The organism is Bacillus sp. RE35 (assembly GCF_052146655.1).
Lineage (GTDB): Bacteria > Bacillota > Bacilli > Bacillales > Bacillaceae_G > Bacillus_A > Bacillus_A cereus.
This window is the reverse complement of record NZ_CP197377.1, coordinates 4,139,193-4,812,500: the sequence shown is the minus strand read 5'-3', so window position 1 is coordinate 4,812,500 and position 673,308 is coordinate 4,139,193. Positions and strand designations below refer to the sequence as shown.

The following is a 673,308-nucleotide window of genomic DNA, read 5'->3' as shown; positions in this document are numbered from 1 at the left end:
GGAGGCCCGAACCCACGCACGTTGAAAAGTGCGGGGATGAGGTGTGGGTAGCGGAGAAATTCCAATCGAACCTGGAGATAGCTGGTTCTCCCCGAAATAGCTTTAGGGCTAGCCTTAAGTGTAAGAGTCTTGGAGGTAGAGCACTGATTGGACTAGGGGTCCTCATCGGATTACCGAATTCAGTCAAACTCCGAATGCCAATGACTTATCCTTAGGAGTCAGACTGCGAGTGATAAGATCCGTAGTCAAAAGGGAAACAGCCCAGACCGCCAGCTAAGGTCCCAAAGTGTGTATTAAGTGGAAAAGGATGTGGAGTTGCTTAGACAACTAGGATGTTGGCTTAGAAGCAGCCACCATTTAAAGAGTGCGTAATAGCTCACTAGTCGAGTGACTCTGCGCCGAAAATGTACCGGGGCTAAATACACCACCGAAGCTGCGGATTGATACCAATGGTATCAGTGGTAGGGGAGCGTTCTAAGGACAGTGAAGTCAGACCGGAAGGACTGGTGGAGTGCTTAGAAGTGAGAATGCCGGTATGAGTAGCGAAAGACGGGTGAGAATCCCGTCCACCGAATGCCTAAGGTTTCCTGAGGAAGGCTCGTCCGCTCAGGGTTAGTCAGGACCTAAGCCGAGGCCGACAGGCGTAGGCGATGGACAACAGGTTGATATTCCTGTACCACCTCTTTATCGTTTGAGCAATGGAGGGACGCAGAAGGATAGAAGAAGCGTGCGATTGGTTGTGCACGTCCAAGCAGTTAGGCTGATAAGTAGGCAAATCCGCTTATCGTGAAGGCTGAGCTGTGATGGGGAAGCTCCTTATGGAGCGAAGTCTTTGATTCCCCGCTGCCAAGAAAAGCTTCTAGCGAGATAAAAGGTGCCTGTACCGCAAACCGACACAGGTAGGCGAGGAGAGAATCCTAAGGTGTGCGAGAGAACTCTGGTTAAGGAACTCGGCAAAATGACCCCGTAACTTCGGGAGAAGGGGTGCTTTCTTAACGGAAAGCCGCAGTGAATAGGCCCAAGCGACTGTTTAGCAAAAACACAGCTCTCTGCGAAGCCGTAAGGCGAAGTATAGGGGGTGACACCTGCCCGGTGCTGGAAGGTTAAGGAGAGGGGTTAGCGTAAGCGAAGCTCTGAACTGAAGCCCCAGTAAACGGCGGCCGTAACTATAACGGTCCTAAGGTAGCGAAATTCCTTGTCGGGTAAGTTCCGACCCGCACGAAAGGTGTAACGATTTGGGCACTGTCTCAACCAGAGACTCGGTGAAATTATAGTACCTGTGAAGATGCAGGTTACCCGCGACAGGACGGAAAGACCCCGTGGAGCTTTACTGTAGCCTGATATTGAATTTTGGTACAGTTTGTACAGGATAGGCGGGAGCCATGGAAACCGGAGCGCTAGCTTCGGTGGAGGCGCTGGTGGGATACCGCCCTGACTGTATTGAAATTCTAACCTACGGGTCTTATCGACCCGGGAGACAGTGTCAGGTGGGCAGTTTGACTGGGGCGGTCGCCTCCTAAAGTGTAACGGAGGCGCCCAAAGGTTCCCTCAGAATGGTTGGAAATCATTCGTAGAGTGCAAAGGCATAAGGGAGCTTGACTGCGAGACCTACAAGTCGAGCAGGGACGAAAGTCGGGCTTAGTGATCCGGTGGTTCCGCATGGAAGGGCCATCGCTCAACGGATAAAAGCTACCCCGGGGATAACAGGCTTATCTCCCCCAAGAGTCCACATCGACGGGGAGGTTTGGCACCTCGATGTCGGCTCATCGCATCCTGGGGCTGTAGTCGGTCCCAAGGGTTGGGCTGTTCGCCCATTAAAGCGGTACGCGAGCTGGGTTCAGAACGTCGTGAGACAGTTCGGTCCCTATCCGTCGTGGGCGTAGGAAATTTGAGAGGAGCTGTCCTTAGTACGAGAGGACCGGGATGGACGCACCGCTGGTGTACCAGTTGTTCTGCCAAGGGCATAGCTGGGTAGCTATGTGCGGAAGGGATAAGTGCTGAAAGCATCTAAGCATGAAGCCCCCCTCAAGATGAGATTTCCCATAGCGTAAGCTAGTAAGATCCCTGAAAGATGATCAGGTTGATAGGTTCGAGGTGGAAGCATGGTGACATGTGGAGCTGACGAATACTAATAGATCGAGGACTTAACCATATAATATGAAGCAATGTTATCTAGTTTTGAAAGAATATAAAAAACTTGTTGACTTTCGAAAGTAAATGAGTTACAATAATTCTTGTCTTAAATGAATACAGTCTGGTAATGATGGCAGAGAGGTCACACCCGTTCCCATACCGAACACGGAAGTTAAGCTCTCTAGCGCCGATGGTAGTTGGGACCTTGTCCCTGTGAGAGTAGGACGTTGCCAGGCAAATGGAGGATTAGCTCAGCTGGGAGAGCACCTGCCTTACAAGCAGGGGGTCGGCGGTTCGATCCCGTCATCCTCCACCATTTAGCCGACTTAGCTCAATTGGTAGAGCAACTGACTTGTAATCAGTAGGTTGGGGGTTCAAGTCCTCTAGTCGGCACCAGAAATCATGGCGGTTGTGGCGAAGTGGTTAACGCACCGGATTGTGGCTCCGGCATTCGTGGGTTCGATTCCCATCAGTCGCCCCATTTTTCTTAAATAAATTAATATGCGGGTGTGGCGGAATTGGCAGACGCACCAGACTTAGGATCTGGCGCCTTTGGCGTGGGGGTTCGACTCCCTTCACCCGCACTTTTAATTAAATAACTCATACATGTCTTGCGGAAGTAGTTCAGTGGTAGAATACAACCTTGCCAAGGTTGGGGTCGCGGGTTCGAATCCCGTCTTCCGCTCCAATTTTCAATATGACATGCCGGGGTGGCGGAACAGGCAGACGCACAGGACTTAAAATCCTGCGGTGGGTGACCACCGTGCGGGTTCGACCCCCGCCCTCGGCACCATATGCGCCCGTAGCTCAATTGGATAGAGCGTTTGACTACGGATCAAGAGGTTAGGGGTTCGACTCCTCTCGGGCGCGCTTTTATTAACGGGAAGTGGCTCAGCTTGGTAGAGCACCTGGTTTGGGACCAGGGGGTCGCAGGTTCAAATCCTGTCTTCCCGATATTCCTAAAAAACATGGGGCCTTAGCTCAGCTGGGAGAGCGCCTGCCTTGCACGCAGGAGGTCAGCGGTTCGATCCCGCTAGGCTCCACTTATATTAATATCATTTATGGCGGTGTAGCTCAGCTGGCTAGAGCGTACGGTTCATACCCGTGAGGTCGGGGGTTCGATCCCCTCCGCCGCTACCATAAAGGACCTTTAGCTCAGCTGGTTAGAGCAGACGGCTCATAACCGTCCGGTCGTAGGTTCGAGTCCTACAAGGTCCACCATTAGACGTATATATCTCGGAGGTATACCCAAGTTCGGCTGAAGGGATCGGTCTTGAAAACCGACAGGCGGCGAGAGTCGCGCGGGGGTTCGAATCCCTCTACCTCCTCCATTTTTTCTAAAGTAAATATTTTATCATCGCGGGGTGGAGCAGCACGGTAGCTCGTCGGGCTCATAACCCGAAGGTCGCAGGTTCAAATCCTGTCCCCGCAACCAAATGGTCCCGTGGTGTAGTGGTTAACATGCCTGCCTGTCACGCAGGAGATCGCCGGTTCGACCCCGGTCGGGACCGCCATTTTTACATAAAGGCTCGGTAGCTCAGTCGGTAGAGCAGAGGACTGAAAATCCTCGTGTCGGCGGTTCGATTCCGTCCCGAGCCACCATTTTGAAGTTGCAAGCCGACTTAGCTCAATTGGTAGAGCAACTGACTTGTAATCAGTAGGTTGGGGGTTCAAGTCCTCTAGTCGGCACCACTTTCAAAATGAGCCATTAGCTCAGTTGGTAGAGCATCTGACTTTTAATCAGAGGGTCGAAGGTTCGAGTCCTTCATGGCTCACCATTTACAATTTAATGCGGGTGTAGTTTAGTGGTAAAACAAGAGCCTTCCAAGCTCTGGTCGAGAGTTCGATTCTCTTCACCCGCTTTTCAATTATGGGCCTATAGCTCAGCTGGTTAGAGCGCACGCCTGATAAGCGTGAGGTCGATGGTTCGAGTCCATTTAGGCCCACCATAATTGTTCCGCAGTAGCTCAGTGGTAGAGCTATCGGCTGTTAACCGATCGGTCGTAGGTTCGAGTCCTACCTGCGGAGCCATATTTATAGAGAAGTACCCAAGTGGCTCAAGGGGCTCCCCTGCTAAGGGAGTAGATCGCGAACGCGGTGCGAGGGTTCGAATCCCTTCTTCTCTGCCAGAACTGGCCCGTTGGTCAAGTGGTTAAGACACCGCCCTTTCACGGCGGTAACACGGGTTCGAATCCCGTACGGGTCATACTAAAAGAGATAGCATAATCTGCTATCTCTTTTTTGTTGTATAAAAATGGACTTTGGATAGTCTGCTTTTTTATGCAATAGAAGAAATATGAAGTATTCGCTGTTGCAGTTGGGGACATAGAGAGCCGTAAATACAATCATGTTAATTATTTGGACCTGTATGAATATGAAGGAATTAACTTCAACTTGAACTTTTACCCCAGCTGTATGGCTGTAGCCTCCTACACTTGGAGAAACCGATGAAAATGCATCTGGGAGCTACTGTGGAAAATAAATAATATATAGAAGAAGCTGCTTTCTCTCAATAGCTGTGATCTACTGAAGACAGCTTTTTTATGTTGTCAGTATTGTCGGTAAGTCGATATATTGCAAAAATCGCTGGTATAATTTCACTTACCGACAAAAACCACAAGAAAATCCCTTTCACAATCTAAAGAAAACGCCTCCATTGAAATGGATTCCACACCTATTCCAATAACTTTACACTCTATGTGAAAAAGTTCACAAATAGGTCATAATTTGTGAAGTAATTCACAATAATACGTGCTACAATATGAATGTAAAGAAGTTAAACAACATTAAATTAGTATTTTAATTAATTACTTAAACAATCATAAAAAAATATATGTGAACAATAGAGAGGGGAAATTACCATGAAAAAAGGTATCAATCGTGTAGTATTAGTAGGAACAGGAGCTGTAGGTTGTAGTTACGCTTACTCAATGATCAACCAAGGTGTAGCTGAAGAATTCGTATTAGTAGATGTTAATGAAGCAAAAGCAGAAGGGGAAGCAATGGACTTAAGCCATGCGGTACCATTCTCTCCATCACCAACAAAAGTTTGGAGCGGTAGCTATGCAGATTGTAAAGATGCAGATTTAGTAGTTATCACTGCTGGATTACCACAAAAGCCAGGTGAAACTCGTTTAGACTTAGTTGAGAAAAATACAAAGATCTTTAAACAAATCGTTCGCGGTATTATGGATAGCGGATTCGATGGAATCTTCTTAATCGCAACTAACCCAGTTGACATTTTAACTTACGTAACTTGGAAAGAATCTGGTTTACCAAAAGAGCGCGTAATTGGTTCTGGTACTACTTTAGACTCTGCTCGTTTCCGTTACATGTTAGGTGACTACTTAGATGTAGATCCACGTAACGTTCATGCTTACATCGTTGGTGAACACGGTGATACTGAACTTCCAGTATGGAGCCACGCTACTATCGGTGTACAAAAACTAGAAACAATCTTAGCTAACAACGAACAGTACAAACAAGAAGACTTAGATAAAATCTTCGAAAATGTACGTGATGCAGCTTACCATATCATCGAGCGTAAAGGTGCAACTTACTACGGAATCGGTATGTCACTACTTCGTGTAACTAAAGCAATCTTAAACAACGAGAACAGCGTATTAACTGTATCTGCATACCTTGAAGGCCAATACGGTGAGAAAGATGCTTACGTAGGTGTTCCAGCTGTAATTAACCGCGAAGGTGTACGTGAAATCGTAGAGCTTGAGTTAAATGAAGAAGAAAAAGCGAAGTTCGCTCATTCTGTAAAAGTATTAAAAGAAACAATGGCACCAGTACTATAATAATTGCTAAATCATTCAGGGGCGGGACACTGCTTCCTACCTCTGAATTCATATAATTTAATATAAATTCCTTTTCCGGTTTCCCTTGTATATCCCCAATATACCCCTTTTGCTGGATCAGGGTCGTTTATAGAAAAGAGCACCCTACTTTAAGTAGAGTGCTCTTTATTATTATTTTTTAGGCGTTAATCCTAATTTCTTTAAAATATCTGCCAGTGTACCGCTTTTTGATTTTTCAACAGGTGTTTGTGATTTAGATGCATCTGGACCTTTTTTCAAGAAGTTCTTTTCAACGAAGCGAATATCTTTTTCGTCGACAATACCATCTTTGTTAAGGTCGCCGTCTTTCACAGATAGTCCTTTTTTACTATAGTTGCTAGCGATAATTTCAGCATCTTTTATATCAATTACTTTATCGCCATTTACATCACCTGCAAGGTTTTCATCAAGGCGTGCATAATAATATTGGCCAAGTAGCTTGCCGTCTTTTTCAGTACCTAGTTTCGTAGTTAGGCGGCTTATTAAATGCCCTGGTACTTCTACATATAAGTTGTAGTCGCGTTTATTAACAGGAAGTCCATTTAATTTGAAGTATCCGTATTTATCTAGTGAGCCTTCAAACTTATGACGGTAAGAATCAGTCGCATATACTTTTACGTCAAGCTTTGTATAATCGAACTTTTCATCTAAATATCCGCGTTCATTTAAGAATGCACCAGGTTTAATATTTCCTTCTACTAATGAGTTTAAGGACATAACTGAGAATGTTTGATCTTGAAGTACACGCATTCTATTTGGTTCTGATTCACCTTGTTTCCAGTAAACAAAAATTGGTGATTCTAATTGAGCGTTTGCTTCATAAAACTCATCATTTTCTACTTTGAAAGTTACATCAATGAACGGGAAATCACCATCTAATCCAGCAAAATTTTTATCATCGATAGCTCCGCCAACTGTAACAGAGCCTGCCTCTAGTTTCGGTTCATTTACTTTTGCGGTTACCCCTTTTTGGGAAAGTAGCTTTTCAAAAGCAGGATTAAATTTCGCATTTGCAAATTTGAAGTTCTTCTCTAGGAAGTTTACATTAAATTGCCCAGCAACAAATTGTTTTACGTGTTTCGCGTTTAGTGTTACTGTGAACTCGTCATTTTTATATAATTCTTTTTTATCGTAACTAGTTTTTGCATATTGAGCACCTTGCGGGATAAACCAGTAGTTATTTACACCGTTTGGATAGTCAGGACCTGCAGTTGCATAATCGAAAATATATACGCCTGTGTTCATTGGACCTTCCGTTCTGAAGGAGTCAGGTGTAATGCCAACTTTAAAGTCGCCATTTGCATTAATCGGTAAAAACTTATGCAAGTATGGAGAATAGTCATAGTACATAACGCCATTCGCTTCTTGCGTAATGTTTAATCCTTTTCCTTTTAAGTAATCAACGTTTGAATCGTATACATTTCCTTTAATCCATAGTGCTTTTTTGCCATCTTCTACTGTATAATTTTCTTCATTTAACTCGTAAATACCAGGTTTTAATCCAGTTAATTTCACTTCTGGTGGTGTATTATCAATTACAACATAATCACCTTTTACACGTGCTTTCCCAGCCTTATCATAACCGACAAACTCAATTGTGTAGTCTCCTTCTGGTAAGTTAATTTTCTCATCACCGATTGGTTTTGCAGGATCATTTGTAAAAGGATACACTTTTCCATTAAAGAATGAATCTAAGTAGTAATACAAATCAGTTTTTAGGCCACTCGTGTTTAATGTTCCAATGAAGCCAAGAGCTTTATTTGTTTTGGAATCTTTTACGATAAGATCTAACGTTTCAAGTTCGCTGTTTAATTGGAATGCTCCGTGAACATACGATTCACCGTATGGATTGAATTTAGATGTATCAGTTGAAATTGCTTTTCTTGATAGTATTGCATTTTCAATACCAGGCTCTGATACACGAATAGAGAACGGGATTTGATATGTTTCTTCTTTATTTTTTGTGTTCGTAATATGAATGTACCCTTCATATCGGCCTTGTTTCACACCGGCTGGAACATTAATTTTTGCTTCAATTTCACCTGTTTTGCCAGCATCAAGAGTAATTGTTTCTGGAGCAGAGATTTTTACACCGTTTGCGACAGCATCGTTAATAGTAGACGATGCTGGTGTATAAGAAATTTCTGTTTTAAATTCTTTTTTCTCTTGTTTATTATGATTAGTTACTTTTATATTTCGTTTTTGTTCAAGAGCTTCACCGTCTTTTTGATAAAACTTACCGAATGCAATAGATCCAGTTTCTTCGGGTACTTCAATTACTTCATCATTTACAACAGTTTGTGTCGTATCTAATACTTTAAAGCTTGTTTCTGTACGAACGGCGTTGTAAGCATCTACTCGCCCAGCTCCAACTTCATATACGGAATATTTTTCTTTTAAATCATTAGCTGTGTTCATAAGAGACGCTTTTACATCGAACGGAGAGTAGTCTGGGTGTTCTTGTAAAATTAGAGCAGCAACGCCAGCGATATGAGGGGAAGCCATAGATGTTCCTTGCATACGCTCATAGGAAACAGCGTAGTTTTCACCCTCTTGCGGGTCGTTAATATATTCAGGAACTGTTGAAAGGATAGCGACACCAGGCGCTGTAATATCAGGCTTAATATCATCATTTGCTGTAACAGGACCGCGTGAGCTAAAGTCTGCAAGATGATCGCCTTCTGTTTGAATGTAATTAATTTCATCGAGAGTTAAGGAGGTGCTACCTTGTTCGATTTGAGCTTTTAGTTTTTCACCGTCTTCTTTCGTTAGGCGGAATGCTGGAATGTATTTTGTACTTTCGCCAACGTAGAAAGGAATTTCTCCATCCACATTGTTATAAATAATAACGGCTTTTGCACCTGCTTGTTTTGCATTAGCAATTTTTTCATCAAATGACAGTGTACCGCGTGCAACGAGAGCGATTTTTCCTTTTACATCTTTTTTACTAAACTCGTCAGGCGTACCAATTCCTACAGATTCAATAGGTAAAGTTTGTCCCTTGAAATCTTCTATTTTATCAGTGAAGTTTTTGCCGAATAGAATTAGGTTAGGAAATTGTAATTGTCCAGCATGACCTGATAGTTTCGGTAAGGAAATAGAGCTATCACTTGCTCCAACCGTAATTGCAAATGGCGAAGCACCTGGTGATCCGAGTGTTGATGGATTTGGTCCAGAGTTACCAGCAGCAACGACTGTAACAACGCCTGAAAGCATTGCATTATTAACAGCGATAGATGTTGGATCGAGTGGATTGTTGCTATCATCACCTAACGATAAGTTAATAACATTCATACCGTCAGAAATAGATTTATCAATTGCAGCGATAATACCTGAACTATCTCCACTTCCGTATGGGCCGAGTACACGATAGTTATACAGTTCAATGCCAGGTGCAACACCTTTTACTGCTGAATCAGATTGGTTCTTCTTTTGTGCAGAAACGATACCTGCTACGTGAGTGCCGTGGGCTGTGTAGAAGGAAGAACCACGGCTATCAAATTCAGGAGCACCAGATTGTTGCCATTCTGAATAAGTAGTTTCCATTGGATCTGCATCGTTATTAATAAAGTCCCAACCCTTTACTGAGTTTGGGTCTACTTTGCTAGAGTCCTCACCAGGTTTCGCGCGATAGCCTTTATATACGTCTTTTAAGTCAGGATGATTGTAATCAATACCTGTATCTAATACACCAACTTTAATTCCTTTTCCGGTAATGCCCTCACTATGTAACTTATCTACTCCAATTTGCGGGATGCTATCTGTTAGTTTTTGAGGTGCTTTTTGCTCAGCTTGTTTTGGTAAATTTAATTTCACTTCGTAATCTTTCCAAATGCGTTTTACAACGCCAATCCGTAACAATTCTTCTACTGTATTTGCTGGTAATGTCATCGCAACACCATTTATCGCATGCTTATAAGAACGTTTAATTTGTACAGACTGGAAGTTTCCTGATTTTACTGATGGGCTGAATTGATAAAGACGTTTTAGTCCTTTTTCGAATTCTTCATGTTCTTGATCAATACGTGCTTTTATATTTTCAGGAGCAGACTGTAATCCTTTTTCTTTTTGTTTTAATTCATTAATCTTTACTGGAGCAGTTTGAAATTCTACGATGATATTTACAGGCTCAGAACTACTCGTATTAATATCTGGTGAAATTGTAAAACCAGGGTTGGCATCTACCGTTTGTAATGCCAGGCGTTGTTCTTTAGAAAGCTTAGATAATATAGAATGAGCATTTGAAGATTCAATTTGGTTAATAGGATTTTCAGCAAGTACATTGAACGGAATAGCAGTTGAAAACAAAACGCCAGCTGTTACAATTCCGGTAACAAAACGATTTTTCTTTTTCATTTATAGGCCTCCGGTAATTTATATTTTTAAAAATTATTTCTCCACGCCAGCTGTTTGCTCAGCATGGAATGTCCAGTTTAGCTGCAGGGAATCACCTTGAAATTTATTTTGATCTCGGTCGTTATCTTCAAATGAGAAGAGGACGTGTAAGTAATCTGTTTCACCAGATTTAATACCATCTATTAAGTTATGACGTTCTAGAGACGTAGCGACATCTTCAGGTTTCATAGTTTTTAATTGTGATAGTTTTGTTTCCCACACAATCTCATGATCATCGTTTGGATTAGATGGCTGTCCATCATTTACTAGAAACTTGACGATAATGTGATCACCTAAATCTTCACCGTCATTATTTTGCTTTGCATCTGTAACTTCATATGATGTTTCAAGTGCTACTTTTGCGATATCCAATGTACCTTTATTTTCAAGCTTGAAGTTCCTTTCAATAAAATCACCTGGTTTTAAATCTTTCACATTAACGATTACACTTGGATTAATAGAAAGATCTAGTGTTCCAGCTTGAAATGAGTTACTTGATGTTTCTGAATCACTGAAATAGGCGAATACACCGCCGAATGTAAGGGATAAGCCAAGTGAAGCGGTGATAATTCCCATTCCTACTTTTTGTTTTAATGACATAAGAAAGCCTCCTAGTTAAATTTGTATAGCAACCGTTCGCAACAAGGATAAATAAGTAAACATAGTAGTCCGCTATGAATTATAGTTACGAAAGATCAGAGTTCTTTATTGAGAACAAGTATATGCTTATGAATTTCGCGTTTCAATAAAAATATGACAAAAAATGTTGAGAAACATTTTTTATTACAGATTATTTTGTTTTGATTTTGAGTGGAAAATAGCATGAAAAATAGTATAAACCTAATAAAATAAAGGTTGAGAAAAAAATAATAGGAGGAAATATAGAAGTAGAATGAAGCGTTTACAATGAATATTCGTCAAAATTCGATATTTTACACGGAAATGTGAAGAAAAACTAACATTTTTAAGAAAAAAACGAATGTTTTTTATAAATTAACAAGGATATTGCAGTTTTTCGCAGAAATAGTTAAAGTATAAAAAATTCTGTCATCTAAGTGAGGTGAGCATATTGAATGTAATAAATTGTGAAGAAGTGAAACGAGATGAGTTTCATACAGAAAAGTACTATGAAAGTTATAACATCTTTGGCGCGCATGTTGTGACGGAAGATGAGATTCAAGGGGTACGATTTACAGTGTGGGCTCCTCATGCGAAAGCAATGAGTGTTGTTGGGGATTTTAATGAGTGGGATTATGAGCAACATAAGATGCTACAAGTGACAGAAGAAGGCATTTGGTCCTTATTTATACCGCATATTGAAGAAGGAGAAATATATAAATATGCGATTGAAACGTTGGCTGGTGACGTCATTTTAAAGGCAGATCCGTATGCTGTATATGCAGAAGTAAGACCGAATACGGCATCTGTAGTTTTTGATATAAAAGGATATGAATGGAATGATAAAAACTGGAATCGTAAGAAAAAGAAAAAATCGATTTATAAAGAAGCGATGACAGTTTATGAATTGCATTTTGGTTCTTGGAAAAAGAAAGAAGATGGAACACTGTATTCTTACAGGGAAATGGTAGAAGAACTCATTCCATATGTGGTGGAACATCAATTTACACATATTGAAATTATGCCGCTTGTTGAGCATCCATATGATCGTTCTTGGGGATATCAAGGAACGGGATATTATGCAGCGACGAGTAGATTTGGTACGCCGCATGATTTAATGCATTTTGTCGACGAATGTCATAAATATGGAATCGGTGTCATTTTAGATTGGGTGCCGGGGCATTTTTGTAAAGATGCTCACGGTTTATATTTGTTTGATGGTACACCGACCTATGAATATAAAGATAAAGATGTACAAGAAAATCCAGTATGGGGAACTGTCAATTTTGATTTAGGAAAGAGAGAGGTACGTAATTTCTTAATTTCAAATGCGTTATTTTGGATGAGATATTTCCATATTGATGGTTTCAGAGTTGATGCAGTTGCGAACATGTTGTACTGGAATAAAGAAGGACAAGAGCAAAGTAATGAGCATGCTGTTTCATTTTTAAGGGAGTTAAATGAAGCGGTGTTTGCAGAGGATGAAGATTTTCTTATGACGGCAGAAGATTCAACAGCTTGGCCACTTGTAACAACTCCAACGTATGAAGGTGGGCTTGGATTCAATTACAAATGGAACATGGGCTGGATGAATGACGTGCTGAAATATATGGAGTGTGCGCCTGAATATAGGAAACACATTCATGAGAAAATGACGTTTTCTTTACTATATGCGTACTCTGAAAACTTCATATTACCGCTTTCTCATGATGAAGTCGTTCATGGGAAAAAGTCGTTATTAAATAAAATGCCAGGTGATTACTGGGATAAGTTTGCTCAACTTCGTTTATTATATGGATATTTCTTTACTCACCCAGGAAAGAAGTTACTTTTCATGGGAGGAGAATTCGGACAGTTTGATGAGTGGAAAGACCTTGAAGATTTAGATTGGAATTTACATGATTTTGAAATGCATCGTTATATGCATGATTACTTTAATGAGCTCATAGCATTGTATAAGCGCTCAAAACCACTTTGGCAGCTTGACCATTCACCTGAAGGTTTTCAGTGGATTGATGCTAATAATAATGAGCAAAGTATTTTCTCTTTTATCCGCCAAGGGGATAAACAAGAAGATGCGTTAGTTGTCGTATGTAATTTTACGAAAGCTACATATGAAAACTATAAAGTAGGTGTACCAGATTTCGAGTATTATAACGAGATTTTAAACAGTGATGCACAGCAATATGGCGGTTCGGGGCAAGTGAATAAGAAACGTCTTAAGACAATTCTAGAACCGTACCATAATCAAGCAGCACATGTAGAGATTACAATTCCACCATTTGGCGTATCCATATTACGACCAGTGAAGACGAGAAAGGGGAGCAAAAAACAAGATGGCTCAAAAACAAAAGTGCGTAGCAATGTTACTAGCAGGGGGAAAAGGTAGTCGATTAAGTGCATTAACAAAAAATTTAGCTAAGCCAGCTGTTCCATTTGGTGGTAAATATCGCATTATTGATTTTACGCTAAGTAACTGCGCAAATTCTGGTATTGAAACGGTTGGGATTTTAACGCAATATCAACCACTAGAACTTCATAATTATATCGGAATCGGCAATGCATGGGATTTAGACCGAGTAAGCGGTGGAGTCACAGTATTACCTCCTTATGCGGAGTCTTCAGGTGTGAAGTGGTACACAGGTACGGCAAGTGCCATTTATCAAAACTTAAACTATTTAAGTCAATATGAACCAGAGTATGTTCTTATTTTATCAGGCGACCATATTTATAAAATGGATTACAGTAAGATGCTAGATTACCATATTGAGAAAGAATCGGACGTATCCATTTCTGTTATTGAAGTACCTTGGGATGAAGCGAGTCGCTTTGGCATTATGAATACAAATGAAGAAATGGAGATTGTTGAGTTTGAAGAGAAACCACAATTTCCAAGAAGTAATCTTGCATCAATGGGAATCTATATTTTTAATTGGTCAATTTTGAAAGAGTATTTAGAGATGGATGCAAGAAACCCTGAATCTAGTAACGATTTCGGAAAAGACGTACTTCCGCTTTTATTGGATGAAGGGAAGAAGTTAATGGCGTATCCGTTTGAAGGATATTGGAAAGATGTTGGAACGGTGAAGAGCTTATGGGAAGCGAATATGGATTTGCTTCGCGATGAAACATCACTGAATTTAAACGATCGTAATTGGCGTATTTACTCTGTCAATCCAAACGAACCGCCTCAATATATTGCTGAAAAGGCGAAAGTAGAAGAATCGCTTATTAACGAAGGATGCGTCATTGAAGGGGACGTGAAGCATTCTGTGTTATTCCAAGGAGTGACGGTGGAAGAAGGAAGTATGGTGATTGATTCTGTTGTTATGCCAGGGGCTAAGATTGGTAAAAATGTTGTGATTGAAAGAGCGATTGTTGGATCAGAAATGGTTATCGAAGATGGAACAATCATTCGTCCAGAAAAGAATGTTGACGATGTAGTATTAATTGCTGAAGGGAAATAGAAAAGGGGGATGAAATGAATGGGAGAAAAAATGTTAGGAATTATTAATGCAACGGGAAGTTTTCCTTCCTTAAAGAAAGTAACAGGGCATCGTTCACTAGCGGCGTTACCGTTTGGGGGCCGTTATCGACTCATTGATTTCATGCTTTCAAATATGGTGAATTCTAGTATTCATAGTGTGGCAGTTTTTACAAGCCATAAAAATCGTTCGTTAATGGACCATGTTGGTTCAGGAAAACAGTGGGATTTAGATAGAAAACGAGACGGACTATTTTTATTCCCGCCAAACTGCCAATGTGACCAAGATGAATTTGGGTCTTTTGCACACTTTAGAAGACATATTGATTATTTTCTAAGAAGCAGAGAAGAGTACGTTGTTATTACGAATAGCCATCTCGTAACAGCATTAAATTTTCAAGCGGTGTTAGAGCGACATATACATACGGCAGCTGATATTACAGAAGTTTGCCATGAAGGGGTTTCGCTTCAAACATACGTGTTAAAGAAACAATTATTGTTAGACTTATTTGAGTCATATAAAGGTGTGGAACAATACAGTTTATTTGATGTAGTGAGAGAAAAGCGCGGGAAATCATTACATATTGCTACATATGAACATACTGGATATGTAGCAATTATTGACTCGATTGAAAGTTACTATAAACATAGCTTAGAAATTTTGCAACCTGCTATTTGGAAGCAATTATTTAAGAAAGAAGCACCGATCTTTACGAAAGTAAAAGATGAGCCACCAACTCGTTATTTAAAGGGTGCAGTCGTGAAAAATACAATGATTGCAAATGGCAGTATTATTGAAGGGGAAGTCGAAAACAGTGTTGTTTCCCGTTCGGTTAAAATTGGAAAAGGTTCAATTATTCGTAACAGTATTATTATGCAAAAGAGCCAAATTGGAGATAACTGTATAATAGACGGTGTTATTATTGATAAAGACGTGAAAATTGGCGACGGTGTCGTATTAAAAGGAAGCGCCGATGAGCCGTATGTTGTAGAAAAAGGAAGCGTACAAAACAGTACGATTAATAGTTATTCCTAAAGAATCAGTGGGGGCTTTTTCCTCCACTGATTAAAGTTTTAATTTAAATGAAAACTCGAAGGGAGGAAGCTGCAAGAGGAGTAATAAAAACTTTTCGCGCAGTGGGACAACAAGTGAATATTTTATTTGCAGTATCAGAATGTGTACCGTTTGTGAAATCGGGAGGATTAGCTGATGTAGCGGGTGCGCTCCCAAAAGAGCTAAAAAAATTAGGAGTGGACGTTCGTATTATACTTCCGAATTATAGTCTCATTCCGCAAAAGTTAAGAGATGGATGTACGTTACATAAAGTAATTAACGTCCCTCTTGGGTGGAGAAATCAATATTGTGGAATTTTAAAAGGTGAGCAAGACGGAATTACGTATTACTTAATAGATAATGAATATTATTTTAAGAGAGATTCTCTGTATGGTCATTACGATGACGGAGAGCGTTTTTCTTATTTCTCAAAAGCAGTGTTAGAGTGTATTCCGCACCTTGATTTTGAAGTGGATGTTCTTCATAGCCATGATTGGCATACGGCTATGGTTAATTTCTTACTTCGTGAAAAGTATCAAGATAACCCGTTATATGAGCGTATTAAAACGGTATATACGATTCATAACTTGCAGTTCCAAGGTGTATTTCCTCCTGAAGTGATGTACGACTTGTTAGAGCTTGGTGATGAATATTTTCATAGTGAGCAGCTAGAGTTTTATGGAAACGTAAACTTTATGAAAGGCGGTATTATTGCTTCGGATCAAATTACAGCGGTGAGCCCGACGTATAAAGAAGAAATTCAATATGAATTTTTCGGTGAGAAGTTAGATGGATTACTGCGAAAATATAATGATAAGCTTAGCGGCATTGTAAATGGTATTGATACGAGCGTATATAATCCAGAAACGGATTCGTATATTAAGGCCCAGTATGATGCAGAGTCAATATATGAAAAGAGTGAAAATAAACGCGCCTTGCAGCGTTATTTTGGTTTGCCAGAAAAAGAGGATACACCAATTATTTCAATGGTAACGAGATTAACGAAGCAAAAAGGTCTTGATTTAGTACGTACTGTATTCCGCGAAATAATGGAAGAAGATGTACAATGTATTATTTTAGGTTCAGGTGATTCGGAATATGAGCAATTCTTTGAGTGGATGGCATATGAGTATCCGGAGAAGGTAAAAGTTTATATCGGATTTAATGAAGAATTAGCTCACCAAGTGTATGCGGGAAGCGATTTGTTTTTAATGCCATCGCTGTTTGAACCGTGTGGACTTGGACAACTTATCGCATTAGCATACGGTACGATTCCAATTGTAAGAGAAACAGGTGGGTTAAACGACACGGTACATTCTTATGATGAAGAAACTGGAGAAGGAAATGGTTTCAGTTTCACGAATTTTAATGCACATGACATGCTGCATACGATTCATCGTGCAATTGAATTCTATCATGATAAACCAGTGTGGGAGCAGCTTGTAAAACAAGCGATGACTGAAGATTATAGCTGGGAGCAATCGGCTCTTGCTTATAAGGAATTGTATAAAAGTCTCATGGAATAACATGTAGGTGGTGAAAAAATGTTTACTCATGTTGAAAGTTTTAAATCAACTTTTCTAGAAAAGTTAGAGACGATGTATGGTAAAAGTTTTAAAGATTCTACAACTCGTGATCAATATAATACACTCGGCCATATGGTACGTGAGTATATGAATAGTCAATGGATTGCAACGAACGAGAGTTATCGATCCGGAGAGCAAAAGCAAATGTATTACTTGTCTATTGAGTTTTTGCTTGGACGTTTGCTTGGAAGTAACATCTTGAATTTAGGTATTCGAGATGTATGCGAGCAGGGGTTATCTGAACTAGGGATTTCGTTACAAGAGTTAGAAGAAGTGGAAGCAGATGCAGGCCTTGGTAATGGTGGGCTTGGACGCTTAGCAGCCTGTTTTCTCGATTCACTTGCATCTTTAAACTTGCCAGGACACGGCTGTGGAATTCGTTATAAACATGGTTTGTTTGATCAGAAAATTGTTGATGGTTATCAAGTTGAATTTCCAGAACAGTGGCTTCTTCATGAAAACGTATGGGAAGTAAGAAGGCATGATCAAGCTGTAGAAGTAAGTTATTTCGGCAGTGTTGAACCGCTAGAAATTGACGGGCGTTTAGAGTTTAGGCATACAAATGCAGAAGTCATTATGGCCGTGCCATATGATGTGCCGGTAGTTGGCTATGAGACGAGTACTGTAAATACACTTAGACTTTGGAATGCTGAACCAGTTCCTTTCCCGCAAAACTGCAAAGATATTTTGAAATATAAGCGTGAAACAGAGGCTGTATCGGAGTTTTTATATCCAGATGATACGCATGATGAGGGAAAAATACTTCGTTTAAAACAACAGTATTTCCTCGTATCAGCAAGTTTGCAAAATATTGTTCGAATGCATAGAGAAAGATATGGTGACCTTCGTCAACTACATGAAAAAATTGCGATCCACATTAACGATACACATCCGGTTTTAGCAATTCCGGAACTGATGCGTATTTTACTAGACGAAGAAAAGTTAGCATGGGAAGAAGCTTGGCACATAACGACGCAGACGATTTCTTATACGAATCATACGACGTTATCAGAAGCGCTCGAAAAGTGGCCAATTCACATTTTTAAACCGTTATTACCGAGAATTTATATGATTATTGAAGAGATTAATGAACGTTTCTGTCATGAACTGTGGGAACAGTATCCGTATGAGTGGGATCGTATTGAAGCAATGGCGATTATTGCACATGACCTTGTGAAAATGGCTCATTTAGCGATTGTCGGTAGCCATAGCGTAAACGGTGTAGCAAAAATTCATACGGAAATATTAAAGCAGCGGGAAATGCGATTGTTTTATGAATTTTATCCAGATAAGTTTAATAATAAGACGAATGGAATTGCTCATAGGCGCTGGCTTATGAAAGCAAATCCACAGTTAACAAATCTCATTTCAGAGGCGATTGGAACGGAGTGGAAGAAAGAACCGATTAAGCTTCAAGAGCTACAATTAGTTCAATATGATGCGAGTTTCCAAGAGAAATTTGCAGAGGTAAAACAAGAGCGTAAAGAGATTTTAGCGGAGCGTATTCATAATACAATGGGGATTACCATTGATCCAAATTCTATTTTTGATGTGCAAGTGAAAAGATTACATGCTTATAAACGACAATTATTAAATGTTCTTCATATTTTATATTTGTATAACCGTTTGAAAGAGGATGCTAGTTTTACATTTTATCCGCGTACTTTTATTTTTGGAGCGAAAGCATCACCTGGCTATTATTACGCGAAAAAAATTATTAAATTAATAAATGAACTCGCAAGAAAAGTAAATAATGACCCGTATGTCAGTCAATATATGAAAGTTATCTTTCTAGAAAACTATCGAGTTTCTTTAGCTGAAGATATATTCCCAGCAGCGGATGTAAGTGAACAAATTTCAACGGCGAGTAAAGAAGCATCGGGAACAGGTAATATGAAATTTATGATGAATGGTGCGATTACACTCGGAACGCTAGACGGTGCTAACGTTGAAATAAAAGACCGGGTCGGTGAGGATAACTGTTTTATTTTCGGTTTAACAGCCGAAGAGGTTCTTCATTACTATCAAAATGGTGGGTATCGTGCAAGTGATTATTATCACCACAATAGGCACATTAAAAAAGTAGTTGATCAATTAACAAATGGTTTCTTTGCACAATCGGGAGCTGAATTTGAAGCGATTTACGATTCTCTCGTTATTCAAAACGATGAATATTTCGTTCTGCGAGATTTTGGTCCGTATGCTGAAAGACAAGAAGCTGTTGGTAGAGCTTATGAGAACCGAACGAAGTGGCTAGAAATGTCTATTTTAAATATTGCACAGTCTGGTCATTTTGCGAGCGATCGAACGATTTTGCAGTACAGTAATGAAATTTGGGGTATCGGTAATGCAGTTAAACAGTTTTAAAGAGGTTGCTATATTGGGAGATATATTATCGATTTACCAACAAAAATGGATATTAATAAATAAAACGAGCTTAATAAAATTAAGCTCGTTTTATTTATTTTGCTTAAGAAAGAAATGGAACAGTGGTATATATGATACCTGCCCCATCATACTCTCCTGTCGCAAAGTATGAAAATGTAAAGAAACCTGTAACCGTAAAAATTACAATAAGAAAAAGTGCGAAGATAAATTTTAACATGTAAGGTCCCCTCATCCAAAAATAACTTCATACATTATTATAGTATACGAATATTTTATTTCCAATTGTTTACTGGTTAAAAATGAGAAGTCAGACATGTTTTGTATGTTGTAATGGAATGATTATTTGTAATGGATTTTGTGTTTTTTGTAAATGTCATGTTGTGATGGACGTGTGCATACTCCCAATCATGATCATTAAAATTTATGTTTCGGGGAGGGAGAAGTGGGACGACATCGAACAAGTTGACGAAACGAAAGCTACTAGCTACTTGTAGTTTATAATAATTTCGAAAAGCGATATCTCCTACTTTTGGAGAAGCGAATGTATAAAGTCCATACTGTGCGAAGGCAGTATTTATACGTGCATCTAATATGTGTAATGTGGCAAGCGCGCCACCTAGACTATGCCCAGTAGCTAGCAGTTTTTTATGTGCTGGCAATGATACGAGCATATCCATAATAGAATCACGACAAGACTCATAAATAGAGAGAAAACCGTTATGGACATTTCCGCCATTTAAAGCATAAGGATAAGGTTTTTGATTGACGAGAGAATCAATAATCCAATCTGGATCTGTTTGAGTGCCTCTGAAGGCAACAATAATTGTATCCTCAGATTCTAATATAAATCCGAACCATTCTGTTGTTTGAATGGCCTTTCCTTGAAACCCTTGTACATATTGAAAACCATCTGGTATTTCGAAAATGCCATTTTGTTTATATTGTTCATACGTTAACTCACAACAAGAAGCTAACAGTATGGCAGTGTCTTTATCAAAGGATAAAGGAGTACGCATTAAGGAAGCCCTCCTTAAGAAAAAGTATAGTTTAATATATGCAGTGAGGAACTTGATTCATTCTTTTGGAAAAAGTGCTTGAACCTACAGCTACGTGAGGGAGTATGATTTTTGTAAACATATTGTTAGGAGGAGTGTAAGATGAGCAAAAAGGAAGGCTGTTCAATTGGTGAGTTTTCAAAGAGAACAGGCACATCAATACGGACACTACAATATTACGATGAAATTGGACTACTTAAACCTGAAAAGAATGTTAGCTCTGGTCACCGTTTGTACAAAGGAAAAGATATATTAGAGCTACAGAAAATAGTGAGTCTTAAAGTATTAGGATATAGTTTAGAAGAAATACGCGTTATGCTGAAAATGCCAAGTTTGAATGTAAATTTAAAAGAAACGTTGGAACAACAAAGAAAAGCCTTTGAAGAAAAGAGAAGACACATTGAAGTTTCGATAAAGACGCTTGAACGAACAATGGTATGTCTTGAGGAAGATGAAGAGTTGGATAGTGACATATTAATGAGTCTAATTAACAGCATTCAAAAAGAAAACGAACAACGTTTATGGCTTGAAGGATATGTATCAAAAGACTTGGCTGATGGATTATATAATAAGTCGGAAGAAGAGCGCATAGCACTTGATAAAGAGTTTGTGCGTTTAGCAAAAGAAGTGAAAAGGTTATTTGGAAGACAAATTGAGGATTCAGAAGTGCAAAAATTGGCTGATGAACATATGAAGGCGACTCTTAAGTATGTTGGTGAAGAGACAATGTATTCTTTAGGTAAATTAGAGAATGTAGAAGAACAATATAATAATATGATGCCATCTCCTTACAAGGAAGAAGAAGAGACATGGCTTAATGAAGCGATGGAGTATTATATGATTCGAAATGGTATGTATAGCCCTCCGCAGTAAAAATAAAGTGCCATAGTCATAAACTTTAGAGAAATGCCTCCGATGTTTTTTTGCATTGGAGGCATTTTTTACTCTTTTCCATCTAAAAGGTGAACAAGGCCACCTAATATACTACTTTCACCAGTACTTTATAATGCTGGGCTTGTAAGAGGTTTGAAAAAATAGCCTGTATATATTTGAACGATGATTACCTATTTACTTGTGTTTGTTCGCACTATATACCGAAAATTTCGGGAAACGAAACATATTATTTATCTGTTTGTTTTTGCTTTTTTTTTCAAATACTCCGCACGTAATTGTTCAAGTTTCTGCTTTTTATCAAATTTGGCAGGTTTCTGTTTTTCATGGAACTTTGCCACAGCTACCTGACTTTTGGAATCCAATTGATATTTTCCCACTTTGTTCACCTACTTTTCTTGTCTCTAAAGAGAATCTATTCAACAAATATAATATACCTTATTTTCCTGAAGTAAACCTTATTACTTTATTTTAACTGCTTTTTCTCGTTTGTAGACGTAAATTAAAACACCCTTTCACTGCATTACTGCAAGTAAGGGTGTTTTAATTTTATTATTTTATTAGTTGATGGCCATGCCTACATAAGGGCACAGTTTACTCTTTCCCATCTAATAAACGACCAAGTCCACCTAATACACTACCTTCGCCAGTACTTTGCGCTGCTGGGCTTGTAAGGCGTGCTGCTAAGCGGCTAAGTGTTAAGGACTGAATCCAAACTGTTCCAGGACCTTCTAATGTTGCGAAGAATAAACCCTCGCCGCCAAATAGAGCTGTTTTTACTTTACCGACGAACTCGACATCATAGTTAATGTCTTTTGTCATAGCAACGAGACAACCTGTATCAATGCGAAGTTTCTCACCAGGTTTTAATTCACGTTTATATACAGTTCCACCTGCGTGCATGAAAGCAAGGCCGTCACCTTCAAGTTTCTGCATGATGAAACCTTCACCACCGAAGAAACCAGTTCCTATTTTTTTCGTAAATTCAATTCCGATAGAAACACCTTTTGCGGCACAAAGAAAGGCATCTTTTTGACAAACTACTTTTCCTTGATATTCTGTTAAATCTACAGGAATAATTTTACCAGGATAAGGAGCAGCAAATGAGACGTGGCGTTTGCCGTGACCTGTATTTGTAAATACAGTCATAAACATACTTTCGCCTGTAACGAGACGTTTACCAGCGCCCATTAATTTTCCGAATAAACCTCCAGATGGGCCAGAACCATCACCGAAGATTGTTTCCATTTCTATGTAATCTTCCATCATCATCATTGCGCCAGCTTCTGCGATCACGCTCTCTTCTGGATCTAACTCAATTTCAACAAACTGCATATCATCGCCATATAACTTATACTCGATTTCGTGTGCTCTCATTTTTTTCACCTCGTATGTAATAGATACTTATATTGTACAGAATTTAATAGGATTAGAATACTTTAGTTTTGTTAATTTTCAAATAAAGTGGAACCAGCCAAAACTGATTATCAGCTCCCGCCAATCAAGCTGTCCACAAATGGCGGGATAATATATGAATATGGAAATTCAACATTATATTAAAATTATAAAAAAATGGTGGAATGAAAGTGTTCTCATTTGACGTTTTGGATATAGCGTGATATAGTGAAATCACTATTGAGCTACATAATGTGGTACGGAAATAAAGCACGTTGAATTAAAGGCTGTAAGCTTGTTATACATTCATGTCCTTTATATCCACCTTTTCATGTGGATTCATAGTTTCATTTTTATTTAGGAGGTACATGACATGCAAACAGGTAAAGTTAAATGGTTCAACAGCGAAAAAGGTTTCGGTTTCATCGAAGTTGAAGGTGGAGACGATGTATTCGTTCACTTCTCAGCTATCCAAGGTGACGGATTCAAAACTTTAGAAGAAGGTCAAGAAGTTTCTTTCGAAATCGTTGAAGGTAACCGTGGACCACAAGCTGCTAACGTTACAAAAAACTAATTAGCTAGCGATAAAAAGCATTCCGATTTTCGGAATGCTTTTTTTTATTCTTTGGAACTAGATTCATTTGAAGATAATTCACCTTTGAAGGTACGTTCTTCAAAATCATCAAGCATTTGTTCATATTCTTCATGCTCTTCTGTAGCGAAAACTTGTGGGTTTTTCCCGTACATATCCGTACCGATAAAGTTTTCAAAATCCTCCACGTAGCCTACGTTTTCTTCACTATTTACATACATGCCATTATAGTTTTTTGAATCTTGTCTTTCTAAATCAGACGGCGTTTCAGATGTTCCGTAATTTGCGACATCTTGCCACGCATCTTCTGCATCGTACTCAACAGAATTGTCATCATCATGCTTGTGGAAAGAAGGAGACAACACTTCTTCTTCAACTGGTCGTGTATTCATATTTAACTTATTTGTCGCGTGCTGGATGCATGTTGTAGCAGTCGGCATTGCTTCCAATCTTTCAAATGGAATCTCTTCGCCAGACACTTCGCAAATGCCGTACGTACCCGCTTCTATTTTTTGCAAGGCATGTTTCGTGTCCTCAAGCTGTTTATGCCAAAGTTCAATAAGCCCGAAGTCTTTTTCCCGTTCATATAGCTCTGTAGCCATATCACCTGGATGGTTGTCATAGCTAGACAGTTCTCCTACTGAGTCACGTTCAGAAGCACGATCTGTATTTTCATGAGTTTGTATCGTTTGCTCTAGTTCTTGTTTTTGTTTTTCTAAAATGGATTTAAATTGACCTACTTGTTGTGGAGTTAACATAGTCGTCCACCTTCCTACAATTCAGTTTCTTTACATAGTATGAGCGTTGAGAGTAGGAATTATGAGATGAATTTTAGATATGAAAAAGGAGCCGCATAAGCAGCTCCTTTTATAGAAAGTATCCAAGTAATAATCCGATTCCCATTAGGAAACCGAAGATTGTATTTGTTTTTGCTGTTGCAATCATCGCAGGTACCATTTCCATCGGAATGCTTTTGCCGATAAAGCCTTTCGTCGCTTTAAATGCTTTCGGCGCACTTAAAAATACGATAAGCATCCATGGTGATACGATGCCCACGATAATTAAAGCAATTGTCCAAATGTAGGAAACGATGAACATCGAAGCAAGTACACCAACCGCTCGCTCGCGTCCAACGAGAATTGCTAACGTTTTACGACCGTTTTCTTTATCGCCATCCAAGTCACGAATATTATTGGCTAGTAAAATGGCACCAATTAAAATGGAGCTTGGAATAGATAGTAAAATGACTTCTGATGTTACAGTTCCAGTTTGAATAAAGAATGAAATCCCAATAATAATGACACCCATAAATAATCCGGCTGTCAACTCTCCAAATGGTGTATATGCAATTGGAAGTGGGCCACCTGTATAAAGGTAAGCAACGGCCATACAAACAAGACCGATTGCAGCAAGCCACCAGCTAGAATTTATACAAATATAAACACCTAATAGTATTGCGATGCCGAAAAATCCAAATGCTAAGTTAAGCACTGTTTTTGGCTGAATGCCATCGCGAACGATAGCGCCGCCGATACCAACTGAACCTTCGTGATCGAGTCCTCTTTTATAATCAAAGTATTCATTAAACATGTTTGTTGCTGCTTGAATGAGAAGACAAGCAAGAAGCATCATAAGGAAAAGAGGAAGATGTATTTGATTTATACCTCCGACCTGCATCGAATATGCTGTTCCGATGAAAACAGGTACGAAAGCGGCTGTTAATGTATGGGGACGTAGTAAACTCCACCAGATGCGCCAGCCTGTTTGCTTACTTGGCTTTGGCGCCGTAGGAGAGGAATTCGTTTTGACGTTCATTTCCATGTTGAATCCTCCTTTGGTCACATATTGTACACAACTAAGTGTAGAAAAAGCATCATTTAGTGTCAACGTTTATTTTCTAGGAAGAGAAGGTGAATTTCTCAGAAATGCTAAACGTTGACAGGCCTTTCGTTTGAGGTGTATCTTAAAATCAAGCGTAATTATGACTATTTTTCGCCCATAGGGGGGAGACAATTGTGATTCAAACGAAACAAAAAGGCTTGCAAGAAGTTCTTATTGCAGCTATCAAGCGTGCAACTAACGAAAAAACATTGGTTAGTTTTGTAAAACAAATAGACTGGGTGGATCCGCTTCTGTTCTATGCAGCAGGAAAAAGGATTTCATTCGAAAATAGATGTTATTTTGCAGACCCGGCTCAGCATGTAATATTTGCAGGAATTGGCTCTGTTTTCACTATAGCAAATTCTTCTCATAAGCGCTTTCAAACCGCTCGCGACGAGTGGGAGAAAGTAAAAGAGAATGCATTTGTCCAAAGAGATGAATATGAATTTGGAACGGGTCCGCTTTTATTTGGTGGTTTTTCATTTGATCCAGAAAAAGAGAAAACGGACCTATGGAAAGAATTTAAAGATACGACATTTTCACTACCAGCATTTTTATTAACTGTAAAAAATGAAAAAGCATGGTTAACGATGAATACATTTGTTTCAGCAACAGATTGTGCAGAAACTCTTTCTAACGAAATGATTTCTTTAGAAGAGAAGATTTTGGGAGAGAGTAAATGTGCGCTAAACGGATCGAAATTGACTGTTATTTCTAAAGTAGAAGTGGATCCGAAAGGCTGGATGAAAGCAATTGAAAAAGTACAAGATGAGATGAAGCAGGGTAACGTGCAGAAGGTTGTATTGGCGAGGGAACTAAAAGTAGAGATGAATCATTCGATTGATTCTGCTCTTGTTTTAGAAGCACTTCGCATTGGTCAACCGGATTGTTACGTATTTTCTTTTGATTATAAAGGAGCATGCTTCTTAGGAGCGACGCCTGAGAGATTAATTCGCAAAGAAGATGAGAAATTTACATCGATGTGTCTTGCGGGTTCAATCGGTCATGGTCATTCTATAGAAGAAAGTAAGCGAAATAGTAATGCGCTTCTTCATGATGAAAAGAATTTAGCTGAACATGGGTATGTTGTTAACATGATCCGCTCGGTACTAAATGAACATTGCGAATACGTTAATATTCCGGAAAGCCCAGGTTTATTAACAACGAAAAACTTAATTCACTTATATACGCCTGTAGAAGCAAAAGGCGATGCGAGTCTTTTAACAATGGTAGAAGAATTACATCCAACACCAGCTCTTGGCGGGACACCTCGTTTGGAAGCGATGAAACTGATCCGTGATGTTGAATTGTTAGACAGAGGGTTGTATGGTGCACCGATTGGCTGGATAGATGATGAAGGAAATGGTGAATTTGCGGTTGCGCTGCGCTGCGGATTATTAAACGGCGAGAAAGCATCCTTATTTGCCGGTTGTGGTATTGTAATTGATTCAATCCCGCAGCTTGAATATGAAGAAACAAGTTTGAAGTTTAGACCGATGCTTGGTGCTTTGGAGGAATTAATGAAATGAACAATCATATAGAAGCATTATCATATTATTTAGGCGCGTTCGTGGATGAACTGACGCGTCTAGATGTATGTGATGTTGTCATTAGTCCAGGCTCACGGTCAACGCCGATTGCTTTACTAATGGAACAACACAAAGGAATGAACACATATTTACATGTGGATGAAAGATCAGCAGGATTTTTCGCGCTCGGTATTGCGAAAGCAAAAAAACGCCCAGTAGCATTATTATGTACGTCAGGAACAGCAGCAGCGAACTATTATCCAGCTGTATGTGAAGCTTTTCATTCAAGGGTCCCACTTATCGTCTTAACAGCGGATAGACCGCATGAATTAAGAGATGTGGGTGCACCACAAGCAATGAATCAATTTAATTTATACGGTACTTTTGTGAAACAATTTACAGAGATGGCACTGCCAGAAGCAAGTGAAGCGATGTATCATTACGCTCGTATGACGACGCAGCGTATAGTAGCAAATGCTTGTTTAGCGCCGCAGGGTCCTGTTCATCTTAATTTTCCAGTTCGCGAGCCACTTATCCCTGATTTCTCACTAGAAAGCTTATGGGATAAAGGACGTAGTGAATATACAGGAGTAGTTCAGCAAGGAAACGCGGTGATGCCGAGTGAATATGTAGATTCTCTTGTAGGGCGCCTTTCACATATGGAAAAGGGGCTTATTATTTGTGGAGATGATAGTCATGCAGAAATTGCAATGTTTGCAACGCAACTAGCTGAAAAAACTGGCTATCCTATATTAGCAGACCCACTTTCTAATATTCGTAGCGGACACCACGATAAAACGATGGTAATTGACTGTTATGATACATTTTTACGAAATGAAAAGTTAAAAGAAACATGGAAACCGGACGTTTTAATTCGCTTTGGTGGTATGCCTGTTTCTAAATCATTAACGCAGTTCATAAAAAAACAAACAAAAGCAGTTCATATCGTTGTCGATGAATCAGGACAATGGAGAGATCCAGCTCTTGTTGCGACAGAAGTTGTGCAAGCAAGTGACATTGAATTCTGCAAGGCGTTAATAGAAAAAATGCCAGTTATGAAAAAGAATGATTGGTCCCTAATGTGGCAACATATAAACGAAAAAACGAAGGAAACGCTTCGTGAAATGGAAACATATGAAACTGCATTTGAAGGAAAGGTTATTACAGATATTGTGCGCGTATTACCAGAAGACGCAACGTTATTTGCGAGCAATAGTATGCCAATTCGTGATACAGACTCATTCTTCTTCACATCGGATAAAAACATCCATGTGATGGCAAACCGTGGTGTAAATGGTATTGATGGAATCATTTCGACAGCTCTAGGAGCGAGCGTTATTTGCGACCCACTTGTATTAGTGATTGGTGATTTATCATTTTATCACGATTTAAATGGACTGTTAGCAGCGAAATTACATGAATTAAATATAACAATTGTCGTTGTAAATAATGATGGTGGGGGTATTTTCTCATTCTTACCACAGTATGAGAAAAAGGAACATTTTGAATCATTATTTGGAACACCAATTGGACTTGATTATGAGCACGTTGTCAAAATGTACGGCGGTTCATTTAGCCGTGTAAATGGTTGGGAGCAATTCCGAGAAGAAGTTCGAAAAGGAACGACGACAGAAGGTTTACACGTTGTGGAAATTTGTACGAATCGTGATGAAAACTTAACATTGCACCGTACGTTATGGGCAAAAACACAGGACGTAATTACTACATCGTTGCAAGGTGAATCAAAATGAACGTAACGCTGCAAGGTGTATCGTATGAATATGAAGTAGTCGGAAGCGGGGAACCACTTCTACTTCTTCATGGTTTTACAGGAAGCATGGAAACGTGGCGTTCTTTTATCTCTTCATGGGGTGAGCAGTTTCAAGTTATTGTAGTGGATCTTGTTGGGCACGGAAAGACGGAGAGTCCTGAAGATGTTGCGCATTATGATATCCGAAATGTGGCATTGCAAATGAAAGAACTACTAGATTACCTTCATATTGAAAAAGCACATATACTTGGCTACTCAATGGGAGGAAGACTGGCGATTACGATGGCATGTCTATATCCAGATTATGTACACTCTCTTTTATTAGAAAATTGTACAGCTGGGCTCGAAGACGAAGCGGATAGAAAAGAACGTCGTGAAAAAGATGATCGACTTGCCGATAAAATTGAGCGAGAAGGCATAGAAATTTTTGTATCTATGTGGGAAAATATTCCGCTTTTTGAAACGCAAAAACGTTTAGCAAAAAACGTACAAGAAGCGGTGCGAAAAGAACGACTTGCTAACAACCCAAAAGGGCTCGCAAATAGCTTGCGCGGCATGGGAACTGGGGCTCAGCCTTCATGGTGGGATGAGCTGAAAAACTTAAAAATACCTGTTCTTTTAATGAACGGAGAATATGATGAAAAGTTCTTCCGCATATTAAAAAACATCGAAAACTGCGTGTCTGATGCGAAATTTGTCAAAATTCATGGTGCTGGCCATGCAATTCATGTGGAACAACCGGAAAAGTTTGATACAATAGTAAAGGGATTTCTAAAAACTATGCAGTGATACTTTTTTCAGTAAGAAGGAAGCCACGCTTATAGGTGAAATCAGAAATATACAAGGAGGTAGTTGTAATGGCTATTGAATGGGTAAAAGAAGGCAATTACGAAGATATTATTTATTCAACATACAATGGTATCGCAAAAATTTCGATTAACCGTCCTGAAGTACATAACGCATTCCGCCCAAAAACGGTAATGGAGTTAATCGATGCTTTTGCACAAGCTCGTGATGATGCAAATGTTGGCGTTATCATTTTAACAGGTGAAGGTGGACGTGCATTCTGTTCTGGCGGCGACCAAAAAGTTCGCGGTCATGGCGGATATGTAGGTGACGACCAAATCCCACGTCTAAACGTATTAGACTTACAACGTCTAATTCGCGCAATTCCTAAACCAGTTATCGCAATGGTAGCAGGTTATGCAATCGGTGGTGGACACGTACTTCATATCGTATGTGACTTAACAATCGCTGCAGACAACGCTGTATTCGGACAAACAGGTCCTAAAGTAGGAAGCTTTGACGGTGGATACGGAGCTGGTTACTTAGCTCGTATGGTAGGCCACAAGAAAGCTCGCGAAATTTGGTACCTATGCCGTCAATACAACGCTCAAGAAGCGCTTGATATGGGCTTAGTAAACACTGTAGTACCATTAGAAGAGCTTGAAGCAGAAACAGTACAATGGGCACAAGAAATTTTAGCAAACAGCCCAATGGCACTTCGTTTCCTAAAAGCTGCATTCAACGCAGACACAGACGGTCTAGCTGGTATTCAACAACTAGCTGGAGATGCAACGTTATTGTACTACACAACTGACGAAGCAAAAGAAGGTCGCGACGCATTCAAAGAAAAACGCAGTCCGGACTTCGGTCAATTCCCTCGTTTCCCGTGATCAAACCAAAAGCGGAAGCGGCTTGCTTAGAACAAGAGGGCGTTGGAACTCCTGACGTAGAGGCGCTTTTTGCCTCGTAGGAAGGCGTGAAACGACCGACTGTTCTAGCCGCTGTAGCTGGATGAAACCAAAAGCGAAAGCAGCTCGTTCAGAATGTGAGGGGGATGGAGCTTCTGACGTAGAGGCGCTTTTTGCCTCGTAGGAAGAAGTGAAGCCACCGAGCATTCTAGCTGCTGTAGCTGGATAAGACCAAACCGGAAACAAAACAACTAAGAGACTTGATATCATATCAAGTCTCTTTCTTTCATGAAAGGAGAATGAATGATGGAGACGATGCCAAATTGGTTAATGCAACGTGCATTTTTAACACCAGATCGCACTGCAATTGAAATAGAGGAAGAGAAAGTCACTTTTATGGAGCTGCATGAAAAAGTAGTATCTGTTTGTGAACACCTCACGCATGTTGGAGTGGAGCGAGGGCAAAAGGTGGCTGTTCTGATGAAAAATGGTATGGAGATGATTACAGTTATTCACGCTCTATCTTATGCAGGTGCAGTAGCTGTGCTTTTAAATACGCGTCTTTCAAGAGAAGAGCTACTTTGGCAAATGGATGATGCTGAAGTTGTTTGTTTAGTAACGGATCAAGATTTTGATGCTAAAGATGTTCCTGTTTATTCATTCGCCGAAGTGATGAATGGACCAAAAGAGGAAGCCTCTATACAAGAAGAGTTTTCTTTAGAAGAAACGATGACAATTATTTATACGTCAGGGACGACAGGAAAACCGAAAGGCGTTATTTTAACGTACGGTAATCATTGGGCAAGTGCGGTTGGCTCTTCGCTTAATTTAGGACTTCGTGATGATGATTGCTGGTTAGCTTGTATGCCGATGTTCCACGTTGGCGGACTATCTCTTTTAATGAAAAATATTATGTATGGCATGCGCATTTTACTCGTTCCGAAATATGATGCGGATTTTATTCATAAAGCACTTCAAACGAGAGGCGTAACGATTATTTCTGTCGTTTCTAAAATGTTAACTGATTTATTAGAGAGACTTGGGGCAGGGACATATCCCTCTTCTTTACGATGTATGTTACTTGGCGGAGGACCAGCGCCGAAACCGTTATTAGAAACGTGTGTAGATAAAGGAATTCCTGTGTATCAAACGTACGGTATGACAGAAACGTCTTCGCAAATTTGTACGTTATCAGCTGATTACATGTTAACGAAAGTAGGATCAGCTGGAAAGCCACTATTTCAGTGCCAGCTTCGTATCGAAAAGGACGGCGTAGTAGTGCCGCCACATGCGGAAGGTGAAATCGTAGTAAAAGGGCCGAATGTAACAGGCGGTTATTTTAACCGTGAAGATGCAACGCGTGAGACAATTCAAAACGGATGGCTTCATACTGGTGACCTCGGTTATTTAGATAAAGAAGGGTTTTTATACGTATTAGACCGCCGTAGCGATTTAATTATTTCTGGCGGAGAGAATATATACCCAGCTCAAATTGAAGAAGTGTTACTCTCCCATCCGGCAGTAGCGGAAGCTGGTGTTGTCGGTATATCTGACGACAAATGGGGACAAGTACCAGTTGCTTTTGTTGTGAAAAGCGGGGCGGTAACAGAAGAAGAAATTCTTCACTTTTGCGAGGAGAAATTAGCGAAATATAAAGTGCCGAAGAAAGCATGTTTCTTAGAGGAATTACCACGTAACGCTTCGAAAAAATTGTTAAGACGAGAGCTAAGACAATTAGTGGAGGAGATGTAGGTGGAAATAAAAAAAGCGACACTGTATATAACAGAAATGCCACTCGTAATCCCGTTTGCTGCAAGCTACGGGACCTACGAAAAGCGTGAGAGTATAGTCATTGAATTAGAAGATGAAGAAGGGTACATTGGATTTGGCGAAGTCGTTGCGTTTTCTGAACCGTGGTATACGGAAGAAACGGTGAAGACAGCGCTGCATGTACTTCAGGATTTTTTATTACCTGATTTATTAAAAGCTGAAATTTCTCACCCGAATGAGGTACCGAGCTTGTTCCAGCATATAAAAAGAAACCGAATGGCAAAGGCCGGAATTGAAGGGGCTGTTTGGGATTTATATGCGAAGCGTCAAAAGAAATCGTTAGCGACATTGCTTGGCGGAACGAAGTCTGAAATTGAAGTCGGCGTTGTAATTGGGATCAATACAATTCCGGTTATGTTAAAACAAATCGAGAAGTACGCAGAAGAAGGATACGAGCGCTTTAAAGTGAAAATAAAGCCAGAGCATGATTACGAATTATTGAAAGAGATTCGTAAAGAGTTCCCAGGTATCCCGTTAATGGCTGATGCAAACTCAGCATATACATTAGGGGATACGGAGAGGCTGAAACGACTAGATGAATTCCAATTAATGATGATTGAACAACCGTTAGCGGATTACGATTTTCTTGATCACGCGGAATTGCAAAAGAAAATTGAAACGCCGATTTGTTTAGATGAAAGTATTCATAGTTTAGAAGATGCACGCGTTGCGATTACGCTTGGCAGCTGCCAAATTGTGAACATTAAACCAGGGCGAGTGGGCGGATTAACAGAATCAATCCAAATCCATAATTATTGTATGGAACATAACGTACCCGTTTGGTGCGGTGGTATGGTAGAGATGGGGATTTCACGAGCGCAAAATGTTGCTCTTGCGTCATTGCCTAACTTTACGATTCCAGGAGATATATCTGCTTCTAGTAGACATTGGGAGCAGGATATTATTTGGCCGGAAGTGATGCTTGAGGGCGGGAAAGTGATGGTGCCGCAAAGCGTTGATGCTGAGTATGAAGTAGATCGCGGAAGATTGGAAGAAATTACGAAGCAGCGGATTGTGTTTGAGCGGTAAATGGAAGTTTCATTAGGATGCCCGCAAATAGCGAGAGGATTTTGTCGTTCATTGTCGGTAAGTCGATATTCCTTGTTGAAGTGCTGATGAAACTTTATTCACTAACATAAAATCAAGAAAATGATATTCTTATGGGGCATAGCCACATCGCTATCAAGCTAAGGTTTTTAAGTACCCTCTAAACGAAAAGTTTATTTCTCTATAGTTAGTAATTTTGGGAAATCAGTTCATTTTTTGTTTTTGAGATGTTTACTTTTCTTAAGTTGATAGGCATGGGATCATCACATTAAAAAAGATAAATGTACGTTAAGACATATTTTTGAAACATGTTAATTAGCTCACAGTTCACTATGCATCTTGTTTTGTTAAATATATTAAACCACCTCTCGATATTCGAGAGGTGGTTCATGTTTATTTATTCACAATTCTATTATATGAATTAATGGTTAAAATGTAGTAAACAAGGTAGATTACACCATACGTTGTCATAGCATAAATAAATGAAATGACATCTTGCTGTATGTCCGTACTATATTGTAAGGATACTGACATTGTTAACATGGCTGCATTTAGTATCCCAATAATTAGCGGAAAGAGAAATATAAATAATGTTTGTTTTGCTATGGTAGTCCGTACTTCTTTTTTATTTACACCAATTTTTCGTAAAATCTCATAACGATTTTTATCTGAATGTGCTTCTGTTAGCTGTTTGAAGTATATAACACTTCCTGTTGCAACTAGTAAAACTAATGCTAAAGAGCTAACTACAAAGATTTTCATCCCCGTAAGTGCCTTTATTTTTTTATACTCTTTATAGAACGTACGCATATGAGTATCGTTCCCTGCTAGCGTAATTACTATTTCAGATGTTTCCTTTGTTGTTTTTTCATTCGCTACTTTATAAGCTTTATATGTGATTGGACTGATTTGTTTTGCTACACTGTCAAACTTTGCATTATCAATTACAATGTATAAGAGCTCAGAACCAGAGGTTAGTCGTATCGCTTTTTTTTCTAACTTGTTGAGCTTAAAAGTATAATTTCCCGCAGGTAACTGAATATTGACTTTATGATCAATAAAATCAGTGGCTGGTTGATTAATGTATTGTTGGAATGCAATAGCATGCTCACCAGAAAGATTTGGTATATCTCCTAGTTTTAGAATTTTGTTCATTTTATGAAATCCACTTTCTGAAATCAAATTAACAGATAGATCATTTTTATTTTGGAATGGTGCTGAAGTATTCCCTTTTACTTGAATAACCGGAATATCTAGTTGCGCTGTAATCGGATGATCTTTGTCTTTTGAAATAACCCGTTTGATTTGATTGTCAGATGTTTCATCTTTTGAAAGATGAATATAGCTAAAAGGAGCTGTTTCATGAGCATCTTTCTCAGTGATAGAATATTCCGAGAAGCTCGCTTGAAGATATGGCAGTGCTACAGAAATTAGTAATGCGATAATTGTAAGCATAAGGGCATTTCCTTTTATACGATACAACAAGTGAGATGTTCCAATGATGTTAATCCCTTTATAGTAGTTCGGTTTATTTTTTTGTGCACGCTTTAGTAAATACACAGTTAAAGAACGAAATAATAAATATGTTCCAATAGTGACAAGGGGCATAGCAAGCATTGTTGCCCCGTGAAACATAAACCAATAACTACTTACGAGTAAAATAATCGAAACTACGGCAGAGACGATAGATGCTTTTGGTACTTTCTCCCCTCTTTTCTCTGCTTGGAATAATTCAATTAATTTAAAGCGATAAATTAAAAGATATGATTGAAGGGATGTAAAAATTGTAATGGCTGTAAATGTAATAGTGGTATTCATAATTGCTTCTATAGGAATACTAAAATTCACATCGACTGGAGCACCTACGAGTTTAAGGAGTAACATGATAAACAATCTGGATAATATTATTCCTAATACGAGCCCGCATATTAAAGTGATAGCCCCGATAATTACATTTTCAAAAAATAGCATTCTTGAGATGGTTTTTTTTCTAACGCCAAGTAGGGAGTACAGACCTACTTCTTTTTTACGTTTTTTCGTGAAGAATGCATTAGAATATCCAATGAAAACTGCTACGAATGCTATTAAAACGAAAGAGGTTTGTGACATTGTACCTTCCATATTATTAACGGCGTTTTTAATTTCTGGTGTATACAATAATGAGTTGAAAGTATAGCAAATCACGACACTAATAACCATAGAGAAAATATAGAGAAGGTAGTTGTTTAAATTTCCTTTAATATTTTTTTTCGCTAAACTAAATAACGTCACTTGTACCACCTCCAAGAATGGATAAAACATCTAATATCTTTTTGAAAAAATCTTTGCCGGAAGAATTCCCCTTTACGAGTTCGGTAAACAGCGTACCATCTTTAATAAATAAAACGCGTTTACAATAGCTAGCTGCAAAGGCATCATGTGTTACCATGAGGATGGTTGCGTTATCTTCTTGGCTTAAATTTTGTAAGCTCTCCAATAAGTCTGCTGCCGATTTTGAATCGAGTGCACCAGTCGGCTCGTCAGCTAATATTAAGCTGGGTTTAGATACCATTGCACGTGAAGCAGCTGTACGCTGTTTCTGTCCCCCTGAGATTTGATACGGGTATTTGTCTAAAATAGAACGAATACCAAAGCGCTCTGAAATCTCATTAACTCTGTTTTCTATTTCTTGTACATCCATTTTTGCCAGTGCAAGTGGCAATAAAATATTATCTTTTACTGTTAACGTATCTAATAAATTATAATCTTGAAAAATGAAACCGAGTTTATCCCGCCTGAATGCAGATAATTGTTCTTCTTTCATATTTAGTATGCTCGTCCCATCAATCAAAATCTCACCGGACGTCGGTTGATCTATGGTCGCCAAAATATTTAAAAGTGTGGACTTTCCGGCACCTGAAGGTCCCATAATTCCAACAAACTCACCTTCGCGAACAGTTAAATCAATATCATGTAATGCAGTAAATGTATTTCCTTTTGTTCCATACATTTTTTTGATTTGTTTTGCGTCTACTATTGATTTCATATATATAATTCCTCCATTAAAGACGTTATTTTTTCTTACAGGATTTATTCTATATGATGTAACCCTTCAATAACCTTACAGTTTTTTAGGTTAACCTTACAGTTTTGTCACCTTACAATAAATATTCCTTTTTTTCTTTATTTTTTCCACTATAATGTGAAATAGAAGATTATGCCATCGTAATTTAATGCAGCAGTATGGGAAGTAAATATACAACGTAAATTATCTTTAATATAAGATTTTGGAGGAATAACCGTGAAAATTATGATTGTAGAAGACGAAAAAACGATTAGAGATATGTTGGGAGAGACAATAGAAAAATGGGGATTTACTACAGTAAAGGTAGAAGATTTTGACCAAGTATTATCAATATTTTTAAACAATAGTCCTCATCTTGTACTAATGGATATTAATTTACCATCATTTGATGGATTTTACTGGTGTAATAAAATGAGAGAAACTTCAAAAGCGCCGATTATTTTTCTTTCATCTCGTAATACACCAATGGATATGGTAATGGCGATGAATATGGGTGGAGATGATTTTATTAATAAACCGTTTCATACTGATGTTTTAATGGCAAAGATTAATGCGCTCTTGCGCAGAACGTATACGTATATAGAAGACATAGAGTTAAATGTTATTGAGCATGATGGGGTTGTGCTCAACCTTAAAACCTACAATGTTTCTTATGTGAATGAAGCCATTACGCTAACTAAAAATGAATTTATTATTTTAAAACTTCTCATGCAAAATAAAGGAACAGTTGTAAGCCGAACAAAGATAATGCGCAGTCTTTGGGCTGATGAAAGATTCGTGGACGAAAACACCTTAACCGTTAATATTACACGGATACGCAAGAAAATTACTGACCTCGGTAAGGAAGGATTCATTACTACTAAGAAAGGGTATGGGTATATCATTTTATGAGTTTTTTTCAATATATAAAAGATAAACGATTCTTTTTCATACTGTACTTTATATTAATGTTGTTTGTTTCATTAATTATGGTTGTAAATGATAGTCAGAATCTCGTGATTAAAAATCTGTTCTATACTCACATTATTTGTTTCCTTTCCGTAAGTCTGTATATTACTGTTGGATATTATTATCGGAGATCTTTTTACCTGGAGTTAAATAATCTAATAGAGAATCAAAAGGAAGATTTTCCTATAGAATTGATTGAGCCACAAAATTATGAACAAGCTTTATATGTCAAAATGATAAAAATAGTACGGGACAATCATTCTAAGCAACTTCAAAAGTTGATTCACGAGAAAGTAGATCACCAAGATTTTATTATGTCCTGGGTTCACGAGGTAAAGCTTCCAATTGCCGCAAGTAATTTACTCATTGAGAACAGTACGGGAAAAACAGTAGATTTTCTCGTAGATAAGTTTGAAGATGAGCTGAACAAAATTGATAATTATGTGGAACAGGCTCTTTACTATTCACGGATTGACTCGTTTTCTAAAGACTATTTCATTACAGATGTACAGTTGAATCAAATCATTAAACAAAGTGTAAAAAAATATGCCAAAATCTTTATCACGAAACGAATTCACTTTCATATGGAGGAAGTGCAGAAATTCGTTCAAAGTGATAGCAAATGGCTTGCATTTATCATAGACCAAATCACTGCAAATGCTTTAAAGTATGTAAATGAAGGTGGAGAGATTTTTTTTCGTTTTGAGGAGGATCATGAAGAAAAACGATTGCTTATTCAAGATACAGGCATTGGGATAAAGCAAGAAGATATACATCGTGTGTTCGAAAGAGGATTCACAGGTTCTAATGGAAGAACACATACAAAATCTACTGGGATGGGGCTGTACCTTGTAAAACAAATGGTTTTGAAATTGGGACATGATATTTCTATTCAATCACAAGAAGGAAAATATACAAGGGTTACCATCCATTTCCCAAAAATAAGAAATTACTATCATTTCCTGTGAAGAGTAGACCAGGAATGCTTTTAGAATACTTTTAAAAAATATTAAAGTATGTCTATATGTATAAAGAGTTACCTAATATAGAAAGACACCCAAAAGTTATCAAAGGTTCTAATTCGCCTTTTCAATCTTCTACAGCAAAACGGGCGGAAATCTCATCGATATGAGAAGAAAACGGTCTTTGATATATTAGGTATCGTTTACAATTGTACCATGTCTGATAATCAAGCGGCTTAATTCAAAAAATGAAACCCTTTAGGGTTTATTTCGTATGCTAATCTTTAAATTTCCTTATATTTTTCATGTTGTAAACCTCCATTGTATTAATAATATTATTTTATATAGTATCACAAATATAATAGGTTAATAGTCATTATAATGTGAAGAAAGATACTTAATTGACGGAGAACTAAACAAAATAATGGATAACAAAACGATCGAACTTTTTATAAAAATTGCATAGTAATTTATGCTCTTAAGTTGATGGGGATTATTCTAGTAGGTAACCATTTCTTATTGTACAAATTGGATAGACTAGTTTACAATCGAGCGTATAAAAATGGAATGAAAAAGGGGGAGTAAAATGAAGCGCATTTCAATTTTAATAGCGGATGATGAGGCAGAAATTGCTGATTTAATTGAGATACATTTAGAAAAAGAAGGGTACCACGTCGTGAAAGCAGCTGATGGAGAAGAGGCAATTCATATTATTGAAACGCAGCCAATCGACTTGGTAATTTTAGATATTATGATGCCGAAAATGGATGGGTATGAGGTGACGCGTCAAATTCGCACGAAACATCATATGCCGATTATTTTTTTAAGCGCGAAAACTTCGGACTTTGATAAGGTGACAGGTCTTGTACTAGGCGCGGATGATTATATGACGAAGCCTTTCACACCGATTGAATTAGTTGCACGTGTAAATGCACAACTGCGTAGGTTTTTTACGTTAAATCAACCGAAAGTAGCGGAGAGTAAATCTGCTTTAGAACTAGGCGGAGTCGTAATTAATCCCGAGCGTAGGACGGTTGATGTATATGGTGAGCAAATTGAATTAACGCCGAAAGAGTTTGATATTTTATATTTATTAGCGAGTCATCCGAAGAAAGTGTACAATGTAGAAAATATTTTTCAGCACGTATGGGCAGACGATTATTATGAAGGTGGAAATACAGTAATGGTACATATTCGTACGTTGCGGAAGAAACTTGGAGAAGATAAAAGAAAGGATAAATTAATAAAAACAGTGTGGGGAGTAGGTTATACTTTTAATGGCTAATATGATGAAAAGTTTTCGATTTAAAATGATTGCCTTATTTGCGTTAAGTATGGTACTTGCAGCAACTGTAACTTATATAATTTATAAAGGATTGCAGCTGTATTATAAAACGATGGTTCGCTACGAAGAGCCTTTAGCACAATTTAGGTCAATGGTAAGGGAATTTGGAGACATTAATTTCTTTTTAATTTTCTTTATTCCGTTATCTATTATCTTTTTCTTCTTTTTGACAAAACCGTATTTAAAATACTTTGATGAAATTTCTAATGGGATTCATCATCTTGCGAACGGTAACTTTACGAATAAAGTTCAAGTTTCATCAAATGATGAGTTTGGAAATATCGCGCGTGAAATAAATGTTGCAAGTGAAAAGTTAAAAGAAGCTGTTGAAAGAGGAGACTTTGCTGAAAGTAGTAAAGATCAGCTTGTTGTGAATTTAGCTCATGATTTAAGAACACCATTAACATCCGTGTTAGGATATTTAGATTTAATTCTTAAAGATGAAAATTTAACAAAAGAACAAATTAAACATTTCTCCACAATTGCATATACAAAATCGCAAAGACTGGAAAGTTTAATTGATGAGCTATTTGAAATTACACGTATGAATTATGGCATGCTAAAGCTGGATAAAAAGCCGATTGATATAAGTGAGTTGCTTATACAGTTAGAGGAGGAATTGTATCCGTTATTAGAAAAACATCATTTAGAAGCTAGATTGAATGTGGCTCCTCATTTACCGATGCACGGTGATGGAAAATTGTTAGCTAGAGTATTTGAAAACTTGTTAACAAATGCCGTTCGTTACGGCTATGATGGACAATTTGTTGATATGAATGGGTATGTTGATAATGGAGAAGTTGTCGTACAAATTATGAATTACGGAGATAGCATCCCGGAAGAAGATTTACCGTATCTTTTTGATATGTTCTATACAGGTGATAAAGCAAGAACTGAGAACCGTGGCGGGACAGGCCTTGGACTATTTATTGCGAAAAATATTGTCGAGCAACATAACGGTACGATTTCTGCTGAGAGCAATGTAGTTAGAACGATATTTGAAGTACGATTGCCAAAAGACGAGAATGTAACAATTTAATAAAAATTTAAACTTTACCCCACTTTTTATTTTAATAGTTTTTTCTATTCTATACGTAAGTTACGTTAAGGAGGAACTAGAAATGAAAAAGTGGGTATTTATTTCTTTTTTTATAGTATGCACAGTATGTGTAGGCGTTTATATATCACCGTTATTTCAAAAGGAAATCGACGTTAAAATTGTCGGGAAAGATGAGCTAGTAAAGGCGGCAAACACCGATGGGAAAGAGATTACGAAGGAACAAATTTATAAGGGCGATTTATTATTAGTTAACAGGGATTACCCAGTAAAAAAAGATAGTATTAGGTCTGATATTATAAATGTAAATCATAATAGTGAATTAGTGAGAGGCTATGTAATATTTGATAGAAATCTTCGTTTATCAAAGGATGTTGTGAAAAAGTTTTTGAACGTTGTCGATGCGGCTGGAAAAGAAAGTGTTAACCATTTTTTGATTAGTAGTGGCTATAGAGATTTCCAAGAGCAAAAACAGCTATATGAAAAAATGGGATCTGATTATGCACTTCCAGCAGGATACAGTGAACATAACTTAGGATTATCACTGGACATTGGGTCTACTCAAAAGAAAATGGAGAAAGCGCCTGAAGGAAAATGGATTGAAGAGAACGTATGGAAGCATGGCTTTGTATTACGTTATCCGAAAAATAAAAGTAACATTACAGGCATTCAATATGAGCCATGGCATATACGTTATGTAGGCTTACCTCATAGCGCAATTATGCAAAAAAAGAATTTCACACTAGAGGAATATTTAGAGTTTTTAAAAGAGGAAAAAGAGATTTCAACTGAAGTCGAAGGTAAGAAATATACTGTTTCTTATTATAAAGTTTCTGAGAATATGAAAGTGAACGTTCCAGCAAACAAGCAGTATGAAATTTCCGGGAACAATATGGATGGGGTTATTGTGACGGTTCAGGAATAGAAAAAGAGGTTGTTCCGTTTGGAGCAACCTCTTCGTATATATAAGAAAGGAAGTGACGTTTTTTGTCGGTAAATCGATATTCTTTGTCGAATCGTTAATATATTATAAGTTATGATAGATATAATTGAAAAATCGTTGATATATTGTAAGTTATGATAGATATATTCAAAAAATCGTTGATATAATTTCCTATACTATTAGCATTTTGGAGGAGCATCTTTTTATTCGCCTTTAAACATTATAACGTTATATTTACTTCTCCCTTTTTTTGTGTTACGCTAAACGTGTGAAAGAGATATAAAAATGAAACTTTAATGTAAGCGTATTCTTATGGCTTCTTATAGAAAAGGGTGGAAGTACAATGACAGAACGATTCGTACTACGTAATGTGAAACGTGTGAACGGGGAAGAGATTGACATTGTAATTGAAAATAATAAAATCGCACAGGTGACGAAAGCTGGTGCTGGTGAGGGTGGAAAGGTTCTTGATTGCTCTGGTACTTACGTATCGAGTGGCTGGATTGATTTACACGTTCATGCTTTTTCAGAGTTTGATCCGTATGGCGATGAAGTGGATGAAATTGGCGTTAAGCAAGGGGTAACGACAATTGTTGATGCGGGTAGCTGCGGAGCTGATCGCATTGCAGATTTAGTAAAAAGTAGAGAACAGGCAAAGACAAATTTATTTGCCTTTTTAAATATTTCTCGCATCGGTTTGAAACGAATTGATGAATTATCCAATATGGAATGGATAGATAAAGAGAAAGTGATAGAAGCAGTAGAAAAGTATAAAGATGTAATCGTTGGGTTAAAGGCGAGAATGAGTAAAAGCGTCGTTTGTGATAGTGGAATTGAACCGCTGCATGTAGCGCGCTCTTTATCCCGTGAAACATCATTACCGATTATGGTACATATCGGTTCAGCGCCTCCTCGCATTGAGGAAGTTGTACCTCTTTTAGAAAAAGATGATGTTATTACACATTACTTAAACGGGAAAGAAAATAACTTATTTGATGAAGAAGGCAAACCGCTACCTGTGTTACTAGATGCAGTGAATCGCGGCGTACATTTAGATGTTGGTCACGGTAATGCTAGTTTTTCTTTTAAAGTAGCAGAAGCAGCGAAGCGTCACGGTATTGCCTTTCATACAATTAGTACAGATATTTACCGAAAGAATCGTATACACGGTCCAGTATATAGTATGGCTCACGTTCTTTCGAAATTCCTTTACTTAGGTTATCCGCTAGAAGAAGTAATTAATGCGGTTACGAAAAATGCGGCAGAGTGGCTGAAGAAACCAGAGCTTGGCCGTATTCAAGAAGGCGATATTGCAAACTTAACTTTATTTACGGTGAAAGATGAGAAGATTACGTTAATCGATTCAGAAGGGGACCAGCGCATTGCTAAAAAAAGAATTGATACAAAAGGGGTTGTAATTAATGGGTCATTCATTGAATGCTAAGTACGGATTAAAAAGAGTAATTAATGCGAGCGGTAGAATGAGTATTTTAGGTGTATCTGCTCCTACAGATACAGTAATGGATGCGTTGAAACATGGTGGACAAAATTATGTGGAAATTGCTGATTTAGTAGATAAAGCAGGAGACCATATTGCGAGAATTCTAGATTCAGAGGCAGCGGTCGTTGTGAATTCAGCATCGAGCGGAATTGCGCTTTCTATCGCTGGTATCGTTACAGAAGGAAATCGCCGTAAAAGTGAAAGACTTCATCAAGAAGTAATCGCGAAAAACGAAGTGATTATGTTAAAAGGTCATAATGTTCAATACGGTGCTCCTGTTGAAACGATGATTTACTTAGGCGGCGGTAAACTTGTAGAAGTTGGCTATGCAAATGAAGGGAAAGCAGAGCATATTGAAGATGCAATTGGTGAAAATACAGCAGCGATTCTGTATGTGAAATCACATCATGCAGTGCAAAAAAATATGATTTCTGTTGAAGAAGCATGGGAAGTTGCGCAGCGAAATAACGTACCGCTTATCGTGGATGCAGCAGCTGAAGAAGACATTCAAAAATATGTGAAGTATTCAGATCTTGCTATTTATAGCGGTTCAAAGGCGATTGAAGGACCTACTTCTGGTATTGTTGGCGGGAAACGAAAATATATTGAGTGGCTGAAAGTGCAATTACATTGCATTGGAAGAAGTATGAAGGTTGGGAAAGAAACAACATTTGGCTTACTTCAAGCGCTTGATGAGTACGGAGTAAAAGAAGATAAGAGCGAGCAAGAAAAAGAATTGCTACAAGTACTTATGCCGCTAAAAGAATTAAATGGTGTAAATGTAACGATCGTTCAAGATGAAGCTGGAAGAGCAATCTTTAGAGCACGTATTCATATTAACGAAAAAGAGTTAAATAAATCGGCAAAAGACGTTGTGGCTGCATTACGCGACGGGGAAATTGCAATTTACACACGTGATTACGGAGTAAGACAAGGGTTCTTTGATATCGATCCACGTCCACTTCAAGGTGATGACATACATGTAATTGAAGAAAAAATGAGAGAAATTGTAGGGGGAAACTAAAATGACAAACATTCAAAAACGTTTTTATAAAGGCCGCGTAGCATTAAATGTATTGGCAAACAATATCCAAAATGCGAAAGATATTTTTGAAGCAGCAGAAGGTTATGTAGTAGTGGGAGTGTTATCAAAAGACTATCCAACAGTAGAAGAAGCTGTTACAGCTATGAAAGCATATGGAAAAGAAATTGATGACGCTGTATCAATCGGATTAGGCGCAGGAGATAATCGCCAAGCGGCAGTTGTGGCTGAAATTGCGAAGCATTATCCTGGTAGCCATATTAACCAAGTGTTTCCTTCAGTTGGAGCGACACGTGCAAATCTTGGCAAAAAAGATAGCTGGATTAATAGTTTAGTATCGCCAACAGGAAAAGTAGGTTACGTAAATATTTCTACTGGCCCAATTAGTGCGGCTGGAGAAGAAAAAGCAATCGTTCCAATTAAAACAGCGATTGCACTTGTACGTGATATGGGCGGAAATTCATTGAAGTACTTCCCGATGAAAGGGCTAGCCCATGAAGAAGAATATCGCGCAGTTGCGAAAGCTTGTGCGGAAGAAGGATTCGCATTAGAGCCAACAGGCGGAATTGATAAAGAAAACTTCGAAACAATTGTACGTATTGCGCTTGAGGCAAATGTAGAGCAAGTTATCCCGCACGTGTACTCTTCTATTATTGATAAAGAAACTGGTAACACGAAAGTAGAAGATGTGCGTGAATTATTAGCAGTCGTGAAGAAGCTAGTTGATCAATATGCGTAAGAAAATTGCAGCGTTCGGCGAAGTAATGATGCGCCTGCAAGTACCTGGATATGAATTGTTGTCGCAAGCTAACACGTTAAATTACTCATTTTCAGGTACAGGTGTGAACGTTGCAGCGGCACTTTCTCACTTAGGGCATGAAGGGCTTCTTATTTCAACTTTACCGGAAAATTCGGTTGGAGATGCAGCTGTATCTTACATTCAAAAGTTAGGAATTCAAACTTCTCTTGTTTCAAGAGGTGGTAAATATGTAGGTATGTATTTTTTAGAAAATGGATTCGGTGCACGTGCAAGCCGCGTTACGTATTCGAATCGACTAGAAAGTAGCTTCAATACGGCGTCTGAAGAGATATACCAATTTGAAGAAATTGCTAAGGAAATTGATATCGTTCATTTTTGCGGTATTACACTTGCGATGAATGATATGGTGCGCCATCATATGAAGTCTTTAGCGAGAGCAGTTAAAGAAAACGGAGGAACCGTCGTTTTTGATTGTAATTATCGTCCATCACTTTGGGGAGAAGACGGATATGAACAGGCAAAACCGCATTATGAAGAAATGCTGGGACTTGCTGATATCGTTATGATGAACGAAAAAGATGCAATGTTTGTTTTAGGAATAAAAACCGAAGAAACGGAGCGAGAGGCGCAACTTGTTGATCTTATTCCAAAGGTAGCTGAAACGTATCATATCGCTACAATCGCTGGTACTCATCGCTCTATTAACAGTGATAATACACATTCGCTTCGCGGGTTTATATGTAAAGATGGAACGTTCACTTTTGCAAAAACACTTACGTTTTCTGTATATGATAGAATAGGTGCTGGAGATGCTTATACGAGCGGAATTATTCATGGCGAGATAAAGGAGTTCGCACCAGAGAAAGCTGTTTCATTTGCGTCAGCAGCTGGAATGCTAGCACATACAATCGTCGGTGATACGCCAATGTCATCAGAGAAGGATATACTTCGGGCAATGACGGCATCAGTAGGTGATGTAGAAAGGTAGTGGGTGTAACGGTGAACGTAACGAGAAAAAAAGGACCATTATATTTGCAAATAAAAAATATTATTCGTGATCGAATATTGCATGGTGTATATGCGATTCATACGAATATCCCTTCCGAACCGCAGTTAGAAGAAGAGTTCAAAGTGAGTAAAATTACAGTGCGAAATGCGATTAAAGAACTCGCTCAAGAAGGATATTTGGAAAAGAAAAGCGGTAAAGGAACGAAAGTCATCCGCAATACTTCTGCGACAAAACTGTCAAAGGGTAAGAAATTTACTGAAGTGTTAGTGGAAGAAGGATATAAAGTACAGAAGAAATTGCTAAAAGCAGAAATTGTGCAGAATGAAGAAGGAACAGTGCCATTTCGATTATTCGGTAAGGAGAGTTTTCGTATTGAACGTTTATATACGTTAAATGATGCACCGTACATTCATTATACGCACTATTTCTCAGCAGGAATGGCAAGTTCAGATTTATCGGATTTTGACTTGCAATCGCTTTATGATTTAGTTGAAGACCGAGGTATTCATTTAGAAAACTTCAGAGATGAATTCGCTGTTGGACTCGCGCCTAGTTTCGTTGCAGAAGCGCTAGGTGAAAAAGAGGGGACAGCGCTATTAAAACGCATGCGTTATTCTTACGATGAAGTTGGCGAAGTAATTGAATATAGCGAAGGCTACTACAATACAGAAATGCAGCATTATGTAGTGAATTATGACGTATAAAAAAGAGGGGATTTTCCCTCTTTTTTTATAAAGTAAGGAGAATGGGAGATGGATATATACTTATTAATCGTCACGTTACTTGCAATTGCGATTGTTATTTTAGGGGTATCATGGTGGAAATGGCATGCATTTATTAGTTTAATAGTTGCGAGTTTGTTTTTAGCTATCATGTCTGGACTGAACTTAACGAAAATAGTGACTGCCTATGAAACTGGTGTTGGTAGTGTACTAGGGCATTTAGTTGGTATTTTAGCTCTCGGAACAATTTTAGGGAAAATGATGTCCGATTCAGGGGCCGGCATGCAAGTGGCAGATTTCTTTATTCGATTTTTCGGTGTAAAGAAACTACCTTGGGCTATGTTATTTGCAGGATTTGTTATAGGGATTCCAGTGTTTTTTGAAGTGGGGATCGTCATTTTATTACCACTTGTTATTTCCATTCGAAAAACGACGAAGCAAAATATATTATTAATTGCGTTACCTGTCATTGCAGGATTATCTATTGTTCACGGGCTCGTGCCTCCGCATCCAGGGGCGATGACAGCAATCGGTATTTATAACGCGAACTTAGGAAAGGTACTTTTATATTCATTAATTATCGCGTTACCAACAGCCATTATCGCAGGACCGATATTTGCAAAGTGGGTACATAAAAGGGTGATACCTGAAAATGAACCAGAGCTTATTCGGGTTACGACTGTCTCAACTGATTTGCCAAGTCGTAAAGTTTCATTCTTTATTATTTTACTACCAGTTGTATTGATGATTTTATCAGTAGTTGCACCATATATTTCATTACCGAAAAAAATGACTGAATTTTTCGTGTTTATAGGAAGTCCAGTAATCGCCTTACTTATTTCATGTTTCGCAGCATTTTATTTACTTGGTATCAAACAAGGTATTAATAAAAAGATGATTAAAAAATTAACAGATGAAAGTTTATTGCCTGTCGGTTCTATTATTTTAATAATTGGTGCAGGCGGTGGATTTAAACAAATATTAATTGAAAGCGGCGTTGGAACAGCTATTGCACAAATGGCAGAACATATTTCGTTATCACCAATCGTATTAGCTTTCATGGTAGCTGGTTTAATTCGAATTGCAACAGGTTCAGCTACAGTAGCATTAACGACAGCAGCAGGGATTGTTTCACCAGTTATTCAGCACATGTCTGGTGTGAATTTAGAGCTTCTCGTTATTGCAACCGGTGCAGGTTCATTAATGTTTTCTCACGTAAATGATGCAGGGTTCTGGCTTGTAAAAGAGTATTTAGGTTTGACGGTGAAGGAAACGTTTAAAACGTGGACGGTACTCGAGACATTGTTATCATTTATTGCATTTGGTTTTGCTCTTTTGTTGAATATGTTTCTTTAGGAGAGGAGATCAGATTTAAACGAATAAAACCTACAGAGGAAATGTAATTTCTCTGTAGGTTTTATTCGTTTTTTGTGCTTTCTATTACTTAATAGAACGGACATACTGATCTTCTCCATCGTCTTTGACAAAGACTCCTAGCTCATTCAAATCTTTACGTAAATGCTTCTTTTTTTTCGAGTTTCCTTCTCGAAGGGCATTTCGTCTTTCATACAAAATAGTATTTATGCTTTTATTAAATCGCTCATCCTCTAATTTCCATAAGCTATACTCATGTTTATAAGGATCTTGTTCCACCCAGGGGAAGCCTTGCATTAAGAAAGTATCTTTAATTTTGCTTGGGGTAATGTCAGATGTTTCACGTAACCATTCTCGGTCTTCTTGATCAATGATAACCACTTGACGCTTATCTACAAAAACGGCTTTTACATTTAATCTGGTGATTTGTTTCTTTTGATCGTCCTTATTCACGTGAATGCTTTCCGAAGTAATGTTCATTTTTAAAGCTTCACTATAAATAATTAAAGAAAATAAAATTCCTGCAATAACACCAATTAGCATGAGGATAATAGGAAGCCAGAAGGGATTAATAAAATTTAAAAGTTCTATAATTTTTGAATCAGAAAAGAGAGGAATCTTTTTTATAATCTCTATTAATTTAGGTGAAAAATATCCAATAACGCCTAAAAGGATTGGACTTACTATAGCAAGTAATTTTTCTAAAAAACCTAATCCAATGACAGATGCCTTTTTCATGTGTAGTTCATCCTTTCATATATATTTTTTTAATCAAGGCATGTTTTAAACAGTGAGTTTCTTCACCATTTTTATGAGCTCATCTGAGTAATTTTCTATGGATATAGATGAATTTGCCTTCAGCATTCTTTCTTCGATTGCTCCTAAAATAAATGAAGCTAATGTGTCGGTTTGGAAAGAATCGGAAAACACGCCATTTTGTTGACCAGTCTTCAAAATATCTAATAACATCGTTCTAAGAGCATCCTCCTCTTCGTCGTCTTCGATTCTGTAATAAGGAACGTTCTCTTCATTTCTTGCATTAAAGACAATCTCAATTAAGGCAATATTATTTTTGTAATGAGTTTCTTGATAAGCCAAATGCGCTTCAATAAAAGCCTCTAGTTTATTTATTTCAGATTGAGCTAATAGCACTCGATTACTAATAAATTCATGTTGCTTGGCAACTAAAAATTGTAATGTGCGATTCATAAGGTAAAGCTTATCATTAAAATGATAAGAAATAAGTCCGGTACTAATCTTAGCCTTTTTTGCTACCTTCGTTAAGCTTAAGTTGTTATATCCAACCTCTTCTAATGTATCAATACATGCAAGAATAATTTGTTCACGCCTAGCCTCTGCAATAAAAGAATCAGTCACGCTATTCAACTCCTAATTTATATGATTTGAATGTATAATCAAAAAATTGATTGGTCGTTCAATTAAATATTAGTAAGAAATTAAGAGTATGTCAAATGTTTTATGCTTACATCTGGATAAGGCTCATTCGCTTTTTAATAAAGCCCAATTCCTAAAACAAGCCCGTTTTTAGGTAAGCCAAGCTTCTTATTCGCCCTGAAAACATAATATAAATGGAATCCCCTCATTTAGAGCAAGGTGAACTTGTTATGAATGATACTAAAGGAGGAATAGGGTAATGAGCGAAAAGTGTGAACACAGACATGATGATTGTAACCGCAGACATGGTTGCGGAGGCGGTTTTGCGCTTCTAATCGTATTGTTTATTTTATTAATTATCATCGGTGCTAGCTGCTTCGGCGGAGGCGGCGGTTGTGGTTATGGTGGTTACGGCGGTTATGCTGGCGGCTACGGCGGATATTGCTGCTAATTATTAAAAACTATTGAAAATAGCCTTGTGCATATTGCACAAGGCTATTTTATTCATATTTTTATATGCTGTGATAATTTATTAATGTAAAGAGAACGGATTAAGAAGAAGAAAATGATCTCGATAATCCCGAAAAAGGTGAGTACGATACATGTCTCTTTTAATAAGGAGAAAGAAAACATGCTTTGTAAAAACTTAACTGCAAATAATGTGTGAACACCAGCAACGACATAAGGAACGAAAAATAAAATTCCTAATTGAATCGTTGCAGAGCGAAACATTTCTGATTCAGTTAAGCCAAGCTTTGTAATCGTAATATACTTTTGTCTTTCAGTTGTTAAGTCATTATACATACGGAAATATAAAACACTAGCTGCTCCGATAAAGAAAATAAAGCCGAGAAATGCCCAAATAAAGAATTGAGCGACTGCATTTCCTTTACTATGAACGAGTTCATCCGTAGCTGTATAAATATAAAATGGTTTAATGAAATCTTCTTCATTTTTATGTGCTTCATACAAGGTTTCTGCATCATGATTTAAGCTTTTTAATATATTTTTTGTTGGGACAATTGCATTTTCCCAATTTTCCACGAAGTAGTTATAGACTGTAATTGTTTCAATATGAGGAATCATATTTTCAATTACTTCATCTTGCATCACAATTAAGTGAGGTAATGCAAAGGGAGGCTCAATTCCTCTATTAATAAAACCTTTAATTTGAAATTCCTTTTTATTAGAGCCAAGTGTAATCGTGTTCTGCTTCGCAAATGGGTTAGACACGAGATTTAATAACACTGGTGAATAGCGAGAAATATTATAAACTTGTGAAGAATCGAGAGTGATTTTTGGTCTGTTTAATTGCTGTGCTATTGCGTTATAATCACTCATTTTCATAATGGCAATTGATTCTTTTGAAGCTGTATCTTTTAAAACGGTAAATTTATATTTGTCATATTGAAAATTAGCATTTGTAAGTTCAGTTTCAATCGTAGTAATATGCTTTTGTTCAAATGCATTAACACCTTCTGATGTATAGGTGAATGGTATTGGATATCGTTCTAGTATGGGTGCTTTCGTATTATTGTTTGCAGCAAATAACCCGATAATAATTGTAAATGCAAGTGCAGATAGCATAGAAACAATAAAGAGTACATTAATATTACTGCGTGTACGAGAAACTAAATCTGAAATCCATAACATATTTATTTGTTTTAAATAAAACTTTCTTCGTTTCTTTAAAATATAGATAAAGAGAAGAAATGTTTGTGAAAAAAATAAATACGTCCCAACTACTACAAGCGGTAAAATAGATAGCATAATTAAGAATACAGATCCATTTTGTGCATTTTTTTCCGTTATGTAGCCTTGCGGATAACCAGCAATATAATAGCATAGTCCTAAACAAGTTAAAGCAAATAGTGAAATCAGTATAGATGGTTTTTTTTCGCTCTTCTCTTTGTTAACGCCCTTAATAAGCTTCGTTGTTTTTCGAGTACGAATAAACATTGGTGTAAATGTAGAAACGATTAAAAATAAGATAATAAACGTTACGGTTGTAACGATAATCGCTTCTGTTGGCCAATATAAATAGAGACCTTTCGCGTTTGTTAATTTCGAAGTGACTAATAAGAAAAAGTTAGAAAATACAAGTCCACCTTGAATACCGATAAAGATAGACAATATCCCGATTATCATATTTTCAGTAAATAACAGTCTCTTTAATTGTCTCTGTGAGATACCGAGAATGGTGAGTATCCCGAATTGGTGCTTCCGTACATTTAAAAATGTTCCAATTGAATATAAGAGAAAGAAGAACGAGAACATAACAATCACAAGCTGTGCTGTACTAGCTAAGTTCATTAGAGGATCACGTTCTTGGAAACTTTGTACACTTTGTAACCGCGGGTGATACGCGTATACAGTAAATGAAAAGAAAACCATGATAGAAAACGCACTACTTATAAAGTAGGCGAAATATGCTTTCGAATTACGTGAGACATTTTTAAATGCGAATTGCCAAAATGTCATCCACGTCTTCCTCCTAATAATGCTAAAACATCTAATATTTCTTGATAAAATTTCTCACGGTACAATCCGCGGTGTAGTTCATTGTAAAGCTCTCCATCTTTAATGAAAATAACACGGTTACAATAACTTGCTGCAAACGGATCGTGCGTAACCATTAAAATCGTTGCATCTTCTTCTTTATTTAATTTCGTAAATAGCTCCATTACGTCAATTGCCGCTTTTGAATCTAAGTTTCCTGTCGGTTCATCGGCAAGTAGAAGTGAAGGATGATGAATGACAGCACGTGCTACTGCGGTACGCTGTGCTTGTCCCCCGGAAACTTCAAAAATACGCTTGTCCAAAATATGATCAATTCCAAGCTTTTTTGAAATGTTATCAAGCTTTTCATCCATTTCTTTTAATGGAACATTATCTAATGTTAAAGGTAGTACGATATTTTCACCGATTGTTAGTGTATCTAGTAGGTTAAAGTTTTGGAAAACAAATCCTAACTCTTGGCGGCGGAAAATAGCTAACTTCTCTCTACGAAATGTGTGCGGTTTTTTTCCGTTAATCACGACATCACCAGAAGTCGGAGAATCGATTGTAGAAATAACGTTTAAAAATGTAGATTTCCCGCTACCAGATGGTCCCATAATGGCAACGAATTCACCTTTATCCACGTGTAAATTTATATTTTTTAAAGCAGTATGAGGGACTTTTCCCTCATATACTTTTGAGACGTTTTTTATGTGTAATACTTCTTCCATAGTAATCACCTTTCTACTTTTTAAAACTTAATGTGTTGTGATAATTTTTGCATATAAAAGGAACGAATTAAAAGGAAAAATAAAATTTCAACTGTTCCAAAAATCAACAGTACGACTGTAATTTCAGCGAAGAACGAGAGATGTAATATTTCTTGTAGCATCTTTGTCGCAAACATCGTATGGATTGATGCCATAATGTAAGGCACGAAGAAAAGAATCGCAAGCTGAATTGTCGCTGAACGTTTCATTTCAGTCTCAGTTAAGCCAATTTTCGTAATCGTTATATATTTTTCTTGCTCATTTGTTAAATCTGTATACATTCGGAAGTAAAGAACACTACCAGCACCGATAAAGAAAATAACACCTAAGAAAGTACCAATTAAGAAGAATGAGGCAACATTTAGTTTTTTCTTATATAGAGAATCGCTCGCTTCACTTGCATGGAAAGGTGGGTGCTCTGCTTGAATTGCTACATTATCGTTATGGATTTTTGTTATAAACGATGAACCGATATTATGTGCTTTTTCCCAATCTGTAACTTTGAAGTTATATACACTCATTTGTTTGGAAACTGTGGATAAGGCTTCTACATTTTCATCAGATAGTATGAGTAATTGGTATATTAAGCTGTTTGGGAATGGGCTATAACTTTTATATTCTTTCACTTGTAGTTGTAAATTGTTTTGAGTAAGTGTAAGAGTATTTTTCTTTTCTTCATTGTGAAGTGTTCCAATAACTTGATCATCTAAGTCTTTCATAAGAATATAAGATTCATTCTTATTTACCGTGAGTTTTTCCAAATTTAATGCTTTAGCAAGTACATTATAGTCACTTTGTTTAATTGCGTAATAGAGCTGCGTGTTATCTTCAGCTGAAGATACCTCATATATATCCGTTTTAAATTTTGTATAAGTAAAGTGCCCTTCATTAAATTTCTGCTCTAACCAGTTTAAATGTTCATCAGCTAATGTATTTTCAGTATGCGATAAATACGTAAACGGGAAAGGGTTTTGTCTAATTGCATCAAACTTTGTAAATTTCCCAAAACCGTATAAGAATGTAATCATTGTAAAAGCGAGTGTTGATAGCATCGCTACAATAAAGAGCATGTTAATGTTTGTCCGAATGCGCGCTGCTAAATCCGAAATCCAAAGCATATTAATTCGTTTCATATAAAACGTTCTTCGCGTTTTTAAAATACGAATAAGTAAAAAACTAATTTGTGAAAAGAAAAAGTATGTTCCAGCTGCAATAAGCGATGGGATGACAAATATACTAGAGACGGCGTATAAAAGCCCAATGATGTCACCTAGCGACATAAAATACAACGGATTTGCGGCTAACGCATATCCACATATTAAACACGTCGCACCAAATAGAGAGATGAGCACGGATGCTTTTCTTTCTTTTTGTTGTGTTCCTTCTTTTAAAAGACGTACGGCTTTTCTCGTACGAATGAGCATCGGTGTAAAAGATGATACGAGAATGAAGAGCCCAAGAAAGATGATGATAGTTAAAACGATAGCACTTGTAGGCGGATATAAATATAAACCAGGTACGTGTGTAATTTTGGCGGTAACTAATAAAAAGAACTGTGAAAAGACAACTCCAAGTTGAATGCCAAAAAATATAGAAAGAGCACCAATTAACATATTTTCTATAAATATGAGTCGCTTTAATTGTTTTTGAGATATGCCAAGTACTGTTAAAATCCCGAACTGTTTTTTTCGTACTTTTAAAAAGGTCCCGATTGAATACAGTAAAAAGAAAAATGAAAAGAACACAATGACAACTTCTGAAATTGTCATTAATATGTTCAGAGAATAATTCACGTCTGTCATATGCAATTTAGGATGAAATAAATAAACTGCAAATGAGAAAAAGATTGCGATGGAGAACGCACTGCTTACAAAATAGGCGAAATAAGCTCTGGCGTTCCGCGTCACGTTTTTAAATGCAAACTGCCAAAATGTCATTCACCTGAACCTCCTGATAGGGTGAAGATGAGAAGAGCATAAGAAATACTCTTTTCATCAAGTTTGTTTTAAATATTTTGTCCACTCGTGTATTGTGATAATTTTTGCATATAAAGTGAACGAATGAATATGAAAAACACGATTTCAACGAATCCAAAAATAATAAGAACGGCTGAAACCTCTTTGAACAGAGATAAACCAATTACATCTTGTAGCATTTTTGTTGCAAACATTGTATGAATGGATGCCATAATGTACGGAATGAAAAATAAAATACTAAGTTGAATGGTTGCAGATCGTTTCATCTCTGTATCTGTTACACCGATTTTAGAAATCGTTATATATTTCTCTTGTTCGTTCGTCAAATCCGTATACATTCTAAAGTAAAGAACGCTACCAGCTCCAATGAAGAAAATAACTCCTAAAAAGGTCCCAATTAGGAAAAATGCAGCACTGCCTGATGTTATTTTGTATAACGATCCTGCTGATTCAAAGGAACGAATAAGAGGTCCTTCATACTGGGATTTATTTCGATCTTTTTGCACTTTTTCTATAAAATTATCAGCAATTTCATATGTCTGTTCCCAGTTTTGAATTTTGTAATTGTATGCTGATATATGCTTTACGGTGCTAGGTAAGTTATTTACGATAACATCAGGCAAAACTATCGTTTGATATGAAAAGCCAGATGGAATTGCATTCACATGCTCATAGCCTTTCACTCGTAATTTCGTATTTGTACTAGAGAGTGTAATGTAATCTCTTTTGTAGCTTTGCTCAAATTCGTTGAATATGGTGTTATAAGATGTCCCTGTTAGCACATATGCTTCGTTATCATCCATAAATAGTTGTTTCATTCGTAAAGAATCTGCAAGTTTGTTATAGTCACTTTGCTTAATTGCGTATACGTCATTATAAATAGCTATATCTTTATCTTCTTTTAGTGGTGTTTCATATATATCAGCTTTTATTTTTTGATAGGGGAAATGCTCTTTTTGTAATTGTTGCTCAAGCCAATTTAAATGCTCTGTAACAAAAGGGTTCGCATCATAAGAAAAATAAGAAATTGGAAAAGGAGAAGTTCTATTCACCTCTAGCTTAATAAATTTCCCGAATCCATATAGAAACGTAATCATTGTGAAAGCAATTGTAGATAGCATCGCTACAATAAACAGCATATTAATATTCGTTCGAATACGGCTCGCTAAATCCGAAATCCAAAGCATATTAATCCGTTTCATATAAAACTTCCTTCTTTTCTTTAAAATATAAATAAGTAAGAAACTAATTTGTGAAAAGAAGAAATATGTTCCAATTGTAACAAGCGTTGGGATAACGAAAATACTTGAAACCATATATATAACACCGATTTGCGGGCTTACTGATACGAAATATTTAGGATTTCCAGCTAACGCATAACCACCAAATAAACAAATCGCACCAAATAATGAAACAAGTATGGATGGTTTTCTTTCTTTTTGTTTTCCACCATTTGTTTTTAAAAGGTGTACTGCTTTTTTTGTACGAATAAGCATTGGTGTGAATGCAGATACAATGATAAAAAGACTAAGGAAAACAATGGTTGTTAAAATAAACGCGTTAGTAGGCCCGTATAAATATATTCCTGGAACATGGGTAAGTTTGGCTGTTACTAATAAGAAAAATTGAGAAAAAACAACTCCAAACTGCATGCCGAAAAAGATAGATAAAATCCCGATTAACATATTCTCCATAAAAATAAGACGATGTAATTGTTTTCTAGATATTCCTAAAATGGTCAAAATACCAAATTGTTTTTTTCTAACTTTTAAAAAAGTACCAATGGAATATAGTAAAAAGAAGAAAGAGAAAAATACAATTACTACTTCTGAAAATATCATTAATCCTGAAATTTCAGAGGTCATGTCAAAGTTTTGTAATTTCGGATGGAATAAGTAAACAGCAAACGAAAAGAACACAGCAATGGAAAAGGAGCTACTTACAAAGTAAGCAAAATAAGCTCTTGAGTTGCGCGTGACGTTTTTAAATGCAAATTGCCAAAATGTCATAGATTATACCTCCGGCTAGAAGATATAGAAGTAGTTGTATTGCAAAAAATGTATGAGAGTGAGTTCTCATACATTTTGCTTGCATATGTTACGATCATGCTTCGGTCACCTTCTCTGTATGTTCTGCTTGATTATTTGCAGCGTTGTGGAAGATGATTTTAATCGTCGTTCCTTTACCAACTTCAGAATCTAGTTTGACCGAGTGACCTAAATAATCACAAATTTTACTTACAATATAAAGTCCCATACCAGTAGATTCTCCGAACGCGCGACCGTTTTTCCCAGTGTAAAATGGTTCAAATACTCTTCGAATATCTTCTTGCGGAATACCAACACCTTCATCGCGAACTTCTAAAATAATATCTTTTCCGTTTCGGTAAGCAGATAAGAATACTTTCTTTCCGCGTTCCCCAGAGTAACGAACAGCATTTGTCATTAACTGATAGATGATAAATTTTAGCCATTTCGCATCAGAAGCAACTTTTAAATCAGAATGGACTTCTAAAACAGGGAAGACACCATTACGAATGAATAGTTCTTTTAATCCGTTAATATTTTTTGTTACCGTATCTTTTAATGAAATCGTCTCGACATGGAAATCTTCATGGAAGTTATTTAACCTAGCCATGTATAAAGCCATATCAAGCCCTTGGTTTAGACGCTCTAATTCTTTTTTAAACTTTGGAATTAAATGCTCGTCTTCCATTTCTAGCACCATAAGCTGCATAACAGAAACAGGTGTCTTCATTTGATGTACCCAATGGTTAATGAATAATTGATGTTCTTGTTGTTTTACTTCATACGATTGTAGTTCTTTTTGGAATAAACGGTACTGCGTACGTACGAGTTCATTGACACCGTGAGGCATCGGAGCAGTTGCTCTTTCAATAAACGCATCTTCCATTTTTTCTGGTTGCTCACTTAATCTATGGTACATTCTACGATTGCGAACGTAACGATAAGCGAGGAAACAAATAAATAAGTATAGGCTTAAAACGACGAAGTAAAATTTATTATTTTGAAATCCGTCTACTGCATCATAAAGAACGAAAATGATACCGAAGTTTAATACGTACAGTAGAAAAAATGCAAAATGATCACGTAAAAATAGCTTCATGCTTATTCACTCCAAGTTGCGTTAAAGCGATATCCAAGTCCACGTACTGTTTCAATAGAGTTCTCAATGCCAAGCTCATTAAACTTTTTACGAAGACGTGTAATGTTTACGTTTAATGTATTTTCCTCAACGAAACTTTCGTCATCCCAAAGCGCAGCTAATAAATCTTCACGGCTCGCTGTACGAGGGAATTTAGATAATAACATTTCTGCTAAAATTGCCTCTTTCTTCGTTAAAAGAACTTGTTCAGATCCAAAATGAATTTCTGGACGTTCAGGGAATAGTTTTAAACCTTCTACTTCAACGATACGTTCAGAAATATTTGGTGCATAATCACCGTAAATACGGCGTAATTGTCCTTTAATTTTTGCCATTACAACGTCGTAGTGGAATGGTTTTGTAATGTAATCATCCGCACCGCTTTCAATTGCCATAATTTGTTCCATCTCACCAGCACGCGCTGAAATGAAAATAATTGGACAAGTAGATTCATGACGAATTTGACGGCACCAGTAGAAACCATCGAATTTCGGTAAGTTTACATCAAGTAAAACAAGATGTGGTTTCACTGCGTTAAACGATTCCATAATATCATCGAAATTCTCCGCTACCACAGCCTCATAACCGTACTTCTGAATGTGAGATTGCAGTAATGATGAAATATTTGGATCGTCTTCAACGATTAAAATTTTATACATATGTATATTCCTCCTCAAAAAAACAATTGTAGCTATAGTGTATCATGTGTTTCAAGTCTTTTCATTATGTTGAAAGATAAGCTAGTAAACAGTATAGGTTAAAAGTGAGAAAAGTAAAAAGGGCGCTGGATGAAATTGACAAATAACGGTAATTGGTTTAATATTTAGATAAATATCTAAATGTCTAATTATTGAAAGGAAGAAAGACATTGAATCAAGCATTCAAAGCATTAGCAGATCCAACAAGGCGAAAAATTTTAGACTTATTAAAAGAAGGCGATCTAACCGCTGGTGAGATTGCTGAACATTTCAATATGACAAAACCAAGTATTTCACACCACTTAAATGCACTTAAAAATGCTGAACTTATTCAAGATGAAAAGAAAGGGCAATTCGTTATGTACTCTTTAAACACAACGGTCTTTCAAGATTTATTGACTTGGGTGTTTACATTTACGAATAAGGGGGAAGAGGGGAAATGAAAAAGCATCTTTTTGCAATCTTATTAATTGTTATAACTTGTTTAGCTTGGGCGTTTGCTTGGCCACATTTACCGGATACAATTGCAACGCATTGGAGCGGCGGTAAAGTAGATGGATATTCTTCTAAATTGTATGGAATGCTTTCTATGGTTGGAATTATGATTGTTTTATATATTTTTCTAAACGTGTTACCAAAGATTGATCCAAAGAAAGCGAACTACGAGAAGTTTTCTAAAGCTTTTATGATGATGAATAACGGGATACTACTGCTACTATTTGTAGGGAATATAGATATTATTACAAGTGGATTAGGATACAATTTATTCATTAATCGCGTGCCGGAATTATTAGTGGGTATTTTATTTATAGTCATCGGAAACTATTTACCACAATGTAAACCAAACTACTTTGTAGGTATAAAAACACCGTGGACATTAAGTAACGAAGAAGTGTGGAGAAAAACGCACCGTTTTAGCGGAAAGGTGTTTGTTGCATTGGGGATCATTATGATTTTAAGTGTTTTTGCACCAGTAACGTGGAAATCTTTCGTAATGGTTGGAATTATTATTGGTGCAGTAGGATTAACGATGGGATATTCATATATTGCTTATAAAAAAGAAATAGGGGCCTAATAAAAAATTATGGGGGAGAGAGGATGAAAAGACACGTATTACCATGGAGTTTAATTATTGGCATTGCAATTGGATGGTATATTGTATGGCCATATTTACCAGAACAAATTCCACGCCATTATAATGCAGCAGGAGTAGTAGATGGATATTTTTCTAAAATAGAAGCAAGTTCATTCTCGATAGGTAGTATGGTAGTGCTCTATATGATATGGCTAGTTTTTGGATTCATAAAAGATAAGTCTACACAGCAATCCAAAGTTCTTTCAGCGATTAATTATGCCATTCTCTTTATCGGATTTGGATGTAACATATTTGCACTATTAGCAGCGTCTAATTATATTGCATCGGGCTCAATTGCATTTAATTTTGGACTTGGAACATTGTTTCTTGTACTAGGTAATTGCATGCAACAAACGAAGCCGAACGGGTTAGTAGGCATCCGAATGGACTGGACATTAGAAAATCCTGTAGTTTGGAGAAAAACACATAGATTTGCTTCGAGGGTATTTGTAATAGGTTCACTTTGTATATATGCCGGGGCTTTGCTTCCAGATCCATTTAATATTTTTATGGGGATTGGAATCATATTAATATGTATTATCGTATCAACAATAAAGTCATATAGTATTTATAAAGAAGAGTTGAAAATGTAAATAAAGCTGCTTTTCCTTTTAGGGAAGAGCAGCTTTGTTTTTTTAATCACTTCTTCAAAACCGGTATCCAAATTTCACTTTTAAAGTTTGGAGAAGATATATCTTTCTGTTCATTCCACAATATTTCCGGTCCTTCCGCTAGTTCATAGTTCGAAGAAGGGAACCATTCAGAATAAATACGCCCCCACACATTTTGTAATGCATCAGGAAATAGACCGACAGCTTCAAATATAGCCCATGTTGAAGCTGCGACTTCAAGTTGCGCGAATTGCTCTGGACAATCCTTTGTTGTGGCTACTCCAATATAGTGATCAAGTTCTCCTTTTTCCTCCATTCTTCCTTCAGAAAAATTAGTAGAAGCACTAATAATTCCAGTAGGTTCAATGTTCGAAAGGGACTTTAATGTTTGAATAGACTCTGGGTTTAAACTTTTCCACATAGAAGCAATTTCTTCATTTACACCGTTAAAAACGATTGGTACTCGTTTTGTAATACCTATAATTCGAAATGGCTCTTTTTCTTCAATTCGATAGTTCATTTCATTTCCTCCTTGAATGGATAATTGGAAGGTCATTGGTGAATAAGCCTTCAAAGAATGGCTACTATTTCGGGCCTCTGAAGGTGTTATACCGTGCAAGTTTTGAAATGCACGAGCGAATGAATCTGGTGAGTTGTATCCATATTTTATAGCGATATCAATGACTTTTACATTGCTGTTTTTTAGTTCAAAGGCAGCGAGAGTAAGACGTCTACAGCGAATATATTCTGATAGTGATATGCCAGCTAAAAAAGAAAACATTCTCTTGAAATGATATTCGGAGCAGTAAGCTATTTTTGCGACTTCTTTAAAATCAATTTCATGTGTAAGGTTGTTTTCGATATACTGCATTGCAGCATTCATATTTTTAAGTGAATCCATATTATGACCTCCTCTGTACATAGAATAGCAGGAACGAAATAGCTCCATCCGACATTTCGTGCACAACTTTGTAGGTGCATTTTTTACCTTACAAAATTGTAATGTTCCTGTAAGGAGAATGAATGGATGGTATGATATCCCAATGTTATAGTAACAAAGTACTTTAATTCATTACGTTAACTTTTTGATTTCTTTACTTATGTGCCTTACATAACTGTCATGTTTGTGTAAGAAACATCGATAGTGGCAAGAGTAGAGAGTGTATATAGTTGAAAATAGAGAATAGAAGAAATGAGGGATGTCGAGATGAAAACAGTATTAGAAGCAAAAAATATTGAAAAAGTATATGACACGGGTGGTAATAAATTTGCAGCGTTAAAAGGTATTAACTTACAAGTAAAAGAAGGTGAGTTCGTTGGAATTATGGGACCTTCTGGTTCTGGTAAGACGACTTTACTAAATGTTCTTTCTACAATTGATAATGCGACGAACGGTGAAATTTTAATTGATGGAAAAGATATTGTGAAAATGAATGATGATAAGTTAGCGTTATTCCGCCGCGATCATTTAGGCTTCATTTTCCAAGATTATAACTTATTAGATACGTTAACAGTGAAAGAGAATATTGCTTTACCACTTGCGTTATCAAAGGTGAAAGCGAGTGAGATTGATCGCCGCGTTCTTGAAATCTCAAAGAAATTTGGTATTGATCATATTTTAAGTCAGTTCCCATATCAAGTATCTGGTGGACAGAAGCAGCGCTGCGCAGCATCACGTGCAATCGTTACGAATCCAAGTATGATTTTCGGAGACGAGCCAACTGGAGCGCTTGATTCTAAATCTGCAACAGATTTACTTGAAAGTATGAAGTCATTAAATGAATATGATAACTCAACAATTTTAATGGTAACGCATGATGCATTTGCAGCAAGTTATTGTAAACGAGTTATTTTCATTAAAGATGGTGAACTATATAAAGAATTGCACCGTGGTGAATCAACGCGTAAACAGTTCTTCCAAAAAATTGTTGACGTAATGTCTTCTATTTCTGGAGGTATGGCTGATGACCTTATCTAGCATTGCCCTCCGCAACATACAGCGGAACTTTAAAGACTACTTTGTATATTTCGCATCTATGATTTTTAGTATCGTTATTTATTTTACATTTAAAGCACTGCAATATAATTCACAAATGGAAAAAGCAGCAGAAGCTTCTAAAAAGATTAGCGGAGCGTTCCAAGTTTCCAGTGTGATGCTTATCATTTTCGTAGCAGTGTTCATTATATATTCGAACGGATTCTTTACACGTAAACGTAAAAAAGAAGTTGGTTTATATTCGTTATTAGGTATTCGTAAAAGACAAATTGGTAAAATGCTCTTTTATGAAAATATGTTAATGGGATTAATGTCATTAGTAATCGGGATTGCGATTGGTAGTGTCCTTTCGAAATTATTCCTTGAGTTATTAGTAAATATGATGGGATTAAATTTAAATGTTCATTTTGAAGTACCGATGGCTGCTATTATTGATACAGCAATTATTTTCTTTGTGATTATTTTATATACATCACTTCAAGGATATCGTTTAATTTATCGCTTTAAGTTAATTGAACTTTTCCGCGCAGAACGTGAAGGAGAAACAATGCCAAAAGGGTCTGTCATTATGGCATTAATTTCAGTTGTCTTAATCGGTTCAGGTTATTTTTTAGCGCTAATGTACATGAAAGCAGTTATGTATGCAGACTTTATGGTCGTTGCATTATATATTTTATTAGCGACAGTAGCAGGGACTTATTTACTGTTCATGTTCTTCACAGTATTTGTATTGAAACGTGCAAGAAATAATAAGTCAGCATTTTATAATGGTATGAATATGGTAACGACATCGCAGTTACTATATCGTATTAAAGGAAATGCGAAATCATTGGCGACAATCGCTATTTTAAGTGCAGTTACATTAACAGCGGTTGGTACGTCAGTTACGATGTATTACAATACATTTACGCAATCAAAAGTTGCTGCGCCGTATAGTTATTCCTATGAGAAAAAAGATGCAGCATTAGATAAAAAAGTAAATGAAATACTTGCTGGAGAGAAGAATAATCACCCAGTCACATATGAATCAGAAGTTGAAATGATTCCTGTGAAAGGAACATTTAAAGGTGAAAGAGCTGATCAAGTTCTGAACACACACTATAATGTTACGAATCAGTACCAGCTTATTTCTCAATCAAGCTTTAATAAACATGTGAAACACTTAGATGTAGAACCTGTAAATTTGAGTGCGAATGAAGCTTTCGTATATGATAGCTTATATATTGAGAAACTTGATTTTGGTCCTCTTTATACAGGAAATACAGCTGTATTCCCTGTTGGAAATGAGTCAAAAGAATTAAAAATTAAAGGTGTAAATAATAGAAGCCTTACAAATTTAAATGAACTATTTGTAATCGTTCCTGATAAAACATATGAGCAAGTGAAACAAGTAAACGAAACGCGTACTGTAAAAAATATTGATGTAAAAGGTGAGCGAAATAGTAAAGAGTTAACAGCAAAATTAGCAAGCATTATGCCAGCTGGAGAATCAGAAGTTTTAAAACCATTTAACGATTTCTATACAGGATTCCAAATGGGGCTTGAAACGACAGGCTTAATGATGTTTATTGGGTTATTCTTAGGATTAGTATTCCTATTAGCAACAGGCTCAATCATTTACTTTAAACAATTAACAGAAGCAAGTGCTGACCGTGATCGTTACATTGTCCTTCATAAAGTTGGTGTAACGAAGCAAGAAATGAAGAAAGCTATCGCAAAACAAGTAAGCTTTATCTTCGCTATTCCGTTAGTAATCGGTATTTTACACAGTTTATTTGCACTAAAAGGTTTATCAAATATATTACCATTTGAAATTATGATTCCTCTTCTCATTAGTATTGGAGTATACGGTGTCATCTATATTGGATATTACTTCTTAACGGTTCGTTCTTATTATAAGATCGTGAGTGCGAAGTAATAAGGGGCAGCTATCGCTACACGCGATAGCTGTTTTTTTTATTCTTCATAAAATCTTAAGAAACTTCCTCAATTTTTATTAAGAAACGATAGTTATACTTAGACACAAGTTAAAAACTATCGAACGAATGAGGAGAGGTTTACATGCAGCTCATTACATTTTTACATGAATTTATAAAGCATCCAAAACATACTGGTGCAATTGCGCCAAGTTCAAAAATATTAGCAAAGAAAATGGTCGATGTAATTGATTTTAATAAAGCGAAATGTATTGTAGAGTTAGGGCCTGGCACAGGGGTTTTTACGAAAGAGATTATGAAGAGAAAAAAGAAGGAAACGATATTTCTTCTTATTGAAATTAATGAAGTATTTTTCAAAGAATTAAAAAGAAAGTTTAAAGATGAGCAGAATGTCATTGTTGTACACGGTTCAGCTGAAAATATAAAGAAGTATATGGAGGAGCTCAATATAGAATGCATTGATTACGTTTTATCAGGGTTGCCTTTCACTTCTTTACCAGAAGAAGTTTCAAAGCGCATTTTAAATAATGCGATGGAAGCGATACATGAGAATGGTGAGTTCATTACATTTCAATATTCACTTGTGAAAAAAGGGTTTATACAGCATTTCTTCCCTGAAATTACACTAGAAAAAGTATGGCTCAATTTCCCGCCAGCCTACGTCTTTAGTTGCAAAAAAGAACTAAGGAGAGCATATGCATAATGGAATTACATGAATTATTATCTTATATTGAACAATACGGTTATTGGGCTTTATTTTTCTGTTTATGGTTAGGGATTATCGGTATGCCAATTCCAGATGAAATGATTGTTATGAGTGGTGGTTTCGTATCTTCAGTAGGTATATTAAGTGTTGTTCCTTCATTCGTATTAACATATTTAGGTGTTGTATCAGGGCTTTCTTTAGGATATATATTAGGGAAGTTTTTTGGAACGAAGGTACTCCATAAATTAATGAAAAAGAAAAAAGCGAAGTATTTGATGAAATCACAAGAAATGGTTGATAAATACGGACAGTACGCGTTAGTTACAAGCTATTTCATACCAGTTGTAAGACATATCGTACCGTATTTAGTTGGGATGAATAACATGTCATTTCGGATATATGCTTTGTATTCCTATACGACAGGATTTGTTTGGACACTCGTTTATTTTGTGCTCGGTTCTTTATTTGGACAACATATTGAAAGGATTGTAGCAGCTGCGATAGAGTATGGTTTGTATTTTGGCGGGAGTATTGCATTGATTGTGAGTGTGTTTTATTTTTACAGACAAAAAAGAAATACAGTGATGAGTAAATAAAGGAGGCGGCAGCCTCCTTTTATTATTAATATGGCTTTATTTATCGAAGTGCTGATGCAAAGCCCTGTGACATTAAGAAAAAGTTAAGAAACCGCACGAGTTTTTATTAAGAAATGCTCTCTATACTTAGAAAGGTCTTATAGAAAAACATAATGAAAGGCGGAATATAGATGAAAAGATTTATTTTAGGATCATTACTTGTCATCATAGCAGGAGCGGCATATTTGTTAAATGGGAGTGCTACAGTAGATTCCATGAATCCGTTTCTTAAATTAGAATATCGTTATGCGGTAATTGAGAACGATGGAAAAGATTTAGGTGGAAATAAAGGCCGTGCATACACAGTGAACACATATGATAAGGATGGAAACGAAAAAGAGATAACAATTGATGGAGTGGATACATTGCAAAAAGGTTCCTACTGCCATGTAATTACGAGAGGAAAGTCTGTGCACGATAAGGTACAAATAGAAGAAGAAATAATTCCTGATGGCGCGAAGGTGAAGTTAGGATTGTAAGTATAAACCCGGTTCTAGATGAGAGAATCGGGTTTGTTATTTTATGGTAAAATGATAAAGGGGGAGGGCGAGAGGTATGCTACTCATTGTTAGCCTTATATTAATTGGGATTATGTGCAGTATGAGAATAGTATCCTTACATATGATAGAGCGACAAATGAAAGAAGAGCGATATGTATATTGCCCAAAATGTGATGCGAAAATTAGAAAAGGGAATTCGGCTCCTTTTTGTTCGAAATGTAATTTAATATTTTAACTATATTAAATCCAAAATCAATTCTTATGATTTTGGATTTTTCTTTTTAAGAAAATATTAAGAAACCCCATTACTATTTGTTAAGAAAATGTATCTATACTGAATTCTGTTGCTTAAAGAGAACATCACGAATTATAACAGGAGGTACAAATAGATGAAAACAATGTTAGAAGCGAAAGGGATTTCGAAAATATATGATACAGGCGGGAATACGTTTGAAGCGTTGAAAGATATTCAACTGCAAGTGAAAGAAGGAGAGTTTGTCGGTATTATGGGACCGTCTGGTTCTGGTAAGACGACACTTTTGAATGTTCTTTCTACTATTGATACGGCTTCAAAAGGTGAGATTTTAATTGATGGAAAAGATATTGTGAAGATGAATGATGATGAATTGGCACTTTTTCGCCGTAATCATTTAGGATTTATTTTTCAAGATTATAACTTATTAGATACGTTAACAGTGCGAGAAAATATTGCATTGCCACTTGCTTTATCAAAGGTGAAGGCGAGAGAAGTAGAATCTCGCGTTGAGGAGATTGCAAAGAAGTTTGGGATAGATCATATTTTAAATCAGTATCCGTATGAAGCTTCAGGCGGACAAAAACAACGCTGCGCGGCATCAAGAGCGATTGTAACAAATCCAAGTATGATTTTTGGAGATGAGCCAACTGGTGCGCTTGATTCGAAGTCAGCGACGGATTTATTAGAAAGTATGAAGACATTAAATGAAAAAGATCTTGTAACGATTTTAATGGTAACGCATGATGCGTTTGCGGCAAGTTATTGTAAACGAGTTGTATTTATTAAAGATGGAAAGTTATATAAAGAATTACATCGCAAAGAGATGACAAGAAAACAGTTCTTCCAACAAATTATTGATATGATGTCTTCAATCTCTGGGGGTGCGGCAAATGAGCTTATCTAGCATCGCCCTTCGTAATATAAAACGAAATTTTAAAGATTATTTTATATACTTTGCTTCCATGATTTTTAGCATCGTCATTTATTTTACGTTTAAGGCGTTGCAATACAATTCACAAATAAGTGAAGCTGGAGATAACATTGGACGAGGATTCCAGCTTGCGAGCGTAATGCTCATTATTTTCGTTGCAATATTTATTATATATTCGAATGGTTTCTTTACACGAAAGCGTAAGAAAGAAATAGGTCTTTATTCTTTACTCGGTATTCGAAAAAAAGAAATAGGTAAAATGCTGTTTTATGAAAATATGTTAATGGGTTTATTATCATTAGTAATCGGAATTGTAATTGGTAGTTTACTTTCAAAAGGATTCCTAAAGCTACTTTTAAATATGTTAGAGCTACATGTAAATGTTCATTTTGAAGTACCAGTTGGAGCGGTTATAGATACAACAGTTATTTTTTGTCTCATCATTTTATACACATCGTTTAAAGGATACCACGTTATTTATCAATTTAAGTTAATCGAGCTATTCCGTGCAGATAACGAAGGCGAAGTCATGCCAAAAGGTTCGAAAATAATGGCTTTCATTTCTTTATTATTAATTGGATCAGGTTATTTCTTGTCAGTAACGGCTATTAAAAATGTGAGCGGTGATAACTTTATGCCCCTTGCACTTTACATTTTATTAGCGACAGTACTTGGAACGTATTTATTATTTATGTTCTTTACCGTTTTTGTATTAAAAAGAGTGCGAAATAAAAAATCCGCATTTTATAACGGAATGAAAATGGTTACGACGTCTCAGTTACTATACCGCATTAAAGGAAATGCAAAATCGTTAGCAACAATTGCCGTATTAAGCGCAGTAACGTTAACGGCGGTTGGAACTTCTGTAACGATGTATTACAACACATATATGCAGGCGAAGAAATATCATCCAGTTAGTTATTCTTATGAAAAGAAAGATATGGAATTAGATCGTAAAGTAAATGAGATTTTAAAAGAAGGACAGAATGAAGTCATTCATCAATATGAATTAGAGACGGTAAAAGTAGTAGGAGAATACGGTGATGGCACTTCATTACAATCAAGAACAACAGAACTTATCGCGCAATCATCATTTAATACAATCGCAAAATATTTAAATGAAGAAACTCTAGATTTAAAGAAGAACGAATTGTATGCATTTGATGGCATGTACAGTGAAGGTAAGAGAGATAGTGGCGTATATAAAAATCGAAAAGCTACATTCCCAATTGAAGAAGTAGCACCAGTACAAGTGAAAGATGTACAAGCAAAAAACATTACAAACTTATATGAACTTCTAGTTGTCGTTCCGGATGAAGTGTATGAGCAAGCAAAGAAGACAATTGGCTCTCATACTGTGAAAAATATTGATGTGAAAGACGAAAGAAATAGTAAAGTGTTAACGGAGAAATTAAAGAAAGTAATATCGGAAGAAGATGCAGAAGGAAGAGAGCAATTCAGTGACTTCTATACAATATTCCGCAGCGGTATTGAAACGTCAGGGTTAATGATGTTTAGTGGTATATTCTTAGGACTTGTATTTTTACTTGCAACAGGCTCTATTATTTATTTCAAACAATTAACAGAAGCACATGCAGATCGTGAACGTTACATCGTTCTTCGAAAACTCGGTGTCACGAAAAAAGAAATGAAAAAAGCCATTGCGAAGCAAATGAGATTTATCTTCTTTATTCCTTTAGTAGTTGGTATATTACACACTTTATTTGCGCTCAAAGGATTAGCGACAGTTATTCCGTATGAAATTGCAGTTCCGTTACTAATTAGCATCGGGGTGTATAGTGTTATTTATATTGGTTATTATTGCTTAACAGTTCGTTCTTATTTCAGGATTGTTAGTAAATGAAAATAAGGTATACAGTTTTTGAAAAAGCGAAAGAGAGCATAGTGAAAATTATGTTCTCTTTCGCTTTTTTTAGTTAAAATGAGGTGTGCATGAAAATGGTATTTAAATGGAGTGTTATTTCTTTCTATGGGAATGGGTTGGCTTGAAATTGATTAAGGCGTATTAACAAAGATGTTTCATCATGTTAGTGAAGTGGCTTGGAAGTTAAACCATAAAGTGCTACTGATGAACGATAAAGGAAAAACTGTATGGATGTTAACCTTTTTAGAGAAAGATATCCCATTATTATGAAGTCTTTCGCAGAGATGGATCGAGAAGTTTTGAGGGTTTTATTACCTGATGAAAGAGGGATTCTTCCTACGAGTCCAGAGTGTGATAAATGTTATAAGACTCAATTGGATGATATCGAGGAGAGTTGATAAAAAAGAGCTTGAAACTATTCAAGCTCTTTTTTTATCACTATTTATGTCCTAAAATATGCTCAATCTCATGCAAACTTAATTTACTTGCCTTAGCAATCGTTTCAAGTGGTATACCAAGATCATACATATTCTTAATCATTTGAAATTGCCCCTGTTGGACTCCCTCTTTTCGACCTTTTTCAATGCCCTGTTGAATGCCCTGTTGAATGCCCTGTTGAATGCCTTTTTCAATACCCTTTTCAAGCCCTTTTTTAATTCCTTGTTCCATTCCTCTTTTAATTCCTTCTGTCTCTGCATGGGCGAATTTTGCTGCTTCATCCATTAAAACTTTCTCCCTTGCGTCATAGGCTTGTCGGAAAGAAGAATCCTGACTCATACGTTCCCATTTATTTATTGCTTTTTGTAAAATAGGGTCTTGATTCATAGCAATATCCTCCAATAGTTTAGTTAAGTGCTCATCCTCATTTGCTGAAAGCAATAAAAGCCAACGAACAAATGGATCTTTCCACGGATTTACTTTTTCTTCATGCCATTGTTCAGTTAACTTTGGAATTTCTATAATGCGGATTTCTATGTCTTCACTCAGGATTTTTTTTTGTTGTGTATTCCATAATATGCTCGTTGTATGGAAGGCTGGGTGTTCCGAAAACATTACGAAGTTTAGTAAGTTTATGGTGATGGTTTTGTGAAGTGCACTGTAGGGCATCCCTTTTTGTAGTTGAGATGTGTATAGTCTTCCCCAATAATATAAACTGCGTTTAACCATATCGTGATTATTATTGAGTTGTATTTCTACATTGACTTTTGTTCCTGTGTCTAATGTCGCTGAAATGTCTAAAATAGATAACTTATCCTCTTCATATTCCCTGTGTAAATGTGGATCTTCTAGTTGTAGAGAAGCAATGGGCGACTCTAAAGACTCTTGTAACATAGCATTTAAAAATGCAATTAGAATATCTTCGCTACCATTCGTACCAAACAATTGTTTAAATGCAAAATCAATGCGTAAATTAACTAACTGTTGGTTGAACAAAGTTTGTCCTCTCCCTTATATGAAGGTGCTTCTTTCCTTCATTGTACATAAAAAGAACTAGAGTATGCAAACAAGCCATTCTTCTATTTTATTAGAGGTTGTTTAGAGATTCCTATCATTGATTACCACGAAAATTTCATATGGACTGTGTGGGTATCACTTAGTAAAGAAAGTTATGATGAAGTATTAGAAAAGTGGGATGAGAGAGGCCGAGAAAATAGTGATCCTTATTTTGGTTGGTTATCTGTAGAAATACCAGTTTATCCAGAAACATTAAATTTAAAAACAAATGTACATATAAGAGAAGTTGGAACGGCACCGTATGTTGAATTAGAGCCAACCGAGCATCCTTTAGCAATCGAACAAAGAAATGGAATTACTTTAGAGAGAGTTAAAGAAATACAAGAAATGATTCAAAGACATAGCTAGATTAGAAGAGAAAAAACGAGTGCTAGCACTCGTTTTTTTCTTTACACAACCGCAGGATTATAAATCATCGTAAAGTGTCCTGGTAATAATTCAATGTGACAAGGTGTATGAAGCGAACTTTCTCCATCTGTATCTACTTCTTTTTCTTCTTTCGTTTCAATATGAATGGATTTTGCTTTTACGTGGAAGATGTCATTTTCATTTGAATCCTCGAATAGTTTCTTTCCGATGTAATCTTTAAATGCTTGAATACCTGTTGATTTGACTACGAAAATATCAAGTGTTCCGTCATCACATTTTACGTTCGGAATAAAGGATGGAATACCACCAAGATATTCACCATTTCCAACCATGACAAGGACAGCTTCGTCTTCATATACTTGTCCGTCATAAGTAATTTTTACTGGGAATGTTTCAGCATTTTTTACAGTTCGAATTGTGCTTAAATAGTAACCGATTTTACCAAGCTTTGCTTTTTCATCTGCATCGATATTGTTTGATACTTCAGATACGAGACCAATCCCCCAGAAGTTTAAGAAATGTTGTCCATTTGCTTTTGCAACGTCAACTGGTTTTATATGTTCTTTTGTAATAAGTTTTGCCGCTTCTGCAATGTTTTGCGGAACGCCAAGTGTGCGAGAGAAGTCGTTGCAAGTTCCGCCTGGAATGATTGCAAGTGTAGGTCTAGTTTCAAGAGGTGCTAAGCCATTTGTGCATTCAAATACAGTGCCGTCACCACCAAAGACGATAATTAAATCTACTTTACTAGCAAACTCTTGGCAATATTTTGTTGCATCACCTTGCTTTTTCGTATGAAGGATATGTAAGTCAGGAAAAGCTGCGGCAAGAGGTGGTACGATTTTCGTTAAATTTGTATGTAAGTCACCTTGTCCAGCTTTCGGATTTACGATGAGGAGTACTTTTTCAAATTTTGTCTTTGTCATTTTTTTCTCTCCCTTTGTCTTTTACGAATTGTGATAGAAAATAAACTTCCACCAGTAATTGATGAAAGTTTATTTTATTATATTATTCCGTTACAACTGAAGCGATAAATGGTAAGTTACGATATTTTTCTGCACAGTCGATACCGTAGCCAACGATAAATTCGTCTGGAATTTGGAAGCCAACATATTCAGCTGTTAAGTCTACTTTACGACGTTCTGGCTTATCAAGTAATGTACAGAACTTGAGTGCCTTTGGTTTATGCATAAAGAAGTGGTCTTTTAGGAAATGAAGTGTTAAACCAGAATCGATAATATCTTCTACAACAATTACGTTTTTCCCAGTAATGTTTACGTCGATATCTTTTAGTAGTTTCACTTTTCCTGTTGTTTCTGTTTGATTTCCGTAGCTAGATGCAGAAATAAAGTCAATTGTTACATCGTTTTTAATGTGACGAATTAAATCAGCAGCGAATACGAAAGATCCTTTTAATACAGCGATTACTACGATTTCTTCTCCCTCAAAATCACGTTCGATTTGAAGTGCTAGTTCTTTTACTTTTTCTTGTAATTGTTCTTCAGAAATTAAAGTGTCTTTTATTTCAATATTCATTGTAATCCTCCTACAGTGTAAAACTTATGAACATTTCGACTGTAAAGGATAGAATAGAAAAAGTCAAAGGAGATAGTAATTTTTTACAAAGATAACGACAAAATCATCTGATGATATGATATACTAAGTATATTAAGAAAACGCTTCCATAAAGGGTGAATATGATGAAGAAGAAACAGTACACAAGTGTAACATTTATAAAAGCATTACTTTTAACAATTGTTCTTGGCCTGTTGGCTTACGTAATTGATGTACCTGCGATTCGTATTTCATTAATTGGAATGACTTTAGTGTTAGGAGCAATTTCGCACGGTATGATGTCGCAGCTAAAAGAAGCTGGACTTGATGATATGAGAGATCATATAGATAAAAAGTAAGAAACCTTCATTATATAGAGTGAAGGTTTTTTTGTTTCTTACAAAAATGTAAGGTAGTTGTAAGGCAAATCGATAGTTGCATAATAGCATTTTGGATAAACTATGGGTGTAAGGTAAAAGGCAAGCATATTTTAGGTAAATTAAGTTTTAGGCACTCTATATGTGAAAAAGGAGTAGGAGGGCATGGAGAAACGTTGGACGACCTTTTCTTTTTTAGCGACTAGTAACACCGTAATGCTAGATGGAAAAATGGATTTTTTGCACTTGTTTGATCGTGAAGATGATCATTCTTCTTCTAAATTTACAATGAAATGGAATAAATGGAGCGAGAGTTGTAGGTTTGAAGAAGAGGCCCCTAACGAAGAGCAAAAGATTATTTTAACAAACCCTATTAAAGCGTGGGTTGTTCAACGTCGTAAGTGTAACGTCAAAAATCACTTCAAGAAAACTGAGCCGAGACAATTAGTTATCGCTCCAGCCCGTTCTACTTCCAAATCACGCGAAAGTAACATGTAAATAATTGAGACACACACCCGAAAAAAACATCGTACATATTGCGATGTTTTTTTCTTTTTCTACAATGAAATCTTTAAATGAAATATATTTCATCTGCATCTTATATTTATATCTCTTGCTTATTCTAGCAATACATCCGATGCGAGTTGATGAGAATAAAATATAAGGAGAGAATGAAAATGAAAAAGAGACTATTACCAATTTGTGCAATGGCACTTTTAGCAGTAGGATATTCTTCAGTAGCGAGTGCAGATACTGGAACAGTAACAAAGGAAGAAGCGCAAGTACAACAAGATAAGGCTAAAAAGGAAGAAGCAATTAAGATACAGCAAAAGAGTGATGAGGAGAAAAAGCAAGCAGCGCAAGTACAAGAAAAAAGTGATATGGCTAAAAAAGAGGAAGCAATAAAAGCTGAGAAAAAAAGTGAAGAAGAGAAAAAGAGAATAGCGCAAGAACAGTTAAAAAACGATATGGCCAAAAAAGAAGCAGCGATAAAAGCCGAGCAAAAGAATGAAGTAGCTAAAAAAGAAGTAGCAAAGCCAGTTATACAAGGTGAAAAATTACCAAATACAGCATCAAATAATGTAGCAATGATGGGATTAAGTGCATGTCTTGTAGCGGTAGGTACATTATTTGGTTTGAATCGTCGCAATAAGATTAAAGCGTAAATAAAATATTTTCCTATAAAGAATGGGATAATTTCATATATTAAAAATGGTAGGTTACTCCTACCATTTTTGGCATGGAGGAATGAAGAATGAAGTTACTCAATTATATCGGTATCATATTGATGGCTATAGGGCTATTCATGGGATCCTATTATGCTGTGGAATGGTATAAAGGAAGAAGCTCTGCCGGGCAATTAACTGCAGAAGAAATAAAGAGTCTTAAAAATATACAAGATACTCAACTTTCTCGTGAAACACCTGTAACTTCTCAAGTGCCTTCTTCTCAAACAGAACATAAAGAAGGAGAAAAGGTAGCGATGTTAAACATACCAAAAATAAAGAAGAAGTTTTCTATATATTGGGGAGCGGATGATACGACTTTGAAAAAAGGAGTGGGTATGTTCGTTAGTGATTTAACGACAACTCCATCTGGAGGGGGACATACTGTACTAAGTGGACATCGAGATACTGTATTTACAGATTTAGGAGAGTTGAAAGAAAAGGATACCCTTGTTTTAGAGTATGATAATAAAACGTACACATATGAAATTCAAAAGACATGGATTACTCATGCGGATGATCGTACTGTTATTATAAAAAAAGAAGAACCGATATTAACACTGACAACTTGTTACCCATTTAATTATATAGGGGATGCACCAGATAGATATATTATCGAGGCGAAGTTAACTGGAAGTTATTCGAAGTGAAATTATAGTTTCTGAAAGCGGGAGGGGGATATAAGTTATGTCAAAAAACATTTTAATTGTTGAAGATGAAGACATATTACGTGAAATATTAAAAGATTATTTTTTAAGTGAGCAATATGTAGTGTTTGAAGCGAGGGACGGGAAAGAGGCTTTAGTTGTATTTGAAGAAGAAGAGGTTGATTTAGTTATTTTAGATATTATGTTGCCAGAACTCGATGGATGGTCTGTTTGCCGAAGAATTCGAAAGACGTCGGAGGTGCCTATTATTATGCTGACGGCGCGCGTAGATGAAGACGATACGTTACTTGGTTTTGAACTTGGAGCAGATGACTATGTGACGAAGCCGTATAGTCCGCCAATTTTATTAGCAAGAGCGAAACGATTATTAGAAAGTAGAAAAGCATCGAAGAAACCTTTAGAGAACGAAGATGATACGTTATCGATTCATGGCATCCATGTCCATTTTCCGTCGCGTACTGTTACTGTTGATGAGGCAGATGTTAGTTTAACGCATACGGAGTTTGAAATATTGGTGTATTTCATGAAAAATCAAGGAATCGTTTTAACGCGAGAGCAACTCATTTCAAGAATTTGGGGATATGAATTTGCTGGTGATGATCGAACGGTTAATAGTCATATTCGTAATTTAAGAAATAAATTAGGAGAGAAAGCAAAGTACATTACAACTGTAGTACGCACAGGTTATAAATTTGAGGGCAATGTATGAGGAATGGAATTGTACTAAAATTATTTACTCTTACAACAGCATTGTGCATGTTGATTTTAGCGACGATATTTATTGGACAAACGATATTTTTTAAACAATATTATGCGAATCGAAAAGTGGAAGATATTAAAGTGAATTTAAATTCCTTTGGGAAGAACTATTTAAATCATGCAGGAAATGCAGAAGAAATTCAGAAACTAGAGCAAGACTTTTTAAGAGAAAATAATACGTGGATTACGACATTAGATAAGAACGGGAATTTAAAACATGCAGATGATTTTTATTTTGAAGTAACGATAGATCGTAGGCAACAAAAGAGCTTTGGACAACAAATATTCAAAATTCCCTTAGGTAATCTCGTCAATATAGAGGAGATTGATAATAAATTATCAGAGCATTTTTTAGGGCAAGAAATTTATTTTTCTGGAGTGAGAAAAGAAGATAGTTTTATTCCATTCTCTTTTTCTTTATCTAAACAGAATTTAAGCGGATCTAATAAACCGCTAGAAAAAGCATTTAATGAGAAAATGAGGAAATTATATGAGGAGAAAAAGAAAGCAACCGGGGAACAAGTTGTTAAGGAGAAGAGGCCAGCCGTTCAGGAGCAAGCTGCCCCAGAACCAGATGTTTACATAGGAGGGCGTGTTACGAAAGTACAGTTTCCAGATGTAAAAGGTCCCGTAAATCCAATTTATAAAAACACTTTATTTTTGGATAGTATAAAAGAATTTCAAACGGATGTGTTACTAAAAGAGAGTAATCAAATAGAGTATTCAACAAAGACAATGGACTACGAAAAGAATGATATAAAATATAAATTATTAATGAAACCAATAAAAGAAAAAGACGGATCAGTAACATATATTTATGCGATGGCTTCTTTACAGCCCGTAGATGAAGCTGTACAAATGGTGCAAGATTATTACATCTATATCATTGCATTTGTAGTCGTTCTTATTTTTTTAGCTTCGTTTTATTATTCAAAACAAATTGCAAAACCATTATTAAAAATAAATGATACGACGAAGAAAATAGCACAATTAGATTTTACAGAAAAAATACCGATTACTTCAAAAGATGAAATTGGAGATTTATCGAAAAATATTAATGTGCTATCAAATAAACTCCATTCGCATATTGGGCAGTTAGAAGAAGATATTGAAAAGGAAAGAAAGTTAGAAAAGACGCGAAAAGAATTCATTTCTGGTGTTTCACATGAATTAAAAACACCGCTAAGTATTATGAAAAGCTGTATTTCTATTTTAAAAGACGGGGTAGCTGAGCATAAAAAGGATTATTATTTTCAGGCGATGGAGAGAGAAGTAGACAAAATGGATACGTTAATTTTGGATATGCTTGAGTTAGCTAAATTTGAATCTGGTACATATAAAATGAAAAAGGATTCGTTTTATATTGATACAGTAATTGAAGGTATATGTGAACATCTATCTGTGGAAATAGAGAAAAAAGAACTTCATATTCATAAAAATATAAGTTCATTTGAAGTGATTGCAAATCAAGGCCGGATTGAACAAGTCATCGTGAACTTCATTACGAATGCTATACGATATACACCAAATAAAGAGGATATTATTATTTCTACAATAGATGAGAAGAATCGTATAAAAGTGTGCATTGAAAATAAAGGTACTCATATTGAAGAAGAGCAATTAGATAAAATTTGGGATCGTTTTTATCGCGTGGATACAGCTCGTCAGCGTTCACAAGGTGGGACGGGGCTTGGGCTTGCTATTTCAAAGAATATTTTAGAACTACATGATGCTGAATATGGGGCAGAAAATACAGAAGATGGTGTATTATTTTATTTCTATTTACCGAAAAAAGCGTAGACAATATGATCTATGCTTTTTTAATTTATTTTCATATTATCTTTACCTAATCTTTATTTTTAATCAGTATAATTTGTTTAGAATATGAGGTTATGTAAGGAGTCGATGAACCGTGCATAGCAATTGGCTAAGTATAATGGTATTTATTTTCTTTTGCGCATTTATTGTATTTTTAATTGATATTACGATATGAAAAAAGAGCGCTCATTAAGCGCCCTTTTTTTGTGTATTCATTTGATAAGCACTGATGCTCTTGAATAAGCGTGGTGAAGTGATAAATAAAAATATAAGTAAAACGGTACATAAAATAAAAGAACCAAGCATTGTACTTCCATTTACGATTAATGAATATAACACAGCTGATTGACCTTTCGGCGCATATTGTCCCCAGAAAATAATGCCGGCAATAAAGTGGCAGAAATAGCGAGCAAAGCTACCGATAAATGTAGCAAGGATAATATAAGCAAGGACTTTCTTACCCTGATTTTGTTTTGATGAAGGTTTGTCTTTACGGTTACCTAAATTTGATTGTTCTAAGCTATTTTCATTGGATGTTAAAAGTGCTTTTTGAATTGGACGATAGAATAAGCCAGCAAATCCGATAAAAGCAAAGGCAATGAAGTACTCAATGAATGCTTGAACAGGTGTTAAAATATAAGCATCTCCCACGACAATTTGTAATAGTCCCCAAACTAAACCGCCTAAGAAAGCTGATTTAAAGCCCCAGCGGTAAGCAATAATAAAAATAGGAATCATAGCGAATGAGATAGAACCGCCTGTTGGAAGTTTAAGTGATAATGGTAAAATATCGATAATCATGGCGAAGGCTGCAAGAATAGCAGATTCGATCATCGCTTGTAAATTGGTGTTACGCATGTTGTCTCCCCCTAAATCCAAGTTGTACAAAAAAGAATAGATATCATAGGAGGATACGAAATACGTAAATAAAAATGAGGTATGTATTTCGGACGTTTGCACAATCCCTGCGTTAGCATTAACTAACAGGTTCGAAGGGTCGGAACGAAGTGTTCCCTCTCAGCGGCATGGCTCCCCCAGTGATAACGAAATTCTTTATTTGTTATTGTTTATTGTAAGCGAAATGGATGAGAATGGCAAACGAATACAGTATGACAATAATTGAAATAGAATTGTAGCGAAATGTTAATAAATATGAAGCAAAAGGGTATAGTACAAGAGAAATGGGGTGTGGTATAATTTTTTTGAAAATAATTATCATTCTCTTCTGAGGGGGAAGGTTATGAGCTTAGTAGATATTAAAATTGGAGAGAAAGTGTTAGTAAAAAGTATTCAGTCTTTAGATCAGCTATTAAAGCGTAGACTAGCTGCTTTCGGTCTTGCTGAAGGAAGCGAACTTCGCCTGAAACAGAAAGCGATGTTCAAAGGTCCTTGTACATTGGAGTGTCGTGGACAGTTAATTAGTATTCGTCATTGTGACGCGAAAATGATAAAGGTGGAATTAGCGTGAATAAGGTAGCTTTGCTAGGGAATCCGAATACAGGGAAGACATCATTATTTAATGCACTTACTGGTTCTTATGAATACGTAGGAAACTGGAGCGGTGTAACAGTAGAAAAGAAGATTGGTAAATTAAAAGATAGACAAGGAACATTAATTGATTTGCCAGGTGTGTATGATTTAAATCCAGTTTCACGTGATGAAGGTGTTGTAACAAACTTTCTATTAACAGAAGAATTTAATCATATGTTAAATATCGTAGATTCCTCGCAGTTTGAAAGAAATATGCATTTAACGTTGCAGTTACTTGAATTTGGTAAGCCAGTCTCAATTGGTTTAAACATGGTTGATGTGGCGAAGCAAAGAGGAATTGTCATTGATGTAAAACAATTATCAGAGCTATTAGGTGTAACAGTCGTTCCTGTTGTTGCAAGAAGTGGAAAAGGCTGTGAAGAACTGCTTACGACTCTTAAAGAAAATGACAAAAAAGAGAAAAAGCCATTCCTTATTTCATATGGTGTACAAATGGATGAAGGAATTGGAGAAGTAATTGCTCTTTTAGAGACAGCGAATTACGAGCATCCGAGATGGTTAGCACTTCAATTTTTAAGCAATAACGAAGTAGTAGAAAAAGAAATGAAAGCATTACCAATTTATAAGGAACTCATAGCCATTCGATCTCGCTTAGAAGGAAGACTTGATTGTACGTTAGAAGAGCACATTTACAAAACTCGTGAAGCGTATATTGAAAAGTTAAAAACAAATGTTATGAAGCATGAGAAAGAAGGAAAAATTCCTTTTTCAGAAAAAATTGATAGATTAATTACACATAAAATTTTAGGACTTCCAATCTTTTTAGCAGTTATGTTTTTTATTTTTCAGGTTACGTTTACGTGGATTGGTACACCTTTATCGGATATGTTAGATGAGTTTTTTGGTGGCCAGCTTACGGATTGGGTGACGGCTGGACTTACAAGTATTGGAGCTTCTGATTTTATTCAAGCACTAGTTACAGAAGGTATTATTGCCGGTGTTGGTGCTGTATTAGTATTCGTACCACAAATCTTTGCACTATTCTTTTTTATTTCATTATTAGAAGACTCAGGGTATATGGCGCGAATTGCAGTTGTTATGGATAGAATTATGGAGTTTTTCGGCTTAAACGGAAAAGCTTTTATTCCGATGATTATCGGTTTTGGATGTAACGTTCCAGGTATCATGGCTGCGAGAACGATTGAACAGGAAAAAGAACGTTTACTTACCATTTTAGTAACACCATTTATGTCTTGTTCAGCACGATTACCTGTATATGCATTATTTGCGGGCGTATTTTTCCCGCATAGTCAGGCGACTGTTGTATTTTCTTTATATGTTGCAGGGATTGTTCTTGCGTTATTAGTTACAAAAATTATGTCTCTTACAATTTTGAAAGCGGAAAAGTCTATTTTCGTAATTGAATTACCGCCTTACCGTGTGCCACAAGCAAAAACATTATGGCTAAGCACGTGGGAGAAAGGAAAGGGATTTGTTCGTAAAGCTGGTACATTCATCTTTGGTGGTTCGGTTGTTATTTGGTTATTAAACTATGCAGGTCCATCAGGATTCGGCGTTGATATGGGAGATAGCTACTTAGCGATGATTGGTGGATTTATCGCACCATTATTTGCACCGCTCGGCTTCGGAACGTGGCAAGCTGCAGCATCCCTTTTAACAGGATTTTTAGCGAAGGAAGTTGTCGTTTCTACAATGGCAATTATTTATGCAGTTAAAGAAGATGTGCTTGGAAATGTAATGGGAGCACATTATACAGCATTATCAGCTTATGCATTTATGTTCTTTATTTTATTATATGTTCCGTGTTTAGCGACGGTAGCTGTTATTAAACGTGAAACAGGATCAGCGAAGTGGACGATTTTCTCAGTCGTTTATCCACTCGTAGTTGCTTATGTATTAACGCTCATTATATACCAAGTTGGATCCTTACTCGGATTCTAGAAGGAGATGTATTGTGATGATGGTCAATATTATAATTGGAGCTATCATTTTTGGTTATGCAGCATATACGTTAGTTAATTTTGTAAAGAGAAGTAAAAAAGGAAAATGCGCGGCATGTTCTTTAAATAAGTCATGTCAGTCGCAAACTTGTAGCCCGGATATGGAGCAAATTGCTCATAATAAATAGAAAAAAGCTTTGCGAATTTCGCAAAGCTTTTTTGTTTTACTTTTTAATTTTTACAAGTTGAGAAGCTTCTACGCCTTTGTAACCAGGGAATTCTTTACTTGGGTCTTTATCAAATTTTAATACACCTACAGATTTTTCATCACCTTTTACATTGCTGTAAGTTGCGTCATCGACAATCGCATACATATCTGTATATGCACGACCACTTCCGATAATTGTGTTGCCTTCATATTTTAATTTTGCCCCATCAAGTGCAGCATTTTCTACTTTTTCTTTTGCAAATAATACACCTTGTTCTGTTGTTACAGCTGGTAATTTATCAAGTGGTTTCGTGTTGTCTTTTTCATCAACTTTGCTAAGTAACTCTTTTTTCACTAGTTCTTCACCAGTTTTCTTATCCATTACAAGAACTTTTTTACCATCTAATGTTGTCATTTTCATTTTATAGAAGTCTTTTTCTTTCACTTCTTTTTTGTTTTTATCTGTAATTTGTTGAACTTGTTCTTCTGATCCGTACAGTACAAAGCCGTTCGCTTTCTCTCCTAATAAAGAACAACCTGATAATGCTCCAAGTGAAATTGCTGCTGCTAATCCGATTCCTACTAATTTTTTCATGATGATTTCTCCTTTTATATGTTTTATAGTAAATACAATTTTTGTATTAGTGCTTACATGTGAAGAAGCTTGTTTGTTGCTTCTGGTATTAGTGTATAAGAAATATCGGAATGCAACTATCGAGTTAGCTTACAGTAACATTACACTTATGTAATTTAGTGAAATTGCACAAAAGTAAGTTAATTCCAAAGAGGGATAATGAGAATATATTAGAAATACAATATTGTATATAGAATGTCATATTATAATGGATGTATTTTGGAAATAACATGTAAGGACATATTAGTTTTGTTATAATAAACACATAGGCTGTAAAATGAATATTCTTTACTGTAAAGGGAGATTTTTCAGTTTTCCAAGTAGTGAATTTGAAGTATGAGGTATATCATAGGAGGAATTTAGATGTCTGTATTTAAACGATTAAGAGATTTAACAATGTCAAATGTGTATTCGTTAATTGAAAAAGCGGAAGATCCAGTTAAGATGACTGATCAATATTTACGCGATATGCAAGCCGATGTACAAGAGGCTGAGAAAAGTGTAGCAGCTCAAATCGCACTTGAGAAGAAATTCAAAATATTATTTGAAGAGCAAGAAGCACTTGTGAAAAAACGTGAAGAGCAGGCTCATACGGCTGTTCAAGCTAATAACTTAGATCTTGCGCGTCGTGCATTAGAAGAAAAACAAAATGCAGAGCGAAAAATGAATGAGTATAAAGCAAGCTACGAGCAAAATAAAGCTGCTGCTGATAACCTGCGCCTAAAGCTAGAAGAAATGCGTAAGCAATTAAATGAGCTGAAAAATAAACGTGAAACACTTGTAGCGCGTGTAAATGCGGCGAAAGCACAAAAGAATATTAATCAGGCGATGTCTGGATTTGATTCAAACTCAGCAAAAGCTGGTTTAAGCCGTATGGAAGAGAAAGCTCTTCAATTAGAGGCTGAAGCGGAAGCAAGCGGTGAAGTTTATAAGAAAGAAAAGTCATTAGATGATGAATTCGCAAGCTTAAGCAAAAATTCTGCTGTTGACGATGAATTAGCTCGTATTATGAAGCAGTATGAGAAATAATATAGAATAAAGACAAATGAACCGACATGTCTAAATATATTCATGTCGGTTTTCTATTATATTTTAGAGGAGGTTTTGCAATGACATGGATGAATGTAGTTGCCATGCTTGTATGGACTGGAGCGAGTGCAGTACTTTTATTTGCAATTATGTGGGTTGATTCAATTTTTACAAAATACAATGATTTAAAAGAAATCAAAAATGGAAATACAGCTGTAACAACTCGTTTTATTATGAAATTATTTGCACAAGGGTACATTTTATCTCAATCGATAACGAAAGCAAATGATTTATGGCAAGCACTTCTTGCATCAGCAGTTTCTTTCGTTATTTTATTAGTGGTAGAAATGTTTATCGAATTCGTATTAAAGAAAATGTCTGGTCTTGATTTAGAAGAAGGTACGAAAGAAGGTAGCGTTGCACATGCGATGTTAGCCGGATCATTACATATTGTTGGTGCACTAATTTTAGGTGCTTGTTTATAAAGAGAAAAGGAGGGGTAGATCATGAGTTTATTTAAACGAATTAAAAATATAATGAAAAGCCCAGAGCCACCGAAGCCGGAAAAGAGTCTTTTAACGTTAGCTCCTGGCGATATGATTGAAGTTTCATTAGTTATGTATGAATTAATTGGGAAAACGAGTATGCATTCGCGTAAGGAAATTGTTTTGACATTGCAAGATGGAAAAGATATTCGTTATTTAAAAATTGAAGACCGAGAAAATACGTATTACAAATTATATACTCCAATTGATGGTCGCTTAGATTCAATTGATGAAATTCCGACGACAATTGAAATGGATGATATCGAGTACCATATGGAAGAACAATATAACGGACGTGTTGTTGTGATGGGAAAAACTCCATTCTCAGCTTCAGAAGAACAGTATATATGGGAATTCCAATCAGATAATCGAAAATTATTGCGTATTGAATGGCAAAATGGTCGCACAATGATGTATGAGGGAGAAGCAATCATTCCTGCTGATGTACAAATTATAAGAGCAACGTAAGGGGGCGTAATCATGTCAAACCGATTGTTTACCATGATTAAATCGTTTGTGATCCCTATACTTGCTATCGTTATATTACTTGTTGTTGCTGGTTATGCCTTATCAGGTTGTCAAGGCGGGCAGACAAAGTCGATTCAAGACCGTTATCCACTTGAATCTGTTGCCAAGGAAGGTAAACAAGAATCTTACGTGTATAGGGCCGCCAATCGGTCAGTTCCTGAAGTCGCAAAGGAACTCATTAATGAAAGAGAACCGCAGCAAGCATCTAAAGAAGACGAAAATCAAATGTTCCTCGTTTATTCTGATAAGATTTATAACCTGCAAAAGGATAAAGAGAAACCATCTGATACGTTAATTGAAATAAGTAATAAAGAATTTGTCCGTCAAAATTACCAACCGTCCTTCTTGCAAGGATATATTATGGGTAGCATATTAAACGATATATTCGGTTCACGAAAATCATCATACGGTGATTATCGAGGATATAACGATAGACAAAATCATAAACCAGTTATTCCAGAGAGACCACCTACAAAAGAAGAAAAGAAAACCCCACCTCCAATTACGAAGGAAGGGAAAGGGTCTATCATTAAGCGAGGCGATAATGTAGATTCGAAACCATCAGTAGGTGATAAGGGAAGTATTACTGAAAAAGGAAGTAATACGACGCCCCCACCTTCTACTGGAAGCAAGGGTAAGATTACAAAAACACCAGGCGGTTCAAGCGGATCAGATGTGAAGCCAAAATCATCTATTAAAACGCCGCCAAGGAATACATCTCCTCCGAAAACGAGGGTCGGTGGTTCAGGAAAAATTACGAAGAGAAGATAGTGTAGAGACCGAAAAGTGGAATTTGCTTTTTGGTCTTTTTTTGTTATGGGAATTAATTCCTCTCATGTGGTACGATTTAGGCATAAGGGAGGAAGTAAAAATATATCAGCGATTATTGAAATATATCGACTTACCGACAAAAACTGACAACGATAGCAACTTAATAATAAAAAGAGGGTGTGCCAAAATTTTGGCACACCCTCTTTTTCATAACGATTAATGAATATCACGTTTCTTAAAGTTACCGCCTTTTACTTCTGCTACGTCATAAACTGTAATAAAGGCGTGTGGATCGATTTCATTAATAAGTTCTTTCATTTTACTTTCTTCTAAACGGTTAATTACACATGAAATTTCTTTAAACTTCTCTCTTGAATAACCACCGTATACTTCGTTATATGTTGCACTTCGGCCTAAACGATCGCGAATTGTTTCTACCATTAATTCAGGCTCTTTTGTAATAATTTTAAATGCTTTTGAACCACTTAAACCAACTTCAACGATATGAATCACTTTCGAAGCGATAAAGTAAGCAATTGCCGAAAGGATAGCTCCTTGCAGGCCGAATACCGTTGATACGAAAATAAATACGAACATGTTTAAGAATAAAATAAGGTCACTCGTTCCAAATGGTAACTTACGAGAAAGCAATACAGCAAGCATATCGATTCCATCTAATGCCCCACCGTTACGTAATGCTAGTCCCATACCAAAACCGATGATAATACCACCAACAACTGTAACTAATAATGTATCGCCTTCAATAATAGCTGGTATTCCGTGCATGACAACGGTACCTACTGCTAATGAAGCAATTCCGATAATAGAATAAATCGCAAAGCTTTTACCGATTTGCTTATACCCTAACCAAACGAAAGGAATGTTAATAACTGCGATTAGAGCTCCTAATGGCAATCCAAATAATCTTGAACTAACGATACTTAAACCAGTTACACCACCGTCTGATACGTTATTTGGAATTAATACTGCTTCTAATCCGTACGCTGTGATAAATGCCCCAATAATAATCATCAAAGCTTTTGAAGCAATTCTTAGCTTATTGGGCTTGTTTTTGATAATTTTCTCCATGTAATTTCCTCGTTTCAAACTAGTTTCTTATTTGTTACGTAATTCACACCTAAATTTTATTTTAACATTTAATTTGAAAAAATTCTCCTTTAATGGATGTATGCAGGGAATATTATCACCATATTATCTTTAAAATATTTTTGAAATCAGTATAAGAAATCCCATCCTTTCAAAGGATGGGATGCTATTAAGAAAATATAAAACTAAGTACTGATACGAATAAAGCGAAACCTAAAATAGTTCCACATATTTTCATATGGCGCTTGCGTCCCATTACGACAATCGCAACATATTCACGGATCATTGCGTTAGGCCAGTAATAAAATGCAGTTTTTGATCCGATTCCTTGGCTATTAAGACCGGCTTGTCTTGCATATATACCAGCACGGAAAAGGTGGAAATTATTCGTTGTAAAAATACTTTTATATTTACCTTCTGGTTTTAAAGAATCCATAATTTCTTTAGAGAACAGCATATTTTGATATGTGTTTACAGAGCGATTTTCCTGGACTGTATGTTCAAGAGGAATTCCTTTTTCAACAGCGTAACTTTGCATCGCTTCCGCTTCTGGAAGACCTTCATCTGGACCTTGTCCACCAGAAAAAATAATTGTTGGTGGTGTATTAACAGCGGCTTGTTTCCAATAGAAGTCAATCGCTTTATTAATGCGGCTTGCAAGTAAAGGTGGTACTTTATCATTAATTAAGCCGCTACCAAGAACGATGATGAAATCTTGATTACGTCTTGGTCTGTTGAATTGGTATAAAAAATATGCACTTAAGAAGTTAGATAAGTGTATAAAGAAATATATGCTTATAAGAGAAATAGCTGCAAAAATAGGCTCTAAATGCGATGAAACCAAACTTGCTGGATTTATAATAGGGAGTAACATAAAGAATAACATCCCTAAAGCAGCAAGGAGTGTTAAACAGTTAGTGAACCGTCGTCCTTCTCGCTTCATTAAAATTCTAGCATTAAGAAATAGCCCAAACATTAAAGCAACAATACCGAAAGGAAGCATAATGAGAAGTGCTAAAAAAGGTAAAAATATAATGTAGCGTAGGACATCACTATCTGAGTTCAATGATACAATCACACAAAAAAGAAGGAAAAAACAGATAAAGGCATTAAATAAAAAGCCGTTTATTATTTTTCGCGGATCTTTTAAATATGAGATAAGAAAAATAATAAATAATATAAGAGGAATAATTCCGAAATACATCATAAATATAGTACACCTCAACTTGTATAAGAATTTGACATACCTTTTATATTACATGATTTTATAAGTGAAAATGAAAGAAAAAGGATTTTGAATTTTCTCAATAAAATATATAGATACGTATGTTACAATATATTCAAAGCGATATATTAAAAGTAAAATGGTTGAAAAGGCACTCAGTAGAGTGCTTTTTCTTTTTGTATGCAATTGTGCATATTATATTTTTTTTCAAATGAAGAGGATTACAATATAAGTTGTAGACAGACTTTATAAAGCAGAATTTCATACAAACATTTCCCTCTACTTTTTGTATCTAACAATCGTATAACAATAAATAATTCTGTTTTATAGTGTCTGTTTTTGAAAGGTGTCTTTTTTGAAGGCACCTTTTTTTATTAGTATAGATAGTTTACACTGTTAACATAGTGTAAACTATCTATACTAAACATTAGCAATCTTCCGTATAAATATTATCAATTTACTATATATTCCAGTGGTGTTACCCTACATATGAAAGGCTTTCTTTTTCAAAATATTACCCCTAATAAAATTTTGAAGAAGTCAACTGTCTCCAAACTTGTCTTTATGCTTAAAGAAAAAGCACTCAAATTGAGTGCTTTTTCTTATTGAAACATGCTATTTTTCTAGGCGATTTTCATAAAATAAAAGTAAAGAAATGAAAGTGGGTGACAAAATGCCGGCAGTTGTGGAAGGTGTTATTATTGAAAACTGCAATGGAACAATTAATGTAGGTGACAAATATAACGTACAGCCGATTGAAAAGACGAAGGCTTATAATGGATCGGGATCATCAAATACAGGAATGAAAGTACAAACGTTTAGCGGGATTAGTACAGCTGATGTATGGGATAATGATGCGAATGATCAGGGGATACAGTTTACTTTATAGTACAGTATGTAAAATTGCATAAAATGATGAAGTTGCCCTATGATACAATCTAGCTGTGAGCTGTTAATGATTCTTCTGTAGTATAGTTGTTAGATTAGAAATATAACATCTTATCGAAAATCATACGTATAAAAAAGACACTTCAAATGAAGTGTCTTTTTTTACCTTAGTGATACCCTTTAGCAGAGTCTTTATGAATTTTATTTTTAAATATACTGTAGCTCCAAAGCTGATATCCAATAACGATTGGTACCATGATCATTGCAACGAAGAACATAATTTTTAAGTTTAATTGACTACCAGCTGCGTTGTATAACGTTGTACTGTATGCATCGTTAATACGAGATGGTAACATTCTTGGGAACATACCTGCAAAGCCAGTTGTCATAAACATTGCGATTGTTAGGCAAACGAATGTGAATGCAAGGCCAATTTTATGTTTGTACACCATAATTAGTGCGAGTACACTCATTAGCATTGCAAGTACTGGAAGAATGAATAGTACCGGATATTCCGTAAAGTTTTGGAATAAGTTTGTTCGATTAGCAGTCGCTACATAGAAAATAGCTAAAATGATAGCAGCTGCCATTGAAAACGGTCTTGCGATTTTATAAGCACGATCAGATACTTCACCAGTCGTTTTAATCATGACCCAAAGGGCACCGGATACGACAAATATAGCAGTGAAGAAAAGACCACCTAATATACCGTAATGGTTTAGTAAGCTAAGTAAATTTCCTTCATAGCCATTTTTTCCGATTTGTAGTCCGTAATACAAGTTAGCAAATGTAACACCGAATAAAAAGGCGATTAAGAAACTGCCAATTGCAAATGCCCATTTACAAGTTTTTTGCCAAATTGGTGAATCATCTTTATGCATGAATTCCAGTCCAGCGGCACGAGCAAATAGTGCAAGTAATACTAAGAATAACGGTGTATATAAATAACTAAACATATTAGCATATGTGACTGGGAAGGCAGCAAATGTTGCGCCACCAGCTGTAATTAACCATACTTCATTACCGCCCCAGAACGGGCCAATTGCTTCTTGTAATTGATTTCGTTCTTGTCGGTCTTTCGTAACGAAGGGAAAAATCATTCCGTTACCAAGTGCATACCCGTCAAGAATGAAGTAAACTGTCCAAATCACGCCCCATAAACCGAACCAGATGATTGCAAGCATATCATGAGACATGAGCCACACCTCCCTCAGTAGCAGGTTCTTCTAATGCGGCAGGTCCTTTTTTCGCGAACTTCAGCATTAAGTATACGTCTGCGATTAAAAGTAAAGTGTAGAATAAAATTAAACTAATTAATGAGAACCAAATTTGCGGGACAGATATAGGCGATACAGATTCTGCTGTACGCATTAGTTTATATACTGTCCATGGTTGGCGACCTACTTCAGCGACAATCCATCCTGCGTTAATCGCAATATAAGGAAGTAAGACAGACCATATTGTAATTTTTAAATAACGTTTTGAGTTTTCTAGTTTTCCTTTTCGGTTCAAATAGAAGCCATACCAAGTTAATGCCATAAAGAACATACCGAGTGCAACCATTAAGCGGAAGCTATAATACACGAGGTTAACATTTGGACGTTCATCTTTCGGAATATCTTTTAAACCAACAATTTCGCCATCAAATGAATTTGTGTAGAAGAAGCTTCCGAGTTTTGGAATCGTAAGGAATTCAAAGTTCTTCTCATTTTTTACATCAGGAATTTGAACAATTGAGAAGCCTTGTCCTTTTCCAGTTTCCCAAACTGCTTCCATCGCAGCTCCTTTTGCGGGTTGATATTTAGCTGCTGATACACCAGATTGATGTCCCATAAACGGTGTAATTGTTGCGGCGAATAAGCCTAACATTAAGCCGAACTTAAATGATTTTTTGAAGAATTCAACTTCATTTTTACGTAATAAGTGATAGGCACTAATTGCCATAACGAAGAAAGCACCAACAATATAACAACCAACTACAGTATGGAAGAACATATTCCAAGCGTATGGATTCGTAACGAGTGCCCAGAAATCATTTAATTCAGCGCGGCCGTTACGTACTACGTAGCCAACAGGGTTTTGCATAAAGCCGTTTGCTGTAATAATCCAAAGGGCGGAAATATTTGTTCCAAGTGCAACCATCCACATGCAGAAGGCACGGAACTTTGGTGAAATTTTGTCTTTACCGAATAACCATATTCCCATGAAAGTAGATTCTAAGAAGAAGGCAACAAGTGCTTCGATTGCGAGAGGTGATCCGAAAATGTCTCCCATATATTTGGAGTACTCAGACCAGTTTGTTCCAAATTGGAATTCCATTGTAATCCCGGTTATAATCCCCATTACGAAGTTAATTGTAAATAATTTACCCCAGAAATTTGCCATTTTGCGGTATGTTGGATTCAATGTGCGGGCGTATTGAGTTTCCATACATGCCACCAAAATAACAAGTCCGATTGTCAAAGGTACAAATAAAAAGTGATAAAAAATAGTAATTGCAAATTGAAAACGACTCAGTAACAGAACGTCGGACATAATAAATATTCACTCCTTTTTTACATTATCTACAATCAGTTTATAGTGAAAATACGTTTAAAGTATGTGAAACTTGTTACAAAGCTGTGTGTATATTTTGAAAGAATTATGTCGATTATCTGAAAATATCTTATTTTTACTATAAAGCGATATCCTTTTTGAGTTTTTCATATTTTGGTACACTATTTATGTAGTGTAAATGAGAGAAAAGAGGGTTCCTTACTATGAAGTCATTAGAAGAGATTTTGCAGTACAATGAGAAATTTGTTGAAGAGAAAAAATATGAAGAGTTTGTAGCGGGGAAATTTCCAAACAAAAAGATGGTAATTATTTCTTGTATGGATACACGACTTGTTGAACTATTACCGAAAGCGATGAATATGCGTAACGGTGATGTGAAAATTATTAAGGTAGCAGGAGCTGTTATCTCACATCCATTCGGAAGTATTATGCGTAGTATTTTAGTTGCTGTATATGAACTTGGTGCTGATGAAGTTTGTGTAGTTGGTCACCACGATTGCGGTATGGCAAAAATTCAGGCAAGCAGTACAATTGAGAAGATGAAAGAGCGCGGTATAACAAATGAGAAATTAGATACACTCCGTTATTCTGGAATCGATTTAGAAAGATTCCTACAAGGGTTCTCTAGTGTAGAAGAAAGTGTAGAACATAGCGTATCGATACTTCGCAACCATCCGTTACTTCCAGAAGAAGTACCTGTTCACGGTCTTGTTATCGATCCTGAAACAGGAAAATTAGATTTAGTTGTGAATGGTTACGACAATTAAGAATTTACTTTGTCATCCTTTTTATCTGGGACAGGATCAAATCCTCCCGGGTGGAAAGGGTGACATTTTAATATACGCTTACAAGTAAGCCAAAAACCTTTGAGTGCACCATGTTTTTGAAACGCCTCTAATCCGTAATGAGAACAAGTCGGATAAAAACGGCATGTTGGTGGTGTCATCGGAGAAATGAATTTTTGATAAAAGCGTATAATCCCAATAAAAATCTGTTTCATAACGGTCTCCTTTTCAGCATATTCTTAAAGTATTATAGCACGACTGTACATAATACTTTACTAATGTGCATTTCCGTTATATCATATTGGATATAACGGAATTAAATTAAAAGCGGGAGAGATGTTGTATGCCATCAGTAGAAAGCTTTGAATTAGATCATACGATTGTAAAGGCACCTTATGTAAGACATTGCGGAGTTCACAATGTAGGTAGTGACGGTATTGTAAATAAATTTGATATTCGTTTCTGCCAACCGAATAAACAAGCAATGAAACCAGATGTTATTCATACGTTAGAGCATTTATTAGCATTTAATTTACGTAAATATATTGATCGTTATCCGCATTTTGATATTATCGATATTTCACCGATGGGCTGCCAAACAGGATATTATCTTGTAGTAAGCGGAACACCGACAGTACGAGAAATCATTGATTTATTAGAACTAACATTAAAAGATGCGGTTCAAATTACAGAAATTCCAGCTGCAAATGAAACGCAATGTGGTCAAGCGAAGCTTCACGACTTAGAAGGAGCACAACGCTTAATGAACTTCTGGTTAAGCCAAGATAAAGATGAACTTGAGAAAGTGTTTGGATAAAAAGGAAAACTGCCTGTGAAAGGGCAGTTTTTTTATTGTACTAAGAGCGAACATACTCTTCTTTTTTATGAAAATATATTAGATACTCCAACATATAAAACAAAGGCAGAACCGAGAAAATAAACAAATGCTTTTGCTTTTTCCCGTTTCTTCATTTCATCAATTCCAAAAAGGATAAACATAATACTTAAAAGGATAAACACGTAAGGTAAAAGAATAGTGAAGTTTGCAAAGAAGCTAAATAGGGCGAGAGAAAGAGCGATAGTGGCGATTATAATTTGAATGTTTTTTAACATGGAATCCCCCTTAAGTAGAAAGAAATAGTTACTGAGAGAAAATAATTATAAATGCTAAATTGATCGAAATTTTATTCTACATGTAGCGAAAGAGTTTGATATTAAAAAGAAGAATATGAGACTAGAAACGAAAAAATACGGGATACTCATTAATTCCTAGAAGAATAAAGGAACAACTGAGAATAAATTGTACGTATGGGAGAAGTGAAAAATTATCGGTAAAATGGACATAAGTGCTTAGAGTGAGTAAGAGAAGCATGAAAAATGCTAAAAAAATCCGTAATATAGTTAGAGTTAGCATCGTATAGCCCCCTTTAGACCATTTACTAGAATATTTCTGTGAAACCAATAAATAAAGCAGCGGCTCCTGCTAGTAGAGCGAGCACACTACCTCCTGTTTGCTGTTTTAATATTTTCTCTAAACTTGTGGTGAGGGCCATACCTCCTAAAAAGATGAACATATAAGGGATTATTTCTCTATTACCAGTAAAAAATCCATAGATTGCTATAGATAAGGCAATAAGTGATAAAGTAATCCGTCCCCATTTTAGCATAAAAGACCTCCTCTATTTTATGTAGGTAATAATGAGAACAATCCAAATGAAAGCACCGGCAATAATACAAATAAGTCCAGTTGCTGATTCCCTTTTCTTTATTTGTTCAAATGCGATGAGAAACATTAAAGCCCCTAATAGAAATTGTGAAAGAGGTAAAGAATTATTTTGACCTGTATATAATCCAATTGCCGACATAACGATCACAGTGAGTGCTACTATGATGCGAAGTATACGAAGCATATTAGGAATTCTCCTTATTCTTTTTTGTATAAGGATTGTCTTCTAGTTTATCGACGGAATGTTTATAAGCATAGCCTTTATTAATTGTCATGACGGAGAGTACGAGGATGATTAGGACGATGATAATACCGATAATTAATATTTTGAACATAAAATCCCTCCTTTTCTTTATTTTACATAATTTTGTAATTGATGAAAACAATAGAAAATAAAAGGATGAAAGAAGGGTGTTACATGGAGACGAAAAAAACATATTATATATCAATAGGAAACGGTCAAATTTCACAAGTGAAGACGGCGGATACGTATAATTTTGAGATTTCCGCAAATGATGAGGAAATTACGGAATTAAGAGAGCACTTTGATCAAGCATATGTAGAAGATTTAGGGTCATTTGTACGCTCCCACGTTCCATTTGTTGAGTATCATCACGATTCAAATAATGACCGATATGATGAACAACTGCAAAAAGCATATAAAATGATTTACGATTTAGGAAATCATGAGACGAAAGAATTAGTCGCACAAATGGGAATAATCAATGGATTGTAATTGGATAATATTATGCAGAAAAGCGAGAATATGCTACAATTTGTGGTAGGAAAAACTTGTAACCATCAATAGGGGAGTAATGGCATGTACAAATTTAAAGATTATTACCACAACACTGTACAATTATCGTTTGAACGTTATCCATTTTCTCCTGAGCCAAAGCATGTTTGGGTTGTATGCCGGTACGGGGATCAATGGTTATTAACGCATCATTTACGTCGCGGTCTTGAATTTCCAGGTGGTAAAGTAGAACTAGGGGAAACACCGGAAGAAGCGGCAGTTCGAGAGGTTCATGAAGAAACCGGCGGCATAGTTTCTGATTTAACTTACTTAGGACAATACAAAGTATCTGGAAAAGACAAAATAATCATTAAAAACATTTATTTTGCAACAATTAGTGCGGTAGAAGAACATACGCATTACGAAGAAACGAAAGGGTCTGTTTTATTAAAAGACATTCCTGACAACATTAAAACGAATAGAAAATTTAGCTTTATAATGCGCGATGACGTATTAGCGCGTACGATGAAACATATAGAAGAAATCGGCTGTTTTACGAAGTAAAGTAGCCGGTTTCTTTTTTTGTATGTAAGAATAAATGTAAACATATCTTTACATTGTTTTGGGGATATTATACAATTTTGTAAAGATATATTTACATTTTAGGAGGGGGAAGATGGATAAAAGAAACGAAACGACTGTTACTGTTTCGATGGTTAAATTAAACTTTTCTTTATTTTTTATAATAATTGCTTTGTCGTTTGGAATTGGTTATTTGCATATATTTCTTTCAGGTGGGGTTCAAGTCGAAGTTACATTATTAACGATGTTTCTTTTTATTATCGCAATGATTGTTCTCGTTTGTATTCATGAAGCGATACATTTAATTGGCTTTCGCTATATCGGAGGTGTTCCGTGGAGTGAACTAAAATGGGGCGTTAATTGGAAATTAGGTGTTGCATATGCTCATTCTAAACAGGCGGTTACAGTAAAGCAAATGAAGAAAGTGTTAATGCTTCCGTTTTTACCAACTGGAATTTTGCCAATTGTATTGGGATTAGCTATGAATCTGGAGCCACTCTCATTTTTAGGAATTCTACTAACAGCAGGGTGTATCGGCGACATTGCCGTATATCAAAAAGTTTCAAAGTTTCCAGATGATGCGCTAGTAAAAGATCATCCGAGTAAACCGCAGTTTACAGTATATGAATAATAAGAGGAGGCGTTTTTGAACAACTGCCTCCTCTTATTATTTTTTGTCGGTAAATCAATATATTGTGAAAATTGTTGATATAATTTAATTACTATTATTGTATTTTTATCTCCACCTCCACCTCTAAAAACGAAAGCACCTCCAACAAATCATCTACGATACGTGAATGCTTAAAATCACCCCAAAACGAATCTTTTTTCCAAACACCAAGAATCCCTACTTGTTCAGAACCAAGCACATCGTTTTCTGGATGATCTCCAATATAAAGACATTCTTCTGCTTTCACATCTAGTCTTTGCAAAGCACGTTCGAAAATTTCAGGATGAGGTTTTTTAATTCCTTCAGCTTCTGAAACGAGAATGGTGTTTGTATACGTATGTATATGTAGTGCTCGAAGGTTGCTCATCTGAAATTCAGTAAAACCGTTTGTGATAATACCAATTTTAATGTTTCGCTGTTTTAACTGTTGAAGTAGTTCATGCGTGTTTTTGAAAGGAATACAATGATGTTGGAAGTTTGTAATATAGTCGTGTAGTAGTTGCTCTTGCGTTAAAGTAGTAATGTTGTATTCGGAAAGGAGAGTAGCATATACTTTATCCTTCCACGTATAGCCATTATTATCGAGTTCAAGAAATCGAGAACAATACTCTGATTTCTCTATACTCATCAAATGTGAGGAGAAGCGATTATATTGCTCATAAATAAATTGTTCTAAAGATTGGCGCCGATCTAATAGTGTTCCATCTAAGTCGAATAAGATTGCACGAATCATGAGAAGCCTCCTTGGAGTTTTTATAATTAATTATCGCATATTCGCAAAAAAATGATTATGATATTTTGTAGAATGGAATAATGGGGGATTGTATGAAGAAACTGTATGGCAAGTTAGTGTGTTGTATTATAGCAAGCAGTTTAGTTGCAGGATGCGATAGTGCTATCGAGGTTACGAAAGAAAAAGAAATTTGTAAAACAGAAGAAGAGTGTACGCAAATAGGAGATAAAACATTACAAAAAGTATATAAAAAGATAGAGGGACTTTCAGAACTTGAAAAAGTAGAAGATTATGACATAGAAGAGTATGAAAGTGTGAATATGAAAGAGGCGGAACAGAAAAAAGAAAAGGATGACAATTATTTCTTTTTAGCTTCTTATTATATCGATGGTGATGAAATTGTAGATCCTTATTTTGAGAAATTGGATCGTAAGAGATTGAATAAAGTTTTTGCAGATGACGAAGTAGCAAAAGATGATTTGTTAAGTCAGCGACAAGATAGAGAGTATCATGAAACCTTATGGGACATGTATCGCACTCTCGTCCCAGTGAAATATCGTGAGAATATAACAGGATTTGGTCTAATAACGGATGGTTATGATGGCGTTGTTGCCCATGTCATGCCAAGTATAGATGACCCGAGAGATTGGGTGCTTAGTTTAGACGTGCTTGATTCTGGGGTGAATATAGATGAAGTGATGAAAACATTAATTCATGAAACGGCTCACGTATTAACGATTGGACATAAACAAGTACCAGTGGATAGAAAGTATTTAGAGGCGTTTGATGAAGAGAAAGACATTTCATCATATCGAAATAAATGTAAAACGGTGTTCGTGAAAAATGGATGTGTGAGAAAAAGTTCGTATATTAACCAATTTTATAATGAATTTTGGAAACCAATTGAGCAAGAGTGGACAGAAAAGAAAGTAGAAGAAAGTGAAGAGGCACAAATTGAATTTTATAAAGAAAAGCATGATGATTTTGTATCGCTATATGGAACAACAAATGTAACGGAAGATATCGCAGATACATTTACAGCGTTCATTTTACAAGATTCAAAAAAAGTGAAAGAAGGAACAGAGTTAAAATATAAGAAAATTGCTTTCTTCTATCAGTTCCCTGAGCTTGTAAAAATGAGAGCGGAAGTGCTGTCAGGATTATATGATGTTTCGAAAACGATAGAACAACAAAGTGGAGACTAATGTGAGTTATGCTTTCGATATAGTTTCGTTAAAGAAAAGCGTGAAGAATTTTTAATTCTTTGCGTTTTTTCTTATGTTGATAAAATTGAAAATTCTGTATTTTTATCAAAAAGAAGAAGGAACTGGAGGCACAAAAGAGAATTAGTATAAAAATGTCACAATTTAGACACAATTATAATGCGCGTGTTGTAGGGACTATAAGTTTACTCTCGAGGAGGTAATGAAACGTATGAAAACGATTCTTGCTGTTGCTGGTCTCATTTGGGTAATGTCTCACGGTTTTCCGATTTTTGAAGGGGAGCAAATTCGTAGTGCTTTGAATGAAAAGTTTAATGATTATCATGTGATAGATCGAAAAGATAATGTCGTTACAGTACGTGTGAAAGACTGTTTCCATACAGTTACGGTTGCGGATGGAAACATTACAAATGAAACGAAAATGTGTGATAAAAGGTAAAAGAAAGAAGCTGACTATAGCGCACTGTTTTGAGTCAGCTTCTTTTTCTTTTTCCAATTAGAATTTTTTCAAATGCCTCAACAAATACATACATAAGAGTTGCAAGAACACATGTGAGTAGTACGCTAAGTAAGACGAGTGTGAAGTTAAAGACTTGGAATCCGTAGCTAATTAAGTAGCCAAGTCCTTGTTTGGAAACGAGAAGTTCTCCGAAAATAACACCAACCCAGGATAAACCAACATTTACTTTTAACGTTGAGATAATTGCTGGAAAGGATGCAGGGAGAACGACTTGCTTATAACATTGCCATTTATTTGCGCCAAATGTGTCCATCACTTTTATATAGTTAGAATCGACTTCTTGAAATGCACTGTAAATAACGAGAATGGTAATGATGATGGAAATGATTACTCCCATTGCGATAGAAGATGAAATGTTTGGACCGAAAATAACGATGATGATTGGACCGAGTGCAACTTTTGGCATTGCATTTAGGACGACGAGGTAAGGATCAAGTACGCGGGCTAGAAGTGGCATCCACCAAAGGAACGTGGCAATAATAGCACCGAGTACCGTTCCGAGAATGAAGCCTACTCCTGTTTCCAGCAATGTCGTCCATATGTGGACCCAAAGTGAACCGTCGATCCATTTCGTTAAGAAGAGATCCCAAATACTCGAAGGAGAGCTAAAGAGTAAAGGATCAATCCATTCTTTTTTGCTAGCTATTTCCCATAGTGCAAAGAAAAGAATAAGTAGTAAAAGTTGTAGCGAGCGAGCAATCCAAGCGCGTCTGCGTTCGTTCTTTCGAAATTGTTCATGTAGTTGTTTTATATTATCCAAGTCGTTCCAGCTCCTTCCATATATCTTGAAAGAGGGCTGGGAAATCGTAGTGATGGCGTGCTTCTAACGGTGATAAAGAACGGATACTTTCCGGGACGATAAAGGTTTTTGCGATTTTTCCGGGATTCGCTTGCAGTAAATAAATACGATCACTCATCGCGATCGCTTCTTCAATATCATGAGTAACAAGTAGTGATGTTTTCTTATATTTATTTAGTAAGTTGAAAACGAGTTCTTCTAGTTTTAATTTCGTTTGATAATCGAGTGCGGAGAATGGTTCATCTAGTAATAAAATTTTCGGATCAGTCGCTAATGTTCGAACGAGAGCGGCACGTTGACGCATACCGCCGGATAGTTCACGAGGGTATTGTTCTTCTACACCATGAAGACCGACTTGTTTTAAAAGATTTAAAGTATGTTCTTTCATCTGCTCATCATAAATCTTTCGAATATGAAGTCCAAGCATAATATTTTCTTCAATCGTTTTCCAAGGGAATAAGTAATCTTGTTGCAACATATATCCCATAGATGATGTTTTCGTTGTAATCGGTTCACCATCTAAAAAGACAATACCATCAATTGGATCAAGTAATCCAGCAATGATTGAGAGGAGCGTTGTTTTACCGCAACCACTTGGGCCGAGTATAGAAATAAATTCGCCTTCTTCCACTTGTAAGCTCATATCTTCAAGAATAAGTTTGGCATTCTCTTTTGCAAAAAAGCAGTGAGAAACGTTACGTATTTGTAAAAAACTCATACACTTCGCCTCTATTTCTTAATAACGCTTTCGGCAATTTTTGTATTGACGAGCGCTTCATGTGGGACTTCTTTTTGTAATTCACCAGCGTCTTTCATAATCGTTTGGAGCTGTTTCCATTCTTCTGCATCTAGTAGTGGATTTGTCGCATAAGAATGTTGCTTTTTATACCGTTCAATTACTTTTACTGTAATGTCTTTTGAAGTGTCTTTAAATAGCGGGGAAACAGCATCAGCAATCTCTTCTGGACTATGTGTATCAACCCATTGCTGTGCTTTATAGAGTGCACGTGTGAACTTTTCAGCAGCAGCTTTATCTTTCTTTAAGAAACTTTCTTTTGCCATGAATGTTGTATAAGGAACAGTACCAGATTCATTTCCGAATGAAGCGACGATATAACCTTTACCTTCTTTTTCGAATATGCTTGCAGTCGGTTCAAAGAGCTGGACAAACTCTCCTGTACCAGATGCAAAGGCATTTGCAATATTAGCAAATTCGATATTTTGGATTAAGTTCGTATCTTTACGAGGATCAATGCCATTTTTCTTTAAAACGTATTCCCCAACCATTTGCGGCATGCCGCCTTTACGCTGTCCTAAAAATGTAACACCTTTTACGTCATTCCAATTAAAAGAGTCTAGTTTTTTACGTGAAACTAAAAATGTCCCATCTGTTTGTGTAAGCTGTGCAAAGTTAATGACAGGGTCTTTCGCTCCTTGTTGATGAACGTAAATAGATGTTTCAGAACCGACGAGAGCAATATCAATTCCGCCAGATAATAGGGCGGTCATCGTTTTATCGCCACCAGCTGTTGTTTGTAGGTCAATATTTAGTCCTTCATCTTTAAAAAATCCTTTTTCAATCCCAACATATAATGGGGCATAGAAGAGAGAATGGGTAACTTCGCCGACGCGAATGTTTTGAGTTTGTTCTTTCGTACCTTCTTTTTTACTACTACAAGCAGCAAAAGTAAAAACAGCTAGTAACATGATGCAAAAAATCGCGATTAATTTTTTCACTATATAACACCTCCTAGAAGTCACTCTACAAGCATGATATGTAGGTAATCGCCCATATGTGAGTGTAGATAGCAGGAATTTTTTTGGTGGTAAAGAAGTACAAATATAAGGGGTGATAAAATGGAGTACGAATACGATGATAGCGTACATTTACATCTTGATTATTTCGGGACAGAATGTGATATGGAATCGATTGCTTATAAGAGAAAGAATGAAGACGTATGGGATGTGTATTTTAATTTTGGAGTATACGGTATTCAGAAAGACGATGTAGAGTTAGGTAGGTTTATGGATGAATATGCCGGTTATTACGTTTTTTCTGTACATGCTCGCGATCTTAGTTGGGAATTTGGAAGTGCCCAGTTTGAAGAGTGGGTTTTGAAAAATCGGATAGTAGAAAAAACGCTACAAAAATAGGAGGAATTTTGTGATTGGATTTCTCATCTTATTATTTATTTTGTGGCCGGATTTTTTATTATGCAAATGCTTATTTACCGATTTGCAAAGAAAAACATCCATAAATATACAAAAATAAAATGGTTTCATATGTGGCTACATATGAAAAAAGGCCCGAGATTAGATTTTTTTGATTTTGTAGTTACAGTACTCGTATGTATCGTATGGAAAATATGGCTGCTTCCTTTTATATAATACACATGCTAATCATCTTCTCTTTTATCATAAAATAACGAAAAGAACCTGTCTTGTGGCGGGTTCTTTTCGTTATAGTAATAGTTGTTAAAAACGTACAACGCTTGTTTATTAATTCTTTCGTATTTTCATGTGGAATCTTTAATAGCATTAAGGATTTCTAAAAAATAGTTATTATATCATAAAGTGGAGTGCTAAAATTAAGCTTTTCAAGAATGAGTAATTTGTATGCCACAATTTAACTATTGATTAAGGAAGTATTAAGGAAATATATTTATAGTAGAAGCAAGTTTGCAGACGAAATATAGGATATATGTTATTTTAATACAAATAGTTTTTTCGATGCGAGGTGAAATTAATACATAGAAAAGAGGGAATGAATTGAAGTATGGTTCTACACTTTTTCATCTTCCAAAAAGAAATATATTAATTTCTAGCATTATAAGTAGTATGGTGACTTTATTAGTAATAACTATGCTGTTTATGATTTTAAAGGTTTTCAATTTAGACATGATGAAAGATCATTTAAATCAAAAGCTTGTTTTAAGTGTTATGATGATTTTCGTATGGGGCATAACGTTTTATATTACGCATTTCAATAAAAAAGAGATGTCTATACTTAGAGCATCCCTACGAGTGCATTTTATATTATTTTTGCTAGCCCATACAGTAGCGTTATTTTATATTGTCATGCAAGTTAATATGAGTTTCATAGAGGCAATGAATTGGATTTACTTTTATAATATGCAGTTTATATTAAGTTTTGTAGTAATTTATGCAATATATATTCTTGTATATAATTTAATAGGTAAGGTTTTTCTAAGTATGGTTTTAACGAGCTGTACGTTAGTCATTTTATGTATTGTGAATTATTTGAAGCTTATTTTCAGAGGTGATCCGTTATATCCTTCTGATTTTACACAAATTACGCATATGCAATCTGTTATACCGATGGTGATGGACTATTTTAGTTGGAGTTATATTTTTGTCATTATCTTAAGTATCGTAGCTTGTATTGTAGCAGGGATATATATGAGAAGGTATATTCAAAATGTAAAGATTCATCTAGGAATAAGAGCCTTATTAGTAGTAGGGTCTATTTTTGTTCTATATGCGTATGGTAATTTTGCGAATACATTTATGAATAAAGTATTTCAAAAATCAGGTGTAGATTTTGTTTTGTGGAATCAAAATGAGAACTATGCTTCAAATGGTTTTGTACTTGGGTTTATTAGCAATTTAGATACAACAGTTATGGAAAAACCAAAAAATTATTCTAAAGAAAATATGCTTCAAATAGCAAACGATATAAACAAACACTATAGTGGAAATATAGGGAGCCAAAAGAAAAAAGAGAAACCGAATATTATTTTTGTAATGAGTGAATCGTTTTGGGATCCCACGAAAGTAACCAACCTTTCTTTTAGTGAAGATCCTGTGCCAAATTTACATCATTATATAGAAAACTTTCCTGGTGGACAAACTATTTCTCCTACATTTGGGGGGAATACGGCGAACGTTGAATTTGAGGCATTAACAAGCTATTCAATGAGTTTGTTAAAGCCAGGTTCTATACCATATCAGCAGGTTATTACAAATAAGAAAGAAATTCCATCAATCCCTACAGCGTTGAAAAAAGAAGGTTATTATACAAGTGCAATTCATTCATTTGGTCGCACATTCTTTAAACGTGATGATGTATATAAGGTGTTAGGGTTTGATAAGTTTAATGCAGAGGACACGATGGAAAATGTGGATATTGATGGAGATTATATTAGTGATTTAGCGATGAGTAAAGAGATAATTGCTGAGTTAGAGAAACAAAAACAACCTACATTTATTCATGCAGTTACGATGCAAAATCATTTTCCATTTACAGAGGGCCGATTTGGTGAAAACCTAATTGAAATTAGCGGTCTAGAAAATGAAGACTCAAAGGGAGAATTAGAGACGTATACAGAAGGATTAAGACGTTCAGATGAGGCTCTTCAATATTTAATAGAGCAACTAGATAATTTTGATAGACCTACATTATTAGTATTCTTTGGAGATCATCTTCCATCATTAGGAACAAATAAATCTTTTTATAAAGAAAATGGGTATATAACGAATGAAAAAACACCGAATGAACGTTTAGCCATGGCGCAAACGCCGTTATTAATGTATGCAAACTTTGATATGCCAAATGATAATTTAGGTTTAGTAAGCCCAATTCATTTTTCTAATCTTATTTTTGATTATGCAGGATTAAATAAATCCTTATTTTATCAATTTTTATCGGAATTTTACAAGGAAATACCAGTGCTTAGAGATGAATTAAAAGTTGATAAAAATGGAGAAGTAATCAATGATTTAACAAAGAAACAAAAAGAAATGTTAGAGCAATATAAAATGCTTCAATATGATTTACTCGTTGGAAATCAATATAGTAAAGATATCCTCTTTAAATAAAAGAAACAAAAAGAACTTGTATAACGATACAAGTTCTTTTTTCATAGTATTTAACGGGGTAACCAGACAAGCTGGGTTTAGGGAGTATTACCTGTATATTTAGTATATATGAAAATGTAATCGTTTTATTTGTGTATTTGTGAGAAATATGTGAATTTTATGTTTTGTGAAAAATCGATTATATTAACTTTCGTTCTTGTATTGCAGTTGTTATGCATGTAAAAATTTTATCAGTTCTTTATTTAATTCATCCGCTTGATCGATTGGTGAACCATGACCACTATTTGTAAGAGCATGTAACTGAGAATTTTTAATTCGTTGTTGCGTAAGCTCAGCACTTTTGTAAGGAATTAGTTGGTCGTGAACGCCGTGGAAGATTTTTGTTGGGACGTTAATTTTATTTAAATCTTTCGTTACATCTTCATTTGCAGCTGCTTGTAAAATTTTTATAAGGGCATAAGAAGCGGACTGCATACCGAGATAAGAAAACCATTCAAGGGTTGCAGCCCCTAAGTTTCTATTAAAAAAGGATAAAGATACATCATTTAAAAATTTTGGTAAATTAGCATACATTTGATTAATGAGAGCATCTGCTTGTTCTTTCGGTACACCGTAAGGGGACTCTTGATTTTTAACGAAAGAGGGGGAGACAGCGTCAATTAATGCGAGCTTAGAAATGCGGCGCCCATTATAGCGAGACATATAGCGAATAGAAAGAGCACCACCAACTGAGAAACCGACTAATGTAGCGTTCTCTACTTGAAGTGCTTCCAGAACAATTGCGATATCATCGGCTAATCGATCATACGTGTAACCAGTCCATGGCTTATCAGATTGTCCATTCCCTCGTATATCCATGGCGATACAGCGAAAGCCATGCTCAGGTAAAACATTGAGTTGATATTGGTACATTTGATGATTTAAAGGCCATCCGTGAACGAAGAAAACAGTCTTACTACCTGGACCAGGATTAACGTCTTGCACAAAAATATGCACATCTTTCTCGACAGTAACAAACATAAATGTCCCCCTATTTTATGAATATGCTCTATCCCAAAAGCGTTGTTTTGTCATAGCTTTAATAAATTCATTTGCTAGCCTCGTAGGGTCTTGTTCTATTAGAACACCAGGCTTTCCTTCGATATTTAAAGATTGAATAATAGAAGAGCCGTTTTGGAAGGAGCCAATCGGCTTAAAGTGATTATATGATTCTACGACAAATGAACTTGCTTTGTTAAGAAAATGATCATCCATCTCTCCGCCGATAAGAAGTAATCCATCATAAAGGAGTGGTGAGCCTGTTAAGAAAGTATCATTTACTTCCCACTGTCCATTTGGCGTTCCCTGCACTACCTAATCGTTCTGAAACGATCACTGGCAGTTAAAGAGTTTTCATTGCTTGAAATTTTAACACCTGTATTTGTTGTCATCTCCTTTCCTTCATTTTCGTGCGTAAAAGATTGGAGTTGTTCGGTCTTTTTATTTTTTTTGCCATCCATAAAAAACACCTCCCATAATATACGTATTATTGTTTATGTTTTTTATGCTTGTATATAGCATGAAGATATTGCATAGTTGGCATGATTTTCCTCAAATGTTCGATTTATCTTTGTTTGTCTATGAAAATCATTTATTATAATAAATGGTATTCTTCGAGATATTATTTTGAAGGGGTGTTGAAGTGAAAGAAAGTTTTCTATCATATAAAGAAGAAGAAAGAAATGCAAAAATCCTTTTATGGGTGTTATATGTCATTGTTATTGTATATCAAATTTTCTATGCAATCGTATTAGAAGATAAATCAATAATGGATAAGGGATACAACATAATATGGCAAGTTATTTGCGGAGTAGCAATACTGTGCGTGAATATATATTTAATGAAAAAAGAGAAGGCAAATCTTGTTAAATATGCATGGATATTTGCATACATAGGGATAGAACTCGCTAATATATTTTCGTATGTTTTTTATAATAAGGCGGCGTTTGATGCGACAAATATAATAGAAATTATTCTCATTTTCTTTGTACCTATATTTTTAAATAAAAAATTCTATGTGTTGTTACTTTCCTCTATTGTAGGAAAATATTTAATTTATTTATTTGTATTAGAGGAAGTAAAAGCATTTATGTTCCTTATTATGTATACACTTATGTTAATAGCTGCATATATCATTTTAAACCGATTTTTACAATATCTTTCAGCTGTAAAGGAAAGTATTGCGATTGCTAGTGAATCACAGAAATTAGCAGTAATCGGAAAAATGGCAGCGACGGTTGGACATGAAATTAAAAATCCACTTGCTTCATTAAAAGGATTTACGCAATTACAACGAGAGAAGCATGAAGAGGATCCTATTTATAAACGTATGATTTTTGAAATAGAAAATATGAATAATATGATAAGTGAGTTAATGGAAGTTGCTACATGCAAACCTTCTATTTATAAGAAACATGATGTAGGAAAAATTGTATTACAAGTAATAACAAGTCTTCGTGAAAAAATAGATGAATTAAACATTCAGTTTATTTCTAATGTGGAAGAAAAAACAATAGAAGTTGAATGTGATGAACGAAAAATAAGAGGAGTCTTTTTATATACGATAAAAAATGCTTTAGAGGCAATGGGACAAGGTGGTATATTACATTTACAATTAGAAAATAAAGGGAAAGAATATGTAATGATCAGTGTGATCGATAATGGTCATGGTATTAAGCAAGAAAACTTACCCCGTGTTACAGAGGCCTTTTATACAACGAAACAAGATAAAATTGGTCTGGGACTGACGGTAGCGAATCGAATTGTCGCCGAGCACCTTGGTGAGTTGCATATTTCAAGTGAAAAAGATACTGGAACGAGAATAGACATCATTCTCCCAAGGAAGTGTGGAAATACTGAAATCCAAGTGGAAGAAAAGCTAGGAGTTACCATATGAATAAAGGCTATATATTTAAAAATGAAGAAATAAAGGCGCTGAAAGCATTTTTAAGTTTATTTTTTATTATATTTTTCGTATATGATCTTGCCTATGAATTTATCGTACCGTTAATCGGTGGAGAGCAAGAAGGTGTAGGAGAATTTGAAGATGGTTTAGGTTTATGGCTTTACTTTTTGATGGTGGTATTGTTTTGCATTGGAATATACTTTATGAAATGGAAGAATGCTTTTGCGGTAAAGTATATTATTCTAATTGGCTATAATGTATTAGATTGTATCCATAACATTATGATTTATTATGGTAGCGATGCAGAATTTGACGGTGGAAATATAGTAGAAGGATTTTTTATTTTGTTTGCACCAATCTTTGTGAATAAAAGATATTTCTGGTTAGTTCCAGCGATACTTATCGGAAAGTATGCTCTTACAGGAATCATTATTCAATCTTCTCTCGTTTTAATCCCAATGGCATTATATAGCGTATTTACTATCATATGTTGGATTATATTTTTAAGGGTTCAGTCTTACGTTCGTACGCTTGAGATGATGGACAAAGAAATAAAACAGACAGAAAAACTAGCAGCTGTTGGAAAGATGGCAACGGTTATTGGTTATAAGATTAGAAGACCTTTAGCAAACTTAAAAAAACTTGTGAATAAACAAGCAGACAAGCATCCAGAGGATAAAATTTATAGTGATATTATGAAACAAGAAGTAGATCGGATTCATATAATTGCTACAGAACTTAGTGGATTTGAGAAATCTAAATCACTAGAATCAGAAACTCATAACATACAAGAAATTATTTCTTATGTTATTCGAGTTATGGAAAAGCCAGCTTTAAAACAAGGAGTTTACATACAAGGTATTTACAGTAAAGACTTACCATCAATTACATGTGATGAAAAACGATTAAAACAGGTCTTTTTTAATTTAATCAAAAATGCAATTGAAGCAATGTCAGTTGGCGGAACAATTACGATTAAAGTTACTGTAAAAGATGGAATCATCGTTCAAGTGAAAGATGAGGGATGCGGCATTCCGAAAGATAAAATTCCAAAGTTAAATGAAGCCTTTTATACAACGAAAGAAACAGGAACTGGTCTAGGTTTAGTAGTTACAGAAAAAATTATTAAAGACCACAACGGTAAAATAAGTTTTGAAAGTGAAGTTGGGGTTGGAACGACGGTTGAAGTTATGTTACCACTGCATTAACTACAAAAAACATCACTTATTTGGAAGTGATGTTTTTGTGTTCTTCTTAGGTAGACGTTCTAAAAAAGAGGACGATAACGAAAAATAATATATTGATAGTGTAAAAAGAAAATAATGGATGTTTTACTATGAAAAATATATAATGGCTTTGTCTGTTATTTGTTGTAGTTCATTTATATTTCTATTTGTTGACCCGAATCTCGGGTCTTTTTTTATGAAATGAATTGCTATATATCGGTAATTAGAAAAATAGAATATACAGCACTTGCAGTAATTCCAGGGGTAATATAAAGGGATATAGCATCTCCTCTTGCAACTGGGTTTCCAGTTGTAATACTAGTCCAAGTTACAGTAGCGGGACCTACTGCCGGAGTAGGATTAAATACTTGAATTTGTCCTGCTCCGCTATCCGTTGGTTTAATGGAAAATACCATAGTTCCGGTAATTTTGTCAGTAGTAGTTAAGGTAATAGTAGATAGGATGTAGCTAGAAGAAGGGGTTGTGAGGTTTGTTGGGACATTTCTGCAAATATTAATCGTATAAATAGCAGCAGGTAAATTATTTATATTTATAGACGCAGAAAAGCCGACAATACTACCGGCTCCAGCAGTGACATATGGAATAACATTGGAGTCAATTCCAGGAGAACCCGCTATACGTTGAAAACCAGCATTTGTTCCTTGAAAAACAATACTTTTTGCTGAAGCACTATCGGCAGATCCCGTAGGTCCAGTAATGCCCGTAGGTCCAGTGTTCCCCGTAGGCCCAGTGATGCCGGTAGGCCCGGTACTACCGGTAGGTCCACTTTCTACTAATACGATATAATCTGGAGATATATTAGGAAACCCTTGAGGTGCATCTTTTTTTACAACATAGCCACTGCCCGTATAAGTGACAACTTGTCCTTTTTTATAGTTGGGAGCCGCTGCTAGACTAAAGGTGGTAGTACTTTGGAAACCAGCTCCGGAAGGTCCAGCATTACCCGTAGGTCCGGTGTTCCCCGTGGGTCCAGTGTTCCCCGTGGGTCCGGTGTTCCCCGTGGGTCCGGTGTTCCCCGTGGGTCCGGTGTTCCCCGTGGGTCCAGTGTTCCCCGTAGGTCCGGTGTTCCCCGTGGGTCCAGTATTTCCGTTAGAACCGCTGTTGCGTCTGCCATCGCAACTAAAAAAATTACGTGGGTACATATATGTTCTCCTTTCTATATTTTCAAAATCTAGTTTTTAAAATAGAACTAATATATATATTATGAATTCTATAATTTTGTGTGGCAGATCGTCTTTTGTGTCTAGATTTCAAAAGATAGCGGGAGGAGAATTAAGTAGTGTTAGAGCCACCATTTTTCCTGAGGAAGTAAAATAACATCCACATCAAAATTCTCTTTAAACCAATCATACATCAATGTCTCTTTCACTAAATATTCAGAGGCAGAGTGTGACACACCAATCAGAGACATATTCGTTTCTTTTACATAATCCATAATGAGCGAGTATTTATGTCTGCCGTAATCATTATCGATATGGCAATGGATTTCTCCTGTAATATATGCTTCAGCACCTTTTTCTTCTGCTTCCTTCATTAAAGATACGACATCGCCACATCCAGCGATAATTGCGATTTTTTTGATGGAATCATGTCGTTTACCTTCGAAGTCTGTGTAAGGAATCTGGAAGAGTTGTTTTAGATGTTTTTGGAGTGCTTCTGTTGATGTTTCATCTATTTCACAAATAAGGCCAACTGGTTCTTGTTCTGGGCCTCCATATGCAAAGTCGTCCACTACAGTAGCGTTTAATGCTTTTGCAATTGAAATACTCGTTCCATGTGTTTGATGAAAATCCATTGGTACGTGACATGTATATATAGAAAGTTGTTTTTCTTTTATTCCTTGCAAATATTTTTCAGGAATTGGTATGAAACCGCGGCCTGATCTTCCAAGCGGATCACCGCACTCCATTACAAGGGGATGGTGCATAAAGAGTAAATCACCGGGTGTGGATTGTGAAATGAATGTTTCAAGAACGTCATCTGTAGGGAATACAGCTAAAAATACTTTGTTTACATTTTCAGATCCGTGCATCATAAGGCCGTTAAATAAATCTACAAAATTTGCTTCGAAAAATTGTTGCCAAGGAAATTTGATAGGATCATATACGGCTGGGATAAATCGACTAAAGGCACTATCTTTTCCGTATTTTTCAATTTGGAATAAGTGATCGAGTGATTGCTCTATTTTTTTTAAGGCTGGCATGTTTGATAATCCTCCTTAAGATGATTCTTGCTTTATGAGTTGTTTGTATTCTTCGTAGCAAAATAAGAAGCGGATAGGAAACAAATAAAACCTAGAATCCAGCTAATAGAAGGAGAATAGGGAAGTACATGCTGTAATAGCATTCCGCTAGAAATGAAGAAACTACTAAATACACCTAATAACATGGGATATCGTTGTAGTTTGAACACAGATAGTAAACATCCTTTCTCCTGCATGAACTACTCATAAAAGCTCGATTGCTGAAACTTTATCACATACATTGTATATTAGTCTTAATTTTCTGTATATAACTTTTAAGAAAAATGGTGATACAATATATGAATGATAAGAGAAGAGAGGATGAAGATTAACATATGTACGTTACTGTAACAGAAGCAGCATATAAAAAGATTATGGATACGATTCCAAGTGAAGCGAAATATATAAAGTTATTTTATGATAATGAAGGTTGCGGTTGTGTTATGAGCGGAATCATCGATTTAGTAGCTGTAGCAGAGAAAGATGAGCGCGATGTGGATATTGAATCAAGCACAATGAATTTTATCGCTGATCGTACAAAGCTTGTATTTATGGACGATAAGTTAACGGTTGATTGGCATGAAGGTGGAGGAACTTTTCAGTTGAAGAGCCCAAGCCAGTTTTATAATCCAAATATGAAATTACACGTTCGAGTATAGTAAAGGTGAGTCCAAAATGTATTTTGGACTCACTTTTTTTATTTTATAAGTCGCTATTATTGTCGATAAGTCGATATATTGAAAAAATCGCCCATATAATTTCATTTACCAAAACGTTTCATATAATAAAAAGATTTTTTCACATAATGAAATGTACATGTGATTGAATTTTCTGTATAATCTTCTTTGCGGAGGGGATACGCATGAGAAGATGGGGAATTGAGTTATTAATTTTAAGTGTTGTTATTATTTGGGGGATTAACTATACAATTGCGAAGTATGGACTTTTAGAATTTACAGCAATTGAGTTTACTGCACTTCGTATGATGGCGGCGGCACCGCTTCTGTTACTCCTTACCTTTTGTATTGAAAAGTCGGTTTATATGGAGCGAACGGATATACCTAGATTAATTATCGTTAGCGTTGTAGGTATTGTACTGTATCAAACGTTATTTATGGAAACTGTCAAATATACATCCGCTACAAATGCCTCTTTACTCATTTCTATTTCACCTATTTTTACAACTGCATTTGCGATTTTCTTGAAACAAGAAAAGTTTTCTTCTCGAAAGTTAATCGGTTCTATGACTGCCTTTGTTGGTGCAGCCTTAGTTTTAGTAGCAGGACGTTCACTTACTAGTTCTTTTTATGGCAATGGAATTGGACTTATTACATCAATATGCTGGGGGCTTTATCCTGTTTTAGCAGGACCATTAATTAAAAAATATTCAGCATTACGTGTTACTGCATGGTCTGCATTAGTGGGTGCGATTCCGCTATTATTGTTAAGTGGTCCACATGTGTTTGTCATGCCATTTCACATTACTCACGGAATGACACTATTTGCTTTACTATATTCTATTTTCTTTGTAACAGTATTTGGTCTAGTAATGTGGTATGTTGGTGTTCAAAAAATTGGGGCGTCACATACGATGGTATATATGTATATAACGCCGCTTGTAGCGGTTCTATTTGCAGCTGTCTGGGCAAATGAATATGTATCGTTTCAACAAATCATCGGTGGAATTATCATTTTTGTCGGTCTATGGTTTGTGAAATCGGAGAAAGTAAAAGTTCATTCTATTGCAGGGGAACCTATATCAAAATAGGAAAACAGATCACCTATGATCTGCTTTCCTATTTTTTTATTTTTGGTAAGAAGATGAGAAACAAGATAGCAGTAATAAGTGGAATTAAGTTTAAAAATGGAATACGGAAGAGTGTAATAAGAATAATACCTGGAAGAAGAACACCGAGGACAGCGTAAAAAATGCTATGATTTTTCGTGTACCAATACAATGAAAGTCCAATAAGTGCAGGGATAATGAGGTGAATGAGAGCCATTAAAAAATAAATCATTAGACGCCCCCTTTATTTGTGTGCTTATTACATCATATCCGTATGTTCATAGATTGATATCATTTTTTTCATAAATGGACGAAAAAAGTTTGAAAAACCGTCACAAAATATGAGAATATGATGTTTGAAATCTTGTATAATATTATTTTCTAAAAACATTTAAACAACATAAACATACTGTTTATGTTGTTTTTAATTTGAATGAAATGAATGTAAGGAATATGAATTTGAAAGAAATTTTTTGTTGGATAGATAAGAACGAATGAAGAGAGGTATAGCATGATTAGTATGTCACTAAGATCATTTAAAATCCAATCGTATTATATACTAGGTATTTTGTTACTAGGTTGGATGTTAACACCGTTTTCAGCACACTTTTTAGGCGCTGGAATTGGGCTTATTGTAAGTATGTATTGCGTTTGGCTTTTAGGTAGAAGAATTGAGAAGCTTGGAGATAGTATTGTAAAGAAGACGAAAGCACCGACACTCGGTATGTTTAACCGTTTTGCAGCTGCCATTTTGGGTGCTATTATTATGTACGAAATTGAGCACCACATGGTTATGTGGGCATTTGCAGTAGGGATTATGGGTGGTTATTTCTTAATCGTTGTGAATTTAGGTTACTATAGCATGAAAGATGAGAAAGAACTAACAAAGAGCTAAAAAAGATAAAAGACTTCTTTTTAGATGGAATAGATGATCCAGCCACGAATAGAAGCAGTCAGGGCCTTTTTTAGCCCCATACGATGTGAAACCCGAGAGATGTAGTGAGTAGGGATATAATGTATATATTCGAAACTATAATTTTATAATCTAGGTCACAGATGAAGAGATTAGCGTTTCACTTTATATAAGATATAGAAAGAAGCTTACGTTTTCACGTAAGCTTCTTTTTTATGTAAGTGTGTGTAACCGTTAAGCCGCATTGGGTTTTGTCGGTGAGTACGCGAAACTTTACGGTTACACGACACTTATTCATATGAGTAAAGGGTTATTCCAACAGAAAGTTTTAATTTAAGCGATTGGACCGCCTAAGTTAATAATGTCTTCAGATACGCTGTCGAACTTTTTGAAGTTAGCTTTGAATTCATTTGCAAGTTCGATTGCTTTTGCTTTGTAAGCAGCTTTATCAGCCCAAGTTTGTTCAGGCATTAACACTTCGTCAGGTACACCTGGTACGTGAAGTGGAACTTCAAGACCGAAGATATCATGTTTAGCTGTTTCAGTTTTTGCAAGTTCACCGTTTAATGCAGCTTGAATCATTGCACGAGTGTAACCTAAGTTCATACGTTTACCAACGCCGTATTCGCCACCAGTCCAGCCAGTGTTTACTAAGAATACTTTCGCATCGTGTTTCTCGATTTTTTCACCAAGCATTTCAGCGTAGCGAGATGCATCAAGTGGTAAGAATGGTGAACCGAAGCAAGTTGAGAATGTAGCTTGCGGAGAAGTAACGCCGCGCTCTGTTCCTGCTAGTTTACTAGTGTAACCACTTAAGAAATGATACATAGCTTGCTCTTTTGATAACTTACTGATTGGAGGCAATACGCCAGATGCATCAGCAGTTAAGAAAATAATTGTATTTGGGTGTCCAGCAACACTTGGCAGTACGATATTGTCGATCGCATGCATAGGGTATGCAGCACGAGTATTTTCTGTTAAAGTAGTATCGTTGTAGTCGGCGATACGTGTTTGGTCATTAATGATAACGTTTTCTAAAACAGATCCAAATGTGATTGCATCGAAAATTTGTGGTTCTTTCTCGTGAGAAAGGTTTACACATTTCGCGTAGCAACCGCCTTCAATATTGAATACACCGTTATCAGACCAACCGTGCTCATCATCACCGATTAGTTTACGGTTTGGATCAGCAGATAATGTTGTTTTACCTGTTCCAGATAAACCGAAGAATAGTGCTACGTCGCCTTCTTCACCTACGTTTGCAGAGCAATGCATAGAAAGAATATCTTGTTCAGGTAATAAGAAGTTCATAATAGAGAAGATTGATTTTTTCATTTCTCCAGCGTATTCTGTACCACCAATTAGTACGATACGTTTTTCGAATGAAACCATAATGAATGCTTCAGAGTTTGTACCGTCAACAGCTGGATCAGCTTTGAAATTCGGTGCAGAAACAATTGTGAACTCTGATTCATGAGTTGTTAATTCTTCTTCAGTTGGACGAATGAATAATTGATGTACAAATAAATTGTGCCATGCATATTCGTTAATAACTTGAATTGGTAGGCGGTAATTGCGGTCAGCGCCTGCAAATCCTTTGAAGACGAATAACTCTTCTTTTTCTTTTAAGTATTCTAAAACTTTAGTATATAATTTATTAAAATGTTCTTCAGAAATCGGTTGGTTCACAGCTCCCCAAGCAATTTTGTCAGCAACCGATGCTTCTTTCACAATAAATTTATCTTTAGGAGAACGTCCTGTATATTTTCCAGTTGAAGCAGAAACGGCACCAGTCGAAGTTAATTTCCCTTCATTTCGCATTAATACTTTTTCCACTAATTGCGGAACACTTAGTTGAATCTGTGCATTGCTTCCGTTCAATAATTCGTGTAAACCAATTTGGACATTCACAGTACTCATATTTATATACCATCCTTTTCATTTAATGAAATATTTCTCGTAATCCCCAACAAGAGTATAACACAATTATATAAATAATGTATACTATTTATTTCTTTTTGTTTGTGTGAATGCATTATTTCCCTATTAATATTTCATTTCAGGCGTATTGAGAAAAACTTTCAGGAAAATGTGAATATTAATTGACAAATGAATATCATTTCTTTAGTATAGGTTGGGACGGATACTCTCTTATCCCGAGCTGGCGGAGGGACAGGCCCGATGAAGCCCAGCAACCTCACTTGTAGTGGTAAATACAGGTGAATAGGTGCTAAAACCTGTGCGAGGCTACAGGTCTCGAACGATAAGAGCGAAGGGCAAAAAGCAGTATGCAAGTAGCAAATTAAACCTTTCCTCTATGTAAAGTAGGAAAGGTTTTTCTGTATGCTTGTGTGGGAGAATAAATGTATGTCGCAGTTTGTGGCAAATTAAGGATGAGTTCCGTACAATATATACAATTACTGTAGGGAGGTTTACCACATGACAAAAAAACGTCATCTGTTCACATCTGAGTCTGTAACTGAAGGACATCCAGATAAAATTTGTGACCAAATTTCTGATTCAATTTTAGATGCGATCTTATCAAAAGACGCAAATGCACGTGTAGCTTGTGAAACAACTGTAACAACTGGTTTAGTGTTGGTAGCGGGGGAAATTACGACTTCTACTTACGTAGATATTCCAAAAATCGTTCGTGAAACAATTCAAGGCATTGGTTACACACGCGCAAAATACGGATTCGATGCAGAAACTTGTGCAGTTTTAACATCTATCGATGAGCAATCTGCTGACATCGCTATGGGTGTTGACCAAGCGCTAGAAGCACGCGAAGGTCAAATGACTGACGCTGAGATTGAGGCAATTGGTGCAGGAGACCAAGGTTTAATGTTTGGTTTCGCATGTAATGAAACACAAGAGTTAATGCCACTTCCAATCTCGCTTGCTCACAAATTAGCTCGCCGTTTAACTGAAGTACGTAAAGATGATACATTATCATACTTACGTCCGGATGGAAAAACGCAAGTTACAGTTGAGTATGATGAAAATGGTAAACCAGTACGTGTTGATACTATCGTAATTTCTACACAACATCACCCAGATGTTACATGGGAAGAAATCGATCGCGACTTAAAAGAGCACGTAATTAAAGCTGTAGTACCAGCAGAATTAATGGATGGAGAAACGAAATTCTTCATTAATCCAACTGGCCGCTTCGTAATTGGTGGACCACAAGGTGATGCTGGTTTAACAGGACGTAAAATCATCGTTGATACTTACGGTGGATACGCTCGCCACGGTGGCGGTGCATTCTCTGGTAAAGATGCAACGAAAGTTGACCGTTCTGCAGCATATGCAGCTCGTTATGTTGCGAAAAACATCGTAGCAGCTGGTCTTGCTGAAAAAGCAGAAGTACAACTTGCATACGCAATCGGTGTAGCACAACCAGTATCAATTTCAGTTGATACATTCGGCACTGGTAAAGTATCTGAAGACGTACTAGTAGAGCTAGTTCGTAACAACTTCGATCTTCGCCCAGCTGGTATTATTAAAATGCTAGACTTACGTCGCCCAATTTACAAACAAACAGCAGCTTACGGCCACTTCGGACGTACTGATGTAGATCTATCATGGGAACGTACAGACAAAGCAGCAGCTTTAAAAGAGCAAGCTGGTCTATAATATATGAAAAAAAGCTTTGCGCGGTGAGCGCAAAGCTTTTTTTATTTATAATTACGTTGGAATAAAGCGAAGAGTTCAATGTCATGCCAATTGCCATTGCGGAATATAGCTTCTTTACAAGTTCCTTCATGTTGAAAACCGAGTGATTTATATAATTTAATTGCTCTATCGTTAAAAGAAAATACTCGTAAAGAAAGGCGATGTAAATTTAATTCTAAAAATGCATAATCCAATAATAAGGTGAAAGCTTCCTTCCCATAACCTTGCCCCCAGTAATCCTTGTTACCAATATCAATAATACATTCAGCGTTTCGGTTATACGAATCAATATGAATTAAAGAAGTAATACCAATTGAAAGATGCGTAGATTTTTCTTCAATGATATAGCTCTTAGAGTCCGAAGAATGAATAAATTGCTGGCAAAGTTTTTCTGTGTCTTGAAGGGAATATTTATCAAGAGTGAGAGTAGTTGAACTCATAACGTCTATATCATTATGCCATTTATAATATGTTAGAATATCATCTTCGGAAAACTTTCGTAACTGGATACGATTTGATTCAAACAATGTAAGTCCTCCTTTTGTATTTCCTTTTCACATGATTTACAAAGGATTGATTTCTTCTGGAACATATGTAATCAACCTTTCATTTGACGTGCTTTACCTGCGCAAAATGCACTGCTTAGTAAAAATAGCGTTGCGAATATAATACTTACTAATGTAGCGTATGGAATTGCGCCTTTTAGAGAAAAACCGACAGTGATGGAAGCGACGAATAAGAGGATGAATGTTGTTGTTAATTTTTTGTATAGTTCCATAATAGATAGACCTCCGATTTATTTTTTAGTACAAGTTTTAAAATTGAATTCTATTATGTAGAAAATATAAAGAGTAGCTAAAGATGTGTAGTCTAGGAGTATAAGAAAGGGCACTTTCCTTTTTGTGGGTTAGTATACTTATATTGTATCATGGCGCATTATTGGCTTCATACATAATTGTGTAAAGATATGTATGATAAAATGAAGAAAAGTTTTTAAGAAAGGAAAGATAAAAAATGAGTGTAGCTGAACATAAAAAACAAGCTCCAAAAGAAGTGCGTTGCAAGATTGTTACGATTTCCGATACACGTACGGAAGAAACAGATAAGAGCGGACAACTATTACATGAATTGTTAAAAGAAGCGGGACATAAAGTAACTTCTTATGAAATTGTAAAAGATGATAAAGAAAGTATTCAGCAAGCAGTGTTAGCTGGTTATCATAAGGAAGATGTAGATGTTGTATTAACAAATGGCGGTACTGGTATTACGAAACGCGATGTCACAATTGAAGCAGTATCAGCGTTATTAGATAAAGAAATTGTTGGATTTGGTGAGCTGTTCCGTATGATTAGTTATTTAGAAGATATCGGAAGCAGCGCAATGTTAAGTAGAGCGATTGGTGGTACAATTGGGCGCAAAGTAGTCTTCTCGATGCCAGGGTCTAGCGGAGCGGTTCGCCTTGCGATGAATAAATTAATTTTACCGGAATTAGGTCATATTACATTTGAGCTGCATCGCCAATGAGTAAGTATGCTGGAATTGTATTAGCAGGTGGTATGTCGAGTAGATTCGGTGAGCCGAAAGCGTTAGCAATTTGGAAGGGAACTACTTTTGTTGAGCATATTGTGAAAGTGATGGGAAATACTTTGCAAGACATTGTAGTAATTAGCCATACTGATATAAAAGAGCGAGTAGAGCAATTCGTACAAGTACCTGTTATAGAAGACATTCCGCACTATAAAGGGAATGGACCGCTGGCCGGCATTGTATCAGGAATGGAATACATAGAAGCAGATTGGTACGCTATTATGCCTTGCGATGCACCAAACGTGTCGCATGAATGGTTTACCATTTTACTAGAGCAAACGAACAATGAATATGATGCGGTTGTACCTATTATTAATGGAAGAAAACAACCGCTACTTGCGGCGTATCATAACCGCGTGAAAGAAAAGATTTATGCTTTACTTCAGGAAGAAAAAAGAAGTATGGGGCAGCTTTTATCACAATGTAATGTGAAGTATGTTTCTGGAGAAGATGTACAAGCGAATGCGGATTGGTTTATAAATGTAAATACGATAGAAGAATATGTGCAGGCTCAAAAAGACCTTTCAAATGAATGAAAGGTTTTTTTGATATACAGAATTGGGGAACAATTGCTGTATAAAGGTATGTGAGTGAGTTGATTTTAAGGGGAATTCTTAAAATCATTATACAGTTAAAATACTGTATAACCATATATTAATTTTTATGGGTTTTTATTACAAGTCTGTTTAGTTATGTTTATTTTTGATATAATTAATATAGAAATAAAACAATGCTTAACCTTATGTATCATTTATTAAACTAAAATTTATGACCATGTAATAAACTCCCTTCGTTTTTTGAAGGGAGTTTTTCTATTTAAGCAAGCAACTCTGATGCGTTATGCTGAAGGACTTCTTCATATTGGTTAAGCAAGCCACGAAAGACCTCATCCCAGCTCTTTGATTTCGCAAAAGAGGAAGATTCTATTCCCATCTGCTCAAGTTTTTCTTCATTTTGTAATAAAAAATAAATGGATGATAGAAATGCATCTTCATTTTTAGGCGGACAAAGAACTCCCGTTTTTCCATCTGTAATAATATTTTTAACCCCGCCACTATTTGCACCAATAACAGGTGTACCGCATGCGAGTGATTCAAGTACGACATTTCCGAATGTTTCAGTAGCTGATGGAAACACCATTATGTTAGAACAAGCATATGCTTCAGCTAAATCCCCGCCTTGTAAATAGCCAGTAAAAGTGATATTTGTTTTCGGAACAGCTTCACGTAAACTTGTTGCTAGAGGACCGTCTCCTGCGATGAGCCAATGAATATCGTTTCGAGTATGTGCTGTTTTAACGATAAGGTGTTGCAGCGTATCAATATCTTTTTCAGGAGCAATTCGTCCAACATAGGAAAGGACATACTTCGCTGTAATATTATATTTTTTTCGGAATAGGTCTGTATTGTAAGCTGGATGAAAGAGTGTGCAATCTACACCACGTCCCCATATAGAGAGGGTCTGAAAGCCTTTATTTTTTAATTGATGTAATGTTTCAAAGGAAGGTACAAAATTTTTTTGCATATGACTATGAAACCATTTTAAATAGTTCCAAAGCATATTGGAGAGGAATTCGATTTTGTAATAACGTAAATAGGCATCGAAATCAGTATGATAAGAACCGACAACTGGGATGTTTAACTTTTTTGCATAATACAATCCACAAAGTCCCATGTTGAAAGGTGTGGCAATGTGAATAATGTCAGGTTTAAAGGAAAGTAGTTCCCGTTTAATACGCGGAGTAGGAAAAGAAAAACGACATTCTGGATATAATATTGTTAACGGGATACTTCTCATCTTATTCACATTCGCTACAAAATTATCTTCAGCTGTATGCTGAGGGGCGAAAACAGAATAGGCGATCTGTTCTTTCTGAAAATATCGTGTTAATCGCTCTAACGTTTTCGCAACCCCGTTAACTTGTGGCGTAAAAGTATCGGTAAAAATGGCGACTCTCATCATATCACTCCTTTATGTGAAAAGTGGGATGAATTGATAAAAAGAGATGATGCCAGAGCAAGTGCCAAGGCACATACCGACGAATACATCTGACGGATAGTGAAGTCCTAAATAAATACGTGAAATACCGACGCATAATGCTAACGGTAATAGGAAAGCAAGTAAGCTTGGATTATAGCAAATAAATGGAATGAAGACAGAGAAAACGGCTGTTGTATGACCAGACGGGAAAGAGTGGTCTTTTAATGGATGGACTGGATATTTTGCATCCTGAATTGTTAAATAAGGACGTTTTCGTGGATACCATCTTTTTAATATTTGTACAGGAATATGGCTAATTGCTAAAGAAATAGCAGTTGCAATTGCTGCTTGATGTAAAGTACCTTTTGCAAAAATTAAAAAGAAAAGTGTGAGTGCGATGGAGAAAGTCGCGCCACCGATATGAGTAATATTGCTGAAAAAGATATTTAATGTTTTTTGATCAAAGTAGCGATTAATTCCTTTGAAAATGTAACATTCTATTTTATATAATCCACTGACCTTCATGAAAATTCTCCTCCCTCGTTTACATATATATGGAGATATTAGCTTTTATTTTAATAAGATTTTGTTGAGGGAGTAATAATGTTTTGTAAAGAAAAAGTTAGATTTTATATAAAAAAAGCTGCCAATCTTATGGCAGCGGAAATTTACTTCTGTAATGATTTATAATATTGACCTTTTTCAACGTATTGCGTGCGAATACGCTCCATATCTTTACGGTCTTCTGCTGTTAATTCACGAATGACTTTCGCGGGACGACCGAAAGCTAACGTGTTTGGTGGAATTTTCTTTCCTTGTGAAACGAGGCTTCCAGCGCCGATAAAAGCTCCTTCGCCAATTTCAGCACCATCTAATATAATGGATCCCATTCCAATTAAAGCATCTTTTTTAATATGACAACTATGTAAAATAACTTGATGCCCAACTGTAACATCATCTTCTAAGATAAGAGGATACTGAGGGCTTTGGTGGAGTGTACATTGGTCTTGTACATTTACTCGGTCTCCAATGATCGTTGGTGACACATCACCACGGATGACTGTATTAAACCAAATACTTGATTCCTCGCCAACGTAAACATCGCCTGTAATCGTAACATAGTCAGCGATAAAAGCACTACTCGCAATTTTCGGTTTTTTTTCTTTGTAAGGATATATCATGTAAAGTCTTCCTTTCCTAGAGACTAGTTTTAGTGTATCAAATTATGAGAAAGAGTGAAATGGAGGAGAGCCGTATGTGGAATTATGAAGCGGAGGAAGCAAAGGCTGTCATTGTTATTGTGCACGGCGCAATGGAATATCACGGACGTTACGAAGCCGTTGCGGAAATGTGGAATCATATCGGCTACCACGTCGTGATGGGGGATCTTCCGTCACATGGAACGACTTCAAGAAATAGAGGACATATTGATTCATTTGATGAATACATAGAGGAAGTTAAACTATGGGTGAAAGAAGCAAGAAAGTATAGGTTACCTATTTTTCTATTCGGTCATAGTATGGGTGGTCTTATTGTCATTCGTATGATGCAAGAAACGAAGAGAGAAGATGTAGAGGGTATTATTTTGAGTTCGCCTTGTTTAGGGGTAGTGACTGGACCCTCTGCTCCGCTTCAATTTGCTTCAAAAATATTAAATGTTGTGGCTCCAAAATTGCAATTTGCAACGAATCTTACGGTGGAAATGTCAACACGTAACCACGAGGTGAGAGATGCAATGGAGAATGATTCTTTGTTCTTGCGCAAAGTATCAGTACGTTGGTATAGTGAATTGATTAAGTCTATCGAAATTGCTCATAAAAAAATAGATGATTTTCCAGATGTTCCGCTCTTGCTAATGCAAGCTTGTGAGGATAAACTTGTAGATAAAACACGTGTCCGCACTTGGTTTGATAATGTTAAAATAAGTGATAAGGCTTTTAAAGAATGGCCGAATTGTTATCACGAGTTATTAAATGAGTATGAGCGTGATGAAATTTTGAGTTATATTCAGTCATTTACTGAAATGCATGTCAATAATATAGTAAAAACAAACAAATAAATCATTATTTGTACATTTAATAGAGGAGATGAAGGAAGAAGTGAACGTACCGAGTAATCCCATAACGCTCATGGCGAAAGTATACCGTGATGTGTTTCCGGTTGTACACCATGAGCTAGCGATGTGGAAAGAGCGTGCCTACCATATTCCGAATGATGAGCTTCATAGTCAGGCAATCGCAAGTATTGAGCATAAAACGTTTCATTGTGAGGGCGGTGGCATTTTAGCTCTGCTAGCAAACGAACACCGAGAAGAATGTATTCGTTTTATCGTAGCGTATCAAACGATCAGCGACTATTTAGATAATTTATGTGATCGCAGTACATCACTTGATCCAAATGATTTTGCCGCACTGCATGAATCGATGTTAATGGCATTATCACCTGAAGTAGAAGGTGGCGGTAATTATTATCGTTATCGTGATGATCAAGATGATGGTGGTTATTTAGATGAACTTGTTGAAACATGCCAAGATGTTTTAAAGAAAACGAAGCACTATGACAAAATTGCTCCTGTTCTTCATGAACTTGCTTGTTATTATTGTGATTTGCAAATTCATAAACACGTGAAATTAGAAGAAAGAGAGCCGCGCCTGAAAAATTGGTTTGAAGCACATAAAGAAAACTTACCTGAGATGAGTTGGTTTGAATTTTCAGCATGTGCCGGTTCTACACTTGGAATTTTCTGTCTTGTAGCATATGCATTTCATGATGAATTACATGATGAAGATATTGCGAAAATTAGACAAGGGTACTTCCCTTACGTACAAGGCCTTCATATCTTACTTGATTATTTCATTGATCAAGAAGAAGACCGCGCCGGCGGGGATTTGAATTTCTGTAGTTATTATGAAAACGAGCAAGCAATATTAGATCGTATGAAACACTTTGTAGAAGAAGCAGAGAAGAGCATTGGTGATTTGCCTCATGCGAAGTTTCATCGCCTTATAAGCCGAGGATTACTTGGTATTTATTTATCAGATCAAAAAGTTTCAGCACAAAAGAATATGCACAAAATGGCACGGCGCATTGTAAAGTACGGAGGCCTCACTTCACGATTCTTCTATTGGAACGGGAAGATGTACCGAAAGAAAACAGCGCAGTGATGAAGAAAACCACTCATGTAGAGTGGTTTTCTTTTCATTATGATCGTATTTTTAAAAATACATATATAAGAAGTTCAATTGCAAAAATAACTAAAACAGATAGTCCAAATAAAGGCATGACAGCGCCTAGTATCACCATCATGATAAAGAAAACGAATATACTTTTCTTATCTCTTTGTTTTGGAGGTGCTGCTAATTTTCCTTTCGGCTTTCTTGCTAACCACATTTTTATTCCGTAATAAATGAGAAGTAGTAGAGATAATGTCGTTAGTAAGCATAATATTTTATTTGGCCATCCGAATAAATGTCCTTCATGAAGCGGGATACCGTAAGTGAACCATTGTGCAAGTAATCCATAATCACGATAGTCCGTTTTTGAAATGAGCTCCCCGCTATATTGGTCAAAGTAAGCTGTTATCTCTTCATTTGGTGCAACATGCATACCTGTAATACCAGAACCGCTCGATTTCGAAACAGTGAATACACCTTTCGGATCAGCTGGTAGTGAAATAACATATGGCTTCTTTATTTCAATTCCTTTTTGTAATTCATCGACAGAAATTGCTTTCGGTTCATTTGAATTTGATTCAGGCGGAGCTTCTTTTCTTGTTGCCCACGGCAATTCTTTTACCTTTGATTCAGGCGGAGCCATGTACAATTTTGGATATCCGAGTGATTCATTTGACGATGCGATTTTATAAATTTGGTTCCCCATAAATCCTGACCATGGCAATCCAGATGCGACTAGCAGAAAGAGAGGAATTGTAAATATAATACCGATAATAGAATGACGTCTTTTTGCTTTTTCTCGCTTATTGGATGATGGTGTGTTTTTGAATTGTCGTATACTCATGTACAATCCGGTTACGATTAAAAAGATTGTCCAGCATGCCGCGAGTTCTACAGTATAGTTTACGACAGTGCCACCAACTAAAAGAGAACTATGTAATTCCCTCATTATATTGGCAAACGTTTCACTTGCATTTTGATCCCCAACAATTTGATTATTGCTGTCTAAATACACATATTTTTGTTGCCCAGTATACTCATTTGCAATGGTAAGTCTCGTATTATAATCCCCATTAAACTCACTAATTTTCGCCACGCTATAATGTGGATATTTTTTCTCTGTTAAGGAAATAGAATCAGACATCGAAATAGATTCTGTTTGAGCACTCTTCCCAAAATATAAATCTTTATAGATGAAATCTTCAACTTCCTCCCGAAATAAATACCCAATTCCGCTCAGTGACAACGTAATAAGAAGCGGCGTAATAAAAAGCCCAGCATAAAAATGCCAACGCCAAAAAATGTAATGAAGCGAACGATTTACTTTCATACTTTCAGTTCCCCTAACCTTCCCTATATGAATAACTACTTATTTAATATAGCGAGATTAAGTGTGATTACTTTGAAAGAATTGTGAAGAAAGTTAAAAGTTTTTAGGATGATTTTCATAAAACATAAAACACATTTCAAAAGGGATGTTTTCTATGTTTATGAAGATCTCTTTATATTTGATAAGTACATCCTAACAACCGCTTTCGCAAGACATTGAGAAGAATCAACAAAATTCTCACTAGCCGCCACAACATTCAAATCAGTACATGCGATAATTGCGGTATCTACTTCATCCTTCAACTGCACAACGAGCGCGCTCCATAATTTGCGAGCTTTTTCAACTTCCCCGCTTTTAATATACGTAATAATTTGATTAATCATCGTTTGCCATTTTTCATAATGAATGTATTCTATATTCCGTTTTGCAATCCCATCTTGGTAAATCCCAGCTTGAACAGTTGCTTCTGTTGCGAGAAGAGCGACTCTTTTTGTATTTTCAGGAATTGCTTGTAACGTTTCATCGACTATATTTAAAATCGGGATAGAAAGCGAACGCTGTAATTCTTCAAAATAAAGATGCGCCGTATTGCACGGCATAGCGATAAAGCTTGCGCCAGTACTTTCAAGTTTTTGTGCTCCTTCAATAATTGCTTTTTTCATCGCTTCGTGATCAATAGGACGATCCATGTAAAACGGTGTTGGGCACGAATAGATCATCATATGAGGAAAGTCCATATCATACTTTGCTCCGTATATTGTTTGGCACTTTGCTACAACTGTATCGACGAATGGCCCAGTTGATTTTGGTCCCATTCCTGCTAGTATTCCGATCATTGTTTCGTCTCCTTTAAGAATGTTTACATCCATTATATAGGAGAATAACAAAAAGACGTGCAATGAATGCACGTCTTTTTTTGTTATGTTTTGTCGAACAATCGATATATCCGAGAAATCGTTGATATATTGTAAGTTATGATAGATATATCGAAAAAATCGTTGATATATCCCGAGTTACGATAGATATAATTGAAAAATCGTTGATATATTATCGCTTCTCAATCGCCACAATAAATGGCGGGTTATTTTGTTGATTAATGAAGCCATATCGCAGTACGTGTGCTTGTTTTTGGTCTAGTTCTTGGGCAAATTTAAGTACAGCGTCGCGTTCTACTTGTCCTTCTGGATGTCCGTGGTAAATGACAAGGACGATGATACCTTCAGGCGCCATTACGTCTAATAATTGCTCAATCGCCGAGATTGTTGAGTTCGGTTTTGTGACGATATGCTTGTCTCCGCCTGGAAGGTAACCTAAGTTGAAAATCGCGCCTGTTACTTTTCCTTTTGCATCTTCTGGTAATATGGATAGAAGTGTATCGTGACTATCGTGAACTAAAACAGTACGTTCAAAAAGTTCTTTTTCTTTTAGACGAGTTGTTGAGCTTTCAATTGCCTCTTTTTGAATATCAAATCCAAATACTTTTCCGTTATCTCCAACGATTTCAGCTAGGAAGCAAGTGTCATGGCCGTTTCCTAAAGTTGCATCTACAGCGTAATCGCCTTCTTTTACTGCCGTTTGCAGAAGCGAGCGAGCAAACGGTAATACACGTTCTAATTTCATTTTTGTTTCTCCTCATTTGCATATTTTCCTTGCCAGCTTCCGCGGCGTACAAATTCTGCATCAATGGAATTTAATACTTCCCATTTATTTAAGCTCCACATTGGACCAATCATTAAATCAGGCGGACCGTCACCTGTGATGCGGTGCACAATTACGTCTTCTGGAATCATTTCAAGTTGGTCAACAACGAGACTTACGTAATCCTCAAGAGAAAGGAACTCGAGTTGTCCTTTTTCATATTGCTTCACCATTGGCGTTCCTTTTAATAAGTGAAGTAAGTGGATTTTAATTCCTTGTACATCAAGCTTCGCTACTTCACGAGCTGTTTCCATCATCATGTCGTAATCTTCAAGTGGAAGGCCGTTAATAATATGAGAACAAACTTTAATGCCGTGCTTACGTAATTTATTTACACCTTCAACGTAAGAAGGATAATCGTGAGCACGATTAATAAGATTTGCAGTACGTTCATGGACGGTTTGTAGTCCGAGTTCAACCCAAAGGTAAGTGCGTTTATTTAAGTCCGCTAAATATTCAACAACATCGTCCGGTAAACAATCTGGACGAGTCGCAATAGAAAGACCGACAACGTCTTTTTCTGCTAGAAGCGGTTCGAATTTTTCTTTTAACACTTCAAGTGGTGCATGTGTATTTGTGTACGCCTGGAAATAAGCGATACATTTTCCGTCTTTCCACTTTGAGCGCATTTTTTCTTTCATTTCATGATATTGCGTTATAACATCATCGCGGCGATCGCCAGCGAAGTCACCAGATCCAGCAGCACTGCAAAATGTACAACCGCCATAAGCAACTGTACCGTCACGGTTCGGGCAATCAAAGCCAGCATCTAATGAAACTTTAAAGATTTTTTCACCAAATTCATTTCGTAAATGATAATTCCATGTATGATAACGTTTATTGTCGTTTGTATATGGAAAAGGGTTTTGAACCTTCATTACTTTCCCTCCTAAGCCGAGTCAAAATGAAACAAAATCCATTATAACATACTCATAAGGTTCAGATGGAAGGGACACACTAAAGGGGAATTGAAGCAAGGAGGGACAATTATGGCAGAGCGTCAATCACTTGAATCGTATATTACACAAGCGGAACAAGCGGTGGAATATGCGAAAGAACAATTAGACCAAGGTATGAGACAAGAGCATTATAATACGATGGAGTATTCGGATGCGCAGTTACAATTAGAACAAGCGTATAACGATTTACAAACGATGCAACAACATGCAAATGATGAGCAACGTGAGCAATTAAATAGAGCACGTATGGCAATTCGCCAATTGCAACATCAAATGATTATTACACCGCACTAATAAGGAGTGAATGTAATGGCGAAACGTTCAGATCAAAATAACCCAGAACAAAAAACGCAAAATGGACATAACGCTGAGTTTTCGAATGAACTTGATCCGATTGTTCAAGTAAAACAGCGTAATAGTAAAAAAGGACAACCTCAAAAATCGAAACAATCAGAGTAGACCAGGTCGCAATATGACCTGGTTTTATTTTGCTATATGACAATAATGTAAGATTCCTGTAAGGTTTGTCGATAGTTGTGAGCAGCTTTCTCCAGTAGAGTAAGAAAGGATTAAGTTTTATACAAGGAGTTGCTTTATGGGGAACAATATTATAAACAAGCGAATTGATGAGTTAGATTACATTCGTGGCTTTGCACTACTAGGGATTATTTTAGTAAATATTTTAGCACTACTTAATATTAAAACTCCAGATCCTAATACAGTAGATGCTAGCTATCAAAGGTTTCTATACTTATTTGTAGAAGGTCGTTTCTTCTCGATTTTCTCATTCTTATTTGGAGTGGGATTCTATATCTTCATTACAAGAGCGATTGCGAAAGGGAAAAATGGATATGTTCTATTTTTCCGCCGCGTAGTTGCATTATTTATTTTTGGTTTGATTCATTACATGTTTCAGCCTGGAGAAGCGTTAACGTTATATGCAATTTGCGGATTAATCGTTTTACCGTTTTATAAAGCGAAAAAACAAGTGAACTTAGTAATTGGTCTTATTTTGACAATAGCCTTTAGTGTAATGGGTGTTAAAGAACTATTACCACTTGGTTTAATTTTATTAGGTCTTGCTGCAGGACAATATCGTGTATTTGAAAATCTTTCGCAAAATATAAAGAAAGTCGCTATTTTTACAGGCATTATGTTTGTTTTAAGTGTCATAGCTGTATGGTATCAATATGGACACGTGCCTGCTGGCCCATTTGTAAATATGATATTGATGAATGAAGACGGAACAATGGATGCTGCAAGCCAGTTTCTAAAAATTGGTATTACTGTTGGACCAATTATTTCAGCTTTCTATGTAGGAGCATTAATTTTATTACTTCAGTTAAAACCAGTTCAAACATTATTAGCACCATTGAAATACTATGGTCGTATGGCTTTAACAAATTATATCGGACAAACGGCAATGATTTTAATTGCCGGTAGTGTATTTAACTTTGCAGGTAACTTAACTTACATGCAGACTTTATATGTATGTATTGCAATTTATGCAATTCAAATTGTATTTAGCGTAATTTGGATGAAAATCTTTAAAATGGGTCCATTAGAATGGATTTGGCGTGTTATTACGTACTGGACGGTAACACCTTTAAAGAAATAGAGAGAGAAGTGGGCTGTTCCTTTTGTGGAGCAGCCTATTTTTATTTTCAGCTTTTGTAGTTGCGCCGATATATTTGAAAAATCGCCGATATAATTTCATTTACCGATTCGATATGTCACTAATATTCAAAGTAGTAAAAGCCAAACTTACACGCCCACCTTCTTTATATTACAAAAGTGTAAGGTAAATGTAATGTTAACAAATAGCAGTTCACCTCCAAAAGGCGCAAAATAGGTAATGGAAAAACAAGCGTAGGAGGATATATATGACGAAACCAGTTGTAGACGTGAAAAACGTTCAAAAAGTGTACGGTAAAAAAGGTGAGAACCAATCACACGCGTTAAAAGGTGTGTCATTCTCAATTCAAGAGGGTGAGTTTGTTGGAATTATGGGACCATCTGGTTCTGGTAAAACGACATTATTAAATGTAATTTCAACATTAGATAAAGCAACGGGCGGCGTTGTTGAAATTGCGGGTACGGATATTACAAAAATGAAGCAAGGTGAGCTTTCTGATTTCCGTTCACAAAAATTAGGATTCATCTTCCAAGATTTTAATTTGTTAGAAAACTTATCTATTTATGAAAACATTGCACTTCCACTTTCCTTGCAAGGTGTTCCATCACGTAACATTGGACCAAAAGTCGAGAAAGTAGCGGATATGTTAGGGATTACAGAAATACTTCAAAAGTACCCATCTGAAGTATCTGGTGGGCAAAAGCAACGTTCGGCAGCAGCGCGTGCTTTAGTGCATGAGCCGGCAATTATTTTAGGGGACGAGCCAACAGGAGCGCTTGATTCTAAAAATGCAACGAGTTTACTTGATGCGATGACAAACTTAAATAAAGATCAAGGCGTATCTATTATGATGGTTACACATGATCCGTACAGTGCAAGTTACTGTCAGCGTATTTTATTCATTCAAGATGGTGAGCTATATAAAGAAATTCACCGCGGCGGTACACGTGAAGAGTTTTATAAAGAAATTTTAGATGTGCTTGCGGACTTAGGCACACAAAAAGCGTAAGAAGGGAGGTTCTAGAGCATGTTATTTAAACTTTCCATGTCAGGGCTAAAAAGTAAGCTGAAAGATTATATCGTCTTACTTGTTGGTCTTGTCATGTCCATTTCAATTTTTTATATGTTTCAAACATTAGCGTTAAACGAGGCCTTCCTTAAGGAAAATTCTACTATTGGTCAAATTGGATTTGTATTCCAAGCAGGTTCATTTTTACTAGCTATTATAACGTTCTTCTATATTTTGTATGCGAACTCTTTCTTACTATCTCTTCGTCAAAAAGAGTTTGGTATGTATATGATGTTAGGAGCAAAAAAGCATAAAGTTACATTACTTATGTTTATTGAGACAATTGTATTAGGCGCCGCGTCTCTTGCAATTGGAATTGCAGTTGGTGTAGGACTTGCAGAAGGTATCGGTCAATTATTAATGAAACAATTAGAATTTGCTGGTGAAGGCTATAAAGCATTTTATCTGCCATCTATGACTGTTACGTGCATCTTCTTCTTTGCACTATTTGTATTATCGGCAATTATGAACAGTATTAAATTATCACGTATTTCTGTCCTGCAACTTGTACATGCAGACGCACAAACAGAACGTGTTGCAGTAAAAGGAAAAATGACAGGTGTAGTTGCATTCCTTGCGGTTATTTTATTAGGAATGGGCTATGCATCAATGATTTACATGGAAAAACTAAGAGAAATGGGAATCATTATTGCATTAATTACAACGACAGCTGGTACTTACATGCTGTTTGGATCACTTCTCCCGGTCTTTATTAAAAAGTTAAAGAGTAATAAAAAGCGTAGTGAAAAAGGACTTAACGCTTTTACATTTGCACAATTAAATTTCCGTATTAATAGTTTAACGAAGGTGCTTGCGACGGTAGCAATGTTAGTTGCGCTCGGAGCTGGTGCAATTTCAGGCGGTATGGCGTTTAAAAATAACGTTATAAAAATGGTTGATGGATTTGAAATTTATGATTCAGTAGTTCATAATCCAACGGCTGAAGAAAAGAAAATTTTAAATGGTATTACATTTAAAGAGAAAAATGAATATCGTTACAAAATCGATGATAAATACGTTTACTATGTAAAAGAGGATTTAGAGAAAAATCGTCCTGTAATAAGAGATATGGAAAATATGAAGTCGATGAAGGATGGCGTGAAAACGAAAAAAGTCTCAGAGGAACTACCAGTAGGTGCAGTTGCTAGAGAAATGAATGAAAAAGATGCGAATGCGAAAGAACTTCCACAAGAATGGGACGAGGCTTTCAGAACAATCCAACCATTCTATGTACATCAGGATCATGCAATTAAAATTGTAAATCAAAAAATGTACGATGAGATAAATGGTAAAGAAGGTATAGCATTTATCGGAAAAGTAGATGATTTCTTAACATATGAAAAAGAATGGAAAAAAATTGACGAGTTGCAACTAGATAAATATAAAAATGTAAAAGCTGAACAAATGAATAGTAAACATCAAATGTATGACATGTTCTACGGCTTTGCGAGCGGAACAGTGTTTATGGGATTCTTCCTTGGAATTGCGTTCTTAGCAATGATGGCAAGCTGTCTTATGTTTAAAATTCTTTCTGGTGCATCAAAAGATATTACGCGTTATCAAATGCTCCGTAAAATCGGTGTGCGCCGTGAGTTATTAACGAAATCGATTTATAAAGAGTTATTCTTAGTATTCTTATTCCCAGCAATTGTGGGTATCGCTCACGTATTAGTTGGTATGAATATTTTCGGATTTATTTTAATCGATCCGTACTTCCGTATTTGGGTACCAATCGTAATTTTCGTAGTTATTTATGCGATTTATTACTTCATTACAGTTCAATTGTATAAAGGAATTGTTCTTCCGAAAGAAGATTAATAATAAAAACCGAGCAAAAACGCTCGGTTTTTATTATTTTCAGAAAAAATACTTTAATGTTACTGATATATATAATATAATGCAAGTAAGTAACGTAATATAAAAGTAGAAGTAGCTGTATAAGGAAAGGAGGAATCCAATCTGTAGAAAGAAGCTGAACTTTTATCCCCACATTTTTTACCGCAACGTATTTATACAATCGTAAGTTTCCACATTGAAAGTTTTCAGAACCACCTGAGTATATTGTGAAAATAATGGATAACACATGGAAATCTCATAGCATGATAAGGTAAAATGGACAACATAATGAGAAAATTACCGTTCATAAGATGAGGAGAATACATGTATGGAAGTTGTAGAGGCATTAAAAGATATAAGCCAAATTGAGGCTATGAAAAAATATTTAAAAGAGCACTCCCAGCGAGATTATCTTTTATTTGTTATTGGAATTAACACAGGATTAAAAATTACAGAATTACTTAGCATGAAATTTGAAGATGTATTAAATGAAGATGGGACTGTTAAAGAGTTTTATACTCTTCCTGTGAAAGATGAAAAATTCAAACAAGATATTTATTTAAATACAAAAGTAAAAGAAGCGCTTTTAGATTACGTACAATCTATTGGCGTTAAAAGAGAAAATTACGTATTTCAATCTAATAAAACGCCAAATTCAATTACGCGCCAACAAGCGTATCGTGTAATTCATAATGCTGCAGAAGCAGTTGGAGTTGTTGGTAAGATCGGAACGAATTCAATGCGAAAAACATTCGGATTTCATGCGTACAAAAGAGGGATAGCGATTGCGCTGTTGCAAAAACATTTTCATCACGCGACTCCATCAGAGACGCTAAAGTATTTAGGTATTTCAAAGGATGAGACCTTTAAAACGGAGATTGATGTCGATTTATAAAAGCCGTAACTAAAAGAATTAGGAGGCGGAAAATATGAATATTAGAGAGAGTGAACTGCCGGGTATTGGATGTAAGTTTGAAGTGATTACAAAAGGTAATGAAAAGATGGTTATCGTTATTCATGATGATGGCCGAAGAGAAATGTACCATTTTGATGCTGATCATGAGGAGAGTATTTCAAGCGTCTCTCTTCGTGATTCCGAAGCGAGACAAATTGCAGCTATATTGGGCGGAATGGTATATAGACCACAAGCTTTAGATACGATTGAAATGGCCTTTGAAGGATTATCAATTGAGTGGTTTAAGGTGGAAAATAATGCACCAGTCGTACAAAAAACAATTGGTAGTTTACATGTCCGAAACACATATAATGTAACGATTATTGCCATTTTGAAAAAGAATATGAAGAAGTTCTTTAATCCAGGCCCAGATTCTATCATTGAAGCTGGCGATATGCTTGTATTATCAGGTGAAAGACATGAAGTAAAAAGAATTATTAATGAGTTGCTTTCAGTAGGAGGGGATTCATAATCGATGGATACTTTAATCTTTGAAGTTGGGACTGCGTTAGTATTAGTCGCTTTTGCAGCTATTCTCGCTGCAAAGTTAAAGTTCTCGATTATTCCGTTTCTCATTATACTCGGTATGCTAGTGGGGCCACATGCGCCAGATTTAGGGCTTATCGATTTAAGATTTATTGAAAGCGGAGAAGTTATTTCCTTCCTCGGCCGTGTTGGCGTTATATTCCTCTTATTCTATTTAGGCTTAGAATTCTCAATTAAAAAATTAATTAAATCAGGAAAATCAATTGCTTTTGGGGGAACTGTTCATATATCGCTTAATTTTATATTAGGTTTACTTTACGGATATATAATGGGTTTCCCCTTATTAGAAACATTAATTATTGCTGGGATTATAACAATTTCATCGAGTGCAATTGTTGCGAAAGTAATTGTTGATTTAAGAAGATCTGGTAATAAAGAGACGGAGCTAATTTTAGGAATCATTATGTTTGATGATATCTTTTTAGCCGTATATTTATCAGTCGTTTCAGGATTAGTACTCGGAGGGGCAACGTCACTTGTAGGGGCTCTTACATCTATTTTAATCGCAGTAGGGTATATGCTACTATTCTTTGTAGTTGCTAGAAAAGCTACACGATTTTTAAATAAAATGTTAGATATTTCGTCCAATGAAATTTTTATTATCGTAATATTCGCTATTTTGTTCTTTGTAGCAGGATTTTCAGAAACGATTCATGTCGCGGAGGCGATTGGAGCATTATTATTGGGGCTCGTCTTTTCTGAAACAGAGCATAGTGATCGAATTGAACAGCTCGTTGTTCCGTTTCGTGATTTCTTTGGAGCTATATTCTTTTTCAGCTTCGGTTTAAGTATAGACCCATTTTCACTTGGAGGAGCAGTGTGGTTGGCATTAGGAGCAGTTTTCATTACTCTTATCGGTAATTTTACTGCTGGAATGGTTGCGGGGCGTAAAGCTGGGTTATCGCATAAGGCTTCTACGAATATCGGTTTAACACTTGTATCACGCGGAGAATTTTCCATTATCGTCGCGAATATTGGAATTGCGGGCGGCTTAATGGCAACTATTAAACCATTCTCAGCTTTGTATGTTTTAATATTAGCATCGTTAGGACCTTTGTTAACGAAAGAATCTGGGAGAATATATTCCTTATTAGATAAAATATTTAAATGGAGCGCTAAAGAAAGTGCGAAGCGAGAAAAGGAAGTTGGATAGTATAAAGAGGCTGCATGAACTTCATGCAGCCTCTTTATACATTGTTACTGTTGTCATTTTTTGTCGGTAAGTCGATATATTTTAATAATCGCTGATATAATCCAAGAAGTAATCAGTATAATTTCATTTACCGTCGAACCATTATCTGAATTTCATCAACTATTAATCAGTTGCCTTCCTATTTAAAAACGACTACAATTTTACTGTTATATATATGAACGAAAAAAATAGAATAGGAGGGGAAACTATGCCAAGGAAAGTATGGCTATTAGTAGCTGGGATGATTATTAATGTCACGGGTGCTTCTTTTTTATGGCCTTTTAATACAATTTATTTGCATGATCACCTAGGAAAATCTTTATCTGTGGCCGGAATGGTATTAATGATCAATTCGCTTACTGGTGTAATCGGAAACTTGCTCGGCGGTGTTTTATTTGATAAATGGGGCGGTTATAAATCAACTTTAGTAGGGATTGTGATTACACTTGTATCGATTTTAGGTCTTGTGTTCTTCCACGGTTGGCCGTTATATGTTGTATGGCTAGCGTTAATCGGCTTCGGTTCTGGAATGGTCTTCCCATCGATGTATGCGATGGTTGGTACGGTTTGGCCAGAAGGCGGAAGACGGGCATTTAATGCGATGTACGTTGGACAAAATGTTGGTATTGCGATCGGAACAGCATGTGGTGGATTAGTTGCATCGTATCGTTTTGATTATATTTTCTTAGCGAATTTTATTTTATACTTTGTTTTCTTTTTAATTGCTTTTATTGGATTCCGCGGTATGGAAGACAAGAAAGAGCCAGGAGTGCAAAAAGAAGTCGAAACGAAAAAAGGGTGGTCACTTACACCTGGATTTAAAGCACTTCTTATCGTGTGTGTAGCATATGCTTTATGCTGGGTTACATACGTACAGTGGCAAGGAGCGATTGCAACACATATGCAAGAATTGAATATTAGCCTTCGTCACTATAGTTTACTATGGACGATAAACGGAGCGATGATTGTTTGTGCGCAACCACTTGTTAGTATGCTAATTCGTTGGATGAAGCGTTCTTTAAAACAACAAATTATGATTGGAATCTTCATTTTTGCGGCGTCATTCATTGTGTTAAGTCAAGCGCAGCAATTTACGATGTTCCTCGTTGCGATGGTAACATTAACAATTGGTGAGTTATTTGTATGGCCTGCGGTTCCAACGATTGCAAATATACTTGCACCAAAAGATAAATTAGGATTTTATCAAGGTGTCGTAAATAGTGCGGCGACTGTAGGGAAAATGTTCGGACCGGTCGTTGGCGGAGCAATTGTGGATTTATACAATATGGAAGTATTGTTTATAGCAATCATGGTAATGCTTGTAGTAGCGCTTATAGCAACGAGCATTTATGATAAACGAGTAAAAGTAGAAGAAACAGTTGAAGAAAAAATTGCAGTTTAGTTTGACGGAACATGTAACATGTTTTAGAATATATTTAAATAAAACAACCTTTAGAACAAGGGAGATAGCTCGGCTGTCTTAAGATGAATTCGTTAGTTATTAAGAGTAACGATTAACCGAGAAGTCCTCGCTTTAAGTAAGCTCTTAAGAGATACTAGGTGAAGGATAGTTCACTTAACTTATATGTGTAATAACAGTGAGAAGGAGTAGTAGTAATAGAAGCGGGTTTAGAGAGTTGACGGTCGGTGCAAGTCAATCCACGTTTCGTTATGAACTCGCCTTTGAGTTGCAGTTGTGAAACTAATAGTAGCAATTGCCGTTAATCCACGTTACGGATCTAAGCGAATGTATATTTGTACATTAATTTAGGGTGGTACCGCGGGAATCTATAACCTCTCGTCCCTTTCTAGGGATGAGAGGTTTTTTGTATTTTGGGCGGTGAAAATAAATAGAATTTCAAGGAGGGTATCTCATGAGCTTTAATCATCAAGAAATTGAGAAGAAGTGGCAAGGGTACTGGGAAGAGAATAAAACATTCCGTACGCCAGATGAGACAGAAAAACCAAAATTTTATGCACTAGATATGTTCCCATATCCATCAGGTGCAGGCTTACACGTAGGACATCCAGAAGGTTATACAGCGACAGATATTTTATCTCGTATGAAGCGTATGCAAGGATATAACGTTCTGCATCCAATGGGATGGGATGCATTTGGTCTTCCAGCAGAGCAATATGCACTTGATACTGGAAACAGCCCAGCTGAATTTACAGAGCATAATATTAATACGTTCCGTAACCAAATTAAATCATTAGGTTTCTCTTACGATTGGGACCGTGAAGTAAATACAACAGATCCAAACTACTATAAGTGGACGCAATGGATCTTCCTAAAACTATTTGAAAAAGGCTTAGCTTACGTTGATGAAGTACCTGTAAACTGGTGCCCAGCACTTGGTACAGTACTTGCAAACGAAGAAATCATTGACGGTAAGAGTGAGCGTGGTGGACATCCAGTTGAGCGTCGTCCGATGAGACAGTGGATGTTAAAAATTACAGCTTACGGAGATCGTCTATTAGAAGATCTAGATGAGCTTGATTGGCCTGAAAGCTTAAAAGATATGCAACGTAACTGGATCGGTCGTTCTGAAGGTGCAGAAGTACACTTCAACATCGATGGTACAGACGAGAAATTCACAGTTTTCACAACGCGCCCTGATACATTATTTGGTGCAACATACTGTGTACTAGCTCCAGAACATGCACTTGTTGCAGAAATTACAACAGCAGAACAAAAAGAAGCGGTAGAAGCTTACATTAACGCTGTAAAAATGAAGAGTGACCTAGAGCGTACAGAACTTGCGAAAGAGAAAACTGGTGTATTCACTGGTGCTTACGCAGTTAACCCAGTAAACGGTGAGAAATTACCAATCTGGATCGCTGACTATGTTCTTGCAACTTACGGAACAGGTGCTGTAATGGCAGTTCCAGCTCACGATGAGCGTGACTATGAATTCGCATCAGTATTTAATCTTCCAATGAAGGAAGTTGTAAAAGGCGGAGATATTACGAAAGAAGTGTACACAGGTGATGGTGCACACGTAAACTCAGCATTCCTTGATGGATTAAATAAAGAAGAAGCAATCGCAAAAATGATTGAATGGCTTGAAGCAACGAGCGCAGGAAATCAAAAAGTAACGTACCGTCTACGTGACTGGTTATTCAGCCGTCAACGTTACTGGGGTGAACCAATTCCAGTAATTCACTGGGAAGATGGTACAATGACAGCTGTGAAAGAAGAGGAATTACCATTAGTTCTTCCGAAAACAGAAAACATCCGTCCTTCAGGTACAGGTGAATCACCACTTGCTAACATTGACGAGTGGGTAAATGTTGTTGATCCTGAGACTGGTAAAAAAGGTCGTCGTGAAACGAACACAATGCCGCAATGGGCTGGTAGCTGCTGGTACTACCTACGTTACATCGATCCAAACAATAGCGAAGCACTTGTAGATCCTGAAAAAGTAAAACAATGGCTTCCAGTTGATATTTATATCGGTGGTGCAGAACATGCCGTACTTCACTTACTATATGCTCGTTTCTGGCATAAAGTATTATACGATATCGGTGTAGTTCCAACGAAAGAGCCATTCCAACAATTATTCAACCAAGGTATGATTCTAGGTGAAAACAACGAGAAAATGAGTAAATCAAAAGGTAACGTTGTAAATCCTGATGATATCGTAGCAAGCCACGGTGCAGATACACTTCGTCTATACGAAATGTTCATGGGACCATTAGATGCTTCAATTGCTTGGTCTGAAAATGGTCTTGACGGAGCTCGTCGTTTCCTAGACCGCGTATGGCGTCTATTCGTTCAAGATAACGGTGAATTAAGTGAGAAAATTACTGACGCACCAAATAAAGAGCTTGAAAAAGCTTACCATCAAACAGTGAAGAAAGTAACAGAAGACTATGCAGAGCTTCGCTTCAACACAGCGATTTCTCAAATGATGGTATTCATCAACGATGCATACAAAGCTGAAACACTTCCAAGAGAATATGTAGAAGGTTTCGTAAAAATGATTGCACCAGTTGCACCTCATATCGGGGAAGAGCTATGGAGCAAACTTGGATACAATGAAACAATCACATATGCAAGCTGGCCAACATTTGATGAGTCTAAACTTGTAGAAGATGAAGTTGAAATTGTTGTTCAAGTTATGGGTAAAGTTCGCGCAAAACTAACAATGAGTAAAGACGCATCAAAAGAAGAAATGGAACAACTTGCACTTGAAGCAATTCAAGACCAAATTGAAGGGAAAACAGTTCGTAAAGTAATTGTTGTTCCTGGAAAACTTGTTAATGTTGTTGCAAATTAATTTATTCTAAATAAAAGCTCAGAGTATGTATACTCTGAGCTTTTTTGTGTAGAAAATAATCTCTGGATCACCCTAGTCTAAGTTTTCAATTATTCCAATACGTACAAATAAAAGAGCGGAATTCCAATACAGACAAACACCTATTTTTCTATAGGAAATATGATAAAAAAGGTAGGCTAAATTGAGTAGAAGAGGTGAAAGGAATGAAAGGGATGGACAATAATGCACCACATGGCTTTTTCGGAGGTGGATCGGATAGTTATGAACAAATGATGTTAATGGGAGGCGGACAACAAGGATATGGCGGAATTCCGAGCTGGATGGGTGGAACACCTGGAGGATTTTCCACATCAGTAGCTGGAGCACAAACAGGAATCCCAACATTTGTAGGCGGAGCAGCCGGAGGAGTACCAGTAGGCGTACCAACTACATTCCCATCTTTCGTTGGAGGAGTACAAACAGGATTTCCGGTACCGGGAGTAGGTGTTGTGGCAGGCGGAGTAGGTGGTTATCCACAAGGTTTTTACGGTCACCATGGCCACCACGACGGTCATCATGGACACCATCATCAAGGTCACCATGGCCATCATGGACATCATCACCACCAAGGTCACCATGGCCATCATGGACACCATCACCACCAAGGTCACCATGGCCATCATGGACATCATCAACAACAAGTACATCACCACGGCCACCATCATATACATCCGCAGGCTGTTCTTTATCAAACTCACCAAGGCCAACATGGTCACCATGGACATCACCACCAAGGCCAACATCATGGACACCAAGGTCACCACCATCACCAAGGTCATCAAGGCCAACACGGTCATCATGGGCACCAAGGCCAACATCATGGACACCAAGGTCAACATCATGGACACCAAGGTCAACATCATGGACACCAAGGTCAACATCATGGACACCAAGGTCAACAGCACCAACAGCACCAACAGCACCAACAATATCAGCAATATCAACAACAACAACAATCTTCTCCTTGGACAGGTGGAATTGGAGCAGGAGGAGCGGGGGCAGCAGCAGGAGCGGCTAGCATTAGTGGAGCTGCAGGACATGCGGGACACGTGGGTCATTAATGATTGCCAGAAAAAAAGACATAATAAAAAACTGCTAGGAAATCCTAGCAGTTTTTTTCAGCTTCTTGACGCTGACGTTCAATTTCAGCACGAAGTTGTGGTTCCGGTGCTTGCCAGCCTTCTGGCTTTAGAATCTTACCGTCGCCTTCACGGAATCGAGGCTTCCCATCAGGGAATAGTTTTGCCATGTTGGCGTTGTTTACAATTTCGAATCCCTTATCTGGACGTACGCCCATTTCTGCAAACGTTCCGAATGCAAAGTAAATAAGGTCAATCAGTGCATCGTATTGATCTTCAACAGTCGTTGCCTCTAGAAATTCTTCTAGTTCTTCCTGCATAAAACTTGCACGGATTTTTGCACGCTCTTCTGTTAATTTTGTTGGAGTATTTGTCACAGGATGTCCGAATACTTCATGCATTTTCGCAACAAGTTCGTATCCTTTATCTAAACCTTTTTCGTTTGTCATGTTGTTTCATCCTTTCTTACGTTATGCCGAAGTTTATTGTAACATAAGGTGATTATGAAATGAAAAGAACATCTTATCGAAATAAGATGTTCGCTCGTTATTCTTCTTTTTTTATTAAAAGGGATGAAATAAGATCGATGCCAAAAATACCGACCAGTAACATTGGTATAACGACAAGCAAGTAACGTGTGAAGGAAACATTTTTTAAGTATGTATGAGCAAATAAAAAGACGCCGAGAAATAAAATACCATTTAAAATAGGCTTTACTAATTTTTTAGACATAAGCTCCCCCATAAATATCTTCTCTCTCTATTTGATAATAAAAAAACTCCTCTCTCCGTTGTATCATGCTGGAGAGAGGAGTTCAATCATTTCTCATTCAATGACACCAGAATTTGTAATATTTACGGTGTATTTTATATGAACCGGAACATCTTTATACATTTGTCTCCATTCTTCTAATTTGAATGGGCGATAATGTTGCTTATACTTTGCACCTAGCCCGAGAGGGTCGACGCCTAAAGATTTAAGTTGCTTAATTAACTTAGCAGCTTGTTTATCTAATTGTTTTTGGACATCTTTTTCAATGTTTTTTGTGTTCTTGTTATTTTCTAAGTTAATTTGTTTTGATAGTTCTTGAATACGTGCATCAAGACGAATGTTAATGAAAAAAGAAGGCTTTCCGTTTTTAATTTTTATATCGTAAGTTGGAACAGAACGAATATTATTAATCATTACGTACGCAGAATCTGTTTTAAATTCATGTGAATCTAATTTATGTTTCTCTAATAGTCCTTTAAATATGAACATATCTTTTTCCGCAATTTTACCGATATATTTATCTTTTTTAAAAAGGCCAATTCCGGTAATTTTTATTTTATCACCATGCTTCTTTAGAATGGGAATATAGTAGTCTTTTCCTTCTTGATAATAGCGAAATGCTCCTATATGTAGATTATCCGCTGGTAAAGGTCCGGTCTCCATGTTATGTTCTAGCAATTTTTTTATATAAATTGCAACGTTGTATGAAGTCGAATATTTGCCTTTTAAAAGTTCAGTACCATTCCCATCTAATAAAGCAGCATATAAAGCGTTCCCTATATTCACATCTCGAAGTAATGTATCGAATGAAGTAGACATTCCTGTTTTGGCAAGTCTTATTGTATATAGAGCGACACGCATTTGTCCGCTAGCAAATGGTTGAGAAGACTCTAAAGATGTGTCTGCTTTTACTTGTTTTACTGCATTTGCACTGCCTTCAAAAACTTGAACTTTATTTCCTTTTTTCTGAATGGGACAAACGAATGTCACTTTTACTTTATTATCTTTTGCGACATCAAAAACGCTTCCTTGAATAAGTTGTACATCATCGATAATATTTTTTTGTAAACATCCAATTAGACTGAAGAATGTTATACAAGAAATAAGTATTAATTTGCTTGTGCTTTTGATTTTTTCCATTTTCTTTTCACCCACACAATAATAAATAGGATTGGGATGTATACATAAATGAGCCAAAAACTAACTTTTGATACATTACTAATAAAGTTATTAATATCGTGTCTGTTGGTTAAAAGTTGCGAAACAATGAGAGTGATAAAGATAAAAGCAATTAAAATACCCCTTTGTTTTACACGGAATATTTCATGTGTTCCTCTCATTGACGCCCATAAAGGGAGGATGAAACTTGAAATAATAACGAGTGCATAGCCTGAAATTGCAATATATTCGAGTCTTTCTATAAATGGTAATTGAATGACTTGGGTCATAGAAAGTTGGGCCCATATCGTTTTTAACAATTGTTTTTCACTAAAAAATGCAAAGGCTAAAAGGGTGCTAAATAAATATAGAAGATTTGAAAATAGTGCTCCAAACTGAGCGTATTTATGAGATTGCATAGGCTTTTTCACAAATGGATACACCATGAGGTAAATTTCAAAACCGGTCATACTGTAGATTGACAGTTGAGCGGATTTTAAAATGTCTGAAAAAGAATGTGTGAATATAGGTAGTAAATTATCCCAATGTGAATATTTCAAAACGAATAAGCTTAGAAATAAGTATCCTAATGTACCACCAACAGAGATGACGCAAATACCGGTAATTACACGAAATCCAGAAGAGATAATGTAATAGCTAACTAAGCATAAAAAGAGTGTTAACATAAAGGTGGAAGCGGTAGGAAACATCCATACTTGAATAATTTCAACATATGTTCGGATGACCGAAATACTAACGATTAAAAAATAAGCCATAAAGATGATGCTAATGCCATTTCCTAGCCATTTTCCAAATGTTTGCCGATGTAAATCAACTAAATTCCCATTTGTTTCTTTTAATAAGACATACATCATCCATATAAGAATATGGATGAAAATTCCTGTGATTATAACTCCCATCCATCCGTCGTATCCAGCGGCCTTTGCGATGATTCGAGCGAATCCGAGAACTCCAGCACCAAACTGTGCACCGTGAATTAAGAAGAAAACAAAGATAGGAGATATTTGATATTTTTCTTGAACTTTACTCATCAATGCACCTCATTTCTCAATCATCAAAATCTGATCTATGTTTTGTTGAAATTCCTTTCGCTGCTTTTTTTACATGTTGTGGTCTTGCTTGCACATCTCTCGTATCAATCATTGTTAATGGAAAACGAATCCAAGAATCTTTAACTGATTGTTGCCTTGTCGGATAAAACAAAGCGTACGGCTTACGTAAGGAAGTAAGTCTAAAGAGATGAGTAAATAAAAAGATAAATCCAAGAGAAATCCCGAACAATCCGCCTATTTCTGCAAACATAAGAAAAGGAAAGCGTAGTAATCGAACAGCGTTCCCCATTTTATAAATAGGTGTAATAAAGGAAGCGAGTGCTGATAGTGCAACGATAATTAATAAAATGTTACTCGTTAACCCAGCTTGTACAGATGCTTGCCCGATTACGATACCGCCTACAATACCGAGTGTTTGCCCAACTTTCATCGGTAACCTTGCGCCGGCTTCTCTTAATAAATCAATTGCAAGTTCTAAAAAGAGCGCTTCAATTAAAGGTGGGAATGGTACTTGTGCCCTTGATAAAATCAAAGTTTCAAGTAAATCACTTGGAATAAGTTCATAATGATAATTTAAAACTGCAACGTATAACGGTGTAGCGCAAATTGAAAATAGAACGGCAATTAATCTTAAAATCCTTGAAAATGTAGCGTACATCCAGGAGACGTTATAGTCTTCTGGTGAAATGAAAAAATCGAAATAGGATACAGGTGTTAGTAAAACACTTGGAGAACCATCAACGAAAATAGCGATTTTTCCATCAATTAGTGCTTTTGTAACTCTATCAGTACGTTCTGTATTGATATAGAGAGGGAAAATCGATTTTTCACCCATTAATTCTTGTAAATAAGCACTATCATTAATTTGATCATATTCAAGAGCGCGTAATGACTCTTCTAGAAAATCTACATTATCTTTTTCAGCAAGGTTGTCTAAATACATCATGACAACTTTTGTTTTTGAAAACTCGCCAATAATCATTTCTTTTGTTTGTAAATCTAAAACAGGAAGACGTTTTCGAACTAAATTAATGTTTGTATCAATATCCTCTACGAAACCTTCTTGCGGACCAATAACAGTTGATTCGTTTAAAGGAGGGGTTGGTGCACGATAATTATCAATTGCAATGTTTGCAAGCATACATTTTTGATCTTGCTGATTCAATTGAATAATCGCATGCCCCTTTAAAACCATATCCTCAATTTTTTGTAAGTCGTTCGTAATTGTAATGCCGCTCATTGGAATATGTTCTTTCAGCTCTTCTAGTGAAGCATTAGGTCGTTCCAAAAGAGTAGGCATTAAATATTTTTGTAATTTCTCTCCATCAAGCGAAGGACGATAGTAAGAAATCCAATAAGGCATCGTTTCATCGTCGGATGTATGATAATTCACAAAATCACTAGATTTTTTCAGCTTCTCTATTAAATTTTGTAAAGAATGGATACGGTCTTTTTCTGGTTTCGTAAAATCATAAATACTATTACCTTTAGAGTTTTGTTGCTTACTTTGAGAAGGTTCATCTTGCTTAGCGTTTTGTTGTTTATCTTGAGACGAATCACCTTGTTTAGCACCTTGTTGTTTATCTTGAGAGGAATCCTCTTGTTTAGTACTTTGTTGCTTATCTTGAGAGGAATCATCCTGCTTAGAGTTTTGTTGCTTATCCTGAGAAGAGTCATCTTGTTTAGAGTTTTGTTGCTTATCCTGAGAGGAATCCTCTTGTTTAGCACTTTGTTGCTTATCTTGAGAGGAATCATCCTGTTTAGAGTTTTGTTGCTTATCCTGAGAAGGTTCATCTTGTTTAGCGCTTTGTTGCTTATCCTGAGAAGAATCTTTTTGTTTAGTACTTTGTTGCTTATCCTGAGAGGAATCCTCTTGTTTAGTACTTTGTTGCTTATCCTGAGAGGAATCCTCTTGTTTAGTACTTTGTTGCTTATCCTGAGAAGAATCTTTTTGTTTAGTACTTTGTTGCTTATCCTGAGAAGAATCTTTTTGTTCGTGATTTTTACCTTTATTATGTTTCATACTTCTAGTCTGTTCTTTGTTATCATCCTCTTCATTGTTAGAATGCTGCTCCTGATTATCTGTTTCGTTTGCTTCTGGTTTATTTGATTTTTTTTTCTTACGTAACCAATTCCAAATCATGTGTATACCCTCTTTAATCTTGTAATATAGTGCTATTTTGTGGCTAATTTTGTATATTATTCATTTATTTATGAAAAGAAGAAGGAGATTAGTTTGCATGGAAAAAAATCTTTAGTAAGCAGTTCATACTATAACGGGAAGAGGGAGAATCTGTGCAAATTGTAAAAAAGGAGAAGTTTGTTTTAAAAGGGTTTACGTTTGAAAATGGCAGGGAAATTCCTGTTCAAATGGGATACGAGACATATGGTACGTTAAATAGAGAAAGGTCAAATGTGATTTTGGTTTGTCATTATTTTAGTGCAACAAGTCATGCGGCAGGAAAATATACAGTGCATGATGAGGAGTCTGGTTGGTGGGATGGGCTCATTGGACCTGGAAAAGCAATTGATACAAATAAGTATTTTGTTATATGTACAGATAATCTTTGTAATGTGCAGGTGAGAAATCCATATGTGATTACAACAGGACCGAAATCGATTAATCCAGAAACTGGAGAAGAATATGCTATGGATTTTCCGGTTTTTACATTTCTTGATGTAGCTCGTATGCAATATGAGTTAATAAAAGGTATGGGAATTTCAAGGTTACACGCTGTAATTGGACCGTCGGCAGGGGGAATGATTGCACAACAATGGGCGGTTCACTATCCACATATGGTAGAGCGGATGATTGGCGTTATTACGAACCCACAAAATCCAATTATTACGTCAGTAAACGTAGCGCAAAATGCGATTGAAGCAATTCAACTGGATCCAAGTTGGAAAGGTGGAAAATATGGAGAAGAGCAGCCGATAAAGGGGCTTCATTTAGCAAATAGAATGATGTTTATGAACGCGTTTGATGAGCATTTTTATGAAATGGCATTTCCTCGTAATAGTATAGAGATAGAACCTTATGAAAAGTTTTCTACACTAACATCATTTGAAAAAGAGATAAATAAAGCGACATATAGAAGTATAGAGTTAGTAGATGCAAATTCATGGATGTATACTGCAAAGGCAGTTTTATTGCATGATATTGCACATGGTTCTTCTTCATTAGAAGAATCTCTTTCTAACATAGAAGCGAATGTACTTATGATTCCATGTAAACAAGATTTGCTTCAGCCGTCTCGTTACAACTATAAAATGGTAGATATTTTGCAAAAACAAGGGAAGTATGCGGAAGTGTATGAGATAGAAAGTATAAATGGGCATATGGCGGGAGCATTTGATATTCATTTATTTGAAAAGAAAGTTTATGAATTTTTAAATCGGAAAGTATCTAGTTTTGTTTAGAAGACAAATGATGGGGAAAAGGTGCAATGTTTGTAGTAGGCACCTTTTTTTACATGATTTGTAGACGGAAAATATATGTGGCAATTGCTATACCGAAGAATGCGATACTAAGCAATAGAAATAAGAATGACATTTCTTGGGGTGATTTTATTTTTTTAGTATTTTTCATACTAAGAGTAATAATTGCAGCGATTAAGAAAATGATGCCCATTATGAAAAGGGAAAGTGTCATTTTCATTGGCTCCTTTCATAAGACAAGTATATTGAGGATACAATGCAAGAGTTATGTTTGTAAAGAATAAGTTTTGCGAGAAAATTGAGAAATAGTTTTTCGATTCTTTGCGTTCTTTCTTTTGCGTGCTAAAATTGGTAGAGAATGTTTGTGAAAAAGAAACTAAAGGTTTTATTGTATATAAGGAGGAACTACATATGACAGAAGTTAAAACAATTACTACAGAAGAGGTACAAGAGCGTTTAGAAAATGGAGAAACGTTATTTTTAGTAGACGTAAGAGAAGATGAAGAAGTAGCGGCAGGAAAGATTCCAGAAGCTGTACATATTAAAATGGGCGATATCCCACATAAAGTAGATTTCTTTAATAAAGAGAATGAATATATCTTTATTTGTCGTTCAGGAATGCGCAGTGAAAATGTATGTCATTATTTAAATGAGCAAGGATTTAAAACAGTGAATATGGTTGGCGGTATGCTTCAATATGAAGGTGAAACGAAATAGTTAATAGTTAAAAACTTGAAACGAGTCTGTTTCAAGTTTTTTTCTTTTGCATACAGTATAAAAAGGAGGAGGGGTAAATGGGGATTAATTTGCGTAAAGTAAAAATTATTAATAATACAGGAGCTGTTAATGTCGGCGACTGTTATGATATCTCGCCTTTAGCTGTAGCAAAAGTATATGCAGGTGCTGGAGGGTCGAGTGCGGCTATTTTTTTAAATGGGAAAAGACAGCCAGAAGCAGTCATTAGAACATCAGTGTTTCTTCCGCCGTTAGCAACAAGTACACGTACATTAGGTTCATAGAGGAAAGGTAGAGTGTAATTATGCCTGCTCATATAAAAGAATTTGTTATTGTGAATAACACTGGGAATATATTTACCGGTGATAATTTGAGTGATACTTCATTTACTGCTTCGAAATCATATAGTGGTTCAATGGGGTGCACTTGGATTGATGTTGTTACAGTAATAGGGACGGAGACGAAGCTTTGTTTACAGCCGGGTGATTCGGTGACGACAACATATACAAGAGGCACTCCTGCTGGTACTGTAACAGGAGCAAATATGGGGCAAAATGTAAATACATCGAGTATAGCGCAAGCTGTCCCTAATACAGATAATATGGATTCAATTGCAGGACTCCCTTAAGAAATTAAGGGAGTTTTTATTATTTAAAATAAAAATAGTCTTGGAAATTATTTTTGTAAATAGATTAAGAAGAGGCTTATTTATTATGAAAAAGACGGTTTGTAGGCGGTGAAAGTGTGAAGAATCGTGATAATAATCGGAAGCAAAATTCGTTAAGCTCTAATTTTAGAATTCCACCCGAACTTATTGGGCCTACTTTCCCCCCTGTTCCAACTGGGTTTACAGGTATAGGGATTACTGGTCCAACCGGTCCACAAGGCCCAACAGGACCTCAAGGACCAAGAGGATTACAAGGTCCGATGGGGGAGATGGGCCCGACAGGACCTCAAGGTGTGCAAGGGATACAAGGATCAGTTGGGCCAATAGGTGCAACTGGACCAGAAGGACAGCAGGGCCCACAAGGATTGAGAGGACCACAAGGAGAAACTGGAGCGACAGGACCAGGGGGTGTGCAAGGGTTACAAGGTCCGATTGGTCCAACGGGAGCGACTGGGGCACAAGGTATACAAGGGATACAGGGATTACAGGGGCCAATTGGAGCGACGGGACCTGAGGGACCTCAAGGGATTCAAGGCGTCCAAGGGTTACCGGGTGTAACTGGTCCACAAGGAATACAAGGAGCACAAGGGATACAAGGAACACAAGGACCGAGTGGAAATACAGGTGCAACCGGAGCAACTGGTCAGGGGATAACAGGCCCGACTGGAATAACAGGTCCAACTGGGATAACTGGACCATCTGGAGGACCTCCTGGTCCGACGGGGCCGACTGGTGCGACAGGTCCGGGTGGCGGACCGAGTGGAAGTACAGGTGCGACTGGAGCAACGGGGAATACTGGGGCTACAGGAAGTACAGGGGTAACAGGAGCAACGGGAAGTACAGGTCCGACTGGAAGTACGGGAGCACAGGGCTTGCAAGGAATCCAAGGGATTCAAGGACCAATTGGGCCAACAGGTCCAGAAGGTTCGCAGGGTATTCAAGGTATTCCTGGTCCGACGGGAGTAACTGGTGAACAAGGAATACAAGGAGTTCAAGGTATTCAAGGGGCAACGGGAGCAACAGGAGATCAAGGTCCACAAGGTATACAGGGGGTTATAGGGCCACAAGGGGTAACAGGGGCCACAGGAGATCAAGGTCCACAAGGTATACAAGGAGTACCAGGGCCATCAGGAGAAACAGGGCCACAGGGAGTTCAAGGGATACAAGGTCCGATGGGTGATATAGGACCAACAGGTCCAGAAGGCCCAGAGGGACTGCAGGGCCCGCAAGGAATACAAGGTGTGCCAGGGCCAGTTGGAGCGACGGGTCCAGAGGGTCCACAGGGGATACAAGGCATTCAAGGACCGGTAGGAGCAACAGGCCCACAAGGCCCACAAGGAATTCAGGGAATACAAGGTGTGCAAGGGATAACGGGAGCAACAGGAGTACAAGGAGCAACTGGAATTCAAGGGATACAAGGGGAAATAGGAGCAACGGGTCCAGAGGGGCCACAAGGAGTGCAAGGTGCTCAAGGGGCGATTGGTCCAACCGGTCCGATGGGGCCACAAGGAGTGCAAGGAGTACAAGGAATTCAAGGAGCGACGGGTGCACAAGGAGTGCAAGGTCCACAAGGAATTCAAGGAATCCAAGGTCCGACGGGGGCAACAGGAGATATGGGAGCAACTGGGGCGACAGGGGAAGGCACTACAGGCCCAACAGGAGTAACTGGTCCAACAGGGGTAACAGGCCCGTCTGGAGGACCAGCAGGACCGACCGGCCCAACGGGGCCATCAGGTCCGGCGGGAGTAACTGGTCCATCTGGTGGACCACCTGGCCCGACAGGAGCAACCGGGGCGACAGGAGTAACAGGAGATACTGGGGCGACAGGCTCAACTGGAGTGACAGGAGCGACAGGAGAAACGGGAGCAACCGGAGTGACGGGTTTACAGGGTCCGCAAGGAATCCAAGGTGTGCAGGGAGAGATAGGTCCAACAGGGCCACAAGGTGTTCAAGGTCCTCAAGGAATTCAAGGAGTAACGGGGGCCACAGGAGATCAAGGTCCGCAAGGGATTCAAGGCCCACAAGGCGACATAGGTCCAACTGGCCCACAAGGAATTCAAGGCCCACAAGGTTCTCAAGGAATCCAAGGAGCGACAGGGGGAACAGGAGCACAAGGCCCACAGGGAATCCAAGGTCCGCAAGGTGACATAGGTCCGACTGGGTCACAAGGTCCAACTGGAATCCAAGGGATACAAGGAGAGATAGGTCCAACCGGCCCAGAAGGCCCAGAGGGACTGCAGGGCCCGCAAGGAATACAAGGTGTTCAAGGGCCAGTTGGAGCAACGGGTCCAGAGGGTCCTCAGGGAATACAAGGCATTCAAGGAGTGCAAGGAGCAACCGGCCCACAAGGTCCACAAGGAATACAGGGAATACAAGGTGTGCAAGGGATAACGGGAGCAACTGGAGCACAAGGAGCAACTGGAATTCAAGGGATACAAGGGGAAATAGGAGCAACCGGTCCAGAGGGGCCCCAAGGAGTGCAAGGAATACAAGGGGCGATTGGTCCAACCGGTCCGATGGGCGCACAAGGAGTGCAAGGAATACAAGGGATTCAAGGAGCAACAGGTGCACAAGGAGTGCAAGGACCACAAGGAATTCAAGGAGTGCAAGGTCCGACGGGAGCAACAGGAGATACGGGGGCAACCGGAGCGACGGGAGAAGGAACTACCGGTCCAACAGGAGTAACCGGTCCAACAGGGGTGACTGGCCCGTCAGGAGGACCAGCAGGACCGACCGGTCCAACGGGGCCATCAGGTCCGGCAGGAGTGACAGGTCCATCAGGTGGACCACCTGGGCCGACAGGAGCAACAGGTGCGACAGGAGTAACAGGAGATACCGGGGCGACAGGCTCAACTGGAGTGACAGGAGCGACAGGAGCAACGGGAGCAACCGGAGTGACGGGTTTACAGGGCCCGCAAGGAATCCAAGGTGTTCAAGGAGAGATAGGTCCAACCGGTCCACAGGGTATTCAAGGTCCCCAAGGAATCCAAGGAGTAACGGGGGCAACCGGAGCACAAGGTCCCCAAGGAATTCAAGGCCCACAAGGCGACATAGGTCCAACCGGCCCCCAAGGAATTCAAGGTCCACAAGGTCCTCAAGGAATCCAAGGAGCGACAGGGGCAACCGGGGCACAAGGCCCACAGGGAATCCAAGGTCCGCAAGGTGATATAGGCCCGACCGGCCCACAAGGCCCCCAAGGAATTCAAGGCCCGCAAGGAATTCAAGGTCCGACGGGAGCAACAGGATCAACCGGAGCGACAGGCCCACAAGGGATTCAAGGCCCACAAGGAATCCAAGGCCCGCAAGGAATTCAAGGTCCAACGGGAGCAACAGGATCAACCGGAGCGACAGGGCCACAAGGAATTCAAGGGCCACAAGGAATCCAAGGCCCGCAAGGAATTCAAGGTCCAACGGGAGCAACAGGATCAACCGGAGCGACAGGGCCACAAGGAATTCAAGGCCCGCAAGGAATCCAAGGAGTAACGGGGGCAACAGGAGCAACCGGTTCACAAGGTCCAACTGGAGATACAGGTCCAACCGGAGCTGGAGCCACTGGAGCGACCGGGGCGACTGGAGTTAGTACAACTGCAACGTATGCATTTGCGAATAATACATCAGGAACCGCTATTTCCGTTTTATTAGGTGGTACGAATGTACCATTACCGAACAATCAAAATATTGGTCCAGGAATAACCGTTAGTGGTGGAAATACTGTATTTACAGTTGCGAATGCAGGAAATTATTATATAGCTTATACAATTAATTTAACGGCAGGATTAGTTGTAAGTTCTCGTATAACTGTAAATGGCAGTCCGCTTGCGGGAACGATAAACGCTCCGACAGTGGCTACTGGTTCATTTAGTGCAACAATAATCGCTAACTTGCCTGCTGGAGCTGCTGTTAGCTTACAGTTATTTGGAGTAGTTGCAGTAGCTACATTATCTACAGCAACGCCAGGGGCTACCCTAACTATTATTAGATTAAGTTAATAAGCAGAAAACCTTGAAACTTTTATGTTTCAAGGTTTTTTTATCTTTGTATTTGTAAGTAAACCTCGTTAACCAGGGGAGTGGATCCCCTCTAATTATTTAAAGTTTCACATTATTCTCTTGAGCAAAAACATCGCAGTTCGAAAATATATTATAATAGAATGAAAAGAAAGAAATTTGGCAGAAAGGGAGGGTGGCGATGCAGGAGATGGTTAAAGATTTTTTTGGACGCCCACTTCAAGATTTACGTATATCTGTCATTGATCGTTGCAATTTTAGATGTACATATTGTATGCCAGCGGAAATATTTGGGTCAGATTATGCTTTTTTGAAAGATGAGTTTTTACTAACTTTTGATGAAATTGAGCGTTTGGCAAAATTATTTGTTAACATTGGTGTACGAAAAATTAGAATTACTGGCGGTGAGCCACTACTTCGTAAAGATTTAAAAAAACTTATTGCACGTCTTGTGAAAATTGATGGGCTAATAGATATAGGGTTAACGACAAATGCCGTACATTTAACGAAACAAGCGAAGGCATTAAAAGAAGCTGGATTACATAGAGTGAATGTTAGTTTAGATGCAATAGATGACGACATATTTAAGAATATTAATGGTCGAAATATTAATACGAAACCGGTAATTAAGGGAATTATAGCAGCTAAAGAGGCGGGGCTGGAAGTAAAGGTAAATATGGTTGTGAAAAAAGGGATGAACGATCATCAAGTACTTCCGATGGCTGCGTATTTTAAAGAGCAAGGAATCACGCTTCGGTTTATTGAGTTTATGGATGTTGGTAGTACAAATGGGTGGAATTTTGATCAAGTCGTTACAAAACGAGAATTGATTGAGATGATTCATAAGATGGATCCACTTGAGCCAGCTGAAGCGCATTACTTTGGTGAAGTTGCGAAGCGATATCGGTACGTTGGAACAAATGTTGAAGTTGGTTTTATTACATCTGTTTCTGAGTCATTTTGTGTCTCTTGTACGAGGGCGAGAATTTCGGCAGATGGAAAGTTTTATGCGTGCTTATTTGCGACAGAGGGTTTGGATGTAAGAGAACTTCTTAGAGGAAATCTTTCGGATGAGGAGTTATTAAGTGTTATACAAGATGTATGGATGAATAGAAAAGATAGGTATTCGGATGAACGAACAGAAGAAAGTGCAAAAAATCGTCCGAAAATCGAAATGTCTTATATAGGAGGATAAGAAAGGGGGCTATCGCATGCAGGAGCGATATTCAAGACAAATATTATTTTCTGGTGTTGGAGAAGAAGGACAGAGAAAAATAAGAGAGAAGCATGTGCTTATTATTGGTGCTGGTGCTCTCGGTGCGGCAAATGCAGAAGCGATTGTTAGAGCAGGTGTTGGAAAAGTAACGATTGCTGATCGTGATTATGTAGAATGGAGTAATTTACAAAGACAACAACTATATACAGAAGAAGATGCAAAGCAGTATAAACCGAAGGCGATAGCGGCTGCAGAACATTTAAAAGCGATTAATTCTGAGGTGGAAATAAATCCGGTTGTGACGGATGTAACGGTGCAAGAAATGGAAGAATTAGTGAATGATGTAGATTTAATATTAGATGCGACAGATAATTTTGAAACGCGTCTTCTTATTAATGATATTTCACAAAAGTATAATATTCCGTGGATATATGGTGGGTGTGTCGGAAGCTACGGAGTAACGTATACAATTTTACCAGGGAAAACACCGTGTTTTCGCTGTTTAATGGAGCATCCAGCGAGCGGTGCAACATGTGACACAGCTGGTATTATACAACCGGCAGTACAATTAGTAGTTGCGCATCAAACTACGGAAGCGCTGAAAATATTAGTAGAAGACTTTGGTGCGCTTCGTGAAACGATGTTATCGTTTGATCTTTGGAATAATCAACAGATGGCATTTAAAGTGAATAGGCAGAAAAAAGATACTTGTTTATCTTGCGGAAGGTTACGTACATATCCGAGTTTAACATTTGAAGGACAAACGAAAACAGAAGTGTTATGTGGGCGGAATACAGTACAAATTCGCCCGGGTGTGCGGAAGAATTTTAATTTAGAAGAAATTAAAAAACGCTTACAAAGAAGCGTAGAGATAAAGGCGACACCTTATTTATTATCATTTCCGGTAGAAGAATATCGTTTTGTTTTATTTACAGATGGCAGGGCGTTCATTCATGGGACGAATGATATGAATGTAGCGAAAAGTTTATATGCAAGATATATAGGTTGAACCTAAAGGAAACCCTTTAGGCTCAACGGAGAGAGGATTATGAATTTCTCGTATAATCTCCACTTTTTCCACCTGTTTTTTCAAGTAAGTACGTTTCACCGATAATCATACCTTTATCGACAGCTTTACACATATCATACACAGTAAGAGCGGTAGCGGAAGCAGCTGTTAAAGCTTCCATTTCAACACCGGTGCTACCTTCTGTTTTAACTTTTACTTCAATGAGTAAACGATATTGTTCTTCTGATTGTTTCCAATCGAAAGAAACGTCAACACCTTTTAATAATAAAGGGTGGCACATTGGGATAATATCAGAAGTACGTTTCGCGGCCATAATGCCTGCGATTTGCGCAACTGCTAATACGTCACCTTTCCCAATTTCATTGTGAGAGATTTTATCGTAAATTTCTTTCGTAACGACAATGCTAGAGCACGCAATTGCTGTTCGAACGGTTGCTTTTTTTTCGCTTATATCAACCATTTTTGCGCGTCCTTGGTCATTGAAATGTGTAAATGAAGACATGGAATTCCTCCTTGAAGTAATTTCTATTGAATATATAAAGTTTAATCGAGATAAAAAAAATTGCAAATATGAGGTGAGAAACGATGGTAGAAAAACGAATTCCAATTCAAGTTGCTGAGGCAGTAGAACGGGTAATGAAATATGCGAAGCATGGTGAAGTAGAAGAAATTTCTATTACGGAAAGTTACGGGAGAATTCTCGGGGAAGATGTTGTCTCAGATCATGACGTTCCTCATTTTGATCGTTCCCCTTACGATGGTTTCGCCATTCGAGCAGAAGATACGAAAGAAGCAACTCAAGAGAATCCAGTTGAATTTGAAGTAATAGGAGAAATCGGGGCGGGTTCCGTTTTTTTAGAGGAAGTAGGAGCTTTTGAAGCAATTCGCATTATGACAGGAGCAGCTATTCCAGAAGATTGCAATGCAGTCGTAATGCTAGAGCTGACAGAAGGGTTTGAGAAGAACGGGAAAACATATATGAAGTTAAAACGCCCTTTTAATAACGGTGACAATGTGTCGTTTAAAGGAGAAGATATAAAACAAAATCAAGTTCTCGTTAAGAAAGGTGTTGCAATTAATCCAGGTGTTGCGGCCTTACTAGCAACGTTTGGATATAGCACGGTGAAAGTTGTAAAACAGCCTGTTGTCGGTATTGTAACGACAGGAAGTGAATTATTAGAAGTACATGAGCCGTTAGAACCGGGGAAAATTAGAAATAGTAACTCGTATATGATCGCAGCTCAAATTATGAAAGCTGGCGGGAAAGTTCGTTATTATGGTCAACTCGCGGATGAGTTAGATGCATGTTTTACAGCTGTTCAATCAGCGATGGATGAGGTCGACATTTTAATTACAACAGGCGGTGTATCAGTAGGAGATTATGACTACTTACCAGCTATTTATGAAAGATTACAGGCAAATGTACTCTTTAATAAGATAGCCATGAGGCCCGGAAGTGTAACGACAGTAGCTGAAGTTGATGGAAAGTTACTCTTTGGTTTATCAGGAAATCCGTCTGCTTGTTATGTAGGCTTTGAATTATTTGTGCATCCAATTATAAAAACGTATTTGTATGCGAAGGAACCTCACGTATATAGAGCGGATGCTATTTTACAAAAAGATTTTCCGAAGCCAAATCCATTTACTCGTTTCGTAAGAGCGAACGTAACAATTGTGGATGGGGCGTTACAAGCGATGCCGGTTGGTTTAGATAAATCGAGTGCGGTATCTTCACTTGCAGATGCGAATGCTTTTATCGTGTTACCCGGAGGAACGAGAGGATTTGAGACCGGAATGAAAGTATCCGTATTATTGTTAGAGCACTCTGAGGGATGTGAGTGGCCATGGGCGAAGCCCCTTCAATCTTACAAATAGTAGGGTATCAAAATAGCGGAAAAACGACACTTGTAGAGAAAATTGTGCATGCATTAGCCGAAAGCGAAATGAAAGTTGCTACAATTAAACATCACGGGCACGGAGGTTTTCCAGAAGTAGCGCAAAAAGATAGCGAAAGACACCGTAAAGCTGGTGCTGTCGTAAGTAGTGTAGAAGGTGCTGGATTACTTTCACTTTCTTCACTAAGAAAGAAATGGTCCTTGCAAGAAATTATTCGCTTATATGAGTTTTTTAAAGTGGATACAATTTTAATAGAGGGCTATAAAAAAGAGAACTACCCGAAAGTAGTGTTACTTCGTTCTGCGGAAGATGCTGAGCTTTTACATAAAGTAGAAAATATAGTGGCGGTTATTACGTGGTATGATGTCCCAGTAAATATACGAGAAGAATATAAAGTATTTCATATAACAGAAGAAGAGTTGTACATAGACTGGTTTTTACAAACGGTTAGGAGTGCGAAATGACAAATACATATTATGAAGTAATTGATACAGAAATCTCGATTGAAGAGGTAACGAAGAAAGTAATTCGACGTGAATGCGGTGCTGTTACAACATTTATTGGAACGGTTAGAGAGTTTACGAAAGGGCGTCGTACATTATACTTAGAATATGTCGCTTATAAAACGATGGCAGAAAAGATGCTAGAGAAAATCGGATTAGAAGTGAAAGAGAAATGGCCAGGTACACACGTTGCGATTACACATCGCATCGGTACGTTGCAAATTTCTGATATAGCGGTTGTTGTTGCTGTTTCAACACCACACCGTAAAGCGGCTTATGAAGCGAACGAATATATTATGGAACGCATAAAACAAATTGTTCCGATTTGGAAAAAGGAGTTTTGGGAAGATGGTGACTCATGGATTGGTGATCAATTAGAAAAAACACCATATCCGGCGGGAGAGCCTGGGAAGGAGCTATAAGTATGATTCGAGTATTGTTATTTGCGCACTTGCAAGAAGAAGCAGGGACAAGTGAATTACAAATAGAGAAAGAAAATATTACGGTTGCACAGTTAAAAGATGTTGTTGCGAACGAATATAATGTACCAGTTTCAGAGCCAATTATGGTTGCGATTAATGAAGAATATGCAAATGAAGATGACAGGGTCCAATCTGGTGATGTTGTTGCACTAATCCCACCAGTGAGCGGTGGTTAATATTGGATTCATTAAAACGACTTTCCTATATAGGGAAAGTCGTTTTTTTATGGCAGTTTTGAGAACACTAATCTATAGAACAAGGAGGGAATTATGAAAAAAATATGTGTAGTTATGACAATGCTATGTGCGTCTTTTTTCTCTTCTCCAAGTGATTCTTTCGCGAAAGAATCAAGAGAACAGCTTTTAGAGAGTGCATTATCAAATAGGTACTATTCAGTTATTAGACAAGTGACAGAAGATCAATATGAATGTGCTTCAGTCATAAATATAAAGCGTCTCGGCAAGAAAGATGAATTTGTTCCTAGGTATGAAGTGAAGCTACAATTTCTTACATTTCAAGGAGCGCATAATCCCCCGAACGATAAAGTTACGCTTACTTTGGAAGACCATTTAGATCACGTAAAGATAAAGAAAGTGGAGCGAGAAAAGAATGTTTCTGACGCTATTGCAGAAAAAGTTTGTGAACGGGAAAAAGAAAAAATAAAAGCTCACTCTAATGACTTAGAGTGATAACCTATGCATTTAGTAAAGAAAGGTAATGAGTGATGGATATATTTTTAGCGATTTTACCAGCTATATTTTGGGGAAGTATTGTGCTATTTAACGTAAAACTGGGCGGGGGACCGTATAGTCAAACGCTCGGAACAACGTTTGGAGCACTTATTTTCTCAATTGTTGTTTATATTTTTATGAAGCCAGTATTAACACCTACCGTTATCGGAGTTGGAGTTGTGTCAGGTTTATTTTGGGCGCTTGGTCAGGCAAATCAATTGAAAAGTATTGATTTAATGGGTGTTTCGAGGACGATGCCAATTTCAACAGGACTTCAATTAGTCGCGACGACTTTATTTGGCGTTATCGTATTTCATGAATGGTCCACGACAATATCGGTCGTCCTTGGGATTTTAGCGCTCGTTTGTATTATTATCGGTGTTATTTTAACATCGCTTCAAAGTGAAGAAGAAAAGAATGCAGAGCAAGCAGCAAACTTTAAAAGAGGTATCGTAATTTTATTAATTTCAACAGTCGGCTATTTAGTTTACGTAGTAGTGATTAGACTATTTAACGTAGATGGTTGGTCAGCTTTGTTGCCACAAGCAGTTGGTATGGTGTTAGGTGGGATTTTGCTTACCTTTAAACATCATCCATTTAATAAATATGCAATCCGAAATATTATTCCAGGATTAATTTGGGCAGCTGGAAATATGTTTTTATTCATTTCGCAGCCGCGTGTTGGAGTCGCAACAAGTTTCTCGCTATCGCAAATGGGAATTATTATTTCCACGCTTGGTGGGATCCTTATATTAGGTGAAAAGAAAACGAAACGTCAATTAACGGGTATCGTTGTCGGTATTGTTTTTATTATCGCAGCCGGAATTATGTTAGGTATAGCCAAAAGTTAAAGGAGGTATGGAAATGTATAGTGATTTAGCAGGGAAAGTTGTCGTTATTACAGGATCAGCAACTGGTCTTGGAAGAGCGATGGGAGTGAGGTTTGCTAAGGAAAAAGCGAAAGTGGTTATTAATTATCGCTCACGAGAATCAGAAGCGAATGATGTGTTAGAAGAAATTAAAAAGGTAGGCGGCGAAGCGATTGCTGTAAAAGGTGATGTAACCGTCGAATCAGATGTTGTGAATCTCATTCAATCTGCTGTGAAAGAGTTTGGTACGCTTGACGTTATGATTAATAATGCAGGGATAGAAAACGCGGTACCGTCGCATGAAATGCCGCTTGAAGATTGGAATAGGGTAATTAATACAAATTTAACAGGTGCTTTTTTAGGAAGTCGTGAAGCGATTAAATATTTTGTAGAACATGATATTAAAGGTTCTGTCATTAATATGTCTAGTGTTCATGAGAAAATTCCGTGGCCACTATTTGTGCACTATGCAGCAAGTAAGGGTGGCATTAAACTGATGACAGAAACGTTAGCGCTAGAGTATGCACCAAAAGGTATTCGAGTAAATAATATAGGACCAGGTGCAATTAATACGCCAATCAATGCAGAAAAGTTTGCTGATCCTAAAAAACGTGCTGACGTAGAAAGTATGATACCTATGGGCTATATTGGAAAACCTGAAGAAATCGCAGCAGTAGCAACTTGGCTTGCTTCATCAGAGGCGAGTTACGTAACGGGAATTACGCTATTTGCAGATGGTGGAATGACGTTATATCCATCGTTTCAAGCTGGGCGTGGGTAATATAAAAGGACGAAGAGATAAAACTCTTCGTCCTTTTTTTACAAAAAAAAAATAGCGGCCAGCTATTTTAAATTTAGTGATTAATTGTATCTTGAAGAAATTCTGTTGCTTGATGTTCAGAAACATTTTGTACGAGTGCAACTTCACTGATCATCATTTTTCGGGCGTTATCTAGCATTTGTTTTTCACTCGCATTTAAAGTTCTCTCTTTATTGCGGCGAAGTAAATCCCGAACAACTTCTGCGCTATCTTGTAAATTGCCGTTTTTCATTTTTTCCATATTCATTGTATATCTTTGTTTCCATGAGAGTGATGTGTCTGACTCCCCGTTTTGAAATTCAAGAAGTATATCATCTAACGTACCTCGATCAACGATATAACGAATACCTGATTTTTTTAATTGATCCATCGGAAGCATTACTTGCATATCTTTACTAATGATGCGTATCACACAATATTGACGTGAAGTACCTAATATTTCTTTCTCTTCAATTGCTTCGATGATTCCTGCACCGTGCATTGGATAAACGATTTTATCACCAATTTGAAACAAATCATCCACCTCCATATGTGGTAACCACTTTTAATGATAACATACGTATGTAAAAATGTCAAATTTTATATAATAACATAATATTTATATTCGAGTCAATAAGATAAAGTGCTTTTTTTGTATTTTTTCGGGTTTTATTTATAGTGATTTTTTTAGAAAAATAGTACAGGTGAAGAAAGAAGGCATATCCACTTATTTTTAAGCATAAAATGTAAAAGCGCTAATACAATATACCTAAATCCGTTCTTTGCAAAGGAGGGAGAGAAGGTGGGGCGCACAATAAAAATTGATATTACAAATAAAGTTGTAGCTAAATTTAGACCAAATTATTTGGAATTATATACGAGTAAATTTATGATAGGTAAGTTTTATGTCTATACTGAAGATAAAAAATATGTGTTAGAAGACGGATATATATATGAGAATGGAAAGTTTTATCGCATCATAGATACGCACCGTGGCAATAATCAAGCGGCGGAGGGCTGCGATCTAGGATGGTGTTAACATGATTCGTGTGAAAGTTTTTGATGAAAGTCACGAAAAAGACTTAGAAGACGCTGTGAATGTGTTTTTGAAAAAGATTGATGATAGCAACTTTGTAGATATTAAGTATCAAGTTGGTGTTTCTATTAACGACGATGAAAACCAAATTTATTGTTTTTCAGCAATGATCGTTTATAAAGCATAAAAAAGAGCTGGCTCACCCAGCTCTTTTTTATGTTTTATGTTGGGACAACATGTGTCGGTAATACGTTCATAATAGATTGGGTTGTGCCTAATTTCTTTGTCGTTAAAAGAGGCTCCCCTGTTTCATGGTTTTGGGCATCTTTACACATACCAAGGTGATAACGATCACCTAAAAATGGATCAATATAAAAACCGTTTTTGAATACTTTATCATTTGGATGTTTTTCATGATGAATATCAGAGCAGTTAATGCAATAGAACATCGCTTTCATCCCCTTTTTATTTTTGTTTGAAAAAAGTGAGTCGGTAGTCATTTCGCTCCTGAGGAAATGTTGAGGAGAAGAGAAATAACTACCTACTCAAATGGTGGGCATATTCCTTCTGACTTTGTCATATCTCGCGTATTGTCCCTTGAGGGAAGGAGGAGAGACGAAGTACGCATGATATAAGTAAGGCGCTTCTTTCAATATGAATGATGGAGTTTCATGTTGAGAGAAGTTTTTATTTTGTATTGCCTTTGTGAGTATATTATGAGGAAATGCTAAGAGGGTGTTTGTCCTGTTGAAAAAATGTTGAGAATTTCTCAACAGTAAAAGAATTAGCGTTGACATGAAACTAAAAGGTGTTATATTATCAAAGTATAACCAAAAGGTGTTATGTTATAACGCCGAGTAAAGGAGAATGAAAATGGAACAACAAAATACATTAAATGATATTAAACAAACAATCGTTTTTAACGCGTCTATTCAAAAGGTATGGAGTGTAGTATCAACTGCAGAAGGGATTGCGTCATGGTTTATGCCAAATGATTTTGTATTAGAGGTAGGACATGAATTTCATGTGCAATCACCATTTGGGCCATCACCATGTAAAGTATTAGAAATTGATGAACCAAACCATTTATCTTTCTCATGGGATACAGATGGCTGGGTTGTTTCATTTGATTTGAAAGACTTAGGAGATAACAAAACAGAATTTACGTTAATTCACGGCGGCTGGAAACATCCTGATGAAATTCTTCCGAAAGCAAATGCGAAGAGCTCTATTATTCGCGATAGAATGAGCGGTGGTTGGGTAGCGATTGTAAATGAAAAACTGAAAAAGGTTGTCGAAGGCTAAGTGTCCTCGTCAGCAGCGAAATATGATGTATTTCAAGCAATTGCTGATCCAACCCGCCGAGAAGTAATACGGTTATTAAGTGACAAAGAGTTACCGATTTCCAAAATAACGGATCATTTTCCGATGAGTCGTACTGCGGTTGTAAAGCACCTTCATATTCTTTCAGAAGCGAATTTAGTAAGTGGAAGAAAAAGCGGAAGAGAGAAGATATATCGTTTGCATCCAGAACCATTAGAAGAATTACAACAATGGCTCTCGTATTATGAACGTTTTTGGGATAATAAATTATCCATGCTGAAACATATTGTGGAGAATGAAGAATAAAAAAGGATGACCAAAATGGTCATCCTTTTTATTGTTGCTCACTTGTTTGTGTAGCTGGCTTTAATAAGAGCCAAGCGATAATTAATGTAAATACTGCTAATACGAAAGTGCTCATATAAATGACGTGTACGCTTGATGCTAATGCAGATTGCGATTCGGTTACTACGTTTGCTGTAGTACCGCCATGTCCACCAGATACAAGATCAAGATTTTTAATACCACGTGCGTGAATCATCGTATTGAAGATTGTACCGAATATTGCAGCACCTAACGTTTGACTAAATGTATTAATAAATGTGTTTAAACCAACAGCTGTTCCGCGTGTATGAGCTGGTACGGCTGCTTGAATTGTTACCATGTAAATCGGTGTCACAAGCCCCATGCCTAAGCCGAATAATCCGACTGCTACATAAATAAGGAACGATGGTGAATTTGTTGATAGTGTAAATAATAAGAACGTAGCGACTGATAAAATGCTAGCTCCAAGTAAAATGATTTGTTTCGTTTTTAATTTGCCTACTAAGTTACCAGAGAAAATAGCGCCAAATGTCCACATAACAGGAATTGGCATTAAAATAAGTCCAGCTTCTGTAGCGTTTTTCCCTAATACACCTTGGCTCCAAATTGGAAGGTACATTGTAATACTAATAATCATTGCGCCAGCAATAAGAGTTAATATATTTATCGTAGATAATGTACGGTTAGAGAAAAGTGCTAGCGGAATTAATGGTTCCGGAGATTTCTTCTCGATGAATAAGAAAATAATAAATGAAATAGCGGCAAAGATTAATAGGCCGATAATTGTCATGTCTCCCCAGTTTTGCTTACTGCTACCTGTTAATAATGCATATAGTAGAGCGATTGTACTTAATGAGAAGACTGTTGCACCAAGATAATCGATATGATGCTTAGCAGGTTTAATAGATTCTTTGTAGTAAATTGCAATCATTAAGCAAGCGATAATTCCGAATGGAACGTTTAGGAAGAAAATATAACGCCAAGAAAGGGAATCAACTAAAAATCCACCTACTAACGGTCCGATAACACCGGATACACCCCAAACGGCACTCATCCAACCTTGTGCTTTCGCGCGGTCTTTCGCTTCGCTATATAAGTCTCCAATAATCGTCATTGTGATTGGCATAACAGCACCAGCACCGATACCTTGAAGCGCGCGGAAGAAGATTAATTGTTCCATCGATGTAACGACTCCGCAAAGTGCAGAACCGACTAAAAAGATTGTAGCTCCGATCAGTAAAACTTTTTTACGGCCAAATAAATCAGCGAGCTTTCCGTATATTGGAGTCGAAACAGCTGTTGCAAGCATATAAATTGCATATACCCAACTAACAAGTTCGACGCCTGACAAATCACTCGTTATACGAGGGATTGCTGTACTAACAATCGTTCCTTCTACCGCAGAAAGAAACGTCATTAACATTAAAGACATCATGACTTTTTTTCTCATTTGTTTTCCCCTTACCCTTTTTTAAATATTCAACAATATAAAATATAAAGGTACTAAGGTATATAAAGCAACAAAAAAGCAATGGAAAGTTACATGGAGCAGATGTTTGTCGCTTCTTGTCGGTAAGTCGATATATTTGAGAAATCGCCGATAATGATTTCATGGCAATATTAAAAAAGAAACAGGAATCCCTGTTTCTTTTTTTAATATTGCATTTTCGCGTTTTCTCCAGCAGTCGTTCCAGCAATTCTACCAGTAACAAGGGCTGATGTAATATTATAGCCACCAGTATAACCATGAATATCAAGAACTTCTCCGCAGAAATATAAGCCGTTCGTAAATTTAGAAGACATTTCTTTCGGATTAATTTCTTTCACGGATACACCTCCGCCAGTAACGAATGCTTTTTCAATTGACTGCGTACCATTTACATTCACAGTAAACTCTTTAAAGTCTTTCACAAGTGCACGAATCTTTTCGTGAGAAACTTGTCCAGCTTGTTCGCTGCCGTCAATTTCATTTTTTTCTAATAAGAATAGGAAGTAACGTTCAGGAACATAACCTTTTAAAACGTTTTTAATTCCTTTTTTCGGATCTTCTTTCATTTGTTTCAGCATGCGCTGAAATAGTTGTTCACTATTTTCCTCTGGCAATGCATCAATACTCATTTGTATTGTATTCGTTTTAAACTTTTTCAGTGCTTTCACGACGAATTGGCTACAGCGAAGAGCAGCAGGTCCAGATAGGCCGAAATGAGTGAAGAGCATGTCCATTTTGTGAGAAATGATAGCTTTTCCTTTCGGATTTAATACACTTAAGTTTATATCACGTAAAGCAAGACCTTGTAATGAGCGGTCACGTATAAACGGCTCGTTTGAAAGGATAGGTACTTCTGTTGGGAATAATTCTGTGATTGTATGACCCGCTTTTTCAGCCCAAGCATATCCGTCTCCAGTAGATCCAGTTTGAGGAACTGATTTTCCGCCAACAGCGATAACGACGTGATTTGTTTCTAACACTTCGCCTGTTTGCAGTATAACTGCTTTTGTTTGACCATTTTCATATTCAATCGTTTCAACAGGCGTATTTGTACGAATTTTTACACCTAAGTCTTTTAATCGTGTTAAAAGTGCGTCTACAACAGATTGTGCTTTGTTTGACACAGGGAACATGCGACCGTGGTCTTCTTCTTTCAATTTAACACCGAGATTTTCGAAGAATGTAATAATATCTTCATTATTAAAAATAGAAAAAGCGCTGTATAAGAAGCGACCGTTTCCTGGTATATGTTTAACAATTTCATCAAGTGGTAGACGGTTCGTTACGTTACAGCGTCCGCCACCAGAAATTGCAAGTTTACGCCCAAGTTTATTTCCTTTATCAAGAAGTAAGACATTTGCGCCTTCTTCTGCAGCACCAATTGCAGCCATTAGCCCAGAAGGACCGCCGCCGATGACAATAACATCATAATGCATAATATATCGACCTCATTTTCTACATTTCCTGCCTAAAAGAATAGCATGTTTTCCCTTAAAAGAAAAATAGAGTGAAGTACTGCTTAATGAGAGAATTGTGGTACAATACAAAAGTTAGAGTTCAGCACTATCCTGCCATTTGTAGGCGATAAGACTAAAACCTCAAGATTTAGGAGAAGTAAATAGGGAGTCTGTTAGCCTGTAAATGCTCGAATGGTTCAACTAATAAGGAGTAGGAGAGAAGTCTCCAACTAATTATAGTTTCACTTTATGTAGATGTAGGAGGATTTTTGTATGTCCGATTCGAAATTTCTGCGCGGAACGCTTATTGTTACGCTAGGGACATTTTTAGTAAAGTTCTTAGGCATGATTTACGTCTTTCCGTTTCATGCATTAGTAGGAACAGAAGGCGGAACGCTCTATACATATGGATACATTCCATATACGATCTTTTTAAGTATCGCAACGGCAGGTGTGCCACTTGCTGTTTCAAAATTTGTTTCCAAATATAATGCGCTTGGCGATTATAAAACGAGCCGGAGAATGTTCCGCTCGGGAATGGTTATGATGATCGTAACAGGAGTTCTTTCGTTCCTAGTGCTGTACATGACGGCGCCATTGTTTGCAGAAGCGATGCTTGGTAAACAAAGTATACACAATAATGTAGGAGAAGTTACGACGATCATTCGTCTTGTAAGCTTCGCGCTTATTGTTGTACCAGCAGCGAGTTTAATTCGTGGTTATTTCCAAGGTCACCAGTCTATGGGACCAACTACCGTTTCACAAATTATTGAACAAATTATTCGTATCGTCTTTTTATTAGCAGGTAGTTTTATCGTTATTAAAGTACTTGGCGGTACAGTTGCAACAGCAGTTGGAGTAGCGACATTTGCTGCGTTCGTTTCAGCGGTTGGAGCACTCGGTGTGTTAATTTGGTACTGGCTAAAACGTAAAAAATATTTGGATCAATATTTAATTGAACAAACTGTACCAGAATCAACAGTAAGCACCGTTCAATTGTTTAAAGAGTTATTTGCATATGCGATTCCTTACGTTGTAATTGGGTTAACAATTCCTTTATATCAACAAATTGATACATTGACATTTAACTCAATTATGCAGGCGATTGGTCAAGGTGATATCGCAGAGCGAGCTCTCGGTATTTTCACAATGTGGACGCATAAGTTAATTATGATTCCTGTATCACTTGCAACAGCGTTTAGTTTAACGCTTGTACCAGCAATCACAAAATCATTTACTGAAAAACAATACCGCTATTTGAAATTACAAATTACACAAACATTCCAGGCAAATATGTTTTTAACATTGCCAGCAGTTGTCGGTATTTCTTCACTTGCATATCCAATTTATACTGCGTTTTACGATTCAGATCCACTAGGTGGACAAGTATTAATGTGGTATGCACCAGTTGCGTTGTTATTCGCTTTATTTACAGTAACAGCAGCAATCCTGCAAGGTATTAACCAGCAGAAGCATGCGATTATTGCGCTTATAATGGGCGTTATTTTGAAATTTGTATGTAACGTAATCTTTATTCGTTATTTCGGTACAGTAGGAGCAATTCTAGCGACAGCAGTTGGTTTCTTAGCTTCTGTTTGGTACACAAATCAACAAATTAAAAAATACGCACACTATTCATTCGGTGTTGTATATAAAAGAACATTCCAAATTGCAGTACTGACACTTATAATGGTCGTTGCTGTAAAACTATCACAATGGGTTCTATCCTTCATGATTTCGCCTGATGGCCGTATTGGTGCTCTTATAACAGTTGCGATTTGTGCAGGTATTGGCGGTCTTGTTTACGGATTGTTAGCAATTCGCACAGGAGTACTGGAAAGAGTATTTGGTGGAGAAGCATTAGATAAAATTCAACGTAAACTTGGTAGTAGATTTAAAATAAAGTTGAAATCAAGAGGGGCGTAATTACGTCCCCTTTTCTATGATAAATAAAGAAGGTGAAAAACGTGAGATTAGATAAATTATTAGCAAATATGGGATATGGAAGTAGAAAAGAAGTAAAGAAATTATTGAAAGATGGCGTTGTGAAAATTGATGGAACGCCAGTAAAAGATGCGAAAGTTCATGTAAATGTAGAAGAGCAAGAAGTTATGATTCACGGTGAAGTTGTGGAATACAAAGAATTTGTTTACTTAATGATGCATAAACCACAAGGTGTTATTTCAGCGACGGAAGATGATAATCATGAAACAGTAATAGATTTATTAGAATTAGAAGATGCAATCTTTGATCCGTTCCCAGTTGGACGACTTGATATCGATACGGAAGGCTTCTTATTGATAACAAATGATGGGAAGTTATCACATCAATTATTATCTCCGAAAAAGCATGTGCCGAAAAAATATTATGCACACGTTGCAGGAGTAGTAACAGAAGAGGATGTAAAAGAATTTGCTAAAGGTGTTATTTTAGACGATGGCTATGAAACAAAGCCAGGTGCACTTACAATATTGAAAAGCGATGATATTTCTGAAATTGAGCTTGTGATTACGGAAGGGAAATTCCATCAAGTGAAGCGTATGTTTGAAGCGGTAGGAAAAAAAGTAGTCTACCTAAAGAGAACAGAGATGGGTCCGTTAGTATTAGATGAAGAACTAGAACTTGGACAATACCGAGAGCTAACAGATGAAGAAGTAGAAATGTTAAAAACATATCAAGTAGATACTGAAAAGTAGTACCTTTATAGGCGCAGAAAAGACCCCTTTCTAATTATTAGAAAGGGGTATGTATTTATTTACCATACAATTATTTTTCGTTATGAGGTCATTCTCACTTTCTTTCCTGTTGTTGTCCACTTACCGCGGCAAGGGCTATACACGAGTTCATTAAACTGCAACACATTTAGATCACGTTGTATCGTTCGCGGTGTGATCCCGAACTCATCTACAAGGTCTTTCGTCGTTACCGTTCCGTTTTCATTGATGTACATATAAATTGATTTAATGCGTGTTAGCATACGAGTAGTTGTAGGTTTCAAGAGAAAACCACTCCTCTACTAGTTTTTTTGACCCCATTCAGGAAAGAAGGTCGTTACTACCATTGTACTCTACATGATAAAATTCATGCTTTAATCTACTTAAATTTTACAGAAATTTAACAAATATTCATATAGAAAAATATTGGTAGTTGACATTGTATATATGGTCAGTCAACTAACACATAAAATTCTACGTAAAACGCCAAATTCCTGCAAATTTTTTTGGAAAAACAAAAGAAAAACTAATAAGAAATATCTGAAATATTACAATTGTTCGGTATTTAGTTTTCGTGTATGGCATAAGAGATTTCTGTTTGTTATGATGAAAGAAACAATATAGTGAAGGATGGATGCGTGATGTCAGCGATTAATTGGACAGAAGAAGTTGCAAAACGAAAAGATGATTTAATTCGTGATACACAACAATTTTTACAAATTAAAAGTGTATGGGAAGAAGAATCTGCGAAAGAGGGCGCACCATTCGGTGAAGGTGTAGAAAAAGCTCTATCTTTCATGTTACATAAAGGAGAAGCTGAAGGTTTTGCTTCTAAAAATTTAGAAGGATATGCAGGTCATCTTGAAATGGGACAAGGAGAAGAATTAGTAGGTATTCTTTGTCACGTTGACGTTGTACCAGAAGGAGATGGCTGGACGACTCCCGCATATAGTGCGAATATTCGCGATGGAAAGATTTTTGCACGTGGTGCAATTGACGATAAAGGCCCAACGATGGCAGCATATTATGCAATGAAAATTTTGAAAGAATTAGGCTTACCTCTTTCAAAACGTGTTCGTATGATTATAGGAACAGATGAGGAAAGCAATTGGAAATGTGTAGATCACTACTTTAAAAATGAAGAAATGCCAACAATTGGTTTTGCACCGGATGCAGACTTTCCAATTATTAATGCAGAAAAAGGAATTTCTGATATACAAGTTGTGCAAAATGGTAGTGAAGAGAAAAAAGGTACATATGAACTTGTTTCATTTGATTCAGGGCGCCGTTTAAATATGGTTCCTGATTTTGCAGAAGCAGTTATCACAGGAGAAGATGTAAATGCACTTACAGTAGCATATGAAGAGTATTTACAAACTGCTAAAAAAATAGGGAAATCGACTATAGAAGGAAATACAGTGACGTTGCAAATAGAAGGAATTTCAGCGCACGGATCTACTCCTGAAAAAGGAGAAAATGCAGGTTTATTATTAGCAAACTTCTTAACTACAGTTTCACTTGATGGAAAAGCAACTGCATTTGCGACATTTGCAACAGAAACATTTACTGGTGATATTTTTGGTGAAAAAGCTACTATTGCTTACAAAGATGAAATTAGCGGTCCGTTAACAGTGAATGTCGGTCGCATTTCTTATACGAAAGAAAACGGTGGTAACTTAGGGCTAAACGTACGTTACCCAGTTACAACTAACTTTGAAGAAACAATTGTGAAGTTGAAAGAATATGTTGGTACGCATGGTTTTGAAGTGGCTGACTATTCTAATTCTCGCCCACATCACGTCGATAAAGATCACGTATTAATCCGTACGTTACAACGTGTGTATGAAGAACAAACAGGTGAAAAAGCAGAACTATTAGCAATCGGCGGCGGTACTTATGCTCGTTCATTAAAAGCTGGTGTGGCATTTGGCCCGCTATTCCCTGGAAAAGAAGAACTTGCGCATCAAAAAGATGAGTATATCGAAATTGAAGACTTATTGAAAGCAACAGCAATTTACGCGCAAGCAATTCATGAATTAGCGAAGTAATGGATATATAAATAATGTCCGCTCTCTATTTTGGAGAGCGGCTTCTTTTTACCTGAATGAGATAAGAAAGAAAAGCAACAATAGAAAAGAAGGAGAAGATGTACATGGAACTGCATTATTTTGTCGCAATTACGTTACCGAATCATATAAAAGAAATGCTGTCTAACTATAAAGAGGATATGCAAGAGGAATTACAATTTCGTTCATGGGTACATAAAGAAGACTATCATATTACCCTTTCATTTTTAGGGAGTGCAACGGGGGAACAATTAGAGGGAATAAAGAATGGATTACAAACAATTGCAGAAACAAAAGAACTATCGTTCACACTACAAGGTTTTTCAACGTTTGGTAGGGAAGATCAGCCTCGTATTTTTTGGGCGAAGGTAAGTGAGAATCACGATTTGTTTCAGTTGCAAAAGCAAATACATGCCATTTGTGAAGAAAATGGATTTTCTCTAGAAACACGCCCATATCACCCGCATATTACCGTTGCTCGTAAATGGATAGGAGAAGAAAAGTTTCGTTTAGAAAGTATAAAAGAAGTGCCTGAAATATCATTTCAAGCAGATACAATTACTTTATACGAATCCCACGTGAAAGAAACCCCGAAGTATAAATCGATTGCTGAAATAAAATTACAAAAATAGAATGTTGAAAACGTTTTTTATGCAGGTGAATATACTATAGAGAAGAATGGAGTTACTGTATAGAGTCTTGTTGATAAGAAAAGCCTTATCATTTGCAGCTCATTTTATCTCGCCTAATTGGTGAAGGCTAATAATAAGTGAGGATGGAGAAATTTTCTCGCTCATTAAAGTTTCACTTTATTTTAACTTTGAGAATGATGGTGATTTTTTTATGTTGAAAGTAAAACGTCCATTTGATGCCTATTTAGATGAAATGAATAAAATTACAATTTTGCTCCCACATGCGTATGGAACAAGTCGGACATTTCGTTTGCAAGAAGGAAGTAATGTGAAAGATTTACCGATTGCTCATACGATTGCGCTTCCAGATGCAACGAAGTATGAGTGCTTTATAGAAGAGCCGCTAGATGTGGGGAAGTATTATACAGTACGAGATGAACGGAATGAAGAAACTGATTTACAAATAGGTGCTGTTATTCGAACAGAAAGTTTCGATGAAAAGTATTATTACGAAGGTACAGATTTAGGTGCTGTTTATCAAAAAGAAGAAACGACATTTAAAGTATGGGCCCCAACTGCAAGGCTTGCGAAAGTAAGAATTTATAAGAGCGATAAAGAATATACCGATCATGAAATGTACAGGGGAGAAAACGGAGTTTGGATTCAAACATTACAAGGTGATTTAGACGGAGCACGCTATACATTTCTTGTTTGTATTAATTTAATATGGAACGAAGCTGTGGATCCTTATGCAAAGTCGGTGACGGTAAATGGAAAACATGGTGTTGTTATCAATTTAGAAAAAACGAATGTAACAAGACGAGAGGGATTACCAACATTACAATCAATGACAGATGCCATATTGTATGAACTGCATATTCGTGATGCGACTATACATCCAAATAGTGGAGTAATTCAAAAGGGAACATATAAAGGATTGATGGAAGAGGGAACAACAGGACGGAATGGGACATTAACAGGGTTGTCTCATATAAAAGATTTAGGTGTTACACATGTTGAACTATTACCTTTATATTGTTTCGGTGGTGTAGATGAGGCGAATCCTTCGTCCGCCTATAATTGGGGATATAATCCATTATATTACAATGCACCAACAGGATATTATGCTACAAACCCCTCTGATCCGTATAACAGGATAGTTGAGTGCAAACAACTAATTGAAACATTTCATGAACAAGGTATTAGGGTGATTATAGATGTTGTCTATAATCATGTTTATGAAAGAGAGCTATCATCATTTGAAAAGCTTGTTCCAGGATACTATTTTCGTCATGGTGAAGATGGTATGCCTTCTAATGGGACGGGAGTCGGAAATGATATAGCGTCTGAACGGAAAATGATGAGGAAATTCATTGTAGAGTCTATTTTATATTGGCTTACTGAATACAATGTCGATGGATTCCGATTCGACTTAATGGGAATTTTAGATGTTGATACGATGAATATGATAGAAAAAGAAGTGCGAAACATAAAACGAGATGCTTTGTTATTAGGAGAAGGATGGGATTTACAAACACCGCTTCCTCGTGAGGAAAAAGCAACGTTAAATAATGCGAAGAAAATGCCACATATCGCGCAATTTAATGATCAATTTCGTGATGGGATAAAAGGGAGTACATTTCATATAAATAAGCGTGGTTTTGCATTTGGTGGGCATGTAGACTGTAATCATTTGCAGTATATTGCAGCAGGAAGTCTTTTAAGTATGAAAGAAACAGGGCTGTTTCTAGAGCCAGCGCAAAGCATTAACTATGTAGAATGTCATGATAATATGACGATGTGGGATAAACTAGTGCGCAGTAATGAAGAATCAGAAACGATTTTGAAAAAACGTCACCTGTTAGCGAGCGCAATGGTTATTCTTTCACAAGGCATCCCTTTCTTACACGCAGGGCAAGAGTTTTATCGTACGAAGAAAGGAAATGAAAATAGTTATAATGCAAATGATGAGATCAATCAATTAGATTGGGATCAAAAAGAGAAAGAGATAGAGACCGTTAACTATATAAAAGGTTTAATTGCGATTCGTAAAGAGCATGGGGCATTCCGATTACAAAGCGCAGATCTTATAAAAAAACATATGACTTTTTTACAAACATCTACAGAAGTACTTGCATATCACCTAGAGCATGCAGAAACGTTTGGGCCATGGAAAGAGATTATCATCTTATTTAATAGCGGTTTAGAAGCTAAAACTGTGCAACTTCCGAAAGAAGCAACGTGGCATGTGTTAGTAAACGAAAACGAAGCGAAAATAGAGCCAATTTCTTCATTTAGAGGAAAGGAACTTAAGCTCGCTCCAATTAGCACGTATATATTGACGATAATGTGACAAATCGCTACTTGACGATGAGAATGTAATAAATGTAGAATTGACAAAGGTGACGATTTTGATAAGTTGTCATTCTATGACAGGTTTTGTAAAATAAAATAGAGGATTTTTGGCTTAGGCTAATTTTTCTTTTCATTTACAGTAAAATATATGAATCCACAACATGTGTAGAAATGTTGCGGTTTTTCTTTTCATAACTATAAAAGATAAGGATTTGTTAACGGGTAATGAATATGGAATGGTTGGAACAATTATTAGGAAAAGAGTGGAGTCTTGTACCGGCTGGTGGAGTAACGGGCGATGCATATATTGCGCAAAACGGACAACAGAAGTTATTTTTAAAGCGGAATACATCGCCCTTTTTAGCGGTATTGTCAGCAGAAGGAATTGTTCCAAAATTACTTTGGACAAGAAGGGTAACGAATGGTGATGTAATTTCTGCTCAAAAATGGCTTCCGGGACAGAAGCTAGAGCCAGAGGATATGAAACTAGAACGTGTTGCGAAACTTTTGAAGAAAATACACTCCTCTAAAGCGCTTGTACAGATGATTCAAAGACTTGGGAAGCAGCCGCTTCACGCACAAGAGTTATTACAACAACTGCAACTCGTTTTAAGAGGAGATATAAGGGATGATGAAACAATTCAGCAAGGCCTTCAATATTTAATGGATTCATTAAAAGCTATTGAATACAATGAATTCGTTGTATGCCATTGTGATGTAAATCATAACAACTGGCTATTGTCGGATGAAGATGAATTGTTTTTAATTGATTGGGATGGAGCTGTAATTGCTGACCCAGCTCTAGACCTCGGTATGTTATTATATTGGTACATTCCGCGCCAGGAATGGAGTGAGTGGCTCGGTTACTATGATATTGAAATGGATGAATCGCTGCTTAGGCGTATGAGATGGTATGTGATAGCACAAACGATTTTGTCTATTCAATGGCATACAACAAAAAAACAGCAAGCAGAAGCTGAATATTGGCATCAATATTTACAGCAACTACTTGCTTCAGAATGATACTTAAGAAAAATTGTCCATTCCAGCAATCCACTGAGTAAGTTGTTCTTGATTATTGGAAATATGGTTGTCCAAATTAGAGGAAGATTTACCCGATTGACTATAAGAATATACATCGTTTAGCATTGTTTTAGCGTCACTACTTATATTATCGTTTGCGAGTAACGATTGAATGAGGCGCTCTAATTGCTCGCATTCTGAAACTGTCCCGCAGCAATCACTTTGGTGGTTGACTAAAATATCTTTCAGCACTTCTAATTGATGTTGTTGATTAATTGGCATGAACGGATCATCCTTTCGATTGTTTTTCTCTTCAAATGTAAGAGAAAAAGCTGTTTCGTCATGGAATGTTTAATGCTGTATGTAGTTTTTATCAAAATGGTACATCTTATACTTGAAAGAAACGGACCGAGTGCTCGTACGTACTTGGTTTTTTGTTTGGTAGATTGATTAAAAAAGAAAGAAGGAATTATTCCTTTAAAATAGCTATGTAAAGAGAGGGAAACATCTATGCGTTTAAGACATAAACCGTATGCAATGGATCGAATTAATGAATATTCACATATCGTAATCGGAAACCCAGAGGAGCGCGCTGGTAGCTGGAAAGAAGTATTTGGAAACGAACAACCAATTCACATTGAAGTAGGTACAGGTCGTGGCCGCTTCATGTATGATATGGCGAAAGCGAATCCACATATTAATTATATTGGAATTGAAAAATTCACAAGTGTTGTTGTAGATGCACTTGATAAATTAATTGAAGAAGAATTACCAAACTTAAAGTTAATTAATAAAGATGCTGAAGATTTAACAGTTTTCTTTGCGAAAGGTGAAATTGATCGCGTTTATTTAAACTTCTCAGATCCATGGCCAAAGAAACGTCATACGAAGCGTCGTTTAACGTATAAAACATTTTTACGTAATTACGAAGAAGTGTTAGTAGAAGGCGGAGAAATTCATTTCAAAACAGATAACCAAGGTTTATTTGAATATTCTCTTATGAGTATGGCTGAGTATGGTATGTTACTAACGTACTTAAGCTTAGATCTTCATAACAGCGACTTTGAAGGTAACATCATGACTGAATACGAAGAGAAATTCTCTAGTAAAGGTCATCGTATTTACCGAGTTGAAGCAAAATATCGTACAGAGCCTATGCAGTAATGCGTAGGTTTTTTTACACCTAAAATAATCAGAATTTTATGTTAAGATTAATTAAAAAGGGGGATGTGTAATGGAACAGTTACAAATTGGAGATATAAAAGTAACGTGGTTAAAAGGTGGGAATACACATTTAGATGGAGGAGCAATGTTTGGAGTCGTGCCGAAAGTACTTTGGTCACGTAAATATAAACATAATGATACAAATCATATTTATTTACGAACAGATCCGTTACTTTTGCAAACAAAAGATGGAAATATGCTCATTGATTCCGGGATAGGAAACGGTAAGTTGAATGAGAAGATGAAACGCAATCAAGGTGTAACAGAAGAATCATCGGTTTATGAATCATTAGAAAAATTAGGATTAAAGCCTGAAGATATCGACTACGTCTTGATGACACATCTTCATTTTGATCATGCATCTGGTCTAACAAAATGGGAAGATGATCACCTTGTACCGGCATTTCCAAATGCGAAAGTTTACGTAAGTGAAACAGAATGGAATGAAATGAGGAATCCAAACATTAGATCACGTAATACATATTGGAAGGAAAATTGGGAGCCAATTGTAGATCAAGTTGTTACGTTCCAGCAAGAAATAGAAATTACAGATGAAATCAAGATGGCACATACGGGTGGGCATAGTGATGGACATGCAGTTATTGCTTTAGAAAGCCAAGGAGAAACGATGCTTCATTTAGCAGACCTATTGCCGACGCACGCGCATCAAAATGTATTATGGGTAATGTCATACGATGATTATCCGATGACCTCGATTGAAAATAAGCAAAAGTGGATGAAGTATGGTGCTGAAAAAGAGGCATGGTTTACGTTTTACCATGACGCATATTATCGAGCTGTGAAGTGGAATGAGGAAGGTCATATCGTAGAAAAAATAGAACGGAAAACGAGTATAGAAGCATAAAAATAGGAGGTTGTTCCATCATATTTATTGGAGTAGCTTCTTTTTTATTGTCGGGTTTTGTCGGTAAGTCGATATATTTAAAAAATCGCTGATATAATTTTAATCAATACCCGCAATTTCAAAAAAATAAGAGGTTCACCTAATGGGAACCCTCCGTTTTATGCTGCTATAACCTCTAAAACAGTACCTGTTTTAGCATCAACTAAAAATTCAAATCGTTCTTGTATATCATCTAACATTGTTGTAAGACCGCCGCGATAAACTTCATATGCGACATCATATTTTTCAAATGTCTCTGGAACCATATGTACCCAAGAGCCAGTAATTTCACCTTTATGACTTAATGCTTGTTTCACCATTTTCAATGCTTTTTCTGAAGAAATATGGGATTGTTCTTGTACTTTGTTTGCAACGAGATAACCAGCTGCGAACCCAACGCCAAGACCTGCTACTAAACCTTTCCAGCTCATATATTCACCTCAATTCTATAAAATAAAAATAGTGTACCGATAATAATTATAAAGCAAATACAGCTAAAAAAGAAGAAACTAGAAACATTTCGAAAATTTCGTTACAATAAAAGAGGTATTCTACTAAGGTTTGAAAGAAGGGGACTTCGTGAATAAAGAGACATTACAATTATTTCGTACGTTAACAGAATTACAAGGTGCATCAGGTTTTGAACATGATGTACGCCGTTTTATGAAACAAGAATTAAGCAAATATGCGGATGAAATTGTACAAGACGGTTTAGGTAGCGTATTTGGTCTGAAAAAAGGGGACGAAACTGGCCCACGTGTTCTTGTAGCAGGTCATATGGATGAAGTAGGTTTCATGGTTACGCAAATTACGAAAAACGGAATGCTTCGTTTTCAAACGTTAGGCGGCTGGTGGAGCCAAGTTTTATTAGCACAGCGTGTACAAGTTATGACGAAGAATGGTCCTGTTATTGGGGTTGTTGGTTCTATTCCTCCTCATTTATTAAGTGACGCGCAACGTGCAAAACCGATGGATATAAAAAATATGTTAATTGATATAGGTGCAGATAGTTATGAAGATGCGATTGAAATTGGTGTAAAACCAGGACAACAAATCGTGCCGATCTGCCCGTTTACACCGATGGCAAATGAGAAGAAAATTATGGCGAAAGCTTGGGACAACCGTTACGGATGTGGTCTTGCAATCGAATTGTTAAAAGAATTAAAAGACGAAACATTACCAAATACATTATATTCTGGTGCTACTGTACAAGAAGAAGTAGGTCTTCGCGGAGCGCAAACCGCTGCAAATATGATTCAACCAGACATTTTCTATGCGCTTGATGCAAGTCCAGCAAACGATGCATCTGGTGACAAAACACAGTTCGGTCAATTAGGAAAAGGTGCTCTTCTTCGTATTTACGATCGCACGATGGTAACACATAGAGGAATACGCGAATTCATTTTAGATACAGCAGAAACAAACAACATTCCGTACCAATACTTTATTTCACAAGGTGGTACAGATGCGGGCCGTGTACATACAAGTAACTCTGGTATCCCATCAGCAGTAATTGGTGTTTGTGCGCGCTACGTTCATACACATGCTTCAATTTTACATGTTGATGATTATGCAGCGGCGAAAGAATTAATTACGAAGCTTGTAAGAACAACAGATAAAACGACGTTAGAGACAATTAAGAATAACGCGTAGAGAGGAAGAAGGGCTGAAGAGGCCTTTCTTTTTTTGGCTTGAATAGATGACCCATCGATGAGTGGGAGCGGTCAGTGCCTGATTGGTGCTCGAATGGTGTATTAAGACCCTGGATAGGAAAAGAGAGGAAGGCTGTTTTTGTTTTTGAAGACGGTAATGTTGTTAGAAAAAACCTTCTTTTTTAGATTGAATAGATGACCCATCGATGAGTGGGAGCGGTCAGTGCTTAATTGGTGTTCGAATGATGTATGAAGACTCCAAGTAGGAAGTGAGAGGAAGGCTGTTTTTGTTTTTGAAGACGGTAATGTTGTTAGAAAAAACCTTCTTTTTTTAGATTGAATAGATGCCCCATCCATGAGTGGGAATGGTCAGTGCTTAATTGGTGTTCGAATGATGTATGAAGACCCCAAGTAGGAAGTGAGAGGAAGGCTGTTTTTGTTTTTGAAGACGGTAATGTTGCTAGAAAAAACCTTCTTTTTTAGGCTGAATAGATGACTTGGTGATATGTGGTAGTGGTTGATGCTTAATTCGTATCTGATAGGGATATTAGAATAGAATGATGAATTTTTATAGAGGTGAACGAAATGAAAGTAGTAGTAGGATCAAAGAATAAAACGAAGGTTGGCGCTGTGGAGAAGGTTTGGAAAGATGCTGAAATTACATCTCTTTCTGTTCCGTCAGGAGTATCAGCTCAGCCTTTCTCAGATGAAGAGACGATGCAAGGAGCGATTAATAGAGCGAAGCGAGCGCTAGAGGAAGGAGAAGCTCCAATTGGTATTGGGCTAGAAGGCGGCGTAATGAAAACGGAGCACGGTTTATTTATGTGTAACTGGGGCGCGCTAGCAACAATGGATGGGAAAGTATTTGTGGCCGGAGGAGCGCGTATTACGTTACCAGACGATTTTTTAGCACCTCTTGAAGATGGTAAGGAATTAAGCGAAGTGATGGAAGAGTTTGTGCAGCGAAAAGATATTCGTAGTCACGAAGGTGCTATCGGTATTTTTACAGATGATTATGTCGACCGCACGGAATTATTTGTACACGTTGTTAAGTTGTTAGTTGGGCAATATAAGTATGATAAAAAGCAAGCATAAACCTTGCACCGTGCGCGATGTATGGTAGTATAAAAGAAAGATTATAACATGAAAAATGCACCCGTTAGAGGAGGAAATATAGATGAAGTCATTAGAAAGCATGGAGCAATTCCAACAGTTAAAAAATGAAGAGAATGTAGTCTTTATGTTCTCAGCAGAATGGTGCCCAGACTGCCGCTTTGTAGATCCATTTATGCCAGAAGTAGAAGAGAAATATAGTGATTTCTCATTTTACTATGTAGATCGTGATGAGTTTATTGATCTATGTGTAAAATTAGACGTATTTGGCATTCCGAGCTTTGTAGCGTACAATAAAGGTGAAGAAACTGGTCGCTATGTAAACAAAGATCGTAAAACACAAGAACAAATCGAAGAGTTCATTGAAGGTTTAAAATAAGGCAATTTGCCAATTGAATTGTAAAACAACCTCTACCTTCGCGGGGGAGGTTATTTTTTTGGAAGGGAGGAAAAAAGAGATGAAGATGACAAGTAAAAAGATGAAAGATGAGTTAATAAAGAAATTATCTCGCCCAGAATGGGACTTTCAGTATGATAGTGAGAAAGAAGTTTTACGTATTGAACAAAAAGACTCCAAAAAAGGTATTAACGTATCGCTTCCAGGAGTTGTGGCAAAATGGGAAGTGAACAAGGAAAAGGCAATTGAAGAAGTTGCTTATTACGTACAAGAAGCGCTAATTGCGATGCATAAAGAAGAAAATAGCGGAGCGAAAATTTTACCTGTTATTCGCTCTACTTCTTTCCCGAAACAAGCAGAAGAAGGAAATCCGTTTATTATGACGGATCATACGGCGGAAACACGTATTTACTACGCGCTAGATTCGAATAAAACGTATCGACTAATTGATGAGCGTCTATTACAAAAATTAGAACTTACAGAACAGCAAGTGCGTGAAATGGCATTATTCAACGCACGCTCATTAGGTTATGAATTTAAACAAGACACAGTAGCGGGTAATACATTCTACTTTTTAAACACAAATGATGGGTATGACGCGACTCGTATTTTAAACGAATCGTTACTACAATCGATGCGTGAAAAGATTTCTGGTGACATGGTTGTTGCTGTTCCTCACCAAGATGTATTAATTATTGCTGATATCGTCAACGAAATCGGTTATGATATTATTGCACAAATGACAATGAAATTTTTTGCCGAAGGGCATGTTCCGATTACATCACTTTCATTCGTATATGAAGATGGAGAATTTGAACCAATCTTTATTTTAGCGAAAAATCGGAAGAAGACAGATGGAAAAGAGAAAGGATGAACGAAGTGAACGTTTTTTACAACCTTGAAGGAATTGGTGACACTTTAATTGTTGCCTTACAAGATATTACTTTAGAGAACCGTACTTTTGATCGCAAAGGAGATGTTGCACGCGTATATGATCGTGAAAGCAATGTAACAGCAGGATTCAACATCTTTAATGCATCTTCTTACTTAGAAGTAAAAGAAACAGGCAACCTTACATTAACGAAAGAGCTTGTAGAGAAAATCAACGAAATTTTAGCGAAGAATGGCTTTGAAGAAACAGTAGAAGCAGATCTTTCTCCGAAATTTGTTGTAGGCTATGTAGCTGAAAAAGAAAAGCATCCAAATGCTGACAAGCTAAACATCTGTAAAGTAGAAATCGGTACAGAAACATTACAAATCGTATGTGGTGCACCAAACGTTGATGCAGGACAAAAAGTTGTCGTTGCAAAAATTGGTGCTGTAATGCCAAGTGGTATGTTAATTAAACCAGCAGAACTTCGCGGTGTTCCTTCTTCTGGAATGATCTGCTCTGCACGTGAATTAGAGCTTCCAGATGCTCCACAAGAAAAAGGTATTCTTGTATTAGAAGATAGCTTTGAAGTTGGACAAGAGTTTAAATTTTAATTGATATAAGAAAAGAGAGGTTGTCCTTTTGGGCAGCCTCTCTTTTTGTTTTGTCATTTTTTGTTGGTAAGTCGATATTCCGTGTCGAATCGTTGATATATGTAGAGTTACGATAGATATATTTGAAAAATCGTTGATATATTGAGAATTGTGATAGATATATTTAAAAAATCGTTGATATATGTAGAGTTACGATAGATATATTTGAAAAATCGTTGATATATGTAGAGTTGTGATAGATATATTAAAAAATCGTTGATATATGTAGAGTTACGATAGATATATTTGAAAAATCGTTGATATATGTAGAGTTGTGACAGATATATTCAAAAAATCATTCATATTATAAGGATGTCACCTTTTTTCTTAAAATCTATATTGTATTTTATAAACAAACTAGTTAAAATTTAGAAAAATAGAAGGGGATAGACGTATGAAACAACAAATAAAAATCGCAGAACTTCTAAAACGAATTGAAACTTCAAAACAGCAAGATATTGAGCTAGGTACTTATGAAATATATGTGTTTAGTGAAAGTGAATTAGAAAAAGGACAAATCGGTTACCGATACGATAAACATAAAAATTCATTAATAAGTGAAGAAAACGGAAAGTGGCAAGAAGGATGGATTACAATTGGATATGAAACGGATATGGGCGATCCAGTTTTCGTAAATATAGATGATGACGCTTATCCGGTTTATACTGCAGAACGTGGTACAGAAAAATGGCAGCCAGTTTATATTGGAAATATGGATGAGATTATAGGGCAATTATAAGAAAAACTTTGAATCCGGTGCAAAGTGATGGGAGAGAAGTATGAAGTATATAAAAATAATGAGCATGATTGCATTCATTGGAATATATATGGCCGGTTGTTCACAAGAGCAGCCGAAAAAAGAAACTACATCTTCTATACAAGAGAAAAACAAAGATACCAAAGAAGACGCACCGGTAGAAAAGCAGCAAGAACAAGAAAAGAATGAAGAGTCACAAGCAATTCAAACGAATGAGCAAGTAGAACATAAGCAAGAGGAAGTATCATCTGAGGAAAAGAAAGAAGAAACTACGCCAGTACAGCCAACTGAGCAACCAGTGCAAAATAATGAACAAAAAGTAGAGGGTAATGAAAAACAAGAGAAGTTTCTCGTCGTTATTGATCCAGGACATCAACAAAAAGCGAATTTAAATTTAGAGCCAATTGGACCAGGGGCAACAACGCAAAAATATAAAGTGACAGACGGTACAACAGGTGTTGTGACGAAAAAGAGAGAGGCTGTACTTGTATTAGAAATGGCTTTTTTATTAAAAGAAAAGCTTGAAGCAAAAGGGATACAAGTATTAATGACGAGAACATCACAAGACGTTGATATAAGTAATAAAGAACGGGCGACATTCGCAAATAATCATAAGGCGAATTTATTTTTACGTCTTCATGCAGATGGTTCTGAAAATCCAAACGAAAGTGGGTTTGCTGTATTGACGCCGGCAGAAGGAAGTCCGTATACGAAAGAGATTTATGCGGAAAGTCTTCAAATCTCTCAAATGATTGTAAATAAAATGAGGGAGAACCAGCAAGTAAAAGTAAATGGAATTAAATTTCGGGATGATCTTTCTGGATTTAATTGGGCAAAGGTTCCTGGTGTGTTATTAGAACTTGGGTTTATGTCAAACTATGAAGAAGACAAAAAATTATCTGACCCGCAGTATGTAAATTCTTTATTGCAAAGTGTAACGGATAGTGTAGATGCATATCGGAAGAGTAAAGCTTAAACGCAGTCTTACATGAAAGGCTGCGTTTTTCCATATGAAAACACTCGTAAATTAGAATATTGTGGATAAATATGACATGCTTAATTTTACCTGCACTTTTTGCCGAATGCTGATACAATAAAGGATGTTACTATTTAGTAGAAAGAGTGGTAAGCATGTTAGATTGGATGAAAAAGCTGTTTAACAAAGAGGAAGAACAAACAGCGATGAATAAAGAAGTACCAAAGCAAATTGAAAGTCAGCCGAAAATTCCTCGTGTAAACCACTACACTGAAGCAAGAGAAGCACAAATGGCAAGTAGGAATGCAGGTAAATGCCGTTTTCCTTTAGTACCGGATAATGGGTTCGATGAAGAGGATGAAAGCGAAGTAAATCGCTTTGAAGAACAACCTGTTCAAGGAGTAGCATATGAAGAACCGACTGCCCAAAGAGGAATAAAGGTGGAAAGAAGCAGACGACCGTATGTGGAAAAGGTTGTTTCTACATATGAAGAACCGGAAGTGCAATATGAACCGGTGCGGGAGTCTGTCGTTAAAAAGGCATCTGCACCTTCGCAAGAGAGTAACCGTAGACCATTTCGTCCAACAGAAATGATTTCGCCAATTTATGGATATAATCGTCCTTCAGTAGAGAAAAAGGTTGAAAAGCAGGAGGAAGTAAAAGAAAGAGAAGATCTTGAAATATCTGTAGAGGGTAAATCAGTCGTTGATGCATGGTTAGAGAAAAAAGGATATAAATTATCTGATTTCTCAGAAGGACAAGCACCAACTTCTTCTAGTCATAGAGCTGCTAACCAGCAAGGAGAGCAACAATATGAAGAGAATAAAAAGGAAGAAAAGTCAGTAGTTGATCAATGGCTAGAGAAAAACGGTTATGAAATTGAACGCCAAGTGCCTTTAGTAGAAGAAAAAGAAGTGATTAAAGAAATGAGTACACCGCAGGAAGTTTCAGCGGATGAATTACTTCATAAAACAGTAGCTGAGCAGATGGAAAGTGCTAAGCTAGAAAAAGATGTAGTGGTGTTAAACGAAAACAATCTACAAGAAGAATTAGTAGCTTCTAAAGTAGAGCACGAGGATACAATATTATCAGAAGAAATTAAACGTAATACAGAAATAAAACAACCTACTATTGAAGTAGAAAAGCAAGCTCCAGAAGAATCAGTGATTGTCAAAGCAGAAGAAAAACTTGAAGAAACAATCATTGTGGAAATACCAGAAGAAGTGTCAAAAGTAGAAGTAATTGCAGAAACGGAAGAGCTTGAAGAAGTAGTTATGGAAACAGAGGCACCTGAAGAAGTGGAAGCAGAAGGGTCAGAAGAAGTGGAAGTAATTGCGGAAACGGAAGAAGTGGAAGTAATTGCAGAAACGAAAGAGCCAGAAGAAGTAGTTATGGAAACAGAAGAAGTAGAAGTAATTGCGGAAGCAGAAGAAGTAGAAGTGATTGTAGAAACAGAAGAGTCAGAAGAAGTGGAAGTAATTGCGGAAGCGAAAGAGTCAGAAGAAGTGGAAGTAATTGCGGAAGCGAAAGAGTCAGAAGAAGTGGAAGTAATTGCAGAAACAGAAGAGTCAGAAGAAGTGGAAGTAATTGCGGAAGCGAAAGAGTCAGAAGAAGTGGAAGTAATTGCGGAAGCGAAAGAGCTAGAAGAAGTGGAAGTAATTACAGAGACAGAAGAGTCAGAAGAAGTGGAAGTAATTGCGGAAGCAGAAGAGTCAGAAGAAGTGGAAGTAATTGCGGAAGCAGAAGAAACAGAAGTGATTGCAGAAACAAAAGCGCCTGTAGTAGAGACATTTGTAGCACTTGAGGAAATTCAGCAAGAAGATGAAGCAATTGAACAAAAGAGTGAATTCATACATGTTGCTGAGGCTGATGAACAAACGAAGAAAGATGTTCAAAGCTTTGCGAATGTTTTAATTGCAGAAACAGAGGAAAATAGACGAGTTGTAGAAGAAGCACAGGTCGCAGAAGAGCAACGAGTTGTAGAAGAAGCGCCAGTCGTAGAAGAGCAACGAGTTGTAGAAGAAGCGCCAGTCGTAGAAGAGCAACCAGTTGTACAAAAAGAAGAACCAAAACGTGAGAAAAAGCGCCATGTACCATTTAATGTTGTTATGTTGAAACAAGATAGAACACGATTAATGGAAAGACATGCAGCTAGAGCAAATGCAATGCAGCCTTCTGCTAATGTACGAGTAGAGAATAAGCCAGTACAACAAGAGGTAGCAGAACCACAAGTGGAAGAACGCCCAGTGCAGCAAGTAGTAGCAGAACCACAAGTGGAAGAAAACCCAATGCAGCAGGTGGTAGCAGAACCACAAGTGGAAGAACGCCCAGTGCAGCAAGTAGTAGCAGAACCACAAGTGGAAGAACGCCCAGTGCAGCAAGTAGTAGCAGAACCACAAGTGGAAGAAAACCCAATGCAGCAGGTGGTAGTAGAACCACAAGTGGAAGAACGTCCAGTGCAGCAAGTAGTAGCAGAACCACAAGTGGAAGAACGCCCAGTGCAGCAAGTAGTAGCAGAACCACAAGTGGAAGAGCGCCCAGTGCAGCAGGTGGTAGTAGAACCACAAGTGGAAGAGCGCCCAGTGCAGCAAGTAGCAGAACCACAAGTGGAAGAACGCCCAGTGCAGCAAGTAGTAGCAGAACCACAAGTGGAAGAGCAACCAATGCAGCAAGTAGTGGTAGAGCAAGTACAAAAGCCAATTTCAAGTACGGAAGTACAAGAGAAAGCATATGTTGTAAATCAAAGAGAGAACGATATGCGAAATGTATTGCATACACCACCGACATATACTGTTCCACCATTAGCGCTGTTGTCGATTCCACAGCAATCAGCGTTAGATAATACAGAATGGTTAGAGGAGCAGAAAGAATTATTAGATACAACGTTTAATAATTTTCACGTTGGCGCACATGTTATTAATGTATCGCAAGGGCCAGCGGTAACTCGTTTTGAAGTACAGCCAGACCCAGGTGTGAAAGTAAATAAAATTACAAACTTAAGTGATGATATTAAGTTAAGTTTAGCTGCGAAAGATATTCGTATTGAAGCGCCGATTCCAGGGAAGAGTGCAATTGGAATTGAAGTTCCAAATAAAGAAAGCAAGCCAGTATTTCTTCGCGAAATTTTAAGAAGTCCTGTATTCACAAAGAGTGAATCACCGCTTACTGTTGCGCTTGGACTTGATATTTCAGGGGAGCCAATTGTAACGGATATTCGAAAAATGCCGCACGGACTTATTGCGGGTGCAACGGGTTCAGGTAAAAGTGTGTGTATTAACGCGATTTTAACGAGTATTTTATATAAAGCGAAACCACATGAAGTGAAGTTAATGTTAATTGATCCGAAGATGGTTGAGCTTGCACCATACAATTCTGTTCCGCATCTTGTAGCACCTGTTATTACGGATGTAAAAGCAGCGACAGCTGCATTAAAATGGGCAGTTGAGGAAATGGAACGCCGTTATGAATTGTTTGCACACGCAGGTGCTCGTGATTTAACTCGCTACAATACGATTGTAAGTGAGCGAGAAATTCCAGGAGAGACATTACCTTATATCGTTATTGTCATTGACGAGTTAGCCGATTTAATGATGGTAGCACCTGGTGATGTTGAGGAAGCGATTTGTCGTATTGCGCAAAAAGCACGTGCTTGTGGTATTCATTTATTAGTAGCGACGCAGCGTCCATCTGTAGATGTTATTACAGGTTTAATTAAGTCAAACATTCCAACGCGTATTGCGTTTACTGTATCATCTCAAGTTGATTCGCGTACGATTATTGATATTGGGGGCGCGGAGAAATTACTTGGCCGTGGTGATATGTTATTCTTAGGGAACGGTACATCTAAACCAGTTCGTGTACAAGGTGTATACGTATCGGATGATGAGATTGAAAAAACAGTTGATCATGTGAAAAAGCAAATGAAGCCGAATTACTTATTTAAGCAAGAGGATTTATTAGCGAAAACAGAACAAGCTGAGTCGGAAGACGAATTGTTCCTTGATGCATGTCAATTTGTTGTAGAACAAGGGGGAGCGTCCACATCTTCTGTACAGCGAAAATTCCGCATCGGTTATAATCGCGCGGCACGTCTCATTGAAGAGATGGAATCGCAAGGAATTATTTCTGAAGGTAGAGGAACGAAACCGAGAGATGTCCTTATTTCTGAGGATGAATTTGCCGCTATGCAGGAAACAAATGTATAGTAAACGGTTTTGCTGTATACTAAGAGAAAATGTTGGATAGTAAAGTAGGGAGTAAAGCGACATGAAAGAAATTGAATTAAAATTAAAAGGTGAAATAAATAGACTAACAAATAAAACATTTAAATTTGACGAACGTGTTGGAGAAGGTTGGTTCTCTGCCGTTTACTTTTTAAAGACTAGAGAAATCATCGAAGAATTTCGCCCGAAAAGTGTTGTAACGATGCAATTTTTCCAAAAGGAAAATGCAGTTCTTTGCGGAACGGATGAAGTAATTGCATTGCTACAAACATTCGCTAAAAATCCTGAGGAACTTGAAATTAACTCTTTAAAAGATGGCGATAAAATTAGTCCATTTGAAACAGTGTTAACAATTCATGGTCCTTATGAAAATTTCGGATTTTTAGAAGGTGTCATTGATGGGATTTTAGCTCGTCGTACATCGGTTGCGACAAACGTATATAACGTTGTCCAAGCTGCGCGTAGCGTAGATAAAGAAAAACCAGTTATTTTCATGGGAGATCGTGATGATCATTATACACAACAAGCTGGTGACGGTTATGCAGCATACATCGGAGGTATGAGCGCACAAGCGACGCATGCGATGAATGAATGGTGGGGCAAAAGTGGTATGGGGACGATGCCTCACGCATTAATTCAAATGTTTAATGGTGATGTTGTGGAAGCGGCAAAAGCATATCATAAGAAATTCCCAGAAGATGAATTAGTTGTATTAATTGATTACAACAATGATGTCATTACAGATGCACTTCGCGTAGCACGTGAATTTGGATCAACATTAAAAGGTGTACGTGTAGATACGTCCCGCACGATGATTGATCAATACTTTATTCGCCACCCAGAAGTACTTGGAACATTCGATCCACGTGGTGTAAACCCATCGCTTGTATTCGCACTTCGTAAAGCACTTGATGAAGAAGGATTCCAGCATGTAGACATCGTTGTAACTGGTGGATTTGATGAGAAGCGTATTCGTGAATTTGAAGCTCAAAACGTACCTGTTGACATATACGGGGTAGGAAGTAGCTTATTAAAAATGAATATTGGCTTTACTGGTGATAATGTAGAACTAAATGGGAAACCAGAAGCAAAAGCTGGTCGTAAATATCGTCCAAACCCACGTTTAGAGCGTGTTCAATTAGAAAAAAGAGAAGAGATGTAAAAGAGAGAAAAACTGATAGGTGATTGACCCTATCAGTTTTTCTGTTATCATAGTATAGCGGCTTCTTTTTTGCTATAATGGACTTATTATGGACATATAAAGAAGTACGTACGAGTTTATCCTGATAAGTGAAGGGAAAGAATAACTTCACTACATCAAAAATGTATGATGATTACCAAAATAAGAAAAGATTCATATACTGTCTTATAGATAGGCCGTTGTATTAGTTCGAAATGTTGGAGGTTCTTTAAGATGACAGTTTACCATTTTGTAGGAATTAAAGGAACAGGAATGAGTTCATTAGCGCAAATTCTTCATGATATGAAGCATACTGTTCAAGGGTCTGATTATGAAAAGCGTTTCTTTACACAAACAGCGTTGGAAAAGCGTAGTATCTCGATCCTTCCTTTTGATAAGAATAATGTAGAAGAAGGACAAGTGATTATTGCAGGAAATGCATTTCCTGATACGCATGAAGAAATCGTAGCAGCAAAAGAATTAAACATCCCAGTCCATCGTTACCATCATTTCTTAGGTGACCTGATGAGCCAATACACAAGTGTTGCTGTAACTGGTGCACACGGAAAAACATCAACAACAGGTTTGTTAGCCCATGTAATGCAAGGTGCACACCCAACATCTTACCTTATTGGAGATGGAACAGGGCATGGGGTAGAAAATAGTAAGTATTTTGTATTTGAAGCTTGTGAGTATCGTCGTCATTTCTTGTCTTATAATCCAGACTATGCAATTATGACGAATATTGATTTTGATCATCCAGATTATTTTGCAGACATCAATGATGTATTCAGTGCATTCCAAGAGATGGCATTGCAAGTGAAAAAAGGCATTATTGCATGTGGAGATGATGAAGAACTTCAAAAAATTCAAGCGAAAGTACCTGTTATTTTCTATGGATTTGGAGAAGATAATGATTTCCAAGCACGCAACATTCAAAAGAGAACAGATGGTACGATATTTGATGTATTCGTTCGTAACACGTACTATGATACGTTCAAAATTACAGGATACGGCAATCACAGCGTATTAAATGCGTTAGCAGTAATCGCGCTTTGCCATTATGAAAATGTTGATGTAGAAGCAGTAAAACATCAATTAACAACTTTTGAAGGCGTAAAACGTCGCTTTAATGAAAAGCCGATGGGAGAGCAAGTAATCATCGATGACTACGCACACCATCCGACAGAGATTAATGCAACGATTGAAGCTGCTCGTCAAAAACATCCAGAGCGTGAAATTGTCGCTGTATTCCAGCCACATACATTCTCACGTACAGAAAAGTTCTTAGATGAGTTCGCAGAAAGCCTAAGCAAAGCTGACCAAGTATACTTATGTGATATTTTCGGATCAGCACGTGAAAACAAAGGTGAATTAACAATCGAAGATCTGCAAAAGCGTATTGACGGTGCAGAATTAATTACAGATACAACAACGGATGTATTAAAGAAACATAAAAACGGCGTTCTAATTTTCATGGGCGCAGGTGACATCCAAAAATTCGAAGCGGCTTACGTAAAAGAAGTTCAAGTTGCAGAGAAATAATAGAAAAGACGCATAGCTTGGCTGTGCGTCTTTTTTATGTTGTCGTGGTTGTGCATTAATGTTGAAACGTCGATATATATGGAGTTGTGTTCGATATATTTCAAAAATCGTTGATATATTGGTACGCGTTTTGAAATATAAATGTTAGAATAATAAGAAAACTAAAAAGGGGACTAAAAAACATGTTCACACTCCGAGTAGATGACGAAATCGAACTACAATTACTAGAAAAACATCATAAAGAGGAATTATATCAATTATTAGATCAAAACCGTAATCATTTACGGAAATGGCTCCCTTGGGTAGATGGGACAAAATCTGCTGATGCTTATGATGAAATTTTTCCGATGTGGTTAAAGAAGTTTGCAGAGGGAGACGGTTTTGAAAGTGGTATACGTTACAAAGGAAAGCTCGTTGGGATGGTAGGCATTCATCCAGTGAGCTGGGGGAAGAAAGCGACGAGTCTTGGGTATTATCTTGCAGAAGATGCTGGCGGGAAAGGTATTATGACGCGTAGCGTAAAGGCTGTACTTCACTATGCATTTGAAAATTTAAAGCTGAATAAAATTGAAATTCGGTGCGGTGTTGGAAATGCGAAAAGCCGCGCAATTCCAGAACGTTTAGGATTTAAGTTAGATGGTATTTTACGAGATGAAGAATGGCTATATGATCATTTTCATGATATCACTGTATATAGTTTACTAGCTTCAGAATGGAAAGAGATTCGATGAACGAGAAGATTCGTATTGTTCCATATGAAAGTACGTTTCAAGAGGAAGTAGTAGATCTTATCGTTCATATTCAGCAAAAAGAGTATAATGTTTCAATTACGAAAGAAGAGCAACCTGATTTACTTGAAATAGAAACATTCTATCAAAAGGATCACGGAAACTTTTGGGTAGCAATTTATGATGGTAAAGTAGTTGGAACAGTAGCTTTATTAGATATTGAGAATCATCAAGTAGCGCTAAGAAAAATGTTCGTACAAAAAGAGTTTCGCGGAAAAGAATGGGGCGCATCACATATGTTGCTTCAAACAGCAATTTCATGGGCTGAGGATAAAAAATTGAAAGATATTTACTTAGGAACAACATTAAAATTTTTAGCGGCACATCGTTTTTATGAAAAGAATGGTTTTCAAAGTGTGAGTATAGACGAGTTGCCGAAAAACTTTCCGGTGCTACAGGTAGATAAGAAATTTTATAGGTACATTGTGTAAAAGGTCATTTAGAAATGGCCTTTTTCTATGAACCAAAATGGAAATAGTGGTATAATTTGGATTAGGGGGTGTAGGTATGAACTTTCCAATTCAAAGAAGTAAGTCAGTAGTCATTTTCGTTTACCTTACGTTAGTTTTTATGTTTATATATCCAATTGTCATGCTTTTCACTAATAAAGCACATTGGATGTCAGCGTTGATTGGGATGGGTTTATGCTTCATTGTAAATGTACCACTCGTTTGGGAAGTATTTATTAAAAAACATAAAGTAGAAAATGGCGTATTAAAGTACGGTATTTTAAATGATGATATTGTATTAAAAGATGTGAGAATTATACGTCAGGTCGGAAAGTCTCTTGAAATTACGACGAATGCATATAAAGTACATATGGTTGCGATGCCGCAAAATATGGATGAATTCTTGGCGCTTATAGAGAAAGAAAATCCACATGTGAAAATAGAAATGGTAGGGAAGAAATGAAATATATAAAACCTTTTTTTTGCTTGGAAATTATGCTGGTGTTTGCTATCTGCACTAGGATAAATATGAAATGGAACCTGCCTTTATATGTACCAATATTAATCGGTACTATCGCAGTGGCACTTTTATATTATTTTCATTTTCAGCAAACAAAAAGTGAGAAAAGTAGCACTATGTAGTTAGGGGGATTAGAAATGAAAAAAGCCCTTATGTTATTTTTACTTCTGTTAACTGCATCCTTTCTTTTAATAGGGTGTAGTGCGAAGAAGGAAAAGGCTGATATGAACTTAGAAAAGGCACAAAAAGTTGAAATTGAATCACTTACTGATTCAAGTGAGAAAAAAGTAATTACCGATAAGAAAAAAATTGAAAAGCTGTTTGAAGTCATGAAAATGGATAAGTGGAAAATGCAATCGGCTCCTTTAGATACTCCGCAAGGGAAAACATTTACAATGTATCAAGAGGATACACCGAAATTATTGGATTCGAGTAAAGATAAAAAAGAGTTACATGAAATTGGTACGATGACAGTATATAAAGATGTCCCTTATGTCGAAGTTGAAATGAAAAATAAGAAAATGAGTTTTAAAGTGCCAGAAGATGTGGCGAAAGAGTTATTAAAGTATTAATAAAAAAAACGCTCGGAAAAATCCCGAGCGTTTTTTTTATTATTTTAAGTTCTCTGGATTTAAAGCTTCTAATTCAGCTACAACGAAGCGTCCGTCTTTACGGATGAGTACGTCGTCGAAGTAAATTTCGCCGCCGCCGTATTCAGGGCGTTGGATACATACTAAGTCCCAATGGATGTTCGAGTTGTTACCGTTCCATGCATCGTCGTAAGCTTGTCCAGGAGTGAAGTGGAAGCTGCCATCGATTTTTTCATCGAATAGGATGTCTCCCATTGGATGTAAGATGTATGGGTTTACGCCGATTGCGAACTCACCAACGTAGCGTGCGCCTTCGTCTGTATCGAAGATTTTGTTAATGCGTTCTGAATCGTTTGCAGTTGCTTCAACGATTTGGCCGTTCTCGAACTTAAGTTGTACATTTTCAAATGTATAACCGTTGTAAGGAGATGGTGTGTTGTAAGAAACTGTACCGTTAACAGAATCACGAACTGGTGCAGAGTATACTTCACCGTCTGGAATGTTTAAATGACCGGAGCATTTAATTGCTGGAATGTCTTTAATAGAGAATGTTAAGTCAGTTCCAGGACCAGTTAAACGAACTTTATCTGTTTTATTCATTAATGTAACAAGGCTGTCCATCGCCTTATCCATTTTACCGTAGTCTAAGTTACATACTTCAAAGTAGAAGTCTTCGAAAGCTTCTGTACTCATTTTAGCAAGCTGTGCCATAGAAGCATTTGGGTAGCGAAGAACAACCCAGCGTGTTTTTGGAACGCGAATGTCTCTATGAACTTTTTTACCAACTGTTTGGCCATGAACTTTCATACGCTCACTTGGAACGTCAGCTTGTTCATTAATATTATCGCCAGAGCGAAGGCCGATATAAGCGTCCATGTCTTTCATTACGCTTGCTTCATATGCAGCGATTTGTTCGAAATGTTCTTCAGTAGCACCCATTAATAAAGAGCGATCTACTTGATGATCTTTTAAAGAGACGAATGGGAAACCACCAGCTGCATATGCTTCTTTTACAAGTGCAGTTACAAGTTCTTTTTGTAAGCCAAAGTTTTCAATTAATACTTTTTCACCTTTTTGTAAGCGGATAGAGTAGTTAATTAAATTGTATGCTAACTTTTCAATACGTGGATCTTTCATATGTAAAGCCTCCCTACTAATTATGTATCCTCTCCTATTGTAACCTACTTAGTGGAATTTGTTGAATGATTTATGTTACAGTTAACGAATAAGTATGAAAATTCTAATGATGAGATAGGGATTAGAATGAAACGGAAAATGATTGTATAATAGGGGAAAGTATGAAAAAGATAAAGGAAGTGATGAAATGCAAGTTCTTTTATATGTAAGTGCGGCTATTATCGCGGTTGCTTTCGCAGTATTAGTAGTGTATGTATGTAGAACGTTGTTATCGGTTCAGAAGACGTTAGAAAACGTTGCAAGCACGTTAGAAGGTTTAGAAAAACAAATGCAAGGAATTAGCGTAGAGACAGAGCAATTATTACATAAAACGAATGCGTTAGCTGATGATATTCAACAGAAGTCACAGTCATTAAATAAAGTGGTAGCGGGTGTAGATGGGATTGGAACGACAATCCAATCTTTAAATACGAAGCTTCGTAATGTATCAGACTCTGTAACGGACGAAATTGAAAATAACGCTGATAAAGTAGCGCAAGTTGTACAGTGGAGCAGTGCGGCGATTGAAGTATACAATCATTACCGTGCGTCGAGACAAGAGAAGAAGGTTGAAAAAGAAGAGCGTAAATTAGAAAGAATTGAGAAAAAAGCTGAAAAGAAAGAGAAACGCTCTAGATTTCGTATGAGAGGTGAATCGTGATGAATATGACAAAACTTGAAACAATTGAAGAGCTTGAAGTCTTAGTAGAAAAGAACGAGCCGTATGTTCTTTTTAAACACAGTACGACATGCCCAATTAGTCACGGTGCATACACAGAATTTCAAGCGTATTGCAGCGAAGAAAGAGAAGTACCAGCGTATTACTTATACGTACAAGATGCGAGAGATGTGTCAAATCGTGTTGCAGAACAATACAGTATTAGACATGAATCACCACAAGTGTTATACATAAAAGATGGGATGGTAGTATGGAATACATCTCATTGGAATATTAAAAAAGATGCTTTAGAAGAGAATATAAAGTAAAAAGAAGCAAGCTAAAGGTGCTTGCTTCTTTTTTTTTGTTTTTGTTGAAATATATTTAGTGGTACACTATTAATAGTTCAAACTAAATAACTAGATTGTTGAAAGTAGGTTTTAAGTAATGAAGAAAATGGCATTATCCTTCGCAGTCGTAAGTTTATTACTGGGAGCTTGTAGTAACAATAGTAATACGATTAGTAAGAAGGATGAAGTTATACAAAAAGATACAAAAGAAAAAAGTATGATTCCGAGAACTGCTGTTTCTAAAGATTATTATAGAACTGTTATTCCTTTAAAAGAACAAAAGGTTATTAATACAGCTAATATAAAAACAAATTCTAAATTAGATTTAGCAGAGTATGAAAATGGTTTAATAAATATTGCAACGCAGCAATTTGATACAGAGAGTCACGTACTGCAATTAAACCAGTATATTCCAGAGAAACTAATTGATGAACTAGTTGCGAAAGTAGAAGCGCCAGTTTTGACAAATATTATAGAACAAGATTATTTCGGAAAACAGAATTCAAATGAATTAAGTTTATCTGGTGTTATGATTGGCTTAGCTATGTCTTCAAGTGTATCGAATGAAGAGGCTATGTCTAAAGGGACTGAAGTTGCTAAACAACTTATTGAAGCTATTAACAAAAATGATAAATATAACAAATCTCCAATTACGTTTGCTATCTTTAAGCAAGAAAGTACAAGTTCTTTAAAAAATGGTACGTATATTGCTAGTGCTACTGTTCAAAAGAATGATACGAACCTTGGAAATTGGAGTACGATCGATGAAAAGTCGTATTCATATCCTTCTGATGAATTTACACAAGCACATGGAGAAGATAATACAAAAATAAATAACTTTGCTAAGGAAATAAAAGGTTTTTCTAATGGAGATTTTATTCCAGTCAACGCTAAAGTTTCTTATAAGAAAGATCAAATGGATACATTAAATATGAATATTGTTATTAAATATAACGGTAAAACAGAATTAATGGCTCTTACCCAATTGGCTGCTCAAGGCATGTTAGACAAATTGCCTAAAGATGCGAAAGTACAATTACAGATCAAGTCCGAGAGTAAAATTGAGGCCGTTATTATAAAAGAGAAAAACAGTGATAAACCGTTTGTTTCCTTCTTGTAAAAAAAGACAGTATGTAAACTGTCTTTTTTTTATTTTAAATGAAAATATATAATGTTTTTTGATAGTAATTCCTTGCTGTATATCGTGTGACAATCGTATATGTATCAGCTATAATAAATTATCTTAAAAAAGTAACATATAGGAATTTGAAAGAGGTGGCTTTCTTATGGCATCACAACAATTAGGTCGTTTACGTTCTGAAATTGATCAACTTAATTTACAAATATTAGAGTTACTAAACGAAAGAGGTCGTCTCGTACAAGAAGTTGGTAATTTAAAAGAAGTACAAGGTGTGAAACGTTTTGATCCTGTACGTGAAAGAAATATGCTGGATTTAATTGCAGAGAATAATAATGGTCCATTTGAAACTTCGACTTTACAACATATTTTCAAACAAATTTTTCAAGCTGGTTTAGAATTACAAGAAGACGATCATCGTAAAGCATTACTTGTTTCTCGTAAGAAAAAAACAGAAGATACGATTGTTGAAATTAATGGTGAAAAAATTGGTGACGGAAATCAGCATTTTATTATGGGACCGTGTGCAGTGGAAAGTTATGAACAAGTACGTCAAGTTGCTGAAGCAATGAAAGGGCAAGGTCTGAAATTAATGCGTGGTGGTGCGTTTAAACCACGTACTTCACCGTATGATTTTCAAGGTCTTGGATTAGAGGGATTACAAATTTTGCGCCAGGTAGCAGATGAATATGATTTGGCTGTTATTAGTGAAATTTTAAATCCGAATGATATTGAGATGTCATTAGATTACGTTGATGTTATTCAAATTGGCGCTCGCAATATGCAAAACTTTGATTTGCTAAGGGCAGCTGGTGCTGTGAATAAACCAGTATTATTAAAACGTGGTCTATCAGCAACGATTGAAGAATTCATTAATGCGGCAGAATATATTATGGCAAAGGGAAATGGGAACATTATTTTATGTGAACGAGGTATTCGCACGTATGAAAGAGCGACGCGTAATACGCTTGATATTTCCGCTGTGCCGATTTTAAAGAAAGAAACACATTTACCTGTCGTTGTCGATGTAACGCATTCTACAGGGCGACGTGACCTTCTCTTACCAACTGCAAAAGCAGCGATGGCAATTGGTGCAGACGCAATTATGGCTGAAGTACATCCAGATCCAGCTGTAGCTTTATCTGATGCAGCGCAACAAATGAATATACCGCAGTTCAATGATTTTATGAATGAATTAAAATCATTTGGAAGTAAATTATAAAAACTTTTAATGAGCTGTTCCAAAAAGGCATTTTGGAACAGCTTTCTCCTATTGTATAGCGACTGTCATTGTCGATTTTTGTTGGTAAGTTGATATATTTAAAAAATCGCTGATATAATTAGAGTTGCGGTCGATATATTTGGAAAATCGCTGATATATTTCGAGTTACAGTCGATATATTCGAAAAATCGCCGATATAAATTTCATTTACTATCGTACTGCTTAAAATAAGATTTCTACTAAGGAAACATCTATTTTTTTACAAAAAATGCCCTTTTTTCATAAAAAATACGAAAATACGAGAAAAGAAGCGAATTTTTTCGAAACTTTTGCGGGAAAATATTGTATGAGCCTGCGTTTTTATCGTATCATTAGTAAAAGGAAGAACTCGGGACGATTGGTGGCATCTGCAAATAGAGTTGATGTCTTTTTTTCATTCAAGTAACCGATACATAAAAATAGATAACAAAAATAGAAGGAGTGTGCGATGAGATGAACGTAACAATATATGATGTAGCGCGTGAAGCGAACGTTTCAATGGCTACCGTATCACGCGTTGTGAACGGTAACCCAAATGTAAAGCCTACAACAAGAAAGAAAGTATTAGAAGCAATTGATCGTTTAGGATACCGCCCAAATGCGGTAGCACGTGGACTAGCAAGTAAGAAGACAACTACAGTAGGTGTTATTATTCCTGATATCTCAAATACGTTTTATGCAGAACTAGCTCGTGGAATTGAAGATATCGCAACAATGTACAAATATAACATCATTTTAAGTAACTCTGACCAAAACAAAGAGAAAGAGTTCCATTTATTAAATACGATGCTTGGAAAACAAGTGGACGGAATTGTTTTCATGGGTGAAGATATTACAGACATTCACATTGAAGAATTTAAAAAATCTCCAGTACCAATTGTATTAGCAGCATCATTTGATGAGCAAAATGAAACGCCATCAGTAAATATTGATTATACACAAGCAGCTTATGATGCAATGAAGCACTTTATCGAGCAAGGACATAAACGTATCGGTTTCGTCTCTGGTCCTTTCATTGATAAAGCGGGAAGCGCGAAGAAGTTACAAGGTTATAAAAAAGCTTTAGAAGAAGCAGGTATTTCATATGATGAAAATCTTGTAATCGATGGAGATTACACATATGACTCAGGTATCGAAGCATTCGAAAAGCTTTGTAGCAATGATGAAAAGCCAACAGCAATCTTCGTATCTTCTGATGAAATGGCACTAGGTGTAATCCATGCAGCACAAGACGCTGGATTAAACGTACCAACTGACGTAGAAGTACTTGGTTTCGATAATACACGCCTTGCATTAATGGTTCGTCCGCAGCTTTCAACAGTTGTTCAACCGATGTATGATATCGGTGCAGTAGCAATGCGTCTATTAACAAAGTATATGAACAAAGAAAAAGTGGAAGATCACACTGTTATCTTACCTCACCGTATCCAATTTAGAGATTCAACGAAGTAAGTATAAAAAAGCTCACAGCGATTGCTGTGAGCTTTTATTCGTATTCAGGATAGTATTTTTGTACGACTGCATTTACCATTTCGTCTTTCTTAACGTGTAAAAATCTTGCATACAATTCTTTTCCAGTTTCAAATGGGGTATCGTCTAATTCAAACACATGCAATAGTTTTCGAAACGTCCATGTTATTTGCTGGCCGTACTTATTATCGTACGTATGCTCAGACTGTATAGCGATTTGTTCGCCTAGTGCATGAGCTTCTTCCAAACTGTTTGCTTTAACAAGAATAATACTTTCTTCAAAAAGTGTATCGTGATTCTCTTCATAATACTCATCAATTTTCGTAGAATCAGGCTCACTAGAATGAACAGACTCAAACAATAATTTTACAGCGTACATATTATGCTGCATGGTTCACTTTATAAATAATACTTGCGACAAGCGAAGCAGGTATTGTAAATACGTTACTTTGATAATGGTAATGTACTTGGGATTCTTCATAAGACATGTTGTCATATAGTTCGTTTTGTGAGACACTCATTTTTTTCTGTTTTTCTTTGAGCATTTTAATGTAGTTGTACTGTATTGGGACGAGAATGATGAAATAAGCTAATACGATTAGTGAAATCCAAATCATTATGAACACTCCCTTATAAAGAATATTTCTATATAACAATTATATCAATAAAAGGAAAAAATAACCATTTTTTTGTTGGAGCTAATTTTCTTCTAAAAATGCAAACAGTTCCTTTTGGTTTTTTAAATTGTGATCAATACATGTTCGAGCAACATATTTCAATCCTTGTAATAATGCATCTACGTGAAAAGTATCATAATGAATTATATTTCCCTCTACCATCGTTTCGTCTTTTTGCAAGTTAATTGATATTTTTAGTACAGTTATATTACTTTGTAAATTTACAACTTCGATGTAAAAAAACTGTTTGTCTAAGTCAATCGTAACATAATCGAATCGTTCGGATAGCTCTAATTTATATGTAGTAGTATATTCCAAATGAAAGCCTCCTTATTGTATAAGTGTATGTTATAATGCCTTCGCTATAGATGGGGCTATTCCTTGTTATATGTCACATAAGTGCAAATTTAACTATTATAGGGCAATGTCATGTATAATAGAAAGAAAAGGCTTGTGAGGGGGGAAAAGAGATGATCGTTCTTTGGATAATTACGCTTTGTATGACTGCTATTTTTGCATATATGACGTTAAAACAAAATGGTTTAAAGCGATTTGTTCCAGGAAGTATTCTTGCAGGAATTGCCCTTATCACGTATGTAATTTCTATTTTTATTGAAAGTGTATCAGTAGATATGAGCACAAGTTTAATGTTTATTGGTATTACACTATTTGCAGGTAGCATTATGGTACTTATGGTTGCTGGTATTATTTTATTTATTCATATGAATTCGGAAACGTTATAGCATATAGAAAAGGCATGTCCTGAGGGGACATGCCTTTTTATCCGTTCAATTATGCTCTATCTTTAGAAGAGTTTTGCTGTTTTAGTAAGTCGCGAATTTCGCCAAGAAGTTCTTCTTCTTTTGTTGGTTCTGGAATTTCTTCCTCTTTTTCTTCTTCTTTTTTAGATGTTAGTTTGTTGAAAACTTTAACAAACATAAAGATAGAAGCTGCGATAATTAAGAAGTCAAAAATTGTTTGGATGAAGTTACCATACATAACAGCAGATTTACCGTATCCAAAGTGTAAACTTGTAAAGTCAACGCCACCTAATACCATACCAAGTAATGGTGTGATGATATCTTTTACTAAAGAACTAACGATTTTACCGAATGCAGCACCGATTACAACCCCGACAGCTAAATCAACGACATTCCCTTTGAAAGCGAATTTTTTAAACTCGTTCCACATGTGTTAATCCCATCCTTTCCACGATTCATTATGAAATTTATAATTCCTATCAACATATTCTATAGAAATTTACGAGAGAAATAAAGAGGGAATGGGAATGAAAGTAAATTCTGAAAAATGTATCCGTTTTAATTTTTGTTTACATCATCTAGTAAAGATTGTAGCATTTGCTGCGTTTTTAATCCTTCTAATCCATCTACAACAGGCTTTGTATCGCCTTGTACACACTCAATAAAATGATGAACAGCATCTTCAAAACCACGTTGTTTTAACGTCGTATCCCATGATGGGGAACCACTTTGTGAAACTGAGTTTTCCTGTTCAATTTCAAATGTATTCATATTTTTTACGCGAATGATTTTCCCTGGCGTTACAAGTTCAATTTTTTCTAAATTTGTACCGGCATGGCGATGCATTGCAGTAGAAAGTAACAGTCCACTTGGAGTTGTATATGTATGATGTCCGTAAAGAAGTTCATTCTTTTCATTGATTTGCATCATATTGTGAACGGCGTTAAGGTCATCATTAGCTAACCAGCGAGCGGTATCTACAATGTGTAAATAATCATCTAACATAGTGAAGTCGTACGTATATGGCCCGACTTTATTTGTACGATGCTTTTCAATTCGAATCCATGAAATATCATTAGCCTGTTCTTTGGCAGCGACATACATAGGAACGAATCTGCGATTAAATCCGACCATTAATTTTCGGTTATACTTCTCGCTTAACTCGACTAGTTGCTCAGCTTGTTCCACTGTAGCTGCGAGCGGTTTATCAACATAAACGTCGATCCCTTTTTTTAGAAGTTCAGAAACGATTTCATAATGCGATGCAGTTGAACTATGAACGAAGATTGCATCGCATTCCGAAGCTAACATTTCAATAGAATGAAAGTCTTGAATTCGGTATTGCTGGCAAACTTGTTTTCTTTTCTCTGCGTTAGGTGTAAACGCCCCTACAAAATTCCAATCAGTTTCTTTTGTAAGTGTTGGAAGATAGGCCTTTTGCGCAATACTTCCAAGTCCAATCATCCCAATTTTAGGTTTGTTCATGTTTATTCCCACCCTATTAATATTAATGTAACGGCTTAAATGTAGCATAGGGTGGGGGAGGAAGGCAAAAATTAGCTTTTTACTTACGGCCTTCTAACAAAATCTTCTCTATCTCCTCAAAGTGATGAGCGCGAGCATGCTCTAGCGGGGTAACACCATCATTGTCTGGAATATTTACATCTGCACCGTGCTCAATAAGAAGGCGAATGACTTGTTGCTGTGTTTCGTTTCCGTTACTTAGTACGATGGCTTCCATTAAAGCTGTCCATCCCAGGTTATTTACATGATTTACATCAATATTTGTTCGAGTGAGGAGTTCTTTTATGACGTCAATATAGCCATGTTCTGAAGCTGGGATAAGAGCTGTTCCGCCGTAACGATTTGTAATCGTAGGATCTGCACCAGCATCAATTGTTAGTTTTAAAATGTCTAAGTAACCTTCCGCACCGGCGTATAGAAAGGGATTATTTTTCATGTCATCTTGAATATTTACGTCAGCACCGGCTTTGATAAGCGCCTTTGCGGTTTTTACATCATTTTTGTATGTAGCAATCATAAGCGGAGTGCGTCCTTGACTATCCGTCGCATTTATATTTGCGCCTTGTTTTAGTAAAGATATAACAGTATTCGTTTCATTTTTTTCAGTAGCTGCTAGTAGTGCAGTCTCCATGTTTGCCATCTCCTTTTTTACTTCTTGTTCTTGCGAGCATCCTTGTAAAAAAATTACGCAACATATCATACTGAATGTTTTTTTGAACATGGAATTTCAACCTCCTAATTTCAACTGTAAAATAGGAACATTAAATTTTTATAAACTGACGCTAAAATTACTATAAAATCGCTTGAGTAATTGAACATATATTTTTATGCTTATAAATAATAAGGTTTGATAAAGTGAGGATTTAAGATATGTCTATTAAAACAAGGTTTTTATTTTCTTATATTGCTGTTATCCTCGTTTCCATTACGCTTATATTAGTCGCGGGATTTTTAATCGTTTTTTCGATAACAGGTGACTTGGAAGCAGTGAAAAATTTCTATAAAAGTTCTTATATTCAAAAGCCGCTTACACCAGAAGAAGAGAATGCCTATCTTGAGTTGAAGTCAGCAGCTAAACAGCATCAATCTCAGTTGTTAGATGAGTCGTTTGTCTCAGCAATAGAAAAAGAGGGTGTGAAAATAGTAGTAAGAAAAGGAGAAACACTTTCATATGCTTCAAACGTATTTGAAAGTGTATCTTTAAAAGAAGCCCTTCCGAAATTTGAATCAGCAAATATTAATAGTCGTGGTACAACGGAACTAGGCGATACATTTTATCGATATGTAAAGTTTGATTTTTATTTTCCTCAGGAAGAAGAGGGAAGTATATTTGTATTAAAAAAGCAAAGTTCATTTGTAGATCTTACACAAAAATTATTTCCAATCTTATTTGTATCTCTCTTACTACTAGCCATTTTACTCATTGGATTATTAAGTTACCTCGTTTCAAGAAGTGTAATAAAACCAATTTTTGTATTGAAAGGCGCAACGGAGAAAATTAAAGAAGGAAATTTAGATTTTCAAATACCAGTTACATCACACGATGAAATAGGGCAATTAAATCAAGGATTTGAGGAAATGAGGAAGAGATTAAAAGAATCGATAGAGATGCAAACACAGTATGAAGAAAATCGAAAAGAGCTTATTTCAAACATCTCTCATGATTTAAAAACACCGATTACATCAATTATCGGATATGTAGAAGGAATAAAGGACGGAGTAGCAAATACGCCAGAAAAAATGGATAAGTATTTAACAACTATCCATACGAAGGCAAAACATATGGACACACTCATTGATGAACTCTTTTTGTTTTCGAAGCTCGATTTGAATCGAGTTCCCTTTCAGTTTGAAACGGTTGAATTAAATATGTTTATGCAAGAGTTAATCGAAGAGATGCAAATGGATTTAAGTAAAGAAGGTATAGAAGTTAACTTGCAATTACATGCATCACCACTATATGTAACGGCTGATTGCGAAAAGATAAATAGAGTTATATCAAATTTAATTCATAATAGTGTGAAATACATGGATAAAGAAGAGAAGAAAATTACTGTAACAGTATCGAGTAATAATAATAAAGTTATTGTGAAAGTGATGGACAATGGATCAGGTATAGAATCTGATACGCTACCTTATATCTTTGAACGTTTTTATCGTGCAGAACAATCGCGGAATTCTAGCACAGGTGGAAGTGGACTTGGTTTAGCAATAGCGAAGCAAATTGTTGAAGAACATGGCGGGAAAATTTGGGCGGAAAGCGAGCTTGGTAAAGGCACAAGCATTTTCTTCTCATTGGAAAAAGTAGAGGAATGTGGTGAGTAAATTGAAAAGAATTTTACTAATAGAAGATGAAGTAAGTATTGCAGAATTACAGCGAGATTATTTAGAAATTAATGATTTCCAAGTTGATGTAGAGCATTCAGGAGAAATAGGTTTACAAACAGCCTTGCAAGAAGACTATGATTTAATTATTTTAGATATTATGCTTCCGAAAATGAACGGATTCGAAATTTGTAAACAAATACGTGCTGTAAAAGATATTCCGATTCTACTTGTTTCAGCAAAAAAAGAAGATATAGATAAAATTCGTGGACTCGGATTAGGAGCGGATGATTATATAACGAAACCGTTTAGTCCGAGTGAATTAGTCGCAAGAGTAAAAGCGCATATTGCCCGTTATGAAAGATTATTAGGAAATGTAAGTAAGCAACGTGATACGTTATATATTCACGGAATTTCTATCGATCAACGAGCGAGAAAAGTTTTTATAAACAATGAAGAAGTGGCATTTACAACGAAGGAATTTGATTTATTAACATTCTTTGTCACACATCCAAACCAAGTATTAAATAAAGAACAGTTATTTGAACGCATTTGGGGATTAGATTCCGCTGGTGATTTAGCCACTGTTGTCGTCCACATTAGAAAGCTACGTGAAAAAATTGAAAGAGATCCTGCTCACCCGCAATATATTGAAACTGTATGGGGAGCTGGTTATCGTTTTAACGTGTAATATACCTGCCGAGTAATTGGCAGGTTTTTTGTATGTTATTCGAATGAAAAGGAAGAAATAGGTAATTTTGTTAAAATGTAAAGAGAAACAAAACAGAGGAGAGCATAGGGAGCGAGCTATATGTTGGGGGATATATTAAAAGATAATAAATCAAATAAGACTTTAAAGATTGGAACTAATATCGTACTTATCTTATTGATTATTGGTGCAATACAAATGTTTTATGATGAAGATTCTACGAATGATCATTTCGGTTGGTTCTTTTTTGCGATCTTTTGGGTAATTAAAAGCATTTCTAGCTCTAAGGTAAGTTTAAAAGATAGAGATAAAAAGTCGGTATTACTTGATGTGGGTTTAGTGGTTATTTCTTTTGTTTTTTTAGTTGTTTTTAGTGTGAAATATTTCTTTTGAAAAAAGCTCATAGTCGTATAGAGGCTATGAGCTTTTTATCAGTGTTTAGGTTTTCTTAATAATAATGGTACTAACGATTTATAAAATGTTTGAGTAGTAGAAGTAAACTGAGCAGCTTCTTCTAAAAAAGGATAATGGTTGCTGTTTTCGAATGGAATGAAGATAGAATTACGTATCCCATCATGTATCTCGATAGAATATTGAATTGGGCACTGTACATCATATCTTCCGCATATAATAAGTGTCTTTGTTTGGATGGAAGGTAAATTCTCTCTTAAATCAAATGAAGGATATTCATTGGCGAAAGCATTCATCCGGCTAATGGACATTGTTTTATTGATTGGTTTACAAAAATAAGAGTTGTAGTTTTCTGGTTTATACAATGATAATTTTGTTCTCTTAGTAGATAGTTCTTTCCGTTCTTCATTTGTAAGGTGAGGGCTTTTTAAGTTTTCGATGAGTTTTTGCATATAATGAAACTGTGGATGTGCTGGGTGATAAATGCAGAATGGTGTTTCGGTATAGTTACTTGCTGCAGCTCCTGCTACGACTAATGATTGTAAGGAATGTGGATATGTAATTGCATATAAAAGTCCAAGCATACCACCTGTTGAATGGCCAGCGAAATGCCATGTTGGAAGTTGTAATGCTTCTCGTATGGCTTCCAAGTCGTGGATTGTTTCAATCATGCTTAATTCTTTTTCTGAATTGGCTTTTAACGAGTTACCAGCGTCTCGTAAATTAATGAGAAATACACGATGCGTAGCAGTAAAAACATCCGCAAAGTAATCACCAGTTTCATTAAATTGTGAATAGTGATGTGTAATACAAAGCGATTCGCCATCTCCTTTTGTAAAGAGTTCAAATGTACCACGTTTCGTGTGGATCATTTGTCGTTTCCACATAATATCACTACCTTTTCTCATAAAAGTTGGGCCAGGCTGTTATGAAATGAAAATATATCGGCGCATTTCGAAATATATCAGCGATTATTAAAATATATCGACTTACCGACAGAAACCGACAATAAATAAAAGGAGGCTATTCAAAAACGAGCCTCCTTTTCGTTTAGTACAAAGATTTTGTCATATTATTCCGAATAATTTCAAGGGATTTCGCTACAGTTAATGCGTTTTTTTCTTCAATTTCTGGTTTACGGGGGATAGGTTTATACATGTTGTCTGGATCTTCCCATGTGAGGGGAAGTTCTGTTTCTGCTTGTCCTTTCCAAGCTTCAATCCATTCTGGAGGGAGATAACCTGAGATGTTTTGGATGTTGTTCATTTCGAGCCAAATGAGTGCCCAAGCTCTTGGAACGACGCGCCAGTGATCATAGCCACCGCCACCGACAGCGATCCAGCGACCGTCGCAATATTCATTTGCAATTTCACGAGCGAGCTTCGGTATTTCACGGTAAATATTCATTGTCGCACAAAGATGTGTAAGTGGGTCATAATAATGTGCGTCAGCACCATTTTGCGTTAAAATAATATCCGGTTTAAAGTACGCTGCAACTTCTTTTACAACAGTTCGATATGATTTTAAGAACGATTCATCTTCTGTAAAAGCATCGAGTGGAACGTTAAAAGAATAACTATAGCCATTACCTTGTCCGCGTTCATTTACAGCGCCAGTTCCAGGAAATAAATAGCGACCAGTTTCATGTAATGAAATTGTGCATACGTTAGGGTCATCATAAAACGACCACTGTACGCCATCACCGTGATGAGCATCTGTATCAATATATAAGACGCGTAAACCGTATTTCTTTTGAATATATTTCATTGCGATAGAACTGTCGTTATAAATACAAAAGCCAGATGCTTTGCCGCGAAAGCCGTGATGTAAGCCGCCGCCCAAATTAAGTGCGTGTTTTACTTTTCCGGAAAGAACAGCATCGACAGCTGTTAACGTACCACCAACGAGCAATGCGCTTGCTTCGTGCATATTTGGGAACATCGGTGTATCTTCTGTTCCGAGTCCATATGTCATCGCAATTGATTTTTCTAACTTTCCTTCTCCAGCACGTTTTACCGCATTTATGTACTCCTCTGTATGAACGTAGGCGATCTCTTCATCTGTAGCCATCCGTGGTGAGATGATTTGAGAGGGAGAGATGAAACCGCCCTTTTGTAATAAATCATACGTAAGTGTGACGCGCAGTTGGTTAAAAGGATGATCAGGGCTAAATGAATAGCCCCGAAAGTCATCCGAATAAATAAACGCGCTACTCATGCTTGCATCCCCATGATGTTTGGCCATAATACGCGGTAGCCTTCTGCTTCAAGTGCATCAATCACTTTTAGAGGATTCATCGTTTGAATGCGGAAAACGAGTACTTTATCATTCTCGTCTTTTGCTGGGTAGACGAGAACACTCACGATATTTATTTGTAAATCACTAAAAATAGCAACGACTTTTCCAAGAATACCAGGTTCGTTTTTTACTTGAATTTCAATTTGCGAACTTGGTTGATGTGCTCCTGTTAATTTTACTAACGTGTGTAATACTGTAGATTCAGAAATGATTCCAACTAACTTCCCGGCCTTTGTAACAGGAAGACAGCCAATTTTATTTTCAAAAAATAAAGTAGCAATTTCCTCAACGAAATCGAGAGGATGGCAAGTCATAACAGGATGTTTCATAATAAGTTCGAGAGGTTGCTGTAGCATATCGAGTGAAACTTGTTCATCTAGAATAGACGGACTTGCATCTCTTACATCCCGATCAGAAATAATGCCTACGACGTGATTATTTTGATCGACAATTGGAATGTGCCGAATGCCTTTCGTGCGTATCGTTCGGATTGCTGTTTCGATTGTATCGTTTGGATGTAATGTAACTACATTTTGATTCATAATTTCTTCTACAATCATTCCAGTTGCCCCCTTTATTAATACATAAAACGATTGTGAAAACGTAGACGATCAAAAGCTTGAATAGAATCCGTATCAACGCGTTTACCGATGCGGACCATTAAACAGTTGGCAGGATGTGAACAAATTTCAGGATCGTCTGTAGCCATCCATTGTAACCCGCCAGCATTCATCATCTTCTCCATTACTTTTCGGTATTCCCACACATTCAATCCTGTTTGTTTCAAATCCCAGTGCCAATAATATTCAGTCGTCAATATAATGTAATCTTCCATATAATCGTCCATCATAGAAACCTCTAGTAAGTTCTTTCCGACAGAACTCCCGCGGAAGGCTGGGACTACTTCAATTGCTCCAAGCTCAATTAAGTTTTCCATTTTTCCTTCTGACCATCGTTCAAGTGGATCAGGATACAAGTATGTAACATATCCAACAATTGTTTGGTCATGTCTAGCAATAATGAGACGAGCTTCTGGTAATTTAGAAATTTCGACAATTGCTTTATATTGTTGCTCGGCAGGACGAAACGCAATTAAGTCTGGATGAAACTCATACATTTCTAAGTTATGTGTAGAGACAGGACCTTCAATAATTAAAGTGCCTTTCGCTGTTTTTAAGTTTCTAGCATTATATATTTTTTTATGAATCAATGTATTGCTCACCACCTTGAGGGTTTGTGAATCTATTAATATCGTACTTTATAATATATGCGATGTGAATCGAAATTTGTCATTAAAAATTTGTCTAAAAATCAACAAATATACTGAAAATTTTAAATAATGTCATTATAATAGATAATAGAATACATAGGAGGGGGATGTAAAGTATGAAAGTAGAAACGCTTCCTGTCATTAAAGGAGAAAATAATTTGCCGAATTATGATGAGGCATACGCGAATTTTAACTGGGAAGAGGTTAATAAAAACTTTACTTGGAATGAAACAGGCCGAGTAAATATGGCGTATGAGGCAATTGATAAGCATGCGAAATCCGATCGAAAGAATAAAGTAGCTCTTTATTATCAAGATGGATCGCGAAAAGAGAAATATACATTTAAGGAAATGAAGGATTTTTCTAATAAAGCAGGAAACGTCCTTAAGAATTATGGCGATGTAGAAAAAGGCGATCGCGTTTTTATTTTTATGCCACGTTCTCCAGAGTTATATTTCGCACTTTTAGGTGCAGTGAAATTAGGAGCAATTGTTGGACCGCTATTTGAAGCATTTATGGAAGGCGCAGTTCGCGATCGCTTAGAAGATAGCGAAGCAAAGGTGTTAATTACAACGCCTGAATTATTAGAGCGCGTACCATTAAATGATTTACCGGCTTTAAAAACAGTTTTCCTTGTTGGAGATAATGTAGAAGAAGGCGGTAAAACGGTAGCGTTCAATCCGTTATTTGAACAAGCTTCAAAAGAATTACATATTGAATGGTTAGGCCGTGAAGACGGTTTGATTCTACATTACACGTCTGGTTCTACTGGTAAGCCAAAAGGTGTGCTTCATGCGCAAAACGCAATGGTTCAGCACTATCAAACGGCGAAGTGGGTATTAGATTTAAAAGAAGACGATGTATATTGGTGTACTGCTGACCCGGGCTGGGTAACTGGAACAGCTTACGGTATTTTCGCACCGTGGTTAGTTGGAGCGTCAAACGTTATTTTAGGTGGACGCTTTAGTCCAGAAGCTTGGTATGAAGCACTGCAAGATTACGGTGTGACGGTTTGGTACAGCGCACCAACAGCATTCCGTATGTTAATGGGAGCTGGACAAGACGCAATTAAAAAATATGACTTATCACAAGTTCGTCACGTATTAAGCGTTGGTGAGCCGTTAAATCCAGAAGTAATTCGCTGGGGTATGAATGCATTTGGACTTCGTATTCATGATACGTGGTGGATGACAGAAACAGGTGGACAAGTAATTTGTAACTACCCTTGTATGGAAATCCGTCCAGGTTCAATGGGTAAACCAATTCCAGGTGTGAAAGCAGCGATTGTTGATAATGAAGGAAATGAAGTGCCTCCTTACACAATGGGTAACTTAGCAATTGCGAAAGGTTGGCCATCTATGATGCGCGGGATCTGGAATAACCAGCAAAAGTATGAATCTTATTTCATGCCGGGAGATTGGTACGTATCAGGTGACTCTGCCTATATGGATGAGGATGGATACTTCTGGTTCCAAGGACGTATTGACGATGTAATTATGACGTCAGGTGAGCGCGTTGGTCCGTTTGAAGTAGAAAGTAAATTAATCGAGCATGCTGCTGTTGCAGAAGCTGGTGTAATTGGTATTCCTGATCCGGTGCGCGGCGAAATTATTAAAGCATTTATCGCACTTAGAGCAGGATACGAACCATCTGATGAATTAAAAGAAGAAATTCGTCAATTTGTAAAGAAAGGCCTAGCAGCTCATGCAGCGCCACGACAAATTGAATTTAGAGATAAATTACCGAAAACGAGAAGTGGTAAAATTATGCGCCGCGTATTAAAAGCGTGGGAGCTGAATTTACCAACAGGTGACTTATCAACGATGGAAGATTAAGAGAGAAAGGTCTGAACGAAAAATGTTCAGGCCTTTCTTTTTTATGATATCATGAACTCATATATATAAGTTAAAGGGGATAGTATGATGAAAACAGAAAAGGAAAAGATGATACTAGGAGAAATGTACATACCGGCTGATCCAGTTTTAGTACAAGAAAGAGAGCAAGCACGTATATTAACGAGAAAATTAAATGATACGCCAGAAGAGCAATTGAAAGAGCGTAGCGAAATCGTAAAAGAATTATTCGGAACGACAGGAGATAATATTCATCTTGAATCTTCTTTTAGATGTGATTACGGCTATAACATTCACGTTGGCGAAAATTTTTACGCGAACTTTGACTGTACGATTTTAGACGTATGCCCGGTAACAATCGGAGTGAACTGTATGTTAGCTCCAGGTGTTCACATTTATACAGCAACGCACCCGCTTGATCCAGTAGAGCGTATAAGCGGATCAGAATACGGAAAACCAGTTACAATTGGCGATAACGTATGGATTGGCGGAAGAGCAATTATTAATCCAGGTGTAACAATTGGAGACAATGCGGTGATCGCATCTGGTGCTGTCGTAACGAAAGATGTGCCTAATAATGTAGTAGTTGGCGGGAATCCTGCAAAGATTATAAAAAAACTAAAATAATATTTGAACGAAGTGCCTTCCTCTTCTGTATACATTTATGAAAGAATAGATGAGGGAGGCTTTTATATGTCTAATAAATTACTTCTTGCGACGTTGTAAAGGATTGACAAGAAGGGAAACCTGACCTCTATTTGACACGCCTATATAAATGATGGTATAAAGAAAAGTATATGAATAATTGAGCGTGGAAAGGGAGAAGTAGTGATCATTTCCCTGTTTTAGAGAGCTGATGGCCGGTGAAAATCAGCACATAGATGATCGCGAATTACGCCCCTAGAGCATCTTTTTTCGATTGAATTGTATTCAAAAGGGAAGAGACGGTGCTAAGCCGTTATGTAAATAAGGTGGTAGGCTTTTTTTGGTCTGCAACTAGGGTGGTAACGCGATAATCAAAATCGTCCCTTATTTGAAGGGGCGATTTTTTTATGTTTTTAACCTTCACGCCAGTAATGAACTTAAAGGAGAGTATGTAGGATATGGGTATTTTACAAGATCTTGAATTTCGCGGTCTAATTAATCAGCAAACAGACGCTGAGGGCCTTGAGCAATTATTAGAAAAAGAAAGCGTTAAATTATACTGTGGTTTCGACCCGACAGCGGATAGCTTACACATCGGTCATATGTTACCAGTATTAATGTTACGTCGTTTCCAATTAGCTGGTCACCAACCAATCGCACTTGTTGGCGGTGGTACTGGTATGATCGGTGACCCAAGTGGTAAAAAAGCAGAGCGTACATTAAATACGAAAGATACAGTTGCTTACTACACAGAAAGCATTAAAAACCAACTTTCAAACTTCTTAGAGTTCGAAAACGTGGACAACCCAGCAACAATGGCTAACAACTATGACTGGCTTGGTAACTTAGATGTCATTTCATTCTTACGCGATATCGGTAAAAACTTCGGTTTAAACTATATGTTAGCAAAAGATACAGTAGCATCTCGTTTAGAAACTGGTATTTCATTTACTGAGTTTAGTTATATGATTTTACAATCATACGACTTCCTAAACTTATACCAACACCATAAGTGCCGCCTACAAATCGGTGGTAGTGACCAATGGGGTAACATTACAGCTGGTCTTGAATTAATCCGTAAATCAGAAGAAGATGCGAAAGCATTCGGTTTAACAATTCCACTTGTTACTAAATCTGACGGTACGAAGTTTGGTAAAACAGAAGGCGGCGCAATTTGGTTAGACCCAGAGAAAACAACTCCTTACGAGTTCTACCAATTCTGGATTAACACAGATGACCGTGATGTTGTTAAATACTTAAAATACTTTACATTCTTATCTCATGAAGAAATTCTTGAGCTTGAGAAACAAGTAGCTGAAGCACCAGAAAAACGTGCAGCACAAAAAGCGTTAGGTTCTGAAATGACAAAACTTGTTCATGGTGAAGAAGCATTAGAGCAAGCGATTAAAATTTCAGCTGCATTATTCAGCGGTTCTGTAGCAGAACTAACTGCAAGCGAAATCGAGCAAGGATTCAAAGACGTACCATCTGTAGAACGTACTGCAGAAGATACAGTATTAATCGACTTACTTGTAGAAAGCAAAATCTCTCCATCAAAACGTCAAGCACGTGAAGATGTAACGAACGGCGCAATCTATGTGAACGGTGAGCGTACACAAGCATTAGACTACGTTGTAACAGAAAACGACCGCATCGAAGGTAAATTCACAATCATTCGCCGCGGTAAAAAGAAATATTTCTTAATTCGTTACTAATCCGAAACGAATATAAACAAATAGTACCCCGAATTGTAGGCTGAAAAGTTTATGATTCGGGGTTTTTATGTATGGATTTAAAACGCCACATCTTTTCTTTTGAATAGAATATAAAGAATTAATATGAGCATATAAAGTAAACTCACTAGCATAACGATAAATGCTGTTGGATAAAATTTTGCTGCATATATAAAGAAGTCGATTTGATAAATATCTTCGTAATTTGAAACGGTACCTTTAAAGTAATTCGTAAATTTAGCGCTATATTTCCATTCATCAGGATCATCTATTAAATTACTTCCCTGATACCAATTAATAAGTGCGGAAGTAATAAATAGCATAAATGAACTTCCGAGTTGAACCATTTGATTTATTGTCAAAAAGAATCCACCTCCCATTTTATGGTTATTATAGCGTGCATTCATATGCTTGTAACCATTTTGTTGTAATCTCCTTTTCGAGTTCATACGGAAATCACATGTAAGCGGTATGATAAATGTATAACAACTAGAAAGGAGTGGTAAAACAAAATGTCACTAGAAGCGCTCATTATTTTTTCTTTGCTAAATGCGGGTCAGCTTGCAGAGAATTCGAAGGTGGATGTACATAAAGAGCAGAAAGATGCTTATGTATATGTTCAGAAAGAGGAAAATAAATAATTTTATTTTATATATAAACGAAAAAAGCCAATCCACAGGATTGGCTTTTTGTCATTAACGAGAGTAGAACTCTACGATTAATGCTTCGTTGATTTCAGCTGGTAACTCAGAACGCTCAGCGTGACGAGTGTAAGTAGCTTCTAATTTGTCAGCATCGAAAGTTAAGTATTCTGGTACGAAGTTGTTAACTTCGATCGCTTCTTTAACAACAACAAGGCTGTTAGATTTTTCGCGAACGCTGATAGTTTGACCAGGTTTTACACGGTAAGATGGGATATCTACGCGAGCGCCATCAACCATGATGTGACCGTGGTTTACTAATTGGCGAGCTGCACGACGAGTGCGAGCTAAGCCCATACGGTAAACTAAGTTGTCAAGACGAGCTTCAAGAAGGATCATGAAGTTTTCGCCGTGCTTACCAGGCATTTTACCTGCTTGGTCAAATGTGCGACGGAATTGACGCTCAGTCATGCCGTACATGTGACGAAGTTTTTGTTTCTCTTGTAATTGTAAACCGTATTCTGAAAGTTTCTTACGTTGGTTAGGACCGTGAGGACCTGGTGCGTAAGGGCGTTTTTCTAATTCTTTTCCTGTGCCGCTTAGAGAGATTCCAAGACGACGAGACAGTTTCCAAGCTGGACCTGTATAACGAGCCATAGTTGACTCCTCCTTTAAAAATGTTTTTATTTACGTAAAATAAAAACAGACGTAATCGATATTTACGGGCATTTTGTTTTCATGTACCTTCGCTCCAGCAGCAGGGAGTTACGAGATACACCTCCGTAGAGGAACAAAATACAAACGATAAACTCACATTACAAGGCTGCCTTTTTATTTTACACAAACGCTATTATATCTTTTACCCAGAGTTTCGTCAAGCAAGTACGTTTTTGTTTTATGCATAAAAATTTTGGAAATTAATATAAGAAGGAATTTAAAACAATATAGAAGAAGAGATAGAAACACAAATAAAACGCTTACATAAAATGAAGGGAAACGTTCATCAAATTTTTATGGATGAATATGCGGCAATAAAAACATAAGGGGGATGTTTTTATGAAAAAGAAGCATATGGAGACAGCGTTAATTCATCACGGTTATAAACCTGAGGAACATAAAGGAAGTTTAACACCACCTTTATTTCAAACTTCTACATTTACATTTGAGACTGCGCAGCAAGGAGAGGCGAGTTTTGCGGGAGTGGATCCATCTTATATTTACTCACGGCTTGGAAATCCAACTGTGAAATTATTTGAAGAACGTATGGCGGTGTTAGAAGGAGGAGAAGAGGCACTTGCCTTCGGATCTGGTATGGCAGCTATTTCAGCGACTTTAATCGGTTTTTTAAAGGCTGGAGATCATATTATTTGTTCAAATGGATTATACGGATGCACGTACGGTTTTTTAGAAGTGTTAGAAGAAAAATTTATGATTACGCATTCGTTTTGTGATATGGAGACAGAGGTTGATATTGAAAATAAAATTCGCCCAAATACAAAGCTTATTTTCGTTGAAACACCGATTAATCCGACAATGAAATTAATTGATTTAAAACAAGTGATTCGGGTTGCAAAGCGAAATGGCTTACTTGTTATTGTTGATAATACATTTTGTTCACCTTATTTACAAAGACCGCTTGAGCTTGGCTGTGACGCTGTTGTGCATAGTGCGACAAAATATATTGGTGGTCACGGTGACGTTGTAGCAGGCGTAACAATTTGTAAAACGAAAGCATTAGCTGAAAAGATTCGCCTGATGCGAAAGGATATCGGCGGTATTATGGCACCGTTTGATGCGTGGTTATTATTACGCGGGTTAAAGACGTTAGCAGTAAGAATGGATCGTCATTGTGATAATGCAGAAAAAATTGTATCGTTCCTAAGAAAACATGATGCGGTAGAAGGTGTTTGGTATCCAGAAGGGGAGTTAGCATCTCGTCAAATGAAACGCGGGGGCGGTGTTATTTCTTTTTCAGTAAAAGGCGGAAAAGAAGAGACGCAAGCGTTTATTAATGATCTTCACTTTATTACAATTGCGGTGAGTTTAGGAGATACAGAAACGTTAATTCAGCATCCAGCAACGATGACGCACGCTGCGATTCCAGCTGAACTAAGAAAAGAAATGGGCATTTTCGATAATTTAATACGCTTATCAGTCGGTTTAGAATCGTGGGAGGATATCGTTTCTGATTTAGAGCAGGCATTAAAGAAAATATCTACTGTAAATCAATGAAAAAAGAGTGAGCTATCGGTTTTGTACAGGGCGTACTAAATCGATAACTCGCTCTTTTCTTTTTACATATGTTTTAGGAGTGTTTCCACAAACTTTTCTAAATAGCGCTGATCTACTTCATCAAAACGATTCTTTTCAGGACTATCAATGTCAAGTACACCAATGACAGCTCCTTCTTTCACAATCGGTACAACGATTTCTGAATTAGAAGCACTATCGCAAGCGATGTGACCTGGGAATTGGTGAACGTCTGCTACAAGCTGTGTTGTTTTCGTTTCAGCTGCTACGCCGCAAACGCCTCGTCCAAATGGAATGCGTACGCAAGCAGGCATTCCTTGGAACGGTCCAAGGACAAGCTGATTTCCTTCTGTTACGTAAAAGCCAACCCAATTAACGCGATCTAAAAATTGGTTTAATAATGCGGACGCATTTGATAAGTTTGCGACTACGTTTGATTCGCCAGTTAATAACGCATCCAGTTGTTTAATTACTGTCTCATATTGCTGCACGCGAGATCCTGCATAACTTTCTTTAGTAAACATGGAAACAGCTCCTTTTTTATCGAGATGTGTAAAATATTAGCAAAATACGATGTATTTCACATGACTTTGTCGATAGAAAATTAAAGGAATTTGTCTTAAAAGTCAAGAAATTTAAACTATAGCTGTTCAGTGAGGGGAAGTGAGCGCATGAAGCAGACGAAACAAAAAGTAATTGATGCGGCAATATCGTTGTTTAATACGAAAGGGTATGATGGAACATCGGTGCGAGACATTGCAAAGCGAGCGGATGTGAATGTAGCGAATATTTCATATTATTTTGCTGGGAAGCAAGGTTTATTAGAACAGCTTATTACTGATTTTTTAGAAGGATATATTCATGTGATTGAAATGTCGTTTGAACAGAGAGAGTATTTGTCGGCTAAAGATGTGATGGTGCAAATGGTGCGCGGGATTTTACGATATCAATTTGAAAATAGAGAACTAACACGTTTCTTCTACCGAGAGCTTTCGCTTGATACGACATTAATTCGTGAAGTGATGACCGTTTATTTTTCTAAAGAAAGATATTATATAGAACAAATGATTAGACAAGGACAAATGAAAAAAGAATTTCAGAAAGTATCATTTACAATGTTTATGACGCAATTAAAAGGTATGATAAATATGCCGTTTTTATATCCACAATATATATCAGAAGTACTGCATTCTTTCCCGTCTGAGACATTTTTCATAGAAATGTACACGAAAGAGATTGAGCAATGGATGGAACAAGCATTATGTAAGGCGAATATGTACCATGAATGGCCAAGAGCTGTTCATATGTGAAGAATCCCCACCTAACGAACTGAGGTGGGGATTTTTATGTTTACTTTTCTTTGCCATAAATTGTTACATAATAGCGCTATAATTGTTAATGCAGCTCCAGCGATTTCAATTTTATCGACTGTATAACCTCGAAAGATAGAACCGATCAGTGCAAGGATAGGAACTAAATTCATAAATAATATGCCGTTAATAGATGAAATATAGCGATTTCCCATATTCCAGCAAAATACAGCGATAACGCCTGCGATAATCGACATATAAAAGAGCTCAAAACGAACGCTCACAACTGTACGCAGTGACGGCATAGTAACTATATTTGTGTACGTTAAGAAAGTAACAATAACGATGAGTGAAATGGAGCCAAATAAACAAGTTAATGTCGTGTACCTAAGTGGTGACCAAGATTGAAAACGAGCACCCCCGTTTGTATAAATGACCCAGCAAGTAACGCCGCATAGCATCAATATATTTGTTGATAAGTGGCTTGCAGCTCCAAATAGTAATTCAATATTTCCTTTTGAAATGACAAGCATAACACCAAGTAATGCAACGAACATACAAAGGAATGTATAGTTTTGTGGGCGGCGATTTTGGGTTATCCATTGCAGTGATAAGGCAATCAGTGGCATAAGGGATTGAATCATAGCTGCATGGATTGCTCCGGAAGGTCCGGCAAGTTGCTGTCCGTAGAAAACGAGAAAACCATACCCCGCGAAACCGACTGTCCCGTAAAAGAATAGAGAAAGTGTTCTTTTTTCTAAGCGGAGTGAAGTCTTTCCTTCAGTAATTAATAGCAAAATAAGAAAAATAATAGCTGCTGATCCATAGCGAAGCGTTGTGAAGAAGAATGGATCGATAAATTGCAGAGCACTTGCCATTACAGGAAACATAAATCCCCAGGCAGTGACGGCGAGTAAGCATAGAAAGGATCCGAGTAGCATTTGTTTTTTGTTCAAGAGTATCTTTCCCCTTTACATTTCGTTATAGTAAGTTGATGAAATAAGTATAAAGAGTAATTGTTTATAGGAGGAAATATCGATTTCTTATAACGGTTATAACTTTTTGTTAGAGGTGTGTATGATGGATTTGGAGGCAGTACGATCGTTTATTGAAGTGAAGCATACGCGAAGTTTATCAAAGGCAAGTAAGATTTTACATATATCACAACCAGCGCTTAGTAAACAAATTCAAAAGTTAGAAGCGGATTTAGAGGTTACTTTACTTAAACGTTCTGCGCAAGGAGTAGAGTTAACGGAGGCAGGAGAGTTATTTATAAAAAGAATGTTACCGATTTTGGAGCAAATAAATGAAGTGAAAACAGAAATGAGGGGGTATCAAGAGAACCGGAAGTTTTCAATTGGTATACTACCGAGTTTAGCGGAGCATTACATATCAGAATGTAAAAATATATTAGGTGATGAGTTCGAAGTGGAATGGCAAATCGGGCATACGGAAGTATTAAGAGATTTATTTAAAGCGCGGGAGATTGACGCGATGTTCATCGATTCAGTAGTAGAAGGTGCTACGTATATAAAAGAAGTGCAACAAGAGAAAATTGTTTGTGCCGTTTCAAATAATCATCCGTACAAAGAGAAGATAGTCATTCAAATAGAAGAGCTGCACAATGAAAAATTAATTGTATATCCAGAAATATGTGATGTAAGGAAAATGATTATGAACATGTTTCATGAAATAGGTGTAAAACCAACTATAGCTGTGGAAACATCTTACGCAGAACCGATGCTTGCAATGGTAAAAGCTGGCCTTGGTATCACGTTACTTCCAGAAAGGGCAGTAGAGCAGTCTGTAAGGCAAGGAAATGTACATGTAATTTCTGTTGAACCACCACTCATGCGGAAAATTTATTTCGTATCCCATACGAAAGATTGTTTGTTATTACAATCATTTGAGGATAGGGAGTGAGGTAGGCGGAATATTGAGAAAGATTACAATCACATTGAAAGAAACATGAAATTTTAAAAAAAACTAGGTCAAAAACAAACCATTACATGGTATGATTAGTACATTGTTAGTTGTTAAATATAGGGGAATTCCCTTTTTATACATAATGCCTTCCATTTCATAAACGGAACGGACAAAAAAAGAGATATAACTAGGAGGCTTTTTTGCATGGATTCTATCCTGACGATCGTTATCATTGTAGTAAGCTCTATTCTAGTGCTGCTCATGATAGAGCTTGTGATAAGAAATCGTTCATATAAAGATATTGAAGCACTGGAGCAGTGGAAACAAGAGATAAAAGATAAACCTGTGGCAGATGAACTAAAACGGGTAAAAGATTTAAACATGACGGGTCAAACAGAAGAACTGTTTGGTAAATGGCGTGAAGAATGGGATGAAATTGTATCAACAACCCTTCCGAAAGCTGACAAAGATTTAGCGCAAGCGCGAAAATTCGCCTCGCAATTCTCCTTCCGAAAAGCAAAGCATGCGATGAACGAATCCATAAGTGGTTTAGATGACGCTGATAATCGTATTACAGGTGTTTTAAATGAATTACAGCAATTGTTAGAAAGCCATGAGAAAAATAGCTCGGAAATTGAAGGGTTACGTGATACATATCGTAGTATGAAAAAGAGTGTTCTTGCTCATAGACATATGTATGGAGCAGCAGAGCAGAAAATCGAAGAGATGCTAGACGCTGAATCTGAGAAATTTAAAACCTTTGAAGAAGCAACAAACAATGGCGACTATTTAAAAGCGAGAGAAATTGTTATTAGTTTGGAAGAAGGTTTAGCAGATTTAGAAATCATTATTCACCAAATTCCAGATTTATTGGTAGAGTGTCAAGCGACGTTACCAGTTCAGCTGGAAGATTTATTACACGGACATAATGATATGGTAAGACAAGGTTATGTATTAGATTATTTGGAAGTCCCTAAAGAAGTTCGCGATATGACGAAACAACTACAAACATGTTTAATGGATATACAGGAGCTTCATATAACAGAAGCGGCTGAAAAAGTAGAAAATTTAAAAACACGTTTAGATGGCTTCTACGATCAATTGGAACAAGAAGTACATGCGAGACATTATGTGGAGCAAAAAACACTTTCTGTTTACGATGACTTAGAAGAAATGCGTATCGAAACGATTGAAACGAAAACAGAAACACAACTTGTGAAACAAAGCTATCAGTTACAAGATAAAGACATTGAGTCTCAAAAAGTAATTGAAAAGCAAATGCACATTTTAACGAAACGTTTTGAAATGCTACAATTACGCGTTGCAGAACAAGATATTGCCTTCTCTATTATTCGTGAGGAACTAGAAGAGGTTTATGAGCAATGTGAAACGTTAAAAGTACTTCATGCAGAATATAAAGAAATGCTGCAAGCGATGCGCAAAGAAGAATTTGAAGCACGTGAGAAGTTACAAGAAATGCGAAATACTATTTTCGAAACGAAACGCTTTATGCAAAAGTCGAATTTGCCAGGTCTTCCAGAGAGTATTATGGAAGATTTAAAAAGAGGGCAAATGGCAATGCAAGCTGTATATGAACAATTAGAAGTGAAGCCGTTAAATATGAACGCTGTAAATAGCAGTTTAGAAGAAGCATACACAACTGTGAACGGTGTGGCTGAAATGACAGAAGAGTTAATTGGACAAGCATATTTAGTGGAAAAATTAATTCAGTACGGTAACCGTTACCGTAGTCATGATGAAAACCTAGCAGAAAGTTTAAATTATGCTGAGAAATTATTCCGTGAATATCAATATGATGCAGCTTTAGAACAAGCGGCTTCAGTATTAGAGCAACTTGAACCTGGCGTTGTTCAAAAAATAGCTGAATATGTAGACAATGAACAAACCCTTTCATAAAAGGGTTTGTTTTTTTGTGTAATTTTGCAGACGATGTTGCTATAATGAATAGCGGAATACAGCAAGGTTATTCGTTTCAAAATAAAGTGAAACTGTAATCAGTAGGAGGATTCATCCCCATTGATTACTAGCCTTCACCAATCGGGCATTTACGGACAGCCCGACTCCTACCTAACTTCTTTGCTCTAACTGGATTTTGAGGTGAGAGTCTTATTGCCTGTTCATGCGGGATAAAGTGAAACTGTAATAGGAGGGCATCCTCGACAATTATTAGCCTTCACCAATCGAGATAAAACGGAACCTTTGCGTAGTCTTAGCGTAATGACACGTATTTATGATATGATTATACGATGTGATAGCGCTGAAAGGGGAAGAACGATGATCTATTTTGATAATAGTGCGACGACGAAGCCATATCCAGAAGCTCTTCAATCGTACGTGACGGTTGCTGGGAAATATTTTGGTAATCCTTCTTCTATTCATTCGCTTGGAGGAGAGGCAGAGCGTCTATTAACACAATCAAGAACGATTGCAGCGCAGCTTCTTCGTGTTAAACCTTCTGAAATTATTTTCACATCAGGTGGAACAGAAGGGAATAACCTTGCGATTAAAGGGATAGCGATGAGGAATCGTTCGCGCGGCAAACATATCATTACAACAAATATTGAACACGCGTCTGTGTTTGAGGCATATAAGCAATTAGAAGAACTCGGGTTTGATGTAACATATTTACCGGTTAACGAGCATGGTGTTGTGTCGGTAGAAGATGTGAAACGAGCACTTCGTGAAGATACGATTCTTGTGTCAATTATTCATGTGAACAACGAAACTGGAGCAATTCAGCCCGTTGCTGAAATTGGAACGTTATTATCGAATCATCCGAAAATAAGATTCCATGTAGATCATGTACAAGGGATAGGGAAAGTACCGCTTGATTTATATGCGTCTCATATTGATCTTTGCTCAATATCTGGACATAAATTCCACAGTGTAAAAGGAACGGGTCTTCTATATGTACGCGATGGCGTAAGATTAGATCCGATTTTATCAGGTGGTCAACAAGAGCTTAAGTATCGCTCTGGTACAGAGAATTTACCTGGCATTGTAGCGATGGTGAAAGCACTTCGCATGACAATGGAACAAGTGAAAGAAAAGGTAGCTCATTTGCAAAGTTTACAAGCAGAGCTTGTTCGTTTCTTTAAAGAGATGGAAGATGTAACGATTAACACGTCGCTTGCATATGCAGCACCGCACATTTTAAATGTATCATTTGTTGGTTTAAAACCAGAAGTAGTCGTTCATGCTTTAGAAGAACACGGTGTATATGTGTCAACGAAATCTGCTTGTTCTTCAAAAGCAAATGAAGTGAGCAGAGTGTTAGTGTCAATGGGAGTGCCGCATGCAGCAGCTGCAAGCGCTATTCGTATTAGTTTGGCACCAGAAAACACAATGGAAGAAGTAAAACAATTTGAAGGTATTGTAAAAGAGACGATGCCAAAATTATATGAAGTGATGAGGTAAAGAAATTATGTTGAAATATGAATATATTTTAGTGCGTTACGGAGAAATGACGACAAAAGGTAAGAACCGTTCTAAGTTTGTAAGCACATTAAAAGATAACGTGAAGTTCAAACTGAAAAAATTCCCAAATATTAAAATCGATGCAACACACGATCGTATGTACATCCAGTTAAATGGTGAAGATCATGAAGCAGTCTCTGAAAGATTGAAGGATGTATTTGGTATTCATAAGTTTAACTTAGCGATGAAAGTACCATCAGAATTAGAAGACATTAAAGAAGGTGCATTAGCAGCTTTCTTACAAGTAAAAGGTGATGTGAAAACATTTAAAATTACTGTACACCGTTCTTATAAGCATTTCCCAATGAGAACGATGGAATTATTACCTGAGATTGGCGGACACATTCTAGAAAATACAGAAGATATTACAGTAGATGTTCATAATCCAGATGTAAATGTACGTGTAGAGATCCGCAGTGGCTATAGCTATATCATGTGCGATGAGCGTATGGGAGCTGGCGGTTTACCAGTTGGCGTTGGCGGAAAAGTAATGGTACTTCTTTCTGGTGGTATTGATAGCCCAGTAGCAGCTTACTTAACGATGAAACGCGGCGTATCTGTGGAAGCAGTTCACTTCCATAGTCCACCTTTCACAAGTGAGCGTGCAAAACAAAAAGTAATCGATTTAGCGCAAGAGTTAACGAAGTATTGTAAACGAGTAACGCTTCACCTTGTTCCGTTTACAGAAGTGCAAAAAACGATTAATAAAGAAATCCCATCTAGCTATTCAATGACGGTTATGCGCCGTATGATGATGCGTATTACAGAACGTATTGCTGAGGAGCGTAACGCACTTGCAATTACGACTGGTGAAAGTCTTGGACAAGTAGCAAGCCAAACGTTAGATAGTATGCATACGATTAACGAAGTAACAAACTACCCAGTTATTCGTCCGCTTATTACGATGGATAAATTAGAGATTATTAAAATCGCTGAAGAAATCGGCACGTATGATATTTCAATTCGTCCATATGAAGATTGCTGTACTGTATTCACACCAGCAAGCCCAGCGACGAAGCCGAAACGTGAAAAAGCAAATCGTTTTGAAGCGAAATACGATTTCACACCATTGATCGATGAAGCTGTAGCGAACAAAGAAACAATGGTATTACAAACGGTAGAAGTAGTGGCGGAAGAAGAAAAATTTGAAGAACTTTTCTAAAACCATAAATTACCATATCTAAAACGTGTATGAAGTCATGTTATTTATCACACTCTATACTCACAAGGAGGTGATATAACATGTCACGTAGCACAAATAAATTAGCGGTTCCTGGTGCTGAATCAGCATTAGACCAAATGAAATACGAAATCGCTCAAGAGTTTGGTGTTCAACTTGGAGCTGATGCAACAGCTCGCGCTAACGGTTCTGTTGGTGGTGAAATCACTAAACGTCTAGTTTCACTAGCTGAGCAACAATTAGGCGGTTACCAAAAATAATCCCATATGATGGCTTAGAAAGAGCGGGTTCTCCCGCTCTTTCTTTTTTTGTGTTGTGTCGCTATTTGTCGGTAATTCGATGTAATTTCGTTTACTAATTCGACAGAACTGAAAAATTTGTCAAAAGAAGAGGGTTCAAAATTAACTGAAAATTCTTTATTATATAAAGGAGGCATAAAGAAAAGGGAGGATATTTTATGAAGCGAGAAGAATTGTTGGCGCCACCGTCTTATAATTTAGTTTCTGAAATAGAGAAATATACAGGTGATAAAGGGAAGTTAGCTTTAATTTGGCAAGATGATAAAGGGAATCGAAGGGAAGTTACATACGCTGAATTAATGCAAGGTGCGAATAAAATTGGAAACGCTTTTATAAAAAGTGGTTTGCAAAAAGGGGACAAGCTTCTCATTATGATGCCGCGTTTAATTGAAGCGTACATGACGTATATTGCTGCTATTAAAGCAGGATTTGTCGTAATTCCAAGCTCGGAAATGTTACGTAAAAAAGATATAGAATATCGAATTGGACATGGAGAAGTAAAAGCGATAGTAAGCTATGAGCCGTATATTAGGCAGTTTGATGATATAGAAGCGATGGAATCTCTTCGAAAATTTGTCCTGAGCGAGCAGTCAGTAGATGGATGGGTTAATTTAAAAACAGCGTTAGAAACAGAGAGTGACATGTTAGAAATGGCGAAGACAGATAAAGAAGATATGGTCTTTTTATCTTACACGTCAGGAACGACAGGAAATCCAAAAGGTGTCGTTCATACACATGCTTGGGCATACGCTCATTTACGTACGAGCGCTCCAAATTGGCTCGGAATTGAAGAGAATGATATTGTATGGGCAACAGCTAGTCCAGGCTGGCAAAAGTGGATTTGGAGCCCGTTTTTAGCAACTTTAGGATCAGGGGCAACAGGGTTTGTATATCACGGTAAGTTTGAACCGAAAACGTACCTAAACTTATTAGACGATAATAAGGTGAATGTACTTTGTTGTACACCGACTGAGTATAGATTAATGGCAAAGGTAGAAGATTTAAGCCAGTACAATTTAGAGGCATTACATAGCGCTGTATCGGCAGGTGAGCCGTTAAATAGAGAAGTCATTGAAACGTTCAAAAAGCACTTTCATATTACAGTGAGAGACGGCTATGGGCAAACGGAAAATACATTACTTGTTGGTGTAATGAAAGGGATGGATATTAGACCAGGATCAATGGGGAAACCAACGCCAGGTAACCACGTCGATATCGTAAATGAGGAAGGTACTCCAGTTAAAGTAGGCGAAGTTGGTGATATTGCAGTTCACATTGAAACGCCGGCCCTCTTTAAACAATATTACAAAGATGATGAGCGTACAGCGATGCAATTCCGCGGTGATTATTATATTACAGGTGATAAAGCGAAGAAAGATGAAGACGGCTACTTCTGGTTTGAAGGGCGCGGCGATGATATCATTATTAGCTCTGGTTATACAATCGGGCCGTTTGAAGTAGAGGATGCACTTGTAAAACATCCTTATGTAAGAGAATGTGCAGTTGTCGCAAGTCCTGATGAAATTCGTGGAAGTGTCGTGAAGGCATTTATCGTATTAAGAGAGAATATAGAAAAGAACGAAGAAACATTAATTCCAACACTCCAACAACACGTTAAAGAACTCACTGCACCATATAAATACCCTCGCAAAATTGAATTTGTAGATGAACTACCAAAAACGATTTCTGGAAAAATTCGCCGTATTGAACTTAGAAAACAAGAGATGGAGATTCCGTCAAAATAATTTTGAAAACAGTGAAGTAAATAGTTGAATGAAATGTAAAACAATGATAAAATAAAAACGAACACAAGTTCGATTTTATAAATTTAAAAAAGAGGTGTCCGTATGATTTTAGGTATTAATCCGTACTTAGTTTTAGATGGTAGTGGGCAAGAAGCTGTACAGTTTTATAAAGAGGCTTTAGATGCAAAAGTAGAAGTTATGCAAACTTTTGGTGACATGCCTGAAAATCCAGAATACCCGATTCCAGCTGAAGCGAAAGAGCGCGTTTTACACGCTACTTTAAAAGTTGGTAATACGGATCTTATGATTTCTGATACATTCCCAGGTCAAGGGCATGCAATCGGATCTCAAGTAACAATCGCAATTCAAATTAGTAATGCAGAAAAAGCAAAAGAAGTATTCGATAAGTTACAAGAAGGTGGAGAAGTTATCATGCCACTTCAAGAAACATTCTGGAGCCCAGCATACGGACAAGTGAAAGATAAATTTAATATTGAATGGCAAGTTACAACGTCTACTACTGAACAAAAGTAATTTTTAGAAAAGCACCATGTTTTGAAATGGTGCTTTTTTTTATACAATAAAAAATAAAGGAGATGGGATATATGGGAGAAATTTGGTATGGCGGCACCATTTACACAATGAGAGAAGAAAATGAAAAAGTGGGCGCTGTTTACATTGAAAACGGTACGATCGTTGATGTTGGAAGTAAAGAAGAGTTAGAAAACCAATATGCCGCGGTTACATTGCACGATTTAAAAGGCAAAACGATGATTCCAGGTCTCGTTGATAGCCACATGCACCTTATTGGGCATGGAGAGAGATTACTCCGTCTAGATTTATCAAATTGCACATCTTATGGTGAATTGCTTACTCTTGTTCAGAAGCGAGTGGAAGAAGCTCCAAAGGGCTCTTGGATTATTGGAGAAGGATGGAATGAAAATAACTTTACAGATACAAAAGATGTTCACGCGCGTGATTTAGATGAAATTTCGAAAGAACATCCCATTTTATTAAAGAGAGTTTGTCGTCACGTTACATGGGTGAATTCATACATACTGCAAGAAGCGAATATAACAGAAGCGACAGAAGATCCAAAAGGCGGGAAAATTGGTAGAGATTCATCAAATAAGTTAACAGGGCTTTTATATGAACAAGGGCAAGAATTAATTAAACATGTTCAGCCAGAAATTGATGAAGCTTATTTACAAAGAGCTCTGCAAACAGCGATTAAAGATTGCTGGAAATACGGACTTGTTGGCGGGCATACGGAAGATTTAAATTATTATGGTGGTTTTAGAAAAACATATAATGCGTTTTCTCACGTTATAAAAGAAATGCCATTTAAAGCCCATTTGCTCGTTCACCATGAAGTAGCACATGAACGAAAAGAATATGAAAATGAACATTGTATTGAATTTGGAGCAATAAAAATTTTCTCTGACGGTTCTTTTGGCGGAAGAACAGCATTATTAAGTGAACCGTATGAAGATGCGAAGGAAACAAATGGAGTTGCGATTTTCTCACGTGAAGAACTTGCGGAATTAGTAAAGAAAGCACGAGATTTACATATGCCAGTTGCGATTCATACTATCGGTGACTTATCGCTTGAATATGTCATTGATGCACTCGAATTATATCCACCAGCAGAAGGGGTGCGTGACCGCATTATTCATTGTCAGCTTGCTCGTGAAGAGTTGATAGAAAGAATGAAAAACTTGCAAGCCATTATCGATATACAGCCAGTCTTTCTTTCATCAGATTTTCCGTCAGTCATTGAAAAACTAGGCGAGCACCGTCTTCGTTATGCGTACGCTTGGAAGACGTTACTGGAGGCAGGATTACACTGCAACGGTGGCTCAGATGCTCCTATTGAACAAGTGAATCCGTTTCTAGGCATATATAGCGCTGTTACACGTAGAAGTTTTATTGACGGTATATGCTATATGCCTGAGGAAAGATTAACGGTTTATGAGGCTGTTTCTTTATTTACAACAGGAAGTGCCTATGCAATCGGAAAAGAAGCGAAGCGAGGGCAAATTGCAAAAGGATATGAAGCAGATTTTACAATATTAGACCGCAATATTTTTGAAATTGAGGCAGAAGAAATAAAAGAAGTACAAGCAGAAATGACCGTAATAGATGGCCAAGTTGTCTATAGAAAAGATGCGTAAAAATATATGAGCGGTTTTCGGAATATATCGAATTACCGACAAAAACTGACAAGAATAACGGCCGGATAGTAAGAGAGTATTGTTCGCGTCAATCGGGGGAAATAAATAACCGCAGAATTATGGAATTTCATAATTCTGCGGTTATTTTAATCTTATAAAAACGTTCTCTGTACTTTTTCCCAGAAAGAATTGTTTTTTAATTTAACTGTTTTAATTTGTTTATCGCTTAAGCGTACAACAGCTTTTTCCACTTGTTTAATGCTAAGCGCTTCGTTATCCATGCCGATAACAGGATAATCGTTACCGTCTGGTCTTAGTTTTAAAGTTAATGTACGTTCGTGATTTAAAATGAAAGGTGAACCGAGCGTACGGTAAGTGTTGTTGTTTAAAGATGCTAGTTCGCTTACTTGGAAACATGGGATAAGCGGGTCAACAACTGCACCATGCAATGATTTATTGTAAGCAGTACTTCCTGTTGGGGTAGAAACAACTAAACCGTCCCCTCTAAATGTTTCGAAATATAAATCATCAACATGAACATCTACAACGAATGTTTTAATAATGCTAGAACGTAATGAGAACTCATTTAAACAATGGAAAGATGTACTGCCATCTACATCTACCTGAATTGTTGGATATTTTCGCACTTCAATTTCATTTTTTGTAATTTCTTGAAGGGCTGTATCAACGTGATCAATATGGAAATCGCAGTAGAACGAAATTTCATCTTTCGTAGAAATCCCTGCATATAAGCAATCTTCCCTAAAACCAGTTTTACGAACGGCTTGTAAGAAGGTTGCATCATCTCCAACACTGACGATAGCGTTTGCATTTTTTGGATGATCTAATATGGTAAATCCATTCTCTTCTAAAATACGATAGATTGGTTTCATTTTTTCAACGAGCGTTGCTTTGTCATCACCATAAAAGAAAAATAAATTGCGACGATCTGCCATTATGTATCCCTCCACTGCAGTTAAATTTTCTGTTTTTCGTGCTACATATCATTAGAGTCCGTTCCCTGATGATATGTTCAAATAATATATTTCGATATAAATTGTCAAAATACCTTTTTATTTTTAGAAAAATTTTTATATTCAATCTTATAAAACTCTGTTTAACGATGAATAAACTTGTCGATAATGGGTACGGAGTGAAAGGATGATACGTATGAAGTGGCTCGTAATTGGAATAATAATTCTTCTTCTTTTTATTTTGTTTATACTATTGTCGAAAATAAAGCTTAAGGTGACATTTTTATATTCAGAAATGGAAAAGCAATGTTTGCTTCAAGTGAAAATATGGATGATTCGATATACATTTGATGTGTTGGAAAGAATTGAAAAACAGCAGAAAAAGACAGGACAGAAAATCGAAAAAGCTGAAGAGGACGGCGGACTCGATAATAAAATTATGGCGCAACTTGACAGCATTGGTGAACTGATAAAAAAGCTTCAAGAAGTTCATACTATTGTTAAAGATTTTCTCAAACGAGTGAAAATCAATGGTTGGAAATGGCATACACAAATTGGAGCAGGCGATGCAGCTAGTACTGGAATTGTCACTGGATATGCATGGGGGACAAAAGGTATGGCTGCTGGAGTTGTCGGACAATATATGCATATTGTCGACGTACCAGAATTTGAAATTACCCCAGTTTTTCAAGGGAAAGGATTTGCATCAAGATGCGAGTTAACAGCATCTTTTCGTATATTCCGCGCTATAAAAACTGGCGTCAAATTACTCGTATTTATGAGAAGACAAAGATCTGGTATGACAGAAAAATCTGTTCAAGCATAGGGGGGATATAGAATGGACCATCCAATTCAAGGTTTAATGACAACAGCAATGCAGCATTTAAAACAAATGACTGATGTAAATACAATTGTTGGTGACCCAATTAAAGCGGCAGATGGAAGCGTAATTCTTACAGTTTCGAAAGTAAGTTTCGGATTTGCTGCTGGTGGAAGTGAATTTGGTAAAGTAGAACATTCAGGCCGTCATCCATTTGGCGGGGGAAGTGGTGGAGGAGTTTCTATTAATCCTGTTGCCTTTCTTGTTATAAATGGAGATGGTGTGAAAGTATTGCACTTAGATAAACAAACACACGTCATCGATAAAATAATTGAATTAGCGCCACAAGCTGTTGATAAAGTGAAAGAAATGATGGATAAACGAAAAGAAGATGATCCTGAATTTCAAATTTAACGAATAAAGAAGCTAATCAATAGGTTAGCTTCTTTAATTTTTTTGTAAATAAAGCGATTTTATTTGCATTATCGATAGGGACAAACTATCATTTACATTGTACATATTTTGTTTAAATAAGGGAGGATTTTCAAGTGGCAAACGTAACTTTTAAAGGTAATCCAATGACTTTAGTTGGAACAGAAGTTAAAGTTGGCGATCAAGCGCCAAACTTCCAAGTATTAGCAAACGACTTATCTCCAGTAAGTTTAGAAACATACAAAGGTGAAGTGAAATTAATTAGTGTTGTACCTTCAATCGACACAGGTGTGTGTGATGCACAAACACGTCGTTTTAACCAAGATGCAGCAGGTATTGAAAACGCGAAAGTATTAACAATTAGCGCTGATTTACCATTCGCTCAAAAACGCTGGTGTGCAGCAAACGGTTTAGAAAATGTTGTTACACTTTCTGACCACCGCGACCTTTCATTCGGTGAAGCTTATGGCTTAGTAATGAAAGAGCTTCGTTTACTTGCTCGTGCAGTATTCGTAGTAGATAGCAATGACAAAGTAGTTTACGCAGAATACGTAAGCGAAGGTACAAGCCATCCAAACTATGAAGCAGCATTAGAAGCAGCTAAATCTGCGAAGTAATGTGATGAAAATGACCTCTTATAAAGAGGTCGTTTTTTCTCATATATTGCTCTGTAACAGCATCGATATATGAGAAAAAACGTTATATCATATATAACTAAAGGGGAGCTCTTGATAGGAGGTCGCTTTTTCTTTTTGGAAAAAATCACTTTGTGGTATGATATAAGTTATGTGTAAAAAAGAGAAGGAGGAATGTACGTGAGTCAGACAGTAGAAACATTATTTTCTATTTTTGATTCTTCTGCGGTAGTTTTACGTAAAGAATTAGATGTAACATATTTAGAGGCGCTTGTAGAGACAGGTGATAACTTGTTTGAGGGAGCGATTTTACAAGAGGAATTATCCGGATCAGCAATTGAAAGGCTGAATCGTGAATATAGTACGTTTAATGAAGAAACATATAAAGGTGAAGAAATTCGTAAAGCATTTCAGTTAGCCATCTTAAAAGGAATGAAAGAAGGCGTACAAGCGAATCACGAAATGACACCTGATGCAGTTGGAATGTTCATGAGTTACTTATTCCATAAATTTATGCAAGGTCAAAACGAGATCACAGTTTTAGATCCTGCAATTGGAACAGGTAACTTAATGACTACAGTATTTAATAGCGCCAAAGAAGGACTAACAATGAGTGGATTTGGTGTAGAAGTGGATGAAGTGCTAATTAAACTTGCTTTAGTAAATGCAAATTTACAAAAGCATGCAATCGAATTCTTCCATCAAGATGGACTAGCACCACTTTATATCGATCCAGTTGATGCAGTCGTTTCAGACTTACCGGTTGGTTATTATCCAAACGAAATCGGTGCAAGTGAATATAAATTAAAAGCAGATGAAGGAATGTCGTATGCCCATCACTTATTTATTGAACAAAGTGTGAAACATACGAAAGAGGGCGGTTACTTATTCTTCTTAGTACCAAACTTCATTTTTGAAAGTGACCAGGCACCAAAATTACATGCATTTATTAAGGAAACATGCTTTATTCAAGGGTTATTACAGCTTCCTGTTTCCATGTTTAAAAACGAGAAAAATGCAAAAAGTATATTTGTTCTCCAAAAGAAAGGCGCTAATGTAACAATGCCAAAACAGGCGTTATTAGTGGAGTTGCCTAAATTCTCTAACATGAAGGCGATGGAAGACATTATGGATCAATTAAATACTTGGTTTGCAACACATAAATAAAGCTGGTTATATGTAACAGCATTAGTGATTCATGTAGTACAGTTTTATATAATATGTCATATTTTTAAATATATACAAGATTTAACTGAATTTTTTTGAAATCTGTAATATATATTTTTTCTTGGTGTTACAATTTTTTCACTTGAAATATATGTCGGACGATGTTTAAATTAAAATCGTGAGTATAAAATTTGCTAATGATGAAACGTTTTCATATTTGGTGAATTTGATCAGATAAAATCGAGCGGTTTGTGGAAACATCCACACAACTACCAAGAGAAAAAGGGGCGAAAGACTAGATGTCAAAAATCATCGCGATTAACGCAGGAAGCTCTTCCTTAAAGTTCCAATTATTTGAAATGCCAAGTGAAACAGTATTAACAAAAGGTTTAGTAGAACGTATCGGTTTAGAAGATAGTATCTTCACTATTACTGTAGATGGCGAAAAACAAAAAGAAATTACAAACATTCCAGATCACGCAGTAGCAGTTAATATGCTTCTTAAAAAGTTAACTGAAAACGGAATCGTTAAATCTCTAGATGAGATTGGCGGTATCGGTCACCGTGTTGTTCACGGCGGCGAAAAATTTGCTGACTCTGTTTTAATTACTGATGAAGTATTAGCTGATATCGAAGAATTAAGCGATTTAGCACCACTTCATAACCCAGCAAACGTTGTTGGTATTAAAGCATTCCAAGAAGTATTACCAAACGTACCAGCAGTAGCAGTATTCGATACAGCATTCCACCAAACAATGCCGGAATCTGCATTCCTATACAGCTTACCATATGAGTACTATGAAAAATTCGGCATCCGTAAATACGGTTTCCACGGAACTTCTCATAAATATGTAACTGAGCGTGCGGCTGAATTATTAGGTCGTCCAATTGAAAGCTTAAGCTTACTTTCTTGTCACTTAGGTAACGGTGCAAGTATCGCAGCAGTAGAAGGCGGTAAATCTATCGATACTTCTATGGGCTTCACACCACTTGCTGGTGTAACAATGGGTACACGTTCTGGTAACCTTGACCCTGCGTTAATTCCATACATCATGGAAAAAACAGGCCAAACAGTAGAAGAAGTAGTTAACGTATTAAACAAGAAGAGTGGTATGTTAGGTCTTACTGGTTACTCTAGTGACCTACGTGACATCATTGCGAAAGAAGAAGAAGGCGACCACCGTGCGAAAGTAGCACTTGATGTATTCGTAAGCCGTATCCACAAATACATCGGTTCTTACACTGCTCGTATGAAAGGTGTAGACGCAATCATCTTCACAGCTGGTGTAGGTGAAAACAGTGCGATTATTCGTGAGCGCGTATTAGAAGGCCTTGAGTACATGGGCGTATACTTCGATGCAAAACGTAATAACGTATTCGGTGAAGAAGCATTCATCAACTTCCCACACTCTCCAGTAAAAATTATCGTAATTCCAACTGACGAAGAAGTTATGATTGCTCGTGACGTACTACGTCTTGGAGATATTGGTTAATATATGAAAAGAAAGACGAGATCCTATAGGATTTCGTCTTTTTTCTTTTGGATGTATTTTAAAACTCCATCTGGATATAATATTTTTTCTTTCTGAATGAATGCCGTAATAGGAATCCATTTCGCATACGCTACTGTTTCTTCATCTTGTATATTTAATATTTTCATTTCATATAGTGACGTGTCTAATAAACGCAAAGAATATAGTTGAATGATTTCATGACCAATGTCTCCATCGAGATGAAAGACATTTTCTAAACACCCTAAATAATTGGTGATTTCTATCTCCGTATGAAGCTCTTCTTTAAACTCCCGAATAACAGTATGTGCTGATTTTTCGCCAAGTTCAATTGAACCGCCAAGAGGACGATAATATATTTCGCCTTCTGTATAATATTCTTGTACGAGAAGGCGATCTTGATGTACAGCAAGACCGAAAGCTTTTGCACGTGGATACATATAGAATCACTCCTTATTTGTTTTGTATAAGGACGATTATAATGTATGGTGTGATAAAAGTATCGTGTATTTAAGTGTGCGGTCTAACTGTAATTCCATCAAATAAGTCTTTCCAAAATGCTTCATTGTATTGGTATACATCCATAATAGGACATTTCATAACGCAAATACGTTGTAATCCCCAATCTTCTTGGGTGATAGTTGGTATATCGGCAGGAATTAGTAACAGGACAGAGAATGTATGTGTAACGATTTGAGATAAAATTTGTTCTAGGGAACATGCTTCTTCATATGTTCCTCCAGTTCGAATAAATAATATGGATTCTGCCGTTTCAATTGTAGCTAGAAAACGATTAATACGATGTTCATAGTTTAACTTAATTTCTGTATAAGAAGGCCAAGAAGTTGGTGTGTTTACATCTGTTTTAAAGTCATGACAGGAGTCAATTTCATAAAGGTTGTCCCTTAATCTTAATTTTGCATCATCATCCCAAAATGAGATGAAGGATAAATTTTCGAAATTTAAAAAGCGGTCAAATCGATTTTGTAATAATACATTCACTTTTTCTAATGAGGGACTTAGCATAAAATCAATAACGCCAAAAAATGGTGATAATTCTAATTGATATAATGCCCAAGCCGGCCAGCAGTTTTGTCCTAAGCTGAATACCGCATTATATTCTTTTTTTATATCGGATAGATTCATGTGATTTATCTCATCCTTTTTGTTAATATTTTATGCCATTCAAAAATGGTATGTGAATAAAGATAGACAAGCATATTTGCAAAGAATAAGCAGAAATATGTTACAATAGAAAAAAATCGAACGAGGTGGTTGTTACGATGCGATCGAAGCGAGAACAAGCCATTTTAGACAATATAAAAGAATGGGAAGCGCAATTAGTTGAGCAAGAAGCGACCGATTTTCAAAAAGTGTTTGATAAATGGTTACATGCTACAGTTGCGAAATTACCTGAGAAAAAGCGAAAAGAATTCTTCACGAAAGCAGATGGATGGCTCTTTCATTTGCATGCATTTATTCAAAGTTCACAAGCACAGTTAGATGCACGTAATCGGATTTTAGGAACATCAAGGTTATTTGATGAATCGATTGAACAGCTTGAAGATTTGAAAGCATTATCTATTGATCAATTAACATACATAGCAGAGCAGCAAACAGCACGTCATCGTCTATATTCATTTGTACAAGGTGGGGCAACAGGTGCTGGAGGTTTATTATTATTAACGGCGGATTTTCCGGTTATGATCGCGTTAAATGTGAAGGCAGTCCAACTTATTGCAACATCATTTGGACATGATGTGAACAAGCCGTATGAAATGATGCTTGCGTTAAAGGTGTTTCATGCGTCATTACTACCAGGAAGACTTCAGCAATATGCATGGTACAATTTATTGCAAGAGCTGGAGCAAGAAGATTCGTTCTTTTACGAAGGAGACGAAGCAGTGCTACAAACAGCTTCTACTGAGGTTGTGTTAAAACAAATTTTGAAGACATTTTCGATTTATGCTCTTCGTCGTAAATTATTCCAAGGTATACCGGTAATTGGAATGGCAATTGGATCTACAGTGAATTATCGTTTAACAAGAAACGTTACTGAATTTGCAAATAGATTTTATCAAGTGCGCCATATAGTCGAGAAAGAAAAAAGAGCATAAAAAAAGCGAGAGGCCGAAGCCTTTCGCTTTTTTAATTCGTTGCATGTTTTTTGGACATTGGAACAGATACTGGCTGCTTTTCTGCTGTTTTTTCTGTTTTTGGATAATAAATTAAATCCAATGTTTTTGCCTGTACGGCAATCGAAAGAATAGTAAAAGCAATTTCTGTCCAATTTAAATAATATAATGAAAGCGCAAGAACAATCGCGTCAAAGACGAAGAAAATTTGCCCAATTGTAAAACGAGTTCGTTTACTTAATACAATTGTTAAAATATCGTCTCCACCGGTTGCACCGCCAAATCGTAATATAAAACCGAGTCCAATACCAGCTAACGCACCGCCAACTACTGCAGCTATAAATAAGTTATTTGATAAATCTACCGTAAATGGAGAATAATTTTCCATAAAGGAATAAAATACTCCGAATGAAATTGAACCTAGGAATGAATAACCAACCATTTTTCTACCTAAAAATGAAGCGCACAGTAAAATAATTGGGATATCCATTAATACAGTTGAAATAGATGGTGAAATATCATAAAAGTTTTGAATGAATAGTGCAATTCCTACAAATCCACCTTCTGTTAAGTGGTTTTGGAAGTGAATGTGATATAGCGCTGCTGCTAAAATAAATGAACCGATTAAAACCATAAAAATTTCTTTAATAATTTGCCGACTTTGGATGTTCCTCATCGTTATTCCTTCTTTCCGTAGTTAGTAGTCCTTTTTGTGTTGTAAACTAACTACGAGCTCACATGTAGCTTTCAGTTAGTTTACGAAAAAACTAACTACGCTATATGTCGCTGAAGAAATAACGAATAATCCTCTCGTCCATCAATTCTCCCTACCTTCGTTTTAGTTTAAGTCTTAAAACGACTAAACAAAACGTGGAGTAGGATTCGTCATTTAGCAATCCTGCTCTTCTTTGTTTTGTTTAGTTAGTAACAATTAAGTCCTAAACAAAACGCTATGTGTAAGAAGAGTCTTTTTTTTGCCAAATTATCCTTCGGGCAATCATAATTTCCCCACTCTCGTATTTTTTTCGCTAGACTAAAGTATCTGAGCTAAAAAATACGCTACGTGTATGATTCGTCAATACGATGCCACATGCTCCTTCGAGCGATCATGATATCAAAATCCCTTCCTTCAAGATTTATACTATTATATCATACTTTTAAAAAATGTATGCGGATGGAAACCGACAATAAACGGAGGGAATCTACAAAAAATGTTATGTTTAAATATTTTTGTAGAAAAGCCTAAGTTATTTCGGAGGATTGGACAGTTTATAACGGTTTGTCCAATAAGTAAGAAAAAAGGGTTTTATTCCGTTGTGTTCTTTTCATCACTTTTATCTTTAAAAAACGCATCCCAACTAATTACACTTAAAAAAGTTAAAGTGATAATAACGAAAGCACGCATAATTTTTAAACCTCCTTTTGTACATAGTATATGAATCATTCGATTCAGAATGTGTCATTTTTTTACAAGTCTTAACTATTATGAGAGTATATTAATATAGATAGATGAAGGGGAGAGTGAAGGTATGCTAAAAGACATGTTCAAAAGAAAAGAATTAATATGCATTTCATGTCAGAAAAAAATTCAATATGAAGAAGAGCTTGTTGCTTTTGTAAAGTTGCCGAAAGAAAGAAGTATATTAGTTGGTCCATTCGATGTATGTTTGGCGAAAACAGCACAAGAAATATATTGTAAATCATGTTATGACAAAAAAAGCATGACCCAAAGTTATTGAGGGGCATGCTTTTTTCATTGGTGTGCTTTCCCCTCAGATACATTTTGAGTGAGTCGATACCAAAGCCAAAGGTCATTAATGATGGAAGCAAGATCGGCAATTTCTGAATTTAGTTTACAAGAAACTTCGAAGTCTTCTTCGTTATTTAAATAATGTTGTTTTGTATTAATATAGTGCTCAAGTTCTTTTATACGATCAGGAATTTTCCCGCGAACTTGTTCCCATTTTAGTAAAATAGCATGTTGCATTTTTTCGGGGATTTCTTCCCAGTCTTCTTGTAAATGTGGAATTTCAATTCCTAGATGTTCATCGTATAAGAAATACTTTTCCATAAGTTCACCCCCGTTTTCCTGCTTATATTGTACATAAAAACAGAAAGAAGTTCGACGGAATTGTTTGAAAAAATTTGAAAATGACTCTTGATACATTTTGTGAAAGGTGGTAAAGTGTGAATTATTATAAAATAAAATGAATATTTATTCTTTAGGGGGATGCAAAATGGAGAAGAAAAAAGTTGTATTAGCATATTCCGGAGGTCTTGATACTTCCGTTGCAATTAAATGGTTACAAGAGAAGAATTATGATATTATCGCGCTTTGTTTAGACTTAGGGGAAGGTAAAGACTTAGCATTTGTAAAAGAAAAGGCACTTTCAGTAGGTGCAATTAAATCATATATGATTGATGTTCAAGAAGAATTTGCAAACGAATATGCATTGATGGCGATGCAAGCACACACATTATACGAAGGGAAATACCCTCTTGTCTCTGCATTATCTCGTCCGCTTATTGCGAAGAAATTAGTAGAAATCGCAGAACAAGAAGGCGCAACTGCAGTTGCACACGGATGTACAGGGAAAGGAAATGATCAAGTTCGTTTTGAAGTTTCTATTCAAGCATTAAATCCTTACTTAGAAGTGATTGCACCTGTACGTGAATGGAAGTGGTCACGTGAAGAAGAAATTGCCTATGCAAAAGAAAACGATGTACCAATTCCGATTAATTTAGATAGCCCGTTTTCAATCGATCAAAACTTATGGGGACGCAGCAACGAATGTGGAATTTTAGAAGATCCATGGGCAGCGCCGCCAGAAGATGCATATGAGATGACATTGGCATTAGAAGATACACCGAATAAACCAGAGTTTGTAGAAATCGGATTTGAAGCAGGCGTACCGACTACTTTAAATGGCACTGCATATTCACTTGCAGAATTAATTAAAACGTTAAATGCGCTTGCTGGAAAACACGGCGTTGGACGTATTGATCACGTAGAAAATCGTCTTGTCGGTATTAAATCTCGTGAAGTATACGAATGCCCAGCAGCAATGACGTTAATCACTGCGCATAAAGAGTTGGAAGATTTAACACACGTAAAAGAAGTAGCACATTTTAAACCAGTGATTGAACAGAAAATAACAGAACTTATTTATAATGGTTTATGGTTCTCGCCTTTAAAACAAGCGCTTCATGCATTTTTACAAGAAACGCAAAAGAATGTAACAGGTACAGTGCGTGTGAAATTATTTAAAGGTCATGCGATTGTAGAAGGACGTAAATCTGAATACTCTTTATACGATGAAAAATTAGCAACATATACTGCTCAGGACGAATTTAATCATGATGCAGCAGTTGGATTCATTTCATTATTCGGTTTACCGACGAAAGTATACAGCCAAGTGAATCAAAAGAAGGTGGAAGCGTGAGCAAACTTTGGGGCGGACGTTTTACAGAAGAAGCGGAAGCATGGGTTGAAGAGTTCGGAGCATCCATCTCCTTCGATCAACAATTAGTAAATCAAGATATAAATGGGAGTATGGCACACGTAACGATGCTAGCAAAGCAAGGCATCGTTACGCAAGAAGAAGCAGAGAAAATAAAGATAGGTCTTCAATATTTATTGAAAGAAGCAAAAGAGAATAAGCTACAATTTTCAGTAGAAGCAGAAGATATTCATTTAAACATCGAAAAAATGTTAATTGAACAAATTGGCGAAGTAGGAGGAAAACTTCACACTGGCCGAAGTCGTAATGATCAAGTAGCGACAGATATGCATTTGTATTTAAAAGAAAAGGTAGAACATATTATAAAAGCTACAAAGCAATTGCAAACTGTTCTTGTTCATCAAGCAGAAAATAATATTGAAACCATTATGCCTGGCTATACGCATTTGCAACGTGCTCAGCCGATTTCATTTGCTCATCATATTCTCGCTTACTTTTGGATGTTAGAGCGTGATGTGAATCGTTATGAAGATTCGTTAAAACGTATTAACATTTCGCCATTAGGAGCAGGAGCGTTAGCTGGAACGACATTCCCCATTGACCGAGAGTATAGTGCGGAGCTTCTTGGATTTAATGGAATCTATGAAAATAGTTTAGATGCAGTAAGCGATCGTGATTTCATACTGGAGTTCCTAAGTAACTCCTCTATGCTTATGATGCACTTATCACGCTTTTGCGAAGAACTTATTTTATGGAGTAGCCAAGAGTTTCAATTTATTGAAATGAGCGATCAATATGCAACGGGAAGCAGCATTATGCCGCAAAAGAAAAACCCGGATATGGCGGAACTAATCCGTGGTAAAACAGGCAGAGTATACGGTAATTTATTCAGTTTACTCACAGTAATGAAAGGATTACCGCTCGCTTACAATAAAGACTTACAAGAAGATAAAGAAGGAATGTTTGATACAGTTAAAACAGTAGAAGGATGCCTTCATATTATGGCGGGCATGCTTGAAACGATGACTGTAAACAAAGAAAAAATGGGGCAAGCTGTGACGCAAGATTTCTCCAACGCAACAGAAATTGCTGACTATTTAGCGAACAAAGGACTACCATTCCGTCAGGCTCATGAAATTGTTGGAAAGTTAGTGCTATATTGCACACAAAAAGGAATTTATTTATTAGATGTCTCTCTTGAAACATATAAAGAAATGAGCTCCTTATTTGAAGAAGATTTGTATGAAGTGCTGTCACCATATGCAGCTGTAAAGCGTCGTAACAGTGCTGGCGGGACTGGGTTTGAACAAATCAAAAACGCTTTGGAGAAGGCGAAGGGGTTAACGAAAGAAGTTATTAAGAGTTGAGTTGGGAAGTACGCCAGTCTATTAAAGTCTGGCGTACTTTATTTTTTACTAGCATTTAAGTTAAAATGTAGTAAAAAATAACAATTTAGGGGAAGTCTATGAAAAAAATAGTGTTGATCATTGTACTGTTAATTAGCTTAATTGCAAATGCTAAAGTGTTTCTTTTGGACAAATATATATGTTGGTGAAAAAGAAAAGCGAGAAGAAGCGGTTATCGCAACGATGTGGCATTTACAAGATAAAGGATATAAAGAAAGTGATATTTTATATATAAAACCGGCCTTTTATAGCAAAATGGATTCGTATGGTATGAATGTACAGTTTAAAGATGAACCAAATGAATCATATACATATAGAGTTTTAAAAGATGCGAAAACAAATAAACTAACTGTACACCAAGATAGCAATGAGTCTGGTGGTATGGGCGGGAAACATCAAGAGCTTAAATAAAGAAAGAAAACGACTGATGGCATTCGCCTGCAGTCGTTTTCTTTTAATCATACTTATGTCGATCTTCCGTAATTCGAATATACTCAATATCCATCAAATCACGAAGTAATGCACCATTACTTAGTTCAACGCCGTGCTTCTCTTTAAAATGAGTGCGAATCGTATCTAGCATTTCAATTTCTTTGCCGTTCACATCTAAAATAATGCGTTCAGAATCATCCATATAGCATCCTCCTTTTTTACACATATATATTTTGTCCGTCTATTTCTAAAAAATGTATGTTAACGTAATGTTAGGAAATAAGAAAGGGATGGAAAATGAGACGTATTTATTTTATAGGGCTAATTTTGTACACATTCATTGTATTACATGTTGCATTCCCAAATATCTTTTCATTTGAGGATTTAGAAACAGTACACGTTGCGATATTTATTTTTGCTCTATTTGTAGTAGATTGCTTTATTTCTATATGGCTTTCGAAAAGAAAAGATATACAAGGCAAAAAAGAAATGGAACGGAAAAAGAGACAACGTTCCTTTTGGATGATGACATACTGTTTGTCTTTAGTGCTTACTGCTGCTTTTTTTAGTGAACATATTCCATTAGAAAGAGTAAATATTGGATTTGGAGCATTCGTATTCGCATACTATTTTTTTATGCACTTTCTTCCTTATATGAAAGAAAAGCGAGGAGAAGAGGAAAATCCGCTTGTAGAAGAAGCGAAAGAACAAGAGCATAAGAGAATAGAAGGGGATATAAAGAAACTTGGAGAACAAAAGTGGTATTTAAAATCAAAAATCATATACGTTCTTTGCTTTATTACGCCGCCAATTGGTTATTTGTATGTTTTCTTATTTCGTAAAAAAATGACAGAAGGTGCAAGGCGAACGTACTTAACGGTTGCGACGATTATGATGGCATTATGGTCTTTGAAGTTTCTTCCGCCTTATGTGTTGGCAATTACCGTTGTTGTCGTAGCATGTCTTTTGTTTATAGTGAAGTTTATAAAATGAAAACACGAAGCCTAATATGTAACACTGAATTTAAAATAGTTAAAAATATATAAGATATACTACACGAAGACACATGTTGTTTAACAATGTAGTTTTAAAGTGTAGAAACACTTATCTTGATACGCTTGTTTTTTATCACTACATTCATCAAAGTAACAATAAAGTCGTTTCTGTAATGATTTAAGAAAGGAATAACCTATTTAATAACTACATGCTACTGAATACAGTCTTTCATGTATTGTTATAAGAAGAAAAACAAGAGCCAGTGTTATTAAACTAACAGATAGATTAAAGTAAGAAATGTTATACTATAATTTGTTTAGTAATAATAGGAGGAATAATAATGGTTCAATCAATAGTTCATATCGCATTAGTAGTAAAAGACTACGATGAGGCAATAGAGTTTTATACAAAGAAACTAAATTTTACATTGGTCCAAGATATATATCAGCCAGAGCAAAATAAAAGATGGGTAGTGGTATCTCCTCCTGGTTCAGTCGGCACGACAATACTACTGGCTAGAGCATCTAAACCTGAGCAAGATTCTTTTATCGGTAACCAATCAGGCGGTAGAGTTTTTCTTTTCTTAAATACTGACGATTTTTGGAGAGATTATAATGAAATGATCTCAAGAGGAATAGAATTTGTGAGAGAACCGCAAGAGCAAGAATATGGAACAGTTGCAGTATTCAAAGATTTATACGGGAATTTATGGGATTTGTTACAACTAAAAGATGACCATCCAATCGCTCAAAGAATTAAGTAGAATACAGTTAAAATTTTATTAAATAATCAATTGGAAAATGGGGATTTTGAAGTGTTCTTTGATTTTGTGGAGTGGATTGATATTTTAAAATCCATACAAGAGTAGAGAAAAACAGAGAAGATTTATTCCCATGAATAAAAATAAAGGCATGTCGTGAAAAAAGGAGTGGATTTCCCACCCCTTTTTTAGTTTATTATCATTGTTTAACAATATGTGTTTATTGTTCATTCGAGCCTCGAACTTAATTTTCCTTATCCTTCGGTAAAATATGTGGACTTGGTGTTTTATCTATAAATTAAAGCTCACCTTGCTCTTCATCACCACGAACAACAAGGACATCGCATTTCGCATAGCGAATAATATGTTCAGAGACGCTACCAATTAGGAAACGCTCAACAGCATTTAAACCAGTCGCACCACACATAATTAAATCTACTTTATGGTTTGGAGCGATTTCTTTTGAAATTTTTGATTTAGGATTACCGAATTCTAATACAGTTTCAATTTTTTCAAGACCAGCTTCAAGCGCAGTTTTTTTGTAGTCTTCTAATAGGTCTTCTGCAAATAGATTTGCACGTTCCGCAATTGCACGGCTATAAGCTTCTACTGCTGAGTATGCTTTTACATCAACGATATGAGCAATTGTTAATGTTGCATTGTTGCGCTTTGCGACTTGAATTGCTTTTTTAAAGGCTTTTTCTGCTTCTTTAGAACCATCCACCGCGATTAAAATATTTGTATATGTATTATTCATAGTAAATTCCTCCCAATCTGTTTTATAACTGTTTACAACTTAATTATAAAACAAATTTTGGTAACGTGCTTGCCAGAAACGTTACAGAATTTTGAAAACTCTGTTTCAATTCATTTTAGTTGTAATTGGAGCGAGAACTTGTTACATATGAAGTATAGCAATTTAAAAGGGGGCAGTTTTGTGAGACATGCGCTCATTACAGCCGGTACGAAAGGTTTAGGAAAGCAAGTAACAGAAAAGTTATTGGCTAAAGGCTATTCAGTAACAGTAACGTACCATAGCGATATCACGGCTATGGAAACGATGAAAGAAACATATAAAGATGTGGAAGAGCGTCTACAATTCGTGCAAGCGGATGTCACGAAAAAGGAAGATTTACATAAAATAGTAGAAGAAGCGATGAGCCGTTTTGGCAAAATTGACTTTTTAATTAATAATGCTGGTCCATATGTATTTGAACGAAAAAAGTTAGTTGATTATGAAGAAGATGAATGGAATGAAATGATTCAGGGAAATTTAACAGCGGTATTTCATTTATTAAAACTTGTCGTTCCGGTCATGAGAAAACAGAACTTTGGCCGTATTATTAATTACGGATTTCAAGGGGCGGATAGTGCACCGGGATGGATTTATCGTTCAGCTTTTGCCGCAGCGAAAGTAGGACTTGTTTCATTAACGAAAACAGTTGCTTATGAAGAAGCGGAGTATGGTATCACTGCGAACATGGTATGTCCTGGTGATATTATTGGCGATATGAAAGAGGCAACTATTCAAGAAGCACGTCAGCTGAAAGAGCATAACACACCGATTGGTAGATCTGGAACAGGTGAAGATATTGCAAGAACCATTTCGTTTTTATGTGAGGACGATTCCGATATGATTACCGGTACAATTATTGAAGTGACTGGTGCAGTGGATGTTATTCATAGACATCGATAGAATAAAATAAGATGAAGTTTCGAATAATTGGACAGTTTATCCATTGTGCTGAGAGGTGCGGATAATACTGTCCTTTAATATAAAATTAAATCTATCGGAAAACTCGTGTTATTTTTTTGTCAAATATTGAGATATTATGTTAAAATATAAGAGCGTAGAAAGCGCTTTAAAAAATGATTCAGGGGTCATTTCATAACTCAAGGGGGAACTAATCATGCGTATCGGTATTCCAACAGAAATTAAAAACAATGAAAACCGTGTGGCAATGACGCCAGCGGGAGCAGTACATTTAGTACAAAATGGTCACGAAGTTTTTGTTCAAAAAGGAGCAGGTTTAGGATCTGGCTTTACAGATGAAGAATACGTACAAGCTGGTGCGAAACTTGTAGAAACTGCTGAAGAAGCATGGAATCAAGATATGGTTATGAAGGTAAAAGAGCCAGTAGCAAGTGAATACGGCTATTTCCGTGAAGGCTTAATCTTATTCACATACTTACACTTAGCTCCAGAACCAGAATTAACGAAAGCATTAATCGATAACAAAGTTGCATCAATCGCATACGAAACAGTACAATTAGACAATCGTTCTTTACCATTACTTGCACCTATGAGTGAAGTGGCTGGTCGTATGTCTGCACAAATCGGTGCACAATTCCTTGAGAAAAACAAAGGCGGTAAAGGTATTTTACTTGCAGGCGTTCCAGGGGTAAAACGCGGCAAAGTAACAATCATTGGCGGTGGTCAAGCTGGTACAAACGCAGCTAAGATTGCAGTAGGTTTAGGTGCAGATGTAACAATCATTGACTTAAGTGCAGAACGTCTTCGTCAATTAGATGATATTTTCGGTAACCAAGTAAAAACATTAATGTCTAATCCATACAACATTGCAGAAGCTGTTAAAGAATCTGACCTTGTTATTGGAGCAGTATTAATTCCGGGTGCAAAAGCGCCAAAACTTGTAACTGAAGAAATGATTCAATCAATGGAACCAGGTTCTGTCGTTGTAGATATCGCGATTGACCAAGGTGGTATTTTCGAAACAACTGATCGTATTACAACTCATGACAACCCAACTTACGAAAAACATGGCGTTGTTCATTATGCAGTTGCTAATATGCCAGGTGCAGTTCCACGTACGTCAACTCTTGCGTTAACAAACGTAACAGTACCATATGCAGTACAAATTGCTAACAAGGGCTACAAAGAAGCTTGCTTAGGCAACACTGCATTATTAAAAGGTATTAACACATTAGATGGTTATGTAACATTCGAAGCAGTTGCGGAAGCTCACGGCTTACAATACGCTGATGCAAAAGAGCTTCTTGAAAAAGCTCCTGCTTTATCATAATAGAAATACATTTGAGACCTTCCTTTTCGTGAGGAGGGTCTTTTTTATATGGAGAAATAACATGTGAATAATTGTTATTTATTGGTGTAAATCGATTTTTATTATGATAATTTAGAATTATATAATAAAAAGAGGGGATTCGATGGGGAGCAAAAAGAGGAAGGAAAAACAGGCAAAGAGACAAAGGTATATAAAGAACAAAAAGGAACAGAACATACCTTTTTCACAAAAAGTAGTCATTACGATAGAGAAAACATTTCGGTATATTTGTATGGCTCTGTATGTAATTTTGTGTATGTATTCATTTGGAGTGTTTTACAGTTTTGGGATAACTCCCAATATTATTGAGAGCATTCTAGAATTTATACTTGTTGTAATAGAATTAGCCTTATTCGTTATACTCTTTGCTACAGTATGGCCTAGTCATGAAAGTAAAAAAGATAGAAAAAGAAGCAAAAAATCTTCATACGCTTCAAGTTCATCAAGTGGATTCGGTGACTACAGTAGCAATGACTGTAGTAGCTCAAGTGATGGTGGAGGAGATTGCGGAGGTGGTGGAGATTAAGTTAGTTTTTTAGAAGAACGACTAATGAAAGGATGGGACGAAAGATGGAGACTGTGAACTTAATAGAATTAACAAAGGATATTAAAGATCAACATAAAAACTTCGTCGTTTCAAATATAAACAGTCATTGCTTACGAATCGCTGTATTTACTGGTGAATATGATTGGCACTATCATTCTAATTCGGATGAATTATTTATTGTGTTAGAGGGAGAATTACTTATTGATTTTGAAGATGGAGAAACAGCGGTTTTAAAGCCAAATGATTCAATCTTAATTCCAGCATGTAAGATTCATAGAACGAGAGCATTAAAGAGAACTGTAAATCTTTGTTTTGAACATATAGAGGCGGATACGATTAAAGTGGAGCAATTATGAAAAAATTATCCGTAGCCGAGTATAGAAAAATCCTTCCGATTTTAGAAAGTCATACAAAAACGACGACGTTTGCTTATGCGGTATGTGATCAAGTGATAGATGGTGAGGTTTTTGCAAACGAGAAATTAACAGCAGGATTAATTATTACAGCTAACGGTATCTATTATTTATTTGGTGATACTGATGATCAAAATTATAACGAAGAGTTATTTTCATATTTAAAAACAGCTATTGAAAAAACAGAGAAGAGATTTACACTCTTTACTTCAAGTGAAGAGTGGGAAATGATGTTAGAAGAGCGTTTTAGTAATACACTTCGGAACATCCCGCGAATGAAATTTCAAAGAGTAACCTTTGAGGAGAGAAAACGAGATTTTAACAAAAATACATATGAAGTGAAGCGTATTGATAGAAGAGATATAGAGCGAAGCAGTGAATTTAAAGAGGAGTACTACAAAGAATATTGGGGATCAAAAGAAACGTTTTTGAACGGTGGTTTTGGATTTTGTATAGAACAAGATGGGATAATTGTAGCTGAATGTGTCTCGATATTTAGCGGGAATGGTTATGCTGAAATAGATATTGCAACACATGAAGCGCATCAAGGGAAAGGATTAGCTCAAGCTGTTGCAACACGGTTCATTGAACATTGCATGCAAAATGATATTATACCGAGCTGGGATTGTTATGTAGACAATATTCCTTCGCGAAAATTAGCTAGTAAATTAAGTTTTTATCATCCAATAGAATACAGTTTGTTTGTACGTAAGAAAACGGGGGAAGAAAAATGAATGTAGAATTAACGAGATTTAAAGTTAAGCCTGGTAAGAGTCATCGAGTAAATGAATGGATGCAGCTTCTGAATGACAATATGAAAGAAGTACTTTTGACATTAAACGACGAAAAGATGTACGTTGAGACAATTTTCCGGGAAATAAGAGATGGAGAAGAGTACTTATATTGGTATTCTGTGCAAGGAGAAGGTGGGGCTCTTGTCGAAAATTCTCATTATGAAATTGATAAAAAGCACTTGGAATTTTGGTATGAGTGTATTGATGAAGAAGCACCCTCTGTTGATATGAAAACAGAAGTCGTTATGATTCAAGATGTTGTGAAGGACGCGATGAAATAATAGATTGGTATTTTATAACCGTAAAAGGGTCATCTTTTTGGTTGGAATATATATTATTGGAGATGCTGTAGGATGAGAATTAGTAATAAATATATCACTCTCGATGAAATAGAAGTAATAAGAGAACCTTTAAATAAATTGCATGAATATCATAATAATACATCAAGGCATTTTTCTGGTGACTATCCAAGAATGACATTTGAGGAACGTATTGAAATTTATAAACAAAATTCAAAGTATGGAGAGTATAGAATTGAATTATTAGTTGAGGCGGAAACAGATAATATATTAGGATGTTGTATAGCGTATAGCAAAAGTGTAAACGGAAAGATTGAAGTTTTATTCGTTGATGAAAGATACCGAAGAAACGGATTTGGTTTGAAATTAATGAATAGTGCAGTGGAATGGTTTAAAGCGAAGAAGATAGATGAAATTGAATTAACAGTAGTGTACGGAAATGAAGCTGTATCGTTTTATGAAAAGCTGGGGTTTTATCCTCGTTCAATTATTATGGAAACTAAGTCATAACGATAGTATGGAGAGAGATGAGTGAGAGTTTTTGTTTCAAAAAAGTGATTTATATGTTAATAAAATATATGTGAAGGGCGCATCAAAATAGATGTGCTTTTTATTATGATAAAAATGTAGAAAAGCTGTATTTGGATATCTTTAAGTGAAAATAAAAGGGATATTAAGAATCTTTTAGGACAAACTATAAAGAAATAAAAAACACCAAACCAAAAGACTTACCAATATACGGTATAGTCGTAACAGGAAAAACAGAGGATTTACAAAGTTTACAAGGGTCACCGTATATTAAGGCTGCTGTAAGAGGTGTAACAGTTGAGAAATATTGATTACAAGCGATTAATGTGAATAATCAGAAAATTTATGTTATAATATGGGAAAAGGAGGTTTATATGAGGCAAATACATGGAGCAATTTATATTTACATAACAATGTTTTTCGTGGCGGTATCCTATGGATTGGGGCACGTGTATTCGCATCCTATACTAACTTTTTTAAGCGGAGCATGTATGGCGTTTGCGCTTCTTGTCCACCTTTTCTCAGTTTGGATCGTGAAATTTCAATTAAATATTAGTGAAATAGAAGAAGGCACTTTTTGAGTGGCCTTCTTTTTTTAATAATATTTTGGAAGTTCTTGTAGCAATTTTTCAATTTCGCATTCTGTTTCTTCACATATAGAAAGCTTGCGCAGTCTGAAAAATAAGCTGCGTAAGAAAGATTTTATATTTCCGTATAGAAACTCGTATGATTCAATATGTAATGTTTGTTTTTGAACGGGTAATTGAGCTACTAAATCACGAAGGGCTAATATGAGTGCTTCTTCCTTTAAGCCATTTTGTAGCATTGCGACAATCGGATAAACGATACGTTCATCTTCTTCATATTTGTAATAGATGGAATGAACACAAACTTTGTTTAATAAAGTTTGTAATATTTCTTGGTAATATAAAGTTTCCAGTTTAGGACTATTCACAAGCGCCTCAAATGTATCAGAAGCATGAGCGATACTATGTGCCCAGCCGTGTTTTTGCACATATCCCCGGAAATCATGTTCGTTGTTCATATATAGAATTAGTTGATCTTTTACATTTGAAATATCAGTCTGTGATAAGAAATTATGATTTGTATCAGCATCAATAATGAGGGCAATTAATAATGTTGTAAATGCTCGGGTAAATACCGCATCTTCATCATCTGAATGAATCTTATACAATAAATATTTTTCACCGATGCTTTCTAATAATAGTTTCTGTAATTGTGTGTGTGAAAGATATTCCTTCTTGATGAGATGAAAAAAAGTAGAGTAGATGAGTTTGTCCCTTAAATAGCTATCAGTATCGCCAATTTGCTCAAGCATATTGGAACTTAAAGAATCAATGTTAAGTGTGTTATCCAGTATGTAATTATTATTACGAATTTCTTCTAACTGTTGTTGTAACATATAAACCTCTATTTTAGAAAATTCTGTATTTTAATAGTATAATAGAAGGAAGAAATAGACAATAAATAAGTGCATTTGAATGGAGGGGCATGATGAAGAGAGCGTTATTCTTTTTCATTAGTATTTTCTTTTTAGGAAGCTGCTCGATTTGGTATTTTACTTTTTCTAGCGAGAGCAAAAGTTGGACTGGACAATATAAAGGGCATATTAAGGATGACAGTGAAGATGGAATGTTTACGTTTCAATATAAGGGCGGGGATGGAAAGACAGAATTTAAAAACTTAGAGATTGCTATTAATGGAGCCTTTAGTACAATGACACAAACGTCAGAAGTTCATAGAGGAGCAAAGGTTGAAATGAAGTCTTCTTGTGTAAGTTGCGCGCCTATCTCTAAAGATGAACCTATAGAAGTTGTGATTAAATGGGATGATAAGTATGAGGAGAAGATGGTGTTAAATTTGAAATAGCCTAGAGTAAGGAGTTAAAAATGAATAGGCATATGAAAATTGTTATGTTTTTAAGTGTATTTCTAGTCGTATTATCAGCGTGTGATACAAAACAAGTAACGGTAAAAGAAGTACCTAAAGAAGGGTATATCATATTAAGAAATGACACGATGTTTTTTGCCGATGATAAAACGGTTGAAACAAAAGTAGAGTTGCAACATTATATAGAACAACAAATGAATAAAGAGCATCCAGCACATATAGTCTTGAGCTTTAAGGACAAAGACGCATATAAACAGTTAAAAACAGGGGATAAAATAAAAGTATGGTTTTCTCAAATACTTGAAAGTTATCCAGCAAAAATGATTGTAGAGAAATTTGAAATAATAGGGAAATAGAAAAAGGCAGCACTCCCGCTGCCTTTTTCTATTATTTTACAAATTGTAACTCTTTCGGGAATTTCGTTAAAATTTCTGATCCGTCTTTTGTGATGTAAATATCATCTTCAATACGAACGCCACCTACGTTTGGTACGTAAATACCAGGTTCGATTGTGAAGACCATACCTTCTTTTAATGGAGACTCGTTACCAGCTTTTACATCTGGATATTCGTGTACGCTAATTCCAAGTCCATGACCAAGTCGGTGTGGGAAGAAGTCTCCGTAACCTGCATCTGCGATAACAGAACGAGCAGCGTTGTCGATTGCGCCAAGTGTAACACCTGGTTTACATGCTTCAACTGCTTGTAGTTGTCCAGCAAGTACAGTGTTGTAAATACGAGTTTGTTCTTCAGAAATCTCGCCGAATGCCACTGTACGTGTAATATCAGAGCAATAACCGTCAATGATTACGCCTAAATCAAATAGTACGAAATCACCGCGTTTCATTTTGTTTGCGCCAGGAATACCGTGTGGAAGAGCTGAGTTCGCACCTGCTAATACCATCGTATCAAATGACATTTTATGTATGCCTTTTGTTTTTAATTCGTGTTCAATAATTGCTAATACTTCTAGTTCACTACGATCTTCTTTAATTGCATTTACACCAACTTCAACAGCATAGTCCGCCATTTTAGCTGCTTCGCGTAAAATAGAAAGTTCTTTTTCATCTTTAATTAAACGAAGTTCGCGAACTTTCTCCTCAGCTGATTTGAAAGCTGCATTTGGGAATAATTTCGTTAATTCTTCGTAGCGCTCTACGTTTAAATGTTCTTTTTCAATTGCAACTGCATTTGCATTGATGCCGCGGTCTTTAATTGCTTTTGCAATCATATCCCATGGTCTGTCAGTATCAGTAAATCCGATAATTTCATGTGCCCAGCCAGCGTTACGTGCTTGACCTTCTTCCATTTTAGGGCAAATTAAAATAGGTTCTTTTTCTTGGAATACAAACATACCAAGTAATCTTTCGTGTGGGTCACAGTGGAAGTTTGTCATGTAGAAGACGTTTGGTGTAGAAGTTAAGAACGCAGCTTCTACGTTTTTTTCTTTTAGCCATTGCATTAAATTTTCTAATCTAGCATTCATCGATTGGCACCCCCGAGATATTTAATTACAAATATAACTTTAACTCGGAAGAAAGCGTTATGACAAGTAAATAGATGTTAGAAAAGACAGGGAATTGAAAAATCATGTAGAATACAAAGTGAGAATGTGAACAGGGGAGGAATGTAATAATGAAAGTATCTTATCATGGACATTCAGTTGTGAAAATTGAGGCGAATGGAAAAGTTATTTTAATTGACCCGTTTTTAACAGGTAATCCGAAAACAGATTTAAAAACTGAAGATGTAAAAGTGGATGCAATTCTTTTATCGCATGGACACGGTGATCATGTTGGAGATACAGTAGAACTTGCGAAGAAAAATAATGCAGTTGTTGTAGCGCCATTTGAACTAGCAACATTTTTAAGTTGGCAAGGTGTAAATACACACCCGATGCATATTGGTGGTTCACATGAATTTGACTTCGGAAAAGTGAAGTTTACACAAGCATTCCACGGCTCTAGTTATATTGATGAAGAAAATAAGACGATTACATATACAGGTATGCCAGCAGGTATTTTATTTACAGCAGAAGAGAAAACTGTATACCACGCAGGAGATACTGCACTATTCTCTGATATGAAGTTAATTGGGGAATTAAATAAAGTTGATCTAGCATTTTTACCAATTGGTGATAATTTCACAATGGGGCCAGAAGATGCTGTACTAGCGGCAAAATGGATTAATGCGAAAACTGTTGTACCGATGCATTACAATACGTTCCCAGTTATTGAACAAGATCCATATCAATTTGTAGAAAAGCTACAAAATTGTACAGGGAAAGTATTAGAAGCTGGAGAAAGTATTACACTATAGAAAAGAAACCCTTCATTTGAAAAGAAAAGTGAAGGGTTTTTTACGTGTGTAGGACAGCTTTTAATGCTTGTATTTGTTTTGGTGATTCTTCTCTTTTGGTACGTGGTTGTTTAGGTGTTTCATTCAATTCCATTGCAACTTTTTTCCCATCTACGAAAGCTAAAAATACAGCACCTACAACCTCTAAAAGTTTTTTCATCATGTGTTCGCTCCTTTGTTTTATTTCTTGTCTTAATTGTATAGGCAATTAAGTGGGCGAACTATCGAATGAGATGACAATAGCATTACATTGTTGTAATAGAATGACTGGTGGAATGTAAGCGTCATTTTGTTATAAAAAAAATAGTACAGGTATGCAAAGAGAGAGTGTAACAGTTTTGAAAATATAGTATACTAAAAGTACAACACATGAAGAATTTAGGGAAAAGAAAGTATGGTGAAACCATTTGGCTACCAAGCATAACCAAATTTTAGAACATATTAATAGCCTGCCAGTAGGCCATAAAATTTCTGTAAGACAAATTGCGAAAGATTTGAGTGTAAGTGAAGGGACCGCTTACCGTGCAATTAAAGATGCAGAAAATAAAGGATATGTTAGTACAATTGAACGTGTCGGAACAATTCGAATTGAACAAAAGAAGAAAGAGAATATCGAAAAACTGACATATGCAGAAGTCGTTAACATTGTCGACGGTCAAGTACTTGGAGGCAGAGAAGGACTACATAAAACATTAAATAAATTCGTAATCGGAGCTATGAAATTAGAAGCGATGATGCGCTATACAGAAGCTGGGAATTTACTCATTATTGGTAACCGTACCAATGCACATGAATTAGCGCTAGAAACTGGAGCCGCTGTATTAATTACGGGCGGATTTGATACGGAAGATCATGTGAAGAAATTAGCAGACGAATTAAAGCTGCCGATCATTTCAAGTAGCTACGATACATTTACGGTCGCAACGTTAATTAATCGTGCAATTTATGACCAACTTATTAAGAAAGAAATTGTACTCGTTGAAGATATTTTAACGCCAATTGAAGAAACGTTATATTTAAAGCCGAGTGATACAGTACAGCAATGGCATGCATATAACGAAGAGACAATGCACGGAAGATATCCAATTGTCGATGAAAGTAACAAAGTACTAGGAATCGTAACTTCAAAAGATATGATCGGAGTAGCGAAAGAAACACCAATTGATAAAGTAATGACAAAACACCCAATTACAGTGAACGGTAAAATGTCTGTCGCAGCTGCGGCACGTATGATGGTGTGGGAAGGAATTGAATTACTTCCTGTCGTTGAGGAAGGAAACAAACTGCAAGGTATTATTAGCCGTCAAGATGTACTTCAGGCACTGCAAATGATTCAACGTCAGCCACAAGTTGGAGAAACCATTGATGATATTGTAACGAATCAATTTATGACACCAAAAGAAGCGAAGAATGAGCATCTATATCAATTTTCGGTGACGCCGCAAATGACGAACTCAATCGGGACGTTATCGTACGGTGTATTTGCAACAATTGTGACAGAAGCGACAAATCGCGTCATTCGTGCGCAAAAGAAAAGTGATTTAATTGTTGAAAACTTAACGATTTATTTCGTAAAGCCGGTTCAAATTGATAATGTTGTATCTGTTCATCCGAAAGTATTAGAAATTGGACGTAAATTTGGTAAGGTCGATGTAGAGGTGCATCATGAAGGTAATGTTGTTGGAAAAGCATTACTTATGGTTCAGTTAATCGATAAATAAAAAGATGGAACAAATCGTTTTGATTTGTTCCATCTTTTTTTGTTGTTTTAAATTTGAAAGGCATGATTTTAGATGGGAGTTTTAGTGAAATATGTATGGGATGGAGTGGAAAAGTAATGTGAGAAAAGACGGAATAATAATTCAATTCAGTTGTATATTGTGTTATGATTATATTGTAAGAAAATGGAATCGCGAGAGGTGGTATGCATTATGTCGTCAGCCGTACTCTTTTTTTGTAGTATCGCACTATTTTACTTTCTTGTAATGATACCGATTCAATATTTATATTTACAAGGTTTACATGAAAAAAAGGAAAAGACAGGATTATCTCAGCGAGAGCTATATGAAAAAATGTCTTTTGGAGAAGAACAATTACATTTTCACGTACAAGGGAACCCATTTAATATACCATCTGCGTTTGTTGCGTATATGATTTTGAAAGTTAAGGGACGTAAAAAAGCATCACAATATTGATGCTTTTTTACGTTGCTTCATAGACTTCAGCTTCTTTAACTGCTAATGGCAAGAAATGTTTGTATTGGCGAAACCCGTTAAATACACTTGCACTACCAAATAGAACGAATAAAACACCAACGATAATACGAGCGGTTGAAAGTTCTAAAAAGAATTGGTTTATCCCGAAAAATAAAACGAATGAACCGAGTGCCATTGCGGATTTTCCTGAGAGCCAACCTTTCTCCATTGGGCGGTTTGTACGAAAGTACTTTGTTTTGTAAAAGAGGTACAACATAAATGAGACGATAATACAGAAGACTAATACTGGCATAATGAACACTCCCATCGCTTTGTGAAAAATAATAGAAAAGAAAAAGAAATATCTAAACTTTCTAACTTTTATTATAAAGCAATTGTTCGCATGTATGAAATACTTTCCGTTATAATGGAGGATAAAGTGAAGAAGTTGATTAAAAAGGAGATTATACATATGCATGAGCAAATTTTAGGAGCAATTAAAGAGTTTGATACAATTATTATTCATCGCCACGTGCGTCCGGATCCAGATGCGTTAGGTTCACAGGGGGGTCTTGGTACAATTCTACAAGAATCGTTTCCAGAGAAAAATATTTATACGGTTGGGTATAATGAGCCGTCACTAGCATACTTACGAGTAATGGATGATATTGAAGATAGTGTATACGAAAATGCGCTTGTTATTGTTTGTGATACTGCGAATCAAGAACGTGTTGACGATCAACGCTATACAAAAGGGAAGATGTTAATTAAAATTGATCATCATCCAAATGAAGATCCGTATGGAGATATTACGTGGGTAGATACGACAGCGAGTTCTACAAGTGAAATGATTTATGAGTTTTATAACTATGGAAAAGATAAAGGATTAAAAATAACAAAAGAAGCAGCCCGCCTTATTTTAGCAGGAATTGTTGGAGATACAGGTCGTTTCTTATTCCCGAATACGACAGCAAAAACACTTCGTTACGTAAGTGAGCTTGTTGACATGGGTGTGAAATTCACAGATTTATACAATGAGATGTATAAGACAAAAGAAAAAATTGCTCGTTTAAACGGTTATATTTTACAAAACTTTACGATGGTAGAAGAAGGAGCAGCTTACATTAAATTAACGAAAGAAGTATTAGAAGAGTTTGATGTACTTCCTTCTGAAGCATCTGGTGTTGTTGGAGCGCTTGGCAATATTGATGGATTAAAGGCGTGGGTTCTATTTTTAGAGGAAGACGACGTAATTCGTGTTCGTCTTCGTTCAAAAGGACCAGTTATAAACAAATTAGCAATGCAATATAACGGCGGGGGGCATCCGATGGCTTCTGGTGCGAAGGCATCTTCTTGGGAAGAAGCGGATCGTCTTTTTGCTGATTTACGTGAGATTTGTAAATAAGAGACTATATGTTAGAACGAAAAGAAGGAGCGGCGCTAAAGCCCTCCTTCTTTATTTTTCTTTCTCTATAGTAATGCTAATTTCAAGCACTGTATCAAAAGATATTGTATCGACTTTAAAACGGTATAGCCGATCGTAATGTTTGTACGTTTTATTTTCGATTACCTTTTTAAGTAGGTCTTTATTTTTTGCGATACTTTGAATGTTTTTCGTTAAAAGATGTTGGAGGTCATTATGGATAGATGTAGTCATATTTTCGAGTGTGAGATTGTCTAAATCGTATTTTTCTCGATTGATAAGTTTTATTTTAATCTCTTGAATGGTTAAGAGCCGTTTATTTTCAGTGTTCAATTTTTCTTGATCTTCGAGAAGGACGTGGAGCTTTGCTTCTTGTTTTTCTATAATTTCTCTTTGTTCTGCTATTTTACTAGCTTGTTCTTCTTGAAAAACACCGTATATGTACAAAAAAATAAACCAGCTCAACACGCCTCCAACAGCAGCCCCAGCTAATACTAAGTACCATCTTTTTGCTGTATTGGCACTTGGTACTCTCATACATGTTCCTGCGTTAGCCATTTAATAATAATGAGACCTGTTTGCATACCACCAGTTGCGAAAAAAATAAGGAGAATTTGCTTTACGATATCTTTCATATCTCCGCCAAAGAAACTTCTTTCAAAGCTATAAAAGGTATCGAATGTTCCGCCGATTGCTGCAACGAGTGCCCAAATTCTTAAGTTTTGGGCGAATTGATTAATGTAAGTTAGAGCTGGTTTTCCGATAAGAAACGCACCAAATCCACCAATTAATGAACCGCCAAGTATAACCCCAAAGGCAATAAAATAACTAATAATAAGCAGAGAGAAAAAAGTATGTTCTCTTACATCCATCGTCATTCCCCTTTCTTCTTCATATATATGGACAAAGTATAAGAAGTATGTTTTGATTTCCGCTTTCCTCATCACCTATAATAAAAGTAGTCAAATAGGTAAAGAGAGGGTACAACAGTGAAGTTTGTGCATTTACAATGTCAAACCGTTTTTAGTTTATTAAAAAGTGCTTGTAAAATTGATGAGCTTGTAGTCAGGGCGAAAGAACTCGGTTTTTCATCGCTGGCTATTACGGATGAAAATGTTATGTATGGCGTTATTCCGTTTTATAAAGCATGTAAGAAACATGGTATACAGCCCGTTATTGGATTAACCGCTTCTATTTTTAGTGAAGAAGAAGAAAGGTCTTATCCGCTTGTATTACTTGCTGAGAATGAAATAGGCTACCAAAATTTATTAAAGATTTCTAGCAGTATTATGACAAAGTCCAAAGAAGGTATTCCTAAGAAGTGGCTTGCGCATTATGCGAAAGGATTAATTGCAATTTCACCAGGTAAAGATGGCGAAATTGAGCAATTATTACTAGAAGACAATGAGAGTCAGGCTGAAGAAGTAGCTCGCACGTATCAAAATATGTTTGGCCATTTTTATATGAGTTTGCAGCATCATGCGATTCAAGATGAGTTGCTTTTACAAGAGAAACTACCTGAATTTATTAGTAGGGTTAATATTCCAGTCGTTGCAACAAACGATGTGCGCTATATCAATCAAAGTGACGCGCTTGTTCACGAATGTTTACTATCTGTTGAAAGTGGAACGAAAATGACTGATCCAGATAGGCCGAGGCTGAAAACAGATCAGTATTATTTAAAGTCATCGGATGAAATGGAAGCACTATTTTCCCATGCGCCGGAAGCAATCCAAAATACAATAAAAATTGCAGAGCGTTGCCAAGTAGAAATACCGTTCCATGTAAATCAACTTCCGAAGTTTCCTGTTCCGTCTAATGAAACGAGTGATATATACTTGCGTCGTGTTTGTGAAGAAGGTTTGCGGAAACGATATGGTGAACCGAAAGAAGTGCATATAAAGCGTTTGGATCATGAATTAAATGTTATTTCTCGTATGGGATTTAGTGATTATTTCCTCATCGTATGGGATTTTATGAAGTATGCACATGAAAATCATATTCTAACAGGACCAGGTCGTGGATCGGCAGCTGGTTCACTCGTTTCATACGTATTAGAAATTACAGATATTGATCCAATTGAATACGATCTATTATTTGAAAGGTTTTTAAATCCTGAACGTGTGACGCTTCCCGATATTGATATTGATTTTCCAGACGTAAGACGTGATGAGATGATTCGCTATGTGAAAGATAAATACGGTCAGCTCCGTGTTGCGCAAATTGTAACGTTTGGTACGCTTGCAGCAAAAGCGGCAATTAGAGACATTGCCCGCGTAATGGGGCTTCCGCCGCGAGATATTGATATATTTTCAAAACTTATTCCATCAAAGCTTGGTATAACGTTAAAAGATGCATATGAAGAATCACAATCACTTCGTGAGTTTATACAAGGGAATCTTCTGCATGAGCGTGTATTTGAAATCGCAAAACGTGTAGAAGGTTTACCACGTCATACGTCTATTCATGCGGCTGGTGTTATTATGAGTCAAGAACCGCTAACAGGAAGTGTAGCAATTCAAGAAGGACATAACGATGTTTATGTTACGCAATATCCAGCCGATGCGCTAGAAGAACTTGGTTTGCTTAAGATGGACTTTTTAGGATTACGTAATTTAACGTTACTTGAAAATATTATAAAATTTATCGCGAACAAAACAGGGAAAGAAATCGATATAAGAAACTTACCTCTTCAAGATGAAAAGACGTTCCAATTATTAGGGAGAGGGGATACAACAGGTGTATTCCAGCTTGAGTCGGGTGGTATGCGAAATGTACTTCGCGGGTTAAAACCGAATGAGTTTGAAGATATCGTAGCTGTTAACTCGTTATACAGACCAGGACCGATGGAACAGATACCGACTTTTATTGAATCGAAACATGGAAAAAGAAAAATTGAATATTTACATCCGGATTTAAAGCCAATTTTAGAAAGAACATACGGCGTCATTGTATACCAAGAACAAATTATGCAAATTGCATCGAAGTTAGCTGGTTTTTCGCTCGGAGAAGCAGATTTACTGCGCCGTGCGGTGAGTAAAAAAAATCGTGATATTTTAGATCAGGAACGTAAGCATTTCGTCCAAGGATGTTTGCGAAATGGTTATGATGAGACATCCGCAGAGAAAATTTATGATTTAATTGTAAGATTTGCGAATTACGGTTTTAACCGAAGTCACGCTGTAGCTTACAGTATGATCGGATATCAGCTTGCCTATTTGAAAGCGAATTATACGCTGGAATTTATGACGGCATTATTATCAAGCGCAATTGGAAATGAAGATAAGATTGTACAGTATATACGAGAAACGAAGCGGAAAGGTTTTCACGTTTTGCCACCGTCTCTTCAGAGGAGTGGCTACAACTTCCAAATAGAAGGGAATGCGATACGTTACAGTTTACTTTCGATCCGAAATATTGGAATGGCTACAGTGACGGCATTATTAGAAGAACGAGAGGAAAAAATGTTCGAAGATTTATTTGAATTTTGTCTTCGTATGCCGTCAAAGTTCGTAACGGAGCGTAATTTAGAAGCTTTCGTCTGGTCGGGATGTTTTGACGATTTTGGTGTTTCGAGAACGAATTTATGGAAAAGTATTAAAGGGGCGTTAGAGTACGCGAATCTCGCACGTGATTTAGGAGATGCTGTTCCAAAATCAAAATATGTACAAGGAGAAGAGTTATCTTTTATTGAACAACTAAATAAAGAGAAGGAAGCGCTTGGCTTTTATTTATCAAGTTATCCGACAGCGCAATATGTGAAGTTAGCAAAAGAATTAGAAATTCCATCTCTCGCTCAGGCGATGCGACACAAGAAAAAAGTACAAAGAGCTATTGTGTATATAACAAGTGTGAGAGTGATTCGTACGAAAAAGTTTCAAAAGATGGCATTTATTACATTCTGTGATCAAAATGATGAAATGGAAGCGGTCCTCTTCCCGGAAACGTATATACATTTCTCGGATAAGTTGCAAGAAGGAGCAATTGTTTTAGTTGACGGTACGATTGAGCTAAGAAATCATAAGCTGCAATGGATTGTAAATGGACTATATCCGCTAGAGGAAATGGATGTTTATGAAGAAAAGAAAGACGCATCTGTTTACGTGAAATTGCCGTCTCAGTATGAGAAAAAGCTTTTAAATCAGGTTACGAAAATATTGTTCGACTATTCAGGTTTTGCGAAAGTACTAATTTATTATGAAAAGGAACATAAAATGGTACAATTATCTCGGAGTTTATCGATTCATCCAAGTGAAGAATGTTTAGGAGCACTTCGTGAAATTGTCGGGGAAGAAAATGTAGTTGTGAAAATATAATGGACAATTTCCCTACACTTCGATTATTATAGTAGTAGTGTTCGTGGTCAGACCACTTGGAGAAATTGATATCAGCAAGAATAATTTGAGGAGAGTGGATAGTTTGTCAACACTTCGTGAAGAAGCACTTCACATGCATAAAGTGCATCAAGGAAAATTAGAAACTGTATCAAAAGTAAAAGTAGAAAATGCAAAAGATTTAAGTCTTGCATATTCTCCAGGGGTTGCAGAACCTTGTAAAGAAATTTATGACGATAAAAGTAAGGTATATGAATATACGATGAAGGGAAATATGGTAGCAGTTGTGACAGATGGAACAGCTGTACTTGGTCTTGGTAACATTGGACCTGAAGCATCTCTTCCAGTAATGGAAGGTAAAGCTGTATTATTCAAGAGCTTTGCTGGTGTAGATGCATTCCCAATTGCCTTAAATACAAACGATGTAGATAAAATTGTTGAAACTGTAAAATTAATGGAGCCAACTTTTGGCGGCGTTAACTTAGAAGATATCGCAGCACCAAACTGCTTCATTATTGAAGAGCGTTTGAAAAAAGAAACAAATATTCCTATCTTCCATGATGATCAACACGGAACAGCTATTGTAACAGTAGCAGGTCTTGTAAATGCACTGAAATTAGTTGGAAAGAAAATGTCTGACATTAAAGTTGTCGCAAATGGCGCAGGTGCAGCAGGTATTGCAATTATTAAACTTTTATATCGCTATGGTGTACGCGACATTATTATGTGTGACCGTAAAGGCGCAATCTATGATGGTCGTCCTACAGGTATGAATCCGGTGAAGGATGAAGTTGCAAAATATACAAATAAGAATCGTATAGAAGGTTCTTTAGCTGATGTTGTACAAGGTGCGGACGTATTCATTGGTGTATCTGCAGAAGGTGCATTAACAGAAGAGATGGTTCGTACAATGAATGACGATGCGATTATTTTTGCAATGGCGAATCCAGTTCCAGAAATTATGCCAGAATTGGCAAAAGCAGCGGGCGCAGCTGTTGTTGGAACAGGTCGTTCTGACTTCCCGAACCAAGTAAATAATGTACTGGCGTTCCCTGGTATTTTCCGCGGTGCACTTGACGTACATGCGACACAAATTAACGAAGAAATGAAGATGGCAGCTGTACAGGCTATTGCTGAGCTTGTAGCAGAAGGTGAGTTAAATGCAGACTATATCATTCCGGCACCATTTGACGCGCGTGTAGCGCCTCAAGTAGCGGCTTACGTTGCAAAAGCAGCAATGGAGACAGGAGTAGCTCGCCGTCAAGTAGATCCAAATGAGATCGCTGAAAAAACAAAACAATTAGCGCTGATTGGTAAAGAATAAGCGAGGAATTTCCATTGACATCATCAAATACAAAAGTATATCTCGAAATTGTAAAAAAAATCCGTTCCATTATGGAAGAGGATGGTTTGGTGGCGGGGGATCGTTTGCCGTCTGAGCGTGAGTTAAGTTCACGCTTAAACGTAGGACGTTCCTCTGTAAGAGAAGCATTGCGTGCTTTAGAACTGGTAGGATTGATTGAAACGAGACGTGGTGAAGGGACGTTTATTCGAAACTTTTATGATAACGGTCTTGTACAATTAATTGCCCCGTTCTTATTGCAAGATGAGAAAACAATTCGTGATTTATTACAAACGAAACGATTACTTGAGAAAGATATGATTCGAATTGTATGTAATTTACCGAAAGAAACGTTTTCTAAAGTACTAAGTAGATTACACCAAGTACTTGAAGGAAATGAAAGCTCAGTCCCAACGCTTCATCAAACGTTCTTTAAAACACTTATTGAACAAGTCGATAATTATTTACTATATCGCATTTGGATGATCGTAAATGATTACGTAGCAACTCTTTCTTGTAAAGTTTCAAGAGATTCTATCGATATGTATAGAAAGCTTTATGCTACTTTGGAAGAAAAACAAGAAAATGATGCACTAAAAATTTACGATGAATTAGTAGAGAATATACAGTTTCATTCGTAATGTATAAAATTTGTCGAAATGACCATGACACGTTATGACAAACATTCTACCGCTTAGCGGTTAAAGTTAAACGTAAAGAGTGAGGTTATTAGACAGATTGAGAAGATAAGGCTAACATCAAACTTTGGTGTTAGCCCCATTTTCTTCTTACGCTAACCTTAGCTCTCAACGAAGGGGGTCAAATTGTGCTAAGAGATTTATTCGTGAAAAAGAAAAAGTACGCTGCAATACCTTCAGAACAAGTACGAAAAGATGTACCAGATGGCGTTATGACAAAATGTCCGGAATGTAAAAAAATCATGTATACGAAAGAACTTCTAAAAAATTTAAAAGTATGTGTGAATTGTGGATATCATCATCCTATGAATGCATGGGAACGTCTTGATAGTATATTGGACGAAGGGTCATTCCGTGAGTATGACAAAGAAATGGTTTCATTAAATCCACTCGAGTTTCCAGGTTATGAAGAGAAACTAGAGAGCGATCGTAAGAAGACTGAATTGAACGAAGCGGTTGTAACTGGTGAAGGAACAATTGATGACATGCTTGTTGTTGTTGCAGTAATGGATTCTCGTTTTCGAATGGGGAGCATGGGCTCTGTAGTAGGAGAAAAAATCGCCCGTGCGGTTGAAAAGGCGTACGACTTACAAGTTCCATTTATTATCTTTACTGCTTCGGGTGGTGCCCGTATGCAAGAAGGTATATTAAGTTTAATGCAAATGGCAAAAACAAGCGTAGCTTTGAAAAAGCATAGTAATGCAGGAGGATTATTTATTTCTGTTATGACTCACCCAACGACGGGCGGGGTTTCAGCGAGTTTCGCTTCACTTGGTGATTATAATCTTGCAGAACCAGGTGCACTTATCGGATTTGCTGGTAGACGTGTAATTGAACAAACGGTGCGTGAGAAACTACCAGAAGATTTCCAAACGGCAGAATTCTTACTAGATCATGGTCAATTAGATGCGGTGGTGCATCGTGATGATATGAGAGAATCACTTCGCAAGATTTTAGAAGTTCATCAAGGAGGGGAAATGGCTGTATGGCAGAGCTAGAATTTGAAAAACCAGTTGTTGAGCTAAGAAATAAGATTCGTGAACTGAAAGACTATACGAAAAACAGCCAGATGGACTTCAGTGAGGAGATTCGTATTTTGGAAGAAAAGCTAGAAAATTTAGAGGAAGATATATACGGCAATCTGAAAGTATGGGACCGTGTTCAAATTGCTCGTCATGCTGAACGACCGACAACGCTCGATTATATTGAGCACTTATTTACTGATTTTTTCGAATGTCATGGAGATCGTCTATTTGGCGATGATGCAGCGATTGTCGGCGGCATTGCGAAATATAAAGGGATGCCTGTAACTGTAATTGGGCATCAGCGCGGAAAAGATACGAAAGAAAATATTCGCCGTAACTTTGGAATGCCTCATCCAGAAGGATATCGAAAAGCATTACGTTTAATGAAGCAGGCGGAAAAGTTCAATCGTCCTATTATTTGTTTTATTGATACGAAAGGAGCTTATCCTGGTAAAGCTGCTGAAGAACGTGGTCAAAGTGAAGCTATCGCCCGCAATTTATTTGAAATGGCAGGTTTAACGGTACCTGTTATTTGTATCGTTATCGGCGAAGGTGGTAGTGGTGGTGCGCTAGGCCTTGGAGTTGGAGATTACATTCATATGCTAGAAAATTCCACTTATTCTGTTATTACACCAGAGGGTGCAGCGGCAATTCTTTGGAAAGATTCAGGGAAAGCAAAGGAAGCTGCAGAGGCAATGAAAATTACAGCAGCAGATTTGAAAGAATTAGGTGTAATTGACGAAATTATTCCAGAAGCAAGAGGCGGAGCTCACCGTAATATTTTGAAACAGTCAGAAAATATAGACTTAATGATTCGAAAAACTTTTGAACAATTAAACGGAATTTCGAAAGATGAATTAATCGAAAAACGTTATGAAAAATATATGAAAATTGGGCAAGTTTCGTTTTCAAACGCTTCCATTTGGATAAAATAAGAAAAGCGTGCGTTCCACTTCGCGAATGCACGTTTTTATTATGAAAAGACACATCTTCTCCATTGTATTTTTATATTTTTTCGTGTTATTTTATTATAAGGCAAATAATCTTTATGAGGTGAGTACAAATGAAACGTATTGGTGTATTAACAAGTGGTGGAGATTCACCTGGTATGAATGCTGCCATTCGTGCAGTTGTTCGTAAAGCGATTTTCCATGATATTGAAGTATATGGTATTTACCATGGATACGCTGGATTAATTTCTGGTCACATTGAAAAATTAGAACTTGGTTCTGTTGGCGATATTATCCACCGCGGTGGTACAAAATTATATACAGCAAGATGTCCTGAGTTTAAAGATCCAGAAGTACGACTAAAAGGTATCGAGCAATTAAAGAAACACGGTATCGAAGGACTTGTTGTTATTGGTGGAGATGGTTCTTACCAAGGCGCTAAAAAATTAACTGAACAAGGATTCCCATGTGTTGGTGTACCAGGTACAATCGACAATGATATCCCTGGAACAGACTTCACAATTGGTTTCGATACAGCTTTAAACACTGTTATTGATGCAATTGATAAAATTCGTGACACAGCTACATCTCATGAACGTACATATGTTATCGAAGTAATGGGACGTCACGCTGGTGATATTGCATTATGGGCTGGTTTAGCTGATGGTGCGGAAACAATCTTAATTCCAGAAGAAGAGTATGACATGGATGATGTTATCGCTCGTCTGAAGCGTGGTAGTGAACGTGGTAAAAAACACAGTATTATCGTTGTAGCTGAAGGTGTTGGAAGTGCAATTGACATCGGTAAGCACATTGAAGAAGCAACAAACTTTGATACTCGTGTAACTGTATTAGGTCACGTACAACGTGGTGGATCACCAAGTGCACAAGACCGTGTATTAGCAAGTCGTCTTGGCGCAAGAGCAGTTGAATTGTTAATTGCTGGTAAAGGCGGACGTTGTGTAGGTATTCAAGATAACAAACTTGTTGATCATGACATTATCGAAGCGTTAGCTCAAAAGCATACAATCGATAAAGATATGTATCAATTATCTAAAGAATTATCCATCTAATCGGCGTAATGTCAGATATTTGGGAACGGTTTCATAATTTTCGGAGGTGCAATATGCGTAAAACTAAAATTGTATGTACTATAGGTCCTGCTAGTGAAAGTATTGAAAAATTAGAGCAATTAATCGAAGCAGGTATGAACGTTGCTCGTTTAAACTTCTCTCATGGTAGCCATGAAGAGCACGGAGCTCGTATTAAAAACATTCGTGAAGCTTCAAAGAAAACTGGTAAAACAGTTGGTATCTTACTTGATACAAAAGGTCCAGAAATCCGTACTCACGACTTCGTAGACGGACAAGCTGAGCTTGTAACAGGTGCAGAAGTAGTTCTTTCTACTGAGCAAGTATTAGGTACTGCAGAGAAGTTCTCTGTATCTTATGCTGGTCTTTATGACGATGTAGACCCAGGTTCTCGTATTCTAATCGATGACGGTCTTATCGAACTAGAAGTAATCGAAAAAGCTGATGGAAACATCCGTACAAAAGTTCTTAACAGCGGAACTGTAAAAAATAAAAAAGGTGTTAACGTACCAAACGTAAGCATTAAGCTTCCTGGTATCACTGAAAAAGACGTAAAAGATATCATCTTCGGTATCGAGCAAAAAGTTGATTTCATTGCAGCTTCATTCGTACGTAAAGCGTCTGACGTATTAGAAATCCGTGAATTATTAGAAGAGCATAACGCTCAATATATCCAAATCGTACCAAAAATCGAAAACCAAGAAGGTATCGACAACATCGATTCAATCTTAGAAGTTTCTGACGGTTTAATGGTAGCTCGTGGTGACATGGGTGTAGAAATTCCACCAGAAGAAGTACCGTTAGTACAAAAACGTCTAATTAAAAAATGTAACGTGTTAGGTAAACCAGTTATTACTGCAACACAAATGTTAGATTCTATGCAACGTAACCCACGTCCAACTCGTGCGGAAGCAAGTGACGTAGCTAATGCAATCTTCGATGGTACAGATGCAATCATGCTTTCAGGTGAAACAGCTGCTGGACAATACCCAGTAGAAGCAGTAACAATGATGGCTAACATTGCGGTACGTGTTGAAAAATCATTACAATATGAAGATATGTTCAAAAAACGTATTAAAGAGTTCACTCCAACAATTACAGATGCAATTAGCCAATCTGTTGCACATACAGCACTTGCTCTTGATGTAGCTGCAATCGTAGCTCCAACAGAAAGTGGATATACTGCGAAAATGATCTCTAAATACCGTCCAAAATCTCCAATCGTAGCTGTAACATCTGACGAGCAAGTAGGACGTCGTCTTGCACTTGTTTGGGGTGTACAAGCATTTATGGCTGAGAAGCGCGCAGCTTCAACTGACGAAATGTTAGATACAGCAATTCAAACAGGTATGGATGCAGGCCTAATCGGACTTGGAGATACTGTAGTGATTACTGCTGGTGTTCCAGTTGCTGAAACTGGTACAACAAACTTAATGAAAATCCACGTTGTTGGTGAAGAAATTGCTAAAGGACAAGGAATCGGTCGTAAAGCTGCAAAAGGTAAAGTAGTTGTAGCAAAAACAGCTGCTGAAGCTGTAGCGAACGTAAACGAAGGTGATATCCTTGTTACAACAAGCACTGATAAAGATATGATTCCTGCAATCGAAAAAGCTGCAGCTTTAGTTGTAGAAGAAGGTGGCTTAACAAGCCATGCAGCTGTTGTAGGTGTATCAATCGGTATTCCTGTTATCGTTGGTGTAAACGGCGTAACAGCAACTTTAAAAAATGGCCAAGAAGTAACAGTTGATGCAGCACGCGGAATTGTTTATAATGGACATGCGGAAGTGCTATAAGTAATACGGAGAGAAGGATCGGAGTCCTTCTCTTTTTTTTTACACAAAAACGAGATAAAATTAGCTTAAAGCGCCTAGAATTGCTTTTAAAAGCTGTTTGTTATGGGTTTTAATATGAAAGGGTATCTATATTTCATATGATGTATATAGGCATTGTGAGGGCGTTAAAAGTGAGATGTGAGAGAGGTGTAGAACTATGAAGTGGTTACTATTCTTGTTTATTTTAATACCGGCGATTGAGATTACGGTCTTAATTGGATCAAGTCATGTAATAGGTTTATGGTCTACGTTCGCTATGATTGTATTTACAGGTGTTGTAGGTGTGTATTTGGCGAAAAGACAAGGGTTTAAAGTGCTTGGAGAGATTCAATCTAAGTTGAATAGAGGGGAAATGCCAGGTGAGGCGGTACTAGATGGTATTTTTGTATTTGTAGGAGGTATTCTCTTAGTGCTTCCTGGGTATGTGACAGATATGCTAGGGTTTATCTGCGTGATCCCTATTACGAGAGCTTTATTGAAGCCGCTTGTTATGAAGTGGATGGAATGGAAATTTAGAAAGAATTCTACTATTATTATTCAGAAATAGCACTTAGATTGTAGAAATCTAAGTGCTATTTTTTTGTCTTGTAAAAGGAGAGGAACTTGCTGATTGAAGCTTTGTTTTACCGCGCTATTTGTGGGGTGGAATTTCTATCTCAAAGCTGGGCTGCTCGTAAGTGTCTGATGTGGGGCGAATGATGAGTGGGGATGAACAAAACGTTCGCTTATTATATTTGCTATATAATTTTCGTTTGAACTCTTGTGTGTACTTCGATTAAACTTGTGATTTTTTAGTGCTATTAATTTAGATGAATAAGATGGAGGGAAACACTGCTAAATTAAAGTTTTGTTTTCTTATATAGAGGAACGATTGGTGTAAAAAATTCATATAAAAAGGCGGAGATTGTTAGTTGAAGTCTTATTTTATGCTATTTTGTATATTTATTCATTTACATAAAAAGTAATAAATGTAAATGATAATTATAAAATAAATAGAATAAATATGTAAAAACACCACGGAATATGCGTTTTTCATGCAAAAAAACAAGAGAATTATCTTTTTTGAGTGCAATTCTCTTGTTTTATGTAATAAGTATGAAAAATAAGTACAAGGAATAATCAGTGGGAATTTCCCACTGATTACATGTAAGTTTTTTGTTGTGTATGAATTAGAAACTATTATTTTGAAGGTGAACCTTTAATATATTTCCACAAGTCATGGAAGACATTAGCTTTGTGTAATGTATTAAGTAGTACTAAGGTGACTGGGCCGATGATTAATCCTAAAAAGCCAAAAAGTTTAAAGCCGACAAATAGAGCGACGAGTGTTGCTAATGGATCGAGACCGATGTTAGATGAAAGTACTTTCGGCTCCATAATTTGTCTTTGGACAATCACGACGATGTATAAAATGAGAAGACCAATGGCGAATGCGGTATCGCCAGTGAAAAATACGTATATAACCCATGGAACAAAGACTGCGCCTGTTCCTAAATATGGTAGTAAATCTACAACCCCTGTAATAATCGCGATAGTAATGGCGTATGGTACGCGTAATATTAAAAGCCCGATTAGTACAATGACAGTTGTCATAGATACGAGTGTAAGTTGTGCTTTCACAAAACCAAACAAAGCTTTTCTTAAGTCGACAAAAATAGTTTTTCCATAGCCATGTACACGATTCGGTAGCAATTTTCTTGCTTTCTGAGCAAGACGGTGCCAATCGTAACTAATGAAGAAAGTGGCTAATAAAATGAATACAAGGACAGTTAAAGTTGTTGGCAGTGCACTAATGAAATTCGTTAACCCGCTTATAATGGCGGTTAAAAGTTCTTTCATTTGTGTTGTCGCTTCTGTTCCTAAGTTTTGAATGTTTTGTGTAATTGTATAGCGCTGTGGTTCTCCAAGATGATTAAATTTAGAGATTAAATCATCGTAGAGAGGCATAATATGATTAAGTGCAAATTGCTGAGCGAATGTAACGATATCTGGAAACTTTACTGTAACAAGTTGTAGTAAGTATGTTGTGGCAGATATTGCTTCAGTCACAAGATATGTAACAAGTCCAACGATAGCTCCAAATACGAGAATTAAGCTAACGAGTACTGCTAGTGCGCGAGGAAATTGTAGTTTTTGATTAAGGAAATTGACGACAGGATTAATCAAATAAGCAAATGCAAAAGCGATAATAAAAGGATAGATAAGCCCTGACATGTATAGTAATACATAGAACCCAGCTACCGTTGCTACAATGACAAATATGAGTCGCAATATCATATATAGTAAGTTTCGGTTCAAAGATGTATACCTCCCATTCCAATTTGGATTATCCTAATTCGTTCAACTTATAACGAGTGTGCCCCACTGATTAAAGTTTCACTTTATGTTATAGTGGAATGATGGATTTTTCCTGCTTTTTCAGTATGTGAGTGACTGTGAAAGCTTGGTGTTGATGCTTCTACTATATGGTAAAAACTTCATTTTCTCTTCTTTTTATTTTACCTGTTTCTAATTAGAAAAGAAAGAAGAGACGTCTGTTTTTTAAAATGTATACACGCTTAAATTTTTATGGTGAAAGTCTCAATTTATCATTTTAAAATACATAAAAAATGAAGTGATTCATGTTGAATAGGCATCGATATATCATGTATAACGATAGGTTTAAAGGTATTTTTGTTTGGAAATGAGTTCATTATTTTCAGAAAGGAAGTGCAAACATGATTAGTCAGTCAACGTTATTTTTATTCATACTACTTATTATAGGACTTATTGCGAAAAACCAATCGCTTACTGTGGCTATTGGTGTGTTATTTTTATTGAAGTTTACGTTTTTAGGAGATAAGGTCTTTCCTTATTTACAAACGAAAGGAATTAACCTAGGTGTAACGGTCATTACAATAGCGGTGCTCGTACCGATTGCGACGGGGGAAATAGGTTTTAAACAACTTGGAGAAGCGGCAAAATCTTATTATGCGTGGATTGCTTTAGCTTCAGGTGTAGCGGTCGCTTTGTTAGCGAAAGGCGGCGTACAATTGTTGACAACGGATCCCCACATTACAACTGCGCTTGTTTTTGGGACAATTATAGCGGTTGCGCTATTTAATGGGGTTGCTGTTGGTCCGTTAATTGGGGCTGGAATTGCCTATGCGGTTATGAGTATTATACAAATGTTTAAATAAGGAATTTTATAGTAATATAAAATTTTTGAATTCTTTCTGTTCACAAAAGTCAGATAATTGTTTATAATAGGATTAGAAACTTTGAAAAGTTACATAACAGCAGAGACTTTACACCAGATAAAATAAAAACAACATAAAACAATTTTATAATGATATTGTTTTATGTTGTTTTTATCATAAAACTCTTCGGAATTAATTTTCCTCACTAACTTGTTGTTTTGAGCGTGAGGATTCGGGGAGACATTCACGCTCATGCTTTCCATGTAAACAATGGACAATAAGAGGGGAACATCGCAACAAATTTGCATGATCGTGCATTTTGCTTGCCTAAAGAGTGAACGGGCGTTCATAATTCAAAAGGGGAGCAAATAGATATAAGGAGCAAGGTTGGGAGAATTTTCAGGAAAAGGAGAGAATGTCATGACTGTTATTCGAGGTTTAGAAGGGGTAGTAGCAACAACATCATCTGTGAGCTCTATTATTGATGATACATTAACTTATGTTGGGTATAATATTGATGATTTAGCTGAGAATGCTACGTTTGAAGAAGTAGTGTACTTATTATGGCACCGCAAGCTTCCTAATGAAAAAGAACTAGCAGAATTTAATGAAATTGTATCAGAATACTATAAAGTTCCAGGTGAGATTTTAACATATTTGAAACAAGTAGATTTAAAAATTGCACATCCGATGTCTGTTTTACGAACTGCAATTTCCATGCTATCATTATACGATGAGAGCGCTGAAATTATGGACGAAAAGTCCAATTATTTGAAAGCGGTTAAATTACAGGCGCAAGTAGGAACTTTAGTTGCTGCTTACGCGAGAATCCGTAAAGGTTTAGATATTGTTGAGCCAAGAAAGGATTTATCATTAGCTGCAAACTTCTTGTACATGTTAAATGATCGCGAGCCAAATGAAGTTGAAATTGAAGCTTTTGATAAGGCGCTTGTACTTCATGCAGATCATGAGTTAAACGCTTCTACATTTACTGCACGTGTTTGCGTAGCTACACTTTCAGATGTATATTCTGGTATTACAGCAGCAATCGGTGCATTAAAAGGTCCTCTTCACGGTGGGGCAAATGAAAATGTAATGAAGATGTTAACTGAGATTGGTGAAGAAGAAAATGTAGAGTCATATATTCATAATGCTCTTCAAAATAAAGTGAAAATCATGGGCTTTGGCCACCGTGTGTATGAGCAGGGTGATCCACGTGCAAAACACTTACGTGAAATGTCTAAGAGATTATGCGTGCTTTTAGGAGAAGAGAAATGGTATAATATGTCTATCAAAATTGAAGACATTGTAACAAAAGAAAAAGGTCTTCCACCAAATGTTGATTTCTATTCAGCTTCTGTATACCATTGTTTAGGAATTGACCATGACTTATTTACACCTATTTTTGCAATTAGCCGTATGTCAGGCTGGTTAGCTCATATTCTAGAACAATATGAAAACAACCGTTTAATTCGTCCGCGTGCTGATTATAATGGACCAACGCATCAAGTGTATGTTCCAATTGCACAACGATAAGTGAATAACACTATTTTGATAGTGAAAATACGCTTTCAAAAGTCTGATTTTTTCGGAAAGATGTAATGATTAGAATATTTTAATTTGACTAACGGTTTGAACTGAGGGGTTATTCCCTCAGTTTCATACATATGAAATTTCAAACATGGGGGTTATCACATTGACGACAGGTGAAAAAATTACTGTAACTAATGGTGTTATGAATGTACCAAACAATCCGATTATTCCATTTATCGAGGGAGATGGAATTGGTCCTGATATTTGGGCAGCTGCATCTCGCGTACTAGAAGCAGCAGTTGAAAAAGCTTATGATGGTGAGAAGAAAATCGTTTGGAAAGAAGTGCTTGCAGGGGAAAAAGCATTCAACCAAACAGGCGAGTGGTTACCAGAAGAAACTTTAAACTTAATTCGTGAATATTTAATCGCGATTAAAGGTCCACTTACAACTCCAGTTGGCGGTGGTATTCGTTCTCTAAACGTAGCACTTCGTCAAGAATTAGATTTATATGTATGTCTACGTCCAGTTCGTTATTTTGAAGGTGTTCCTTCACCTGTAAAACGTCCGGAAGATACTGATATGGTTATTTTCCGTGAAAATACAGAAGATATTTATGCTGGAATTGAATATGCGCAAGGATCTCCAGAAGCAGAAAAAGTTCTTGCTTTCTTAAAAGAAGCAATGGGTGTTAATAAAATCCGCTTCCCAGAAACATCTGGTATTGGTATTAAGCCAATTTCAGAAGAAGGGACAAAGCGTCTTGTTCGTGCTGCAATTCAATATGCAATTAACGAAAAACGCTCTTCTGTTACATTAGTTCATAAAGGAAACATTATGAAATTTACAGAAGGTGCTTTCAAAAACTGGGGTTACGAAGTAGCGGAACAAGAATTCGGCGACAAAGTATTTACTTGGGCTGAATACGATCGTATCGTTGAAAAAGATGGTAAAGATGCAGCGAATAAAGCGATGGCAGACGCTGAAGTGGCTGGAAAAATCATCGTAAAAGATTCTATTGCAGACATCTTCTTACAACAAATTTTAACTCGTCCACGTGAGTTCGATGTTGTTGCAACAATGAACTTAAATGGTGACTATATCTCTGATGCACTTGCTGCACAAGTAGGTGGAATTGGTATTGCACCTGGTGCAAACATTAACTATGTGACTGGACATGCTATCTTTGAAGCTACACACGGTACAGCTCCAAAATATGCAGGTTTAGATAAAGTAAACCCATCTTCTGTTCTTCTTTCAGGTGTATTATTATTAGAACACTTAGGATGGAACGAAGCTGCGAAATTAGTAACTGCTTCTGTTGAGAAAACAATTGCTTCAAAAGTAGTAACTTATGATTTCGCACGCTTAATGGAAGGTGCAACAGAAGTGAAATGTTCTGAGTTCGCTAATGAACTTATTAAAAACATGGATGTAGCGATAATCAAAAACGCATAATTAAAGCGGGGGGTAAATTATGACAATCAAACGCAAGAAGGTTTCAGTCATCGGTGCAGGATTTACAGGAGCAACAACGGCATTCTTATTAGCACAAAAAGAACTTGCAGATGTTGTATTAGTGGACATTCCACAACTGGAAAATCCAACAAAAGGGAAAGCGTTAGATATGTTAGAAGCGAGCCCAGTACAAGGTTTTGATGCTAACATTATTGGAACATCTGATTACGCAGATACTGCTGATTCTGACGTTGTCGTTATTACAGCAGGTATTGCACGTAAGCCTGGTATGAGCCGTGATGACTTAGTAGCAACAAACTCTAAAATTATGAAAAGTATTACGCGCGACATTGCAAAACATTCACCAAATGCAATTATTGTTGTCTTAACAAATCCAGTTGATGCAATGACATATTCTGTATTTAAAGAAGCAGGATTCCCGAAAGAGCGTGTAATCGGCCAATCGGGTGTATTAGATACAGCTCGTTTCCGTACATTCATCGCACAAGAATTAAATCTTTCTGTAAAAGACATTACAGGATTTGTTCTTGGCGGACACGGTGACGACATGGTACCTCTTGTGCGTTATTCTTATGCAGGCGGTATTCCGTTAGAAACGTTAATCCCGAAAAAGCGTTTAGAAGCAATCGTAGAACGTACACGTAAAGGTGGCGGTGAGATTGTAGGCTTATTAGGAAACGGTAGTGCATATTACGCACCAGCAGCTTCTTTAGTTGAAATGACAGAAGCAATCTTAAAAGATCAACGCCGTATATTACCAGCTATTGCGTACCTTGAAGGTGAGTATGGTTATAGTGACCTTTACTTAGGGGTACCAGTAATTCTAGGTGGTAACGGAATTGAAAAAATTATTGAATTAGAACTTCTTGCAGATGAAAAAGAAGCGTTAGATCGCTCTGTAGAATCTGTACGTAATGTAATGAAAGTTCTTGTTTAATAATTGAATAGTAGTGAAAAAGATTCGGGATTCCGAATCTTTTTCTACTATTTACCGAATTGTTTTTTTGAAATAATATGAAAACGCTATCATTTGTAATATCCTATAATGAAACTGTAGATTTATACTATACATTGCCCTCATCATAGTAAATTTCGGATAAGGTATCGCTTTTAGTAGGATAATAAGGTGAAAAAATCGGAGGGGGTTGTAACATGTTAAAGAAAAAAGTTCAAATTGGTCGTAAAATGGATGAAATTACAGTAGGAGAGAAATTATCTATCACTGAAAAAATTGAGGATAAAGATTTGTTATTGTACTTAGGGTTAACGAATGATGCCAATCCATTATATATTCAGCATGATTACGCATCCCAAACTCCGTATGAAAAGCCGATTGTACCAAGCATTATGCTAACGGGAATGATTACAACGGCGGTTACGAAATATTTACCGGGTCCAGGAAGTCATATTACGAGAAAGGACCTTACATTCGTGAAACATGTTCACCATTATGAAACGTTACAAATCCACTTTGAAGTTGTGGCTGTTTCTGAGGAGGAACATACAATTGATATGCTTGTATCTGCTCATGATGAAAAAGGAGAAACTGTTGTGAAAGGTTCATTAACAGTAACGCCACCTTTTAAATCAGTCTCTATTATGGAAAAAGCATTAGATAATTTTTAAAAGATGAAAATATGAATAGCGCTAGCATACCTTTAATAAGGATGCTAGCGCTATTTTTAGTTGAAGAACCCTTCTTTGAACCCTTCAGCAAATTCTGAGCACCCCGTTTTAATCGTATCCCAGCTCGGAGCGTTAAAAGCAAGGATACATGTGACTGCTAAAGATAGAATAGATAGTATTAGTCGCATAATAGACCTCTTTATATTATTGATTTATATATTAAGATTAATAATATAATTATCGGTAATTGAAGTCAATTAAAGGAGTGGTTTTTTAGGTGAGGTGGAAAAGAGAAGACGTGATCTTTGAAACGGTAAGAGAAGCTGAAGTGTGGGCAGACGGGGTTGCGAATGAAATGTACGGGAGAGTATTTGATGGATATGAAACACCAGATTATAAAATAGCGTATGCTCTTTCGTTTTTCCTAGCACAAAATCAAGATTTTATAGTTCATACGGAAGTGAGCTTTAAAGAAGAGAGAGCAATCTATAAAGTTTGGCAAAATCCTGTGTAGTTGCAGGTGAATCGTAATTACTTCTATTTTCTCAATTCTACACAAACGATCTCCATGAATAGACAATTATATTGAGAGGGACCTTGTTTTCTAGTATGATGAGAATAACGGGGAAAATACTAGGATGAAGAAGGTTTCAAGTCTATAACTTGGAGGAAAAGAATGAACAATCGTATTTTAGTAGTTGATGATGAGGAATTTATCTTAACTTTAATCGAATTTAATTTACAACAAGCTGGGTTTGAAGTTATAACAGCGATGGATGGAGAAATGGCGCTTCAAAAAGCGACAACAGAACGCCCAGATTTAATTATATTAGATTTAATGCTTCCGAAAATGGATGGTATGGAAGTGTGTAAAGAATTACGATTGCAGCGCGTTATGACGCCGATTTTAATGTTAACGGCAAAAGATGATGAGTTTGATAAGGTGCTAGGCCTTGAACTTGGGGCGGATGATTATATGACAAAGCCATTTAGTCCAAGAGAAGTTGTTGCTCGTGTGAAGGCGATTTTGCGTCGTACGAAATTACAACAAGAAGAACAAGTTGCAGAAGCGCCAGATGAAGATAGCATCACAATTGCAGAACTTAAAATTTTACCGGAATTTTATGAGGCTTATTTCCAAGGAAGAAAGCTTGAATTAACACCAAAAGAATTTGAACTACTTGTGTATCTTGCGAAAAATAAAAGTCGCGTGTTGACACGTGATCAATTACTAAGTGCTGTATGGAATTACGATTTTGCTGGTGATACACGAATTGTTGATGTTCATATTAGCCATTTGCGCGATAAAATTGAACAAAATACGAAAAAACCGACGTACATTAAAACGATACGTGGTTTAGGATATAAATTAGAGGAGCCAAAAGGGAATGAATAAATTTCGTTCCAGGCTTCTTTTTACATTTGTTTCTCTTATTGTATTTATTTTAGTTGGACTAGGTTTATTACTAGAAACTGTGTTTGAAAACTACTATATAGATCATGCTAAAGAGAGAATGGTAAAAGAGACAGAGTATGTTGCGACGTTAGCAGAAGAGCAAGGTTTTGATAATGTCTTAAAAAACCCATACATATTTGAAAAGTTAGAAGAAAAAATACCAGCTTCTATCGTATTTTTGGATGAAAAAAAGAAAGTTCAATATAGAAAAGGACAAGAATTGGCATTTAGTCCAGAGACGATTAAAGAACTTTCTTCGGAAGTGGCAAAACAACGAAGTAAAGTGATTACGAAAGAAACGGATCGAAAGAATGAATTTTATCATGCGGTGTTCGTTCAAGATGTAGAAGGAAAACAAGGATACATTTTGGTGAAAAGTATAATTGATCCTTTAAGAGACGTACATCAAAAAACGTGGGGATTATTAATTATCGGATTTGTCATTGCTTGTCTCGTAGTTGTATTTTTAGGTATGAAAATTACAGGGCAATATATTAGGCCAATTGAATCGGTTACGAAAGTTGCAATTGAATTGGCAAAGGGCAATTATAAAGCACGTGCATACGAAAGTCATTCGGATGAAACTGGAATGCTGAGTAAAGCGATTAATATTTTAGCTCGAAATTTACAAGAGATGACACTTGAACAAGAAATGCAGCAAGATCGTCTGCATACGTTAATTGAAAATATGGGAAGCGGAATGATTTTAATTGATAGCCGAGGATATATAAACCTTGTAAACCGCTCTTATAAGGAAACTTTCCACGTAACAGATGAAGAATATTTAGATCGCTTATATTATGAATCGTTTCATCATACAGAAATTATTGAGCTTGTAGAAGAAATCTTTATGACAGAAGTGAAAGTGCGTAAACAAATGTTATTGCCACTTGGAATTGAACGGAAGCATTTCGAAGTATATGGAGCGCCGATTATCGGGACAAACCATGAATGGAAAGGGATTGTTCTCGTATTCCATGACATAACAGAGTTAAAGAAATTAGAACAAATGAGAAAAGACTTTTTAGCGAATGTTTCTCATGAATTAAAGACACCGATTACTTCTATTAAAGGTTTTTCAGAAACACTTTTAGACGGAGCGATGGATAATAAAAAATTCTGCGAACATTTCTTGCACATTATTTTAAAAGAAAGTGAGCGCATGCAAGGATTAATTGAAGATTTATTAGATTTGTCGAAGATCGAACAACAAGGATTTAAATTAAATATGGGAACCGTTGATATGAAGGGGCTGCTTGAAGATATTCATATGGTACTTGATAATAAAGCAGGAGAAAAAGAAATCTCTTTACAAGTTAATGTATTAAAACGTGCCTCTGTTATTGGAGATCCAAGTCGTTTGAAACAAATCTTTATTAATTTAATTAATAACGCAATCGTATATACACCGGCTGGAGGCGTTGTTTCAGTAGAGTTAGCGGAAGATAAATATAATGCTTATATAAAAGTATCGGATACTGGAATTGGTATTAGTAAAGAGGAAATTCCGCGTATTTTTGAACGTTTCTACCGGGTGGATAAAGCAAGAAGTAGAAATACTGGTGGTACCGGCCTTGGATTGTCGATCGTAAAGCATTTAGTTGAGGCGCATCAAGGTACGATTACAGTAGATAGTGAAGTTGGAGAAGGGACAACGTTTACAGTTGTTTTACCGAAATCAGCAACTGAAAAATAGGATGAAGGATGTTTACAATATATTAACAATGGCTTAATTAAATATTAATAAAGCTCTGTTAATATAATACATGAAAACCCCTTCATCCAAGGAGTAATTTTGGACGAGAATAGTTAAGCTGTTCTCGTCACTTCCCTTTATGCCAATATAAGTCTGTTTTATATATGAAAGAAAATAGCCGTTATTTTTCTTCTCTCTATTAGTCATGTTAATATAGAGAGAGGAAAGGAACGGTTTTTTTCTGTGAAAAAAATCATTTCAAATTTGTATGGGGAGGTTTCAATTTTGGAAAAAAAGGTCGTATTAGTAGATGGTAATAATATCGCGTATCGTGCTTTCTTTGCACTACCGCTTTTAAATAACGACAAAGGTATACATACGAACGCAATTTACGGTTTTACAATGATGTTAATGAGAATATTAGAGGAAGAAAAGCCAACTCATATGTTAGTGGCGTTTGATGCAGGCAAAACAACGTTCCGTCATAAAACGTATAGTGAGTATAAAGGAGGACGTCAAAAGACTCCACCTGAATTATCAGAGCAGTTCCCGTTTATTCGTGAGATGCTAGATGCGTTCAATGTACCGCGTTATGAATTAGAAAATTATGAAGCGGATGACATCATGGGAACGTTAGCGAAAGAAGCGAGTGAGCAAGGGGCAAGTGTAAAAGTTATTTCAGGAGATAAAGATTTACTTCAACTTGTTTCTGATAACACGCTTGTATGTATTCCGCGAAAAGGGATTACAGAAGTGGATGAATATACGAAAGAAGCTTTATTTGAAAAATACAGCTTATCACCAAAGCAAATTATCGATATGAAAGGTTTAATGGGAGACCAGTCAGATAATATACCGGGTGTACCAGGAGTTGGTGAAAAAACGGCAATTAAATTGTTAACACAGTTTGGAACGGTTGAAGCGGTGTATGAAAATATAGATCAAGTAAGTGGGAAGAAATTAAAAGAAAAACTGGAAGAAAATAAAGAACAAGCTCTTATGAGTAAGGATCTTGCAACTATTATTACAGATGCGCCGATTACAGTTCATGTGGATGATATGGCGTATAAAGGATATGAAGCAAGTGATGTCATTCCAATGTTCGAGAGTTTAGGATTTACATCTCTTTTAAATAAATTAGGCGTTACGCCAGAAGAAACAGCTCCAGCTGAATTAGATGATATTACATTTGATATTGTGGAAGAAGTTACAGAAGAAATGCTTCAGCAAGATAGTGCGCTTATCGTTGAAGTACAAGAAGATAACTATCATAAAGCAGACATTCAAGGTTTCGGTATTCAAAATGAAAATGGATGTTACTTTATTCAGACAGACATTGCTCTTAAGTCAGATGCTTTTAAAGAGTGGCTTGCAGATGGAGAGATGAGAAAGCATACATTTGATGCGAAGCGTGCAATCGTTGCACTGAAATGGAATGGGATAGATATGCAAGGGATTGACTTTGATCTATTAATCGCTGCTTATTTACTTGACCCGGCTGATACAGATAAAGATTTCCGTACTGTAGCGAAAATGAAAGAAACGCATGCTGTGAAATCAGATGAAGAAGTTTACGGAAAAGGTGCGAAGCGTGCTGTTCCAGAGTTAAAGGTAGTCGCGGAGCATGTGGCTCGTAAAGTGCATGTATTATATGATGTAAAGCAAACATTCGTTGAAGAGTTAAAGAAGAATGAGCAATATGAACTGTTTACAGAGTTAGAATTGCCGCTTGCACGTGTATTAGCTGATATGGAAGTAAAGGGTGTAAAAGTTGATACAGAGCGTCTTCGTAATATGGGAGAAGAACTTGCGGGTAGATTAAAGGAAATGGAACAGGAAATCTATAAGCTTGCGGGAACAGAGTTTAATATTAATTCACCGAAGCAGCTTGGTGTTATTCTGTTTGAGAACTTAAACTTACCGGTTATTAAAAAGACGAAAACAGGTTATTCTACGTCAGCTGATGTACTAGATAAGCTTATGAATCACCATGAAATTATTCCAAATATTTTACATTATCGTCAATTAGGGAAACTAAATTCAACTTACATTGAAGGTTTACTGAAAGTTGTACATGAAGATTCATCTAAAATTCATACTCGCTTTAATCAAGTGTTAACGCAAACAGGTCGATTAAGTTCAACGGATCCGAACTTGCAAAATATCCCGATTCGATTAGAAGAAGGAAGAAAGATTCGTCAGGCATTTGTTCCATCAGAAGAAGGATGGATTATGTATGCGGCTGATTATTCACAAATCGAACTGCGTGTATTAGCTCATATTGCAAATGATAAAGGGCTAGTTGAAGCGTTCCAACATGACATGGATATTCATACGAAAACAGCTATGGATGTATTTGGCGTTGAAAAAGATGAAGTAACTTCAAATATGAGACGACAAGCGAAAGCTGTTAACTTCGGAATTGTGTATGGTATTAGTGATTATGGTCTTTCACAAAACTTAGGAATTACAAGAAAAGCAGCAGCGGAATTTATTGAAAAGTATTTAGAAAGTTTCCCTGGTGTACAAGAATACATGGAGGACATCGTAAAAGATGCGAAACAAAAAGGATATGTAGCTACATTATTAAATCGTCGCCGTTATATTCCAGAAATTACGAGTCGTAATTTTAACTTGCGTAGCTTCGCTGAGCGTACAGCGATGAATACACCAATTCAAGGTACTGCAGCAGATATTATTAAAAAAGCGATGATTATTATGGCAGATCGTTTAGAAGAAGAAGGATTACAAGCGCGTCTTCTTCTGCAAGTACACGATGAATTAATATTTGAAGCACCAAAAGAAGAAATCGAAAAATTAGAGCAGCTTGTACCTGAAGTAATGGAACATGCGATTGAACTTGCAGTTCCGCTGAAAGTTGATTATTCTTACGGTCCAACTTGGTACGACGCAAAATAAGGAAGTGATGAAATGCCTGAATTACCAGAGGTTGAAAACGTCAGACGGACACTTGAAAATCTTGTAACAGGAAAAACGATTGAAGATGTTATTGTTACTTATCCAAAAATAGTGAAACGACCGGATGATGCAGAAATCTTTAAAGAAATGCTAAAAGGCGAGAAGATTGAAAATATAAAGCGAAGAGGAAAGTTTTTGCTTTTATATGTAACGAATTATGTCATTGTTTCACATTTGCGTATGGAAGGTAAGTTTTTATTACATCAAGAGGATGAGCCGATTGATAAACATACGCACGTCCGTTTCTTATTTACAGATGGAACGGAATTACATTATAAAGATGTGAGAAAGTTTGGTACGATGCATCTCTTTAAGAAAGGTGAAGAAATGAACCAAATGCCTCTTGCTGACTTAGGTCCGGAGCCATTTGATGCTGAAATGACACCGCAGTATTTACAAGAAAGATTACAAAAGACAAATCGTAAAATAAAAGTTGTGCTACTGGACCAGCGTCTTTTAGTAGGGCTTGGAAATATATATGTAGATGAAGTTTTATTCCGTTCTCAAATTCATCCAGAACGAGAAGCTTCGTCTTTAACAGTAGAAGAAATTGAGCGAATTTATGAGGCTACCGTTACAACGCTAGGCGAAGCAGTAAAGCGTGGCGGAAGTACAATTCGGACGTATATCAACTCACAAGGGCAAATTGGTTCGTTCCAAGAACTCCTAAATGTATATGGGAAAAAAGGAGAGCCGTGCGTAACTTGTGGCACGATATTAGAAAAAACAGTTGTTGGCGGGCGAGGAACGCATTACTGCCCAATTTGTCAGCCTAGAATATAGAAAAGAGATAACATCGGATAGGCATTTGTCATATACATACAGCAGAGCTATGTATAAGGGAGGAGCTTACCGATGTACCTTTATTTATCTCTTATTTTATTAGCTTTTACATTAAGCTTAGATAGCTGTAGTGTAGGGCTAACATATGGTTTAAGAAGCGTAAGAATTCCACTAAGATCAATTATAATTATCGGAATGTGTTCAGCGGCTGTTATGCTTGTTTCAATGGGAATTGGACATATGATCGCGAAAGTATTTTCACCTGTTATCGCAACGCGTATCGGTGGGCTTGTTCTTATTGGAATAGGGATTTGGGTATTATATCAATTTTTTCGAAGTGAGAGAAAAGAAGAACCGAAGCAAGAGGAGAAGGTCTGGAAATTAGAGATTGCCTCGCTAGGGCTAGTGATTCAAATTTTACGGAAACCGACTGTAGCAGATTTTGATAAATCAGGCACCATTTCTGCAGGAGAAGCATTACTTCTTGGTATAGCTCTTTCTGTAGATTCATTTGGTGCCGGAATTGGTGCATCTTTATTAGGGTATGCACCCGCTATGATGGCGATATTAGTTGCAGTTATGAGTTCTTTGTTTTTATTTATTGGAATGAAACTTGGAACGGTTTTATCAAATATGAAATGGTTACAAAAATTTACATTCCTGCCTGGAGTATTACTCATCATTATTGGAATTTGGAAAATGTAAGTATGGGCGTGGAACATTAGTTTCGCGCCTTTTATTATGAGGAGGATTATTATGACAGTAGTAATTGGATTAACGGGAGGCATTGCAAGCGGAAAAAGTACGGTATCAGAAATGTTTCGTGAACTGAGCATACCAGTTATTGATGCAGATATTATCGCAAGAGAAGTTGTAGAGCGAGGAAAACCAGCATATAACAAAATAGTAGAAGTATTTGGAACGGAAGTGTTACAAGAGGATGGAGAACTAGATCGTCCAAAACTAGGAAGTGTCGTTTTCTATAATGAAGAAAAACGATTGCAGTTAAATAAAATTGTTCATCCTGCAGTGCGTGAGGAAATGAATAGGCAAAAGGAAATGTACATAAAAGAAGGTATGCAAGCGGTTGTGTTAGATATTCCTCTCTTATTTGAAAGTAAATTAACAAGTCTCGTTGACCGCATTTTAGTTGTAGCGGTTAAGCCGCATACGCAATTAGAACGTTTAATGAAACGAAATAACTTTTCAGAAGAGGAAGCAACAGCTCGTATTCAATCTCAAATGCCGTTAGAAGAAAAAATGAAAAATGCAGATGAAGTGATAAATAATGATGGCACAATTATGGGAACGAAAACACAATTGCAGGTAATTTTAAAAAAGTGGAACATTATTGACTAAAAAATTGTGAAATTAATGAAAATGCTTAGTGACATATCCCCTTTTTGTGTTATACTATTATTGGGATTGGAGATAAATAGTATAACGCATTCAAGGGGGATAACATATTATGACTCGTGTGGCAATTAATGGATTTGGACGTATTGGGAGAATGGTATTTCGTCAAGCAATAAAAGAAAGCGCATTCGAAATTGTAGCAATCAATGCAAGCTATCCATCTGAAACGTTAGCACACTTAATTAAATATGATACAGTTCATGGCAAGTTTGACGGAACAGTAGAAGCATTTGAAGATCACTTATTAGTTGATGGAAAAATGATTCGCCTTTTAAACAACCGCGATCCAAAGGAATTGCCTTGGACAGATTTAGGTGTTGAAGTTGTAATTGAAGCAACTGGTAAATTTAATTCGAAAGAAAAAGCAATTCTTCACGTTGAAGCTGGAGCGAAAAAAGTTATTTTAACAGCGCCTGGTAAAAATGAAGATGTAACAATTGTAGTTGGTGTGAACGAAGACCAATTAGATATTACAAAACATACTGTTATTTCAAATGCATCTTGTACAACAAATTGTTTAGCGCCTGTTGTGAAGGTGTTAGATGAGCAGTTTGGAATTGAAAACGGTTTAATGACGACAGTTCACGCTTATACAAATGACCAAAAAAATATTGATAACCCACATAAAGATTTAAGAAGAGCACGTGCTTGCGGACAATCAATCATTCCGACAACGACAGGTGCTGCGAAAGCGCTAGCAAAAGTTCTTCCACATTTAAACGGAAAACTTCATGGTATGGCACTTCGTGTACCAACACCAAACGTGTCTCTTGTTGATTTAGTAGTAGATGTAAAACGCGATGTGACAGTTGAAGCTATTAACGATGCATTCAAAACTGTTGCAAACGGTGCGTTAAAAGGTATTGTAGAATTCAGCGAAGAGCCTTTAGTATCTATCGACTTTAATACAAATACACACTCAGCTATTATCGATGGTTTATCTACAATGGTAATGGGTGATCGTAAAGTGAAAGTACTTGCTTGGTATGATAACGAGTGGGGTTACTCTCGTCGTGTTGTAGATCTTGTAACGTTAGTTGTTGAAGAGTTAGCGAAACAAGAAAATGTGCAACACATTTAAGTGAATAAGGGAGGAGAGGGCAAGGCGATATTTGCCCTCTTTTTTTAATTTTTTCTGAAAAGGAAAAAAATTATATAAGTATATTTTAAAAAGTGGACATACCACGAAACGTTGTGATTACTGCATTTGTGAATCGTTTATTTTTTTTAGGGAAAAGTAAAGAGGAAAATATGACAGAAAATCGAAAAAACTGTTGTTGCAAAATGAAAATAAACAAAGTATACTAACACTCGTAAACTTAAGAGCTGAGGTACGTAGTCACTACTTAAAGGGTTAGGACCTCTCTGGACTAACTTTCCCCCGTGGTAGTGGAGCAAGCCAAATTGCAAATTAGTTTTCAATTCGAACAGTTAGAATAAATTTACAAGGGGGAACTGTAGAATGGATACTATGGATACGATGGGTCGTCACGTGATCGCTGAACTTTGGGATTGCGATTTCGACAAGCTTAATGACATGCCGTATATTGAACAATTATTTGTGGATGCAGCACTAAGAGCTGGTGCTGAAGTGCGTGAGGTTGCTTTCCATAAATTTGCACCACAAGGTGTAAGTGGAGTAGTAATTATCTCAGAATCACATTTAACAATTCATAGCTTTCCGGAGCACGGTTACGCAAGTATTGATGTTTATACTTGTGGGGATCGTATTGATCCAAATGTTGCTGCAGAATATATTGCAGAAGGTTTAAACGCGAAAACGCGTGAGAGCATCGAGCTTCCTCGAGGCACTGGTAGCTTCGAAATTAAGCAGAGAGAAACAAAAGCTCTTTAAAAAAGAACATAATTGATTTAAAATGTAAAGAGGTGTATAATGCACCTCTTTTTTAGTTTATAAAAAAGGGAAAATATAACGTACTCGTTAGTTGAATAAATTGGACTCTTGCAAATGAGGTAGTGCCCTATATACCATCTTATTTTTAAGGATGAGATGATAAAGTGATGCGCTGGAACTTAAAGTGGTAAGAGAGTTAGAATGAGTTATATAATATTGTATATATATTTTAGGTGAAGTGAGTAGAGAAAAATAAAGAGTATAGTGTAAAGGAGTGAATGAATTGCGTTGTCCATCCTGTTCTCATAATGGTACAAGAGTGTTAGATTCGCGTCCGGTAGACGAGGGGCGCTCTATTCGAAGAAGGAGAGAGTGTGAAAGCTGCTTAAGTCGCTTTACGACCTTTGAAAGGGTAGAAGAGTCACCTCTTATCGTTGTAAAAAAAGAAGGCACACGAGAAGAGTTTAATAAAGAAAAGATTTTACGCGGTTTAATTAAAGCGTGTGAAAAAAGACCAGTATCTTTAAGACAATTAGAAGAAGTAACACAAAGCGTGGAACGTGAACTGCGTAATTTAGGTATATCAGAAGTGAAAAGTGATATGATTGGTGAAATTGTTATGGAAGAACTTCGCGATATTGATGATGTTGCTTACGTACGTTTTGCTTCTGTATATCGTCAATTTAAAGATTTAAATGTATTTATTGAAGAATTAAAAGATATACTGCAAAAAGAAAGAGAGTAGAAGTTGTATTTTATTCTCTTTACATACCGTAAGTAATAGGATAAGAGAGCTAGAAGCGCAAGCTAATAGCTCTTTTTCACTAAGAATTTATATAATGAAGATAGAACGAATGAAGTAGAGGATAGATTGGATGAGAGAAAGGAAAAGCAAGAATGGAAAAACAGTCATGGATGGAGCTATTGCCGATTGATCGTTATAAAGTAAGTGCGAAAGGACTACTGCACAATTACGACCGAAAAGTGTTAACGATGTTGTATCAGCCGTTAATAGGTAGTAGAGCTTTTAGCTTATACATGACACTATGGGGAGAGCTTGAGCAAGATCGTGTATTTGGAAAAGAGAATACGCATCATTCCCTTATGGTGACTATGCAAATGCAACTTCCTGAAGTATATGAGGAACGAGTAAAGTTAGAGGCAATTGGGCTTTTGAAGGTATATATTAAGAAAGAAAAAGATATTCGAATGTTCATATATGAGTTGCAACCACCTTTATCTCCGAAGCAGTTTTTTGATGATATTGTTTTAAGTATCTTTTTATACAATCGATTGAGCAGGACAAAATATAATCAAGTAAAGCAATATTTCTTAGAAGAAGAATTTGATTTTGCTTCTTATGAAAATGTTACGCGTTCTTTCAATGATGTGTTTGGTTCGTTTAATCCAGGACAACTTGAGCATGCGCAAGAAGACCTTCGTATTCCAAAAACGACAACTATGCCAAGTAACGAGAAGGGAGACGCTCCGAAAGTTTGGAATGATTTCTTTGATTTCTCTTTATTTGTAGATGGATTGTCCGCTCTTGTTCCTAAAAAGGCGATTACAGATCAAGTGAGAGACTGCGTTATAACACTTGCTTACGTGTATGGTGTAGATGTGTTATCGATGCAAAATATCGTTCTTGGTGCAGTGACAGAGATGCAAACAATTGATATGGAAAGGCTTAGAAAAGGAGCGCGCGATTGGTATCAATTTGAAAATGGTCAAGCATTACCGGTATTAAGTGAAAGAGTACAGCCTCATGCTGCACGTACGATGAAAGAGAAAGAGCCTTCATCGCAAGAGGAGATGCTAATAAAGCAGCTAGAGGAAATCTCACCAAAACAACTATTGAAAGAGATTTCTGGTGGTGCAGAGGCAACGAAAGCGGACTTGCAAATCGTTGAAGATGTCATGATTAATCAAAAATTGACACCAGGAGTTGTGAATGTACTTATTTATTACGTTATGCTACGCTCAGATATGAAACTTGCGAAAACGTATGTCGAGAAGATTGCTGGGCATTGGGCACGTAAAAAGGTCGGTACAGTAGCGGACGCGATGGCGTTAGCGAAAGAAGAGAACCGTCAATATCAAGAGTGGGCTGAGACGAAGAAAAAAGGCCGTACGGCGAAGAAAACGGTGCGGAAAGAAATGGTGCCAGATTGGCTTAAGGAAGAAGAGCCGAAAGAACAAGAGAAAGAAACAGTGAAGAAAGATGTAAGTGTAGAAAAAGATGCAAGTACGCTAGAAGATGAACGAAAACGACTAGAAGAAGTGTTAAAAAAATATAAGCGTGATTAATAGAAGAGAATGAACGCTCTTTGAGGTGAGAAAATGGAGCATATTCAAAATTCATTTGCAAAATTAATGGAAAATGAAAACTTTAAAAATAGATATGAAGTATTAAAGGCAGAAGTAATGGCGCATCCGCGTGTGAAAGAATTTATAGATGAACATAAGGGTGAAGTAACGACTTCTATGATTGAGCGCAGTCTTGTGAAGTTATATGAATATATTGGACAAAGTGTAGGTTGCGTGGATTGTCCGGATTTAGGCTCATGTAAAAATATGCTACAAGGGTACGAGCCAAAGCTTGTTATTCAAGGGAAGATGATTGATATTCAATACGATCGCTGCGTTAGAAAAGTAGCGCATGACGAGAGAAAGAAATATGAAAAACTTGTTCAAAGTGTATATATGCCAACGGATATTTTACAGGCAACTATGGAAAACTTAGATCCTTCTGATTTAAATGCACGTATCGATGCGATTGGTGCAGCGAATGAATTTTTAAGTACATATGAACCAGGTAAAAAAGCACAAGGTTTATATTTGTACGGTAAATTTGGTGTAGGAAAAACGTATTTGTTAGGAGCAATAGCGAACGAGCTTGCTCGAAAGAAAATAAGTTCGATGCTCGTATACTTCCCGGAATTTTTACGTGAAATTAAAAGTTCAATTCAAGATAATTCGATTGGTGAGAAGATTGATGCGGTTAAACGCGTACAAGTTTTAATGTTAGATGATATCGGGGCAGAAGCGATGTCAAGCTTTGTCCGTGACGATGTACTCGGTGCAATCTTACAATTCCGTATGTTAGAAAACTTACCGACGTTCTTTACGTCTAATTTTGATTTTAAACAACTGGAACACCATTTAACGTATACGCAGCGTGGCGAGGCTGAAGAAATGAAGGCAGCACGTATTATGGAACGAATTAAATATTTAGCGAAACCAATTCCGATTGGTGGGAAAAACCGTCGTCATAAGTAAAAGAGCAAGCTGAGAAGCTTGCTCTTTTGTATTATAGTGATATTTTCTTTTCAAATATGAGGTCGAAATATTCAGGTTGTCCAGAACTGCCAAACGTAGGGGCAACAATCTGTACGAACCTCCAGCCATCTCTAGCATGTTCTTGAATAATTTCTTGGTAGTCTTCAGCTGGTTTTGAGCGAGTGAACCCCCAATGTAATTCGACTTTTACGAATTTATATTCAAACATTCAGATACCCCCTTTTATTGATAAGTAAAGTATACAATAAAAATTCATAGTAGCTTGTATCATTTTTTTCTCCCTCCCTTAATATATATAAAATTAGCAAGCCATATTGAGTGGATTTTCTAACGATAGGAAATGTGATTCTACTAAGAGTGAAATTCACGCGGGACGGACTCTTATAGGATTTGTAACGTATAGATACAGTCCTTTAGAGCGGGGATAAAAGGGGGGACAAAAGTGATTGAAATTTGCTTCGAAGAAAAAAATGATGCTATGCACGTATATAGACAATTGCTGAAAAGAGCGGAAGTGTTATATAAGGAAACGAGTGTGTATTTACAGGAACAAAAAGTGGTGATTCACATACCAGTACGTGAATCGAATTATATTGAAAAAATCTTATTGCCAGTAATGGTGTATTTCATTGTGAATGTGAAACAAAATGAGTGGATTTATACGATTTTAAAAGAAAAGTTTTTTTATGAAGAACAAGAAGAGTGTCATCAAATATTGCACATGGCACATGAGATTTTAAAGGGAAGAAGAAAAGGTGTAGCTCAGGATTTAACGCGTAACGCATTTGAGTCATATATTAAGTCTTCTTTAAATAATTGGCTTTGTGATCCGCTCTCATTCTCGTTTTCATCATATATCCGTTTTCGTCTTCGTACATATAGGGAAATGGTGGCTAAACTTGCGGAAGTGGCAATTGATGAATATAAGATGGAGCAAGAATACCAAATGTTCATTGAGACGCTTCGGCAACAAGTAAGTAGCCGTAAATCACGTTTGTCTTGCGTGCATCTTATTTTTGATGAAAGCTTTATCTTTTATGATGATAAAGGTAGACGTTTAAAACAGGAGAAGTTGGTCCAATATATAGATGAGGAATTATTAAAGCAAAATGATGTATATATTGATACGAAAGTAATTGCGCCGCTTCTTTCTATTTCGCCCAAAAAGATTTATTTATATACGAAAGAACAAGACCATAATATGATTATTACTTTGCGAAATGTGTTCCAAGAACGGGTCCAATTACATGGATTACATGATTTTGAGCGCAATGTGAAAAATTTTAAAAATAAAGGTAACGCCCTTGATTTTCTAAGTTTTTGAGCATATAATTACCTACATAAATGAAATATATTGAAATGTCATGATGAGGACATGAGTAGTTTTCTACGATTTTCAGAGAGGGAAGCCTTAGGGTGTGAGCTTCCTAGTACGGGATTATTACTTACCACCTCTAAACTTTAGCAGTGAACGGTTTTTCTAGTAATTGCTAACGGACAACACCGTTATGTTGAACTTGAGCAATTAACAATTATGTTAATTGGAACAAGGGTGGAACCACGAATTCAACACTCGTCCCTTTTTACGGGATGAGTGTTTTTTATTTTGAGAAAAAGAGGAGTGACCAGTGATGGCAGATGTAGTTAAAATTACTTTCCCTGATGGAGCTGTGAAGGAGTTTCCAAAAGGCGTAACAACTGAAGAAATCGCAGCTTCTATTAGCCCAGGCTTAAAGAAAAAAGCTGTAGCTGGAAAATTAAACGATGAGATGATCGATCTTGTTACACCAATCGAAGAAGATGGTGCAGTTTCTATCATTACATTAGATTCTGAAGATGGCCTATATATTTTACGCCATTCAACAGCCCACCTTTTAGCACAAGCGTTAAAACGTTTATATAAAGATGTTAAGGTTGAGCTCGGCATTGGTCCAGTAATTGAAAATGGCTTCTACTACGATATTGATATGGAAGAAGCAATTACAGTTGAAGACTTCAAGAAAATCGAAAAAGAAATGCAAAAAATCGTGAACGAGAACTTAGAAATCGTTCGTCATGAAGTACCACGTGCAGAAGCAATTTGTCGCTTTGAAGAAATCGGCGATGAGTTAAAATTAGATTTAATTAACGATCTTCCAGAAGATGCAGTTATTTCAATCTATGAGCAAGGCGAATTCTTCGACCTTTGTCGTGGTGTTCACCTTCCATCTACAGGGAAAATTAAAGTGTTTAAATTATTAAGCGTTGCAGGTGCTTACTGGCGCGGCGATAGCAATAATAAAATGCTACAACGTATTTACGGTACTGCATTCGTTAAAAAAGCGGAATTAGATGAGCACTTACGTATGCTTGAAGAAGCGAAAGAGCGCGATCACCGTAAATTAGGTAAAGAATTAAAACTATTTACTAATAGCCAAAAAGTAGGACAAGGTTTACCACTTTGGTTACCAAAGGGTGCAACAATTCGTCGTATTATCGAGCGTTATATCGTTGATAAAGAAGCAAGCTTAGGCTATGATCACGTATATACTCCAGTACTAGGAAGCAGAGAGCTTTATGAAACTTCTGGTCACTGGAACCACTACCGTGATGGCATGTTCCCATCAATGGAAATGGATAACGAAGAATTAGTTCTTCGTCCAATGAACTGTCCTCATCATATGATGGTTTATAAAAATGATATTCACAGCTACCGTGAATTACCAATCCGTATTGCGGAACTTGGAACAATGCACCGTTATGAAATGTCAGGTGCGTTATCTGGATTACAACGTGTACGCGGAATGACTTTAAACGATGCGCATATTTTCGTTCGTCCAGATCAAATTAAAGAAGAGTTAAAACGTGTTGTAAACTTAACTCTAGAAGTGTACAAAGATTTCGGTTTAGAGAACTACTCATTCCGTCTATCTTACCGCGACCCAGCAGATACTAAAAAGTATTATGCGGATGATGAGATGTGGGAAAAAGCACAAGGTATGTTAAAAGAAGCTATGGATGAAATGGGTCTTGATTACTATGAAGCTGAAGGTGAAGCGGCATTCTACGGTCCAAAACTTGACGTTCAAGTTCGTACTGCTCTTGGAAAAGACGAAACACTTTCAACTGTACAATTAGACTTCTTGCTTCCAGAACGCTTTGAATTATCATACGTTGGTGAAGACGGTAAACAACATCGTCCAGTTGTAATTCACCGTGGTGTTGTATCAACTATGGAACGTTTTGTAGCCTTCTTAATTGAAGAATACAAAGGTGCATTCCCAACATGGTTAGCTCCAGTTCAAGTACAAGTAATTCCAGTTTCTCCGCAAGTACATTTAGACTATGCGAAGAAAGTACAAGACGAATTGCGTCGTGCTGGTATCCGTGTTGAATTAGACACTCGTGAAGAGAAGATCGGTTACAAAATCCGTGAAGCACAAATGCAAAAAATTCCGTACATGCTTGTAGTAGGTGACAATGAAGTAACTGAAAACGGCGTAAACGTACGTAAATATGGTGAACAAAAATCAGAAACAATCGCATTAGATGCTTTTGTTGACATGATTAAAGTAGAAGGAAAACGATAAGAAAAAGCCGCGGTATACCGCGGCTTTTTTATGTAATATACTTGAGAAAAATTAGAAAAAATAACCATGTAACACTTATCATAAAAAAGTATTGCAAGTATGTTAGTTGTTTGTTACAATATTTCTTGTTGTTAGTAAAACACATCGCGTCTTCTTGACAGACGTCATGTCCTATGATAAACTCATCAAGGATAATAGAATATTGTTTTGTGGAACAAGTAGAAGCACCCGCTTCTCACCTGATGGACGCATTCGCAGTTAACAGGTAAATGTATTTCTTACTTAAGATTTTACAAGTGTGGGTGTCGTATGCCCGCACTTTTTTTGTTCGGGTTCTATGACTACAAAATATGTTCTGAGAAAACCTTGGAGGTGGCTTACTATTAGCAAGGATATGATGATTAACGAGCAAATTCGTGCACGTGAAGTACGTTTAGTTGGCGCAAATGGCGATCAACTTGGAATCAAGTCTCGTAATGACGCTTTAGACTTAGCTGCAAATCTTAATCTTGATTTAGTATTAGTTGCTCCAAATGCGAAACCGCCAGTATGCCGCATTATGGACTACGGTAAATTCCGCTTTGAGCAACAGAAGAAAGAAAAAGAGCAGCGCAAAAATCAAAAAGTAATTAGCATGAAAGAAGTTCGTTTAAGTCCAACAATTGATGAACACGACTTTAACACAAAACTTCGTAATGCTATCAAGTTTTTAGAGAAAGGCGACAAGGTTAAAGCATCAATTCGCTTTAAAGGACGTGCCATTACTCATAAAGAAATCGGTCAACGTGTTTTAGATCGCTTCTCAGAAGCTTGTGCTGAAGTTAGCACAGTTGAATCTAAGCCTAAAATGGAAGGACGCAGTATGTTCTTAGTTTTAGCACCGAAAAACGATAAGTAATAGATAGAGGAGGAAATACCTATGCCTAAACAAAAAACTCATCGCGGCGCTGCAAAGCGTTTCAAAAAGACTGGATCAGGTAAACTGAAACGTTCTCACGCTTACACAAGCCATTTATTCGCTAACAAATCTACAAAAGCTAAACGTAAACTACGTAAAGCTGGTGTAGTAAGCGCTGGTGACTTCAAACGCATTCGTCAAATGCTTGACAACTTAAAATAAGTTCGGCTGATATATAGAACAATTAGGAGGTAATATTATGCCAAGAGTAAAAGGTGGTACAGTTACTCGTCAACGTCGTAAAAAAGTAATTAAATTAGCAAAAGGTTACTACGGTTCAAAAAATACATTATTCAAGGTTGCTAACCAACAGGTTATGAAATCTCTAATGTATGCATTCCGTGACCGCCGTCAAAAGAAACGTGACTTCCGTAAATTATGGATTACACGTATCAACGCAGCAGCTCGTATGAATGGTCTTTCTTACAGCCGCTTAATGCACGGTCTTAAAAATGCTGGCATCGAAGTTAACCGCAAGATGCTTGCTGACTTAGCTGTTCATGACGAAAAAGCTTTCGCTGAATTAGCAACAGTTGCAAAAAACAACATTAACTAATTAATTAGTTGAAACCTTAGAAGAATTTTCTTCTAAGGTTTTTTTATTTGTATTCAAAGAGAAGTTAGAAGTGAAAAGAAATTCTAAAGATTAACGGCTATGTTGTTATCAATATGACAAAATCAATATAAAAGTTATAGCAGTATAGAAGAATATACATATGAAGTCAGGAGAATACTCCTGGCTTTTTTCAATTCTGCTCGTTTGGAAAGAAGAGTATCTTTCCTAGCTGAAACGACACTGCTATAATGGAAAGATGATATGGAACTTTCATCAGATGAACAATTTAAGAGCGATGACTGAAACGTATTTGTAAATTAAGGACAAGCTATTTTATAAAGAGTTAGATAGCTGACTTATTCATAAGAACTGAAACATAATAATGAACTTTGAGATGAAACAACATTGTTGCGTAAAATGCGATGTTGGAGGAGGACAATAGAATGGACTTACTACAACTATTTAAATTACAAAAAGAATTAGATGACCGTATTGCAAAAGAACATGACTTACAACCGAAAAAATTGTTAAAAGAAAAAATGCTAGCTCTTCTTGTAGAAATTGGAGAACTTGCAAATGAAACACGTTGTTTTAAATATTGGAGCAACAAACCAGCATCAGAACGTGAAGTAATATTAGAAGAATACGTAGATGGTTTGCATTTTATTTTATCAATCGGAATTGATTTAGGTATTGATAAAAACTTCCTATTTTATAAATGTGCACAGACGAATAAAACACAAGTGGAAATTTTCTTAGACACATATGCGAAAGTAATTCGTTTTACAGATCAACCATCTATTACAAACTATATTGAATTATTTACGAGCTATCTTCGACTTGGACAAGCACTTGAATTTGAACAAGAAGAGATTGAAAAAGCATATTTAGATAAAAATGAAGTAAATCATCAGCGTCAAACACAAGGATACTAATTTAATTTTTGAATATTTCAATTTAATTATTGTATAATGAATTGACTGAAGAAAAAGGAGGGTGTTGGCAATGACAAAATTAGACGCGACATTGACAATGCTAAAAGAATTAACAGATGCACGTGGTATTGCTGGTAATGAGCGTGAACCACGTGAAGTAATGAAGAAATATATTGAGCCGTTTGCGGACGAACTTTCTACTGATAATTTAGGGAGTTTAGTTGCGAAAAAAGTAGGGGAAGAAAACGGCCCGAAAATTATGGTTGCAGGTCATTTAGATGAAGTTGGATTTATGATTACACAAATCGATGACAAAGGTTTCCTTCGCTTCCAAACGGTTGGTGGCTGGTGGTCACAAGTTATGCTTGCGCAACGCGTGACGATTGTAACGCGTAAAGGAGATGTAACAGGTGTAATTGGTTCAAAACCACCGCACATTTTACCTCCAGAAGCTCGTAAAAAGCCAGTTGAAATTAAAGACATGTTCATCGATATCGGTGCTTCTAGCCAAGAAGAAGCGATGGAGTGGGGCGTACGACCAGGAGATCAAGTTGTACCTTACTTTGAATTCCAAGTGATGAAGAATGAAAAAATGTTACTTGCAAAAGCATGGGATAACCGAATCGGTTGTGCAATTGCAATTGACGTATTAAAACAATTAAAAGATGAAAAGCATCCAAATGTTGTATATGGCGTTGGAACTGTACAAGAAGAAGTTGGTCTTCGTGGCGCAAAAACATCTGCGAATTATATTAAACCAGATATCGCGTTCGCAGTAGATGTTGGTATCGCTGGAGATACACCGGGTGTAACGTCAAAAGAAGCACAAAGTAAAATGGGCGATGGACCACAAATCATTTTATATGATGCTTCTGTTATTGGACATACAGGTTTACGTGATTTCGTAGTTGATGTTGCTGATGAATTACAAATCCCGTATCAATATGATTCAGTAGCAGGCGGAGGAACGGATGCGGGTGCGATTCACATTGCTGTAAATGGTATTCCTTCTATGGCAATTACAATTGCAACGCGCTATATCCATTCTCATGCGGCAATGTTACATCGTGATGATTATGAAAATGCAGTGAAGTTAATTGTAGAAGTTATTAAACGTCTTGATAAAGAGGCTGTACATAACATTACATTTAATTAATAGAAAAAGCGAAGGAGCTTCTCCTTCGCTTTTTTATGTTTTAAAAAGGCCTTTCTAATCCTGCAGCAGTATGAGCCCCTAAAATAATTAAACGAGTTAATTGCATCGCCATAAAATGCGGGGTATATATCATCCCTCTTTTTAGCCATGACATAATCATTCCTAGGTGGGCACCAGTAACATAACTAATGAGAATATCGCGTGGAACCATTAGTTTTTCATCGTTAGGTTGTGAAATAGAGAGGCTTAATGTTAAATGCGTTTGAATTGCTTTCATCATCTTATACGTATAGTTTCCAGCAGCTTTATCACCAAGCATGACGTTATAGAAGTTAGTGTTTTCTGCAATATGTTCGAACAAGGCCAAAAAACTTGGATGTGGCGAATCAAATGTTAGTTGGAAATCTTCTTTATTTCTATTTCTCGGTTTAATTACTTCAGTTAGCTTTTCTAACATTTCTTCAATGCTTTTGTCTAGTAAGTCATATTTATCGTGGTAATGGCTATAAAATGTAGCGCGGTTTACAGGAGCGCGTTCTGCGATATGTTGCACAGTTACATTTTCAAAACCTTTTTCGCCTACTAAAGCGACAAAAGCATCCTGTATGAGTTGTCTCGTCCGTTTTACACGTGGATCATTTGTATTTTTAATAGACATTTTTATTTCCCCTCGTTTAATTTTCTATACTTAAACAACATATTGGTATTATATTGTTGTTTAAACGACATTTCATACGTAAATTGTCGGTTGTAGATTCAAAATAATTATTTATAATTATAAACGATAGTCCTTCAGAAATCAGCACCGCTCGCAGGTAGAGAAGTTTCGATTTACGCTGCAGATGGTGTGATTTTTTTGTTAAAAGGTTAATATAATTAACAATTAAACAATCTAAACAATAAGGACATAAATAGTTTAGAAAAAAATTATATGCGATATAAGGAGAGGAATGCAATGAATCAGTTTCGAAGAATGGTAATTATCAACATTATCACATTAATTGTACTAGTTGGCGGCGGTATTGGCGGTTATTACTATTACAATCAAACGGAAAATTACTTAAAAACAGACAATGCAAAGATTGATGGAAAGGTAATTCCGGTTGCTTCACCAGTAGCAGGTAAACTAACTGACTGGAAAGCTGAAGTAGGAAAAAATTATAATGAGAACGATAAATTAGGTACTGTTACTGTAGCGGCAGCTAATGGAGAACAAACAGTAGATGTAACAATTCCACAAAATGCAACAGTTGTACAATCAAACGCGACAACAAATGCTTTCGTTGGAGCGGGTAGCCCAATTGCTTATGCATTTGATATGAACAATTTATGGGTAACAGCAAACATTGAAGAAACAGATGTTGATGATGTTCAAAAAGGTCAAGATGTAGATGTGTATGTAGATGCATACCCAGATACAACGTTAACAGGAAAAGTAGAACAAGTTGGCTTAACAACAGCGAATACATTCTCTATGTTGCCATCAAGCAACGCAACAGCGAACTATACGAAAGTAACACAAGTAGTACCAGTTAAAATTTCTTTAGATCATAGCAAATCAGTAAATATTGTTCCTGGCATGAATGTGACAGTTCGTATTCATAAGTAAGGGGGAGATGAGATGTCCTCAATTGTAATTGCAGGATATGCACTATTTTGTATAATCGTCTTCTTCCTTGTAAATCGTCTTTTACGAAAGAAAAAAACGAAAATGGGAGAAGAACAAGTCCCAGCCGTAAGTAAAATAGAAGTAAGTAAAGTTGAAACAGAAGAGAAAGAAATTGAACGAAAGCAAGAATCGGAAATTTCTAATGTAGTTGAGTTAGAAACAGGAAAGCAAGAAGAAGTAAAACAAGAAAAAGAAGTGCCGAAAAAACAAATGTCTATGCCTGTAGAGAATGTGAACGTAAAAGCAGTTGTAGCTGTATTAATTCTCGGCATGTTCGTTTCTATTTTAAACCAAACAATCATTAACGTTGCATTACCTCCGTTAATGAATGAATTTAATGTATCAACTTCAACAGCACAATGGTTAATTACAGGCTTCATGCTTGTAAATGGTATTTTAGTACCGATTAGTGCCTTTTTAGTTTCACGATTTACGTATCGTAAATTATTTGTAGCAGCAATGTTATTCTTCACGGTAGGATCTATCATTTGTGCTACTTCAGGAAACTTTACAATGATGATGACAGGTCGCGTAATTCAAGCAGTTGGTGCGGGTATTTTAATGCCGGTTGGTATGAATATCTTCATGACGTTATTCCCGCCTCATAAACGCGGAGCGGCGATGGGATTACTAGGTGTAGCGATGATTTTAGCACCAGCTATCGGACCAACTGTAACAGGTTGGGTGATTGAAAACTATAGCTGGAACTTAATGTTCTATGCGATGTTTATTATTGGTTTAATTATTACGTTCCTATCTTTAAAATTCTTTACACTAGCTCAGCCGGTGTCTAAAACGAAATTAGATATATTCGGTGTGGTTAGTTCAAGTATTGGACTAGGAAGCTTATTGTACGGATTTAGTGAAGCTGGAAATAATAGTTGGACTAGTGCAGAAGTCATTATTTCACTTGTTATCGGTGTAATTGGTTTAGCGTTATTTATTTGGAGAGAGTTAACAACGGACAATAAAATGCTTGATTTACAAGTATTTAAATATCCAGTATTTACTTTTACTTTAGTAATTAATGCAATCGTTACGATGGCATTATTCGGAGGTATGTTATTGCTTCCAGTATATCTGCAAAACATTCGTGGCTTTACGCCAATTGAATCTGGTTTACTACTTCTTCCAGGATCATTAATTATGGGGATCATGGGACCAGTAGCGGGTAAATTATTCGATAAATATGGTATTCGTCCATTAGCGATAATTGGATTGGCAATTACGACGTATGCGACATATGAATTTACAAAATTATCGATGGATACGCCGTATAGCGTTATTATGACGGATTACATTATACGTTCAATTGGTATGTCATTCATTATGATGCCAATTATGACAGCTGGTATGAACGCGCTGCCGATGAAATTAATTTCTCACGGTACAGCAACGCAAAATACGTCAAGACAAGTAGCGGGTTCAATCGGAACAGCTATTTTAATTACACTTATGACGCAACAAACGACTGCTCACGTAGCTGATTACGGCAACATGTTAACAACATCAAACCCAATTTTAGTTGATAAAGTACACGGCATGGGTCAAAGCTTAGCGGCCTTAGCTGGATCAGCTCAAGCAGGAGACGCGATGAGCACACAACTATTATATGGACAAATTTCAAAGCTATCTGCAATTAACGGTATTAACGATGCCTTCTTAATCGCAACGATACTAGCAGGTATCGCTTGGGTGTTATCGTTCTTCTTACAATCAGGCAATAAACCAAATAGAAAAGCAGGGAATTAATTTCCCTGCTTTTTTGTCTTTTTAAAGAGTGAGATATAAAAAATGATAACCAGTTACGGAGCACAGCCCTGCTAGAAACAAAATTATCCCCATAGAACAAATACTCGATATTTGCCTGCCGCTTATAATAGCTAATAGTCCAGCTAAAGAGAAGAAGCACCAATATAAAGTTCCCGAAATTGGAACCATCCCCTCTAAATCTATTCCAGAACCTATACAAACGATAGGAACAACGATAAGTAATATGCTAATTAAACCAGCTATAATAGTGAGTGATTTATGATATTTAATACCATAAATAATTAAAAAAATACCAACGATAAATGCGCATAACATTAAAGTAAGAGCTAAAATCATCCAAGTTAATATTCCAAACACTTCTGTATTACCTCCGATTTGTAGGTTGCTAAAAAATATTATATATAGAATGAATCACCTACAGACATGAGCTCCCAGAAGATAACACCTAATATTCCAATGGTAAAAATAATGAATCCCATATTACGTATACTTTTAATTTTGGCTTGTACTCCACTTACCCCTGCTAATAATCCAGTTAAAGAAAATAGGGTCCAGTAAAGAGCAGTTGGAATCGGGAAAATTGTATCGATATGAATCCCTACACTTAAAAGAACAAAAGGTAGTGTGACAAAGGATAGGCTAAGTAGCCCCATTAAACCAACGAGTAATTTCCGATATTTAATCCCCGTTACTATTAAAAAAATACCACCAGCAATCCCGCATAGTAAGAGAAGTGGCGTGAAAAGCATCCAAATAATACTGAACATATGTAAACTCCTTTATGTGAATTAAGTTATATTTTACTACATGAGGTTTATTTTGGATATTATTAATGAGTATATATAAATTGAAGGAAATGGGTAATAACGATACGGATTATCAAAAACGCTAACCGCAGAAGAGTTTGAAGTTATGATAAAAGAGTAAAGAGAGGTATCGCGATGATACCTCTTTTTAACTCAAGAATGCCAACATGTTATTCATAATATGAAATAACATAGCTGGAATAATGGACTTTGTTTTTTTACATAAAATGGCCATTAATAATCCCATAAAGAAAGTAATTACCATTACCCCAAGTGAGTATGTATGAGCGATACCGAAGAAGAAACTTGTTACGATGGCTGCAATCCAAAATGGAAAGCGTTCTGAGAAGAAGCGAAGTATAAAACCACGGAAAATAAGTTCTTCAAAAATGGGTGTGAGTATTGCAAAGCTGAGAAGTAATAATATTTGATATTGCTTAAAGACGTCTAAGCTTAGTGCGGAAGATTGCTGCTTTGTTGCGTCTTGGAACACATAATTTAACAAGATGTAATTGAGTATGATGTTGATAACGAAGAAAAGAAGTAAGTATACGTATGTGCGCCATTCTTTCAGTGTTTTAAAGTTAAAAGATTTTAGTAGTAATTTTTTTGCGGGTTCGAATTTAAAAATGAAGAATAACAATACAGCTAGTTGTAATACGGTACTTGCAGTATTTGCAATAGATTCATACAGGGCAACTTGTTTTTTATCTGTAAGACCTGCTGTATAAATTGTTAATGGCATTGCGAGGAACATAGTAATAAGTCCAGTTCCAAAAAAGGCGAATAAAACAGAGCTAATAAATTGTCCCCATGACATCGAGTGTTTTTGTTCATTAGAAAGCTGTGTAGCGGGTTGCATTTGTAAAATCACCTCTTTTATATTTGCATATTTAATTATAAAGTAAGATGTTTTTGAATGTAACATTTAAATATTACATATAAAGTGAAACTTTAATCATTGGGGAGGTTCATCCCCCACTGATTATCAGCCCTCACCAATCGGGCTTTTACGGGCAGTTGATTCTCCACCTAACTTCCTCGTCTTTGCTGAATTTCGAGGTGGGGGTCTTACTGCTCGTTAATGCGGGATAAAGGTGTATTTTCCATAAAATAATAAAAGAGGTATCACCCTGTAGTGATGCCTCTTTCTCATTGATAACTATGTTCTGTCTTGTTATTCAATTTTGCTTGCTCTATTTGCAATTCACGCTCTACCAATCGATCTAATTGCTGAATTGCTTTAAGTGCTTTTTCATAAGAAATTGTTCGATAATGATGCGCTCCGCCCGGTTCTTCATCTGCTTCGTCTGCCCATTTAATAATATTTTGAAGAGATGTTCTTTCAATTTCTTGTTCCACTAAGAAAGAATCTGTATGAAGAAGAATTGCAATAGAAATTTCTTTTGCTAGTTTTGGATGTTCTCCTAATCTAATAAGTAATTTATGTGCTCTTTCAGCGCCTTTAATTGCATGGATATCATTCTTTTTATATAAGTCATAATCCCATTCGCCGCCTGTGTACCACGTATGATGTCCGATATCATGAAGGAAGCCAGCTTTTGTGGCAGCATCGACTGAGGCGTGATGCTTTTTGGCTAGGTGAAACGCATGGTAAGCGACAGCGATCGCGTGGACCATTCCAGAACGGTTTACGTATTTTTGTGTAATGTGGTGTTTAAAAATTTGTTCAAGCGTAATACGGTGCATAAAACATTCACTCCTTTTATCTTATGGTGTATATGAAGAAAAATCGATCGGTTTAAATGTATTTTGAACATTGTACTCCATCATAGTTCGTTAGTAAAGTAGAAATGTTTAGGAGAAGAAAAAATTTTTCTGCAAAAAAATCACCTTAGCTTATGCAAAGGTGATTTTCAAATTGCTTATTTTTTTAATCCTTGCTCTAGTGTTTCTAACATTTCGTGCTTTTCATTTTCATCAGCGTTTTTCCAAATGACTTCAAATAAAACGCCAAGACCTGGAAGCATTTTTTCTTCACCGCTTTGAATTGCATCGACGATTGTTTCTTGTAATTGATCTTGTGAATTTCCAGATACATTCGCTAATACGGCACCGCGTAAATTAAAACTCATTGCTTTCACCTCTTCTTCAGAATTGAAACTGACGTTAGTTTTTGTTCTTTTTTATGTAAATATGTATGAAAAATAGGCTATAATGATAAGACAAGAAGAGAGGGAAATACATATTATGAAAAACATTGATTCAGTACAAAATCCGCGTGTAAAGCAGTGGAAAAAGCTGCAAACGAAAAAAGAACGCGATAAAAAAGGTTTATTTTTTGTAGAAGGATTCCACTTAGTCGAGGAAGCTTTGAAGACAGGAATTGTAACAGAACTTATCGTTTCAGATCAGACAGACCTTCCGAAAGATTGGACAGTTAATGATGTGGAAATGTACATCGTACCTGAGGCGATTGTAAAAATACTTCGTGAAACAGAAACGACGCAAGGTGTATTTGCTGTTTGTGAGAAGCATGAGAAAGAAGTAGCTCTTACTGATGGGAAATTCCTTTTATTAGATGGCCTGCAAGACCCAGGTAATTTAGGAACAATTATTCGTACAGCTGATGCAGCTGGTATTCACGCCGTTGTGCTTGGAGAAGGTTGTGTTGATGTTTACAATAGTAAAGTACTCCGCTCTACACAAGGCTCTATTTTCCACTTACCAATTGTAAAAGGGAACTTAGAAGAATGGGTAGACAAGTTAAAAGAAAATAACGTTCCTGTATATGGAACAGCTCTTGAAAATGGAGTTCCGTATGGTGAAGTAACGCCGGCTGGCAGTTTTGCATTAATTGTAGGAAATGAAGGAAATGGCGTACGCCAAGAAATTCTTGCAAAAACGGATCAAAACTTGTATATTCCGATTTACGGCGGGGCAGAATCATTAAATGTTGCGGTTGCAGCAGGGATTTTAACGTATTATTTGCAAAGCCCGGTTGCGAACAAATAAAAAACTTCTTATAATAAGTTGAAGTACATTATATTAAAAGTTAAATAACGAAAAACGTTGATAGAGAAGAGTAGCTTACAAAATCGCCATATAGGGAGAGAATGTCGTAGACTGAAAGCATTCTTATGGTAGACGAAAGTGAATTCACCTCTGGAGTTGACGCCAGGACCATGTATATGTAAAGGCGTTCCGGTCAGAATTGATCGTTATAACTAATGAGTGGGCAGACATGTTCTGTCAATTTAGGGTGGTACCGCGAATTTACCTCGTCCCTTTTTGGGAGCGAGGTTTTTTTATTTTTAAAATTAGGAGGGTTCCAAAATGGAAGCACGTTTAAAAGAGCTAAAGCAAAAAGCGTTAGAGCTTATTGAAGAAGCGAAAGAGCTGAAAGGCTTAAACGACGTACGCGTAGCGTATTTAGGAAAAAAAGGTCCAATTACAGAAGTATTACGCGGCATGGGAAAATTATCAGCAGAAGAGCGTCCACGTATGGGAGCATTAGTAAATGAAGTACGTGAAGCGATTCAAACGCGTCTAGACGACAAAATTAGTAACTTAGAAAAAGCAGTAATTGAAGCGAAATTAGCTACTGAAACAATTGATGTTACATTGCCAGGTCGTCCTGTTGAAACAGGTTGTCACCATCCGTTAACGGCTGTTGTTGAGCAAATTGAAGATGTATTCATCGGTATGGGTTATGAAGTAGCTGAAGGAACAGAAGTAGAAAAAGACTACTACAACTTCGAAGCACTAAACTTACCGAAAGATCACCCAGCGCGTGATATGCAAGATACATTCTACATCACAGAAGAAACGTTACTACGTACACATACATCTTCTGTGCAAGCACGTACGATGGAAAATAATAAAGAAAAAGGCCCAATTAAAATTATTTGTCCTGGTAAAGTGTATCGCCGTGATGACGACGATGCGACGCATTCACATCAGTTCATGCAAATTGAAGGTCTTGTAATTGATAAAAACATTCGTATGAGTGACTTAAAAGGTACACTGCAAGTATTCGTGAAAAAGATGTTCGGTGAAGATCGTGAAATCCGTCTTCGTCCAAGTTTCTTCCCATTCACAGAGCCATCTGTAGAGATGGATATTTCTTGTATGATGTGTCATGGCAAAGGCTGCGGCACTTGTAAAGGAACTGGCTGGATTGAAATTCTAGGCGCAGGTATGGTTCACCCGAACGTACTTGAAATGGCTGGTTATGATTCAAAAGAATATCAAGGTTTCGCATTCGGTATGGGCGCAGAGCGTATCGCAATGTTGAAATACGGAGTAGATGACATTCGTCATTTCTATACAAATGATGTACGTTTCTTACAACAATTCAAACGAGCGTAAGGGAAGGAGAGGATAAGTATGTTCGTATCATATCGTTGGTTACAAGAGTATGTAGATATTAAAGATGTAACAGCACAAGAACTAGCAGATAAAATCACGAAAAGTGGTATTGAAGTAGAAGGCGTTGAAGTATTAAATAAAGGTGTAAAAGGTGTTGTAGTTGGTCACGTATTAGAATGTGAAAAACACCCAGAAGCTGATAAATTAAGCAAATGCTTAATCGATATCGGTGAAGAAGAGCCAGTTCAAATTATTTGTGGAGCTGCTAACATTGCAAAAGGTTTAAAAGTACCAGTTGCAAAAGTTGGAGCTGTACTTCCTGGTAACTTCAAAATCAAAAAAGCAAAACTACGCGGTGAAGCTTCTCACGGTATGGTTTGTGCTCTTCAAGAGCTTGGTATTGATGGAAAGTTAGTTTCAAAAGAATACGCAGATGGTATCTTCATCTTCCCAAGTGACGCTGAAGTTGGTGCAGATGCACTTGAAATTTTAAACTTACACGATGAAGTACTTGAGCTTGGCTTAACACCAAACCGTGCAGATTGCTTAAACATGTTAGGTGTTGCTTACGAAGTAGCTGCTATTTATGGCCGCGAAGTAAAGCTTCCAGCTATCGACTTACAAGAAACAGCAGAAAAAACTTCTGATTATATTTCTGTAAGTGTAGAAGCGAAAGAAGAAAACCCATTATACATTGCAAAAATGGTTAAAAACGTAAAGATTGGTCCATCACCAATGTGGATGCAAACTCGTCTTATGGCAGCTGGCATTCGTCCAATTAGCAACGTAGTTGATATTACAAACTACATTTTAATGGAATACGGTCAACCGTTACATGCATTCGATTACGATAAATTAGGTTCAAAAGAAATCGTTGTTCGTCTTGCAAAAGAAGGCGAAAAAATTGAAACGTTAGATGATCAAGAGCGTACATTACAAAGCCACCACCTTGTAATTACAAACGGCACGAAAGCTTTAGCTGTTGCTGGTGTAATGGGCGGGGCGGATTCTGAAGTTACAAATGAGACAGTAAACGTTCTAATTGAGTCTGCATATTTTGCAGGTCAAACAGTACGTCGTACATCAAAAGACTTAGGTCTTCGTAGTGAATCAAGTGCACGTTTCGAAAAAGGAATCGACCCAACACGTACATTTGAAGCAATTCAACACGCAGCTGCTTTAATGGCGAAATATGCTGGCGGTGAAGCACTTGAAGGTGTAGTAGAAGCTGACAACTTACAAGTACAAGAGCGTACAGTATCTGTTACTGCTGAAAAAGTAAACCGTGTATTAGGTACAAATATTTCTGCGAGTGAAATGGGTACAATGTTCACAAACTTGAAATTCCCATTCACAGAAGTAGAAGGAACATTCCACGTGAATGTACCAGCACGTCGTCCTGATATTACAATTTCAGAAGACTTAGTAGAAGAAGTGGGCCGTCTATACGGTTATGACCACATTCCAGTTACATTACCTTCTGGAACGATGACTCGTGGTAAATTAACATCAGCACAAACGAAACGTCGTAAAGTACGCCGCTTCTTAGAGGGTGCTGGTTTATATGAAGCAATCACGTATTCATTAACAAGCGCTGACAAAGCGAAACAATATATGGTTGAGCCAAACGAAAAGGCGCCTGTAGGTCTTGCGCTTCCAATGAGTGAAGAACGTAGCCAACTTCGTTTAAGCTTAGTACCGCAATTACTAGAAGCAGTTTCATACAATGTCGCTCGTAAAAACGACAGCGTTGCTTTATACGAAGTAGGTTCTATCTTCTTACCGACAGAAGAAGGAGAACTTCCGAAAGAAGAACAACATCTTGCAGGTGTTATGACAGGTCTTGCTCTTCACCATGCATGGCAAGGTGAGAAGAAAGTAGTAGACTTCTTCGTTGTGAAAGGTGTACTAGAAGGACTATTCGACGTACTTGGCGTTGCAAACCAAATCACATATGCACCAGCAAAACGCGAAGGTATGCACCCAGGCCGTACAGCTGACATCGTATTAGATGGCGAAGTAATTGGTTTCATCGGTCAATTGCACCCAGAAGCAGAAAAACAATTAGATGTGAAAAATACATTCGTATTTGAATTATCTCTTGTAAAAGTATTCGGTGCAGACGCTGAAGAAACTTACTACGCAGCAATTCCACGTTTCCCATCTATGACACGTGACATGGCTGTTGTAGTAACAAAAGAAACAAAAGCTGGTGAAATGAAGCAAGTCATTGCTGAAGCTGGCGGAGAACTTCTGAAAGACGTAACACTATTCGACTTATACGAAGGTGAAAAAATGGAAGAAGGCAAGAAATCACTTGCATTCTCTATGACTTACTTCGATGCAGAACGTACATTAACAGACGAAGAAGTAACAGAAGCACATAACCGTGTACTAACAACGGTAGAAGAGAAATTCGGTGCGGAGTTACGTAAGTAATTAGAAAATTGCCGGATATATTCCGGCAATTTTTTTATTGGGTTAGTTGTCGGACACTGTCGGTAAGTCGATATATTACAAAAATCGCTCATATATTTTCCGACACCTTGCATCTTTCTCTCGAATGTAGTACATTAATTTTAGTTTAACAAAATGAAAGACGATGATAAGGAAAAGTAGTATATACTATAATCCAAAGCGAGTCAGGGACGGTGAGAGCCTGATGAGGCGGTATATGTGAAGAACACCTTGGAGTTGCTAACCGAAATTGAATCTTGTATTCAAGAGTAGACTTAGACGGGAATCCGGCCTGTTACAAACCGGGAAGTATGTATTACATACGAGTTAAAGTTGGTCTTTATGACAAATTGGGTGGTACCGCGAAGTTTAACCTTTCGTCCCTTTATGGATGAAAGGTTTTTTTGTATTTAAATATATGAGCAAAGGAGAATTTCACTATGGAAAACACATTAGTAAAAAGTCTGTATAGAGATACAGAAAAGTATGCAGATCAAACAGTACAAGTATCAGGGTGGATTCGTAACTTACGTGATTCAAAAGCATTTGGTTTCATCGAATTAAACGACGGTAGCTTCTTCAAAAGCGTTCAAATCGTTTTCGATACAGAATTAGAGAACTTCAAAGAAATTGCAAAACTTCCACTTAGCTCTTCAGTTAAAGTAGAAGGTAAAGTAATTGCAACGCCTGGAGCGAAGCAACCATTTGAAATTAAAGCAGAAAAAATTGATATCGAGGGCTTATCAGATTCTGATTACCCACTTCAAAAGAAGCGTCATACATTTGAATACTTACGTACAATCGCTCACTTACGTCCAAGAACAAATGCATTCTCTGCAACGTTCCGCGTACGTTCTATCGCAGCATTTGCGATTCACCAATTCTTCCAAGAGCGTGGATTCGTACATGTTCATACACCTATCATCACTGGTAGTGATACAGAAGGTGCTGGCGAAATGTTCCGCGTAACAACGCAAGATTTAAATAACCTACCAAAAGGTGAAGACGGAAAAGTTGATGAGTCAAAAGACTTCTTCGGTAAAGAAACAAACTTAACAGTAAGTGGACAGCTGAACGCTGAAGCTTATGCATTAGCATTCCGTGATGTATACACATTCGGACCTACATTCCGTGCGGAAAACTCAAACACAACTCGCCACGCTGCTGAGTTCTGGATGGTTGAGCCTGAGATTGCATTCGCTGAACTAGGGGACGTAATGAACCTTACAGAAGATATGCTGAAATATGCAATGAAATACGTATTAGAGCATGCACCAGAAGAAATGGAATTCTTCAACAGCTTCGTTGATAAAACAGTTCTTGAGCGCATGAACAACGTAATTAACTCTGACTTCGGTCGCATCACTTATACAGAAGCAATTAAAGTGCTTCAAGAATCAGGTGCTGATTTCAAATACCCAGTAGAATGGGGAATTGACTTACAAACAGAGCACGAAAGATACTTATCAGAAGAAATCTTCAAACGCCCTGTATTCGTAACTGACTATCCGAAAGACATTAAAGCATTCTACATGCGTTTAAATGAAGACGGTAAAACAGTAGCTGCTACTGACCTTCTAGTTCCTGGCATCGGCGAATTAATCGGCGGAAGCCAACGTGAAGAAAGAATGGACGTTTTAGTAGACAGAATTAAAGAATTAGGTATGAACGAAGAGGATTACTGGTGGTACTTAGAACTTAGAAAATACGGCGGTACAAAACACGCTGGATTCGGTCTAGGTTTCGAGCGCTTCCTAATGTACATCACTGGCATGGCTAACATCCGTGACGTAATTCCATTCCCAAGAACTCCAGGTTCTTCTGAGTTCTAAAATGTGAAAAAAGCGAGAGGATTTCCTCTCGCTTTTTCTTTTGCATAGTTTATTACCCTGTAGCAAAAAGTAACGCGAAGGGGTGAATATAAATGAGTAAAAAAGTGAAAAAAGATCATTCAAGATCGGGCCTAGGTTCTCCAGAAGTAGAAGGACAAGGAACGACGACACATGAAACAGGTTCACATAAAGTACCTTCATCAAATAAGAAGCAGAAACGAAGCTAACATAAAAAAGGAGAGTCTTGGCGACTCTCCTTTTTTCATGTATTACATCTTCTTATCGTTAATTTCTTTTGTAATCTTATTTATGTCTTTGCCTAATCGATCTAAATAGAAAAACCACAGTAAACTCATGAACACGTAATAGATGGCCATCACGCCAAGATTATCAGATATATTTTCGAATGTGGATTTAGTAGTGAAAAAAGCTCCTCAAATGGTAGAAATAGTGAAGTAAGAAAGTGGGCCTACGAGGTGTACGAAAATATATAATATCTTTTTAACTTTTACAGCGTTCATATGAAAAACCTCCTTTTTCTAATCATACATTCAAGTTCCTCACAGAAGTGTTGTAGTTTTGCTGGATTATGTATTAACGAGCGAGCATCGTGTTTCCCGATAAATCTTCGAATCCGAAAGTTTAATAAGAAAGAGCGACCATAACGCTCTATTAAATCGTTGAACGCTCGTTGTTCACTTAGTAGCTGAATGTTTTCCCTAATTTCAAACTGTCTTTCGTGTGGATCGCCTAGTAAAATATTTAGAATCATTTGTAGAAGTAGCAATGGGGATCTCCTCCTATTTTAGAATAATCTGTATATTATAATTATAACAAAACTATAAGGACAATAGTAGGGTGAAACAAAAAACAGGAGTTTGTAGGCTCCTGTTTTTGTCGATACTATTTTAATAAGCGAATCGCCTTCTCCGTATTAGCGAAATGCAGTTTCACAAACTCAGGTAATCGTTCTTTACCAAGCTTTTGAATTAATTTAGCAGCAGCGATATCAACTTGTTTACCAGCACCTTTTGGAAGTGGCATACCAGCTTTTTTACTTAGTTCGTCAAACTGTTTTACGAATGAGTAGCGAGCTAAAATGGAAGCGGCGGCAACAGCTAAATGAACACTTTCACCTTTCGTAGCGAAGTAAACATTTTCACGCTGTACCTGTTTTTGTTTTGCTAAATATTTATAGTATGTATCAGGTTGTGTGAATTGATCGATTAAGACGCCTTCAGGTTTTGTAGGTGCCATTTTAGCTAATAAGTTTGTAATAGCTTTATTGTGTAGTAAAGCTTTTAACTTACCTTGGTTGTTTCCTTTATCAAATAGCTCGTTATATTTTTCGTTATGAAGGACAAGAGAGCTATAAGGAACAACGTGTAGAAGTTGTTTCGCAATGGCAGTAATTTGATCGTCATTTAAGTTTTTAGAGTCTTTTACACCAAGTTCTTTTAGTAGTGGAATTTGCTTTGCATCCACATATACAGCAACGACTGTCATCGGTCCAAAGAAATCTCCCGTACCAACTTCATCAGACCCTACAATAGACATTGTACCGATGGAAGCAGGAGGCGCATAACGATGGGAATCGACAGATTTTTTTACAGCTGTTTTCGGTGTTTGAGAGACAGTTTGCCAACGAGAAGCTTCTGCTTCAGCGCGGCCTCCTTGGAACATTACTTTTCCAGATTTATACGCTGTAATCGTGCAAGATGGTACCTTTGCCATGAAGATCCCGCCTTGCGGAGTTTTTGGGCTAAGCGAATGTTTATATTGTTGTTTCATGTCTTCAATTACTGTAGAATTTGTTTGAATTACGATAGAATTTGACATAATGGTCGCCCCTTTTTTTATATTGTTATTTTTATCATATCGGATTGTTCTTTCTGTTTCCATATTATGAAGGTTCATGGTATGATAAACTTTAGGATTCTGTACGTGATTGGAGGCCGGTGAGTTGTCACAACAAAAGGGAAAGAAAAGTCGAATTAATGTAGAAATCTATGGTCAGCAATATTCAGTTGTTGGCGATGAAAGTACAAGTCATATCCGCATGGTAGCAGCGATTGTGGATGATAAAATGCGCGAACTCAATGCCAAGAATCCTTCGCTTGACACGAGTAGACTAGCGGTATTGACGGCGGTAAACGTCATACACGATTACATAAAATTAAAAGAAGAACATGAGAAATTGAAAGAAAGTATGACAAAAAAAGGAATGGAATAACATGATTGATATTATTATCATTTTACTGCTTGTTATGGGATTTTTCCTCGGCTTACGCAGAGGGTTTATTCTGCAACTTGTAAAGTTAACAAGCTTTATTATCGCATACCTTGTTGCATACTGGTACTGTAAAGATTTAGCGCCAGCACTTGCGAAATTTATTCCGTATCCATTTGATAAAAACGTATCTGTTCCAGAATGGATTGATGCAAATAATATTGAGACAGTATTTTATCAAGCGCTTGCGTTTATCATATTGTTTATTATTACTAAAATTGCACTTTCATTACTTGGTAATTTGTTAAATATGTTTGCAGAAATACCGGTTTTAAAGCAAGTAAATGCGTTTGCGGGGGCAATCCTCGGATTTTTAGAAGTATATATTATTTTGTTTGTCTTAATTATCATTGGAAACATTCTTCCGATTGAACAAGTACAAACACCATTACAAAAATCATCAATTAGCAAAATAATTGTAGACGATACACCGATTCTATCTGAAAAGGTGAAGGAACTATGGCAGACAGGTAGCAGAGTATAACTTCTCTTTTTTCGGAAAGAGAAGTTTTTTTCTATGAAAGAAAGGCGGGGCAATGATGAAAGTAAATAAAAAACAAGTGATCAAATTATTAGAGACAATCGGGCTTTTTATGGAATTAAAGGGCGCGAATCCATTTAAAATATCTGCATTTCGTAAAGCGGCAGCAGCATTAGAAAGTGATGATCGTAGTCTTTCTGAGATTGAAGATTTCACGAAGATTCCGGGCATCGGAAAAGGAACAGCAGCAGTTATTCAAGAATATATAGAATCGGGAACATCTGAAGTATTACAAGAACTTGAAAAAGAAGTACCAAGTAGCTTATTGCCGTTATTAAAACTACCAGGTCTTGGTGGTAAGAAGGTAGCTAAGTTATACAAAGAACTTGGTGTTGTTGATATGGAATCGCTAAAAGCTGTTTGTGAGGAAAATAAAGTACAAGCTTTAGCAGGTTTCGGTAAGAAGACAGAAGAGAAAATATTAGAAGCAATCGATCAAGTAGGCTCTCGTCCAGAGCGTTTACCAATTGCGATGGTATTGCCTATTGCCGGGGAAATAGAGGAGAAATTGTCGAATATTGCTGAAGTAATTCGTTTCTCTCGCGCTGGTAGTTTGCGCCGTGTTCGTGAAACAGTGAAAGATTTAGATTTTATCATTGCAACAACAGAACCAGCAGCGGTACGTGAGCATTTACTACAATTTGATAATATGATTGAAGTAATAGCAAGTGGAGATACGAAAGTTTCTGTCCGTCTTCAATATGAATATGATATTTCAATTGATTTCCGTTTAGTAAAACCAGAAGAGTTTATTACAACTCTTCACCATTTCACAGGATCAAAAGACCATAATGTGAAAATGCGTCAAATCGCAAAAGATAAAGGCGAGAAAATTAGTGAGTACGGTGTAGAGAACTTGGAAACAGGTGAAGTGAAAACATTTGAGACTGAAGAAGACTTCTTTGCTCATTTCGGTTTGCCATTTATTCCGCCAGAAGTGCGTGAAGATGGAAAAGAAATTGAATTAATTAAAGAGTATCCGAACTTAATTCAGTTTTCCGATATACAAGGTGATTTACATATGCATACAACTTGGAGTGACGGTGCTTTTTCTATTGAAGAAATGGTACAAGCGTGCCGTGCTCGTGGATATAAGTTTATGGCGATTACTGATCACTCGCAATATTTGAAAGTGGCGAACGGTTTAACGAAAGAGCGTCTTCGTGAGCAAGCGAAAGAAATTGAACGTATGAATGAAAAGTATCCAGACATTACAATTTTACGCGGAATTGAAATGGACATTTTACCAGATGCCTCGCTTGATTTTGATGATGAAGTATTAGCAGAATTAGATTATGTCATTGGAGCGATTCACTCTAGCTTCTCACAAGACCGTGAAACGATTATGAAGCGTCTACGTACTGCACTTGAGAATAAACATGTCACAATGATTGCCCATCCTACAGGACGTCTTCTCGGGCGTCGTGAGGGTTATGATGTAGATACAGATTTATTAATTGAACTAGCAAAAGAGACAAATACAGTTTTAGAATTAAATGCGAATCCGAACCGTCTAGATTTAAGCGCGAAATTATTAAAACAAGCACAAGATGCTGGTGTGAAAGTAGCGATTAATACGGATGCTCATACGCTTGAAATGTTAGAAGATATGGAAACAGGTGTAGCAGCAGCACGTAAAGGTTGGATTCAAAAAGATAACGTGATTAACACGTGGGATATTGAACGTTTATTAGACTATATTAAACGTAATAAGTAATACAAGGGGGACCTGCAACATGTTAGAAAGAACGTTGCGTGTATTAGAATACAATAAAGTAAAAGAACAATTACTTGAACATACAGCATCTTCACTTGGTCGTGACAAAGTGAAGCATTTAGTGCCGAGCACTGATTTTGAAGAAATTGTAGAAATGCAAGATACAACGGATGAAGCAGCGAAAGTTATTCGTTTAAAAGGTAGTGCACCATTAGGTGGTATTACGGATATTCGCTCAAATGTGAAGCGTGCAAAAATTGGGAGTATGTTAAGTCCAAATGAATTACTTGATATTGCGAATACGATGTATGGTAGTCGTAATATGAAACGTTTCATTGAAGATATGGCTGATAACGGTGTCGAGCTTCCGATTTTAGAAACTCACGTCGCTCAAATTGTATCTTTATATGATTTAGAAAAGAAAATTACAAATTGCATCGGTGACGGCGGTGAAGTAGTCGATAGCGCAAGTGATAAACTGCGTGGTATTCGTACTCAAATTCGTACTGCGGAAAGCCGTATTCGTGAAAAGTTAGAAAATATGACGCGCTCTTCAAACGCGCAAAAGATGCTGTCTGATTCGATTGTAACGATTCGTAACGAACGTTACGTAATCCCAGTAAAGCAAGAATATCGCGGCGTATATGGCGGTATTGTTCACGATCAATCTGCTTCTGGACAAACGTTATTTATTGAACCACAAGTAATTGTAGAATTAAATAATGCACTACAAGAAGCACGTGTGAAAGAAAAACAAGAAATTGAACGCATCTTATTGATGTTAACAGAAGAAGTAGCAGTAGAAGCCGATATCGTTTTATCAAACGTAGAAGTAGTTGCAAATCTTGATTTCATCTTTGCGAAAGCTTTTTATGCGAAGCGAATTAAAGCGACAAAGCCGATTGTAAATAACGAGCGTTACATGGACTTAAGACAAGCACGCCATCCGCTTATCGATCCAGAAATAATCGTGCCAAATAACATTATGTTAGGTAAAGATTTCACGACAATTGTTATTACAGGACCGAATACAGGTGGTAAAACAGTTACGCTGAAAACAGTTGGTATTTGTGTGTTAATGGCGCAATCTGGCCTTCACATTCCAGTAATGGATGAGTCAGAGATTTGTGTATTCAAAAATATCTTTGCTGATATCGGTGATGAGCAATCGATTGAACAAAGTTTAAGTACGTTCTCCTCACATATGGTGAACATCGTTGATATTTTAGAAAAAGCTGATTTTGAAAGTTTAGTTTTATTCGATGAATTAGGTGCTGGAACAGACCCGCAAGAAGGGGCTGCACTTGCCATTTCAATTTTAGATGAAGTATGTAATCGCGGTGCTCGCGTTGTTGCAACGACGCATTATCCAGAATTAAAAGCATACGGATATAACCGTGAGCAAGTTATTAATGCGAGTGTTGAGTTTGATGTGAACACGTTAAGCCCAACGTATAAATTATTAATCGGTGTACCAGGACGTAGTAATGCCTTTGAAATTTCGAAACGTCTTGGATTATCTGATCGCGTTATTGACCAAGCACGTAACCACATTAGTACAGATACGAATAAAATTGAAAATATGATTGCGAAGTTAGAAGAAAGCCAGAAGAACGCAGAGCGTGACTGGAACGAAGCAGAAGCGCTTCGCAAACAATCTGAGAAACTTCATCGTGAGTTACAACGTCAAATTATTGAATTTAACGAAGATCGCGACGAACGATTATTAAAAGCGCAAAAAGAAGGGGAAGAAAAAGTCGAAGCTGCGAAGAAAGAAGCAGAAGGTATTATTCAAGAACTTCGTCAATTGCGTAAAGCACAGCTTGCAAATGTGAAAGACCACGAGCTAATTGAAGCGAAGAGTCGTCTAGAAGGCGCAGCGCCAGAGCTTGTTAAGAAACAAAAAGTAAATGTGAAAAACACTGCACCGAAACAACAGTTACGTGCAGGTGATGAAGTGAAAGTATTAACGTTCGGTCAAAAAGGTCAACTACTTGAAAAAGTAAGCGATACAGAGTGGAGCGTACAAATCGGTATTCTGAAGATGAAAGTGAAAGAATCTAATATGGAATACATTAACACACCGAAGCAAACAGAGAAAAAAGCAGTTGCAACGGTAAAAGGTAGAGACTATCACGTTTCATTAGAACTTGATCTTCGTGGTGAACGATTTGAAAATGCAATGGCGCGCGTTGAGAAATACTTAGACGATGCCCAGCTTGCAAGCTATCCTCGCGTATCAATCATTCACGGTAAAGGGACAGGAGCACTTCGCCAAGGTGTACAAGATTACTTGAAGAAGCATCGCGGTGTAAAAACCTTCCGTTACGGTGACATGGGCGAGGGAGGCCTAGGCGTAACAGTTGTCGAATTAAAATAGAAAACAACGAAACAAAGGGGAAACCATTATATGTTTATGGACAAACTTGCAAAAGTATTGTTAGCTTGTTGTGGAATATTTTTGGTGATTGGGGTTATTTATTTAGTTGTTTTTGCGAAGTGAAAAAGCGTCAATCGTGGCAGAATGATATTGCCATAGATTGACGCTTTTAATATATGTGAAAAGGAATAGAACATGAAAATCAACCAATACATAAGCGAAGCAAAATTATGCTCCAGACGTGAAACAGATCGTCTCATTAAAGCTGGACGCGTGGCTATTAACGGCGAAATATGTACGCACGGTGCACTCGTAAGCGATGGTGATAGGGTAACGATTGATGGGCAAGTTATTGTAAAAGAAGAGAAAGAAAAAGTGTATATCGCATTTCATAAACCAGTCGGAATTACTTGTACAGCAGCCGATCATATTGAAGATAATATTATTGATTATATCAATTACCCAGAGCGAATCTTTCCAGTTGGGCGATTAGATAAAGCATCAGAAGGACTTATTTTATTAACGAATGACGGCGGCATTGCGAATCAAATTTTACATGGTGATCATGAGCACGAGAAAGAATATGTTGTCACAGTCGATAAACCTTTTACGGACTGGTTTATTGATGAGATGTCCCGCGGTGTAAAGATTAAAGATGGAATGACGAAGCCGTGCAAAGTGACAAGAGTCGATCAATCAACATTTCGTATCGTTTTAACGCAAGGAATGAACAGGCAAATTCGTAGAATGAGTCGTGCTTTCGGATTTACTGTAATAAAGCTAAAGCGAGTACGCATTATGAATATAGAGCTAAATGAGCTTGAAGTTGGAAAGTGGCGGAGCGTTACAGCTGAAGAGTTAGAAATTTTAATAGGGCAGTTATAGGGAGGAAAAATTTTCTCCCTATATTTTTTTGTCAGAAAAAATAAAACTATTGATTTTTTAAAAAATAGCCCATATAATAAAAAACAACAAGTTTCGACAAGATATTTTATAAAAGTAATGATGAGGACATGAGTTGTATTTTACGATTCTCAGAGAGGGAAGCCTTAGGCTGTGAGCTTCCTAATACGAAAAGACAAGCTTACCACCTCTAAACTTCAAGAGTGAACTGCATACATGATGCATTGTAATTCTTGGCGGATAAAACCGTTATCAATTTACACGAGCTATAAAATGAGCTTATTTCGTTATAAATTCATTTTATTAGAATAAGGGTGGAACCACGATTTCAACACTCGTCCCTTTATTAGGGACGGGTGTTTTTTGCGTTCTTTTACGGGGAAGTATGCTTGAAAGAGGATATGTGACGGATTTTAATTCAGAATATTTTGTTAATTTATTATTTTAGGAGGTTAGTAGAAATGAAATCATCTTTAAAGTTTTCAGAGATGTTTGCAATAAGTTTAATGTTATTTGCACTGTTTTTTGGTGCGGGTAATATGATTTTTCCACCAGCGTTAGGACAAGGCGCTGGAACAGACGTATGGATTGCGTTGTTTGGTTTTATCGTAACAGGCGTTGGACTACCTTTATTAGGAGTAATTGTTATAGCTTTAAAGGGAGATATTAATGAGCTAGCAGGACGTGTACATCCTATATTCGCACTTGTTTTTATCACTGCAATTTATTTATGTTTAGGCGTATTCGTAAGTGTGCCGCGTACAGGAACAGTAGCTTATGAGATGAGTATTGCACCGTTTTTACCAAGTGAGATAGCTGGTCAGTCATATCCACTTGTTATCTTTACACTTATTTTCTTTGCAGTCACTTTCTATTTAGCTTTAAATCCTTCGAAATTAGTGGGTCGTATTGGTAAAGTGCTAACTCCAATATTATTAGCTGTTATTGCAATTATCGTAGGTAAAGCACTTATTACACCAATTGGAGAATTTGGTGCACCGACAGAAGCGTATAGTGCTCCTCTCTTCAAAGGATTTATTGATGGATATTTAACTTTAGATGGACTTGCAGCACTGGTATTCGGAAATGTTGTAATTCATGCGTTAAAAGAAAAAGGCATTACAAATAAAAACAGTATTGCAAAAGTAACAATCTTTGCAGGATTTATTGCAGCGCTTGGTCTACTACTTGTGTATTTAGCACTTGCTTATCTTGGAGCTTCTAGTGTGTCACTTGGAATGGGCGCAAACGGAGGAATTATTTTAACAAATGTCGTGAATCATTTATTTGGTAGCTACGGAACTTTATTACTAGGGATCGCAATTACAGCAGCATGTTTAACAACTTCTGTAGGTATTGTTGCAGCTTGTGGTGATTACTTCTCTTCTTTATTACCAAAGCTTTCTTATCAAAAAGTCGTTTTCATTTTCTGTGTATTAGCATTTATGGTAGCAAACCTTGGGTTAACTCAGTTAAATGCATTAGCATTACCAATCTTAATCGCAATTTATCCAATTGGAATCGTACTTATCGTATTATCACTTGTTGAAAACTACGTTCGTCTTCCATTAGCGATGTATGTGGGCGGGATTGTAGGAGCATTTGCAATAAGTTTCTTTGATGGGTTACACAATGCAAACCTTCAAATTGCAGCGCTAGCACCTATTTTAGATAAGATTCCATTATATAGTGTAGGGATTGGTTGGTTAGTTCCAGGCATAATCGGTATAGGATTTGGTTATATAGTTTCTAAGTTTCGAAAGCAGGAAATTGCTGTAGAAAAATAGAGAAAAGAGGCTTTCTATAATAGAAAGTCTCTTTTTTTGTAAAAAAAGCCGCATATAGAGAAATTTAGATATTAAAAATTTTATACGTAATATAGTTGACAAAAAATTTATGAGTAGGCTAAGATTGACTTAGTTGTGGAAATATTGGAAGGGAAGTGAGGGAAACGGGGTTTCTATAACTATAGTGTTGTTATGGGAAGAGGTGAAAGAGGAGAAGAGGAGAAGAGGAGAAGAGGAGAAGAGGAGAAGAGAAAGTTTATTTTTTCGACTTACATTGAGAATGATAATCAATAAATACGTTTTATAATTTTTTCTCAGTTTCTATGCCTTCGTATAAGGAATAGGGTGAGATATTATTTTTAATATCGAATGAGAATGATAATCAATAATGCTTATGTTACATAAAAGAATGCTAATTAAATAATAGGTAGAAGAGATTATTTTTTTCTTGTGAATTGAGAATAATTATCATTTTCAGAAAAAGTGAAATGAAAGATAACCAAGGAGGAAACAAGAAAAATGAAAAAGGTTTCTGTATTACCCGCTTTTATTATAACGTTCGTATGTATGCTAGCTTTTCTTGTAATGCCATACGGGAATGCTTCAGCAAAACTAGCTGATGGTACTTACGATATTAATTACGTAATTCAAAAAGCGGAAAATGATTCAGCTTCAATGGCAAATGACTATTTTGAAAAGCCGGCAAAATTAATAGTGAAAAACGGTGAGATGAGAGTACAAGTTCCGATGAATCATAGTGCTTGGATTACAGAATTTAAAGCACCAGAGAACGGAAATTTTGTTGATGCGAAAGTTGTTAGTAAAGATGAATCGGCAGATAAAAGAACAGTAGAGTTTAAAGTAGATGATTTATCCAAACCGGCAGCTGTAAAAATTCATGTTGTTGTACCAAGTGCAAACTATGACCACCACTACACAATTCGTTTTGCTTTTGATGCAAATGTAAAAGCTGTAGGTGGCGATAATGGCGTAGCTGCTACAACAAAAAATAATGATCAAGCGAAAACAGATACACAAGTAAAAGAAGAGAAAACAAAAGTAGAGAGTAAGGAAACAGCTAAAGAAGTGAATAAAGAAACAAAAAATGAAAATGGAAAAGCTGAAAAAACAGATAACCCAAAAACAGGCGATGAAGCACGTATTGGATTGTTTGCAGCGTTAATTCTTATTTCAGGTGCTTTCTTAATTCGTAAAGTGAAATTGAGTAAATAAATCTTTTGAAGGGTGATGAATATATGTTTAAACAATTTAAAATGATTATTGCCGTATTTGCTGTTTTATTTACATTTATCGCAACACTAGGTTTACAAGATGCAAAGGCTGCTACAAAACTAGCTGATGGAAAATATAATATTGCTTTTACTGTATGGAAAGGCGATAAAGATGAATCGTCTAGAATGAATAGTTATTTTGAAAGCCCAGCAACATTAACAGTTAAAAATGGAAAACAATATGTTTCATTTAAAGTGAAAGATAGTGCTTCTATTAAAAGTTTCCAAGTAGAAAAAGATGGTCAATTTGTAGAAACAACCGTGTTAAGTGAAAACAAAAAAGATAATACTAGAGTTGTAGAATTTGAAGTTGCTGACTTGTCAAAAAAACTAAATGGCAAGGTGAAAATTAATATTCCAATTATTAATTATAATGCTTCGTATGATATTCGCTTTGTATTTGATGGGAACAGTATTAAATAATTTTCAAAAGGGAGAGTCGTTCCATTGAACAGGTATACAAAAATTATTGTTGCTATGTTTTTAATGATATTTACATTCGTATCAACATTACAACCACTTGCAGTTCAAGCAGCTACCAAGTTGGCTGACGGTGAATATTCAATTGGCTTCAAAGTTTTAAAAGATACATCAGATGAAGAATCGATGATGAATCAATATTCAGTAAGTCCGGGAACTTTAAAAGTGAAGGATGGGAAAAAGAAAGTATCCTTTACATTAACAAATAGTTCATGGATTACGAAATTTGAAACAGAAAAAGCAGGTAAGCTAGTTGCGACAAATGTAATTAGTGAAGATAAAGAAAAAGATACAAGAGTAGTAGAATTTGATGTAGAAGATGTAGAGAAGGTATTAAATGCAAAAGTAAAAGTAGATATTGATTTTTTAAATTATCATCATGAGTACGACGTTCGTATTGCATTTGATCAAAATAGCATTACACCAATTCATGTAGAAAAACCAAATGAAAAAGAGGACCCAGCTAATAAGCCAGATCCAAATGAAACTACCGATCCAGGTCAGAAGCCCGACCAAAAGCCTGACCCAGATCAACAACCAAATTCTAACACAATTACAGATGGTGCGTACAGCATTCCATTTAAAGTGTTAAAAGATCAAACAGATGAAGAATCTAAGATGAATAGTTACATGGTAAATCCAGGAGTATTAAAAGTAGAAAACGGTAAGAAAAAAGCAATTGTAACACTAAAAAGTAGCTCATTAATTAAAAATTTCCAAACGGAAAAAGATGGCGCATTTGTTGATGCAAAAGTAGTGAGTGAGGATAAGGAAAAAGATACAAGAGTAGTAGAGTTTGAAGTAAACGATTTATCTAAAAAACTAAATACAAAAGTATTTATCGAAATGGCATCAAGAAATTATAAGCAAATGCATGATGTACAACTTTTATTTGAACAAGATAAACTTGAACAAATTAAAAATGAAGAGAAACAACCAGAAGTAGAAAAACCGGAGGCAGAAAAACCGGAAGCAGAAAAACCAGAAGTAGAAAAACCGGAAGTAGAAAAACCAGAAGTAGAAAAACCAGATGAAAATAAAAAACCAGATGCTGAAACAATTAAAGATGGTGAATACAGCATCAATTTTAAGGCATTAAAAGATCAAACAGACGAAATTTCAATGATGAACACATATACAAAAAGTCCAGGTGTGCTAAAAGTAAAAGATGGTAAGAAGTATGTATCATTTACGTTAACGAACAGTTCTTGGATTACAAAATTTGAATTTGAGAAAAATAGTTCGTTTGTTGATGCAAATGTAATAAGTGAAGATAAAAAAACTGATATACGCGTAGTGGAAGTAGAAGTACCAGATTTATCGAAAAAGTTAAATGCAAAAGTAAAAGTAGATATCGATTCAATGAATTATCACCATTTTTACGATATTCAATTTGCATTTGATAAAGGTAGCATTAAGTCGTTAGATAACCAAGGTGAAAACAACAACCAAGGTGGAAACAACAACCAAGGTGAAAACAACAACCAAGGTGGAAACAACAACCAAGGTGAAAACAACAACCAAGGTGGAAACAACAACCAAGGTGAAAACAACAACCAAGGTGGAAACAACAACCAAGGTGAAAACAACAACCAAGGTGGAAACAACAACCAAGGTGAAAACAACAACCAAGGTGGAAACAACAACCAAGGTGAAAACAACAACCAAGGTGAAAACAACAACCAAGGTGGAAACAACAACCAAGGTGAAAACAACAACCAAGGTGGAAACAACAACCAAGGTGAAAACAACAACCAAGGTGGAAACAACAACCAAGGTGAAAACAACAACCAAGGTGGAAATGATAACCAAGATAATAGCACAACAATTGATCCAAAAGCTCTTAAAGATGGTGAATACAGAATTGGCTTTAAAGTGTTAAAAGATCAAACAGATGAAATCTCAATGATGAACACATACACAAAAAGCCCAGGTGTATTAAAAGTAAAAGATGGTAAGAAATACGTATCGTTTACATTAACAAATAGTACATGGATTACGAAATTTGAATTTGAGAAAAATGGTTCTTTCGTTAATGCAAAAGTGTTAAGTGAAAATAAAGAACAAAATACAAGAGTAGTAGAAGTAGAAGTAAACGATTTGTCTAAAAAATTAAATGCAAAAGTAAAAGTAGATATTGATTCAATGAATTATCACCATTTTTATGATGTTCAATTTGTATTTGATCAAGACAGTATTAAAGCCTTAGGGAACCAAGGCGGAAACGACAACCAAGGCGGAAACGACAACCAAGGCGGAAACAACAACCAAGGCGGAAACGACAACCAAGGCGGAAACAACAACCAAGGCGGAAACAACAACCAAGGCGGAAACAACAACCAAGGTGGAAATAATAACCCGAAAGTAATAGTTGATCCGAAAAATTTAGTAGATGGCCAATATGATATTACATTTAAAGTATTAAAAGATAAAACAGATGAGATTTCAAAGATGAATGACTATGTTGTAAATCCAGCGAAATTAATCGTAAAAGATGGTAAAAAATATATTGAGATGACGCTGAAAAATAGTGCGTGGATTACGAAATTCCAAACGGAAAACAATGAACTATTCGCTGATGCGAAAGTAGTAAGCGAAGATAAAAATGTAAATACGCGAGTAGTACAGTTTGAAGTAGAAGATCTATTTAAAAAATTAAACGCAAAAGTAAAGGTAGACATCGATGAGATGAACTACCATCATTTCTACGATGTGCAAATTCAATTTGATACAAATAATATCGGCGCGTTAGGAACTCTTAAAGAGGAACCGAAAAATGAACCGAAAAATCCAGTGACTACACCGAAAGTAGATAATGTAAAAACAGTAGGTACTCCTGATTTTAACCGAAATGCAGATGGTCAGAAGAAAAAAGAAGATACAAAAAATGATTCGAAAAAAGAGAAAAACTCAAAAACTGCAGATACAGCACAACTTGGTTTATATATGGTGTTACTGCTAGGTTCACTTGCTTTACTAGTTCGTAAATATAGAGCAGGTAGATTGTAATTTTTGGAGTCTTGATGCATATTCGCGTGCATCAAGACTTGTTTCATATTGTATGGAAAGGAGTGGTGATTGAGAGTGAAGAAAATTGCAAGTGTACTAATGGCTATCATTTTGTTAATGAGTATAGCTGGGTGCTCATCACCAAAAAAAGAAACAGCAAAGCAGGTAAAGAGTGAGAGTAAAGAGCGCGTTGTTGCAACAACAGTGGCTGTTACTGAAATTATGGATGCGTTAGAAGTAGATTTAGTTGGCGTTCCAACAAGCTCTAAAACTTTACCGAAGCGATATAAAGGTTTACCTGAAGTTGGGAATCCAATGAGTCCAGATATGGAAAAGGTAAAGTCATTAAAGCCTTCAGAAGTGTTATCTGTGACAACACTTGAATATGAATTAAAGCCAGTTTTTGATGGTGTGGGTATGAAAGCAAACTTTTTAGATTTAACGAGTTTGAAAAATATGCAAAGTTCTATTAGCCATTTAGGTAAGAAATATGGGCGTGAAAAACAGGCCGAAGCAGTAGTAACTAAATTAGATAAAAAGGTTGCTAGCATTCAAAAAGAAGTAAAAGGAAAGAAAGAACCGACAGTACTTATTTTATTAGGTGTGCCGGGAAGTTATTTAGTAGCAACAGAGCATTCTTATATTGGAGATTTAGTGAAACAACTAGGTGGTAAAAATATTGTGCAAGGTGAACAAGTAGAATATTTAGCTTCTAATACAGAGTATTTAAAGAAAGCTGATCCAGATATTATTTTACGAGCAGCTCATGGTATGCCTGATGAAGTTGTAAAAATGTTTGATAAAGAATTTAAAACAAATGATATTTGGAAACACTTTGCTGCGGTTAAAAATAACCGTGTTTACGATTTAGAAGAGTGTTTATTTGGAACGACAGGCAATTTAGCAGCAATTGAAGCGTTAGATGAATTGAAAAAAATGATGTATCCGTGATGCATTTTAATATAAAGGAAGAGTAGAATGAATAAAAAAACTTGGAGTTTCCTCATTGTTACTGCATTGCTTATTGTTATGACATCATTGTCAGCGATGAAAGGGAGTTTAGAAGTAGGTATTGTTGAACTTGTACAAGGGATATTTACAGGTGGAAATGAAGATGTTGAAGTCATTAAAGATTTACGTTTCCCGCGTATTATTATTGCGTTGTTCACTGGAGCGGCTCTCGCTGTTTCAGGTGTGCTTTTTCAAGCTGTTATGAAAAATCCACTCGCCGATGCTGGGGTAATCGGTATATCTTCAGGAGCAAGTTTTATGACACTCGTTATTATTACGTTGTTTCCGCAATTCTTTTTCTGGACACCCGTATTCGCCTTTTTAGGTGGTGCGCTTGCATGTTATCTCGTGTATTCGTTTTCATGGAAATCAGGATTAAGCCCGCTTCGCATTATTTTAATTGGTATTGCCATTAATGCAATGTTTACTGGATTAAATGAATCATTCGTTACGATTTGTGGGTATTTTATTAAGAGTATTAAGCAAACGACGACTTCTAATATAACAATGAAGACGTGGGGCGATGTAGAAATAATGGTGACTTATGGAACGATTGGTCTTATTCTTGCTCTGTTCGTAGGAGCTTGGTGTAACTTATTATCGCTACAAGATAAGACTGCGAAAAACTTAGGCTTGCACGTGACGAGAGTTCGTCTTATTATTTCTGCCATTGCAGTACTCTTAGCGGCAGTATCAACAGCGATTGCAGGTGTTATTGCTTTTGTAGGATTACTAGTTCCGCATATTTCAAGACAATTAGTCGGTTCAGACCATAAAGTATTAATTCCATTTTCTGCGCTTGCAGGGGCGTTATTAATTTTGACGGCAGATACAATTGGAAGGTTAATTGTGCCACCTAACGAAATTCCAGCAGCAACAATTATGGCGGTTATTGGTGGTCCATTCTTAATATTTTTGCTTAGAAAGAGTGATAAAGTTCATGGAAATTAAAAATGTAACCTTTTCATACGATAACGTAACAAATCGTTTAAAGTCTGTTAGTAGTGAAATAGAAATTGGGAAAATTACAACAATCATTGGACCGAATGGATGTGGGAAATCAACATTACTTAGTGTCATGTCTAGAAACCACGCTCCTAGCAGTGGAGAAGTAATACTTGATGGGAAAGCGATTGGTGAATATAAACCGAAAGAGTTTGCTAGAAAGCTAGCAGTTGTCCATCAACAAAATGAGGCTCCAGCAGATATTACAGTGGAAAAGCTAATAAGCTTCGGGCGTATGCCATATAAAAATATATTCTCTCCGCAAACAGATGAAGATAGAGAAGCGATTGAGCGTGCACTAGTATGTACGAATTTACAAAGTAAGCGTGATAAGCCAATTTATGCTTTATCTGGTGGAGAGAGGCAGCGAGTTTGGATCGCGATGACATTAGCTCAAAATACACCAATGCTCTTCTTAGATGAGCCGACCACATATTTAGATATTTACTATCAGTTAGAAATATTAGAGTTAGTGAAAGAGTTAAATGAAGTGCATGGACTAACGATTGTAATGGTATTACATGATATTAATCAAGCCATTCGTTATAGCGACCATATTATCGTTATGAAAGATGGAGAAATCATTACGAAAGGTATTCCTAATGATGTAATAACAGAAGAAATGGTTAAAGCAATATATGGTGTAGATGTCATTGTAAAGCAGGATGAAGATACCGGATTGTACATGGTACCTATGGGAATCTAAAGGCTGAGCATAATCCGTTTTGAGGTGATAATTTGAATAGTAAGAAAGGACGGAAAAAGAATTCTTTTTTTCAACGCATACTTACAATTGTGTTTTTAGGAATCTTTTTCTATTCAATGTATGAGTTGGGCGGGATTTTCATGGATTATTATGAAAATCGTAAAGTAATGGCTGAGGCACAACATATTTATAAAAGAAGTCCAATGGAAGAAAAATCAGAAAATGGAGAGGTACGTAAACAGTTTCAGGATCTCCAGAAAATTAATCCAGAGATAGTCGGATGGATTACGATGGATGATACACAAATTAATTATCCAATCGTTCAAGCAAAAGATAATGATTACTATTTATTTCGTAATTATAAAGGTGAAGATATGAGAGCGGGAAGCATTTTTATGGACCATCGTAATGATGTGAAATCTCAAAATCGAAATACGATTTTATATGGCCATCGTATGAAAGATGGTTCTATGTTTGGTAGTTTAAAAAAAATGTTGGATGAAGACTTTTTTATGTCTCATCGTAAATTATATTACGATACATTATTTGAAGGATACGACGTTGAAGTTTTTTCAGTATACACGACAACAACGGACTTTTATTACATTGAAACGGATTTTGGAAATGATGCGGCATATGCATCGTTCTTAAAGGAAATTCAAGAAAAATCACTGTACAAAACGGATACGGAATTGACGGCTAATGATGAAATCGTAACACTTTCTACTTGTGATTATGCTCTTGATCCAGAGGCTGGAAGGCTAGTTGTACACGCAAAATTAGTAAAAAGAAATTAAAGAAAAAAGTATAGAATATGAGAAGTGATAGATAACGCTTCTCATATTCTATACTTTAAAAAAGGACTGTTCTTACTGTGCTGCAGCCATTGGCATACGTACAACTTTTACATCATAGTAAGCAATTTTATTATCAAGAATATATTCTGGCATTCCGCCTTGATGTGAGTGAGCATCTTTAAATGCAGCGCTCTTTGTCCAACCTTGGAAATCTTCTTTTGCATTCCAGCGAGTGCTAATTGTTACTTCATCATAATCAACTGTATTTTGTGTTAAAAGAACTTCTAGACCTAAAAAGCCTGGCATCGTTTCAACTTTACCTACTTTATTAAAACGCTCAATTAATTTATGCCCATTTCCCTTTGTAATTTTAGCTGTATTTGTAACAATAATCATGTTTATTCCTCCTATAAATGTAGCTATATTTTCAAGAACTCATATACATCAAATGATAATGAAAATCATTATCATTGTCAATGGTAAATGTGAAATATATAAGTTTTTTTCTATTATTTTGGACAGTGAGATTTTCATTTCAAAACATAGTAAATATGTGGCGGTTAAGTGCGAGAATGAGCTAGTTGTACTAGCAAAGCAATAATATGGTATAGTGAAACGAGGCTGTTTTTTCAGTCTCGTTTTTCAAATGCTTCCTGTAGAGAAAGCATGCAAATGGAAAGGAAGTTATTATATGCGATTAGAAGTAACTGTAAAAATAAAACCGAAATTTATAAAAGAAATTAAAAGTGGATATCCGCTTATTTTAAAAGATGCGATTCAAAATTTAAATGATGTTCGTGAAGAAGGAACAATCATCAAAGTAGTAGATGAGAAGAACAACTTTGTCGGAAAAGGTTATTATGGAAAGCAAAATAAAGGATACGGCTGGATTTTAACGAGAAAAGAGAGTGAACAAATTAATCAATCTTTCTTTGAAAGTAAAATCAAATCTGCCCTACATAAACGAAAGCAATTTTATAAATCAAGTGATACGACAGCATTCCGTGTGGTGAATGGTGAAGGTGATGGTCTTGGAGGACTAATTATCGATTATTATGATGGCTACTACGTAGTAAGTTGGTATAGTGAAGGGATTTACACTTTCAGAGATGAGATTATAGCCGCTCTTCAAAAAGTAGCAAACTTTAAAGGTATTTATGAGAAAAAGCGTTTTGATACGAAAGGGAAATATATTGAGGGTGATGATTTCGTAGCAGGAGAGCGCGGCGAGTTCCCACTTATCGTAAAAGAGAACGGTGTGAACTTTGCGATTTATTTAAATGATGGGGCAATGGTTGGTGTATTTTTAGATCAACGTAACGTTCGAAAACAAATTCGTGATAAATATGCAAAGGGAAGAACAGTGTTAAATATGTTCTCTTATACAGGTGCTTTCTCTGTATTTGCAGCGCTTGGCGGAGCAAGTAAAACGACGAGTGTTGACCTTGCAAATCGTAGTTTAAGTAAAACGATTGAGCAGTTTAGTGTAAATGAAGTTGATTATGAAGCACAAGATATTATTGTAGAAGATGTATTTCTTTACTTCAAATATGCAGCTAAGAAAAAGATGAAATTTGATATGGTCGTACTTGATCCTCCAAGCTTCGCCCGCTCAAAAAAATATACATTTAGTGCAGCAAAAGATTATAAAAATTTATTAAAAGAAACAATTGCTATTACAGAAAATAACGGTATTATCGTTGCTTCTACAAATTGTAGCGCATTCGATATGAAAAAGTTTAAAGGCTTTATCGATACAGCCTTTAAAGAAATGAATGGCAAATATAAAATATTAGAAGAACATTCTTTACCAGAAGATTTCCGTACCATTGATCAATTTAAAGAAGGAGACTACTTAAAAGTAGTTTTCATCGAGAAAATTAAAGGTTAATAAAGAAAAGGAGCTCGAGTTTACTTGAGCTCCTTTTCTTATTGAACGATATTTTGTACTCTACCGACTTGTCCGTCCTGCAATCGCACTTTAATGCCATGCGGATGGGAAGGGGAGTTTGTTAAAATATCTTTTACAATTCCACGTGTTAATTTGCCTGTTCGTTGATCTTGTTTTAATACAATATCAACTTCAAGACCGGGCGCGATATTAGAACGTTTTTGTCCGTTCATTTACACACCTGTACGTCTACGTTGGTTGTTTGTTTTCTTTGTTTGTTGGTTTTGTAATTTTTTCGTTTCTTGGCTTTGATTTTTTGCATTTTGACCATTTCCATTTCCTTGCTTTTTCTTAGCAAGTTGTTCGCGCATTAAATCAGCTAAGCTTACTTTTTTGTTTTCTGACATGATAAGTCTCCTTTATATAAAGTTAATTATGAACAATCGTAGTGAATTTCATCATATCATTGTTAAGGAAGGAAGGGAAGTTGGTTTGAAAATTCATATATTTGTTTCAAGTCTGTAGTAGTTACGATACAATTGAGTTGTTAACGTTTGTAAAAAGGGGATAGACATATGTCACATCATATTTTATTAGTTGAAGATGATCTCTCAATTCAAGAGATGGTGGAAAAGTATTTGATAAAAGAGGGCTTTCAAGTAACAATTGCGTCTGATGGAGAAGAAGGCGTGAACACATATTTAAAAGGTTCATTTGATTTGATTATCCTCGACATTATGATGCCGAAGCTAGATGGCTTAGAGGTTGTACGAATCATTCGAGAAAAAAGTGCTGTTCCGATTTTAATGATGTCGGCAAAAGATACAGATGTTGATAAAGCTGTTGGATTAGGACTTGGAGCAGATGATTACATTTGTAAGCCATTTTCTATGATTGAATTAGCTGCACGTGTAAAGGCAGGTATTCGAAGATCTACGAAATATTCGGCTACAGAAACAACAGAAAAGATGATTCAAATTGGTGATTTAACGATTGATCCAATTAATTTTACTGTGGAAAAAAACGGGAAGCCTCTCAAACTTACTTTAAAAGAATTTGAGATTCTAAAATTGTTTGTAAAAAATCAAAATCGTGTATTTACAAAAGCACAAATATATACACTAATTTGGAACGAAGAGTATTACGGTGACGATAACGTTATTAATGTTCATATGAGAAGGTTGCGTGAGAAAATCGAAAGTGATCCATCTAATCCAGAATATATTAAAACGTTATGGGGTATCGGCTATAAGTTGGAAGTGATGTAATATGGTCAATTTGTTAATAAGTATTATTTTTATATTGTTATGTGTCATTTACATACAATATAAAATGAGAAAAAATAGTAGTAAAAATTTACGATACACATACGAAAAATTAGAAAATATTGTAAATTTACAAACGGGCGAGACGCTACTCGTTATGACAGATGATCTAGAATTGCAAAAATTATTAGTGGCAATTAATCAATTATTAGATGCAAAACAGAAAACGAATGCAGATCATGCAAAAGTAGAAATTTCGATGAGAAAAATGCTTTCAAATATTTCACATGATTTAAAGACGCCACTAACAGTTATTCTTGGATATACAGAAATGTTAAATAAGGATAAAACGATGAATAAAGAAGAACAGCAAATATTACTTGAAAAGGTGCATGTGAAAACACTAGAAGTAATGGAACTGATTCATAAGTTTTTTGATTTAGCAAAACTAGAATCTGGTGACAAGGCAATCGAGATGACAAAAGTAAATATGAATGAAGTTTGTCGTGAGAAGATTTTATCTTTTTATGATTTAGTGACGGCGAAAGGGTTTCAAGTTCATATTGATATACCAGAAAGAAATATATATGCACTTGGAAATGTAGAAGTATTAGGTAGGGTATTGAACAATTTAATATCAAATGCAATTACATATGGAGACGATGGAAAGATACTGGGTATGACGTTAAGAGATGATGAAACGAATGTGTATATAGACGTATGGGATACAGGAAAAGGGATTGATGAATCTCATATTGATAAAGTGTTTGAGCGTATGTACACACTTGAAGATTCGAGAAATAGATTGTACCAAGGAAGCGGTTTAGGGTTAACGATTACGAAAAGACTGGTGGAAGCGATAGATGGAAAAATCCATCTTTCTAGTAAACCGTATGAAAAAACAATTTTTACAATTGTATTAACAAAGATACAGTTTTAGCTTGTAGAGCAGTAGATTCTACAAGCTTTTTTTCAGCGTAAGGAATTTGTAAGAAACGGGTAAGAAAAAAGAGATTTCCGTTGTCTATTATAGAAATATAGAGTATTGCGAAAGGGGAAAGTAACATGACATATATATTAAAAACAAATCAGTTAACGAAAGTGTTTAAAGGGAAAGAAGTTATTTCCGGTGTTAACATGCATGTGAAAAAAGGAGAAATTTACGGTTTTTTAGGACCAAACGGTGCTGGTAAAACAACGATTATGAAAATGATTACAAATTTAATAAAACCGACGAGCGGTGAGATTGAAATTTTCGGTGAGAAGTTAACAGATACATCTTATGAAGTATTAAAGAGAATGGGGACGATTATTGAATATCCAATCTTTTATGATAAATTAACGGCGAAAGAAAACTTAGAATTACATTGTGAATATATGGGCTATTACGATAAAAATGAAATTGACCATGCTTTACATTTAGTGAAGCTGCAAGGTATAGATAATAAAAAAGTAAAAGATTTTTCATTAGGAATGAAACAACGACTCGGTATTGCAAGGGCAATCGTAACAAAGCCAGAATTACTCATTTTAGATGAACCCATTAACGGTTTAGATCCAATTGGTATTAAAGAATTAAGAGACTTATTTAAAATGCTCTGCAAAGAATATGGCATTACATTATTAGTTTCTAGCCATATTTTAGGTGAGATGGAATTAATGGCGGATACAATTGGTGTCATTCAAAATGGAAAACTAATAAAAGAAGTTTCAATGAAGAGTATTAACGGAAAACAAACAGAGTACATTGAAATTACTGTTCCTGATGTGAAGCGTGCAGCTTATATTTTAGAAGATAAACTTGGTATAAAAAACTACAAAATAATGAGTGGAAACATGATTCGGGTTTATGAAGTGGCGGTGACACAGCAAGCCATTTCCAAAGCACTTATTATGAACGATGTGGAAATTGAAAGTATTAATAAGAAACATAGTTCCTTAGAAGAATATTTCTTAAATGTAATGGATGGAGAGGGCATTCATGCTTAATGGACTGTGGCTGAACCTGGTAAGTGGATTTATCGTAATGCTAGTAAGTGGAATTTTATATTATAGAAAACCAGAGCGGAAATGGTTGTTAATCCTACTAGTGATAGGAATGTTAAGCTTCGTTACTGCTGGAATTAGAATGTTAGCAGCGTAGAGACAGGTATATAAAGAATGGAGGCGTGGTTTATATGTTTAAATTAATGAAGCTCGAATGGAAGAAACATCAATTATCTAGTTACTTTAAAAGTGTAGCAATTTGTATTATAGCAATTTTCGCTGCAGTAAGCCTTATGGCATGGGGAATGAAAGCCGAGGGAGACGTGCTCTTCTTTGACTTCACACAGAACATGGCTTTAGTAAATATTTTTATTAGGATAACATTCATTATTTTTAGTTCAGTCATTTTATCACGTTTAGTAATTGATGAGTATAAGAACAAAACGATACAACTATCATTTATGTATCCGCTACAAAGGAAAATGCTAATGAGTGCGAAATTAACAATTGTTTTCTGTTTTTGTTTTGTGAGCACGATTATCGCGACTTTCATTATTAGCTTGCTCGTATATTTTGTGAGTCCAATGATGGGACTGATTGAAACACCTGCTACGATAGGTGAAATAATAGCTATGGTTCCAGGTACTATTATAAGTGCATTTATGATATCTGGTATAAGTTTAATTCCTTTATTTTTTGGAATGAGAAAGAAATCGACACCGACAACGATTACTTCAGCAGTAATAATTGGCTTGCTGATTAGTGGTAACTATGGTCCTGGAAACGGTCAAGTAAGTATGTTTGATTTTATAGCTATCCCAATCGTGCTCTGTTTATTAGGAATTTTCATTAGTTATCTATCGTTTCGTAAAATCGACAAGATCGATGTGGCGTGAAGCAAGCTTAAAACGAAAACGAACTGGGGTATGAATAGTGAAAAAAATAATAGTAATTGCAATATTATTCATTACAATTGCTAGTGCGGTTTTTGGTTTTAAGATATTTCAGGGGAAAGATTTTAAGAAAGAAAAGTCTTTTGAGATAAATAATATAAAAGAAATAGAAGTAGACAATGAAAACTGGAATCTTGAATTTAAAAGTACAGACGCTAATAAAATAATAATTTCCGCTCAAGGTGAACAAGCAGATAAAGAGATAGATCCCGTCAAAATAGAAAATGATGAAAATAAAATTATGGTTAAGCAAAAACAAGAGGCGAACAAATTTTTTAATGGTTTTACGTTTAGGAAGAAGAATAGTATATGTATAGCTATTCCGAAGAAAGAAATAGATAAAATTGTATTAAATAATAAATCAGGTGATGTGAAAATAAGAGATATAGTAGTAAAAAGTATCGTGACGAAAGGCAAATCTGGGGATGGAATGATTGTAGGACTATCAGCCGAGAAAGGTGAATTCATATCGCAAAGTGGAGAGTTAGTTGTAAAAGATAGTTCAGTACAAGAATTAAATATAAAGTCTACGACTGGTGATAACTATATAACAAATGTAAGTAACTCAAATATGAACATCATTTCAACATTTGGGGAAGTATTGCTGAAAGATATGACAGAAGGAAAATCATTATTTATAGAAACAAAATCAGGGGATATTGGCGTACGGTATAAAGGTGTCCCGGCATCATTGAAGCTTATGGCTAAAAGTAATTCGGCTGACGTAATAGTGGATTTAAAAGGACTTAAGAAAGATAAAAATACAGAAAAAATAAAAGTAGGAACGATTGGTGATGCAAAAAATGAAGCGAAGATTTTAAGTGAAACAGGAGTCATTTATATTGATTAAATCTTAGGAGGAAGGAGGACACTATCATGCTACATTTAATGAAGCTAGAATTGAAAAAGTTTAAGCTTGGTTGGTACGTGAAGAGAGCAATTATTGCAAATATTGTTATACTGGCATTAATGATCTTTGTGAGCATCATTGCTCAAGTAGAAGGTGATGCAGAAATAAGGAATCCAGAGACGATATTGTTAATGGCTAGCACAATAGTAAGAGCAACGTTTATTGTTTTTGGTAGTGTATTAATCGCAAGGCTAATAATTGGTGAATATAAAAATAAAACAATACTACTTATGTTTTCTTACCCTATTAATCGGAAGAAAATGATGGCTAGTAAGTTGGCTATTACAGCGATAGTAACATTTATAACAGTTATTGTATCTAACATTTTAGTAGTAGGAGTTTTCTTTGGTATAGATAGCTATTTTTCAATTCTTCCTAATTCATTTACAGTAGATCAATTGATGCAAGAAGGAATAAAACTAGTTCCTTTAGCCATTGCAACTGCGGGGATGAGTTTAATCCCATTATATTTCGGAATGCGTAAACGCTCCGTGCCAACTACAATTGTTTCATCTCTTATCGTTGTCACAATTGCAATGAATGGCAACCCAGAGTTTTCTACAGCAACTTTTCTTCCCCTTCAACTAGCACTCGCAGCAATTGGAGTTGTGATTGCGTATTACGGCATTAAAAATATAGAGAAGGAAGATATAGCAGTATGATAAGAATACGTAAAAGGAGTTGGTGTTATACTAACTCCTTTTTTGTATATGTATGCTTCGTTACTACTCTGTAAATTTGGAGTGTTTGCTTAAATACGCTTGTACTTCTGGAGAAATATTAAAGTTATTAGGACTTTTATATTCGATAGTAAACTCTCCGTCTTTATTTGTTTCAAAGGCGATTGCATAGCTATTCATTTTAGCATCGTAAGAAGTGTTTTTGACTTCTGCATCTAGATTAAAATATTTTGTAATATACTCTTTTGATTCCGTAATTGCTGTTTGTTTTCCCCAAGGGGTACCATAATAGGTGAAATAAAGAGATACACTAATAACTCCAATAATAGAAGTTAGTAAAATAGTTCCCATAGCTATTTTTTTATTTTTTGTATTCAATTTGGTTACCCCTCTTCGTAATATGTATTCATTTTAACCTATATATTCCATAAAACAACCATTTAGAAAAAATAGTTTCACATGAAACAAGTTACAGAAAAAGACAAGATGTGTAAACACCTTGTCTTTTTTGTCGTTACATTTTAGGAGCTTCCATTCCAGCCGCAGCCCATTCTTCTTTTGCGGGGCCATATACGCCAGGAACTGTTAAGCCGGCTTGTCGCATTAAAACCGTCATTTGCCCGCGGTGATGATTTTGATGATTAATAAGTGTCATTAAAAATATAGAATTCGGCATAGGGCGACCAAAGAAGTCATTAATAGTTGCTAAATCTTTATTAGTCCATTTACTTTGAAGTGCTTCAACAAAAGCCGCATTCACTTTACGGTACTCATCTGCAATTGTTTTTGCAGAAGTTGGGACAGGATAATCTTTCGTTTCTCCTTCAAACTTTAGCCCTGTGCCAGATAGTATAACAGGAATTGCCGTCACGATATGCCAAGCGACTCTTCCTAACGTCCAATGTCCAGGTGCAATTTCTTGTGATAAAGATGCATCGGTTAATGAATCAAGCATTTTCTGAGTAGACTCTGCTTCGTATGTCCATGATTGCAAGAAGCCTTCAATTGTTTGGTACATTATTGTTATCCCCCTCTACTTATGTTCATAGATTAAGTTCGAGAAGAAATGACAAGTTCCCTTTATGTTTTAATAATGGTATTTAAAATTTTATATATAAATTTTATGATACTATTGAGTGTATATAGAATTATATTAATTCAGGGGGATATTATGAAAAGATTGATTTTAGGAATCATAATTTTATTTTTAATGGTAGGATGTAGCAATGAAACCTATAAAAAAGCAATGGATCAAGGGAAATTGGCGTTAGCGAGTAAAGAATATGACACGGCAGTAGCATCATTTGAGCTAGCATTAGAAGAGAAAAAGGATGATAAAGAAGCAAAGGTATTAAAAGACCAAACTACTAAGATGATAAGTTCGATAAAAGAGAAATCGAGTGGAAATATAGAACAAGCAATAGGTTTGTTTCAAGAAGTAGAAAAGATGAAAGATGGTTCCGCAATCCTTCAAAGTCAAGCGAAAGAACAAAAAGATTCGCTCATAGAGCATAAAGAGTTAAAAGGTCAATATATAGGTCAATTGGAAAAGGCAGAGAAGTTAAAGAATGATAAAAAGTATGAAGAGGCTAAAGGGATAGTAAATAAAATTGTTAACGATACTGGCCAAAATCAACAATTTATTTCGGAAAATCAACGGGCCGAAGAGCTGAATAAGCAAATAGATGGCTTACTAACTCAACAAGCAGAAGTTAAGAAAAAAGAGGAAGAGTTAAAAAATGAAAAGAAAAAAGAGGCTGATATTGGAAAGTTAAAGGGGTCTTGGATGTCATCAGAAAGTACAGACAGGCCAGTTGGGTTGGAAATAGAATCTATTAATAGTGAGAAAACAGGCGGAGAATTTATGGAACATAATATTTTTGGGAAAGGGACTACTATAGGAGACTTTCGAATATTAAGTGTGGACCAAGGGATTATTTCTGTAGAGCTTGTATTTTTAGTGGGGGAAATAAAGCATAAGGCTGATTTGAAAATTGAGGAGAACACATTAACTGTATATCATGAGTTTATGGGGAGTACTGAATCTGTGAAATTAGTGAGATCAGAGTAATTTATCCCGCTATTCACCTGCAGTAAAATTCCCACCTCAAGATTCGGCTGGAGCAAAGAAGTTAGGTGGGAGATCCACTGCTCATAAAAGCCCAATTGGTTTGGGTTAATAATCAGTGGGGATGAAGAACCCCCCCACTAATTAAAGTTTCACTTTATTTAGTATATAAAAAGGAGGCTTCTAACAAGAAGCCTCCTTTTTAATTAACTTTCTTCCCACTCTTCCTCATCAACCATAAGAAATAAGGTGCTCCAAGTACAGCGACGACAAGACCAGAAGGAATTTCTTTCGGATATGCAATTGTTCGGCCGAGTAAGTCAGCAATGGAAAGAAGAATTGCTCCAAACAGTGCTGAGCAAACGAATAGTCTTTGATGGTTCATACCAACAACAATTCTTGCTAAGTGAGGTGCGACAAGGCCTAAAAAGGCAATTGTACCGACAGCAGCGATATTTACTGACGCAAGTAGTGTCGCTAGCACAATTAGAGCAAGACGTGTTTTATTTACTGGTTGCCCAAGTCCAGTTGCTAAATCGTCTCCCAGTACGAGAACGTCAAGTTGTTTTATTAAGAAAAAGATAATGAATACAAGAATTAGAGATGGATATAGAATGATATTTTCTAAGTGATTCCACCCTCTTGCATACGTACTGCCAGATAACCATGTTAAAGCAGCGGCAACATTCAAATTGGCTCTAACGATAAAGATTTGAATAATTGCTGAGCCAAGCGCAGAAATACCAATCCCTATTAAAGCGAGAGCTGTTGGACTAAATCCTGATTTCCAAGAGAAGAAGAGGACAATTCCAACTGCAAGTAGTCCGCCAATAAATGCACCAATTGGTAGGAAGAAACCAGGAAGTGCAGGAAAGACATACATAATCGTTAAAGCACCGACACCAGCTCCCGATGAAATACCAATAATAGAAGGATCGGCAAGTGGGTTTCGTAATATACTTTGGAAAACAAGCCCACTTATTGCAAGGCATGCGCCAGCAATAGCAGCAACGAGCATTCTTGGTAAACGAAGATTCATCATCATATTTTTGTCAAATTGTGTTAATTGACCTGATATAACATTAGTAATGCTTTCGATATAAGCGTTACTACCGATTGTAACACCAAGAGCAATCGTCACAATACAAAGTGTGATAGATATAATGATTACCTTTTTATAAGAGTAATAGCGGGAACTAGCTCCAGCTGCATTCGCACCGTTATCATTCATATATTGTTTCGACTTCATCATTCGATACACTAAGTAAATAAGCCAAGGAGATCCAATCATTGCTGTGACTGCCCCAACAGGAAGTTCTGCACCGGTTGAATCTATTAATCTACCGACAACATCTGCTCCAAGCAATAATACTGCCCCCCATAAGAAAGAAGAGAGAAGAAGAGTAAAGTGTTGACGGTATCCGATAAGGCGCATTAAATGAGGTGCAACTAAGCCGACAAAGCCAATTGGTCCAACAACAGTAACAATTACTGCTGTTAAAAAGATTGCAGCAATGAAGGCGATAAGACGTGTTACTGCTGTTTTTTCACCAAGAGAAATAGCAACATCATCACCAAGTAAGAGAATGTTGAGTTTACGAGACATAAATAGTAAAACTAGGAAAGAAATAATGATAAATGGAAAAGCAAATTGAACGCCATCCCAGTTATTTTGAATAAGAGAGCCAGCTCCCCATAAAAATAAACCAGCTGTTTCATTTTCATAGAAAAGCTGCATCGTTCCGGTAAAGGCAGAGAGCATTAATGTAACGACCATACCAGCTAATGCCATTCTAAGTGGGGTTCCCTTTTTTCCACCAGAAATACGGTATACAAATAAAGCAGTAATAGCACCGCCGATAAATGTGAACAGAAGAGAATTAATTTGTAAACCTTTCGGTAAGAAAATTGTAGCCGCTACTAGAAAGAAATATGCGCCAGAGTGAATACCCATTGTACTGGATTCAGCAAGTGGATTTTTCGTTAACGTTTGTAAAATAACCCCTGATGCAGCAAGAGCGCCTCCAGCTAAAATGGCAATTACAGCTCTAGGTAATCGAAGCATGATTAAAGTTTGATGTTCTAGCGATTGGTTCGGTGAGATAAGAGCATCAATAATCATACTATAGGAAATGTTTGCTTGACCTTGTCCGATATGAATAAAGAAAAGGAGGAGCAAGAGAGCTGCTCCTCCTCCGAATACAAGACTTGCTCGAAGTGTATGTTGTAAGCTATTCATTGTGTAATCACTTCTTCGCTGTCATTACATCTGCTACTTGTGTTGCTAAAGATGTTGCAGACTCAGGACCACCGAAAATCCAAGTGTCGCCTTTTAATTTATACATTTTGTTTTCTTTTTTGAACTTTAATTCTTCCCAAGCAGGGTTGCCTTTTAGTTGCGTGTCAAAAATGTTATCTTCATCCGCTACAATGTAAATGAAGTTTGAATCTTGTACACTTTGTAATGATTCTACAGTTGTTTGTTTGAAACCATCTGGCTCAGATTTTCCTGCTTCAAAAGTATTTGTTAAACCTAATTTTTTTGTAACTTGTAAAGCTAAAGAATTGTCAGTTAAGATACGGAATGTTGGTACGTTTTTAGCAGTAAATGCTTGTGCCATTGCGATGTTTTTATCTTTTAAGTCTGCTTTCTCAATTTTTGCTTTTGCATCAGCGAATGCTTTATCCATATCAGCTAATACTTTTTTACCTTCTTCTTCTTTTCCAACTGCTTTTGCAATTTGTTTAAATGTTTCTGTCATTTCAGCAAAGTGATCGTTATTACTTGTTGATGGATCAAACATAACTGTTGGTGCAATTTGCTCTAATTCATTTTTAATTGCTTTACCACGGAATGAAGCTGTAATAATTAAGTCTGGCTTTAAACGGCTAATTTCTTCTAAGTTTGGTTGTTGACGTGTCCCTACATCTACAACATCTTTACTCGGTTTTGTTTTTGTATTTACCCATTTATTATAATTCTTAATGTCTGCCATCCCTACTGGCTGAACACCAAGTGTTAATAAGTCTTCTGAATATACCCACTCAAGTACAACTACTTTTTTCGCTGGTTTATTTAACTTCGTTTCCCCTTCAGCGTGTTTAATTGTTATAGCTTGATTTTTATTGTCCGCTTTTGTTTCTTTTTTCTCCTCTTTTTGCTGTCCGCATCCAACAGCGAATAGAAGAACTACTATGAAAATACTGAGAATTTTCTTCATCTTCTGCCCCCAAATTAAGTGTTTTTTGTAACTAGTACCATAAGTGAAAATGGTTATCAATTACAACACCCAAATCATACTATGAGGGTATTTTAAGTGTCAATATATTTTTAAAATTTTGACGAAAAATAACGAATTATACGGATTTTTATATATTATAGTCGCTATTTATGAAGAATAAGCCTCTTTACTAAAAATATTGGCGAATGTGGAAAGTTTAAATGGGAAAGTGGCTGTGTACGATAGTGTAATGTGTATTGTTAATAGTCTGTGGAGATAAGGCGAAAGTACAAGCAAAAGGAGAGTGAATCGCATGTAATAATTACTAGAATGTATGGAGGAAATCTGTGTTTCATCCCCGACTAGGCAAAGTATTTCTTTGTTATTTAGATAGGTGTTTTTTAAGTCGGTGATTGCGCTAAAAAGATCGAATGTAAAGGAAGTGATCAACATGTCTTCATGGAGCAATAACGTAAATGGATATTGTGGGTGTAATAATCAAAATGGTGTACATGTTGATTCATGCTGTTTTAGTTGCGATGGGACAGTTCCTAAGGTTGGTCCAACCGGTCCGACGGGGGCAACAGGAGCAACAGGTGGCACAGGCCCAACGGGAGCAACAGGAGCAACAGGTGGCACAGGCCCAATGGGGGCGACAGGAGTAACAGGCGACACAGGTCCAACGGGAGCGACAGGAATAACAGGAGCAACAGGCCCAACGGGAGCGACAGGAATAACAGGGGCAACGGGTCCAACAGGAGCGACAGGAATAACAGGGGCAACAGGCCCAACGGGGGCGACAGGAATAACAGGGGCAACGGGTCCAACAGGCCCAACAGGAGCGACAGGTTCAACCGGGGCAACGGGAGCGACGGGTTCAACAGGTCCAACGGGAGCGACAGGAATAACAGGAGCAACGGGTCCAACGGGAGCAACAGGTTCAACAGGGGCAACGGGAGCGACAGGTTCAACAGGTCCGACGGGAGCGACAGGAATAACAGGAGCAACGGGTCCGACGGGAGCAACAGGGGCAACGGGAGCAACGGGTTCAACAGGAGTGACAGGCCCAACGGGAGCAACAGGCTCAACAGGTCCAACGGGAACGACGGGTTCAACCGGTCCGACAGGAGCAACAGGAGCAACAGGAGCGACGGGCTCAACGGGTTCAACCGGGGCTACAGGTACAAGTATCACGGCGACATATGCATTTGCAAATAATACGTCAGGAACAGCGATATCGGTAGTTCTTGGTGGAACGAATGTCCCGCTTCCAAATAATCAAAACATCGGTCCAGGAATTACTGTTTCTGGTGGAAACACAGTATTTACGGTTGCAAATGCTGGTAATTATTATATTTCATATACAATTAATATAACGGCTTCATTATTAGTCAGTTCACGGATTACAATTAATGGAGGGGCACTTGCTGGGACAATAAATTCTCCTGCGGTAGCAACCACATCATTTAGTGCAACAATTATTACAACTCTTGCAGCAGGAGATGCTATTAGCTTACAATTATTTGGTTTGTTAGCTGTCGCAACATTATCAACAACTACCCCAGGAGCGGTATTAACAATTATAAGATTAAGTTAATGACAAACTCTCTTACTCTTTTAAGATTAAGAGAGTTTCTACATATAATAAGAAGTTAATGAAGTAAAGCATAGTCATATAAAAGTCAGAATATTATGATTGTAACGCTATGGTGACTATAATATAATGAAAATAACCATCATGAATGAACATTCATTTATTTTTTATGTATTTGAAGGGGGAATGAAGGTGGAAAAACCATGGTTGAAAAGTTATCCAGAGGAAATTCCGAGTACGGTTTCTTATGATATTCAGCCGCTTCATAGATATGTAGAACAGATGGCTTCTCGCTACCCAGAAAAGAAAGCGCTTCACTTTTTAGGGAAGGATATTACGTTTTCGGACTTCCATGATAAGGTGAAGCGGTTTGCAAATTATCTTCAAAAGCTCGGTGTGGAAAAGGGTGATCGAGTTGCTATTATGTTGCCGAATTGTCCGCAAGCTGTAATTGGTTATTACGGTACATTACTTGCGGGAGGTATCGTAGTACAAACCAATCCACTGTATACAGAAAGGGAATTAGAATATCAGCTTCATGACTCGGGAGCAAAAGTAATTCTTTGTCTCGATTTAGTGTTTCCAAGAGTAACGAATGTTCAATCTGCTACAAAAATTGAGCATATTATCGTAACTCGTATTGCAGACTTTTTACCATTCCCTAAAAATCTATTGTATCCATTTGTGCAGAAAAAACAGTCGAATTTAGTTGTGAAAGTATCAGAGAGTGAAACGATTCATCTTTGGAATTCAGTAGAAAAAGAAGTGAATACGAATGTTGAGGTGCCTTGTGATCCTGAAAATGATCTAGCTCTTTTACAGTACACAGGAGGAACAACCGGATTTCCGAAAGGAGTTATGTTAACGCATAAAAACCTCGTCTCTAACACGTTAATGGGAGTTCAATGGTTATATAATTGCAAAGAAGGAGAAGAAGTCGTTCTTGGGGTTCTTCCATTTTTCCATGTTTATGGTATGACAGCTGTTATGAATTTAAGTATTATGCAAGGATACAAAATGGTCCTTATTCCAAAGTTTGATATGAAAATGGTTTTTGAAGCGATTAAGAAGCATAAAGTGACATTGTTTCCAGGGGCACCAACTATTTATATCGCTCTTTTAAATAGTCCGCTTTTAAAAGAATACGATATTTCTTCTATTCGTGCTTGTATTAGTGGATCAGCACCACTGCCAGTAGAAGTACAGGAAAAGTTCGAAAAAGTTACAGGTGGTAAACTAGTAGAGGGATATGGTTTAACAGAATCCTCTCCGGTTACACATAGTAATTTTTTATGGGAAAAGCGAGTGCCAGGTAGCATCGGAGTTCCGTGGCCAGATACAGAAGCAATCATTATGTCGCTTGAAACTGGTGAGGCATTACCGCCAGGAGAAATAGGTGAAATTGTAGTGAAAGGCCCTCAAATTATGAAAGGATATTGGAATAAGCCAGAGGAAACAGCGGCTGTATTGCAAGATGGCTGGCTCCATACAGGTGATGTTGGCTACATGGATGAAGATGGATTCTTCTATGTAAAAGATCGCAAGAAAGATATGATTGTTGCGAGTGGATTTAATGTGTATCCTCGTGAAGTTGAAGAAGTATTATATGAGCATGAAAAAGTGCAAGAAGTAGTGACAATTGGAGTTCCAGATCCGTACCGAGGAGAGACGGTTAAAGCATTTGTTGTGTTAAAAGAAGGTACGGAGTGCTCTGAGGAAGAATTAAATCAGTTTGCACGTAAATATTTAGCGGCTTATAAAGTGCCGAAAGTATATGAGTTTAGAGATGAATTGCCAAAAACGACAGTAGGGAAAATTTTACGCCGTGTTCTAATAGATGAAGAGAAGAGAAAGAATGAGGATGAGCAAACGGGCTAAGGCCCTTTCTTTTTGAAAAAATAGGATTGACACTTTTCTAAATAGTCAGTATTATAAGAATATGAATGACTATTCATTCAGTCATCTTCTTGAAGGGGACAGTAAAGTGAAGAAAAATAGACCGAAATACAATCAAATTATTGATGCGGCAGTCATTGTGATTGCGGAGAATGGGTACCACCAAGCGCAAGTTTCTAAAATCGCAAAGCAAGCTGGGGTAGCTGATGGCACGATTTATTTATATTTTAAAAATAAAGAAGATATATTAATATCCTTATTCCAAGAGAAGATGGGAGAATTTGTCGAAACAATTCGTCAAAAAACAGCAGGAATTGAAAGCGCTGTATCGAAGTTATTCATGTTGGTAGAAACGCACTTCTTGCTGTTGTCGCAAAATGATCCGCTTGCTATCGTTACGCAATTAGAGCTAAGGCAGTCCAATCAAGACTTGCGCCTTAAAATAAATGAAGTATTAAAAGGCTACTTACAAGTTATGGATGAGATTTTAGAGACTGGTATAAAACAAGGTGAATTTCAAGCAGATTTAAATGTTCGCGTGGCAAGACAAATGATCTTTGGAACAGTAGATGAAGTTGTGACCAATTGGGTAATGAGCGATCATAAGTATGATCTGGTCGCACTTTCAAAAACGGTACACGGGCTACTTATTGCAGCTTGTGGTTATCGTCAATAATGGGAGGGATCATGTTGAAATTCCTATCTGTAAGAGTTGAAGATCATATCGCGGTGGCGACGTTAAATCACGCACCAGCGAATGCGATGTCTTCACAAGTTATGCATGACGTTACTGAATTAATTGATCAAGTGGAAAAGGATGATAACATTCGTGTTGTTGTTATTCACGGTGAAGGACGTTTCTTCTCAGCAGGAGCAGATATTAAAGAATTTACATCTGTTACTGAAGCGAAGCAAGCAACAGAATTAGCACAGCTTGGACAAGTTACGTTTGAGCGTGTTGAAAAATGTTCAAAACCAGTTATTGCGGCAATTCATGGAGCGGCACTGGGCGGCGGCCTTGAGTTTGCTATGTCTTGCCACATGCGCTTTGCAACTGAAAGTGCAAAACTTGGTTTACCTGAATTAACACTTGGATTAATTCCTGGCTTTGCAGGTACACAGCGCTTACCACGTTATGTTGGGAAAGCGAAAGCTTGTGAAATGATGTTAACAAGTACACCAATTACTGGTGCAGAAGCATTAAAGTGGGGACTTGTTAACGGATTGTTCTCTGAAGAATCTCTTTTAGATGATACGCTTAAAGTTGCAAAACAAATTGCTGGAAAAAGTCCAGCAACAACTCGTGCTGTACTAGAGTTATTGCAAACGACAAAATCGTCTCATTACTATGAAGGTGTACAACGTGAATCACAAATTTTTGGTGAAGTATTTACGAGTGAAGATGGAAGAGAAGGTGTAGCCGCATTTTTAGAAAAGCGTAAACCTTCATTTAGTGGCAGGTAGTTCAATTATTTTTTTAATATAAATTAACAGAAAATTAAAATTGATAGAATCTTTCTGAAAAACAAGGGGGTAAATGGAATGAACATCTACGTACTCATGAAACGAACATTTGATACAGAAGAAAAAATCGTAATTAAAAACGGTGCAATTTACGATGGCGAAGCGGAATTCATCATCAACCCTTACGATGAATATGCAATTGAAGAAGCAATTCAAGTAAGAGACGCACAAGGTGGAGAAGTTACAGTTGTAACAGTCGGTGGCGAAGATAGTGAGAAAGAACTTCGTACTGCATTAGCAATGGGCTGTGATAAAGCGGTATTAATTAATATTGAAGATGATGTAGAAAATGGTGACCAGTTCACGACAGCAAAAGTGCTTGCTGAATATTTAAAAGATAAAGATGCAGATTTAATTTTAGGCGGAAACGTTGCAATTGATGGTGCATCTGGACAAGTAGGACCACGCGTAGCTGAAGCGTTAAATATTCCGTATGTAACGACAATTACAAAACTTGAAATTGACGGTACAAATGTGAAGATTGAGCGTGATGTTGAAGGTGATACAGAAGTGATTGCAACTTCATTACCAGTTTTAGTAACAGCACAGCAAGGTTTAAATGAACCGCGTTATCCATCGCTTCCAGGTATTATGAAAGCGAAGAAAAAGCCGCTAGAAGAATTAGAATTAGATGATTTAGATTTAGAAGAAGATGATGTGGAAGCAAAGACAAAAACAATTGAAATCTATTTGCCTCCTCAGAAAGATGCAGGAAAAGTGTTACAAGGCGAGCTGCAAGATCAAGTAAAAGAACTTGTATCGTTGCTCCATACAGAAGCGAAAGTAATCTAATAAAATACGAAATTATATATGCAGGAGGGAAAATCTATGGCTCGTAAAGTATTAGTAATGGGTGAAGTTCGTGATGGATCGCTACGTAACGTTTCTTTTGAAGCGGTAGCAGCAGCAAAAACAATTGCAGAAGGCGGTGAAGTAGTAGGTCTTCTAATTGGAGACAGCGTTGCCTCTTTTGCAAATGAATTGATTCATTACGGTGCAGATCGCGTTGTGACAGTTGAAAATGATAAATTAAAATCATATACATCTGATGGTTATGCACAAGCGTTTTTAGCTGTACATGCTGAAGAAAATCCAGAAGGTATCGTTTTTGGACATACAGCACTTGGTAAAGATTTATCACCAAAATTAGCAGCGAAGCTTGAAGCTGGTTTAGTTTCTGACGTAACTGCTTTAGAGGTTGAAGGTGGAAATGTTATCTTCACTCGTCCAATTTACTCTGGTAAAGCATTCGAGAAGAAGATTGTAACAGACGGCATCTTATTTGCGACAGTGCGTCCAAATAATATTGCAACTCTGGAAAAAGATGAGTCTCGCAGCGGTGACGTATCTTCTATTACAGTTGATGTGAAAGATTTACGTACAATCATTCAAGATGTTGTCCGTAAAACAGCAGAAGGTGTGGATCTTTCTGAAGCAAAAGTTATTATCGCTGGCGGACGTGGTGTGAAGAGTGAAGAAGGCTTTAAGCCATTAAAAGAGTTAGCAGACGTACTAGGCGGTGCTGTTGGGGCATCTCGTGGTGCTTGTGACGCTGAATACTGTGATTACTCATTACAAATTGGTCAAACTGGTAAAGTTGTTACGCCAGACTTATACATTGCATGTGGTATTTCTGGTGCGATTCAGCATTTAGCAGGTATGTCTAACTCAAAAATAATCGTTGCGATTAATAAAGATCCAGAAGCAAGTATCTTTAAAGTAGCTGACTATGGTATTGTCGGTGACTTATTCGAAGTTGTACCTCTTTTAACAGAAGAGTTTAAAAAGTTAAAAGTACATTCATGATTTAAGTACCCTTGAGTTCCAAGTGAAGTACCCCTATATATAGAAAAAGGTGAGAGATCCCCTGTCTCTCATCTTTTTAGTATTTAATCCGTATTTTTATATAGTATAAAGGAACATTTTTTTGTTACAATACATAACGATACATATTATTCGCCACGTATATAAGTTAATGATATACTCTTGGTAGAATATACTTGAAGGAGGAAATAAAATGGCAATTGTAAACGCAAATGACCAAAGCTTCGCAGCAGAAACTAGCGAAGGTGTTGTATTATTAGATTTCTGGGCACCTTGGTGTGGACCTTGTAAAATGATCGCTCCTGTATTAGAGGAAATTGATGCAGAACTAGGCGAAAAAGTAAAAGTAGTAAAAGTAGACGTTGATGAAAACCAAGAAACTGCTCGTCAATTCGAAGTAATGAGCATTCCAGCTCTTTTCGTATTAAAAGACGGTAAAGTAGTTGATCAAGCGTTAGGTTACAAACCGAAAGAAGCGTTAGTAGAATTAGTTTCTAAACACTTCTAAAATAAAAAAAGCTACCATTTGGTAGCTTTTTTTATTTTCTTTTTTACAGTCTTTCCGTTACAATAAAAGAACGTATGTTGGGTGTTTGGGCATAGTATGTTTTCAAGGGAAAATAAAAATGCTAAGTATGTAGAAATGGAGGGAGACGAGTGCACGAACATTTGAAAGAGAAGTTGGCTATTTTACCAGATCAACCTGGTTGTTATTTGATGAAAGATAAGCAAGGAACGGTTATATATGTCGGAAAGGCAAAAGTGCTTAAAAATCGTGTGCGCTCGTACTTTACTGGTTCACATGATGGGAAAACACTGCGGCTTGTAGGAGAAATTGTTGATTTTGAATATATTGTAACCTCTTCGAATTTAGAAGCACTTATTTTAGAGTTAAATCTAATTAAAAAATATGATCCGAAATATAATATTCAATTAAAAGATGATAAAACATATCCTTTTATTAAAATTACGGCGGAGAAGCAACCGCGCTTACTCATTACTCGAAACGTAAAAAAGGATAAAGGGAAATATTTTGGTCCTTATCCAAATGCACAATCTGCTCATGAAACGAAAAAACTGCTAGATCGTATGTATCCACTTCGGAAATGCACGAATATGCCAGATAAAGTTTGTTTGTATTATCATATGGGTCAATGTTTAGCGCCTTGTGTGAAAGAAGTGACGGAAGAACAAAATAAAGAAATTGTAGATGAAATTATTAAGTTTTTAAATGGTGGACATAAAGAAGTTCGTTCAGAACTAGAAATAAAAATGTATGAGGCCTCAGAGAAACTAGAGTTTGAACGTGCAAAAGAGTTGCGTGATCAAATTGCTCATATTGATGCGATTATGGAAAAACAAAAGATGATTATGAGTGACTTAGTAGATCGTGATGTGTTTGGATATGCAGTGGATAAAGGATGGATGTGTGTTCAAGTTTTCTTCGTTCGAAAAGGAAAGCTAATTGAACGTGATGTTTCTATGTTTCCAATTTACGATGAACCAGAAGAGGGTTTTTTAACGTTTATCGGCCAATTTTATGAAAACAGTAGTCATTTTAAGCCGAAGGAAATTGTCGTTCCAGGAAGTATAGACTCGGAATTAGTAGAGCGCTTTTTAGAAGTGGAAGCGACGCAGCCGAAACGTGGTAAGAAAAAAGACCTTGTAGAATTGGCAAATAAAAATGCGAAGATTGCTCTTGAAGAGAAGTTTTACTTAATTGAACGTGATGAAGAACGAACGATTAAAGCGGTAGATCATTTAGGGAAGCAGCTTGGGATTGAAACGCCGTATCGTATTGAAGCGTTTGATAACTCAAATATTCAAGGAACAAATCCCGTTTCTGCAATGATTGCTTTTATCGATGGGAAACCGGCGAAGAAAGAGTATCGAAAATATAAAATTAAAACGGTTCAAGGGCCAGATGATTATGAGTCTATGAGGGAAGTTGTGAGGCGCCGTTATACAAGGGCGCTTAAAGAAAATTCACCTTTACCTGATTTGATTATTATTGATGGAGGAAAAGGCCATCTAGCGGCTGCAAGTGATATTTTAGAGAATGAGCTCGGATTATATATTCCGATGGCAGGTCTTGTAAAAGATGATAAACATAAAACCTCCCATTTAATTATTGGGGATCCACCGGAACCTGTGATGCTTGAGAGAAATAGCCAAGAATTTTATTTATTGCAGCGTATTCAAGATGAGGTGCATCGATTTGCGATTACATTCCATCGTCAATTACATGGGAAATCTGTCATTCAATCAGCATTGGATGATATTCCAGGAATCGGTGATAAACGGAAAAAGGTATTGTTAAAACATTTTGGTTCATTAAAGAAGATGAAAGAAGCTTCTATAGAGGAATTTGTCGAAGCGGGTATGCCGAAAAATGTCGCGGAGACGATTTATACGTATTTAACAGATAAGAAGACGTTGTAGTTTACAACGTCTTCTGTTTTTTGGTATAATTTCTGAAGATTTAAAATAAACTCATCTGAATGAAAATACAAAAAAGTCAACTAAACTGATATGTCTAGTTGACTGTAGGTAATGCTTACACTTCAATGAGATCTTTTATATCCCATTTTACAAGAAATGTAATAGAGTCAGAACGTTTTTTCTTTTCTTCGTATGACTCTGCAACGACGTTCCGTTGCTTTTGGATTTGTTCAGCGATGAATCCGGCTTCTAGTTGATAAGAAGAATGTCGTTTTTGTTTTTGACGTTCTGCGATGAGTGTGCCTTTAAGTTGGAACTGCATTTCACGACGCTTATGTTCAACAATGCTTAAAGTGCCCCAGCCAGCCTTTTCAAAGAACTGAATGACTTCTTCAATTGTTTCTAGCGGATATTTTCTTGCAAGGTTTCTACCAGACCAGTATAAAATACCATCTAAATCGTTGCCGATTAAATCAGGTAGTAATTCTTCACGTAGCAATTCATAAGCGAAGGCGTTCAATGAAACATCTTCTAAAGATGTTGTATCGATTGTATTTTTACTCACAATATTCCCCTCTTTCTATAGGGATTATTATATAACATTTCACATTTATAAAAACAGATTTTTCTTTAGGAAAATCTGAATATATAAGAAGAAAAAAAGAATTGGCAAATTATATGCAAATTATGTATACGTTTTCTTGACGCTTCGACAAAAATAGGAGTAAAATGAACTTGGTATCAAATTATGCTGAAATATTTCGAATAATTTTTTCAGTTTTTCTTATGCCAATAGTGAAAAAACATTATTGTCATAAACTAATCTGAAAACAGCAGTCAAACATTCAAGGGGGGTAATGGGGACATGAAAGGCCGCGAGTATACGTTTCGTAAGTGGCACTCATTAATGGGGGTCATCCCGGTTGGTGTCTTTTTGACGCAACATTTAATTGTAAACAACTTTGCAACACGAGGAGCAGAGGCTTTTAACAAAGCTGCAGGCTTTATGGAGCTCCTTCCATTCCGGTATGCGCTAGAAATTTTCATCATCTTTTTACCGATACTGTACCATGCTATATATGGCTTATATATTGCATTTACAGCTAAGAACAATGCGGTTTCTTACGGTTATTTCCGTAACTGGATGTTCGTCTTCCAAAGAATTTCAGGTATCGTTACGCTGATCTTCATTTCTTGGCACGTCTGGGAAACTCGTATTCAAGCAATGTTAGGTAAAGAGGTAAACTATGATATGATGGCAGATATTTTAAACAATCCAGCTATGTTTGCATTCTACTTAGTTGGTGTTGTTTCAACAATTTTCCACTTTGCAAATGGACTATGGACATTCTGCATCAGCTGGGGAATTACAGTATCTCCACGTTCACAAAGAATCTCTACTTATGTAACATTAGCTATTTTCTTAGGTTTATCTTATGTAGGTGTGAGTGCATTATTAGCGTTCATCGATCCACAGCTAGCAAACCAGTAAGGAGTGGGAGAGCATGAAAGGGAAACTTATAGTAGTCGGCGGTGGCTTGGCTGGCTTAATGGCAACGATTAAAGCGGCAGAAGCAGGAGTAAATGTTGAACTGTTTTCTTTAGTACCAGTAAAACGTTCACATTCTGTATGTGCTCAGGGCGGAATTAACGGTGCCGTAAATACGAAAGGTGAAGGGGATTCTCCATGGATCCACTTTGACGATACAATTTATGGTGGGGACTTCTTAGCGAACCAACCACCAGTTAAAGCAATGTGTGAAGCAGCACCTGGTATCATTCATTTAATGGACCGTATGGGTGTTATGTTCAACCGTACGGAAGAAGGACTTCTTGATTTCCGTCGATTTGGTGGAACGCAACATCACCGTACAGCATTTGCTGGTGCAACAACTGGACAGCAATTACTTTACGCATTAGATGAGCAAGTACGTCGTCACGAAGTAGCAGGACTTGTAACGAAATATGAAGGTTGGGATTTCTTACGAGCTGTTGTTGATGATGAAGGTGTGTGCCGAGGAATCGTTGCACAAGACTTACAAACTATGGAGATTAGAAGTTTCGGAGCAGATGCCGTGATTATGGCAACAGGGGGCCCTGGTATCATTTTCGGAAAATCAACAAACTCCATTATCAATACAGGTACAGCAGCTTCTGCTGTATATCAACAAGGCGCATATTATGCAAACGGTGAGTTCATTCAAATTCACCCAACGGCAATTCCTGGAGACGATAAATTACGTCTTATGAGTGAATCTGCACGTGGTGAAGGTGGACGTGTTTGGACATATAAAGATGGTAAACCATGGTACTTCTTAGAAGAAAAATATCCGGCTTACGGAAACCTTGTACCTCGTGACATCGCAACGCGTGAAATCTTTGATGTTTGCGTAGAGCAAAAACTAGGTATTAACGGTGAAAACATGGTGTACTTAGATCTTTCTCATAAAGATCCAAAAGAACTAGATATTAAACTAGGTGGAATTATTGAAATCTATGAGAAATTTACAGGGGATGATCCTCGTAAACTACCGATGAAAATCTTCCCAGCTGTTCACTATTCAATGGGCGGACTATGGGTTGATTATAAACAGATGACAAACATTCCAGGTTTATTTGCAGCAGGTGAGTGTGATTATTCTATGCACGGTGGTAACCGTCTTGGTGCGAACTCACTATTATCAGCAATTTATGGTGGTATGGTAGCAGGACCAAACGCAATTGAGTATATGAAAGGTCTTTCTAAATCATCTGATGCTGTTTCATCTACTGTATATGAGCAAAATGAATTAATCGAAACAGAGAAATTTAACAATATTTTAACGATGGATGGTAACGAAAATGCGTATGTTCTTCATAAAGAGCTTGGAGAATGGATGACAGATAACGTTACAGTAGTTCGTGAAAATAAAAAATTATTAGAAACAGATGCGAAAATTGAAGAATTAATGGCTCGTTACAAACGTATTAACATTAACGATACAGCAAGATGGAGTAACCAAGGTGCTTCATTTACACGCCAACTTGCAAATATGTTTGAGTTAGCACGTGTTATTACAATTGGCGCATATAACCGTAATGAGAGCCGTGGGGCGCATTACAAACCTGAATTCCCAAATCGTGATGATGCAAACTTCTTAAAAACTACGATGGCAAAATTTGAGGGAGAAGGAAATGCACCAGCATTCCATTACGAGGACGTTGATATTTCGTTAATTAAACCGCGTAAACGTGATTATTCTTCAAAACACGATGTAGCTGCTAAGGGTGAAGAGAAGGGGGATAAACAACATGTCTGAGAAAACAATCCGCCTCATCATTACGAGACAAGACGGGCCAGATGCGCAAGCGTTTGACCAAGAGTTTGAAATTCCATATCGTCCGAATATGAATATTATCTCAGCACTTATGGAAATCCGTCGTAATCCTGTTGATTCAAAAGGGAACCAAACAACTCCGATTGCCTGGGATATGAACTGCTTAGAGGAAGTATGTGGTGCATGTTCGATGGTGATTAACGGAAAACCACGTCAATCATGTACGGCACTTATCGATCAATTAGAGCAACCAATTCGCTTAAAACCGATGAAGACATTCCCGGTTGTACGTGACTTACAAGTTGATCGTAGTCGCATGTTTAATGCTCTAAAACGCGTTAAAGCGTGGATTCCAATTGATGGTACGTATGACCTAGGTCCAGGACCAAGAATGCCTGAGAAAAAGCGTCAATGGGCTTATGAGCTTTCAAAATGTATGACATGTGGTGTTTGCTTAGAATCATGTCCAAACGTAAACAGTAAGTCTGACTTTATTGGACCAGCACCGTTATCACAAGCTCGCTTATTCAACTCACATCCAACGGGTGAAATGCATAAAGCAGATCGCTTACGTGCAATTATGGGAGATGGAGGACTAGCAAACTGTGGTAACTCTCAAAACTGTGTGCAATCATGTCCGAAGGGTATTCCTTTAACAACTTCAATTGCGGCATTAAACCGTGATACAACAATTCAATCGTTCAAAGATTTCTTTGGTAGCGATAATAACTATTAATAAATATTGCCTCTTCATATCGAAGAGGCAATATTTATAACTTTATTTTTCTGTTTATTCTGTTTATTTCAAGGTGAAAAGGAGAGATAACAATGAAGAGGATTTCTTATATTGAAGACTTTGAGCAATGGGAAAGTGGTTTTTCGTTTTACAACCCTGTAAAGGTTCGTTTTGGTGAAGTAGATATGTTTGGACATGTAAATAATGTCGTTGCTTTTACTTATTTTGAAGAAGCTCGTATTGCGTTGTTTAAAGAACTTGGATTTATGCAAGAGTGGACACATGCATCATCAGAAACGATGATCGTTGTTGCGGATTTACAATGTAATTTTATTAAGCAAATATATTTTGATGAACAGCTGAAGGTGTATGTAAAGGCAGGATCGGTCGGGAATTCTTCTTTAGATTTACATTATATGGTGAAGAATGCAGCAGGAGAGGTTTGTTTAGTAGGTCGCGGAATGATGGTTCAAGCTTCGAAAAAAACAGGAAGAGGCGAACCATGGCCTGAAGAATGGAAGAAGAAATTACTACAATAATAGAGTGAAAGAAAAATAAGAGAGCAATTTGCTCTCTTATTTTTTGTCTTCCATCGCTTCTTCTAATGTTAAGTGATGTTTATATAGGTATGTAGCGTATGGATTACCAACGTAGCGTAAGTGCCATGGTTCATAGGCATATTCTGTTGTATCTGTTTTATCTTCTAAGTAACGAATGACAAAGCCGAATTCATGAGCATGTTCCGCGACCCATTTTCCTTCTGCTGTCTCTCCGAAGATAGGCTCTAATTGAAATTTAGCTGATTTTGAACTAATATCCATTGCTAAACCCGTTTGGTGTTCACTTGTACCAGGAATTGCGCTTACCGAATTAGCTTCGGCTTTTCCTTGACGTCTAACGTATGTATCATGCAACGATTTTTGGCGTTTGTATGAACGATAACCAGATACAGCTGTAAGATCAAGCCCTTCTTTTTTCGCAGCTTTGAACATGTTTTCAAGTGCCTCGGCAGCATCTTTGCGCAGCAATGTTTTTTCTTTATCTTTTGGACTAATAAATGGTACATTTGGTCTCGTTAAGTCTTCAGGAATGTATCCATCTGGTAGTTTTCGATGTTTATTAATTAAGACAAGATTAGATTTTGGATTTGTTACAACTGAAAAGTCATTGTCTATTTTCTTTGCATTATGATCAGCTTTTGGAAAAGCAGGAATCTCTTCTTTTTTATGGTTATTATGCTTTTGACTTTCTACAGCTTTTGCTTCATTATGTAGTGGTGTTTTAGAACCAAAGTAAGCGAAAGATGTGATCCCGATTACAATAGTAGTGGCAGAAATAATTATTATCTTTTTCATGATGCCTTGTAATCACAGTCCCTTCTTCATAAAATGTGTATTGTTTTTTTATTATAAATCTAGTTTGTTGGAAAAGGAATATAAGAGTCATAACGTAATAGAAATGCAAAGAAAATGTCAGAAAATGTGTGAATTTGTAGTATTTTTTTATATAATTCATTTCTTATCTTTCATGATTTGCATTTTTTATGTAATATATATACATAAGAAGATGTAGCGATTATCGAGAATAAAGAACTTCTTGTATAGACTAGGAGTGAATGGGAATGGATTTTGCAACAATTATTGGACTTATTTTAGGATTTGTAGCAGTGGTAGTAGGGATGGTCGTCAAGGGCGCTGACGTAACAGCCTTATTAAATCCTGCCGCAGCATTAATTATTTTTATCGGTACATTTGCTGCAGTATGTATTGCATTTCCGATGAATCAACTAAAAAGGGTTCCAAAACTATTTAAAGTTCTTTTTGGTTCAAATAAAAAGGATTTAAGTTATGAACAGTTGCTAGAATTATTTGTTCATTGGACATCTGAAAGTAGAAAATACGGTATTTTGTCTTTAGAGCAACAATTAGACAAAATTCAAGATGAATTTCTTTTGCGCGGTATGAAATTTGTGATTGATGGCGTATCCGCAGAAGATTTAGAGCAGATTTTGGAATCTGAATTAGAAGCAATTGAAGAAAGACATGCAAAGGGAGCTGCTATTTTTTCACAAGCTGGTACGTATGCACCGACATTAGGAGTTTTAGGTGCTGTTATCGGTCTTGTAGCTGCGCTTGGTAACTTAACTGATATTGAAAAGTTAGGTCATGCTATTTCGGGTGCGTTTATTGCAACGATTTTTGGTATTTTTTCAGGTTATGTATTATGGCATCCATTTGCAAATAAGTTAAAGCAAAAATCTTCAGCTGAAATTGAGAAAAAACGTTTAATCATTGATTGTTTATTAATGTTACAAGAAGGTACATATCCGTTTATTATGAAGAACCGCATTTTAGGTGCACTTTCTGCAACTGAGCGTAAAAAGCTAGAAAAAGGAGCAGAAAAAAATGCGGAGTAAGAAAAATAGAAGAGGCAAAAAGAAAAAACATGATGAGCATATCGATGAAACGTGGTTAATCCCATATTCTGATATGTTAACGTTGTTATTTGCATTGTTTATCGTTTTATTCGCAATGAGTAGTATAGATGCTGCGAAGTTTAAACAGATGGCAGTTGCTTTTCGAAGTGAATTAGCTGGGGGAACAGGTAACAAAGAATTTTTAAGTGATCAAAAGCCAAATGATGAAAAAGAATTATCAGCAAGTAGCCTTGAGGCAGAACAAGCAAAAAAACAAGAAGAAGCTAGAGCTAAAGAAAAAAAAGAGATGGATGAATTGAAAGCATTACAAAAAAAGATTGATCAATATATTAATGAAAAACAATTATCTTCTTCTTTTCAAACTAAATTAACTGAAAAGGGATTAATGGTGACAATATTAGAAAATATACTGTTTGATTCGGGGAAAGCAGATGTGAAATTAGAATCTTTAGGGATTGCAAAAGAGATGTCTAGCTTACTTGTTTCAGCGTCACCTCGTGAAATTACAGTATCGGGTCATACGGATAATGTCCCTATTGCCAATGCGCAGTTTGCGTCGAATTGGGAATTAAGTACGCAGCGGGCAGTTAATTTTATGCAAGTATTACTGCAAAATAAAGAATTACAACCAGAAAAATTTAGTGCGATTGGATACGGAGAATACCGTTCAATTGCTCCAAACGATACACAAGAAGGAAAGGCAAAGAATAGACGTGTGGAAGTATTTATCTTGCCTTTAACAGAGAAAGTAAAATAAAAGAGGATGGCGAATGCCATCCTCTTTTATTTTACATCAAATGATTTTAAGTTGTCGCGACGGATTTTATCTTTTTCTGCATCTGATTTTTTGAAATCATAATCATATAAAGCGCCTTCCCAATCGCCATACATTGGATTCGGGAAAATAATGAATTTCTCACCAAATTGTGCTTTTGAATCTGCTACTGTTTGGTTACGATCTTTTACAGATTTTCCATCAAAACCTGTGAAATCAGATAAGTTATCACCGAAGAATAAGACAATATCATGGGTTTGAGAAACGAGTTCACGGCGTTTTTCTTTTCCTTTTTCTTTCGGATCTTGTAGTAATATATGTTCTTTCGTTGCTTGAGGAGCACCTACACGCTCAAGATTTTTAATTGTTGCATCTAGTTGATTCGTTTTACGATTTGAGATGTAGTAAATATCTACACCTTTAGACTCTGTATATTTTAAGAAATCAATTGCGCCTGGAAGGGCTTCAGCCTCAGCTTTTTTAATCCAATCATCCCATTTGTAAGGATAGCCTTTGCCTGTTTTTACGCTCATTGCCTGATGAGGACTGTTATCTAAAACAGTTTCGTCTAAATCAAGGACGATAGCAGGTTTTTTCTCTGTCCCTTTTGCAAGAATTGCATCAAGCTTTAATTGACCAATGTTGTACCCTTGGTAGTAAAGTGCTTTCGTTTCACCGGCTGTTTGATACCATAAATCAGCCATTAATTGTTGTTCTGTTAATTTTACTTTCTCTTCTTTCGCCACTGTTTTCTCTGGTGTTCCTGAACATGCTACAAGTGATGTAGATAGAACCGCTACAGATAATAAAGTGGTAATGCCCCTCTTCATCTTCATATGTATCCTCCTTGATGTTAGAAAATCATTTTATATTATATATTAAAATATAATATTTTTATATGAACATTTGCATATTGTCTTTTGTATATATAGTAGTATGTCCTATATTAGAAAGATGAGCAAAATAATAATAGCTGTTTTGACAAGTTTTATTGTCGTAATGACAATTATAATTGACAAAAAGAACTTTGTTATTTACAATTTTAACTAAATAGAACAAATGATGGATTCATGACGATGTTTACATATAAGAGGATGAAGCGTGGTGCTATATTTTGTCTTGAATAAACATAGTCTTTGAAAGAGAGTACGAATGATACTAAAGGGGAGGCTTTATACTTGAGTTTACAAATTCAAAACTTAACGAAACAATTTGGGGAATCAAAAGCAGTTAACGGTTTGCAAATTTCGTTACCAAAAGGTGAAGTACTAGGGTTACTTGGACGAAATGGTGCAGGGAAAACAACAACAATCAAAATGCTTCTCGGATTATTAACGCCTAATGAAGGTTCGATTACATGGGATGGAAAAGCATTTGGAAATAGTGGTGTAACAATTGGGTATTTACCAGAAGAAAGAGGTTTATATACAAAAAGTAGAGTAATAGATCAGCTGCGATATTTTGGTAGATTAGAAGGAATGTCGAAGAAAGAAGTGGATCACGCTATTGATCACTGGTTAGAGCGTTTAGCGATACCAGAATATAAATTTAAAACGGCTGGAGAGCTTTCAAAAGGGAATCAGCAAAAAATCCAATTAATTGCTGCTCTTCTTCATAATCCGGAACTTCTCATTTTAGATGAACCATTCAGCGGCCTTGATCCAGTTAATGCTGGGATGTTAGCTAGTATTATTGAAGAACAAGTACAGAGCGGAAAGACGATTATTTTATCAAGTCATCGTATGGAACAAGTAGAGGCTTTTTGCCAACATGTATGTATTTTGAAAAAAGGTGAAGCAGTCGTAAAAGGACAGCTAAGTGATATTAAGAAAGAATACGGTTTCCGTAATTTAACGATTGAAGATACAGTAGAGAATGAAAAGGGATTAGAAGCTATACATGTATCGTATGAAAAACAACAAGGCCTTCTTTATGTGAAAGTACAAGACGATGCGGAAGCTCTCAAGATTTTGCAACAGTTGCAAGAGCAAGGTGTTAGCTTACGACAATTCAAAATGTTAGAGCCGACGTTAAACGAAATCTTTGTAGAGAGGGCGAAATAACGATGCGTAAATTTTCTCACGTATTTTCATTTTATTTTAGGGAAGCGTTTTTATCTAAGAAATCATTAATTACGAGTGCGATTTTATTTTTAGTTGTGTTTGGGATTTTTGCATTTAATCATTTTACTTCAGGCGATGATAAAAATAAGGATAAAGATAAAATTGCAGTTGTAGTAGAGAGTTCCACATATAAAGTACAAAAAGATGAGCTAAATAAGCTATTGCCATCAGCAAAAATAACAATTGGTTCAAAGGATGATTTTGATAAACTGCATAAGCAAGTAGAAGAAGGCGATTTAGATGGTCTATTCCATGTGACGGAAAAGGGTGGGGCTCCATCGATTACATATATGTATAATGGATTTCCAAGCCAAGCAACTTCTGCAATTATGGCAGGATATTTAAAGCAACAATATACGATGGTAACGATTGCCAAAAATAATGTTTCACCAGAAATTGCACAGCAATTACAAACAGAAATTCAAGTGAAGCAAGAAGCGATAAAAGATCGTACATCTTCTTTCGGAATTGCCTATTTCTTTACATTTGCTTTATATATGTTTATTGTAGCGTTCGGAAATACAATCGCAATGAATATTGCATCTGAAAAGGCGTCACGTGTAATGGAAGTAATGCTTCCGAAAGTGAAGCCTCTTACGATGATGTATGCGAAAATTTTAGCGGTTGTTTCAACGGCGTTATTGCAACTTGTCGTATTGGCGTGTGGTTATCTTATTCCATATTTGTTAGGTTGGGTCGATTTAGAAAGTGCCTCACTATTTGGTATTCCAATTGACTTTACAAAATTAGATGCAAAAGTTATCAGCATGTTTCTTGTTTATTTCATTACGGGATATTTACTTTATGCGATGATGTATGCTGCTGCTGGAGCTGTCGTATCTAAGACGGAAGATTTACAAGCTGTATCTTTCCCGGTAATGATTTTAATTATGGCTGCATTCTTTATTAGTATTAAATCATTAAGTGATCCGAATAGTACTATCGTTGTTGTAAGTTCTTACGTTCCATTTTTTACACCGATGGTTACCTTCTCACGTATTGTAGCTGGTGAAGCAGGTATGCTAGAAATTACGATAACATTAGCAGTCTTATTGGCGACAATTGCAGTATTAAATGCTGTTACAAGCCGCATTTACGTAAACGGCGTAATGAATTACTCAGATAAAGTGAAATTTAAAGATTTAGCGAAATTTATAAAGCGTCAATAATGAGAGAAAAGCATGATTTCCTATTGAAATCATGCTTTTTCTTTATGTATAAATTAAAAATAGTATATAATAATAAGAGTCGTCTTTTAATAGAATGAATAAAAAGGAGGGTGTGCAGATGGGGATTAGTAGTCGTTTTACAGTAGGTGTTCATATGCTGACATTACTTGCGATAGATCGAAACTCTCGCTGTACCTCTGAATGGATTGCCGGTAGTGTGAATACAAATCCAGTTGTGATTCGTCGCATTACAGGAATGTTGAAGAGAGCAGGACTTGTTGATGTACAAGCTGGTAAAGGTGGTACGACACTTGCTCGAGATTTAGAAGAAATTACATTACTTGATGTATATAAAGCAGTGGAAGTTGTAGAAGAAGGACAACTATTTTCCTTCCATGAAAATCCCAACATTGAATGTCCAGTAGGAGCTAATATTCAATCAGTATTAGAAATTATTTTAATGCAAGCGCAAGAAGCGATGGAAAACGTACTTGCAAATGTAACGGTAGATCAATTAGTTACAAATTTAAAGTCTAAAATGAAAGAATAAAAAAAGCGAGCTTCCTCATAATGAGGGCTCGCATTTTTTTATTCAGAAATATTGAAAATTCTATTTTTCAGTATTTAAAATGAATTTACCTACGATAGCTGCGAAGATACCACCAAGAATTGGTGCTACGATGAATACCCATAGTTGAGAAAGTGCTTCTCCACCAACAAATAAAGCTGGTGCGATACTACGAGCTGGGTTAACAGATGTTCCAGTTAACGGAATTCCTAATAAGTGAATTAAAACTAATGTGAAACCAATTACTAGTCCAGCTAAAGAAGAACTTCCTTTTTTACCTGTTACAGCAACGATAACTAAAATAAATACGAAAGTTAAAATGAACTCAACTAAAAATGCTCCAGATAAACCAAGAGTTCCGAAACCATTTTGTCCTAAATTATCTAAAGGTGTTTTAGCAGATTTTAAAATTGTTACTAACGTTGCAGTTCCTAATAAACCACCTAAAATTTGAGCTAATACATAATAACAAAGTTCCATAGCGTTCATTCGTTTGTTGATGAACATAGCTACTGATACTGCTGGGTTAATGTGACATCCAGAAATTGTTCCGATGCTATATGCCATAGCTACAATAGATAAGCCGAAAGCCATAGCGATTCCTAATGTTCCAATTCCTTCAATTCCGCCGCCAGTGACAGCTACTCCAGTTCCGAATAATACAAGTACAAATGTACCAATAAATTCAGCGATTGCTTTTTTTAACATAATTTACCTCCTATTAATGCGCATGAAACGTATTATAACATAAGTTTTAGTATAAACAGCCAATGAAATACTATTCTGATAAGGCGAAATAGGGGGACAATAAAAAAGAGTATGGTTCATCTCTATAGAACCATACCCTTTTTTTATGCCGATTTTTTCTGTTTAACGACTGGAACAGAACGGTTTAAAATACTATTTGCAACCATTCCTAACATGATAATAATCATTCCGATGAGAGAAAGTCCTCCAGGGAGTGAACCATTTAAGAAAATGATTTCTCCAAGTACGGTAAAGACCATCGTTCCAGCTTGTGTTGCTTCAACAGCTCCAAGTAGAGCGAGGTTATCTTTTGCTAAGTCAGTAGCAAAGAAAAATGTCATCGTTGCAATAACGCCGGAACATAATGCTAACAAAAATCCTTGAAGCATTTGGTTGGATGTTGGAATGCCAGTAGTAGAAAATCCGTATATACCAAGCAAGATTGTTATAGGAAGACTTCCAATTGCCATTCCTAATACACGTTGGAACGTATCAAGGCGTCCACCAACAAGCTCCATCATTTTTCGGTTACCGAACGGATATAAGAAAGCGGCTAATACGACAGGTAAAAAACCTGAAATGAACTGAGTCATTGTAATATGGCCTGCGGCAGTTGCTTGCATACAAATTACACCAAGTAAAATAAATAATGCAACATATAAGCTACGAAGTGGAATTTTTCCGCGTACAAGTTTCGTACCTGATTTTGTTTCTATTTTCACGAAAAATAGTGGTGATAGTAGTAAACCAGCTAAAATCGTAACTTGCCAAGTTCCAGCAACGAGCCAAGCTGGAGAAAAGACAGCTGAGAAACTTAATAAAGAATAAAAACCAATACCGGCAACAGAACCCCATCCGATCCATGCCAATGGATGTTTTTTTAACTCTTCCCATAATCCCCTAAAGTTTTTGCGAAATAAAACGATAAGGAATAAAATAGGAAGAGCAAATAAAAAACGGAAGGAAGCTGTCCAAGCCCAGCTCGTTCCAGATACATTCATTGCTCTATTAATAATAAAGGTTGCAGAAAAAAAGGCCGATGATAAAAGACCTAATAAAATTGCGCGCATGAAGTATAGCACTCCTTTCGAAAATAAATAATTATGTATAGTATGATATACTTTTAATTGTTAAAAGTAAACTATTTTATACTTTGAGGTGGTTTTATATATGAAAGAAAATGAAGATATGCAAACGAAAGAAGTCATTCAACAAGTTGGACAGTTATTGAGACAAATTCGAAATGAACAGAAATTAAGTTTAGAAGAATTAGCCCATAAAACAGGAGTTAGTAAATTAACATTAGGAAAGATAGAAAGAGGGGAAACAAATCCGACACTAGCTGTCATTTGGAAAATAACGAAAGGGTTATCAATTCCTTTATCCAGATTAATGGTTGCTGGAGAACCTGTAGCTGTTGCGCGCTGTGGAGAAGGATTTGCAGTAGATGAAGGACAAGCGTGGCATTTAGAAACGATGTTCCGTTATACGAAAGAAACAGGGATGGAAATGCACCGTGCTTGTTTACGATCAAATAGTATATATGAGCCAGAAGCTCATCATGAAGGTGCGATTGAGCTTGTAACGGTAATGAAAGGGAAAGTGTCTATTCAAGTGGAGAATGATGTATACGAATTAAATGAGTTTGATTCCATTCAATTTGAAGCGAATAAGAAGCATATTTATAAAAATGAAGAAGAAGAAGTGGCGGTATTACATTTAACGATGAAATATTCTTCATGAAAAAATCACCTATAGGATTCTATAGGTGATTTGCTCTTCTTAAGTATGTGAAATGATGCCATTAGTACGAACGTGGCATAAGTAATAAACAAATGAAATAAACTAAAAATCCTGTCCCAAAACATAAAACAGCAATAACCCAAATGATACGAATAAGAGTAGAGCTAATATCAAAATATTCTCCTAAACCACCACATATACCAAATAGCATTTTATCAGTTTCGGATTTACATAACCTTTTTGACATATTCCAATCAACTCCTTTTTATATCAAACTGCATACTTTTATTCTATATGGAAATTTATGAGAAGACTATGGGGTTGTATTACATTTTTTTGTGAGAAGCGATCGTATTAATTGTCTTAATTTTCAGTGGATATTAAACTTGTAGTTATGAGGTGATTTTTAATAAAGGGTGGGGAAATAGAGATGACAGTATATTGGTTGACTAACGTAATGCTTGAATCAGGATATACATATGAAGAAGAGAGAATTTCACAAACAGAAACAGAATTATGCAGTTTACTTATTGAAGATGGTCGAATTAAAAAAATTATAAAAGGGATTGTTCAAGAGGAAGATATAGTAACTTTTGATGCTAAGAACTTATTAATGTTGCCAGCTTTCAAAGAGATGCACATTCACATTGATAAAACATATTATAGTGGCCCATGGAAAGCTTGTATGCCAGCAGAAAGTATTTTTACACGTTTTAATGAAGAAGAAAAAATTTTACCAAAGCAATTAGCGACTGCTCAAAATAGAGCGGAAAATATGCTAGAGTTACTACTGCAAAATGGTGCAACGAATATTAGAACGCATTGTAATGTTGATCCAATTATTGGGCTTGGTAATTTGGAGGCGACGTTAGCGGCATTAGAAACATATAAAAATCGAGTATCTAGTAGAATTGTTGCGTTTCCGCAACATGGATTATTGCGCAGTAATTCTGTGCAACTCGTGAAAGATGCGATGCGTATGGGTGCCAATCTAGTCGGAGGAGTAGATCCAGCTACAGTGGATAATGACATTGAAAAGTCATTACATACAATTATGGATATCGCAGTCGAATTTAATGCGGATGTTGATATTCATTTGCACGATGCGAATAATCTTGGAACGTTTACGATGAAGAGATTGGCAAGTTTAACAGAAGAAGCAGGATGGCAAGGCCGTGTAACGATTAGTCATGCACTTGGACTTGGTGGTGTTACTGATAAAGAGGCTGAAGAAGTGGCAGAAAGACTCGCAAATGTAAATATTGATATTACTTCAACAGTGCCAATTGGTAAACAAGTAATCCCAATTCCGTTATTAGATAAAAAAGGTGTTAAGGTTTCATTAGGCAATGATAGCATTACAGATCATTGGTCACCGTTTGGAACAGGTGATATGCTTCAAAAGGCGAATCGATTAGCAGAGCGTTTTGGGTGGAGTGACGAAAGGTCTTTAGGAAAAGCACTCCGCTTTATTACAGGAGGAAAAGAAACGTTAAATAAGGAAGGGAAGCGAGTATGGCCGAATGTAGGGGATGAAGCGAGCTTTGTTTTGACGAATGCGACATGCGCTGCTGAAGCAGTAGCGCGTCAAACAGAAAAACGTTTAGTCGTGTATAAAGGAAATATTGTTGTTGGAAGTTTAAATGAGGTGGAATTAAATAATCTTGTGTAGAAGAATCGTTTAAATATTTTGAGGAGGGTTCTAATGGTGAGGATAGAACTCTTCTTTTTTATTCTTACAATATATTTTTATAGGAAAGCTAGAAGGGATGAAAAAATTGGACAATCAACATAACCAAAATCATATTATGGGAACTTTACAATGGTTTATATTTTTATTAGCAAATTCAATCGCACTACCAATTGTCGTTGGCGGATTATTTCATCTTACGACGGAAGAAATATTTTATTTAATGCAGCGTACGTTTTTTGTAGTTGGTATATCTTCTTTTTTACAAGGATGGCTTGGGCATAGACTACCAATTGCGGATGGGCCGGCTGGATCTTGGGTTGGTGTATTTACCGTACTTGCTTATGCAACGGCCGGACAAGATCAATTACATAGTACACTGCAAATTTTAGAATTAGGAATGATAATCTCCGGTATTATTTTAATAGGATTAGGAGTAACTGGTTTTATAGGACGTATTTTATTTTTATTTACGCCGCTTGTGACAGGGACGTTTTTACTTTTATTATGTTTACAATTAAGTGGTGTGTTTTTAAAAGGAATGTTAGGAATTACAGCTACTATTTCTCAAATCGACGGATTTACAGCAATGATCGCGTTTAGTATATTTCTGTTCGTTATTATACTATCTAATTTTGGAAAAGGCTTTGTCAAAAGTTATGCAGTTTTAATAGGATTAATTAGTGGGTGGATTATTTTTCTCATTGCAGGAAAAGTGACAATCCCATCTCAAGTAACTCATTTTGTGCAACTTCCACATATATTTGCTTGGGGACTTCCAAAATGGAATACAGGTATGGCTGTATCAAGTTTTGTTATGGTATGTATTTTAGTTTCGAATACAGTGGCAGCTATTATAGCAATTAATCAAGCAACTATTCATAAAGCGACTATTGAACAAAAACAGTTGAAAGATGGAACATGGGTTGGGGGGATTTCGCATATCATCTCTTCTGTATTTTCAACTGTAGGTGTCGTTCCGTTACCAGCAACGGCAGGATTTATACGTTTAACAAAACAAAAATATATCCGATCGTTCTTAATGGCATGTGCGTTACTAGTCGTAATGTCTCTTTTTCCAAGTATTATTCGTTACTTAGCATCTTTACCATCAGCTGTCGCATCGGCTGTTTTAATGGCTTCGTTCGTACAGTTAATTGGAATTGGATTTAATAATATAAAACAAGTGCCGATGAGTGAAAGGAATGTAACGATTTTAGGCGTTGCAGTATTATTTGGCAGCGGCGTTATGTTTTTACCGTCTGGAGCACTCCAATCCTTGCCGTCTGTTATGCAATATATATTCGGTAATGGCTTATTTGTAGGTACGGTTGTAAGTATATTGCTAGAACAAATATGGCGCGTTGGAAAGTAAGTGGATAAAAAGAGTGTACGCACTGTATAAAAGTCTAAAATAACATAGGAAATAAAGCCCATTTTCATTCACCACCTGCACATTTCGTTCATACAATATCTTGACTAAATAAACACCCAACTTACACATACACAGCTCTGGCTTAAGCAAGGAGGGTTATACCAGTTGAAGGAAAAAGCGTATCAATCTAAACCTTTACTCACAAAGAGAGAGAGAGAAGTATTTGAATTGCTGGTTCAAGATAAAACAACGAAGGAAATTGCAGGTGAACTTTTTATAAGTGAAAAGACAGTTCGCAACCACATCTCAAACGCAATGCAAAAGCTAGGGGTTAAAGGACGTTCACAAGCAGTTGTGGAGCTTCTTCGTATGGGAGAGCTCGAATTATAAGAAAGCAGCCGACTTTTATATAAAAGTCGGCTATTTTTTTGTTTGCTTCACTTGCTATATGAATGATAAAAACGTTTCATACATAAATAGGTAATAAGGAGGGGATATGTTGAAAAGGATACTGTTAGTTTCAACAAGTGCTCATGATATGAATGGACACCCGACTGGTTTGTGGCTTGAAGAGCTCGCAGCTCCTTATCATGTATTAAAAAAGGCTAAGTTTGATGTTGATATTGTGTCAATAAAAGGCGGGAGAGTACCTATAGATAGAGTGTCTATTCCGAATGGTATACCTCGCGAATTCAAGCATGTAGCTTCTTTATTGCAAAATACGAAGCCGATTTCAAATGTTCATTTTTCGGATTATGATGCGGTTTTATTTGGTGGTGGGCACGGGGCGATTGTAGATTTTCCAGGTAATCCATATGTAGCAAATTTGATTGAGAATATGTATAACAATAACCGGATTGTAGCGGCTGTTTGTCACGGAGTAAGCTCTTTAGTCGGTGTGAAAAATAAGGATGGCTCGTTTTTTGTTGCGGGTAAGCGTATAACAGGTTATACAAACGATGAAGAAAGAGCTGTACATTTAGAAAAGCGCGTTCCGTTTTTGCTAGAAAGTAAGTTGAAAGAAGAAGGAGCTTTGTTTTATGTAGCCCCCAATTTTACGCCGCATGTAGTAGTAGATGGTCATTTAATTACAGGACAAAATCCACAGTCTAGCGTGGAAATAGGTAAGGCTATAAAAAGGGCTGTAAATAAATTATAGAAAAAGTACCCGCTACTAACAAAGGTAGTGGGTATTTTTATCCCTCTATTTGCCGGGCAGTAGGACCCCCGATTGGTGAGAGCTAATAATCAGTGGGGATGAACGCCCCCCCACTGATTAAAGTTTCACTGTATTCTAAAATTCCCGCCTCGAAATTGGTTTGTAACCGTCCAGTTGGTAATAATTGATTATAGTTTTTTATGTATAGTATATGAAAATGTAATAAACTAAAAAGGCATAGTGAGTATAATAACTTCATTTATAATCATTCGTGAATTTGCTATACTATTTTGTATGGACAAAAGGGGAGGCTCTTTTAAATGAGAAAAGTCGCATGTGCAAATACTTATATTAATAAAATAAAGCCCATTATTAGAAAGACAAGTTTTAGCCAATTGAAAATAGATGAAATTGCGAAATATATGGATATTAGTAAAGCTACTTTATATAAACGTTTTTCTTCGAAAGATGAAATTATTGAGGTGGTAGTAGAGGATTTCATGAACTATCTACTCGAAGGTGATGCGGATAATCAAGATGAAAGTATGTCATTTACAGAACGTTTCCAAAAGACGTTTATCCATTCTTTAAAATGTGTGACATATATTTCGGATGTTTTTTTGCAAGATTTGAAAGAAGCATATCCACATTTGTCGGATCAATTAGTCGCTGCCCAACAAAATCGTAACCATAATTTGCAAATGTTTTTTGAAGCGGGTATGGAACAAGGTTATTTTAATAAAATGAATGCACAATTATTTATGGTACAAGATGATGTGATGTTAAGACGTATTATAGATCATTCTTTTTGTATTCAGTACGATATTACGTTAAAGAAAGCGATACTTGATTTTTATCAATTAAAGAAGTATCAACTTTTTAAACCAGAGTATATAGAAGCAATTGATGATTCTGAAATTGAAAAAGAAGTTATTGCTATTTTGCAAATGATTTCGTAAAAAAGCAGATCTCCCTTAATAGAGGAGAATCTGCTTTTTTAGTACATATTATTTTTGCAACTGTTTTAATACTAATTCGGCTACTAGACCACCTGAAGCTGGGTTTTGACCAGTGATAACACGATTATCTTCTAGAGCATAAGCTTCCCACGGTTGCGCGGCTTTTTCGTAAAGTCCTCCATTTTTAATGAGTTTATCTTCTGTTAAAAATGGAACGAATTGATCTAATTCAGCTAATTTTTCTTCTTCATTTGAAAAGCCTGTTACCTTCTTACCGCTAATTAAACGATCCCCATTGCTTAATGTAATATGAAATAAACCAGCAGCTCCATGACAAACCGAAGAAACAATTCCGCCGTTTTCATAAATATTGCGGCTAATATTTTGAAGTTCTTTATTTTCTGGGAAGTCCCAAATAACCCCGTGGCCACCTGCGTAATAAATAACAGCGTAGTCTTCTGGATTCACTTCACTTGGTTTCATTGTAGAACCGAGGCGATTCATAAACTCTTTCTTTTGATACCATTCCCAATCGATACTCTCCGCCATTGCTAAACTATGTGGATCAATTGGTGTATAACCGCCTTGTGGACTGACGTAATCAACTTCGTAACCCGCTTCTTCTACTTTTTTTACGAAATGTACAGCTTCACCAAGCCAAAGTCCGGTAGCCCTATTTAAATTTGGGTATTTTTCTACGCTTGTTAATACAACTAACATTTTTCTCTTCATCATAATCCTCCTATAATGTCTCTTCTATATAAAAGTTCTGTATGCGTTTCATTTTATTAAGTTAAAAAATGTAAATTTGAATAATCATGCCAGTCCTCCTTATATCGGCTTCGAAATTAGTGTATAATAACTTTCGAACAAATTAAACTAAAAAGGCTTAATTAGTTTACTTTGTATATTTTTCGTTGACAAACTGTAATGCTGAAACTATGATAGTTCCATGAATATCGAACAACATACGTGTTTCGTTTCGAATTCAATTTACCCCGCATTAACGGGCAGTAAGACCTCCATCTCAAAATTCAGCGGAAGCAAAGAAGTTAGGTGGGGGTTGGGCTGCCCGTAAAAGCCCGATTGGTGAGGGCTAATAATCAGTGGGAGATGAACACAAACCTCACTGATTAAAGTTTCACTTTATCGCGCGATAAATTAGCAACTTTTACACATTTAATGAAGTTGTTTAGTGGTGATACAACATTTAAATAAGTTCATTTTTTTATCTATAGTTTGATAGTTTTAAAATTGCAATCAGGAGAGTGTTACACATGGGGAAAGATATAAGAAACCATTCGAAATGGTTTGTTTTTACATTATGTTTTATTGTTTTGTTAGGACCGATGAACGCTGTGTTATTTAATGTAGCGCTAGAGGATATTGCCAATGATTTATCAATTAGTCAATCGAAAGTAAGTTGGATTGTAGTAGGGTATTCCTTAGTTGTCGGTATTGGTTCGATAATATATGGAAAGCTGGCTGATCGTTACAGTGTAAAAAGACTATTAATTATTTCTATTATCATATTTGTAGCTGGTTCTATTGTTGGATTTATGAATCAATCTTATGAAATTATCATTTTCGCAAGGTTAGTGCAGGCGAGCGGCGGAGCAGCGTTTATTGCGCTTAGTATGATTGCGGTGGCGAAATTAGTTGCTCCAGCTAAAAAACCAGGTGCGTTAGCAATGATTAGTTCTTCTATTGCATTAGCGGTTGGTATTGGACCTTTAGTAGGTGGGGCAATTACAAATACGTTAGGGTGGCCGTATTTATTTTTATTTATGGTTATTTCAATGATTGGTATTTTCTTACTCGTAAAATTTATGCCAGAAGAGGCGCGACATACAGATGAAGTGTTTCGCTTTGATTTCATTGGAGCAATTTTATTATTTGTATTGATTACGACCATTTTATTAGGAGTTAATATTAATAGTTGGCTTTTTGTGTTATCTGTTGTTTTTCTATTTTTATTTAAGGCTCATATGAAGAGAACGGAGTCGCCGTTTATTGATATTGAGTTATTTACAAATAAACCATTACTTCGTTTAATAGCGGTCGGATTTATCATTAATGTGGCGTTATGTGCTAGTTTATTATTATTACCATTACTGTTAGGAAGAGGACATGGATTGTCTCCATTCGTTATTGGAATTGTATTGTTTATTGCATCTCTCTTTGGTATTGTATCTAGTTTTATTACCGGAAAGATTATTCCTTCGTTTGGGAATGTGAAGATGATGTATGTAGCTTCTGTAGTTATGATCATTGGCTTTTTAATTTTAGGGATTATTCCGGACGGGAACTTACTCTTTATTTTATTTGCGGTTATTTTAACATTTATGAGTTATTCGGCAATTCAAGTATCATTAAACACATTTATCCCGAAAACATTAAATCCAGCTAAAGTTGGAGTCGGTCTTGGTTTATATAATTTAATTAACTTTTTCGGTATGGCATTTGGACCAGCTGTAGCGAGCAAAATTATGGAATCTACAAATAGTTATCGATTGAATTTTATTTTGATCGTCATTTTAATTGCTGCTCATTTCTTCTTATTAATGGGAATGTCTTCTTTTCAAAAAAAGATGGAGCAATGAATATGCACTTTATATAGAAGAAACCGACTTTCTTATAGAAGGTCGGTTATTTTTCTATCTTGCAAATTACGAAAAAAAGGAGCAAAATAAAAAAGGTCCTAGTCTATACATGGGAAAATGAAAATTTTCATACAGAAGCATTTGAAGTGAGCGAACTTAAAGTGTGTAAAATATAATGATAAACATAAAAGATGATGAATGAGAAAACGGGTGATGAAGTTGAATAGAGCAATCGGTGTTATCGATTCAGGAGTTGGCGGTTTAACAGTAGCGAAGGAATTAATTCGTCAGTTGCCGAAAGAGCGTATCATATATTTAGGAGATACAGCACGTTGTCCTTATGGTCCACGTTCTCGAGAAGAAGTACGTCAATTTACGTGGGAAATGACAGAGCATTTACTAGACTTAAATATTAAAATGTTAGTTATTGCGTGTAATACAGCAACTGCAGTTGTATTAGAAGAGATGCAAAAACAATTACCAATTCCAGTAGTAGGAGTTATTCACCCAGGATCACGTACAGCTTTAAAAGTGACAAACACGTATCACGTTGGGATTATTGGAACGATTGGAACGGTGAAAAGTGGTGCATACGAAGAGGCGTTAAAGTCTATTAATAACCGTGTTATGGTAGAAAGTTTAGCTTGTCCACCTTTCGTTGAACTTGTAGAGAGTGGGAATTTCGAAAGTGAAATGGCGTATGAAGTTGTAAGAGAAACGTTGCAACCACTGAAAAGTACCGATATTGATACACTTATATTAGGGTGTACACATTATCCGATTTTAGGACCTGTTATTAAAAAAGTAATGGGAGATAAAGTGCAACTAATTAGTTCTGGTGATGAAACAGCACGTGAAGTAAGTACAATCTTATATCATAGTAAAATGTTGAATGAAGGAGAAGAACAAAGCGATCATCTCTTCTTAACAACAGGAAAAATAGGCTTGTTTAAAGAAATTGCATCAAAATGGTTCGGTCAACCGATTGAAAATGTGAAGCATATTCATTTAGAAAAAGAATAATAGTAGAATTTATATAAGTGAGCTCCTGAGAAATCAGGAGTTTTTGTTTTATCTTGCTATTTGCTGGGGAGTAAGACCCCTATTGATTAAAGTTTCAATTTATAAGAGGCGCAGCTTGTTCTAAAACGTGAAACAGCTCGTATACATAATAGTACAAACTTAGATTTTAGGGGGGAATGGCATGCCTAAATCCACTTTTAAATGGGTTGTTGGTGCTACTGTGAGCGCTGTTTTACTAACAGGGTGTGGCTTTATAAATCAAGAGAAAGCAACTGAACAAATTGATCCGCCAAAACAAGTTACGTATACAGAGGGTGGGAAGAAAGAAGTAGCTAAAAAAGATAAGCAAGGGCAAATGGTAAACAGAGAACTATACCTTGTTGATAAAAATGGTTATGTTGTACCACAAACGTTAGCTATACCTACTCCGAAAGCAAATGAGACTGTGAAGCAAACGTTAGAATACCTTGTGAAAGATGGACCGGTAACGAATTTATTACCGAATGGGTTTCGTGCAGTCATTCCGGCGAATACAACGATGACTTTAGATTTGAAAAAGGACGGAACGGCAGTTATTGATTTCTCTAAAGAAATGAAAAACTATGCGAAAGAAGAAGAGCGTCAAATCGTTGAATCTATAGCTTGGACGTTGACGCAATTTACAGAGATAAAACAAGTGCAGTTCCAAATAAATGGTGAGAAATTGGCAAAGATGCCGGTTGGTGGTACACCGCTTGGTGAAGGAGTGAGCCGTGCAAATGGTATTAACTTCGATGATGAACAAGTAGCAGATGTAACAAATACAAAACCAGTCACACTGTATTTTATGGCGCAAAATAATAATAAACAGCAATACTACGTACCAGTCACACGCCGCGTTGCGGAAGGTAAAGAAAATGACTATGCAGCAATTATAGATGAACTTGTAAAAGGTCCGATCCATCAATCGCTCCTGAATGATTTTAATCCAGGCGTTAAGCTTATTACGAATCCGAAATTACAAGACGGAAATCTTACATTAAACTTTAATGAAAATATATTTGTAAACCCAGATAAAAATATGATCTCAAATTACGTATTGAAGTCGTTAGTTTTATCTTTAACAGAAAAGAAAGGTGTGAAAAATATTTCTATTGAAGTGAATGGAAAAGCAAATCTTATAGATGAAAAGGGCGGAAAGTTAATAAAACCTGTAGATCGTCCAGAAAACGTGAATACAGGTAGTTTTTAATCTTGAATAATTTGATATACTTAAGTAAGAAAGGAGAATTGCTTTTTGGGTTCTCCTTCTTTTATTGTATACATATCATACATTTAAATTTGGCTATACTAACGAGTAGTAATTAAGAGGAGGTTATTTTTATGCGAGTAGATGGTAGAGAGAAAACAGAATTACGCCATATACATATTCATACGAATTATTTAAAACATCCAGAGGGATCTGTATTAATTGAAGTTGGGGATACAAAGGTGATTTGCTCAGCAACAATTGAAGAGCGTGTACCACCGTTTATGCGTGGAGAAGGAAAAGGATGGGTAACAGCTGAATACGCGATGATTCCGCGTGCAACAGAACAACGTACGATTAGGGAGTCAAGCAAAGGGAAAGTAACAGGGCGTACAATGGAAATCCAGCGCTTAATTGGACGAGCATTACGTGCTGTAGTTGATTTAGAAGCGCTTGGCGAGAGAACAGTTTGGATTGACTGTGATGTCATCCAAGCAGATGGTGGAACGAGAACAGCTTCTATTACAGGTGCATACGTAGCGATGGTATTAGCGTTTGAGAAGTTATTACAAGCAGAAAAAGTATCTAAAATTCCAGTAAAAGATTATTTAGCAGCAACGTCAGTAGGGATTGTTGAAGAGCAAGGTGTTGTTTTAGATTTAAACTATGCAGAAGATTCTAAAGCAGACGTTGATATGAATGTAATTATGACTGGAAAAGGTCAGTTTGTTGAAGTGCAAGGAACTGGAGAAGAAGCGACGTTTAGTAGAGCGCAGTTAAATGAATTACTTGATGCAGCAGAACAAGGCATTTTCCAACTGATTGATATGCAAAAAGAAGCGTTAGGTGACATCGTATCTCATATAGAGTAGAGGTGGAAAGTATGAAACAAGTTGTTGTAGCGACAAAAAATATGGGGAAAGTACGTGAATTTGCTGAGTTATTTGAGCGATTTGATTTAGAAGTGAAATCATTACACGATTTTCCTCATATTGAAGAAGTCGAAGAAACTGGTGAAACATTTGAAGAAAATGCGATCTTAAAAGCGGATAGTTTGAGTAGACAGTTGAATGCAATTGTAATTGCGGATGATTCAGGTCTTATTGTAGATGCGTTAAACGGGAAACCAGGCGTGTATTCAGCTCGTTTTGCTGGAGAGCCAAAAGATGATCAAGCGAATATTGATAAAGTTTTACAAGAATTAAATGAAATACCGTTTGATAAGCGTAAAGCTCGCTTCTACTGTGCATTAGCAGTAGCTTTCCCTGAAGGTGATAAAAAGCCTGTCATTGTAAACGGGACATGTGAAGGATTTATTTTAGAACAACGCCGCGGAGAAAATGGCTTTGGATACGATCCGATCTTTTATGTGGAAGAATACAAAAAAGCAATGGCGGAATTAAGTTCAGATGAAAAAAATGCTATTAGTCACCGCGGACGTGCTCTTCGTAAGCTAGAAGAAAAAATCCCTGAATGGTTTTTAGGAGAATAAGGGAGAGAGATTGATGAAAGCTTTAATCGTAAGCGATAGTCATAGCTCTGTGAAGGAATTACAGCAGTTAAAAGAGAAGTATGAAGGGAAAGTAGATATCATGATTCATTGCGGTGATTCAGAGCTAACGCCTGCTCATGAAGAGCTGCAAGGTTTCCATGTTGTAAAAGGAAATTGTGATTATGCTAACTTTCAAGATGAAATTGTAACTGATGTAGATGGAATTCGCTTCTTAGTTGTACATGGGCATCGACATAATGTAAAAATGACATTACAAACGCTAGCGTACCATGCTGAAGAAGTGGGAGCGCAAGTTGCATGCTTCGGACATTCTCACGTATTAGGTGCGGAATTAATCGAGGGCGTTTTATTTATTAATCCAGGCAGTATTTTATTACCACGTCAGCGTGTAGAAAAGACATTTGCTTTATTAGAAATGGATGAAAATCAAATGGAAGTTCGTTTTGAAACGTTAGACGGACAACTAGTTGAACAGGCAGTTTTTAAAAGAGGATAAGAAAATTTATCCTCTTTTAAAAAAGGTGTTGACTTTATGTGTGGTTATACATATAATAAATATTGTCGATAGGGAAACGGCGCTAACGAAGAAAAGAAAATAACATATGCGGGTGTAGTTTAGTGGTAAAACAAGAGCCTTCCAAGCTCTGGTCGAGAGTTCGATTCTCTTCACCCGCTCCATGTCCCAGTAGCTCAGCCGGATAGAGCATACGCCTTCTAAGCGTACGGTCGGGAGTTCGAATCTCTCCTGGGACGCTAAAAAAACCTTGTTATCAAAAGATAACAAGGTTTTTTGTTTGTCTAAAATTTGATGTTTGGGTTATAAGTGTAGTTCATGCTTAATATTTGCGACCTTTCCTTTGATATTAAGCAGTTGCATATGTACTTTTTTTCTTAAATAAAAAGAGCGCCATTTATGCGCCCTATTCATCTTATTTAATTTAAAGAATTAATAGGTTTATGATGGAACTCAAATCCATATCCAGATTCTCTTAATTGTTTACTTGCAATATTATAAAATTCTTTACCATTCTAGTACGGTTGAGCAGCAGTTATCGGAACTTATCCCCGGCAGTGTGTTACAATTAATAGAAGCGGAAAATGAGAATCTCCAATTGACTGGACCTGTGATTGGTTAGATGGTTTAAGAAGGTCGTATAAAAAAGGGAGATGGCGCAAAGATGGCGAGATCAAATGAGAATGATTTAACGGAGAAATTGGCAGAAGGCCACCGAAAATATGGTGATGGCAATTTTACAGTACAGAACATCGGTGATGAAACTAACCCGAATTGGACTGTCGTAAAAAATGTGAGGAAGGGATCGGCAGGCATTCGCGAAGGAGAAGATATATTAAGACTGCGATCAAAATATATAAAATAGTACGGAAATGGGCGGAGCGGGAGCTCGAATCTCTCCTGGGACGCTAAGAAAACCTTGTTATCTCTTGATAACAAGGTTTTTTGTGTATTTTAAATTAGTTGTTAATAAACTTCTCAAATACAAAACCATAATCTTTCACATTATATTGTTTCTTCGTATCAACAAGCCAGTTAAAGGCAATCTCGTTCATTTCTTTAAATTGCTCTGCTAAATTTACTTGTGCGTTTGAAATGCGGCTAAAGGCATTAGATGCCATATCTAAACTTTTATGTGCATATTGTAATGTAATATCGTTGTCGTATGAAATTTCTTCGATTTTAAGTAAAGCCTTATATAAATCTTTTAATTCTTCAATATGTTTTTTATGAACATCAATTGAGTAATGTTCATCGCCCATTTGAAACTTAATTTCTACATCTAAATCAATCGTTCCTGCAGTTTCGAGTGCTACGTTTTTAATTTGATATTTACTATAACGAAAGCGGCGTAGTGTACGTTTTTTACTTGTTGCGCTTGTACCGTCTAAGTGAATTAACCCTTTGTTTGTGAAGCAATATTCATCTGATTTCGATTTAATTAGAAAGTAAATTTTCTCTCCATCTTCATGCATTACATAATCATCGGCATCGACCTTATCATAGTCTTTAGGTGTAATAACAGAACCTACATCGCTTAGTCCTAATACATCTGCGGCCATTTTTTTAAACATATATAATCCCCCTTGTAAATTAAATTCTTAATTGTATAAAAATATATTAACATCATTTTCATCCTTTGTTTTCTTGTAATACGAAAATATCTGAAGGTAAGTTAAGAAAAGTAATGAATAATTATTTTGATCCTAAATTATTTAGTAAATCTATTAGTTTAAGATTGGATTCTCCGAAAAATAACCAAGAGAAAAAAGTTAATTTTGCAAGTGATTATAGAGAAATTCCGTGAAAGCACCTCAAGCTATGTGAGGTGTTTTTCTATCCTCTTTTGAAATCTTACAATTCTGTAAGGTAACTGTAAGGTAGTTCGATGGTAACAAATTGCTAATCTTTTATAATGAAGATAACAACGATAAAACGAGGAGGCAGAAATGATGAAAGGATTAGTTGTAACGGGCTTAACGGTTGCTTTTGGATTTGTAGCATATGAGAAATTAACGTATGTAGTTGATGTTGTGAAACATTTGATTGCTTAGAGAAAACAGCCATGAGAGGGAAAGGGAATGAGTGAATGAATGGAATGGTTATTTGGAATTATAGGTACTTGTAGTGTAGTGTTATTGTTCTTTGTCCCAAGTGGTATACTTAGTTCGACAACAAGTTTGTTCTTCTTAAGTTTGTTTGCTTGTACGATGCTTATTATTATGTTTTTAATGAAGCGAAGTAAACCAATCTTCTATTTTAGCATGATTGTTATGGCAATTATTGTTCTCCAAATTATTACCCTTGTAATATACCCCACAATTATAAAAGCTTTCCATTAATGATGAATCCTCTGCGCTTGTTGCTGGGGATTTTTATTTGTACAATTTTAATTTTTAGTAGAGATTTATTCGTATTGGAATGTAAAAATTAAATATTTTTATATTTCAAACAAATAGTTTTGGGATGTTGTGTTCTCATTACGCATTTGATATATTTACTTTGAACATAATTAAAATCAAGAAAAAGAGGCGGACGTATGGATAAAAAAGAAAATACGGTCGTATTGTTTCCACAACTATCAGAGCGCTATATTGATGAAGGTTTTTTAGCGCTGAAAGAGCGGAAGTTCGAAGATGCATTGCGCTGCTTTGAAATATTACGTCAGTATAATGCGGAAACGGAACAAACGGAATTAGCTTCAGTTATTTGTTTACTCGAATTAAAACGTATGGAAGAAGCGAAAGACAAATGTGAACAGTTGCTTAAAACAGGAGTTGTCTTATTTGGTGATATTCTTGAAACGTACGTGACTATTTTAGTTCAAACAAATGATTATGAAGGTGTTATTGAAACTGTTGAAAAGGTTTTACAAACGAAAGATATAATGCCTGATCAAAAGGAAAAATTAGCGCAACTTGCTTTATTTGCAGAAGGTATGCTCAATGAGGGAGACGCATCGCTAGTGGATTCAAATTTTGAGTTGGATGAGTTTACTAATGAAATTTTTGGAGAAAACTTTGGACAGAAGCTAAGAGCGATTCAGCGACTTTCGTTAAAAGACTTAGATCTTGCATTACCTGTTTTAAAGAAATTTTTAATAGAAGAAGAGCAACACCCCTATTTGAAAACTTCTATTTTGTATAAAATGATAGAAAGTCAGGTAGAAGAGGAAATAGAGGTAGAAAAGTTTGGGAATACGATTAAGGTAATTCCAGCATTTACAGGTCATAATGAGGAGCAATCCAATAACATTATACATAAATTATCAAGTCGATTAGAGCAAAATTATCCCGATATATTTGAAGCAATGGTTACATATTGGAAAGAATTGCAAATTAGTGTTTTCCCATTTGCTCTATTAATGGATAAAGAAGAGATTTGGTCAGCTGTTTTAGAGAGAATTGGAAGAAAGCGTTTCGGATTGGCTATTGATGAAGAAGAGCTTATGGCAGCATACAATATCGAATTGGAAGAGTTTCATATTGCCTATCAATGGTTATTACGTGTTGAAAGAGAAGGATATTTGCCCGTATAATTATGAAAAAGAATCGTTCAGTTCTTGAAACGAGCATATTCTATGTTATAATGTAAGGGTTGCAAAAGGCAGAAAACTGCCTGTTTGTAAGAGAAGAGAAGTGTAATTCTCTTACTTAATATGTTTCATATTATTCTCGAACAAAATATACCGTAGTTGTCTTCTGGGCAATTAGTAGATTGGAACATTATATCTGAAAGCTTTTGCTAGAGGATTATTTGTGTATTTGTTATTTCAAAAAAGAGATAATGAAGATCTTAATCTATAGAGGTATGTGCATACATTATTATAGTTGGAGGGAAAGAATAAATGTCTACAAAATGGGAAAAATTAGAAGGTAACGTTGGCGTTTTAACAATCGAAGTTGATGCTAAAGAAGTAAACAACTCTATCGACGCTGCGTTCAAAAAAGTAGTAAAAACAATTAACGTACCAGGTTTCCGTAAAGGAAAAATGCCTCGTCCATTATTCGAACAACGCTTTGGTATTGAATCTTTATACCAAGATGCTTTAGATATCATTTTACCAAAAGCATACGGTGAAGCGATTGAAGAAGCTGGTATCTTCCCAGTTGATCATCCTGAAATCGACATCGAGAAGTTCGAAAAAAATGCTAACCTTATCTTCACTGCAAAAGTTACAGTGAAACCTGAAGTTAAATTAGGTGAGTACAAAGGTTTAGCAGTAGAAAAAGTTGAAACAACTGTAACTGACGAAGATGTAGAGAACGAATTAAAATCTTTACAAGAACGTCAAGCTGAACTAGTTGTTAAAGAAGAAGGAACTGTTGAAAACGGTGATACAGCTGTAATCGACTTCGAAGGTTTCGTTGATGGCGAAGCATTTGAAGGCGGAAAAGGCGAAAACTACTCTCTAGCAATCGGTTCTGGTACATTCATCCCAGGTTTCGAAGAGCAAGTAATCGGTCTTAAATCTGGTGAGTCTAAAGACGTTGAAGTATCATTCCCAGAAGAGTACCATGCTGCTGAATTAGCTGGCAAACCAGCAACATTCAAAGTAACAATTCACGAAATCAAAACAAAAGAACTTCCTGAGTTAAACGACGAGTTCGCTAAAGAAGCAGACGAAGCGGTTGCAACTCTTGATGAATTAAAAGCAAAACTTCGCACAAACTTAGAAGAAGGCAAAAAGCACGAAGCTGAGCACAAAGTACGTGACGAAGTAGTAGAATTAGCTGCTGCTAACGCTGAAATCGAAATTCCAGAAGCTATGATCAACACTGAGTTAGATCGTATGGTTCGTGAATTCGAGCAACGTTTAAGCCAACAAGGTATGAACCTTGAGCTTTACTACCAATTCACAGGTACTGATGCTGACAAATTAAAAGAGCAAATGAAAGAAGATGCACAAAAACGTGTAAGAATCAATCTTGTTCTTGAAGCTATCATTGAAGCTGAAAACATCGAAGTTACTGAAGAAGAAGTAACTGCAGAAGTTGAAAAAATGGCTGAAATGTACGGTATGCCAGTAGACGCTATCAAGCAAGCTCTTGGAAGCGTAGACGCTTTAGCTGAAGATCTTAAAGTGCGTAAAGCTGTAGACTTCTTAGTAGAAAACGCTGCATAATAAAATAACAAGGCACGATTAAAATCGTGCCTTGTTTTATAAATATAGAAATATATTTATAAAACTTTTCGATGGAGAAGGAAAAGTTCCTTTACAAGTCGAATATACATATTTCAAAAGTTTTAAAAATTTTTTATTTGTACATAACTAGTCATATTATTTGTATTTCTCGCCACGTAGTGACATAATATGTATTTACATACGATACATTTATCGTGTACATACGAAGGCAAGAGGTTAGCACTTTGTAAGGGGTGTGAAAATATGTTTAAATTTAATGATGAAAAAGGGCAATTAAAATGTTCTTTCTGTGGTAAAACACAAACGCAAGTTCGAAAGTTAGTGGCAGGTCCAGGTGTTTACATTTGTGACGAGTGTATCGAACTTTGTACTGAAATTGTACAAGAGGAGCTTGCGAAGGACGAAGAAGTAGAATTCAAAGATGTACCGAAACCGGTAGAAATTCGTGAAATCTTAGATGAGTATGTCATCGGGCAAGATAGCGCGAAAAAAGCACTAGCGGTAGCGGTATATAACCATTACAAACGCATTAATTCTAACAGCAAAATTGATGATGTAGAATTAGCGAAGAGTAATATCGCACTTATCGGGCCAACAGGTAGTGGTAAAACATTACTGGCACAAACTTTAGCGCGTATTTTAAATGTTCCATTTGCAATCGCGGACGCAACATCTTTAACAGAAGCTGGATATGTTGGGGAAGATGTAGAAAATATCTTACTAAAATTAATTCAAGCAGCTGATTATGATGTAGAGAAAGCGGAAAAAGGAATCATTTATATTGATGAGATTGATAAAGTGGCACGTAAGTCCGAAAATCCATCAATTACACGTGATGTATCTGGTGAAGGTGTGCAGCAGGCACTTCTGAAAATTTTAGAAGGTACTGTAGCAAGCGTTCCACCTCAAGGTGGTCGTAAGCATCCGCACCAAGAGTTTATTCAAATTGATACAACGAACATCTTATTCATTTGTGGTGGAGCGTTTGATGGCATTGAGCCGATTATTAAACGTCGCCTTGGTGAAAAAGTAATTGGATTTGGTTCTGAGAAGAAAAATGCTGATGTGAATGAGAAGCATGTTTTATCTCACGTATTACCAGAGGATCTTTTAAGATTTGGTTTAATTCCAGAGTTTATCGGTCGTCTTCCAGTTATTGCGAACCTAGAGCCACTTGATGAAGATGCTCTTGTTGATATTTTAACGAAACCGAAAAATGCACTTGTTAAGCAATTCCAAAAATTATTGGAGCTTGACGATGTTGAGTTAGAGTTTGAAGAAGGTGCACTAATCGAAATTGCGAAAAAAGCAATTGAACGTAAAACGGGTGCTCGTGGACTTCGTTCTATTATTGAAGGCTTAATGCTTGATGTAATGTTCGAACTTCCATCTCGTAAAGATATCGAGAAGTGTATTCTTACAAAAGAAACAGTAGCTGATAATGAGCCGCCAAAATTGGTGTTACAAGACGGTACTGTACTTGATACAAAAACATCTGCATAATGCGAAAGGGAAACAGCAATTTTTATAATTGCTGTTTTTCTTTATGTTTAGCTACGTTCCTCCGCGGAAATACTAAGAGATAAAATATTGCGGGAGGAAATAAATAATGAGCTGGACAAATATATTTTTAGTTGTTCAACTTGTTTTTGGTGTAATTGTCGGATTGTATTTCTGGCATTTACTTCGAAATCAACGAACACAAAAAGTTTCAATTGATCGAGAATCGAAAAAAGAATTAGAACAGCTTCGTAAAATGCGTGAGATTTCTTTAACAGAGCCGCTAGCAGAAAAGGTGCGTCCTACAACCTTTTTAGATATTGTAGGGCAAGAGGACGGAATTAAGTCGTTAAAAGCGGCTCTTTGTGGTCCGAATCCGCAACATGTAATCATATATGGCCCGCCAGGTGTTGGGAAAACAGCGGCAGCACGTCTTGTATTAGAAGAAGCGAAACGAAATCCTAAATCTCCATTTCGTACGAATGCAACATTTATTGAACTTGATGCGACAACAGCTCGGTTTGATGAACGTGGTATCGCAGACCCTTTAATAGGTTCGGTGCATGATCCGATTTATCAAGGTGCTGGGGCGATGGGGCAAGCAGGTATTCCGCAACCGAAAAAAGGTGCTGTAACAGATGCACATGGTGGTATTTTGTTTATTGATGAGATTGGCGAGCTCCATCCGATTCAAATGAACAAAATGTTAAAGGTGTTAGAAGATCGAAAAGTATTTTTAGAAAGTGCGTACTATAGTGAAGAAAATACGATGATCCCAACATATATACATGATATTTTCCAAAAAGGCTTACCGGCAGATTTTCGCTTAGTTGGAGCAACGACACGTTCGCCAGAGGAAATTCCTCCTGCTATTCGGTCACGTTGCTTAGAAGTATTTTTCCGTGAATTAGATACGGAAGAAATTCAAAAAGTAGCGAAAAATGCCGCGGAAAAAGTGGAAATGCAAATAGGTGAAAATGGTATTGAAATGATCGGGATGTATGCAAGGAATGGACGAGAAGCGATTAATCTCGTGCAAATCTCTGCTGGTATGGCGATAAATGAAGAACGTTCTTTCATTAAGGATGAAGATATAGAGTGGGTTGTTCACTCAAGTCAGCTTACACCGAAATATGAAAAGCGCATTTATCCGATTCCAAGGATTGGTCTTGTAAATGGTCTTGCTGTATACGGACCAAATACAGGTGCGTTATTAGAAATTGAAGTAACAGCAATCAAGGCGAAAGATAAAGGATCGGTAAATGTTACCGGAATTGTGGAAGAAGAAAGTATTGGTAGTCAAACGAAATCGATTCGTCGTAAAAGTATGGCGAAAGGCTCTGTTGATAATGTATTAACAGTACTTCGTTCTTTAGATGTGTTGCCAGAAGGATATGATATACATATTAATTTTCCAGGTGGTATCCCGATTGATGGCCCTTCTGCAGGAATCGCTATGGCAACAGGTGTATATTCTGCGGTGCACCGCACGTATGTAAATAATGAAGTAGCGATGACAGGGGAAATAAGTATACACGGAGAAGTAAAACCTATTGGTGGCGTGTACGCAAAAATAAAAGCTGCGAAAAAAGCGGGAGCTAAGAAAGTCATTATTCCTGCTGAAAATATGCAACCATTTTTGTATACGATCAAGGGAATTGAAATTATTCCTGTCCGTAAGTTAAAAGAAGTATTTGAGTTAACGTTTATGCAAGAAAATATGCATAGAGAGCTAGATGTACATACTAAGGTAGACGAAACTGATGCACAATCTATGTAAAAATAAACAATAATAAAATTTGCCAGACTTCGTTTAAGTTTGTATGCTTAATCGGAGTCTTTTTTCTTTTCGTGAGGTAGAAAAACAAGCTATTTACAATTGCGCGGAATCTCAGCAATTGCATCTAGGTGTATTGTAATATAAAATAGTTGAACAGGAGTTTAATTTATTATGGAGGTGCTATGTCTAGTATGAATACGAACGAAAGAATCGTGCCCCTCCTACCATTAAGAGGCGTTCTCGTATATCCAACGATGGTTTTGCATCTTGATGTAGGACGTGATAAATCGATACAAGCACTAGAGCAGGCGGCAATGGATGAAAATATCATCTTTTTAGCAATGCAAAAAGAAATGAATATCGATGATCCGAAAGAAGATGACATATATAGTGTAGGTACGGTGGCGAAAGTGAAGCAAATGTTAAAATTGCCGAACGGTACGCTTCGTGTCCTTGTGGAAGGTTTACATAGAGCAGAAGTAATAGAGTTTATCGAAGAAGAAAATGTAGTACAAGTGTCGATTAAAACGGTAACTGAAGAAGTAGAAGATGATTTAGAAGAGAAAGCTCTTATGCGTACGTTACTGGAGCATTTCGAACAATATATTAAAGTTTCGAAAAAAGTTTCAAATGAAACATTTGCAACGGTAGCTGATGTGGAAGAACCAGGGAGATTAGCTGATCTAATTGCTTCTCACTTGCCGATTAAAACGAAGCAGAAACAAGAGATTCTAGAGATTGTATCTGTAAAAGAACGATTACAAACACTTATTTCAATTATTCAAGATGAACAAGAGTTACTTAGCCTAGAAAAGAAAATTGGGCAAAAAGTGAAACGTTCCATGGAGCGCACGCAAAAAGAATATTTCTTACGTGAGCAAATGAAGGCGATTCAAACTGAACTTGGCGACAAAGAAGGCAAGGGCGGAGAAGTAGAAGAACTTCGTGAGAAAATTGAACAGTCAGGAATGCCGGAAGAAACAATGAAGGCTGCGCTGAAAGAATTAGATCGTTATGAAAAGTTACCAGCAAGTTCTGCGGAGAGTGGTGTTATTCGCAATTATATTGATTGGTTATTAGCGCTTCCGTGGACAGAGGCAACAGAAGATATAATTGATCTTGCTCATTCGGAAGAGATTTTAAATAACGATCATTACGGTCTTGAAAAAGTGAAAGAGCGTGTACTTGAATATTTAGCTGTACAGAAGTTAACGAATTCATTAAAAGGACCTATCCTTTGTTTAGTAGGCCCTCCTGGGGTCGGCAAAACTTCGTTAGCGCGTTCAATTGCAACATCATTGAATCGTAACTTCGTCCGTGTATCTCTTGGTGGTGTACGTGATGAATCTGAAATTCGTGGTCACCGCCGTACATATGTTGGAGCAATGCCAGGACGCATTATTCAAGGTATGAAAAAGGCGAAAACAGTTAATCCAGTCTTCTTATTAGATGAGATTGATAAAATGTCTAACGATTTCCGTGGAGATCCATCAGCGGCATTACTTGAAGTATTAGATCCAGAACAAAACCATAACTTCAGTGATCATTACATTGAAGAACCATATGATCTATCAAAAGTTATGTTTGTAGCAACTGCTAATACACTTTCAAGTATTCCAGGTCCATTACTTGACCGTATGGAAATCATTTCGATTGCTGGCTATACAGAACTTGAAAAAGTACACATTGCTCGTGAGCATTTATTGCCGAAACAATTAAAAGAACATGGCTTACGAAAAGGTAATTTACAAGTGCGTGATGAAGCGCTGCTTGAGATTATTCGTTATTATACACGTGAGGCTGGTGTTCGTACGCTAGAGCGCCAAATTGCAAAAGTTTGCCGTAAAGTAGCGAAGATTATCGTTACAGCAGAACGTAAACGTATCGTTGTGACAGAGAAAAAGATTGTTGATTTACTTGGTAAACACATATTCCGTTATGGGCAAGCTGAAAAAACAGACCAAGTTGGTATGGCAACAGGTCTAGCTTACACAGCAGCAGGCGGCGATACACTTGCCATTGAAGTTTCTGTAGCGCCAGGAAAAGGGAAACTAATTTTAACAGGGAAACTTGGGGATGTTATGAAAGAATCAGCACAAGCTGCGTTTAGTTATATACGTTCTCGTGCAGAAGAGCTTCAGATCGATCCGAATTTCCATGAGAAAAATGATATTCATATTCACGTTCCAGAAGGAGCAGTTCCAAAAGACGGACCGTCAGCAGGTATTACGATGGCAACGGCACTTATTTCTGCGCTAACAGGTATTCCTGTAAGTAAAGAAGTCGGTATGACAGGTGAAATTACACTTCGTGGTCGTGTATTACCAATTGGTGGTTTAAAAGAAAAAACATTAAGTGCTCACCGCGCAGGCTTAACAAAAATTATTTTGCCAGCAGAAAACGAGAAAGATTTAGATGATATTCCAGAGAGCGTAAAAGAAAACCTTACGTTTGTGCTTGCATCTCATTTAGATGAAGTATTGGAGCACGCATTAGTAGGAGTGAAACAATGAAAGTAACAAAAGCAGATATTGTAATTAGTGCTGTTAAACCAGAACAATATCCAGACAGTGATTTACCAGAAATTGCATTAGCAGGTCGTTCAAATGTGGGGAAGTCTTCCTTTATTAATAAAATTTTAAATCGTAAAAAGTTAGTACGTATTTCTTCTAAACCAGGAAAAACGCAAACGCTGAACTTTTTCTTAATCAATGAGATGATGCACTTTGTTGACGTTCCAGGTTATGGATATGCGAAAGTATCTAAATCGGAGCGCGCTGCATGGGGGAAAATGATTGAAACGTACTTTACAACGCGTGAACAATTAGACGCAGCTGTATTAGTAGTTGATTTACGTCACCAACCAACAAGTGATGACGTGATGATGTATGATTTCTTAAAGCATTATGAAATCCCAACAATTATTATTGCGACGAAAGCCGATAAAATTCCGAAAGGGAAATGGCAAAAGCATTTAAAAGTTGTAAAAGAAACGCTTGCTGTTGAAATTGGCGATGAAATTGTTCTATTCTCTTCTGAAACAGGACTTGGAAAAGAAGAAGCGTGGAAAGCAATTCATAAATTTACAAAAACAAAAAACGCGTGACGAATGTCGCGCGTTTTTGTTTTGCTAAATTTTTTAGCGTACGTTTAATGTAACTTCAATATTTCCTCGTGTTGCTTTCGAGTAAGGACATACACCGTGAGCGGCTTCTACAAGTTCTTGTGCTTCGCTATGTGAAACGCCAGCGACATGTACATCAAGTACAGCGGATAGGCCGAAACCACCATCTGTATCTTTTCCGATAGAAACGTGAGCAGTTACTTCTGTACTTTCTACTTTCACACGTTTTGTACGAATGACAAGTTGTAATGCACTATCAAAACAAGCGGCATAACCAGCAGCAAATAGTTGTTCTGGATTTGTTGCCTCTCCGCCTGCACCACCTAGTGCTTTCGGCATTTTCACATCAAGATTTAATATGCCATCATCTGAGACTACTTTTCCGTTTCTTCCACCTGTAGCAGTTACTGAAGCAGTATATAATTTATCCATGTTTATTCCCCTTTTCTATCATTAATTGTTTTCATTGTTTCAATTAGTTTATTTAATTGAATTAATAAAGAACGATATTCTTGTTCTGTAATTCCTAAATTTGTTGCCATTGTTGTTGGTAATGAACAAGCCTTATCTTGTAAATCTTTACCTTGTTCTGTTAATTCAATACATACTTTTCGCTCATCTTCTTTGGAACGAACGCGTTTTACAAGGTTTAATGATTCCATTCGTTTTAACATAGGTGTTAACGTACCGGAATCTAAAAATAGACGTTCTCCAATTTCTTTTACTGTGAGTCCATCTTGCTCCCATAGTACGAGTAAAGTAATGTACTGTGGATACGTAATGCCCATTTCTTCTAAATACGGTCGGTAAAAGCGTGTAACCTCTCTAGAACAGGCGTAAATAGAAAAACAAAGTTGGTTATCTAGATGTAAAGAATTATCTACCATACATAACTCCTTCCTTATTAAATTGTGCACAATTTAATTTTGTAAAACCAATATAACGAAAAAGAAATACAATGTCAAATACATTGTATTGAGAAAGTTCGTGCTACAATTTGGAACAATCATACATATTTTCCTTCATGATGAAAGAAGATAGGAAAGATGATGTTATAATTCATATGGAATAGTTTCCATCACTTGATTATGAGGGCTTTTTTTGGTAACGTACAAATAGAGTTATTAATTTATAATCATTATAAAGTAGAAAGTTTTTATTCGTTTTACTGAATCTCCTTTATTACATACGGAGAATAAATAAAAAAATAATCGGTTGTTCACACGATTGTCAGATTCATAAGAGGAAAGTTGTATTATGATAGTAGATAAAGTGATAAAACGGGTGAAGGGGGACATGCTGCGTGCATATTCTTGTTGTTAGTGTAAATTATCGAACAGCCCCTGTAGAATTTCGTGAGAAACTCACATTTCAGGCAGCAGAACTAGAGCGAGCGATGACTACATTACAAAATCAAAAGAGCGTGTTAGAGAATGTCATTGTGTCAACTTGTAATCGCACTGAGATTTATGCTGTTGTCGATCAATTACACACGGGACGGTATTATATTAAGAAGTTTTTAGCTGATTGGTTTCAGCTTGAAATAGAAGAAGTCGCGCCATATTTAACTATTTTTGAACAAGATGGCGCAATAGATCATTTATTCCGCGTAACGTGCGGTTTAGATTCAATGGTAGTCGGAGAAACGCAGATTTTAGGTCAAATAAAAGATAGCTTTTTAGAAGCGCAACAAGTTAAAGCAACAGGCACAATTTTTAATGAATTGTTTAAGCAAGTCATTACATTAGCAAAACGTGCCCACTCAGAAACAACAATCGGGGAAAGTGCAATGTCTGTTAGTTATGCTGCTGTTGAGCTTGGAAAGAAAATATTTGGCGAGTTAACAGATTGTCATGTGCTTATTCTTGGTGCTGGTAAAATGGGCGAACTTGCACTACAAAACTTATATGGAAGTGGTGCTCGTAAAGTAACAGTTATGAATAGGACGCTTTCGAAAGCAGAAGTAATGGCTGAGAAATATATGGGACATGCAAAATCGTTAAGCGAATTACAATGTGCATTATTAGAAGCAGATATTTTAATTAGTTCAACTGGTGCATCTGAGTATGTCATTACGAAAGAGATGATGACAAAGGTGGAGAAAATGCGCTCTGGTCGTCCATTATTTATGGTTGACATTGCAGTGCCGCGTGATATTGATCCAGCGATTGATGAGCTAGAAGGTTCTTTCTTGTATGATATTGATGATTTACAAGGAGTAGTGGAGGCAAACCGTGCTGAGCGTTTGAAAGAGGCAGAGAAAATTCAATTTATGATTGAAGAGGAAATTGTTCTGTTTAAAACGTGGTTAAGTACACTTGGTGTTGTTCCATTAATATCAGCTCTTCGTGATAAGGCACTTGCAATCCAAAGTGAAACGATGGTAAGCCTAGAGCGAAAAATACCAAACCTTAGTGATCGTGAGAAAAAAGTTATTAGTAAGCATACGAAAAGTATTATTAATCAATTATTAAAAGACCCAATTTTAGTAGCGAAAGAAATAGCTGCTGAAGAGGGAGCGAGCGAAAAATTAGCGTTATTTGCAAAGATTTTTGATTTAGAAACGGAAGAAGTAGAGAGTCGTGCGGAAGAAGTAGAACATAAAAGAGTGTGGACACCATCCGTTCCATCTTTATAATTTGGAAGGATGATCGGATGAGTTTTTTAAATAACAGTATTATTTATCATATTGCAATTATTTTATATGCTTGTAGCATTAGTTTATATTTTATAGATTATTTCCAAAGTAACCGAAAGGCGAACCGATTTGCTTTTTGGTTACTTGCGATTGTATGGGTCCTGCAGTCTATTTTTATGTTGCTTAGAGCTACAGATTCAGAAACGAATCCTATTTTAACTTTATTATCAGGGATTTATTTTTATGTTTGGTTATTGATTACGATGTCGTTAGTTATTAATCGATTTATGAGAATTGACTTTTTAGTCTTTTTTACAAATGTTGTAGCATTTGGCGTAAGCGCTTTTTCTATTTTTACACCGCTCGGAAAGATGTCGCCAGTACTTGCGGAACAATTAGTTTCAGAACTTGTATACGTGCATGTCGGTATGGCAATTATTTCTTACGCAACGTTTACTGTATCGTTCATTTTTTCTATTATGTATTTATTGCAATATCGCCTATTAAAAAAGAAAAAATGGAATGCGAGATTAAGAAGGTTAGGGAATTTACCGAAGCTAGAATCTATGTCTTACGGATTAAATTTATTTTCTGTTCCATTTTTCTTACTAGCAATTTTATTAGGATGTATATGGGGATATACAAAATTGGATAATTTCCATTGGTATGATACGAAAGTAATCGGATCTTTTGTCGTTCTATTTGTGTATTGCACAGGTTTATATTTACGAGCGGCAGATGTGTTGCAAGGTAAGAAAATTGTACAGTGGAATATCGGATCGTTTCTCGTAATGCTAGTAAACATTTTTCTATTAAGCAGTTTGTCCAATTTCCACTTTTGGTATTTATAATGAGGAGAGAGAATTATGCGCAAAATTATTGTAGGGTCACGAAAGAGTAAACTAGCATTAACGCAAACAAACTGGTTTATTGATCAGTTAAAAGCCCTAGGTCTACCATATGAATTTGAAGTGAAAGAAATTGTCACAAAAGGTGATGTTATTTTAGATGTTACTCTTTCAAAAGTAGGCGGAAAAGGCTTGTTCGTTAAAGAAATTGAGCATGCGTTACTTACGAAAGAAATCGATATGGCTGTACATAGTATGAAAGATATGCCAGCCGTACTTCCAGAAGGTTTAATGATTGGCTGTACACCAAAGCGTGTTGACCCTCGTGATGCTTTTATCTCAAAAAATGGAGCATCGTTTAAAGAGTTAGCGGAAGGTGCTATTTTAGGTACGAGTAGTTTAAGACGTAGTGCACAGCTACTCGCTGCGAGACCAGATTTACAAGTGAAGTGGATTCGCGGGAATATCGATACACGTTTACGTAAATTAAAAGAAGAAGATTACGATGCGATTATTTTAGCGACAGCTGGATTACAAAGAATGGGCTGGGATAATGATGTTATTACAGAACATTTAGATGATACGTTATGTGTACCTGCTGTAGGACAAGGTGCATTAGCGATTGAGTGTCGTGAGGATGATAAGGATTTATTGCAGTTGTTAGCGCATATTAATGATACGATAACAGAAAGAACAGTGGCAGCGGAGCGAGTATTTCTTCATAAACTTGAAGGTGGATGCCAAGTTCCAATTGCTGGATATGCAACCCTTACAGAAAACGATGCAATCGAATTAACAGCTCTTGTCGGCTCTATGGATGGCTCTGTTTTATTAAAAGAGACAGTAGTGGGTACTAACCCTGAGGAAGTAGGGTTAGAGGCCGCGGACCGTTTAATTAAACAAGGCGCCAAAGAACTCATTCTTGCTGCAAATAAGGAGCAACAATAAATATGAACGCTCTCGCTGGAAAAACGGTATTGATTACACGTGCCCAGCATCAAGCGAAACAAATGAGTGTAGCAGTGAAAGAAAAGAGCGGAATTCCATTGGAAATTCCGCTTTTGCGTATGGAAGGTATGTCTCATAGGCAAATTCAACATATTGAAGAGCAGCTACATTCATACGACTGGGTTATTTTTACGAGCAGAAATGGTGTAGCTTTTTTTCTAGATAGTTTAAAAAAGAAACTACCGCTAACCATTAGAATCGCTGCGGTAGGTGTGAAAACAAAATTAGAGTTAGAAAAAAGGGGCTATCAAGTTCATTTTGTTCCGACTTCATTTGTTGCAGAAGCATTTGCAGAAGAGTTTCTAAAAGAATTAAGTGGAAACGAACGTATTTTATTTCCGAAAGGGAATTTAGCAAGAGAGGTAATTCCGGTTGCACTTCGGGAAATTGGTGTTTCTCTAGATGAGCTAATCGTATACGGTACGAAAGTGAATATAGAAAAAAAGCAAGAACTTATAGCAGCATTGAAGTTAGGGAAAGTAGACATTATTACATTTACGAGCCCTTCAACTGTTACTAGTTTTGTTCGTTTACTTGAGGGTACAAACTGGAGAGAATGGACAAAAAAATGTACAATTGCTTGTATAGGACCTATTACGGAAAAAGAGGCAAGTCTTTATTTTTCGTCTGTTATTGTGCCGAAAGAGTACACTGTAGAAGCATTACTACAATATGTTTGTGAATCTATAAAATGAAAGAATGGGGATAGAAATCTATGAACTCTTTACAATTTAATCGTCATCGTCGTTTAAGACAAAGCGGGGGCATGCGTGCACTTGTGCGTGAAACGTTTTTACATACGGAAGATTTTATTTACCCTATTTTTGTATTAGAAGGTGAAAATGTTCGTAATGAAGTTCCTTCTATGCCGGGCGTATATCAAATGTCTTTAGATTTATTGCAAGCTGAAATGCAAGAAGTTGTTGATTTAGGTATTCGTTCTGTTATTGTATTTGGTTTACCTGCTGAAAAGGATGAAGTTGGATCATCAGCATACTGTGATCATGGAATTGTACAACGTGCTATTCAGCAAATTAAAGGTGATTTCCCTGAGCTAGTAGTAGTTGCAGATACATGTTTATGTCAATTTACAAGCCATGGTCATTGCGGTGTAATTGAAGATGGGATTATTTTAAATGACGAGTCTCTTGCAGTTCTTGCGAAAACAGCTGTAAGTCAAGCGAAAGCAGGAGCGGATATTATTGCGCCATCAAACATGATGGACGGCTTCGTAACAGCAATTCGTCATGCATTAGACGAAAATGGTTTTGGACACGTGCCAGTTATGTCGTACGCTGTGAAATATTCATCAGCATTTTATGGACCATTCCGTGATGCTGCGCACGGTGCACCGCAATTTGGTGACCGTAAAACATATCAAATGGATCCGGCAAACCGTATGGAAGCATTCCGTGAAGCAGAATCAGATGTAATGGAAGGTGCAGATTTCTTAATCGTAAAACCAGCTCTTTCTTACTTAGATATCGTTCGTGATGTGAAAAATAACTTTAATTTACCAGTTGTCGCTTATAATGTAAGTGGTGAATATTCGATGATTAAAGCGGCAGCGCAAAATGGTTGGATTAATGAAAAAGAAGTTGTTCTTGAAAAATTAATTAGTATGAAACGTGCAGGGGCAGATTTAATTATTACGTATCATGCAAAAGATGCAGCAAGATGGTTACAAGAAGGAGGCGCTAAATAATGAAAAAGTTTGATAAGTCAATTGCAGCGTTTGAAGAGGCGCAAGACTTAATGCCTGGTGGCGTAAATAGCCCGGTTCGTGCCTTTAAGTCTGTTGGGATGAATCCGTTGTTTATGGAGCGTGGAAAAGGCTCTAAAGTATATGATATCGATGGGAATGAATACATCGACTACGTATTATCATGGGGTCCTTTAATTCATGGTCATGCAAATGATCGTGTTGTAGAAGCGTTAAAATCTGTTGCTGAAAGAGGTACAAGCTTCGGTGCACCAACAGAAATTGAAAATAAATTAGCAAAACTTGTTATTGAGCGCGTGCCATCAATTGAGATTGTGCGTATGGTTAACTCTGGAACGGAAGCAACAATGAGTGCACTACGCTTAGCTCGTGGTTATACAGGTCGTAATAAAATCTTGAAATTTATTGGTTGTTACCACGGTCATGGTGATTCGTTATTAATTAAAGCTGGTTCTGGTGTGGCGACTTTAGGTTTACCAGATAGTCCTGGTGTACCAGAAGGTGTAGCGAAAAATACGATTACAGTAGCTTATAACGATTTAGAAAGCGTAAAATACGCGTTTGAACAATTCGGTGATGATATTGCTTGTGTAATTGTAGAACCAGTAGCAGGAAATATGGGGGTTGTTCCTCCGCAGCCTGGATTTTTAGAAGGTCTTCGTGAAGTAACAGAACAAAACGGTGCATTGCTTATTTTTGATGAAGTAATGACAGGGTTCCGAGTAGCTTATAATTGTGGCCAAGGTTATTATGGCGTAACGCCTGATTTAACATGCCTAGGTAAAGTAATCGGTGGTGGTTTACCGGTAGGAGCATACGGTGGTAAAGCAGAAATTATGCGCCAAGTTGCGCCAAGCGGACCGATTTACCAAGCTGGTACTTTATCAGGTAATCCACTTGCAATGGCGGCAGGTTATGAAACGTTAGTACAGTTAACGCCAGAATCATATGTAGAATTTGAGCGTAAAGCTGAAATGTTAGAAGCTGGATTACGTAAAGCAGCTGAAAAACATGGCATTCCGCATCATATTAACCGTGCAGGCTCTATGATTGGTATTTTCTTTACAGATGAACCCGTTATTAATTACGATGCAGCAAAATCTTCAAACTTAGAATTCTTTGCGGCTTACTATCGTGAAATGGTAGAACAAGGTGTATTCTTACCACCATCTCAATTCGAAGGTTTATTCTTATCGACAGCACATAGTGATGCAGATATTGAAGCGACGATTGCAGCAGCTGAAATTGCAATGTCAAAATTAAAAGCGTAGTGTATTAGAGAAAATCGCTCTCCATAAGGGGAGCGATTTTTTTTATTCATAAAGTAAGCTTCCCATACATAAATCTGTAATGACATATAGTTTGGGAGGGGGAAAAGAAGTGGCTACAGATCATTCATTACGATTTTCATTAAAAGAATCTGTGTGGTTCCAAAAAGGACAGGAAGTCGAAGAACTTTTGTCAATTTCGTTAGATCCAGACGTTGAGATAGAAGAGCTTGATCATGAAGTAATCGTGAGAGGACAATTAGATTTAACGGGAGAGTATGTTGCACGAAAAGATGATTCCGCGTATTCATTAAGAGAACTATCGCCAGCAAAGTCAATTGATTATGTAGAAACAAGAGAAGATGGGGTTAATGAACTTGTTCATTCCTTTCCACTTGAAATATCAATTCCGAGAAATCGAGTGAAAGTAATTGAAGAGCTATATGTATCAATCGAGGAATTTGATTATGAATTAAAGGAAAATGGTTGCTTACAATTATTAGCGGATATATCTATTACCGGTTTGTGTGATGAAGAGAGAAGCGAGGATGAAGTTGAAGAGGAAGAAACGGTGTATGCTGAGTTAGAAGAAGATTCAGCGCAAGAGGATGAAAATAGACCGGCGCCGCATGTAGAAGAACCAGCATATAAGGAATCAGATGAGTGGGAAGATTACGCATTTGAACCGTTCCAATTAGAGGAAAGAAAAGAGCAGGAATTAGAAGAAGAGAAAATAGAAGAACATGAATTTGTGGAACGTGAAGAGGAGCAAGAAACAACGCCGCAATTTGAACTGTTCGGACGAAAAGATTTCAAGAAAGAAAAAGCGAAAAAGCAGGAAGAACAAGAAGAAGAGTACTCACAGCGAGATGAAAATGCGCTTTATTTAACAAAACTATTTACGAAAGAACCGGAAGAAGAATTTACAAAGTTAAGAATGTATTTCGTGCAAGAAGGGGATACAATTGAATCTATTGCAGACCGTTATGAAACGTCTGTACAAAATTTATACCGTGTCAATCAAACAGAAGATATATTTTTAAATACGGGGCAAATTATTTATATTCCCGTTTCAAGGGTAAAGGCGAAATAAGGAAGTGAGTGTTTTCACTCACTTCCTTTCTTAGAGGCTATGTTTTGAATAGAAAGGGTTATTCGTATGGATATTGAGTTGCGAAATCACTATGAACCTATCGTGAGGCAATATAGATTGGATACGCAGCATATGGAAGAGCACGGAAATGTAATGAAAATTTATACGAATCAAGGTCCATATGCACTCAAGAAAATAGAAGGCAGAAAGTTAGAGCGGAATAACTTTCTGCATCATATTCAATATTTGAAGGAGAAAGGTTTTTCAAATTATGTACCTATATATCATGCGACGGATGGAAGTTATATTTTAAGTGACGGGACGTATAATTATTATTTAATGCCTTGGTTAGAACGTGCAGAAGGAAACGGTGAGGACAATGATCAATACCATAAAATGTTTCAGACACTTGGAACGTTGCATCAAAAAACTGTGAAGGAAGAAACGTATACGGAAGAAGATTTAGAAAAACATTATACAAGTATATCCGATCGTTGGGAAAATGATGGTGAGATGTTAGAAGAGTTTCTCGTAGAATCTGAATCAAAATGGTATATGTCCCCGTTTGAATTGCAATATTGTACGTACTATCATCATGTAATGAGAGCGCGTGAATTTGCAACGAAGCAATTAAATGAGTGGAACGATGCGATGAAAGAAAAGGAGAAAACGCGTATTACTTTTGTGCATGGTAATGTGTCACTGAATCATTTTTTATTTGACTATGAACGGAATGGCTATTTTATTAGTTTAGAAAAATCGAAGTTTGCAACGCCTGTGCAAGATATAGTAGGTTTTTATTCACGGTCTTTAAACACATATCCAATCGCAAGAAGTGATCGGTTTGAATGGTTTCAAATTTATCAAAAAAATTTCCCTTTTACGAAAGAAGAGCAACTACTTATGTTTGCGTATATGACGTATCCATCGCAATTTATTCGGCAAATCCAGTCTTATAAGAAAAGAAGAGATAATCGTAACGAGGAAAATGAACTGCGCGGAGTAAAGAGTTTGCAACAATCGCATTGGCTCGTTAGCAATATAGAATATTTCCTGTCACAATTACAAGCTGCCCAGCAAGGGAACGGATAAAGTAAACATTCCCCGCTGATGATTAGCCTTCACTAATTGGGCGTTTACGGGCACCAGGGCTCCCATCTAACTTCTTTGCTTCAGCTGAGTTTTGAGGTGGAGGTCTTACTGCCCACAAATAGCGGGGTAAAGAAGATAAGTAGAGGATTCTACTTATCTTCTTTTTGGCACCAAAAGCTGTAGTTTTAAATTTATCTTGACGAATAAGGTTTCGTTTTTTACACTATTGTATATAATAATTAACAATCATATAAATGCCTTGAAGGGGAAGAGTATAACATGAAACGTCTTCAGAGAGGAGAATCATTAGCTGGGAGATTCTCTAGATAGTTATGTTAGAAGGTAGCCCTGGAGCATCTTTTCTGAACGGAATAGTTCTTATTAGGAAAAGACGGATTTGTCCGTTATCAAATTAAGAGTATAAGCAAATTATGAATTTGTTTGTAAATAAAGGTGGTACCGCGATGTCCCTCGTCCTTTTTGGATGAGGGACATTTTTTATTTTAAGGAGGGAAAATAATGTCAAACACGGAAAAGAATTTACCAACTAAATATGATCATATGTCCGTTGAAGAAGGCCTTTATCAATGGTGGCTTGAAGGCAAATATTTTGAAGCAACAGGAGACGAGAAGAAACAACCGTATACAATTGTAATTCCACCTCCAAACGTAACTGGTAAGTTACACTTAGGTCATGCTTGGGATACAACTCTTCAAGATATTTTAACTCGTACGAAGCGTATGCAAGGATACGATGTACTATGGCTTCCAGGAATGGACCATGCTGGTATCGCAACACAAGCGAAAGTAGAAGGAAAACTTCGTGAAGAAGGTATTTCACGTTACGATCTTGGCCGTGAAAAATTCCTTGAAAAAGCTTGGGAGTGGAAAGAAGAGTACGCTTCTCACATTCGTCAACAATGGGGGAAAGTTGGTTTAGGACTAGACTATTCTCGTGAACGCTTCACATTAGACAAAGGTTTATCAGATGCGGTTAATAAAGTATTCGTTCAATTATACGAAAAAGGCTTAATTTACCGTGGTGAATATATCATCAACTGGGATCCAGCAACACGTACAGCTCTTTCTGATATTGAAGTAATTCATAAAGAAGTTCAAGGTGCATTCTACCATATGAACTATCCGTTAACAGATGGTTCTGGTCACATTCGTCTTGCTACTACTCGTCCAGAAACGATGCTTGGTGATACAGCAGTAGCAGTTCATCCAGAAGACGATCGTTACAAACATTTAATCGGAAAAACAGTTACACTTCCAATCGTAGGCCGTGAGATTCCGATTATTGCTGATGAGTACGTAGAAAAAGATTTCGGAACGGGCGTTGTAAAAATTACACCAGCTCATGACCCGAATGACTTTGAAGTAGGTAACCGTCATGACTTACCACGCATCTTAGTAATGAACGAAGATGGATCGATGAACGAAAAAGCTGGTAAGTATAACGGTATGGATCGTTTCGAATGCCGTAAAGAATTAGTAAAAGACTTACAAGAAGCTGGCGTATTAGTAGAAATCGAGCCACATATGCATTCAGTAGGTCATAGTGAGCGTAGCGGTGCGGTTGTTGAGCCTTATTTATCAACACAGTGGTTCGTAAAAATGGCTCCACTTGCTGAAAAAGCAGTAGCGCTTCAACAAAAAGAAGAAGAAAAAGTAACGTTCGTACCAGAGCGTTTTGAAAACACATATTTACGTTGGATGGAAAATATTCATGACTGGTGTATTTCTCGTCAATTATGGTGGGGACACCGTATTCCAGCTTGGTACCATAAAGAAACTGGTGAAGTATACGTAGGTACAGAAGCACCAGCAGATATTGAAAACTGGAATCAAGATAACGATGTACTTGATACATGGTTCAGTTCAGCATTATGGCCATTCTCCACACTTGGTTGGCCAAATGAAGATTCAGCAGACTTCAAACGTTACTATTCAACAGATGCACTAGTAACGGGTTATGATATCATCTTCTTCTGGGTATCTCGTATGATTTTCCAAGGTTTAGAGTTTACAGGCGAGCGTCCATTTAAAGATGTATTAATTCACGGTTTAGTTCGTGACGAGCAAGGTCGTAAAATGAGTAAATCTCTTGGTAACGGTATTGATCCAATGGATGTTATCGAGAAGTACGGTGCAGATGCAATGCGTTTCTTCTTATCAACAGGAAGTGCACCAGGTCAAGATTTACGTTTCAGCATGGAAAAAGTAGAATCTACTTGGAACTTCATTAATAAAATTTGGAACGCATCACGTTTCGTATTAATGAACATGGATGATATGAAGTATGAAGAAATCGATTTAACTGGTGAAAAATCAGTTGCGGATAAGTGGATCTTAACTCGCTTAAACGAAACAATCGAAAGCGTAACACGTAACATGGATAAATATGAGTTCGGTGAAGCTGGTCGTTCATTATACAACTTCATTTGGGACGATTTCTGTGATTGGTATATTGAAATGGCGAAACTTCCACTATACGGTGAAGATGAAGCAGCTAAGAAAACAACTCGTTCTATTTTAGCTTACGTATTAGATCAAACAATGCGTCTATTACACCCATTCATGCCATTCGTAACAGAGAAAATTTGGCAACATTTACCGCATGAAGGCGAGTCTATTACAGTAGCTGCGTGGCCAACAGTTCGCGAAGATTTACAAGATACGGAGGCTGCGGCAGAAATGCACCTTCTAGTTGATATCATTCGCTCTGTTCGTAACATCCGTGCAGAAGTAAATACGCCAATGAGCAAAAAAGTTCAAATGCAAATTAAAGCAAAAGATGAGGCTGTACTTGCTCAACTTACGAAAAATAGCTCTTACATTGAGCGTTTCTGTAACCCAAGCGAATTAACAATTCAAACGGACTTACAAGCGCCAGAAAAAGCAATGACTGCAATCGTATCAGGTGCAGAGTTATTCTTACCGTTAGCTGATCTTATCAATCTTGATGAAGAGAGAGCTCGTCTTGAGAAAGAACTTGAGAAGTTCGATAAAGAAGTAGAACGTGTACAGAAGAAACTTTCTAACCAAGGTTTCGTAGCGAAAGCTCCTGCAGCGGTTATTGAAGGAGAGCGTGCGAAAGAGCAAGATTACCTAGAAAAACGCGAAGCAGTTCGTCAACGTCTAGCAGATCTTGAAAAGTAAAAATATTTTTAGAGACTCACTATATTGGTGAGTCTCTTTTCTTTGCGTATAATAGAACTATGAAAGTTGTCTTTTGAAAGGGGAAAAGCATACGTGATACATACATACGAAGAAGCGATAGGGTGGATTCATAGCCGATTGAAATTTGGTATTAAACCAGGATTAGAAAGAATGAATTGGATGCTAGAAGAGCTCGGAAATCCAGAGCGTCATATAAAATGTGTTCATCTTGCTGGTACAAATGGAAAAGGTTCAACGTTAACATATATGCGTTACATGTTAGAAGGCGCGAAATATAAGGTAGGAACGTTTACCTCTCCTTACATCGAATCATTTAATGAACGCATTAGTGTGAATGGAACACCAATTGCAGACGAAGAGATTACTGAACTTGTAAAGCTGGTAAAACCAGTCGTGGAAAAACTAGATGAAACGGATTTAGGGGAAGCGACAGAGTTTGAAATTATTACTGTTATGGCGATTTGCTATTTCGGCAAATTCAATTTCTGTGATGTTGTTTTATTTGAAACAGGGCTTGGTGGACGTTTTGATTCTACCAATGTTATACACCCTGTCCTCACGATTATTACGAATATCGGTCACGATCATATGCATATTTTAGGAAATACACTAGGAGAAATTGCATATGAAAAGGCGGGGATTATTAAGTCTGGCGTGCCGGTAATTACTGGTGTACAAGATGAAGAAGCTTTGCAAGTCATTCAAAATGTTGCAAAGGAAAATCATGCAAACTTATACGAGATGGGCAACCATTTTACAGCATTACATAAACAGTCTAGTGAAGATGGAGAACAGTTCGATTTCACTTGTCCTTTCGCCTCTTTTGAAGATGTGCGAATCACAATGAAAGGCAGCCACCAAGTAGGAAACGCAGCACTTGCGCTTATGGCAGTCATGTATGTAAAAACATACTTATCATTTTTAATTGAGGAAGAAGAAATAAGAACTGGATTACAGGAAGCGTATTGGGTGGGGCGCTTTGAAAAACTGCAAAGTAATCCAGATATTATTATAGATGGTGCTCATAATCCAGAAGGTATCGAAAGCCTTGTGAAAACAGTAGAAGCGCATTACAAAGATAAAAATGTAATAGTGTTATTTACTGCCCTTGGTGATAAACAATTACATAACATGGTAGGCCAATTAGAAACCATTGCAGATGAAATTATTTTTACAACATTCGCCTTTGATCGTGCTATTTCTGCTGATAAGCTTGCATCATATTCACAGAAAGAATCAAAATTAGTTTTTGAAAATTGGAAAGAGGCAATTGATACAAAAGTTGAAATGATAGCAGAAAATGATGTTTTTATCATAACAGGTTCTCTTTATTTCATTTCTGAAGTACGAAAATATATTTGCGAGAAAAACTAGATAGTCTTTGCTATCTAGTTTTTTTGTTCTACAAATGAAGTCAAATGCATACATATAAGATAAATATATAGGGTTATTTGGCGAATTCCTCTGACAAATATCTCGTTTTTTTATGAAATGAATATGATATGATGCGGACAACGATAAGAGGTGAGGTGTGAGTGTATGGACAAGCAATCACGAACGATCTCAGTGAAAGTGAATGGAACAGAAGCGAAGTATGAGGAAAAAAAGAAAGATGAATTTGAATGGATGGTAGTAGAAAGTGAACGACCGAAAAATGTTGTTCCGTTTCAAAAAGGGAAATCAATGTCTGTGGAAAAATACCGAAAGAAGTGGAGTAATACATTAATTGTAATCGTTGCAACTGCAATCATTATCGGTACGGCGTTTGGAATGGGGATGCTTCATTTACTTACTGGACAAGGGACGACAGGAGGAAGTGAAGTGACAGCTTCAAGGCCGACTGGAAATGGAGAATCAAAGGTGGGTGGAACGGCAGAACAAACACCAGCACCGAAAGAAGAAAAACAAAAAGCACAAGCAGGAACGTCATTGGATCCAATGAAATTATTTTTTGTTCAAGGGGGGCTTTATTCTTCTGAAGAAAAGGGACAGGCAGCTCTTGAAGAATGGAAAGGCAATGGGGGCATTGGTGCTTTAAGACCGAGCGGTGATAAGTATGCAATAGTTGTTGGTATTGCTAGCGATGAACAGTCTATAAATCAATTAATGACTAAGTATAAAAATGATGGTGTCTCCGTTTTAAAAAAGAACTGGGATATAACAGATAAAGCATTGCTGAAAGATGATAAAGAAGTAGGAACATTTTTAACAAAAGTGCAGCCATTATACACTCATTTAGCAAAATATGCTTCTAGCGTACAAGTTGGTGGAAAAAGCAGCGCAAAAGATATAGAAGTAATTGAAAAAGAATGGAAAAAGGTTGAAAAAGAAGGGAAAAGTATGAAACAAGAAGAAGCAAAGAAACTGTATATGTATACGTCGGTAGCTGTACAAACAGTAAAAGATGGGAAGATGGATAAGGAATCTTTGGCGAAATTAAATCAAGTTATTATTGATGGTTTACTCTCGTATGAAAAAATTGTTTCGTAGAAAGTGAAATGATAGGATAATAAAATGAGTAAGAAAGAAGTACATGTACTTCTTTCTTTTCTTTTGAATTTAGAGCAAAGTGCTTTCTCTATGACAGGAATATAATCGTATGCAATAAAGAAGTGTTATTTTAGTTAGAGAAATTAATATTTCTTTCATTTGTGGACAAACTATTCCTTTGATACGATTAATATAAATTGTTCTGCTTCATGTGAGAAAGGAAGGAGAAAATATGAGAAAAATAATTTTAGCTTCAGGGTCACCTCGGAGGAAGGAATTGCTTGAGTTAGCTAGTGTGCCATTTGAAATCGTTGTAAGTGAAGTAGAGGAAACAATTGGTGCATATTCATCGCCTTCTGATATTGTAATGTCGCTTGCCTTGCAAAAAGCATCAGCGGTGGCAGAAAATAATAGTGATCACATTGTGTTAGGTGCAGATACAATTGTTACATATGAGTCGCGTATTCTTGGTAAGCCTTCTAATGAGGATGAGGCGAAAGAGATGTTGCAATTACTATCAGGGAAAACACATGAAGTGTATACAGGTGTTGCAATTATAGCAAAAGAAAAAACGGTTACTTTTTATGAGCGTACAGAAGTTACATTTTGGGAGTTAACAGAAGAGGAAATTGATACATACGTCGCGTCGAAAGAACCTCTTGATAAAGCCGGTAGTTATGGGATTCAAGGTAAAGGATCTATTTTCGTTCAAAATATTCAAGGGGACTACTATAGTGTAGTTGGCTTACCAATTGCACGTCTCGTTCGGGAATTAAAACAATTTGATATTGATGTAACCCATGCGTAAAATTGCATGGGGTTTTCTTTGAGAGAACAAATAAAGGGGTGGAGAGATGAACGGTATTCGTGATGTTGTAAGAGAAGAACAGCCACGGGAGCGTTTATTGTTAGAAGGTGCTGGAAGTTTATCAAATCGAGAGCTTCTCGCAGTGTTACTCAGAACAGGTTCTAAAGAAGAAACAGTTTTAAAGTTATCAGATAAAATTTTACATCAATTTGATGGCTTACGTATGTTGAAAGATGCAACATTAGAAGAGCTAATTAGTATACATGGTATTGGGATTTCAAAGGCATCGCAACTTATGGCAGCCTTTGAACTAGGCAGAAGAATGGTACGTTTAGAATATCAAAATAGATATAGTATTCGAAGTCCAGAAGATTGTGCGAAATACATGATGGAAGAAATGCGTTTTTTACAACAAGAGCATTTTGTTTGTTTATATTTAAATACAAAAAATCAAGTTATACATAGGCAAACGATCTTTATTGGAAGTTTAAACACGTCAATTGTACACCCGAGGGAAGTTTTTAAAGAAGCCTTCCGTCGTGCAGCAGCCTCTATCATATGTCTTCATAACCATCCCTCAGGAGATCCCACGCCGAGCCGTGAAGATATTGCAGTAACAAAACGCTTAGTAGAATGCGGCCAGATTATCGGAATTGAAGTGCTTGATCATATTATAATAGGTGACCATAAATTCGTGAGTTTAAAGGAAAAAGGTCATATTTAAGACTATGCTTTTTACTTATTTTGTTTTATAATGTGATTTATGAGTTTTTTGTAGAAATTTATCTACAAAAAGGATAAAGATATAAAAAACGTACTGTTTTTATAATATAAAGTAAGAAAAAATGAGTCCGTGAAAACAAGAAAGGAAGATAAATAATATGTTTGGATTTGGTGGATTTACTCGCGATCTTGGAATAGACTTAGGAACTGCGAACACGCTTGTATATGTAAAAGGAAAAGGTGTAGTTTTACGTGAACCTTCAGTAGTTGCGTTACAAACTGATACGAAACAAATCGTTGCTGTAGGTAGCGATGCAAAACAAATGATTGGTCGTACACCAGGGAACGTTGTGGCACTTCGCCCGATGAAAGACGGTGTAATTGCTGATTATGAAACAACTGCAACAATGATGAAATATTACATTCAACAAGCTCAAAAATCAAACGGTTTCTTCTCACGTAAGCCGTATGTAATGGTATGTGTACCATCTGGTATTACAGCTGTAGAAAGACGTGCAGTAATCGATGCGACTCGTCAAGCGGGTGCTCGTGATGCTTATCCTATCGAAGAGCCATTTGCAGCAGCAATTGGTGCAAACTTACCTGTTTGGGAACCAACTGGTAGTATGGTTGTTGATATCGGTGGCGGTACAACAGAAGTTGCAATTATTTCTCTAGGTGGTATTGTAACAAGCCAGTCAGTCCGTGTTGCTGGTGATGATATGGACGATTCAATCATTCAGTACATTAAGAAAAGCTATAACTTAATGATCGGTGAAAGAACAGCTGAAGCATTAAAATTAGAAATTGGTTCTGCAGGCGAGCCAGAAGGTATCGAGCCTATGGAAATTCGCGGTCGTGATTTAGTAAGTGGTTTACCAAAAACAGTACTAATTCAGCCAGAAGAAATTGCAGATGCATTAAAAGATACAGTAGATGCGATTGTAGAATCAGTTAAAAATACGTTAGAAAAAACTCCACCTGAATTAGCGGCTGATATTATGGACCGCGGTATCGTATTAACAGGTGGCGGGGCATTACTACGTAATTTAGATAAAGTAATTAGTGAAGAAACGAAAATGCCAGTTCTTGTTGCAGAAGATCCATTAGATTGCGTAGCAATTGGAACAGGTAAAGCATTAGACAATATCGATCTTTTCAAAACTGCTGCTCGATAATATTGCAAAATAAAAATCAGTGAAATTAAGAGGGTGTGAACGTGCCACAGTTTTTCTTAAACAAAAGATTAATTGTTTTGTTGGTTAGTATTATTCTTCTCGTGGCATTGATTGGAATCTCATTGAAAGAACGGAACAGTTTAACATGGCCAGAGCAGTTTGTTAAAGATACTGTCGGTGTTGTAGAACGTGTATTCCAAAAGCCAGCGAAATACGTAGCTGGATTCTTCGAAAATGTAGAGGATGTAAAGCGCACGTATGAAGAGAATAAAGAATTAAAAGCAAAATTAGATAATTATGCAGGTCTATCAGGGAAAGTAAAACAATTAGAAGATGATAACAAGAAGTTACAAGAGCTAACTGGTAAAAAAGAGTTAAATAGCGGGTATACTGAAATTCCAGCTACTGTTGTTTCTCGTAATCCAGATAAATGGTACGATTTAATTGGAATTGATAAAGGGGCACAGCAAGGAATTAAAAAAGATATGGCTGTAGTAACTTCACAAGGGTTAGTTGGAAGAGTGAAAAGTGTATCTCAGTTTACATCATCAGTAGAATTACTAAGTTCTATGAGCCGAACAAATCGCGTTTCTGCTATTGTACAAGGGCAAGAGAAAATCTTTGGATTGATTGAAGGTTATGACAAAGAAAAGCAATTACTTCTTTTCACAAAGATTGGCTCTGATGCACCGGTAGAGAAAGATCAACTAGTTGTAACATCTGGACTGGGTGATATTTTCCCGAAAGGTCTTGTAATTGGAAAAATCGTTGAAGTTCAGCCGGATGCATATGGCTTAACAAAAACAGCTTATGTAAAACCTGCCGCTGATTTAAATGACGTAGAGCATATTACGGTTGCTAAACGTGCAACACCTTCAGCGCCATTAGAATAGGAGGAGAAGAAGAGATGATGAAGATATTAAAAAGAGCAGCTCTTCCTCTTTTGCTCCTTTTTGTGTTTCTATTTGAAAATATGTTTGCTACTGTTGTTCCAACGGATGTATTTTGGAAAGACAGCATAGCAGCACCGCATTTCTTTATAATCGTCTTATGTTTTATTACAGTGTATTATAGTCCGGTCCAAGGGATTTATTACGGACTATTATTTGGCTTCTTATTTGATACCGTATACACAGAACTTGTCGGGATATATATTTTTGCTTATCCGATTTTAGCTTATTTAGTATATAGTGTGATGAAAGTACTACAATTGAATTTATTTATTGTTGTTTCTATCATATTAGCTAGCGTTGTAGCACTAGAGTATTATGTGTATGGATTCTTAACTTTATTAGGACGTACTCATATGCCAGCGTATGTCTTTTTCACAGATCGTCTCCTTTCTACTTTATTGTTAAATGCTATTTTCTTATTGATAGTTTGTTTCCCACTGAGACGATATATAGTGCGTCTTTCAAAAGCGATGGAAGAAAAAGAAAAAAGGATTTTCTAATTTTATGTCGAATTGAATCGGTGGGGTGAACTTTAGTGGAAGAAAAAAAGCAACAAAATGTAACGATAAAAGGGACAAAAGATGGGATAACGCTTCATTTAGATGATTGTTGTTCATTCTCAGAATTATTGATGGAATTAGACGAAAAACTTTCTACACATTACTACGATGGTGATGGGCGCTCTTTAATTGAAGTGCATGTGAAAGTAGGAAATCGTTATTTAACAGAAGTCCAACAAGAAGAGATTCGTACGTTAATTCGTAATAAAAAGAATCTTGTTGTGGATTCAATTGAAAGTGATGTTATCACTAAAGCAGAAGCAATAGCTTGGAAAGAAGAAACAGAAATTGTCCCTATTTCCAAAATTGTTCGCTCTGGACAAGTTTTACATGTAAAAGGAAATTTGTTGTTAATTGGAGATGTTAATCCAGGCGGAACGGTTATCGCTGGGGGGAATATTTTTGTCGTAGGATCATTAAGAGGAATTGCACATGCTGGGTATTATGGGGATTCGGATGCTGTAATCGCTGCATCTGTTATGAACCCGATGCAACTTCGAATTAGTGATGTGGCAATGCGGGCTCCGGAAGAGAAAGAAGACGGAGCGGAGGCGGCAGAATGTGCGTATATTAATGAGAACAATCACATTGTTGTCGATCGCCTGCAACTTCTCACTCATCTTAGACCTAATTTAACAAAGTTAGAAAGGGGAATTGTATAGCTGTGGGAGAGGCAATAGTAATTACATCTGGAAAAGGCGGAGTAGGTAAAACTACTACATCTGCGAACATTGGTACGGCCCTAGCGTTATCTGGAAAGAAAGTGTGCTTAATTGACACAGATATCGGTCTTCGAAATTTAGACGTAGTAATGGGGCTGGAAAATCGTATTGTATTTGATCTTGTTGATGTCGTTGAAGGGCGTTGCCGTTTACCTCAGGCTCTTATTAAAGACAAACGTTTTGATGATCTTTATTTATTACCTGCAGCACAAACGAGTGATAAATCAGCGGTAACACCTGAACAAATGGATGAATTAATACAAGTATTACGTCAAGATTATGATTACATATTAATCGATTGTCCTGCGGGGATTGAGCAGGGATTTAAAAATGCGGTAGCTGGTGCGGATAAAGCAATCGTTGTTACGACTCCAGAAGTATCCTCAATGCGCGATGCGGATCGTATTATTGGGCTTTTAGAAAAAGAGGATATTGAACCACCCAAACTTGTTATTAACCGTGTACGTAGTCATATGCTTCATGAACAGGATATGTTAGATGTTGATGAAATTGTACGTACATTGTCAATCGAGCTTCTTGGTGTTGTCGAAGATGACGATGAAGTTATTCGAGCTACAAATACAGGTGAACCTGTGGCGTTGCAACCAAGCGGAAAAGCAGCGTTGGCTTATCGTAATATTGCAAGACGCTTGTTAGGTGAGAATGTACCATTACAAGCATTTGAACAAGAAAAGGTATCGGTATTTGCAAAGGTGAAAAACTTCTTTGGAATCCGTTAAGAGCACTTCGCACATATGCGAGGTGCTTTCTTTTTTCTTCACACGAATATCTTTCTTTCTTAGCTCATACATATGTACAAACTGTATACAACTGTTTCTAATGAAATTAGCTTAACGAAAGAAAGGAGACAGTATGAAGAATAGACGCGTAGAAGAAATTAAAAAGCGGATTGCAAAAAGGAAGGCCGAGCAAGAAAGGATGGAGGAAGAGCAGTATTTTAACGGAGGGAATTTTGATAGTGAAGCAGTATTTATTGAAGATGGAGAAAAGGAAATGCATCCTTTATTTCGAAAGGAAGTCTTTTTCTTCAAAGTTTTATTATCAGCAATATTAGTTCTTTCGGTTGCTATTTTATATAAGAATGCTCCTTCTTCATTCAATGGAGCTAAAGCTGTTACAGAAAAAGTGATGAAAGAGGAATTTCAGTTTGCTACTGTAGCGAAATGGTACGAAAAGCAATTTGGAAAACCGCTTGTATTCTATTCGCCGAACGAGAAAAAAGAAGGAAGTATTCAGCAAAAAGATTATGCAATTCCTGCTTCTGGAAAGGTAATGCAAGGGTTTCAAAAAAATGGCCAAGGTGTATTTGTCCAAACAGCTACAAATGCAAAAGTGGAGTCAGTAAATGAAGGGTTAGTTGTTTTTGCAGGCAAGAAAGAGGAACTTGGAAATACAGTTCAAATTCAACATGCAGATGGTACGGAGTCATGGTATGCAAACTTAAACGATATGTCAGTGAAATTATATGATTACGTTTCAAAGAAACAAAAAATTGGAACGGTGAGTAATGATACAAATGATAAAAATGGAAAGTTTTATTTCGCGATAAAAAAGAATGAGAAATTTATTGATCCGATCCAGGTGATATCATTTGATTAAATATAGGGACGTTTTAACGAAAATTTCCGTGCATCCATTATTTTGGGTTATTATTGTCATTGGTATTTTTACTGCGCGTTTTAAAGAGTTACTACTGTTATTTTGTATTGTTCTTATTCATGAACTTGGGCATGCTTTTGCAGCAGCACACTATAATTGGCGTATAAAAAGAATTCAGCTTTTGCCGTTTGGTGGCGTTGCCGAGCTTGAGGAACATGGTAATAAGTCATTGAAAGAGGAACTTGTTGTCGTAATTGCAGGACCGATTCAACATGTTTGGATGATGCTGGTAGGTTATATGTTGTTCAAAGCTGGTTGGCTGAATGCAGATTTATATTATTTCTTCATGTGGAATAATATAATTATTTTAGCATTCAATTTACTTCCTATTTGGCCGTTAGATGGCGGGAAAGTATTGTTTAATGTATTATCATATCGTTTCCCTTATTTACAAGCACATGAAAAGATGATGCAATTGTCATGTGTTTTTTTTAGTGTAATATTAGGATGGCAGTTACTTTGGAATAGTAACAATATTATGATGTGGGTACTACTCATATTTTTAGCAGTGTCATTATATCAAGAGTGGAAACAAAGACGGTATGCATTTATGCGTTTTTTATTAGAACGTTATTATGGAAACAAAAGAGGAATCGAAAAGATTGCACCTATTGAAGTGCAAACGGAAGATCGTTTATATACGATTTTCACAAAATTTCGTAGAGGATATAAGCATTCTATTATCGTCCGTGGAAAATATAAAGAGCATTACACATTGGATGAAAATGAATTGCTCTATGCATATTTTACTGAAAAACGAACAACTTCATCAGTTGAAGAATTAATCGGTTAGTGTTGACGATAGCACTAACCTTTTATTATTGTAAAAGCAAAGAAGATTATAAAGTGAGGAAATAATTTTGAAAACGTTATATGTGAATTACGCTGGTTCGGAAAAGCGCGTTGCAATTGAAGAGAAGAAAAAGATTGTTGAGTTTTTATGGAAACGTAATGAAGAGCAAGAGATTGTTGGGCATATTTATGTTGGACGTGTCGTAAGAACAATTGCTGGAATGAATGCAGCTTTTGTAAACATCGGTTTAGAAAAACATGCTTACCTTTCATACGATGATGTACCATCTTCTTATCGTATACATGAAGGGCAAGCGATACTCGTACAAGTTGTGAAAGAGGCAATTGATACGAAAGGGCCTAAATTGACAGCGAATATAGAATTTACCGGGAAATATGTCGTTTATATGCCGTTTGATGAGATGCGCGCTGTTTCTCGAAAAATAAAAAATAATAAAAGAAGACAACAGTTACTCCAAATTGAAATAGAGGGAACGGGGGGGTACATTTTCCGTTCTGCTTCTGAAAAAGGAGCAATTGAAGAAATACAAGCTGAAATGCAAGGATTACAACAGTTGTATGAAGAGTTAAAAAGAAAAGAGGGTCAAGGAAAGGTGCCGTTATTACTTCATCGACCGGCGACCTTTTTAGATCGTGTATTTCAAGAGAACCCAATTGAAACAATTGAAAAAGTAGTTGTAGATACAAGAAGTATAGTAAAGGAATTAGAAGACAAAGTTGGAAAAGAAAAAGTATCTTTTTATAATGAAAAGTCTTCGATGTTTAACCATTTTGGAATAGAGCGTGAGATTGAGAAAGCACTCCAAAAAATTGTTTGGCTTCCAAATGGTGCTTATTTAATTGTAGAACAAATGGAGACGATGACTGTAATTGATGTGAATACGGGCAAGTTTACGGGAAAACAAAATTTACAAGATACAGTACTTCGCACAAATGAGCTAGCCGCTGAAGAAATTGCACGCCAATTAAGACTTCGTGATATTGGTGGTATGATATTAATTGATTTTATTAATATGAAAAAAAGAGAAGATAAAGAAAAGGTAAGAGAATGTCTCATAGCTGCTATGCAAGATGACCGAACATATACAAGGGTGCTCGGCTTTACGGAGCTAGGGATTTTGGAAATGACACGTAAACGTAAAAAGCATTCTTTACGGGACGTATTATTAAAAGAGTGTGTACCTTGCAAAGCGACGGGTTATGTGATGTCGCATGAAACAATTGCGTATGAGTTAGAGAGAGAACTAATCACATATGGCAATATAGAAGATGAAGCAGTATTAATCGCTGCGCCTAAAGAACTGCAAAAACAGTTTTTGCAAAAAGGATTACAAAAAAATATTCCATTTGAAATTTATTTCAAAGATGATATTATCGAAAAGTATGCTATCGTTCGTTTTGGAAGTAAAAAAGAAATTGTAGAACGGAAAAAATAGTTAGCAGAACATTTATTGACAACCGTCTATGATTCATGATAACATCTTTATGTTATAGTTTATAGCACCTAAACGGCTATATGCTACAACCGCACAAGACAGGTTCCCTAAAGGCATTTATGTCTACCTCGTTTTTGGCGAGTCTTAGTAATTAAGAGGAGGTGCAAGTATGTACGCAATTATCGAAACAGGTGGAAAACAAATTAAAGTTGAAGCTGGTCAAGCAATCTACATTGAAAAATTAGATGTTGAAGCTGGTGAAACTGTTACTTTTGACAAAGTTCTTTTCGTTGGTGGCGAAAACGTTAAAGTTGGTAGCCCAGTTGTAGAAGGTGCAACAGTTACTGCGAAAGTTGAAAAACAAGGTCGCGCTAAGAAAATCATCGTTTTCAAATACAAAGCGAAAAAGAACAATCGTAAGAAACAAGGTCATCGTCAACCTTACACTAAGCTAGTTGTTGAAGCTATCAACGCTTAATTCTGGTTAACATGATTAAAATTACGATAAGTCGCACGAAATTAGGAAGTATCCAATCATTTAAAATGACTGGACATGCCGATTATGCGCCACATGGACAAGACCTTGTCTGTGCTGGAACTACAGCGGTTGTGTTTGGTTCTATAAATGCAGTGGAAGAACTTTGTAATGTGCAAGCAACTATTGAACTCGGAAGTGATGGCGGATTCTTAACGTATGAATTGCCTAATGATTTAGACGTTCATGCAGCAGAAAAAGCACAAACGCTTTTAGAAGGATTAGTTGTTTCGCTTAAGACGATCGAACTTGATTACGGAAAGTATATCCGTTTAATAGAAAAAGTGCAGGAGGTGTAACGTATGTTAAGATTAGATCTTCAGTTTTTCGCATCTAAGAAAGGTGTAGGTAGTACAAAGAACGGTCGTGACTCTCAGTCAAAACGTCTTGGTGCTAAACGCGCAGATGGTCAAACGGTTACAGGTGGTTCAATTCTTTACCGTCAACGCGGTACAAAAATTTATCCAGGTGTTAACGTTGGTCGTGGTGGCGATGACACTTTATACGCGAAAGTTGACGGCGTAGTACGCTTTGAGCGTCTTGGTCGTGACCGCAAACAAGTGAGCGTATATCCTGTTGCTCAAGAAGCATAAGAACTCACGGAAAACTCTAACCTGAGTGCAGGTTAGAGTTTTTCTATATTAAGGGGTATCTAAATGAATGAAAAATGGACAATTATAGATGCATTGCGCCATTCAAGACATGATTGGCTCAATCGTATGCAGATGGTGAAAGGAAACCTTTCCCTTGGAAAAGTGGAAGAAATTCATAGTCTCATCGATCGTTTTGTCCAAGAAGCGAGACAAGAATCCAATCTGATGGGGCTATCAATGCCTTTATTTTCAGAGTGGATTTTAACATATAATTGGAAACAGCAGCCGTGCTTATTGGAGTACGAAGTATTAGGGAAATTACATAACTTATCTCACTTAGATGAGACTGTATGTACATGGACGAATCAATTTTTCTCGATGCTTCAGCATAGTTTAGACGTATATGTTGAAAATTATGTTTGTATCACAATTGAATGTGACGCGGATAATGCTCGTTTCTTTTTTGATTTTCGTGGTAAGCTAACGAGTGTAGAAGAACTACAGAATTGGCTTGCGACCCAAAACAATAAATGGTATTCCATTTCTTATACAGTGCGAGACGAAGAAGTCTCAGTTATATTACAACCAATTGAAAAAAGTGTGGTGAAATAATGTTTGTAGATCAGGTCAAGATATATGTAAAAGGCGGCGACGGTGGTAATGGTATGGTTGCGTATCGTCGTGAGAAGTATGTACCAAAAGGTGGCCCAGCAGGTGGCGACGGAGGTAAAGGTGCAGATGTTGTTTTCGTAGTTGAGGAAGGCTTACGTACATTAATGGACTTCCGCTACCAACGTCATTTCAAAGCTGATCGCGGTCAGCACGGAATGAGTAAAGGTCAGCACGGACGTAAATCTGAAGATTTACTTGTAAAGGTTCCGCCAGGAACAGTAGTAAAAGATGAAAAAACTGGTCAAATTCTTGCCGATTTAGTAACGCATGGACAAACTGCTGTAATTGCAAAAGGTGGCCGTGGTGGCCGTGGTAACTCACGTTTCGCAACAGCTACGAACCCAGCGCCAGAAATCGCTGAGAACGGGGAACCAGGTCAAGAGCGTGATGTTATTCTAGAACTTAAAGTACTAGCAGACGTTGGACTTGTTGGATTCCCAAGTGTAGGTAAATCTACATTATTATCTGTTGTATCATCAGCGCGTCCGAAAATTGCAGAGTATCACTTCACAACAATCGTTCCGAATCTTGGTGTTGTTGAAACTGGTGATAACCGCAGCTTCGTTATGGCTGACCTTCCAGGACTAATTGAAGGCGCACATGCTGGCGTCGGACTTGGACACCAATTCTTACGTCATATTGAGCGTACACGTGTAATCGTGCATGTTATTGATATGTCTGGTTTAGAAGGCCGTGATCCATATGAAGATTACGTAACGATTAATAATGAATTGAAAGAATACAATCTTCGCTTAACTGAGCGTCCGCAAGTTGTTGTTGCAAACAAAATGGATATGCCAGATGCAGAAGAAAACTTACAAGCATTTAAAGAGAAAGTGGGAGACGAAGTAAAAATCTTCCCAATCTCAGCTGTAACAAGACAAGGTGTTCGTGACTTACTGTTTGAAGTAGCGAACTTAATAGAAACAACACCAGAATTCCCAATACATGAAGTTGCGGATGAGTCTGATACAAGTGTAATGTACAAATTTGATACTGAAGGTGTTAAATTTGAAATTACACGTGAAAGTGATGGCACGTTTGTTATCTCTGGTTACGATATCGAGAAAACATTCAAGATGACAGACTTCTCACGTGATGAATCTGTACGTCGTTTCGCTCGTCAAATGCGCGGAATGGGTATTGATGAAGCGCTTCGTGCACGTGGTGCAAAAGACGGAGATATTGTAAAAATTCTTGAATATGAATTTGAATTTATCGATTAAGACTGCCGAAATACGGCAGTCTTTTTTTATATCGTAAAAATCGGATTTATATAGGAAAAAATCCCCACTAATTAAATTTTCAATTTATAATAAAAAGGGAGTGGTTTTTAGAAGAATTTTTTATGGGGAGAAAACGAACATGTATAAAATATTAATTGTAGAAGATGATGAGAAAATCGCGGGAATATTAGAAGAGCATTTAGAAAGATATGGCTATCAATCATTTAGAGCAAGTGATTTACGTCAAATAAAAGATGAGTTTGTAAAAGTGAATCCTCATCTCGTGTTACTTGATATTAATTTACCGTACTTTGACGGTTTTTATTGGTGTCGTCAAATTCGTACTGTATCGAATGCGCCAATTATTTTTGTTTCTGCAAGAACAGGAGAAATGGACCAAGTAATGGCGATTGAAAATGGCGGCGATGATTATATTACGAAGCCATTCCATTTAGATATCGTAATGGCAAAGGTGAAGAGTGCGCTTCGCCGTGGTTACGGAGAGTATGCTTCTGCTGCTGAGAGTGATTGTTTAGGTGTAAATGGACTGTTGTTATTCCCGTCTCAGCATATTGTTGAGTGGCAAGGACAACAAACTGAACTGACAAAAAATGAGTTTTACTTATTAGAGTGTTTAATGAAACAGGTGAATCAATATGTAACGCGCGAAGAACTGTTAGAAGCTCTATGGGATGAAGTAGCATTTGTGGATGATAATACATTAACCGTAAATGTAAAACGTGTAAGGAAGAAACTAGAGGAGTTAGGCATTAAAAATGCAATTGTAACGAAACGTGGATATGGTTATGCGCTTCTTACGGAGTGGGGCGAAGGGCATGAAGGTTAAAATTTACCTCATGGACCGCTTTTCTTTAATTCTTTCTTATATTGTTAGCCTTTGTTTATTTGGGCTCGTTTTACAGTTGCAAAGTCTTTTAGAAAAGCGATCCATTGATTGGAGTACATGGTTATATGGACTTTTATTAGGAACAGTTGTGTTTACTGTATACCTCATTTACGATTACCGAAAACGGAGTGTGTTTTTAAAGAGGATCGAAAAGTATGTTACTGGTGGAAATACATTACATGACTCTTTACTTATTGATGAATCTTATACATCAGAGCAAGAAATGGTCGTTGAATCTTTTACGTTATTAAGACAGCAATATATGAATGAAGTTCATAAACAGCATGCGAAAGAGCAACAGCAAATGATATTTATGAACCAATGGATTCACCAAATGAAAACACCAGTATCTGTTATTGAATTATTGCTGCAAAAGTTTGGCAAAGAGCATCGTGAGGCAAGAGCAACAGTTGAAAGTATTCGTGAAGAAAATAATCGTATACTAAATGGTTTAGATTTAGCGTTACATATGGCAAGACTAGAGCAGTTTGCGAAAGATTATAAGGTAGAAGTAGTAAATGTTATAGATGTCGTGCGAGGTATTATTAATGAAAATCGGAAATCCTTCATTCAATCGTCTGTATTTCCGAAAGTGATGTTTGAAGAAGATACTTGTATGGTTGCCTCTGATAGAAAATGGCTAAGTATTGCTATAGGTCAAATTGTTGTAAATGCAATTAAGTATACAAAAATTTCAGCGGCAGAGAAAAAAGAAATTCAATTTCAAATTGAAGAGAAAGACCAAAAGGTGTTATTACATATTAAGGACAATGGAATCGGTATTCCAGAGCAAGATGTAAAGCGTATATTTGATCCATTCTTTACGGGGGTAAATGGCCGTAAAACGAGAGAAGCGACTGGAATGGGTTTATATATTACGAAGGAAATTTGCGATAATTTACATCATGGAATGTATGTTCAATCGGCTGAAGGAGAAGGGACAACATTCACGTTCCAATTTGCAAAAGATGAAGAATATCATACATTGATGAGAAAAATGACAAAACTGTAAGATAACAAAACGTTTTGTAAGGGAAATCACTCGTTTCTTTTTCTTATTTTTCTTATAGTAAATGTAAGAAGAAAACACGTAGGGGGATTAGAAATGAGTGTTCTTGAAGTAAAAGGATTAACGAAGGTGTACCAATCAAAAGGTTCAGTAGCGACGACTGCTTTAAACGATATAAATTTTAAAATAGAAGAAGGCGAATTTGTAGGGATTATGGGTCCTTCAGGAAGCGGGAAAACGACGCTTTTAAATTTATTAGCAACAATTGATAAGCAAACTTCAGGTCATGTGCTTGTAAATGGTGAAGAAATTAATCAAATGCGTGCTGCAAAATTAGCGGAGTTTCGCCGTACACATTTAGGGTTCATCTTTCAAGATTTTAATTTACTTGATACGCTATCGATTAAAGAAAATATTATTTTACCACTTGTAATGGCGAAGAAATCTGTAAATGAAATCGATGCGAAAGTACTGGAAATTGCGAAGTTTTTAAACATCGAAGAAATTTTAAATAAAAAAGTATACGAAGTATCTGGGGGACAACAACAACGTGCAGCAGCAGCGAGAGCAATCATTCATGAACCGACGTTAATTTTAGCAGATGAGCCAACTGGAAACTTAGATTCGAAGTCAGCGAAATCGCTAATGGGCGCTCTGCAAGATTTACATGAGCAAAAGAAAGTAACGATTGCAATGGTTACGCACGATCCAGTAGCGGCTAGTTATTGTGAACGTATCCTTTTCATACGCGATGGGGAAATTTTCTCGGAAATACATAAAGGAAGAACGAAACAAGCCTTTTTCCAAGAAATTCTGGACGTACTTGCGATGCTAGGAGGAGAATATCATGAACTTTCGCCAGCTCGCGCTTAATAACGTAAAAGGAAATTGGCGTAACTATAAAGCGTTTCTTATAAGTAGTTGTTTATCGATTGTCGTATTTTTCATGTATGCTTCTTTTATTTATCATCCAGATGTCGTAAGCGGTAATATTAGTATGAGAAAGATGATCACAAAAGGATTAGAATCGATGAATTATATTGTGGTCATCTTCTCGGCACTCTTTATTTTATATGCAAATTCAACGTTTTTACGAGCAAGAAAAAAAGAGTTTGGTCTACTAACATTAATAGGCGGAACGAAATCGCAGCTCGGCCGAATGATTATATTAGAGCAACTGATGTTAGGTAGTATTGCAATTGTAATTGGTATTGGGGTTGGAATGCTTTGTTCAAAATTATTTTTCCAAGCGTTAAGCGTATTATTGAAAATAGATAAGACACTTCCACTTGTTTGGAATAGTAAAGCAGTTCTTATTACAGCTGGCGTATACTTTATCCTATTTTTAATCCTATCATTGTTTAGCGTTTGGACGGTAGGACGCTTGCAAATTATTGATTTATTAAGAGAAGCTAGAAAGCAAAAAGTAGAGCCGTTTGCATTTACATGGTTATGTGTAGTTGGTATAGGATGTATTATTGCTGCATATGTACTTAGCTTCCAAGTAACGTTTCTGAATTTCCTCATCCTCTTTTTACCGGTGGTAGGACTGACAATTGGCGGAACGTATTTATTATTTACACAAGGTAGTACAGTTGTATTAAAAGCATTACAAAAAAGAAAGCAATCTTTCTATACGTATCCAAATATGTTTGTTCTTAGCAATCTTATTTATAAAATGAAAGATAATGCTCGTTTTCTATTTGTAATTTCTATTATTACGGCGGTAGTATCTTCAGCAGTAGGTACACTGTACGTATATTTTGAAAATATGAGTGCGAAAACGGTAGAACTTACACCACATGCTATTTCATATGAGGAAAAGGGGTTAAATACGCATAATCTTATTAATGAAGAAAAGGTACAGGAGCTTGTGAAGAGACACGGGTTTGAAGATGCGCGAAAAGTAACCTACGTTAAACTACCGGCAACACAGAAAATAACGTTGTTTAATAGTGAACATGAAGTACCGATGACGATTATTTCAGAAAAAGAATATAATGCAGAAGTGCGCAAACAAAAGAGAGAGCAACCTACAGAAGTTCATAATGCACCAGGTAGTGCAACGATGGTTATGGTTGATATGTCAAATGAACTGATGAAGATAGATCGTACGAAACCGTATGAATTTACAATTAACGGGCAAAAGCAGTCTGTTCAATTAAATAATCCAACGCAGTATTCTGTTTTTAATGATAGTGAATATCTTATTGTAAATGATCAAGATTTTGAGAAATATGCAAAACTCGTACCAGATGAAGAAAAGACGAAATATTACGGTTATTATATCGAGGATTGGAAAAATACAGAAAATCTTGTATTAGATTTGAAAAATGAAATTGCACCAGAAAAGCAAGGAGAATTGAGAAATTCAGTGTTTGCGTATAAGGATATAAGAGAAGGTGGAGCAATTACAATGTTCATCGGTTTCTTCGTAGCGGTACTGTTCTTCTTCTTCGCTTGTAGTATGACATACTTTAAATGGTTTAACGATAAAGAACAAGATCGTATTCAATTTAAATCGTTAAAGAGAATCGGTATGACAGATAAAGAAATTCGCAAAATTGCGATTCGACAAATGGGAGTTATCTTCTTTATCCCAATTTTAATCGGTTCCATTCATAGTGGAGTTGCTCTTCATACGTTAGGGAAAATGCTTTATATTGATTTATGGAAATCAGGTGCGCTTGTCATTGGAGCATACATTTTAGCTTCTGCCATTTACTTTATGATCGCGCAAAGAGGATATTTAAAACACGTAAAAAGCTAGGGGAACCTCTAGCTTTTTGCCTATGTAGTAAGTTACAGGAGGACGATAGATGAACATTTGGCAACTAGCGCTGCAAAATATAAAAGGAAATTGGCGTAATTATAAAGTGTTTTTCTTAAGTAGTTGTTTTGCAATATTTGCTTCTTACGCATATATGTCTGTCATTGTGCATCCGTATATGCAAGAGACGATGTGGTATCAAAACGTACGTTGGGGACTTATCATATGTAATGTTATAATCATTTCTTTTTTCGTCATATTTATTTTGTACTCTACTTCTATTTTCATAGAAGCACGTAAGAAAGAATTAGGGTTATATATGTTAATGGGAGCAACGAAGTCTAACGTAATAGGAGTAATTATGACCGAGCAAATATTAATTGGAATTTTTGCTAATATTTTCGGTATAGGGCTGGGCTTGATCTTTTTAAAGCTCTTCTTCATGGTATTTAGTATGTTACTGGGGCTTCCGAAAGAACTCCCTGTGATATTTGACGTAAGGGCGATTGGTGTAACATTTATTACATATATGGTCGTTTTTATTTTGTTATCTTTTATAAGTGCTTTACGTATATGGAATATAAAAATCATTCGGTTATTGAAAGAATTTCGAACAGATAAAAAAGAGAAGAAAACATCAAAGTGGCTTTGTTTATTCGGTTTTGCTTGTTTAGTGGGCGGGTATGCGTTGGCGCTACAAGTGACGATGACTACGATAGCAATATACTTTTTCCCTGTGTCTATACTTGTCTTTTTTGGAACGTACTTTTCTTTTAAACATGGAGCTACCCAAGTGTTAGAAATGATAAAGCGAAATAAAAAGATTATGTATACATATCCGTATTTATTTATAGTGAATCAATTGTCACATCGAATGAAGGAAAATGGTCGCTTTTTCTTTCTGATGTCTATGGCAACGACGTTTGTAGTTACAGCAACAGGTACGGTGTTCTTATATTTTTCTAGCATGCAAGATATGTGGCGAACTGGAGGGGTACACTCGTTTTCGTACATAGAAAAAGGTATTTCTACTCATGAAGTCTTTGAGGAAGGTGCGGTTGAAAAATTACTGCATCAATATGAGTATGATGATTTTCAATATATGAGTTTTGTTGGAGTTTATGCATCCTTTCAGTCTAATAAGGGAGAAACAACAATAGTACCGCTTATAAAAGAAAGTGAATATAACCAAGAAGCAAGGAAACAAAGACAGAAAACGTATCGTCCTAAAAAAGGTACAGTGACACTCGTTTATTATAATAAATACAATAATTCGAATGTATATAATCAAAAAGAGATTCAATTGCAAGTAATGAATCAACCATATCAATTCGTATTTAACGGTCAGAAAGAAGGGGTTCAATTTAACCATCACCCTTCGTACATTAATGGTCTGTTCTTCGTTATGAATGATGAAGATTTTGACAGTATAGCAAATCAGGTTCCTGATTCTGAAAAAATGATATATAGAGGCTACACATTATCAAATATCGAAAAGACGAAGAAATTAAATGAAGATTTACGGAGACATATAAAACAAGATAATAATAATGCATTTCGAAGCAATATGGAGTTGTATGTAAATATGAAAGAAGGCGGCGATATTACTCTATTTGTAGGCTCATTTATTAGTATATTATTCTTTCTCACTTCATGTAGTATCGTGTATTTTAAATGGTTCCATAATATTGCATCGGACCGAAAGCAGTATGGTGCACTCTCTAAACTTGGAATGACGAAGGAAGAAGTATGGAAAATTTCTCGTTGGCAATTATGTATGCTATTTTTTGCGCCAATTATAGTAGGGAGTATGCATAGTGCAGTTGCATTATATACGTTTCATAATACGCTTTTTATGGATGGATCATTCAGAAAAGTAGGTTTGTTCATTCTGTTTTATATCGCAGCATGTATCATTTATTTCTTCTTCGCTCAAAGAGAGTATAAGAAACATTTAGACTAGCGAATGCTAGTCTTTTTTAAATATTCGAAATTTACATAGAAGAATATAAAAAAGTATGGTATAACAGTAAGAAAACGAAAAAGAGGGGAAAAGACGATGATTCGAGTAGGATATTTAGGACCAGAAGCAACATTTACAAATATGGCGGTGAGTCGTTTTTTTCCGGAAGCAGAGCATGTACCGTATCGAACGATTCCAGATTGTATAGATGCAGCTGCAAATGAAAATGTAGACTTCGCAGTTGTACCGTTAGAAAATGCAATAGAAGGTTCAGTGAATATAACGGTTGATTACCTTGTACATGAGCAGCCGCTTTCCATTGTAGGAGAAATTACAGTACCAATTCAGCAGCATTTACTTGTACATCCGCAGTATGCAGAAGTGTGGGAAGAAGTATATGCAGTGCATTCTCATCCGCATGCCATTGCACAGTGCCATAAATTTTTAAATGAAGAATTAAAAGGAGTAACTGTTCGAGATATGACATCTACAAGTGCTGCTGCACAATATGTGAAAGAACATCCTGAAGAGAAAATTGCCGCTATTGCAAATGAAGCGGCTGCAGAAAAATACGGATTAACAATTGTGAGACGTAGTATTCATACGCATAAAAATAATCACACACGTTTCTTAGTACTCCATAAGAAAAAGAAAGCAGTACTCCCGAATAACGGAGAGAACTGCGGAGAGAAAACGACGCTTATGATAACGTTACCTGCAGATTATGCAGGTGCCCTATATCAAGTGTTATCAGCTTTCGCATGGAGAAAATTAAACTTATCAAAAATCGAATCGCGTCCGATGAAAACAGGTCTTGGAAATTACTTTTTCTTAATCGATGTCGATAAAGCATACGATGACGTATTATTGCCAGGCGTAACGATGGAACTTGAAGCACTCGGTTTTTCTGTTACTGTACTGGGGAGTTATTCTTCTTATTGGTTGTAAGATGTAGATGGAATATTTGTATTTGCCTAATCGTCCATATCATTTCATTGCCTAGTATATTTTTTGATAGATTAATAAAATCCCACCTGCAAAAGGTGGGATTCTTTATCCCGCTATTTGCCGGGCAGCCCGATTGGTGAGGGCTGATTAAAGTTTCACTTTATTTTAACTTCGCAAGACGATCTTCTAATTGACCACGCCAAATATCAGCTAGTTCTGGAACAGCAAGAATCTTCTCGATGCCATCTTTATCTTTTCTATTATGAAAATAAATTTCGTTAGAGAATAAAACAGAAACATTGCTTGATGGACGTTCTAGTAATGTAATTTTTGAATCTTTACGTACAGTACCTTCTTGAAGAACGCGGCATAGGTAGCCAGTAAATCCAGTTGCTACAATACGCGGCAGTATGCCAGGGATGCCAAGACGTTTTGAAATTGTGCTACAAGGTACGCGAGCTTGCGTTACTTGAATGATTGCTTCGCCTAGTTGATATGTATCTCCGATGCATACGTCATGCTCTAACATATTTGTTACGGTAATGTTTTCACCAAATGTGGAAGCGGGAAGCGTAGTTTGAAATTCCTCTTCCCATAGTGCGTAATGCTCGTGTGGGTACACACAAACAGCGCGATCAGGTCCGCCGTGATGTTTTAAATCCGCTACGTCATCACCACGAAATCCGTCTTTTGAGAGAAAGGCCTCTTCTGTAGGATCTTTACATATACCTGTTATCATTTCTTTATCTTCGCCATATTTCATTTGTTTCGGTTTGCCAATGCTAAAGTGAACGAGTTCAATTCCCATATTTGATCTCCTTTACGATTGATTACAATATTATAGCATTAAAAAAGCACAGAGAATGATAAAAACTCTGTGCTTTACATTAATAAACGAGAAATCCTGCTTTATCTAACGCCTCACAAGCAGCATCTAATTTTTCTTTAGAATCTGCCTCGATTGTATGTAAGTGAATACCATCTGTTAGTTGTGAAAGATAGGAAGCATTTGTGTTTTCGATTTTTTGTAAATATTGCTCTACATCAAAGCGATTGCTTACCATAATGGAGGCTGTTAAGTCACCGTATACAGGATGCTCAACTTTTACGTCTTTAATCGTAACGCCATGGTCAACAAGCATTGTAAGTTCCTGACGTACTTCTGCTGGTTTATGTTGGCATACGATTACGCGTTCAAAAGTTTGTTGCTTCTCTTGTGGCTTTAAATATAAATAACCTTGAGCGGTCGCAATAATTGGTTCGTTTCGTGCTTTAAGCAAGGAAATATCTTGCACGATAACTTGTCTACTTACGTTCGTCTTTTTCGATAGTTCATTCCCCGATAACGGTTCATTTGCAGCAAGAAGCCACTGGAGGATAAGTTGTCGTCTTTCTTCACCTAAAATCTTTTTTTGTTCATTTTGTTTCATTATGATTTAACACCTCTATAAAATTGATTTCCAATTGTGTGTAGTGCATGAATAGTAGTATCAATTTGATCTTTCGTTGTTTGTTGTCCGAAAGAGAAGCGGACATATTGTTTTGCCTCTTCATACGTTTTTCCAATTGCAAGCATAGTTTTCGAAGGTTCTTGTTTACCGACTTGGCAAGCACTTCCGGTGGAAATGGCGATACCATGGCGATTACATTCTAGCATAGTATATTGACCTTCTATTCCTTTTATTGTAACCCCAACAATATGTGGTAAACAAGAAGTAGAATGACCTTCTACTTCAATTTCTAGCGGAAGTGTTTGTATTTGCTCTAAAAAGTAGGATCGTAACTCTTTAAAACGTAAACTTTCTTCCCATTGAGTTTTTAATATATTTTCAGCAGCTGTTAAAAAAGATGCGATGCCGGGAACGTTCACTGTACCTGGGCGAAATCCTTTTTCGTGAGAAGTTCCTGGAAATACTTGTTCCCAGCGAGTTTGCGGATTTATGTAGCAAGCGCCGACACCTTTTGGTCCGTATATTTTATGTGCTGAAACAGAAAGACTATCAATCCCCATCTCAAAAACATGGATAGGCAGTTTACCAAACGTTTGCACACAATCCGTATGAAATAAAACATTATATTTTTTTAAAAGTGCCCCGATTTCTGTAATGTTTTGAACGGTTCCGATTTCAGAGTTTCCATGCTGTATACTTGCTAGCACAGTATCTTCCGTAATAGCTGCCTCTAAATCTACTAAACAAATGAGTCCATTTTTATCAATAGGAATTTCAGTGATCGTATAGCCTTTTGATTTTAGAGATTGAAAATAACTTCGAATGGATGCATGTTCCATAGGTGTCGTAATAATATGCTTCTTATTTCGGGCATTTAGAAGTGATTGAATCGCAAGATAGTTCGATTCCGATCCACCGCTTGTGAAAAATACTCCTTGTTCTTTGCCTCCAATCATTTCCGCAAATGTTTTTCGGCAAACTTGTAATAAAGAAGAAGCCGTTCCTCCAATATCATGTAAACTTTGTTCATTTCCGAAGTATTGTGAAGCTGCTTTCATATATGTTTGTAACGCTTCCTCGCTCATAGGTGTAGTAGCTGCATAGTCAAGATATATCATCATGTAAGTTCCTCTCTCTAGTAAGAGTTACATTTCTTTTACTTTTTAAATGGTAGTGAAAATAAGAATTATAAAAAAACTCTTGTCATTATTTTAAAACTATGTAAATATAGGTGTCAAGACAGTTGAAAAGTGTAAAGTAGGAGGCAACAATTATGCCAAGCGCAGATGTCTTAATTATTGGAAGTGGCGTTGCGGCACTTCGTGTTGCAAAAGAGATTTGTCACGAAAAGAATGTGATTATTATCACAAAGGAGACGAAACGTAATAATAATACACATTTAGCTCAAGGTGGAATTGCCGCAGCGGTAGCTACATACGACAATCCTAATGATCATTTTGAAGATACGCTAGTAGCAGGGTGTCATTATAACAATGAAGAAGTGGTCCGTTATTTAGTCGAGGAAGGACCGAAAGAAATTAATAACCTTATTGAAAATGGAATGAAATTTGATGGAGATGAAACAGGTCCTCATCTTGGAAAAGAAGGAGCGCATCGAAAACGTCGTATTTTACATGCAGGTGGCGATGCAACAGGAAAGAATTTATTAGAGCATCTTATTCAAGAAGTAGCTCCATACGTTACGGTAGTGGAACAGGAAATGGTGCTCGATTTTATTATAGAAAAAGATAAATGTGTTGGGGCTTTAACTCGCAACAATAAAGGAGAATTGAAACGTTACAATGCAGATTATACGGTGTTAGCTTCAGGCGGTATTGGCGGTTTATACGCCTTTACTTCTAATGATGAGACGATTACAGGCGATGGACTTGCAATGGTGTACCGTGCAGGCGGAGAGCTTGTAGATTTAGAGTTTATACAATTTCATCCGACGATGTTATACGCGGGTGGGCGTTGTTCTGGTCTTGTGTCCGAAGCTGTTCGCGGAGAAGGAGCTGTCCTTGTAAATGGAAAAGGGCAGCGCTTTATGATGGATATACATTCCGAACAGGATTTAGCGCCTCGTGATGTAGTCGCAAGGGCTATTCATGAACAGCTACTTGCGGGTGAAAAAGTGTACTTAAACATCGAAATGATTCAAAACTTTGAACAACGCTTTCCGACCGTGTCATCGATATGTAAAACAAATGGAGTCGATATAAATAAAAAACTTATTCCAGTCGTGCCTGGTACTCATTTTCACATGGGCGGCGTGAAAACGAACTGTGATGGAGAGACGTCTATTCCGAACTTATACGCAGTCGGTGAAGTAGCTTGTAACGGGGTTCATGGTGCAAATAGATTAGCGAGTAATTCATTATTAGAAGGTCTTGTGTTTGGAAAAAGAATCGGACGACACATTTTATCTAGAGAGACAAAAGAAAAGGTGAACATGCTAGCCGAAAAGGAAGCAAAGTTTATCGTTCTGAATCATTTACCGACGAAAGAAGAAATACAAAAATGCATGATGAAATATGTTGGGATTGTGCGAACAGAGCAAAGTTTATCTTATGCGAAGAGATGGCTTAGTAAGTATGGTGTTCGAAATATGATATTACAACATGATGTTCTTACGAATGAAGAGATAACGCTTATTAATATGTTAACGGTTTGTGAGCTTATAGTTGTGTCAGCCTTGCAAAGAGAAGAAAGTATTGGCGGGCATTACCGGAGTGATTATCCAGATAGAAATATAGGAAAGAAAGAGATTGTTCGAGTAAAGAGAAAACGACAACTTGTGTAATGAGGGGAAGAGGGGCTTTATGAACACGATAAAAGTTAAAGAAGCATTAAATCGATTTTTTTTAGAAGATATAGGGGAAAGAGATGTAACATCTCAGCTTATTTTTCCAGATAACTTGCTTTCGAAAGGAACGTTTCTTGCGAAGGATACAGGGGTCTTTGCAGGACGTTTAGTAATTGAATCAGGATTTAAATTAATTGATGAGAGAATTGAAGTAGAGCTTCATAAAAAAGATGGGGACCTTGTAGAAAAAGGCGAAATCATTGCAACTGTGCAAGGTCCAATTGCATCGTTATTAACAGCAGAGCGCGTTATATTAAATGTTATTCAGCGTATGAGCGGAATAGCGACGATGACGCGTAAAGCGGTTCTTGCTTTAGATAGCAGTCATACTCGCATTTGTGATACGCGAAAAACGATGCCAGGACTACGTATGTTTGATAAGCATGCAGTCGTGTGCGGCGGTGGATTTAATCATCGCTTCGGTTTATATGATGGTGTCATGATTAAAGACAATCATATTGCGTTTGCTGGTTCTATTACAAAAGCTGTTACATCAGTGAAAGAGAAGTTAGGACATATGGTGAAAGTAGAAGTAGAAACAGAAACTGAGGAACAGGTGAGAGAGGCTGTTGCTGCTGGTGCTGATATTATTATGTTCGATAATCGTACGCCAGATGAAATCCGGGAGTTTTCAAAAATTGTACCAAGTGCTATCGTTACAGAAGCTTCAGGGGGCATCACAATTGAAGATTTACCGAAATACGGAAAAACAGGGGTAGATTATATTTCACTTGGAGCGTTAACACATTCAGTGAAAGCACTTGATATTAGTTTCAATATTGAAGGATAAGGAAAGTGGCTTAGAGGGGAGAAACGTATATGAGTATTTTAGAACAAGTACAGCCAATTGAAACGATGTTACCAGAGCGTTATTACACGATGTCAACGGAAGATATGGAAAAGCGTGTTCGTGAAATTAAAGAGAAAATGGGGAAAATGTTATTCATTCCAGGGCATCATTATCAAAAAGATGAAGTGGTACAATTTTCAGATGCAGCAGGGGATTCACTTCAGCTTGCACAAGTTGCAGCGAGCAATAAAGACGCAAAATATATTGTGTTTTGCGGGGTGCACTTTATGGCGGAAACAGCAGATATGTTAACGACAGATGATCAAGTTGTCATCTTACCAGATATGCGTGCAGGTTGTTCGATGGCGGATATGGCAGATATTGAACAAACAGAAAGAGCATGGAAAGAGCTCACGAAATTATTTGGAGATACGATGATTCCGTTAACATATGTGAACTCTACAGCTGCAATTAAAGCGTTTTGTGGTCGTAACGGAGGAGCAACAGTAACATCTTCTAATGCAAAGCAAATGGTATCTTGGGCGTTTACTCAAAAAGAACGTCTCGTCTTTTTACCAGACCAACATTTAGGGAGAAATACAGCGTACGATTTAGGTATCCCGTTAGATAAAATGGCAGTATGGGACCCACACACAGATTCATTAGAGTACGATGGGGATATAGAAGAAATTCAAGTAATTTTATGGAAAGGGCATTGTTCTGTTCATCAAAATTTTACAGTGAAGAACATTGAGAGCGTACGAAAAAATCATTCTGATATGAATATTATTGTACATCCAGAATGTTGCTATGAAGTTGTAGCTGCTTCAGATTATGCAGGCTCAACGAAATATATTATTGATATGATTGAATCAGCGCCATCTGGTAGCAAATGGGCGATTGGTACAGAAATGAATTTAGTGAACCGAATTATTCAGCAACATCCAGATAAAGAAATTGTTTCACTTAATCCATTTATGTGTCCGTGCTTAACGATGAACCGAATTGATCTGCCTCACTTATTATGGACACTTGAAACGATAGAAAGAGGAGAAGAAATTAACGTTATTAGCGTAGACAAACAAGTAACGGCAGAAGCGGTTCTTGCATTAAATCGTATGTTAGAGCGTGTGTAAAGCAACGGTATTCCTGTTGCTTTTTTTCATACATATAATCATAACGAGAACGAAATGGGCATACATTGTTTTGAAGAAATCATTGTGGTTCTTTATGCTTATTCCGCTTCGAATGATATTGAAAATCGAAGAAGTGATAAAAGTGAAAAGAAGTTAATGTTATTTAGAAAGAGTTACTTCATGAGATTTGTTACTTATAGATAAGTTATACAGGAGGGGGAAAATTTGAAAATTCATATCGTGCAAAAAGGGGATACCCTTTGGAAAATTGCGAAAAAGTACGGAGTGGATTTTGACACGTTGAAAAAAACAAATACACAACTTAGTAATCCAGATTTAATTATGCCAGGTATGAAAATTAAAGTGCCATCCAAGAGTGTTCACATGAAACAACAGGCTGGAGCAGGTTCAGCGCCTCCAAAGCAATACGTAAAAGAAGTGCAGCAAAAAGAATTTGCAGCAACACCAACTCCGCTTGGAATAGAAGATGAAGAAGAAGTTACGTATCAATCAGCACCAATTACACAGCAGCCAGCTATGCAACAAACACAAAAAGAAGTGCAAGTAAAACCGCAAAAGGAGATGCAGGTAAAGCCGCAAAAAGAAGTACAGGTGAAACCACAGAAGGAGATGCAGGTAAAGCCACAAAAAGAAGTACAGGTGAAACCGCAAAAAGAGGTGCAAAAAGAACAGCCAATTCAAAAAGAAAAACCAGTTGAAAAACCGTCTGTTATTCAAAAACCACCTGTGATAGAAAAACAAAAACCGGCGGAAAAAGAAAACACGAAGTTTTCGGTAAATGTATTACCGCAGCCGCCACAACCACCAATAAAACCGAAAAAAGAATATAAAATTTCAGATGTAATAAAAAAAGGAAGCGAGTTAATTGCTCCTCAAATTAGTAAAATGAAACCTAACAATATCATTTCTCCGCAAACGAAAAAAAACAATATAGTATCGCCGCAAGTGAAGAAAGAAAATGTAGGAAATATAGTATCGCCGCAAGTGAAGAAAGAAAATGTAGGAAATATAGTATCGCCACAAGTGAAGAAAGAAAATGTAGGAAATATAGTATCGCCGCAAGTGAAGAAAGAAAATGTAGGAAATATAGTATCGCCACAAGTGAAGAAAGAAAATGTAGGAAATATAGTATCGCCGCAAGTGAAAAAAGAAAATGTAGGGAATATAGTGTCACCGCAAGTGAAAAAAGAAAATGTAGGGAATATAGTGTCACCGCAAGTGAAAAAAGAAAACGTAGGGAATATAGTATCGCCAAATGTATCGAAAGAAAATGTAGTTATTCCACAAGTCATACCGCCAAATATTCAAATGCCAAATATTCAAATACCAATCATGGATAACAACCAACCACCGAATATAATGCCAATCATAGATAACAACCAGCCACCGAATATAATGCCAATCATGGATAACAGCCAGCCACCGAATATAATGCCAATTATGGATAACAACCAGCCACCGAATATAATGCCAATTATGGATAACAACCAGCCGCCGAATATAATGCCGATTATGGATAACAATCAAATGCCGAATATGATGCCGATCATGGATAACAATCAAATGCCGAATATGATGCCGATTATGGATAACAATCAAATGCCGAATATGATGCCGATTATGGATAACAATCAAATGCCGAATATGATGCCGATTATGGATAACAATCAAATGCCGAATATAATGCCGATTATGGATAACAATCAAATGCCGAATATGATGCCGATTATGGATAACAATCAACCACCCAATATGATGCCCTATCAAATGCCGTATCAACAGCCCATGATGCCGCCGAATCCGTATTATCAACAACCAAATCCATATCAAATGCCATATCAGCAAGGAGCGCCGTTCGGACCGCAATATACGTCTATGCCAAACCAGAATATGATGCCAATGGATAATAATATGCCGCCGCTTGTGCAGGGTGAGGAAGATTGTGGATGCGGAGGAGAAAGTAGACTATATAGTCCACAACCAGGCGGTCCGCAATATGCGAATCCTTTATATTACCAACCAACTCAGTCTGCATATGCACCACAGCCAGGAACGATGTATTATCAACCAGATCCACCGAATGTATTTGGAGAGCCCGTTTCAGAAGAAGAGGACGAAGAAGAAGTTTAAAAAGGCGGGAGTATTCCCGCCTTTTTTACATTCCTGTTAATTAAGAAAATGAAGTTTTTTTATGAAGTGCTAGAAAATTCCCAGTGAAATATTAACAGTGTAAAAACCTTCTCGGTTACTCATCATAAGAGGGAGCTTTTCAGTAGAGAAGCTCATTCTAACAGAGGGGGTTTTTGTATTGAATACGAAAGTAAAAGTGATTGCTGCTTCTTTGTTAGTTACCAGTGCATTAGCTGCATGTGGTACACCGAAAGATAACAATGCAATGGATGGACGTAACTACAATTACGAGCGTACATCTTATAATGATACACACCAGTATCGTGATAATGTGACACGTAATGATCGTTATACAGATTATGTAACATATAGAAATGGTCGTAACGATACAGGATACAATTATTATCGAGATGTAAATTACAATGGACAAATTGCTAATCCGCATCCAACTCGTAATATTACAATGAACAATTCATACATTAACAATGATGGTAAAACAGCTGAAAGAATAACAAATCGTGTGAAACGTATGAATAACGTAGACCGTGTGTCTACAGTTGTATATGGAAACGATGTAGCGATTGCGGTAAAACCACGTAACACAGTGACAAATGAAACGGCGATGGCTAACGAAATTCGTCAAGCTGTTGCAAATGAAGTTGGAAACAGAAACGTATATGTTTCTGTAAGAAATGATATGTTTACTCGTGTCGATGCAATGAGTACGCGTCTACGTAACGGTACAGTTACAAACGATTTTAATCGTGACATAGTGAATATGTTCCGAGACATTCGTTACGGTTTAACTGGTACAGTGCGATAACAAAACAAAAGAGGAAGGGATAGCCCTTCCTCTTTATTCATCGTTGTCTTGTAAGCGACGTTTTTTAATAAAATAACTAACGGAATAAGAAACTAAAAAGCATATGAAAAGAATACTACCTGTTGAAATAGCTTCAAATAGAGGTCTTTCTGGAATGAAAATAATATAAATAATAGCCGTAACGATTCCTACAATAAGGGAGTGGAAGACAAGTTTGTAATAAGGAGTTAACTGTATTTCCTTTTCGCCTTCTTCTACATCGATTGAAACACTTAACTGTAAATAAGCAAGTAAAATACTTGTAAACATAAATAATAGCCACAATGGAGATTTCGTAATTTGATCAATGCCTTCAATGAATCCGATATAGCCTAAAATTCCAACTACGCCAATGTATTGAAAAAGAAAGACAATACGTATGTTTTTTAACATTTGAAGAATGAGGCGTTCATCCTTTATTTTTTTCATAATATTCATCCCCTGCTTATTATGATTTCGCTGTCACATTAATTGTAACATATATATTGCAATTATCAATTTATAATTTACATAAAATAATTTGGATGAAAGAGGAAATAAAATATTTTTATAAACATGTTGCACTTATACTTTATTAATGTTATATTAGCAAAGCGATGAGCTAATTTACGTAAGACGAGAGATATGCTTAAGTGCTAAACACGCGAATGTGGTCGCCTGGTCTCTCGCCGTAAACGCATCAAGACGCCTGCTTTGCAGGCGTCTTTCATTTTATATAAAAGTAAATGATACATGCAGATGAGGTAAACCCTTATCTGCATTTTTTATTTTTCGAAAGAAATGTAATATGGATAAAACCCCCATTTCCGGAAAAACTACTAATGAAAGTATGATCTTGCCTAAAAGAGGTGAACGGAAATGAAATGGATACTGATTGCGATGCAAGCTTTCGTTATGATGTTTTGTTTCGTTTATGGAACGAATGTGAAGGCGGAAGGGCCAGTACCAGAAGTAACGAAAAAAGAACCTGAGGTTACAATTTTATTAGAGCGTATGTATGTTGATGGCGAAGTAAGCGAAGAAATACTTACAGAAAAAGTGACGGATTTAGAAAAGTTTTTACAGCAGTATAAAGAATGGCAGCTCGTTGATCGTGATGATGTACAAATTGTATTGCAAAAGAAAGTTGATGATATTTCTCCGTTATTGAAAACGAGCGGGTATTTTGGTGTTTCAGAGGAAGGGATATTACAAATTTTCAAAGGTGTACCGAAAAGTGATAATGCGATCCATTCTTTCTTTCAAATTGATATGAAAAAGCTTGAGAGCTATGAACGTGCGAAATTGAAACGTGGCATTCGTATTAAATCAAAAGAAGGTTTTGTGAAGACGATTGAAAAAATGAAGCAATACGCAGTTCAAAGTAAGAAAAAAAGCAGCTCATGGTGAGCTGCTTTTTTTTCTTATTTGTTTTTAGCTAAAATTTCTTTTGCGATTTCATCAATTAGCATATCTTTTCCGATTGGATTGAATGCTTTCGTATTGAAGACTTCATTTGATACTTCATATACGTGATTATTTTTAACTGCTTTATTGTCTTTCCAAACGGCACTGTTTTTGTAGTCTTCGTAAACTTTATCAGCTTCGCCGCCGAAGTTTACAATAAACATTTGGTCAGGCTGGAATGCAACTAGACCTTCTAGTGATACTTGCGCCATCGTTTGTTTTAAATCCGTACCTTTTGTTGCTGGAAGTTTTAAGTCATTAAAGATGATGTCACCGTATCCGAAGCTACCGTATACACGGAAGTTTTGTGGTGTAACTGCAACGAACATAAAGTTCTCATCTTTTGTTTTCTCTTTAATTTTTTTAGATAAAGAGTCTGCTTTCTTATCGTAGTCTGCAATCCATTTGTCTGCTTTCTTCTCTTCGTCAAATAGCTTACCTACTTCTTTAAACTTACCACGCCAGTCTTCTAAGTTTGTTTCTAGAACAACTGTAGGTGCAACCTTTTCTAGTTGATCATAAATTTTTAATTGACGGTTGTTTAAAATAATTAAGTCTGGTTTTAAAGCAGTAACAGCTTCTAAATCAACTTTAGGTGCCCAGTACCAACCTACTGCTTTTACTCCATCTAACTTGTCTGTTAAGTGATTTTGGATTTTATCTTTATATGTATTTGCTGTACCAACAGGTTTGTGTCCAAGAAGTAATAGTTCTTCTGTTGATCCAGATAAGTCAACAATTCTCTTTGGATTTACTGGAATTGTAGCTTCACCTTTAGCATGTTTTACAACTTTTGTTTTCGGTTGTTCTTTTGCCTTCGATTCTTCTTTTTGAGAAGAACAGCCAACGATAGAAAGAACAACGAGCATAATAGTAAATAAAATAAATAGCTTACGTTTCATCCTGATGTAACCCCTTTAATTAGTATTGATAATCATTATCGACTCCTGTATATTAAGGTGCTTTAACCTTTCTGTCAATGGAAAATAACAGAAGTTTCAAGTGGAGAACATTTGTTGGGGCAGTCTCGCTTTTCTATCATTAAATATGTTAAAATGGAATACATGATTTAAGAGGGAGAGATCGTATTTTGTTTGAATATGTTACAGGTTACGTGGAGTATGTAGGGCCGGAATATGTCGTAATTGATCATAATGGAATTGGTTATCAAATTTTCACACCAAATCCGTATGTATTTCAAAGAAGTAAGCAAGAAATCCGTGTCTATACATATCATTATGTGAGAGAAGATATTATGGCACTTTACGGGTTTAAAACACGTGAAGAGCGTTTATTATTTACAAAGTTGTTAGGCGTGTCTGGCATTGGGCCAAAAGGAGCTCTTGCAATTTTAGCTTCTGGTCAAACAGGACAGGTCGTTCAAGCGATTGAGCATGAAGATGAGAAGTTTTTAGTGAAATTCCCAGGCGTCGGAAAGAAAACAGCACGCCAAATGATTTTAGATTTAAAAGGAAAACTAGCAGATGTCGTACCAGATGCATTTGTTGATTTATTCTCAGACACAGAACGTTTTGATGAGAAGAAAGGTTCATCAGCTGAGCTTGATGAGGCACTGGAAGCTCTCCGCGCACTTGGATACGCAGAACGCGAAGTTTCTCGTGTTGTACCAGAGTTATTAAAAGAATCATTAACGACGGATCAGTATATTAAAAAGGCACTTAGTCTTTTACTAAATGGTAAGAGGTGAGTATAATGGACGAACGTCTCCTTTCAGGGGAATCTGCATATGAAGATGCGGATTTAGAATATTCATTACGGCCACAGACGCTCCGTCAGTATATTGGCCAAGATAAAGCAAAACATAATTTAGAAGTATTTATTGAAGCGGCGAAAATGCGTGAAGAAACGTTAGATCACGTGCTTTTATATGGACCACCAGGTCTTGGTAAAACGACGCTTGCGAATATTATTGCCAATGAGATGGGCGTTAATGTTAGAACAACTTCAGGTCCCGCAATTGAAAGACCAGGAGATTTAGCTGCTGTATTAACAGCGCTTCAGCCAGGGGATGTATTATTTATTGATGAAATTCATCGTTTGCATAGATCAATTGAAGAAGTATTGTATCCTGCGATGGAAGACTTTTGCCTTGATATTGTAATTGGAAAAGGGCCTTCAGCACGTTCTGTACGCCTAGATTTACCGCCATTTACATTAGTTGGAGCAACAACACGTGCTGGAGCATTATCGGCACCGCTTCGTGACCGCTTCGGTGTACTTTCAAGGTTAGAGTACTACACAGTAGATCAGCTTTCTGCGATTGTTAAACGTACAGCAGAAGTATTTGAAGTTGAAATCGATTCGTTAGCTGCATTAGAAATTGCAAGACGTGCTCGTGGTACACCTCGTATTGCGAATCGTCTTTTAAGACGTGTACGTGATTTCGCGCAAGTTCGCGGTAACGGAACGGTTACGATGGAAATTACACAAATGGCATTAGAGCTACTGCAAGTAGATAAATTAGGTCTAGATCATATTGATCATAAATTACTGCTTGGTATTATTGAGAAATTCCGTGGCGGTCCAGTTGGATTAGAAACGGTTTCAGCAACAATTGGAGAAGAATCTCATACGATTGAAGATGTGTATGAGCCGTATTTATTACAAATTGGCTTTTTACAACGAACGCCAAGGGGCCGAATTGTAACGCCGCTTGCGTATGAACATTTCGGAATGGAGATACCAAAAGTATGACGGAGATGCCAAAGCTGCTTATTACAGCCGGGATCTTACTCATCGTTGTTGGATTAGCTTGGAAGTTCATTGGAAGGCTTCCAGGCGATATTTTTGTGAAAAAAGGAAACGTTACCTTTTATTTTCCTATCATTACATGTATTGTGTTAAGTATTGTATTATCTTTTATTATGTATATAATAAATCGATTTAAATAAGAAATAGGTGGATATAGCTATGGATATAAATCTGTTTGATTTTCATTTACCAGAAGAACTTATTGCACAAGTCCCGTTAGAAGATCGTGAAACATCAAGATTAATGGTGTTAGACCGTGAAACAGGTGATATTGAGCATAAACATTTTACGGATATTCTTTCTTACTTACATGAGGGGGATTGCTTAGTTTTAAATGAAACGAAAGTTATGCCTGCTCGTTTGCACGGTGTGAAAGAAGATACAGGCGCGCACATTGAAGTACTTCTTTTAAAACAAGAAGAAGGTGATAATTGGGAAACGCTTGTAAAGCCAGCGAAACGTGTAAAAGAAGGAACTGTTATCTCTTTTGGCGAAGGGAAATTAAAAGCAACTTGCACAGGAACTGCAGATCAAGGTGGACGCCAGCTTGAATTTTCATATGATGGCATCTTCTATGAAATTTTAGATGAACTTGGGGAAATGCCGCTTCCTCCATATATTAAAGAGACGCTGGAAGATCGCGATCGCTATCAAACAGTATATGCGAAAGAAATCGGTTCAGCAGCAGCGCCGACTGCGGGACTTCACTTTACAGAAGAGTTACTTGAGAAGTTAAAGCAAAAAGGCGTTCAGTTAGCATTCATTACACTTCACGTAGGACTTGGAACATTTAGACCAGTTTCTGCAGACACGATTGAAGAACACCATATGCACGCAGAATATTATCATATGTCTGAAGAGACAGCGGCATTATTAAATCGTGTGAAAGAGAATGGTGGACGTATTATTACTGTAGGTACGACATCAACTCGTACGTTAGAAACAATTGCAACAGATCATGACGGTAAGCTCTGCGCCGCTTCTGGATGGACAGATATTTTCATGTATCCGGGATATGAATTTAAAGCAATTGATGGTTTAATTACAAACTTCCATTTACCGAAATCAACATTAATTATGCTTGTAAGTGCATTTGCAAATAGAGATAATGTACTTCATGCTTATAATGAAGCAGTAAAAGAAAAATATCGTTTCTTTAGCTTCGGTGATGCAATGTTCGTTGCATCTCACGCTAAAATGAGAAACAAATAAAAGGAGTAAGTTATGACAGCAATTCGTTATGAATTTATTAAGACATGTAAACAAACGGGTGCCCGTTTAGGTCGTGTGCATACGCCGCACGGTTCATTTGATACACCAACATTTATGCCAGTTGGTACACTTGCAACAGTTAAGACAATGTCACCAGAAGAATTAAAAGCAATGGATTCTGGCATTATTTTAAGTAATACGTATCATTTATGGCTACGTCCAGGTCATGAAATTATTCGTGAAGCAGGCGGCTTGCATAAATTTATGAACTGGGATCGTGCAATCTTAACAGACTCTGGTGGTTTCCAAGTATTCAGTTTAAGTGACTTCCGTCGTATTGAAGAGGAAGGCGTTCACTTCCGTAATCACTTAAATGGAGATAAATTATTCTTATCACCAGAAAAAGCGATGGAAATCCAAAATGCATTAGGTTCAGATATTATGATGGCATTTGATGAGTGTCCACCATTCCCGGCTACTTTTGAATATATGAAGAAATCTGTAGAGCGTACGAGCCGCTGGGCAGAACGTTGCTTAAAAGCGCATGAACGTCCGCAAGATCAAGGTTTATTCGGTATTGTACAGGGCGGGGAGTACGAAGAGCTTCGTCGTCAAAGTGCGAAAGACCTTGTTTCAATGGACTTCCCTGGTTACGCTGTAGGTGGTTTATCTGTTGGTGAACCGAAAGATATTATGAACCGTGTTCTTGAGTTTACAACACCACTTCTTCCAGATAATAAGCCTCGTTACTTAATGGGTGTAGGTTCTCCTGACTCGTTAATCGATGGCGCAATTCGTGGGATTGATATGTTTGACTGCGTACTTCCAACTCGTATCGCTCGAAATGGTACGTGTATGACAAGTGAAGGTCGCCTTGTTGTAAAAAATGCGAAATTCGCAAGAGACTTCGGTCCGCTTGATCCAAACTGTGATTGCTACACATGTAAAAACTACTCACGTGCGTACATTCGTCACTTAATGAAATGTGATGAAACGTTCGGAATTCGTTTAACGTCTTATCACAACCTTCATTTTCTGTTAAACTTAATGGAGCAGGTGAGACAAGCTATTCGTGAAGACCGTCTTGGCGATTTCCGCGAAGAGTTCTTTGAACAGTATGGCTTTAATAAACCGAATGCTAAAAACTTCTAATACATAATTTAAAAGGAGGAACAAAAGATGAATGCAGGTATGATGAATATCGTTATGATCGTTGCGATGTTTGCGATTTTCTATTTCTTATTAATTCGCCCGCAACAAAAACGTCAAAAAGCAGTTGCTCAAATGCAAAGTGAGTTAGCAAAAGGTGATGCTATCGTAACAATCGGTGGTTTACACGGTACAATCGAATCAGTAGATGAGACAAAAATCGTTATTAAATCTGGTGGTTCACACTTAACTTTCGATCGCAATGCGATTCGTGAAGTTGTGAAAAACTAATGTGGAAGGCCCTGCATGAAATGTGCAGGGCCTTTTTTAGTTACTTTGCTTTGACATATTTACACCGAAAATACCACCGAGTGTACTCGCCCCCATTAATGCTAATTGATATAGTAATTGTGAGTTCGATAAGGTTTGAGAAAAGCCTAAATAGTTAACTAGAAAGACGAGTATAGTGAACGTGAGCCCTGTTGTGAAACCTACTAGCCAACCTTTTCCTTGAGCCTTTTTGCCGGCAGTAAATCCAGACATAAGCATAGATAAAAGAGCGAGTATAAAAATAGTAACGGTTAATGTCCCTTCATTTATATTCGTAAACTTTAATAAAAGAGCCATAATCATACTAGTAATAGATGCGAGAATTAGTAGCGTAACAATACCGAAGCCAATTGCAGTTGATAATTTTTTCGTTCCATCCATTTATGCATTCCCCCTTTTTAATACAAGCATATTTTCCTTTTGCTCAAGTTAGACTAGTTTCTTTTTTATAGGGGAGTCTATACGTAAAAAAGGAGATGTAGAAATGGAATGGATATCGGTAATTGGACGGACAATGCTTTTGTATATCATCATCTTAATTATTTTTCGTCTTATGGGTAAACGTGAGATAGGAGAGCTAAGTGTATTAGATTTAGTCGTATTTATTATGCTTGGAGAAATGGCTGTAGTAGCAATTGAAAATACCGATAAATCACTTTTGCATCAATTAGTTCCGATGACTTTTCTTATGTGCATACAAATCATTTTGTCAGTCATTTCATTAAAGTTTCAACGATTTCGGCATTTAATAGAAGGTGAACCAGCAATTATTATTAATGCGGGAAAGATTGATGAAAAAAAGATGAGAAACCAACGATATAATATTGATGATTTAATGATGCAATTAAGGGAACAAGGAGTTGGAGATATTCGGGATGTAGAATATGCTATTTTGGAACCGTCTGGGAAGTTATCTGTCTTTCAAAAACAAAAAAATAAACAAGATACATTGCAGTTTACGCTTCCTCTTATTATTGATGGAGAAATTCAATCTAGTCATTTACAAATGATTGAGCATACAGATGAATGGCTTATTGAGAAATTAAAAAACTTAGGTTATAACGATATAACACAAATTTTATACTGTAGTTTTCAAAATGGACAATTTTTTGTTGATGTAAAAGAAAATTAGAGACTTATCCTTTGGAAGAGTAAGGATGATTAGTATAACTAATAATCAGTGGAGATTACCCCACTGATTAAAGTTTCACCTTATTTCAAAAATGAAAGCTTACGAATGATAGGGAGACGACTTAACTCTTCTTTTCGAATGAGTTTGAAAGTGAAGAGAAGTACGATATAAACAATTGTTGTTAAAGTGATTTCCCATAATGTTTGTATGCCAAGGGAATGAGAGAAAATAATATATTTATGAAGATAAAAACCGAAGGCGCCTGCGATACCGATGGCAAGTCCGCCGAAAATATAGTCTTTTGCGTAAATGGTAAATGTAATCTTTTTTAAAACAGTAGCGTAGTGAAGAAATGTTACTGTTACAATATTTGCAGCAATAGCAAGTGCAACCCCCATCATTTGAAACTCTGGCCTTGATGCTAGTACAAAAATAACGATTAATTTCACGATGGCACCAATAAATGTATTCATCATTGCGGCTCTTGCTAAGTTTAAAGCTTGCAAAACAGAGGTAAGTGGACTTTGGAAATAATGAAATAAAAAGCAAGGCGCAAGAAGTTGAATGAATGCTGTTGCGCTGTCTGATCCATACATAAGAGTTAAAACAGGAGAAGCGAATACGTATAATATAACGACAGACCATCCGCCGGTAATTAATGAAATTCGAAGTGCTTGTTGTAAACGGTGCTCTACTAATTTATGTTGTCTTTTTGCCATTGCTTCACTAATAGAAGGAACGAGCGCTGTAGAGAGAGCGTATGTAATAAAGGCAGGTAGTGATAGGAGCGGGAATGCATAACCGTTTAATATACCGTATTGCTGGGTTGCAACAGAAGCAGCGACACCAGCGATTGCTAAGCTTTGCATAACGACAATAGGTTCAAAAAAATATGAAACGGAGCCGATTAAACGACTTCCTGTAGTTGGAAGGGCAATATCCATCAGAGAATAAAATGTCCCTTTGCTTTCCTTTACAGTAGTGAAAAATCCAGAGCGTATTGATAAATGTTTTTCTCGCTGAAATAACGTGAGTAAAAATAATAAGGATGCAACTTCACCGAGAACAGCTGATAACATAGCGCCGGCTGCAGCATATTCTATGCCGTAAGGTAAAAATAATTGAATGCATATAGCGATAATGGTAATGCGGACGACTTGTTCTAGAACTTGCGCATAAGCGCTAGGTTTCATGTTTTGTTTCCCTTGAAAGTAACCACGCAACACAGAAGAAACAGCAATAACAGGAACAACGGGCAAAATGGCCATTAATGGATAGTAGGTTCTTTCGTCGGTTAATAATGTTTTTGCTAAAATAGGTGTGAGGAACATAATTCCGATTGTTAAAATGATACTAATAACGGATGTAACAGCTAGTGATACGGTTAATATTTTTTTAACTCTTTGTTTATCGTTCACAGCTTCCGCTTCTGCTACAAATTTTGCGATTGCGACAGGAAGACCAATTTGTGTCAATGTAATTGCTAAAATGAATGTAGGAACGGCCATCATATAAAGACCAACGCCTTCTTCTCCTAAAATACGTGCCATTACTATGCGGTTGATAAAGCCGAGTATTTTTGTAATAAAGCCGGCTATCATTAAAATAAATGCGCCTTTTAAAAAGCTTTGTCTCGTCATGTTCTTCTCCTACCTTCTCAAAATCAATGGAATGATTTACAATAATTTATATGCACGTACGAGACAAGAATGACAAGCATTTAAGAGAGTGAAGTATGATAGTGCTCTTGAAAGTAGTTATTGCTGTCCATTAGAGCGGGATTAAAGCGACTTTTTCGTGCTGAAATAAGAAGGAGATGTTTATAGATGTTAGATAGAGAGGCTTTGGTAGAATCATACCGCGGACAGTTACAAGTCGTTTTAGAAAGTAAAGTAGAAGAGTTTCAAATGTTTGGTTACGACCGAGTGACAGATGATGACATTTGGAAGTTTCTTAAAGTGAAAAAGTGGAAGAAGATAGACAGCGATGTTAGATTGTATGAATTAGTTAATGACGTATTAACAGTAACAGCTAATGAATATATGACATATTTAACTGTTGAAGCTTACCAAGCGCCACTTTGGTCATTTGATGAGTACGAAAATAAATAACCGACTGCAATTGGTTTGTTCTTCCTTTTGCAGTATAATGATATGTATTGATAAAGAGGAAATAATTATGTCTAAGATTATATATAAAGGAGGTAGTGAAGAGGAAAATAAATGATGGAAGTGTAGGTAGTGTAAAAGCTTACCTATAGAGCTAGTGATGAACTAGCAAAAATTATAGAAAGGAAGTCTACTAACTAGGCGTATGCACACGTATAGCAGTGAATCGTAAGAGATTTATTGAAAGTGTTAGTAGCAGAAAGAGGGTACATATGGCAAAGCGTGGTACGAGAATTGCCGCCTTTTTCCTCATCGTCTTATTAATCGGTGGAGTAATTGGTGCGGCAGGAAAAGACATAGCAAAAGGAATTAGTCTAGGACTAGACCTTCGCGGTGGTTTTGAAATTCTGTATGAAGTAAAACCAGCCAAAAAAGGTGATAAAATCGATCGAGATGTACTTGTAAGTACAGTAGGTGCTCTTGAAAATCGTGTCAATGTTCTCGGTGTAAGTGAGCCGAACATTCAAATCGAAGGGCAAGATCGAATTCGTGTACAGCTTGCTGGTGTACAAGATCAGCAAAAAGCACGTGAAATGTTATCAACACAAGCGAAATTAACATTCCGTGATGTGGACGATAACCTTCTTATGGATGGAACGGATTTAAAAGGCGGCGGAGCGAAGCAAACATTTGATGAGCAAGGCCGTGCGAGCGTAGGTCTTACACTAAAAAGCGCTGAAAAATTCCGTGAAGTAACTGAAAAAATTTCTAAAATGCCACCACCAACGAATTTAATGGTAATTTGGCTTGACTTTGAAGAAGGAAAAGATTCGTATAAAGCAGAATCTGCAAAACCGAATCCGAAATTCTTATCAGCAGCAACAGTAAACCAAGTATTTAACCAAGCTGAAGTATCTATCGTAGGTGGAAACTTCACAGTTGAAAGTGCGAAACAACTTTCATCTTTATTAAATGCAGGTGCACTTCCTGTTGATTTAAAAGAAATGTATTCAACATCTGTTGGAGCGAAATTTGGTCAACAAGCGTTAGAGCAAACGATTTTCGCTAGTGCGATTGGTATCGCTCTTATTTTCTTATTTATGCTTGTATTCTACCGTTTACCAGGACTTGTAGCGGTTATTATGTTAGGTTTATACATTTTCGTTACATTACTTGTCTTTAACTGGATGCATGCAGTTCTTACGTTGCCAGGTATTGCAGCGTTAGTGCTCGGAGTAGGTATCGCAGTTGATGCGAATATTATTACGTACGAGAGACTGAAAGAAGAGCTGAAAATCGGTAAGTCAATGATGTCGGCATTCCGTGCTGGTAACCATCGTTCATTAGCAACAATTCTAGATGCAAACGTTACGACTCTTGCAGCAGCTGGTGTGTTATTCGTTTATGGTAATAGCTCTGTAAAAGGATTTGCAACAAGTTTAATCGTAAGTATTTTAGTTGGTTTTATTACGAACGTATTCGGTACTCGTTTCTTACTAGGTCTACTTGTAAAGAGCCGTTACTTTGATAAAAAACCAGGATATTTTGGTGTGAAACAAAAGGATATTATTCCATTAACAAAAGGTGTAGTACATCCGCCAACGAGATTTGATCGTATTAATTTCGTAAATATCGGTCATAAATTCCTTATTTTCTCGATTGTAGTTGTAATTGCAGGAGCAATTATCTTACCAATTTTCAAATTGAACCTTGGTATTGACTTTGCGAGTGGTACACGTATCGACTTGCAATCAAAACAAGCCGTTACTGTGTCTGATGTTCATAAAGATTTTAAAGAATTGAACATTGATGTGAAGGAAGAAAATATTGTACCGACTGGAGATGACAATAAAGGTTTCGCAGTTCGTACATTAGGTGTTTTATCAAAAGATGAAATTGCGAAAACAAAAACATTCTTCCACGATAAATATGGTACAGATCCAAACGTAAGTACAGTTTCACCGACAATCGGTAAAGAAATTGCACGAAATGCATTTATCGCAGTACTGATTGCTTCTGCGGTTATCATTTTATACGTAAGTATTCGTTTCCGCTTTACGTATGCGTTATCTGCGGTACTTGCATTATTACATGACGCATTCGTTATGATTGTTATGTTTAGTATTTTCCAACTAGAGGTAGACTTAACGTTTATTGCTGCAGTACTAACAATCATCGGTTATTCTATTAATGACTCGATTGTTACATTTGATAGAAACCGTGAATTATACAAACAGAAAAAACGAGTGCGCGATATAAAAGATCTAGAAGAAATCGTAAATGCAAGTATTCGCCAAACGCTTGGTCGCTCGATTAACACCGTATTAACAGTGTTATTCCCAGTAATTGCACTGCTTATCTTCGGTAGTGAGTCACTACGTAACTTCTCGTTTGCGTTACTTGTTGGATTAATTGTAGGTACGTACTCTTCTGTTTTCGTTGCCTCTCAAATTTGGTTAATGCTTGAAAACCGTCGTTTGAAAAAGGGAAAAAACAAGAAGAAGGTTGAGAAAGTAGAATCTGAACCGCAAGTATAGAAAAGATGATGTCTCTTTATGAGGCATCTCTTTTTTCGTTTGTGGATACAATAAGATAGCAACTTTTTAACAGAAAGAAGATGGAAGAAAGTGGTGGTGCTATCGCTGTTTTTGTTAAAATAAAAAGATAGGTTAAGAAAAGAAGGGATTTTAATTATGGAAAAAGATGAACGTTTTAAACAGGCCGAGTTTGGTGCTATTGTCGGGATCGTTGGTAATATTATATTAGCGATTGTAAAGGCGGTAATTGGTTATATTGGGAACAGTAAAGCGCTATTAGCGGATGCCGTGCATTCTGCATCAGATGTAATAGGTTCGCTAGCTGTACTTTTTGGATTGCGAGCGGCAAAGCAGCCACCTGATGAGGATCATCCGTATGGTCATGGTAAAGCGGAATCGATTTCAGCGATTATTGTTGCGGTATTATTATTTATTGTGGGACTTGAAATCGCGATTTCGTCTATAAAAGCTTTTTCGCAAGAACTAGAACCGCCGAAAGGAATTACGATATTTGCTGTTGTTCTTTCAATCGTCGTGAAAGAAGGAATGTTTCAATATAAATTCCGATTAGGGAAAAGAGTAAACAGTGATGCAATTATTGCAAATGCATATGAGCACCGTTCGGATGTATTTTCTTCAATTGCAGCTTTAATCGGTATCTGTGCAGCTATAATAGGTGGTAAGCTTGGTATAGACTGGCTTGTATACGCTGATCCAATTGCGGGATTAGTTGTTTCACTTCTTGTTGTAAAAATGGCATGGAGCATTGGAGCGGAAGCAATTCATGCAACGCTTGACCATGTTCTTCATGAGGAGGATGTTATTCCGCTTAGAGAAGCAGTTCTTCAAGTAGATGGTGTGAAAAAAATTGGTTCTTTATATGCACGGGAGCATGGTCATTATGTTATTGTCGATATTAAAGTGTCCGTAGATCCATACATTACTGTAGAAGAAGGACACCGTATTGGAAAACATGTGAAAGAAATACTTATGAAACAAGATAATGTACAAAATGTATTCGTACATATAAATCCGTATTCTCCAAATTAAACATCATTAACATTTTAGTATATAGATATTGCATCGTAGTTTGCATTATATTGTCACCCCTTAATCTGTCTTGTATAATGAACAGGTTAAGGGGTGATTTCGTGTTACAACCGAAGACGCGTTGGAAAGAAAAAGAATATAATGACGAGCGAGTGAGTGAATTAGCAAGTAAATTACAGTTATCGCCACTTGTCGTTTCGTTATTCCTCGGTAGAGGACTCGATACAGAAGATAAGATTTTAGATTTTTTAAATACAGAAAATCAAGAATTTCATGATCCATTTTTATTAGAAGGAATGGATAGAACGGTAGAACGTGTAAATAAGGCGATTCAAAATGGAGAGCAAATATTAATATTTGGTGATTACGATGCGGACGGAGTAAGTAGTACGACAGTTTTATATCTTGCTCTTCAAGAATTAGGTGCAGAAGTAGAATTTTACATTCCAAATCGTTTTACAGAAGGGTATGGACCGAACGAAGAAGCATTTCGTTGGGCGCATAGCGCAGGGTTCTCGCTAATTATTACTGTCGATACTGGTATTGCAGCGGTACATGAAGCGAATGTAGCGAAAGAGCTTGGAATAGATCTAATTATTACAGATCACCATGAGCCACCGCCAGAATTGCCAGAAGCACTTGCGATTATACATCCGAAATTAGATGGCGGTGTATATCCGTTTCACTATTTAGCTGGTGTAGGTGTTGCGTTTAAAGTTGCGCATGCACTATTAGGCCGTGTACCAGAACATTTATTAGAGATCGCAGTAATCGGTACAGTAGCCGATTTAGTATCACTTCATGGTGAAAATAGGTTGCTAGTGAAACGCGGTTTAAAACATATGCGTATGACGAGAAATATTGGTTTGAAGGCATTGTTTAAAGTTGCTAACGTTTCGCAAAGTGAAATTACCGAAGAGAGTATTGGTTTCTCAATTGCACCTCGTATTAATGCGGTTGGGCGTTTAGAAGATGCTGCGCCGGCTGTACACCTTTTATTATCAGATGATCCAGAGGAAGCGAAAGAGCTAGCTGAAGAAATTGATGAGCTGAACAAACTGCGAAAAGATATTGTAAAGCAAATTACAGAAGAGGCTATCGCTGAAGTGGAAAATAACTTCCCACCAGAAGAAAATAAAGTATTAGTACTTGCGAAAGAAGGCTGGAACCCAGGGGTAATTGGAATTGTTGCTTCGAAATTAGTTGAACGTTTTTATCGTCCGACGATTGTATTAAGCATTGATCCTATAAAAGAAACAGCAAAAGGCTCAGCACGTAGTATTGCAGGATTTGATTTGTTTGCAAATTTATCAGATTGTAGAGAGTTATTACCACACTTCGGAGGGCATCCGATGGCAGCGGGAATGACGCTACATATGAATGATGTAGATGAATTACGTCGCCGCTTAAATGAACAAGCAGATGCGATTTTAACAGAAGAAGATTTTATTCCAATTACAGCAGTTGATGTTTTTTGTAAAGTAGAGGATGTAACGCTAGCGGCAATTGAAGATATGCAAAAACTAGCCCCGTTTGGTGTTGGAAATCCGAAACCACGTATTGCAGTAAAAGATGCAGAGTTAGAAAGCATTCGCGCAATCGGATCAGATGGCTCTCATTTAAAAATGGCTCTTCGTGATGGACAAGCAACACTGGATACAATTGGATTTGGCTTTGGTGCATATGCGAAAGAAATCTCTCCAGTTGCAAAAGTATCTGTAATAGGAGAAGCGTCTATTAATGAATGGAATAACTTTAAGAAGCCACAACTAATGGTACAAGATATTGCTGTAGAGGCGTGGCAATTATTTGATTGGCGTAGTATGCGTAATGCAGAAGCAAATTTAGCAGAACTTCCGAAAGAAAAAATAACAATGGTGTATTTTTCTGAAGAGGTATTGAATAAATTTTCTTTAGAGAGCTATAAAGAAAAGCTCATGCATGCTTCAGAAGTAACGCATTTAGATGATCAATATATCGTGTTACTTGATTTACCAAAAGGAACAGATGAATTACGTGAGCTATTTAAGGTAGGATTCCCAGCGCGAATTTATACGCTATTTTATCAAGAGAATAACCACTTATTTAGTACAGTTCCGACGAGAGAACACTTTAAATGGTACTATTCTTTCTTAAGCCAAAAAACACCATTTTCTTTAAGACAATATGGAGAACAACTATGTCGTCATAAAGGTTGGTCAAAAGATACAGTAAATTTCATGACACAGGTGTTTTTTGAGTTAGAATTTGTTACAATAAAAGATGGCGTCATTTTTATGGCAGACAAAAAACAAAAGCGTGATTTAATTGAATCGAACACATATCGTGAGAAAATGAACCACTTACAATTAGAAAAAGAATTGGTTTATAGCACATATCAGCAACTATATACATGGTTTGAAACGATTCGTAATCATAAAGAAGTAGAACAGTTAGGGTAAAGGATTTGTATTTACAAACCTTTTAGATCTGAGGAGGATTCAGAAATATGGATTTCAAGCAACATATCGCAATTGTACCGGATTATCCGAAAGAAGGTATTGTGTTTAAAGACATTACACCTTTAATGAATGACGGTAAAGCATACAAAGCAGCAACAGATGCAATCGTTGAGTACGCAAAAGAAAGAGATATCGATGTTGTAGTAGGACCAGAAGCTCGTGGTTTCATTATCGGTTGCCCAGTTTCTTATGCGTTAGAAGTAGGATTTGCGCCAGTTCGTAAATTAGGAAAATTACCACGTGAAGTAATTACAGTTGACTACGGTAAAGAATATGGTAAAGACGTTTTAACAATCCATAAAGATGCAATTAAGCCAGGTCAACGCGTATTAATTACAGATGATCTATTAGCTACAGGTGGAACAATCGAAGCGACAATTAAGTTAGTTGAAGAGCTAGGCGGAGTTGTAGCAGGAATTGCATTCTTAGTAGAACTTACTTACTTAGATGGTCGTAAAATGTTAGATGGTTACGATGTATTAGTATTAGAAAAATACTAATCACTATATAGGTAAAACTACGGTGATAAAAAGTACCCGTGAATCTCTTGGAGAGGAGCGGGTACTTTTGTATAATTGAACAAAAAATTATGGTGAAATGTCAGTAAAATCTTTTCCTTTTCACAATTCACAATCATTGGGTTATAATGATAGAATATAATTTATTCTATTAAATAAAGATAAAGTCAATTTTCAATAAAAGGTGATTCGATGGCAAATGAGCAGGTACTAACAGCTGAACAGGTACTCGAGAAAGCAAGTCAATATTTAGCGGATGAAGATATTGAGCTAGTGGCACGTGCCTATGAATATGCACGTGATGCGCATAGCGAACAATATAGAAAATCGGGTGAACCGTATATTATTCATCCGATTCAAGTTGCAGGTATTTTAGTTGATTTACACATGGATCCAGCTACGGTATCAGCAGGTTTCTTACATGATGTAGTGGAAGATACAGAGATTACGTTAGAAGATATTGAACGGGAATTTAACAAAGAAATTGCTATGCTTGTTGATGGCGTTACAAAGCTTGGGAAGATCAAATATAAATCTCACGAACAACAACAAGCAGAAAACCATCGCAAAATGTTTATTGCAATGGCTCAAGATATTCGAGTTATTTTAATTAAACTAGCTGATCGTCTTCATAACATGCGTACATTGAAACATTTGCCTCAAGAGAAGCAGCGTCGCATAGCGAATGAAACGTTAGAAATCTTTGCACCTTTGGCACATAGACTCGGAATTAGTACTATTAAATGGGAGCTAGAGGATACGTCACTTCGCTATTTAAATCCACAACAATATTATCGTATTGTAAATTTAATGAAGCGTAAACGTGCAGAACGTGAAGAATATTTAGACGAAGTAATGACTGGTATTCGTGAGAAATTAAAAGAAGTTGCAATTCAACCTGAGATTTCTGGAAGACCGAAACATATTTACAGTATTTATCGTAAAATGGCACTGCAAAATAAGCAGTTCAATGAAATTTACGATTTATTAGCTGTACGTGTCGTTGTAAATAGTATTAAAGATTGTTATGCTGTGCTTGGAATTATTCATACGTGCTGGAAGCCGATGCCAGGTCGTTTTAAAGATTATATTGCAATGCCAAAAGCAAATCTATATCAATCTCTTCATACGACTGTAATTGGACCGAAAGGTGATCCACTTGAAGTGCAAATTCGTACGAAAGAAATGCACGAAATTGCAGAATTCGGGATCGCGGCACACTGGGCATACAAAGAAGGAAAAACAGCAGAAACAACAGGTACATTAGAGAAGAAACTCACATGGTTCCGTCAAATATTAGAATGGCAAAATGAAGCTTCTAATGCAGAAGAATTTATGGAGTCATTAAAAATTGATTTATTCTCTGACATGGTATTCGTCTTTACACCGAAAGGCGATGTAATGGAATTACCACTTGGATCTGTTCCGATTGATTTCGCGTATCGTGTCCATTCGGAAATTGGGAATAAAACAATTGGTGCAAAAGTAAACGGGAAAATGGTGACGCTGGATTATAAATTAAAAACAGGCGACATCATTGAAATTTTAACGTCGAAACATTCATATGGCCCAAGCCAGGATTGGGTAAAACTTGCTCAAACATCTCATGCGAAAAATAAAATTCGTCAATTCTTTAAGAAACAACGTAGAGACGAAAATATTGAAAAAGGCCGTGAACTTGTTGAAAAGGAAGTACGTGGTCTAGAGTATGAGATGAAAGAAGTATTGGCGCCGGATAACTTAAAACGCGTCGCTGAGAAATTTAACTTTGCAAATGAAGAAGATATGTTTGCAGCAGTTGGATATAGCGGAATTACAGCTTCGCAAATTGTTACGCGACTAACGGACAAGTTCCGCAAACAACGCGAAGAAGAAGAAATTGTTGAAGTTAAAGAAGTCCGTAAACCGATGAAAATTCGAAAATGGGATTCTGGTGTAAAGGTAAGCGGTGCTGATAATTTATTAATCCGTTTATCGAAATGCTGTAACCCAGTTCCGGGCGATGATATCGTTGGGTATATTACGAAAGGCCGAGGTGTATCAATTCACCGCCGTGATTGTGTAAATGTTCATACAGAAGAAGCTGTAGAACGATTATTAGAGGTAGAGTGGGAAGGTAGCCCTGAAAAAGAAATTGAGTATAACGTTGATATTGAAATTTCAGGTTACGATCGCCGCGGTTTATTAAATGAAGTACTGCAAGCTGTTACAGAGACGAAAACATACATTTCAGCTGTTTCTGGTAGAAGTGACCGTAATAAGATGGCAACAATTAATATGTCAATCTCGATTCGTAACTTACAACACTTGAAAAAAGTAGTAGAACGCATTAAACGCGTTCCAGAAATTTATGCAGTACGACGCATGATGCATTAATAGGGAGTGTAGAAAGATGAGAGTTGTTTTACAACGATCAAAGAAAGCGTCTGTCACAGTAGACGGTGAGATCGTAGGACAAATTCCGTTCGGTTTAACATTACTAGTTGGCATTACGCACGAAGATACAGAAAAAGATGCAACTTACATTGCGGAAAAAATTGCAAACTTACGTATTTTTGAAGATGAGAGCGGAAAGATGAATCATTCTGTACTTGATGTAGAAGGACAAGTTCTATCTATTTCGCAATTCACATTATACGGAGATTGCCGCAAGGGCAGACGTCCAAACTTTATGGATGCTGCGAAACCTGATTATGCAGAGCGTTTATACGATTTCTTTAATGAAGAAGTTCGTAAACAAGGATTACATGTGGAAACAGGGAAGTTTGGAGCAATGATGGACGTTTCTTTAATCAATGATGGTCCGGTGACCTTAATTGTAGAAAGTAAATAGTGTTCATAAAAAAGAGAGGGTTATATAATCCTCTCTTTTTTATACATTGTTGTATGTTTTGTTCATTTATTTGGAATCAATAGCAGTTTCGGTTATGTATAACTCTCTCATCAATATGGAACAATAAAAAGTAAAACATCCATATTGAATGTGAGGGATATACGTATGCGTATGAATGAAAAAGGGCATTCTGTTACAAATGGTGCAAATCAACTGTTTAACGTGAATTTTCATGATTTTATTTCAAAAGAGCAAAACAATACTTCAATGGAGCTTGCTTCGGAGTTTGGGATTTCTCTTCAAGATGTAAAGCGTTTAAAGAAGCAGATTGAACGTTCTTAGAGCACTTGACAATCCTACTTAACAAACGTATAGTAATTTTATATTTACATATGAATATAACCGTTGATAGAGAAGAGTAAATGAGACACACATGGAAAGAGAAGGAATGTCTTAGGCTGAAAACATTTCTGCATGATGACTGATTGAATGACACTCTAGAGGTTTCAACTTGAACGGCATATATGCTTAGTAGGGATGAACGCATATTTAAGCGTTATTAAAAAAGTGGAAGCATACGTGCTTCAATTAGGGTGGCACCACGGGTATAATACTCTCGTCCCTACTGTTTAAACAGTAGAGGCGGGAGTTTTTTTATTTTTATTAAGATTAAAACAATTTGAGGAGGAACTGAATATGTCTATTCAAATCCCACGCGGAACGCAAGATATTCTTCCAGGCACTGTTGAGTTATGGCAGTATATCGAAGGGCAAGCACGCGAAATTTGCCGTCGTTACAATTATAAAGAAATTCGTACACCAATTTTTGAACACACTGAGCTATTTTTACGCGGTGTTGGTGATACGACAGATATCGTACAAAAAGAAATGTACTCATTCCAAGATCGTGGAGAGCGTAGCTTAACATTACGTCCAGAAGGTACTGCACCTGTTGTACGTTCTTACGTTGAAAATAAAATGTTTGGTGATGCGACACAACCAACGAAATTATACTATATCGGTCAAATGTTCCGTTATGAAAGACCACAAGCAGGTCGCTATCGTCAATTCGTACAATTCGGTATCGAAGCAATCGGCAGTAATGACCCTGCAATTGATGCAGAAGTAATTGCACTTGCTGTTGAATTTTACCGCGGCATGGGCTTAAAAAATATTAAAGTTGTATTAAACAGTTTAGGTGACGCAGCGAGCCGTCAAGCACACCGTGATGCATTAATCGCACACTTTGAGCCACGTATCGGCGAATTCTGTTCTGACTGTCAATCTCGCTTAGAAAAGAACCCACTTCGAATTTTAGACTGTAAGAAAGACCGTAACCATGAATTAATGGGAACAGCACCATCTATTACAGAATACTTAAACGAAGATTCAGCAGTATACTATGACAAAGTTCAAGAACTATTAACGATGATGGATGTTCCATTTGAAAAAGATCCGAACTTAGTGCGTGGTTTAGACTACTATCAACACACTGTTTTTGAAATTATGAGTGAGGCAGAAGGTTTCGGTGCGATCACTACATTAAGCGGTGGTGGCCGTTATAACGGACTTGTACAAGAAATCGGTGGACCAGAAATGCCAGGTATCGGTTTTGCAATGAGTATTGAACGTTTAATTATGGCGCTAAAAGCTGAAAACATTGAATTACCACTTGAACATAGCATTGATTGTTACGTTGTAGCGCTTGGCGAAAAAGCGAAAGACCATGCTGCAAAAGTTGCGTTCGATCTTCGTAAAGCTGGATTGTCAGTTGAAAAAGATTATTTAGATCGCAAAATGAAAGCACAATTTAAATCAGCAGATCGTCTAAAGGCGAAATTTGTAGCTGTATTAGGAGAAGATGAGCTAGATAAAGGTATCATTAACTTAAAAGATATGGCAACAGGTGAACAAGAAGAAGTAGCGTTAGATGTATTTGCTTCATACGTAGCAGAGAAATTAATATAGGGGGAACTTACAGTGGCTGAAAGAACACATGCATGTGGAAAAGTAACAGTAGAAGCTGTTGGACAAACAGTTCAATTAAAAGGTTGGGTACAAAAACGCCGTGACTTAGGTGGATTAATCTTTATCGATTTACGTGACCGTACAGGTATCGTACAAGTTGTATTTAACCCAGAAACATCAAAAGAAGCGTTAGAAGTAGCAGAAACAATTCGTAGCGAATACGTATTACACGTAGAAGGTACAGTTGTTGAACGTGGTGAAGGCGCAATTAATGACAATATGGCAACTGGTCGTATTGAAGTACAAGCAACAAAAGTAAATGTACTAAATGCAGCGAAAACAACGCCAATTATCATTGCTGATGATACAGATGCATCAGAAGATGTGCGTTTAAAATATCGTTATTTAGACTTACGTCGTCCTGTAATGTTCAACACATTCAAAATGCGTCACGATGTAACAAAAACAATTCGTAACTTCTTAGATACAGAAGAGTTCTTAGAAGTAGAAACACCAATTTTAACGAAAAGCACGCCAGAAGGAGCTCGTGACTATTTAGTGCCAAGTCGTGTACATGATGGTGAATTCTATGCATTACCACAGTCACCACAGTTATTTAAACAGCTTCTTATGGTCGGCGGATTTGAGCGTTACTATCAAGTAGCACGTTGTTTCCGTGATGAAGATTTACGTGCGGATCGTCAACCAGAATTCACGCAAATCGATATCGAAGCTTCATTCTTAACACAAGATGAAATTTTAGATATGATGGAGCGTATGATGACGAAAGTTATGAAGGATGCAAAAGGTGTAGAAGTGAGTGCACCATTCCCTCGTATGAAATATGCTGATGCAATGGCTCGCTACGGTTCTGATAAGCCAGATACACGCTTTGAAATGGAACTAACAGACTTATCTGAGTTTGCAGCAGATTGTGGCTTTAAAGTGTTTACAAGTGCTGTAGAAAGCGGCGGACAAGTAAAAGCAATTAATGCAAAAGGTGCTGCAAGTAAATATTCTCGTAAAGACATCGATGCATTAACTGAATTCGTGAAAGTATACGGTGCAAAAGGTCTAGCTTGGCTTAAAGTTGAAGAAGACGGCCTAAAAGGACCGATTGCGAAATTCTTCGGTGAAGAAGATGCAAATGTGTTAATGAGCACATTAGAAGCTACTGCTGGCGACTTATTACTATTCGTAGCAGATAAGAAGAGCGTTGTTGCAGATAGCTTAGGCGCACTTCGTTTACGTCTAGGTAAAGAGCTTGAGTTAATTGATGAAAGTAAATTTAACTTCCTATGGGTAACTGATTGGCCACTACTTGAGTACGATGAAGATGCAGATCGTTACTTCGCAGCTCACCACCCATTCACAATGCCATTCCGTGAAGACGTTGAGTTACTAGAAACAGCACCAGAAAAAGCACGTGCACAAGCATATGACCTTGTATTAAACGGTTATGAGCTTGGTGGTGGATCACTTCGTATTTACGAGCGTGACGTACAAGAAAAAATGTTCAAAGCACTTGGATTCTCACAAGAAGAAGCGCAAGAGCAATTCGGATTCTTATTAGAAGCATTCGAATACGGTACACCACCACACGGCGGAATCGCATTAGGTTTAGATCGTCTTGTTATGTTACTTGCAGGCCGTACGAACCTTCGTGATACAATTGCATTCCCGAAAACAGCAAGCGCAAGCTGCTTATTAACAGAAGCTCCAAGCCCAGTTGCAGAAGCGCAGCTTGAAGAACTGAACTTAAAATTAAGCTTGAAAGAAGAGAAGTAAGAATAGGGTCTAGATGGTTATACTATAACCGTCTAGACTTTTTTTGAGAGGTTGTTTAAAAAGTCCGGTTTAGATAACTGTCGCATCTCATCGTTGCTTCGCCAGTCCGGTGCTCGAGTAGTGTTTCTACACTGCGCTCCTCCTGGCTTCAGCGCCTCGATCTGCTCGGTTCTCTAAATCCTCCTTTTTAAACGTGTATTGAAAGGAAGTTTAAAAAGTCTGGTTCAGATAACTGTCGCATCTCATCGTTGCTTCGCCAGTCCGGTGCTCGAGTAGTGTTTCTACACTGCGCTCCTCCTGGCTTCAGCGCCTCGATCTGCTCGGTTCTCTAAATCCTCTTTTTTAAACGTGTATTTAGGAAGAAATAAAATTCTGGTCTATGTTTTCATTCTCGAAATATGTATTTTTAAGAATTCTATAACTTTTTCTATACAAATAGTCGGAAAAACGCTAGAATACATGGTAGACCATTTTTGTAATAGGAGTGTAGAGCTGAATGTTACATCAATTTTCACGTAATGAATTAGCCTTCGGTAAAGAAGGACTTGAAATATTAAAAAATAGTACAGTCGGTATTTTAGGAATTGGCGGTGTAGGTTCTTTTGCAGCTGAAGCGTTAGCACGTTCTGGCGTAGGACGTCTCGTATTAGTTGATAAAGACGTTGTAGATATTACAAACGTAAACCGTCAAATTCACGCTTTAGTATCTACTGTAGGACGTTCAAAAGTAGAATTAATGAAAGAGCGTATCGCGGACATTAACCCAGAGTGTGAAGTAATTGGACTAGAAATGTTTTATACAGATGAAACATATGAAGAGTTCTTTAAGTACGGTTTAGACTTTGTAGTGGATGCATCTGATACGATTACGTTCAAAATTCATTTAATTAAACAATGTTTACGTCGTAAAATTAAAATTATCTCAAGTATGGGTGCAGCGAATAAAATGGACCCAACTCGTTTCCGTATTGCGGACATCTCTAAAACACATACAGATCCAATTGCGAAAGTCATTCGTACGAAGCTTCGTAAAGAGGGTATTAAAAAAGGTGTAAAAGTTGTCTTCTCTGACGAAAACCCAATCGTAATTCGTGAAGAAGTACGTAAAGAAATTGTACCAGACGAGAATGCAAAAATTCGTAAGGCGAAATTACCGCCTTCATCAAATGCATTCGTACCATCTGTGGCAGGCTTAATTATGGCAAGTCACGTTGTACGTGAACGCATTAAAAACGTAGAAGTGAAACGTGTAGGGCAAGAATAAAAGAAAAGCATATATCCATTTTGGATATATGCTTTTTTATATGTATTAAAGAAATATGAATATTTGCATCACTACTAGTTCAAATGTAAGTAAGGTTAGTAAGCAATAATCATATTTATCTGATTTATAGGCGGATGTCTTTTTTAGACTGTTAATGGTGAAAAGAGCTAAAGTTAGGACGAGAAGGCCAAGAGTTATTTTGAAGATTATTAATGAAATAGCAACCATCTCCCTTTAAAGGTATATGTTTATAATGACATTTTAGTAAAAAATATCCAATCAGTTTTAGGAGTTTCCTTGTATGACAAGGAGGAATGTTATTGTCAATCTTTGTCGTTAAATCGATATCCTTTATTGAATCGTTGATATATTGTAAGTTGTGATAGATATATTTGAAAAATCGTTGATATATTGCAAGTTGTGATAGATATATTTGAAAAATCGTTGATATATTGCAAGTTGTGATAGATATATTCGAAAAACCGTTAATATAATTTCATTTACCGATATCTATATATGGCTCACCGAAAACAAACAGGGATGTCACTCAGTTAAAAAAGTGACATCCCTGTTTTTAATTCTCTGCAGAATAAATAATATCTAAATTCCCATTTTGATCAGTTTTGAAAATTGGGGCAATTTGCTCTTCTTGCTCTTCGACTGAAACAAGTTTTCGAGCACGATCCATAATTCGAACAAGCATCGCGTAATCTTCTTCGATTGCTTGTTGTTTTTTTGTGAGTACCGCTAATTTCGTTTCAAGTTCATGATTCGTTTTTTGCAGAGAAGTGAGCTGAGCTTGTAATACATCATTTTCCGTTTGCAACTTTGCGAGTGAAGGGTTATTATGCTCCAAGTTTTGCAAAAATGAGATGACATTTTGCATCGTAAGATCTTGTTTACTTGGCGTAATATCTTCTGAAAAATCGGCGTCAATTACGAGTTGTTTCGTTTTCGTGAACCGATCTTTTTCTATATTAGCTTCAGAACGTTTTAATTCTTTACGTTGTTTTTTTGCAAGCTGCACCGCATCCTCGTAATTCGGTCTTACTTCAGCATTCCATCTAAAGCCGCAAGCTGCTGAAGTCCGGTTCAACGTATCGCCAACTTCATCAAATGCTTTTATTTGTGTACTTCCGCTGCGAATATGTCGTAAAACAGTTTCTGCTAAAAGGAGATCATCTTCTTTTGTCCATGCATCTTGACGTGTTTTCATAAGCGAAGCCTCCATAATGGTGACGTTTTCGTTTATGTTACCCTTTATTTTTCGTTTTATTCGAAGTTTGTAATCTTTCATAAACAGTAGAAAGTGCTTGCTCAAATTTTCCTGTCGTTTTCGGTTTATAATATTGCTTGCTTTTTATTTTATCAGGTAAGTATTGTTGCCTTACCCAGCCGTTTGGATGGTCGTGCGGATATAAATATCCAATGCCTCTTCCAAGTGATTCTGCGCCTTTGTAATGACTATCTTTTAAATGGCTTGGAATGTCACCTGTTTGACCGTTGCGTAAATCGTGTAATGCAGCATCAAGTGCTTTATAAGCTGAATTTGATTTTGGTGATAAGCATAGCTCGATAACGGCATTTGCAAGTGGGATGCGTGCTTCTGGGAATCCAACTCGTTCAGCTGATTCAATTGCAGCTAGTGTACGTGGTCCAGCTTGTGGGCTAGCAAGTCCAATATCTTCATAAGCCATAATAAGAAGGCGTCTGCCAATGCTTTGTAAATCACCTGCTTCAATAAGGCGTGCTAAATAATGGAGTGCTGCATTTACATCACTTCCGCGCACTGATTTTTGAAATGCTGATAATACATCATAATGAGCATCGCCGCCTTTGTCGTGGACGAAGCTCTTCTTTTGTAAGCATTCTTCTGCAATCTCGAGTGTGATTTCAGCCGCTTGATCGTCTGTAGTAAAGCTAGATAATACAGCAAGCTCAAGTGCGTTATAAGCGGAACGCATATCACCACCAGAGGCGTTTGCAAAGTGATGTAGTGCTTCATCTGTTACCGTTACTGCATATTCTCCAAGCCCTTTTTCTTTATCTTCTAAAGCTCTTTTTAACCCAATTAAAATATCTTCTTCTGTTAGTGCGTGTAATTCGAAAATTTGACACCTGCTTCGAATAGCGGAGTTTATTGCATGGAATGGATTACTTGTCGTAGCACCAATTAAAGTAAGAAGTCCGCTTTCTAAGTGAGGTAATAGAAAGTCTTGCTTTGCTTTATCTAGACGGTGAACTTCATCTAAAATTAAAACGAGATGTCGATGCATCTTCGCTTCTTGTACGACAACTTCCATATCTTTTTTATTGTGAGTAACAGCGTTCAATAGACGAAACGGGGTACCGGTACTTCCTGCAATTGCACTGGCAATGGATGTTTTTCCTGTACCTGGAGGACCGTATAAAATCATAGATTGAAAATGATTGGCTTGGACCATTCGCCATAAAATCTTTCCTTCACCAACTAAATGTTGTTGCCCAATAATTTCTTGAATATTTGTAGGGCGCATTCGATGTGCGAGTGGTTGTTTCATTTGGACCGTCTCCCTTAATATATAATCTCGTTCTATCGTATCATTTTTTTCTACGGAATTTGAAATAGGATGCTGTTTTATGGGAAAAATGAAGATTAATATTTTCATTTTTCTTTCAATTGTAATAATTTCCGAGTTTTTCAATGTGATTTTATGTTATCATTTTGATACACAAGTTGAAATTTCTTATAATACTATATTATGCTATAATTTCATAGGATTTTAAATTGTGTTCTTTTTATAAATAAGATATAACCAATAGAAGTGAAAATTTGAAAAGAGGTGCAAAATAGATGAAGATTTCAACAAAAGGCCGCTATGGCTTAACAATTATGATTGATCTTGCAAAAAAGTTTGGTGAAGGTCCGATTTCATTAAAATCAATTGCGCAGGCGCATGACTTATCCGAGCATTACTTAGAGCAATTAATTTCACCACTTCGTAACGCTCGTCTTGTAAAGAGTACGCGCGGGGCATACGGCGGATATGTATTATCTGATCAACCGGCTAACATTACAGCTGGGGATGTAATCCGTGTATTAGAGGGACCGATTAGTGTTGTAGAAATGATAGAAGAAGAAGAGCCAGCACAGCGCCAGTTATGGATGCGTGTTCGTGATGCGGTGCAAGAAGTGTTAGATAGTACAACGTTAGAAGATTTAGTACGTTATGAGGAAGAAAATCACGGGGGCTATATGTTTTACATTTAATTCCTTGTGAAACGATTTGGAAAGAAGGAGATTTAATGGAACGCATTTACTTAGATCATGCTGCGACATCTCCGACTCACCCAGAAGTGGTCGAAAAGATGATTCCATATATGACAGAAATATTCGGGAACCCGTCTAGTATTCACTTTTATGGACGTCAAACTCGCCATGCAGTAGATGAGGCGAGACGAGTGTGTGCACGCAGCATTCATGCGAATCCGAATGAAATTATATTTACGAGCGGTGGTACAGAAGCTGATAATTTAGCGCTTATCGGTGTAGCACGTGCGAACCGTCATAAAGGTAACCACATAATAACGACGCAAATTGAACATCATGCGATTTTGCATACGTGCGAATTGTTAGAGCGTGAAGGGTTTGAAGTGACATATTTACCTGTCGATGAAACAGGGCTTATTCAAGTTTCTGACATACAAAAGGCATTAACAGAAGAGACGATTCTTGTATCTGTTATGTTTGGGAATAATGAAGTAGGGACAATGCAACCAATTGTGGAAATAGGAAAGTTGCTAAAAGATCATCAAGCTTATTTCCATACAGATGCGGTACAAGCTTACGGTTTAGTAGAAATTAATGTGAAAGAGTTTGGAATTGATTTATTATCAATTTCAGCTCATAAAATTAATGGGCCAAAAGGTGTAGGGTTCTTATACGCTGGTGCAAATGTGAAATTTGAACCGTTATTAATAGGCGGAGAGCAAGAAAGAAAACGCCGTGCTGGTACGGAAAATGTGCCTAGTGTTGCTGGGCTTCAGCATGCAATTCTTATAGCTGAAAAAACTCGTGAGCAAAAAAATGCCCAATATGAAGAGTTTAAAGATATAATGGTATCTGTCTTCAAAAATGAAGGCATTACTTTCGAGGTAAACGGAAACTTAGAACATCGCTTACCGCATGTACTTAATGTAAGTTTTACAGGAATGAACATTGAACCATTTCTTGTGAACTTAGACCTTGCTGGCATTGCAGTATCAAGCGGTTCTGCTTGTACAGCTGGTTCGATTGATCCATCACATGTATTAGTAGCGATGTTTGGAAAAGACTCCGATCAAATACGTTCATCCGTACGCTTTAGTTTTGGACTTGGAAATACGAAAGAGCAAATTGAAAAAGCGGCGTACGAAACAGTGAAAATCGTGAAGCGATTAACACAAAATTAGCATGGGAGGTGACATGATGAACAAACTACCTCACGAAACACGCGTTGTCATCGGAATGTCCGGTGGCGTCGATTCATCTGTAGCAGCACTTTTATTAAAAGAGCAAGGTTATGATGTAATCGGAATTTTTATGAAAAACTGGGATGATACAGATGAGAATGGTGTCTGCACAGCAACAGAAGATTACAATGATGTAATTGAAGTGTGTAACCAAATTGGTATTCCGTATTATGCAGTAAACTTTGAAAAACAATACTGGGATAAAGTATTTACGTACTTCTTAGATGAGTATCGAGCTGGTCGTACACCAAACCCAGATGTAATGTGTAATAAAGAAATTAAATTTAAAGCATTTTTAGAGCATGCAATTGCGCTTGGTGCGGATTATGTGGCAACAGGCCATTATGCACGCGTTGCTTATATGGACGGCGAATATAAAATGCTTCGCGGCGTTGATGACAATAAAGATCAAACATATTTCTTAAATCAATTAAGCCAAGAGCAATTATCAAAAACAATGTTCCCGTTAGGTGAATTAAAGAAACCGCAAATTCGTGAAATGGCGAAAGAAGCTGGCTTAGCGACAGCGGCGAAAAAAGATAGTACAGGTATTTGCTTCATTGGTGAGCGTAACTTTAAAGATTTCTTAAGTAACTACTTACCGGCACAACCAGGTGTAATGCAAACATTATCTGGTGAAGTAAAAGGGAAGCATGACGGTTTAATGTATTATACAATTGGACAACGTCATGGCCTTGGAATTGGTGGTAATGGTGATCCATGGTTTGCTGTTGGGAAAAATCTAAAAGAAAACATTTTATATGTTGATCAAGGATTCCATAACGAACTTCTATATGGTGATGAAGTTATTGCTACGAATGTAGGATGGGTAAGTAACAAAGAAAAAGAAACAGAATTTAAGTGCGCGGCGAAATTCCGTTATCGTCAAGAAGACAATAAAGTAACGGTTCAAATCGTTGATGAAAATACAGTTCGTATTCTTTGTGATGAGCCAATTCGTGCAATTACACCAGGACAAGCAGTCGTTTTCTATGATGGAGATGAGTGCTTAGGCGGTGCTACAATTGATGAAGTATACCGTAGTGGTAAGAAATTGGATTATTTAGGATAAACGAGAAGCCTCTGCCGATTAGCGGTTAGAGGTTTCTTTTACATAAAGCGAATTTTCGTTCGCTTGGAAAATACATTCTTTGTTATAATTTGTTGTAGAGGTGAAGGAAATGTCAAACAAACTTGAAACAGGTATTCAATATATGCAAGAAGGAAACTGGGAAGAAGCAGCTAAAAATTTTACAGAAGCAATCGAAGAAAATCCGAAAGATGCGCTTGGATACATTAATTTTGCAAATTTATTAGACGTATTAGGTGATAGCGAGCGAGCGATTTTATTTTATAAACGCGCACTAGAGTTAGATGATAAATCTGCAGCTGCCTATTATGGTTTAGGAAATGTATATTATGGCCAAGAGCAATTTACTGAGGCGAAAGCTGTATTTGAACAAGCAATGCAAGCTGGATTACAATCAGCTGATGTAACATTTATGTTAGGTATCACACATGTACAGCTTGGAAATGATCGTCTTGCACTACCATTCTTACAAAGAGCAACAGAATTAGATGAAAACGATGTAGAAGCTGTATTCCAGTGCGGACTTTGCTTCGCGCGATTAGAACATGTTCAAGAGGCGAAACCTTATTTTGAAAAGGTATTAGAAATGGATGAAGAGCATGCAGATGCGTATTACAATTTAGGTGTTGCGTACGTATTTGAGGAAAATAATGAGAAGGCTCTCGCTTTATTTAAGAAAGCAACTGAAATTCAGCCAGATCACTTTTTAGCGGGTAATGGCGTTCGTTTATTAGAGCAAGAAGCTGAATAAGATAAAAATATAGTTTAATGGGTAGTTATCCCTCATCTAAAAAGGTGGGGGATGTACTGCTCATTAAAGTGAAAATATCGGAAAGGAGAGGAAAGATGGGAAATCAACATGCAATGGATTTGTTTGAGGAAGAGAAAAAGTTTATAAAAGCGCAAGTTCTTCATACCATTTTCCACAACGAAGAAAACCTCTATTCCGTTGTCAGTATGAAAGTCATTGAAACGAATGAAACGTATGACGAAAAGAAAGTAATGATAAACGGTCATTTTCCCCGCATGCATGAAGATGAAGTGTTTACATTGACTGGTCATTTTAAGGACCATCCAAAGTATGGAAAACAATATATGGTTGAAACATTTAAAAAAGAATTGCCGCAAACAAAAGCAGGTATGGTGCAATATTTAGCGAGTGATTTATTTAAAGGGATAGGAAAGCGTACAGCTGAAAAAATTGTGGACCATCTCGGAGAACATGCTATTTCTAAAATTATGGATGACCCTGAGGCATTAAATGGTGTTGTTAATAAACAAAAGGCTCAGGAAATATATGAGACAATTGTTGAACATCAAGGATTAGAGAAAGTAATGAGCTTTTTAAATGGCTACGGTTTTGGAACGAAACTTTCTATTAAGATTTACCAGCAATATAAAGAGATGACATTAGAAGTGATTCGTAATAATCCGTATCAACTTATTGAAGAAGTGGACGGGATTGGTTTTGGAAGAGCGGATGATATAGGGCGTGCGTTAGGGATATCGGGTAATCATGACGACCGTGTACGAGCGGGATGTTTTTACACATTAGAGAATGTCTCATTACAACTTGGTCATGTTTATATGAGGAAAGATCAACTTGTAAGAGAAACGATGTCACTTTTAAACAATCAAGAAGGAAGAGTGACTGAGGAAGATATTATAGGTTGTATTGAAACGATGCAAAGTGAAGGGAAAGTCATCATAGAAGAAGAACGAGTGTATTTAGCGACGTTATTCTACTCTGAAAAAGGTGTTGTAAAGTCTATTCGCAGGCTTATGAATCAAGAAGAAACACCTTCATTTCCAGAAGCGGAAGTGTTAAAAACGTTAGGTGAAATTGAAGAACAACTGAACGTACAATATGCACCGTTTCAGCAAGAAGCAATTCAAACGGCACTTCATAAACCGATGATGTTATTAACAGGTGGACCAGGAACAGGGAAAACAACAGTTATTAAAGGGATTGTTGAAATGTATGCGTCACTTCACGGATTATCGTTAAATCCGAATGAATACAGTGATGATAATCCATTTCCAATACTATTAACAGCTCCAACAGGAAGAGCAGCGAAGCGGATGAGTGAATCGACAGGACTTCCAGCTTGCACAATTCACCGTTTACTTGGTTGGACGCCAGAAGGATCTTTCCAGCGTAATGAAACGGATCCTGTCCAAGGTAAGCTCCTTATTATCGATGAATTTTCAATGGTTGATATTTGGCTTGCAAATCAGCTATTTAAGTCGTTGCCGACGAATATTCAAGTTATCGTTGTAGGTGATGAAGATCAGTTGCCATCTGTAGGACCTGGACAAGTATTAAAAGATTTATTAAATGCAGGCGCAGTTCCGACAGTGAAGCTTACTGAAATTTATCGTCAAGCGGAAGGCTCATCAGTGATTCAACTTGCCCATGCGATAAAAAATGGAACTCTACCACCAGATTTAGCGCAAAACAAAAAAGATCGTTCGTTTATCAGCTGTACAGGGGCTCAAATTGTTGAGGTTGTGAAAAAAGTTTGCGAAAATGCTAAAACAAAAGGCTTTAGTGCAAGGGATGTTCAAGTATTAGCACCGATGTACCGCGGGCCTGCTGGTATTAATGTATTAAACGAAGCGCTGCAACAAGTATTTAATCCGAAGAGGGAAAAGAGTAAAGAAATTGCTTACGGTGATGTTGTGTACCGAAGAGGTGATAAAGTACTGCAACTCGTGAATCAGCCGGAGAGCCAAGTGTTTAATGGTGATATTGGGGAAATTGTTTCGGTGTTTTATGCAAAAGAAAACGTTGAGCAACAAGATATGATTATCGTTTCATTTGATGGAATTGAGGTAACGTATACGAAGCCCGATTTAAATCAAATTACGCATGCATATTGTTGTTCCATTCATAAATCACAAGGTAGTGAATTTCCGATTGTTATTATGCCAATCGTGAAAAGTTACAACCGTATGTTACGTCGTAATTTAATTTACACGGGTATTACAAGAAGTAAGAAGTTCCTTATTATTTGCGGGGAGGAAGCAGCTTTCCAATCTGGTGTAAATCGCCTTGATGATGCAATGCGTCAAACAACTTTAGCTAGTCGCTTGCAAGAATCACAAGGAGAAGTACAGATGGTCACAGTTAATGGCGAGGAAATGGACGTGGAAAACATTTCACCGTATGATTTCATGTAACAAGGTGAAATTATATAGTGAAACTTTCAAACGCATAGCGTTGAAAGGCTCCAGTAATGTATAAATGAATGCAGTTTGGACATAATGGCGAATAGAATCTGGGAGACTGTAAGGAGATGAAAGCCATATGTTCATTTGTCCAAATTGCAAAGGGAAAGACATTGGAAAAATAGGTGTCAACCAATTTTATTGCTGGAATTGTTATATCGAATTATCGGTTTCAAAGGGGAAAATCCATACACATCAAGTTGAGGAAGACGGTTCATTAAGCTCTCTTGATGATTTATTTGATGAGAATGAAAGAACGATCGGATAACGAAAAGGGGGATTTACTTTGAATCTACGCAATTCATTAATCGCATTAGGTGTTGGAGCTGCAGCATATCAATATGCTCGTAAACAAGATGTATTTTCAAAACGCAATATGAAAAAAGCACGTAAGATGATTAAGTCTTACTTATAATCATTTCGATAAATTGAAAAACTCCCTTGTAGACAAGGGAGTTTTTTTATGCACCCATATGCAAATAAAAAAGTCCGATCTCTGAGAAAAGATAAGATAGACCGTAGCAGCCAACGCCAAGTATTCCATACTGCCATAATTGCTTCGCTTTTTCTTTACGTGAGGAATGAATAAAGAACCCCTTCCAAATACCGAACCCGATACAAATCCATTCAAGAATCATAAAAAGTGCTGATAATCCAAGCATAAACAAAACCATAATTAGCCCTCCTGATTATATTAATTCATGCTGTATTCTCAGGGGTGGTTGTCCTTGTTATGTTATTTATATGTACGTCTTTAAAAAACAGTATGGTCCGTATGAAAAGATTTTAAAAGTTTCGCACATAACCTACCCCATTTATTTTCAAAATAAAGGTGGAGGAGGTTTTTCATGTGAAGAATCTTAAAATCATTTGGATATATCGTTTAGGATTATTGTTACTTGTTTTTCTTTGTCTGCTCGTCTTTTTAAAAATTAAGCCGCTATGGGCACCGATTATTTTTGTATTTAAAGTAGCAATCACGCCGTTTCTTATCGCGTGTTTTATTGCGTATTTATTGCACCCTTTAATTGAAAAAATTCATAAGGAAGGGATGCCCCGTACACTTGCCATTTTGCTCATTTATATCCTTTTCTTTGGCGGAATTGGTTATGGGATTTATAAAGGAACACCAGTTGTTATTAAACAGTTACAAGAGATTAATGAACAATTTCCCCAGTTTACAAAGATGTACGATTCGTGGATGGATGGCGTTACAGAACAAACAGCGAATTTCCCTTCGTTCATTCATGAAAAGGTGAAGCAACTTTTTGTGGGTGTGGAAACGAAGATTCAAGCGCTTTTAAATAAAGTGATGAGTACAGCTCGTGGTGTACTCGATTCATTGCTCATTATTTTCTTAATACCGTTTATTGTATTTTACATATTAAAAGATTATGGTGAGTTTTATCATATCTTTTGGAAACTAGTCCCAAGTAAATGGCGAGGTACGGGGCAAATGCTTGCGAAAGAAATTGATAAGTCACTTGGAAGCTATATTCGAGGACAGTTATTTGTTTGTTTAGTATTAGGGGGAGTATCAGCTCTTTCTTTTTGGTTTATCGGTATGAAATATCCATTATTGCTTGGCATTATTATTGGGGTAACGGATATAATCCCATACTTCGGTCCTATTTTAGGAGCGATCCCGACGTTAATGATTGCAGCAACAGTATCAACGAGTTTACTTATTAAGGCGGGGATCACGATTGCGATTTTGCAATTTGTGGAGAGTAACATTTTATCGCCTTACATCGTTGGTAAGTCACTTCGTATGCATCCCGTTATTATTATGCTTGCCTTACTAGTTGGGGGAGAGGTAGCTGGGATTGTAGGATTGCTAATATCGGTTCCGATTTTAGCAGTTATTCGCACTGTCATTGTTCATGTGAGACCGCTCTTGAAAAAAGAAGATGTGTAAGTATAGAAGCCCTCTATGTAAGAAATAGAGGGCTAATCATATATTTATTTAGAAAGTTGCTCGTGTATTTTTTGAACGAGGGAGCTCACATCATTTGTTTGAATATGTTTTATTTTTTTCCATTCGTTATCATACATAAATATAATTTGATTGTTGAAAAGACGCTTTTGTTCTTTTAGATTAGAAATTTTTGCGAAAGAGTACTCTTCAAATATTGGATTCTTACTTACATCTGGCCCATAAAAGAATAGTCTTTTGTTCGTTAAAATTAGCAATCCTGGCCTTGCGACGGAACGATAAATAAATATGTCTAATGAACATGCTGCGTAAAATAATATCGTTTCGTCAGTCGCTAATATGTTTTTAGCTTTGCTAAGTAAGGTTGTCATTGTGATCGCTCCTTTATTTTATTAACAATAATTTAATTGTAGCAAAAAAAGTAATATTTAGAAATTTTTATAAATCATTCTTATAAGGAGATTCCGATTTGTTAATAAACGCATAATATATGAAAAGGCTGTTAAGAATGAATAGTAGAATACCTATGATTAATAAGCAATTAATACAATATAAATGATTATCTACATTGACAAACTTAAGAGAATTCTATTATATTTAGTCATATAATACATTAAATCAATGACGGAACAAGTACGTTACAGTCCATTTATAGAGAGAAGCTTCCATATGGCTGAAAGAAGCTTTAAATGAAGGGTAACAGAAAGCTAATCCTGAGAGCAGCTAATCACTGCCGTCTTGCCACGTTACGGCACCATGAGGTGATGAATTGATTGTTATTGTAATCAATTCATAATTAGGGTGGTATCGCGAGTTAACTCTCGTCCCTTTTATAGGGACGGGAGTTTTTTATATTTAAGGAGGAAAATACAATGAAACAACTAACAGGCGCACAAATTCGTCAAATGTTTTTAGACTTTTTCCAAGAAAAAGGACATGCAGTAGAACCTAGTGCATCACTAGTTCCACATGAAGATCCATCTCTTCTATGGATTAATAGTGGTGTAGCTACATTAAAAAAATATTTTGATGGACGTGTAATCCCACAAAATCCACGTATTACAAATGCTCAAAAATCAATTCGTACAAACGATATTGAAAACGTAGGGAAAACAGCTCGTCACCATACATTCTTTGAAATGTTAGGAAACTTCTCAATTGGTGATTACTTCAAAGAAGAAGCAATTACATGGGCTTGGGAATTCTTAACGAGCGACAAATGGATCGGATTCGATAAAGAATTACTATCAGTTACAATCCATCCAGAAGATGAAGAAGCATTCACAATTTGGAATGAGAAAATGGGCGTTCCAAAAGAGCGTATTATCCGCTTAGAAGAAAACTTCTGGGATATCGGTGAAGGGCCAAGTGGACCGAATACAGAGATTTTCTATGATCGCGGAGAAGCTTACGGTAATGACTTTAGTGACCCAGAATTATATCCAGGCGGAGAAAACGAGCGTTACTTAGAAGTATGGAACCTTGTATTCTCTCAATTTAACCATAATCCAGACGGTTCATATACACCACTTCCTAAGAAAAACATTGATACAGGGATGGGTCTAGAGCGTATGACATCTATCGTTCAAGATGTACCTACGAACTTTGATACAGACCTATTCATGCCGATGATTGGTGCAACAGAAACAATTTCTGGTGAAAAATATCGTAATGGCGATTTAGAAAAAGATATGGCATTCAAAGTAATTGCTGACCATATCCGTACAGTAACATTCGCTGTTGGTGACGGTGCTCTTCCATCTAACGAAGGCCGTGGTTATGTATTACGTCGTTTATTACGCCGCGCTGTTCGTTATTCGAAGAAATTAAACATCAACCGTCCATTTATGTTTGAATTAGTACCGGTTGTTGGAGAAGTAATGAAAGACTTCTATCCAGAAGTACTTGAAAAGAAAGATTTCATTGCGAAAGTTGTGAAGAACGAAGAAGAGCGTTTCCATGAAACACTTCATGATGGTGAAGCGATTTTAGCTGAAGTAATTGCAAAAGCAAAAGAAGAAAAAACAACTGTTATTTCTGGAGTAGATGCGTTCCGTCTATATGACACATACGGTTTCCCAATTGAATTAACAGAAGAATATGCAGAAGAAGCTGGCATGACAGTTGATCATGAAGGTTTTGAAAATGAAATGGAAAAACAACGTGAGCGTGCACGTGCTGCTCGTCAAGACGTTGATTCTATGCAAGTTCAAGGTGGTGTCCTTGGAGAAATTAAAGTAGCGAGCGAATTCGTTGGTTACGGTACAGTTGCAACAGAAAGTAACGTTGTTGCACTTGTGAAAAACGGCGAATACACAGACAGCTTACAAGCTGGTGAAGAAGGACAGTTAATTCTTGATGTAACACCATTCTATGCTGAGAGTGGTGGACAAATCGCAGACCGTGGTTACCTTCTTGCAGATGGTGTGAAAGTTCTTGTAAAAGACGTACAAAAAGCACCAAACGGCCAAAACTTGCATAAAGTTGTTGTTGAAGAAGGTACATTAACGAAAGATGCGGCTGTAAAAGCTATTATCGATACGAAAAACCGTAGTAGCGTTGTAAAAAATCATACAGCAACTCACTTACTACACCAAGCATTAAAAGACGTACTTGGAACACACGTTAACCAAGCAGGTTCTCTTGTAACTTCTGAACGTCTACGTTTTGACTTCTCTCACTTCGGTCAAGTACAAGCTGACGAATTAGAAAAAATTGAGCGTATGGTAAACGAAAAAATTTGGGAAAGTATTGATGTTGAGATTTCTCAAAAAGCAATCGAAGAAGCGAAAGAAATGGGCGCAATGGCATTATTCGGTGAAAAATACGGAGATGTTGTACGCGTTGTACAAGTTGGCGATTACAGCTTAGAGCTTTGTGGTGGTTGTCACGTTGATAATACAGCTTCTATCGGTATTTTCAAAATCGTTGCTGAGTCTGGTATTGGTGCAGGAACTCGTCGTATTGAAGCAGTAACTGGTAAGTCTGCATACGAATTAATGAACGATCAAGTAGGTTTATTAAAAGAAGCAGCAGGAAAAATGAAAACAAATCCGAAAGATATTTTAACAAGAGTTGATGGTCTATTTGCTGAAGTGAAACAACTGCAAAAAGAAAATGAATCTCTTGCTGCGAAATTAAGCAATATCGAAGCTGGAAACTTAACTGATTCTGTAATGACAGTTGATGGTGTGAATGTATTAGCAGCGAAAGTAAATGTTGCAGATATGAACAACTTACGTACGATGATGGATGATCTGAAAAATAAATTAGAGTCAGCAGTTGTTGTATTAGCGTCTGTTAATGACGATAAAGTAAACATCCTAGCAGGTGTAACGAAAGACTTAATTAGCCAAGGTTACCATGCTGGTAAACTTGTGAAAGAAGTAGCTTCTCGTTGCGGCGGTGGCGGTGGTGGCCGTCCTGATATGGCACAAGCAGGCGGTAAAAACCCAGCTCAAGTCGAAGAAGCTTTAGCATTTGTACAAGAGTACGTTAAATCTGTTTCAAAATAAAGAGATAGTAGTGTACAATGGTAGGGAGAGGAGAAGTTCTTCTCCCTATACTTACTATATAAGTGAGGTGCTTGAAATGGACGGTTTTGATAAAACAATGAAGTTTAGCATTCAAGATGAAAAACAGAGTGTCCATGTAAATGATGTACTTTTAACTGTGTATGATGCACTTCAAGAAAAAGGCTATAATCCGATTAACCAAATCGTCGGTTATTTATTAAGTGGAGACCCAGCATACATACCTCGCCATAAAGATGCACGTAGCATCATTCGCAAGCTTGAACGTGATGAGTTAATTGAAGAGCTTGTGAAGTCTTACTTGAAACATCATCGTGAGGAGTAGTTTATGCGGATATTAGGTTTAGATGTAGGTACAAAAACAGTCGGAGTTGCAATTAGCGACGAGATGGGCTGGACAGCACAAGGATTAGAAACAATTAAGATTAACGAAGAACGAGGTCACTTTGGTTTTGATCGTATTTCTGAGTTAGTAAAGCAGTACAATGTGGACAAAATAGTAGTAGGTTTACCTAAAAATATGAATGGTACAATTGGCCCACGTGGTGAAGCGTGCCAACAATTTGCAGAAAACCTACGAGAGCTGTTACAATTAGACGTTGTAATGTGGGACGAGCGTTTGTCAACAATGGCAGCGGAACGTCTACTCATTTCAGCTGATGTAAGTCGTAAGAAGCGAAAACAAGTAATCGATAAGATGGCTGCAGTCGTAATCTTACAAGGATTTTTAGATAGAAAATAAGAGGTGACCAAAATGGAAGAACGTCAAATTACAATTGTAGACGAAAAAGGTAACGAACATTTATGTGAAATTATTTTCACTTTTGATGCTGACAAATTTGGTAAAAAATCATACGTAATCTTCTCTCCAATCGGTGAAGTAGATGAAGATGGAGACCCAATTTATGATGCAATGGCTTATGAGCAAAATGAAGAAGAGGGCGGAGTTTTACTTCCAATCGAATCAGAAGAAGAGTGGGAAATGGTACAAGAAACGTTTAACACTATTGCTGATGAGCAAGAAGCTGAATAATAAGTACTGAAAAGATGGACGACATACAGTCCATCTTTTTTTTGTATTTATATGTAAAATGAAAGATTTTTTGTCGAAACTGTGTAAGTCTTTGTAGTATAATGAGACGGATTGTAGAAAAATAAAGTATCAATTAAAAAAGATAAGTGAATTTGTTGCGTTTTTACATCGTGCTGTATAGAAAGGTGTACATACGGTCTACAATTAAGTAAGGAGGAAATGTTTTGATAGAGAATCAAGTGAAAAAGAAGCGTAGACGCATCTTTTTATTTTCGATTATTGCACTGCTTTTAGTTTGTGGTTCAGTCTATGCGTATATTTCATCCGCATTAGGACCAGTTGATAGCGGGAATAAAAAAGAGATTGAAGTAGAAATTCCGAAAGGATCATCTACAAGTAAAATTGGAGAAATTTTAGAAGAAAAAGGCGCTGTAAAAAACGGTACAGTTTTTAGTTTTTATACAAAGGCTAAATCGAAAAGTTTACAAGCAGGTACATATTTATTAAATCCTTCAATGAATGCTGAAGATGTGATCGAACAAATGTCATCTGGCAACGTGCATCGTCCAGCTCTTTATAAAGTGACGATTAAAGAAGGGGCGCAAGTAACTGAAATTGCAGAAACGATTGCGACAGAACTAAAGTGGAATAAAGATGATGTTACGCGTCAATTAAACGATAAAGCATTTATTCAAAAAATGCAGCAAAAGTATCCGAAGTTATTAACAGATAAAATCTTTGATAGTAATATTAAATACCCATTAGAAGGTTATTTATATCCTGCAACGTATTCGTTTTATAAGAAAGATACGACGTTAGAAGCAATTGTAATTCCAATGCTTGAGAAAACAAATGCAATCATTGTTCAAAATGAGGCGAAAATGAAAGCGAAGAATTGGGATGTTCATCAGCTTTTAACATTATCTTCACTTATTGAAGAAGAGGCAACTGGTTTTACAGATCGTCAAAAGATCTCTAGTGTCTTTTATAATCGTTTAACAAAAGGCATGCCACTTCAAACGGATCCAACGGTATTATATGCACTTGGAAAGCATAAACAACGTGTATTATACGAAGATTTAAAGGTCAACTCACCGTATAATACGTATGTTGTAAAAGGATTGCCGGTAGGGCCGATCGCAAACTCTGGTAAACATTCAGTGGAAGCTGCGTTAGAACCTGCGCAAACAGATTATTATTATTTCTTAGCTGCACCAAGTGGTGAAGTGTATTATGCGAAAACATTAGAAGAGCATAATGCATTAAAGCAAAAATACATTACGAAAAAACAGTGAAATGGGGAGGGATAGCGAAAAAAGTCGCACATCCCTCTTTTTTGTGGTAAAATATATCGGGTTAAAAACTGGCAGAAGAATCGTTTTTAATATCAAAACGGGACGTACAAGCTAAGGGTAAAGCTGGCTTGTATTTTTATTGCATTCTATGTGTGAAAAGACGTCATAGAGGCACTTCTCCATGTAAATAAGGAGGACCATTTATGGAGGATGCAGTTAACGAGTACCTATTATCATTTATTGATCCGAAAGATAAATTAATTCTTGAAATGGAAGAATATGCAACAGAAAATCATGTGCCGATTATGGATCGACTTGGAATGGAATTTATGCTGCAATTTTTACGTTTAATTGGACCGAAAAGCATTTTAGAACTTGGAACAGCAATCGGTTATTCTAGTATTCGTATGATGCAAGCTATTCCAAATTCACGTATTGTGACAGTTGAGCGCAATCGTGAGAGATATGAAAAAGCACTTGAATATATAGAACGTTCCCCAGTAACAGATCGTATTTCAGTTATTTACGGTGATGCGTTAGAGACAGGTGAACAAGTAAAAGAACACGGGACATTTGACGTTATTTTTATTGATGCAGCAAAAGGACAGTATCGTCGCTTTTTTGACTTATATGAACCGTTATTAAATCCTGGTGGAGTAATTATTTCAGATAATGTTATGTATCACGGTCTTGTAACGACAAAAGAGAAAATTGAAAACAGACGTACACGTGGTTTAATCCGTCGTATTAAGACGTACAATGAGTGGCTTATGAATCATGAAGGATATGATACAACGATTTTCCCAATTGGTGATGGAGTAGCTGTTAGTAAAAAGAGAGGGTGACCAAGGTATGAAGAAACCTGAATTGTTAGTAACGCCAAGAGCGGTGGCGGATATCGAACCTCTTGCGAAAGCAGGAGCAGATGCGGTAATGATCGGTGAGCAAAAGTTTGGTTTACGTTTAGCAGGGGAGTTTTCACGTGAAGATGTAAAACAAACTGTGAAGATTGCACATGAAAATGGTGTGAAAGTATACGTAGCCATGAACGCTATGTTCCACAACGATAAAGTAGAAGAATTAACAGATTACGTTTCATTTTTAAACGAAGTAAATGTAGATGCAATTGTTTTCGGAGATCCAGCGGTATTAATGGCTGTTCGCGAAGTAGCACCAAATATGCAGTTGCACTGGAATACAGAAACGACAGCAACAAACTGGTTCACTTGTAACTACTGGGGACAAAGAGGAGCGAAGCGCGCTGTATTAGCTCGTGAGCTGAGCTTAGATGAAATTGTTGATTTAAAAGAAAATGCTGAAGTGGAACTAGAAGTACAAATTCACGGTATGACTTGTATGTTCCAATCGAAGCGTTCATTAGTAGGAAACTACTTTGAGTATCAAGGACGTAATCTTGACATTGAAAAGAAAAAATATGAAGAGAATATGTTCTTATATGACCCAGAGCGTAACAATAAATATCCAATTTATGAAGATGAAAATGGTACTCACATTATGAGTCCGAACGATATTTGTTTCATCGATGAATTAGAGGAACTAATCGAAGCTGAAGTTGATAGCTTAAAAATCGACGGTGTACTAAAAAGCTCTGAATACATTATTGAAGTAACGAAGAAATATCGTCAAGCGATTGATTTATGCGTAGAAGATCGTGGTGCATATTATGACGTGAAAGATGATCTATATAAAGAAATAGAAGAAATGCAACCAGTAAATCGTCCGTTAGATACAGGATTCTTCTTTAAAGAAACGGTTTACTAAACGAGGAGGGTGTAGGAAATGACTGTACAAGAAATTTCACGAGTGATCGATGGCAAACGTGTTATTGTGAAGAAACCTGAACTGTTAATCCCTGCGGGTAACTTAGAAAAATTAAAAGTAGCTATCCATTACGGGGCAGATGCTGTATATTTAGGTGGACAAGAATTTGGTCTTCGTTCGAATGCAGGTAACTTTACGCTAGAAGAAATGGCAGAAGGCGTTGAGTTTGCAAAGAAGTATGGAGCAAAAATATACGTAACAACAAATATCTTTGCACATAATGAAAATATGGACGGGCTAGAGGAATATTTAAAAGGGATTGAAAAAGCTGGCGTAACGGGAATTATCGTTGCTGATCCGCTTATCATTGAGACTTGTAAACGCGTAGCGCCTTCTGTTGAGGTGCATTTAAGCACACAGCAATCACTATCCAACTGGAAAGCAGCACAGTATTGGAAAGAAGAAGGTTTACATCGTCTTGTATTAGCTCGTGAAGCAAGCTATGAAGAAATGAAAGAAATTAAAGAAAAAGTGGATATTGAAATTGAAGCATTCGTACATGGTGCAATGTGTATCGCATATTCAGGAAGATGTACATTAAGTAACCATATGACAGCGCGTGATTCTAATCGTGGTGGTTGTTGCCAATCTTGCCGCTGGGATTATGATTTAGTTCAAACAGTATCACAACATAAAGATGCAAAAGAGCTTCCTCTATTCCAAGAAGGAGATGCTCACTTTGCGATGAGTCCAAAAGATTTAAATTTAATTTTATCAATTCCGAAAATGATTGAAATCGGAATCGATAGCTTAAAGGTAGAAGGACGTATGAAATCAATCCATTACGTAGCGACTGTAGCAACTGTATATCGTAAAGTAATTGATGCTTATTGTGCGGATCCAGATAACTTTGAGTTTAAACAAGAATGGTTAGATGAGCTTGATAAATGTGCAAATCGTGATACAGCTCCTGCATTCTTTGAAGGGGTTCCAGGACATCAAGAGCAAATGTTTGGAAATCATAGTAAGAAAACAACGTATGATTTTGCTGGTTTAGTGTTAGATTATAATGAAGAAACGGGCATCGTAACGATTGAGCAACGTAATCATTTCAAACCAGGACATGAAGTGGAGTTCTTTGGACCAGAAATAGAAAACTTTACGCAAACGGTGGAGAAAATTTGGGATGAGGATGGAAACGAATTAGATGCAGCGAGACATCCGTTGCAAATCGTGAAATTCAAAGTGGATCAACGAGTGTATGTGAATAATATGATGCGCAAAAGCATACTTCAATAAGAAAGAGTGATAGTCGAATGGGGACGAATAAGCCTGTTGTAATTGGAATTGCTGGTGGTTCGGGATCAGGTAAAACGAGTGTAACGAAAGCGATTTTTGACCATTTTAAAGGTCATTCTATTTTAATCTTAGAGCAAGATTATTATTACAAAGATCAAAGCCATTTACCAATGGAAGAGCGTTTAAAAACAAATTATGATCATCCGCTTGCGTTTGATAATGATCTGTTAATTGAACATTTGCAGCAGTTGCTTGCATATGAGCAAATTGATAAGCCTGTATATGACTATACATTGCATACGCGTTCAGAAGAAATTATTCCAGTTGAGCCGAAAGATGTAATTATTTTAGAAGGAATTCTTATTTTAGAAGACCCACGTCTTTGCGAGTTAATGGACATTAAATTATTCGTTGATACGGATGCTGACCTTCGTATTCTGCGTCGCATGCAGCGTGATATTAAAGAGCGCGGTCGTACGATGGATTCAGTTATTGATCAGTACGTAAATGTTGTACGTCCAATGCACAATCAATTTATTGAGCCTTCTAAGAAATTTGCGGATATTATTATCCCTGAAGGTGGACAAAACCACGTTGCAATTGATATTATGGTGACAAAAATTGCAACAATTCTTGAACAAAAAGTAAATTTGTAATAGCATAGTAAAAGATATACGGTAGGAAGGGATTTTTTCCCTTCCTATCGAATACAATGAAACATGCAACCTCATCTATATATAGGTGAGGGCATATTTATATCAACTTTCCATACATATCTTCTTTATATAAAGAAGAATTGGAAATACGGGGTTGTATGTGACAACTCCGCTAGTGCAAGGGTACTAGAAACCTCCGCTAACAATGGAAGCGGAGGAGTTTTCATATGGAACTCCTCTTTTTTTCGGGGGATTGGTATATAAAAGGAGTGGAAAATATGTCAACAGAAAAAACATACCCTATGACGCAAGAGGGTAAGCAAAAACTAGAGAACGAACTTGAGCAATTAAAAACAGTAAGACGTAAAGAAGTAGTAGAACGTATTAAAATCGCACGTAGCTTCGGGGACCTTTCTGAGAACTCTGAGTACGATGCAGCGAAAGATGAGCAAGCGTTCGTAGAAGGACGTATTACACAATTAGAAAATATGATTCGTAACGCAGTTATCATTAAAGATAATGGCGAAGTATCAACTGTTGTTACATTAGGTAAAACAGTAACATTTAAAGAATTACCAAATGGAGATGAAGAAGCGTACACAATCGTAGGTAGCGCGGAAGCTGACCCATTTGAAGGAAGAATTTCTAACGATTCTCCAATCGCAAAAAGCTTATTAGGTAAGCAAATTGGTGAGAAAGTAACAATCCAAACACCAGGCGGAGAAATGCAAGTAGAGATTGTCTCTGTAAAATAAAAAAAAAGATTCTCCTATCGGGAGAATCTTTTTTTTTATCCCGCTATTTGCCAGGCAGTAAGACCACTATCTCAAACTTCAGCGGAAGTAAAGAAGTTAGGTGGGCGTCGGACTGCTCGTAAACGCCCGCTTGGTGAGGGCTAATTAAAGTTTCACTTTATCTGTAGAATAGAAAAAATTGTGTAAACCTGGGAGTGATTCGACAAAAAATGTCAAAAAAACATTTTAAACTTTGATATCATAATTGGAGAATATAGGTTTCAAAAGGGAAAAGGGGCTAATTATGAAACATAAAATCTTTACAGGATTGGTTTGTAGTATCTCTATATTAGGACTTGCTGCCTGCGGAACGAAAGAGGAAACTACATCATCAAAGGGAGAAAAAGTGAAGCAAGAAGAAAAACAGGATATTAAAGCAACTGAGAGTTCAAAAGCCTTAGCAAATCCACAAGATAAAAAGGAATTCAATGATTTTGATGTAGCGTATCAATTAGCTATTGTGATGAAAATATTTCAAGATGTAACGATTAAGTACGATTATGCGATTGGGAATCCAGATTATTTATTGCGAGATTCGATGGATCAAAAAACAATAGATGATATGAAGAATATGTTACAAGAACAGGCGAAAAATAATGATAAAATTTTAAAAGATGAAGTGAATCAAGCATATACATATTTAAAACAATCGAAAGTAAGTAATAAAGATGACGTTCAAAAAATAATAGATGCACAAAATAATTATTTACATATTGTAGATAAGATGATTACTTGTATTGATTCTGTAACAGTTGAGAATGCAAAAGAAAAAAGAAATGAAATGGATAATTTCAGTAAGGACTATTTAAAAGTAGCGGCTAATGTAACAACTACTGTAATTGAAGTTGCTAAAAACACTGGAGTGAATGAAACTGAATTTAAATCGCTTCTTACGAAATTTTTAGAGAAGCCAAAAAAACAATAATAGCTTTATATAATATCTATTTTTGTTTTGGAGCTTGTATAAATAAAATAGTACCTCGTCTAAACTACAATAGACGAGGTGTTTTTTATGAAAATAAAACGGAGAATTACAATTGTTTTAATTTGTTTTATGAGCGTTATGTTTTTATTGCTTTGTCGTTTAATCCAAATTCAAATTATAGATACAGAATCATTTACTGATCGCAAAATAAATTTAATTGAAAAAAGTGTTACGCAACGCACACAATCCATTACAGTAGACGATGGACGTGGGCAGTTTATAGATCGTAATGGTAAAGAAATAGGTGAGGAAAAATATCCTGTTTTAATTATTTTTCCATTTTTACAAATAAAAAATGACATGTTAGAGAAAATCGCGCATATCATTGGTGTGTCGAGACAAGAGATTAGAAGACAAATGAAAAATAACAAAAATGCATTTACCCTACAAGGAGAAACTGCTCCATTTCGAGTGACACGAGAGCAGATGGAGAAGGTAAATGAATTACATGTATTAGGTATTGTAGCAGGTGAAGTGCGATTAAAACAAACTGGAGAGATAAGTCATTTAATTGGTGATGTAGGGGAGAACGAAAGGGAATTTCAAAAGCGATATGGAGAATTGAAAAAAATTTCAAAACAAACGCCGATAGGTATTTCAGGATTACAGCAATCATTTGATGAATTTCTATTGACTGATGGAGAGGCAAAAGTATTATATCAAGTAGATCGGCAAGGAGAACCAATTTTCGGAAAGCAAGCGAAATACACTTCACCAGGAAATCCATTTTATCCAGTTAGGATTCAAACTACTTTACATAAAGAGTTGCAGCAAAAAGCAGAAGAAGTGATTGAAGCAAACGAAATAAAGAAGGGGGGATTAGTATTACTTGATGTAAAGACAAATGAAATATTAGCGATGGTTAGTAAGCCGTCTTTACAAGTAAGGGATGAGAATTTATATAAAACTACACTTGAAAATCAAATGTTAACGCCACATTTTCCAGGCTCGGTTTTTAAAACAGTAGTTGCAGCTGCAGTCATTGATCAAAAAGTAAATTTGTTTAATCGGACATTTAACTGTAATAAAGATTTATATGGTGAAAACGACCCGCAAGTTAGGATGGGTACGCTTAACTTTAAAGAGAGCTTTGCTAGGAGCTGTAACAGGACATTTTCCGAGTTAGGTAACGAGCTATTACAAAAGGATAGGACGGTGTTAGAAACATACGTAGCAGCTCTAGGAGCAAATGAAAAGGTTGGATGGAAAGGTTCTGTATTTCATACACCTCATTTTGAGCAAATGTCAGAAGAGAAAGGCACTACTATTTGGGGGAATGAAGAAAATAAAAGTAATAAAAAAGCGGTAGAACAAACAGCGATTGGACAGAAAGATGTACGTATATCACCTCTAGCAATTGCCAATATGATGGCGACGATTGCGAGGAATGGAGAAAAGATGGAAGTGAAAGCTGTTGAAAAAATAGTATATAAAAATGGAGCGGATTTTTTTACATTTGAGAGCCATACGTTAAATGGAAAACAGCTTTCGTATGAAACAGTGAAAACATTACAAGAGTTATTAAGAGGCGTTGTAACAAGGGAGAAAGGAACAGGAACGGCATTCCGTTCGTTGCCACTAAGTGTCGCTGGAAAATCCGGGACAGCGCAAACGGGGAAAGGGACGAGGGTGAATCGCTGGTTTGCAGGTTATTTTCCGTATGAGAATCCAAGATATGCTTTAGTTGTTGTTGATCTAGAGACTGATAGCAAAGTGAATAAAGTTACACCTATTTTTAAAGATATGGTGGGAGCAATCTATCAATTGGAGAATGAAAAGTAATCTTGCAATTTATAGTGAAATGTCTTCATTTCATGAAAATATCATTGTAAATGTTCAACCTTTCTAGATTTAATGTTACAATAGCAATTAGGAAAAACTGCATGGAGGTTTGGAGAATGGCAGGAGGATCAAGATTCCAACAGAAACAACAAAAACGTCGTCAAAACGGTGTTTTAAATATTGCAATCGCTATTGTATTACTATTAGTAGCTATTGTAGCATATCAATTGTTCGTTCCTAGTACGAAAGAGCAAGCATCTTCTACTGATAAGAAAGTCTCTCAACAAACAACAAAGAATGAGAAAGCTGGAAAATCAGAAGATAAAGAATCTGCTAAGAAAAAAGAAAAAGAACAAGAGCAAGCAGAAGCTAAGAAAAAAGCTGAAGAAGAGAAGCTAAAGGCTGAAGAAGAACAGAAAAAAGCTGAAGAAGAAGCGAAAGCTAACGAGAAAGTATCAGCTGAAAAAACTGTATCTAAGGCAAAAGAGGCTTACACAAAACCTTCTTGGAAAGCTGTAGGAACAGAACAAGGTTCATCACCGGCGATGACGTTTAAACAAGGGTCATCAGATTGGAATGAGATGCAAAGTGCAATTGCTGCAGGTGTTGAGATACCGAAAGAGCAATTAGTATTCCATTTTGTTGGAAGAGACAAAACTGGAAAGAGCAAAGCTTATGGTGATGTTCAAGATAAGCAAAGTGGGAAAAGATATTACGTAAATATTGATTGGGTAGACAATGAGGGCTGGAAACCAGTACTTGTTCAAACTCTAAACTAAAAAAGAGAAGCTCCTTAGGAGCTTCTCTTTTTTGTTAACGCAATTTCTTTAATTTAAAATGAACAACCGCGCTATAATACGGTCTTTTGCTTTCAGGATCCATAACCATTTGATGAGAGATGTGATGAACTTCAAGCATAAGCGCTTTATTATTATCGATTTGTTCACTAATTTTTCGTTCTAAAGAAGCTAAGTCTCCCGCTTCAAAAAACTCTACTTTATCTTCTAACATTTCAAAGGTAAATGACATGAAGACGGCCCCTCTCCTATGTAATCAACTATAGTGTAACAAAGAAAAGAAGGAAATACCATGTACATTTCAATTGACATTTTTAGAAAGAGGGAATATCATACTGATAAAACCGATAAGAAAAAGGGGAATTTTTATGGGTACAGAATTTAATGGTTTATTTGATGAGTGGGCTCATACGTACGACTCATTTGTACAAGGCGAAGATATACAATATAAAGAAGTTTTCGCCCATTATGAGGACATTCTAGAGGATGTAGTTAACAAGTCATTTGGTAATGTATTAGAATTTGGTGTCGGTACAGGTAATTTAACAAATAAATTATTACTTGCTGGCCGCACAGTTTACGGTATAGAACCGTCGCGTGAAATGCGCATGATTGCAAAAGAGAAATTGCCAAAAGAATTTTCAATTACAGAGGGTGATTTTCTTTCGTTTGAAGTTCCAAATTCAATTGATACCATTGTAAGCACCTATGCATTTCATCATTTAACAGATGATGAAAAAAATGTAGCGATTGCGAAGTATAGTCAATTGCTAAACAAAGGTGGTAAAATAGTGTTTGCTGATACGATATTTGCAGATCAAGATGCATATGATAAAACTGTTGAAACAGCACAAGAAAGAGGTTTCCACCAGTTAGCAAACGATTTGCAAACGGAATACTATACACGTATTCCAGTTATGCAGACTATTTTTGAAAACAATGGCTTCCATGTAACATTCACGAGATTAAATCATTTCGTTTGGGTAATGGAGGCAACTAAGCAATAGAAAGAGGGATTAGATTGAGAATTGCTGTAATTGGAGCAATGGAAGAAGAAGTACGTATTTTACGTGACAAATTAGAACAAGCAGAAACAGAAACGGTTGCTGGTTGTGAATTTACGAAAGGGCTATTAGCAGGGCATGAAGTAATCTTGTTAAAGTCTGGTATTGGTAAAGTAAACGCAGCGATGTCAACGACAATTTTATTAGAAAAATATAAGCCTGAAAAAGTAATTAATACTGGTTCAGCTGGTGGATTCCATCATTCTCTAAACGTTGGTGATGTAGTTATTTCCACTGAAGTTCGTCACCATGACGTAGATGTAACAGCATTTAACTATGAATATGGTCAAGTACCAGGAATGCCGCCTGGATTTAAAGCTGATGAGGCGTTAGTTGCATTAGCTGAGAAATGTATGCAGGCTGAAGAAAATATTCAAGTTGTAAAAGGTATGATTGCAACAGGTGATTCATTTATGAGTGATCCGAACCGCGTTGCAGCCATCCGTGATAAATTTGAAAATCTTTATGCGGTAGAAATGGAAGCAGCAGCTGTTGCACAAGTATGCCACCAATATGAAATTCCGTTTGTTATCATTCGCGCACTTTCTGATATTGCTGGTAAAGAATCAAATGTTTCATTTGATCAGTTTTTAGATCAAGCAGCTCTTCATTCTACAAACTTTATCGTAAAAGTGTTAGAAGAGTTAAAGTAATGTAACAAAAAGGCAACTGTCTCATATAAAGAAAATACATACAGTTGCCTTTTCTTTATTGGCAAACAAGGGGGAGAACACGATGAATGTATATCGTGGAGTTCATGAGTTAATTGGTCATACACCAATTGTAGAAATTACTCGTTTTTCACTTCCAACAGGGGTCCGTTTATTTGCAAAGCTTGAATTTTATAATCCAGGCGGAAGCGTTAAGGATCGTTTAGGAAGAGAATTAATCGAAGATGCGCTAGAAAAAGGGCTTGTTACCCAGGGTGGAACAATTATTGAACCGACTGCTGGGAATACTGGTATTGGACTGGCACTTGCAGCATTAGAGCATGATTTACGTGTTATTGTTTGTGTACCAGAGAAATTTAGTATTGAAAAACAAGAATTAATGAAAGCACTAGGTGCAACTGTCGTGCATACACCGACTGAGCAAGGAATGACAGGTGCAATTGCCAAAGCAAAAGAGTTAGTAAATGAAATACCGAATTCATACTCTCCAAGTCAGTTCGCAAATGAGGCAAATCCTCGTGCATATTTTAAAACATTAGGACCTGAACTGTGGGACGCATTGAATGGAGAGATTAACATATTTGTTGCTGGAGCAGGAACTGGCGGTACATTTATGGGGACTGCATCTTATTTGAAAGAAAAAAATATAGATATTAAAACAGTTATCGTAGAGCCAGAAGGATCTATTTTAAATGGTGGTAAGGCTGGTTCACATGAGACCGAAGGAATTGGACTGGAATTTATCCCGCCATTTTTGAAGACATCTTATTTTGATGAAATTCATACGATTTCTGATCGAAATGCATTTTTACGAGTGAAAGAATTAGCGCAAAAAGAAGGACTTCTCGTTGGGAGCTCTTCAGGAGCAGCATTTCATGCGAGCTTACTTGAGGCAGAGAAGGCAGCACCAGGTACAAATATTGTAACCATTTTTCCTGATAGCAGTGAGCGCTATTTAAGTAAAGACATATACAAAGGATGGGAATAAAAAATGAGAGCAAAGACAAAGTTAATTCATGGTATTCGCATAGGAGAACCTTCAACTGGATCTGTAAACGTACCGATTTATCAAACAAGTACGTACAAACAAGAAGCAGTTGGTAAGCATCAAGGATATGAATATTCACGTACAGGTAACCCAACACGTGCAGCTTTAGAAGAAATGATTGCTGTATTAGAAAATGGGCATGCTGGATTTGCATTTGGTTCAGGAATGGCTGCTATTACAGCGACAATTATGTTGTTCTCAAAAGGTGACCACGTTATTTTAACAGATGATGTTTATGGCGGAACATACCGCGTTATTACAAAAGTATTAAACCGTTTCGGTATTGAGCATACATTTGTAGATACAACAAACTTAGAGGAAGTTAAAGAAGCGATTCGTCCAAATACGAAAGCAATTTATGTGGAAACACCAACGAACCCACTACTAAAAATTACTGATATTAAGAAAATATCTACTCTTGCTAAAGAGAAAGACTTATTAACAATTATTGATAACACATTCATGACGCCATATTGGCAGTCGCCGATTTCTTTAGGAGCAGATATTGTGCTTCATAGTGCAACGAAATATTTAGGAGGTCATAGTGACGTAGTTGCAGGTCTAGTAGTTGTAAATAGCCCACAACTAGCAGAAGATCTTCACTTTGTACAAAACTCAACAGGAGGTATTCTTGGGCCGCAAGATAGCTTCTTACTACTTCGTGGTTTAAAAACATTAGGAATTCGTATGGAAGAACATGAAACGAATTCACGCGCTATTGCTGAGTTCTTAAATAATCATCCAAAAGTAAATAAAGTATATTACCCAGGTCTTGAATCACATCAAAACCACGAATTAGCAACAGAACAAGCAAATGGATTTGGTGCTATTATCTCATTTGATGTAGATAGTGAAGAGACATTAAATAAAGTACTTGAGAAATTGCAGTACTTTACACTTGCTGAAAGTTTAGGAGCAGTAGAAAGTTTAATTTCTATTCCATCTCAAATGACACATGCATCAATCCCAGCTGATCGCCGCAAAGAATTAGGAATTACAGATACATTAATTCGTATTTCTGTCGGTATTGAAGATGGTGAAGATTTAATTGAAGATTTAGCACAAGCGCTAGCATAATAAAAAAACGCACTGCTAATATAGAGCAGTGCGTTTTTTTATTACATCATTTTGTGAAATATTTCACAAAATAGACATACACAAACGAAATGATTTCATGTATATTGAATTCAGGAAATGTTACTCACGAACAAACTTGTGAAACATTTCACAAACGATGAAATTCATGTAGGAAAGCATCTCTATTTTTTTATGTTAATTGGGACTTATTTTGACCTATAGGGACATATAAGGACCGTGATAGTAGAATAGGAGGAAATTTACATGGTAGTCAAAGAGAAAGTTGTAAATGAAATGCAGGAAGTAAAAAAGATGATTGATACGCTAGTAAATAATGGTCAACAAGCTTTACAAGCATTAGAAAGTTTTACACAAGAGGAAATTGACAACATTGTTCATGAAATGGCATTAGCAGGTGTTGATCAACATATGCCGCTAGCAAAATTGGCAGTTGAAGAAACTGGCCGTGGTGTATATGAAGACAAATGCATTAAAAATGTTTTTGCCACTGAATATATTTGGCATAGTATAAAGCAAGATAAAACGGTAGGAATTATTCACGAAGATTCTCATGAAGAAATAATAGAAATCGCGGAACCTGTCGGTGTAGTAGCTGGGGTAACGCCAGTAACGAATCCAACGTCGACAACAATGTTTAAAGCGTTAATTGCGATAAAAACAAGAAATCCAATTATTTTCGCATTTCATCCTTCCGCACAAAAATGTTCTGTGGCAGCGGCGAAAACAGTATATGATGCAGCGATGAAAGCTGGTGCACCAAAACACTGTATTCAATGGATTGAAAGACCGTCTGTTGAAGCGACGAAACAATTAATGAACCATGATGGTGTAGCACTCGTTCTAGCAACTGGAGGCGCTGGTATGGTGAAATCAGCTTACTCTACTGGAAAACCAGCGTTAGGTGTTGGTCCTGGTAATGTACCGTGTTATATAGAAAAATCAGCACATGTAAAACGAGCTGTTAATGATTTAATTTTATCGAAAACATTTGATAACGGTATGATTTGTGCATCGGAACAAGCAATCATTGTCGATAAAGAAATCTATGATGATGTTAAAACAGAAATGATTGAAAACAATTGTTACTTTGTAACAGAAGAAGAAAGAAAAAAATTAGAAAAGCTTGTTATAAATGAAAATACATGTGCTGTAAATAGTGATATTGTAGGGAAATCAGCACAGTATATTGCCGATTTAGTTGGGATTACTGTTCCTGAACATACAAAAATGCTTGTAGCTGAAATTCAAGGTATCGGAGCAGCATATCCGTTATCTCGTGAGAAACTGAGTCCAGTATTAGCTTGTGTGAAGGCGAATTCATTAGAAGAAGGATTTACATATTGCGAAGAAATGTTGAACCTAGGTGGTTTAGGACATTCAGCAGTTATCCATTCTACAAATAAAGATGTGCAAAAGCAATTTGGGTTACGTATGAAAGCTTGCCGTCTCATTGTAAATGCACCTTCATCACAAGGTGGAATAGGGGATATATATAATGGATTTATTCCATCACTTACACTTGGTTGTGGTTCATACGGAAAGAATTCAGTTTCCCGAAATGTAACAGCCACTCATTTATTAAATATAAAAAGGCTGGCAAATAGAAAAAAGAATATGCAGTGGTTCAAATTGCCACCAAAAATTTATTTTGAAAAACATGCTACAGCTTATTTAGCAAATATGCCTAACATTTCACGTGCATTTATTGTAACGGATCCTGGAATGGTTGAACATGGCTATGTCGATACAGTCGCGCACTATTTAAACAAGCATGCAAATGATGTGAAAGTTGAAGTTTTCTTTGAGGTCGAACCAGATCCATCAGATGAAACTGTTTTTAAAGGTGCGGAAATGATGAGAAGCTTTAAGCCAGATGTAATTATCGCACTTGGTGGTGGTTCAGCTATGGATGCAGCAAAAGGAATGTGGTTATTCTATGAGCATCCAGAAACGACATTCTATGGCATTAAACAGAAGTTTTTAGATATAAGAAAACGTACATGTAAATATCCGGAATTAGGAAATAAGGCGCAGTTTGTTGCGATTCCAACGACATCAGGAACGGGATCAGAAGTGACACCATTTGCGGTTATTACCGATAAGAAAAATAATATAAAGTATCCGCTTGCAGATTATGAATTAACACCAGATGTAGCAATTGTTGATCCGCAATTTGTAATGACAGTACCACCACATGTAACAGCAGATACTGGTATGGATGTTTTAACACATGCAATTGAGGCGTATGTGTCTGTTATGGCAAATGACTATACAGATGGATTAGCATTAAAAGCTATTGATCTCGTATTCAAATATTTACCGAGAGCATATAAAGATGGAAATGATGAAGAAGCAAGAGAAAAAATGCATAACGCTTCTGCAATTGCAGGTATGGCATTTGCAAATGCTTTCCTCGGTATTAATCACAGCTTAGCACATAAAATTGGACCAGAATTCCATATTCCGCACGGACGCGCAAATGCCATTCTAATGCCGCATGTAGTCCGCTATAATGCTATTAAGCCAAGAAAACACGCATTGTTCCCAAAATATGAGCACTTTGTGGCAGATGAAAGATATGCACATATAGCGAGAATGCTCGGGCTTCCAGCAAGCTCGGCAGCAGAAGGGGTGGAATCACTCGTCAAAGCAATTATTGAGCTTGGAAAAAGCTTAAATATTAATATGAGTATTGCAGGACAAGGAGTAGATAAAGAGCAATTTGAAGAGGTTGTTGGAGTATTAGCAGAAAGAGCTTTTGAAGATCAATGTACAACTGCTAATCCAAAGTTGCCACTTATTTCAGAACTGAAAGAAATTTATATGGAAGCATATAAAGGTGAATAATGATTACAAAAGAGCCGCAGTAAAGCGGCTCTTTTTTTATTGGAAAACATCTCCCAGAATGGCTGTATTTACTGGTCTTTCAGTTTCATAGAATATGATACAGTGAAATGGAGGAGTGAGAATATAATGAAAGAATTAAAAGGAAAAATAGAAGACTATACTCGGTTCGGACAAATTCTTCTCGCTGTAAGTACATTGTTAATGGTTGGCTTGTTGATTCCGAATGGAGCAAAAGAGACAATCCAATTTTTTGTTATGATGGGGAGCATCGTTATATTTTTAAGTTTATCGTTCTTTTTCTTTCAGCGTGTGAAAGTGATGCGTGACCAGCTAGAGGAAAATGAATGTGAATAATATTGTTAAGTAGAGCGCGGCGAAAAGAAAAAATCTTTTTGTCACGCTTTTTGTTTTTTGTAGAAAAATGTATGCGTTTCGTGTTGACAATGATAATCCTTATCAATTAAAGTAGAATAGTAGTTAATGATTATCATTATCAATTAGAGGTGAAGGAATGAAAAAATCTATTACGCTATTTACAGCGATTTTATCTATTTTTTTCTTGTTAATAGGTTGCAGTGCCAAAGGGGACGAAAAAGCGTCTGCAACCAAAACAGAAAAAGGAAAAGAGAAAATCGAAATTACTGACCTATCAGGAAGAAAGGTAACATTCGATAAAGTGCCAGAAAATTTTGCAACATTAAGTATGGGGGACATGGATATTATTCATGCTTTAGGTGGAAAAATAGTAGGTCGCCCGGATACGAAATTAACTCTTCCAGAGGAGTTAAAGAAAGCACAAGTAATTGGGAATGCACATCAACCGAATTTTGAGCAAATTGCTAGTTTAAAGCCCGATGTACTTGTTGCTAACAATGGATTCCAAAAGAATGTGCCAACGGTTGAAGGACAAGGAACGCAAGTTATCATTTCTTCTGCGAATTCTGTACAAGATATTCAAAAGAATATTGAATTATATGGAACGGTAATGAAGAAAGAAGATAAAGCAAAAGAAATTAATCAAAAAATGAATGATCAAATGAAGAAATATGAGAAAAAGAGCGATGTGAAAGCATTGCTAGTGTATGGCGCACCAGGTACTTATTTAGCGGCATTACCAACATCTTTATCAGGTGATATTTTAGAAAAAACAGGCGGAAAAAATATTGCTTCTGATTTTCCAGAAACGAAAGAATATCCGCAATATGCACAGCTAAGTGTAGAACGTATTATTGAGGCGAATCCAGATGTGATTTATTTAATTACACACGGAGATCCAAAAAGTGTGAAAAAAGCATTCGAAGGCGAAATGATGAAAAATGAAGCGTGGAAAAATTTAGAGGCAGTAAAACAAAACCGTGTAGTTATTTTGCCACCTGATTTATTTGGATCTAATCCTGGTACAAAAGTTACAGAAGCAATGGATTTTATGTATAAAAGTATACAAGATGTAAGGAAATGATACGTATGGAAAGTAGTGAAGTAGTAAGAGAAAAGGAACATCCTTTTGCGAAAAAAAGATGGATAATAGCAGTTACTTTAGTTATATTAACAATCCTAGGTCTCTTGTACGGTCTTTTCGCAGGAAGTTTATCCTTTTCTATACGAGATATTTTAACAGGTATACAAGAGGAAGGTTCGACAGTTCATCGAATTGTATGGGATCTTCGCATACCGAGAGTGCTTATTGGGTTTATAGTAGGAACATGTTTAGCTGCATCTGGTACACTGCTACAAGGGGTTATGAGAAACCCTCTTGCAGATCCTGGTATTATCGGAGTTTCATCTGGAGCAGGCTTTGTAGCAATTGTCATCATGATTTTATTCCCACAGCATCTAGCTTTTTTACCACTAGGGGCGTTTTTAGGAGCTTTCATAACAGCGATGGTTATTTATGCTTTATCATGGCAAAAAGGGGCACCACCTTCAAGGATCGTCTTAGTAGGGGTGTCGATCAATGCATTAATTGGTGCAGCAACGTCAGCATTAATGTTATTACATAGTGACAAAGTACAATCGGTGTTACCGTGGTTAGCGGGCGGTATTGGTGGTGTAAGTTGGGCACATTTAAACATGATTATTTATTATGCAATAGTCGCCATTATATTAGCTTTCTTTGGTATTAAGCATATTCGAGTGTTAATGCTTGGAGATGAAATGGCAAAGTTATTAGGACATAATGTGGAAAAAAGTCGGTTTTATTTAATCGTAGTAAGTACATTATTAGCTGGAATTGCAGTAAGTGTGTCTGGTCTTATTGGATTTGTCGGTCTTGTCGTACCACATATGCTACGTTTATTAGTTGGAAATGATTATAGATATTTGCTACCTTTATCATGCCTTGGCGGCGGGGTATTACTTGTTTTTGCGGATGCAATAGCTCGAAGTTGGTTTGACCCAATCGAATTGCCTGTTGGTATTTTACTGTCCTTCTTAGGTGGTCCGTTCTTCTTATATTTAATTCATAGAGGAGGAAAACAAAGTGATTTCCGTTAACAAAGTGTTTTACGCACACTCTGAAAGATTTCAAATGCAAAATATGAATGTACATATTAAGGTTGGAGAAATCGTTAGTTTAATTGGTCCGAATGGATCGGGAAAATCTACTTTGCTTCGTTTAATAGCAAGGCTACTGAAACAAAGCGAAGGGGACATCATTTTAGATGGGAAAAATATTCATATGATGAAGAGTGCTGATGTAGCGAAGCAATTAGCAATGTTACCACAAATGCATGATCATCAATTAGACTTAACAGTGAAAGAACTAATTGAGTTCGGAAGAGGTCCACATAAATCATGGAGTAGCCGCTTAAATAAAGAAGATGAAGAAATTGTTGATTGGGCATTGTCTGTTACAAATCTTGAAGGGTATGAATATCGTCTTTTACATTCTTTATCAGGAGGGGAACGGCAACGTGCTTGGATTGCGATGACGCTAGCGCAACGTACAAATGTCTTATTATTGGATGAACCAACAACCTTTTTAGATATCGTTCACCAGTTGGAAGTAATGGAACTTGTGAAACGATTAAATGAGGAGTTTGGAATGACAATTATAATGGTTTTACATGACATTAACCAAGCTGCTCAATATAGTGATCGTTTACTTGTATTAAAGCGAGGAAAGATTCAGTATGATGGTATACCAGAAGAAGTACTATGCCATGAAATGTTTCAACATGTATTTGGCATAGATGTAGATATTTTTCAGGGAAGTGACAAGCCTTTTTTTACACCGAAACGAATTTCTAAAAGGGGAGAAGAGCGATGCAAACAGAAGAGCGTATTACCACTGAATTAGTAAGAGAATTTGTTATGGCAGCTCACGGGGATTTAGAGAAAGTACAAGAGCTATTGGTTGAATCACCAAGCTTACTTCACGCTTCTTATAATTGGGGTGGATCAGATTGGGAAAGTGCGTTAGGCGCATCGGCACATGTAGGTCGTAAAGATATTGCTCTTTATTTACTAGAAAAGGGTGCTCGGATGGATATTTTTGCAGCAGCTATGCTTGGTGAATTAGAAGTTGTACAAGCTATTTTAGTAGCTCAACCAGAAGCATTGCGTGCATCTGGCCCTCATGGTATTTCTCTTCTTCAACATGCACGAATGGGTGGAGAGAAATCTAAGCGTGTATATGATTATCTAGCAATACTATCTTAATGAACGAAGGAAGTTCTTATGAGCGGTAAACTTTTCACTTGAAACAATTGGAAAGTTTACCGCCCGTTAGAACGGGATAAGTATCTAGTATATTTGAAAATCCTACACCCCCCTCAATTGTAGTTTTCTTTATGCTAGTTATGATATGGATGCAGTGGACAATATTTGTCTACTGCTTTTTTTAGTTATTTGGAATGAATATTGTGTATTTTATCGTTGGTTCATTTATCCCGCTATTTTCCAGGCAGTAAGACTCTTGCCTAAAAATTCAGTTAAAGCAAAGAAGTTAGACGGGAGATCCACTGCCCGTAAACGTCCGATTGGTAAAGGCTAATAATCAGTGGGGTGAACAAAATTCCCCACTGATTAAAGTTTCACTTTATAATAAATAGTAACATACCGTATACATACAAAACATGATCGTGAAATGAAGAATAAATTAGTGGAAAGGAGTGCCAGCATGTTTCATACAGAACGTTTACAAATTCGCAAATATACAATGGATGATTTACAGTTCTACGCTTCACTATGGGGGAACGAGAAGGTAATGCGTTATATTGGAAATGGGACATTAAAAACATATATGCAGTGTAAAAAAAGTCTGGAGGAATGGGTGATTCCTAGCTATAAAAACGGTCTCGGTTTATTTGTATTGATTGAAAAGGAAACGGGAACAAGAATTGGTCATGCAGGGCTGGTAAAGCAGAAAATAGATGGAAAAGAGGAAATTGAAATTGGTTATTGGTTACTTCCTCAGTATTGGGGAAAAGGGTATGCAAAAGAAGCGGCGGCAGCATTTCGTGACTATGGTTTCCAAGCATTACGAATGAATAAATTAATTTCTCTTATTAATCCGAATCATCCTGCCTCAATATTTGTTGCTAGAAAAACTGGGCTCAGCTACGAGAAAACAACGTCATTTCATGGAATCGATGCTCTAGTTTATTCTATTAAGCGTGTTGGATGAAAAAATTACTTTTTTAAAGGTAAATTGCATTTTTTGAAGAATGGTATATGAAAATAAAGGGAGGGGTTACATGTACATTTATCATAATGGACTTATTATTCGTGAGGGAACGAGTAGTGTACCAGCATATGCAATTAAAGCTTTATTTGAAGATGCCGGTTGGAGTAATGATAATATCCCTTCTTGGCAAATTGAAAAATTTACGATAGCATTCGAAAATTCAACATGGGCTTTCACAATTTGGGATGAGGAAGAGATGATTGCGATGGTTAGAGTCATTTCTGATGGAATTATGATTGCGAACATAGTAAATTTAGTTGTGAAGTGTGAATATAGAGGGAAGGGATTAGGTAAGAAGCTTGTAGCTCTTTGCCTGCAAAAACTTCCCCACGGTGATTGGTTTGCGCATACATCAGCGAACAATTTTGATTTTTATAGAAGTTGTGGATTTGAAGTTAGAGAGCTATCGAGAAATGGAACATGTGCGTATTATGGATACCAAGTCGCGAAAAGAGATGGTCACCGATAAATGAATGGAAAGTAAAAAAGTATAGCGAGGTAATTTTGAGACTTTTGATAATAGAGAATGGATTGAGGCTCGTTTTATGATAAAATAAAAGAAAATTCTGTTTATTATTAGGGGGATAAAAATGAGTGTAAAAGCTGGGGATGTATTTAAATATGAAAGAAGATTTACTGAGGAAGAAGTTTTTGAATTTGCAAATATTACCGGTGATAAAGGTAGACACCATGTGGAATACGATGAAAATGGAAGATTAATGGTTCATGGTTTATTGACTGCTAGCATTGGAACGAAAGTGGGAGAAGAGTTACATTACATAGCAAGAGAATTAGTAAGTGAGTTTATTAGACCAGTTTTCACAGGAGATACGATCACTTGTGAACTAACTTTAACAAATGTTGAGCAAATGGAAGGCTATAAAAAAGTTTCAATCGAGTCAGTTTATCGCAATCAGCATGAAAAGACTGTACTAGTTGGGACAAGTTATGGAATTATAAGGGGATAAAAAAGAAGCCTGTTTAACAGGCTTCTTTTTTTTATTATTTAATAAACACGTTTTCGATTTTCCGCATAACTAGAGATGAGTAATAATGCAGTTTCTTCTCCTATATTACGAACAATATGAGGAACGCATGCATTCCATGAGAAAGAATCACCTTCTTCTACAATTGCAATATCTTCACCGTGCTGAACTTCTAGTTTTCCGCGTAATACAAGGTGACATTCTTCCCCTTCATGGGCATTTGGTGAGTTTTCTTTCGGGAATCCAGTAGGGATTTCTACTAAAGATAGGCGAAGGCCCCCTTGCTCCGCAACATGTTCAATTCTTTGCTCATCTTTGCCGTATACACTGTATTTCCGTTCTTCTTTTTTGACAATTTTTAATCGATCTTTTTGCTCTAACAATAAATAGGGAAGGGGAACGTTTAAAAAATTGGAGATCGTTTCTAAAGTTGAGATAGATGGTGATGTTTTATTATTTTCAACCTGACTCATAAATCCTTTAGAAAGACCTGTTCCCTCACAAATTTGTGCGATTGTTATGCCCCTACGTTGACGAATTTCACGTATTGCAGAACCAATATTCATAAAATCAAGCTCCTTTTTGTAAACAACTATTTGTATCATAGCAAAAAAAATATATTTTTTCCCAGTGAAAATGAATTGACGAATAAAAAAAATTAGTGTATGTTTTGTAATGTAAATAAAAGTTTTGTATAAGAAAACTATAAAGGAGAGAAAGAAATGAATCAACATATTGGTAACTTAATTATTCGTATCGTGTTAGGGGTAACATTCTTCATGCACGGTTTAACAAAATTCCAATCAGGAATTGACAATATTGCAGGGTGGTTTACAAGCATTGGTTTACCAGGAGGACTTGCATACGGTGTAGCAACATTTGAATTAGTTGGAGGCCTATTATTAATTCTAGGTTTAGGTGTAAGATATATTGGATTATTATTTGCGCTTGTTATGGTTGGAGCAATCGTAAAAGTGAAATGGTCAGCTGGTTTATTGGGAGATGGAAAAAATCCTGGTTTCGAATTAGAACTTGCATTATTAGCAATGGGTGCATATTTATTTGTTGCAAAAGCTGATGGTTTTGTAGATAATTTCTTAAAAGAAAAAATGTCAAAGAAGAACTAATTTAAATGGGGGGGCTAACAAGATGAGTTTTCAACTTCATCCCGATACAACACTTGATGTTGTTCATTTATACGTATCTAATGTAAAGAAATCACTAGAGTTTTATACGGAAGTACTAAGTATGAAGGTGCTAAAAGAAGAAGAAGCAGTCGTTACATTTGGGAATGAAAATGATGAACCACTTCTTATCATTGAAGAAAAGAAAGAAGCTTTTCCGAAACAAAGAGGAAGAACAGGGTTATATCATTACGCAATTTTATTACCAAGTAGGCAGGATTTAGCGAATGTTCTTCGTCATCTTGTAGAGATGGTATATCCACTACATGGCGGAGCCGATCATTACTTTAGTGAAGCTCTTTATTTAGCTGATCCAGATGGAAACGGGATTGAAATTTATCATGATCGACAAAAAGAAGTTTGGCGTGATGAGAATGGAGAACTCCCATTTGTTAGTAACCCGTTAGCTGGTGAAGAATTATTACAGCAAGGAAGTACATGGAATGGATTTCCAGCTGGTACTGTGATGGGGCATATTCATTTCCATGTAGCTGATTTAGAGGAAGCGAAACGTTTCTATGTTGATGGTCTTGGTTTTGAAGTAACGATCCCAGCTCGTAATGGAGCGTTGTTCGTATCAGCAGGTGGTTATCATCACCATATCGGTTTAAATACGTGGCAAGGTGAAGGGGTACCACCGCAAATGCCAGGTTCTGTTGGTTTAAAATATTTCACAATTGTACTAGCGGATGAAAAACAAAAAGAGCAAGTATGTGAAAGCTTAAAAAATATTGGCAAGATTGCTACGTACAAAGATGGAATATTACAAGTCGAGGATCCATTTGGACATTGTATCCATTTCAAAATAAAAGGAGAAGCCTAAAAAGGCTTCTCTTTTTTATTTTCTTATAATTGCGTTTTCGTTTTGTAAAAATAGTTCATCAAATTGTTTTGCAAGCTCAAAATCTAGTTTCGTTAAACCTTTTGCATTCCAAGATGACAAAGTAATAATAACTGCTTTATACTGGATAAGGATAAATGGATGGTGATTATGTTCTTCTGATAGTTTGGCGGCTTCAGAGACAAATTCGACTCCTTTTAAGTAGTCGGAAAACATATATTTTCGTTCAATCCATTTCTCATCTTTTACCATCCATTTATCTACCTTCAATAATTCCTCGTGAACTTCTTCTTCAGTTAATCTTAGCATCATTTTTCACATCCTTTACTGGAAGTAACGCAAGACCATTGTTAATAAGGCGTGTTACAGCTTCGTCAGTTGTGAAAGTAGAAAGTTGATGTAGTAATGCTGCAGATGTTTCATGCCCTTTGTTATGCTCTAAAAGTAACTCTAATACTTCAAGGCGCAGCAACCATTCTTTCGCATAAAATTTATTTAATACTTCTTGAATTGCTACTAATTGATCGATATGCGCTTCGTGTAAAATCCCCTCACTTCGAATATCTCGAACTGTTTGATACATACGTTCAAGTTCATTCAGTACAAGTGGAGCAGGAATTTCTTGAACTTCTTCATCCATTGGGAAAAATGCTGCTGCATCTGCGGCACCTGGGAATACTGAAGTGATTTGTGAGCCAACAGCCATATCAAATGCGCCCCATGAAGCATCAAATAAAACGCGGGCGTTATAAGTAACTGTGCAATCGATAAAGGAAATAAGAGCAATTTTCTTATCGTTTTTTACAATATCTGTTACTGTTCCTTTTACATGAATACCACTTGCAAAAGTAAACTCAGCGATAGTTCCAATTGTAATTCCTAATGATTGTAGTTGTTCGTCTGTACAATTTTCTAATGCAATATTTTCAGTGAGTAATCCAATTGGTGTTCCAAATCCGTCACTGTGTACAGAAGTAGAATGATTCGCTAACTGTTTATTATGAAGTGCTAATGCCGTTGGCGAATTTGTTCGCATGTAAATTAATTCACCTGCATCGTTTTCAATTGTCTCGCTAAATGTACCTGTAATTTGTAATCCGCTATTTAGCTCAGCTGTTGCATAGTTCTCAGAGCGAATTGCTTTTTCTAAACCTTCTTTTCCACCTGTTTTAAAGGCCATTGTTTTAGAAAATGTTTCAAGCGCATCTGTTAATTCTTCAAAGGACTTGCAAACGAATAGTTGTGGTTGCATTTTTGTTACGTCATAAGTTGTCCCTGTACATGCTTCGATAGAAAATGGAACTTTTTCTACAGCGTCTGTTAAGCAATGTTTGCTTTCGCCAACAGAAGAAAGGAGACCAGCACCATATATTTTTGGATCATCTATATTTCCAATCAATCCATATTCTACTGTCCACCAGAAAAGACGTGAAATTTGTTCAGCTTCTGATAAACCAGAAACTAAGTTTTGTTTTTCAATTACAGCATTTTCAGCAGCCTTAACTTCATCAGGAGTAGAAGTAGGGCTTTCTTTTACTATCGTTAATGTACGAACAGCTTCAAATGCATCATGTTCTTCTTTTGTAGAGAAAGCTTTTGCACCAATTTGCCCAAAACGTTTCACATATTTTGCATATGTAGGATCAAGTAAAATCGGTGCGTGTCCTGCGGCTTCGTGTACGATATCTGGCGCTGGTGTGTACTCGATATTTTCTACTTTCCGAATATCTGTTGCGATCGGTAGTAATCCGTGTCCTTGGAAATCGAAGAATGCTACGCCGGGAATAAGTCCGTCAATCGTTACAGCACCCCAGCCACTTGGTGCCAAACACTCATTCATTTCTTCTACTTTTGGAATTGAATCTATATTAATACCAGATGATTGTAGTCCGTTCACATAGGCTGGATGAGCAACGTCTTTTAAGAAGCTATGATTTTGTCTCATAATATAACGCCACACAGCGTGATTCACCGGTGTGTATTGATCATAATGTTGTGTGGATACGAATGGTTTTAAATGTGATGGAATTTCTGTTTTCTTTGTCATTTAGACATCCTCCTTTTTTTCAATAAAATTGAATATCGATTTCGTATAGCTTGTATCACCTCCTTTCATTTTTGTAAGCGCTTATAAAATTTTATCATAAGATTCGGAATTATTTAACATCTGTTTCTGTGAGAAATAGAAAAAGCCCCTATCGGAAAGTCCGATAGGGGCGAAAGAATCGCGGTACCACCCTATTTGTAAGTGAAAATATACTTACATCTCAATTAATGATAACGGAAAAATTCCGTCTTTTCCTTCATGCATAAAAGCACTACGAAAAAGAAGCTCCAGAATTGTAATTCATACTTATATATGTGCTAATTTCCACCGATCATTAGCTCTCTGTAACAGGGATATAAGATACTACTGCGATTCTTTCAACGCGTATATATGAAATTGTGTAAGAGGATGGACGCAAAAAAGTCCCTATCGGAAAATCCGATAGGGACGATAAAAATCGCGGTACCACCCTATTTGTAAACAACTAATTGTTTACCACTCACTTTACGATAACGGAAAGATCCGTCTTTCTCTTCATGCATAAAAAGCATTACGGGAAAGAAGCTCCAGAATTGTAATTCACGCTTGTATATGTACTGATTCGCACCAACCATCAGTTCTCTGAGACAGTGATATAAGTCGCTACTAGTATTCCTTCAAAGCCGATATATAATTCGTTCAACTAAACTATGTTTTGTATTATAAAACTATATTAAAAAAATTGTCAACAAAAATTTTTTATCCCGTGTTAATGAGCAGTAAAATTCCTACCTCAAAATTCGGTTGGAGTAAAGAAGTGAGAGGGGAGATCAACTGCCCGTAACTCCCGATTGGTGAAGGCTAATAATCAGTGGGGATGAACGAAATCTCCACTGATTAAAGTTTCACTTTATTTCACTTCTAAATTAACAGTTAAATTAGAGGTATTGCCAGCTGCATCAGTTGCTACAATGTGAATAGTATTTTTTCCTTCTTGTAATTGAGTACGATCGAAATAAATGTCATAGCTTTTCTCCCAAGGGTTCAGGAATGCCTGGTCCCATACACCATTTCCATTAATTTCATATTGCATTCTCACTGGAATACCAGGTGCTATCCAACCAGATTCTGACATCCAATCTAGTAGAATATCATCAACTTTTCCTTTAATTACGAGATTTTCTTGGTCAACTTCGTATGTTAACTTAGGTGCAGTTCGATCAAGAAATACAGCAGCTGTTTGTTTTGTTTCTCCGCCAGAATTAGAAGCAACTGCTTCGATTTGATATAGCCCGTCAGCTAAAGGAGTGCCATCGGCTTTTGTACCATTCCATTTGAAAGGTTTGTATCCAGGAGTTGCATTTTTAGCTTGATGGATAATCCCTTGATACGTTACACGTTCTTTCATAACTAAATTTGCATGCAATGTGACATCATCCACAGGCGCAACTAAATAGTAGTTGATGAGATTATCATCTAGTACGTGGTCGCCATTTGGGCTAAAAGTAGAATTAATAATTTCAAGTCCATCGATACGTTTATAATCTTTAGGATCGATACTAAATGTGAATGGAATTCGAATTTCTTCTTTTGCCCCTTGTTCTTTTACATATACATTTCCAGTATACACACCTTGTGGTAGTGAGCTATCTACAGTGATAGTAAATGGTTTTTCGGTACTACTATTCGGTTGAATGCTAATAGATGAAGGGACAGAAGCTTTTACTTTTGTGTTTGCATCTAGTAACTCCACACGAGTTGAAAAACTTTTCTTTTTACTAGAAAGGTTTTGTAATGTAACATTTTGCGTCAGTTTTACTTTTCCGCTATTTGGCTTAATAAGACCAAAGCTGACATTGTTAGGTTTTACTAATACATTTGTTTGAGCTGCTTTCGGAATGTTAATTAAACCTGATCCTTGTGCCATAACAGGGTATGTATTTTCATTGACATCATGTAATGTTTTTGCATTGTTAGCAAGAGCCGCTTTCAATTGTTCTGTCGTCCAATCAGGATGCATTTGACGCAAGAGGGCAACCGCTCCAGCTACTTGCGGAGCAGCCATACTTGTTCCGTTATGCGATTCATAGCCGCCTCGCGGTACTGTACTAGTAATTTGTACTCCAGGTGCAACAACATCAGGCTTTATTAGCCAACTTCCTTGTGATGGTCCTCTTGAACTAAAGTTACCGATAAGTTCTGTTTGCTTTGGTTGTCCAATTTTTATATTTTTCTTTCGTTTTGTAATTAAAGTTTTTAATTCTTCCCCATTTGTATTTGATAATTGCATTACTGGGACAGCTAGATGTTCACGTGAAAAATATTCCGGCATCATATTAATTTCTTTTTCGCTAGAGATTAATAACACACCAAGTGCCCCAGCTTGCTTCGCTTGTTCTGCTTTTACTAATGTACTAGAAGTACCTTGTAAAATAAGTGCGAATTTCCCTTTCACATCTTGTTTTGCATAATCACTTGGATTGCCATAACCAACGTATACAAGAGGGGAAGCATTTCCTATTGGAAAATCGGATTTTGATAACGGTAACCCTTGATATGTTTTGCTGGAACCAGCTACTTGGAATGTTGGAAACGGGATAGAAACCGTAGATGCTCCAACAGAAATGACACTACTTGCGTTACCGGGAGCATCAACAGACCAAGGTTTTGGTCCGTCATTTCCATTTGAAACGACAGTAGTAACACCAAGTTTCGCTGCTCGTTCTAACGTTAATGTTACAGGCTGATCAGGTACATTTAAATCCTGCCCAAGGGAGAGGTTTAGCACATCCGCACCATCTTGAATCGCTCGCTCAATCCCTTGGATAATATCATCTGTTGTACCAGTTCCACCGTCATTCATTACACGATAGGCTAGAATAGAAGCGTTTGGAGCAACGCCTTTAATTTTTCCGTTACCAGCAATAATTCCAGCTACATGAGTACCATGTACGTTACCATCCATTGGATCGCTATCTTCATCAACCGTGTCATATCCACCGATATAATTTGCCTTTAAGTCAGGGTGTGTATAGTCTACGCCAGAGTCGATAATGGCTACTTTCATGCCTTTTCCATCAAGCGGTTTGCCAGATGGATCTTTTAAATTCCACGCTTCAGGTGCACCAATTGTCGGTCCACCGATATTTGGTGCTTCTTCGTTAGTAGTACTTTTTGATGTTTCATGCAATTTATATGTTAAGTTCGGATAGACTGCTTTTACTTCAGGTAAAGAGGCAAGAGAGGTAATTTGATCTCCAGGAACTGAAATAGAGAATCCGGAAAATAACGTATTATACACTTCTTTAATTTTTGCACCAGGTGCTTTTTCTTTTATTTTCTTAGTCGTATCTTCTTGTGCTTTTTTGAGCTCAGCATGATAAGACTGCGCATTACTATTTTGTAAATCTGGAGCATGCTGAATATTACTTTGAGCAGCGAGAGGTGCATGTTGCAATTCTACAATTACTGATATTTCTTTTGTTGTTTTCGTTTCAACATTTTGAGCAATTTTATGTTCTCCCCACTGTTCAATCGTTGTTTTTAATTGTGGACTAAATTGCTTCTCCTTTTGTAGTGATTCAGCATGAGCGCTTAAAGCTCCAAAACTAGAAAAGACAAGCGCCATGCTTAATAGTGTAGATGTAGTTTTTTTCATTGATACTCCCCCTAATAAAAAGTGCCAATATTCAGAAATGTAATCTTACATTTTAGTTAGAACTTATACATATAAATGTTGGCTAAACTATACTTTCGACATAATTCATACCAATCCTCTATGAATTGGAAATTTCTTGGGGGATTTTTTCTGATTATGTCGAATCGATATTTTTCACATATTGTAGGAAGAAAGTGAGGAATGCTATGAGGGAAATGGAGTGATGGTATGAAAAGGCTAATAGTAAGTGGTAGTGTAGTGTTGTTTATGTTTTTATGTTCTATCGCTATTACTAGCGCAGAAAATAATAGTGTGAAAGTTGCTTTTATTCGTCATCATAACCTTTGGATTAAAGTTGATGGGAAAGAAAAACAACTTACAAAAGGAGAGAACATAACAGGGCCAAAGTGGTCACATGATGGAGAATGGCTGGCATATGTAAAAGGGGAGAAACAAAATATTCTTGAGTTATATCGGCTGAAAGATGGAAAGAAAGTTACGCCGTTTCACTCAGAAGCATCGAATTATCAATGGTCACCAACAGAAAATATAATTGCATTTATATTTACAGGTACATTAAATACATTTGATGTAGAAAAAAAGAATGCAGATTTTGAAAATGTATCGGCTGGTGTAGGGGATTATGCATGGTACCCCGATGGAAAGAACTTTCTTGTATCCTCTGAAGCGCACTTACTTCCAACAGGATGGACAGGGGCTCAGCTATATGAAGTGCAAAAAGATGCACATATGAATCCTCACAAAATGAAGCATTTGTATGCATTGCCAAATGAACACGATGATTTCCTAGCGCTAGTAGCAAGTGGCTTTAAGTGGTCACCAGATCAAAAGTGGATTTCATTTTTAGCAGTACCGACAGCTTCATGGTCAGCTGATAGTAATACGCTTTGCTTAGTTCGTGCAGACGGCAGTCGGTTTGAAAAAGTAGATCAAATGTTATTAAACGCACAATGGTTTCAATGGGCACCATCAAAAAATATATTAGCTTATATTGAAGGGAGCGGAAGAGTTGCATTAGAAAATAAACATTTAAAAGTAAAGGAATTGCCAGCACTTCAGCAGAACATATTTACGCCGAAAGGATATGTTGATTGGGATTTTGTATGGAAGAACGATAGAGTAATTATCGTTTCACGAGCAAAAGAGGCAGGGATAGAAACTCCACCAGAAAAAAGGCCACTACCATCTTTATATGAGGTCGATAGTACAAGTAATGCACAGCATCAAATCACAAAGAAAACGAACAAGCAAGGGGATTACCACCCGATCTTCATGAAGAAGAGTAATCAATTAATTTGGATACGTTCAGACCGTAAGAAAGCGGATGTATGGCTTGCTCATAAGGATGGAAAGCATGAAATGAAGTGGATTGAAAATATAGATGTACCAGAATGGTATTATGAGAGATGGAATTGGGGAAATGTTATCTCGGTAAAAGAAGAATAAAAAACTGCCTAAAAGATTGTTTTAGGCAGTTTTTTACTGTTATTTATGTGTTTTATTTGGCTTTTTTTTCGCTGGGTTTCCGTTCCCTTGGCGCTTTCTATTTTGTTCATCTTTTGCTTGTTTTTCATGTAGTGTATCTAAAAATTCATTCGAGTTACTCATGTTTATATCTCTCCTTTCATTTTGTCATGATTACTATAACCATTTAGGAGGATAATCATGAGTTAGAAGTTAGGCACTTAATTTTCTTCGATAATGTAAGTAAAATATTCCATACATAACAAATAGCATGAGTAAAACTTGTAACTCTACATTTGCCTTTAAAATAGCTGCGATAGGGTCTGGTAAGTACGGTGAGTTATCATTTGTGCTTAAACCTAACCATTTATTTAAGAGGCTAATGGTACAAAACATAAAAACACCGGACCAGCTTGCCGTAATTGCTTTTTGTTTAATTTTTGTTTCACGTTCATCATCTGTAATCCAAGGATTAGCAGTTTTATCCCGCATTAACGGGCAGTAAGACCCCCACCTCAAAATTCAGCGGAGGCAAAGAAGTTAGGTGGGGATCAACTGTCCGTAAAAGCCCGATTGGTTCAACTAATAATCCGTGGGGGGATGAACAAAACCCCCACGGATTAAAGTTTCACTTTATCACTACTAAAAAATCCATTTATGTATCCCCATATAATCATTCCAATTAAGATGGTTATCCATTTTATATTTTTTGATTCACTTCTCCCTTGTAAAAAGTGTTTTACATATCAGTTTTTCATATAGCAGGAATAAAGTATGAGATAGGGAAGAAATATGTAAGAGGATTTCATAATGAGAGGAGGAAGGGGATGAAAATCGTCTTTGTTCGGCACGGGGAAGGAGAACATACAAGGGATTTGCCATCAAGTTTAAAAGTGCTTCATCCGCCATTGACGGATGAAGGAAGGAATCAGGCTAAATTACTTCAATGCAATGTGCCATTACAAGAGGCGGATATATTAATTGCTAGTCCTACACTTAGAACTTTGCAAACGGCGACAATATGGAGTGCGAAAGTTGCTTGTCAAAAAATCGTTCATCCATATGTATCTCCGCGTATTTTTCCTTATCGAGAAGAAGCGAGAACATTACCGTGCGATTATATAGTAGATCAGGGAATGATAACAAAGTTATTTCCGCATTTTTCGATAGAGAAAAGCTCAAATAATCAGTTATGGAAGGAAGGTATAAACACTATTTCAGAGAATAGTTTTCAGCAAATAGTAGATAAATTTCTTCTTTGGTGTTATGAACTGGGTGCTGAAAGAATTTGCATTGTATCTCACGATGGAACAATTACAGCATATAGGCAATATTTACAGAAAGTCGTTTTAACTAGATCAGATTTTTTGAAAGAAACGGGCATATATGAAATGGATTTATCCCATAAAATTCTGATTGATAAGGGCTGATTATAGGATGGGGGTTGTATGTTGAATATTGCATTAGTAGTTGGTTTTAATTCGGATTTAGAGGCGCAATCAATCCGAGCATCTCTTGAATATTTTGGTGCAAGGGTTGTGACATATTGGATTGGTAGACCGAAAGATTTTGTGGAAGTTCTTTCTGGAAAGAACTTATTTAACGATATTAATTATATTATTTTTTGCTTTCATGGTGAAGAAGGGAAGTTTGTCATGGAAGAGTTAGGCGAAGAAGTATATGAACAAGATGAACCGAGAGGGTATTTTGGTACAGAAGAAATTTATAAATATGCAAAATTGCATAATACACATATTGTAAATAGCGGGTGCACGTTAGGGGAGCAAAATCTAGCAAAATCTTTTTTACATAGTGGTGCGAAATCATATATTGGATCGATTGATTATGTAGATGGAAATGCAGCACTTATGTTTACTATACGTTTATTTTATGGGGTTATTAACCATGGGAAAACGTTAGAAGAAGCCTTTCAAGAAGCGAGTTTAATTGATGAGGAGACACATACATTTCGATTCTATAATTAGTGTGAAACACGTTTATTCTATATTCGAATAAACGTGTTTCACATTTAACTCACATTTTTTTTACATTTTTTCAATGAAAATGGTTATCACTTGTGGTATGATATGTTCAAGTTTTTACAGGTAATAAAAGTTACTATATAAACGTTAGTTTTTAATGTTTCATACGCATGTCACAGATTATTCATAATTAACGTTTGAAAAATAAGTAACTAATGTTATTATATTATCTGTAACTAACTTAATTACAACTTTAGGAGGAAGATATGGTTATTCAATTTTTAAGAGAAAACAAAGCAGTTTCTTTTGCATTAGCAGTAATTCGAGTATATCTTGGTTACACATGGTTAATGGCTGGAATCGGTAAACTACAAGGAAAAGGATTCGATGCAACAGGTTATTTGCAAGGGGCAATTGAAAAATCTAAAGGTGCACAACCGGCTGTTCAATCTTGGTGGGCATCATTCTTACAAGAATTTGCAATTCCAAATGTAGATTTGTTTAATACACTTGTAACATGGGGAGAAATTTTAGTCGGAATTGGTTTAATTGTAGGCTGTTTAACAAAAACAGCGGTCTTTTTTGGTCTTGTAATGAACTTTTCCTATATGTTTAGTGGGTCAATTGGTGTGAACCCTGAGATGGTTATCTTATCTATGTTTGTTCTTGTTTCCGGTATGAACGCTGGGAAATTTGGAATGGATGGCTTCGTTATCCCGAAAGTATTAGGATCAAAAACGCCAAAACGCCAAAAGCAAGCTGCTTAATATATGAAAACGGGTATCTCATTTTGAGATACCCGTTTATGTTATTTTTCAACTTTAATCGGATTGTTCTTAAAGAAATCTTTTACATACCCGACAAATTCTTGTGGTTCTTGGCGAAATGGTGCATGATAACCTTTTTCAATAATATGTAAAGTGCTATTTTTTAAGAATTGATGATACGTTTCTCCTTCTTTCCAGGAAACGCTACTATCATTTCTGCCCCATATAATTAAAGTTGGCTGTTTTATTTCATTTGCATTAATTTTAAGACGTCTAGGCCATAATTTCATTTTATTATAATGCTCTTCATCATTACGTTTGAATTTCACTTTGCTTTCATCATAATCTGTAATAGAAGAAACGGCATTTAAATCAGTCGACAATTGTGGTTTTGGTGAGCCTTGTTTATTAACGAATGTATGAGGGCCACCTGTAGCATCAGTTAAAATAAGGTGAGTAACTGCTTCAGGATATAAATATGTTAAATTTAGAGAAATTTCTCCCCCCATGGAATGCCCCAGTATTGCGAATGAATCATACCCTAGTTTTTTCATTAATTTATAATACAAATTTGCATGAGTTGGAAAAGAATAATAAAAATCCATTGGCTTAGATGAGCGCCCGAATCCTAAAGCATCTACAGAAATAATTGTATGATCTTTTGCTAAATCGGAGTAAATCTTTTGAAAACCATCTGATGACCCTCCAAAGCCATGAATCATAAGTAAAGGTGGTTTTTCATTACCAATCTTTTTAAAGTAAATGGTTTGACCATCTATTTCTACCATTTTTTCCTCGGTAGCTAGTTTCGCTGTAATTGTATTTTTAACTTGTTTTACTTGTTCTACTGGCTTTTCTGCTGCACTACATCCTACTAATAGTGTAAGAGTAAGACAACCTACCATAAAATAGCTAAATCGCTTCAATTAGGTGTCTCCTTTCTAACATAACGCTGTATCTATCATAGCAAATAGCATATTACGATTTCCAGGAAGTTGGCTACCATTTTTTATCATAAGAGGTGAAAGGAGCGTTTCTTGGAAATTTTCTGTTTGAAGAAATTGACGAAATGTAAATTGTGAGTGTGGAACATCAATTCGTACTATACCATTCCAACATTCACATATCTTTTTTAATAATTGGATAGCATCTTCTTCTTGCTTGGCGATAAGTGGATTGATACATAATATATTGCCCTTTTGTATGCATAATGAAAAAGCTTCTATACAGTTATTTCTTTCAATTTTAAAAGAGTATACGGCCCTTGGTAATAGCAAAGAGTAAAGTAGAGAACGATTCATACCAGTTGCAATTTGATCCAGAGAAGTAAGAGATATAAGGTCTTCTTCTTGTACTTGTTGTAAGTGAGAAGGATACGTCTTAATAGTCTGCTTTTCAAAACGATGAATCGTTGTTGCTGTTTGAAATCCACATGATGTGTATAGAGGTTCGCCAGCTTTTGTCGCAATAAGTGCAATGGGTTGTTTTGGATGAATTTGTTCCAAGCAATGATTTAGCAACATGCGCCCTAATCCGCGTCCTTGAAAATTAGGGTGAACGATTAACATACCAATGGAAGCGAAGTTACTTGGAAAGGGAAATACTCCTCCAGTCGCAATGAGTTTGTTTTCATGAATGTAACCTACAAGTGTGCCGATAGAAAGATACATTTCGAATTGTTTTTTCATAAAAATTTCATCGTGTAACCATCCAACAGATTTGCAAAGATTAAGTAATTCAAAAATAAAAGACTCATTTAGCTTTACTATTTTCATAAAGGCTCACCGCATTTCTATTTATTTTCATAAAAATAGAGTCAAAATGTAAAAAAAGAGATTTACGTTAAATGAAATCCAACTTGTTTATATTTAAATTGTAAAGGGCGGGATGATTGATACAAAAAGACAAAGTTATACAAATTATAACTGATATTTACATAAGTTAACAAAAAATTTACATACAGCTAATTTTCTCTTAATAGTCTTCCATTAAATTTGATAGTGGGAAATGAATAACCTAATTAGGGGGACAAGACAGTGAAAAAGTTTGTGAAAAAAGCATGGCCATTTGCAGTTGTGGCATCATTAGCAGTTACTTCGGTAGCAACATGGAATTTTACTCGTTCTAGTGAGGTTAATGCAGATGAGAACGGAAGCAATGCAAAGATTAAAAATGTTATCGTATTAATTGGGGATGGTATGGGCCCTTCATATATGACGGCTCACCGTTATATGAAAGATAATCCAAAAACCTTTGAAATGGAATCTACAGAATTTGATAAGCATCTTGTAGGAACACAAAAAACATACCCAGAAGATGAACATGAAAATATTACAGACTCTGCATCGGCAGCAACAGCTATGTCAGCAGGGATTAAAACATATAATGCTGCAATTGCAGTTGATAATGATAAAGCGGAAGTGAAAACAGTTCTTGAGCAAGCGAAAGAGAAAGGGAAATCAACGGGACTCGTTGCAACTTCTGAAATTACACATGCAACACCAGCTGCTTTCGGTGCGCATGACATTAGCCGTAAAAATATGGACGCAATTGCAAATGATTATTTTGATGAGAAAATTAAAGGGAAGCATAAAGTAGATGTTATGCTTGGCGGCGGCGTAAAGAACTTTGTTAGAAAAGATCGTAATCTTACAGAAGAGTTCAAGAAATCTGGTTATAGCTATGTAACGGATCGAGATCAATTGTTAAATGATAAAAATGATCAAATTCTTGGTTTATTTGCACCAGGTGGATTAGATAAAATGATTGACCGTAATGAGAAAACACCTTCATTAGAAGAAATGACTAATGCAGCAATTGAGCGTTTGAACAAAAATAAAAATGGTTTCTTCTTAATGGTGGAAGGAAGTCAAATCGACTGGGCTGGACATGATAATGATATTGTTGGTGCAATGAGTGAAATGGAAGACTTCGAAAAAGCTTTCAAAGCAGCGATTGAGTTTGCGAAAAAAGATAAAAATACGTTAGTTGTTGCAACGGCAGATCACGCTACTGGTGGATTATCTTTAGGTGCCAATGGCGAGTATAACTTTAAAGTAGATCCAATTAAAGCTGCAAAGCGTACACCAGACTTTATGGCAAATGAGATTGCAAAAGGTGCAAATGTAGAAGAAACATTGAAAAAGTATATTGATTTACAATTAACTCCAGAAGAAATTCAAGCTGTAAATGATATAGCTCCTTCAAAAGATGTAACAAAGATTGATAATGCAATTGAAGATATTTTCAATAAGCGCTCGGTTACAGGCTGGACAACGGGTGGACATACAGGGGAAGATGTGAACGTATATGCATTTGGTCCAGGTAAATACTTGTTCTCTGGCGTTCAAGAGAATACAAATATAGCGAAACGTGTCTTTGATATTGTTGGCGGCGGCGATCCGAATAAAGGAAGACGCTAATTAAGAGCGAAAGTGAGGCGAAATGCCTCACTTTTCTTTTTAGGAGTTGGGAATATGAAAAATTTATTTAGGAAATTAAGATTCCTTTTAGTATTTGTAGTATTACTAGTTGGATGTCAACAAGAAGAGAATAATGTAGAACAAAAATCTACTACTAAAAAAACTGAGGAAAAGGTACAAATAACAAAAGAAGAAGAGAGATCTATTCAAGATGTTATTCATACATTTGTGCGAACGACGAATGAAAAAAATCTTGCAGAACATATGGAGTTATTTTCAAAGAAGATGCCTAGTGCTGAAGACTTAAAAACACAAAAAGAAGCCGCATTTCAAAAGGGAAATAAGAAAATTGAATTGGAACATATAGATATGAAAGTTAGTAAAGTAGGGTATGTTATTGTTGAAACGAAAGAAAAGGAAGTAGACGACAGTATCACTCTTCAAAAGAAAGTACAGTATGCCCTTGGAAAAGAAGAGGATAAATGGAAGATTGAAGAGGTTCGAACAATAGAGAAAAAATAACGTGAAACTTTAATAAGTGTAGGAGTCGTACTTCCCAAAATGGTAGAAAAAAGGTTCTCATTGGCGAGAACCTTTTTTTATAGTGGTAGCATAATTTGATTTGAGCATGCCTCAATATCATCAATATCTTGACGGATTGTGGCCATTTTATTATCAAGATCTTCAGCTTTCATTGCTGCATCATGTAGTTCATCTTTTAAATACTCCGGTATTTTCCCTTCATATTTATAATAAAGTTTGTGTTCTAAACTTGCCCAAAAGTCCATTGCTAGTGTACGTAACTGAATTTCTGCAAATACATCTTTTGTACCAGAATTTAGTGATAAAGGGTATTTAATAATCATGTGTAAACTTTTATATCCGTTTCGTTTTGGGTTAGCGATATAATCTTTTACTTCTATGACTTCCATATCTTCGCGTTTTTGAATGACTTCTTTCAAATGATAGATATCTTCTACGAAGCAACATGTAATACGAATACCAATAATATCTTGTAAATGTGTTTGAGCGTTTTCAACTGTTGGTAATAAGCTTTTGCGCTCTAGTTTTTTAATAATACTTTCAGGTTGTTTTAGTCTTGTTTTTATATGTTCAAACGGGTTGTAATCCTCTAGAAATTGAGCTTCCCGGTTCATAATTTCAAATTTAGTTTTTAACTCTTCTAAAGCAAATGTATATGGTAATACAAAAGCTTTCCAGTAGTTAACTGTTGATTGATTATATTCCATTTATATACACACCTTTTCCTATTTGCAAGTGAGGTCGTTATTATACTAAATACCAAATCATATAAGCGCAAGCAGCAAATGATGAGATCATAAAGCGATATTTAGTTTTCATACTTTCAACTCCTTTCGAGTAAGATTTTATATAAATAAACGTGATTGTTAATAAGTTCACTATGTACAGTTTCTATAGTAATAGATTCGTGTGAATTTCGTATGAACTAATTGTTTCAGCTTTTTGTCTTTTTTGCTGTTAATCATAATTATTATTCGGATTTAAAGTGTTTTTATTTGATTTATCTATTTGTATAAATTAATGTATATTTGAATTTATAGTTATTGAGGAGGATATATGGTGAACTTTGAAGAATTAGCAATCGCTAGACGTTCTGCAATGAAATTTATACAAGGTATAGAAATCCCTAATGAGGATTTTAAAAAAATATTTGAGTTAACTAAGCTTTCTCCATCTTGCTATAATTTGCAGCACACACATTATGTTGTAATTCGTGATCAAGAGCGAAAAGAAAGATTAAAAGAATTAGCTTTCGGTCAATATAAAGTATCGAGTGCATCAGCGGTAGTGCTCGTTTGTGGTGATAAAAAAGCATACCAAAATGTTGAAAATATTTACTTCGGTATGAAAGTTTTAAAAATGATTGATGAATGTGAATATGAAGATACAATTAGGCAAACGAAAGGTTTATATGAAGGAAAAGGAGAGCGTTTCATGGAGGATGAAGCGATTAGAAATGCTTCGTTAAGCGCGATGACTTTTATGTACGCAGCTAAATATTATGGCTATGATACATGTCCAATGATTGGTTTCGATGAAAAAGCAGTACAAAGTGAATTAAATATGCCGGAGCATATAGTACCTGTTTTAATGATTACGATAGGAAAAAGTGATATGACTAAAACTCGCCCACGAGGATATCGAAAGCCGATTAGTGAATTTGTTACATACGAATCGTTTTAATAAAGTGAAACTTTTAATTAGTGGGGGTCTTACTGCCCGTTAATGCGGGACAAAATTGATTTAACTATAAAAACAAGGGGATTCTAAATGGAATCTTCTTGTTTTTGCAATTGACAAATAGAATGAAGTTTTATAATATATAAATCGTAATCATTACGTTTTAGTTGCGATCTTTGAAAGAAAGGAGAATTAAATATGCGTGTAAATATTACATTAGCTTGTACGGAGTGCGGCGATCGTAATTACATTTCTAAGAAAAATAAACGAAACAATCCAGAACGCATCGAACTAAAAAAATATTGTCCACGATTAAAGCGAGTAACGTTACATCGTGAGACGAAGTAAAAGACTAGAGATATCTCTAGTCTTTTTTTTATAGTTCCTTGGTTTTGTTTGTTATAATTACCTTAAAATGTAATAAAGGGAGCGGTATGATGAATCAAAAAGATAAGGAAAGAAAAGAGCGAGTGGCTCATATTATTAACATTCCAGATGAATATAGTCTTGTTGTAGATGATCAAGAAGGGGTTGATGACCCGTATCATCTATTATGGTGGGAGCATAAAGAGGATCAGGAGAGAACGATACAAATTACATTGAATAGACATACTGGTAATTTAATTGAATTTAGGATAGATGATGGAAATTATTTTTCGAGTGATAAGGAAGTTATAGAGGAGAATAGGGTAAGAGAGATTGCAAATGTATTTATAAAAAAACATGTGGAAGAAGGATTAGAGTTTTATACATATGTAACTATCCAGGATGATTGGCGTGGCTGGAAAGAAATAAATTATATGCAAGAAGTAAATGGATATCCATTACCGGATACAGGATGTGTGGTGCAAGTGCATCCTTCAGGGAATGTTGTGAATTTTCATTATAACGGACGAGAAAGCATAAAAGAAAAGCCGTTATGGCCAAGTGAGATTGTTGAGGAGAATATCGTTTTAGACAACTTAAAGGCCAAACAAGATATGAGGCTTGTATTTGTAGATTTAACACATTCTTTATGTAAATATGAAAATGGAGAAGAAGTAAAAGGGTACCACCTTGTGTATGTACCAGAACCTAGTCATGTATTTATTGATGCAAGTACAGGTAAAGATTTATTTGGACCAGATCATTATAAATTACCGCCAACAGTGGCTGTTAGAAAACAAAAAAAGGGTAGCCAACAAGATGATGTATTCGATTTATTTGACTGGGATAAAGAAAGTTTTACAAAAGTAGTTGAGACGGAAAATGATGATGAAATAAGGATGAAATTTGTTCCGAAAGAGGAATTACAAAAACAGAAAGAAGAAAAGAATCCATATTTAATGAATGAATTCTTTAACAAGCATTTACCGATGTTGAAATATAATAATTTAGTTAGCGTTACAATTGATAAATTAACCAATGAATTAACTGGTTTTATAAAACTGACAGATGATAAAGAAGTAAAGCAAATACTGTCTAGAGAGGAATGTTTACAAAAAGCACTTCAATTTTTAGAACGAGTTATTCCAGATATCAAACAATATCTGCGTCTTTGGGAGGAACGGGAAGCAGAAGAAGATGGGATTGAAAGATTTATCTTTTCTGTATATATAAATGATATTCTGGCAGAGTATAACCAATTTATGATCAACATCAATGCAGAAAATGGTGCTGTTATGCACTACTCGGGGGAGTCTAGCAACTTTATAAAAAAATTACTTACATATGAAACAACACCAAAAGTAACAAAAGAAAAAGCGTTAGAAATATACAGAGCGGCTATCCGAGTTAAATTAGAATGGTTTGTAGATCATGATGCAGAGGAAACGAAATACAAACTACTGTACAAACAAACGACAGATGAAAAATATAAAGAACCTTTTGATTGTAGTCGGGAAATTCGTTATATTGATGCCCAAACTGGGAGAAAGATTTGGAGTAAGTAAAATAAAAAGAGTTATTTTCTTTGAAAAATAACTCTTTTTATTTTTATAATTTGCCTGTTCGCTTTTCAAAAGTAAATGTGATAGGAAGATTGGAATGAGAACTATCACTTTTAAATATTACTTTCCATTCTTTAGTATGGGCTTTAATTTCAAAATTAAGAAGATTTATCGCTCTACGTTTATCTATTTCTAAAAACATATTATGAATTTCTGGTTCTTGCTGTAAATTAAGAGCCTTTAGTGTGACTGTAAATGTGAAAAAATTCTGCCCTTCATATACTATTTTTGATATTTTTGTTTTTTGTGTATTTAACAGCACATAAAAACGGTCTGATGGAGTTAATTGTACAGAGTCATCAGTAATTTCATTCTCGCTATTATGAAGTTCAACTAAGAAAGATGTACTATGGGAAGAATCTTTTTTGCTTGTAATCTGTAATTCAGTAGGAATCATCGGTATTTCATAAAAGTCATTCCTTATTATGTTATTGTAATCCTCTGAAAATTTACGGACTTCTTTTGGAAAAGAGTCTTCTTGTGTACTTAAAAAAGTTTTATGTTGCTTTGGAATTTTTTTACTAAAATTTAATGTTTCTTTAAAGTAATAATTGGATCCAGTTAAAAATAAAAAACTACAAATTAATAAAAAAATTCGATACAGATTTTGAAAATGAAAGAACAATAGTATACATGTAATAATTCCAATTACATAGAAAATAAAGATAAGTAGTTCTAGTTTTGAGTGAAACGAGAAACCATAGTTATGAAAAAATTTTATTCCAGTTATAATTTGAGCTCCAAAAAATAAAGAAATTCCAAATTGAAAAAATAATAAATCAGGCCCTCTTTTAATAACAAAAGTAATGAACGAAATGAAAAGTAAAAATACTCCTAAATAAATTGTTACATTTAATAATCGTTCTAATGTAATCATGAATAATGTCCCCTTTAATAGCATATTCATATATAAATAACAATTTTATATAATTATAATATAACAATAAATTATTTTAAATGTTGGAAGTGTTGAGTTTTATAAATAAACTGTACAGACACAAACAACCTCACGCCCACATACACATAATAAAGACCACTATTTTGGCGGAGGTGAAAGGTTTGAGTCTATTCGCCGCAATTGGATATATGGTTCGAGAAGTGTTTGTCTTTGTTTCTTATGTGAAGAATAATGCGTTCCCGCAGCCGTTATCATCAGATGATGAGAGAAAGTACTTAGAGTTAATGGAGCAAGGTGATGCTCAAGCGAGAAATCTTTTAATTGAACATAATTTACGGCTTGTAGCTCATATCGTTAAAAAATTTGAGAACACAGGAGAAGATGCAGAAGATTTAATTTCAATTGGTACGATCGGGCTCATTAAAGCGATCGAGAGCTATTCTGCTGGAAAGGGAACGAAGCTTGCGACGTATGCAGCACGCTGTATTGAAAATGAAATTTTGATGCATTTACGTGTACTAAAGAAAACGAAAAAAGATGTTTCACTTCATGATCCGATCGGGCAAGATAAAGAGGGCAATGAAATATCGCTTATTGATATATTAAAATCAGAGTCTGAAGATGTAATTGATATGATTCAGCTTAGTATGGAGTTAGAAAAAATTAAAGAGTATATCGATATTTTAGACGAAAGAGAAAAAGAAGTGATTGTGAAACGTTTTGGACTTGGGCTAGATAAGGAGAAAACACAGCGGGAAATCGCTAAGGCGCTTGGTATTTCTAGAAGCTATGTATCACGGATTGAAAAGCGTGCTTTAATGAAAATGTTCCACGAGTTTGTAAGGGCAGAGAAAGAGAAAAAAGCGAAAGAGTAAAGTGTATTAGAAGCAGCCATATTTAAAATGGGCTGCTTTTCTTATTGTAAATAAGAAAAGAAAACGCGTTATGCTAAGAAGAAATACATGTTCACTGTTGAAAATGACGGATTCTATCTGTAATATTAGAAGGTGCTAAATAATTTAAGAATAATACCATACTTAGTTTTCTGTATGTATAATAAGGCTGCTTTATATGATATGTGGGAATAAGAACCAATTTTACATATGATATAGAAAGAAAAGAAGGGAAAACTAAAGTTATAGACTGATTAGGGGGTTTCGCAATTTGCGACGTACATTATATCGACTTATGATAGAACTTACAAATGGTCGCTTTACTTCTTATATATTACGTAAATTTGCACAATCTCGTTTGAGCTCTATCATTATTCCATCGTATGCGAAAGTTTTTCAAATTAATCAAGATGAGATGGAAAAGGGTTTGAAGGAATATAGAACATTGCATGAATTATTTACGCGTAAGCTAAAAGAAGGAAAGCGTAGTATTGATACAGATGCATCGAGTATCGTTAGTCCTGTTGATGGTGTTTTTGCAGATCAAGGTCCTATTGAGGATACAAAAACATTTGATATTAAAGGAAAGCGTTATTCGATTGTGGATATGCTAGGTAATGAAGAACGTGCAACGCGATATGCAGGCGGTACATATATGGTAATTTATTTGAGTCCAAGTCATTATCATCGCATTCATAGTCCGCTTTCTGGTTCTGTGACTGAAAGATTTGTACTCGGTAGAAAATCATATCCGGTAAATGCAGCTGGTATGGAATACGGGAAAGAACCACTGTCAAAAAATTATCGTTCTGTTACAGAAGTAAGCAGTGATGGCGAGCATATGGCTCTTGTAAAAGTAGGTGCCATGTTTGTTAATAGTATTGAGCTTTTGCATGAGAGAGACACTGTTCAAAAAGGTGAAGAAATGGCATACTTTACATTTGGTTCAACAGTTGTGTTATTGTTTGAAAAAGATATGATAGAAGTAGTGCAGGAATTAAAGAGTGGACAAGAGCTTCGTCTTGGTCAAAAAATAGCTACTCGCTTAGCTCATAAATAAAGAAAAGCTTTTATAACCGTAAGTAAGAGTTATGGGCAAAGATACTTAATGATGAAATCCCCTAGATGGGAGTACTTGTTTATTCGAGAGCCATCGTAGGATGGCTCTTTTTACAGGGCATCCAATAAATTATCCTTTAACTGTTTAATTGGTAAGGGCTGATTAAACTTTCACTTTATATGTAATCAAGATGATTTGACAAGCTTGTCCTCTAATGAGCGTCTAATGATTTCTTGTTTTATAAGTAAAATGAAGTCGGGATTTAATTTTAGTTCTTTTGCTTTATAATAAGACTCAGTGAGTAACTCAGTGGATAACTGTTCCATATGTTTTGTTTTCAAGGTGAGTCACCTCCTAATAATATAAGGATTGATTCGTTGATGCATTTAATGTACCAAAAAAATATGACAGTCACAAACGAGTGGTTATCCACATACCTAGGTGGATAAAGTGTGTATAGTTTGTTAGTAAATTCCAAATTAACTGAAAAATTAATGTGGAAAATGTGTACAATTTTATCCACAGGTTATATATCGAAAAATGTTGTCGAAAAATTTTATGAAAAATCCTCAAAGAGGTGAAAGAAATTGAAACTATTTTTACCAAATGAATATGTGAAAAATGTATATCATGTTCAACCAGAAGATTTAAAAAAACGTGGGATTAAAGGCGTTATTACTGACTTAGATAACACTTTAATTGAATGGGATCGTCCCAATGCAACACCGCAACTTGAAAAATGGTTCTTGGAAATGAAAGAGCAAGGCATTCAAGTAACGGTCGTTTCAAATAATAATGAGCAACGTGTAAAAGATTTTGCTGATCCATTAGGTATTCCATTTATTCATAGTGCACGTAAACCATTTGTTCGCGCATTTAAGCGTGCGATACAAGAGATGCGTTTGCAGCCAGATGAAGTTGTAGTAATTGGAGATCAGTTACTGACGGACGTGCTTGGTGGCAACCGAGTAGGCCTTCATACAATTTTAGTTGTACCGGTAGCACAAACGGACGGATTAGTAACGCGCTTTAATCGAAAAATTGAACGAAGAATTATGAAAAATATGAAGAAAAAAGGTTTAATTAACTGGGAGGAATAAAGTTTGACTGAAACAATTAAATGTATTGGTTGCGGTGTAGAAATTCAAACAGAAAATAAAAACGAAGTGGGGTATGCTCCTGCCTCATCTTTAGAGAAAGAACAAGTTATTTGTCAACGTTGTTTTCGCTTGAAGCATTACAATGAAATTCAAGATGTATCGTTAACAGATGATGACTTCCTACGCATTTTAAATGGAATTGGAAAATCAGATGCATTAGTAGTCAAAATTGTAGATATTTTTGATTTTAATGGTAGCTGGTTACCTGGCTTACATCGTTTCGTAGGGAATAATAAAGTATTACTTGTTGGAAATAAAGCTGATTTAATTCCAAAGTCAGTAAAACATGATAAAGTAAAACATTGGATGCGCTATAGTGCAAAGCAGCTAGGATTAAAACCAGAAGATGTCTTTTTAATTAGTGCAGCGAAGGGACAAGGAATCGCTGAACTAGCAGATGCTATTGAGTATTATCGCGGCGGCAAAGATGTTTATGTTGTTGGATGTACGAATGTAGGGAAATCGACATTTATTAATCGTATGATTAAAGAATTTAGTGATGAGACTGAAAATGTAATTACAACATCTCATTTCCCAGGAACAACACTTGATTTAATTGATATTCCATTGGACGAAGAGTCTTCTTTATATGATACGCCAGGTATTATTAACCACCACCAAATGGCTCATTATGTTGGAAAGCAAAGCTTAAAGCTTATTACACCAACAAAAGAAATTAAGCCGATGGTATTCCAATTAAATGAAGAACAAACGTTATTCTTTAGTGGATTGGCACGTTTTGATTATGTAAGTGGTGGTCGTCGTGCATTTACTTGTCACTTCTCGAATCGCTTAACAATCCATCGTACAAAGCTTGAGAAAGCAGATGAATTATATAAAAATCATGCCGGGGATTTACTAAGCCCACCAACGCCAGAAGAATTAGCAAATATGCCTGAGCTAGTGAAATACGAATTTAATATTCGTGAACCTAAAACGGATGTTGTATTCTCTGGATTAGGATGGGTTACTGTGAACGAACCAGGAGCAAAAATTGTTGCACACGTACCAAAAGGAGTAAGTGTTTCACTACGTAAATCTTTAATTTAATATGGAGAGGGATTTATGAAACAATTATATGGTGTAATCGGAAATCCAATTGGACATTCATTATCACCCGTTATGCATAACGATGCATTTGAACACTTGAATATGGATGCCCATTATCATGCGTTCCTTGTTGAAGAGGAATTGCTAGGGGAAGCAGTAAGAGGTTTAAAAGCATTAGGTATTTCAGGATTTAATGTAACAACTCCGCACAAGGTTGCTATTATGGAGTATTTGGATGAGATTGACCCATTGGCAAGGAAAATCGGTGCAGTAAATACAGTGGTTCATAAGGATGGAAGATTAATTGGCTATAACACAGACGGGATTGGTTTTGTTCGAGCGCTGCAGTCAATTAGTAATGAACCACTTCAAGGGAAACGTATTTTGTTACTTGGTTCAGGTGGTGCTAGCCGAGCTATTTATTTTTCTCTTGCTGATGTAGGTGTAAAAGAGATTGATGTAGCCAATCGTACAGTAGATAAGGCAAAGGAACTTATTGCTGCACGTACGGCCGATGTTAATTCTGTTGCTTTGTCGTTAGAAAAAGCGACAGAAGAACAAGGAAATTATGATATTATCATTCAGACGACAACGATAGGTATGCATCCACACGTAGAACATACGCCATTACAAATTTGTTCGTTAAAAAAAGGAACGATTGTATCAGATATAATTTATAATCCATTTGAAACGAAAATTTTATGTGAGGCAAAAGAGCAAGGTGCAATCATTCAAAATGGTATTGATATGTTTGTTTATCAAGGAGCACTTGCATTTGAAATGTGGACAGGACGCACGCCAAATATCGAGAGAATGAAACAATTAGTTATAGAAAAGCTTGGAGGCTAACATACATGTTAACAGGAAAACAAAAAAGATTTTTACGTGCACAAGCACATCATTTAACACCAATTTTTCAAGTAGGAAAAGGCGGAGTAAATGAAAATATGATTAAACAAATCGCAGATACTTTAGAAGCTCGTGAGTTATTTAAAGTAAGTGTATTACAAAACTGTGAATTTGATCGCCGTGAGGTTGCGGAAGAACTTGCAAAAGGTGCACGTGCTGAAATCGTTCAAGTAATTGGAAGCACAATCGTTTTATACAAAGAATCAAGAGAAAATAAACAAATTAAGCTTCCTCGATAAAAAGACTAGCATGCGCTATTTTTATCGTTTATGCGTAATGATGTAGAGAGCGAAACCGATTGAACTTTTATTAATAGCAACTCTCTTCATTCCTAACCGAGGAGAGTTGCTGTATGTAAAAGGAAGGGGCGTTTCTTTTGAGAAAAATTGGCATCATTGGCGGTACATTTGATCCGCCTCACTATGGACATTTGCTAATTGCAAATGAAGTATATCACGCTTTGAACTTGGAAGAAGTATGGTTCTTGCCAAACCAGATTCCGCCACATAAACAAGGGCGGAATATTACAAGTGTAGAAAGTCGTTTACATATGTTAGAGCTCGCGACTGAGGCAGAAGAGCACTTTTCTATTTGTTTAGAAGAGCTAAGTAGGAAGGGCCCATCTTATACGTATGACACTATGTTACAATTGACGAAGAAGTATCCGGATGTGCAGTTTCACTTTATTATTGGTGGGGATATGGTTGAGTATTTACCGAAGTGGTATAACATTGAAGCTTTACTTAATCTTGTAACGTTTGTTGGAGTTGCAAGACCTGGGTATACATTGCATACACCATATAAGATTACTACAGTGGAAATTCCGGAATTTGCAGTTTCTTCATCCTTATTACGTGAGAGATATAAGGAGAAGAAAACGTGTAAATATTTACTTCCCGAAAAAGTACAGGTATATATCGAGAGGAATGGGTTGTATGAATCGTGAAAATGCACTGCATATTGTCAAACAACAAATGCATGAAAAACGTTATATACACACAATTGGTGTAATGGAGACAGCGATTGAGCTTGCTAAGTTATACGGTGTGGACGAAAAAAAAGCAGAGATGGCAGCTATATTCCATGATTATGCGAAATGTAGAGCAATTTCAGAGATGGAAGAGATTATTAAACGTGAAGATTTGCCGAAAGATTTACTTTGCTATAACAAAGAGTTATGGCATGCACCTGTTGGGGCATACTTAGTAGAAAAAGAAGTAGGCATTACGGATTCTGAAATTTTGCAAGCTATTACATATCATACAAGTGGTCATGAGAATATGACGATGTTAGATAAAGTGATTTATGTAGCGGATTACATTGAACCTGGGCGAAAGTTTCCAGGAGTGGAAGAGGCTCGTAAACTCGCATATACGGATATAAATCAAGCTTTATTATTTGCGTTAAAGAGAACAATTCAATTTTTAATGGAAAAAGATCAGACGATTTATCCATTAACATTCCAAACATACAATGCAGTTATCAAGGAGGAAATGAGTAAATGAACGATAAAGATTTATTAGTATTAGCGGCAAAAGCAGCTGATGATAAGAGAGCAGAAGATATGGTTGTCCTAAATATGCAAGGTATTTCACCAATTGCAGATTATTTCATTATTTGTCACGGAAATTCAGATAAACAAGTGCAAGCAATTGCACGTGAAATTAAATCAAAAGCACATGAGTTCCAAATCGACGTACAACGTATGGAAGGGTTTGACGAAGCACGTTGGGTATTAGTTGATCTTGGAGATGTAGTTGCTCATGTATTCCATAAAGATGAGCGTAATCACTATAATTTAGAGCGTCTATGGGGCGATGTGCCACGTGAAGATATTACAGAAGAGTTAGGCCAATGAAATACGAACAATTTGCATTGTTGTACGACGAACTAATGAATGATGTCCCTTATGATAAATGGGTGGAATTTACAGAGGAAAGTTTACAGCAGGCAGATATGAAAGAGGCAAAAATTCTTGATGTAGCATGCGGTACAGGTAATGTAACCCTGCCGCTTGTGCAAAAGGGTTACGATTTAATAGGTGTCGATCTTTCAGAAGAAATGTTAACAGTCGCTCAGCAAAAACTAGGAGGAGAGGGATACTTTATTCCTTTTTATCAACAAGACATGCGAGAGCTTGATGTTCCAGGTGAGTTTGATTGTGTAACCATCTTTTGTGATTCATTAAATTATGTATTGCAAGAAGATGGAGTACAAGAAACATTTAGAAGAGTATTTCATCATTTACGTCAAGATGGTTTGTTTTTATTTGATGTACATTCTTTATATAAAATACATCATGTATTTCAAAATGAAACGTATACAGTGAATGGAGAAGAAATATCTCTTATTTGGAATTGCTTCCCTGGTGAAGAATCAAATAGTGTAGAGCATGATTTAACATTCTTTGTTCAAGATCCGGAAGAAGATGTGTACCATCGGTTTGACGAATGTCACGTGCAACGTGCATATCAAGTGGAAGAGTTAACGAAATGGCTTGAAGAAGCAGGTTTTACAGTGCTTCGTGTAACAGGTGATTTTGAGCGACTTGAAGTTACAGAACAAACAGAGCGTATTTTCTTCATGGCGAAGAAAAATGGATAAAACAAAAGCAACCGAGAAGGTTGCTTTTGTTTTATAAAGAAGATGTATTTTTAGTTCTAGCATAATCTGAAGATTGTATGCGTAAAGTGTGGGAATAGTAGTTGAAGTGAAAATGTATTGTAAAAAAGTAAGTATTTATAAAAAGGATTTGGAATGAAAATGACGTATTTATTATGTGTGTTTATTGAATTGCTGATCAACGCATTCTAAATCTTCATCAAATTTTTCATGTGTTCGCTCGATTAACTTATGGAACATATCTCCAACGTGCTCTTCTAAAACCCGAATGCCTTCCCCAGTAACGCCGCCTTTCACGCAAACCTTTTCTTGTAAGGTAGGTAATGTGAAGATTTCTTTTTCAAGTAATTTCCCCATCCCCACGACCATTTCACTTACTAAAGTAGTAGCCTCTTCGTGTGTAATATTTGTTTTATCTACAGCAGCGTTAATGAAGCATTGTAGTAAATAACTAAAGAAAGCAGGACCGCAACTTGCTATATCAGATGAAACGCGCGTTATATCTTCTTCTATTACAAGAGGTGTAGAAATGTTTTTGAATAGACGAAGTAGTTTTTGTTGCCATTCTTCAGAGCAATTATCTCCAAATGTAAATAGTGAGGCGCCAGAGAGCGCGCGATTTGTGATACTTGGAATGATACGCGCGACGTGGCAAGGTACGAGAGTCTCTAATTGTGATGGAGATATTGGACTTGTAATAGAAACTAAGCACGTTTCATCAGAAAAATGTTCAGCGTATTTTTTTAGGATAGGGTATATATCTATCGGCTTGACACAAATAAAAATAAGTTGTGATTGTTCGATTACTTCCGGGATTGTTTTTGCTATATGAACAGAAGGGTATTTTTCTTTTATATGATATGCTTTTGCAGGCGTCCGATTAATGATTGTAAGGCACGAAGGTTTGACAGCACGGGTTTCTAAAAATGCATCGATTAGTATATTCCCCATGTTTCCTGTCCCTATAATTCCTATGTTCAAAGTTTCATCCCTCCTTCGTAACAGCTTTCTCCTAAACAATATGAATGATGTTATAAATTTATGATTAGAGGTGTAAAATGATGTGGGATTTTCCGAAAAAGTGGTTAGGTTTAGTAGCTATTATTGGAACTTTACTTTTTCTTGTTTTTTGGAAAACGAATCAGAGTGTAGAACGAATGCCTATTACAATGAATGTACAAGAGAAGGAGATCGAAAAAAAGGGTAAACCGAAAATATCGGATACAAAGGAACAGAAAAGAACAATTATAATTGATGTGAAAGGAGCGGTTAGTAAAGAAGGGGTATATGAAATGAAGGAAGGAGATCGCGTAAAGGATGCGGTTCAAAAGGCTGGTGGTTTTTTATCAGAAGTAGATATGAAAAAGTGAATTTAGCACAAATTGTACAAGATCAAATGCTTCTTTATATACCGAGTAAAAATGAATCAGAACAAGGGGTGCTTACTTCTTCTAAGGAAGATGGCAAGATTCGAATAAATACAGCGGCGAAAGAACAACTAGAAAAAATTACAGGGATTGGCTCTCGAAAGGCAGAAAGTATTTTGAAATATCGAGAAGAACATGGTCCGTTTCAGAAAATAGAAGATTTATTAGAGATTGATGGGATTGGTGCGAAGTCTCTTGAAAAGATAAAAGATCAAATTATTATTCCGTAAAAGATTGACGAAGTTTTTCTTCTTTCGCTACACTACAAGTAGACAAAAAAGTAGGTGAAAAATATGGAACGAATTTCATGGGATCAATATTTTATGACGCAAAGCCATCTACTATCTTTGCGTAGTACATGTACAAGGCTTGCGGTAGGAGCGACAATCGTTCGCGATAAACGAATTATTGCTGGTGGATATAATGGTTCAATTAAAGGTGGCGTACATTGTATAGATGATGGTTGTTACGTAATCGATAATCATTGTGTTCGGACAATTCATGCCGAAATGAATGCTTTATTACAATGTGCCAAGTTTGGTGCGAAAACAGAGGAAGCAGAAATTTACGTTACGCATTTCCCTTGTTTACAATGTTGTAAGGCAATTATTCAAAGTGGTATTACAGCGGTTTATTATGCGCAGGATTATAAAAATCATCCATACGCCATAGAGTTATTTGAACAAGCGAATGTAACAGTGAAACACGTTCCGCTAGAATATGATATTGCTGCATTAGAGGATCAAAAACGTTATACAGAGTTGAAAGAATTATTTGTGTCTTTAGAAAAAGATAATTTATCAATGGAAGAATTACAGCATGTATTCACGAAAGCAAAAATGATGCTATAAGGAGTGAGTATAAGTTGCAAGAACAATGGGGGTATGTTGCAATCTCGTTTATAATAGGGATTGCAATTGCCTTTTCCTCGTCACTTTTATTGATAGTTTTTTGCCTCTTTTTAAATGTTTTCTTCTGTTTATATCGCACTTCGCGTAAAACCTTCATTTTTTGTATTGTAGCGTGCTTTAGTAGCGTTATATACACTTCCTATGTTCAAGTATGGAATAAGCCTCTAGGGAAGCCCTATGCAGTTACAAGAGGGGTTATACAAAACACACCGCTTGTTAATGGGGATCGCCTATCTTTTCAATTTGAAGATCAGAATAAAAATATAGTGCAGTTAAGTTATAGAATAAAATCAGCTTTGGAAAAGAAAAAAATGCAACAATTATACGCAGGGATATCATGTGTATTCGAGGGTGAGAGGAAAGAACCGGAAACAGCTCGGAATTTTCATGGTTTTAATTACCGTGATTATTTATACAAGCAACATATTCATTTCACATTTGAGGCTACATATATTTCTGAATGCTATAAAACATCACTGTCGCTCACGCAATGGATTCTTCTTTTAAGGCAACAAGCAATCTCGAAAGTTACAGAAATGTTTCCAGAGCAATCAGGTGCTTTTATGAATGCATTACTCTTTGGTGATAGACAACAAATGACGTTTGAAGTGGAAGAGCAATATCAACAATTTGGTCTTGTACATTTGTTAGCAATTTCAGGTTCACACATTGTATTGTTGATGGTGATAGTATATTTTATTTTGCTAAGAAGCGGTGCGACGAGGGAGGTAGCAACAATTTGCCTTATCATTTGTATTCCTTTGTATATGGTTTTAGCAGGGGCTTCACCCTCTGTTATAAGAGCTTCTATAACAGGGGTTTTGATGTTGATTGCTTTTATGTGCTCGATTCGTTTATCTAGTTTAGATGCTTTAAGTGTAACAGCTATATGTATGCTTATATATGACCCTTATCTTGTTTTTAATATTGGATTTCAGTTTTCTTTTGTAGGTAGCTTCGCTTTACTTTTGTCTGCTCCGTTATTGTTAGGGAGTAGCAACGGAGTAATCCGAAATTCTATTTATATTTCTATCATTTCACAGCTCGTTAGTACTCCGATTTTGTTATATCACTTTGGTTATTTTTCTCCATATAGCATTCTCCTCAATCTCTTATACGTTCCGTTTTTATCTATCATTGTATTACCATGTAGCATTATTATTTTACTGTGTATGCCAATTGTCCCGTTTCTTGCAAAAGGATTTGCGGATGTATTATCAATAGGCTTGAGTATGTCTAATGATTTTCTAAGTTATTGTGAAAGTTTACCATTTACCCAGCTTATCTTCGGGGAAACGCCCTTCAATCTTGTAGCTGTATATTGCGCGAGTATTGTCAGTATATTGATGGTTTGGGAAAGAAGAGCGCCGAAAAAAATGGTTTGTATAGTTGCGAGTGTATTTATTTTTATTAGCACATGTCATTATGTATATCCATATTTTAGAGGAAGCGGAAGTGTAACATTTATTGATGTTGGACAAGGTGATGCAATATTAATTCGCCTTCCGTATGATAAAGGGATTTATCTTATTGATACAGGTGGAACGCTTCGTGTGAATAAGGAAGAATGGCAACAAAAAAAGCATGAATTTTCTGTTGGGAATGATGTTTTAATACCCTTTTTACAAAAAGAAGGTATTAAAACAATTGATAAATTAATCGTAACGCATGGAGATGCAGATCATATAGGTGCTGCGCAAGAATTATTATCATATATACCTGTAAAAGAAGTGGTATTTGGCCGAAAGGGAAAAGATGCAGTATTAGAAAAAGTAGTCAAGAAACAGGCATTAGAAAAGGAAATGAAAATAACTGAAGTGGGGGAAGGGGCGAGTTGGAGTGTAAATGAAGCGGAATTTTTCGTTTTAGCTCCAAAAGGAAAAGAAAAAAGCGAAAATAACGCTTCAATTGTAATATGGGCAAAATTTGGAGGGTTGAAGTGGCTATTTACAGGCGATTTGGAAGAAGAAGGGGAAAAGATTTTAGTAGAGGCATATCCAGATTTACAAGTGGATGTTTTAAAAGTTGCTCATCATGGGAGTAATACGTCATCTATAGAGCCTTTTTTGAACGTCATACAGCCTCGTGTAGCGATTATATCTGTTGGTAAGCAGAATAGGTATGGACACCCGCATAAAGAAGTGATAGAGCGTTTTGAGAAGATGGGGAGTGCGATATGGCGCACGGACAAGCAAGGTGCTATTTCCTATGTTTTTAAAGGGGAAAATGGAACCTTTAAAAGTAAAATCACATATGATAAAACACATAATAGATGAAAAAGAGAAGACTGCCATGAAGTGGCAGTCTTTAAGAACCGATAAATTTAATAACAGTTGCAATGATGAAAAGTGTTGCGAAAAAACCAAATGAGACGATAAATCCTACCCCTGAATCAATAGCGTCATTGCGTTTACTTTGAACGTTTTGTTCAAAATCATTCATTTAGAATCCCTCCCCAACATTCCACTTTAGTATAAAATATTGTCAGAAAAAAATCTACAATTTCCATATGAAGAGAAAACGAGCTTTTTTGCTACTTTTAAATCATGAAGTAATGTGAGTTTTTCGTTTCCAAGCATGTTAACAGTTGGCACTTATACTCAAATTTTTATTGCGAATAATAAAGGGAAGGTGATTACCGCACACCAATAAGAAACCCGGGGCTTATTGCGTGGCGTTTAATATAAATAAAGGGACGGGTTATAAAGCCTGTTCCTTTGTACTTGTAAAACAAAAGCTAGGGCATTAGTATAAATATATATTGCCAAGTTAGGGAGTAGGAAAAAGTATGAGTGATATACATAAAAAAATTAAAAAGAAACAGTTTGCTCCGTTATATTTACTATATGGAACGGAAGCTTTTTTTATAAATGAAACGATAAAGCTTATTACGACAGAAGCACTTGAAGAAGAAGATCGAGAGTTTAATGTTGTGACATACGATTTAGAAGAAGCGTATTTAGAAGATGTGGTTGAGGATGCGCGTACGCTTCCTTTCTTCGGAGAACGGAAAGTACTGTTAATAAAATCACCGCTATTTTTGACTTCGCAAAAAGAAAAGTTAGAGCAAAATATAAAAATTTTAGAAGAATACATTGGTGAACCTTCTCCATTTTCTATTCTTGTTTTTGTTGCGCCTTACGAAAAACTTGATGAGCGAAAAAAAATTACAAAACTATTAAAGAAAACAGCAGATGTAGTAGAAGCAAATGCGATGCAAATACAGGATGTTCAGAAGTGGATTGTTGCTCGTGCAGATGAAGTGCATGTGCATATTGATAACGCGGCTGTTAGTTTGTTGCTAGAGCTTGTGGGAAGTAATGTAACAATGTTGGCGAAGGAAATGGACAAGTTAACGTTATACGTCGGTATGGGCGGAGAGATTACGACGAAACTTGTTGCAGAGCTTGTACCAAAATCCGTTGAGCAAAATGTATTCGCTTTGACAGAAAAAGTGGTGAAAAAAGATATTGCAGGTGCAATGCAAATTTTGGATGGATTATTTACGCAGCAGGAAGAGCCGATTAAATTGCTTGCGTTATTAGTGAGTCAATTCCGCTTGTTGTATCAAGTGAAAGAGCTACAGCAACGTGGTTATGGACAAAATCAAATTGCGTCTCATATTGGTGTACATCCGTATCGCGTGAAGTTGGCAATGAATCAAACGAAGTTTTTCTCTTTTGAAGAATTAAAAAAAGTGATTATAGAATTAGCGGAAGCTGATTATAGTATGAAGACGGGAAAGATGGATAAGAAACTTGTGCTCGAGTTTTTCTTAATGCGATTAAATCATATGTGATGACACAAAAAAGTTCATGTACTAAGTACATGAACTTTTTTGTATATAAAAAAACGATCCAAATGGATCGTTTTTTAAACGCCTTACGCGTTTACTTGTTTCGCTAAGCGAGATTTTTGACGAGCTGCAGCGTTTTGGTGGATAAGACCTTTACGAGCTGCTTTGTCAAGTTTTTTAGAAGCAGTTTTGAAAGCTTCTTTAGCATTTTCAAGATCGTTATTAGTAACTAAAGCTTCTACAGTTTTAACAGCAGAACGCATGTCAGACTTGATAGAAGCGTTATGTGCACGACGCTCTTCGCTAAGTTTAGCGCGTTTGATAGCAGATTTGATGTTTGCCATACTTTTCACCTCCCTGGTGCAATCGAATGACTCGATTCTTACATAGAACAAGTGATATTCTATCAAACGGTGAAGAGAATTGCAATAGTATATCCATGAAATTTCACGTAAAGGAAAGAATGACCTTATATAACTTTGGGAAATCTAACGATATTTACTATGAATTACGGAGGAGATACGATGAAAGAACCATTAGATTTAAGTAAATATAGCATTAGAACTGACCTTGCTGTAGAAGCCCATCAAATGTTGCAAGAAAGCCAAGAGGAACAAAAAGGGATACAGGGAGTTATTGTAAAAGAGAGAGAAGAAGAGGGGACTATAATTACAAAAGTAACAATTGATGAAGCTGCCTCTGAAGCGATGGGTAAAAAGCCTGGAAATTATTTAACGCTTGAAGTTCAAGGTATACGTCAGCAAGATACAGAACTTCAACAAAAAGTGGAGCGTATTTTTGCAAAAGAATTTTCTAATTTCTTAGAAGAGGTTGGCGTTACAAAAGAAGCAAGCTGTTTAATTGTAGGTCTTGGGAATTGGAATGTAACACCAGATGCTCTTGGACCGATAGTTGTAGAAAATGTATTAGTAACGAGACATTTGTTTCAATTACAGCCTGAAAGTGTAGAAGAAGGGTTTAGGCCTGTTAGTGCAATTCGGCCGGGGGTAATGGGAATTACAGGAATCGAAACGAGCGATGTTATTTATGGGATTATTGAGAAGACGAACCCGGACTTTGTAATTGCGATTGACGCATTAGCTGCCCGTTCTATTGAACGAGTAAATAGCACGATACAAATTTCTGATACTGGAATTCATCCCGGATCGGGGGTTGGGAATAAACGTAAAGAACTAAGTAAAGACACATTAGGTATCCCTGTAATCGCGATTGGTGTTCCGACTGTGGTCGATGCTGTTTCGATTACAAGTGATACGATTGATTTTATTTTGAAACATTTCGGCCGAGAGATGAAAGAAGGAAATAAACCTTCACGCTCTTTGTTACCAGCGGGATTTTCATTTGGAGAAAAGAAAAAATTAACGGAAGAAGATATGCCGGATGAAAAGAGCAGAAATATGTTTTTAGGTGCTGTTGGTACGTTGGAAGAAGAAGAAAAAAGAAGGCTGATTTATGAAGTGCTATCTCCTCTTGGTCATAATTTAATGGTAACCCCAAAAGAAGTAGATACTTTTATTGAGGATATGGCGAATGTAATAGCGAGTGGTTTAAATGCGGCGCTGCATCATCAAATTGATCAAGATAATACGGGAGCATATACACATTGAGGGGAACAGATGATTATCGTTTGAGTCGCTTTACGCTTTTGTGTATATGTAGTGTGGCTTTATGTTTACTTATGATGATAGCAGGAGTGGCACTTGCTAATCATGGTTTGAAAAGTATGAAAGGCTATCAGCAACTGTCATATGAACAAATAGCTCATATGACAGGGACAGAAAGTACAGGTGCTGAATCAGAAATTTTGGGTAGCTCGTTTTCGGCCTCAGAAAAACAACAACAGTTAGAACGTTTAAGAAGTTTTAATGTTGTAGAAGGAATTGGGATGGCAGTAGCTAGTGTAGCTTATGAAATGACGAAGTTCGGAACGGATATCGTTGTTGGGAAAATAAAAGGAATTTTTAGCTAAGAGTAACATGGGAGGCGGTTGTTTTACTGGTTTGTAAGACAGCCGTTTTAAAATTTGAAAAGGGTTTGTCTCTTATGGTTTATTCGCATAAGATATAGATAGAATGATTTGTATCGTAAGCAGCACGAGTTTTCATTGAATCTTTGTTGCTCTATTGATATAATCAGTGCTAGTGTATATTGGCGAGACTATTAGGAGTTGAGAACATAGATGAATAAAGAAGAAAGAGCAAAAAGACAGTCCAAAATTCGTAATTTCTCTATTATTGCTCATATTGACCACGGAAAATCAACGTTAGCAGACCGTATTTTAGAGAAAACAAACGCGTTAACACAACGTGAAATGAAAGCTCAGTTGCTTGACTCTATGGATTTAGAGCGTGAGCGTGGTATTACAATCAAATTAAACGCAGTACAATTAAACTATAAAGCAAAAGATGGTGAAGAGTATATTCTTCATTTAATTGATACACCAGGACACGTCGACTTTACGTACGAAGTATCTCGTAGTTTAGCGGCTTGTGAAGGCGCGATTCTTGTAGTAGATGCAGCGCAAGGTATTGAAGCGCAAACGTTAGCAAACGTATACTTAGCGCTTGATAATAATTTGGAAATTTTACCAGTTATTAATAAAATCGACTTACCGAGTGCGGATCCAGAACGTGTACGTCAAGAGGTAGAAGATGTAATTGGTTTAGATGCATCAGAAGCGGTACTTGCTTCTGCGAAAGCTGGAATTGGTATTGAAGAAATTTTAGAACAAATTGTTGAAAAAGTACCAGCTCCGTCGGGTGATTCAGAAGAGCCATTACAATGTATGATTTTCGACTCTTTATATGATCCGTACCGCGGTGTAATTGCTTATATCCGTGTTGTAAATGGAACAGTAAAAGTTGGCGATAAAGTACGTATGATGGCAACGGGTAAAGAATTTGAAGTAACAGAAGTAGGTGTATTTACACCGAAAACTACGCAACGTGACGAGTTAACAGTAGGTGATGTAGGTTTCTTAGCAGCATCGATTAAAAATGTTGGTGACACACGTGTTGGTGATACGATTACACATGCGAAACGTCCAGCTGCAGAGCCGTTAGCAGGTTACCGTAAGTTAAACCCGATGGTATTCTGTGGTCTGTATCCAATTGACTCTGCTCGTTATAACGATTTACGTGATGCATTAGAAAAATTAGAGTTAAACGATTCTGCTCTTGAGTTTGAACCAGAAACATCTCAAGCGCTAGGATTTGGTTTCCGTTGTGGTTTCTTAGGGCTTCTTCACATGGAAATCATTCAAGAACGTATTGAACGTGAATTTAAGATTGACTTAATTACAACAGCGCCAAGCGTTATTTATAAAGTTTATTTAACTAACGGTGAAGATGTTATTGTTGATAACCCATCTAATATGCCAGATCCACAGTCTATCGATCGTGTAGAAGAGCCGTTTGTGAAGGCTTCAATTATGGTTCCGAATGACTATGTTGGAGCTGTAATGGAGATTTGCCAAGGTAAACGTGGAACGTTTATTGATATGCAATATTTAGATGAAACGCGTGTTACATTAACATATGAAATCCCGTTATCAGAAATCGTATATGACTTCTTCGATCAATTGAAATCAAATACGAAAGGGTATGCATCATTTGACTACGAGTTAATTGGCTATAAGCCATCTAAACTTGTGAAAATGGATATTCTTTTAAATAATGAACAAGTGGATGCTTTATCATTTATCGTACACCGTGATTCAGCGTATGACCGTGGTAAAGTAATCGTAGAGAAATTAAAAGAATTAATTCCGAGACAACAGTTCGAAGTGCCAATTCAGGCGACTATCGGAAATAAAGTTGTAGCACGTTCTACAATTAAAGCGATGCGTAAAAACGTACTTGCAAAATGTTACGGCGGTGACATTTCTCGTAAGCGTAAACTTCTTGATAAGCAAAAAGAAGGTAAAAAACGTATGAAGTCTGTTGGCTCTGTAGAAGTACCGCAAGAGGCATTCATGGCTGTACTGAAAATGGATGACAACTAATATTTGAAATAAAAAAGAAGTCGTTTGTGCGGCTTCTTTTTTCTGTATAATTACTTTTTAGACATCTGAGCAGCTCTCATTTACAATAATGAGAGAGCTTTTTAGTTCATATAGAGTTAGGAGATTGTTAATGTCCGAAAATATTCGAAAAGATATTCAAGATAAAATACAAAATGGTAATTTTAATTGTGAAAAGGAATTGACGCTTTCTATTATTAGTGGAAAGTGGAAAGTTGTGATACTGTGGCATCTTGGTGTGGAAGGGCCGCATCGTTTCAGTGAATTACAACGGTTATTCCCAAGCATTTCTCATAAAGTTTTGTCGAACCAATTAAAAGAGTTAATGGAAGATGGGATTGTTGATCGGACAGTATATCCTGAAATTCCTCCTCGCGTTGAGTATTATATGACGGAACTAGGCATGTCACTTTTACCGATCGTTGAAATGATGTATGATTGGGGAAAAATGCGAATGGAACAAATTCGTAATACGTTAGAGAAGTAGAGAACCCTCCGGAGTGCGGAGGTTTTCTTTTTAGAAAGGTAGGAGTTATATTTGGTACAAGCTGCATACATTCATATTCCGTTTTGTCAGCACATTTGTCACTATTGTGATTTTAATAAAGTGTTTATTGAACGCCAACCGGTTGATCAATATTTAGATTATTTAGAGAAGGAAATAATAAATACGGTTCAAAAAGTTCCATTTGATAGTATGAAAACGATTTTTGTGGGTGGGGGAACTCCGACAGCGTTAAATATGGAACAGACAAAAAATTTACTCGAGATTATTAATCGTCATTTGCGTCCGTTCGCCCCGAATTGTGAATTAACATTTGAAGCGAATCCAGGAGATTTACCGAAAGAGAAGCTAAATGTACTGCTAGAAGGTGGAGTAAATCGAATTAGTTTTGGTGTGCAAACGTTCCGTGATGAACTTCTTGAGAAGATCGGGCGCAAGCATACGAGGGAAGATGCATTCCTCGCGATTCGAGAGGCACAGGAAGTAGGCTTTAAAAATATTAATGTAGATATTATTTATGCTTTGCCAGGACAGACGATAGAAGATGTAAAAGAAACATTAGATATTGCTTTTACGCTTGGTGTACAACATTTCTCGGCATATTCATTAATTGTGGAGCCAAAAACAGTGTTTTATAACTTAATGAACAAAGGAAAATTACGTCTTCCGGGTGAAGACCATGAAGCGAAAATGTATGAAATAGTAATGGATGAAATGGAGAAACACGGTTATAACCAGTATGAAATTAGTAATTTCTCAAAAGGTGACAATAAAAGTAGACATAATCTCACATACTGGAATAATGAAGAGTATTATGGATTTGGAGCTGGAGCTCATAGTTATGTGAACGGAGAACGTATTCAAAATGTTGGTCCTCTGAAGCAATATTTTAATAAAATTGATGAAACAGGATTTCCGTATTTAGATGTTCACAAAGTGACGGAGAAAGAAAGAATGGAAGAAGAGCTGTTCTTAGGGCTTCGAAAAACAAAAGGTGTTTCTAAAACGGCGTTCCACAATAAATTTAATATAGAGATGGATCAAGTTTTCGCAAAGCAGTTACAAAGCAACCAAGAGCAGGGATTGCTTGAAGAGGAAGATGGACATGTGCGTTTAACGCGAAAAGGAAAATTATTAGGGAATGAAGTATTCCAATCATTTTTGATTGACTAATTAAATGTTCCATAGGCGTGAAAAAGTTTCATTATTTCGTGACGTTTCCGTTGACAATTGAATGTCAATTTTGGTAAGTTATTAATAGATTTAGCACTCAAAGACAAAGAGTGCTAACAGAGGTGATGATGAGATGCTTACGGAACGTCAGCTCTTAATTTTACAAACAATTATTGATGACTTTATTGGATCAGCGCAGCCCGTTGGGTCTAGAACGTTGGCTAAAAAAGATGAAATCACATTTAGTTCAGCTACTATTCGAAATGAAATGGCGGACTTAGAAGAATTAGGTTTTATTGAAAAAACGCACAGTTCTTCTGGACGTGTTCCTTCTGAGAAAGGCTACCGATTTTATGTAGACCATCTTTTAGCGCCGCAAAACTTACCGAACGCTGAAATTGTACAAATTAAAGATTTATTTGCTGAAAGAATTTTTGAAGCGGAAAAAATTGCACAGCAATCTGCTCAAATTTTATCAGAACTTACGAATTATACGGCAATTGTTCTTGGACCGAAGTTAAGTACAAATAAACTTAAAAATGTACAAATTGTGCCGCTTGATCGTCAAACTGCAGTCGCTATTATTGTAACCGATACAGGGCATGTACAAAGTAAAACGATTACCGTTCCGGAATCTGTTGATTTATCAGATTTAGAAAAAATGGTTAATATTTTAAATGAAAAGCTATCTGGCGTACCGATGGAAGAACTTCATAATAAAATCTTTAAGGAAATTGTTACAGTTTTACGTGGGTATGTTCATAATTACGATAGTGCAATAAAAATGTTGGATGGTACATTTCAAGTTCCGTTATCGGAAAAGATATACTTTGGAGGAAAAGCAAATATGCTTTCGCAGCCAGAGTTCCATGACATTCAAAAGGTTAGATCTTTACTTACCATGATTGATAATGAAGCCGAATTTTATGACATTTTGCGTCATAAACAAGTCGGGATTCAAGTGAAAATTGGTAGGGAAAACTCTTCGACGGCTATGGAGGATTGTAGTTTAATTTCTGCAACATATTCGATCGGCGAAGAGCAACTTGGAACAATTGCTATTTTAGGTCCTACGAGAATGCAATATTCTCGTGTAATTAGTTTGTTACAGTTATTTACGAGACAATTTACTGATGGGCTTAAAAAGTAAATGAGAGTAATACATTCGCTCAAGTGATGAAATTTTCATTGCTGTGTGTAATATATAATGATTAGGTAATCATGCTATGCATGATACCTAATACCTTTTAAGGAGGTGAATATTGTGGAAGAGCGTAACGAACAAGTGGTAGAAGAAGTAAAAGAAGCGCAAGTTGAAGAAGCTGTCACGCCAGAAAACAGTGAAGAAACTGTAGAAGAAAAAAGTGAGGCTGCTCTTTTACAAGAAAAAGTAGATGAGTTACAAGCGAAACTAACGGAAACGGAAGGTCGCACATTACGTCTACAAGCTGATTTTGAAAATTATAAGCGCCGTGTCCAAATGGATAAACAGGCTGCTGAAAAATATAGAGCACAAAGTCTAGTTTCAGACATCTTGCCAGCTCTTGATAATTTTGAAAGAGCAATGCAAGTGGAAGCGACTGATGAGCAAACGAAATCATTGTTACAAGGTATGGAGATGGTGCATCGTCAATTGTTAGAAGCGCTGACTAAAGAAGGTGTGGAAGTGATTGAAGCTGTTGGTAAACAGTTTGATCCTAATGAACACCAAGCTATTATGCAAGTGGAAGATAGTGAATTTGAATCAAACGCGGTTGTGGAAGAATTCCAAAAAGGTTATAAATTAAAAGACCGTGTGATTCGCCCATCAATGGTAAAAGTAAATCAATAATTTACATAAAACTAGGAGGATTCGCCATGAGTAAAATTATCGGTATTGACTTAGGTACAACAAACTCTTGTGTAGCTGTTATGGAAGGTGGAGAACCAAAGGTTATCCCAAATCCAGAAGGGAACCGTACAACACCTTCTGTTGTAGCTTTCAAAAATGAAGAACGTCAAGTTGGGGAAGTTGCAAAGCGCCAAGCAATTACAAACCCAAATACAATCATGTCTGTTAAACGTCATATGGGTACAGACTACAAAGTAGAAGTTGAAGGTAAAGATTATACACCTCAAGAAATTTCTGCAATCATTTTACAAAATTTAAAAGCTTCTGCTGAAGCATACTTAGGTGAAACAGTAACGAAAGCTGTTATTACAGTACCTGCATACTTCAACGATGCAGAGCGTCAAGCAACGAAAGATGCTGGTCGTATCGCTGGTTTAGAAGTTGAGCGTATCATTAACGAGCCAACAGCAGCAGCACTTGCTTACGGTTTAGAAAAACAAGACGAAGAACAAAAAATCTTAGTATATGACTTAGGTGGCGGTACATTTGACGTATCTATCCTTGAGTTAGCAGACGGCACATTCGAAGTTATTTCAACTGCTGGTGACAACCGTCTTGGTGGCGATGACTTTGACCAAGTTATCATCGATCACTTAGTAGCTGAGTTCAAAAAAGAAAATAACATTGATTTAAGCCAAGATAAAATGGCGCTTCAACGCTTGAAAGATGCAGCTGAAAAAGCGAAAAAAGATCTTTCTGGTGTAACACAAACTCAAATTTCATTACCATTCATTAGTGCTGGAGCTGCTGGTCCATTACACTTAGAATTAACGTTAACAAGAGCGAAATTCGAAGAGCTTTCAGCAGGTCTTGTTGAAAGAACATTAGAGCCAACTCGTCGTGCATTAAAAGACGCTGGTTTTGCTCCAAGCGAATTAGATAAAGTTATTCTTGTTGGTGGATCTACTCGTATCCCAGCTGTACAAGAAGCTATTAAACGTGAAACTGGTAAAGAGCCATATAAAGGTGTAAACCCTGATGAAGTTGTAGCATTAGGTGCTGCAGTTCAAGGTGGCGTACTTACTGGTGATGTAGAAGGTGTTCTATTATTAGACGTAACTCCACTTTCTTTAGGTATTGAAACTATGGGTGGCGTGTTCACGAAATTAATCGAGCGTAACACTACAATTCCAACAAGTAAGTCACAAGTATTCTCGACAGCTGCTGATAATCAACCAGCAGTAGACATTCACGTATTACAAGGTGAGCGTCCGATGTCAGCTGACAACAAAACGTTAGGTCGTTTCCAATTAACTGACCTTCCACCAGCACCACGTGGTATTCCACAAATCGAAGTAACATTCGATATTGATGCGAACGGTATCGTTAACGTACGTGCGAAAGACTTAGGAACAAGCAAAGAGCAAGCTATTACAATCCAATCTTCTTCAGGTCTTTCTGATGAAGAAGTAGAACGTATGGTACAAGAAGCGGAAGCAAATGCTGACGCTGACCAAAAACGTAAGGAAGAAGTTGAACTTCGTAATGAAGCTGACCAACTTGTATTCCAAACAGACAAAGTTGTAAAAGATTTAGAAGGTAAAGTAGATGCAGCTGAAGTTGCAAAAGCAACAGAAGCGAAAGAAGCATTACAAGCTGCAATCGAGAAAAACGAGCTTGAAGAAATTCGTGCGAAAAAAGATGCTTTACAAGAAATCGTACAACAATTAACTGTTAAATTATACGAGCAAGCTCAAGCAGCTGCTGGTCAAGCAGAAGGTGCGCAAGGTGCACAAGACGCTGGCGCGAAGAAAGACAATGTAGTTGACGCTGAGTTTGAAGAAGTAAAAGAAGACAAGTAATTCAACTGTAAACATAATAAGTAAGATGACAAAAAGTCAAAGTCAAGCGTGCCTTGACTTTGGCTTTTTTCACGAATGAGAAGCGATGTGTGAGGATCTTAAGTTTTTCGCTTTGCATACTGTAAGTGAGGAAACTTTGTTGCAAAGCACTTTCTTTCGGTGTTAAAATTACGTTTATGTGAAAGATTCGGGGGTTGTAAATTTATGAGTAAACGAGACTATTATGAGGTCCTTGGACTTAGCAAGGGCGCTTCAACAGATGAAATAAAAAAAGCGTATCGTCGTTTGGCTAAAAAATACCATCCAGACGTAAGCAAAGAAGAAAATGCAATTGAAAAGTTTAAAGAAGTACAAGAAGCATACGAAGTGTTAAGTGATGATCAAAAGCGTGCGCAGTACGATCAATTTGGTCATGCTGGTGCAAATCAAGGATTCGGTGGATTTGGCGGCGGAGGAGACTTCGGCGGTGGCTTCGGTTTTGAAGATATATTTAGTTCTTTCTTTGGCGGTGGCGGCGGCAGACGTCGTGATCCAAATGCTCCGCGCCAAGGCGCTGACTTACAATATCAAGTCACTTTAGATTTTGAAGAAGCTATTTTTGGTAAGGAATTAAATGTGGAAATTCCAGTAGAAGATCCATGTGATACTTGTAAAGGTAGTGGAGCAAAACCAGGAACTTCAAAAGAAACATGTAAACATTGTTCAGGTTCTGGTCAAGTGAGTGTTGAACAAAACACACCGTTTGGTCGTATCGTAAACCGTCAAGCTTGTGGTCATTGTTCAGGAACTGGACAAATTATTAAAGAAAAATGTACGACATGTCACGGTTCAGGTAAAGTTCGTAAACGTAAAAAAATTAATGTTAAAATTCCAGCGGGTATTGATAATGGTCAACAAATTCGTGTGTCTGGAAAAGGTGAAGCCGGCGTAAATGGCGGACCAGCAGGAGACTTATATGTTGTTGTTCATGTAAGAAATCATGAATTCTTCGAGCGTGAAGGAGACCACATTATTTGCGAAATGCCATTAACATTTGCACAAATGGCACTTGGTGCTGAAGTGGAAGTCCCTACTGTTCATGGTAAAGTGAAGCTGAAAATCCCAGCAGGAACACAAACTGGAACAGAGTTCCGCTTAAAAGGAAAAGGTGCTCCGAACGTACGTGGATACGGTCAAGGAGATCAATATGTAGTCGTTCGTGTTGTTGTACCGACGAAATTAACTTCACAGCAAAAAGATTTATTACGTGAATTTGCAGGACAAGAAGAGCAGGATGATAGTTTATTCGGAAAGCTTAAACGTGCTTTCAAAGGGGAATAATGGAAATAAAAAATGGAGTTGGTAAATTGTGAAATGGTCAGAAATTAGTATTCATACAACAGAAGAAGCAGTAGAAGCTGTCTCTCATATTTTACATGAAGCTGGTGCTAGCGGAGTTGCGATTGAGGATCCAGCGGAGTTAACGAAAGAGCGCGAGCAACAATATGGTGAAATTTATGCATTGAATCCAGATGAATATCCGGCGGAAGGTGTATTAATAAAAGCATATTTCCCGCAAACCGATTCTTTACATGAAACGATTGCAGGTGTAAAATCATCTATTGATGTGCTTCCATCTTACGACATCGAAATTGGTACTGGAAATATTACCGTTAACGAAGTCAATGAAGAAGATTGGGCTACTGCTTGGAAAAAATATTACCATCCAGTACAAATTTCTGATACATTCACAATCGTACCGACTTGGGAAGAATATACACCATCTTCTCCTGATGAAAAAATCATTGAATTAGACCCGGGTATGGCGTTTGGTACAGGAACTCATCCAACAACAACGATGTGTATCCGTGCTTTAGAAAAAACAGTACAGCCAGGTGACGCTATTATTGATGTAGGAACAGGTTCTGGTGTACTTAGTATTGCAGCAGCAAAATTAGGTGCGTCTTCTGTTCAAGCGTATGATTTAGATCCGGTTGCGGTTGAAAGTGCAGAAATGAATGTACGTTTAAATACAACAGATGATATCGTGTCTGTTGGACAAAATAGTCTTTTAGAAGGTATTGAAGGTCCTGTTGATTTAATCGTAGCTAACTTATTAGCAGAAATTATTCTATTATTCCCTGAAGATGCAGCAAGAGTTGTGAAGTCAGGTGGATTATTTATTACATCGGGCATTATTGCTGCGAAGGAAAAAGTAATTTCTGAGGCGCTAGAAAAAGCTGGATTTACAATTGAAGAAGTGTTACGAATGGAAGATTGGGTAGCAATTATTGCACGAAATGCGTAATATAGATTTTAGTCTATAATGAAAAGGGGAGTCTCTCACTATAAGGTGAGGGACTTGCCGTTTGTTATATGAAAAATGATAACGTTTCGTTCTTTTCGTAAGTGTTGACTTACGAAAGGAACGAAACTCTACTAAGGTGATTATATGCAACGTTATTTTGTAGAAGAGAAATATGTAAATGAGACAAGTATTCGCATTGTAGGTGATGACGTACATCATATCGCAAGAGTGATGCGTATGTCAGCTGGTGATCATATTTATTGCTGTGTAAATGGAAAAACAGCAGTATGTTCAATTGATGAAATTACCAGTGAATTTATTAATACGGCTATTGTAGAATGGGTAGAGGCGTCAAGTGAACTTCCTGTTTTCGTGACGATTGCAAGTGGACTGCCAAAAGGAGACAAGCTAGAGTTAATTTTTCAAAAAGGAACTGAGCTTGGGGCAGCTGCATTCTTACCATTTCAAGCATCTCGCTCTATCGTAAAATGGGATGCGAAAAAAGCTGATAAAAAAGTTGAGCGTTTAAGAAAAATTGTGAAAGAAGCTGCGGAACAATCACATAGAAGTGAAATTCCAGAAGTACATGCTCCAGCATCATTTAAGCAATTGCTTTCAATGAGTGGTGAGTATGATGCTTGTCTTGTTGCTTACGAAGAGGAAGCAAAACAAGGCGAGAAATCTAATTTTGCGAAAGCTTTAACGACAATGAAACCAGGTCAAAAGCTATTGATTGTATTTGGCCCAGAAGGCGGTTTAGCTGAGGAAGAGATTACAGCGCTTCGTGAACATAAATTTGTACCATGTAGTTTAGGACCAAGAATTTTAAGAACAGAAACGGCGCCGTTATACGCGTTAAGTGCTGCTTCGTATCATTTTGAATTGATGGGGTGATGATCAATGTCAACTGTTGCGTTCCATACGTTAGGTTGTAAAGTAAACCACTATGAAACAGAAGCCATTTGGCAATTGTTTAAACAAGGTGGTTATGAAAGAACAGAATATGAAAAGAAAGCTGATGTATATGTTATTAACACATGTACAGTAACGAATACTGGGGACAAAAAAAGCCGTCAAGTAATCAGACGTGCTGTGCGTCAAAATCCAGATGCAGTTATTTGTGTAACGGGATGTTATGCACAAACATCTCCAGCTGAAATTATGGCGATCCCGGGTGTGGATATTGTAGTTGGTACACAGGATCGTGAAAAGATGTTAGGTTACATCGAAGAATTCCGTAAAGAGCGTCAACCAATTAATGCTGTCCGCAATATTATGAAAACACGTGTGTACGAAGAACTTGATGTACCTTATTTCACGGATCGTACACGTGCGTCTTTAAAAATACAAGAGGGTTGCAATAACTTCTGTACATTCTGTATCATTCCTTGGGCGCGCGGTTTAATGCGTTCTCGTGATGGAAAAGAAGTTATTAAACAAGCGCAACAATTAGTGGATGCAGGCTATAAAGAAATCGTATTAACGGGTATTCATACAGGTGGATACGGCGAAGACATAAAAGATTATAACTTAGCTGGATTACTTCGTGATATGGAAGCGGAAGTAGGCGGATTAAAACGTCTTCGTATTTCTTCTATTGAAGCGAGTCAAATTTCAGATGAAGTAATTGAAGTGTTAGATAAATCTGAAGTAGTTGTACGCCACTTGCATATTCCGTTGCAATCTGGCTCTAATACTGTATTAAAACGTATGCGTCGTAAATATACGATGGAATTCTTCCAAGAGCGTTTAGATCGTTTGAAAGAAGTGTTACCAGGCCTTGCGATTACATCTGACGTAATCGTTGGTTTCCCAGGTGAAACAGAAGAAGAATTCATGGAAACATACAATTTCATTAAAGAGAACCGCTTCTCTGAGTTACATGTGTTCCCTTACTCAAAACGTACAGGAACACCTGCAGCGCGCATGGAAGATCAAGTTCCTGAAGATGTGAAGAACGATCGTGTTCATCGTTTAATTGAGCTATCTAATCAATTAGCGAAAGAGTACGCATCAGCGTTTGAAGGTGAAGTGCTTGAAATCATTCCGGAAGAGCAATTTAAAGAGGGCGACCGTGAAGGGTTATATGTAGGTTATACAGATAACTACTTGAAAATTGTATTTGAAGGATCAGAAGAATTAATTGGTAAGCTAGTGAAAGTGAAAATTACGAAAGCTGGTTATCCATATAACGAAGCGCAATTTGTTCGTGTTCTTGAAGATGATGTGAAAAAAGAATCAGCTAGCGCATAAAAAGAGCGTGCAACCGGAAACGGTTTGCATGCTTTCTTTATTTGAAGCGGTTAAGTAATAGAAGGTGGGGAGGCGTTTCATGCATCCCTGTATGAAAAAAGATGAAATGATAAAAATATAGTTGTCTTCATCAGTGAAGGATACTAGTTATTTGCATAACTTTTGAAAAGGAAATGCTTCTATTCTTCTTTTATTCTGCCAAATAGTTGACCTGAAGTGATAAAATGTATTATAATCGTAAAAGACATGCTGAAGAAGTGTTTCTTTTTGCATGCTGAAGTTAGTATGTAAGTGTGATGTTTCGGAGGGAGGGAAAGAGAATGTCAAAAACAGTCGTTCGTAAAAACGAGTCTTTGGAGGATGCACTTCGCCGTTTTAAAAGATCGGTTTCTAAAACTGGTACACTTGCTGAAGCAAGAAAGCGCGAGTTTTATGAAAAACCAAGTGTAAAACGTAAGAAGAAATCTGAAGCGGCAAGAAAGCGTAAATTCTAAGAGAGGGTGTAAGTTATGAGTCTTCTCGGTCGTTTAAACGATGATATGAAACAAGCGATGAAGAATAAACAAAAAGAAAAATTAACCGTTATTCGTATGGTTAAGGCTGCTTTACAAAATGAAGGTATTAAACTGCAACATACTCTTACTGAAGAAGAGGAAATAACAGTTTTAGCTCGTGAAGTAAAACAGTATAAGGACTCCCTCCTTGAATTTAAAAAAGCTGGTCGTGAAGACCTTGTTAATAAACTGCAAAGTGAAATTCAGATTTTAAGCGCATATTTGCCAGAGCAATTAACTGAAGAAGAACTAGTTGATGTAATCAAGCAAGTTATTTCTGAAGTTGGTGCGACTTCTAAAGCAGATATGGGTAAGGTGATGACTGCTGTTATGCCGAAAGTAAAAGGTAAAACAGACGGATCACTTGTGAATAAGCTGGTTATCCAGCTATTAGCATAAAAAAACGTCTCATTTCGTATGAGACGTTTTTTTATTGTTCTGATTAAGGAGAAACGCTATATTGCTTAAAAAGCGTTTCTGTAAGTGATAAAAACCCCTCTAGTTAAAGTTTCAATTTATTATTTCCTTGTATAATTCCGATTCTACACCTATTCTTACTTCCTTGACTAAAACTTCTTTCGCGAATAAAAGCTAAGTACCGAGCCTTCTGAAACTCAGATTGAAGTTTTATAGCTTGCTCTTCAGCATAATCCTCAAAGGTAACGAAAGAGATTCTAACTATTTTAGATTTTGCATCAGTTGCATAAAATGGCTGGATATTACTGTCGGTAACTTGTTTTATAACATTCAAAACTTCTTGACCAAAGCCGATTTCCTTTCGTATTTCCTCATTTATTAATTCATTTTTTAATGAACCCTAATATTTTTTGAAATTCATATAACAACCATCTATAAAATATTCTTACTTACAACGTAACATTCAGAGTGAAGAAATTTTCTTTTTTTTTGATTTTATCCCGCATTAACGGGTAGCCCGATTGGTGAGGATTGATTATAGTTTTACTTTATCTCAGTTGTCCAATAAAAGACAACTACTTATTCTATGGTCAGTATGTCACGTCCAGAACGAATTGTAACAGGTTTTTTCAAGTTTCCCACTTCTCGCTAGGCTCAATTTCTTAATGTAACTTGTACTGATATCCTGTAGGGGCGCATATTCTTGTATTAATACTTCTATTATTAAAGGTAACATCCTCTGATCCATCATTGTCCTGACAAATATGATTTCATATAGCGACTGTTTTAATTAACATGATATGAACTCTTGCAGAATATAGTTATGTTAGTGAAGTCGTTATAACACGATAGGCACTTGTGAAGAAATACATATATATGGGATGAGAGGGGGTCTTTCGAGATGAAGAAATTAGAACAAATGAAAAATTGGTTGACAAAACAAGTAGACCTACCAGTGGATGTATTAATGGATCTACCTCGGATTACTCTTGTTGGGCAAATACATATTTATATAGAAAATCATCGGGGGTTATTAGTGTTTTCAGATAAAGAAGTGCGATTGCTTTTAAAACACGGTCAATTATTAATTAAAGGACAATCCTTTGTTATTAAAACGATTCTTCCAGAAGAGCTTTTACTCGAGGGGATAATTGAGCAAGTAACATTTTTAGAAAATGAAAAAAAAGGTGATTGAAGTGAAACTTCCATTTGTGAAGTTTTTCTTCTTTATCCTGTAAAAGTTCCGTTGATAGAGACTGATTACAGTTTTACTCTGTTTTATTTTAGTACGAGCTATTTTAATGCTTCAAATAAAAAGTAGTATATCTACTTTTAGAAAGGTAGTGAAGGTGGTAAATGAAAAATAAATGGTTTATAAAGTGGCTTGGATATGTAAAAGTGCGAATTGAAGGTAGAGGAGCGGAACGGTTTGTTAATGAATGTGTACGGAGGAATTTATTAGTTTGGGATGTTAAAAAGATAGCTGATGAAACGTTAGTTTTTTGTATGTTGTTACGCGATGTGAAAAAAATAAAACCAATTTATAGAAAAAATGAATGTAAATTATATTTTATTGGACGTTATGGTTTTCCTTTTTGGAATAAACGTTTAATTAAAAACAGTGGATTTTTAATTGGTTTTTTAATTTTCTTTTTTGGTGTGATTGCAATGTCAAATATGGTTTGGAAAATTGAAATTACAGGAGCTAAACCTGAAACAGAATATATATTGATGAAAGAATTGGATAAAATGGGTATTAAAAAAGGGAAACTACAATTTCAAATGCCGAATGTAGAAGATGTACAACGCCATTTGACAGATAATATTAATGCCATTACTTGGGCGGGACTAGAAGTAAGGGGAACGACTTATCATTTTAAAATTGTTGAAAAAAACGAACCGAAGAAAGAAAAGGAACAAAGGCCGCAAAATTTAGTAGCAAAAAAAGAAGCGATTATTACAAAAACGTTTGTAGAAGTTGGAAAGCCGGTTGTACTGAAAAATGATCATGTAGAAAAAGGACAGATTCTCGTATCGGGAATATATGGTAATGAGGAAAGTCCGACGATTGTTTCAGCGAAAGGTATTGTATATGGCGAAACGTGGTATACATCTAAGGTGGATGTCCCGTTAAAGACGCAATTCCAAGTGTATACTGGTAATGTATACAATGAACATTTTCTTAAATTTGGGGATACGAAAATAAAAATATGGGGATTTCAGCATGATAAGTATAAACGCTCTCGTACTGAAAGTGTAAAGCATGATGTGAAATTATTTGGTTTTACACTGCCGATTGCATATGAAAAAGATGTTGTGAGAGAAGAGGAAGAAGCGAATCGAGAATATACAGAAAAGCAAGCGCTGAAAGTAGCGAAGGAGATGGCCGAAAAAGAACTAAAGAAAAAATTGGATGAACATGCTATGATTGTAAGTGATAAGATTTTGAGTAAAGAGGTTGAGGCGGATCAACTAAAAGTCACATTGCATTATACTGTGGTTGAAAATATTGCAGAGCCACAACCAATATCCGAATCCGATATTCAAGGAGACTGAGTAATGGCAGAACAATTAGTAGAAATGAACCAACAATTGGAAAATGCTAACGAAGCAATCGCTCTTTTTGGAGTTAATGATGCGCATTTAAAAGTAATTGAACGAGAACTGAATGTATCGATCGTAACTAGAGGAGAAACTGTTCATGTATCTGGGGCAGTTGAAACGGTGGCACTCGTAGAAAAAATCTTACAGCAATTACTTGTTGTAATTCGTAAAAGTATATCAATTTCAGAGAGAGATGTTGCGTATGCGATTCAGCTTGCACAACAAGGGAAAATTGCTCAATTTGAAGAGTTATATGAGGAAGAAATTTTCAAGACTGCAAAAGGTAAATCCATTCGTGTAAAAACAATGGGGCAAAGAAGATATATTCATGCGATGAAGAAGAATGATATTGTCTTTGGGATAGGGCCTGCAGGAACTGGAAAAACATATTTAGCTGTAGTAATGGCTGTGAGGGCTTTAAAACAAGGATATGTAAAGAAAATTATTTTAACAAGACCTGCTGTAGAAGCTGGAGAAAATTTAGGTTTTTTACCAGGGGATTTGAAAGAGAAGGTAGATCCATACTTACGCCCGTTATATGATGCTTTACATGATATTCTTGGACAAGAATATACGCAGCGTATGATGGAGCGAGGAGTAATTGAAATAGCTCCGCTTGCTTATATGAGGGGGCGTACGCTTGATGATTCATTTGTTATTTTAGATGAGGCTCAAAATACAACGGGTGCTCAAATAAAAATGTTTTTAACAAGATTAGGTTTTAGTTCTAAAATGGTTATTACAGGGGACCCTTCACAAGTAGACTTGCCAAAAGGGGTAAAATCAGGGCTATCTATAGCTGCTAATATTTTATCTGGTGTATCAGGTCTGTCATTTATTACATTAGAACAAACGGACGTTGTGAGACATCCATTGGTGCAACGTATTATTGAGGCATATGATAAAATGGAATGATCCTATTTGTCAGGATCATTTCTTTTTGTATGATAAGGTTGGCGAACGTCATATTTTTTACTATCATGAAAGATAAGGAAAATAAACTATTGGTACTAGTGTATAAAATATTGCCTCAAAGTATCGTTTGGTAGAAGAAATGAAAGCTATAAATAGTTTCACTTTATTTCTGGAGAGGAGAAGGTATTGAAATCATGTCAAGATCTCAAGAAATTTCTAAGTGGTTTCGTAATTTACAACATTCGAAAAAACTAAGTTGGATTTCTTACGTTGTGTTAGGAGCAGTGCTGTTTTTTGCGCTTATGAATAATGTAAAACCAGAACAATTAGATGTTAATATGTATTCTATTGCGAAAAAGACAATCCATTCTCCTATAAAAATTGAAGATAAAGTTACAACGGATAAAAAGAAAAAAGAAGCCGCTACAAAAGTTGAAGATCAATATACATATAAAAGTGAGTATAAACAAAACAAAGTTGATATTGTGAATGACGTCTTTGCTAAAGTGGATGAAGTGGTGCAAGAGATTAAAGCTGTTGGACCGGATGATCAAAAAAAGATGACTGATGCTGAGAAAGTGGACAAGTTAAAAAAGAAACTACCCGCTGACTTAACGAAAGAGTTATCTGATTCAAACTTACTGAATTTGATTAATGCAGATCCGAGCCAATTAGTATTAGCGAAAGATGCTGCGGTCACAGCGATTAATAGTATCATGACTGAGCATATTAAAATGGACGAATTGAAAGATGCGAAAGAACGATATGTAAGTGAGATGAATAGTGTTAATGTTGATAATGGTTTAAAAGAATCAATTAAGGCGCTAGGAAGATATGCAATTTCAGCTAACTATTTTTATGACCCAATCTTAACGAAAGAGAAGAGAAAAGCAGAGGAAGATTTAGTTCCACCTGTTTATATTCTTCAAGGACAAGTTCTTGTTAGAGAAGGTGAAACAATTTCAAGTGATGTGTATAATCAGTTGAAATTAGTTGGTTTGTTAGAAAAAGGGAACGGTTTTCAACCTTATGTTGGATTAGCGGTACTCATTGGTGTGTTACTATACTTTATGCATAAACAATTTGAATTATTTTTAAAGAGAAAAAGAGAAGATAGACCGTATGTTTTAGCGTATATTACAATTTTGTCTATCACAATCGTCTTAATGAAAATCATTAGTTTGTTTCAAAAACTTGAATACGCAGGGATTGCATATGTTGTCCCAGTTGCGATGGGAACAATACTTGTAAAACTAATGATTGGTGATCGATTTGTCTTTTTAACGAGTATGATTTTTTCTGTATGCGGAAGTATTATGTTTAATGAAGGAGTAACGAGTACATTAAATTATAGTGTAGGGATTTACGTATTGTTAAGTTCGTTATCGGTTAGTATTTTCTTGCGAGAAAAAAATCGTCGTACAATGATTTTACAAGCTGGTATACTCGTTTCTGTATTAAATGTAGTCGTATTGGCGGCGCTTTTATTATTACGTAATGGGAATTTTTCGCCTCTTGAAATTGGTACGCAATTATTAATGGCTTCACTTTCAGGGATTATATCATCCGTTTTGGCTATGGGGATTTTACCATATTTAGAAAGTGGACTTGGAATCGTATCAAGTATGAAGCTTATGGAACTATCAAGTCCAAATCATCCGCTTTTACGCAGAATTTTGTTAGAAGCGCCAGGGACATATCATCATAGTGTAATGGTAGCGAATCTTTCTGAGGCTGCTTGTGAAGCAGTTGGGGCAAATGGTGTATTAGCGCGTGTAGGGGCATATTATCATGATGTAGGAAAAACAGTACAACCGCAATTCTTTATTGAAAACCAAATGGGAATTAAAAACCCGCATGATAAATTAGATCCTGTAACGAGTAAAGATATTATAATTGCTCACGTAACGGATGGAGTAAGAATGCTCGAAGAATATCATATTCCACAAGAAATTATTGATATCGCTGGGCAACATCACGGTACAACGTTACTGAAATATTTTTATTATAAAGCTATTAAAGAAGATAAAGAAAAATATACAGAAGAGATGTTCCGTTATCCAGGTTCAAAAGCAACTTCGAAAGAATCGGCAATTGTTGGTATTGCTGATAGTGTAGAAGCTGCGGTACGTTCTATGAATCACCCAACGCCAGAACAAATTAATAATTTGGTGCAAAGTATTATTAAAGATCGACTGCAAGACGGTCAATTTAGTGAATGTGATTTGACGTTTAAGGAACTACAAATCGTTGGAAAAACGTTGTGTGAAACGTTAAATGGTATTTTCCATTCGCGTATTACATATCCGGAACCTCCGGAAGAAAAGGAGAAAGAATGAGTTTGTTAATTGATTTTATTGATGAAACAGAAGAAGTAAAAGAAGAGTATATGAGTTTAATTCGTGAAGTGTTAGAAAAAGCAGCTCAAATGGAAAATATCGAGGATGGTGCGGAGGTATCGGTGACATTTGTAGATAATGAGCGCATTAGAGAAATTAATCGTGATTACCGAGATAAAGATCAACCTACAGATGTAATATCCTTTGCCATGGAAGAGATGGGAGAAGGAGAAATGGAGATTGTTGGTGCAGAGATGCCGCGCATGTTAGGGGATCTTATTATCTCTATTCCAAGGGCGAAAGAGCAAGCTGAAGAGTACGGACATTCTTTCGATCGTGAACTTGGATTTTTGGCGTTACATGGCTTTTTACATTTACTTGGTTATGATCACATGACAGAAGAAGATGAAAAAGAAATGTTCGGAAGACAAAAAGAAATTTTAGAAGCTTTTGGATTAGGACGATGAAAAAAGGAAAACTTATAGATAGTTTTGGATATGCTATAGCTGGTATATTCTTTTGTTTTCGTCATGAACGAAATATGAAAATCCATTATTTAGCCGCAGTCATTGTTATATGCTGCGGCTTTTATTTCCATATTACGAAAATAGAGTGGATGATATTACTTATTGTAATAGGGAGTGTAATGAGTTTAGAGATGGTAAATACGGCTGTGGAAAAAACGGTAGATTTAGCGACTGCCGATATTCATCCGTTTGCAAAAATTGCAAAGGATGTTGCGGCAGGAGCGGTTTTATTGTTTGCAATTATAGCTGTTATAATTGGTGCTATTATCTTTTTACCGTATATGGTATAGTTGCATTCCGAAGCTTTTATTAAGCTTTGGAAGTGCCGTAAGGGCCTTTAATGAGAGAGTGTATCTCTTCATAGCTGTGAACAGGAAGGATGCGGGAATATGAATAGTAAACAATTAATTCTAGAAGCAATCGAAGCGCGTAAACAAGCGTACGTACCATATTCTAAATTTCAAGTAGGTGCAGCATTATTAACGCGCGATGGAAAAGTGTATCGTGGATGTAATGTTGAGAATGCATCATATGGCTTATGTAATTGTGCTGAAAGAACAGCTTTATTTAAGGCGGTTTCTGAAGGGGATAACGAATTTGTAGCCATTGCGGTTGTAGCAGATACAAAGCGTCCAGTACCTCCTTGTGGAGCATGTCGACAAGTTATGGTAGAATTATGTAAACAGGATACGAAAGTATACTTATCAAACTTACATGGTGACGTTCAAGAGACGACAGTCGGAGAATTGTTACCAGGAGCATTTTTAGCGGAGGATTTACATGAATAGAAAAGGTTATAAATCAGGTTTTGTCTCTATTATTGGCAGACCGAATGTTGGAAAATCTACATTTTTAAACCGTATTATCGGCCAGAAAATTGCTATTATGAGTGATAAGCCACAAACGACTCGTAATAAAATTCAAGGTGTATATACAGAAAATGATGCACAAGTTATTTTCATTGATACACCAGGAATACATAAACCTAAACATAAATTAGGCGACTTCATGGTAAAGATGGCGCAAACGACATTAAAAGAAGTTGATATTGTTCTGTTTATGGTTAATGCAGTTGAAGGATTTGGTCGTGGTGAGGAATTCATCATTGAGAAATTAAAAGAAACAAAACAACCAGTATTTTTAGTCATTAATAAAATTGACCAACTTCATCCAGAGCAATTACTAGAGTTAATTGATCAATATCGTAAACTACATGAGTTTGCAGAGATTGTACCAATTTCTGCGTTAGACGGTAATAATGTGGACGCTTTAATTGGGACAATTAAAAAGTATTTACCAGAAGGACCACAATACTATCCAGAGAATCAAGTAACGGATCATCCGGAGAGATTTATTATTGCAGAGCTTATTCGTGAGAAAGTACTACATTTAACACGTGAAGAAGTGCCGCATTCTGTGGCTGTTGTTATCGATGCGATTCAAAAGCGTGAGGGCGGGGCAGTTTATATAAATGCAACGATTGTTGTTGAACGTGCATCACAAAAAGGAATCATCATCGGAAAACAAGGAAAAATGTTAAAAGAAGTTGGTAAGCGAGCTCGTTTTGATATTGAAGCGCTACTTGGTTCTAAAGTATTTTTAGAAGTATGGGTAAAAGTGCAAAAAGATTGGCGTAATAAAATGTCTCAGCTTCGTGACCTAGGTTTCCGCGAGGATGAGTACTAAAATAGAGTAAAGTTGTAATCAGTGGATGGTTGGTTCATCCACTGATTATTGGTTTTTATGAACTTTGATAAATTAGGAAAAATTTTTCTCACATGAAAATGGACAAAATGGGTCAATTTAATAACAACAAAGGAAATTGGTTTATAGGCTACGCTTATTGAGAAAGGTGGATTCTTATGCTAGATTTTACCTGGAAGTTTTTCTCCAAAACAGGAAGCATTGAAACGTACTTGCTTTTGAAAGAAATGGAAAAAGACGTAAACGATGAGATGGATCAACATGAAGAGGAGCTAGCGCATCTAGACTCTCCAATTTCTTGACCCGTTTTGTTCAAACCTTGGATGGTGACGAACATGTTTCAAAAAGTTGAGGGCATCGTTATCCGTACGACAGATTACGGAGAAACGAACAAAATTGTTACAATATTCTCAAGAGAACTTGGTAAGGTAAGTGCAATGGCAAGAGGGGCAAAAAAACCGAAAAGCCGATTAGCATCTGTGTCGCAATTAATGACACATGGCCATTTTCTAATTCAAATGGGATCTGGGCTTGGAACATTGCAACAAGGCGAGATTATTTCAACTATGAAAGAAATTCGCGAGGATATATTTTTAACTGCTTATGCATCATTTATTGTTGAGTTAACTGATAAAGCAACAGAAGATAAAAAACATAATCCGTATTTATTTGAAATGTTATATCAAACGTTGCATTATATGTGTGAGGGTGTTGATCCAGAAGTATTATCATTAATTTATCAAACGAAAATGCTTCCGGTATTAGGGATGCGCCCGTACTTTGATACATGTGCGATTTGTCATCAAGAAACAGACTTTGTCGCCTTCTCCGTCAGGGAAGGCGGTTTTCTGTGCTCACGTCATGCAGAGCAAGACCCATATCGTATACCGGTAGGAGAAGCTGTTCATAAATTATTACGTCTTTTCTTCCATTTCGATTTACATAGGCTCGGAAATGTATCGGTAAAGGATAGCACAAAAAAACAAATGCGTTTAGTATTGAATACATATTATGATGAATATTGCGGAATTTATTTGAAATCAAGACGTTTTTTAGAACAACTTGATAAGTTTCAAATATAATTTTGGGCCGTATACGGTCCTTTTTACATACTTTCTTTTTCGAATAGCATATTTAGTATATAATATTTAAGAGATAGTATAACTTTTTTCGTTGTGCATTAAAGGTGGTGATTATCATAGAGCTGAATAAACGGCAAGAACATATCATTCAGATTGTAAAAGATCACGGTCCTATTACAGGGGAATCAATTGCAGCGCAATTGGGTCTAACACGTGCGACGCTAAGACCAGACTTAGCAATTTTAACGATGGCTGGTTATTTAGAAGCACGTCCACGCGTAGGTTATTTTTATACGGGTAAAACTGGGGGGCAGCTATTATCTGAAGCTGTTAAGAAAATTAAAGTACAAGATTATCAATCTAGACCGGTTGTAATTGATAAAAATGTTTCCGTATACGATGCAATTTGTACGATGTTTTTAGAGGACGTTGGTACATTGTTCGTTGTAGATCAGATGACTCTATTAGTTGGTGTTGTGTCTCGTAAAGATTTATTAAGAGCGAGCTTAGGAAAGCAGGATTTAACCTCTCTTCCGGTTAATATTATCATGACAAGGATGCCAAACATTGCGATGTGTCGTAGAGAGGATTCTTTATATGATATTGCGATGGAATTAATAGAAAGACAGATTGATGCAATGCCAGTTGTAAAAGATACGAAACAAGGTTTAGAAGTGATTGGGCGAATTACAAAAACAAATATTACACGTGCGTTTGTAAATTTAGTAAATAACGAATAAGTGTAATTTGTTTAAAGTGAGGTAATGTAATGGATAATAAAATCGTATATGTCGTATCTGACTCTGTAGGGGAAACGGCTGATTTGGTTGTTCGAGCAGCAATGGGGCAATTCCCGTTTGCTCCTGATATTAGACGTGTACCGTATGTAGAAGATACAGGGACATTAAAAGAAGTGATTTCGATTGCTAAGAGTAATCAAGCACTTATATGTTTTACGTTAGTTAAGCCTGATATGCGCCAGTATTTAGTAACAGAGGCTGCAAAAGAAGGGGTAGAGGCATACGATATTATCGGCCCTCTTATTGATCAAATTGAAGAAATTACGGGGCAAGTGCCGAGATATGAGCCAGGTGTTGTCCGTAGGTTAGATGAAGAATACTTTAAAAAGATTGAAGCGATTGAGTTTGCTGTGAAGTATGATGACGGCAGAGATGCACGAGGTATTTTAAAAGCAGATATCGTGTTGATTGGTGTTTCGCGTACATCAAAAACACCACTTTCCCAATATTTAGCTCATAACAAACGCTTGAAAGTTGCGAATGTACCACTCGTGCCAGAAGTTGACCCACCTGAAGAACTATATCAAGTGGCAAAAGAAAAATGTTTCGGTTTGAAAATTACGCCAGATAAGTTAAATCATATTCGAAAAGAACGATTAAAATCACTTGGATTAAGTGATGGAGCAACATATGCAAATATTAATCGTATTCAAGAAGAAATTGATCACTTTGAGGAAGTAATTAGTAAAATAAATTGCCAAGTAATCGATGTATCGAATAAAGCGATTGAAGAAACAGCAAATATTATTGTGAATGCAGTGCAAAACCAAAAAATGTTTTAGCACATTTACCAAAGGTGAATGTGCTTTTTTCGCTCGTGTGAAATATGATACCTATGGATTTTGTAATAGATTGTAGTGTAATGGTTATACTTATACTCCTTTGTCTTTTAGTATATTCAAGGTGTGAGTTTGTCATCCTGAAATGTAAGATGAAAAAATAAAGGGATATGTAGCGTAGTTGAAGAAAATATATTATAATAAAAAATTGTGATAAAAACCTATATTTTACGTTTAGACTTTAATTTTTCAGAATAAACTAGGGATAGGATTTACGAAAAAGACATGTAATTACGTTAAATCGACAAAATCTATACAAGAAAACGCACATTATGGAAGGATTCACAGAAGGGATGTAGAATACAGAAATATGCAAAACATCAACAACATATTAGTTGGTGTAGATGTATATCCCGTGAAGGCTGAAATTGTGCAAGTTGGAGCGGAATTTCATGTCGGAATTTTGTTTGTCGCATCATATGCTCATCCTTTAAGGAAATAGCAAGGCAATTGGATCATTGTAGATACTGAACAAAATGGAGTTGATTGTTATATGGATCAACATGAAAAAGTTACAGATCTCAAGATCAAACAGTATATGTGGCTTGCTACTCTTCTTGGAAAAAGGTGTATATGTATTGTTTCTAAGAGATACATTTGTAACAGATGAGCAAATGTATACAATTTTATATAGCAAGTATGTATATGCGATTTATGCAGATAAAGGACCTATAGGAAAGGTTCAAAATCGTTTATACAATGTAATCGGCAACACTTTCTAACAAGTTTAGAAAAATATTGTCGAATTATAAAGGAATTTTTTAATTTATATCGAATACAAAATACGACACGGAGATGGAGTTATGGGGAACAGAATTCCCGAAGAAGTTGTTGAACAGATTCGGACATCATCCGATATTGTAGAAGTCATTGGTGAATACGTTCAACTTAGAAAACAGGGGCGTAACTATTTCGGCCTTTGTCCATTTCATGGTGAGAATTCTCCTTCATTCTCTGTTTCATCTGATAAGCAAATTTTTCATTGCTTCGGATGTGGAGAAGGTGGAAATGTATTTTCCTTTCTAATGAAAATGGAAGGACTGGCTTTTACCGAGGCTGTTCAAAAGCTAGGCGAAAGAAATGGAATTGCGGTTGCAGAGTACACATCAGGACAAGGACAACAAGAAGACATATCTGATGACACTGTCATCATGCAACAAGCTCATGAATTATTGAAAAAGTATTATCATCATTTATTAGTAAATACGGAAGAGGGAAATGAAGCACTTTCATATTTATTAAACCGTGGTATTACGAAAGAGATGATTGAGAAGTTTGAAATTGGTTATGCATCACCTGCTTGGGATGCGGCGACGAAAATTTTACAAAAAAGAGGTTTATCGCTGTCTAGTATGGAACAAGCTGGCCTTCTAATAAGAAGTGAGAAGGATGGTAGTCATTACGATCGCTTCCGTGGAAGAGTTATGTTCCCGATCTATACGTTACAAGGTAAGGTGATAGCGTTTAGTGGAAGGGCGTTAGGGGATGACACTCCGAAATATTTAAATAGCCCTGAAACACCGATTTTTCACAAAAGTAAATTGTTGTATAACTTCCACCAAGCAAGACCGTTTATTAGAAAGCGTGGGCAAGTGGTTCTTTTTGAAGGATATGCCGATGTACTAGCTGCGGTAAAAAGTGGTGTGGAAGAAGCTGTTGCGACAATGGGAACAGCTTTAACTGAAGAACAAGCAAAACTTCTGCGACGTAACGTTGAAACTGTTGTTCTTTGCTATGATGGTGATAAAGCAGGGCGAGAAGCGACGATGAAAGCAGGGCAATTATTGCTAAAAGTTGGTTGCCAAGTGAAAGTCACATCCTTGCCAGATAAGCTTGATCCTGATGAATATGTGCAACAATATGGGACTACCGCTTTTGAAAATCTTGTGAAATCAAGTGTGAGTTTTGTTGGTTTTAAAATAAATTATTTGCGTTTAGGGAAAAATTTGCAAGATGAGTCTGGCAAAGAAGAATATGTGAAAAGTGTTTTAAAAGAGTTATCGTTGTTACAAGATGCGATGCAGGCAGAGTCATATTTGAAGTCATTATCGCAAGAATTTTCGTATTCAATGGAAACACTTTTGAATCAATTGCACCAATATCGCAAAGAACAAAAGGTACAGCAAAAACAAATAAAGCAGGTTGCTAAACCGTCTCAAGTCGTTCAAACAAAACCGAAGTTAACAGGTTTTGAAAGAGCGGAAAGAGAAATTATTTACCATATGTTGCAAAGTGCAGAAGTAGCTGTTCGTATGGAATCCCATATAGAAGATTTTCATACAGAAGAACATAAAGGGATTTTATATGAACTATACGCATATTATGAAAAGGGAAATGAACCTTCAGTCGGAACATTTTTAAGTTGGCTCTCTGATGAAAAGTTGAAAAATATTATCACTGATATTTCGACGGATGAATTTATTAATCCAGAATACACAGAAGAAGTGTTGCAAGGCCATTTGGAGACGCTTAGGCGGCATCAGGAAAAACTTGAAAAGATGGAGATCATCTTTAAAGTGAAACAAATGGAAAAAACAGATCCTGTAGAGGCTGCTAAATATTATGTAGCATATTTACAAAATCAAAAAGCGAGAAAATAGCTTTTTTGATAAAGTTTTAGTATAATGAATGTTTGTATCTCGCGTAAGGAGGGGAACAGATGGCTGACAAACCAGCTCGTTCTAAACAAATTGAAACTGAAATGACCCTTGAGCAAGTGAAAGAACAACTCACTGAGCTCGGAAAAAAACGTGGCGTTCTTACATATGAAGAGATTGCAGAACGCATGAATGGATTTGAAATTGAATCCGATCAAATGGATGAATACTATGAATATTTAGGTGAACAAGGCATTGACTTAGTTGGTGATAATGACAACGAAGAAGGCCCTAATAATCGCCAAATTTCAAAAACAGAAGAAGAGTTTGACCTCAATGATTTAAGTGTACCACCAGGGGTTAAAATCAACGATCCTGTTCGTATGTATTTAAAAGAAATTGGTCGTGTAGACTTACTATCTGCAGAAGAAGAAATTCGACTTGCAACGCGTATTGAAGAAGGCGATGAAGAAGCGAAACGTCGTCTTGCAGAAGCAAACTTACGTCTTGTAGTAAGTATTGCAAAGCGCTATGTAGGCCGTGGTATGCTTTTCTTAGACTTAATTCAAGAAGGTAATATGGGTCTAATTAAAGCTGTTGAAAAGTTCGATTATCGTAAAGGTTTCAAATTTAGTACGTATGCAACTTGGTGGATTCGCCAAGCTATTACACGTGCCATTGCAGACCAAGCGCGAACAATTCGTATTCCAGTCCATATGGTTGAAACGATTAACAAGTTAATTCGTGTACAACGCCAATTATTACAAGATTTAGGTCGTGAACCGTCTCCTGAAGAGATTGGTGAAGAAATGGATCTTGCTCCAGAAAAAGTACGTGAAATCTTAAAAATTGCACAGGAGCCAGTTTCTCTTGAAACACCAATTGGTGAAGAAGATGACTCCCATTTAGGTGACTTTATTGAAGACCAAGAAGCAACATCGCCTGCGGACCATGCAGCCTATGAATTGCTAAAAGAACAATTAGAAGATGTGTTAGATACGCTAACAGATCGTGAAGAAAATGTTCTACGTCTTCGTTTCGGTTTAGATGATGGACGAACTCGTACGCTTGAAGAAGTTGGGAAAGTATTTGGCGTAACGAGAGAGCGTATCCGTCAAATTGAAGCAAAAGCACTTCGCAAATTAAGACATCCAAGCCGTAGTAAGCGTCTTAAGGATTTCTTAGAATAGGTTATTTTTTAAGTTTACTTCACCATTGTGAAGTAAACTTTTTTATTTTGTTAATTTTTGTTAAAATTTAGCTATCGGCAACGATTACAATTTCTTGTAATTTATTTTACAGAATTGTCTTTTGATTTGCAAATGCTCATTTTTCGATTTTTCGATTAATTTTGTTTATTCTATACAAAAATATATGTAGAAAAGCGAAAAATATGATGAGAAACGTTAATAATTATCGAAATAATAAGCGATATGACAATAAAAAACAATAAACTGAATTTATGGAATATTTTTAACAAGTGGTAGTTTACTCTTTTCTGATAGAGCGTTTTCAAGTACAATGGAAATGACTGAATCATCTAACTATTTAGGGGTATAGAGGGGGGAGAAGAGATATGAAACGTAATCCGCTGATTCCGTTCGCTCTTATTGCAGCATTGGGTATTATCGTTATGTTTGTATTTTCATTTCAGGGGCTAAATAAATCTAAAGAGTTAGCTGATGCAAAAAATGGCGGGAAGCCAGCACAAACGGCATCAAAACCAGAAGATATTGTGAAGCAAAGCTGTACGAGCTGCCATGGTGATCAGTTACAAGGGGCAGTTGGACCTAACTTGCAAAAAATTGGTGGGAAACTTTCAAAGGATGAAATTAAAGAAATTCTTTCGAAAGGAAAAGGCAATATGCCTGCCAATATAGTTCCAGCTGATCAAGCCGCTAAAGTAGCTGATTGGTTATCGAAGAAAAAATAAAGTTCCGTATGACAAGCCTTTTGCTTATGCAAAGGGCTTGTTTTTCTATATTTTCTAAAATACGATGAATGATAGAGCAGTGAATTGTTGTTATGGGCTTGCAACAACTACTATAAATTCATTATCATGGAGACAGACTGACAAGAGAAGGAGTAATGGAAATACATGAATGAAGTAAAGCTTTCAAAACGATTAGAAGAAGTTGTACGTGAAATACCAGTAGGATCTACAGTCGCTGATATTGGATCGGATCATGCGTATTTACCGTGTTATACAATTATAAATAATATTGCTACAAAAGCAGTTGCAGGAGAGGTCGTAGATGGACCATTTCGCTCTGCGCAAGCAACTGTAGCTGAAAGTGGTTTACAAGATAAAGTAGATGTGCGTAAAGGGAATGGATTAGCTGTTATCGCACCAGGAGAAGTAGATGTAATTACAGTTGCCGGAATGGGCGGAGCGTTAATTCGTGACATTTTAGAAAGTGGTAAAGAAAAATTAGAAGGTGTAACACGTTTAATTTTACAGCCTAATATTGCAGCGCATCATATTCGTGAATGGTTTATTGAGAATGGTTGGGAGCTTATCCATGAAAAAATCGTAAAAGAAGATGGGAAAATTTACGAAATTTTAGTAGGGGAGCGAGGAAATGTTGCAGCGCCTTACTCTGAAAATAAACAAGCTGAATTGTTTATGGGACCATTTTTAATAACAGAAAAAAGTGAAGCCTTCGTTGAAAAATGGGAAGGAGAATTAAAAAACTTCCAAAATATTTTAAAACAGTTAGAACGTGCAGCTGATTCTGAAGAAACAAAAGCGAAGCGTGGGGAAGTAGAAGCGAAAATGAAAATGATAGGGGAGGTTTTATCATGAGTAAAATTCCAAATGGCCATGAAATTATTTCTTTATTTGAAAGTATGTATCCGAAGCATTTGGCGATGGAAGGAGATAAGATTGGCCTGCAGATTGGAGCGCTTAATAAACCGGTGCGGCACGTATTGATTGCGTTAGATGTAACGGAAGAAGTTGTGGATGAAGCAATTCAATTAGGGGCAAATGTCATTATTGCTCATCATCCTTTAATTTTTAACCCGTTAAAAGCGATTCATACAGATAAGGCGTATGGGAAAATTATTGAAAAGTGTATTAAAAATGATATTGCAATCTATGCAGCGCATACAAATGTGGATGTTGCTAAGGGCGGGGTAAATGATTTACTTGCTGAGGCGTTAGGATTGCAAAATACAGAAGTTTTGGCACCGACATATGCAGAAGAAATGAAAAAAGTTGTTGTGTTTGTGCCAGTCACTCATGCAGAAGAAGTAAGGAATGCATTAGGAGACGCAGGTGCTGGTCATATCGGCAATTATAGCCACTGTACGTTTAGTAGCGAGGGTACAGGCACATTTGTACCTCAAGAGGGGACAAATCCTTATATCGGGGAAACTGGACAGTTAGAACGTGTAAAAGAAGTGCGAATCGAAACGATTATTCCAGTTTCATTACAGCGGAAAGTGATTAAAGCAATGGTAACGGCGCACCCTTATGAAGAAGTAGCATACGATGTGTATCCGCTTGATAATAAAGGTGAAACGTTAGGCCTAGGAAAAATAGGATACTTACAAGAAGAAATGACGCTTGGTCAATTTGCAGAACATGTGAAACAATCATTAGACGTGAAGGGCGCAAGAGTTGTCGGTAAGTTAGACGATAAAGTGCGTAAAGTAGCTGTACTTGGTGGAGATGGTAATAAATATATAAACCAAGCGAAATTTAAAGGAGCAGATGTATATGTAACTGGTGACATGTACTATCATGTTGCTCATGATGCGATGATGCTCGGTTTAAATATAGTTGACCCAGGACATAATGTTGAAAAAGTAATGAAACAAGGTGTACAAAAGCAATTACAAGAAAAAGTGGATGCAAAGAAACTCAATGTACACATTCATGCTTCGCAGTTACATACAGATCCATTTATATTTGTATAAGAAAAATAAAAACCGTTGCTCATGCAAGCAACGGTTTTTATTATTGTTCTTTTTTCACTTTCACGCGAGGTAATATTTTTTGTAACGGTACTTTTCGAACTCTTTCCCATGTAGCGGGATTCATTGGGTTATATTGCTCTAAGAAAGCGATAACTTCTTTCGTAATTGGCGTTGGAGTAGAAGCACCTGCTGTAACAGCTACGTTTTCTACACCTTGTAGCCACTCTAATTGAATTTCGCTTACATCAGCAACTCGATATGCTTTTGTACCCGCGATTTCTTGTGATACTTGTGCTAAGCGATTTGAATTGTTACTTTTCGGATCACCAACAACAATTGTTAAGTCTGCAACATCAGCTTGTTTAGCGACAGCTTCTTGGCGAACTTGAGTTGCTAAACAAATTTCTTTATGGAATTCTGCTGTTGGGAATTTTTTTTGAATGTCCTCCATTAAATGTTGAACATCCCATTGACTCATCGTTGTTTGATTTGTTACTAAAATTTTATCTGTTGGGATTTCTAATGTTTTTAAATCATCGGCTCTTTCGATAAGGTGAACGATGTCAGGTGCAATACCAACTGCGCCTTCTGGCTCTGGATGATTTTTTTTACCGATATAAATGACATGATACCCTTCCGCTTTCTTAGCTTCGATAAGGTCATGCGTCTTGGTAACATCTGGGCAAGTAGCATCGATTGTCGTTAAACCTTTTTCTTTTGCGCGTTGTTTAACTTCTGGAGAAACACCGTGTGCAGTGAAAATAACAGTACCAGAATCAATTTTATCTAAAATTTCTAAGCGACTTGGACCGTCTAATGTGATGATTCCATCTTCTTCAAAAGCGTCTGTAACATGTTTATTGTGAACAATCATACCTAAAATATAAATGGGTCTCGGCAATGATTTATCTAATGCGGCATTACGTGCAATTACCATTGCATCGACAACACCGTAGCAATAACCACGAGGGGAAATTTTAACAATTTTCATATGAGTAATCCTCTCCTTCTAAACAAGGGATACTTTTGTGCATAGTCTTTTACATTATAAAGGAGGAGTGGATAGAAAACAAAGGATTGTTACACATATAGTTTTGGTTTTGTTGCTGTTTGTTGAACTGGTTCTTTCGGTAACTCTTTTTCTATTACAGGTTCAATCACTATTTTCTTTCGTTTTCGTTTCTTTTTTTGAGGTGCAGGAGGCGGACTTTCTACTTCAACTGGCTCTGTTACATTTTCCGTTTGATTTTCTTCCGTGCTTTTTCCAGAGGTGAGGATTTTAACAATGCTTGGTAGACTACGCATAATAGGACCGTACTGTTCGACGACAGGACCTACAGATTGAACGACTTGGGATACTTTTTCGATGTTATTTATCATATTAGTTGGATTTGAAATTAAGTTCGAAAAAAAACTGCCGATGCCACTGCTTGCTGTTGCCGCAGCTGTAGTTGTGCCCCCGCGCGTTTCAGTTGATTCATACATTTGAGGCGGTATCATTTGCTCAGGATATTGCTGCATGTATGGTTGATATTGTGGATGTTGCTGCGGATATTGTTGTTGATATTGCTGCGGATATTGCTGTTGATATTGGGGCGGTGGTGGTTGCTGATGCATCATCGGTTGCCCTTCCATTTGTCGGTAAGGTGGAACCATTTGCATAAAAGGCTCGGTTGGATCGTGTTTTTTAAAAAGCTTAGCAAGAAAACCTTTCTTTTTTTGTGCCATTGGTGGTAGTTGTGGAATTGGATATGGTGTATAAGGTTGCTGCCCTGGATTCGGATACATTTGCCTTGTAGGGGATTTCGGAAACATGTGAGAAATCCTCCTTTCTTCAGTTAGGTATATACACATACAATATGCAATAAAAGGGAAGAAGGTTAGTTTTTGAAGTGAAAACCTAAACTAAAGATGGATTTTACTTGTAGATTTCGATATAATGTAGACTTGACTGATTTGTGCGCGCAGTAGAAATTTTAGAAAGAAGGTGTAACTTATGACACAACAAACTTTTACACAGTATGATTTTAAACCATTTTTAATAGATGCAGTTCGTGAACTACGCTTTACAGAGCCGACAGGAATTCAGCAGAAAATTTTCCCAGTCGTGAAAAAAGGTGTAAGTGTAATTGGACAATCCCAAACAGGTTCTGGGAAAACACATGCATACTTACTTCCTACATTAAACAGAATTAATGCAAGTCGTGAAGAAGTACAACTTGTTATTACAGCGCCTACTCGTGAGTTAGCACAACAAATTTACGAAGAAATCGTGAAATTAACAAAGTTTTGTGCGGAAGACCAAATGATTACAGCACGTTGTTTAATTGGTGGAACTGATAAACAACGTTCAATTGAGAAATTGAAAAAACAACCTCATATCGTAGTTGGGACACCAGGACGTATTAAAGACTTAGTTGAAGAACAAGCATTATTTGTTCATAAAGCAAATACGATTATTGTCGATGAAGCAGACTTAATGCTTGATATGGGATTCATTCATGATGTAGACAAAATTGCAGCACGCATGCCTAAAAACTTGCAAATGTTAGTTTTCTCTGCAACAATTCCTCAAAAACTAAAACCGTTTCTGAAGAAATATATGGAGAATCCAGAGCATATTCATATCAATCCAAAACAAGTTGCAGCTGGAAACATTGAACACTATTTAGTGCCTTCTAAACATCGTAATAAAATTGATTTAGTGCATAAAATGCTACTTCAATTTAAACCGTATTTAGCAGTTGTTTTCACGAATACGAAAAAGATGGCAGACCAAGTTGCTGATGGATTAATGGAACGTGGCTTAAAAGTTGGACGAATTCACGGGGATTTATCACCACGTGATCGTAAAAAAATGATGAAACAAATTCGTGACCTTGAATTCCAATATATTGTTGCGACTGATTTAGCAGCACGTGGTATTGATATTGAAGGGATTAGCCATGTTATTAACTATGAGCTACCATCAGATTTAGATTTCTTCGTTCACCGCGTTGGAAGAACAGCACGTGCGGGGCATTCTGGTATTGCAGTGACGATTTATGATCCAGCAAACGAAGAAGCGTTAGATAGCTTAGAAAAACAACGTCATATCGAGTTTAAACATGTAGATTTACGTGGAGATGAGTGGGCAGATTTAGGTGAGCGTCGTCGTCGTAAGAGCCGTAAAAAACCAAATGACGAACTTGATGTTATGGCAACGAAAGTTATTAAAAAACCGAAAAAAGTAAAACCAAACTATAAACGTAAACTTGCAACAGAACGTGACAAAGTGAAGAGAAAATATAGCAATAAAAAAAGATAAGGGGTTTCCCTTATCTTTTTTTAATCCCGCTAATTTAAATGAAGAGTATAGTCTGTCTAAATAGTCATATGAATTTGTGTAGTGCGTCTTTTGTGAACAAACAATTCACTACATATTTCTACAAATTATGCTATCATTATATCTATTGTATATTGAAGAGGTGATTGTATGTTAAAGATTGGATCTCATGTTTCTATGAGTGGTAAGAAAATGTTATTAGCAGCAAGTGAAGAGGCTGTTTCATACGGTGCAACAACGTTTATGATTTATACAGGTGCACCGCAAAATACACGAAGAAAACCAATTGAAGAATTGAACATAGAAGCAGGAAGAAAACATATGGAGCTGAACGGAATTGAGGAAATTATCGTCCATGCGCCGTATATTATTAATGTTGGGAATACGACGAAGCCAGAAACATTCCAATTAGGCGTAGACTTTCTTCGCATGGAAATTGAAAGAACATCGGCATTAGGTGTAGCGAAACAAATTGTTCTTCACCCAGGAGCGCACGTTGGTGCTGGAGCAGATGCTGGTATTCAACAAATTATTAAAGGGCTTAATGAAGTGTTAACGCCAGAACAGACGGTTAACATTGCGTTAGAGACGATGGCAGGAAAAGGAACAGAATGCGGTCGTAGCTTTGAAGAAATTGCAAAGATTATTGATGGTGTAAAATATAATGAAAAGCTATCCGTATGCTTTGATACGTGTCATACGCACGATGCAGGATATGATATTGTAAATGACTTTGACGGCGTATTAAACGAATTTGATAAGATCGTTGGTATAGATCGTTTACAAGTACTTCATATTAATGATAGTAAAAATGTACGCGGAGCAGGAAAAGACCGTCATGAAAACATTGGATTTGGTCACATTGGGTATAAAGCATTGCATCACATTGTACATCATCCACAGTTAATGCATGTACCAAAAATTCTTGAAACACCGTATGTAGGGGAAGATAAAAAAGATAAGAAGCCACCATATAAATTGGAAATCGAAATGCTGAAAAACGGCACTTTTGATGAAGGGCTTCTTGAAAAAATTAAAGCGCAATAAGGAGGGGAAATCCCCTCCTTATTTTAGTAGTTGCTGAAATAATGTATTTACTTGTTGGGCAGTGGCAGGGGAAGTTACTTTTGCGATCTGTTTTAAGAGCTCTAGTCGCTCGTTGTTATCGTAAATATTAATATTTTTACCCTTCATAAGTAAAACGATTTGGTCAGCTTGTGCGGCTGTAATAGGAACTTCGTATTCTTTGCTATATTTTAATAACTCTTTTGTAGAAATATGATTTAATTTTTTATTAACAATTTGTTTAATGAGGTTCATCTTATTATCCTCCTTCACGCGTTCTTCTATCGAAATATATGAGCATGTAGCTTGTACATATTCGTATGGAGTTTCTTTTTTCATGAGGAAAAGAAGCGTATGTTATAATATAAGGACGAAACTACAGAAAAAGAGTACAGGGAGGGCTTATGGAGCAAAAGCAACATCGAAAAGAAAGTGTTATTCATCTTATTTATCGTTTAGTTATGATTATTTTTGGAGCAGCATGCGCGGCGGTGGCGATTGAACTATTTTTAATGCCAAATAAAATTATTGATGGTGGAATTATTGGTATTTCTCTTATATTAGATTATCTTACTCCTAACATTTGGTGGTTAAGTTTTTCTACTTTAGTCGTTGTTCTCAATATCCCATTTATGTATTCCGGTTATAAGCAAATTGGAAAAACATTTATGTTATCTTCGACATTTGGTATTGTAGCGTTAGCTTTCATTGAGTCAACGTTACATGCGGTGCCACCATTTACAACAGAACCTATTTTAGCGACAGTGTTTGGTGGGCTTATTTTAGGTCTTGGTGTAGGACTTGTAATTCGTCATGGTGGGTCGTTAGATGGAACTGAAATTATGGGGATTTTATTAACGAAGAAACTACCGTTCTCTGTTGGTGAATTCGTAATGTTTGTGAACTTATTTATTTTTGCATGGGCAGCATTTGTGTTTGGTGTGGAACAAGCGATGTATTCTGTTATGACGTACTATATCGCATTTAAAACAATCGATACAGTAATTCAAGGGCTAGATGAAACGAAGGCGGTTTTAATTGTATCTGATCAATATGAGGAAGTATCAAACGCGATTTTGCATCGTCTTGGCCGTGGAACGACAAAGCTTGTAGCAAAAGGTGGTTACACGGATAAAGAAAAAGAAGTTATTTATGCAGTTGTAACGCGTCTAGAAGTGACGAAATTAAAGTCAATTGTGCATGAAATTGATGAAAATGCGTTTGTTACGATTATGAGCACGCAAGAGACAAATGGTGGTAAGTTTAAATCGGCTATTCACTAAAAGTTTATAGGAATATTTTTTGAAAGCAGAGAATTTTTCTCTGCTTTTTGTTATAATAGTAAGGTTTCTTGAAAAAATAGATATATTTTAGGCAGATTGGTTTACAACTATAATAAGCTGTACTATAATTCAAATAGATATAAATCGGAATCATTCTGAATTAAAATAGGTGAGATGCTATGAATAATATATTAGAAATTGAAGGTTTAACATTCCGATATGAAGATCGGAATGTGTTAGAAAATATTAATTTGCAAGTTCCGAAGGGAGCTTTTTTAGGTTTAGTGGGACCGAATGGTTCAGGTAAATCAACTTTACTTAAGTGTTTATTAGGCGTTTTAAAGCCAAAAGAAGGAAGTATACGCGTGTTTGGCGTTGATAGTAAGAGGTTTAAGGAATGGAACAAAGTTGGTTATGTATCCCAAAAGGCAAATAGTTTCAATTCTGGTTTTCCAGCAACTGTTTCTGAAGTTGTCTCAATGGGACTTGTTTCGAAAAAAGGGCTTTTTCGCTTTTTTACAAAAGAGGATAAAAAAAAGGTAGAAAAAGCAATTGCTGATGTAGGGATGAGTGAGTTTCAAGGTCGTAACATTGGAGAGCTTTCTGGTGGACAGCAACAGCGTGTATTTATTGCTCGTGCGCTCGTTAGTGATCCTGAATTGCTTATTTTGGACGAGCCTACTGTTGGAATCGATGTGAAAAATGTGGAAAGTTTTTACGAAATATTAGAGGATTTAAACAAAAGGCTCGGGATCACATTAATTCTTGTTACTCATGATATGGGAGCTGTTACTGAAAAAGTAACACATGTTGCATGCCTGAACCAACATCTACATTTCCATGGAAATGTAGAGAAGTTCCGAGAGTTAGAAGATGCAGAAATGTCCGTCTTATATGGACATCATGTTCATCGTTTAGAACACGAACATGAGCATCACGGGAGGATATAATGATACAAGATTTTTTACAATATGACTTTTTACGTAATTCTTTATACGCAGGTATTTTAATTGGACTTGTTGCACCGCTAATTGGTGTGTTTGTTGTTATTCGTCGTTTATCTCTTATTGCGGATGCATTAAGTCACGTGACGTTATCGGGTATTGCAGCAAGTTTATTACTTGAAAAAACCATTTTTACAGGTGGATTTTTAAACCCCTTATATATGGGGATGATTTTCTCGATTGGTGGAGCGCTACTAATCGAAAAGTTACGAACTGTATATAAGCACTATCAAGAATTAGCAATTCCAATTATCCTTTCGGCAGGGATGGGGGTTGGAGTTATTTTCATTTCACTTGCAAATGGATTTAACACAGACTTATTTAGTTATTTATTTGGTAGTGTCAGTGCTGTAACAAGTACAGATTTAATTATTATTGGGATTGTAGCAATTGTTGTTGTTGCGACAATTATTTTATTATATAAAGAGCTGTTTCTATTATCATTTGATGAGGAATACGCAGTATCAACTGGTTTAAGAGCGAAATGGATTCACTTTATTTTCATTATATTAGTTGCTCTTGTCATTGCAGTATCAATGCGTGTAGTGGGGGTTCTTCTCGTATCATCATTAATGACATTACCAGTTGCAGCAAGTATTCGTATTGCTAAAGGATTTAAACAAACAATTTTCTTTTCCATTTTATTTGGTGAAATTGCAGTAATTGGTGGAATGTTTGCTTCGTATCAACTTGATCTAGCGCCAGGTGGTACAATTGTTATGATAGCAGTTCTTATTTTAATCGGTGCGATTTTATGGAAGAAGAAAAAAACTGCATAAAGTAGGGATAGGTATGAATCTAACAGAAGCTTTACGCCTAATGAAAGAAAAAGGATATAAACATACTGGAAAAAGAGAAGAGATGCTCAGATTATTTGCAGCACATAATCGTTATTTAACTGCGAAAGACGTTTTAGAACATATGAAAGACGATTATCCAGGGCTTAGTTTTGATACGATTTATCGTAACTTAACAGTTTTTGCTGAGATTGGTGTTTTAGAACAAACGGAATTAAATGGCGAAAAACATTTTCGTTTTACTTGTTCTATTATGGAACATCATCATCATTTTATTTGTTTGGATTGTGGGGGGACGAAAGAGATTACTTCCTGCCCAATGGATTTTATGAATAAAGATTTTACTGGTTATGAAGTAACGGGTCATAAGTTTGAAATATATGGTCGTTGTCCAAAATGTGCAAAGTAAAAGCTCGTCGGTTATGTAACTGACGAGCTTTTTTACGTAGAAAAGAAGGTTGCTCACAAATATTGTGGCAACCTTCTTTTTATTGTTCTTGTGTCTCTTTTTCTTTTTCTCGTTCAGCAGCCATTTCAGCAGCAATTACGTCGATTTCTTTTTTCAGTTCTTCTACCATTGTTTCTTCTGGTACTTTACGAACGACTTGCCCTTTACGGAATAATAATCCCTCTCCACGTGCACCGGCAATACCGATATCAGCTTCACGAGCTTCACCAGGGCCATTTACAGCGCAACCAAGTACTGCAACTTTAATTGGTACTTGAAGTGTAGAGATGTATTCTTCCACTTCGTTAGCAATGCTAATCAAATCGATTTCAATACGACCACAAGTTGGACAAGAGATAAGTGTTGCTGCATTAGACGCAAGACCGAATGATTTTAATAATTCGCGAGCAACTTTTACTTCTTCAACTGGATCAGCACTTAATGAAATACGTAGTGTATTTCCGATGCCTTTATTTAAGATTGCTCCAAGACCAGCAGCACTTTTTACAGTTCCGGCAAACAATGTTCCAGATTCTGTAATACCTAAATGTAATGGATAATCAAAAGCACGAGCAGCTTTCTCGTATGCTTCGATTGCTAAGTTAACATCAGAGGCTTTCATAGATACGATAATATCGTGGAAATCTAAGTCCTCTAAAATTTTAATATGATGTAGCGCGCTCTCAACCATACCATCTGCAGTTGGGTACCCGTACTTTTCTAAAATGTGTCGCTCTAATGAACCAGCGTTTACACCGATACGGATTGGAATACCGCGCTCTTTTGCTGCATTTACAACAGCTTCTACTTTATGGCGACGACCAATATTACCTGGATTGATACGTACTTTATCGATGCCACCTTCAATTGCTTTTAAAGCAAGGCGATAATCAAAATGAATATCAGCAACAAGTGGAATGTTGATTTGTTTTTTTATATCAGCAATAGCATCTGCTGCGCGTTCATCTGGAACGGCAACGCGGACGACTTGACAGCCGGCTTCTTCTAAACGCTTGATTTCAGCAACTGTTGCTTCAACATCATGTGTTTTTGTTGTTGTCATACTTTGTATAATTAATTCATTATTACCGCCGATTGTTAAATTACCGACTTTAACTGGACGTGTTTTTGTACGATGAGTCATTTCATTCACGAATAGATCGCTCTCCTTATAAAAGAAGTTTCTTATTTAGTCCCTCATATCAATGATAGTATACGTGATATAGGGCTATAGAAACCGAAGTACTCGGTTTCACTTTTACTATTGTATCAGCGCCTTTATGTAATTGACAAGGATTAAGTGATAGCTTATTGATATAACGGGAATTTATAAGACTTTCCAATTTGTATTTTTGTAGCAGATGTACTTTTGTTTAATTGTTTAAAGTCGTCAATGACTTTTTCTATGGAAGGAATTTTTTTCTTGTTAATTTGTTCTGTAATAGAAAGAACTGTCTCACCAGTTTTTACTTCAATTGTTTTATAAGATACATCCGTTTCTTTTTCTGTTTTGTTCGCTTTATTTTGTTGACTGTCTGTGTTTTCTTTTTTAATTGTTTGAGCAGCAGTTGTTTTTTTATATGAACTTAACATCGGTAAAGTACCGATTTTTATATCGTAATAAAATATATAACCGAGAACAAGCACGAATAGGAATATACCTAATCTCTTCATATTCTTCACTCCTTTGCTAGGAATATATGCTTGTCCAAAAAAAAAATGCCTATTTAGGCATTTTTTATTTTTCTTTCGGTTTGGGTACCTCTTTAATCGTTAAGTATAGAACGATTAAAACAACAGCGATATAAATGAACGTTGCTCCAGGTACGACGATTTTGAATAAATCCATAATCATGAAGAAAATGGTTGGGATCGTGTAGCTGTATGCAGTTAGTGTCCAAACTTGTTTATAGGATAGTTTACGTTGACCGCTCATAGCAGAACCGATGAACGCAAGTAAAGTCACGCCTACAAAAGTTATGAATAATTGGAATAGATACACTAAGAATCCAATAACAAATAATAAAATTGGATAAATATTATCGAATAAAGAAATAAATTCTTGTAGATCTTTTTTCTCAAGAGATGCACCTAACAAATCGTTATAAGAATACGTTTGTGTTTGACCATTTCCCATAGAGACTACTTTATCTTTTAAAACAAATAAACCTGTTTTATTTTGATATTTTTCTAGGTCTGTTGAATTTGGATCAAATACGAAAAGTGTATTTCCTTCTTCTTTTTCAATAGGTTGATCAATATCGGCTTTTAGTTCGCCATTTTCGATTTTAAAATCAGGTAAATCTTTATCGATGACTTGATTTACCATGCCAACACCATCCTGGATAAAACTACCGTACAAAAAAGTTCTTGGAATAGTAGTAATTAAGCAAAGTAGCATAATATACAAAATGGTTTTACCGATTTTTTGAAAACGGAATAGCGCCATATCTTTAGGCGAGTATATGCTTTTTACGAATTGGGTAAATATGGACATAGATTCACTTCCTTTATGTATGTATAAAATCATTGTAACGTAGGAATCTAGAGAATCTCAAGATATATTATATTTACATATAGTGGAGATAACTAAATTTCTTTTATTAACTTTCTTCTTTTAAATAAGAAAAATACAATTGACACTTTTCTTTTCTATATGGTAAATTTATCTTACATTTCTTAAAGAGCATATCCGATAGGAATTCCTCTATTTGATATGTTGTTACATACATAATTGTGGACCCTTAGCTCAGCTGGTTAGAGCAGACGGCTCATAACCGTCCGGTCGTAGGTTCGAGTCCTACAGGGTCCATATCCATTTCGCATGTTTATTATGTTAGCAGGAAGCTTCCTTGTAGAAGGAAGCTTTTTTTACGGAATATATGAGCATTTTAATTGAAAAGAAGTGGGAATTTTGCTACTTTAATGATAGCAAGACAATGTGATTTATTTGTTTGCACCCTATGGCAATTAGGGTAGAATGAAGTTGTATGTCACTTAAGTGGCAATACATAAACTGGGAGGAATATAACAATGGCAAAACACGAATTACCAAATTTACCTTATGCGTATGATGCTTTAGAGCCTCACTTTGACAAAGAAACAATGAACATCCATCATACAAAACATCACAACACGTACATTACAAACTTAAACGCTGCTTTAGAAGGTCATGCAGAATTAGCTGACAAAAGCGTAGAAGAATTAGTTGCAAACTTAAACGAAGTACCAGAAGCAATCCGTACAGCAGTACGTAACAATGGTGGCGGACATGCTAACCATACATTCTTCTGGACAATCCTATCTCCAAACGGCGGAGGACAACCTGTAGGTGAACTTGCAACTGCAATTGAAGCAAAATTCGGTAGCTTCGATGCATTCAAAGAAGAATTCGCAAAAGCTGGCGCAACTCGCTTCGGTTCTGGTTGGGCTTGGTTAGTAGTAAACAATGGTGAGTTAGAAGTAACAAGCACTCCAAACCAAGATTCTCCTTTAACTGAAGGTAAAACTCCAGTTATCGGTTTAGATGTTTGGGAGCATGCTTACTACTTAAACTACCAAAACCGTCGTCCAGACTACATCGGCGCATTCTGGAACGTTGTAGATTGGAACGCTGCTGAAAAACGTTACCAAGAAGCAAAATAATCGTAATAAATATAGAAAAAGCTAGGGGAGAGCTCCTAGCTTTTTTCTATGCTTTCCTTTTACATAATTGGGCTTGTCTTTGGAAGACTAGAACATGAAGTAAAGGAGAGTTGTGTATGAAATGGAAACATATAATTGGTGACGTTGAAGTGAATCGGGATTTAGTGTTATTGCTCCTTATAGGAGGTTTATACACGCTCGCAATTTCTTTATCGAATACGTTTGTAAATATTTATTTATGGAAACAAACACAAAATTATGTGAATCTTGGCTTGTATAATTTAGCCAGCGTGGTATTACAGCCTCTCACATTTCTTGTAGGGGGAAAATTAGCGAAACGTATCGATCGCTCGATTTTATTACGAATAGGAGTAGGGACGCTCGCAATTTTTTTTATTGTTGTCTTAGTAGCAGGGAAAAGTGCTTCTCAGTATATTTTATTAATGGGGGCTCTTTTAGGAGTAGGATACGGTTTTTACTGGTTGGCTTTTAACTTATTGACATTTGAAATTACAGAACCAGAAACAAGAGATTTCTTTAATGGGTTTCTTGGACTTCTTACATCCTTCTCTGGAATGATTGGACCAATAGCAGCAGGATACACAATTTCACGTATGGAGAAATGGAGTGGCTATACTGTTATATTCTTTCTTTCATTAGTTCTATTTGCAATTGCTGTCGTCTTAAGCTTCTTTTTATCTAAAAGAGAATGTGAAGGGCGTTATGAAATCGTGCAAGTATTGAAAGAACGACGGATTGATAAAAATTGGGGAAAGATTACACGAGCTCATTTTTTCCAAGGATTGAGAGAAGGAACGTTTATTTTTGTCATTTCAGTATATGTTTATTTAGCAACTAATAGTGAGTTTGCATTAGGGAAATACAGTTTAGTGAACTCTGCTGTATCCTTTGTATGTTATTACTTAGTTGCTCGTATGTTAAAGAAGGAGTGGCGAAAAAAAGCAATTTTACTTGGAGGCATTATTTTATATGCTGTCGTCTTTTTAGTTATTTTCAATGTTACATACACGAAATTACTTATTTATGCGGCATGTATTGCAATTGCATATCCTATTTTACTTGTTCCGTACGGATCAATGACATATGACGTAATTGGTAGAGCGAAAAATGCGAGAGAATGGCGTGTGGAATATGTCGTTGTTCGGGAGTTGTGGTTAAACGCCGGAAGAATCTGTTCCATTTTAAGTTTTTTATGTGCTGTACTATTCTTTCCACCTGAAAAAAGTTTACCTTACTTATTATGTATTTTAGGTGCTGGACATTTTCTTATTTATTTTGCAGTTAAAAATGTCAAATATGATGAGGGAAATGCGAGTAAAGCAAGTGTTGTAACGCAAGGGAACGCGCAAAATCAAACTGAACCAGAAGGTTAACTTCTCGTTTGTTTTATGCTAGAATAGAAAAAGATGTAAGACAGCAGTGAGGACACCTGTATGAAGGTGTCCCTTTCACATTACATAGCTGTTGGTAGAGGGGGTTTGTATGAGCAAGAAGCAGAAGCAAAATAAGAAAAAGACCCACGTTCCTTTTCGGTTAAACGTGCTGTTTTTCTGCGTGTTTTTAATGTTCTCCGCGGTTATTGTAAGGCTCGGATATGTACAAATTGTTCGCGGTGAAGAATATAAGAATGAAGTGGAGAAGAAAGAAAACTCAACGATAAGTAATCCTGTACCGCGTGGGAAAATATTTGACCGTTATGGGCGACCTGTAGTAGATAATGCAGCCGTTCGTACTATTACATTTACAAAAATGAAAGGATCAACTGCAGAAGATCGCTTAGAAACAGCGAAAAAGCTAGCAGATTTGATTGAAGTACCGACAGATAAATTAACAGATCGCGATAAAAAAGATTATTGGCTTGCTATGCATAAAGAGGAAGCTAAAGAAAAAATTACGAATAAAGATCGTCAAGAGTTTAAAGATAAAAAAATTGATGATAAAGAATTAGACGAGCGTCAGCGAAGTCGTGTAACAGAAGAAGAGATTAATCAATTATCCGCAAAAGATCTAGAAATACTAGCGATTAAAAGTAAGATGGACGGCGGATATGCAATGACACCTCAAGTTATTAAAAAGGATGCTACAGAAAAGGAATATTCGATTATTAGTGAAAACCTAGCAGCATTACCAGGTGTAGATACGAATGTTGATTGGGAGCGAAAATATACGTACGATGATTTATTCCGAAGTGTACTAGGTGGGGTGTCGACATCTGATGAAGGCTTACCGAGAGAAAGACTAGATTACTATCTTGTTCGTGATTATAATCGAAATGACCGAGTAGGAAAAAGTTATCTTGAACAACAGTATGAAGATAGTCTGCACGGTACGAAAGCAGAAGTTAGAAATGTTACAGATAAAAACGGTAATATTTTAGAAACGATTAATGTATCAAAAGGACAAAGTGGTAATGATCTGAATTTAACAATTGATATGGAATTACAAAAGCGTGTGGAAGATATTCTTGCGAAGAATTTAATGAGATTTAAAGGAAGCGAACCTCTTTTAGATCGCGCATTCGTTGTAATGATGAACCCAAAAAATGGTGAAGTTTTATCTATGGCGGGGAAACAATTAGTTAACGAAGATGGTCAAACGAAAGTAAATGACTTTGCATTAGGTACCATGACAAGTTCTTATCCGATGGGATCAACTGTAAAAGGTGCAACAGTACTTACTGGATATCAAACTGGTGCGATTCAACCAGGATCGGTGCAATTGGATGAACCAATTAAATTAAAAGGTACACCTACGAAGTCGTCTTGGAAAACGATGGGATACATTAATGACCTTACAGCTTTAAAAATGTCTTCTAACGTTTATATGTTTAAAACAGCGATGAATATCGCCGGTGTTAAATATGTGAGAGGTGGTACGTTAGATATACCTCAAAAAGCATTTGATACGATGCGTTATTATTTTGGACAGTTTGGACTTGGTGTAAAAACAGGAATTGATTTACCGAATGAATCTGCTGGTCAGATGGGTAGAAGTAGTCAACCAGGTTTCTTACTAGATTTATCAATTGGACAGTATGATACGTATACACCGCTTCAATTAGCGCAATATATTTCGACGATTGCCAATGGCGGATATCGCATGCAACCACAAGTTGTAAAAGAAATTCGTCAACCGGCAGTGAAACCAGATGAAGTTGGGAAAGTTGTTCAATCTATGGAACCGAAAGTATTAAATCGTATTGATATGCCGGAATCGCAAATTAAACATGTTCAAGAAGGATTTAGACAAGTGTATAATGATTCAGGTGGTACAGCTACAAAATACTTTACAGGTGCAAAATATAAAGCGGCAGGGAAGACGGGTACGGCGCAAACTGTGTATGGTGGAGATAAAGAGATTGGTAGAAATGCAAAAGGTGAACGTGTGGAAACATATAACTTAACATTAGTAGGTTATGCGCCACTTGAAGATCCAGAAGTAGCATTCTCTGTTGTCGTTCCATGGGTACATGATGATAAGACTGGTATTAATGGATATATTGGTCGTGAAATTATGGACGCTTACTTTGATTTGAAAAACAAGGAAGTAAATGGTGAAGCTCCAAAAGATGATAAAGACAATAAAAATAAAGAGCAAGATGATGAATAAAAAAGTTGTAAAAAAGCACACTATCTGAAAAGATAGTGTGCTTTTTTTTATGGTTTATGCATATCGTGTAATAAATGTGGACAAGTATACAACATTGAAAAAACGCGGCCGTATAAATGATACTTGTATATGATGGGATAGGGGATAACTGTTTTATAGGGAAATCATCAGAGGAAATGAATAGCTACTACTGAATTAAAATTGTACCGTATGTTGATTTTTGTGGAACTTTACAAAACTTTTACAAACAATTAAAACCGAATTAATAGTTTAGCAGTATTCTTATATCTGTAATCCTGTTATTTCCGGTTACTTCTAGGAGGAAGAACACGTGAAATGGATGCGTACACCGATTAAAGTTTTCGTATTATCAATATGGTTCCTCTGTTTTGAAATGTCTACTGCATTTGCTTTAAATGATACGGGAGAAGTGAGAGTTGATGGATCCTCAACGGTTTTTCCTATTATAGAAGCAGTAGCGGAGGAATATACAAAGGTGCATCCAGACGTGAAAATTTCCATCAGTATTTCTGGAACTGGGGGAGGATTTAATCGTTTCAGTAAAGGAGAAGTAGATATAAATAATGCTTCGAGAGTAATGAAACAAGTCGAGAAAAATGAAATGAAGAAAAACTCTATTCAGTTCACACCTTTTGAGGTTGCTAACGACGGTCTTACGATTGTTGTGAATCGCCATAATACATGGGTAGACGATATGTCAGTAGACGAGTTACGACTACTTTGGAGTGAAGATGGAAGAGAGAAGCGATGGTCACAAATTCATTCAACATGGCCACGTGAACAAGTGAAGTTTTATGCACCAGGCGTAGACTCTGGTACGTATGATTATTTTCAAAATGTCATCTTACAAAATCATCGCATTGTAAAAAAAGTCTCTTTGTCTGAAGATGATCAAGTTATTATGCAAGGGGTAATGAATGATAAACATGCCATTGCTTTTGTAGGATATGCTTATTATATGGCTAATCGAGATAAGGTGAAAGCAATAAAAGTAAATGGTGTATTTCCGACGAAAGAGACCATTCAATCAGGTAAGTATAAGCCGTTATCTAGGCCGCTACTTACTTATGTGAATAATGCATCTATCCGAAATAAAATGAATGTAGCAAACTATGTTGAGTTTATGATTCAGCATGTCGGTAACCTCGCTGAAGAGGTCGGATATGTAAAATTAAGAAAAGAAAAATACAATGAACAGCTGCGTATGTTAACAGAAATAAAAAGGTAATGTCAGGGTGGAAAGGGGTTTTCATCTTTGGCTCATAATGACAAAAGTCAAATTACATTTTCTGTACAACATTTGATTGAAAGAAATACAAAACAAAGAAAAAAAACGCAGCGAATCAATCGAATAGTGCCTTTATTACTAAAAATAATTGCTAGTGTTTCTATTGTGACGACACTTGGAATTGTTTTTACGCTCTCTAATGAAACAATCATGTTTTTTCAAAAAATATCATTATACTCCTTTTTAACGGAGAAAGAATGGTTACCATTTTTTGAAGATCCTAAATTCGGTATATTACCACTTATATGTGGAACGTTCCTTGTAACAGCAATTGCTATGTTTGTAGCAATTCCTATCGGTTTAGCGTGTGCCGTATTTTTAAGCGAATATGCTTCAAATAGTGCACGGAAAATATTAAAGCCGATGTTAGAGCTATTAGCAGGTATCCCGACAATTGTATATGGTTTTTTTGCATTAACAGTTGTTACACCGCTTTTACAAAGGATTATACCAGATTTACAGTTTTTTAATGCGATTAGTCCAGGAATCGTTATCGGATTTATGATGATGCCTACAATTGCATCTCTATCTGAAGACGCGATGAGAGCTGTGGCGAAAGGGACGAAAGAAGCTTCATTAGCACTCGGAGCGACGCGGTTTGAAATGGTAAAACAAGTGGTGTTTCCGTCCGCTTTTACAGGGATTATGGCAGCAATTATATTAGCAGCTTCTCGTGCAATTGGTGAAACGATGATCGTTGTAATTGCAGCAGGATCCACACCAAATGTATCGCTTGATCCGACACATTCTATTCAAACGTTAACAGCCTATATTGTGCAAGTAAGTTTAGGTGATGCTCCGCATGGAACGATTACGTATTACAGCATGTATGCTGTAGGCGCAACGTTATTTTTGTTTACCTTTATTATGAACATCATTTCGCAGTCAATTATGCGCCGTTTTAGGAGGATGACATAATATGCGAATGTTGAATCATAAAAAAATACAAAAAAATATGGCATCACGCTTTTTAAAAGATCGAATTTACAAATTGTTATTTTATATAGCAATTTTATTTTCAATCGTAATTTTGTTTTTGTTACTGTTTCAAATTGTTGAAAAAGGTATAAGTTATCTTTCAATAGATTTCTTTACAAATTTCGCTTCACGTAATCCGAAAGAAGCTGGTATTGCTGCAGCTTTGTCAGGGACAATATTATTTATGAGTATTGTTATACCTGTTTCTTTTATATTTGGAGTTGGAACAGCACTTTATTTAGAGCAATATGCGAAGGAATCTCTATTTAAAAAAATAATAGAGATTAATAATCAAACGTTGGCAGGAGTACCATCCGTTGTATTTGGATTGCTTGGTTTAACTATTTTTGTATATGCTCTTCATTTAGGAGAGAGTATAGTTGCAGCAGCATTGACGATGAGTCTACTCGTTTTACCAACAGTTGTTGTGGCGAGTCAAGAAGCAATTCGATCAGTACCAAGTGTTTTATTAGAGGGTTCTTACGGATTAGGTGCTACGAAGTGGCAAACGATGTATCAAATTGTATTGCCATATGCTTTCCCAGGGATTATAACGGGCTGTACGTTAGCGATATCAAGAGCAATTGGAGAGGCTGCACCACTATTAGTTATTGGGGCACTTGCGTTTGCAAATTATGTTCCATTTAGTATGTTTGATAGATTTACAGTTCTACCAATTCAAATTTTTAATTGGATGAGTAGGCCACAAGAAGAATTTCAGTATGTAGCAGCAGCTGGGATGATTGTTTTGTTAGGTTTGTTGCTATTTATCAATATATTTGTTTTATGGTTACGAAATCGAAAATAAGTTGGAAGTGGATGAAAGGGGAATTCAAATGGTAGCAACAGTAGTAAATGTACAGGTGAAAAACGAAGAGAAAATCGAGACTGCGCCAAAGAAGGTAGTATTTGATACGAAAAATTTAAATTTATGGTACGGGGAAGACCATGCTTTAAAAGATATTAATTTAAGTATTCATGAGAATGAAGTTACAGCCATTATCGGTCCAAGTGGCTGTGGTAAATCAACTTACTTAAAAACATTAAATCGCATGGTAGAGTTAGTACCGATCGTTCGAACTACAGGTGTAATTGAGTATAGAGAACGCAATATATTTGATAAATCATATCCAGTTGAAGAATTAAGAACGCATGTAGGAATGGTGTTCCAAAAGCCAAATCCATTTCCAAAATCTATTTATGAGAATGTAACATACGGTCCAAAAATCCATGGTATTCGTGACAAAAAGACATTAGATGAAATTGTTGAAAAAAGTTTACGTGGAGCAGCGATTTGGGATGAGTTAAAAGATCGTTTGCACGATAATGCATACGGTTTATCTGGTGGACAGCAACAGCGTCTATGCATCGCACGCTGCTTAGCTATTGAGCCAGACGTTATTTTAATGGATGAGCCAACATCGGCATTAGACCCAATTTCAACATTAAAAGTAGAAGAATTAATTCAAGAGCTAAAGAAAGATTTTAGTATTGTTATCGTAACGCATAATATGCAACAAGCAGCGCGTATTTCAGACAAAACAGCTTTCTTCTTAAGCGGGGAAGTTGTGGAGTATACAGATACAAACAAATTATTTACGACTCCTTCAGATAAGCGTACAGAAGATTATATTACAGGTCGCTTTGGTTGATATCGTTTCAAAGCTAAGAGCAAATGCCCTCTTAACAGAGGGCATTTCTTATTTTATCTTACTGTTAATAAAGAAGTAATACTTCTCCTTATCTTAAGTTTTATTACAAGCGTAAGAGGCTATGTAGGAGATTTACCCCGCTATTTGCGGGCAGTAAGACCCCCACCTTAAAATTTAGCGAAAGCAAAGAAGTTAGGGAGGGGATCTTGCTGCCTATCAAATCCCGATTGATGAGGGTTGATTAAAGTTTCACTTTTATATAATGGCACATAATATTGAGGGGGAAGAAAAATGGTAAGAGAACAGTTTCAAGGTGATTTAAAAGCGTTACAGCAAAAGGTGATTGAGCTTGGAGAATTAGCAAATGCGGCTTTATTGATTGCTATGGAAGGTCTGCATACAAGAGATGTAGAGAAAGCGTTAGAGGTCATTGATGGTGATTACCGCATGGATAATTTAGAAGAGGAAATAAACGATCTTGCGCTTATGCTCATTACGAAGCAGCAACCTGTAGCAAGTGACTTAAGAAGGATTTTTATTTCAATTAAAACAGCGACAGATTTAGAGCGCATTGCAGATCATGCTGTTAATATTGCAAAGGCTACAATTCGTCTTGGGGAAAAAGAAGTGGCTGTTAGTTTGCACAACCTAGATGAAATGTTTGCGGTTGCAAATGAGATGTTGCATTTAGCGTTAGAAGCATATGAACAAGAAAATTTAACTTTTGCGAAACAAATTGCTGAAATGGATGATTCCGTTGATGAAATATATGGAAAAGCAATTCGTGAGTTTATATCTTCAGTTCCGGAACGACCAGAAGCAATTACGCAAATTACACAATTATCATTTGTCGCGAGATATATTGAGCGTGTAGCAGATCATATTACAAATATTGCTGAAAATGTCTTTTATTTAGTAAAAGGAAAGCATTATTTATTGAATGAGTAGGAATGAAAGTAGGTGATGAGAAATCACCTGCTTTTTTTAGTCAAAACATGACAAAAAAAGCTCGTTGTTTCCTTTAGTTTATGATGATAAGATGTATCATAATGTAATGGAAAAATTAGTATATATGTTTGTCGTTAATAAGTATTATTTACCAATTTATAGTAAGCGCTTTCTTGTTGTTTGAAATGTACTTTTTTATAGGTTAGAAATTTAATTATATAGTCTTCTAAATGAGGATGTGTTTAACTAATCAAGTTTATGCTGCTAGTTCATGTGGGATAGGGAATATACATATGGTATATGGAGTTACTGAACATTATATAAGTGGAGGCTGAAGTATATGAAGGGGGTTATTTTAGCTGGAGGAAAAGGAAGGCGCCTTAGACCATTAACATGTAATACTCCAAAGCCGATGTTACCATTATTAGAAAAACCAGTTTTAGAATATAATATTGAGTTATTACGCCAGCATGGTATTCGTGAAATTGCAATTACTGTTCAATATATGAGTACGACCATTAAGCAATATTTTGGTGACGGTAGTAAATGGGGAGTTAACTTGTATTATTTTGAAGACTCTCCTCCGCTTGGCACAGCAGGGAGTATTAAACAAGCAGAACAATTTTTAGATGAAACATTTGTTGTGATAAGCGGGGATGCATTAACTGACTTTCAATTATCAGAAGGAATTAGGTTTCATGAACAAAAGAAAAGAATGGTAACAATGTTTGTGAAAGAAGTAGAAAATCCACTCTCATTTGGATTGGTTGTAATGAATAAAGACCAGGAGGTTACACGATATATAGAAAAGCCGGGCTGGAATGAGGTAGTATCTAATGTTGTGAATACAGGCATATATATTATGGAGCCAGAAATCTTTTCTTACATACCGCCTAGGCAATTTTTTGATTTCAGTCATGATGTGTTTCCGTTATTGGCAAACAAAAATGTGTTATTCGCATATTTGTCAGAAGGTTATTGGTTAGATATCGGCACATTTAATCAATATCGACAAGCACAATTTGATTTGTTAACGAAAAAGTTACAAGTACCTATTCCTTATACAGAAGTATTACCGATGGTATGGATGGGAGAAGGGGTGACGATTGGTAAAGGGACGAAAATTCATGGCCCCTCTTTTATTGGAGAAGGAGCAAAGATTGGTACAGGAGCTGTAATTGAGCCATATTCTATTATTGGGAAAAATAGTATCGTTTCAAATTATTCTCATCTTCAAAAAAGTATTGTTTTTGCAAATGCCCACATTGGGAAGTATTGTGAACTATTAGAAACGACAATAGGAGAGCGTACAATAGTTGAAGATGATGTTACACTGTTTCAAAAAAGTGTTGTAGCGGATCACTGTCACATCGGAAGAAGTACGGTAATTAAGCAAAAAGGAAAACTATGGCCTTATAAGGCGATTGATAGTCATTCGATAGTAGGAGCGGCTGGTATTCAAGAAAGTGAAATGAGTGCAGGGTGGTTACAAAAAAGCCGCATTGTAGGAAGAGGGAATGTTGAAATTACTCCCCAGTTTATCGTGAAGATTGCGATGGCGTATGGTTCTCTTTTTAAAAAAGGAGAAAGTATATTAATTGGAAGTCAAGAAAATATAGAAACAACCTCTTATAAAAATTTATTTTTACATGCTATTCATGGTATAGGGATTCATACGATGGAATGTAAAGAAATGAACGAGTCACTTTTTCAATATAGTGTTCATCATTTGCAATGTGCAGGTGGGGTTTTCATTCAAGTGGAGAATGAGAATGAGATTGTTATAAAGTTGTATGGTCAAGCTGGCATGCCGTTAACGTATAAGCAGCAAAAAGAGATAGAACAAGTATATATGTCCGAATTGTTTTATTACGTGCATGAGAAAGAGATGGGGCGAAATAAGCTGGTTCATGTTTCTATGAATGAGTATATAGAAGTTATATTGGGGCATATTGATATCGAGAAAATACAGATGCAGAAGTTTCATCTTCTTATTAATAAGAGAAATGATACGTTGCAACATTTACTTATGCTCTTTCTACAAAGACTTGGTTGTACAGTTACATGGATTTATGCAAGCGAACAAAAAGATCATGTGAAAGCTTTGATGAAATCAAGTAAAGCGAATATGGCTCTTATGTTTTCTGAGCAAGGAAATCATTTCGAGTTATACGATAAACATAGTAATATTTACCAAGGTACAGATTTGGAAGAGGTCGATATTCCAGATTTCTTACTCGAATCGACAGGAAATATTTACCCAATGTCTTTGAAGTTAGGAGAATGTTATCTTCTATTTTATACGCAGGATGAAAGAAAGTCGTTTCAAGTAAGGTGGAAGCGAGATATTTTATATCGGATTGGAAAATTATTCGAGCTAATAGCATTGCAAGGAAAAACGTTTCTCAGCATAGTAGAGCAATCACCTCCGCTCTATTTACTTTATGATGAAGTGGTATGTTCATGGAATGAAAAAGGGGAAATTATGAGGAAATTATTGGATGATATAGAAAGGAAGGGAGAAGGTATATTTGAAGGAGTACAGTTCAAATATACTGAAAAAGAGTGGTCTTATATCGTTTCTGACACAAAACAACCAAAATTTTTGGTGTATTCACATGCTAGAAACCCAGTAATAGCAAGGGAAAATATGAAAAATCTTATAGAAAAAATTAGACAATATCAAAAGGTGTAGAATTTTTATTTTAAAAGTGGTATTATAGTATAGTCTGATTTAAGTTATTAGTACTGGAGGGAAATAAGAATGCGTGTGAATATTACTCTAGCATGTACAGAATGCGGAGATCGTAACTATATCTCAAAGAAAAATAAACGTAACAACGCTGAGCGTATCGAGCTTAAAAAGTATTGCAAGCGTGACAAGAAGTCTACGTTACACCGTGAAACAAAGTAAGCAGTAGGAATATTTTCCTACTGTTTCTTTTTTTATTCGATTCCTATGTTAAAAGTGATACACTATCAGCATAGAGTAAAGTGTCACTGTAAGGGGGAGAATGTGTGAAAGCAGAGAAAGTACGTTTACGTAAACAAATAATAGAACACATGAATTCTTTATCAGAAGAACAGTATACAACTTTATCAGAACAGATTGCATTTTCGTTGTATGCGCAAAAAGAGTGGGTTGAAGCTAAAACAATTGGAATTACTCTTTCAATGGAAAATGAAGTGAATACATATCCTATTATCGAAAAAGCTTGGGAAGAAGGAAAGAAAGTTGTAGTTCCTAAGTGTAATAAAGGAACTAGAACGATGTCCTTCCGGCAAATTAATGATTTTGATCAATTAGAAACGGTGTATATGAATTTACGTGAACCGATTCCCGGGCTTACGGAAGAAGTGAATATGGATGAAATTGATCTTCAAATTGTCCCAGGCGTAGCTTATACAGAACGAGGAGAGCGAATTGGGTACGGCGGTGGCTATTATGATCGTTATCTCGTGCATTATAAAGGGAAAACGCTGTCATTAGCGTATGATTTTCAAATGGTAAAACACATTCCAGTAGAGCCATTTGATAAAAACATAGAAAAAATTATTACAGAAAAAGGAACACTGCTTATAAATAAGCTTGTATAGACAAATAAAAATTGACGAGACTTTTTCTTCTTGATTATAATAAAATATGTGAACGTTTTCTTATTATAATTTTTTATAGTAAGTGAGCATAGAGGGTGATGAAATGGTATCTATTTATGATATTCAGCAATTGCTAAAGAAATTTGGTACGATTATTTATACGGGAGATCGAATTGCAGATTTACAATTAATGCAAGATGAATTGCGTGAATTAAATCAATCACAGCTAATCGATCCACAAGACTATCAAACAGCTTTATTTTTATTGAAGCAAGAAATTCAAAAAGAGCTAAATAAGAATTAGATAAAGGTAGGTAAGCAACATGGAAGAGAAATGGTTAGTTGGTGTTGACCTTGGTGGTACAACGATTAAATTAGCATTTATTAATGTATACGGTGAAATTTTACATAAGTGGGAAATCCCTACGAATACAGGTGAGCAAGGAAAACATATTACACTTGATGTTGCGAAAGCAATTGATAAAAAGCTAGAAGAATTAGGCGAATTGAAGAGCAAATTAATTGGTATTGGTATGGGAGCTCCTGGTCCTGTACATGTGGCGTCTGGAATGATTTATGAAGCGGTTAATTTAGGATGGAAAAACTATCCGCTAAAAGATTTATTAGAAGTAGAAACAGGATTACCTGTTGTTATTGATAATGATGCGAACTTAGCAGCGCTTGGTGAAATGTGGAAAGGTGCTGGTGAAGGTGCAAAAGATTTAATCTGTATGACACTTGGTACGGGCGTTGGTGGTGGTGTAATCGCCAATGGTGAGATTGTACACGGCGTGAGTGGTGCTGCTGGTGAGATTGGACATATTACAGTCGTTACAGAAAATGCTTTCCCATGTAATTGCGGGAAGTCTGGTTGCTTAGAAACAGTAGCATCTGCGACAGGTATTGTACGTGTTGCTATGCAAAAAATACAAGAGACTAATAAAGAGAGCGTGTTGCGTTCTATGTTAGCTGAAGAAGGACGTATTACATCAAAAGATGTCTTTGAAGCACTTGGACAAGGTGATGAATTAGCAGGTGAAGTAGTAGAAAAAGTAGCTTCTTATTTAGGATTAGCTGTAGCGAACCTTTCTAGTACATTGAACCCAGAGAAAATTGTTATTGGTGGAGGCGTGTCTAAAGCTGGAGATGCGCTATTAGAACCAATTCAACGCTATTTCGAGCAATACGCTTTCTCACGTGCTGTAAAGAGCACGAAGTTAGCTATTGCAACACTTGGTAATGATGCAGGTGTTATCGGAGGAGCTTGGCTTGTAAAAAAGCACAAATACGAAGCGAAGATGATATAAGTTGTGAAATATGAAAAGAGGAAGGGGGAACCCTTCCTCTTTTTGTGTAAAATCTCGATGAAGAATAAAGTGTAAACGAATTAAGCTGCTGGTGGATACCCGTTATATAGAACAGTCATGATCGTAAACCATCCGAAAACGAGTACAGTTGCAATTGCAAAGCCGCTCGCGAAAAAGTTTTTTTCACGAAGTGTTCTAAGCGTAGCAAATACAGCTAACAGAGTGACAAGTGTAAAAATAATAACAAGGCCCATACAATATCCTCCTCTGTCTACCCATTTCTTATTATGAGTTTTTGGAATATTTACTCTTTTATATTGTACATGTTTTAAAAATGATTGTCGAGATAGCATCCTTTCTTTTCCTCAGAGAAAGAAATGTTGTATCATTAAAAGTAAGTTTTTAATAACTGGAGGAGATTTTTATATGAAATGGATACAAATGCCGTTAGGCCCATTACAAACAAATGCTTATATTTTAATGAACGATCAAAAAGAGTGCATTATCTTTGACCCTGGTCATGAAGGTGAAAAGCTCGTTACATATTTACAAGAAGAACAATTAAAACCATTGGCTGTTTTATTAACACATGCTCACTTTGATCATATCGGTGCTGTTGATGCCGTAAGAGACGCTTTTTATATTCCTGTGTACGTACATAAAGAAGAAGCAGATTGGTTAGGAGATGCAACTGTAAACGGCTCTCAAATTTTTATGATGAACCGCAGTATTACAGCAAAACCAGCGGATCATATTATTGATGCAGAAGGTACATTAACAATTGGATCATTTAATTTTGAAGTTTTTGAGACACCAGGACATTCTCCAGGAAGTATTTCTTATTATAGTAAAGAAGCGAATGCTGTATTCTCAGGAGATGTATTGTTCCAAATGAGCATTGGAAGAACAGATTTGCCTGGTGGAAGTTTTGCTGAATTAATTGGAAGTATTGAAGAGAAATTATTTGTATTACCAGATGAAACAGCGGTGTTATGTGGACATGGTCCAGAAACAAGCATTGGCTTTGAAAAAGAAAATAATCCGTTTTTACAATAAGGAGTTATTATGGGAATGGAGCTCATTTTAAGAGAATGGATGGGGAAAGAAAAGGATTATTCAATTTCATATAGTACGTATATGAACCTTGTATTGTATACGGAGGGTCATGGATATTATATGAAAGAACGTGAAAAGATTGGAAGACAAGGGGATTTTTTTACAAGTAGCAATGTATCCTCTGTTTTTGCAAAAACTTTTGCTAAACTTTTTATTCGTCTTGTTGAAAATGGTGAAGTTGCTTCGAATATTTGTGAGGTTGGTGGGGGAACAGGGAAGTTTGCCTATGATGTTTTACAAGAATGGAAGCAATTATCTCCAAACACCTTTATTAATTTAAACTATTCAATGATTGAAGTGAGCCCTTTTCATAGGAAATTACAGCAGGAGCAACTTGGCTCATTTTCTAATGTATCGTACTATACCTCCTATAGTGAAATGGGAGATTCTTTCGAGGGAATTCTTTTTTCGAATGAGTTGTTTGATGCATTTCCTGTTGAAGTAATTGAGAAAAGAAATGGTATATTGTATGAAGTACGTATTACATATACAGAGGAAGGAAACCTTTCAGAAGTATGTAGGCCGTTAAATAAAAGAATTGGTCGCTATTTATTGAAATATAATATTTATATTGCTGAAGGGCAACGTTTTGAAGTACCAATTGTTATGGAGGAGTATATAAAAGAAATTTCGAAATGGTTTCAAAAAGGTATATGTATTACAGTTGATTACGGATACACAAAAGAAGAATGGATGCATCCAGCACACCGCGAAGGAAGTTTGCGAGGATATTATCAGCATAAGCTAATGCGTAACCCACTAGCGCATCCAGGTGAAATGGATCTTACTACTCATGTTCATTGGGACGAGCTAAAGGAGATCTTTAGTATGCAAGGAATGAGTGCAGTATGGCATAAGAAACAATCTGAGTTCTTGTTAGCTGCAGGGATATTAGAACAGCTTACGAGCCATCAAGATACGAATCCTTTTTCTGAAACGCAAAAACAAAATCGAGCAGTTCGTTCTATGATTTTAAATGGAGGAGTAGGGAGTTCGTTTGATGTTGTTATACATACAAAAGATATGCAACATTTACATTTGGATCAGTATGTAACAATATAAAAAACAAGACACAGTATATACTGTGTCTTGTTTTTTAATACGACTTATGTAGTATTATATATTTCCTCTCATGATATATATTTATATTAAAGATATGAGATAAAAAATATAGAATACGTTCTTTTTCTGCGATTATTAGTCCCTAACCTAATAATACACGAACGAGTTGAATGATTGTTTCATTCTCTACTTTGTAATAAATTTCCAATCCTTTTCTTTCACTAGAAACGATTTTAGCGCTTTTTAATTTTGCTAAATGCTGTGAAATTGTAGATTGTGGCATGTTTAAGCCAGTATACATTGTAGAAACGTTGCTTGGACCGCGCTCGATTAATCCTTTTACGATACATAAACGAACAGGATGAGCTAGCACTTTTAATAATTCTGCATTACTTTCATATAGTTCTAATTCTTTTTGAAAGGTTTCTAACATGTTCTTTTCCACCTCCGTGTGAGCTATTATACCATACTATACATACCAAAAATTTAAAGAAAAGAAAATAGTTGTTGCAGAAAAAAAGTCCTAAAGTAAAGAAATTGTAAGAAAAGAGACCCGGATGTAAATAAAATAGGTAAATTAGCATGTTTTTGTAAAATGACATTTTTGGGTGAAAATTTCGATGCGTTTTAAAAATTGAAAGATATAGATATATTTGTAACACAATTTTATCATGATTTTCTTATTCTTTCAAATGAATATACGAAATTTTTAAAATAATATGACAAAGGAATTATAATGATATATATAGAATATAAAACAGGTTAAAAGAAAAGAAGCTGAATGTCATTCGCTTCTTTATGGTGATAATGAAATATTTGATTACGGCTGATAAATCTTAGGATGATCAAGTCATTAGTCATTTATTCTAAAATTCATCTTTTAGCAACGTTAAAAATCTGTGATTCCATATGTTCTCATAAAAATCAATTGTCTCTTTTGCGGACATAAAAGGATTATTCAACGTAGAGGTTGTTTTCTGTCCCATAAAGTTTTCGTATCCTAGTCCGTGGGCAAACTTAATCGTTGCATCCATACAGTACTCTGTTTGGGCGCCACAAAATTCAATGCGATTTACAGATAATTGATCTAAAATTTCTTTTAAGTTTGTTTTATAAAATGAATTTGCATGTGTTTTTCTTACAAAAAAATCTTGTTCTTGAACATCTAGATCGGTATGAATAGCCCAAAGTTCTTTCTCGGGTACTAAATCATCATCACAATGTTGAACAAAAAGGATTGGTTTATTTAATTTTCTATATGAATAAATTCTTTTATTTACTTTTTTTAGTAAGTTCTGTAAATCAAATAAATGCTCCTCGCTATAACATACGCCATTTTGTAAATCGATAACGATTAAAATATCTGCACAAGTATCCATTATTTTCACCCCTTTTTATTTCTTAATATATCAATTAATCCATTATTTAGAAATAGATGATATACTTTTATTTTTTATGGACTATAAGAAAAGAAGAAATTCAAATGAATATAGCTAAACCGCATAAAAAGAAGATATGAAAACCTAATCTCATATCTTCTTTTTCTCTATGCATTTACAGGTTCTTCTACATAAGAAAGGGCATTTTCAAAATCGGATATTAAATCGTTAACATTTTCAAGACCGACTGATAACCGAAGTAATGAATTAGAGATTCCTCTTTTATCACGAGCTTCTTGCGACAGTGCTGCATGTGACATTTTTGCTGGATAAGAAAGAATTGACTCTACAGCTCCTAAACTAACTGCAAAAACAGGCAATTTTACTTTTGATAAAAATTTGCGGAGTGCATCTTCTGACTGCAAAGTAAACGATAAGACCGCTCCAGCTGATGTTGCTTGAGATTGTTGAATATCAAATCCGAGATGAGTTTGTAATCCCGGATAATAGACATTTTTTACTTTAGAGTGCTCTTGTAAATAATGTGCGATTTTATTGGCATTTTTAGCTGAATGTTCGAGGCGTACATGCAATGTTTTTAGACCGCGAAGTACGAGAGAACAATCTTGAGGTCCTAAAATAGCACCGAATGCATTTTGTAAAAATCCAAGCTTTTGAGCGAGTTCTGAATCTTTTACTACTGCTAATCCGGCAGTAACATCACTATGACCAGCAATAAATTTTGTAGCACTATGAAGAACGACATCAGCTCCAAGTTCAAGTGGTTTTTGGAATAGTGGTGTCAAAAATGTATTATCAACAAAAGTAAGAGCCCCAATAGATTTTGCGAGTTTAGAAACCTCGCGAATATCTGTCACTTTTAAAAGTGGGTTAGAAGGTGTTTCTACATAAAAGAGCTTTGTATTTGGTTTAATGTTTTGTTTTATTTCTTCTAAATTGGTCATATCAACAAATGTATGTGAAACACCGTAACGGGAGAGTACCTCAGTTATCACTCGGTAAGTGCCTCCGTACACATCTTCTGAAATGAGTACGTGATCACCTTGTGAAAGAAGGAGGAATGCAGTGGAAATCGCTGCAATGCCTGATGCAAAGGCGAATCCTTTTGTTCCGCCTTCTAATAAAGCAATGATATCTTCAAGAGCTTCACGAGTTGGGTTTCCTGACCTGCTATAGTCATATTTTCCGAACGTATCTACATCAAACTGGTGAAAAGTTGATGTGTTATAAATAGGAACGTTCACAGCGCCTGTTTGCGAGTCGTGTTTATATTGGTTGTGTAGTAAGAGTGTATCTATAGAATAGCTCATATTCTTACACCTTCTTTTACGAGTTTAATTGCTTGCTTTAAGTCTTGAATTAAATCGTTACTATTTTCAATGCCAACTGAGAATCGAAGAAGACGATTGCATACGCCGTTTGCTGTTCTAATTTCTTCAGGAATATCAGCATGTGTTTGCGTTGCTGGATAAGTCATTAAACTTTCTACACCACCAAGACTTTCGGCAAATGTAATTAAGGATAAAGATTGTAAGAATGGATTAATCCAAGCTTCATCTTTAAGGCGGAATGAGATCATGCCACCTCTTCCTGGATAAAATACATCTGTCACCCCGTCTTCATCATTTAAATACGCAACAACTGCTTTCGCATTTTCTTCATGTTGCCTCATGCGAAGCGCTAACGTTTTCATACCGCGAATTAATAACCATGAGTCAAATGGGCTTAAAACTGCACCTGATGCATTATGATAATGAGCGATTTCCTCGCAAAGTTCCTTTCCTTTTGCAACAACAAGCCCGCTTAGTACATCGTTATGTCCCCCTAAATATTTCGTTGCGCTATGAAGTACAATGTCAGCACCTTCTGTTAATGGTTGCTGTATATAAGGTGTGTAGAAAGTGTTGTCTACAATAAGGAGTAGTCCGTTCCTTTTCGCTACAGTTGCGACAGCAGCAATATCAGTAACTTGCATTAATGGATTAGTTGGAGTTTCTATGAAAATAGCCTTCGTTTCAGTTGTGATAGCTTGCTCAATTTGTTTAATAGACTGTGTATTTACGTATCTACATCGAACATTCCACTTTTTTTCATGCTCAGAAAATAATCGATACGTTCCCCCGTATAAATCTTCAGATACAATAAGTTCGTCTCCAGAGCGGAATAGAGAAAGGACGAGGAGAACAGCCGCCATCCCTGAACTACAGGCATAACCTTGTTCGCCATATTCTAAGTCTGCGATCGCCTGTTCTAAAAGACCTCGAGTTGGATTGCCAGTTCGTGAATAGTCAAAGCCAGTAGATTTACCAATTCCTTCGTGACGATAAGCGGTTGAGAAATAAACTGGTGGATTAACCGTTCCGGTTGTAGTTTCACTGCGATTTCCGATTTGTGCTAGTTTTGTTTCGATTGTTGACATATGAAAATTCCTCCTTTTTAAATTGAAACATTAAGTGAATATAAAATAAAAAAAGCCTTCTAAGAAGAAGGCTTTCGGTTTGAATAGAGTCTTCTTCTCATCTGTCAAATCTTTCACAATTTGCTGGAATTAGCACCTTATTAACAAAATGTTAATGGTTGCTGAGGCGTCACAGGGCCAGTCCCTCTACCTCTCTAGATAAGAATGTTCGTATGAAATTTTTATTATGTTTTTAACTTTACAATAAAATATAACTGAATTGCAACTTTATTTTAAATAATTTTTATTTTTCCGCAAGTGTCATTGACTTTTACTTTTGTGCATGCTAAATTTATTAAAAAATTAACAAACATTGTTAAAAGGGGAACGCATTTCCTTTTAGCTACATAAATAAAATAATAAAGACAACTCTTATTGAGAGCGGTGGAGGGAAAGGCCCTGTGAAACCCGGCAACCTTCAAACGAAATGTTTGAAACGGTGCTAATACCTGCAAAACGAATGTTTTGCATAATAAGAGGAGGAACGATTATGTCCCCCTCTTCAAAGTGAAGAGGGGGTTTTTATATTGATAGAAATGAGGGAGAGTCGTGAAATTACTAGATTTATTATCAAAAGGAATTGTAATAGGTGATGGTGCGGTTGGGACGTTATTGCATTCACATGGTTTGCAAAGTAGCTTTGAAGAATTGAATGTATCTGATCCAGACTTAATTATATCGATTCATAAACAATATGTAGCTGCTGGAGCAGATGTAATTCAAACGAATACGTATGGAGCAAATGAGGCGAAATTACGTATGTATGGTTTAGAAAATCAAGTTACAGAAATTAATAGAGCGGCAGTAAAACTAGCGAAAGCATCTGTGACAGATAAAAATGCAATTTTAGGAACAATTGGTGGTATGAAACATATCGGAGCTGTTACAACGACTGATATGGAAAGAGAGTTTATGTTACTTGAACAGGCAGGGGCTTTACTAGAAGAACAGGTTGATGGATTACTATTAGAAACTTTTTACGATGAATTTGAATTACTTCATGCCGTTAAAGTATTGCGTAAGCAAACGAATATTCCAATTGTTGCGCAATTAGCGTTACATGAAGCAGGTACGACTCAAAATGGAAATGATGTCAATGAAATATTAAAGCAACTTATAGATTACGGTGCAAATGTTGTTGGATTGAATTGTCAACTAGGGCCGCTTCATATGACGGAAGCTTTCAAAATGATATCGATTCCTCAAAATGGCTATTTATCAGCATACCCAAATGCAGGCCTCCCGAATTATGTGGATGGACGTTACGTATATGAGGGAAGTCCAGCTTATTTTGAAGCGATGACACCGAGATTTATTGAGCAAGGTATTCGGTTATTGGGTGGTTGTTGTGGTACGACTCCAGAACATATTCAAAGTATGAAGCGCGCTGTTGCGAATATTACCCCTGTAATAGAAAAAGACACGATTCAAAGGCCGAAAGTCGTTCATACGCATGAGAAACGTTCGAAGGCTCACGTCACTCTAGCAGAGAAAGCGAAAAAACAAACAACAGTTGTAGTGGAATTAGATCCACCGAAAACGTTAGATACACAGCGTTTTTTTGAAGGAGCAAGAGCGTTAAAAAGAGCGGGAGCAGATGCTATTACTCTAGCAGATAATTCATTAGCATCGCCTCGTGTTTCTAATATGGCGATGGGTGCGTTATTAACGAAGCATGATATCCCAGTATTGACGCATTTAACGTGTAGAGATCATAACGTCATTGGACTACAATCTCATTTGTTAGGTTTATCGGCGTTAGGGATGGAAGAAGTGTTAGCTTTAACTGGTGATCCAGCGCGCGTTGGTGATTTTCCCGGTGCCACTTCTGTATATGATTTATCCTCTATTGAGCTTATTAAAATGATTAAAGAAATGAACGATGGACGTTCAATTTTAGGGAAATCAATTGGACCGGCGACAAGGTTTTCTGTAGGCGGCGCATTTAATCCTCACGTGAGGCACTTAAAAGCAGCGGTTAAGCGAATGGAACGAAAAATAGATGCTGGAGCGGAGTATTTTTTAACTCAGCCAATTTACGATATCAAGTTAATTGAAGAAGTGTATGAAGCGACAAAGCATTTGGAACAACCTATTTTTATTGGAATTATGCCGTTAGTAAGTAAGCGGAATGCAGATTTTCTTCATTTTGAGGTGCCGGGTATTACTCTTCCTGAAGAAATAAGAGAGAGAATGGATGGACATGAAACGAAAGAGGCAGCAATTGAGGAAGGGATCCGCATTTCACAAGAATTGGTCGACGCAGCGATGAAATATTTTAATGGTATTTATCTTATTACACCATTTTTAAAGTATGAAATTACAGAACATCTTGTTAAATATGTAAGAGAAAAGCAAGAAGTGAAAGAAGGTATTAATTGATGAAGTGTATAGAAGAAAAATTAAAAAATAGCATTTTAATATTAGATGGTGCAATGGGGACAATGATTCAGCAAGAGGATTTAACTGCTGAAGATTTCGGAGGAGAAGAGTACGAGGGCTGTAATGAATATTTAGTGGAAACAAGACCAGACGTTATTTTAAAGATTCATAAAGCTTATATTGAAGCTGGAGCGGATATTATTGAAACAAATACATTTGGGGCAACGAATATTGTACTAAGTGATTATGATCTGTCTCATTTAGATGAAGAACTAAATGAAAAGGCAGCACTTTTGGCGAAGCAAGCTGTTAAAGAAAGCGGGAAGGAAGTATATGTTGCGGGAGCGATGGGACCAACAACGAAAGCAATTAGTGTTACAGGTGGTGTGACTTTTGAAGAATTGATTGAGGCTTATACAAGGCAGGCACGAGGATTATTAAAAGGAGCAGTTGATGTATTACTCGTTGAGACGAGTCAAGATATGCGTAACGTGAAAGCAGCTTATATTGGAATTCAAGCCGCTTTTGAAGAACTGAAAAAAACGGTTCCTATTATGATTTCAGGAACGATTGAGCCAATGGGAACGACTCTGGCTGGGCAAACAATTGAAGCTTTTTATTTATCAGTAGAACATATGAAACCATTATCTGTTGGGTTAAACTGTGCGACTGGTCCGGAGTTTATGAGGGACCATATTCGTTCACTATCTGATTTATCGGAGTGTTACATTTCTTGTTATCCAAATGCAGGTCTTCCTGATGAAGATGGACATTACCATGAATCTCCATCTTCTCTTGCTGAAAAGGTGAAGCGATTTGCTGAAGAAGGATGGGTTAATATTATTGGTGGTTGTTGTGGCACGACACCAGAACATATAAAAGCAATGAAATCCGCGCTAGCATCTCTTAGGCCTCGTGACCATCATGAGAGAGAAGGACATGGAATTAGTGGATTAGAAGCACTGCAATATGATGAGTCTATGAGACCGTTATTTGTAGGTGAAAGAACGAATGTTATTGGGTCACGTAAATTTAAACGCTTAGTAGCAGAAGGGAAATTTGAAGAGGCTGCTGAAGTGGCAAGAGCGCAAGTGAAGAAAAATGCTCATATTATTGACATTTGTATGGCAGATCCTGATCGCGATGAAATAGAAGATATGGAAAACTTCTTAGCAGAAGTTACGAAAGTTTTAAAAGTACCGATTATGATTGATTCAACAGATGAAAATGTGATGGAGCGAGCTCTTACTTATATTCAAGGAAAAGCTGTTATTAATTCAATTAATTTAGAAGATGGAGAAGAACGATTTAAAAAAGTGACACCGCTTCTTCAAAAGTATGGTGCCGCTATAGTTGTAGGAACAATTGATGAAGACGGTATGGCGGTTAGTGCGGAACGAAAGATAGAAATTGCGAAAAGAAGCTATGAATTACTTACAAAGAAGTATGGGATACGCCCGTCAGATATTATTTTTGATGCACTTGTGTTTCCAGTAGGGACAGGTGATGAAGAATATATTGGCTCAGCGGCAGCGACTATAGAAGGAATTCGCCTTATTAAAGAAGCGTTACCAGAGTGTTTAACGATTTTAGGTGTAAGTAACATATCATTTGGTTTACCACCGGCTGGACGTGAAGTATTAAATTCAGTCTTTTTATATCATGCTACGAAAGCAGGATTAGATTACGCGATTGTGAATACGGAAAAATTAGAACGCTATGCGTCGATTCCAGAGGAAGAAAAACGCCTTGCAGATGCATTACTGTTTGAAACGACGAAAGAGACGTTAGAAGAATTTACAAACTTTTACCGAGTTGCTAAAAAGAAAGATGTCGTTGTGCAAGAAACGTTAACGCTTGATGAAAGACTAGCAAATTATATTGTAGAAGGTACAAAACAAGGATTACACGAGGATTTAAGTCTTGCACTTGAAGAAGGAAGAAAACCTCTTGATATTATTAACGGTCCGCTTATGACAGGGATGGACGAGGTAGGACGACTATTTAATAATAATGAACTTATTGTTGCTGAAGTATTGCAAAGTGCCGAAAGTATGAAAGCCGCTGTAAGCTATTTAGAGCCACATATGGAATCTAGTGATAGTGCGAAAAAAGGGAAAGTATTGTTAGCAACTGTAAAAGGTGACGTGCATGATATTGGGAAAAATCTCGTTGAAATTATTTTAGCGAATAACGGATATGAGATTATTAATTTAGGAATTAATGTACGTTCGGATCGAATTGTTCAAGAAGTACAAGAAAAGAAGCCGGACATTATAGGCCTTTCAGGTTTATTAGTAAAATCAGCTCAACAAATGGTAACGACTGCTGAAGATTTAAAAGCGGCAAATATTGATGTGCCCATTGTTGTAGGTGGTGCAGCGTTAACGAGAAAGTTTACAGATAATCGGATTTCACCATCATATAAAGGACTCGTTTGTTATGCGAGTGATGCGATGACGGGGCTCGATATTATTAATAAGCTTCAAAAAGAAGAAGAGCGTGAGAAGATGAAGCAGGATAAAAAAGAACGTCATCTTCATATCGTAAAAAAAGAGGAGAAGAAAGTAGAAATTCCAGCAGTAATTGAGCCATTACCAAAATCAGAGGTTATGGTGCCTGATTCAACAAAACGAATTGTATTACGAGATGTTCCCGCCCTTCATCTCGCACCATTTCTGAATAGACAAATGCTACTTGGGCATCACCTTGGATTAAAAGGAAATGTGAAGAAGCTTTTGAAAGAGGGAGATAAGAGAGCACATGAATTAAATGATTTAATAGATGAATTATTGCAGGAAGGACAATCTTGGTTAAAGCCGAAAGCAGTGTATCAATTTTTCCCAGCGCAAAGCGACGGACAAAACATTGTAATATATGATCCAGAAGATCATACGCGTGTTATAGAGCGTTTCACATTCCCTAGACAAGGAAAGGCTCCCTATCGTACTTTAGGTGATTATTTGCGCCCAATAGGAGATGAGATGGACTATGTTGCTTTCTTATCTGTTACGGTTGGGGAAGGAGTTCGGGATATTGCTGAAGAGTGGAAGGCGAAAGGTGATTACCTACGTAGTCATGCCATTCAATCGTTAGCGCTTGAATTAGCGGAAGGACTTGCTGAAAAAACACATATGCTCATTCGTGACCGCTGGGGCATTCCGGACTCACCTGAACTGACGATGGAAGAACGTTTCCGTACGAAATATAGAGGAATACGAGTGTCATTTGGTTATCCGGCGTGTCCAGAACTTGCAGATCAAGAAAAGCTATTTCGCTTAATTCATCCAGAGGAAATAGGTATTTCATTAACAGAAGGATTCATGATGGAGCCAGAAGCGTCCGTAACGGCTATGGTATTTTCTCACCCTGAGGCAAGATATTTTAGTGTATTATAGTCTAGAAGGGGGAGACGTATGAAGAAAATAGTCTTTACAGGTGGCGGTTCGGCAGGACATGTAACACCTAATTTAGCCATTATCCCATATTTACAGGAAGACAACTGGGATATCTCTTATATTGGTTCTCACCAAGGTATTGAGAAAACGATTATAGAAAAGGAAGGCATTCCCTACTATAGTATTTCGAGTGGAAAGCTACGTCGTTATTTTGATTTAAAAAATATAAAAGATCCTTTTCTTGTAATGAAGGGTGTTATGGATGCGTATGTAAGAATTCGAAAACTAAAACCAGATGTGATTTTTTCAAAAGGCGGTTTCGTATCTGTACCAGTCGTAATTGGCGGATGGCTAAATAGAGTACCAGTTTTATTACATGAATCTGATATGACGCCAGGACTAGCAAATAAAATTGCGCTTCGTTTTGCTTCGAAAATATTTGTTACATTTGAAGAAGCAGCGAAACATTTACCGAAAGAAAAAGTAATATATACGGGGTCTCCTGTACGTGAAGAAGTGCTGAAGGGAAATCGTGAAAAAGGTTTAGCGTTTTTAGGTTTTTCACGTAAAAAGCCAGTTATTACGATTATGGGAGGCAGCTTGGGCGCGAAAAAAATTAATGATACGGCTCGAGAAGCATTACCAGAACTTCTTAAAAAGTATCAAATTGTTCACCTTTGCGGAAAAGGTAACCTTGATGAAAGTTTACAAAATAAAGAAGGATATAGACAATTTGAATATGTACATGGAGAACTGCCAGATATATTAGCGGTAACAGATTTTGTTATTTCACGCGCGGGCTCCAACGCAATTTTTGAATTTTTAACATTACAAAAGCCGATGGTTTTAATTCCATTATCGAAATTTGCAAGCCGTGGAGATCAAATATTAAATGCAGAGTCCTTTGAAAGACAAGGATATGCCTCCGTATTATATGAAGAAGATGTAAATGTAAAATCTCTTATAAAGTATGTCGAAGAATTAAATCAAAATAATGAGAAGTATAAAACAGCACTAAAAAAATATAATGGAAAAGAAGCAATTAAAACAATCATTCAAAATATTTCAGAGGCATGATGAAATAATCATGCCTCTTTTAGTAGGGTGAAAGATTCCAAGAATTGATATTTTTATGTTACAATAAAGTGAAACTTTAATCAGTTGGGTGCATCCCACATCTAACTTCTTTACTGTTACTGAATTTTGAGGAGGGAGTCTTACTGCCCTCAAATAGCGGGATAACAAATGGGTTAATAGGGAAATTCCAATTAATGAGGCGTGAAAATACGAATGGATTAGGAGTGACTGTGTTGGAGCTAAGTCTCTATGAAAATACTGCACTTATTATATGCTTTGTGTTGTACGTTGGTAGTGTTATTGTTTATATTTCAAGGAAATTTTCGCAAGAAAGAGAGCTTGAAAAGTCGGAGATAACAGCTGAACTAGAAATGTTAGCTGATGAAAGTTATAAAAAACAAAAAATAAAAGAAGACCATGAAGCATCCCATCATTTAAACGCAAATAAGTTTTAAAGATGGGGATTTTTTTTGAAGTTGTTCTTTATTGTAGCTATAACAAATAACGCTAAAAAGGAGTTTCCCTATACATAATGAAGGAGTGTATATAAATGAATTTTTATATCGCCTCAGGTTTCCAAAATAAACATCTTGTACGTTCCGTAGCAAATGAACTGAAACATGCAGGATGGCACCATACATATGATTGGACCAAAAACGAAAAAGCAGCAAATGAAGAACAATTAAGAGAAATTGGTCAGGCAGAACAAAATGCTGTAAAAGAAGCGGATGTATTTTTACTTATATTAGATGGCGGAAATGGGAGCCATACAGAGTTTGGAATGGCGATTGCACTAGAGAAAACGATATATGTATATCATGCAGGAAGCCCGCTCCAAACAACGTTCTATCACTTGCCAGAAATAAATATTTTTGAAGGAGATGTAGCTGAGTTTGCATCTTATGTTATGAATCATATGAAATAATAGTAACTACCTAAAAGGTTATAAAAGTGATCTTTTGGGTACAGTGATGATAAGAAACGTATATAAAGGAGTACATAATATGAAATTAGAAAATGGATGGGAAACGAGCTTTTTAGAAGTCGTACAAAATAGTGAATTTAAGAAAGAGGCACTTCTTAGTCAATTGCTTTGTCAGGATAGTGAAGAAGTAGAAGAGCTTGTGGATGATTACGGCTACGAAGAACTTGTTGAACGTGAACATGATGATGAGTTAGCTGAAATCTTAGGAGAAGAACTTTTTAGTGAGATGGAACGCCAAGTATTCTTATCTTCAAACCCAGAAGAAAAATTGATTTCATTCGTCAATGGATTAGGTTTTCATGTGTTAGATTGGATCGTTCTTCTTGAAACAGAATTTGGCATTGATAGTGCAAACTTTACATCAGATGCTGTGAAGGTGTTAGAAAAGCGTTTCAGACAGTTTCCATACATAGAGGACAAGACAATTTTTGATATGACATTTGGAGAATCGATGGATGTATTAGAATCTGTTACAGGATTACAACTAAAGGAAAAGATGAACGTATAATGAAAAAAGAACGTGATTGGATCACGTTCTTTTTTTACATAATAATAATTTTATCATCTAGTTTTGTCTGCCCGGTAAGAAGTGCGTTTAAATATTCCACTTTTCTTATACAAGCTTGTATATGTCTTTCAATCTCTTGTAACTCTGCTTGGTGATGTGTTTCAATTGGATGAATTTGTACGTTGAATTTTTCAAATTGACTACTATATGTTATTTCTGCATAGCCGCTCATAATATCGGTTTCGTTATGAAATAAAAATTGCCTCGTTTTGTCACAGAATGATACATCCTGAAAGCCATATACTTTTAATGCTTCAATTACTTTTTTAATCATTTTTGTATTCATTTTTTAACCCTCTTTACGAAGTTCTACTTATATATTATAACATAAAAAATTACATAGAAAGCGCTTCCAAGTGTATTTTATTATAAACTTTACGTTTCAATCACAAAAATGAAACAAAGAAAAAATAATTGTAAAGAAGGAAGGACTCTTTTATTGTTTCGTCATATATATAGAGAAATAGTGCAATGAAAGGAAATTTTCCGAGGTGGAGATCGTATTTCCAATTTGAGCGCAGTAAAAGAGGTGAGAATTTTGAACTTTGATATTGTAGGACAAAAAGCATATATAAAAGATGGACCGCATCGGAACCGAATTGGAATTGTAAAGAAAAATGAGACAAAATTAGCATCGCAGTTTGCTATTGTAATTGGAGAACAAGTCATTGATGTAGAGCTAAAGGATATCGTGTTAGTTGGAGTAGACGTAGGACAATTTCATAAATGGTGCGAACAAAATGGTTATTTGTGAAAAGGACGGGCTGTGAGATAATGAAATATATTTGAGGAAAGAGGATATGTTATTGTATTCTCTTTTTCTATGTTTAAGGAGGCGAAAATGAAATATAAAGAACAGGAGTTTACGTTGGAGTTAAAAGAGAACATTCAATGTATGGAGAAGGAAATAGAGCGAATATCACTTAAACTGCATAAAGAGTATTCACATTTATACATAGAAAAACACATGGAATTAGATATGGGATTTGCAAGAGAAAAAGAGAATCCCTTTGAGGTGGGTTATTATTCATCAGTTGCTATAGCTATATTAGATGAAGAAAAAGAGCTGATTGGATTTCATAATATTCCAATTTGGAAATGTGAAAGAATCTTTTTAGGAATGCCAATTCAATCAAACATTTTGGGGAGTAAGAAAGTAGGGGAACTCGCTGATGAATCTTGTTATGAGATTGAGGAAGAGTTAAAAGAGCAACTAGAAGAATACTTAGAGTGATAATTCTCAAGATAAAATCTATAAAGAGGGGACGGAATAAAAAAGACGCTAACAATTGTATGTTAGCGTCTTTTTTCATTATGAAGCAATTTCACCAGTTTTTGTATCATCTTGATTGTACGTATCTTGATCTAATTCACCAAGCCATTTACTTGAAATAAGACCTGCTGTCATAGAGCCACTTACGTTAAGAGCTGTACGCCCCATATCGATTAATGGCTCAACCGAGATAACTAGAGCAACAATACCGATTGGTAAGTTCATTGTAGATAGTACGATTAAAGCTGCGAATGTTGCGCCGCCACCAACTCCGGCAACACCGAATGAGCTAATAGCAACAACAGCGATTAAAGTTAAAATAAATTGTGGTTGTAATGGATCAATTCCTACAGTTGGAGCGACCATCATTGCAAGCATTGCTGGATAAATACCTGCGCAACCGTTTTGTCCGATAGATACCCCAAATGAAGCTGCGAAGTTTGCAATTCCTTCGGAAATACCAAGCTTTTCTTTTTGCGCTTCAATATTTAATGGCATCGCACCAGCACTAGAGCGAGATGTGAATGCAAATGTTAATACAGGGAACACCTTTTTTAAATATTGAATTGGATTTAAACCAGATAGCGCAATTAATAATAAGTGGATAACGAACATTACGATAAGTGCTACGTAAGACGCTAACACGAAGTTGCCAAGTTTTAAAATAGCATTTATGTCGCTACCAGCAACTGTTTTTGCCATAAGAGCTAATACGCCGTATGGAGTAAGGCGTAAAATTAATGTTACCATACGCATTACGATTGCATATACAGCATCAAGCATCTTCTTAAATAGCTCTGCTTGTTCTGGATATTTTCGTTTTACACCTATAAAGGCAATGCCGATAAAGGCTGCAAATATTACGACAGAAATTGTTGATGTTGGACGAGCGCCTGTTAAATCAAGAAACGGATTTGTAGGTAATAGCTCTAATAATTTATCTGGAATTGTTGTCTTTTCAATAGAAGTAAATCTTTCTTCAACTAGTTTCAGACGAGCAGATTCTGCATCACCTTGTTGTAGGCCGGTTGCAGATACATCAAATCCTGCACTTGCAGCGATACCGACAGCTGCAGCGATTCCTGTAGTAAGAATTAAAATACCGATAATAAGGCCACTAATTTTACCAAGGTTTTTCGTTAACTGTAATTTTGTAAATGCTGAAATAATAGATACTAAAATAAGTGGCATAACGATCATTTGAAGTAATTTTACATAACCGTTACCGATTAAGCCAAACCAAGTATTTGATTCAATAATTACTTTAGAAGTTGGCTCATAAATAAATTGTAATATAAGACCGAATAAAATTCCGACTCCTAAAGCGGTAAATACACGTTTATTAAAAGATACATGCTTACGTTGCATATAATATAATACGCCAACTAAGATGAGCATGACTGCAACGTTAATTCCGACAAGCAGTGTATTCATGTTGATTCCCCCTAATTCCAATCTGTTATATAGAATATAAGGTAATAAAACCTATAAGTCAACTAGGAAATTCCGGAATTAAAAAAAAGATGGCAAAATGCCATCTTTTAATGTCCAGCCCCAGGCACAAGTAAGAATGTCGTGTAGTATGTAAATCCTATGAAGAAAACAGTTAAATATGCCCCAAATACGTATATATACATACGCTCTGTTAATTTTAAATAGCTTAAAAGTACGAAGAAACCTGTTTGTCCTAAAAATAGTAGTGCGGCCGGTTGCATATCCCCTACGTAAAACATAACCGAGAAAATTCCAGTCCAAAAGCCGAGAACGCGAAACATGCGCTCCATGCCATCTCCCTCCTTTTCTAAAAAAAGTAAACCTCACCTCATTATAGTTTATTTTTCTTACTATTGTAAATATTCGTTCATATAAAAAGAAGCCAATTATTATTGGCTTCTTTTTATATGAAAAATTAAATTGTTAGTTTATAATTACAAGATTTACATCCATCTAATAGACTATCATTTCGAGTTAATTCCATGTTAGGGAATAGGATTTCAAAAATCCCTTTCATCATATCTCCGTGCATGTTACAAATTTCAGTTGGATGATGAACAGCAACTTCTTTAAATGGACAATTGTGTACATCATAGAAAATTTTTGTTCCATCTGCACTTAATTCAAATGCAGGTGATAAGCCAGCTGTTGAGAAAGCTTCTTTTGCAATTTGAACTTTTTGTTCCACTGTTAAAGCATCTTCACTCACATTTAAACGTTGCATATGTTGTTGCATTAATTCAGCTCCGAATTGTTTTCCTGTTTCGTATAGCGCTTTCTCACCAGCAGCACCAAGACTAAGTAAAGAATTAAATGCGATTCTTGCTAACAATTGATAATCACGGAATGGAAATTGTAATTGGATAACATCTTCAGATAAGACATACAATCTGCTCGGTCGTCCGCCTTTTCCAGTTTTCTTCGTTTCCGATTTTAGCATATGAACATCTTCTAATTTAGATAAATGTAAACGCGCTACGTTTGGATGAATGTCAAACTCATCTGCAATTTCTTGTACCGTTACGTAACTATGTTTTTGCGAAATATATTTATAAATGTAATAACGAGTTGGGTCAGATAATACACCTGTAATTTTTAAAGCTTGTTCCATGAGGATCTCCACCTTTATCACTTTATCCAAGATAATAACATTATAATACAGATAAACATGAGTATAGGTAATTTCAGACAATAATTCGGAAATTGTTCATAATTTCACAAACATATTTTTCCTTTTTCCTCTATTGAAAATACAAAAGTCCAAATTTTTATTGCGCATGTTTTCATGCTATATACATAGTGAGGAGGGAAAAGTGATGAATGGGATTGAAATTTTTGCGAATGCAATTTTAAAAGAAGCGTGTAGGGTACAAGCGTCAGATTTACATATTGTGCCCCGGCAGAAGGATGTAGCGGTTCAACTACGTATAGGAAAAGATTTAATGACGAGACAGTGTATTGAAAAGGAATTTGGAGAAAAACTTGTCTCACATTTCAAATTTTTAGCATCTATGGACATAGGCGAGAAACGGAAGCCACAGAATGGTTCGTTGTATTTGCAAATTGATGGACAAGAAGTGTATTTACGCCTTTCAACACTTCCAACAGTATATCAAGAAAGTCTCGTTATTCGCCTTCATTTACAAGCATCTGTTCAGCCCTTATCACATCTTTCGTTATTTCCAAGTACGGCAGCAAAACTACTCTCGTTTTTACGCTATTCACAGGGGCTACTTGTGTTTACTGGACCGACTGGATCTGGGAAGACGACGACAATGTATGCATTATTAGAGGTAATTAGAAAAAAGAAAACACGTCGCATCATTACACTTGAAGATCCGGTTGAAAAAAGAAGTGACGATGTATTACAAATTCAAATAAATGAAAAAGCGGGTCTCACATATGAAACAGGATTAAAGGCTATTTTACGTCATGATCCAGATATTATTTTAGTCGGTGAAATCCGTGATGAAGAAACAGCAAAAATAGCTATAAGAGCAAGTTTGACAGGACATTTAGTAATGACAACACTGCATACGAATGATGCGAAAGGAGCAATCATTCGCTTCATGGATTATGGTATAACGAGGCAAGAGATTGAACAGTCTTTATTGGCTGTAGCTGCACAGCGACTTGTCGAATTGAAGTGTCCGTTTTGCAGAGGAAAGTGCTCAACTTTATGTAAATCAATGAGGCAAGTAAGGCAGGCTAGCATATATGAGCTACTATATGGATATGAGTTAAAACAAGCGCTTAAAGAAGCTGGTGGAGAATGTGTTACTTACAAACATGAGACTTTAGAATCGTCAATACGAAAAGGATATGCTTTAGGTTTTTTAGAAGAAGATGTTTATGTTTAAGAAAACATGGAGTTTAAGTGATCAAGTAGTATTATTGAAACGTTTAGGAGAATTATTAGAAAAAGGCTACTCTCTTTTACAAGCATTAGAATTTTTACAGTTTCAATTACCTGTAGAAAAGAAAGTACAATTGCAGCGCATGATTGAGGGGTTAAAAGATGGGAAAAGTCTACACGATTCTTTTCATCAGTTAAAGTTTCATCAGGACATGTTAAGTTATTTATTTTATGCCGAGCAACATGGTGATATTTCTTTTGCTTTGCAACAAGGAAGTGCACTTCTTTATAAGAAAGATAAGTATAGGAGAGACATGATGAAAATAATGCAGTATCCTATGTTTTTGATGTTTTTTCTACTAATCATGCTCTTTATTTTTAAACTCATTTTATTACCTCAGGTTGAAATGGTTTATAGTTCGTTCGGTTCTAATACACCACTACTTACAGAACAAATTTTAAGTGCAATAAAACTGCTACCTTACATTATTTTAACCGCTATTTTAACTGTTATTATTGGAGGTATTTTATACATGTTGTATTTTAGGAAACTTCCACATATTAGACAGGTAAAAATTATGCTTCGTATTCCCCTCATCAAAACATTTCTTATTTTAAAGCATTCACATTATTTTGCTACTCAGTTGAGTGGTTTATTAAATGGTGGACTATCAGTATGTGAAGCTTTAACAATAATGATGGAGCAAAGATATCATCCGTTCTTTAAATATGAAGCGAGCCGGATTGAAAGACAATTAATTGGAGGAGAACAGTTACAATCTATCATTGCTAAAAGTGGGTATTACGAGAAAGAACTTTCTTATGTTATTACGCATGGACAAGCAAACGGCAATTTAGGGATTGAATTAGGTGACTATAGCGATCTTATTATGGAAAAGATGGAACGGAAAATTAAACATATGTTAGTTATCATTCAGCCTATTTTATTTACATGTATTGGAGGAATCGTTGTCCTTATGTACTTAGCGATGATTATGCCGATGTTTCAAATGATGAATTCTATTTAGGGGGCATTTGTATGCAGAATGAGGAAGGGTTTACTCTGTTAGAGATGCTATTAGTAATGGTTGTCATAACTATATTATTACTATTAATTATTCCGAATGTAGTTACACAGCGCTCATCGGTCCAAGGAAAAGGTTGTGCAGCTTACGTGAAATCTATAGAAGCGCAAATACAAGTATATCAATTACAACATAATAAAATTCCATCGTTAAAAGAACTGACAGATGAAAAGTATATTACAACTGATAAGTGCCCGAATGGCGAATCTATTCATATTTCAGATGATGGCGCAGTATCAATTAGGGCATTGTGAAACAACAGGGGTTTACTTTTTTAGAAATGTTACTCGTTTTATTTGCTATTTCTGTATTAAGTATAGTTACGTATTTTAGTGTTCATTCCTTATACGAGCGACAAAAAGTTGAACAATTTTTGAGACAGTTTTCAAATGATATTTTGTATATGCAGCAATTAGCGATAAACCGTCAAAAGCACTATACATTACGTTGGCATAAAGATAGAAATATGTATGCTATAAAAGAGTCAGGTACAAAGTATTATATCGTCAAGCGAGAGTATGAAGAAGATATACAAATTGATTTGCATACGTTTCCAAATCCGATGACATATAATCCAAGTGGAAATATTAATAGAGGTGGTACGATTATAATTTCGTATCGAAATTATAAATATGAAATTGTATTTCAGCTTGGAAGAGGGAGATTTACGTATCGTGAAATGTCAAAAAGGATCCATAATGGCTGAAATGATTGTATCGTTAAGTGTTTTAATGATGGCTGTATCGTTACTACTACCGCAAACAGTATTAGTTATGCAAGAAAGAAAAAATATACAAATTCGTTATAAGGCAACTGGATTATTAAAAAAAGAAGCAGCTATATATATGTATGGAAATGAAGACAAGCGAATAATAGAAAAGAATATAAATGGAATTGTGTATTACACATATTGGGGAGGCAATGAAGTTTGTACTATGTGGAGAGATGTGAAAGACAGAATGATGGAACAATGCTTTTATGTAGGAGAAAAAATAAATTAGAATTTGGTTTTTCATTAATAGAAATGATTGTATGTCTGTTTCTATTATCAATATTTTTTTTGCTCTTTCCCCGCCTACATTTCATTGAAATGGAAAATAAACAGTCGAAAGGGTTAAATGATTGGGAGTGGGATGTGTATTTAGGGCAAATGCAATTGGAGTTTCGTGAAGTATCATCTGGAGAACAGCTAGCATTTGAAAATGGAGAAAGTATTTTACGATTCCGATCGCGTAATGGGAGTGAAGTATCGTATGAAAAAGAGAATAGTCGTCTTATAAGAAAGGTAAATAGGCGCGGGAGGGAAGTTGTTTTACAAAATATTGGAACGGTTTCTTACAAACTAACACCTCATGTACTCATTATAAATGTGAAAGATACTAGTGGGAAAATATATGAAGGTGTAGTTATGCGATATAGCGAAATAGGAATAAACGTATGAGAAAGCAAAATGGATTTACAATGCCTGGAACGATTATCTTTCTTATTTTATTAACTTCTTTTTTTATATACGAAACAAATATGTTGTTTACAGATAAAAAATTTTATATAGAAATAGAACAAAAGTTTTTATTGGATGAATTACTTAACCGATCTATTACAGATATAAAAAAAGATTTACAGCAAAAAGAAAAAGAAGGTACATTTTTCTTTCAGTATGAAAAGGGAGAAGCGAGTGGAAATTATGTCTTTGAAAATGATTTAATTCTCGTTACGTTGCAGTGCACACTCAAACAGGAAGCTTTCTATACGGTAGGTTTTCGGTATAGAAAAAAGGATGGGAAAATAGTCGATTGGATAGAAGGATAATATGTAAAATATATGTAAATAAATCAAGGTTTCCTATTGTAAATTAAATTGATTTTTTAGAAGAAATGGATAAATATAATGATTAAAAGTTTAAATTTTCTCAAAAAAGAGAAAGGTAGAAAGAATATGATATATTCATGCTATCCAATCATTATTTTTAGGGAGAATAGGGAAATGACAAACAACAATCAAATAGGTGAAAATAAGGAACAAACTATTTTTGATCATAAAGGAAATACGATTATGACAGAAGATAGAGAAATACACATTATTTCAAAATTTGAAGAACCTCTTATTGTCGTATTAGCAAATGTACTAAGTGATGAAGAGTGTGATGAATTGATTGAAATGTCTAAAAATAAAATGAAGCGTTCTAAAGTTGGTTCATCACGTGATGTAAATGATATTCGAACAAGTAGCGGTGCATTTTTGGAAGACAATGAACTTACTTCAAAGATTGAAAAACGAATTTCATCTATCATGAATGTTCCTGCGTCGCATGGTGAAGGATTGCACATTTTAAATTATGAAGTGGATCAACAATATAAAGCACACTATGATTATTTTGCGGAACATAGTAGATCAGCTGCTAACAATCGTATTAGTACGCTTGTAATGTACTTAAATGATGTAGAAGAAGGCGGGGAAACGTACTTCCCGAAATTAAATCTTTCTGTACATCCTAGAAAAGGAATGGCAGTATACTTTGAGTATTTTTATCAAGATCAATCACTAAATGAGCTTACGTTACATGGAGGGGCACCTGTAACGAAAGGCGAGAAATGGATTGCAACGCAGTGGGTGAGAAGAGGTACTTATAAGTAAAAGCGAGTGTTACGTTTTGTTCTTCATAGTATAAGAACAAAACGTTTTTTATTAAACAAAGTAGCATCTTTCGTTATAATAACAATTAATAAATGACGATTGAGAGGTCAGAAAATGAAATCTATATACATAACCGGCTATATGGGAGCAGGGAAAACAACAATTGGAAAAGCATTAAGTCAAGAACTTCAAATGGATGTTGTAGATACTGATCAAAAAATCGAAGAGAAGCAAGCGAAGGCAATTCGTGATATTTTTGCCGAAGAAGGCGAAACGGCTTTTCGGGAATATGAAAGCGAAATGTTACGTGCGCTACCAGTCCATAATGTCATTATTACAACTGGTGGGGGAATTATTGAACGAGCGGAAAATCGCAAGTGGATGAAAGAGAACGGAACTGTCGTGTATTTATATTGTGATCCGCACGTAATTGCAGAAAGGCTTCGTGAAGATACGACACGTCCACTATTTCAAAAGAAAGATATAGATGCATTTGTAACGAAATTTGAATCACGTCGAGCTTATTATGAAGAGGCTCACATTCATATCGATACGACAAATAAGTCTGTAAAGCAAATTATGAATGAATTAAAGGAAAAGATTAATGTATAAAAAAGTGGACATACTAATCAAGTAGAGGTGATGATAATATGTCTACTAATGATTATGTTCGCTTTGTGACGCAGCAGTTTGTGTCATATATGGATGCTCCAAAAGAAGATCGAAAACAAAAGAAAGAACAACGCCGTGCTGAAAAAGAGCCATTTATGAATAAGTGGTTTGGTGTTATGCCGCTGAGTGCTGCTTTGTTTTACCGAAATGTAAAAAGTAAAAGAAAAAAATCAAGTTGAATTTTAGTCATATGTTTAGCAAACCAAAAATCCCCTAGTGTCGTATTATACTAGGGGATTTTTATTTACTGCACGGATTCTTGTTCTTCCGTAACGGCATGTATTTTATTGTTCACCCAGACAAATCCAATTCCGATACAAATAGAAATGCCCCATCCAACAGCGGTCATAATTGCTCTCATTTCACCGTAGCCATCTACACCGAAAACAGAGATGAAATAAATTTTTAAGAAGCTTTTTAATATGAATTGTAGACCGAAAAAGAGCGTTAAATATTGCAATGCTGGATAGATACGACTATCACGATACAGTTCACGACTTTTATCACGGTCATGCCCTTGCAGTGCTGCAATATCCGCAGCGAAATATAACATGAGTGGTTTTTTTATGAAAATTGTACAGATGACGATAATACCGAGTACGATGTGATAATATGCATCATTCCACAACATTCGTTCAGCTGACCCAGATAATAAATCTACCGTTGTATTAGAAATGAGTGTAATTAAAATAAAGAACCCTGTCACGTTAAACTGTTTTTCTTTTTTAAAGGTATACAGTGTATAAATAATCCCCGGAACAGAGGAAAGTAACATCGCGTAATAAGGATCGATATAAGGTTTTGCAAATTTCCAAATGAGGAATGGGATTACGAGATAAAAGACAAGATCTAATATAGCTTTTTTATTTTGATTCATACAAAGCCTCCTTAAGTCATACATATATTTTATAATATAATTTCTGAAAATTGTATAAGGTTTAATGGGAAAAGAAAAAATATATCAATTTTCGAGGGGGTAGTAGATTGAAAAAAATTGCCCCTAGCGTAGTAAGTTTTTTTAGTATATAATAAAGGAAACGCTTTCATTTTTAATTTGTTCACAAAATGGACGGAAAATCACATATTTACTATCGATATGTTGCTTTATAATGAAACTAATTAAATATACATGCATACAATATTGTGAAATAAATAACATAAATAATCTATATAAATGTAAACGTTATCAAAAGAGAGAGGTGGAGACAATGAGTAAATTTTTCTTCAATCATAATCCAGCAACAGTAGAGGATGGAAGGCTTGTTAAATATGCTGAAATTATTTATGGAGAAGGTGGCCGTTCTGTATTAGAAAATTTAATGGTGAAGGCATCTATCAGATTGCGTGATCGTTATCCGAATAAATCTGACGAGCAGATCTCGAACCTAGTAAATAAAGGCATCCATGATATGTTTCAAAAATATGTGAGCGAGTAAGAGTGGCCAATGGCTGCTCTTATTTTTTTGTATAAGGATTGTAACTCTAGCTGAAAATAAACATGTATTCTGAAAAACGTAAAAAGGAGTGGGAAAGATGAGCAATGGAATTGGACGTTCGAAAGAAAATCTTCCAACTGATGCAAATCATGTGAGCGCGAAGGATCGTGCGTATCAAAAACGCATGGCAAAGCAAAAACAACAAGAGCGTAATGAGGATAGAGAGTAACTCGAAATAAAGCTCCTTCTAAAGCAGAAGGAGCTTTATTTTGATAGAAAATGATTCGCGGTAACATAAAAGAGTCCACCGTTAATAATTTGCACTGTAATACGTGGTTCATACTGTTCTTGCAGAGCTTGTTTTTCAATTTCATAGCTCTCAGGAAGTTCGTCACTTTCTTCATAAAAACGGTTTAAAAGGTCTAAATCATGATTCCAACGCACTCTTGCTTCTTTTGCCCACGTATGGTCATCTTCTGCAATTATATTTTTTAAAGCGTCTTCTATGCGTTGTAAACCACTTTGAGGTTTAATGATGGGCGAGAGCGTAAAACAAAAATCAGGTATTTTTGGTGTAAGTTTAATGTTTGTTAATGTTTCATGAAAGTTTGCCATCATTGTTCCAGAAATGAGATGAATACCAATCGAGTGAAGGATGTCTTTTTTTCGATCACATTGATAGGAAACTTTTATATTAATACCGAGCCAAGGGTGGAGCGGTGTATGTGTTGCCCCATTATGTCTTACATCCTCATATAAACGTATGTAAGAGCCTAATTCTTTTGTCGTTTGGAAAATTTGATGTAGACGTGGTGAACCGTAGTGAATAAGCTCACCATCATTTTCTTCATTTTCTGGATTTGTAATAAGAGTAAGGCGCATCGGATTCGGTACGCCTCCTGTTTTCTCAAGATAGTGCCAATAAAAAGGGCGATTCATTAATAATTTATCCATCTCAATTGTTAACTGTACATCTAATAAATGAGGAGAACGTTCTAAAATTTCACAGTTATTCGCCTCAAAGAAATTGTATAAGTAATTATGAATTTCATGTTGCTGCATAGCCTTGCACCTCAGCTTCATTTCGTTTCGCAAAGTCGATTATAGATGTTAAGTTTTCCATCTTAATTCTAATTTCACCTTCGCTTTTTGATTGCGCGAAAATTTCTTGAATGTGCGCGTCGATGTTTTTCATATTAATTCTCGTTAAAATTTCATCGAGTTCACCGATAACACGCTCGAATAAGTTGATTTTTTCATATAACAGTTTCAGAATATGTTCTTCAACAGTATGCTTTGTAGCTAAGTTATAAATATGAACATCATTCTTTTGACCGAGACGGTGAATACGTCCAATTCTTTGCTCAAGACGCATTGGATTCCATGGCAAATCATAATTGATCATATGGCTACAAAACTGTAAGTTAATGCCTTCTCCGCCAGCTTCCGTTGCAATTAACACTTGGGCACGATTTTGGAAAAGTTCCTTCATCCAATCTTTCTTCCCGCGTTTAAATCCGCCGCGGAATGGGACAGAAGAAATACCGTGTTGTTGTAAAAACCATTGTAAGTACATCTGTGATGCTCGGTATTCCGTGAAAATGACGACTTTATCGTCAATTTCTTTTATAAGCTCTAGAGCTTTAGTTGCTTTTGAGTTGAAAGGAATATGATTAATTTTGTCCATTAGCACATCGATATGTGGATCTTTTATATAATGTTCATTTTCTTTCTGTCTTTTTTCTACATGCTTTTTCAATGAATAGTAAACAGCCTCACGACTACTACACGCTTCCCGTTTTAACGTTAACGATGAGAAAGCAGATGTGAAGGCGTCTTGTCCTCGCCAATTTTCGATATCATTATATAGAGCTTGTTCTTGTTCATTAAACTCAACAAAAATTGTACGTACATGTCTCTTCGGCCAATCGATACCGGTATTATGTCGTCTATTTCGCACCATTACTTTATTAATGAGAGCTTTTAAGTCTTCATCTGATTCGGCTGAACGATTTTTGGAAGCGTAATATTCTTCAAAGTTGGATTGATTGCCTAAATGTCCTGGTTTTAATAAAGAAACAAGGTTAAAAATTTCATCAATCTTATTTTGAACAGGAGTAGCGGTTAGTAATAAACAAAACTTCTTTTTTAATCGTTGTGCAAATTCATAGTTTTTTGTTTTATTATTTTTCAGTTTATGTGCTTCATCGATAATAATAAGGTCATATTCCAAGTTCAACACGATATCGCGATGTGGTGAACGTTTCGCAGTATCAATTGACGATACAATTACGTCAGCTTGTTCCCATGAGTAGCTTTTCTTTTGTGCTACAGCGGGAATGAAAAACTTTGTATTCAGTTCGTATGCCCATTGTGATACGAGAGAAGCTGGGACAAGTATAAGTACCTTTTTCACGAGCCCGCGGACCATGTATTCTTTCAAAATAAGTCCAGCTTCGATTGTTTTTCCAAGGCCTACTTCATCTGCTAGAATCGCTTTACCATTCATTTGTTCAATCACATTTTCAGCGACTTCTAATTGATGCGGAAGCGGTGTGAAATGGGATAAATGTTTCGGTGCTTGTAGTCCATCAAAAGTAGGAACAAGTAACGATTTTTCTGTTTCATAAGCTAAGTGATATAAATCCCAGTTTGTCCAAGGACCATCTTCGTCAATTCTATTTAAAAAATTGTTTTGCCACGTCCGATCTACGGAAATATCGACATTCATTACAACTCTCCCACCTTTTATAAACTAAAGTAATTATTTTTTAATGTATGATGATTTACCTTAAAAGAAGGCATAATTATCGTTATTAAAGGCTATATGATAGACAATAATAAAGTATTAAATCTCAAAAGCTGTATTTATTGTGTTTTAACATAAAAAATTCTAAATTATTTTTTATGCTAGAATATTGATGAAATATAGCGAATGATGTTAGGATAATGGTGTGAAATGTGTGGAATCTTTCGTATTTTATCCAAGAAAGTGATTTTTTATTTACGCTTTCATAAAAAAATATAATGAGATTCCGTATATCCTATCTTTTCAGAATGAAAATGTTTAGAAAAGGGAAGCAACTTTTATTGATTTGTCAAAGCATAAGGGGGAGAGAGCATGATTACATTACAACGTACACCGTTATTTGATGTATACGCGAAGTATGGTGGGAAAACAATCGACTTCGGTGGTTGGGAATTACCAGTTCAATTTTCAAGCATTAAAGAAGAACACGAAGCTGTACGTACAGCTGCAGGTTTGTTCGATGTGTCTCATATGGGAGAAGTTGAAGTAAAAGGTGTAGATAGTTTAGCATTTTTACAACGTGTTGTTACAAATGACGTATCTACCTTAAAGGTAGGGGGCGCACAATATACAGCTATGTGCTACGAAAATGGTGGTACAGTAGATGATTTATTAATCTACAAACGTGGTGAAGAAGACTATTTATTAGTAATCAATGCATCAAATATCGAGAAAGATTACGAATGGTTAGCAAGTCATGTAATTGGCGATGCGACAGTAGTCAATGTTTCTAGTGAAGTTGCACAGCTTGCAATTCAAGGACCAAAAGCAGAAGGCATTTTACAAAAAGTTGTGTCAGAAGATTTGAAAGAAATTAAGTTCTTTAAATTTAAAAACGATATTCTTGTAGATGGAATTCCAGCACTTGTATCTCGTACAGGTTACACAGGTGAAGATGGATTCGAAATTTACTGTAAGAGTGAAGATGCTGCAAAACTTTGGGAGAAACTTCTTGAAGTTGGAGCAGAAGAGGGCTTAAAAGCATGTGGTTTAGGTGCTCGTGATACACTTCGATTCGAAGCAACATTACCACTTTATGGACAAGAATTATCAAAAGATATTACACCGATTGAGGCTGGAATTGGCTTTGCGGTAAAAACAAATAAAGAAGCAGACTTCTTTGGAAAAGCAACGTTAAAAGAGCAAAAAGAAAACGGTGCGCCTCGTAAATTAGTCGGCATCGAAGTAATCGAACGTGGAATTCCTCGTACGCATTACCCTGTATTTATTGGTGAAGAGAAAATTGGGGAAGTAACAAGTGGTACACAATCTCCAACGTTAAAGAAAAGCATTGGTTTAGCACTAATTGATGTAAAATACGCAGCAGTTGATACAGAAGTAGAAATTGAAATTCGTAATAAACGCGTCAAAGCAGTAGTTGTTCCAACACCATTTTACAAACGTTCAAAGTAACGGGGAGAGGGGTAGATTTCATGTTGCATCGTTATCTTCCAATGACAGAAGAAGACAAAAAAGAAATGTTACAAACGATCGGCGTTCAAACGATCGATGAATTATTCTCTGATATTCCAGAGAGTGTTCGTTTTAAAGGGGATTTAAAAATTAAAGAAGCAAAATCAGAGCCAGAGCTTTTAAAAGAGCTATCTCAAATGGCTAGTAAAAATGCTAACTTAAAAGAATACGCTTCTTTCTTAGGAGCAGGCGTATACGATCATTATGCTCCAGTAATTGTAGATCATGTTATTTCTCGCTCAGAATTTTATACAGCTTATACACCATACCAACCGGAAATTTCACAAGGGGAATTACAAGCAATCTTTGAATTCCAAACAATGATTTGTGAATTAACAGGAATGGATGTAGCAAACTCTTCTATGTATGACGGGGGTACAGCTTTAGCTGAAGCGGCAATGTTAGCAGCTGGCCATACTCGCAAAAAGAAAATTCTTGTATCTAGCGCGGTTCATCCAGAATCAAGAGCAGTACTTGAAACGTATGCAAAAGGTCAAAATCTTGAAGTTGTTGAAATTAATCATAAAGATGGTGTAACAGATTTAGACGTATTACAAAGTGAAGTAGATGATACAGTTGCTTGTGTAATCGTTCAATATCCAAACTTCTTCGGACAAGTTGAAAAATTAGCTGATATTGAAAAAATCGTTCATCAACAAAAATCATTATTTATCGTTTCTTCAAATCCATTATCATTAGGCGCATTAACACCACCAGGGAAATTTGGTGCTGATATTGTAATCGGTGATGCACAACCATTCGGTATTCCAACGCAGTTTGGTGGACCGCACTGTGGTTACTTTGCAACAACGAAAGCATTTATGCGTAAAATTCCAGGACGTCTTGTTGGACAAACTGTAGATTCAGATGGTAAACGTGGATTTGTATTAACGTTACAAGCACGTGAACAGCATATTCGTCGTGATAAAGCGACATCTAACATTTGTTCAAACCAAGCGTTAAATGCATTAGCAGCTTCTGTTGCAATGACGGCACTTGGCAAACAAGGTGTGAAAGAAATGGCACGTCAAAACATTTCTAAAGCACAGTATGCAAAACGTCAATTTGAAGCAAAAGGCTTCACAGTAACATTTGCTGGACCATTCTTCAATGAGTTTGTTGTAGATTGCAAACGTCCAGTGAAAGAAGTAAACGATGCATTATTACAAAAGAATATTATCGGTGGTTACGATCTAGGCCGTGATTATAAAGAGCATGAAAACCATATGCTTGTAGCAGTAACTGAGCTTCGTACAAAAGAGGAAATTGACACACTTGTAAACGAAATGGGGGCTATCCAATGAAGAACCAAGACCAAGCACTTATCTTTGAAGTGAGTAAAGAAGGACGCATAGGATATAGCTTACCCAAATTAGATGTAGAAGAAGTGAAACTAGAAGATGTGTTTGAGAGCGATTATATTCGAGTAGAAGATGCAGAGCTACCAGAAGTATCTGAACTTGATATTATGCGCCACTATACAGCACTTTCAAACCGTAACCACGGTGTTGATTCTGGATTCTATCCACTTGGATCTTGTACGATGAAATATAATCCGAAAATTAATGAGAGTGTAGCTCGTTTCGCAGGATTTGCAAATATTCATCCACTGCAAGATGAAAAGACAGTACAAGGTGCAATGGAATTAATGTACGACTTACAAGAGCATTTAATTGAAATTACAGGTATGGATACTGTTACTTTACAACCAGCAGCTGGTGCACACGGAGAATGGACAGGTTTAATGTTAATTCGTGCATACCATGAAGCGAATGGTGACTTTAACCGTACGAAAGTAATTGTACCTGACTCTGCTCACGGAACGAACCCAGCATCTGCAACTGTAGCTGGTTTTGAAACAATTACAGTAAAATCAAATGAAAATGGCCTTGTTGACTTAGAAGACTTAAAACGTGTTGTAAACGAAGAAACAGCAGCACTTATGTTAACAAATCCTAATACATTAGGTCTATTCGAAGAAAATATTTTAGAAATGGCAGAAATCGTCCATAATGCAGGCGGTAAATTATACTATGATGGTGCAAACTTAAATGCGGTATTAAGCCAAGCACGCCCAGGAGATATGGGATTTGACGTTGTGCATTTAAACCTTCATAAAACATTTACAGGTCCTCACGGCGGTGGTGGCCCAGGTTCTGGTCCAGTAGGTGTGAAAGCTGATTTAATTCCGTACTTACCAAAACCGATTTTAGAGAAAACGGAAAGTGGTTATCACTTCAACTACGACCGCCCAGAAGCAATTGGTCGTGTGAAACCATTCTATGGTAACTTCGGAATTAACGTTCGTGCATACACGTATATTCGCTCTATGGGTCCAGATGGTTTGCGTGCAGTAACGGAGTATGCTGTATTAAATGCGAACTATATGATGAGAAGATTAGCGCCATTCTATGATCTTCCATTCGATAGACATTGTAAGCATGAATTTGTATTATCAGGTCGTCGTCAAAAGAAACTTGGTGTACGTACATTAGATATTGCAAAACGTCTGCTTGATTTTGGTTACCATCCACCAACAATTTACTTCCCATTAAATGTGGAAGAATGTATTATGATTGAGCCGACAGAAACAGAATCAAAAGAAACATTAGATGGTTTCATTGATAAGATGATTCAAATCGCTAAAGAAGTAGAAGAAAATCCAGAAGTTGTACAAGAAGCACCGCATACGACAGTCATTAAACGTTTAGACGAAACGATGGCTGCACGTAAACCAGTTTTACGTTATGCAAAGCCAGCTCCTGTACAAGTTTGATTAGAATAACAAAAGAAGAACTCGCTGAGGCGGGTTCTTTTTTTGTATGGATAATTTGTCCCGCATTAACGGACAGTAAACTTCCAACTCAAAACTTAGCTGGTGCAAAGAAGTCAGGTGGGAGATAAACTGTCCGTAAATGCCCGATTGGTTCAACTAATAATCAGTGGGGATGAACAAAAATCCCCACTGATTAAAGTTTCACTTTATGCAGAAATAGTGAAGAAAATGTTAAAAAAATATATTTTTTGTTTCCTAATGGTGTAAAGGTGTAGTTTTATAGGTAGTTTTGTTGAAAAAGTCGGTTTGATAAAAGTATTTATTTTTGTTAGAATTTTATTGAAATTAAGAAGATGTGATGAGGCAAAGATTACTCATTTTTATGTATATGTGAAAAAACGAACAAGACGGGGGTGAAAGTGTGGGATATCGATGTTATAGAATGGTATACCATTTAGAAAATGGAGAAACAATTAAAGATGTAAAAGAATTTTGCTATCGAGACCAAGGAAAAGTGTTAGAAAGAGTAGCAAATCGTGTAATGGATAATAGAGAAGTGACGGCGATTGATAAACAAGGAACAATCATTTCAATAGCATGTGAGGACATTGTAAAGGTAGAACTTGATTACATAACAGAAAGTTAACCTTGAGTCATATCGAATTATTCGATAAAATAAACTGTTGAATGGTGAAGTGAGAAGAGAGGAGTTTATCATGGGTAGTACAAGACACTTTTATATGTTTATCTTAGCGTTTGTTCTTGTTGTGGCATTAACGATTTACTTAATTGTTGACAGCAGCTGGTACAACACAGTTCATCCGGCATTCCTTCTGTTTATGTATATAGGAATTGCAGTAGTAAGTTTCGGAATGAGAGACGAGATGTTAGATCGCTTTGAAAAGTGATACATATACGAAAGACCAACAGGAAAATGTTGGTCTTTTTTTCTTGCCAAAAATAGGATGGTGTGTATATACTGTATATATAAGGTATACACAGTATATACACACACTGGAGGAAAACATGAATATTATTATTTCGAATTCTTCCCAAGACCCTATTTATGTGCAAATAAGAAAACAATTAAGCCAGCTTATTTTAAATGGCGGTTTAAAGGGTGGAGATCAATTACCGTCTATTCGTAGCTTAGCGAAGGAATTACAAATTAGTGTCATTACAACGAAGCGTGCATACGAGGAGCTTGAAAAAGAAGGATATATAGAAACTGTTGCTGGGAAGGGGACTTATGTTTCACGTAAAAATAATGAACTATTAAAAGAACAAAGGCTTCGCCTATTGGAAAGTAAAGCTGAAGAAATCGTAAAAGAAAGTAAAGTGTTGCAGCTTTCACTTGAAGAATTGCAGCAGATGATTGCGTGTTTATATAAGGGGGAATAAGAGATGTTAGAGCTAAAAAATGTTTGTAAAAGTTATCAAGATTTTGCAGTGAAAAATATAAGTTTTGCATTACCACGAGGATATATTATGGGGTTTGTCGGACCAAATGGTGCTGGGAAAAGTACAACGATCAAAATGATTATGAATTTAATTAGAAAAGATAGCGGCGATATAAAAATTTTTGGCAAAGACAATAAGAAAGCCGAAAAGGACATAAAACAAAATATTGGTTTTGTATATGATGAAAATCATTATTACGAAGATTTAACGTGTGAACAAATGAAGCGTATTATTGCACCGTTATATAAAAAGTGGGACGAAGAGCAGTATCAATCGTATATGCATAGATTGCAAGTTCCAAAGTATAAAAAAATTAAAGAGCTATCTAAAGGGATGAAAATGAAGTTTGCGATTGCCATCGCACTTTCGCACCACGCAGAGTTTATTATTATGGACGAACCGACAGCAGGGTTAGATCCAGTTGTTCGAAGTGAATTACTTGATATGTTGCAAGAAATTGTAATGGAAGATGAAGTATCCGTATTATTCTCAACGCACATTACAACAGATTTAGAGCGCATTGCAGATTATATTACGTTTATCAACGATGGAGAAATTATATTTACTGGTGAAAAAGAAGACTTAATGGAGAACTACGTAATCGTAAAAGGAAGTAATGATTTATTAGACCGAGAAGGAAAAGAACTATTTGTTGGATTACGAAAAAATAAATTTGGTTTTGAAGGTTTAGCGAAGGATAAACAAACAATTATCGATTGGTTTGGAAATGAGGTTGTACTAGAAAAGCCTACATTAGATGACATTATCGTTTACACTGCGAAAGGGAGAGGTGCCTATGCGTCAGCTCGTATATAAAGATTTGTTCTTTTTTCGGGTAATTTGGTTAGTGAATCTTGTTATGCCCCTTTTGTTCTTTATGTTAGATGCAAGTGGTGAATTGTTATTTCCAATGAGTTGTCTATTTATAACCTTTTCATCGGTTATGACGTTAACCGTTATGGATGAAAGAAATAAAAGTGACATTGTTATAAATAGTTTACCGGTAAGTCGAAAGGATATCATAATTGCTAGATATATTTCCTGTGCAATGTTCATTGTTGGTGCCATTCTCTCTACGATGTTAGTTGTTTTTCTTATAAGGGGTATTGTGGTTATTAGTGATATCGGTGTATATCATCCTAATCTATACATTGAAATTCCATGGTATGAAGTCATAAATGGAGCTGTTTATGCCACATTTTTTGTTGTCACGTTTTTCCCTAGTTATTATGGTACAAAATCGAAGGTAGTAAGAAGTATAGGATCAGCAGCATCAATAGGAGTGGGTGTAATTCTTTGGATATTTATTAGTGATGGGCTGAATGAAACAACATCTTCATTCAGTGAGTGGATTATGAATCCAGTACATATTGGTGTATTTATAGTTGGAGGAATGATATTAGCTAGTGTCTATATCGTTTCTATGTTTCTTACAATTAAAATTTATGAAACGCGTGATTTATAGAGAGGAGAATTTATATGCAACAATTGATTTTGAAGGAGTTTTTCTTACAGAAGAAGATGTTTCCTTTCTATTTTTTAATCCCTATTTTATCTATTTTTAAGAATTCCGTCGAACCAATGGGGATTGCAATAGGATTATTTATAACATGTAGTACGATTATATATATTTCTTTTTATTATGACGAGAAAAGTAAAGCAGAAAAAGTGTTAGTGAGTTTGCCTATAACGAGAAAAGAGATAATTATAGCTAAATATATTTCAAGCACATTATTTATTATGGCTGGTTTGAGTGTAACTTTTATAGTCGTAATATTAGGAAATATTTTATTGAACAGAGATATAGTTATGCCTGGGTATGCAATATTTTCAGCAATAGTAGCAACTTTGATTTATTGTGCAGTAACGATACCGACTAATTACATTGGGGGATATAAAGTTATTACAGTCTTGAATTTGATTATGCTGTTTCCTTTAATAGGTATGATTGGTCTTATTTGCAATATTTTTGGTGATAAAACAATTATGTTAAAAGTACTTCACTCTCAAGAGGCTACACAAGCAATGAGTGTTCTTGGTATGGGAGTATTAGTGAGTATATTCATATCAATGTTCCTCTCAATGAAAATGTTTCAGCAGGCGGAGTTATAGAAGGGACATTTTCATATTAGGAGGTGCAATACATGATCAAGCAATTAGTTTTAAAAGATATGATGATGCAAAGAAAGTTAGGGTTTGTTTATCTTATATGTTTTTTGTTTCTGCTCATTGTTGATTTTAGTAGTGATAGTTTTTTGATGACATTTAGTATGTTTGTACCTGCTCTTGGCATGATACTGTCAATGAGTTATGAGGGGAAAAATAAAAGTGAACTGATAGTAAATAGTTTACCGTTTGACCGTAAAGATCTTGTCATAGGGAAATACATATTTGTAAGTATTTTAGTTGCTCTAGGTGGATGTTTCTCACTAGTGATTGGTTTAATACAGTTGCAAAATGAGCATATGACTGGGTTTATGCTGTGGGGAGAAATTCTCGGAGGTATAACAGGTGGGTTTGTTTGTGGCATAATTGTACTTCCGATTGAATTCTCAGTAGGATATAGCAGTGCCAAACAAATTGCTCCGTTCGCCGGACTTGCATTGGGATATTTGAGTGGATTGATTGTAAGTAACGTTTGGTTAGATGTAGAAAATGCTTGGAACACGAGTCTAGTCGTAAATATTTGTTTTATAGCAGGATTGCTTCTTTTATATGTTATGTCTATGTTTTTCTCAATTCATTTGTACAATGAGCGTGATTTATAAGGAGGGAGCGATTGTGAAGCAACTAATTTTAAAAGATTTCATTATTCAATGGAAATTTTTAATTTGGTATATATTGTATCCAGTTTTCTTTTATATGGCCTTAACAGATACGGAAAATCTGTTCATAATTATGTCAGTAATTATTACAATTGGGGCAACAGTAAAAACATTTGAAGCAGATAGTAAAAATGAGAGTGAAGTTATAGTAAATAGTTTACCAATATTGAGAAAACAAATTGTGTATGCGAAATATATAGTAGCAATAATTATTCTTTTTATAAGTGTAACGGTCGGTTGTTTCACGATAGGAATGAAGAGCGGGGTTAACTTATTTGAATTTATTGAAACGACAATGGTTGCTAGTATTAGCTTTATTTTATTGTATTTAAGTTTTGTTTTACCAATATCCTTTTGGCTAGGGTATAAGAAAACCATTTTCATTACGATAGTAATATTCATGGCACCGATAGTTGTTTTAGAAGCTTTGTTTCAAATTAACTTAGAACAAATTCAACTATACAACAGCTTGTTATTCATTAGTTCCATGTGCATGTTCATAGCATCTACCTTTGTTTCAGTAAAAATATATGAAAAAAGAGAATTTTAAAAGGTGCCTTAAAAAAGGCACCTTCTTCAATAACGACAATACGAGAGCAGTAGTTTATAAAAAGAAACGCTATTTGGTACATCTTTTGGAGTATGTAATATAAAGCTGAAAACGATAACGAGAATAAGAAAGAGGAAAAATAAAAATAGAATTTGCTTATGTATAGAATTTTGCATATTATCCACTCCTTTTTTAGGTAGTATGTCCAAAAGAAAGGAGTGTATGAAAAATGTTAGGAGGGGAGAATGATGAACAAAAGAAAATGGTTATATAGAATAGGAATATTTTTATTTTCAATCGGTCTCATATTAGCAAATGTTTACTCGGATATACCACCGCTATTTCCAAGTTTACATAAAAGGGTTGGTATAAGTATTGCCATAGTTGGTCTGTTTTGTCTTATCACATCTAACTTCTACAGAAAGTCTGAATGAATATAAAAAAGGACAGTTACTCTTTTTCAGAAGTACTGTCCTTTTTTAATAACTTATTCCATAGTTTGGCGATACTCCATATAATGACGATTGCAATGGAGGCGATAATGGACCAAACAATTGATATAATTTCAAGTGTCATGTTAGGAAGGAATGTGAGAATGGATAATACTTTATGAAACAATGATTCTATTATATGAAAACTTATTTGTAATAGAATGACGATACCAAGTGTGATCCATGCTAATATTTTCTTTCCTTGTTCTTTCCACATGACATTCACCTCACGTTAGCTTAATAGTTTTAAGCCAACAGCGCCGCATAGAATACAGCTTAAGAAAGCAAGACGACGCCAATCCGCTGATTCTCGGAAAATGAGAATGCCTAGAAGTGCACTTCCAGCAGTTCCGATTCCAGTCCAAATTGCGTAAGCAGTTCCCATCGGTAATGTGTTCATCGCAAGAGATAAGAAGAAGAAGCTTACGCCGAAGTTAGCGATTAAAATAACTTTTGGTGCCCAGCCTTTCTTTTCAGTGGCTACTTTCATAAAGAGTACACCAATAATTTCACAAATACCAGCTAGAATTAAAAATACCCAAGCCATTTTATGCGGCCTCCTTCGCTTCTTTTTCTTCTGTTACTCGTTTTAAACCAATTACTCCGAAGAAGATTAAACCGATTAATAAAACTTTTACGATAGAGAAAGGTTCTCCGAAGATGAAAATCTCTGTAAGAACGATTCCACCAGCTCCGATTCCTGTAAAGACTGCGTATACAGTGCCGACAGGTAAATCTTTATAAGCTCTAAATAATAAGACGAAACTAATTGTAATTAATAGAGCAACACCAGCCCATTCAAGTGGTGCCTCTGCTTTTTTTAGTCCAATCACCCAAAATATTTCAATAATACCAGCGATGATTACATAAATCCATGCCATATGTCATTTCTCCTTCCTACCAGTCGTTAGGTAAAGGGCTTAAAAACGACGCATTGCAAAGGAGCAATCCGTCAGTTTGAAAGTCCGCGCCAAAATACTTTCCAAGAAGCGTCTAAACGTGTCTCAAAACGATTTAAACCTGCGTATAATAGTTCAACCATAAGACCGTCGAGTAAGCATAGAAAAGCCTCTAAGGCGTCTTTTACTTCAATGTTATGCAGCTCATCTTGTTCGCTTGCTCTTTTAAATACAGGGAATAAAAGTTTTCCGACGTTTTCAATGTGTACATTTGCTTTATTAATAATTTGTTCGCGAAATGCATCAGGCGGAAAATAAGAAGTTCGTAACCAAAACATTGATTCTTCACTTTCACCAAATCGTTTTGCGTACCCTTTTAATAATTTTAAAAGCAATTCTTCAGTGGACGAATTGGAAAAGCTTTCGATATCGCCTGTGAAGCTCTGCAAATCTTTTTGAAGAGCAGATTCTAAGCATATGAAATATAGCTCTTCTTTTCCTTTAAAGTGTGCGTAAATCGATGGTTTTTTAATCCCAACTTCTTGAGCAATATTTGCCAATGAAGTTCCTTCATAGCCGTAGCGTGCGAAATGAGAAAGTGCTACAGCTTTAATGCGGTTTGCTGTCATTTTCATCCCCTACCTACCGTTCGTTAGGTTCATTATATGAGATGGGAAATATAAAGTCAATAGGTGAAGAGCTGAGAAAGAGCGTTATAAGTAACGCTCTTTTTAGACAGTCTCTCGCTCAATTAAATGGAATGAAAGTTCTTTTGCACTGCCGACAATTTGCTCGCTTTGGATCTGCTTATGGAATAAAGAAAAAGCATGTGAGCCCATTGCGAGACCGGGATGTTCAATTGTGGAAATTTCTAATGCCTTTGAAATTTCATGATTATCAAATCCAAGGATAGCAAGGTCTTCAGGTACTCGAATACCATGTTTTCGAGCCTCTGTTAATAAACCAGCTGCAACTTGATCGTTCGCTGTGAAAATAGCAGTTGGACGATTTTTCATATTTAAAATACGATGGAGTATTTGTGCTCCGTCCTGCATTGTATAGCATTGGTGGAAAATCCATTCAGGATGCAACGTTTTCCCTTCGTTACGAAGTGTATCGGCGAACGCTTTTTCGCGCTCCATGGAATTTACACTTGTTTTTCTTGCTAAACAAATTCCGATTTTTTCATGGCCTCTACTTAGTAAATAGGCAGTACCAAGACGGAAACCTTCATAATGATCTACGTAGATGGATGAAATGAGGGGATGCTTCATTTTTTCACATGAAATAATAGGGGCAAATTTTGCAAAAGGTTCGATTTGTTCCCAAGAGCTCGTTCGGGAGCAAATAATCATCCCATCAAATTGTTTCATTTTCATCATTTCAAGAACACGAATTTCTTCAATGCTATCGTAATTCGTTTGACATAAATTAATATGATACCCAGCTAATAACGCTTCGTTTCCGATTCCTTCAATAATCGTACTGAAGTAGGGGAGGTTAATGAAAGGAAGCATAACGCCAATTGTATATGTTTTCCCTCTTATTAAATGGACAGCATTTATATTTTTTGCGTAGTTTAATTCTTCAACAGCATCTAGAACACGCTTACGCTTTTCTTCTTTTACGTAAGGGTGATTATTCAGGACACGAGAAACAGTTGATATCGATACACCAGCAGTTTTAGCAATTTGTTTTATATTGGCCATATGTATCACCTCTTTCCCTTATTATAAAGGGAAAATAATAAGAAAGAAAAAATCTTGACCTGAAAAGCTTTTCACAAACTATGGTATTAATAAGACTTCTTTTTATTCGCGTAACCTTTTCACTTGGGCGTAAGAATGATAGGGGTCTTTTTTGTTTGCAAAAAGTGTTGTCAAAATGTGTGAGAATAACGTGGAAAGTTTTCAAAGGTGGAGTTTGGTGACGAAGCGAATATGAAGAGAATATCAACGCTTCGTTCGTTAAGAGAGCGGTATGAAAGGGCGGAAACAAATTGAAAAAAAGAATCATTTGTTTCGTGTTTTCTAGTTTCGTGCTTAGTTCGTGCTCGTTTCAGCAAACGATGCAAGAAGAAAAACACTTTGTGGGAACAACGGGAGGAGCTATGGATCGTGTTACGGATCCTATTCCGCTAAAGGAACTTCCAAAATATTTTCCGGTGAAGTTTAAAGTTCCAACGTTTTTACCGTACGATATTACAAGTGATGTGAAGGGGGAAGTAAGAACGCTTGGGAAAAAGAACACTGTCTTAACGATTAAATATAAACAGAAAGAACCAGGTAGAAATGAGTATATTGAGTTAAATGTCGCGAACTTTCCTTATAGTTTTCCGGATCTTGTGGAAGAGAAGCGATTTCAAGAACAAATGAAACTGAATAATGGAACGTCTGCTTATTTTAAAAATAAAGATGATTATGAACGTGGTGACGAATTTGCTACGCTTATATGGAAAGAGAAAGGAATTGAATATCAACTGCTGTATCGGAATGTAGAAGAGAACGATGAAAAGGTAATCAAGCAGAATTTATTATACATTGCGAATAAGATGAAATGAAAAAACTAGCTGATTTATTCAGCTAGTTTTTTGTATGTTATTATTTCTTTTTAATTTTGCCTGTCCAAGATTTAAATCCACCTTGTAATTGGTAGAAATCTTTGTAGCCTTGTTTTTTTAAGTATTGCGCTGCACGACCTGTACGGAATCCGCTTTGGCAATATAAGTAAACAGGTTGATCTTGACGAAGTTCTTTATGGCGAAGGCGAATTTGTGATAACGGAATGTTACGTGCACCTAAAATATGCCCTGCGTTATATTCGTCTGCTTCACGAATATCGATAAGCTGTGCTTTACGGTAGCCAGCGCGAAATTCTTCTTCTGTAAGAGTTTTAATTAATTTTTTCTGATAGAAGTACATCCATACAGTGTAGCCGATAAATGCTACGATTACGGCTAATAAAATAATCCAAGTTGTTGACACGATTCTATCGCTCCCTTTTTTCTTATCCTACTTTCAATATTATAATGCCCTTATGTATTTATGCAACAGATTCATTTGCATATAAGAAGAAATTTCGTATTCTTTCACAAATTTTGTCGAATTTGGTAGACTAGAGAATGTGAAAAATAATTGGTTATATGAGGTGCAGGATGGGAAAAGAAAAATGGTGTTATATTAACTCTGGTCAATGTTCACCGGCATTTAATATGGCGTTAGATGAATGTTTATTAAATTGGCAAAGTGAAAAGAAAATGCCACCAACAATTCGTTTTTATGAATGGGAGGTACCAACATTAACAGTTGGGTATTTTCAACGTGTTGAAAAAGATATTAATATGGATGTAGTTAACGAAAAGAAATATGGATTCGTTCGTCGTCAAACAGGCGGCAGGGGTGTACTACATGACAAAGAGTTAACGTATAGTGTTATTGTGTCTGAAGATCATCCGAATATGCCGAAAACAGTTACAGAAGCGTATCGTGTTATTTCGCAAGGTTTATTAGATGGTTTTAAGGCATTAGGGTTAGAAGCATATTATGCAGTTCCAAAAACAGAAGCAGATCGTGAAAATTTAAAAAATCCACGTTCCGGCGTATGTTTTGATGCACCATCTTGGTATGAAATTGTAGTGGAAGGACGAAAAATTGCTGGTAGTGCTCAAACACGTCAAAAAGGTGTTATTTTACAGCATGGATCGATTCCATTAGAAATTGATTTAGATGAACTATATGATCTATTTTTATTCCCAAATGAACGTGTGAAGGAACGTATGAAGAGTATGTTCTCTTCTAAAGCAGTAGCAATTAATGAATTAACAGACCGTACATTTACGATAGAACAGTTAATTAAAGCGTTTGAAGTTGGCTTTGAAAAAGGATTGGATGTAGAACTTGTTCCATATGAATTAACAGAAGAACAGTTACATGAAGTTCAAACGTTAGCGAAAGAAAAGTATGAAAGTAATGAGTGGAATTATAAAAAATAAGAGATGGCAATTGCCACCTCTTATTTTTTTATAGTAAATTAAGTACTTTTTCTACTTTGATTCCTTTATCTTGTAAAGAACGAAGGCGATTTACAACGTCCATAATTTCTTTGTCAAATGTAACGCTAATACCTTGGCTTTGTAGTTCTTCTTTTAAGCTTTCAATAGAATCATCTATGTCGATGCCAAGCTCGTAATCTTGACAAACTTCAATTGTCTTTTTCACGAGTTTAACATAATTTTCTTGTAGTTTTGAATTTGTTTCAGTCAAAGCAGGCTGCTTCGGTTTTGCAGGAGCAACCGGTGCTGTCTCTTGCTTTGTAACTGGAGTAGGGACCGCTTTTTTCACAGGCGCTGGAGTAACTAGTTCTACAGCTGCTTCTACGCTTACTGGCTTCGGTGTCGGTACCGGAGTAGGCTTAGGTGCCATAGCAGGTGTTTCCACACGCGTAACAGGCTTAGGAGCAGGCGTAATTGCTTTTGGAGCTTCTACAACTACTTCCTTTTTCGGTGCTGCTTCTACCTGTGTTTCTTCTTGCTCGGCAGCTTCTTTATTTTCTTTACTCCACATAACGCGTTCAATTTCTAGAGAAACATTGTTTTTGTTCATCGCTGTTAATGTAACTTTACCAACTTCAGCGTTTCCAGTGAAATCAACAATTTTATAAATAACACTCTTGTTCCAATCCACGTTTCCGCTCAAAAATAATTCTTCGTTACATTTCGGCGTTAAGCCCTCGATTTTAATTTCTGCGTTTACACCGTTTTCACTATATACCATAATTAGCGAAGCATTTACATCTTCGTCTGCTAACATTAGTTCACGTACCATTTTGCCGGTGCGTACTTGCGTTTTCTTCTTAACTGACATCTAATTTCTCCTCTCAAAAATTCAGTAATAATAAAAAAATCGTATAACGAAAAATAATTGCTCACGAAGATTTATGATACCGATAATAAAAGCATCACGTCAACAATTAACTTTAATTATTTTGCATTTTTCTTATTTTCTTTATGAAATTTTTCAATTTGTAAAATTAGACAGAAGAAAAAACAGCCTTTTGAAGGGCTGTTAAAAATTTGATTTTTTATATAGTAATTTATATAAAATAAAAAATAAGATAGCAATTAAAGCATTTTGCCAAAAGTTTAGATGATAAATGAGATAAGGTTGCTTTTGGAAATAAATATTTAAGAATACAGCGGAACAAAATGGAGTAGCAAATGCGAATCCAAATAGAATTCTTCTTTTCCAATTTATTTTCTGATTAAAGGAGTAACGCTTTAATAAATATAAAATAAATAGTATACCTAGTATAATTATTGAAACAGACAAAGTAGTTCCAAGGATGCTAAAAGGCGGACTTGATAATGTATTGTTTTTTTCAAAGAAAAACATAAAAAATGAAATAATTGCATTTATGCCAAACTGTATAGCAAGAAGTAAGCTAATAGAAAATCCAATTAAAGAGGCTTTTTCTAACTTTGTTTGAGTTGGTAAAGCTGATATAAGTTCATCGCAATAAGATTGTAAATTATCTCCAAAGATGTCATAAGCGTTTTTATTTTCTGCTTGTGCTTCGATGAGGTGATCTAATATTTCTAGTAACAGTTCTTCCATTTGTTGCTCTGGCACGTTAGATAAACGAAGATAAACTAACATATCGCTATAAGCAACTTCATTTTCAGGTGTTAGAAGCTCACGTTTTTTATTATTCAATTCAATCATGTCTTGTGCATTCATCCCTATCACTCCCCCTGTAATAAGTTATTTACCGTAGTTGAAACCATTCCCCAGCTTTGTTTAAATTCTTCAAGCTGCTCTAATCCTTTATCGGTTACGTGATAATATTTTCGTTTTGGACCGAGTGAGGAGGCTTTTAATGTTCCTTCAATCAATTTTTCTTTTTGCATACGTAACAATAACGGATATATGCTTCCTTCGCTTACGAATGTAAATCCGTGTTTATTTAATTTTGTGCTCAGTTCATATCCGTACACTTCTTCTTGTGAAATGATGTATAGGATGCAACCTTCTAGTACACCTTTTAACATTTGGCTGTGCATGATTTCACCACCTTTTACTCAGGTAACTTGCATTGCAAGGTAGCTGTTATCCAAATTATAACATTCAGTAACTTGCAACGCAAGTTACTGAAGTGGAAAACTTTAATGCGTGTTAATTTTTCAACGTTTCCCATACTAACGAGAGGGAGGGAAGCACATGAAACCATTTATGCCAAAACTCGTTTACTTTGAACCAAAGGCACTTGAATATCCGCTTGGAAAAGAGCTTTATGAGAAGTTTACGAAGATGGGATTAGAAATTCGTGAAACGACATCACATAATCAAATTAGAAATTTGCCAGGAGAAAATGATTTGCAAAAGTATCGTAATGCAAAGGCTACACTTGTCGTTGGAGTAAGGAAGACGCTAAAGTTTGATACGTCAAAACCGTCAGCTGAATATGCAATTCCGCTCGCAACAGGGTGTATGGGACATTGTCATTATTGCTATTTGCAAACAACACTTGGGAGTAAGCCTTACGTTCGTGTGTATGTCAATCTTGATGAAATATTTGAGAAGGCAAAGCAATATATGGATGAAAGGGCACCTGAAATAACAAGATTTGAAGCAGCGTGTACATCAGACATTGTTGGGATTGATCATTTAACACATGCATTAAAGCGGGCGATTGAATTCATTGGAGAAAGTGAATATGGGCGCTTACGTTTCGTCACGAAATATTCGCACGTTGATCATTTATTAGATGCAAAGCATAATGGGAAAACTCGTTTCAGGTTTAGTATAAATTCACGATATGTAATTAAAAATTTTGAACCAGGGACATCGCCATTTGAGGAGCGAATTGAGGCGGCACGTAAAGTAGCAGGTGCAGGTTATCCACTTGGTTTTATAGTCGCGCCACTTTATATGCATGAAGGATGGGAAGAAGGATATCGTGAACTATTTGAGCGACTGTACAATGCGCTGAAAGATGTGACGATACCAAATTTAACGTTTGAATTAATTCAGCATCGTTTTACGAAACCAGCGAAAAAGGTTATTCAAGAGCGTTATCCAAATACGAAGCTTGAAATGGATGAAGAGAAGCGGAAGTATAAATGGGGACGATATGGCATCGGAAAATATGTATATAAAAAGGATGATGCAGCAGTATTGGAAGAAACGATAAGAGGTTATATAAATGAATTTTTTCCTAATGCAGAAATACAATATTTTACTTAAGGGGGGTCTGTATGCAAATACAGATTCTTTTTTGTTTTATATATTTAGGCTCGTTTTCAACTTGTCACGTTATTCTTTCTGGTGTATCATTTTATTGATTGCTTCGTACGGAATAAGCAAAATGAACTTGGATGGAGGAAACCGATGCCTACCCCTAGTATGGAAGATTATATTGAACAAATTTATTTGTTGATTGATGAAAAGGGTTACGCCCGCGTATCTGATATTGCTGAAGCGCTTAGTGTACATCCATCCTCTGTAACAAAAATGGTGCAAAAATTAGACAAAGATGAATATCTAATTTATGAAAAATATAGAGGGCTTGTATTAACAACAAAAGGTAAAAAAATCGGAGAACGTCTCGTATATCGTCATGACTTGCTAGAGCAATTTATGCGTATTATCGGTGTGGATGAAAGTAAAATTTACAATGATGTAGAAGGAATTGAACATCATTTAAGTTGGGAAGCGATTGATCGCATTGGTGATTTAGTGCAATACTTTGAACAAGATACAGTCCGAGTGGAAACACTTCGCGGTGTTCAAAGAGCAAATGAAGAGAAAAGTAATTAAGGGGAACGTATGGCGTTTCCTTTTTTATTTCAATTCGAAAAGGATGGGAGAATTATGAAAGCAATTATTTTTGATTTTGATGGATTAATTGTGGATACAGAAACGATATGGTTTCACTCTTTCAGAGATGCTGTTCGTGAATACGGCGGGGAACTACCTTTAGAGGAATTTGCGAAATGCATTGGAACAACAGATGAGGTACTTTATACATATTTAAATGATCAATTAAAAGAGAAGTTTAACAAAAGTGTATTAAAAGAAAAAGTGGCAACTTTACATAAAGAGAAAATGAGAATACCAGAAGCTCGTGACGGGGTAAAAGAATATTTAGAAGAAGCGAAAGAAATGGGATTAAAAATTGCACTAGCTTCTAGTTCTTCTAGAGAATGGGTTATTCATTTTTTAGAAGAGCTACAAATTCGAGAATATTTTGAAGTAATTAAAACGAGAGAAGATGTTGAGAAGGTAAAACCAGATCCAGCTCTTTATCGAGTTGCAATAGAAGAATTAGGAATTAAGCCATCTGAAGCTGTTGTATTTGAAGACTCATTAAATGGATTGAGAGCAGCAGTTGCAGCGGGATTAACGTGCGTTGTGGTACCTAATGATGTGACACGGAATTTACCGTTTGAAAATCATCATCTTCGAATTGAAAGTATGAGAGAGAAAAGTTTAAAAGAAGTGCTTCAAAGTATAAAAAAAGACCGTATTTCCTAAAAGGAAGCACGGTCTTTCTTTTTGCTTTTTTTGCCTTCAATGACAGTTAAATGAGACTGTTTTCTTTTTCGTTTCAAAGTGGAAGAATTCCCTTTTTTACTTTTGTCATTAGAAGTATTTGACTTAAAGAAAGAATTGCCTAGGGGTGCTACATTTTGTTTCCCATGTTTGCGGTTCGATTGTTTTGCCGCACGCTTATATGAGCTTTGCGAATTTGCGGAACCACTGGAATTTGTAAACATCTTGTATAGCAAGTAAAAGATACCGACAACAAGTAACATGTACCCGATATTTCTTAATACACCCATGGGATTTGTAATAACAGATGAAACAAGGCCGAATATTGCCAATCCGATAATAAGCACAAATATAGCGAAAGTAAACGAACGACCGTTCATAAGGGACACCTCCTAAAAACATATATTGAAATTAGTATATTAACGATGAGGAAAGGAGTTGAACACCATTTTTAAATAATTATTGTTTGTTCTCTAAACGTAATAATTCTTCAAACGATGCAATTGCTACTTCCACTTGATCATCTGTTGGTTCTTTCGTTGTTAATAGTTGTAGCCATAATCCAGGATATCCAAGTACGCGTAATACGGGAATGTCTCGTAATCGATTTGTAAATTGCAATACTTCAAAAGAAATACCAAGTACAACCGGAATTAATAAAATTCTGTTTATAACTCGTGCCCAAAGAGGATCTGTAGGGACTAGGAAATAAACGAACATTCCAATAATGACTGTAAATATAATAAAGCTACTGCCGCATCTATAATGGAGACGAGTTTGCTTTTGAACGTTTTCTACAGTCAGAGGAAGGTTATTCTCGTAAGCATTGATTACCTTATGCTCTGCACCGTGATACTGAAATACCCGCTTAATAAGTGGGGTTAAAGAAATAAAGTATATATAGCTCAATAATAGCATGAGCTTAATGACACTTTCGACAATGATTTGCCCAGTATGAGATGGGAAAATCGGTCTCGTTAATTCAGCTAATAGTGCAGGAACTGCTGTGAAAATGACTTTACCGAATATAAAAGATAAAACGCCAACAGCTGCAACTCCTAATACCATCGTTAATTTTGATTGTTCTTCTTTTTTATTTGCAATTTGTTCATCATCTTCTGGGTGGACGTCAAATCGTTCTGAAGCGAAGTTTAAATGCTTTGCTCCATTCGCACTTGCATCCACAATAGCGGCAATCCCTCGTAAAAATGGAATTTTTTTTAGGGTAGATAGTACTTTATTACGAACGCGTGGTAATCGATAAAATTCAATCGATTTATCTTTACGACGAACCGCTGTAACAGTATATTCTCTACCGCCAAACATAACTCCTTCTATGACCGCTTGCCCGCCATATATTTGTTTTGACTCTTCTGCCATGTTAACACCAACCTGTATTTGTTTCTCTCTTATGTAGAAAAAGAGGCAATTGTCATACTGGGTTCTGTCGTTTTGAAATAAGACAATCACCGAGTTTCCTTTATTTTATCGGCAAATACAAGTAGATGACAAGGGAAAATGTTATGAGAGTCGGACATTTCTTATTCTTTTTATAGACAAATTTCGCAGGATTTAAACATGCTTCAAAATAGTTTCGGGCATACTATTGAGCGGAGGTGTCGATGTGAGTCAAGAACAATTAGGAACAAGGAATTTTGTGCAGATTGGTTTGTTTGGTGGAATCTTTTGGGGCGGGATCTGGTATTTCCTTCATATATTTTCATTCACGGAGGCGGGACCGAATTATTTCCTTTTACCATTTGCGTTTGGAAGTTGGAAAGAGGGTGTATGGGGCAATGTGTTCGGAATAGTGTGTATGGGACTTCTTTCAATTTTGATCGCCTTTTTGTATAAAGCATTTTTTGCGAAGTTTGAAGGGATTATAGCGGGAATTATTTATGGGCTATTTTGGTGGGCACTACTGTTTTTGGGGATGGGTTTAATGGCTCCTGTTATTAAAAGTGCGCTCCATTTACCAAAAGAGACAATTGTGACGACAATATGTATTTTTATATTGTATGGTGTGTTTATAGCATATTCTGTTTCTTACGCAGTAAATAGCAATAAAGCAGAACAAGAAGGGCAAGAGAAGACGAACTATTCAAATAAGTAACTCCTATGTTAAAATATTGTATAGATATTTAATATTAAGGAGTTTTAAGAATATGAAAAAGTTACTCCTCGTAAACGGTCCTAACCTAAATCGCCTCGGTGTTCGTGAGGTAAATGTATATGGAAAGGGCACGCTAGCGACACTTGAAGCAGATATGAAGCAAGAAGCAGAAACAATGGGAGTGGAGTTAGAATGTTTCCAATCGAATCATGAAGGTGCCATTATCGACATTATTCATGAAGCGGAAGATATATATGAAGGGATCATTTTAAATCCGGGAGCATTTACGCATTATAGCTATGCGATTCGTGATGCCATTGCGAGCATTTCGATTCCTGTTATTGAAGTACATATTTCTAACATTCATCAGCGTGAATCGTTCCGTCATGAATCTGTGACGGCAGCTGTTTGTGCAGGTCAAATTGTAGGATTTGGTTTTTATGGCTATAAGTTAGCATTATTTGCATTAATGGAGAAATTGAGGGAGGCATAAAGTAATGGAGAAAATTGAAAGATTACGAAGTGCATTTGATGAGGCTGGCATTGACGGTATTTTGTTAACAAATGAACATAGTCGTAGATATATGGCTAACTTCACAGGAACAGCAGGCGTTGTTCTTATTTCAAAAGATCGTGCTCAATTTATTACAGATTTCCGTTACGTCGAGCAGGCAAGTAAACAAGCGGTTGGATATGAGGTTGTACAGCACGCAGGATTGATCATTGATGAAGTGGCAAAGCAAGTGAAAGAGCTTGGAATTCAAAAACTTGGTTTTGAGCAAGATACTCTTACATATAGTTCTTATTCAGTGCATAAGGAAGCGATTGATGCTGAATTTATCCCGACTTCTGGACTTGTAGAAAAGTTACGCTTGATAAAGACTGATTCAGAGATTAAGATATTAAAGGAAGCTGCACAGATTGCAGATGCTGCCTTTGAGCATATTCTATCATTCATTCGCCCGGGAGTATCTGAAATTGAAGTGTCAAATGAACTTGAATTTTTCATGAGAAAACAAGGAGCAACATCTTCTTCGTTTGATATTATCGTTGCTTCAGGTCTTCGTTCGGCATTACCGCACGGCGTGGCATCTGAAAAAGTGATAGAAACAGGAGATTTCGTTACATTAGACTTCGGCGCTTATTACAAAGGATATTGTTCTGATATTACTCGTACGATTGCAGTCGGTGAACCATCTGATAAATTAAAAGAAATTTATAATATCGTTTTAGAAGCACAACTACGTGGTGTGAACGGTATTAAAGCTGGTTTAACAGGTCGCGAGGCTGATGCGCTAACGCGTGACTACATAACGGAAAAAGGATATGGTGAATACTTTGGACACTCTACTGGTCATGGAATAGGTCTTGAAATCCATGAAGCACCAGGTTTAGCGTTCCGTTCTGATACAGTACTTGAACCAGGTATGGCTGTAACAGTAGAGCCAGGTATTTATATTCCAGGTATTGGCGGCGTACGTATTGAAGATGATATCATTGTGACAAGTGAAGGTAATGAAGTAATTACGAAATCACCAAAAGAACTTATTATTTTGTAATACACAGGAGGATTTTTTTACATGATTTCAGTAAACGATTTTCGTACAGGTTTAACAATTTCAGTGGACAATGCCCTTTGGCAAGTACTTGATTTCCAACACGTAAAGCCAGGTAAAGGTGCTGCATTCGTTCGTTCTAAACTACGTAATCTTCGCACAGGTTCTGTTCAAGAGAAAACATTCCGTGCAGGTGAGAAAGTAGAAAAAGCACACATCGAAAACCGTCGTATGCAATACTTATACGCAAGCGGTGAGGCTCACGTATTTATGGATAACGGAACTTATGAGCAAATCGAACTTGGTGAAAAACAAATCGAGCGCGAGCTTAAATTCCTAAAAGAAAACATGGAAGTAGCAATTATGACTTACCAAGGCGAAGTACTTGGTGTTGAACTTCCAAACACAGTTGAATTACAAGTTACAGAAACAGAGCCTGGTATTAAAGGTGATACTGCTTCTAACGTAACAAAACCAGCTACATTAGAAACTGGTCTTGTTGTACAAGTACCAATCTTCATTAACGAAGGCGAAATGCTTATCATCAACACTGGTGAAGGTAAATACGTTTCTCGTGCATAGTAAAAAAACACTCGTGATAATTCACGAGTGTTTTTTTTATAGGAAATAGGGTAGATAGTAAATAGCTGTTACTATAAAACTGACTAAAACAAGTGAAAGAGTACCCATAATAGATGGAGTCAAAACAATTTGAAATGGTTTTATTTCGCCAGTCTCAACGCCAGTTAATGTTTTGCTTATTGCGTGATCTGTAATGTTATTTCTATGGTTACTCATAATAATTAACCACATAATTGCAAATATTGCTAAACTACCAAGGAAAAAGGTCTCTATAAATGACCAACCGACTAATAATGAAAAAAGATAAATAAGAGCTAATTCTACTACAACGGTTAAACTAATTTTCAATGCCTTCATATTTTTCCTCCTCATTCTGTAATTTCAACCAGTTTAAAAAATTTTCACGTGACACGACATGCAGAGAGCAAGGTGACCTTACTTCTTTCTCTAGTGCAGCGTGTTCGTCTGGAAACTTGTTTTCCACATGCAATGAAATATAGGGTAGTTTTTCTTGTGCTTTTAGTGAGCGGATATTATTCGTTTTAGCACCAGCAAATACGTAGGAAAGTTGTAAGTCTAAAAAGGCGATTTTAAAGATTTCTTTTTTAGCAGCCTCGTTATAGCCTTTTCCCCAGTATGGATAGCCAATCCAACTACCAATGTGAGATTGCTTTTTTTCATTATTAATATGTTTAAGTGTGGTGAGGCCAATTATTTCATTTTCTTCATTCACAATCATTCTCGATAAGGATTTCTTTTGACGCTCTTCTTCTATTGCGAAAAGAAGAAATGTTTTCGTGTCTTCGATGTTTTCTACCGTTATCCCCAATGCATTTTTTATATGTGGATCACTTGATAGCTCGAAAATCACATTTGTATAGCATAAATCTAGTGGTAATAAAGTGACGTGCTGCATGGTTTAAACCCCTTTCAAACTAAATATACCATAATATACCATAAAATAATAAGAATATTCAGATTCTAATTCAGACTTTAGAGAAAAATTATGTTTTTACTTCTGAAATAGACAACCTCTGCATATGGTTGTACAAATATATTCTTTTTTAGAATACGAAGTTAGTAACTGTTACGGGAGAAGGTGGAAGAATGAAACAGTGGCTAGCGGCAATGGAAACATCCGTGCTTGTTATGGGGGCACTTCGATTATTTTCAGGTAGTGCGGAGATATTTGCTGCTTTGCTTATGCTTTATGTGAATGATGCGAAGAAAGCGTTGTTTATAAATGGTATGTTGGCGTTTGTTGGACCTACCGTATTAATTTTAACAATGACAATTGGGATAGCGAGTGTAGCAAGTGAAATTTCTTTCTTGAAGCTCTTTTTTCTAGCGCTTGGAATTTGCTGTATTTTTATCGCATTACTGAAATAGTAAGTCGAGTATAGTGGGGAGAAGCCGATGAAAGAGGTATTAGAAGTTTTACCAAAAACGATGAAGTACTTAATTGAAGAATGTAAGCAATACGATGCTTTAGAGGAAATTCGTGTTCGAATTGGAAGGCCGCTAGAGTGTATTGCACACGGAAAGGTGTTTTTTTATGACTATATCACTACTGCAGAGGATGCTATTTACTTATTGAATAAATTAAGTCAATTCTCAATTTATACGATGGAAGAGGAATTAAAACGTGGGTATGTGACGCTTCGCGGGGGGCATAGAATCGGGTTAGCAGGAAAAGTCATTACAGAAAAAAGCGCAGTGAAAATGATTCGTGATGTCTCTTCCTTTAATATTCGTATTGCTCGTCAAAAAATAGGGATTGCTGAACCGCTTTTGCCATATTTGTATGAAAAAAGGTGGTTAAACACGATGGTAATTGGCCCTCCCCAAACGGGAAAAACGACACTTTTAAGAGATGTAGCACGTTGCATGAGTCAAGGGGTAAGTGCTTCGGAAATTCCTTCCTGTAAAGTGGGGATCGTTGATGAACGGTCAGAAATTGCTGGCTGTGTGAAAGGAATCCCGCAATATGATTTTGGTACCCGAGTCGATGTGTTAGACGCATGTCCAAAGGCAGAAGGAATGATGATGATGATTCGTTCTATGAGTCCTGATATTTTGATCGTAGATGAAATTGGCCGTAAAGAAGATAGTGAAGCAATTATGGAGGCAGTGCATGCAGGTGTTCAGCTTTTTATAAGCGCACACGGATTTTCCTATGAGGATGTTGTGAGACGTCCATCGCTCAAGGCAGTGCTAGAGCTTGGTATATTTGATAGGTTTGTGGAGTTGTCAAAAGCGAGGGGTCCAGGAACGGTTATGCAGGTGAAAGATAAATATGGAAAACCAGTGTTATCAAATAGAAAGGCTGAGGGCGTATGGTGAAAATATTTGGTGCAGTGTTAATCGTTGCGGTCAGCACCTTTTTCGGGTTTTCGTACGCTAAAAGATACAGTGAGAGGCCGAGGCAACTTAGGTTATTAAAATCAGCACTTCAATCATTAGAGGCAGAAATTATGTATGGACACACACCTTTATCTGAGGCTGCCGAGCGATTAGTTAAACAAATGCCAAAGCCATTAAATTGGATATTTCAAAGTTTCGCTAAAAAACTAGAAAGTGGAGAACAAACGGTAAGGGAAGCTTGGATAGATAGTTTGAAAGAGAATTGGAAGTTGACGGCTTTTCAACAAACCGAGTATGAAATACTGCAGCAATTTGGTGAAACGCTCGGGCAACATGATCGTGAATCACAACAAAAACATATTCGCTTATGTATTACACATTTGGAGAGAGAAGAAGAGGAAGCGAAAGCTTTACAACTGCAATACGAAAAAATGATTAAGAGCTTAGGGGTACTAGCAGGGCTACTAATTGTAATTTTACTGCTATAGGGGGGAGAAAGGCGATGTCCATTGATGTTGGATTAATATTTCAAATCGCCGGAATCGGCATTGTTTTAGCTTTCATTCATACTGTACTAAAAGAATTGAAGCGTGAGGATATTGCAAATTGGGTTATCCTTGTCGGTTTTGTCGTCATTTTATTTCATGTTGCATTTTTAATTAATACGCTATTCGACAAGATTAAAAGTGTCTTTCTCTTCCAGTAAAGGAGGCGGTTCGAATCGAAATTATACAAATTGTCGGATTAGGCCTCGTTGCTACGTTTTTAGCTGCTGTTTTGAACCAGCATAAATCTAGTATTACATCTTTATTTATTGTGTTCGTAGGTAGCGTGATGTTTCTAATTTTAATCGATCAAATTCATTCTATTTTACAAATGATTGAGAGAGTAGCGAGTGAAGCGAAAGTTAGTAACGTCTACGTGGAAACGTTACTAAAGATTATTGGAATTGCTTATATTGCCGAGTTTGGAGCTCAAATTACAAAAGATGCTGGTCAAGGTGCCATCGCTTCGAAAATTGAACTTGCTGGGAAAATCTTAATTCTCGTTATGGCAATTCCTATTTTGACGGTTGTAATTGAAACTATTCTCGGATTTTTACCGACGGGATAAGGGGGAGTGAATGTTGAGGAGGTTTGGAGCTAAGCTGCTATTTGCTTGCTTCCTTTTCTTTTCTTTACCGGTTGTTGTACAAGCTTCTCCTGTAGAAACAAACGTCGTTGATCAACAATTGGATAAGCTCGGAATTGAAGATGTGAAGCAATTTTGGGACGGGCTTGTTACAAAATATGGAGGCTATTTGCCAGAGAGTCAAAAAGGGAGTTTTATGGAGTTTGTAAAGGGAGAAAAAGAATTCTCTCTAAAAGAGTGGATGATAGGGTTATTAAAATATTTATTTCATGAGCTTGCAGCTAATGGAAAACTGCTTGGCACACTCATTATGCTCACAATCTTTAGTGCATTGTTGCAATCACTGCAATCCGCTTTTTCAAAAAGTAGTGTAAGTAAAATTGCTGATGCTGTTGTATATATGGTACTTATTATTTTTGCTTTAAATAGTTTTTATGTCGTTATGACATATGCAAGAGAAACGATACAAACAATGGTAGATTTCATATTAGCGCTATTGCCAATTTTATTGGCGCTTATAGCGACTGGTGGCGGGGTTGTATCTGTATCTTTCTTTCATCCGATTATCATTTTCTTAATGAATACAAGCGGGCTTCTTATGAATTATATCGTTCTACCGCTTTTATTACTGGCAACGATATTAAGTATTGTAAGTACAATGAGTGATCAATATAAAGTGACGAAATTGTCCAAGCTTCTGCAAAACGTTAGCGTTGGGATTATCGGTATTTTCTTAACGATTTTTTTAGGAGTATTATCTGTACAAGGAACAGCAACAGCCGTTGCTGATGGAATAGCTGTGAAAACTGCTAAATTTGTAACAGGGAACTTCATTCCAGTAGTCGGAAGGATGTTTACAGAAGCGGCAGATACTGTTATTAGCGCATCAGGATTATTGAAAAACACAGTCGGAATTATTGGGCTCGTCATTTTATGTTTAATTGTTGCTTTTCCAGCGATTCAAATTTTCTGTATCGCATTTATTTATAAATTCGCAGCAGCAGTATTGCAACCGGTTGGCGGCGGAGCAATTATTCAATGCTTAGACATTATTGGACGAAGCATCATTTACGTATTTGCTTGCTTAGCTATCGTATCATTTATGTTCTTTTTAAGTATTACAATTATTATTGCTGCGGGGAATATTACACTTATGATGCGGTAGGAGGTGAAGAGTATGCAATTTGTTACAGAGTGGATCAGAAATATTATCGTTTTTTTGCTCTTAGCGACAATGCTTCATCTTATTCTTCCAAATTCGAATTTGCAAAAATACGTTAAATTCGTTGTAAGTCTTTTGTTAGTCGTATTAATTTTAACACCCCTTTTTAAACTATTGCAGACAGATGTAAATGAAGTAATTGCAAATTTTAATGAAGAAAAGTACGTAGCAGAAGGATCTGTAAAAAATTCAATAGATTCGAAGAAAAAAGAAATACAAGCTCTAACACGTGCATATAGTTTAGAAGAGATGGCTACCAAAATGAAAAAAGAAGTAGGAAAAGAGTTTGAGAAACAGTATGGTATGTCAGTCTCTGAAATACAAATAGTCGCAGCGGAAAGCACAGCGGAAGTAAAGTCAGCGAAAGATATTCAATCTGTTGTTGTGACGTTAAAAGAAAAAGAACGTAGTAAAAATGATGCAATCGAAACAGTAAAACCAGTTGAAATTAACACGAAAGAACCACCGAAAAAAGTAGAGGAAACGAATGTAGAAATGAAAGACTTCTTTTCAAGCAGGTGGCAACTAGAGAATAAACAAATCCAAGTTCAAATGGAAGGGAGGACAGGTAGAGTAAATGGACAATAAAGATAAAAATTCGAAGTTCTCATTTTTTCGAAACTTATTGAATGGAGATGAAAAAGAAAGTAATGAGAAGGGAAGAAAGGTAACACCTAAGTTCTTACTTGTCCTACTCATACTTGGAATTTTGCTTATGTTTTCTAGTAGTTTTTTTTCAAGTAAAAAAGAAGAAGTACCTGTATTTAAAGAACAAAAAACTCAAAACCAGGAAAAAGATGTACCAACTTTTGGACAAAAAAATAATGATAATATGTCAAATGTAGAAAAATATGAAAAAGCGTATGAACAAGAATTAAAAACTGCTTTAGAAGAAATAGCAGGAGTAAAAGACGTAACGATTAAAGTGAATTTAGATTCATCTGAAGAAAAAATTTTAGAAAAAAATACAGTGAAACGCTCACAAACAACAGGTGAAACAGATAAAACAGGCGGTAAGAGAGAAGTAGAGGACGAGTCTCTTGATGAAAAGACTGTCATTATACGTGAAGGGGATAAAGAAACTCCTGTTGTTTTACGAACAGAGAAGCCGAAAGTACGTGGTGTTCTTGTCGTAGCAAAGGGAGTGGATAATATACAAGTTAAAGCAATGGTAAAAGAAGCTGTGATAAGGCTGCTAGATGTACCGGCCCATCGCGTTTCAGTTTCACCGAAAAATTGATAGGGAGGAAATAAAGTGTTAAAAAAACAAACAGTTTGGTTATTAACGATGTTAAGTTTAGTTGTTGTACTATCTGTGTATTACGTGACAACTCCTGACAAAATGAATACAGCATCGCCGGCAACAGGTGAAAAGATTGGACAAGAAAAACAAGGTACTGATAAAGCAGTAACAAACGAAGCGCCTAAAGAAACTCCGAAAAAAGAAAATACAAGCAAGGAAACAACAAATAAAGAAACAGACAAAAAAGAAAATGCAAAAAAAGAAACAAGTAAAAAAGAGGGCAATGTATCAGTTCAATCAAGTGATGAGAATTTCACAGCTTTACGTATGCAAATGGAAGATCAGCGTAGTGAACAAAAAGCAAAATTACAAGAAGTGATGAGTTCAACAAAAGCTTCAGCAACAGAAAAGAATAAAGCGAAAGAAAATTTTGATGCCATTACGACAATGGAAACGAAGCAAGAATTACTTGAGACAGTAATTAAATCTCAAGGAGGATATCCAGATGCTCTTGTAAGAGCTGATGGCACTGATATTAGAGTAACGGTTAAAGCGGCAAAACATTCACAGAAAGAAGCAAATAAAATTATTCAACTTGTAAGAAGTGAAGGCGGATCAAAAGATGTAGGTGTGAAATTTGATCCACCAGCGAAATAAGTGAAACTTTAATCCGTAGGGATTTCCCTGCGGATTATTATCTTTTACTAAGCAAAGGGTATGCAAATAGTAAAATAGAGTATGTAAGTAAATGTGTGAATAGAAAAAAGCTATCATTTTCGATAGCTTTTTTCTATGTCGTCTTTGTAATTATTTTTACTATGTTCAACTCGGAATGGAGAAACACGTTGTGAGTAAAAGATTAATGGTTCATGGTACTGATGATTACTTTTTCCGGATTTGACGTGGATGAAAAGAACGCATGCCCAAACGATTACGGCAGGTAAAAAGAGAATGAGCCATATCATATTTCCACACCTCAACACAATATATTTTCTACACTTTGAACATACTATTCTTATATGAAGGAATGATGAACGGCGTGTAAACAAAAAAATAATATTTGGTAAAAATATGTTATTGACTATAGGTGTGGTGAAGAGTGAGGAGGGAATGGCATGTTTGCTTTGTAACGTTTTGCAAAAGTAGTGAATGTTTTTTAAGAAGTGGTCTTGCCAATTTCATGTGAAACTTGGTATTATTACTAGGTATTAAATTTTTATTGGAATAATATTTTTACAGGAATTTCGATTTATTATAAAGAAATATAAATTGGAATGTTTAAAAAATTTATCGTAAGATGGAAATAGTAAATATTTCTATTAGTTAATGAAATATATTTTCTAATAGAGTACATCGTATTTTTACAGTCAATCTAGTTTTCGTGACGAGAATCTGTAAAAACGGGACAAACAAGAGTATGGGAGTGGATTTTACATGTTTAAAATTCAAGAAGTTCGTGAATTAATTAAATTAATTGATAGCTCTAATATTGATGAATTTGAATACAAAAAAGACGGTACAACAATCAAAATGAAAAAGCGTGGTAATGAAGTTGTTGCTGTGCAAGCACCTGCAGCAAAACAAGCTATGCAACCAGTAGCGCCTGTTGAAGTTGAAACGACAGTAGCAGCAGCGCAAGCAGAAGTGCCAAAACAAGAAGAGAAGAAGGTTGTTCAAAATGAAAACCTACATAAAATCACATCACCGATGGTAGGTACATTCTATTCTTCTTCTTCGCCTGATACACCTCCATATGTAAGTGTTGGGGATAGAGTATCGAAAGATTCTATCGTATGTATTGTCGAGGCTATGAAGTTATTTAACGAAATTGATGCTGATGTAGAGGGCGAAATTGTTGAAATTCTTGTTAATAACGGACAGCTTGTTGAATATGGACAACCGCTATTTCTTGTAAAAGCGTAATAAGGGAGTCTTTGTGATGATAAAAAAAGTATTAATAGCCAATCGTGGGGAAATTGCTGTACGAATTATTCGTGCTTGTAAAGAAATGGATATTGAAACAGTTGCAATTTATTCAGAAGCAGATAAAGAGTCACTTCACGTACAGATTGCAGACGAGGCGTATTGTGTAGGACCAACGATTTCGAAAGAAAGCTATTTAAATTTGACAAACATTATTAGCGTTGCGAAGTTAACAGGCTGCGATGCTATTCATCCGGGATACGGATTTTTAGCAGAGAATGCAGATTTCGCAGAGTTATGCCGTGAATGTAACTTGATTTTTATCGGTCCAAGTCCAGAAGCTATTTCAAAGATGGGCACAAAAGACGTTGCTCGTGATACAATGAAAGAAGCAGGGGTTCCGATTGTACCAGGTTCACAAGGGATTATTAAAAATACCGAAGAAGCGATTGAGCTTGCTAATCAAATTGGATATCCAGTTATTATTAAAGCGACTGCAGGTGGCGGTGGAAAAGGTATTCGTGTTGCACGCCATGAAGAAGAGCTTATAAAAGGAATTCAAATTACACAGCAAGAAGCTAGTACCGCTTTTGGGAACCCTGGTGTATACTTAGAAAAGTACGTTGAAGATTTCCGCCATGTTGAGATTCAAATAATGGCAGATACACACGGAAATGCCATTCATTTAGGAGAGCGTGATTGTACAATTCAGCGCCGTTTGCAAAAACTATTAGAAGAAAGTCCATCACCTGCACTTGATGAAGAGATTCGCAAGCAGATGGGTGAAGCGGCAGTTAAAGCGGCGGTAGCGGTTGATTATACAGGTGCTGGTACGGTTGAGTTTATCTATGAATATAAAACGAAAACCTTTTACTTCATGGAGATGAATACGAGAATTCAGGTTGAGCATCCGGTTACTGAAATGGTAACAGGAATGGACTTAATTAAAGAACAAATTCTTGTTGCTTCAGGAGAAAAGTTATCGTTACAGCAAGAAGAAGTACAATTTAATGGTTGGGCAATTGAATGTCGAATTAATGCGGAAAACCCTGCCAAAAAATTTATGCCATCTCCAGGTAAAGTAGAAATGTACTTACCACCAGGAGGATTTGGTATTCGCGTCGATTCAGCTGTATATCCGGGATATTCAATCCCACCTTTCTATGATTCGATGGTTGCTAAATTAATTGTTCACGGAAAAACACGTGAAGAGGCAATTGCAAAAATGAAGCGCGCACTTAGTGAATTTGTCATTGAAGGCGTACATACAACAATCCCGTTCCATTTGCAATTGCTAGATCATCCTGATTTTGTAAAAGGTGAGTTTAATACGAAATTTTTGGAAGAGCATGAACTTGTGACGCAGTGATACATTAAAGGAGGTTTTTTTCATGGCTGAACATATGTTAGATATGGGTCAAGATACAACTCTTGGTAAAGTAGAAATTGCACCAGAAGTAATTGAAGTAATTGCAGGTATTGCAGCTGCTGAAGTAGAAGGTGTAGCGGCAATGCGCGGTAATTTTGCTACAGATGTTGTTGAGAAGTTAGGTAAGAAAAATCATGGTAAAGGTGTAAAGGTTGAATTAGCAAACGAAGATATTATCGTTGACCTTTATGTTGTAATGTATTTTGGTGTAGCAATTCCAGTTGTTGCACAAAAGATTCAAGACAATATTCGCCAAGCACTCTTTACAATGACAGGACTTGAGCCAAAAGAAGTGAATGTTCACATCGTTGGCGTAACATTCGAAACACAAAAAACAGAAATCGAACCAGTGTAAGAATGAAAAGGTGCCTAGTAACATAGGCATCTTTTTTATCGTTTCATTTCTTCACAAATTACAACCCTCTAATTATTATACTATTTCAAAAAATAAGAAATAAACAAGAAAATGTGTCGTTTTTCCAAAAAACGTACATTGTGATAAGATATGGAACTTGAAGTTAATCTTTTTATTATTTTTCAGCCTTGTAACCCGTGTGTGAAACGATAAATTGTGTTATTATCATTGTATTATAAGGTTGGAAAATCAATGAAAACTGTAAGAGTAAGTGAATTGACGGCTTATAAATTATAATAATATAACAAAGTATAAGGAAAGACTTGAAGCATAAAGGAGAGTTACAATGAAACGTAGGACGGCTAGAGAAAGAGCAATGCAAGCATTATACCAAATGGATATTACAGGTGAATTAGAACCGAAAGTAGCAGTGGAAAACACGCTAGATGAAGGCGAAGAAACAAATGAGTTTCTAGAGTCACTTGTAGTAGGTTTTGTAGAAAATAAAGAAGCAATCGATGAAGCGATTCGTCAAAATTTAAAAAAGTGGAAGCTTGAGCGTATTAGTATTGTTGATCGCAGTATTTTACGTGTAGCTGTGTATGAAATGAAATACATGGAAGAAATTCCACACAACGTAACAATTAACGAAGCAATTGAAATTGCTAAAACATTTGGGGATGAGGAATCTCGTCGTTTTATTAACGGCGTTTTATCTAATATAAAAGATACACTGTAAATTCTTTAAGGGGGAATCTTAAAATGGTAGCAGTAATCATCAAAGGAAATGAAGTTGCGGAGAAAAAACGAGCACAATTAACAGAAGAAGTTGTGAAGTTGAAAGAGCAAGGTATTGTACCAGGATTAGCAGTTATTTTAGTTGGAGAAGATCCAGCATCTCGTTCTTATGTGAAAGGAAAAGAAAAAGGCTGTGAACAAGTAGGGATTTACTCAGAGCTAATTGAACTTCCTGAAACAATTACTGAGGAACGTTTGCTTGCTGAAATCGATCGCTTAAATGGCGATGACCGTATTAATGGCATATTAGTGCAATTACCTTTACCAAAACATATTGAAGAAAAAGCTATCATTGAAAGAATTTCACCAGAAAAGGATGTAGACGGATTTCACCCAATCAGCGTGGGACGTATGATGACGGGACAAGATACATTCCTTCCATGTACACCGCATGGTATTGTAGAATTAGTAAAAGAAACAAATCTTGATATTTCTGGAAAACATGTAGTAGTAATTGGAAGAAGTAATATTGTCGGTAAACCAGTGGGGCAATTGTTTTTAAATGAAAATGCCACTGTCACATATTGTCATTCTAAGACGCAAAATATGAAAGAGTTATCGAAGTTAGCTGATATTTTAATCGTAGCTGTTGGACGACCTAAAATGATAACAGCGGATTATATTAAAGAAGGGGCGGTTGTAATTGACGTTGGTGTTAACCGTTTAGAAACAGGAAAACTTTGTGGTGATGTTGACTTTGACAACGTGTTAGATGTTGCGGGTTACATTACACCTGTGCCAAAGGGTGTTGGTCCAATGACAATCACAATGCTTCTTCATAATACTGTTGAATCTGCCAAACGTGCAGGTGTCGTTTGTAAATAATTTGAGTCGGCTATGAGGAGAGAGAAATGGAGAAGCAATATTTAACCGTTACAGCGTTAACACGCTATATAAAAACAAAAATAGAATATGATCCGCATTTGCAGTCTGTTTGGTTAAAAGGTGAAATTTCCAACTTTAAAAATCATAGCCGTGGCCACATGTATTTTACATTGAAAGATGAAAATGCAAGAATCGCAGCGGTTATGTTTGCGGGCCATAATCGTAATATTAAATTCAAACCTGAAAATGGGATGAAGGTACTCGTGAAAGGAAAAATCTCTGTTTACGAGGCGAGTGGTTCTTATCAAATTTATATTCAAGACATGCAGCCTGACGGAGTCGGAAATTTACATTTAGCGTACGAACAGTTAAAAGTTCGTTTAGAAGAGGAAGGACTTTTTTCTCAAGTTTATAAAAAAGCGATTCCTCCTTACGCTAAAACAATAGGTGTGATTACGTCGCCAACAGGAGCAGCGATTCGTGATATTATAACAACGATTAAACGTCGTTATCCAATTGGGAATGTTATTGTATTTCCGGTACTTGTACAAGGGGAGTCAGCGGCTCCCTCGATTGTACAAGCGATTCGTACAGCGAATGAAATGGGAGAGATAGATGTACTAATCGTTGGTCGTGGTGGAGGTTCTATTGAGGAATTATGGGCTTTCAATGAGGAAATGGTTGCAAGAGCAATCTTTAAGAGTGAAATTCCTATTATTTCGGCAGTAGGCCATGAAACAGATTTTACAATTGCAGATTTTGTTGCAGATTTACGCGCGCCAACACCGACCGCAGCAGCTGAGTTGGCAGCACCTAACATTATAGAGTTACAAGAAAAGGTATTACAAAGAACTCTGAGATTGCAAAGAGCAATGAGAGAGTTAGTACATAAAAAAGAAGAAAAACTACAAGTGTTGCAAAAATCGTATGCGTTCCGTTATCCAAGACAAGTATATGAGCAAAAGGAAGAGCAATTAGATAGAGCGCTAGAACAGCTTGTTTTAGCGAAAGAGCGCTATATTGATAAAAAGGTGAATCAGTTAAAGCAACTTTCATTTTATTTAGAGAAGCACCACCCATCTCAAAAAATTATGCAAACGAAGGTAGCTGTGGAAACGTTGCAAAAGCAATTACAACGTGAAATGCAAACGTTACTTCAAACGAAAGAATTTGCCTTTGTAAGAGCTGCTCAAAAACTTGAAGCGTTAAGTCCGCTTAAAGTAATGATGAGAGGGTACGGGCTTGTATATGATGAAGAGAAGCAAGTGTTAAAAAGTGTGAAAGATGTAAGCCTTGGAGATGCTGTTTCAGTTCAATTACAAGATGGAATACTAGATTGTAGCGTATCAGGCATAGAGGAGCGTGAATTGAATAATGGAAAATAAATTAAGCTTTGAAGAGGCAATTTCGCAACTTGAGCATCTTGTTTCTAAGCTAGAACAAGGTGACGTACCTTTAGAAGAAGCGATTTCTTATTTTAAAGAAGGTATGGAATTATCTAAGCTTTGTGATGAGAAGCTGAAGAATGTACAAGAACAAATGGCAGTTATTCTTGGGGAAGATGGAGAGCTTGAACCGTTTACTGCTTTAGGAGATGAAGCATAGTGACGATTGCTTTTGATACTTTTTTGAAAGAAAGTAAAACTTTCGTAGAAGAAAAACTTGTAAGCTATGCAAATGGATTACAATGTCCAAATGTACTTCGTGAAGCGATGGCATATTCTTTGGAAGCGGGTGGAAAACGTCTCCGCCCGTTACTTTTGTTTGCAACATTACAAGCGTTTGGGAAAGAAAGAAATCTTGGAGTAGGTGCAGCTTGTGCTCTTGAAATGATTCATACATATTCGTTAGTTCATGATGATTTACCTTGTATGGATGATGATGATTTAAGAAGAGGAAAGCCCACAAATCACAAAGTATTTGGTGAAGCGATGGCAGTTTTAGCAGGAGATGGCTTATTGACATACGCTTTTCAAGTTATTATGGCATATGAGCAAAAAGAAATTTCTGCTGAAAAAAAAGTAAGACTTGTACTTGAACTCGCAAAAGCAGCAGGACCAGAAGGAATGGTTGGCGGACAAGTGGCAGATATGGAAGCGGAAGGGAAACGCCTTACGATTGATGAATTGGAGTACATCCATAAACATAAGACCGGAAAACTACTTGAATTTGCTGTACTTGCGGGTGCGATACTTTCTGATGCGACAGAAGAGCAAGAAGAAAAGTTGCTTACGTTTGCCAAATATATCGGTCTAGCTTTCCAAATTCGAGATGATATTTTAGATGTGGAAGGAACTGAAGAAGAGATTGGAAAACCGATTGGTAGCGATCTTTCTAATGAAAAGAGCACATATACGACGTTGTTTACTGTAGATAGAGCAAAGGAGATTTTAGAAGAAACAATTGCAGAAGCAAAAGGTGCGATTAGCTCCTTGCAATTACAAGATGAATATTTACTATCTATTTGCGATTTGATTGCAAAACGTAATAACTAATATAACAGCGTTTTCATTTGTTGAGTCATTCATCATTTTATGATATAAATGTAGGAAAAGGTTTTTCTTTTCTTGTTATTGGCAAAAATATATGTAGATTACATTGCCGTTATCACTTCGTGTTAGCGGCTATTTTTTTCATCGCCTAAAGAAATATGGTTTATAATAGGATTAAGGCGCAATAGACTGGTTAATAGCGGGACAAGACGAAAAATAGAAAAGAGAATTTCTTGTTTTGTGTAAATGTTTTTTATAATATTTGACATGTTGACAGATTATGAAATGAAAGTGAGTGATCCGTGTGGATCTAACGCAAATTCAAAACCCTAGTTTTTTGAAAGATATGTCTATCAGTGAACTAGAGGGATTGAGTGAGGATATTCGTAAGTTTTTAATTGAAGAGCTCTCTCAAACAGGTGGACATATTGCACCTAATTTAGGTGTAGTAGAACTCACAATTGCTCTGCATAAATTATTTGATAGCCCGCAAGATAAATTTTTATGGGATGTAGGACATCAATCCTATGTACATAAAATTTTAACTGGACGCGCGAAAGAGTTTGGTACATTAAGGCAATATCAAGGTCTATGTGGTTTCCCGAAACGTTGTGAGAGTGAGCACGATGTATGGGAAACTGGTCATAGCTCGACTTCGTTATCGGCTGCAATGGGAATGGCTCTGGCACGTGATTTAAAGAAAACGAAAGAATATGTTATACCAATTATTGGAGATGGTGCTTTAACAGGCGGAATGGCTTTAGAGGCATTGAACCATATTGGACATGAAAAAACAGACATGATTGTTATTTTGAATGATAATGAAATGTCAATTGCACCAAACGTTGGTGCGCTTCATAATGTGCTCGGTCGTTTACGTACCGCAGGAAAATATCACTGGGTAAAAGATGAATTAGAGTATATATTAAAGAAAATTCCAGCAGTTGGCGGGAAAGTGGCTGCGACAGCAGAGAAAATAAAAGATAGTCTTAAATATTTACTAGTATCTGGTGTCTTTTTCGAAGAGTTAGGCTTTACATATTTAGGTCCAGTCGATGGGCATGATTATGAAAAGTTATTCGAAACGTTGCAATATGCAAAGAAAACAAAAGGCCCAGTACTCGTTCACGTTATTACGAAAAAAGGAAAAGGTTATAAACCGGCTGAGAGTGACGTTATTGGAACTTGGCATGGAACAGGACCTTATAAAATTGAATCAGGTGACTTCGTTAAGCCGAAAGAAGTTGCACCAGCATGGAGTGCTGTCGTTAGTGAAACAGTACTTAAGCTAGCGAGAGCAGATGAGCGTATCGTAGCAATTACACCTGCAATGCCTGTTGGATCAAAACTTGAGAAATTCCAAAAAGAATTCCCAGATCGTATGATTGATGTAGGTATTGCAGAACAGCATGCTACAACAATGGCAGCAGGTATGGCAACGCAAGGAATGAAACCATTCTTAGCGATTTATTCAACATTTTTACAAAGAGCATATGACCAAGTTGTTCATGATATATGCCGCCAAAATTTAAATGTTTTCATCGGAATAGATCGTTCGGGATTAGTAGGAGCAGATGGTGAAACGCATCAAGGCGTATTTGATATCTCATTCTTACGTCACTTGCCGAATATGGTGCTTATGATGCCGAAAGATGAAAATGAAGGTCAACATTTAGTTTATACGGCGATGCAATATGAAGATGGACCAATCGCATTGCGTTATGCGCGCGGTAATGGACTTGGCGTTCATATGGATGAAGAATTAAAGGCGATTCCAATCGGTACGTGGGAGACGTTAAAAGAGGGTACACAAGCAGCTATTTTAACGTTTGGTACGACAATACCAATGGCAATGGAAGCAGCTGAGCGTCTTGAAAAAGCTGGGGTTTCAGTGAAAGTAGTGAATGCTCGCTTTATTAAACCAATGGATGAAGCATATTTACATGATCTTCTAGGAAAGAATATACCGATTTTAACGATTGAAGAAGCTTGTTTAATCGGTGGTTTTGGAACAGGAGTAGTTGAATTTGCATCTGAAAATGGTTACCATAGTGCATTAGTTGAACGAATGGGTATTCCAGATCGCTTCATAGAGCACGGAAGTGTAACAAAATTATTAGAAGAAATTGGTTTAACGACAGATGCTGTTGTAGACCGTATTCATACAATGATTCCATCAAAACAAAAAAGGGCGTAACAAATGAGCGTAAAAAAAGAAAGAGTAGATGTACTATTAGTAGAGCGAGGACTTATAGAAACGCGTGAGAAAGCAAAGCGCGCCATTATGGCCGGACTCGTATATGCAAATGAGATGAGACTTGATAAGCCAGGAGAGAAAATCTCGCAAGATACTGAGATTACGGTGAAGGGACAAGTTATGCCGTATGTAAGTCGTGGTGGTTATAAACTTGAAAAGGCATTAGAGACATTTCATCTTGATTTACAAGATAAAGTTATGATAGATATTGGTTCATCAACTGGTGGCTTTACAGATTGCGCGCTTCAAAATGGAGCGAAATTATCTTATGCATTAGATGTAGGATACAATCAACTAGCGTGGAAATTACGTCAAGATGAGCGTGTTGTTGTAATGGAACGAACAAACTTCCGTTACGTGACACCAGCAGACTTAGAACGTGGTTTACCTCAATTTGCAAGTATTGATGTTTCATTTATATCATTAAAGCTTATACTGCCAGTTTTAAAAACAATGCTTATGCCTAACGGAGATGTAGCAGCGTTAATTAAACCGCAGTTTGAAGCTGGAAGAGAGCAAGTTGGGAAAAAAGGTATCGTTCGTGATAGAAAAGTACATGAAGCTGTTGTAGAAATGATTGTCGAGTTTGCTTTAAAACAAGGCTATGATGTGGAAGGTTTAACATTCTCACCAATTACGGGTGGGGATGGTAATATTGAATTTTTAATTCATCTGAAATGGCATGGTGAACGTGAGAATGGCGAAAATCATTCTCCGATTTCTATAGAGCAAGTTGTTACAGAAGCGCATGAAGTTCTAAAACAAAAAGGGAAAGGGGAATAACATATGTTGTTCCTCTTTTTGCTGTAATTGTATAATGATTGTAAAAACAATTGTGTACAAGAAACGAATTATAAGTTAACATAAATAAGTGAAGTATACCAATGTTTAAACTATGGTAAGAGATAGTGTGAGGTGCAAATGTATGAATAAAGGTCAGCGCCATATTAAAATCAGGGAAATTATTGCAAACAAAGAAATTGAAACACAAGATGAATTAGTTGATATTTTACGTAATGAGGGATTTAATGTAACGCAAGCAACAGTATCGCGCGATATTAAAGAACTGCACTTAGTGAAGGTGCCATTACATGATGGGCGCTATAAATATAGCTTGCCAGCAGATCAACGATTTAACCCGTTACAAAAATTAAAACGAAATCTAGTGGATTCATTTGTAAAATTAGACACGGCAGGACATATGCTTGTGCTAAAAACATTGCCTGGTAACGCTCATTCACTTGGAGCACTTATTGATCATTTAGAGTGGGATGAGATCATCGGAACCATCTGTGGTGATGATACTTGCTTAATTATTTGCCGTACACCTGACGATACAGGTGTTGTCTCTGATCGTTTCTTAAATATGTTGTAACAAAAAATCTTGTTTGCTTTCCATCGTAAAGTGGAAAGTGAACAAGATATTTTTATTGGTTAAAAATATGAATTTTCAATTGTAATATAATATTTTGTTTGCATAAAGTTAGAAAATAGATGGATTGACCCGTAAAACAAATGTTTGGTACAATGAAGCGGGTTAGAAGAGTATATACATACAAATATATAGCATGATTATTTGAATGAAGAACTGAGAAAATCCTTTAGTAAGGGATTATTTTATAACGAGGTGAATGGGGCATTGTTATCGGAATTATCGATTAGAAACTTTGCTATTATTGAAGCATTAAATATTTCTTTTCAAAAAGGTTTAACGGTTTTAAGCGGTGAAACAGGGGCCGGAAAATCGATTATTATTGATGCAATTAGTTTACTTGTAGGTGGCCGTGGGTCAGCAGAATTTGTTCGATATGGAACAGAGAAGGCTGAGATTGAAGGGCTATTTTATGTTGAAGATGAGAAGCATCCATGTATTGAAAAGGCAGAAGAGTTAGATATAGAAATAGAAGATGGCATGATTATTTTAAAGCGTGATATTGCTGCGAACGGGAAGAGTGTATGTCGTGTAAATGGGAAGCTTGTTACACTTAGCATATTAAAAGAAATTGGGAAAACACTTGTTGATATTCATGGACAGCACGAAACGCAAGATTTAATGAATGAAGAACGACATCTGTTTATGCTTGATCACTTTGATGGGGATCGAATCGTTAAACAATTAGACATATATCAAAACGTATACGCTGACTATGAAAAATTAAAAAAACAATTGAAATCGTTAAGTGAAAATGAGCAACAAATGGCACATCGCTTAGATTTAATTCAATTTCAGCATGAAGAAATTCGCAAGGCGGATTTAAAGATGGATGAAGAAAATGAATTAACTGAGGAACGATTGCAAATTTCTAATTTTGAAAAGATTTATAAAGCGTTAGGTGATGCATATCGTTCGTTAAGTGCCGACGGACAAGGGTTAGATAATGTAAGAAGTGCAATGGGGCAAATGGAAAGTATTACACATTTAGATGAAGTGTATCAGGAGAATCATGATTCAATTGCAAATAGCTATTACTTATTAGAAGAGGTTGCCTATCAACTGAGAGAAAAGCTCGATATGATGGAATATGATCCAAATCGTTTAGATGAAATCGAAACACGTTTGAATGAAATTCGTATGCTAAAGAGAAAATATGGAAATACTGTAGAAGAGATTTTAGCGTATGCTGATAAAATTGAACAGGAAATTTTTACGATTGAAAATAAAGACGTTCATATTGAAACGACGAAGAAACAGTTGAAGGAATTAGAAAGTGTTATTCTGAAAGAAGCAACGTTGTTAAGTAATATGCGTCATGAGCTTGCAGAACACCTTACAAATGCAATTCATCAGGAATTAAAAGAATTATATATGGAAAAAACGAAATTTGAAGTGAGAATTATGAAGAGAGAAGGAAATGTAGAAGAGCCCCTTGTGGAAGGTGCGCCGGTAAGACTTACGGCGGATGGTTACGATCATGTGGAATTTTATATTTCAACGAACCCAGGAGAGCCGCTAAAACCACTTTCAAAGGTTGCATCTGGCGGAGAGTTATCTCGTATCATTTTAGCTTTAAAAAGCATTTTTTCTAAGCATCAAGGGGTTGCATCTGTTATTTTTGATGAAGTGGATACGGGTGTAAGTGGCCGGGTCGCACAGGCTATTGCGGAAAAAATTTATCGAGTATCAGTAAACTCGCAAGTACTTTGTATTACGCACTTACCTCAAGTAGCTTCAATGGCAGATTCACATTTATTTATTCGAAAACAAGTAGCGAATGATCGGACAATTACATCGGTTACTGTTTTAACTATGGAGGATAAAGTAACAGAAATAGCTCGAATGATTTCTGGTGTGGAAATCACAGATTTAACGACAGAGCATGCGAAAGAATTACTTACGCAAGCGCATCATTTTAAACAGACAGCAGAGGCTATCCAGTAATGGATAGCTTTTTTTCTCAAATGACGATTTCTTAATTCTTCCGGTTATAAATAAAGCACTGCAAGGAGAGATTAAAAAGTGAAGCCAAGAGGCTGAATGTGGGGTAGGAGCGAGGAGAGTGAACAAGTTGAAATTAGAAAAATTTCGAAAAATAATAGGTCTTTGTCTCCTTGTTTCTTTAGTTTTTATTGGATGTTTTAAACCGCTTCGAACGTTTATTTCATCACCGAAACAACTTGTTGTTTTTGAAGGACAACAATCAGAAATATCATCATTACCAGTTTTCAAAGCTTCATCCACAAATCGTCATGTATTTACAGTGAGTTCGAATGAACAAAAACAAGGACTTATGGTAAATTCTCATCAAAATGGTGAAGCTGATATGGTATTTCAGCTTGCTGGTTTTCCAGTAAAAAAAGTAAATGTGAAAGTGTTAAAAGATTTTAAAGTGATTCCAGGTGGACAATCAATTGGTGTGAAATTAAATACAAAAGGTGTACTTGTTGTAGGCCATCATTTAATTCAAACTGAAAAAGGTAAAATATCTCCTGGTGAAACAGCAGGTGTACAAATTGGAGATATGATTACTGAAATTAATGGTAAAACAATTGAAAGAATGAGTGATGTAGCACCGTTTATTCATAATAGTGGAGAAACAGGTGAACCGCTTAATCTTGTATTGTTAAGAGATGGAAAATATATTCGTACGAAGCTAACTCCACAAAAAGACAACGGTGAATCGTCTTATCGAATTGGCTTGTATATCCGTGATTCGGCAGCTGGAATTGGAACGATGACATTTGTTCATCCAGATTCTATGAAATATGGGGCACTTGGTCATGTTATTTCTGATAATGATACGAAAAAGCCGATTCAAGTCGAAGATGGACAAATTATGCGCTCGACAGTTACATCAATTGAAAGAGGTAGTCATGGGAATCCAGGGGAGAAATTAGCAAGATTCTCACCAGACCGTGAAGTGATTGGCAATATTACAATTAATAGTCCATATGGTATTTTTGGAAAATTAAATACGAATATGAAAAACGGGATAATGGATAAAGCAATGCCTATCGCATTATCTCATCAAGTAAAAGAAGGACCGGCAAAAATATTAACAGTTATTGATCAAGATAAAGTAGAAGCGTTTGATATTGAAGTCGTTAGTACAGTGCAGCAAAAATTCCCAGCCACAAAGGGTATGGTAATAAAAGTAACAGATAAACGTCTATTAGCGAAAACGGGCGGTATCGTACAAGGAATGAGCGGAAGTCCAATTGTACAAAATGGAAAAGTAATTGGTGCTGTTACACATGTATTTGTAAATGATCCAACATCAGGATATGGTGTTCATATTGAATGGATGTTACATCAAGCTGGAATTAATATTTATGATCAAGAGAAAAAAGCGAGCTAATATATATTATTAGCTCGCTTTTTCTGTTGAAAAATTCGTTGAAATTTTGTAAAAGCTCCGCAAGAGGTGTTTTTTGTTGTAAAATAAAAGGAAAGGGTTGAACGTTTCGTTGTATTTCTATGATGGAATGTGTTGCGAAAGGGAATAAATGAACGATAAACATATTTTTTTGTGATTTTATCGGAAAGTAAGAAACTTTAAAAGGGAATTTTCACACAATTGTCGAACAATTCATGTAGCCTAGAAGGATACACATGTCGGAGAATCGATTCGGTAAGGGAGGAAAAGCTGTGGAGAAAATTAAAGTATGTCTTGTGGATGATAATAAAGAACTAGTATCAATGTTAGAGAGCTATGTAGCCGCTCAAGATGATATGGAAGTAATCGGTACTGCTTATAATGGTCAAGAGTGTTTAAACTTATTAACAGATAAGCAACCTGATGTACTCGTTTTAGACATTATTATGCCACACTTAGATGGTTTAGCTGTATTGGAGAAAATGCGACATATTGAAAGGTTAAAACAGCCTAGCGTAATTATGTTGACAGCATTTGGCCAAGAAGATGTGACGAAAAAAGCAGTTGACTTAGGTGCCTCATATTTCATATTAAAACCATTTGATATGGAGAATTTAACGAGTCATATTCGTCAAGTGAGTGGTAAAGCAAACGCTATGATTAAACGTCCACTACCATCATTCCGATCAGCAACAACAGTAGATGGAAAACCGAAAAACTTAGATGCGAGTATTACGAGTATCATTCATGAAATTGGTGTACCCGCTCATATTAAAGGATATATGTATTTACGAGAAGCAATCTCCATGGTATACAACGATATCGAATTATTAGGATCGATTACGAAAGTATTGTATCCAGATATCGCAAAGAAATATAATACAACAGCAAGCCGTGTGGAGCGCGCAATTCGTCACGCGATTGAAGTAGCTTGGAGCCGTGGGAATATTGATTCTATTTCGTCCTTATTCGGTTATACAGTATCCATGTCAAAAGCAAAACCTACGAACTCTGAGTTTATCGCAATGGTTGCGGATAAGCTGAGACTTGAACATAAAGCTAGCTGAGAGTAGAAGTAGCAATGGGTTTTCGTTTTAGTAAAACCGATGTATGCTGGAACGCTATGCTCGATGTTAATTTTAAAGCCAATAAACTTTTTAATGAAAGACCAATGAATGTTATAATTCGTTGGTCTTTTTATTTTGTTGAGAAAAAGAGATTATTTGATAGTGTGGAAAATAAAACCTATTTTCAGTAATATTACATGTAAGTGAGTTTTTTATAAGGCAATAAAATAGATATAGATAGGGAGAAGGGGAATGGAAAATAAAATTTCAACTTGGCTAGGAATAGTAGCAGCTATGGGAGTTCTTGCTATTGCAGTTACATTTGGAATGTTAGAACTTGCAGATAATCCAGTAGATAAAGAAGTGAGCGCTCAAATAGATAAAAAAGAAGACCAAACAATAGTAGGTAGAGAGGTGGATGGGGTCTTTGTTGATGTGTATGTTACTGAAAATTCTACTGAAAGCGAAGTCATTACAGCGATGCATCGCATGACTCATCAAAAAGTGGTGGCAGAACGAAAATCGGGCTCTATCCCAATGATTCAAAGTAATGCTAAAAAATTAAAAGAAATTATAAATAAGAGTAGCTTTACGAAGAAAAATGAACTTTTAGCAATTGCTGATAGATGGGCGAAAAAAGATTTTAGTAAAATTGTAGAAGATCACAATTATTTCTCGGATGCTCAAGAAGATAGCGTTTGTAAAGTAACTAGAGCAATGGATGCGTTAGAAGAGCAACATTATATTTTAACTACATTCGGGGAGGAAAAAGCGAAAGAACTATACGAATCAGGGGATGCTCCGCACGTTCAATAAAAAATAATATAAAGGACTTCTCTAGTTTTTTTATTATCGTGTTTTAAGGACGTAATGGGACTTATAAATAAATGGTCTGCTTTCTTTATGACGTGTAACAAAAAAAGAAAAGATGTGATTCATTATTAAATGATGAAGGAACAGCTAAATCACATCGTAGTACATCTGTTAAAGGATTTTAGTAGGAAAGGCATCCGTGATATAATAGAAAATAATAAAAAGTCCTGCAAAACAGGACTGTATTATTCTTCGTCTTTATTTTGTTTTTCTAATTCAACTAGCTTTTGAATTAAAATGTGCTGCGGCATATGCATGAGTTGTTCAAGTGGAACACCTAGTGCTTTTGATAAGCGGACTGCAGTATCTGGAGAGATTTGTAATGGTCTCATAGAAGTACCTCCTTTTTCGTATAGTATAGCATAAGATTGGGGGAGTGAGGATGACTCTTATATTTGCACATCGTGGTGCGGCTGGAACGTACCCAGAAAATACAATGATTTCATTTGAAGCGGCTGAGTCTTTTAGAGCGGATGGAATTGAACTTGATGTTCAATTAACGAAAGACGGAAAAGTTGTCGTCATTCATGATGAAACGGTGGACCGGACAACAAATGGAAAAGGTGCGGTTCGGAATTATGTATATGAGGACTTATGCAAGTTAGATGCAAGTTATAAATTTGGTGATAAAGTAGGTTTTTGTAAAATACCACTTTTAGAAGAGGTATTAGAATGGCTTGCACAAACGAGTTTGCTACTTAATATTGAACTTAAAAATAATAAAATTCCATACAGAGGTTTAGAGGAAGAAGTTATAACGCTTGTACGGAAATTTAGTCTAGAGGATCGTGTTATATTTTCTTCGTTTAATCACTACAGTATGAAACGGTGCCATATGATGGCTCCTGATATTCAAACAGCAATTTTATATCGCGAAGGTTTGCATAGTCCGTGGGCATACGCGAAAAAAATGGGCGCTACAGCAGTACATCCGAATTATCGTTACCTTCAAGATGCTATTGCCGAACTAACGATGGAAAGTGGTGTAGAGGTTCGCCCTTATACAATTAATGAAGAAACGCTTATGCGTAAATATTTTGATATGAATATATCGGCGATTATTACTGATTACCCTGAAACGGCCAGAACGTTAATGCCAATAAAAAAATGAGACCGCGTGTAACGGTCTCATTTTTTTATTTATAAATAGTGGGGCATTCCTATCTTCTAAAGCGAGCTTGTACTTTATTTCGTTTACGGTCTCGGTGCAAGACGAAGCCACCGAAGATATAAAACCCGAGCCCGAAGCAGAGAGCGCCGATTAAAAATTGTAACCACAGTATAGAGATTGGTGGAAATAGAATCCCGAATACAGTATCTCTCATTAACTTTATACCAAACACAGCTAATGAAATAGGGATGAGTGCTAATAGTAGAGCAACGTAACGCTGCATACATAACGCTCCTTTTCAGATTATTTCGTATATTTTAATGATGTTATAAGAAAAGGGGGTTTGTCAAGAGGGTGCTGAACGAGTAAGATAAAGGTGTGAAAAAATTTGCAGAGTTACTTCGAGAGGAAGTGGGATATATGAAACAAAAAGTATTAATTGTTGGTGCAGGTGAAGGCGGGAGCGCACTGCTGAATCTGTTACAAAGTTCGAATATATTTCAAATTATAGGGATTATTGATATAAATCCGTTGGCAAAAGGACTACAAATTGCTAAGGAATACGGGATTGCAATTGGAGAAAGTGTAACTCCATTTCTTTCTATGCATATCGATGTAATATTTGATATGACAGGTGAAGATGATGTGCATAAGGTTTTATTGGAAAAAAAGAAAAAAGACACTCTTCTTATACCAGGTGATATCGCAAAAATTGTTACAGGATTAGCGCATGAGAAGGAAGGGCTGATTGGGCGATTAGAGGAACAAACGCAACAAGGAGAATTAATTTTAAATTCTACACATGACGGCATGATCGTAATTGATCGAGAGGGACAAGTTCGTCTTTTTAATAAAAGTGCAGAGCGTATTATCGGATATAAAAAAGAAGAGGCGATAGGAAAATATATTTTAGAAGTCATTCCAACTAGTAAATTACTTCGCATTATACGTACGAAACAAATAGAAGTAAATTATGAACTAACATTAGAGAATGGAAAGAAAATTATTACAACGCGTATACCGATATTAAAAGAGGGCGGAGAGGTACAAGGGGCATTTGCAATTTTTAAAGATATAACAGAAGTTGTAGATTTAGCGGAAGAAGTTACAGATTTAAAGGAGATTCAAACACTATTAGAGGCAATTATTAACTCATCTGAAGAAGCAATTTCGGTTGTGGATGAAAAAGGAAGAGGTTTAGTCATTAACCCGGCATATACGAAATTAACGGGTTTAACAGAAGAAGATATTATTGGGAAGCCTGCTACAACTGATATTGTAGAAGGCGAAAGTATGCATATGAAAGTACTTCGAACGCGTCGTGCGGTGCGCGGAATACATATGAAGATTGGGCAAAAAAAGCGCGATGTAATTGTAAACGTGGCACCAGTCATTGTGGATGGAATATTGAAAGGAAGCGTCGGCGTTATCCGTGACGTGTCGGAAATTCAAAAGTTAACAAATGAATTGAATAGAGCAAGGCAAATTATTCGCACATTAGAAGCGAAATATTCATTTGATGATATTGTCGGGAATTCAGATGAAACAACGGCAGCTATCGAACAGGCGAAGCTAGGAGCAAATACACCAGCAACAGTGCTGTTACGCGGTGAATCTGGGACTGGTAAAGAATTGTTTGCACATGCAATCCATAATGGAAGTAATCGAAAATACAATAAGTTCGTCCGTGTAAACTGTGCGGCCATTTCGGAGACGTTGTTAGAAAGTGAATTATTTGGTTATGAGGAAGGGGCGTTTTCTGGAGCGAAAAGAGGCGGGAAACGTGGGTTCTTTGAGGAAGCAAATAACGGTAGTATTTTTTTAGATGAAATAGGGGAGTTATCTGCAAATACACAAGCGAAACTCCTTCGTGTACTGCAGGAAAAAGAAATTGTAAAAGTTGGTGGAACGAAAGCGATACCTATTAATGTTCGAGTAATTGCAGCGACGCATGTGAATTTAGAAAAGGCTATTCTAGAAGGGAAGTTTAGGGAGGATTTATATTATCGATTAAATAAAATCCCAATTCAAATTCCATCTCTTCGTCAACGTAAAGGAGATATACCGACAATTGCGGACAGATTGATTCAAAAAATTAATCAAGATTACGGTCGTAATGTAGAAGGGCTCACTGATTCAGCCATTTTATATTTACAATCATACGAATGGCCAGGGAATGTGAGGGAACTTGAAAATATTCTGGGAAGAGCTATTATCTTTATGAATTATAACGAGACCTATATTGATGTACACCATTTACCGCCATTACATAACGAAGAGCAGGTGGAGTCAAAGCAATCTCATTTATTACCTGAATTAGAAGAAAAGCCACTTGAACATTTAGTGACAGAGTTTGAAGGGAATATTATTCATGAATATTTGGAGAGATTTGATGGGAATAAAACGCAAACTGCAAAAGCGTTAGGAATTTCCGTTCGAAATTTATATTACAAGCTAGAAAAGTATGACCATGCAAAAAATAGCATGCAATAAATTGCGTACCGTGCAATTTATTGCATGGTATACAAAAAGCGACAAAATAAGACAGAATCTTTTGTTATTTTCCAAAGTATTGATTTTACTGCATTTTGAATGCGTTTTCATTATTGGTAAGACCACTTTTAAAAGTTGGCACGGTATTTGCTTTATAAATAGACGAGGGACGACGGAAAGGGTTGATTACAAAATATGAAGTTAGAATACTTAATTGATCAAGCAGCAGGGCAGCCTAAAAAAACTGTAGCTGTAGCAGTAGCTGAAGATCATGAAGTAATTGAAGCTGTAGCGAAAGCAATTAAATTACAGTTAGCTCAATTTCGTCTATATGGAAATCAAGAAAAAATAATGGGGATGCTACAAGAACATGGTTTACAAACTTCAGAACATGTTCAAGTGATTGCAGCAATGTCTAGTGCAGAGGCTGCAGAACTTTCTGTTAAAGCTGTGAGAAATGGTGAAGCAGACGTGCTTATGAAGGGGAACATCCCAACAGCGAATATTTTGAAGGCTGTGTTAAACAAAGAGTGGGGCCTACGTAAAGGTAGCGTACTTTCACATGTAGCAGCATTTGAAGTTCCAAATTACGATCGTCTTATTTTCGTTACAGATGCAGCGATGAACATCGCACCTGATGTAACACAAAAAGCTGCTATTATACAAAATACTGTAGAAGTTGCCCGGGCAATAGGAATCGACTTGCCAAAAGTGGCACCAATTGCAGCAGTAGAAGTTGTGAATCCAGCGATGCAGGCGACAATTGATGCAGCGATGTTAACACAAATGAATCGCCGCGGACAAATTAAAGATTGTATCGTTGATGGACCACTTGCTTTAGATAATGCAGTATCACAAATTGCAGCAGAGCATAAAGGCATAGTAAGTGATGTAGCAGGTAAGGCAGATATTTTACTCGTCCCAACGATTGAAGCTGGAAATGTGCTATATAAATCACTCGTATACTTTGCGGATGCAAAAGTAGGAGCAATGATTGCTGGCGCAAAAGCACCGATTGTTTTAACATCTCGTGCTGATTCAGCAGAAACAAAAGTATATTCATTAGCATTGGCAGTTGCGACTGCTTCAAAATAAACCAAAAAGGGTAAAACATTAGGGGGAAACGACAATGACATTAGAAATCTTCGAATACTTAGAAAAATATGATTATGAGCAAGTAGTATTTTGTCAAGATAAAGAATCTGGTTTAAAAGCAATTATTGCAATTCATGATACAACACTTGGACCGGCTCTTGGTGGAACAAGAATGTGGACATATGATTCTGAAGAAGCGGCGATTGAAGATGCATTGCGTCTTGCAAAAGGGATGACATACAAAAACGCAGCAGCTGGTTTAAACTTAGGTGGTGCGAAAACAGTAATTATCGGTGATCCTCGTAAAGATAAGAGCGAAGCAATGTTCCGTGCACTAGGACGTTATATCCAAGGACTAAACGGACGTTACATTACAGCTGAAGATGTTGGTACAACAGTAGATGATATGGATATTATCCATGAAGAAACTGACTTTGTAACAGGTATCTCACCATCATTCGGTTCTTCTGGTAACCCATCTCCGGTAACTGCATACGGTGTTTACCGTGGTATGAAAGCAGCTGCAAAAGAAGCTTTCGGTACTGACAATTTAGAAGGAAAAGTAATTGCTGTTCAAGGCGTTGGTAACGTAGCATATCACCTATGCAAACATTTACACGCTGAAGGAGCAAAATTAATCGTTACAGATATTAATAAAGAAGCTGTACAACGTGCTGTAGAAGAATTCGGTGCATCAGCAGTTGAACCAAATGAAATTTACGGTGTTGAATGCGATATTTACGCACCATGTGCACTAGGCGCAACAGTTAATGATGAAACTATTCCACAACTTAAAGCAAAAGTAATCGCAGGTTCTGCAAATAACCAATTAAAAGAAGATCGTCATGGTGACATCATTCATGAAATGGGTATTGTATACGCACCAGATTATGTAATTAATGCAGGTGGCGTAATTAACGTAGCAGACGAATTATATGGATACAATAGAGAACGTGCACTAAAACGTGTTGAGTCTATTTATGACACGATTGCAAAAGTAATCGAAATTTCAAAACGCGATGGCATAGCAACTTATGTAGCGGCAGATCGTCTAGCTGAAGAGCGCATTGCAAGCTTGAAGAATTCTCGTAGCACTTACTTACGCAACGGTCACGATATTATTAGCCGTCGCTAATCATTCATATATAACTTTTACAAAAGGTGTGGTTACCTCTTATGAGGTTTCCACTTCCTTTTGAATTTATTAGTGGAGGTAGCAACATTGTCTGTAAATCGAATTCTTGTTATTAACCCAGGTAGTACATCCACAAAAATTGGTGTTTTTGATAATGAAAGACCCGTTCTAGAAGAAACGATTCGTCATGACGTAGAACAGATTGGAAAATATAAGAGAATTATCGACCAATATGAGTTTCGAAAAGAAACGATTTTAGAAGTTCTACATTCTCATGGTATTAACATTTCAAAATTAAACGCTGTTTGTGGGCGTGGTGGATTACTTCGTCCAATCGAAGGCGGTACGTATACAGTAAACGATGCGATGTTAGAAGATTTGAAAAATGGCTTTAGCGGTCATCACGCTTCAAACCTTGGAGGCATTTTAGCATATGAAATTGCTTCTGGATTAAACATTCCTGCATTCATTGTAGATCCTGTCGTTGTAGATGAGATGGAGCCGGTTGCTCGTATAAGTGGCATTGCTGGTATGGAACGCAAAAGTATCTTCCATGCATTAAATCAAAAAGCAGTTGCTCGTAAAGTAGCTGAACAGTTAAATCACAAATACGAGGATTTAAATTTATTAGTTACACATATGGGTGGCGGTATTACAGTTGGTGCTCATAAAAAAGGAAGAGTAATCGATGTGAATAACGGTTTAAACGGAGAAGGACCATTTAGTCCAGAGCGCGCTGGTACAGTACCAGTAGGGCAACTAGTAGAAATGTGTTTCTCTGGTGAGTATTACCGTGATGAAATGATTAAAAAACTTGTCGGACAAGGTGGACTTGTAAGTTTAATCGGTACAAATGATGCGATTAAAGTAGAGCAAATGGTTGAAAAAGGTGATCCTGAAGCAACTCTTATTTATAAAGCAATGGCATATCAAGTTGCAAAAGAGATTGGCGGAGCTAGCGCTGTACTTCACGGGAAAATCGATGCAATCGTATTAACTGGTGGACTGGCATACAGTAAAATTCTTGTCGATGAAATAAAAGAGCGAGTGGACTGGATTGCAGATGTTATCGTACATCCAGGCGAAGATGAGTTAGAAGCGTTAGCAGAAGGAGCACTTCGTGTATTACGTGAAGAAGAAGCTCCAAAAGAATACGTTGTACGTGAAAAAGAAACGGTAGCTAGGGGTTGAGATAATGGCAAAAGAATATGATTTAGTCATCGTTGGCGGCGGTACTGGTGGATATGTTGCTGCAATTCGTGCATCACAACTAGGGTTAAAAACTGCACTAGTCGAAAAAGAAAATCTTGGTGGTACTTGTTTACACAAAGGATGTATTCCTAGTAAAGCTCTTTTACGTAGTGCGGAAGTATATGCAACTGCTAAAAAAAGCGAAGAGTTCGGAGTTATTGCAAGCAATGTAGAACTAAACTTTGCGAAAGTACAAGAGCGTAAAGAGAAGATAGTAACGCAGCTTCATAAAGGCGTTCAACATTTAATGAAACAAGGTAAAATTGATGTGTTTGAAGGTATTGGCCGTATTCTTGGCCCATCTATTTTCTCTCCGATGCCAGGGACAATTTCAGTTGAACTTGCAAGTGGAGAAGAGAATGAAATGTTAATTCCAAAAAATGTACTTATTGCAACAGGTTCTCGTCCAAATTCATTACCAGGTTTAGAATTAGACGGAGAGTACGTAATGTCTTCAGATCATGCTCTAAAAATGGAAACGCTTCCTAGTTCGATTATTATCGTTGGTGGCGGTGTAATCGGTATTGAGTGGGCATCTATGCTTGCTGACTTCGGTGTAGAAGTTACAGTATTAGAGTATGCGAAAACGATATTACCACTAGAAGATCAAGACGTTTCAAAAGAAATGCAACGTCTATTCAAGAAAAAAGGTATTAAAGTGGTAACTGGTGCAAAAGTATTACCAGAAACATTGGTAAAAGATAATGGAGTAACAATCCAAGCTGAACACAACGGTGAAAATAAAGAATTTAAAGCAGAAAAAATGCTTGTATCTGTAGGAAGACAAGCGAATACGCAAAATATTGGCTTAGAGAATACAGATATCGTTGTGGAAAAAGGATACATTCAAACAAATGAGTTTTATCAAACGAAAGAATCGCATATTTACGCAATTGGAGATGTAATCGGTGGCCTGCAACTCGCTCACGTTGCTTCTCGCGAAGGAATTGCTGCAGTAGAACATATTGCAGGGAAAGAAGTTACACCAATCGATTACTCTATGGTATCAAAATGCGTATATAGCAGTCCGGAAGTTGCTTCTGTCGGTTTAACAGAACAAGAAGCGAAAGAAAAAGGCTATAAGTTAAAAGTAGGTAAGTTCTCATTCCGCGCAATCGGAAAAGCACTTGTATACGGAGAATCAGATGGTTTCGTAAAACTTGTAGTTGATGAAGAGACAAATGACATTCTTGGTGTTCATATGATTGGACCGCATGTAACAGATATGATTTCTGAAGCGGGTCTTGCAAGAGTACTTGATGCAACACCTTGGGAAGTAGCACATACAATTCATCCGCATCCATCATTATCTGAGGCGATTGGTGAAGCAGCACTTGCTGTAGATGGAAGAGCGTTACACGCATAAAAATGTGGATTTAGGAGGTTATGAAAAATGGCAGAAGTAAAAGAAAAGCGCCATGAAGAGCTTGGCTTAAGTGATGAGCAAGTATTAGAAATGTTCCGTACGATGTTACTTGCACGTAAAATCGACGAACGTATGTGGTTATTAAACCGTGCTGGTAAAATTCCATTCGTAATTTCTTGTCAAGGACAAGAGGCTGCACAAGTTGGAGCGGCGTTCGCTCTTGATAGAGAGAAAGATTATGCATTACCATACTACCGTGATATGGGTGTTGTACTAGCATTTGGTATGACAGCTAAAGAGCTTATGTTGTCTGCTTTCGCGAAAGCTGGAGATCCAAACTCTGGTGGTCGTCAAATGCCTGGTCACTTCGGTCAAAAGAAAAATCGTATTGTTACAGGTTCATCTCCAGTAACAACGCAAGTACCACATGCAGTTGGTATTGCATTAGCTGGAAAAATGGAGAAGAAAGATTTAGTAACGTTCGTTACATTTGGAGAAGGTTCTTCAAACCAAGGTGACTTCCATGAAGGGGCAAACTTTGCTGGTGTACACAAACTACCTGTTATTTTTATGTGTGAAAATAACAAATATGCAATCTCTATTCCAGTTGAAAAACAATTAGCATGTAAAAACGTATCAGATCGTGCGATTGGTTACGGTATGCCTGGATATACAATAGACGGAAACGATCCGCTTGCAGTATATAAAGCTGTAAAAGAAGCAGCAGATCGCGGTCGCCGTGGTGAAGGCCCAACTTTAATTGAAACAGTATCATATCGTTTAACAGCACATTCTAGTGACGATGATGATCGTGTTTATCGTGATAAAGAAGAAGTAGAAGAAGCAAAGAAAAAAGATTCAATTATAACATTCGCGGCTTATTTAAAAGAAGCTGGTGTATTAACTGAGGAATCGGAAAAACAAATGTTAGACGAAATTATGCATATCGTAAATGAAGCAACAGAATATGCAGAAAATGCTCCGTATGCAGCACCTGAAGATGCATTGAAGCACGTATACGCAGAATAGGGGGGAACGTTTCATGGCTGTAATGTCTTATATTGATGCTATTACATTAGCAATGCGCGAAGAAATGGAACGCGATGAGAAAGTATTCGTTTTAGGAGAAGATGTTGGTAAAAAAGGTGGCGTGTTTAAAGCGACACACGGTTTGTATGATCAATTTGGTGAAGATCGTGCGCTTGATGCACCGCTTGCAGAATCTGCAATTGCTGGGGTAGCAATTGGTGCGGCAATGTATGGTATGCGTCCAATCGCTGAAATGCAGTTTGCTGATTTCATCATGCCAGCAGTAAACCAAATTGTTTCTGAGGCAGCAAAAATTCGTTATCGTTCTAATAATGATTGGACTTGTCCAGTTACAATTCGTGCACCATTTGGCGGGGGTGTTCACGGTGCATTGTATCATTCACAATCTGTAGAAGCGATGTTTGCAAACCAACCAGGTTTAAAAATCGTTATCCCTTCTACACCATATGATGCAAAAGGCTTATTAAAAGCAGCCATTCGTGATGAAGATCCAGTATTATTCTTCGAACATAAACGTGCATATCGTTTAATTAAAGGTGAAGTGCCGGAGGATGACTACGTATTACCAATCGGAAAAGCAGATGTAAAACGTGAAGGTGATGATATTACAGTTATCACGTACGGATTATGTGTTCATTTTGCTCTTCAAGCGGCTGAAAAGTTAGCACAAGATGGCATCTCTGCACACATTCTTGATTTACGTACTGTATATCCATTAGATAAAGAAGCAATCATTGAAGCAGCTTCTAAAACAGGTAAAGTTCTTCTTGTAACAGAAGACAATAAAGAAGGAAGCATTATGAGTGAAGTGGCAGCAATTATTGCTGAAAACTGTCTATTTGATTTAGATGCGCCAATCGCACGTCTTGCAGGTCCAGACGTTCCAGCAATGCCATATGCACCAACAATGGAAAAATTCTTTATGGTAAATCCAGATAAAGTTGAAAAAGCAATGCGTGAACTTGCGGAATTTTAATCGGGGGGACTATACATGGCTGTAGAAAATATTACAATGCCTCAGCTCGGGGAGAGCGTTACAGAGGGCACAATTAGTAAATGGCTCGTTAATGTTGGCGATCACGTAAACAAGTATGATCCGCTTGCAGAAGTAATGACTGATAAAGTAAATGCTGAAGTACCATCTTCTTTCACGGGGATTGTAAAAGAGTTAATCGCTGGTGAAGGTGATACGTTAGCTGTAGGTGAAGTAGTTTGTGTGATTCAAGTAGAAGGCGCAGATGAAGTAGCAGCAACAGCTGTTGAAGAAAAAACGAAAGAAGAACCAAAGGCAGAAGTAGCTACGTCTGAAAAAGCACCGAAAGTAAAACAACCAACTGATGGAAAACCACGTTTTTCACCAGCTGTGTTAAAACTTGCGGGTGAGCATAACGTTGATTTAGATCTAGTAGAAGGTACGGGAGCAAACGGCCGTATCACTCGTAAAGATATTTTAAAGCTAGTGGAATCTGGAAATATTCCGCAAGCAGGTGCAGCGAAGAAAGAGGAAGCTGTAGCGGCAGTAGTAGAAGCTCGCCCAGAAGCACCAAAAGCAGCACCAGTAGCGCAAAAAGTAGAAGCTGCGAAACCAGTTTCTGTACCTACAATGCCTGGAGATATCGAAATTCCAGTAACAGGTGTGCGTAAAGCGATCGCAGCAAACATGTTACGTAGTAAACATGAAGCACCACATGCTTGGATGATGATTGAAGTAGATGTGACAAACCTTGTGTCATACCGTAACTCAATTAAAGGTGACTTTAAGAAGCGTGAAGGCTTTAACTTAACGTTCTTTGCTTTCTTCGTAAAAGCAGTAGCACAAGCGTTAAAAGAGTATCCTCAAATTAATTCAATGTGGGCTGGCGATAAAATTGTTCAGAAGAAAGATATTAACCTTTCTATCGCTGTTGCAACAGAGGAAGAACTATTTGTACCAGTAATTAAGCAAGCGGACGAGAAAACAATTAAAGGTATCGCTCGTGAAATTACAGAACTTGCAGGAAAAGTACGTACGAAATCGTTAAAAGCAGACGAAATGCAAGGTGGAACATTTACAATTAATAACACAGGATCATTCGGTTCTGTTCAATCTATGGGTATTATTAATTACCCACAAGCGGCTATTTTACAAGTTGAATCAATTGTAAAGCGCCCAGTAATTATGGATAATGGTATGTTCGGTGCTCGTGACATGGTTAACTTATGTTTATCACTTGATCACCGAGTACTTGATGGTTTAATTTGTGGTAAGTTCTTAGGGCGTGTTAAAGAAATTTTAGAAAACATGTCAGAAAATAATACATCTGTATATTAATAAAAAGCTCGCTTATGCGAGCTTTTTATTATCTTATTTCTTCATCTACATCCTACTATATGTATAAATATCTTTCCCAGTAATCTTACAATAAACGATTATGTATTAGGAATTTACGAAAATACATTGCTGATATATGGTATATGGATATAAAATAAGAAAAGAATAATTTTTTTGGCAAATCTTACTGATGAAACTGTAGTATAATATATTGTATTGTATGAAAAAGAGAGTTATTCTATATAAGTGTTTTATAGATAATGTGTAATCAGTCGTCAAAACATGAAGAATGTTGACTCCTGGTTTTTTATTTTTGCCGTAACAATGTTTCAGGAGGATGTCATGAAAAGAAGTACCGAGTTTCTAAAAAGTTTAGATGTAAAATTAATTTTAATTTTGTGTGCACTATGTGTGACGAGTATAGCTGCTATATATAGCAGTCAGCAAACGGGACAGTATGGAGCTGCAAACTTTGCTATGAAACAAGGTGTTAACTACATAATTGGGGTTGTATTGTTACTTCTTGTTGCAAGCATTGATTTAGATCAGTTACAAAAATTATCTTGGCCGCTTTATATTGCTGGGTTTGCTTCACTTATTCTTTTGAAAGTATTACCACCATCAGGTTTTACACCTGAAAAATTAGGTGCAAAAAGATGGTTTGTTTTCCCAGTATTTGGACAAATTCAGCCGTCTGAGTTTTTCAAAATTGCATTGCTACTTGTAGTAGCGAGTATAGCAGTAAAACATAATGCACAGTATATGGCAAGGACATTCCAAACAGATTTAAAGCTAGTAGGTAAAATTATGCTAGTGTCACTTCCACCTATGGCGGTTGTATATAGTCAACCTGATACAGGTATGGTGTTCTTATATGCTGCTGCTATTGCATGTATTCTATTTATGTCAGGTATTCAAAAGAAATTGATAGCATTATGTACAGTTATTCCGTTGACCATATTATCTGCTTTAATATTTATTTTCTTTAAGTATCAAGATTTTTTCTATAATAATTTAGTTACTTTACTAAAACCTCACCAACAGTCGCGTATTGTAGGTTGGTTAAATCCATTTGAAAATGCAGATCAAGGTTATCAAACGCAACAATCGATTTTAGCTGTAGGTAGTGGAGGAATGGAAGGTAAAGGGTTTGGGGGAGGAAGCGTCTATATCCCAGAGAAGCATACTGACTTTATTTTCGCTACAATTGCCGAAGAAGGTGGATTTATCGTAGCAGCCTTAGTTGTCTTCTTGTTCCTATTACTACTATATCGAACAATTATTATTGGTTATTCCGCTGATAATTTATTTGGTACATTATTATGCGCTGGATCGATCGGTATATTAACAGTTCAAATATTCCAAAACATCGGTATGATCGTTGGATTAATGCCTGTAAAAGGTATTGCATTACCTTTCTTATCGTATGGGGGAAGTTCCTTATTCTCGAATATGATTATGATGGGGCTCATACTATCGGTACGGAAAACGTATAAAAAATATATGTTTTCAGTTAAGTAAAAAAAGCTGGTTCGTTTTTAAACGAACCAGCTTTTTTTACATATATGCTCATAAACGTTGCAAACTAAAACAGGTTAGCAGTTTGAGACGGGTAAGGAGTGCAAAGTGATGCATATGCATATTTTTGAAGGAGCACGGCATCTTTCTAGTAGTGAATGGGTTATTCGGGCTATTATAGCATACATATTTTTAATATTAGTTGCGAAAGCGATGGGACAAAGGTCTATCGCACAACTTCGTTTTTTAGATGTTGTATTAGTGTTATTGCTTGGTGGGAATATTTCTAACGCATTGTCTGATGAAAAAGTAGGGTTACTGGGCTCGATGATTACAACGTTCATACTCGTTGTACTTCATATTATAAGCTCAGTTTTAATGCTGAAATGGGATAGATGGAGACGTTTTTTAGAGCCAGCACCTATCATTCTTATACATAATGGTTCCATTGATTTTAGCAATTTGAAAAAGGCGAGAATTACCGTGGAATATTTGTTTTCGGAACTTCGTATGCGAAATGTGAGCGATATTCAAACGATTAAATTAGCATTATGGGAAGCAAACGGTGTCGTTTCTATATTTCGGTATCCAGAATATGAAGCAGTTTCGCGGCTTGATCTTAAAGTGGCGGGAAAAAAATCCCCAGTTTCTTTTGTATTAGTAAAGGATGGGAGGATACAGAAAGATGTTCTTGCATTATTAGGAAAAACAGAAGCTTGGGCGAGAGAATTTCTAGAGGAGAGTACAGAAGTGGAATCTATTATGTTAGCTACAGTAGATGAATCACATAAAATAAATATTTTGTTAAAAAAATGAAAAATATACGCATTTTGTCGTTTCGAACATATGATACAATAGTGTGGACAACGAAAAAGGAGGCGATACGGTGGGATATGTAGAAGAATTACGAAAAATAGTTGGTCATCGCCCTTTAATTTTAGTTGGTGCTGTTGTACTCATTATAAATGAAAATGGATATGTTTTATTGCAGCAGCGGACAGAGCCGTACGGAAAATGGGGGCTACCTGGCGGGCTAATGGAGCTTAGTGAATCACCAGAAGAAACAGCTTATCGTGAAGTATATGAAGAGACAGGAATAAAAGTGAAGAACTTGCGACTAATCAATGTATTTTCTGGAGCGAACTACTTTACAAAATTAGCAAACGGTGATGAATTTCAATCTGTAACAACCGCCTATTATACAGATGAATACGAAGGGGATTTTGTTATGAATAAAGAAGAAGCAGTTCAGCTTAAATTCTTTTCAGTAACAGAACTACCTGACTATATTGTAGGATCGCATAAAAAAATGATTGCTGAATATATGAAGATTATGGAAAAAAAGATATAATCATAGTGAAAGAAATACAAAAACACAGTTCTGGTTGGTAGTCCAGACGCATGATTTCATGTCAGTAACCTTCCCCTCCGGGATGTCCTGTATTTCTAATCTTTTAAAGGAGGGGCTGTCAATGGATTTGACAGTATATCACGATGGCCAATTTTTTGTTGGAATCATTACATGTAAAGAACAAGGGAAATTGTATGGGGCGAGGTATATTTTTGGGGCGGAACCGTCAGATGAAGAAGTGCTTATGTTTGTGAATGGTTCACTTTTAGAGCATTTTCAGCACTTTGCAAAATGTGGTGTAGAAGTTAAAGAAAAACAGCGTCCTAAAAACATAAAGCGTATCATACGACAAGCAGCAAAAGAAATAAATATTAAACGTTTTACTAAGGCGCAAGAGGCGATTAGTTTATCTTATGAATTGCATAAACAAGAAAAGAAAGTGCAGTCTAAAGAGAAGCGAGAAGCTGAAAAAGAAAGAAGACGTTTAATGAAAGTACAAAAAGCAAAGCAAAAACATCGTGGTCATTAAAGAAAAGGTGTTAGAGCAAGAGCTCTAACACCTTTTCTATACTTAAATACAAGTAAACTTACTTGTATTTCATAAACATTAACTGGTAAGATACAAATAGGTAGTTTTAGAGGAGGGAAAAGAGTGATTAATTTTAACTTTTTTATGAATGATGTTGTCCGCCAAGCGCGTGAAGAGATTGTCTCTGCTGGATATACAGAATTGACGACGCCAGAAGCGGTAGAAGAAGCGTTTAAAAGAAATGGAACAACACTTGTAATGGTAAACTCTGTATGTGGTTGTGCAGGTGGTATTGCTCGTCCTGCTGCTGCGCATTCCGTACATTATGATAAACGTCCTAACCACCTTGTAACGGTGTTTGCAGGTCAAGATAAAGAAGCGACAGCAAGAGCGCGTGAATATTTCGAAGGGTACCCACCTTCTTCTCCATCATTTGCTTTATTAAAAGATGGAAAAATTGTAACGATGGTAGAGCGTCATGAAATTGAAGGTCATGAACCGATGCAAGTTATTGCGAAACTACAATCATATTTTGAAGAGAATTGTGAAGAACTATAAAAAATAAGAGAAAAGGCGGCACGTCCACAATCAAGTGGATGTGCCGCCTTTTTTATTTATTATTAAAATTTATGGAATATGCATAGTTGTGTTATTTTATGCATCATTTTATACATAAAAAATAGCATTTATATTGTTTTGTTATTTATTTTTATTTTATATATTGCATAAAAATAAAAGTGCTGATACAATACAAACATCGAATAAATATTCTATTAAACTTTTAAATATACATCATTAGGGGGAAGAAAGATGAAGAAGTTAGTATCAATATCGTTTGCACTTATTTTAATTGTAAGTATATTCAGCGCTTGTAGTAATGGGGAATCGAAAGAAACAAAAGGAAATAAAAAAGTACTCGTAATGGGAACTTCAGCAGATTATAAACCTTATGAATATGTAGATGCGTCAAAGAGCGATGAAATTATTGGCTTTGATGTTGATGTTGCTAAATATATCGGAAAAGAACTTGGGTATGAAGTGAAAGTGAAAGATATGGATTTTGGTGGTTTATTAGCATCTCTTAGTTCAGGAAAAGTTGATTTCGTAATGGCAGGCATGACGCCAACTGCAGAGCGTAAAAATAATGTTGATTTTACAGATATTTATTTTGTTGCGAAAAATATGGTCGTTTCTAAAAAGGATTCTAACATTAAATCTGTAGAGGATTTAAAAGGGAAAAAAGTAGGAGTACAAACAGGGTCTATTCAAGAAGAGAAAGCAGCAGAATTTAAAAAACAAGTAGATTTCCAAGTTGAGGGACGTGACCGTATACCAGAAATCGTACAAGAAATTAAAGCTGGTCGTTTTGACGCTGCAATTATAGAAGACACAGTTGCTAAAAATTATTTAGAGAAAATGAAAGATTTACAAGGAATTGAAATTAAAGAAGCGCCAGAAGAAGTTGGAGCAGCAATTGCCCTTCCGAAAAACAGTGATAAAACAGCTGAATTCAATAAAGTAATTAAAAAAATGCAAGAAAATGGAGAAATGGATAAATTAGTGAAGAAATGGTTTGGCAGCGGAAAATAAGCTGCCTTTCACTTTTCTGTGAGGGGAATGAAAAGAATGAACTTAGATTTTTCGGCGATTACGCCTTCGATACCATATATACTAAAAGGTTTAGAAGTTACTTTGAAAATTGTAGCAGTATCAGCTTTAGCAGGATTTATTTTAGGAACGCTATTAGCACTTTGTAAAATTGCTAGAATACGAGCATTAAATATAGCAGCAGATTTTTATACATCAATTTTTCGTGGTACACCCCTTGTATTGCAATTAATGATTATTTATTTCGGTGTCCCGCAAATAATTGGTTATGAAATACCAGCATTCTTAGCTGCTGTACTTGCATTTAGCTTGAATTCAGGTGCATACATGTCAGAAGTAATTCGTGCTGGTATTCAAGCGGTTGATAAAGGACAAACAGAAGCAGCAATGGCTTTAGGGGTACCATACGGAAAAATGATGAGAAATATTATTTTCCCTCAAGCATTAAAAAATATATTACCAGCGCTTGTGAACGAATTTGCGACACTTACGAAAGAATCGGCTGTAGTAACAGTAATAGGCGCGACTGATTTAATGCGTCGTGCTTACATCGTAGGCGGTGAGACATTTAAATATCTTGAACCATTACTTTTTGTTGGACTGATTTATTATATGTTAGTCATTATT

The 673,308-nt window shown here is 36.5% G+C and carries 701 protein-coding genes, 25 tRNA genes, 2 rRNA genes, 9 pseudogenes, 4 riboswitches and 13 other annotated features (2 of these 754 running past the window's edge); of the genes and pseudogenes, 551 read left to right on the top strand and 186 right to left on the bottom strand.

Annotation, left to right across the window (positions count from 1 at the left end; translation table 11 throughout):
• The 25 genes from ACTL4X_RS24715 to ACTL4X_RS24595 form a co-directional block, all read left to right on the top strand.
• Positions 1-2,152, top strand: a 23S ribosomal RNA gene (locus tag ACTL4X_RS24715); it begins 770 nt to the left of the window's first position.
• Positions 2,153-2,253: 101 nt separating this feature from the next.
• Positions 2,254-2,369 (top strand): 5S ribosomal RNA (rrf, locus tag ACTL4X_RS24710).
• A 4-nt stretch (positions 2,370-2,373) separates the two neighbouring features.
• Positions 2,374-2,449: transfer RNA gene (locus ACTL4X_RS24705), tRNA-Val, on the top strand.
• 4 nt (positions 2,450-2,453) lie between these two features.
• Positions 2,454-2,529: transfer RNA gene (locus ACTL4X_RS24700), tRNA-Thr, on the top strand.
• Positions 2,530-2,538: 9 nt separating this feature from the next.
• A tRNA-His gene (locus ACTL4X_RS24695) sits at positions 2,539-2,614 on the top strand.
• Positions 2,615-2,636: 22 nt separating this feature from the next.
• A tRNA-Leu gene (locus tag ACTL4X_RS24690) sits at positions 2,637-2,717 on the top strand.
• 29 nt (positions 2,718-2,746) lie between these two features.
• A tRNA-Gly gene (locus tag ACTL4X_RS24685) sits at positions 2,747-2,821 on the top strand.
• Positions 2,822-2,837: 16 nt separating this feature from the next.
• Positions 2,838-2,926, top strand: a tRNA-Leu gene (locus tag ACTL4X_RS24680).
• A gap of 3 nt (positions 2,927-2,929) precedes the next feature.
• Positions 2,930-3,003 (top strand) — tRNA-Arg (locus tag ACTL4X_RS24675).
• Positions 3,004-3,013: 10 nt separating this feature from the next.
• A tRNA-Pro gene (locus ACTL4X_RS24670) sits at positions 3,014-3,087 on the top strand.
• Between the two features lie 16 nt (positions 3,088-3,103).
• Positions 3,104-3,176, top strand: a tRNA-Ala gene (locus tag ACTL4X_RS24665).
• Positions 3,177-3,196: 20 nt separating this feature from the next.
• Positions 3,197-3,273 (top strand) — tRNA-Met (locus ACTL4X_RS24660).
• A 4-nt stretch (positions 3,274-3,277) separates the two neighbouring features.
• A tRNA-Ile gene (locus tag ACTL4X_RS24655) sits at positions 3,278-3,354 on the top strand.
• A gap of 17 nt (positions 3,355-3,371) precedes the next feature.
• A tRNA-Ser gene (locus ACTL4X_RS24650) sits at positions 3,372-3,464 on the top strand.
• Positions 3,465-3,491: 27 nt separating this feature from the next.
• A tRNA-Met gene (locus tag ACTL4X_RS24645) sits at positions 3,492-3,568 on the top strand.
• A gap of 3 nt (positions 3,569-3,571) precedes the next feature.
• Positions 3,572-3,647 (top strand) — tRNA-Asp (locus tag ACTL4X_RS24640).
• Between the two features lie 12 nt (positions 3,648-3,659).
• A tRNA-Phe gene (locus ACTL4X_RS24635) sits at positions 3,660-3,735 on the top strand.
• 14 nt (positions 3,736-3,749) lie between these two features.
• Positions 3,750-3,825: transfer RNA gene (locus tag ACTL4X_RS24630), tRNA-Thr, on the top strand.
• A gap of 10 nt (positions 3,826-3,835) precedes the next feature.
• Positions 3,836-3,911: transfer RNA gene (locus tag ACTL4X_RS24625), tRNA-Lys, on the top strand.
• Positions 3,912-3,924: 13 nt separating this feature from the next.
• Positions 3,925-3,995 (top strand) — tRNA-Gly (locus ACTL4X_RS24620).
• A 10-nt stretch (positions 3,996-4,005) separates the two neighbouring features.
• A tRNA-Ile gene (locus tag ACTL4X_RS24615) sits at positions 4,006-4,082 on the top strand.
• A gap of 7 nt (positions 4,083-4,089) precedes the next feature.
• Positions 4,090-4,164: transfer RNA gene (locus ACTL4X_RS24610), tRNA-Asn, on the top strand.
• A gap of 7 nt (positions 4,165-4,171) precedes the next feature.
• Positions 4,172-4,262: transfer RNA gene (locus ACTL4X_RS24605), tRNA-Ser, on the top strand.
• Between the two features lie 5 nt (positions 4,263-4,267).
• Positions 4,268-4,339 (top strand) — tRNA-Glu (locus tag ACTL4X_RS24600).
• 655 nt (positions 4,340-4,994) lie between these two features.
• On the top strand, positions 4,995-5,939 hold the full coding sequence (locus ACTL4X_RS24595) for an L-lactate dehydrogenase (RefSeq protein WP_000715339.1): 945 nt from the start codon (positions 4,995-4,997) through the stop codon (positions 5,937-5,939).
• Positions 5,940-6,110: 171 nt separating this feature from the next.
• Here ACTL4X_RS24595 and ACTL4X_RS24590 read toward each other — a convergent pair whose 3' ends face one another.
• The gene (locus ACTL4X_RS24590) at positions 6,111-10,334 is read right to left on the bottom strand and encodes a S8 family serine peptidase (protein ID WP_086691994.1); all 4,224 of its coding nucleotides are present in this window, start codon (positions 10,332-10,334) and stop codon (positions 6,111-6,113) included.
• Between the two features lie 33 nt (positions 10,335-10,367).
• Positions 10,368-10,973: a CalY family protein gene (locus ACTL4X_RS24585; RefSeq protein ID WP_000053927.1), complete on the bottom strand. Its 606-nt coding sequence runs from the start codon at positions 10,971-10,973 to the stop codon at positions 10,368-10,370.
• Between the two features lie 469 nt (positions 10,974-11,442).
• Between ACTL4X_RS24585 and glgB the strand changes: the two genes are divergently transcribed.
• The 5 genes from glgB (at position 11,443) to glgP (ending at position 19,482) form a co-directional block, all read left to right on the top strand.
• On the top strand, positions 11,443-13,380 hold the full coding sequence (gene glgB, locus ACTL4X_RS24580; protein WP_063548917.1) for a 1,4-alpha-glucan branching protein GlgB: 1,938 nt from the start codon (positions 11,443-11,445) through the stop codon (positions 13,378-13,380).
• Positions 13,328-14,458 (top strand): glucose-1-phosphate adenylyltransferase, encoded by a 1,131-nt coding sequence (glgC, locus tag ACTL4X_RS24575; RefSeq protein WP_000057619.1) that lies wholly within the window; start codon positions 13,328-13,330, stop codon positions 14,456-14,458. The genes glgB and glgC overlap by 53 nt, the downstream gene beginning before the upstream one ends.
• Positions 14,459-14,476: 18 nt before the next feature.
• A complete protein-coding gene (gene glgD, locus ACTL4X_RS24570) occupies positions 14,477-15,511 on the top strand; it encodes a glucose-1-phosphate adenylyltransferase subunit GlgD (protein WP_000504168.1) in 1,035 nt (344 codons plus the stop codon).
• A gap of 113 nt (positions 15,512-15,624) precedes the next feature.
• Positions 15,625-17,055, top strand: coding sequence for a glycogen synthase GlgA (gene glgA, locus ACTL4X_RS24565; RefSeq protein WP_086692120.1), 1,431 nt, complete (start codon positions 15,625-15,627; stop codon positions 17,053-17,055).
• 18 nt (positions 17,056-17,073) lie between these two features.
• On the top strand, positions 17,074-19,482 hold the full coding sequence (glgP, locus tag ACTL4X_RS24560; RefSeq protein ID WP_000494099.1) for a glycogen phosphorylase: 2,409 nt from the start codon (positions 17,074-17,076) through the stop codon (positions 19,480-19,482).
• A gap of 103 nt (positions 19,483-19,585) precedes the next feature.
• Here the strand turns inward: glgP and ACTL4X_RS24555 are convergent, their stop codons facing one another.
• Both ACTL4X_RS24555 and ACTL4X_RS24550 read right to left on the bottom strand, forming a co-directional pair.
• Positions 19,586-19,720 (bottom strand): hypothetical protein, encoded by a 135-nt coding sequence (locus tag ACTL4X_RS24555; protein ID WP_000911075.1) that lies wholly within the window; start codon positions 19,718-19,720, stop codon positions 19,586-19,588.
• A gap of 76 nt (positions 19,721-19,796) precedes the next feature.
• Entirely contained in the window at positions 19,797-20,519 is a 723-nt protein-coding gene (locus ACTL4X_RS24550) for a lipase family protein (protein WP_001260111.1), read from the bottom strand.
• Between the two features lie 141 nt (positions 20,520-20,660).
• On the opposite strand from ACTL4X_RS24550, the gene ACTL4X_RS24545 reads away from it, so the two are divergent.
• Complete coding sequence (locus ACTL4X_RS24545; protein WP_441394961.1) at positions 20,661-21,431, top strand: MerR family transcriptional regulator; 771 nt, start codon at positions 20,661-20,663, stop codon at positions 21,429-21,431.
• Positions 21,432-21,682: 251 nt separating this feature from the next.
• On the opposite strand, the gene ACTL4X_RS24540 is transcribed toward ACTL4X_RS24545, so the two are convergent.
• Together ACTL4X_RS24540 and ACTL4X_RS24535 are read right to left on the bottom strand one after the other, a co-directional pair.
• On the bottom strand, positions 21,683-21,829 hold the full coding sequence (locus ACTL4X_RS24540) for a hypothetical protein (protein WP_172605264.1): 147 nt from the start codon (positions 21,827-21,829) through the stop codon (positions 21,683-21,685).
• Positions 21,830-22,043: 214 nt separating this feature from the next.
• The gene (locus tag ACTL4X_RS24535; RefSeq protein WP_001201257.1) at positions 22,044-22,826 is read right to left on the bottom strand and encodes a TIGR00266 family protein; all 783 of its coding nucleotides are present in this window, start codon (positions 22,824-22,826) and stop codon (positions 22,044-22,046) included.
• Positions 22,827-23,217: 391 nt separating this feature from the next.
• Between ACTL4X_RS24535 and cspD the strand changes: the two genes are divergently transcribed.
• Positions 23,218-23,418, top strand: coding sequence for a cold-shock protein CspD (gene cspD, locus ACTL4X_RS24530; RefSeq protein WP_001193054.1), 201 nt, complete (start codon positions 23,218-23,220; stop codon positions 23,416-23,418).
• A gap of 44 nt (positions 23,419-23,462) precedes the next feature.
• On the opposite strand, the gene ACTL4X_RS24525 is transcribed toward cspD, so the two are convergent.
• Positions 23,463-24,194, bottom strand: a complete 732-nt coding sequence (locus tag ACTL4X_RS24525) for a yteA family sporulation protein (RefSeq protein WP_000957395.1) — start codon at positions 24,192-24,194, stop codon at positions 23,463-23,465.
• A gap of 109 nt (positions 24,195-24,303) precedes the next feature.
• Positions 24,304-25,257, bottom strand: a complete 954-nt coding sequence (locus ACTL4X_RS24520; protein WP_000425766.1) for a 1,4-dihydroxy-2-naphthoate polyprenyltransferase — start codon at positions 25,255-25,257, stop codon at positions 24,304-24,306.
• 194 nt (positions 25,258-25,451) lie between these two features.
• On the opposite strand from ACTL4X_RS24520, the gene ACTL4X_RS24515 reads away from it, so the two are divergent.
• The 6 genes from ACTL4X_RS24515 (at position 25,452) to menC (ending at position 33,170) form a co-directional block, all read left to right on the top strand.
• Positions 25,452-26,846 carry an isochorismate synthase gene (locus ACTL4X_RS24515; RefSeq protein ID WP_000616738.1) on the top strand — a complete coding sequence of 465 codons (1,395 nt, stop codon included), beginning with the start codon at positions 25,452-25,454 and terminating at the stop codon, positions 26,844-26,846.
• Positions 26,843-28,597 carry a 2-succinyl-5-enolpyruvyl-6-hydroxy-3-cyclohexene-1-carboxylic-acid synthase gene (gene menD / locus ACTL4X_RS24510; protein WP_441394960.1) on the top strand — a complete coding sequence of 585 codons (1,755 nt, stop codon included), beginning with the start codon at positions 26,843-26,845 and terminating at the stop codon, positions 28,595-28,597. The genes ACTL4X_RS24515 and menD overlap by 4 nt, the downstream gene beginning before the upstream one ends.
• The gene (gene menH, locus ACTL4X_RS24505; protein ID WP_144560725.1) at positions 28,594-29,406 is read left to right on the top strand and encodes a 2-succinyl-6-hydroxy-2,4-cyclohexadiene-1-carboxylate synthase; all 813 of its coding nucleotides are present in this window, start codon (positions 28,594-28,596) and stop codon (positions 29,404-29,406) included. The genes menD and menH overlap by 4 nt, the downstream gene beginning before the upstream one ends.
• A 68-nt stretch (positions 29,407-29,474) precedes the next feature.
• Positions 29,475-30,293, top strand: a complete 819-nt coding sequence (gene menB, locus ACTL4X_RS24500; RefSeq protein ID WP_000963881.1) for a 1,4-dihydroxy-2-naphthoyl-CoA synthase — start codon at positions 29,475-29,477, stop codon at positions 30,291-30,293.
• 324 nt (positions 30,294-30,617) lie between these two features.
• Positions 30,618-32,063, top strand: a complete 1,446-nt coding sequence (locus ACTL4X_RS24495) for an o-succinylbenzoate--CoA ligase (protein WP_441394959.1) — start codon at positions 30,618-30,620, stop codon at positions 32,061-32,063.
• Entirely contained in the window at positions 32,064-33,170 is a 1,107-nt protein-coding gene (gene menC / locus ACTL4X_RS24490) for an o-succinylbenzoate synthase (protein ID WP_074553557.1), read from the top strand. It begins immediately after the preceding gene.
• A 411-nt stretch (positions 33,171-33,581) separates the two neighbouring features.
• On the opposite strand, the gene ACTL4X_RS24485 is transcribed toward menC, so the two are convergent.
• On the bottom strand, positions 33,582-35,459 hold the full coding sequence (locus ACTL4X_RS24485) for an FtsX-like permease family protein (protein ID WP_144560724.1): 1,878 nt from the start codon (positions 35,457-35,459) through the stop codon (positions 33,582-33,584).
• The gene (locus ACTL4X_RS24480) at positions 35,446-36,213 is read right to left on the bottom strand and encodes an ABC transporter ATP-binding protein (protein ID WP_000836478.1); all 768 of its coding nucleotides are present in this window, start codon (positions 36,211-36,213) and stop codon (positions 35,446-35,448) included. The genes ACTL4X_RS24485 and ACTL4X_RS24480 overlap by 14 nt, the downstream gene beginning before the upstream one ends.
• Before the next feature lie 255 nt (positions 36,214-36,468).
• On the opposite strand from ACTL4X_RS24480, the gene ACTL4X_RS24475 reads away from it, so the two are divergent.
• From ACTL4X_RS24475 to gntP, 12 genes and pseudogenes are all read left to right on the top strand, one after another.
• Positions 36,469-37,143 (top strand): response regulator transcription factor, encoded by a 675-nt coding sequence (locus ACTL4X_RS24475; protein WP_053563467.1) that lies wholly within the window; start codon positions 36,469-36,471, stop codon positions 37,141-37,143.
• Positions 37,140-38,168 (top strand): sensor histidine kinase, encoded by a 1,029-nt coding sequence (locus tag ACTL4X_RS24470; RefSeq protein ID WP_053563468.1) that lies wholly within the window; start codon positions 37,140-37,142, stop codon positions 38,166-38,168. Before ACTL4X_RS24475 ends, ACTL4X_RS24470 begins: the two co-directional genes overlap by 4 nt.
• A gap of 81 nt (positions 38,169-38,249) precedes the next feature.
• Positions 38,250-38,402: pseudogene (locus ACTL4X_RS24465) on the top strand (IS4 family transposase); the annotation flags it as partial.
• A gap of 346 nt (positions 38,403-38,748) precedes the next feature.
• Positions 38,749-39,447 (top strand): response regulator transcription factor, encoded by a 699-nt coding sequence (locus ACTL4X_RS24460; RefSeq protein WP_000822489.1) that lies wholly within the window; start codon positions 38,749-38,751, stop codon positions 39,445-39,447.
• A complete protein-coding gene (locus ACTL4X_RS24455) occupies positions 39,440-40,546 on the top strand; it encodes a sensor histidine kinase (protein ID WP_000002598.1) in 1,107 nt (368 codons plus the stop codon). The genes ACTL4X_RS24460 and ACTL4X_RS24455 overlap by 8 nt, the downstream gene beginning before the upstream one ends.
• An 82-nt stretch (positions 40,547-40,628) precedes the next feature.
• Complete coding sequence (locus tag ACTL4X_RS24450; protein WP_000759406.1) at positions 40,629-41,489, top strand: D-Ala-D-Ala carboxypeptidase VanY; 861 nt, start codon at positions 40,629-40,631, stop codon at positions 41,487-41,489.
• Positions 41,490-41,850: 361 nt separating this feature from the next.
• Positions 41,851-42,951 (top strand): amidohydrolase/deacetylase family metallohydrolase, encoded by a 1,101-nt coding sequence (locus tag ACTL4X_RS24445; RefSeq protein WP_086692014.1) that lies wholly within the window; start codon positions 41,851-41,853, stop codon positions 42,949-42,951.
• On the top strand, positions 42,929-44,032 hold the full coding sequence (locus ACTL4X_RS24440) for a DgaE family pyridoxal phosphate-dependent ammonia lyase (protein ID WP_000510085.1): 1,104 nt from the start codon (positions 42,929-42,931) through the stop codon (positions 44,030-44,032). The genes ACTL4X_RS24445 and ACTL4X_RS24440 overlap by 23 nt, the downstream gene beginning before the upstream one ends.
• A gap of 1 nt (position 44,033) precedes the next feature.
• Positions 44,034-44,789: a 2-dehydro-3-deoxy-phosphogluconate aldolase gene (gene dagF, locus ACTL4X_RS24435; RefSeq protein ID WP_078386035.1), complete on the top strand. Its 756-nt coding sequence runs from the start codon at positions 44,034-44,036 to the stop codon at positions 44,787-44,789.
• The gene (locus ACTL4X_RS24430) at positions 44,782-45,798 is read left to right on the top strand and encodes a sugar kinase (protein WP_017656840.1); all 1,017 of its coding nucleotides are present in this window, start codon (positions 44,782-44,784) and stop codon (positions 45,796-45,798) included. The genes dagF and ACTL4X_RS24430 overlap by 8 nt, the downstream gene beginning before the upstream one ends.
• On the top strand, positions 45,798-46,523 hold the full coding sequence (locus ACTL4X_RS24425) for a GntR family transcriptional regulator (protein ID WP_000539278.1): 726 nt from the start codon (positions 45,798-45,800) through the stop codon (positions 46,521-46,523). Before ACTL4X_RS24430 ends, ACTL4X_RS24425 begins: the two co-directional genes overlap by 1 nt.
• Positions 46,524-46,571: 48 nt before the next feature.
• Positions 46,572-47,897 (top strand): gluconate permease GntP, encoded by a 1,326-nt coding sequence (gene gntP, locus ACTL4X_RS24420; protein ID WP_086692017.1) that lies wholly within the window; start codon positions 46,572-46,574, stop codon positions 47,895-47,897.
• An 84-nt stretch (positions 47,898-47,981) separates the two neighbouring features.
• Here the strand turns inward: gntP and ACTL4X_RS24415 are convergent, their stop codons facing one another.
• The gene (locus ACTL4X_RS24415) at positions 47,982-48,653 is read right to left on the bottom strand and encodes a YqeB family protein (protein WP_086692020.1); all 672 of its coding nucleotides are present in this window, start codon (positions 48,651-48,653) and stop codon (positions 47,982-47,984) included.
• A gap of 45 nt (positions 48,654-48,698) precedes the next feature.
• On the bottom strand, positions 48,699-49,292 hold the full coding sequence (locus ACTL4X_RS24410; RefSeq protein ID WP_000132248.1) for a TetR/AcrR family transcriptional regulator: 594 nt from the start codon (positions 49,290-49,292) through the stop codon (positions 48,699-48,701).
• A gap of 277 nt (positions 49,293-49,569) precedes the next feature.
• Between ACTL4X_RS24410 and ACTL4X_RS24405 the strand changes: the two genes are divergently transcribed.
• Positions 49,570-49,761 carry a YjcZ family sporulation protein gene (locus ACTL4X_RS24405; protein ID WP_001290392.1) on the top strand — a complete coding sequence of 64 codons (192 nt, stop codon included), beginning with the start codon at positions 49,570-49,572 and terminating at the stop codon, positions 49,759-49,761.
• Between the two features lie 53 nt (positions 49,762-49,814).
• On the opposite strand, the gene ACTL4X_RS24400 is transcribed toward ACTL4X_RS24405, so the two are convergent.
• The 6 genes from ACTL4X_RS24400 to ACTL4X_RS24375 form a co-directional block, all read right to left on the bottom strand.
• Positions 49,815-51,791: an FtsX-like permease family protein gene (locus ACTL4X_RS24400; RefSeq protein WP_151639753.1), complete on the bottom strand. Its 1,977-nt coding sequence runs from the start codon at positions 51,789-51,791 to the stop codon at positions 49,815-49,817.
• Positions 51,788-52,540, bottom strand: a complete 753-nt coding sequence (locus ACTL4X_RS24395) for an ABC transporter ATP-binding protein (protein ID WP_000393250.1) — start codon at positions 52,538-52,540, stop codon at positions 51,788-51,790. The genes ACTL4X_RS24400 and ACTL4X_RS24395 overlap by 4 nt, the downstream gene beginning before the upstream one ends.
• A 20-nt stretch (positions 52,541-52,560) precedes the next feature.
• Complete coding sequence (locus ACTL4X_RS24390) at positions 52,561-54,516, bottom strand: ABC transporter permease (protein ID WP_151639754.1); 1,956 nt, start codon at positions 54,514-54,516, stop codon at positions 52,561-52,563.
• A gap of 68 nt (positions 54,517-54,584) precedes the next feature.
• Entirely contained in the window at positions 54,585-56,564 is a 1,980-nt protein-coding gene (locus ACTL4X_RS24385) for an ABC transporter permease (protein ID WP_000145051.1), read from the bottom strand.
• Between the two features lie 94 nt (positions 56,565-56,658).
• Entirely contained in the window at positions 56,659-57,681 is a 1,023-nt protein-coding gene (locus tag ACTL4X_RS24380; protein ID WP_000765341.1) for a sensor histidine kinase, read from the bottom strand.
• Between the two features lie 2 nt (positions 57,682-57,683).
• Positions 57,684-58,379 carry a response regulator transcription factor gene (locus ACTL4X_RS24375; RefSeq protein WP_000276738.1) on the bottom strand — a complete coding sequence of 232 codons (696 nt, stop codon included), beginning with the start codon at positions 58,377-58,379 and terminating at the stop codon, positions 57,684-57,686.
• Positions 58,380-58,588: 209 nt separating this feature from the next.
• Here ACTL4X_RS24375 and ACTL4X_RS24370 point away from each other — a divergent pair, with 209 nt between their 5' ends.
• The 3 genes from ACTL4X_RS24370 to ACTL4X_RS24360 are packed head-to-tail and all read left to right on the top strand — an operon-like array spanning position 58,589 to position 60,146.
• Entirely contained in the window at positions 58,589-58,861 is a 273-nt protein-coding gene (locus ACTL4X_RS24370) for an autorepressor SdpR family transcription factor (RefSeq protein WP_001070523.1), read from the top strand.
• On the top strand, positions 58,858-59,493 hold the full coding sequence (locus ACTL4X_RS24365) for an SdpI family protein (protein ID WP_000716357.1): 636 nt from the start codon (positions 58,858-58,860) through the stop codon (positions 59,491-59,493). The genes ACTL4X_RS24370 and ACTL4X_RS24365 overlap by 4 nt, the downstream gene beginning before the upstream one ends.
• Before the next feature lie 23 nt (positions 59,494-59,516).
• Positions 59,517-60,146 (top strand): SdpI family protein, encoded by a 630-nt coding sequence (locus ACTL4X_RS24360; RefSeq protein ID WP_000820671.1) that lies wholly within the window; start codon positions 59,517-59,519, stop codon positions 60,144-60,146.
• Between the two features lie 46 nt (positions 60,147-60,192).
• Here ACTL4X_RS24360 and ACTL4X_RS24355 read toward each other — a convergent pair whose 3' ends face one another.
• Positions 60,193-61,065, bottom strand: coding sequence for an AraC family transcriptional regulator (locus tag ACTL4X_RS24355; RefSeq protein ID WP_025686761.1), 873 nt, complete (start codon positions 61,063-61,065; stop codon positions 60,193-60,195).
• A gap of 306 nt (positions 61,066-61,371) precedes the next feature.
• On the opposite strand from ACTL4X_RS24355, the gene ACTL4X_RS24350 reads away from it, so the two are divergent.
• The 8 genes from ACTL4X_RS24350 (at position 61,372) to ACTL4X_RS24315 (ending at position 68,989) form a co-directional block, all read left to right on the top strand.
• Positions 61,372-62,142, top strand: a complete 771-nt coding sequence (locus ACTL4X_RS24350; RefSeq protein ID WP_000859655.1) for an ABC transporter ATP-binding protein — start codon at positions 61,372-61,374, stop codon at positions 62,140-62,142.
• Positions 62,129-64,078 carry an ABC transporter permease gene (locus ACTL4X_RS24345; RefSeq protein ID WP_086395321.1) on the top strand — a complete coding sequence of 650 codons (1,950 nt, stop codon included), beginning with the start codon at positions 62,129-62,131 and terminating at the stop codon, positions 64,076-64,078. The genes ACTL4X_RS24350 and ACTL4X_RS24345 overlap by 14 nt, the downstream gene beginning before the upstream one ends.
• Positions 64,079-64,221: 143 nt before the next feature.
• Positions 64,222-64,800: a class I SAM-dependent methyltransferase gene (locus tag ACTL4X_RS24340; protein ID WP_001176064.1), complete on the top strand. Its 579-nt coding sequence runs from the start codon at positions 64,222-64,224 to the stop codon at positions 64,798-64,800.
• Positions 64,800-65,399: a DedA family protein gene (locus tag ACTL4X_RS24335; protein WP_086692028.1), complete on the top strand. Its 600-nt coding sequence runs from the start codon at positions 64,800-64,802 to the stop codon at positions 65,397-65,399. Before ACTL4X_RS24340 ends, ACTL4X_RS24335 begins: the two co-directional genes overlap by 1 nt.
• 170 nt (positions 65,400-65,569) lie before the next feature.
• Positions 65,570-65,917 (top strand): YxeA family protein, encoded by a 348-nt coding sequence (locus ACTL4X_RS24330; RefSeq protein ID WP_086692031.1) that lies wholly within the window; start codon positions 65,570-65,572, stop codon positions 65,915-65,917.
• A gap of 76 nt (positions 65,918-65,993) precedes the next feature.
• Positions 65,994-66,173: a hypothetical protein gene (locus ACTL4X_RS24325; protein ID WP_033696556.1), complete on the top strand. Its 180-nt coding sequence runs from the start codon at positions 65,994-65,996 to the stop codon at positions 66,171-66,173.
• A 154-nt stretch (positions 66,174-66,327) separates the two neighbouring features.
• Positions 66,328-67,098 (top strand): ABC transporter ATP-binding protein, encoded by a 771-nt coding sequence (locus tag ACTL4X_RS24320; protein ID WP_000855633.1) that lies wholly within the window; start codon positions 66,328-66,330, stop codon positions 67,096-67,098.
• Entirely contained in the window at positions 67,085-68,989 is a 1,905-nt protein-coding gene (locus ACTL4X_RS24315; protein ID WP_033696554.1) for an ABC transporter permease, read from the top strand. The genes ACTL4X_RS24320 and ACTL4X_RS24315 overlap by 14 nt, the downstream gene beginning before the upstream one ends.
• A gap of 459 nt (positions 68,990-69,448) precedes the next feature.
• Here ACTL4X_RS24315 and ACTL4X_RS24310 read toward each other — a convergent pair whose 3' ends face one another.
• On the bottom strand, positions 69,449-70,444 hold the full coding sequence (locus tag ACTL4X_RS24310; protein WP_240835087.1) for an Rpn family recombination-promoting nuclease/putative transposase: 996 nt from the start codon (positions 70,442-70,444) through the stop codon (positions 69,449-69,451).
• A gap of 84 nt (positions 70,445-70,528) precedes the next feature.
• Between ACTL4X_RS24310 and ACTL4X_RS24305 the strand changes: the two are divergent.
• Positions 70,529-70,873 (top strand): annotated as a pseudogene (locus ACTL4X_RS24305) (DUF2199 domain-containing protein); the annotation flags it as partial.
• A gap of 41 nt (positions 70,874-70,914) precedes the next feature.
• Here ACTL4X_RS24305 and ACTL4X_RS24300 read toward each other — a convergent pair.
• Positions 70,915-71,817 (bottom strand): diacylglycerol/lipid kinase family protein, encoded by a 903-nt coding sequence (locus ACTL4X_RS24300; RefSeq protein ID WP_000167897.1) that lies wholly within the window; start codon positions 71,815-71,817, stop codon positions 70,915-70,917.
• 82 nt (positions 71,818-71,899) lie between these two features.
• Entirely contained in the window at positions 71,900-72,427 is a 528-nt protein-coding gene (gene hpt, locus ACTL4X_RS24295) for a hypoxanthine phosphoribosyltransferase (protein WP_001019306.1), read from the bottom strand.
• Between the two features lie 161 nt (positions 72,428-72,588).
• Here hpt and ACTL4X_RS24290 point away from each other — a divergent pair, with 161 nt between their 5' ends.
• From ACTL4X_RS24290 to ACTL4X_RS24265, 6 genes are all read left to right on the top strand, one after another.
• A complete protein-coding gene (locus tag ACTL4X_RS24290) occupies positions 72,589-72,804 on the top strand; it encodes a hypothetical protein (RefSeq protein WP_002001286.1) in 216 nt (71 codons plus the stop codon).
• A 183-nt stretch (positions 72,805-72,987) separates the two neighbouring features.
• Entirely contained in the window at positions 72,988-73,320 is a 333-nt protein-coding gene (locus ACTL4X_RS24285; RefSeq protein ID WP_000415613.1) for a hypothetical protein, read from the top strand.
• Positions 73,321-73,499: 179 nt separating this feature from the next.
• On the top strand, positions 73,500-73,988 hold the full coding sequence (locus tag ACTL4X_RS24280; protein WP_144560717.1) for an LPXTG cell wall anchor domain-containing protein: 489 nt from the start codon (positions 73,500-73,502) through the stop codon (positions 73,986-73,988).
• A gap of 89 nt (positions 73,989-74,077) precedes the next feature.
• A complete protein-coding gene (locus tag ACTL4X_RS24275; RefSeq protein ID WP_000771593.1) occupies positions 74,078-74,698 on the top strand; it encodes a class D sortase in 621 nt (206 codons plus the stop codon).
• 37 nt (positions 74,699-74,735) lie between these two features.
• Positions 74,736-75,425 (top strand): response regulator transcription factor, encoded by a 690-nt coding sequence (locus ACTL4X_RS24270; protein WP_000041848.1) that lies wholly within the window; start codon positions 74,736-74,738, stop codon positions 75,423-75,425.
• Entirely contained in the window at positions 75,422-77,275 is a 1,854-nt protein-coding gene (locus ACTL4X_RS24265; RefSeq protein ID WP_086692040.1) for a sensor histidine kinase, read from the top strand. Before ACTL4X_RS24270 ends, ACTL4X_RS24265 begins: the two co-directional genes overlap by 4 nt.
• Before the next feature lie 207 nt (positions 77,276-77,482).
• Here ACTL4X_RS24265 and thiT read toward each other — a convergent pair whose 3' ends face one another.
• Entirely contained in the window at positions 77,483-78,151 is a 669-nt protein-coding gene (gene thiT / locus ACTL4X_RS24260; RefSeq protein WP_001246588.1) for an energy-coupled thiamine transporter ThiT, read from the bottom strand.
• Positions 78,152-78,237: 86 nt separating this feature from the next.
• Positions 78,238-78,339, bottom strand: a riboswitch (TPP riboswitch).
• 194 nt (positions 78,340-78,533) lie between these two features.
• On the opposite strand from thiT, the gene ACTL4X_RS24255 reads away from it, so the two are divergent.
• The 3 genes from ACTL4X_RS24255 to ACTL4X_RS24245 are packed head-to-tail and all read left to right on the top strand — an operon-like array spanning position 78,534 to position 80,933.
• Positions 78,534-78,761 (top strand): FeoA family protein, encoded by a 228-nt coding sequence (locus ACTL4X_RS24255; RefSeq protein WP_000060512.1) that lies wholly within the window; start codon positions 78,534-78,536, stop codon positions 78,759-78,761.
• Positions 78,758-80,746 carry a ferrous iron transport protein B gene (feoB, locus tag ACTL4X_RS24250; RefSeq protein WP_001044799.1) on the top strand — a complete coding sequence of 663 codons (1,989 nt, stop codon included), beginning with the start codon at positions 78,758-78,760 and terminating at the stop codon, positions 80,744-80,746. Before ACTL4X_RS24255 ends, feoB begins: the two co-directional genes overlap by 4 nt.
• A 16-nt stretch (positions 80,747-80,762) precedes the next feature.
• Complete coding sequence (locus tag ACTL4X_RS24245; protein ID WP_000989598.1) at positions 80,763-80,933, top strand: FeoB-associated Cys-rich membrane protein; 171 nt, start codon at positions 80,763-80,765, stop codon at positions 80,931-80,933.
• A gap of 36 nt (positions 80,934-80,969) precedes the next feature.
• Here the strand turns inward: ACTL4X_RS24245 and ACTL4X_RS24240 are convergent, their stop codons facing one another.
• A complete protein-coding gene (locus ACTL4X_RS24240) occupies positions 80,970-81,548 on the bottom strand; it encodes a lipoprotein BA_5634 family protein (RefSeq protein WP_000737501.1) in 579 nt (192 codons plus the stop codon).
• 402 nt (positions 81,549-81,950) lie between these two features.
• Between ACTL4X_RS24240 and ACTL4X_RS24235 the strand changes: the two genes are divergently transcribed.
• The 4 genes from ACTL4X_RS24235 (at position 81,951) to ACTL4X_RS24220 (ending at position 84,460) form a co-directional block, all read left to right on the top strand.
• On the top strand, positions 81,951-82,616 hold the full coding sequence (locus ACTL4X_RS24235) for a PspA/IM30 family protein (RefSeq protein ID WP_086692043.1): 666 nt from the start codon (positions 81,951-81,953) through the stop codon (positions 82,614-82,616).
• Positions 82,617-82,696: 80 nt separating this feature from the next.
• Entirely contained in the window at positions 82,697-83,101 is a 405-nt protein-coding gene (locus ACTL4X_RS24230; protein ID WP_000220087.1) for a DUF350 domain-containing protein, read from the top strand.
• A 21-nt stretch (positions 83,102-83,122) separates the two neighbouring features.
• Positions 83,123-83,629, top strand: coding sequence for a DUF4178 domain-containing protein (locus tag ACTL4X_RS24225; protein ID WP_000051743.1), 507 nt, complete (start codon positions 83,123-83,125; stop codon positions 83,627-83,629).
• 12 nt (positions 83,630-83,641) lie between these two features.
• Positions 83,642-84,460, top strand: coding sequence for a DUF4247 domain-containing protein (locus ACTL4X_RS24220; protein ID WP_000071199.1), 819 nt, complete (start codon positions 83,642-83,644; stop codon positions 84,458-84,460).
• A gap of 216 nt (positions 84,461-84,676) precedes the next feature.
• Here the strand turns inward: ACTL4X_RS24220 and ACTL4X_RS24215 are convergent, their stop codons facing one another.
• Together ACTL4X_RS24215 and ACTL4X_RS24210 are read right to left on the bottom strand one after the other, a co-directional pair.
• Entirely contained in the window at positions 84,677-85,549 is an 873-nt protein-coding gene (locus ACTL4X_RS24215) for a YitT family protein (protein ID WP_000411246.1), read from the bottom strand.
• A gap of 187 nt (positions 85,550-85,736) precedes the next feature.
• Positions 85,737-86,774 (bottom strand): YdcF family protein, encoded by a 1,038-nt coding sequence (locus ACTL4X_RS24210; protein ID WP_000990094.1) that lies wholly within the window; start codon positions 86,772-86,774, stop codon positions 85,737-85,739.
• A 673-nt stretch (positions 86,775-87,447) separates the two neighbouring features.
• On the opposite strand from ACTL4X_RS24210, the gene ACTL4X_RS24205 reads away from it, so the two are divergent.
• A complete protein-coding gene (locus ACTL4X_RS24205) occupies positions 87,448-87,681 on the top strand; it encodes a spore germination protein (protein WP_002001299.1) in 234 nt (77 codons plus the stop codon).
• Positions 87,682-87,847: 166 nt separating this feature from the next.
• On the opposite strand, the gene cydB is transcribed toward ACTL4X_RS24205, so the two are convergent.
• Together cydB and cydA are read right to left on the bottom strand one after the other, a co-directional pair.
• Positions 87,848-88,876 carry a cytochrome d ubiquinol oxidase subunit II gene (gene cydB / locus ACTL4X_RS24200; protein WP_000017661.1) on the bottom strand — a complete coding sequence of 343 codons (1,029 nt, stop codon included), beginning with the start codon at positions 88,874-88,876 and terminating at the stop codon, positions 87,848-87,850.
• Positions 88,866-90,215, bottom strand: a complete 1,350-nt coding sequence (gene cydA / locus ACTL4X_RS24195; RefSeq protein WP_001286188.1) for a cytochrome ubiquinol oxidase subunit I — start codon at positions 90,213-90,215, stop codon at positions 88,866-88,868. Before cydA ends, cydB begins: the two co-directional genes overlap by 11 nt.
• Before the next feature lie 224 nt (positions 90,216-90,439).
• Here cydA and ACTL4X_RS24190 point away from each other — a divergent pair, with 224 nt between their 5' ends.
• The gene (locus ACTL4X_RS24190) at positions 90,440-91,003 is read left to right on the top strand and encodes a beta-class carbonic anhydrase (protein WP_048656633.1); all 564 of its coding nucleotides are present in this window, start codon (positions 90,440-90,442) and stop codon (positions 91,001-91,003) included.
• Here the strand turns inward: ACTL4X_RS24190 and yidD are convergent.
• Positions 91,000-91,236, bottom strand: a complete 237-nt coding sequence (yidD, locus tag ACTL4X_RS24185; protein ID WP_000809334.1) for a membrane protein insertion efficiency factor YidD — start codon at positions 91,234-91,236, stop codon at positions 91,000-91,002. The two genes, ACTL4X_RS24190 and yidD, sit on opposite strands and share 4 nt — an antisense overlap.
• Positions 91,237-91,364: 128 nt before the next feature.
• On the opposite strand from yidD, the gene luxS reads away from it, so the two are divergent.
• On the top strand, positions 91,365-91,838 hold the full coding sequence (gene luxS, locus ACTL4X_RS24180) for an S-ribosylhomocysteine lyase LuxS (protein WP_001141371.1): 474 nt from the start codon (positions 91,365-91,367) through the stop codon (positions 91,836-91,838).
• 65 nt (positions 91,839-91,903) lie between these two features.
• Here luxS and ACTL4X_RS24175 read toward each other — a convergent pair whose 3' ends face one another.
• The 4 genes from ACTL4X_RS24175 to ytzI all read right to left on the bottom strand — a co-directional run bounded on the left by ACTL4X_RS24175 (position 91,904) and on the right by ytzI (position 93,082).
• On the bottom strand, positions 91,904-92,134 hold the full coding sequence (locus tag ACTL4X_RS24175; RefSeq protein WP_000916668.1) for a YczI family protein: 231 nt from the start codon (positions 92,132-92,134) through the stop codon (positions 91,904-91,906).
• Positions 92,135-92,460: 326 nt separating this feature from the next.
• Positions 92,461-92,688 carry a DUF3953 domain-containing protein gene (locus tag ACTL4X_RS24170; protein ID WP_086692046.1) on the bottom strand — a complete coding sequence of 76 codons (228 nt, stop codon included), beginning with the start codon at positions 92,686-92,688 and terminating at the stop codon, positions 92,461-92,463.
• 12 nt (positions 92,689-92,700) lie between these two features.
• Positions 92,701-92,931, bottom strand: coding sequence for a DUF3953 domain-containing protein (locus ACTL4X_RS24165; protein ID WP_000944458.1), 231 nt, complete (start codon positions 92,929-92,931; stop codon positions 92,701-92,703).
• Position 92,932: 1 nt separating this feature from the next.
• Positions 92,933-93,082 carry a YtzI protein gene (ytzI, locus tag ACTL4X_RS24160; protein ID WP_000472794.1) on the bottom strand — a complete coding sequence of 50 codons (150 nt, stop codon included), beginning with the start codon at positions 93,080-93,082 and terminating at the stop codon, positions 92,933-92,935.
• 83 nt (positions 93,083-93,165) lie between these two features.
• Between ytzI and ACTL4X_RS24155 the strand changes: the two genes are divergently transcribed.
• The 3 genes from ACTL4X_RS24155 to ACTL4X_RS24145 all read left to right on the top strand — a co-directional run bounded on the left by ACTL4X_RS24155 (position 93,166) and on the right by ACTL4X_RS24145 (position 94,696).
• The gene (locus ACTL4X_RS24155; protein ID WP_000448409.1) at positions 93,166-93,483 is read left to right on the top strand and encodes a hypothetical protein; all 318 of its coding nucleotides are present in this window, start codon (positions 93,166-93,168) and stop codon (positions 93,481-93,483) included.
• An 84-nt stretch (positions 93,484-93,567) separates the two neighbouring features.
• The gene (gene mutTA / locus ACTL4X_RS24150) at positions 93,568-94,047 is read left to right on the top strand and encodes an antimutator 8-oxo-(dGTP/GTP)ase (RefSeq protein WP_000276385.1); all 480 of its coding nucleotides are present in this window, start codon (positions 93,568-93,570) and stop codon (positions 94,045-94,047) included.
• A gap of 112 nt (positions 94,048-94,159) precedes the next feature.
• Positions 94,160-94,696 (top strand): DUF3267 domain-containing protein, encoded by a 537-nt coding sequence (locus tag ACTL4X_RS24145; RefSeq protein ID WP_086692049.1) that lies wholly within the window; start codon positions 94,160-94,162, stop codon positions 94,694-94,696.
• A gap of 94 nt (positions 94,697-94,790) precedes the next feature.
• Here ACTL4X_RS24145 and ACTL4X_RS24140 read toward each other — a convergent pair whose 3' ends face one another.
• On the bottom strand, positions 94,791-95,468 hold the full coding sequence (locus ACTL4X_RS24140; protein WP_065212183.1) for an HAD family hydrolase: 678 nt from the start codon (positions 95,466-95,468) through the stop codon (positions 94,791-94,793).
• A 92-nt stretch (positions 95,469-95,560) separates the two neighbouring features.
• Here ACTL4X_RS24140 and ACTL4X_RS24135 point away from each other — a divergent pair, with 92 nt between their 5' ends.
• Together ACTL4X_RS24135 and ACTL4X_RS24130 are read left to right on the top strand one after the other, a co-directional pair.
• On the top strand, positions 95,561-96,673 hold the full coding sequence (locus ACTL4X_RS24135) for a hypothetical protein (protein WP_071740510.1): 1,113 nt from the start codon (positions 95,561-95,563) through the stop codon (positions 96,671-96,673).
• A gap of 229 nt (positions 96,674-96,902) precedes the next feature.
• On the top strand, positions 96,903-97,130 hold the full coding sequence (locus ACTL4X_RS24130) for a hypothetical protein (RefSeq protein ID WP_000849112.1): 228 nt from the start codon (positions 96,903-96,905) through the stop codon (positions 97,128-97,130).
• 34 nt (positions 97,131-97,164) lie between these two features.
• Here the strand turns inward: ACTL4X_RS24130 and ACTL4X_RS24125 are convergent, their stop codons facing one another.
• The 3 genes from ACTL4X_RS24125 to ACTL4X_RS24115 are packed head-to-tail and all read right to left on the bottom strand — an operon-like array spanning position 97,165 to position 99,747.
• Positions 97,165-97,971 carry an ABC transporter permease gene (locus ACTL4X_RS24125; protein WP_000368798.1) on the bottom strand — a complete coding sequence of 269 codons (807 nt, stop codon included), beginning with the start codon at positions 97,969-97,971 and terminating at the stop codon, positions 97,165-97,167.
• Complete coding sequence (locus ACTL4X_RS24120; RefSeq protein ID WP_000009022.1) at positions 97,964-98,728, bottom strand: ABC transporter ATP-binding protein; 765 nt, start codon at positions 98,726-98,728, stop codon at positions 97,964-97,966. The genes ACTL4X_RS24125 and ACTL4X_RS24120 overlap by 8 nt, the downstream gene beginning before the upstream one ends.
• An 11-nt stretch (positions 98,729-98,739) precedes the next feature.
• Positions 98,740-99,747, bottom strand: a complete 1,008-nt coding sequence (locus tag ACTL4X_RS24115; RefSeq protein WP_000733143.1) for an ABC transporter substrate-binding protein — start codon at positions 99,745-99,747, stop codon at positions 98,740-98,742.
• Positions 99,748-99,867: 120 nt separating this feature from the next.
• Between ACTL4X_RS24115 and ACTL4X_RS24110 the strand changes: the two genes are divergently transcribed.
• From ACTL4X_RS24110 to ACTL4X_RS24100, 3 genes and pseudogenes are all read left to right on the top strand, one after another.
• Positions 99,868-100,164: a DUF3986 family protein gene (locus tag ACTL4X_RS24110; protein WP_000455580.1), complete on the top strand. Its 297-nt coding sequence runs from the start codon at positions 99,868-99,870 to the stop codon at positions 100,162-100,164.
• Between the two features lie 10 nt (positions 100,165-100,174).
• A pseudogene (locus ACTL4X_RS24105) lies at positions 100,175-100,398 on the top strand (hypothetical protein).
• 381 nt (positions 100,399-100,779) lie between these two features.
• Positions 100,780-102,849, top strand: coding sequence for an LTA synthase family protein (locus ACTL4X_RS24100; protein ID WP_086692052.1), 2,070 nt, complete (start codon positions 100,780-100,782; stop codon positions 102,847-102,849).
• A gap of 210 nt (positions 102,850-103,059) precedes the next feature.
• Here ACTL4X_RS24100 and ACTL4X_RS24095 read toward each other — a convergent pair whose 3' ends face one another.
• Together ACTL4X_RS24095 and ACTL4X_RS24090 are read right to left on the bottom strand one after the other, a co-directional pair.
• Positions 103,060-103,869: an alpha/beta fold hydrolase gene (locus tag ACTL4X_RS24095; protein ID WP_000498278.1), complete on the bottom strand. Its 810-nt coding sequence runs from the start codon at positions 103,867-103,869 to the stop codon at positions 103,060-103,062.
• Between the two features lie 15 nt (positions 103,870-103,884).
• A pseudogene (locus ACTL4X_RS24090) lies at positions 103,885-104,227 on the bottom strand (catalase); the annotation flags it as partial.
• A gap of 303 nt (positions 104,228-104,530) precedes the next feature.
• Here ACTL4X_RS24090 and ACTL4X_RS24085 point away from each other — a divergent pair.
• Together ACTL4X_RS24085 and ACTL4X_RS24080 are read left to right on the top strand one after the other, a co-directional pair.
• The gene (locus ACTL4X_RS24085) at positions 104,531-105,784 is read left to right on the top strand and encodes an ATP-binding protein (protein WP_000664892.1); all 1,254 of its coding nucleotides are present in this window, start codon (positions 104,531-104,533) and stop codon (positions 105,782-105,784) included.
• Positions 105,781-107,001, top strand: coding sequence for an ATP-binding protein (locus tag ACTL4X_RS24080; RefSeq protein ID WP_001032628.1), 1,221 nt, complete (start codon positions 105,781-105,783; stop codon positions 106,999-107,001). Before ACTL4X_RS24085 ends, ACTL4X_RS24080 begins: the two co-directional genes overlap by 4 nt.
• Positions 107,002-107,228: 227 nt before the next feature.
• Here ACTL4X_RS24080 and ACTL4X_RS24075 read toward each other — a convergent pair whose 3' ends face one another.
• From ACTL4X_RS24075 to ACTL4X_RS24065, 3 genes are all read right to left on the bottom strand, one after another.
• Positions 107,229-108,182: a collagen-like protein gene (locus tag ACTL4X_RS24075; RefSeq protein ID WP_086395330.1), complete on the bottom strand. Its 954-nt coding sequence runs from the start codon at positions 108,180-108,182 to the stop codon at positions 107,229-107,231.
• A gap of 140 nt (positions 108,183-108,322) precedes the next feature.
• Positions 108,323-109,243, bottom strand: a complete 921-nt coding sequence (locus ACTL4X_RS24070) for a Nif3-like dinuclear metal center hexameric protein (protein WP_001111122.1) — start codon at positions 109,241-109,243, stop codon at positions 108,323-108,325.
• Between the two features lie 32 nt (positions 109,244-109,275).
• Positions 109,276-109,479: a hypothetical protein gene (locus tag ACTL4X_RS24065; RefSeq protein ID WP_033687452.1), complete on the bottom strand. Its 204-nt coding sequence runs from the start codon at positions 109,477-109,479 to the stop codon at positions 109,276-109,278.
• A 138-nt stretch (positions 109,480-109,617) separates the two neighbouring features.
• Between ACTL4X_RS24065 and ACTL4X_RS24060 the strand changes: the two genes are divergently transcribed.
• Both ACTL4X_RS24060 and ACTL4X_RS24055 read left to right on the top strand, forming a co-directional pair.
• Complete coding sequence (locus ACTL4X_RS24060; RefSeq protein WP_000289570.1) at positions 109,618-109,941, top strand: iron-sulfur cluster biosynthesis family protein; 324 nt, start codon at positions 109,618-109,620, stop codon at positions 109,939-109,941.
• 203 nt (positions 109,942-110,144) lie between these two features.
• Positions 110,145-111,050, top strand: coding sequence for a DMT family transporter (locus ACTL4X_RS24055; RefSeq protein WP_086692055.1), 906 nt, complete (start codon positions 110,145-110,147; stop codon positions 111,048-111,050).
• Between the two features lie 28 nt (positions 111,051-111,078).
• Here ACTL4X_RS24055 and ACTL4X_RS24050 read toward each other — a convergent pair whose 3' ends face one another.
• Positions 111,079-111,300: a hypothetical protein gene (locus ACTL4X_RS24050; RefSeq protein WP_000639042.1), complete on the bottom strand. Its 222-nt coding sequence runs from the start codon at positions 111,298-111,300 to the stop codon at positions 111,079-111,081.
• Between the two features lie 279 nt (positions 111,301-111,579).
• On the opposite strand from ACTL4X_RS24050, the gene ACTL4X_RS24045 reads away from it, so the two are divergent.
• Positions 111,580-111,963 carry an ATP synthase subunit I gene (locus ACTL4X_RS24045; protein ID WP_000624926.1) on the top strand — a complete coding sequence of 128 codons (384 nt, stop codon included), beginning with the start codon at positions 111,580-111,582 and terminating at the stop codon, positions 111,961-111,963.
• Positions 111,964-112,314: 351 nt separating this feature from the next.
• Here the strand turns inward: ACTL4X_RS24045 and pckA are convergent, their stop codons facing one another.
• Positions 112,315-113,901 carry a phosphoenolpyruvate carboxykinase (ATP) gene (gene pckA, locus ACTL4X_RS24040; RefSeq protein ID WP_000108802.1) on the bottom strand — a complete coding sequence of 529 codons (1,587 nt, stop codon included), beginning with the start codon at positions 113,899-113,901 and terminating at the stop codon, positions 112,315-112,317.
• Between the two features lie 228 nt (positions 113,902-114,129).
• Positions 114,130-114,251, top strand: a riboswitch (SAM riboswitch).
• Positions 114,252-114,420: 169 nt separating this feature from the next.
• Between pckA and metK the strand changes: the two genes are divergently transcribed.
• Positions 114,421-115,620 carry a methionine adenosyltransferase gene (metK, locus tag ACTL4X_RS24035; RefSeq protein ID WP_000163123.1) on the top strand — a complete coding sequence of 400 codons (1,200 nt, stop codon included), beginning with the start codon at positions 114,421-114,423 and terminating at the stop codon, positions 115,618-115,620.
• 41 nt (positions 115,621-115,661) lie between these two features.
• Here the strand turns inward: metK and ACTL4X_RS24030 are convergent, their stop codons facing one another.
• Entirely contained in the window at positions 115,662-116,186 is a 525-nt protein-coding gene (locus tag ACTL4X_RS24030) for a GNAT family N-acetyltransferase (RefSeq protein WP_000464126.1), read from the bottom strand.
• A 71-nt stretch (positions 116,187-116,257) separates the two neighbouring features.
• Positions 116,258-116,437 carry a hypothetical protein gene (locus ACTL4X_RS24025; RefSeq protein WP_000424805.1) on the bottom strand — a complete coding sequence of 60 codons (180 nt, stop codon included), beginning with the start codon at positions 116,435-116,437 and terminating at the stop codon, positions 116,258-116,260.
• Positions 116,438-116,673: 236 nt separating this feature from the next.
• On the opposite strand from ACTL4X_RS24025, the gene ACTL4X_RS24020 reads away from it, so the two are divergent.
• Positions 116,674-117,183: a MogA/MoaB family molybdenum cofactor biosynthesis protein gene (locus tag ACTL4X_RS24020; protein WP_086692058.1), complete on the top strand. Its 510-nt coding sequence runs from the start codon at positions 116,674-116,676 to the stop codon at positions 117,181-117,183.
• Positions 117,180-117,782, top strand: a complete 603-nt coding sequence (locus ACTL4X_RS24015) for a molybdenum cofactor guanylyltransferase (protein ID WP_441394958.1) — start codon at positions 117,180-117,182, stop codon at positions 117,780-117,782. Before ACTL4X_RS24020 ends, ACTL4X_RS24015 begins: the two co-directional genes overlap by 4 nt.
• Before the next feature lie 280 nt (positions 117,783-118,062).
• Here ACTL4X_RS24015 and ACTL4X_RS24010 read toward each other — a convergent pair whose 3' ends face one another.
• The 3 genes from ACTL4X_RS24010 to ACTL4X_RS24000 all read right to left on the bottom strand — a co-directional run bounded on the left by ACTL4X_RS24010 (position 118,063) and on the right by ACTL4X_RS24000 (position 120,407).
• Positions 118,063-119,205 carry a glycosyltransferase family 4 protein gene (locus tag ACTL4X_RS24010; RefSeq protein ID WP_001261642.1) on the bottom strand — a complete coding sequence of 381 codons (1,143 nt, stop codon included), beginning with the start codon at positions 119,203-119,205 and terminating at the stop codon, positions 118,063-118,065.
• A 12-nt stretch (positions 119,206-119,217) separates the two neighbouring features.
• The gene (locus ACTL4X_RS24005; protein WP_000868582.1) at positions 119,218-119,751 is read right to left on the bottom strand and encodes a phosphatase PAP2 family protein; all 534 of its coding nucleotides are present in this window, start codon (positions 119,749-119,751) and stop codon (positions 119,218-119,220) included.
• A 143-nt stretch (positions 119,752-119,894) separates the two neighbouring features.
• Complete coding sequence (locus ACTL4X_RS24000) at positions 119,895-120,407, bottom strand: gamma carbonic anhydrase (RefSeq protein WP_000640188.1); 513 nt, start codon at positions 120,405-120,407, stop codon at positions 119,895-119,897.
• A gap of 74 nt (positions 120,408-120,481) precedes the next feature.
• Here ACTL4X_RS24000 and ACTL4X_RS23995 point away from each other — a divergent pair, with 74 nt between their 5' ends.
• Complete coding sequence (locus ACTL4X_RS23995) at positions 120,482-121,285, top strand: alpha/beta hydrolase (RefSeq protein WP_000267421.1); 804 nt, start codon at positions 120,482-120,484, stop codon at positions 121,283-121,285.
• Positions 121,286-121,325: 40 nt separating this feature from the next.
• On the top strand, positions 121,326-122,390 hold the full coding sequence (locus ACTL4X_RS23990; protein ID WP_001102460.1) for a tetraprenyl-beta-curcumene synthase family protein: 1,065 nt from the start codon (positions 121,326-121,328) through the stop codon (positions 122,388-122,390).
• 37 nt (positions 122,391-122,427) lie between these two features.
• Here ACTL4X_RS23990 and ACTL4X_RS23985 read toward each other — a convergent pair whose 3' ends face one another.
• From ACTL4X_RS23985 to ACTL4X_RS23970, 4 genes are all read right to left on the bottom strand, one after another.
• Positions 122,428-123,729, bottom strand: a complete 1,302-nt coding sequence (locus ACTL4X_RS23985) for a PepSY-associated TM helix domain-containing protein (protein WP_048538442.1) — start codon at positions 123,727-123,729, stop codon at positions 122,428-122,430.
• Positions 123,730-123,887: 158 nt separating this feature from the next.
• On the bottom strand, positions 123,888-124,565 hold the full coding sequence (locus ACTL4X_RS23980) for an aspartate/glutamate racemase family protein (protein ID WP_063246420.1): 678 nt from the start codon (positions 124,563-124,565) through the stop codon (positions 123,888-123,890).
• Positions 124,566-124,776: 211 nt separating this feature from the next.
• Positions 124,777-125,349 carry a class I SAM-dependent methyltransferase gene (locus tag ACTL4X_RS23975; RefSeq protein ID WP_151640230.1) on the bottom strand — a complete coding sequence of 191 codons (573 nt, stop codon included), beginning with the start codon at positions 125,347-125,349 and terminating at the stop codon, positions 124,777-124,779.
• Positions 125,346-126,305 carry a TIGR01212 family radical SAM protein gene (locus tag ACTL4X_RS23970; RefSeq protein ID WP_000868031.1) on the bottom strand — a complete coding sequence of 320 codons (960 nt, stop codon included), beginning with the start codon at positions 126,303-126,305 and terminating at the stop codon, positions 125,346-125,348. Before ACTL4X_RS23970 ends, ACTL4X_RS23975 begins: the two co-directional genes overlap by 4 nt.
• Positions 126,306-126,416: 111 nt before the next feature.
• On the opposite strand from ACTL4X_RS23970, the gene ACTL4X_RS23965 reads away from it, so the two are divergent.
• The 11 genes from ACTL4X_RS23965 (at position 126,417) to ACTL4X_RS23915 (ending at position 139,003) form a co-directional block, all read left to right on the top strand.
• Complete coding sequence (locus ACTL4X_RS23965) at positions 126,417-126,680, top strand: YtzC family protein (RefSeq protein WP_000840869.1); 264 nt, start codon at positions 126,417-126,419, stop codon at positions 126,678-126,680.
• Positions 126,681-126,695: 15 nt separating this feature from the next.
• Positions 126,696-126,845, top strand: a complete 150-nt coding sequence (locus ACTL4X_RS23960) for a hypothetical protein (protein WP_001129340.1) — start codon at positions 126,696-126,698, stop codon at positions 126,843-126,845.
• A 136-nt stretch (positions 126,846-126,981) separates the two neighbouring features.
• Positions 126,982-128,004: a DUF418 domain-containing protein gene (locus ACTL4X_RS23955; RefSeq protein WP_000527695.1), complete on the top strand. Its 1,023-nt coding sequence runs from the start codon at positions 126,982-126,984 to the stop codon at positions 128,002-128,004.
• Positions 128,005-128,269: 265 nt separating this feature from the next.
• On the top strand, positions 128,270-129,031 hold the full coding sequence (locus ACTL4X_RS23950; RefSeq protein WP_000165844.1) for an ABC transporter ATP-binding protein: 762 nt from the start codon (positions 128,270-128,272) through the stop codon (positions 129,029-129,031).
• A gap of 18 nt (positions 129,032-129,049) precedes the next feature.
• Positions 129,050-130,909, top strand: a complete 1,860-nt coding sequence (locus ACTL4X_RS23945) for an FtsX-like permease family protein (protein ID WP_000897745.1) — start codon at positions 129,050-129,052, stop codon at positions 130,907-130,909.
• 346 nt (positions 130,910-131,255) lie between these two features.
• Positions 131,256-131,822 carry a tyrosine-type recombinase/integrase gene (locus ACTL4X_RS23940; protein ID WP_000454210.1) on the top strand — a complete coding sequence of 189 codons (567 nt, stop codon included), beginning with the start codon at positions 131,256-131,258 and terminating at the stop codon, positions 131,820-131,822.
• A 34-nt stretch (positions 131,823-131,856) separates the two neighbouring features.
• Positions 131,857-132,354, top strand: coding sequence for a cation:proton antiporter regulatory subunit (locus ACTL4X_RS23935; protein ID WP_001026053.1), 498 nt, complete (start codon positions 131,857-131,859; stop codon positions 132,352-132,354).
• Between the two features lie 3 nt (positions 132,355-132,357).
• Positions 132,358-133,581: a cation:proton antiporter gene (locus ACTL4X_RS23930; protein WP_000380179.1), complete on the top strand. Its 1,224-nt coding sequence runs from the start codon at positions 132,358-132,360 to the stop codon at positions 133,579-133,581.
• 247 nt (positions 133,582-133,828) lie between these two features.
• Positions 133,829-135,022, top strand: coding sequence for an MDR family MFS transporter (locus tag ACTL4X_RS23925; protein ID WP_001137561.1), 1,194 nt, complete (start codon positions 133,829-133,831; stop codon positions 135,020-135,022).
• Positions 135,023-135,209: 187 nt separating this feature from the next.
• Positions 135,210-135,429, top strand: a binding site (T-box leader).
• Between the two features lie 65 nt (positions 135,430-135,494).
• Positions 135,495-137,903 carry a leucine--tRNA ligase gene (gene leuS, locus ACTL4X_RS23920; RefSeq protein WP_000009461.1) on the top strand — a complete coding sequence of 803 codons (2,409 nt, stop codon included), beginning with the start codon at positions 135,495-135,497 and terminating at the stop codon, positions 137,901-137,903.
• Positions 137,904-138,106: 203 nt separating this feature from the next.
• Positions 138,107-139,003 (top strand): hypothetical protein, encoded by an 897-nt coding sequence (locus ACTL4X_RS23915; protein ID WP_322375472.1) that lies wholly within the window; start codon positions 138,107-138,109, stop codon positions 139,001-139,003.
• A gap of 44 nt (positions 139,004-139,047) precedes the next feature.
• Here the strand turns inward: ACTL4X_RS23915 and ACTL4X_RS23910 are convergent, their stop codons facing one another.
• From ACTL4X_RS23910 to ACTL4X_RS23890, 5 genes are all read right to left on the bottom strand, one after another.
• Positions 139,048-139,470, bottom strand: a complete 423-nt coding sequence (locus tag ACTL4X_RS23910) for a hypothetical protein (protein ID WP_000180554.1) — start codon at positions 139,468-139,470, stop codon at positions 139,048-139,050.
• A gap of 97 nt (positions 139,471-139,567) precedes the next feature.
• On the bottom strand, positions 139,568-139,753 hold the full coding sequence (locus ACTL4X_RS23905) for a hypothetical protein (protein WP_000038781.1): 186 nt from the start codon (positions 139,751-139,753) through the stop codon (positions 139,568-139,570).
• Positions 139,754-139,846: 93 nt separating this feature from the next.
• Positions 139,847-140,932, bottom strand: a complete 1,086-nt coding sequence (gene gerHC / locus ACTL4X_RS23900) for a spore germination protein GerHC (RefSeq protein ID WP_000411388.1) — start codon at positions 140,930-140,932, stop codon at positions 139,847-139,849.
• Positions 140,902-142,002, bottom strand: a complete 1,101-nt coding sequence (locus ACTL4X_RS23895; RefSeq protein ID WP_000049053.1) for a spore germination protein — start codon at positions 142,000-142,002, stop codon at positions 140,902-140,904. The genes gerHC and ACTL4X_RS23895 overlap by 31 nt, the downstream gene beginning before the upstream one ends.
• Positions 142,003-142,018: 16 nt before the next feature.
• Positions 142,019-144,166 (bottom strand): spore germination protein, encoded by a 2,148-nt coding sequence (locus tag ACTL4X_RS23890; RefSeq protein ID WP_075676845.1) that lies wholly within the window; start codon positions 144,164-144,166, stop codon positions 142,019-142,021.
• A gap of 152 nt (positions 144,167-144,318) precedes the next feature.
• Here ACTL4X_RS23890 and ACTL4X_RS23885 point away from each other — a divergent pair, with 152 nt between their 5' ends.
• Complete coding sequence (locus ACTL4X_RS23885) at positions 144,319-145,443, top strand: alpha/beta fold hydrolase (protein WP_086692064.1); 1,125 nt, start codon at positions 144,319-144,321, stop codon at positions 145,441-145,443.
• A 49-nt stretch (positions 145,444-145,492) separates the two neighbouring features.
• On the opposite strand, the gene ACTL4X_RS23880 is transcribed toward ACTL4X_RS23885, so the two are convergent.
• Positions 145,493-145,675, bottom strand: a complete 183-nt coding sequence (locus tag ACTL4X_RS23880; protein WP_000175905.1) for a hypothetical protein — start codon at positions 145,673-145,675, stop codon at positions 145,493-145,495.
• A 197-nt stretch (positions 145,676-145,872) separates the two neighbouring features.
• Between ACTL4X_RS23880 and ACTL4X_RS23875 the strand changes: the two genes are divergently transcribed.
• The 6 genes from ACTL4X_RS23875 to ACTL4X_RS23850 all read left to right on the top strand — a co-directional run bounded on the left by ACTL4X_RS23875 (position 145,873) and on the right by ACTL4X_RS23850 (position 153,095).
• Entirely contained in the window at positions 145,873-146,178 is a 306-nt protein-coding gene (locus ACTL4X_RS23875) for a rhodanese-like domain-containing protein (protein WP_000141207.1), read from the top strand.
• 77 nt (positions 146,179-146,255) lie between these two features.
• On the top strand, positions 146,256-146,480 hold the full coding sequence (locus tag ACTL4X_RS23870; RefSeq protein ID WP_000512463.1) for a spore germination protein: 225 nt from the start codon (positions 146,256-146,258) through the stop codon (positions 146,478-146,480).
• 20 nt (positions 146,481-146,500) lie between these two features.
• Complete coding sequence (locus tag ACTL4X_RS23865) at positions 146,501-146,824, top strand: hypothetical protein (RefSeq protein WP_001110848.1); 324 nt, start codon at positions 146,501-146,503, stop codon at positions 146,822-146,824.
• A 116-nt stretch (positions 146,825-146,940) separates the two neighbouring features.
• Positions 146,941-150,852: a BclA-related collagen-like exosporium protein gene (locus tag ACTL4X_RS23860; RefSeq protein WP_086692067.1), complete on the top strand. Its 3,912-nt coding sequence runs from the start codon at positions 146,941-146,943 to the stop codon at positions 150,850-150,852.
• 199 nt (positions 150,853-151,051) lie between these two features.
• Positions 151,052-152,065, top strand: a complete 1,014-nt coding sequence (gene moaA, locus ACTL4X_RS23855; protein WP_086692070.1) for a GTP 3',8-cyclase MoaA — start codon at positions 151,052-151,054, stop codon at positions 152,063-152,065.
• A gap of 16 nt (positions 152,066-152,081) precedes the next feature.
• Positions 152,082-153,095, top strand: coding sequence for a molybdopterin-synthase adenylyltransferase MoeB (locus tag ACTL4X_RS23850; RefSeq protein ID WP_086692073.1), 1,014 nt, complete (start codon positions 152,082-152,084; stop codon positions 153,093-153,095).
• Between the two features lie 37 nt (positions 153,096-153,132).
• On the opposite strand, the gene moaC is transcribed toward ACTL4X_RS23850, so the two are convergent.
• Positions 153,133-153,618 (bottom strand): cyclic pyranopterin monophosphate synthase MoaC, encoded by a 486-nt coding sequence (gene moaC, locus ACTL4X_RS23845; RefSeq protein WP_000094159.1) that lies wholly within the window; start codon positions 153,616-153,618, stop codon positions 153,133-153,135.
• Between the two features lie 83 nt (positions 153,619-153,701).
• On the opposite strand from moaC, the gene moeA reads away from it, so the two are divergent.
• The 7 genes from moeA (at position 153,702) to ACTL4X_RS23810 (ending at position 158,378) form a co-directional block, all read left to right on the top strand.
• Positions 153,702-154,991: a molybdopterin molybdotransferase MoeA gene (gene moeA / locus ACTL4X_RS23840; protein WP_000229690.1), complete on the top strand. Its 1,290-nt coding sequence runs from the start codon at positions 153,702-153,704 to the stop codon at positions 154,989-154,991.
• On the top strand, positions 154,961-155,476 hold the full coding sequence (mobB, locus tag ACTL4X_RS23835) for a molybdopterin-guanine dinucleotide biosynthesis protein B (RefSeq protein WP_000503325.1): 516 nt from the start codon (positions 154,961-154,963) through the stop codon (positions 155,474-155,476). The genes moeA and mobB overlap by 31 nt, the downstream gene beginning before the upstream one ends.
• Positions 155,473-155,937 (top strand): molybdopterin synthase catalytic subunit MoaE, encoded by a 465-nt coding sequence (gene moaE, locus ACTL4X_RS23830; RefSeq protein ID WP_000185942.1) that lies wholly within the window; start codon positions 155,473-155,475, stop codon positions 155,935-155,937. The genes mobB and moaE overlap by 4 nt, the downstream gene beginning before the upstream one ends.
• Before the next feature lie 2 nt (positions 155,938-155,939).
• Complete coding sequence (gene moaD / locus ACTL4X_RS23825; RefSeq protein ID WP_000621778.1) at positions 155,940-156,173, top strand: molybdopterin converting factor subunit 1; 234 nt, start codon at positions 155,940-155,942, stop codon at positions 156,171-156,173.
• Between the two features lie 93 nt (positions 156,174-156,266).
• The gene (locus ACTL4X_RS23820; protein ID WP_000717684.1) at positions 156,267-156,686 is read left to right on the top strand and encodes a DUF3888 domain-containing protein; all 420 of its coding nucleotides are present in this window, start codon (positions 156,267-156,269) and stop codon (positions 156,684-156,686) included.
• 35 nt (positions 156,687-156,721) lie between these two features.
• Positions 156,722-157,579, top strand: a complete 858-nt coding sequence (gene glcU / locus ACTL4X_RS23815) for a glucose uptake protein GlcU (RefSeq protein WP_000350861.1) — start codon at positions 156,722-156,724, stop codon at positions 157,577-157,579.
• Positions 157,580-157,592: 13 nt separating this feature from the next.
• Entirely contained in the window at positions 157,593-158,378 is a 786-nt protein-coding gene (locus ACTL4X_RS23810; RefSeq protein WP_000286673.1) for a glucose 1-dehydrogenase, read from the top strand.
• Positions 158,379-158,451: 73 nt separating this feature from the next.
• Here the strand turns inward: ACTL4X_RS23810 and ACTL4X_RS23805 are convergent, their stop codons facing one another.
• On the bottom strand, positions 158,452-158,946 hold the full coding sequence (locus ACTL4X_RS23805; RefSeq protein ID WP_000451445.1) for a CarD family transcriptional regulator: 495 nt from the start codon (positions 158,944-158,946) through the stop codon (positions 158,452-158,454).
• Between the two features lie 252 nt (positions 158,947-159,198).
• Between ACTL4X_RS23805 and ACTL4X_RS23800 the strand changes: the two genes are divergently transcribed.
• Positions 159,199-159,435, top strand: a complete 237-nt coding sequence (locus ACTL4X_RS23800) for a DUF2553 family protein (RefSeq protein WP_000533804.1) — start codon at positions 159,199-159,201, stop codon at positions 159,433-159,435.
• Between the two features lies 1 nt (position 159,436).
• Positions 159,437-159,619, top strand: coding sequence for a sporulation protein Cse60 (locus ACTL4X_RS23795; RefSeq protein ID WP_000621751.1), 183 nt, complete (start codon positions 159,437-159,439; stop codon positions 159,617-159,619).
• 34 nt (positions 159,620-159,653) lie between these two features.
• On the opposite strand, the gene ACTL4X_RS23790 is transcribed toward ACTL4X_RS23795, so the two are convergent.
• Positions 159,654-159,881 carry a DUF3973 domain-containing protein gene (locus tag ACTL4X_RS23790; protein ID WP_000498989.1) on the bottom strand — a complete coding sequence of 76 codons (228 nt, stop codon included), beginning with the start codon at positions 159,879-159,881 and terminating at the stop codon, positions 159,654-159,656.
• 424 nt (positions 159,882-160,305) lie between these two features.
• On the opposite strand from ACTL4X_RS23790, the gene ACTL4X_RS23785 reads away from it, so the two are divergent.
• Both ACTL4X_RS23785 and ACTL4X_RS23780 read left to right on the top strand, forming a co-directional pair.
• A complete protein-coding gene (locus tag ACTL4X_RS23785; RefSeq protein WP_000437765.1) occupies positions 160,306-160,737 on the top strand; it encodes an SRPBCC family protein in 432 nt (143 codons plus the stop codon).
• Positions 160,738-161,061, top strand: coding sequence for an ArsR/SmtB family transcription factor (locus ACTL4X_RS23780; RefSeq protein WP_000098837.1), 324 nt, complete (start codon positions 160,738-160,740; stop codon positions 161,059-161,061). It abuts the gene before it with no gap.
• 28 nt (positions 161,062-161,089) lie between these two features.
• On the opposite strand, the gene ACTL4X_RS23775 is transcribed toward ACTL4X_RS23780, so the two are convergent.
• Positions 161,090-162,529, bottom strand: coding sequence for an MDR family MFS transporter (locus ACTL4X_RS23775; protein ID WP_001228021.1), 1,440 nt, complete (start codon positions 162,527-162,529; stop codon positions 161,090-161,092).
• A gap of 203 nt (positions 162,530-162,732) precedes the next feature.
• Entirely contained in the window at positions 162,733-164,004 is a 1,272-nt protein-coding gene (locus ACTL4X_RS23770; protein ID WP_000558859.1) for an NAD(P)/FAD-dependent oxidoreductase, read from the bottom strand.
• A gap of 294 nt (positions 164,005-164,298) precedes the next feature.
• Between ACTL4X_RS23770 and ACTL4X_RS23765 the strand changes: the two genes are divergently transcribed.
• Both ACTL4X_RS23765 and ACTL4X_RS23760 read left to right on the top strand, forming a co-directional pair.
• Positions 164,299-165,951, top strand: a complete 1,653-nt coding sequence (locus ACTL4X_RS23765; RefSeq protein WP_086692076.1) for a putative polysaccharide biosynthesis protein — start codon at positions 164,299-164,301, stop codon at positions 165,949-165,951.
• A gap of 41 nt (positions 165,952-165,992) precedes the next feature.
• On the top strand, positions 165,993-166,721 hold the full coding sequence (locus tag ACTL4X_RS23760; protein WP_001234947.1) for a pseudouridine synthase: 729 nt from the start codon (positions 165,993-165,995) through the stop codon (positions 166,719-166,721).
• An 80-nt stretch (positions 166,722-166,801) separates the two neighbouring features.
• Here ACTL4X_RS23760 and ACTL4X_RS23755 read toward each other — a convergent pair whose 3' ends face one another.
• Positions 166,802-167,023, bottom strand: a complete 222-nt coding sequence (locus ACTL4X_RS23755) for a DeoR family transcriptional regulator (RefSeq protein WP_000805512.1) — start codon at positions 167,021-167,023, stop codon at positions 166,802-166,804.
• A 357-nt stretch (positions 167,024-167,380) separates the two neighbouring features.
• On the opposite strand from ACTL4X_RS23755, the gene pepV reads away from it, so the two are divergent.
• The 4 genes from pepV (at position 167,381) to ACTL4X_RS23735 (ending at position 172,815) form a co-directional block, all read left to right on the top strand.
• Positions 167,381-168,787 carry a dipeptidase PepV gene (pepV, locus tag ACTL4X_RS23750; RefSeq protein ID WP_086692079.1) on the top strand — a complete coding sequence of 469 codons (1,407 nt, stop codon included), beginning with the start codon at positions 167,381-167,383 and terminating at the stop codon, positions 168,785-168,787.
• A 104-nt stretch (positions 168,788-168,891) separates the two neighbouring features.
• Positions 168,892-169,437 (top strand): RNA 2',3'-cyclic phosphodiesterase, encoded by a 546-nt coding sequence (gene thpR / locus ACTL4X_RS23745; RefSeq protein ID WP_048656116.1) that lies wholly within the window; start codon positions 168,892-168,894, stop codon positions 169,435-169,437.
• A 211-nt stretch (positions 169,438-169,648) separates the two neighbouring features.
• Positions 169,649-171,790 carry a type I pullulanase gene (pulA, locus tag ACTL4X_RS23740; protein ID WP_086692082.1) on the top strand — a complete coding sequence of 714 codons (2,142 nt, stop codon included), beginning with the start codon at positions 169,649-169,651 and terminating at the stop codon, positions 171,788-171,790.
• A 227-nt stretch (positions 171,791-172,017) separates the two neighbouring features.
• Positions 172,018-172,815, top strand: a complete 798-nt coding sequence (locus ACTL4X_RS23735; protein WP_001986674.1) for a phosphotransferase family protein — start codon at positions 172,018-172,020, stop codon at positions 172,813-172,815.
• Positions 172,816-172,818: 3 nt separating this feature from the next.
• Here the strand turns inward: ACTL4X_RS23735 and ACTL4X_RS23730 are convergent, their stop codons facing one another.
• Entirely contained in the window at positions 172,819-173,097 is a 279-nt protein-coding gene (locus ACTL4X_RS23730; protein WP_001122235.1) for a YtzH-like family protein, read from the bottom strand.
• A gap of 228 nt (positions 173,098-173,325) precedes the next feature.
• Between ACTL4X_RS23730 and trmB the strand changes: the two genes are divergently transcribed.
• Together trmB and ACTL4X_RS23720 are read left to right on the top strand one after the other, a co-directional pair.
• Entirely contained in the window at positions 173,326-173,979 is a 654-nt protein-coding gene (gene trmB / locus ACTL4X_RS23725; RefSeq protein WP_001239385.1) for a tRNA (guanosine(46)-N7)-methyltransferase TrmB, read from the top strand.
• A 70-nt stretch (positions 173,980-174,049) separates the two neighbouring features.
• Positions 174,050-174,904, top strand: coding sequence for a YtnP family quorum-quenching lactonase (locus ACTL4X_RS23720; protein ID WP_000436848.1), 855 nt, complete (start codon positions 174,050-174,052; stop codon positions 174,902-174,904).
• A 158-nt stretch (positions 174,905-175,062) separates the two neighbouring features.
• On the opposite strand, the gene ACTL4X_RS23715 is transcribed toward ACTL4X_RS23720, so the two are convergent.
• Positions 175,063-175,374 carry a PepSY domain-containing protein gene (locus tag ACTL4X_RS23715; protein WP_000118541.1) on the bottom strand — a complete coding sequence of 104 codons (312 nt, stop codon included), beginning with the start codon at positions 175,372-175,374 and terminating at the stop codon, positions 175,063-175,065.
• Between the two features lie 148 nt (positions 175,375-175,522).
• Between ACTL4X_RS23715 and ACTL4X_RS23710 the strand changes: the two genes are divergently transcribed.
• The 15 genes from ACTL4X_RS23710 (at position 175,523) to ACTL4X_RS23640 (ending at position 190,639) form a co-directional block, all read left to right on the top strand.
• Positions 175,523-176,596 (top strand): M42 family metallopeptidase, encoded by a 1,074-nt coding sequence (locus tag ACTL4X_RS23710; protein ID WP_001031514.1) that lies wholly within the window; start codon positions 175,523-175,525, stop codon positions 176,594-176,596.
• A 584-nt stretch (positions 176,597-177,180) separates the two neighbouring features.
• Entirely contained in the window at positions 177,181-177,690 is a 510-nt protein-coding gene (locus ACTL4X_RS23705; protein ID WP_000869940.1) for a DUF84 family protein, read from the top strand.
• Positions 177,691-177,772: 82 nt separating this feature from the next.
• Complete coding sequence (locus tag ACTL4X_RS23700; RefSeq protein ID WP_000838193.1) at positions 177,773-178,087, top strand: thioredoxin family protein; 315 nt, start codon at positions 177,773-177,775, stop codon at positions 178,085-178,087.
• A 79-nt stretch (positions 178,088-178,166) separates the two neighbouring features.
• Positions 178,167-178,979 carry a DUF1444 domain-containing protein gene (locus tag ACTL4X_RS23695; RefSeq protein WP_000784588.1) on the top strand — a complete coding sequence of 271 codons (813 nt, stop codon included), beginning with the start codon at positions 178,167-178,169 and terminating at the stop codon, positions 178,977-178,979.
• A complete protein-coding gene (gene ytpR / locus ACTL4X_RS23690) occupies positions 178,976-179,590 on the top strand; it encodes a YtpR family tRNA-binding protein (RefSeq protein ID WP_001006770.1) in 615 nt (204 codons plus the stop codon). The genes ACTL4X_RS23695 and ytpR overlap by 4 nt, the downstream gene beginning before the upstream one ends.
• A 433-nt stretch (positions 179,591-180,023) precedes the next feature.
• Positions 180,024-180,368, top strand: coding sequence for a hypothetical protein (locus tag ACTL4X_RS23685; RefSeq protein WP_000813166.1), 345 nt, complete (start codon positions 180,024-180,026; stop codon positions 180,366-180,368).
• A gap of 40 nt (positions 180,369-180,408) precedes the next feature.
• Positions 180,409-181,362 carry an N-acetylmuramoyl-L-alanine amidase gene (locus ACTL4X_RS23680; RefSeq protein WP_000874046.1) on the top strand — a complete coding sequence of 318 codons (954 nt, stop codon included), beginning with the start codon at positions 180,409-180,411 and terminating at the stop codon, positions 181,360-181,362.
• Positions 181,363-181,517: 155 nt separating this feature from the next.
• Complete coding sequence (locus ACTL4X_RS23675; RefSeq protein WP_441394957.1) at positions 181,518-185,567, top strand: DNA translocase FtsK; 4,050 nt, start codon at positions 181,518-181,520, stop codon at positions 185,565-185,567.
• Between the two features lie 61 nt (positions 185,568-185,628).
• On the top strand, positions 185,629-186,747 hold the full coding sequence (locus tag ACTL4X_RS23670) for a nicotinate phosphoribosyltransferase (RefSeq protein ID WP_000658370.1): 1,119 nt from the start codon (positions 185,629-185,631) through the stop codon (positions 186,745-186,747).
• Positions 186,748-186,999: 252 nt separating this feature from the next.
• Positions 187,000-188,310 (top strand): UDP-N-acetylmuramate--L-alanine ligase, encoded by a 1,311-nt coding sequence (gene murC, locus ACTL4X_RS23665; RefSeq protein WP_000219468.1) that lies wholly within the window; start codon positions 187,000-187,002, stop codon positions 188,308-188,310.
• A 182-nt stretch (positions 188,311-188,492) separates the two neighbouring features.
• On the top strand, positions 188,493-189,041 hold the full coding sequence (locus ACTL4X_RS23660; protein ID WP_086402181.1) for a GNAT family N-acetyltransferase: 549 nt from the start codon (positions 188,493-188,495) through the stop codon (positions 189,039-189,041).
• A complete protein-coding gene (locus tag ACTL4X_RS23655) occupies positions 189,038-189,529 on the top strand; it encodes a GNAT family N-acetyltransferase (RefSeq protein WP_086402180.1) in 492 nt (163 codons plus the stop codon). Before ACTL4X_RS23660 ends, ACTL4X_RS23655 begins: the two co-directional genes overlap by 4 nt.
• A 76-nt stretch (positions 189,530-189,605) precedes the next feature.
• Positions 189,606-190,010 (top strand): PH domain-containing protein, encoded by a 405-nt coding sequence (locus tag ACTL4X_RS23650; protein WP_086402179.1) that lies wholly within the window; start codon positions 189,606-189,608, stop codon positions 190,008-190,010.
• Entirely contained in the window at positions 190,007-190,189 is a 183-nt protein-coding gene (locus ACTL4X_RS23645) for a hypothetical protein (protein WP_078186242.1), read from the top strand. The genes ACTL4X_RS23650 and ACTL4X_RS23645 overlap by 4 nt, the downstream gene beginning before the upstream one ends.
• Before the next feature lie 15 nt (positions 190,190-190,204).
• Positions 190,205-190,639, top strand: a complete 435-nt coding sequence (locus ACTL4X_RS23640) for a hypothetical protein (RefSeq protein ID WP_000709855.1) — start codon at positions 190,205-190,207, stop codon at positions 190,637-190,639.
• A gap of 39 nt (positions 190,640-190,678) precedes the next feature.
• Here ACTL4X_RS23640 and ACTL4X_RS23635 read toward each other — a convergent pair whose 3' ends face one another.
• Complete coding sequence (locus ACTL4X_RS23635) at positions 190,679-191,794, bottom strand: aminopeptidase (protein ID WP_000654727.1); 1,116 nt, start codon at positions 191,792-191,794, stop codon at positions 190,679-190,681.
• A 187-nt stretch (positions 191,795-191,981) separates the two neighbouring features.
• On the opposite strand from ACTL4X_RS23635, the gene ACTL4X_RS23630 reads away from it, so the two are divergent.
• The 5 genes from ACTL4X_RS23630 to ccpA all read left to right on the top strand — a co-directional run bounded on the left by ACTL4X_RS23630 (position 191,982) and on the right by ccpA (position 196,692).
• The gene (locus ACTL4X_RS23630) at positions 191,982-192,494 is read left to right on the top strand and encodes a DUF948 domain-containing protein (protein WP_001197720.1); all 513 of its coding nucleotides are present in this window, start codon (positions 191,982-191,984) and stop codon (positions 192,492-192,494) included.
• Positions 192,494-192,820, top strand: a complete 327-nt coding sequence (ytxJ, locus tag ACTL4X_RS23625) for a bacillithiol system redox-active protein YtxJ (protein WP_001057469.1) — start codon at positions 192,494-192,496, stop codon at positions 192,818-192,820. The genes ACTL4X_RS23630 and ytxJ overlap by 1 nt, the downstream gene beginning before the upstream one ends.
• A gap of 118 nt (positions 192,821-192,938) precedes the next feature.
• Complete coding sequence (locus tag ACTL4X_RS23620; RefSeq protein WP_000738025.1) at positions 192,939-193,961, top strand: CamS family sex pheromone protein; 1,023 nt, start codon at positions 192,939-192,941, stop codon at positions 193,959-193,961.
• 166 nt (positions 193,962-194,127) lie between these two features.
• Positions 194,128-195,201 carry a bifunctional 3-deoxy-7-phosphoheptulonate synthase/chorismate mutase gene (locus ACTL4X_RS23615; RefSeq protein ID WP_000168209.1) on the top strand — a complete coding sequence of 358 codons (1,074 nt, stop codon included), beginning with the start codon at positions 194,128-194,130 and terminating at the stop codon, positions 195,199-195,201.
• A gap of 492 nt (positions 195,202-195,693) precedes the next feature.
• The gene (ccpA, locus tag ACTL4X_RS23610; RefSeq protein ID WP_086402178.1) at positions 195,694-196,692 is read left to right on the top strand and encodes a catabolite control protein A; all 999 of its coding nucleotides are present in this window, start codon (positions 195,694-195,696) and stop codon (positions 196,690-196,692) included.
• A gap of 34 nt (positions 196,693-196,726) precedes the next feature.
• Here the strand turns inward: ccpA and ACTL4X_RS23605 are convergent, their stop codons facing one another.
• From ACTL4X_RS23605 to dhp61, 3 genes are all read right to left on the bottom strand, one after another.
• Complete coding sequence (locus ACTL4X_RS23605) at positions 196,727-197,089, bottom strand: DUF4288 domain-containing protein (RefSeq protein WP_002164415.1); 363 nt, start codon at positions 197,087-197,089, stop codon at positions 196,727-196,729.
• 1 nt (position 197,090) lies between these two features.
• The gene (locus ACTL4X_RS23600) at positions 197,091-197,327 is read right to left on the bottom strand and encodes a DUF3949 domain-containing protein (protein WP_000637903.1); all 237 of its coding nucleotides are present in this window, start codon (positions 197,325-197,327) and stop codon (positions 197,091-197,093) included.
• An 81-nt stretch (positions 197,328-197,408) separates the two neighbouring features.
• Positions 197,409-197,705 (bottom strand): protein Dhp61, encoded by a 297-nt coding sequence (dhp61, locus tag ACTL4X_RS23595; protein WP_000456864.1) that lies wholly within the window; start codon positions 197,703-197,705, stop codon positions 197,409-197,411.
• Positions 197,706-197,857: 152 nt separating this feature from the next.
• Between dhp61 and ACTL4X_RS23590 the strand changes: the two genes are divergently transcribed.
• Entirely contained in the window at positions 197,858-198,130 is a 273-nt protein-coding gene (locus ACTL4X_RS23590; protein WP_000636589.1) for a DUF3917 domain-containing protein, read from the top strand.
• Between the two features lie 49 nt (positions 198,131-198,179).
• On the opposite strand, the gene mscL is transcribed toward ACTL4X_RS23590, so the two are convergent.
• The 3 genes from mscL to ACTL4X_RS23575 form a co-directional block, all read right to left on the bottom strand.
• The gene (gene mscL, locus ACTL4X_RS23585) at positions 198,180-198,578 is read right to left on the bottom strand and encodes a large conductance mechanosensitive channel protein MscL (protein WP_000267011.1); all 399 of its coding nucleotides are present in this window, start codon (positions 198,576-198,578) and stop codon (positions 198,180-198,182) included.
• 128 nt (positions 198,579-198,706) lie between these two features.
• Positions 198,707-199,633: a Gfo/Idh/MocA family protein gene (locus ACTL4X_RS23580; protein WP_086402176.1), complete on the bottom strand. Its 927-nt coding sequence runs from the start codon at positions 199,631-199,633 to the stop codon at positions 198,707-198,709.
• Between the two features lie 79 nt (positions 199,634-199,712).
• On the bottom strand, positions 199,713-200,393 hold the full coding sequence (locus ACTL4X_RS23575; RefSeq protein WP_000474105.1) for an ankyrin repeat domain-containing protein: 681 nt from the start codon (positions 200,391-200,393) through the stop codon (positions 199,713-199,715).
• A 149-nt stretch (positions 200,394-200,542) separates the two neighbouring features.
• Here ACTL4X_RS23575 and ACTL4X_RS23570 point away from each other — a divergent pair, with 149 nt between their 5' ends.
• The 3 genes from ACTL4X_RS23570 to ACTL4X_RS23560 all read left to right on the top strand — a co-directional run bounded on the left by ACTL4X_RS23570 (position 200,543) and on the right by ACTL4X_RS23560 (position 203,099).
• Positions 200,543-201,997 carry a sensor histidine kinase gene (locus ACTL4X_RS23570; RefSeq protein WP_000023870.1) on the top strand — a complete coding sequence of 485 codons (1,455 nt, stop codon included), beginning with the start codon at positions 200,543-200,545 and terminating at the stop codon, positions 201,995-201,997.
• Between the two features lies 1 nt (position 201,998).
• A complete protein-coding gene (locus tag ACTL4X_RS23565) occupies positions 201,999-202,688 on the top strand; it encodes a response regulator transcription factor (protein ID WP_001986686.1) in 690 nt (229 codons plus the stop codon).
• A 120-nt stretch (positions 202,689-202,808) separates the two neighbouring features.
• Positions 202,809-203,099, top strand: coding sequence for a hypothetical protein (locus ACTL4X_RS23560; protein ID WP_000900161.1), 291 nt, complete (start codon positions 202,809-202,811; stop codon positions 203,097-203,099).
• A gap of 38 nt (positions 203,100-203,137) precedes the next feature.
• On the opposite strand, the gene ACTL4X_RS23555 is transcribed toward ACTL4X_RS23560, so the two are convergent.
• The 4 genes from ACTL4X_RS23555 to acuA all read right to left on the bottom strand — a co-directional run bounded on the left by ACTL4X_RS23555 (position 203,138) and on the right by acuA (position 206,625).
• The gene (locus ACTL4X_RS23555) at positions 203,138-204,025 is read right to left on the bottom strand and encodes an alpha/beta fold hydrolase (RefSeq protein ID WP_137396700.1); all 888 of its coding nucleotides are present in this window, start codon (positions 204,023-204,025) and stop codon (positions 203,138-203,140) included.
• Positions 204,026-204,167: 142 nt separating this feature from the next.
• Positions 204,168-205,334 carry an acetoin utilization protein AcuC gene (acuC, locus tag ACTL4X_RS23550; RefSeq protein ID WP_000092826.1) on the bottom strand — a complete coding sequence of 389 codons (1,167 nt, stop codon included), beginning with the start codon at positions 205,332-205,334 and terminating at the stop codon, positions 204,168-204,170.
• Positions 205,331-205,975: an acetoin utilization AcuB family protein gene (locus ACTL4X_RS23545; protein ID WP_000634583.1), complete on the bottom strand. Its 645-nt coding sequence runs from the start codon at positions 205,973-205,975 to the stop codon at positions 205,331-205,333. The genes acuC and ACTL4X_RS23545 overlap by 4 nt, the downstream gene beginning before the upstream one ends.
• A gap of 17 nt (positions 205,976-205,992) precedes the next feature.
• Positions 205,993-206,625 carry an acetoin utilization protein acetyltransferase AcuA gene (acuA, locus tag ACTL4X_RS23540; RefSeq protein ID WP_000581388.1) on the bottom strand — a complete coding sequence of 211 codons (633 nt, stop codon included), beginning with the start codon at positions 206,623-206,625 and terminating at the stop codon, positions 205,993-205,995.
• 176 nt (positions 206,626-206,801) lie between these two features.
• On the opposite strand from acuA, the gene acsA reads away from it, so the two are divergent.
• The 3 genes from acsA (at position 206,802) to tyrS (ending at position 210,898) form a co-directional block, all read left to right on the top strand.
• Positions 206,802-208,520 carry an acetate--CoA ligase gene (acsA, locus tag ACTL4X_RS23535; RefSeq protein ID WP_000862049.1) on the top strand — a complete coding sequence of 573 codons (1,719 nt, stop codon included), beginning with the start codon at positions 206,802-206,804 and terminating at the stop codon, positions 208,518-208,520.
• An 84-nt stretch (positions 208,521-208,604) separates the two neighbouring features.
• Positions 208,605-209,165 (top strand): maltose acetyltransferase domain-containing protein, encoded by a 561-nt coding sequence (locus tag ACTL4X_RS23530; protein WP_002026426.1) that lies wholly within the window; start codon positions 208,605-208,607, stop codon positions 209,163-209,165.
• 176 nt (positions 209,166-209,341) lie between these two features.
• Positions 209,342-209,571: a binding site (T-box leader), on the top strand.
• 70 nt (positions 209,572-209,641) lie between these two features.
• Complete coding sequence (tyrS, locus tag ACTL4X_RS23525) at positions 209,642-210,898, top strand: tyrosine--tRNA ligase (protein WP_000512076.1); 1,257 nt, start codon at positions 209,642-209,644, stop codon at positions 210,896-210,898.
• 77 nt (positions 210,899-210,975) lie between these two features.
• On the opposite strand, the gene ACTL4X_RS23520 is transcribed toward tyrS, so the two are convergent.
• Positions 210,976-211,323: a YjdJ family protein gene (locus ACTL4X_RS23520; protein WP_000994182.1), complete on the bottom strand. Its 348-nt coding sequence runs from the start codon at positions 211,321-211,323 to the stop codon at positions 210,976-210,978.
• A gap of 105 nt (positions 211,324-211,428) precedes the next feature.
• Between ACTL4X_RS23520 and ACTL4X_RS23515 the strand changes: the two genes are divergently transcribed.
• Entirely contained in the window at positions 211,429-211,557 is a 129-nt protein-coding gene (locus ACTL4X_RS23515) for a hypothetical protein (protein ID WP_000050944.1), read from the top strand.
• Between the two features lie 54 nt (positions 211,558-211,611).
• On the opposite strand, the gene rpsD is transcribed toward ACTL4X_RS23515, so the two are convergent.
• On the bottom strand, positions 211,612-212,214 hold the full coding sequence (gene rpsD / locus ACTL4X_RS23510; RefSeq protein WP_000135317.1) for a 30S ribosomal protein S4: 603 nt from the start codon (positions 212,212-212,214) through the stop codon (positions 211,612-211,614).
• A 399-nt stretch (positions 212,215-212,613) separates the two neighbouring features.
• Between rpsD and megL the strand changes: the two genes are divergently transcribed.
• Complete coding sequence (megL, locus tag ACTL4X_RS23505; RefSeq protein ID WP_086402157.1) at positions 212,614-213,789, top strand: methionine gamma-lyase; 1,176 nt, start codon at positions 212,614-212,616, stop codon at positions 213,787-213,789.
• Positions 213,790-213,851: 62 nt separating this feature from the next.
• Here the strand turns inward: megL and ACTL4X_RS23500 are convergent, their stop codons facing one another.
• On the bottom strand, positions 213,852-214,331 hold the full coding sequence (locus ACTL4X_RS23500) for a GAF domain-containing protein (RefSeq protein ID WP_000494340.1): 480 nt from the start codon (positions 214,329-214,331) through the stop codon (positions 213,852-213,854).
• A 147-nt stretch (positions 214,332-214,478) separates the two neighbouring features.
• Here ACTL4X_RS23500 and refZ point away from each other — a divergent pair, with 147 nt between their 5' ends.
• Positions 214,479-215,117 carry a forespore capture DNA-binding protein RefZ gene (gene refZ / locus ACTL4X_RS23495; protein WP_000814918.1) on the top strand — a complete coding sequence of 213 codons (639 nt, stop codon included), beginning with the start codon at positions 214,479-214,481 and terminating at the stop codon, positions 215,115-215,117.
• A gap of 11 nt (positions 215,118-215,128) precedes the next feature.
• Here the strand turns inward: refZ and ACTL4X_RS23490 are convergent, their stop codons facing one another.
• Positions 215,129-216,073, bottom strand: coding sequence for a DMT family transporter (locus ACTL4X_RS23490; protein WP_061457762.1), 945 nt, complete (start codon positions 216,071-216,073; stop codon positions 215,129-215,131).
• Positions 216,074-216,197: 124 nt separating this feature from the next.
• Here ACTL4X_RS23490 and ACTL4X_RS23485 point away from each other — a divergent pair, with 124 nt between their 5' ends.
• From ACTL4X_RS23485 to ACTL4X_RS23450, 8 genes are all read left to right on the top strand, one after another.
• Positions 216,198-217,040 (top strand): LysR family transcriptional regulator, encoded by an 843-nt coding sequence (locus ACTL4X_RS23485; protein ID WP_071740844.1) that lies wholly within the window; start codon positions 216,198-216,200, stop codon positions 217,038-217,040.
• Positions 217,041-217,247: 207 nt separating this feature from the next.
• A complete protein-coding gene (gene ezrA / locus ACTL4X_RS23480; RefSeq protein ID WP_000377313.1) occupies positions 217,248-218,960 on the top strand; it encodes a septation ring formation regulator EzrA in 1,713 nt (570 codons plus the stop codon).
• Between the two features lie 378 nt (positions 218,961-219,338).
• Positions 219,339-220,481 (top strand): cysteine desulfurase family protein, encoded by a 1,143-nt coding sequence (locus ACTL4X_RS23475; RefSeq protein WP_000638992.1) that lies wholly within the window; start codon positions 219,339-219,341, stop codon positions 220,479-220,481.
• Positions 220,482-220,488: 7 nt separating this feature from the next.
• Positions 220,489-221,703, top strand: coding sequence for a tRNA uracil 4-sulfurtransferase ThiI (gene thiI, locus ACTL4X_RS23470; RefSeq protein WP_000922337.1), 1,215 nt, complete (start codon positions 220,489-220,491; stop codon positions 221,701-221,703).
• Between the two features lie 80 nt (positions 221,704-221,783).
• Positions 221,784-221,981, top strand: a complete 198-nt coding sequence (locus tag ACTL4X_RS23465) for an alpha/beta-type small acid-soluble spore protein (protein WP_000091640.1) — start codon at positions 221,784-221,786, stop codon at positions 221,979-221,981.
• Between the two features lie 197 nt (positions 221,982-222,178).
• Positions 222,179-223,765: an acyl-CoA synthetase MbcS gene (mbcS, locus tag ACTL4X_RS23460; RefSeq protein WP_000817773.1), complete on the top strand. Its 1,587-nt coding sequence runs from the start codon at positions 222,179-222,181 to the stop codon at positions 223,763-223,765.
• A gap of 102 nt (positions 223,766-223,867) precedes the next feature.
• Positions 223,868-224,299 (top strand): VOC family protein, encoded by a 432-nt coding sequence (locus tag ACTL4X_RS23455; protein WP_000600350.1) that lies wholly within the window; start codon positions 223,868-223,870, stop codon positions 224,297-224,299.
• A gap of 71 nt (positions 224,300-224,370) precedes the next feature.
• The gene (locus ACTL4X_RS23450) at positions 224,371-225,939 is read left to right on the top strand and encodes an amidohydrolase (protein ID WP_086402155.1); all 1,569 of its coding nucleotides are present in this window, start codon (positions 224,371-224,373) and stop codon (positions 225,937-225,939) included.
• Positions 225,940-226,091: 152 nt separating this feature from the next.
• On the opposite strand, the gene ACTL4X_RS23445 is transcribed toward ACTL4X_RS23450, so the two are convergent.
• Positions 226,092-226,895 (bottom strand): NAD kinase, encoded by an 804-nt coding sequence (locus ACTL4X_RS23445; RefSeq protein WP_000785177.1) that lies wholly within the window; start codon positions 226,893-226,895, stop codon positions 226,092-226,094.
• Between the two features lie 205 nt (positions 226,896-227,100).
• Between ACTL4X_RS23445 and ACTL4X_RS23440 the strand changes: the two genes are divergently transcribed.
• The 5 genes from ACTL4X_RS23440 (at position 227,101) to ackA (ending at position 231,460) form a co-directional block, all read left to right on the top strand.
• On the top strand, positions 227,101-227,739 hold the full coding sequence (locus ACTL4X_RS23440) for a DUF2953 domain-containing protein (RefSeq protein WP_002164419.1): 639 nt from the start codon (positions 227,101-227,103) through the stop codon (positions 227,737-227,739).
• Between the two features lie 12 nt (positions 227,740-227,751).
• A complete protein-coding gene (ytfJ, locus tag ACTL4X_RS23435) occupies positions 227,752-228,147 on the top strand; it encodes a GerW family sporulation protein (protein ID WP_000350003.1) in 396 nt (131 codons plus the stop codon).
• 134 nt (positions 228,148-228,281) lie between these two features.
• Positions 228,282-228,782 (top strand): thiol peroxidase, encoded by a 501-nt coding sequence (tpx, locus tag ACTL4X_RS23430; RefSeq protein ID WP_000024525.1) that lies wholly within the window; start codon positions 228,282-228,284, stop codon positions 228,780-228,782.
• Between the two features lie 198 nt (positions 228,783-228,980).
• Entirely contained in the window at positions 228,981-229,967 is a 987-nt protein-coding gene (locus ACTL4X_RS23425) for a class I SAM-dependent methyltransferase (protein WP_140161689.1), read from the top strand.
• A gap of 299 nt (positions 229,968-230,266) precedes the next feature.
• Complete coding sequence (gene ackA / locus ACTL4X_RS23420; RefSeq protein WP_000034574.1) at positions 230,267-231,460, top strand: acetate kinase; 1,194 nt, start codon at positions 230,267-230,269, stop codon at positions 231,458-231,460.
• Positions 231,461-231,483: 23 nt separating this feature from the next.
• Here ackA and ACTL4X_RS23415 read toward each other — a convergent pair whose 3' ends face one another.
• Together ACTL4X_RS23415 and ACTL4X_RS23410 are read right to left on the bottom strand one after the other, a co-directional pair.
• Positions 231,484-231,918 carry an NUDIX hydrolase gene (locus ACTL4X_RS23415; protein ID WP_000283500.1) on the bottom strand — a complete coding sequence of 145 codons (435 nt, stop codon included), beginning with the start codon at positions 231,916-231,918 and terminating at the stop codon, positions 231,484-231,486.
• A 70-nt stretch (positions 231,919-231,988) separates the two neighbouring features.
• Positions 231,989-232,624: a DUF1796 family putative cysteine peptidase gene (locus ACTL4X_RS23410; RefSeq protein ID WP_001053729.1), complete on the bottom strand. Its 636-nt coding sequence runs from the start codon at positions 232,622-232,624 to the stop codon at positions 231,989-231,991.
• A 137-nt stretch (positions 232,625-232,761) separates the two neighbouring features.
• Here ACTL4X_RS23410 and ACTL4X_RS23405 point away from each other — a divergent pair, with 137 nt between their 5' ends.
• The gene (locus ACTL4X_RS23405) at positions 232,762-233,595 is read left to right on the top strand and encodes an EcsC family protein (protein ID WP_001256850.1); all 834 of its coding nucleotides are present in this window, start codon (positions 232,762-232,764) and stop codon (positions 233,593-233,595) included.
• 31 nt (positions 233,596-233,626) lie between these two features.
• Here the strand turns inward: ACTL4X_RS23405 and ACTL4X_RS23400 are convergent, their stop codons facing one another.
• Complete coding sequence (locus ACTL4X_RS23400) at positions 233,627-234,289, bottom strand: YitT family protein (RefSeq protein ID WP_001244515.1); 663 nt, start codon at positions 234,287-234,289, stop codon at positions 233,627-233,629.
• An 853-nt stretch (positions 234,290-235,142) separates the two neighbouring features.
• Between ACTL4X_RS23400 and ACTL4X_RS23395 the strand changes: the two genes are divergently transcribed.
• Positions 235,143-235,352, top strand: a complete 210-nt coding sequence (locus tag ACTL4X_RS23395) for a hypothetical protein (RefSeq protein WP_000910274.1) — start codon at positions 235,143-235,145, stop codon at positions 235,350-235,352.
• A 14-nt stretch (positions 235,353-235,366) separates the two neighbouring features.
• On the opposite strand, the gene ACTL4X_RS23390 is transcribed toward ACTL4X_RS23395, so the two are convergent.
• Positions 235,367-235,684 carry a hypothetical protein gene (locus ACTL4X_RS23390; protein ID WP_000417218.1) on the bottom strand — a complete coding sequence of 106 codons (318 nt, stop codon included), beginning with the start codon at positions 235,682-235,684 and terminating at the stop codon, positions 235,367-235,369.
• A 166-nt stretch (positions 235,685-235,850) separates the two neighbouring features.
• Between ACTL4X_RS23390 and ACTL4X_RS23385 the strand changes: the two genes are divergently transcribed.
• The 3 genes from ACTL4X_RS23385 (at position 235,851) to ACTL4X_RS23375 (ending at position 238,891) form a co-directional block, all read left to right on the top strand.
• On the top strand, positions 235,851-237,056 hold the full coding sequence (locus ACTL4X_RS23385; protein ID WP_000412315.1) for an argininosuccinate synthase: 1,206 nt from the start codon (positions 235,851-235,853) through the stop codon (positions 237,054-237,056).
• The gene (gene argH / locus ACTL4X_RS23380; protein WP_000041295.1) at positions 237,053-238,441 is read left to right on the top strand and encodes an argininosuccinate lyase; all 1,389 of its coding nucleotides are present in this window, start codon (positions 237,053-237,055) and stop codon (positions 238,439-238,441) included. The genes ACTL4X_RS23385 and argH overlap by 4 nt, the downstream gene beginning before the upstream one ends.
• Positions 238,442-238,615: 174 nt before the next feature.
• Positions 238,616-238,891 carry a DUF3139 domain-containing protein gene (locus ACTL4X_RS23375; RefSeq protein WP_002026405.1) on the top strand — a complete coding sequence of 92 codons (276 nt, stop codon included), beginning with the start codon at positions 238,616-238,618 and terminating at the stop codon, positions 238,889-238,891.
• 43 nt (positions 238,892-238,934) lie between these two features.
• On the opposite strand, the gene ACTL4X_RS23370 is transcribed toward ACTL4X_RS23375, so the two are convergent.
• Positions 238,935-239,114, bottom strand: a complete 180-nt coding sequence (locus ACTL4X_RS23370) for a hypothetical protein (protein WP_000342760.1) — start codon at positions 239,112-239,114, stop codon at positions 238,935-238,937.
• Between the two features lie 95 nt (positions 239,115-239,209).
• Between ACTL4X_RS23370 and ACTL4X_RS23365 the strand changes: the two genes are divergently transcribed.
• Both ACTL4X_RS23365 and ACTL4X_RS23360 read left to right on the top strand, forming a co-directional pair.
• The gene (locus ACTL4X_RS23365) at positions 239,210-239,905 is read left to right on the top strand and encodes a hypothetical protein (RefSeq protein ID WP_441394956.1); all 696 of its coding nucleotides are present in this window, start codon (positions 239,210-239,212) and stop codon (positions 239,903-239,905) included.
• 343 nt (positions 239,906-240,248) lie between these two features.
• Positions 240,249-240,671, top strand: a complete 423-nt coding sequence (locus tag ACTL4X_RS23360) for a VOC family protein (protein ID WP_000250791.1) — start codon at positions 240,249-240,251, stop codon at positions 240,669-240,671.
• Between the two features lie 295 nt (positions 240,672-240,966).
• Here the strand turns inward: ACTL4X_RS23360 and ACTL4X_RS23355 are convergent, their stop codons facing one another.
• Positions 240,967-241,425: a universal stress protein gene (locus ACTL4X_RS23355; RefSeq protein WP_001066673.1), complete on the bottom strand. Its 459-nt coding sequence runs from the start codon at positions 241,423-241,425 to the stop codon at positions 240,967-240,969.
• A 147-nt stretch (positions 241,426-241,572) separates the two neighbouring features.
• Here ACTL4X_RS23355 and ACTL4X_RS23350 point away from each other — a divergent pair, with 147 nt between their 5' ends.
• From ACTL4X_RS23350 to ACTL4X_RS23310, 9 genes and pseudogenes are all read left to right on the top strand, one after another.
• Entirely contained in the window at positions 241,573-242,364 is a 792-nt protein-coding gene (locus tag ACTL4X_RS23350) for an SDR family oxidoreductase (protein ID WP_002024902.1), read from the top strand.
• A gap of 214 nt (positions 242,365-242,578) precedes the next feature.
• Entirely contained in the window at positions 242,579-243,712 is a 1,134-nt protein-coding gene (gene ald, locus ACTL4X_RS23345) for an alanine dehydrogenase (RefSeq protein ID WP_001219403.1), read from the top strand.
• A gap of 142 nt (positions 243,713-243,854) precedes the next feature.
• The gene (locus ACTL4X_RS23340; RefSeq protein ID WP_086402152.1) at positions 243,855-244,277 is read left to right on the top strand and encodes a hypothetical protein; all 423 of its coding nucleotides are present in this window, start codon (positions 243,855-243,857) and stop codon (positions 244,275-244,277) included.
• A 44-nt stretch (positions 244,278-244,321) separates the two neighbouring features.
• Positions 244,322-244,654: a cupin domain-containing protein gene (locus ACTL4X_RS23335; protein ID WP_000450925.1), complete on the top strand. Its 333-nt coding sequence runs from the start codon at positions 244,322-244,324 to the stop codon at positions 244,652-244,654.
• Positions 244,651-245,445 carry a GNAT family N-acetyltransferase gene (locus ACTL4X_RS23330; protein ID WP_086402151.1) on the top strand — a complete coding sequence of 265 codons (795 nt, stop codon included), beginning with the start codon at positions 244,651-244,653 and terminating at the stop codon, positions 245,443-245,445. The genes ACTL4X_RS23335 and ACTL4X_RS23330 overlap by 4 nt, the downstream gene beginning before the upstream one ends.
• Positions 245,442-245,786 carry a DUF6176 family protein gene (locus ACTL4X_RS23325; RefSeq protein ID WP_001100217.1) on the top strand — a complete coding sequence of 115 codons (345 nt, stop codon included), beginning with the start codon at positions 245,442-245,444 and terminating at the stop codon, positions 245,784-245,786. Before ACTL4X_RS23330 ends, ACTL4X_RS23325 begins: the two co-directional genes overlap by 4 nt.
• Positions 245,787-245,858: 72 nt before the next feature.
• Positions 245,859-246,314 carry a GNAT family N-acetyltransferase gene (locus ACTL4X_RS23320; protein WP_001222930.1) on the top strand — a complete coding sequence of 152 codons (456 nt, stop codon included), beginning with the start codon at positions 245,859-245,861 and terminating at the stop codon, positions 246,312-246,314.
• A 138-nt stretch (positions 246,315-246,452) separates the two neighbouring features.
• Positions 246,453-246,643 (top strand): annotated as a pseudogene (locus ACTL4X_RS23315) (anti sigma factor C-terminal domain-containing protein); the annotation flags it as partial.
• Between the two features lie 63 nt (positions 246,644-246,706).
• Complete coding sequence (locus ACTL4X_RS23310) at positions 246,707-246,913, top strand: hypothetical protein (RefSeq protein WP_001248908.1); 207 nt, start codon at positions 246,707-246,709, stop codon at positions 246,911-246,913.
• 14 nt (positions 246,914-246,927) lie between these two features.
• Here ACTL4X_RS23310 and ACTL4X_RS23305 read toward each other — a convergent pair whose 3' ends face one another.
• Positions 246,928-247,755 carry a DUF2785 domain-containing protein gene (locus tag ACTL4X_RS23305; protein ID WP_086402150.1) on the bottom strand — a complete coding sequence of 276 codons (828 nt, stop codon included), beginning with the start codon at positions 247,753-247,755 and terminating at the stop codon, positions 246,928-246,930.
• A 92-nt stretch (positions 247,756-247,847) separates the two neighbouring features.
• Here ACTL4X_RS23305 and ACTL4X_RS23300 point away from each other — a divergent pair, with 92 nt between their 5' ends.
• On the top strand, positions 247,848-248,222 hold the full coding sequence (locus ACTL4X_RS23300) for a hypothetical protein (protein ID WP_000816717.1): 375 nt from the start codon (positions 247,848-247,850) through the stop codon (positions 248,220-248,222).
• 20 nt (positions 248,223-248,242) lie between these two features.
• Positions 248,243-248,599, top strand: coding sequence for a DUF3221 domain-containing protein (locus ACTL4X_RS23295; RefSeq protein WP_086402149.1), 357 nt, complete (start codon positions 248,243-248,245; stop codon positions 248,597-248,599).
• Positions 248,600-248,630: 31 nt separating this feature from the next.
• On the opposite strand, the gene pepQ (ACTL4X_RS23290) is transcribed toward ACTL4X_RS23295, so the two are convergent.
• On the bottom strand, positions 248,631-249,728 hold the full coding sequence (gene pepQ, locus ACTL4X_RS23290) for a Xaa-Pro dipeptidase (RefSeq protein WP_086402148.1): 1,098 nt from the start codon (positions 249,726-249,728) through the stop codon (positions 248,631-248,633).
• 149 nt (positions 249,729-249,877) lie between these two features.
• Between pepQ (ACTL4X_RS23290) and ACTL4X_RS23285 the strand changes: the two genes are divergently transcribed.
• Positions 249,878-250,561, top strand: coding sequence for a metal-dependent hydrolase (locus ACTL4X_RS23285; RefSeq protein WP_000868927.1), 684 nt, complete (start codon positions 249,878-249,880; stop codon positions 250,559-250,561).
• 40 nt (positions 250,562-250,601) lie between these two features.
• On the opposite strand, the gene ACTL4X_RS23280 is transcribed toward ACTL4X_RS23285, so the two are convergent.
• On the bottom strand, positions 250,602-250,763 hold the full coding sequence (locus ACTL4X_RS23280) for a hypothetical protein (RefSeq protein WP_086402147.1): 162 nt from the start codon (positions 250,761-250,763) through the stop codon (positions 250,602-250,604).
• A 244-nt stretch (positions 250,764-251,007) separates the two neighbouring features.
• On the opposite strand from ACTL4X_RS23280, the gene ACTL4X_RS23275 reads away from it, so the two are divergent.
• Both ACTL4X_RS23275 and ACTL4X_RS23270 read left to right on the top strand, forming a co-directional pair.
• Positions 251,008-252,321 (top strand): CBS domain-containing protein, encoded by a 1,314-nt coding sequence (locus tag ACTL4X_RS23275; protein WP_000201572.1) that lies wholly within the window; start codon positions 251,008-251,010, stop codon positions 252,319-252,321.
• 210 nt (positions 252,322-252,531) lie between these two features.
• Positions 252,532-252,795 carry a DUF3949 domain-containing protein gene (locus tag ACTL4X_RS23270; RefSeq protein WP_137396698.1) on the top strand — a complete coding sequence of 88 codons (264 nt, stop codon included), beginning with the start codon at positions 252,532-252,534 and terminating at the stop codon, positions 252,793-252,795.
• A 7-nt stretch (positions 252,796-252,802) separates the two neighbouring features.
• Here the strand turns inward: ACTL4X_RS23270 and ACTL4X_RS23265 are convergent, their stop codons facing one another.
• Positions 252,803-253,108 (bottom strand): YtpI family protein, encoded by a 306-nt coding sequence (locus ACTL4X_RS23265; RefSeq protein ID WP_001144776.1) that lies wholly within the window; start codon positions 253,106-253,108, stop codon positions 252,803-252,805.
• 159 nt (positions 253,109-253,267) lie between these two features.
• On the opposite strand from ACTL4X_RS23265, the gene ACTL4X_RS23260 reads away from it, so the two are divergent.
• Positions 253,268-254,200 (top strand): DHH family phosphoesterase, encoded by a 933-nt coding sequence (locus ACTL4X_RS23260; RefSeq protein WP_000545136.1) that lies wholly within the window; start codon positions 253,268-253,270, stop codon positions 254,198-254,200.
• Between the two features lie 51 nt (positions 254,201-254,251).
• On the opposite strand, the gene ytrI is transcribed toward ACTL4X_RS23260, so the two are convergent.
• Both ytrI and ACTL4X_RS23250 read right to left on the bottom strand, forming a co-directional pair.
• On the bottom strand, positions 254,252-254,755 hold the full coding sequence (gene ytrI, locus ACTL4X_RS23255; protein WP_001265736.1) for a sporulation membrane protein YtrI: 504 nt from the start codon (positions 254,753-254,755) through the stop codon (positions 254,252-254,254).
• A complete protein-coding gene (locus ACTL4X_RS23250) occupies positions 254,752-255,165 on the bottom strand; it encodes a YtrH family sporulation protein (protein WP_002005839.1) in 414 nt (137 codons plus the stop codon). Before ACTL4X_RS23250 ends, ytrI begins: the two co-directional genes overlap by 4 nt.
• A gap of 42 nt (positions 255,166-255,207) precedes the next feature.
• Here ACTL4X_RS23250 and dnaE point away from each other — a divergent pair, with 42 nt between their 5' ends.
• From dnaE to ACTL4X_RS23210, 8 genes are all read left to right on the top strand, one after another.
• Complete coding sequence (gene dnaE, locus ACTL4X_RS23245) at positions 255,208-258,534, top strand: DNA polymerase III subunit alpha (RefSeq protein ID WP_000673727.1); 3,327 nt, start codon at positions 255,208-255,210, stop codon at positions 258,532-258,534.
• A 133-nt stretch (positions 258,535-258,667) separates the two neighbouring features.
• A complete protein-coding gene (locus ACTL4X_RS23240) occupies positions 258,668-259,876 on the top strand; it encodes an NAD(P)-dependent malic enzyme (RefSeq protein ID WP_441395072.1) in 1,209 nt (402 codons plus the stop codon).
• Positions 259,877-259,890: 14 nt separating this feature from the next.
• Positions 259,891-260,535: a FadR/GntR family transcriptional regulator gene (locus ACTL4X_RS23235; RefSeq protein WP_000204448.1), complete on the top strand. Its 645-nt coding sequence runs from the start codon at positions 259,891-259,893 to the stop codon at positions 260,533-260,535.
• Between the two features lie 185 nt (positions 260,536-260,720).
• On the top strand, positions 260,721-261,590 hold the full coding sequence (gene accD / locus ACTL4X_RS23230) for an acetyl-CoA carboxylase, carboxyltransferase subunit beta (RefSeq protein WP_000942856.1): 870 nt from the start codon (positions 260,721-260,723) through the stop codon (positions 261,588-261,590).
• A complete protein-coding gene (gene accA, locus ACTL4X_RS23225; RefSeq protein WP_000818810.1) occupies positions 261,578-262,552 on the top strand; it encodes an acetyl-CoA carboxylase carboxyl transferase subunit alpha in 975 nt (324 codons plus the stop codon). Before accD ends, accA begins: the two co-directional genes overlap by 13 nt.
• Before the next feature lie 128 nt (positions 262,553-262,680).
• Positions 262,681-263,640 carry a 6-phosphofructokinase gene (pfkA, locus tag ACTL4X_RS23220; protein WP_000821157.1) on the top strand — a complete coding sequence of 320 codons (960 nt, stop codon included), beginning with the start codon at positions 262,681-262,683 and terminating at the stop codon, positions 263,638-263,640.
• Between the two features lie 53 nt (positions 263,641-263,693).
• Positions 263,694-265,451, top strand: a complete 1,758-nt coding sequence (pyk, locus tag ACTL4X_RS23215) for a pyruvate kinase (RefSeq protein ID WP_001232673.1) — start codon at positions 263,694-263,696, stop codon at positions 265,449-265,451.
• A gap of 196 nt (positions 265,452-265,647) precedes the next feature.
• The gene (locus tag ACTL4X_RS23210) at positions 265,648-266,037 is read left to right on the top strand and encodes an FxsA family protein (protein WP_000871628.1); all 390 of its coding nucleotides are present in this window, start codon (positions 265,648-265,650) and stop codon (positions 266,035-266,037) included.
• Positions 266,038-266,669: 632 nt separating this feature from the next.
• On the opposite strand, the gene ytvI is transcribed toward ACTL4X_RS23210, so the two are convergent.
• Positions 266,670-267,788 carry a sporulation integral membrane protein YtvI gene (gene ytvI, locus ACTL4X_RS23205; protein WP_001081388.1) on the bottom strand — a complete coding sequence of 373 codons (1,119 nt, stop codon included), beginning with the start codon at positions 267,786-267,788 and terminating at the stop codon, positions 266,670-266,672.
• A 419-nt stretch (positions 267,789-268,207) separates the two neighbouring features.
• Between ytvI and ACTL4X_RS23200 the strand changes: the two genes are divergently transcribed.
• The 5 genes from ACTL4X_RS23200 to ACTL4X_RS23180 all read left to right on the top strand — a co-directional run bounded on the left by ACTL4X_RS23200 (position 268,208) and on the right by ACTL4X_RS23180 (position 273,305).
• Entirely contained in the window at positions 268,208-268,669 is a 462-nt protein-coding gene (locus ACTL4X_RS23200) for a DUF441 domain-containing protein (protein WP_000625507.1), read from the top strand.
• Between the two features lie 387 nt (positions 268,670-269,056).
• Positions 269,057-270,205 (top strand): citrate synthase, encoded by a 1,149-nt coding sequence (gene citZ, locus ACTL4X_RS23195; protein WP_000503652.1) that lies wholly within the window; start codon positions 269,057-269,059, stop codon positions 270,203-270,205.
• Positions 270,206-270,365: 160 nt separating this feature from the next.
• Complete coding sequence (gene icd / locus ACTL4X_RS23190) at positions 270,366-271,658, top strand: NADP-dependent isocitrate dehydrogenase (protein WP_000206898.1); 1,293 nt, start codon at positions 270,366-270,368, stop codon at positions 271,656-271,658.
• 19 nt (positions 271,659-271,677) lie between these two features.
• Positions 271,678-272,616 carry a malate dehydrogenase gene (gene mdh / locus ACTL4X_RS23185; RefSeq protein WP_086402145.1) on the top strand — a complete coding sequence of 313 codons (939 nt, stop codon included), beginning with the start codon at positions 271,678-271,680 and terminating at the stop codon, positions 272,614-272,616.
• A gap of 215 nt (positions 272,617-272,831) precedes the next feature.
• Complete coding sequence (locus tag ACTL4X_RS23180) at positions 272,832-273,305, top strand: MaoC family dehydratase (protein ID WP_000914180.1); 474 nt, start codon at positions 272,832-272,834, stop codon at positions 273,303-273,305.
• A 56-nt stretch (positions 273,306-273,361) separates the two neighbouring features.
• On the opposite strand, the gene ACTL4X_RS23175 is transcribed toward ACTL4X_RS23180, so the two are convergent.
• Entirely contained in the window at positions 273,362-273,493 is a 132-nt protein-coding gene (locus ACTL4X_RS23175; protein ID WP_001237022.1) for a hypothetical protein, read from the bottom strand.
• Between the two features lie 89 nt (positions 273,494-273,582).
• On the opposite strand from ACTL4X_RS23175, the gene ACTL4X_RS23170 reads away from it, so the two are divergent.
• The 12 genes from ACTL4X_RS23170 (at position 273,583) to dnaI (ending at position 286,769) form a co-directional block, all read left to right on the top strand.
• Positions 273,583-273,819, top strand: a complete 237-nt coding sequence (locus ACTL4X_RS23170; RefSeq protein WP_001267383.1) for a hypothetical protein — start codon at positions 273,583-273,585, stop codon at positions 273,817-273,819.
• 162 nt (positions 273,820-273,981) lie between these two features.
• Positions 273,982-274,701 (top strand): two-component system response regulator PhoP, encoded by a 720-nt coding sequence (gene phoP, locus ACTL4X_RS23165; protein ID WP_001065220.1) that lies wholly within the window; start codon positions 273,982-273,984, stop codon positions 274,699-274,701.
• Positions 274,694-276,457 (top strand): sensory box histidine kinase PhoR, encoded by a 1,764-nt coding sequence (gene phoR / locus ACTL4X_RS23160; RefSeq protein ID WP_001032102.1) that lies wholly within the window; start codon positions 274,694-274,696, stop codon positions 276,455-276,457. The genes phoP and phoR overlap by 8 nt, the downstream gene beginning before the upstream one ends.
• 285 nt (positions 276,458-276,742) lie before the next feature.
• Complete coding sequence (polA, locus tag ACTL4X_RS23155) at positions 276,743-279,376, top strand: DNA polymerase I (RefSeq protein ID WP_000412802.1); 2,634 nt, start codon at positions 276,743-276,745, stop codon at positions 279,374-279,376.
• A gap of 12 nt (positions 279,377-279,388) precedes the next feature.
• Positions 279,389-280,219 (top strand): DNA-formamidopyrimidine glycosylase, encoded by an 831-nt coding sequence (gene mutM, locus ACTL4X_RS23150; RefSeq protein ID WP_001114478.1) that lies wholly within the window; start codon positions 279,389-279,391, stop codon positions 280,217-280,219.
• Positions 280,220-280,291: 72 nt separating this feature from the next.
• Complete coding sequence (gene ytaF, locus ACTL4X_RS23145) at positions 280,292-280,924, top strand: sporulation membrane protein YtaF (RefSeq protein ID WP_000281747.1); 633 nt, start codon at positions 280,292-280,294, stop codon at positions 280,922-280,924.
• 51 nt (positions 280,925-280,975) lie between these two features.
• Positions 280,976-281,578: a dephospho-CoA kinase gene (gene coaE / locus ACTL4X_RS23140; protein ID WP_000219283.1), complete on the top strand. Its 603-nt coding sequence runs from the start codon at positions 280,976-280,978 to the stop codon at positions 281,576-281,578.
• Between the two features lie 109 nt (positions 281,579-281,687).
• Positions 281,688-282,716 (top strand): glyceraldehyde-3-phosphate dehydrogenase, encoded by a 1,029-nt coding sequence (locus ACTL4X_RS23135; RefSeq protein WP_000198974.1) that lies wholly within the window; start codon positions 281,688-281,690, stop codon positions 282,714-282,716.
• Between the two features lie 390 nt (positions 282,717-283,106).
• Entirely contained in the window at positions 283,107-283,490 is a 384-nt protein-coding gene (gene speD, locus ACTL4X_RS23130; RefSeq protein WP_002003660.1) for an adenosylmethionine decarboxylase, read from the top strand.
• 283 nt (positions 283,491-283,773) lie between these two features.
• Entirely contained in the window at positions 283,774-284,235 is a 462-nt protein-coding gene (gene nrdR, locus ACTL4X_RS23125; RefSeq protein ID WP_001203687.1) for a transcriptional regulator NrdR, read from the top strand.
• Positions 284,236-284,387: 152 nt separating this feature from the next.
• On the top strand, positions 284,388-285,797 hold the full coding sequence (locus ACTL4X_RS23120; RefSeq protein WP_000415049.1) for a replication initiation and membrane attachment family protein: 1,410 nt from the start codon (positions 284,388-284,390) through the stop codon (positions 285,795-285,797).
• A gap of 33 nt (positions 285,798-285,830) precedes the next feature.
• Positions 285,831-286,769, top strand: a complete 939-nt coding sequence (dnaI, locus tag ACTL4X_RS23115; RefSeq protein ID WP_000400104.1) for a primosomal protein DnaI — start codon at positions 285,831-285,833, stop codon at positions 286,767-286,769.
• 31 nt (positions 286,770-286,800) lie between these two features.
• On the opposite strand, the gene ACTL4X_RS23110 is transcribed toward dnaI, so the two are convergent.
• The gene (locus ACTL4X_RS23110; protein ID WP_000464456.1) at positions 286,801-286,998 is read right to left on the bottom strand and encodes a DUF4177 domain-containing protein; all 198 of its coding nucleotides are present in this window, start codon (positions 286,996-286,998) and stop codon (positions 286,801-286,803) included.
• A 234-nt stretch (positions 286,999-287,232) separates the two neighbouring features.
• Between ACTL4X_RS23110 and ytxC the strand changes: the two genes are divergently transcribed.
• From ytxC to ACTL4X_RS23075, 7 genes are all read left to right on the top strand, one after another.
• Positions 287,233-288,114 carry a putative sporulation protein YtxC gene (gene ytxC, locus ACTL4X_RS23105; RefSeq protein ID WP_098213935.1) on the top strand — a complete coding sequence of 294 codons (882 nt, stop codon included), beginning with the start codon at positions 287,233-287,235 and terminating at the stop codon, positions 288,112-288,114.
• Between the two features lie 31 nt (positions 288,115-288,145).
• Positions 288,146-288,374 (top strand) — a binding site (T-box leader).
• 47 nt (positions 288,375-288,421) lie between these two features.
• Entirely contained in the window at positions 288,422-290,359 is a 1,938-nt protein-coding gene (thrS, locus tag ACTL4X_RS23100) for a threonine--tRNA ligase (protein ID WP_086402141.1), read from the top strand.
• Positions 290,360-290,569: 210 nt separating this feature from the next.
• Positions 290,570-290,690: a sequence feature (ribosomal protein L20 leader region), on the top strand.
• A 63-nt stretch (positions 290,691-290,753) separates the two neighbouring features.
• The gene (gene infC, locus ACTL4X_RS23095) at positions 290,754-291,257 is read left to right on the top strand and encodes a translation initiation factor IF-3 (protein ID WP_000973215.1); all 504 of its coding nucleotides are present in this window, start codon (positions 290,754-290,756) and stop codon (positions 291,255-291,257) included.
• A gap of 21 nt (positions 291,258-291,278) precedes the next feature.
• On the top strand, positions 291,279-291,479 hold the full coding sequence (gene rpmI, locus ACTL4X_RS23090; protein ID WP_001125945.1) for a 50S ribosomal protein L35: 201 nt from the start codon (positions 291,279-291,281) through the stop codon (positions 291,477-291,479).
• 37 nt (positions 291,480-291,516) lie between these two features.
• Positions 291,517-291,873 carry a 50S ribosomal protein L20 gene (rplT, locus tag ACTL4X_RS23085; RefSeq protein WP_001138362.1) on the top strand — a complete coding sequence of 119 codons (357 nt, stop codon included), beginning with the start codon at positions 291,517-291,519 and terminating at the stop codon, positions 291,871-291,873.
• 443 nt (positions 291,874-292,316) lie between these two features.
• Positions 292,317-292,808, top strand: a complete 492-nt coding sequence (locus ACTL4X_RS23080; protein WP_000365050.1) for a dUTP diphosphatase — start codon at positions 292,317-292,319, stop codon at positions 292,806-292,808.
• Positions 292,809-292,878: 70 nt separating this feature from the next.
• The gene (locus ACTL4X_RS23075; RefSeq protein ID WP_000163555.1) at positions 292,879-293,964 is read left to right on the top strand and encodes a M42 family metallopeptidase; all 1,086 of its coding nucleotides are present in this window, start codon (positions 292,879-292,881) and stop codon (positions 293,962-293,964) included.
• Between the two features lie 40 nt (positions 293,965-294,004).
• Here ACTL4X_RS23075 and ACTL4X_RS23070 read toward each other — a convergent pair whose 3' ends face one another.
• Positions 294,005-294,622: a TetR/AcrR family transcriptional regulator gene (locus tag ACTL4X_RS23070; RefSeq protein ID WP_000023672.1), complete on the bottom strand. Its 618-nt coding sequence runs from the start codon at positions 294,620-294,622 to the stop codon at positions 294,005-294,007.
• 297 nt (positions 294,623-294,919) lie between these two features.
• Here ACTL4X_RS23070 and ACTL4X_RS23065 point away from each other — a divergent pair, with 297 nt between their 5' ends.
• On the top strand, positions 294,920-295,573 hold the full coding sequence (locus ACTL4X_RS23065) for an HlyD family secretion protein (protein ID WP_001071419.1): 654 nt from the start codon (positions 294,920-294,922) through the stop codon (positions 295,571-295,573).
• A 12-nt stretch (positions 295,574-295,585) separates the two neighbouring features.
• Positions 295,586-297,385, top strand: a complete 1,800-nt coding sequence (locus tag ACTL4X_RS23060) for a DHA2 family efflux MFS transporter permease subunit (RefSeq protein WP_000095295.1) — start codon at positions 295,586-295,588, stop codon at positions 297,383-297,385.
• 21 nt (positions 297,386-297,406) lie between these two features.
• On the opposite strand, the gene ACTL4X_RS23055 is transcribed toward ACTL4X_RS23060, so the two are convergent.
• The 5 genes from ACTL4X_RS23055 to sspI all read right to left on the bottom strand — a co-directional run bounded on the left by ACTL4X_RS23055 (position 297,407) and on the right by sspI (position 300,308).
• The gene (locus ACTL4X_RS23055; RefSeq protein ID WP_000467057.1) at positions 297,407-297,763 is read right to left on the bottom strand and encodes a hypothetical protein; all 357 of its coding nucleotides are present in this window, start codon (positions 297,761-297,763) and stop codon (positions 297,407-297,409) included.
• Positions 297,764-297,801: 38 nt separating this feature from the next.
• The gene (locus ACTL4X_RS23050) at positions 297,802-298,173 is read right to left on the bottom strand and encodes a hypothetical protein (RefSeq protein WP_000491395.1); all 372 of its coding nucleotides are present in this window, start codon (positions 298,171-298,173) and stop codon (positions 297,802-297,804) included.
• Positions 298,174-298,360: 187 nt separating this feature from the next.
• Positions 298,361-299,074 carry a CPBP family intramembrane glutamic endopeptidase gene (locus ACTL4X_RS23045; RefSeq protein ID WP_001182108.1) on the bottom strand — a complete coding sequence of 238 codons (714 nt, stop codon included), beginning with the start codon at positions 299,072-299,074 and terminating at the stop codon, positions 298,361-298,363.
• A 290-nt stretch (positions 299,075-299,364) separates the two neighbouring features.
• Entirely contained in the window at positions 299,365-299,922 is a 558-nt protein-coding gene (locus ACTL4X_RS23040) for an HD domain-containing protein (protein ID WP_000554786.1), read from the bottom strand.
• 176 nt (positions 299,923-300,098) lie between these two features.
• Positions 300,099-300,308, bottom strand: coding sequence for a small acid-soluble spore protein SspI (gene sspI, locus ACTL4X_RS23035; RefSeq protein WP_000009509.1), 210 nt, complete (start codon positions 300,306-300,308; stop codon positions 300,099-300,101).
• 82 nt (positions 300,309-300,390) lie between these two features.
• On the opposite strand from sspI, the gene ACTL4X_RS23030 reads away from it, so the two are divergent.
• The 5 genes from ACTL4X_RS23030 (at position 300,391) to ACTL4X_RS23010 (ending at position 307,060) form a co-directional block, all read left to right on the top strand.
• Positions 300,391-301,188, top strand: coding sequence for a TrmH family RNA methyltransferase (locus tag ACTL4X_RS23030; RefSeq protein WP_002026395.1), 798 nt, complete (start codon positions 300,391-300,393; stop codon positions 301,186-301,188).
• Positions 301,189-301,236: 48 nt separating this feature from the next.
• Positions 301,237-301,465, top strand: a binding site (T-box leader).
• Positions 301,466-301,509: 44 nt separating this feature from the next.
• Positions 301,510-302,544, top strand: coding sequence for a phenylalanine--tRNA ligase subunit alpha (gene pheS, locus ACTL4X_RS23025; RefSeq protein WP_000388219.1), 1,035 nt, complete (start codon positions 301,510-301,512; stop codon positions 302,542-302,544).
• Between the two features lie 18 nt (positions 302,545-302,562).
• A complete protein-coding gene (gene pheT, locus ACTL4X_RS23020; RefSeq protein WP_000498186.1) occupies positions 302,563-304,983 on the top strand; it encodes a phenylalanine--tRNA ligase subunit beta in 2,421 nt (806 codons plus the stop codon).
• 154 nt (positions 304,984-305,137) lie between these two features.
• Positions 305,138-305,389: a binding site (T-box leader), on the top strand.
• Between the two features lie 52 nt (positions 305,390-305,441).
• Entirely contained in the window at positions 305,442-306,833 is a 1,392-nt protein-coding gene (gene asnS / locus ACTL4X_RS23015; protein ID WP_000432177.1) for an asparagine--tRNA ligase, read from the top strand.
• Between the two features lie 92 nt (positions 306,834-306,925).
• A complete protein-coding gene (locus ACTL4X_RS23010) occupies positions 306,926-307,060 on the top strand; it encodes a YuzL family protein (protein WP_000039588.1) in 135 nt (44 codons plus the stop codon).
• Between the two features lie 42 nt (positions 307,061-307,102).
• Here the strand turns inward: ACTL4X_RS23010 and ACTL4X_RS23005 are convergent.
• From ACTL4X_RS23005 to rnhC, 3 genes and pseudogenes are all read right to left on the bottom strand, one after another.
• Positions 307,103-307,354, bottom strand: a pseudogene (locus ACTL4X_RS23005) (hypothetical protein).
• A complete protein-coding gene (locus tag ACTL4X_RS23000; protein ID WP_000925539.1) occupies positions 307,351-307,620 on the bottom strand; it encodes a hypothetical protein in 270 nt (89 codons plus the stop codon). The pseudogene ACTL4X_RS23005 and the gene ACTL4X_RS23000 overlap by 4 nt, the downstream one beginning before the upstream one ends.
• Positions 307,621-307,736: 116 nt before the next feature.
• On the bottom strand, positions 307,737-308,672 hold the full coding sequence (gene rnhC, locus ACTL4X_RS22995; RefSeq protein ID WP_000071590.1) for a ribonuclease HIII: 936 nt from the start codon (positions 308,670-308,672) through the stop codon (positions 307,737-307,739).
• A 124-nt stretch (positions 308,673-308,796) separates the two neighbouring features.
• Here rnhC and zapA point away from each other — a divergent pair, with 124 nt between their 5' ends.
• The 13 genes from zapA (at position 308,797) to srtB (ending at position 324,751) form a co-directional block, all read left to right on the top strand.
• On the top strand, positions 308,797-309,066 hold the full coding sequence (zapA, locus tag ACTL4X_RS22990) for a cell division protein ZapA (protein WP_000082701.1): 270 nt from the start codon (positions 308,797-308,799) through the stop codon (positions 309,064-309,066).
• Between the two features lies 1 nt (position 309,067).
• Entirely contained in the window at positions 309,068-309,607 is a 540-nt protein-coding gene (locus tag ACTL4X_RS22985; RefSeq protein ID WP_000565409.1) for a CvpA family protein, read from the top strand.
• Positions 309,608-309,662: 55 nt separating this feature from the next.
• Positions 309,663-311,381: a DNA polymerase/3'-5' exonuclease PolX gene (gene polX / locus ACTL4X_RS22980; RefSeq protein WP_000867532.1), complete on the top strand. Its 1,719-nt coding sequence runs from the start codon at positions 309,663-309,665 to the stop codon at positions 311,379-311,381.
• Between the two features lie 19 nt (positions 311,382-311,400).
• On the top strand, positions 311,401-313,761 hold the full coding sequence (locus tag ACTL4X_RS22975) for an endonuclease MutS2 (protein WP_000893713.1): 2,361 nt from the start codon (positions 311,401-311,403) through the stop codon (positions 313,759-313,761).
• Positions 313,762-313,956: 195 nt separating this feature from the next.
• The gene (locus tag ACTL4X_RS22970; protein ID WP_000700716.1) at positions 313,957-314,646 is read left to right on the top strand and encodes a 23S rRNA pseudouridine(2604) synthase RluF; all 690 of its coding nucleotides are present in this window, start codon (positions 313,957-313,959) and stop codon (positions 314,644-314,646) included.
• A gap of 108 nt (positions 314,647-314,754) precedes the next feature.
• Positions 314,755-315,010, top strand: a binding site (T-box leader).
• A 115-nt stretch (positions 315,011-315,125) separates the two neighbouring features.
• The gene (gene brnQ6, locus ACTL4X_RS22965) at positions 315,126-316,451 is read left to right on the top strand and encodes a branched-chain amino acid transport system II carrier protein BrnQ6 (RefSeq protein ID WP_000842636.1); all 1,326 of its coding nucleotides are present in this window, start codon (positions 315,126-315,128) and stop codon (positions 316,449-316,451) included.
• A gap of 519 nt (positions 316,452-316,970) precedes the next feature.
• Positions 316,971-317,684 (top strand): heme uptake protein IsdC, encoded by a 714-nt coding sequence (gene isdC, locus ACTL4X_RS22960; RefSeq protein WP_000757953.1) that lies wholly within the window; start codon positions 316,971-316,973, stop codon positions 317,682-317,684.
• Positions 317,685-317,707: 23 nt separating this feature from the next.
• Entirely contained in the window at positions 317,708-318,166 is a 459-nt protein-coding gene (locus ACTL4X_RS22955; RefSeq protein ID WP_000476164.1) for an NEAT domain-containing protein, read from the top strand.
• Positions 318,167-318,190: 24 nt separating this feature from the next.
• Positions 318,191-321,232 carry an NEAT domain-containing protein gene (locus ACTL4X_RS22950; RefSeq protein WP_441394955.1) on the top strand — a complete coding sequence of 1,014 codons (3,042 nt, stop codon included), beginning with the start codon at positions 318,191-318,193 and terminating at the stop codon, positions 321,230-321,232.
• Between the two features lie 69 nt (positions 321,233-321,301).
• Positions 321,302-322,183 (top strand): heme ABC transporter substrate-binding protein IsdE, encoded by an 882-nt coding sequence (gene isdE, locus ACTL4X_RS22945; RefSeq protein ID WP_002204706.1) that lies wholly within the window; start codon positions 321,302-321,304, stop codon positions 322,181-322,183.
• A gap of 27 nt (positions 322,184-322,210) precedes the next feature.
• The gene (locus ACTL4X_RS22940; protein WP_001036848.1) at positions 322,211-323,194 is read left to right on the top strand and encodes a FecCD family ABC transporter permease; all 984 of its coding nucleotides are present in this window, start codon (positions 322,211-322,213) and stop codon (positions 323,192-323,194) included.
• Positions 323,184-323,954, top strand: coding sequence for an ABC transporter ATP-binding protein (locus ACTL4X_RS22935; RefSeq protein WP_000403758.1), 771 nt, complete (start codon positions 323,184-323,186; stop codon positions 323,952-323,954). The genes ACTL4X_RS22940 and ACTL4X_RS22935 overlap by 11 nt, the downstream gene beginning before the upstream one ends.
• Positions 323,955-323,986: 32 nt before the next feature.
• Entirely contained in the window at positions 323,987-324,751 is a 765-nt protein-coding gene (srtB, locus tag ACTL4X_RS22930) for a class B sortase (RefSeq protein WP_001086126.1), read from the top strand.
• 72 nt (positions 324,752-324,823) lie between these two features.
• On the opposite strand, the gene isdG is transcribed toward srtB, so the two are convergent.
• A complete protein-coding gene (gene isdG / locus ACTL4X_RS22925; protein ID WP_000587818.1) occupies positions 324,824-325,147 on the bottom strand; it encodes a heme oxygenase in 324 nt (107 codons plus the stop codon).
• A 295-nt stretch (positions 325,148-325,442) separates the two neighbouring features.
• Here isdG and ACTL4X_RS22920 point away from each other — a divergent pair, with 295 nt between their 5' ends.
• Positions 325,443-326,642 carry a class I SAM-dependent rRNA methyltransferase gene (locus tag ACTL4X_RS22920; RefSeq protein ID WP_441394954.1) on the top strand — a complete coding sequence of 400 codons (1,200 nt, stop codon included), beginning with the start codon at positions 325,443-325,445 and terminating at the stop codon, positions 326,640-326,642.
• Between the two features lie 38 nt (positions 326,643-326,680).
• Here the strand turns inward: ACTL4X_RS22920 and ACTL4X_RS22915 are convergent, their stop codons facing one another.
• Entirely contained in the window at positions 326,681-326,875 is a 195-nt protein-coding gene (locus ACTL4X_RS22915; protein WP_001014310.1) for a YwbE family protein, read from the bottom strand.
• A complete protein-coding gene (locus ACTL4X_RS22910; protein WP_001293578.1) occupies positions 326,876-327,049 on the bottom strand; it encodes a hypothetical protein in 174 nt (57 codons plus the stop codon).
• A 168-nt stretch (positions 327,050-327,217) separates the two neighbouring features.
• On the opposite strand from ACTL4X_RS22910, the gene ACTL4X_RS22905 reads away from it, so the two are divergent.
• From ACTL4X_RS22905 to ACTL4X_RS22875, 7 genes are all read left to right on the top strand, one after another.
• Entirely contained in the window at positions 327,218-327,910 is a 693-nt protein-coding gene (locus tag ACTL4X_RS22905; protein ID WP_000018056.1) for a response regulator transcription factor, read from the top strand.
• Between the two features lies 1 nt (position 327,911).
• Positions 327,912-328,847 (top strand): HAMP domain-containing histidine kinase, encoded by a 936-nt coding sequence (locus ACTL4X_RS22900; RefSeq protein WP_441394953.1) that lies wholly within the window; start codon positions 327,912-327,914, stop codon positions 328,845-328,847.
• A 125-nt stretch (positions 328,848-328,972) separates the two neighbouring features.
• Positions 328,973-329,896: an ABC transporter ATP-binding protein gene (locus tag ACTL4X_RS22895; protein WP_000221069.1), complete on the top strand. Its 924-nt coding sequence runs from the start codon at positions 328,973-328,975 to the stop codon at positions 329,894-329,896.
• Complete coding sequence (locus ACTL4X_RS22890; RefSeq protein ID WP_000931817.1) at positions 329,889-330,050, top strand: hypothetical protein; 162 nt, start codon at positions 329,889-329,891, stop codon at positions 330,048-330,050. The genes ACTL4X_RS22895 and ACTL4X_RS22890 overlap by 8 nt, the downstream gene beginning before the upstream one ends.
• Positions 330,051-330,084: 34 nt before the next feature.
• A complete protein-coding gene (locus ACTL4X_RS22885) occupies positions 330,085-330,789 on the top strand; it encodes an ABC transporter permease (RefSeq protein WP_000475552.1) in 705 nt (234 codons plus the stop codon).
• 37 nt (positions 330,790-330,826) lie between these two features.
• Entirely contained in the window at positions 330,827-331,696 is an 870-nt protein-coding gene (locus ACTL4X_RS22880; RefSeq protein WP_000720987.1) for a DUF4097 family beta strand repeat-containing protein, read from the top strand.
• A gap of 26 nt (positions 331,697-331,722) precedes the next feature.
• Complete coding sequence (locus ACTL4X_RS22875) at positions 331,723-332,418, top strand: ABC transporter permease (protein ID WP_000902926.1); 696 nt, start codon at positions 331,723-331,725, stop codon at positions 332,416-332,418.
• A gap of 63 nt (positions 332,419-332,481) precedes the next feature.
• Here the strand turns inward: ACTL4X_RS22875 and ACTL4X_RS22870 are convergent, their stop codons facing one another.
• Together ACTL4X_RS22870 and ACTL4X_RS22865 are read right to left on the bottom strand one after the other, a co-directional pair.
• The gene (locus ACTL4X_RS22870; RefSeq protein ID WP_001093296.1) at positions 332,482-332,814 is read right to left on the bottom strand and encodes a YfjL-like protein; all 333 of its coding nucleotides are present in this window, start codon (positions 332,812-332,814) and stop codon (positions 332,482-332,484) included.
• Between the two features lie 136 nt (positions 332,815-332,950).
• Complete coding sequence (locus ACTL4X_RS22865) at positions 332,951-333,454, bottom strand: DinB family protein (protein ID WP_000284980.1); 504 nt, start codon at positions 333,452-333,454, stop codon at positions 332,951-332,953.
• 153 nt (positions 333,455-333,607) lie between these two features.
• Here ACTL4X_RS22865 and ACTL4X_RS22860 point away from each other — a divergent pair, with 153 nt between their 5' ends.
• Positions 333,608-334,507: a hypothetical protein gene (locus tag ACTL4X_RS22860; protein ID WP_000825580.1), complete on the top strand. Its 900-nt coding sequence runs from the start codon at positions 333,608-333,610 to the stop codon at positions 334,505-334,507.
• Positions 334,508-334,706: 199 nt separating this feature from the next.
• On the opposite strand, the gene fhuB is transcribed toward ACTL4X_RS22860, so the two are convergent.
• Positions 334,707-336,743 carry a Fe(3+)-hydroxamate ABC transporter permease FhuB gene (gene fhuB / locus ACTL4X_RS22855; protein WP_001087092.1) on the bottom strand — a complete coding sequence of 679 codons (2,037 nt, stop codon included), beginning with the start codon at positions 336,741-336,743 and terminating at the stop codon, positions 334,707-334,709.
• 7 nt (positions 336,744-336,750) lie between these two features.
• Positions 336,751-337,725: an ABC transporter substrate-binding protein gene (locus tag ACTL4X_RS22850; protein WP_000722825.1), complete on the bottom strand. Its 975-nt coding sequence runs from the start codon at positions 337,723-337,725 to the stop codon at positions 336,751-336,753.
• 451 nt (positions 337,726-338,176) lie between these two features.
• Here ACTL4X_RS22850 and ACTL4X_RS22845 point away from each other — a divergent pair, with 451 nt between their 5' ends.
• From ACTL4X_RS22845 to uvrC, 8 genes are all read left to right on the top strand, one after another.
• Complete coding sequence (locus ACTL4X_RS22845) at positions 338,177-339,322, top strand: BclA C-terminal domain-containing protein (RefSeq protein WP_140161687.1); 1,146 nt, start codon at positions 338,177-338,179, stop codon at positions 339,320-339,322.
• 189 nt (positions 339,323-339,511) lie between these two features.
• A complete protein-coding gene (locus tag ACTL4X_RS22840; RefSeq protein WP_000414746.1) occupies positions 339,512-341,197 on the top strand; it encodes a long-chain-fatty-acid--CoA ligase in 1,686 nt (561 codons plus the stop codon).
• A gap of 106 nt (positions 341,198-341,303) precedes the next feature.
• The gene (locus tag ACTL4X_RS22835) at positions 341,304-341,891 is read left to right on the top strand and encodes a TetR/AcrR family transcriptional regulator (protein ID WP_000742223.1); all 588 of its coding nucleotides are present in this window, start codon (positions 341,304-341,306) and stop codon (positions 341,889-341,891) included.
• 11 nt (positions 341,892-341,902) lie between these two features.
• A complete protein-coding gene (locus tag ACTL4X_RS22830) occupies positions 341,903-342,679 on the top strand; it encodes an enoyl-CoA hydratase (protein WP_000911292.1) in 777 nt (258 codons plus the stop codon).
• A gap of 78 nt (positions 342,680-342,757) precedes the next feature.
• Positions 342,758-343,531 (top strand): electron transfer flavoprotein subunit beta, encoded by a 774-nt coding sequence (gene etfB / locus ACTL4X_RS22825; RefSeq protein ID WP_001029029.1) that lies wholly within the window; start codon positions 342,758-342,760, stop codon positions 343,529-343,531.
• A 36-nt stretch (positions 343,532-343,567) separates the two neighbouring features.
• Positions 343,568-344,545: an electron transfer flavoprotein subunit alpha gene (gene etfA / locus ACTL4X_RS22820; protein ID WP_000101945.1), complete on the top strand. Its 978-nt coding sequence runs from the start codon at positions 343,568-343,570 to the stop codon at positions 344,543-344,545.
• 211 nt (positions 344,546-344,756) lie between these two features.
• Complete coding sequence (trxA, locus tag ACTL4X_RS22815; RefSeq protein ID WP_001018943.1) at positions 344,757-345,071, top strand: thioredoxin; 315 nt, start codon at positions 344,757-344,759, stop codon at positions 345,069-345,071.
• A gap of 149 nt (positions 345,072-345,220) precedes the next feature.
• Positions 345,221-347,005 (top strand): excinuclease ABC subunit C, encoded by a 1,785-nt coding sequence (gene uvrC, locus ACTL4X_RS22810; protein ID WP_000544296.1) that lies wholly within the window; start codon positions 345,221-345,223, stop codon positions 347,003-347,005.
• Between the two features lie 115 nt (positions 347,006-347,120).
• Here the strand turns inward: uvrC and ACTL4X_RS22805 are convergent, their stop codons facing one another.
• The gene (locus ACTL4X_RS22805; RefSeq protein ID WP_000042226.1) at positions 347,121-347,570 is read right to left on the bottom strand and encodes a YslB family protein; all 450 of its coding nucleotides are present in this window, start codon (positions 347,568-347,570) and stop codon (positions 347,121-347,123) included.
• A 300-nt stretch (positions 347,571-347,870) separates the two neighbouring features.
• Here ACTL4X_RS22805 and sdhC point away from each other — a divergent pair, with 300 nt between their 5' ends.
• From sdhC to ACTL4X_RS22785, 4 genes are all read left to right on the top strand, one after another.
• Positions 347,871-348,497 carry a succinate dehydrogenase cytochrome B558 gene (gene sdhC, locus ACTL4X_RS22800; RefSeq protein WP_000678354.1) on the top strand — a complete coding sequence of 209 codons (627 nt, stop codon included), beginning with the start codon at positions 347,871-347,873 and terminating at the stop codon, positions 348,495-348,497.
• 13 nt (positions 348,498-348,510) lie between these two features.
• Positions 348,511-350,304 (top strand): succinate dehydrogenase flavoprotein subunit, encoded by a 1,794-nt coding sequence (gene sdhA, locus ACTL4X_RS22795; protein WP_000676750.1) that lies wholly within the window; start codon positions 348,511-348,513, stop codon positions 350,302-350,304.
• Positions 350,297-351,058, top strand: a complete 762-nt coding sequence (gene sdhB / locus ACTL4X_RS22790) for a succinate dehydrogenase iron-sulfur subunit (protein ID WP_001291827.1) — start codon at positions 350,297-350,299, stop codon at positions 351,056-351,058. Before sdhA ends, sdhB begins: the two co-directional genes overlap by 8 nt.
• A gap of 92 nt (positions 351,059-351,150) precedes the next feature.
• Complete coding sequence (locus tag ACTL4X_RS22785; protein ID WP_000822734.1) at positions 351,151-351,597, top strand: acyl-CoA thioesterase; 447 nt, start codon at positions 351,151-351,153, stop codon at positions 351,595-351,597.
• 36 nt (positions 351,598-351,633) lie between these two features.
• Here the strand turns inward: ACTL4X_RS22785 and ACTL4X_RS22780 are convergent, their stop codons facing one another.
• Positions 351,634-352,413 (bottom strand): M15 family metallopeptidase, encoded by a 780-nt coding sequence (locus ACTL4X_RS22780; RefSeq protein WP_000720201.1) that lies wholly within the window; start codon positions 352,411-352,413, stop codon positions 351,634-351,636.
• 266 nt (positions 352,414-352,679) lie between these two features.
• On the opposite strand from ACTL4X_RS22780, the gene motA reads away from it, so the two are divergent.
• Positions 352,680-353,474 carry a flagellar motor stator protein MotA gene (gene motA / locus ACTL4X_RS22775; RefSeq protein ID WP_000344859.1) on the top strand — a complete coding sequence of 265 codons (795 nt, stop codon included), beginning with the start codon at positions 352,680-352,682 and terminating at the stop codon, positions 353,472-353,474.
• Complete coding sequence (gene motB, locus ACTL4X_RS22770; protein ID WP_001256734.1) at positions 353,464-354,252, top strand: flagellar motor protein MotB; 789 nt, start codon at positions 353,464-353,466, stop codon at positions 354,250-354,252. The genes motA and motB overlap by 11 nt, the downstream gene beginning before the upstream one ends.
• Before the next feature lie 26 nt (positions 354,253-354,278).
• Here motB and ACTL4X_RS22765 read toward each other — a convergent pair whose 3' ends face one another.
• Positions 354,279-355,106, bottom strand: a complete 828-nt coding sequence (locus tag ACTL4X_RS22765; RefSeq protein WP_000782764.1) for a 5'-nucleotidase, lipoprotein e(P4) family — start codon at positions 355,104-355,106, stop codon at positions 354,279-354,281.
• Positions 355,107-355,448: 342 nt separating this feature from the next.
• On the opposite strand from ACTL4X_RS22765, the gene ACTL4X_RS22760 reads away from it, so the two are divergent.
• The 3 genes from ACTL4X_RS22760 to ACTL4X_RS22750 all read left to right on the top strand — a co-directional run bounded on the left by ACTL4X_RS22760 (position 355,449) and on the right by ACTL4X_RS22750 (position 358,112).
• Complete coding sequence (locus ACTL4X_RS22760; protein WP_000058117.1) at positions 355,449-356,333, top strand: ABC transporter ATP-binding protein; 885 nt, start codon at positions 355,449-355,451, stop codon at positions 356,331-356,333.
• Positions 356,334-356,335: 2 nt separating this feature from the next.
• Positions 356,336-357,562 carry an ABC transporter permease gene (locus tag ACTL4X_RS22755; RefSeq protein WP_001224982.1) on the top strand — a complete coding sequence of 409 codons (1,227 nt, stop codon included), beginning with the start codon at positions 356,336-356,338 and terminating at the stop codon, positions 357,560-357,562.
• Between the two features lie 118 nt (positions 357,563-357,680).
• Positions 357,681-358,112, top strand: a complete 432-nt coding sequence (locus tag ACTL4X_RS22750; protein ID WP_000512998.1) for an Rrf2 family transcriptional regulator — start codon at positions 357,681-357,683, stop codon at positions 358,110-358,112.
• 60 nt (positions 358,113-358,172) lie between these two features.
• Here ACTL4X_RS22750 and ACTL4X_RS22745 read toward each other — a convergent pair whose 3' ends face one another.
• Both ACTL4X_RS22745 and ACTL4X_RS22740 read right to left on the bottom strand, forming a co-directional pair.
• Positions 358,173-358,838: an aquaporin gene (locus tag ACTL4X_RS22745; RefSeq protein WP_000913213.1), complete on the bottom strand. Its 666-nt coding sequence runs from the start codon at positions 358,836-358,838 to the stop codon at positions 358,173-358,175.
• Positions 358,839-358,981: 143 nt separating this feature from the next.
• On the bottom strand, positions 358,982-359,947 hold the full coding sequence (locus ACTL4X_RS22740) for a DMT family transporter (RefSeq protein ID WP_001201636.1): 966 nt from the start codon (positions 359,945-359,947) through the stop codon (positions 358,982-358,984).
• Between the two features lie 100 nt (positions 359,948-360,047).
• Between ACTL4X_RS22740 and ACTL4X_RS22735 the strand changes: the two genes are divergently transcribed.
• Complete coding sequence (locus ACTL4X_RS22735) at positions 360,048-360,620, top strand: helix-turn-helix domain-containing protein (RefSeq protein WP_000661920.1); 573 nt, start codon at positions 360,048-360,050, stop codon at positions 360,618-360,620.
• A gap of 61 nt (positions 360,621-360,681) precedes the next feature.
• Here ACTL4X_RS22735 and ACTL4X_RS22730 read toward each other — a convergent pair whose 3' ends face one another.
• Entirely contained in the window at positions 360,682-360,867 is a 186-nt protein-coding gene (locus tag ACTL4X_RS22730; protein WP_000044334.1) for a PspC domain-containing protein, read from the bottom strand.
• A gap of 183 nt (positions 360,868-361,050) precedes the next feature.
• Here ACTL4X_RS22730 and ACTL4X_RS22725 point away from each other — a divergent pair, with 183 nt between their 5' ends.
• From ACTL4X_RS22725 to ACTL4X_RS22705, 5 genes are all read left to right on the top strand, one after another.
• A complete protein-coding gene (locus tag ACTL4X_RS22725) occupies positions 361,051-362,292 on the top strand; it encodes an amidohydrolase family protein (RefSeq protein ID WP_000219567.1) in 1,242 nt (413 codons plus the stop codon).
• Between the two features lie 97 nt (positions 362,293-362,389).
• Positions 362,390-363,685: a purine/pyrimidine permease gene (locus ACTL4X_RS22720; RefSeq protein WP_000732140.1), complete on the top strand. Its 1,296-nt coding sequence runs from the start codon at positions 362,390-362,392 to the stop codon at positions 363,683-363,685.
• A gap of 165 nt (positions 363,686-363,850) precedes the next feature.
• Complete coding sequence (gerE, locus tag ACTL4X_RS22715) at positions 363,851-364,075, top strand: spore germination transcription factor GerE (protein WP_000659484.1); 225 nt, start codon at positions 363,851-363,853, stop codon at positions 364,073-364,075.
• A gap of 106 nt (positions 364,076-364,181) precedes the next feature.
• Positions 364,182-364,844 carry a type 1 glutamine amidotransferase domain-containing protein gene (locus ACTL4X_RS22710; protein ID WP_000919607.1) on the top strand — a complete coding sequence of 221 codons (663 nt, stop codon included), beginning with the start codon at positions 364,182-364,184 and terminating at the stop codon, positions 364,842-364,844.
• Positions 364,845-365,164: 320 nt separating this feature from the next.
• Positions 365,165-365,803: a TetR/AcrR family transcriptional regulator gene (locus tag ACTL4X_RS22705; protein ID WP_001233008.1), complete on the top strand. Its 639-nt coding sequence runs from the start codon at positions 365,165-365,167 to the stop codon at positions 365,801-365,803.
• A 48-nt stretch (positions 365,804-365,851) separates the two neighbouring features.
• Here the strand turns inward: ACTL4X_RS22705 and ACTL4X_RS22700 are convergent, their stop codons facing one another.
• Entirely contained in the window at positions 365,852-366,535 is a 684-nt protein-coding gene (locus ACTL4X_RS22700; protein WP_000823849.1) for a type 1 glutamine amidotransferase domain-containing protein, read from the bottom strand.
• A 545-nt stretch (positions 366,536-367,080) separates the two neighbouring features.
• Between ACTL4X_RS22700 and ACTL4X_RS22695 the strand changes: the two genes are divergently transcribed.
• The 8 genes from ACTL4X_RS22695 to ACTL4X_RS22660 all read left to right on the top strand — a co-directional run bounded on the left by ACTL4X_RS22695 (position 367,081) and on the right by ACTL4X_RS22660 (position 372,923).
• Positions 367,081-368,406 (top strand): MFS transporter, encoded by a 1,326-nt coding sequence (locus ACTL4X_RS22695; protein ID WP_000513852.1) that lies wholly within the window; start codon positions 367,081-367,083, stop codon positions 368,404-368,406.
• 213 nt (positions 368,407-368,619) lie between these two features.
• Positions 368,620-369,429, top strand: coding sequence for a glutamate racemase (gene racE, locus ACTL4X_RS22690; protein ID WP_000774005.1), 810 nt, complete (start codon positions 368,620-368,622; stop codon positions 369,427-369,429).
• Between the two features lie 181 nt (positions 369,430-369,610).
• On the top strand, positions 369,611-370,660 hold the full coding sequence (gerM, locus tag ACTL4X_RS22685) for a spore germination protein GerM (RefSeq protein WP_001126746.1): 1,050 nt from the start codon (positions 369,611-369,613) through the stop codon (positions 370,658-370,660).
• 131 nt (positions 370,661-370,791) lie between these two features.
• Positions 370,792-371,529, top strand: coding sequence for a ribonuclease PH (rph, locus tag ACTL4X_RS22680; protein WP_001261765.1), 738 nt, complete (start codon positions 370,792-370,794; stop codon positions 371,527-371,529).
• Between the two features lie 11 nt (positions 371,530-371,540).
• A complete protein-coding gene (locus ACTL4X_RS22675) occupies positions 371,541-372,149 on the top strand; it encodes an XTP/dITP diphosphatase (RefSeq protein ID WP_000815939.1) in 609 nt (202 codons plus the stop codon).
• A gap of 13 nt (positions 372,150-372,162) precedes the next feature.
• Positions 372,163-372,666, top strand: a complete 504-nt coding sequence (locus ACTL4X_RS22670) for a metallophosphoesterase (protein ID WP_000645488.1) — start codon at positions 372,163-372,165, stop codon at positions 372,664-372,666.
• 108 nt (positions 372,667-372,774) lie between these two features.
• A tRNA-Gly gene (locus tag ACTL4X_RS22665) sits at positions 372,775-372,848 on the top strand.
• Between the two features lies 1 nt (position 372,849).
• Positions 372,850-372,923, top strand: a tRNA-Arg gene (locus ACTL4X_RS22660).
• A 180-nt stretch (positions 372,924-373,103) separates the two neighbouring features.
• Here the strand turns inward: ACTL4X_RS22660 and ACTL4X_RS22655 are convergent.
• Positions 373,104-373,196, bottom strand: a pseudogene (locus ACTL4X_RS22655) (DUF6572 domain-containing protein); the annotation flags it as partial.
• A 152-nt stretch (positions 373,197-373,348) separates the two neighbouring features.
• On the opposite strand from ACTL4X_RS22655, the gene ACTL4X_RS22650 reads away from it, so the two are divergent.
• On the top strand, positions 373,349-373,549 hold the full coding sequence (locus ACTL4X_RS22650; RefSeq protein WP_000124460.1) for a hypothetical protein: 201 nt from the start codon (positions 373,349-373,351) through the stop codon (positions 373,547-373,549).
• Between the two features lie 94 nt (positions 373,550-373,643).
• Here the strand turns inward: ACTL4X_RS22650 and ACTL4X_RS22645 are convergent, their stop codons facing one another.
• A complete protein-coding gene (locus tag ACTL4X_RS22645) occupies positions 373,644-374,258 on the bottom strand; it encodes a PH domain-containing protein (protein ID WP_000473863.1) in 615 nt (204 codons plus the stop codon).
• A gap of 519 nt (positions 374,259-374,777) precedes the next feature.
• Here ACTL4X_RS22645 and ACTL4X_RS22640 point away from each other — a divergent pair.
• The 7 genes from ACTL4X_RS22640 to ysxC all read left to right on the top strand — a co-directional run bounded on the left by ACTL4X_RS22640 (position 374,778) and on the right by ysxC (position 384,216).
• Positions 374,778-375,026 (top strand): hypothetical protein, encoded by a 249-nt coding sequence (locus tag ACTL4X_RS22640; RefSeq protein WP_001983650.1) that lies wholly within the window; start codon positions 374,778-374,780, stop codon positions 375,024-375,026.
• A gap of 197 nt (positions 375,027-375,223) precedes the next feature.
• Entirely contained in the window at positions 375,224-376,222 is a 999-nt protein-coding gene (locus ACTL4X_RS22635) for a hypothetical protein (protein WP_000358277.1), read from the top strand.
• Positions 376,223-376,531: 309 nt separating this feature from the next.
• Positions 376,532-377,809, top strand: coding sequence for a trigger factor (gene tig, locus ACTL4X_RS22630; protein ID WP_000105215.1), 1,278 nt, complete (start codon positions 376,532-376,534; stop codon positions 377,807-377,809).
• A gap of 264 nt (positions 377,810-378,073) precedes the next feature.
• Positions 378,074-379,333, top strand: a complete 1,260-nt coding sequence (gene clpX / locus ACTL4X_RS22625; protein WP_000472289.1) for an ATP-dependent protease ATP-binding subunit ClpX — start codon at positions 378,074-378,076, stop codon at positions 379,331-379,333.
• 106 nt (positions 379,334-379,439) lie between these two features.
• On the top strand, positions 379,440-381,110 hold the full coding sequence (lonB, locus tag ACTL4X_RS22620; protein ID WP_000119176.1) for an ATP-dependent protease LonB: 1,671 nt from the start codon (positions 379,440-379,442) through the stop codon (positions 381,108-381,110).
• A gap of 182 nt (positions 381,111-381,292) precedes the next feature.
• Positions 381,293-383,623: an endopeptidase La gene (gene lon / locus ACTL4X_RS22615; protein WP_000097289.1), complete on the top strand. Its 2,331-nt coding sequence runs from the start codon at positions 381,293-381,295 to the stop codon at positions 383,621-383,623.
• Positions 383,620-384,216 (top strand): ribosome biogenesis GTP-binding protein YsxC, encoded by a 597-nt coding sequence (ysxC, locus tag ACTL4X_RS22610; protein WP_000869116.1) that lies wholly within the window; start codon positions 383,620-383,622, stop codon positions 384,214-384,216. The genes lon and ysxC overlap by 4 nt, the downstream gene beginning before the upstream one ends.
• Positions 384,217-384,249: 33 nt before the next feature.
• On the opposite strand, the gene ACTL4X_RS22605 is transcribed toward ysxC, so the two are convergent.
• Complete coding sequence (locus ACTL4X_RS22605; protein WP_000359781.1) at positions 384,250-384,666, bottom strand: organic hydroperoxide resistance protein; 417 nt, start codon at positions 384,664-384,666, stop codon at positions 384,250-384,252.
• Between the two features lie 2 nt (positions 384,667-384,668).
• Positions 384,669-385,121 carry a MarR family winged helix-turn-helix transcriptional regulator gene (locus ACTL4X_RS22600; RefSeq protein WP_000228198.1) on the bottom strand — a complete coding sequence of 151 codons (453 nt, stop codon included), beginning with the start codon at positions 385,119-385,121 and terminating at the stop codon, positions 384,669-384,671.
• 416 nt (positions 385,122-385,537) lie between these two features.
• Between ACTL4X_RS22600 and hemA the strand changes: the two genes are divergently transcribed.
• From hemA to pheA, 32 genes are all read left to right on the top strand, one after another.
• The gene (hemA, locus tag ACTL4X_RS22595; protein WP_000547868.1) at positions 385,538-386,872 is read left to right on the top strand and encodes a glutamyl-tRNA reductase; all 1,335 of its coding nucleotides are present in this window, start codon (positions 385,538-385,540) and stop codon (positions 386,870-386,872) included.
• Between the two features lie 17 nt (positions 386,873-386,889).
• Positions 386,890-387,723 (top strand): cytochrome c biogenesis protein, encoded by an 834-nt coding sequence (locus ACTL4X_RS22590; RefSeq protein WP_000008991.1) that lies wholly within the window; start codon positions 386,890-386,892, stop codon positions 387,721-387,723.
• Between the two features lie 15 nt (positions 387,724-387,738).
• The gene (hemC, locus tag ACTL4X_RS22585) at positions 387,739-388,668 is read left to right on the top strand and encodes a hydroxymethylbilane synthase (protein WP_001226407.1); all 930 of its coding nucleotides are present in this window, start codon (positions 387,739-387,741) and stop codon (positions 388,666-388,668) included.
• 2 nt (positions 388,669-388,670) lie between these two features.
• Positions 388,671-389,423 (top strand): uroporphyrinogen-III synthase, encoded by a 753-nt coding sequence (gene hemD / locus ACTL4X_RS22580; RefSeq protein WP_071740488.1) that lies wholly within the window; start codon positions 388,671-388,673, stop codon positions 389,421-389,423.
• A gap of 20 nt (positions 389,424-389,443) precedes the next feature.
• Positions 389,444-390,433: a porphobilinogen synthase gene (gene hemB, locus ACTL4X_RS22575; RefSeq protein ID WP_001087065.1), complete on the top strand. Its 990-nt coding sequence runs from the start codon at positions 389,444-389,446 to the stop codon at positions 390,431-390,433.
• On the top strand, positions 390,433-391,722 hold the full coding sequence (gene hemL / locus ACTL4X_RS22570; protein WP_000712943.1) for a glutamate-1-semialdehyde 2,1-aminomutase: 1,290 nt from the start codon (positions 390,433-390,435) through the stop codon (positions 391,720-391,722). The genes hemB and hemL overlap by 1 nt, the downstream gene beginning before the upstream one ends.
• A 79-nt stretch (positions 391,723-391,801) precedes the next feature.
• Positions 391,802-392,812, top strand: a complete 1,011-nt coding sequence (spoVID, locus tag ACTL4X_RS22565; protein WP_002024850.1) for a stage VI sporulation protein D — start codon at positions 391,802-391,804, stop codon at positions 392,810-392,812.
• Positions 392,813-392,878: 66 nt separating this feature from the next.
• A complete protein-coding gene (gene ysxE / locus ACTL4X_RS22560; protein WP_000350656.1) occupies positions 392,879-393,904 on the top strand; it encodes a spore coat protein YsxE in 1,026 nt (341 codons plus the stop codon).
• Positions 393,905-394,154: 250 nt separating this feature from the next.
• Positions 394,155-394,386 (top strand) — a binding site (T-box leader).
• A 37-nt stretch (positions 394,387-394,423) separates the two neighbouring features.
• On the top strand, positions 394,424-397,069 hold the full coding sequence (locus tag ACTL4X_RS22555; RefSeq protein WP_000072244.1) for a valine--tRNA ligase: 2,646 nt from the start codon (positions 394,424-394,426) through the stop codon (positions 397,067-397,069).
• A 93-nt stretch (positions 397,070-397,162) separates the two neighbouring features.
• Positions 397,163-398,464 (top strand): bifunctional folylpolyglutamate synthase/dihydrofolate synthase, encoded by a 1,302-nt coding sequence (locus tag ACTL4X_RS22550; protein WP_000582039.1) that lies wholly within the window; start codon positions 397,163-397,165, stop codon positions 398,462-398,464.
• A gap of 165 nt (positions 398,465-398,629) precedes the next feature.
• Complete coding sequence (locus ACTL4X_RS22545) at positions 398,630-399,580, top strand: hypothetical protein (RefSeq protein ID WP_000361018.1); 951 nt, start codon at positions 398,630-398,632, stop codon at positions 399,578-399,580.
• Positions 399,581-399,812: 232 nt separating this feature from the next.
• Entirely contained in the window at positions 399,813-400,388 is a 576-nt protein-coding gene (locus tag ACTL4X_RS22540; protein ID WP_001226291.1) for a Maf family protein, read from the top strand.
• Positions 400,389-400,434: 46 nt separating this feature from the next.
• Positions 400,435-401,112 (top strand): RadC family protein, encoded by a 678-nt coding sequence (radC, locus tag ACTL4X_RS22535; RefSeq protein WP_001013390.1) that lies wholly within the window; start codon positions 400,435-400,437, stop codon positions 401,110-401,112.
• Positions 401,113-401,269: 157 nt separating this feature from the next.
• The gene (gene mreB / locus ACTL4X_RS22530) at positions 401,270-402,289 is read left to right on the top strand and encodes a cell shape-determining protein MreB (RefSeq protein ID WP_000466736.1); all 1,020 of its coding nucleotides are present in this window, start codon (positions 401,270-401,272) and stop codon (positions 402,287-402,289) included.
• Between the two features lie 41 nt (positions 402,290-402,330).
• Positions 402,331-403,182, top strand: a complete 852-nt coding sequence (gene mreC, locus ACTL4X_RS22525) for a rod shape-determining protein MreC (RefSeq protein WP_001135488.1) — start codon at positions 402,331-402,333, stop codon at positions 403,180-403,182.
• Positions 403,183-403,196: 14 nt separating this feature from the next.
• On the top strand, positions 403,197-403,742 hold the full coding sequence (gene mreD / locus ACTL4X_RS22520; protein WP_000975766.1) for a rod shape-determining protein MreD: 546 nt from the start codon (positions 403,197-403,199) through the stop codon (positions 403,740-403,742).
• Between the two features lie 35 nt (positions 403,743-403,777).
• Complete coding sequence (gene minC / locus ACTL4X_RS22515; RefSeq protein ID WP_000391521.1) at positions 403,778-404,464, top strand: septum site-determining protein MinC; 687 nt, start codon at positions 403,778-403,780, stop codon at positions 404,462-404,464.
• Between the two features lie 2 nt (positions 404,465-404,466).
• Positions 404,467-405,264: a septum site-determining protein MinD gene (gene minD / locus ACTL4X_RS22510; RefSeq protein ID WP_000503309.1), complete on the top strand. Its 798-nt coding sequence runs from the start codon at positions 404,467-404,469 to the stop codon at positions 405,262-405,264.
• 133 nt (positions 405,265-405,397) lie between these two features.
• Positions 405,398-406,144 carry a stage IV sporulation protein SpoIVFA gene (spoIVFA, locus tag ACTL4X_RS22505; protein WP_000797471.1) on the top strand — a complete coding sequence of 249 codons (747 nt, stop codon included), beginning with the start codon at positions 405,398-405,400 and terminating at the stop codon, positions 406,142-406,144.
• Positions 406,137-406,997 (top strand): stage IV sporulation intramembrane metalloprotease SpoIVFB, encoded by an 861-nt coding sequence (gene spoIVFB, locus ACTL4X_RS22500; protein ID WP_000599058.1) that lies wholly within the window; start codon positions 406,137-406,139, stop codon positions 406,995-406,997. The genes spoIVFA and spoIVFB overlap by 8 nt, the downstream gene beginning before the upstream one ends.
• A gap of 67 nt (positions 406,998-407,064) precedes the next feature.
• The gene (locus ACTL4X_RS22495) at positions 407,065-408,453 is read left to right on the top strand and encodes an Rne/Rng family ribonuclease (protein WP_000855491.1); all 1,389 of its coding nucleotides are present in this window, start codon (positions 407,065-407,067) and stop codon (positions 408,451-408,453) included.
• Positions 408,454-408,530: 77 nt separating this feature from the next.
• Positions 408,531-408,608 (top strand) — a sequence feature (ribosomal protein L21 leader region).
• A 14-nt stretch (positions 408,609-408,622) separates the two neighbouring features.
• Positions 408,623-408,931, top strand: a complete 309-nt coding sequence (gene rplU, locus ACTL4X_RS22490) for a 50S ribosomal protein L21 (protein WP_000270907.1) — start codon at positions 408,623-408,625, stop codon at positions 408,929-408,931.
• A gap of 11 nt (positions 408,932-408,942) precedes the next feature.
• Positions 408,943-409,287, top strand: coding sequence for a ribosomal-processing cysteine protease Prp (locus tag ACTL4X_RS22485; protein WP_001973720.1), 345 nt, complete (start codon positions 408,943-408,945; stop codon positions 409,285-409,287).
• Between the two features lie 3 nt (positions 409,288-409,290).
• Positions 409,291-409,581 carry a 50S ribosomal protein L27 gene (gene rpmA / locus ACTL4X_RS22480; protein WP_000944958.1) on the top strand — a complete coding sequence of 97 codons (291 nt, stop codon included), beginning with the start codon at positions 409,291-409,293 and terminating at the stop codon, positions 409,579-409,581.
• A 63-nt stretch (positions 409,582-409,644) separates the two neighbouring features.
• Entirely contained in the window at positions 409,645-410,193 is a 549-nt protein-coding gene (locus ACTL4X_RS22475; protein WP_001003584.1) for a sporulation initiation phosphotransferase B, read from the top strand.
• Positions 410,193-411,479, top strand: coding sequence for a GTPase ObgE (gene obgE / locus ACTL4X_RS22470; RefSeq protein ID WP_000497128.1), 1,287 nt, complete (start codon positions 410,193-410,195; stop codon positions 411,477-411,479). The genes ACTL4X_RS22475 and obgE overlap by 1 nt, the downstream gene beginning before the upstream one ends.
• Before the next feature lie 139 nt (positions 411,480-411,618).
• Entirely contained in the window at positions 411,619-412,326 is a 708-nt protein-coding gene (locus ACTL4X_RS22465) for a response regulator transcription factor (RefSeq protein ID WP_000276723.1), read from the top strand.
• The gene (locus ACTL4X_RS22460; protein ID WP_000865181.1) at positions 412,316-413,398 is read left to right on the top strand and encodes a HAMP domain-containing histidine kinase; all 1,083 of its coding nucleotides are present in this window, start codon (positions 412,316-412,318) and stop codon (positions 413,396-413,398) included. The genes ACTL4X_RS22465 and ACTL4X_RS22460 overlap by 11 nt, the downstream gene beginning before the upstream one ends.
• 93 nt (positions 413,399-413,491) lie before the next feature.
• Entirely contained in the window at positions 413,492-414,268 is a 777-nt protein-coding gene (locus ACTL4X_RS22455; protein WP_000114529.1) for an ABC transporter ATP-binding protein, read from the top strand.
• Complete coding sequence (locus tag ACTL4X_RS22450) at positions 414,243-416,165, top strand: ABC transporter permease (RefSeq protein ID WP_001011410.1); 1,923 nt, start codon at positions 414,243-414,245, stop codon at positions 416,163-416,165. The genes ACTL4X_RS22455 and ACTL4X_RS22450 overlap by 26 nt, the downstream gene beginning before the upstream one ends.
• Before the next feature lie 49 nt (positions 416,166-416,214).
• Positions 416,215-418,128 (top strand): ABC transporter permease, encoded by a 1,914-nt coding sequence (locus ACTL4X_RS22445; protein WP_071740491.1) that lies wholly within the window; start codon positions 416,215-416,217, stop codon positions 418,126-418,128.
• A 96-nt stretch (positions 418,129-418,224) separates the two neighbouring features.
• Complete coding sequence (gene pheA, locus ACTL4X_RS22440) at positions 418,225-419,076, top strand: prephenate dehydratase (RefSeq protein WP_000621704.1); 852 nt, start codon at positions 418,225-418,227, stop codon at positions 419,074-419,076.
• A 160-nt stretch (positions 419,077-419,236) separates the two neighbouring features.
• Here the strand turns inward: pheA and ACTL4X_RS22435 are convergent, their stop codons facing one another.
• From ACTL4X_RS22435 to ACTL4X_RS22425, 3 genes are all read right to left on the bottom strand, one after another.
• Positions 419,237-419,884: an MOSC domain-containing protein gene (locus ACTL4X_RS22435; RefSeq protein WP_000510666.1), complete on the bottom strand. Its 648-nt coding sequence runs from the start codon at positions 419,882-419,884 to the stop codon at positions 419,237-419,239.
• 79 nt (positions 419,885-419,963) lie between these two features.
• Entirely contained in the window at positions 419,964-420,506 is a 543-nt protein-coding gene (locus tag ACTL4X_RS22430; protein WP_000812275.1) for a transcription repressor NadR, read from the bottom strand.
• Entirely contained in the window at positions 420,506-421,648 is a 1,143-nt protein-coding gene (locus ACTL4X_RS22425) for an IscS subfamily cysteine desulfurase (protein WP_000973775.1), read from the bottom strand. The genes ACTL4X_RS22430 and ACTL4X_RS22425 overlap by 1 nt, the downstream gene beginning before the upstream one ends.
• 152 nt (positions 421,649-421,800) lie before the next feature.
• On the opposite strand from ACTL4X_RS22425, the gene nadB reads away from it, so the two are divergent.
• The 5 genes and pseudogenes from nadB to ACTL4X_RS22400 all read left to right on the top strand — a co-directional run bounded on the left by nadB (position 421,801) and on the right by ACTL4X_RS22400 (position 428,293).
• The gene (nadB, locus tag ACTL4X_RS22420) at positions 421,801-423,330 is read left to right on the top strand and encodes an L-aspartate oxidase (RefSeq protein WP_001138533.1); all 1,530 of its coding nucleotides are present in this window, start codon (positions 421,801-421,803) and stop codon (positions 423,328-423,330) included.
• A gap of 19 nt (positions 423,331-423,349) precedes the next feature.
• Positions 423,350-424,183, top strand: a complete 834-nt coding sequence (gene nadC, locus ACTL4X_RS22415; protein ID WP_001092227.1) for a carboxylating nicotinate-nucleotide diphosphorylase — start codon at positions 423,350-423,352, stop codon at positions 424,181-424,183.
• 29 nt (positions 424,184-424,212) lie between these two features.
• Entirely contained in the window at positions 424,213-425,319 is a 1,107-nt protein-coding gene (gene nadA / locus ACTL4X_RS22410) for a quinolinate synthase NadA (RefSeq protein WP_000025339.1), read from the top strand.
• A gap of 225 nt (positions 425,320-425,544) precedes the next feature.
• Positions 425,545-425,701, top strand: a pseudogene (gene safA, locus ACTL4X_RS22405) (SafA/ExsA family spore coat assembly protein); the annotation flags it as partial.
• Positions 425,702-427,648: 1,947 nt separating this feature from the next.
• Positions 427,649-428,293 (top strand): YhcN/YlaJ family sporulation lipoprotein, encoded by a 645-nt coding sequence (locus ACTL4X_RS22400; protein ID WP_001093536.1) that lies wholly within the window; start codon positions 427,649-427,651, stop codon positions 428,291-428,293.
• 33 nt (positions 428,294-428,326) lie between these two features.
• Here ACTL4X_RS22400 and ACTL4X_RS22395 read toward each other — a convergent pair whose 3' ends face one another.
• On the bottom strand, positions 428,327-428,761 hold the full coding sequence (locus ACTL4X_RS22395; RefSeq protein WP_000721221.1) for a hypothetical protein: 435 nt from the start codon (positions 428,759-428,761) through the stop codon (positions 428,327-428,329).
• A 429-nt stretch (positions 428,762-429,190) separates the two neighbouring features.
• Between ACTL4X_RS22395 and ACTL4X_RS22390 the strand changes: the two genes are divergently transcribed.
• Entirely contained in the window at positions 429,191-429,721 is a 531-nt protein-coding gene (locus ACTL4X_RS22390; protein ID WP_000871192.1) for a BofC C-terminal domain-containing protein, read from the top strand.
• A 14-nt stretch (positions 429,722-429,735) separates the two neighbouring features.
• Here ACTL4X_RS22390 and ACTL4X_RS22385 read toward each other — a convergent pair whose 3' ends face one another.
• Entirely contained in the window at positions 429,736-430,680 is a 945-nt protein-coding gene (locus tag ACTL4X_RS22385; protein WP_000823606.1) for an iron-hydroxamate ABC transporter substrate-binding protein, read from the bottom strand.
• A gap of 188 nt (positions 430,681-430,868) precedes the next feature.
• Between ACTL4X_RS22385 and ruvA the strand changes: the two genes are divergently transcribed.
• Genes ruvA through yajC form a run of 6 tightly spaced genes read left to right on the top strand, consistent with a single transcriptional unit; the run spans position 430,869 to position 435,202 of the window.
• On the top strand, positions 430,869-431,486 hold the full coding sequence (ruvA, locus tag ACTL4X_RS22380; protein WP_000464511.1) for a Holliday junction DNA helicase RuvA: 618 nt from the start codon (positions 430,869-430,871) through the stop codon (positions 431,484-431,486).
• Positions 431,487-431,491: 5 nt separating this feature from the next.
• Complete coding sequence (gene ruvB, locus ACTL4X_RS22375) at positions 431,492-432,493, top strand: Holliday junction branch migration DNA helicase RuvB (protein ID WP_441394952.1); 1,002 nt, start codon at positions 431,492-431,494, stop codon at positions 432,491-432,493.
• A complete protein-coding gene (locus ACTL4X_RS22370) occupies positions 432,490-432,690 on the top strand; it encodes a DUF2905 domain-containing protein (RefSeq protein ID WP_000138162.1) in 201 nt (66 codons plus the stop codon). Before ruvB ends, ACTL4X_RS22370 begins: the two co-directional genes overlap by 4 nt.
• Before the next feature lie 19 nt (positions 432,691-432,709).
• Positions 432,710-433,762: a tRNA preQ1(34) S-adenosylmethionine ribosyltransferase-isomerase QueA gene (gene queA, locus ACTL4X_RS22365; RefSeq protein ID WP_086401439.1), complete on the top strand. Its 1,053-nt coding sequence runs from the start codon at positions 432,710-432,712 to the stop codon at positions 433,760-433,762.
• 12 nt (positions 433,763-433,774) lie between these two features.
• Positions 433,775-434,914: a tRNA guanosine(34) transglycosylase Tgt gene (gene tgt / locus ACTL4X_RS22360; RefSeq protein WP_000125365.1), complete on the top strand. Its 1,140-nt coding sequence runs from the start codon at positions 433,775-433,777 to the stop codon at positions 434,912-434,914.
• Positions 434,915-434,941: 27 nt separating this feature from the next.
• Complete coding sequence (yajC, locus tag ACTL4X_RS22355) at positions 434,942-435,202, top strand: preprotein translocase subunit YajC (RefSeq protein ID WP_000991115.1); 261 nt, start codon at positions 434,942-434,944, stop codon at positions 435,200-435,202.
• A 36-nt stretch (positions 435,203-435,238) separates the two neighbouring features.
• Here yajC and ACTL4X_RS22350 read toward each other — a convergent pair whose 3' ends face one another.
• The gene (locus tag ACTL4X_RS22350; RefSeq protein WP_000349148.1) at positions 435,239-435,622 is read right to left on the bottom strand and encodes a TIGR04086 family membrane protein; all 384 of its coding nucleotides are present in this window, start codon (positions 435,620-435,622) and stop codon (positions 435,239-435,241) included.
• Positions 435,623-435,725: 103 nt separating this feature from the next.
• Between ACTL4X_RS22350 and ACTL4X_RS22345 the strand changes: the two genes are divergently transcribed.
• Positions 435,726-436,373, top strand: a complete 648-nt coding sequence (locus ACTL4X_RS22345; RefSeq protein WP_000454833.1) for a DUF421 domain-containing protein — start codon at positions 435,726-435,728, stop codon at positions 436,371-436,373.
• Between the two features lie 80 nt (positions 436,374-436,453).
• On the opposite strand, the gene spoVB is transcribed toward ACTL4X_RS22345, so the two are convergent.
• Entirely contained in the window at positions 436,454-438,013 is a 1,560-nt protein-coding gene (gene spoVB / locus ACTL4X_RS22340; RefSeq protein WP_000198301.1) for a stage V sporulation protein B, read from the bottom strand.
• Positions 438,014-438,199: 186 nt separating this feature from the next.
• Here spoVB and ACTL4X_RS22335 point away from each other — a divergent pair, with 186 nt between their 5' ends.
• The 11 genes from ACTL4X_RS22335 (at position 438,200) to ACTL4X_RS22285 (ending at position 452,940) form a co-directional block, all read left to right on the top strand.
• Complete coding sequence (locus ACTL4X_RS22335) at positions 438,200-438,484, top strand: post-transcriptional regulator (protein WP_000886980.1); 285 nt, start codon at positions 438,200-438,202, stop codon at positions 438,482-438,484.
• 269 nt (positions 438,485-438,753) lie between these two features.
• Positions 438,754-441,018 carry a protein translocase subunit SecDF gene (secDF, locus tag ACTL4X_RS22330; protein WP_001119066.1) on the top strand — a complete coding sequence of 755 codons (2,265 nt, stop codon included), beginning with the start codon at positions 438,754-438,756 and terminating at the stop codon, positions 441,016-441,018.
• Between the two features lie 156 nt (positions 441,019-441,174).
• Positions 441,175-442,068 (top strand): cation diffusion facilitator family transporter, encoded by an 894-nt coding sequence (locus ACTL4X_RS22325; RefSeq protein ID WP_000409743.1) that lies wholly within the window; start codon positions 441,175-441,177, stop codon positions 442,066-442,068.
• Positions 442,069-442,169: 101 nt separating this feature from the next.
• Positions 442,170-444,509 (top strand): single-stranded-DNA-specific exonuclease RecJ, encoded by a 2,340-nt coding sequence (gene recJ / locus ACTL4X_RS22320; protein WP_000941229.1) that lies wholly within the window; start codon positions 442,170-442,172, stop codon positions 444,507-444,509.
• A gap of 47 nt (positions 444,510-444,556) precedes the next feature.
• Complete coding sequence (locus ACTL4X_RS22315) at positions 444,557-445,069, top strand: adenine phosphoribosyltransferase (protein ID WP_000346215.1); 513 nt, start codon at positions 444,557-444,559, stop codon at positions 445,067-445,069.
• A 210-nt stretch (positions 445,070-445,279) separates the two neighbouring features.
• Entirely contained in the window at positions 445,280-447,463 is a 2,184-nt protein-coding gene (gene relA / locus ACTL4X_RS22310) for a GTP diphosphokinase (protein ID WP_001262795.1), read from the top strand.
• Positions 447,464-447,479: 16 nt separating this feature from the next.
• Positions 447,480-447,920, top strand: a complete 441-nt coding sequence (locus ACTL4X_RS22305) for a D-tyrosyl-tRNA(Tyr) deacylase (protein ID WP_001266965.1) — start codon at positions 447,480-447,482, stop codon at positions 447,918-447,920.
• Positions 447,921-448,085: 165 nt separating this feature from the next.
• Positions 448,086-448,262 (top strand): hypothetical protein, encoded by a 177-nt coding sequence (locus ACTL4X_RS22300; RefSeq protein ID WP_001242605.1) that lies wholly within the window; start codon positions 448,086-448,088, stop codon positions 448,260-448,262.
• Positions 448,263-448,316: 54 nt separating this feature from the next.
• Positions 448,317-448,547: a binding site (T-box leader), on the top strand.
• Positions 448,548-448,616: 69 nt separating this feature from the next.
• The gene (gene hisS / locus ACTL4X_RS22295) at positions 448,617-449,888 is read left to right on the top strand and encodes a histidine--tRNA ligase (RefSeq protein ID WP_000027084.1); all 1,272 of its coding nucleotides are present in this window, start codon (positions 448,617-448,619) and stop codon (positions 449,886-449,888) included.
• Between the two features lie 12 nt (positions 449,889-449,900).
• Positions 449,901-451,676: an aspartate--tRNA ligase gene (gene aspS, locus ACTL4X_RS22290; RefSeq protein ID WP_000840891.1), complete on the top strand. Its 1,776-nt coding sequence runs from the start codon at positions 449,901-449,903 to the stop codon at positions 451,674-451,676.
• 496 nt (positions 451,677-452,172) lie between these two features.
• Positions 452,173-452,940 (top strand): tRNA threonylcarbamoyladenosine dehydratase, encoded by a 768-nt coding sequence (locus tag ACTL4X_RS22285; RefSeq protein WP_000903179.1) that lies wholly within the window; start codon positions 452,173-452,175, stop codon positions 452,938-452,940.
• A gap of 574 nt (positions 452,941-453,514) precedes the next feature.
• Here ACTL4X_RS22285 and ACTL4X_RS22280 read toward each other — a convergent pair.
• Together ACTL4X_RS22280 and ACTL4X_RS22275 are read right to left on the bottom strand one after the other, a co-directional pair.
• Positions 453,515-454,156, bottom strand: a complete 642-nt coding sequence (locus ACTL4X_RS22280; protein ID WP_086401437.1) for an RsfA family transcriptional regulator — start codon at positions 454,154-454,156, stop codon at positions 453,515-453,517.
• Positions 454,157-454,193: 37 nt separating this feature from the next.
• Positions 454,194-455,480, bottom strand: coding sequence for a replication-associated recombination protein A (locus tag ACTL4X_RS22275; RefSeq protein WP_000812943.1), 1,287 nt, complete (start codon positions 455,478-455,480; stop codon positions 454,194-454,196).
• A 293-nt stretch (positions 455,481-455,773) separates the two neighbouring features.
• On the opposite strand from ACTL4X_RS22275, the gene cymR reads away from it, so the two are divergent.
• From cymR to ACTL4X_RS22240, 7 genes are all read left to right on the top strand, one after another.
• Positions 455,774-456,190, top strand: coding sequence for a cysteine metabolism transcriptional regulator CymR (gene cymR / locus ACTL4X_RS22270; RefSeq protein WP_000704116.1), 417 nt, complete (start codon positions 455,774-455,776; stop codon positions 456,188-456,190).
• A 35-nt stretch (positions 456,191-456,225) separates the two neighbouring features.
• Complete coding sequence (locus ACTL4X_RS22265; RefSeq protein ID WP_086401436.1) at positions 456,226-457,371, top strand: cysteine desulfurase family protein; 1,146 nt, start codon at positions 456,226-456,228, stop codon at positions 457,369-457,371.
• A 16-nt stretch (positions 457,372-457,387) separates the two neighbouring features.
• Positions 457,388-458,503 carry a tRNA 2-thiouridine(34) synthase MnmA gene (gene mnmA / locus ACTL4X_RS22260; RefSeq protein ID WP_441394951.1) on the top strand — a complete coding sequence of 372 codons (1,116 nt, stop codon included), beginning with the start codon at positions 457,388-457,390 and terminating at the stop codon, positions 458,501-458,503.
• Positions 458,504-458,612: 109 nt separating this feature from the next.
• Entirely contained in the window at positions 458,613-459,272 is a 660-nt protein-coding gene (locus ACTL4X_RS22255; RefSeq protein WP_000066409.1) for a tetratricopeptide repeat protein, read from the top strand.
• 95 nt (positions 459,273-459,367) lie between these two features.
• Complete coding sequence (gene recD2 / locus ACTL4X_RS22250; RefSeq protein WP_000528082.1) at positions 459,368-461,704, top strand: SF1B family DNA helicase RecD2; 2,337 nt, start codon at positions 459,368-459,370, stop codon at positions 461,702-461,704.
• Between the two features lie 127 nt (positions 461,705-461,831).
• Positions 461,832-462,020 (top strand): hypothetical protein, encoded by a 189-nt coding sequence (locus tag ACTL4X_RS22245; RefSeq protein WP_000469281.1) that lies wholly within the window; start codon positions 461,832-461,834, stop codon positions 462,018-462,020.
• Between the two features lie 18 nt (positions 462,021-462,038).
• The gene (locus tag ACTL4X_RS22240) at positions 462,039-462,167 is read left to right on the top strand and encodes a YrzQ family protein (protein WP_001053553.1); all 129 of its coding nucleotides are present in this window, start codon (positions 462,039-462,041) and stop codon (positions 462,165-462,167) included.
• A 46-nt stretch (positions 462,168-462,213) separates the two neighbouring features.
• Here the strand turns inward: ACTL4X_RS22240 and ACTL4X_RS22235 are convergent, their stop codons facing one another.
• A complete protein-coding gene (locus ACTL4X_RS22235) occupies positions 462,214-462,426 on the bottom strand; it encodes a hypothetical protein (RefSeq protein WP_000242535.1) in 213 nt (70 codons plus the stop codon).
• Between the two features lie 176 nt (positions 462,427-462,602).
• On the opposite strand from ACTL4X_RS22235, the gene ACTL4X_RS22230 reads away from it, so the two are divergent.
• Positions 462,603-463,670, top strand: a complete 1,068-nt coding sequence (locus ACTL4X_RS22230; protein WP_000793128.1) for an AI-2E family transporter — start codon at positions 462,603-462,605, stop codon at positions 463,668-463,670.
• 44 nt (positions 463,671-463,714) lie between these two features.
• Here the strand turns inward: ACTL4X_RS22230 and ACTL4X_RS22225 are convergent, their stop codons facing one another.
• On the bottom strand, positions 463,715-464,059 hold the full coding sequence (locus ACTL4X_RS22225; RefSeq protein ID WP_000209578.1) for a PH domain-containing protein: 345 nt from the start codon (positions 464,057-464,059) through the stop codon (positions 463,715-463,717).
• Positions 464,060-464,300: 241 nt separating this feature from the next.
• Positions 464,301-464,520: a binding site (T-box leader), on the top strand.
• Between the two features lie 40 nt (positions 464,521-464,560).
• Here ACTL4X_RS22225 and alaS point away from each other — a divergent pair.
• The 13 genes from alaS to ACTL4X_RS22160 all read left to right on the top strand — a co-directional run bounded on the left by alaS (position 464,561) and on the right by ACTL4X_RS22160 (position 477,626).
• On the top strand, positions 464,561-467,203 hold the full coding sequence (gene alaS, locus ACTL4X_RS22220; RefSeq protein ID WP_000811825.1) for an alanine--tRNA ligase: 2,643 nt from the start codon (positions 464,561-464,563) through the stop codon (positions 467,201-467,203).
• 76 nt (positions 467,204-467,279) lie between these two features.
• Positions 467,280-467,546: an IreB family regulatory phosphoprotein gene (locus tag ACTL4X_RS22215; protein ID WP_000348590.1), complete on the top strand. Its 267-nt coding sequence runs from the start codon at positions 467,280-467,282 to the stop codon at positions 467,544-467,546.
• 3 nt (positions 467,547-467,549) lie between these two features.
• Complete coding sequence (ruvX, locus tag ACTL4X_RS22210; protein ID WP_001221192.1) at positions 467,550-467,963, top strand: Holliday junction resolvase RuvX; 414 nt, start codon at positions 467,550-467,552, stop codon at positions 467,961-467,963.
• Between the two features lie 12 nt (positions 467,964-467,975).
• The gene (locus ACTL4X_RS22205; RefSeq protein WP_000392730.1) at positions 467,976-468,254 is read left to right on the top strand and encodes a DUF1292 domain-containing protein; all 279 of its coding nucleotides are present in this window, start codon (positions 467,976-467,978) and stop codon (positions 468,252-468,254) included.
• A 224-nt stretch (positions 468,255-468,478) separates the two neighbouring features.
• The gene (mltG, locus tag ACTL4X_RS22200) at positions 468,479-469,549 is read left to right on the top strand and encodes an endolytic transglycosylase MltG (RefSeq protein ID WP_000572134.1); all 1,071 of its coding nucleotides are present in this window, start codon (positions 468,479-468,481) and stop codon (positions 469,547-469,549) included.
• 203 nt (positions 469,550-469,752) lie between these two features.
• Entirely contained in the window at positions 469,753-470,394 is a 642-nt protein-coding gene (locus tag ACTL4X_RS22195) for an O-methyltransferase (RefSeq protein ID WP_000389102.1), read from the top strand.
• A 7-nt stretch (positions 470,395-470,401) separates the two neighbouring features.
• Positions 470,402-471,331, top strand: a complete 930-nt coding sequence (locus ACTL4X_RS22190) for a peptidase U32 family protein (protein WP_075677870.1) — start codon at positions 470,402-470,404, stop codon at positions 471,329-471,331.
• An 18-nt stretch (positions 471,332-471,349) separates the two neighbouring features.
• Positions 471,350-472,630, top strand: coding sequence for a peptidase U32 family protein (locus tag ACTL4X_RS22185; RefSeq protein ID WP_000217974.1), 1,281 nt, complete (start codon positions 471,350-471,352; stop codon positions 472,628-472,630).
• 17 nt (positions 472,631-472,647) lie between these two features.
• The gene (udk, locus tag ACTL4X_RS22180) at positions 472,648-473,286 is read left to right on the top strand and encodes a uridine kinase (protein ID WP_000537078.1); all 639 of its coding nucleotides are present in this window, start codon (positions 472,648-472,650) and stop codon (positions 473,284-473,286) included.
• Between the two features lie 278 nt (positions 473,287-473,564).
• On the top strand, positions 473,565-474,041 hold the full coding sequence (gene greA / locus ACTL4X_RS22175; RefSeq protein WP_014894880.1) for a transcription elongation factor GreA: 477 nt from the start codon (positions 473,565-473,567) through the stop codon (positions 474,039-474,041).
• 283 nt (positions 474,042-474,324) lie between these two features.
• Positions 474,325-475,005 carry a hypothetical protein gene (locus tag ACTL4X_RS22170; RefSeq protein ID WP_000680871.1) on the top strand — a complete coding sequence of 227 codons (681 nt, stop codon included), beginning with the start codon at positions 474,325-474,327 and terminating at the stop codon, positions 475,003-475,005.
• An 87-nt stretch (positions 475,006-475,092) separates the two neighbouring features.
• Positions 475,093-476,847, top strand: a complete 1,755-nt coding sequence (locus ACTL4X_RS22165) for a peptidoglycan D,D-transpeptidase FtsI family protein (RefSeq protein ID WP_000695151.1) — start codon at positions 475,093-475,095, stop codon at positions 476,845-476,847.
• 116 nt (positions 476,848-476,963) lie between these two features.
• Positions 476,964-477,626: a YrrS family protein gene (locus tag ACTL4X_RS22160; protein WP_000897098.1), complete on the top strand. Its 663-nt coding sequence runs from the start codon at positions 476,964-476,966 to the stop codon at positions 477,624-477,626.
• Positions 477,627-477,660: 34 nt separating this feature from the next.
• On the opposite strand, the gene ACTL4X_RS22155 is transcribed toward ACTL4X_RS22160, so the two are convergent.
• Positions 477,661-477,876 (bottom strand): YrzA family protein, encoded by a 216-nt coding sequence (locus ACTL4X_RS22155; protein ID WP_000010984.1) that lies wholly within the window; start codon positions 477,874-477,876, stop codon positions 477,661-477,663.
• Positions 477,877-478,012: 136 nt separating this feature from the next.
• Between ACTL4X_RS22155 and ACTL4X_RS22150 the strand changes: the two genes are divergently transcribed.
• The 13 genes from ACTL4X_RS22150 (at position 478,013) to ACTL4X_RS22090 (ending at position 490,027) form a co-directional block, all read left to right on the top strand.
• Complete coding sequence (locus tag ACTL4X_RS22150; protein WP_000536321.1) at positions 478,013-478,651, top strand: class I SAM-dependent DNA methyltransferase; 639 nt, start codon at positions 478,013-478,015, stop codon at positions 478,649-478,651.
• A gap of 14 nt (positions 478,652-478,665) precedes the next feature.
• Positions 478,666-479,361 carry a 5'-methylthioadenosine/S-adenosylhomocysteine nucleosidase gene (gene mtnN, locus ACTL4X_RS22145; RefSeq protein WP_001217024.1) on the top strand — a complete coding sequence of 232 codons (696 nt, stop codon included), beginning with the start codon at positions 478,666-478,668 and terminating at the stop codon, positions 479,359-479,361.
• 82 nt (positions 479,362-479,443) lie between these two features.
• On the top strand, positions 479,444-480,367 hold the full coding sequence (locus ACTL4X_RS22140; protein WP_001103883.1) for an O-acetylserine dependent cystathionine beta-synthase: 924 nt from the start codon (positions 479,444-479,446) through the stop codon (positions 480,365-480,367).
• Between the two features lie 3 nt (positions 480,368-480,370).
• Positions 480,371-481,504 (top strand): bifunctional cystathionine gamma-lyase/homocysteine desulfhydrase, encoded by a 1,134-nt coding sequence (locus ACTL4X_RS22135; RefSeq protein WP_001201917.1) that lies wholly within the window; start codon positions 480,371-480,373, stop codon positions 481,502-481,504.
• Between the two features lie 264 nt (positions 481,505-481,768).
• Entirely contained in the window at positions 481,769-484,372 is a 2,604-nt protein-coding gene (adhE, locus tag ACTL4X_RS22130) for a bifunctional acetaldehyde-CoA/alcohol dehydrogenase (RefSeq protein WP_441394950.1), read from the top strand.
• A gap of 126 nt (positions 484,373-484,498) precedes the next feature.
• Complete coding sequence (locus tag ACTL4X_RS22125) at positions 484,499-484,726, top strand: YrhC family protein (protein WP_000661263.1); 228 nt, start codon at positions 484,499-484,501, stop codon at positions 484,724-484,726.
• A gap of 157 nt (positions 484,727-484,883) precedes the next feature.
• On the top strand, positions 484,884-485,831 hold the full coding sequence (locus ACTL4X_RS22120) for an ABC transporter substrate-binding protein (protein ID WP_000748452.1): 948 nt from the start codon (positions 484,884-484,886) through the stop codon (positions 485,829-485,831).
• Positions 485,832-485,836: 5 nt separating this feature from the next.
• Positions 485,837-486,865 carry a FecCD family ABC transporter permease gene (locus ACTL4X_RS22115; protein WP_002204710.1) on the top strand — a complete coding sequence of 343 codons (1,029 nt, stop codon included), beginning with the start codon at positions 485,837-485,839 and terminating at the stop codon, positions 486,863-486,865.
• A complete protein-coding gene (locus ACTL4X_RS22110; protein ID WP_000626552.1) occupies positions 486,852-487,670 on the top strand; it encodes an ABC transporter ATP-binding protein in 819 nt (272 codons plus the stop codon). Before ACTL4X_RS22115 ends, ACTL4X_RS22110 begins: the two co-directional genes overlap by 14 nt.
• Positions 487,637-488,032: an ankyrin repeat domain-containing protein gene (locus ACTL4X_RS22105; protein ID WP_001192766.1), complete on the top strand. Its 396-nt coding sequence runs from the start codon at positions 487,637-487,639 to the stop codon at positions 488,030-488,032. The genes ACTL4X_RS22110 and ACTL4X_RS22105 overlap by 34 nt, the downstream gene beginning before the upstream one ends.
• Before the next feature lie 427 nt (positions 488,033-488,459).
• Positions 488,460-488,999 carry a GNAT family N-acetyltransferase gene (locus tag ACTL4X_RS22100; protein ID WP_004408018.1) on the top strand — a complete coding sequence of 180 codons (540 nt, stop codon included), beginning with the start codon at positions 488,460-488,462 and terminating at the stop codon, positions 488,997-488,999.
• Between the two features lie 70 nt (positions 489,000-489,069).
• Complete coding sequence (locus ACTL4X_RS22095) at positions 489,070-489,528, top strand: GNAT family N-acetyltransferase (protein ID WP_000276126.1); 459 nt, start codon at positions 489,070-489,072, stop codon at positions 489,526-489,528.
• 121 nt (positions 489,529-489,649) lie between these two features.
• Positions 489,650-490,027, top strand: a complete 378-nt coding sequence (locus ACTL4X_RS22090) for a MaoC/PaaZ C-terminal domain-containing protein (protein ID WP_000111564.1) — start codon at positions 489,650-489,652, stop codon at positions 490,025-490,027.
• Positions 490,028-490,065: 38 nt separating this feature from the next.
• Here the strand turns inward: ACTL4X_RS22090 and ACTL4X_RS22085 are convergent, their stop codons facing one another.
• Positions 490,066-490,611, bottom strand: a complete 546-nt coding sequence (locus tag ACTL4X_RS22085; RefSeq protein WP_001020693.1) for a helix-turn-helix domain-containing protein — start codon at positions 490,609-490,611, stop codon at positions 490,066-490,068.
• Positions 490,612-490,767: 156 nt separating this feature from the next.
• On the opposite strand from ACTL4X_RS22085, the gene ACTL4X_RS22080 reads away from it, so the two are divergent.
• Together ACTL4X_RS22080 and ACTL4X_RS22075 are read left to right on the top strand one after the other, a co-directional pair.
• Positions 490,768-491,172 carry a DoxX family protein gene (locus ACTL4X_RS22080; protein WP_001071553.1) on the top strand — a complete coding sequence of 135 codons (405 nt, stop codon included), beginning with the start codon at positions 490,768-490,770 and terminating at the stop codon, positions 491,170-491,172.
• A gap of 22 nt (positions 491,173-491,194) precedes the next feature.
• On the top strand, positions 491,195-492,052 hold the full coding sequence (locus ACTL4X_RS22075; RefSeq protein WP_000009840.1) for a VOC family protein: 858 nt from the start codon (positions 491,195-491,197) through the stop codon (positions 492,050-492,052).
• A gap of 15 nt (positions 492,053-492,067) precedes the next feature.
• Here the strand turns inward: ACTL4X_RS22075 and ACTL4X_RS22070 are convergent, their stop codons facing one another.
• The 3 genes from ACTL4X_RS22070 to ACTL4X_RS22060 form a co-directional block, all read right to left on the bottom strand.
• A complete protein-coding gene (locus ACTL4X_RS22070; RefSeq protein WP_000979538.1) occupies positions 492,068-492,382 on the bottom strand; it encodes a 4a-hydroxytetrahydrobiopterin dehydratase in 315 nt (104 codons plus the stop codon).
• Positions 492,363-494,117 (bottom strand): aromatic amino acid hydroxylase, encoded by a 1,755-nt coding sequence (locus ACTL4X_RS22065; protein WP_000163213.1) that lies wholly within the window; start codon positions 494,115-494,117, stop codon positions 492,363-492,365. The genes ACTL4X_RS22070 and ACTL4X_RS22065 overlap by 20 nt, the downstream gene beginning before the upstream one ends.
• A 162-nt stretch (positions 494,118-494,279) precedes the next feature.
• Positions 494,280-494,507: a binding site (T-box leader), on the bottom strand.
• Positions 494,508-494,557: 50 nt separating this feature from the next.
• Positions 494,558-494,786, bottom strand: a binding site (T-box leader).
• Positions 494,787-495,006: 220 nt separating this feature from the next.
• Complete coding sequence (locus tag ACTL4X_RS22060; RefSeq protein ID WP_000754160.1) at positions 495,007-497,754, bottom strand: S8 family peptidase; 2,748 nt, start codon at positions 497,752-497,754, stop codon at positions 495,007-495,009.
• Positions 497,755-497,982: 228 nt separating this feature from the next.
• Here ACTL4X_RS22060 and ACTL4X_RS22055 point away from each other — a divergent pair, with 228 nt between their 5' ends.
• A complete protein-coding gene (locus tag ACTL4X_RS22055) occupies positions 497,983-499,221 on the top strand; it encodes a TolB family protein (protein WP_000825719.1) in 1,239 nt (412 codons plus the stop codon).
• A gap of 39 nt (positions 499,222-499,260) precedes the next feature.
• Here the strand turns inward: ACTL4X_RS22055 and ACTL4X_RS22050 are convergent, their stop codons facing one another.
• Both ACTL4X_RS22050 and ACTL4X_RS22045 read right to left on the bottom strand, forming a co-directional pair.
• Positions 499,261-499,383, bottom strand: coding sequence for a DUF4023 domain-containing protein (locus tag ACTL4X_RS22050; protein WP_000071866.1), 123 nt, complete (start codon positions 499,381-499,383; stop codon positions 499,261-499,263).
• Between the two features lie 69 nt (positions 499,384-499,452).
• Positions 499,453-499,731 carry a hypothetical protein gene (locus ACTL4X_RS22045; protein WP_002026353.1) on the bottom strand — a complete coding sequence of 93 codons (279 nt, stop codon included), beginning with the start codon at positions 499,729-499,731 and terminating at the stop codon, positions 499,453-499,455.
• A 335-nt stretch (positions 499,732-500,066) separates the two neighbouring features.
• On the opposite strand from ACTL4X_RS22045, the gene ACTL4X_RS22040 reads away from it, so the two are divergent.
• From ACTL4X_RS22040 to ACTL4X_RS22030, 3 genes are all read left to right on the top strand, one after another.
• Positions 500,067-500,669 carry a histidine phosphatase family protein gene (locus ACTL4X_RS22040; protein ID WP_000706238.1) on the top strand — a complete coding sequence of 201 codons (603 nt, stop codon included), beginning with the start codon at positions 500,067-500,069 and terminating at the stop codon, positions 500,667-500,669.
• A gap of 18 nt (positions 500,670-500,687) precedes the next feature.
• Entirely contained in the window at positions 500,688-501,224 is a 537-nt protein-coding gene (locus ACTL4X_RS22035) for a hypothetical protein (RefSeq protein ID WP_000931925.1), read from the top strand.
• A gap of 263 nt (positions 501,225-501,487) precedes the next feature.
• Entirely contained in the window at positions 501,488-501,988 is a 501-nt protein-coding gene (locus tag ACTL4X_RS22030) for a DoxX family protein (RefSeq protein ID WP_000236592.1), read from the top strand.
• Between the two features lie 41 nt (positions 501,989-502,029).
• On the opposite strand, the gene ACTL4X_RS22025 is transcribed toward ACTL4X_RS22030, so the two are convergent.
• Entirely contained in the window at positions 502,030-502,914 is an 885-nt protein-coding gene (locus ACTL4X_RS22025; RefSeq protein WP_000819810.1) for an alpha/beta fold hydrolase, read from the bottom strand.
• A gap of 15 nt (positions 502,915-502,929) precedes the next feature.
• The gene (locus ACTL4X_RS22020) at positions 502,930-503,763 is read right to left on the bottom strand and encodes a GNAT family N-acetyltransferase (RefSeq protein WP_000706687.1); all 834 of its coding nucleotides are present in this window, start codon (positions 503,761-503,763) and stop codon (positions 502,930-502,932) included.
• Positions 503,764-504,024: 261 nt separating this feature from the next.
• On the opposite strand from ACTL4X_RS22020, the gene ACTL4X_RS22015 reads away from it, so the two are divergent.
• Positions 504,025-505,410 (top strand): alkaline phosphatase, encoded by a 1,386-nt coding sequence (locus tag ACTL4X_RS22015; RefSeq protein ID WP_000714912.1) that lies wholly within the window; start codon positions 504,025-504,027, stop codon positions 505,408-505,410.
• Positions 505,411-505,464: 54 nt separating this feature from the next.
• Positions 505,465-505,932, top strand: coding sequence for a hypothetical protein (locus ACTL4X_RS22010; protein WP_000792894.1), 468 nt, complete (start codon positions 505,465-505,467; stop codon positions 505,930-505,932).
• Positions 505,933-506,009: 77 nt separating this feature from the next.
• On the opposite strand, the gene ACTL4X_RS22005 is transcribed toward ACTL4X_RS22010, so the two are convergent.
• Positions 506,010-506,660 (bottom strand): GTP pyrophosphokinase, encoded by a 651-nt coding sequence (locus ACTL4X_RS22005; protein WP_000456230.1) that lies wholly within the window; start codon positions 506,658-506,660, stop codon positions 506,010-506,012.
• 349 nt (positions 506,661-507,009) lie between these two features.
• On the opposite strand from ACTL4X_RS22005, the gene ACTL4X_RS22000 reads away from it, so the two are divergent.
• From ACTL4X_RS22000 to ACTL4X_RS21990, 3 genes are all read left to right on the top strand, one after another.
• The gene (locus ACTL4X_RS22000; RefSeq protein ID WP_000245983.1) at positions 507,010-507,636 is read left to right on the top strand and encodes a nitroreductase family protein; all 627 of its coding nucleotides are present in this window, start codon (positions 507,010-507,012) and stop codon (positions 507,634-507,636) included.
• A 195-nt stretch (positions 507,637-507,831) separates the two neighbouring features.
• The gene (gene rpmG / locus ACTL4X_RS21995) at positions 507,832-507,981 is read left to right on the top strand and encodes a 50S ribosomal protein L33 (protein ID WP_001265617.1); all 150 of its coding nucleotides are present in this window, start codon (positions 507,832-507,834) and stop codon (positions 507,979-507,981) included.
• An 86-nt stretch (positions 507,982-508,067) separates the two neighbouring features.
• Complete coding sequence (locus ACTL4X_RS21990) at positions 508,068-509,564, top strand: YcdB/YcdC domain-containing protein (RefSeq protein ID WP_033690635.1); 1,497 nt, start codon at positions 508,068-508,070, stop codon at positions 509,562-509,564.
• 43 nt (positions 509,565-509,607) lie between these two features.
• On the opposite strand, the gene ACTL4X_RS21985 is transcribed toward ACTL4X_RS21990, so the two are convergent.
• Positions 509,608-510,528: a hypothetical protein gene (locus ACTL4X_RS21985; protein ID WP_002198192.1), complete on the bottom strand. Its 921-nt coding sequence runs from the start codon at positions 510,526-510,528 to the stop codon at positions 509,608-509,610.
• A gap of 152 nt (positions 510,529-510,680) precedes the next feature.
• Here ACTL4X_RS21985 and sigK point away from each other — a divergent pair, with 152 nt between their 5' ends.
• Both sigK and ACTL4X_RS21975 read left to right on the top strand, forming a co-directional pair.
• Positions 510,681-511,394, top strand: a complete 714-nt coding sequence (gene sigK, locus ACTL4X_RS21980; RefSeq protein WP_000051382.1) for an RNA polymerase sporulation sigma factor SigK — start codon at positions 510,681-510,683, stop codon at positions 511,392-511,394.
• 289 nt (positions 511,395-511,683) lie between these two features.
• A complete protein-coding gene (locus ACTL4X_RS21975; RefSeq protein ID WP_001255003.1) occupies positions 511,684-512,472 on the top strand; it encodes a phosphatidylserine decarboxylase in 789 nt (262 codons plus the stop codon).
• A gap of 185 nt (positions 512,473-512,657) precedes the next feature.
• Here the strand turns inward: ACTL4X_RS21975 and ACTL4X_RS21970 are convergent, their stop codons facing one another.
• Positions 512,658-512,813, bottom strand: a complete 156-nt coding sequence (locus ACTL4X_RS21970; protein WP_000850094.1) for a sporulation histidine kinase inhibitor Sda — start codon at positions 512,811-512,813, stop codon at positions 512,658-512,660.
• Between the two features lie 246 nt (positions 512,814-513,059).
• On the opposite strand from ACTL4X_RS21970, the gene ACTL4X_RS21965 reads away from it, so the two are divergent.
• From ACTL4X_RS21965 to ACTL4X_RS21930, 8 genes are all read left to right on the top strand, one after another.
• A complete protein-coding gene (locus tag ACTL4X_RS21965) occupies positions 513,060-513,572 on the top strand; it encodes a YqeG family HAD IIIA-type phosphatase (protein WP_000765314.1) in 513 nt (170 codons plus the stop codon).
• Positions 513,573-513,575: 3 nt separating this feature from the next.
• On the top strand, positions 513,576-514,682 hold the full coding sequence (gene yqeH / locus ACTL4X_RS21960; RefSeq protein WP_000140799.1) for a ribosome biogenesis GTPase YqeH: 1,107 nt from the start codon (positions 513,576-513,578) through the stop codon (positions 514,680-514,682).
• Between the two features lie 15 nt (positions 514,683-514,697).
• Positions 514,698-515,531 carry a shikimate dehydrogenase gene (gene aroE, locus ACTL4X_RS21955; protein WP_000812076.1) on the top strand — a complete coding sequence of 278 codons (834 nt, stop codon included), beginning with the start codon at positions 514,698-514,700 and terminating at the stop codon, positions 515,529-515,531.
• Between the two features lie 5 nt (positions 515,532-515,536).
• Entirely contained in the window at positions 515,537-515,830 is a 294-nt protein-coding gene (gene yhbY, locus ACTL4X_RS21950) for a ribosome assembly RNA-binding protein YhbY (RefSeq protein ID WP_000955224.1), read from the top strand.
• A gap of 137 nt (positions 515,831-515,967) precedes the next feature.
• Positions 515,968-516,537, top strand: a complete 570-nt coding sequence (nadD, locus tag ACTL4X_RS21945) for a nicotinate-nucleotide adenylyltransferase (protein ID WP_001226048.1) — start codon at positions 515,968-515,970, stop codon at positions 516,535-516,537.
• Complete coding sequence (gene yqeK / locus ACTL4X_RS21940) at positions 516,527-517,096, top strand: bis(5'-nucleosyl)-tetraphosphatase (symmetrical) YqeK (protein WP_001078477.1); 570 nt, start codon at positions 516,527-516,529, stop codon at positions 517,094-517,096. The genes nadD and yqeK overlap by 11 nt, the downstream gene beginning before the upstream one ends.
• Complete coding sequence (rsfS, locus tag ACTL4X_RS21935; protein WP_000998173.1) at positions 517,093-517,449, top strand: ribosome silencing factor; 357 nt, start codon at positions 517,093-517,095, stop codon at positions 517,447-517,449. Before yqeK ends, rsfS begins: the two co-directional genes overlap by 4 nt.
• Complete coding sequence (locus ACTL4X_RS21930) at positions 517,446-518,195, top strand: class I SAM-dependent methyltransferase (protein WP_000873069.1); 750 nt, start codon at positions 517,446-517,448, stop codon at positions 518,193-518,195. Before rsfS ends, ACTL4X_RS21930 begins: the two co-directional genes overlap by 4 nt.
• A 171-nt stretch (positions 518,196-518,366) precedes the next feature.
• On the opposite strand, the gene comER is transcribed toward ACTL4X_RS21930, so the two are convergent.
• Positions 518,367-519,194: a late competence protein ComER gene (gene comER / locus ACTL4X_RS21925; protein WP_001020554.1), complete on the bottom strand. Its 828-nt coding sequence runs from the start codon at positions 519,192-519,194 to the stop codon at positions 518,367-518,369.
• A 77-nt stretch (positions 519,195-519,271) separates the two neighbouring features.
• Here comER and ACTL4X_RS21920 point away from each other — a divergent pair.
• The 3 genes and pseudogenes from ACTL4X_RS21920 to ACTL4X_RS21910 all read left to right on the top strand — a co-directional run bounded on the left by ACTL4X_RS21920 (position 519,272) and on the right by ACTL4X_RS21910 (position 522,827).
• Positions 519,272-519,870, top strand: a pseudogene (locus ACTL4X_RS21920) (helix-hairpin-helix domain-containing protein).
• 63 nt (positions 519,871-519,933) lie between these two features.
• A complete protein-coding gene (locus ACTL4X_RS21915; RefSeq protein ID WP_000439770.1) occupies positions 519,934-520,491 on the top strand; it encodes a ComE operon protein 2 in 558 nt (185 codons plus the stop codon).
• 14 nt (positions 520,492-520,505) lie between these two features.
• A complete protein-coding gene (locus ACTL4X_RS21910) occupies positions 520,506-522,827 on the top strand; it encodes a DNA internalization-related competence protein ComEC/Rec2 (protein ID WP_001157837.1) in 2,322 nt (773 codons plus the stop codon).
• 31 nt (positions 522,828-522,858) lie between these two features.
• Here the strand turns inward: ACTL4X_RS21910 and ACTL4X_RS21905 are convergent, their stop codons facing one another.
• Positions 522,859-522,993 (bottom strand): YqzM family protein, encoded by a 135-nt coding sequence (locus ACTL4X_RS21905; RefSeq protein WP_000997609.1) that lies wholly within the window; start codon positions 522,991-522,993, stop codon positions 522,859-522,861.
• A 346-nt stretch (positions 522,994-523,339) separates the two neighbouring features.
• Here ACTL4X_RS21905 and holA point away from each other — a divergent pair, with 346 nt between their 5' ends.
• Positions 523,340-524,350 (top strand): DNA polymerase III subunit delta, encoded by a 1,011-nt coding sequence (gene holA / locus ACTL4X_RS21900; protein WP_001279916.1) that lies wholly within the window; start codon positions 523,340-523,342, stop codon positions 524,348-524,350.
• Between the two features lie 83 nt (positions 524,351-524,433).
• Here the strand turns inward: holA and rpsT are convergent, their stop codons facing one another.
• Complete coding sequence (rpsT, locus tag ACTL4X_RS21895; RefSeq protein ID WP_001274011.1) at positions 524,434-524,691, bottom strand: 30S ribosomal protein S20; 258 nt, start codon at positions 524,689-524,691, stop codon at positions 524,434-524,436.
• Positions 524,692-524,871: 180 nt separating this feature from the next.
• On the opposite strand from rpsT, the gene gpr reads away from it, so the two are divergent.
• From gpr to ACTL4X_RS21730, 33 genes are all read left to right on the top strand, one after another.
• Entirely contained in the window at positions 524,872-525,975 is a 1,104-nt protein-coding gene (gene gpr, locus ACTL4X_RS21890; protein ID WP_000662618.1) for a GPR endopeptidase, read from the top strand.
• Positions 525,972-526,337 (top strand): YqxA family protein, encoded by a 366-nt coding sequence (locus ACTL4X_RS21885; protein WP_001215037.1) that lies wholly within the window; start codon positions 525,972-525,974, stop codon positions 526,335-526,337. The genes gpr and ACTL4X_RS21885 overlap by 4 nt, the downstream gene beginning before the upstream one ends.
• A 210-nt stretch (positions 526,338-526,547) precedes the next feature.
• On the top strand, positions 526,548-528,371 hold the full coding sequence (gene lepA, locus ACTL4X_RS21880; protein WP_001030951.1) for an elongation factor 4: 1,824 nt from the start codon (positions 526,548-526,550) through the stop codon (positions 528,369-528,371).
• 130 nt (positions 528,372-528,501) lie between these two features.
• Positions 528,502-528,876, top strand: coding sequence for a winged helix-turn-helix transcriptional regulator (locus ACTL4X_RS21875; protein WP_001293539.1), 375 nt, complete (start codon positions 528,502-528,504; stop codon positions 528,874-528,876).
• 51 nt (positions 528,877-528,927) lie between these two features.
• Positions 528,928-530,067 (top strand): radical SAM family heme chaperone HemW, encoded by a 1,140-nt coding sequence (gene hemW / locus ACTL4X_RS21870; RefSeq protein ID WP_000249438.1) that lies wholly within the window; start codon positions 528,928-528,930, stop codon positions 530,065-530,067.
• Between the two features lie 133 nt (positions 530,068-530,200).
• Entirely contained in the window at positions 530,201-531,217 is a 1,017-nt protein-coding gene (gene hrcA, locus ACTL4X_RS21865) for a heat-inducible transcriptional repressor HrcA (RefSeq protein ID WP_000954941.1), read from the top strand.
• Between the two features lie 114 nt (positions 531,218-531,331).
• Positions 531,332-531,898, top strand: a complete 567-nt coding sequence (gene grpE / locus ACTL4X_RS21860) for a nucleotide exchange factor GrpE (protein ID WP_000392711.1) — start codon at positions 531,332-531,334, stop codon at positions 531,896-531,898.
• 26 nt (positions 531,899-531,924) lie between these two features.
• The gene (gene dnaK, locus ACTL4X_RS21855) at positions 531,925-533,760 is read left to right on the top strand and encodes a chaperone protein DnaK (RefSeq protein WP_000034700.1); all 1,836 of its coding nucleotides are present in this window, start codon (positions 531,925-531,927) and stop codon (positions 533,758-533,760) included.
• A 204-nt stretch (positions 533,761-533,964) separates the two neighbouring features.
• Positions 533,965-535,080, top strand: a complete 1,116-nt coding sequence (gene dnaJ, locus ACTL4X_RS21850) for a chaperone protein DnaJ (RefSeq protein ID WP_000043946.1) — start codon at positions 533,965-533,967, stop codon at positions 535,078-535,080.
• Positions 535,081-535,108: 28 nt separating this feature from the next.
• A complete protein-coding gene (prmA, locus tag ACTL4X_RS21845; RefSeq protein ID WP_000872099.1) occupies positions 535,109-536,047 on the top strand; it encodes a 50S ribosomal protein L11 methyltransferase in 939 nt (312 codons plus the stop codon).
• 144 nt (positions 536,048-536,191) lie between these two features.
• Positions 536,192-536,941: a 16S rRNA (uracil(1498)-N(3))-methyltransferase gene (locus ACTL4X_RS21840; protein WP_001190154.1), complete on the top strand. Its 750-nt coding sequence runs from the start codon at positions 536,192-536,194 to the stop codon at positions 536,939-536,941.
• A gap of 6 nt (positions 536,942-536,947) precedes the next feature.
• Positions 536,948-538,300, top strand: a complete 1,353-nt coding sequence (gene mtaB, locus ACTL4X_RS21835) for a tRNA (N(6)-L-threonylcarbamoyladenosine(37)-C(2))-methylthiotransferase MtaB (protein WP_000108689.1) — start codon at positions 536,948-536,950, stop codon at positions 538,298-538,300.
• Between the two features lie 320 nt (positions 538,301-538,620).
• Positions 538,621-538,794 (top strand): 30S ribosomal protein S21, encoded by a 174-nt coding sequence (rpsU, locus tag ACTL4X_RS21830; protein WP_000048061.1) that lies wholly within the window; start codon positions 538,621-538,623, stop codon positions 538,792-538,794.
• 15 nt (positions 538,795-538,809) lie between these two features.
• A complete protein-coding gene (locus ACTL4X_RS21825) occupies positions 538,810-539,253 on the top strand; it encodes a GatB/YqeY domain-containing protein (protein ID WP_000054562.1) in 444 nt (147 codons plus the stop codon).
• A gap of 919 nt (positions 539,254-540,172) precedes the next feature.
• Positions 540,173-540,466, top strand: a complete 294-nt coding sequence (gene yqfC / locus ACTL4X_RS21820; protein WP_000732269.1) for a sporulation protein YqfC — start codon at positions 540,173-540,175, stop codon at positions 540,464-540,466.
• 161 nt (positions 540,467-540,627) lie between these two features.
• Complete coding sequence (gene yqfD, locus ACTL4X_RS21815; protein WP_000792498.1) at positions 540,628-541,827, top strand: sporulation protein YqfD; 1,200 nt, start codon at positions 540,628-540,630, stop codon at positions 541,825-541,827.
• A 3-nt stretch (positions 541,828-541,830) separates the two neighbouring features.
• The gene (locus ACTL4X_RS21810) at positions 541,831-542,790 is read left to right on the top strand and encodes a PhoH family protein (protein WP_000840501.1); all 960 of its coding nucleotides are present in this window, start codon (positions 541,831-541,833) and stop codon (positions 542,788-542,790) included.
• A 194-nt stretch (positions 542,791-542,984) separates the two neighbouring features.
• Positions 542,985-545,129, top strand: coding sequence for an HD family phosphohydrolase (locus ACTL4X_RS21805; RefSeq protein ID WP_000091510.1), 2,145 nt, complete (start codon positions 542,985-542,987; stop codon positions 545,127-545,129).
• On the top strand, positions 545,126-545,596 hold the full coding sequence (gene ybeY, locus ACTL4X_RS21800) for an rRNA maturation RNase YbeY (RefSeq protein ID WP_000054684.1): 471 nt from the start codon (positions 545,126-545,128) through the stop codon (positions 545,594-545,596). The genes ACTL4X_RS21805 and ybeY overlap by 4 nt, the downstream gene beginning before the upstream one ends.
• Positions 545,593-545,946, top strand: coding sequence for a diacylglycerol kinase family protein (locus tag ACTL4X_RS21795; RefSeq protein ID WP_000715464.1), 354 nt, complete (start codon positions 545,593-545,595; stop codon positions 545,944-545,946). Before ybeY ends, ACTL4X_RS21795 begins: the two co-directional genes overlap by 4 nt.
• A 99-nt stretch (positions 545,947-546,045) precedes the next feature.
• Positions 546,046-546,444 carry a cytidine deaminase gene (locus tag ACTL4X_RS21790; RefSeq protein ID WP_001086283.1) on the top strand — a complete coding sequence of 133 codons (399 nt, stop codon included), beginning with the start codon at positions 546,046-546,048 and terminating at the stop codon, positions 546,442-546,444.
• Positions 546,437-547,342, top strand: coding sequence for a GTPase Era (gene era, locus ACTL4X_RS21785; protein ID WP_001080230.1), 906 nt, complete (start codon positions 546,437-546,439; stop codon positions 547,340-547,342). Before ACTL4X_RS21790 ends, era begins: the two co-directional genes overlap by 8 nt.
• 176 nt (positions 547,343-547,518) lie before the next feature.
• On the top strand, positions 547,519-547,662 hold the full coding sequence (locus tag ACTL4X_RS21780; RefSeq protein ID WP_000883924.1) for a YqzL family protein: 144 nt from the start codon (positions 547,519-547,521) through the stop codon (positions 547,660-547,662).
• Positions 547,663-547,695: 33 nt separating this feature from the next.
• Positions 547,696-548,442 (top strand): DNA repair protein RecO, encoded by a 747-nt coding sequence (gene recO, locus ACTL4X_RS21775; RefSeq protein ID WP_000487009.1) that lies wholly within the window; start codon positions 547,696-547,698, stop codon positions 548,440-548,442.
• Between the two features lie 107 nt (positions 548,443-548,549).
• Entirely contained in the window at positions 548,550-549,182 is a 633-nt protein-coding gene (locus ACTL4X_RS21770; protein WP_000583756.1) for a helix-turn-helix transcriptional regulator, read from the top strand.
• A 29-nt stretch (positions 549,183-549,211) separates the two neighbouring features.
• Complete coding sequence (locus ACTL4X_RS21765) at positions 549,212-550,024, top strand: pyruvate, water dikinase regulatory protein (RefSeq protein WP_000368944.1); 813 nt, start codon at positions 549,212-549,214, stop codon at positions 550,022-550,024.
• Between the two features lie 367 nt (positions 550,025-550,391).
• Positions 550,392-550,523 carry a hypothetical protein gene (locus ACTL4X_RS21760; protein WP_002024806.1) on the top strand — a complete coding sequence of 44 codons (132 nt, stop codon included), beginning with the start codon at positions 550,392-550,394 and terminating at the stop codon, positions 550,521-550,523.
• 61 nt (positions 550,524-550,584) lie between these two features.
• The gene (locus tag ACTL4X_RS21755) at positions 550,585-550,803 is read left to right on the top strand and encodes a hypothetical protein (RefSeq protein WP_002164428.1); all 219 of its coding nucleotides are present in this window, start codon (positions 550,585-550,587) and stop codon (positions 550,801-550,803) included.
• Positions 550,804-550,884: 81 nt separating this feature from the next.
• On the top strand, positions 550,885-552,681 hold the full coding sequence (dnaG, locus tag ACTL4X_RS21750; protein WP_000528221.1) for a DNA primase: 1,797 nt from the start codon (positions 550,885-550,887) through the stop codon (positions 552,679-552,681).
• 59 nt (positions 552,682-552,740) lie between these two features.
• The gene (gene rpoD / locus ACTL4X_RS21745) at positions 552,741-553,868 is read left to right on the top strand and encodes an RNA polymerase sigma factor RpoD (protein ID WP_000764065.1); all 1,128 of its coding nucleotides are present in this window, start codon (positions 552,741-552,743) and stop codon (positions 553,866-553,868) included.
• A gap of 386 nt (positions 553,869-554,254) precedes the next feature.
• Positions 554,255-554,611, top strand: a complete 357-nt coding sequence (gene cccA, locus ACTL4X_RS21740) for a cytochrome c550 (protein WP_000828141.1) — start codon at positions 554,255-554,257, stop codon at positions 554,609-554,611.
• Positions 554,612-554,776: 165 nt separating this feature from the next.
• Complete coding sequence (locus ACTL4X_RS21735) at positions 554,777-555,484, top strand: tRNA (adenine(22)-N(1))-methyltransferase (RefSeq protein WP_001006542.1); 708 nt, start codon at positions 554,777-554,779, stop codon at positions 555,482-555,484.
• On the top strand, positions 555,481-556,602 hold the full coding sequence (locus tag ACTL4X_RS21730) for a Nif3-like dinuclear metal center hexameric protein (protein WP_000036244.1): 1,122 nt from the start codon (positions 555,481-555,483) through the stop codon (positions 556,600-556,602). Before ACTL4X_RS21735 ends, ACTL4X_RS21730 begins: the two co-directional genes overlap by 4 nt.
• A gap of 40 nt (positions 556,603-556,642) precedes the next feature.
• Here ACTL4X_RS21730 and ACTL4X_RS21725 read toward each other — a convergent pair whose 3' ends face one another.
• Both ACTL4X_RS21725 and ACTL4X_RS21720 read right to left on the bottom strand, forming a co-directional pair.
• Complete coding sequence (locus tag ACTL4X_RS21725; RefSeq protein WP_000706662.1) at positions 556,643-557,593, bottom strand: 4-hydroxy-3-methylbut-2-enyl diphosphate reductase; 951 nt, start codon at positions 557,591-557,593, stop codon at positions 556,643-556,645.
• An 89-nt stretch (positions 557,594-557,682) separates the two neighbouring features.
• Positions 557,683-558,417 (bottom strand): YqfQ family protein, encoded by a 735-nt coding sequence (locus ACTL4X_RS21720; RefSeq protein ID WP_000484167.1) that lies wholly within the window; start codon positions 558,415-558,417, stop codon positions 557,683-557,685.
• Between the two features lie 181 nt (positions 558,418-558,598).
• Between ACTL4X_RS21720 and ACTL4X_RS21715 the strand changes: the two genes are divergently transcribed.
• Together ACTL4X_RS21715 and ACTL4X_RS21710 are read left to right on the top strand one after the other, a co-directional pair.
• Complete coding sequence (locus ACTL4X_RS21715; protein WP_000194017.1) at positions 558,599-559,909, top strand: DEAD/DEAH box helicase; 1,311 nt, start codon at positions 558,599-558,601, stop codon at positions 559,907-559,909.
• Positions 559,910-560,077: 168 nt separating this feature from the next.
• Positions 560,078-560,974: a deoxyribonuclease IV gene (locus tag ACTL4X_RS21710; protein WP_000912460.1), complete on the top strand. Its 897-nt coding sequence runs from the start codon at positions 560,078-560,080 to the stop codon at positions 560,972-560,974.
• Positions 560,975-560,992: 18 nt separating this feature from the next.
• On the opposite strand, the gene ACTL4X_RS21705 is transcribed toward ACTL4X_RS21710, so the two are convergent.
• Positions 560,993-561,247 carry a DUF2624 domain-containing protein gene (locus ACTL4X_RS21705; RefSeq protein ID WP_001048954.1) on the bottom strand — a complete coding sequence of 85 codons (255 nt, stop codon included), beginning with the start codon at positions 561,245-561,247 and terminating at the stop codon, positions 560,993-560,995.
• A 149-nt stretch (positions 561,248-561,396) separates the two neighbouring features.
• Between ACTL4X_RS21705 and ACTL4X_RS21700 the strand changes: the two genes are divergently transcribed.
• From ACTL4X_RS21700 to ACTL4X_RS21685, 4 genes are all read left to right on the top strand, one after another.
• On the top strand, positions 561,397-562,275 hold the full coding sequence (locus ACTL4X_RS21700; RefSeq protein WP_000435963.1) for a YitT family protein: 879 nt from the start codon (positions 561,397-561,399) through the stop codon (positions 562,273-562,275).
• 179 nt (positions 562,276-562,454) lie between these two features.
• Positions 562,455-563,225: a metal ABC transporter ATP-binding protein gene (locus ACTL4X_RS21695; RefSeq protein WP_001059663.1), complete on the top strand. Its 771-nt coding sequence runs from the start codon at positions 562,455-562,457 to the stop codon at positions 563,223-563,225.
• Positions 563,225-564,058, top strand: a complete 834-nt coding sequence (locus tag ACTL4X_RS21690) for a metal ABC transporter permease (protein ID WP_000613815.1) — start codon at positions 563,225-563,227, stop codon at positions 564,056-564,058. The genes ACTL4X_RS21695 and ACTL4X_RS21690 overlap by 1 nt, the downstream gene beginning before the upstream one ends.
• A 13-nt stretch (positions 564,059-564,071) precedes the next feature.
• Positions 564,072-564,485 carry a Fur family transcriptional regulator gene (locus ACTL4X_RS21685; protein WP_001054516.1) on the top strand — a complete coding sequence of 138 codons (414 nt, stop codon included), beginning with the start codon at positions 564,072-564,074 and terminating at the stop codon, positions 564,483-564,485.
• Between the two features lie 79 nt (positions 564,486-564,564).
• Here ACTL4X_RS21685 and ispG read toward each other — a convergent pair whose 3' ends face one another.
• From ispG to yqgB, 3 genes are all read right to left on the bottom strand, one after another.
• Positions 564,565-565,668 (bottom strand): flavodoxin-dependent (E)-4-hydroxy-3-methylbut-2-enyl-diphosphate synthase, encoded by a 1,104-nt coding sequence (gene ispG, locus ACTL4X_RS21680; RefSeq protein ID WP_153577907.1) that lies wholly within the window; start codon positions 565,666-565,668, stop codon positions 564,565-564,567.
• Positions 565,669-565,832: 164 nt separating this feature from the next.
• A complete protein-coding gene (yqfZ, locus tag ACTL4X_RS21675) occupies positions 565,833-566,198 on the bottom strand; it encodes a protein YqfZ (protein ID WP_000825414.1) in 366 nt (121 codons plus the stop codon).
• Between the two features lie 64 nt (positions 566,199-566,262).
• Positions 566,263-567,021, bottom strand: a complete 759-nt coding sequence (gene yqgB / locus ACTL4X_RS21670) for a protein YqgB (protein WP_000021898.1) — start codon at positions 567,019-567,021, stop codon at positions 566,263-566,265.
• 241 nt (positions 567,022-567,262) lie between these two features.
• Between yqgB and ACTL4X_RS21665 the strand changes: the two genes are divergently transcribed.
• The 14 genes from ACTL4X_RS21665 (at position 567,263) to glcK (ending at position 581,590) form a co-directional block, all read left to right on the top strand.
• Positions 567,263-567,336, top strand: a tRNA-Ile gene (locus ACTL4X_RS21665).
• 221 nt (positions 567,337-567,557) lie between these two features.
• Positions 567,558-568,169, top strand: a complete 612-nt coding sequence (gene sodA / locus ACTL4X_RS21660; RefSeq protein WP_001052031.1) for a superoxide dismutase [Mn] — start codon at positions 567,558-567,560, stop codon at positions 568,167-568,169.
• Positions 568,170-568,285: 116 nt separating this feature from the next.
• Positions 568,286-569,563: an MFS transporter gene (locus ACTL4X_RS21655; protein ID WP_000871384.1), complete on the top strand. Its 1,278-nt coding sequence runs from the start codon at positions 568,286-568,288 to the stop codon at positions 569,561-569,563.
• Between the two features lie 109 nt (positions 569,564-569,672).
• Complete coding sequence (locus tag ACTL4X_RS21650) at positions 569,673-571,799, top strand: peptidoglycan D,D-transpeptidase FtsI family protein (RefSeq protein ID WP_000038992.1); 2,127 nt, start codon at positions 569,673-569,675, stop codon at positions 571,797-571,799.
• Positions 571,800-572,130: 331 nt separating this feature from the next.
• Positions 572,131-573,048 carry a PstS family phosphate ABC transporter substrate-binding protein gene (locus ACTL4X_RS21645; protein ID WP_000871830.1) on the top strand — a complete coding sequence of 306 codons (918 nt, stop codon included), beginning with the start codon at positions 572,131-572,133 and terminating at the stop codon, positions 573,046-573,048.
• 27 nt (positions 573,049-573,075) lie between these two features.
• Positions 573,076-574,026, top strand: coding sequence for a phosphate ABC transporter permease subunit PstC (gene pstC / locus ACTL4X_RS21640; protein WP_000940918.1), 951 nt, complete (start codon positions 573,076-573,078; stop codon positions 574,024-574,026).
• Position 574,027: 1 nt separating this feature from the next.
• Positions 574,028-574,894 (top strand): phosphate ABC transporter permease PstA, encoded by an 867-nt coding sequence (gene pstA / locus ACTL4X_RS21635; RefSeq protein ID WP_001242557.1) that lies wholly within the window; start codon positions 574,028-574,030, stop codon positions 574,892-574,894.
• A 28-nt stretch (positions 574,895-574,922) separates the two neighbouring features.
• Positions 574,923-575,738, top strand: a complete 816-nt coding sequence (pstB, locus tag ACTL4X_RS21630; protein WP_000226686.1) for a phosphate ABC transporter ATP-binding protein — start codon at positions 574,923-574,925, stop codon at positions 575,736-575,738.
• A gap of 291 nt (positions 575,739-576,029) precedes the next feature.
• Entirely contained in the window at positions 576,030-576,686 is a 657-nt protein-coding gene (gene phoU, locus ACTL4X_RS21625; RefSeq protein ID WP_000251242.1) for a phosphate signaling complex protein PhoU, read from the top strand.
• Between the two features lie 340 nt (positions 576,687-577,026).
• Positions 577,027-579,381 (top strand): sugar phosphate nucleotidyltransferase, encoded by a 2,355-nt coding sequence (locus ACTL4X_RS21620; protein WP_000679334.1) that lies wholly within the window; start codon positions 577,027-577,029, stop codon positions 579,379-579,381.
• Between the two features lie 69 nt (positions 579,382-579,450).
• On the top strand, positions 579,451-579,600 hold the full coding sequence (gene rpmG, locus ACTL4X_RS21615) for a 50S ribosomal protein L33 (RefSeq protein ID WP_001265616.1): 150 nt from the start codon (positions 579,451-579,453) through the stop codon (positions 579,598-579,600).
• Positions 579,601-579,704: 104 nt separating this feature from the next.
• On the top strand, positions 579,705-580,283 hold the full coding sequence (locus tag ACTL4X_RS21610; RefSeq protein WP_000642749.1) for a 5-formyltetrahydrofolate cyclo-ligase: 579 nt from the start codon (positions 579,705-579,707) through the stop codon (positions 580,281-580,283).
• A gap of 103 nt (positions 580,284-580,386) precedes the next feature.
• The gene (locus ACTL4X_RS21605) at positions 580,387-580,587 is read left to right on the top strand and encodes a YqgQ family protein (RefSeq protein WP_000253699.1); all 201 of its coding nucleotides are present in this window, start codon (positions 580,387-580,389) and stop codon (positions 580,585-580,587) included.
• A 19-nt stretch (positions 580,588-580,606) separates the two neighbouring features.
• Positions 580,607-581,590, top strand: coding sequence for a glucokinase (gene glcK, locus ACTL4X_RS21600; protein ID WP_000391704.1), 984 nt, complete (start codon positions 580,607-580,609; stop codon positions 581,588-581,590).
• Between the two features lie 80 nt (positions 581,591-581,670).
• Here glcK and ACTL4X_RS21595 read toward each other — a convergent pair whose 3' ends face one another.
• The gene (locus ACTL4X_RS21595) at positions 581,671-581,844 is read right to left on the bottom strand and encodes a DUF2759 domain-containing protein (RefSeq protein WP_000524852.1); all 174 of its coding nucleotides are present in this window, start codon (positions 581,842-581,844) and stop codon (positions 581,671-581,673) included.
• Positions 581,845-582,016: 172 nt separating this feature from the next.
• Between ACTL4X_RS21595 and ACTL4X_RS21590 the strand changes: the two genes are divergently transcribed.
• A complete protein-coding gene (locus ACTL4X_RS21590) occupies positions 582,017-582,646 on the top strand; it encodes an MBL fold metallo-hydrolase (RefSeq protein WP_000871231.1) in 630 nt (209 codons plus the stop codon).
• 9 nt (positions 582,647-582,655) lie between these two features.
• Entirely contained in the window at positions 582,656-583,768 is a 1,113-nt protein-coding gene (locus ACTL4X_RS21585) for a class I SAM-dependent methyltransferase (protein ID WP_000525154.1), read from the top strand.
• A gap of 142 nt (positions 583,769-583,910) precedes the next feature.
• Here the strand turns inward: ACTL4X_RS21585 and ACTL4X_RS21580 are convergent, their stop codons facing one another.
• The 4 genes from ACTL4X_RS21580 to metI form a co-directional block, all read right to left on the bottom strand.
• On the bottom strand, positions 583,911-584,201 hold the full coding sequence (locus ACTL4X_RS21580) for an ArsR/SmtB family transcription factor (RefSeq protein ID WP_000894377.1): 291 nt from the start codon (positions 584,199-584,201) through the stop codon (positions 583,911-583,913).
• A 433-nt stretch (positions 584,202-584,634) separates the two neighbouring features.
• Complete coding sequence (locus ACTL4X_RS21575) at positions 584,635-585,147, bottom strand: cysteine hydrolase family protein (protein WP_000379156.1); 513 nt, start codon at positions 585,145-585,147, stop codon at positions 584,635-584,637.
• 167 nt (positions 585,148-585,314) lie between these two features.
• The gene (gene metC / locus ACTL4X_RS21570) at positions 585,315-586,478 is read right to left on the bottom strand and encodes a cystathionine beta-lyase (protein ID WP_000122299.1); all 1,164 of its coding nucleotides are present in this window, start codon (positions 586,476-586,478) and stop codon (positions 585,315-585,317) included.
• Positions 586,475-587,587, bottom strand: coding sequence for a cystathionine gamma-synthase/O-acetylhomoserine thiolyase (metI, locus tag ACTL4X_RS21565; protein ID WP_000103897.1), 1,113 nt, complete (start codon positions 587,585-587,587; stop codon positions 586,475-586,477). Before metI ends, metC begins: the two co-directional genes overlap by 4 nt.
• A gap of 94 nt (positions 587,588-587,681) precedes the next feature.
• A riboswitch (SAM riboswitch) is annotated at positions 587,682-587,792 on the bottom strand.
• A 203-nt stretch (positions 587,793-587,995) separates the two neighbouring features.
• A riboswitch (SAM riboswitch) is annotated at positions 587,996-588,105 on the top strand.
• Positions 588,106-588,175: 70 nt separating this feature from the next.
• Between metI and ACTL4X_RS21560 the strand changes: the two genes are divergently transcribed.
• The 6 genes from ACTL4X_RS21560 (at position 588,176) to ACTL4X_RS21535 (ending at position 595,976) form a co-directional block, all read left to right on the top strand.
• The gene (locus ACTL4X_RS21560) at positions 588,176-590,008 is read left to right on the top strand and encodes a bifunctional homocysteine S-methyltransferase/methylenetetrahydrofolate reductase (RefSeq protein ID WP_000770352.1); all 1,833 of its coding nucleotides are present in this window, start codon (positions 588,176-588,178) and stop codon (positions 590,006-590,008) included.
• Positions 590,008-593,406, top strand: a complete 3,399-nt coding sequence (metH, locus tag ACTL4X_RS21555; RefSeq protein WP_000649674.1) for a methionine synthase — start codon at positions 590,008-590,010, stop codon at positions 593,404-593,406. The genes ACTL4X_RS21560 and metH overlap by 1 nt, the downstream gene beginning before the upstream one ends.
• An 18-nt stretch (positions 593,407-593,424) precedes the next feature.
• Entirely contained in the window at positions 593,425-594,483 is a 1,059-nt protein-coding gene (gene murG, locus ACTL4X_RS21550; RefSeq protein ID WP_000724776.1) for an undecaprenyldiphospho-muramoylpentapeptide beta-N-acetylglucosaminyltransferase, read from the top strand.
• Between the two features lie 194 nt (positions 594,484-594,677).
• On the top strand, positions 594,678-594,938 hold the full coding sequence (locus tag ACTL4X_RS21545) for a DUF3966 domain-containing protein (protein ID WP_001250699.1): 261 nt from the start codon (positions 594,678-594,680) through the stop codon (positions 594,936-594,938).
• Positions 594,939-595,033: 95 nt separating this feature from the next.
• Positions 595,034-595,408, top strand: a complete 375-nt coding sequence (locus tag ACTL4X_RS21540; protein WP_001012342.1) for a nucleoside 2-deoxyribosyltransferase — start codon at positions 595,034-595,036, stop codon at positions 595,406-595,408.
• A gap of 79 nt (positions 595,409-595,487) precedes the next feature.
• The gene (locus tag ACTL4X_RS21535; RefSeq protein WP_000764267.1) at positions 595,488-595,976 is read left to right on the top strand and encodes a hypothetical protein; all 489 of its coding nucleotides are present in this window, start codon (positions 595,488-595,490) and stop codon (positions 595,974-595,976) included.
• Between the two features lie 34 nt (positions 595,977-596,010).
• Here ACTL4X_RS21535 and ACTL4X_RS21530 read toward each other — a convergent pair whose 3' ends face one another.
• Positions 596,011-596,322 (bottom strand): hypothetical protein, encoded by a 312-nt coding sequence (locus ACTL4X_RS21530; RefSeq protein ID WP_001093239.1) that lies wholly within the window; start codon positions 596,320-596,322, stop codon positions 596,011-596,013.
• 252 nt (positions 596,323-596,574) lie between these two features.
• Between ACTL4X_RS21530 and ACTL4X_RS21525 the strand changes: the two genes are divergently transcribed.
• On the top strand, positions 596,575-596,790 hold the full coding sequence (locus ACTL4X_RS21525) for a DUF3912 family protein (RefSeq protein ID WP_001008327.1): 216 nt from the start codon (positions 596,575-596,577) through the stop codon (positions 596,788-596,790).
• A gap of 87 nt (positions 596,791-596,877) precedes the next feature.
• Positions 596,878-597,270, top strand: a complete 393-nt coding sequence (locus tag ACTL4X_RS21520; protein ID WP_000875394.1) for a hypothetical protein — start codon at positions 596,878-596,880, stop codon at positions 597,268-597,270.
• 78 nt (positions 597,271-597,348) lie between these two features.
• Here ACTL4X_RS21520 and ACTL4X_RS21515 read toward each other — a convergent pair whose 3' ends face one another.
• The 3 genes from ACTL4X_RS21515 to ACTL4X_RS21505 form a co-directional block, all read right to left on the bottom strand.
• Positions 597,349-598,743 (bottom strand): L-cystine transporter, encoded by a 1,395-nt coding sequence (locus tag ACTL4X_RS21515; RefSeq protein ID WP_001094345.1) that lies wholly within the window; start codon positions 598,741-598,743, stop codon positions 597,349-597,351.
• 107 nt (positions 598,744-598,850) lie between these two features.
• The gene (locus tag ACTL4X_RS21510) at positions 598,851-599,093 is read right to left on the bottom strand and encodes a DUF2626 domain-containing protein (protein WP_000440716.1); all 243 of its coding nucleotides are present in this window, start codon (positions 599,091-599,093) and stop codon (positions 598,851-598,853) included.
• Positions 599,094-599,218: 125 nt separating this feature from the next.
• A complete protein-coding gene (locus tag ACTL4X_RS21505) occupies positions 599,219-599,914 on the bottom strand; it encodes a helix-turn-helix transcriptional regulator (RefSeq protein ID WP_000434125.1) in 696 nt (231 codons plus the stop codon).
• Positions 599,915-600,119: 205 nt separating this feature from the next.
• Here ACTL4X_RS21505 and comGA point away from each other — a divergent pair, with 205 nt between their 5' ends.
• The 10 genes from comGA to ACTL4X_RS21455 all read left to right on the top strand — a co-directional run bounded on the left by comGA (position 600,120) and on the right by ACTL4X_RS21455 (position 605,729).
• Complete coding sequence (comGA, locus tag ACTL4X_RS21500; protein WP_001013170.1) at positions 600,120-601,163, top strand: competence type IV pilus ATPase ComGA; 1,044 nt, start codon at positions 600,120-600,122, stop codon at positions 601,161-601,163.
• Positions 601,156-602,187 carry a competence type IV pilus assembly protein ComGB gene (gene comGB, locus ACTL4X_RS21495; RefSeq protein WP_000475187.1) on the top strand — a complete coding sequence of 344 codons (1,032 nt, stop codon included), beginning with the start codon at positions 601,156-601,158 and terminating at the stop codon, positions 602,185-602,187. The genes comGA and comGB overlap by 8 nt, the downstream gene beginning before the upstream one ends.
• Positions 602,188-602,198: 11 nt before the next feature.
• Entirely contained in the window at positions 602,199-602,498 is a 300-nt protein-coding gene (comGC, locus tag ACTL4X_RS21490; RefSeq protein ID WP_001178687.1) for a competence type IV pilus major pilin ComGC, read from the top strand.
• Complete coding sequence (comGD, locus tag ACTL4X_RS21485) at positions 602,495-602,950, top strand: competence type IV pilus minor pilin ComGD (protein ID WP_000813141.1); 456 nt, start codon at positions 602,495-602,497, stop codon at positions 602,948-602,950. Before comGC ends, comGD begins: the two co-directional genes overlap by 4 nt.
• Entirely contained in the window at positions 602,943-603,245 is a 303-nt protein-coding gene (locus ACTL4X_RS21480; RefSeq protein ID WP_000829468.1) for a hypothetical protein, read from the top strand. The genes comGD and ACTL4X_RS21480 overlap by 8 nt, the downstream gene beginning before the upstream one ends.
• Positions 603,215-603,685 carry a competence type IV pilus minor pilin ComGF gene (comGF, locus tag ACTL4X_RS21475; RefSeq protein ID WP_000923101.1) on the top strand — a complete coding sequence of 157 codons (471 nt, stop codon included), beginning with the start codon at positions 603,215-603,217 and terminating at the stop codon, positions 603,683-603,685. The genes ACTL4X_RS21480 and comGF overlap by 31 nt, the downstream gene beginning before the upstream one ends.
• Entirely contained in the window at positions 603,682-604,053 is a 372-nt protein-coding gene (gene comGG / locus ACTL4X_RS21470; protein ID WP_001231316.1) for a competence type IV pilus minor pilin ComGG, read from the top strand. The genes comGF and comGG overlap by 4 nt, the downstream gene beginning before the upstream one ends.
• A gap of 174 nt (positions 604,054-604,227) precedes the next feature.
• A complete protein-coding gene (locus tag ACTL4X_RS21465) occupies positions 604,228-604,878 on the top strand; it encodes a 2OG-Fe(II) oxygenase (RefSeq protein WP_000183863.1) in 651 nt (216 codons plus the stop codon).
• A gap of 114 nt (positions 604,879-604,992) precedes the next feature.
• A complete protein-coding gene (locus ACTL4X_RS21460) occupies positions 604,993-605,490 on the top strand; it encodes a shikimate kinase (RefSeq protein WP_000836659.1) in 498 nt (165 codons plus the stop codon).
• A gap of 38 nt (positions 605,491-605,528) precedes the next feature.
• The gene (locus ACTL4X_RS21455) at positions 605,529-605,729 is read left to right on the top strand and encodes a YqzE family protein (RefSeq protein WP_000106083.1); all 201 of its coding nucleotides are present in this window, start codon (positions 605,529-605,531) and stop codon (positions 605,727-605,729) included.
• Between the two features lie 65 nt (positions 605,730-605,794).
• On the opposite strand, the gene ACTL4X_RS21450 is transcribed toward ACTL4X_RS21455, so the two are convergent.
• Together ACTL4X_RS21450 and ACTL4X_RS21445 are read right to left on the bottom strand one after the other, a co-directional pair.
• Positions 605,795-606,427, bottom strand: a complete 633-nt coding sequence (locus ACTL4X_RS21450) for a VC0807 family protein (RefSeq protein ID WP_001073111.1) — start codon at positions 606,425-606,427, stop codon at positions 605,795-605,797.
• A 141-nt stretch (positions 606,428-606,568) separates the two neighbouring features.
• The gene (locus ACTL4X_RS21445) at positions 606,569-606,685 is read right to left on the bottom strand and encodes a hypothetical protein (protein ID WP_001987222.1); all 117 of its coding nucleotides are present in this window, start codon (positions 606,683-606,685) and stop codon (positions 606,569-606,571) included.
• A gap of 73 nt (positions 606,686-606,758) precedes the next feature.
• Between ACTL4X_RS21445 and ACTL4X_RS21440 the strand changes: the two genes are divergently transcribed.
• Both ACTL4X_RS21440 and ACTL4X_RS21435 read left to right on the top strand, forming a co-directional pair.
• Positions 606,759-606,986: a hypothetical protein gene (locus ACTL4X_RS21440; RefSeq protein WP_000032702.1), complete on the top strand. Its 228-nt coding sequence runs from the start codon at positions 606,759-606,761 to the stop codon at positions 606,984-606,986.
• Between the two features lie 97 nt (positions 606,987-607,083).
• Positions 607,084-607,215, top strand: a complete 132-nt coding sequence (locus tag ACTL4X_RS21435) for a hypothetical protein (protein WP_000064668.1) — start codon at positions 607,084-607,086, stop codon at positions 607,213-607,215.
• 35 nt (positions 607,216-607,250) lie between these two features.
• Here the strand turns inward: ACTL4X_RS21435 and ACTL4X_RS21430 are convergent, their stop codons facing one another.
• Positions 607,251-608,048 carry a YqhG family protein gene (locus tag ACTL4X_RS21430; protein WP_001183964.1) on the bottom strand — a complete coding sequence of 266 codons (798 nt, stop codon included), beginning with the start codon at positions 608,046-608,048 and terminating at the stop codon, positions 607,251-607,253.
• A complete protein-coding gene (locus ACTL4X_RS21425; protein WP_001100031.1) occupies positions 608,035-609,717 on the bottom strand; it encodes a DEAD/DEAH box helicase in 1,683 nt (560 codons plus the stop codon). Before ACTL4X_RS21425 ends, ACTL4X_RS21430 begins: the two co-directional genes overlap by 14 nt.
• Positions 609,718-610,107: 390 nt before the next feature.
• On the opposite strand from ACTL4X_RS21425, the gene gcvT reads away from it, so the two are divergent.
• The 12 genes from gcvT to ACTL4X_RS21365 all read left to right on the top strand — a co-directional run bounded on the left by gcvT (position 610,108) and on the right by ACTL4X_RS21365 (position 619,314).
• Positions 610,108-611,208 (top strand): glycine cleavage system aminomethyltransferase GcvT, encoded by a 1,101-nt coding sequence (gene gcvT, locus ACTL4X_RS21420; RefSeq protein WP_000631769.1) that lies wholly within the window; start codon positions 610,108-610,110, stop codon positions 611,206-611,208.
• 20 nt (positions 611,209-611,228) lie between these two features.
• Positions 611,229-612,572 (top strand): aminomethyl-transferring glycine dehydrogenase subunit 1, encoded by a 1,344-nt coding sequence (gcvPA, locus tag ACTL4X_RS21415; protein WP_000903240.1) that lies wholly within the window; start codon positions 611,229-611,231, stop codon positions 612,570-612,572.
• The gene (gene gcvPB, locus ACTL4X_RS21410) at positions 612,569-614,044 is read left to right on the top strand and encodes an aminomethyl-transferring glycine dehydrogenase subunit 2 (RefSeq protein WP_000795703.1); all 1,476 of its coding nucleotides are present in this window, start codon (positions 612,569-612,571) and stop codon (positions 614,042-614,044) included. Before gcvPA ends, gcvPB begins: the two co-directional genes overlap by 4 nt.
• A gap of 442 nt (positions 614,045-614,486) precedes the next feature.
• On the top strand, positions 614,487-614,690 hold the full coding sequence (locus tag ACTL4X_RS21405) for a DUF3929 family protein (protein WP_000262496.1): 204 nt from the start codon (positions 614,487-614,489) through the stop codon (positions 614,688-614,690).
• A gap of 70 nt (positions 614,691-614,760) precedes the next feature.
• Complete coding sequence (locus tag ACTL4X_RS21400; protein ID WP_000535933.1) at positions 614,761-614,952, top strand: hypothetical protein; 192 nt, start codon at positions 614,761-614,763, stop codon at positions 614,950-614,952.
• A gap of 118 nt (positions 614,953-615,070) precedes the next feature.
• Complete coding sequence (locus tag ACTL4X_RS21395) at positions 615,071-615,445, top strand: GntR family transcriptional regulator (RefSeq protein WP_001021349.1); 375 nt, start codon at positions 615,071-615,073, stop codon at positions 615,443-615,445.
• A gap of 3 nt (positions 615,446-615,448) precedes the next feature.
• The gene (locus tag ACTL4X_RS21390; protein WP_000891311.1) at positions 615,449-616,321 is read left to right on the top strand and encodes an ABC transporter ATP-binding protein; all 873 of its coding nucleotides are present in this window, start codon (positions 615,449-615,451) and stop codon (positions 616,319-616,321) included.
• The gene (locus ACTL4X_RS21385) at positions 616,302-616,970 is read left to right on the top strand and encodes an ABC-2 transporter permease (RefSeq protein WP_069358200.1); all 669 of its coding nucleotides are present in this window, start codon (positions 616,302-616,304) and stop codon (positions 616,968-616,970) included. The genes ACTL4X_RS21390 and ACTL4X_RS21385 overlap by 20 nt, the downstream gene beginning before the upstream one ends.
• Positions 616,971-616,984: 14 nt before the next feature.
• Complete coding sequence (locus ACTL4X_RS21380; protein ID WP_441394949.1) at positions 616,985-617,617, top strand: ABC-2 transporter permease; 633 nt, start codon at positions 616,985-616,987, stop codon at positions 617,615-617,617.
• Between the two features lie 32 nt (positions 617,618-617,649).
• Complete coding sequence (locus ACTL4X_RS21375) at positions 617,650-618,273, top strand: ABC-2 transporter permease (protein ID WP_000595380.1); 624 nt, start codon at positions 617,650-617,652, stop codon at positions 618,271-618,273.
• A gap of 13 nt (positions 618,274-618,286) precedes the next feature.
• Positions 618,287-618,880: an ABC-2 transporter permease gene (locus ACTL4X_RS21370; RefSeq protein ID WP_000811451.1), complete on the top strand. Its 594-nt coding sequence runs from the start codon at positions 618,287-618,289 to the stop codon at positions 618,878-618,880.
• Between the two features lie 245 nt (positions 618,881-619,125).
• A complete protein-coding gene (locus ACTL4X_RS21365) occupies positions 619,126-619,314 on the top strand; it encodes a hypothetical protein (RefSeq protein WP_002164431.1) in 189 nt (62 codons plus the stop codon).
• A gap of 16 nt (positions 619,315-619,330) precedes the next feature.
• Here the strand turns inward: ACTL4X_RS21365 and ACTL4X_RS21360 are convergent, their stop codons facing one another.
• From ACTL4X_RS21360 to ACTL4X_RS21340, 5 genes are all read right to left on the bottom strand, one after another.
• Positions 619,331-619,588, bottom strand: a complete 258-nt coding sequence (locus ACTL4X_RS21360) for a DUF3975 family protein (RefSeq protein WP_000265430.1) — start codon at positions 619,586-619,588, stop codon at positions 619,331-619,333.
• Between the two features lie 15 nt (positions 619,589-619,603).
• A complete protein-coding gene (locus ACTL4X_RS21355) occupies positions 619,604-619,918 on the bottom strand; it encodes a DMT family transporter (protein WP_000312623.1) in 315 nt (104 codons plus the stop codon).
• 1 nt (position 619,919) lies between these two features.
• Entirely contained in the window at positions 619,920-620,252 is a 333-nt protein-coding gene (locus tag ACTL4X_RS21350) for a DMT family transporter (protein WP_000312339.1), read from the bottom strand.
• Between the two features lie 71 nt (positions 620,253-620,323).
• Complete coding sequence (locus ACTL4X_RS21345) at positions 620,324-620,905, bottom strand: TetR/AcrR family transcriptional regulator (RefSeq protein WP_002005730.1); 582 nt, start codon at positions 620,903-620,905, stop codon at positions 620,324-620,326.
• 96 nt (positions 620,906-621,001) lie between these two features.
• Positions 621,002-621,979, bottom strand: a complete 978-nt coding sequence (locus ACTL4X_RS21340) for a LacI family DNA-binding transcriptional regulator (protein ID WP_001273985.1) — start codon at positions 621,977-621,979, stop codon at positions 621,002-621,004.
• Positions 621,980-622,293: 314 nt separating this feature from the next.
• Here ACTL4X_RS21340 and ACTL4X_RS21335 point away from each other — a divergent pair, with 314 nt between their 5' ends.
• Complete coding sequence (locus ACTL4X_RS21335; protein ID WP_033666640.1) at positions 622,294-622,830, top strand: hypothetical protein; 537 nt, start codon at positions 622,294-622,296, stop codon at positions 622,828-622,830.
• A gap of 40 nt (positions 622,831-622,870) precedes the next feature.
• Here the strand turns inward: ACTL4X_RS21335 and ACTL4X_RS21330 are convergent, their stop codons facing one another.
• Positions 622,871-623,254 carry a rhodanese-like domain-containing protein gene (locus ACTL4X_RS21330; RefSeq protein ID WP_000108653.1) on the bottom strand — a complete coding sequence of 128 codons (384 nt, stop codon included), beginning with the start codon at positions 623,252-623,254 and terminating at the stop codon, positions 622,871-622,873.
• A 170-nt stretch (positions 623,255-623,424) separates the two neighbouring features.
• Between ACTL4X_RS21330 and ACTL4X_RS21325 the strand changes: the two genes are divergently transcribed.
• Positions 623,425-624,261, top strand: coding sequence for a lipoate--protein ligase family protein (locus ACTL4X_RS21325; RefSeq protein ID WP_000514081.1), 837 nt, complete (start codon positions 623,425-623,427; stop codon positions 624,259-624,261).
• Positions 624,262-624,289: 28 nt separating this feature from the next.
• Here the strand turns inward: ACTL4X_RS21325 and ACTL4X_RS21320 are convergent, their stop codons facing one another.
• From ACTL4X_RS21320 to ACTL4X_RS21310, 3 genes are all read right to left on the bottom strand, one after another.
• Positions 624,290-625,132 carry a hypothetical protein gene (locus tag ACTL4X_RS21320; protein WP_000111898.1) on the bottom strand — a complete coding sequence of 281 codons (843 nt, stop codon included), beginning with the start codon at positions 625,130-625,132 and terminating at the stop codon, positions 624,290-624,292.
• 201 nt (positions 625,133-625,333) lie between these two features.
• Positions 625,334-626,005: a DUF1129 family protein gene (locus tag ACTL4X_RS21315; protein WP_000993580.1), complete on the bottom strand. Its 672-nt coding sequence runs from the start codon at positions 626,003-626,005 to the stop codon at positions 625,334-625,336.
• 5 nt (positions 626,006-626,010) lie between these two features.
• Positions 626,011-626,328: a PadR family transcriptional regulator gene (locus ACTL4X_RS21310; RefSeq protein WP_000556083.1), complete on the bottom strand. Its 318-nt coding sequence runs from the start codon at positions 626,326-626,328 to the stop codon at positions 626,011-626,013.
• A 157-nt stretch (positions 626,329-626,485) separates the two neighbouring features.
• Between ACTL4X_RS21310 and splB the strand changes: the two genes are divergently transcribed.
• The 3 genes from splB (at position 626,486) to ACTL4X_RS21295 (ending at position 628,801) form a co-directional block, all read left to right on the top strand.
• Entirely contained in the window at positions 626,486-627,511 is a 1,026-nt protein-coding gene (splB, locus tag ACTL4X_RS21305) for a spore photoproduct lyase (RefSeq protein WP_000802110.1), read from the top strand.
• A gap of 144 nt (positions 627,512-627,655) precedes the next feature.
• Positions 627,656-628,084 carry a transcriptional regulator MntR gene (mntR, locus tag ACTL4X_RS21300; protein WP_001143085.1) on the top strand — a complete coding sequence of 143 codons (429 nt, stop codon included), beginning with the start codon at positions 627,656-627,658 and terminating at the stop codon, positions 628,082-628,084.
• Positions 628,085-628,138: 54 nt separating this feature from the next.
• Entirely contained in the window at positions 628,139-628,801 is a 663-nt protein-coding gene (locus tag ACTL4X_RS21295; RefSeq protein ID WP_025687934.1) for an HAD family hydrolase, read from the top strand.
• Here ACTL4X_RS21295 and ACTL4X_RS21290 read toward each other — a convergent pair.
• Positions 628,798-629,199, bottom strand: coding sequence for an SA1362 family protein (locus ACTL4X_RS21290; RefSeq protein ID WP_001014463.1), 402 nt, complete (start codon positions 629,197-629,199; stop codon positions 628,798-628,800). The genes ACTL4X_RS21295 and ACTL4X_RS21290 overlap by 4 nt on opposite strands.
• Before the next feature lie 79 nt (positions 629,200-629,278).
• Positions 629,279-630,199, bottom strand: a complete 921-nt coding sequence (locus ACTL4X_RS21285) for a DUF1385 domain-containing protein (protein ID WP_000807121.1) — start codon at positions 630,197-630,199, stop codon at positions 629,279-629,281.
• 244 nt (positions 630,200-630,443) lie between these two features.
• On the opposite strand from ACTL4X_RS21285, the gene ACTL4X_RS21280 reads away from it, so the two are divergent.
• The 4 genes from ACTL4X_RS21280 to efp are packed head-to-tail and all read left to right on the top strand — an operon-like array spanning position 630,444 to position 633,070.
• On the top strand, positions 630,444-630,932 hold the full coding sequence (locus tag ACTL4X_RS21280) for a YqhR family membrane protein (RefSeq protein ID WP_000076881.1): 489 nt from the start codon (positions 630,444-630,446) through the stop codon (positions 630,930-630,932).
• Between the two features lie 52 nt (positions 630,933-630,984).
• Positions 630,985-631,425 (top strand): type II 3-dehydroquinate dehydratase, encoded by a 441-nt coding sequence (gene aroQ, locus ACTL4X_RS21275; protein ID WP_000735140.1) that lies wholly within the window; start codon positions 630,985-630,987, stop codon positions 631,423-631,425.
• 4 nt (positions 631,426-631,429) lie between these two features.
• Positions 631,430-632,491 carry a Xaa-Pro dipeptidase gene (pepQ, locus tag ACTL4X_RS21270; protein ID WP_000411040.1) on the top strand — a complete coding sequence of 354 codons (1,062 nt, stop codon included), beginning with the start codon at positions 631,430-631,432 and terminating at the stop codon, positions 632,489-632,491.
• Positions 632,492-632,512: 21 nt separating this feature from the next.
• The gene (efp, locus tag ACTL4X_RS21265; RefSeq protein WP_000626516.1) at positions 632,513-633,070 is read left to right on the top strand and encodes an elongation factor P; all 558 of its coding nucleotides are present in this window, start codon (positions 632,513-632,515) and stop codon (positions 633,068-633,070) included.
• Between the two features lie 36 nt (positions 633,071-633,106).
• Here the strand turns inward: efp and ACTL4X_RS21260 are convergent, their stop codons facing one another.
• On the bottom strand, positions 633,107-633,427 hold the full coding sequence (locus ACTL4X_RS21260; RefSeq protein WP_000645572.1) for a hypothetical protein: 321 nt from the start codon (positions 633,425-633,427) through the stop codon (positions 633,107-633,109).
• Positions 633,408-633,986, bottom strand: coding sequence for a GNAT family N-acetyltransferase (locus ACTL4X_RS21255; protein WP_001164986.1), 579 nt, complete (start codon positions 633,984-633,986; stop codon positions 633,408-633,410). Before ACTL4X_RS21255 ends, ACTL4X_RS21260 begins: the two co-directional genes overlap by 20 nt.
• A gap of 191 nt (positions 633,987-634,177) precedes the next feature.
• Here ACTL4X_RS21255 and ACTL4X_RS21250 point away from each other — a divergent pair, with 191 nt between their 5' ends.
• From ACTL4X_RS21250 to ACTL4X_RS21210, 9 genes are read left to right on the top strand one after another with little or no spacing between them, the layout of a single operon-like run.
• Positions 634,178-634,459: a YqhV family protein gene (locus ACTL4X_RS21250; protein WP_000816050.1), complete on the top strand. Its 282-nt coding sequence runs from the start codon at positions 634,178-634,180 to the stop codon at positions 634,457-634,459.
• A 27-nt stretch (positions 634,460-634,486) separates the two neighbouring features.
• Positions 634,487-635,413 carry a stage III sporulation protein AA gene (gene spoIIIAA / locus ACTL4X_RS21245; RefSeq protein WP_000665905.1) on the top strand — a complete coding sequence of 309 codons (927 nt, stop codon included), beginning with the start codon at positions 634,487-634,489 and terminating at the stop codon, positions 635,411-635,413.
• On the top strand, positions 635,407-635,922 hold the full coding sequence (gene spoIIIAB / locus ACTL4X_RS21240; protein WP_000238702.1) for a stage III sporulation protein SpoIIIAB: 516 nt from the start codon (positions 635,407-635,409) through the stop codon (positions 635,920-635,922). The genes spoIIIAA and spoIIIAB overlap by 7 nt, the downstream gene beginning before the upstream one ends.
• A gap of 14 nt (positions 635,923-635,936) precedes the next feature.
• Positions 635,937-636,140 (top strand): stage III sporulation protein AC, encoded by a 204-nt coding sequence (gene spoIIIAC, locus ACTL4X_RS21235; RefSeq protein ID WP_000020914.1) that lies wholly within the window; start codon positions 635,937-635,939, stop codon positions 636,138-636,140.
• A 23-nt stretch (positions 636,141-636,163) separates the two neighbouring features.
• Positions 636,164-636,547 (top strand): stage III sporulation protein AD, encoded by a 384-nt coding sequence (gene spoIIIAD, locus ACTL4X_RS21230; protein ID WP_077393170.1) that lies wholly within the window; start codon positions 636,164-636,166, stop codon positions 636,545-636,547.
• Positions 636,548-636,557: 10 nt separating this feature from the next.
• Positions 636,558-637,730, top strand: a complete 1,173-nt coding sequence (gene spoIIIAE, locus ACTL4X_RS21225) for a stage III sporulation protein AE (protein WP_000946110.1) — start codon at positions 636,558-636,560, stop codon at positions 637,728-637,730.
• Between the two features lie 12 nt (positions 637,731-637,742).
• Positions 637,743-638,375, top strand: a complete 633-nt coding sequence (gene spoIIIAF, locus ACTL4X_RS21220; protein WP_001161052.1) for a stage III sporulation protein AF — start codon at positions 637,743-637,745, stop codon at positions 638,373-638,375.
• Positions 638,365-639,027: a stage III sporulation protein AG gene (spoIIIAG, locus tag ACTL4X_RS21215; protein WP_000368880.1), complete on the top strand. Its 663-nt coding sequence runs from the start codon at positions 638,365-638,367 to the stop codon at positions 639,025-639,027. Before spoIIIAF ends, spoIIIAG begins: the two co-directional genes overlap by 11 nt.
• Before the next feature lie 15 nt (positions 639,028-639,042).
• Positions 639,043-639,687, top strand: coding sequence for a SpoIIIAH-like family protein (locus ACTL4X_RS21210; RefSeq protein WP_000914710.1), 645 nt, complete (start codon positions 639,043-639,045; stop codon positions 639,685-639,687).
• 113 nt (positions 639,688-639,800) lie between these two features.
• Here ACTL4X_RS21210 and ACTL4X_RS21205 read toward each other — a convergent pair whose 3' ends face one another.
• Positions 639,801-639,995, bottom strand: coding sequence for a hypothetical protein (locus ACTL4X_RS21205; RefSeq protein ID WP_002179810.1), 195 nt, complete (start codon positions 639,993-639,995; stop codon positions 639,801-639,803).
• A gap of 469 nt (positions 639,996-640,464) precedes the next feature.
• Between ACTL4X_RS21205 and accB the strand changes: the two genes are divergently transcribed.
• The 16 genes from accB (at position 640,465) to ACTL4X_RS21125 (ending at position 655,806) form a co-directional block, all read left to right on the top strand.
• Complete coding sequence (accB, locus tag ACTL4X_RS21200; RefSeq protein ID WP_000472866.1) at positions 640,465-640,953, top strand: acetyl-CoA carboxylase biotin carboxyl carrier protein; 489 nt, start codon at positions 640,465-640,467, stop codon at positions 640,951-640,953.
• Positions 640,954-640,969: 16 nt separating this feature from the next.
• Positions 640,970-642,322, top strand: a complete 1,353-nt coding sequence (gene accC / locus ACTL4X_RS21195) for an acetyl-CoA carboxylase biotin carboxylase subunit (protein ID WP_000592871.1) — start codon at positions 640,970-640,972, stop codon at positions 642,320-642,322.
• Positions 642,323-642,344: 22 nt separating this feature from the next.
• Entirely contained in the window at positions 642,345-642,737 is a 393-nt protein-coding gene (locus tag ACTL4X_RS21190; protein WP_000807630.1) for an Asp23/Gls24 family envelope stress response protein, read from the top strand.
• A gap of 346 nt (positions 642,738-643,083) precedes the next feature.
• Complete coding sequence (nusB, locus tag ACTL4X_RS21185; RefSeq protein ID WP_000830247.1) at positions 643,084-643,476, top strand: N utilization substance protein NusB; 393 nt, start codon at positions 643,084-643,086, stop codon at positions 643,474-643,476.
• 23 nt (positions 643,477-643,499) lie between these two features.
• Entirely contained in the window at positions 643,500-644,360 is an 861-nt protein-coding gene (folD, locus tag ACTL4X_RS21180; RefSeq protein WP_000226732.1) for a bifunctional methylenetetrahydrofolate dehydrogenase/methenyltetrahydrofolate cyclohydrolase FolD, read from the top strand.
• Between the two features lie 26 nt (positions 644,361-644,386).
• Positions 644,387-645,745: an exodeoxyribonuclease VII large subunit gene (gene xseA, locus ACTL4X_RS21175; protein ID WP_000415249.1), complete on the top strand. Its 1,359-nt coding sequence runs from the start codon at positions 644,387-644,389 to the stop codon at positions 645,743-645,745.
• Complete coding sequence (xseB, locus tag ACTL4X_RS21170; protein WP_000428423.1) at positions 645,735-645,965, top strand: exodeoxyribonuclease VII small subunit; 231 nt, start codon at positions 645,735-645,737, stop codon at positions 645,963-645,965. The genes xseA and xseB overlap by 11 nt, the downstream gene beginning before the upstream one ends.
• A complete protein-coding gene (gene ispA / locus ACTL4X_RS21165) occupies positions 645,965-646,855 on the top strand; it encodes a (2E,6E)-farnesyl diphosphate synthase (RefSeq protein WP_000150381.1) in 891 nt (296 codons plus the stop codon). Before xseB ends, ispA begins: the two co-directional genes overlap by 1 nt.
• A gap of 301 nt (positions 646,856-647,156) precedes the next feature.
• A complete protein-coding gene (gene dxs / locus ACTL4X_RS21160; RefSeq protein WP_000366452.1) occupies positions 647,157-649,049 on the top strand; it encodes a 1-deoxy-D-xylulose-5-phosphate synthase in 1,893 nt (630 codons plus the stop codon).
• A gap of 3 nt (positions 649,050-649,052) precedes the next feature.
• On the top strand, positions 649,053-649,892 hold the full coding sequence (locus ACTL4X_RS21155) for a TlyA family RNA methyltransferase (protein ID WP_139846704.1): 840 nt from the start codon (positions 649,053-649,055) through the stop codon (positions 649,890-649,892).
• Positions 649,893-650,034: 142 nt separating this feature from the next.
• Positions 650,035-650,484 (top strand): arginine repressor ArgR, encoded by a 450-nt coding sequence (argR, locus tag ACTL4X_RS21150; RefSeq protein ID WP_001032580.1) that lies wholly within the window; start codon positions 650,035-650,037, stop codon positions 650,482-650,484.
• Between the two features lie 264 nt (positions 650,485-650,748).
• Entirely contained in the window at positions 650,749-652,488 is a 1,740-nt protein-coding gene (recN, locus tag ACTL4X_RS21145) for a DNA repair protein RecN (protein WP_000947768.1), read from the top strand.
• 118 nt (positions 652,489-652,606) lie between these two features.
• On the top strand, positions 652,607-653,905 hold the full coding sequence (spoIVB, locus tag ACTL4X_RS21140; protein WP_002000940.1) for a SpoIVB peptidase: 1,299 nt from the start codon (positions 652,607-652,609) through the stop codon (positions 653,903-653,905).
• Positions 653,906-654,195: 290 nt separating this feature from the next.
• Positions 654,196-654,990: a sporulation transcription factor Spo0A gene (spo0A, locus tag ACTL4X_RS21135; RefSeq protein WP_011110369.1), complete on the top strand. Its 795-nt coding sequence runs from the start codon at positions 654,196-654,198 to the stop codon at positions 654,988-654,990.
• A gap of 14 nt (positions 654,991-655,004) precedes the next feature.
• Positions 655,005-655,181, top strand: a complete 177-nt coding sequence (locus ACTL4X_RS21130; RefSeq protein WP_017657280.1) for a hypothetical protein — start codon at positions 655,005-655,007, stop codon at positions 655,179-655,181.
• Positions 655,182-655,242: 61 nt separating this feature from the next.
• Positions 655,243-655,806: a PRK06770 family protein gene (locus ACTL4X_RS21125; RefSeq protein ID WP_000428229.1), complete on the top strand. Its 564-nt coding sequence runs from the start codon at positions 655,243-655,245 to the stop codon at positions 655,804-655,806.
• Positions 655,807-656,048: 242 nt separating this feature from the next.
• On the opposite strand, the gene ACTL4X_RS21120 is transcribed toward ACTL4X_RS21125, so the two are convergent.
• Positions 656,049-656,195, bottom strand: a complete 147-nt coding sequence (locus ACTL4X_RS21120) for a YycC family protein (RefSeq protein WP_001247671.1) — start codon at positions 656,193-656,195, stop codon at positions 656,049-656,051.
• A gap of 50 nt (positions 656,196-656,245) precedes the next feature.
• Here ACTL4X_RS21120 and ACTL4X_RS21115 point away from each other — a divergent pair, with 50 nt between their 5' ends.
• Positions 656,246-656,974 carry a glycerophosphodiester phosphodiesterase gene (locus ACTL4X_RS21115; protein WP_000172575.1) on the top strand — a complete coding sequence of 243 codons (729 nt, stop codon included), beginning with the start codon at positions 656,246-656,248 and terminating at the stop codon, positions 656,972-656,974.
• A gap of 49 nt (positions 656,975-657,023) precedes the next feature.
• Here the strand turns inward: ACTL4X_RS21115 and ACTL4X_RS21110 are convergent, their stop codons facing one another.
• Complete coding sequence (locus ACTL4X_RS21110) at positions 657,024-657,257, bottom strand: DUF2627 domain-containing protein (RefSeq protein ID WP_001190211.1); 234 nt, start codon at positions 657,255-657,257, stop codon at positions 657,024-657,026.
• Positions 657,258-657,394: 137 nt separating this feature from the next.
• Between ACTL4X_RS21110 and ACTL4X_RS21105 the strand changes: the two genes are divergently transcribed.
• The 15 genes from ACTL4X_RS21105 to ACTL4X_RS21035 all read left to right on the top strand — a co-directional run.
• Positions 657,395-659,467: a sigma-54 interaction domain-containing protein gene (locus ACTL4X_RS21105; RefSeq protein WP_033666632.1), complete on the top strand. Its 2,073-nt coding sequence runs from the start codon at positions 657,395-657,397 to the stop codon at positions 659,465-659,467.
• Positions 659,468-659,662: 195 nt separating this feature from the next.
• Positions 659,663-660,562, top strand: a complete 900-nt coding sequence (yqiS, locus tag ACTL4X_RS21100) for a phosphate butyryltransferase (protein WP_000764678.1) — start codon at positions 659,663-659,665, stop codon at positions 660,560-660,562.
• 34 nt (positions 660,563-660,596) lie between these two features.
• On the top strand, positions 660,597-661,697 hold the full coding sequence (locus tag ACTL4X_RS21095; RefSeq protein WP_000171355.1) for a leucine dehydrogenase: 1,101 nt from the start codon (positions 660,597-660,599) through the stop codon (positions 661,695-661,697).
• A gap of 87 nt (positions 661,698-661,784) precedes the next feature.
• Entirely contained in the window at positions 661,785-662,888 is a 1,104-nt protein-coding gene (buk, locus tag ACTL4X_RS21090; RefSeq protein WP_000115781.1) for a butyrate kinase, read from the top strand.
• Positions 662,889-662,892: 4 nt separating this feature from the next.
• Positions 662,893-664,314, top strand: coding sequence for a dihydrolipoyl dehydrogenase (gene lpdA, locus ACTL4X_RS21085; RefSeq protein ID WP_001051292.1), 1,422 nt, complete (start codon positions 662,893-662,895; stop codon positions 664,312-664,314).
• Between the two features lie 27 nt (positions 664,315-664,341).
• On the top strand, positions 664,342-665,343 hold the full coding sequence (gene bfmBAA / locus ACTL4X_RS21080) for a 3-methyl-2-oxobutanoate dehydrogenase subunit alpha (RefSeq protein WP_000852551.1): 1,002 nt from the start codon (positions 664,342-664,344) through the stop codon (positions 665,341-665,343).
• A gap of 13 nt (positions 665,344-665,356) precedes the next feature.
• On the top strand, positions 665,357-666,340 hold the full coding sequence (gene bfmBAB / locus ACTL4X_RS21075) for a 3-methyl-2-oxobutanoate dehydrogenase subunit beta (RefSeq protein WP_000290071.1): 984 nt from the start codon (positions 665,357-665,359) through the stop codon (positions 666,338-666,340).
• A gap of 15 nt (positions 666,341-666,355) precedes the next feature.
• Complete coding sequence (locus tag ACTL4X_RS21070) at positions 666,356-667,675, top strand: dihydrolipoamide acetyltransferase family protein (protein WP_000257660.1); 1,320 nt, start codon at positions 666,356-666,358, stop codon at positions 667,673-667,675.
• Between the two features lie 342 nt (positions 667,676-668,017).
• The gene (locus ACTL4X_RS21065; RefSeq protein WP_000831181.1) at positions 668,018-669,196 is read left to right on the top strand and encodes an FtsW/RodA/SpoVE family cell cycle protein; all 1,179 of its coding nucleotides are present in this window, start codon (positions 668,018-668,020) and stop codon (positions 669,194-669,196) included.
• A 108-nt stretch (positions 669,197-669,304) separates the two neighbouring features.
• Positions 669,305-670,009 (top strand): DUF421 domain-containing protein, encoded by a 705-nt coding sequence (locus tag ACTL4X_RS21060; protein ID WP_000550974.1) that lies wholly within the window; start codon positions 669,305-669,307, stop codon positions 670,007-670,009.
• Positions 670,010-670,079: 70 nt separating this feature from the next.
• Positions 670,080-670,544 carry an NUDIX hydrolase gene (locus ACTL4X_RS21055; RefSeq protein WP_000542536.1) on the top strand — a complete coding sequence of 155 codons (465 nt, stop codon included), beginning with the start codon at positions 670,080-670,082 and terminating at the stop codon, positions 670,542-670,544.
• 121 nt (positions 670,545-670,665) lie between these two features.
• Complete coding sequence (locus tag ACTL4X_RS21050) at positions 670,666-671,073, top strand: YjdF family protein (protein WP_000366599.1); 408 nt, start codon at positions 670,666-670,668, stop codon at positions 671,071-671,073.
• A gap of 144 nt (positions 671,074-671,217) precedes the next feature.
• Positions 671,218-671,631, top strand: coding sequence for a BrxA/BrxB family bacilliredoxin (locus ACTL4X_RS21045; protein ID WP_001979317.1), 414 nt, complete (start codon positions 671,218-671,220; stop codon positions 671,629-671,631).
• A 252-nt stretch (positions 671,632-671,883) separates the two neighbouring features.
• Entirely contained in the window at positions 671,884-672,663 is a 780-nt protein-coding gene (locus ACTL4X_RS21040) for a transporter substrate-binding domain-containing protein (RefSeq protein ID WP_000737673.1), read from the top strand.
• 36 nt (positions 672,664-672,699) lie between these two features.
• Positions 672,700-673,308, top strand: the 5' portion of a protein-coding gene (locus ACTL4X_RS21035; RefSeq protein WP_001046916.1) for an amino acid ABC transporter permease. It continues 51 nt past the right edge of the window; 609 of the gene's 660 nt are visible here — the first part of the coding sequence; it begins with the start codon at positions 672,700-672,702; the stop codon falls past the right edge of the window.

Bases quoted from the DNA above. Each gene is read 5' to 3' on its own strand.
- dnaG (WP_000528221.1), top strand. From the start codon at position 550,885: ATGGGGAACAGAATTCCCGAAGAAGTTGTTGAACAGATTCGGACATCA.
- ACTL4X_RS24350 (WP_000859655.1), top strand. From the start codon at position 61,372: ATGAAAACAGTATTAGAAGCAAAAAATATTGAAAAAGTATATGACACG.
- ACTL4X_RS23350 (WP_002024902.1), top strand. From the start codon at position 241,573: ATGAAGTATAGCAATTTAAAAGGGGGCAGTTTTGTGAGACATGCGCTC.
- ACTL4X_RS24495 (WP_441394959.1), top strand. From the start codon at position 30,618: ATGGAGACGATGCCAAATTGGTTAATGCAACGTGCATTTTTAACACCA.
- ACTL4X_RS23515 (WP_000050944.1), top strand. From the start codon at position 211,429: ATGTCACTAGAAGCGCTCATTATTTTTTCTTTGCTAAATGCGGGTCAG.
- ACTL4X_RS22555 (WP_000072244.1), top strand. From the start codon at position 394,424: ATGTCAAACACGGAAAAGAATTTACCAACTAAATATGATCATATGTCC.
- ACTL4X_RS21130 (WP_017657280.1), top strand. From the start codon at position 655,005: ATGGGTTTTCGTTTTAGTAAAACCGATGTATGCTGGAACGCTATGCTC.
- ezrA (WP_000377313.1), top strand. From the start codon at position 217,248: ATGGATTCTATCCTGACGATCGTTATCATTGTAGTAAGCTCTATTCTA.
- ACTL4X_RS22675 (WP_000815939.1), top strand. From the start codon at position 371,541: ATGAAACAAGTTGTTGTAGCGACAAAAAATATGGGGAAAGTACGTGAA.
- ACTL4X_RS23785 (WP_000437765.1), top strand. From the start codon at position 160,306: ATGGAACAACAAAATACATTAAATGATATTAAACAAACAATCGTTTTT.
- ACTL4X_RS21780 (WP_000883924.1), top strand. From the start codon at position 547,519: ATGCTAGATTTTACCTGGAAGTTTTTCTCCAAAACAGGAAGCATTGAA.
- ACTL4X_RS23925 (WP_001137561.1), top strand. From the start codon at position 133,829: ATGCCAAGGAAAGTATGGCTATTAGTAGCTGGGATGATTATTAATGTC.
- hemB (WP_001087065.1), top strand. From the start codon at position 389,444: ATGAACTCTTTACAATTTAATCGTCATCGTCGTTTAAGACAAAGCGGG.
- ACTL4X_RS22195 (WP_000389102.1), top strand. From the start codon at position 469,753: ATGGAGGATGCAGTTAACGAGTACCTATTATCATTTATTGATCCGAAA.
- sdhA (WP_000676750.1), top strand. From the start codon at position 348,511: ATGAAAGGGAAACTTATAGTAGTCGGCGGTGGCTTGGCTGGCTTAATG.
- acsA (WP_000862049.1), top strand. From the start codon at position 206,802: ATGAAAGTAGAAACGCTTCCTGTCATTAAAGGAGAAAATAATTTGCCG.
- rpmI (WP_001125945.1), top strand. From the start codon at position 291,279: ATGCCTAAACAAAAAACTCATCGCGGCGCTGCAAAGCGTTTCAAAAAG.
- ACTL4X_RS23880 (WP_000175905.1), bottom strand. From the start codon at position 145,675: ATGACACTTTCCCTTTTCATAATGGGCATCATTTTCTTAATCGCTGCA.
- ACTL4X_RS23335 (WP_000450925.1), top strand. From the start codon at position 244,322: ATGGAGACTGTGAACTTAATAGAATTAACAAAGGATATTAAAGATCAA.
- ACTL4X_RS21205 (WP_002179810.1), bottom strand. From the start codon at position 639,995: ATGATATGGCTCATTCTCTTTTTACCTGCCGTAATCGTTTGGGCATGC.
- ACTL4X_RS22005 (WP_000456230.1), bottom strand. From the start codon at position 506,660: ATGGAATATAATCAATCAACAGTTAACTACTGGAAAGCTTTTGTATTA.
- ackA (WP_000034574.1), top strand. From the start codon at position 230,267: ATGTCAAAAATCATCGCGATTAACGCAGGAAGCTCTTCCTTAAAGTTC.
- ACTL4X_RS24215 (WP_000411246.1), bottom strand. From the start codon at position 85,549: ATGGAGAAAATTATCAAAAACAAGCCCAATAAGCTAAGAATTGCTTCA.
- yhbY (WP_000955224.1), top strand. From the start codon at position 515,537: ATGTTAACAGGAAAACAAAAAAGATTTTTACGTGCACAAGCACATCAT.
- nadB (WP_001138533.1), top strand. From the start codon at position 421,801: ATGCCAAGCGCAGATGTCTTAATTATTGGAAGTGGCGTTGCGGCACTT.
- ACTL4X_RS23050 (WP_000491395.1), bottom strand. From the start codon at position 298,173: ATGTTCAGTATTATTTGGATGCTTTTCACGCCACTTCTCTTACTATGC.
- ACTL4X_RS24170 (WP_086692046.1), bottom strand. From the start codon at position 92,688: ATGCTAAAATGGGGACGGATTACTTTATCACTTATTGCCTTATCTATA.
- coaE (WP_000219283.1), top strand. From the start codon at position 280,976: ATGACAGTAGTAATTGGATTAACGGGAGGCATTGCAAGCGGAAAAAGT.
- ACTL4X_RS22190 (WP_075677870.1), top strand. From the start codon at position 470,402: ATGAAGAAACCTGAATTGTTAGTAACGCCAAGAGCGGTGGCGGATATC.
- ACTL4X_RS22265 (WP_086401436.1), top strand. From the start codon at position 456,226: ATGGAACGCATTTACTTAGATCATGCTGCGACATCTCCGACTCACCCA.
- ACTL4X_RS22170 (WP_000680871.1), top strand. From the start codon at position 474,325: ATGAAACATAAAATCTTTACAGGATTGGTTTGTAGTATCTCTATATTA.
- ACTL4X_RS22335 (WP_000886980.1), top strand. From the start codon at position 438,200: ATGTTAGATAGAGAGGCTTTGGTAGAATCATACCGCGGACAGTTACAA.
- dnaJ (WP_000043946.1), top strand. From the start codon at position 533,965: ATGAGTAAACGAGACTATTATGAGGTCCTTGGACTTAGCAAGGGCGCT.
- glgD (WP_000504168.1), top strand. From the start codon at position 14,477: ATGGGAGAAAAAATGTTAGGAATTATTAATGCAACGGGAAGTTTTCCT.
- ACTL4X_RS23895 (WP_000049053.1), bottom strand. From the start codon at position 142,002: ATGAGTAAAGTTCAAGAAAAATATCAAATATCTCCTATCTTTGTTTTC.
- ACTL4X_RS22765 (WP_000782764.1), bottom strand. From the start codon at position 355,106: ATGAAGATGAAGAGGGGCATTACCACTTTATTATCTGTAGCGGTTCTA.
- ACTL4X_RS24440 (WP_000510085.1), top strand. From the start codon at position 42,929: ATGGGTCATTCATTGAATGCTAAGTACGGATTAAAAAGAGTAATTAAT.
- ACTL4X_RS23870 (WP_000512463.1), top strand. From the start codon at position 146,256: ATGGGGATTAATTTGCGTAAAGTAAAAATTATTAATAATACAGGAGCT.
- ald (WP_001219403.1), top strand. From the start codon at position 242,579: ATGCGTATCGGTATTCCAACAGAAATTAAAAACAATGAAAACCGTGTG.
- isdG (WP_000587818.1), bottom strand. From the start codon at position 325,147: ATGATTATTGTTACAAATACAGCTAAAATTACAAAGGGAAATGGGCAT.
- ysxE (WP_000350656.1), top strand. From the start codon at position 392,879: ATGGATATTGAGTTGCGAAATCACTATGAACCTATCGTGAGGCAATAT.
- ACTL4X_RS21365 (WP_002164431.1), top strand. From the start codon at position 619,126: ATGATGAACAAAAGAAAATGGTTATATAGAATAGGAATATTTTTATTT.
- spoVID (WP_002024850.1), top strand. From the start codon at position 391,802: ATGACATATAGTTTGGGAGGGGGAAAAGAAGTGGCTACAGATCATTCA.
- ACTL4X_RS22875 (WP_000902926.1), top strand. From the start codon at position 331,723: ATGCTACATTTAATGAAGCTAGAATTGAAAAAGTTTAAGCTTGGTTGG.
- ACTL4X_RS23285 (WP_000868927.1), top strand. From the start codon at position 249,878: ATGAAAGTATCTTATCATGGACATTCAGTTGTGAAAATTGAGGCGAAT.
- thrS (WP_086402141.1), top strand. From the start codon at position 288,422: ATGGCAGATGTAGTTAAAATTACTTTCCCTGATGGAGCTGTGAAGGAG.
- relA (WP_001262795.1), top strand. From the start codon at position 445,280: ATGGCAAATGAGCAGGTACTAACAGCTGAACAGGTACTCGAGAAAGCA.
- ACTL4X_RS23385 (WP_000412315.1), top strand. From the start codon at position 235,851: ATGGAGAAGAAAAAAGTTGTATTAGCATATTCCGGAGGTCTTGATACT.
- ACTL4X_RS21070 (WP_000257660.1), top strand. From the start codon at position 666,356: ATGGCTGTAGAAAATATTACAATGCCTCAGCTCGGGGAGAGCGTTACA.
- ACTL4X_RS23545 (WP_000634583.1), bottom strand. From the start codon at position 205,975: ATGATTGTAGAAGAAATTATGAATCAAAATGTAGTTACATTACATCCA.
- trxA (WP_001018943.1), top strand. From the start codon at position 344,757: ATGGCAATTGTAAACGCAAATGACCAAAGCTTCGCAGCAGAAACTAGC.
- spoIIIAE (WP_000946110.1), top strand. From the start codon at position 636,558: ATGTTGAGGAGGTTTGGAGCTAAGCTGCTATTTGCTTGCTTCCTTTTC.
- ACTL4X_RS22540 (WP_001226291.1), top strand. From the start codon at position 399,813: ATGAGAAAAATAATTTTAGCTTCAGGGTCACCTCGGAGGAAGGAATTG.
- mbcS (WP_000817773.1), top strand. From the start codon at position 222,179: ATGAAGCGAGAAGAATTGTTGGCGCCACCGTCTTATAATTTAGTTTCT.
- ACTL4X_RS24360 (WP_000820671.1), top strand. From the start codon at position 59,517: ATGAAAAGACACGTATTACCATGGAGTTTAATTATTGGCATTGCAATT.
- ACTL4X_RS22900 (WP_441394953.1), top strand. From the start codon at position 327,912: ATGGTCAATTTGTTAATAAGTATTATTTTTATATTGTTATGTGTCATT.
- ACTL4X_RS23950 (WP_000165844.1), top strand. From the start codon at position 128,270: ATGACGAAACCAGTTGTAGACGTGAAAAACGTTCAAAAAGTGTACGGT.
- ACTL4X_RS22430 (WP_000812275.1), bottom strand. From the start codon at position 420,506: ATGAAACAAAATGAACAAAAAAAGATTTTAGGTGAAGAAAGACGACAA.
- ACTL4X_RS22785 (WP_000822734.1), top strand. From the start codon at position 351,151: ATGAAGAGGATTTCTTATATTGAAGACTTTGAGCAATGGGAAAGTGGT.
- ACTL4X_RS24595 (WP_000715339.1), top strand. From the start codon at position 4,995: ATGAAAAAAGGTATCAATCGTGTAGTATTAGTAGGAACAGGAGCTGTA.
- ACTL4X_RS21810 (WP_000840501.1), top strand. From the start codon at position 541,831: ATGGCAGAACAATTAGTAGAAATGAACCAACAATTGGAAAATGCTAAC.
- moaD (WP_000621778.1), top strand. From the start codon at position 155,940: ATGATTCGAGTATTGTTATTTGCGCACTTGCAAGAAGAAGCAGGGACA.
- ACTL4X_RS23985 (WP_048538442.1), bottom strand. From the start codon at position 123,729: ATGAAAGTAAATCGTTCGCTTCATTACATTTTTTGGCGTTGGCATTTT.
- ytrI (WP_001265736.1), bottom strand. From the start codon at position 254,755: ATGAGAGTACCAAGTGCCAATACAGCAAAAAGATGGTACTTAGTATTA.
- ACTL4X_RS22155 (WP_000010984.1), bottom strand. From the start codon at position 477,876: ATGTCATTTACCTTTGAAATGTTAGAAGATAAAGTAGAGTTTTTTGAA.
- gerM (WP_001126746.1), top strand. From the start codon at position 369,611: ATGCCTAAATCCACTTTTAAATGGGTTGTTGGTGCTACTGTGAGCGCT.
- ACTL4X_RS24590 (WP_086691994.1), bottom strand. From the start codon at position 10,334: ATGAAAAAGAAAAATCGTTTTGTTACCGGAATTGTAACAGCTGGCGTT.
- ACTL4X_RS22750 (WP_000512998.1), top strand. From the start codon at position 357,681: ATGGGGATTAGTAGTCGTTTTACAGTAGGTGTTCATATGCTGACATTA.
- hemD (WP_071740488.1), top strand. From the start codon at position 388,671: ATGAACGCTCTCGCTGGAAAAACGGTATTGATTACACGTGCCCAGCAT.
- ACTL4X_RS22935 (WP_000403758.1), top strand. From the start codon at position 323,184: ATGGAAATTAAAAATGTAACCTTTTCATACGATAACGTAACAAATCGT.
- ACTL4X_RS22710 (WP_000919607.1), top strand. From the start codon at position 364,182: ATGTTGAAAAGGATACTGTTAGTTTCAACAAGTGCTCATGATATGAAT.
- spoIIIAG (WP_000368880.1), top strand. From the start codon at position 638,365: ATGGACAATAAAGATAAAAATTCGAAGTTCTCATTTTTTCGAAACTTA.
- ACTL4X_RS23790 (WP_000498989.1), bottom strand. From the start codon at position 159,881: ATGTTCTATTGCATTAACTGCTCTGATATTCATCATGAAAAACATCCA.
- ACTL4X_RS21380 (WP_441394949.1), top strand. From the start codon at position 616,985: ATGCAACAATTGATTTTGAAGGAGTTTTTCTTACAGAAGAAGATGTTT.
- ACTL4X_RS24390 (WP_151639754.1), bottom strand. From the start codon at position 54,516: ATGACATTTTGGCAGTTTGCATTTAAAAACGTGACGCGGAACGCCAGA.
- argR (WP_001032580.1), top strand. From the start codon at position 650,035: ATGAATAAAGGTCAGCGCCATATTAAAATCAGGGAAATTATTGCAAAC.
- ACTL4X_RS24415 (WP_086692020.1), bottom strand. From the start codon at position 48,653: ATGAAAAAGGCATCTGTCATTGGATTAGGTTTTTTAGAAAAATTACTT.
- ACTL4X_RS22910 (WP_001293578.1), bottom strand. From the start codon at position 327,049: ATGTCAGAAAACAAAAAAGTAAGCTTAGCTGATTTAATGCGCGAACAA.
- ACTL4X_RS22085 (WP_001020693.1), bottom strand. From the start codon at position 490,611: ATGAATATTGGTTCTGCAATACGTGAAATTCGTCAACGTAGGGGCATA.
- ACTL4X_RS24065 (WP_033687452.1), bottom strand. From the start codon at position 109,479: ATGCAGGAGAAAGGATGTTTACTATCTGTGTTCAAACTACAACGATAT.
- accC (WP_000592871.1), top strand. From the start codon at position 640,970: ATGATAAAAAAAGTATTAATAGCCAATCGTGGGGAAATTGCTGTACGA.
- ACTL4X_RS21345 (WP_002005730.1), bottom strand. From the start codon at position 620,905: ATGAAAATGACAGCAAACCGCATTAAAGCTGTAGCACTTTCTCATTTC.
- ACTL4X_RS21255 (WP_001164986.1), bottom strand. From the start codon at position 633,986: ATGCAGCACGTCACTTTATTACCACTAGATTTATGCTATACAAATGTG.
- lpdA (WP_001051292.1), top strand. From the start codon at position 662,893: ATGGCAAAAGAATATGATTTAGTCATCGTTGGCGGCGGTACTGGTGGA.
- ACTL4X_RS24280 (WP_144560717.1), top strand. From the start codon at position 73,500: ATGAAAAAGAGACTATTACCAATTTGTGCAATGGCACTTTTAGCAGTA.
- ACTL4X_RS23630 (WP_001197720.1), top strand. From the start codon at position 191,982: ATGCAAGTTCTTTTATATGTAAGTGCGGCTATTATCGCGGTTGCTTTC.
- ACTL4X_RS22020 (WP_000706687.1), bottom strand. From the start codon at position 503,763: ATGAAAATAGTAAAGCTAAATGAGTCTTTTATTTTTGAATTACTTAAT.
- ACTL4X_RS21385 (WP_069358200.1), top strand. From the start codon at position 616,302: ATGCGTCAGCTCGTATATAAAGATTTGTTCTTTTTTCGGGTAATTTGG.
- ACTL4X_RS24290 (WP_002001286.1), top strand. From the start codon at position 72,589: ATGATGAAGAAGAAACAGTACACAAGTGTAACATTTATAAAAGCATTA.
- comGG (WP_001231316.1), top strand. From the start codon at position 603,682: ATGAGAAAGCAAAATGGATTTACAATGCCTGGAACGATTATCTTTCTT.
- ACTL4X_RS21290 (WP_001014463.1), bottom strand. From the start codon at position 629,199: ATGAACGGTCGTTCGTTTACTTTCGCTATATTTGTGCTTATTATCGGA.
- ACTL4X_RS22455 (WP_000114529.1), top strand. From the start codon at position 413,492: ATGAGTGTTCTTGAAGTAAAAGGATTAACGAAGGTGTACCAATCAAAA.
- ACTL4X_RS22645 (WP_000473863.1), bottom strand. From the start codon at position 374,258: ATGTTTAAAAAAATGGCCGCAGATGTATTAGGACTAAGCGATGTAGGT.
- ACTL4X_RS23570 (WP_000023870.1), top strand. From the start codon at position 200,543: ATGTCTATTAAAACAAGGTTTTTATTTTCTTATATTGCTGTTATCCTC.
- ACTL4X_RS21465 (WP_000183863.1), top strand. From the start codon at position 604,228: ATGACAAACAACAATCAAATAGGTGAAAATAAGGAACAAACTATTTTT.
- ACTL4X_RS23945 (WP_000897745.1), top strand. From the start codon at position 129,050: ATGTTATTTAAACTTTCCATGTCAGGGCTAAAAAGTAAGCTGAAAGAT.
- ruvB (WP_441394952.1), top strand. From the start codon at position 431,492: ATGGACGAACGTCTCCTTTCAGGGGAATCTGCATATGAAGATGCGGAT.
- ACTL4X_RS21190 (WP_000807630.1), top strand. From the start codon at position 642,345: ATGGCTGAACATATGTTAGATATGGGTCAAGATACAACTCTTGGTAAA.
- glcU (WP_000350861.1), top strand. From the start codon at position 156,722: ATGGATATATTTTTAGCGATTTTACCAGCTATATTTTGGGGAAGTATT.
- glgC (WP_000057619.1), top strand. From the start codon at position 13,328: ATGGCTCAAAAACAAAAGTGCGTAGCAATGTTACTAGCAGGGGGAAAA.
- hrcA (WP_000954941.1), top strand. From the start codon at position 530,201: ATGCTTACGGAACGTCAGCTCTTAATTTTACAAACAATTATTGATGAC.
- ACTL4X_RS22160 (WP_000897098.1), top strand. From the start codon at position 476,964: ATGGCAGGAGGATCAAGATTCCAACAGAAACAACAAAAACGTCGTCAA.
- ACTL4X_RS21430 (WP_001183964.1), bottom strand. From the start codon at position 608,048: ATGCAGCAACATGAAATTCATAATTACTTATACAATTTCTTTGAGGCG.
- ACTL4X_RS21260 (WP_000645572.1), bottom strand. From the start codon at position 633,427: ATGAAGGCATTGAAAATTAGTTTAACCGTTGTAGTAGAATTAGCTCTT.
- ACTL4X_RS22830 (WP_000911292.1), top strand. From the start codon at position 341,903: ATGTTGAAATTCCTATCTGTAAGAGTTGAAGATCATATCGCGGTGGCG.
- rpmG (WP_001265616.1), top strand. From the start codon at position 579,451: ATGCGTGTGAATATTACTCTAGCATGTACAGAATGCGGAGATCGTAAC.
- pepQ (WP_000411040.1), top strand. From the start codon at position 631,430: ATGGAGAAAATTGAAAGATTACGAAGTGCATTTGATGAGGCTGGCATT.
- ACTL4X_RS22905 (WP_000018056.1), top strand. From the start codon at position 327,218: ATGTCACATCATATTTTATTAGTTGAAGATGATCTCTCAATTCAAGAG.
- ACTL4X_RS21125 (WP_000428229.1), top strand. From the start codon at position 655,243: ATGGAAAATAAAATTTCAACTTGGCTAGGAATAGTAGCAGCTATGGGA.
- ACTL4X_RS24315 (WP_033696554.1), top strand. From the start codon at position 67,085: ATGAGCTTATCTAGCATCGCCCTTCGTAATATAAAACGAAATTTTAAA.
- mscL (WP_000267011.1), bottom strand. From the start codon at position 198,578: ATGTGGAACGAGTTTAAAAAATTCGCTTTCAAAGGGAATGTCGTTGAT.
- ACTL4X_RS21355 (WP_000312623.1), bottom strand. From the start codon at position 619,918: ATGGCTTGGGTATTTTTAATTCTAGCTGGTATTTGTGAAATTATTGGT.
- ACTL4X_RS23330 (WP_086402151.1), top strand. From the start codon at position 244,651: ATGAAAAAATTATCCGTAGCCGAGTATAGAAAAATCCTTCCGATTTTA.
- spoIIIAF (WP_001161052.1), top strand. From the start codon at position 637,743: ATGCAATTTGTTACAGAGTGGATCAGAAATATTATCGTTTTTTTGCTC.
- ACTL4X_RS23640 (WP_000709855.1), top strand. From the start codon at position 190,205: ATGAAAAAAGCCCTTATGTTATTTTTACTTCTGTTAACTGCATCCTTT.
- ACTL4X_RS22725 (WP_000219567.1), top strand. From the start codon at position 361,051: ATGACAGTATATTGGTTGACTAACGTAATGCTTGAATCAGGATATACA.
- ACTL4X_RS21930 (WP_000873069.1), top strand. From the start codon at position 517,446: ATGAAATACGAACAATTTGCATTGTTGTACGACGAACTAATGAATGAT.
- ACTL4X_RS23805 (WP_000451445.1), bottom strand. From the start codon at position 158,946: ATGGAGGTGGATGATTTGTTTCAAATTGGTGATAAAATCGTTTATCCA.
- ACTL4X_RS22370 (WP_000138162.1), top strand. From the start codon at position 432,490: ATGACGGAGATGCCAAAGCTGCTTATTACAGCCGGGATCTTACTCATC.
- rpsD (WP_000135317.1), bottom strand. From the start codon at position 212,214: ATGGCTCGTTATACAGGTCCAGCTTGGAAACTGTCTCGTCGTCTTGGA.
- rplU (WP_000270907.1), top strand. From the start codon at position 408,623: ATGTACGCAATTATCGAAACAGGTGGAAAACAAATTAAAGTTGAAGCT.
- ACTL4X_RS23120 (WP_000415049.1), top strand. From the start codon at position 284,388: ATGGAAAAACAGTCATGGATGGAGCTATTGCCGATTGATCGTTATAAA.
- ACTL4X_RS24480 (WP_000836478.1), bottom strand. From the start codon at position 36,213: ATGAAATCAATAGTAGACGCAAAACAAATCAAAAAAATGTATGGAACA.
- glcK (WP_000391704.1), top strand. From the start codon at position 580,607: ATGGAAGAGAAATGGTTAGTTGGTGTTGACCTTGGTGGTACAACGATT.
- etfB (WP_001029029.1), top strand. From the start codon at position 342,758: ATGAACATCTACGTACTCATGAAACGAACATTTGATACAGAAGAAAAA.
- ACTL4X_RS22350 (WP_000349148.1), bottom strand. From the start codon at position 435,622: ATGGATGGAACGAAAAAATTATCAACTGCAATTGGCTTCGGTATTGTT.
- phoR (WP_001032102.1), top strand. From the start codon at position 274,694: ATGAATAAATTTCGTTCCAGGCTTCTTTTTACATTTGTTTCTCTTATT.
- ACTL4X_RS24205 (WP_002001299.1), top strand. From the start codon at position 87,448: ATGAAAGTGGGTGACAAAATGCCGGCAGTTGTGGAAGGTGTTATTATT.
- ACTL4X_RS22650 (WP_000124460.1), top strand. From the start codon at position 373,349: ATGGCGAGATCAAATGAGAATGATTTAACGGAGAAATTGGCAGAAGGC.
- ACTL4X_RS22095 (WP_000276126.1), top strand. From the start codon at position 489,070: ATGTACATTTATCATAATGGACTTATTATTCGTGAGGGAACGAGTAGT.
- ACTL4X_RS21115 (WP_000172575.1), top strand. From the start codon at position 656,246: ATGACTCTTATATTTGCACATCGTGGTGCGGCTGGAACGTACCCAGAA.
- brnQ6 (WP_000842636.1), top strand. From the start codon at position 315,126: ATGAAATCATCTTTAAAGTTTTCAGAGATGTTTGCAATAAGTTTAATG.
- ACTL4X_RS22850 (WP_000722825.1), bottom strand. From the start codon at position 337,725: ATGAAGAAAATTCTCAGTATTTTCATAGTAGTTCTTCTATTCGCTGTT.
- ACTL4X_RS22235 (WP_000242535.1), bottom strand. From the start codon at position 462,426: ATGGTTTTGTTTATGCTTGGATTATCAGCACTTTTTATGATTCTTGAA.
- ACTL4X_RS22305 (WP_001266965.1), top strand. From the start codon at position 447,480: ATGAGAGTTGTTTTACAACGATCAAAGAAAGCGTCTGTCACAGTAGAC.
- spoIIIAC (WP_000020914.1), top strand. From the start codon at position 635,937: ATGTCCATTGATGTTGGATTAATATTTCAAATCGCCGGAATCGGCATT.
- ACTL4X_RS24020 (WP_086692058.1), top strand. From the start codon at position 116,674: ATGAGTGTAGCTGAACATAAAAAACAAGCTCCAAAAGAAGTGCGTTGC.
- ACTL4X_RS23600 (WP_000637903.1), bottom strand. From the start codon at position 197,327: ATGATTTGGATTTCACTAATCGTATTAGCTTATTTCATCATTCTCGTC.
- ACTL4X_RS21400 (WP_000535933.1), top strand. From the start codon at position 614,761: ATGGGTAGTACAAGACACTTTTATATGTTTATCTTAGCGTTTGTTCTT.
- ACTL4X_RS22845 (WP_140161687.1), top strand. From the start codon at position 338,177: ATGTCTTCATGGAGCAATAACGTAAATGGATATTGTGGGTGTAATAAT.
- ACTL4X_RS24270 (WP_000041848.1), top strand. From the start codon at position 74,736: ATGTCAAAAAACATTTTAATTGTTGAAGATGAAGACATATTACGTGAA.
- asnS (WP_000432177.1), top strand. From the start codon at position 305,442: ATGGAAAACACATTAGTAAAAAGTCTGTATAGAGATACAGAAAAGTAT.
- ACTL4X_RS24545 (WP_441394961.1), top strand. From the start codon at position 20,661: ATGAGCAAAAAGGAAGGCTGTTCAATTGGTGAGTTTTCAAAGAGAACA.
- ACTL4X_RS23135 (WP_000198974.1), top strand. From the start codon at position 281,688: ATGACTCGTGTGGCAATTAATGGATTTGGACGTATTGGGAGAATGGTA.
- ACTL4X_RS22125 (WP_000661263.1), top strand. From the start codon at position 484,499: ATGAAAGAATTAAAAGGAAAAATAGAAGACTATACTCGGTTCGGACAA.
- ACTL4X_RS21985 (WP_002198192.1), bottom strand. From the start codon at position 510,528: ATGAATATGCTATTAAAGGGGACATTATTCATGATTACATTAGAACGA.
- ACTL4X_RS22395 (WP_000721221.1), bottom strand. From the start codon at position 428,761: ATGAAAAAAATAAAGGATGAACGCCTCATTCTTCAAATGTTAAAAAAC.
- ACTL4X_RS22255 (WP_000066409.1), top strand. From the start codon at position 458,613: ATGTCAAACAAACTTGAAACAGGTATTCAATATATGCAAGAAGGAAAC.
- ACTL4X_RS22060 (WP_000754160.1), bottom strand. From the start codon at position 497,754: ATGAAAAAAACTACATCTACACTATTAAGCATGGCGCTTGTCTTTTCT.
- ACTL4X_RS21405 (WP_000262496.1), top strand. From the start codon at position 614,487: ATGGTATACCATTTAGAAAATGGAGAAACAATTAAAGATGTAAAAGAA.
- ACTL4X_RS22055 (WP_000825719.1), top strand. From the start codon at position 497,983: ATGAAAAGGCTAATAGTAAGTGGTAGTGTAGTGTTGTTTATGTTTTTA.
- ytaF (WP_000281747.1), top strand. From the start codon at position 280,292: ATGTACCTTTATTTATCTCTTATTTTATTAGCTTTTACATTAAGCTTA.
- yajC (WP_000991115.1), top strand. From the start codon at position 434,942: ATGAATGCAGGTATGATGAATATCGTTATGATCGTTGCGATGTTTGCG.
- thpR (WP_048656116.1), top strand. From the start codon at position 168,892: ATGGAACTGCATTATTTTGTCGCAATTACGTTACCGAATCATATAAAA.
- ACTL4X_RS23700 (WP_000838193.1), top strand. From the start codon at position 177,773: ATGAAGTCATTAGAAAGCATGGAGCAATTCCAACAGTTAAAAAATGAA.
- ACTL4X_RS22010 (WP_000792894.1), top strand. From the start codon at position 505,465: ATGAAAAATTTATTTAGGAAATTAAGATTCCTTTTAGTATTTGTAGTA.
- ACTL4X_RS23080 (WP_000365050.1), top strand. From the start codon at position 292,317: ATGGACTTACTACAACTATTTAAATTACAAAAAGAATTAGATGACCGT.
- ACTL4X_RS23940 (WP_000454210.1), top strand. From the start codon at position 131,256: ATGGAAGTTGTAGAGGCATTAAAAGATATAAGCCAAATTGAGGCTATG.
- sspI (WP_000009509.1), bottom strand. From the start codon at position 300,308: ATGAGTTTTAATTTACGCGGTGCCGTATTAGCGAATGTATCTGGAAAT.
- ACTL4X_RS22245 (WP_000469281.1), top strand. From the start codon at position 461,832: ATGTTCATTTGTCCAAATTGCAAAGGGAAAGACATTGGAAAAATAGGT.
- speD (WP_002003660.1), top strand. From the start codon at position 283,107: ATGGATACGATGGGTCGTCACGTGATCGCTGAACTTTGGGATTGCGAT.
- thiI (WP_000922337.1), top strand. From the start codon at position 220,489: ATGTTGAAATATGAATATATTTTAGTGCGTTACGGAGAAATGACGACA.
- dagF (WP_078386035.1), top strand. From the start codon at position 44,034: ATGACAAACATTCAAAAACGTTTTTATAAAGGCCGCGTAGCATTAAAT.
- ACTL4X_RS23045 (WP_001182108.1), bottom strand. From the start codon at position 299,074: ATGCAACCCGCTACACAGCTTTCTAATGAACAAAAACACTCGATGTCA.
- ACTL4X_RS21730 (WP_000036244.1), top strand. From the start codon at position 555,481: ATGAGTAAAATTCCAAATGGCCATGAAATTATTTCTTTATTTGAAAGT.
- ACTL4X_RS23590 (WP_000636589.1), top strand. From the start codon at position 197,858: ATGATCGTTCTTTGGATAATTACGCTTTGTATGACTGCTATTTTTGCA.
- ACTL4X_RS24005 (WP_000868582.1), bottom strand. From the start codon at position 119,751: ATGAAGGTCAGTGGATTATATAAAATAGAATGTTACATTTTCAAAGGA.
- nadA (WP_000025339.1), top strand. From the start codon at position 424,213: ATGAGTATTTTAGAACAAGTACAGCCAATTGAAACGATGTTACCAGAG.
- ACTL4X_RS22780 (WP_000720201.1), bottom strand. From the start codon at position 352,413: ATGAAAAAGATAATAATTATTTCTGCCACTACTATTGTAATCGGGATC.
- ACTL4X_RS22465 (WP_000276723.1), top strand. From the start codon at position 411,619: ATGTATAAAATATTAATTGTAGAAGATGATGAGAAAATCGCGGGAATA.
- recD2 (WP_000528082.1), top strand. From the start codon at position 459,368: ATGGGAAATCAACATGCAATGGATTTGTTTGAGGAAGAGAAAAAGTTT.
- ACTL4X_RS24135 (WP_071740510.1), top strand. From the start codon at position 95,561: ATGAAGAAACTGTATGGCAAGTTAGTGTGTTGTATTATAGCAAGCAGT.
- accA (WP_000818810.1), top strand. From the start codon at position 261,578: ATGGCAGAGCTAGAATTTGAAAAACCAGTTGTTGAGCTAAGAAATAAG.
- obgE (WP_000497128.1), top strand. From the start codon at position 410,193: ATGTTTGTAGATCAGGTCAAGATATATGTAAAAGGCGGCGACGGTGGT.
- ACTL4X_RS24220 (WP_000071199.1), top strand. From the start codon at position 83,642: ATGTCAAACCGATTGTTTACCATGATTAAATCGTTTGTGATCCCTATA.
- ACTL4X_RS22040 (WP_000706238.1), top strand. From the start codon at position 500,067: ATGAAAATCGTCTTTGTTCGGCACGGGGAAGGAGAACATACAAGGGAT.
- ACTL4X_RS21595 (WP_000524852.1), bottom strand. From the start codon at position 581,844: ATGGGCCTTGTTATTATTTTTACACTTGTCACTCTGTTAGCTGTATTT.
- ACTL4X_RS24525 (WP_000957395.1), bottom strand. From the start codon at position 24,194: ATGTTAACTCCACAACAAGTAGGTCAATTTAAATCCATTTTAGAAAAA.
- ACTL4X_RS23975 (WP_151640230.1), bottom strand. From the start codon at position 125,349: ATGAAATTAGAACGTGTATTACCGTTTGCTCGCTCGCTTCTGCAAACG.
- ACTL4X_RS23965 (WP_000840869.1), top strand. From the start codon at position 126,417: ATGGCAGAGCGTCAATCACTTGAATCGTATATTACACAAGCGGAACAA.
- ACTL4X_RS21285 (WP_000807121.1), bottom strand. From the start codon at position 630,199: ATGGCAGAAGAGTCAAAACAAATATATGGCGGGCAAGCGGTCATAGAA.
- ACTL4X_RS24230 (WP_000220087.1), top strand. From the start codon at position 82,697: ATGACATGGATGAATGTAGTTGCCATGCTTGTATGGACTGGAGCGAGT.
- ACTL4X_RS21990 (WP_033690635.1), top strand. From the start codon at position 508,068: ATGATGAATCAAAAAGATAAGGAAAGAAAAGAGCGAGTGGCTCATATT.
- ACTL4X_RS23500 (WP_000494340.1), bottom strand. From the start codon at position 214,331: ATGTTTACTAAAGAAAGTTATGCAGGATCTCGCGTGCAGCAATATGAG.
- yidD (WP_000809334.1), bottom strand. From the start codon at position 91,236: ATGAAACAGATTTTTATTGGGATTATACGCTTTTATCAAAAATTCATT.
- ACTL4X_RS24550 (WP_001260111.1), bottom strand. From the start codon at position 20,519: ATGCGTACTCCTTTATCCTTTGATAAAGACACTGCCATACTGTTAGCT.
- cydB (WP_000017661.1), bottom strand. From the start codon at position 88,876: ATGTCTCATGATATGCTTGCAATCATCTGGTTCGGTTTATGGGGCGTG.
- ACTL4X_RS21765 (WP_000368944.1), top strand. From the start codon at position 549,212: ATGGATAATAAAATCGTATATGTCGTATCTGACTCTGTAGGGGAAACG.
- ACTL4X_RS22215 (WP_000348590.1), top strand. From the start codon at position 467,280: ATGGACGGTTTTGATAAAACAATGAAGTTTAGCATTCAAGATGAAAAA.
- ACTL4X_RS21795 (WP_000715464.1), top strand. From the start codon at position 545,593: ATGAAAAAAGGAAAACTTATAGATAGTTTTGGATATGCTATAGCTGGT.
- ACTL4X_RS24275 (WP_000771593.1), top strand. From the start codon at position 74,078: ATGAAGTTACTCAATTATATCGGTATCATATTGATGGCTATAGGGCTA.
- secDF (WP_001119066.1), top strand. From the start codon at position 438,754: ATGGCAAAGCGTGGTACGAGAATTGCCGCCTTTTTCCTCATCGTCTTA.
- ACTL4X_RS23260 (WP_000545136.1), top strand. From the start codon at position 253,268: ATGCATGAGCAAATTTTAGGAGCAATTAAAGAGTTTGATACAATTATT.
- spoIIIAB (WP_000238702.1), top strand. From the start codon at position 635,407: ATGGTGAAAATATTTGGTGCAGTGTTAATCGTTGCGGTCAGCACCTTT.
- ACTL4X_RS21045 (WP_001979317.1), top strand. From the start codon at position 671,218: ATGAATGATGTTGTCCGCCAAGCGCGTGAAGAGATTGTCTCTGCTGGA.
- ACTL4X_RS21580 (WP_000894377.1), bottom strand. From the start codon at position 584,201: ATGTTAGAAACCTTTCAAAAAGAATTAGAACTATATGAAAGTAATGCA.
- ACTL4X_RS24400 (WP_151639753.1), bottom strand. From the start codon at position 51,791: ATGACATTTTGGCAATTCGCATTTAAAAATGTCTCACGTAATTCGAAA.
- ACTL4X_RS24070 (WP_001111122.1), bottom strand. From the start codon at position 109,243: ATGCCAGCCTTAAAAAAAATAGAGCAATCACTCGATCACTTATTCCAA.
- era (WP_001080230.1), top strand. From the start codon at position 546,437: ATGAATAGAAAAGGTTATAAATCAGGTTTTGTCTCTATTATTGGCAGA.
- ACTL4X_RS24520 (WP_000425766.1), bottom strand. From the start codon at position 25,257: ATGGAAATGAACGTCAAAACGAATTCCTCTCCTACGGCGCCAAAGCCA.
- ACTL4X_RS21515 (WP_001094345.1), bottom strand. From the start codon at position 598,743: ATGAATACACTGCTTGTCGGAATTAACGTTGCAGTCATGCTCATCTTA.
- ACTL4X_RS21605 (WP_000253699.1), top strand. From the start codon at position 580,387: ATGGTATCTATTTATGATATTCAGCAATTGCTAAAGAAATTTGGTACG.
- ACTL4X_RS24445 (WP_086692014.1), top strand. From the start codon at position 41,851: ATGACAGAACGATTCGTACTACGTAATGTGAAACGTGTGAACGGGGAA.
- ACTL4X_RS21445 (WP_001987222.1), bottom strand. From the start codon at position 606,685: ATGCATGTATATTTAATTAGTTTCATTATAAAGCAACATATCGATAGT.
- ACTL4X_RS23930 (WP_000380179.1), top strand. From the start codon at position 132,358: ATGGATACTTTAATCTTTGAAGTTGGGACTGCGTTAGTATTAGTCGCT.
- yqfZ (WP_000825414.1), bottom strand. From the start codon at position 566,198: ATGAAGAGATTAGGTATATTCCTATTCGTGCTTGTTCTCGGTTATATA.
- ispG (WP_153577907.1), bottom strand. From the start codon at position 565,668: ATGACTCATCGTACAAAAACACGTCCAGTTAAAGTCGGTAATTTAACA.
- ACTL4X_RS22100 (WP_004408018.1), top strand. From the start codon at position 488,460: ATGAAGAATAAATTAGTGGAAAGGAGTGCCAGCATGTTTCATACAGAA.
- ACTL4X_RS22445 (WP_071740491.1), top strand. From the start codon at position 416,215: ATGAACATTTGGCAACTAGCGCTGCAAAATATAAAAGGAAATTGGCGT.
- ACTL4X_RS22755 (WP_001224982.1), top strand. From the start codon at position 356,336: ATGCGTAAATTTTCTCACGTATTTTCATTTTATTTTAGGGAAGCGTTT.
- ACTL4X_RS21450 (WP_001073111.1), bottom strand. From the start codon at position 606,427: ATGAATCAAAATAAAAAAGCTATATTAGATCTTGTCTTTTATCTCGTA.
- ACTL4X_RS21375 (WP_000595380.1), top strand. From the start codon at position 617,650: ATGATCAAGCAATTAGTTTTAAAAGATATGATGATGCAAAGAAAGTTA.
- folD (WP_000226732.1), top strand. From the start codon at position 643,500: ATGGTAGCAGTAATCATCAAAGGAAATGAAGTTGCGGAGAAAAAACGA.
- ytxJ (WP_001057469.1), top strand. From the start codon at position 192,494: ATGAATATGACAAAACTTGAAACAATTGAAGAGCTTGAAGTCTTAGTA.
- pstB (WP_000226686.1), top strand. From the start codon at position 574,923: ATGGTAGCAACAGTAGTAAATGTACAGGTGAAAAACGAAGAGAAAATC.
- motB (WP_001256734.1), top strand. From the start codon at position 353,464: ATGCGGAGTAAGAAAAATAGAAGAGGCAAAAAGAAAAAACATGATGAG.
- ACTL4X_RS21585 (WP_000525154.1), top strand. From the start codon at position 582,656: ATGGGAATGGAGCTCATTTTAAGAGAATGGATGGGGAAAGAAAAGGAT.
- pheT (WP_000498186.1), top strand. From the start codon at position 302,563: ATGTTCGTATCATATCGTTGGTTACAAGAGTATGTAGATATTAAAGAT.
- adhE (WP_441394950.1), top strand. From the start codon at position 481,769: ATGGTAGTCAAAGAGAAAGTTGTAAATGAAATGCAGGAAGTAAAAAAG.
- ACTL4X_RS24045 (WP_000624926.1), top strand. From the start codon at position 111,580: ATGATTAGTATGTCACTAAGATCATTTAAAATCCAATCGTATTATATA.
- spoVB (WP_000198301.1), bottom strand. From the start codon at position 438,013: ATGACGAGACAAAGCTTTTTAAAAGGCGCATTTATTTTAATGATAGCC.
- ACTL4X_RS23240 (WP_441395072.1), top strand. From the start codon at position 258,668: ATGCATAAAGTGCATCAAGGAAAATTAGAAACTGTATCAAAAGTAAAA.
- ACTL4X_RS22640 (WP_001983650.1), top strand. From the start codon at position 374,778: ATGGAATGGTTATTTGGAATTATAGGTACTTGTAGTGTAGTGTTATTG.
- ytpR (WP_001006770.1), top strand. From the start codon at position 178,976: ATGAACGAAGTGAACGTTTTTTACAACCTTGAAGGAATTGGTGACACT.
- mobB (WP_000503325.1), top strand. From the start codon at position 154,961: ATGGGCGAAGCCCCTTCAATCTTACAAATAGTAGGGTATCAAAATAGC.
- ACTL4X_RS21620 (WP_000679334.1), top strand. From the start codon at position 577,027: ATGAAGGGGGTTATTTTAGCTGGAGGAAAAGGAAGGCGCCTTAGACCA.
- ACTL4X_RS21050 (WP_000366599.1), top strand. From the start codon at position 670,666: ATGGATTTGACAGTATATCACGATGGCCAATTTTTTGTTGGAATCATT.
- ACTL4X_RS21105 (WP_033666632.1), top strand. From the start codon at position 657,395: ATGAAACAAAAAGTATTAATTGTTGGTGCAGGTGAAGGCGGGAGCGCA.
- ACTL4X_RS21725 (WP_000706662.1), bottom strand. From the start codon at position 557,593: ATGAAAATTGTTAAAATTTCCCCTCGTGGTTATTGCTACGGTGTTGTC.
- mreB (WP_000466736.1), top strand. From the start codon at position 401,270: ATGTTTGGATTTGGTGGATTTACTCGCGATCTTGGAATAGACTTAGGA.
- ACTL4X_RS22345 (WP_000454833.1), top strand. From the start codon at position 435,726: ATGGAATGGATATCGGTAATTGGACGGACAATGCTTTTGTATATCATC.
- ACTL4X_RS23325 (WP_001100217.1), top strand. From the start codon at position 245,442: ATGAATGTAGAATTAACGAGATTTAAAGTTAAGCCTGGTAAGAGTCAT.
- ACTL4X_RS23980 (WP_063246420.1), bottom strand. From the start codon at position 124,565: ATGATCGGAATACTAGCAGGAATGGGACCAAAATCAACTGGGCCATTC.
- metC (WP_000122299.1), bottom strand. From the start codon at position 586,478: ATGAGCTATTCTATAGATACACTCTTACTACACAACCAATATAAACAC.
- ACTL4X_RS23355 (WP_001066673.1), bottom strand. From the start codon at position 241,425: ATGAATAATACATATACAAATATTTTAATCGCGGTGGATGGTTCTAAA.
- ACTL4X_RS24010 (WP_001261642.1), bottom strand. From the start codon at position 119,205: ATGAGAGTCGCCATTTTTACCGATACTTTTACGCCACAAGTTAACGGG.
- ACTL4X_RS23320 (WP_001222930.1), top strand. From the start codon at position 245,859: ATGAGAATTAGTAATAAATATATCACTCTCGATGAAATAGAAGTAATA.
- ACTL4X_RS23915 (WP_322375472.1), top strand. From the start codon at position 138,107: ATGAAAGGGATGGACAATAATGCACCACATGGCTTTTTCGGAGGTGGA.
- yqgB (WP_000021898.1), bottom strand. From the start codon at position 567,021: ATGTCCATATTTACCCAATTCGTAAAAAGCATATACTCGCCTAAAGAT.
- ACTL4X_RS22285 (WP_000903179.1), top strand. From the start codon at position 452,173: ATGTTACATCAATTTTCACGTAATGAATTAGCCTTCGGTAAAGAAGGA.
- ACTL4X_RS24075 (WP_086395330.1), bottom strand. From the start codon at position 108,182: ATGTACCCACGTAATTTTTTTAGTTGCGATGGCAGACGCAACAGCGGT.
- ACTL4X_RS24535 (WP_001201257.1), bottom strand. From the start codon at position 22,826: ATGAGAGCACACGAAATCGAGTATAAGTTATATGGCGATGATATGCAG.
- trmB (WP_001239385.1), top strand. From the start codon at position 173,326: ATGCGTTTAAGACATAAACCGTATGCAATGGATCGAATTAATGAATAT.
- ACTL4X_RS22890 (WP_000931817.1), top strand. From the start codon at position 329,889: ATGCTTAATGGACTGTGGCTGAACCTGGTAAGTGGATTTATCGTAATG.
- comGC (WP_001178687.1), top strand. From the start codon at position 602,199: ATGCAGAATGAGGAAGGGTTTACTCTGTTAGAGATGCTATTAGTAATG.
- menH (WP_144560725.1), top strand. From the start codon at position 28,594: ATGAACGTAACGCTGCAAGGTGTATCGTATGAATATGAAGTAGTCGGA.
- ACTL4X_RS21520 (WP_000875394.1), top strand. From the start codon at position 596,878: ATGAAATATAAAGAACAGGAGTTTACGTTGGAGTTAAAAGAGAACATT.
- ACTL4X_RS22385 (WP_000823606.1), bottom strand. From the start codon at position 430,680: ATGAAACGTAAGCTATTTATTTTATTTACTATTATGCTCGTTGTTCTT.
- menB (WP_000963881.1), top strand. From the start codon at position 29,475: ATGGCTATTGAATGGGTAAAAGAAGGCAATTACGAAGATATTATTTAT.
- cccA (WP_000828141.1), top strand. From the start codon at position 554,255: ATGAAACGTAATCCGCTGATTCCGTTCGCTCTTATTGCAGCATTGGGT.
- ACTL4X_RS23270 (WP_137396698.1), top strand. From the start codon at position 252,532: ATGTCGTCAGCCGTACTCTTTTTTTGTAGTATCGCACTATTTTACTTT.
- ACTL4X_RS21435 (WP_000064668.1), top strand. From the start codon at position 607,084: ATGAGCAATGGAATTGGACGTTCGAAAGAAAATCTTCCAACTGATGCA.
- ACTL4X_RS23995 (WP_000267421.1), top strand. From the start codon at position 120,482: ATGTGGAATTATGAAGCGGAGGAAGCAAAGGCTGTCATTGTTATTGTG.
- murC (WP_000219468.1), top strand. From the start codon at position 187,000: ATGACAGTTTACCATTTTGTAGGAATTAAAGGAACAGGAATGAGTTCA.
- ACTL4X_RS23300 (WP_000816717.1), top strand. From the start codon at position 247,848: ATGAAGAGAGCGTTATTCTTTTTCATTAGTATTTTCTTTTTAGGAAGC.
- ACTL4X_RS22955 (WP_000476164.1), top strand. From the start codon at position 317,708: ATGTTTAAACAATTTAAAATGATTATTGCCGTATTTGCTGTTTTATTT.
- ACTL4X_RS21295 (WP_025687934.1), top strand. From the start codon at position 628,139: ATGAAAGCAATTATTTTTGATTTTGATGGATTAATTGTGGATACAGAA.
- ACTL4X_RS23445 (WP_000785177.1), bottom strand. From the start codon at position 226,895: ATGGCAGATCGTCGCAATTTATTTTTCTTTTATGGTGATGACAAAGCA.
- cspD (WP_001193054.1), top strand. From the start codon at position 23,218: ATGCAAACAGGTAAAGTTAAATGGTTCAACAGCGAAAAAGGTTTCGGT.
- mnmA (WP_441394951.1), top strand. From the start codon at position 457,388: ATGAACAAACTACCTCACGAAACACGCGTTGTCATCGGAATGTCCGGT.
- rph (WP_001261765.1), top strand. From the start codon at position 370,792: ATGCGAGTAGATGGTAGAGAGAAAACAGAATTACGCCATATACATATT.
- ACTL4X_RS21320 (WP_000111898.1), bottom strand. From the start codon at position 625,132: ATGTCAGTTAAGAAGAAAACGCAAGTACGCACCGGCAAAATGGTACGT.
- cydA (WP_001286188.1), bottom strand. From the start codon at position 90,215: ATGTCCGACGTTCTGTTACTGAGTCGTTTTCAATTTGCAATTACTATT.
- ytzI (WP_000472794.1), bottom strand. From the start codon at position 93,082: ATGTTCAAAATATTAATTATCGGTATTATCATCGTCCTAATCATCCTC.
- mutM (WP_001114478.1), top strand. From the start codon at position 279,389: ATGCCTGAATTACCAGAGGTTGAAAACGTCAGACGGACACTTGAAAAT.
- sodA (WP_001052031.1), top strand. From the start codon at position 567,558: ATGGCAAAACACGAATTACCAAATTTACCTTATGCGTATGATGCTTTA.
- ACTL4X_RS21350 (WP_000312339.1), bottom strand. From the start codon at position 620,252: ATGGCATGGATTTATGTAATCATCGCTGGTATTATTGAAATATTTTGG.
- ACTL4X_RS21590 (WP_000871231.1), top strand. From the start codon at position 582,017: ATGAAATGGATACAAATGCCGTTAGGCCCATTACAAACAAATGCTTAT.
- gcvPA (WP_000903240.1), top strand. From the start codon at position 611,229: ATGTTGCATCGTTATCTTCCAATGACAGAAGAAGACAAAAAAGAAATG.
- sdhB (WP_001291827.1), top strand. From the start codon at position 350,297: ATGTCTGAGAAAACAATCCGCCTCATCATTACGAGACAAGACGGGCCA.
- pulA (WP_086692082.1), top strand. From the start codon at position 169,649: ATGTTGAAAGTAAAACGTCCATTTGATGCCTATTTAGATGAAATGAAT.
- ACTL4X_RS23615 (WP_000168209.1), top strand. From the start codon at position 194,128: ATGGCATCACAACAATTAGGTCGTTTACGTTCTGAAATTGATCAACTT.
- ACTL4X_RS23875 (WP_000141207.1), top strand. From the start codon at position 145,873: ATGACAGAAGTTAAAACAATTACTACAGAAGAGGTACAAGAGCGTTTA.
- ACTL4X_RS23970 (WP_000868031.1), bottom strand. From the start codon at position 126,305: ATGAAGGTTCAAAACCCTTTTCCATATACAAACGACAATAAACGTTAT.
- ACTL4X_RS21655 (WP_000871384.1), top strand. From the start codon at position 568,286: ATGAAATGGAAACATATAATTGGTGACGTTGAAGTGAATCGGGATTTA.
- comGF (WP_000923101.1), top strand. From the start codon at position 603,215: ATGCTTTTATGTAGGAGAAAAAATAAATTAGAATTTGGTTTTTCATTA.
- rsfS (WP_000998173.1), top strand. From the start codon at position 517,093: ATGAACGATAAAGATTTATTAGTATTAGCGGCAAAAGCAGCTGATGAT.
- ACTL4X_RS23415 (WP_000283500.1), bottom strand. From the start codon at position 231,918: ATGTATCCACGTGCAAAAGCTTTCGGTCTTGCTGTACATCAAGATCGC.
- ACTL4X_RS22985 (WP_000565409.1), top strand. From the start codon at position 309,068: ATGATTGATATTATTATCATTTTACTGCTTGTTATGGGATTTTTCCTC.
- ACTL4X_RS22315 (WP_000346215.1), top strand. From the start codon at position 444,557: ATGGATTTCAAGCAACATATCGCAATTGTACCGGATTATCCGAAAGAA.
- mdh (WP_086402145.1), top strand. From the start codon at position 271,678: ATGACAATCAAACGCAAGAAGGTTTCAGTCATCGGTGCAGGATTTACA.
- ACTL4X_RS23075 (WP_000163555.1), top strand. From the start codon at position 292,879: ATGACAAAATTAGACGCGACATTGACAATGCTAAAAGAATTAACAGAT.
- ACTL4X_RS22000 (WP_000245983.1), top strand. From the start codon at position 507,010: ATGGTGAACTTTGAAGAATTAGCAATCGCTAGACGTTCTGCAATGAAA.
- ACTL4X_RS21395 (WP_001021349.1), top strand. From the start codon at position 615,071: ATGAATATTATTATTTCGAATTCTTCCCAAGACCCTATTTATGTGCAA.
- ACTL4X_RS22590 (WP_000008991.1), top strand. From the start codon at position 386,890: ATGAGTTTTTTAAATAACAGTATTATTTATCATATTGCAATTATTTTA.
- ACTL4X_RS23680 (WP_000874046.1), top strand. From the start codon at position 180,409: ATGAAGTATATAAAAATAATGAGCATGATTGCATTCATTGGAATATAT.
- ACTL4X_RS23405 (WP_001256850.1), top strand. From the start codon at position 232,762: ATGCGATCGAAGCGAGAACAAGCCATTTTAGACAATATAAAAGAATGG.
- ACTL4X_RS24015 (WP_441394958.1), top strand. From the start codon at position 117,180: ATGAGTAAGTATGCTGGAATTGTATTAGCAGGTGGTATGTCGAGTAGA.
- radC (WP_001013390.1), top strand. From the start codon at position 400,435: ATGAACGGTATTCGTGATGTTGTAAGAGAAGAACAGCCACGGGAGCGT.
- ACTL4X_RS23310 (WP_001248908.1), top strand. From the start codon at position 246,707: ATGAGGCAAATACATGGAGCAATTTATATTTACATAACAATGTTTTTC.
- ACTL4X_RS21790 (WP_001086283.1), top strand. From the start codon at position 546,046: ATGAATAGTAAACAATTAATTCTAGAAGCAATCGAAGCGCGTAAACAA.
- ACTL4X_RS21695 (WP_001059663.1), top strand. From the start codon at position 562,455: ATGAATAATATATTAGAAATTGAAGGTTTAACATTCCGATATGAAGAT.
- ACTL4X_RS22700 (WP_000823849.1), bottom strand. From the start codon at position 366,535: ATGAAGAGAAAAATGTTAGTTGTATTAACAAGCGTAGAAAAATACCCA.
- ACTL4X_RS22300 (WP_001242605.1), top strand. From the start codon at position 448,086: ATGCGTATGAATGAAAAAGGGCATTCTGTTACAAATGGTGCAAATCAA.
- ACTL4X_RS23890 (WP_075676845.1), bottom strand. From the start codon at position 144,166: ATGATTTGGAATTGGTTACGTAAGAAAAAAAAATCAAATAAACCAGAA.
- xseB (WP_000428423.1), top strand. From the start codon at position 645,735: ATGGAAAATAAATTAAGCTTTGAAGAGGCAATTTCGCAACTTGAGCAT.
- ACTL4X_RS21575 (WP_000379156.1), bottom strand. From the start codon at position 585,147: ATGGATACTTGTGCAGATATTTTAATCGTTATCGATTTACAAAATGGC.
- ACTL4X_RS24455 (WP_000002598.1), top strand. From the start codon at position 39,440: ATGGCTAATATGATGAAAAGTTTTCGATTTAAAATGATTGCCTTATTT.
- ACTL4X_RS22485 (WP_001973720.1), top strand. From the start codon at position 408,943: ATGATTAAAATTACGATAAGTCGCACGAAATTAGGAAGTATCCAATCA.
- ACTL4X_RS21505 (WP_000434125.1), bottom strand. From the start codon at position 599,914: ATGGAACAAGCTTTAAAAATTACAGGTGTATTATCTGACCCAACTCGT.
- ACTL4X_RS23340 (WP_086402152.1), top strand. From the start codon at position 243,855: ATGGGGAGCAAAAAGAGGAAGGAAAAACAGGCAAAGAGACAAAGGTAT.
- rplT (WP_001138362.1), top strand. From the start codon at position 291,517: ATGCCAAGAGTAAAAGGTGGTACAGTTACTCGTCAACGTCGTAAAAAA.
- infC (WP_000973215.1), top strand. From the start codon at position 290,754: ATGATGATTAACGAGCAAATTCGTGCACGTGAAGTACGTTTAGTTGGC.
- bfmBAA (WP_000852551.1), top strand. From the start codon at position 664,342: ATGGCAGAAGTAAAAGAAAAGCGCCATGAAGAGCTTGGCTTAAGTGAT.
- racE (WP_000774005.1), top strand. From the start codon at position 368,620: ATGAAGTTGAATAGAGCAATCGGTGTTATCGATTCAGGAGTTGGCGGT.
- ACTL4X_RS24555 (WP_000911075.1), bottom strand. From the start codon at position 19,720: ATGTTAAAATTTATCTTCGCACTTTTTCTTATTGTAATTTTTACGGTT.
- moaC (WP_000094159.1), bottom strand. From the start codon at position 153,618: ATGTCTTCATTTACACATTTCAATGACCAAGGACGCGCAAAAATGGTT.
- luxS (WP_001141371.1), top strand. From the start codon at position 91,365: ATGCCATCAGTAGAAAGCTTTGAATTAGATCATACGATTGTAAAGGCA.
- ACTL4X_RS21480 (WP_000829468.1), top strand. From the start codon at position 602,943: ATGGCTGAAATGATTGTATCGTTAAGTGTTTTAATGATGGCTGTATCG.
- refZ (WP_000814918.1), top strand. From the start codon at position 214,479: ATGAAGCAGACGAAACAAAAAGTAATTGATGCGGCAATATCGTTGTTT.
- ACTL4X_RS23705 (WP_000869940.1), top strand. From the start codon at position 177,181: ATGAAAGTAGTAGTAGGATCAAAGAATAAAACGAAGGTTGGCGCTGTG.
- hpt (WP_001019306.1), bottom strand. From the start codon at position 72,427: ATGAATATTGAAATAAAAGACACTTTAATTTCTGAAGAACAATTACAA.
- ACTL4X_RS23575 (WP_000474105.1), bottom strand. From the start codon at position 200,393: ATGTTCAAAAAAACATTCAGTATGATATGTTGCGTAATTTTTTTACAA.
- ACTL4X_RS24395 (WP_000393250.1), bottom strand. From the start codon at position 52,540: ATGGAAGAAGTATTACACATAAAAAACGTCTCAAAAGTATATGAGGGA.
- ACTL4X_RS24175 (WP_000916668.1), bottom strand. From the start codon at position 92,134: ATGTTAAAAAACATTCAAATTATAATCGCCACTATCGCTCTTTCTCTC.
- ACTL4X_RS21715 (WP_000194017.1), top strand. From the start codon at position 558,599: ATGACACAACAAACTTTTACACAGTATGATTTTAAACCATTTTTAATA.
- ACTL4X_RS23730 (WP_001122235.1), bottom strand. From the start codon at position 173,097: ATGCCAATTAATCAACAACATCAATTAGAAGTGCTGAAAGATATTTTA.
- recO (WP_000487009.1), top strand. From the start codon at position 547,696: ATGTTTCAAAAAGTTGAGGGCATCGTTATCCGTACGACAGATTACGGA.
- metI (WP_000103897.1), bottom strand. From the start codon at position 587,587: ATGTCAACAATCGAAACAAAACTAGCACAAATCGGAAATCGCAGTGAA.
- ACTL4X_RS22225 (WP_000209578.1), bottom strand. From the start codon at position 464,059: ATGACAACCTTACTTAGCAAAGCTAAAAACATATTAGCGACTGACGAA.
- ACTL4X_RS21310 (WP_000556083.1), bottom strand. From the start codon at position 626,328: ATGCACAGCCAAATGTTAAAAGGTGTACTAGAAGGTTGCATCCTATAC.
- greA (WP_014894880.1), top strand. From the start codon at position 473,565: ATGTCAACAGAAAAAACATACCCTATGACGCAAGAGGGTAAGCAAAAA.
- ACTL4X_RS21060 (WP_000550974.1), top strand. From the start codon at position 669,305: ATGCATATGCATATTTTTGAAGGAGCACGGCATCTTTCTAGTAGTGAA.
- ACTL4X_RS23475 (WP_000638992.1), top strand. From the start codon at position 219,339: ATGATCTATTTTGATAATAGTGCGACGACGAAGCCATATCCAGAAGCT.
- gcvPB (WP_000795703.1), top strand. From the start codon at position 612,569: ATGAAGAACCAAGACCAAGCACTTATCTTTGAAGTGAGTAAAGAAGGA.
- ybeY (WP_000054684.1), top strand. From the start codon at position 545,126: ATGAGTTTGTTAATTGATTTTATTGATGAAACAGAAGAAGTAAAAGAA.
- ACTL4X_RS23530 (WP_002026426.1), top strand. From the start codon at position 208,605: ATGATGAAAACAGAAAAGGAAAAGATGATACTAGGAGAAATGTACATA.
- ACTL4X_RS22920 (WP_441394954.1), top strand. From the start codon at position 325,443: ATGCGATTAGAAGTAACTGTAAAAATAAAACCGAAATTTATAAAAGAA.
- ACTL4X_RS23410 (WP_001053729.1), bottom strand. From the start codon at position 232,624: ATGAATCTATCCGATATAAAAAAAGAATATAATGCGGTATTCAGCTTA.
- ACTL4X_RS21760 (WP_002024806.1), top strand. From the start codon at position 550,392: ATGCAAAACATCAACAACATATTAGTTGGTGTAGATGTATATCCCGTG.
- ACTL4X_RS23040 (WP_000554786.1), bottom strand. From the start codon at position 299,922: ATGCACCGTATTACGCTTGAACAAATTTTTAAACACCACATTACACAA.
- mntR (WP_001143085.1), top strand. From the start codon at position 627,656: ATGCCTACCCCTAGTATGGAAGATTATATTGAACAAATTTATTTGTTG.
- ACTL4X_RS21065 (WP_000831181.1), top strand. From the start codon at position 668,018: ATGAAAAGAAGTACCGAGTTTCTAAAAAGTTTAGATGTAAAATTAATT.
- ACTL4X_RS24130 (WP_000849112.1), top strand. From the start codon at position 96,903: ATGAAAACGATTCTTGCTGTTGCTGGTCTCATTTGGGTAATGTCTCAC.
- ACTL4X_RS22475 (WP_001003584.1), top strand. From the start codon at position 409,645: ATGAATGAAAAATGGACAATTATAGATGCATTGCGCCATTCAAGACAT.
- glgP (WP_000494099.1), top strand. From the start codon at position 17,074: ATGTTTACTCATGTTGAAAGTTTTAAATCAACTTTTCTAGAAAAGTTA.
- dnaK (WP_000034700.1), top strand. From the start codon at position 531,925: ATGAGTAAAATTATCGGTATTGACTTAGGTACAACAAACTCTTGTGTA.
- ACTL4X_RS23850 (WP_086692073.1), top strand. From the start codon at position 152,082: ATGCAGGAGCGATATTCAAGACAAATATTATTTTCTGGTGTTGGAGAA.
- ACTL4X_RS22205 (WP_000392730.1), top strand. From the start codon at position 467,976: ATGGAAGAACGTCAAATTACAATTGTAGACGAAAAAGGTAACGAACAT.
- ACTL4X_RS23820 (WP_000717684.1), top strand. From the start codon at position 156,267: ATGAAAAAAATATGTGTAGTTATGACAATGCTATGTGCGTCTTTTTTC.
- moeA (WP_000229690.1), top strand. From the start codon at position 153,702: ATGGTAGAAAAACGAATTCCAATTCAAGTTGCTGAGGCAGTAGAACGG.
- ACTL4X_RS23775 (WP_001228021.1), bottom strand. From the start codon at position 162,529: ATGAGAAAAAAAGTCATGATGTCTTTAATGTTAATGACGTTTCTTTCT.
- ACTL4X_RS24145 (WP_086692049.1), top strand. From the start codon at position 94,160: ATGGATAAAAGAAACGAAACGACTGTTACTGTTTCGATGGTTAAATTA.
- ACTL4X_RS21340 (WP_001273985.1), bottom strand. From the start codon at position 621,979: ATGGCCAATATAAAACAAATTGCTAAAACTGCTGGTGTATCGATATCA.
- efp (WP_000626516.1), top strand. From the start codon at position 632,513: ATGATTTCAGTAAACGATTTTCGTACAGGTTTAACAATTTCAGTGGAC.
- ACTL4X_RS23200 (WP_000625507.1), top strand. From the start codon at position 268,208: ATGATTAGTCAGTCAACGTTATTTTTATTCATACTACTTATTATAGGA.
- ACTL4X_RS23660 (WP_086402181.1), top strand. From the start codon at position 188,493: ATGTTCACACTCCGAGTAGATGACGAAATCGAACTACAATTACTAGAA.
- ACTL4X_RS23555 (WP_137396700.1), bottom strand. From the start codon at position 204,025: ATGAGAAAAGGTAGTGATATTATGTGGAAACGACAAATGATCCACACG.
- ACTL4X_RS23715 (WP_000118541.1), bottom strand. From the start codon at position 175,374: ATGAGCTGGAAAGGTTTAGTAGCAGGTCTTGGCGTTGGGTTCGCAGCT.
- ACTL4X_RS22895 (WP_000221069.1), top strand. From the start codon at position 328,973: ATGACATATATATTAAAAACAAATCAGTTAACGAAAGTGTTTAAAGGG.
- isdC (WP_000757953.1), top strand. From the start codon at position 316,971: ATGAAAAAGGTTTCTGTATTACCCGCTTTTATTATAACGTTCGTATGT.
- ACTL4X_RS23685 (WP_000813166.1), top strand. From the start codon at position 180,024: ATGAAACAACAAATAAAAATCGCAGAACTTCTAAAACGAATTGAAACT.
- thiT (WP_001246588.1), bottom strand. From the start codon at position 78,151: ATGCGTAACACCAATTTACAAGCGATGATCGAATCTGCTATTCTTGCA.
- ACTL4X_RS24320 (WP_000855633.1), top strand. From the start codon at position 66,328: ATGAAAACAATGTTAGAAGCGAAAGGGATTTCGAAAATATATGATACA.
- ACTL4X_RS23440 (WP_002164419.1), top strand. From the start codon at position 227,101: ATGATACGTATGAAGTGGCTCGTAATTGGAATAATAATTCTTCTTCTT.
- lepA (WP_001030951.1), top strand. From the start codon at position 526,548: ATGAATAAAGAAGAAAGAGCAAAAAGACAGTCCAAAATTCGTAATTTC.
- ACTL4X_RS21875 (WP_001293539.1), top strand. From the start codon at position 528,502: ATGTCCGAAAATATTCGAAAAGATATTCAAGATAAAATACAAAATGGT.
- yqfC (WP_000732269.1), top strand. From the start codon at position 540,173: ATGAAGAAATTAGAACAAATGAAAAATTGGTTGACAAAACAAGTAGAC.
- lon (WP_000097289.1), top strand. From the start codon at position 381,293: ATGTCTAGTATGAATACGAACGAAAGAATCGTGCCCCTCCTACCATTA.
- ACTL4X_RS24165 (WP_000944458.1), bottom strand. From the start codon at position 92,931: ATGCTTCGTATACTTCGCATCATAGTAGCACTCACTGTGATCGTTATG.
- ACTL4X_RS24055 (WP_086692055.1), top strand. From the start codon at position 110,145: ATGAGAAGATGGGGAATTGAGTTATTAATTTTAAGTGTTGTTATTATT.
- ACTL4X_RS24210 (WP_000990094.1), bottom strand. From the start codon at position 86,774: ATGATGTATTTCGGAATTATTCCTCTTATATTATTTATTATTTTTCTT.
- ACTL4X_RS23485 (WP_071740844.1), top strand. From the start codon at position 216,198: ATGGATTTGGAGGCAGTACGATCGTTTATTGAAGTGAAGCATACGCGA.
- ACTL4X_RS21315 (WP_000993580.1), bottom strand. From the start codon at position 626,005: ATGAATGCACAAGACATGATTGAATTGAATAATAAAAAACGTGAGCTT.
- ysxC (WP_000869116.1), top strand. From the start codon at position 383,620: ATGAAAGTAACAAAAGCAGATATTGTAATTAGTGCTGTTAAACCAGAA.
- ACTL4X_RS24050 (WP_000639042.1), bottom strand. From the start codon at position 111,300: ATGATTTATTTTTTAATGGCTCTCATTCACCTCATTATCCCTGCACTT.
- pstA (WP_001242557.1), top strand. From the start codon at position 574,028: ATGCGAATGTTGAATCATAAAAAAATACAAAAAAATATGGCATCACGC.
- ACTL4X_RS23960 (WP_001129340.1), top strand. From the start codon at position 126,696: ATGGCGAAACGTTCAGATCAAAATAACCCAGAACAAAAAACGCAAAAT.
- ACTL4X_RS23060 (WP_000095295.1), top strand. From the start codon at position 295,586: ATGTCCTCAATTGTAATTGCAGGATATGCACTATTTTGTATAATCGTC.
- clpX (WP_000472289.1), top strand. From the start codon at position 378,074: ATGTTTAAATTTAATGATGAAAAAGGGCAATTAAAATGTTCTTTCTGT.
- xseA (WP_000415249.1), top strand. From the start codon at position 644,387: ATGGAGAAGCAATATTTAACCGTTACAGCGTTAACACGCTATATAAAA.
- ACTL4X_RS23650 (WP_086402179.1), top strand. From the start codon at position 189,606: ATGAACTTTCCAATTCAAAGAAGTAAGTCAGTAGTCATTTTCGTTTAC.
- ACTL4X_RS21455 (WP_000106083.1), top strand. From the start codon at position 605,529: ATGTCTACTAATGATTATGTTCGCTTTGTGACGCAGCAGTTTGTGTCA.
- ACTL4X_RS21390 (WP_000891311.1), top strand. From the start codon at position 615,449: ATGTTAGAGCTAAAAAATGTTTGTAAAAGTTATCAAGATTTTGCAGTG.
- ACTL4X_RS21540 (WP_001012342.1), top strand. From the start codon at position 595,034: ATGAATTTTTATATCGCCTCAGGTTTCCAAAATAAACATCTTGTACGT.
- ACTL4X_RS23070 (WP_000023672.1), bottom strand. From the start codon at position 294,622: ATGTCTATTAAAAATACAAATGATCCACGTGTAAAACGGACGAGACAA.
- ACTL4X_RS24155 (WP_000448409.1), top strand. From the start codon at position 93,166: ATGGAGACGAAAAAAACATATTATATATCAATAGGAAACGGTCAAATT.
- ACTL4X_RS21510 (WP_000440716.1), bottom strand. From the start codon at position 599,093: ATGGAGCGCATGTTTCGCGTTCTCGGCTTTTGGACTGGAATTTTCTCG.
- menD (WP_441394960.1), top strand. From the start codon at position 26,843: ATGAACAATCATATAGAAGCATTATCATATTATTTAGGCGCGTTCGTG.
- aroQ (WP_000735140.1), top strand. From the start codon at position 630,985: ATGAAAAAGTTACTCCTCGTAAACGGTCCTAACCTAAATCGCCTCGGT.
- ACTL4X_RS21840 (WP_001190154.1), top strand. From the start codon at position 536,192: ATGCAACGTTATTTTGTAGAAGAGAAATATGTAAATGAGACAAGTATT.
- ACTL4X_RS24345 (WP_086395321.1), top strand. From the start codon at position 62,129: ATGACCTTATCTAGCATTGCCCTCCGCAACATACAGCGGAACTTTAAA.
- rpsT (WP_001274011.1), bottom strand. From the start codon at position 524,691: ATGGCAAACATCAAATCTGCTATCAAACGCGCTAAACTTAGCGAAGAG.
- ACTL4X_RS23605 (WP_002164415.1), bottom strand. From the start codon at position 197,089: ATGTACGCTGTAAAATTATTGTTTGAGTCTGTTCATTCTAGTGAGCCT.
- pyk (WP_001232673.1), top strand. From the start codon at position 263,694: ATGCGTAAAACTAAAATTGTATGTACTATAGGTCCTGCTAGTGAAAGT.
- ACTL4X_RS24095 (WP_000498278.1), bottom strand. From the start codon at position 103,869: ATGTTTGTTACTGTCGAGAAAGATGTGCATATTTTTGTGCAAGACGTT.
- hemL (WP_000712943.1), top strand. From the start codon at position 390,433: ATGAAAAAGTTTGATAAGTCAATTGCAGCGTTTGAAGAGGCGCAAGAC.
- ccpA (WP_086402178.1), top strand. From the start codon at position 195,694: ATGAACGTAACAATATATGATGTAGCGCGTGAAGCGAACGTTTCAATG.
- ACTL4X_RS23400 (WP_001244515.1), bottom strand. From the start codon at position 234,289: ATGAGGAACATCCAAAGTCGGCAAATTATTAAAGAAATTTTTATGGTT.
- mutTA (WP_000276385.1), top strand. From the start codon at position 93,568: ATGTACAAATTTAAAGATTATTACCACAACACTGTACAATTATCGTTT.
- ACTL4X_RS22090 (WP_000111564.1), top strand. From the start codon at position 489,650: ATGAGTGTAAAAGCTGGGGATGTATTTAAATATGAAAGAAGATTTACT.
- ACTL4X_RS24240 (WP_000737501.1), bottom strand. From the start codon at position 81,548: ATGAAAAAATTAGTAGGAATCGGATTAGCAGCAGCAATTTCACTTGGA.
- ACTL4X_RS24335 (WP_086692028.1), top strand. From the start codon at position 64,800: ATGGAATTACATGAATTATTATCTTATATTGAACAATACGGTTATTGG.
- gntP (WP_086692017.1), top strand. From the start codon at position 46,572: ATGGATATATACTTATTAATCGTCACGTTACTTGCAATTGCGATTGTT.
- ACTL4X_RS23210 (WP_000871628.1), top strand. From the start codon at position 265,648: ATGAAGTGGTTACTATTCTTGTTTATTTTAATACCGGCGATTGAGATT.
- ACTL4X_RS23065 (WP_001071419.1), top strand. From the start codon at position 294,920: ATGAATCAGTTTCGAAGAATGGTAATTATCAACATTATCACATTAATT.
- ACTL4X_RS22275 (WP_000812943.1), bottom strand. From the start codon at position 455,480: ATGAAACAACCACTCGCACATCGAATGCGCCCTACAAATATTCAAGAA.
- ACTL4X_RS23560 (WP_000900161.1), top strand. From the start codon at position 202,809: ATGTTGGGGGATATATTAAAAGATAATAAATCAAATAAGACTTTAAAG.
- ACTL4X_RS24450 (WP_000759406.1), top strand. From the start codon at position 40,629: ATGAAAAAGTGGGTATTTATTTCTTTTTTTATAGTATGCACAGTATGT.
- ACTL4X_RS22115 (WP_002204710.1), top strand. From the start codon at position 485,837: ATGGAAAGTAGTGAAGTAGTAAGAGAAAAGGAACATCCTTTTGCGAAA.
- ACTL4X_RS22435 (WP_000510666.1), bottom strand. From the start codon at position 419,884: ATGGGAATTGAACTCGTTCACTTTAGCATTGGCAAACCGAAACAAATG.
- murG (WP_000724776.1), top strand. From the start codon at position 593,425: ATGAAGAAAATAGTCTTTACAGGTGGCGGTTCGGCAGGACATGTAACA.
- ACTL4X_RS21685 (WP_001054516.1), top strand. From the start codon at position 564,072: ATGAATCTAACAGAAGCTTTACGCCTAATGAAAGAAAAAGGATATAAA.
- moaE (WP_000185942.1), top strand. From the start codon at position 155,473: ATGACAAATACATATTATGAAGTAATTGATACAGAAATCTCGATTGAA.
- ACTL4X_RS22105 (WP_001192766.1), top strand. From the start codon at position 487,637: ATGCAAACAGAAGAGCGTATTACCACTGAATTAGTAAGAGAATTTGTT.
- ACTL4X_RS23695 (WP_000784588.1), top strand. From the start codon at position 178,167: ATGAAGATGACAAGTAAAAAGATGAAAGATGAGTTAATAAAGAAATTA.
- pepQ (WP_086402148.1), bottom strand. From the start codon at position 249,728: ATGAATGCTAGATTAGAAAATTTAATGCAATGGCTAAAAGAAAAAAAC.
- ACTL4X_RS23765 (WP_086692076.1), top strand. From the start codon at position 164,299: ATGTCCGATTCGAAATTTCTGCGCGGAACGCTTATTGTTACGCTAGGG.
- ACTL4X_RS22705 (WP_001233008.1), top strand. From the start codon at position 365,165: ATGAGAAAAGTCGCATGTGCAAATACTTATATTAATAAAATAAAGCCC.
- ACTL4X_RS24325 (WP_033696556.1), top strand. From the start codon at position 65,994: ATGCTACTCATTGTTAGCCTTATATTAATTGGGATTATGTGCAGTATG.
- motA (WP_000344859.1), top strand. From the start codon at position 352,680: ATGGATTTTGCAACAATTATTGGACTTATTTTAGGATTTGTAGCAGTG.
- ACTL4X_RS23955 (WP_000527695.1), top strand. From the start codon at position 126,982: ATGGGGAACAATATTATAAACAAGCGAATTGATGAGTTAGATTACATT.
- ACTL4X_RS22120 (WP_000748452.1), top strand. From the start codon at position 484,884: ATGAAAAAATCTATTACGCTATTTACAGCGATTTTATCTATTTTTTTC.
- ACTL4X_RS21735 (WP_001006542.1), top strand. From the start codon at position 554,777: ATGAATGAAGTAAAGCTTTCAAAACGATTAGAAGAAGTTGTACGTGAA.
- ACTL4X_RS24585 (WP_000053927.1), bottom strand. From the start codon at position 10,973: ATGTCATTAAAACAAAAAGTAGGAATGGGAATTATCACCGCTTCACTT.
- ACTL4X_RS21805 (WP_000091510.1), top strand. From the start codon at position 542,985: ATGTCAAGATCTCAAGAAATTTCTAAGTGGTTTCGTAATTTACAACAT.
- ACTL4X_RS22165 (WP_000695151.1), top strand. From the start codon at position 475,093: ATGAAAATAAAACGGAGAATTACAATTGTTTTAATTTGTTTTATGAGC.
- ACTL4X_RS21720 (WP_000484167.1), bottom strand. From the start codon at position 558,417: ATGTTTCCGAAATCCCCTACAAGGCAAATGTATCCGAATCCAGGGCAG.
- udk (WP_000537078.1), top strand. From the start codon at position 472,648: ATGGGGACGAATAAGCCTGTTGTAATTGGAATTGCTGGTGGTTCGGGA.
- ACTL4X_RS22325 (WP_000409743.1), top strand. From the start codon at position 441,175: ATGGAAAAAGATGAACGTTTTAAACAGGCCGAGTTTGGTGCTATTGTC.
- ACTL4X_RS24300 (WP_000167897.1), bottom strand. From the start codon at position 71,817: ATGACAAAGACAAAATTTGAAAAAGTACTCCTCATCGTAAATCCGAAA.
- ACTL4X_RS22035 (WP_000931925.1), top strand. From the start codon at position 500,688: ATGTTGAATATTGCATTAGTAGTTGGTTTTAATTCGGATTTAGAGGCG.
- gpr (WP_000662618.1), top strand. From the start codon at position 524,872: ATGAAAGAACCATTAGATTTAAGTAAATATAGCATTAGAACTGACCTT.
- ACTL4X_RS21650 (WP_000038992.1), top strand. From the start codon at position 569,673: ATGAGCAAGAAGCAGAAGCAAAATAAGAAAAAGACCCACGTTCCTTTT.
- ACTL4X_RS24340 (WP_001176064.1), top strand. From the start codon at position 64,222: ATGCAGCTCATTACATTTTTACATGAATTTATAAAGCATCCAAAACAT.
- ACTL4X_RS23520 (WP_000994182.1), bottom strand. From the start codon at position 211,323: ATGAATGCACGCTATAATAACCATAAAATGGGAGGTGGATTCTTTTTG.
- lonB (WP_000119176.1), top strand. From the start codon at position 379,440: ATGAGCTGGACAAATATATTTTTAGTTGTTCAACTTGTTTTTGGTGTA.
- ACTL4X_RS23580 (WP_086402176.1), bottom strand. From the start codon at position 199,633: ATGAACAAACCTAAAATTGGGATGATTGGACTTGGAAGTATTGCGCAA.
- ACTL4X_RS21535 (WP_000764267.1), top strand. From the start codon at position 595,488: ATGAAATTAGAAAATGGATGGGAAACGAGCTTTTTAGAAGTCGTACAA.
- ACTL4X_RS24080 (WP_001032628.1), top strand. From the start codon at position 105,781: ATGAATAAAGGCTATATATTTAAAAATGAAGAAATAAAGGCGCTGAAA.
- ACTL4X_RS21250 (WP_000816050.1), top strand. From the start codon at position 634,178: ATGAAACAGTGGCTAGCGGCAATGGAAACATCCGTGCTTGTTATGGGG.
- ACTL4X_RS23795 (WP_000621751.1), top strand. From the start codon at position 159,437: ATGATTCGTGTGAAAGTTTTTGATGAAAGTCACGAAAAAGACTTAGAA.
- phoU (WP_000251242.1), top strand. From the start codon at position 576,030: ATGGTAAGAGAACAGTTTCAAGGTGATTTAAAAGCGTTACAGCAAAAG.
- ACTL4X_RS22545 (WP_000361018.1), top strand. From the start codon at position 398,630: ATGGACAAGCAATCACGAACGATCTCAGTGAAAGTGAATGGAACAGAA.
- ACTL4X_RS21825 (WP_000054562.1), top strand. From the start codon at position 538,810: ATGAGTCTTCTCGGTCGTTTAAACGATGATATGAAACAAGCGATGAAG.
- ACTL4X_RS22135 (WP_001201917.1), top strand. From the start codon at position 480,371: ATGAGAGCAAAGACAAAGTTAATTCATGGTATTCGCATAGGAGAACCT.
- ACTL4X_RS22695 (WP_000513852.1), top strand. From the start codon at position 367,081: ATGGGGAAAGATATAAGAAACCATTCGAAATGGTTTGTTTTTACATTA.
- ACTL4X_RS23735 (WP_001986674.1), top strand. From the start codon at position 172,018: ATGAATATGGAATGGTTGGAACAATTATTAGGAAAAGAGTGGAGTCTT.
- ACTL4X_RS21690 (WP_000613815.1), top strand. From the start codon at position 563,225: ATGATACAAGATTTTTTACAATATGACTTTTTACGTAATTCTTTATAC.
- ACTL4X_RS21705 (WP_001048954.1), bottom strand. From the start codon at position 561,247: ATGAACCTCATTAAACAAATTGTTAATAAAAAATTAAATCATATTTCT.
- ACTL4X_RS24235 (WP_086692043.1), top strand. From the start codon at position 81,951: ATGTCTGTATTTAAACGATTAAGAGATTTAACAATGTCAAATGTGTAT.
- ACTL4X_RS22730 (WP_000044334.1), bottom strand. From the start codon at position 360,867: ATGTCAAAAAGGTTATGTAAATCCGAAACTGATAAAATGCTATTTGGT.
- rpsU (WP_000048061.1), top strand. From the start codon at position 538,621: ATGTCAAAAACAGTCGTTCGTAAAAACGAGTCTTTGGAGGATGCACTT.
- ACTL4X_RS23030 (WP_002026395.1), top strand. From the start codon at position 300,391: ATGATAAGACAAGAAGAGAGGGAAATACATATTATGAAAAACATTGAT.
- ACTL4X_RS23455 (WP_000600350.1), top strand. From the start codon at position 223,868: ATGATTTTAGGTATTAATCCGTACTTAGTTTTAGATGGTAGTGGGCAA.
- ACTL4X_RS24380 (WP_000765341.1), bottom strand. From the start codon at position 57,681: ATGAAGCTATTTTTACGTGATCATTTTGCATTTTTTCTACTGTACGTA.
- ACTL4X_RS24025 (WP_000424805.1), bottom strand. From the start codon at position 116,437: ATGGAACTATACAAAAAATTAACAACAACATTCATCCTCTTATTCGTC.
- ACTL4X_RS22425 (WP_000973775.1), bottom strand. From the start codon at position 421,648: ATGATGATATATCTTGACTATGCAGCTACTACACCTATGAGCGAGGAA.
- ACTL4X_RS23295 (WP_086402149.1), top strand. From the start codon at position 248,243: ATGAATAGGCATATGAAAATTGTTATGTTTTTAAGTGTATTTCTAGTC.
- ACTL4X_RS22150 (WP_000536321.1), top strand. From the start codon at position 478,013: ATGGGTACAGAATTTAATGGTTTATTTGATGAGTGGGCTCATACGTAC.
- ACTL4X_RS24110 (WP_000455580.1), top strand. From the start codon at position 99,868: ATGGAGTACGAATACGATGATAGCGTACATTTACATCTTGATTATTTC.
- ytfJ (WP_000350003.1), top strand. From the start codon at position 227,752: ATGGACCATCCAATTCAAGGTTTAATGACAACAGCAATGCAGCATTTA.
- ACTL4X_RS23265 (WP_001144776.1), bottom strand. From the start codon at position 253,108: ATGCCAGTATTAGTCTTCTGTATTATCGTCTCATTTATGTTGTACCTC.
- ACTL4X_RS23450 (WP_086402155.1), top strand. From the start codon at position 224,371: ATGGGAGAAATTTGGTATGGCGGCACCATTTACACAATGAGAGAAGAA.
- ACTL4X_RS23720 (WP_000436848.1), top strand. From the start codon at position 174,050: ATGGAACAGTTACAAATTGGAGATATAAAAGTAACGTGGTTAAAAGGT.
- ACTL4X_RS24470 (WP_053563468.1), top strand. From the start codon at position 37,140: ATGAGTTTTTTTCAATATATAAAAGATAAACGATTCTTTTTCATACTG.
- ACTL4X_RS24365 (WP_000716357.1), top strand. From the start codon at position 58,858: ATGAAAAAGCATCTTTTTGCAATCTTATTAATTGTTATAACTTGTTTA.
- ACTL4X_RS21545 (WP_001250699.1), top strand. From the start codon at position 594,678: ATGAGGCGTGAAAATACGAATGGATTAGGAGTGACTGTGTTGGAGCTA.
- spoIIIAA (WP_000665905.1), top strand. From the start codon at position 634,487: ATGAAAGAGGTATTAGAAGTTTTACCAAAAACGATGAAGTACTTAATT.
- ACTL4X_RS23810 (WP_000286673.1), top strand. From the start codon at position 157,593: ATGTATAGTGATTTAGCAGGGAAAGTTGTCGTTATTACAGGATCAGCA.
- ACTL4X_RS24460 (WP_000822489.1), top strand. From the start codon at position 38,749: ATGAAGCGCATTTCAATTTTAATAGCGGATGATGAGGCAGAAATTGCT.
- ACTL4X_RS24355 (WP_025686761.1), bottom strand. From the start codon at position 61,065: ATGGATTCACTTAAAAATATGAATGCTGCAATGCAGTATATCGAAAAC.
- ACTL4X_RS22030 (WP_000236592.1), top strand. From the start codon at position 501,488: ATGGTTATTCAATTTTTAAGAGAAAACAAAGCAGTTTCTTTTGCATTA.
- gcvT (WP_000631769.1), top strand. From the start codon at position 610,108: ATGATTACATTACAACGTACACCGTTATTTGATGTATACGCGAAGTAT.
- ACTL4X_RS22975 (WP_000893713.1), top strand. From the start codon at position 311,401: ATGTTAGAAAGAACGTTGCGTGTATTAGAATACAATAAAGTAAAAGAA.
- ACTL4X_RS23645 (WP_078186242.1), top strand. From the start codon at position 190,007: ATGAAATATATAAAACCTTTTTTTTGCTTGGAAATTATGCTGGTGTTT.
- yqeK (WP_001078477.1), top strand. From the start codon at position 516,527: ATGAATCGTGAAAATGCACTGCATATTGTCAAACAACAAATGCATGAA.
- pckA (WP_000108802.1), bottom strand. From the start codon at position 113,901: ATGAGTACTGTGAATGTCCAAATTGGTTTACACGAATTATTGAACGGA.
- moaA (WP_086692070.1), top strand. From the start codon at position 151,052: ATGCAGGAGATGGTTAAAGATTTTTTTGGACGCCCACTTCAAGATTTA.
- rpmA (WP_000944958.1), top strand. From the start codon at position 409,291: ATGTTAAGATTAGATCTTCAGTTTTTCGCATCTAAGAAAGGTGTAGGT.
- dnaI (WP_000400104.1), top strand. From the start codon at position 285,831: ATGGAGCATATTCAAAATTCATTTGCAAAATTAATGGAAAATGAAAAC.
- ACTL4X_RS21120 (WP_001247671.1), bottom strand. From the start codon at position 656,195: ATGAGACCATTACAAATCTCTCCAGATACTGCAGTCCGCTTATCAAAA.
- yqiS (WP_000764678.1), top strand. From the start codon at position 659,663: ATGAAGTTAGAATACTTAATTGATCAAGCAGCAGGGCAGCCTAAAAAA.
- ACTL4X_RS23360 (WP_000250791.1), top strand. From the start codon at position 240,249: ATGGTTCAATCAATAGTTCATATCGCATTAGTAGTAAAAGACTACGAT.
- ACTL4X_RS21700 (WP_000435963.1), top strand. From the start codon at position 561,397: ATGGAGCAAAAGCAACATCGAAAAGAAAGTGTTATTCATCTTATTTAT.
- ACTL4X_RS22885 (WP_000475552.1), top strand. From the start codon at position 330,085: ATGTTTAAATTAATGAAGCTCGAATGGAAGAAACATCAATTATCTAGT.
- ACTL4X_RS24140 (WP_065212183.1), bottom strand. From the start codon at position 95,468: ATGATTCGTGCAATCTTATTCGACTTAGATGGAACACTATTAGATCGG.
- leuS (WP_000009461.1), top strand. From the start codon at position 135,495: ATGAGCTTTAATCATCAAGAAATTGAGAAGAAGTGGCAAGGGTACTGG.
- ACTL4X_RS21110 (WP_001190211.1), bottom strand. From the start codon at position 657,257: ATGCAGCGTTACGTTGCTCTACTATTAGCACTCATCCCTATTTCATTA.
- ACTL4X_RS22860 (WP_000825580.1), top strand. From the start codon at position 333,608: ATGAAAAGATTGATTTTAGGAATCATAATTTTATTTTTAATGGTAGGA.
- ACTL4X_RS22940 (WP_001036848.1), top strand. From the start codon at position 322,211: ATGAATAAAAAAACTTGGAGTTTCCTCATTGTTACTGCATTGCTTATT.
- ACTL4X_RS22600 (WP_000228198.1), bottom strand. From the start codon at position 385,121: ATGGTAGATAATTCTTTACATCTAGATAACCAACTTTGTTTTTCTATT.
- gerHC (WP_000411388.1), bottom strand. From the start codon at position 140,932: ATGGAAAAAATCAAAAGCACAAGCAAATTAATACTTATTTCTTGTATA.
- ACTL4X_RS22450 (WP_001011410.1), top strand. From the start codon at position 414,243: ATGAACTTTCGCCAGCTCGCGCTTAATAACGTAAAAGGAAATTGGCGT.
- tgt (WP_000125365.1), top strand. From the start codon at position 433,775: ATGACAGCAATTCGTTATGAATTTATTAAGACATGTAAACAAACGGGT.
- ACTL4X_RS22065 (WP_000163213.1), bottom strand. From the start codon at position 494,117: ATGACAAAGAAAACAGAAATTCCATCACATTTAAAACCATTCGTATCC.
- acuC (WP_000092826.1), bottom strand. From the start codon at position 205,334: ATGAGTAGCGCGTTTATTTATTCGGATGACTTTCGGGGCTATTCATTT.
- hemC (WP_001226407.1), top strand. From the start codon at position 387,739: ATGCGCAAAATTATTGTAGGGTCACGAAAGAGTAAACTAGCATTAACG.
- ACTL4X_RS23175 (WP_001237022.1), bottom strand. From the start codon at position 273,493: ATGCGACTAATACTATCTATTCTATCTTTAGCAGTCACATGTATCCTT.
- rnhC (WP_000071590.1), bottom strand. From the start codon at position 308,672: ATGTCAAATTCTATCGTAATTCAAACAAATTCTACAGTAATTGAAGAC.
- pepV (WP_086692079.1), top strand. From the start codon at position 167,381: ATGTCAGCGATTAATTGGACAGAAGAAGTTGCAAAACGAAAAGATGAT.
- ACTL4X_RS21905 (WP_000997609.1), bottom strand. From the start codon at position 522,993: ATGAATGATTTTGAACAAAACGTTCAAAGTAAACGCAATGACGCTATT.
- etfA (WP_000101945.1), top strand. From the start codon at position 343,568: ATGGCTCGTAAAGTATTAGTAATGGGTGAAGTTCGTGATGGATCGCTA.
- megL (WP_086402157.1), top strand. From the start codon at position 212,614: ATGAAAAAGAAGCATATGGAGACAGCGTTAATTCATCACGGTTATAAA.
- ACTL4X_RS24285 (WP_000415613.1), top strand. From the start codon at position 72,988: ATGGAGAAACGTTGGACGACCTTTTCTTTTTTAGCGACTAGTAACACC.
- ACTL4X_RS22745 (WP_000913213.1), bottom strand. From the start codon at position 358,838: ATGTTAAAAAAAGCAATCGCTGAATTTATTGGTACATTTGTACTTGTA.
- ACTL4X_RS22720 (WP_000732140.1), top strand. From the start codon at position 362,390: ATGAAAAAATTGGACAATCAACATAACCAAAATCATATTATGGGAACT.
- ACTL4X_RS22865 (WP_000284980.1), bottom strand. From the start codon at position 333,454: ATGTACCAAACAATTGAAGGCTTCTTGCAATCATGGACATACGAAGCA.
- ACTL4X_RS22185 (WP_000217974.1), top strand. From the start codon at position 471,350: ATGACTGTACAAGAAATTTCACGAGTGATCGATGGCAAACGTGTTATT.
- ACTL4X_RS23620 (WP_000738025.1), top strand. From the start codon at position 192,939: ATGAAGAAAATGGCATTATCCTTCGCAGTCGTAAGTTTATTACTGGGA.
- ACTL4X_RS23905 (WP_000038781.1), bottom strand. From the start codon at position 139,753: ATGTCTAAAAAATTAGTAAAGCCTATTTTAAATGGTATTTTATTTCTC.
- ACTL4X_RS24385 (WP_000145051.1), bottom strand. From the start codon at position 56,564: ATGACATTTTGGCAATTTGCATTTAAAAACGTCACGCGCAACTCAAGA.
- nadC (WP_001092227.1), top strand. From the start codon at position 423,350: ATGAACACGATAAAAGTTAAAGAAGCATTAAATCGATTTTTTTTAGAA.
- ACTL4X_RS24245 (WP_000989598.1), top strand. From the start codon at position 80,763: ATGATGGTCAATATTATAATTGGAGCTATCATTTTTGGTTATGCAGCA.
- ACTL4X_RS22670 (WP_000645488.1), top strand. From the start codon at position 372,163: ATGAAAGCTTTAATCGTAAGCGATAGTCATAGCTCTGTGAAGGAATTA.
- ACTL4X_RS23280 (WP_086402147.1), bottom strand. From the start codon at position 250,763: ATGATGAAAAAACTTTTAGAGGTTGTAGGTGCTGTATTTTTAGCTTTC.
- ACTL4X_RS24190 (WP_048656633.1), top strand. From the start codon at position 90,440: ATGAAGTCATTAGAAGAGATTTTGCAGTACAATGAGAAATTTGTTGAA.
- ACTL4X_RS21915 (WP_000439770.1), top strand. From the start codon at position 519,934: ATGGAACGAATTTCATGGGATCAATATTTTATGACGCAAAGCCATCTA.
- ACTL4X_RS22740 (WP_001201636.1), bottom strand. From the start codon at position 359,947: ATGCGCGCAATTTTATTAGGTCTTTTATCATCGGCCTTTTTTTCTGCA.
- ACTL4X_RS21325 (WP_000514081.1), top strand. From the start codon at position 623,425: ATGGGAAAAGAAAAATGGTGTTATATTAACTCTGGTCAATGTTCACCG.
- accB (WP_000472866.1), top strand. From the start codon at position 640,465: ATGTTTAAAATTCAAGAAGTTCGTGAATTAATTAAATTAATTGATAGC.
- mtaB (WP_000108689.1), top strand. From the start codon at position 536,948: ATGTCAACTGTTGCGTTCCATACGTTAGGTTGTAAAGTAAACCACTAT.
- ACTL4X_RS22280 (WP_086401437.1), bottom strand. From the start codon at position 454,156: ATGAAAACACGTCAAGATGCATGGACAAAAGAAGATGATCTCCTTTTA.
- sdhC (WP_000678354.1), top strand. From the start codon at position 347,871: ATGAAAGGCCGCGAGTATACGTTTCGTAAGTGGCACTCATTAATGGGG.
- ACTL4X_RS24405 (WP_001290392.1), top strand. From the start codon at position 49,570: ATGAGCGAAAAGTGTGAACACAGACATGATGATTGTAACCGCAGACAT.
- nusB (WP_000830247.1), top strand. From the start codon at position 643,084: ATGAAACGTAGGACGGCTAGAGAAAGAGCAATGCAAGCATTATACCAA.
- ACTL4X_RS23390 (WP_000417218.1), bottom strand. From the start codon at position 235,684: ATGGAAAAGTATTTCTTATACGATGAACATCTAGGAATTGAAATTCCA.
- ACTL4X_RS22050 (WP_000071866.1), bottom strand. From the start codon at position 499,383: ATGAGTAACTCGAATGAATTTTTAGATACACTACATGAAAAACAAGCA.
- splB (WP_000802110.1), top strand. From the start codon at position 626,486: ATGAAACCATTTATGCCAAAACTCGTTTACTTTGAACCAAAGGCACTT.
- ACTL4X_RS21360 (WP_000265430.1), bottom strand. From the start codon at position 619,588: ATGTGGAAAGAACAAGGAAAGAAAATATTAGCATGGATCACACTTGGT.
- spoIVFA (WP_000797471.1), top strand. From the start codon at position 405,398: ATGAAGAATAGACGCGTAGAAGAAATTAAAAAGCGGATTGCAAAAAGG.
- ACTL4X_RS23365 (WP_441394956.1), top strand. From the start codon at position 239,210: ATGAGACGTATTTATTTTATAGGGCTAATTTTGTACACATTCATTGTA.
- ACTL4X_RS22075 (WP_000009840.1), top strand. From the start codon at position 491,195: ATGAGTTTTCAACTTCATCCCGATACAACACTTGATGTTGTTCATTTA.
- ACTL4X_RS23770 (WP_000558859.1), bottom strand. From the start codon at position 164,004: ATGCATTATGATGTTATTGTCATCGGCGGCGGTCCTTCTGGGCTAATG.
- ACTL4X_RS23865 (WP_001110848.1), top strand. From the start codon at position 146,501: ATGCCTGCTCATATAAAAGAATTTGTTATTGTGAATAACACTGGGAAT.
- ACTL4X_RS22460 (WP_000865181.1), top strand. From the start codon at position 412,316: ATGAAGGTTAAAATTTACCTCATGGACCGCTTTTCTTTAATTCTTTCT.
- queA (WP_086401439.1), top strand. From the start codon at position 432,710: ATGGATATAAATCTGTTTGATTTTCATTTACCAGAAGAACTTATTGCA.
- ACTL4X_RS23655 (WP_086402180.1), top strand. From the start codon at position 189,038: ATGAACGAGAAGATTCGTATTGTTCCATATGAAAGTACGTTTCAAGAG.
- fhuB (WP_001087092.1), bottom strand. From the start codon at position 336,743: ATGAATAGCTTACAACATACACTTCGAGCAAGTCTTGTATTCGGAGGA.
- ACTL4X_RS22735 (WP_000661920.1), top strand. From the start codon at position 360,048: ATGAAAGAAAATGAAGATATGCAAACGAAAGAAGTCATTCAACAAGTT.
- ACTL4X_RS21460 (WP_000836659.1), top strand. From the start codon at position 604,993: ATGAAATCTATATACATAACCGGCTATATGGGAGCAGGGAAAACAACA.
- ACTL4X_RS21425 (WP_001100031.1), bottom strand. From the start codon at position 609,717: ATGAATGTCGATATTTCCGTAGATCGGACGTGGCAAAACAATTTTTTA.
- alaS (WP_000811825.1), top strand. From the start codon at position 464,561: ATGAAACAACTAACAGGCGCACAAATTCGTCAAATGTTTTTAGACTTT.
- ACTL4X_RS22390 (WP_000871192.1), top strand. From the start codon at position 429,191: ATGAAATGGATACTGATTGCGATGCAAGCTTTCGTTATGATGTTTTGT.
- pheS (WP_000388219.1), top strand. From the start codon at position 301,510: ATGGAAGCACGTTTAAAAGAGCTAAAGCAAAAAGCGTTAGAGCTTATT.
- ACTL4X_RS23010 (WP_000039588.1), top strand. From the start codon at position 306,926: ATGAGTAAAAAAGTGAAAAAAGATCATTCAAGATCGGGCCTAGGTTCT.
- ACTL4X_RS22915 (WP_001014310.1), bottom strand. From the start codon at position 326,875: ATGAACGGACAAAAACGTTCTAATATCGCGCCCGGTCTTGAAGTTGAT.
- ACTL4X_RS24000 (WP_000640188.1), bottom strand. From the start codon at position 120,407: ATGATATATCCTTACAAAGAAAAAAAACCGAAAATTGCGAGTAGTGCT.
- pheA (WP_000621704.1), top strand. From the start codon at position 418,225: ATGATTCGAGTAGGATATTTAGGACCAGAAGCAACATTTACAAATATG.
- ACTL4X_RS23670 (WP_000658370.1), top strand. From the start codon at position 185,629: ATGAAAGAAATTGAATTAAAATTAAAAGGTGAAATAAATAGACTAACA.
- ACTL4X_RS22970 (WP_000700716.1), top strand. From the start codon at position 313,957: ATGAAAATCAACCAATACATAAGCGAAGCAAAATTATGCTCCAGACGT.
- ACTL4X_RS24330 (WP_086692031.1), top strand. From the start codon at position 65,570: ATGAAAAGATTTATTTTAGGATCATTACTTGTCATCATAGCAGGAGCG.
- ACTL4X_RS24060 (WP_000289570.1), top strand. From the start codon at position 109,618: ATGTACGTTACTGTAACAGAAGCAGCATATAAAAAGATTATGGATACG.
- ACTL4X_RS21155 (WP_139846704.1), top strand. From the start codon at position 649,053: ATGAGCGTAAAAAAAGAAAGAGTAGATGTACTATTAGTAGAGCGAGGA.
- ACTL4X_RS24265 (WP_086692040.1), top strand. From the start codon at position 75,422: ATGAGGAATGGAATTGTACTAAAATTATTTACTCTTACAACAGCATTG.
- ACTL4X_RS22070 (WP_000979538.1), bottom strand. From the start codon at position 492,382: ATGATGCTAAGATTAACTGAAGAAGAAGTTCACGAGGAATTATTGAAG.
- ACTL4X_RS23370 (WP_000342760.1), bottom strand. From the start codon at position 239,114: ATGGATGATTCTGAACGCATTATTTTAGATGTGAACGGCAAAGAAATT.
- ACTL4X_RS21040 (WP_000737673.1), top strand. From the start codon at position 671,884: ATGAAGAAGTTAGTATCAATATCGTTTGCACTTATTTTAATTGTAAGT.
- ACTL4X_RS24255 (WP_000060512.1), top strand. From the start codon at position 78,534: ATGAGCTTAGTAGATATTAAAATTGGAGAGAAAGTGTTAGTAAAAAGT.
- mreD (WP_000975766.1), top strand. From the start codon at position 403,197: ATGATGAAGATATTAAAAAGAGCAGCTCTTCCTCTTTTGCTCCTTTTT.
- ruvX (WP_001221192.1), top strand. From the start codon at position 467,550: ATGCGGATATTAGGTTTAGATGTAGGTACAAAAACAGTCGGAGTTGCA.
- ACTL4X_RS23675 (WP_441394957.1), top strand. From the start codon at position 181,518: ATGTTAGATTGGATGAAAAAGCTGTTTAACAAAGAGGAAGAACAAACA.
- bfmBAB (WP_000290071.1), top strand. From the start codon at position 665,357: ATGGCTGTAATGTCTTATATTGATGCTATTACATTAGCAATGCGCGAA.
- ACTL4X_RS22605 (WP_000359781.1), bottom strand. From the start codon at position 384,666: ATGGATAAATTATATACTGCTTCAGTAACTGCTACAGGTGGAAGAAAC.
- ACTL4X_RS22140 (WP_001103883.1), top strand. From the start codon at position 479,444: ATGAATGTATATCGTGGAGTTCATGAGTTAATTGGTCATACACCAATT.
- tyrS (WP_000512076.1), top strand. From the start codon at position 209,642: ATGGGTATTTTACAAGATCTTGAATTTCGCGGTCTAATTAATCAGCAA.
- ACTL4X_RS24375 (WP_000276738.1), bottom strand. From the start codon at position 58,379: ATGTATAAAATTTTAATCGTTGAAGACGATCCAAATATTTCATCATTA.
- holA (WP_001279916.1), top strand. From the start codon at position 523,340: ATGAGTGATATACATAAAAAAATTAAAAAGAAACAGTTTGCTCCGTTA.
- ACTL4X_RS23465 (WP_000091640.1), top strand. From the start codon at position 221,784: ATGTCACGTAGCACAAATAAATTAGCGGTTCCTGGTGCTGAATCAGCA.
- ACTL4X_RS23935 (WP_001026053.1), top strand. From the start codon at position 131,857: ATGAATATTAGAGAGAGTGAACTGCCGGGTATTGGATGTAAGTTTGAA.
- comGA (WP_001013170.1), top strand. From the start codon at position 600,120: ATGAATGGGATTGAAATTTTTGCGAATGCAATTTTAAAAGAAGCGTGT.
- ACTL4X_RS21530 (WP_001093239.1), bottom strand. From the start codon at position 596,322: ATGAATACAAAAATGATTAAAAAAGTAATTGAAGCATTAAAAGTATAT.
- metH (WP_000649674.1), top strand. From the start codon at position 590,008: ATGAAGTGTATAGAAGAAAAATTAAAAAATAGCATTTTAATATTAGAT.
- yqfD (WP_000792498.1), top strand. From the start codon at position 540,628: ATGAAAAATAAATGGTTTATAAAGTGGCTTGGATATGTAAAAGTGCGA.
- rpmG (WP_001265617.1), top strand. From the start codon at position 507,832: ATGCGTGTAAATATTACATTAGCTTGTACGGAGTGCGGCGATCGTAAT.
- ACTL4X_RS24225 (WP_000051743.1), top strand. From the start codon at position 83,123: ATGAGTTTATTTAAACGAATTAAAAATATAATGAAAAGCCCAGAGCCA.
- pfkA (WP_000821157.1), top strand. From the start codon at position 262,681: ATGAAACGTATTGGTGTATTAACAAGTGGTGGAGATTCACCTGGTATG.
- polX (WP_000867532.1), top strand. From the start codon at position 309,663: ATGAAAGTAAATAAAAAACAAGTGATCAAATTATTAGAGACAATCGGG.
- ACTL4X_RS23305 (WP_086402150.1), bottom strand. From the start codon at position 247,755: ATGTTACAACAACAGTTAGAAGAAATTCGTAATAATAATTACATACTG.
- metK (WP_000163123.1), top strand. From the start codon at position 114,421: ATGACAAAAAAACGTCATCTGTTCACATCTGAGTCTGTAACTGAAGGA.
- rpoD (WP_000764065.1), top strand. From the start codon at position 552,741: ATGGCTGACAAACCAGCTCGTTCTAAACAAATTGAAACTGAAATGACC.
- ACTL4X_RS21095 (WP_000171355.1), top strand. From the start codon at position 660,597: ATGACATTAGAAATCTTCGAATACTTAGAAAAATATGATTATGAGCAA.
- comGB (WP_000475187.1), top strand. From the start codon at position 601,156: ATGTTTAAGAAAACATGGAGTTTAAGTGATCAAGTAGTATTATTGAAA.
- phoP (WP_001065220.1), top strand. From the start codon at position 273,982: ATGAACAATCGTATTTTAGTAGTTGATGATGAGGAATTTATCTTAACT.
- ACTL4X_RS24120 (WP_000009022.1), bottom strand. From the start codon at position 98,728: ATGAGTTTTTTACAAATACGTAACGTTTCTCACTGCTTTTTTGCAAAA.
- tig (WP_000105215.1), top strand. From the start codon at position 376,532: ATGTCTACAAAATGGGAAAAATTAGAAGGTAACGTTGGCGTTTTAACA.
- ACTL4X_RS23180 (WP_000914180.1), top strand. From the start codon at position 272,832: ATGTTAAAGAAAAAAGTTCAAATTGGTCGTAAAATGGATGAAATTACA.
- ACTL4X_RS22080 (WP_001071553.1), top strand. From the start codon at position 490,768: ATGAATCAACATATTGGTAACTTAATTATTCGTATCGTGTTAGGGGTA.
- ACTL4X_RS24430 (WP_017656840.1), top strand. From the start codon at position 44,782: ATGCGTAAGAAAATTGCAGCGTTCGGCGAAGTAATGATGCGCCTGCAA.
- ACTL4X_RS21755 (WP_002164428.1), top strand. From the start codon at position 550,585: ATGAAAAAGTTACAGATCTCAAGATCAAACAGTATATGTGGCTTGCTA.
- ACTL4X_RS21710 (WP_000912460.1), top strand. From the start codon at position 560,078: ATGTTAAAGATTGGATCTCATGTTTCTATGAGTGGTAAGAAAATGTTA.
- ACTL4X_RS23110 (WP_000464456.1), bottom strand. From the start codon at position 286,998: ATGTTTGAATATAAATTCGTAAAAGTCGAATTACATTGGGGGTTCACT.
- ACTL4X_RS21440 (WP_000032702.1), top strand. From the start codon at position 606,759: ATGAGTAAATTTTTCTTCAATCATAATCCAGCAACAGTAGAGGATGGA.
- ACTL4X_RS22635 (WP_000358277.1), top strand. From the start codon at position 375,224: ATGGATAAAAAAGAAAATACGGTCGTATTGTTTCCACAACTATCAGAG.
- ACTL4X_RS23910 (WP_000180554.1), bottom strand. From the start codon at position 139,470: ATGACAAACGAAAAAGGTTTAGATAAAGGATACGAACTTGTTGCGAAA.
- ACTL4X_RS23635 (WP_000654727.1), bottom strand. From the start codon at position 191,794: ATGAAAGATCCACGTATTGAAAAGTTAGCATACAATTTAATTAACTAC.
- cymR (WP_000704116.1), top strand. From the start codon at position 455,774: ATGAAGATTTCAACAAAAGGCCGCTATGGCTTAACAATTATGATTGAT.
- hisS (WP_000027084.1), top strand. From the start codon at position 448,617: ATGTCTATTCAAATCCCACGCGGAACGCAAGATATTCTTCCAGGCACT.
- aroE (WP_000812076.1), top strand. From the start codon at position 514,698: ATGAAACAATTATATGGTGTAATCGGAAATCCAATTGGACATTCATTA.
- ACTL4X_RS22045 (WP_002026353.1), bottom strand. From the start codon at position 499,731: ATGCGGGATAAAACTGCTAATCCTTGGATTACAGATGATGAACGTGAA.
- ACTL4X_RS23395 (WP_000910274.1), top strand. From the start codon at position 235,143: ATGCTAAAAGACATGTTCAAAAGAAAAGAATTAATATGCATTTCATGT.